The following is a 911,082-nucleotide window of genomic DNA, read 5'->3' as shown; positions in this document are numbered from 1 at the left end:
TGGCGGTCAACAGTCATATCGTCAAGACGCTGCTGGAGCGCGAGTGGATCCGTATCGTCGGTTACCGCGACGTGCCGGGCAAACCGGCGATGTTTGCCACCACCAAGGTGTTTCTCGATCACTTCAACCTGAAGAACCTCGACGACCTGCCGCCATTGGCCGAATTGCGGGAGATCGAGGCCGAACCGGTGCTCGATTTCGACGATGCGCCAGTGCCGGCTGGCTTGCAGGAGCTGGCTGATGCCAGCGCCGAGCCGGAAGAGCCCAAGGACGAGACCAGTTTCCATACGCTGCTGTTGGAGCTGGACGATATGGAGCAGGGGATCAAGACCGATTTTGATGACTTGCTGCGCGATGGGGCGGCCGAGCCCGAAACGCCGGTGAACGTTGAAACGACGCCAGCGGTCGAACCTGAACCTCTGGAAGACATCTTGGGTGTGGCGGCCGCTCGCGAAAAATTGCTGGCCGCCGTCGCCGCCCTTGAACAGCCCGAGTTGAGCGAAGAAGAAGCCGAAGCCCGGGCACTGGCCGAAGCCATCGAAAACGAACGCCGCGAATTCGACGACTGACAGCTCCCACAGATAAGCCCTGTGCAGTGAGGTAGTGATGAGCTCCACCAAAGACCCCTGCATCAGCGTCTGCAAATTCAGCGACGATATCTGCCTCGGCTGCGGGCGCAGCAAGCGTGAGATCCGGGCCTGGAAGAAACTCGACAAGGTCGACAAGCGCGCGGTGCTGGCCGAAGCCGAGCTACGGCTGCTCGCCCTGGGTGCCACCGGTCGGCGGAAAAGTAAATGAGCCGGCCCATATCGACTAGTCTCTGATGCGCAATGCGCGCCATGAGCGTATGATTCGCGACCCTTCGGCGATGCGTTCGCCCAAGAACCCAGTTTCAATACCTTCAGGCCACGCCTGAATCGACACACCGGGAGGTGCTTAAGATGAAAGACCAAGACCAGAACGACAGCCAGGAAATCGGCCCAGCAGGCGAGAAACTGCAAAAAGTCCTCGCCCGTATCGGCGTCGGCTCGCGCCGCGACGTGGAAGCCTGGATCACCCAGAAGCGCATCAAGGTCAACGGCGTCGAGGCCACCCTTGGCCAGCGCGTCGACCTGCATGACGCGATCACCATTGATGGCAAGGTCATCAAGCGTGAAGAGGCCGCCGAATCGGTGCGCCGCGTGATCATGTACAACAAGCCCGACGGCGAGATCTGCACCCGTGACGACCCGGAAGGCCGTCCCACCGTCTTCGACAAGATGCCCAAGCCCAAAGAAGGCCGTTGGATCAACATCGGTCGCCTGGACATCAACACCACCGGCTTGCTGATGTTCACCACCGACGGTGAACTGGCCAACCGCCTGATGCACCCGTCCTACGAGATGGACCGTGAATACGCAGTGCGTGTACGTGGTGAAGTCGATGACGAGATGATCGAGCGCCTCAAGGCTGGCGTCGTGCTGGAAGACGGCCCGGCCAAGTTCACCGACATCAAGCAGGCTCCAGGTGGCGAAGGTTTCAACCACTGGTACCACTGCGTGGTGATGGAAGGGCGTAACCGTGAAGTACGTCGCCTGTGGGAATCCCAGGGCCTGGTGGTCAGCCGCCTGAAGCGTGTGCGTTTTGGCCCGGTGTTCCTCAACTCTGACCTGCCGATGGGTCGCTGGCGCGAAATGAGCCAGTACGAAGTCGACATCCTCAGTGCGGAAGTGGGCCTGACGCCTGTGGCCATGCCGCAGATGAACGCCAAGAGCAAAGACAAGCTGGAGCGTATGCAGCGTAAATCGTCGCGCCCAGTGGCTCGCACCGAGCGCGTTGCCCGCACTCTGCGCCCGGCGCTGGATGCGCCGGCCACTGGCGGTCGTATTTCCCGTCAGCCGCAGATCGAGGGTGATCGTCGCCCATCGGCTCCGGCCCGTCAGGATGGCGAGCGTGCGCCGCGTACTCCACGTCCGGCCGGTCGTGGCGAAGCGCCAACAGGTGGCCGCAGCAACCGAGGCGATGCAGGCCGCGGTGCGCCGCAGACCGATCGTCCAGCCGAAGGCGCCAAGCGCCCAGCCAAGCCAGCGCCGAAAAAGCGCCCTGGGCTCAAACTGGTGGCTGACGAGCCATCGGGCAAGCGCCGTGGTGCACCGGCAGGTTCCGGGCAGCGTCCGGGCTTTGGTCGCAAGAAGCCTTAAGGGCTGCGGCAAGTTTTAAGCTGAGAGCGGTAAGAGAAAACGCCAACCCTGAGGGTTGGCGTTTTTTTTGCGTCGGACTTTGTGCAGGAGCGAGCTTGCTCGCGAAAAAACCAGAGCTGTCACGCTTATCCAGGATGAACGCGGTGCTTGGGCGTTTGCCGCGAGTAGGCTTGTTCCTACAGATGATGGCAAGCCCGGTCGTCATGAATGTCTTCCGCGCTGTAACAATTATTTTACGCAGGGCCTGAGCCTACGCCTGTCTTGGTCTCGTGGTTTTTTATCTGTAAAGAAAACTTGCCGATCGGTCAACAATCTCCCCGGCAAGGCTCCCTAACCAATCGAGCGGTGTACAATGCGCCGCGTTTTACTGTGACCCCCCTTGCATACCCATGCAAAAGGCCTTCAAGGCTGGCTGCCTTGTTAACTCCGCCTGGCCACAAGCCGGACGGGTTCGATTTCGTCACAGATAAAAACAAACAGGTGACGCATGACCGTAAGAAAGACGCTGAACTCCTGGTGCCTGCGCTGGGGTTTGATCGGCGCTGCTTGAGTCGGTTTCAAAGCAGCATCGTGTAATCAACATCATCAAACCTTGCGTGAGACCCTTTTCATGAGTGCAAACAACTCGCCTTCAGGTGAACTGAAGCGCGGCCTGAAAAATCGTCATATCCAATTGATCGCCCTCGGTGGCGCGATCGGTACCGGCCTGTTCCTGGGCTCGGCGGGGGTGCTGAAGTCAGCCGGCCCGTCGATGATCCTCGGCTATGCCATCTGCGGCTTTATCGCCTTCATGATCATGCGCCAACTGGGCGAAATGATCGTCGAAGAGCCAGTAGCCGGCTCCTTCAGCCATTTTGCCCACAAGTACTGGGGCGGTTTCGCGGGCTTTTTGTCGGGCTGGAACTGCTGGATCCTTTATATCCTGGTGGGCATGTCGGAGCTGACGGCCGTCGGCAAGTACGTGCACTACTGGTGGCCGGAGATTCCGACCTGGGTCTCGGCGGCGGCATTTTTCGTGCTGATCAATGTGATCAACCTGGCCAACGTCAAAGTGTTTGGCGAGGCCGAGTTCTGGTTTGCGATTATCAAGGTGGTGGCGATTGTCGGCATGATCGCCCTGGGCAGCTATCTGCTGGTCAGCGGCACCGGCGGGCCGCAGGCGTCGGTGAGCAACCTGTGGGAACACGGCGGGTTCTTCCCCCATGGCGTCGGTGGGTTGGTGATGGCCATGGCGATCATCATGTTCTCGTTTGGCGGCCTGGAAATGCTCGGCTTTACCGCCGCTGAAGCGGACCAGCCACGGACCGTGATCCCCAAGGCGATCAATCAAGTGATCTACCGCATCCTGATTTTCTACATTGGCGCCCTGGTGGTGCTGTTGTCGCTGACGCCATGGGACAGCCTGCTGGTGACCTTGAACGCGTCCGGCGACGCCTATAGCGGCAGCCCGTTCGTGCAGGTGTTCTCGATGCTGGGCAGCAACACTGCCGCGCATATCCTCAACTTTGTGGTGTTGACGGCGGCGCTGTCGGTGTACAACAGCGGCACCTACTGCAACAGCCGCATGCTGCTGGGCATGGCCGAACAAGGCGACGCCCCGGCGGCGTTGGCGAAGATCGACAAGCGCGGCGTGCCCGTGCGTTCGATCCTGGCCTCGGCGGCAGTCACCCTGGTGGCGGTGTTGATGAACTACTGGATCCCGCAGCACGCCCTGGAACTGCTGATGTCCCTGGTGGTGGCCACGCTGGTGATCAACTGGGCGATGATCAGCTTCTCGCACTTCAAGTTCCGCCAGCATATGAACCGCACCGGCCAGGTGCCGCTGTTCAAGGCGCTGTGGTACCCCTATGGCAACTTTGTGTGCCTGGCGTTCGTGGTGTTTATCCTGGCGATCATGCTGATGACGCCGGGCATTCAGAAGTCGGTGTATGCGATTCCGATCTGGCTGGCGTTCATGTGGGTCTGCTATTTCTTCAAGAGCAAGCGCGAGGCTCGGGAAAACCTGAGTGCGGTATCCTCGCTGAACAACTAGCCTACCCTGCAGGAGCCGGCAAACCGGCTCCTGCAGGTGTCAACGGACCCGCTTTCCATGTTGGTAATCTCCAGTAACGTGCACCTGCCCGATGCTGAAATCGAGTTGACGGCCATCCGCGCCCAGGGCGCCGGGGGGCAGAACGTCAATAAGGTTTCCAGCGCGGTGCACTTGCGCTTCGATATCGGCGCTTCATCGTTGCCGCCGTTCTACAAGGAGCGCCTGCTGGCACTGCGTGACAGCCGCATCACCAGCGAAGGCGTATTGATCCTCAAAGCCCAGCAATACCGGACCCAGGAACAGAACCGCGCCGATGCCCTGGAGCGCCTGGTGGAGTTGATCCTCAGCGCGACCAAGGTCGAGAAAAAACGCCGTCCGACCAAACCCACCCTGGGCTCGAAAAAGCGTCGCCTGGAATCCAAGACCAAGCGCGGCAGCATCAAGGCCGGGCGCGGCAAGGTGGATTTCTAGCCGGCGTTGCGTTCGTCGCGGTATTTGGGTGCCTGGCGATACAGGTATAGGCTCAGCAGCAGCCCGGCGAAGGCCGCCAGTGCGGCAAACAGAAAGATCGAAGCAAAGCCGAAACCCGCCGCAATAGCGCCGGCCAATGGCCCGGTGATGCCCAAAGACAAGTCGATAAACAGCGAATAGGCCCCCACCGCCGCGCCACGGCTGGAGGCAGGCACCAGGTTGACCGCCTCGACGCCCAGCGCTGGAAACACCAGGGAAAAGCCAAAGCCACTCAGGGCCGCGCCCGCCAACGCCAGTTCGGCATTCGGCGCCAGCCACAACAGCAGCAGGCCAAGGGTTTCCACCGACAGGCAGGCGATCGCCACGCGAAACCCGCCGATCCGGTTGATCAGGTTACCGAACAGCAACCGCGCGCCGATAAAGCTGGCCCCGAACAGGCTCAGGCACAGCACCGCGTTATCCCAGTTCTGGGTTGCGTAATACAGGGTGATAAACGTAGCGATGGTGCCAAAGCCGATGGAGCCCAGGGCCAGCCCGCAGCCGTGGGGCAGTACGCGGCCCAGCACATGCATGAAGGGCAGGCGTTCGCCGACTACGATGGGCGCCGCGACTTTCGGCCAGGCCAGCAGCAGGCCCAGCACCGCCAGCACCATGATGCTGGCGCCCATGCTCCACAGCCCGAACCGGCTGACCAGCAGCACCCCCAGCGGTGCGCCAATCGCCAGGGCGCCGTAGCTGGCAATACCGTTCCAGGAGATGACCTTGGCGGTATTCAGCGCACCGACCCGGCCAATCCCCCAGCCAATGGAGCCCGATCCCACCAGGCTTTCGGCACTGCCCAGGACCAGCCGGCCAATCAGCAGGCTGGTCAGGCTCAAGGCCGGCAGATGGGTCAATGCCGCGGACACCAGCATGAACACCCCACTCAAGCCACAACCGGCCAGGCCGTACATCACCGCGCGCTTGCTGCCGCGGTTATCGATGATGCGCCCGGCATAGGGCCGGCTCAGCAGGGTGGCCAGGTACTGCACGCTGATCACCAGGCCCGCGATCACCGCGCCAAAACCCAGGTCGCTGTGGACATAGCCCGGCAATACGGCCAGGGGAATGCCGATATTCAGATAACCGATAAAGGTGAACAGCACGATGGAAACGACTTGCAGCGTGACCGCCATGGGGCGCTGGGTATCTGGCATGGGAGGGGTCCACTGTCGCGGCAATAAAAGATAGGCTGCTTATGATACCGGTGCTTTGCGCTGCACAGGGCATAAAACCTTTGGCGGCTGAACGACCGCCATCGCTGGCGAGCCGGCGCCTACAGTGGCGCGGGGTTGAGCATGCGCGTGGTCACGAGCGCGGCCAGGGCGTTTTCCTGGGTGCCAAAGCGCTTGAGCAGCAGCGCTTGTTTTTCCGGGCTGAGGCGGCTCCACACATCGACCATTTGCAGGGCGGCGCCGAGTATCGCGTCATCGGGGGAATGCTTGGGAGTGTCAGGCATGTTGCGTGTCTCTTGATTCAGGCGGTGTGGAAAGCGCGCAATGTCACGCTTTCCACACGGTCTGGGTACTGCGGTCAGTCGTCGCTATCGCTGTCGACCGGTGCTGCTTGTGCTGGCGCTTGTTTATCGCTGCCGGCCTGTTGTGGGGTTGGCTGCTCGGTCTCGTGCAGGCTTGGGAAGGGGAGATTGGGAATCTCGTGCATCGTCGTCGCTCCTCGCAAGGTCTGTTGTGGGATTGCAGATGTGCCACGCTTTTCACAAAGCCTGGGCAGGATACAGCACTGCAAATGACAAAAAGACTTTTATCTCGCCAAATGCACGAACCTTTCGCCCCAAGACGCAAGTGACAAGAGGTCACACGCTGGCCTGGCGCTCCATGGCGGCCTTGTAGATGGAGTTTTTTGGCTGGGCGAAGACCCGTGCCAGCATGGGTTCGAAAAAGCTCAGGGGCAGGGTGGCATAGGCCGGATCGAAGGCGGCCGCGTCGTACAGCGCGCAGAATTCAATGGTTTGCTCATACTGCGGGTGTTCACCAAATTGCTCGCGCAGGTGGCGATCCATGCCCAGGTGATGAAAGAAATAGTAGCCCTGGAAAATCCCGTGCTTTTCCACCATCCACAGGTTTTGCGGGCTGACGAACGGTTTGAGGATGGCGGCGGCAATGTCCGGGTGGTTGTAGGAGCCCAGGGTGTCGCCGATGTCATGGAGCAGCGCACAGACCACATATTCTTCGTCGCGGCCATCGTGCCAGGCGCGGCTGGCGGTCTGCAGGGAGTGGGTCAGGCGGTCCACCGGGAAACCACCGAAGTCACCCTCCAGCAGCCGCAGGTGCGCGAGGATTCGCCCGGGCAACTGGCGGGCATAGGCACTGAAGTCGGCGGCGATGATGGACCAGTCTTCCTGGGTGCCGTCTTGCATATGGGTGAAGCGGGCCTGCTGGCTCATCGGCGTGTCTCTTATTGTTTTGGATGGTTTAGAACGGCACCTTGCCCAGGATCATGTCGCGGTACATCACGAAATCTCCCAGCAGGCTGTAGAACGGATGCTGGAATGTCGCCGGGCGGTTCTTTTCAAAGAAAAAGTGCCCGACCCAGGCAAAGCTGTAGCCGGCCACTGGCAGTACCCACAGTAGCCACCAGGCACCCTTGCCGATGGCGAACGCGAGAATAAAAATCACCAGGCTGGTACCGATAAAGTGCAGGCGCCGACAGGTGCTGTTGCCGTGTTCACTCAGGTAATACGGATAGAACTCGGCGAAGCTATTGAATTGTCTGACATTTTCCACGTTGGCCGGCCCTCTGGTTATTGTTGTGCCCGACGGATGTTCGGCGGGGAGCTTATTTGAGTCTAGAGTCATCACTGGCAAGGGCCAGTGACAATAGACGCCACTTTAGTATCCTTGGGTTCCTGGCTGCGATTTCAGCCGTCCCGTCATAGAACGCGTGCAAGATAACGCCATGAACGAACGAACGACTTCTGCAAGCTGGGCGATGGGGATAGTCAAGGCGCTGGAGCTCGAGGGCCTGGATTGCCGCGCGCTGTTCAAACAGCTGGGCCTGGATTACAGCGCCCTGGATGACCCCGACGCGCGCTTTCCCCAGGACTCCATGACCCGGCTCTGGCAGCGTGCGGTGGAGGTTTCGGGCAACCCGGCCATTGGCCTGAATATGGGCAAGGTAGTGCGCCCGGCGTCATTCCATGTGGCCGGCTATGCCTTGATGTCCAGCAGTACCCTGGCCGAGGGCTTTACCCGGCTGGTGCGCTACCAGCGGATCATCGCCGAAAGCGCTGACTTGAGCTTCCGCCTGTTGCCCGAAGGCTATGCGTTGATCCTCACGGTACACGGCGACCATCTGCCGCCCACCCGGCAAAGCGCCGAGGCATCGCTGGCCTGCGCGTTGGCGTTGTGTGGCTGGCTGACCGGGCGCACGTTGCAACCGCGCAAAGTGTTGGTGCAAGGCGCCCAGCCAGCCGACCTGGAACCCTATAGGCAGGCCTTTCATGCGCCGCTGGTGTTCAACGCGCCGTATGACGCGCTGATCTTCGAGCGGGCGGATATGGAAGCACCGTTGCCTACCGCCAATGAAGCGATGGCGCTGCTGCACGACCGGTTTGCCGGGGAATACCTGGCGCGGTTTTCCGAGAGCCGCGTGACCCACAAGGCTCGCCAGGTGCTCTGCCGGTTGCTGCCCCAGGGCGAGCCCAAGCGTGAGATGGTCGCGCAGACGTTGCACCTGTCCCAGCGTACGCTGCAGCGGCGCTTGCAGGAGGAGGGCACCAGCTTCCAGACCTTGCTCGACGACACCCGCCGCGAATTGGCCGAGCAGTACCTGGCGCAGCCGAGCATGACCCTGCTGGAAATCGCCTACCTGCTGGGGTTTGCCGACCCGAGCAACTTCTTCCGCGCGTTTCGCCGCTGGTTCGATGCCACGCCCGGCGAATACCGGGCGCGGTTATTGGAGACTTCGGCGAGTGTCAGTGTCGCCAGAACGCCGGCATACACAGTACAAACACCGTAATGATCTCCAGCCGGCCGAGCAGCATGCCCAGGGACAGGATCCACTTGGCGGCATCTGGCAGGGTGGCGAAGTTGCCGGCCGGGCCGATGGTTTCGCCCAGCCCCGGGCCCACGCCGGAAACGGTGCTGGCGGCGCCGGTCAGGGCGGTCATCCAGTCCACGCCCAGCAACGATAGGGCCAGGGCGATCATGCAGATGGTGATGGCGAAGAAGAACGAGAACGTCAGGATCGACCGGACGATTTCTTCGTCGAGGCGATGGCCGTTGTATTTCTGCTTGATCACCGCCCTGGGGTGAATCAGCTGGTTCAAGTTGGCCTTGAGCAGGATATAGGCGACCTGGAAGCGGAAAATCTTGATCCCGCCCGCGGTGGAGCCCGAGCAACCGCCAACAAAACCCAGGTAAAAGAACAGCATCAGCGAGAAATTGCCCCACAGGCTGTAGTCACCCAGGGCAAAACCGGTGGTGGTCACCACGGACGTGACGTTCAGCGCCACATGGCGCAGCGCATCCAGCCAGTGCAGGTTGGTGGTCCACCAGTACCAGGTGCCGAGCACGATCCAGGTCACCAACAGCATGCCCAGCAAGCCCTGTACCTGCTGGTCCTTGATCAGCGCCTTGCGGTTGCCGCGCAAGGTGGCGACATACAAGGCAAACGGCAGGCTGCCCATGATCATCACGACTATCGCGACCCAATGCACGGCGGGCTGTTTCCAGTGCGCCAATGATTCGTCGGAGGTGGAGAAACCGCCGGTGGAAATGGCCGACATCGCGTGGTTGATCGCGTCGAACAGGCCCATGCCGGCCCACCAGAAGCCCAGGCTGCCGAGGATGGTAATGCCGACATAGGCCGCTACGATCAGGCGCGCCACCATATGCGAGCGGGGCATGACCTTCTCGGAGCGGTCCGAGGATTCGGTCTGGAACAGGCGCATGCCACCGATGCGCAGCAGCGGCAGGATCGCCACCGCCATGCCGATAAAACCGATGCCGCCGAGCCAGTGCAGCATCGAGCGCCACATCAGGATGCCCGGTGACATGGTGTCCAGCCCACTGAGCACGGTGGCGCCGGTGGCGGTGATGCCGGACATGCTTTCAAAGAACGAGTCGGTATAGCTGATGTGCTGGGTCAGCAAGAACGGCAGCGCGGCAAAGATACACACCACCACCCAACTGCTCACGGTCAGCAGGTACATGTCCCTGGGGCGCAGCTGGACTTGTTCCGGGCGACCGGGAATCACCAGCGCCAGGCCTGCGATAAAGGTGATCATGCTTGCCCAGAGAAAGGACGGCAGGTCGCTGGTGCGGTCGAAAAACATCAGGGTGGCCATGGGCACTACCATGGCGACCGCGAGGGTAATCAGGAAGATGCCGATGATGAAACCAATGATTCGCAGGGTCGGCATTGCCATGAATTGCGCTCGGGTGACAGTTTGAGGCGCCATTCTACCTAGGGTGCAGGGCTTGTAAACCGGGGGGTACGGATCTGATGTGGGAGCTGGCTTGCCTGCGATGGCCATAGGTATCTACACAACTTTCAGAAACTGACGAACTCCCCCGTGGCGAGCGGGCTTGTCGGAACGCCGCATCGCCCGCGCTGGGCTGCGAAGCAGCCCCAAAAAGCCCTCCGCGTTTCTTCAGATAAACCGCGATGGCCGGGTTTAGGGCTGCTTCGCAGCCCAGCGCGGGCGATGCGGCGTTCCGACAAGCCCGCTCGCCACAACTGCGCTATCTGCCTGGATTTAGGTGTTGCGGCAAAGTTGTGTAGATACCGATGCTGCGATGGCGGTGAGTCAGGTTCGACTGCTTGACTGACCCGCCGCCATCGCAGGCAAGCCAGCTCCCACATGGGTTTTGTGGGGGTAATACAAAAAAGGCGACCCGAAGCAGACTGTGTGAAAACACAACCTGCCAATGTCAAAAACAAATGCCCCGACTTGTCGGGGCATTTGTTTTTCTAACAGGCAGAACGAAAAAAGGGCCTTTCAGCCCATCAATGCCATCAACTGATGGGCGCCCATCACCTTGATCGCTCTTTTCAGGTTATAGGCCTGCACTGCCAGTGCCATTTCGGCTCTGGCGCCTTTCAGCTGTCGCAGCAAGAACCGGCCATTGCCAAATAGCCATTGCTTGAGATTGCCGAAGGGGTGTTCGACGATGGATCGTCGGCTGACCATCATCTCGGGGTGGGCCTGCATTCGCAGCTTCATACGTTCAAAAGCGGCTTCATGAGCATGGCGTGTGAGATAACGGCGGCTCGCTTTGGTGCAGCGGCTTTTTAACGGGCAAACGCTGCAATCGGCGAGAGTCGCCTGATAAATCCGGTCGCCCTTGCTCATCTGCTTGAGCGTTAGCATCTTGCCGGCAGGGCATTGATAAGCGTCGCTTTGCTCTTCGTATTTGAAGTCCGTGCGATCGAAAAACTCAGTACCGCCACCTTGATTGTTGACTGACCGATTAGGGGGCACGAACGGCGTGATACTGGCGTCTTCACAGGCCTGAAACTGTTCGCCATTGGAGTAGCCGGCGTCGGCAGTGACGCTTAATTGCGATTGCTGTAATTGGGCTTTAGCGGCTTTTGCCATCGGCTCAAGCTGCTGCCGATCTGCGCCATCTTGAGTCACCTCATAGTGCAGAATCAGACAGTGTTCAGCGTCCACGGCGCTTTGGATGTTGTACGCCACGAACTTGCCAGAAGGCGTACGCATTTTTTGCGCATCGGACTCGCCCACAATGTGTTGAACCAGACCTTGAGCTTCCATTAGCACCTGGCAGGTCTGGTTATTGGCCTTTTTTACCTGCAACTCCCGAAGCGCCGCCTGCACCGCTGAGCGGTCAATGGACTCCCCTTCCTCGCCATGATCCGCCTCATCGAGCTGCGCCAAATAGCGTGCAATGCGCTTCTCGAGCGCCGCTTCCTGGTGTTTGAGCTTTTTCGGCGTCATGTGCTTTCGATTCGAAGCCACTGCCTGAAACTTGCTGCCATCGATGGCCACCAGCTCGCCAGCAATCAGGCCCGCGTGTCGGCAAAACTGAACAAAGGCGCGGCAGGTGGCGCTGAACGCCGCACTGTTGTCGCGGCGAAAATCAGCAATGGTTTTGAAGTCAGGGGCCAGTCGGCCCAGCAGCCACATGACTTCAACGTTGCGCTGACACTCGGCCTCGAGTCGTCGCGACGAGCGAATACGCTGGAAATAGCCGTACAAGTAGAGTTTGAGCAGATCGGCAGGATCGTATGAAGGGCGTCCCGTGGCCTTGGGTCTGGCTTTGTCGAAACCCAACTGCTCAAGGTCCAGCAGGGAAATGTAGGCCTCGATCACCCGAACCAGATGGTCATCGGGGATAAGTTCGTCCAGCGAAAGTGGAAACAGCGCGCTCTGGGAGCGGTCTTCACCTTGGATATAGCGCATAAGCAAAATGCCCGTATCTTGCGATACGGGCATTTTCTTTAACCTGCCAGCAGATTGCTAGGTTTTCACACAGTCTGCGAAGGCCGCCTCATTCAAACCGCGCGGATCAGAACTCGTGATCTGCGGTATCCGGGTTCAGGTCACCGATGCCCAGCTTGCCAGCCGCTTGCTCGATGGAGCCGGTCTGCTTGACCAGGGATGCGATGGCGTCGCGCACGATCTGGTTGCCTGCGGTGTTGCCGGCAGCGATCAGTTGGTCGTAGTGCTCACCCTTGTTGGCGTGGTCGACAATGACCTGGATCTTCGCTTCGGTGGCAGCGAGGTCAGCCTTGAGGGCTTCATCGGCAGCCGGATCAACCTTGGCCACCAGGGACGACAGGCTGGCGCCGGTCAGTTTGGTGCCGTCGGTGCGGGTGTACTCGCCCAGGTAGACGTTGCGGATGCCCTTGGCGTCGTAGAAGTGCGAGTAGTGTGTGTTGTCGCTGAAGCAGTCGTGCTCGTCTTCCGGCGAGTTGGCTTCCAGGGACACTTTCATCCGCTCGCCCGCCAGTTCACCCAGGGACAGGCTGCCCATGCCGAACAGCATCTTGCGCAGGCCGTCGGTGCCAGGTTCGGCTTCCAGGGTGGCGCGGTAGTTGTCTTCGACGTTGGGTTTCCAGTTGCCGACCATTTCTTCGAGGTCGCTGACCAGCAGTTGGGTCACGGCGCGCAGGTAAGTGCGGCGACGCTCGTTATGACCGCCGGTGGCGCCTTCGCCTTGCAGGTAGTCCGACGCTGGACGGTTGCCGGCGCCAGGGCCGGTGCCGTTCAGGTCCTGGCCCCACAGCAGGAATTCGATGGCGTGGTAGCCGGTGGCGACGTTGGCTTCGGAGCCGCCCAGCTCATTGAGGCTGGCGAGTTTCTCCGGGGTGATTTCCTTGACGTCGATCTTGTCTTCGCCGACCTGGATCTCGGTGTTGGCGATGATATTGGCGGTGGCGCCCGGGTTGCCGAGGGCGTGTTCGTAGGACTTGTCGACATAGTCGATCAGGCCTTCGTCCAGCGGCCAGGCGTTCACCTGACCTTCCCAGTCATCAATGATGGTGTTGCCAAAGCGGAACACTTCGCTCTGCAGATACGGTACGCGTGCAGCGATCCAGGCAGTACGTGCGGCCTTCAGGGTCTCGTCGTTGGGGTTGGCGAGGAAGGTATCGATGGCGGTCTGCAGGGTTTTTGCAGTGGCCTCGGAGTCGCTGTACACCGCGAACACGATGTCTGCGTAATGCGCGACGACCGCCTTGGCGGCAGCCTCGTCAACCTGGCCGGCGGTAGCGGCAGCCGCTGGAGCGGTAGTGCTGGCAGCTGGCGTTGGCGCCTGAGGAGCGGCGGCCTTGTCTTTACCCTCGCCGCAGCCGGCGAGAGAAATAGCGATGGCCAGCAGACTGGCGGTGGCCAGGGGCATACGAATCATGGCGAACATCCTGCTTCGGTAGTTGATCGGGGCGCAATGCAGCGCGCAAAACTGCGACATAATGCGAAAGATTTGCATTTTCTGTAAAGAGTTAACGCAGTAAAAATTTCACATTCGCGCCCTGGCCGCCCAAGGCTTTGCCCTGGGTGGCCAGCATGGCGCTATAAGATCGCCGCGTTGTTGCGCTCGGCCTGTTTGAGATAGGCCGCCAGCTCACGGGCCGGCAGGGGTTTGCTGTAGTGATAGCCCTGACCCTCATGGCAGCCTTCGCTGATGATGTAGGCCTCTTGCTCGGGCGTCTCCACGCCTTCTGCAATGACCTGCATGCCCAGGCTTTTGCCCAGTTGGATGATCGCCCGCACGATGGTGGCATCGTCATCGTCGTCCAGCAGGTCCTGGACAAAGCTCTTGTCGATCTTGATTTTGTCCAGGGGCAGGCTTTTGAGGTAGCTCAGCGACGAGTACCCGGTACCGAAGTCGTCGATGGCAATCAGCGCGCCGGAGCGGCGCAGGCTCAGCAAGTGCTGGGCGGCGGTGCTGATGTCTTCCATCAGGCCGGTCTCGGTCACTTCCAGTTCCAGGCTGCGCGGCGGCAGGCGATAGATCTGCAACAGGTTGTTGACCACCCGTGGCAGTTCGGCGTGGTGCAGTTGCACCGTGGACAGGTTGACCGCCATGCGCAGCTCGGTAAAACCCTGGTCGTGCCATTCGCGCAATTGCCGGCAGGCCTGGTCCAGTACCCACTCGCCAATGGGGATGATGGTGCCGTTCTGTTCCGCCAGCGGGATAAACAAGTCCGGTGGCACCAGGCCGTGTTCCGGGTGTTGCCAGCGAATCAGCGCCTCGACGCCGACCACGCGATGATCCACATAGCTGATCTGCGGTTGGTACACCAAATGAAACTGGTCGCGGCCCAGGGCTTCGCGCAGGTCTTTCTCCAGCTCGCGGCGCCGGCGCATTTCGCTGTCGACGCTGGCGATATAGAACTGGTAGCGATTGCGCGAGCGGGTCTTGGCCAGGGTCATGGTCTGCTCGGCCTTTTGCAGCAGCTTCTCGGTGCTATCGCCGTCTTCGGGAAACAAGGTGATACCGATGGTGGCGCGCAGGCGGATCTGTTCGTGGTCGAGGGCGAACTCGGCTTCCAGGTCATCGAGGATGCTTTGGGCCAGCTCGGCGGCTTCGTAGGGCTGCTCGATATCGGCCTGGACCAGGGCGAACTGGTCGCCACCCAGGCGGGCGAGGGCGCCGAGCCGGCCGCTGTGGGCGCGCAGGCGGTCGGCCAGGGCCAGCAGCAGTTGGTCGCCGGCCTGGTAGGTGTACTGCTCGTTGATGCTCTTGAAGTCATCCAGCCCCACGCACAACACCGCGACCCGGCGTTGACGGCGGCCGGCATCGATGAGGATCTTGTCCAGTTGCTCCTGCAGCTTCTGGCGGTTGGGCAGGCCGGTGAGGAAGTCGTACTGGGCCATGCGCAGCAGGCTGTTTTCGGCTTCATGGCGCAGGTGAGTGTTACGTTCGATAGAGGCCAGCAATTGATTGGCGGTGTTGATCCACAGCCCCAGTTCATTTTTCTCGTGGCCTTTGAGCTGGGGGATCTTGTGCTCGCTGGGCCGGTCGGGGTTGATCGAACTGAGGTGGCTGATGATCCGCGACAGGGGCTTGGTCAGCAGCCAGTGGTAGACCAGGTACAACACCAGGCCCATGGCCAGGGCGCGCAGCACCCCGGAGATAAAGATGATCACCGAATTGACGATAAAGCCCTGGCCATAGGTGGCCGTGTCGAGGGTGATGCTCAGGTCGCCGTAATACTCGCTGTAGGGCCCGCGCCCCACCAAGGGCGTCGTGAAGGTGCGTTCCTGGCCGAGAATCACGTCCGTCAGCCAGCGGCTTGGGGAGTGCTGCAGTTCCCGGCTCTTTTCGGCAAGCATGGGCTCGTTGGGGTGGCCAATGGAGGCCATACGCACTGCATCATCCTGGAACAGGCCCTCGATGACTTGCATGCCCATCTCACGGTCCAGGCTGTAGACGGCCTGGGTGGAAGGGTCGCGAAACATGTCGAGGATGCGCTGGGCATCGCCCGCCACGGCCTGGCGTGTCTTGTAGGCATCGAAAACGATCTGCGCCACGCTCAGTGCCACGCCCACAATCAGTGCCGACAACAGCACCACCCGGAGCAACTTCACCGACAAGCTGTTTTTGAGTTCCAGCTTCAAAGGGTCATTCCTTGTTCCATTCGGGTAGCCTCAATATGCCATGAGTATTGGCAATCCCGGGGTGGCAGTCAAAGGAACATTGCGGCTTGAGGAGTCTTTGGGAGGGGGGAGGGGCGTGAGAGGAGGGCGGATTATGTCCGCCCCCCTCTTGATCCACACGCATGAGAGCAGGCGAATGCCATGATGGCTCTCTGCACGCGGTCGTAAGCGTCTTTTAGATTAGAAGTTAATCTGTACTGGCGCCTGCTGCTGTTGATCCCCGCCTATCTTGCCGGGCGCCTGGTCTCCAGCGCCCGCCGTCAACTCTTTGAGTGCATCCATCCCCATTTCCAGACCTTTTGTTACCAGTGGAAGAAGTGTTGAGGCGGCACCCGAGATCATCGACATTGGATCCATATTTGACTCTCCTGTTTGGGCTGAGAGAGTTATTTCTCTCACTTGTTGATTGGTTAAGTTCTGTCAGGGAGTTCCACTATTTCTGGGGTGCTTGCAACTGATCGCCCACAAAAAAGCCCGGCAATTGCCGGGCTCTTTGTACTGCAAGGGTTACTTACGCAGTGAAGGTCTTGCCTTCGAACTGCTCGGCAACGAACTTCCAGTTGACCAGGTTCCAGAACGCTTCCACATATTTTGGACGCACGTTGCGGTAGTCGATGTAGTAGGCGTGTTCCCAGACGTCGCAGGTCAGCAGCGGGGTGTCGCCGCTGGTCAGCGGGTTGCCGGCGCCGATGGTGCTGGCCAGGGCCAGAGAACCGTCAGCCTTTTTCACCAGCCAGCCCCAACCGGAACCGAAGGTGCCGACGGAAGTCTTGGTGAACTCTTCCTTGAACTTGTCGAACGAACCGAACGCAGCGTTGATGGCTTCAGCCAATGCGCCAGTTGGTTGACCGCCAGCGTTTGGCGCCAGGCAGTTCCAGTAGAAAGTGTGGTTCCAGACCTGGGCGGCGTTGTTGAAGATGCCACCCGAAGAGGATTTGACGATCTCTTCCAGGGTCTTGCCTTCGAACTCGGTGCCTGGCACCAGGTTGTTCAGGTTCACGACGTAGGTGTTGTGGTGCTTGTCGTGGTGGTACTCCAGGGTTTCCTTGGAGATGTGCGGCTGCAGGGCATCGTGTGCGTACGGCAGCGGCGGCAATTCGAAAGCCATGATAATTCTCCTAATCAGGTCAGTTGCGGTGAGCGCAAGGCCGATCACGGGCGGCCAAACAAGCGCCGGGGAGTTTGTACTCTTTGCGGCGCAGGGGCTGGATCATAGCACCGGGGGTGCGGCAAAACCACGCAACAACTGTGTGGAATAGAGGTTCCAGAGCGTTTTGGAATATTCCTCAGTTGCTGATCAATTGATAGGCCACGCTGAACATCATCACCGCCACCAGCAGGTCCAGCAGGCGCCAGGTCGCCGGGCGTGCCAGCCACGGGGCCAGCCACGCCGCGCCGAGGGCCAGGGCGGAAAACCACAGCAAGGACGCGCTGGCGGCACCTGCGACATAAGCGCCGGGTTCGGTCTGTTGGGCGCCGAGGGAGCCGATCAGCAACACCGTGTCCAGATAGACGTGGGGGTTGAGCAGGGTCACGGCCAATGCACTGAGCATTACCGCGCGCAGCGAGCGCACTTTTTGCCCTTCACCTTGCTCCAGGCTTTGACGTGAACAGGCGCGGCGCAAGGCCAGGGCGCCATACCACAGCAGGAACGCCGCGCCGCCCCAGCGCGCAATCGCCAGCAACAGCGGGTTATGCGCCAGCACTGTCGCCAGGCCGAATACGCCGGCAGCCACCAGCAACGCATCGCACACCACGCACAAGGCCGCCACGGGCAAGTGATGTTCGCGACGCAGGCTCTGGGCCAGGACAAACGCGTTTTGCGTGCCGATGGCCATGATCAGCCCCAAGGCGACCAGCAGGCCGTTCACATAACTCTGCCACATAATATTTACTCTGCTTGCTAATCAATGCTGGCGATTGTCGGCGTTGAGGTTGTATAAGAAAAACAAATATTGCTGATCGCTCATTAGGAAAACTGATGTTCGACTATAAATTGCTCTCCGCCCTGGCGGCAGTGGTGGAACAGGCCGGTTTCGAGCGCGGGGCCCAGGTGCTTGGTGTGTCGCAATCGGCCATTTCCCAGCGCATCAAATTGCTCGAAGCCCGCATCGGCCAGCCGGTGCTGGTACGCGCGACCCCGCCGACTCCCACGGAAATCGGCCGCCGCCTGCTCAACCATGTGCAGCAGGTGCGCTTGCTGGAGCGCGACCTGCAAAGCCAGGTGCCGGCGTTGGATGAAGAAGGCATGCCCGAGCGGCTGCGCATCGCCATCAACGCCGACAGCCTGGCGACGTGGTGGGCGCAGGCCGTCGGGGATTTTTGCGCCGAGCAGCACTTGCTGCTCGACCTGGTAGTGGAAGACCAGACCGTCGGCCTCAAGCGCATGCGCGCCGGCGAGGTAGCGGCTTGCGTCTGCGCCAGCGAACGCCCGGTGGCCGGTGCCCGCAGCCTGTTGCTGGGGGCCATGCGTTATCGGGCATTGGCGAGCCCGGCGTTTATTGCCCGGCACTTCCCCGGCGGGGTACGGGCCGATCAACTGGCGCGCACGCCAGCGCTGGTATTTGGTCCGGATGACTTCCTGCAACATCGCTACCTGGCGTCGCTGGGCGTGGACGGTGGTTTTGAACACCATTTATGCCCGTCCTCCGAAGGTTTTATCCGCCTGACCGAGGCCGGCCTGGGCTGGGGCTTGGTGCCGGAGTTGCAGGTGCGTGATCAACTGCAACGGGGCGTGCTGGTGGAATTACTGCCAGATAAACCCATCGATGTGCCGCTGTACTGGCATCATTGGCGCAGTGGCGGGCAATTGCTCGGTTTGTTGACCGAGCATCTGGCACGGGCTACCGGCCAATTGCTGGTGCCGTTGGAGTGACCGTCGGCGTCAACGCAACTGCGATGAAAAATGAAAGAACACGGGGTAACACATGAAAATTCTGGTCACCGGCGCAAGCGGCTTCATTGGCGGGCGCTTTGCGCGTTTCGCCCTGGAGCAGGGCCTGGACGTGCGGGTCAACGGGCGGCGCGCCGAGGGTGTCGAGCACCTGGTACGGCGCGGCGCCGAGTTTATCCAGGGTGATCTGAATGATCCGGATTTGGCGCGCAACCTGTGCCGCGACGTTGAGGCCGTGGTTCATTGCGCCGGCGCCGTAGGGCTGTGGGGACGTTACCAGGACTTCTATCAGGGCAATGTGCAGGTCACCGAAAACGTGGTCGAAGCCTGCCTTAAACAACGGGTCGGCCGCCTGGTGCACCTGTCGTCGCCATCGATCTATTTCGATGGCCGCGATCACCTGGGACTGACCGAAGAGCAAGTGCCCAAGCGCTTCAAGCATCCCTATGCGGCGACCAAGTACCTGGCCGAGCAAAAAGTCTTTGGTGCCCAGGAATTCGGCCTGGAAGTGCTGGCCCTGCGCCCGCGTTTTGTCACCGGGGCTGGCGACATGAGCATCTTCCCGCGCCTGTTGAAAATGCAGCGCAAGAACCGTCTCGCCATCGTTGGCGATGGCCTGAACAAGGTCGACTTCACCAGTGTGCACAACCTCAACGAGGCCCTGCTCAGCAGCCTGCTGGCCACCGGCTCGGCGCTGGGCAAGGCCTATAACATCAGTAATGGCGCGCCGGTGCCGGTGTGGGACGTGGTCAACTATGTGATGCGCCAGATGGACATGCCCCAGGTCACTCGTTACCGCTCCTACGGCTTGTCTTATAGCATCGCGGCGCTCAACGAGGCCTTTTGCGCGATGTGGCCGGGGCGTCCGGAACCTTCCCTGTCACGCCTGGGGATGCAAGTGATGAACAAGGATTTCAGCCTCGATATCAGCCGTGCGCAGCACTATCTCGACTACCAGCCCAAGGTCAGCCTGTGGACGGCCCTCGATGAGTTCTGTCATTGGTGGAAAGTCCAGGAGCCGGGCTCCAACTAGCGTTGGCAACACCGGGAACCGATTTTTCGGTTGCCGGTCGACCAAGGCGACGGGCCAGGGGTTTATACTCCCGCCGCTCAGTTTTTTTATGCGGCTATTTCAAGGTTGATTCATGCGTAACGATATTAAAGACGACTTCGACCATGTGCCGAGCCTGCGGGCCGACATTGGCGATGACGATGATTTTGTGCCGACCGCCGCCACGTCCATGCGCTCGCGTCCGGCGCCGGTGGTCAAGGTCAAGAGCGCCAGCACCGGGCCGTTGTGGGCCTTGGTCGGGGCGCTGCTGTTCGCCTTTGTGGGCCTGGCGTGGTGGAGCTTCCAGCAGATTTCCCTGATGGGGCAGCAACTGGTGGCGACCCAGGAAAGTTTTGCGCGCATCAGCGAAGAAGCCGCCGGCCGTTTGCAGGACATTTCCGGCAAGGTGGTGGCCAGTGAGGCCAGCGTCAATACCGGCAGTGAAGCGCTCAAGCTGCAGATCAAACAGTTGGAAAGCCAATTGCTGGAGCAGGGCAAGCAGCAGTTGGGTGTGGCAGGCCAGGCCACCGAGCTGGACCAGCGCTTGGCGCAGATGAGTGCCAGCACCACGGAACTGACCACTGCCAATACCCAGATGCAGGCCCAGGTGCAAACCCTGGCGACAGAACTGACGGCCCTCAAGGCTGCGCAGGCCGAAGCCGCCAAGTTGAATGCCGAAGTCAAGGAACTGAGCACGGATGTGGCAGCGTTGAAGAAGCAGGGCAACCCGGCCACGGCCATTGCACGGCTGGAACAGGACCTGTTGGTAATCAAGAGCGAACTGGACAACCGCGCCGCCACGGAAGGGCCGTCGAATAAAGAGTTCGACGTGTTCCGCATCCAGACCACCCGCAACATCACGACCTTGCAGACCCAGATGCAGAACCTGCAACGGGAAGTCAGCGCACCGGCCAGGCTCACACCCCTGGGCCAATGAGCCCTATTTCTGTAGGAGCCGGCTTGCCGGCGATGGGCATAGGTATCTACACAACTTTCAGAAACTGACGAGCTCTCCTGTGGCGAGCGGGCTTGCCCCGCGCTGGGCTGCGAAGCAGCCCTAAACCCTGCCATCGCGGTTTACCTGAAGAAACGCGGCGGGCTTTTTGGGGCTGCTTCGCAGCCCAGCGCGGGGCAAGCCCGCTCGCCACGGGGGGCGTCAGTTTCTGAAAGTTGTGTATATACCTATGCGGCGATGGTGCCAGTAGCCTTGCGCTGATTCCAGGGCCGCCATCCCCGGCAAGTGTCACCGTTCAGTGACATTTGTCTTCCCTTTCGTTACATGTCCCTTCTCGGCCCTTGTTTAGACTGCGGTCATCCCACAAAAACAAAAAGGGCCACCCATGACCATCCAACCACTGCCCACCAGCAGTTGGCTGAACGCACCTGCCCATCACGCCTGGCTTGCCGCCGAGGGTCAGCGCCTGCTGGCGTTTGCCAAGGCTTCCAGGCTGCCTGAAGGCTTCGGCAACCTCGACGTCCAGGGCCGTCTGCCCGTCGATGCCTGCGCCGAAACCATGAACACCGCCCGCATGACCCACAGCTTTGCCATGGCCCACGCCCAAGGGCTGCCAGGCTATGCACAGTTGGTAGAGCACGGGGTGGCCAGTCTCAGTGGCCCGTTGCGCGATGCCGAACATGGCGGCTGGTTCGCCGTCGCCGGCGCGCGTGATGGCAATACAGGCAAGGCCGCCTACCTGCACGCTTTTGTCGCCCTGGCCGCCAGCTCCGCGGTAGTGGCGGGTGCCCCTGGGGCGCAAGCCTTGCTGGCGGACGCCGTCCAATGCATCGACGAGCATTTCTGGTGCGAGGAGGAGGGCGCGATGCTTGAATCCTTCGCCCAGGATTGGAGCGGCGAGGAAGCCTATCGCGGGGCCAACAGCAATATGCACGCCACCGAAGCGTTCCTTGCCCTGGCTGATGTCACCGGCGACAGCCGATGGCTGGGGCGGGCGTTGCGCATTGTCGAACGGGTGATCCATCAGCACGCCAGCGCCAATGAATTTATGGTGATCGAACATTTCGACCGCTATTGGCAGCCCCTGCATCGTTACAACGAAGACAACCCGGCCGACGGCTTTCGTCCCTACGGCATTACCCCCGGCCATGGGTTCGAATGGGCGCGCCTGGTGCTGCACCTCGAAGCCGCACGCCAGCAGGCAGGGCTCGTCACGCCGCAGTGGTTGCTGGAGGACGCCAAGGGTTTGTTCGCCAGTGCCTGCGAGTATGGCTGGTCGGTGGACGGTGCCCCGGGCCTGGTCTACACCTTGGACTGGCACTTTCGCCCGGTGGTGCGCGAGCGCCTGCATTGGACCCACGCCGAAGCCAGTGCAGCCGCCCAGGCCCTGCTCAAGCGCACGGGTGAGTGGCATTACGAAACCTGGTACCGGCGTTTCTGGGAGTTTTGCGAAACTCACCTGATCGACCGGGTCCAGGGCAGTTGGCATCATGAACTCGACCCGCTCAACCAGCCCGCCAGCAAGATCTGGGGCGGCAAGCCGGATCTGTACCATGCCTGGCAAGCGGTATTGCTGCCGGGTCTGCCTTTATCCCCAAGCATGGCCAGTGCGTTGGGGGCGGGTGTTTATGTCACCAAGTGGTGACATTTGGCCGTCCCTTTGTTACGTGCCTGGGAAAAATCCCTGTTTAGAATCCTATGCAGCGCAAGCTCCAGACTTGCATGCATAACAACAAGAAAAAGGTACTCAGATGAACGCGATTAATCGCCTCGCCGTTGCTATTTCCATTGCCTCGTTGTTTCCCCTCAGTGCATTTGCCGCCGACTCGAAAGGGACGGTTGAAGTTGTGCATTGGTGGACCTCGGGTGGTGAGAAGGCGGCGGTGGATGTCCTGAAGGCCCAAGTTGAGAAAGACGGCTTTACCTGGAAAGACGGGGCTGTTGCAGGTGGTGGCGGCGCCACTGCCATGACCGTGCTGAAAAGCCGCGCGGTCGCCGGCAACCCGCCAGGCGTTGCCCAGATCAAGGGCCCGGACATCCAGGAGTGGGCCTCCACCGGGCTGCTCGATACCGACGTCCTCAAGGACGTGGCCAAGGCCGAGAAGTGGGATGGCCTGCTCGACAAAAAAGTCTCCGATACCGTGAAGTACGAAGGCGATTACGTGGCCGTGCCGGTGAATATCCACCGCGTCAACTGGCTGTGGATCAACCCGCAAGTCTTCAAGAAAGCCGGCATCACCAAAAACCCTACGACCCTCGAAGAATTCTACGCCGCCGGCGACAAGCTCAAGGCCGCAGGCTTCATCCCGCTCGCCCACGGTGGTCAGCCTTGGCAGGACAGCACGGTGTTCGAAGCCGTGGTGTTGTCGGTCATGGGGGCTGATGGCTACAAAAAAGCCCTGGTCGACCTCGACAACGCAGCCCTGACCGGCCCGGATATGGTCAAGTCGCTGACGGAGCTGAAGAAAGTCGCGACCTATATGGACGCCGACGGCAAGGGCCAAGACTGGAACCTGGAAGCCGCCAAGGTCATCAACGGCAAGGCCGGCATGCAGATCATGGGTGACTGGGCCAAGAGCGAGTGGACTGCCGCCAAGAAAGTCGCCGGCAAGGACTACGAGTGCGTAGCCTTCCCGGGCACCGACAAGGCCTTCACCTACAACATCGACTCCCTGGCAGTGTTCAAGCAGAAAGATGCCGGCACCTCGGCCGGGCAGCAGGACATCGCCAAGGTGGTGCTGGGCGAGAACTTCCAGAAGGTCTTCAGCATCAACAAGGGCTCGATCCCGGTGCGCAACGACATGCTCGGCGATATGGCCAAGTACGGCTTTGACAGCTGCGCCCAGACTGCGGCCAAGGACTTCCTGGTCGATGCCAAGTCTGGCGGCCTGCAACCAAGCATGGCGCACAACATGGCGACCACCCTGGCGGTACAGGGCGCGTTCTTTGATGTGGTGACCAACTTCATCAACGACCCGAAAGCCGACCCGGCCGACACCGCCAAGAAGCTTGGAGCAGCGATCAAGTCTGCCAAGTAACCCTTGGAAGGCTGGGCTTGAGTGTGGGAGCGGGCTTGCCCGCGATGCAGGCGCCTCGGTGTATCAATGACACCCAGGTGATGCCATCGCAGGCCAGCCAGCTCCCACCTGAAGCCGGCCCCCACAAGGTTATCCACTAGTCCCTTACTCCCTGCCCTGGATTTCCCCATGAGTTCTGTTGCTGTGTTCAGCAAGGCCTCGCCGTTCGATGCATTGCAGCGCTGGCTACCAAAACTGGTGCTGGCCCCGAGCATGTTTATCGTCCTGGTGGGCTTCTATGGCTACATCCTGTGGACGTTCGTACTGTCGTTCACCAACTCCACCTTCCTGCCGACCTACAAGTGGGTAGGCCTGGCGCAATACGCGCGGTTGTTCGACAACGATCGCTGGTGGGTGGCGAGCAAAAACCTGGCGCTGTTTGGCGGCATGTTTATCGGCATCACCCTGGTGATCGGTGTGCTGCTGGCGGTATTCCTTGACCAGCGCATTCGCCGCGAAGGCTTCATTCGCACTATTTACCTGTACCCGATGGCGCTCTCGATGATCGTCACCGGTACCGCCTGGAAATGGCTGCTCAACCCCGGCATGGGCCTGGACAAACTGCTGCGCGACTGGGGCTGGGAAGGCTTTCGCCTGGACTGGCTGATCGACCCGGACCGCGTGGTGTATTGCCTGGTGATCGCGGCGGTATGGCAAGCCTCGGGCTTTATCATGGCGATGTTCCTCGCCGGCCTGCGTGGCGTTGACCAATCGATCATCCGTGCCGCACAGATCGACGGTGCGAGCCTGCCGCGCATCTACTGGAGCGTGGTGCTGCCCAGCCTGCGCCCGGTGTTTTTCAGTGCGGTGATGATCCTCGCGCACATCGCGATCAAGAGCTTCGACCTGGTGGCCGCGATGACGGCCGGTGGTCCAGGCTACTCATCCGACCTGCCGGCGATGTTCATGTACTCCTTCACCTTCAGCCGTGGCCAGATGGGCATGGGCTCGGCCAGTGCGATCCTGATGCTCGGGGCGATCCTTGCGATCATCGTGCCTTACCTGTACTCCGAGCTGAGGACCAAGCGCCATGACTAGTCTCGCCAAACCTTCCATCAGCTTCAGCCGTGTCGCGATCCATGCGGTGCTGATCCTGGCCGTGGTGCTGTACCTGGTGCCGCTGGTGGTCATGCTGCTCACCAGCTTCAAGACCCCGGAAGATATCAGCACCGGCAACCTGCTGAGCTGGCCGACGGTCATCACCGGGATCGGCTGGGTCAAGGCCTGGGCCACGGTGAATGGTTACTTCTGGAACTCGTTCCTGATCACCGTCCCGGCGGTGCTGATCTCCACCACCATCGGCGCATTGAACGGCTATGTGCTGGCGATGTGGCGCTTTCGCGGCTCGCAGTTGTTCTTCGGGTTGTTGCTGTTCGGCTGCTTCCTGCCGTTCCAGACGGTCTTGCTGCCAGCCTCGTTCACCCTCGGCAAGATGGGCCTGGCCAGTACCACCACCGGCCTGGTGTTTGTGCATGTGGTCTACGGCCTGGCGTTTACCACGCTGTTCTTCCGTAACTACTACGTGAGCATCCCGGATGCGCTGGTCAAGGCAGCACGCCTGGATGGTGCAGGGTTCTTCACCATCTTCCGTCGGATCATTCTGCCGATGTCCACACCGATCATCATGGTCTGCCTGATCTGGCAGTTCACCCAGATCTGGAACGACTTCCTGTTTGGCGTGGTGTTCTCCAGCGGTGATTCGCAGCCCATCACAGTGGCGCTGAACAACCTGGTCAACACCAGCACCGGGGCCAAGGAATATAACGTTGATATGGCGGCGGCGATGATCGCCGGGCTGCCGACCCTGCTGGTCTATGTGGTCGCAGGCAAGTATTTCGTGCGCGGTCTCACGGCCGGCGCGGTCAAGGGGTAATCATGGCTACGCTCGAACTTCGCAATGTAAACAAGACCTATGGTGCTGGCCTGCCGGACACCCTGAAAAATATCGAACTGTCGATCAAGGACGGCGAATTCCTGATCCTCGTCGGGCCCTCGGGCTGCGGCAAATCCACCTTGATGAACTGCATCGCCGGCCTGGAAAACATCAGCGGCGGCGCGATCATGATCGGTGACCAGGACGTCAGCGGCATGAGCCCCAAGGATCGGGACATCGCCATGGTGTTCCAGTCCTACGCGCTGTACCCGACCATGAGCGTGCGCGAGAACATCGAGTTCGGCCTGAAAATCCGCAAGATGAGCCAGCCGGCCATCGATGAGGAAGTGGCGCGGGTGGCCAAGCTGCTGCAGATCGAACACTTGCTCAATCGCAAGCCAGGCCAGCTCTCTGGCGGCCAGCAGCAGCGGGTGGCGATGGGCCGGGCGCTGGCGCGGCGGCCGAAGATCTACCTGTTCGACGAACCGCTGTCCAACCTCGACGCCAAGCTGCGCGTCGAGATGCGCACTGAAATGAAGCTGATGCACCAGCGCCTGAAAACCACCACGGTCTACGTGACCCACGACCAGATCGAAGCCATGACCCTGGGCGACAAAGTGGCGGTGATGAAGGACGGCATCATCCAACAGTTCGGCACGCCCAAAGAGATCTACAACGATCCGGCCAACCTGTTTGTTGCCAGCTTCATTGGCTCGCCGCCGATGAACTTCATCCCCCTGCGTTTACAGCGCAAGGAAGGCCGTCTGCTGGCCCTGCTCGACAGTGGCCAGGCGCGTTGCGAGCTGCCGCTGGGCATGAGCGACGCCGGTCTTGAAGAGCGTGATGTGATTCTTGGCCTGCGTCCGGAACAGATTGTGCTGGCTGGCGGTGATGGCAATGGTTTGCCGAGCATTCGGGCCGAGGTCCAGGTCACTGAGCCCACCGGCCCGGACACCCTGGTGTTTGTCCAGCTCAATGACACCAAGGTCTGCTGCCGCCTGGCGCCGGACGTGGCACCGCAAGTGGGCGAGAGCCTGACCTTGCAGTTCGATCCGGCCAAGGTGCTGCTGTTCGACGCCAAGACCGGTGAACGCCTGGGCACCGCTGCGTCAGTGCCGGTGCAACACGCTGATAACGTCACCCAATTCAAGGGCCGCTGAAGACCAATAACTGTAGGAGCGAGCTTGCTCGCGAAAAACGTGAGAGCGCCGCGTTCATCCAGGATGCCCGCGTCAGCGTTAACGATCTTCGCGAGCAAGCTCGCTCCTACTTCAGATAAAAATAGATGTAAACCGCGTTAGATAAAAACAGTTAATAACAATAAAGACGAGGATGTAGGGATGAAAAAGCAACACAACAACACCCGGCTGATCTGCCAACTGTCAGCGGCAGCAGCCCTGGTTTTGTCCGCCAATGCGATGGCAGACGAAGCCTTCAGCGCCGACTCCAAATGGATGACCGGCGATTGGGGCGGCGAGCGAACCAAGCTGATCGAGCAGGGTATCGACATCAAGGCCGACTACGTTGGGGAAGCGGGCTACAACGCGCGCGGCGGCTACAACGATGACAAGACCGGTCGTTACGCTGACCAGTTCGGCCTCGGCGTAGCGCTGGACCTGCAAAAGCTGTGGGGCTGGGACAACACCCAGGCCAAGATCCAGATGACCAGCCGTAATGGTCGTAACATTTCCAATGACCGTATTGGCGACCCGCGTGCAGGCACCTTGAGTTCATCTCAAGAAGTGTACGGCCGTGGCCATATGGTGCGCCTGACCCAGTTCTGGATTCAGCACCAGATGTTCGACAACAAGCTGGATGTAAAACTCGGTTACTTCGGTGAAGGCGAAGACTTCAACACCTTCCCATGCGACTTCCAGAACCTGTCGTTCTGCGGCTCCCAAGTGGGTAACTACGTCAATACCTGGTACAACTGGCCGGTCAGCCAGGCCGCGATCCGTGTGAAGTACCACATCACCCCTGAGCTGTATGCGCAGATCGGTGCGTACAACCAGAACCCATCGCAACTGGAGCACGGCAACGGCTTCAAACTCAGCGGCAGTGGCACCAAGGGCACCGTGATTCCGGTGGAGTTGGTCTGGTCGCCGAAGGTCAATAACCTGCCGGGCGAATACCGCGTGGGTTACTACAAGAGCGCCGCCGATGCTCCTGATGTGCGTGAGGACGTCAACGGTAACGATGCCGCCACCACTGGCGCTGACTACCGCACCCGCAGCAGCAAGAAAGGCTACTGGTTCGTTGCGCAACAGCAACTCACCACCCACAACGGCGACGCCTCTCGTGGTCTGAATATCGCGGCCAACGCCACGTTCCACGACAAAGAAACCAACACCGTCGATAACTACCAGTCGATCATGCTGGTGTACAAAGGCCCATTCGACGCGCGTCCAAAAGATGACGTAGGGATTGGCGCCGCTCGTCTGCACGTCAACGACGACGTGAAGAAAAACGCCGAGCTGCGCAACATTTCCAACGGTGTGAGTGACTACGACAATGCGCGGTTCTCGCCGCTGCGCGAAACCGAGTACAACTTCGAAATCAACTACGGCTTCCACGTCACCAACTGGCTGACCGTGCGTCCCAACCTGCAATACGTTGTCCAACCGGGCGGCGTGGATAAAGTCGACAACGCGCTGGTGGCCGGCCTGAAAATTCAGTCGGTGTTCTAACGCTGTTGCGATAAGCTCCTTCTCTCTGTGCGCATTTGCGGGTAGCCATGGCTATCCGCTTTTTTTTGCGAAGGGCGAACAGCCCTGCAGGAGCGAGCTTGCTCGCGAAAAACTTGAGAGCGCCGCGTTCATCCAAGATGCCCGCGTCAGCGTTAACGATCTTCGCGAGCAAGCTCGCTCCTACAGGTATGTACACATTTGCGCGACATGATTATCAGGACCGTGGCACATGCATGAGCAACCGCTGCAACGCTTTTTCAAATCCCTGCGCGAGCAACCGGTGTTTGCCTGGGAGCGCTTCCAGATGCGTGACGTGCTGGTGATCGATCACCCGCTCTGCCAGGCGGTGTTCAGCCGCCAGGGCGCGCAATTGCTGCACTTCCAGCCTACGGGCCAGAAGCCATGGCTGTGGTGCGCAGCAAAGTGGCCGCAAGTCGGGGCGATTCGTGGCGGCGTGCCCGTGTGCTGGCCGTGGTATGGCCGTCATCCCAGCGAAAACGCCTGGCCCTCCCATGGCTGGGCGCGCTTGATCGACTGGAAGCTGCTGGACAGCAGCACCGGCGAGGACGGCGTGCGCCTCCACTGGCAATTGCAGTTGTGCGATTGGCAGGTGGACCTGCATGCGCACTTGGGTGAAAGCCTGCAATTGCGCTTGAGCACCGAGCACCAGGACGAGCTGCCGTGCCAATTGAGCCACGCTTTGCACGCTTATTGGCGTATTGGTCACGTTGGTGAGATAGCGCTGTCTGGGCTAGAGGGTGCGCAAGGTTACGACCAGTTGAGCCGCCAGGCCTGCCAGCAGGAAGGTGAGCTGCGCGTCGATGGCGGCTGCCAGCGCGTGTTCCAGCATGAGGGCGAATTGCAGCTCAAGGACCATGCGTGGCAGCGCGAGTTGTGCATTGATACGGGTGACAGTGCAGACACGGTGGTCTGGCATCCGGGCAGCCGGCCATTGCTGGGGGTGAGCTTTAATGAAGCGTCGGGCTTTGTGTGTGTCGAGTCGGCCATGGCCGGGGCCTGCCTGGCGCCCGGGGAGAGGGCGCATTTGAGTCTGCAGGCCCGGGCTGGGGTTTAACGGTGTTGCTGATGGCGTCTTTGCGGGCAACCGCGCTCCCACATTCGAATGTGTTCACCCATCAAAAATGTGGGAGCGGGCTAGCCCGCGATAGGGCCGGCCCTGCTTGAGGAGGTTCCAGCTTTAGTTGAACTCATCGCCAACCGGATACCGGCTGTCGTTCAAACTCTCTTTGATCTTGCGCAAATGCGGCTGGAAATCCACCCCGCGACGCAAGGTCATGCCCGTAGCCAGTACATCCAACACCGTCAACTGAATGATCCGCGAGGTCATTGGCATATAGATGTCGGTGTCTTCCGGCAACGGGATGTTCAGGCTCACCGTACTGGCCTTGGCCAGTGGCGAGTTCTCGGCAGTTACGCCCAGCACCGAAGCACCGTTTTCCCGCGCAATACGCGCCACTTCCACCAACTCACGGGTACGGCCGGTGTAGGAAATAATCACAAATAGCTCGCCGGTATGCGCCACTGAGGCAATCATCCGCTGCATCAGCACGTCCGCATGGGCGGTCACCGACAGGTTGAAACGGAAGAACTTGTGCAGGGCATCCATGGCCACCGGCGCCGAAGCCCCCAGGCCAAAGAAGTGGATCTGCCGCGCCTGGATCAGCAGGTCCACGGCCTTGCTGATCAGGTTGGGGTCCAGGGCCTGGCAGGCGCTGTCCAGTGAGGCAATGGCGCTGCCAAAAATCTTCTGCGTGTAGGCCTCGGGGTTATCATCGGCCTCCACCGCGCGGCTGACATAGGCCGCGCCACTGGCCAGGCTTTGCGCCAGCTGCAATTTCAGTTCAGGGTAACCACTGACGCCGAACGAGCGGCAGAAACGGTTGACCGTCGGTTCACTGACCGAGGCGGCTTGGGCGAGGGCTGCGATAGAGAAGCGGGTCGCCTGCTGTGGGTTGAGCAGGATGACCTCGGCGACTTTTTTCTCGGCCTTGTTCAATTCTTCGAGGCGGTTCCGGATCTGTTCCAGAAGATTTCGCACGCGGTCCATTCAGTCTTTCCTTCGGGCGACGATGCAAGTAGGGGCCAGTAAAAGGTCGACGAGCGGCCCTTGGCGGTGGCCTATCCTACTGAGGGTAGTTGAACACCACCACTCGCAATGCGTTTTTTGGGAAAATGTTGTGGTTATTACTACATTTTTCCTTGAGTGATGCCTTGAAAAAAGGTATTTGTAGCTTAACTTGATAAAAGAACAAACATCATGCCTTCGATAACCGTGGAACCCTGCACCTTTGCCCTGTTTGGCGCCTTGGGTGATCTGGCGCTGCGCAAGTTATTTCCTGCCCTCTATCAACTCGATGGCGCCGGGCTCTTGCACGCCGACACTCGCATCCTGGCCCTGGCCCGCGAGGCCGGTTCCGAGCAGCAGCACCTGGACCACATCGAGCACGAACTGCGCAAGTACGTCGGCCAAGAGCTGGATGAAGCGGTGGCCGCGCGCTTCCTGGCGCGTCTGGCCTACGTGCACGTCGACTTCATGAACGCCGATGACTACGTGGCCCTGGCCGCCAAGGCCGGCACCGAACAACGCCTGATCGCCTACTTCGCCACCCCGGCCGCGGTGTATGGCGCGATTTGCGAGAACCTGTCCAAGGTCGGCCTGGCGGAAAATACCCGCGTTGTCCTGGAAAAGCCCATCGGTTCGGACCTGGAATCCTCGCGCAAGGTCAACGACGCCGTGGCGCAGTTTTTCCCGGAAAACCGTACCTACCGCATCGACCATTACCTGGGCAAAGAGACGGTCCAGAACCTGATCGCCCTGCGTTTTGCCAATAGCCTGTTTGAAACCCAGTGGAACCAGCACTACATCTCCCACGTGGAAATCACCGTGGCCGAGCAGGTGGGTATCGAAGGCCGCTGGGGCTACTTCGACAAGGCCGGGCAACTGCGGGACATGATCCAGAACCACCTGCTGCAATTGCTCTGCCTGATTGCCATGGACCCGCCGGCCGACCTGTCGGCCGATAGCATCCGCGATGAGAAGGTCAAGGTGCTCAAGGCCCTGGCGCCGATCAGCCCCGAAGGCCTGACCACCCAGGTAGTGCGCGGCCAGTACATCGCCGGCTACAGCGCCGGCAAACCGGTACCGGGCTACCTGGAAGAAGAGAATTCCAACACCCAGAGCGACACCGAAACCTTCGTTGCCCTGCGTGCCGATATCCGCAACTGGCGTTGGGCCGGGGTGCCGTTCTACCTGCGCACCGGTAAGCGCATGCCGCAAAAACTGTCGCAGATCGTCATCCATTTCAAGGAACCGTCCCACTATATCTTCGCCCCCGAGCAGCGCCTGCAGATCAGCAACAAGCTGATCATCCGCCTGCAGCCGGACGAAGGTATTTCCTTGCGTGTGATGACCAAGGAGCAGGGCCTGGATAAAGGCATGCAACTGCGCAGCGGGCCACTGCAACTGAATTTTTCCGACACCTACCGTAGTACGCGGATCCCCGATGCCTACGAGCGGTTGTTGCTGGAAGTGATGCGCGGCAATCAGAACCTGTTTGTCCGTAAAGATGAAATCGAAGCCGCGTGGAAGTGGTGTGACCAGTTGATCGCCGGGTGGAAGAAGTCCGGTGATGCACCCAAGCCGTACGCGGCGGGTTCCTGGGGGCCGATGAGCTCCATTGCACTGATCACGCGGGATGGGAGGTCGTGGTATGGCGATATCTGATTTGAAACTGCCGCAAGGCGTAACACCCCACGAGTACCGCACGCCGGTACTGCTGGCCGAAGGCTTGGCCAATGACGTGGCCGAACAACTGCGCGCGGCCATCAGTGCCCGGGGCGAGGCGACGCTGGTGGTGTCCGGTGGCCGCAGCCCGGTGGCGTTTTTCCAGAACCTGGCCAAGCAGGGCCTGGACTGGTCCAAGGTGACGATCACCCTGGCCGACGAGCGCTGGGTGCCGGTGGAACATGCCGACAGCAACGCCGGCCTGTTGAAAAAACACCTGCTGCAAGGCCCGGCGGCCAAGGCCCGGTTCTTGAGCCTCTACAGTGCTGCGGCGAACCTGGACGGTGCTGCCGAACAGGCCGATCGCCTGCTGGCTGAACTGCCGGCAATTGATGTGCTGGTGCTGGGCATGGGCGATGACGGGCATACCGCCTCCCTGTTCCCCAACAGCCCGAACCTGGCCGAAGCCTTGAAGCCGGATGGCACTCGTCGTTGCTGGCCGATGCTGGCGCCGAGCGTGCCCCATCAGCGCCTGACCATGAGCCGTGCGTTGCTGGCCAGTGCCCGTTACACCGTGTTGTCGATTGCCGGCGATTCGAAACTCCACACCCTGAGCGAAGCGCTGGCTGGCGACGATGTTGCCGGCATGCCGATTCGCGCGTTTTTGCAACCTACTCTAGAGATTTACTGGTGCCCATGAGCCAAGGATCAGCCGCTATGAAAAGCCCTCACCCGACCGTGTCCATGGCGGATAAAGTTGCCCTGATCGACAGCCTCTGCGCCAAGGCGCGGATCCTGCCGGTGATCACCATTGCCCGCGAGCAGGACATTCTGCCCCTGGCTGATGCCCTGGCGGCGGGTGGCTTGACCGCGCTGGAAGTGACCCTGCGTTCGCAGTTCGGCCTCAAGGCTATCCAGGTCCTGCGTGAGCAGCGTCCGGAGCTGGTCACCGGTGCGGGCACGGTGCTCGATCGCACCATGCTGGCGGCAGCCGAGGCGGCGGGTTCGCAGTTCATCGTCACCCCCGGCATTACCCGCGACCTGCTCGAAGCCAGTGTCGACAGCCCGATCCCATTGTTGCCTGGCATCAGCAATGCCTCCGGCATCATGGAAGGCTATGGCCTGGGCTATCGCCGCTTCAAGCTGTTCCCCGCGGAAGTCAGCGGCGGCGTGGCAGCAATCAAGGCCTTGGGTGGGCCGTTTGGCGAAGTGAAATTCTGCCCGACTGGCGGCGTTGGCCCGGCCAACATCAAAAACTATATGGCGTTGAAAAACGTGATGTGCGTGGGCGGTAGCTGGATGCTTGATCCACAGTGGATCAAGGACGGCGACTGGGGGCGTATCCAGGAAGTCACCGCCGAAGCGCTGGCGCTGCTCGATTGATCTGATTTACCGAATCGTTGTTGCTGTGCTTCACGGCATGTTTGCGGTGCACTTGGTCGGTGCGCCGCTTTTTTTTGCCTACAGAAAAGCGGCAGGCCACCGCAATCCAAATGTAGGAGCTGGCTTGCCTGCGATAGCGGTGGGTCTGCCAATACATTTGTCACTGATCCACCGCTATCGCAGGCAAGCCAGCTCCCACATTTTAATCGGTGTTCAATTCGGTAATCGCGTTGACCAGCACGCCGATGTCCGCCGCCGAGGTCACCAACCCCGGCGTCACCCGGATACAACTGCCAAATGCCGCCCCGCTGCGCAGGGTGGTAAACAGGTTGTACTCATCGAGCAATCGATCCGCCATTACCTGCTGGTCGCGCCCGATGAACTTGAACGCGGTAATCGCGCAATACAACCGTGGATCATCCGAGGTCAGCACCTCGATCCCCGGCAATGGCCGCACCTGGCTCACCCACAGGTCACGCAGGTACTTCACCCGCGCACCCTTGGCATGCGCGCCGCCCAAGGCTCGATGTTCTTCAAGCACGAGCGGTAAGGTCATCAGCGCCGGAAAATTCGGTGTGCTGTAGGGCGTACGGGCACGCACATCGGTGATCGGGTAATGGAACTCGGCCATGTCCGGATCAATCTGGGCCAGGCGCTCAGGGGCTATGTACAAAAAGCCCAGGGTCAGCGGCGCACCGATCCACTTGTGCAGGTTAAAACCCGCGAACGAGATGCCCAGTTGGGCCAGGTCGAAGTCGATCTGGCCCAACGCATGGGCGCCATCGAGGATGATTTCGACGCCAGATTCCCGTGCAGCCCGGGCGATGGCCTCTACCGGCATAACCAGGCCCGTACGGTGGGTGACATAGGTCAGCGCCATCAGCTTCAGGCGCGGGTAGCGGCTGAAGGTATCGCGATAGGTCTGCACCAGGCTGTCGAAACTGGCCGGGTGGGCGTGGGACACTTCTATCACCTCAACACCCCGGTAGCCGGCGAGCCAACGCATGGCGCCCTTGACCGTGTCGTATTCCAGGTCACTGATCAGCACCTGGTCGCCCGGTTGCAGGCGGTTGTAGTTGCGGATCAACGATTGCAGGGCTTCGGTGGCATTGCGGGTGAAGGCGATGGCTTCTGGATCGACATTGACTAATTCGGCCAGTTGCCGGCGAATCTCGACGTTGTCCCCTTGCTCGAAACGTTGGCGCACATGCACCGAGTTGCTGCGATTGATAAAGGCCACATGCTCCTGATATTGCGCCAGCACCGCCCGGCTCATACGGCCGAAGTAGCCGTTTTCCAGGTTGATGGGGCCGGGTTCCAGCTCATAGCGCTGGGCAATGGCCTGCCAGTAGGCCTCGTCGCGGGTGTAGGGCATGGTCGGGCTCGATTAGTGGCGAGGGGCAGGTTTACCGTGTTTGGCGCGCAGCGGTTCGAGCAGTTCGGACAGGCCGTTGTGATCGATTTCCTGCATCAACGCCAGCAGGCCGCCTAACTCGCCGTGGGGGAAACCCTCGCGGGCAAACCAGTTCAGGTAAGGACCGGGCAGGTCGGCAATGATCCGGCCCTTGTACTTGCCGAACGGCATTTGGCGGGTGATCAGCAGTTCGAGTTTTTCGGGGTTCATAGGTGCTTCAGGCAATCAGGAGGATGCCCTGGAAAATACAGGCATTCTGCATGAAGGCCAAATGACAGATCATGCAAATAAAGCGGATACAGATTTGGAGTTTATTTATAACTCGTTGAAAATTAAGGTTTAATTTTTAATTCAAGACCTGGCACGGGCGCTGCAACTACCCCAGTACGTTTCTAAACCTGTGAAGGAATTGAAAAATGACTGACATCAACAAAGAATCGATCTCCGTACTCAACGACCTGATCGAAACCAGTAAAGACGGCCAGGAAGGCTTCAAGACCTGCGCAGAAGACATCAAGCACCCAGAGCTCAAGGCGCTGTTCACCAAGCGTTCAGCTGACTGCGCCACGGCGGCTGCCGAACTGCAGACAGCCGTGCGTGCCTTGGGTGGTGACCCGGAAGATTCCGGCAGCGTTGCCGGCGCCCTGCATCGTGGCTGGGTTGACGTGAAGTCGCTGGTGACTGGCAAGGATGAAGAAGCAGTCCTCAACGAAGCCGAGCGTGGTGAAGACCATGCGTTGAAGGCTTACAAAGAAGCCATCGAGAAAATCACCAAGCACAACCTGGTCGGTATTCGTGACCTGGTTGAGCGTCAGTACCACGGCGCACAGCGCAACCATGACCAGGTCAAAGCCCTGCGTAACCAGGCCCGCGCCCAGTCCTGAGTAGCTTCGCAGTAACAACTGTGGGAGCTGGCTTGCCTGCGATGGCGGTGGATCAGTCAATTTAGATGTCGACTGCTACACCGCTATCGCGGGCAAGCCCGCTCCCACAAGGGGTTTGTGCCGGGCAGGATGTTTGAGCACACCCCAAAACAACTGTGGGAGCTGGCTTGCCTGCGATGGCGGTGGATCAGTCAATTTAGATATCGACTGCTTCACCGCCATCGCGGGCAAGCCCGCTCCCACATTATTTTGCTTTCACAGGACCAGGGATTTTCAGCCGATGCTGATCGCTGGCAATTGGGTCAAGGTCACGACCTGTTGCTTGCGCGGTGCGAGGATCTCCGCTTCGCCATCCACTACCAACTCATCACGCTGGTTGAACACCTGGGTGGCAATCCGCACGCGGAACTTGGGTAGCTTCTCGAGAATTTCCAGACGTACGGTCAGGGTGTCGCCGATTTTCACCGGTTTCTGGAAGCTCATCTGCTGGCCGATATAGATGGTGCCCGGCCCAGGCAACTCACAGGCGACTGCCGCGCTGATCAATGCGCCGCTGAACATGCCGTGGGCGATACGCTCCTTGAACATGGTCGCCTTGGCAAACTCCGCATCCAGGTGCACCGGGTTATGGTCGCCGGACATCGCCGCGAACAGCTGGATATCGCGCTCTTCCACGGTTTTGCTGTAGGTGGCTTTCTGGCCGACTTCGAGGGCTTCGTAAGGCGTGTTGGTAACCTGGGTCATCTAATCGTGCATCCTGTGGCTAATCGATAGTCTTAATTCGTTGATTTTAAACGAAAATATTTTTCTGTTCATTCACAGCGTGCCGGCCGGCGATGGTTCACGGCCTGGGCCATCCACGCCAGCACATCGGCGGTGACCGCATCGCGGTTGGTTTCATTGAACAGTTCGTGCCGGGCCTGCGGGTAAATATTCAATTGCAGGTTCTGGCAGCCCGCATCGCGCAGCGCGTTGGCCAGGCTGGTGAGACGCTTGCCTTCACTGACCGGATCACATTCGCCACCCATCACCAGGATCGGCAGGCCCGGATCAATCTGTTTGAGATTGGACGCTTTGCTGATTTGCTGCAAGCCACCGAGCAAGTCGATCCACAGCTGGTTGGTGCAGCGAAAGCCGCACAAGGGGTCGTTGATGTACTTGTCCACTTCGTCCGGATCGCGGCTCAACCAGTCGAATGCCGTGCGGTTGGGTTTGAAGGCCTTGTTGAATGAGCCGAACGACAGGAACTCGATCAGCGCGCTGCGCCCCCGCAGGCCCTGGCGCAAGCGTTCGGCGCGGGCGATCAGTTGGGCGGCGCGGTACAGGGCCACCGGCTGGAAATTCGAGCCACTGAGAATCGCCCCGTGCAGGCTGGCGCTGTGGTGCAGCAGATAGGCCTGGGCGATATAGCTGCCCATGCTGTGGCCCAACAGGATGATCGGCACACCGGGGGCCTGTTGGCCGATATGCTGGTTGAGGGCGGCCAGGTCACCCACCACCTTGTTCCAGCCATCCCGCTCGGCGTACAGGCCCAGGGTACCTTCATCGGCGGTGCGGCCGTGCCCGCGCAGGTCCGGGGCATACACACCGTAGCCGGCGCCACACAAGGCCTGGGCCAGGCGCGCATAGCGGCCGCTATGCTCGGCCATGCCATGGGCCAGCATCACCAGCGCCGTGGGCGTTTCGTCCGGGAGCCACTGGTTGACGTGCAGGCGGCTGCGGTCATTCGCGGTCAGCCAGAAAGTGGTGTGGTTCATGGCGCTTCCTTTGCTCAGGGTCGTTGCAGTGTATAGCTCATCTGTGGGCGGGCGTCTGATCACCCTTGGCCTCAGGGGCAAGATTCATACAATCAATGACACGTTTTTGTGTATTTGCCTGTTTAGCCATAACTGCTAACGTCCCCGAAGCTCCGCTTCCCGTAAACAGCCGGAAGCGGTCGGGCACACTCGGGTAAGAGGACAAGAATAATGCAACCTGATTTCTGGAATGACAAACGCGCGGCCGGTGTGCCCAATGAGTTAGACCTGTCGGCGTACAAGTCAGTAATCGAAGTCTTCGAGCGTTCCTGCAAGGCCTTTGCCGACCGTCCGGCATTCAGCAACATGGGGATAACCCTGACCTACGCCGACCTGGAGCGCCAGAGCGCGGCGTTCGCCGGCTACCTGCAACACCACACAGACCTGAAACCGGGCGACCGTATTGCGGTGCAGATGCCCAACGTCCTGCATTATCCGATTGCCGTCTTCGGCGCCTTGCGCGCCGGGCTGGTGGTGGTCAACACCAACCCGCTGTACACGCCGCGGGAAATGCGTCATCAGTTCAAGGACGCAGGCATTCGTGCCCTGGTCTACCTCAACCTGTTCGGTTCCAGGGTGCAGGAAGTGGCGGCCGACACCGAGATCGAATACCTGATCGAAGCCAAGATGGGCGACTTCATGCCCACTGCCAAGGGTTGGCTGATCAACACTGTGGTCGACAAGGTGAAGAAGATGGTGCCGGCCTACAGCCTGCCCCGGGCGATGTCGTTCAAGCGCGCCTTGCACATGGGCGCAAGCCTGGCCGTGACCCGCCATCCGGTCACCCTGGATGACATCGCGGTGCTGCAATACACCGGTGGCACCACCGGCCTGGCCAAGGGCGCGATGCTGACCCACGGCAACCTGGTGGCGAACATGCAACAGGTGCGGGCGTGCATGTCACAGGTGCGCGAAGACGGGCATCCGCTGGTCAAGGAAGGGCAGGAGGTGATGGTCGCGCCGTTGCCGCTCTACCATATCTATGCCTTCACCGCGAACTGCATGTGCATGATGGTCACCGGCAACCACAACGTGCTGATCACCAATCCCCGGGACATCGGCGGCTTTATCAAGGAGTTGAAGAAGTGGCGGTTTACCGGGCTGCTGGGGCTCAACACCCTGTTTGTCGCGCTGATGGAACACCCGGACTTCAAGACCCTGGACTTCTCCCACCTGAAGATCACCAACTCCGGCGGCACGGCCTTGGTCAAGGCCACGGCCGAACGCTGGAAGCAGATCACCGGCTGTTCCATCGGCGAAGGCTACGGCCTGACCGAGACGTCGCCGGTGGCCAGCACCAACCCCTATGGTGATCAATCGCGCCTGGGCACCGTGGGTATTCCAGTGCCAGGCACGGCGATGAAAGTCATCGATGACGCCGGCGTGGAGTTGCCGCTGGGCGAGCGTGGCGAGTTGTGCATCAAGGGCCCGCAGGTCATGAAGGGCTACTGGCAGCAACCGGCGGCCACCGCCGAGAGCCTGGATGCCGAGGGCTGGCTCAAGACGGGCGATATTGCGGTGATCGACCCGGACGGGTTTGTGCGCATTGTCGATCGCAAGAAGGACCTGATCATCGTCTCGGGCTTCAATGTGTACCCCAACGAGATCGAAGACGTAGTGATGGCCCACCCGAACGTCGCCAACTGCGCGGTGATCGGCGTGCCCGACGAACGCACCGGCGAGGCCGTGAAGCTGTTTGTGGTGGCGCGGGCCCAGGGCGTCAGCCTTGAGGAATTGAAGACCTACTGCAAGGCCAACTTCACCGGTTACAAAGTGCCCAAGCACATTGTGTTGCGGGACTCGTTGCCGATGACGCCGGTAGGCAAGATCCTGCGCCGGGAGCTGCGCGACATCGCCTGACCTGGACTGAAATGCGATTCAAATGTGGGAGCTGGCTTGCCTGCGATGGCGGTGTATCAGTCGAAGTATGTATCGACTGGCCCGCCGCCATCGCAGGCAAGCCAGCTCCTGCATTTACGGTGTAAGTCCGCAAAATAGAGCTGTTTCGGGGGTTATAGAATCTTTGCTCTAAAAATGACTACTGCATATTCTTGAGTCATGTTTATGACTGTAGGGCCCTCTTTTGGCTCTAGGCGGCCCTTTGCAAAGCTGCTACTCTCGGCGCGCTTTGTGACCTCTCGGCCTGCTTGAAACAGCCAGAATCACCTAAAAAAACACACACAAATAATAATCGCATCAAATGCGGTGAATGAATTCGCGTCGCTGAGGAGTGGGCTTCCATGATCGAAGACTTTTGGAAGGATAAGTACCCCGCCGGGATTGCTGCAGACATCAATCCAGACGAGTATCAAAATATTCAGGCGGTACTGAAACAGTCCTGCCAGCGCTTCGCCGACAAACCGGCTTTCAGCAACCTGGGCAAGACCATCACCTACGGTGAGTTGTACGAACTTTCCGGTGCCTTTGCCGCGTACCTGCAACAGCATACCGACTTGCAGCCCGGTGATCGAATCGCCGTGCAATTGCCCAACCTCCTGCAATACCCGGTGGCCGTGTTTGGCGCCATCCGTGCCGGCTTGGTCGTGGTCAACACCAACCCGCTGTATACCGCGCGGGAAATGGAACACCAGTTCAACGATTCCGGGGCCAAGGCCCTTATCTGCCTGGCCAATATGGCGCACCTGGCGGAAAAAGTCGTACCCAAGACTGGCGTCAAGCATGTGATCGTCACTGAAGTGGCTGACCTGCTGCCACCGCTCAAGCGGCTGCTGATCAACAGCGTCATCAAGTACGTGAAGAAAATGGTCCCGGCGTATCACTTGCCCCAGGCGATCAAGTTCAACGACGTCCTGGCCAAGGGCCATGGCCAGCCGGTCAACGAAGTCAGTCCCGCCAGCGAAGACGTGGCCGTGCTGCAATACACCGGTGGCACCACCGGCGTAGCCAAGGGCGCGATGCTCACCCATCGCAACCTGGTGGCCAACATGCTGCAGTGCAAGGCGCTGATGGGCTCCAACCTCAATGAAGGTTGCGAGATCCTGATCACACCGCTGCCGCTTTACCACATCTATGCCTTCACCTTTCATTGCATGGCGATGATGCTGATCGGCAACCACAACATCCTGATCAGCAACCCGCGCGACCTGCCGGCGATGGTCAAGGAGTTGTCGAAGTGGAAGTTCAGCGGCTTTGTCGGCCTGAACACCCTGTTCGTTGCCCTGTGCAACAACGAAGGCTTTCGCAAGCTGGATTTCTCGGCGCTCAAGGTCACCCTATCGGGCGGCATGGCCCTGCAACTGGCGGCGGCCGAGCGTTGGAAAGCCGTGACCGGCTGCAACATCTGTGAAGGCTACGGCATGACCGAAACCAGCCCGGTGGCCACCGTCAACCCGATCCAGAATATCCAGATCGGCACCATCGGCATTCCGGTGCCTTCGACGCTGTGCAAGGTCATCTCGGATGAGGGCGTCGAGTTGCCCCTGGGCGAAATCGGCGAACTGTGCGTCAAGGGTCCGCAGGTGATGAAAGGTTACTGGCAGCGTGAAGACGCCACCGCCGAAGTCCTCGACAGCCAAGGCTGGTTGAAGACCGGTGATATCGCGATCATCCAGCCAGACGGCTACATGCGTATCGTTGATCGCAAGAAGGACATGATTCTGGTCTCCGGTTTCAACGTCTACCCCAACGAGCTGGAAGACGTGCTGGCAAGCTTGCCAGGCGTGCTGCAGTGCGCAGCCATTGGTGTGCCGGACGAGAAGTCGGGCGAGCACATCAAGCTGTTCATCGTGGTCAAGCCGGGCGCGACGCTGACCAAGGAGCAGGTGATGGAGCATATGCGCGCCAACGTCACCGGCTACAAAGTGCCGAAGGCTGTTGAATTCCGCGAAGCGCTGCCGACCACCAACGTGGGCAAGATCCTGCGTCGTGAGTTGCGTGATGAAGAGCTGAAGAAATTGGGCCTGAAGAAGTAAACAAAAAGCCCCGTGAATACGGGGCTTTTTATTGGGCGCTGATTGGACTGCAATCCAAATGTGGGAGCAGGCAAGCCAGCTCCCACATTTTTGAGCGCCTGCTTACAGGGCGAACTGCGCGAAGCTCACGCCAGCGCCTGCCGGGCGTACATCCTTGAGGAACGAGTCCTTGTCCGCGCTCAGCTCCAGGGTAATCTCCGGCTTGCGCTTGCCCGCATTGCGCACCACCAACCCTTCAAGCTTTTCACGCAGGAACGCGGTCGGTACTTTCAGGTGCAGCAACTGGTCGGTCTCGGCGTTGTGCATCAACAAGTGAATCCACTCGTACTGCCCAATGGCAATGCGGGCCACCGGTAGGTCGAACCACCAGATGTTGCGCTTGCGGTCCAGGTCGGTGAAGTGGCAGTTGTTGACGCCGAGCACGGCACCGCCCAGTTCCAGGTTTCTGCGGGCGATGGCCTGTGATTTATTGAGTTTCATAACCTTCCTACGGGATCTGTTATTCAGCGATTGAGCCTGAATCTGCCGGGCATTCTCGGGGGTTGGCGGCAAAACATAAAGCCAAACCTGTATGGGGTGATGAAATGCCTCACGCAAATAATTGAAACTCTGCGCAGAGGCCCAGGGTCAACCCTTACGTAATGACCAAAACCCTTGATTGTTCTTACGGAGAAATACCATGGGCAGCACAGCGGATAAGGCAAAAGGTTTAGCGAACGAAGCCATCGGCAACATCAAGCAAGGTGTCGGCAAAGCCACTGACAACACCAAACTTGAGACCGAAGGCAAGATTCAAGAGAAGAAGGGCGAAGCCCAGCAAGCGGTCGGCAAGGTCAAGGATGCGGTAAAGAATACCGTCGACAAGGCTTGATTCCAGCATTTGCAACACGCAGTACAACGGCCATCCACGGATGGCCGTTTTTATGTCACGCCCGGTGTTTAAAGTTTCGAAATTGTTTCAAGGTCGCCAAATAGGCTACCTTGATGTAGAAAACGGCCCCTGAGTCGCCCACGAACTCAACCTTTTTGCGGCGAAAGGAGACGCTATGATTTTTCCGGTATTAAAAGATCTGCCGCTGCACCGCGTATTGATGCGCACCGTCACAGAATTCATCGATGACGAGATGCCCACCTACGCCTCGGCACTGGCCTACCAGATGCTGTTTTCGCTGTTCCCCTTCCTGCTGTTCCTGATTGCCCTGATCGGTTTCCTGCACCTGCCGGATTTCTTCAGTTGGCTGCGCCTGCAATCGGAACTGGTGCTGCCGCCCCAGGCCCTGGAGCAGGTCAACCCGGTGATCGACCAATTGCAGCAATCCAAGGGCGGGCTGCTGTCGGTGGGTATCGTCATCGCGCTGTGGACCGCCTCGGCCGGCGTGCGCCTGATGATGAGCGCGATGAATGCCGCCTACGACGTGGTGGAAGGCCGACCGATCTGGAAGCGCTTCCCGCTGTCGATTCTCTACACCGTGGGCATCGCCGGCATGTTGCTGGCCGCTGCTGCGCTGATGGTGCTGGGGCCGCAAGTGATGGAGTGGCTGGCCGGGCAGATCGGCATGCAGGAATTTGTCGTTACCCTGTGGACCATCCTGCGGTGGCCCTTGATCGTGATCCTGCTGATGTTCGCCGTGGCGTTGATGTACTACGTGATGCCGGATGTGAAGCAGAAATTTCGCTTTATCACGCCAGGCTCAGTGCTGGCGGTGGTGGTCTGGATCGTGGCTTCATTGGGCTTTGGCTATTACGTCAAGACCTTCGCCGACTACAACGCCATGTATGGCAGCATCGGTGCGATCATCGTGCTGTTGTTGTATTTCTACATTTCCGCCGCCGTATTGTTGCTCGGTGCGGAAATGAATGCGGTGATCGAACATATGTCCGCCGAAGGCAAGGATCCGGGGGAGAAGGATTTTGGCGAACACCACCCCGATGAAAAACAGCATGTCTCGGGCCTCGGCCGGGACCACTCGATTCCCAAGCCCACCACTGATGAAACCTGACCGATGATTCGTGAAATTCTGAAAATGGGCGACGAACGCCTGCTGCGTATCGCGCCACCGGTACCACCGGAAATGTTCGACAGCCCCGAGCTGTGGCAACTGATCGATGACATGTTCCAGACCATGGAGCATGTGGGCGGCGTCGGCCTGGCCGCGCCGCAGATTGGTGTCGATCTGCAACTGGTGATCTTCGGCTTCGAAAGCAGCGAGCGCTACCCGGAAGCTCCGGCGGTGCCCCAGACCATCCTGATCAACCCGCTGATTACACCGCTGAGCCCGGTGTTGGAGGAGGGCTATGAAGGCTGCCTGTCGGTGCCAGGCCTGCGTGGTGCAGTGGATCGCTACCAGCAGATTCGCTACGAAGGGTTTGACCCCAAGGGCGAGCCGATTGTGCGGATTGCCGATGGTTTCCATGCGCGGGTGGCGCAGCACGAATGCGACCACTTGATCGGTCGCCTGTACCCTTCGCGCATCACTGATTTCAGCAAGTTCGGGTTTATCGAGGTGATGTTCCCTGAACTGGATCCTGCCGCCGACGCCTAGGCCTGGCGACACACGCCCATGGCGATCATCGGCTTGTTGCGCTTATAGCGCACCAGGCGCTCGGCCAGGGACTGTGGCAACACCGTCTGCTGGCTGAAGCCCTGGGCTGCATAAAACCCTTCCAGGTCCGGGTGGCACAGCAGCCATACCGAGCCCTCGACAGGCGCGATCGCTTGCGCAATCAGCCGCGTCGCCAGCCCTTGCCCACGTAATGCCGGATCGACAAACAGCCCGGTCAGCCATTGGCCGCCGACCACCGGGCTCAGGCACAGACCGGCCACAATCTCGCTATTACGCGCCACCCACAATTGGCCGCCCTTGAGGGCTTTCATCGATGAGTTGTGGCTGCGATAAAACTTGTTAAGCAGCGGCCACAGGGGCTCTGCCAGTCGATCAATGTGCAACTCGGGCATGGTGGTATGACAGGTGTGATCCAGGGGCGGGGATTATAAGTCGGGCAAAGCGCCTTCTGGTGGACAATAGGTGTTATACCCCTTGTTACTTCCTCTGTTAGTGGAGCATGCAGCATGGCCAAAGGTATGGATTCAAAGAAAGCCGCGAAGAAAAAACCGGCAAAGACCGCTGATGAAAAACGTGCGGACAAAAAAGCCAAGAAGACCGAGACAGGTCTGTTCGGTCACTGAGTACTTCACTGTAGGAGCGAGCAAGCTCGCTCCTACAGCGGCATCGATACATCCTGCCCCTGCACATCCCCTTCAACACCTGTCTATAAATGCTGGCTGATTAATGGCCTTGCATAGCGCCAAGCCCTGTCTATGCTCACCCATAACCACTTATGTCGCTTGCCATATGAAGCGTTTCGGGTGGCTGTTTGCATAGTGGTTGATGAGCACTATACAAACTGTGAATAGATAAGTGCGTATGTCAAAGCGCCGGAAAAAGGAGCTGCAGGTTAAATGGATTTACGTGTGTCGGTTAAAGCGGGCCCCGGCTGGGGTCATCAAGAAAAGGATGCCTTGAAACGAGCGTTGTCCCATGGACTCTCCGATTAGCCATCATTTATCTATCGCCTGACACTTGTCCTGCCTTATGGACAGCTGCGTTTGCCTGTTTTGTGGAAAGTTGTACTGGGTCAAATCCAAGAACTAACCGTCATTCAAAGACAGCGCTGAAGGTGATCCGATCATGTTTAACCTCCACCATAAATCCGACCTGTTGGAAATCGAGCGCTTTTCCTGCGCGCTGACCCAGGCCCAAGCCAAGTTGGCGGCCATCAGCCGTTCCATGGCGATGATCGAGTTTGATCGCGACGGCGTGGTACTGGATGCCAACGAAAACTTCTGCAAGGTCATGGGTTACAGCGCCGAGGAAGTACGCGGTAAACACCATCGAATCTTCTGTGAAGAGTCCTATTACCGCAGCGATGACTACGCCAAATTGTGGCGCGACCTGGGCCAGGGCGAACCCATCAGCGGCACGTTCATGCGCTTGACCAAAACTGGCCAGGAAGTGTGGCTGGAGGCCAGTTACATGCCGGTCTACGGTCCGGATAAACAAGTGCAGAGCGTGATCAAGGTGGCTGCGGACATTTCCGAACGGGTTCACCGCGAGCACGAAAACCAAAGCCTGATCGATGCCATAGGCCGCTCCATGGCGGTCATCGAGTTCACGCCCCAGGGGCAGATCCTCAATGCCAACCAGAACTTCCTGAAGACGGTGCAGTATTCCCTCGGTGAAATCGTCGGCCAGCACCACAGCATGTTCTGTCATCGCGCCGAGGTGGAATCGCCGACCTACAAAGCATTCTGGGCGTCACTGAACCGGGGCGAATTCCACTCCCATCGTTTTGAGCGGCGCAACAAACAGGGTCAGACGCTATTTCTGGAAGCCTCCTACAACCCAATCTTCGATGCCAACGGGCGTCTGTACAAAGTGGTGAAGTTCGCCAGTGACATCACCGACCAGGTCACCACCTTGCGCACCGCTGCCGATTCGGCCCATGCCACCTCGGTGCAGAATGACGCCTGTGCCCGCAAGGGTTCGCAAGTGGTGCAGCAGACGGTGCAGATCATCGAAGAAATTTCCCGCGACCTCAATCAAGCGGCAGTCAGCATCGACGCGGTAAGCAAGCAGTCGGACATTATCGGCACCATCGTGCAGACCATTCGTGGGATTGCCGATCAAACCAACCTGTTGGCGCTTAACGCGGCCATTGAAGCGGCACGGGCCGGTGAGCACGGACGGGGTTTTGCGGTGGTGGCGGACGAGGTGCGCAGCCTGGCGGCGCGTACCAGCCAGGCGACAATCGAGATTGTCGATGTGGTGCGCAAGAACCACGACTTGTCCCTGAGCGCGGTGTCGAGCATGCAGTCGAGCCTGAGTCGTACCGGCCTGGGGGTGGAGTTGGCCAATGAAGCGGGGCAGGTGATCCTGGAGATCCAGGAAGGCTCGCGGCATGTGGTGGACGCCATCGGCCAGTTCAACTCCACCCTGCAACTGCAATAGTGCCTCTGTGTAGGAGCGAGCTTGCTCGCGAAAAACCTGAGACCGCCACGGGGAACCAGATACCCCGCGTTATCGTTGAAGTTTTTCGCGAGCAAGCTCGCTCCTACAAAGGGCGTTGTGCTAAGTCAGATCGCCGCCAGGGCGTCTTTCACGGCCTTGATCTGCGGATCAGCAGTCTTCTCGGCGAACTGCTCTGCTACCTGCATCTTTAGGCGATCAGCCACTTCCTGGGCAATAGCGTCTTGTTGTTCCACGGGCATCGCTTTTACATCGTCTTCGGTCAGGCCCTTTTCCAGCAGGATCTGATCGCGGATGCGTTCGGCCGGGGTCTTGGTCATATAGTCGGTGAATTCTGCGCGGGCCTGGGTGCTGGTCGCGGTGGTTGGCGTGGCACTGGTCGGCGGCGTCGCTTGCAGTTGCAGGCGGGTCTTGGCAAAAGCGGCATCCACGTTGCTTGCGGTGGCGTCAGTGGCCTTTTGCGTGGCCTGCACCTGGGTCGCGGCAGCAGCATTCTGCACGTTCTGCATCACGCCACTGTACAGGGCACTGGCGGCGGCGTTGGCGGGGTCCAGGTCGGGGCGTTTGGACTGTTGGATCACGGACGAGACTTGGGTATTGACCAACATGATCGGGCACCTGTGGGTTTGAACGATGCAGAGGATTTAGCAATTAGCGTGCCGGGAGCCAACACCCCCGGATTCATTGGCTTTGAGGGCGCTGCATAGTCATGAGGGGTGCCGCCAACGGCCAATGTTTGCCGCTGGCGGCCACAGGCTTCAGTAGGTGATGGGAATCTCGAATAGCTGGAATGCATCATCTACCGGTCGATAACCCAGGACCCGCGTGGTCTCGCTCAAATCCAGGCGCTTGAAGCGGTTGTTGGAAATGCCATGGGCGATCAGGTGCTTGACCCCCTCGGCCTCCACCGAACGCTGCAACAACTGGACGGCATCCCGAGGGCTGAGCCAGGCGCTGAGGTCGCGAGCGTTGTTCAGGTCGTGGGTTTCGGCAAATTCAAAGGCCCCAATGCGTAGAGCGATGGTGGAGAGTGGGGTTTTGGCCGCGTAATACCCGCACAGCGCTTCGCCGTAGCATTTGCTCACGCCATACAGGTTGGCTGGCAGCACCGGCATGCCGGGGGTGATTTGCCGGTCCACCGGATAGCCTTCGATGGTCTGGGCGCTGCTGGCGAAGACCAGGCGCTTGACGTGGGCGGCCACGGCCGCTTCGAACAGGTAGGTGGTAGCGAGGATATTGTTGGGTAGCAGTTCGTCAAAGGTCGCGCTGGCGTGGGGAATGCCCGACAGGTGCACGATCACATCGATGCCGTCGAGCAGCGCTGGCAGTGCGGTCTTGTCGCTCAAGTCGGCCTGCACGAAGCGATGGCCGTCGAGGGCGAAGCCTGGTGTGACGCGGTCGGTGAGGGTGAAGCGGTAACGATCTTTCGAGGCCTCGAAGAAGGTCTTGCCGATTCTGCCGCAGGCACCGGTGAGCAGTACGTTGAGTCCTTTCATCGTGTAGTCCTTAGTTGTGACCGTCGAGGGCAAAAGCCTGGAAACCTGGGCGCTGGCTGAGTAGGGCGTAGTACGCGTCCACAGCCGGGTAGGCAGGGCGCTCCATGGGCGTCATCCGCCAGCGGTGCACTGACAGGCCGATCAGGATATCGGCCAGGGTGAAGTTATCCCCGGCCACATAGGCGCCGGTTTTGATCAATTGTTGCTCCAGCAGTCCCATCTTGCCGTTCCAGCCGCGCACGCCGGCGGCAACGCGCTGCGGGTCCTGGAAGTCCGGGTTGTTGCGCACCAGGGCATGGAAGGCGTAGCCCCAGGAGGGGTTGAGCTCGGTGGCTTGCCAATCCATCCATTGCTCGACCCTGGCCCGTGGCGCAGGGGCGGCGGGCAGCAGGTCGTGGCGTTGGTGCAAGCCCACCAGGTAACGGCAAATGGTGTTGGATTCCCATAGCACGCCGTTGTCATCGACGATGACCGGTACCTGTGCGTTTGGGTTCAAGGCAAGGAAGTCGGGTGACTGGGTAGGGGTGAAGCCGATGCCCCAATCTTCACGCTGGTAGGGGATAGCCAGTTCCTGGCAGGTCCACAGGACTTTTCGTACGTTGATGGACGAAGTGCGACCCAAGATTTTCAGCGCGTGTCCCATGGTGCTTCCCTGGCAAAAGGTGAGTTGGGCAATTTAGCAGGGGCGCGCGAGGACAGCGATAGAGTTAAGTGGGCACGCTCAAAAATGTGGGAGCGGGCTTGCCCGCGATAGCGGTGTATCAGTGCCAGATGTATTGCCTGACACACCGTTATCGCGGGCAAGCCCGCTCCCACATTGGTTCAGGTACTCTCGCGCACCTTCAATTCAAACCCCATATCCACCACCGGCCGGGCGATCTTGTTGCCCGCCATCACCGTCAGCAAGTGCTCTGCCGCGCGTCGGCCAATGGCTTCGCGCGGGGTGCTGATGCTGCTCAGGCGCGGCACCATGAAGCTGGAGGCGGGCAGGTCGTTGAAGCCCAGCACCGCCACTTGCTGCGGTACCTTGATCCCGTGGCGCAGGGCTTCGAGCAAGGCGCCGTGGGCCAGGTCATCGTTGCCGAAAAAAATCGCGTCCACGTCCGGATGGCTGGCCAGCAGTTGCAGGAACAGTTCACCACCCAGGCCCACCGATGAGGGGCGCGGGGTCAGCAGTTCCAATGCCGGGTCATACAAACCGGCCTTCTGCAGGCCTTGGCGGAAGCCTTCGCCGCGCAGCAGCGTGCGCTGGTCCAGCTGTGCGCCAACATAGGCCAGGCGCTTGCGACCCCGAGAGATCAGGTGGGCGGCGGCGGTTTCGCCGGCACTGATCTGCGAGAAACCCACGCAGTTGAGGCCGGCCGTGGGGTCCAGGTCCATCATGTACACGCAAGGTACATTGCTCGACTCCACCATGCGCCGGGCGCTTTCGGTGCGATCAAAACCGGTCAGCAGCAAGCCCCGCGGCTGATAGGCCATGTAGTTGCGCAGCAGGTTTTCTTCTTCGTCCCGGGAATAGTGGGTATTGCCGATCAGCACTTCGAAGCCCTTGGGCCGCAACACCTGGTGAATGGCCTCCAGGGTTTCGATAAACAGCAGGTTGGACAGCGAAGGCACCAGCACCACCACCGACTGGCTCTGTGCAGAGGCCAGGGCGCGGGCGGCCGGGTTGACCACGTAGCTCAGCTCGGCGGCGGCTTTTTGCACCTTTTCCACCAGGTCGGGGGCCACGGTGCTGATGCCGCGCAAGGCCCGGGAGGCCGTGATCGGACTGACGCCCGCCAGGCGGGCAACTTCGTTGAGGGTAGGGCGACCCGTCGTGCGGGTATTTTTATCGTTCTTGGAGGTCATCAGGCGGCTTGCCAAACAAAAATCGAGGCACTAAGGTAGCGCTGTCTCCAAAGGCCTGCAAATACTTGCGCAAAGGGTTGCCTGATCCTTGCTCAAACGGTTGGAGCGGATGCACGCGTCACTCCATAAAAATGACAATTAGGCGCGGGAAAAGCCTGTTTTTGCACTAGCCTTAGGGCGTGCAAAGGTAGCGCTATCTGCGTCCTGAGGTGTTTCATGAGTCAACCTGTTACCGCCCTGGTCATCATGGGTGTTTCCGGCTGTGGCAAGTCCAGTGTCAGCGAGGCCCTGTGCCTGTTGAACGGCGCCACCGCCATTGAAGGCGACAGCTTTCACCCGGCTGCCAATATCGAAAAGATGAGCGCAGGCCATCCTCTCAACGACGACGACCGTGCCGGCTGGCTGGACATCCTCTGCGATGAGCTGCGCCGTGCGCTCAAGGCTGGCGAGCATCCAGTGCTGACCTGTTCGGCGCTGAAGAAAAAATACCGCGATCACCTGCGCGAAGCCGCGCCGGGCCTGGGCTTTGTCTTCCTGGAACTGACCCGCGAGGTGGCCGCCGACCGCGTGTCCCATCGCCCCGGCCATTTCATGCCGGCCAGCCTGATCGACAGCCAGTTCGCCACCCTCGAATCGCCTATCGGCGAGCCGCTGACCCTGGCCCTCAATGCCAGTGAAGACAGCATCGAGGACCTGGCCGCGCAGACCCACGCCTGGTGGCTGACCCACGGCTTTGAACCTTCCCGATGATTTTTTGGCCGAAAGATAGCGCTATCTGGCGGCACGAAACTCAACACCCGCTTTAATAACAACAACAAACAGGAGAGACCCCCATGTTTGGAATGTCCCACGAGTCGTACCTGCTGCTTGATGCAGTGGTCACTATCATCGGGCTGATCGTGTTGATCACCCGGTTCAAGGTTCACCCCTTTATTGCCCTGATCATCGCCGCAGGCTTCCTTGGCCTGACCTCGGGCATGCCCGTGGACAAGATCATCAAGGCCTTCCAGGACGGTTTTGGCGGTGTGCTCGGGTTTGTCGGGATTATCCTGGCGCTGGGTACGATGCTCGGCAAGATGATGGCCGAATCCGGCGGTGCCGATCAGATCGCGCAAACCCTGATCCGTGCTTTCGGCAAGGACAAGGTGCAATGGGCGATGATGTTCGCCGCCTTCCTGGTGGGCATCCCGCTGTTCTTCGAGATCGGCTTTGTGCTGCTGATCCCGCTGGTGTTCATCGTCGCGCGCCGTACCGGTGTATCGCTGATCAAGATCGGCATCCCGCTGCTCGCCGGCCTGTCGGCGGTCCATGGTCTGGTACCGCCGCATCCGGGGCCGCTGCTGGCCATCGGGGTGTTTGGCGCAGACATTGGCAAGACCATTCTCTACGGCCTGATCGTTGCCTTGCCGACCGCCATCATTGCCGGGCCGATCTTCGGTACGTTCATTGCCAAGCACATCCCGGGCAACCCGTCCCAGGAGCTGGTGGATCAACTGGCCCGTGAGACCGACTCGAAAAACCTGCCGAGCTTCAGCATCACCCTGATCACCGTGCTGCTGCCGGTGTTCCTGATGCTGCTCAAAACCTTTGCTGACATCGCCTTTGCCGAAGGCAATGTGGTGCGCAACTGGATGGACATGATCGGCCACCCGATCAGTGCCTTGCTCCTGGCGTTGCTGCTGTCGCTTTACACCTTTGGCCATCGCCAGGGCATCCACTCCAAGCAGATCCTCAAGCTGCTCGACGCCAGCCTTGCGCCGACCGCCGCGATCATCCTGATCATCGGTGCCGGCGGTGGTTTCAAGCAGATGCTGGTGACCAGCGGCGTGGGTGACGTGATCGGCCATATGGCGGTGACGGCGCAGATCAATCCGATCCTGCTGGCCTGGCTGGTAGCGGCGGTGATTCGCATTGCCACGGGTTCGGCGACCGTTGCCACCATTACTGGCGCGGGTATCGTGGTGCCGGTGGTGGGTATGGTGCCGGGGGTCAACCTGGAGTTGCTGGTGCTGGCGACGGGGGCGGGGTCGTTGATTCTGTCGCACGTCAACGATGCAGGGTTCTGGTTGGTGAAGCAGTACTTCAACATGACCGTGGCCGAGACGTTCAAGACCTGGACGGCGATGGAGACCATTCTGTCCATCGTGGCACTGGGCTTCATCATGTTGCTGTCGTTGGTGGTGTAACCCAAGCAAAATGTGGGAGCGGGCAAGCCCGCTCCCACATTCGTTATCGGGCAGCTATCAGGCTTTCGTGACCAGCCCATCAGCCCGGAACATGGCCCGGATCCCGCGCACCGCCTGGCGAATGCGGTCCTGGTTCTCGATCAGCGCAAAGCGCACATGGTCATCGCCATACTCGCCAAAGCCGATCCCCGGCGAGACACACACCTTGGCTTCCAGCAGCAACTTCTTGGCAAATTCCAGGGAGCCCATGGCGGCATACGCCTCGGGAATCTTCGCCCAGACGTACATCGACGCCTTCGGGTTCTCCACCATCCAGCCCAGCTCATGCAGACCCTTGACCAGCACGTTGCGGCGTTGGCGGTACTGCTCGGCAATGTCTTTCACACATTGCTGGTCACCTTCCAGCGCGGCAATGGCCGCCACTTGCAGCGGGGTGAAGGTGCCGTAGTCGTGGTAGCTCTTGATGCGCGCCAGGGCGTTGACCAGTTCAGCGTTGCCAACCATAAAACCAATGCGCCAGCCGGCCATGTTGTAGCTCTTGGAGAGGGTGAAAAACTCCACCGCAATGTCCTTGGCGCCCGGCACCTGCATGATCGACGGGGCTTTCCAGCCGTCGTAGACGATATCGGCGTAGGCCAGGTCGTGGATCACCAGCACGTCGTACTGTTTGGCCAGGGCGATCACCCGCTCGAAGAAATCCAGCTCCACGCACTGCGCCGTGGGGTTGGACGGGAAGCCGAGGATCATCATCTTGGGCTTGGGGATCGAACCGCGAATCGCCCGTTCCAGCTCGGCAAAAAAATCCACGCCGGGAATCAGCGGCACCGAGCGCACCTGGGCGCCGGCAATCACGGCACCGTAGATGTGGATCGGGTAGCTGGGGTTGGGCACCAGGACCGTGTCGCCCTGGTCCAGCGTGGCCAGCATCAAGTGCGCCAGGCCTTCCTTGGAACCGATGGTGACGATGGCTTCGGTTTCCGGGTCGATATCCACTTCATAGCGATCCTTGTACCAGCGCGAAATAGCGCGGCGCAGGCGCGGGATGCCTTTGGAGGTGGAGTAGCCGTGGGTGTCTTCACGCTGGGCGACGGTCACCAGTTTCTCCACGATATGCGGTGGAGTCGGGCCGTCGGGGTTACCCATGCTCAAGTCGATGATGTCTTCGCCGCGCCGACGCGCAGCCATCTTCAGCTCGGCAGTGATATTGAAAACATAAGGGGGGAGTCGATCTATGCGCGCAAAGCGGCGCGGCGAACCTTGGTCTGCCATTGTTGCCTCGGAGTACGTAAGCGCCCGGAACCGTCCGAGCGACGTCGGCCACTGCGGTGGCCTGCGGGGCAGACAATACGGGCGATGACAGCCGGTTGTCCAGATGGCGTAGGAAATTTTTCCATCTGGAGTGTGAAGTGAGTATGCCCCTATACTCGGTATGGTTTTGGTCACTCACCCATGGAGATTGTGCAGATGAACCAACAGGCAACGCTACCCCTCGAACCCCGCATGGAAGAGGGCAAGGCCATGGTGATCGCCGGGGTCGGCGGTCATTACGGCAAGGCCACGCTGGGGGACATCCCGAAGTTGTGGGAGTTGTTCGACACCTGCATCAAAGAGATCAAGAACCGCATTGGCGGCGTGACCTACGGCGTTTGCTACAACGCCACGCAAGAAGAATTCGATTACATCGCCGGGGTCGAAGTGCCGGCCAAGGGCGATGTGCCAAGCAACTTCGAATCCATCGAAGTGCCGGCCAATCATTATGCGGTCTTTGCGCATTACGGGCCGGTGTATGCGCTGTCGCAGACCTATGAGCGAGTCATGTACGAGTGGCTGCCGACCTCGGGTTACACAGTGGCGGGCGCGGATTTCGAGCGCTACAGCGCCGACTTCGATGTGGATAAGGGCACCGGCACCGTGGAAATCTGGCTGCCTGTCAAGAAACGTTGAGGCATACGGCCGAGCTGCCAGGGCAGCTCAGCCGGTAGTACTACTGGCTGAGCAGTCGCCCGATAAAGGATCCGCGGTAACTACTTAGAACACCACTGCTTTGCAGTTTTTCACCCGGTTGTACCAACTCCAGTGTGTCGACAAAGGAATGCTCGGGCCGTCCTTGCGGATCGCGCCATGCCTGTGCAATACCTTGCTGACCAAAATCGGGGTCCAACCGACCGGTCACGGTGTGCCTGATCAGATCAACCTGGGCGCCGTTAGAGCTACGCGCTAAAGCAACAACTTTCCCATCGGCCTGGGTCACGACATCGGTATAGGAGTAAAGATTGGAGCTGCTCTCCAGAGGTTTTCCGCCATTGAACTGCGGGTTGGCTTGACCGTCGGCAAGTACACTGGCCACGAAGTTCATCTCTGATGGCAAGTAATAACTCCCCCCCGCAACAGCTATTTGACCATTTGGCCCCTTCGCGAGCGCTGAGATTTGTTTGTTTTCATTATTTGAAAACTCCAGCTCAACGACCCCCTCCTTGCCGAACGTGGAGTCCGGTTGGCCATTTGCAAGAAACCCCCTCATATGTGCCCTGCGGGTGTCGGTGCCAGTTCTGGTGCCGGCGATGACAAAACCGCTGGAGGTGATCAGTAATGTGTTGAGAAGGGTATTTGGCGACTCAATGGGCCCGAGATATCCAAAGTTGATCAGCTCGCCGCTGACGCTGAGCTGAAAGATAAAACTTTGGGTGCCATCATGGAACACAGAAACGATCTTGTTATCGGCTTGCACCGCAAGACCCCCTCTGGGAAGTAGGCCGGTGTAGATACTTTTCCCGAGGTCTCTGGTTCCTGCGATGCCAAACGAGTGATCCACGTCGCCGGTTTGTGCATTGAAGCGGGTAATAAATGCGGCGCCCTCGTTTCCACGCGCAGCCAATAACAGGGGTTTTCCGTCGGGTTGAATGGTCAGGTGAACGAGGCGGATGACCTCGCTAGTTTCCGTTTCCCAAGTCCCGTAGTTTAAATCCAGTTCTCCAGCAGGTGTATGTTTGGTTACGACAATACGTCTTTCACCTGCGGCGGAAGTTAACCCTACCGTAATGGTTGACCCATCGTTGAGCACGCGGGAAATTCCCTCGGACTGTAGGGCGATAACAGTACCGTTTTTAGGGGATGAGTTACCAAACGAAAGGTCTGGGGCTCCAGCGCTATTCATCGGGGGGGTGTTGGATGGAATGCTCATGGTCACTCTCCATGGGGAAGTTTGGAATTCCCATTCCTGCTCGATGTAGACGTTGAGCGACAACCTTGGTAGTTCAGTAAAAACCCAGGGCGAAAGCCTGTATAGCTGTGAAAGCTGACAGTAGACAGCTCAGGTTTTGTATGGAGTTGCAGTCGTTCAATAGAGACTGTTCTTTACCCGCTCCGGCATCTCCCGGTCATAGGCCTCGGCATCGAACTGCCCATCATTCAAACGCTTGTGAATGGCGCCCGCTGATGGCAGCGCTGTGCGCTGCAGATGCTTGTCCGGGTTCCAGCAGTCCGAGCGCACAAAGGCTTTGGAGCAGTGGAAATACGCAGCGTCCACCTGCACCACAATCACCGACCGCGCTGGCTTGCCATTCACCGCAAAGCTTTCCAGCAACTGAGGCTCGATGGAGATCTGCGCCCGCCCATTGACCCGTAACGTCTCACCGATCCCCGGGATGATAAACAGCAAGGCGATGCGCGGGTCCACCAGCAGGTTGCGCAAGGTATCGAGCCGGTTATTGCCCGGCCGATCCGGAATCGCCAAGGTGCGCTCATCGATGATGCGCACAAAACCCAGCACATCGCCCCGAGGCGAGCCGTCGAGGCCATCAGGCCCGCAAGAACTGACAATCACCAGCGGCGAGGCTTTCACCATCGCCTGGTAATCCTCATTGAGAAATCCGATTTCCTTGTGCACGGCGCGCTCGTGGGGCTTGCCGTAAAGGGTTTCGAGCTGTTCGAGGCTGGTTAGCATGGGAGTCTCCTTGTGCGTCATCAGAACAGTAGCGACAACCGCCGCTCATAGCCAACCCGCCCCTTATACGCCTCGCCCCGGTCTACCCAGCCTTGTTGCAAGTACAAGCTCATCGCCGCCACATTGTCGCTGTCTACCGACAACTCCAGGGCGGTGATCTGCGGCCAGGCCTGGCGAGCGGCGGCGGGCAGGGCTTGTAGGCAGGCTTTGCCCAAGCCCCGGCCTTGTTGGTGGCGATCGACTTGCAGGGCATGCAGGGTGGCGCTGTGTTCGCTGGCCCAATGGGGCAGGCAGGGCGGGCGCTTGAGTAGCAGGAAGGCTACGGGAATGTCGTCGGCCAGCAGGGCGAAGCCCCTGATGCCGGGGCTGGGGTTGACCTGCAGGCTGTTCAGCGCGCAGTAGATGTCGCCGCTATAGGGCAGTTGCTCGGGGTGGACTTCCAGAGTGGCGAGTTGCTGTTGCTGGACAGCGGTCAGCGTCTCATAGGGCGCGAGGCGGGTTTCCATCGGGCAGGTATCCGAAGTCCTACAGGGAAGTCGCGAATTCTAGCGGCTTTACCCTCGGCGAAATTATTTTTCGCAGGCTTGTCGATTTGCCGGCGGGGCATTCGACCAAAGGTGTCTTCCGTGATTTGCACCCCGAGGAGCATCGCCATGAACAACGCAATCAACAGCCTGATCGAGCAATGGAAACAAGCAGTCATCGCCAAGGATATCCAGCAAATTGTCAGCTTTTACGCCGACGATATCGTCGCGTTCGATGCCGTCAATGCCCTGCAGTTCAAAGGCAAGGCAGCCTACCGCGCCCATTGGCAGGCCTGCATGGAGTCTTGCCCGGGCCCCGGAATCTTTGAGTTCCATGAGCTGCATATCGTCGCCGCCGAAAACAGCGCCTTTGCCCATTGGCTCGCGCACTGTGGTGGTTCGGGGCCAGACGGTGTGCTCAAGACCTGCTGGATGCGCGTCACCGCCGGTTATCAGCGGACCAACGGGCAATGGCAGGTGGTGCATGAGCACTGGTCTGCACCGTTCGATATGGAAACCGGCGCCGGTCTGTTCGACCTGAAACCTTGATCGCCGCCAACTATAGTCAGTAGTCCGCAAACGGAGAACGCCATGAAATACCTGTGTCTGGTCTACAGCGCCGAAGCCTTGCTGCACAGCCTGCCCGACAGCCCCAAGGACCCGGAATGCCACGCCTACGCCGAAGCGATCCACGCCAGTGGCCGCATGCTCGCGGCGCAGGCCCTGGAGCCGGTGAGCACGGCCACCACCGTACGCATGCGCAACGGCAAGCTGTCGATCACCGATGGGCCGTTCGCCGAAACCAAGGAGCAGCTTGCCGGCTTCTACCTGATTGAGGCCAAGGACTTGAATGAGGCGCTGCAGGTAGCCGGTGGTATTCCGGCGGCGCGGGTCGGCAGTGTGGAAGTGCGCCCCGTGCGTGAATTGAATCTCTGAACCCAACAATCATAAGACTCAGGAGGTTTACCCAATGAACACTCAACCTGCTGCATTCGAACTGTCCATCAGCCGCGTGATCGACGCGCCACCGAGCCGGGTGTTTCGCGCCTGGACCGAGCCGGCCTTGTTGCAGCAATGGTGGGGCCCCCACGGCATGACCACGCCGGAGTGCGAAATGAACCTGTGGGTCGGTGGTCTGTTTCGCACCCTGATGCGCTCGCCGGATGGCAGCGAGTATCCGACCCAGGGCGTATTCCTGGAGATCGACGCGCCGCGCCGGCTGGTGTTTACCGATGCATTCCTGCCGGGTTGGATTCCATCGGGCAAGCCGTTCATGAGCGCCGAAGTGACCTTCGAAGAGGTCGAGGGCAAGACCCGCTACACCGCCCGCGCCATGCACTGGAGCGAAGCCGACAAGCAGGCCCATGAAGCCATGGGCTTTCATCAGGGCTGGGGCGAGAGCCTGGATCGGTTGGTGAGCCTGGTGACCCAGAGCCTGCGCGATTGACCGTCAAAGACCAGGTCGAGGCGATCTACCGCAGCGAGTCCCGGCGCATCCTGGCGACCTTGATTCGCCTGCTGGGGGATTTCGACCTCGCCGAAGAAGCCCTGCATGAGGCGTTCTTCATCGCGGTCGAGCGCTGGCAGCAGGAGGGGGTGCCTGACAACCCGCGGGCGTGGCTGGTCTCGACTGGGCGCTTCAAGGCCATCGACCGTCTGCGTCGCCAGGCCCGCTTCACCCCGTTGCTGCAGGAGCAGGCCGATGCGCTGCAAGCGGCTGACTGGAGTACCGAAGACGTGGAAGACGACCGCCTGCGCCTGATCTTCACCTGCTGCCACCCGGCGCTGGCGGCGGATGCCCAGGTGCCGCTGACCCTGCGTGAGATTTGTGACCTCACCACCGAGGAAATTGCCCGGGCCTTCCTGGTCACGCCGGCCACCATCGCTCAACGCATCGTGCGCGCCAAGGGCAAGATCCGCGAAGCGAGGATTCCCTATCAAGTGCCTGCCCTGGCGGAGTTGCCCGAACGCCTGGACAGCGTACTGCGGGTGATTTACCTGGTGTTCAACGAGGGCTATTCGGCGTCCATGGGCGCCGACCTGACCCGTGATGACTTGACCCGCGAGGCCATACGCCTGGGCCATCTGCTGTTGGAGTTGCTGCCGGAACCGGAAGTCATGGGCCTGCTGGCCTTGATGCTGCTCCACGAGTCCCGGCGTCCGGCCCGGTTATCAGCTGCCGCTGAACTGGTGCTGCTGGATGAACAGGACCGCACGCTGTGGGATGCAGGGTTGATTGCCCAAGGTTGCGGGTTGGTGCAGCAGGCCCTCGCCACCCGGCGCTTTGGCCCTTACTGCCTGCAAGCGGCGATTGCGGCAGTGCACGCCGAGGCGCCGAGCGCGGCGCAGACGGATTGGCCACAGATTATTGGTTTGTATGACGTGTTGCTGAGGATGCTGCCGTCGCCGGTGATCGAACTCAACCGCGCTGCTGCCTTGGCCATGCGCGATGGGCCCTTGGCGGGGTTGCAGCAAGTGGAGGGAATCCTGGCGCGTGGCGAGTTGCTGGACTACCACCTGGCGCATTCGGCGCGTGGGGAGTTCTGTCGGCAATTGGGGCGTATGAAAGAGGCGCGCCAGGCCTACGAAAAAGCCCTGGCCCTGACCCATCAAGCCCCGGAAAAACGCTTCATCGAACGTCGCCTGGCCACCTGCACCGACACCTCCTTGTAGGAGCCGGTTATTCGAGCATTTTTTCCAGCAGCCAGCTCCCCGCAGGGCCTGGCGGGTGTTGCCGTGACCATAAGGCATCCACGGCCACCGAGCGTGGCCAGCCGCGAGCCTTGAGCTCCACCAGTTGGCCATTGGCAAAGCGCTCCACCAACCAGCGCGGCAAGGCTGCCCAGCCAAAACCGAGGATGGCCATTTCCATCAGCATCAAAAAGCTGGGGGCGGACCACACTCGGCCGGTCTGCCGGTTTTCATTGGGGTTGATGATGCTTGCCAGGCGCAGCTCGCGATGTTGTTGCAGGCTTTGCTGATTGATGGGATCGAGGCTGGCCAGTGCATGCCGCGGGGAAACAAACAGCGCCAGTTGCGCGCCCTCATCGACGGTGGCATGGGTCAGGTCTGGCGGGTAGACCTCCTGCGCCTCGATAAACGCGAGCTGCACCCGCCCGCTTTGCACCAGGGCGATGAGGTCTTCGCATTCGGCAATCAGCCACTCCAGCTCCAGGTCTGGATAGCGTTGTTCCAGGGCGCTGAGCAGGGTTTCGAAGCGTCCCGACTGATAAGTATCGGACATGGCAATACTGAGCTTGGGCTCCAGCCCCTGGGACAACTGGCTGGCGGCAAGCTCCAGGCGGCTACTGGCCTCCAGCACGTGTTCGGCCCGTTGCAGCAGCACATGCCCGGCCGGAGTCAGGGTGGGTTTGCGGCTGCTGCGGTCGAACAGCACCACGTCCAGATCAATCTCCAGGCTGGCCACTGCGGCGCTGACTGTTGATTGGCTCTTGCCCAGTTTGCGCGCCGCCGCCGAAAACGAGCCTTGGGTCGCCGCTTGCACAAACGCTTGCAACACTTCATGCGAAGCCATCATCTATCGCCTTGATCGATGGTTATTGATTATTAAGTATCGAGTGAGGGATCGATAATGGCAACCCAAGACATTCCCAGAGCCACACTTATGAACACCACCAAGTCCGTCACCGAACGTGTTTTCCAGGCCCTTGGCTTCGAAGGCCTGGCCTTGCTGATCTGTACCCCGTTGCTCGTCTGGATCACCGGTCGGCCGGCCCTGGAAATGGGCGCGGTGACCCTGGCCATCAGTTTGTTGGCGCTGACGTGGAATATGATTTTCAACAGCGTGTTCGACCGCCTCAAGGTGCGCCTGCAACTGGCCAACAGCGTCAAGACCCGGATCGTGCACGCCCTGCTGTTCGAGGGCGGGCTGATTCTGTTTGCCGTGCCGCTGATTGCCGCGTGGCTGAATATCAGCCTGATGCAGGCGTTTATCCTGGATATCGGCGTGCTGTTGTTCTTCCTGCCGTACACCTATGTGTACCACTGGGTCTACGACGTGCTGCGGGAAAAATTCCTGTGCAGAAGCGAGCTCGCTCGCGAAGGACGTTAACGATGACGCGGGCCGTCAGACGAACATCCCACCCGACGCCTCGATGCGTTGCCCATTGATCCACTTGCTGCCATCGGCCAGCAGCGTGGAAATCGCCCCGCCAATGTCGTCCGGCAGGCCGACCCGACCCAGGGCCGTGTTGCTGGCGACAAAGGCATTGATCCCGGCGTTATCGCGCACCGCGCCGCCGCCGAAGTCGGTCTCAATGGCGCCAGGGGCCAGGGTGTTGACGCTGATGCCCCGGGCACCCAACTCCTTGGCCTGGTAGCGGGTCAGTACTTCCACCGCGCCTTTCATTGAGGCATACGCGGCATAGCCCGGCAGGCTGAAACGCGCCAGGCCGCTGGAAATATTGATGATGCGCCCGCCATCGACGATCCGCGCGAGCAGCTTCTGGGTCAGGAAAAACGGGCCCTTGAGGTGGATCGCGACCATTTGGTCGAACTGTTCTTCGGTGGTCTCGACAAAGCTGGCATGGGTGCCGATACCGGCGTTGTTGATCAGGAAATCGAACTGTTGCTGTGCGAAAACTTCCTTCAGCGTGCGGCCAACTTCGCCGACGAAGTCGTCGAATGTGGCGCTTTTGCTCACATCCAATTGCAACATGGCGGCGCGGCCACCGAGTTGTTCAATCTGCGCCACGACTGCCTGGGCCTCTTCGGCCTTGCTGTAGTAGGTGCCGATAATGTCGATGCCTTGGGCGGCCAGGTGCAGGGCGGTGCTTTTGCCCAAGCCACGGCTGGCGCCAGTGATCAGTGCGATTTTACGGGTCATGGTGCAGTCCTCGGAGCGGGTGGGTAACGCTGGGACTGAGTGTATTTGTCCGGGCAATACGTGATAAACATGGCTAATCCGGAATCACTGGTCGGATCAGACGAACAATCACGGGTCACCACCATGAACAAGCTGGAGTTGTTGCGCACCTTTGTCCGCGTCACCGAGCTGTCGAGCTTCACCCAGGCCGGCGATAGCCTGGGGCTGCCGCGTTCGACCGTATCCGAACAGGTGCGCGCCCTGGAAGACCTGTTGGGCACGCGTCTGTTGCAGCGCACCACACGTAAGGTGCAGGCCACCCAGGACGGGCGGGTGCTGTATGAGCGCAGCAAGGACCTGCTGGCCGATATGGAGGAGCTGGAAGGGCTGTTTCGCCAGGATGAGGCGCAATTGACCGGGCGGATCCGTATCGACATGCCCAATGTGATGGCACGCAAGGTGATCGTGCCGCGCCTGCCGGAGTTTATGGATCGGCATCCCTTGATCGAGTTGGAAATCAGCAGCTCTGACCGTCAGGTCGACCTCCTGGCCGAAGGCTTTGATTGTGTGCTGCGCGTGGGCGTACAGCCGGACCAGTCGGTGGTCGCACGGCTTTTATGCAGCATGCCGATGATCAACTGCGTGAGCCCCGGCTACCTGCAACGCTATGGCGAACCCAAGACCCTGGCCGACCTGGCCGCACATCAGTTGGTGCACTACGTGCGGCCGCTGGGCGCGCGTTCAGCGGGTTTTGAGTATGCGCAGGGCAACAAGGTGCAGCGCATTGCCATGGCCGGGCGGGTCACGGTCAGCAGCACAGACGCGTACCAGTCGGCGTGCCTCGCCGGTTTCGGGATCATCCAGGTGCCGGGGCTGGGCATCCGCGAATTGCTCGAAAAGGGCGAGCTGGTGGCGGTGCTCCCCGACTACCCCGCGCCCGCGCTGGATGTGTCGATGTTGTATGCCGGCCAGCGGCACTTGCCGCTACGGGTGCGGGTACTGATGGACTGGTTGGCGGCCACCTTGAAGGGCCTGCTTTAACGGCGTGTGGATAATTGCTGGGGCGCGAGGAAGGCGTCGTGGAAGTAGTCGCGCAATGCTTGCATCGCCGGGGTGAACGCGCGTTCGCGGTGCCAGGCCAGGCCGACGCTCATGGGCGTGACCTTGTCGGTCACGCTCAGGGTCTCGATGCGCTTGCCTTCCAAAGACCAGGGGCGGTGCACCAGGTCGGACAGAATCGCCACGCCGCTGCCATTGGCCACCATACTGCGCACCGCTTCTACCGAACTGGTGCGCAGCCGCACCTTGGGCGCTTGCCCGGCCTGTTCCCAGTAGCGCATGGCACTTTGTTCTGCCTCATCCACGGTCAGCAGGATATAGGGCTCGCGCGCCACATCGGCCAGGCTCACCGCACGGCGTTCGCACAGCGGGTGGTGGCTGGGCAGCCACAGGCGGCGTTCGGAATTGAACAGGATCTGCGAGACGATATCCGGGTGGGTCAGGTTGGCGGTGAGTACCACGGCCATATCGAACTGGCCATCCAGCAGCCCTTGTTCGATCGCCTGGCGCTCCTGCTCGAAGACCTCGATGGTCACGTCCGGATGCCAGTGTTCCATGCGTTGCAGGTGGTGCGGCAGGAAGTAACCCAGCACCGTGTAACTGGCCGCGACCCGCAGCACGCCACTGGCACGGTAGTCTGGCAGCGGACTGTTCAGCGCGTCGTCGACACTGCGCACAATCACATAGGCGCGGTTGAGAAAATGCCGCCCGGCATCGGTCAGGTTCATGCCCTGGGCCGAGCGCACAAACAGCTGGGCACCGAGCATGGCTTCCAGCTCCTTGATCGCGGTGGTCACCGCCGACTGGGAGATGTTGAGGTGGATTGCCGCCTGGGAAATCTGGCCGATTTCGGCGGTGGCGACAAAGTAACGAACCTGGCGCAACGTCAAGGACATACAGATTGCTCGTCGTAGTATCTGATTTTCAGAAGATACCCTATCTGATAATAGATCTTCCCAAGGGATCAAGGGCCGGCCTATTTTCGATGGCACGAACTCTTGCGGAGCAGGCCCCGATGCAAACAGTGGATTTCAACTCGGACATGGGCGAAAGCTTTGGCCCCTGGACCATCGGCGACGGTGTGGATCACGAACTGATGGCGTTTATCAGCTCCGCCAACGTGGCCACCGGCTTCCATGCCGGCGACCCCGGCACCATGCGCCGCACCATCGAGCGCGCCAAGGCCTTGGGCGTAGCCATCGGCGCGCACCCGGGCTTTCGCGACCTGGTGGGGTTTGGCCGCCGCCATATCAACGCCCCGGCCCAGGAACTGGTAGACGACATGCTCTACCAACTGGGTGCCCTGCGCGAATTGGCGCGGGTGCAGGGCGTGACCTTGCAGCACATCAAGCCCCATGGCGCGCTGTACATGCACCTGGCCCGGGACGAAGAGGCCGCACGGCTGCTGGTAGAAAACCTGCAGCGCCTGGAGCCTGAACTGCTGCTGTATTGCATGCCCGGTTCGGTGATCTGGCGCATTGCCAAGGAACTGGGGCAGCCGGTGGTTCGCGAGTTTTATGCCGACCGTGAGTACGATCTGTCTGGTTCCATTGTGTTTACCCGCAACGTACGCGCCCTGGACCCCGCAACGGTGGCAGCGCGGGTGCTGCGTGCCTGCCAGACCGGCTTGGTGCGCACCGTCGAAGGCGAAGACCTGTTTATCGAATTCGATTCCATCTGCTTGCACAGCGATACACCGGGCGCCCTGGATCTGGTGGAAGCGACCCGCACAGCTCTGGACCAGGCGGGCATCACCGTGGCATCCGGGCTTTCTGTGGCGAGCGGGCTTGTTGTGGCGAGCGGGCTTGCCCCGCGCTGGGGTGCGAAGCAGCCCTAAAACCTGCCACCCGGATCTTTCTGATAGAAATCATTGGCCTTGTTGGGGCTGCTTCGCACCCCAGCGCGGGGCAAGCCCGCTCGCCACAAGAATCCCGCCATCTACATGGTTTTTTTGCCTGCCTTTCTACAATGATTCCAAGAGGAACAGACATGGCTCAAACATCCCCGATTCGCTACAGCTTTGGCGCCGATGAGCATTTGTTCGCCGAGGTCAGCGAAAGCATGTCCCTGGAGGCGTTCTTCAAAGGCATGGCTGTCACCCGTGCGGTGCAGCGCCTGGAACTGCCCGGTGTGCTGGATATCTGCCTGGCCAATGCCTCGTTCCAGATCCGTTTCGATCCGGACCTGATCGCCCCCCATGTGCTGCTCGACGCGGTGCAAACCGCCGAGGCCCAAGCGGTGGCTGAACGTACCTTGCATACGCGCATCATCGAGATCCCGGTGCTGTACAACGACCCCTGGACCCATGAAACCCTGATGCGTTTTCGCGACCGTCACCAAGACCCCACTGGCACGGACCTGGAGTACGCGGCGCGGGTCAATGGCCTGGCGGATGTCGAGGCGTTTGTTGCTGCCCACAGTGGCGCGCCGTGGTTTGTGTCGATGGTCGGCTTTGTGGCCGGCCTGCCGTTCATGTTCCAGATGGTCGAGCGCGAGCGCCAGTTGCAGGTGCCCAAATACCTGCGCCCACGCACCGACACGCCGAAGCTGACACTTGGCCATGGCGGCTGTTTTGGTTGTATCTACTCAGTGCGCGGTGCCGGCGGCTACCAGATGTTTGGCGTGACCCCGGCGCCGATCTACGACCCGGCCCAGCAGTTGGCCTACCTCAAGGAGCACATGGTGTTCTTCCGCCCAGGCGATATCGTGCAGTTCAAGCCCATCGACCGTGATGCCTACGACCTGGCTGTGGCCGAGGTAGAAGCCGGACGTTTTGACTTGCGCATTCGGCCGGTGGAGTTCTCCCTGGATGCTTTTTTTGCCGACCCGATCGGCTATCCGAAAACCCTGCAGGAGGCGCTCCTATGATCAAGGTGCTCAAGCCTGGCCTGGCGACTTCCGTGCAGGACCTGGGGCGCGAAGGCTTTTACCACTTGGGAATCCCGCCGTCCGGCGCCCTGGACCAGTACGCCTTGAGTGCGGCCAACCACCTGGTGGGCAACCCGGCGGGCGCGGCGGGGTTGGAATGCACGCTGATCGGCCCGCAGCTGGAGTTTCAACAGGATGGGTTGGTGGCGTTGAGCGGCGCGCTGATGTCGCCGCGCCTGGACGGTGAAGTGGTGCACCAGGACACGGCGTTCCAGGTGCGTGCCGGGCAGGTGCTGCGGTTTGAGTTTCCGGTGGCCGGTGCGCGGACCTATCTGGCGGTGGCCGGGGGGATCGACGTGCCGCTGGTGCTGGGCAGTCGCTCCACCTACACCTTGGGTGGGTTGGGCGGGTTTCATGGGCGGCGCTTGCAGGAGGGGGATGTGTTGCCTATCGGCGAGACCCGCGGGCAAGGCCGGGCCGGCAACAGTTTGCCGATGGCCCTGCGCCGCTCGGTGGGCGGCGATGTGACATTGCGTGTGGTGCCGGGCTTGTATTACGAGCGCCTGACGCCCGAGGCCAAAAGCAGCTTTTTCGCCGAACCCTGGACCGTGGGCTCCGAAGCCGACCGGATCGGCTACCGCTTCAAGGGCGGCAGTGCCTTGAGCTTCCAGCCACGGCAGCAACCGTTTGGCGCAGGCTCTGACCCATCGAACATCGTCGACAGCTGCTACCCCATCGGCTCGATTCAGGTCCCTGCCGGCCTGGAACCCATCGTGCTGCACCGCGATGCCGTATCCGGCGGCGGCTACGCGATGATCGGCACGGTGATCAGCGCCGACCTTGATTTGATCGGGCAGATGCAGCCCAACCAGCGCGCGGGGTTTGTCGCGGTGACGTTGGAAGAAGCGCTGCAAGCGCGGCGGGTGTACAAGAAGCGGCTCAAAGCGATGGCGGCCCTATTCTCCTGAAACTTGTAGGAGCCGGCGATGAGGCCATGACAATCAACACCGCTGTTGGCTGTTGCACCGCCATCGTCGGCAAGCCGGCTCCTACAGGTTTGCCTGTCAGAAGAGTTGGGTGAACAACCAGTACAAGCTACCCGACAGCACAATCGCCGCCGGCAACGTCAGTACCCAGGCCATCAACAAATTGCGGATGGTCTTCATCTGCAAGCCGCCGCCATTGGCGACCATGGTCCCGGCCACGCCCGAGGACAGCACATGGGTGGTGGAGACCGGCAAGCCGAACATGTCTGCGGCGCCAATGGTCAGCATGGCCACGGTTTCCGCCGAGGCGCCCTGGGCGTAGGTCAGGTGGGTCTTGCCGATTTTCTCGCCGACGGTCACCACGATGCGTTTCCAGCCGACCATGGTGCCCAGGCCCAGGGCGATGGCCACGGCGATCTTCACCCACAGCGGGATGAAGCGCGTGGCGTTGTCGATCTGTTGCTTGAACAGTTGCAGCTTGCCTTGGGTGTCAGCATCGAAATGGCCGACCTTGCCCTTGTCCATCAGGCGAATGGTTTCGCTGGTCAGGTACATGTCGTTACGCACGTTGCCCATGGCCTCGGCGGGCACTTTGGCCAGGGAGCCGTAGCCTTTCACTTGTTCACCGATGTGCCCGGTCAGGGCGGCGAGGGCGGGGATCAACTCGGGCGTGACGTCCTTGGTGCGCACATAGGTCGACAGCGTCGGTCGCGGGTCGGCCGGGGCCGCCTGCGGTGCGCTCTTGACCAGGGCTTGCTGGGTGACTTCTGCCACCGCGGCAAATTGCAGGGATTGATCGGCCGGCATGGTGCGGTTCAAGGCGTAGGCCATGGGCAGGGTGCCCACCAGGATCAACATGATCAGGCCCATGCCTTTCTGGCCATCGTTGGAGCCGTGGGCAAAGGATACGCCGGTGCAGGTCACGATCAGCATGCCGCGAATCCACCAGGGCGGCGGGGTGTTGCCCTTGGGGGCCTTGTACAGCGAGCGGTTTTTCACAAAGGCCCGCAGTGCCAGCAACAGCAGGGCTGCAAAACCGAAGCCGATCAGTGGCGACAGCAGCAGCGCGTAGCCGATCTTGATCGCTTGCGCCCAGTCCACGCCGCTGGTGCCGTCGCGGCCGTGCATCAGGGCATTGGCCACGCCAACACCGATGATCGAGCCGATCAGCGTATGGGAAGACGACGCCGGCAGGCCCAGCCACCAGGTGCCGAGGTTCCACAGGATCGCGGCGATCAGCAGGGCGAAGATCATCGCAAAACCAGCCGATGAGCCGACCTGCAGGATCAACTCCACCGGCAGCAAGGCGATGATGGCAAAGGCCACCGCGCCACTGGACAGCAGCACCCCGAGGAAGTTGAAGAACCCCGACCAGACCACGGCGAAATGCGGCGGCAGCGAGTTGGTGTAGATCACCGTGGCTACGGCGTTGGCGGTGTCATGGAAGCCGTTGACGAACTCGAACCCCAAGGCAATCAGCAACGCCACGCCCAGCAGCAGGAACGGGGTCCAGGTGGTGACCACCGTGCCCAACTCTTGCATGTCGTGCATCAGGCTGTAGGCGGTGAACAACAGGCCCATGGCGAGTACGGCGAAGAACACGATCACCGTGAGTAGGCCGGGTTTCTTGTCCAATTGCGGTTTTGCGTCAGTGGCGCCTGCCTGGGAGGAGGCAGTGAGGGAAGGGGTGGCCATGCCGGAGCATCCAGTGTGGGGAGGATGTTTCCCATGATCGTTGCAGAATGTTACAGAGATGCTGCGTCAAATCAGTGTTTGGTGGATAGAGATCACCGCCGGTCCACAAATCCCTGTAGGAGCCGGCTTAGTAATCCCGGCGCTTGCGAAACGCCCATCGGCCGGCAATCAAGGTGAACGTCGCCACCAACGCCACCAGGATCCAGAACCCTTCGGGGTCCTGGGAGAGCGGCACGCCACCGACGTTCATGCCAAAGAAGCCGGCGATGATGTTGATCGGCAATGCCAGTACCGTCACCACCGTCAGGGTAAACAGCGTGCGGTTGCTTTGTTCGTTGAGGTTGGCGGCGATTTCCTCCTGCAACAACTTGATCCGTTCGCCCAGGGCCGTGAGGTCGTTGATGATCAGGGCGAATTCTTCGGTGGATTTGCGCAGCTCCTTCACGTCTTCCTTTTGCAGCCACTGCGGCGGGCGATTGAGCAGGCGCAGCAGCGAGCCCGGCTCCAGCGCCAGCAGGCGTTGCAGGCGTACCAGCACCCGGCGCATGGCCCCCAGTTCGGCGCGGTTGGTGGACAGGCGCGAGGACAGCAACTGGTCTTCGATCTGGTCCACACTCTGGCTGGTCTTGCGCACGATCTGTGTCAGCACCTCGCCTTGATCGCGCAACAGATGCACCAACAGCTCCAGGGGCGAGCGGAAGTGCTCACCGGCCTTTACCGAGGAGCGCAGCTTGTCCACCGAGTGCAGGGGTTGCAGGCGCGCACTGATCAGCAGGCGGCTGCGGGCGCAGACCCACAAGGTGGAAATGTCCGAGGACATCATGCTGCTGAAGTTGAACACCACGTCGTTGACCACCGCCAGCAAGGCTGAGTCCACATGCTCGATGCGCGTCGAGCGCGAGCCTTCGTGCAGCGCCTCGAAGAACTCTTCGGGCAGTTCCAGGTGGGCCTGCATCCAGCGTTGGCAGGCCGCGTGGGCCAGGTTCAGGTGCAGCCACAGGAACTCATCGGGATCAGCCTGTTGTTGCAAGGCCTTGAGCACAGTCGCTGAGTCGATTTGCTCGGCTTTTTCGCCGGGCTTGAAGCGGAAACCATAAAGCAGGCCAAACAGGTCGGAGTCCTGGTGGCCGTGGTCGATGCTGTGGTTCATGGTGGCTCGCAGAGGAAAGCGACAGGTGCGCGTCGAGCAATCATTGCAAGGGGATTTGACAGTTTTGTGTCAGTCACCAGCGGCCTGTGGCAAGGCGGCTTGTTGTGGTGAATTAGCGTGCTGTGGCGAGGGGGCACCCCCGCTGGGCTGCGCAGCAGCCCTGAACCCAGGCGCTGCGGTCTGCCTGATAAAAAGCGGCGGTCTTATTGGGGCTGCTGCGCAGCCCAGCGGGGGACGAGCCCCCTCGCCACGGGGGGGCTTTCCTGGACCGGTTACCAGAAGTGCTGGGGTAACTCAGGTGTCTTGCTTGTTTTCCAGTACTTTGCCGGTCTTGGCGTCGAGCTTCACGTCCCATTTCTTGCCAGTGGTGTCGGTCAGGTCCACTTCGTAGACCAGGGTACCGGCTTCGTTGTCCAGCTCAGTGTCGTTGATGGTCGCGCCGGCGTGTTGGGCCAGGGCGGCGGCATTCAGTTTTTCAAATGGCATCACGGCACCCGATTGCAGCAGGCTTGGAATCTGGTCCGGGCGAACATCGGCCTGGGCCAAACCAGCAGTCAGGGTCAGGGCAGCAGCGGCGAACAGAGCGGTCAGGTTTTTCATGGTGGTGTCCTTTGGGGTGAGCTGTTTAAGTGGGATCAGATTAACCCGCGCAACTTAATTCACCCTTAATTGTGTAGGACGTTTGCGTTGTTTGTTCAATCGCCCCGCGCCGGGAAATTTCATGCTGGTGTCTCAACTTCAGGAGGCACACATGAAACAGATACTGGCTTGGCTGTATGCACCCGTGTTCTGGGTGGGGTTTATAGGTGGGGGGCTTTGGTTGGTCACGGTTGGCGCGTCGCAGTGGTTGCTGGCGGTGTTTGCGCTGGCCATCGGCGTGTCGTTCATTGCCGAGCTGTGCTTGCCCTACGAGCCTCAGTGGAACCGCCCGCTGGGCGACCGACGCCGGGATGTCCTCCATGCATTGGTCAATGAAAGCCTGAATGCCCTGGGGTTGCTGGCATTGCCGCTGCTCACGGCCTGGCTGGCGATCGAGGGCGCCTGGCCGCGCGCCTGGTCACTGTGGGCGCAATTGCTGCTGGCCATCGTGATTGCCGATGCGGGCATCACGCTGATGCATTACGCCAGTCACCGCATCGCCGCACTCTGGCGTTTGCACGCGGTGCACCACAGCGTGCAGCGGCTCTATGGGTTCAATGGCTTGATGAAGCACCCCTTGCACCAGATGCTCGAAGCCACGGCGGGTTTGCTGCCGCTGATCCTGCTGGGCATTCCAGTGGAGGTAGCGATGTTGCTGGCGCTGGCCATTGCGGTGCAGTTGCTGTTGCAGCACTCCAATGTCGATATGCGCCTGGGGCCGCTGCGCTGGGTGTTTGCCTGGGCGCCGGTGCATCGCTTTCACCACATGAAGTACGGGCGCGCGGGGGATGTGAATTTCGGTTTGTTTTTCAACCTGTGGGACTGGCTGTTGGGGACTGCGTTTTACACCGAGGACTATCGAATGGGCGAGGGCGACCTGGGGATTGGTAGCCGTCCGGATTTCCCGGTGGATTATCTTGGGCAACTGCGTGACCCCTTTACGGCGACCCAGTTGAGTAAAGAACCGCCTGTCCCAAGCGCTCTCCAAATGTAGGCGTGAGCTGTCTGGTTTGATGCGGTGCTCTCGAGTTCTTCGCGAGCGCTCCTACAGGGGGAGGAGGTGTACCCGCAGATGGCGTAACGAGGCCCCGGCGGTCACGCCAAACAGTTGCTTCATGGTCCGGGAAAAGTGCGCCGAGTCGGCAAACCCCGCGCCATGGGCAGCTTGTGTCAACGTGTGGCCGTTCAGGGCCAGGTCCAGGGCCAGGCGCAAGCGTCGCCACATCACCAGTCGGCGCACCGGCACGCCGAGTTGGCTGACGAACAGGCGTTCCAACTGGCTCAAGGACAGGTGCGCCGCCTCTGCCAAGGCTTGCGCCGAGACCTTGCCGTTCAACTGTTGATCAAGGGTGTGCAGTGCGCGCTGCACCCGCTCATCGTCAGCCTGGCGACGTGGCAGTTGGCGCAAAGACTGCTCAAGGCGTTCGGGGGAAAACTCGGCCGTCTCCAGGGTTTTTTGCAACGAATCGAGGTCGAATGCCCCGGGTTCCACATAAGCCATCAACACAGTGCCGGGGGCGTGGACGATGGCATGGGGCTGGCGAGAGGGGATGAACAGGCGATAGGCCGTTTGCAGGTGCCCATCAAGGCTGACGGTGACGGGACTTTCCGAGGACAGGATAAATTGATGGGCGTAATGAGCGTGGGGCGCAGTGCGCCCCGTCTCACCGAGGATCAGGCCGTAGTCACGGCCCAGCCACAGTTGCCCTGACCATTCGTTCACTCAGTAACCGTTGTCCTGCAGCAGGTCCTGCACGCTGGACGACGGCCAGCGCTTGTAGAACTTCAGCAGTTCGGCGGCGCGGTTGGTGAAGATGCCATCGACCCCGGCGCTCATGACCTTCTCGAAATCCACCGGTTCATCGACGGTATAGACGTGCACCAGCAGGCCTTTGTCGTGGGTCAGCTGGTTCATCTCGGGCTTGACCAGGTCCGAATAGCTCTGGTCGCCGAGGTTCGTCAGCTGTGCGGACGGGCCGGTGCCAATCGCCCCGAGGCTCTTGGCTTCATCGACCCACTTCTCGAATTCGGCAGCGTCCTTGGGTTCCTGTTTGGCATAGTAGGCCGCCTTGGTCGGCTCGCCGGATTCGGCGAAGGTCACCTTGGACTTGGGCTCGATGCTGCCTTCACCCACCCACAGCAGCAGGATTTTCGGGGTGTTGGGCATTTCTTTCTGCAGTTCCTTGAGGCTGGCGGTCTCGAAGGTCTGCAGCACCACGCGGCCCTTGCCCTGGCCGACGCCCGTGTTGCTCTTGCCCAGCTTGGAGCCCACGGAACTGAGCCAACCCTTGTCCAGCAGCTTGTCTTTCAGATCGGCTTCGATCCCCGGAAACTGCTTGGGCTCCTTGGTTTCGATGTACAGGCCGGGTTTGTGCTGGGGGTTGCCTTCGGCGATCTTGATGATTTCGTCCAGGCTGAGGATTTTCAAACCGACAAAGCCCGGGCGCGCACGATCCGGGTAGGCGGCGTTGAACCAACTGCCGGCATCCAGGGTTTGCAGTTCTTTCCAGGTGAACTCGTTGGCCGGGCTGTCTTTGCGCTCAGGGAACTTGGTGGCCACGTCGGTGGTGCGTTGCAGATTGTTGTCATGCAAGGCGAACAGGACGCCGTCCTTGCTGCGTTGCAGATCCAGTTCCAGGTAGTCGGCACCCAGGTCGCGGGCAAGCTTGTAGGCGGCGGCCGTGGACTCCGGGGCATCGAAGGACGCACCTCGGTGGGCGATCACGGCAGGGTGGGGAATGCCATCCTTGGTCGCCAGTTCAACCGGGCTGATGGGGCTTGCAGCCTGTGCGTGGCCAAGGCCCATCATCAGAGCGAGCAGCAGGGCACTCTTGGTAAACGTAGCAGGCATGTGCGAGGTCCTTTCGTGGAGGTAGCTTCAAGAAGGGTTCCTTTTTAACAATTGCATGCAAATCGCGCTATCACCAAACCGACATTAACGTGCGCATGCGCTATTTTTCTGCGCTTTTGTGCCGTGCTATGCAGTACTCTTGGTCCGAGCTTCCCCGCCAGAGGGAAACCTGTATTGCCTTATTTTTCTGCCTCGCGTGTAAACCATCGTTCACTTCCCCTGTGGGATTTTTCAGTGAGGTTTAGCATGCGCATCACTTCAGAACTCATCTGCCAGGCCGCCGACCAACTCAACGGCTTTGTCGGCCTGAACCGCAAGACCGGCCAGTACATCGTACGTTTCAGCGAAGACTCGTTCGGCATGGACGTCGCCGACGACGGCATCATCCCCACCAGCGAGTTCGTCTGGCAGCCCGCGGCCGACCAGGCCATGACCCTGTCCCGCGAGCACATCCAACTGCTGCTGGACCAGAACATCGACGACCGGATCAACATCACCGAACCGCTGCGGGTGTACATGCGCCGGGTTGAAATCCCGCAGATCAGCGCGGTGCGCAGCCTGGTCAGTTGATCACGCTCACCCCTTGTAGGCGCTGGCTTGCAGCGATGGCGCCAGCAAGAACGCCCCGGCAAGCCAGCTTCCACAGGGGGACACCGATCGCCAGTTCAACCCTGCAACTACAGGACGTTGAAGGCGTAAGCCCGCTCCACCTTGCATACCCGTGTGTGAAAGGCTGAGTACCAGGAGGCCCTACCTTGCTCGCGCACTTCGCGGTGCTCGGTGTGTTGTTTCCAGGCCAGGATGGCGGCCTCGCTGGCCCAGTAGGACACGGTAATTCCCAACCCATCTTCGCCCCTGGCCGACTCGACACCGAGAAACCCCGGTTGCTGGCGGGCCAGTTCGAGCATGCGTTCGGCGGCCTGTGCGTAGCCTGGGTCCGTATCGGTGCGCAGGGAGGTGAAGATCACGGCGTAATAGGGCGGGGCGGGTGTCTGGGCAATCATGCCGAGCGCTCCTGGCAGGCCCTGAGCCATGCCGTGACCAGCGGCACGTTGGCTCCCTTGAGTGCCGCGCGTTCTGGCTGGAACAACGTGGCGACAAAAAACGGATGGTCCAGCAGTTCTATCGCCCGCACCTCGCCCGTGGAGTCATGGGCGCTGCCAATCAGATTGTCCTCCAGCAATGCCTGTTCGAAGTCGTGATTGACGCCATAGCGGCAACGATAAGCCTCTTGAATTTCAAGAGTGCCGTAAGCTTCGGCAATCCGTGTGAATGCCATTAGGCGTAACGGGGCGATGGTCTCGACCAGGGCGCATGCCAAGGGGGCGATCACCGCACGGGGCGCATCGGGGGCCAGTTCGCCATGTTCGGCATCGGCCCAGCCCAGCACATTGCGCGCATATTCCAGCACGGCATGTTGAAAACCGCCGCATGTGCCGAGGAAAGGACGCCGCTGTTCGCGGGCAAAACGGATCGCCCGCAAGGCACCGTCGATATCGCGATAAGGGCTGGCAGGTACGCACCAGAATCCGTCGAAGGGTTGCAGGGATTGGGCGTCGAGGGGGGTGTCAGTGGCCAGCCACTGAGCATGGATCGTCAGGCCCAGCTGTGCGCTGGCCTGTTGCAATGCAAGCGGGATTGCTTGGTGTGCTGTCACTTGCAGGTCGTAGTCGCCAATCAGGGCGAGGTGCAGGGCAGTGGGGTTCATGGCTGGCGTCCAATGGCTTGTCGAGTCCTGGAGCGCACTATAGATTGGCGCTCACGCAATCAATATTGGCGTTACTCCACATGCTCAATGCAGCCACGCACTATCAACTCGACTATCCCGACCTGGCGCTGGTCCTTGCCCTGGTGCGTGGTGGCACCCTGGCCCGGGCGGCGGCCTTGCTGCGGGTGGATGTGTCCACGGTGTTTCGGGCTGTGCGGCGCCTGGAGTCGTCACTGGGCCAGGCGCTGTTCGAAAAGAGCCGTGCCGGTTACCTGCCGACCAGCTTGGCCACCACACTCGCCCAGCAGGCGGAACGTGCCGAGCAGGCGTTGGAAGCTGCGCGGGTTGGGGTGGAGCAGGGCGGCGAGGTGATCAGTGGCACAGTGCGCCTGACCTGCACCGACTCGGTGTTGCAGGGCCTGTTGCTGCCGGCCCTGGCCCGGTTCATGCCGGGCTATCCGGCGCTGACTCTGGAGCTGAGCACGTCCAACGACTTTGCCAACCTCAGTCGGCGCGATGCCGACATCGCCTTGCGCCTGACCCGCACTCCTGCGGAGCATTTGGTGGGGCGGTGCCTGGGGACGGTGTCTTATCGCGTCTGCGCCAGCCCCGGCTATGCGCAGCAGCACGACATTCAGGACTTGGCCAGCCTGGCCTGGATCGCGCCGGATGACTTCCTGCCCGACCACCCCACCGTGGCTTGGCGTCGCCAGCACTTGCCTGGCGTCAGGCCCAGTTACCGCTGCAACAGCATGTTGTCCGCGACCGAGTTGGTACGTGCCGGCCTGGGCGTGGCGGCGCTGCCGGATTTTCTGTTGGGGGAAGGCCATGGGCTGCAGCCACTGGGGCCGGCACTCGCGGGGCATGATACGGCCCTGTGGTTGCTCACACGCCCGGACTGCCGGGCGCTGCGATCAGTGGTGACGTTGTTCGATGAACTGGGCCAGCACTTGCGCCACCCCTCGTAGGTGCCGGCAAGCCAGTCTCTACAACCCCACCCGGTCATTGGCAAACATACTCACTGCCCGCACGGCATCACTGGTGCCTTCGCGAATCTGCAGGATCACCGTGCCGGCCTGGTTGGCCAGGTCCACGCCTTGGGCGGCCCGGTCGCGGGTGCTGTCCATGCTGTCGATGGCCTGGCGGGTTTCGCTCTGGATCATCTCGATCATGCTCGAGATCTCCGCCGTGGAGCCGCTGGTGCGGGCGGCCAGTTGCCGGACTTCATCGGCGACCACCGCAAACCCGCGGCCCTGGTCACCTGCGCGTGCGGCTTCAATGGCGGCATTCAAGGCCAGCAGGTTGGTCTGGTCGGCAATCGCGCGAATGGTGTTGACGATGGCGGTGATCTGCTGCGAGCGCTCGCCCAACTTGGCGATCAGTCTGGATGAGCTTTCTATGTCGGCGGCAATGTCATGGATGCCGCTGGCGGTCTGCTGAATCACCTCGGCGCCTTTTTCGGCGATCTCCCGGGTCTGCAGGGAGATGTGATAGGCCTGGGTGGCGCTCTGGGCATCTTCGGCGTGTTTTTCCACCATGGCGGTGACGTCCGACGCGAACTTCACAATCTTGCACAAGCGGCCGCTGGCGTCGTAGACCGGGTTGTAGTTGGCTTCCAGCCACAGCGTCTGGCCGGTGTGAGTGATGCGCTCGAACTGGCCGCTGAATAACTCACCCTGGTTCAGCCGGCGCCAGAAATCGCTGTATTCCTGGCTGTTGGCCAGCTCCGGTTTGCAGAACAGGCGATGATGTTTGCCCTGGATCTGCGACAGGCTGTAACCCAGGCGCTGGAGGAAGTTCTGGTTGGCGGTAATGATGGTGCCGTCGAGGTTGAACTCGATCACCGCCATGGCCCGGTCAATCGCCTCGAGCTTGGCATTGGCTTCGCTTTCAGCCTGCATCCTGGCGCTGACGTCCAGGGCATATTTGATGACTTTCACCACTCGGCCGGCCTGGTCGCGCACCGGGTTGTAGCTGGCTTCCAGCCACACCGAGTGGCCATCGGCGGCGACGCGCTCGAAGGTGCCCGACTGGAACTGGCCGTTGCGCAGTTGCGTCCATAATTGGCCGTAATCGGCGCTGCGGGCAAACGCCTGGGTGCAAAACAGGCGATGGGGTTGGCCGACGACTTGATCCGCGCGGTAGCCCATGGTCTTGAGGAAGTTGTCATTGGCGCGCAAAACGCTGCCTTGTAGATCGAACTCGATCACGGCCATGGAGCGCTCGAGGGCATCGAGCAGGCCGGCTTGTTGGCTGATCGTTTCTTGCAGGGTAGTGATGGTTTTTTTATGGGCAGTAAATAGCATGGTCGCGGGCTCAGTGATGCACAGTGCGAGAATGTATCCATGGTTGCGCTTGCTCACCGTGTAGCCCCAGGCCCACGGCAGACGTGCTCATTGCCGGCTTCCCTTCTACCGGCAGACAGTACAGATCAGAGCTCTGAGTCTTGGCCCCCGAGGGAAGTTCTATTCAGGCGGAACGGGCCACCAGGGATTCAGCCACCGTCACCCGATTGCGCCCGGTGCCCTTGGCGGCGTACAGCGCCTTGTCCGCTGCGTTGAGCCACATATGGGCCTGGGTAAATTGCACCTGGTAGGCCGCCAGGCCAATGCTCAGGCTGACCCGCAGCTCCGGGACCTGCGGGTCGCGGTAGCGGCTGAACATTTCCCGCAGACGCTCCATCACATAGCTGGCCTGTTCCAGCGCAACGTCCGGGAGGATCACGCAGAACTCGTCGCCACCGTAGCGGCCCGCCAGGTCATTTTCCCGCACGTTGCGCTGCAATTCCTTGCTCAGTTGTCGCAGCACTCGGTCACCAACGATATGGCCATAGGCGTCGTTGATCTGCTTGAAGTGGTCGATATCGATCAGCGCAATGGTGGCCTGGGATTGTTGCTGCTGGCACTTGTGGAACTTCAGTTGCAGCAGGTCTTTCCAGGAGCCGTGATTGAGCAGGCCGGTGAGGCTGTCGGTACGGCTCAAGGCGCTCAGGGCACGCTTGTGTTCCGACAGCTTGATGGCCAAACGATAACTGGCCATGCCGATGGCGACGGGATAGAGGATCAACATCGGCAGGCACGCATACACCTGGATCAGGCCGACGTTGGGGTTGAATGAAGGGCCGAATATCAGCCAGGCGAGTGCCACGCCCACCAGTTGCGCGAGCATGCCCTGGACCATCAACCGCTTGCCGCCCGCCGCGACGTTGTGCATGGTCATCATCGCGAGGATGGTCACTGCGGTCAGTGGTGTGAATTGCGTAGCTGCGGCCCAGAACCCACCGGACAGCGAGTCATACAGCAGGTTGCGGCGCTCGGCCTGGTAGGGAAATGCCGAATGGCTCGATAACTGGTACGCCAGGTGCGGCCAGATAAATGCGTTGAGCAGCCACAACGCCCAGATCCATCCGGGCATGGCCAGCGGGTACAGGGCGGCCAGCACGCACAGGCTGCCAATGCCCAGCCCGATAATGCGCGGCCGATAAATGCGCCGGGCAAACGACAGCCCTTTGCCTCGAAGGTTTTCCATAGATCCCTGCGTCAGGTTTTTCTTTTTTTAAGGGGCGACGGCGTACGTTTACCAAAGGCCATTTACGCCAGATGAGAGGCGAATATTGTCATTGATTTACGCAGGAATAATCAGTGTCCTTCCAAGCCATTTGCGTGGAGATCCACAGGGATTAGGGCAAAAACGACCTGCTGCGTCGTATTGCGACACGGGGGCTTATCGGGGGCAGGTAGCAATCTCGTAGCCGGCCAGGAACAGATCCATCGCCGATTCAATCACGTTGGCCTGGGTGGCGGCGTTCAGGGTAGGTTGGCCGAGGGTGATTTGCGGCCAGAAGGCGAACGCCTTGAGCAGGCTTTGCACCTGATGGGCGGCAAAACACGGGTCGACCGGCTTGAGCCGCCCGTCTTCCTGGGCGGCACGTACCCACAAAGTGAACCCCTCTTCGCGCTCGCTCAGGCGATTGACGATGTCCTGTGCGCGTTCCGGGGAATGGATGGTCGCGGCAATCGCCACCCGGGCCAGATCGAGAAAGTTGGCGTCCGACATCATTTTCATCTTTGCTTGCAGCAACACGCGCAATTGGTCGCGCAGGGGTTGTTGGCTGCAGTAATTGACATCCAGTTGCGCCACGCTGCTGGCCCACAGCTTATGCAGGATCTCGGTGAACAACTCCTCTTTGCTGGGGAAGTGGTTGTACACCGTACGCTTGGATACGCCAGCGGTGGCGGCGATTTTGTCCATGCTAGTGACCTCGAAGCCGTTGTCGCGAAACTCGGCGATGGCCGCTGCCACGATGGCTTCGCGTTTGCGGTCGGTGAGGCGTTGAGGTGCAGTCATGGGGCTTTTCGGCTCTGGGAAGAAAATTACACTCGGTAGTTTACTTGGTCCGGGTTTTGTTGCAATCTTGAAACTACACTGTGCAGTGTAGTTGTTGATCTGCATCAGCAGAACGTACCGGAGTCACTCTGTAATGGCCACGATTTCTAACCGCCTCGACACCCCCTCGGCAGCGCTCAAGCCATCCGAGCAGCAGCAAGGTCACTTCAACAATCATGCGCCGGTCAACCGAGCTGGCTTTGGCAAGACCCTGAAGATTTTCTGGAAAATGCTTTTTCACAAGCCTCGCAGTACGCGGCCAGTGGGGGAGATTCCGGTGCAGCGCCTGACGCGCGAGCAACTGCTCAGTGCCCCGGATCACAGTGTGTACCGCTTGGGGCACTCCACCGTACTGCTGAAAATGCGCGGCAAGTTCTGGCTGACCGATCCGGTGTTCGCCGAGCGTGCTTCGCCTTTCAGTTGGGCGGGGCCCAAGCGCTTTCACCAGCCGCCCATCAGCCTTGAGGATCTGCCGCCGATTGAGGCGGTGATCCTGTCGCACAACCATTACGACCATCTGGACCGCCACGCCGTCGTGCAGTTGGCCGCCAAGACCCGCTATTTTCTCGCGCCACTGGGCGTCGGCGACACCTTGATCAAATGGGGCGTTGCGCAAGACAAGGTGCGGCAGCTGGATTGGTGGCAGGCCACTGAAGTGGATGGCATCCGTTTTGTCGCCACCCCAGCCCAGCACTTTTCCGGACGTGGTCTGTTTGATGGCAACCAGACACTTTGGGCATCGTGGGTAATGATCGAGGGTACCCGGCGCATCTTTTTCAGTGGCGACACCGGTTATTTCGATGGCTTCAAGCGTATTGGCGAGCAGTACGGGCCTTTTGACCTGACGCTGATGGAGACGGGTGCCTACAACGTAGACTGGCCCCATGTGCATATGCAGCCTGAACAAACCTTGCAGGCCCATATCGATCTGAAGGGGCGTTGGTTGCTGCCGATCCACAACGGCACCTTTGATCTGGCATTCCATGCCTGGCATGAGCCGTTTGACCGCATCATGGCCTTGGCGTGGGAGCGTAATGTTGCGATTACCACGCCAGCCATGGGGCAGGCTTTCATGCTGGCTGCACCTGAGCGCGGCCATGCCTGGTGGCTGGATGTCGAGGCCCAGGCGGCGCAACCGCTGGTGAGTTGACGGGGTTTGCAATGCGCTGTCGGTGAAAGGGCTTTCAAGGTGTTTCCGCCTTGAGAACCGACTGGAAAAGGATGCGATGATCTCGGGAAAGTCATTTCCTGGGAGTGGGCTTGATGGAGGAAAAATGTAGGAAGATCTTGGTGCCAGGTACTTCCTGTTCTGGGGGAGTACCGTCGATGCTCAACATCCTGGACACAGCACCTTGTGCACTGAACCCCTCGGCTGGAGCGACGGACAATAAGGCCCCGCCTCGGGGAGGCATTGAGTTCCAGCCTGCGGCAACGCCTGTTGTCCAGGGCCCCAGGTTCGATATTCCGGGGCCGATGATGAAGACCGTGCGTGATCCGTCGTTATCACTCTTGGCCCTGAGTGGCGTCGATCCCGTGGGCCCGGTTATGGTGGAAGTCCCGCCCGTCATGGAAAACAATGCCGCGAAATCAGCTCCTGCCCTGGCCGATTGGCGTATCGGTTATGCCGACGAATACCTGCGCAACAATGCACGTGAAATGGTGGAGCACTCCAGCGTATTTCTCCAGGCCTTGGAGGTGTTACGGGCCGCCGGTGCTGAAGTGGTGCCAGTGCTGGCGCTGCTACCGGATTCCACTGCACATTTCACCTTGGCGTCCAGCAACGAGATCGATGAGCGGGTGAGCGAGCATCGCCTCGACGCGCTGGTATCCGATGGCCAAAGCCCGGCTTTCCATGGCTTCTGCAAAACCGGATACCCAGGCGTGTGCCAGATATTCCACGACGATCTGCATGGCACCAAGGTCGTGCTCTGGTTCTACGGTGCCCGCTGGGCACGGGAATCACTGTCGGCCTTGATACGGGTTTATCAACAGGCGATGCAGGCACGTGCCGACATACCCGGCAGGTGAACCTGCTGCGTGGCCAGTGAGCCTATGCGCCGTTGGGATGCGGCGTGTTCGACGATGTTGCGCCCAGCAGCCGCGCAATAAGGCTGCGGCGGCCCGGTTCGGCACCAGCCTGTGACGCTTGGGAGCGGCGTCCACTCATGCCCCACCCCGGCGCAAACCCCGGGAAAAACACCAGGCCTTCGTGCTCCAGGCGAAACGCCAGGGCGATGCGGATGGCGTCGTCCACCTCATGATGGCTTTCAAAGCGTTGTATGGCGTCCACCCCAACCCCGGCGTGCCGGGCCAGGTCTTCCCGGCTCCAGCCCAGCAAAGCGCGTGCTTGCACACTGTGCCGTGGGGTGAACTGATGAAGGACGATTTGCTGATCTACGGTGGTGCTCACTGCCAGAGAGGACATGGGGTTTCTCCAGGATGCCGACGGGGGAGGACAAACTATACTGTGTTTTTGTACAGTTGTTTTGACCGTTCATCAACTGGTTCACTTCCCCCGTGGCCGGCCCTTGATTGGCGGGCGCTTCAGGTCATTTCTCCTCCAGCCCCGGTGCCTCGCGGATAAGCAGGTGGTCCAGGTTCTGGATATCGGCACTGAACACCCCGAATGTCTGCTCGGGGTTTTTCTTGCTCGGCACCTGTTTCAACTCCGGCGTCACGCCATAAAAGAAGCAATACAAGGGGCGCTCACTGTCTACGGCGGCCTTGATCTGCTCCAGGAACGCCTTGCGCTTGCGGTAGTTCTCGATCAGCTTCTTGTTCAGGTACACGTTGACGGAGTAGGGCTTCTTGTCGAGCCACACCTTCTTTTCGAAGTCGATGCGAAAGCTGCTGGTGTAGTCCTTGATCGCCTTGATCCGGCCCCAGTAGATCAAGCCTTTGTTGTCCAGCAGGTATTCGATTTTCTTGAAAAACGCCCAATAGGTCGCGGTCTGCTCAGCGATCTTCAGCGGCATGCCCTTGAGCTTGTCCTTATTATCGATGTTGGACACGTAGCATTCGACCGGGTGTGCGAAGACGCTGGTCTTGTCCGGGGTGGTTTCGCTGGCACTGTGGGAAGTATTGGAGATTCTCGAGGGCTCTTTCGCCGGCGCCTGCGGGATAACGTCTGTGGCGCCTTGGATGGCTGCCTTGCGTTCGTACTGACGCCGAGTCAGCACAAACTCCGATGGGAAGTTTTCCTCGCGCCCATCCTCGGTTTCTCCTGCCGTGGCTTTGTGACTGGCATAGCGGCAACCCTCGATATGCCGGGTGCTGGGCAGGTTCTTGAAATGCGGGGTGCGCAGGTAGTTGACGTTCTTGCCATTGAACGTGCCCAGTACATTGCCCGCTGCAAACGCCGCACGGCAGTCATCGTTGGGGCACAGGAAGCTGTCCTTGTCGGAATCGAAGGCGGCGGTTTCGTCGAAATTCAGGTCGCGCACGTCATAGATCGACAGCTTTTCATCCAGGCTCAGGCAATAGGCTGTGTCGAACTTCATCGCAGGCGGATCCGTAGGAAGGTGCGCTATTAATAGCGGGATCGCGGCGGTACTTCAAACATCCATCGGCACTCCACTGTGTAGGGGCGTGCCTACCCCTACAAGAGAGCGCCTGCGATTACCGGGCTTTCAGCTTCGGCTTGCCACGGCGCTTGGCCGAATGAAAATGCCGCCAATGGGCATCCTGCGCCGCCGCCAGCAACTCGCGATCGCCGCGCGTGTCACCCCAGGCCCTGAGCCGATACTCAGCCAAGTCGCCATAAATCGCCTCGAGGCGCAGCACCTTGTTCTCACAGCGGCAGTTGTTGCCCGTAAGGCGCCCACTCAACACCCCATCGACCACCTCAAGCTCAGTGCCGATCAGCTTGATCCCCAGCCGATCAGCAAAAGGCTGCAACACGATTGCCGGCGACGCCGAGCACAGCGTCACCTCGGCGCCGGAGCCAATCTCGTCGGCCACCGACTGCAGGCCGGCAGGGCGCATCAGCTTGTTCCAGGAGGCCTTGCAGTACTCCTCGGCTTTCTGCTGGACCCAAGCCTTGTCCACACCGGTCATAAAGGTGCGAATCAACTGGGCCTTGAGCTCATCGCGGCTCATCTGGCGCAATAGGAAGCGCACGCCAGGCAGTGCGAGCTTGAGCATCCTGCGGTTGAATTCCTGCTTGCCGAAAGCAAACTTGAGGAACGGCACAAAACTGTCGTGGCGGGTCAGGGTGCCGTCGAAGTCGAAGACTGAAAGTACCTTGGCGCCCACTGGGCCGGCTTCTAGCATGTCTGGGTTCACGGGGTGGCCTCGGTCCTATCTACTATTTTTTTGGAATGCATACGCTGTGACCGCAGGAGTCTACTCGGATATCAATCTATCGATTTTCGAGTAAAACCCTGTGGTGAATTCATCCCGATCAGTCGACCGGTAACAACGCTGATGGCAATTGGGGCACAAGGCTACAGCATTGGAGATGGGATCCGAACCCTTCCGGGCCAGGTGCTTGAGGTGATGTACTTCAAGAAATGGCAAACCGCCCACTGTTGATGCGCCGTGACCGGCTCCCATAAAAAAAAGCCCTGGGTGCGACCCCAGGGCTTTTTCATGTCGCGACTATGCGCCGATCAATCCCAGCTCAACGCCCCGCCAGTCTGATACTCGATCACGCGGGTCTCGAAGAAGTTCTTCTCTTTCTTCAAGTCCATGATCTCGCTCATCCACGGGAACGGGTTGGTGGTGCCTGGGTATTCTTCCTTCAAGCCGATCTGCGACAGACGACGGTTGGCGATGAACTTGAGGTAGTCCTCCATCATCGCTGCGTTCATGCCCAGCACGCCGCGCGGCATGGTGTCGCGTGCGTATTCGATCTCCAGCTGGGTCCCTTGCAGGATCATCTGGGTCGCTTCTTCCTTCATCTCGGTATCCCACAGGTGTGGGTTTTCGATTTTGATCTGGTTGATCACATCGATACCGAAGTTCAGGTGCATCGACTCATCGCGCAGGATGTACTGGAACTGCTCGGCCACGCCGGTCATTTTATTGCGGCGGCCCATGGACAGGATCTGGGTGAAGCCGCAGTAGAAGAAGATGCCTTCCAGCACGCAGTAGTAGGCGACCAGGTTGCGCAGCAGTTCCTTGTCGGTGTCGACGGTGCCGGTTTCGAACTTCGGATCGGAGATCGAACGGGTGTACTTCAGGCCCCAGGCGGCTTTTTTAGCGACCGATGGGATCTCGTGGTACATGTTGAAGATCTCGCCTTCATCCATGGCCAGCGATTCGATGCAGTACTGGTAGGCGTGGGTGTGGATCGCCTCTTCGAAGGCCTGGCGCAGGATGTACTGGCGGCACTCCGGGTTGGTGATCAGGCGGTACACGGCCAGCACCAGGTTGTTGGCCACCAGCGAATCGGCGGTGGAGAAGAAGCCCAGGTTGCGCATCACGATGCGACGTTCGTCGTCGGTCAGGCCTTCGGGGTTTTTCCACAGGGCGATGTCGGCGGTCATGTTGACCTCTTGCGGCATCCAGTGGTTGGCGCAGCCGTCGAGGTACTTCTGCCAGGCCCAGTCGTACTTGAACGGCACGAGTTGGTTGAGGTCGGCGCGGCAGTTGATCATGCGCTTTTCGTCAACGGCGACCCGGGCGGAAGCGCCTTCGAGCTCGGCCAGGCCTTCGGCGACGTCGAGTTTGTCCAGGGCAGCCTTGGCCCGCACGATGGCGGCGGAGTCATTGGCGGTCACGGCGCGGGCTTCGATGGCAGCGGCGGCGCCGGCACCGTCGAGGCGGTCCATGTTGGCTTCGGTGGCGTGGCCGGCGTTGGCGCCTTTGGCGGCTACTTCGCCTTCTTCTTCTTTGTCGAATTCGTCCCAGCTCAGCATGACGTGTCGTCTCCTGCGTGAGGGCCAATGGTGCCCGTGTGAAACCGGATGGTTGGGTGTTCACACGGCCCAAGGGCCGCGGTGGATCTTTAAGGAATCGTTTGTTGCAACAGCTCGCGCAGGCATTAAACGGAATAGGGCTACGGGTACTCTGCATGAGGCCTGAGGGGCGGAGCGACGGTGCCGTACTCCTGCGGGGCCTCAGGTCTGGCTCGTTACCCCCGTGTAAAGGGATATTGCAGGCCCGATTTACCCGCGCATTATAGGGAAAAATTTGGCTTTGTGTTGCGGCGGATAGCCTCAGCCAAGGGCCAAAATGAGGGTATTTCCGGCCGGGGTGCGGGTTTACAAGGGTTTGCCGGGGTAGGATTTTTTTGACGGGCGGTGAGGTATTTTCGGAGCAGGGGGCAAGGCGAGGATTTTGCGGGTGTTTCTTTGCCGCAAGGACAATTCCTTGCGGCGAACATTGCCAGGATAGGTTTCAACTAACTAATTAATTATCCGTTAGAGCAACCGTTACCCATGACTTTGTAATTAAGGATATGCCGCTGGCCTTGGTGATCTTCATATTCCATGCGCGCTGGAACAACTTCGCAGACATTCGGAATGGAACTCATGGATACCACCTTGGCAATATCCAGGTCAGTGGCGTAGGTGTATTCCTCAACAACGGCGGTGCTCTGGCTGGCTACGTCAGTCGGGATCTCGTCGGCCAGGGCTGCAGTAGCGCACAGGCTGGCAAGGGCCATAACTAATAAAGCTTTCATTTCCAATTTACCTTTTTACAGTCGAAGGGGGTCACGGGGCCCTTGTGAGGCCACGTGTGTAACTTGAGTAGTGAGTTCGGATTAACGTGCCTTCGTGGGGGCTGCAACTTGGTTAATCACGGTGCCTTGTTGGCGAGGCCGATTTTAGGCGCCTGGGTTGCATTCATATACCCGTGCTTTTGATAAACACTATTGGTGGTTTTCGTAACAATCCACGACAGAGGTTTTTTGCAGTGTTGCAAAATGCGTTACAGGCGCCGAGCCAGAGCGCTGCAAGGGGATATCAGGGTAATTTGTAGGGGCTTGTTACTACCATCGTCGAATGGTTCTATAGGCCTACCCCGGCTAAAACAGGGGCATACAACAACAACTATTGTCACCGAGGTAAGAAAGATGAGTGCGGCTTCCCTGTACCCCGTTCGCCCCGAAGTAGCAGCCAACACGCTGACCGACGAGGCGACCTACAAGGCCATGTACCAGCAGTCGGTGGTCAACCCCGACGGCTTCTGGCGCGAGCAAGCCAAGCGTCTTGACTGGATCAAGCCTTTCACCACGGTCAAGCAGACCTCGTTCGACGACCACCATGTGGATATCAAGTGGTTCGCTGACGGCACCCTCAACGTTTCCTACAACTGCCTGGACCGTCACCTCGCCGAGCGTGGCGACCAGGCAGCGATTATCTGGGAGGGCGACGACCCTTCCGAGAGCCGCACCATCACCTACCGCGAACTGCATGAACAGGTCTGCAAATTCGCCAACGCCCTGCGTGGCCAGGATGTGCACCGCGGCGATGTGGTGACCATCTATATGCCGATGATCCCCGAAGCCGTGGTCGCCATGCTGGCCTGTACCCGCATCGGCGCGATCCACTCGGTGGTGTTTGGCGGCTTCTCCCCTGAAGCCCTGGCCGGTCGCATCATCGACTGCAAATCCAAAGTGGTGATCACTGCCGACGAAGGTATTCGTGCCGGCAAGAAGGTGCCGCTCAAGGCCAATGTCGACGATGCGCTGACCAACCCGGAAACCAGCAGCATCCAGAAAGTCATCGTGTGCAAGCGCACCAATGGCCAGATCAAGTGGAACCAGCATCGCGACATCTGGTACGAAGACCTGATGAAAGTGGCGGGCACCGTCTGCGCGCCAAAAGAGATGGGCGCCGAAGAAGCGCTGTTCATCCTTTATACCTCCGGTTCCACCGGCAAGCCCAAGGGCGTGCAGCACACCACCGGCGGCTACCTGTTGTATGCGGCCCTGACCCACGAGCGCGTGTTCGACTACCGTCCGGGCGAAGTCTACTGGTGCACCGCCGACGTCGGCTGGGTCACTGGCCACACCTATATTGTCTACGGCCCGCTGGCCAATGGCGCGACCACGCTGCTGTTCGAAGGCGTGCCGAACTACCCGGATATCACGCGGGTCGGGAAAATCGTCGACAAGCACAAGGTCAATATTCTCTACACCGCGCCGACCGCGATCCGCGCGATGATGGCCTCCGGCACCGCCGCCTGCGAAGGCACCGATGGCAGCAGCCTGCGCCTGTTGGGTTCGGTGGGTGAGCCGATCAACCCGGAAGCGTGGGACTGGTACTACAAGAACGTCGGCCAATCCCGTTGCCCGATTGTCGATACCTGGTGGCAGACCGAAACCGGCGCAACCCTGATGAGCCCATTGCCGGGCGCCCACGCGCTCAAGCCGGGTTCGGCGGCACGTCCGTTCTTTGGCGTGGTGCCAGCGTTGGTGGACAACCTGGGCAACATCATCGAGGGCGCTGCCGAAGGCAACTTGGTAATCCTCGATTCGTGGCCGGGCCAGGCGCGCACGCTGTATGGCGACCATGACCGTTTCGTCGACACTTACTTCAAGACCTTCCGTGGCATGTACTTCACCGGCGACGGTGCGCGTCGCGATGAAGATGGCTACTGGTGGATCACCGGCCGCGTGGATGACGTGCTCAACGTTTCCGGGCACCGCATGGGTACTGCCGAAATTGAAAGCGCCATGGTTGCCCACCCGAAAGTCACCGAGGCCGCCGTGGTCGGCGTACCGCACGACATCAAGGGCCAGGGCATCTATGTGTATGTCACCCTGAAAAACGGTGAGGAGCCGACCGAAGCGCTGCGCCTGGAGCTGAAGAACTGGGTGCGCAAGGAGATCGGCCCGATTGCATCGCCGGACGTGATCCAATGGGCACCTGGTTTGCCGAAGACCCGTTCGGGGAAAATCATGCGCCGTATCCTGCGCAAGATTGCCACGGCCGAGTATGACGGGTTGGGGGATATCTCCACCCTGGCCGATCCAAGCGTGGTGCAGCATTTGATTGATACCCACAAGACCATGAACGTCGCGTAAGCGGGTTTATGGGACCAAGCCCCATTCGGCGTAGGCCGGGTGGGGCTTTTTTGTGGGAATTTGAATCTGAAATAGGGTCGATGTGGGAGCTGGCTTGCCCGCGATAGCGGTGGGTCAGTTTCAAATGGGGTGGGGGAGCTGACAGACCGTTCTCAGCACCAAGCCAATAAATATCGGTTTATCTAGTAGGACGTTTCTGAATGTTACCCCGCGGTGCAAATGTGTAACCTTGCGCCCAAACATGAGGCAAAGTGCTACATCCATGCCCCGAAAGCGCCCGTTTTAGACGCCCGGTAAAATTAGATCAAACGCTACACTTGCCGGAATAGAAGGGTTTGCGAATAATAGGCCCGCAATTTGCAGCGTTAATAGGTTTAATATCTTTTGCCTCTGCATAAAAATCAGAGGCTGTCAATGTGTTGGGGTCGCTTTCTCGGTGCTTCTGTAAATTGTTGTCGCATTGAGGAAATATCGGCTTCCGGCCTGTCGTTAGAATGCCGATCACTCGCTCGTCGTCGCCATGTTCAACTGGTGTAGGACGCAGCACCGCTATTCGGTTTCACTCAGTCGCATCGTGGGCCATGGCTCATACTGCTGTTTTTGTCCTATACCGATGGAGTCCCAAGATGAAGAAACTCGTGCTGTTGGGCGCCCTGGCGCTGTCCGTGCTGTCCATGCAGGCCTTCGCTGAAGAGAAGCCGCTGAAAATTGGTATCGAAGCAGCCTACCCTCCGTTTGCCTCGAAGGCGCCGGATGGCAGCATCGTCGGTTTTGACTACGACATCGGCAACGCCCTGTGCGAAGAGATGAAGGTCAAGTGCACCTGGGTCGAGCAAGAATTCGACGGTCTGATCCCGGCCCTCAAAGTACGCAAGATCGACGCGATCCTGTCGTCCATGTCCATCACTGACGACCGCAAGAAGTCCGTGGACTTCACCAACCGCTACTACCTGACCCCAGCCCGCCTGGTGATGAAGGACAGCGTAACCGTCAGCGACAGCCTGGTTGAGCTCAAGGACAAGAAGATCGGCGTACAGCGCGGTTCGATCCACGACCGTTTCGCCAAGGAAGTCCTGGCGCCTAAAGGTGCGACCGTCGTTCCTTACAGCACCCAGAACGAAATCTACCTGGACGTGGCTGCCGGTCGCCTTGATGGCACCGTGGCCGATGCGACCCTGCTCGAAGACGGTTTCCTGAAGACCGACTCTGGCAAAGGCTATGCGTTCGTAGGTCCTGCGTTCACCGACGCCAAATACTTCGGTGATGGCATCGGTATCGCAGTACGTAAAGGCGACAAGGCCAACCTAGACCGCATCAATGCTGCCATCGCCGCGATCCGCGCCAATGGCAAGTACAAAGAAATCGAGAAAAAGTATTTCAACTTCGATATTTACGGCGCTGACGCCAAGTAAACCTTCGCAGTTGTCTGTCCAGAATGGCGCAAGCACCAGGGTCTCTGAAGTTTGCGCCATTTTTTCATCCGCCTTTTCGAGGACCTGAATCATGTTGAAAGGCTACGGGGCCGTTATCCTCGATGGCGCATGGTTGACGCTTCAGCTCGCCTTGTCGTCCATGGCCTTGGCCATTGTTCTGGGTCTGATCGGGGTTGCATTGCGCCTGTCGCCGGTACGCTGGCTGGCTTGGCTGGGTGACCTGTACTCCACGGTGATCCGCGGGATCCCCGACCTGGTGCTGATCCTGCTGATTTTCTACGGCGGCCAGGACCTGCTCAACCGCGTCGCGCCGCTACTGGGCTACGACGACTATATTGACTTGAACCCCTTGGCCGCCGGCATCGGCACCCTGGGTTTCATCTTTGGCGCCTACCTGTCGGAAACTTTCCGCGGTGCGTTCATGGCCATCCCCAAGGGGCAGGCCGAAGCGGGCATGGCCTATGGCATGAGCCCGTTCCAGGTGTTTTTCCGGGTGATGGTGCCGCAGATGATCCGGCTGGCAATCCCCGGCTTTACCAACAACTGGCTGGTATTGACCAAGGCCACTGCGTTGATTTCGGTGGTGGGCCTGCAAGACATGATGTTCAAGGCCAAGCAGGCGGCAGATGCCACCCGCGAACCTTTTACCTTCTTCCTCGCAGTGGCGGCGATGTACCTGGTGATCACCAGCGTCTCGTTGCTGGCCCTGCGTTATCTTGAGAAGCGCTACTCGGTAGGCGTAAAGGCGGCTGATCTATGATCTTCGACTACAACGTCATCTGGGAGGCCATGCCGCTGTACCTTGGCGGCCTGCTGACCACCCTCAAGCTGCTGTTGATTTCGCTGTTCTTCGGCTTGCTCGCTGCCGTCCCCCTGGGGCTGATGCGGGTGTCCAAGCAGCCGCTGGTCAATGGCGCGGCCTGGCTCTACACCTACGTGATCCGCGGTACACCGATGCTGGTGCAACTGTTTTTGATCTACTACGGCCTGGCCCAGTTCGAAGCCGTGCGCGAGAGTTTCCTCTGGCCGTGGCTGTCCAGCGCAACGTTCTGTGCGTGCCTGGCCTTTGCCATCAACACCAGCGCCTACACCGCCGAAATCATTGCCGGCAGCCTCAAGGCTACGCCCCACGGCGAGATCGAAGCAGCCAAGGCCATGGGCATGTCGCGCTACAAGCTGTACCGCCGCATCCTGCTGCCTTCGGCCCTGCGCCGGGCGTTGCCGCAGTACAGCAACGAAGTGATCATGATGCTGCAGACCACCAGCCTGGCCTCCATCGTCACCCTGATCGATATCACCGGTGCCGCACGTACGGTCAACGCCCAGTACTATCTGCCGTTCGAAGCCTATATCACCGCTGGCCTGTTCTACCTGTGCCTGACGTTCATCCTGGTGCGCCTGTTCAAATTGGCCGAGCGTCGCTGGTTGAGCTACCTGGCTCCACGGAAGCACTGATATGGAACGCATCGATCACGTACTGCCCTGGGGCCACTTGGGCTGCGAGCGCCAACTGACGGTGTTCCGTTTCGGCCACGGCGAGCGCAAGGCGTATATCCAGGCCAGCCTGCACGCCGATGAATTGCCGGGAATGCGCGCGGCCTGGGAGCTGAAAAAGCGCCTGGTCGAACTGGAGCAGCAGGGCGCCCTCAACGGGGTGATCGAGCTGGTGCCGGTGGCCAACCCGATGGGCCTCGGCCAACTGCTGCAAGGCAGCCACCAGGGGCGTTTCGAGATAGGCAGCGGCAAGAACTTCAACCGTGATTTCGTGGAGTTGAGCGAGCCGGTTGCGGCCTTGCTGGAGGGCAAGCTGGGGGATGATCCCCACGCCAACGTGCGCATGATCCGCCAGGCGATGAGCGACACGCTCAACGCGCTGCCTGAGCCGAGCAGCCAGCTGCAAGGCATGCAACGGGTATTGCTGAGCCACGCCTGCACCGCCGATGTGGTCCTCGACCTGCACTGCGACGCCGAAGCCGCGCTGCACATGTACGCGCTGCCCCAGCACTGGCCGCAATGGCGTTCGTTGTCGGCGCACTTGAATGTAAAAGTCGGCCTGTTGGCGGAAGACTCCGGTGGCAGTTCGTTTGATGAAGCCTGCTCGCTGCCCTGGCTGCGTTTGTCGCGGGCGTTTCCCGAGGCACAGATTCCCCTGGCGTGCCTGGCGACAACCCTGGAGCTGGGTGGCCAGGCCGATACCGGACGCGACGAGGCCATCTTCCATGCCGAAGGCATCCTCGCGTTCCTCGCCGAGCAGGGCCTGATCAACAGTGAATTTGCGGCGCCGCAATACGAGCCGTGTGAAGGCGTGCCCTTCGAGGGCACCGAATTGCTGTTTGCACCCCATGCCGGAGTGATCAGTTACCTGTGTAAGGCCGGTGACTGGGTGGAAACCGGCGAACCGATTTTTGAAGTGATTGACCCTGTGGCCGACCGCGTCAGCATTGTCTGTGCCGGCACCTCGGGGGTGTTGTTTGCCGTTGAACGGCTACGTTATGCCCAAGCGGGTTTCTGGCTGGCCAAGGTGGCGGGGCGCGAAGCGCTGCGTCACGGGCGCTTGCTCAACGACTGACCAACTGTTTTTGTGAGAACCGACCGCATGTACAAACTTGAAGTCCAAGACCTGCATAAACGCTATGGCAGTCATGAAGTGCTCAAAGGGGTGTCCCTGGCCGCCGCGGCCGGCGATGTGATCAGCATCATCGGCTCCAGCGGTTCGGGCAAAAGTACCTTTTTGCGCTGCATCAACCTGCTGGAGCAGCCTCACGCCGGCAAGATCCTGCTCAATAACGAAGAGCTGAAGCTGGTGGCCAACAAGGACGGCGCGATGAAAGCTGCCGACCCCAAGCAGTTGCAGCGCATGCGTTCGCGCCTGTCGATGGTGTTCCAGCATTTCAACCTGTGGTCGCACATGACCGCGCTGGAAAACGTCATGGAAGCACCGGTGCACGTATTGGGCATGTCGAAAAAAGACGCCCGTGAAAAGGCCGAGCACTACCTGGCAAAAGTGGGCGTGGCCCACCGCAAGGACGCTTTCCCCGGCCATATGTCCGGTGGCGAGCAGCAGCGCGTGGCGATTGCCCGGGCGCTGGCGATGGAGCCTGAGGTGATGCTGTTTGACGAGCCGACCTCGGCCCTCGACCCGGAGCTGGTCGGCGAAGTACTGAAAGTCATGCAGGACCTGGCCCTGGAAGGCCGCACCATGGTGGTGGTGACCCACGAAATGGGCTTTGCCCGCGAGGTGTCGAACCAGTTGGTGTTCCTGCATAAAGGCATTGTCGAAGAGCGCGGCAACCCGCGTGAAGTGCTGGTCAACCCGCAGTCCGAGCGGTTGCAGCAGTTCCTGTCCGGTAGTTTGAAATAATCAAGGCCGTTGCTCCCCCTGTAGCAGCGAGCTTGCTCGCGAAGATCGTCAACGCAAACGCGGGAAGCCTGATACCCCGTGGTGTTCTCAGGTTTTTCGCGAGCAAGCTCGCTCCTACGGGAAAGCAGGTCTTTATCGTTTTTAAGCTTTGTGTTGGTTTACGGGCTAGCATTGGCCTTTGTCTTCATTACCGTTACTCGCTTCGGATAGCACTCCATGACCGCCCATAAAATTGGTTTCCTGATTTGGCCCAGCACAAAAGCACTCACGCTTGCGCTGGCTGAGGAGGCCTTGCGCGTTGCTCAGCGTGTGCATCCGGATGTGGTGTATGAATTGTCGTTCCTGCAGGCCGAGCCGCAAACCGAAGGCGCCTGGCAACTGCCGGGTGAGCCTTGGGCCGGCAAGCTCGAAGGCTTCCAGAAACTGTTCCTGCTGGCCGACGAACCGCCGACCGTGATCGCCTCGCAACTAAGCTCGGCGCTCAAGCAGCTCGTTCGTTCCGGATGCGTGATCGGCGGCCTGTCGGCAGGCGTGTATCCGCTGGCGCAACTGGGCCTGCTCGACGGCTACCGCGCCGCCGTGCACTGGCGCTGGCAGGACGATTTCGCCGAGCGTTTTCCCAAGGTCATCGCCACCAGCCATTTGTTCGACTGGGACCGTGATCGCCTGACGGCCTGCGGTGGCATGTCGGTGCTCGACCTGCTGCTGGCGGTGCTGGCCCGTGACCACGGCGCCGAACTGGCTGGCGCGGTCTCCGAAGAACTGGTGGTGGAGCGCATCCGCGAAGGCGGCGAGCGCCAACGAATCCCCCTGCAAAACCGCCTGGGCTCCAGCCACCCGAAGCTGACCCAAGCCGTGTTGCTGATGGAAGCCAATATCGAAGAGCCGCTGACCACCGACGAAATTGCCCAGCACGTATGCGTGTCCCGACGACAACTGGAACGGATCTTCAAGCAATACCTCAATCGCGTTCCCAGCCAGTACTACCTGGAGCTGCGCCTGAACAAGGCGCGGCAGATGTTGATGCAGACCAGCAAGTCGATCATCCAGATCGGCCTGTCTTGCGGCTTCTCCTCGGGGCCGCACTTCTCCAGCGCCTACCGCAACTTCTTTGGCGCCACCCCCCGTGAAGATCGCAACCAGCGCCGTAGCAGCAGCCCGTTCGAATTATCGTCGGTACCCTCCGAGCGCGGCTGACAAGGCGCCGCTTGTTGTGGAGAGGGGACAAGCCCCCTCACCGCAGCAGGCTCACTCTTCCATAGGCTCTGGCGTGCTGGGCGGTGTCAGTGCGGCACGGTTTTCGTCGAACATCGCTTCTTCCACGCCCAACTCATAACCGGTCTGCCGATAGTAAGTGCGCAGTAGCGTCATGCTTGCGGCGGACAAGGGGTTGCCGCTCAGGTCTGAGTCGTCGTTGAGGGGCAAGGGCATTTCCAGCAGGTCTGTCGGCAGGTGCTGGATCAGGTTGTCGCTCAAATCCAGGGCCTGCAAGCGTGGCAGGCTGAACACTGCCAGCGGCAGCTCGCTCAACCCGCAATTGTGTAGGTAGACGATGACCAGGCGTGTGAGATTGCGCAGGTCCGGACTCAGCGTGAGCGGGTTGTCGCTCAAGTCCAAGTGGGTGAGGTTGGTCAGGCGCGACAGCTGCTCGATGCTGTCTGGTGTCAGGTGGATTGAGTTTTCGTTGAGTTTCAGGTGCTGCAGGTGATTGAGATCAAACACGCGCTCGGGAATGCGCTGCAGGGCATGGCGCTCCACCGTCAGGCTTATCAGGTTGGGGAAAGCGCGCAGGAACTCGCCTACACGTTTATGGTTACCGTCGCCCATCAGTTCCAATAGCGTGACATGCTCCAGGCGCACATTCAGCGGCGGCAGATCGCCGAGCAGTGAGTTGTTGAAGATCAGCTTGTAGCTGCGCCGAGTCGGCCATTGAGTTTCGTCCGGTTCCGTCTCTCGACGCCAGCAGCCCAGGAGTAACTCCTTGAGCGCCAAGCGGCGAACCTGTTCCTCGGCGCGCGCGTTTTCGTTCAGTAACGGGACTTGCAATTGATCCATGAGCGGCACGTTCAAGGCCCACTCCTGCAGCTGGGTGCCCAACTCTGCGTAGTCGGCGCTCAGGCGGTTGATATGGGTGTCGGCGTCCTCCAGTTCGCCCGGCAGTTCGAAGAAGATGCGCTTGCTGTCACGCTCCGAAAGCGTGGGGTAAAGGGTCTTGAGGCGCTGCAGATCGCTGGCGGGAATGTCAGCGTTCCAGTGTTCTCCCTTGGTTTGGCAATAGCTTTTCACACGTCGCAGGGTGGAGGGCGACAAGGGGTTGCTCGACAGGTCAAGCGCGGCGCTGACGGCGGGGGGCAAGAGGAAGGCCTGGTCTGGCAGCTCGCGCAGCAGGTTTTGGCTCAAGTCCACGCGAGCGCGCACCGTGGCGGGTTGAATCAGTGAGTCGGGCAGTTGCGTCAAGCTGGTGTTGCGCAGTGAGAGGCTGATCAGCTGTGGCATTCGGCTGAAGTCCGGCAGTGTCGTCAAAGGGTTGCTGTTCAGGTTCAGGTGCTTGAGTTCGACCATGCGCTGCAAGGCTTGCGCGCTGGTGGGCGATAAGCTCAGGGCGCAGCGTTCCAGCACCAGGTAGGAGAGTTGCGGCAAGTGGCTGATCTGCGGCAGTTCACCCAGTGCGTAGTCCTCGATATGCAGCCCGGTCAGCGCGGGAAAGCTCTGCAGGAACGCATCCAGATTCAAGGGTGTCCCGCGACCTTTGAGCGCGAGCATCGACACGTGATTGAAGGATGCACGCAGGGCGGGCAGTGTGCCGCTCACGGTGATGAATAGGCTGAATTCGTAGCTGGACGTGGGTTGCCCCTCGGGTGGCTCGCCCGACGTCACATCCCGGCGCCAGCCGGTCTCCAGGGCATCAATGAAGCTGTGGCGCAAGGCTTGTTCTGCCGCGTCGACGCGGCTGTCGTTGGCCCAGTCGAGGGTGTCCAGGCGGATGAGGGGAAACTCGCTTTCCAACCGGTTCATCTCGGTGCGGCCGGCAGCCAGGTCGCCCGGCAGGGCAAAAATGAAGCGGTTGATTTGATCGCCGTTGAATGAGGGGAACAACCGTTTGGCCTGCTCCACGTCGGGCTGGGGCGGGGTGGCTTCCAGATAGTGATGGGTACGCTGGAAGTAGATTTTGATGCGTTCCAGCGCCTCGTTTGAAAGCGGGTTGCCGGACAGGTCGAAGTGCCGCGTGATGTCGGTGGGCAGCTCGAACAACTGCGCAGGCAGGTCGCTGATCTGGTTGTTGGACAGCATCACGAATATCAGATGAGCGCGGCTCAACAGACCAGGAGGCAGTTGGCTGATGCCGGTGCTGGCCAAGTCCACGTATTGCAACTGCGGCATCTGTTCCAGGTTGGGCAGCAGGGTCAGGGGGTTGTTGTACAGGTCAAGGGTCAATAGGCGCGTCATGCCGTTGACGACAGCCAGGCTTTGCTCGGTCAGGCTGATGTTGCAACCGCTCAGGATCAGTTCGTTGAGCCCAGTGAACGAGGCCAGGCAAGGCGGCAGTTCGTTCAAGGCTACATTGCGGATGCTCAGGTAGCGCAGCCTTGGAAAAAGCTGCAGGAAACCGTCGACGTCGATGCGCTGGTGCGCACCTTGCAGTTCCAGGTGCGAGATATGGTCGAAGTTTGCAGTCAGTGCGGGCAGTTCGCCGAGCAGTGGGCCGGACAGTCGCAGCATGCGGCCGTTGGTGGCCGGTGCCTCGTAGAAATTGTCGATTGCGGTTTCCTGGCGCCACGCCCGGCGCAACTGGTGGGCGAACAGGCTGCGATCACGGCGCAGGTACTCCTTGTCAGTCGCACTGAGCGGCGCCTGAGTGAGAGGGTGCAGGTCGGGCGTTTGAGATTCCCAGACCGTCAGGGCGAGGTCCAGCCGGATGTATTCGTTTCTCAGGCGCGTCAGCACTGGCTGGGCACCGCCAAAGGTGTTTTGCAGGGTGGCGATCATTTCGCGGACTTTTGCCGGCGACAGTTGCGGGCGCAGCGTCTGCAGTTGTTGCTCCAGTGAAGGGCCGCGGCTTGGGCCTGGCTGTTCGGGAAGGGCCGGCGGGTAGCCGTCCATGCCGCCGCGCAGGCGCATGACCGTGGGATCGTAGGCGGGTTTGCGCGGCGGGTCGGTATCAAGCAGCGTACGCAGGCTCGGGCGGTCCAGTGGGTGTTCGCCTATTGCCTGCTTGAGGCGCGGGCCCTGGCCGATATGGATCTGCAGGGCATCCCGGGCACTGTCAGGCAGGGCTTGCAGGATGGCGGTGTAAAAATCCGTGCTGCCGAACAGCGCGCCTTGGCCGTTTTCCGGGATGTATTGGCCGTCGGGTGTCGCCACCAGGGTTCTTTTGGTCAACGCATAGGTAGGGCCGATTGCATCGAGCAGCGTGCCTTCGGCGCGGTACTCCCTGACTTCCAGGCGTATCCACGTCGGCCAGCCGCTGAGGTTTTCCAGGGAGTGCAGGGCCAACCGGCAAGTGTCCGGGTTCTCCACGGTGTCCAGGTACAGCCCTTCATAGGCGCGGGTGGTGCGCACTTCATGCAGCGACCACTCGGCCAGTTCCGCCAGGCGCGTGGGTACATTACCGGCGTCGATGGCCTTGAGTTCCTCGCCACTGGCGCTGGACAGCAGTTCCTCGGCCACCGGCGCGGGCAGGCCGGGACGCGAGGCACTGTCGATAATTTTCTGCACCCGGGCATTGGGCGCGCGGTCCAGGCCGCGGTAGCGTGACTCGAATAACGAGAAACGCTTGTCCTGGGCGATCCGCGCCAATTGCTTGCGCAAGGTGGTGGCGCGGGTGCGGCTGGAAGAGGGCGGCAGGCCGAACTCTTCTTCCAGCAGGTGTTTGCGCTCCGGCTCACTCAAGCCCTCGATCAGGGTCGGCAATAGATCGCCGTTGTGCAGTTGTGCTTCCAGCACCTGTACGGTGCTGGCCCCCTCGTCACCGGGGAATTGCCAGAGGGTTCTGCCGCTGGCATCGAGTACCCGCAGGGTCTTGCTGGAGGGCCATAGTCCATAGCTGATGAGTAACTGCAACAGGGCCTGCGGATCGGCCTTGGCGTAGACCGCCGGATCGTCACTGTTCAGTTGCGCCAGGAAGTCCTGCAACTGCTGGTCGATGCCAAAGCGCTTGAGGCTGTCAGCCAGCAGTGGCGGGGGTGTCTGCTGGGTGGCATGCACTTTTCGCAGGGTGTTGTCGTGGGTGGCGCTGCAGTCGCGGACCTGGGCCAGTTGCTCATCGCTGAAGCTATCGGTCTGGTAACCGAGGCGGCGCATCAGGGTGGCGCGGTCCCAGCCCAGTGGGTTCTCCAGCTCTGTGACCCAGGCGCCCTGGCCATTGGTCATGACCTGCAGGCGGTAGGCTCCAGGGCGCGTGGGGTGCTGGATGAAATAGCGCCCGGCGTCTTGTTCTACGTGGTAATGCTCACCGTTGAGGGCAAGGATGGGTTTACCGTTGTGCCGGTGCAGGCCTTGCGCGTCAGGGCGGGTATCGGCCGGCAGCGTCACCTCCTGGCGATAGGGGCTGAGGTCCGGTTGCCACAGGCGGTGTTGACCATCGGGGCGCTTGACGGGCAGCAGACTTTCGAAAAAATCCAGCATCTGCTGGGGTAAAGCCTTGCGCAGCAACTCGGTGGCGATGGGAATGCCGGTGGCAAACAGGCCCAGTTGCGCCAGTTGTGCCATCAAGCCCAAGGCATGGCCCAGGGCTTCGCGTTGCAGGCCCTGGGCCCAGTCGACAACCCCTTCGAAGGCTTCGTCGAGGACTTGATAAGCGGTGTAGGCGAGCATCAGCGCGCCCAGGGGCGGGATGAATGGCAGGGCCACAAAGGCGATAACTTGCAAAACACTTTCGGCGATCTGCTGAATGAACGCCCAGCGTCGCCAGCGGGCGTTCTGGTCGACGCGCGCGGTGGCGACAGCGCGGCTCTGGCTGTCGGCTTGCAGCTTGCTCAGTTGCATCTGGAACAGATGAGCGAACAGATCACCGCTGATTTTAAGCCCGCGAAACTGCAGGTTGGGGCGCTGTGTGGGGCTCTCGCGCCAACTGGGCAGCGGATCGCCTGCGGTGTGCGGGTGCCACGAGACCTGGCCGAGGCGTTGGTTGAGGTTGGCAAAAAATACCGCGGCGTCTTCGTGGCGTACAAAGCGGCTGAAAAACTGTTGATAGTCGGTGGCGCGCAGACTGGCGACCAGGCTTTGCATGAACGCCGCGCTGCTGGGGTAGTGTTTGACCGGGGTTTGCGGGTCGTCGGGAATGTAGGCGATCAAGGGCACCACCTCGCGGCTGGCCTCCAGGTCCGGAGCAAACAGCACAATGCCAGTCAGGCGGCAGTCCATTATCAGCAGTTCATGGGCCACCAGCGGCGGGCAGCCGTTGTGTGCTGCATGGCCATTGTGGAGCAGGTTGAGGACGGCATCATGGCTGGCGGCAGGCAGGTCGTCCTTCAGCAAGGCCATGTACAACGCCAGCTGTAGCGCCCCCAGGTGGCTTTGTTTGAGCCAGTATTCCAGGCTGGTGCGGGCCACGGGATTGTCCAGGTCCAGGTATTCATCCAGATAGCGCCGATAGGCCGCGCCGATATCCAGGCGGCGGCACAGTTGGGTGAATTGGGCGATGCTGATCTTCGCGTCCAGGGCCGGCAGTGGGCTGAACTGGCCCGCCGGCGTTGGCTGGGTGCTGAATCCGGAGTGCTGCTCGTAGGGTTCGTCGGTTTCGAAGTTATGCAGGGCCGCGTCCAGCAACGAGACCGACCATGTGCGCGCCGCCCCCGGCTTGACGGTGAACCCGGCGAGGGTCAGCGGCACATACAGTTGCAAGTAGGTCGTGCGCACGTCGGCGTCGACGCCGAACTCATCCTTGAGCGCCGCTTGCAGGCGTGCGGCGCCAAAGGTCTCGGGGCTCTGCAGGGCGGCGAGGGCTTTATCCACGCGGTTTTGTGCGGTCCAGGCGGCGGCATTCAGTTGCTTGAGATGCGCGTGCTGCTGCTCGGTGGCGCGCAGGTACCAGTCGGCAATGGCTGGCGTACCCTCGGCCAGCGCCGCACGCTTGGCGGCTGATGCAGTGCCCAGCCAGGAGGGGATGGCGTTGCTGGGGATGTCGAGGTGCGGGGATTGGGTTGCAAGCGGTTGCGCCATGGTGCCTGTCCTTGATGGCTCTTGAAGTTCCTTCAGCAAACCAGTGCGCAAGGCGGTGCAGGCGGTAGACAGTTAGTGCGAGCGTGTTTTGCGGATTTGCGAAGATCCCGTCATCCCCTGCCCACAAAGCCGTTGCACGGTTTAAACTGCGCCTTTGCGACGCTATTTGTCGCATTGGCGTAAACCCGCGCAAAACACGGGTTGGCGCTATAAGAAGTTGTCGCTTGGCGGCAAGGCCGCTCTGAAAACTGTCCTTACAATCCCTGCATCGCCCGCCAGTTCCAGGCAGGCGTTCCTCTTCAGGAGACTCCGATGTCCGTTGAGCAAGCCCCGGTGCAACGTGCCGATTTCGACCAGGTCATGGTGCCTAACTACGCACCTGCCGCTTTCATCCCTGTGCGTGGCGAAGGTTCGCGCGTGTGGGACCAGGCGGGTCGCGAGCTGATCGACTTTGCCGGCGGCATCGCAGTGAACGTGCTGGGCCACGCCCACCCGGCGCTGGTCGGTGCACTGACCGAACAGGCCAACAAGCTGTGGCACGTCTCCAACGTCTTCACCAATGAGCCGGCCTTGCGCCTGGCCCATAAGCTGATCGATGCGACCTTTGCCGAGCGGGTGTTCTTCTGCAACTCCGGCGCCGAAGCCAACGAGGCCGCCTTCAAGCTGGCCCGTCGCGTGGCGTTCGACCGTTTCGGCAGCGAGAAATACGAGATCATCGCCGCCCTGAACAGCTTCCACGGCCGCACCCTGTTTACCGTCAACGTCGGTGGTCAGTCGAAATACTCCGACGGTTTCGGTCCTAAAATTACCGGTATCACCCACGTTCCGTTCAACGACCTGGAAGCGCTCAAAGCCGCCGTGTCGGACAAGACCTGCGCGGTGGTCCTGGAGCCGATCCAGGGCGAAGGCGGTGTATTGCCGGCCGAACTTGCCTACCTGCAAGGCGCCCGTGACCTGTGCGATGCCAACAATGCGCTGCTGGTGTTCGACGAAGTGCAGACCGGCATGGGCCGCAGCGGCCACCTGTTTGCCTACCAGCACTACGGCGTGGTGCCCGACATCCTGACCAGCGCCAAGAGCCTGGGCGGTGGTTTCCCGATTGCCGCGATGCTGACCCGTGAAGACCTGGCCAAGCACCTGGTGGTCGGTACCCACGGCACCACCTACGGCGGCAACCCGCTGGCGTGTGCGGTAGCCGAAGCGGTGATCGACGTGATCAACACTCCTGAAGTGCTGGCAGGCGTCAACGCCAAGCACGACCTGTTCAAGGCCCGCCTGGAACAGATCGGCAAGCAGTACGGGATCTTCACCCAAGTCCGTGGCATGGGCCTGCTGCTCGGTTGCGTATTGAGCGACGCGTTCAAAGGCAAGGCCAAGGATGTGTTCAACGCGGCCGAGAAAGAAAACCTGATGATCCTGCAAGCCGGCCCGGACGTGGTGCGTTTTGCCCCGAGCCTGGTGGTGGAAGATGCGGATATCACCGAAGGCCTGGATCGTTTTGAACGTGCTGTAAAAACGCTGACGCAAGCCTGATAGAGACACATTTGTCTAACGAACCGGATCAAATGTGGGAGCGGGCTTGCCCGCGATAGCGATCTGTCAGTCGACGTTGTTGTGACTGGCCCACCGCAATCGCGGGCAAGCCCGCTCCCACATTGGGACCTGGGTGATTCCAGGTTCAGTGTCCGGCATTTTTTTATGAAGTTTTCGAGTTAAGGAGTGACACCATGCTGGTGATGCGCCCCGCGCAAATGGCTGATCTGGGCGAGGTACAGCGTCTGGCTGCGGACAGCCCGATTGGTGTCACTTCCCTGCCGGATGACGTTGAACGCCTGAGCGACAAGATCGCCGCCAGCGAAGCGTCCTTCGCCGCCGAAGTGAGTTTCAATGGTGAAGAAAGCTATTTCTTTGTCCTTGAAGACACCGTCGCCGGCAAGCTGGTGGGCTGTTCGGCCATCGTCGCTTCGGCCGGGTATTCCGAGCCGTTCTACAGCTTTCGCAACGAGACCTTCGTCCACGCGTCCCGCGAACTGAAGATCCACAACAAGATCCACGTCCTGTCCCAATGCCACGACCTGACCGGCAACAGCTTGCTGACCAGTTTCTACGTGGTGCCGGAACTGGTGGGGTCGGCGTGGTCGGAACTCAATTCCCGTGGCCGCCTGCTGTTTGTCGCCAGCCACCCCGAGCGCTTCGCGGACTCGGTGGTGACCGAGATTGTCGGCTATAGCGACGAGAACGGTGATTCGCCGTTCTGGGATGCCATCGGCCGCAACTTCTTCGACCTCAACTACGCCGCCGCCGAGCGCCTGTGCGGGTTGAAGAGCCGCACGTTCCTCGCCGAACTGATGCCCCATTACCCGATCTACGTGCCGTTGTTGCCCGACGAAGCCCAGGAAGCCATGGGCCAGGTGCACCCGCGTGCGCAGATCACCTTCGACATCCTGATGCGCGAAGGCTTTGAAACCGACCATTACATCGACATCTTCGACGGTGGCCCGACCCTGCATGCACGGGTTTCTGGCATCCGTTCGATTGCCCAGAGCCGTGTGGTGCCGGTGAAGGTCGGCGAGATGGTCAAGGGCGTCGGCCGCCAGTACCTGGTGAGCAACGCGCAGTTGCAGGATTACCGTGCGGTGATGCTGGAACTGGACTACGCGCCAGGCAAGCCAGTGACCCTGGACCTGGAAGCAGCCGAAGCCCTGGGCGTCGGCGAAGGCGCCAGTGTGCGTCTGGTAGCGGTTTAAAGCAGAGTTTAACGGGTGGCCTGTAACAGGCGGCCCGTCCGAGGAGATAGCATGATCGTTCGTCCCGTACGCAGCAGCGATTTACCGGCCCTGATTGATCTGGCGCGCAGCACCGGCACCGGCCTTACCACCTTGCCGGCCAACGAAGAGCGTCTGACCCACCGGGTTGGCTGGGCTGAAAAGACCTTTCGCGGCGAAGCCGGGCGTGGTGATGCCGACTACCTGTTTGTGCTGGAAAACGACGAAGGCCGCGTGGTGGGGATTTCGGCGATCGCCGGTGCGGTCGGCCTGCGTGAGCCTTGGTACAACTTCCGGGTCGGCCTGACGGTCAGCGCCTCCCAGGAGCTGAATATCTACCGCGAGATCCCCACGCTGTTCCTGGCCAACGATCTGACGGGCAACTCCGAGCTGTGCTCGCTGTTCCTGCATGCCGATTACCGCAACGGCCTCAACGGCCGCATGCTGGCCAAGGCGCGGATGCTGTTCATTGCCGAGTTCCCGCAACTGTTCGGCAACAAGATCATTGCCGAGATGCGCGGTGTGTCCAACGAGGCCGGGCGTTCGCCGTTCTGGGAAAGCCTGGGCCGGCACTTCTTCAAGATGGAGTTCAGCCAGGCCGACTACCTCACCGGCGTGGGCAACAAGGCGTTTATCGCCGAACTGATGCCCAAGTTCCCGCTGTACACCTGCTTCTTGTCCGAGGACGCGCGCAACGTGATCGGCAAGGTCCATCCCGACACCGAGCCGGCCTTGAGCATGCTCAAGAGCGAAGGCTTCAGCTACCAGGGCTACGTCGATATCTTCGACGCAGGTCCGGCGGTGGAGTGTGAGACCGGCAAGATCCGTGCGGTGCGTGACAGCCAGGCGCTGGTGCTGGCCATCGGCACGCCGGGGGACGACGCCACGCCGTTCCTGATGCATAACCGTAAACGTGAAGATTGCCGCATCACCGCCGCACCGGCGCGCCTGGCGGCTGGCACCCTGGTGGTCGATCCGCTGACCGCCAAGCGCCTGCAACTGGTGGCCGGTGATCAAGTGCGTGCCGTATCGTTGTCTGCTGCCCGGGAGTCGAAATAATGAATTCGCTGTATATCGCAGGGAGCTGGCTGGCTGGCCAGGGTGAACGCTTTGAGTCGCTGAACCCGGTGACCCAGCAAGTGGTGTGGGCCGGCAATGGCGCCACCGTCGAGCAGGTTGAGTCCGCCGTGCAGGCCGCCCGCCAGGCCTTCCCGGCCTGGGCCATGCGCCCGCTGGAAGAGCGTATCGGCGTGCTGGAAACCTTCGCCGCGACCTTGAAAAGCCGCGCCGATGAAATCGCCCGTTGCATCGGCGAAGAAACCGGCAAGCCGCTGTGGGAGTCGGCTACCGAAGTCACCAGCATGGCTAACAAAATCGCGATCTCGGTGCAGAGCTACCGCGAACGTACCGGCGAGAAGAGCGGCCCCCTGGGCGACGCCAGCGCCGTGTTGCGCCACAAGCCGCACGGTGTGGTCGCGGTGTTCGGCCCCTACAACTTCCCCGGCCACTTGCCCAACGGGCATATCGTGCCGGCCTTGCTTGCGGGCAACACCGTGTTGTTCAAGCCGAGCGAGCTGACCCCTAAAGTGGCCGAGCTGACCGTGCAGTGCTGGGTCGAAGCCGGCCTGCCGGCGGGCGTCTTGAACCTGCTGCAAGGCGCGCGGGAGACCGGGATTGCCCTGGCCGCCAACCCGGGTATCGACGGTTTGTTTTTCACCGGCTCCAGCCGCACCGGCAACCACCTGCACCAGCAGTTCGCCGGGCGCCCGGACAAGATCCTGGCGCTGGAAATGGGCGGCAACAACCCGCTGGTGGTCGATCAGGTGGCCGATGTCGATGCGGCGGTCTACACCATCATCCAGTCCGCTTTCATTTCGGCCGGCCAGCGCTGCACCTGCGCCCGGCGCCTGCTGGTACCGGAAGGCGCCTGGGGTGATGCACTGCTGGCGCGCCTGGTTGCCGTCAGCGCGACGATTGCCGTGGGCGCCTTCGACCAGCAACCGCCGCCCTTCATGGGCTCGGTGATTTCCCTGGGCGCGGCCAAGGCCTTGATGGATGCCCAGGAGCTGATGCTGGCCAACGGCGCCGTGGCGCTGCTGGAAATGACCCAGCCCCAGGCGCAGGCAGCCTTGTTGACGCCTGGCATCATCGACGTGACCGCCGTGACCGAGCGTGAGGACGAAGAGCTGTTCGGCCCGTTGCTGCAAGTGATTCGCTACGCGGATTTCGAAGCGGCGATCCGTGAAGCCAACAACACCCAATACGGTTTGGCCGCAGGGTTGCTGTCGGACTCCGAGGCGCGCTACCAGCAGTTCTGGCTGCAGAGCCGTGCGGGTATCGTCAACTGGAACAAACAGCTGACCGGCGCGGCGAGCACCGCGCCATTTGGTGGGGTAGGGGCGTCGGGCAATCATCGCGCCAGTGCCTATTACGCAGCGGATTATTGCGCGTACCCGGTGGCATCGTTGGAGACCCCGAGTTTGGTGCTGCCAGCAACCCTCACCCCTGGCATTACGCTGATCTAAAAATGTGGGAGCGGGCTTGCTCGCGAATGCGGTCTGTCAGTTGATAGATTAGGTAACTGGTCCGCCGCCTTCGCGAGCAAGCCCGCTCCCACATTCGATCTGTGGTGTGATGAAGATTGTTTATAAAAACAGATGTTCGTGGAGCCTCGCCGATGAAATCCTGTGAAGTCAATTTTGACGGTCTCGTGGGGCCGACCCATAACTACGGCGGTTTGTCCTACGGCAACGTCGCGTCCCAGAGCAACAGCCAGCAATCCTCCAACCCCAAGGAAGCGGCGCTGCAGGGCCTGGCGAAAATGAAAGCCCTGATGGACATGGGCTTTGTGCAAGGTGTACTGGCGCCTCAGGAACGTCCGGATGTGGCCGCGCTGCGCCGCCTTGGCTTTGCCGGCAGCGATGCCCAGGTGATCCAGCAGGCGGCCAAGCAAGCCATGCCGTTGCTGGTTGCCAGCTGTTCCGCATCGAGCATGTGGGTGGCCAACGCCGCCACTGTCAGCCCGAGCGCCGACACCTTTGACGGGCGTGTGCATTTCACTGCCGCGAACCTCAACTGCAAATACCACCGCAGCATCGAACACCCGACCACCAGCCGCGTGCTGGGGGCGATGTTTGCCGATCAGCAGCACTTCGCCCACCACGCCGCGTTGCCGGCGGTGGCGCAGTTCGGTGACGAAGGCGCGGCCAACCACACGCGTTTCTGCCGCGAATATGGCGAGGCGGGCGTGGAGTTTTTCGTGTTTGGCCGCAGTGCGTTCGACACCCGCTACCCGGCGCCGCAAAAGTACCCGGCGCGCCAGACCCTCGAAGCGTCCCAGGCAGTTGCGCGCCTGCACGGCCTGCAGGATGACGGGGTGGTCTACGGCCAGCAGAACCCGGCGGTGATTGATGCCGGGGTGTTCCACAACGACGTGATCGCTGTGGGCAACGGTGAAGTGCTGTTCTATCACGAGGATGCGTTCCTCAATACCGACCAGATGCTCGCTGAACTGCAGGCCAAGCTGGGCAAGGTCGGCGGCAACTTCCAGGCGATCTGCGTACCCCGCGCCCTGGTCAGTGTCGAAGACGCCGTGCGCTCCTACCTGTTCAACAGCCAGTTGTTGAGCCGCGCTGACGGGTCGATGCTGCTGATCGTGCCCGAAGAGTGCCGCAACAACGAACGCGTCTGGCACTACCTGCAAAGCCTGACCAGCTCCGGCGGGCCGATCGGCGAAGTCAAAGTCTTCGACCTCAAGCAAAGCATGCAGAACGGCGGTGGCCCGGCCTGCCTGCGTTTGCGCGTAGCGTTGAAGGAGAGTGAACTGGCGGCGGTCAATCCAGGGGTTATCATGACTGCACCGCTGTATGAAACGTTGACCCAATGGGTCGACAAGCACTACCGCGACAGCCTGCGCGAAGCCGACCTGGCTGACCCGCAGTTGCTGCTCGAATGTCGCACGGCATTGGATGAACTGACGCAAATCCTTAAACTGGGCGCGGTTTATCCTTTCCAGATCAATTAATACCCCACGGCTGAGACCTATTTATGACCACCGATACCCTGAAGCTGATCCTTGAAGACACCGACGGCACCCAGCTGGAAACCTCCTGCACTCGCCTGGCCGTGGTATGGCAGGGCAAGGAAATCTGGATCCAGCACGACGGCCGTGGCCAACTGCTGATCGGCGTGGATGTGGAAGAAGGTGATGCCGAATACGCCAACCTGCTGATGCGTCCCCTGGCCACCAACCTGATGAGCCTGCAGCTGGAAATGGAACCGGCCGATGTTGAAGGTGATGACGACGATCACGTCCACGGCCCAGGCTGCAACCACTAAGGAAGCTGCTCTATGCTCGCCCTCGGCAAACTGCTTGAACTGACCCTCGCCGGTCGTGAACCGGCGCAAAAAATTCAACTGACTGTCGACGGCGTGCAGATGCGCTGGCTCAGTGAGGGCGCACTCGAAGTGCGGCCTCCGCAAGCCCGGGACAATGGCGCCGACGTGCTGCTGTCGTCCGGCATCCATGGCAACGAAACCGCGCCGATCGAATTGGCCGACCGCTTGCTGCATGGCATCGCCCGTGGGGAGATCAAGCCCCGCACCCGTATTCTGTTCCTGTTCGGTAACCCCGAGGCCATGCGTCGCGGCGAGCGTTACCTCGAACAGGACGTCAACCGGCTGTTCAATGGCCGTCACGAACAAAGCATCGGCCCGGAAGCGATGCGCGCGGCCGAGCTCGAACAGTTGGCCCGTACCTTCTTCAGCGTGCCTGACCGTAGTCGTTTGCACTACGACCTGCATACGGCGATTCGTGGCTCGAAGATCGAGCAGTTCGCGCTTTATCCGTTCAAAGAAGGGCGCCAGCACTCCCGCGCCGAACTGGCCCGCCTGCGGGCGGCGGGGATGGAAGCGGTGCTGTTGCAGAACAAGACCTCCATTACCTTCACCGCGTTTACCTACGAGCAACTGGGCGCTGAGTCGTTCACCCTGGAGTTGGGCAAGGCCCGGCCATTCGGGCAGAACCAGGGGGTGGATGTATCGCGCCTGGAAACCCGCCTCATACAGATCATCGAAGGCAACGAGCCGGCCACCGACGGCCTGGACGGCCTGAAGTTGTTCAGCGTGGCCCGGGAAGTGATCAAGCACAGCGACGCCTTCACCCTGCATTTGCCGGCGGACGTGGAGAATTTTTCGCCGCTGGAGAAGGGCTATCTGCTGGCCGAGGACATTGCCAAGACCCGCTGGGTGATCGAGGAGGAGGGCGCGCGCATCATCTTCCCCAACCCCAAGGTCAAGAATGGCTTGCGGGCAGGCATCCTGATTGTGCCGACCACGGACGCCGGCCTGGTCTAGATCCAAATGTGGGAGCGGGCAAGCCCGCTCCCACAATTGGTTTTGCGGTGCGGCTTAGACTGCTAAGGCGCGTGGCTCATTGCGGCGGATCGCACGGATCTTGTGCAGAGTATCGGCACAGGTCTGCGCGGCTTCCTTGCCCTTGTGCACAAAGTGCTCAAAGAAGAAGTTGTGATGCTCGCTGCCCGCGTGGAAATGATGCGGGGTGAGGGACACCGAGAACACTGGCACTTCAGTTTCCAACTGCACCTGCATCAGGCCGCTGACCACTGATTGCGCGACGAATTCATGGCGGTAGATCCCACCGTCCACCACCAGCGCGGCGGCGACGATGCCGGCGTAGCGGCCGGACTTGGCCAGCAGCTTGGCGTGCAGGGGCATTTCAAAGGCGCCGCCGACTTCAAAGAAATCGATATCCGATTCCTGGTAGCCCTGGGCGATCATTTCGGCGAGGAAGCCTTTACGGCTCTGATCAACAATATCTTTGTGCCAGCAAGCCTGGATAAACGCGACGCGCTCACCGTGATGGTTTTTGCTCTTGCTGTCGATTGCGGTGGGTTGCATGTTCTGACTCCTGTTTATGAAAAAAACAGGGCGTTATGAATCGAATGGGATTTAAGGGTACGGCCGAATCGATCATGCCAGGCATGATTTCTCGCACACGGCCCTTAGGCGCCAATCCCGTTCTCTCTTCATCCGGACTATGACCGTCGGCCCCGGGATCACACCGGGTCTGCTGACCTTGCCGCCGTCCTGCATAAGCAGTTCGAGGCGCCAAGCGCTCGCGGGCTATGCGTATTGCACGCAATTACCGCCGGTGGGGAATTACACCCCGCCCTGAGAACGTTGCCACCAGAACCCTGGCAGCGGAGAGTTTTTACCATACATTTCGAAAAACTGCATAGGGTGCTTGTTGATATCGACTATCGACAGGTTTGCAGCCCTGTAGGAGCCGGCAAGCCGAATCCTACAAGGGCAGGGGTTGATATTTGCCCGTGATACCCGCAGTAATCGGTTACAACAGGGAACTCCCCACACGCAGAGGCCAGCTTGATGTCCGTGATTGATCTTCGTAGCGACACCGTGACCCAACCCACCCCAGGCATGCGCGATGCCATGGCCAGCGCGCCGAGCGGCGATGATGTCTACGGTGAAGACCCCAGCGTCAACCACCTTGAGGCCGAACTGGCCAAGCGCCTGGGCTTTGCCGCCGCGCTGTTCGTGCCTACCGGTACCATGAGCAACCTGCTGGCGCTGATGGCTCACTGCGAGCGGGGCGAGGAATACATCGTCGGCCAGCAAGCCCACACCTACAAATACGAGGGCGGCGGCGCGGCGGTATTGGGCTCGATCCAGCCGCAGCCCCTGGAAGTCCAGGCCGACGGTTCGCTGGACCTGGCCCAGGTCGCAGAAGCCATCAAGCCGGATGACTTCCACTTCGCCCGCACCCGGCTGTTGGCCCTGGAAAACACCATGCAGGGCAAAGTGCTGCCCATCAGCTACCTGGCTGCCGCACGCGCGTTTACCCGTAAGCATGGCCTGGCCCTGCACCTGGACGGCGCGCGCCTGTACAACGCAGCGGTCAAGCTGGGTGTGGATGCGCGGGAGATTACCCAGCATTTCGATTCGGTCTCGGTATGCCTGTCCAAGGGCCTTGGCGCGCCGGTGGGCTCGGTGCTGTGCGGCTCCAGTGCGTTGATCGCCAAGGCTCGCCGTTTGCGCAAGATGGTCGGCGGTGGCATGCGCCAGGCCGGTTCGCTGGCAGCGGCGGGGCTGTATGCCCTGGACCATCAGGTGGCACGCCTGGCCGAAGATCACGCCAATGCCTTGTGGTTGGGCGACGAGCTGCGCAAGGCCGGTTATAGCGTGGAGCCGGTACAGACCAACATGGTCTACGTGCAGATCGGCGAGCATGCCCAGGCGCTGAAAGCCTTTGCCGAGGATCGCGGGATCAAGTTGAGTGCGGCGCCGCGCCTGCGCATGGTCACGCACCTGGACGTCAGCCGGGCACAGATCGAACAAGTGTTGGCGACATTTGTCGAGTTTTCCCGGAAATGACAGTGCAGACCGTCTAATTGACTGTTTCTATCGTATAAACACGCTGTACCACGGGCAAAGGGCCGATATAATGCGGCCCTTTGCCGTCGCTCCGTCTGATTGATGTTGCGCACTGGCCTTTGGCCGCAGCCTCCGTGGAAGAACCTAATGAAAAGCGCAGAAATCCGTGAAGCCTTCCTTCGCTTCTTCGAAGAGCAAGGTCACACCCGTGTCTCCTCCAGCTCTTTGATCCCAGGCAATGACCCAACCCTGCTGTTCACCAACGCGGGGATGAACCAGTTCAAGGACTGCTTCCTGGGCCAGGAAAAACGCGCCTACACCCGTGCTGTCAGCAGCCAGAAGTGCGTGCGCGCCGGTGGTAAGCACAACGACCTGGAAAACGTCGGCTATACCGCCCGTCACCACACCTTTTTCGAAATGCTCGGCAACTTCAGCTTTGGCGACTATTTCAAGCAAGACGCGATCAACTTCGCCTGGACCTTCCTCACTGGCGTGCTGAAACTGCCGAAGGAAAAACTCTGGGTCACGGTCTACGCCAGCGATGACGAGGCCTACGACATCTGGACCAAGGAAGTCGGCGTGCCGGCCGAGCGCATGGTGCGTATCGGCGACAACAAAGGCGCCCCGTACGCCTCCGACAACTTCTGGACCATGGGCGATACCGGCCCGTGCGGCCCGTGCACCGAGATCTTCTACGATCACGGCGCCGACATCTGGGGCGGCCCACCGGGCTCGCCAGAAGAAGACGGCGACCGCTACATCGAGATCTGGAACAACGTGTTCATGCAGTTCAACCGCACCGCCGATGGCGTGTTGCATCCGTTGCCAGCACCGTCGGTCGACACCGGCATGGGCCTTGAGCGGATCAGTGCGGTGATGCAGCACGTGCACTCCAACTACGAAATCGACCTGTTCCAAAGCCTGCTGGCGGCGGCGGCCAAGGCCATCGGCTGCGCCAACGACGACCAGGCATCGCTCAAAGTGGTGGCTGACCACATTCGTTCCTGCGGCTTCCTGATTGCCGATGGCGTGCTGCCATCCAACGAAGGCCGTGGCTACGTGCTGCGTCGCATCATTCGTCGGGCCTGCCGTCACGGCAACAAGCTGGGCGCCAGCGGCAGCTTCTTCTACCAGATCGTCGCGGCCCTGGTGGCCGAGATGGGCCAGGCGTTCCCCGAACTCACCCAGAACCAGGCGCACATTGAGCGCGTGCTCAAGGCTGAAGAAGAGCAGTTCGCCAAGACCCTGGAGCAGGGCCTGAAAATCCTCGAGCAAGACCTCGCCGAGTTGAAAGGCGACGTGGTGCCGGGTGATGTGGTGTTCAAGCTCTACGACACCTACGGCTTCCCGATGGACCTGACCGGCGATATCGCCCGCGAGCGCAACCTGACCCTCGACGAGGCCGGTTTCGAGCGCGAGATGGAAGCCCAGCGCGTGCGCGCACGTTCGGCCAGCTCCTTTGGCATGGACTACAACAGCCTGGTGAAGGTTGACGTGGCCACCGAATTTACCGGTTACACCGCCACCAACGGTTCGGCCAAGGTGGTTGCCCTCTATAAAGAAGGCCAATCGGTTGATGTCTTGAATGAAGGCGATGAGGGCGTGGTGGTCCTTGATCAGACTCCGTTCTACGCCGAATCCGGTGGTCAGATTGGCGACTGTGGCGTGCTCAAGGCAGCCTCCGGTCGTTTTGATGTGCGTGACACCACCAAGACCGGCGGCGCGTTCCTGCACCACGGTGTGCTGGCGTCGGGCAGCCTGCTGGTGGGCGCGCCAGTGGAAACCCAGGTGGACGCCGACGTGCGCCACGCCACTGCGCTGAACCACTCGGCCACCCACTTGCTGCACGCCGCGCTGCGCCAGGTACTGGGCGAGCACGTCCAGCAGAAGGGTTCGTTGGTCGACAGCCAGCGCCTGCGCTTCGACTTCAGCCACTTCGAAGCGATCAAGCCTGAGCAGATCAAGGCCCTGGAAGATATCGTCAACGCCGAGGTGCGCAAGAACACCCCGGTGGAAACCGAAGAAACCGACATCGAGACCGCCAAGGCCAAAGGCGCCATGGCGCTGTTCGGCGAGAAATACGGCGACAACGTACGCGTACTGAGCATGGGCGGCAGCTTCTCCGTGGAGCTGTGCGGTGGTATCCATGCCAAGCGCACCGGCGACATCGGCCTGCTGAAAATCATCAGCGAAGGCGGTGTGGCTTCCGGTGTACGGCGTATCGAGGCAGTGACCGGTGCTGCGGCCCTGGCCTATCTCAATGCGGCCGAAGAACAACTCAAGGAAGCGGCGACCCTGGTCAAGGGCAGCCGTGACAATCTGATCGACAAGCTCTCTGCCGTACTGGAGCGCAACCGCCTGCTGGAAAAACAGCTGGAGCAGTTGCAAGCCAAGGCGGCCAGCGCAGCGGGCGACGACTTGTCGGCCTCGGCACTGGACATCAAGGGCGTGAAGGTTCTGGCCGCACGCCTGGACGGTCAGGACGGCAAGGCGTTGTTGGCCTTGGTCGATCAGTTGAAGAACAAGCTCGGCCGCGCAGTGATCCTGCTCGGCAGTGTCCATGAGGAAAAGGTCGTACTGGTTGCCGGTGTAACCAAGGACCTGACTGGCCAACTCAAGGCCGGTGATTTGATGAAGCAAGCTGCTGCGGCAGTGGGCGGCAAGGGCGGCGGTCGTCCGGACATGGCGCAAGGCGGTGGTGTAGACGCTGGAGCCCTGGACGCGGCGCTGGCCCTGACCGTGCCATTTGTCGAAGCCGGTATTTAAGGCGCTGTCGGCGGGCCCATGCTTAAGGCATGGGCTTGCCTAGGTACTGGAAGATTTGTTTATTGGGCGCCCCTTTACGGGCTGAGGCGGCTTAGAAATGGCTTTGATCGTACAGAAATTTGGAGGCACCTCGGTCGGCTCTGTCGAAAGAATCGAGCAGGTCGCCGACAAGGTTAAGAAATTCCGCGATGCGGGCGACGACCTGGTTGTGGTGCTGTCGGCCATGAGCGGCGAGACCAATCGCCTGATCGAGCTGGCCAAGCAAATCAGCGGTGATCAAGCTCCGCTGGCACGTGAGCTGGATGTGATCGTGTCCACGGGCGAGCAAGTGACCATTGCCCTGTTGGCCATGGCGCTGAACAAGCGTGGCGTTCCGGCGGTGTCCTACACTGGCACTCAGGTACGGATCCTGACAGACAGCGCGCATACCAAGGCGCGCATCCTGCAGATTGACGACCAGAAGATTCGTGGTGACCTGAAGGCCGGTCGCGTAGTGGTTGTCGCCGGTTTCCAGGGCGTTGACGAGCACGGCAATATCACGACCTTGGGCCGTGGTGGCTCCGACACCACTGGTGTGGCGCTGGCGGCAGCCTTGAAGGCTGACGAATGCCAGATCTACACGGATGTGGACGGCGTCTACACTACCGATCCGCGCGTGGTGTCCGTGGCCCAGCGCCTGGACAAGATCACCTTCGAAGAGATGCTGGAAATGGCCAGCCTCGGCTCCAAGGTGCTGCAGATCCGTGCGGTGGAGTTCGCCGGCAAGTACAACGTACCGCTGCGCGTATTGCACAGCTTTAAAGAGGGTCCGGGCACCCTCATTACTATTGATGAAGAGGAATCCATGGAACAGCCGATCATTTCCGGCATCGCCTTTAATCGCGATGAAGCCAAGCTGACCATCCGTGGCGTGCCAGACACCCCGGGCGTGGCATTCAAGATTCTCGGGCCGATCAGTGGCGCGAACATTGAAGTCGACATGATCGTGCAGAACGTTGCGCACGATAACACCACCGACTTCACCTTCACCGTGCACCGCAACGAGTACGACGCGGCCGAACGTATCCTGCAGAACACTGCCAAGGAGATCGGCGCTCGTGAAGTGGTGGGCGACACCAAGATCGCCAAGGTGTCGATCGTAGGTGTGGGCATGCGCTCCCATGCGGGTGTTGCCAGCCGCATGTTCGAGTCCCTGGCCAAGGAGACCATCAATATCCAGATGATCTCCACCTCGGAGATCAAGGTGTCGGTGGTGATCGAAGAGAAGTACCTGGAGCTGGCTGTGCGTGCACTGCATACCGCTTTCGAACTGGACGCGCCGGCTCGACAGGGCGAGTAACGCGTTGCCAGGAAGGCGCGGTTGATCCGCGCCTTTCTTTTTTGTCGGGTGAGGGTGCAGGCCTGTTCTTTTGTCCGTGCTCGACAATACTTAGGCATGTAGGGTCATGGCCGCTGGGTCATGGGGCCAAGGCCTTTTTTTGCAGACTGTTGTTCCCGAAATGAAATGCGTGAGGAGAAAGGTATGCTGATTCTGACTCGTCGATGCGCAGAAAGCCTGATTATTGGTGATGGCGAAATCACCGTGACCGTGCTTGGCGTCAAAGGCAATCAAGTGCGGATTGGGGTCAATGCCCCCAAAGAGGTGGCCGTCCACCGTGAGGAAATCTACCTGCGGATCAAGAAAGAGAAGGACGACGAACCAAGCCATTAATTTTTATCGTTTTTTATGTTTGCAAACGGGGATGAAGCTGGTTAATATACGCCCCGTGTTGCGGAGAGCTGGCCGAGTGGCCGAAGGCGCTCCCCTGCTAAGGGAGTACACCTCAAAAGGGTGTCGGGGGTTCGAATCCCCCGTTCTCCGCCATTATTTGCTTAGTACGTTGCAATCTGGTTTTTTCGCTAAGTTGTTGAAATTAAACGAAAAAATAGCTTTACATAGAGATTGAACGGCCTATAATGCGCGGCAACAAATGCACTCGTAGCTCAGCTGGATAGAGTACTCGGCTACGAACCGAGCGGTCACAGGTTCGAATCCTGTCGAGTGCACCATTTAAGAGTTAGTTGCAGCAATGCAGGTAACTTGGCTCCAACCAGTTGTGATCTGGTATAAAACCACAATCTGCACTCGTAGCTCAGCTGGATAGAGTACTCGGCTACGAACCGAGCGGTCACAGGTTCGAATCCTGTCGAGTGCACCATACAAACAAAAAGCCCGCCTAGTGCGGGCTTTTTGCCGTCTGGGGTTTTTATTTTCCTGTTGCGGGTCGAGTGTTTTTTGTTGGGCCTATCTCGGTCGCGCATGTTTTTCTCTCGCCTATGTGTTTTCTTTTCTGTCGGTGTCGTCGCAGTTTCATACGTGCGGCCAATACTCAGCTTTGCTGCGCAAGCGCTTGTTCTTTCCAGTTTTTTAACGTTTAAAGCGGGCGCAACGTGTATCATTGCGCCCGTCAGCCCCGCCGGGGCTTGTGGAATACCTCCATGGACTTACCCAGTAGTTACTCAGTACCCCGTTTTACCAATCATGAATTGACTGATTGATCCCTCCGGCGTGCCCCGCTGCTGGGAGTGGAGTTCGCCTATGACCGAAGTAGAAGTAAAGAAAACACAAGAAAGCCTGCAGGATCGCCTGGCGCAAGTCGTCGAGCTGCTGCATCGCCAGCGTGTGGTCGAAGATCTGACCCATCGCCAGGAAGGTCCTCATCATGACCGGGTCGAGAACCTGGTCCACCGGCAGAATCTCGTCGAATTGCAGCGCAAGCTCGATGACCTGCACTCTGCCGACGTTGCCTACATCCTTGAAGCCCTGCCGCTGGACGACCGTCTGACGCTTTGGCAGTTGGTCAAGGCTGACCGCGATGGCGACATCCTCCTTGAAGTATCCGACTCGGTGCGTGAGACCCTGATCGCCGACATGGACGATCACGAGCTCCTGGCTGCGGCCAAGGAGATGGACGCCGACGAGCTGGCCGACCTGGCCCCTGAACTGCCCCGTGATGTTGTCCATGAGCTGATGGAGACCCTCGACGGCCAGCAGCGTGAGCGAGTGCGCTCCGCGTTGTCCTATGACGAGGAGCAGGTCGGTGCGCTGATGGACTTCGAAATGGTGACCATCCGTGAGGATGTCAGCCTGGAAGTTGTCCTGCGTTACCTGCGGCGCCTCAAGGAACTGCCGGGGCACACAGACAAGCTGTTTGTGGTCGACTATGAAGGCATCCTCAAGGGCGTGCTGCCAATCAAGCGCCTGCTGGTCAATGATCCAGACAAGCAGGTAGCCGAGGTCATGGCCAGCGACCCGGTCAGTTTTCATCCTGATGAAGATGCCTATGATGCCGCCCAGGCATTTGAGCGTTATGACTTGATCTCGGCCCCGGTTGTCGACAAGAACGGCAAGCTTATCGGTCGTTTGACCATCGACGAGATGGTCGACCTGATCCGTGAAGAAAGCGAAAACGAAGTCCTCAACATGGCGGGTCTGCGTGAAGAGGAAGATATTTTTGCGTCAGTCTGGCGATCCCTGAGCAACCGTTGGGCGTGGCTGGCGGTCAATCTGGTCACTGCGTTCATTGCATCGCGGGTGATTGGCCTGTTTGAGGGCTCTATCGAGAAGCTGGTGGCGTTGGCAGCGCTGATGCCCATCGTGGCCGGTATTGGCGGCAACTCGGGTAACCAGACCATCACCATGATCGTGCGGGCGATGGCCCTGGATCAGGTGAGTACGGGCAATACTTCGCGCTTGATGCGCAAGGAATTGGCGGTGGGTCTGATCAATGGCCTGGTGTGGGGTGGTGTCATTGGTGTGGTGGCCTATCTGCTGTATGGCAGTTGGTCCCTGGGGGTGGTCATGACTGCGGCCATGACGCTCAACCTGTTGCTGGCAGCGTTGATGGGGGTATTGATCCCCATGACCCTGGCACGCCTTGGGCGCGACCCTGCGATGGGCGCCAGTGTGATGATCACCGCCATGACCGACAGTGGCGGCTTCTTCATCTTCCTGGGCTTGGCCACGATCTTCCTGCTCTGACCCGCAGCTCGCTCCCACTTCTGTAGGAGCGAGCTTGCTCGCTAAAATCGTTAACGATAACGTCGGGCACCAATAGAAAATCGGTCCCCTTGGTTTTTCGCGAGTCGCCCCTAAATTCCAGGCAAAAAAAAGCCAGCGCAAGGCTGGCTTCAGCTTTCAGTTGCCGATTATTCGGCTTCTGCGGCTGCCTCGACGTCATGGGCAATCAGCGACACAAGCGCATTTTGCTGACGGTGGGACAGTTGGCGAAACCGCTGCAGCAGCTCGCGTTCGTGCAGTGACAGCTCCGGGCTGTCCATGCGCATGCTCAGTTCGTCACCCAACGCGCCTTCCTGAATAAGGCTTTGCTCCATGCGCGCGATGATTTCAGAATTCATGCTGCGGTGATGATTGCGAGCCACCTCGGCAATGCGTTCCCGCATTCCGTCTGGCAGACGTACGACGAACTTGTCAGCCGTACGGCTGGAATAAATTGCCTGTTTCAATGGGCGCATATATTTAACCGGTTAGTTCAGGGGAGCGGTTTTTGGAATTGGCCGCAAGATGTGTGTTAGGACAAGGCTTGCGAACAAATGTTCAACCTGAATTGCAAAGAGGCCGCATCATGCCTCAAATTTGCCAGTTCCTTGGCGTCAATTCTGTGACAAATATTGAACTTACTAAAGGCGTTATGCCAGTACTCATTTTCAAATTTGCGGACTGGTTGGAAAACTTTTCCACGCCGTAAACGCGGCGCGGGCTCTCGACGCGAGAGGGTTTTCGGGCGCACATCCTATAGCAATGTGGCCTTTTGCCCTTAATTTTAAGACTAGTGGCAAATGGCCGATTTGCGAGCCGAGGCGACATAAGGTCGGGCGATAGGCGAGGGCTGGAGCGAGGAGGGTGAATCGGCTATTCAGCGCAGGACCGGGTCGAATTTGAAGCGGCGCCCGACAATCGCGGCAATCACCCATGCGCTGGCGAAGACGGCGCAGGCGCCCAGAGAAAGGATCTGCCAATAATTCGACGTTGCGTTGATCCCCAGGATACCGGTGGCGATTGTCAGGGAAAGAAGCAACCAGGTGGTCTTGGTCATGATCGGCTCGCTTAGAAAATCCAGTGTTCAGAAGTGCTGGCGGCCTGCGCACCTTGTGCCAGTTGGACAGAGGGTTGGCCATTGGCTGTCATCACCGCCAATTGTGCTCGTTGCTGTGTCTGGTGGCTGCCTGTGTGGCTGAGCTGTGCCGCATCGCTGTCGCTACTGTTCTGGAACTGGAACATCACCAGGACGGCCAGGGCCAGTGCGTTCAGAAGCAGGAGGGTGCTGTTCATGGGTGTTTCCCCGTGTTCATGTGCAGGACAGATTGATAAGGTAAAGAGTGCAGTCATCGTGCCAGCTTCTAGATCGATAAATATCCTTTAAAAACAATAGTTTATAATGACTTCGCAAGTGCTGCTCGTTGCAAGATGCAATGATGGCCTTTTGTGTTAGTGCATTTTGCACGATGAGACTTGGCAGCCCTGTGGACCTGGGCCGGCCGTGGGTATGGAGTGGTGGAGTCTTACGCCTAAAAAGCTGACGGACGACATGACAAAACTCACCTTGGCCGTTAACATGCACGCCGTCTGTCGCAGTGCAATTTGGCTCTGCGCCTGTCATTAGTCCCAGTAGCTCAATTGGATAGAGCATCCCCCTCCTAAGGGGAAGGTTGGCCGTTCGAACCGGCCCTGGGACACCATCTGCAGTTGCGCCGCCTACCCGGCCGTGACGTGAAAGAACCCCGACCAGATCGCTCTGGCGGGGTTTTTTTGTGGGGGGCAGTTTTCTTAGCCGTCTGGCCAGTGCCTTCGGGCGGGTTGGCGAGATATATTGTCAAAACCTTGTACCTCGCCCCCTGTCTAGGTGCGTCTGACACGTATCTGAACAGCGAAGGAACTGTTGGGTCTCGAGTTCATCGAAGGCTGCATGCTTCGACGATCGCGAGGTTTGCCGGATCAAAATACCCCTGGGTGCCGATGTAGTTGGGTACCTGGGTTTAACGACGCTTCGCCCTCAGGCTAGTCTGAATAGCCTGACACCCACTGCAAGGAGCCGCTCGGACCGCCGATGCGCCAGATCTGGAAATCTTTTCGAGCCCTTTATTTCGCTTCCTTGATGATGCTGATCGGCTCCGGCCTGCTCAGTACTTACCTGGCCCTGCGCCTGGCGGCGGATAACGTCGACAGCCTGTGGGTCGGTGCGCTGATGGCTGCCAACTATTTTGGCCTGGTGCTGGGTGGCAAGATCGGGCATCGCCTGATCGCCCGGGTCGGGCATATCCGTGCCTATGCCACTTGCGCCGGGATCGTCGGCGCGGCAGTGCTCGGTCATGGTCTGGTGGATTGGCTGCCGGCCTGGATCGTCCTGCGGATCATTGTCGGCCTGGGCATGATGTGCCAGTACATGGTCATCGAGAGCTGGCTCAACGAGCAGGCGGATGCCAAGCAGCGCGGCGTGGTGTTCAGCGGTTATATGATCGCGTCGTACCTGGGTCTGGTGCTGGGCCAGTTGATTCTGGTCATGCACCCTCAGTTGGGGCTTGAGCTGCTGATGCTGGTGGCATTGTGTTTTGCCCTGTGCCTGGTGCCGGTTGCCATGACCCGGCGTATTCACCCTGCGCCTTTGCATCCGGCGCCGATGGAGCCGCGCTTCTTTATCAAGCGCGTGCCGCAGTCCCTGAGTACGGTGTTGGGGGCAGGTCTGATCGTCGGTTCCTTCTACGGCCTGGCGCCACTGTATGCGGCTCAGCAGGGGCTGAGTACCGAGCAGGTCGGTCTGTTCATGGGTAGCTGCATTTTTGCCGGCCTGTTGGTGCAATGGCCGTTGGGCTGGCTGTCGGATCGGTATGACCGTGCGTTGCTGATTCGCTGTTTCGCCCTGGCCCTGGCGGTGGCTGCGTTGCCACTGGCGATCATGACCCAGGTGCCGCTGGAAGTACTGTTTATCGCCGGCTTCCTGTGTTCATTGGTGCAGTTCTGCCTCTATCCACTGGCCGTGGCGTTTTCCAACGACCATGTCGAAGGTGATCGCCGGGTGTCCCTCACGGCAATGTTGCTGGTGACCTACGGTGTGGGGGCGAGTATCGGGCCGTTGCTGGCGGGTGTGGTCATGAAGCTGTTTGGCAACCAGATGCTCTATGCGTTCTTCAGCTTGTGCGCATTGATCCTGGTCTGGCGCATTCGACCCAAGGCTGTGACCAACCTGCATCAGGTGGACGACGCGCCGCTGCATCACGTGGCGATGCCCGACAGCATGTCCAGCTCGCCATTGGTCGCCGCCCTCGACCCGCGTGTCGATGAACAGGTGGTCCAGGACCAGATGCAAACCGCCGTGCCTGAGCCTGAGCCCGAGGCTGAGCCTGAAGTTGCGCCGCAACCCGAGCCCGAGCCGCCGGAGCATCCCGACCCGGATGATCACCCGCATGACCTGAGCCGCGCCCGCCCTTGAAGCAAAAAAAACGGGCAGTTCCCAAAGGAGCTGCCCGTTTTTTATGCCGATGGTTCGACGTTTACATGTCGTCGTCTTTATCGAACCGTCGCGCCTCGCGCTGCAGTTGGTAGACAAAACGCTCGACCTGGCGCTGCACCAGGCCGCTCATGTTGTGAAAGCGCACGCCGGCAAAGGTGGTGTTGATCCTTTCTTCAAAGTGCAGGTAACGCAACTCCACCGCCGTGGTCATGCTGCCAAAGGGCAGGGCGGCGATGAAACGGTCGTAGACCTGGCCCAGTTGCAGGCGCTCGGAGATGTCGCCTTCAAAGCGCAGTTTGCAGCCGGTGGCGGAGATATCCAGCAACTTGCCGCTGATGGGCGCCTTGAGTTTCTCGCCGCCCAATTCGATATTCACCAGTTGTGCCAGCTTCAATGCCGCACGAAAGGCATTGCGCCGCTGATGGTAGACCACTTCTTCCGGCAGGCTGCCCTTGTAGATGCGGTGGCCGTCCTTTGCGCCAATGGTCAGGGTGCCATTGCTGTCCCAGGCCACGCGTACACCTTCATGGAAGCCTTCGATACGAAACGCTTCGCCATTCTCCAGGTAGCGTTCACCTTCGGGCGGGATCATTTCGTCCAGGCTCAGGGTCTTGCTGTCCTTGTCGACATCCACCAGGTAGCTCTGGAAGCGCTGGTTGCGTTCGTGGAAGGTAATGATCAGCGGGTCATGGCTCTCTTGCAGCAGCCGCAGGGTGCTGGCAATTTCCAGAGGGGTGGTGAGGACCTTGGGTGGCTGCGGAGCATCTTCCGCGCTAAGGGTGTTGAACACGGTTCTTCCATCTCCAGACAAAATACGACTACACGCAAGAACCGGCATTTTGCCAGCATGTGGCGTGCCTTGATAGGGCGCGCGATAAACCGGCGTCAGGCTTGGCTGAGGGTGCTGGGCTTGACCAGCCGTGAGGTGGAGCCTTGGGCGTTATACAGTGCTGGAGGTTCGCCACCATGCAGGATGCGCAACTGGTTGGCGGTGGTAGCTTGCTGCAGTTGGATCGACTGGCCATTGAGCACATTGGCCTCTTGGCAACTGATCAACAACTGATTGAGCGCTGCGCTCTGGGCCAGCAACTGGTCGCCGACCGACGAATGGCTGGCCAACTGTTCCAGGCCGCTGTGGTCAGCGGGCAGGCCCAGGCTGAGCAGGATCTGGCTGCGTTTCTGGCCGTGCTGTTCGAGCAGGATGATCAGCGATTGCTTGCGTGCCAGGATATCTTCCAGCAGGCGCATATCGCGGCCATAGAGGGCCACGAATTCTTCTTGAAGCAGCTCCAGCAGGTGTTGCGCCGGAGCCAGGTCTTCGTTGATCAGTTGCAGCAGATTTTCGTCGTGCATGGCTGGCCTTGGGGTTTAAGCGTCCAAAAGCCTGGCGCAGGCCTTGGCCTAGCGCTCGGCTTTGATGATTTTGCCGGCTAAACGGTCGTTGTCGATCTGATAGCTGCCATCAGCAATCGCCTGTTTCAATTCGGCCACGCGGGCTTTATTGACAACCGGCTGATCGCGCAGCGAGTCCGTGATCTTCTGCAACTGTTGAGCCTCGTTGCTCAAATGCACCGATTCGCCACTTTGGGTCGAAGCGGTTTGTTCTGCCTTGGCAGGCAGTGCCGGGGCCTTGGCTTCAACGCTGTCCTTGGCCGCGTTGGTACGCGTGCCGCCGGGCGTTGCCTGGGCGCCGTTCAATCGGCTGAAATCAATGACCATGTTAAAAAACCTCTGGGTATTTGGACGCTTGCCATGTTTTCGGCCATACCCGGACAAACTTTAGGCTCGATCGACAATAAACCTGTGCATAGCGAGATCATGCGCACAGTGTAGGAAAAGCCAGCGTCCCACGCCAGTGATCTATAAAGCCACCTCCACCTGGCCAGGGGCTGTCACCCGGGCCTTGATCACGCGCTTGGAGTTGAGGTTCTTCACGCGAATCTGTTCGCTCATCCCGCCGTTGGCCAGGGCTTCCCCCGGCATTTTCACGTTCAGGCCGCCGCTGCTGGCGGATATCACCACATGGTCACCCTTGCGCACCACTTCGGCCTGTTCCAGGTGAACCAGGGTAATGACCTGGTCGGTGACCATTGGTCGGGTCAGTCTCTGCCCAACGGCCTGGTCCACGGAGGTGAGGTAACCCTGGCTGATCTGGCTGATGTCCCGCTCACGCAGGGCTACGTCTTCAAAACCGATGATGCCGGTACGCTTGAGCGGGCGTGTGACGGTCACTACGTCGCGAAACAGGCGGACCTGGGCCGGCACAAACACCGTCCAGGGCGAGCTGCCGTCGCAGCGCACGCGCACGGTCACGCGGCCGATGGGCTGGGCGGGGCTTTCCAGGGAGCCTGTCAATTCCTTGTCGCACATGGGCATGCGCAAACGCGGGTCCAACTGGTTGACCTGGATTTCATAACGGCCCGGTGTCTGGGTGGTCGCCAGATAATCTTCTACAGTGAACTCAAGAAAGCCTTGAGTGACGCCGATAAGCAGATCAGGCAAGGTGACGTTGTCGGCACGGGCCTGGTGGCCTGCGCCCAAGGCAAGCAACGCCATCCAGGCACAGAGCAATCTGCGGTACTGTGGCGAGCGAAGGCGTCGGGAAACTGTCGTTTTGATGTCCATGGCCAATAAAAAGCAAAGCGCGTGCCGTTTCGTGTTGGGTGCGCGTCGTACCCGTAAGTTTTGTAGCGTAGGAGTCTGGGCATGGCGGGTGTAATGGATTCAGTGAACCAGCGCACACAGCTGGTAGGGCAGAATCGCCTGGAGTTGTTGCTGTTTCGACTCGATGGCAAGCAGCTATATGGCATCAACGTCTTCAAGGTGCGGGAGGTGCTGCAATGCCCCAAACTCACCATAATGCCCAAGTCCAACCCGGTGGTGTGTGGCGTGGCCAACATCCGTGGCTCGACGATTCCGATTCTTGACCTGGCGATGGCCACCGGTTCTGCCGGTTTGCAAGACCGCGAGAGTCCGTTTGTGATCATCACCGAGTACAACACCAAGACCCAGGGTTTCCTGGTGCGCTCGGTGGAACGTATCGTCAACATGAACTGGGAAGAGATCCATCCACCACCCAAGGGCACCGGGCGTGATCACTACCTCACGGCAGTGACGCGGGTCGATAACCAGTTGGTGGAAATCATCGACGTGGAGAAGATCCTCGCAGAGGTGGCGCCGACTTCGGAGCATATTTCGGTGGGTGTGGTGGATGAGCAGACCCAGCAGAAGGCCGTGTCCCTGCGGGTGTTGACGGTGGATGACTCCTCTGTGGCGCGCAAGCAGGTGTCCCGTTGCCTGCAGACCGTTGGTGTCGAAGTAGTGGCACTCAATGACGGCCGCCAGGCCCTGGACTATCTGCGCAAGCTGGTGGACGAAGGCAAGAAGCCGGAAGAAGAATTCCTGATGATGATTTCCGACATCGAGATGCCGGAAATGGACGGCTACACCCTCACGGCCGAGATACGTAACGACCCACGCATGCAAAAATTGCATATCATCCTGCATACTTCATTGTCCGGTGTATTCAACCAGGCAATGGTCAAGAAGGTCGGTGCCGATGACTTCCTGGCCAAATTCCGTCCAGATGACCTGGCTTCCCGGGTCGTCGAACGGATCAAATCTGCAGATCACGGCTAGGGGCTTTCTCCCTGGCGGTCACACGAGTTAAGAGGCGGTTTCATTGTCTACGGGTAATTTGGATTTCGAACAGTTCCGGGTATTCCTGGAAAAAGCCTGTGGCATATTGCTCGGTGAAAACAAGCAATACCTGGTATCAAGCCGTCTCAACAAATTGATGGAACAGCAGGGCATCAAGTCCCTGGGCGAGTTGGTGCAGCGCATCCAGGGTCAACCGCGCAGCGGGTTGAAGGAGATGGTGGTCGATGCCATGACCACCAACGAAACCCTGTGGTTTCGTGATACCTACCCCTTCGAGGTGCTCAAGAACAAGGTATTGCCCGAGGCCATCAAGGCCAGCCCCGGCCAGCGCTTGCGCATCTGGTCGGCGGCGTGTTCGTCGGGGCAGGAACCCTATTCGCTGTCGATGTCCATCGATGAGTTCGAGCGGACCAACATGGGCCAGTTGAAAGCGGGTGTGCAAATTGTTGCCACTGATTTGTCCGGCACCATGCTGACCAACTGCAAGACCGGCGAATACGACAGCCTCGCCCTGGGTCGCGGCCTGTCCCAGGAGCGCCTGCAGCGTTACTTCGACCCCAAGGGCGCCGGGCGCTGGGCGGTCAAGGCGCCGATCAAGAGCCGTGTGGAGTTCCGCTCGTTCAACCTGCTGGACAGCTACGCCAGCCTCGGCAAGTTCGACATCGTGTTTTGCCGCAACGTATTGATCTACTTCTCGGCTGAAGTGAAGAAGGACATCCTGCTGCGCATCCACGGCACGCTCAAGCGCGGTGGCTATCTGTTCCTCGGCGCGTCCGAAGCGTTGAACGGCTTGCCGGACCATTACCAGATGGTGCAGTGCAGCCCCGGTATTATCTACCAGGCTAAATAACACCCCGCCCAACATTTGGGGTGGGGCTTGTGTGGGAGCGGGCTTGCTCGCGAAGGCGGTAGTGAAGTTGGTTGATAGCTGACTGACACACTGAAGTGCGCCCTTCGCGAGCAAGTCGAACCGTCGCACCGCCGCTCCCACATTTTTTTGTGTCAGACCTTGGAAAGCGGCAACTCCCCATTGCCGCTTTCCTGACGTTTCGCGGAAAGCGCTTGCCGCTTTTCCGCCATTGCCGGCGGCAACCTCTACCTAACCCCTTGATTTATTGGGCTTGATAAACCTGGCATGGCGCTTGCTATATCCCTGTTACGAAAAGCAGGTCAGCCCCTAAAGGTTTCCGCCATGAGCATCAGCTTCGATAAAGCGCTCGGTATCCACGAACAGGCCCTGGGCTTCCGCGCCCAGCGTGCCGAAGTCCTGGCTAACAACATCGCCAACGCCGACACCCCGAACTACAAGGCTCGGGACCTGGACTTTGCCGCCGTGCTCGCCGCACAGAGCGACAAGACCAAGAACGGCTCCTTCGCCTTGAACATGACCAATAACCGTCATATCGAAGCGCAGGGCCTGAGCAGTGGCGATGAGTCGCTGATGTATCGCACGCCGATGCAGCCGTCGATCGACCAGAACACCGTCGATGCGCAGTTGGAGCAATCGAACTACGCCGAGAACTCGGTGAACTTCCAGGCCAGCTTCACCCTGCTCAACAGCAAATTCAAAGGGCTGATGTCAGCCCTGCGCGGAGAGTAAGCCATGTCTCTATCCAGTGTTTTCAATATTGCCGGTAGTGGCATGAGCGCCCAGACCACGCGTCTGAACACGGTCGCCAGTAACATTGCCAACGCCGAGACGGTCTCGTCGAGTATCGACCAGACCTACCGCGCCCGGCATCCGGTGTTCGCCACCATGTTCCAGGCCGGTCAGAACGGCGGCAGCGACTCGTTGTTCCAGAGCCAGGATGCTGCCGGCCAGGGCGTACAGGTGTTGGGTGTGGTCGAAGACCAGAGCAACCTCGATGCGCGCTACGAACCTAATCATCCTGCCGCGAACGAAAAGGGCTACGTGTACTACCCCAACGTCAACGTGGTCGAGGAAATGGCAGACATGATTTCCGCCAGTCGTTCGTTCCAGACCAACGCGGAAATGATGAACACCGCCAAAGCCATGATGCAGAAGGTCCTGACCCTCGGTCAGTGATAAGGGGCGCTAAAGAATGTCCGTCACTAACGATGTGTCGAGTCAATCGACGATCCAGAGTCTGTTCGACTCCAAGGTCAAGGATGCCAAGTCCAGCCAGGGCAACCTGGCCGATACCGCCAAGGCGGCCTCGGGCAACCAGTCCCTGGGCAAGGATGCATTCCTGCAACTGCTGGTCACCCAGCTGAAGAACCAGAACCCGCTGTCGCCCCAGGACAACGGCGCGTTCGTGGCGCAACTGGCGCAGTTCAGCAGCCTGGAAGGCATCAACACCTTGAACGACTCGGTGAACACCATCACCGGCAACTACAAGTCGTCGCAGGCGCTGCAAGCCTCGTCGCTGGTGGGGCGTTCGGTAATTATTGAAACCAACAAGGCCATGGTCGACACCAGCAAGAGCTTTACCGGCTCGGTTGCCGTGGGTGCGTCGGTGGGCAACGTCACCGTCAAGGTCACCGACAAGGACGGCAACCTGGTCAAGACCATCGATCTGGGCGCCCAGAGCGCCGGCAAGTCGGACTTTATCTGGGACGGCAAGAACGAAGCGGGCGAGCAGCTTGATTCTGGCACCTACACCTTCGCGGCCAGCACCAAGAATGACGCCGGTGATCCGGTGGCCTTGAAAACCTCGCTGCCGGCCACGGTCACCAGCGTGACCTTGAGCCAGACCGGCGGCGAAATGCTGCTCAATCTTTCTGGCGGCATGGGCAGCATCAAGCTGTCGCAAATTCAGACTATCGGTACATAGAGCCGGCTAAATACGGCAAGAGGAGAGAAACATGTCTTTTAATATCGGCCTTAGCGGCCTCTATGCGGCCAACAAACAACTGGACGTGACCGGCAACAACATCGCCAACGTCGCGACCACCGGCTTCAAGTCGTCCCGCGCAGAGTTCGGCGACATTTACGCGGCGTCCCGCCTGGGCACAGGCAATAAAACCATCGGTACCGGCGTGAACCTGGCGGCGGTTTCCCAGCAATTCACCCAGGGTGAAGTCAACGGCAGCGGTGGCGTGTTGGACATGGGCATCCAGGGCGGCGGCTTCTTCGTACAGAAGGGCAGCGACGGTTCGCTGGAGTACACCCGTAATGGCTCGTTCCAGGCCAACAAAGACGGTTACATCACCAACAACACCGGCACCTCGCGCCTGCAGGGTTATGCGGCCGATGAAGATGGCAAAATCTCCAAGAGCGGCCTGACCGACCTGCGGATCAACCTGTCCAACTTGCCGCCCAAAGCGTCGACCAAGGTTGACTCCAGCAGCAACCTGAACTCCTCCAAGCCGGTGATCGACCAGACGACCAGCCCGTTTGACCCGACGGTAGCGAGCTCGTTTACCGAGCAGTACGGCACCACTTTGTATGACACTCAAGGCAATGCCCATGAGATGGTGCAGTACATGGTGAAAACCGGCTCCAATACCTGGAAGTCCTACACCCTGATCGATGGGCGTAACCCTGACGGTACGCCGGTCAAGGGAACGGGCGCGGTTGCCCCGGTGGCCTCCACGGTGACATTCGATACATCAGGCACCCTGAAGGGGATCGTCACCCCGCCGAGCACTGTATCCAACACCACCCTGACCATCAGCAACTGGAAGCCGGGCGTCATGGACAACGGCGTGTGGAACCCTGACAACGGGGCGGCGGCCAACCCGGGCGGTATCGCGATCAACATGTCCGATATCACTCAGTACAACTCGGCCAGCTACCGCAACCCGCCGATCACAGATGGCTACGCCACCGGCGAAATCACCGGGCTGAAAATCGACGGCAGCGGTGTACTGTTCGCCACCTTCAGCAACCAGCAGAGCAAGGCCATTGGCCAGATCTCCCTGGCCAGCTTCAACAACGAGCAAGGCTTGCAGCCGGCAGGTGGCACCACCTGGAAAGAAACCTTCGCTTCGGGCCAGCCTGGCTACGATGCACCAGAAGCCGGGACCCTGGGTTCGATCGTGGCCAACTCCCTGGAGAACTCCAACGTCAACCTGACCAACGAGCTGGTGGACCTGATCAAGGCCCAGAGCAACTACCAGGCGAACGCCAAGACCATCTCCACCCAGAGCACCATCATGCAGACCATCATTCAGATGACCTGATGGGTTAGCGCTGCACAAGAAGCCCCTCGTGAGAGGGGCTTTTTTGTGGGCGTAGGAAAAGCACCGGTGCCGCATTGGGTTACGCACTGAAATGCTTGGGAAAGGAACGCTTCAATCGGCCCGCACCACTGATCGGGGCAAGAGCCCAGGGGGCTCATCGATCAATGGGAGCTGAAAATGTGGAACTCCGGGGTGTCCGCGCCAGGTAATGGGCGCATGGCTTTGGTGCCGACTGTTACGCGTCGGGAGCCTGCTCCCATCGAACCCGTCAGTGACGTGTCGGCGGTCAAGACGTTGTTCAACCAGTTGTTCGAGGCCGAGCAAACCTCCAAGACCCAGACGGCTCAGGACTTGCGCGACAAGTTGAATGAACTGCGTCAGAAGTTGGGTGATGAGAAATTCAAGGAAGCGCTTAACAAGCTGATCCAGGAAGCGGATGACAAGTTTCTACAGTTTCTCAAGCGGATGCTGGACGAGTGGTTTCCCAGCGACGATGTGGCCCCTCCGTCGCCCAAAGGTGGCGGTGGCGGTGGCGGTGGGGGTGGAGGTCGCGGCGGCAATGTGAATCCCGCTAATTTCGGCCCTACCGAGAGCATGAGCAACAAGCCGATCACCAACGGTGCGCAGCATTTCAACTACAAACCTGATAAGAGCAACCCCGGTAAGAAGCCGGACAATATCTGGAGTGGCTTCAGCCAGGGGCCTAGCAGCAATTGTGTAACGGTTTCTGCCATAAAGGCCGCAATGATGCATTTCGGCCAGAAGCCTACGGACATTTTCAGGGATGTGAAGGAGACGAGCACGGGCTATGACGTGACCATGCGCGACGGCTTCAAGCTGTCCTTGTCCAGGGACGAGTTGCGTCAGGCGGCTACCCACGCGCGTTTCCAGGGGGATGACCCGGCGATGATGACCGATGCCAACTTCCTGTTTGCCGCCAGTGCCAAGCGTGCACAGATGGAAAACAATGATGGCGTTGCCGGACGCAGTTTTATGGCGGCGATGAACAGCCTCAACGATGGTGAGGCTGCGCGTGAAGGCCTGGACCGCCTGGGCCTGAAAGGGCATTACAGGCCGGCCACGGACGCTGACTTGCGAAACAGCAAGGCGGGGACGGTGGAATACAAAGGTCATTCAATGGCGGTGATCAATGGCCGTATTGAGTTGTGGGGCGCGCGAGGCGGGCGGCCAGAGTCGGGTATCGCCACCGTATTGTTCTAGGTTGCGCTGCAGCTTTTGCCAGGCAAAAGAAAGCCCCCGATACACCATAGGCCTATCGGGGGCTTTTCATCCTTGGGGGGTTAAACCCAAGGTGCTGTCAGCTTACTGGCAGGCTTCGCAATCCGGCTCGTCGATCGCGCAGGCTTTAGGCACTGGCGCTGGGCCGGCCGGCGCTGCGAGAACCGAATCATCACCGTGGTTACCGCTGGATACAGCGTTCAGCTTGCCGGTGTTGATGGTCGACTTCTCGGTGCTGGTCGCGGCCAGGGCACGGAGGTAGTAAGTGGTTTTCAGGCCACGGTACCAAGCCATGCGGTAGGTCACGTCGAGCTTCTTGCCCGATGCACCGGCGATGTACAGGTTCAGGGACTGCGCCTGGTCGATCCACTTCTGACGACGGCTGGCGGCGTCAACGATCCACTTGGTGTCCACTTCGAACGCGGTCGCGTAGAGCTCTTTGAGTTCTTGCGGGATGCGCTCGATCTGCTGTACCGAACCGTCGTAGTACTTAAGGTCGTTGATCATCACCGAGTCCCACAGGCCGCGGGCTTTCAGGTCGCGGACCAGGTACGGGTTGATCACGGTGAACTCGCCCGACAGGTTCGATTTCACATACAGGTTCTGGTAGGTCGGTTCGATCGACTGCGACACGCCAGTGATGTTGGCGATGGTCGCGGTCGGTGCGATGGCCATGATGTTGGAGTTACGAATGCCTTTCTGCACACGGGCACGTACCGGCGCCCAGTCCAGGGATTCGTTGAGGTCAACATCGATGTACTTCTGGCCACGGGCTTCGATCAGGATCTGTTGCGAGTCCAGCGGCAGGATGCCCTTGGACCACAGCGAACCCTGGAACGTCTCGTAGGCGCCGCGCTCGTCGGCCAGGTCGCATGAAGCCTGGATCGCGTAGTAGCTGACCGCTTCCATGGACTTGTCGGCGAACTCGACCGCAGCATCCGAACCGTAGGGAATGTGCTGCAGGTACAAAGCGTCCTGGAAGCCCATGATGCCCAGGCCGACCGGACGGTGCTTGAAGTTGGAGTTCTGCGCCTGTGGCACCGAGTAGTAGTTGATGTCGATCACGTTATCGAGCATGCGAACGGCGGTGTTGACGGTACGTTCCAGCTTGGCGGTGTCCAGCTTGCCGTTGACGATGTGGTTCGGCAGATTGATCGAGCCCAGGTTGCAAACGGCGATCTCATCCTTGTTGGTGTTCAAGGTGATCTCGGTGCACAGGTTCGAGCTGTGGACCACGCCCACGTGCTGCTGCGGGCTGCGCAGGTTGCACGGGTCCTTGAAGGTCAGCCATGGGTGGCCGGTTTCAAACAGCATGGACAGCATTTTGCGCCACAGGTCTTTGGCCTGGATGGTCTTGAACAGCTTGATCTTGCCTGGGTACTGGGACAGGGCTTCGTAGTACTCGTAGCGCTCTTCGAAGGCCTTGCCGGTCAGGTCGTGCAGGTCTGGCACTTCCGATGGCGAGAACAGGGTCCACGGGCCGTCATCGAAGACGCGCTTCATGAACAGGTCAGGGATCCAGTTGGCGGTGTTCATGTCGTGGGTACGACGACGGTCATCACCGGTGTTCTTGCGCAGCTCGATGAACTCTTCAATGTCCATGTGCCAGGTTTCCAGGTACGCACACACAGCGCCTTTGCGCTTGCCGCCCTGGTTGACCGCGACAGCGGTGTCGTTCACCACCTTGAGGAACGGCACGACGCCCTGGGACTTGCCGTTGGTGCCCTTGATGTACGAACCCAGTGCACGGACCGGCGTCCAGTCGTTGCCCAGGCCGCCAGCGAATTTGGACAGCATGGCGTTGTCGTGGATCGCGTGGTAGATGCCCGACAGGTCATCCGGCACGGTGGTCAGGTAGCAGCTCGACAGCTGTGGACGCAGGGTGCCGGCGTTGAACAGGGTCGGAGTCGACGACATGTAGTCGAAGGACGACAGCAGGTTGTAGAACTCGATGGCACGGTCTTCTTTGTGCTTCTCTTCGATCGCCAGGCCCATGGCCACGCGCATGAAGAACACCTGCGGCAGTTCGAAACGGATCCCGTCCTTGTGGATGAAGTAACGGTCGTACAGGGTTTGCAGGCCCAGGTAGGTGAACTGCTGGTCACGCTCGTGGTTGATTGCCTTGCCGAGTTTTTCCAGGTCGAAGGTGGCCAGGATCGGGTTCAGCAATTCGAATTCGATACCCTTGGCGATGTAGGCAGGCAGGGCCTTGGCGTACAGGTCGGCCATTTCGTGATGGGTAGCGCTATCGGCCACGCCCAGGAACCCCAGGCCTTCGGCACGCAGGGTGTCCATCAGCAGGCGCGCGGTCACGAACGAGTAGTTCGGCTCACGCTCAACCAGGGTACGGGCGGTCATCACCAGGGCGGTGTTGACGTCGGTCAGGGCCACGCCGTCGTACAGGTTCTTCAGGGTTTCACGCTGGATCAGGTCGCCGTCGACTTCTTCCAGGCCTTCGCAGGCTTCGGTGATGATGGTGTTCAGGCGGCCCAGGTCCAGCGGCGCGAACGAACCATCAGCCAAGGTGATACGGATCGACGGGTGGGCTTGCACGGCTTCGGCGGACGGTGCGTGTACGGCACGTTCCTTGGCGCGCGAGTCGCGGTAGATCACGTAGTCGCGGGCCACTTTCTGCTCGCCGGCGCGCATCAGGGCCAGTTCGACCTGGTCCTGGATTTCTTCGATGTGGATGGTGCCGCCCGAAGGCATGCGACGCTTGAAGGTCGCGGTGACTTGTTCGGTCAGGCGGGCAACGGTGTCGTGGATACGCGACGAAGCGGCAGCGGTGCCGCCTTCAACTGCAAGAAACGCTTTGGTGATAGCGACGGTGATTTTGTCGTCGGTGTAAGGAACGACAGTGCCGTTACGCTTGATCACGCGCAATTGGCCGGGCGCGGTGGCGGACAGATCCATATTCGAATCAGCGCCCTGCGGCACGGAGCCTTGCGGGTTCTCGCGAGTTGTGTCGGTTTGCATGGGGGGTTGTCTCCACATTCTATATTTATTTGGGCACCATCACGGTGCCCACCGTTCCGTCCTGAAGCACTTACAACAGGCCTTGGCCTGGCATAACAACCTCGGGACAGGAGGAAGGGAGCTGTTCGCGCCGCTTCCATGCCGAAGTCTTCGGTTCCAAGCCCTGGGCTCTTTACCGTATTCCTGTGTGGGTGTCGTTTGTATTGCAACACCCGTACCGCTTTCTCCCGTTGGGGCTTGAAAACAGCAGCCATCCGCGTGCGCGGTTTGGGCTTTCGAAAAAGGTTTAAGTTCCACCAAACAGGAGCAAGAAAGCACTTGAGTTTCTTGTCTGATTTGTGTTTGGTCTTGTCGCTTGAAACCCTACATGTAGGGTTTTTTTTGCGACGAGGTACAAGATAATGCGTTTTGGGGGGCTTAGCAACGCACTACCTGTGGATAACGCTGTGGGTAAAATGTGTATGAAAGGTGGAACCGCCGTGTAGGCCGCAGTACTGCTGCATCGCACCGTTTGTCACCGAATATTCCAAGCTGAAAACACCCGGTTGGATTTTTGCGGGCGCGAACCCTATCACAAAAAATCGCGATCACCGAATGCATTTCCTGGCTTGTGTTTGGGGGTTGGGCCATGGCTACAATCGGCCTTCATTCGTGCGATATCTTGCCCACTCCACATGACAACTGTAGGAGCGAGCTTGCTCGCGAAGGGCGTCAACGATAACGCTGAGTTGCTGAATGAACGCGGCGCCCTTGGTTTCTTCGCGGGCAAGCCCGCTCCTACAATAATTAGAGTTGAGGTAGCGCATGGAGCAAGAAGCCTGGCAGGTACTGATTGTCGAGGACGACCAGCGGCTGGCTGAGTTGACCCGTGACTACCTGGAAAGCAACGGCCTGCGGGTCTCCATCGAGGGCGACGGAGCCCTGGCGGTGGCGCGGATCATTGCCGAGCAGCCGGACCTGGTAATCCTCGACCTGATGCTACCCGGCGAAGACGGCCTGAGCATCTGCCGCAAGGTGCGCGAGCGCTACGACGGGGTGATCCTGATGCTCACCGCGCGTACCGACGACATGGACCAGGTTCTGGGCCTGGACATGGGGGCCGATGACTATGTGTGCAAGCCGGTGCGCCCGCGCCTGCTGCTGGCGCGGATCCAGGCGCTGTTGCGGCGCAGCGAAAGCGCCGAGCCTGCCGCCCCGGAAAAACAGCGGCGCCTGCAATTCGGCCCCCTGGTGGTCGACAACGCCTTGCGCGAAGCCTGGCTGCACGATGGCGGCATCGAACTGACCAGCGCCGAATTCGATCTGTTGTGGCTCTTGGTGGCCAATGCCGGGCGCATTCTGTCCCGGGAAGAGATCTTCACCGCCTTGCGCGGTATCGGCTACGACGGCCAGGACCGCTCCATTGACGTACGCATCTCGCGGATCCGCCCGAAAATCGGCGACGACCCTATCCACCCGCGCCTGATCAAGACCATTCGCAGCAAAGGCTACCTGTTCGTCCCCGAAGCTGCCGCCGATATGCTGTCGTGAACTCGATCTTCCTGCGTATCTATGGCGGCATGTGCGCGGCGCTGATCCTCGTGGCCCTGCTTGGCGTATTGGCGCTGCACCTGCTCAATGAGGTGCGCAGCGGCCAGTACCGCGAGCGGCTGGCCCACGGCACCTTTGCCCTGATGGGCGACAACCTGCAGCCGATGAGCAGTATCGAGCGCCAGCGCGCCCTGGCGGTGTGGGAGCGATTGCTGGGGATTCCCTTGCAATTGCAGACGGTGGCGGATGCCCGCCTGGACCTGAGCCAGCGCAATCGCCTGCAGCGCGGCCAGGTGCTGGTGGAGCAGACCGGGCCCCATGCGGCCCGGGTATTGCGCCTGGTCAGTGAGAAGGAGCAACTGCTGCTCACCGGCGAAGTGCAGCAGATCAGCGAGCAGTTGGCCCGGGCCACCATTTATTTACTGGCCGACGAACTGGTGCGTTTTCCTGTGGCCGAGCAGCCGCAACGGTTGGCCGACCTGAAAGACGCCAAGGGCTTCGGCTTTGAAATGCACCTGCTCAAGCTTGACGAAGCGGACATGGACGAGGACCAGCGGCGTCGCGTGGCCGAAGGCGACACGGTGATGGCCCTGGGCAAGGGCGGCGACTCGATCCGTGTGTTTGCCGGCATGGTCGGCACGCCGTGGGTCCTGGAGATCGGTCCGCTGTACCAGATGAATCCTTACCCGGCGCAATGGCTGGTGCTGATTGCATTGATTGGTCTGACCCTGATCGGCTTGATCGTGTATTTGCTGGTACGCCAACTGGAGCGCCGCCTACGCGGGCTCGAAGCGGCCGCCACGCGCATCGCCAAGGGCAACCTGGAAGCGCGGGTGCCGGCGCGCGGTGCCGACTCGGTAGGGCGCCTGGCGGCGGCCTTCAACGGCATGGCCGAGCACTTGCAGCGCCTGTTGGCGATTCAGCGTGAACTGGTGCGCGCGGTGTCCCATGAGTTACGCACCCCGGTGGCCCGCCTGCGTTTTGGCCTGGAGATGATCGGCGACGCCGCGACGCCCGAAGCCCGGCGCAAATACATGGAAGGCATGGACAGTGATATCCAGGACCTCGACGGCCTGGTGGATGAAATGCTCACCTATGCGCGCCTGGAGCAGGGTTCGCCGGCCCTGAGTTTCCAGCGGGTCGACCTCAGTGCCTTGCTCGACCAGGTGATCGGCGAGCTGGCACCCTTGCGGCCAGAGATCGAGGTGGCGCGGGGCGTGTGTCTGTCATCGGCGCACCTGGATGCGGCCTGGGTCGACGCCGAGCCGCGCTACCTGCACCGCGCCCTGCAAAACCTGGTGAGCAATGCCATGCGTCATGCGCAGTCGCGGGTGCTGATCAGTTACCAGGTGGGGCAGGTGCGTTGCCGTATCGACGTCGAAGACGATGGCCCAGGCGTGCCGGAAAGCGCCTGGGAGCGGATCTTTACCCCATTCCTGCGCCTTGATGACAGCCGTACACGCGCCTCGGGTGGGCATGGCCTGGGTTTGTCGATTGTGCGGCGGATTATCTACTGGCACGGCGGCCGGGCATTGATCAGCAAGAGCAACAACCTGGGCGGTGCGTGTTTCAGCCTGAGCTGGCCGCGGGATCAGGACAAGACTTGAGAGCGTCATCGCAGGCAAGCCAGCTTGCATTCCAAAGGATGTACTCGGTCAACTGTGGGAGCTGGCTTGCCTGCGATAGCGCTATATCAGGCACCGATGGCCACGAGGCTCAACAACTGCCCGTCATCCACCGCAAACTGCCCCTCCAGCTCCTTGCCATAACACCACTCACTGGACAAATCCATCAGCAATCGCAAGCGCAAAAATCCCGAATCGGACCACTCCACCACCTCGGCATGCTCAAAGTAGAAACGCTTCTGCACAATCGGGTAGAGCGCCTTGAACAGACTCTCCTTGGCCGAAAACGTCAGGGTCACCAACTGCGCAACCTGCTCCCTTGGCCCTGTGGCCATGCGCTGCATCTCATCCGGAGTAAGGATTTCCCCGGCCAGGCGCTCGGCCCGCTCAAGGGGCAATAGGTTTTCCAGGTCCATGCCCAGCCCGCGCCACTGGGCCTTGTGGCCGACGATGGCGGCGGCATGCCCGGTGCTATGGGTGATCGAGCCGCTGATATGCGAGGGCCACACCGGGGCGCGGTCCTCACCGATGGCGGGGATAAAGTCCAGGCCTTCTAGCTGTTGCAAGGCGCTGCGGGCGCACAGCCGGCCCGCCAGAAACTCCGCCTGCCGCTTGGCCACCGAACGTTGGATACTGGCCGGCGGCGGCACGGCGCAGCGCTGGAAGTCGCCGGGTTCGAGCAATTTGGGCTCGAAACGGGTGCTCAGGAACACCGTGCCGGGCAAGGTGGCGGGCAGCGGCCAATGGTCATCAAGTGGGGTGCAGCAGGCGGGTATCGGGTTCATGCCGGCTATTCTGCACGGGGCGGGACCTGCCTGGGTAGCCCGCCGGTTCAGACTGTGTTCAGTTCAACCGCCGTAAACTGCGCAAGCATACCTTCAGGGCCGCTATGATGGTTCCCTGCGGGACGGTGGATTGGCCTTGGAGAGTGTTATGAAATTGCTGGTTGTCGAAGATGAGGCGTTGTTACGCCATCACCTGCTGACCCGTCTTGGCGACAGCGGCCACGTGGTCGAAGCCGTGGCTAACGCCGAAGAAGCGCTGTACCAGACCGGGCAATTCAATCATGACCTGGCGATCATCGACCTGGGCCTGCCGGGCATGGGCGGCCTGGACCTGATCCGCCAACTGCGGGCCCAGGCCAAGACCTTCCCGATCCTGATCCTCACCGCGCGCGGCAACTGGCAGGACAAGGTCGAAGGCCTGGCCGCCGGGGCCGATGACTATGTGGTCAAGCCGTTCCAGTTCGAAGAGCTGGAGGCGCGGATGAACGCCCTGTTGCGCCGCTCCAGCGGTTTTACCCAATCGACCATCGTCGCCGGCCCCTTGCTGCTGGACCTCAACCGCAAGCAGGCGTCCCTGGACGAGCAGCCCCTGGCGCTGACGGCCTATGAGTACCGGATCCTCGAATACCTGATGCGTCATCACCAGCAAGTGGTGGCCAAGGATCGGTTGATGGAACAACTCTATCCCGATGATGACGAGCGTGATCCGAACGTGATCGAAGTGCTGGTCGGCCGCCTGCGTCGCAAGCTCGAAGGCCCGGCCGGGTTCAAACCCATCGACACCGTGCGTGGCCTGGGCTACATGTTCAACGAGCGCTGCCGTTGATTCGTTCGCTGCGTGTGCGCCTGATGCTGGCGGCCACCACCTTGGCCGTATTGTTCATGCTCGGGCTGTTACCGGCGATGCAGGGCGCGTTCAGCCTGGCGTTGCAGGATTCCATCGAGCAGCGCCTGGCGTCCGATGTGACCACCCTGATCTCTGCCGCGCGGGTCGATAACAACCGCTTGCTGATGCCGGCGCAGTTGCCGGACGAGCGCTTCAACCTGACCGATAGCCGCCTGCTGGGCTATATCTACGACCGTGAAGGCCATCTGGTCTGGCGTTCGCGGGCGACCAGGGAAGAAAACATCAACTACCGGCCGCGCTACGACGGGCGCGGCAACGAGTTTGCGAAGATCCGCGAAGCCAACGGCCAGGAATTCTTCGTCTATGACGTCGAGGTCAAGCTGCTGGGGGGCAAGAGCGCGGCGTTCAGTATTGTCGCCCTGCAACCGGTGCGCGAATACCAAGTGACCCTTGAAGGCCTGCGGGAGAACCTCTACCTGGGGTTTGGCGCCGCCTTGCTGGTGCTGCTGAGCCTGCTGTGGATCGGCCTGACCTGGGGCTTGCAGGCCTTGCGCCGGCTGAGCCAGGAACTGGATGAAATCGAAGGCGGCACCCGGGAAAGCCTCAGCGAGCAACACCCGCGGGAGCTGCTGCGCCTGACGGGTTCCCTCAACCGCTTGCTCCATAGCGAGCGCGAGCAGCGCACCCGTTACCGCGACTCCCTGGACGACCTGGCCCACAGCCTGAAAACCCCGCTGGCGGTGTTGCAGGGGGTGAGTGAAGACATGGCCCAGCGCCCCCAGGACCTTGAGCAGGCGCGGGTCCTGCAGTCGCAGATCGAACGCATGAGCCAGCAGATCAGCTATCAATTGCAGCGCGCCAGCCTGCGTAAAAGCGGCCTGGTGCGCCACCAGGTGCGCCTGCGCCCGGTACTGCAAAGCCTGTGCGACACCCTCGACAAGGTCTACCGCGACAAGCGCGTGCGCGTGTCTTTCGCGCTACCAGAGCAGTGCGACGTGCCCATCGAGCAAGGCGCCTTGCTGGAGTTGCTCGGCAACCTGCTGGAAAACGCCTACCGCCTGTGCCTGAGTGAGGTGCGCGTGACCCTGGATGAAAGTGCCGATGGCGTGCGCTTGTGCATCGAAGACGACGGCCCTGGTGTGCCTCCCGACCAACGTGCGCGGATCCTGCAGCGCGGTGAGCGGTTGGACCGCCAGCATCCGGGGCAGGGGATCGGGTTGGCGGTGGTCAAGGACATTATTGAAAGCTACGGCGCACGGTTGACCCTGGGGGATTCGCCTCTAGGGGGCGCGGCGTTCAGGATTCATTTTCCGGCGGTGTGATCTTTATTGGATTGGCCGGCCGCATCGCAGCATCGGTATCTACACAACTTTGCCGCAACGCCTAAATCCAGGCAGATAGCGCAGTTGTGGCGAGCGGGCTTGTCCCGCGCTGGGCTGCGAAGCAGCCCTAAACCCGGCCATCGCGGTTTATCTGAAGAAACGCGGGGGGCTTTTTGGGGCTGCTTCGCAGCCCAGCGCGGGGCAAGCCCGCTCGCCACGGGGGAGTTCGTCAGTTTCTGAAAGTTGTGTAGATACCTATGCGCATCGCAGGCAAGCCAGTTCCCACATTTTGATTGGTGAATACAGTCAAATGTGGGAGCTGGCTTGCCTGCGATGGCGCCCGTCCAAACAATACATCCTCAACTCTCCTGCGCTCGATAAGCCCCCGGCGTCACCCCCGTCCACTTCTTGAACGCCCGGTGAAACGCCGACGGCTCGGAAAACCCCAACTGCTCGGCAATCTCCTGCAACGACAGATCCGCCCGCCCCAGATGAAAAATCGCAATATCCCGCCGCAGCTCATCCTTGAGTGCCTGGAAGCTGGTGCCTTCCTCACGCAAATGCCGGCGCAGGGTCTGTGGGCTGATGTGCAGGTGCTGCGCCACGGCTTCCAGGTCGGGCCAGGGTGTGCGGTCGCGGCTTAACAGACGCCGCAACTGGCTGCTCAGGCTGTCGCCTTCGTCCGGTCGCGACAGCAGGTCGGCGGGGGAGCGTTCGAGGAAATGCTTGAGGGTGCGCTCGTCCTGCAGCAGCGGCAGGCTCAGGTAGCGGCTATGGAACACCAGGCTGCTGCGGGCTGCGCTGAACACCAGGGGGCAAGGGAACAGCAGGTCGTACTCACTGGCATGGGCCGGCGCCGGGTAGCTGAACGTCGCTTGCTCCAGGCGGATACGCTGGCCAATCAACCAACTGCCGAGGCGATGCCAGATCACCAGCAGGGACTCGCTCAGAAAGTGATCCGGGTCCCACAGGTGCGAGTCATCCAGGCTCAGGCAGGCCATATCGCCTTCGCGGCTCAGGCGCCAGCGCGGCCCCTGGGGGAACAGGCTATAGAACAACAGGCCGCGCTCCAGCGCCTTCTCCAGGGTGCGGCAGTGAATCAGCGCGTGGCACATCATGGCGAAGGTCCCACGCTTGCTCGGCCCATCGGCGAAACCCAGGTACTCGTCATCCAGGGCCAGCCACAGCTTCTGCAACAGCTGCGTGAACTGCTCCGGCGCGATGCGTGCGCGGGGCTCTGCCAGCAATTGCGGGGTAATGCCCAGTTGCTGCAGCAGCGTCGAGCAGTCGTAGCCGGCCCGGTGCGCACCGCCCAAGGCCGCGCGGGCGTAATGACTGGCGATGGTGCGTTCGCGCATGCAGGGGCCTCGTCCATTGAGTGGCCGATGGTAGCCATCATGTCTGGGCTGGACAAGGCGGATATCCGCCAAATTGTAGGACGAGATTAGGCGGGTGGGCGGATATCCGCCACCTGCGGCCCCCCCTGAAACAGCCATGAATTTTCGTCAGCCCCCATGAGCCAAGGGTTACAGGGTTTTTCAGGAAAGTGGCACGCAGTTTGCGATAAGGAGTACAGACCTGCCAGCCAGCAGATCGCCAAAACAAATCCCTCCAGTGCAGGAGGGTTCGCAATTCAAGTGTCGTGGGCAATGGCGGATATTTGCCACACGGGACTCTTGAGGAAACTTTGCAATGACGACTCGTCAGCCGTTCTACAAAACCCTGTACTTCCAGGTAATCGTTGCCATCGTTATCGGTATCCTGCTCGGTCACTTCTACCCGCAGACCGGTGTGGCCCTCAAGCCACTGGGTGACGGCTTTATCAAGCTGATCAAAATGGTCATCGCCCCGATCATCTTCTGTACCGTTGTCAGCGGCATCGCCGGCATGCAGAGCATGAAGTCGGTGGGCAAGACCGGCGGCTACGCGCTGCTGTACTTCGAAATCGTCTCCACCATCGCCCTGTTGATCGGCTTGGTCGTGGTCAACGTGGTACAGCCAGGTGCTGGCATGCACATCGACGTCGCCACCCTGGACGCTTCGAAAGTGGCTGCTTATGTCACCGCCGGTAAAGACCAGAGCATCGTCGGCTTTATCCTCAACGTGATCCCGAACACCATCGTCGGCGCCTTCGCCAACGGCGATATCCTGCAAGTGCTGATGTTCTCGGTGATCTTCGGTTTTGCCCTGCATCGCCTGGGTGCCTATGGCAAGCCGGTGCTGGACTTCATCGATCGCTTCGCCCACGTGATGTTCAACATCATCAACATGATCATGAAGCTCGCGCCAATCGGTGCCCTGGGCGCCATGGCGTTCACCATCGGTGCCTACGGTGTTGGCTCGCTGGTGCAACTGGGCCAGTTGATGATCTGCTTCTACATCACCTGCATCCTGTTCGTGCTGGTAGTACTGGGTGGCATCTGCCGCGCCCACGGCTTCAGCGTCCTGAAACTGGTGCGCTACATCCGTGAAGAACTGCTGATCGTACTGGGTACTTCCTCCTCTGAATCCGCACTGCCGCGCATGCTGATCAAGATGGAACGCCTGGGCGCGAAGAAGTCGGTGGTTGGCCTGGTTATCCCGACTGGCTACTCCTTCAACCTCGACGGTACTTCGATCTACCTGACCATGGCTGCCGTGTTCATCGCCCAGGCGACTGACACCCACATGGACATCACCCACCAGATCACCCTGTTGCTGGTGCTGTTGCTGTCCTCCAAAGGCGCTGCAGGCGTGACTGGCAGTGGTTTCATCGTACTGGCCGCAACCTTGTCGGCTGTTGGCCACCTGCCGGTTGCCGGCCTGGCGCTGATCCTCGGCATCGACCGCTTCATGTCCGAAGCCCGCGCCCTGACCAACCTGGTGGGTAACGCCGTAGCGACCATCGTCGTTGCCAAGTGGGTCAAGGAACTGGACACCGACAAGCTGCAAAGCGAGCTGGCATCCGGCGGTACCGGTATCTCCGAAACCCGCGAACTGGATGACCTGGGCGTAGCCGAAGGCCCGGCGCCAGCGATCAAGTAAACGCTGACGCACACTAAAAAACCCATCTTCGGATGGGTTTTTTTATGGGCGCACGAGCACAACGGTCACTGTCGATGATGGTTACGGTAATTGCCGCTGGCGCCCAAGGCTGACTACTCTGTGCCCCATCGAACTGGAATCGGAGCTCCCATGTCAGGCCCCTTGGCGTCCCTCAAAGTGCTGGATTTCTCGACCTTGTTGCCGGGGCCTTTTGCCTCGTTGCTGTTGGCGGACATGGGCGCCGAGGTACTGCGCATCGAATCCCCGACGCGCATGGACCTGTTGCGCGTGTTGCCGCCCCACGACCGTGGCGTGTCGGCCAGCCATGCCTACCTCAACCGCAACAAGCGCAGCCTGGCCCTGGACCTCAAGCAGCCCGAGGCGCTGGAGATCGTGCGGCAACTGGTGGCCGACTACGACATCGTGCTGGAGCAGTTCCGCCCCGGGGTCATGGAGCGCCTGGGCTTGGGTTATGAAGCGCTGAAGGCGATCAACCCGAAGCTGATCTATGTGTCCATCACCGGCTACGGCCAGACCGGCCCCTACAAGGATCGCGCCGGGCATGACATCAATTACCTGGCGCTGTCTGGCGTCGCCAGCTACACCGGGCGTGAGGACAGCGGCCCGCTGCCCCTCGGTGTGCAATTGGCCGATGTGGGCGGTGGCTCGTTGCACGCCGTGGTCGGCCTGCTCGCGGCGGTGATTGCCCGGCAGCACAGCGGGGTGGGCCAGTACCTGGATGTGAGCATGACCGACTGCGCCTTCAGCCTCAACGCCATGGCCGGCGCGGCCTACCTGGCCTGTGGCGTGGAGCCCGGGCGCGAAGACCAGGTGCTCAATGGCGGCAGCTTCTACGATTACTACCGCTCGCGGGACGGGCGCTGGCTGTCGGTGGGCAGCCTGGAACCAGGGTTTATGCAGCAACTGTGTGGCGCGCTGGGGCGCCCGGAACTGGCGGCCCAGGGGTTGTCGCCCAAGCCCGAGCAGCAAAAGGCACTCAAGCAGGCATTGCAGGTCGAGTTTGAACGGCACAGTTTTGAGGAGCTGTGTGCGTTGTTCGCTGGGGTGGATGCCTGCGTGGAACCGGTCCTCAGTTTGGGCGAAGCCCTTGAACACCCGCAGTTACAGGCCCGGGAGCTGGTGAGCCAGGTGCCCCGCGGGGATGGTTCGTTCCAGGCGCAGATGGCGTGCCCGCTGAAATTTTCCGAGGGGTTGCCGGAGCCGAGGCATATTGGGGGGGCGGTGGGGGCGCACAGTGATGAAGTGTTGGGGGAGTTGGGTTTCAGTCTTCAGCGGATTGCCGAACTGCGGGGGGCCAAGGTGGTGGGGTAGTGGCTGTTCTGGCCCCTTCGCGGGCAAGCCCGCTCCCACATTTTGATTTGTGAATACATTCAGAATGTGGGAGCGGGCTTGCCCGCGAAGGGGCCGGAACAGGCACCCCAAAACCTCACTCCACCCGCGTCTCCCCAGTAAACACCAACGTCTCCCGACAGCGCCGGCACAAATACCGCCGCCCCTGGTTCACCAACCCATGGCGCTGGGCCGAGAACGCAAAGTCACTGTCGGCACACGGGCACCGGTAGATATAACGGGTCACGCGCCGTCGCTGGATCTCATAGGTGTGGCACCGATCAGGCGGCAGTTCGTAGACCCCGCGCATGATCAGTTGCCATTCCTCGCCATGGGGCTGGATGCGCTCGCCGAACAATTGGTGGGCGATCAGGTGCGCCACTTCGTGGGCCACCGTCTGTTTGAGGAAGTGTTGGCTGTTTTCTCGGTACAACTGGGGGTTGAAGCGCAGCAGGTTCTCGTGCAAATGCGCGACACCGGCTTTCTGCCCACGCAGCTTGAGGCTGACCTGGGGGCGTTTGAAACTTCGTTTGAAAAAGGATTCGGCTTGCAGGAAACAATCTTCGACGCGGGTATTGAGTTGCTCGGGCATGCTGTACATATCTCCAGAGACGTCCAGTATGCCGCATCCAAGGGTATTTCCGAATCTGTCAGGCGCCGAATGGTCATGCATAACGCACAAAGCCACCTTGCGGTGGCTTTTCCTGCGGTTGAAAGCGCGTCAGTTGGTGTAGATCGGCCCCACGCCCAGGCCCCACACAATCACGGTAAAGGCCATGATCGCCACCAGTACCACCAGGCCTACCGCCAGCACCGAGCTGGAAAACAGGAAACCTTCGTCCGGGTCGATGCTCATGAAGGTCGGCAACCCCACGTACAGCAGGTAGACGGTGTAGCAAATCGCCGCCGTGCCCACCACCATGCCCAGCCACATATGTGGATACAACGCCGCCAGCCCGCCGATAAATAGCGGCGTGGCGGTGTAGGTGGCGAACGCGACGCAGCGCGCCATGCTTGGATTGGCGTCATAGGTGCGCGCCATCCAGTGAATGAAGGCGCCCATCACCGCGACGCCGCCGAGCATCGCCAGGTACGACATGATGGTCATCCACAACGCACTGTCCTGGGTCAGCATGACCGGGGAGCGATTGCCGATGACCCAGCCAACCTGGGTGGTGCCGATAAAAGCCGATATGGCGGGGATCGCCGCGAGAATCAGCGTGTGAGTGAGGTACATGTGGCCGATGCTTTCTTCTTTATCGCCACGAATTTCCCGCCATTCCTGGTCGGGATGGGTGAAAAGCCCCACGACGTGATGGATCATGCCAGTCACTCCTGTCGTTATTACCATCGCCCCCCAAGCGGAGCGCCCGCCGGCCAAGTGGCCTGAAAGGTCTGGATATATGTGCGACCTCAAGTCGCAGTATAGGAAGTGATGACCGGAAAAAGTGTGTGGCTTTAGAGCAAATTGCACTGTAAACACTGGGCTTAATCGCGCCTGGGTCTGTGACGTGGAATGCAGTCCCCTGTGGGAGCGGGCTTGCCCGCGATAGCGGTAGGTCAGGCAGCGGATTTATTGATCGATCCACCGCCATCGGGAGCAAGCCCCCTCCCACATTGGAACTCGGTGCTCCATACCGCTAAAATACCCGGCTTTTCGTCACACACCTTTTCGCGGATCCAAGCGCCATGGGCACCCTTACCGTCAATCAGAACAAACTGCAAAAACGCCTGCGGCGCCTGGCCGGTGAGGCTGTCGCTGACTTCAACATGATCGAGGAGGGCGACAAGGTCATGGTCTGCCTGTCCGGCGGCAAAGACAGCTACACCATGCTGGACGTGCTGATGCACCTGCAGAAGGTCGCGCCGATCAAGTTCGACATCGTTGCCGTGAACATGGACCAGAAACAACCCGGGTTCCCCGAGGATGTGCTGCCGGCCTACCTCAAGACTCTCGGCATCGAATACCACATCGTCGAGAAAGACACCTATTCGGTGGTCAAGGAACTGATCCCGGAAGGCAAGACCACCTGCTCGCTGTGCTCGCGCCTGCGTCGTGGCACCCTGTACACCTTTGCCGATGAAATCGGCGCGACCAAGATGGCCTTGGGTCATCATCGTGATGACATCGTCGAAACCTTCTTCCTCAATATGTTCTTCAACGGCTCACTCAAGGCCATGCCGCCCAAGCTGCGCGCCGATGACGGGCGCAACGTGGTGATCCGCCCGCTGGCGTATTGCAACGAGAAGGACATCCAGGCCTACTCCGACTTCAAGCAATTCCCGATCATCCCCTGCAACCTCTGCGGCTCCCAGGAGAACCTGCAGCGCCAGGTGGTCAAGGACATGCTCCAGGAGTGGGAGCGCAAGACGCCGGGGCGCACCGAAAGCATCTTCCGCAGCCTGCAGAATGTGATCCCGTCGCAGTTGGCCGACCGCAACCTGTTCGACTTCACCAGCCTGCGCATCGATGAAACCGCCGCTTCGCGCTTCGTCAACATTGTGAACCTCTGAGCCTTTTCCAGGCTCTGACAGACGGCGCTCATGGGCGCCGTTTTCATTTCAACCCGTAGGAGAGGGCATGCGCGATTACAAATGGCTGCACGAATACTGTCTGAACCGCTTTGGTTCGGCGGCCGAGCTGGAAGCCCACCTGCCGGTGCCCAAGACGCCAGCGCAATTGCGCCAGATCAGCGATGACCGCTACCTGTCGACCCTGTCGCTGCGGGTATTCCGCGCCGGGCTCAAGCACAGTGTGGTGGACGCCAAGTGGCCGGCGTTCGAGCAGGTGTTCTTTGGTTTTGATCCAGAAAAAGTCGTTTTGATGGGCGCCGAGCACCTTGAGCGCCTGATGCAGGACACGCGGATCATCCGCCACTTGGGCAAACTCAAGAGCGTGCCACGCAATGCGCAGATGATTCTCGACGTCGCGCAGGAAAAGGGCAGCTTCGGCGCACTGATCGCCGATTGGCCGGTGACCGATATCGTTGGGCTGTGGAAATACCTGAGCAAACACGGCCACCAGTTGGGCGGGTTGTCCGCGCCGCGCTTCTTGCGCATGGTAGGCAAGGACACTTTTGTGCCGAGCTATGACGTGGTCGCGGCGCTCAATGCGCAGAAGATTGTCGACAAGGCCCCCACCAGCCTGCGGGACCTGGCGACGGTGCAGGCGGCGTTCAACCAGTGGCACGCCGAGAGCGGGCGGCCGATGTGCCAGTTGTCGATGATGCTGGCCTATACCGTCAACCATTGACCTGTAGGAGCGAGCTTGCTCGCGAAAAACCTGAGGGCGCCGCGTGCATTCTGAATGCCCGGGTCATCGTTAACGTTTTTCGCGAGCAAGCTCGCTCCTACATGGCCAACCGCCGATTGAGCTGGAACCGCCAACGCACATACAGCAGCGCCGTGCAGAACACCGCCACGCTCGCCAACATCTCCAGCACGCCAAACCACTGGCGGTTGGGGTCATAGGCCGCCAGGGCGCCCTTGATGAAATACAGGTTCACCACAAAACACATCCACGAATGCCCGCGCGCACTGCCCATGAGCATGCCTGGCGCGAGGATCAGCAGCGGCACCAGTTCGATCAGCAAGATCACCCAGGGCCGGGCGCCATGCAGGTCGGCGACCAGCAGGTAGTAAACGCAGAGCAGGCCTACCAGGCCAAAAAACGCCAGCAGGCTCAAGGCCCGAGCCACCTTGACCCGGGGTTCGAGCCAGGCCTGGGGCGGCAGGACTTTAGGCTTCTTGGCCACGGCCACTCTCCAGTTTCGCTGCCGTCTTCGCCAGGCGCAGGCCGAGGGCGCGGCACAGGGCGATTTCATGGGGGTCCAGGGCACGTTTGCCGTCAGCGCCGGAATGGTGGCTGGCGCCGTAGGGCGTACCGCCGCCCTGGGTGTCGAGCAACGCCTGTTCGCTGTAGGGCAGGCCGGTGATCAGCATGCCGTGGTGCAGCAGTGGCAGCAGCATCGACATCAAGGTGGTTTCCTGGCCGCCGTGCAGGCTGGCGGTCGAGGTGAACACCCCGGCTGGCTTGCCGACCAGTGCGCCGGTCAGCCACAGGTTGCTGGTGCCGTCGAGAAAGTACTTCAACGGCGCCGCCATGTTGCCAAAGCGCGTCGGGCTGCCCAGGGCCAGGCCCGCGCAGTTCTTCAGGTCGTCGAGGCTGGCGTACAACGCACCTTCGGCCGGGATGCTCGGCGCTACGGCCTCACACTCGCTGGAGATCGCCGGCACCGTGCGCAGGCGCGCTTCCAGGCCGCCTTGCTCGATGCCTCGGGCAATCTGCCGGGCCATTTCGCTGACCGAGCCGTTGCGGCTGTAATACAACACCAGGACGTAGGGCGCGCTCACGGCAGGATCTCCAGGATATTTTCCGGCGGACGGCCAATCACGGCCTTGTTGGCGGTGGCCAGGATCGGCCGTTCCATCAACTTGGGGTGGGCGGCGATGGCAGCAATCAATTGCGCCTCGCTGAGGCTGGCGTCGGCCAGGTTGAGGGTCTTGTATTCGTCTTCGCCGGTGCGCAGCAGTTGCCGGGCGCTGATCCCCAGTTTGCCGAGCAGGGCTTCAAGCTGCGCGGCGTCCAGCGGGGTTTCCAGGTAACGCACGACGGTGGGCGCCAGGCCACGGGCTTGCAGCAGTTCGAGCGCACCGCGGGATTTCGAGCAGCGCGGGTTGTGATAAAGCGTCAGATCGGTCATGTGCGGGTCGCATCTTGCGTAAGGTGGCGGGTATTCTACCTGCGCTGTGGCTTGTGCTTAAACCGTAAGAGGCGATCGGCCGCAGCCCACGTTCATTTTTGCTAAGGATTACCCCATGACACGGCGACTGATAGGCGCACTGGCAGTTATCACCACCCTCCTGCTCAGTGGCTGCGGCAATGATTATGGCGTCGACCAATACGGTCAGAAAGTCGCGTCCGAACGCGTCGACAAGCAATGGCTGGTGGTCAATTACTGGGCCGAGTGGTGTGGTCCGTGCCGCATCGAAATCCCTGAGCTCAACGCCCTGGCCGAGCAGCTCAAGGGCCAGCCGGTGAGTGTGTTCGGCGTCAACTTCGACAACGTGCAGGGTGAAGAACTCAAGAGCGCGAGCGAGAAGCTGGGCATCAAGTTCACCGTGTTGGCACAGAACCCCGAGGCGATTTTTGATATCCCGCGCAGCGAAGCGTTGCCGGTGACCTACATCATCGATGACAAGGGCAAGGTGCGGGCGCAGATGTTGGGTGAGCAGACGGCGGAAGGTGTACTGGCCAAGCTCAAAGAGTTGCGCGGCTGAAGCATCGCGATCTCTGCAGGAGCGAGCTCGCTCGCGAAGCACTCACAGGCACCGCGTTCATCCGGGATGCACGGGTTTTTGTTGACGTTCTTCGCGAGCAAGTTCGCTCCTACAGGAGTTGGGTCAGCCTTCTTCCAGCCACAGGCGCAGAGGCTTGCCCTCGGCAGGCCAGAAACGGGTCTGCTCGATGGGCGAGATATCCCAGCGCTGCACGGTTTCCAGGGCCTTGAAGAAACGGTGCTCCTGCTCCATCAGGGCTTCGGCACACAGCTTGCGGGTACTGCCGATCTTGCCGAAGCTGAGCTTGTCACCGTCCAGGCTGTAGGGCGCGAACCAGTGGTTGCAGCCGCCATTGCCATAGGCCCGGCCATCGGCGCCGAGGGTCACGGTCAGGTGGGCGTAATCCATCAGTGGCCGTTCGCCGATCCATTCGACGATATAGCTGTGATCCTGCTTGAGCTTGACCTCATCGCTGGCGCAGCCGGCGAGGCCGACGCCCAGCGCGGCGAGCACCAGCAGGCGCTTCATTGCGCGGCCTTCTGGCATTTCGGGCAACGGTGTTTATCACCGACAGTGGCCCAGCCCAGCTCGGCAATGCGCGCGGTGGCCGCCGGTTGCAGTGGCGCCTTGGTCAGCTTGGTCTCCACCGAGAACTCAAACTCCAGCACCGCGTCGCAGCTGTCGCAGTTGACCTTCCAGGTGTGAATTTCCAGCTCGCCGAACTTCGGCCCTTGCGCCATGGCGACCCATTGCCCGGCCGGGCGGATGGAGTAGCGCGCATCGCCTTCGACGGTCAGGCGCATCGACAGGGTCTTGCTGCCGCGCAAGGTGACGATCAGCACGTCGCCATGCTTGATCGAGCCACCATTGCCGGTGACTTGGTAACGACCCGGCACCAGGGCGCGGCATTCGATCAGGGTGTGTTGTGGGCTCAGCAAACTGAAGCGGAAATCGTGTTCGGCCATGGATCCTCCAAATAGGCGCGGCATCCTATCACGCTCGCCTGTTTACCATGCGCGCGGTATGTGACCGTTGATCATCCGTGCACCAGGTTTTGCGGTTGACCGCTGGCCCAGGCCTGGATATTGGCCAGGGTGGTCCCGGCAATCGCCGCCAGCGCTTCGCGTGTCAGGAATGCCTGGTGCGCGGTGATGATTACATTGGGGAAGGTCAGCAGGCGTGCCAGCACGTCGTCCTGCAACGGCAGGTCCGAGCGGTCCTCAAAAAACAGTTGGGCTTCTTCCTCGTACACATCCAGGCCCAGGTAGCCCAATTGCCCGTCCTTGAGCGCTTCGATCAGCGCCGGGGTATCCACCAGGCCGCCGCGGCCGGTATTGATCAGCATCGCCCCCGGCTGCATATGGGCCAGGGATTGGGCATTGATCAAGTGCTTGCTGTCGGCGGTCAGCGGGCAGTGCAGGCTGATGATCTGCGCCTGGGCCAATAACTGGGGCAGGTCGACATAGCGCGCGCCAAGGGCTTCGACCTGCGGGTTGGGATAGGGGTCGTAGGCCAGCAAGGTGCAGCCAAAACCGGCCATGATCTTGGCGAAGGTCGCGCCGATCTGCCCGGTGCCCACTACGCCAACGGTCTTGCCTACCAGGTCGAAACCGGTCAGGCCGTGCAGGCTGAAGTCGCCGTCGCGGGTGCGGTTGTAGGCGCGGTGCAGGCGACGATTGAGGGCCAGCACCAGGGCCACGGCATGTTCGGCCACCGCGTGGGGCGAGTAGGCAGGCACCCGCACGATGGTCAGGCCCAGGCGTTTGGCGGCGGCCAGGTCCACATGGTTGTAGCCGGCCGAGCGCAGGGCGATCAGGCGCGTGCCACCGGCGGCGAGGTGTTCGAGCACCGCTGTACTGAGGTCGTCGTTGATAAAGGCACAGACCACTTCGTGCTTGTCGGCCAGGGCCACGGTATCGAGGTTCAGGCGTGCCGGTTGGAATTGCAGCTCCATGCCTGCGGGCAGCGGTTCGGCGAGAAAGCTGTCGCGGTCATAGGTCTGGCTGCTGAATAGAATGATGCGCATCAAAGGGCTCCCTGCAAGATAGCGTGTGGTACCTGTAGGCGCCGGCAAGCCGGCTCCAACAGGTATGTTGCCCGTCATGGGGGTTTGGCGTGTTGTTCTGTGTCAGGCGTTGACCCGAGCTTCGCTGGCAAGGCGGGCAATCGCCATGTCCAACTCATCGAGGGCGGCGATGGCCTTGGCGTCATCTTGCTTGAGCAAGGTTTCGGCGCGCTGGCAGGCGGCGCGTAATTGCGGCACGCCGCAGTAGCGGGTGGCGCCATGCAGGCGGTGGACCCGTTCGATCAGCGCGTTATTGTCGTTGGCTTCGCGGGCGATGCACACCGCCTCGCGGTCGGCTTCCAGGGACGCTAGCAGCATGGCCAGCATGTCGGCGGCCAAGTCTGCCTTGCCGGCCGCCAGGCGCAGGCCTTCCTCATGGTCCAGCACTGGCAGTTGGGCGGCGGGGCCGTGGCCTTCGACGGCGCGCTCCGGGCCTTGATTGCGCAAGGCCAGGCCGGTCCATTTCAGCACCACTTGGGCCAGTTGCCGCTCGCTGATGGGTTTGGTCAGGTAGTCATCCATGCCGCTTTGCAGCAGGGCGCGTTTTTCATTGGCCATGGCATGGGCCGTCAGCGCGACGATAGGCAGCGGTGTGCCATGGCGCTCGCTTTCCCACTGGCGAATCGCCTCGGTGCTCTGGCGCCCGTCCATACCGGGCATCTGCACATCCATCAGCACCAGGTCGAAGGCTTCTTTTTTCACCGCTTCGATGGCGGTATAGCCGCTTTCCACGGCTTGGACCTTGGCGCCCATGTCTTCGAGCAGGGTCTGTACCAGCAGCAGGTTGGCCGGGTTGTCATCGACACACAGCACCCGTGGTGCGCGGCTGGACAACGGTTCGCCGGGCTCGCTGCGCAACGGCCGCGGGCTGATCAGGTCGGACAGTGCCCGGCGCAATTTGCGGGTGCAGGCCGGTTTGGCCTGCAGCTGGCTGTTGGGGTTGGGCACCGACAGGTTGAACAGCAATTGCTCGGTGGTCGGGCACAGCACCAGGACTTTGCAGCCCAGGTGTTCGAGGTCCCACAGGTGTTGGTTGAGGCGTTCCGGCGGAATGTCATTGGCGGTGATGCCCAACACCGCCAGATCGATGGCATGTTCGGTCTGGTGCGCGCTGGTGATGCCGTTGGTGAGGTTCTCCAGGCTGTTGAACGGCGTGACCTCCAGGCCACAGTCTTCCAACTGGTGTTGCAGGGCCTGGCGCGCCAGTTCGTGATTCTCCAGCACCGCCACGCGCCGGCCCAGCAGCGGCGGGGAGGGCAGGTCTTCGATATCGTCGCGGGTCTTGGGCAGGTTGAGGCTGATCCAGAACTCCGAACCCTGGCCCGGCGTGCTGTCGACGCCGATTTCACCGCCCATTTGCTCGATCAGGCGCTTGGAGATCACCAGGCCCAACCCCGTGCCGCCGGGCTGGCGGGACAGTGAGTTATCGGCCTGGCTGAAGGCCTGGAACAGGGCGCGTACATCCTGGTTGGACAGGCCGATGCCGGTGTCCTGCACGCTGATGCGCAGTTGTACGCTGTCTTCCTGCTCGTCTTCAAGCATGGCCCGGGCCACGATAGTGCCCTCGCGGGTGAACTTGATGGCATTGCTCACCAGGTTGGTGAGGATCTGCTTGAGACGCAACGGGTCGCCCACCAGGGACAGGGGCGTATCGCGGTAGACCAGGCTCACCAGCTCCAGCTGTTTGGCGTGGGCGGCCGGGGCGAGAATGGTCAGGGTGTCTTGCAGCAGGTCGCGCAGGTTGAACGGAATATTGTCGAGTACCAGCTTGCCGGCTTCGATTTTCGAGAAGTCGAGAATTTCGTTGATGATACCCAGCAGGTTGTCGGCGGATTTTTCGATGGTGCCCAGGTAATCCAACTGACGGGGCGACAGCTCGCTTTTCTGCAGCAGGTGGGTAAAACCGAGGATGCCGTTGAGCGGCGTGCGGATTTCATGGCTCATATTGGCCAGGAACTCCGACTTGATGCGGCTGGCTTCCAGGGCCTCCTTGCGGGCCAGGTCCAGCTCGATGTTCTGGATCTCGATGGTTTCCAGGTTCTGGCGCACATCTTCGGTGGCCTGGTCGATACTGTGTTGCAGTTCTTCCTGGGCGTTTTGCAGGGTTTCGGCCATGCGGTTGATACCGGACGCCAGTTGATCCAGCTCCTGGCTGCCCAAGGGCGGCAAACGGGTTTCCAGGTTGCCATCCTTGAGCTGCGCCACCGCTTGCTTGATCTGCCCGATGGGTGAGTTGATCGTGCGGCTGATGCGCAGTGCCAGGGCCGCGGTGCAGATCAGGCCGACGGCGATCAACAGGAGGCTGGCGAACAGGCTGCGATAGCCGCGTAGCAACATGCCGTTGTGGGATAGTTCCAGCTCGACCCAGCCCAGCAGGCGGTCGGCTTCGTCGGGAATCAGCTCGCCGGCGAGGTTGCGATGGCGGCCGAACACGGGCAGCAGGTAGCGGGTGGCGTCATTGTCGGTGCGTTGCAACAAGTGTGAGCTGTTGCCGATGGGCGGTGGGTTGAGCATGGTCGGGCCGGCATGGGCCAGGGACGAGCGGTCGGGCGCCAGGAAGGACACGGCCCGCACATCGACTTGTTCCAGGGACTGGGTAGCGATGCGCTCCAGCAGATCGATGTTCTTGCTGCCCAGTGCCGGTGCCACCAGCGGCGCCAACTGTTCGGCGATCATCTCGCCGCGATTGAGCAGCTGGGTTTGCAGGTCCGAAAGCTGCATCCAGGTGAAATAACCGCCCAGCAGCAATGCCATCAGGCTGGTAGGCAACAAGGTCAGCAACAGTACGCGGCCTTTTATCCCCATTCTTCTTAGCACGCCACTCTCCCGCTACCACACTGATGTCGACATTCTACGCAGGCATCCGGCCCGCGCTACCTGCGCAGTGTAGCCATATGAGGGGCTTGGAATCTTGCAAAAAATGCTTGAGAGGGCGATGGCGGGATTATTGAGCGGCAGTAACGGCGGGTATCGCTGCCTCCCTGATCGTCAAAGCGTGCGCGTACTTCGGTAGGCGCTGGCTTGTCCGCGATGGCCATAGGTATCTACACAACTTTGCCGCAACGCCTAAATCCAGGCAGATAGCGCCGTTGTGGCGAGCGGGCTTGCCCCGCGCTGGGCTGCGAAGCAGCCCCAATAAGCCGAATGCGTTGTACCAGATACACCGCAGCGGCTGGTTTTGGGGCTGCTTCGCAGCCCAGCGCGGGGCAAGCCCGCTCGCCACGGGGGAGTTCGTCAGTTTCTGAAAGTTGTGTAGATACCTATGCCGCGATGGCGCCAGCCGGGACCCCTCTGCTCCTGAACTGAGGGGCCGCCTTCTATCGATTACGCTGCTGGCGCTTTTTCCATTGATGACCCACCCACCACCGCCAATACACCATCGTCAGGCAGTACGCCAGCGCGCCCAAGACCAGCCCCATCACCACCGAGCCCAGCAGGAACGGCTGCCACATGGTCGACAGTTGCCCACTGATCCATTCCCAGGTCAGTTCGTCGGGCAGGGTGCGCGGTGGGATGTTCATCAGCCAGGTGCCGGTCATGTAGGTGCAGAAGAACACCACCGGCATGGTAATTGGGTTGGTCAGCCATACCAGGCTCACGGCAATGGGCATATTGCCGCGCACGCAGATGGCGAGGACGGCCGCCAGCAGCATCTGCAAGGGGATGGGAATGAAGGCGGCAAACAGGCCGACAGCCATGGCCCGGGCAACCGAGTGCCGGTTGAGGTGCCAAAGGTTGGGGTCATGGAGCAGCGTCCCGAGAAAGCGTAAGGACTTGTGTTCCCGAATGCTGGTCGGATCGGGCATGTACCGTTTGAATAAGCGCCGTGGCATAGGGGGTCCAGGTCAGTTCGAGGGGCAAGTATGCCCGTATTCTACGAACGGGAAATTCAGACTTTGTGACAAAAAATCATAGTCCTCCCGGAACCACTCGGCTAACACTCAATGGGTCACTTTCAAGGAATGATCCATGCGTACAGGGATGTTTGCGCTGGCGTTGGGGCTGCTGGCGTTGCGCCTGCTGCCTGCCTTGCCGCCGGTCGGTTGGTTGCTGGTGTTGCCGGTGGTGGCGTTGATGCTGCTGCCGTTTCGAACTTATCCGCTGGCATTTTTCCTGTTGGGCCTGGGGTGGGCCTGTTTCAGCGCGCAACGGGCCCTCGACGACCGACTCAGCCCCGCATTGGACGGCCAGACTCGCTGGCTGGAAGGGCGCGTCAGCGGGCTGCCGCAGCAGGCCAATGGGGTGGTGCGCTTCGAGTTGAGCGACAGCCGGTCACGTCAGGACCGGCTGCCCCAGCGTATTCGCGTGAGCTGGCAGGGTGGCCCCGCAGTGCGCAGCGGTGAGCGCTGGCGTTTGGCGGTGACCCTCAAGCGTCCCGCCGGCCTACTGAATTTCCATGGCTTCGACCAGGAGGCCTGGCTGTTGGCCCAGCGTGTGGGGGCGATCGGTTCGGTCAAGGATGGCCAGCGCCTGGCGCCGGCCCGGCATGCCTGGCGCGATGGGATCCGCCAGCAGTTGTTGGCAGTCGATGCCCAGGGCCGCGAAGCCGGGCTGGCTGCACTGGTGCTGGGCGACGGCTCCGGTCTGGCCGCCGAGGACTGGCGCATTTTGCAGGCCACTGGCACCGTGCATCTATTGGTCATCTCCGGTCAACATATCGGCCTGTTGTCGGGCTTGATCTACGCCCTGGTGGCCGGGCTGGCCCGCTACGGCGGCTGGCCCAGGCGCTTGCCCTGGCTGCCTTGGGCCTGCGGCCTGGCATTTACCGGCGTGCTGGCCTATGGCGTGCTGGCCGGTTTTGAAGTGCCGGTGCAGCGGGCCTGTGTAATGGTGGGGCTGGTGCTGCTGTGGCGCTTGCGGTTTCGCCATCTGGGGATCTGGTGGCCACTACTGCTGGCCCTGAATGCGGTGTTGATCATCGAGCCGCTGGCCAGCCTGCAACCGGGGTTTTGGCTGTCGTTTGCCGCCGTGGCCGTGTTGGTGCTGGCCTTCGGCGGCCGCCTGGGGCCATGGCGCGCCTGGCTTGCCTGGACCCGTGCCCAATGGCTGATCGCTATTGGTCTGTTCCCGCTGCTGCTGATCCTCGGCCTGCCCATCAGCTTGAGCGCGCCGCTGGCCAATCTGTTTGCCGTGCCGTGGATCAGCCTGCTGGTGCTGCCGTTGGCGCTGGCGGGCACGCTGTTGCTGGCGCTGCCGTGGCTGGGCGGCGGCCTGCTGTGGCTGGCGGGTGGCGCACTGGATTGGCTGTTCATGGCCCTGGCCATGCTGGCCGAGCGCGTACCGGCCTGGATGCCTGCCGAGGTGCCCGTTGGCTACTGGTTGCTGAGCCTGCTGGGGGCACTGCTGTTATTGATGCCCAAGGGCATTCCCTTTCGCCTGCTGGGTTGGCCCCTGTTGCTGCTGGCGGTGTTCCCGCCCCGCGAATCGATCCCGTTGGGGCAGGTAGCGGTGGAGCAACTGGATGTCGGCCAGGGCCTGTCGATAGTGCTGCGCACCCGCAACCACGTGCTGTTGTATGACGCCGGTCCGCGGCTTGGGGAGTTTGACCTCGGTGAGCGCGTGGTACTGCCGGCGCTGCGCAAGCTGGGGGTTGGCCAAGTGGACTTGATGCTGCTCAGTCACGCCGACGCCGACCATGCCGGGGGCGCTGCGGCGGTTGCGGCGGTTGCGCGCGGGTTGCCGGTCAAGCGGGTGGTGGGCGGGGAAACCCAGGGCCTGCCAGCGTTCCTCCAGACCCAGGCCTGTGTCAGCGGTGAGCAATGGGAATGGGACGGTGTGGCGTTCCAACTGTGGCAATGGGCGGATGCCAGCAACGGCAATGCGAAGTCCTGCGTGCTGCAAGTCCAGGCCAATGGTGAGCGCCTGCTGCTGACCGGCGATATAGACCGCGAGGCCGAGCGGGCCTTGCTCGCCACGCCCCTGGCGGTCGCCACTGATTGGCTGCAAGCGCCCCATCATGGCAGTCGCAGTTCCTCGTCATGGCCGTTCGTCCAGCGAGTCGCCCCCAAGGCCGTGTTGATCTCCCGCGGGCGTGGCAACTCCTTTGGCCATCCGCACCCGCAAGTACTGGCGCGTTACCGGTATTTGCGCAGCGCCATTTATGACAGCGCCGAGCAGGGCGCCATCCGCCTGCGCCTGGGGGCTTTCCAGGCGCCGGTCATGGCACGCAGCCAGCGTCGTTTCTGGCGCGCGCCTGTCATTGACAGTTACCAAAGGCCGGTGCCTGCGACATGATGGCTGTCGGCGGGCAGGCCCTTCCTCGTCAGCCTATATGCTAAAGTGGCGCACTTTTTCGAGGGGACATTCACTGTGTGGGAATTGGTCAAATCCGGCGGCTGGATGATGTTGCCGATCATTCTGAGCTCCATCGCCGCACTCGGCATCGTTGCCGAACGCCTGTGGACCCTGCGTGCCAGCCGCGTGACCCCTGATCATCTGCTGGGGCAGGTCTGGCGCTGGATCAAGGACAAGCAACTGGACAAGGAAAAACTCAAGGAATTGCGGGCCAATTCCCCCCTGGGCGAGATCCTCGCCGCCGGCCTTGCCAACTCCAAGCACGGTCGCGAGATCATGAAGGAATGCATTGAAGAAGCCGCCGCCCGGGTTATCCACGAGCTGGAGCGCTATATCAATGCCCTGGGCACCATCGCCGCGATGGCACCGTTGCTCGGCTTGCTTGGCACGGTACTGGGCATGATCGATATCTTCAGCGCCTTTACCGGTTCGGGCATGACCACCAACGCCTCGGTATTGGCCGGGGGGATTTCCAAGGCCTTGATCACCACGGCTGCGGGCTTGATGGTGGGTATCCCGGCGGTATTCTTCCACCGCTTCCTGCAGCGCCGCATCGATGAACTGGTGGTGGGTATGGAGCAGGAGGCGATCAAGCTGGTGGAAGTGGTCCAGGGCGACCGTGACGTCGACCTGGTCGAGGGCAAAGCGTGAAATTTCGCCGCAAGCCTCGGGAAACCGTCGATATCAACCTGGCGTCGTTGATCGATGTGGTGTTTATCCTGTTGTTGTTTTTTGTCGTCACCACCACCTTTACCCGGGAAACCCAACTGCGGGTCGAACTGCCGGAAGCCGTCAGCGGCTCGCCGGCCGAAGATCAGCAGCTCAAGCAGTTGGAGATCACCATCAGCGCCGAAGGGGTGTTTTCGGTGAACAACCAGTTGCTTGAGAAGAACGACGTGGCCAGCGTAATGGACGCGCTGCAGAAGGAGTCCGGCGGTGATACGCAAATGCCGCTGTCCATCAGCGCCGATGGCAAGACCCCGCACCAGGCCGTGATCACCGCAATGGATGCTGCCGGCAAGCTCGGTTTCAGCCATTTGCGCATGACCACCGTCGAGGCGGCGGGGCAGCCTTGATGGCCTTGTCCGATCGTTTGCTCAAGGCCTGGTACGAGGGCCATCCGGCGCTCAAGCTTCTGCAACCGTTGGAGGCGCTCTATCGCCGGGTGGTCAAGCGCAAGCGCGACCGGTTCCTGGCGGGCGAGGGGACGATCTACCAATCACCGGTGCCCATCGTCGTGGTCGGCAATATCACCGTGGGCGGCACGGGCAAGACGCCGTTGATCCTGTGGTTGATCGACCATTGCCAGCGCAGTGGCCTGCGGGTTGGCGTGGTCAGCCGTGGCTACGGGGCCAAGCCGCCGCAGTTGCCCTGGCGGGTGCAAGCCAGCGATAGCGCGCAAGTGGCCGGTGACGAGCCCTTGCTGATCGTGCAGCGCAGTGGCGTCCCCCTGGTGATCGACCCTGATCGCAGCCGTGCGGTGCAGGCCCTGCTCGCCAGCGACACCCTGGACCTGATCCTGTCCGACGATGGCCTGCAGCATTACCGCCTGGCCCGTGACCTTGAACTGGTGCTGATCGACAACGCCCGCGGCCTGGGCAATCGCCGCTGCCTGCCTGCCGGGCCGCTGCGCGAGCCGGTCGAGCGCCTGCGCAGCGTCGATGCGCTGCTCTACAACGGCGCCGGGGCTGATCGCGAGGATGGCTTTGCCTTCCGCCTGCTGCCCACCACCCTGGTCAACCTGCTGACCGGCGAGCGCCAGCCACTGGACCATTTTCCGCTGGGCCAGCGGGTGCATGCGGTCGCCGGTATCGGCAACCCGCAACGTTTCTTCAATACCCTTGAAACGCTACACTGGCTGCCGATACCCCATGCGTTTGCCGACCATGCGCCCTACAGCGCCGAGGTCCTGAATTTTTCGCCATCACTGCCGCTGGTCATGACCGAAAAGGACGCGGTGAAGTGCCGCGCCTTTGCCCAGGCACACTGGTGGTACCTTGCAGTCGATGCGGCACCGTCACCGGCGTTTATCGCCTGGTTCGACACGCAACTGATGCGCCTGCTGCCGGCTCGACTTTTGCCTTAAAACGCTTTTATCCAGGAAACCCCCATGGACACCAAACTGCTCGATATCCTCGCTTGCCCGATCTGCAAAGGCCCGCTCAAGCTCAGCGCCGACAAGACCGAGCTGATCAGCAAAGGCGCAGGCCTTGCGTACCCGATCCGCGACGGCATCCCGGTGATGCTGGAAAGCGAAGCCCGTACCCTGACGACCGACGAGCGCCTGGATAAATGACCACTGCCTTCACTGTTGTCATCCCGTCGCGCTATGCCTCCACCCGCCTGCCCGGCAAACCTTTGCAGATGATCGGCGGCAAGCCGATGATCCAACTGGTCTGGGAACAGGCCTGCAAAAGCAGCGCCCAGCGCGTTGTGGTGGCCACTGATGACCTGCGGATCATCGAGGCCTGCAAGGGTTTTGGCGCCGAAGCGGTGCTGACCCGTGAAGACCACAACTCCGGCACCGACCGCCTGGCGGAAGTTGCCACGCACCTGGGCTTGGCGCCGGACGCCATCGTGGTCAACGTGCAAGGCGACGAGCCGCTGATCCCGCCGTGTGTCATCGACCAGGTCGCCGCCAACCTGGCCGCCCATGCCGAAGCGCGCATGGCGACCCTGGCCGAACCGATCGAAGACATTGAGACCTTGTTCAACCCCAATGTGGTCAAGGTCGTCAGCGACATCAATGGCCTGGCCTTGACCTTCAGCCGTTCGACCCTGCCCTGGGCGCGCGATGAATTCGCCAGGCAACGTGACGTCTTGCCAGCCGGCGTGCCGTATCGTCGCCATATCGGTATCTACGCCTACCGCGCCGGTTTCCTGCATGACTTCGTCAGCTGGGGCCCATGCTGGCTGGAAAACACCGAGGCCCTGGAGCAACTGCGGGCCCTGTGGCACGGCGTGCGCATTCATGTCGACGATGCCATGGAAGCCCCGCCGGCCGGCGTCGATACGCCGGAAGACCTTGAGCGCGTGCGTCGGTTGCTGGGGGCTTGATGGAAGTCCTGTTTGTTTGCCTGGGCAATATCTGCCGCTCGCCCACCGCCGAAGGCGTCCTGCGCCATAAATTGCGGGCTGCCGGGCTGGCCGACCAGGTCGAGGTGGCCTCCGCCGGCACCGGCGAATGGCATATCGGCAAGGCGCCGGACAAGCGCAGCCAGCAAGCGGCGCTGCGCCGTGGCTACGACTTGTCGGCCCAGCGTGCCCAGCAGGTGTCGCGCGCCGACTTTGCGCGTTATGACCTGATCCTGGCCATGGACCAGAGCAACCTGCGTAACCTCAAGGCCATGCAACCGGCCCAGGGCAAGGCAGAGTTGGACCTGTTCCTGCGCCGCTACGACTCGGCGGTGGATGAAGTGCCGGATCCGTATTACGACGGCGAGCAAGGTTTTGAGCAGGTCCTGGACCTGATCGAGGCCGCCTGTGATTTGCTGGTGATCGAATTGAAGGGGCGTTTATGAGCCTGGATGTACAGCCCCAGGTTTCCCTGAAGGCCTTCAACAGTTTTGGCATTGATGTGCGTGCGCAGTTGTTCGCCGAAGCCCATAACGATGCCGATGTGCGCGAGGCCCTGGCCTATGCGGCGGCGCAACAGCTGCCGTTGCTGGTGATCGGGGGCGGCAGCAACCTGCTGCTGACCCAGGACATCCCGGCGTTGGTATTGCGCATGGCGACCCAGGGTATCCGGGTGCTGCACGACGACGGCCAGCAGGTTGTGGTGGAAGCCGAGGCGGGGGAGGCCTGGCATCCCTTTGTGCTGTGGACCCTTGCACAAGGGTTCTCTGGCCTGGAAAACCTCAGCCTGATTCCCGGTACGGTCGGTGCGGCACCGATGCAGAACATTGGCGCCTACGGGGTCGAGATCAAGGATGTGTTCGCCGGCCTGACCGCCCTCGACCGCCAGACCGGCGAGTTGCGGGATTTCAGCCTGGCAGAATGCAACTTCGCCTACCGCGACAGCCTGTTCAAGCACGAAGTGGGGCGCTGGCTGATCCTGCGCGTACGCTTTACCTTGAGCCGCGTGGCGCACTTGCAACTCGGCTATGGCCCGGTGCAACAACGCCTGGCTGAGCAGGGCATTACCCAGGCGACACCGAGCGATGTCAGCCGGGCCATTTGCAGCATTCGCAGTGAGAAACTGCCCGACCCTGCGGTCTTGGGCAACGCCGGTAGTTTCTTCAAGAACCCGCTGGTGTCCCAGGTGCTGGCGACGCAATTGAAGCTGCAGTATCCCGATCTGGTGGCTTACCCCCAGGCCGATGGCCAAGTGAAACTGGCGGCCGGCTGGTTGATTGAAAAGGCCGGCTGGAAAGGCTTTCGCGACGGAGATGCTGGTGTGCATCGCTTGCAGGCGCTGGTGCTGGTCAACTACGGCGCGGCCACGGGCCTGGAGATTTCCAGCCTGGCCCAACGCATCCAGCGCGATATCGCCGAGCGCTTCAAGGTCGATCTGGAAATGGAGCCCAATCGTTATTGAGCTACGCTTCTAGCGTGTTGAACAAAGCCCTGCATTGCAGGGCTTTTTTGTTAATGCTGGGTTAACTTAGCAGGCTAACGATGCCTGTTTATCGTTTTATAGATACTGTTTATCAAAGGCCCGGTGAAAGGTCGGTGTTGTTCGTGCAGGGAATGGTAGGAGCGAGCTTGCTCGCGAAGATCGTCAACGATGACGTGGGCGCTCTGAATCAACGTGGTGTCCTGGCGTTTTTCGTGAGCAGGCTCGCTCCTACAGTGATGCACATTCCCTGACGCAACACCTGTCTTCACAAGAGAGCCCGATTAGCCTGAGCCATCTGCGTGAACCAACTCCGCTCCCCTGAAAGCGGCAGATAGCTCGACCCCATAATCCAATCACTATGCGGGCGTGCCCATGATTACTCTCAAACTCAACGGTCAAGATCATCCGCTGGATGTCACCGAGGACATGCCCCTCTTGTGGGCGATCCGCGATGTGGCGGGTTACAACGGCACCAAGTTCGGTTGCGGCATGGGCCTGTGCGGCGCCTGCACTATCCATATCGATGGCTCGCCGGCCCGCAGTTGCATCACGCCTATTGGCTCGGTCAAAGGGCAGAACGTCAGCACCATCGATAACCTGCACAATGACCCGGTTGGCCAGGTTGTGCAGCAAGCGTGGCTGGACACGGCAGTGGCCCAGTGTGGTTACTGCCAGGGTGGGCAGATCATGTCGGCTACGGCACTGCTGAAAACCAACCCCAATCCCAGCGATGCGCAGATTGAAGAGGCCATGGTCGGCAACATCTGCCGCTGCGGCACGTACAACCGTATCAAAACAGCGATCCGCCAGGCCGCGACGCATCTGCAGGGGGACAAGGCATGAGCCAGTTGCCAAGCAATTTCGCCCTGAACAACCTGAGCCGCCGAGGGTTCCTTAAAGGCGTCGGTGCGACCGGTGCGCTGGTGGTGGCCGCCAGTTGGGGCCTGCCCCAGGCCTTTGCCGAGGAGGTGAAGCAATACGGCGGGGCAGCCATGCCCAACGGCGTGATCGATGACCCCAAGGTGTATGTCAGCATCGCCACCGATGGCACTGTCACCGTGATCTGCAACCGCTCCGAAATGGGCCAAGGCGTGCGCACCAGCCTGACCATGGTGGTGGCCGACGAGCTGGAGGCCGATTGGGCGCTGGTGAAGGTTGCGCAGGCCCCGGGCGATGAAGTGCGTTTTGGCAACCAGGATACCGACGGTTCGCGCAGCATGCGCCACTGGTATGAACCGATGCGCCGTTGCGGCGCAGCCGTGCGCAGCATGTTGGAACAGGCTGCCGCCGAGCAGTGGAAAGTGCCGCTGGGCGAGTGCCGTGCGCAGTTGCATAAAGTGATTCACCAGCCCAGCGGCCGTGAGCTGGGCTATGGTGCCCTGGCTGCAGCCGCCGGTGCGCTGGCGGTGCCGGCGCGGGACAGTCTGCGGCTCAAGCAGCCATCGGAGTTTCGCTATATCGGCAAGGAGGCCACCAAGGCCATCGACGGTGCTGATATCGTCAACGGCCGGGCGGTGTACGGCGCCGATGTGCATTTTGACGGCATGTTGTTTGCGACCATTGCGCGGCCCAAGGTGTATGGCGGCAAGGTCAAGTCGTTCGATGCCAGCGCGGCGTTGAAAGTCCCCGGGGTGATCAAGGTCCTGCAAATCGAAAGCCGGCCCGTGCCCTCGGAGTTCCAGCCCTTGGGCGGCGTAGCGGTGGTCGCCAGCAATACCTGGGCGGCGATCAAGGGGCGTGAAGCGCTGCAGATTGTCTGGGAGGACGGCGTCAATGCCGGCTACAACTCCATCGACTACCGTAAGACCCTGGAAGCCGCGGCCCTTGAGCCCGGCAAAGTGGTGCGCAATACCGGCAGCATCGACCAGGCCCTGAGCGATGCCGACAGCACCCTGGAAGCCGCGTATTACTTGCCACACCTGGCGCAGTCGCCCATGGAGCCGATGGTTGCCGTGGCCCGTTATCAAGACGGGCAATGCGAGGCCTGGGCGCCGAGCCAGGCGCCGCAGGTCACGCGGGAGCGGGTCGCCGAGCGCCTTGGCTTGCCATTCGATAACGTCACGATCCACGTCACCCTGTTGGGCGGCGGCTTTGGGCGCAAGTCCAAGCCGGACTTCATCATTGAAGCTGCGGTGCTGGCCAAGGAGTTTCCCGGCAAGGCCGTGCGCGTGCAGTGGACCCGTGAAGACGATATCCATAACTCCTACTTTCACACCGTGTCTGCCGAGTACCTCAAGGCCGGCCTGAACAACGACGGCATGCCCTCCGCCTGGCTGCACCGCACCGTGGCGCCGAGCATCACTGCGCTGTTTGCGCCGGGCATGAACCATGAGGCCGCGTTCGAGCTGGGCATGGGCTTTACCAACATGGCCTACGCCATTCCCAATGTGCGCCTGGAAAACCCCGAGGCCGCCGCCCACACCCGTGTGGGTTGGTACCGTTCGGTGTCGAACATCCCCCATGGTTTTGCCATCCAGAGCTTTGTCGATGAGCTGGCGCACAAGGCTGGCCAGGATCCGCTGAAATATCAGCTCAAGCTGCTGGGCCCGGATCGTCAGATCGATCCACGCACCTTGAGTGAAGAGTGGAACTACGGCGAGTCACCCGAGCGTTACCCGATTGATACGGCGCGCATGCGTGGCGTGCTCGAGACCGCGGCCAAGGCTGCCGGTTGGGGCCGCACGCTGCCCAAGGGGCGTGGCCTGGGGCTGGCGGTGCATTACAGCTTTGTGACGTATGTGGCGGCGGTGATCGAGGTGGAGGTCAAGGGCGATGGCACGCTGATCGTGCACAAGGCGGATATCGCCGTGGATTGCGGCCCGCAGATCAACCCGGAACGCATCCGCTCGCAGTTCGAGGGCGCTTGCGTCATGGGCTTGGGGAATGCGGTCCTGGGAGAAATCAGCTTCAAGGATGGCAAGGTCCAGCAGGACAACTTCCATATGTACGAAGTGGCGCGCATGTCCCTGGCTCCCCGGGAAATTGCCATACATTTGGTCACGCCGGCAGGCGAGGTCCCCCTCGGCGGTGTGGGTGAGCCGGGCGTGCCGCCGATTGCGCCGGCGCTGTGCAATGCGATATTTGCCGCCACCGGCAAGCGCATCCGTAACCTGCCGGTGCGTTATCAGTTGCAGGGTTGGCAGCAGGAGGCGCAGGCCTGATGGACAGCGTGGATCTGAATGTCCTGCGCAGCGTGCTGGAGTGGCGCCGCGCAGGGCAGCGGGTGGTGCTGTACAGCGTGGTCCAGACCTGGGGCAGCGCACCACGGCCGCCGGGGGCGATGCTGGCCCTGCGTGGCGACGGGGTGGTGATCGGCTCGGTATCCGGTGGCTGCATCGAAGATGACCTGATCGCCCGCCTGCACGATGGCCGCTTGTCAGACGATGGGCCGCCGGTGCAGTTGGTGACCTATGGCGTTACCCGCGACGAAGCGGCGCGTTTTGGTCTGCCATGCGGCGGTACCTTGCGCCTGACGGAGGAGCGTGTGGAGGAATATGCCTGGGTGGCGGAGTTGCTGGCGCGTTGTGAGGCCCATGAAATTGTGGCGCGGGAACTGGACTTGGCGACGGGCAGTGTGCGCTTGAGCGTGGCGAGCAAGTCCGACATCGTCAGTTTTGACGGTGAGCGTTTGCGGGCCATCTACGGTCCGCGCTGGCGCCTGTTGCTGATCGGTGCGGGCCAGTTGTCGCGTTATGTGGCAGAAATAGCGCGCCTGTTGGATTTTGAAGTACTGATCTGCGATCCCCGTGCGGAGTTTGTGCATGGCTGGGAAGAACAGCACGGGCGCTTTGTGCCGGGAATGCCCGATGAGGCGGTGCTCAATATCCAGACGGACGAGCGCACGGCCATTGTTGCCCTGACCCACGATCCGCGCCTGGACGATATGGCGCTACTGACCGCGTTGAACTCCCGGGCGTTCTACATCGGTGCCCTGGGTTCACAGCTCAATAGCCGCAAGCGTCGGGAAAACCTCGCGTTACTGGGCCTGGGGGCCGAGGCAATTGCGCGGCTGCACGGCCCGATCGGTCTTCATATTGGCAGTCATACGCCGGCAGAGATCGCCTTGTCCCTGATGGCGCACATCGTCGCGATCAAGAACGGTGTGGAAGTGTTGCAAGCCAAACCCGTACGGGAGGCGGTCAGTTGACGAGTGCGATCACCGCAATCGTCCTGGCGGCGGGGCAGGGCAGCCGGTTCCGTGCGCAAAGCGGGCAGGACAAACTGCTGGCTCATTGTGTGGGGCGTGATGGGGTGACACGGCCGGTCTTCGAGCATGTGTTGCTCAACCTGCCGGCCAGCATCACTCGGCGGTGGGTCGTTACATCGCCTGCGTGCAGCGAGGTCATCCGTCTGGCCACGGATCATGGCTGTGAAGTGTTGCTGCTGGAGTCGGCAGGCATGGGGGACAGCATCGCGGCAGGGGTGGCGGCCAGTGGTCCGGCAGCGGGTTGGCTGGTGGTGTTGGGGGATATGCCGTTTATTCAGGCGTCGAGCATTGAGCGGGTGATAGAGCGGGTGGATGGGATCAGTGTGCCGGTGCACGCCGGCCGGCAGGGCCATCCCGTTGCATTTGGCCAGGCATTGGGGCTCGCCTTGATGGAACTGACGGGGGATCGTGGTGCCAAGGCCCTGTTTGCCCAGGCTGATGTTCGGGAGGTGCCGGTGGATGATCCCGGGGTGTTGTGGGATGTGGATGTGCCGCAAGCACTGGAATTCAGGTAGGGGGTGGCTTGGCCGCGATGGCGGCCTCAAGCTCACCGCGCCTTCTCTCTACCGCCATCGCGGCATAGGTATCTACACAACTTTCAGAAACTGATCAACTCCCCCGTGGCGAGCGGGCTTGTCGGAACGCCGCATCGCCCGCGCTGGGCTGCGAAGCAGCCCCAAAACCAGCCGATACGGCGTATCTGGTACAACGCATTCGGCTTATTGGGGCTGCTTCGCAGCCCAGCGCGGGACAAGCCCGCTCGCCACAACTGCGCTATCTGCCTGGATTTAGGTGTTGCGGCAAAGTTGTGTAGATACCGATGGCCATCGCGGGCAAGCCCGCTCCCACATGATCTCTGTCGTTGAATGGAGCGCGTAAAAAAGCCCCGCCTGATTGCTCAGGCGGGGCTTTTTAGTTGCCGTTGGAATCAGGCGAGGGGTTTAGGCTCGTGCTCTTCTTCCAGGGCTTTGGGGTTGTGCTCTACCACTTCTTCAACGGAACGCAGGTTCTCGTCGATGACCGGGGCAGTGTGCTCAACTTCAGCTTCGATGGCCGGTGCTTGCGCAACGGCCTCGACTACGGCCGGGGCCGCTGCCGCTGCTTCTTCGGCTTCTTTCTGCAGGCGCTCGGCTTCACGCTTGCGACGACGCACTTCACGCGGGTCGTTAGGCGCACGGCCGTTTTCGGTGAGGGCGCTGGCAGGGGCTTCGACCACTGGGGCGGCCACTTCGGCTACCACTGGGGTTTCCACCACCACCGGAGCCGGCTCGGCAACCACGACTGGTTCTGCAACCACCGCAGGTTCGGCGACAGGTGCTGGAGCTTCCTCTACCGGAGCCGGGGCTGGTGCTTCGGCGACGACGGCTGGCTCGGCAGTCCACTGGAAGGCGGTCTGTTCTTCGCGAACTTCACGCACTTCTGGGGTTGGCTCGGCAACTGGCGCTTCGACAACCGCTTCAACCACAGGCTGTGGCTCAACCACGACCGCAGGTGCGGCCACGACTTCGGCTTCAGCTTCAGGCTGGGCTTCGTGAACCGGTGCAACTTCCACTTCTGGCGCGGCAGGTGCTTCGACCACGGTGGTCGCTTCGACAACCGGTGCTTCGACGACGGCAGTTTCCTGCACGGCAGCGGTGGCACGTTCGGCCTGCTGGTTGGCTTCGGCTTCGGCAGGGGCGCTGATGACCGAGCTGGCAACCGCTGCGGTCACGGCCAGGCCGGCAGCCAGTTCGGTGCTGGTCGGCTCGTTGTTGGCTGCTTCTTCAGTGGCTTCGCCGGTCTCTTCCGAGCCTTCGATCACGTTGCCGTTGGCATCACGTTGACGCTCACGACGGTTGCTGCGACGACGCTGGCCACGGGAGCGGCGGCGTGGACGATCGCCTTCGGCGTTGTCCTGGCCATCTTCCTGTGGCTGTTCGTCGTTGCTCAGCAGTTCTTCTTCACTGGCGGCGGCAGCTTGCTCGGCACGTGGTTGACGCTCTTCACGCGGTGGGCGTGGGGCGCGTTCTTCACGGGGCTGGCGGGCCGGACGTTCTTCGGTCGCGGTATCCACTGCAACAGCGCCAGCGGCGGCCACGGCTGGAGCGGCGTCCAGTGGCTCGCGCAGTTCACGTACACGTTCTTCACGCTCGCCACGCGGCTTGCGATCTTCACGTGGGGCGCGAGGCGCGCGCGGTGCGCGTTCTTCACGTGGCGCACGCTCTTCACGCGGAGCACGTTCTTCACGGGCTACGGCCGGAGTTTCTTCACGGGCTTCGCGCGGTTGACGCTCTTCACGTGGTGCGCGTTCTTCACGCGGTGCACGCTCTTCGCGAGGCTTGCGTTCTTCGTCACGGCGACCGTTGCGGTTACGGCTCTGCTGGCGACCGTTGCGACGCTCTTCGTTGCGTGCAGGGCGTTCAGCGGCAGGCTTCTCGACCACGGCTGGAGCAGCAGGCTCTTCCTTGGTGGCGAACAGGCTGACCAGCGACTTCACCAGGCCCTTGAACAGGCTTGGTTCCGGCAGGGAAGCAGGCGCGGCAACCGGGGCAGCGGCTTCAGCCGGCACGGGTGCATTGGCACGGGCCGGCGCGGTCTTGACGGCAGCTTCCTGGCGAACCAGGGTGCGGGTCGCGGCGGCTGGCTGGACTTCTTCGACTTCGGCAGCAGCCGCGGCGATTTCGTAGCTGGACTGGCCGCTGTGGGCTTCCGGGCTGTCGTCACGCAGGCGCTGGACTTCGAAGTGCGGCGTCTCGAGGTGATCGTTCGGCAGGATCACGATGCGGGCACGGGTGCGCAGTTCGATCTTGGTGATCGAGTTGCGTTTTTCGTTGAGCAGGAAGGCGGCGACCGGGATCGGCACTTGCGCGCGGACTTCGGCGGTGCGGTCTTTCAGGGCTTCTTCTTCGATCAGGCGCAGGATCGCCAGGGACAGCGATTCAACGTCACGGATGATGCCGGTGCCGTTGCAACGCGGGCAGACGATGCCGCTGCTCTCGCCCAGGGATGGACGCAGGCGCTGACGGGACATTTCCAGCAGGCCGAAGCGCGAGATGCGGCCAACTTGCACGCGGGCACGGTCGGCTTCCAGGCATTCGCGGACTTTTTCTTCCACGGCGCGCTGGTTCTTGGCTGGGGTCATGTCGATGAAGTCGATCACGATCAGGCCGCCGATATCACGCAGGCGCAGTTGGCGAGCGATCTCTTCGGCTGCTTCCAGGTTGGTCTGCAGGGCGGTTTCTTCGATGTCGCTGCCTTTGGTGGCGCGCGCCGAGTTGATGTCGATGGACACCAGGGCTTCGGTCGGATCGATGACGATGGAGCCACCGGAAGGCAGTTCGACTACACGCTGGAAGGCGGTTTCGATCTGGCTTTCGATCTGGAAACGGTTGAACAGCGGTACGCTGTCTTCGTACAGCTTGATCTTGCTGGCGTACTGCGGCATCACCTGGCGGATGAAAGTCAGGGCTTCGTCCTGGGCTTCAACGCTGTCGATCAGCACTTCGCCGATGTCCTGGCGCAGGTAGTCGCGGATGGCGCGGATGATCACGTTGCTTTCCTGATAGATCAGGAATGGAGCGGAGCGGTCCAGGGATGCTTCTTTAATAGCAGTCCACAGTTGCAGCAGGTAATCGAGGTCCCACTGCATTTCTTCGCTGCTGCGGCCAAGGCCGGCAGTGCGCACGATCAGGCCCATGTCGGCCGGGGCGATCAGGCCGTTCAGCGCTTCACGCAGTTCGTTGCGCTCTTCGCCTTCGATGCGACGGGAGATGCCGCCGGCACGCGGGTTGTTCGGCATCAGGACCAGGTAACGGCCAGCCAGGCTGATGAAGGTGGTCAGGGCTGCGCCCTTGTTGCCACGTTCTTCTTTTTCGACCTGGACGATGACTTCCTGGCCTTCGCTCAGGACGTCCTTGATGTTCACGCGGCCTTCAGGGGCTTTCTTGAAGTATTCGCGGGAGATTTCCTTGAGGGGCAGGAAGCCATGGCGCTCAGAGCCAAAATCGACAAAGGCAGCCTCAAGGCTTGGCTCGATGCGAGTAATCCGGCCTTTATAGATGTTGGCCTTCTTCTGCTCGCGTGCACCGGACTCGATGTCCAGGTCGTAGAGGCGTTGGCCATCTACCAGTGCAACACGCAACTCTTCGGGTTGAGTTGCGTTAATCAGCATTCTTTTCATGTTGTACCGTCGGTTTCCGGGCTGCCGGAAACGGCGTTCGGCACACACGACTTCTCACGGTCGGTGTCAGGTGCGTCAAGAGTGGTTGGCCACTCCAGTGTCCAGCAATACCGGCCAATTGGGCTGGTATCGCGACTTACGCGTCCTGCTTGCTGTGGTGACTTAATAAGCACTCAGTCAGGAGGAGGAATCAACCGGCGACTGTGGACGAGATGAAGCGTCTAAATATAAGCCTAGTGCTACACAGTCCGACGGTTGTGCATCTCCACCCTACACGTATCCCTGATAATTCGGGTGCTGCCGCGCGCAGAATCCGCAGCGGGTTGGCATTTACCGTGTTCTCCAATGGGGAGTTCACGCTCATGGCTAATAACAGGCGTTGTTTCCGAAGCATTCGCCGTGGTCTGGTACAAGACTGACTGCACTTTGTGAACTGGCCGTAAATATCGGCGCAATAGGCGAGTAATCACTCTGCTTATCGCACTCGCTTCAGGCCTCATGTCACCTGCGCTTGTTACAATCTTGAGCCTTCCAGTGTGGCAAGAGCCCCGTAGGACGGCCTCGCGTCCTGATGAATTGCGATGGTCAGGGGCGGCAGTTTGCCGCGAGTCCTCTGTCCAGGCCGCTTTTGGCGGCGTTCGCGACTATAGCAGCAATGATTAAGTGCTTCAATTCCATAAAAAATTGTTATCATTCCCGCCATGACGACTACCACCCCCCCGACCCCCAGCGTCCAGCTGCTTGAGGTCTCGCCGGAATATGCCGGCCAACGCATCGACAATTTTCTTCTGGCCAGGCTCAAAGGCGTGCCCAAGACCTTGATTTATCGCATTTTGCGTAAAGGCGAAGTGCGGGTGAACAAGGGTCGGATCAAGCCTGAGTACAAGCTGCAGGCGGGCGATATCGTCCGGGTGCCGCCTGTGCGGGTGCCTGAGCGTGACGAGCCCGTGCCGCTGGCCCAGGGCCTGTTGCAACGCCTCGAAGCCTCGATTGTCTTCGAAGACAACAAGCTGATCGTGATCAACAAGCCGTGTGGCATTGCGGTTCATGGCGGCAGCGGCCTGAATTTCGGGGTGATCGAAGCCTTTCGTCAGTTGCGTCCGGATGCCAAGGAGTTGGAGTTGGTCCATCGCCTGGATCGCGATACCTCCGGCCTGCTGATGATCGCCAAGAAGCGCAGCATGTTGCGCCACCTGCATACCGCCTTGCGCGGCGATGGCGTGGACAAGCGGTATATGGCCCTGGTGCGTGGCAATTGGGCATCGTCGATCAAGAGCGTGCGTGCGCCGTTGCAGAAGAGCAACCTGCGCTCCGGCGAGCGTATGGTCGAGGTGGACGAGGAGGGCAAGGAGGCGCTGACCCTGTTCAAGGTGCTACGGCGTTTCGGCGACTTTGCGACCATGGTCGAGGCCAAGCCGGTGACCGGGCGTACCCACCAGATTCGCGTACATACCTTGCACGCCGGCCACTGTATTGCTGGTGATACCAAGTATGGCGACGAGGGGTTCTCCAAGGAAATCCGTGATCTGGGCGGCAAGCGCCTGTTCCTGCACGCCTACATGCTGACGGTGCCGTTGCCAGATGGTGGTGAATTGAAGTTACAGGCGCCCGTCGATGAGATGTGGGCCAAGACCGTGGAGCGCCTGAGTGTCGCGCCCTGACTATAAACTGCTGATTTTTGACTGGGATGGCACCCTGTGCGATTCCATTGGCCGGATTGTCGAGTCCATGCATATGGCCTCGACCCGCTCCGGCTTTGAGCTGTGCAGTGACCTGGCGGTCAAGGGCATCATTGGCCTGGGTTTGCCCGAAGCCATTCGTACCTTGTACCCGCAGATATCCGACAGTGAACTGGTAGCGTTCCGCGAGCACTACGCCGATCACTACATTGCCCTTGAGTCCGAACCTTCGCCTTTGTTCGATGGGGTGGTGCAGTCCCTGGCGGCATTGCGTGAGCAGGGCTATCACCTGGCAGTGGCGACCGGCAAGGCCCGGCGCGGGCTGGATCGGGTGCTCAAGGCCAATGGCTGGGAAGATTACTTCGACGTCACACGGGCCGCCGATGAAACCGCGAGCAAGCCTCATCCGTTGATGCTGGAGCAGATCATGGCCCATTGCGGCGTTTCTGCTCGTGAGTCGTTGATGGTCGGCGATGCCTCGTTTGACCTGCTGATGGCGCGCAATGCCGGCATGGACAGTGTTGCCGTCAGTTATGGCGCCCAGTCCCCGGAAGCGCTGCTGGCTTACGAGCCGCGCCTGACGATCGACAGGTTTTCGCAATTGCACGCCTGGCTCAACCAGGCCCGTTAAGTTTTTGCTGGGGTAGATGGCATGACCGATGAGTGGAAGGCGCCGACCAAGGCCGCTGCCGACAATGGCGATGATAAAAGCTGGAAACTGCTGGAAAAAACCCTGCTGGCGGGTGTCCAGGAGCAGCGTCGGGCGCGGCGCTGGGGGATCTTCTTCAAGCTCCTGACCTTTACCTACCTGATCGGCATGCTGGTGCTGTTCAGTCCCTTGGTGGATATGGAAAAAAGCGCCGCCCGCAGCGGTAGCTACACCGCGCTGATCGAAGTGCGCGGGGTGATTGCCGACAAGGAGTCTGCCAGCGCCGACAATATCGTCAGCAGCCTGCGCACCGCCTTCGAGGATCCCAAGGTCAAGGGTGTGGTGCTGCGCATCAACAGCCCGGGTGGCAGTCCGGTGCAGTCGGGCTATGTCTATGACGAAATCCGCCGCCTGCGCGCGTTGCATCCTGAGATCAAGCTGTACGCGGTGATCTCTGATCTGGGGGCTTCGGGCGCCTATTACATTGCCAGTGCTGCCGACCAGATTTACGCCGACAAGGCGAGCCTGGTGGGTTCCATTGGCGTGACGGCGGCCGGCTACGGGTTTGTCGGGGCCATGGAGAAGCTGGGGGTTGAGCGGCGTACCTACACCTCGGGCGAGCATAAGTCGTTTCTCGACCCGTTCCAGCCACAAAAGGCTGACGAAACCCAGTTCTGGCAGAGCGTGCTCGACACCACCCATCGCCAGTTCATTGCGAGCGTCAAGCAGGGGCGCGGTGAGCGGCTCAAGGATAAAGAACATCCGGAGTTGTTCTCCGGGCTGATCTGGTCTGGCGAACAGGCCTTGCCGTTGGGCTTGATCGATGGCCTGGGCAGTGCCAGTTCGGTGGCGCGGGATGTGATTGGTGAGAAGGAGTTGGTGGACTTCACCGTCCAGGAATCGCCGTTCGATCGCTTCTCCAAGCGTCTGGGTGCCAGTGTGGCGGAGAAGCTGGCGTTGTATATGGGCTTCCAGGGCCCGACCCTGCGCTGATCTCAGGTTGGCATAGCTCAAAATGTGGTGCGGGCTTGCTCGCGAATGTGCAGTGTCAGTCACTGGCTGTGTATCTGACGCGCCGCATTCGCGAGCAAGCCCTCTCCCGCATGGGGTTTGTGGTGGTCTACGGTACCTGCACACCTTCGGCCAGCAGCATATCTACCAGGCGAATCAGCGGTAGGCCGATGAGGCTGGTGGCGTCCGGGCCTTCGGTGCTTTGAAACAGGCTCACCCCCAGCCCTTCAGCCTTGAAGCTGCCAGCGCAATCGTAGGGCTGTTCAGTCCGCAAGTAGCGCTCGATCTGTGCCGGCTCCAGTTGGCGCATTGTGACGGTGAAGGGGACGCAGTCCACCTGGCAACGCCCAGTGTCGCTATTGAGCAGTGCCAGGCCGGTCAGGAAGCTGACCCGTCGACCGCTCGCCGCCAGCAATTGTTCACGGGCTTTTTCAAAGGTGTGGGGCTTGCCGATGATCTGGCCATCCAGCGCCGCGACCTGGTCCGAGCCGATGATCAGGTGCCCTGGGTGGCTGTTGGCGAGGGCGCGGGCTTTCTCTTCAGCCAGGCGCTTGACCAGGTCGACCGCGGACTCATTTGCACGATGGTTTTCGTCGATATCCGGAGAGCTGCAGATGAACGGCAGCTGCAGGCGATTCAACAGTTCCCGGCGATAAACCGAGCTGGAAGCGAGTAATAAAGGCAACATGTGGCTCTCCTCAAGGCAGTCGCGGATTCTAGCGAGTGGGCAGTCTGGCGCACAGGGCTGAATTTCCTTTGACATGGGCGGGTGCATCCCTATAATGCTGCGCCTATGTTGAATGACCCGATTCCACCTCACGTTGACCCGCGCAAATTGGCTGATCGTGGCACCACCCTTCAAGGTGAAGTGTTGCTGGCCGATTTGGAGAGACTCTGCGACCCGCTTTCCGACAATGTCGGTACGGTGCAGGCTAAATTCGTTTTTGAACGAGATGAACGTAAATCTGTGGTAATTCACAGCTTTATCGACACCGAGGTCAAAATGGTTTGCCAGCGTTGTCTTGAGCTGGTCACCCTGCCGATCCACAGCGAATGCAGTTATGCTGTGGTGAAAGAGGGTGCGAATACCCAGTCGTTGCCGAAAGGTTATGACGTGCTGGAACTGGGCGAAGATCCTTTGGATCTGCATGCACTGATCGAGGAGGAGCTTCTGCTCGCCTTGCCCATTGTGCCTGCTCATCATCCGGAAGAATGCCAGCAGCCGGCGGGGCTCGATGACGAGTCCGAACCGAGCGAGGACGAGGTAACGCGGTCCAACCCGTTCAGTGTATTGGCGCAGTTAAAGCGTGACCCAAACGTTTAGGAGTTAATCAATTATGGCTGTTCAGCAGAACAAAAAATCCCGCTCTGCCCGTGACATGCGTCGTTCCCACGATGCCCTGACGGCAAGCACTCTGTCTGTAGAAAAAACCACCGGTGAAATTCACCTGCGTCACCACGTATCGCCAGAAGGCGTATACCGTGGTCGTAAAGTGATCGACAAGGGCGCTGACGAGTAATCACTTGTCTGCTCAAGTCATCGCGATTGACGCAATGGGCGGGGACTTCGGTCCCCGCAGCATTGTTCAGGCGTGCATTGCCAGCCTGTCCGCTACGCCCTCGCTGCACCTGACCCTTGTCGGTCAACCTTCCCTACTTGAAGAACTGATTGCCAGCCATCCGGCTGTGGATCGCGCGCGCCTGACGATAATGCCAGCCAGCGAAACCATCGGCATGGATGAAAAGCCAGCCCAGGCCCTGCGTGGCAAACCCGATTCCTCCATGCGCGTAGCCCTTGAGTTGCTGCGTGATGGCAAGGTCCAGGCCTGTGTCAGTGCCGGCAACACCGGGGCCTTGATGGCCTTGTCCCGTCATGTGCTGAAAACCCTGCCGGGCATTGATCGGCCGGCGATGGTCGCGGCGATCCCGACACAGCGTGGCTACTGTCAGCTGCTGGACCTGGGAGCGAATGTCGATTGCAGTGCCGAGCACCTGTTGCACTTTGCCCTGATGGGGTCAGTTGCGGCCGAAGCGCTGGGTGTGGTGCGTCCGCGCGTGGCGTTGCTGAACATCGGTACCGAGGACATCAAGGGCAACCAGCAGGTCAAGTTGGCCGCCAGCCTGTTGCAACAGGCGCGGGGCTTGAACTACATCGGGTTTGTCGAGGGCGATGGGTTGTATCGCGGCGAGGCCGATGTGGTGGTTTGTGACGGTTTTGTCGGAAATATTCTGCTCAAGTCCAGCGAAGGCCTGGCAACGATGATTGCCGCGCGGATCGAGGCGTTGTTCAAGCGCAACCTGGCTTCCCGGCTGGTGGGTGCCCTGGCGCTACCCTTGATGCGGCGCCTGCAGGCGGACCTGGCTCCGGCGCGGCATAATGGCGCAAGCTTCCTCGGTTTGCAGGGCATTGTGGTAAAAAGCCACGGGTCGGCAGGGGTCCAGGGCTTTCAGAGTGCCATTGCGCGCGCGCTGATCGAGATCCAGGAGAACCTGCCGCAGCGCTTGCATGGCCGTCTTGAGGATCTGTTGCCTTAGGCGAATCGGGCCGGGAATGCTTAAATGTGACCGGCCAGTTCAATTGACCATCCAATCTGTCAGTTTCTTGCGCTCCCAGCTGTGGGGCGTCAATTCACCGACGACCAGATCATTAGGGGCTTGTTACATGTCTACATCCCTCGCATTCGTCTTTCCAGGGCAGGGTTCGCAGTCCCTCGGCATGTTGGCCGAGCTGGGCGCGCAATACCCGCTGGTCCTGGAAACATTCAAGGAAGCTTCTGCTGCCTTGGGCTACGACCTTTGGGCATTGACCCAGGACGGGCCGGAAGAACTGCTCAACCAAACCGATAAAACCCAGCCGGCGATCCTGACGGCTTCCGTCGCGCTGTGGCGCGTCTGGCTGGCTGAAGGCGGCGCACGCCCGGCTTTTGTCGCCGGCCACAGCCTGGGCGAGTACAGCGCCTTGGTCGCCGCAGGCAGCCTGACCCTCGCTGAGGCGGTCAAGCTGGTAGAGCGCCGTGGTCAACTGATGCAAGAGGCTGTTCCGGCCGGGCAGGGCGGCATGGCCGCTATTTTGGGCCTGGACGACGCCGTGGTGATCGAAGCCTGTGCCGAAGCGGCCCAGGGCGACGTGGTCAGCGCGGTGAACTTCAACTCCCCTGGCCAGGTGGTGATCGCCGGTGCCAAGGCTGCGGTTGAGCGTGCCATCGAAGGTTGCAAGGCCCGCGGTGCCAAGCGTGCATTGCCACTGCCGGTCAGCGTGCCATCCCATTGCGAGTTGATGCGCCCGGCGGCCGAGCGTTTCGCCGAGTCCATCGCAGCCATCAACTGGCAGGCGCCGCAGATCCCGTTGGTACAAAACGTCAGCGCCGACGTGGCACCCGACCTCGAAACCCTCAAGCGTGACCTGCTGGAGCAACTGTACAAGCCGGTGCGCTGGGTTGAGTCGGTCCAGACCCTGGCTGCCAAGGGCGCTACTCAACTGGTTGAGTGTGGTCCAGGCAAAGTCCTGGCCGGTCTCAACAAGCGCTGCGCCGAAGGCGTGTCGACTTCCAATCTCAATACCCCGGATGGCTTCGCAGCCGCCCGCGCCGCACTGGCCTGAACTAAGGAGAAGCCTGCATGAGTCTGCAAGGTAAAGTTGCACTGGTTACCGGCGCAAGCCGTGGCATTGGCCAGGCGATTGCCCTGGAACTGGGCCGTCAGGGCGCGGTAGTGATCGGTACTGCGACCTCCGCCTCCGGCGCCGAGCGTATCGCGGCAACCCTCAAGGAAAACGGCGTGCAGGGCACTGGCCTGGAACTCAACGTGACTAGCGATGAGTCCGTGGCTGCCGTGCTGGCGCAGATCACTGCACAGTTCGGGACGCCAGCCATTCTGGTGAACAACGCCGGTATTACCCGCGACAACCTGATGATGCGCATGAAAGACGACGAGTGGTACGACGTGGTCGATACCAACTTGAACAGTCTGTTTCGCCTGTCCAAGGGTGTTTTGCGCGGCATGACCAAGGCGCGTTGGGGTCGAATTATCAATATTGGCTCCGTAGTGGGTGCCATGGGCAACGCAGGCCAAGTAAACTACGCCTCTGCCAAGGCCGGCCTGGAAGGTTTCAGCCGTGCCCTGGCGCGTGAAGTCGGCTCGCGGTCGATTACGGTCAACTCGGTGGCTCCAGGGTTTATCGATACCGATATGACCCGCGAATTGCCTGAAGCGCAGCGTGAAGCGTTGCTGACGCAAATTCCGCTGGGCCGTCTGGGCCAGGCCCAAGAGATCGCCAATGTGGTCTCTTTCCTGGCGTCTGACGGTGCGGCATACGTGACTGGGGCTACAATCCCGGTGAACGGCGGGATGTACATGAGTTAAATTGTGACGGATCGCTTCAAAAAAATGTCATACGAGCTGTCTAAAATCCGTTATAAAGCTGCAATCTATTTATAGACAGGTGGTCGGTAGGGTACGAGGGTGAAGCTTTCAGTTGAAAAGCTGAAAAGCCTTTCTATACACTTACCCACTGGCCAGCTGCCTGAATTTGTCCATTAGGAGTTAAACAAGGTATGAGCACCATCGAAGAGCGCGTCAAGAAAATCGTCGCCGAGCAACTGGGCGTTAAAGAAGAAGAAGTGACCAACACTGCTTCCTTCGTAGAAGACCTGGGTGCCGATTCCCTTGACACCGTTGAGCTGGTGATGGCTCTGGAAGAGGAATTCGAGACCGAAATCCCGGACGAAGAAGCTGAAAAAATCACTACTGTTCAAGCTGCTATCGACTACGTTACTAGCCACCAGGCGTAATAGTTTGTAATCGTCGCTTGCTGTTATGGAAAAACCGCACTGCTATAACGGCGTGCGGTTTTTTCATTAGCTCTGATGAAAAGTCAGCTCAAGTGTCGTCATCAAGAAAAAGGAGAGTGCTGTGTCGCGTAGACGCGTCGTAGTCACCGGTATGGGTATGTTGTCGCCACTGGGTACGGATGTGCCGAGCAGTTGGCAGGGCATTCTGGCTGGCCACAGTGGTATTGGTCTGATTGAACATACGGACCTTTCTGCCTATTCCACCCGTTTTGGCGGCTCGGTAAAGGGCTTCAATGTCGAGGAATATCTCTCGATCAAAGAATCCCGCAAACTCGACCTGTTCATTCAATACGGCCTGGCAGCCGGTTTTCAGGCGGTGCGTAACGCCGGCCTGGAAGTGACCGATGCCAACCGTGAGCGCATTGGCGTGGCCATGGGCTCGGGTATTGGCGGTTTGACCAATATCGAAGAAACCAGCCGTACCTTGCACGAATCCGGCCCTCGTCGAATTTCACCGTTCTTCGTCCCGGGCTCGATCATCAATATGATTTCCGGCTTCCTGTCCATCCATCTGGGTGCCCAGGGGCCTAACTACGCCATTTCCACGGCGTGCACCACGGGCACTCACTGCATCGGCATGGCGGCGCGCAATATCGCCTATGACGAGGCTGACGTGATGATCGCCGGTGGCGCCGAAATGGCTGCCTGTGGCCTCGGCATGGGTGGCTTCGGCGCGTCCCGTGCGCTGTCGACGCGCAATGACGAGCCGACCCGCGCCAGTCGTCCGTGGGACAAGGGCCGTGATGGCTTTGTACTGTCCGACGGTGCCGGTGCCCTGGTCCTCGAAGAACTGGAGCACGCCAAGGCCCGTGGCGCGACGATCTATGCCGAACTGATCGGTTTTGGCATGAGTGGCGATGCGTACCACATGACCTCGCCCCCTGCCGACGGTGCGGGCGCCGCGCGTTGCATCAGCAATGCCCTGCGCGACGCGAAGATCAACGTCGATCAAGTGCAGTACATCAACGCCCACGGCACCTCGACGCCGACGGGCGACCTGGCAGAAGCCCAGGCCATCAAGTCGGTATTCGGCGAGCACGCCTACAAGCTGGCGGTCAGCTCCACCAAGTCCATGACCGGTCACCTGTTGGGTGCGGCAGGTGCAGTCGAAGCGATTTTCAGCGTGCTGGCAATCAAGGATCAGGTCGCGCCGCCGACCATCAACCTTGATGAACCAGATGAGGGCTGCGACCTGAACTTCGTGCCTCACGAGCCGCAGAAAATGCCGATCGACGTGGTGTTGTCCAACTCGTTCGGCTTTGGCGGTACCAACGGTTCCCTGGTGTTCCGCCGGTTCGCCGAGTGATGCACAGCTGGGTCGACGGTCAGCCAGCGGACGCCGTGCTGCTGAAAGATCGCGGCCTGGCCTACGGCGATGGTCTGTTTGAAACCATCGCAGTCAAGGCCGGGCAGCCCGTGCTGCTTGATCGTCACCTGCAACGCCTCGACGAGGGTTGCAGGCGCCTTGCGCTTGCCGCAGACCAGGAACTGGTCCGCAGCGAAGTGCTGGCCTTTGCCGCAGCCCTGGGCGATGGCGTACTCAAGTTGATCCTCACCCGTGGCGATAGCCAGCGGGGTTATGGCATCAGCGCTGGCGCCTCGGTGCGCCGTATTCTGCAAGGCAGCCCGCCTGCCACCTATCCTCAGACTCATGGTTCTTCAGGCGTTCGCCTGTTCCCATGCGCTACTCGTTTGTCCGAGCAACCTTTGCTCGCAGGTCTCAAGCACCTAAACCGCCTCGAACAGGTCATGGCCCGCGCCGAGTGGCAAGATGCCGATCACGTGGAAGGATTGATGCTGGATATGTCCGGGCGCGTCATCGAAGGCGTGTTCAGCAACCTGTTCCTGGTGCATGACGGCCAGTTGCTGACGGCCGACCTGAGCCGTTGCGGCGTGGCCGGCGTCATGCGTGCCGAGCTGTTGGCCAGGGCCGAGGGGTTGGGCATTGTCACCACCGTTGCCGATATCAGCCTTGCGCAGTTGCAGCAGGCTGATGAAGTGTTCGTCTGCAACAGCGTATATGGCATTTGGCCGGTGCTTGGATGTGGGCCAATGAGCTGGTCGGCTGGGCCGCTCACCCGTAAACTGCAGGGCATTGTTCGCGCGCTATTGGGTGTTTGATTTGAGACGTAAAATTGTATTGCTGCTGGAGATCGGTCTGGTCCTGGCGGGTTTGCTGCTGGGCTTTTCGGCCTGGAAGCTGGACTCGGCCTTGAAGCAGCCGCTGAATCTGTCCCAGGAGCAATTGCTGGATGTAGCGGCTGGTGCGACCCCTACCGGTACTTTCAATCGTCTGGAAAACGACGGTGTACTTGAGGATGCCTTCTGGCTGCGCCTTTACTGGCGCTTCAATCTTGAGGGTCAGCCACTGCACAGTGGCGAGTACCGCATGACGCCAGGCCTGACGGCCCAGGGCCTGATCGGCCTGTGGCAACGCGGTGAAGTGGTGCAGTACAGCCTGACGCTGGTGGAGGGCTGGAACTTCCGCCAGGTGCGCAGTGCGCTGGCCAAGCACGAAAAGATCGAGCAGACCCTGACGGGCTTGAGTGACCGCGAGGTGATGGCAAAAATCGGCCATCCCGACGTCTTCCCGGAAGGGCGGTTCTTCCCTGATACCTACCGTTTCGTGCGCGGCATGACCGATGTCGAGTTCCTGAAGAAAGCCTACAACCGCCTGGACGATGTACTTGAGCAGGAATGGAGCCGACGTGCCCCGGATGCGCCCTATACCGACCCCTACCAAGCGCTGATCATGGCATCGCTGGTCGAGAAGGAAACCGGCGTGCCTGAAGAGCGTGGGCAGATTGCCGGGGTGTTTGTGCGGCGCCTGAAGATCGGCATGCTGCTGCAGACCGACCCCACCGTGATCTACGGCATGGGCGAGCGCTACAACGGCAAGTTGACGCGCGCGCACCTGAAAGAAGCCACGCCCTATAACACCTACATGATCAGCGGCTTGCCACCGACGCCGATTGCCATGGTCGGCCGCGAAGCGATCCATGCCGCGTTGAATCCGGTACCGGGCAGCAGCCTGTATTTCGTGGCGCGGGGCGATGGCAGCCATATTTTCTCCGATAGCCTGGATGCCCATAATGCGGCGGTGCGCGAGTACCAACTCAAGCGTCGCGCCGATTATCGCTCCAGCCCTGCGCCGGCCACACCTGCGACCGTTGAGCCTGTCGCGCCTGAAGCTGCGCCCGCGCAAAGCCCGCAATGACTCTGATTAAGGACTGCCTGTGACTGGCTTGTTTATTACCCTGGAAGGCCCGGAAGGCGCCGGCAAGAGTACCAACCGTGAATACCTGGCCGAGCGCTTGCGGGCCGCAGGGATCGAGGTGCTGCTGACCCGCGAGCCCGGCGGCACGCCCCTGGCGGAGAAGATCCGCGAGGTGTTGCTGGCGACTGGCGACGAAGTCATGAACCCGGACACCGAGTTGTTGCTGGTGTTTGCCGCGCGTGCCCAGCACCTGGCCGAAGTGATCCGGCCGGCGCTGGCCCGTGGTGCGGTGGTGATCTGCGACCGCTTTACCGATTCTACCTACGCCTACCAAGGCGCCGGCCGTGGCTTGTCCCTGGAGCGCATCGCGACCCTGGAGACCTTTGTCCAGGGCGATCTGCGCCCGCACCTGACCCTGGTCTTCGACCTGCCGGTGGACGTCGGCCTGGCGCGGGCCAGCGCCCGTGGTCGCCTGGACCGCTTCGAACTGGAAGGCCGGGCATTTTTTGAAGCGGTGCGCGCGGCGTACCTCCAGCGTGCCGAAGCTGCACCGTCGCGCTATTGCTTGCTGGATGCCGCGCAACCGCTGGAGCAAGTGCAACAGGCCATCGATGCGCTGCTCCCGAAACTGTTGGAGCTTTACCGTGGCTGAAGCCTATCCGTGGCAGGACAGCCTGTGGCAGCAATTGGCCGGACGTGCCCAGCATGCCCATGCCTATCTGCTCCATGGGCCGGCAGGCATCGGCAAGCGCGCCTTGGCCGAGCGCTTGATGGCTCGCCTGCTGTGTCAGCAGCCAGCAGGGCTTGAGGCGTGCGGGCAATGCAAATCGTGCCTGCTGCTCAAGGCCGGCAGCCATCCGGACAACTACGTGCTGGAGCCTGAAGAGGCCGACAAGGCGATCAAGGTCGACCAGGTACGTGACCTGGTGAGCTTCGTGGTGCAGACCGCGCAGATGGGCGGGCGCAAGGTGGTGCTGATCGAGCCGGTGGAGTCGATGAACATCAACGCCGCCAACGCCTTGCTCAAGAGCCTTGAGGAGCCCTCGGGCGACACCGTGCTGCTGCTGGTCAGTCATCAGTCCAGCCGTTTGCTGCCGACGATTCGCAGTCGTTGCGTGCAACAGGCCTGCCCGCTGCCGAGCGAGGCCATGAGTTTGCAATGGCTGGGCCAGGCCTTGCCGGAGTGCAGTGAGCAGGAACGGGTTGAATTGCTGACCCTGGCGGCCGGCTCACCCCTGGCGGCGGTCAGCCTGCAGGCCCAGGGCGTACGCGAGCAGCGTGCGCTGGTGGTCGATGGGGTGAAGAAGCTGCTCAAGCAAGAGCAGTCTGCCACGCAACTGGCCGAGGGCTGGAAAGACGTGCCGCTGTTGCTGCTGTTTGACTGGTTCTGTGATTGGTCCAGCTTGATCCTGCGCTATCAACTGACTCAGGATGAGAGCGGCCTGGGCTTGATGGACATGCGCAAGGTCGTGCAGTACCTGGCGCAGAAGAGCGCCCAGGACAAGGTTTTGAACATTCAGGACTGGATCCTCGCCCAGCGCCAGAAGGTCCTGGGCAAGGCCAACCTGAACCGGGTGCTGTTGCTTGAGGCACTGTTGGTGCAGTGGGTCGGGTTACTCGGCCGACGTTGATATTCTCGGGGCTGACGGATGTCTCGTTGGCCAGACACTTCCTGTGACGCAAGTTGTAACTTCTTATGCTCGTAGATTCCCATTGCCACCTTGATCGCCTCGACCTCGCCGCCCACGGCGGCTCCCTGGATGCCGCCCTCGACGCCGCACGCCAGCGTGGCGTCGGGCATTTCCTGTGCATCGGCGTCAGCGCCGAGAACGCCGCCGACGTCAAGGCCCTGGCTGAGCGCTATGCCGACGTGGATTGCTCGGTAGGCATCCATCCCCTGGACCTCAAGCCTGGCGAAGCCCCGGCCCTCGACTGGCTGCTGGGTGAACTCAATCACCCGCGAGTGGTGGCTATTGGCGAGACCGGCCTGGATTACCACTACGAGCCGCAAGCCGCCGATTTGCAGCAGGCCTCGTTCCGCCTGCACCTGCAAGCGGCGCAGCAGACCGGTAAACCAGTGATCGTCCATACCCGTGGCGCCCGTGCCGACACCCTGGCCTTGCTGCGCGAGGCGGCGCTGCCCCAGGCGGGCGTGTTGCATTGTTTTACCGAAGACTGGGAGATGGCCAAGGCGGCGCTCGACCTGGGGTTCTATATTTCCCTGTCGGGGATTGTCACCTTCCGCAATGCTGATGCCCTGCGGGATGTGGCGCGCCAGGTGCCGGCGGATCGTCTGCTGGTGGAAACCGATTCGCCTTACCTCGCGCCAATCCCCCATCGCGGTAAACCGAACCTCCCGGAATATGTGCGGGATGTGGCGGATTACCTGGCGATGTTGCGCGGCGAGTCTGTCGAGCGTTTTGCCGAGCAGACCACCGAGAACTTCAAGCGCCTGTTCCCGTTGGCGCACGTTCGCTGAATCCAAGGCAAAAAAAACCCGGGTTCTGGGGGGTGAATCCGGGTTAAGACCATTAGGAGTAAATAAAGGTACGCGGTCCATTGGTACCCCTATCGGTGTTTCACTTGGGGGAGATGTCACACCGACAGATGAAGTATTGATCAGTATCCCGTGCAGTCCAGCCGCATCTGATCGTTTTTTAAACAGATTTGGAATACGTGCGCTTCGCTTGAGTTCTCATTGAGCGGCAATACATTGCGCGAACCTGTGTTTTATTTCTGACCCATATCGCTTGATTCGTTGGCGGGCTGTAAGTTTAGTGTATGGGTTGTTCATATAGACGTTGCCCAACGACCGCCCAGTCGGGATAATCCCTCGCACCGGGTAAAACGTTCCGTCATCGGGGCATTCAACCCTCCCAATACTGACCTCTGCAGACCTCTTTCTATGCACAAAGAACCCCGTAAGGTCCGTGAGTTTCGCCGCCGTGAGCAGGAAATTCTCGACACCGCGCTCAAATTGTTCCTCGAACAGGGTGAAGACAGCGTCACCGTCGAGATGATTGCGGATGCCGTGGGTATCGGCAAAGGCACGATCTACAAGCACTTCAAGTCCAAGGCCGAGATCTACTTGCGCCTGATGCTCGATTACGAGCGCGATTTGAACGAGCTGCTGCACTCGGCCGATGTCGACAAAGACAAGGAAGCGCTGTCCCGGGCTTACTTTGAGTTCCGCATGCGTGACCCGCAGCGCTACCGCCTGTTCGACCGCCTCGAAGAAAAGGTGGTCAAGGGCCACCAAGTGCCGGAAATGGTCGAGGAGTTGCACAAGATCCGTGCTTCGAACTTCGAGCGCCTGACCCTGCTGATCAAGGGTCGGATCAGTGAAGGCAAGCTGGAAGATGTGCCGCCTTACTTCCACTACTGCGCCGCCTGGGCGTTGGTGCATGGTGCCGTGGCGCTGTACCACTCGCCATTCTGGAGCAATGTGCTGGAAGACCAGGAAGGCTTCTTCCAGTTCCTGATGGACATCGGCGTACGCATGGGCAACAAGCGCAAGCACAGCACCGACCTGCCGAACCCCGAGACGCCTGCCACATAAGGCATTCATCCGGACAATGGCCGGTTGATTTACTGCCGTATGTAGTAACCCAGGAATATACTCAGGCAAGGACCTTGCTAAAATCTGATTTATGAGTCAGGTTTTAGCGCGCCCGAATTATCCGCTGCCGGAGTGATCCATGATCGTTGATCGTCAAGGCAGGCGTTTTCGCAATTTGCGGATCAGCCTGACCTCAGCCTGCAATTACGCCTGTACCTACTGCGTGCCCAACGGCAAGCGGTTGGTGGCTGCGCAGGACGAGCTCTCGGCCGAGGCCATGGCCCGTGGGGTGGCCTACCTGATCGAGGCTGCAGGCATCGATCGTCTGCGCATCACCGGCGGCGAGCCGCTGGTCAGTCCCAAGCTCGAAACCTTTATGCAGGCCGTCGGGCAGATGGGCTTGAGCGATATCAGCTTGACCACCAATGGCCAGTTACTAGCGCGCAAGTTGCCATTACTGGTCGATGCCGGTATTCGCCGTATCAATGTTTCCCTCGACACCCTCGATGCCGCTGCCTTTCGCGGGATCGCCAGGGGGGGCGACCTGGCCACGGTCCTCGATGGCATGGAGCAGGCGCGTGCGGCGGGAATCAAGATCAAGGTCAATATGGTGCCGTTGCGCGGGCAGAACCTCGATCAGGTCATGCCCCTGCTGGAGTATTGCCTGGAGCGCGGCTATGAACTGCGTTTCATCGAGTTGATGCGCATGGGCCACCTTGCCAGTGACTCCAACGCGTTCCTGCAACAGTTCGTCAGCCTGCAGCAACTGTTGAGCCTGATTGGCGAACATCACGAATACCTGCAGGCTGACGCCCCGGTAGATGCCACGGCCGTGCGCTATGAAATTCCCGGTCAGGGCTTCTTCGGCGTGATCGCCAATGAAAGCGTGCCGTTTTGCCGTACCTGTTCGCGCCTGCGCCTCTCCTCGACCGGCTGGTTGCACGGCTGCCTGTCGTCGAGCAACCGCCACTATGTCGGCGACCTGTTGGACAAGCCGCGCCACCAGGCCCTGCCGGCGTTGCAGCGTCTGCTGGTCAAGGCCTTGGGCGACAAGCAGGAAGTGGCGTTTTCCGGCGGGGCGACCGTGATGAAGATCATTGGCGGGTAGCCAGGCAAGCTGGCGCAAAATCTGCATCTGGTGCCCATTCGCCGGTTTTCCGTCACCGGCTCCTGGAGGATAGGATGCGTAGTCTGGTTTTGTTGCTGGCGTCGTTCGCGCTGGGTGGCTGCATGACAGTCAGCGATATGGCCGAAGGCACTCGCTATCAGATGAGCGATGCCGGTTTGCTGGATCACAGCGACACCCGTCGTTCCAACTCGGTTCGCATACAGCCCGATTCGTTTGTATTTATCGCCCAGGGCGCGTTCACGCCGCCGGGCAGTGCCTATCCGCGTCCCAATGTGGTGGCCGAGGAAGCCTTCAATGGCTTTATCGAATACTTCCCCATGGTCCGCCGCGCCCGCGCCCCGCAAGGGCTGGAGCAGGCCATGGCCGAAGCCCGTGAGGCAGGCGCGCATTACCTGTTGTATACGCGGTTCGCTAAGGCCGATGATCGCATCGGCAATGCAGATGAGTGGGCCGATCAGGAAGCCCTGGACCGACTGGGCGTCGACAGCGGGGTCATCCAGATCATGTTGATCGAGACCAGCACCCAATATTTGATCGATACTGCACGGATTCGCAGTCGTGGCGGTTTACTGACGTTCCATGACAACAAACCCGAAGATCTGCTTGGCCCACCGCTGCGCCAGTACGCCCGCAGCCTGTTGGGCATGAGCGACCAGTAATTCAGAGGAGAACAGCATGACGGATTCGGCCAAGGCCAATGATTTGTTGGCGCAGTTGCCCAAGGGCAAGGGACCGGCTCCGGTTCATCTGTGGAACCCGAATTTCTGTGGCGATATCGACATGCGCATCGCCCGTGATGGCACCTGGTATTACCTGGGCACGCCTATCGGGCGCAAACCGATGGTCAAGCTGTTCTCCAACATCATCCGTCGCGATGGCGATGATTACTTCTTGATCACGCCGGTGGAAAAGGTCGGGATCAAGGTGGATGACGCGCCCTTTGTGGCTGTGTCGCTGGAGGTCGAGGGCGATGGCGAGAACCAGCTCCTGCGGTTTACCTCCAATGTCGAAGACCTGATCGAAGCCGGCCCGGCGCATCCGCTGCGGGTGGTGATTGATCCACACACCCAGGAGCCTTCGCCCTATGTGCTGGTGCGCAACAACCTTGAGGCGCTGGTCCACCGCAACGTGTTCTACCAGTTGGTGGAACTGGCAGTAACACGCCGGATCGACGGCGAGAGTTGGCTGGGCGTCTGGAGTGGGGGGGTGTTCTTCCCGATAGGCCTGGAGCCCAGGGACTGATACCGGCAAGCCGGCTCCTGCATAGGTTTGGAATGTTTGTAGGAACTGGCTTGCCAGCGATGACGGCCTGCCTAGCGCTCTATCATCACCAGGCACACCGCTATCGCCGGCAAGCCGTCTATTACGCGTCTTCGAGCTTGCGCGCCGCGTCCACGCCGGATGCTGTCAGTTTGATCGGCAGGTGCAATGCGTGTTCGCCGGCCTCGTTACAGGTCACATGGCCTTCCTTGATCAGCCCGCGGTCCTGAAGGATCGCCAGGGTACTGGCCACGACTTTTTCGCCCCGGTAGTTATCCAGCACCTCCTTGCCCAAGCCATTCGGGTGCGCGTGCAGCAAGCGGGTGAGGACTTCTTTCTCAAGGTTTTTATCGACGTTCATGCATACCTCTTCAGGGTCAGTGGTGGGGTAGTGTTCGTCTGTCGGCCAGTGGCTCAAGGCTGTTTTGGCGCGCCGGGCAGGTTGTCATCGTTGCCGCTTGGGGTGGCATTCTTGCCGGGGCCGATCTTGCCGTTCTCGACATCGGTGCCCAGGCCCTGGCGGTTGCCGTCATTGCCTCGGGTGCGTGGGTCGGCGCCGTCCTGGATGATGGCTCCGCCATTGGTATCGAGCCCGGTGCCCATGGAGTTCTCGGTTTCTTGGGTGGCGGGGTTGGGCGGGCTACCAATAGGGTCGGTCTTGCCGGTGGAAGGGTCGGTTGCCGCAACACTGGCCAGGGACACCGCAGACAGCAAGCCAGCGAAGGCGAGGGCAGTCACTTTGGAAGTATTCATGGTGGAGCCTCCATAGGAATAAAGTCCTTACCTTAGGTTGGTCAGCCCACTCTTATTGTTGGTGCCTGGATCACGACGAACGGTGCTAGGTCACCTGTAAGATTTTGTGTTTCGACACCCGGCGCCAAATCAGGCGCAGCACCGTGATCAGCCAGTTGAGCAAGGCGATGCCCAATACACTGGCGAGCAGGGTTGGCACGCCATGCTCGACAATCAGCTTGCCCGCCAGCAGCGGGAACCCGAACACCCCGATAAAGTACGACAGGCTGAACAGCAGCAAGGCTTGGGGCGTGCTGGCAGTTGGCGCTTCGTTGGCGGCCAGGCCGTTGATCACTGAATAGGTCAGGCCGTAACCCACTCCCAAGGTGATAGCCGCCAGCAAGTAGCTGAAGCTGTCATGCACGCCGAAGCTGAACATCAGGATCGACACCAGCATCAATCCGGATAACACACAGGCCGACCAGTACGCATCCCGCTTGACCACCACGCTGGCAATCAACAATCGACTGGTGATCGCCGCGCCCATGAAGCCCAGGAAAAACAGCGAGTAATCTAGCCCCTGACTTGCCGCGTAGCTGGTCTGGAAACTCGACAGCCCGCCAAACACACAGCCGCCCAGGCCAACCATGATGATCGCGAATGCCGCCTTCGACCCCAGTACACGCCGGGTGCTGGCCCAGGAGATTTTCGACACGGTGCCAGTCCCCAACAAGTTGGGTTGCTGCTTGAGATAGCTGCCCAGGCGCCAGAACATCAGCACGCCCACCAGGCTGGCGAGAGCTGCAATATAAAATGCGCTTTCCAGAGGCAGGCCCATGGCGCTGGCCGCCCGCCCCAACAGGGGGCCCGAACCGATGCCGGTCATCATGCTCCCCGACAGCCAGGCGAAATACTTGGCCCTGTGGCTGGGCGCCACCAGCATCGCCACGATGATCGGGCCCAGGGTGTAGAACACGCCCCAGCCCAGCCCGAGGGTCAGGCCGAACAGCATCAGGCCCTGGCCAAAACCCGGCGTCAGGGCAAAGCCCAGGCAGGCCACCACCAGCAGGATCCCCAGGCAGGCAATTGAGCGCGCGGCACCCAGGGCATCGGCCAGGTGCCCGGATGCAATCACCGCGATAAACGTACTGAGCATCGCCATGGAAATCACGCTGCCGGCGTCGTGTTCATTGCCGCCTCTGGAATCGATCAGCAGCGACAACAAAAACGTCGAGCCATACGACAGTGACAGCAGGTAGCTGGCAAGGCAGAACAGGGCGAAGAGCGTTCCGCCAACTGGAGCAGAGGGGCGCATGGGCAAGCCTTGGGGTTTGTTGGATTTATGGCGGACTTTTTACCACGGGCCACCCCGTGCTTTGTTCTGTGGTTACTGGCGTCAGCATTGCTGCGCAGCGGAGTAATCGCGTGCATAAATCCCTGCAAGCGGTCATCAAAGCGCCTTAGTATGTGTCCTTTCTTTTTTAGCCGCAGGCCTGTTCATGACCATCGAGATCCGTCCCGCCGTACCCAGCGATGCTGCGCAGATCCTGACCTTTATTACTGAACTGGCCGAGTACGAAAAAGCCCGCCACGAAGTGATCGCCAGCGTGGTGGATATCGAGCGCAGCCTGTTCAGCGAAGGTGCCACCGCCCATGGCCTGATCTGCCTGCGCGATGGCTTGCCGATTGGTTTTGCGGTGTTCTTCTTCAGCTACTCCACTTGGCTTGGCAGCAACTGCCTGTATCTGGAAGACCTGTACATCAACCCGGAGCAGCGCGGTGGTGGGGCGGGCAAGAAGTTGCTGCGCCACTTGGCGAAGATCGCCTACGACAATGGCTGTGGGCGCTTTGAGTGGAGCGTGCTGGACTGGAACGAACCGGCCATTGCGTTCTACAAATCCATCGGCGCCCAACCCCAGGAAGAGTGGGTGCGCTACCGCATGGAAGGCGATGCGTTGCGTGAGTTTGCCCAAGGCTGAGATCGGCCCTGTTATGAGGCCCGGCATTTGCCATAATGGCCGCCGCTTTCGCATTTCCAGATAGGCTCCGACATGCAGGAAAACCCACCGACGCCCGCCAAAGACTCCGCGCCCACGGGCACCCAGACCCTGTTGCGCGGCCTGGGCGTGGTGCAGGCGGTGGCATCCGGGGCGCGGGATCTCAAGGAGATTGCCCGGCGCATCGGCACCACTCGCAGCACCACGCATCGCCTGGCCAGTTGCCTGGTGGACGAACGCTACCTGCGGGTAGTGCCGCAAGTCGGCTACCTGCTGGGCCCCAAGCTGATCGAGTTGGGCTTCCAGGCCCGGGAAGAACTGCCGCTGGTGACGCTGGCGATGCCTTATCTGGATGAGCTGTCGGCGCTGACCGGCGACACCATCCACCTGGCGATCCGTGAATACGACGATGTGCTGTACCTGCACAAGAATCCTGGGCGCAACGGCCCGGAAATGCGCTCGCGGGTCGGCCACCGCATGCCCCTGGCACGTACCGGGATCGGCAAGGCCTTGTTGCTCGATGATTCGCAAGAGGAATGGCAGCGCCTGTATCAGGCCAGCTTGCCGGTAGGCGGGAAAAACCTGCACTGGCCGCAGCACCCGGAACAATCCTGGGAGCAATTCGAGCAACGCATGCGCGAATATGTCGCGGGCGGCTATGCGTTCGACCTGGAAGACAACGAGCCGTCGATCCGCTGTGTGGCCGCGCCCGTGCGCGATGCCAGCCGGCGGATTGTCGCCGGCATCAGCATCGCCAGTACGGTGCCCTACATGCCGCTGGAAAAAATGGCCGAGCTGATTCCTGTGGTCAAACAGGTTGCAGCACGGCTGTCAGCGGAGTTGGGGGCGAAGGCCTGATCAAGCCTTCAGGGTGGTCATGTCGATCACGAAGCGGTACTTCACGTCGCCAGCAATCATGCGCGCATAGGCTTCGTTGATCTGGCGGATATCGAGCATTTCGATGTCGCAGGTAATGCCATGCTCGGCGCAGAAATCCAGGACTTCCTGGGTTTCTGCAATGCCGCCGATCAGTGAGCCGGCCAGCACTTTACGGCCCAGCACCAGCTTGGCAGCGTTGACCGGAGGGTCTACCGGCTCGATCAAACCCACCAGGATATGCACGCCGTCAAAGCGCAGGGTATCGAGGTAGGGGTTGAGGTCGTGCTGCACCGGGATGGTGTCCAGCAGGAAATCAAAATGCCCGGCGGCGGCTTTCATCTGCTCGGCATCGGTGGACACGATCACGTGATCGGCGCCCTGGCGCCGGCCTTCTTCTGCCTTGCTCGCGGAGCGGGTGAACAGCGTCACTTCAGCGCCCATGGCCTTGGCGAACTTGATGCCCATATGGCCCAGGCCGCCCATGCCGAGAATCCCGACCTTGTCGCCGGCCTTGACGCCATAGTGCTTGAGCGGCGAGTAGGTAGTGATGCCTGCGCAGAGGATCGGTGCGGCGCTGGCCAGGTCGAGCTTGGCCGGAATCTTCACCACGAAGTGCTCGCTGACCACGATGCTATCGGAGTAGCCGCCCATGGTGTTGCTGCCGTCCACGCGATCCGGGGTGGCATAGGTCATGGTCGGGCCTTCGAGGCAGTACTGCTCCAGGTCCGACTTGCAGGCTTCGCAGTGGCGGCACGAGTCCACCATGCAGCCCACGCCGACCAGGTCGCCGACTTTATGCGCGCTGACGCTGGCGCCGACGGCCGTGACCTTGCCGACAATCTCATGGCCCGGCATCAGCGGGTAGACGGCGATGCCCCATTCGTTGCGAGCCTGGTGGATGTCGGAGTGGCAGACGCCGCAGTACAGAATCTCGATTGCCACGTCATCGGCCCGCGGGCTGCGGCGCTCGAAAGACATGGGGGCGAGGGGAGTGGTGGCCGACTGGGCGGCGTAACCGATGGCGGTGTACATGGTGAAAACCTCGCAAAAGCTTGGACGGGAAAGGTGGCGAATTCTGCGCGTGGACCCGGTGGGCGAACATGGCAAATGCTCCGAGTCTCATGCCTATTCGTCCGGGAGTGCCCCTGGATTGGATTCATTGGCCGCCAGACCTGCGATGATGTTCTCATCCCTTTTTCGCGAAGTTTTTGCCATGTTGTTGACTCGCCATCTTGATGCCAACGCCACGCTGGTTTCCTTGATTGAGGGGCTGACGCCCCGCGATGGTTTTTCCCCGACTCACCTGGCGGGTGTGAAGGTGTTGCGCGCCAGTTGCGACGTAGCACGCGGCCCGCAGATCTACGAACCGAGCCTGATGTTCGTGGCTCAGGGCAGCAAGGTCGCCTACCTGGGCCCCAGGACGCTGGAGTACGGCGCCGGGCACTACCTGATCCAGGCAATGCCGGTGCCGTTCGAGTGCGAGACGTTTGCCATGGCCGCCGATGCCCCGCTGTACGGGGTGACTGTGGGTATCGATCGGGTGGTGTTGGGCGAGTTGGTGATGGCCATGGGCATGCAGGCTGGCCCACCGCCGACGGCGCAGACGTTGGAGTCGATGAGCTCGGTGGTACTGGATGACGCGATGCGCGGTTGCGTCGAGCGGCTGTTGCAGTGCCTGCACGATCCATTGGAAGCCCGGATCATGGGGCCGGCGCGGGTCCGGGAATTATTGTTCACCGCACTGCGTGGGCCCCAGGCCGATGTGCTGCGCGCCCTGGTGGAACAGCAGGGGCAGTTCTCGCGGATTGCCACGTCCTTGAACCACCTGCATGCCCATTACGCCGAACCCCTGAACATCGAGACCTTGGCCGGTTATGCGCATATGAGTGCGTCGACGTTCCATGAGCACTTCAAACGTTGCACCTTGTTGTCGCCGGTGCAGTACCTCAAGCGTCTGCGCCTGCTCAAGGCCCAACAGCTGTTGCTGGTGGAAGGCATGGGCGTGGCGCAGGCGGCGCATAACGTGGGGTATCAGAGTACGTCGCAGTTCAGTCGGGAATATAAACGCTATTTCGAGCGTAACCCGGGTGAAGAGCGCGCCGCATAAATCCCGTAGATGCCTCTATCTAAATGTGGGAGCTTGCTCGCTCCCACATTAGATTTGTGTCGGCCATAAAAAAAGGCTCTCCAGTGGAGAGCCTCATGTTCAAGCAGATGGCTTACATATTCGGGTAAGTCGGCCCGCCCGCGCCTTCCGGTGTCACCCAGGTGATGTTCTGCGAAGGGTCCTTGATATCACAAGTCTTGCAGTGCACGCAGTTCTGGGCGTTGATCTGGAAGCGCTTCTCACCGTCTTCCTGGGTGATGACTTCGTACACGCCGGCCGGGCAGTAACGCTGCGCCGGTTCATCGTAAAGCGGCAGGTTGGTGCCGATCGGGATGCTCGGGTCCTTGAGTTTCAAGTGGCACGGCTGTTCTTCTTCATGGTTGGTGCTGGAGAGGAACACCGAGCTCAACTTGTCGAAGCTCAACTTGCCGTCGGGTTTTGGGTAGTCGATCTTCTGGCTGTCCTTGGCCAGCTTGAGGCAGGCGTAGTCCGGCTTGGTGTCATGCAGGGTGAACGGCATTTTGCCGCCGAGGATGTTCTGGTCGAACCAGTTGAAGCCAGCACCGATGATCGGGCCGAACTTGTGCATCGCCGGGCCGAAGTTGCGGGTGGCGAACAGTTCTTCGTAGAGCCAGCTGGCTTTGAAGCTGTCGACGTAGGCGGTCAGCTCATCGCCGCCTTCGGACTCGGCGAACAGGCGATCAGCCACGGCGTCGGCGGCGAGCATGCCGGACTTCATTGCGGTATGGCTGCCCTTGATCTTGGCTACGTTCATGGTGCCCAGGTCACAACCGATCAAGGCGCCGCCCTTGAATATCATCTTAGGCAGCGAGTTGATGCCGCCCTTGGCCAGGGCGCGCGCGCCGTAGCTGATGCGCTTGCCGCCTTCCAAGTACTGGGCCAGCACCGGGTGATGCTTGAGGCGCTGGAACTCATCGAACGGCGACAGGAAGGTGTTGCTGTAGGACAGGTCGACGATCAGGCCTACGACCACCTGGTTGTTTTCCAGGTGATAGAGGAAAGAGCCACCGGTGTTCTCGTTGCTCATGATGTCCAGCGGCCAGCCGGCGGTGTGGACCACCAAGCCAGGTTGGTGCTTGGCCGGGTCGATTTCCCAGATTTCCTTGAGGCCGATGCCGTAGTGCTGCACGTCGGCGTCGCTGTCCAGGTTGAAGCGCTGGATCAGTTGCTTGCCCAGGTGCCCACGGCAGCCTTCGGCGAACAGCGTGTACTTGCCGCGCAGTTCCATGCCGGGGGTGTACAGGCCGTCTTTTGGCTGGCCTTCACGGTCCACGCCAAGGTCGCCGGTGATGATCCCGCGCACTACGCCGTTTTCGTCGAACAACACTTCTTGGGCGGCGAAGCCTGGGTAGATTTCCACGCCCAGGTTCTCGGCCTGCTGGGCCAGCCAGCGGCACAGGTTGCCCAGGGAGATGATGTAGTTGCCTTCGTTGTGCATGGTCTTGGGCACAAAGAAGTCTGGAACCTTGGTGGAGCTGTCGCTGCTGCGCAGTACATAGATGTCGTCGCGCACGACTGGGGTATTGAGCGGGGCGCCCAGCTCTTTCCAGTCTGGGAACAATTCATTCAGGGCGCGTGGCTCAAACACGGCACCGGACAGGATGTGTGCGCCGACTTCGGAGCCTTTTTCGACCACGCAGACGCTGATTTCCTTACCGGCTTCGGCGGCCTTCTGCTTCAGTCGGCAGGCGGCAGACAGGCCCGACGGCCCTGCGCCGACGATGACCACGTCGAATTCCATGTATTCGCGTTCCACAGGCTATCTCCTACTCAAGGCTCAACAGTTTTTTTTCTAATGGGTGGAGGTTCGGTGTTTTGTCCGTCGTCTTCTGCGCCAATTTCTTACAAAAGGGCAGGGGACGACCCACCTTTCTCTCTAGGTGGCGCATTATATCTACACCACTCTCAGCGTCCAATACAAACGTTTGTTTGAATTGCCCGCGAGCTAGGTAAATCAAAGCAACGCGGCTTATATCTGACCATTTTGCTGTATTGACCGGAAAAGGTGTTCCGGTCAATATACGGTCGGTTTTGCGCTTCTCGTAGGCGGACTGCCGGTTTCAAGGCCACGTCCAAAGACAAGGCACTGCTTGGGCAGGTTGACGCGCACGTAATGCTGGCGCGCAGTTTACACGTTGCGACGATGAATGACTTGTCAGTCACCGCTGACGAACGGTCTTTATTATTGAGTACGTGCAACGTTACCTGTCACGACGGCCTGCGTTTTTAGAGGTGCCCTTGTGCGCCGTTGAGCATCTACCGCCAGGTTTATCCGGGCGGCTTCCTTTTCACCGGAGAGTAACGAGGAATCCATGAAGGTTCTTGTAGCTGTCAAACGCGTTGTCGATTACAACGTGAAAGTTCGCGTCAAGGCGGACAATTCCGGCGTCGATCTGGCTAACGTCAAAATGTCGATGAACCCTTTCTGCGAAATCGCCGTGGAAGAAGCCGTACGCCTGAAAGAAAAAGGCGTTGTGACTGAAATCGTCGTCGTTTCCGTAGGGCCATCCACTGCTCAAGAACAGTTGCGTACTGCTCTGGCGCTGGGTGCTGATCGCGCCGTACTCGTCGAATCCGCTGAAGAACTGACCTCGCTGGCCGTTGCCAAGCTGCTCAAGGCCGTTGTCGACAAGGAACAGCCGCAACTGGTGATCCTTGGCAAACAGGCCATCGACAGCGACAACAACCAGACTGGCCAGATGCTGGCTGCACTGACCGGTTACGGCCAGGGCACCTTCGCTTCCAAAGTCGAAGTCAGCGGCGACAGCGTTGCCGTGACCCGCGAAATCGACGGCGGCGCGCAGACGGTTTCCCTGAAACTGCCGGCCATCGTCACCACCGACCTGCGTTTGAACGAGCCGCGTTATGCGTCCCTGCCAAACATCATGAAAGCCAAGAAGAAGCCTCTCGAAGTGCTGACTCCGGATGCTTTGGGCGTTTCCACCGCCTCTACTAACAAGACCGTTAAAGTCGAAGCGCCAGCTGCACGCAGCGCGGGTATCAAGGTCAAGTCGGTGGCTGAACTGGTCGAGAAACTGAAAAACGAAGCGAAGGTAATCTAACAATGACTATCTTGGTAATCGCAGAACACGACAACAAGGTGCTGGCCCCGGCCACCCTGAACACCGTTGCTGCTGCCGCCAAAATCGGTGGCGACATCCACGTACTGGTCGCTGGTCAAGGCGCTGGCGCCGTGGCTGAAGCCGCAGCAAAAGTCGCGGGCGTGAGCAAAGTACTGCTGGCCGATAACGCTGCCTACGCGCACCAACTGCCGGAAAACGTTGCCCCTCTGATTGCAGAGCTAGGAACTGGCTACAGCCACATCCTGGCTGCCGCCACCTCCAACGGCAAAAACATCCTGCCACGCGTTGCTGCGCAGCTGGACGTTGACCAGATCTCCGAGATCGTTTCGGTCGAAAGCGCCGACACCTTCAAGCGCCCGATCTACGCCGGTAACGCCATTGCCACCGTGCAATCGACTGCTGCCGTCAAAGTCATCACCGTGCGTGCCACCGGTTTCGACCCAGTTGCCGCCGAAGGTGGTTCGGCTGCCGTTGAAGCAGTTGCTGCTGCCCACGATGCTGGCACTTCCAGCTTTGTTGGCGAAGAACTGGCCAAGTCGGACCGTCCTGAGCTGACCGCTGCCAAGATCGTGGTTTCCGGCGGGCGTGGCATGCAGAACGGTGACAACTTCAAGCACCTGTACGCCCTGGCCGACAAGCTGGGCGCGGCAGTCGGCGCTTCGCGCGCGGCGGTCGACGCAGGCTTCGTACCCAACGACATGCAGGTCGGCCAGACCGGCAAGATCGTGGCGCCACAGCTGTACATCGCCGTCGGCATCTCCGGCGCGATCCAGCACTTGGCCGGTATGAAAGATTCCAAAGTGATCGTTGCGATCAACAAGGACGAAGAAGCACCGATCTTCCAGGTGGCTGATTACGGCCTGGTGGCGGACTTGTTCGAAGCCGTACCTGAGTTGGAGAAGCTGGTCTAAACCAGCCGCTTCACTTATAAAGAGCCCGGTCTTATGACCGGGCTTTTTTTTGCATGCCACTTTTGATCGGGAACCACGCCATGGAACTGCGTCGCTGGACTGTACTGCTGGGCCTGTCACTGCTGCCGACCTTGTCTATCGCAGCCGGCAAATGCGAGCGCCTGGTGGTGACCGGCAGCCCGGATGCACCGCCCTATCTGTGGCGTGATCCGCAAGACCCCACCCACCTGATCGGCGCCAATGCCGATGTTTTGCAACAAGTGGCCAAGGAATTGGGGCTGAAAATCGACCTGCTGTATGGCGGCAAGCGCTCCCTGGCCCTTGAGGAAGTACGCAGCGGGCGCATGGACATGCTGGTCGATGCGCCGTTGAGTGTCAGCGAACTGGAGACCCTGGACTACATCCATCCGGCACTGATACAGGCCGATTATCGGGTGTGGACCCGCATCGACTCGCCCCTGGTCTATAGCAGTGCAGCAGACCTGCATGGCCACAAGGGCGCGGTCTCGGAGCGGGCGCGCCTGTCCCCGGAATTTGAAGCCTTTGCCAGTGAACACCTGACCCTGGAACGCCTGCCAACCGTGACCCCGGCCTTGCAGAAGCTGCTGCTTGGTGAAGTGGACTACGTGCTGGCCGGACGATACTCCGGCATGGCCATGGCCCAGACCTTGGGCATGAGCAAAGACCTGCTGGCCCGTGAACTGCCGATTGATCAGCCGGGGTTGTTCCTGGCGATTTCCCACAACTCGGCCTGCAATGATCCGTGGTTGCGCGGACAGCTCGCCAAAAAGATGACAGAATTGGCCGCGTCCGGTCTGACGGAAGCCGCGTTGCAGCGCAATATCGAACGCTGGAAGACGCAGTTGCAGCAACCCGTCGGTACCCCAACAAAGTAGGGATTTTTAGTGACTATTCGACCTCTTTTCGCCGCCCTCGCCGTAGTAACGCTGGCGGGCTGTGCCGCAGATCCTGCGCCGAATGAGCAAATGCGCCTGACCCAGCAAGCCCTGGAGCAAGCCGCCGCCGTGGGGGCCGTCGCTGACGACGTGCCTGAGTTGAAACTCGCCGAGACGAAGCTGGCCCAGGCCAAGGCCGACATGGCTGACGAATCCTACAAGGACGCCCGCATGCAGGCTGAACAGGCCGAACTCGACGCCCGCCTGGCCGAGGCGCGGGTCCTGACGCAAAAGAGTCAGGAACAGTTGAATGTCCTCAACACCCGTATCACCCGCCTGCGCAAGCAGCTGGGAGATGCCCAATGAACCGCCTGACATATGGGCTGCTATTGAGCAGCTTGGTGCTGGCAGGCTGTGCCAGCCATCCCAATAGCGACACCGTGTTGCAGCAGGCGGGCAGTGACTTCCAGAAGGTCAAGGAAGACTCCAATGTATTGCGCATTGCGCCCAAGGACGTGATCCGCGCCGGTGAGTCCCTGGCCCGCGCCGACCGTCTGTCCAGCTACTGGGGCAGCGGTGGCGACGTCGTGCATTACGCCTACCTGAGCCAGCGCTACAGCGCCATCGCCCGGGAGCATACCGAGCTGGTGCTCAACGAAGAACGTGCGGCCAAGCTTGAGCTGGAACGTCAACGCCTGCAACTGGCGCTGCGCGAGGCCAAGTTGTTGAGCGTGCAGCAACAGGGCAAGTGGCTGGAGGAGCAGATCGCCAGCCTGACCACCACCCAGACCGATCGTGGCCTGGTAATGACCTTGGGCGACGTACTGTTCGACACCGGCCAGGCGGAGCTGAAAAACTCCGCCAACCGTACAGTGCTGAAGATCGTGCAATTCCTGCAACTGAACCCCAAGCGGGTGGTGCGGATCGAGGGCTATACCGACAGTACCGGCGGCGAGCAGGAAAACCTCAAACTGTCCCGTGACCGTGCACAGGCCGTGGCGGACGTACTGGTCGACCTGGGGATTGATGAAAAACGCATCCAGGTGGAAGGCTATGGCGATCAGTACCCGGTGGAAGCGAATGCCTCCGAGCGAGGTCGTGCGCAGAACCGGCGTGTGGAAATCGTCTTCTCCGATGACAAGGGCCAACTCGGCGCTGCGCGCTAACCCAGGGCGCGTGCGGTGGATGTGGGAGCTGGCTTGCCTGCGATAGCATCGGCGCGGTACATCTGAACACTCGCATCGCCAGCATCGCAGGCAAGCCAGCGCCTACCGGGTATGTGGCGCATCCGCTATAGAACCCGATCCTTGATCGGGTTTTTCATGCCCGCAATTCAGTTCTCAACCCATACAGTTTTTTCTATCACTGCCGCTCGTCCTCGACTATTGTGGCAACTGTCCCCGTACACTTCTAAACTGTGCCGGTATGTTTCACACAAAAATAAAATACCCGTGAAATCGAGTGCTGCGTCATGACCAATCTCTTGCTTTACCAACGTATCGCCCAGCAGTTGGCTGAGGATATCCGGCGCGGTGTCTATCAACCGGGTGAGCGCGTGCCATCGGTGCGCAAGATGAGCTCCCAGCTCAATGTCAGTCATGCCACAGTGTTACAGGCCTACGCCAACCTTGAAGACCAGGGGTTGATCCGTGCGCGGCCGCAGTCCGGGTATTACGTGCACCAGACACCGGCCCTGACCGCCCCGACGCCGGATATCGCCCGGGTCGAGCGCCCCGGCCTGGTCACCCGCAGCAGTATCATCCAGCAGGTCCTGGTGGAATCCCGTCGCGAAGGGGTGTTCCCGCTGGGGGCCGCTGTGCCCAGTGTCGATTACCTGCCGGTGCGGGCGCTGCACCAGCAACTGGCCAAGGTCACGCGCTTCCAGAGCCCACGGGCGTTCAGCTATATGTTCAGCCCGGGTTTCGAGCCGCTGCGGCGCCAGGTCGCTATCCGTATGCGCGATGCCGGGGTGGTGGTCGATCCGTCCGAAGTGGTGATCACCCACGGGTGTGTCGATGCATTGCAGATGTCCTTGCGGGTGCTGACCCGCCCCGGTGACCTGATCGCCGCTGAATCACCGACCTACTACGGGCTGCTGCAACTGGCCGACCTGCTTGGCCTCAAAGTCATCGAGATTCCCAGCGACCCGGCCACCGGCATGAGCCTGGAAGCCCTGCAGTTGGCGGCCAACCAGTGGTCGATCAAGGCCCTGGTGTTGACCACCCGCCTAAGTAACCCCCTGGGCGGCACCATGCCCGAAGAACGGCAGAAACAACTGCTGCGCCTGGCCTCTGACTTCGATATCCAGATCGTCGAAGACGATATCTATGGCGAGTTGATGTTCGAACTGGGCCGCACCAAAGCCCTCAAGGCCTATGACCGCCTGGATCGGGTGATCTACTGCTCCAGTTTCTCCAAGACCCTGTCCCCGGGCGTGCGTATCGGCTGGATGATTGCCGGCAAATACCAGCAGGAGATCCAGCGCCTGCAGATGTTCAGCACGCATTCGGCGTGCAGCGTCACGCAGATGGGGGTGGCGGCGTACCTGGAGAACGGCGGTTACGACCGCCACCTGCGTTACATTCGCCAGGAGTACCGCAAGAATCTCAGTGCCTTCCAGTTGGCGGTGCAGCAGTATTTCCCGGAAGGCACGCAGATGAGCCGGCCGACGGGCGGCTTTATCCTGTGGGTCAGCCTGCCGGGCAGGGTCAATACCCAGGAGCTACACGTGCGCGCCTTGCAGCAGGGCATCAGCATTGCGCCGGGGCTGATCTTCAGCAATACCGAACAGTTCAACCACTGTATTCGGCTCAATTGCGGCACGCCGTGGAATCGCGAGGCGGAGCGCGCCCTGATGACCCTGGGCATGCTGGCCAACCAGTTATGCCAAGAGGCAGCGGGTGGTTTTTGAAGCGCCAAAACGGGGCATGAACGGTAGCTGGCTAATCACCGCGCTTGTCATGCCGCGCTCAACAAGCGAGCATATGGCCTTCTGCCGTTAATGCTGTTGGCGATATGACCTCTATTTTTCCTGCCGCGCTGTTGATCTGTCTGGCGAGCCTGTGCAGCACCACGTCTGTACTGGCAGCGCCTGCCAGTGCGCCAGTGGTGCTGGCAGCCGCCGAACAAAAGCCGACGCCGGCTAAAAAAACGGTCCAGGCAAAACAAACCGCCGCGGCCAAAAAAGCGGCGAAGGTGAAGAAGCGCGCACCCATCGCGAGCAAGTCCAAGTCGGCGCGTGAAGTAGCGCAGACCCAACTGCCACCAGCGCGTTTGGACCTCAGCCTACCCCAGGAAATGGTGCGGCATTTGCAACCCCTCGGCACCATGCCGCAACCCAAGAACGTCCCTTTGTTACCGCCCATGTTCGATGAGAAACCGGTGGATAACAGCGCATTCCAGATCAACGGGCGCTTGCTGAGCAACGAAATGCAACTGCAAATGCGCAATGAAGAGCGACGCGATGTGGAAGGCGCGGCCCTGGATTTTGAGTTCAAGAATTAATCTTGCCTGCCAAAGTGACCTGATCCCCTGACCTTCTGTCGCAGACTGGTCAGTCACTTTTGTTTTCTGCGAAAAACCCCTGTTAGACCATTTTAAAACGGATGTTTTAGGGCGTACTCTAGCCCGGCCATCAACACTTTGTCGTCGAGGACCTGCTGGTCATGAAATGCCGTGAAGGCTGTGGCGCCTGCTGTATAGCCCCTTCCATCAGTTCGCCGTTGCCCGGTATGCCCAATGGCAAACCCGCGGGCGAACGCTGCCTGCATCTGTCGGTCGAACAGCTGTGCCAATTGTTTGGCCTGCCTGAACGGCCCGCGGTGTGCGGTGCCTTCGCGGCGGATCTTGAGGTCTGTGGTACTAGCCAGGAAGAAGCGATCAGGTTGATCGGCTGGTGGGAGCAGATGACGGCGGCGTAGTGGGCTTTAATGTCAGAACTTCAACAATAAGGAATACAACAATGGGTTCGCTGAAACGAATGGCTGTGTTGTGCGGTTTTACAGTGTTGTTTGCGGCTGCCGCACAGGCAGAAGAATGGCAGGTTGCCAAGGACGAGGAAGGTATCAAGGTTGCCTTGAGTGAAGTGGCCGGGTCCAAATACAAGGCTTATCGCGGCGTGACTGTGATCAAGGCGCCATTGGCCAAGATCAAGGCCCTGCAGGACGATGTAGTCGGTGCCTGTAAGTGGATTCACGAATGCAAGTCGCAGAAGCTGCTCAAGAAGGAAGGCGACAAGAGCTGGACCTACACCCAATTCAAAGCCCCGTTCCCAGTCACCGATCGTGACTCGATCCTGGAAATCACCACGACCCAGGCCGCCGACGGCAGCGTGACCCGCAAGTTGCTGGAAGTGCCCACCTATCTGCCGGAAGAGAAAGGCTATGTGCGTGTGGCCCAGGTCGAGGGCTTCTGGAAACTGGTGCCTAAAGGCGCCGACCAGACTGAAGTGACCTACCAGGTCCACACCGAGCCTGGTGGCAGCGTGCCGTCCTGGTTGGCCAACAAGTTCGTGGTTGACGCGCCCTTCAATACCTTGAAAGCCCTCAAGGAACGCGCCGAGAAGCCTTAAGCGCAGCCGAGCAGTGCCTCCAGCCTTGAGTGGAACGATCATCGCGCCCTCAAGGTCCAAATAGATGTGAGCCCATCCATGGGCTTTATCGAGGAGGCACTGATGCAAAACTGGCAAGTTACCTTCGTTGATGATCACGGTGTGCAGTCCGTAGAGCTGTTCAGCTGCGCGCAGAAGCCCAGCCTCGAAGACGCCGCACAGATGATTCGCGCCAAATTGCTGCCCATCCCCGCTCAACTGGACCTCAACGATCTGGACGGCCGGATCGCCGAGCCGACGGTCAAAAGCCTGAAGGACCAGAACAGTATCCAGATCCTCGACATTTCTCCCGCCCCCTGAACATTCCCTGTACGTCGTTAAAGCGCTGCTGGTGGAGCTGATAGCTTCGCGCTACTCTGCAAGAGAGATCAGCGAATGAATCGCTAAGGTCTGGTCTTGTCAGCTACATGCTTGTTTTCCTGCGGTGATGTCATTGCCGTCCACCTGCGCCGTTCACGCGCAGGCCCTGGGAAGCACGGAAAGTCTATCCATCGGTTGAGGAGGACGTTTCATGAGCACAGCCTATCAAGAAGACATCAGCACCCACGTGTTACGCCGCATGAAAGAGGGCGGCTTTGACTTCTCGCGTTTCCACCCCATCGAGTTCTACGCCATTTTTCCGGATGAGGAACGTGCGCGCCGGGCTGCGGGTCGGTTTCGTGGGGAGTCCATCAATGCCCAGGTCAGCGCACGGGATGACGGTGCCTGGTTCCTGGAATTGAGCAAGGTCATGTTCGCCACCTATGACGGTATCGGTGATTTCGAGCAGGACTTTGAGGCGGTAGTCGAGCCCTTGGGCGGGATTATCGAAGGGTGGGGCGTCAAGCACGAGGTTCGTGGGTTACCCATGTAGACACATGATCAATAACGCAGCGTATCGGCTGACCCTTGGGTCGGCCGATTTTGTTTGTGGCGGTGCAAAGTGCCGGGAACTAAATATGAAAAAACCGGCACAAAAAAAGGCCACCGGAGCAGGGTGGCCAAAAGGGAAGATCGGTGAGAAGGGGAACCGATCAGTATTTGCACAGGCAAATTACCGACGGTGCTGTGGAGATGGTGTAGGACGAATCCTGTTCAGCGAATGTGGGTGATTATCCGCAGGCATTCCCCGGCAGTGAAATCAACTCTGACTATGCTGGTGATAGGCAATGCCTGCGTCTCTATGAAGCGTGCGGGGCGAGGCCCGGGCATTTGCTGCACCAGGATGGTGCGGCGCTGCCTTTGACTATATCCAACTGATTGATACTTAAGTGTTTATGCCGCTGGCACGGGCCTTGCGACAGTCCGTTGCGTCCGGGTGACAAGGAGTTCGGCATGATCCGCACTTATTACGATGAAATGTACGATGAGGCCGGCCAGGTCCGGCCTCACTATCGCGAGTTCGCCCGTTGGCTGGCTGAAACCCCGCCCGAACTGCTGGCCCAGCGCCGGCGTGAAGCCGATTTGCTGTTTCACCGCGCTGGTATCACCTTCACCCTGTACGGCGACGAGCAGGGCACCGAGCGCCTGATTCCCTTCGATACCATCCCGCGCAGCATTCCCGCCAGCGAATGGAGAGTGGTCGAACGCGGCTGCATTCAGCGGGTCAAGGCATTGAACCTGTTCCTTGCCGACCTGTATCACGACCAACGGATTATCAAGGCCGGGATCATTCCGGCCGAGCAAGTACTGGCCAACGAGCAATACCAACTGGCGATGCAGGGCCTGGATTTGCACCGTGATATCTATTCCCACGTCTCGGGTGTCGATCTCGTACGGGATGGCGACGGCAGCTACTACGTGCTGGAAGACAACCTGCGCACCCCCAGCGGCGTGAGCTACATGCTCGAAGACCGCAAGATGATGATGCGCCTGTTCCCCGAACTGTTCGCGGCCCAGCGCATCGCCCCGATCGATCATTACCCCAACCTGTTGCTCGACACCCTGAAAAGCGCCAGCCCGCTGGAGAACCCCAGCGTGGTCGTGCTGACGCCTGGGAGATTCAACAGCGCGTTTTTCGAACATGCCTTCCTTGCCCGGGAAATGGGCGTGGAGCTGGTGGAGGGTGCCGACCTGTTCGTACGTGACGACCGCGTGTTCATGCGTACCACTGACGGCCCCAAGGCGGTGGACGTGATCTACCGTCGCCTCGACGATGCCTACCTCGACCCGCTGGCCTTCAACCCGGAGTCGATGCTCGGCGTGCCGGGGCTGTTGGCCGCCTACCGTTCGGGCAACGTGGTGCTGGCCAATGCCATTGGCACCGGGGTAGCGGATGACAAGTCGGTGTATCCCTTCGTCACCGACATGATCCGTTTTTACCTGGATGAAGAGCCGATTCTCAAGAACGTTCCGACGTTCCAATGCCGCAAGCCTGACGAGCTTTCCCACGTCCTGGCGAATCTGCCGGAGTTGGTGGTCAAGGAGACCCAAGGTTCCGGTGGCTACGGCATGCTGGTCGGCCCGGCCGCCACGGCCGCCGAGATCGAAGCCTTCCGTGCGCGGATCAAAGCCAAGCCCCATGCCTACATCGCCCAGCCGACCCTGTGCCTGTCGACGTGCCCGACCTTTGTCGAAAACGGCATCGCGCCCCGGCATATCGACTTGCGGCCGTTCGTCCTGTCCGGCAAGGAAACCCGCGTAGTACCGGGGGGGCTGACCCGTGTGGCGCTGCGCGAAGGCTCGCTGGTGGTCAACTCGTCCCAGGGCGGCGGCACCAAAGACACCTGGGTGGTCGAGGAATAAAACCATGTTGAGCAGAACTGCCTCGGATTTGTATTGGATGTCACGCTATCTGGAGCGCGCGGAAAACCTCGCGCGCATGCTGGATGTCAGCTATTCACTGTCACTGATGCCCCAGGATGGGCGTGGCGATGGCTTGCACGAACTGGCCATGCCTCTGCTGATCACCGGCACCCTGGACGACTACCGCGAGCGTCACGGCGAGTTACACGCCGAGCGCCTGCTGCATTTCTTCGCCCTGGACGCCGCCAACCCGGCGAGTATCTACAGTTGCCTGGGGGCGGCCCGCGCCAGCGCCCATGCCGTGCGTGGGCGGATTACCGCGGACATGTGGGAAAACATCAACGCCACCTGGCTGGATATTCGCGTCATCGCCCAGGAAGGCCTGAGCCGTTATGGCATGAGCCGTTTCTGCGAGTGGGTCAAGGAACGTTCCCACCTGTTTCGCGGCGCGACCTACGGCACCATCATGCGCAATGACGCCTTTCGTTTTATTCGCCTAGGCACCTTTATCGAAAGGGCCGACAACACCCTGCGCCTGTTGGACGCCCGCTACGAGATGGCCGGGGACCAGGCCGAAGTGGTGATTGATGGCACCGCCCATGCCTATTACCAGTGGAGTGCGCTGCTGCGCGCCTTGTCGTCATTCGAGGCCTACACCGAGATCTACCGTGATGCGCCCGGTGCTCGCCAGGTGGCCGAACTGTTACTGCTGCGCGCCGATGTGCCGCGTTCTTTGCGCGCGTGCAGTGAAGAAATCGACCAGATTCTCGCCAGCCTGCCTGGCATCAATGGCCGCCCGGCACAGCGCCTGGCTGCCGAGATGGACGCACGCCTGCGCTTTACGGCCATTGACGAAATCCTCGAGGAAGGCCTGCACGCCTGGCTGACCGATTTCATCCCACTGGTACGCCAGTTGGGTAACGCCATTCATCATTCCTACCTGGAGGCGGCATGAGACTTTCCATCAGCCACGAAACCACCTACCGCTACGAAGACCAGGTGCGCGCCAGCATCCAATATTTGCGCCTGACGCCTCACGACAGCGAGCGCCAGCATGTACTCAGTTGGCAGCTCGATTTGCCGCGTCCGGTGCGGGCCCAGTTGGACCCGTTCGGCAATATCCTGCATGTGCTGACCATGGATGAGCCCCATGAATCGATCATCATCGGTGCTCGCGGCCAGGTGGATATTGACGAGTGGCGCGAGGCCGAACATGACAGCCAATCGCCATTTCCCTACCAGCGTGCCACGCGCCTGACCGAACCGGACGAGGCCCTGCGCGCCTTTGCCCAACAGCACTGCGGCAAGCGCCGGGATCGCAATGCACTGATCGACCTGATGCACGCCCTCAACCAGCACATCGTCTATGTGCCGGGAGCCACGCAAGTGGAGACCTGTGCGGCCGAGGCGTTCGCCGGGCGTGCCGGCGTTTGCCAGGATCACGCCCACGCCTTCCTGGCCTGCGCCCGCAGCCTGGGGATCGCTACGCGGTATGTGTCGGGGTATTTGTACAGCGAGGACAGCGAGCACCTGGCCAGCCATGCCTGGGCTGAAGCCTGGCTGGATGACGCCTGGTACAGCTTCGATGTGACCAACCAACTGGCCCGCCCGGAGCGCCATTTGAAACTGGCCGTGGGCCTGGATTACCTCGACGCCTGCCCGGTGCGCGGCATGCGGCGTGGCGGCGGGCATGAGCAGATGCACGCACGGGTATTCGTGGCGCCGACCCCGGTGATCCTGGTGCAGCAGCAATAATCCCGCCGCCTCCTACAGGACATCGGTATTTACACAACTTTCAGACACTGACGAACTCCCCTGTGGCGAGCGGGCTCGCCCCGCGCTGGGCTGCGAAGCAGCCCCAAAACCAGCCGCTACGGAGTATCTGATACACCGCATCTCCCGCCCGCCACAACAGCCCTCTCTGCCAGGATTTATGCGCTGCGGCAAAATTGTGTAGATGCCGATGCCTACAAGGCCGCGCCGGTTTTGCGAGCGGCCATATGCTTCAAATACTCCACCAGCAGGTCCAGTTCGGCATCAGGCAACACGCTGGCGGCAAACGCCGGCATCTTCGCCTGCGGCCAATGCCTCAGGCTCTGGGGATCGCGGATATAACGCTTGAGGAAGTCGCTGCCGAAGTACTCGGTCGGGCTGTAGGGCACATTCAGGTCCGGTCCTACCTGCGCGTCCCCCGCGCCATTTAGACGATGGCAGGCCAGGCAGTTTTTCTGAAACAGGGCGAACCCCTGGTTGATCGGATCATCCGCCGCCAGAGCCGGGTCGGGCAGCAGCGCCGGGAAGCGTTCGGCAACGGTTTTCAGTTGTTTGATCGTCGAGATCTGGAAGGGCCATTGTTCCGGGCTGATCCCGCTCGCCTGGGGCTGGGTCCACACCAGATAGAACGGCCCGGCGCTGGGCTTGCCATTGGCCAAGGGTGGCCAGGGCCGGGCCGGATCTTCAACCGCCAGCCACGCCTGCGCGCCGCTTTGCGCAAGCAGCGGCGCGGCGGCCAGTTCGGCGGCAAAACCATCGAGCGCCACCGCCTGCACATGGTTCTGCACGGTCAGGCCCGGTAAGAGTGCGGCCATCGGTACGGCGCGATAGGTCATATTGCGCTTGTAGGAAACGTCATCGACGATCTGCACGGTCTGGGCAGCCGGGTGCTTGAGCAGCTCGGCGGTGTGCCAGGTGGTGCGGCTGTGATCCAGCTCGATGGTTAACTCGGCGGCGCTGACGGGGCCGACCAGGACCATTAGTAGGACAATGATTTGTTTCAAGGCGCAGCCCAGGTGGCAATGGCGATACGGGCTACGATAGCGGAAAACCGCCGCTCAACTGTATGCAAAAAAAGACAGCCCCAGCCACGGGAACGCTTTACGCGGTTGCCCGGGCGGTGCTGCCAAAGGCTGCAATGTCGAGGTGTGACCTGCCTGCTCAGCCAATGATCTTGGTGAGATTGGGCAAAATCAGAATCAGAGTAGTGGCGAAGAGAATTAGCCCCGCCTGGCGAACTTTCGATTGTTTGAACATGGCTGACTGCCTTTTGTTGTTATTCCTGAGCGTCAAATGCGCCGATGCAAGCACCATCCATTCGTTACGTTAAGCCGACTAGATGGCATTTTTCTTACAGCTGCTCCAGCAAGACCCGGCAGCAGCTTCATACACTTCTTACTGATTCAACCTTAGAGCCCATGTGCGGCGTGGCTTAGATCGCTTTCATATCAAGTTATATTTAAATCCTTTTAAAAGGGTATGAGGCATATAGCCATCTTCGCGCCAGGCCCTTGGCTAGACAGCTAAAACGATTAACCCGGTGTTTCCGACAGTCCGCTACCGTTCGTCTGAGCGCGGTCGTCAAGGTCAATGAGCGCATTGGTCATTGAATCTGCCCTCGTGGCGCTTAAGGTAAGGGCACGGTCGGCTCTCGCCTTGAGAGCTCCATTGCACAGTGGTTCGAGGACGTCATGACCCAAGCTTTGATCTTTGATGCGATACGCACGCCCCGGGGCAAAGGCAAGGCCGATGGCGCGTTGCATAGCGTCAAACCGGTGAACCTGGTGGCCGGCTTGCTCACCGCTCTGCAGCAGCGCAGCGACCTGGATACCCGCCAAGTGGATGACATCGTGCTTGGCTGCGTTACGCCCGTTGGGGACCAGGGCGCGGATATCGCCAAGACCGCTGCGCTGGTGGCTGATTGGGATGTGAGCGTCGCCGGTGTGCAGGTCAACCGCTTCTGCGCGTCGGGCCTGGAGGCGGTCAACCTCGGCGCGATGAAGGTGCGCTCCGGCTTCGAGGACTTGGTGGTGGTGGGCGGTGTCGAGTCCATGTCGCGCGTGCCCATGGGCAGCGACGGCGGGGCCTGGGTGTTGGACCCGCAGACCAATATGCACAGCCACTTCACACCCCAGGGGATCGGCGCCGACCTGATCGCCACCCTGGAGGGTTTCACCCGCGAAGATGTCGATGCTTTCGCCTTGCACTCCCAGCAGAAAGCGGCACGGGCCAGATCAGACGGTTCCTTCAAGAAATCCCTGGTCCCAGTGCAGGACCAGAACGGTATCGTGCTGCTGGATCACGACGAATTCATCCGTGGCGATTCGACCCTCGAAGGGTTGGGCAAGCTCAAGCCCAGCTTCGAAATGATGGGCCAGATGGGTTTCGATGCCACTGCCCTGCGGGTCTACAGCCATGTCGAGCGCATCCACCATGTGCACACACCGGGTAACAGCTCCGGAATTGTCGATGGCGCGGCCTTGATGTTGATCGGCTCCGAAGCCCGGGGCCGCGAACTGGGCCTGCAACCGCGGGCGCGCATTGTCGCCACGGCGGTGACCAGCACCGACCCGACCATCATGCTCACCGGCCCAGCGCCCGCCACCCGCAAGGCCCTGGCCAAGGCCGGCCTGCGAATCGAGGACATTGACCTATTTGAAGTCAATGAGGCCTTTGCCTCGGTGGTGCTCAAGTTCATCAAGGACATGGGCATCGACGCCGCCCGCGTCAACGTCAATGGCGGTTCGATTGCCATGGGCCACCCGCTGGGGGCCACGGGCTGCGCGATCCTCGGCACCTTGCTCGATGAACTGGAGGCGCGCCAGCAGCGCTACGGCCTGGCCACGCTCTGTGTGGGCGGCGGCATGGGTATCGCCACCATTATCGAACGCCTCTGAGCCTAAGGAATCTGTCATGACCGATGCCATTCGTTACGAAAAAGGCCAGGACCAGATCGTGGTGCTGACCCTCGACATGCCTGGCCAGAGTGCCAACACCATGAACGCGGACTACCGCGAGGCCATGGCCGCCACTGTTGCGCGGCTGGAAGCTGATAAGGATGAGATCGCCGGGGTCATCATCACCTCGGCGAAAAAAACCTTCTTTGCCGGCGGCGACCTCAATGAACTGATCAAAGTCGACAAGCCGCACGCCAAGGCGTTCTACGACATGGTCCTGGGCCTGAAGGCGCAATTGCGCAGCCTGGAAACCCTCGGCAAACCGGTGGTGGCCGCGATCAACGGCGCAGCCCTCGGCGGTGGCTGGGAGCTGTGCCTGGCGTGCCAGCATCGGGTGGCGCTGGATCATCCTGGCGTACAGATCGGCTTGCCGGAAGTGACCCTCGGCCTGCTGCCGGGCGGCGGCGGAGTAGTGCGCATGGTGCGCATGCTGGGCCTGGAGAAGGCCTTGCCGTATTTGCTCGAAGGCAAGAAGGTCAGCGCGCAAAAGGCCTTGCAAGCGGGCTTGATCGACGAGTTGGCGGCAGACCGGGAAGAGCTGCTGGCCAAATCCCGGGCCTGGATCCTGGCCAATCCTGCGGCCAGGCAACCTTGGGATATCAAGGGCCACCAGATCCCCGGCGGCACGCCGTCCAACCCAAAAGTTGCGCAGATGCTTGCCATTGCACCGTCGATCCTGCGCAGCAAAACCAATGGTTGCTTCCCAGCGCCGGAGAAAATCCTCTGTGCTGCCGTGGAAGGCGCCCAAGTGGACTTCGACACCGCGCACCTGATCGAGACCCGCTACTTCACCGAACTCACCACCGGCCAGGTGGCGAAGAACATGATCGGCACCTTCTGGTTCCAGCTTAACCAGATCAACGCCGGAGGCTCACGGCCTGCGGGGTTTGCGCCGTATGTCACGCGCAAGGTCGGCATCCTCGGTGCCGGCATGATGGGCGCAGGGATTGCCTACACCAGCGCATCGGCGGGGGTGGACGTGGTGCTCAAGGACGTGACGCTGGCGGCGGCAGAGAAGGGCAAGGCCCATTCGGCGGCGCTACTGGACAAGAAAGTCAGCCGTGGGCAACTGACGGCTGAGCAGCGCGACAGCACCCTGGCGCGGATCCATCCGACAGACAGCGACGCCGACCTGGCCGGTTGCGACCTGATCATCGAAGCGGTATTCGAAGACCGCGACCTCAAGGCCAAGGTCTCGGCGGCGGCCCAGCGTGTGGTAGGGGGCGAGGCGGTGATTGCTTCCAATACCTCCACCTTGCCCATCAGCGGCCTGGCGAGCGCGGTGCCTGATCAAGGCAAGTTTATTGGCCTGCACTTCTTCAGCCCGGTGGAAAAAATGCCGCTGGTGGAAATCATCAAGGGCGCCAATACCAGCGATGAAACCCTGGCCCGCGGTTTTGATTTCGTACTGCAAATCAAGAAAACCCCGATTGTGGTGAATGACAGCCGTGGCTTCTTCACCTCGCGGGTGTTCGGTACCTTTACCAACGAAGGCATCACCTTGCTTGGCGAAGGCGTGGCTGCGCCGATGATCGAGACTGAAGCGCGCAAGGCCGGGATGCCGATTGGCCCGCTGGCAATCTCTGACGAAGTTTCCCTCAGCCTGATGAGCCATATCCGCCAACAGACAGCCAAGGATCTGCAGGCCGAAGGCAAGGCACTGCCCGAGCATCCCGCCTTTGCGGTGATCGATCTGCTACTCAATGAGTACAAGCGCCCGGGCAAGGCGGCGGGAGGTGGTTTCTACGAGTACCCCAGTGGTGGCCAGAAATACCTGTGGCCAGAGCTCAAGGTGCGCTTTGAAAAACCCGGCCAGCAGATTTCGGCGCAGGACGTGCGCGACCGCCTGCTGTTTATCCAGGCTATCGAAACGGTACGGTGTGTGGAGGAGGGCGTCTTGATGTCCACCGCCGATGCCAACATCGGTTCGATCTTCGGCATCGGCTTTGCCGCCTGGACCGGCGGGGCGTTGCAGTTTATCAACCAGTACGGGCTGAACGACTTCGTGGCGCGGGCGCGTTACCTGGCCGAGCAATACGGCGAGCGGTTCAACCCGCCGGCCTTGCTGCTGGAAAAGGCCGCCCAAGGCGCTACGTTCTAGCCACCCGGCCAGACACGGTTGGGGCTTGCCTTGAAAGGGTATTTCAGGGCAGGCTGGTGGGTGTGCGTTATTCCCATCACCGTGTCAGGTATTTTTTATGTCGCTACGCGTCTGCATTCTGGAAACCGATATCCTGCGTCCGGAACTGGTCGATCAATATCAAGGTTACGGGCAGATGTTCCAGCGCCTGTTTTCACAGCAGCCGATTGCCGCCGAGTTCATCGTCTACAACGTGATGCAAGGTGACTACCCGGCTGACAGCGAGGTGTTCGACGCCTACCTGGTGACGGGCAGCAAGGCGGACTCTTTCGCCACCGACCCGTGGATCGAAACCCTCAAGGCCTACCTGTTGAACCGCTACGAGCGGGGCGACAAGTTGCTCGGCATCTGCTTCGGCCATCAACTGCTGGCGCTGCTGCTGGGCGGCAAGAGCGAGCGCGCGAGCCAGGGTTGGGGCGTGGGCACCCACAACTATCAACTGGCCGCCAAGGCCCCGTGGATGAGCCCGGTGGTGGAAGAACTGACCCTGTTGATCAGCCATCAGGACCAGGTCACGGCGTTGCCGGAAAACGCCACGGTGATTGCCTCCAGCGATTTCTGCCCGTTTGCCGCTTATCACATTAATGACCAGGTGCTGTGCTTCCAGGGGCATCCGGAGTTTATCCACGACTACTCCCGGGCCTTGCTCGATATTCGCCAGCTCAACCTTGGCGAGCAGATCTATCAGCAAGGCGTCGCCAGCCTTGCCCGCGACCACCACGGCGTCACCGTGGCGGAATGGATGATGCGCTTTGTGGCCCACAAGCCGCAGGTTGCCTGACCCTGGCCGGCTGGGGTGGGCAGGCTACAGCCACCCCGAACGCTTGAAGCTGGCCCACAAGCCTGTGCACCCCGCCGCGATAAATCCCAATACCGCAAAATAGCCGTAGTGCCATTGCAGCTCCGGCATGTTCTGGAAGTTCATCCCATAGATCCCGGCCACTGCCGTGGGGAACGCGAGGATCGCCGCCCAGGCCGCAAACTTGCGCTGCACCACGCTCTGGCGCGAGGCTTCGAGCAGCACGCCGATCTCGATGGTCTGGCTGGCGATGTCACGCAGGGTCGAAAGGTCTTCCATCTGCCGTGTGACGTGGATCTCTACATCGCGGAAGTACGGGCGCATGTTCTTGTCGATAAACGGGAAGCTCAGCTTCTGCAGTTCCTCGCTGATCTCTACCATCGGCGCCACGTGCCGGCGCAGCCGCAGTACGTCCCGGCGCAGGCCGTGCAGGTTCTGGATATCGCGCTCATTGAGGGAGTTGCACAACACGTTGTGCTCCAGCGCATCGATCTCGGCGTGAATCGCCTCGCTCACGGGCTGGTAGTTTTCGGTGACAAAATCCAACAGCGCATAGAGTACGAAATCTTCCCCGTGCTCCAGCAAGAGCGGCCGTGCCTCACAGCGCTGGCGCACATAGCCGTAGGACGCCGAGTGGCCGTTGCGGGCGGTGATGATATAGCCGTTGCCGGCGAAGATATGGGTCTCGATAAACTCCAGCTTGCCCTCGTGGCGTACCGGCGAGTAGGTCACGATAAACAGCGCGTCGCCAAAGGTCTCCAGCTTCGGCCGGCTGTGTTTTTCCAGGGCGTCTTCGATGGCCAGTTCATGCAGGTTGAACTGGCGTTGCAGATTGGCCAGTTCCTGGGCGTCGGGCTCTTCCAGGCCGATCCACACAAAGTGACCGGGCTTGGCCGCCCAGGCGGCGCCTTCATCGAGGGTGATATCCCTGACTTTTTTCCCGGCGCTATAGACGGCCGCCGCAACAACTCTACCCATAATGCTGATCGCTTCTTTACAAGTGGCAGTAACCGGCCAGCTTAGCCTGAAACACCACATTGTAGGAGCCGGCTTGCCAGCTCCTACGATTCAGCGGTTTTGCAATTCTCGATCCATGGCTTCAATACACTCGACCATCTGCCCCCGGCACTTCTCCATCAACCCGGGCATGTCATCCATCGTCAAACCAGTCGTAGGAATTGGCGCCAATGACCGGATCAAAATATCGCCACTGTTCCAGCGATTGAGCTTCATCTGCTTCACATAGGTACTGACACACACCGGCACAATCGGCACCCCGGCGGCAATCGCCATCTGGAACGCGCCCTTCTTGAACGGCAACAAAGATTCACCCAGGTTGCGGGTGCCCTCCGGAAACACCCAAATCGACGTGTCCTCGTGTTGCAGGGTATGAGTGGTGGACAACATCGACCGTCGCGCCTTCTGGGCATTGCCACGGTCAATCAACACATTGCCCGCCAGCCAGAACAGTTGCCCGAACAGCGGCACCCACTTCAGGCTTTTTTTGCCGATACACACGGTGCGGTAGGGCACTACGTTGCCGAACACGAACAAATCGTAGTTGGACTGGTGGTTGGCAATAATCACGCAACTGCTGGGCTTGTTGCGCAGCGAGTCCACTTGCGCCTTGACCCGCAGCCGCAGGATCCACATGGCAGGCAGTGCATAGAGGCGCGCGCACAGGCGGCTGTTATCCGGGTTGAACGGCCGGCACACACCCAGCAACACCCCCAGAACACCGGCGATCAGAAAATGCAGGCCCATCAATAACATGCGTAAAAAATAGAGCATCGACACGGACCATCGGGACAAAAGGTGGCGCAGTGTACGGACGTGCACTGTATTCGGCAATTACCCCTGTAGAGGTAGGAGATGGGCGATGTTTAAGTACATGTTTCAACAGATTGAGACAGATGCCATCTAGAGCGGTTGCAAGGCAATTCTGAATGGCACGTAAGAAAAAGCCCGACACGTGGTCGGGCTTTATTTGATACAGGCGTGGGTGACTCAGCCCAGATGCTCCTGGTCCTGGATGATCGCGTTATCCAGCAGGTCCAACAGGCCTTTACGCACCTTCAGCTTGGTGTGCTTGTGAGCGTTCATATTGATCTTCTTCAACTGCCGCGCTGCTTCCAGGGCCGCCGCGTGCAACTCCTCTGGCGCTACCACCTTGTCGAGGAAGCCGGCATTCAATGCCTCCTGCGGGGTGAACATTTCGGCATTGATCACCGAACGATTAAACGCCGACTTACGCAGGCGATCACGTGCCAATTCAATGCCAGCGTGGTGCATGGTCATGCCGATCATGACTTCATTCAGGCCAATGCTAAATGGCCCCTCGACACCAATCCGGTAATCGGCCGACAACAACAAGAACGCCCCCTTGGCCACCGCATGCCCCGGGCACGCCACAATCACCGGGAAGGGGTGCGACAACAGACGGCGCGCCAGGGTCGAGCCCGACGTCACCAGGCTGACCGCTTCTTTAGGGCCGGCCGTCATCACCTTCAAATCATAACCACCGGACAGAATCCCCGGCGTACCGGTGATGATCACCACCGCGCGATCCTTCTCGGCCTGGTCCAGCGCTTCATTAAACGCACTGACCACGGCAGGGGAAATGGCATTGACCTTACCGTTGCTCAAGGTCAGGGTCGCGATACCGTCTTCGAGGTGGTAGGCAATCAACTCACTCATGACGCGATTCCTTGTAATACGTTTAATAGAAGGGCAGGCCGCAGACGTTACCCAGCATGACCGCCCCGGTAAAGCGCCGTGACTGACTGGCCAGTCAGCCTTTTCCCCACCCGCCGGCCTGGAGCAGGCCACGACAGCGCTCGCCAGCCACTCTGCACGCCTGTCGACAGGCCTTGAGAATGGCACAATCGTCACCCTTCACCCCCTTCCAGAGGCGCGTGGGCCGAGATAACCGTCTAAGCGCATGAAAATTCTGAAAAAAACCTTTGCCATCGGAAAAGCTTTCGACTACATTAGCGCGCCTCGACAGACTGAATCAGTTTGACGAGATACGGTGAAGTGTCCGAGTGGCTTAAGGAGCACGCCTGGAAAGTGTGTATACAGGAAACTGTATCGAGAGTTCGAATCTCTCCTTCACCGCCACATTTTACAAACACGAACCCCCGGTTTTCCTAGAGAAAGCCGGGGGTTTGTGGTTTCTGGCATCTGGAAAAAGGCGATACGGGACAGATGACTGGTTTTCCATGTCTGCTAACGGTTCCCCACCCCATTGGCCAGCCGGTTTTTTGAGCGAAGCAGCATTTCTGCGTGGCCGGGTGGCAAGTGGGCAACTGCGCGTCCTTATAGTATCGTCGCGGCCACCAACCCTCACAGGATATGAAGGTTACCCATGCGTTTACTCTTCCCGCTGGCTATCAGCTTGGCTCTTATTGGCTGCGCCACGACTAAAACCGATGTTCGCAACGAAGTACAGATCAGCCAATATGACCCGGCCAACACTGCTCGTATTCGCCTGATCACGGGTGATACCACCAACGCGGGCTTTATCAGTGGTCAGACCTGCGAGATGTTTTACAACGAGTCTCTGCTGACCAAAACACCTGAAGAAGCTGGGTGGCAACCTGCGCATGTCGACTCGCCGGGTCTGTACCCTTTTCGGGCGACCGACAGCCAGAACAGTGTGATTGGCATGCCTGCCAGCAAGGCGAGCAAAGCCATCAATCAGTCGCCCAAGGTGTTTGATGAGCATGTTATTGCGGCCGGTAAACCCTTTATTGCGGGGTTTGCCATGGGCGGATCGCAAATCTCCTGCTTTCCAGCGCCCGTCACGCTCATCCCCGAGCCTGGCAAAGACTATGAGATGGAACTTCAAGTTATTAAGCTCAGCACGTTCAAGGCCGGCTGCGTAATTGCCGTTCGCCAACTATCCACTCAGGCCAATACCACAGTGGAGACGCCGCTAAGACCGCGGGTGTGTGCCAAGACCCCGTCGGGTTGGTACACCGTCAATGCTGCGCCTTTGCCTTGAAGTGCAGGACGCAGGTGCAGTGTTGATCGCCGCTTAGGTAAACCTTGAAGCCCGGTGCGCAGCCTTTTTGAGGCTGCTCTTTTCTAAGCGTTATCAGCTTTTTGAAATCACCCGGCTCATGTATTGGTTTAAATCGCGTAAGTCCTGAATGCTCCAAGCGTGTGGCGACAACTTCACACCATTCTCTTTTAGGGTTCTTGGAATCAAGTCTCCATTTGGCCTAAGTATTATCGAGGAGACAATAACGCCCGGATAATCATGCAGCCGTTTCTTGAAGGCGGTTGTTGTGAGGTTCGGCGTAGGGGGATTGCTCTTATTTGCCAAGGGCCCTGTTCCCTTGATATCTGTTCCGTGGCACATGGCACATCGTTGCAAAAAGAGGTTTTTTCCATTGGCATTATCCGCAATGGATAGTGAAGTTTGAATGAGCGATAGCAATCCCAGCGAAGCGATGAGCAGTATTTTCATTTTTATAGGGTCTTGTTGTTTGAGCCGGATCTGAGTCGAGGGCACAGCGCATAGGTAATGCGCTCGCGCACGTTATTACCGTGGGATTTCTACAACACAACCCCATGATTCGGCTAGATAAAGTCGGTGGTTTTTGATTTTTCGGCGCCTGAAAGCGCGTGATATGGGCATACGCAGCGAATCTGTTCCGTTATATTCCAACGCTCTCGCAGTTGGCCCAATCAAGGAAGATCCATTGAAAGCATCCCTCGGCGCTCTGCTTCTGATCTGTGCAACCACCCCCGCACTTGCCAGCAATAACTCCATCGGCTTCCAGGCCTCCACGCTGGCAGACCCAAGCAACGACCGCCCATTGGAGATGGTCGTCTGGTACCCCAGCGCCACCACCACCACGCCCGAGTTGATCGCCGATAACGCCGTATTCATCGGCGCCCCAGCCGTGCGCGATGCGCCACCGTCGATCGGCAAGCATCCACTGGTGGTGCTTTCCCATGGCTTCGGTGGCAGTTGGGGCAACCAGGCGTGGTTGGCCAGTGCCCTGGCGCATCAGGGGTTTATCGTGGCGGCGGTCAACCATCCTGGTACGACCAGCAAGGACCGCAGTGCTCAAGCCGCTGCGCAGTTATGGCGGCGGCCGGTGGATATCCGCCGCGCTATCGACGCGGTACTGGCGCAGCCAAATCAATTCGGCAACGTGCAGCCGAGCCGCATAGCGGTAGTGGGTCATTCACTCGGCGGTTGGACGGCGCTGGAAGTCGCCGGCGCACGTTTCGACCCCGCGCGGTTTGCCCAGGACTGCAAGGTTCACTCGCAGTTGGCCCCTTGCGCGGTCTACCAGCAGATGAGCCCCGCCAGTACCCCGGCAGCCCAGGCGCAGTTGGCGGCGGATTTGAGCGACAAGCGGGTCAGCGCCATTGTGTCGCTGGACCTGGGCCTGTCCCGTGGGTTTACCGATCAAAGCCTGGCGGCGGTGTCGGTGCCGACGTTGGTGATTGCGGCGGGCGTGCCCTCGACCGAGCTTCCCGCTGAGCTGGAGTCCGCTGATTTGGCCAAGCGCCTGCCACCGGCAGCGACCCGTTATGTCGAAATCAGCGACGCCACTCACTTCAGCTTCATGGCGGTGTGCAAGCCGGGCGGGGAGGCGTTGATCGAAGAGAGTTCGCCGGGCGATGGCATGATCTGCCGGGATGGCGCGGGGGCCCGACCGCGTGAGGTGATCCAGCAGCAGACCACCTCATTGATCGTTGAATTTCTGGCGCGATGGTCAGGCGAAGAGTTGTGATCGGGCTACCCATGCCTGCAACGAATCGCTACCAGCGCCTGACCAGGCGCGTATACACCGCAATATTAATCACCAGCACCAGCGCGCCCAGGCCCAGTTGGATCTGTGGTGTCAGCCCGGCGGGATAGATCAGGGCAATAATGTAATGCTCGATAAAACCTGCGCCATACCCCTCCTGCCCGGCGAGGTGGCGCAGCAGGTTTTCCCAGCGGGTCAGGGGGCAGGGCAGGTGGAAGAACTCGACGGCCATGCCCCAGGCTGCGGCGGGCAAATGCAGCCAGATGACCCGGCGCCAGCGCAGGGCCAGCAGGCCTCCGAACAGCACAAACAGGATAAAACACAGGTGAAACAGCACCAGGCTGTCGGCAGCAATGCGCAAAAGCATATCGGGTTCGCTTGAACGGGTAGGCCGCCAGTCTAAGGGATAATGAGTTGCTTGCAGGCTGGCAGGGCCGTTATTGTGCTGAATCCTTTTAGTCCTTTGCCACGGATCTTTTGTGATGAGCGCATCGCGTACTGCTGTCGGCCCGATCAAGGCCGTGATTTTCGATATGGACGGGTTGTTGCTGGACACCGAAGGCATCTACACCGAAGTCACGCAGATCATCGCCGAGCGCTATGGCCGCACCTACGACTGGGGTATCAAGCAGCACATCATCGGCCGTGGCGCCCAGGATCTGGCCGAATATGTGGTCGAGGCCCTGGACTTGCCGATCACGCCTGCAGAATTCCTGCGCATCCGCGAGCCGTTGATGAGCGAGCGTTTTCCCAAGGCGTTGGGCATGCCGGGCGCCGAGGCGTTGGTGCGGCATTTGAAGGCGCATAACATCCCCATCGCCGTGGGCACCAGTTCGTCGCGCAATTCGTTTGGCCACAAGACCACGCTGCACCGGGAGTGGTTTGGCCTGTTCGGCACCATCGTCACCGCTGACGATCCGGAAGTTGGCGCTGCCAAGCCTGCGCCGGACATCTTCCTCACCGCCGCCCGCCGCCTGGGCGTTGCGCCCGAGGATTGCCTGGTGTTTGAAGATTCACCGTTTGGCGTGACCGCTGCCAAGGCCGCGAACATGACTGCCATCGCGGTGCCTGATGAAGCCATGGCCGACAGCAAGTACGCTCACGCCGACCAGATCATCCGCAAACTCGCGGACTTCGATCTGGCTGCCTACGGCCTGCCGCCGCTGCGCTGAAGTGCAGGAGCCGGCTTGCCGGCTCCTACAAGGGTCAGGCGCTGAAGCCACCATCGATGGTCAAGCTGGCACCGGTGATGTATCCGGCCTCTGGCCCCGCCAGGTAAGCCACAAAGCTGGCGATCTCTTCCACCTGGCCATAACGGCCAACCGCCATAAACCCGATCAAGCTCTCGGCAAACTCACTGTTGGCCGGGTTCATATCGGTGTCCACCGGGCCTGGCTGCACGTTGTTAATGGTAATCCCCCGTGGCCCCAGGTCGCGCGCCAGGCCTTTGGTCAGGCCCACCAGCGCGGCTTTGCTCATGGCATATGGCCCGCCACCGGCGAAGGGCATGCGCTCAGCGTTGGTACTGCCGATGTTGATGATGCGACCCCCTTCGCCCATGTGCCGGGCCGCTTCCTGGGTGGCGATAAACACGCTGCGCACGTTGATGGCCAGGGTCTGGTCAAAGTCTTCCAGTGTGAAATCCTCCAGTGGGCCGACCGCCAGCACACCGGCGTTGTTCACCAGGATATCCAGGCGCCCGAACGCTTCGACAGTGGCACTGACTGCATTGCGGATGGCGCTTGCATCGGCACTGTCGGCGTGAATCGCCAGGGCCTTGCCGCCAGCGCGGATGACGCTGTTTTGCAAGTCTTCGGCCTTGGCGGCAGAGCTGACATAGGTAAAGGCCACAGCTGCGCCCTGGGCCGCCAAGCGCTGGACGATGGCGGCACCGATGCCGCGGGAGCCGCCCTGGATCAAGGCAACTTTGCCGCTGAGGTTTTGTGTGGTCATGTCGATCTCCAGATCATTCGAGGCAGGGTTGCCGCGTTGTTGGAGGCGAGTATCGACCGCACTGGCCGGTCCCGGTAGGCCGTGATTGCTATAGTCTGTGTAAACCAAAAGTTTAGAGTGAGGTGGTATGGAGAGCTTCGGCAGTATCGAATGCTTCGTGCGCAGCGCCGAAGGCGGTAGCTTTGCCGAAGCGGCCCGGCACCTGAGCCTGACGCCGGCGGCTGTCGGCAAGAGCGTCGCCAAGCTGGAGGCACGCCTGGGCGTGCGGCTGTTCCAGCGCAGCACCCGGCGCCTGACATTGACTGAAGCCGGCAAGTTGTTCCTGCAAGAGGTCAGCGCCAGTCTCACCACTATCCAGAATGCCGTGGCCAACCTCGCCAGCGCCGAAGGCCGGCCCGTGGGCACGCTCAAAGTCAGTATGGGCACGGTATTCGGCAACCGCTATGTGGTACCGCTGCTGGCAGAGTTCCTGCGGCGGTTTCCCGATATCAGCCCTGACTGGCATTTTGATAATCGCCAGGTCGACCTGATCGGCCAGGGCTTTGACGCGGCCATCGGCGGCGGGTTCGAGCTGCCCCAGGGCGTGGTCGCGCGCAAGTTGACCCCCGCTCACCGGATTCTGGTGGCCTCGCCCGATTACCTGGCGCAACGCCTGCCCGTGCGTGCTCCCGAAGACCTGGCGCTGTGCAACGGCATCCTGATCCGTTCGCCGCAAACCGGCCGTGTGCGGACCTGGCAATTGAGCAACCGCGCCCGCGAACAGCGGCCGTTGATGCTCAAGCCACGCATGACCATGGGCGACTCCGAAGCCGCGTGCTGTGCCTGCACCCAAGGCCTGGGCATTGCCCTGGTCAGCATGCCGATGGCCGTGCCGTTTCTGGACAGTGGCGCCGTGGTACGGGTGTTGCCCGACTGGTACGTGGATGACGGCAACATCTCCCTGTATTACGCCGAGCACAAACTGCTGCCGGGCAAGACTCGAGTGTTTGTTGATTTCATCCTCGAGCAGTTTGCCCAGCAGCAGTTGGCGCAGCGCTTCAGTGCGGTTTAGCGCTCACCACTGAACGTGTTACCCACTACTGTTCTAAGCTGATACGAGCCAATGGGGCTTGCGACTGTCGAGACGGATCATGTCCATATCACGCGCTTTACTCGTATTTACCAGCTTGGCGATGATTGCAGGCTCCCCGGCGCTGTTGGCCGATCCCGGCAACGGCAACGGTAAGGACAAAGGCAGTGCCCATGGCAATAAGGGTGGCCAGGGTAATCAGGGCCAGGGTGGAGGCAAGAAGGGCGCGGTAGCCCATTACAATGGCCCGCAAATTGACATCGGGGGCGTGCGGGTAATTCTCGGTGACAACCGCGACTACTGGCGCGGTGGTTCGTCCCTGCCGCCGGGCATCCAGAAAAACCTTGCCCGGGGCAAACCCCTGCCACCGGGGATTGCCAAGAAGCTCGATGGACGCCTGTTGGGGCGGTTGCCCCATTACGACGGCTACGAATGGCAGCAGGCGGGCACCGACCTGATCCTGGTGACGATTGCCACCGGGATCATTTATGAAGTGCTCAATGACGTCTTGAACTGACCGAAATCGGCGATTCAGCGTGCGAACCTGCCCGGCCAACCGATGATGTTCTTTGGCCGGGGGGTCGCATAGGTGCGCACCTTCGAAGTCGACAACCCCAGCCTCACCAGTGCTTCGGCCAGGGTTACGGCGGCGGTCACGCCATCCACCACCGGTACCCCGGTGCGCTGGCGGATCTGTTCATCCAGCCCGGCCATGCCGCCGCAACCCAGGCAGATCACTTCGGCCTTGTCTTCGCTGATGGCCAGCTCGGCCTGGCGCACGATGGCTTCCATGGCTCGCAACGGGTGTTCCTCCAGTTCCAGCACCGCCATACCGCTGGCCCGCACCGAGGCGCAGCGCTCATACAGCCCGGAAAGCTTGAGCCGGTCTTCGATCAACGGCACCGTGCGGTCCAGCGTGGTAACCACTGAGTAAGCATGGCCGAGAAACATGGCGGTGCTGGCGGCGGCATCGGTGATATCCACTACCGGCACGTTCAACAATTCTTGCAGGCCTTCGCGGCCATGTTCGCCATAACCGGCCTGGATGACCGCATCGAATGGCTGATCGTAGGCCATCACCCGATCCATCACCGCGATGGCCGCCAGGTAGCTTTCGAAATTGCCTTCTACCGATTCGGCGCCGAAAAACGGGGTCAGCCCGACAATTTCGGTGCCCGCCGCCGCCACGCTGCGGGCCTGCTGGGCGATGGCTTCGGTGATGGATTCGGTGGTGTTGACGTTGACGACGAGAATGCGCATGGAATGCTCCTTGATCAATGGCTGACGTTGTCGACAGCGATGCTCTCGCCGCTGATATCGGCATAGAACGGCTGGCGCTTGGCGATCAGCCAATACAGCATCCCGGCAATGCCGGCGCCAAACAGCCACGAGAACGGTGAGACGCTGGCAAAACCCGGTAGCAGGGCCAGCACAATGGCAATCACCGCGGCCGGGACAAACGCAGCCACCGCCCGCAGGTTGACCCCGCGGCTGTAGTAATACGCGCCGTTGGGATCTTCGCTGTACAACTGCGGCACGTCGATCCGGCCCTTACGGACCAACCAGTAATCCACCATGATCACGCCATACAGCGGGCCTAGCAGGGCACCCAGGCCGGAGAGGAAGTACACAATCACCAGCGGGCTGTTGTAGAGGTTCCACGGCAGGATGAGCACCGCGAGAAACGCGCTGATCAGCCCGGCGCGGCGGAAGTTCAGGTATTTGGGCGCCAGGTTGCTCAATACAAAGGCCGGGGCAACGAAGTTGGCCATGATGTTCACCGCCACGGTGACGATCAGGAATGCCAGGCATCCCAGCACCAGGAAGAAGGTATTGGGAATGGCCGCGATGATCTGGGTCGGGCTTTCGATCACCTGGCCATTGAGTTGGAACTGCCCGCCGCACAACAGCACGGTGATGATCGCGAACACCAGGATGTTCACCGGCAGGCCCCAGAAGTTGCCGACCTGGATGGTCTTGCGGCAGGGCGATGAACGGGCGAAGTCGCAGAAGTTGAGGATCAGGGTGCCGTAGATCGCCAACCACAAGGCGCCACCGGCAAAGATATTGCGCCACATCTCGCCACCGCTCAGGGGCTCGCGGATGGACCAGGCGATATTGCCGCCAGCCTGGAAGTACATCCAACCGGCCAGCGCCGCAACAGTCAGCAGGATCACCGGGCCGGCAAAGCCTTCGTAGCGGCGGACCATTTCCATGCCGTAGGCCAGGATCACCAGTTGCACGAACCAGATAATCACAAAACACGCCCAGCCCAGGGTTGAGAGGCCGAGGATCGCGTTGTGGTCGTAGTCGGCGAATCCTGGATGAATCGCCACCAACAGTACCCGGAATACCACCGAGGCCAGGTAGGTCTGGATACCAAACCAGGCGATGGCAATGACTGCGCGGATCAGCGCGGGAATCTGTGCGCCATGAATGCCGAAACTGATACGGCTGATCACCGGAAACGGCACACCGGTTTTCTGGCCCATGTAACCCGACAAGTTCATGAAGAAATACACCAGCGCCGCGCCGATCCCCAGTGACAACAGAATCTGCCAGCCACCCAGGCCCAGGGCGTACAAGCCGATGGCGAAGGAATAGTTGGCGATGTTGTGCACATCGTTGGTCCACAAGGCAAAGATGCTATAGCGACCCCAGCGCCGGCCTTCGACCTTGGTGGGCGCCAGGTCCTTGTTGTGCAGGCGTGGGCTGAGCACCAGCGGGCCGGGGTTTGCGGCCGTGGGGCTGGCTGTGGAGGAGGGCAGATCCAGTGCGAGATTATTGGAGAGAGTGGTGCGCATTCCGGCAGGCTCCTGGCATCTGCAGCAGGCGCTGGGTTGCAGGGCGCCTGGCATGCGGACACAAAGTGTATGAAGGTTGTTGTTGAAGTTGTATACAAAGACTTCAACTCCCTTAGCCACTTGTGTGCCAGGTTTTTATCTATCAAAAGCTGGGCTAATTTCGTTTTTGCAAGTTCTATTAATAAATAGCTGAATTTAAACAACTATAAATTGACCATTTGAACAGGTATTTATTTTATTGCGGGAATGTAGGTGTGGAGGATGTAGGAAGTTGGCCGAAGTGGGGTGTAACTTTTCGGTGCGAAATAATTGAAGTGCACACAAAAATGGCACTGTTAGTGACAATATTGTGTACGGGATTTTTCGGCGGGGTGAATGAAATGTGCGGCTTGTTGTGGCGAGCGGGCTCGCCACACAGCGCTATATCGGAGGGAGCCGGTTTCAGGCCTTGCTGATGATATTCCCCGCATGCAGCCCGCATTCCTTCTGGGTTGCTTCTTCCCACCACCAACGGCCTTCGCGCTCATGCTGGTTCGGCAACACCGGGCGAGTGCACGGCTCGCAGCCGATGCTGATAAAGCCGCGCTCGTGCAGGCTGTTGTAGGGCAGCTCCAGCATGCGGATATAGCCCCAGATCTCTTCACTGGTCATTTGTGCCAGCGGGTTGAATTTGTAGAGGGGGCGTTCCGGCGTGGAGAACGCCGTGTCGACTTCCAGGGCCGCCACCTGGCTGCGGGTGCCGGGGCTCTGGTCGCGGCGCTGGCCGGTGGCCCAGGCGCTGACGCCGGAGAGTTTGCGGCGCAGCGGTTCGATCTTGCGCACGCCGCAGCATTCGCCATGGCCGTCCTTGTAGAAGCTGAACAGGCCCTTCTCCTTGACGAAGGGTTCCAGCTTGCTCTGGTCCGGCGAGATCAACTCGATATCGATTTTGTAGAAGTCGCGCACCTGCTCGATAAACCGGTAGGTCTCCGGATGCAGGCGGCCGGTGTCGAGGCTGAAGACCTTGACGTTTTTATTCAGCTTCCAGGCCATATCCACCAGCACCACGTCCTCGGCACCGCTGAAGGAAATCCACAGGTCATCGCCGAACTGGCTGAACGCCAGCTTGAGGATGTCCTGGGCGGACTTGTTGGCATAGGTCGCGGCGAGTTCAGCGACGTCGAAGGCTTGGTTCATCAGGACGGTTCCTACAGGTCAGTGGCGCTGAGCGCTCTATAGGAGTGGGATGTTAACAAAATCCGCTCTGCGTTGCGGCGGCCAGCGCGAATCGCTAGAGTTCGGCAGTCCTTTTACTCGCTCAACTGAAAAAAAATCAAAATGGGAGTGTCTTGTGGAAATTGCCTGTCTCGACCTGGAAGGGGTGCTGGTTCCGGAAATCTGGATCGCCTTCGCTGAAAAAACCGGTATTGAATCCTTGCGGGCTACCACCCGGGACATTCCTGACTACGACGTATTGATGAAGCAGCGCCTGCGGATTCTCGACGAGCACGGCTTGAAACTGTCGGATATCCAGGAAGTGATCGCCACCCTCAAGCCGCTGGAAGGTGCCATCGAGTTCGTCGATTGGCTGCGCGAGCGCTTCCAGGTGGTGATCCTGTCGGACACCTTCTATGAGTTCTCCCAGCCGTTGATGCGTCAACTGGGCTTCCCGACCCTGCTTTGCCATCGCTTGATTACCGATGAAAACGATCGGGTGGTGAGCTATCAACTGCGCCAGAAAGACCCCAAGCGCCAGTCGGTGCTGGCCTTCAAGACCCTGTACTACCGGGTCATTGCTGCGGGTGATTCGTACAACGACACCACCATGCTGGGTGAGGCCGATCGTGGGATTCTGTTCCATGCGCCGGAGAATGTGATTCGCGAGTTCCCGCAATTCCCGGCGGTGCATACCTTTGAGGACTTGAAGCGGGAGTTCATCAAGGCGTCGAATCGTTCGTTGAGCCTGTAAGTGATTTAGCGAGGCTCATTGCCTCATCGCGAGCAAGCTCGCTCCCACATTTTCGACTGTGTTTGCAGGGCAAAAATGTGGGAGCGGGCTTGCCCGCGATAAGCATAGGTATCTACACAACTTTGCCGCAACACCTAGATCCAGGCAGATAGCGCAGTTGTGGCGAGCGGGCTTGTCGGAACGCCGCATCGCCGCGCTGGGCTGCGAAGCAGCCCCAAAACCAGCCGCTGCGGTGTATCTGGTACAACGCATTCGGCTTATTGGGGCTGCTTCGCAGCCCAGCGCGGGCAAGCCCGCTCGCCACAGGGAAGATCGCCAGTTTCTGAAAGTTGTGTAGATACCTATGCCGCGATAAGGCCCTCAAGCCCCTTCAAACAACCGCTCATAAGGAATGCGCAAACCTTCATGCAGGCGCTTGATCATGGCCAGGCTCAGCTTGCGCTTGTGGTTCAGCACTTCGGAGACGCGACCGCTGGAGCCGATAAAGGGCTCCAGGTCGCGCGCCGTCAGGCCCATCTGGTCCATGCGAAACTTGATCGCCTCCACCGGATCGGAAGGCGGCATGGGGAAGTGTTCGTCTTCGTATTTTTCGATCAGCAGCGCGAGAATTTCCAGCTCATCACCTGCCGGCGAGCCGATCTCTGCCCCCCACAGCTGATCCACCCGCGCCAGCGCAGCGGCCAGGTCTTCTGGGGTACGAATAGGTTTGATGTTCATCACACAGTCTCCGCGTTGATCTGGTCGTACTGGGCATGGGTGCCGACAAACCGTATGAAACCCAGCTGCCGCAAATAGTCGATCGCCACAACCACCCGATACTTATTGCCACCAATATTGAACACGACCCTTCCTCCTTTGAGCGTGCTTGCGGTTCGAAGCACCCTCTTCAGGTCCTGTGGCGCGTGATAAGTGGATTTCTCTAGATGGCGATACCATTCAACCAGTGGTGTTTTTGAGTCGGTATAAGCCGGGCTGCTTTCCCAGAACTCCCTTAAGGCGGCTCTTGCGATTATTCGCATCTATCGAACCTCCCAATTTGGGAGATGTTAGGCGTCACTTCCGGGGTTTTCAAGTCCTGGTAGGGAGCGCGATGTGTAGGAAATGGGCTTTGTTTCAACGCGGCAAGCGATACAACGACAAAGGCAACAAGCAGTCGATCCATGTGATCCCTCACAGACGGCCAAGTAATATCGAAGCGAGACGCTATCCCTGCGCCCCGATGCTGTCCACGGCCGTTCTGATTCAGGCTTTTTCCCTGGGAGGTGCGCTTACAGTCCTTCCAGCGTCTCCAGCAACACCCGCACCTTGGTCATCGATTCCTGATATTCCGCCTGCCACTCGGAGTCCGCGACGATCCCGCCGCCGCCCCAGCAACAGACCTGGCCATCCTTGACCAGCAGGCTACGAATGGCGATGGAGCTGTCCATCTCGCCGCGCACATCCAGGTAGAGCAACGAGCCGCAGTACAGCCCGCGCCGGGTCGGTTCCAGTTCGTCGATGATCTGCATTGCGCGGATCTTCGGTGCGCCGGTGATCGAGCCGCCCGGGAAGCTGCCGGCGATCAGGTCCAGGGCGTCTTTGTCGTCGGCCAGTTCACCGGTGACGCTGCTGACCAAGTGATGCACATTCGGGTAGCTTTCCAGGCTGAACAGCTCCGGCACCTTGACCGATCCGGTGCGGCAGGTGCGGCCCAGGTCATTGCGCAGCAGATCGACGATCATCAGGTTCTCTGCGCGGTCCTTGGGGCTGGCCAGGAGTTCGGCCGCATTGGCGGCATCTTCTTGAGGCGTCAGCCCCCGGGGGCGGGTGCCCTTGATCGGGCGGGTTTCCACCTGGCGCTGGCTGACCCGCACGAAACGCTCCGGTGAAAGGCTCACCACCGCGCCGTCGTCCGGCAGGCTCTGGAAGCCGGAGAACGGCGTTGGGCACGCTGCGCGCAGGGCGCAATAGGCGACCCACGGATCACCGTTGCACGCTGCGCGAAAGCGTTGGGCGAAGTTGACCTGATAGCAGTCACCGGCCTGGATATAGGCCTGGATACGGGCCAGGGCCTGTTCATAGGCTACGGCGCTGAGGTCCGGAGCCATCCGGGTGTGCAGCTTGAAACTGGCAGGGGTGTGCACGGCAGGTTGGCTGAACAGGGTCAGCAGCCGCTGCCGTTCGCTTTCCAGCAGTTTGGGGTGGAACACCAGTTGACTGGTGCGCACCTGGTGGTCGCTGACCAACGCCCAGGCGTACAGGCCAAAACGGGCATCGGGCAAGCCGATGTCGTCGATAGCCTGATGCGGCAGTCGTTCCAGGTGGCGGCCAAAGTCGTAGCTCAGGTAGCCGATCAACCCGCCGGCAAACGGCAGTTCATAGGGGGCCGGCAGGCTGGCCTTGCCCAGCAGCGTCAGATTTTCCCGCAGCCGTTGTAAAAAATCGCTACCACTTTCGTCCGGCCACACCGCCAGTGTTACTTCTGGCCAGGCGCTGAGCAGGTCATAACGACCACGCTCGGCGGCCGGTCGGCCGCTGTCCAGCAGCACGGCGCCGGGTGCATGGCGGATCGCCGCAAAATACTCGGCGGGGTTGGCGTGGTAGGGCAGTGGGTGTACGGAGCAAGTCGACATGCGGGGGGTGGATCAGCCATGGGCGTGGGGATGGCATTGTAGTCCCCTGTAGGATTTGCTCCTAGAGGGGATGTCGGGGATTGTTGGGTGGAGGGCGGAGCCGGGTTTGGGTTCAGCCTTCCACGGGCGGAATATGCCCAAACATTTGCTGGGCGAATTTCACACGTTCTTCCGCCGTTTCTGTCACTCCGGCCGCTTTCAGCTCTTCGAGGCGCGCTTCCACGGCGTGGGTGCGCAAGGTCAGGCCGCAGTCGTTGGCGATCTGGATATTCAGCCCAGGCCGAGCATTGAGCTCGAGGATGAGCGGGCCTTTTTCCTGGTCCAGCACCATGTCCACGCCGATGTAACCCAGCCCGCACAGCTCGTAGCAGCCGGCGGCGAGTTTCATGAAACCGTCCCAGTTGGGCAGTTGCACACCGTCCACCGCGTTGGTGGTGTCGGGGTGCTTGGTGATGATGTTGTTCAGCCAGGTACCGCGCAGGGTCAGGCCGGTCGCCAGGTCCACACCGACGCCAATCGCGCCCTGGTGCAGGTTGGCCTTGCCGCCGGATTGGCGGGTCGGCAAGCGCAGCATGGCCATCACCGGGTAGCCCATCAGCACGATGATGCGGATATCCGGCACGCCTTCGTAGCTGATGCTCTTGAAGATCTGGTCAGGTACCACGCGGTATTCGATCAATGCCCGGTCACGGTGACCGCCCAGGGAATACAGGCCGGTAAGGATGCTGGAAATCTGGTGCTCGATTTCCTCATGGCTGATGATCTTGCCGGACACCGTGCGATAGCGACCTTCAAAGCGGTCGGCGATCACCAGGATGCCGTCGCCGCCGGCGCCCTGGGCCGGCTTGATCACGAAGTCGCTACGGCCACCGATGATTTCGTCGAGCTTGTCGATTTCTTTCTCGGTGGAAATGATCCCGTACATCTGCGGCACGTGGATGCCGGCCTGGATCGCCCGTTCCTTGGTGATGATCTTGTCATCGACAATCGGGTACAGGCTGCGCTTGTTGTACTTGAGCACGTAGTCGGCGTTACGCCGGTTGATGCCCATGATGCCCCGCGCTTCCAGGGCCTTCCAGGTCTTCCAGAACCCGAACATTACGAATCAGCCTTGAGGAAGGCCTTGAAACGCACCAGCTCGGTCAGGCGGTAGCCACGATAGCGACCCATGGCCAGCATGAAGCCCACGAGGATCAACAGGATCGCCGGGAAGGTGAACACGAAGTAGATCAGCTCCGGCACGCTCATGATGATGTGCGCCAGGGACGCGGCGAACAGGGTGCCGATCGCGACTTTCATCGCATGGCCACCGCCGCGTTCTTCCCAGGTAATGGACAGGCGTTCGATGGTCATGGTCAGGATCACCATCGGGAACAGCGCCACCGACAGGCCGCGCTCCAGGCCCAGCTTATGGCTGAACAGGCTGATGGCCGCGATCAGCACTACCACGAAGGTCAACACCACCGACAAGCGCGGCAACATCTGCAATTTCAAGTGCTCCAGGTATGAACGCAGCGACAGCCCAAGCGCAGTAATCACGGTAAACAGCACGATACCGAAGCCCAACTGCGTCTCGCGGAACGCCAGGGCGATCAGCACCGGTGTGAACGTACCCAGGGTCTGCAAGCCGATCAGGTTGCGCAGGATCAGGATCACCAGCACGCCAATCGGGATCATCACCATGATCATGAAGGTCTGCTGGGTTTGCAGCGGCAGGCCGTACAGCGAGTATTCGAGGAAGTTGGCGTCGGTGTTCTCGTCCGTCAGCTTGGCCAGGCGGATCGCGTTCATCTCGCTGTTGTTCAGGCTGAAGGTCACGGCGGCTTTCTTGCCACCATCGACGGTGATCAGGTTTTCATCGCCGGTCCACCACAGCAGGCGGTCGGAGGGCAGGCCCTGTTCGCCGGTTTCCGGGTTGAAGTACAGCCAGTCGTTGCCATTGAAGCTGCGCAGCCACAACTCCGGGGTCTGCGGCTGGTCGGCTACCAGGCGGAGGGTGTGGACCTTTTCCACCGGTACGTGGGCGATGGATAGCAGCAACTCGACGATCTTGGCCTTGTGCGGCGTCGATGGATCGCCCGCCAGCAGCAGCTTGACGTTGTCGTCGTTGAGGTTGTTGGTGCGCTTGATGGCTTCGCTGATAAACGTCTCGACGTCGGCCGAGTGTTGGCGGATCGGCGCCAGCAGGGCCTCGGCGGCGATTTTTTCTGGGCCTTCCACGGCGATGCTGTCGCGGAAGGTCGGGCCCTTGACCTTGACCTTTTCACCGCTGTAGCGCTTGGTCAGCACCAGGCGGTAGTAGAGGGTCTGGTTGCCCTTCGCGCGCCGTGCCGACCAGGTGACCTTGCGGTTGCCGTCGATGCGGTTGACGCTCACCCCGTAGTTATTGGAGATGAAGCTCTCATTGAGGCTGACGAAGTCGCGGCTCAGGGGCGGCACGAACATCTGGACCTTTACCGGGTCCTTGGCGTTGGCGACGAACTCGACCTTGGCGTCGATGTTCCACAGGTCATCGGTGGCGTCTTCGGTCACTGGGATGCCGAGGACGAAGATCTGATAGGCCGTGACCGAAATGCCCAGTACCACCAGGACGGCGATCAGAATCTTCAGGTGCATAGTAAGAGAGCGCATTGGAATTACTCGGCGGTATGAGCGTCGGTGGCGCAGGCAGGTTTGCCCGCTGCGTATTTAAGACTGGGGTCGACCAGCGCATCAAAGCGTTTCAAGGCTTCGGAGCCGATCAGCAGCGGATATTGGAAGGCGCTGCGGTCAGTCAAGTTCACTTCGATGCTGCGTAAAGCGGTGCCCATGCAGATGTCCAGGGCAATCACCGGACGGGCGGTGTAGTTCTTGTCCTCATCGGGGTCGTAGTCACCGGCGCGCCGCTTGATCTTGCTGACGCGGGCCAGTGGGCGTTCGATGGGGTGCGAGTGGGCGGTATCGATGGCCAGGTAGAAGCGTACCCAGGATTCACCGTTGCGCTTGAAGCGCTTGATATCCCGGGCACTCAAGGACGCAGTCTTGGCGCCGGTGTCGAGCTTGGCGGCGACTTCCAGGTCAATGCCCGCCAACTTGGCGTATTCATTGAGGCCATAAACGGTCTTCTCGGCGGCGAAGCCAAGGCCCGGGAACATCAGTAGGCAGAACAATAGGGGGAAGGGCTTGAGTCTCATAGATCCTGAGGCGGTGCAGTGCGATGTTTGATTCAAGGCGACTGGCATTGCTGCGCAAGCTCCCTCGTGCGCCTTTTCATCCGGAGATGTCAGGCAAATGCGGCGGGCATTCTAACATGAAGGTTTTCTGGCGCCAGCGCTGGCAGGCGGCCATGCCCCCATAGAGTGCAACAGGGGTTATTAGACGATTGTCGACAATGTGTATTTATTCTTTGACTATCAGGGGCTGATTGGCTAGTTTTTGCGGCATTGCTTTTAAAGGTGTCGACAATCATGCTGGATCAGCTGGAAATTCCGGTAGCAGGGCAGGACGATTCCCAGACGATGTCCGAGAACGTCTTCCGCCGTATCCAGGCCGCCATTGTCAAGGGCGAGATAGCCCCCGGCAGCAAGATCTCGGAACCGGAGCTGGCGCGCACCTACGGTATCAGCCGTGGCCCGCTGCGCGAGGCGATCCACCGCCTGGAGGGCCAGCGCCTGCTGGTGCGCGTGCCCCATGTCGGCGCGCGGGTGGTGTCCCTGAGCCAGGCCGAGTTGGTGGAACTCTATGAAATCCGCGAGTCCCTCGAAGGCATGGCCTGCCGCCTGGCCGCCGAGCGCATGACCGACGAAGAAATCGAGGAACTGCGCCAGGTCCTGCACACCCACGAGCGTGATGCCGCGTTCCAGGCCGGGGTCGGTTACTACCAGCAGGAAGGCGATTTCGACTTTCACTACCGCATCATCCAGGGCGCGCGTAACCGCACCTTGACCCAAATGCTGTGCGGTGAGTTGTATCAGTTGGTGCGCATGTACCGCATCCAGTTCTCCGCCACCCCCAATCGTCCACGCCAGGCATTTGCCGAGCATCACCGCATTCTTGACGCGATTGCCGATCGCGACGGTGAACTGGCCGAGTTGTTGATGCGCCGCCATATCGGCGCTTCCAAACGCAATATCGCCCGTCACTTCCCCGACGGCGCCCCCTCCAGAGGTGAGTCATGAGTTCCTATAAAAACAGCACCCCAGGCCAGCGTTTCCGTGACGCAGTCGCCAGCGAACACCCCCTGCAAGTCGTCGGCGCGATCAACGCCAACCACGCCCTGCTGGCCAAGCGCGCCGGTTTCAAGGCCATCTACCTGTCCGGTGGCGGTGTGGCCGCGGGCTCCCTGGGCGTGCCGGACCTGGGCATCACCGGCCTGGATGATGTACTGACCGATGTGCGCCGTATCACCGATGTATGCGACCTGCCGCTGCTGGTGGACGTGGACACCGGTTTCGGTTCCTCCGCGTTCAACGTGGCGCGCACCGTCAAGTCGATGATCAAGTTCGGCGCTGCTGCGATTCATATCGAGGACCAGGTGGGCGCCAAGCGCTGCGGTCATCGCCCTAACAAAGAAATCGTCTCGCAGCAGGAAATGGTCGACCGCATCAAGGCGGCCGTGGATGCCCGCACCGATGACAGCTTCGTGATCATGGCGCGCACCGACGCCCTGGCCGTGGAAGGCCTGGAGTCTGCCCTGGAGCGTGCCGCCGCGTGCATCGAGGCCGGCGCCGACATGGTCTTCCCCGAAGCCATCACAGAACTGGAGATGTACAAGCTGTTCGCCTCCCGTGTGAAGGCGCCGATCCTGGCCAACATCACGGAATTCGGCGCGACGCCGCTGTACACCACCGAACAGTTGAAATCTGCCGATGTTTCCATCGTGCTGTACCCGTTGTCGGCATTCCGCGCCATGAACAAGGCTGCCGAAAACGTCTACACCGCGATCCGTCGCGACGGTACCCAACAGAATGTGATCGACACCATGCAAACGCGCATGGAGCTTTACGATCGCATCGACTACCACACCTTCGAGCAAAAGCTTGACGCGCTGTTCGCCGCCAAGAAATAAGCGCAGCGCCTCCCAGATAACTACAAAATTGGAGAAGAACCATGGCTGAAGCAAAAGTACTGAGTGGCGCCGGCCTGCGTGGCCAGGTGGCCGGGCAGACCGCACTGTCCACCGTGGGCCAGGCCGGTGCCGGCCTGACCTATCGCGGCTACGATGTGCGCGAACTGGCCGCCGATGCGCAGTTCGAAGAAGTTGCCTATCTGCTGCTGTACGGCGAGTTGCCAAGCAAAGCCGAACTCGCGGCCTACACCGCCAAGCTGGCCAAGCTGCGCGACCTGCCCCAAGCGCTTAAAGAAGTGCTGGAGCGCATTCCCGCCGACGCCCACCCGATGGACGTGATGCGCACCGGTTGCTCGTTCCTGGGCAATATCGAGCCAGAAAAAGACTTCAGCGTGCAGCGCGATGTCACCGACCGCCTGCTGGCGGCCTTCCCGGCGATCATGTGCTACTGGTACCGCTTCAGCCATGACGGCAAGCGCATCGACTGTGTGACCGACGAGCCGTCGATTGGCGGCCACTTCCTGCACCTGCTGCACGGCAAAAAGCCGAGCGAGTTGCACGTCAAGGTCATGAACGTGTCGCTGATCCTCTACGCCGAGCACGAATTCAACGCTTCCACCTTTACCGCGCGTGTCTGCGCCTCGACCCTCTCGGACCTGTATTCCTGCGTCACCGCCGCCATCGGCTCGCTGCGCGGCCCGCTGCATGGCGGCGCCAACGAAGCGGCGATGGAAATGATCGAGCGGTTCTCCTCGGCTGAAGAGGCTGTGAAGGGCACTCTCGGCATGCTGGAGCGCAAGGACAAGATCATGGGCTTTGGCCACGCGATCTATAAAGACAACGACCCGCGTAATGAAGTGATCAAGGGCTGGTCGAAAAAACTCGCTGATGAAGTGGGCGACAAGGTGCTGTTCCCGGTCTCCGAAGCCATCGACAAGACCATGTGGGAACAGAAGAAACTGTTCCCCAACGCCGACTTCTACCATGCCTCGGCGTACCACTTCATGGGCATCCCGACCAAGCTGTTCACCCCGATCTTCGTGTGCTCGCGCCTTACCGGCTGGGCCGCGCATGTGTTCGAGCAGCGTGCCAACAACCGCATCATCCGTCCAAGCGCCGAATACACCGGCGTCGAGCAGCGCAAGTTCGTGCCAATCGAACGTCGCTGAGTGAGGAGGCCGCCAGTCCCGAATGGGTAACCGAGTCAAAAATGTGGGAGCGGGCTTGCTCGCGAATGCAGGGTAACAGTCACTGAATGTGTTGAATGACACACCGCGTTCGCGAGCAAGCCCGCTCCCACATTTTGACCGCATTCCAATTCTGGGGCGGCGCAGGTCTTCCTTTTGTAACTACCGTGACCGAGTCCTGACGATGAACACTGAATTTCGCAAATCGCTCCCCGGCAGCCGCCTGGATTACTTCGACGCCCGTGCGGCAGTCGAGGCAATCACGCCTGGTGCCTACGCCACCTTGCCCTACACCTCCCGCGTGCTCGCCGAGAATCTGGTGCGCCGTTGCGACCCGGCAACCCTCAACGCTTCCCTGAGCCAACTGATCGAGCGCAAGCGCGACCTTGACTTCCCTTGGTTTCCGGCGCGTGTGGTGTGCCATGACATCCTCGGCCAGACCGCCCTGGTGGACCTCGCCGGCCTGCGTGATGCCATTGCCCTGCAAGGTGGCGACCCGGCCCAGGTCAACCCAGTGGTGCCGACCCAACTGATCGTCGACCACTCCCTGGCCGTCGAGGCCGGTGGTTTCGACCCGGACGCCTTCGAGAAAAACCGCGCCATCGAAGACCGCCGCAACGAAGACCGTTTCCACTTTATCGAGTGGACCAAAAAAGCCTTCAAAAACGTCGACGTGATCCCGCCCGGCAACGGCATCATGCACCAGATCAACCTGGAGAAAATGTCCCCAGTGATCCAGGTGCGTGACGGCGTGGCCTTCCCGGATACCTGCGTCGGCACCGATAGCCATACCCCCCACGTGGACGCCCTGGGCGTGATCGCCATCGGCGTTGGCGGCCTGGAAGCCGAGAGCGTGATGCTCGGCCGCGCGTCGTGGATGCGCTTGCCGGAAAGCGTTGGCGTCGAACTGACGGGCAAGCTGCAACCGGGCATCACCGCCACCGATATGGTGCTGGCGCTGACCGAGTTCCTGCGCCAGCAGAAAGTCGTCGGTGCCTGGCTGGAGTTCTTCGGCGAAGGCGCCTCGGCCCTGACCCTGGGCGACCGCGCGACCATCTCCAACATGGCCCCGGAATATGGCGCCACGGCGGCGATGTTCTACATCGACGCGCAAACCATTGCCTACCTCAAGCTCACCGGGCGTGAAGACGAGCAAGTTGCCCTGGTCGAGCAGTACGCCCGGCACACAGGCCTGTGGGCCGATGACCTCAAGGGCGCGCAGTACGAGCGTGGCTTGAGCTTCGATTTGTCCAGCGTCGTGCGCAACATGGCCGGCCCAAGCAACCCGCACGCTCGCGTGGCCACCAGCGACCTGGCGGCCAAGGGCATTTCCGGGCAATGGGACGACGTACCGGGGCAAATGCCCGATGGCGCGGTGATCATCGCTGCCATCACCAGTTGCACCAACACCAGCAACCCGCGCAACGTGATCGCCGCCGGCCTGCTGGCGCGCAATGCCAACAAGCTGGGGCTGGCCCGTAAACCGTGGGTCAAGTCGTCCCTGGCGCCGGGTTCGAAAACCGTGGCCATGTACCTCGACGAAGCCGGGCTGACCAGCGAGCTGGAGCAGTTGGGTTTTGGCGTCGTAGCCTTCGCCTGCACGACCTGCAACGGCATGTCCGGTGCGCTCGACCCGGTGATCCAGCAAGAAATCATCGACCGCGACCTGTATGCCACGGCCGTGTTGTCGGGCAACCGCAACTTCGACGGGCGCATCCATCCGTACGCCAAGCAAGCGTTCCTGGCGTCGCCGCCGCTGGTGGTGGCCTACGCGATTGCGGGCACCATCCGTTTCGATATCGAAAAAGACGTGCTGGGCCTGGATGCGACCGGCAAGGAAATCCGCCTGAAGGACATCTGGCCGAGCGACGAAGAAATCGACGCGGTGGTCAAGGCTTCGGTCAAGCCGGAGCAGTTCCGCCAGGTTTATATCCCGATGTTTGCGATCCACGAGGACACCGGCCCGAAAGTCACGCCGCTGTACGACTGGCGTGCGCAGAGTACCTACATCCGCCGCCCTCCCTATTGGGAAGGTGCCCTGGCCGGCGCGCGTCCGCTCAAGGGCATGCGCCCGCTGGCGGTGCTGCCGGACAACATCACCACCGATCACCTGTCGCCCTCCAACGCGATCATGCTCGACAGCGCCGCCGGCGAATACCTGGCGAAAATGGGCCTGCCGGAAGTCGACTTCAACTCCTATGCAACGCACCGCGGCGACCACTTGACCGCCCAGCGCGCGACCTTTGCCAACCCCAAGCTGTTCAATGAAATGGTCGTGGAAAACGGCAAGGTCAAGCAGGGTTCCCTGGCGCGGATCGAGCCGGAAGGCAAGGTCACGCGCATGTGGGAAGCCATCGAAACCTACATGGAACGCAAGCAGCCGCTGATCATCATTGCCGGGGCTGACTACGGCCAGGGTTCTTCCCGCGACTGGGCGGCCAAGGGCGTACGCCTGGCAGGTGTGGAAGCGATTGCCGCCGAAGGCTTCGAGCGCATCCACCGCACCAACCTGGTGGGCATGGGCGTGCTGCCCCTGGAGTTCCTGGCGGGCACGGATCGCAAGACCCTGCAGATCGATGGCAGCGAAACCTATGACGTGATCGGTGAGCGCACCCCGCGCGCGCAGTTGACCCTGGTGATCAACCGCAAGAATGGCGAGCGTGTCGAAGTGCCGGTGACCTGCCGCCTGGACACCGCCGAAGAAGTGTCGATCTACGAGGCGGGCGGCGTATTGCAACGCTTTGCCCAGGACTTCCTGGAATCGGCGGCGACGGCCTGAAGAGGATGACCATGACACACGTAGCGCAAATCAAGATCGCCGCCACCTACATGCGGGGCGGCACCAGCAAGGGCGTGTTTTTCAATCTCAAGGACCTGCCCGAATCGGCTCAGGTCCCGGGCGCGGCCCGCGATGCCTTGCTGTTGCGGGTGATCGGCAGCCCCGACCCCTATGACAAGCAGATCGACGGCATGGGCGGTGCCACGTCGAGCACCAGCAAGACGGTGATCCTCGCCAAAAGCACCCGCGCCGATCATGACGTGGACTACTTGTTTGGCCAGGTGTCTATCGACAAGCCCTTTGTTGATTGGAGCGGCAACTGCGGCAACCTGTCGGCGGCGGTCGGTTCGTTCGCCATCAGCGCCGGGCTGGTTGACCCCAGCCGCGTGCCCCATAACGGCGTAGCCGTGGTGCGGGTCTGGCAGGCGAATATCGGCAAGACCATCATCGCCCATGTGCCCATCACCGACGGTGCGGTGCAGGAAACCGGCGACTTCGAGCTGGATGGCGTGACCTTCCCGGCTGCCGAAGTGCAACTGGAATTCCTCGACCCGGCAGCGGAAGAAGAGGGCGGCGGTGGTTCGATGTTCCCCACCGGCAACCTGATCGACGACCTGGAAGTGCCGGGCGTCGGCACGTTCAAGGCGACGCTGATCAACGCGGGGATCCCGACGATTTTTATCAACGCCGAAGATCTCGGCTACACCGGCACCGAGCTGCAAGGCGCGATCAATGGCGATCCCAAAGCCCTGGCCATGTTCGAGACCGTGCGTGCCCATGGCGCGTTGCGCATGGACCTGATCAAACACCTGGACGAAGCCGCCCAGCGCCAGCACACGCCGAAGGTGGCGTTCGTGGCCAAGCCTGCGGATTACCTGGCCTCCAGCGGCAAGGCGATCAAGGCAGGGGATGTGGACCTGCTGGTGCGGGCGTTATCCATGGGCAAGCTGCATCACGCGATGATGGGCACGGCGGCGGTGGCGATTGGCACGGCGGCGGCGATTTCCGGAACCCTGGTCAACCTGGCGGCCGGCGGCGTGGAGCGTAATGCGGTGCGGTTCGGGCATCCGTCCGGCACCCTGCGTGTGGGCGCCGAAGCCAGCCAGGTCAACGGCGAATGGGTGGTGAAGAAAGCCATCATGAGCCGCAGTGCGCGCGTATTGATGGAAGGCTTCGTGCGCGTTCCCGGCGACGCGTTCTAAACCTTGCACCGGCCCCAATGTGGGAGCGGGCTTGCCCGCGATTGCGGTATTTCAGTCAGCATCTGTACTGACTGATCCACCGCTTTCGCGGGCAAGCCCGCTCCCACACAAACCCGCTTCCACTGGGGATTATCGGTAGCTTCTGAATTTATGTACGAGAGCAGGCACTCAGACCTGCCACAAACAACCAACCCTGAGCCTGAGGAAGGAACACACCCAACCTATTTTGGAGTACTGCCATGAGCGCCAACGTCGACCAGAACAACCGCCCCGACTACGACCAGGTTTTGCAGGACATCGCCGATTACGTCCTCAACTACCGCGTTGATTCCCGGGACGCCCTGGACACCGCCCGCAACTGCCTGATGGACACCCTCGGCTGTGGCCTGCTGGCCCTGCGTTTCCCAGAGTGCGCCAAGCATCTGGGGCCGATTGTCGAAGGCACGGTGGTGCCCTTTGGTGCGCGGGTGCCGGGCACGTCCTATCGCCTGGATCCGGTCAAGGCGGCGTGGGACATCGGCTGTATCGTGCGTTGGCTCGATTACAACGACACCTGGCTCGCCGCTGAGTGGGGCCACCCTTCGGACAACCTCGGTGGCATCCTGGCCGTTGCCGATCACCTGTCGCAAAAGCGCGTGGCGCAGGGCGAGGCGCCGTTGACGGTGCGGGCTGTGCTGGAAGCGATGATCATGGCCCACGAAATCCAGGGGGTGATTGCCCTGGAAAACTCCTTCAACCGCGTCGGCCTTGACCATGTGCTGTTGGTCAAGATTGCGTCCACAGCGGTCTGTGCCAAGTTGATGGGCGCCAATCGCGAGCAACTGCTGGCGGCACTGTCCCAGGCATTTGTCGATGGGCAGGCCCTGCGCACTTACCGTCACGCGCCGAATGCCGGTTCGCGCAAGTCGTGGGCGGCGGGGGATGCGTCGAGCCGTGGCGTGCGTCTGGCGGATATCGCCATGCGTGGCGAAATGGGCATCCCGGGTGTGCTGAGCGCGCCGCAGTGGGGGTTCTACGACGTACTGTTCAGCCATACCAACAAGGATCTGGCCCTCAAGCCTGAGGACAAGCGCGCATTCAGCCTGCCCCAGCCCTATGGCACTTATGTGATGGAAAACGTGCTGTTCAAGATCAGCTTCCCTGCGGAGTTCCACGCCCAGACCGCGTGTGAAGCGGCCGTCACCTTGCACCCGCAGGTCAAGCAGCGCCTGCATGAAATCGAGCGGATCGTGATCACCACCCACGAGTCGGCCATTCGTATCATCTCCAAGGTCGGCCAACTGGCCAATGCGGCTGACCGCGACCATTGCCTGCAATACATGACGGCCGTGCCCCTGGCGTTTGGCAACCTGGTGGCCGAGCAGTACGAAGATGAGTTCCATGCCGCGCACCCGATCATCGATCAATTGCGCGAGAAGATGGTCATCGTCGAAGACCCGCGCTACAGCCGCGAATACCTGGAGGCCGACAAGCGTTCCATTGCCAACGCGGTGCAGGTGTTCTTCACGGATGGCTCAAGCACCGAGCAGGTTGCGGTGGAATACCCGATTGGCCATCGTCGGCGCCGGGCGGATGGCATTCCTTTGCTGGAAGACAAGTTCAAGGCCAACCTGGCGACACGCTTCACCGCGCAGCGTAGCGCCGAGATTTTTACACTGTGCAAGGATCAGGCACGGCTTGAAGCAACGCCGGTGAACCGGTTTGTAGATCTGTTCGTCATCTGACACGCGAGGCCCCCGACCCCTGTAGGAACTGGCTTGCCTGCGATAGCATCACCGCGATGCGATTGCGATACCGAGGTGCTCATATCGCAGGCAAGCCAGCGCCTACAGGTGGCCGGTTCAGGTTTCAAAGCGCAGGATCACCCGACGGTTGTGCTTGCTCTTCTTCTCGATTTTCTCGCAGAACACCCGGCCGATTTCCTCGGTGTTGACCACATGGGTGCCGCCACACGGCTGGATATCGATGCCGGCAATCTCGATGACCCGCACCGCTCCCTGGACCACCGGTGGCGCGACGGCCTGGGTGCGGGTGATCTGCAGCAGGGTGGAATACTCGGAGGCCGGCATCGACAGCGACTTGACCGCATGGGCCTGTTCGATCAGGGCATTCAGGTCGCGGGTGATGTGCTCCTTGTCCAGGGTCATTTCCGGCAGGTCGAAGTCCAGGCGGCCTTTGTCGGCGCTGATGCTGCAACCGGTCACCGGTGCGTCGACGATTGCGCACAGCAGATGCAGGCAGGTATGCATCTTCATGTGCTGGTAGCGCCGCTCCCAGTCCAGGCCGGCGTCTACCTGCACGCCTGCTCGCAATGATTCGGGGCAATGCTCCACTTGATGCCAGATGATCGAGCGCAGCACGGGGTCGCGCACCGTCCCGGTCACTTTGACCTGGCTTGCGTCGGGCAGGGTGAAGTAGCCGGTGTCGCCCGGCTGGCCGCCTCCGGTGGGATAGAACAGGGTGTGTTCCAGGGCGACGCCCTGTTCGCTGACGGCGATCACGCGGGCGCTGAAGGCATTCTGGTAAGGCGCGCTGTCGAACAGCGCCAGGGTTTCCATGGTGTGTACGGACATGTTCAACCTCCAACGATCAGTGGGCTGGTTTGCAGCAGGCGCCGCACCATTGCGCTTAGCCCGGGTGGGGAAAGCAGGGTGACCTCGAACTTCGGCCCACACACTTTCAGGTTCAGGGGCAGGCGCGGTGAGCAAGTGGGTGTCTGCAGCGTGCGCAGGCGAAATTGCAGGTGATGACGTTCCTTGACCGTTGGCTCCAGCACCAGGCTGGACAGCGGATGGAAGTCGGCATCCAGCACCGTGACCCGGTGGCTGGTGCTGACTTCGCCGACCACATGCAGGCGCTCGTCGAGGGCAAACGCCCCGAGGTAATTGCTGGCATCTGATTCGTCGTTCTTTTGCAGTTGGATCTGGTTGACCACCTTGACCTTGGTGCCTGCAGGCACGTCCTGGGTGATGACGCAGGAAGGGCTGATAAACACGTCGTCGCCGATCAGCACATACCCGAGCACCCTCGCGCCCGAGCCGACTTCGACGTTGTTGCCCAGGCGTGGGTGGCGCTTGCCGTCGGGGTTGTTGGCGATGCCCCGGGCGCCCAGGGTCACGCCGCACAGGATGTAGCAGTCATTGCCGATCTCGCAGGTTTCGCCGATCACCGTGCCAAAGCCATGATCCAGTACAAAGCGCCGGCCAATGCGGGCTGCCGGGTGGATTTCGGCCCCGGACAGGATCTTGCCCTGGTTGCTCAAAGTCAGCGCAATGGCGCAGAACTGGCCGTGGGGCTGGTCGGGAAGGTTCCACACCCGATGCGCCAAGCGGTAGTACAGCACGGCCTTGAACGAGGCGTAGGACTCCAGGATCAATTCGCCCCGGCCCCTGGACGCCGGGTCGCGCCAGGCATAGGCGATCAGGTCCTCGGCCACTTCCTGCGCCGCTGGCTGGATCAATGCCGCCAAGTGTGGCTGCAGTTGTGAGATCTGTGCCGGCGAGAGGGTCTTGATGAGGTGCGTCAGCAACTCATCGTGCAACTGTTGCATGTCGATAAAGCCTCCCATGGAAGGCACCCCCGCAATTGTCGTTATTCGAAACAGGGCAGATAGCTGTCGGCGCTGTCGTACACCATGGTCAGGACGACGGTGTCGGTGGGCAGTTCCGGGGCAAGCCTGGCGATGGCCACCATGTTGGCGGCGGACGACAGCCCCAGGCTGATGGCATCGGTACGCATGATGCGCTTCATCATTTCCAGGCAATCGAGGCGCGAAACCTTGAGCATGCCGTCCAGTACATTCAGGTTGAGAATGCTCGGGATCAGGCCGATGGACAGGCCCTGGATATGGTGCGGCGCATGACGGTCGCTGAGCAGGTCGCACTCCTCGGGCTCGACACCCATCACGCGGATCTGCGGCCAGGTGGCCTTGAGGGTTTCACCGATACCGGTGATATGGCCCCCGGTGCCGATGCCGCTGACGAAGTAGTCGACCTGGCGCTGGCCAAAGGCGCGGATGATTTCCGGGGCGGTGGTGTCGCGATGGGTCTGGGGGTTGGCGCCGTTGCGCTGCTGGTTGAGCATGACGAAGCTGGGGTTTTCCAACTGCAGTTCCATGCACTTTTCGCCATGGGAGTTGTTGCCCAGGCGGCTGTCCGAGAGCACCACCTTGGCCCCATACAGGCGCAGCAGTTTTTGCTTTTCGGGGCTGTAGTTATCGGGAATCACCAGCACCACCTTGTAGCCCAGCACATTGCCGGCCATGACCAGGCCGATGCCGGTGTTGCCGCCGCTGGGTTCGATGATGGTCTGCCCCGAGTCGCGAATCAGGACGCCCCGGCGCTCGGCGTCGAGGATCATCCCCAGGGCGATCCGCGCCTTGTGGCTGCCGCCCGGATTCAGGGATTCAAGTTTGGCGAAGACCTCGATGCCGAGGTCTTCGGAGAATTGTTCCAGGCGCACGATGGGCGTTTGGCCAATGGCGTCGAGTATGGAGTTATGCAGCATCAGATAAGTCCCCCAAGGCCTGTGATCAGTACAAAGGCATGTCGGGTTCGACGTCGCGCACCCAGTGTTTCATACCGCCTTGCAGCACCCGGGTGTTGGCAAAGCCCGCAGCCAGCAGGGTGCTGGCGGCTTGCTCGGCGCGGCTGCCGGCATAGCAGATCAGGTAATGGGTGTTTGCACGGCTCAGGCTGTCGAGTTGCGCGTCGAGCTGGGCCAGGGGGATGTGCAGCACGCCCGGTAGTTGGCATACCTCCAGCTCGCTGGCGTCGCGCACATCCAGCAGGATATCGGCGCTGCTGCGCTGCTCCAGCAACTGCTTGAGCACCTGGGGCTTGATGTAGTGCTCTGCGGCCAGGCTGGGCGCGCGGAGGGTATCGGCACACACGGCTGCTGCGGGTTGGTGTTCTTCACGCAGTTCGGAGCAGCACGGGCAGTCGGCGCGGCGCTTGAAACGGATTTCGCTGAACTTCATGGCCAGGGCATCAAAGCGCATCAACCGTCCGGACAAGGAGTCACCCAGGCCGATCAACAACTTGATTGCTTCGGTGGCCTGGATCATCCCGACCACGCCGGGCAGTACGCCGATGACCCCGCCGGCGCTGCAATTGGGCGCCAGTTCCGCAGGTGGCGCGTGGGGGTACAGGCAGCGGTAGCAGGGCCCGCCTTGATAATTGAACACGCTGATCTGGCCGTCGAAACGGTAGATCGCGCCATACACCAGCGGCTTGCCCAGCTGTACGCAGGCGTCGTTGACCAGGTAGCGGGTCTCGAAGTTGTCGGTGCCGTCGATCACCAGGTCGTAGGCACCGACCAGTTCCAGGGCATTGTCGGCGTTCAGTGCGGTGTCGTAGGTGTTGATTTTGATATGCGCGTTGAGGTCCTGCAGCCGGCGCTTGGCGGACTCGACCTTGGGCAGGCCCAGGGTGCTGTTGCCGTGCACGACCTGGCGTTGCAGGTTGCTGCTTTCCACCACGTCGAAGTCCACCAGCCCCAGGGTGCCAATGCCGGCGGCGGCCAGGTACAGGCTGATGGGCGAGCCCAGGCCACCAGTGCCGATGATCAGCACCTTGGCCTTCTTCAGGTTCAGTTGCCCTTCGCGGCCTACGCCGGGCAGGGTGATATGGCGCACATAGCGCTGCACTTCCTCGTTGCTCAACGACTCGATGTCCATGCCGCCGGAGGTGGCCAGCAGCACTTCGATTCTGGCCTCTGCGGGCAGTGGCTCGTCGGGGCCGATCAGTTCTTCCCCTGCGGTGAACAGGAAATGCTCCTTGAGCTGGCCGTTGTTTTCGTGGAACAGGTGCGCCCGCAGTTGGGGGTGGCGGGTGCAGGTGTCTTCAATGACTTCGCGCAATGTCGATCCGGCACCCTCGAGGGTCGATTCTGGCAACTTGGCCACCCGGACCAGGATGTCGGGGAAAGAGACAGCGTTCATGTACAACTCCGTTTGCAGGTCGTTGAAGGGGTTGAGGGCGAAGTGTGTGCCATCCCAGGCAAACAGCTTCGACCCAAGGGCCTTGCCCTGGCGGACATCCACCACCAGGTAGCTGACGGGGTAGATCGGTTCGCCCATGTACAGGGCCTTGTCCTGATCCTCGTCACTGAAGTACGCACCGACATCCGGGTGGGAGTGGTAGATCACCACCACCGGGTTATCCGTGCGAAAGGCCTTGTTCATCAGCAGCGTGTCGGTCACCGAGAAGGTGTAGCCGTTGGCCGCGCTGCGGGGGTAGGCCTCGGGGTTCTTGCGATGCAGCTCGTTCTGGATATTGCTGCCCAGGTAGACGCTGCCGTCTGCAAAGACAAAGCCGCAGCACTCTTCGGGGTAGGTGCTGCTGGCGTGGGCGTAGATCTGTTCCAGGGCGGTTTGGCGGAGGACGTCCATGTTTCTCTCGCGTGGTGGGGAAAGGGTCAATTGGCTTTTGCCAGCAACTTTTCGATCGGCAACTTGGTGATGGCAAAGCCGGCCAGCAGGATCGCCGAGTACAGCATCAGGTCCCGGGACAACTCCAGGCCTTCGTACCAGGCGCCGATGATTACGGCGAACACCGGGAAAATAATGAAGACGAACGACAGGATGATCGGGCTCAGACGCTTGAGTAGCATGAAATACACGATAAACCCGCCGACCGAGGCCACCAGGCCCAGGTAGAACAGGGCGCTCCAGGACCGCAGGGTGATGGCCTCGAAGGTCGGCGATTCAAACCACAGCCCGGCGACAAACAGCATCAGCCCGGCAATCCCGATGGGCAGAGTGTTGTAGGTGATCACGCTGATGGCGCTGCCTTTTTGCTTGGTAATGACATAGCACAAGGCATGCAGGATTGCGGCGGTCAGAATTGCCAGTACGCCGAAGAATTCGGCGTGGTCAAGGTGCAGTCCCTGGCTGCGGATGATCATGTACAGGCTGCCGAAGCCGATGCCGATACCGACGACCTGGGAAAAGTAGATGCGTTCGCGCAGGAACAGTGCCGAGAAGATCAGGATGAACACTGGCATGCAGCTGAACAGCAGCGCGGTGAGCCCGGATGAGACGTGCATCTCGCCGTAGTTGAGCAGGTAGTAAGGCACGCTGAAGTAGCAAAGGGTCACGAACACAAAGAACCAGCGGCTTTCCCGGGGGAACAGGATCGGCTCGCGACGCAGAAAGGCAAAGCACAGGAACAGTGGGAAGGCGATCAAAAAGCGCAACCCCGCCGACGTCAGCGGCGGCACGCTTTCCACCGCGATCTTGATCCCTAGCCAGGTGGTGCCCCAGCTCAGGCAGACAATCAGGAACATCACACTGGTGATCAGGCCAGCCAGCCATTGTTTGGGGGATTTGGTTTTTTCGGTATTTTCGAGAACGGCGGACATTGGCATCGTTTATTGCTTCCCTGAGCCGGAATTGAACTCTATATTGAACTTGTAATTAGAGGTTTCACCCGGTGATTGAACCCGTAAAAGCACACTATTAGGGCGAATGATGGCTGTCAAAACAAATATTGACATGGTGTCAATTATGCGAGAGGGGCTGTCCAGCGGGCAGGGCGTGAAGTACAAACGCCTGTCCGACGTCATGGAACGGGGCATCCTCGAAGGTCTGATTGAGCCTGGGCGCAAACTGCCGCCTCACCGGGTGCTTTCTGACAATCTTGGGGTGACCATCGGCACTATCAGCCGCGCCTACGGCGAACTGGAACGCCTGGGCCTAGTGGTGGCGCGAGTGGGTGACGGAACGTTCGTACGCAAGCGTGGGATGGAGCGCCAGCGTGACGAAGGCTTTCGCAATGTCAGCGAGGAGCCGCGCCAGTACTTCGATATGAGCCGCAATATGCATATCCCGGGGCAGGAGACCACGTTCCTGGCCCAGGGCTTTGAAACCCTGGCCAAGAATGCCAAGTTCCTGCAGGACATCAGCGCCTACACCCCGGACGCCGGCCTGCCACGCTACCGCGCGGCCGGGGCGCAATGGTTGGTGCAGCGTGACTTTCATCCGATTCCAGAGCAGGTCATCTGTGTCAACGGCGGCCAGCACGGGCTGCTGTGCGCGTTGATGGCGTTGGTGCGTGCGGGCGACACGGTAGTCACCGAGCAATTGACCTATCCGGGCCTGATTACCGCCGCGCGGATGCTCGGCATCCGCTTGATCGGTCTGGAAATGGATGAGGAAGGCGTGTTGCCGGGAGCTCTGGAGGAGGTCTGTCGCAATCACCGGGTATCGGCCTTGTACTGCACGCCGACCATCCAGAATCCGACGACCGCGGTGTTGTCGGTGGCCCGCCGTGAGGCGCTGGTGAAGGTCTGTCGTGAGCACAATCTGCTGATCTTGGAGGACGAGGCGCATGGGGTGTTGGTGGCAGATCGCCCGCCGCCCCTGAGCCATTTTGCCCCGGAGCGCACGATTCTGATCAGCAGCCTGAGCAAGGCCGTGTCGGCGGGCTTGCGGGTGGGGTATGTGCATGCACCGCCCGCGCTGGTCAGCCGTATTTCTGCGGCTCTGCGTTCAACCTGCTGGATGGCCACACCAGTGACCTTGGAACTGGCCACGCAGTGGATTGAAAACGGCACGGCAGAGTACCTGTTGCATCAGCAGATCAATGAAATCAGCCGGCGCAAAGCGTTGGTCGCAGGCCTGCTGGCCGGCCTGGAATACCGGACGCACCCCAACAGCCCGCATTTCTGGATTGAAGTCCCTGAGCCTTGGCGAGCGTCGGAAATCGAGGCGGAACTCAAGCAGAATAATTACCTGATCGCCACGGCCGAAGCCTTTGCCGTGGGGCAGACGGCGGTACCGCAGTTTATCCGGGCGAGCATTTGCAATACGTCGGGGGATGATCAATTGCTGAAGGCGGGATTTGACGCGCTGGCCACGGCGCTGGGGCAGGGTGGGGACCGGTTTCACCTGTGAACCCAGTTGTGGCGCACGGGCTAATGTGGCAAATGGGCTCGCCACATTAGCGGCTACGGGTTATTTGAAGCGCCGCTCAACACCCTTTTCTACAAGGATTTTCGCCGAAATCTCTTCCACCGAAAAATGCGTGGAGTTGATGTGCGCAATGTTTTCCCGGCGGAACAGGTTTTCCACTTCCCGCACTTCGAATTCGCACTGGGCATAGCTCGAATAGCGGCTGTTGGGCTTGCGTTCGTTACGGATGGCCGTGAGTCGGTCCGGGTCGATGGTCAGGCCGAAGAGCTTGTGCTGATGTTTGCGCAGCACCGCCGGCAGTTGCAGGCGTTCCATGTCGTCCTCGGTCAGCGGGTAGTTGGCCGCGCGGATGCCAAACTGCATGGCCATGTACAGGCAGGTCGGGGTCTTGCCGCAGCGCGACACGCCGACCAGGATCAGGTCGGCCTTGTCGTAGTAGTGGGTGCGGGCGCCGTCGTCGTTGTCCAGGGCGAAGTTCACCGCCTCGATCCGCTCCATATAGTTGGAATTGTGGCCAATGGAATGGGACTTGCCCACGGAGTATGAGGAATGCTCACTGAGCTCCTGTTCCAGGGGCGCAAGGAAGGTCGAGAAGATGTCGATCATGAAACCATTGGAAGTCGCGAGGATCTCACGGATGTCCTGGTTGACGATGGTGTCGAAAATGATCGGGCGTACACCGTCTTTTTCGGCGGCCAGATTGATTTGTTGTACCATGGCCCGCGCTTTATCCACGTTATCGATATAAGGCCGGGTGAATTTGGCGAAGGTAATGCTTTCGAACTGCGCCAGCAGGCTCTGACCCAGGGTTTCGGCGGTAATGCCGGTGCCATCGGAGATAAAGAAAGCAGATCGTTTCATTTGAGCCTTGGGCCTTAAGCTGATGACGAATCTTGGATATGATAGGCGCGATTTTGCCGTCCCACAGTGGGCCGCATTCTCACTTATTTTCCAGGTCCAGGCCACAAACGCCGGTAAATGCTCCTATTGAGCCCCCGGCGCCCTGAGCTTTTCCAACACAGTTAGTGGAGAGATCACCTTGGTAGAGTACGTAGTTTCCCTCGATAAGCTCGGCGTCCATGATGTAGAGCATGTGGGGGGCAAGAACGCATCCCTCGGCGAGATGATCAGTAATCTTGCGGGCGCCGGTGTCTCAGTGCCCGGTGGTTTCGCCACCACGGCCCAGGCATATCGCGACTTCCTCGAACTGAGTGGTCTCAACGACCAGATCCACGCTGCCCTGGACGCGTTGGACGTCGATGATGTCAACGCTCTGGCCAAGACCGGCGCGCAGATCCGCCAGTGGATCATGGAAGCCGAGTTCCCCGAGAAGCTCAACGCAGAAATCCGCACCGCCTTCGCCACCCTGTCGGCGGGCAACCCGGACATGGCTGTCGCCGTGCGTTCCTCGGCCACCGCCGAAGATTTGCCCGACGCCTCTTTCGCCGGCCAGCAGGAAACCTTCCTGAACATCCGTGGCGTAGAAAACGTCATCCGCGCAGCGAAGGAAGTGTTCGCCTCGCTGTTCAACGACCGCGCCATTTCCTACCGCGTGCATCAGGGGTTTGACCACAAGCTGGTTGCCCTGTCTGCCGGTGTGCAGCGCATGGTGCGTTCGGAAACCGGTACCGCCGGTGTGATGTTCACCCTGGATACCGAATCGGGCTTCCGTGACGTGGTGTTTATCACCGGCGCCTACGGCCTGGGCGAAACCGTCGTACAAGGCGCGGTCAACCCGGACGAGTTCTACGTGCACAAGCACACCCTTGAGGCCGGTCGCCCGGCGATCCTGCGCCGCAACCTGGGCAGCAAGGCTATCAAGATGATCTACGGCGACGAGGCCAAGGCCGGTCGCTCGGTGAAAACCGTTGATGTCGACAAGGCCGAGCGTGCGCGCTTCTGCCTCAGCGATGCCGAAGTCAGTGAATTGGCCAAGCAGGCGATGATCATCGAGAAGCACTACAAGTGCCCGATGGACATCGAGTGGGCCAAGGACGGCGATGACGGCAAGCTGTACATCGTCCAGGCACGTCCGGAAACCGTTAAAAGCCGCACCTCGGCCAATGTCATGGAACGCTACCTGTTGAAAGAAACCGGCACCGTGCTGGTGGAAGGCCGTGCCATCGGCCAGCGCATCGGCGCTGGCAAGGTGCGGATCATCAAGGACGTGTCCGAGATGGACAAGGTCCAGCCGGGTGACGTGCTGGTCTCCGACATGACCGACCCGGATTGGGAACCCGTGATGAAGCGCGCCAGCGCCATCGTCACCAACCGTGGCGGGCGTACCTGCCACGCGGCGATCATTGCCCGTGAACTGGGGATCCCGGCAGTAGTCGGTTGCGGCAACGCGACCCAACTGCTCAAGGATGGCCAGGGCGTCACCGTATCCTGCGCCGAAGGCGATACCGGCTTCATCTTTGAAGGTGAACTGGGCTTCGACATCAAGCAAAACTCCATCGATGCCATGCCCGACCTGCCGTTCAAGATCATGATGAACGTCGGCAACCCTGACCGCGCCTTCGACTTCGCGCAGTTGCCGAACGCCGGGGTGGGCCTGGCCCGCCTGGAGTTCATCATCAACCGCATGATCGGCGTGCACCCCAAGGCCCTGTTGAACTACGACGGCCTGCCGGTGGAAATCAAGGACAGCGTCGACAAGCGCATCGCCGGCTACAACGACCCTGTTGGTTTCTACGTCGAGAAGCTGGTGGAAGGCATCAGCACCCTGGCGGCGGCCTTCTGGCCGAAGAAAGTCATCGTGCGCCTGTCGGACTTCAAGTCCAACGAATACGCGAACCTGATCGGCGGCAAGCTTTACGAGCCGGAAGAAGAAAACCCGATGCTGGGTTTCCGTGGCGCCTCGCGCTACATCAGCGAAGCGTTCCGTGACTGCTTCGAGCTCGAATGCCGCGCCCTCAAGCGTGTGCGCAACGAGATGGGCCTGACCAACGTCGAGATCATGGTGCCCTTCGTGCGCACCTTGGGCGAAGCGAGCCAGGTGGTCGACCTGCTGGCTGAGAACGGTCTGACCCGTGGCGAAAACGGCCTGCGCGTGATCATGATGTGCGAGCTGCCGTCCAACGCCATCCTCGCCGAGGAGTTCCTGGAGTTCTTCGATGGCTTCTCCATCGGTTCCAATGACCTGACCCAACTGACCCTGGGCCTGGATCGCGACTCCGGGATCATCGCCCACCTGTTTGACGAGCGTAACCCTGCGGTCAAGAAACTGTTGGCCAACGCCATCCAGGCCTGCAACAAGGCTGGCAAGTACATCGGTATCTGTGGCCAAGGCCCTTCCGATCACCCGGACCTGGCCAAATGGCTGATGGAACAGGGCATCGAAAGTGTCTCGCTGAACCCCGATTCCGTGCTGGAAACCTGGTTCTTCCTGGCTGAAGGCCAAGCCTCGGCGTAATTGCCATCTGCCGGTCGGCCTATATGGCTGGCCGGCATTTCTCATTCTGTACAGGGCGGAACTCCTTCCGGACGCCGCCCTTTTTTGTGCAAGAACATTATGCAAAGCAGCAGCAACCTGTTTCCCGTCGCCTTGATCAGCGCTGAGCGTCGTGGCGATCTGAGTGAAGATGTCTACCGTCTCAAGCCTGGCAACAGCCCCGACAGCACCGTAGAACTGGCGGTGACACGCCTGGGGCTGGCCGATGTCGCGCAAAGTCGTGGCGTACCGGTGGTGTTGGTACATGGCAGCTTTTCCAATCGCCGTTTCTGGTATTCGCCCAAAGGGATTGGCCTGGGGGCGTATCTGGCGCGCCAGGGCTTTGATGTATGGATCCCGGAAATGCGTGGCCACGGGCTTTCCCGACGTAACCAGGACTACGCCAAGAATCGCGTCGCCGACTATGCTCGTTACGATTTACCGGCCATCGCCGCTTTTGTGCGTGAGCAAAGTGCGCAGATCCCGCACTGGATCGGTCACTCGTTGGGCGGCACGACCCTGGCGGCAGCGCTGGGTGGCCAGTATCTGGGGGCGCCGGCCGTGGCGTCGGTGGCGCTGTTTGGCTGCCAGGTCAGTCGCACTTACTGGCCGTTGAAAATTCCGCCGGTGGAGTGGGGTGGGCGCTTGATCTTGAAGCGCTTTGCCCAGCTTTCCGGTTCGCGACTCAAGCGTGGCCCGGAAGACGAGCCCATCGGCCTGGCCCTGGAAAGCATGCGCTGGCACGGCCTGTTCGGGCGTTTTGGCGATGCCGAGCGCGACTGGTGGAAAGGCCTGGCCGAGGTCGATATACCGCTGCTGGCAGTGAGTGCCGCTGGCGATCATCAAGACCCGGACTGGGCCTGCCGCAAGCTGTTTGACCAAGTGGGCAGCGAGCACCGCCAATACCTGTGCCTGGGGCGCAAGCAAGGGTTCAGCGGTGATTTCGGGCATGTCGAGATGCTGGTGAGTAAAGCGGCGCAGGCCGAAGTATGGCCGTTGGTGCAGCGTTGGCTGAAAGATCCCCTGACACCTTTGGCGGGTGCACAGGTGCAGGTGCCGGCGGCTGTCTGAAGAAAGGCTCTAAAGAGGGCGTTTCGCTTGAGATAGCTTGCGGCTAAGATATGACGCACCGGGCTATTCTGGTCATATTCAGTCGCGCAGTGGCTATTGCGTTACAGCCTGGCGGGTCTGATCATTGTCGCCCTTGCAGCGGCAAGTCTTAAAGAATGCCGGTTGCGATGCGTTTTCTTGATGTAGCTGTGGATGTTCGACACCTTCTTTCACCGACAGGAGTTTTTCGATGAACCATTACGTTACCCCCGACCTGTGTGACGCCTACCCGGACCTGGTACAGGTGCTGGAGCCGATGTTCGCCAACTTTGGGGGGCGGGACTCCTTCGGTGGCCAGATCGTGACCGTCAAGTGCTTTGAGGACAACTCCAGGGTCAAGGAGCAGGCCGAACTCGATGGCACCGGCAAAGTGCTGGTGGTCGACGGTGGTGGTTCATTGCGCTGCGCCTTGCTGGGCGACATGATCGCCGATCGAGCCGCAAAGAACGGCTGGGAAGGCTTGGTGATCTACGGCTGTGTGCGTGATGTGGACGTGCTCGCCCAGACCGACCTGGGCGTGCAGGCCTTGGCCAGCCACCCGAAAAAGAGCCATCGCCAAGGCGTGGGCGACCTGGGCGGGGCCGTGACATTTGCGGGCGTGACATTCCGTCCCGGTGAATATGTCTATGCCGATAACAATGGCGTGATTGTTTCGCCCAGCCCGTTGAAAATGCCTGAATAACTGCAATAGCCGACAGGGGTGAGGATGTTCGAGGAAGAAAACGCGCAGTGGGGGCTGGTACACGCCCTCGTACTGGACGGTAAAGGCGGTGCGCGTTCGATTGCCCGGACTGAGCTTGACGACCTGCAAATGCAGCCCCAGGAAAGCCTGTGGCTGCATTGGGATCGCAGTCATCCCCAGACCCAGACGTGGTTGCGCAAATCCAGTGGCCTGAGCGAGTTCGCCTGTGACCTGCTGCTGGAGGAGAACACCCGGCCACGTTTGCTGCCGCTACCGGACGACGAGTTGCTGCTGTTTCTGCGTGGAATCAACCTCAATCCGGGGGCGGAGCCGGAAGACATGGTGTCGGTGCGTATCTTTGCTGCGGCTGACCGGGTCATTTCCCTGCGTCTGCGGCCCTTGCGCGCTACCGATGAGTTGCTGGTGCAGTTGGCGGATGGAAAAGGCCCCAGGACTGCTTCCGAGCTGATCCTGTACATGGCGCAGTACCTGACCAATAAAGTGCAGGATTTGGTCAGCGACTTGTCTGAAATCGTCGATATCGAAGAAGAAAAACTGGATACCGACGAACGGTATACCCCGGAGCATGGCAGCGTCCTGCAGATCCGTCGGCGGGCCGCCGCGCTCAAGCGCTTCCTGGCACCCCAGCGCGATATTTTCGCGCAACTGACACGCATAAAACTGCCCTGGTTCGTCGATGACGATGCTGACTATTGGAATGAATTGAATAACAGCCTGACCCGTTACCTGGAAGAGCTGGAATTGAGCCGGGAGCGCGTGGGGCTGGTGCTGGAGGCCGAGGATCGGCGTTTGAGCGTGCGCATGAACCGCACGATGTACCGCTTCGGGATCATCACCGGGATCTTTTTGCCGATGAGTTTCCTGACCGGCTTGCTGGGGATCAACGTAGGGGGGATTCCGTTTTCCGAGAGCCCCTATGGCTTCGCGATTGCCTGCTTGTTGATGGTCTCGGTGGCCCTTGGGCAGTGGTGGCTGTTTCGACGTTTACGCTGGGTTTGACCTGAACGTGACCTGAACGGCAGGAGAGGTCATGTGACCAGACGAATTTTGCCCTCGTCTTTTAAATCACTTGCGAGAGGTCCCTATGCACGATCCGTTTGAACAGTCTTTGCGTGACATGCTTAACGCTTCGCCGTCCAACCGTGACGACGATGCTTGCCTGGGGCGCGTACTGAAAACCGCCAACCGCCAGGTGGGCGCGGGCGACCTGTTTGGTCTGCTCGGCCGCTGGGTGCCGGCACTGATGATGGCGCTGAACAATGGTTCGGCCCACGTATCGCCTGTTTCTCGTCGTAAACCTATTGCTCGCACTGCTGATAAGGCTGATTGAATATGGAACTTGATCTCTGGACGCAGAGTCTGGTCACTGCAATGACTGCGTTGTGGACCAAGGTGGCGAATTTCATTCCCAACCTGTTTGGTGCGCTGGTGCTGGTGCTGCTGGGTTTTGTCGTGGCCAAGCTGCTCGACACCCTGCTCTCCAAATTGCTCGCCAAGCTGGGCCTCGATCGTTTGATGGCCGGCACCGGATTGACCAAGTTGCTGGGGCGCGCCGGGCTGCAAGTGCCGATCTCGACACTGATCGGCAAGATCGTCTACTGGTTTGTTTTGCTGATTTTTCTGGTTTCTGCGGCGCAATCCCTTGGACTTGAGCGAGTTTCAGCTACGCTCGACATGCTGGCGCTGTATTTGCCGAAAGTATTCGGCGGCGCGCTGGTGTTGCTGGTCGGCGTTCTGCTGGCGCAACTGGCCAATGGCCTGGTGCGCGGCGCCGCTGAAGGCGTAGGCCTGGACTATGCAGGTGGCCTGGGGCGAATTGCCCAAGGGCTGGTGATCATCATCAGTATTTCGGTGGCGATCAGCCAGTTGGAGGTCAAGACTGACCTGCTCAACCATGTGATTGTGATCGTTTTGATTACCGTTGGTCTGGCCGTTGCGCTGGCCATGGGTTTGGGAAGCCGGGGAATTGCCGGGCAGATTCTTGCGGGAATCTATGTGCGTGAGTTGTATCAGGTGGGGCAAAGCGTGCGTGTTGGCGAGGTCGAAGGGCAGATTGAAGAGATCGGCACGGTGAAAACCACCCTGCTGACCGATGATGGCGAATTAGTGTCGCTGTCCAATCGGGTTCTGCTGGAACAGCAGGTCAGTAGCCGCTAACCCGGCAAACCCTGCTAATGTACGCCGCCGCGATCCTGGCTATCCAGGATGTGGCGGACATTGACCTGACTGTCGGCACGACTTGTTTTGAATAAAGCCCAAACGCTGTCCACGCGCTATGACCCCCGTGAGCTCTCTGATGAGGAGTTGGTCGCGCGCTCGCACACGGAGCTGTTTCACGTAACACGCGCGTACGAAGAATTGATGCGCAGGTATCAACGCACTCTGTTCAACGTTTGTTCAAGATATTTAGGGAACGATCGTGATGCGGATGATGTCTGTCAGGAAGTGATGCTCAAGGTGTTGTATGGCCTGAAGAACTTCGAGGGTAAATCGAAGTTCAAAACCTGGCTCTACAGCATCACGTACAACGAGTGCATCACGCAGTATCGTAAGGAACGGCGAAAGCGTCGCTTGATGGACGCATTGAGTCTGGACCCCCTTGAGGAAGCGTCTGAAGAAAAGGCGCCGGCACCCGAGGAGAAGGGCGGACTTGATCGCTGGCTGGTGCATGTGAACCCGATTGACCGGGAAATTCTGGTGCTACGATTTGTCGCAGAACTGGAATTTCAGGAAATCGCTGACATTATGCATATGGGTTTGAGTGCTACAAAAATGCGTTACAAACGTGCTCTTGATAAATTACGTGAGAAATTTGCGGACAGTACTGAAACTTAGTTCGGTGCAAATATCTCTTACGTGTAGGCAAGTTCTGTTAGACTTGTCGCCGAGTTGTCCCCCGGTATGTGGGACTGCTTTACAATCACCAGATGGGGATTTAACGGATGAAACTGAAAAACACCTTGGGCTTGGCCATTGGTTCTCTTATTGCCGCTACTTCTTTCGGCGTTCTGGCACAAGGCCAAGGCGCAGTTGAAGGCGAGCTGTTCTACAAGAAGCAGTACAACGATAGCGTCAAGCACATCGAAGACGGCTTCAATCCTGGCGCTCGCATCGGTTACTTCCTGACCGACGACCTGTCCTTGAACTTGTCCTACGACAAGACCAACCACACCCGTTCGACTGACGGTACTGGCAACCAGAAGATCAAAGGTGATACCGGCAGCCTCGTTGCCCAATACCACTTCGGTCAAGCTGGCGTCGACTCCCTGCGTCCATACGTAGAAGGTGGTTTCGGTCACCAGAGCCGTGGCAACGTACGTGCTGATGGCCACACCGGTCGCGACCAGACTACCTTCGCTACCGTTGGTACTGGCGTTAAGTACTACTTCACCAACAACCTGTACGCTCGTGCCGGTGTTGAAGCTGACTACGGTCTGGACAACGGCAAGTGGGATTACTCCGCACTGGTCGGCCTGGGCGTAAACTTCGGCGGTAACGCTGGCGCAGCCGCTCCAGCTCCTACCCCAGCACCAGCTCCAGAGCCAGTTCCAGAGCCAGAAGCTCCGGTTGCTCAGGTTGTTCGTGTTGAGCTGGACGTTAAGTTCGACTTCGACAAGGCCGTTGTTAAGCCTAACAGCTACGGCGACGTCAAAAACCTGGCCGACTTCATGGCTCAGTACCCAGCTACCAACGTAGAAGTTGCTGGTCACACTGACTCCGTCGGTCCAGACGCTTACAACCAGAAGCTGTCCCAGCGTCGTGCTGACGCTGTTAAGCAAGTCCTGGTTAAAGACGGCGTTGACGCTGGCCGTATCACCTCCGTAGGTTACGGCGAATCCCGCCCAGTTGCTGACAACGCAACTGAAGCTGGTCGTGCTGTTAACCGTCGCGTAGAAGCATCGGTTGAAGCTCAAGCTCAGTAATTACTGAGTGGTAGAAAAAAGCCCGGCTCTTGAGCCGGGCTTTTTTTCGCCTGCGATTTGCCTCAGGCGCTGGCGGCCAATGCTGCTTCAACCGCCGCTGCCGCCACCGCACCGATCACCAGGATAGCCGGGCTCCTCAAGGCGAATGCCTGGGCATCATCGTGCATGCGTGCCAGGGAGCTGCGGCACTCACGCTGTTGGGGCAGCGAGGCGTTCTCGATCATCGCCACTGGCATATCAGCGGCCATGCCACCTTCCAGCAGTTGCCGGGCAATCTCTGAAAGCTTCGCCACGCCCATGTAGATCACCAGTGTTGTGCCCCCTTCGGCCAGTGCCCGCCAATTCAGGCTGCTGTCGTCCTGGGTATGGGCAGTGACCAGCGTTACGCCGCGACTGATTCCGCGCAGTGTCAGCGGTATATCGCAATTGGTCGCACCTGCCAGCCCGGCGGTGATGCCATTGACCAGCTCCACACTCACGCCTCGCTCCCTGAGCCAGGTCGCTTCTTCGCCGCCACGGCCAAAAATGCACGGATCACCGCCTTTGAGGCGCACCACACATTTACCCTGACGCGCGTAACGCAGCATCAAACGGTGAATGAAATCCTGGGGCGTGGAACGGCAGCCGCCGCGTTTGCCGACGGTAATCACCCGCGCACCTGGGCAATGTTCAAGCACTGCCGGGTTGACCAAGTCATCAATCAACACCACATCGGCCTCGTGCAGGGCCCGCACCGCCTTGAGGGTCAACAACTCCGGATCACCCGGGCCTGCGCCCACCAGCCAGACTTTTGCACTCATATTCATTGCCCTCACACACTGATAGCGATTGGCTGCGAGGTGCTCGCCAAAAGCCGTTTGATTTCGGGGACGCAGGAGCCACATTGCGTGCCGCAGCCCAGTTCTTGCTTCAGCCCAGCGAGGTCCAGGCCGCGACTGATGCCTGCACATATCGCGTTTTCACTGACGTTCTTGCAGTTGCAGAGAATTTTGTTGCTGCTCGTACCCGCGCCGGGTGGCGCGCTTAGCGGGGCCAGCAACCAGCGGCGCAGTTGTTCATCGGTCCGGCCCTCCAGCCAAAGGCTTTGCAGCCAATGACGGGCCAGGGTTTCGCCGGCCAGACGGATCGCGGTAATCCGGCCTTTCTCGATTTTTACCCGCTTGCCGATGGAGCGCCGTGGGTCGTCATAGGCCATGACCGGGCCGTCATTGAGGCCCAGCAATTGGTCGATGTTCTTGAGCAACTGCAGGTCCGGCGCCTCGGTATGGGCAGCACGCAGCAGCAGCGCCGGCCGCTCACGCCCGGTCAAGCTGAGGCTGACGTAGGCAAAGCGCTCGCAAAGCGGACGCAACGCCTCGAAGTGTTGCTGCACGTCACCTTCGATCAACGCAAACAGCTGCCAAGGCAATTGCACGGCTTCCAGGCGCACACCGCTGTGCTTGAGCTCGGGTTGTTTCGACAAGGGATCGAATGCCGGCTGAGTCAGCATGTTGACGCCGCCCTTGAGGAAGCGATCGCCCCAATGCATGGGCAGGAACGCCTGGCCGGGCCGCACGCTGTCATCACTGGTCACCGCCACAATCACCTGGCCACGGCGGCTTTTCAGGCTCACCAGATCGCCCTCTTTGAAGCGGTGCCGGCGCAGTTCGTCCGGGTGCAGGCTGAGCAATGCTTCGCTGACGTGGCCGAACAGTTGCGCAGCCGTACCGGTGCGGCTCATGCCATGCCATTGGTCACGCAGGCGGCCGGTGATCAGGGTCAGGGGAAAGCGCGCATCACGTTGTTCCTTGGCCGCGCGATAAGGCTCGGCGATAAAGTGCGCACGACCACTGTCGGTCGGGAAGATGCCGTCGGTGTACAGCCGTGGCGTGCCGCTCTGAGCTTCGGCGGGAAACGGCCATTGTTGCGGGCCGATCCGGTCGAGCAGGGCATGGCTGATACCTGACAGGTCCAAGTCCCGACCGCGTGTCAGCAGTTTGAACTCATCAAAAATCTGCGCCGGTTGTGCAAACGCAAACAGGCTCGGTAGGCCCGGTCGCAAACGTTGCTCCAGGCGCTGTGCGAAATCCACGGTAATCGCCCAGTCCGACCGCGCCTCACCCGGTGGGGCAATGGCCTGGCGTACGTGGGAAATGCGCCGCTCGGAATTGGTCACGGTGCCTTCTTTCTCACCCCAACTGGCGGCTGGCAACAACAGGTCGGCAAAGGCTGCGGTTTCTGTGGTGCGGAAGGCTTCCTGCAACACCACGAATGGGCACGCGGCCAGGGCCTGGCGCACGCTGCTCTGGTCTGGCAACGATTGCGCGGGGTTGGTGCAGGCGATCCACAGCGCTTTGATCTTGCCGGCCTGTACCTGCTCGAACAATTCGATGGCGGTCAAGCCGGTGCTGGATGGCAGTTGCTCAACCCCCCAGTAGGCGGCCACTTGTGCGCGGTGCACGGGGTTGTTGGCATCACGATGGCCCGGCAGCAGGTTCGACAGGCTACCGGTTTCCCGGCCGCCCATGGCGTTGGGCTGACCGGTCAGGGAAAACGGCCCGCAACCTGGGCGGCCAATGGTGCCGGTGGCCAGGTGCAGGTTGATCAGGGCGCTGTTTTTCGCACTGCCGGCGGTGGACTGGTTGAGCCCCATGCACCACAGCGACAGAAAGCTCGTGGAGGTACCGACCCACTGCGCACACTGGCGCAGTTGCTCGACACTGATCCCGCACAATTGCGTGACCATCTGCGGCGTGTAGTCGTGGACCAGGCGTTTGAGTTCGACCAAACCATCGGTATGAGCCTGGATAAAGTCACGATCGATCCAGTCTTCCCACAGCAGCAGATGCAAAATCCCATGGAACAACGCGACATCGGTACCCGGCAGGATTGCCAGGTGCATATCCGCCAAGTCACAGGTATCGGTGCGCCGTGGATCAACGACCAGCACTTTCATATCCGGACGGCGCGCCTTGGCCTCTTCCAGCCGGCGAAACAGTACCGGGTGGGCGTAGGCCATATTACTGCCGACGATCATCACGCAATCGCTGGCCTCCAGGTCCTCATAGCTGCACGGTGGCGCGTCGGCCCCCAGGCTGCGCTTGTAGCCGACCACCGCCGAGGACATACACAGCCGGGAATTGCTGTCGATATTGTTGGTGCCCACCAGCGCCCGGGCGAGCTTGTTGAAACTGTAGTAATCCTCGGTCAGCAGTTGCCCGGAGATATAGAACGCCACACTGTCGGGGCCGTGCTCGGCGATGGTGTCGGCGAACACATGGGCCGCGTGGTCCAGGGCGCTGTCCCAATCGGTACGGCCACGGGCCAGGCCTTTGCCCAGGCGCAATTCGGGGTACAACGCCCGCGCTGCCAGGTCGCCAGTCAGGTGCAGGCTGGAACCCTTGCTGCACAACTTGCCGAAATTGGCCGGGTGCGACGGGTCGCCGCTGACCCCGAGGATCTGCGCGCCATCATGCTCGATCAGCACGCCGCAGCCGACCCCGCAGTAGCAGCAGGTCGATGCGGTGACCTGGCGGTTCATCAACCAGCGTCCCGCAGGGCCAGCATCACCCGGCCGTTTTCAACCCGGGCGTGGTGGTGGTGGGCGCAACCGATATCCGGGGCCTGGGCTTCGCCGGACGCCAGGTCGATCTGCCAGTTGTGCAATGGGCACGCTACGCGTTTGCCGTAAATCAACCCCTGGGACAATGGCCCACCCTTGTGCGGGCAGCGGTCGTCAAGGGCGAAGACTTCGTCGTCACTGGTCCGAAAAATCGCAATTTCACCTTTCGGACCGCTGACGATGCGCGAGCCCAGTGCGTTGATTTCGTCGAGGGCACAGATATCCAGCCAATTCATACCAATACCTCCAGCTGTTTGACGGCGATGGTGTCGAATTCCTTCTTCAGCAACGGCTGCTCCAGGCGTTCTTTCCATGGGTCTTGTTCAAACGACAGGGAGAACTGCAGGCGCTCGTTCAGGGCCTGGCGCCGCGCTGAGTCTTCCAACACGGCCTTCTTGATATGGTCCATGCCGACCCGCTGCATGTAATGCACGGTGCGCTCCAGGTAGAAGGCTTCTTCGCGGTACAGCTGCAGGAAGGCGCCGTTGTATTCGCGTACCTCCTCGGCGGTCTTGAGCTTGACGAAGAACTCTGCGACCTCGGTCTTGATCCCGCCGTTGCCGCCGATATACATCTCCCAGCCCGAGTCGACGCCGATAATTCCCACGTCCTTGATCCCGGCTTCCGAGCAGTTGCGCGGGCAACCGGAGACCGCCAGCTTGACCTTGTGGGGCGACCACATATTGAACAGGTCATGCTCCAACTCTATGCCCAGTTGTGTGGAGTTCTGCGTGCCGAAGCGGCAGAACTCGCTGCCTACGCAGGTCTTTACGGTACGAATGGATTTGCCGTAGGCGTGCCCGGACGGCATATCGAGGTCTTTCCAGACACCGGGCAGGTCCTGTTTCTTGATGCCCAGCAAGTCGATGCGCTGGCCGCCGGTGACCTTGACCATCGGCACGTTGTACTTGTCGGCCACATCGGCAATCCGCCGCAGTTCGGAAGGATTGGTCACACCGCCCCACATCCGCGGGACTACCGAGTAAGTGCCGTCTTTCTGAATATTGGCGTGGGCCCGTTCGTTGATCAGGCGCGATTGCGGATCGTCCTTGGCTTCTCCCGGCCAGGTGGAGATCAGGTAGTAGTTCAACGCCGGGCGGCAAGTGGCGCAGCCGTTGGGGGTGCGCCAGTTCAGGTAGCTCATGGTGTCGGCGATGGTCAGCAGGTGCTGGTCGCGGATCGCCTGGCGGATTTGTCCGTGGTTCAGGTCGCTGCAACCGCAGATGGCTTTTTCGCTCTTTGGCTTGACGTCAGCCGCACCGCCCACGGTGTTGATCAGGATCTGCTCCACCAACCCGGCGCAGGAGCCGCAGGAACTGGCGGCCTTGGTGTGTTTCTTCACCTCATCGACGCTGAACAGGCCCTGTTCCTGGATCGCCTTGACGATGGTGCCCTTGCACACGCCGTTGCAGCCGCAGACTTCGGCGCTGTCGGCCATGCTCATGGCTTTGTCCTGGCCTTGGTGGCCGACGTCGCCCAAGGCGTTTTCGCCGAACATCAGGTGGTCGCGGATTTCGCCAATGCCATGGTTCTCACGGATCTGCCGGAAATACCAACCGCCATCGGCGGTGTCGCCGTACAGGCAGGCGCCGACCAAGATGTCGTCCTTGATCACCAGCTTCTTGTAGACGCCGCCGATGGGGTCGGAAAGGGTGATGGTTTCGGTGCCTTCGCCGCCCATGAAGTCGCCAGCGGAAAACAGGTCGATACCGGTGACTTTCAGTTTGGTCGAGGTCACCGAGCCTTTATAGGTGGCGAACCCCAACTGGGCCAGGTGGTTGGCGCAGACCTTGGCCTGCTCGAACAGCGGCGCCACCAGGCCGTAGGCAATCCCGCGATGGCTGGCGCATTCGCCGATGGCATAGATGCGCGGGTCGTAGGTTTGCATCGTGTCGTTGACCAGGATCCCACGGTTGCACGGGATGCCGGACTTTTCCGCCAGTTCGGTGTTGGGGCGGATCCCGGCGGCCATCACCACCAGGTCGGCGGGAATCACGTCGCCGTTTTTAAATTGCACCGAACCCACGCGGCCATTGCCGGCGTCATGCAGGGCCTGGGTCTGTTCGCACAGGCGAAACACCAGGCCACGGCTTTCCAGTTCGGTTTGCAGCAACTGGCCGCTGGTCTTGTCCAGTTGCCGCTCCAGCAGCCATTCGCCGATATGCACCACGGTGACGTGCATGCCGCGCAGCATCAGGCCATTGGCCGCTTCCAGGCCGAGCAGGCCGCCACCGATGACCACGGCATGCTTGTGGGTCTTGGCGGTGTCGATCATGGCTTGGGTGTCGGCAATGTCGCGGTAGCCGATCACGCCCTGCAAGGTATTGCCGGGGATCGGCAGGATGAACGGAGTCGAACCGGTGGCGATCAGCAGGCGATCGTATTCGGCCTCGGTGCCGTCTTCGGCGATGACTTTGCGTTTGACCCGGTCGATCTGCACCACCTTGCGGTTGAGCAGCAACTTGATGTTGTTTTGCAGGTACCAGTCGAGGTCGTTGAGCACGATCTCTTCGAACGTCTGCTCACCGGCCAGCACCGGCGAGAGCAGGATGCGGTTGTAGTTGGTGTGGGGCTCGGCGCCAAAGACCGTGATGTCGTACAGCTCGGTGCTCAGCTTCAGCAGTTCTTCAAGGGTGCGAACCCCGGCCATGCCGTTGCCGATCATCACCAGTTTGAGTTTTTTCATGTCGTTCTCCGCAATGGCTCGACAAATCACGCGCAAACAAAAAAAGGCGTCCCGCTAGTTGCCTAGCGAGGACGCCTTTGTCCTGGTCCCGTTCTCTCGGGAAAGCCCCACCTTCGTCGTTGAAGGGTGGGCTGTATGTGGGGTGTTGCAGGAACTAATGCAGTGGTTGTGCCAAGTCGTGAAAAGCCGGATTTACTGAGGTTCTGGCGGCTGCCACAAGGCTTTTTCGCACCATTTAAAGGCGCGACGCCCACAACTGGCGCGCCTGCCTCCTACAGGGATAACAGATACAGCAACAGCAGATTGAGCAGCAGCGACACCAGCGCCAGGGTTTGCCAGACCTTGAGAGGCTCGCGCTCCAGCAGTGGCCGAGGGCGCAGGCTCAGCTCGCGGCGGTCGGCCTGTTCCAGTACCAGCAGCCATTCCTCGGCGGTTTCGTAGCGTTGGTCCGGTTGTGCCGCCACCGCGCGTTCCAGGCTTTGCTGCAACCAGTCGGGCAGATCCGGTCGATAGCGGCTGGCGCTGACCGGCGTGTTGAAGCGGGGGCGCTGGAAAGCTTCGATTTCACCGTAGGGATAGTGCCCGGTCAGCAGGTAATACAGGCTCACGCCGACGCTGTACAAATCCTGCCGAGGGGTCGGACGTTCACCACTGAAGGCTTCAGGCGCGATAAAGCTGGGGGTGCCCGGCAGCAGGTGAGCGCGGTCCTCGGATAACCCCGGGCAATAGGCCAGGCCAAAGTCCAGTACCCGCAATTCACCGTCGTCCCCCAGCAGCAGGTTTTCCGGCTTGATGTCGCGGTGCAGGATCTGCCGGCGATGCAACATGCCCACCGCGCGCAGCAAGCGCTCGGCGATGGATTGCCATTGTGCCAGCGGCAAGGGGCCTTGCTGCTGGAACAGGGCGGCCAGGGTCTGCCCGCTGTATTCACGCATCACATAGTACAAATGCTGACGCCCGCCGGCCGGATGGACTTCAGGAAATGCCCGTCCGGCCACCCGGCGCAGAAACCATTCTTCTGAGAGCAGGGCCTGGGCGGCGTCGTGGTCATCGTCATGGCCAGGGGGCAGAGTTTTCAGCAGCCAGGGTTGCTGCTGGGTATCGCGTACCCGGTACAGCAACGACTGCCGACTTTGTGCCAGCACGCTCTCCACCTGCCAGCCTTCAAAGGATTGCCCGGCCTTCAACGGCGGCGGCAATGGCCACTGCTGCAACTGCACCAGTGCATCGCCCAGGGTGGCGGCGCCGAGCTGGTCGACGCGCACCAGCAGGGCGCTGGCATTGTCCTGGCTACCCGCCAGGTGTGCGGCGTGGACCAGCGTATTCACGGCCAGGTCCAGGTCGGCCTGTTCGCGCAGGATCGCACGGATGCTGTGATCCGCCAGGGTCGACCACACACCATCGCTGAGCAGCAGGAAACATTCGCCCTGGCGCAGTTCACCGTCGAGAAAGTCCACCACCAGATGCTGATCCAGGCCCAGGGCGCGCTTGAGCACGTGCTGCATGCCCGGTTGCTCCCAGACATGTTCTTGGCTGATGCGCTGCAACTCGCCGTCGAACCAGCGATACACCCGGCAGTCGCCGACATGGGCCAGGGTAAAGCGCTGGCCGCGAAACACCACGGCGCTGAGGGTGGTCAACAACGGCTGGCCGCCGCCATTGGCCTGCAGCCAGCGATTCTGCGCCAGCAACAGCCGGTCCAGGGCCTGGGCCACGCCCCAGGTTTGTGGCGTGGCGTAGTAGTCCAGGGCCAGGGCCTGCAAGGTCGAACGCGCGGCCAGGCCGCCATCGGCACACTGGCTGACGCCGTCGGCGATGGCACACAGGTAGCCTTTGCTGGCGGCCAGGTCCGGGGCTGGGGTAACCAGGCGCATGGCGTCCTGGTTTTCCTCACGCGGCCCGATGGCGCTGGCCTGGGCAACACTCAGTTGCAGGCTCATCAGACCCGCGCTGCGGTGACGGCAGCCGAACCCCAGGTGGTCCTCCAGCGCCGTTTCACACCATACAGACCGAACCACGCCAGCACGCCCAGGCTGGCGAACAGCCACAGCGCCAACTGGTAGCTGCCGGTGCTTTGCTTGATCGCGCCCATGCCCGCTGCCAGGGCGAAGCCGCCGATGCCGCCGGCCATGCCGATCAACCCGGTCATCACGCCGATCTCCCGGCGAAAGCGCTGCGGTACCAGTTGGAAGACCGCACCGTTACCGGCGCCCAAGCCCAGCATGGTGCAGACGAACAGGGCCAGTGCCGCGTAGGAACTGGGCAGGTTGAAACCCACGGCGGCGATACAGACGGCTGCCACGGCGTACATGCCCAGTAGCGTGCGGATCCCGCCGAAACGGTCGGCCAGGGCGCCGCCCAGAGGGCGCATCAGGCTACCGCCGAACACGCAGGCGGCGGTGTAGTAGCCGGCGGTGACCGGGCTCAAGCCATATTGATCGTTGAAGTATCCGGGCAGGGCGCTGGCCAGGCCGATAAAGCCACCGAAGGTCACGCTGTAGAAGAACATGAACCACCAACTGTCGCGATCGCCCAAGGCCTTGAAATAGTCGGCCATGGATTTGGCTTTTGGCCGTTCGGGGGCGTTGCGCGCCAGCCAGGCAAAGACGATCAGGGTCAGGATCAACGGGATCAGGGCAAAGCCGAACACATTGCTCCAGCCAAATGCGGCGGCGATCAACGGCGCCAGCAGCGCGGCAAACACGGTGCCGGAGTTGCCGGCCCCGGCGATGCCCATGGCCTTGCCCTGGTGTTCGGCGGGGTACCACTGGGACGCCAGCGGCAGGGCAACGGCAAACGAGGCCCCGGCCATACCGAGGAAAAGCCCCAGGAGCAGTGCCTGCTCATAACTGTGGATCCCCAGTTTCCAGGCGAAGAACAGCGCCACAATCACGATCACCTGACCAATCAGCCCGGCGGTCTTGGGCGACAATTTGTCCGCCAGCATGCCCATCAAAAAGCGCAGGATCGCCCCCGCCAGGATCGGCGTGGCGACCATCAGCCCGCGTTGCTGAGTGGTCAGTTGCAGGTCGGCAGCGATCTGCACCGCCAGCGGGCCCAATAGGTACCAGACCATGAAACTCAGGTCGAAATACAAGAACGCGGCAAACAAGGTCGGGGTGTGCCCGGATTTCCAGAAGCTTGATTTCATCACGCACCTCACGATTGGGGATCTTGTAGAAGGCCTGGTGATGGAACGACCCGCGAAGGCCGCCCCACCAAAACGAAAAAACGCCGCCACCGGGTTCGCGTATGCAAACCGGATGTGCGACGTCTTTGTCGTGGAGGGGCAACCGCCGTTGGCTACCTGTGATGTTTACATAGCAAGTCTTGCGCCAATCGTGACACCGCCATCGCGGCTTCGGTCTCTACGCAATTTTGCCTCAGCGCATAAAACCAGGCAGACACCGCTGTCGTGGCGAGCGGGCTTGCCCGCGCTGGGCTGCGCAGCAGCCCCAAAATCAGTCACCTCGGACTATCTGATAAAACATTGTGATCTTGTTGGGGCTGCTGCGCAGCCCAGCGCGGGGCAAGCCCGCTCGCCACAGGGGGGCGTCAGTGTCTGAAAGGTGTGTCGGTGCCGCTATCTCAGCCCAACAACTCACTCATGGCAATAATCTGCTCCGCTACCTGGATCAGCTTTTGCTGGCGGCTCATGGCCTGGCGGCGCATCAGGGTGTAGGCCTGTTCCTCGTTGCAGTCTTTCATTTTCATCAGTAGGCCCTTGGCCAGCTCGATGCGCTTGCGTTCTGCCAGTTGCTGGTCGCGGGCTATGAGTTGCGCGCGCAAGGCCTGGTCGCTCTCGAAGCGCGCCATGGCGACATCGAGGATCGGTTGCAGGCGCTGGGCCTGGATGCCTTCGACGATATAGGCACTGACCCCGGACTTGATTGCCTGGCGCATCACGCCGGGGTCATGTTCGTCGGTAAACATCACGATGGGCCGGGGCTGGTCGCGGCTGACCAGCACCACCTGCTCCATCACATCGCGGCCGGGTGATTCGGTATCGATCAGAATCACATCCGGGCGCACCGTTTCGACGCGCGCTGGCAGGTCGATGGTCAGGCCCGACTCATCGATCACTTCAAAACCGGCCTCGGTCAGCGCGCTCTTGAGGCGCCCGACTTTGCGCGGGGTGTCATTGATCAGCAGGATTCGCAACATGGGTGGCCTCCCGTCAGCGCAAGGCGTGGCGGACGACATCGTCGGCCAGGGCGTGCAGGCGGAAACTGCGGGCGTAGCCGGCCGGGTCCGAGCCATCCCAGACCTTGCCGTCGATCAACTGGCTGCTGCGCATTTCTTCGGCCTTGGTCGCCACGCCCACGGCGCTTGCGGCTTGGCGATACAGATCCAGTTGCTGCACCTGACGGGCAACGGCGTGGTAATCGGGGTCTTCACGCAGCAGGCCCCAGCGGCGGAATTGGGTCATGAACCACATGCCATCGGACAGGTACGGCAGGTTGACCTCGCCCCCGCCATGAAAGCGCAGCGCGTGTACGTCTTGCCAGTGGTTACCCAGGCCGTCGTCATAGATGCCCAGCAGCCGCGGTTCGATGCAGTCGAGTGGCGCGTCCAGGTAATCCCTGGCGCTAAGCAGTTGCGCGGTGGAGCGCCGGTTTTCGAGGCTGTCGTCGATAAAACGGCTGGCTTCCAGAACCGCCATCACCAGCACGCGTGCGGTGTTGGGGTATTGCTCGACAAACGCCTGGGTGCAGCCCAGGACTTTTTCCGGGTGGTCCGGCCAGATCGCCTGGCTGGTGGCAAGGGTGAAGCCCTGGTTCTGCTGCACCGCGCTGGCACACCAGGGTTCGCCGACGCACAGGCCGTCGATCCGTCCGGCTTGCAGGTGCGCGACCATTTGCGGCGGCGGGACCACCACACTCTCGACATCCCGCAGCGGGTGAATGCCCTGGCTGGCCAGCCAGTAATACAACCACATGGCATGGGTACCGGTAGGAAAGGTCTGGGCGAAGGTGAGTTTTGTCCGACTTTGGTGCACCTTGCGCTCCAGTGCCTCAGGACTGGTCACACCTTGTTGTTGCAGGCCCTGGGACAGGTTGATGCCTTGGCCATTCTGGTTCAGGCCCATCAGCACCGCCATGTCGGTTGCAGCGACGCCGCCGATGCCCAGGTGTACCGCATAGATCAGGCCGTACAGGCTGTGGGCGGCGTCCAGTTCGCCGCTGACCAGCTTGTCCCGCAGCCCGGCCCACGACGCTTGGCGTTTGAGGTTCAAGGTCAGGCCATACGGTTGGGCAAACCCCTGCGTCGCCGCGACCACCAGCGAGGCGCAATCGCTCAAGGCCATGAAGCCCAGGTCGAGGCTGCTCTTTTCCGGGGCATCGCTGCCGTTGACCCAGGCCAGGGGATTGGTTGCCTGGCTGTAGCCGACCTGATCACTCATCAACACCTACCTTCTGTGTGAAAAAAGGCGTCGCTCCGTAGGGTGTCTTACAAGCCACCTGCGGTAACGACGCCTTTGTCCTTGAGCCCGTTCCGTCATTGGCGCGGGCTGCCCTGGGCAAGGTAAAGCAAGGCACATGCCACGGCGTGCGGCATGGGGTAGGCCGTCAGGCTTTCATCAAGATTGCGCCGTGGGGGCCTTTCACTATGGCGGCCCTTCAGGCAACACCGTCCAGGAAACCCAGCGTGCTCCTTGCCCGATTTACCACAGCGACCGTCCATGGCCTTTTGCAGCGCTGGCTGCTGGGCGCTCTGCTGATGCTCAATGCCTTGCCGGCGATGGGCGAGTCCTATCTGGCGTGGGACGAAAGCCTGCAAGGCTTCTTCGGTCGGCTTGCGGTGCCCCTCGGCCAGCCCATCGTGGTCAGCAAGTTGGCGGCGGGCAAACGTATCAGCGGGCAGTTTGATTTTGCCAACGCGCAAGCCGTCCTCGAGGCCGTGGCGTTGCAGCATGAATTGATCTGGTACAGCGACGGCCAGGTGCTGCATCTCTACGACGCTGGCGAGGCCAAGAGTTCCGGGGTGGCCCTGCGGCACATGACGGTCGACCGCCTGCGCGACGTCATGGGGCGCACGGGGCTCGACGAGGCGCGTTACCCCCTGCGCAAGGCCGGCCCCCGTCTGTTTTACGTGTCGGGGCCCGCCAACTATGTCGATCACGTCATGCGCCTGGCCCAGTTGATGGACCGCCCGCGCCCGGCGCGGCGTGAGGACATGCAAAGAGTCGGGGTCATCCAGGTGCTCAACGCCGATGTAGCAGACCGCCGGTACGACAGGGGCACGCAGACCATCACCGTACCCGGTCTCGCCACGCTCCTCGAGAAGCAGCTCGCCGAACTGGGTGGCAAGGCGCGCACCGGCATCACGGTGATTGCGTATCCGCAGGTCAACAGCATGTTGATCAGTGGCAGTGAGCAGCAACTAAGGATGATCAGGGAACGGGTGGCGGAACTGGATGTGCCCCCGCGTTCTTTTGCCCAGGGGCAGGGCGCTTCGACATCCCTGAGCGCCGATCAGTACGAACGTGTACGGCGCGCGTTTGCCCGGGTAGGCGAGCAGTAGCGCCAGGCTTCGAAAGTTCCTACGCAAAACTCCTGCAAAACTTCGACGCATCGGGCTTTTTCCTAACGTGAAATTGATGACGGGTTTCTATAGTCGCGCCTCTCCCAGACGGTGCGTGACGCAATCCTCAGGCGCCGTGAATGCCCGCAGACAGGTACAGAGGTTTGAATGGTTGTTGCAGTTGAGGGCTTGATGACGGCGTCCCTCGCCTTTGGTCAATGGACGTTGCAGGAGGATGGCAGGCTGACCACCGAAGGTCGCGACATTCAGCTTCCGCCCAAAGAGAGTCACGTGTTGCGCCTGTTGTTGGCCACGCCTGGGGTGCTGGTCACCAAGGATTGCCTGCTGGAGCATGTCTGGCCGGATATCGACGTTGCCGAAGAATCCCTGACCCGCTGCATCTACTCATTGCGCAAGCAACTGGAGGGCGATCGTGGGTTGATCGCAACGGTGTATGGCCGCGGTTATCGTTTCAATGGCCGGGTGCGGGTGGTCGCGCGCCCTGGGCTGGTGCAGGCGGTGGGGGCACACACCGCTGCGTGCCCGGCCTGTGGATGGTGTGGTGAGCGGGTATGAAGCGCGCCTGCCGGCTAGGTTTGTTGTTATTGAGCCTGGGTGGAGTCGGTCAGGCCCAGGCGTATTGCTGGGCCGAGGCCGCCCGCCAGTACGATATCGAGCCAGAACTGTTGCAGGCAATTGCCGCAGTAGAGTCCGGCTACCGCGCCGAAGCCATGAACCACAGCAACAACAATGGCACTCGCGATATTGGCCTGATGCAAATCAACAGCATTCATCTGCCGCGCCTGCTTAAACAGGGGATCACCGAGCAGCGGTTGTTGGATGAGCCTTGCCTGTCGGTGGAGGTGGGGGCATCGATCCTCGCCGCCTTTATCAAGCAGTTTGGCTACAACTGGACCGCCGTGGGCGCCTATAACGCCGGGCCTGGGGCCGGGCCCGAGCGTGATGAGTTACGCCTGCGCTATGCGCGCAAGATCTGGGCGCGCTACGAAGAGTTGATGGCCTCCCGCAGGGGATGATCGACCGGCGGTGTGCCATGCCTCGCGCGCACCCGCCACCCCAGCTATAATCGCCGCCACCTTTCGCCGCCATCCGAGTCAAGCCCGCCCATGTATACCCTGGCCCGCCAGCTGTTGTTCAAACTCTCCCCGGAAACTTCCCACGATCTGTCCCTGGACCTGATCGGCGCGGGCGGCCGCCTGGGGCTCAATGGCCTGGTGTGCAAGGCGCCGGCGCAAATGCCGGTCTCGGTGATGGGGCTCGACTTCCCCAACCCGGTTGGCCTGGCCGCCGGCCTGGACAAGAACGGCGCGGCCATCGACGGCTTTGCGCAACTGGGGTTCGGTTTTTTGGAGATTGGCACGGTCACGCCGCGCCCGCAGCCGGGTAATCCCAAGCCGCGCATTTTCCGCCTGCCGGAAGCCGAGGCGATCATCAATCGCATGGGCTTCAACAACCTGGGCGTTGACCATCTGCTGTCGCGGGTGCAGGCCGCCAAGTACAAGGGCATCCTGGGGATCAATATCGGCAAGAACTTCGATACCCCGGTTGAACGTGCGGTGGATGACTACCTGACCTGCCTGGACAAGGTTTACGCCCATGCCAGCTATGTGACGGTCAACGTCAGCTCGCCCAATACCCCGGGCCTGCGCAGCCTGCAGTTTGGCGACTCCCTCAAGCAACTGCTCGAGGCCTTGCGCCAGCGCCAGGAAGACCTGGCGGTGCGCCATGGCAAGCGTGTGCCGTTGGCGATCAAGATCGCCCCGGACATGAGCGACGAAGAGACCGTGCTGGTGGCCCAGGCCCTGGTGGATTCGGGGATGGACGCGGTGATTGCCACCAACACCACCCTCAGCCGTGCTGGCGTTGAAGGCCTGGCCTACGGTGACGAGGCCGGTGGGCTTTCCGGCGCGCCAGTGCGCGAACAGAGCACCCATATCGTCAAGGTGCTCGCGGCCGAGCTGGCCGGGCGTTTGCCGATCATCGCCGTGGGCGGGATCACCGAGGGCAAGCACGCCGCCGAGAAAATCGCCGCGGGCGCCAGCCTGGTGCAGTTGTACTCCGGGTTTATCTACAAGGGGCCGGCGTTGATTCGCCAGTCGGTGGACGCCATCGCGGCCTTGCCAAAACCCTGATGCGAACGTCCGGCCATAAAAAAGGGCTCCTCGAAGGAGCCCCTGGGCCGAAGCCCGCCGCCCGGATGGGGCGTGCGTGGTTAAGTCGTTACATTCTTCAAGGTGGTTGTCGGAATTAAGTGCCCTGATTAGCCGACGGCGTGAAGTTCGTTGAGTCTGTGGATCCCCGCAGTGCCGGTCATACCGTCCCAGTTGTCGCCGCGTCCTTCGCGCCACCCGTTAATCCAGGCCTGGCGTACCGACGGTAGAGTAAATGGGCAAAGCTCACGGGATTTGCCATGAACGCCATACTGATATCCGCGTAAAAATGCTCTTTCCAACGGATCACGCTTAAGTCTTCTCATAGGGTGTTTCCCTCACTTGTTGACTGTCTTGATATCCTTCGACCTCATGCGAGGCCGGGCAGAGTTTTTCTGCCGTTGGTGCGGCTCGCTGCCGGCGTGGCGAGCCAATGTGTCAGCGTCGTTGCGGCGCTAACCTGTGTTGAGTTCTAACCAATAGGTCACATGGATTCAATGATCGTTTTGTCATAAGCACGTAACGATAACGATGCTATAGCCATAAGCTGGGATGGCTTTTCGCCCCTTTTTTTGGCCAAAGCCAGCTATGATGTGCCCTGTATAGAGGATGGGTTTAATCCTTTAGTGAGAATACCCGCCGCCTGCAGTCGGTTATTATTCGACGAAGGGTCGGAATATTTCCTTTTGTTGCAAAAATTATCTCTCTGCCCCGGCAATCAAGGCCCACAAAGCCTGGACGCCGGGGTGGAACGGCACACATTCGTGCCACGCGAGCGCTCTTCAAGAAAAGCGCTTGATTGAAAATCGAACGCGCGATGCGTCGCCCGTTCACTTATTGCTGAAAAGCCTGGAATGCCCATGTCGGACCGTTACGAACTCTTCCTCACTTGCCCCAAGGGCCTCGAAGGCCTGCTGATCGAGGAAGCCGTCGGGCTTGGCCTTGAAGACGCCCGCGAGCACACCTCGGCCGTGCGCGGCATGGCCGACATGGAAACCGCCTACCGCCTGTGCCTCTGGTCGCGCCTGGCCAACCGTGTGTTGCTGGTGCTCAAGCGCTTCCCGATGAAGGACGCCGAAGACCTGTACCACGGCGTACTGGATATCGAATGGCAAGACCATATGGTCCCCGATGGCACCCTCGCGGTGGAATTCAGCGGCCATGGCTCGGGCATCGACAACACCCACTTCGGCGCGCTGAAGGTCAAGGATGCGATCGTCGACAAACTGCGCACCCCGACCGGCGAACGCCCGTCCATCGACAAGATCAACCCCGACCTGCGCATTCACCTGCGCCTGGACCGTGGCGAAGCGATCCTCTCCCTCGACCTGTCCGGCCATAGCCTGCACCAGCGCGGTTACCGCCTGCAGCAGGGCGCCGCACCGTTGAAGGAAAACCTCGCGGCGGCGATTCTGATTCGTGCCGGCTGGCCGCGCATTGCCGCAGAAAACGGCGCGCTGACGGACCCGATGTGCGGCGTCGGTACCTTCCTGGTGGAAGGTGCGATGATTGCTGCGGACATGGCGCCCAACCTCAATCGCGAGCAGTGGGGCTTCACCGCCTGGCTCGGCCACGTGCCAGCGCTGTGGAAAAAACTCCACACCGAGGCCAGCGAACGTGCGGCCATCGGCATGAACAAACCGCCACTGTGGATCCGTGGCTACGAAGCTGACCCGCGCTTGATCCAGCCTGCGCGCAACAACATCGAGCGTGCAGGCCTGAGCCATTGGATCAAGATCTACCAGGGCGAAGTCGGTACCTTCGAGCCGCGCCCGGACCAGAACCAGAAAGGCCTGGTCATCTGCAACCCGCCGTACGGCGAGCGCCTGGGTGACGAAGCCAGCCTGTTGTATCTCTACCAGAACCTCGGTGAGCGTCTGCGCCAGGCGTGCATGGGCTGGGAAGCGGCGGTATTCACTGGCGCACCTGACCTGGGCAAGCGCATGGGGATCCGCAGCCACAAGCAGTATTCGTTCTGGAACGGCGCGTTGCCGTGCAAGCTGCTGCTGATCAAGGTCAACCCGGACCAGTTCGTGACCGGCGAGCGCCGTACCCCGGAACAGCGCCAGGCCGAACGTGAGCAAGCCGCTTACGATCAGGCCCCGACCGAGCCGCAAGAGCGCCAGTACAACAAGAACGGTAACCCGATCAAACCCGCGCCGGCACCGGCTCCGGTGGTCGAGCAGGCGCGCTTGAGCGAAGGCGGGCAGATGTTTGCCAACCGCCTGCAAAAGAACCTCAAGTTGCTGGGCAAGTGGGCCAAGCGCGAGGGTGTCGATTGCTACCGCGTGTACGACGCCGATATGCCGGAATACTCCATGGCTATCGACCTGTACCACGACTGGGTGCACGTCCAGGAATACGTGGCGCCCAAGTCCATCGATCCGGAAAAGGCCTCGGCGCGCATGTTCGATGCCCTGGCTGCGATTCCCCAGGCGCTGAACATCGACAAGAGCCGCGTAGTGGTCAAGCGCCGCGAGCGCCAGAGCGGTACCAAGCAGTACGAGCGCCAGAGCGCCCAGGGCAAGTTCACTGAAGTCAGCGAAGGCGGGGTGAAGCTGCTGGTCAACCTGACCGACTACCTGGATACCGGGCTGTTCCTCGACCACCGCCCGATGCGCATGCGCATCCAGAAAGAAGCGGCCGGCAAACGCTTCCTCAACCTGTATTGCTACACCGCCACGGCCAGTGTGCATGCGGCCAAGGGCGGTGCGCGCAGCACCACCAGTGTCGACTTGTCGAAAACCTACCTGGACTGGGCGCGCCGCAACCTGTCCCTCAATGGCTTCTCCGACAAGAACCGCCTGGAGCAGGGTGATGTGATGGCCTGGCTGGAAGCCAGCCGTGATGAGTTCGACTTGATCTTCATCGACCCGCCGACCTTCTCCAACTCCAAGCGCATGGAAGGCGTGTTCGACGTCCAGCGCGACCACGTGCAGTTGCTCGACCTGGCCATGGCCCGTCTGGCACCGGGCGGGGTGCTGTATTTCTCCAACAACTTCCGCAAGTTCCAGTTGGAGGACAACCTGGGCGAGCGCTATGCGGTCGAGGAAATCAGCGATAAAACCATCGATCCGGATTTTGCCCGTAACCCGAAAATCCACCGGGCCTGGAAAATCACCGCACGCTGATCGACCTTGAAGCCGCGGGCCCGGATTTTTCCGGGTTCGCGGCTTTTTTACGCTGGTCAAAAGTGGGCTCGATGGCTATAACTAATCTCTTAGCCAAAGTGGCGCCCCTGCACGCTGGTGTTTCGAGTTTTGCCTATGCCGTTGCAAGACGTCCGCCCGAAAATACTGGGATTTATCAGCGAACAGGCGTCGGCTTGGCTGGTAGCGTCGGTAGTATTGCTGGTGGGTGTGGTGCTCACCGTCGTGCTGGCGCTGGCCACGGCCGATTTGCATCAGCAGGAAGTCCGCCAGCGTTTTCAGTTGTTGGTCAACGAACGCTATAGCCGCCTGGAAGAGCGTTTTGAAGACCAGGAACAGCGTCTGGGCAGCCTGCGGCGTTTTTTCGTCAATTCCAATACGGTTTCCCGTGAAGAGTTCGATGGGTTCGCCCAGCCGTTGCTCATGCGCGCGCGGGCCTATGCCTGGGCGCCACGGATATTTCGCGATCAGCGCCAGGCTTTCGAACAACAAGTGTCACTCCAGCGTGGCGCGCCTTTCTCCATTCGCGAACTGAACGACAACGGGACCCTGCTGCCGGCAGGCAAGCGCGACGAATATGTGCCGGTGTTGTATAGCCAGACCCAAAGCCTGATAGGCTCGCCCCTGGGGTTTGACTTGCTGGCCCAACCACTGCGCCGCTCAACCGTCGAGCGGGCGTACCGGTCCGGGAGCATCGCCGTGTCCCAACCCATGTTGCTGGTGGGTGTGGAGCCGGCGTATGCCATGGGGGTGTTGCTGGTAGCGCCCGTCACCCGGCCGCACACCGCGCAAATGACCTACAACGAACCCTATGGTTTCGTCATGGCGGTGATCAGCATGCGCCAGTTGGTGGCCGACGGCTTGCCCAAGCCCGCGCGGGACAACCTGGTCATGCAGATTGTCGATACTTCCGACACCCAGCAGCGAGTGTTGTACGAGTCGGATAACGCCGTGGCCGATAGCGGCCTGGAGGCGATCCGCCGGCTTACCCTGGGTGATCATGTCTATGCCCTGAGCCTGCGCCCCAGTCAGGTATTTGCCCAGGCCAATCACTCTGCGGTTACCAGTATCCTGGTCATGGGTGGCTTGCTCAGCCTGTTGCTCAGTGCCTTGCTCTACGTGCTGGTCAGCCAGCGCCAGCGGGCGGTGAGGCTGGTACAACAGCGCACCGGGCAATTGCACCAGCGTGAGTATGAGTTGCGCGGCGCCCACGGCCAGTTGCGCAGTGTGCTCAATGCCGCGACCCAGGTGGCAATCATTGCCACGGATCTGCGGGGGGTGATCAACACCTTCAATGCCGGTGCCGAGCAGATGCTGGGTTATCCGGCGCAGCAGGTGCTCGGTCACATGACCCTCGAAAGCCTGCACCTGGCGTCGGAACTGGAAACCCGTGCCATGCAACTGAGCCAAGCGCTGGGCAAACGGATCATGCCGGGCCAGGCGATGCTGGTGGAGGGGGCCGACAGCCTGCATGAGGCTCGGGAGTGGACACTGGTACGCCAGGACGGCAGCCAGTTGACCGTGAATATGCTGGCCACGGCATTGCTTGATGACCATGGCTTATGGATCGGACACCTGGCGATCTGCCTGGATGTCACCGAGCAGAAACGCGCCTACGAGGCCCTGGCAGCACGGGATCGCTTGCTGAAAAAACTCAGTGCCCATGTGCCGGGCGGGATTTTCCAGTTCACCCTGGAGCCCAACGACAACTGGCGGTTTATCTACGCCAGCGACGGTATGCGCGATATCTATGAAATCGATCCGGGGCTGTTGCAACAGGATGCCAAGCAAGTTTTCGAGCGTATTCACCCCCTCGATGCTGAACGCATCCGCGCTTCTATCCGCTTGTCAGCGCTGCAATTGAGCCATTGGCGCGAAGAATATCGGGTGCAACTGCCAGGCCGCGGCCTGCGATGGATCCGTGGCGAGGCGACACCGGAAGAGTTACCTGGCGGCGGTACGTTATGGCATGGCTACGTGTCGGATATCTCCGATCTAAAGCGGGTGGAGGAGGAGCTGCGGGCGCTGTCGATCACCGACTCATTGACGGGTATCCATAATCGCCGCTACTTCCAGGACCGGCTGAAGGCCGAGATGAGCCGGGTGCGGCGCACGGCGGGTACGCTGGCCGTGATCATGCTGGATATCGACCATTTCAAGCGCATCAATGACCAGCACGGGCACGCTGCCGGGGATGGGGTATTACAGGAGTTGTGTCGGCGGATCAGCCAGCGTTTGCGCCGCAGCGATGTGTTCTGTCGCCTGGGCGGCGAGGAGTTCATGGTGCTGTGTCCGAACACCGATGGCGTTCAGGCCTACAGCCTGGCAGTTGAATTATGGGAAGTGCTGCGCAGTACACCGATGGAAGGCGTTGGCACCGTGACCGCCAGTTTTGGCGTGGCCAGTTGGCGGGTCGATGACGGTGTGGATGGCTTGTTGTTGCGCGCGGATTCGGCGGTGTACGCCGCCAAGCAAGCGGGCCGGGATCGGGTTGAGGCACAGCCGCTACCCGCCTGATGGGCTTGTTGTGGCGAGCGGGCTTGCCCCGCGCTGGGCTGCGAAGCAGCCCCAAAACCTGCCTTCGCGGTCTATCTGACCTAGCTCAATGACGCAATGGGGGCTGCTTTGCAGCCCAGCGCGGGGCAAGCCCGCTCGCCACAACAAGCCTGCTTGCCACAGTAAGCCCGCTGGCAAAGCCACAATCACAACAGGCTGTTTATAGGCCCGGTGCAGCCGCCGCCAGCTTCGGCTGGCGATACAGGTCCAGCAATACCTGGTCCAGCACCGATGATGCACCCCACGGCTTCGGATCGTTGAGGATCGCCACCACTGCCCAAGTATTGCCATTGTTGTCGCGGCTGAAGCCGGCAATGGCGCGCACGGTGTTCAGGGTGCCGGTCTTGACGTGGGCTTCGCCGCGCAGGGCCGTGGTTTTCAGGCGCTTGCGCATGGTGCCGTCACTGCCGGCAATCGGCATCGAGCTGATGAATTCTGCCGCGTACGGGCTTCTCCAGGCGGCTTGCAGCATGGTCGCCATTTCCCGGGCGCTCACGCGTTCGGCACGGGACAGGCCGGAGCCGTTTTCCATCACCAGGTGCGGTGCCGTTATTCCTTTTTTCGCCAGCCACTGGCGGACCACGCGTTGCGCGGCCTTGGCATCGTCGCCGTCGGCATCGTTGCGGTATTGCGCGCCGAGGCTGAGGAACAGTTGCTGGGCCATGGTGTTGTTACTGTATTTATTGATGTCGCGAATGATCTCTGCCAGGTCCGGGGAGAACGCTCGGGCCAGGACCTTGGCGGTTTTCGGCACCGGGGCCAGTACGTCGCGGCCCTGGATAGTGCCGCCCAGCTCTTTCCAGATCGCCCGCACGGCACCGGCGGTGTAGGTGGCATGGTCGAGCAGCGACAGATACGTCTGCGAGCTGCAGCCGTCGCCCAACTGACCGCTGACCGTCACGGTAACGCTGCCATCGGCGGCGGTGACCGGGTTGTAGCGCACGTCACCGGTGCACTGCTTGGCGTTGGTGGCCTTGACCTGATTGTCGATCTGGATGCTGGCAATCGGCGGTTCGACCGAAACCAGCACCCGGCCCGAGTCATTGCGGGTGACGAAACGCAGGGCCTTGAGGTTGACCAGCAGGGCGTCCGGCTTGACCAGGAACGGTTTGTTGGCATCGTTGCCGTCGTCGTTGAATTCCGGCAATTGCGGCTGGATGAAGAAACCACGATCCAGTACCAGGTCGCCGGTCACTTGCTGTACGCCATTGGCGCGCAGGTCGCGCATCAGCAGCCAGAGTTTCTCCATGTTCAACTTGGGATCGCCACCGCCCTTGAGGTACAGGTTGCCCCGCAGGACGCCACCGCTCAGGGTGCCGTCGGTGTAGAACTCGGTTTTCCACTGATGGTTGGGGCCGAGCATTTCCAGGGCGGCGTAGGTGGTGACCAGCTTCATGGTGGATGCCGGGTTGACCGAGACGTCAGCGTTGAACACCGTGGCAGTGCCGGGGCCATTGAGCGGAATCATCACCAGGGACAGCGCATTGTTCTGCAGCTTGGCTTTCTGCAGGGCTTCCTGGACTTTAGGTGGCAAGGTGGTATTGATCGGTGCTGCGGTGACGGAGAGGGCCAGGGGCAAGAGGAAACTGGCGAGTAACAATGGACGCAAGGATTTGATCATAAGAAGTAAGACCCTACTGCATAGGAGGGTGAATGTAGCGGGGGCTATGTAAGAAAATCCCCCAGTGGTCATGAAAGTGTCGGCATTATGCCCCAAGGTGGGGCTACTTGTGCCTCAACGATAGCTGCAAAAGGCGGTTTTTTTTAGCCCTGACGTGCCACCCGTCTTGGATTGCCGGGCAATCAGCGCCTTAAACTGGTAGAGTGCCGGCCGTTAATACTTAAGAGGATTGTTCCAATGGCGACTAACCGTTCCCGGCGTCTGCGCAAAAAACTGTGCGTTGATGAATTTCAAGAGCTGGGTTTCGAACTGAACCTGGACTTCAAAGAAGGTTTGGACGATGAAGCGGTTGACGCTTTCCTCGAAGCATTCCTGACTGAAGCGATGGACGGCAATGGCCTGGACTACGTTGGCGGTGATGACTTCGGTCTGGTCTGCAAAGCCACCCGTGGTTCGGTCAACGAAGAACAGCGTGCCGCTGTTGAAGCGTGGTTGAAGGCTCGTCCAGAGCTGACCCGCGTTGAAGTCAGCGCACTGCTGGACGCCTGGCACCCAGAAAAGCCGATCAACCCGGCTGTCTGATGGCATGAAAAAGCGACCCGCCCGGGTCGCTTTTTCGTTTCAGGGTAATTATCAGGCCTTGCGCCAGTTCAGAATCACCAGCGTCAACACCCCCGCCACAATCCCCCAGAATGCCGAACCGATGGAGAACAGCGTCAGCCCCGACGCCGTGACCATAAAGGTAATCAGCGCTGCTTCCCGTTCCTTGGGCTCATTCATGGCAACGCTCAGGCCATTGATGATCGAGCCAAACAGCGCCAATGCCGCGATCGACAGCACCAGCTCCTTTGGCAGTGCGGCGAACAAGGCCGCCAATGTGGCCCCAAATACCCCGGCGACCCCGTAGAAAATCCCGCACCACACGGCGGCGGTGTAGCGCTTGTTGCGATCCTCATGGGCGTGGGGCCCGGTGCAGATGGCCGCACTGATGGCGGCCAGGTTGATACCGTGGGAGCCAAACGGGGCCAGCACCAGCGAGGCCAGGCCGGTGGTGGTGATCAGCGGTGAGGCCGGCACGTCGTAGCCATCGGCACGCAGGACCGCGACCCCCGGCATGTTCTGCGAGGTCATCGCCACCACGAACAGCGGAATACCAATGCTGATGGTCGCCGCCAGGGAGAAGTGCGGTGTGGTCCATACCGGCGTCGCCACTTCCAGGCTGAACCCGCTGAAGTCCAGCAGCCCCATCAGCCCGGACAAGGCAGTGCCGATCAGCAGCGCGGCCAGCACCGCATAACGGGGCGACAGGCGCTTGATGATCAGGTAGGTAAAGAACATGCCCAGCACCAGGGCGGTGCGGTGCTGCGCGGCGACGAAAATCTCGCTGCCGATCTTGAACAGAATCCCGGCCAGCAGCGCGGCGGCCAGTGAAGCGGGAATCTTCTTGACCAGCTTTTCAAAGCTGCCGGTGAGGCCGCAGATCGTCACCAGCACCGCACAGGTGATGTAGGCGCCGATAGCCTCGCCGTAGCTGACCCCGCCCAGGCTGGTAATCAACAGTGCCGCGCCGGGAGTCGACCAGGCGATGGTGATGGGCGTGCGGTAACGCAGGGACAAGCCGATGCTGCACACCGCCATGCCGATGGAAATTGCCCAGATCCATGAGGAGATTTGCCCGGTGGTCAGGCCGGCAGCCTGGCCGGCCTGGAACATCAGCACCAGCGAGCTGGTGTAGCCGGTCATCATGGCGATAAAGCCGGCAACGATGGCCGAGGGCGAAGTGTCGGCCAGTGGGCGCAGGGGCGCCTGGGTCGCGTCGGTCATGGAAAAGTCTTCCTTGTACCCGGCAACTTGTAGGCGCCGGCTTGCGGGCGAAGATCTTCAGCGATGGCGCGGGCATTCTGGTGGAAGGCGGCGCTCTCAGGTTCTTCGCGAGCAAGCTCGCTCCTACAGGGGCATCGGGGCAGCATTGATGGGTGGGGAAATCGTGGAATCAAGCCTAAACTCAAACGTAACTGACTGTTGCAATACAGCCGGCCGCGCAAACAGCCGTACAGTGTGTTGGCGCAACGGGTTGTGTACAATGTGCGCTGTTTTTACGCGATACTTGCCAGCGACCCGCTATACCCTTATTACAGTCAACGTCAATTCGCCGCCGTTCTCCCGACCCGAGTGCCCATGAACGAACAGTTGCAGCCCCTCAAGAAACAGCCGCGAGCCGGTAAGGCCGGTCGCAGTGGAACCCAGGACGATATCGTTTACGCGCATATCTTCGAGGCCATCCTCGAACAACGCCTGGCGCCCGGTACCAAATTGAGTGAAGAAGCACTGGGCGAGATCTTTGGCGTCAGCCGCACCATCATCCGTCGCGCCTTGTCGCGCCTGGCCCATGAAGGCGTGGTGTTGCTGCGCCCCAATCGTGGTGCGGTCGTGGCAAGCCCTAGTGTCGAGGAAGCCCGCCAGGTGTTCCTGGCCCGGCGTCTGGTGGAGCGGGCGATCACCGAACTGGCGGTGCAGCATGCATCGACCGAAGAGCTGGCCGAACTGCGCCAGATGGTCAACGACGAGCGCGACAGCTTCTCCCGCGGGGATCGCGGCGCGGGTATCCGGCTATCCGGCGAGTTCCACCTGAAACTGGCCGAGGCGGCGAAGAATGCCCCGCTGATCAGCTTCCAGCGCAGCCTGGTGTCCCAGACCTCGCTGATCATCGCCCAGTATGAAAGCGGCAACCGCTCGCACTGTTCCTATGATGAACACACCCAGTTGATCGACGCGATCGAGGCCCGGGATTCGGCGTTGGCGGTGAACCTGATGATGCATCACATGGATCACATCGACAGCAAGCTCAACCTCGATGAGGAAAGCGCGTCGGATGATTTGCATGCGGTGTTCTCGCATCTGCTGCAAACCAAGAAGCCGGGCCGCTCCTCGATCAAGCTGTAAACCCGATCAAACTGTGTAGGAGCTGGCTTGCCAGCGATAGCATCACCGCGGTGTAACAGATACACCGCGGTGCCTGCATCGCTGGCAAGCCAGCTTCTACAGGGTTTTGTGGTGTTCTTTGGGTCAGCGTTGGTGTACCAGATTGCCCGCTGCATACGTCTGCATCACTGCCCGATCATCCCCCAGCGTCATCAGTACAAACAATGTCTCGGCAATGTTATTGGCCTGCTTCAAGCGATAGCTGAGCAGGGGCGTGGCGTTGTAGTCCAGTACCAGGAAATCTGCATCGGTGCCCGGCTGCAAGGTGCCGATCTTGTCTTCCAGGCGCAGCGCTTTTGCACCGCCCAAGGTCGCCAGGTACAGCGATTTGAACGGGCTCAGCCGTGCGCCCTGCAATTGCATGACCTTGTAAGCTTCGTTCAGCGTTTGCAGCAGCGAGAAGCTGGTACCGCCCCCTACATCTGTGCCCAGGCCTACGTTGAGTTTGTGCTTCTCGGCCATCGGCAGGTTGAACAAGCCGCTGCCCAGGAAGAAGTTCGAAGTCGGGCAGAACGCGACGGCTGAACCGGCTTCGGCCAGCCGCGCGCACTCGTCGTCGCACAGGTGCACGCCGTGGGCGAATACCGAGCGTTCCCCCAGCAGCTTGTAGTGGTCGTACACATCCAGGTAGCCACTGCGCTCTGGGAACAACTCCTTGACCCATTGCACTTCCTGCAGGTTTTCACTGATGTGAGTCTGCATGTACAGGTCCGGGTATTCCCCCAGCAATTGGCCGGCGAGGGTCAGTTGTTCCGGTGTGCTGGTGGGGGCGAAGCGCGGTGTTACGGCGTAGTGCAAGCGGCCCTTGCCGTGCCAGCGCTCGATCAGCGTCTTGCTTTCCTGGTAGCCGGACTCGGCGGTGTCGGTCAGGTAGTCCGGCGCATTGCGGTCCATCATCACCTTGCCGGCGATCATGCGCAGGTCGAGCTTCTCGGCGGCTTCAAAGAATGAGTTCACCGATTGCGGATGCACGCTGCCGAACACCAGGGCAGTGGTGGTGCCGTTGCGTAGCAGTTCCTTGATAAAGATATCCGCGACTTCTTCGGCGTGGGCCTTGTCGGCGAACTGGCTTTCGCAAGGGAAGGTGTAGGTGTTCAGCCAATCCAGCAGTTGTTCGCCGTAGGCACCGACCATGCCGGTTTGCGGCAGGTGGATGTGGGTGTCGATCAGGCCGGGAGTGATCAGCGCATCCTGGTAATGGGTGATTTCGATGTCGGCGGGCAGCGTCGGCAGCAGGTCGCTGGCGTGCCCGAGGGCACTGATCTGGCCGTTGTCGATCACCAGCAGGCCGTCTTCGAAATACTCATAGGAGGCTTCGATCCCGACGATGGCCGGGTCGGCGAGGCTGTGCAGGATGGCGGCACGGTAGGCTTTGCGAGTCAAGGGCATGGTCGTCTCAATTGATAGCTTGGCTGCGGCGCGAAACCGGCAGCAGTTTGGCAATGGGTTCGGCACTCGCGGTGTGCTGGCCGAAGTTGGCGTTATAGGTGGCGATGATCTCGCCGGCGATGGAGATGGCGATTTCCACCGGCAGTTTGCCCTTCACCTCGGTGAGGCCCATGGGGCAGCGCATGCGTTGCAACTGCGCGGCCTCGAAGCCGCGCTCACGCAGGCGGTGTTCGAACTTGACGCGCTTGGTCTGCGAGCCGATCAGGCCAAAGTAGGCAAAGTCATTGCGCTTGAGCAGGGCGGCGGTCAGTTCCAGGTCTAGCTGATGATTGTGGGTCATGACGATGCAATAACTGCCGGCGGGCAGGTCGGAAATTTCATCCACCGGCTCTTCGCTGACGATTTTACGCACGCCCTGGGGGATATGCTCCGGGAATTCCTGCTCCCGCGAATCGATCCAGCGCACCCGGCACGGCAGGCTGGCCAGCAGCGGCACCAGCGCGCGGCCGACATGGCCGGCGCCGAATACGGCAATCTGTGCCTGCACCTGGCCCATGGGTTCGAACAGCAGCACGGTTACGCCGCCACAGCACTGGCCGAGGCTGGCGCCCAGGCTGAAGCGCTCCAGGTGGGTGTTGTGCTGGCCACGCACGAGCATGTCGCGGGCGATCTGCATGGCCTTGTATTCCAGGTGGCCGCCGCCGATGGTGTCGAAGGTGTGGGTGGCGCTGACGACCATCTTGGAGCCTGAGTTGCGTGGCGTGGAGCCCAGCTCTTCGATGATGGTCACCAACACGCAGGGCTCGCCCTGGGTTTGCAGGTTGGCGAGGGCACTGATCCAGTTGTTCATGTCTACCTCAACATTTCTGTTGTCAGTTCGGCCGTCATCGCGGGCAAGCCCGCTCCCACAGGGGAATGCATTCCAAATGTGGGAGCTGGCTTGCCTGCGATGGCAGCACCTCGGTCTAGAGCGAAGCCATCTCGGCCTGTGCCTCAACCGCCTTCGCCGCCTGCAACTGGCGCATCTGCTCACAGCCCCACAACACCCGCTCCGGCGTGGCCGGCGCATCGATCTTGGGTTGATGGCGATAGTCACCCAGGCTCGCAACGGCATCCTTGATCGCGCACCACGAGGCAATCCCGAGCATGAACGGCGGTTCACCCACGGCCTTGGAGTGGAACACCGTGTCTTCCGGGTTCTTGCGGTTTTCCACCAACTTCACCCGCAAATCCAGGGGCATGTCCGCCACCGCCGGGATCTTGTAGCTGGCCGGGCCATTGGTCATCAGCTTGCCCTTGTTGTTCCACACCAGCTCTTCCATGGTCAGCCAGCCCATGCCCTGGATAAAACCGCCCTCGACCTGGCCGATATCGATGGCCGGGTTCAGCGAGGCGCCCACATCGTGGAGGATGTCGGTGCGCAGCATCTTGTATTCGCCGGTCAGGGTATCGACGATCACTTCGCAGCAAGCCGCGCCGAAGGCGAAGTAGTAGAACGGTCGGCCCCGTGCCTGGCTGCGGTCGTAGAAGATTTTCGGGGTCTTGTAGAACCCGGTACTCGACAGCGAGACCTGGGCGAAATACGCCTGCTGGATCAGCTCCTCAAAGGTCAGGATCTGCTCGCGCACCCGCACATGGCCGTTGTGGAACTCAACGTCAGCTTCGCTGATGTCGTATTTGCGCGCGGCAAATTCCACCAGGCGTTGCTTGATGGTCTCGGCGGCGTTCTGCGCGGCCTTGCCGTTAAGGTCGGCACCGCTGGAGGCGGCGGTCGGCGAGGTGTTGGGCACCTTGTCGGTATTGGTCGCGGTGATCTGCACCCGGTCGATTTCCACCTGGAAAATCTCGGCCACCACCTGCGCGACCTTGATGTTCAAGCCCTGGCCCATTTCGGTGCCGCCGTGGTTCAGGTGGATGCTGCCGTCGGTGTAGATATGGATCAACGCGCCGGCCTGGTTGAGGAAGCTGGCGGTGAACGAAATGCCGAACTTGACCGGGGTCAGCGCCAGGCCTTTTTTCAGGATCGGGCTGTTGGCGTTATAGCGGCGAATGGCTTCGCGGCGCTCGGCGTATTGGCTGCTGGCTTCCAGTTCGGCGGTCATCTCTTCGAGCATGTTGTGCTCGACGGTCTGGTAGTAATGGGTGACGTTGCGCTCGGTCTTGCCATAGTAGTTGGCCTTGCGCACGGCCAGCGGGTCCAGCGCCAGATGGCGGGCGATGGCGTCCATCACTTCCTCGATCGCCACCATGCCTTGCGGGCCACCGAAGCCGCGGTACGCGGTGTTGGACGCGGTGTTGGTCTTGCAGCGATGGCCGTTGACCGTGGCGTCGCCCAGGTAATACGAGTTGTCGGAGTGGAACATCGCACGGTCGACAATCGAGTTGGACAGGTCCGGTGAGCAACCACAGTTACCGGCCAGGTCCAGGTTGATCCCGTGCAGGCGCCCGGTGTCGTCGAAGCCCACGTCGTATTCGATATAGAAGGGGTGGCGCTTGCCGGTCATCAGCATGTCTTCGACCCGCGGCAGGCGCATCTTGGTCGGCTGGCCGGTCAGGCGCGCAACCACCGCACACAGGCATGCCGGGCTGGCGGCCTGGGTTTCCTTGCCGCCGAAACCACCGCCCATGCGGCGCATATCGACGACGATCTTGTTCATCGACACGTCCAGCACTTCGGCCACCAGCTTCTGCACTTCGGTGGGGTTCTGGGTGGAGCAGTAGACGATCATGCCGCCGTCTTCGGTGGGCATCACCGAGGAGATCTGGGTTTCCAGGTAGAAGTGTTCCTGACCACCGATATGCAGGGTGCCCTGGATACGGTTTTTCGCGCTCGCCAGGGCGCCTGCCGAATCACCGCGCTGGTGGGTGTGGCTGTCCAGCACGAAGTGTTTTTTGCGAAAGGCCTCGACCACATCCAGCACCGGCTCCAGGTCTTCGTATTCGATCACCGCCGCCATGGCGGCCTTGCGCGCGGTCTCCAGGTCGCGGGCGGCGACGGCCAGCACCACCTGGCCGACAAACTGCACGGTATCGATGGCCAGCAACGGGTCGCCGGGCATCAGCGGGCCGATGTCTTTCAGGCCCGGCACGTCTTCGTGGGTGATGACGATCCGCACACCCTCGAAGGCGTAGCACGGCGCGGTGTCGATACTGAGGATACGGGCGTGGGCGCGGTCGGACATGCGCGCATACAGGTGCAACTGGTTGGGGAATTCCAGGCGGTCATCGATGTACTGCGCTTCGCCCGACACATGCTTGGCGGCGCTGTCATGCTTGACGCTGCGCCCGACCCCGGACGTCAGGTCCTGAGCAAACAGCGTGGCCATTTCGGCTTGGGTTTTTACCACGGCGTGATGATTAGACATAAGCGGTCACCCGAGTCTCGATGTGCGGTGTTTGCAGCTCGATGAAGTATTTACGCAGCAGGTTCTGCGCGCTGAGCAGGCGGTATTCCTTGCTCGCACGGAAGTCCGACAGCGGGGTGAAATCTTCGGCCAGGGCGGCGCAGGCTTTCTCCATCGTGGCGCTGTTCCAGGTGGCGCCGATCAGTACCGCTTCGCAGTGTTGCGCACGTTTGGGCGTGGCGGCCATACCGCCGAACGCCACGCGGGCATCGCTGATCACGCCGTTGTCGAGCTTCAGGTTGAAGGCCGCGCATACCGCAGAAATGTCATCGTCCAGGCGCTTGGAAACCTTGTAGGCGCGGAACAGCGCATGGCCCTTGGGCACGATGATTTTCTCGATGAACTCGCTGTCCTGGCGGGCGGTGACGCGGTAGTCGATGAAATAGTCTTCCAGGGCCAGGGTGCGGCGCACGTTGCCCTTGCACAGCACGATCTGCGCGCCAAGGGCGATCAGCAGCGGCGGCGAGTCACCGATGGGCGAGGCGTTGCCGATATTGCCACCGAGGGTGCCCTGGTTGCGGATTTGCAGAGACGCGAAGCGGTGCAGCAGGTCGCCGAAATCCGGGTATTCGTGGTGCAACGCGCTGTAGCAGTCGGAGAGGGCGGTGGCGGCGCCGATTTCCAGGCGGTCGTCAAAGGTCTCGATGCGTTTCATGGCTTCGATGTTGCCGACGTAAATCATCACCGGCAGCGTGCGGTGGAACTGGGTGACTTCCAGCGCCAGGTCGGTGCCGCCGGCCAGCAGCCGGGCTTGGGGATAGGCGTCGTAGAGGTCGGCCAGGTCGGCGACGGTCAAGGGCACCAGGCAGCGCTTGTCGCCGCTGTTCAGCTCGCCGGTTTGCGTCGGTGCGATGGACTTGAGGCGGGCAATGGTTTGCGCCTCACGGCTGTCGAACTGGTCCTGGGGCTTGTTGCAACAGGCTTGTTCGGCGGCGGCCAGGATCGGGCGGTAGCCGGTGCAGCGGCACAGGTTGCCGGCCAGGGCTTCGTGGGCCTTGGCGCTGTCCGGGGCGTCGCTGTTTTTTTGCAGGGCAAACAGCGACATCACAAAGCCTGGGGTGCAAAAGCCGCATTGCGAGCCATGGCATTCGACCATCGCCTGTTGCACGCTGTGCAGTTGGCCCTGGTGCTTGAGGTCTTCGACAGTGATCAGTTGCTTGCCGTGCAGGGACGAGACAAAGGTCAGGCACGAATTGAGGCTGCGATAGCGAATCTGTTCGGCGCCTTGCTCGTCGGTCTGCAGCTCACCCACCACCACAGTGCAGGCGCCACAGTCGCCGCTGGCGCAGCCTTCCTTGGTTCCGGATTTGCCCAGGTGCTCACGCAAGTAGTTGAGCACAGTCAGGTTCGGGTCCAGGGCATGCTCGCTACGGAGCTCCTGGTTTAGTAAAAACTGGATCACGGAAGGCCTCGCAGACTCATTATTGTTGTTAACCGCTTTGCGCCGAATCTAGTCATGTCTGACTTTTCGGTCAACGATTTTCTGACCGAAAGGTCAAGAAAGTGCGATTGCAACACCTTTGATTATGGTTCAGATCCTTGTAACCGCCGTTTCAAGCGGTGCCTGGGCTTTATCGTCTGCTTATTTCATGCCAAATTCGGCGTTGTCGGCCCAGCGATTGCGCTACACTGCCGCCCTTGTACCGATAGAAGATTTTGAAGGGAAAACATGACGTTCAAGGCGCCGGACAGTCTCGCCGAGCAAATCGCTCACCACCTTGCCGAGCGCATTATTCGCGGCGATCTCAAGCCTGGGGAGCGGATCCAGGAACAGAAAGTCACGCTGGCACTCAATGTCAGTCGTGGCTCAGTGCGCGAAGCGTTGCTGATCCTCGAGCGCCGGCACCTTATCGCCATCTTGCCGCGCCGTGGGGCACACGTCACCGAGCTCACCGCGCACAAGGTGCAGAGCCTGTGCACGCTGATGAGCGAGCTGTACATCCTGCTGGGCGACGCGGTCGCCGAAGGCTGGCAGACCCAGGCCGACATGGCGCCCTTCGTGCAGATCCAGCAACGGCTGGTGAGCAATTTCGAGCGCGAGGACATCCGCGCCTTCGTCGAAGAATGCTTCAACGTGATGCGCGCCGCGTACCCCTTCGCCAATAACCCGTACCTGCAGGAAACCGTCGAGAACCTGCAGCCGGCGATGAACCGCGCCTATTACCTGGCCCTGGATCAGCGCAAGGCCTCCATGAGCGAGTACCTGGCGCTGTTCGAGCAACTGCTCGCCGCCGTACTGGCCCGTGACCTGCCGCAGATTCGCCAGGTGCTGTCGGCCTACTGCCAGCGCAGCAGCTCGTTGGTTATCGCAGCCCTGGCGGACGCCTAAGCGTGCGGCTCAAGTGCATCAAACTGGCGGGGTTCAAATCCTTCGTCGACCCGACCACGGTGAACTTCCCCAGTAATATGGCGGCAGTGGTCGGGCCCAATGGTTGCGGCAAGTCGAACATCATCGACGCCGTCCGTTGGGTGATGGGCGAGAGCTCGGCAAAGAACCTGCGTGGCGAGTCGATGACCGATGTCATCTTCAACGGTTCCACCAGCCGCAAGCCGGTGAGCCAGGCCAGCATCGAACTGGTGTTCGACAACTCCGACGGCACGCTGATTGGCGAGTACGCGGCGTATGCGGAAATTTCCATCCGCCGCAAAGTCACGCGCGACAGCCAGAACAGTTACTTCCTCAACGGCACCAAGTGCCGGCGCCGGGACATTACCGATATTTTCCTCGGCACCGGCCTGGGCCCGCGCAGCTACTCGATCATCGAGCAGGGCATGATCTCCAAGCTGATCGAAGCCAAGCCCGAGGACCTGCGCAACTTTATCGAGGAAGCGGCCGGCATCTCCAAGTACAAGGAGCGCCGTCGCGAGACCGAAAACCGTATCCGCCGCACCCACGAAAACCTGGCACGCCTGACTGACCTGCGCGAAGAGCTGGAGCGCCAGTTGGAGCGCCTGCACCGCCAGGCCCAGGCCGCCGAGAAATACCAGGAATACAAAGGCGAAGAACGCCAGCTCAAGGCGCAACTCTCGGCGCTGCGCTGGCAGGCCTTGAATGACCAGGTGGGCCAGCGCGAAGCGATCATTGGCACCCAGGAAATCAGCTTCGAAGCCCTGGTGGCCGAACAACGCAACGCCGATGCGAGCATCGAACGCCTGCGCGACGGTCACCATGACCTGTCCGAGCGCTTCAACCTGGTGCAGGGTCGCTTCTATTCGGTGGGCGGCGACATTGCACGGGTCGAGCAGAGCATCCAGCACGGCCAGCAGCGCTTGCGCCAGTTGCAGGATGACCTCAAGGAAGCGGAGCGGGCGCGGCTGGAAACCGAATCCCACCTGGGCCATGACCGCACCTTGCTGCTGACCCTCGGGGAGGAGCTGGACATGCTTACCCCCGAGCAGGAAATCACCAGCGCCGCCGCCGAAGAAGCCGCCGCCGCCCTTGAAGAATCCGAAACTACCATGCACGGCTGGCAGGAGCAGTGGGACGCTTTCAACCTGCGCTCCGCCGAACCGCGTCGCCAGGCTGAGGTGCAGCAATCACGCATCCAGCAATTGGAAACCAGCATGGAACGCTTGGCCGAGCGCCAGCGCCGGGTCCTGGAGGAGCGCGCGTTGCTCGCCTCTGCTCCGGAAGACGCGGCGATCATGGCGCTGAGCGAGCAGTTGGCCGAAAGCGAAATGACCCTGGAAGAACTGGAGGCCAGCGAAGAACAGCAAGTTGAGCGCCTGGAACAATTGCGCCAGGAGCTGCAACAGGCGACCCAGGCGCAGCAGCAGGCCCAAGGTGATTTGCAGCGCCTTAATGGGCGCCTGGCCTCCCTCGAGGCCTTGCAGCAAGCCGCATTGGACCCAGGCACCGGCACCGCCGAATGGCTGCGCGACCAGCACTTGGCCGAGCGCCCGCGCCTGGCTGAAGGCTTGAAGGTTGAAGCCGGTTGGGAGCTGGCCGTGGAAACCGTGCTGGGTGCGGACTTGCAGGCCGTGTTGGTGGACGATTTCGGCAGTTTTGATCTAGCGGGCTTTGCTCAAGGCGATTTGCGCCTGCTCAGCCCCGCAGCCGATGGCACCCGCGTGCCGGGCAGCCTGTTGGATAAAGTCGAGGCGCAGATTGATCTGTCGCCATGGCTGGGCATGGTAAAACCGGTGGACTCCCTGGAGCAGGCCTTGGCGTTGCGAGGCCAATTGGCCTCTGGCGAAAGCCTGATCAGCCGCGACGGCTACTGGGTTGGCCGGCACTTTTTGCGGGTGCGTCGCGCCAGTGAAGCCGAAAGTGGCGTATTGGCCCGTGGCCAGGAAATCGTCAACCTGAGTGCCGAGCGCGAAGAGCGCGAGGCCACTCTTGAGGCCTTGGAAACCCAACTGCAAACCCTGCGCGCCACCCAGCGCCAACAAGAGACCGGCCGCGAACATTTGCGTCGCCTGTTGCAGGACGAAGCGCGCCAGCAGGGCGAATTGAAAGCCCAGCTTTCCGCCAGCAAGGCCAAGGCCGAACAATTGACCCTGCGTCGTACCCGGCTCGATGAAGAAGTGGCCGAGATGGGCGAGCAGCGCGCCCTTGAACACGAGCAAGTCGGTGAAGCGCGCCTGCAGTTGCAGGAGGCCCTCGACAGCATGGCCCTCGACACCGAGCAGCGCGAGCTGTTGCTGGCCCAGCGTGACAGCCTGCGCGAGCGCCTCGACCGGGTACGCCAGGAAGCGCGCCAGCACAAGGACCACGCCCATCAGTTGGCCGTGCGCCTTGGCTCGTTGCGTGCCCAGCACGACTCCACGCGCCAGGCTCTGGAACGCCTGGAGATGCAATCCGAACGGCTGACGGAAAAACGCGAGCAACTGAGCCTCAACCTGGAGGAGGGCGAAGCGCCGCTGGAAGAGCTGCGCTTGAAGCTCGAAGAGTTGCTCGACAAACGCATGAGCGTCGACGAAGAACTCAAGACTGCACAAATCGCCATGGAAGACGCCGACCGCGAACTGCGCGATGCAGAAAAGCGCCGGACCCAGGCCGAGCAGCAATCGCAATTGATCCGCGGCCAACTCGAACAGCAGCGCATGGAATGGCAAGCCCTCACGGTGCGCCGCAAAACCTTGCAGGACCAATTGCTGGAAGATGGCTATGACCTGCACGGCGTACTCAATACCTTGACCGCCCAGGCCAACGAGAAAGAAGCCGAAGAAGAACTTGAGCGCATTGCTGCACGTATCCAACGACTCGGCGCGATCAACCTCGCGGCCATCGATGAATACCAGCAGCAGTCCGAGCGTAAACGTTATCTGGATGCCCAGGACGCCGATCTGGTGGAAGCCCTGGACACTTTGGAAAACGTCATTCGCAAGATCGACAAGGAAACCCGTAACCGCTTCAAAGATACCTTTGATCAGATTAATAGCGGTTTACAGGCCTTATTCCCAAAAGTTTTCGGTGGTGGCAGCGCTTACTTGGAACTGACGGGCGAAGATCTACTCGATACAGGGGTAACGATCATGGCGCGGCCTCCGGGCAAGAAGAACAGCACCATCCATTTGTTGTCCGGCGGCGAGAAGGCCCTGACTGCATTGGCGTTGGTATTTGCCATCTTCAAGTTGAACCCGGCGCCGTTCTGCATGCTCGATGAAGTTGACGCGCCGCTGGATGACGCTAACGTTGGACGGTATGCCCGCCTGGTTAAAGAGATGTCCCAGACGGTGCAGTTCATCTATATCACCCACAACAAGATCGCCATGGAAATGGCCGATCAATTGATGGGGGTGACCATGCATGAGCCGGGCTGTTCGAGACTGGTGGCAGTGGATGTCGAAGAGGCGATGGCGATGGTGGAAAGTTAGCCGCAAGTTGCTAGCTTCAAGCGGCAATAGCGTCGGCTTGAAGCTTATGGTTTGTAGCTTAATTCCTGCGTCAGCCGACACATTTTGCGCCAACTGTGTAAAGTTATCTTTGGTCGTGCTAGTTTAATGTCAATTTTTCGTATGCGTGGGCAAAACGTCAGTCAGAACATAGAGTTGGCGCCACGTTTTAAAGCGGTTTGCACGGTGCTAAACCCCTTATTTTTCAGCATTTTTTATAGAGGCAAGGGATTACATGGAAATCGGTCTGCGCGAGTGGCTGATCGTCATCGGCATTATTGTAATAGCCGGTATTCTTTTTGATGGCTGGCGCCGTATGCGCGGCGGCAAGGGCAAGCTGAAATTTCGCCTGGACCGTAACCTGTCGAATTTGCCCGACGACGACGGCGCTGCCGAGCTGCTAGGGCCGCCCCGTGTCCTGGATACCCATAAAGAGCCACAGCTTGACGAGCATGACTTGCCGTCGATGAGCGCGCCGGTGCGTGAAGCCCGCGAGCCGTCGTCCAAGCGCGGCAAGCGTGGCAGCGCTGCCGTGGCCGAGCCCCATCAAGGTGACCTGAACCTCGACGTCGACGAAGGCCCGAGCTTCAGCAGCCGTGACGGCGACTTCCCGGATGAAAGCCCGGCCAAGAGCGCGCCGCGTGAGTCCACCAAGGATCAGCCGGCAGCTGAAGAAGTGCTGGTAATCAGCGTGATCTGCCGCGACTCGGCCGGCTTCAAGGGCCCGGCGCTGTTGCAGAACATCCTGGAAAGCGGCCTGCGTTTTGGCGAGATGGATATTTTCCACCGTCATGAAAGCATGGCGGGCAATGGCGAAGTGCTGTTCTCCATGGCCAATGCGGTCAAGCCGGGCACCTTCGACCTGGACGATATCGACCTGTTCAGCACCCCGGCGGTGAGCTTCTTCCTTGGCCTGCCAGGCCCGCGTCATCCGAAACAGGCGTTCGACGTCATGGTAGCCGCAGCCCGCAAGCTGTCCCAGGAGCTCAACGGCGAGCTCAAGGACGACCAGCGCAGCGTGCTGACCGCCCAGACCATCGAGCACTACCGTCAGCGCATCGTCGAGTTCGAGCGTCGTGCCCTGACACAGAAACGCTGAGGATTGGTCTTCAGCGTTGTCAGTAGAATTAAGCGCACTAACATATTGAGCAGCTTCGGCTGCTCTTTTGCTTTCTGAGAGAACACCCATGACCGCCGCCCATACCCGCATCCTCGAACTGCGCGCTGAACTGGATCAGCACAACTACCGTTACCACGTACTCGACGAACCGAGCATCCCGGACGCCGAGTACGATCGGTTGTTCCACGAACTCAAGGCGCTGGAAGCCGAGCATCCGGACCTGGTGACCCGCGACTCGCCCACGCAGCGGGTCGGTAGCGCGGCGTTGTCTGCGTTTACCCAGGTGCGCCACGAGATCCCGATGCTCAGCCTGGGCAACGCCTTTGATGAAACCACCATGCTGGAGTTTGATCGCCGGGTCACCGAGGGCCTCGACCTGCCGGTGGGCGATCTGTTTGGCGGTGGGGCGGCGGTGGAATACAGTTGTGAGCCCAAGCTTGATGGCCTGGCGGTCAGCCTGCTGTATCAGGACGGCGAACTGGTGCGCGGCGCGACCCGCGGCGATGGCACCACCGGCGAAGACATCAGCGTGAATGTGCGCACCGTGCGCAATATCCCTTTGAAGCTACACGGCACAGGTTGGCCGGCGACCCTGGAAGTGCGCGGTGAAGTATTCATGTCCAAGGCCGGTTTCGAGCGCTTGAATGCCACGCAACTGGAAGTCGGCGGCAAGACCTTCGCCAACCCGCGTAACGCGGCGGCGGGCAGCCTGCGCCAACTCGATTCGAAGATTACCGCCAGCCGGCCCTTGGAGTTCTGCTGCTACGGCGTGACCACGGATATCAGCGACACCCATATCGGCAACCTGCAGCAGTTGCAGAAGTGGGGCATGCCTATCAGCCATGAGCTGAAGCTGGCCAAGGGCATCGAGGATTGCCTGGAGTACTACCGCGATATCGGTGAGCGGCGTAACAGCCTGCCCTATGAAATCGACGGGGTGGTATTCAAGGTCAACAGCATTGCCTATCAGCGTGAGCTGGGCTTCCGCGCCCGCGAGCCGCGCTGGGCCATCGCCCATAAGTTTCCGGCAATGGAAGAACTGACCGAGTTGCTGGACGTTGAATTCCAGGTCGGCCGCACCGGCGCCGTGACGCCGGTAGCGCGCTTGAAACCGGTCAAGGTGGCTGGCGTCACCGTGTCCAATGCGACGTTGCACAACATGGACGAAGTGGCGCGCCTGGGCCTGATGATCGGTGACACCGTGATCATCCGCCGTGCGGGGGATGTGATCCCACAAGTCGTGTCGGTGGTTGCCGAGCGTCGCCCGGAAAACGCCCGCGCCGTGCAGATCCCACAGAATTGCCCGGTGTGTGGATCCCACGTGGAGCGCACGCAACTGGTCAAGCGCAGCAAGGGCAAGGAAACCGTCAGCGAAGGCGCGGTGTATCGCTGTGTCGGGCGCCTGGCCTGTGGTGCGCAGCTCAAGCAGGCGATTATCCATTTCGTTTCGCGACGGGCGATGGATATCGATGGCTTGGGCGACAAGACCATCGAGCAGTTGGTCGATGAAAAGCTTATTGGCTCGCCGGCTGACCTGTACAAGCTCAAGTACGAGCAGATCATCGACCTGGAAGGCTTTGCCGATGTCTCCAGCAAGAAGCTGATCGCCGCCATTGAAAACAGCAAGACCCCGACCCTGGCCCGGTTTATCTACGCCTTGGGCATCCCCGATGTGGGTGAGGAAACCGCCAAGGTACTGGCGCGCTCCCTGGCGTCCCTTGAGCGCGTGCAGCAAGCCTTGCCGGAAGTGTTGACGTACTTGCCGGATGTGGGCCTGGAAGTGGCTCACGAGATCCACAGCTTCTTTGAAGACAGTCACAACCAGCAGGTGATTGGCGCGCTGCTGTCGCCGGACGAATGCGCGCTGGTGTTGCAGGATCAGGGCGAACTGAGCGCCGAGTTTGCCGCCAGCACCACCTTGGGCGGCTTTCTTGACAAGTTGCATGTGCCTTCGGTGGGGCCGGGGGCTGCGCAGAAACTGGCGGACAAGTTCGGCTCCCTGGAGGGCGTTATCCAGGCCGACTGGCTGGACATGCGCCAGGCGCTGCCGGAGAAGCAGGCCAAGGCGGTGCGGGAGTTCTTTGATAATCCGGAGAATGCCCGCCGTGCGTTGGCCATCGAGCAGCAGCTCAAGGACTTCGGCATGCACTGGCAGAGCGAGAAGAGGGTGGTCGAGGGCTTGCCTGAGGCGGGTCATACCTGGGTGCTAACCGGCTCGCTGGAGTTGATGAGCCGCGACGTGGCCAAGGAAAAGCTCGAAAGCCTGGGCGCCAAAGTGGCGGGTTCGGTCTCGGCGAAAACCCATTGCGTGGTCGCAGGGCCGGGCGCCGGGTCGAAGCTGGCCAAGGCCAGTGAGCTGGGGTTGAAGGTCTTGGACGAGGAGGCCTTCGTCGCCTTCCTGGCCAAGCACCACATCACTGTCTGATACCGGCCCGATCTTGTAGGAGTGAGCTTGCTCGCGAAAAACCTCAACGATAACGCGGGGTATCTGGTTCCCCGTGGCGGTCTCAGGTTCTTCGCGAGCCAGCTCGCTCCTGCAAGGGGCTGATTGCATCCACTTTGAACGATCTTGCGTGGGGAATGATCTAGTCTTGGGCACGCCCCTGGAGAGATCGCCATGTTCCGCTACTTCGAGCAACTCAGTTCGCGCATTGCAGCGCCGTTCACGGCGGGCCCGTCGCGCAACAGCAAGGTGTGGCAGTGCCGTTGCGGGCAGTCGCTGTTCTTTCGCAACAGCCAGTGCCTGGCCTGCTCGGCGCTGCTGGGCTACTTGCCCCAGCAAAGCCGGCTGTCGTCCTTGCAGCCGGGGCCCGTCGTCGATACTTGGCTCCAGGACGACAACCTCGACGCCGGTGCCTTTCGCCGCTGCGCCAACCTCGACACCCCGGCCGCCTGTAACTGGCTGATCCCGGCGTACAGCACCGCGCCGCTGTGTGTGGCGTGCAGCCTCAATCGCACCATCCCCGACCTGTCGATCCCGGAAAACCACGAGCGCTGGCGCAAAGTCGAAACCGCCAAGCGCCGGCTGGTGGCGCAACTGATCAGCCTGGGGTTGCAAGTCATCCCCAAAACGGTTGATGAAGACAGCGGCCTGGCATTTGACTTCGTGGGCATCGACCTGGAAGGCAAGGCTCCCACAACAGGGCATGCCAATGGCCTGATCACCCTGGATATCAAGGAAGCCGACGACGAGCATCGTGAGAAAATCCGGGTGCAGATGCGGGAGCCGTACCGCACCTTGCTCGGCCATTTCCGGCATGAGGTAGGCCATTATTACTGGGATCGCCTGATCGCCGGCAGCCACTGGCTTGAGCCCTTTCGCAACCTGTTCGGCGATGAGCGCGCCAGCTATGCCGACGCCCTCGACCAGCACTACCAGAACGGCCCGCGCCCAGACTGGCAGCAAACCTGCGTCAGCGCCTATGCCACCATGCACCCATGGGAGGACTGGGCGGAAACCTGGGCCCACTACCTGCACATGATGGACGCGGTCGACACGGCCCTGGGGTTTGGCATGAGTGCGCGGGAAATGGACCTGGACTATCAGTCGTTTCCCCTCACGACCCTCTATGACCCTGAGCATCCTGGCGGGGCGGCGTTCCTGTCATTCGTCAACGCCTGGATCGAACTGGCTGGCATGCTCAACGAACTGTCGCGCAGCATGGGGCAGCCGGATTTCTACCCGTTCGTGCTGCCGCCGGCGGTGATCGCCAAGCTGCACTTCATTCACCTGGTGATCCAGGAAGAGGGCGGCCGGGCCGACGAAGCCGTTCATCTGTAGGCGCGAGCTTGCTCGCGAAGATCGTTAACGATAACGCGGGCATTCTGGATGAATGTGGAGCACCCGGATTCTTCGCGAGCAAGCTCGCTGCTACAGGGCTTCGGCGAAACCAGTGGGCAAGTACTTGAACCTCATAAGATTTTTAATCCTGAACTGACGGTTGTAACTTCCGATGAGATCGGTACAATGGCCCCGCTTGCCGAGAGGCCAGCGTCGTTATGGTGACCCCATCGGTCCCCCCGCAACGATTACCCGTGAACCTGGTCAGATCCGGAAGGAAGCAGCCACAGCGGGAACATTGTGTGCCGGGGTGTGGCTGGTGGGGTTGCCTCCATAACGCTCTCCTGTTTGCATCCATTTTCAATCCGATAGAATTTTTCGCCTGTCCCAGCCTGTTCTGCCAGGGGCAAGGTAGCCGTACGCCGCGATTTCTCGCGGCGTTTTCGTATCTGGCAATCAGCCCTTGTTGCGATTGAAGAACTTGCGCGCGCCAGCCAGCAACGCCACCACACCAATCACCAGAAATTTCTTCGCCGCCAGCAGGAAGATGCCGATCTTGGCAAACAGCCCGGCTTTGCCGGCTATGCCGCCTGCGACCAGCGCTGCCAGGCCGTAAGAGGCCAGTTTGTCAGTGCTGGGGTTGTAGTCGGTGTAAAGATTGCCGTCGGTGAAGTTGGTGAAAGCCAGGACTTTGGGCAGTTCCTGTTTGATGGTAGGCAGGTCGGCCATGGCGGCGACGGCGTTGAGTTCCAGCACGCCCTCGCGGCCCAGCACGCGGATGCTGTAGTTGAGGGTGTTCTGGTCGGCGTCGTCGGCTTTCAGTTCGCGGGCCCAGTACATTTTGTGGGACTGTTGGTCGTAGTGCGGCGGTTCGGCCCAGCCCAGCAGGTGCAGGCCGGCGTAGCCCTGTTTCTGGCGTTCCTGATTGTCTTGGGCATCGTCTTCCTGCATTTGCTTGAGCAGTTCGGCGTAGTCGATTTTTGCCGCGTCTTCGTCGGAAATATGCCCGTCGTCCTTGTAGCTGACGATGACGCCCCAGCCGCGTGCGGACAGCGGGCTGACGGCCTTGGGTATGATCATGCCCAAGGTGTTGAAACCTGGAGGGTTGCCCCAGCCATCGGTGAGCAGGCGTTCGGTGTCCTTGGGGTCGAGGTAGTAGAACTCGTCGTTGAGCTTGAGCGTGGCGATGCCGCCGGGCAGGGTGACGGTGCCGGTCTGCTGCTTGAGGGAGGCGAGGAAGTGTTCGGCGGTTTCGGCAGGTGCGCTGGCTTCGACCGGCGCTGGCGCTGTGGTGGCATAGATCGGCGCGCCAGGCAGGCTCAAGGCGGCAGCCACCACCAGTAGACGGAGGTAGTTCATGGTAGTCCCTTACATTTTGAAATAATTGCGCGGAAGGATACCGAATCCGCCTGTGCCGCGCGAGCAGGCTGGCAAAAGGCGTGGCCCAGCGCCTGCCAGGAGAGGGGCTGTCCGGTCGGATCATGTCAGTAGGCAAAGAGCAAAGAACAGGTTGCATCAGCGACCTGCTCTCTTTTATGTCGTACGAGCTCTAAGGCTTGGACAAGGCCTGGTCTACCGCCGCTATCAGCTTTCCCAGATCCTTCGGGGTGGCCTTATGAATGACACCGAACAGATAAGCGCGCTGTTCTTCCTCATCGCCCAGATCGGCAAAAAAGACTTTCAGCTTCACTCCCAGAGCCTCTGCAAACAAGAAGAGAGCGTCAACGCTGGGTGTATAGGTGCCGGTTTCGAAGCGGCTAATGGTTTTAGGGTCAAAACCGGTTTTCTCACCTAGTTCAGCCTGAGTAAGCCCCGCTACCTTTCGATAGCGTCTGATGGCTGGACCCAAACTTGAAATTTGCATCGCTCAATTCCCATTTAGAATCAAGAACTTAACGATAAATATTGGCATTAGACAACGGCACGCACCATCACCTTTTCTTGCAAAATGTGATGTAATTCGTAGAATCGGCGTTTAGGACAAGTATTTGGCGGTGTCGTTTCACAGGGCATCTTTATGAAACAGGAAATCATTGCTTTCTCCTCACTTTCATAAAGGTAGTTGCAAAACAGTGGCTTGGCCCCAGCGCCAAGCTCCCTTTTGCGCGCCCATGCAGCCCCCGCCTCTCACACCAGACGCTCGAATTAAAGCCTAGTTGATCTTCGTCAAGTCGAAGGTCAGGAGCTGGGCAAAACCTGGTTTGGCCGCCGAATGGGGCCAGCCAGCCGATTGACGGTTTACCCGTCTGGAAATACCCCTCTACCTGCCGGATCTAGCCGATCCCGGGCCGGTAGATCGAATGCTGTCCATGGAGCTTTAAAGTGCGCGTCAATTTGCCGGTCACCACAGTTGAACAGACTTTCGGGGAGCAGCAACGGCTCATTTCCGCTACTGATATCAATAGCCACATTACCTACTGCAACGCCGAGTTTGCTGCCATGAGCGGCTTCACCCAGGCTGAACTGATCGGCAGCACCCACAACCTGGTACGCCACCCAGACATGCCGCCTGCGGTCTTCGAACTGATGTGGCGCTACCTCAAGGCCGGCCAGAGCTGGATGGGCGTGGTCAAGAATCGCTGCAAGAATGGCAACTTCTATTGGGTCAGCGCCTATGTGACGCCGATCCTCGAAGATGGCCGGTTGGTGGGCTACGAGTCGGTACGGGTCAAGCCAACGCGTGAGCAGGTAAAGCGGGCCGAAGCGCTCTACGCCCGCTTGCGTGCCGGGCGTTCGGCGGTTTCGCTGCAGCAACGCCTGGGCCAGGTCGGCAATGCCCTGGCCATGCCCGCCCTGGCAGCGGTGCTCGCTGGCGGTGCGGTGCAATGGCTGCCCGCTGGTTGGGCGCAGGCATCCACCGCACTGCTGTTTCTCGGCCTGGGCGCTTGGGCTCACCTGCGTCTGGGGCGACAGCTCAGCCAGATCGTCGAGCATACCCCCAACACCTTTTCCGACCCCATCAGCGCCATGACCTACAGCGATGCGCTGGGTCCGGCCGCGCAATTGGAGATGATCCTGATCAGCGAAGAGGCGCGTTTGAAAACCGCCCTCACGCGCCTCAGTGACCTTGCCACCCAGATGGCCGAGGCGGCGACCGATTCCAGTGTGTTGTCGGGCAATACCGAGTCGGCGCTCCTGGAACAGCGCGCCGAAACCGATATGACTGCCGCCGCCATGACCGAAATGGCCGCGTCCATCGCCGAAGTGGCGACGCATGTACAGCAGACTGCCAGCGAAGCCCGCACCGCCAATGACCTGGCCGGGCAGGGCAGCCATGTCGTCGGTACCACACGCGAGGCGATCCAGCTGTTGGCGGCCACCGTCACCCAGATCAACCAGGCGGTGGGCCATCTGGCCGGCCAGACCCAGGAAATCCGCGTGGCGGCGAGCATGATCCAGGCCATTGCCGACCAGACCAACCTGCTGGCGCTGAATGCCGCCATCGAAGCGGCGCGGGCCGGTGAGCAGGGGCGTGGCTTTGCCGTGGTGGCCGATGAAGTGCGGGCACTGGCGGGCAAGACGCGGGAGTCGACCGAGCAGATTCAGGGCATCATCCAGAATCTGCGCGCTGGCGCCGAAGAAGCAGTGGAAATTGCCAGCACCGGCATTCACGAAGCCGAGCAGGGCGTGCAACAAGTGTTGCAAGCGCAACAGGCACTGCTGGGTATCCGCCAGGCGGTGGAGCGCATTAGCGGCATGAGTCAGCAAATGGCTGCAGCCTCACAGGAACAATCCCACGTCGCAGAGGATGTTTCACAACAGATCAATAACGTCGCGGCCACGGTACAAAAGACAGCGGGCAATGCCAACGCTGCAGTCACCCGTGGCCGCGAACTTGAAAGCATCTCTTCCGGGTTGCGTGCCCTGGTCGAGCGGTTCAACCGCTAGCCACCTAGAGCCTCATTCATGGATGAGAAATACCGCAGGGCCGTGGATGCCGCCGCCATTTTCTCCGAGACAGACCTCACCGGCCGCATCACCTACGTCAACGACCAATTCTGCGGCATGTCCGGCTACAGCCGCGACGAGTTGCTGGGGCGCAACCACCGGATCCTCAGTTCCGGGTTGCACCCTGCCGGGTTTTTCCAGGGTATGTGGCGCACCATCACCGAGGGCAAGGTCTGGCGCGGGGAGATCTGCAACCGCGCCAAGGATGGTTCGCTGTATTGGGTCGACAGCACCATGGTGCCGTTGGTCGACGAACGCACCGGCAAGGTGCAGAAGTTCGTGTCGATTCGTTTTGATGTCAGCGAAAAGCGCCAGCTGTTGCAGACTCTGCAATGGCGGGTCGGTCACGATGTGCTGACCGGCCTGCCCAACCGCGCCTATCTTTCCGAATTACTCGTGCAGTCTTTGGAGTTCTCCCGCAGCGAGCACATTCCCCTGGCGGTGTGCATGCTCGACCTGGACGGCTTCAAGGCGGTCAACGATGGCTATGGCCATGCCTCTGGCGACCTGTTGCTGGTGGAGGTCGCCAGCCGCCTGCGTGACATCATTCGTGGTGAAGATGTGGTCGCCAGGCTTGCCGGTGACGAATTCGTATTGATCCTGCGCTACGTGCGCGACGCCGAAGAGTTGAACCGCGCATTGCGGCGCATCCTCACGGCCATTTCCGAGCCGTACTCGATCCTGGGCGCGCAGATCAACGTGTTTGCCAGCATCGGCGTCACGCTGTTCCCGTTGGATGACGAGGATGCCGATACGCTACTGCGCCACGCCGACCAGGCCATGTATGTGGCCAAGCAAAGTGGCCGTAACCGCTACCAGTTGTTTGACGTGTCCCTAGAGCAGGAGGTCAAGGCCACCCACCAGACCGTGCAGCAGATTCGCCAGGCCCTGGCGGCGGGGGAGTTGTGCCTGCACTTCCATCCCAAGATCAATTTGCGCCACGGCCAGGTCGTGGGGTTCGAGGCATTGCTGCGCTGGCAGCACCCGATACGCGGGCTGGTATCGCCCAAGGATTTCCTGTCGTTGATCGAGCAGACCGACCTGATCGTCGATGTCGGCGAATGGGTCATGGACCAGGTGCTGGCTCAGATGCGCCAGTGGCAGGAAGCCGGACATCGCTGGCCGGTCAGCGTGAATATCTCGGCGCGGCATTTCCAGCGCGCGGATTTTGTCGAGCGCCTGCAACAACTGCTGGCCCACCACCCCGACGTGGCGCCACACATGCTGGACCTGGAGATTGCCGAATCGGTGGCCATCGATCACATCCAGCGGGTCACCGAGCACCTTGCGGCCTGCCAGGCGCTGGGGGTGCGGTTTTCCCTGGATGATTTCGGCACCGGCTATTCGTCCCTCAGCTACCTCAAGCGCCTGCCGACGCAAACCATCAAGATCGACAAGTCGTTTGTACGCGATATCCTCCATGACAAGGACGATTTGGCCCTGACCCAGGCTGTGATCGGCCTGGCCCGGGCATTTGGTCGTGAGGTGATTGCAGAAGGCCTGGAAACCCTGGAACACGGCCAACTGCTGCTGCGCATGGGCTGTGAAGTGGCCCAGGGTTACTACTTCGCCCAGCCGATGCCGGCTGCCGAGGTGCCGGCTTGGGCGGCGGGGTTTGATCTGCTCAACTATGGCGCCGGCGCAGGTGAAAGCTGACGTCCACCGTCGCCGGTATAGAGCTTGATGATTTCGTCAATCTCCCCTGACATCTTCATGCGCAGCAGCGTGCGCAAAATCCGTTGCACGGGCAGGGCCGGGTCGTTACGCACGTAGCAACCCAGACTTTGCTCCTCGACCACCGCCACCACGTGCAGCCCCCGGCCTGGCGGCAACTGCTGATTAAAGCGCTCCAGGGTCCATTCGTTGGTCACCGCGTACTTGAAGCGGCCCGCCACCAGCTTGTGCAGCACTTGCTCCTCGCTGCGGGCGTCGTCGCGCTTGAGTTGGCCCTTGGCGAACAGCGGTTCAAGGGTTGGGTAGGTGTAGTTGAGCACTGTGCCGATATTCTGTGTTGCCAGCTTCGTCACATTCACCGACAGCGGCGGGACATGGGCGCTGACCATCACATTGCGCTGGACCCATAACGGAATGCTCCAGACATAATCGCCAGACAGGTTGTTGAGCCACGCCTGTGCGACGTAGCAGCGCACATCGACCTCGCCGCGTTCCATGGCCGGGGCGATGCGGGCCCGGGCCAATACCTGGAATTGGGCCGGGTGGCCCACCTGGTTTGCCAGGCTCAACATCAGGTCATGCAAAATGCCTTGGGTCGGCTGGCCCCCGTCGATCTGCACCATGGGCATGGCCCAACTGTCGGAAATGGCAAAGCGCAACGGGGCGGGCGCCGCCAGGCTCAGTGAGGTGATCATCCATAAAGCGCCCAGGACTACGCGCATAAACTCTCCGGGATCAGCCCTTTGCAGGGCATGCCACTACCAGCTTAGTCAGATTAGGCGAGCGTGCCGGATGCAATTTCCCCCCTGCTCCGCTAGCATTACCGGCTCCCGCTTCCCAGTTGCGACGGTTTTCGATGAGTTATCAGGTTCTTGCACGTAAATGGCGTCCGCGCTCGTTCCGCGAAATGGTCGGCCAGACCCATGTGCTCAAGGCTCTGATCAATGCCTTGGACAGCCAACGGCTGCACCACGCCTACCTGTTCACCGGCACACGCGGGGTGGGCAAGACCACCATTGCGCGGATCATTGCCAAATGCCTGAACTGTGAAACGGGCATCACTTCGACCCCCTGCGGTACCTGCTCGGTATGCCGGGAGATTGACGAAGGGCGCTTTGTCGACCTGATCGAGATCGACGCCGCAAGCCGCACCAAGGTCGAGGACACCCGCGAACTGCTGGACAACGTGCAGTACGCCCCCAGTCGCGGGCGCTTCAAGGTCTACCTGATCGACGAAGTGCACATGCTCTCCAGCCATTCCTTCAACGCCCTGTTGAAGACTCTGGAGGAGCCGCCGCCCTACGTTAAGTTCATCCTGGCCACCACCGACCCGCAGAAACTTCCTGCAACGATCTTGTCGCGGTGCCTGCAGTTCTCTCTCAAGAACATGACCCCCGAGCGTGTGGTCGAGCATTTGACCCACGTGCTCGGTGTGGAGAACGTGCCGTTCGAAGACGACGCGCTGTGGCTGCTGGGCCGCGCCGCCGATGGCTCGATGCGTGACGCCATGAGCCTGACCGACCAGGCCATTGCCTTCGGTGAAGGCAAGGTAATGGCCGCCGACGTGCGCGCCATGCTCGGCACCCTCGACCACGGGCAAGTGTTTGACGTGCTCCATGCGTTGATCGAAGGCGATGCCAAGGCATTGCTTGAAGCCGTGCGCCATCTGTCGGAGCAGGGGCCGGACTGGAATGGGGTACTTTCGGAAATTCTCAACGTGCTGCACCGCGTCGCTATCGCCCAGGCGCTGCCTGAAGGGGTCGATAACGGCCACGGTGACCGCGACCGCGTGCTGGCCCTGGCTCAGGCATTGCCAGCCGAAGATGTGCAGTTCTACTACCAGATGGGCCTGATCGGGCGCCGTGACCTGCCGTTGGCACCCGATCCGCGCGGCGGGTTTGAAATGGTCATGCTGCGCATGTTGGCGTTTCGCCCCGCAGACACCGCCGACGCGCCGAGACAGCCGCTAAAGCCAGTGGGGATCAGCCAGGCCACAGTTGATTCCGCCAAATCAGTGGCTGGCGCGGCGGTCGTCGCGCCAGAACCTGTGGCAGTCGCCCCAGCCCCGGTCGCGGTCGAGCCTGTGGCGCCTGTAGTGGCGCCGGCGCCGGCTGCCGAGCCTGCGCCCGCGCCGGTGGTCGACCTGCCCTGGAATGAGCCGGTAGAGACCGTGGTCGAGCAGGCACCTGCCGAAGAGCCTGTCCTGGAAACCATCGCCGAGCAGCCCGAACTGACGCCGATGCCCACGCCAACCCCCGACAGCGTGGTGCCGGACGCGCCGGAGTGGGTCTCTGCACCCGTACCCGAGCCAACCATTGCCGACGTGGACGCCGCCACCCCGGGCATCGACCTGGATGACGAACCGCCGCTGGATGAAGACTACATCGAGCCGGACATGGATTCGGCCTACAGCTACCTGGACGACCTGGCCAGCGAGCACACCGCCGAGCCTGCGCCCGAGCCCGAGGCGGAACCTGCCGCCATGCCGGCCACCGGCCTGGCCCTGCAATGGTTGGAGCTGTTCCCGAAATTGCCGATTTCCGGGATGACCGGGAGCATCGCCGCCAACTGCACGCTGATTGCCGTCGATGGCGATCACTGGCTGTTGCACCTGGACCCCGCCCACAGTGCCCTGTTCAACGCGACCCAGCAGCGCCGGCTCAACGATGCCCTGAACCAGTTCCACGAACGCACCCTGACGGTGACCATCGAGCTGATCAAGCCCGAGCAGGAAACCCCGGCCCAGGCCGCCACCCGTCGCCGGCTCAACCGCCAGCGCGAGGCCGAGGAGTCGATCCAGGCCGATCCGCTCATCCAACAGATGATGGAGCAGTTTGGCGCGGTGGTGCGACACGATACTATTGAGCCCGTCGAAGCCCAGGCCGCAGCGGGCTGATAATTGAAGGCGTCGTGCCCCGAGGCACGGCGCCGTATTGATCCACGTACTTTTGAGGTGATTCCCATGATGAAAGGTGGCATGGCCGGCCTGATGAAGCAGGCGCAGCAGATGCAGGAAAAAATGGCCAAGATGCAGGAAGAACTGGCCAACGCCGAAGTCACCGGTAAAGCCGGTGGCGATATGGTCAGCGTGGTGATGACCGGTCGTCACGACATCAAGCGCGTGAGCATCGACCCAAGCGTATTGCCGGGCGTTGGCGAAGACGACCTGGAAATGCTCGAGGCCCTGTTCGCCGCGGCCGTCAACGACGCCGTGCGTAAGATCGAAGCCAACAGCCAGGACAAAATGTCCGGCGTGACCGCGGGCATGCAACTGCCGCCGGGCATGAAGCTGCCGTTCTGATCGGTGACATGCAACAAAAAATGCCAGGCCTCGTGCCTGGCATTTTTGTTTGTGTCGGTCAAAATCGAACGTCGGTATTGCAACAGCTGTCTGCACCCTATACCGCTGAATTCAATCACCGATAAAAGGAGCCTTGCTGATGACTCAAGCCATGACCCTTAACCAGCGCATCGTCCTGGTATCCCGCCCGCAGGGTGCACCCGTGCCAGAGAACTTCCGCCTGGAGCGCGTGGCGCTGCCTGACCTGGCAGACGGCCAGGTCCTGCTCAAGACCCTGTTCCTGTCCCTGGACCCCTACATGCGTGGGCGTATGAGCGACGCACCGTCCTACGCCGCACCGGTAGAAATCGGCGAGGTAATGACCGGCGGTGCTGTCAGTCGCATCGAACAGTCGCGCAACCCCAAGTTCGAGGTGGGCGACCTGGTGGTCGGCGCCACGGGTTGGCAAAGTCACAGCATCAGTGACGGCCGCAACCTGATACCGGTGCCCAAGGGCTTGCCAAGCCCGTCCATGGCCCTTGGCGTGCTGGGCATGCCTGGCATGACCGCCTACATGGGCCTGATGGATATCGGCCAACCGAAGGCCGGGGAAACCCTGGTGGTAGCGGCTGCCTCGGGCGCGGTGGGCTCGGTGGTCGGCCAGGTGGCCAAGCTCAAGGGGCTGCGCGTGGTGGGCATCGCGGGCGGCGCCGACAAGTGCCGCTATGTGGTGGAGGAGCTGGGTTTTGACGCTTGCATCGATCACAAGAGCGCAGATTTCGCCGATGAGCTGGCCCAGGCCTGTTTCAACGGGGTAGACATCTATTACGAGAACGTCGGCGGCAAGGTATTCGACGCCGTACTGCCTTTGCTCAACCCCAAGGCGAGGATCCCGCTGTGCGGCCTGATTGCCGGTTACAACGCCCACGAAGCCCCCACCGGGCCCGATCGGCTGCCGGCGTTGCAACGGACCTTGCTGACCAAGCGCGTGCGCATCCAGGGCTTTATCGTGTTCGACGACTATGGCGACCGCCATCCGGAATTTATCAGCGCCATGGCGCCCTGGGTGCGTGACGGCAAGGTCAAGTTCCGCGAAGACGTGGTCGACGGCCTGGAGCAGGCACCCGAGGCATTTATCGGGCTGTTGGAAGGACGTAACTTCGGCAAGTTGGTCGTGCGTATTTGACGCTTATCCGAGGCGCGGGTATAAACCGCGTCTCGTTGTTTTGTCGGACCTCTGCCCCCATGAGCTTCAGCCCCCTGATTCGCCAACTGATCGACGCCCTGCGCACCTTGCCGGGCGTGGGCCAGAAAACCGCCCAGCGCATGGCGCTGCAACTGCTGGAGCGTGACCGCAGCGGTGGCTCGCGGCTGGCCCAGGCCTTGAGCCAGGCCATGGAAGGCGTGGGCCATTGCCGCCAGTGCCGCACCCTGACCGAAGAAGAACTGTGCCCGCAATGCGCCGATCCTCGTCGTGATGACACGCTGCTGTGCGTGGTCGAAGGCCCGATGGACGTGTACGCCGTGGAACAGACCGGCTATCGCGGGCGCTACTTTGTGCTCAAGGGCCACCTTTCGCCCCTCGACGGCCTGGGGCCGGAGGCGATTGGCATCCCGCAACTGGTGGCGCGCATTGAAGAGCAGGGCACCTTCACCGAAGTGATCCTGGCTACCAACCCAACGGTGGAAGGCGAAGCCACTGCGCATTACATCGCGCAACTGCTGACCAACAAAGGCTTGATCACTTCGCGCATCGCCCACGGCGTTCCGCTGGGTGGCGAGCTGGAGTTGGTGGACGGCGGCACCCTGGCGCACTCGTTTGCCGGTCGCAAACCTATCGCCCTCTAACACCCACCACAAATCCCCTGTGGGAGCGGGCTTGCTCGCGAAAGCGGTCGATCAGTCAATACATTTAGCGACTGATGCCCCGCTATCGCGAGCAAGCCCGCTCCCACAGGGGATTTGTGCTGTGGTCGAAATTTCCGTTTGGCTTGATAACCAAGCAAGCGCTTGGTAAGTTCGCTCCACCTCTCCGTGGAGCTTGCCGATGCCTGCCTATCAGGAATACTTCGATCCCAGCCACCAATTGGTCCGCGACAGCGTGCGCCGTTTTGTCGAGCGCGAGATTCTGCCGAACATCGAGCAATGGGAGGAGGCCGAGCACTTCCCGCGCGAGTTGTACCTCAAGGCCGGTGCGGCGGGGATTCTGGGCATCGGTTACGCCGAAGCCCTGGGCGGTAGTCACGAGGGCGACCTGTTCGCCAAGGTCGCCGCCAGCGAAGAGTTGATGCGTTGTGGTTCCGCAGGCGTGGTGGCGGGGCTGGGCTCGCTGGATATCGGCCTGCCGCCCATCGTCAAATGGGCCCGCCCCGAGATCCGCGCGCGTGTGGCTCCCCAGGTCTTGTCTGGCGAGAAGATCATGGCCTTGGCCGTCACTGAGCCGGGGGGTGGTTCTGACGTGGCCAGCCTGCAAACCCGAGCCGTGCGTGAGGGCGACTGTTATCGGGTCAGTGGCAGCAAAACCTTTATCACCAGCGGCGTGCGCGCCGACTACTACACCGTGGCTGTACGTACCGGCGGGCCGGGCTTTGGCGGCATCAGCCTGTTGCTGATCGAGAAGGGCACGCCAGGCTTCACCGTCGGCCAACCGTTGAAGAAAATGGGCTGGTGGGCGTCGGATACTGCCGAATTGTTCTTCGACGATTGCCAGGTGCCGGTAGGCAACCTGATCGGCAGCGAGAACATGGGCTTTGCCTGCATCATGGGCAATTTCCAGAGCGAACGCCTGGCCCTGGCGTTGATGGCCAACATGACGGCGCAGATGGCGCTGGAAGAGAGCTTGAAGTGGGCTGGGCAGCGGGAGGCCTTTGGCAAACCGATCGGCAAGTTCCAGGTGCTCAAGCACCGCCTGGCGGAGATGGCCACGGCGGTCGAGGTTTCCCGGGAGTTCACTTACCGCCAGGCGGCGAAGATGGCCGCGGGCAAGAGTGTGATCAAGGAGATTTCCATGGCCAAGAATCTTGCCACCGACACGGCTGACCGGGTGACGTATGACGCGGTGCAGATTCTTGGCGGGCTGGGTTATATGCGCGGCAGCCTGGTGGAGCGGCTGTACCGGGACAATCGGATTTTGTCGATTGGTGGCGGCACTCGGGAGGTGATGAACGAGATCATCAGTAAGCAGATGGGGTTGTGATTGATAGGGTTCTCAGGGGCCTCATCGCGGGCATTCCAAAGTTGGAACTCGGTCCAATGTGGGAGCGGGCTTGCCCGCGATGAGCATAGGTATCTACACAACTTTGCCACAACGCCTAAATCCAGGCAGATAGCGCAGTTGTGGCGAGCGGGCTTGCCCCGCGCTGGGCTGCGAAGCAGCCCCAACAAGCCCACCGCGTTTCTTCAGATAAGCCGCGATAGGCGGGTTTAGGGCTGCTTCGCAGCCCAGCGCGGGGCAAGCCCGCTCGCCACGGGGGAGTTCATTAGTTTGTGAAAGTTGTGTAGATGCCGATGCCGCGATGAGGCCCGCCCAGACACAGCAAATCAGCGCTCAGTCAACCCGAACTGGGTCAAACAGAACGTCGGAACCCCCATATCCTCCAACCGCTGTGAGCCACCCAGTTCCGGCAAGTCAATGATCGCCGCTGCTTCAAAAATCCCTGCACCCATGCGCCGTGCCAGGTTGGCCGCAGCAATCAAAGTGCCACCTGTGGCGATCAGGTCATCGAACATCAGCACCGAATCCCCTTCACACAGGCTGTCGGCGTGCACTTCGAGGAAGGCTTCACCGTATTCGGTCTGATAGCCCTCGGACAGCACGTCCGCTGGCAGCTTGCCCTGCTTGCGGAACAGGATCAGTGGTTTGTTCAGTTGATAGGCAATCACCGAACCGATCAAAAAGCCCCGGGCATCCATCGCGCCGATGTGCGTGAACTCGGCTTCGACGTAGCGATGGATAAAGGTGTCAGCCACCAGGCGCATGGCCTTGGGCGACTGGAACAGCGGCGTGATATCGCGAAAGATCACCCCAGGCTTGGGGAAGTCGATGACGGGGCGGATCAGGGATTTGATGTCGAAGGAGTCGAAAGCCATCGTCGGGAGTCCTGGGGGCAAAGACTCGCCAGTATACCTGCGGCCTGGCCGGTTGGCTTGGCCGCAAGTGTCGCATCCCGCGTGCGGCGGTCAGCCGTCGAGGGAGCCGCCGGCCAGTGCGCAGAGCTGGATCGGGTCGAGGATATGAACTTCCTTGCCCTCGGCGGCAATCAGTTCGTTTTGCTGGAAGCGGGTGAACACTCGGGAGACGGTTTCCACCGCCAGGCCCAGGTAATTGCCGATTTCGTTGCGCGACATGCTCAGGCGGAACTGGTTGGCCGAGAAACCACGGGCGCGGAAACGTGCCGACAGGTTGACCAGGAAGGTGGCAATCCGTTCGTCGGCGGTTTTTTTCGACAACAGCAGCATCATTTGCTGGTCATCCCGGATTTCCCGGCTCATCACGCGCATCAACTGGCGGCGCAACTGTGGCAGTTGCAGGGCCAGTTCATCCAGGCGTTCGAACGGAATCTCGCACACCGACGTGGTTTCCAGGGCCTGGGCCGACACCGGGTGGATCTCGGTGTCCATGCCCGACAGGCCTACCAGTTCGCTGGGCAGGTGGAAGCCGGTGATCTGCTCTTCGCCGCTATCGCTCAAGCTGAACGTCTTCAAGGCGCCCGAGCGTACTGCATAGACGGAATCGAACTGATCACCCTGGCGAAACAGAAACTCGCCTTTCTTCAGTGGGCGACCACGTTTAACGATTTCGTCCAGCGCATCCATGTCTTCCAGATTCAGCGAAAGTGGCAAGCAGAGGGGCGCCAGGCTGCAATCCTTGCAGTGAGCCTGGCTGTGAGCGCGCAGTTTAACTGGCTCGGACATTTCTTAAATCCTTGTGGGAAAACACACATAAGACGTAAGGGTACCGCACTGAGGGACTATCAGGCCAGCCTGTACAAAAAACCGGCAGGGGTATAAAGAATTTTGCACAGCGGCCGATGGACTGCTAACGACCAAGAGCTTGGAGGCTCACGATATGCTTTCCATCGACGGCAATCTCCCGTCCCGCACCATGGTGCCGACTTTGCTTGAGCCGAAAAAAGCCAGCGCTGTTGGCGCTGAGGCCCAAACGCCAGCCCTCGGTGAAACCAAGCCTGCCGAAGGCGTAAGCGTGACCTTTTCCGGTGCGTCGCTCAAAGCCGCCAACGCCGAGAAAGCGGCCAACAACGATATCGAAGAAAGCGGGCTGGACGAGAACGTGCAGAAGCTGCTGAAGATGATTCGCCAGTTGAAGCAGCAGATCGCAGAAAAGATGGCAGAGATGTCGTCGATCATGGCCGACAAGCGCCTGAGCCCGGATCAGGCCCAGGCGAAACTGGGTGGCGTGCAATCGGCATTGGGCGGCCTGCAAGCCGCGCTGACCTCCGCCTATGCGTCCTTGAGCGAAGCGATGAAGAACCTGAGTGCCGAGGATGCGATGAAGGCCGCCTCGTTGATGGCCAAGTAACCCGGCTCAGATCACCCGGGAAAATCGTTGCCTATTCTGTTGCTCCAGATAGGCATCGAACACCATGCACACCGAGCGCACCAGCAGGCGTCCGGCCGGCAGTACGCGAATGCCCTCGGCGTCCAGTTCGATCAGGCCGTCATTGGCCATCGCTTCCAGTTGCGGCCAGAGTTCGGCGAAATAGCCGCGAAAATCCACGGTAAATGCCTGCTCGATGCTTTCGAAGTCCAGGCTGAAGTGACAGATCAACTGCTGGATCACCGCGCGCCGCAAACGATCGTCGGCCGTGCAGAGCAGGCCGCGACTGGTGGCCAATTGCGCCCCAGCCAGGGCGTTCTGGTAATGACTCAGGTCGCTGCTGTTCTGGCAGTACAAGTCACCAATCTGACTGATGGCCGATACCCCAAGCCCGATCAAATCACAGTGCCCATGGGTGGTGTAGCCCTGGAAATTGCGCTGTAGGGTGGCCTCTTCCTGGGCAATGGCCAGTTCGTCATCGGGCAGGGCGAAGTGGTCCATGCCGATGTAGTTGTAGCCGGCCGCCGTCAACTGTTCGATGGTTTCCTGCAGCATCTGCAACTTGACGGCGGGGGCCGGCAGGTCGTCGCTGTTGATCCGCCGCTGGGGCAGGAAACGTTCCGGCAGGTGGGCGTAGTTGAACACGGAGAGCCGGTCGGGTTGCAGGCTGATGACCTCGGCCACGGTGCTGGCGAAATGCTCCGGTGTCTGCTTGGGCAGGCCGTAGATCAAGTCGATATTGATCGAGCGAAACTGCAGGGTGCGCGCGGCATCGATCACCGCGCGGGTTTCTTCCAGGCTTTGCAGGCGATTGACCGCCCGTTGCACCTCGGGGTCCAGGTCCTGCACGCCGATGCTCACACGGTTGAAACCCAGTTCACGCAGCAGGCCCATGGTGGCCCAGTCGGCTTCCCGTGGGTCTATCTCGATGCCGTAGTCGCCGGAGTCGTCATCCAGCAAGTTGAAGTGCTGGCGCAGTTGCGCCATCAACTGGCGCAACTCGTCGTGGCTGAGAAAGGTCGGCGTGCCGCCGCCAAAATGCAGCTGCTGTACTCGCTGGTTGGGGTCCAGGTGGCAGGCGACCAGTTGAATCTCTTGCTCCAGGCGCTGCAGGTAGGCCTGGGCGCGACCGCGGTCCTTGGTGATGACTTTGTTGCAGGCGCAGTAGTAGCAAATGTTCGCGCAGAACGGCACGTGCACATACAACGACAGCGGGCGCACGGCCTTGCGGCTGTCGCGCAGGGCGTGCAGCAGGTCGAAGGTGCCGACCTGGCTGGTGAATTGTACGGCGGTGGGGTAGGAGGTGTAGCGCGGCCCCGCGAGGTCGTAGCGATGAATCAGATCTGTGTCCCAACGAATGGCGTCGAGCATGCGGGCATTCCCCGGATTGGCTAGTGGGCCGAGTCTAGGGGCATGGCTGGACGGTCATCTTGATTTGTATCAACGGGGAGCGGCGCTATGCCACATGGCCTTTTAGTGGCCCATAAGCCAGTGCTGATGGGGGCCGGGTAGGGTCCAGATACCGAACACAATCACCAACAGGCCACCGGCCATGCGCACACTGCGCTTGCGCAACAGCGCGGTGACGCGTTCTGCCGCCAGCCCGGTGGCGAGCAATACCGGCCAGGTGCCGAGCCCGAAGGCCAGCATCAACAGCCCGCTATCCAAGGCGTTGCCCTGGCTGGCAGCCCACAGCAATGTGCTGTAGACCAGGCCGCAGGGCAGCCAGCCCCACAGCGCGCCCAGCAGCAAGGCGCGGGGCAGGCTGGACACCGGCAGCAAACGGTTGGCAAACGGCTGGATATGGCGCCACAGGCCGCGCCCGAGGCTTTCGATACGGGTCAGGCCGCTCCACCAGCCGGCCAGGTACAGGCCCATGCTGATCAACAGCAGGCCGGCAAGGATGCGCATGAACATCGCCGCCGGGCTGTTGGCCACCGCCCAGCCGGCCAGGCCGATCAATACGCCGGCGCAGGCATAGCTAAGGATGCGTCCCAGGTTGTAGGCCAGCAGCAGGCGAAAACGCCGGCTGCGCTGCTCCGGGGGGATCGCCAGGGTCAGTGCGCCCATCAGGCCACCACACATGCCCAGGCAATGGCCGCCGCCCAACAGGCCGAGGATCAGCGCGGAAACCAGCAGCGGCGCGAGGTCAAGCATGGGGCGGTGCCTGCTCGTCAGGCTTGCTCGGTGGCTGCGCATGGCTGCTGGCCTCGTCGACAGCGGCCAGGTGCTTGGGGTCCTGGTCGTCGAACAGCACGCTGTGGGCCGGCCCGTCGAGGTCGTCATACTGGCCGCTGTCCACCGCCCAGAAGAAGATGTAGATGGCGATGGCGACGATCAGCAGCGCCGCTGGAATCATTACGTAAAGAGCTGGCATCGCTACTCCATGCCCGTGCGGCTCAAGCCGGCAGCGGACGGGACTGTGGGGTGGCGCTCGCAGCGCTGGTGCGCGGCAGGCGAGTCAGGCGCAGGGCATTGAGCACCACGGTCAACGAGCTGAGGGACATGCCGATCGCAGCCCAGATCGGCGTGATCCAACCGAGGGCGGCGAACGGCAACATCAGGCCATTGTATAGCCCGGCCCACAGCAGGTTTTCAATGATTACGCGGCGCGTGCGCCGTGCCAGGCTGAAGGCTTGTACCAGGGCGTCGAGGCGGTTGGACAACAGCACCGCATCGGCGCTGGTTTTCGCCAGGTCAGTGGCCGAACCCATGGCCACGCTGATATCAGCGGCGGCCAGTACCGGCACGTCATTCACGCCATCACCGAGCATCAACACCTTGCGGCCTTCCTTGTGCAACTGTTGCAGCACCAGCAGCTTGTCATCGGGGCGCAGGCCGCCATGGGCTTCGTCGATGCCCAGTTCGGCGGCGACGCTGGCGACCATCGGCGAGCTATCACCCGATAGCAGCAAGGTGCGCCAACCCCGCGCCTTGCACGCGGCCAGCAGCGCCGGTGCATCGCTGCGCAGGCGATCATCCAGGACAAACCAGGCCAGGGCGCCGCTGGTATCGCCCAGCAGCAACCATTGGCCAGCGTCTTGCGGCGATTGAGGAATCGCGCAGCCACTCAATTCACAGACAAAGCCGGGCTGGCCGATGCGCAGCAGGCGTTCGCCGACGCGGCCCTCGAGCCCCAGGCCCGGGGTGCTGAGCACTTCGTCAGCCGCCAGTGGGGCGCGGCCAAAGGCCCGGGCAATCGGGTGTTCGGAGCGGTTTTCGAGGGCGGCGGCCAGGGCCAGGGCCAGATCGCTGCTCATGCTGCCCAACGGCCGGATGGCGCGCAGGGCCAGGCGGCCTTCGGTGAGGGTACCGGTCTTGTCGAAAATCACCGTGTCGATCTGATTGAGGCCTTCGAGCACATGGCCGCGGGTCAGCAGCAGGCCGAGTTTGTGCAGGGTGCCGGTGGCGGCAGTCAAGGCGGTGGGGGTTGCCAGCGACAAGGCGCAGGGGCAGGTGGCAACCAGCATCGCCAGGACAATCCAGAACGCCCGAGAAGAATCCAGCTCCCACCACAGCAGGCCAATCAGCGCGGCGGCGATCAGCGAGCAGAGCAGGAACCATTGGGCGGCGCGGTCGGCGATTTGCGCCAGGCGCGGTTTTTCTGCCTGGGCCCGCTCCAGCAGGCGCACGATGGCCGACAAGCGGGTGTCATGGCCCAGGGCGCGTACTTCAACGGTCAACGCGCCTTCGACGTTGAGGGTGCCCGCGGTGACGGTGTCGCCGGCCTGTCGTGGTTGTGGCAGATATTCGCCGGTAAGCAGCGACTCATCGATACTCGATTGGCCATCGAGGATCACCCCGTCTGCGGGCAGAATCGCGCCCGGGTGCACCAGCACCCGGTCGCCCAGGGCCAGTTCGGTGAGCAGGATACGATCGCTCTGGCCATCGGCTTTGAGGCGCAGGCACGAGGCTGGCAGCAGGTTGACCAGTTGGGCGGTGGCGGCAGCCGTGCGTTCCCGGGCGCGACGCTCCAGGTAGCGCCCGGCCAGCAGGAACAGCGCGAACATGCCCACGGCATCGAAATACAGCTCGCCCACCCCGGTGATCGCGGTCCAGATCCCCGCCAGGTAGGCGCCGCCAATGGCCAGCGAGACCGACACATCCATGGTCAGATGGCGGGTGCGCAGGTCACGCATGGCGCCCTTGAAAAACGGTGCACAACTGTAGAACACGATGGGAGTGGTCAGAAACAGCGCAACCCAGCGCAGGATCTCGTGTAGCTCTGGGCTCAGGTCGATATTGAACTCCGGCCAGGTGGCCATCGTCGCCATCATCGCCTGGAACCATAGCAGGCCGGCCACGCCCAGTTGGCGCAAGGCCAGGCGGTTTTCACTGGCCAACTGTTCAGCGGCACGGTCGGCTTGATAAGGGTGGGCAGCGTAGCCGATATGGCGTAGCTCGCTGAGCACCTGGCTCAACGGCAATTGCCCATCGGCCCAGCGCACATGCAGGCGATGGTTGGACAGGTTCAGCCGCGCCTCGGCCACGGCCGGCAGGCTGCGCAGGTGTTTCTCGATCAACCAGCCACAGGCGGCGCAACTGATGCCTTCCATCAGCAACGTGGCTTCGGCCAGGTCGCCGTCGTGGCGCACGAAAGGCTTTTGCACATCGGCGCGGTCGTACAGCGCCAGCTCGTCGACCAACTGCACGGGCAACGCCTCTGGGTTGGCCGAGGCCTCGCTGCGGTGTTGGTAATAGCTTTGCAGCCCACCTGCGACAATTGCTTCGGCCACCGCCTGACAGCCCGGGCAGCAGAGCTCGCGGGGCTCGCCGAGGATCACCGCAGTGAAGCGGCTGCCGGGCGGGACGGGGAGGGCGCAGTGGTAGCAGGGGATTGGGGTGGTCATGGTTTTGGATCTGTGTGGGCGGGGAGGGCCTCATCGCGGGCAAGCCGGCTCCTACAAGGTTATCGCACGCTCCCTGTAGGAGCCGGCTTGCCGGCGATGCGCGAAGCGCAGGCTGTCAGTTCTTCAGGTCTTCAGCACCCTGCAACGGCTCGTCACCCAACTTCAGGTCGGTGCCATGGCTGACTTCTTCCTCTTCAAACATGCGCCAGGTCCTGTCGCCTTCCACCCCCAGCAGCTCGACGAAGCGCCGGCCTTCGACCTTGTCAGTGACCTGGCCGATATAGCGACCCGGCTCGCTCTCGCTGCGGGTGAGCATGACCTTGCGGTCTTTCTCCGGCTGGGTCGGCGAAATCAGGTTCAGTTCCAGGGTGGTCGGCCCGCTGTTGCCGGTGAGGTGCAACTCGACTTCGCCGGTCAACTCATCCAGGTGCATCGTGGCGCGCATTTGCAGGGTCTGGGCCAGCAGTTCGCGGTCCAGGGAGCGGTTGATGCCCTTGCCCGCCTCGTAGTAGTTGTCGTTGACCAGGTTGTCCGGGTTGTTCACCGCGATGGTCACCATGGACAAGGTCAGCGTCACCGAGCAGGCCAGGATGGCAATGATGATCCAGGGCCAGAGGTGCTTGTACCAGGGGCTTGCGGCAGTTGCTACGGGCATTGTTCTGCTCTCTTTTAACGAATTTGTGGGCCGATGAACCGGCTCTTGGCTTCAACGTGGACGCTGTCATCATCAGCATCCTTGAGGATGAATTTCACCTCGTTGGTGGTCGACGGCATTTGTTCCGGCGCGCTCGACAGTTCCACCGGCATGGTGAAGATTTCCCCGGCGGCGACCTTGATCTCGCGCTTGCCTTGCAGCTTGAGGTCCGGCAGACCCGTGGCGTCCAGCACGTAGGTGTGGTCGTGCTGGTCCTTGTTCATGATCTTCAGGCTGTAGACGTTCTCGATCCGCCCTTCGGCGTTTTCGCGGTACAGCACGCGGTCCTTGCTGACGTCGAAACCCACCAGCGAACGCATGAAGAACGCCGCGGCCAGCAGGCTGATCATCGCCAGCAGCACCAGCGCGTAGCCGATCAGGCGCGGGCGCAGCTTGTGGGTCTTTTGCCCCGACAGGTTATGTTCGGTGGTGTAGCTGATCAACCCGCGAGGGTAATCCATCTTGTCCATGATGGTGTCGCAGGCGTCGATGCAGGCGGCGCAGCCAATGCACTCGATTTGCAGGCCGTCGCGGATATCGATGCCGGTAGGGCAGACCTGCACGCACATCGTGCAGTCGATGCAATCCCCCAGGCCCTGGGCCTTGTAGTCGACACCTTTCTTGCGCGGGCCACGCACTTCGCCGCGGCGCGGGTCGTAGGACACGATCAGGGTGTCCTTGTCGAACATCACGCTCTGGAAGCGCGCATACGGACACATGTAGATGCACACCTGCTCACGCAGCCAGCCGGCGTTGCCATAGGTGGCGAGGGTGAAGAAGCCGACCCAGAAGTACGACCAGCCATCGGCCTGGCCGGTGAAGAACTCGAACACCAGTTCGCGGATCGGCGAGAAGTAGCCGACAAAGGTCATGCCGGTAACAAAGCCGATCAGCAGCCACAGCGTGTGCTTGCTGAATTTACGCAGGAACTTGTTGGCGCTCATCGGCGCCTTGTCCAGCTTGATCCGCTGGTTGCGGTCGCCTTCGGTGACCTTCTCGCACCACATGTAGATCCAGGTCCACACGCTTTGCGGGCAGGTGTAGCCGCACCAGATACGCCCGGCGTATACGGTGATAAAGAACAGGCCAAAGGCCGAAATGATCAGGATCCCCGACAGCAGGATGAAATCCTGGGGCCAGAATGTCGCACCGAAAATGAAGAATTTACGCTCTGGCAGGTTCCACCAGACGGCTTGGTGCCCGCCCCAGTTCAGCCACACCGTACCGAAGTACAGCAGGAACAGGCCGGCACCGCCGAGCATCCGCAGGTTGCGGAACATCCCGGTGAAGGCGCGGGTGTAGATTTTCTCCCGCGAGGCGTAGAGATCGACGGTGTCGCTGGTTTTTTTGGCAGGCGGGGTAACGTCATGTACCGGAATCTGGTTGCTCATCATTGCATCCCACGGCAGTGGAGATTTGCCTCGGCCAGTACGTGCCAGCCGGGGTCAAAATAGGGGTCTTGCAGTGGCGTAATGATACGCCTGTAGCACCGGTGAACGGGTGCGACCTTTGGTCGCGTTGGGGGAAATCAATTGATGGTGTACGTGACTTGAATCAATTGACAGCGTGAGTATGGACAGTTTTTCAGGGCCCGTAGGTCATTCGTCCCATGGGTTGATCAATGTCACACCGCTGCTTTGGAAGTCGGTGACATTGCGGGTGACCACGGTCAGGCCGTGAACCAGAGCGGTTGCGGCGATCAACGCGTCACCTTCGTTAGCACGATCCGGCACATGCAGGCTGGCGCAGCGTAATGCCACGGCAGCGTCAATTGGCAGGATTCTGGCATCGAAGGCCGGCATGACATGGCGTTTGAGCCAGGTGCGCAAGACCTTGCCCTGCGCGGGGTCACGGCGCTCCATTTGCAGCACCCCAGTCTCCAGTTCTTTCAAGGTAATCGCCGAAATATACATACGCGGTACGGCGACGGTTTTGGCCCAGGCCACCACATTTTTGTCGGCCTGGGGTTTGCGTAACTCGGAAATGACATTGGTATCGAGCAGATACATCAAGAGAGGTCCACGGGTCGATGGATAATTACGGCACGCTCGGTTTCAAACTCGATGTCCGCCGCTTCGGGCATCACCAACAGGTCAACGATATCGGCGTTGATGCCTGTCAATTTTTGGTAGTCCTCAATACTTAGCAGGACATGGGCAGGCTTGCCTCGGTCGGTGATAAAAACCGGTCCTTGGCGCGCGGCTTTTTTGGCACCGCTTGTGTCTTGGTTGAATTCGCGACTGGAGATGGTCGTAATTGTCATGGGGCGCCTCCCAGTAGGGTGGGTGAATGTAGTTACGTTACTACGCCGCACTGAAACGCTACAAGCTTCAAGCTACAAGCGGTCGATGTGTTTCACCGGCAATAAAAAAGCCCCTGTCACCGCTAGGGTGACAGGGGCTTTTTCTTGCGGCTTGCCGCTTACTTCTGCTCTTGCTGCTCTTTGTGCGACAGGCTGTAAACATACGCCGCCAGCAAGTGCACCTTGTCATTACCCTGCAATTGCTCCTGCGCAGGCATCTGGCCCTGGCGGCCGTAACGGATGGTCTGCTGCAGTTGGGCGAAGCTGGAGCCGTAGATGAACGCGCCCGGGTGGGTCAGGTCAGGTGCGCCCATCGCTGGCGTACCTTTGCCGGCCGGGCCGTGACAGGCCACGCAGTTGGCGGCGAACAGCTTCTCGCCGTTGGCTACGTCGGCCTTGGCGCCTTCCGGCAGCTTGCGGCCATCGAGGTTGGTCAGCACGAAACCGGCGACATCAGCTACGCCTTGTTCACCGATCACTTCAGCCCAGCCCGGCATCACCGCGTGACGGCCCGCCATGATGGTGGCCTTGATGGTTTCCGGCTCGCCGCCCCAGCGCCAGTCGGCGTCGGTCAGGTTGGGGAAGCCATAGGCACCCTTGGCGTCGGAACCGTGGCATACCGAACAGTTGGAGGCGAACAGGCGGCCACCCATCTTCAGGGCTTGCGGATCCTTGGCCACTTCCTCAATGGGCATGGCGGCAAACTTGGCGAAGATCGGTCCGAACTTGGCGTCGGAGCGGGCCATTTCCTTTTCCCACTCGTGCACACCGGTCCAGCCGCTCTGGCCATTGGCGAACGGGGTTTGCTTCTCGTTGTCGAGGTAGGCATAACCCGGCAGCAGGCCCTTCCAGTTACCCAGGCCCGGGTACAGCACCAGGTAGCCCAGGGCGAAGATGATGGTGCCGACGAACAGCATGAACCACCACTTAGGCAGTGGGTTGTCGTATTCCTCGATGCCATCGAACGAGTGGCCAACCGTCTCGTCCGTTTGCTCGGCGCGCTGGCCCTTGCGGGTCGACAGCAACAGCCAGGTCAGGGCAAAAATGGTACCCAGACTGAGGACTGTGACGTACAGACTCCAGAACGTAGTCATTCTTTGTTACTCCTAGAAGCTTGCTCGACGTGCTTGATGGCTTCGGGATCATCCGCAAAAGGCAGCAAGGTCGCGTCTTCAAACTCTGACTTGCGCTTGGGGCTGAACACCCACAACGCCAGGCCGATAAAGGCCACCATCACGACAACGGTGCCCAGGCCTCGAATCATCCCGATATCCATTCAGATCACCGTTTGCTTTTGATGATGGTGCCCAGGCCTTGCAGATAGGCCACCAGCGCGTCCATTTCGGTCTTGCCCTTGACGGCTGCCTGGGCACCGGCGATGTCTTCGTCGGTGTAAGGCACGCCTAAGGTGCGCAAGACTTCCATTTTCTTGGCAGTGTCTTTGCCGTCGAGCTTGTTTTCCACGAGGAACGGGTACGCCGGCATTTTCGACTCGGGCACCACGTTGCGCGGGTTGTACAAGTGCGCACGCTGCCAGTCATCGGAGTAACGACCACCTACGCGGGCCAGGTCCGGACCGGTACGCTTGGAACCCCACAGGAACGGGTGGTCCCACACGCTTTCACCGGCGACCGAGTAGTGGCCATAGCGTTCGGTTTCAGCACGGAACGGGCGGATCATCTGCGAGTGGCAGCCGACACAGCCGTTGGCGATGTACACGTCGCGGCCTTCCAGTTCAAGGGCGGTGCGCGGCTTCATGCCTTCGACCGGCTTGTTGGTCACGTCCTGGAAAAACAGCGGAACGATCTGGGTCAGGCCGCCGATACTCACGGCGATGACCATGAAGAAGGCCAGCAGGCCGATATTCTTCTCGACTACTTCATGCTTCATCAGTGAGCTCCCACGACGGCGATCTTGGTGGCGGCTTCAGCCTCTACAGGGTTGGAGGCACGCACTGTGCGCCACACGTTGTAGGCCATGAACAGCATGCCGCTGGCGAAGAACGCACCACCGAGGGCACGTACGATGAAGCCAGGATGGCTGGCCTGCAGCGCTTCAACGAAGGAGTAGGTGAGGGTGCCGTCATCGTTGATTGCACGCCACATCAGGCCCTGGGTAATGCCGTTGACCCACATCGAAGCGATGTAGAGCACGGTGCCGATAGTGGCCAGCCAGAAGTGGGTGTTGATCAGGCTGGTGCTGTGCATCTGTGCCCGGCCATAGAGCTTGGGAATCATGTGGTACAGCGCGCCGATGGAGATCATCGCGACCCAGCCCAGAGCGCCGGCGTGTACGTGGCCGATGGTCCAGTCGGTGTAGTGGGACAGCGAGTTGACGGTCTTGATCGCCATCATCGGCCCTTCAAAGGTCGACATGCCGTAGAACGCCAGCGATACCACCAAAAAGCGCAGGATCGGGTCGGTGCGCAGCTTATGCCAGGCGCCCGAGAGGGTCATCATGCCGTTGATCATGCCGCCCCAGCTCGGAGCCAGCAGGATGATCGACATGGCCATGCCCAGGGACTGTGCCCAATCCGGCAGTGCGGTGTAGTGCAAGTGGTGAGGACCGGCCCAGATATACAGGGTGATCAGCGCCCAGAAGTGCACGATGGACAGGCGATAGGAGTAGATCGGACGCTCGGCCTGTTTCGGCACGAAGTAGTACATCATCCCCAAAAAGCCGGTGGTCAGGAAGAACCCTACGGCGTTGTGGCCGTACCACCACTGGATCATCGCATCGGTCGCACCGGCGTAGGCCGAGTAGGACTTGAAGAAACTCACCGGCAGGGACGCGTGGTTGACGATGTGCAGCATCGCCGTCACGACGATGAAGGCACCGTAGAACCAGTTGCCGACGTAGATGTGCTTGGTCTTGCGCTTGACGATGGTGCCAAAGAACACGATGCCGTAGGTCACCCAGACGATCGCCAGAAGGATGGCAAGGGGCCATTCCAATTCCGCGTATTCCTTGGTGGTGGTGAAGCCCATTGGCAGGGTGATGATGGCGCCGACGATTACTGCTTGCCAGCCCCAGAAGGTGAAGGCGGCGAGGCCGTCGGAAATCAGTCGCGTCTGGCAGGTTCGCTGCACGACATAGTAGGAAGTGGCAAACAGTGCACATCCGCCGAAGGCGAAGATCACCAGGTTGGTGTGCAGTGGGCGTAGGCGTCCAAACGTCGTCCATGGCAGGTCGAAGTTCAACTCCGGCCAGACCAGTTGCGAGGCGATGAAGACACCGAGCCCCATGCCAAGGATCCCCCAGACCACCGTCATGATGGCGAACTGGCGGACTACCTTATAGTTATAAGCAGTCGGACTGATTGCTGTGCTCATTCTAAGGTTCCACGGTTTAGGTGTTTTATTAGGATAAAAATCGGCCGCAAGTATGGACAATGCGAAGTGCCATTGCAACGTAACGCTGACCTGCGTCAATGCGTTTCAAGCCAGATTCTGCGCCCTTTCCCTATTTGGCGTAAGGACAAAATCAAAAATGAAAAGCTGACGGGTTGGACAGGAATTTTGAGAGGGCGCAGGTACTTGTAACGCGATGCGTAGGGACACGTTGCCAAGGTGACGAATGGTCGGTGGCGCGACAGCCGGTAACTGTCAGCCCTTGCGCCTGTCACCCTGCTGGAATGTCTGACTCATCGAGTGCAAGTCGAGCTGCGGCCGATCAACGCCGGCCCACTGTCGAAACAAGCGTAGACCCGATTGGCGAGAGGGGAAAGGTGTGCTTTAGAAGGGTGTGACAATCTGGCGCAGGGCGCAGCGGTTAATAGCGAGCTGCAAGCGGCAAGTTTGAATCGGGGAGGGAGAGGGTTGAAAAGGCTGCAAGAGCCGAGTTGAGAACTCTTCTCTTGCAGCTTATTGCGTGAAGCTTACTTCTGATCTTTCTGCGACAGGCTGTAGACGTAGGCCGCCAGCAGGTGGACCTTGTCGTTGCCTTGCAGCGCTTCCTGCGCCGGCATCTGGCCTTGGCGGCCATGGCGGATAGTCTGTTGCAACTGCGCAAGGCTGGTGCCGTAGATGAAACCGGCAGGCTGCGTCAGGTTCGGCGCGCCCATGGCTTCAACACCGTGGCCTTCTGGGCCGTGGCACGCCACGCAGGTGGTGTCGAACGCTTGCTTGCCGGCAGCCAGGTCGACCTTGCTGTCAGCCGGCAGCGGCAACTTGGCCAGGTCGTGACGCACATAAGCGGCGACGTTTTTCACCCCGTCTTCACCCAGCACTTCACCCCAGGCCGGCATCGCGGCATGGCGACCGTTCATGATGGTCAGCTTGATTGCATCAGCCGAACCACCCCAGCGCCAGTTGTCGTCCGCCAGGTTCGGGAAGCCGTAGGCGCCCTTGGCGTCGGAGCCGTGGCACACCGCGCAGTTGGAGGCAAACAGGCGACCGCCCATTTTCAACGCTTGCGGGTCCTTGGCCACTTCTTCCACGGGCATGGCGGCGAATTTGGCGAAGATCGGCCCAAACTTGGCGTCGGCCTTGGCCATTTCCTTGTCCCATTCCTTGGTCTGGGTCCAGCCGTCTTCATAGCCCGGCAATACGCCTTTCCAGTTGCCCAGGCCCGGATAGAGGATCAGGTAGCCGACGGCAAACACCAGGGTGCCGGCGAACAACATGAACCACCATTGGGGCAGGGGGTTGTCGTACTCCTCAATCCCGTCGAACGCGTGGCCCATGGTCTGGTCGACGCTGCCCTTGGTCTCGCCCTTGCGGGTGCCGAACAACAGCCAGGTCAGGCCGATCAGGCTGCCCAGGGTCAGTACACAGATCCATGTACTCCAAAAGGTAGTCATGGCCGAATGCTCCTTGTTACAGGCTCTTCTTGAGCGTCGGATGGGGTGCCAATGGCGTCAGGCTTAGGCTCATCGGCAAATGGCAGCAGGCAGGCCTCGGCGAACTCCGGGTTGCGCTTGGAGTTGAACACCCACAGCGACAAGCCGATGAAGGCAATTGCCACCACCAGCGTGCCGAGGCCGCGGATCATTCCGGTATCCAGTTCAAAACCCATGGTTCACCTCTTGCTCTTGATTGCAGTGCCGAGCACTTGCAGATAGGAGACCAGGGCGTCCATTTCGGTCTTGCCCTTGAGGCTGTCCACGGCCGCGGTGATGTCCGCGTCGGTGTACGGCACGCCGAGGGTGCGCATGACCTTGAGCTTGGTTTCGGTGTGGCTGCTGTCGACCTGCGCGGTGACCAGCCATGGGTAGGCCGGCATCTTCGACTCAGGCACTACGTTGCGCGGGTTGTACAAGTGCGCGCGGTGCCAGTCGTCGGAATAGCGGGCGCCAACCCGGGCCAGGTCCGGGCCGGTACGCTTGGAACCCCACAGGAACGGGTGGTCCCAAACGCTTTCGCCGGCGACCGAGTAGTGGCCATAGCGTTCGGTCTCGGCGCGGAACGGCCGGATCATTTGCGAGTGGCACTGTACGCAGCCTTCGCGGATGTAGATGTCACGGCCTTCCAGTTGCAGCGCGGTATAGGGCTTCATGCCTTCCACCGGCTTGTTGGTCACGTCCTGGAAGAACAGCGGGACGATCTGTGTCAGGCCGCCGATACTCACGGCCAGCACCATCAGCAGCATCAGCAGGCCGACGTTCTTTTCAATCGTTTCGTGTTTCATCATCGACTCCTCAGGCCATCTGCGCCGCAGCGGCTACTTCGGCAGGTTGTGCCGAACGCACGGTGCGCCAAGTGTTGTAAGCCATCAGGAACATGCCGCTGAGGAAGATCGCACCGCCCACCAACCGCACGATGAAGCCTGGGTGGCTGGCCACCAGGGTTTCAACGAAGGAGTAGGTCAAGGTGCCGTCTTCGTTGACCGCACGCCACATCAGGCCCTGGGCAATGCCGTTGACCCACATCGAAGCGATGTAGAGCACGGTGCCGATGGTAGCCAGCCAGAAGTGCGCGTTGATCAGGCCGAGGCTGTACATCTGCTCGCGACCGAAGACTTTCGGGATCATGTGGTACAGCGCGCCGATGGAAATCATCGCCACCCAACCCAGAGCGCCGGCGTGTACGTGGCCGATGGTCCAGTCGGTGTAGTGGGACAGGGCGTTGACCGTCTTGATCGCCATCATCGGACCTTCAAAGGTCGACATGCCGTAGAACGCCAGCGATACCACCAGAAAGCGCAGGATCGGGTCGCTGCGCAGCTTATGCCAGGCACCCGAGAGGGTCATCATGCCGTTGATCATGCCGCCCCAGCTTGGCGCCAGCAGTACCAGCGACATCACCATGCCCAGGGACTGTGCCCAGTCCGGCAGCGCGGTGTAGTGCAAGTGGTGAGGACCGGCCCAGATGTACAGGGTGATCAATGCCCAGAAGTGCACGATGGACAAGCGATAGGAGTAGACCGGACGCTCGGCTTGTTTCGGCACGAAGTAGTACATCATCCCCAGGAAGCCCGCAGTGAGGAAGAAACCTACGGCGTTATGGCCGTACCACCACTGCACCATGGCATCCGTCGCACCACCGTAGAGGGAGTAGGACTTGGTCAGGCTGACCGGGATTTCCAGGTTGTTGACGATATGCAGGATCGCCACGGTGATGATGAACGCACCGAAGAACCAGTTACCGACGTAGATGTGCTTGGTGTTGCGCTTGGCCACGGTGCCGAAGAACACGATGGCGTAGGCGACCCAGACGATGGTGATCAGGATGTCGATCGGCCATTCCAGCTCGGCGTATTCCTTGGAACTGGTGTAGCCCAATGGCAAGCTGATTGCCGCCAGCAGGATCACCAATTGCCAGCCCCAGAAGCAGAACGCCGCGACTTTCGGCGCGAACAGCTGGGTCTGGCAGGTGCGTTGCACCGCGTAGAAGGAGCTGGCAAACAGCGCACAGCCACCAAACGCGAAAATCACCGCGTTGGTGTGCAGTGGGCGCAATCGACCGAAACTGGTCCAAGGCAGGTTGAAGTTGAGTTCGGGCCATACCAACTGGGCAGCGAGAAAAACCCCGAGCCCCATGCCGACGATGCCCCACACCACCGTCATAATGGCGAATTGGCGGACCACCTTGTAGTTATAGGCGGTACTTAAAGTAGTGTTCATGGTTCCCCATCCACGGTTCAACCCAAGCAGATGCGGCACTTGGGCTGGAGTTATAGGCAGACTAAAAAGCGAGGCAAGCATGGGCAAAGAGCACAAGGCCAGTATTGACGGGGATCAATGGGCGCAGTGTGTGCGTGAACAGGGTTGGTTATGGAATGCGGCCACGCGCGTTGGCGCAGGCCCCTCACCGACGCTGATCCTCGCCCACGGAGCCGGCGCGCCGATGGACTCGGGCTTTATGGGCGACATGGCTGCACGCCTTGCCGGGCATGGCGTGAACGTGTTGCGCTTCGAGTTCCCGTACATGGCCCAGCGCCGTGTGGACGGGGGCAGGCGCCCACCGAATCCGGCTCCAAAGCTGCTGGAATGCTGGCGCGAGGTATATGCCCAGGTGCGACTTCATGTCGCTGGGCCCCTGGCGGTGGGCGGCAAGTCCATGGGCGGGCGCATGGCCAGTTTATTGGCCGATGAATTGGCGGCTGATGCACTGGTGTGCCTGGGGTATCCGTTCTATGCGGTGGGCAAGCCGGAAAAAACCCGGGTCGAGCATCTGGCCGGGCTGAAGACCCCGACCTTGATTGTGCAGGGCGAGCGCGATGCGCTGGGCAATCGGGCGGCGGTGGAGGGTTATGTGCTGTCGCCGAGCATCGAGGTGATGTGGCTGGTGGCAGGGGATCATGATTTGAAGCCGTTGAAGGCTTCTGGGTTTACCCATGAGCAACATCTGGAGGCTGCGGCGGTGAAGGTGGCCGGGTTTCTCGGCGCCTGTTAGGGCCTCATCGCAGCATAGGTATCTACACAATTTTGCTGCATCGCATAAAGCCAAGCAGATAGGGCTGTTGTGGCGAGCGGGCTTGCCCCGCGCTGGGGTGCGAAGCAGCCCCAGTAAGCTGTATGCGGTGTATCAGATACTCCGTAGTGGCTGGTTTTGGGGCTGCTTCGCACCCCGGCGCGGGGCAAGCACGCTCGCCACAGGAGAGATCGTCAGTTTCTGAAAGTTGTGTAGATACCGATGCCCATCGCCGGCAAGCCAGCTCCCACCTTTTGATGTGTGAATACATTCAAAATGTGGGAGCTGGCTTGCCGGCGATAGCGATCTAACGGTTAAACCGCTCCACCAGCGAATACTGGGTATTGGCCGTATGGGTCAGCTCTTCACTCAACTGCGCCGAATTCAACGCCTGCTCCGACGTCTGGTCCGCCAACAGCGCAATAGTGCTGATATTGCGGCTGATCTCCTCGGCTACCGAGCTTTGCTCCTCGGTCGCGGCGGCGATCTGGGTGGTCATGTCAGTGATATGCGCCACCGCCTCGCTGATTCCCACCAGCGCAGCGTCCGCTTCCATTACCCGCGCCACACCTTCTTCAGCCTGGCGATGCCCGGCGTCCATGGTCTGCACGGCGGTGCTGGCGGTCTGTTGTAGCTTGGCGATCAGGGCATGGATCTGCCCGGTGGACTCGCTGGTACGTTGCGCCAGTTGCCGCACTTCATCGGCCACCACCGCAAACCCGCGACCCATTTCACCGGCACGGGCCGCTTCGATGGCTGCGTTCAGGGCCAGCAGGTTGGTCTGGTCGGCAATACCCTTGATCACATCCACCACGCCGCCGATCTCGTCGCTGTCCTTGGCCAGTTGGGTCACCGTCACGCCGGTTTCCCCGACCACCACCGACAGGCGCTGGATGGCTTCACGGGTTTCGCCGGCGATATCACGCCCGCGCCCGGTCAGGCGATTGGCTTCCTGGGTCGCATCGGCCGTGCGCTGGACATGGCTGGCGACTTCCTGGGTGGTGGCGGCCATCTGATTGACCGCAGTGGCGACCTGCTCGGTCTCCACGCGCTGGCGTTCCAGGCCGGTCGAACTGTTGTGGGCCAAGGTGTTGGATTGACGCGCCTGCTCGTTGAGGTGCTCGGCGGTGTCCTGCAGACGGGTCAGGCAGGTCTTCAGGCGGGCTTCCTGGCTGAGGATCGACATCTCCAGGCGTGCTTGTGCGCCACGGCTGTCGGTGTACATCTGTGCGATCAGCGGGTCGGAAGTGGTCTGTTCGGCCAGGCGCAGCAGGCGCTTGAGGCCCCGCTGTTGCCAGCTCAGGCCGAGCAGGCCCAGTGGCACTGACAAGGCAGCGGCCAAGGCAAAGCCCCAATGGGAATTGAGCCAGATGCCAATCAGGAAACTCAGTTGGCTGACCATGATAAACGGCAGCCAGTCCTGCAACACCGGCAGCCATTTATCACTGCGCGGGATGGCCGACTTGCCTTGGTTGATACGCTGGTACAGCGCTTCGGCACGGCGGATCTGCTCGGCGGTCGGCTTGACCCGTACCGATTCGTAGCCGATCACCTGCTCGCCGTCGAACACCGGGGTCACATAAGCGTTGACCCAGTAGTGATCGCCGGTCTTGCAGCGGTTCTTGACGATGCCCATCCATGGCAAGCCTTGTTTGAGCGTGGCCCACATATGCGCGAACACGGCCGCCGGCACATCCGGGTGACGAACCAGGTTGTGCGGGGCGCGCATCAGTTCATCCCGGGAAAACCCACTGATCTCGACAAACGCATCGTTGCAGTAAGTGATCACGCCTTTGGCATCGGTCGTGGAGATCAACCGTTGTTGAGCGGGGAAGGTACGTTCGCGCTGGGTAACGGGTTGGTTATTACGCATGATTGATCAATCCGCAAGGCTTTGACAGGTTGTCGGCCAGTGCGGGGGTTTATTTAACTTATTTTTGCAATAATCCGCGCCAGCGAAAGCTCCTGCCGGCGCAGCCTCAGCGCTGGCGATCAGGCCAGCATTGGGTAGGTAAACAACCCGAAATGCAGCAGATTCAAACCAAAGTGCGTAGCAATCGCCGCGCCCAGGCCGCCGAAGCGGTAGGCCAGGCCATAACCCGCGCCGGCAATACTGGCCAGCAGCACCCATTGCCAGCCCGCGCCCACATGCACCAGGCCAAACAGCAGCGAAGCCAATAGCAAGGCGAGGTTTTCGCCGTAGGGCATCTGCTTGAAGCGCCGGCTCAGGCCGCCCTGGATATAGCCGCGAAACAACGCTTCCTCAACCAGGGTCACCAGCAACAGGTTATTCAACACCCAGAGCCAGGCCTGGTCTGGCCATTTGGGGGCCCAACTGATGATGCCCAGCAGTACCGCGCCACCCAGGGCGGCGATGGTGGTCAGGGTCAAGGCCAGCGCGGTGGCATAGATCGACAGGCGCAACGGGCGGCGGGCGACGATCCACGGGCAGGCGAGTAGCAGCCAGAAGCCAATCAGTGGTTTGTCCTGGTTCAGGTACAACGAGAAGGGCACGGCGTCGGCGGTGAAACGCTGGGGGTCGATGGCGCGACCGTTTTGGAAGCCGGGTAGCCAGTGCATCGCCAGGCCCAGGGCCAATACGATGAACAGGCCATGGCCAAGGTAGCGCGCCCATGGGACGTGCTGTTGGCGTACGGCATAACCTGCGACCAGCAGTAGCCCGATGGAGGCCCCTGCCAGCAAACCCAGTTGCCCGTAGGTCAGGGCCAATCCATAGCCAATGGAAAGAAGGGCCAGGTACAGCCAGGGCAAAGCGGGCATAAAAAATCCTTGTGACGGTCAACGTGACGCAATTGCTTGATGTAGCTGCCGGTAAGCCGGCGCCTACAAATGAGGGCGCGGATTATAGCGACAGTTGCAGGCGGTAAAAATGAAAACACCGCCCGAAGGCGGTGTTGGGTCTGGCTTGTGGCGTTATGAAGCAATCAACTGGCGCAGTACGTAATGCAGAATCCCCCCCGCCTTGAAGTATTCAACTTCATTGAGGGTATCGATCCGGCACAGGACCTCGACTTTTTCGCTGCGGCCGTCTTCGCGGGTAATCACCAGCGTCAGGTTCATGCGTGGTTCGATATCGGCATCGGTCAGGCCGAGAATATCGATCTTCTCCTTGCCGGTCAGTTGCAGCGCCTTGCGGTTCTGGTCCAGTTTGAACTGCAATGGCAGCACGCCCATGCCCACCAGGTTGGAACGGTGGATACGCTCGAAGCTCTCGGCAATCACCGCCTTGACGCCCAGCAGGTTGGTGCCCTTGGCGGCCCAGTCGCGGCTGGAACCGGTGCCGTACTCCTGGCCGGCGATCACCACCAGCGGCGTGCCGGACGCCTGGTATTTCATAGCGGCGTCGTAGATCGGCATCTTCTCGCCGGTGGGAATGTAGAGGGTGTTGCCGCCTTCTTCGCCGCCGAGCATTTCGTTGCGGATCCGGATGTTGGCGAAGGTGCCGCGCATCATCACTTCATGGTTGCCGCGGCGCGAGCCATAGGAGTTGAAGTCCCGTGGTTCCACGCCCTGTTCGCGCAGGTAGCGGCCGGCCGGGCTGTCAGCCTTGATGTTGCCGGCCGGAGAGATGTGGTCGGTGGTCACCGAATCACCAAGCAGGGCCAGGATGTTGGCGCCTTGCACATCCTTGATCACCGGCAAGGGGCCGGCGATGTCGTCGAAGAAGGGCGGATGCTGGATATAGGTGGAGTCTTTTTGCCATACATAAGTCGCGGCCTGCGGCACTTCAATGGCTTGCCACTGTTCGTCACCGGCAAACACCTCGGCGTATTCCTTATGGAACATGCTGGTGCTGACCTGGGCCACCGCGTCGGCGATCTCCTGGCTGCTGGGCCAGATATCGCGCAGGTATACCGGCGCACCATCCTTGCCGGTGCCCAAGGGCTCGCTGCTGATATCAATGCGCACGGTCCCGGCGAGGGCATAGGCCACCACCAGGGGCGGCGAGGCCAGCCAGTTGGTTTTCACCAGGGGGTGCACGCGGCCTTCGAAGTTACGGTTGCCGGACAGCACCGACGCCACGGTCAGGTCGGCTTTCTGGATGGCTTTCTCGATAGGCTCCGGCAATGGCCCGGAGTTGCCGATACAGGTGGTGCAGCCATAACCCACCAGGTCGAAGCCCAGTTGGTCGAGGTACGGCGTCAGGCCGGCGGCGTTGTAGTAGTCGGTAACCACCTTGGAGCCAGGCGCCAGGGAGCTTTTTACCCACGGCTTGCGGGTCAGGCCCTTTTCCACGGCTTTTTTCGCGACCAGGCCGGCGGCCATCATCACGCTGGGGTTGGAGGTGTTGGTGCAGGAGGTAATCGCGGCGATCACCACCGCGCCGTTTTTCAGGCGATAGGTCTGGCCTTCGAAGTCGTAGTCGGCTTCGCCCACCAGGTCGGCATTGCCCACGGCGACACCGCCGCCGCCTTCGCTTTCCAGGCGGCCTTCTTCCTTGCTCGCGGGTTTGAACTGCAAGTCCAGGAAGTCACTGAACGCTTGACCCACATCTGGCAGCGAGACTCGGTCCTGCGGGCGTTTTGGCCCGGCCAGGCTGGCTTCGACGCTGGCCATGTCCAGCGCCAGGCTGTCAGTGAATACCGGTTCTTCACCGGCATTGCGCCACAGGCCTTGGGCCTTGGTATAGGCCTCGACGAGCTTGACCGTGGCGTCCGGCCGACCGGAGAGGCGCAAGTAGTCCAGGGTCACTTCGTCCACGGGGAAAAAGCCGCAGGTGGCGCCGTACTCCGGTGCCATGTTGGCAATGGTGGCGCGGTCGGCCAGGGGCAGGTCAGCCAGGCCGTCGCCATAGAACTCGACGAATTTGCCCACCACGCCTTTTTTACGCAGCATTTGCGTGACTGTCAGCACCAGGTCGGTGGCGGTAATGCCTTCTTTGAGTTTGCCGGTGAGCTTGAAGCCGATCACTTCGGGGATCAGCATCGAGACCGGCTGGCCAAGCATCGCCGCTTCCGCCTCGATACCGCCCACGCCCCAGCCCAAAACGCCGAGGCCGTTGATCATGGTGGTGTGGGAGTCGGTGCCCACCAGGGTATCGGGGAAGGCATAGGTACGGCCGTCTTCGTCCTTGGTCCACACCGTGCGACCCAGGTATTCCAGGTTGACCTGGTGGCAGATGCCGGTACCTGGCGGTACCACGCTGAAATTATCAAAGGCGCTCTGGCCCCAGCGCAGGAACGCATAACGTTCGCCGTTGCGCTGCATTTCGATATCGACGTTTTGCTCGAAGGCGTCGGCGTTGCCGAACTTGTCGACCATCACCGAGTGGTCAATTACCAGGTCCACCGGCGACAGCGGGTTGATGCGCTGCGGATCGCCACCGGCCTTGGCCACGGCGGCGCGCATGGCGGCCAGGTCGACCACGGCGGGCACGCCGGTAAAGTCCTGCATCAGCACCCGGGCCGGGCGGTACTGGATCTCGCGGTCGGAGCGCCGCTCCTTGAGCCAGGCGGCAAGCGCCTTGAGGTCGGCGCCGGTCACGGTTTTTTCGTCCTCCCAGCGCAGCAGGTTTTCCAGCAGCACCTTGAGGGACATCGGCAACTTGTCCAGGTTACCCAGGCTCTTGGCGGCTTCGGGCAAGCTGAAGTAGTGGTAAGTCTTGCTGTCGACTTGCAGGGTCTTAAGGGTTCTCAGGCTATCAACGGATGACATTACATGACTCCTTATGGTCCGCACGGCTACGGACCTGACGGGACGAACAGAGCTTACAAGCTAGCCCTGTTTTCAGTAGCAGGCTAATAACTGGACTCTATGGACAAGTCCAAGGTTCCGAACTCAGCTATCATGCGCGCGTTTTCATGACAGGCCTTGCGCTACAGCAAGCGTGTTACCAGGAGAGTTGATGAACACCCTTTTTATGCATTGCCGCCCGGGTTTTGAAGGCGAAGTCTGTTCCGAGATCGCGGAACACGCCGCGCGCCTGAACGTTTCCGGCTATGCCAAGGCTAAGACCGGCAGCGCCTGCGCCGAATTTGTCTGCACTGAAGAAGACGGCGCCCAGCGCCTGATGCGCGGCCAACGCTTTGCCGAACTGATCTTCCCGAGGCAGTGGGCGCGTGGGGTTTTCATCGATCTGCCGGAAACCGACCGTATCAGCGTGATCCTCGCGCACCTGCGGGATTTCCCGGTATGCGGCAGCCTGTGGCTGGAAATGGTCGATACCAACGATGGCAAGGAACTGTCGAACTTCTGCAAGAAATTCGAAGTGCATCTGCGCAAGGCCCTGCTGGCCGCCGGCAAACTGGTTGAAGACCCGAGCAAGCCGCGCCTGCTGCTGACCTTCAAGAGCGGGCGCGAAGTGTTTATGGGCCTGGCCGAGTCAAATAACTCGGCCATGTGGCCGATGGGCATCCCGCGCCTGAAATTCCCCCGCGACGCGCCAAGCCGCTCGACCTTGAAGCTGGAAGAGGCCTGGCACCACTTTATCCCCCGGGACCAGTGGGACGAGCGCCTGCACGGCGACATGACCGGCGTCGACCTCGGCGCAGCGCCGGGCGGCTGGACCTGGCAACTGGTCAACCGGGGCATGCTGGTGACGGCGATTGATAACGGGCCGATGGCCGAAAGCCTGATGGACACCGGCCTGGTGCAACACTTGATGGCGGATGGTTTTACCTTCACCCCCAAGCAGCCGGTGGACTGGATGGTCTGCGATATCGTCGAGAAACCGGCGCGCAACGCGGCTCTGCTGGAAACCTGGATCGGCGAAGGGCATTGCCGCGAAGCGGTGGTCAACCTCAAGTTGCCGATGAAACAGCGCTACGCCGAGGTGAAGCGCCTGCTGGAACGCATCGAAGAAGGCTTCAAGGCGCGGGGCATTCGCGTGGAAATCGGCTGCAAGCAGCTGTACCACGACCGCGAGGAAGTCACCTGCCACCTGCGCCGCCTGGACGTAAAGAAACTCAAGGCCCGGTAAATACACCTAGGAGCCGGCTGTTTAGGAGTGAACGATGAGTGACATTTTTGACCCTGCCGTTGACGGCACCCTCGACGCCACCGGCCTCAACTGCCCGGAACCGGTGATGATGCTGCACCAGCACATCCGCGACCTGGCGCCGGGTGGCCTGCTCAAGGTCATCGCGACCGATCCCTCGACCCGCCGCGACATCCCCAAGTTCTGCGTGTTCCTGGACCATGAACTGGTGGAACAGCGCGAAGAGGCCGGTACTTACTTGTACTGGATCCGCAAGAAGGCCACCTGAGACTGATACCTACAGTGGGCAGTCGCGCTTAAACCTGGCGAATGCGCTTGCGCGCACTGCGTGCCAGGCGCACCACCAGCATTGCCGCTGCGCAACTGAGGCCGACGATCAGCCCCTGCCACAAGCCGCTCGGGCCGTTGGCCTGGCCCAGCCAGTCGGTCAGCCCCAGCAAGTAACCTACCGGCAAGCCCACGCCCCAGTAGGCGAACAGGGTCAGGATCATGGTCACCCGGGTGTCCTGATAACCGCGCAGGGCGCCAGCCGCCGTGACCTGGATCGCATCGGAAAACTGGAACAGCGCCGCGAACACAATCAGCATCGCCGCCACCTGGACCACCAGCGGGTCGGCGGTGTAGATCGTGGCGATCTGCTCGCGGAACAACAGCATCAGGCTGCATGACAGGCAGGCATAGGCCAGGGCGGTGCCCATCCCCACGCCTGCGGCGAAGCGTGCTTCACGGGGTTCGCCACGGCCCAGGGCCTGGCCCACCCGCACGGTCACGGCCATGCTCAGGGAGTAGGGAATCATGAACACCAGGGAGCTGAAGTTCAGGGCGATCTGGTGCCCGGCCACGACGGTTGCGCCCAGGCTGCCGATCAGCAGGGCGATCACCGCAAAGATGCTCGACTCGGCAAATACCGCGATGCCAATCGGCAGGCCGATGCCCAGGATGCGCTTGATCACCGACCACTTTGGCCAGTCGAAGCGCTTGAACAACTCGCTGGCCTGATAGGCCGGTGCCCAGCGGGTCCAGGCGGCGAAGCCCAGCATCATCGCCCACATCACAATGCCCGTGGCCCAGCCGCAGCCTACGCCGCCCATGGCCGGCACACCGAAATGGCCGTAGATGAACACGTAGTTCAGCGGGATGTTCAATGCCAGCCCGCCCAGCCCGAGGAGCATGCTCGGGCGCGTGCGGCCCAGCCCGTCGCTGAAACAGCGCAGCACGTAGTACAGCGCCACCGCCGGCATGCCGAAGGCAATGCCGTGCAGGTAGCCCATGCAGGGGGCGATCAGTTCGGGGTCGACGTTCATCGCGTGCAAGATCGGCTCGGCACTGATCAACAGCAATGAGGCGGTGCACCCCACCACCAACGCCAGCCACAACGCCTGGCGTACCAGCGGGCCGATTTCGGTGTGGCTGCCGGCGCCGAAGCGCTGGGCGACTTTGGGGGTGGTGGCCAGCAAGGTTCCGGTCATCAATAGATACACGGGGATCCAGATGGAGTTGCCCAGGGCCACCGCCGCCAGGTCCCGCGAACTGACACGCCCGGCCATCACCGCATCGACAAAGCCCATGGCGGTGGTTGCCAGTTGCCCGATCATGATGGGCAAGGCCAGCGCCAGCAGGCTATAGACTTCCCGGCGAACGCGGGCAGGGCGGGAGAGGGGCAAAGTGGCAGTGTTCACGTGCAGATGTCCGATAAGGGGGAGCGCAGGACGGCGCATTCTACGCCTTGACGGATAGGTCAGGAAATTACCTGTGTAGCGGATTTGTAAACGTTCCAGGGGCCGGTGCCTGTACACTGCTGGTCCGCCAAAGGAGCCTGCCATGCTGATTGTTGCCGACGAAAATATCCCGCTGCTCGATGCGTTCTTTGAAGGTTTCGGCGAGATCCGCCGGGTGCCGGGCCGCGCCATCGACCGCGCCGCCATTGAACAGGCCGATGTGCTGCTGGTGCGTTCGGTGACCAACGTCAACCGTGCGTTGCTGGAAGGCACGGCGGTACGGTTTGTCGGCACCTGCACCATCGGCACCGATCACCTGGACCTCGATTACTTTCAAAGGGCCGGGATCCAATGGTCCAGCGCGCCGGGCTGCAACGCTCGTGGTGTGGTGGATTATGTGCTGGGCAGCCTGCTGACCCTGGCTGAAATCGAAGGTGCTGACCTGACCCAGCGTACCTATGGCATCGTCGGTGCCGGTGAGGTGGGCGGGCGCCTGGTCAAGGTGCTCAAGGGCCTGGGCTGGAAAGTGCTGGTCTGCGATCCGCCACGCCAGGTCGCCGAAGAGGGCGATTACGTGAGCCTGGAACAGATCATCGAGCAGTGCGATGTGATCAGCCTGCACACCCCGCTGAAAAAATCCGGCAATGGCTCGACCTGGCACCTGCTGGATCGCCAGCGTCTGGAGCAGCTCAAGCCGGGCACCTGGCTGATCAACGCCAGCCGTGGCCCGGTGGTGGATAACACGGCGCTGCGCGAGGTGTTGCTGGAGCGCGAAGATTTGCAGGCAGTGCTGGATGTGTGGGAAGGCGAGCCCGAAGTGGATGTCGAGCTGGCCGAGTTGTGCGTGCTGGCGACTCCGCACATCGCCGGCTACAGCCTCGACGGCAAGCAGCGCGGCACGGCGCAGATCTACCAGGCGTTGTGCGCGCACCTTGGGCAACCGGCGAGCATTCAGTTGAGTGACCTGCTGCCCGAGCCATGGCTGGCCGAGGTCACTCTCGATGCCAGCACCGACCCGGCCTGGGCCCTGGCGACGTTGTGCCGCAGCGTCTACGACCCGCGCCGTGACGATGCGGACTTTCGCCGTAGCCTGGTAGGAACAGTCGAAGAACAGCGCAAGGCATTCGACCTGCTGCGCAAGCACTACCCGGATCGCCGCGAGATTGACGGCTTGAAGGTGCGGATCAATGGTGAGTCGCCAGCTTTGTCGAGCATCGTCGCCGCACTGGGAGCATAAAAAACGCATAAAAAAACCGGCCACTGGGGCCGGTTCTGAAAGAGCTGGGGCGTATCAGCCTTGCTGGGCAGGCTTGACCAGTTTCTGCTCCAGTTCGGCGCAGGCGCCCTGGATCATCTCTTCGGTAATCTGCACTTCGCGGCCCTGGGCATCGATGTACGAGCAAGGCAACTGCTGTGGCTGGCGGATTACTTCAACTTTGTCAGTGCTGCTGTTTTGCAAGGACATGGCCTGTCTCCTCATCAGGTTGTGTACCTACTCTAATTCACCCGCGTGACCGAGCTGTTACAACTCCTTAGCCCGTCGGCGGATCGAATGCCCAGTCCAGCAGAAATCGCGGCGGATTTCCAGCCGGACTTTAGACCGATAGCCTCTAGGGCCTAGTCTTGCCGGGCATAATTAACCTGACTCATTGTGATTTACCCAAGTTCAATCCGATTGCGGTGTAGGCTTGGCATTGTCTTCCTCAGGTGATGCTCTCCATGCTTTCAGCCCGTCAACGCCGCGCCATCCGCCTGGCCCTGCGCTTTATCGCTCCGTATCGCTGGCAGGCCGTCGGTGCATTGCTCGCACTGATCGTCACGGCAGGCATCACCTTGTCCATGGGCCAGGGCATCCGCCTGTTGGTGGACCAGGGCTTCATGACCCAATCGCCACACTTGCTCAACCAGTCCATCGGCCTGTTCATGATCCTCGTGCTGGGCCTGGCGGTGGGCACGTTTGCGCGGTTTTATTTGGTGTCGTGGATCGGTGAGCGGGTGGTCGCGGACATTCGCCGGCTGGTGTTCAACCATCTGATCTACCTGCATCCGGGTTTTTATGAAAACAATCGCAGCTCGGAAATCCAGTCACGCTTGACCGCCGATACCACTTTGCTGCAATCGGTGATCGGCTCATCCCTGTCGCTATTCCTGCGCAACGCTTTGATGGTGATCGGCGGGATTGTGCTGCTGTTTATCACCAACCCAAAACTCACCAGCATCGTGGTGGTGGCGTTGCCGCTGGTGTTGGCCCCGATCCTGATCTTCGGCCGGCGCGTGCGCAGCCTGTCGCGCCAGAGCCAGGACCGGATTGCCGACGTCGGCAGCTACGTCTCCGAGACCCTGGGCCAGATCAAGACCGTGCAGGCCTATAACCATCAGGTGCAGGATGAGCAGCGCTTCGCCGTGACGGTCGAGGACGCATTCACCACGGCGCGCAAGCGTATCGTGCAGCGCGCCTGGCTGATCACTTTGGTGATTGTGCTGGTGCTGGGCGCCGTGGGCGTGATGCTGTGGGTGGGCGGCATGGATGTGATCGCCGGGCGCATCTCCGGTGGCGAACTGGCGGCCTTTGTGTTCTACAGCCTGATCGTGGGCAGCGCCTTTGGCACCTTGAGCGAAGTGATTGGCGAGTTACAGCGCGCTGCCGGGGCGGCGGAGCGGATTGCCGAGTTGTTGCAGTCGCCTAATGAAATCCAGGCCCCGTCCTATGGTGTGGTCAAGCTGCCAGAACGGGTCAGTGGTCGCCTGGAGCTACAAGACCTGCATTTTTCCTACCCATCGCGTCCCGATCGCTACGCCATCGATGGGCTGAGCCTGAGCATCAATGCCGGTGAAACCCTGGCCTTGGTAGGGCCGTCCGGTGCGGGTAAATCAACGATTTTTGATCTGTTGCTGCGCTTCTACGACCCGCAACAGGGGCAAGTGCTGCTGGAAGGCCAGCCTCTGAGCGCATTGGACCCGTTGGACCTGCGCCGCTGTTTTGCCCTGGTATCCCAGAGCCCGGCGCTGTTTTTTGGCAGCGTTGAAGAAAACATCCGCTACGGCAACCCCAAGGCCACACTAGCCCAGGTCGAAGAAGCGGCGCGCATTGCCCACGCCCATGATTTCATCCTGCAAATGCCCGACGGCTACCAGACCCACCTGGGGGATGGCGGCATGGGCCTTTCTGGTGGGCAGCGCCAGCGCCTGGCTATCGCCCGGGCCTTGTTGGTGGATGCACCGATCCTGCTGCTGGACGAAGCCACCAGCGCCCTCGATGCCCAGAGCGAGCATCTGATCCAACAGGCATTGCCGCAACTGATGCAGGGGCGTACCACCCTGGTGATCGCCCACCGCCTCGCCACGGTGAAAAACGCCGATAGGATTGCGGTGATGGATCAAGGCAAATTGGTCGCGGTGGGCACCCATCAGCAACTGATCGCCACCAACCCGCTGTATGCGCGGCTGGCGGCCCTGCAATTTAGCGATGGTCACGACGAACCCTAAAAAAAATGCCCGCGTCTCACAACGCGGGCACTTGCAGCTTCAATCGGGCAGCTTTTACCTGCTTTTACTGGTCATCAAAATAACGCTCGTGCCAATCCACCAACGGCTGTGGAGAGTTGAGCTTCTGCCCGTAGATCACCGAATAAGACAGCACGTTCTGCACATACTGACGGGTTTCGTCGAACGGAATGCTTTCCACCCACACATCGAAACTCAGGTGATCGGCGCCGCGCAGCCATTGGCGTACGCGCCCTGGGCCGGCGTTGTAGGCGGCGGAGGCAAGTACGCGATTGCCGTTGAACTGGCTGTGCACCTGGCTCAGGTAGGCGGCGCCGAGCTGGATGTTCTTGTCCGGGTCCAGCACCTGCTGCGGTGACGCCAGTGGGATGCTGAATTTGCGCGCGGTTTCCTTGGCGGTGGCGGGCATCAGTTGCATCAGGCCGCTGGCGCCGACGCCGGAACGGGCGTCATCCATAAAGGCGCTCTCCTGGCGGGTGATAGCAAACACCCAGCTCGAATGCAGGCCACGGACCTTGGCTTCACGCACCAGGGTGTCGCGGTGGGCCATCGGGAAGCGGATATCCAGGTCGTCCCAGTACTTGGCCTGGCTGATGGTGCGGATCGCCGGGAAGTACCATTTCATGTCGTAGGCGAGCTTGGCCTGGGCGACCATTTCGTCACGGTTGAAGTGGCGGCTGACGTGATACCACTCGCGGCGACCGTCGACGATCTGGCCACGGGCATAAAATTCCAGGGCGCGGCGCACACCCGGGGTGTTGCGCACCTTGTTGATCAGCGCCTGGCTCATGACCAGCGGCTGGTTGTTCAGTTGATACGGGGCCTGGGAGCGATCTGCGGCAAGGAAGCCATAAAAATCCCGCTCCTTGGCCAAGCCTTTGTACAGCACCAGTGCTTGTGGGTTCTTCGGCTCGGCCAGTTCCAGCGCGCGGGCTTGCCAGTAGCGCCAGCGGTTGGTGGTGGCCAGGTCCTGGGGCAACTTGCGGGTCAACTGGTAGGCATCTTCCCAACGGGCCAGGCGCAGCAGTAGGCGCAGGCGCCATTCGGAGACGGTGTTGTCACGCAGCTCCGGGTCGTATTTGGTCATCACGTCCAGGGCGCGCGGGTCGTAGCGTCGCGCCAGGGTCAGGCCGATTTCCCGAGCGATGGACACTTTTTCATCGCGGGAGAAGTGCATGCTGCTGGCATATCCATCCAACAGGGCCATGGCTTGTTCCGGGTCCTGGCGCGCCAGGCGGCGCAGGCCCAGGCCGACGGCGTCGGACATGGCTTCAGTGGCAGGCAGGAAGCGCGAGGGGTCACTGAGCATGGCGGGCTTTTGCGCCACGTCCACCATCAGGCGGCCCTGGGTACCCAGGGTGGGCAGGGTTTTCACCAGGCTGTTGGCCAGCGGGTAGTTGCGGGCTTCGGCGGCGAGCTTGGTGCGGTCCCAGATCTTCTGCTCGGTCAATTGCCCGGCGGCAGCCCACTGGCCAAAGGTCGCGTCACAGGCGGCCGGTTGGGATTTGCCGGTCATCCACAGGGCTTCGGCGGTCTTGTAGCCTTCGGCCTTGAGGTTGTTGCTCAACTGGTATTGGCCGTGCAGGCAGTCCAGTTCGGTGAAGTTGAGCTTGGCGTCGTAGTACTTTTCAAAGGTCTTCCAGTCGCCACGCTCGGCGAGCCAGCGCAACCAGCGCAGCTTCATCCAGTTGGCCTGGGGCAGGTCGCCATGCTTGGCCAGGAACTGTTCGATTTCCTGATTGCTGGCGGACTTGAGGCGTGCGGTCAGTTCGTCGTAGGCCAGGTATGGCGTGAGCGGGTAATCGGCCAGGGCCTGGCTGTATTGCATGTAGGGGCCTGTGTCGCCTTTGGCCAGGGCACGCTTGGCTTGGTCGTAATATTGGCGTTGGGTGGTCAGGTCCACTGCCTGGGCGGTTTGGACGGCTGTGGAGGAAAGAAGCAGGCAAGATAAAAAGCTGAAAAGGCGACTGCGCATGAGACGTCCGTGCAAAGAAATCAGGACTAGTGCCGACGCTGTCGACACTGATTGCCCCTAGCTTAGCCTTTTGCCCGCAGCCGGTGAAAGCTTTGCAGGCCGCTTCGCTGAAGTTCTCAAGAAATGTCCTACAGAACGTGTCGGGCATGAAAATGCCGGCCGCTTCACCCCCCAACTCAGGTAGAATGCGCGCCCAGTTTTTGGAGAAGCGTATGACCCTGCTCAAATTCAGCGATGTGTCCCTTGCTTTCGGCGCTATGCCGTTGTTGGACAAGGTGTCCTGGCAGATCGCCCGTGGTGAGCGGGTGTGCATCATCGGCCGCAACGGCACCGGCAAGTCCAGCATGATGAAGTTGGTCAAGGGCGACCAGAAGCCCGATGACGGCTCCGTATGGCGCGCGCCGGGCCTGAAGATTGGCGAATTGCCGCAAGAATTGCCGGTGGCCGACGAACGGACCGTGTTCGACGTGGTTGCCGAAGGCCTCGATGGCGTCGGCGAATTGCTTGCCCAGTACCATCACCTGGCGCAGAACTGCGTCACCGACGCTGACCTGGACAAGCTGATGCACGTCCAGCAAGACCTCGAAGCCCGTGATGGCTGGCGCTTGCAGCAACTGGTCGACAGCACCTTGAGCCGCCTGCAATTGCCGGCCGACAAGACCCTTGCCGAACTGTCCGGCGGCTGGCGTCGCCGCGTGCTGCTGGCCCAGGCCCTGGTTTCCGAGCCGGACCTGCTGCTGCTCGACGAACCGACCAACCACCTGGATATCGGCGCGATTGCCTGGCTGGAAGAAGCCCTCAAGGACTTCCAGGGCGCCGTGCTGTTTATCACGCACGACCGTTCTTTCCTGCAGAACCTCGCCACGCGCATCCTCGAACTGGATCGCGGCGGCCTGATCGACTGGAACGGCGACTACGCCAGCTTCCTGGTGCACAAGGAAGCCACTCTGGCCGCTGAAGAGACCGCCAACGCGCTGTTCGACAAAAAGCTGGCCCAGGAAGAAGTCTGGATCCGCCAGGGCATCAAGGCACGCCGCACCCGTAACGAAGGTCGTGTACGCGCCCTGAAAGCCTTGCGTGTCGAGCGTAGCGAACGTCGCGAGCGCACCGGCAAGGCCAATATCCAGCTGGATACCGCCGACAAGTCGGGCAAGCAGGTCATGGTTCTGGAGAACGTCAGCTTCCATCACCCGGATGGCCCGTTCCTGATCAAGGACTTCTCCATGGTCCTGCAGCGCGGCGACCGTATTGGTCTGCTGGGCGCCAACGGTACCGGCAAGACCACTTTGCTCAAGCTGATGCTCAACGGCCTGCAACCGACCAGCGGCACCGTGGAAGAGGGCACGCGCATCGACGTGGCCTACTTCGACCAGTTGCGCCACCAGTTGGACCTGGAAAAGACCGTGATCGACAACGTCGCCGAAGGCCGCGATTTTATCGATATCGATGGTCAGAGCCGCCACGTCCTGAGCTACCTGGGCGACTTCCTGTTCAGTCCACAACGTGCCCGCACGCCGGTCAAGGCCCTGTCTGGCGGTGAGCGTGCGCGCCTGCTGCTGGCCAAGCTGTTCAGCAAACCGGCCAACCTGCTGGTGCTCGACGAACCGACCAACGACCTCGACGTGGAAACCCTCGAGCTGCTGGAAGAGGTCCTGCTGACCTTCAACGGCACTGTACTGATGGTCAGCCACGACCGGGCATTCCTCGACAATGTGGTCACCAGTACCCTGGTCTTCGAAGGTGAAGGCAAGGTGCGCGAATACGTCGGTGGTTACCAGGACTGGCTGCGCCAGGGCGGTTCGCCGCGCCTGCTGGGCGTGACCGAGAGCAAGTCTGGTAAGGCCGACTTGAACTCTGCGGTGGTTGCACCTGCCGCTGCTGAACCTGTTCAGGACGCTGCGCCGGCGGCCAAGAAAAAGCTCAGCTACAAGCTGCAGCGTGAGTTGGAAGCCTTGCCGGGTGATATCGACGCCAAGGAGCAGCAGATCGCAGCCGTGGAAGCTGAAATGGCTGACGCGGGTTTCTACCTGCGTCCTGCGGCGGAAACTGCCAAGGTCATCGAGTCCCTGGAGAAGCTGAACCAGGAACTGGAAGTGCTGGTTGAGCGTTGGGCCGAGCTGGATGCCTGATTGATTCGGCGGCAATAAAAAACCGGCGCTCTTACGAGCACCGGTTTTTTTATATGAAATTCAATCCAAAGGTAGGCGCTGGCAAGCCAGCTCCTACATTTGATCTCTGGTGTTCTTACGAACTTTTTACCAGTTTTACCGCCAGTACGTCGCACGGCGCGCCGTGCAGGACGTCGTTGGCCGTGGAGCCCAGCAGCAACGCCAGGCCATGACGACCATGGCTGCCGACCACGATCAGGTCGCAGTTCTGCTCTTTGGCCAGGTGGTGGATTTCCTGGCGTGGCTGACCATAGGTCAGGTGGCTTTGGTCCTTTTTCAGCGCAGGATACTTGGCAATCAGGCGGTCCAGGCGCTCCTTGGCCTGGTCGAACTGCTGCTGTTGCAGTTGCGAAAGGTCCATCGGTACGTCGCCGCCAAAGGCCATGGCCATGGGTTCGACGATATGCACCAGGGACAGCTTCACGGTATCGCCGGCAATGGCCACGGCGCGCTTGATCACCGGATCGCACTCTTCGGTCAGGTCCACGGCGACCAGAATATGTTCGTAAGTCATGAGGCGTTCCTCCAGGGGACTGCAATAAGTTCAGTATGGCTGCTTTCAAGCGGATGGGGTTGGATCCGCTCATCTAGAAATTCGGGAGTACACATATGACGGTCTGGATAGTGGTGTCAATCCTTCTAGTGGTGTTGAGCCCCCTGGCATGGCTGCGACCTTCGCGCCACCAGAGCGGGCGCATGGCCCTGCGCATGGAGGCCCGCCGCATTGGCCTGGCGATGCAGTTGTCGCCCCAGGAGTGGCCGCACTGGCTCAAGCAAGAGCCGCCCAGCCCGTGTGCGCAGTACTGTCGGCCGCGGCGGGGCAGTAAGCCGGCCCTCTGGTGTTACTGGCAGTTGGAGCCGGGGGTATGGGTCAATCAATGGCGGGAAACCTGTGTCGACGAGAAGTTGTTGCCGCATTTTGCAACGCTGCCGGATAACGTCTACAAAATCGAAGCCGATGGGCAGATGATCGCTTTGTATTGGGGTGAGAAGGGCGAATTGAGCGTCTTGCAGAACATCAATGCCTTGCTCAAGGCCCTGGCCTGACATCGTCTGCGCCCGAGAGCGTCAACGATAACGTGGCAAACCTGGTTTAACGCGGTGCGCTCAGGTTTTTCGCGAGCAAGCTCGCTCCTACAGTGATGGAATCGCAGGCAATAAAAAGCCCGACATCATCATCGGGCTGGAGTTGGCCAGGCAGGCCGGTAATTCGTCGATTCAACACGCCGCGCATTCGCACAGGCGTTCACACCTGCGGCTAGCCTAGCCGGATATCCGTCGCTGTACAGGCCTTTGCTGGCCCTTTTTCATTATTGATCGGGTGAATACCTGCGCATTGATTCGCCTTGGCGGTTCTGAAATGACTGAAAAGTCGCGTTTTAGCGGCCCTTTCGAGCGATTGACAATTGTCGGAAATTGGCTGAAGGTGGCGTACCCAAATCAAACGGGCGTATGAATTGAGCGTTTGTCTTTCAGACCGTTCGTACAGAATCCCGACTATCGCGTTGGCGGGTGTGCCTGGCAAATAGGCGTTAGCATCGACGGTAACGTTTGTGTTTACGCTTCGGCCAGCGTCCGACGTGTACTGTTCAGCTTCCATATCGTGGAGATCAGTTGATGATTTACGAAGGTAAAGCCATCACGGTTAAGGCTCTTGAAAGTGGCATCGTCGAATTGAAATTCGACCTCAAGGGTGAGTCCGTCAACAAGTTCAACCGTCTAACCCTGAACGAACTGCGTCAGGCCGTAGACACCATCAAGGCTGATGCATCGATCAAAGGTGTGATCGTCTCCAGCGGCAAGGACGTGTTCATCGTCGGCGCTGACATCACCGAATTCGTCGACAACTTCAAGCTGCCCGATGCCGAGCTTGTGGCTGGCAACCTCGAAGCCAACAAGATTTTCAGCGATTTCGAAGACCTCAACGTGCCGACCGTTGCCGCGATCAATGGCATCGCTCTGGGTGGCGGTCTGGAAATGTGCCTGGCCGCGGACTTCCGCGTCATGGCCTCCAGCGCGAAAATCGGCCTGCCGGAAGTCAAGCTGGGCATCTACCCAGGCTTCGGCGGTACCGTGCGCCTGCCGCGCATCATCGGTGCCGACAACGCCATCGAGTGGATTGCCGCCGGCAAGGAAAACCGTGCTGAAGACGCGCTGAAAGTGGGCGCAGTCGATGCCGTGGTTGCGCCGGACAAACTCGCAGAAGCTGCCCTGAACCTGATCAAGGGCGCCATCAGCGGCGAATTTGACTACAAGGCCAAGCGTCAGCCGAAGCTGGAAAAACTCAAGCTCAACGCCATCGAACAAATGATGTCGTTCGAAACCGCCAAGGGTTTCGTCGCCGGTCAAGCGGGTCCTAACTACCCGGCTCCGGTCGAAGCGATCAAGACCATCCAGAAAGCCGCGAACTTCGGTCGCGACAAGGCCCTGGAAATCGAAGCCGCCGGCTTCGTCAAACTGGCCAAGACGTCTGCTGCCCAGAGCCTGATCGGCCTGTTCCTGAACGATCAGGAACTGAAGAAAAAGGCCAAGGCCTACGACGAAATCGCCAAAGACGTGAAACAGGCTGCCGTGCTCGGCGCCGGTATCATGGGTGGCGGTATCGCTTATCAGTCGGCGTCCAAAGGCACGCCGATCCTGATGAAAGACATCAACGAGCACGGTATCGAGCAAGGCCTGGCAGAAGCCGCCAAGCTGCTGGTGGGCCGCGTTGATAAAGGTCGCATGACGGCTGCGAAGATGGCTGAAGTGCTCAACGGCATTCGTCCTACGCTGTCCTACGGCGATTTCGGCCACGTCGACCTGGTGGTCGAAGCGGTTGTCGAGAACCCGAAGGTCAAGCAAGCGGTACTGGCTGAAGTTGAAGCCCAGGTCAAAGAAGACACGATCCTGGCGTCCAACACCTCGACCATTTCCATCACCTTGCTGGCCAAGGCCCTCAAGCGTCCGGAAAACTTCGTCGGCATGCACTTCTTCAACCCGGTGCACATGATGCCGCTGGTGGAAGTGATCCGTGGCGAGAAGTCCAGCGAGCTGGCCGTTGCCACCACCGTTGCCTACGCCAAGAAAATGGGCAAGAACCCGATCGTGGTCAACGACTGCCCGGGCTTTTTGGTCAACCGCGTGCTGTTCCCGTACTTTGGCGGTTTCGCCAAGCTGGTCAGCGCTGGCGTGGACTTTGTGCGTATCGACAAGGTCATGGAAAAATTCGGCTGGCCAATGGGCCCGGCGTACCTGATGGACGTGGTCGGTATCGACACCGGCCACCACGGTCGCGACGTTATGGCTGAAGGCTTCCCGGATCGCATGAAAGACGACCGTCGCTCGGCTGTCGATGCGCTTTACGAGGCCAAGCGCCTTGGCCAGAAGAATGGCAAGGGCTTCTACGCCTACGAGACCGACAAGAAAGGCAAGCAGAAGAAAGTTGCCGATCCATCGGTTCACGAAGTGCTGGCGCCTATCGTCTACGAGCAGCGTGAAGTGTCCGACGAGGACATCATCAACTGGATGATGATCGCCCTGTGCCTGGAAACCGTGCGTTGCCTGGAAGACGGCATCGTTGAAACCGCCGCCGAAGCCGATATGGGCCTAGTGTACGGTATTGGTTTCCCTCCATTCCGTGGTGGTGCGCTGCGTTACATCGACTCGATCGGTGTAGCCGAATTCGTTGCCCTGGCTGATCAATACGCTGATCTGGGCCCGCTGTACCACCCGACTGCGAAGCTGCGCGAGATGGCCAAGAACGGCCAGAGCTTCTTCGGTTAAGTGCCCAGACGACTAGAGCGAGAATATTTATGAGCTTGAATCCAAGAGACGTCGTGATTGTCGACTTCGGTCGTACTCCGATGGGCCGCTCCAAGGGCGGCATGCACCGCAACACCCGTGCCGAAGACATGTCGGCGCACCTGATCAGCAAACTGCTGGAGCGCAACGTCAAGGTCGACCCGAACGAAGTCGAGGACGTGATCTGGGGCTGCGTCAACCAGACCCTGGAGCAGGGCTGGAACATCGCCCGCATGGCGTCCCTGATGACGCAGATCCCGCATACTGCTGCCGGCCAGACCGTCAGCCGCCTGTGTGGTTCTTCCATGAGCGCACTGCACACTGCCGCCCAGGCGATCATGACCGGCAACGGTGATGTGTTCGTGGTCGGCGGCGTGGAGCACATGGGCCACGTCAGCATGATGCACGGCGTCGATCCAAACCCGCATATGTCGCTGTACGCGGCAAAAGCCTCGGGCATGATGGGCCTGACCGCAGAAATGCTCGGCAAGATGCACGGCATCACCCGTGAGGCCCAGGACGCTTTTGGCCTGCGCTCGCACCAGCTCGCCCACAAGGCAACCCTGGAAGGCAAGTTCAAGGATGAAATCATCCCGATGAACGGCTACGACGAGAACGGTTTCCTGAAGCTGTTCGACTACGACGAAACCATTCGTCCGGATACCACCCTGGAAAGCCTGGCGGCCTTGAAGCCGGCATTCAATCCCAAGGGCGGCACCGTGACTGCCGGTACTTCGTCGCAGATCACCGATGGTGCCTCGTGCATGATCGTGATGTCGGCCCAGCGCGCCCAGGACCTGGGGATCCAGCCTCTGGCAGTGATCCGTTCCATGGCCGTGGCGGGTGTGGACCCGGCGATCATGGGCTATGGTCCAGTACCGGCCACACAAAAAGCCTTGAAGCGCGCAGGTCTGAGCATCTCCGACATCGACTTCTTCGAGCTCAACGAAGCTTTCGCCGCACAGGCCCTGCCCGTGCTGAAAGATCTGAAAGTACTCGACAAGATGAACGAGAAGGTTAACCTGCACGGCGGTGCGATTGCCTTGGGCCACCCTTTCGGTTGCTCCGGTGCACGTATTTCCGGCACTTTGCTTAACGTGATGAAGCAAAATGGCGGCAACCTTGGGGTTGCAACCATGTGCATTGGTCTCGGCCAAGGCATTTCTACCGTCTTCGAACGCGTCTAAGCGTTGAGTTGACGGAAGCCGGGGCCCAGTGCCCCGGTTTTTGTTTTTTGGAATTTTTAATTTTTTTTTAATAAATTTTGTAAGAGGGCCAGAGCATGAAAGTCGAACCAGGGCTCTACCAGCATTATAAAGGTCCCAAGTACCGCGTTTTTAATGTGGCGCGGCACTCCGAGACCGAAGAAGAAGTGGTGTTCTACCAAGCACTGTATGGCGATTACGGCTTTTGGGTGCGCCCCTTGAGCATGTTCCTGGAGACTGTCGAAGTTGACGGCAAGCAGGTCCCGCGCTTTGCTTTGGTGCAGGTCGAACCCAGTCTTTTTTCAGGGCAATAACGGCTGGTAGCGCACAATGCTGCGCTTGACCTCACTGTGTTGCCACTATATATAGCGTTGCCGCGTCAGGCGCCAACCGCCTTTCTCTTCTCGAATTCAGGAATTTTCCGATCCATGGGCAAATCGCTGGTCATTGTGGAATCCCCGGCTAAGGCCAAGACCATCAACAAGTACTTGGGTAACGAGTACGTGGTGAAGTCGAGTATCGGCCATATCCGAGACCTGCCCACCAGCGGTTCGGCTAGCGCCAGCAAGGAGCCTGCTGCCAAGCGCGGCAAGGCGGCTGCGGGCGAAGGTCCGGTGCTCTCGCCCAAAGAAAAAGCGCGCAAGCAGCTGGTTTCGCGCATGGGGGTGGACCCTGATCATGGCTGGAAGGCCAAGTACGAAATCCTTCCGGGCAAGGAAAAGGTGATCGAGGAGCTGCGCCGGCTCGCCAAGGATGCTGACACCATCTATCTCGCGACGGACTTGGACCGCGAAGGGGAAGCCATTGCCTGGCACCTGCGCGAAGCCATCGGTGGGGATGACAGCCGCTATAAACGCGTGGTGTTCAACGAAATTACCAAGAAGGCGATCCAGGAAGCCTTCTCCAAGCCGGGCGAGCTGGACATTGACCGCGTCAATGCCCAGCAGGCTCGACGCTTCCTTGACCGCGTCGTCGGCTACATGGTCTCGCCATTGCTGTGGGCCAAGATTGCCCGTGGCCTGTCCGCTGGCCGTGTGCAATCGGTAGCGGTAAAGCTGGTGGTGGAGCGTGAGCGCGAGATCCGCGCGTTCATCCCTGAAGAATATTGGGAAGTCCACGCCGACCTCGGCACCGCCAAGGGCGCGACCGTACGCTTTGACGTGGCCCGTGAGAAAGGCGAGGCTTTCAAGCCGCTCAACGAAGCCCAGGCCATGGCCGCGCTGGAGAAGCTCAAGGCTTCCAGCTACAGCATCGTCAAGCGCGAAGACAAGCCCACCAGCAGCAAGCCGTCGGCGCCGTTCATCACCTCCACCCTGCAACAGGCCGCGAGCAACCGCCTGGGCTTTGGGGTGAAGAAGACGATGATGATGGCCCAGCGTTTGTACGAAGCGGGCTACATCACGTATATGCGTACCGACTCCACCAACCTGTCGCAAGACGCGGTGGCGATGGCGCGCACTTATATTGAAAGCGAATTCGGCAAGAAGTACCTGCCGGAGAACCCGAACGTCTACAGCAGCAAGGAAGGCGCACAAGAGGCTCACGAAGCGATTCGGCCGTCTGACGCCAATACCGAGCCAAGCAAGCTCACAGGCATGGAGCGCGACGCTGAGCGCCTCTACGAGCTGATCTGGCGCCAGTTCCTGGCCTGCCAGATGCTGCCGGCGCAATACTTGTCCACCACCGTCACCGTGGGTGCCGGGGACTTCGAGCTGCGTGCCAAGGGCCGTATCCTCAAGTTCGACGGTTACACCCGTGTGATGCCGCAAATCGCCAAGCCCGGCGATGACGACGTGCTGCCAGACATGGCCCAGGGCGATGTGATGAAGCTGGTCAAGCTTGATCCGTCCCAGCACTTCACCAAGCCGCCTGCGCGTTATTCGGAAGCGAGCCTGGTAAAAGAGATGGAAAAGCGTGGCATTGGTCGTCCTTCGACCTACGCGGCGATCATTTCCACCATCCAGGACCGCGGCTACGTGGCGCTGCATAACCGTCGTTTCTATTCGGAAAAGATGGGCGATATCGTCACCGAGCGTCTGTCCGAGAGTTTCTCCAACCTGATGGACTACGGCTTTACCGCCGGCATGGAAGAGAACCTCGATGACGTGGCCCAGGGCGAGCGGGACTGGAAAAACGTACTCGACGAGTTCTATGGCGACTTCAAGAAAAAACTCGAAGTAGCCGAAAGCCCGGAAAACGGTATGCGCGCCAACCAGCCGGTGATGACGGATATTCCGTGCACCACCTGCGGGCGGCCGATGCAGATCCGCACCGCGTCTACCGGTGTGTTCCTGGGTTGCTCGGGCTACAGCCTGCCGCCCAAAGAGCGCTGCAAGGCCACCGTCAACCTGGTACCGGGTGATGAAATTGCGGCCGACGACGAGGGTGAATCCGAGTCGCTGGTACTGCGTGGCAAGCACCGTTGCCCGATCTGCAGCACGGCGATGGATGCCTATCTGCTCGACGAAAAGCACAAGCTGCACATCTGCGGTAACAACCCGGATTGCAACGGCTACGAAATCGAAGAAGGCACCTACCGCATCAAGGGCTATGAAGGCCCGAGCCTGGAGTGCGACAAGTGCGGCAGCGAGATGCAACTCAAGACCGGCCGCTTCGGCAAGTTCTTCGGTTGCACCAACCCGACCTGCAAGAACACCCGCAAACTGCTGAAAAGCGGTGACGCGGCGCCGCCGAAGATGGACCCGGTGAAGATGCCTGAGCTCAAGTGCGAGAAGGTCAACGACACCTACATCCTGCGTGACGGCGCTTCGGGCCTGTTCCTGGCCGCCAGCCAGTTCCCGAAAAACCGCGAGACCCGTGCGCCACTGGTGATGGAGATCGTGCCGCACAAGGATGAGATCGATCCGAAGTACCACTTCCTGTGTGAAGCGCCGAAGAAGGATCCCGACGGTCGTCCGGCCGTGATCCGCTACAGCCGCAAGACCAAGGAGCAGTACGTGCAGACCGAAGTGGACGGCAAGCCTACGGGCTGGAAGGCGTTCTACGACGGCGGCAAGTGGAAGGTCGAGGACAAGCGCCAGGGCGCTTGATCTGTAGGAGCGAGCTTGCTCGCGAAGGTCGTTAACGATAACGCGATAAACCTGATGCACTGCGGTGCTCTCGGGTTTTTCGCGAGCAAGCTCGCTCCTACAGGCCGTATCATACTTATGTCGTTGTGGAGACTGCCGTCATGGCTAACGAACTCTATACCCGTACCAACCAGAAAATTTACTTCGCGGGTTTGTCCCTTGAAGCCCTTGGCCGTGCCGAGGAAGGGAAGGAGATGAACGCTATCGCGCTGGTGCAGGCGGGGCGGGAGTCGGCGTTGTTTCATCTGTACGGCGCCTTGCTGGGGCTGTGTCATGAAATTGCCGGCTTCTATCGCTTGCCCCAGGCGCATGCGCCACGGGCCGAGGATATCCTGACCCGCGAGGTGCTGGAGTCCTTGGCCATCCCTGAGTTGGCCGAGTTGGTGGAAATGGCCCGCAGCCCTGACAGCTGGCTGGCACGTTTGCTGGCTGCGCATTCGGCGATGTTCCAGCCGCCGCGTGTGCCGCACAAGCCCAAGGGCGATGTGACCCAGCCGTTGATTGTTGCGGTGAGTCTGGAAGACGAAGGTCCCGAGCCGCTGAGCCGGGCCGAGTTGGAGAGCTGGCGTCAGGAGCTGAAGAAGCTGGCTATCCGCTTTCGGGATGGCTTGAACGAGTGCTGAGTGGCAGGGCAATGTAGGAGCCGGCTTGCCGGCGATAACAATTGATCAAGCAATGCAAAGTTGGCCGGCAGACCGCTATCGCTGCATAGGTATCTACACAACTTTCAGAAACTGACGAACTCCCCCGTGGCGAGCGGGCTTGTCGGAACGCCGCATCGCCCGCGCTGGGCTGCGAAGCAGCCCCAAAAAGCCCGCCGCGTTTCTTCAGATAAACCGCGATGGCCGGGTTTAGGGCTGCTTCGCAGCCCAGCGCGGGCGATGCGGCGTTCCGACAAGCCCGCTCGCCACAACTGCGCTATTTGCCTGGATTTAGGCGGTGCGGCGAAGTTATGTAGATACCTATGGCTATCGCTGGCAAGCCCGCTCCTACAGACCATTCATCAAGCAGCAACGAAAGCTGTTCAGATCCTGAGCGAGGCCGCGTTGATGACTGATATAATGCCGGCCTTTCGTGGAGAACAGATTTTTATGCCAACGTCCTTTCTGGAAATTGTTGAATTGCCCGACGGCCGAATTGAGCTGCGTAGGGCCGAGGACGAGGGTTCTCTGGTGACTTTGGACTTTTCCGAGGATGCCAAGGCATTCCTGCAAGGCCAGCACGTGGAAGTGGCAAAAGCCATGTTGAGCGTGGGCGTGCAGATGGCGGGGCGCCTGGCTGAAGGCGAACCAGAGAAAGACGACGGTCCGCGAATTCTTCACTGAGTCCGTTTGTCGATTTCAAGATTCAAACTAACAATCGGCTTCTCAGTTCTGTAGAAGCCTTGCGTCCATCGCAGGCACTGACTTGACGTCAGGCTGCAATCGGACGACCTGTAGCATTCCCGATAACGCGTTGCGCGTCAGGCTCGGGCTTATCCCAAACGAATATTCAAGCTTTGTGCATCGCCTGTGCGCGCTGCGCTGATCAACTGCTGCTTGGCCGAAGCGCCCAGCGGATTCAGCCAACTGACGACCGTATGGCTACGCCCCAGGCGCAACGCTTCGCAGGTCAGTTGCTGGGCACTCTGGGTGCCGCGTGGTTGCAGCAGCAGGATACGCTCGCGGTTCAGGCCCGCATCCCGCAACCAGGCCTGGGTCAGGCTGGAGGGCGGGGCGATCAGGGTCAGCCAGCGGGCATCCTGTTCTTCGCTCAGGTTGCGAAGAATGGGGGCCAGCAGGCTCAGGCAGTTCCCGGCAGCGCCGCGCAACGACAATTCACTGAATACCTCTGGTTCGGCGGGGGCGGTCCATGGGGACTCCACCACCTCGTTGAGGATCGGTGCAAGTGGCTGGGCCAAGAAGGCCTCAAACAGCGGCAGTTGTGTATGTTGTTGCGCGTGTGGGAACTGCATGATGCCTCCGTTAGCGGCGAATAACGCCGACACTCAAGCCTTCGATCACCAGGTCCTGATCCTTCAGGTTGACTTCAATCGGTGAAAACTCAGGGTTTTCCGCCAGCAGCCAGACTTTGCTGCCCTCGCGTTTGAAGCGCTTGACCGTCACTTCGTCGCCAATACGCGCCACGACGATCTGACCGTTGCGTGCTTCACGGGTGGTATGGACGGCCAGCAGGTCGCCGTCGAAGATGCCCACGTCCTTCATGCTCATGCCATGGACCCGCAGCAGGTAGTCGGCGCGAGGATGGAAGAAAGTCGGGTTGATATTGCAGGACTCTTCGACGTGCTGCTGTGCAAGAATCGGCGCACCGGCAGCGACCCGGCCGATGATCGGCAGCGTCGATTCGTCAGCCTTGGCTTCGAAGCCAGGGATACGAATGCCACGGGATGCACCTGGAGTCATTTCGATCGCACCCTTGCGGGCAAGGGCCTTCAGGTGTTCTTCAGCAGCGTTGGGGGATTTGAACCCCAGCTCCAGGGCGATTTCCGCCCGGGTCGGCGGATAGCCGTTGTCGTCGAGGCAGCGCTTGATAAAAGCGAGAATCTCAGCTTGGCGTGGCGTCAGTTTTAGCATGTTGATCGCTCTGTCTTTTTATACAGTGACTGGGATTATATACAGTGAACTGCGCTTGGCAATCATCGTTTTTGCCGACTCCGCCGGACGGTCATCCGTCGGTCCTTGCCAAGCCTGGAGATAGCGCTGCCTACAGGCTGTTGAAGATGTGATTAAATAGGTGCGAATCGGGTGACTGCCCGGCCGGAAAACGGACCTGCAGGCTTGACATTGCACAAGGTGAAACGTATGTTTCAAACAAGTGTTTGTCAGGCGGAGTAGCCATGGCCCAGTCGGAAACCGTTGAACGCATTCTCGATGCTGCCGAGCAGTTGTTCGCGGAAAAAGGATTTGCTGAAACTTCATTGCGGCTGATCACCAGCAAGGCTGGGGTCAACCTGGCGGCAGTGAACTATCATTTCGGCTCGAAGAAAGCCCTGATCCAGGCAGTATTCTCACGTTTCCTGGGACCGTTCTGCGTCAGTCTCGACCGTGAGCTGGAGCGGCGCCAGACCAAGCCCGACAACAAGCCGAGCCTGGAAGAGCTGCTGGAAATCCTCGTCGAGCAGGCGCTGGTGGTACAGCCACGCAGTGGCAACGACCTGTCGATCTTCATGCGTCTGCTGGGCCTGGCTTTCAGTCAGAGCCAAGGCCACTTGCGGCGTTATCTCGAAGACATGTATGGCAAGGTATTCCGTCGCTACATGTTGTTGGTGAATGAGGCGGCCCCGCGCATTCCTCCTATCGAATTGTTCTGGCGCGTGCACTTCATGCTCGGCGCCGCAGCGTTCAGCATGTCCGGGATCAAGGCCTTGCGCGCCATCGCCGAGACGGATTTCGGGGTCAACACCTCCATCGAACAGGTCATGCGCTTGATGGTGCCATTCCTGGCCGCCGGCATGCGCGCCGAAAGCGGTGTCACCGACCCGGCCATGGCGGCCGCCCAGTTGCGCCCGCGCAGCAAGTCCGCCCCGGTGGCTGCCAAGGTTTAACCACTGGCGTCTGGGCGCCACCGCTTGCATCCGCTAAGCTAGCCGCCCATGCCGATTTCAAATATTTACCCGCACTCCACCGCCTTGCCAGGCTTGACCTGGCGAGGCGGTGGAGTGCGCGCGTCATTCAAGGAAAATTTATGACTGCTGCCCTGCAAGGCTCTTTGATGGTGGACGTCGCCGGCACCTGGCTGACGGCTGAGGATCGCCACTTGTTGCGCCAGCCTGAAGTGGGCGGCCTGATCATTTTTGCGCGCAACATCGAACATCCGCGCCAGGTGCGGGAATTGAGCGCTGCCATTCGCGCGGTGCGCCCGGACCTGTTGCTGGCTGTCGACCAGGAAGGCGGCCGTGTCCAGCGCCTGCGCCAGGGGTTTGTCCGCCTGCCGGCCATGCGTGCCCTGGCAGATAATCCCAATGCCGAATACCTGGCCGAGCAGTGTGGCTGGGTTATGGCCACGGAAGTGTTGGCCGTTGGCCTGGACCTGAGCTTCGCCCCGGTGCTGGACCTCGATTACCAGCGCAGCGCCGTCGTAGGTACACGTGCGTTCGAAGGTGATCCCGAGCGTGCCGCGTTGTTGGCCGGCGCCTTTATCCGAGGCATGAACAGCGCCGGTATGGCCGCCACCGGCAAGCACTTTCCGGGTCATGGTTGGGCCGAGGCTGATTCCCACGTCGCCATTCCCGTGGATGAACGCAGCCTGGAGCAGCTTCGCAGCCATGATCTGGTGCCGTTCGCGCGCTTGAGCAAGCAATTGGCCGCCGTCATGCCGGCCCATGTCATTTACCCTCAGGTGGATAACCAGCCGGCCGGCTTTTCGCGCCGTTGGTTGCAAGACATCCTGCGCGGTGAGTTGCAGTTCGATGGGGTGATTTTCAGTGATGACCTGTCCATGGCCGGTGCCCATGTGGTGGGGGATGCGGCGAGCCGTATCGAGGCGGCCTTGAGCGCGGGTTGCGATATGGGGCTGGTGTGCAATGACCGTGCGGCCGCCGAGTTGGCCCTGAGTGCCGCCCAGCGCATGAAGGTCACGCCGTCGGCGCGGATTGCCCGGATGCGTGGGCAGGCGATTGCCTCGACTGACTATAAGCAAGACCCGCGTTGGTTGGCGGCGCTCGGTGCGCTTCGGGATGCTCAGTTGATCGAATGAGATTGAGGTGCGCCTATCGCAGGCAAGCCAGCTCCCACACTTGAATGTATTCACAGATCAATATGTGTGGCTTGCCTGCGATAGCGACCTGGCAGTCAACGCTTCTCTTGCTTATTGGGCAACGGCGCAAATAGCGCCTCGATATCTTCGTTGCCCAACTTCCAGTCGCCAGTGGTGCGACCATCCAGCACGCCCGCCGCCAAGTCTGACTTCTCTTGCTGCAACGCCTGGATCTTCTCTTCCACAGTGCCGCGCGCAATCATCTTGTACACAAACACCGGCTTCTCCTGGCCGATGCGATACGCACGGTCGGTGGCCTGGTTTTCCGTGGCCGGGTTCCACCACGGGTCGTAGTGGATCACGGTGTCGGCTTCGGTCAGGTTAAGCCCGACGCCACCAGCCTTGAGGCTGATGAGGAAGATCTGCAACTTGCCGCTCTGGAAATCCTTCACCGGCGTGCGCCGATCGCGGGTCTGGCCGGTCAGCAAGGCATAGGCGACACCGCGTTTTTTCAGCTCGATCTCAATCAGGCTGAGCATTGAGGTGAACTGGGAAAACAGCAGGATCCTGCGCCCTTCGGCAAATAGCTCGTCGAGCATCTCCATCAGGCTGTCGAGCTTGCCGGAGCTGCTGCCGCGCGCTGGCAGGGTTGCATCGTTGACCAGGCGCAGGTCGCAACAGACCTGGCGCAGCTTGAGCAGCGCTTCAAGAATGATGATCTGGCTGCGGGCCACGCCCTTGCGGGTGATTTCGTCGCGCACCTTCTTGTCCATGGCCAGGCGCATGGTTTCGTACACGTCGCGCTGCGCTTCATTGAGATCGACCCAATGGATGATCTCGGTCTTGGGCGGCAACTCAGTGGCCACCTGTTCCTTGGTGCGGCGCAGCAAGAACGGTTTGATCCGACCGTTGAGGTGCTGCAATCGCACGTCGCTGCCGCGTTTTTCGATGGGCACGCGGTAATCACGGTTGAAGCTCTTAACATCCCCCAGCCAACCCGGCAGCAGGAAGTGGAACAGCGACCACAGCTCGCCCAGGTGATTTTCCAGCGGTGTGCCGCTCAGGCACAGGCGCTGTCGGGCATTCAGCTCGCGGGCGGCCTGGGCGGCCTTACTGGTGGGGTTCTTGATGTATTGGGCTTCATCGAGGATCAGCACATGCAGCGGCTGCGCGGCCAGTTGCTCAATGTCCTTGGGCAGCAGGGCATAGGTGGTCAGCAGCAGGTCATAATCCTGCAGGTGTGCGAAGTGCTTCTTGCGTGCGGCTCCATACAGCGCCAGCACCTTGAGTTGCGGGGTGAAGTGCGCCGCTTCGTCGAGCCAGTTGGGGATCAGGCTGGTGGGCATCACGACCATGCACGGCCGGTCCAGGCGCCCGGCGATTTTTTCGCTGAGAATATGCGCCAGGGTCTGCAGGGTTTTGCCCAGGCCCATGTCGTCCGCAAGAATCCCGCCCACTTCCAGTTGGCGCAGGGACTGCATCCAGCTCAGGCCTTCGAGCTGGTAGGGGCGCAAGGTCGCGTTCAGGCCCTCGGGTGCTGTGCAGGTGAAGTCCTTGATATCGCGCAGGCGCTGGGCAAAGTTGCGGATCTGTTCGCCGCCTTCCCATTGCAGGGGCAGGTCTTCCAGCGGGTTGAGGCGAATGGCGTCGGCCTTGGCCAGGCGTAAGGCGGTGCTGCCGGGCTCTTGCAGGTAGAACTCGCCGAGGGTGGCCAGCACCGGTTTGAGCCGGCCATAGGGCAGCGCCACTTGCAGCGGGCCGTGGCCGCCATTGGGCAGGCCGGGGATGTTCACCAGGATCAGTTCGTCGTCGCGGCGGCGCGCGAGTTTTTCCGGGTTGAGGATTTCGGTGTGGGAGCGCATCAGGTTCAACAGGATCGGCAGCAGGCTCAACCGCTCACCATTGACGATAATTCCCAGCTCCAGGTCGAACCAGTCGCGCTCCGGTACTTCATCGACGCTGGCGTACCAGTCGTCGACGGGGCTCAGGTCGAAGCCGAAATCTTCATCGATCTGCAGCTCCCAGCCCTCCGCACGCAGGCTCGGCGAGGCGTTGAGGGTGAAGTTCAGCCAGGCACTGTCGTTGACCATCTCAAACAGCTCGCCGGCGCTTTCCGGCAAGGCCTTGCTCTGGCGCGTGGCGATCTTGAAACCCAGCAAGCGCAGGTGTTCGCGAAAACCTTGCTCGACCTCGGGGTGGCGCTTGATCCGCAGGCTCTGGGTTTCCTGGCGCACAATGATATCGGCGTTTTTCTGGCCGCTGACGTAGTTGCCCTGGTAATTGAACGACAGCGCCGCGCGGTGCTGGATATAGCGCTGCATCTTGCCGTTGCGCGGCTCAAAGGCGCTGAACTCGATGCTGGCCAGCCACAGCCGGGGAATGGGCTGCACATCCTCGAGCACCACTTGAGGCAGCACCACGCGGTTGTCGAGCACGGCCTGGAGCTTTTCCAGCAGCTCGGCATCCTTGGCCGCTGCCGGATAGGCCAGGGTTTCCTGGACCTGCAGCAGCACTGCGGCAATGTGTTTGCAGTTGGTATGCACGGGGCAGGTGCAGCGGCTGTCCACCAGGATCAAGGTGCCCTTGGCCGACTCGCGCAGGGCGATGGTCTGGCGGTAGACATTACCGCCTGAGCCTTCGCAACTGGCGATGATGGTGCTGTCGCCCGACTCGACGATGCGCACGCGGTTTTCCAGGGCGTAGCGCCGGCCGCGCTCCAGGCTTTGCTCCTTGAAGCGGTTAGCCCAGGAAGGCGCCAGGGGTTTGGTCAGCGACGACGGCAGGGGCATGGCGCTGGATCAGTCCGCCAGGCCGGGCGGTGGTGCGCTCGGTGGCTTGGCCGTGAGGGAGGTGATCTTGATCAGCAGGGCCAGGTGGCCGCCGTCCAGGTAGTTGAGCTGGTTGTTCTTGGTGCGCACGTCCGGCTGGCTCAGGTGCTCACTGGCAATCACGCTGCCGTGGTTGTCGAATTGGTTGAGCCAGAAGCTCGCATCAATCCGGGTAAAGCGCCCCAACTGCAGGTCCAGGGTGCCCTGGATGGGGAACTGGCCGAACTGTTCCTGGCCGTCGGTGATTTTCACCTTCACGGGCTGTTCGCCCAGGTTCTGCTCCCAGGCTTTGTGCAGCAGCACGGTGTAATCGCCATTGGCCTGGAGTTTTTCGACGATGTTGGTCAGGCGCGGCGGGCTGATTTTCTCGATCCCCTGGCGTGGAGCGCCGGCATCCCAGTTTTCCGGGGCCGGCCGGCTGTTGATGACCGGTTCCGCATTCTGGCGGATCAGGATCATTTCCACCTGGTAGAGGCTGTCAGCAAACGCCGAAGGTGCGACTACCACCAACAACAGGCTCAGGATACGAAGCAGGCGCATGGGGCGTCCTTCAAGCAGATTTGGGGATGAGGCGCTCAAACAGCGCCTCCAATGTATTAAAGCGCTCTTCTGCACGTTCCATCGGTACCATGAACTTGAATAACGTGGCGCCTTCGAATTTGTAGCGGTTGGGCTGGCCCTGGATCAACTTGATCAACACCAACGGGTCCACCGGCGTCTGCGCTTCGAATTCGATACGCCCACCCTGAGGACCCGCATCGACCTTCTTGATCCCCAGTTGCTCGGCCTGCAATTTGAGCAGGGTCAGGCGTACCAGGTTCTTGGTCGGTTCCGGCAGCAGGCCGAAGCGGTCGATCATCTCCACTTGCAGGTCCTTGAGGCCTTCTTCGTCGGTGGCCGAGGCGATGCGCTTGTACAGGATCAGCCGCGCATGCACATCCGGCAGGTAGTCCTCGGGAATCAACGCCGGCAGGCGCAGGTTGATTTCCGGGCCGCCGCCCAGTGGCTGGTCGAGGTTCGGTTGTTCGCCTTTGCGGATGGCCTTCACCGCGCGCTCGAGCATCTCCATATAGAGGGTGAAGCCCACCGCCTGGATCTGCCCGCTCTGGCCGTCGCCCAGCAGTTCGCCGGCACCACGGATTTCCAGGTCGTTGGTGGCCAGCACAAAGCCCGCGCCCAGGTCCTGGGTGTTGGCGATGGCCTCCAGGCGTTTTTCGGCGTCGCCAGTGATTTGCTGGCGCGGTGGCGTCAGCAGGTAGGCATAGGCCTGGTGGTGACTGCGGCCGACCCGACCACGCAACTGGTGCAGTTGTGCCAGGCCGAACTTGTCCGCGCGCTCGATAATGATGGTGTTGGCGCTTGGCACGTCGATACCGGTCTCGATAATGGTCGAGGCGATCAGCACGTTGAAGCGCTTGTGGTAGAAGTCGCTCATCACCTGTTCGAGTTCGCGCTCGCGCATCTGCCCGTGGCCGATGCCGATCCGCGCTTCCGGCACCAGTTCGGCGAGGTCGGCGGCGCATTTCTCGATGGTTTTTACGTCGTTGTGCAGGTAATAGACCTGGCCGCCGCGCAGCAATTCGCGCAGCAGGGCTTCCTTGATCGTGCTGTTGTTCTGCTCCATGACGAACGTGCGCACCGACAAGCGCCGCGCTGGCGGCGTGGCGATGATCGACAGGTCGCGCATGCCCGACACCGCCATGTTCAGCGTGCGCGGGATCGGTGTGGCAGTCAGGGTGAGGATATCGACCTCGCTGCGCAGGGCCTTGAGTTGCTCCTTCTGGCGCACGCCAAAGCGGTGCTCCTCGTCGATGATCACCAGGCCCAGGTTCTTGATCTTCACGTCGTCCGACAGCAGTTTGTGGGTGCCGATGACGATATCGATCTTGCCTTCGGCCAGATCGGCGACAGCGGCATTCACTTCCTTGGCCGACTTGAAGCGGCTCATTACTTCCACAGTCACCGGCCAATCGGCGAAGCGGTCGCGGAAGCTGTTGTAGTGCTGCTGGGCGAGCAGGGTGGTGGGCACCAGGATCGCCACCTGGCGGCCACCATGCACTGCGATAAACGCGGCACGCATCGCCACTTCAGTCTTGCCGAAGCCCACATCGCCGCAGACCAGGCGGTCCATGGGCTTGGGCGCGAGCATGTCGGCGCGCACGGCGTCGATGGTGGTTTGCTGGTCCGGGGTTTCTTCGAAGGCGAAGCCGGCGCTGAAGGTGGCGTAGTCGGCCTTCGGGTCGGCGAACGCATAACCTTCGCGGGCCGCGCGGCGGGCATAGATGTCCAGCAGTTCGGCGGCCACGTCGCGCACCTGTTCGGCGGCCTTGCGCTTGGCTTTCTGCCAGGTCTCGGAGCCCAGGCGGTGCAACGGCGCGAGGGCGTCGTCACTACCGGTGTAGCGCGCGATCAGGTGCAGGTTGGCCACCGGGACGTAGAGCTTGGCGCCCTCGGCGTATTCCATGGTGAGGAATTCGGCGGCCTGGTTGTCGATCTCCAGGGTCTGCAGGCCCAGGTAGCGCCCCACACCGTGGTCGATATGCACCACCGGTGCGCCTTCGCGCAGCTCGGTGAGGTTCTTGATGACCGCATCGTTATTGGCGTCGGCGCGTTTTTCCCGGCGCCGGCGCTGCATCACGCGTTGGCCGAACAGCGGGCTCTCGGCAATCAGCGCCAGGGCCGGATCATCCAGTTGCAAGCCTTCGTTGAGCGGGGCAATGGTGATCGCCAGGCGGTCCTTGCCGGCCACGAAGTCCGGCCAGCTGTCGACGGTTTTTGGCCGCAGCTTCAGGCGTTCCAGCAACTCCAGCAGCACTTCGCGGCGCCCGGCGGATTCGGCGGTAAACAGCACGCGGCCCGGGAAATCGCCAAGGAAGTCGGACAATGCTTGCAGCGGCTGGGTGGCCTTGGCTTCGATGGCCAGGTTCGGCAGGGTTTGGGCCGGGAAGCGTTCGCGACCGACACCGGCTTCTACATCCTGCTGGCTGGCGACCACGCGCGGCCAGTTCTTCAGGCGGGCAAAGCAGTCTTCCACCGGCAGGAACAGCTCGGCAGGCGGCAATAAAGGCCGGGAGGGATCGACGCGGCGCTCTTCGTAACGGTTGCGTACGTCGTTCCAGAAGTTTTCCGCCGCCTGTTCGATGCCGGGCAGCGAGAACACCTGGGTGTCCTGGGGCAGGTAATCGAACAGGGTCGAGGTTTCATCGAAGAACAGCGGCAGGTAGTACTCGATACCGGCGGGAGTAATCCCGCTGCTCAGGTCCTGGAAGATCGGGCAGCGGCGGAAGTCCACGTCGAAGCGTTCGCGAAAGCGCGCCTTGAAGCGTGTGACCGCGTCTTTTTGCAGGGGGAATTCCCGGGCCGGCAGCAGCTTGATCGATTGCACCTTGTCGATGGACCGCTGGTTTTCCGGGTCGAAGGTGCGCAGGGTCTCGATTTCGTCGTCGAACAGGTCGATGCGGTAGGGCAGTTTGCTGCCCATCGGGAACAGGTCGATCAGCGCGCCGCGCACGGCGAACTCACCATGCTCGTACACCGTATCGACGCAGCGATAGCCGCTGGCTTCAAGACGGGTGCGCATCTGCTCTACATCGAGCTTCTGGCCGATATCCAACACCAGGCTGCTGCCCAGCAGAAACTTGGTCGGCGCCAGGCGGTGCAGGGCCGTGGTGATCGGCACCACCAGCACACCGTGGGCCAGTTCCGGCAAGCGGTACAGGCTGGCGATGCGCTGGGAAATGATGTCCTGGTGCGGCGAGAACAAGTCGTAGGGCAGGGTCTCCCAGTCCGGGAAATGCAGCACCGGCAAATCGGGGGCGAAGAAGCTCAGCTCCTGCTCCAGCCGTTCGGCACTTTGGCTGTCGGCGGTCAGCAGCAGGGTAAAGCGTTTGGCTGCACTGGCAGCCTCGGCAATGGCCAGGCTCAGGGCGGCACCGGGCAAATTGCCCCAATGCTGTTTACCTGCCTCGGCAGGGAGTAGCGGTAGACGCAGGACGGGCACGGAAGGTTGAGCTCCAGCGTTGCGACAAAGTCGGTAATTGTAACGGCCTGGAGTGCCGCCTGTCAGTTGCTGACTGTGCCTATTACGGTTTGTAGGAAATGTAGTGGCTAAGACAAACAATGTGCCGTTTTGACTCAATATGTAGTGCCAAAATGCACGTATGTTTCGGAGGGTTACGGACAAGACGCCCAGGTCTTTCTCCGAGGGGTACGCTGGAAGCCGCGTATTTACTGGCTTGTAGCGCGGTGAAAATTATTTGCAAGGGCTTTTGTTGCGTGGCGCGCATTGCTCCAGGGGCGGTCGGGCGGCATAATGTAGCCCCTTTTTTCAGCCCCTACATGTGGAAGGTTCCCGTGACTCAGAAGCCCGACCAGTGTCTTGGTGAATGGATCGACCGTGAAGCACTCGCAGAAGCGATGATCCCGCTTATCGGTCAGCTGTACCGCAATAACAATGTGGTGAGCTCGATCTATGGCCGCAGCCTGATCAACCAATCAGTCATCGCGATTCTCAAGGCTCATCGCTTTGCTCGCCATCGTTCTGCCGACGATAGCGAACTCTCCGTCCACGAAACATTCCCTCTGCTTAAAGCCATGAGCGAGCTCAAGCTCGGCGCGGCCTCCGTAGACCTGGGCAAGTTGGCGTTCAAATTCCGCGCCCAAGGCAATGGCCGCAGCGCCGAGCAGTTCGTGCGTGAAGAGCTGGCCGAAGTCGTTGGCCAGCAGAACGCCGCCGCCCGTAAAGGCACTGACGTTGTGCTCTACGGCTTCGGTCGTATCGGCCGCCTGTTGGCACGCATCCTCATCGAAAAAACCGGCGGTGGCGACGGCCTGCGCCTGCGGGCCATTGTTGTGCGCAAAGGCGCCGAGAATGACCTGACCAAGCGCGCCAGCCTCTTGCGCCGCGACTCGGTACACGGTTCGTTCAATGGCACCATCACCATCGACGAAGAAAACAACACCATCACCGCCAACGGTAACCTGATCCAGGTGATCTACGCGAAGAACCCGACCGAGGTAGATTACACCCAGTACGGCATCCAGAACGCATTGCTGGTGGACAACACCGGTGTATGGCGTGATGCCGACGGCCTGGGCCAGCACCTGGCCTGCCCGGGTGTCGATCGCGTTGTGTTGACCGCGCCTGGCAAGGGCAAGCTGAAGAACATCGTTCACGGTATCAACCACAACGAAATCACCGCTGACGACAAGATCGTGTCCGCCGCTTCCTGCACCACCAACGCCATCGTGCCGGTGCTCAAGGCTGTGAATGACAAGTTCGGCATCATCAACGGTCACGTCGAAACCGTTCACTCGTACACCAACGACCAGAACCTGATCGACAACTTCCACAAGGGCGATCGCCGTGGCCGTAGCGCCGCGCTGAACATGGTCATCACCGAGACCGGTGCGGCCACCGCTGCTGCCAAGGCCCTGCCTGAGCTGGCCGGCAAGCTGACCGGTAACGCGATCCGCGTACCCACGCCGAACGTGTCGATGGCCATTCTCAACCTCAACCTTGAGAAAGCCGCCACCCGTGAAGAGATGAACGAGTACCTGCGCTACATGGCGCTGCACTCCGATCTGCATAAGCAAATCGACTTCGTCAATTCCCAGGAAGTGGTGTCCACCGACTTCGTTGGCTCGCGCCACGCCGGTGTGGTGGATGCTGAAGCGACCATCACCCAGGATAACCGCGTTGTACTGTACGTTTGGTACGACAACGAGTTCGGTTACAGCTGCCAGGTGGTGCGTGTGATGGAAGACATGGCCGGGGTCAACCCGCCTGCGTTCCCGCGCTAAGCATCAGCGCTAAATGAAAAAGCCCCGACTGGTTCGGGGCTTTTTTATGCCTGGGGGTTTTGTGTTGGGGTTTAAGGCCTCATCGCGGCATAGGTATCTACACAACTTTCAGAAACTGACGAACTTCGCTGTGGCGAGCGGGCTTGTCGGAACGCCGCATCGCCCGTGCTGGGGTGCGAAGCAGCCCTAAAACCAGCCGCTGCGGTGTATCTGGTACAACGCATTCGGCTTATTGGGGCTGCTTCGCAGCCCAGCGCGGGGCAAGCCCGCTCGCCACAACTGCGCTATCTGCCTAGATTTAGGCGTTGCGGCAAAGTTGTGTAGATACCTCTGCTCATCGCGGGCTTGCCCGCGATAGCGATCTGTCAGGCCCCACCGACCACCGAAGCCTGCGCCGTACGCAGTTCATGCCGGTTACCCTTGAACAGCACCAAGGTCGCAATCAACCCCAGCACCGCTGCCCCGCTGAGCCAGATCCCCGGCGCGGCCTTGTTATCCAGCACATGGATCAGGTAGGTACAGGCCGCTGGAGTAAAGCCGCCAAAGGTCGCGGTCGCCAGGCTGTAGGCCAGGGAGAAACCGGTGGTGCGGACCTGCACCGGCATGATCTCGGTCAGCGCCACCACCATGGCGCCGTTGTATGAGCCATACAGGAACGACAGCCACAACAGCACGATCAGCAGGTGACTGAAACTCGGGTTGACCACCAGCCACGACAGCGCCGGGTAGGCCGTAAGAATCGCCAGGATCGTCGCACCGAGCAGCAACGGCTTACGGCCGATCTTGTCGGACACCGCGCCCATCACCGGCAGCCAGATAAAGTTGGAAATACCCACGCACACGGTGACCAGCAACGCATCCAGGTCTGACAGGTGCAACTCGGCCTTGCCGAAGGTCGGTGTATAGGCGGTGATCAGGTAGAACGACACGGTGGTCATCACCACCAGCGCCATGCCTGCCACAACGATGCCGAAGTTCTGGCCAATCGAGCGGATGATTTCCTGCAGGGTAGGGCGGTGTTTACGTGCCTGGAATTCCGGGGTTTCTTCCAGGGAGCGGCGAATCACGAAGATCACCGGCACGATCAGACAGCCGATCAGGAACGGTACGCGCCAGCCCCATTCCCCCATTTCCTCTGGGCTCAGCCAGTGATTCAGGCCCACGCCCAACAGGCCGGCGAATATCACCGCAGCTTGTTGGCTGGCGGACTGCCAACTGACGAAGAAGCCCTTGCGCCCCGGCGTGGCGATTTCCGCCAGGTACACCGAGACCCCGCCCAGTTCCACGCCGGCGGAGAAGCCCTGCAGCAACCGGCCAAACAGCACGATCAGCGGGGCAGCCACCCCGAGGGTGGCGTAGCCGGGCACGCAGGCGATCAGCACGGTACCGGCGGCCATCATGGCCAGGGTGATCACCAGGCCCTTTTTACGGCCGTGGCGGTCGATGTAGGCGCCAAGGAAGATCGCCCCCAGCGGGCGCATCAAGAACCCGGCACCGAAGGTCGCCAGGGATAACATCAGGGACGCAAAGGCGCTGTCGGCAGGGAAGAAGGTTTTGGCGATGGCCGTGGCGTAGAAGCCGTAGACCATGAAGTCGAACATTTCAAGGAAGTTACCGCTGACAACGCGAAAGATCGCCTTGCCTTTGCCCGTGGTGCTGGACATGTCATTTACTCAACTGGCTATCTTGTTGGAAATCCCTGGTCGTTGTTCGTCCGTGCTGCTGGATCCGGGCGCGCGGCGGCGCCAAAGAGTTTTGTAACCATATGTGTATCCGTGTTTGCGAGCAACAAAAACCGTTAGCAAGCTGGCTATTTGTTGCGCGCCAACCCTCGCCAGGCGACGACATGCCGCATAATGGCCCGCCCCGGAAATATGCTTGAGTGCGGCTTCATTCAGTTTCAGTAGCGATAAGGGTGTGTGGCCTATGGGCGGTTTGCGATACGTAGTGGTGGGGGCTTTGCTGGCGATCTTGGCGGGCTGTGGCAACGGTGAGGTGCTGGAGGCGTTTGGCGGCCCGACCATGGGCAGCACGTATTCGATCAAATACGTGCGCACCTCCGGTACGCCGGCGGCCGGGGTGGTCCAGCCGCAGGTCGAGAGCATCCTTGCCGAGGTTGACCGGCAGATGTCGACCTATCGCAGCGACTCCGACATCGAGCGCTTCAATGACCTGCCGGCCAACACGTGCCAACCGATGCCCGAGCCGATCCTGCACTTGGTGCGCACTGGCGAGCAGTTGTCCCAGGCCAGTGGCGGGGCGTTTGACCTGACGGTCGAGCCACTGCTGAACCTGTGGGGCTTCGGCCCCCAGGCGCGGCAAGTCAAGATCCCGGACCCCATGGCATTGGCCCAGGCACGCCAGCATGTCGGCCATCAGCACCTGCGTGTCGACGCTGGCCAGTTGTGCAAGGATGCGGCGGTGCAAGTGGACTTCAACAGCATCGCCGCCGGCTACACGGTGGACCGGATTGCCGAGCGGCTGGGGCAGTTGGGTATTGAGCGCTACCTGGTTGAAGTGACCGGCGAGCTCAAGGCTGCCGGGCGCAAGCCCGACGGTACGCCCTGGCGCGTGGCCCTGGAGGAGCCCCGTGATGACCAGCAGGTCGCGCAGCGGATTATCGCGGTGGACGGTTTCGGCGTGTCTACTTCAGGTGACTATCGCAATTATTTCCAGCAGGATGGTCGCCGCTATTCCCACACCCTCGATGCCCGGACCGGCGCACCTATCACCCACCACCTAGCGTCGGTCACGGTACTGGAGCCTTCGGCGCTGATGGCCGATGGTTTGTCGACCTTGCTGTTGGTGCTGGGGCCGGAAGAGGGTTGGGACTATGCAGAAAAACAGCAAATCGCGGCATTTTTTGTGATGCGTGAGGGGGATGCTTTCGTCACACGCAGCAACAAAGCGTTCGAACAACTGACGGCGGTCAAGCCGTAATCAATACTGTGTAGTAAAGGCAAAACTGGCCTACGACGCGACCAAGGGTTAATGTGCGCGGCGTTGAGCCTTATATAGACTGTGCCCCGGCTCACACACCTGAGCCTATTTGATCCTTCATGACCGCTGGCCGCGGCATGATTTAGCCAGGCGCCCAACCGTGCGCCCTGGCCTGTTCTGAGGAGTACGCATGGCTGTCTACAACTACGACGTGGTGGTACTGGGTTCCGGCCCAGCTGGAGAAGGTGCGGCGATGAATGCCGCCAAAGCAGGACGCAAGGTGGCGATGGTCGATAGCCGTCGTCAGGTCGGCGGTAACTGCACCCACCTGGGCACCATCCCGTCCAAGGCCTTGCGTCACTCGGTGCGCCAGATCATGCAGTTCAACACCAACCCGATGTTCCGGGCCATTGGTGAGCCGCGCTGGTTCTCGTTCCCGGACGTACTGAAAAGCGCCGAGAAAGTCATTTCCAAGCAAGTCGCCTCGCGTACCGGCTACTACGCCCGTAACCGTGTCGACCTGTTCTTCGGCACCGGTAGCTTCGCCGACGAGCAAACCGTCGAAGTGGTCTGCGCCAATGGCGTGGTCGAGAAGCTGGTGGCCAAGCACATCATCATCGCCACCGGTTCGCGCCCGTATCGCCCGGCGGATATCGATTTCCACCACCCGCGTATCTACGATAGCGACACCATCCTCAGCCTGGGCCACACCCCGCGCAAACTGATCATCTATGGCGCCGGCGTGATTGGCTGTGAATACGCCTCGATCTTCAGCGGCCTGGGTGTACTGGTGGAGCTGGTGGATAACCGTGACCAGTTGCTGAGCTTCCTCGACTCGGAAATCTCCCAGGCGTTGAGCTACCACTTCAGCAACAACAACATCACCGTGCGCCACAACGAGGAATACGACCGCGTTGAAGGCCTGGACAACGGGGTGATCCTGCACCTCAAGTCCGGCAAGAAGATCAAGGCCGACGCCTTGCTCTGGTGCAACGGCCGTACCGGCAACACCGACAAGCTGGGCATGGAAAACATCGGGGTCAAGGTCAACAGCCGTGGCCAGATCGAGGTGGATGAGAACTATCGCACCTGCGTCACCAACATCTACGGTGCGGGTGACGTGATCGGCTGGCCGAGCCTGGCCAGTGCCGCCCACGACCAGGGCCGTTCGGCCGCTGGCAGCATTGTCGACAATGGCAGCTGGCGCTACGTGAATGATGTGCCGACCGGGATCTACACGATTCCCGAGATCAGCTCCATCGGCAAGAATGAACACGAACTGACCAAGGCCAAGGTGCCTTACGAAGTGGGCAAGGCGTTCTTCAAGAGCATGGCGCGTGCGCAGATCGCCGGCGAGCCGCAAGGCATGCTGAAGATCCTGTTCCACCGCGAGACCCTGGAAGTGCTCGGCGTGCATTGCTTCGGCTACCAGGCCTCGGAGATCGTGCACATCGGCCAGGCCATCATGAACCAGCCGGGTGAGCAAAATACCTTGAAGTATTTTGTGAACACCACGTTCAACTACCCGACCATGGCCGAAGCCTATCGGGTCGCCGCGTACGACGGCCTCAACCGGCTTTTTTGAGCGGCTCCGGCCGGTGGCCTGAGCCGGCCGGGGAGACCGATTTCAGTAATTCCCGAGAGTGGCAGTGGCCAAACCGGGAAAGTCTGTAATCAGGCTATCTACGCCGAAGTCGGCGAGCCTGCGCATCAGCGCGGGTTCGTTGACTGTCCACACGGACACGTGCAAGCCCTGGCGCTGGGCTTTTTCCAGTCGCTCGGGGGTGCACAGCGTCCAGTTCAACGCCAGAATCTCACAGCCATAGTTCTGCGCGACCTTCAGCGGGTCGAGCCAGGCATATTCGGCCACCAGTCCACGGGACAGGTCCGGCGTCAGGTCCAATGCGGCCTTCAACACTTCCCGCGAGCTTGAGGTCACAGTGACCTTGTCCAGCAGGCCAAACCGCTGGGCCATTTCCCGAATCGCCAGCACGGTGGTCGCGGCGCGGGTGCGCGAAGCGCTTTTGACTTCCAGTTGCCAGTGGTCGAAATCGCACTTTTCGAACAGCTCTTCCAGGCGCGGGATCGGGCAGGGGGTGACCCAGCCCGGGCCGCCTTTGCGCGCGTCCATCTTCACCAGGTCGGCTGCGGAGTATTCCACCACCTTGCCGCGGCGGTCGGCAGTGCGCTTGAGGGTCGGGTCGTGGATCACCATCAACTCGCCGTCCATGGACAGGTGCAAGTCCAGTTCGCAACGGCGCACGCCGTGCTTGAGGCATTGCTGGAAGCTGGTCAGGGTGTTTTCCGGTGCTTCGCCTTTGGCGCCGCGATGGCCATAAATCAGGGTCACAGTTGCTCCTTTTCGCCAGGTGCTGGCTGGATAGATACGAGATCAGGTGTCTTGGCCGTCGCTTTGTTCCCGGGCCAGGCGCCGTTCCTGGGCCTGCTTTTGCAGTATGTAGCGGGCCAGCAACTGACGCTGGGCGTCGGTCATGGATTCGAACTCGGTGCCCACATCGAAGCCGCTGCCTTTTGGGTCGCAATGGGTGACTTTGGCTCTTAGCAGCAGGCCAAGGGCCTGGGGCATCAGCACCAGCTTGACCGCCAGGTGGCTGCCCGGCGCGAGTACCGTGGGGTGCTGGAAGTCGATGCCGCCTTCGGAGATGATCACCGGCTGCGGTGCGCCGATCTCACCCAGCAGGCTTTGCGCCATGACCTGGCTGAGCAAATCCATGCGTTTGTTCTGCACCTTGAGGAAGGCGGCGAGTGTGCGGTCGCGCTCGCCGAGCTGGCGCAGCAGGTGCTGGGACTCGAATTCGCTCAGGTGCAGTTCACTGAGCAGGTTGAACAGTGGGGAATCATCCAGCAACACTTCCTTGCTCGCCGCTTGGGGGGCAGACAGGCTTTTGATTTGGAGTGCGATCATGTCGTCGATACGGTAGTATTCGCGGCGATCTTCTTCATCTAATGTCGTCATGGCGAACCCCAGGTAACGGTAATGGTCTGAGTGTAAAGCTGCTTACCAGACCCCGCCACCGGGACGTCTTCTTTTCCTCCGAACAAGCCCCGACATGTTCAGACCTCTCTTCGTATTTATCGGCACGCGTTATACCCGTGCAAAGCGTCGCAATCATTTTGTGTCGTTCATTTCCCTGACTTCCATGATCGGACTCGCCCTGGGCGTGGTCGTGATGATCGTGGTGCTATCGGTGATGAATGGCTTCGATCATGAGATGCGCACCCGCGTGCTGGGCATGGTGCCCCACGCGACCATCGAGTCCGGTGAGCCCCTGGGCGACTGGCAAAGCCTGGCCGACAAGGTCAAGCAGAACCCCAAGGTGCTGGCCGTCGCGCCATTTACCCAGATGCAGGGGCTGCTGACCAACGATGGCAAGGTGCAGAAAGTCCTGCTCAATGCCATCGACCCGGCGCAGGAGCGCAAGGTCTCGATCATTGATCAGTTCATGCAGCAGGGCAAACTTGACGATCTGGCGCCTGGCAGCTTCGGCATCGTCATTGGCGACCGCGCAGCAGCCAAGCTGGGCGTGGCCATCGGTGACAAACTGACCTTCGTCGCCCCAGAAGTCACGGTGACTCCGGCGGGTATGTTCCCGCGCATGAAGCGCTTTACCGTGGTTGGCATCTTTCATGTGGGTGCTGGCGAGATCGACGGCTTCCTCGGCTTGACCAACCTCACTGACCTGGCCCGCCTGCATCGCTGGAAGCCGGACCAAGTGCAGGGCCTGCGCCTGAAATTCAACGACTTGTTCGAGGCCCCGCGCGGTGCCTGGGAAATCGCCCAGCACCTGGGTGAAAGCCAGTACTACGCCCGCGACTGGACCCGTACCCACGGCAACCTGTACCAGGCGATCCGCATGGAAAAGGCCATGATCGGCCTGCTGCTGCTGCTGATTGTCGCCGTGGCCGCCTTCAACATCATCTCCACCCTGGTGATGGTGGTGAACGACAAGAAGGGCGATATCGCCATCCTGCGTACCCTCGGCGCCACGCCGGGGCAGATCATGGCGATCTTCATGGTCCAGGGCACGGTGATTGGCGTGGTCGGCACCTTGATCGGCACGCTGGTGGGTATTTTCGCCGCGCTGAACGTCAGCGCCGCCATCGCCGGTGTCGAAACCCTGATCGGCCACAAGTTTCTCAACGCCGACGTCTATTTCATCGACTACTTGCCATCCCAGGTGCAGAGCCAGGATGTGTTGATGGTGGGCGGCGCCGCGTTGGTCCTGAGTTTCCTTGCCACCCTGTATCCAGCCTGGCGCGCGGCACGTACCCAGCCGGCGCAGGCTTTACGTTATGAGTGAATCGGGCATGAGTGAAAAAGCAATCCTGAGCTGCCGCGACCTGGGCAAATCCTACGAGGAAGGCCCGGAATCGGTGGTGGTCTTGTCCAACCTGCAACTGGAACTGCATCCCGGCGAGCGCGTGGCGATCGTCGGCAGTTCCGGCTCTGGCAAAAGTACCTTGCTCAACCTGTTGGGCGGCCTTGATACGCCGTCCCAAGGCAGTGTGTGGCTGGCCGGTGAAGAGCTCTCGGCGCTGAACGAGAAGGCCCGTGGCCAGTTGCGCAATCGCTCCCTGGGCTTTGTGTACCAGTTCCACCACTTGCTGCCAGAGTTCACCGCCCTGGAAAACGTGTGCATGCCGCTCTTGATCGGCAAGACCGCGATCCCGGAGGCTCGCCAGCGTGCCACGGCGTTGCTCGAGCGCGTCGGCCTTGGCCACCGCCTGGAGCACAAGCCGGCAGAATTGTCCGGTGGCGAGCGCCAGCGTGTGGCGATTGCCCGTGCCCTGGTGAACAACCCGGGCCTGGTGATGCTCGACGAGCCGACCGGCAACCTCGACTCCCACACCGCCCAGGGCATTAAGGACTTGATGCTTGAGCTGAGCACCCAGATGCGCACTGCGTTCCTGGTGGTGACCCATGACATGAGCATGGCCCGGCAGATGGACCGTGTGCTGCACCTGCAGGAAGGTCATCTGGTCGCCATCTGACCTGTTTCAAGCCCGGTGCCTGACGCCGGGTTTTCTATTTTTCCAGGCGGTGCAAGCGAATGTTCAGACCGTTATCGATTTTCATCGGCACGCGCTATACCCGCGCCAAGCGCCGCAACCGTTTTGTTTCGTTTATCTCGATGACCTCGATGATCGGCCTCGCCCTGGGCGTGCTGGCGATGATCGTGGTGTTGTCGGTGATGAACGGGTTCCAGCGGGAAATGAGTTCACGCATTCTCGGCATGGTGCCGCACGCGACCATTGTGGGCGTCAACCCGATCAGCGACTGGCAACCGGTGGCTGCTGCGGCCCTGAAGAACCCGGAAGTCACGGCGGCCGTGCCGTTTACCGAGATGGAGGGCATGCTGTCGTACAAGGGCTCGATGCAGCCGATCCAGATCAGCGGGATCGACCCGGCCCAGGAAGGCAAGGTGTCCATCGTCACCCAGCATATCGTCCAGGGCAATCTGGAGAACCTGCAACCGGGTGAGTTCGGCGTGGTGATCGGGGAAATCACCGCGCGCCGTTTCCGCCTGAACGTGGGCGACAAGCTGACGCTGATCGTCCCCGAAATCAGCACTGCACCCGGCGGCATCACCCCGCGCATGCAGCGTTTGAACGTGGTGGGCGTGTTCAAGGTCGGTGCCGAGTTGGATGGTTCGATGGCCCTGATCCACGTCGCCGATGCCGCACAAATGCTGCGTTGGCAGCCCAACCAGGTGCAAAGCGTGCGCCTGGCGGTCAAGGATTTGTATGCGGCGCCCAAGGTTTCGGCGGATATCGCCACTGGCCTCGGCGCAGCCTATAAGGCGGACGACTGGACCCATACCCAGGGCAGCCTGTTCAGCGCGATGAAGATGGAAAAGACCATGATCGGCCTGCTGTTGCTGATGATCGTCGCCGTCGCGGCCTTCAATATCATTGCCACGCTGATCATGGTGGTGAACGACAAAGGCGCGGACATCGCGATCCTGCGCACCATTGGCGCCACGCCGCGGCAGATCATGGCGATCTTCATGGTCCAGGGCACGGTAATCGGTATTGTCGGCACCTTGATCGGTGGTGTGCTGGGGGTGATTGCCGCGCTCAACGTCAGCGAACTGGTGGGCTGGATGGAGCGTGTGACCGGGCAGCATATCTTCAGTTCGGACGTATATTTTGTCAGCAACCTGCCTTCGGAACTGCAAGGCGGCGATGTGTTGTTGATTTGCAGCGCCGGGTTTGTGTTGAGCTTTTTGGCGACGATCTACCCGGCGTATCGCGCGGCGAAGATTGAGCCGGCGCATGCCCTGAGATACTCGTAGGTCTTGAGATCGCTATCGCAGGCAAGCCAGCTCCCACATTTGACTGTATTCACAAATCAAAATGTGTGGGCTTGCCCGCGATGAGCATGAGTATCGACACAACTCTCTGATACTTCTGGGCTCTGGGTTTTGGGCTGATGTGGGGGGCATATCCATTGCTGCGGTAACGGCGGCCATGGGTTCCGCCCTTACGGCCAGCCCTTTCAAGGTCTTTTGAGCTTAGCTGCCTTGAGTACCCGATCCGTCGACACGTGAGCATTCGCGGCTTTGCCTTCCAGCCACTCTTTGGGTTTAGGCACCTTTGGCCCCCGTTTGCTCTTGGCGACCGCTTTAGGTAGGACGTTTTTCGCCAGCGTCAGTAAGTACGGAGCCAATCCTGCTTCAGGAATTGGGATCGATAAGGGCTCTGGCGGCAAGGCAATCTGCATGCCTTCATATCCGCTGCGTACCTGTACCGTCAGGTGGAAAATCGATGCTTCCCAATCGTCGGGCAGGATCTGGCGATGAGCCTGCTCAACGCTGCGTTTGAGCACCGCCAAAACGTTGTAAGCCAACACGGCCGACGCAAACCCCAACAGGGCTGCTTTGGGGTTGCCCAAGGTTTCGATTTCACTGTCCAACACCGCTTCCAGGCGCTGGAACATCCCTTCGATACTCCAGCGACGGCGGTACAAATCGGCGATTTGCTCGGCACTGATAGAGTCAGGCAAGTTGCTCCAGAACAGCAGCGTGGTGTCGCCGGATTCGGTGGGTTTTTGCAGCTTCAGTTCGACTCGCCGCCACTGGCAACCACCTTTTACTTCGATGATTTGCTCGCGCACGCTGCCTGCCGCAACCGCGATAGGCTCCTGCCAATCGCCTTCCTTAAGCAGACGTGGATGTTTGCTCTGTTCGCGGATGATGAACGAGGCCCCGGTATCTTCACAGGCCCCCATGACCGGGAGTGTGCAGTAGAGTCGATCAGCCATCCACAGTTGTCCCGCACTGGCTTTTTCCAGCAATGGCAGCACGCTGACGCGTTCGCTGGCATAGGCATCTTCACAAGGCTGAAGATCGACGACCTGGTCCAGATCGGGGTCGTAAACCACAACGGAAAAACCAGGCCGGGCGGCGCCCCGTTCCCTGCGCAAAGCGCCCAGGCGCTTTTCGCTGGAAGGCAGGTGGTTACCGTCAACGACCCTTAATTGCCAGCCAGGCAAAATGGCTGAGTGCCCCAGCTCTTTTATCGTCGGGGCCAAGCGCTCTGCGCTCCCGGTGACCAGGGCGCGCAGCAGCGCAGGCTCTGTGCGGCTGACCTTGTCATACAGCGCCGCCAAGCTAACAGGAAGGTCTTCCATCTGCCGCGCGGCGGCATGCAGAGAAGGTCGCAAGCCCAATGAAACAAGGGACATCAGTTCAACAATGGTTGAAAACAAAAGCTCGCGTGGGTACTGCCGCTGACGATGTTCTTCGAACACCTGATCGACCCATTCAGCAGGAACAGCCTGTTCCAATATCACTTTGGTCATGACACTGGCCGGTGCTTTTTTCTCAAACCGCGCTAGAACTTCTGCCCACATCGATTTCGTTCCCCTGACTGGCGTTTTGGGGGATTTTATCAAAGACCTTGAAAGGGCTGGCTGTAAAAGCGGAACCCATGGCCGCCGTTACCGCGGCAATGGATATGCCCCCTACATCAGCCCAAAACCCAGAGCCCAGAAGTATCAGAGAGTTGTGTCGATACTCATGCCGCGATGAGGCCCGTCCAGCTTGCATCAATCCCCCTTGGGCAATTCAATCACAAACCGCGTCCACCCCGGCTGTGACTCACAGAAAATCCTCCCCCCGTGCGCCCGCACAATCGACTGGGTGATCGCCAACCCAAGCCCCGCATGCTCACTGCTACCCTCGTGCCGCGCCGGATCCACGCGGTAGAACCGGTCAAACAGCTTGGGCAGCAACCCTTGGGGAATCCCGGTCCCGGTGTTTTCCACACTCAGCGTTACGCCCTGGGTGTTTTCGCTGATCCGCACCCGTACTTCACCCCCCGGCGGCGTAAAGCGCACGGCATTGTCCAGTAGATTGGAAAACGCCCGGCGCAGCATGCTGCGGTCACCGGCGGTACTGGCGCTGCCGTCGCGCAGCAGGTTGACCTGGGCGTCTTCGGCCAATGGCGCGAAAAACTCCAACAGTGCGTCCACCTCGTTGGCCAGGGCCAGCGGTTCGCGTCTGGGGTTCAGCAACCCGTGGTCGGCCTTGGCCAGGTACAGCATGTCATTGACCAGTTGGGCCATCCATTGCAGCTCTTCCAGATTGCTGTGCAGCGCTTCGCGGTAGTCCTCCAGAGGGCGGGGATGGGTGAGGATCACCTGGGTCTGGGTCAGCAGGTTCGATAACGGCGTGCGCAGTTCGTGGGCGATATCGGCAGAGAACGCCGAAAGTCGCTGGAACGCGTCGTCCAGGCGGCTGAACATGGCGTTGAAGGCCTGGGCCAGTTCCGCCAGTTCGGCCGGCATCTGTTCCTGGGGCAGGCGCTGGGTCAGGGAGTGGGCACGCACGCGGCTGGCCACTTCGGTCATCCGTCGCAGGGGCCGCAGGCCGCTACGTGCGGCCCAGGCGCCAAGGAGTGCGGTCGCCACGGCGGACAGGCCGACCGTCAGCCAGATCAGGTGTTGCATGCGTTGCAGGAAGTGTTGGTGGTGGGTGATGTCCAGCATTAGCACAAGCTGCGCCGAACCTGGCTTGCCGGGATTCAAGGGGGCGTTGTACACCCGGTAATGGGTGCCGGCGTTTTGCAGGCTGTGCAGGCCAGGGGTGGCGGGCAATTGGGCGGGAATGGACGGGGAGCTGTCAAACCAGCGCTGGCCATCGGCGGCGTTGATGCGCACCGACAGGTCGGGTTGATGGCTCAGTTCGTCTGTCAGTGCGGCCACGCGTTGGGCGAACAGCGCCGGGGTATCGGCATCTTGCAGGGCACTGCGCAGGGCCATCAGTTTGCTGTCGAGCAGTTGTTGGTCCAGCTCGATGAAGTGCTTTTCGCTGGCCTGGCTGAACAGTACGCCCGCCAACAGCGAGACCACGGCAGTGCAGCCGGCAAACAACAACGCCAGACGGCTGGCCAGGGAGATACGCTTCATCAACTGAACCGCTCTTCCAGCACATAGCCCATGCCGCGCACGGTGTGGATCAGTTTATTGGGAAACCCGTCATCGATCTTCAAGCGCAGGCGGCGGATGGCGACTTCGATGATATTGGTGTCACTGTCGAAATTCATGTCCCAGACCTGGGAGGCAATCAGCGACTTGGGCAGCACTTCACCCTGGCGGCGCAGGAGCATTTCCAGCAGGGCGAACTCCTTGGCGGTGAGGTCGATGCGCTGGTTGCTGCGCTCCACGCGACGGCGGATCAGGTCCAGGCGCAGGTCGGCCAGGTGCAGGCTGGTCTCTTGGGGCGTGCTGCTGCCCCGGCGCAACAGGCTGCGCACCCGGGCCAGCAGTTCGGAAAAGGCGAAAGGCTTGACCAGGTAGTCGTCGGCCCCCAACTCCAGGCCATGGACCCGATCCTCAACCGCATCCCGCGCGGTGAGGAACAGCACCGGCATTTCCAGGCCGGCACTGCGCACGGCCTGGAGGATTTGCCAGCCGGTGCGCCCGGGAAGCATCACATCCAGAATCAGCAAGTCGTAGTCGCCCGTCAGCGCCAGATGCTGGCCGGTGGTGCCGTCGGCCACCAGTTCGGTATTGAACCCGGCTTCAGTCAGGCCCTGGCGCAGGTATTGGCCGGTTTTGGGTTGGTCTTCGACGATCAGCAGTTTCATAGGCAACTCATGGCAACGGGTAGCAGCGGGCTTTATACCGTGTGCGCCAGGGGGCTGGCGCAACCTGACAAAGTTGTAATCTAGCAGTCAGGTAGCTGGCAGCGGCGCATTATTAGAGTGTCCCACAGGCTGGCTTTATACCTTTGGAGGATAAACATGTTTTTGCGTAATTCTTGGTGGCTGGCAGGTTGCCTGATGGTGTTGAGTGTTCCGGCGCTGGCCGATGGCGCCCACACCTTTGCCTTTGGCCAGGCGGCGCCGGCGACCAAGGCCACTCGTACGGTGGAGGTGGTGCTGCAGGATATTTCCTTTGCCCCCACCTCACTTGACGTAAAAGCTGGTGAGACGGTGCGCTTTGTGCTGGTCAACAAGGGCCAGTTGCTGCACGAATTCAACCTGGGGGATGCGAGCATGCATGCCGATCACCAGAAAGAAATGCTCAAGATGCAGGCCAGCGGCATGCTGACCGCCACCGGTATGGGCCAGATGGACCACGCAGCGATGGGCCATGGCGACATGGGCGGGATGAAACATGATGATCCCAACAGCGTGCTGGTGGAGCCGGGCAAGACCGCCGAACTGACTTGGACCTTCAGCAAGGCCGGCGCGCTGGAGTTTGCCTGCAACCTCCCAGGGCACTATCAGGCGGGAATGGTTGGCAAGCTGCACGTCAGTCCATAAAGGCGATGCTCAAAGGCGGGCGCAAAGGCTGGTAGACTGGCGGGGTTTATTTAGCCAGGTTTCCGCCATGCATCCCGCAGCCGAACATTCGCCGCTGGGCAAGTCCAGTGAATACATTTCCACTTACACACCCTCATTGCTATTCCCTATCCCTCGTGCCGCCAAATGGGCCGAGTTGGGCCTCACAGCTGAAACGCTGCCCTACAACGGCGTGGATTTCTGGAACTGCTTTGAACTGTCCTGGCTGTTGCCGTCCGGCAAGCCGGTGGTGGCGATCGGTGAGTTCAGCATCCCGGCTGACTCGCCGAACATCATCGAGTCGAAGTCCTTCAAGCTCTACCTCAATTCGTTGAACCAGACGCCGTTTGCCCAGGTGTCCAACCTTGAGGCGACCCTGCGTGCCGACTTGAGCGCGGCGGCCGGCAAGCCGGTGGGCGTGCGCATCCGCAGCCTGGCCGAGGTGGAAGACGAAGGCCTGGTACGCCTGCCGGGGGTGTGCATTGATGACCTGGATATCAGTGTCAGCAACTACGAGCACCCGCGCCCGGAACTGCTGCGTTGCGACGATTCCCGTGTGGTCGAGGAGAGCGTGCACAGCCATCTGCTCAAGTCCAACTGCCCGGTGACCAGCCAACCGGATTGGGGCAGCGTGGCGGTGGAGTACCGCGGCGCGGCGCTGGATCACGCCAGCCTGTTGGAGTACCTGGTGAGTTTCCGCCAGCACTCGGACTTTCATGAGCAGTGCGTGGAGCGGATCTTTCTCGACCTGCAGCGCTTGCTCAAGCCTGAGAAGTTGACGGTGTATGCGCGGTATGTGCGTCGGGGCGGGTTGGATATCAATCCTTACCGCAGTACCGAGGACGTGCCGTTCCAGAACCTGCGCCTGGCCCGGCAGTAAGCTTTACACCAAACAAATGTGGGAGCTGGCTTGCCTGCTCCCACATTGGGTTTTGGGCTTGGCTTGGGGTTTGGATCAGATGCCCATATTGCCCAAGGCCACCACAATATTGCGCAATGTCCCGGCAATGCCTGGATGGTCCAATTCGAAACGTTCGACTGCCAGGTTTACATCATCGGCAATGCTGGGCGGTTGAGTGGCAGGTTCCAGTTCCAGTTGCACTTCAAACTTGGCAATCAAGGCTTCCAGCGCTTCGCGTTTTTCCAGTGGCAGAGGCGGGTCCTGATTCAATTGCTCGCGCAGGATGGAAACCTGTTCTTGCAGTTTTTCGCGGGCAGGCATGGCGTTCTTCCTTTTATCGATAGGCACTGGCATAGACCACGGCACGCCGAGAAAGGTCTACGGGATGACCTGTAGATTAATCCACTGGCGCCGACTGTGCATGATCTTGATCAGGGCTTTTCGCCTTTGAGCCGGCGCAGGCTGATGTCTGCCAGGCACGTGTCCAATTCACCCAGGTGGTCGATCACCGAGTGCACGCCAAGCCCGTACAGTGCGACGGTAGCCTTGGCACGCTTGTGTTCGCGTGCCTGTTCGTCCAACGCTTGCCATTGGGTCGGGGAGAGCCCGCATAGCGATCCGCAGGACGCCAGGCCAATTGTCCAGAGCCCGGCATTGAGCCCGGATTGCAGCAGTCGAGGCTCTCCACTGACCAGCACGCAGCCGTCCAGGCGCTCAATGTTCAGGTCCATCAAGGCTTGCCAGCAGGCATGGGGCGCAGGCCAAGGGGTGGCCGCGGGACGGGTGCCCTGGACCCAGCCGGGCAGGGCTGCGGCCAGTGCCGTGGTGACGGTGGAGGGCAACTCATCCAGCCAGGCGCAGGGGGTGCCTTGTCGACTGAGCGATTGCAGGATATTCAGGGCGCCAGGGGTGGCCAGGGTTTCGCCAGCGGGGATGGTGTCGGCGTGGGCCATGGAACCGAAGTCCACCAGGCAGCCACTGAGCCCAAACAATACGGCGGTGAGGGCGGGGGCGTTCTCTGCAACGATCTGGGGGTGGGGCATTGGGACGTCCCTGAAAATAGCTGTGACGCTATCGAAGGTCCGTGACAGGTAGATGACACCTGATTAGATTGTGGGAAAATTGTACATTTTCTGAATGACATTTCCGTCAAGCTGCCTAATCTTACACTTCCGTCATATACTGCCGCCTTATTCAGGGCATAGCGCCCATGACAGATTATTCAAGGAGTTCAAGCTATGCGCTGGAGCCAGTGTCTTGCTCAACTATCCGTGTGTGCCAGTGTCCTGCTGGTACCTTTCGCCGCCCAGGCTGCGGAAGACGACCCATGGGAAAGCATCAACCGCCCGATCTTCACCTTCAACGACACCGTTGATACCTACGCACTCAAGCCATTGGCCCAGGGCTATCAGTTCATTACTCCGCAATTTGTCGAAGACGGTATCCATAACTTCTTCCGCAATATCGGTGACGTGGGCAACTTGGCCAACAACGTGCTGCAGCTCAAGCCTCATCAGGCGGGTGTCGATACCGCGCGCTTGCTGGTCAACACCACGTTTGGCGTGTTGGGCTTGGTTGATGTCGGCACCAAAATGGGGCTGCAACGCAGTGATGAAGACTTCGGCCAGACCCTCGGCTACTGGGGCGTGGGCAGCGGTCCTTACGTGATGCTGCCATTGCTGGGCCCAAGCACCCTGCGTGATGCTCCGTCCAAGTATGTCGACAGCTACACCGAACCGTACCGCTACATGAACGACATTCCTACGCGTAACAGCGCCATGGGCCTGGATATCATCGATACCCGCGCCAGCCTGCTGTCGGCTGAAAAGCTGATCAACGGCGACAAATACACCTTTATCCGCAATGCCTACCTGCAAAACCGTGAGTTCAAGGTCAAGGACGGCAATGTAGTGGATGATTTTTAAGGTTAAACCTTGAATGAAAAAGGCGGCCATCGAGGCTAATGCCGATCAGTTAAGCCTTCTCGCTTGACCTTTGGCCGCAAGAAATCAAAATCCGATGCCTGTACTGGCATCGGATTTTTTTATGCGTCTCGCTCGGGCACTGGAACTGACCCACAACATCGCCTCTACCCCCAACGCCATCGAGGGATTGGGTGCTTTGCTCGATCCTTCTCTGGTCGAACAGGCGCTTGAACAAGCTGGTGTGGCGACGCTGCGCAAGCGTCGTTTGCCTCTGGAAATGATGCTCTGGTGCGTGATCTCCATGGCGTTCTTCCGGCGCATGTCGGCCTGGGATGTGGTCAGTCGCATGAATATCATGTTGCCGGGTCAGCGCCCGTTGGTAGCGCCCAGCGCCGTAGTCCAGGCCCGTCAGAGATTGGGCAGCGAAGCTGTACGACAAGTCTTCGATTTGACCCAGAAAAGTTGGCATGAGGCAGCCGGTCACCCGACTTGGGCCGGTCTGCGTTTGTTGGGTGTCGATGGCGTTGTCTGGCGCACGCCCGATACGCCGGAAAATCGGGCGCGCTATGACTCCGCCAGCAACCAGCATGGCGACACCGGTTTTCCTCAGGTGCGCGTGGTCTGCCAAATGGAGTTGACCAGCCATTTGCTGATTGGCAGTGCGTTTGAAGGCTACCGCAGCAACGAAATGAAACTGGCCGAGCAACTGATCGAAACCACCCCCGATCACTCGCTGACGCTGTTTGATCGTGGTTTTTACTCGTTAGGTTTACTGCATCGGTGGCAGCAGGCAGGTGTCGAACGCCACTGGCTGATGCCGCTGAAAAAAGGCTCGCAGTACGAGGTGATCCAGCGTTTGGGGCGCCAGGATGCGATTGTTTTGCTGAGCACTTCGCCGCAGGCCCGCAAGCAATGGCCTGGGTTGCCGGAGCAGCTGACCGCGCGACTGCTGAGCAAAACCGTCAAGGGCAAGGTGTGTCAGATTCTGACCTCGATGGCTGACCCACTGCGTTTTCCTTCCGACGAGATCGTTGATCTGTACAGCCAGCGCTGGGAAATCGAATTAGGCTTTCGGGAAATGAAGCAGACGCTGTTCAACAGCAGCTATACGCTGCGCAGCAAGACACCCGAGATGATCGAGCAAGAGTTGTGGGGCGTGTTGTTGGGCTACAACTTGTTGCGCTATCAGATGGTGGAAATGAGTCGCCACTGTCCTGGCATTTACCCGTGCGAAATGAGCTTTACCGCGTGTACCTGGGCGATTCTTGGGTTTATCAACAGCGTCTCGGCCGACCGTTCCGGGAACATCCCCAAGTATTTGGCCGAGCTTCATGCTTCAGCGCCGCACTACGTTCTACCGCATCGACGTGAGGAGCGCGTTTATCCTCGGGCGATTCGGCTGAAATCATCGAAGTATCCGATCAAAAATAAAAATGCCAGTCAGCTTAACTGACTGGCATTAGCCCTCGAGGCCGCCTTTTTTGTGTGCATTGATTTCAGTACATCTTGAGAATTTTCAGGCCCAGGTGTTGGTCGTCGCCTTCTTTCCTGGCCCATACCACCTCGGTGTCCGCTTTCAGGCCTTTGAGTGCGGCATGTTCTGAGTCGATACGCACCTTCAGTTGGTCGCCCACGTTGAATGAGTGCTGCGCCTGAACCTGCATTCCAGAGCTGGAGAGGTCCAGGCAGACCCCGGCAATCTCCTGGCCGGCGTGGATCAGCGACACGTCGGCCTCCACCCGCATGCGGATGAAATCGCGCTTTTCCGCGTAGTCACGTTCATTTGCGCTCATAGGTTTCATCCTTCCATTGCGTTGTGGTTTTGCCTGTTCTTATAACTCCCGGTGATTTGCGATGTAAAGACGCCCAGCGACCATCGGCATGAGCTTGAAACCCCTGGCGGATGGGAGTACCGTCTGCGCCTTAGAAGGGCACCTCTGCTTTACCTTTGTGCGTGAGCCAAAAGCTCATGTTTTGTAGGACAGAGAGGCTAGAAAGCGAATCCAGTAGTGCGAGCCCGGCCATTGCCAAGCTGCCTACGCCAACCTAATTCTGGCGCCGTTTGCCCACATGCAAAAAACCAGTGCCACGCTGCTGATAATCGATGACGACGAAGTAGTGCGCGCGAGTCTCGCGGCCTATTTGGAAGACAGTGGCTTCAGCGTCCTGCAGGCCGGCAATGGTCTTCAGGGTCTCCAGGTGTTTGAGCGCGACCAGCCCGACCTGGTGATCTGCGACCTGCGCATGCCCCAGATGGGCGGCCTTGAGCTGATCCGCCAGGTGACCGAGCTTGCCCCGCAGACGCCGGTGATTGTCGTGTCCGGTGCCGGGGTGATGAACGACGCCGTGGAAGCCTTGCGCCTGGGCGCCGCCGATTACCTGATCAAGCCCCTGGAAGACCTGGCCGTATTGGAGCACTCGGTGCGCCGAGCGCTGGATCGTGCCCGCCTGCTGCTGGAAAACCAGCGTTATCGCGAGAAGCTCGAAACCGCCAACCGTGAACTCGAAGCCAGCCTCAACCTGCTCCAGGAAGACCAGAACGCCGGTCGCCAGGTACAGATGAACATGCTGCCGGTCAGTCCCTGGACTATCGACGAGTTCCAGTTCGCCCACCAGATCATCCCGTCGTTGTACCTGTCGGGTGATTTTGTCGACTATTTCCGCGTGGATGAGCGCCGTGTCGCGTTCTATCTGGCCGATGTCTCCGGACACGGCGCATCCTCTGCATTCGTGACCGTGTTGTTGAAGTTCATGACCACACGGCTGTTGTTCGAATCCAAGCGCAACGGCACCTTGCCGGAGTTCACTCCCTCGCAAGTGCTGGGCCACATCAACCGAGGCCTGATCAGCTGCAAGCTGGGCAAGCACGTGACGATGGTCGGCGGCGTGATTGACGAAGAAACCGGTCTTTTGACCTATAGCATTGGCGGTCACCTGCCATTGCCGGTTTTATACACTCCGGACAGTGTGCGTTATCTGGAAGGGCGTGGTCTGCCGGTTGGCTTGTTCAATGAAGCCACCTATGAAGACCACATCCTGGAATTGCCACCGGCATTCAGCCTGACGCTGATGTCCGATGGCATCCTGGACCTTCTTCCAGAGCCTACACTCAAGGAGAAAGAAGCCGCCTTGCCCCAACGGGTCAGGTCGGCGGGCGGCAGCCTGGATGGCCTGCGGCAGGTTTTTGGATTGGCCACGCTAGGGGAGATGCCGGATGATATCGCCCTATTGGTGTTGAGCAGGAATCTTTGATGAGTACCGGAAGAATCCAATTCGCCGAGCAAGATGGGACCTTCGTCCTGAAGTTTGTCGGTGAAGTGCGCCTGACCTTGTGTTCGGCCCTGGATGCAACGATTGAGCGGATTTTCACTGCCTTGAATTTCTCGGCGATCGTGATCGATCTGACCGAAACCCGCAGCATCGATAGCACCACCCTTGGGCTGTTGGCCAAGTTGTCCATTCTGTCTCGGCAGAAGGTTGGGTTGCTGCCGACCGTCGTCACCACCCACGAAGACATCACCCGGCTGTTGCAGTCGATGGGTTTCGACCAGGTGTTCAACATCGTTGACCGCCCGATCCCGTGCCCGGAGTGCCTGACCGACTTACCGTCCCAGGATCAATCCGAGGAAGTGGTGCGGCTTAAGGTGCTGGAGGCGCATAAGATCCTCATGGGCCTGAACGAATCCAACCGCGAAGCCTTCCACGACCTGGTCAATGCCCTCGAGCGGCACTGACCTCACGGTTGGAGCACGGTCAAAATGTGGGAGCTGGCTTGCTTGCGATAGCTATAGGTATCTACACAACTTTGCCGCAACGCCTAAATCCAGGCAGATAGCGCAGTTGTGGCGAGCGGGCTTGCCCCGCGCTGGGCTGCGAAGCAGCCCTAAACCCTGCCATCGCGGTTTACCTGAAGAAACGCGGCGGGCTTTTCGGGGCTGCTTCGCAGCCCAGCGCGGGGGGTGTCAGTTTCTGAAAGTTGTGTAGATACCTATGCTGCGATAGCGCCAGCCCAACCAACACATACTTAACGTTACAAAAAAGGGCGGCACCCTAACGGATGCCGCCCTTTTTACCGCGCCCGCTTTTTACAGCTTGGCGCTCAGCAATGCCTCCAGCTTCTCCTGGTCACGAGCAAACTGGCGAATGCCCTCAGCCAGCTTCTCCGTGGCCATCGCATCCTCGTTGGACTCCCAGCGGAACTGCGCTTCTGTCATATGCACACGAGGTTCACCGGCATGGCCTGGCGCCAGTTTGCGTTCCAGCTTGCCATTGTCGGCCGCCAGTTTCTCCAGCAAGTCCGGGCTGATGGTCAGGCGGTCGCAGCCGGCCAACTCTTCGATCTGGCTCAGGTTGCGGAAGCTCGCGCCCATCACCACCGTCTTGTAGCCATTGGCCTTGTAGTAGTTGTAGATGCGCGTTACCGACTGCACGCCTGGATCATCGGTGCCGGTGTAGTCGTTGCCATTGGCCTTTTTGTACCAGTCGTAGATACGACCGACAAACGGCGAAATCAGGAACACCCCGGCTTCAGCGCAGGCCACGGCCTGGGCGAAGGAGAACAGCAGGGTCAGGTTGGTCTGGATGCCTTCCTTTTCCAATTGCTCGGCGGCGCGAATGCCTTCCCAGGTGGATGCAATCTTGATCAGCACGCGGTCGCGGCCAATACCTGCCTTTTCGTACAGGTCGATCAGGCGATGCGCACGCTTGAGTACCGCGTCAGTGTCGAACGACAGGCGCGCATCCACCTCGGTGGAAATACGCCCCGGCACCACTTTGAGGATCTCTTGACCGACAGCCACCGCAAAACGGTCACTGGCCAGGCCCACATCACCGTTGCAATCCTGCACGCAGGCATCCAGCAGCTTGGCGTAGGCTGGAATTGACGCAGCCTTGAGCAAGAGGGAAGGGTTAGTGGTGGCATCCTGCGGCTTGACGCGAGCGATAGCTTCAAAATCGCCAGTGTCGGCAACTACAGTAGTGAATTGCTTGAGTTGTTCCAGCTTGGAAGTCATGGGCGTGCTCTGTCCTATGGGTCTGATGACATTACCCGAGGGCTGCTAGCCGCTCAAGGGCGCAAATGCGTTCGATCGTTTGCGAGGGCAACAACCTGAAAACAGGCGTTTGAATGACCGACCTTGCAGGTAAATAGGAGGGCAAAATCGTAATCGGGTTCAACCCGATGCAATAAACGCCGAGATCAAAGGTGGAGCGGGCTTGCCCGCGATCGCGACGGACCGAGCACCGCATAAACTGACAGGCACCCTCCGTCAGCGACCCTCCAGCAGCGCCCCAGCCTGATCCAGCAAAGTCAGCGGGTCCGCAGCCTTATGAATATCCACCGACAACAACTGCCGAAACCTTCGCGCCCCAGGAAACCCGGTGCCCAACCCCAGCACGTGCCGCGTAATGTGATGCATCGCCCCACCCGTAGCCAGGTGCGCGGCGATATACGGCCGCAACTGCGCCAACGCCTCGGCCCGACTGATCACCGGCGCCGTGCTGCCAAACAATCGCTGATCCACTTCTGCCAGCAAATACGGGTTGTGATAGGCCTCGCGCCCCAGCATCACCCCATCAAACACCTGCAAATGCTCTGCACATTGCTCCAGCGTCTTGATCCCGCCATTGAGAACAATCTCCAGCTCGGGAAAATCGCGCTTCAACTGCGCCGCCACGTCATAACGCAGCGGCGGAATGTCCCGATTCTCCTTGGGCGAGAGCCCCTCCAGAACCGCAATCCGCGCATGCACGGTAAAACTGGTGCAACCGGCGTCCTTCACCTGCCCGACGAAATCACACAGCTGGGCATAACTGTCCCGCCCGTTAATCCCGATACGATGCTTGACCGTCACCGGAATCGACACCGCATCGCGCATTGCCTTCACACAGTCCGCCACAAGAGCGGGGTGCCCCATCAGGCATGCCCCGATCATATTGTTCTGCACCCGGTCGCTGGGGCAGCCGACGTTCAGATTCACCTCGTCATAACCCGCGTCCTGGGCCATGCGGGCACAAGCGGCCAAATCCGCCGGAACACTGCCGCCCAACTGCAACGCCAACGGGTGCTCGGCTTCGTTGTGACGCAGGAAACGTTCGTGATCGCCATGGAGGATGGCGCCAGTGGTGACCATCTCGGTGTAGAGCAGGGCGTGCTTGGAGAGCAGGCGCAGGAAGTAGCGGCAGTGGTGGTCGGTCCAGTCCATCATAGGCGCGACGCTGAAGCGGCGTGAGAAAGCTTGTGTTGGAGCAGTGTTTGGAGGCATGAGGATCTGAGTTGAGCTTTGCGAAGGGGAGGCAGTTTAACAGGAATGGGTTAGCGGAGATGGCGGGGGCCGTACGTTGAGGTTGTCGTAGTTAAATATGTTTGTCCCCTTTTCCTCACCTTTTCCCTCAGGCAGGATGAAAAATCCTGCGACTACGTTATTTTCGTTTATAGCTGCGGCCCGATTAATGCTCGCGTCGAAGTTCCAGCGCAGTGAATAACAGCATGCCAACCAGCATGGCTAGGATGAATACGACTGCTTGCCAGTGCCCCGTCAATAGGATGGTAACGGCGGGTCCAGGACAAATACCCGCTACTCCCCATCCAATGCCAAATACCAAGCTGCCGCCGATAAGACGCAGGTCCAACTCTCGCTTGGTCGGGAGTCGCATCGGGTTTCCCAGTACAGAACGGGTTTGATGGCGTGCCCAGTTCAGCGGACCGATTGCGACACCAATCGCCCCGGCCATTACCAACGCCAGGGATGGGTCCCAGGCGCCTGTCACGTCCAGGAACGCGAGTACTTTTTCAGGATTTGCCATGCCTGCCAGCAGCAGGCCCAAGCCGAATACTACGCCAGCGATGAATGCAGTCAGTTTGAGCATGTTCAACTCTTCAGGACGTGACGCAGGATAAATACTGTAGCGAAACCACTGAACATGAAGCATGCCGTGGCGATTATCGAACGCGGAGAAAGGCGGGACAGGCCGCAGACGCCGTGGCCACTCGTGCAGCCCGACCCGTAGCGGGTGCCGATGCCCACCAATAGGCCTGCGACGGTGAGTGTGAGCCAGCCGCCCTGGAATTTGATCTGCGGCAGAGTGGTGAACAATCCCCATATAAGCGGCGCGACCAGCAGGCCCAGCAGAAATAACACTTTCTCGCTCACACCCTCGTTTCGACGCTGCAGAAGGCTGCCGATCAGACCGCTGATGCCCGCGATACGTCCATTTGCGACGATCATCAGGCTAACAGCCAGACCAATCAATGCGCCGCCGGCAAGGGATGACCATGGTGTGAAATTGAGCCAGTCGATATTCATGAAAACCCCACGCTATAAAAATTGCCTTCATTCTTTCTATTGCGCGGCAATCGCTCACCCGCTGCATGGCATCTTGTACACCCGGTCAGTTTGTTCAGGCCACTGTAGCGCATGCGGCCCATGACGATGACAAGCGTAGCTGGCCAGCACTTTCGCCGGTTCTCCCATAATCATGCGGCTTTGTTCCTGAGCGATGCCACTGTGTTCGGCCACTGCGCTGAATGCTGCACCCTGGGATTCGTAGAGTTGCCGGGATAGGGGGGAGAAAAAGAGCAACGAGCCACTTTCGAAACCGTACTCAGCTGCGGTAAATGACGACAGTCGTAGGCGTAAATGACTTCCAGGATGGCTGCGCAGAGTGTTGCCAGTGTGTTGGTCATCGTTGATGATCAGGTCGGTAACGCTCTTCGCACTGAGGGGGGCTATGGCAACCAACATTTTTCGCGGACGTGCATACCTAGCCTGGTGACCCGAGACGAATAACCGCGGATGTTAAGGCGTTGAGACAGATTCAGCAGGAGCATCGCAGAACGCTCATCGGCACTTATATTGCCCAGGGGTAAGGGTATAGTTCAACTTTGCACTGCCTAACAGAAGATGAGCGTGGGCCCAGAAAACCCTAACAACGGTTGAACAATTTTATGCTGACCGGTTTTTTGCAGTATCCCGTTTCGTTTGGCGATCCTGCGGCAAATTTCAAGCAGATTTGCGATGTTTTAGACCATCCACAGTTTGATCTGTTGGTCATGCCCGAGCTTTGCAACATTGGTTACTTTCACGACTCGCGTGAAGCGTTGTTTCGTCGTGCTGAATCGGCGCTCGATGGGCCAACCGCGCAGTTCTTATTGAAACTATCAGCAGCTAAGAACGCCACGTTAATTGCAGGCATCGCTGAGCGTGATGGCGATCACGTATACAACACGGCGATTGTCGTATCACGGGGACGCTGGCTGGGGAAACAACGTAAATGTCACCTGTCACGCATAGAGAAAGTCCTCTTTACCCCGGGCGATTCATTGACGTGTTTTGATGACGGAATCTGCCGCTTTGGCGTTCTGACTTGTTTTGACCTCTGGATGCCAGAAGCCGCACGTTTGCTGGTGCGCCAGGGTGCACAACTATTGTGTTGCCCAGCCAACTATGGTGGTCCTTGGACAACCCAGCTTGCACGTATTCGAGCGATGGAAAATGCCACTCCGCTAATCTGTGCCAATCGTAGTGGTGTGGAGATGTATGAGGGCGTAGAGGCGAAATTCAGGGGGGAAAGCCAAATTGTCGGGCCTATGGGAGAGGTTTGGGCATCTGCCACAGAGCAGACGGCGCTCGGTTTGTCGAGGATCGATCCCGCAGCTCACGTTCTCAAGTCGAATCCTATGTGTGATGACTTGATGGAGGAGGCAAGTCGCTATGCTTTATCAGGCCCGCACCCAAAATGAACAGGCCGTGTCCGGTAGCAATACCGGCAACCGAAAGCAGGAAATTCAGGCCGCTATGGCAGATTGGAATGCCTTGGCGTTTTGTTTTTCCGAGTTCGGTGGCGCAACCGAAAAACGGCGAGAAGATGCTGGTGACGCAGTTAGTAGGGGCATTGAGGTATCGGATTGGCGCGCGCGCAGAGCTATCGGTTTATCAGGAGCCGGGGAGCCCTGTTGATGTCGGGTATTGGGAGAACGTGCACGTTAGTCAACACGCCCCGGCAACATCCCCGCCAGTACCTTGTCTTTGTCCATAAAGTGATGCTTCAGCGCTACCACTATATGCCCGCCCACAAGGGCTCCGCATAGCCATGCACAGTAGGTATGGATTGCCTTTGCCAGGTCGTAGAGGCTTTTATCGGCCTCCACCAGCGGCGGTAGCAAGAATAAGCCTGCAACCAGAATGGGTTTGTCGGCAACCGAACTCCAGTACCAGCCGGAGAGTGGCAGCGCCACTAGCGCTACGATGTACAGCAGCAGATGGCCGATGAATGCAGCACGCTTGACCCGTGGCGTCATCGTATTGGGCAGCGCGGGTGCTGCATGGGTCAGGCGCCAGGCGATGCGCAGGACGACTAGGAATAGCAGCGTGCTGGCCATTGCCTTGTGTAAGAAGGTGAGTTGATGCAGTGGGTTGAATTCATCGCGCCAGTGAACGGCCACGATCCCAATGACCCAGGCGGCAATCCAGATGAGCGCCATGCCCCAGTGCAGCCACTTTGCCGTGGCCGTATAACTTTTTGTCTCAGTCATCTGGATATGCGCTCCCTTTTGAGAAGACGCGATTATCGACAATAGGGCACGTTGTAAAACCGTAAAATGTCGATGATTCCCATCGACTTTTCTGATTTTTAGTTCACTTACGTTCTGTCAGGGCTGTAATTGGCCTTGTTACAGGATATTTGGTTACTCAGGTGAAGCTAAACCGGGTGCCAACACCATCGCCAGGTCCAGAACAGGCGCCCGATCCAGCCCGAGCATGATATTCTGCGCGCCATCTTGGTCTATTCTCTCTCTGGTACGCGCTCCCGAATGCGTGCCGGCAGGGTAGCTGTCGCCGAGGTAGCTGAAGCCAATAATGATAAGAAGTCAGCGCAGAAGGGACATAAAAGTGAGGTCGATACGTCGGCCTTGTGTGCCCACCCTGCAGTTCTTGCGAGTACGGGAACCAGCAAAACATTGCCTGATGTTTTGCGCACCGCGGTTGCCGGAAGGTCGAGGGCGGTAGGGCGGAAGGCGTTTTATCATAGGTGCTACGATGTTTAAAAAAGTGAACACCGCCCTGCTGGGGTTGGCTTTGTCGATGGGGATTACTTCCGTTCAGGCGGAAGAGGCAAAGAAAGTTGATGTGCTGCTGATCGGCGGCGGCATCATGAGCGCGACCCTGGGTGTCTGGCTCAATGAGCTGGAGCCGCAATGGTCGATGGAGATGGTCGAGCGCCTGGACGGCGTCGCCGAAGAAAGCTCCAACGGTTGGAACAACGCCGGTACCGGTCACTCCGCGTTGGCTGAGCTGAACTACACCCCGGAAAACAAGGACGGCATCGTTGAGATCCCGAAAGCGGTCGAGATCAACGAAGCGTTCCAGATCTCCCGCCAGTTCTGGTCGTGGCAGGTTCAGCAAGGCGTTCTGAAGAACCCTCGCTCGTTCATCAACTCCACGCCGCACATGAGCTTTGTGTGGGGCGATGACAACATCAAGTTCCTGAAGAAGCGTTACGAAGCGCTGCAGGCGAGTCCGCTGTTTGCCGGCATGGAATACTCCGAAGATCCGGTACAGATCAAGAAGTGGGTTCCGCTGATGATGGAAGGGCGTGACCCGAACCAGAAAATCGCCGCTACCTGGTCTCCGATCGGTACCGATGTGAACTTCGGCGAGATCACCCGCCAGTTCGTCGCTCACCTGCAGACCACGCCCAAGTTCGACCTGAAACTGTCGAGCGAAGTGCAGGACATCACCAAGAACGCCGACGGTTCGTGGCGCGTCAGCTACAAAAACCTGAAAGACGGCACCAAGACCGAGACCGACGCCAAGTTCGTGTTCATCGGCGCGGGCGGCGGTGCCCTGCACCTGCTGCAAAAGTCGGGCATTCCTGAAGGCAAGGAATACGCCGGCTTCCCGGTTGGCGGCTCGTTCCTGGTAACCGAGAATCCAACGATTGCCGAGCAGCATCTGGCCAAGGCCTACGGCAAGGCTTCGGTGGGTTCGCCGCCGATGTCGGTGCCGCACCTGGACACCCGTGTGCTGGATGGCAAGCGCGTGATCCTGTTTGGCCCATTCGCGACCTTCTCCACCAAGTTCCTGAAAGAAGGCTCGTACCTGGACCTGCTGACCAGCACCACGACCCACAACATCTGGCCAATGACCAAAGTCGGTATTCGTGAATACCCACTGGTCGAGTACCTTGCCGGCCAACTGATGCAGTCGGATGACGACCGCTTCAAGGCGCTGCAAGAGTACTTCCCGAACGCCAAGAAAGAAGACTGGCGCCTGTGGCAGGCCGGTCAGCGTGTGCAGATCATCAAGCGTGACGAAGAGCAGGGCGGCGTCCTGAAACTCGGTACCGAAGTGGTCAGCTCTGCCGACAACACCATCGCAGGCCTGTTGGGTGCATCGCCAGGTGCGTCCACCGCAGCGCCGATCATGCTGACCGTGATGGAAAAAGTGTTCAAGGACAAGGTCGCTACCCCGGCCTGGCAGGAAAAGCTGAAGCAGATCGTGCCAAGCTATGGCACCAAGCTGAACGGCAGCCCTGAGCGCGTTGCGCAAGAATGGGCCTACACCGCCAAGGTTCTGCAGCTGACGCCTCCGCCAGTCATTCCTGAAATGGCAGCGCCTCAAGCGACCGAGGCTGCCAAGCCTGCGGCCGAGCCGAGCAAGCCGGCGGCTGATATCGCGCTGTAAGCGGTTGAGGCAGTCCTGATCCAGGGCTGCATCGATACTTGAAAACCCGCTGAACCGGAAACGGTCAGCGGGTTTTTTGGTTGTGGCGTTTCGATGTATTTACACCGGTCAAATACGGAAACCTTTTTTGACCTGTTCATGCAGATGAAGCGCCAGGTGATTGCCGCTATCAGACAGTAGATAAACCTGATGCGGCGACAACCCCGGTAACTGAACGCCAGGAATGACTTGGGTCAGCCCAGCGACCATACGTTCCTCCTCGATCAGCCCCACCGCCAACCCACACATGATGGCGGCTTCTACGGCTGTTGAACTGGCGCTCTCAAGCAGGATTCGGTAATACACCCCGTGCTCTTTCAGCACACGCAGGGCCGACTCCCGGTATGGGCACCCGCTCAACTGGACGGCGATGGGAAGCGGTGCCTGTTCAGGTCTCTGGAAGTGCTCGGCCACGACCCACACCGGCTGTATTGCACCCAGCCGCTCGCCTTGTTCCAGCGGTTGCGCGCTGACGATCAATGCCAGGTCAACTTGCTCACGACTGAACATCATGGACAGTTCGCCGCTGGACCTTGCCTCCACTTCCAGTTCGAGCAGAGGGTTGTCTGCAATCAGTTGCGGAAGGAAGTCACGCATAAACGCCGGCGCGTAGGAGTCAGGTAAACCCAGGCGGATTTTGCCCTGCATGCGCTGTGGGGTTAGCGAGGCGAGTAAACGGTCATGGCTTTTCAGGAAATCAGTGGTCTCACTCAGCAATTTCTTGCCATACATCGTCAGCTCCACACCCTGGTTGTTGCGACTGAAGAGCCTCTGGCCTACCAGGTTCTCCAGCTTGTGAATTTGTGTCGTGACGGTCGAGGCACTGCGATGCACATGGTTGGCGGCTTCGTTGAAACGCCTGAAGCGGGCAACAGCATGAAAGGTACGCAAGAGGTCAATGTTCAGTTGCTTGTTCATGATCCCTCTTTTCGGGATTAGTTATGCGGATTATTCAAATATACAAAATCATGCCTTCATCCTAGTCTTTGGGTCAAACAGGAGCGCGCCTGCATATCGAATAAAAAGAGTCGGAGCGTACATATGGATATCAACACGCTGGTTGTCGCATCTTTGCAGAGTCATCATGAGTTTGGCGGGCACATTTGGACGATTGAAAACGCTGAGAAATATTCGACATTGCCTGGGTATACCTCGGCCCTGAATCAACAGGTCAGTGAAGAAATACTGGCACTGATGACAACGTTGAACACTGAGGGCATAAGCGGTGCAGGTTTGTGTGCCGCGCCTTGTGGGTCGGGCTCCTTGGGCGAAATCCTGTATTCGGTTGCCTCTGACTTGGTTGATCTTCTGGGACCGGGGAGCTTGCATTACGTTGAGCTGGGTCCGGAACCGGTGAAGACGTCTGCGCTGATGGGCTATTTGCTTGACTGCGGCAGCGAACCGCAACACTACACAGCAGTGGATATCAATAGCGCTTCGCAGGCGGTCATGCGTCGAGTGGTGGAACCGCTGCTGCCAACTCCCCAAGGGTTTTCCTACCTGGCCACTGACTTTCGTGACCTGCACAGGCATCAGCTCGAACGGGGGCAGGATGTAACGCTGATCACAATGCTGGGGTTTCAAGAGGGCAACGAGTTGCCCGACACCATTGGCGAGATCATCCGCCGGGTAGGCGGTACGCGAACGTACGTCTTATCAGAAATGCAGCTGTCCACCGCTGAGGGGGACGCGCATATCCATCGTTTTTATGGGCACGATTGCATGAGCCGGTTTTCTGACCTGATCGGTTTGAAACTGGGCTTGAAGAAAACGGATGACCATCGAGTCGTCATTTCCCAGATTGAGCACCACGACCACTGCTACCGCGTCGCCGCAACGTTGCTCCCGGTCAATGATGGTCACAATGACGGCTATCTGTTGACGAATGTCTGCCTGAAATACACCCGTGAACAATTCATCCGTGTGCGGCAGGAATACGGCAGTTGCCGGGTCATTGGCGAGTATTGCAGTGGCGATGGCAGTGTCATGTATCAGTTGGCTGAGTACTGCCTGGACCACGAGGGAGGTTTGTAACGATGAGGCGAGACAGTGACCTACCCGTCTTTGCACAGGGGGCCGGACGGCTGAAGTTGGCATTGCAGGCATCGCTTTCGCCATCATCGTTGCGCTGCAAGCATCCTGGTGCATTACTGGATACCTTGCAGCATTGGAATGATGGCTACTTGAACAAGACGGCGCCTGTGCTTGGGTACCACCGAAGCCTAGCCGAACTGGGCTATGCCAGTTCGTCGGTGGATATTGCCGCGGCTGAACAGTTGACAGCGGTGGCACAGGTATCGGGGTTGTTCAGTGAAGAAGGCGTCGTGCAATTACGCCGGGCCTGTTATCAATTGGAAGCAGGCTCTACCACCAGTGATTGGATTATTTCCAATCGTACCCGGGCGGCTACCGAATCTTCGACCCTGCTGCGGGAAATGATGGGCAGTCGCGCCTTCTTGTTAGCGGTGTCACGGATTGCAGGCGTTCCCTTGGTGCCACATCCGTTTTTGCGGGCGCGTTCGCAGGTTAACTATTTTTACCCGCCTCAGGCCCCCGAGGCCAAGGCCCAAGTCGGGATGTGGCATACCGATGGTACGAGTTTCGTCTTGAATATCCTGCTATCGGGCCCTGACGAGTATGAGGGTGGGGAGTTTGTCTTTTTTGAGGGGCCAAACGAGCTCTTTGATGTGAGTGACTTGGGTGAGCGTCTTTGCACCAGTGTGGCCAAGGCCTGCGGTGATGCTGTTTATATCTACGGCAGTCGTGTGTTTCATGGGGTTCGCCCACTCATCTCCGGTAGGCGCATGTCGCTGGTGCTTTCATTCCATTGTCCTTACAGCACAGCCGATGTGAACAAGTTCTGGCACCTTGCTTCCGATGACGGTGTGTTGAGGACGATCAGGCCATGGCTTCAACTTAAGCGCGACTTGGCCTTACCTGCCGATGAGCAATACCGGCGGCTCGATATTGAGCCTATTACCTTTGCCGACCTTGCGGTTCGCCTATGAGGTTTCTCAAACTCATGCGCCTGGATGCGCTGAAGCTACTGCTATTGCAGGTTGTATTTGTCCTGTCTTGGAGTTCCGGTTTCATTGGGGCCAAGATGGGCGCCCAGGATGCCGGCGCGTTCAACTTGCTGTTCTGGCGTTTCTTGCTGGTGTCAGTGTGCCTGGCGCTGTTTTTGAATGTCGCACTGCTGAAGATTTCCTGGGCGCAAATCCGCCATCATGCGGTGATTGGTTTCTTGTCGCAGTTTCTCTATTTGAGTTGCGTCTATGTGGCCATTCAAAATGGTTTGCCTCCAGGCATTGCGGCAATCATTGCTGCCCTACAGCCCCTGATGACAGCGGCCCTTTCGTCAGGCAGTACCGAGGAGCGCAGCGGGGGCTGGCAGTGGTTGGGGTTGATGATCGGTTTTTGTGGCGTGTCGATTGTGATCGCTGGGCAATACCGCAATAGCGGTGCCGAGGTCGGGCTGGTCATGTATTTACTGCCGCTTGTTTCGGCATTGGGGCTGACGATGGCAACGCTGTATGAGCGCCGCGCAGCACTGACGCAACCTCATCGCAGTACGCTGAGCCTGTCGCTGTTCATTCAGTCGCTGGTTACCTTGATCGGCTTTACCGCTGCAGTGCTCTACACCAATACGTTGAGTGTTCCGCAGGGGGCTGGCGTGTTGATCTCGATCGTTTGGTTGACGGTTTTTTCAACATTTATCGCGTATCTGAGCCTTTGGATGCTGCTAAGGGTAATGACGGCCACCCATGTGGCGGTCCTGGTTTACCTGGAGCCACCCGTGACGTTGGTCTGGGCAGCACTTATGTTTGGCGATGTGATTTATACGTCGACTTATGTGGGCATCGTGGTGGTGGTGGCGGGGCTGATTCTGGTGCGTTTGAAACGACAAACCATGGTGTGTACGCCATAAGCCGTGAGCGCTTTTTTGCCCCACTAGGTCGGCTTTTTCGTTCCCAGCAACCGCAGTTCCTTGAGCAACGCTGCCCCCAGTTGTTCGGTGCCCACCTCCTCGTACCCCACAGCCTTGATCTTGCCATTCTGTTCCGCCTGGATGACCACCACCGGGGTCTCCTTAAGCGTACCTGCCTCGATGTGCATGGCGTATTGGGGAATGTCCATTTTGATCGGTGTACCGGCTGCCTTGCCCTTCACATTGATCAGAAACGCCGCGCAACCACTGTCTACATCCTCGTTGGTGGCGGACCGCCCGCTGACAAAGCAGGTCTGCGGCAGGTCGGGCCAGGCGATGGTTTGCGCCAAGGCCAGGGCGGGTGTCAGGAGCAGGGCAGCGAGCAGAAGCGTACGCACGTTGGGCAGTCTCTCAAGGGGCAATGGAACACAGGTTTTACCAAAGCAGGCCCGTTGCAGCAACGCCAGGGTTCAGCCCAGGCGCCGCATACCAGCGGCCTTCGCGGCGTCTAGATCAAAGGTGGCGGTGTATTCACACCCGGCGGCGTGGGCACAGCGTTCGATCAGGCAGTCGGCGAAATCCGCCTTGGTTGTGGTAAATCGGCGCACGGCCTGCCAGATGACTTCGGCATGTTCGATGATCAGTTCGCGGGTACGCAACAGGGTTTCCAGAACGGCTACCACTTGCGTCTTGGTGCAGGGGTAGCAGCTCTGTAGTACCCAGACCAGTTCCACCACCGAAACCAGGCTGACGAAACCCGGCGCAGCAACGGTCAGGGATTCGATCAGGTGCGAGGCCTTGGCCGATTGCGCCGGATCATCCTGGGTGACGTAGCGCACCAGCACATTGGTATCCAGGCCAATCATCCAGCCTTCGCTCCCTGCGCGGCGATTGCCTGGTTCATGTGTTCAATGCTGACGGCCTTGGCGGGTTTGCGGATCAGCCCCTTGAGGTCCTGGATGCTGTGGTTGGCGGCGATGATGGCGAACTTGCCATCTTCCATTTCGACAAATTCCACCCGGTCTCCTGTGTCCAGGCCCAATGCGGTCCGGACTTGAACGGGGATGGTGATTTGCCCTTTTGAGGTGAGTGTGGCGGTGGCCATAATGAAGGTCTCCATCGGGATATTCCTTACCTTAGGGTAAGGAATAATGGAGGACAAGATCCGTTGGTCCATAGGTTGCTCTTCTGTGGGGGCAGTGATCGGAATAGTTAAAACCCTAGTCCGCTTTCGTTCCCTCGACACCCCACAGACAGTCCTAAAGCAATACAACCTATGACCTGGCAATTTGCCTTATTGCACGACTCGATAGCACGGCACATACGCCGCGCCGCCGGGCAGCTTCATCCGGTGCTGCTCCACGAACGCTTTCAACAATTCATCCAGCGGCTTCATGATGGTCGGGTCGCCGTGGATCTCATAGGGCCCGTTCTGTTCGATCAGGCGGATGCCCTTGTCCTTGACGTTACCCGCTACGATCCCTGAGAACGCCCGGCGCAGGTTGGCCGCCAGTTCATGGGCGGGCAGGGCGTGGCTCAGCTGCAGGCTGGCCATGTTGGCGTGGGTCGGGTCGAACGGGCGCTGGAAGCCTTCGTCGATCTTCAGCAGCCAGTTGAAGTGGAAGGCGTCGTTGCGCTCGCGACGGAACTGTTTGACCGACTTCAGGCCTGCGGTCATCTGCCGGGCGACTTCCGCGGGGTCATCAATGATGATCTGGTAGTGGGCCTGGGCCGCTTCACCGAGGGTCGCACCGACAAACGCATGTAGCTGTTGCAGGTACGGCGCCGCTTGTTTGGGCCCGGTGAGGATGACCGGGAACGGCACATCACGGTTGTCCGGGTGCATCAGGATGCCCAGCAGGTACAGGAACTCTTCGGCCGTGCCAGCGCCACCTGGGAAGATGATGATGCCGTGGCCGACGCGCACGAAGGCTTCCAGGCGTTTTTCGATATCCGGCAGGATCACCAGCTCGTTGACGATCGGGTTCGGTGCCTCGGCGGCGATGATGCCCGGCTCGGTGAGGCCCAGGTAGCGCCCGCCGGTGATGCGTTGCTTGGCGTGGGAAATGGTCGCGCCCTTCATCGGGCCTTTCATCACGCCCGGGCCGCAACCGGTGCACACGTCGAGGCTGCGCAGGCCCAGTTCGTGCCCGACTTTCTTGGTGTATTTGTATTCTTCGGTATTGATCGAGTGCCCACCCCAGCACACCACGATCTTTGGCTCGACCCCGGGCCGCAACGTGCGCGCGTTGCGCAGCAGGTGGAACACGTAGTCGGTGATGCCCTGGGAGGTGCTCAGGTCGATGCGTTGGCTATCGAGTTCGTTTTCGGTGTAGACGATATCGCGCAGGGCGCTGAACAGCATTTCGCGGGTGCTGGCGATCATTTCACCATCGACGAATGCGTCGGCGGGCGCGTTCAACAGTTCCAGGCGTACGCCGCGATCCTGTTGATGGATACGGACTTCAAAATCCTTGTAGGCGTCGAGGATGGTCTTGGCATTGTCGATATGGGCGCCGGTGTTGAGGATTGCCAGGGCGCATTGGCGGAAAAGCGTATAGATGCTGCCGGAACCGGCTTCGCTCAGTTGCTGGACTTCACGTTGCGACAGCGTTTCGAGACTGCCCTTGGGGCTGACGGAGGCATTGATGACTTGGCGTTGAGGCATTCTTATTCCCTGAAAGCGCAGCCACCGGGCGATGAACAGCCAGTGGCATGAGGATGACGAGCGCCGAATACGGTCGCACAGGACGGGCATTTTCCCTGCCCTACAGGCAGGACGCAAACTCCGTACAGCTTCATCATGCCGCACAATTTGCGCAATTCGCGTCCTTGTTGGAAAAATATAGTGCCTTTCCCCGCTGTGGATTGGATTTTGAGAACAGAAGAATTGCGACTATCGTGACGCTTCGGTTTTTCGGACGTCATAGACCAGTACGATTGACGCCGTAATGGCCACCATTGGCCATCGGCACCTTGGAAGAGGCAGAAATTTTATGATCATCAAACCGCGGGTTCGTGGCTTTATCTGTGTGACCGCCCACCCTGTTGGCTGCGAAGCGAACGTCAAAGAGCAGATCGACTACGTGACCGAGCACGGTGCCATCGAAGGCGGCCCGAAGAAAGTCCTGGTGCTCGGTGCGTCCACCGGCTACGGCCTGGCAGCACGTATCAGTGCCGCTTTTGGTTGTGGCGCCGACACCCTTGGCGTGTTTTTTGAAAAAGAAGGCGAAGAAGGCAAGCTCAGTTCTGCCGGCTGGTACAACAGCGCCGCTTTCCACAAGTTTGCCGCCGAAAAAGGCCTGTACGCCAAGAGCATCAATGGCGATGCGTTCTCTGACGAGATCAAGCGCCTGACCATCGAAACCATCAAGAAAGACCTGGGCAAGATCGACCTGGTGGTCTACAGCCTGGCCGCGCCACGCCGCACCGACCCGCAAGGCGTCGTGCATAACTCTACCCTCAAGCCGATTGGCAAGGCTGTGACCCTGCGCGGGATCAACACCGACAAGGGCGTTGTGGTCGACACCACGCTGGAGCCGGCGACCCAGGAAGAAATCGACGGCACCGTCAAAGTGATGGGCGGCGAAGACTGGCAGCTGTGGATCGACGCCCTGCGTGACGCCGACGTGTTGGCAGAAGGCGCCAAGACTACCGCGTTCACTTACCTGGGCGAAAAGCTGACCCAGGATATCTACTGGAACGGCTCCATCGGCGAGGCCAAGAAAGACCTCGACAAGAAAGTCCTGACCCTGCGCGACAACCTCGCTGCACTCAAGGGCGATGCCCGTGTATCGGTGCTCAAGGCCGTGGTCACCCAGGCCAGCTCGGCGATCCCGATCATGCCGCTGTACCTGTCGCTGCTGTTCAAAGTGATGAAAGAGCAGGGCACCCACGAAGGCTGCATCGAGCAGGTCTACGGCCTGTTCAAGGACAGCCTGTACGGCAGCGAGCCGAAGCTTGACGCCGATGGCCGCCTGCGTGCCGACCTGGCTGAGCTGGAGCCAAAGGTCCAGGACGCCGTCGCGGCGCTGTGGAACCAGGTCACCGACGACAACGTCAACGAGATCAGCGATTTCGCCGGCTACAAGGCCGAGTTCCTGCGTCTGTTCGGTTTTGAGATTGATGGCGTGGATTACGACGCTGACGTCAATCCGACCGTGAAGATCGAAGGCCTGGTCCAGGCTTAAGCCCTTGTAGGAGCCGGCTTGCCGGCGAAAAGCGTCAACGATTACGCGGGGTGCCTGGCGCCCCGTGGCGTTCTCGGGTTTTTCGCCGACAAGCCGGTTCCTACAAAAGCTCACATTTGGGAACCGTCCTACCTTTCCTTGCTTGCCCCTTCTTGACCTCGGTGTGCCAGACTGCGTCCGTTATCACACTAGGCTAACGGAGGATCTTCATGACGATTCGTGCAGTAGTTTTTGATTTCGGCGGTGTCCTGTTTGACTGGAGCCCGCAGCATCTGTACCGCAAGCTGATTACCGGTGACGAGGAGCGCCAATGGTTCCTCGAGAACATCTGTACCCAGGCCTGGAACACTGAACAGGACGCTGGGCGCACCCTGGCTGAGGCTACCCGCAGCCTGATCGCCGAACACCCGCAACATGAGGCTTTGATCCGGGCCTACTACGACCGCTGGCATGAAATGCTGCGCGGCCCGCTCGCCGACGGCGTGGCGATTCTTGAAGACTTGCATGAAGCCAAAGTACCGTTGTTCGGCTTGACCAACTGGTCCGCAGAAACCTTCCCCTATGCCCGCGCCAACTACCCATTCCTCAAATACTTTCGCAACATCGTAGTGTCCGGCGAGGTGAAGCTGATCAAGCCTGACCCGGCGATCTACCGCGCGAGCCTCGATCAGGTGCGTGCCCATCTGCCGGATATCCGGGCCGAAGAACTGGTGTTTATCGACGATGTGGCCGAAAACGCCAATGCCGCCAGTGCCCTGGGCTGGCAGGGTATTCACCACGTATCACCCGAGCAGACCCGGCGCCAGTTGCAGGCCTTGGGGGTGAGCGTCTAGCGCGCCCATTGTTCGATCACGAAGTCGACAAACGCCCGCAGCTTGGGCAGGCGATAGCGGTCCTGCGCATATAAAAGGTGCATCGAGCGCGAGGGTGACTGGTAGCTTGGCAGTAGCGCCACCAGCCGCCCCGCCAGTAGATCGGCGCCGACCAGGGCGTCGGGCAGCATCACGATGCCCATGCCTTCGATAGCGGCACGGTGCAGCGCCTGGGAGCTGTTGATGGTCATGGGCCCGGACACGGCGACTTCCACTTCACCGTCGGCTGCGCGCAGGCGCCAGAGTTTGTCGGCGTTGCGCCAGTCATCGGTCGACGGGTAGGCGAACGCCAAGCAGTCATGGGCCTGCAAATCCATGGGCTGCTGGGGCGTACCCCGGCGCGCCAGGTAGTCGGGCGACGCGCACAGGGTCATGGTGTAGTCCTGCAACGGCCGGGCGATCAGGCTGGAAGGTTGTAGCTCACCCAAGCGGATCGCCACGTCGAAGCCGCTATCGATCAGGTCCATGGCTTGATTGCTCAGGACCACGTACAGCTGGATCTTTGGGTAGCGTCGGGAAAACACACTGAGCGCCGGTGCCAGGCGCTCGGCACCGAACGCGGGCGGCGCGGTGATGCGCAGTAACCCCTGTGGCGCCTCGCTGTGGATTTGCTCCGCCAATTGCTCGGAGTTGGCCACCAACCCCAGTACCTCCAGGCAGCGCTGGTAATAGAGGCCGCCGAACTCGGTCAGGCTTTGCTTACGGGTGGTGCGTTTAAGCAGGCTGACGCCCAGACGTTGCTCCAGGGCGCGCAGGTGGTTGCCGACCATGGTGGTCGACAGGCCGCAAGCCTGAGCCGCCGCGGTCATGCTGCCGGCCTCTACCACTTTGACGTAGACGGTCATTGCCTGGAACAAATCCATTATCAACCCTTGATTCAAAGTCATTGCAGATGTGCGCAGTTTATCCAGCTTGAGTGGCTAACGATACTAAGGCCCTGACCCCTATGGAGCCCGATGCCATGACCGCCGCTTGCCTGATGACCACCTATCAACCCCTGGCCCTGAGTTTTACCCGTGGCTTGGGCACGCGCCTGTGGGACCAGCAGGGCCGTGAGTACCTGGACGCCGTGGCCGGAGTCGCTGTGACCAATGTCGGTCACTCCCACCCGCGGCTGGTGACGGCAATCAGCGAGCAAGCCGGGTTGCTGTTGCATACCTCCAATTTGTACGGCATCGACTGGCAGCAGCGCCTGGCCCAACGGTTAGCCCAGTTGTCTGGCCTGGATCAGGCGTTCTTCAACAATTCCGGCGCCGAAGCCAATGAAACCGCGTTGAAACTGGCGCGCCTGCATGGCTGGAAAAAAGGCATCGAGCAGCCGCTGGTGGTGGTCATGGAGAACGCCTTCCACGGCCGCACCCTGGGCACCATGGCCGCCAGCGATGGGCCGTCGGTGCGCCTGGGGTTCCAGCGTTTGCCGGGGGATTTCATCAAGGTGGGCTTTGGTGATTTGCTGGCATTGGAGGCGGTGACCCGTGAGTTCGGCCCCAGGATAGTTGCCGTATTGCTGGAGCCGATCCAGGGTGAAAGTGGTGTGCAACTGGCTGCGCCGGGTTATTTGAAAGCCTTGCGCGCGCACTGCAGCCAGCATGGTTGGCTATTGATGCTCGATGAGATCCAGACCGGCATCGGGCGTACCGGCACCTGGTTTGCTTTCCAGCAGGAGGGAATCGTCCCGGACGTCATGACCCTGGCCAAGGGCCTGGGCAACGGTATCCCGATTGGCGCCTGCCTGGCGCGGGCCGCGGTGGCCAAGCTCTTCACCCCCGGCAGCCATGGCAGCACCTTTGGCGGTAACCCGCTGGCGTGTCGCGTGGGCTGTACGGTGCTGGATATCATCGAGGAACAAGGCCTGCTGGAGAACGCCGCGCGTCAAGGCGAGCGGCTGCTGGCGCGGCTACGGGTGGAATTGAGCGAGCACCCGCAAGTGCTGGCGATCCGTGGGCGCGGGTTGATGATCGGCATTGAACTGGCCACGCCGCAGCGCGACCTGACCGAGCGGGCCGCACGGGAGCAGGGGTTGTTGCTCAATGTCACGCGGGGCAAGGTCATTCGCCTGCTGCCGCCCCTGACCCTGGATAGCAAGGAGGTGGAGATGATTGTGCGGGCCATCGCTCGATTACTGTAAATCTGGCCCGTTCAGCCACTCCTGGTTCATCGTCTGGCTGTCCCCCAGGTACTCCAGCAGCCAGGTCATGGCCGGGGACAATTTGTTCTGCGCCCAGGCCACGCAGGACGGGCTGGCCGGGAAGGGCCGTGACAGTTGCAGCGCCGCCAACTCGCCACTGTCGATCAACGGTTGCACCAGATGCGCCGGAACCATGCCGACGCAGAGCCCATCCTGTAGGCAATCCATGGCCGATGCCCAGTTGGGGACCACCAGGCGCCGTTGGTTGTCCAGGGTCCAGGTGTCGCGCTTGGGCAGGTTGCGTGAGGTGTCGGTCATGCACAGCGACGCAAAGGGCCGCAGTTGATCGTCACTGAGCAAACCCTCGACCTGCGCCAGCGGATGCCGGGCGCTGACCACGCATAACCAGTTCAATAGCCCCATGTCACGAAAGGTGAAGTGGCTGGCCACCGGCACCGCGCTGGTGGCGCCGATCACGATATCGGTGCGTTCGTCTGCCAGGGCGTCCCATACGCCGTTGTACACCTCGTACTCCAGCAGCAGTTCCACGTCGGGGAACTGGCGATAGAAGTCCAGGACCAACTGCCGGCAGCGCTGTTGTTTGACGATGGAGTCCACCGCCACTTTCAACTGGCCGCTCCAGCCATTGGCCACCTGCTGGCACAGGCGGCGGGTGCCGAGCATGGTTTTCATCACGCCACGGGCTTCGTCGATGAACAGGCGTCCGGCAGGTGTCAGCTCCACATCACGGTGGCGGCGGACAAACAACGGCACCGCCAGCCATTCCTCGATTTGCCGTACGGTGTAGCTGATGGCCGAGGGTACGCGGTGCAGTTCCTGGGCGGCGGCGCTGAAGCTGCCATGGCGAGCTACCGCATCCACCACATCCAGGGAGTATTCGGACCACATGGGCGTTGCCTTCAAAAATATTGATAAGAGTGTTCAATTATTATCGCTTCACAGCGCAACTGTCAGCTTCATAATAGGCGCCAGTCAGCAAATTGTTTGATGGCAGTACCTACAAGGCTTCAATGAAAAATTCTTTTGGTTTTACCTGGTACCTGGCGGGGCTGAGCATGCTCGGCTACCTGGCCATGGATATGTACTTGCCCGCGTTCGGCGCCATGGGCGAGCACCTGCAGATTTCACCCGGTGCAGTGGGCGCCAGTCTGAGCATTTTCCTCGCCGGTTTTGCCTTGGGGCAACTGCTCTGGGGGCCACTGTCTGATCGCCTGGGGCGCAAGCCAATCCTGCTGGCCGGCCTGAGCCTGTTTGTGCTCGGCTGCCTGGGGATGTTCTGGGTCGAGACCGCGCCGCAACTGCTGGCCTTGCGCTTTGTGCAGTCGATTGGGGTGTGCAGCGCTGCCGTCAGTTGGCAGGCGCTGGTGATTGACCGTTACCCGGCCGACAAGGCGCATCGGGTCTTCGCCAGCATCATGCCGCTGATGTCCCTGTCTCCGGCGCTGGCGCCGCTGTTGGGCGCGGTGGTGTTGAATCACTGGGGCTGGCAGGCGATCTTCGCCGTGTTGCTGGGTGTCTCGCTGTTATTGCTGGTACCCACGCTGTTACTCAAACCTATGCCCAAGCGCCTGGCCGCCGATGGCGAAAAAGCCCGGCTGGGCTACGGGCAACTGTTCAAGTCGCGGGTGTTCACCGGCAATGTGATGATCTTTGCCGCGTGCTCCGCCAGTTTCTTCGCCTGGCTGACCGCATCGCCATTTATTCTCGGTGGCATGGGCTACAGCCCCAATGACATCGGCCTGAGTTATGTCCTGCCGACCCTGGCGTTTCTGGTGGGTGGCTACAGTTGCCGCAGTGCCTTGCAACGATTCCAGGGCAAAGTCCTGTTGCCCTGGTTGCTGGTGGCGTACTGCATCAGCATGGTGGTTCTGTATCTGGTGGCGACCCTGACGGTGCCGACACTGACCACCTTGCTGATTCCGTTCTGCCTGATGGCCCTGGTCAACGGCGCCAGCTACCCAATTGTAGTGGCGAATGCGCTGATGCCTTTTTCGGAAAACTCCGGCAAGGCTGCCGCGCTGCAAAACACTCTGCAATTGGGTTTGTGCTTCGTCGCCAGCCTGCTGGTGTCGTCGCTGATCGAAGAGCCCTTGCAGATCACCGTGATCGTGATGCTGGCGACCGCGCCGCTGGCGGTATTGGGTTACTGGCTGGCGCGGCCCAAGTCGGATGAGTCGCAGTTGGCGGCCGCTTAAAACGTCACTTCCATGTTCACGGTTGGTGTCGAGGTGCGGCTGCCTCGGCCGCCATCTACACCGAACTTGTTATGCCAGTATTCGTAGCCCACCCCCAGGTACAGGTTGGGCTTGACGCTTTTACCCGGTCGTACCGCAACCATCAGCGCGGTGCGCACCAGGGTCTCGGCGGCGGTGTCGCGACTGTTGTAGTCGTGGCCCTTGTCACCGACATGGTTGATGAACCCCTGGAACTTCGCGCCATGGTTGCCGATTTCGAACGGGCGCATCCACGTCAGGTTGAGCATGTAGGTGTCGTCGAAGGTGTGGTTCGGATCCTTCGCGCCAGGGATACCGGAATGGTTGTTTTCCTTGTAGTACATCAGGCTCAGGTCCAGCACCCCGACGGTATTGAATTTCAGGGTCGGCCCGAGCACCAGGGCGCGTTTTTTGGCCGACGCCAGGTTGTTGTTGCGGTTGGCATCGAAGCCCAGGGTCAGCGCGTAATCCTTGATCAGCCCGGTGCCCAGTGGCCTGTCGAATACCCGTGATGCATACAGTTGGTGCCGATAGACCGCATACACTTCGCTGCCACCGTGGTCGGTGCCTTTGCGCGGGTCGCGGCTGTCGGACAGGAATACGTCGAGATGGAGAAAGTTGCTGCCGTACTGATAGCCACTGGCGTGGGTGAAGCTGTAGATGCGTTTGCTGAATTCGTTGGGGTTGTTCGGATTGGTGAACTGTTGCCCGTAGCGAAATCCTACGCTGTTGTTCATCCATTCCACCGCGACAGCCTCCCCGCCGCCGAGGAGTGTGAGTAAAACGGTTGCGCCGTGCAGTGCCTTTTTCATTGTTTTAGTTCCTTTGGCGTTTGGCTCATGGCAGCCGTGCCGGGCCGCCGGGCGCAGTATCGGCACAATCGCCGTGATGCTCAAAGAACAGAATATCGACTGGCCTGCTGCCGAATCGGCAGCGCGCAAGTTGGCCCGAAGGTCAGGAAATACGGGGGGTACAGGCGGATTCTTCGCGTTCGCGCAAAGCGATTTCCTCGCTGATCAGGTGGGCCATCGACTCGACCGCCGTAGGCAAATCCCGGCCCTTGCGCGCATACAGGCCCAGGTCGCTGAACATCCCGCCTTGATCGCTCAAGGGGATATGCAGCAGTTCACCCCTGGCCAAGTCGGCCTCGATCCCGATCCGTGTCTGGAATGCCACCCCTAGCTGCTGGCGCGCCAACTGCCGTGCCAGTTCCATGGAATTGCTTTGCAGCAACGGTTTGTACGCGGCCGGCGAACGCTTGTGCAGTGGGGCGATCAAGTGATGGATCGACAGTTCACTGTTGGCCTGGATCACCCCGTGTTCAGCGCACAGGGTGTAGCTGACGCTGGCATGGGCGGCCAGTGGATGTCCCGGTGCCACCAACGCACCAAGGCGGAAATGGCCGACACACAGTTGCGTGGTTTCCGCACTGCGCGGCAGGGCGAAGGCCAACCCCAGGTCTGCCTGGCCGTTGATCACCGCTGCCGGAATCGATTGTGAACCCTGCACGGTCACACCGATGGTCACCGCCGGATAGCGCTGGCGCATGCGCCTGAGCACGGCGGGCAGCAACTCTACCGTCGCGCCTTCCACGGTGGCGATTTCCACATGCCCGGTCTGTACCTGGTTCAGGCCTTCCAGTTCGCCGCGTACCCGCTCCACATCCTGTAGCACCAGGGTCACATGGCGAGTCAGGATTTCCCCGGCAGCGGTCAGGCGCAGCCCGCCGGGCAGGCGCTCGAACAAGGTCGCGCCCACTTCGTCTTCGAGTTTGAGAATCTGCCGGTTCACCGCCGACGAGGCGACGTTCAATCGGCGCGCGGCTTCACGGATCGAATGGCAGCGGCGGACCATATCGAAGTAGCCAATGGCCGCAGAGTGGATGCGCAGCGTGCGGTTGAGCATTTTTTTCTGATCCTTGTGGGCACGGCTTCAAGCCTTGGGGCAGGGCGGCTGAATGGATTTTTGTAACGTCGATGCCAGGCATCTTGTGGAAATGATTGTATACAACTCTATGGACATCCAATCTTTCTATTGCATACAGTGAGCGCACAACAAAAACAGAGATCCCCTCACCATGACTATCCCGAAGGCGTCACCGCAACGGCCAGAAGATGAGAATCTTGGCGTCGCTGCCAACATGGCTTACGGCCTGCAGCATGTACTGACCATGTACGGCGGTATCGTGGCCGTGCCGTTGATCGTCGGTCAGGCGGCCGGGTTGTCCCCGGCCGATATTGGCCTGTTGATCGCCGCGTCACTGTTTGCCGGTGGCCTGGCCACGTTGCTGCAAACCCTGGGCCTACCGTTTTTTGGCTGCCAGTTGCCCTTGGTGCAAGGGGTGTCGTTTGCCGGTGTGGCAACCATGGTGGCGATTGTCGGCAGCGACGGTGCGGGCGGTGTGCCGGCGATCCTTGGCGCGGTGATGGCCGCGTCGCTGATCGGGTTGCTGATCACCCCGATCTTTTCGCGAATTACCAAGTTCTTCCCGCCCCTGGTCACGGGGATCGTGATTACCACCATCGGCCTTACGCTGATGCCGGTCGCCGCCCGTTGGGCCATGGGCGGTAACAGCCGCGCCGCCGATTTTGGCAGCATGCCGAACATTGGCCTGGCGGCCATCACTCTGGTGCTGGTGCTGTTGTTGAGCAAGGTGGGCAGCGCCACTATCTCGCGCCTGTCGATCCTGCTGGCGATGGTTTTTGGTACGTTGATCGCGGTATTTCTGGGCATGGCAGACTTCTCCACCGTGACCCAAGGCCCGATGATCGGCTTCCCCACGCCGTTCCACTTCGGCATGCCGACTTTCCATGTGGCCGCGATCCTTTCCATGTGCATCGTGGTCATGGTGACATTGGTGGAAACCTCGGCGGATATCCTCGCGGTGGGCGAGATCATCGACACCAAGGTTGACTCCAAGCGCCTGGGCAACGGCCTGCGTGCAGACATGTTGTCGAGCATGTTCGCGCCGATCTTCGGCTCGTTCACCCAAAGCGCCTTCGCCCAGAACGTCGGCCTGGTGGCGGTGACCGGGGTCAAGAGCCGCTACGTGGTGGCCACGGGCGGCCTGTTCTTGGTGATCCTTGGCCTGCTGCCCTTTATGGGCCGGGTGATTGCAGCAGTACCAACCTCGGTACTGGGCGGCGCCGGCATCGTGTTGTTCGGCACCGTAGCGGCCAGCGGGATCCGCACACTGTCCAAGGTCGATTACCGCAACAACATGAACCTGATCATTGTCGCCACCTCCATCGGTTTCGGCATGATCCCCATTGCCGCACCGAGCTTCTACGATCAGTTCCCCAGCTGGTTCGCCACCATCTTCCACTCGGGGATCAGTTCCTCGGCGATCATGGCGATCCTGCTGAACCTGGCGTTCAACCACTTCACCGCCGGTAACTCAGACCAGCAGTCGGTGTTCGTCGCCGGCACCGAGCGCAGCCTGTGCTTCCAGGATGTGGCGGCACTGCGGGATGGGGATTACTTCAGCAAAGGCAAATTGTTTGATGCCGAGGGCAAGGAGATACCGGTGGTAGCGGACTCGCAGCACAAAGCGACGGCGCCGGGCAGGGCTGAAACCAGCGAGGTTTAGCCCGAACACCACGCACTAAATGTGGGAGCGGGCTTGCTCGCGAAAGCGGTGGATCAGTCGGTACATCCGGCGACTGAAAAACCGCTTTCGCGAGCAAGTCGAATCGTCGCACCGCCGCTCCCACATTTGATGTGTGTGGTTTCAAAATCGGGGGCGACAGGCTTCATCCAAAAACTTCACCACGGTGCCCATGCAGGCCTGGCGTTCTTCGACATGGGGCATATGGTTGGAGTCTTCGAACAGCGCCCGGCGCGCACCCTTGATCTCCAGCGGTGTGGCCTGGTCGTGCCGCCCGCAAATCATCAGGGTCGGTACTTGGATCTGCGTTAACCGGCCAATGCTGATCGGCCCGTGCAAGGCGTTGTACACCGTAGGATCGGCCGCCATCTGGGCGAAGGTGCGTGCCACTTCTGCGGGCCACGGGTTGATTCGGCACAGGGGCTGATCATCGAAGCCGGCAGCCAGGTTGGCGGCGATAAACGCGCGCAGGCCCTTGGGTTGGCGAGTCGCGTGTTCACTGCCGAGCCTGGCGCCCCAGGCATGCCCGAGGATCGCGTAATGCCCGCTGATGTGCAGGTGGTCGAGCAGGTTGTCCAGTTCGTCGAGAAACAGTTCAACCGTCCAGAACTCGCCGGGCTGGTGGGGCAGGTGGGTGGAGTGGCCATTGCCCAGTTGATCGTAGTGAATCACCGCATGGCCACTGGCAGCCACGTCCTTGAAGGCGTCCAGATAGTCATGGGTACCGCCGGGGCCACCGTGGAGGATGACCAATGGCGTCTTGCCGCTGTCGAGGTTCCCGGTCACGCGATACCAGGTCTGATAGCCGCGAAAGGCTGCGTAGCCCTGGCGGGTCTGTTCGATGAATTCCATTTCCGGCCCTGCCATCAACAATTGGTCAGGTACACGATAGTTTGAACAAAGCGTTTAAGTAACTGGCAAAACGGCTAGGTTTTTCAGCGGAACCTGCACTAGCGCCCTTTGTAGGAGCCGGCTTGCCGGCTCCTACAGGGGGTTATTGCTTTTGCGGATCAAACTGCTTGTCACGGATGAACAGCGCCGGGATCACCCCGCAGATAAAGTACGCCGCGCCCATCACCAAAAAGCCCACGCCAATCGAGCCATGGGACGCCAGGAAGCCAATGGCCGCCGGCGCTACTGCCGCGCCAATGCGGCCGATGTTGTAGGCACCGCCCACCGCCGAGCCGCGGAATTTTGCTTCGAAGCTCTCGGTCATGTAGGTCGCATTCACGCCGTAGGGAATGCCATACAAAAAGCCGAAGGTAATCAGCAGCCAGAGGATGTTGTCCGGGCTCTGATACAGCACGATCACCGGCAGGAACACCGCCGTGCCCAAGGCGCCGAAGGCAAACACCACGCGCCGACCCAGGCGGTCAGCCGCGAGGCCGGCGAGGATCTTGCCGAAAATCATCGCCGCGTAGGTACCGACCATGTAGCTGGTCATCGACTTGAAGTTCATCCCCAGTTCGCCTTCCAGGTAGGACGGCATCCAGTTGTTGACCCCGTAGTAGCCGAACTGCAGGAAGCCTGCGGTCAGTGCCCAGAGCAGGAACATGCGGCTGGCCTTGGGGTCGCTGAAGATCAGCTTGAACATGCCATCGGGCTTTTTCGCCGAGACGTGCTGGATGCCTTCGGCTTTTTCCCGCGCGCGGGCGGCCTGGGCGTTGAGCCAGGCCTGGGGTTCCGGGACCAGGCGCTGCATCAGCACGGCGAGGATCACCGGGATGATCGCCATGTAGAACAGCCAGCGCCAGCCGTGGTCCGGCAGGATCCAGCCGGCCAACAAGGTGGCGACGATATAGCCCACCGACCAGCCGGCCTGCAGGGTGCCGAGCACGGTGGTGCGGTAGCGGGTCGGTACGTATTCGGCCATCAGGGTGTTGCAGGCGACATACAGCGCGCCCAGCCCGAGGGAGGCGAAGAAGCGGGTGGCTGCAAACTGCCAGTAGCTGTGGGTCAGACCGAGAATCGCAGTGCCTACCGAGAACAGCATGATGCTCCACACCACGGTCTTGACCCGACCAAAGCGGTCGCAGGCCCAGCCTCCATAAATCCCGCCGACCGCCATCCCGGCCAGGGTGAAACTGCCCAGGCTGCCGGCCTCGACACTGGTCAGGCCGAACTCGGCCTTCAGGCTGCTGAGGCTGTAGGACAGGAGCATCAAGTCTGCGCCATCGATCAGAAGGCCGAGGAAGCAGAAGATGAAGACAATGATCCACAGGTTGTTTTTTGCGGGCGACAACGCACCCGCCGATGTGGCGACTTCCATAGCGATACCTTGTTGTAGTTGTAGGGCACAGGTTATGGGTGTTGCAGGTTGGAACGCTGTTGCACGAACAAAGAAGATCTACTGTGGGAGCGGGCTTGCCCGCGATAGCGGCGTGTCAGTCAACTTTAATATCGAATGATGCACCGTCATCGCGGGCAAGCCCGCTCCCACACAAGCACGGTTCCCACATAGGGTTGTGTGGGGTTTAGCGCTGGGCCTCGCGGATCATGTTGCGAGCGATCACCAACTGCTGGATCTGCGTGGTGCCTTCATACAACCGGAACAGGCGCACATCACGGTAGAACCGCTCGATCGCGTATTCGCTCACATAGCCCGCGCCGCCGTGGATCTGCACACACCGGTCAGCCACCCGGCCGCACATTTCCGTGGCAAACATCTTCGCGCAGGAGGCTTCGGTGCCGATATTCAGGCCGTCATCACGCTTGCGCGCGGCATCGAGCACCATGCAGCGCGCCGCATAGATTTCCGCCTTGCTGTCGGCGAGCATGGCCTGGATCAACTGGAATTCGGCAATCGGCTGGCCGAATTGCTTGCGGTCGATGGCGTAGCGCAGGGCATCGTCGAGCATGCGTTCGGCGGCGCCGACGCTGACGGCGGCTATGTGCAGGCGGCCCTTGTCGAGTACTTTCATCGCCGTCTTGAAACCCACGCCTTCGACACCGCCGATCAGTTGCTCGGCGGGCACCCGCACATTGTCGAATATCACGTCGCTGGTATGGGCGCCTTGCTGGCCCATCTTATGGTCGCGCTTGCCCAGGGACACGCCCGGTGTATTGCGCTCGATGATAAAGGCGCTGATGCCACCGGAGCCCTTGATGTGCGGGTTGGTACGGGCCATCACTGTGAAAATCCCGGCGTGGGGCGCATTGGTGATAAAGCGCTTGGTGCCATTGATCACGTAATGCTCGCCATCGCGCACGGCGGTGGTTTTCAGCGAGGCGGCATCGGAGCCGGAATCCGGTTCGGTCAGGCAGAACGAACTGAGCAACTCGCCGCTGGCAAGCTTGGGCAAGTAGTGTTGTTTCTGCGCCTCGGTACCGTCCAGCAGGATACCGATGGAGCCGATGCCGTTATTGGTGCCGAAGTAGGAGCGGAATGCTGGCGAGGTGCGGCCCAACTCGAAGGCGATATGCACTTCTTCTTCCATGGTCACGCCCAGGCCACCGTAGGCTTCGGGCAGGGTCAGGCCGAACAGGCCCATGTCCTGGAATTGCTGGATGATGTCCGCCGGGATTTCATCCGTCTCGGCGACTTCGTTTTCCCGTGGGATCAGCGCTTCGTTGACGAACTGGCGAATGGAGTCCAGCAGGATATGAAGCGTTTGCGAATCTCGGATCATGTACATTCCTCGGCGCCCGTTCGGCGGGCCGTTTGTATTGGATCTGCCGGGCCGCGCACCGATCTGTCTAGCGGGCGGCGGCCTCGATGTTATTGACCATGTGCTTGAGACGCGGCCCGATGTCGTCTTCGAGTTTTTCCCGGGAAAGGTGAAAACTCGGCCCGCCACAGTTGAACGTCAACAGCCCATGTTGTGTGTGCAGCATGGGCACGGCGATGGCGTTGACATCGCGGTGCCACTCACCGATCGACATGCAATAGCCGAAGTCGGTGTAATCCCTGAATGCGCGTTCCAGCCCTTTGCGAATCGTTGGCCAATCCTCCAGATGGCGCTGGCGGATATGTTCGAGCATGAACTCCCGCTCACTCTCCGGCATCGCCGCCAGGCAGGCGCGGCCCGCCGAACTCAAGTGCAGCGGCAGGCGCGTGCCGATCTGGCGGCGCATGGTCATGTTCGCTTCGCCCTGGACCACGTCCAGGTACACCATGTCCAGGCGATCCCGGGAGGCCATCGCGACGGCAGCCTGGGCGTACTTGGCCATGGTCTCCATCAGCGGGTGGGCGGCGGCCCGCACCGACAGGTTGGATAGCATCGCGTAACCAAATGCCATCACCCCCACATTCAACTGGTACCGGCCCGACTGCGGCAGGTGCTTGAGGTAGCCCAGGCGGGTCAGGGTGTGGGTCATGCGCGTCACCGTCGGTTTCGGCAGGCCGGTCTTGCGCGCCAGTTCCTGGTTGCCCAATACGCTTTCGCTGGGGGTAAAACAGCGCAGCAGTTCCAGGCCTCGGGCCAGCGCGGTGATGAACTGCCGGTCCTTGTCTTCCTCCTCTTCGTTGCTCATCGGATCCAGCCTCACGTGTTCAAAACCATGGGGGCCTGCAGGTGTCTGGGATGGACTTGGGTCCGGGTTGCGACGGTGCATGGTAATCATCCTTTTTTTGTAAAATCAACAAAACAAAACATGATTTCGCTGTGCGGAATTGTTGGTTGTGTTGGTTTTTTATCGCTGTTCTTTAATTAATCTTCTTAAAACAATGACTTATGTCTTTATCTGATGGGTGATCGTGCTTTTGCATTTACATCTGCCATATCGGCACATACTATTTTGTGTAATTACGAAATACTATTTCGCACAGCAAAACAATAGCTGGCTGCGCAAGAAAATTCGGCAGTCGGCGACACAGACCTTCAGGAATAACAACAATGGGTGCATTAACAGGTTTGCGCGTACTGGATTTGAGCCGGGTCTTGGCCGGCCCATGGTGTGGTCAGGTGCTGGCGGACCTGGGCGCGGAAGTGATCAAGATCGAGCGCCCGCACAGTGGCGATGACACACGCGGCTGGGGACCGCCGTGGATGCAGACCGCCGCTGGCGAGTCATCCGGGCAGGCTTCGTATTACCAGTCCACCAACCGCGGCAAGTTGTCGGTGGCCATCGATCTGGCCAGCGTCGAAGGCCAGGAACTGGTGCGGGCGCTGGCGGCCAGTTCCGATGTGCTGATCGAGAACTACAAGGCCGGCTCCTTGGCCCGATATGGCCTGGACTACGCGACCCTGGCCGCGCTCAACCCGCGCCTGGTGTACTGCTCCATCACGGGCTTCGGCCAGACCGGCCCGCGTGCCGAAGAGCCGGGCTACGACTTCATCATCCAGGGCATTGGCGGCCTGATGAGCATCACCGGCGAGCGCGATGACTTGCCGGGGGGCGGCCCGCAGAAAGTCGGTGTGGCCTTTTCCGACCTGATGACCGGGCTGTATTCCACCGTGGCGATCCAGGCCGCGCTGTTCAGCCGTGAACGCACGGGCGTCGGCCAGCATATCGATATGGCCCTGCTGGACGTGCAAGTCGCGACCCTGGCCAACCAGAGCATGAACTACCTGGCCTCCGGCAAAGTGCCTCAGCGCTTTGGCAACGCCCACGCCAATATCGTGCCGTACCAGGTGTTCCGTGCGGCAGACCGCGACTTCATCATCGCCTGCGGCAACGACAGCCAATTTATCGCCTTGTGCCAGAGCATCGGCTTGCCACATCTGCCGGATGATCCGCGCTTTCGGCGCAATGCCGATCGTGTTGCCCATCGGGGCGAAATCGTCGAGTTGCTGTCGGCGCATTTCCTCGGCCGCACGGCAGACGAGTGGGTCAGCTGCATCCACGCCTCGAAAGTGCCGGTGGGCGCGATCAACAACATCGCGCAATCGCTGGAAGAACCGCAGGTAATCGCCCGCGAACTGATGGTGAAGATTCCCCACCCGCAAAACCCGGATTTCGCCATGGTCGGCAGCCCGATCAAGATGTCCGGCACCCCGGTGGAGTACGTACGGCCAGCGCCGATGTTGGGCCAGCATACGGATGAGGTGTTGGCTGGGCGGTTGGGGTTGTCCAGTGAGCAGTTGGGGCAGTTGAAGCGTAGTGGGGTGATTGAGCAGTTGCCGTAACGAGGGGCCTCTGGGTCAGCGCTGCAATATTTTGCCCAACGCACCCATGTCCATGGCCTCATTCATGCTCAACGGGCCGGAAAAGGTGAAGGGTTCCTTGTAGAGCGATTCATAGTGCATCTCTACAAATACGTCATTCCTTTGCAGGAAAAAGCTCATTTGCAGCAGGCACAAGGGGCCGAACTGTGTGCTTTTAGTCGGCTCCAGAATCGCGATGTCATTACCAGGCCTGACCGCTGCGCCTTCGGTGGGCCAACCTTTGGCGAAGCACTCGGGATTCAATCGCGCCTTCTCCAGCACGGCGGGCCAGCGACTGTCCCCCAGCCCGTTGAACTGCTCGTCTCCGACGCGAACAGTGAACGAGGTGATGATGCCCGGCCCGATCCCTTCGTTGGACAAATACAGCCCGCTTTTTTCCGCCGTCAAATGCGGTGTAATCCCCAGGTAGGGCCTTACGGAGAGGCGGTTGTGCTCGCGCATCAAGTCCAGTTGCCAGAAGGAAATCGACGCGGCGGCAATGGAAATCACCACCGCTGCCAGTGACAGGAGCGTACCGGAGGAAAACCTGGGCTTTTTCGGTGTCGGTGTGGCGGCGGCGCGGCGGGGCTTGAAAAAGGGGTGGTGATGCATTTTTTTCACGGAGCGACTTCCTGTCGGTTTGGTTTGCCACTTTTCTTGGGTTCATGCTGTAGAGCGTTGCGGCTTGCTGTAGACAGCCGGGCGATGATAGCGCACCCAAACAGCGCCTTGTACACACGTAAAAGCGCATTAAATGGTTGACTTATCCTTTTCAATCAGTAAGATACGCCGCATTCCGCGATAGCTCAGTTGGTAGAGCAAATGACTGTTAATCATTGGGTCCCTGGTTCGAGTCCAGGTCGTGGAGCCAGACAAGGTTCCAGAGAAGGCTTTCAAAATCTCTGAAACCCCCGAAAAACCCGCCTTATGGCGGGTTTTTTCGTTTTGGCGTTCTGTCGGATTCCGGTAAGTACCAGCCATTTTAAGGGTAGAGTTTGGGATAAATATCAGTTCGATAAAAGGGAGTACCCTTATGTCGCGCACCACTGCTCCACTCTCCGACGCCGCTTGCCGTTCGGCCAAGCCCACAGACCGCGCCTACAAGCTTTTCGACGGCGACGGCCTTTACCTTCTAGTCCAACCCAATGGCCGCAAAGGCTGGCGTCTCAGATACGTCAAACCTGATGGCCGGGAAGGACTGACCTCATTTGGCAACTACCCCATCGTTGGCCTCGCGAATGCGCGCCGCAAGCGCTTGGAGGTCAAGCGAATGCTGGCGGATGGCATTGACCCTATAGGAGCCAAGAACCAAGCCAAGACGGACGCTCTGATCAAAGGCCGCACCTTTGAAAGCGTTGCCCTCGGCTGGCACACGGAAATGTCAGCCAAGTGGGCACCGGACTATTCCAAGACAGTGATGAGTCGCCTCAAAACTCACCTCTTCCCGCTGATCGGCACCCGCGCCATTGTCGACCTTGATACCCACGACCTTATGCGGCCCCTGGACGCGATTAAGAAGCGCGGAACGATAGACATTGCTTTAAGGGTACAAAACTACCTGCTGAGCATCATGCGCGAGGCAAAGCGCCTCCGGCTTATCACCGTAAACCCTGCTTACGACCTCGTAGGCTCGATCAAAGCCTCGCGGGTCATCCACCGCCCCGCCTTATCCTTATCGCGCTTACCTGAGTTGCAGGAACGGATCGACACCTATAAAGGCCGCGCACTTACCCGACTGACGGTCTTGCTGTCACTGCACGTGTTTGTCCGCTCCAGCGAGCTGCGCTTCGCCCGCTGGAGCGAGTTCGACCTCAAACGTGGCGTTTGGGAAATACCCGACACGCGACCAGCGTTGGAAGGCGTACCCTTTTCCACAAGAGGTACGAAGATGGCCGGGGACATCCATCTTGTACCCTTATCGCCGCAAGCGATCGCCCTGCTCGAGCAGATCCACGCAATCACAGGCAAATTTGACTTGGTGTTCGCAGGCGATACCAAGTCTTGGAAACCAATGTCCGAAAACACGGTGAACAGCGCGCTTCGGAAGATGGGGTACGACACCAAATCCGAGATCTGTGGGCATGGGTTTCGTTCGATGGCCTGCAGCGCACTGATCGAGTCAGGTTTGTGGACGGACACAGCCATCGAGCGGCAGATGAGCCACAAGGAACGCAACAACGTCCGCGCCGCTTACATCCACAAGGCCGAGTTCATCGAGGAGCGCAGGCTGATCATGAACTGGTGGAGTCGCTACCTTGAGACTAATCAGCAGAAGCATGTTAGCCCACGCGAATTCGCCAATCAGACGGGTGCGAATGTCACTCGCCTAAAAGCAAAACGTGGCGCAACTGAGTAAGCGCTCGGTCCTCATATCTCAGTGATCCGCTTGTCCACGCGGGTCCATCCAAACAGGGCTGCAAAGCCGCCCTGTTTGGATGGACCTCACTTAAAAAATCTAAAGCCCACGCAATCGTCTGTGGAAAACCACTGATTTCCATTAGTGGATAATTTCATCCACAGCCGCAGAACTCCCGAAAATTCGAGCCTTGACCCGAATTCTCCACAGGCGTAGAAAAGGTCGGGCAAAGCGCTGTCGTTGACAGCAACCCAGGTAGCCAGAACCTTTAAGGCTACGCCACGCCGTGGCGGTTCTCCCAAAGTGCGATTAGCGTCCGGCGGCTCGCACGGTCACTCACCGAGTGATGGATGCCCACTTCAGATCATTGCCATTGCGGCAAATACATCCCCCTACCCAACTGCCCTGCAGCAACCTATCCGCTTGGCCATTTTATTGCGCCAACCTGCGCCCGTCTCTTTCTCCCGGAAAGAGACGGGCGCTCCTACCACTGCTGCAGCCCACCTCGTACAAGGCTTTGCGGCATTCCCCCTCGTGACAATCGGCGTGACAAACACCGAAGTCACCGGCAACAGCGATGCAAATGATGGTGCCGCAGCCCACGGAATGGACTGCACCTGACTGACAGTCAGGCATGCCCCGGTCATTGCCTCGCTGCCTTCACCCGACTCAGGATCTCGCGGCGTTGGTCTCGTCAGCCAGCGCAGCCTCCACCCGCCCACATCTTCGGAAGTGTTCAGGAGGCCAGATCATGAGATGCCCAAGCTCCCGGTCGTAAAGAGCCGCCAGTCCCGCGTTAGTGGACACCCCTCACAGGTCGCAGGGGCCTTGATCCCTGATAACACTCAACATCCTTGGCGGGATGACGTGGGGAAAGTTTCAAAGGTTTGGCTTCGAGAGGAGTTCGATCATGGCACCAGCGGGCAGGCGAGATAGACGCAATTTTGGCTATGGCCGGCAACTGAGTTATGCCGGGCCCCAGGCGTTGCGCGATCTATTTGGCGGCGGGCATTACGGCACGGTGCAGGCGCACAGTGATCGCTGGTAGGCGTTTGTTCGGTGGTGTCGCTCGGAGAATGGACCAGGGTTTAACGATGCGCGACAAGTTGATCGGCAGACCTTGCTGGACTACGCCGGACATCTGCGTCAGCAAGTTGAATAAGTGCGATATCGGCATCGCCACCGCGCAAAACCGGTTGTCCAGTGTGAATCGAACCATGACGGCGCTCCGCGACGATCAGTATGTGAGCGTCTCGACGATGCCTGACAGCAAGCGGTGCTGACAATCAACAGTCCAGTAATCGTCATCCCCATGAAGCGATTTTCTATTGTTCTGGACCAAACTATCAATACCTTCGATTGCGTTGATAGTGGAAATTATCACGAACACATTGTATACCTACCAACTGGATGGTAGCTTTTTAGCAAGTTTTTAGATAACTGTAATTAACACCATCCCTGTGAGAATCCCATGCAAGATTGGAAGCAAACCCGCAAAGACATCAATACTCGTTTGGTAGAACTAAACGGCCTGTCTCCGGAAACAATGAAAGGCATGGCGGCGCTCGGCGCTGCCGGCGGCAAGACCAATCACCTGGACGCGAAGACCCGCGAACTGATTTCCCTCGCCGTGGCCGTGACCACCCGCTGCGACGGTTGCATCGCCTTCCACGCCGCCGAAGCCAAGAAACTTGGCGTCACCAGTGAAGAAGTCGCCGAAGCACTGGGCGTGGCAATCAACATGAACGCCGGTGCCGCGTTGGTGTACAGCACACATGTGCTGGACGCATTCGATAAGTCGTAAATCAAACGCTGACTTTCAACCTGTTAACGACTTCGAGACTAATCATGAATAAGCTGTTCACCCCTTACGATCTGTCCGGTACTGCGCTAAAAAACCGGGTCGTTATGGCCCCCATGACTCGCACCCGGACCCTAGACAACATCCCTAACGAGTTCACCACGCTGTATTACGCACAGCGTGCTACTGCTGGTCTGCTGATCACCGAAGGCCTGCCGATTTCCGACGAAGCCCGTGGCTACCTGTACACCCCAGGTATTTATGCCGACGAACACTTGCCAGGCTGGCGTCAGGTCACCGACGCGGTGCATGTCAAGGGCGGGAAGATCTTCGCGCAGTTATGGCACGTTGGCCGTATGTCCCATATTTCGGTGCATGGCATGATTCCGGTTTCTTCGGGTACTCAGCCGGCGGTCGATACCACGGTATATGCCTGGATCGAGCCTGGCGAATCAGGTCCTGTGCAACCCAGCGTGCCTCGTGCGCTGGAAACGGATGAAGTGAAACGTGTCATCGCTGACTTTGTGAAGTCTGCGCGTATGGCGATGGAGGCCGGTTTTGACGGTATCGAAATCATGGCTGCCAACGGGTTCCTGTTCGATCAGTTCCTCAGCAGCGCCTTGAACACCCGTACCGACCAGTACGGTGGCTCTATCGCCAATCGCCAGCGCTTTCTGCTGGAAACCATTGACGCGATTGCTGCCGAAATCGGTGGCTCGAAGATTGGCGTACGGTTCTCGCCGTTTGGCCGCCTGTATGACTTTGGTGTGTACGAAGGTGAAGCAGAAACCTGGATGAGCATGGCGGCAGCGCTTAATGAACGCGAACTGGCCTACGTCCACCTGAACTACCAACCGACCATCGTCGCCGCGCAAACGCCGCCTGGTTTCAGCGCTGCGTTCCGTGAAGCCTACAAAGGCACCTTGATGGCTGCCGGTGGGTTCACCCAAGCCCTCGCTGAGTCGGAACTGGCCAAAGGTGAACTCGACTTGATCGCCTTCGGTACGGCCTACATCGCCAACCCTGACCTGGTAGAGCGCATGCAGAACGGCTGGCCATTGGCAGAGGGTGATCGCGCGACTTACTACGGTGTCAGCGATCGCATTGCCAAGGGTTACACCGACTACCCGGAATACGTTGCAGCCAAAGCCTGATTACTCGCTGTTTCATCACTGTCCACTTCAGACGTCAAGGAGCACACCATGCCACTCGTTACCATCAAGGGCATTGAAGGCGTTTTTACCGACCAGCAGAAAGCCGAAGTCATCCAGAAAGTGACGGACGCCATGGTGTCTGTGGAAGGTGAAAAGATGCGCGCCCTCACCTGGGTCATCTTCGAAGAGGTCAAAAGCGGAGATTGGGGAATCGCTGGCAAACCCGTGACTGCTCAGGACGTATTGAAACTTCAAGCAGGTAAATAAAAGGGGTTCACCCCCCCCCAAAAAAAAAGACTCTCTGGTCGGTGGGCATTCTCATGTCCAACGACCAGGGAGTTTTTGCGTTGTGATTGAACACGCGATTTATCGTGGAATGTTCCCAATGATTCTGATCATTTATGCTCACCCTTACCCCGACAAATCCAGGGTTAACCAGGTGATGCTCAGGCAAGCCTCCAATAACCCGGATGTGGTCATACGCTCCCTTTATGACCTGTACCCGGATTTCAACGTCGATGTCCAAGCCGAGCAGCAAGCCCTCGAACAGGCAGAGCTGCTGGTCCTGCAACATCCGCTGTACTGGTACAGCTGCCCGCCGCTGCTGAAATTGTGGATCGATAAAGTCTTCACCCAAGGGGGGCCTATGGCAAAGGCGCCACCGCGCTCAAAGGTAAGAGCTTATTGTGGGCCGTGACCACCGGTGGCGAGCACGACCAGTTCGACATGGGTGCCCCCCCGGGTTTTCGGTGCTTGCCCAACCCCTGCATGCGACCGCGACCTACTGCCAGATGCGCTGGCTGACGCCAGTGGCTGTCCACGGTGCTTTCAACGCTGCCCCTCGACCCTGCTTTCGCATTGTCTTTGGGCCGCAGGGCATTGGAGCAACTGGGCATTGGTCGTTACGAAGCCCGCGAACGAGCGGACCGATTCCGTCGCCTGAACCTGGAGATGCTGGAAGAAATGGCCGCACAGTCGGTGGACGATACTGAGTTCAAGTATGACGCCTACAAACGGGCCAACGCGCTGTTAACGGAAATCTTCAACGAAGACCGCGCTCATCCCATCGATAACTGGTCCGGGGTAAATCCACACCCGAAGGAAAAAGAACGCCAGGCTGATCAGCCTGACCGCTGATGGAGGATGTTCGGTTAAATCGCCTCTTCCAACTCCGCAAGAATGGCTTTTTTCATGGCTCCAACTGAACGGGATCCGGGCATGACCCGCAGCAGCCGCCCCTCATGGAACACCGCCAAGGATGGCACCGCCCGGATACCGTACATTTGCGCGATCGTCGGAGACACCGCCACATCAATCTTTGCAAAAGCCGCCAGGGAGTGAAGCTTTTCTTCCAAGGCATGAAACACCGGTTTCATCTCCTGACAAGGCTTGCACCAAGACGCTGAAAACAGCACAACGCTGCTGCCTTTGGCCACAAAGCGGGCGAACTGCGGAGCACTCAACTCAACGATACGGCTCATTTGGATCTCGCTCTCAATACGTATGAAGGGCGGCACAACCCGGTGCCGCACCGCTTCTGCTAATCAAATTTTGCAGCCATCTATGCCGCAGACTTGACCGCTGAATGCGTCATCTTCGACTTTCGACTTCTCCTGCATCTTGTTCAGCGCTTCAAGAAAAGCAGCCTCAGGCTGAGCTCCGGACAATGAGAAGGCATTATCGAATACAAACAAAGGCACGCCCGAACCTAGTTGCGCGGCGATATATTCGTCCTCCTCCATCTCTACGCGCAATTCAACGGATGACCACGCCCGTTGGATTAACGCGTTCGAAACGCCTGCGGCCTTGGCTATGGCCTCCAGGCTGCCGCGATCAAACAGCGACTGACCATGGGAGGTGCTTTGCTCATACAACGCCTCGACCAAGCGTTTTTTAACGGCTTCGTTCGCAACCGCCTTGACCAGTACATGGGCATCTGCAGTATCGCCAAACAGCATGCTGTCAAAGCGGTAATCAAGCCCATCGGCCCGACCATATTTACTGACGGTGTTCATCATCGCGACAGCGGAATCCGGATTGCCGAGCTTGCGTTTAAGGGCAGCGATCATAGGCTCTGGCGCGTGATTCGCCGCCAGGCGATAGGCCCTGACGTTGACTTGTACATTATCTTTTTCAGCAAATTTATCGAGCGCCTGCTCGAATCGACGCTTGGCTACCCAGCACCAAGGGCAAACAAAATCAGACCAGATATCCACTGCATATTTTTTCGAAGAAGTTTGCATGACTCGTCCTGTACTCAAAGAAATTAAGACCGCGTTACCAGCGTTTCAAGCAAATGATCGAAGCCTGCCAACGGGTCGGTTGATCGGCCCAATGTCCAATCGATAAGGCTCGCGCCCTCCAGGCTGCTCAGCAGCATGAACGCGTAGGTCTCAACGGGTTTGTCCAGCGACCAGTTGCGCTGCCGGACCCAGTCATTGAGGGTGGCCTGAAGCCAATCGAGCTGGCTCTCAAAGAACATCCGAGTGAGCCCTTGCAGCGACAGCGGCAGTGCCGCCATTTCTGCCGCCAGGGCGCCACACAAGGGCAGCAGCCCCTCGTTGGCGCTGATGATGAAAAGCCGGGCAAAACCACGAAGCCGCAGCAACGGATCGGTATTCATTTCTTCGATCGAACTGAGGGTCGCATCGAAGCGTTTGATGTAGTCCTTGATCAGCTCCGCGCCCAGGCTTTCCTTGGTCGGGAAGTGATGGTGAATACTGGCTTTTCTAATACCGATCTGCGCCGCAAGATCGGCATAACTGAACGCGGAATAGCCCTTGGAGCGCATTTGGGTTTCCGCGACTTTCAACAGCGCTGCTTTTGTCGTGATCGACATTGAAGACTCCTGCAGCCAGCATTCAGCCTTCTTTCACTTGTACTGAGTGAAGGCGTGAAAGCTCCCGCGGAGGGAGCTTTCATCAGGCCGCGCTCGCCACTGTGGTCAGGCCCGAACAGCCATAATTCCAGCATCCACGTCCCAGATTGCGCCGGTCACCCAGGACGTCTTGTCCGACAGCAGGAACAGGATGGTGTTGGCGACGTCTTCGGGAACGCCGACTCGTCCCAACGGGTGGAAATCGTTCAGCGACTTCATCGCTTCCGGGATCGCCTCTTTGTCCATGAACCCTTCATAGATCGAGGTGTGAACGATCCCTGGCGAGACAGCGTTGACCCGAATACCCGAGTGAGCCAACTCAATTGCCAGGTTGCGTGTCAGCGCATGCAAACCTGCCTTTGCCATGGAGTAGGCAGAGGCCGGCGAACCTGCCAATGCGGCCTGTGCACCGATGGAGCCGACGTTGACAATTGCCCCTTCAAGCTTGGCGGCCAGCATGTTCTTGACCACAGCCTGAGTGATGAAGAAGGTCGCGCGGTTGAGCGACAGGTACATGTCGTACTCGGCCTCATCGTGCTCGGTGAACGGCTTGGGAATAAAGATCCCGGCGGAGTTCACCATCAGGCTGATATCGCTATGGTTGGCATTGATTTCCTTACGAACGAAATTCATGCCCTCTTCAGTCATCAGGTTGGCGACGATCACCGACACAGGGCCCAGCGGGCTCAGCTCGTTACGCACCGCATCAGCCTTGTCTTGCTTGCTGCCGGTGAGCACTACGCTGCCGCCTGCCTTGAGCACCATACGTGCCGTTTCCAGGCCCATGCCACTGGTACCGCCGACGACCAACAGTTTTTTGCCTTTAAAAAAATCGTTCATTGCAGACTCCGGTTATCCAGATTTCGTAAGGGTCGGCACCAGGGCAGCTAGCCGCCTACCGGTGCACGCTAGGTTTGAAACAGGCGAATCAGCCCTCACGCACTTCGAGGGTCGGCACCATACGGATAGCTTTCGAAAAGTTGGCGTAGTTGACAGAGGTTTTGAGCACCACGTTGTGCAACTCTTCAACACGCTCACGGGAGGCGTCGGTATGCAGGCGAATCACTACACTCACTTCGTCGTAGCCCGGGTTGACGCTTTCGTCGATTCCCAGGAAGCCACGCAGGTCGAGGGTGCCGTCAGTCTCGATTTCCAGGCTGTGAATCTTGATCCCCATCATCGCGGCATTGGCGGCATAACCGACCGACATGCAGGCGTTGAGAGCGGCCATCAGCAGCTCTTGAGGGTTAGGCGCAGTGTTTTGGCCCAGCAATTCATTAGGCTCATCGGCGACGATTTCGAAATCCCGCGAGTAGGTTTCACCGGCCAGACTGTAGCGGTTGACTTTGGCCACAGAGCGAGTCTGGCCTTTCCACTGAGTCTTGACGTTGAAGCTCGCGTGGCGCTTGGTCGCATCCTCAGCAACGCCTTGGGCAAACTGCTGGAGTGCGGCGACATCGATACCATTCAGGTTGTTGCTCATGTGTTCGTTCCTCTTCGGATGGACCGGGCGTTTGGCCCGGAAGAGAAACAAGCCTACCAACTAGTAGGTTGTCGATCAATAAATTATTCTTCTTAAAACCAACCACCGAAAAAAACAGCTTAAACAGTGTTTTTTTCCTGAATAGGGATAACTGCGATAACAATGCAGTGATTGCTACTTAATCTTGTACTTTTGGTCACACACCGAAAGTGTAGGCATGGGTAGGTATCCGCAACCCAAACGCGAGACTAGACGTACGCTCGTCAGATTGAGTGCGCGCAAAAAGAATTCAGAGAGTGTGAGCTAAGCGGCTGAAACCACTTACGAGGCGGGAAAACGGACCGAGCCAGCAGTGGCAGAATCGGTCGTTTTATGACGCAGAAAAAAGCTGATCGAACCTCAGTGATGCGTTTCGGTAACCCGAAGTCCATCTAAAATGAAATCAAATCCAGAAGACTGTTCGTAATTGTCGTTCAGCGCCCAAGATACAAAGCTGCCACCTTCCAACGTATTCAAGATGAACCTGGCAACCTTCACGCCGTCCAGCTCAGCTTTGAGTTCCCCTGCCGCTTGGCCCAGTGCGATATTGGCCTGAAGCCAATTGAGATGGATTTCGAAAAAGTCCCGCGTCATTTCCTTTAGGCTTTCAGGCAAAGCCAGCAACTCCGCCGCCAAGGCACCGCAGAGCGGAAGCATCGCGTTTTTACTGCTTTGCGCGAACATCAAGGCGAAGGCATTGAGCCGATCGATAATGCCGGTATTTTCATCATTGATGCATTCCAGCTGATTCTTGAACCGGAACAGATAACTCTCAACGATGGCAATCGCCAGACTTTCTTTGGTGGGAAAGTGGTGGTGAATACTCGCCTTCTTAATACCGATGTCTTCCGCCAGATCGGCATAGCTGAAGGCTGCGTAGCCCTTGGTACGCAACAGAATCTCAGCGCTGGTCAGGAGGTCGGAACGTGTACTCATGATGCCGTTTCCAAATTTATCAATGCGGCATCATAAATTAGTACTTCTTCATAAGACAGCGCTCAGGTTGCGCACCTATGAACTACCCACTGGAATCGGCCACAAGCAGCCAGCCGTTTCACAGCGCTGCATTCTCCTCAGTGAAATAGGCCTAACGTTAGGTTGCCAACTTTCTACTGTTGCCGCTGCCGCCCTCATGAGGTACTGAAAGAACTCGCATAAAATGCTGTCTTGATTAGGATAATCGTAGGGATAGAGACTTTAGAAATCAGCATGAATTTATTGTAAAACAGGTACTTAAGTTTTCATTCGAGTCCAGGTCGTGGAGCCAGATAGAGAAAAGCCTGCAGCGATGCAGGCTTTTTTTTGCTTGGGATTTTATGCCTGATACTACCCGTCAATGTCGGGCAATGCTGCCAGATAGAGCTGCCCATACGCCTCAACCAACTGTTCCAGGGTAAACGCCAAGTTCCGTCCACTGGGGTTGGGCAGCACCCAGACCGCAGCATCCCCCAACGTCCGGGATTGCAGGCCCCACGCGACCTCTCGCTGACCCGACAGTGCGCAGTAACCCGCCTTGCCCAAGAACGCCACATAGCGCGGTGCATAATGGCGGATCTTGTTTTCAAAACCCTCAGCCGCCGCCTTGAATTCCTCTCGCGACAATTGATCCGCCCGCGCCGTCGGCCGCTCTACGACCGTTGTCAGCCCGCAGTGGTGCTGCAAGAGCGTCCGGTCATCCTCGGGCCGCACTTGATGCGGGGTAAACCCGGCCAGGTGCAAGGTGCGCCAGAAGCGGTTGCCGCGCCCAGCAAAGTGATGGCCCTGGGCTGCGGCGAGCAGGCCCGGATTGATCCCGCAAAAAATCACTGCCAGCCGCTCGGCCAGGATGTCTTCCAGTCCTTCATTCATACGGGGCACCCTGCGCCAGGTTGTTCAGCAACCACTGGCTGAAGCTGCGCGCCAGTGGGTCGTTTTCGCTGTCGCGGTGGGTCAGCAGGGCCCAGTTGGGGCCGCGGATGGTCGCGTCGACCAACGGTTGCAGCAGGCCGTTGTCCCGTGCGTGCTGGCTTAGCAATTGGCTGACCAGCGCGATGCCCAGGCCGCCACAGGCTGCGTCCAGCAATAGGCCAGGGTCGGAGAAGTTCAGGCCCTGGTCCTGCTGGCCTACGTCGATCCCGGCCTCTACCGCCCAATGGCTCCAGTCCATTTCCCGCTCGCCATGCAGGGTAGTGCGCTGCTCGCGGGGCAGTGCCAGTACGCGGGGATGGGCGGCCGGATACAGGCGGTCGGCATGCAGCACTTTGAAGCTGCATTCGGCCTGGGCGCTGATGTCATCGCGTACGGCGAGGTCGATGGTCTGGGTGCCCATGTCCGGTACTTCATCGGTGCTGAACAACCATAAATCCACGTCCGGGTGGCGCTGGCGGAAGTCGGCCAGGCGCGGCAGCAGCCAGTGGCGGGCAAAGGCGGGGGTGGTGTTGAGCACCAGTTGATTGGCTTTGCGGTACTGCCCTAGCCGGCGCACGCCCACCGACAGTTGTTGCAACAGGGCCTGGGTGGTGCTGAGGAAATCGTGGCCGGCATCGGTCAGGGCGACGCTGCGTCCATTGCGAAAGAACAACGGCTGTTCCAGGTACGCTTCCAGGCTGCGGATCTGCTGGCTGATGGCCGATTGGGTCAGGTGCAGCTCGTTGGCAGCCTTGTGAAAACTGCCCAGCCGCGCTGCCGCTTCAAAGCCACGCAGTGCCCCCAGGGGCGGCCAGTGCTTAAGCATGCTGATAAGTTTCTCTAATCATTTGTCTGCAAAATCCATCGTTTGTCCGGCGATTTTGCCAAACGTAGCATGCATCCTCATAACGTGTACGCCGTTTTTGGTGAACACAAGGGCTTAACTCAGAAGGGGTTTGTCATGCTGCATAACGACATGCAACACAGCGATTGGTGGATGCCGGCGGAGTGGGCCAGGCATGCGGCGACCTGGATGGTCTGGCCCCACAATCAGGCGCTCTGGGAGTCGGGATGGCGTGTGACCTTGTCCCAGGTGCAGGCGGATTTTGCCCGGGTCGCCAATGCCATTGCGCGTTTCGAACCGGTGAAACTGGTGGTTGACCCGTCTGCACTCGACAGTGCCAAAGCCCTGTGCGGCCCCAACATTGAACTGATCGCACTGGCGGTCAACGACAGTTGGTGCCGCGATTCCGGCCCCAGCTTTATTGGTCACCCGCAACTGGGGCTGGCCGGTGTCAGTTGGCGCTTTAACGCATGGGGTGGCAAGTCGGCCCATGACCTGGATGAAAGCCTGGCCAGGCGTACCCTCAACCACTTGGGCCTGCCTTGTTTCGGCACGCCGTTGAGCAATGAAGGCGGGGCGATCCATGTGGATGGTCAGGGTACGTTGATCACCACCGAGTCGGTGTTACTCAACCCCAACCGCAACCCGGGCATGAGCAAAACCGAGATGGAGGCGATCTTTGCGCGCTGGTTGGGGGTGACAAAAACCATCTGGCTGCCGGGCGATCCGCAGTATGTCACCGGGGACATGACCGATGGCCATGTCGATGGCGTGTGTGCCTTTGCCCGGCCTGGCGTGTTGCTGGTCGACGCCACCCATGATCAGGCTTCGGTTTACGCCGAAGTAGCCAGGGAAAACCGTCGCGCCCTGGAATTGGCTACCGATGCCCAGGGTCGCCGGTTCGAGTTGATCGAACTCTATGAGGCCAGCGAGGCGGTGGAAACCGACGCCGAGGTGTTTTGTGCGTCCTACACCAACTTCTACATCGCCAATGGCGCGATCATCATGCCGGCCTATGGCATTGCGGCCGACCAGGTCGCCGCCGATGTGCTGGCCCAGGCATTCCCTGGTCGTGAGGTGGTGCCGGTGCGTATCAACCACCTGGCCCATGGCGGCGGCGGTGTGCATTGCATCACCCAGCAGCAGCCGGCCTGGCCGGTAAAGGGGTGATGCCATGACCCTGCTGACCATCGCCACCACCCAGATGCCCTGCACTTGGAATTTGCAGCACAACCTTGATCAAGCCGAGCGCCTGGTGCGTGAGGCGGCCAGCCAGGGCGCCCAGGTCATCCTGCTGCAAGAGCTGTTCGCCACGCCGTATTTCTGCATCGAACAACAACACAAGCACCTGGCTTTGGCCGAGGAGTATCGACATAGCACGCTGCTCAAGCGCTTCGCCGCGCTGGCCAAAGAACTGGGAGTGGTGCTGCCGTTGAGCTGGTTCGAAAAGGCCGGCAATGCCTACTTCAACTCATTGAGCATGGCCGATGCTGACGGGCAGTTGCTGGGGGTGTATCGCAAGACTCATATCCCCAATGCCATCGGCTATCAGGAGAAGGAGTACTTCAGCCCCGGCGACACCGGCTTCAAGGTCTGGGACACCGCGTTTGGCCGTCTCGGCGTGGGCATCTGCTGGGACCAGTGGTTCCCCGAGACCGCACGCTGCCTGGCGTTGCTGGGTGCTGAGGTGTTGCTGTTTCCCACCGCTATCGGCTCTGAGCCGGGTTGTGCCAGCCTGGACTCCCGTGACCACTGGCAAATGACCATGCGCGGGCATGCCGCTGCCAATCTGCTGCCGGTAGTGGCGGCCAACCGTGTCGGCCGGGAAGTGGCGACCAGCGACCCGGCCTTGCAGATGGACTTCTACGGCTCGTCGTTTATCTGCAATCACAAAGGCGCGCTGCTGGCCGAGGCTGACCGCACCAGCAGCGGTGTGCTGCTCCAGCGCCTGGACCTGGCGAGCATGGCCGAAGAGCGCCTGACCTGGGGCATCTACCGCGACCGCCGTCCGGAAATGTATGGCGGCTTGCTGACCCAGGACGGTCGCCACCTGCATCCACGCTGGCAGACCCAAGGGGTATGACATGAAGCTGATCCACTGCACCCTGGCCCTGAGCATCGTCATCCCGACGGTCCAGGCCGATGAAAAGATCCTGCGCCTGTACAACTGGGCCGACTATTTTGCCGAGGACACCCTGGCCCGCTTCACCGCCGAAACCGGGATCCAGGTGATCTACGACGTGATGGACAGCAGCGAGACCCTGGAGGCCAAGCTGATGGCCGGTGGCAGTGGCTACGATCTGATTTTCCCTGGCGATACCGTGGGCGAACGCTTGATGCGCGCTGGCAGCCTGCAACCGCTGGATCCGGCAAAACTTGAGGCTTTGGCGGATATCGAGCCGGGGCTGCAACAGCTGCGCAACCATTACCGAGCCTCCAATCAGGCTACCGTGCCCTACACCTGGGGCACGATTGGCCTGACCTATAACGCTGAGCAAATCCTACAGCGTATGCCGAATGCACCGGTCAATAGCCTGGACCTGTTGTTCAAGCCAGAGCTGGCCCGCCAATTTGCCGATTGCGGCATCTCGCTGATCGACTCGCCCGATGAAGTACTGGCCGTTGCGCTGATCTACCTGGGGCGCGAACCGCGCAGTGCCAAGCCCGAGGACCTGGCTGCGGCCAGTGAACTGTTGCTCAAGCTGCGGCCATTTATCCGCAAGTTCCAGTCGCAGCCGGTGACCGACCTGGTCAATGGCAACCTGTGCCTGTCCCTGGGCTACAGCGGCGACATGACCCAGGCGCAACGGGCGGCCGATGCGGCGGGTAAAAAGGTACGGTTCCAGTACCACATTCCCCGCGAAGGCACGACGGTGTGGATGGACACCATGGCCATTCCCGTGGATGCCCGGCATCCGGAATACGCCTACGCGTTCATCAACTTTGTCATGCGCCCAGAGAACATGGCGGCCATCAGTAACACCACCGGTTACCCCACGGCCAATGCCAAGGCTCGTGCCGGCGTTGATCCCACCATGGGCAATAACCCGCAGATTTATCCGGACGCCACCACGTTCCAGCGGCTGGTGGCCGGCCAGGATATTCCCCAGGCCGATATGCGTGCACGCATGCGGGTATGGACTAAATTCAAGACGGCCATCGGTCAATGATGGCCCACACAGAGGTACACATGAGTACACGTCGCCAATTCATCAAACAGGCCGCAGTGGTAGCCAGCCTGGGCGCCGCCACGTCCATGGGGCTGCCCGTTTTAGCGGCGGTCCAGGGCCGCTGGTTCATGCCCGATGAGGGTGAGAAACACCAGCGCGCCTTTATCGCCTTTGGCGCTCAGGAGTCGATTCACGAAGACTTTACCCCCGCCGTGCAAGACGCCTTGGGCCGTATCGCCAGGGCGATTGCCGAGTACGAGCCAGTCACGGTGTTCTGTCGCGAGGATGAGCGTGAGCTGGCCGAAGAAAAATGCGGCACCCGCAATATCACCTTCGTACACGCCGAGTTGGATGACATCTGGATGCGTGACACCAGCGCCAACTTTGTCGTGGATGACCAGGGCCAGTTGGGCGCGGTGGACTTCAACTTCAATGGCTGGGGCAACAAGCAGCAGCACGCCGACGACGCCGAGTTGGCGGCGCACGTTGCCGAGCTGGCAGGCGCAACCTCTATCCGCACCGACCTGGTAGGTGAGGGCGGTGCCATCGAAGTGGATGGACACGGTACCGGGATCATGACCCAAAGCAGTTGGATCAATGCCAACCGCAACCCGGGCTGGAGCAAGGCCGATGTGGAGGCCGAACTGAAAGCCCGGCTGGGCTTGCGCAAGATCATCTGGTTGCCGGGCATCAAGGGCAAAGACATTACCGACGCCCATGTCGACTTTTACGCACGTTTTGTCGCGCCGGGCGTGGTCATCGCCAACCTGGACACTGACCCTGAGTCTTACGACCACAAAGTCACTTTGGCCCACTTGGACATTCTCAAGCAGGCCACCGATGCCGATGGCCGGCCGCTGCAAGTGCACACTGTGTCGCCGCCACTCAACCCCCGCAGCAACCGCTTTAGCCGTGACAACCCGGATTATGCCGCCGGCTACATCAACTACTTTGTGATCAATGGCGCGGTGATTGCGCCAGAGTTTGGCGACAAGGCCGCCGACCGCAAGGCCTTCGACCTGTTGTCCAAACTCTATCCGGGGCGCAAGGTGGTGCAGCTCAATATCGACGCCATCGCCGCAGGCGGCGGTGGTATTCACTGCGTGACCAGCCACCAGCCTTGGGTTTAGCCCGTTGCGCCGGCAAGGCGCCCGAGCCGCAGCCAGCCAATCAATACGGCGGCGATCAGCAGGAAACCCAGGTAGCCAAACAGCGGGTATACCTGGCCGACCAGGCTGATAAAGCCGATCAGGCTGCCGGCAAAAGCCAGCGCAGCAAAGCCCGCCGACCCCACACGGAATTTACGGGTGCCGGGTGGCAGCAGGCGCGCCGAGAAGGAGTACAAGGTGCCGACGGCGGTGTTGAGGATCATCAGGAAGATAATCACTGCCATCAGCAGCCCGAGGGCGGGCGAGACTTCGCTGGCGATGGACAGCATGGGCATCGGCAGGTCTGCCACGCTGTCCAGGCGCGACAACAGTCCCAGGCTCATGACCAGCATCAGCAGGCCCAAGATGGCGCCGCCGAGAATCCCGCCCCAGACCGCCTGTTTTTCGCTTTTCGCCGCGCCGCCCATGATCGCCAGGATCGGCACGCCGGCCACGATGTTGTAGGACACGTACAGCAATGCACCGAGCAGCCAATGGCTGGCGCCGGCGCTCTGGCGGCTGGCCAGTTGATCCAGTTCAGCGAAGCTCAGGCCCCGGGTGGCAGCGCCGTAGAGCGCGACGCCGACGGCAGTGAGGATCAAAAACGGCGTGACCGAGCCGATCAGGCCGATGACTTTGTGCACGTCCAGGCACACGATAACGATTACCACCAGGGTGATCACCACGCTGCCCAGTGTGGCCGGGATGCCGAACTGCTGTTCCAGCAACGCACCGCCGCCCGCCAGCATGACCACGGTGACCGCAAACATGAAAAAGGTGATCATCAGGTCGACCAGAACCCCCAGGTGCCGCCCGCACAATGCGTACACCACGTCTTTATGGGAGGTGGCGCGCAGGCGGTTGCCCATGCCCGCCAGCGCCATGCCGAGGAAGGTGAACAGTGCGGCGCTGAGCACCGCACCGAGCAATCCCCATACGCCGAAATCGACGAACATCAGCAACAGTTCCCGGCCCGAGGCGAACCCCGCACCGACGATCACACCGACAAATGCACCGGCAATCTTCAGACTTTCTTTCATGACGACTTCCCTTGAATTGTTTTTGTTAAGGGGCGTGCGAGCTTGCTTGTGAAACACCTCAACGAAACGCGTTGCCTTGAGGCTTTTTGCCAGGTATCAGCGGGTTGGCGGGCCGACCCAGGCCTGGACTTCGATTTCTACATCGACCCCCAGCGCCAGTTGCGCCCCGACGGTGGAGCGCACCGGGAAACCTTGTTTGAAGTAGCGCGCATACACCTCGTTGAAACCGGCGAAGTGCTGCATATCCGACAGCCACACCGTGGCCTTGACCACTTGATCAAACCCCACACCGCATTCGGCCAGGGTTTCGCCGATGCGGCTCATGACGGCTTCGGTTTGCTGCTGGATATCACCGCGTACCACTTCGCCTTTCGGGTCCATGGGCACCTGCCCGGAGAGGTACAGCAAATCGCCCACCCGAATGGCTTTGGAAAACGGGTAGGGCAGGTGGCTGGGATAACGCTGGAGACTTTCTGACATGACAGGGAACCTCTGCAGAGTGAATGATCAGCGCAAGCGGACGGGAGCCATGCGCTGTGGTTCGACGCCCTGGCGCCGCAGCGCTTCGGGCAAGGGTTGGTCGAGCAATAGGGAACAGGCCAGTTGCGAGACTCCGGCCGCCGACTGGATGCCATAACCGCCCTGGGCGGCGAGCCAGAAGAAGCCTTCACAGCGCTCGTCCCAGCCGACTACCAGGTCGCCATCGGGGACGAAAGAACGCAGGCCGGCCCAGCTGTGACGTGGCCGCCGAATGCTCAGGGAGGTGGCGGCTTCGATGTGATAAATCCCCGTGGCGATGTCCAGCTCTTCGGGCATCACGTCCTGTGGCGGAACCGGATCGGCGTTGGCCGGTGAGCCCAGCAGTTGGCCGGCGTCGGGTTTGAAGTAAAAGCTTTCGTCGATGCCGATAACGGCGGGCCAGTTTGCAAAGTCCAGGCCCTCGGGGCCGTCGAAGGTAAAGGCGGTACGCCGACAGGGTTGCAGGCCGATCGGTGCTACGCCGCATTGCTGTGCCACCTCATCGGCCCAGGCGCCAGCGGCGTTGACCAGGTTGCGCGCGCGCAGTTGTCGGCCGTCGGCCAGTGTCAGCAGCCAATGCCGGCCCTGGCGGGTGGCGCTGCTCAACTGCGCGTCACACTGCAAGACCCCTCCGGCACGACGCATGGCCCGCAGGAAACCCTGGTGCAGCGCATGCACATCGAGGTCGCGGGCCTCGGTTTCTAGCATGGCGCCGGCGATGACTTCCGGGCGCAGGCAAGGCACCAATGCCAACGCCTGTTCGCGATCAATCAGCGCGACATTGGCCGCGCTGGCCTGATGGCTGTCGAAGGTTTTGTGTAGCAACGCTTGCTGCTCGTGACTGGCCACATACAGGCAGCCGCGTGGCTCCAGCAGCGCGTGCTCGGTAAAACCTGCCGGTGGTTGCTCGTAGAAGGCCCGACTGGCGCGGGTCAGCGCTTGAATCTGCGCAGTGCCGTAGGCTTCCATGAACATGGCGGCAGAGCGTCCGGTAGCGTGGTAGCCCGGCTGGCTCTCACGTTCGAGCACCACCACACTGGCTTCGCCGGCCAGGCGATAGGCCAGGGACGCCCCCGCAATGCCGCCGCCAATGATGGCGAAATCGAAACAGTCACTGTCCTGCATGCCGAAGTCCCTTCTGTGTGCGAATGAGGTTTTTCTCGTTTTTGATAATTCTCACATAAGAGAAATGTAGGATATGAGAATTTTCCAGTCAAGCCTTCGTCGTGGGTTAATATTCCGGCCCTAGTCCTTACCCCGTTTTTTGTGCGACAGAGAGTCCGTATGAGTTCCGATCAGACAGCGCCCGCATCGTGTTCCACGGCCCATCCGCTGATAGATCGCAGCCAGGTAGGTGCCCGTTTGCGGGGGATTCGCAAAGACCAGAAGCTGACGCTCAAGCAGTTGTCCGAGCGTTCAGGCGTGGCGCTGTCGACCCTGTCGAAGATGGAGTTGGCGCAGGTCTCGGTCAGCTACGAAAAGCTGGCGGCGGCGGCGCGGGCGCTGGGCGTGGACATTGCGCAGTTATTCAGCCCGGTGAAGACTGCGCTGAACCTGGTCCAGCCCACGGTGGTCAGCACCGCCATTGATAGCGCGGCGGGCTACAGCACGGGCAATTACGATTACCATCCGATGGCAGGGGATTTCCCCGGGCGGCGCATGACGCCGATGTACGCGCGCATTTTCGCCCGGGAGCTGACCCAGTTTGACGACTACATCCGCCACCCCGGCCAGGAGTTTGCGGTGGTGCTGTCCGGGCGGGTGCGGATTCAATTCGAAACGGGCGAGTCCATCAGCATTGGCTGCCGCGAAACCGCCTATTTCAACAGCGGCATCGGCCATATTTACCTGGCGGAAAGCGAGGCAGACGCTGAAGTGATGGTGGTGATGACGGATTACTGAGGCGCGCTGGCGCCACTGCTCATCCAGTACTCCGCCTGGCCGCTGTGTTCATCGACCTGTTCATGGGTCACCACAAACCCTTGCGACAGATAGAACTGGCAACTGGCGGTGTTGTTTTTATACACCGCCAGGGTCAGCACGGGCCGCTGCGTCCTGGCGTGAGCCATCAAGCGTTTACCGATGCCCTGGCCCTGGCAGTCGGGGGCGACAAACAGCGCGGCCATCTGGTTATCGAGCAGCGAGTAGAAACCCACGACCCTTGAGTCGCGTTCCATGACGTAGGTTTCCGAGGCCGGGATATACAGGTTGCGCATGTTCTCGACCTGCGACTGCCAGAAGGCGGCGTCGATAAAGTCGTGGGCGATGAGCGAGGCATCCAGCCAGATTTGCAGGACGCTATCGAGGTCTTTGGGTTGCAGGAGTCTGATCATTTTTCCAGTCTTGCGATGGGTTATTCGACACTCAGGCCGGCCGCTTTCCACTCGTCAAACCCGGCGCGCAGCCGGCGAGCGGGCAAGCCATGGGCATGCAATGTGTTGATGGCGTCGGTGGACAGCACGCAATAAGGTCCACGGCAGTAGGCGATCACTTGCTTGCCTTTGGGCAGCTCGGCCAAGCGTTGCTGCAGGGCATCGGCCGGGATGTTGAGCGCGCCGGGCAAGTGCCCTGAAGCGAACTCATCTTCGGGACGCACATCCAGCAGCACCACACTCTGGCTTTGCATCTGCAGCAACAGTTCCTCGATGGATATGCCTTCCAACCGCTCACGTCGCGAGAGGCTATCGAGGGCGACCTCGCGTATCTCGGCGTGCTGGTACGCCAGATAACCGCGCAATGCCTCCAGCAAGGGCGCCAGCGGGCCCGCTCCCAGGCTGTACAGCACGCGTTTGCCATCGCGGCGCGTTTGCACGATGCCCGCCCGCTTGAGTTGCTGCAAATGCTGCGAAGCATTGGCGACAGACACCCCGGACAGTTGCGCCAGTTGTTCGACAGAGCGTTCTTCCTGGGCAATGTGTTCAAGCAGGGCCAGGCGATGGGCATGGCCCAGGGTCCGGGCAATGTCGGCCAGGGCGGTGAAATGATCGGCGGGGAATACGGGGCTTGACGTTTTCATGGCAAAGATCCTAGCATCGGCCAAACATTCAATCAATTAATTGAATGTTTGCTTGGGGGCGCCTAAGCCTCTGTGTTGCTCTCACCGCCAACGATCAAAAGGAGTAGGGACGTGCTTGAGTTTCTTGGGTATTCGGTGGTTATCGGGGCCGGTGCGACCTTGGTCATGGACCTTTGGGCGTTGTTGCTCAAGCGCTGCCTGGGCGTGCCCTCCCTGGATTTTTCCATGGTCGGTCGCTGGGTCGGCCATCTGCCACGTGGGCGCTGGATGCATGCCGGTATCGCCAAATCGCCTCCCGTGCCGGGGGAGCGTCTGTTGGGGTGGGCCACCCATTACCTGATCGGGGTGTTCTTCGCGGCTTTGCTACTGCTGATGGTGGGAATTGAGTGGGCGCGGCAGCCGACGTTGCTGCCGGCCTTGAGCTTTGGCGTGCTGTCTGTGGTCGCCCCGTTCTTTGTCTTGCAACCGGCGATGGGGGCAGGCATCGCTGCGTCCAGAACGCCCCAGCCCAACACTGCGCGGTTGCGCAGCATTGTGGCCCATGGGGTGTTTGGGATGGGGCTGTACCTGGCCGCTTGGGCGTTGCTTCTGATTACAGGGTCTGCACGATGATCTGGCTCTTCAGGTCGCTGACCATGCTTTCGATCACCGGCTTCATCGCCTTGAAGTCCTCGGGGCTGCACACCGTGTTGGCATGGGCAAACTTGAAGTAGCGGGTGATCAGGACCGTATTGCCTTCCTTGGCGTAGGTGGCCTGGTAGTCAAAGCCGGCCTGTTGCAGGGACTGCGGCTTGGGCACGGCGAGGACCGTGACTTCCTTGGGAAACTCGAAGCGGGCCTGCTCCTGGGTTTCTCCCGAGAGGCAACCGAAGCCTTGGGTGCGGTCTTTTTCCGAGGCGAAGGCAAACACGTTCTGCGCAATACCGCCCACCAGGCTGCTGAGTGCTGGTACACCGGTCGGGCCTGGCAGGTTGACCAGGTTGTCGGTGCGCCCTTCAAGGGTGTTCTTGAACGGGTTGACTTCATCTTGCAGCGAGTCGCTTTTGAACGTGCCCTGGCCCGTTTGCCCGTACCAGCCGAGGACATTGCGGATCATCGAGTCGCGGTCTGCTGGTTTCATGGCATTGAGCAGGTAGCGATTGAACTCCGAGCCCCAGCCTTCCACGGTGGTGGCGTGCACAAAGTCCGCCGCACCGTTGCTGTCGACCTTGAACAGCAGGTCGTTGCTGACCTTGCCGGTTTGCGCGGCCGGGGTCTTGGCCAGTTCGCCGGACTGCGTCAACAGCACCGGTTTGCCCAGCACCGGAATCGGCAGGTAGCCCGCCGCGATGGCCGCGGCAGTCGAGTCCAGGTACAAATCCAGGGCCGGCACGTAGGTGATCGCATGGTTGAGCACACCCAGGGTAGGCACTTTGGCCAGGGTGTAGCTGTTTCCCTGGTTGACCAGCACCGGTGAGCTTTCGATCGCCACCGCGCGCAGCATGGCTTCAAGCAGGGCCACGTGGTCCTTGCAGTCGCCATAGCGGTTATCCAGCACGGCCTGGGCCGGATGCGGCACTACGCCGCCCGCGCCAACATATACCGCCACATAACGAATGTTCTTGCGCACCCAGTCGCTCAGGGCCAGGGCTTTGCTGCGCGGGGTGGTCAGGTTGGCCGTGAGTTGCTTGGCCAGGGCAGCAATGGCCGGTGTCACTTCTATTTGGGCCCTGGCCTCATAGGCCTGGGCAAAGTCCTTGTAGCTGGCGAAGGTCGAGACCGCGAGGAATTGCCCGTAATCGACATAGGACACGGCGCCGTTTTCAATGCGCGCCTTGGCCTGCGGTACGTAGTCCCAACGGTACACCTTGCGCCCAGCGGCGGCGGCCGGGGTACTGGCCTTGAAGCCCCGGGCGTCGACAAACAGCGGCTTGTCGGCCGGCAAGTCGTAGCTCAGGCTCAACTGCTCGGCGTCATAAAAGTCCGGCACGAAGAAGTCTTCGAACTGCTGGGGGAACAGTGCCGTAGTGCGCTGGCGCTGGTAACGCAGGACCAGCCGGTCACCGACCGCCACCTGCGGGAAAATCACCACCTTGACCCGCGAGTCCTGGAACATCGGCGCCTGCGAAGAGGCCGTCTCCTGTTGTTCCTTGATCTGCTCGGCGCTCACCTTTACCTGGCGGCCGTCGGGTTTACGGGTGAAGGCTTCAAGCACTTCGAGGGTTTCCAGAGAACGGTTGTAGCTCAACGAACGTTGCGCGTTGCTCTTGATCGCGCGCTCTTCGTTGATCCGCGTAACCAGTTCAATGGTCTGGACGAAACTGCCATCGGCATTGATCACGTAGGACTGTTGATTTTTTTCGAAGGTGGCCGAGTGGTCGGTTTCATCGGTGGCGGCCTGGGCCGTCAGTGAACAAGCCGCCAAAAACAGTACGCCCAGCAGGCGCAGGGAGGGCAGGTAAAAGCCTTGCATAGAGATCCTTCTGACTAATGCGACGCTCACCCGGCGAGGGCGAGCGCATTGCGATAAACAAAGTGTTTAATGCGACGCATTATTATATAGATGCTCGGACAATGCAGGCTTTTTAATGGCAACCACGTGGCTGCGGGTCAGCGGTTGTGCACATCCCCCAACGAATCACGCTGCATCGACTGCAGGTTTTTTTCGATGGTTTCGCAGATGGCTTCAGTCTGGATCTGGTGTTCACTGGAGCGAAACGGGCTTTGCAGGTCGGTGCCGATCCGTTCGATCGCCAGCAGCATAAACCCCACCACCGTCGATGCCAGCGGGGTGAACCAGCCCAGGGACTCCACCAACCCCACCGGCACAATCAGGCAGAACAGCGAAATAAACAGCCGTGGAAAATACACATACGGGTAGGGCAACGGCGTATTGGCGATGCGCTCCATACCGCCCTGGCTGTTGGACAGGTCGACCATGGTGGATTCGATCCGCGCCAGGCGAATGCTGTCCAGGCGCCCGGCCTTGTACTCGCGGGCCAGCAGGGCGGCGGAACCAGTGAGGATGTCGTTGGCAAAGTTGTTGGTGGCGCCGTTGCGCGCGAACTCGTCCGTGGGAATAAACGCCCGCACTTCCTCGGGGCACGGCTCGCCCCGCAGGTGCGCCGCCAGGCAATTCACATACGCCACATGGCGGCGCAGCAGGGTCGACTTGATCGGGTTGACCTCGTTGTCGGGGTCGTCCAGCAACGTCAGCACCTGGCGCGCAAAGCTACGCGAATTATTCACCATCGCGCCCCACAGCGTGCGTGCTTCCCACCAGCGGTTATAGGCGCTGGTGTTGCGAAAACTGATCAGCACCACCAGCGCCGAACCGAGCAGCGTCAGGGGCATCAGCGGCAGGTTGATCTTGGCGTTGAGGAACAGCATGAAGTCCACGGTGACCGCAATATCCCAAAGCAGCAGCCAGAACAATGCCCAGCCTACATAACCCATGGTCTTGATAATCAGGCGGTACTTTTTGACGATGGCAGCTTTCAAACACAAACCTCCGAGCGGGCGAAAAGCATCAATGCCCTAGCTCGGACGGTATATGTGCAAGAAAGGTTCGCTGGTGGCCTGCCTTGGTGAGCAGACTGGTAGTGGTGAACAGGGTTGCCGTGGCGAGGGGGCTTGTCCCCCGTTGGGCTGCGCAGCAGCCCCCGTGCAATAAGACCACTGAGTTTCTTCAGGTGGGCTGAAGGGGGCGGTTTTGGGGCTGCTGCGCAGCCCATCGGGGGACAAGCCCCCTCGCCACTAACAGCTTCTTTATCCGCTGCTCTCTACAGCCAAACTCAGGCGTCGTGCAGGGAAATACGCGAGGTTTCCGGCAGGGCCAGGCCACCGGCCAGGGCCAGCAAGGCCACGGCAATCAGGTAAAACGCTGGCGACAGGTTGCTGCCGGTTGTGCTGATCAACCACGTGGCCACCAGTGGCGCAGTGCCGCCAAAGATCGTGTAGGCCATGTTGTAGGTAATCGCCGAAGCGGTGTAGCGCGTGCGGGTCGGGAAGGTTTCCGAGAGCAGGGCGGCCGTGACCACACCGCACAACACCGCGCCCACCGCCAGCAGCATCACGCCGACGATCGACGCAACGAACGAGCCGGAGCTGGCCATCAAAAACGACGGATACACCACCACCATCAACAGCCCGCAGGCGGTCATCACCGTGACGCGTCGCCCGACGCGGTCGGAGTACCAGCCCGCCGCCGGGCACATCGCCGCGGCGAAGATCAGCGCAATCAGCGACACCAGCAGCGCCGTCGCCCGGCTCAGGCCACCGGCCACTTGCAGGTACGTCGCAAAGTAGGTGGTGAACATATAAAACGACAGCGCCGTCAGCGACACAAACGCGCCCAGGCAGCAGATCGCCGCGCCATGGTTGCGCAGGGTTTCCTTGAGCGGCGAGTGGGCCACGGCATGCTCTTGTTTCACCGCCTGGAACGCCGGTGTTTCATCCAGCCGCCAGCGCAGGTACAGCCCCACCAGGCCCAGCGGCGCGGCGATCAGGAACGGCAGGCGCCAGCCCCAACTGCCCATGGCCTCGGCTGACAGCGAGGCTTCCAGCGCATAGGCCACCACCGCCGCCGAGGCGAAGGCGGCAAAGGTCGACACCGGGATAAAGCTGCCATACCACGCCCGTTTGTCGCTGGGCGCGTGCTCCATCAGATAGGCACAGGCCCCGGCGTATTCACCCCCGGCGGAAAAGCCCTGGGCGCAGCGGATCAGCGACAACAGGATCGGCGCCGTAACGCCAATCGCAGCATAGGTGGGCAACAAGCCGATCAACGTAGTCGCACCCGCCATCAGCAAAATCGTCATTGCCAGGGTGCGCTTGCGGCCGATGCGATCACCCAGCATGCCGAAAAAGATCCCGCCCAGGGGCCTGAACGCAAAGGCCACGGCAAATACCGCGAACGTCTTGAGCAACGCCGCGCTGGCATCGCCACTGGGGAAAAACTGCTGGGCGATGGTGGTGGCGAGAAAGCCATACACGGCAAAGTCGAACCACTCGACAAAATTGCCGATACCGGCGGCGACGATGACTTTTCTCAGGGTTTGCGGCGGGACCTGTTCAGTAGATGCGCGCGTCATGGCGGGGCCTCGGCATTTCGTCAGTGATCGCTCGATTATCAGGAAAGAGCCCGCAGCGACTTACTTCAAAAGTGTCATCGGCGTAGTCAGCACCGACCTGCCAAGGCAATGAAGATCAAATGTGGGAGCTGGCTGGCCGGCGATAGCGACAGGTCAGCCAACATCAATCCCAGCAATGCCGCCGCCATCGCAGCCTCGCAGGGCGAGACAGCTCCCACCTTGATCTTCAGGGATTGGAAGATTGCATTTCAGATCCGCTGGCTGGCGCGTTCGAGGATCCTTGGGCCCGGGCCTTCCTGGGCCAAGGTGTCGCCGGGGTTGCGCAAGGGGCAGTCGTTGAGCGACAGGCAGCCGCAACCGATGCAGTTGTCCAGGCTGTCGCGCAGCGCTTCCAGGGTGCGGATGCGTTCGTTGAGGTTGTCGCGCCAGGCCGAGGACATTTCTCCCCATTGCGCGGCCGTCAGTTTGCTGTTCGGTGGGTAGCGGCCCATGGCGCGCTTGATCTCTTCCAGGGGGATGCCGGTGCGTTGCGCCACCTTGATGATCGCGATGCTGCGCAGCACCAGCGACGGGAAGCGTCGTTGGTTGCCAGCGTTGCGCGTGCTGGCGATCAAGCCCTTGGATTCGTAGAAGTGCAGGGTGGAGATCGGTACGCCGCTGCGCCTGGCAACCTCGCCGATGGTGAGGGAGCGCACACCGTCGGGGTTCTTTTCTGCTGCCATGGGTGTTGCCCTCAAGTTAAGTTGAGGTTTTATAGTCCTGCCCGATCTTTGCTGCAACCGCTTTCCATCGCCAGTGCGGGGTGGGGCGGCAGCGAACACACCACAAATGAGCGGAGCAGGGCATGGGCAGAAGGATGCTAGTGGGCGGGGGCGTGGCAGCGGTAGCGGTGCTGGCCCTGGTTATCACGTTATGGGGTAATCAACCCTCAACCCAGGCCGCGGCGGCGTGGCCGGTGGCCAAGGTGGCGCTGGCCAAGGTGCGCCAGGGTGAGGCGCCGAGGCAGGCCTTTGCCGCCGGGGAACTGGAGGCGGCCAACCAGGTAGAGGTGGCGGCGGAAACCGCCGGGCGTATCACGCGGATCGCCTTCGAATCCGGGCAAGCGGTCAAGGCCGGGCAGTTGTTGGTCCAGCTCAATGACGCCCCCGAACAGGCCGACCGTGTGCGCCTGCACGCCCAACTGCGCAATGCCCAGACGCTGTTCCTGCGCCTTAAAAAGCTTGCGGCCGTGAATGTTGCGACCCAGGAACAACTGGACAACGCCACCGCCGCCCTCGACATGGCCAAGGGTGAGCTGCAACAGGTCGATGCGCTGATTGCGCAAAAAGCTATCCGTGCGCCATTCGCAGGGCAGGTGGGGATCCGCCGCGTGCATCAAGGCCAGTACCTGCAGACCGGGGAAGCCATCGCCAGCCTGGTGGATGCCCAGCGCCTGCATGTGAACTTTGCCCTGGCTGAACAGGCGGCCCCTGGCTTGCGCGTCGGCCAGAGCGCCCAGCTCACGGTGGATGCCTTGCCGGGCGAGCATTTCCTGGCGCAGATCAATGCCATCGACCCGCTGATCGGCCAGTCGCGCTCGGTGCGGGTGCAAGCCACCCTGGCCAATCCGGGCGGGCAGTTGCAGGCTGGGATGTACGCCAGCGTGCGTCTATCGGCGGTGCAATCACCCACGGTGCTGGTGGTGCCGGAAACCGCCATCACCTACACCGCCTACGGGCAGACCGTGTTCATCGCCAGCGCCGATTCGGCCGGCGCCTTGAGTGTGCGCCGCGTGCAGGTGACCACCGGGGAGCGCTGGCAGGGCCTGGTGGAAATCACCTCGGGCCTGGCACTGGGCGACCAGGTGGTGGTTTCCGGGCAGCTCAAGCTCAGCGACGGCATGCCCGTCGAAGCGGTCGAGCAAAACACGTTGGACGTTGAAGGGAATCGCGCCTCATGAGCTTCACCGACAGTTTTGTAAGGCGCCCGGTATTGGCCCTGGTCGTCAGCAGCCTGATCGTCCTCGCCGGCCTGTTTGCCCTCGGCAAATTACCGGTGCGCCAGTACCCGTTGCTGGAAAGCTCGACCATCACCGTCAGCACCGAATACCCCGGTGCCTCGGCCGAATTGATGCAAGGCTTTGTCACCCAACCGCTCACCCAGGCCGTGTCGTCGGTGGAGGGTATCGATTACCTGGCCTCGTCGTCGGTCCAGGGCCGTAGCGTGATCACCCTGCGCATGACCCTCAACCGCGACTCGACCCTGGCGTTGGCTGAGACCATGGCCAAGGTCAATCAAGTGCGTTACCGCTTGCCCGATGATGCCTACGACCCGGTGGTCGAACTCTCGGCCGGCGACTCCACCGCCGTGGCCTACGTGGGGTTTGCCAGTGACACGCTGTCGATTCCCGAGCTCAGCGACTACCTGTCGCGGGTGGTCGAACCGCAGTTGTCCGGGATCGACGGGGTCGCCAAGGTACAAACCTTCGGTGGCCAGAACCTGGCGATGCGCCTGTGGCTGGACAGCGATCGCATGGCCGGGCGCGGGGTAACCGCCGCCGATGTGGCACACGCGGTGCGCAGCAATAACTACCAGGCCACGCCGGGGCAGATCCGTGGCCAATTCGTGCTGGCCGATATCCATATCGACACGGACCTGACCAGTGTCGAGGCCTTCCGTGACCTGGTGATCCGCAATGACGGCACGGCCCTGGTGCGCCTGCGCGATGTGGGCACCGTGGATTTGGGCGCAGCGGCGACCCAGACCAGCGCCACCATGAATGGCCGTCCGGCGGTGCATCTGGGGCTGTTTCCCACACCGTCGGGCAACCCCCTGGTGATCGTCGAGGGGATTCGTCAACTACTGCCGCAAATCCAGCAGACGCTGCCACCTGGGGTCAACGTCGCCCTGGCCTACGAGACCGCACGCTTTATCGAGGCGTCCATCGAGGAGGTGCTGCACACCTTGCTGGAGGCCATGCTGATCGTGGTGCTGGTGATCTGGCTGTGCCTGGGTTCCCTGCGCAGCGTGGCGATCCCGGTGCTGGCGATTCCGTTGTCGATGCTCGGGGCGGCGGCCTTGATGCTGTTCTTCGGCTTCAGCCTCAACCTGCTGACCCTGCTGGCGATGGTATTGGCCATCGGCCTGGTGGTGGACGACGCCATTGTGGTGGTGGAAAACGTCCACCGGCATATCGAAGAAGGCCTGACCCCGGTGGCCGCGGCGTTGGTTGGCGCCCGCGAAATCGCCGGGCCGGTGGTTGCCATGACCCTGACGCTGGCGGCGGTGTACGCGCCCATCGGCCTGATCGGCGGCCTGACCGGCACGTTGTTCCGCGAATTTGCCCTGACCCTGGCGGGCGCGGTGATGGTCTCGGGCGTGGTCGCCTTGACCTTGTCGCCGGTGATGAGCTCGCTGCTGCTCAAGCCTGGGCAGCAAGAAGGGCGCATGGCCAAGTGGGCCGAACGGGTGTTTGGCGGGCTGGCCGCGACCTATGGCCGGGTGCTGGGTTACTCCCTGGCGCGGCGCTGGATCAGCGGCGGCGTTGCCTTGCTGGTGTGCCTGAGCCTGCCGTGGTTGTACACCTTGCCCCAGCGCGAGCTGGCGCCTCCCGAGGACCAGGCGGCGATATTGACCGCCATCAAGGCCCCGCAATACGCCAGCCTCGACTACGCGGAACGCTTTGCGAGCAAGCTCAACCGGATCATGGAGAGCCTGCCGGAAACCACCGACACCTGGATCATCAATGGCACCGACGGGCCGGCGGCCAGTTTCGGCGGGATCAACCTCAGCGCCTGGCAGGCCCGCGAGCGTTCGGCCGAGCAGGTCCAGGCCCAGTTGCAGCAGGCCGTGGGCGAGGTCGAAGGCAGCAGCATCTTTGCCTTCCAGGTCGCCTCGCTGCCCGGCTCCAGCGGTGGCCTGCCGGTGCAGATGGTGCTGCGCAGCGCCCTGGATTACCCGGTGCTGTACCAGACCATGGAAACCCTCAAGCAGCGGGCCCGTGACAGCGGCCTGTTTGCCGTGGTCGACAGCGACCTGGACTACAACAATCCGGTAGTCAAAGTCAGCGTCGATCGGGCCAAGGCGGCGAGCCTGGGCATTGGCATGCGCGATATCGGCGACTCGCTGGCAGTGCTGGTGGGCGAGCAGTACATCAACCGCTTCGCCTTGTATGGGCGCTCGTATGATGTGATTACGCAAAGCACCGAAGAACAGCGCCTCACCCCCCAGGCCCTGGCCCGCCAGTATGTGCGGACCGAAGGCGGCCAGTTGATCCCGCTGTCGGCCCTGGTGCATCTGGATATCACGGTGGCGCCGAACCGCCTGTTGCAGTTCGATCAGCAGAACGCCAGCACCTTGCAGGCGATCCCGGCGCCCGGCGTTTCCCAGGGGCAGGCGGTGGCTCTGCTGGAGCAACTGGCCGGCGAACTGCCGCCGGGGTTCAGTCATGACTGGCAGTCCGAGTCACGCCAATACGTGCAGGAGGGCAGTGCGCTGGTATGGGCGTTTCTCGCCGCGATGGTGGTGATCTATCTGGTGCTCGCGGCGCAGTACGAAAGCCTGGTCGATCCGTTGATCATTCTGGTCACCGTGCCGTTATCCATTTGCGGCGCGCTGATCCCGCTGGCACTGGGCTGGGCCACGCTGAATATCTACACGCAGATCGGGCTCGTGACCTTGATTGGCCTGATCAGCAAACACGGGATCCTGATGGTGGAGTTCGCCAACGAGATCCAGGTGCGCGAGCACCTCGGCCGCGCCGAAGCAATCATCCGCGCCGCGCAGATCCGCCTACGGCCGGTGCTGATGACCACGGCGGCGATGACCTTCGGCGTATTGCCGCTGCTGTTCGCCGACGGTGCTGGGGCCAATAGTCGCTTTGGCCTGGGCGTGGTGATCGTCTGCGGGATGCTGGTTGGCACGCTGTTTACGCTGTTTGTTCTTCCCACTATCTATGCCTGGTTGGCGCGCGATCATCGGGTGCAGGGCCTGCGCCAGCGGCAACTGGCGGATGCCGAACGCCACCTGGCGCCCGGGCATGTCGAGGTGCGCCCATGAACACATTTATCCATTACCCGTTGTTGCTGGGGGCGCTGGCCTTCCTGGGTGCCTGCTCGGTGGGGCCGCAATACCGCGCCCCCGAGATCGCGCCGATTCACCTGGCCAGCCCGCAGGCCGAGGACTTCGCCCAGGGCGCTGCGCAGCCGCTGGCCGCCTGGTGGACCTTCTTCGACGACGCCCAACTGGCGCGCTTGATCGAGAGCGCCGTGGCCCACAACCATGATGTGCGCCAGGCGCGGGCAAACCTGCTGTTGGCCCGTGCGTACGTCGACGAGCAAGCGTTGCAGCGCCTGCCGACCGTCACCAGCACGGCGGCGTACCAGCGCAGCGTGGAGCAGCAGCCGGTGACGGGCGCGCGGCCGAGCCGCAGCTTGTCCGAGTCGTGGCGTGCCGGCCTGGACCTGCAATGGGAGCTGGACCTGTTCGGTCGCCTTGACCACTTGAACCGCGCCGCGCAATCACGGGCCGAGGCCTCGCAGGCCGACCTTGAACAGGTGCAACTGAGCATCGCCGCACAAGTGGCCCATGCCTATTACGCGGCGCAGGGCCAGCGCCAGCAACTGCAGCTGGCACACGATGCCGTGCGCAGTTGGCAAGTGACCGTCGGCCTGACCGAGGCGCAAAGCCAGGCCGGGAGTGGCCTGCCAGAAGAGTTGGAGAGTGCCCGGGGCAATGCGCTGCGCGCCCAGGCGACGATTGCGCCCTTGCAGAGCCAGCTGCAACGTAGCCTTTACCGGCTGCAAGTGTTGTCGGGGCAGCGCCCGGGCAGTTTCAGCGTCGACCTCGACCCCTTGGCGCCGGGGCCACTGGCGCGGCAATTGCCGCTGGGGGATGTCGACCGGTTGATCCGCAATCGACCGGATGTGCTGCAGGCCGAACGGCTGCTGGCGGCGCGCGTCGAGGACGTGGGCGCCGCCACCGCCGACCTGTATCCGCGCTTGAACCTGGGTGGGTTTATCGGCTTCTTCGCCTTGCGCGATGGGGATCTGGGCAGCGCGTCCCGGGCATTCGAATTGACCCCGGGCTTGACCTGGCCGGCACTCAACCTGGGCACCGTGCGTGCACGCCTGCGCGGCGCCCAGGCCCTATCGCAACGGGAGACCGCACACTTCGAACAGGTGCTGTTGGTGGCCGTGGAAGAAGTAGAGGGCGCCATTACCCAACTGGCCGAACACCAGCGGCATCTGCTCAACCTGGTGCAATCGGCCCGGCATGTGGAGACGGCGCTGGATATCGCGCAGCGGCGTTACAGCGCAGGTTCCGGCAGTTACTTGTCGGTGCAGCAGAGCCAGCGCGACCTGCTCACCCTGCGCCAGGCCATTGCCCAGGCGCAGGCCGCGTCCTATGGCAATGCGGTGGACTTGTACAAGGCGCTGGCCTGGCGAGCGCCGAGGCTTTACCCTGCGGCCCTCAGCGAGGCCAACGGTGCCTTGAAAAGGAACAGCAGTTGAACCAAAACACATTGTCCATGCGCCTGGAACGCGTGGCGGCGCAGGTACCCGCCGGTGCGCGCCTGGCTGATATCGGCTCGGATCACGGCTACCTGCCGGTGGCGTTGATGAACCGGGGCGCCATCGTCGCGGCAGTGGCCGGCGAGGTGGCGCTGACCCCGTTCCGCGCGGCCCAGCGGACCGTGTGCGACAACGGCCAGGAATCGCACATCCACGTGCGCCTGGCAGATGGCCTGGCGGCCATCGAGCCGGCAGACCGGATCGACACGGTCAGCATCTGCGGCATGGGCGGCGAGACCATCCGCGACATTCTTGAGCGCGGCAAGCTGTACCTCAGCGGCCAGGAGCGTCTGATCCTGCAACCCAACGGCGGCGAACAACCGCTGCGCCTGTGGCTGATGGACAACGGTTACCGCATCCTCTGCGAGGAGCTGCTGCGGGAAAATCGCTTCGACTATGAAATCATCGTCGCCGAGCGCAGTGGGCCGGTGAGCTACAGCGCCGAGCAACTGTACTTCGGCCCGCTGCAGATGCAGGCCCGCAGCGAGGCGTTCCTGGGCAAGTGGCAGCGCTTGTTGCGCTACAAGCAACGGACCCTGGACCAATTGGCCGAGGCGCGACAGGCGCTGCCTGAGCAGAAGGTTGCGGAGCTGATGCAGGAGGTGCGCTGGATCACCGAGTTGCTGGTGTAGATCGCCACCATCAGAAATGCTCCAATACGCCATCCTCAGACCCAGGTGACCCGCATGCCAGACGCTACAGACCAAGCCTTCTACGACCGTGCCGATGCGCATATCGAGCTGTCGAACGAGCAACTGAAAACCCTCGAGAACCTTGGCCAGGTCAGCGCCTCGATGATGTTCGGCACGACCCGTTTCAATGCCTGGGCGAGCGCGCGCAACTTCAAGTCCGGCGCCCAAATGGCCGAGTCGCGGGAAGCGATGCTGAAGTATTTCTGCGACCAGTACCGGATGATGCTGGAAGACAATCTGGATGATCACATCAACAATTTCAGCCAGTACATGACGGCCCCAGGCAACTGACCGCCATTTAAGGGGAGGAGCCGACTAGCCGGCTCCTACAGGGGCTAGCGTTTACTCAAGCTTGGCAAACGCATAGTCCCCACCCTGTTCCAGCGCCTTGCGATAGGCCGGCCGGGCCTGGAACCGCTGGACCCACGCCGCGAGGTTCGGGTAGGCCTGCAACTTGCCCTGGGCCTTGGCGATTTCGCCAATAAAACTCATCTGGATATCCGCGCCACTCAGCTCCTCACCCAGCAGGTACGGCGACTGCGCCAGGGCGTTGTTCAGGTAACCCAGGTAATTGGCCAGTTCCGACTCGATCCGCGGATGCAATGGCGCGCCGGCTTCACCCAGGCGGCCGACATACAGGTTGAGCATCAGTGGCAGCATCGCCGAGCCTTCGGCGAAGTGCAGCCATTGCACGTAGGTGTCGTAGGCGTCTGTGGTGGGGTCCGGTTGCAGGCGGCCCTGGCCATGGCGGCGGATCAGGTAGTCGACAATGGCGCCGGACTCGATCACCACACGCGAGCCATCTTCAAGCACCGGCGATTTGCCCAGCGCATTGATCGCCTTGAGCTCTGGTGGCGCGAGGTTGGTTTTTGGGTCGCGCTGATAGCACTTGAGCGCGTAGGGCAGGCCGAGTTCTTCGAGCAGCCAGAGAATGCGCTGCGAGCGTGAGTTGTTGAGGTGGTGAACAATCATCATGGGAGGCTCCGCCGGGCGAGAGTGGGATGTCTGGGAACAGACTGCTGCGCGGGCCTAGAGTGCCCTGAATCAGTTGGGCGTGTCAGAGGCAATTGGCGTGTCCTGAGCAGCTTCGGCCTCCAGTTTCAAGCGGTCGGCCTTGCTGATGTACTTGTCTTTGCTCTTGGGGGCCAATTTGGCATTGGCCTTCTTGGCGTTGGCTTTCAAAATCTGGTTGAGTTTCTTACGACGGTTCATGCTTTCTACTCAGCGCGTTAATGCCTGGATGATATCAGTATGGCGAGCGGGCTCGCGCTGCCATTTATCAGGCGCGAACAACCCCTGTGGCGAGCGGGCTTGCCCCGCGTTGGGCTGCGTAGCAGCCCCAAAATCAGCTACCTAGGATTATCTGGTAAAACTCGGTGTGTTTATTGGGGCTGCTGCGCAGCCCAACGCGGGGCAAGCCCGCTCGCCACAGGTCATCACCCTAGCCACAGGTCGGTTGGGCTTTGGGTTAACGCACTACATCCAGCGCGGTGTATTCATACACGTAATGGATTTTGTCCGACGTTGACTCCAGGGTCATGGCGAGCCCCAAGTCCTCGATAAACGCGCGCGTGGTTTTATACTCGCCCTGGTCGCATTCCAGTTTGATCGCGTCGCCCGTCAAGCTGGCAAACACCTGCCGCGCTGGAAAGCGTTGGCCCACCACGCAGTTCAAGGGCGTGATGCGGGATGTGTCGGTCGGCTTGGCCGGCACATCAGCCATGGTCATGCGCGCGCTCAGCGTTTGGCCTGGGGTCCAGGTTAGCGGAGTATCCAGCGTGATTTCGTGGGTCAGCAGTACGCGCCCATCGCCTATGCCATTCATCTTCGACTTCAACTGGATCAGGTCGGCCTGGGTGAGGCGGTCGACGTTGAAGCGCTCGCTGTAGATCTCCTTCTTCTTCAGCAAGCCACCCTGGGCAGTGAACGTCTCGGAAACCGGGCTATCCTTGCTGCCGTCATCCTTGGTGGACTGGGACGTGTAGGTCAGCGTCTTGAACTTCGGTTGCAGCAGCGGCGAATCAAGGCGCTGGAGCACGCTGGTCGGCACCTGGACATCGTCGATATGAGTTTCGGCCACGGTTCGAGGATAGTCAGCCGGCGCAATGTCCGGACGCAAGCGGGCGAGCAACGCACCGTCCACGCCACCCTGCAGCGAACAACTGACCCGCGATTGCGTGCCCTGTTTGCCCTCCGGCTCGACCAGCAGCACCCGCTCTACCCGCCGCGTGCCGGGCGCGGAGCCGGGTTGGGGCGGCATGGCTTGCCACTGGCCGCCGACCTTGAGCTCGCTGCGAACATACACTGGGCTGTTTTTTTGCAACGCCCCAGGTTGTTCCAGCAGCGGCGCGATGTGCTTGGCCACCTCCTCGACACCGCCTTCAACCACAAAGCCCCAGTAATAGTAGAGCCCCAACTTGCCGAGGTCGGTGCTCTCGTCGAAGTAGGACAACAGCTTCAAGCCGGCAATCGGCGGGGCGCTGACCAGCACTGAATTTTCCTCGCCGTTGGCGCGATTTTTAACCGCGATCCACGTGGTGTTCTTCTCCCGCACCAACGGCGCATAGGCCTGCCAGGCGTCGCCGTGGGCGTGCAGGCTGGTGAAGAAACGGGCGTCACACTGGGTGAACGCCTTGAGCGTGTCGGTCAAGGCGGCGTCGCTGGCATGGGCCAGGGACGGCAGCAGCAGGGCAGAGGCGAGCAGCAGCGTAGGCGTGGGCAACTTCATTGGCAGGGATGTCCTTATCGGCGTGGGAGCTGGGCATTATCCAGACATTTATTGGCCTGGGGCAACGCAGCTCAGTGTTTGCGCTGCGTTTCAACCTTGCAGGCGCGGGCCCCAGTCCTCGGTCATGCCTTTTTCCAGGCGCCGTTCCAGGGTACGCCGCCATGACGGCACCAGCGGCAGCGCCAGGCATTCGCGCAACAACTCGGTCTCTACTTGCTTGTCGAACAGCACGGCGGACAAGCGAGCCAGTGACCACTCGGCAAAGGGCCGTTCGACCCGTTGCAGGCTATCGCCCGCGCTCACCACGCCTTGCTCCAGCACCCGGTAGTACCAGCCGGTGCGGCCCGACTGCTGCACGCGCAGGGCCAGGTTGGCGACGGCGAAGCGGTCGCTGAGCTTCCAGCACGGCATGCGTCCCTGGGACACCTCGAGCAATGCCGTCCCGACCCGAATCCGATCGCCCAGGCAGACGTCATGCTCGCTCCAGCCGGTGGTACTGAAGTTCTCGCCAAAGGCCCCCGGCTGCGTCAGCAAGGGATGAGCGCCCAATTCGTCGGCCCAACGGGCGTAGTGCTCGAGCGGGTAGTGGTGAATGGCTTTTTCCACCCCGCCATGTACGCGCAGGTCGCCCTGTTCGTCGCCGTGAAGGCCCAGGGTGCAGACCTTCAGTTGGCCCTGTTGCGGATGTTTATCGATGGCGCTCTGGGTGCCTGGGCGGGTGAATGGCTGCACGCGGCCGGTGAGCAAGGTGTCGAGGCGGATAGTGGGCAGACTCATGCAGGGACCTCCGGTATTTGATGTTCACGACAGATCAACGCGGGTGGCGAGCGCCGGCTGCTTGAAAGCGGCCCGGAAGGCGTTCGCGTGCTGCACAGCGAACCGATCTTCAAGAATGCGGTGTTGCCCTAGGTGGCAGGGCAACGGACAAATCGATCAGGACGGCATGGAGCAAGCGCAGAGGATACCTTGCCGTCGATGATCTCTTCACTGGCAAGACGTCCCACCACCGCCGCCAACATCACCCCAGGGTGCATGGCGCACACGTACACACCGCCGACCTGTGGCAGGTAACCGATGATGGGAATGCCGTCGGCCGGCATTGGCCTGAGCCCGACGCAGGCCAGTTCAGGCTCAATGCTGACCACGCCTTGGAGTTCATTCTGGATCGCTTGCGCCGTGCGTCGTGCAATCGCTATTGGCTGGTTGTCCAGGGTGTCGTCCAGGTAATCCTCTGCCGCCAGCAACGTACCGTCCGCAGCGTGCCGAACTTCCATTTCAGGGCTGGAGATCAAGGTTTTTACCAGGCTGATGTGGGTCTTGTAGCGGATGAAAATCGCCGGGGAGGCGTTGATTGGGAGCTCGGCGCCGAGCATCTCAGCCAGCTTCGCAGTGCCTGTGCCCGCGGCCAGCACGACCACATCGGCCGCAATAAACCCCCTTGGCGTCTCGACCCCCGTTACCTGATCACCTTGAGTGGCAAAGCCCAGCACCCGAGTCTGGGTGAGCACCTTGGCCCCATGGGCCTGGGCACCTTTGACCAACACGTGGGTGGCGGCCACGGCATCCAGGGCACCCTCTTCAGCGGCATAGGTTGCTTGTTCGGGTGGATGCTTGAGGTTGGGCTCAAGGTCGAGAATCTGCGAACGGCATACGCGACGGGCTGAAGGCACAGGTGCTGCACCGTAAGTCAGGGCGCCAGTCCAACGGATCTCCAGCCCTGGGAGCTGGGCCTGGAGGCGGTGATATTCCTGGATGGCTGCATCGCGTAATTGCCCGATCGGGTCGGGGGCTGGATGGGTGGTGTTGATCCAGGCGAATGAGGTCTTGGTTACGCCGCAGGCGATATCCTGGGCCTCGATCAGGGTGACCTTTGCGCCCTTGGTGGCCAGGTGATAGGCCAGGGAAGCGCCGACGATACCGGCACCGATGACGATGATTGTGTGGGCTGGGCTGTTTTCCATGGCAACCTCTGGTTTGTCGACATGGGAAGGGTACGACAGTGGGCAGTTGGGGAGTACGCTTACTGACTGACAATGGGCACAGGGCGCCTGCAATGCCGAGCGCGACCGGCTGAAAACGACCCGGAGCGCAAGGTGAGGTATCTGCGGTTGCTTCGACGCTTTTGTATGAGCATCATCAGGCTTCGACAAGGAGACGCCCCTATGCCAAAACCAGTGCTTCATCTGATGTCAGGCAAGATTGCATCCGGTAAATCAACGCTGGCCAAAAACTTGGCAGCCGAACAGTCGGCGATCCTGCTGAGTGAGGATAATTGGCTGTCGCGGCTTTACCCAGATCAGATCAAGTCAGTCACCGATTACGTGCGTCTGTCACGTCAGATTAGAGAGGTGCTGGGCCCGCTCGTCATCGATATGCTCAATACGGGCGTGACGGTGGTCTTGGATTTTCCCGCCAACACACCTGAAGATCGACGATGGTTGCGCAGCCTCGCTGACTCAGCCGAGGTTCCCCATTGTGTCCACTACCTTGAGGTGGACGAGGACATATGTCGAGGCCGGTTGCATAGGCGCAACCGCCGCGCCGAACATGAGTTTTCTGCGACAGATGCGCAGTTCGATCTGATCACTAGCTACTTTCGGGCGCCGGACGAGGATGAAGGACTCCAGATTAAAACCCACCGCCTTTGACGGGCAGCAGCGCCTGGAGAGGACATCCGAAGTGTCCGCTTCTGCCCCAGCGTGAATCGACCGGGCTTTCGTGGACATCTGAGGGCTGCAATGTTCGAGAGCGACAACATTGCTCTAGCCCGCGCTCAACCCCCACAACACATCCAGCACATGTTGCGTCGGCCGCTCGACGTCCCCACCACGGTGGGCAATACCGAGTTCACGCCACAACAAGGGCTGTAATGGCCGCATGACGATCCTGGTATCGGGCAATGGCGTTGAGGCTTCATGGGGCAACAGCGTCGCGCCATAACCGGCCGCTACCAGGCTTTTGATCGCATCGTTGTAGTTCAGTTGAATGCGCGGCGTGGGCTGTCGTCCATCACTGGCGAACCACTCCGAGGTCAAGCGCGAAAGCCGAGTGGTGTTGTCATTCAGAATCAATGGCTGAGCGGCCAGCCAACCAGGGTTCACCACATCCGGGCAATCCCAGCGTGCCGGCAAGAAAGCCATGACCGGGTCCCGCCGCCAGGGCTCGATCCGCAATCCCTTCACCGGGGTCTGTGGCAGCGCGACCAGACCGATCTCCAAAGAGCCCTCGGCAAGCTTCTTCAATGTTTCCTGCGACGTGAGCACCGCGACCTGCACATCGATCGCGGGATGGCGTTGGCTCAATGTCTCCAACGCTTGCGGCATCAGCTGTGCGATCGCCCCGGTGGAGGCACCCAGTCGCACACGTCCGGCCAAGCCCTGCACCTGACGCTGCACGTCCTCAAGCGCTTGCTCTGCATCCGCCAACAGGCGCCGCGCGCGTTCCACCAGCGTTTCTCCAATCGCCGACGGCTGAATGCGCCCACGCGTGCGCGACAACAGCTTGCCGCCAACCCGCGACTCCAGGTCGGCGATATGCAAACTGACCGTGGGTGGCGCGAGGTGTAGTACACGGGCCGCCTCGGCAAACGAACCCAGGTCGGCAATGGCCACCAACGTGCGCAGACGGTCCAGGCTGATTTCGCGCATGAATCATTCCTTGTTCAGAAAAACTGAATTTCATCGTTTGGAAATTCAACTTTTCCTATCTTAGCCCCGGATTGAAGATTGCAGCTCCTGATTTCCTATGTGCGAGAGCATTCCATGGCAAGCCCCCTTGTATTCATCGACGGCGACCAAGGCACCACCGGGTTGCAAATCCACCAACGTTTAAGCGGCAGGACCGATCTGCGGCTCATCAGCCTCAGCCCCGAACACCGCAAGGATCCGCAACGTCGTGCCGAAATCATCAACGCCTGCGACATCGCGATTCTCTGCTTGCCCGACGAAGCCGCCCGCGACGCTGTAGCGAGCATCGAAAACCCCGCCGTTCGGGTGATCGATGCGAGTTCGGCGCACCGCACTCATCCAGACTGGACCTATGGTTTTGCCGAGATGGACGCGCAGCAGGCCCAACGCATCGCCACGGCGCGGCGGGTCAGCAATCCCGGTTGCTATCCCACGGGGGCGATAGGGCTGCTGCGCCCATTGCTGCAGGCCGGGCTACTGCCCAGGGACTTCCCGACGAACATTCATGCGGTGTCGGGCTATTCCGGAAAAGGGCGCGCCGGAGTGCAAGAGCATGAGGGAGAGGGCGCATCGCAGGCGCCGGCGTTTCAGGTTTATGGCCTGGGGCTGGCACACAAACATATTCCGGAGATTGAGCAGCAAAGCGGTCTGATGGAACGGCCGATGTTTGTGCCGGCCTATGGGGCTTTTCGGCAGGGGATCGTGCTGACCATACCGTTGCAACTTCGGTTATTGGCGCCGGGCGTGGATGCGGTGCGGCTGCATGCGTGCCTTACGCAGCACTACATCGATGCAGACCATGTACAGGTGATGTCGATGCAGGAGGCCAAAGGGTTGACCCACCTTGATCCTCAGGCGCTCAACGGGACTGATAGTTTGCGATTGGTGGTGTGTGCAAATGATGAAACGGGGCAGGTTGTGTTGGCTGCGGTGTTTGACAATCTGGGGAAGGGAGCCGCTGGAGCGGCGGTGCAGAATCTGGATCTGATGCTTGCCGCAACATGACTGCGACTACCCACGGGCTCTCGAGTCTACGGCTGGAATGTTCGAGCGGGTGTTCCTCCAGGGATAGATCGCTCTAAAACCTCAATGCATCATGTCTCGCTGCCAGGTCTATTTATGCCGCTGGGTTTTCATAAAATGCACGCCAATGGCGATGATTTCGTTGTCGTAGACTCGCGAACTTCCCCCAATCCAATCGCAAGCAATTTGGCTGGGCTATTGGGCGATCGCAATCGAGGAATCGGCTTCAATCAAATCGCGGTGATGCTCGATTGCGATGATGCAGATGCGCGCTTGATGTTCTGGAATGCGGATGGCTCATCGCTGGACGCTTGCGGCAGCGCAACGCGGGGGGCGGCGGATATATTGATGCGCGAATCCGATATTACGTCGGTAGCCCTGCGAACCAACCGTGGCCTGCTGACTTGTGAACGCACTTCAACCGGCGCCATTTCCGTCAATATGGGAAAGCCGCTTTTCAACTGGTCGGATATTCCTCTGGCTCTTGAAATGGATACTTCGGTGTTGCCACTTGCCGGTGACCCAGCAGCTTGTAGCATGGGAAATCCGCACTGCACCTATTTTGTGGATGACCTGCCAGCCGTTGAGATAGCGACGATTGGACCAGTAATTGAAACCAACCCTTTGTTTCCCCTCAGGACGAACGTGCATTTCGTCCAGATCATTGACCGAAAGCACATCCGGTTGCGTATTTGGGAGCGCGGAGGGGGCATTGCGCTGGGGTCAGGCTCCTGCTGTTGTGGCGCCGCGGTCAATGGAATTCGTCGTGGCTTTTTAGACAATTGCGTTGAGGTCGAATGTGACGGGGGAGCTGTAACGGTTCAATGGGATGGCGTGGGACCAGTCTTTCTCACCGGGCCGGTGGAGACGACCTTTTCAGGAATAATCACGGATACGCTGTTGAAAATCTGAGTTTAGGTGGGCCGCTATCTGAGGGAACGGGACCGAGGGAAAGCCAAGGCACAGACGGGACGGGACAGATTTATTGCGCCCTGCTTTAAATGTCCGTTATTGGTTGGTTTCGGTCTTTCTCGACCGGCTACAGTCGGCCAGAAGCGGACGCTGCCAGTGAAATTCAGCGTTAGCGTTAACGAGCCGGCAGGGATGATGTGTTAATCACTTAGCCCACCCTTCTGGGTCTCATTATCCGCCACACTAATGCCGCGGTGATAAATGCACCAATTACGGCTCCTGGCATGACAACGAAGAGCACCAGTAAGCCAAGACCAAAGTCATCTGCTAACTCAGCTCTTGATTTGGCTCCCGTGCTAGCCATTTCAAACATCACAACTGCTTCACCAAGCAACCAGTAGGCTGAAGGGAGTGCTATGAGAAAGGCCAGTATAGTGATTGCGGCACGCTTATACATTCTGAAAGCCTAACGATGAGGGTTTACTGAATTCAGTATAAATCACGCAGCTCCTGGCCGAGTAGCAGCCACACGCGAATGGGGCGCTATGCGTCGCGGGGGCTGCTTTGGGTCGTTATCTGCCTGATGCCTAAGGCGGCTAGTCAGGGCGGAGGTATGGATCGAAAGGAGTCCGATGGTTCATAAGTGGTACGAGCTAAAGCTGGGTTAGCTGTAGGCCTTTGTTTTAAAGGCTCTTTGGTTTAGTCGTTCCAATCCATCGCCGATAAAACCGTTGGTATTGCGCCTGCCTGGCAGTAACCGACCCAAAGCGGATAGTGAAATTCAGCCCTGTGTCCCGAGAATCAGAACCAGTGGGTCTTGCTCTCGTTGTTCACGGCAAAACCCGGCGCGCTCGTAAAACGGATAGCTTCGGTCACTTGGCCAGACGACTAACAATTCCATCTGTTGAGATTCTGCCCAGTGACGAGCATGAGCCAATAAGGCGGTTCCGATTCTTTTGTTACGGAATTCGGGCAGTGTGTAGACATTGGTCAAGTATCCCCAGCACCCTTTTAGATCATCAGGGCTTGGGATCTTTGGGACTTTAACAACCGACAGAGCGGAGACAATTGATTTTTCGATTTCAGCGACAAATTGAACGATGTGGCCGGGTTCCGAAATTTTAGGCAAGGCATCTTTGAATGCTTCAATGAATTTCAGCTTTTCGAATGGATCCGCATCGGGGGCGTCGTCTGTGCAGAGGTTCCATCGCAGGTGTGCCAATGACTCGACATCCTCAATTAATGCCATGCGAAGTAGAAACTCAGTGCCGTCTATTGAGCAATCGCGCTTGTGTCCAGCTCGCATATAATTTCCTTTCCTGAACAATCGGGGCGAGCATTTTAGCTCGATCCTGTGCCCTTGCCAGCGATCATCTGTGGGCAACTCTTCTCGAAAAACTCAAGCATAGCGGTGGCAATGCTTGAGTTTTTTCAGTCAGGGTTAAGGGGGAATGGCTTCAGGGTATGGGATTGGTGTTGGTACGGAAGTGGTACGGGAAGTTTTGGAGTTGTCTGTATGCCTTGTGTTTTGTGGTCTACAGAATTAGTAGTTCCAATCCATCACCGATAAAGCCGTTGACCTTGCGCTTGACCGGCAGCAATCGACCCTAAGCTGCCTTTCATGATGGCCTGCTAACGGCCATAAGCGCACGTTCGATCACGGACTACGTTACAAGCTTCGAATGCACCAGCGCTATGCCGTTTAACGCTCCGCGACAGCACTGCCTTATTGCTCGCGGGTTGAGTGACCAAAGGGCGTTGAGCCGAGTTTCTTTCTTCGCAGAAGAGTGTGCGTGTCCCGACAGAGATACCGTTCAGACAAAGTCTCAAAGCGTAATGTCATCTGTAATCAGCCATTAATTGCAGTGAGAAATTTCCTACAGTCGGAACGGCTATTTCCTTCGAGTAGGGTTAGCTTAGCCCGCCACTATAGCCATCTTCGAGTCTGCAAAGCGGTTGATGAAGATGGTCTCACCACGTGTTCTGGTAATGGAAAACCACAGTCCCCGGCGCAGCGCTCTGGTCAATATGTTACGTCGGCTCGGAGTAAGGCAGGTGTTGCAAGCCAGCACCAGCGAACAGGCGATGATCCTTATGCAGCGCACCGGCGGCGTGGATATTGTGCTGTGCAACCTGGGGAGCAAGAGCTCTGAGCAAGTGGGGTTCCTGCGTTATGCCAGCCAAATCGGTCTGGTGCAGGCCGTTGGATTGTCCAATGAGATGCGTCCGGAGCTATGTCGGGCCTTGAGCCACATGGATTTTTTTTCGGGTGTACAACTACTTGGCATCCTGAGTACCCCGTTGCAGCCACAAGCGCTGGATCGCTTGCTTAAGCGCTATCGGTCGGTACCGCCGGCACCACTCAAGCCTCCGGCGGGGGTACCGCTGCCCAGCGAAGAAGAGATACGCCTGGGCCTGGCCCTGGGCGAGTTCCGCGGTTGGTTCCAGCCCAAGCGGATGATGAACGATGGCAGTCTCGCTGGCGTGGAGGCTTTGGCGCGCTGGGAACACCCTGCCCGTGGTTTATTGTTGCCCAAGGATTTCCTCGCGGCGGTGCTGGCTTATGACCTGATCGATGAAATGTTCAAGCAACTGCTCGAACAAGGCCTGAAATTGCTCGCCGTGCTGCATCGGCAGGGCTCCGAGCTGGAAATGTCGTTTAACCTGCATGCTTCGCAACTGGCCCGCCATGGTCTGATCGAGCATATCCAGGGCGCACTGCAACGCTACGGCCTGTGCGCTTCAGTGTTGGTGTTCGAGCTGGCTGAAAACGGCTTGCTGGACTTGCAATCTCCCACCCAGGAAAACCTGCTGCGCCTGCGCTTGATGGGCTGCGGCTTGTCGATCGATGATTTCGGCGTGGGTTTCTCGTCACTCAAGTTGCTGTGCCAATTGCCATTCAACCAGATCAAGCTCGATGGCGACCTTATCCGCACCTTGAATGAGCCGCGTAGCCAAGCCATGGTCGGCAGCACTCTGGCCCTGGCCCGTTCGCTGGACATGAGCCTGGTGATTGAAGGCGTCAGCAGCCGGCATATTCGTGATGCTCTGATCAGCCTCGGTTGTGAAGTGGGCCAGGGGTTTTTCCTGGCCCGGCCAATGACCGGCCACGACCTCCTGCATTGGCTGGCGCGTGAGGACGTACAGCCGGTAACTTCGCCGGCGAGTTAGGCGGCAAAACCTCAGAATTTTCCTACAATTCAGTCGTGTTCGTGTAACTTGAGCGACGCGTCGGCTGGTCGTTTATCCATCGTTTTGCGTCGACCGAAGCCTTCCGGCGCGCCTTACAGGAGGTTACATGTATACCGCTTTGGTTGTGGATGACCATCCCTTCATTCGCTCGTCCGTCAAGATGCTGCTCAGCCAGGTTCAGTTCGAAGTCGTGGCCGAAGCGGATAACGGCGCAGATGCCGTGCAATTGGCACGCGAGCATGTGCCCGACCTGATCATTCTCGACATCGGCATGCCCAAGCTCGACGGCCTTGAGGTGCTTAACCGAATCGCGTCCCTGCGCCTGCCGAGTAAAATCCTGGTGTTCACCTCGCAGTCGGCGCTGTTCTATTCAATGCGCTGCATGAAAGCCGGTGCGGCAGGGTTTATTTCCAAGACCAATGACATGGAGGAAGTGACCAAGGCGATCAAGGCGGTGATGGACGGCTACACTTTCTTTCCCAACCTGGCACACAGCTCGGTACGGCGCAGTGATCTCGAGGCCACGGACCACGAGTTGATCCAGAATCTCTCTGACCGTGAACTGACGATTTTGCAACAACTGTCCCAAGGGCTGACCAACAAGGAAATCGGCGACGCCATGCTGATCAGCAACAAGACAGTAAGCACATACAAGACTCGCCTGATCGAAAAGCTCAACGTCAAATCGGTGGTGTACCTGGCCGATTTTGCCAAGCGTAATAACCTCATCTGAATGAACATTTTTCTTCGACACGGCTTGCTGGGCCTCCTGTTGCTCGGTTCCCTGGGCCATGCCCTGGCGGCGCCGCAAATGCTCAAGCTGCACGGTCGCTCCGACGTCAGCGACTACAGCGTGGGCCTGGACGAGGCCGACTGGGGCTGGCTACGGAGCAAGGGCACGCTGGTGTTGGGGTCTTCGGCGCCGGACTACTCGCCGTTCAGCATCACCAGTAACCGCCACGATTACGAAGGTTTCACAGCCGACTACGCGCAGTTAATGGCGCAGCTGCTGCACGTCAACGTGCGCGTGCAGCGGTATGCCTCGCGCAATGAGGTGCTGGCGGCGCTCAAGTCTGGCGACGTCGATATGCTGGGCAGTTCCAACGGTTTTGAGGCGGCGGACCCGGAGCTTCAGCTGTCTGACGCCTATGCAGAGGACCAGCCGACCCTGGTCAGCCGGGTCGGCGACAGCCAGAGCCTCGACCCCGAACTGGCCGGCAAGCGCGTGGCAATGCTTTACCACTACCTGCCACCCAAAACCGTGGAAGACTTTTATCCCAAGGCCACCTTGCAGCTGTACCCGTCCACCCTCAGCGCCATAGGCGCCGTGGCGTTCGGCCAAGCCGATGTGTACCTGGGGGACGCGATCAGCGCCAATTATCTGATCAACCGCAACTACCTGAACAACGTGCAACTGGCGGACTTCTCTCGCCTGGAAGTCAGCAACTTTTCGTTTTCGGTAAAGCGTGATAACAAGCGCCTGCTGCGGATAATCAATGCGGCACTGGCGGCGGTCCCGGTTACCGAGCGCCAGACCATCCTGCGCCGCTGGAGCGCAGGCGGAGCAAGCATGCCTGGTCAGCATCCGTTGCATTTCAGCGTCAGTGAGCAGCGGTGGTTGGACAAGAACCCACGGTTGCGGGTGGCGATTGATGAAGGCTTCCTGCCAATGTCGTTCTACGGCGCCGACGGCGAATTTCGTGGTATCAGCGCCGACGTCCTGGCCAAGGTGGCCCTGCGCACCGGCTTGAAGTTTGATATCCAGCGGGTGAGTTCGGTGCGCGAGATGATCGACTCCCTCACCAGCAACGAGGCTGACCTGCTGATCACCATTACCCCAAGCGAACAGCGCGAAGCGGTCCTGCGCTTTACCCGCCCGTACCTGGCCACGCCGTTTGTACTGGTCAGTCGTACCACGGCCGGCAGCCCCAGTACCCTGGACGATATGCATGGCAAGCGACTGGCGGTCATCAGCGGCGACTCCAGCCGCGACATGCTAACCGAGCAATACCCGGGTATCCGCCTGGTGGATGCCGACAGCGCCCATGACGCGATGGAGAAAGTCGCCAATGGCGAGGCTGATGCAGCGGTCAACTCGCTGATCACCGCACGCTATATGATTTCACGGCAATACCGCGATCGCTTGCGTATCACCAGCACCGTGGGCGTTACCAACTCGCGCATGGCCTTTGCTACGGCCCGCGGCTCGCTGGAACTGTTCTCTATCCTGGACAAAGCGCTGCTCAGCATCGCCCCCGAGGAAATGGACGAACTGACTAACCGCTGGCGCAGCGAGGTGGTGGTGGGCGACAGCTATTGGCTGCGCAACCGCAGCGCAATCATTCAGGGTTTCGTGATTGCCGCCGTGTTGCTGTTGATTGCCCTGGGCTGGATCGCCTACCTGCGGATGCTGATGCGCAAGCGCAAGCAGGCCGAGCAGGCGTTGAGCGACCAGGTTGAGTTCATGCGGGTATTGATCAACGGCACACCGCACCCGATCTATGTGCGCGACCGCCAGGGCAAGCTGCTGATCTGTAACAGCGGTTACCTGGAAGTGTTCAACGTCGAGCGCGAGCAGGTGATCGGCAAGACCGTATTGGACGGTGTACTGGGCGATCCGGATGAGGCCGCGACGTATCACCGTGACTACCTGCAGGTGATGGAAAGCGGCGAGGCGCAGTTGCAGGATCGCAGCTTGATCATGCCCGATGGCCGAGTACTGACCATCTACCACTGGATGCTGCCGTACCGCAGCAGCACGGGCGAAGTCAGCGGCATGATCGCTGGCTGGATCGACATCAGCGAGCGCCAGCGTCTGCTGGAGGACGTCCACGCCGCCAACCGCGCCAAGACGACCTTCCTTGCGACAATGAGCCATGAAATCCGTACGCCGATGAACGCGGTGATCGGCATGCTCGAACTGGCGACAAAAAAGGCCGACCAGGGCGTGATGGATCGTTTTGCGATTGATGTCGCTTCAGGCGCGGCGCGTGGTTTGCTAGACCTGATCGGCGACATTCTTGACATCGCCCGAATCGAGTCCGGGCGTTTGTCCCTGAACCCGGAGCGCGCCAACCTGCGGGAGTTGCTGGAATCGGTGGTGCGCATTTTTGAAGGCCTGGCGCGGCAGAAACAGCTGCAACTTCAGCTGGACCTGGAGGCCGGCGTCAATTGCGATGTGCTGATCGATCCGCTGCGCTTCAAGCAGATCGTGTCCAACCTGCTGAGCAACGCCATCAAGTTCACCGCCCAGGGCCACGTGCGCTTGAGTGTTCGAGCCCAGGCAGGCAAGGAACAGTTGGCGTTGAGGTTACGGGTGGAGGACTCCGGTATCGGCATAGGCGAAGAGGACCAGAAGCGCCTGTTCAGCCCCTTTACGCAAGCCAGCAACAATGACCAGTCGGCGCGCAGCGGCTCGGGCCTGGGCTTAGTCATCAGCCGCACCCTCTGCGAAATGATGGGAGGGCACCTGACCCTCGACAGCGCATTGGGGGAAGGCACTCGCATCGACGTCAGGCTTGACCTGACCATGCTTGAGCCGTTGGCCGACGTTACCCCGGTCGAGGATGAGCCGGCAGTAACGAGCCCCGCTTTGAGCATTCTGGTTATTGATGACTACCCGGCCAACCGCCAGTTGCTCACCCAGCAACTCAATTACCTGGGGCACCGGGTCGAGGATGCCGAAGATGGCGCCCATGGATTGCGGGCCTGGCGTAACGGGCAGTTCGATGTGGTGATCACCGACTGCAATATGCCGCTGATGAACGGCTACGAATTGGCGAGGGCTATCCGGGCCGAAGAAACTGCCCGCGGCGTACCGCCGAGTCTGATTCTGGGGTTTACCGCCAATGCACAGCCGGAAGAGAAGGGCCGGTGCCTGGCCGCCGGCATGGATGACTGCCTGTTCAAGCCCATCAGCCTCAAGGACTTGAGCGCACGCTTGGCCGGCCTGGCGACGGAGCAGGGGAGTGCTCCCCCCGGATGTTCCACAGATGACGATATCGACCTGACCAGCGTTGAGCATCTGGCCGGCGGCAACATTGCTTCGATCAAAAGCCTGTTGGGCGACCTGGCCGCCAGCAATGAACAGGACATGGCGCGCCTGATGCAGTTGTTTACTCGACACGACTTGCAAGGCCTTGCCGACCTGGCTCACCGGGTCAAGGGCGGCGCACGAATCATCAAGGCCCAGGGGCTGATTCGCTGCTGTGAAGACCTAGAGACCGCCTGCAACGGGCTGGACTCTGCGCAATTGACCGAGGCGGTGGATGCGCTGCATCAACAGATGGAACACCTCGGCGAGCGATTGGAGCGCTATCTGGCCTGAGCTATCGGTAGGAAATTTCCTACAAGAACGCGGCACCGTTCGTACGTAGTCCACTCCCCCCAACACCGATACTGAGCCTCGTTGAACGGCCCCACCGACCAAGCGGACCGGGCCCTGCAACCTGATTGAAGCCCAACCGGGCTTCAGACTTTCCTCAATATCTGGATTACGTTATGAACAAGTTTGCGCTCAAAGGTCTGTTTGCCGCTGTCGTCCTCGCTGCTGCTTCCCAAGCTGCCATGGCCGCTGACGGTGAAATCAACTTCGTCGGCAGCGTGACCGACAACACCTGCCCAGTGGTCGTGACTGACCTGAACGGTTCGGCCGGTGCCGGCGATGTGGGCCTGGGCGATGTGCCTGCCACCTCCCTGGCGACCGTCGGTGCTATTGCCGGTGGCGGCGCGTTCACCCTGACCATCGACACCACTGCTCCTGGTTGCAGCGTTACCGGCAAGAGCGCCGTGGTCAAGTTCCTGTCCCTGAGCGGCACTGCCGGTGCCAGCGGCCAGTGGATCGGCATCAGCCCGGACGCCGGTCACGCCACCAACGTTGCGGTACAGATCAAGGACGCCACCGACAAGGACGTGCAACTGGGCCTGGAATCGGCTCCGTACCTGGACCTGACCCAACCGTTGCGCTTCACCGCCAACTACATCGCCACCGGCACTGCGACTTCCGGCCCGGCCAACGCCAAGGCTGCGTTCACCGTCGAGTACCAGTAAGCCCTGTTGATGCGCCGCTGCAGCGTTGATGCGCGCAGCGGCCATCCCCTCGCTCACGGCAAGAGGATGATCGAAATGAACGTTTCCCCCTTCAAGAAAGCATCGGCTCTGGCACTGTTGCTCAGTGCGGCACTGCTCAGCACGGCCAGCCAGGCCGGCGTGATGCTCGGCGGCACGCGGATCGTGTTTGACGGCAACAAGCGTGACGCAGCGATCACCGTCAGCAACACCACGGCGCAGCCTTACATGGTGCAGACCTGGGTCAACACCGAAGCCGATGACATGACCACCGCCACGCCCTTCGTGTCCACGCCACCGCTGTTCCGCCTGGACCCGCGCAAAGAGCAAATGGTGCGTATCCAGAAAGTCGCCGGCAACCTGCCGACCGACCGTGAATCGGTGTTCTATTTCAACGCCCAGGAAATTCCGGTCGCCAGCGAAGGCAATGCCAATACGCTGAAGATCGCCATGCGCACCCGCGTCAAATTGTTCTATCGCCCAGCCGGACTCAAGGGCAATGCGATGCAAGCACCGTCGAAACTGACCTGGAGCCTTACGCAGGAACAGGGTAAGGCAGTGCTGGTGGTCAGCAATCCGTCGCCGTTCCACATCTCGTTTATTGGTGTGACCGCAAAGTCCGCAGGGCAGAGCGTCGAGGTCAACGAGCCGACGATGGTCGCGCCGATGAGCAGCCAGCGTTATCCGCTGCCGGGTTTCAAAGGCACCACGGGTGAGGTGGTGTTCTCGGCCATCAACGACTACGGCGGCTACAGCGAGCCGCAGACCGTGCCACTGAACCGCTGATTCCTTTTCTTTCTGTAGATGTTTGCGCGTGCCACGGCTGTGGCGCGGCGGCCGGGTATTGCCATGCGAATCGATAACTCCTTCAGCTTTAGTCGTTTGCCCTTGTGGGTCGCCTTGGCGGCCGCCTGTGCCGGTGAGCTGGCCCTGGCCGGTGAGCCCGCCAAGTTCGATGCCAGTTTCATGCATTCGTTTGGCGGCACCGGTGCCGGTCCCAACCTCGACCTGGATGCGGTGGCGAACAGCGGCAGCATCGGCCCCGGAACTTACCCGGTACTGATTCGCTTGAACCAGAGCTTTTTCGACCGCCGTGACATGACGTTCATCAAGGATGAGCAGGGCAGCGATGTGCGTGTATGCCTGTCCGAAGCCTTTCTCAGGGAGCTGGGTGTGAAGCTGGATGCATTTAAAGTGCCCGGCGAAACGCTGCCCGCGTGCATCGACCTGGCGGCGCTGATTGAAGGCGCCTCGGTGACCTTCAACGCCAACTATCTGGCCCTGGATATCAGCGTGCCGCAGATCGCCCTGACCCGGGATGCGGCCGGCTACGTGGCGCCCTCGGAATGGGACCGTGGCATCAATGCCGCGATGCTCAACTACCAGTTTTCCGCCGCGCAAACCAACAGCGACGCCCGCGGCACCGGCAACCAATACAACCTGTATGCAACGGGTGGTTTTAACCTCGGCGACTGGCGTTTTCGCTCCAGCTCATCGTTTCGCCAGGACGATGAAGGTGGCCGCCAGTGGCAGCGCAGCAATACCTATGCGCAGAGGGACATCACGCCACTGAAGGCCACGCTGACGATGGGCGAGAGCTTCACACCCGGTGACGTGTTCGACAGCGTGCCGTTTCGCGGCGTGCAACTGGCGTCGGACATGGGCATGTTGCCAGACTCGATGCAGGGCTACGCCCCAGTGATCCGCGGCATCGCCGAAACCCAGGCCAAGGTGGAAGTACGCCAGAACGGCTACTCGCTGTACACCACCTACGTGGCGCCGGGCGCCTTTGAGATCAACGACCTCAACGCCGCCTCGGGCAGCGGCGACCTGGAAGTGATCATCACCGAAGCCGATGGCCGCGAACGCCGCTTCACCCAGCCATACGCGACCCTGGCCAACATGCTGCGGGAAAATACCTGGCGCTACAGTGCGACGGTGGGCGAGTACAACTCGGCCAACGGTGGCGAGCGGCCGATGTTTACCCAGGCGTCGCTGGCCTATGGCTTGCCGTTCGACCTGACGCTGTACGGTGGCTTTTTGGGGGCAGATTTTTACCGTGCCGGTGTGGTGGGCGTGGGCAAGAGCCTGGGCAGCATCGGCGCCGTGTCGATCGACGTCACACAGGCCCAGACTGACGTGCCCAAGGCCGTCACAACCAAAGGCGAAAGCAAAAAAGGCCAGAGCATCGGCCTGCGCTACGGCAAGGCATTTGAAAGCGGTACCTCGGTGCGCTTCGCCGGTTACCGCTATTCCACCGAAGGCTATCGCGACTTCAGCGAAGCCGTGGATTTGCAGCAACCCAACGACTACAGCCAGTTCTCCAAGCGCAGCAAGGTCGAGGCCAGCGTCAACCAGGCCCTGGACAACTACGGCTCGCTGTACTTGAACCTGAGCAAGCAGAACTACTGGGGCTCCTCCCGGGAAGACAAGCAGATGCAGCTGGGTTTCAACACCCAGTACAAGGGCGTGACTTATGGTGTGTACGCCAGCAAGACCCTCACTGACAACTTCGGCGAGAACAACCAGGTGGTGTTTACCGTGTCCATGCCCCTGGGACAAACCCGCAGTACCGGCACGTTCAGCGTTACCCGCAACAACGACGGCAGCCTGGATCAACGGGCCGGCCTCAGCGGCCGCGATGGCAACCTGAACTACAACGTCAACGCCAACCGCGTGGAAAACACCGGCAACAACGGTTCGGCGCTGCTCGGCTACCGCGCACCGTTTGCCCAGTTGGGCGCTGGTGTGAGCGTCGGCTCGGGCTACCGGCAGACGTCGGTCAGCGCGGCGGGCTCGGTGCTGGCCCATGCCGACGGCGTCGAGTTCGGCCAGACCCTGGGCGAGACCGTGGCGCTGGTGGAGGTCAAGGACACGCCGAAGGTCGGCCTGCTGAATGCCCCGGGCACCCTGACCAACGACAAGGGTTACGCCCTGGTGCCGTACGTCACGCCGTATCGCAAGAACCGCGTGGCCGTGGACACCAGCGAGCTGGAAACCAACGTCGATATCGCCGAAGGCGTGACCAACGTGGTGCCGCGTCGCGGTGCGGTGGTCAAGGCGGTATTCGCCGCCAGCCGTTCGGAAAAAATACTGCTCAACGTACGGCTGCAGGACGGCTCGCTTTTACCTTTCGGCACCACCGTGCAGGACGACCAGGGCGCCAGCGTCGGCGTGGTCGGCCAGGCCGGGCAAGTGCTGCTGTCGGCCAGCAAGGGCACGACCTACACGATGAAGTGGGGCGGCAAGGCTGCCCAGCAATGTGAAATCAATTTGGATATCAACAGCACGCCAGCCACCGACGGTTACCGGCTGATGGATGCTATTTGCAGAGAACCTCGTCCATGAAAACTTTTAGTGTTGCGTCCTCGGCCCCAGCCTTGGTTTTGCCCACTCGTCATGTCTGGAAGAAACGCTTGATGCTGAGTGCGCTGGCAGTGCTGCCAGTGGCTATTTCGCAAATGGCTGCAGCTGACTGTACTTCCACCGATGCGACCCAGAGCATTCATGCGGTGGGCGACCTGTTCATCCCTCAGGACGCCCCGGTGGGATCGACCATTGGCTTGGTCAAGTACACCCGGTTCCCTATCATCAACTGTACAACGACTACCCCGTTTTCAATCCAGTCCACCATGCTGACTGCCAAGGCACCTACGGTCACCGCAGCCATTGGCTCGGCTCAAGGCAGCCAGCTCTACGCGACTAACGTTCCTGGCATCGGGGTAGGGGTCGTCAACGAGACACGCCCCAGCTACCTGTGTTTGACCTCCGGTAGCTGGTACTTTCCGCTCGCATTCAACGGCTGCAATACCGGTGGGTTTAGCGCGAACACCAACAATAGCCTGATCCTGATCAAAACCGGACCTATCCCGGCGGGAATCAACGATTTCGGCAACTTGCAGGTGTACACCGTCGATATCAACAACAACGGCACCCCGTTCAACTGGATTGATGGTCGCCTGACCGGAACAGTGACCGTTGCCGGCTGCAGCATGCCCGCAGCCGTGGGCAATATCATCGACGTGCCCATGAAAAACTGGGAGAAGCGCGTCTTCAACGGCCCGGGCACCGTCACGCCCACCGAACGGTTCAACATCGCGCTCAACAACTGCGTGGCCGGGACCTATGCCGGGAATCCTACCTGGAACTATTTCCGCGGCAACAACGCGAACATCCGTCTGGACGGCGCCAAGGGCTCGACGATTGTCGACGCCAGCCAAGGTGTGCTGGGCCTGAACAGCGAAGCCACCGCTACAGGCGTCGCCGTGCAAGTGCTGAAGCAGGATGGAACCCCGCTGCCACTGGGCGTCGACGTACCGATCATGCCGGTCCAGGACGGCAATACCACTTTGCAGTTTGGTGCGCGCTACATCCAGACCGCAGGCGACTCCACCGGGCCGCAGCCTGGCATCGCCAACGCCACTGCCAATTTCACCATTACCTACAAATAGGAACGACCCCATGCAACGTTTTACCCGTCGCTTCATGGCTGCATGCGTACTGTCCACCGTGGTTGCCAGCGGTGCAGCAATCGCCAACGATCACCCGACCATCCGCGCCATGTCCGGTGCCGAGCAAATCACACAATTGCCGGCCGCCAAGACCGCGCTGATCGTGATCGACTTCCAGAACGAATACTTCACTGGGCGCATGCCGATCCCGGACGGCGCCAGCGCACTGGCGAAAGCCCGTGAGCTGATCAAGTATGCCGATAACCACAAGATTCCGGTCTACCACGTGCAACACGTGTCGCCGGCTGGCGCTGCGGTATTTGCCATTGATGGCGAGACCGTGAAATTCCACAAGGATATGCAGCCGCGTCCTCAGGATCACGTCGTGCAAAAGAACACCGTCAGCGTGTTCGCCAGCACTGACCTGGCCGCACAGCTGAGCAAGGCCGGGATCAATACGCTGATCATCAGCGGTCTGATGACCCACGCCTGTGTCGCCGGTGCAGCCCGTGATGCAGCGCCACTGGGCTTCAACGTAATCGTGGCGTCCGATGCGTCCGCCACCCGTGCGATCACCCGTCTCAATGGCCAGAGCGTCGACAAGGACGCCTTGCATCAATCGGCACTGGCCGAAGTCGAAGACACCTTCGGCGACGTGATGACCACCGAGCAGATCATCAAGCTGCCCGTGCGCTAAGTCGCTGCAACCCGCCCGGCGTCACACCCGGGCGACCTTATTCCTTTCAGATGAGCCGACTTCAATGACGAGTTTTCCCATACGCGTGCTGGTTCTCGAGGATCATCCTTTTCAACGTGCGGTCGCCGTGAGCATGTTGCGCCAGTTGGGTTGCCGCGAGGTCTTCGAGGCAGTGGACGGCTTACACGCCCTGGCTGTGTTGGATCAAGTGGGCGCAGTGGACATTGCCCTGTGCGACTTGTGCATGGAAGGCATGGATGGCCTGGAGTTTCTTCAGCAGGTGGGAAGTTCCGGACTGGTCGGCTCAGTGATTATCAGCAGCTCCCTGTCGGCCGATGTACGCCGCACGGTGCAGCAGATTGTTTCGTTGCTGGGCCTGGAAATGCTCGGGGATGTCGGAAAGCCGTTGCAGGCGCACACCCTGGAGAACTTGCTAAAAAAGCGCTCCAGTGGCCCTGGTGTCGCGCCGCCCGACGCTGCGCCGGTACGCCTGGCCAGCGATGAAGAAGTGCGTTGGGCCCTCAACGAACAGCAATTGCAAGCCTGGTACCAGCCCAAGGTCGACATGAATACCGATGACGTCTGCGGCGTGGAGGTGCTGACCCGCTGGGTGCACCCGTTGCGCGGCATCCTGTCACCGGCGGTGTTCATGCCCGTGCTGGAACGCTGCGGCTTGCTCGATACGCTGCTGTTCATGCAGATGAACCAAGCCCTGAGCCTGCAGCGACTGGCAAAAAACACCGGCCTGAAGCTCGACCTGTCGTTCAACCTGCACACCAGCCAACTGACCAACAGCAACCTGACCGCGGTGATCAAAGGCATTCTGTCCCTGCACGAAGCAGTGCCCGCCAGCCTGACCTTCGAACTCACCGAAAGCGGCTTGCTGGAAGCCCCGGCCACCAGCCTGGAAACCCTGGTACGCCTGCGCATGATGGGCTGCAAATTGTCCATCGACGACTTCGGCGCCGGCTTCTCGTCGTTGCAGCGCTTGTGCCAGCTGCCGTTCAACGAGATCAAACTCGACGGTGAGTTTATACGCACCTTGCTACACGAACCGCGCTGTCGGGCAATCGTCAGCAGCACCCTGGCATTGGGGGAGACCCTGGGGATGTCCGTGGTAGTGGAGGGCATCGAGACTGAGGAACAGCGCGAGACGTTGCTCGCGATGGGATGCACTCAAGGACAGGGCTACCTGTTCGCCCGGCCCATGAATGATGTGGATCTGCTGCGATGGCTACCGGCCGCATCGAGAGTTGATGGACAATTATGATCTTCCCTCCGGCCACTATGTACGAACTAAAATCCGCGCACTGAACCATCCTGTTTTCGTTGAAGCGTCATGCCGTTTTCTCAGCCCAGGAGCGGACCACATGCGAATGTCTGCTTTTGGCTGGTTGCGGCCTGTCATGAAGGGCAGCCACCGACCCATTGCCACCGTTCAGCATTTGGCTAAAATCGACCAAGAATAGACTGCCACCCATAAGTGAAAACTGATGTTTACCTGCCCATGCTGCGGATATGCAGTCTTCGAGCAACACCCAGGGTCATACGACATTTGCCCAATTTGCTTCTGGGAGGATGACGTGTTCCAACTCTATTACCCTCACCAGGTGGATGGACCGAATAGATGTAGCTTGATCGAGGCGCAGGTCAATTTCGTCCAGTTCGGTGCCTGCGAGCGAACCATGTTGAAGAATGTGCGAATGGTTAGCGATAGCGATATGCGGGATGGTGAGTGGTTCCCACTCTGGACTCGCCGAGTCGCCATTCCAGATCCCGACTCCGACAACCAGCATCCTCAACACATGAAGTCGAAGTACGACCTCTACTATTGGCTGCGGACCTAGCAGCGCAAATTGGCGTACTAAGTCCAAATTGATCGGAAGCAGTCTATTCCAAACGGCTGCTCCTGGCCGATTTCTGCCGGTGACAACCGACTGAAAACGGCCAATAGCTGCCCCCTCATCCCCATACCGGTCTACCATGCCACCCCGGCAGCGGCCAAACGCGCTATCGGCCCCAAGCCCTCAAGGTATCGCCAATGACCTCGTTTACCCGTAACAGCCCATCCTCAACCTCATCGAAGGCGGTGCAATGAGCATCGACCAGATCAGCCTGCCCAAGGGCGTAGGCCCGCACGCTAGCAAGTTGTTGGACGCGATTACCGGCGCCAGCACCCTCGACGACCTTAACCGCGCTGGCGGCAAGGCCGAAGGCTTTGTGTTGGGGCTGGAGGCCAGCAAAGCCATCAAGAGCCAGATCGCCGAGTCGTTGTATGTGGCATATGACGACGCCGCGAGTCATCGGGCCAGCGAACTGAAGGGCTAGCCACTACAGGGCATGCGTAGCCCCCGCACTCGCCTGTGTGGGCAGACGCTTTTTGTAGGAGCTGGCTTGCCAGCGAAAAACCGGAGAGCGACGCAGAACACCTGATGTCCTGCGTTATCGCTGGCAAGTCAGCTCCTACGAGCGGGAACCGGGAGCGCACGGTGGACGAGTTTCTACAGTTCATTGAATTTTTGGTGGCGGGTTTGAGTCATTGGTAAAGGCTCGGCATCACTTGCGAGCGCCATCTACATAGGGACCGCCAATGACCTTCTTTATCTTCCTGCTCGCCTGCGCCACCGCCGCCAGCACCGGCATCATGTTCAAGCCTGGTGCCTGGTATGAATCCCTGGTCAAGCCGCGTTTTACCCCGCCCAACTGGCTGTTCCCGGTGGCCTGGACACTGATCTACCTGCTGCTGGCCTGGGCCGGTTATCGCTTGAGCCTGATCCCCGGCAGTCAAACGGTACTGGCCTTGTGGGCGGTGCAGATTGCATTGAACACGCTGTGGACCCCGGTGTTTTTCGGCGCGCATCGGATCTTCGCCGCGATGGTGGTTATCACCTTGCTTTGGCTCACCGTGGCAACCATGGTGGTGTTGGCGGTGCGCCTGGACCTGATCACTGGATTGATCCTGTTCCCGTACCTGGCGTGGCTGTGTGTGGCCGCGGCGTTGAATTTCTCGATCCTGCGCAGTAACCGTTGATGGCCTACGAGCCTTGGCCTGCCAGTGCGCCTGAACTGGCACAAATGCGCCGCTTCAATAAAAAGCTTGCCTGGCTGCCGCGCTTTAAAATCCGCAATCGGGTCACCCCTCGATTAATCCAGGCGTTATTGCGCGTCAGTCAACACATCAAGAAGGGGCCCGCGGCTGAGGCTCGGTTGGTGGGTGTGGATGGCGTTCAAGTGCCCGTGCGCATTCTGCGGCCCAGCGGCAGAATCAAAGGCGTGGTCCTGGATATCCACGGTGGCGGCTGGGTAATTGGCAATGCGCAGATGGATGATGAGTTGAACCTGGGCATGGTGCGGGCGTGCGAGGTGGCGGTGGTTTCGGTGGATTATCGGCTCGCCGTGGACACGCCGATTGAAGGGCTGATGGACGACTGCTTGAGCGCCGCGCGCTGGTTGCTCACTGAGCACGAGTTTGCCGGCCTGCCGGTGATTGTTGTGGGCGAATCGGCCGGTGCCCATCTGGCCGCGGCGACGTTGCTGGCGTTGAAGCAGTGGCCGCAACTGCTCGCGCGGGTCAGCGGGACGCTGTTGTATTACGGTGTCTACGATTTGGCCGGCACGCCGAGCGTACACGCAGCCGGGCCGCAGACGCTGTTACTCGATGGTCCGGGGATGGTCGACGCACTGCGCCTGCTGACCCCGGGCTTGAGCGATGAGGCGCGTCGGCAGCCGCCGTTGTCGCCGCTGTATGGCGACTTTACCGGCTTGCCGGCTGCGTTGATGTTTGTCGGCGAGTTGGACCCGCTCAAGGATGACACCCTGGACATCGCCGAGCGCTGGGGGGCGGCCGCGCAGGTGCAGGCGTATCTCTTGCCGGAGTCGGCACATGGCTTTATTCATTTTCCGGTGGCGTTGGCCGAGCGCGTGCTTGCGCATGGTCGCGCGTGGATAACCGCCAGGATCCAGGCGTCGGATCGTTAAGCATGTACGCCGGTCCTGAGACCTGGCAGGGCGGGGCGGCTTGGCTTCAGCCTGCTGCGCGGTGGAGTTTTTTCACCCGGTACATATCGCCATCGGCATAGCTGAGCAGGGTGTCGGCATCTTCCCCATCAGCCGGGTAGCGCGCCACGCCGATACTGCATGATGGCATCTTCACCGGGCCAAATTCAGGGCCAAGGGGGGCGGCCATGATGGCGAGAATCTGCTGCACCTTCTCGGCCACGGCGTCTTCTGAATGAAGGTCGGTCAACAGTACGGTGAACTCATCGCCACCCATTCGCGCCACCGTGTCGGTCTCACGCACGCAGCTTTCCAGGCGCCGCGCAATGGTGCACAGCACGCGGTCGCCCGCGGCGTGCCCGTGTACATCGTTGATGCCCTTGAAGTCATTGATATCCAGGAACAGCAAGGCCAGGGTGCTGTTCTGTCGGCGTGCATTGCGCAAGGCCGAGTCCAGCCGATCATTGAACAGCGAGCGGTTGGTCAGGGCGGTCAGCGGGTCGTGATGGGCGAGGAAGCGCAGTTCCTCCTCGGCCTGGGTGAGGGCCGTTATATCCCGTGCCACGCCGATCCGCGCGCCGACGTCCTCGGACCAGAATGCCGCCCATAGAATATGAACGACACTGCCATCCTTACGGATATAGCGGTTGCGGAAGTCGACATGGGGCTGGCCGTTCATCACCCGGATAATCGAGGCTCGGGTGGCCGCCAGGTCCTCAGGGTGCATATAGTCGGTGATCACAGTCCCGGTCAGCTCGTCGGCACGGTAGCCGAGCAGCGCCTCGCAGGCGTCACTGACAAATGCAATCTGGCTGTCCCTGTCGACCACGAAAACCGTATCCAGCATCAGATGGATCAGTTTGGGATAGAGCGCTTGCAGGTCCACGGGCATAGGTCAGTGCAATCCGGTTCAAATACCGGCCTGATCATATCCTGAACCCGCAAGCTGACAATGAGGAATCTTGACGATCGGCCTACCGCCGATCTACCCAAACCGTCTGCGCATTGCAGAATTCCCGCACGCCAAAATGTGACAGTTCGCGGCCAAACCCACTCTTTTTCACCCCGCCAAACGCCACTCGAGGATCGGACACGCTGTACGCGTTGATAAAGATGCCGCCGGTTTCCAGCTGGTTGGCGATTTTCTGCGCTTTGGCCGGATCCTTGCTGAAGATGCTCGCGGTCAGGCCGAACTCGCTGTCGTTGGCCAGGGCGACCGCGTGGTCGGCGTCGCGGGCAGTGATGATCGAGGCGACGGGGCCAAACAGTTCCTGTTTGAACGAGGTCATTTGGTCGGTGACATTGGCCAGTACGGTGGGGGCGTAGTAGTTACCCGTTCCTTCGACGGGATGGCCGCCGAGCAACAGGGTGGCGCCTTCTTCCAGGGTGGCCTGGACCTGGTCGTGCAGTTCGTCACGCAGGTCGAAACGGGCCATGGGGCCGATGTAGGTGTCGCTCGATGTCGGGTCGCCCATCACCAGTTGGCGGCTGGCTTCGAGGAACTTGGCGGTGAAGGCTTCGACCACGCCTTGCTCGATGATCAGGCGCTTGGCGGCGGCGCAGACCTGTCCGGAGTTCTGGAAGCGGCCGATCACCGCGGCTTGCACGGCGGCGTCGAGGTCGGCGTCGTCGAGCACGATGAACGGGTCGGAGCCGCCCAGTTCCAACACGCACTTTTTCAACGCGGCGCCGGCCTGGGAGCCAATGGCGATACCGGCGCGCACGCTGCCGGTAAGGGTTACGGCGGCGATGCGTGGGTCGGCGATGGCCTTGGATACGCCGTCCGGGGTGACGTTGATCACTTCGAACAACCCCTCGGCAAAACCGGCTTTATGGAAGGCTTGTTTCATCAGGTAGGCGCTGCCCATCACGTTGGGCGCATGCTTGAGCACGTAGGTATTGCCGCTGAGCATGGTCGGCACCGCGCCGCGCAGTACCTGCCAGACCGGGAAGTTCCACGGCATCACGGCGAGGATCGGGCCCAGTGGGCGGTACTCAATCTGGGCGCTGCCGTTGTCCACCAGTGTCGGCTCCGGCGCAAGCATGGCGGGGCCATGGGCGGCGTACCACTCGGCCAGCAAGGAGCATTTCTCGATTTCGCCACGGGCCTGGGCGATGGGCTTGCCCATTTCCAGGGTGATCATTTGCGCCATCTGCTCGGCTTGCTCGCGCAGGGCGCCGGCCAGGGCCAGCAGCAATTGGGCGCGTTGCGCCACGGGCGTGTTGCGACCATTGGCAAAGGCGGTGCTGGCGCGGGTGAGGGCGGCGTCCAGTTGCGCGGCGGACTCGTACGGGTAACTGCCCACGGTTTGGCCATTGGCGGGGTTGATCGACAAGGCATGGGTCTGGTGAGAAATAGCGTTCATGGCACCGTCCTGCGCAACATTGGGGAAGGTGCCCAGCGTACGGGGCTGTATCTTTTCCGGGAACTGAATAATATTAAGCAATACGTTCACGATTGGAGAATGAATTGGATCTGGTGCAACTGGAGATTTTCAAGGCTGTAGCCGAGCAAGGCAGCATCAGTGCCGCCGCGCAGTTGATTCACCGTGTGCCGTCGAACCTGACCACGCGCATCAAGCAACTGGAGCAGGACTTGGGAGTCGAGCTGTTTATCCGTGAGAAAAGTCGACTGCGCCTGTCGCCTGCCGGCTGGAATTTTTTGGGCTACGCGCGGCGCATTCTCGATCTGGTGCAAGAGGCCCGCGCCACTGTGGCGGGGGAGGAACCCCAGGGGCCATTTGCCCTGGGTTCGCTGGAGAGCACCGCCGCCGTGCGTATCCCGGCGTTGCTCGCCGCCTATAACCAGAAACACGCCAAGGTCGAACTGGACCTGAGCACCGGGCCCTCGGGGACGATGATCGAAGGCGTGCTATCGGGCCGACTGGCGGCCGCGTTTGTCGATGGCCCGGTGCTGCATCCGACCTTGGAGGGGGTGGCGGTGTTTGAAGAGGAGATGGTGGTGATTGCGCCGTTGCATCATGGGCCGATCACCCGTGGGCAGGATGTGAACGGGGAGAGCATCTACACCTTCCGTTCCAACTGCTCGTACCGGCACCACTTTGAGCGCTGGTTTTCCCAGGATGGCGCGGTGCCGGGGAAGATTTTCGAGATGGAGTCGTACCACGGCATGCTCGCCTGCGTCAGCGCCGGCGCGGGTTTGGCGCTGATGCCACGCAGCATGCTCGAGAGCATGCCGGGGTTTACCACGGTGAGCGTGTGGCCGTTGGCGGACGAGTTCCGCCTGCTGAACACTTGGTTGATCTGGCGTCGGGGCACGGTGTCGCAGAGCCTGGACAGTTTTGTGCAACTGCTCCAAGAGCGGACCCATTGTGGCGAGCGGGCTAGCCCCGCGCTGGGCTGCGAAGCGGCCCTAAACCCCTAGCACGGTGTTTTTGCCTGAATAAGTAGCGGGGCTGCTGCGCAGCCCTGCGCGGGGCAAGCCCGCTCGCCACGGTGGGTTTTTGTCAGCTAGCGAATCGTCAATTTCGCCATCAGTGGCGTGGCGCCCAACTGCGCCAGACAAAGGCGTGTGGCCGTTGGAGGATGAATACTCGGTGCCTCATGTGGCGAGCGGGCTTGTCCCGCGCTGGGCTGCGAAGCGGCCCTAAACCCCTAGCACTGTGTTTTTGCCTGAATAAGTAGTGGGGCTGCTGCGCAGCCCAGCGCGGCAAGCCCGCTCGCCACGGTGGGTTTTTGTCAGCTAGCGAATCGTCAATTTCGCCATCAGTGGCGTGGCGCCCAACTGCGCCAGACAAAGGCGTGTGGTCGTTGGAGGATGAATACTCTGTGCCTCATGTGGCGAGCGGGCTTGTCCCGCGCTGGGCTGCGAAGCGGCCCTAAACCCCTAGCACTGTGTTTTTGCCTGAATAAGTAGTGGGGCTGCTGCGCAGCCCAACGCGGGGCAAGCCCGCTCGCCACGGTGGGCTTTTATCAGCTAGCGAATCGTCAGTTTCGCCATCAGTGGCGTGGCGCCCAACTGCGCCAGACAAAGGCGTGTGGCCGTTGGAGGATGAATACTCGGTGCCTCATGTGGCGAGCGGGCTTGTCCCGCGCTGGGCTGCGAAGCGGCCCTAAACCCCTAGCGCGGTGTTTTTGCCTGAGTAAGTAGTGGGGCTGCTGCGCAGCCCAACGCGGGGCAAGCCCGCTCGCCACGGTGGGTTTTTGTCAGCTAGCGAATCGTCAATTTCGCCATCAGTGGCGTGGCGCCCAACTGCGCCAGACAAAGGCGTGTGGTCGTTGGAGGATGAATACTCGGTGCCTCATGTGGCGAGCGGGCTTGCCCCGCGTTGGGCTGCGAAGCGGCCCTAAACCCCTAGCACTGTGTTTTTGCCTGAATAAGTAGTGGGGCTGCTGCGCAGCCCAACGCGGGGCAAGCCCGCTCGCCACAGGGGGGGGTGTCAGCCACCGAACTGCAGGGTGCCCATCGCCAATTTGGCCATCAGCGCTGTGGCGCCCAATTGCACGAGCCACAAGGCCAGGCCGCCGAGGAAGACGCCCAGGGCTACTTGCAGGACCAGGCTTTTTTGCCGCTTGGCTTGAGGCGTGCGCGGGGTGAAGTGGTCCAGTTCGTCGCGGTCGGCACGCAGGTCCAGGTCGTCGTTTCTCATAGAAAGTCTCATCGCAAAGGGCAGTCGTGCTTCAGTCTAAGTGGCTTGCCTTGCCAGCGCTGAGCTTTTTGTAGGAGCGAGCTTGCTAGCGAAGGATCCGAGGGCGTCGGCTCCTTCAACGGGCTCGCGTTATCGTTGAGGTTTTTCGTCGGAACGCCGCCCGGAGACAAGCTCGCTCCTACAGGGGCAAGGCACAAAAAAGGGGAAGCCATTGGCTTCCCCTTTGTACCTCGCGATCAGGCTTACAGCACCTGCACAATCGCCTTGGTCACGGCATCGATGTTCGCCTGGTTCAACGCGGCCACGCAGATGCGGCCGGTGTCGAGGGCGTAGATGCCGAATTCGCTGCGCAGGCGGGTGACTTGCTCTACGGTCAGGCCCGAGTAGGAGAACATCCCGCGCTGGCGACCGACGAAGCTGAAGTCGTGGCCCGGAGCAGCCTTGGCCAGTTCGCTGACCATCTGCTCGCGCATGCCACGGATGCGCAGGCGCATTTCGGCCAGTTCGGCTTCCCACTGGGCGCGCAGTTGCGGGTTGTTGAGCACCGCCGCTACGATCGCCGCGCCGTGGGTCGGCGGGTTGGAGTAGTTGGTGCGGATCACGCGCTTGACCTGGGACAGGATGCGCGCGCTTTCTTCTTTTGATTCGCTGACGATAGACAGTGCACCCACGCGCTCGCCGTACAGCGAGAACGATTTGGAGAACGAGCTGGACACAAAGAAGGTCAGGCCGGACTCGGCGAACAAGCGCACCGCCGCGGCGTCTTCGTCGATACCGTCGCCAAAGCCCTGGTAGGCCATGTCGAGGAATGGCACCAGGTTCTTGGCCTTGACCACTTCCAGTACGTCTTTCCAGTCGGCCGGGCTCAGGTCGACGCCGGTCGGGTTGTGGCAGCAGGCGTGCAGCACGACGATGGACTGGGCGGGCAGGGCGTTGAGGTCTTCCAGCAGGCCGGCACGGTTTACGTCGTGGGTGGCGGCGTCGTAGTAGCGGTAGGTTTGCACCGGGAAGCCGGCTTTTTCAAACAGCGCCTGGTGGTTTTCCCAGCTTGGGTCGCTGATGGCGACGACGGCGTTGGGCAGCAGTTGCTTGAGGAAGTCGGCGCCGATTTTCAGTGCGCCGGTGCCGCCAACGGCTTGGGCGGTGATCACACGGCCAGCGCTCAACAGCGGTGATTGCTCGCCGAACAGCAGCTTTTGCACGGCCAGGTCGTAGGCGGCAATGCCATCGATCGGCAAGTAGCCACGGGCGGCGTGTTGCGCCACGCGAATGGCTTCCGCTTCGGCAACGGCACGCAGGAGTGGAATCTTCCCCTCCTCGTTGCAGTAAACGCCTACGCCAAGGTTGACCTTGGTAGTACGGGTATCGGCGTTGAATGCTTCGTTGAGGCCCAGGATAGGATCGCGTGGTGCCATTTCGACAGCGGAGAACAGGCTCATTTTTGCGGCAGCTCTATGGGGGAATGGAGGGACGTGTCGCGCTCCAGCCGAATGCACTAGAGCGGTGCACAAACGGGGAGCTAGTATAGAGGCCAACACCGCTCGCGGCGACAGCCGAAACGGCTTTTCGGCCAAGTTTTTCGGTTTATTTATCGACCGTTAGTCTTATTGCAACATTGATGGCCTCAGGCATGTAGGGCGGTTGCCTTGAAACCCGTCACATTCGCCTCCACTTCTACAGCTATCATGGTTTTTTCCTACTGCCTGCTCTGAAGTTTTGCGGGCTGTGGTCTTTTTCGTCCCCGACGGGTTTACAGTCTGGGGTGACTTCAAGAGGTACGTTATGTCGGATTTCCAACTAGTCACCCGCTTTGAACCTGCTGGCGACCAGCCCGAAGCTATTCGCCTGATGGTCGAAGGCATCGAGGCCGGCCTGGCGCACCAGACGCTGCTCGGGGTGACCGGTTCGGGCAAGACCTTCAGCATCGCCAACGTGATTGCACAGATCAACCGCCCGACCCTGGTGCTGGCGCCGAACAAGACCCTGGCCGCGCAGCTGTACGGTGAGTTCAAGGCGTTCTTCCCGAACAACGCGGTGGAGTACTTCGTTTCCTATTACGACTACTACCAGCCCGAAGCCTATGTGCCGTCTTCCGATACCTTTATCGAGAAGGATGCGTCGATCAACGACCATATCGAGCAGATGCGACTGTCGGCGACCAAGGCCCTGCTGGAGCGCAAGGATGCGATCATCGTCACCACGGTGTCGTGCATCTACGGCCTGGGCAGCCCGGAAACCTATCTGAAGATGGTGCTGCACGTCGATCGCGGCGACAAACTCGACCAGCGCGCCTTGCTGCGGCGCCTGGCGGATTTGCAGTACACCCGCAACGACATGGACTTCGCCCGCGCGACCTTCCGGGTGCGGGGTGATGTGATCGATATTTACCCGGCCGAATCGGACCTCGAAGCGATCCGTATCGAGTTGTTCGATGATGAAGTCGAGAGCCTGTCGGCCTTCGACCCGTTGACCGGCGAAGTGATCCGCAAACTGCCGCGCTTCACCTTCTATCCAAAAAGCCACTACGTGACCCCGCGTGAAACCCTTTTGGATGCCATGGAAGGGATCAAGGCCGAGCTTGCCGAGCGCCTCGAATACCTGCGCGCCAACAATAAACTGGTGGAAGCCCAGCGGTTGGAGCAGCGCACGCGTTTTGACCTGGAGATGATCCTGGAGCTGGGTTACTGCAACGGCATCGAAAACTACTCGCGCTACCTGTCGGGTCGTGAGTCCGGCGCGCCGCCGCCGACCCTCTACGACTACCTGCCGGCAGATGCGTTGCTGGTGATCGACGAATCCCACGTCAGCGTGCCGCAAGTCGGCGCCATGTATAAAGGCGACCGCTCGCGCAAGGAAACCCTGGTGGAGTACGGCTTCCGCCTGCCTTCGGCACTGGATAACCGGCCGATGCGCTTTGACGAATGGGAAAGCATCAGCCCGCAGACCATCTTTGTTTCTGCCACGCCGGGCAACTACGAGGCCGAGCATGCTGGGCGGGTGATCGAGCAACTGGTGCGCCCCACCGGCCTGGTCGACCCGCAAATCGAAATCCGTCCGGCCCTGACCCAGGTCGACGACCTGCTGTCGGAAATCACCAAGCGCGTGGCCCTGGAAGAGCGGGTGCTGGTCACCACGCTGACCAAGCGCATGTCCGAAGACCTTACCGATTACCTGGCCGACCACGGTGTGCGTGTGCGTTACCTGCACTCGGACATCGATACCGTGGAACGTGTAGAGATCATCCGCGACCTGCGTCTGGGTACCTTCGATGTGCTGGTGGGGATCAACCTGCTGCGTGAAGGCCTGGACATGCCCGAGGTGTCGCTGGTGGCGATTCTCGATGCCGACAAGGAAGGTTTCCTGCGCTCCGAGCGCTCGCTGATCCAGACCATCGGCCGTGCCGCGCGTAACCTCAATGGCCGCGCCATCCTGTATGCCGACCGCATCACCGGCTCCATGGAGCGCGCCATTGGTGAGACCGAGCGCCGTCGCGAAAAGCAGATTGCCTTCAACCTGGCCAATGGCATCACCCCTAAAGGTGTGTTCAAGGACGTCGCCGACATCATGGAAGGCGCCACCGTGCCCGGTTCGCGCAGCAAGAAGCGCAAAGGCATGGCCAAGGCCGCCGAAGAAAGCGCCAAGTACGAAAACGAACTGCGTTCGCCGAGTGAAATCACCAAGCGGATCCGCCAGTTGGAAGAGAAAATGTACCAGCTGGCGCGGGACCTGGAGTTTGAAGCGGCAGCGCAGATGCGTGACGAGATTGGCAAGTTGCGTGAGCGGTTGCTGGCGGTCTGATTTGCGCTGACTGTTGGGCCTCATCGCAGCATAGGTATCTACACAACTTTCAGAAACTGACGAACTCCCCCGTGGCGAGCGGGCTTGCCCCGCGCTGGGCTGCGAAGCAGCCCTAAAACCAGCCACTACGGAGTATCTGATACACCGCATACGGCTTGTTGGGGCTGCTTCGCAGCCCAGCGCGGGGCAAGCCCGCTCGCCACAACTGCGCTATCTGCCTGGATTTAGGCGTTGCGGCAAAGTTGTGTAGATACTTATGCTCATCGCAGGCAAGCCAGCTCCCACATTGGGATGTGTGAATACATTCAAATGTGGGAGCTGGCTTGCCTGCGATGGCGGCGCCTCGGTCTAATGGGCTTCCCCCGCCTTGAGCCCCGCCGGCAACGCCTTGGTCAAAAAGATCGCCAGCATACTCACCGCCAACGCCAACCCGACAAAGTGAAACGCATCGTTATAGGCCATGATCTGTGCCTGTTGATGGGTAATTTCACTGAGCTTGGCCAGCGCCGCCGTTTCAGTGCCAAACGTCTGCGTCAGCGTCGCCATGCGCTCGGCCACTTGCGGGTTAGTCGGGACAATCGCCTCGCGCAAGTAATCAAAGTAGGTCTTGGTCCGTGCATCCAGTAGCGTTGCCAGCAGCGCAATGCCGATGGCCCCGCCCAGGTTGCGCAGGATGTTGAACAGGCTCGACGCCGAGCCCGCGTCCTGAGGCAGGATGTACGCCGTGGCGATCAACGAAATGGTGACCATGATCAGCGGCTGGCCAAGGGCACGGATGATCTGGATCTGGTTGAACTGGCTGCCGGCAAAGTCTGGATTGAGCACGCCCGAGGAAAAACTCGCGAAACCAAACAGGCCGAATCCCACCGCGCAAAGCCATTTCGGTGACACGTATTTCATCAGTTTCGGCACCAGCGGGATCAGGAACAGCTGCGGCACGCCCATCCACATGATCACTTCGCCGATTTGCAGGGCGTTGTAGTTCTGGATCTGCGCCAGGTACAACGGCAGCAGGTAGATCGAGCCGTACAGCCCCACGCCCATGCCCAGGCTGGAAATACTCGACAGGCCGAAGTTGCGGTTGGCCAGGATACCCAGGTTGATCAGCGGGTTGGGCTTGGACAGTTGCACGATGACGAAAGTGATCAAGCTCAACAGCGCGATGCTGCCCAGGCTGACGATCAGGCTCGACTCCAGCCAGTCCTTGCGATGCCCCTCTTCAAGAAACACCTGCAAACAACCGAGACCCACGGCCAGGGTCAGGATGCCCATGTAGTCGGTGCTTTTGAGTAGCTCCCAGTGCGCGGCCTTTTTCTCCAGGCCGTAGAGCAGGCCGGCGATCATCAACAGGCCTGGCGGTACGTTGATATAGAAGATGTATTCCCAGCCCCAGTTTTCCGTGAGCCAGCCGCCGATGGTCGGGCCGATGGACGGCGCAAAGGTGGCGGTCATAGCGAACATCGCCATGCCCTTGGCGCGATGGTGTTCGGGCAGTTTGATCAGGGTCAGGGTGAAGGCCAGGGGGATCAGCGCGCCGCCGGTAAAGCCTTGCAGGGCACGGAATACAATCATGCTTTCCAGGCTCCAGGCCATGGAGCACATCAGCGAGGCGATCAGGAAACCCACCGAGACCCACACCGCCAGGCGCCGTGCCGACAGCAACTGCACCAGCCAGGCGGTGAGGGGGATCATGATGATTTCGGCGACAAGGTAGGAGGTGGAAATCCACGAGCCTTCTTCCAGGGTGGCCGACAGCGCGCCCTGGATATCCTTGAGCGAGGAGTTGGTGATCTGGATGTCGAGTACCGCCATAAAGGCGCCGAGCATCACGCTCATCACCGCGATCCAGTCGCGCCGGGTCGGTTCGCCGACCGGGCGCAGCAGTTGATCACCGGCCATGGTCAGGGTCTTGGATCTGCACTTTGACGGTTACCGACATGCCGGGGCGGATCTTGCCCTGCAACGGGTTGTCGGCGGCAAACGTAAGTTTTACCGGGATCCGTTGTACGACTTTGGTGAAGTTGCCGGTGGCATTGTCTGGCGGCAATAGGCTGAACTGCGCGCCGGAAGCCGCGAACAAACTGTCGACGCGGGCTTCGATAGGGGTGTCGCCATAGGCATCGAAGATCAGTTCGGCTTTTTGCCCTGGGGCCATATGGCCGATCTGGGTTTCCTTGAAGTTGGCCTGGATCCAGATGTCTTGGTCTGGAACGATGGACAGCAGATACGCGCCGGTCTGCACATATTGGCCGTTGCGCGCGGCGCGCTGGCCGACCAGGCCACTGATGGGGGCGTGGATTTCGCTGCGGGTCAGGTTCAGCTCGGCTTGGGCCAGGTCGGCGCGGGCATTGGCGATCTGCGCGTCGAGGCGCTTGAGATCGGCGTTCAGGGCGCTGACCTGTTGGCGCTGGCCTTGTAGGTCGGCCTGGGCCTTGGCGACCTGGGAGCGGGCGATGTGGTTGTCGGCAGACAGGGTAGTGACGCGTTCTTCCGAGACATAGCCGGGTTTGCGCAGGGTTTGCGCGCGGGACAAGTCGATCTGCGCGCGGCCCAGGGTCGCCTGGCTGGACGATACCTGGGCATCGGCGGCGGCGATCAGGCTGGCCTGCTGGGTCAGTTTGCTCGTGGCCTGCAGGCGTTCGGCCTCGCGGGTGGCGAGGGTCGCGTTGGCGCGGTCGATGGCCAGCAGGAAGTCGTCCTGTTCCAGAATGACCAGCAACTGGCCTTTTTCCACGTGCTCGTTATCGCCCACCTTGACCTCGGCGATGCGCGCGCCGAGCTGGCTGGAGACCCGGGTGATTTCGCCCTGCACGTAGGCGTTGTCGGTGTTTTCATAAAAGCGCCCCTTGAAGAACCAATGGGCAAAGAAGCCCGCGGCGATCAGGGCGACGATAAACAGGAAGATAAACAGGCGGCGTTTGAGTTGGGCAGGCATGGCGGCGCAGTGTCAGTTACAAAAGGTAATGGAATATAGCCAGCTAACGATCTGGCAAATAGCTATGTCGTAGTTGCAGACCCAACCTTGGCTTATATGCCCTTTGTTGATCGGCCCACGCTGGAGCAGGGGGGCTTGGGGCTGTTACCATTCGCCCCTTGTTTTATTTTCAGCTTTATTGCCCATTCGAGACCCGCCATGACCACCGTCCGCACGCGCATCGCGCCATCGCCTACTGGGGATCCCCACGTCGGCACTGCCTACATCGCCTTGTTCAACTACTGCTTTGCCAAGCAGCATGGCGGTGAATTCATCCTGCGGATCGAAGACACGGACCAAGTGCGTTCGACCCGTGAGTCGGAACAGCAGATTTTCGATGCCCTGCGCTGGTTGGGCATTACCTGGGCAGAAGGCCCGGATGTGGGCGGCCCACACGGCCCTTATCGCCAGAGCGAACGCAGCGACATCTACAAGAAGTACACCCAGCAACTGGTCGACATGGGCCACGCCTTCCCGTGCTTCTGCACCGCTGAAGAGCTGGACCAGATGCGCGCCGAGCAACAGGCCCGTGGCGAAACCCCGCGCTACGACGGCCGCGCGCTGCTGCTGTCGAAGGAAGAAGTGGCCGCGCGCCTGGCCGCTGGCGAGCCTCATGTGATCCGCATGAAGGTGCCGAGCGAAGGCGTTTGCGTGGTACCGGACATGCTGCGTGGCGACGTGGAGATCCCGTGGGATCGCATGGACATGCAAGTGCTGATGAAGACCGACGGCCTGCCGACGTACTTCCTGGCCAACGTGGTCGATGACCACCTGATGGGCATCACCCACGTGCTGCGTGGCGAAGAGTGGCTGCCGTCGGCACCGAAACTGATCCTGCTCTACGAATACTTCGGCTGGGAACAACCGCAGTTGTGCTACATGCCGCTGCTGCGTAACCCGGACAAGAGCAAGCTGTCCAAGCGCAAGAACCCGACTTCGGTGACGTTCTACGAGCGCATGGGCTTTATGCCTGAAGCGATGCTCAACTACTTGGGCCGCATGGGCTGGTCGATGCCGGACGAGCGCGAGAAGTTCTCGTTGCAGGAAATGGTCGATAACTTCGACCTGTCCCGCGTGTCGCTGGGCGGGCCGATCTTCGATATCGAGAAGCTGTCGTGGCTCAACGGCCAATGGCTGCGTGACCTGCCGGTGCAAGAGTTCGCCAGCCGTGTGCAGCAGTGGGCGTTGAACCCCGAGTACATGATGAAGATCGCGCCGCTGGTGCAGGGCAGGGTGGAGACGTTCAGCCAGGTCGCCCCTCTGGCCAGCTTCTTCTTTGCCGGTGGCGTGAGCCCGGATGCCAAGCTGTTCGAGTCCAAGAAACTCTCGGGGGACCAGGTCCGCCAGTTGATGCAGTTGATCCTGTGGAAGCTCGAAAGCCTGCGCCAGTGGGAGAAGGATGCGATCACCGCGACTATCCAGGCCGTGGTCGAATCCCTGGAATTGAAGCTGCGCGATGCGATGCCACTGATGTTTGCCGCGATTACCGGGCAAGCCAGTTCGGTGTCGGTGCTTGATGCGATGGAAATCCTTGGTCCGGACCTGACCCGTTTCCGTCTGCGCCAAGCCCTTGATTTGCTTGGTGGTGTGTCGAAGAAAGAAAACAAGGAATGGGAAAAGCTGCTGGGCGCGATCGCCTAGTCAGGTGTTGGTGAGGTCAAAACCCCGGCTTTGCGGGGTTTTGATGGTAAGTGATTGTTATCCCGGCAAAAAACTTTGGAAATTGTTGAAAATAAATTTGACAGCCTTTCAAAGCGCCATTAAGATTCGCCCCGTCCTCACCGATGAGGGGCTATAGCTCAGCTGGGAGAGCGCTTGCATGGCATGCAAGAGGTCAACGGTTCGATCCCGTTTAGCTCCACCAATTTACAGGTTCAAGGTCTGGCCACACCGTCCTTGAATCGATCAGAACTCAGCTCTGATCAGTTGTACAGAAGGTTTTGTCCCCTTCGTCTAGTGGCCTAGGACACCGCCCTTTCACGGCGGTAACAGGGGTTCGAGTCCCCTAGGGGACGCCAGTTTCAACAAGCAGCTCGCAAGGTCTGCTGCGTCGCGAGACGAAAAATCCGGGGCTATAGCTCAGCTGGGAGAGCGCTTGCATGGCATGCAAGAGGTCAACGGTTCGATCCCGTTTAGCTCCACCAATTTACAGGTTCAAGGTCTGGCCACACCGTCCTTGAATCGATCAGTTCTCAGCGCTGATCAGTTGTATAGAAGGTTTGTGTCCCCTTCGTCTAGTGGCCTAGGACACCGCCCTTTCACGGCGGTAACAGGGGTTCGAGTCCCCTAGGGGACGCCACGATTACCCGCTCTGCGGGATTTTTAAGGGTCATTCAATTATTGAATGGCCCTTTTGTTTGTCTGGCGTTTGGGTTTTCTCCCTCCCTCTTCAAAAAACCTCTTCTGACCAGCGGTCGAATTCACCGCTTGCTAAAAAGTATTATGCAGATAATATTTTAACCGTAATATTCGGAGGCCGTCATGAGCGATAAAAAAGCGCAAACCCGTGAACGTATTCTGCAAGCCGCCAGTTCCGCGCTGATCCAGCGTGGCCCGGCCGAACCGAGTGTGGGTGAAGTCATGGGCGCCGCGGGGCTGACCGTGGGTGGCTTCTACGCCCACTTTGAAAGCAAGGACGCTCTGATGCTGGAGGCGTTCGAGCAACTTTTGGCGCGGCGTCGGGCATCTATCGACGATATGGACCCCAGCCTGACAGGCGAAGAGCGCCGAGCCCTGGTAGCCGCGTTCTACCTTTCGCGCAAACACCGCGATTCTACCGCCCAGGCCTGCCCGATCCCGGCCACGGTCGGCGAGATGAGCCGGCTGCCGGATGAGTTTCGCGATGTATTGAACCAGCATGTCGAGTTGATGGCCGCACAACTGGCCGCCAGCCCGGAAGACACCGACAAGGCCCTGGCCGACATGGCCTTGATGATTGGTGGCCTGGCATTGGCCAGGGCTTTGGGGCCGGGCGAATTATCGGATCGTGTATTGCGCGCCTCCAAGTCGGCTGTGCGCTGAACAAGGCTTGTGAGCCTGGGGAGTGAATGGATGAGCACCTTGAGCTGGATTCGTCGAGTCAACGGCACCGTGGGCAGGCTGGCGCCGCAAACCATCGCCAACCAGATGCGGCGTGCCTTCATGACGCCACGAGACTTGCCGCCGCGTGATTGGGAGTTGCCGTTGCTGGCCCAGGCCGAGCGCGTCACCTTGCGCTTTGGCCTGTCGGCCCTGCGCTGGGGCCAGGGCCCAGCGGTGCTGATGATGCATGGCTGGGAAGGGCGCCCGACCCAATTCGCCAGCCTGATCGACGCACTGGTGGGCGCGGGTTACTCGGTGATTGCCCTCGATGGCCCGGCCCATGGTCGTTCGCCGGGCCGCGAAGCCCATGTGGTGCTGTTTGCCCGAGCGATGCTGGAGGCCGCCGCTGAATTGCCGCCCTTGCACGCGGTGGTTGGCCATTCCATGGGTGGCGCCAGTGCGATGCTGGCCATCCAGTTGGGCCTGCGCACCAATGCGCTGGTGAGCATTGCTGCCCCTTCACGCTTGCTCGATGTATTGCGCGGCTTTGCTGGCGTAGTCGGCATGCCGGCGCGGGCGCGTGCGGCGTTTATCCAGGAGGTCGAGTACTCCCTGGGCATTCCGCTCAAGCACCTGGATGTGGCCCACTATCAAATGAATATCCCCGGGCTGATCGTGCATGCCGAAGACGATACCTTCGTCCCGGTCAAAGCTTCGCAGATGATCCACGAGGCCTGGTTCGACAGCCGCCTTTTACGCCTGGAGCAGGGCGGCCATCAAAAAGTCCTGGCCGACCCAAGGGTGGTCGAAGGTGTGCTGGCGCTGCTCGCCGGCTGCCGTGAGCCGGCCCGGCAAACCGCTTGAGCCAGGCGATAGGTTACACTGCTCCCCGCCGACATTAATCGACCGGGAGCAGGGCATGGGCTGGGACTTGGCAAAGCCGTTTATCATTGATCTGCAGGTGGCCCCTGAGGACATCGACGGCCTGGGGCATGCCAACAATGCCGTCTACGTGTCTTGGCTGGAGCGTTGCGCCTGGCGCCATTCCCAGCGCCTGGGCCTGGACCTCACCGAGTACCGGCGCCTGGACCGGGCCATGGCGGTGGTGCGCCACGAAATCGATTACCTGGCGGCCGGCTACGAAGGCGATGAGCTGCAGCTGGCAACCTGGATCGTCGATTGGGACCAGCGCCTGAAAATGACCCGGCGTTTCCAACTGATGCGCCCCTGCGATGGCACCACCTTGTTGCGTGCGCAAACCACCTTTGTCTGCATCGAGCTCTCCAGCGGCAAGCCCAAGCGCATGCCGGCGGAGTTTATCGAGGGCTATGGCGTCGCGCTTACGGCATTGTCCCTGTAGGAGCGAGCTTGCTCGCGAAGAACGTCAACGATAACGCGCCGATCAGTTTTACCGTGTCGTCTGGGCGCGTTTCGCGAGCAAGCTCGCTCCTACAGGGGGCGGTAGGGTTAACGGTTGCTGTGGGAAACCCAGTAAACTGCGCCACGTTTTTCGTTGAGTGTTTTCCATGCAAATTGCTTTGGCGCCCATGGAGGGGTTGGTCGACAACATCCTGCGGGACGTGTTGACCCAGGTGGGTGGTATCGATTGGTGCGTGACCGAATTTATTCGGGTCAACGACCGCCTGCTGACCCCGGCCTATTTCCACAAGCTTGCCCCTGAACTGCTGCACGGTGCCAAGACCGCTGCGGGCGTGCCGTTGCGCGTGCAGTTGCTCGGTTCCGACCCGGTGTGCCTGGCGGAAAACGCCGCACTGGCCTGTGAGTTGGGCTCTGAGGTTATCGACCTGAACTTCGGCTGCCCGGCCAAGACTGTCAACAAGTCCCGGGGTGGCGCGGTGCTGCTCAAGGAGCCGGAGCTGCTCAACCAGATCGTCGAACACGTGCGCCGTGCCGTGCCTGCGCATATCCCAGTGACCGCCAAGATGCGCCTGGGCTTTGACAGCCCGGACGGCGCGCTGGTGTGCGCCACGGCCCTGGCTGAAGGCGGCGCCGCGCATATTGTGGTGCACGCGCGGACCAAGGCCGATGGCTACAAGCCGCCTGCACACTGGGAGTGGATCCCGCGGGTGCAGGACGTGGTCAAGGTGCCGGTATTTGCCAATGGTGATATCTGGTGTGTCGAGGATTGGCGGCGCTGCCGTGAGATCAGCGGGGTCGAAGACATCATGCTCGGTCGCGGCCTGGTAGCGCGTCCCGACCTGGCCCGGCAAATCGCCGCCGCGCGCGCCGGTCAGGACGTGGTGGAAATGACCTGGGAGGACATGCAGCCCATGCTCCAGGAATTCTGGAGGCAGTCCGTGGCGCAATTGACCGAACGCCAGGCGCCGGGCCGACTGAAGCAGTGGCTGGCCATGCTGACGCGAAATTACCCGCAAGCCGTGGAGCTGTTTACCGCGTTGCGCAGGGAAACCGATCTTCAGCAGGTTAGCCGTCTACTCGGAATGCCCCATCCGCAAGGGGCCTGAAATTTTTCCTGCAGCCTCTCTTGAAATGTAATTGGCGGTCCTTATCTAGGGATTACACGATGCCGAATTCGGGTCGTGGAGATAAAGAACCTTGCTGATATTTCAGGAGATTTGACCATGAGTACTGCATTTTCCCTGGCGCCGCTGTTCCGCTCTTCCGTCGGTTTTGATCGTTTCAACGATCTGTTCGAGACCGCACTGCGCAATGAGCCGGGCAGCAGCTACCCACCCTACAACGTCGAGAAGCATGGTGAAGACGAGTACCGCATTGTCATCGCGGCTGCCGGCTTCCAGGAAGACGATCTGGAGCTGCAGGTGGAGAAAGGCGTATTGACCGTCAGTGGCGGCAGGCGCGACACCAAGGCTGAGAGCGTTACCTATCTGCACCAAGGTATTGCCCAGCGCGCCTTCAAACTGTCGTTCCGCTTGGCGGACCACATTGAAATCAAGGCGGCGGACCTGAGCAACGGCTTGTTGAGTATCGATCTGTTGCGGGTGGTGCCGGAAGAAGCCAAGGCCAAGCGCATTCCCATCAACGGCGCGCAGAAGCCAGCTTTGCAACATTGAGTCCATGTATTTAAGTTTTTCACCTCCTCTGAAAAGGGCGCCTCTGGCGCCCTTTTTTTGTTTAAGGCTCTGTTGGGCGGGCAAGTAATTCAGATGCCGTCAGTTAAATTCATGTTTGGTTTTATTATATATTTTGAGCATTTTGAGAGTAGGTGTGTGTAACTTTGTTGTAGTTCTAGTCAACTGTGAGTGTTGCAGCGGTTTTTTGTTTTTTGATTTTGCTTGGCGTGGCAGCAGTATTAAACGCGCGGGAAATATCATGGGCGATGCAAAGACAGTTCAAGCAATCGTGACGTTCTTTTTCCATGGCGCAGTTTATTAGCGAGTATGACCTGTTTTTTTCAAAGGACGGCCTTGTAAGGCAGGCCTTTGCAGAAGTCTATAGGTAAAAGTCCGAAATTGTCTTTTGATGTCCTTATGTTTTCCGCGATTTCTGGAACTCGAATGTTTTTTACTCCACGAAACTAGGGACTTCGAATCGGTGGCTGCCGTTTCAAGTCATAAGTAAACACTGTTCGTTATGGGGGCCTGAGCGCCCTGTGCTGTCTTGAGAAGAGGAATGACGCATGTCTTATCTATCTATAAACAATCCTCCAAGCGCGAATGTCGCTAATCGCCAGTTTGATTTGCCGACACCGGTACCCACGCCACCTGGAGGGAGCGATGCGAGCAAGTTGCTGGGTAATAAGTTGAATGTGTTGCCGGAATATAACCGGGCTACAGGCGTCGGACGCGACAACATTGTTGTGAGTGTTGATTCTCTTGCAAAACTGTTCGACATGTTTGAGCTTGTTTTTAAGGCGATGCGAGATCTGTTGTCTGGCAAAAAGCCCTTACCCGAACCTACACCGGGGGATAAAACGGTAACTACAGGCCTGGACGGCAAAGTGCAGGTTGACGCTGGCAAACAACCGGAGAAGAAGGCACAGATCGACAGCAAGCCCCAGATACTCGGCAATGACGCCAAGGTGCAGGTCGAGGCTGAAAAATCACAGGAGAAGAAGACGCAGGCCGATGGCAAGCCCGTGATGCCAGGTGCAGATACGAAAGTGAATTCGGATGTGGGCAGGCACCCCGTGGTGCTACCCAATATCACAATTACACCGAGGGTTCCTGGTACCGACTCCAAGGCATCGTCTGACACGGTTGTGCGGGTAAACGTCGATCTCAATGTGAACAATTGCCACTGCCCGGAGGACTCTCATCCTGCGGTGCCAAAGGTCGACACTCGTGTGCGGCCGCATCCGAGGCCGCTCCCGACGATCGACCCGCAAGCCCGGCCCGACTGGGTTCACAGGCCAACAGTGTCCTTGACCGACCGCCAGGTAAAACCTGATCGGGTGCCTGATTTGGCAGTACCGGAAACCGACGCGCAGGTGCCGCCTGCTGTTCGTCCCCGGCCAACCCCGGTGATGCCGTCGCACGACCCCAAGCCTGAGCCAGACCTGACGTCGCCTGGCCCTGATTGCCGCCCGGGTGAAAGAAGCTGGGCGCGGGGTTTGTCTCGCCGGTTCTAGTGCGCCCGCTACATCAGTAAACACCCACTAAAGTTCTTGATTTCAATCAGTGACCTCTTCGGTAAAGTTTAGGCCGGAGGGGCACTTTGTGGCAGGAAAACTAATGTCTAACTTAACTATTAACAGAGCTACAAACGTGCCATGTGATTGTTTGGGTAGGGTAGAGGGGGACTTTAACTCGTTGCAGCCACAGCGTCTTAGGCAGACCGCGGGTTTCGTTGACCTATCTAACAGTTTCACGGATTTCAGGGGTGACGTTGAAACTAAGGAGGCGGAATTAAAAAGTCTTGTTTCAGCGTTCATGAGTCTGCTGAGTCAGCTATCAGCGTTGTTGTCAGGACGGGATAAGGAGAAACGCGTCCAAACCGATGTGATTCCTGACAAGCCTACACCGGCAGTGCCTACGCCCGATTCACACCCTGTCAGGATTGAGGGGCTTTCGGAAAAGCGCAACGGGGCCAAGGCCGATGATATCTGGAGCGGCTTTCGTCAGGGCCCGGATGGTAACTGCGTAACGGTATCGGCAATCAAGGCGGCGATGCATAAATTCGGACAGAGCCCTACTGATATTTATAAAGAAGTCAGTAAAACCGAGCGCGGTTATCACGTTGTGATGCGAGATGGCTTTCGCTTGACGCTGACTCATGAGGAGTTGAAGCAAGCGGCGCAGGGCGCGCGTTTTGTTGGAAAAGACAAGGGAATGCTCAAGGATGCTCAGTTCCTGTTTGCCGTCAGCGCCAAGCGCGCCCAAATGGAAAACAACGATGGCCGAGCGGCTAGAAGTTTTAGCGCGGCAATCCGCAGCCTGAATGATGGTGAGGATGAGAGAGGGGCGGGAGAGGGTTTCCTGCGGTTGGGCTTGAAGAAGCACATGAAGCGTGTGGCGGTAAGTGTGCTGGCCAGGGGGCAAGTCGGCATGGTCAACCGCACCGGGCATTCGGTTGCGGTGATTGGTGGCAAGGAAGAGTTGTGGGGCCGGAAAGGAAGGACGCCCAGCCAGGGGCACGCAGTCGCGTTAGTCGACTGATGGGGGGATGGTAGGTAAATAGCGGTTTTTACAGTGGGTGTTGATTCAAGAATAAAGGTGGTTGTTTTTATCCTGCGCAGGTTTTTATTCGTCATTGTGTTTTTAAGTTTGAATTCGTCACTTATCGGCTCTGTGTTGTTTGTCGTGTCTTTAATAATGTTTTTAGGTAGGAGACTCCTATGAGTATCGGTATGTTCGGTCGGGTGTTGTTTGATGGTTTGAATGCGGCTCATGAATCTGTCCGGCGTTTATCGACAGTCACATTGTCGGCGGCCGGGGGGAACAAACCCCGCGATATTTTGAATGCGTTTGCCGCCACGCGACGTAACTTTGGTGAGTCTTTTGATAATAGTACCCATGCCGCAGTCATTAAATTGATGATGATGACCTTTGGTCAAAGTCCACATGATATGTTTGAAAAGGTCAAGGCGGTGGGCGACGGTTATGAAATCACGATGAAAGATGAGTTCAGGGTTCATGTGTCTGCCGAGGAACTAAGGATGACCGCGCAGGCATCACGGTTTGCCGGGAACGATGGCATGGCGGTTTCGGACGCCAACGTAGTGCTCGCGGCATTTATCAAGCGCAAGCAACTGACCGGCAATCATGAGCGTTTCGAAGACGTCCTGCTCAAGAGCCTTGAAGGTGAAACTACCCAAAACTTCTTGCGTGGTATGGGCCTGATGGGTTTTGCCCAGTTTGTGCCTGCAACCTATATGGCGGCGCGTGGCGCATTGGGTGTCGTGGAGACCCATAACTTCGGCTCGGCTTTTGTGATGGACAACACCCAACATCTTTATTCGGAGCAGCGCAAGGTAGATAAAAGTTATGGGTTCATGTTGTTCAATGATAAAAAAACGCCTGATGTGTCGCCCGAAATAGTTGATGAAAAGGCCCCACCCCTTTCCAGAGTGCCAGTGGGTATCCGCCCCGCTAATATCTGGAGTGGTTTTTACCAGGGCGTAGAAGGTAACTGTGTCACCGTGTCAGCGATCAAGGCCGCCATGATGAAGTTTGGGCAGAATCCGCAAGGCATCTATAAAAAAATCTCTGCCACCGCTGACGGACACGAAGTGGTCATGCGCGATGGCTACAAACTGACGTTGACCCACGACGAATTGAACAAGGCCAAGGTGCACTCCGGTTTGCAGGGCAGCAATCAATCCCTTTTGGACGATGCCAATTTTTTGTACGCCGTAAGTGCCAAGCGGGCGCAATTGGAGAACAACGACGGCCGGGGAAACCAGAGTTATGAGGTCGCCATGGATACCTTGAACGACGGTGAGTATCCCGGATCGGCGCTGCGCAGGCTGGGGCTGTATGCCTACATCCGGGAAAGCACTGTGCAAGAACTGGCTGACGGGGCCATTGGAACGCTGGCGGACACCCACCATTCAGTGACGGTTGTTGATGGGATGTTCGACATGTATGGAGAAAAGCGCAGCCTGGCGCCCTCCAACTGGAAGGGCTACTTCGTGCGAGCGTTGAAATTGGTCTGATGCCCCGTGCTGGGCCTGGCGGTTCATCTGGCGGATTGTTTTCAGCCTCCGGCAGCGCCCCTCAAAAGTTGCGTGAACGCGTCCACCGGCAGTGGCCGGCTATGCAAATAGCCCTGATACAGATGGCACCCCAAGCCTTGCAGGAACGCCAGTTGCTCGCAGGTTTCCACGCCTTCGGCAATCACTTCCAGGTTGAGGCTGCGCGCCATGGCTACGATCGCGCGGATGATCTCTGCATCGTTGGGGTCGTGGGTGGCATCGCGCACAAATGACTGATCGATTTTCAAGGCATCGACCGGCAGGCGCTTGAGATAGGTCAATGACGAATACCCGGTACCGAAGTCGTCCATGGCAAAGCTGACCCCGAGTTTTTTCAGGCGGCGCATTTTGCCGATGGTGTCGTCCAGGTTCTGGATCACGATGCCTTCGGTGATTTCCAGCTTCAGCAGGCTAAATGGCAGTTGGTGCTGCTTGAGGCTGCGTTCCACCCGTTCGACAAAGTCGTTCTGGCGAAACTGCCGGGGGCTGATGTTCACGCACAGGCTGAAACCTTTGGGCTCAATCAGGCCTTCGGCAATTAGCCTGGCAAAGGTGGCGCACGCTTCATCGAGGATCCAGGTGCCCACCTCGAGGATCAGGCCGCTGTCCTCCAGGACTTTGATGAACTCTGTCGGTGATTGTGCGCCCAGTTGCGGATGCTGCCAGCGCACCAGGGCTTCGGCGCCGACAATGCGATTGCCCCGGGCATCGACCTGGGGTTGGTAATGCACGCTGAACTCGCCCCGCGACAACGCCAGGCGCAGGTCGGTCTCCATGCGCAAGCGCTCGCTGGCGGTGCGTTGCATGCTGTTATGGAACATCTGCGTGGTGTTGCGCCCGGAGTCCTTGGCCCGGTACAGGGCAATATCCGCGCGCTTGAGCAGGTCCGCCGGGGTCGAGCCGTGATCGGGAATCAGCGCAACACCAATACTGGGGGTGACCTGCAAGCGCTGGCCGTCGAGGAACATCGGTTCCGACAGCAGCTCGCGCAGGGTGTCGGACAGCAGCTGCACCTGCTTGCTGACCTCCATTCGCGAACCTTCCAGGCCGCTGAGCAGCACGACAAACTCATCGCCACCCAGGCGCGCCACGGTGTCCTCCATGCGCACGCTGGCTTCCAGGCGCGCGGTGACGATTTTCAGCACGGTATCGCCCACCGGGTGCCCGAGGGAATCGTTGATGTGCTTGAAATGATCCAGGTCCAGAAACAGCAGCGCGCCTCGCAGGTTATGCCGCTTGAGCAGGGCAATCTGCTGGCTCAGGCGGTCCATCAGCAAGGCGCGGTTGGGCAGGTTGGTCAGCGGGTCGTGATAGGCCAGGTGGCGGATCTGCGCCTGCGCGCTTTTCAGCAGGCTCACATCCCGTGCGGTCAGCAGCAGGCATGGCGTTTCATTGAGGGTAATGGGCTCGACCGACACTTCCACTGCCAGCAACTCGCCGCGCTTGTTGTGCCAGAGCATGTCCAGGTGGTGGATGCGGCCCTTGATCTGCAGTTCGGCGAGCAATGCCGTGCGTTGGTTCTCGTCGGCCCAGATGCCGATCTGGTACAGGGTCAGGCCAATGGCTTCCTCGGCGCGGTAGCCGGTCAGGCGGCAGAAGCCGTCGTTGACCTCCACGTAGCGCCCAGTGTCACGCTCGGTAATGGACACCGCGTCGGGGCTTGAGTGAAAGGCCTTGGCGAATTTTTCCTCGCTGGCCTTGAGCGCCGCTTCCGAGCGCTGTTGCTGGGTGATATCGCGCAGGGTGGTGACCACGCAGGGCTGGTTGCCGACCGTGATCAGCCGGCTGGAAATCATGCAGGTCAGACGCTGGCCATTCTTGTGGTGGACGATGATCGCCACGTTGTTCAGCGCTTGCTCGCGGATCACCTGCTCGATGCGCTGCAGGCGTTGGGTCGGCTCATCCCACAAGCCGATCTGCTCGGCGGTATGATTGATGACTTCGGCGGCGGTCCAGCCGAAGGTCTGGCAGAAGCTGGGATTGATTTCGATGAATTCGCCGCTCGACAGGCGGGTGACGCAGATCGGGTCGGGGCTGGCGAGGAACAGGCTGGCGAACTTCTCTTCAGAGGCGCTCAGACGCTGTTCGCGTTCCACCTGGTCGGTGATATCCAGCAGCGTGCCGGCCATGCGCAGGGGCGCGCCCTGGGCGTCCCGGTAAAGGCGGGCGCGGCTTTCCAGGTAGCGCGAACTGCCGTCCTCCAGTTGCACGCGGTAGGTCAGCTGGTAATTGCCTGCCGGGCCTTCACGCAGGGTGCGATAGGCGTCGCGCATGCTGGCGCGCTCCTCATCGGGCATACCTTCAAAAAAAGCATCGAAGGATTCATGGAACGGATGCGGCTCCAGGCCGTGCAACTGCGCCGCCCGGGCTGAGCCGTAGAGCATGCCGCTGGGGATATGCCAGTCCCAGGTGCCCAGTTGGGCCGAATCCAGGGCCAGGTCCAAGCGTTCCTGACTGTCCTTGAGGGCCTGTTCGGCGTTCTTGCGCTCGGTGGTGTCGAGGAACGTGCTGATCAGGTAGGCCTGGCCGTCGAGTTCGACCTTTTGTGCACTGAGGGTGCCGTCATGGATTTGCCCATTGCTGGCGCGAAACTGCACTTCCATGGTGATGGGTTCGCCCTTGCGCTGGGTCGCCTTGACCAGCAAGGCGCGTTGCTCAGGATGCACCCACAGCCCCAGGTCCAGAGTGGTGCGGCCAATGGCATCGGCCACCGGCCAGCCGAACAGGCTTTCAAAATACTGGTTGGCCTCACTGATCAGGCCGTCTTCCTGGCGAGTCAGCAGGACCATGTTCGGGCACAGATGAAACAAGGTGGCGAAGCGTTTTTCCGAGTGGCCCAGGGCATGTTCGCGCTCGCGTTGCTGGGTGGTTTCGCGAATCACCCCGATCATGCGCCGCCGCCCGGACGCGTCCGGCAGCAGGCTGCCGTTGATCTCCAGCCAGTGCAGGCTGCCGTCCGGCCACTGGATGCGGTGGTGCATGGCTTGCTCGAAGGGCGCGCCCGCCAGGACGGCGTGAAAGGCCCGGATCACGCGGCCGCGGTCCTCGGCGGCCAGCAAGTCGAGGTAATCCAGGTCCTTGGGCAATGGCTGGCGGGGGTCAAAACCAAACAGCGCCTGGGTGCCGCGCGACCAGCTGATCCGCCCGCTGTCGATATCCCAGCTCCAGGCGCCGAGCCGTGCGGCATTGAGCGCCGCCAGCAGCTGCGGGGCGTTCTCCCAGCTTTGTTCCGCCTGCTGGGGGTCCAGGGCGTGAATGCGAGGCAGCGGCGGCACGGGATCGACAGGGTTGGGCATTATCAAGGGGCCTTGGCTCGATGGGCATTCGGCGCGGGAGCAGGGTCTACAGGCCGCACGGCCTCATGCCGGCATCCCCGCCGGATCAACCTGTGCATCCAATAGGCTCATGAAAGCCCGCGCAGCGTTCGACAACGTCCTTTCGGTGTGCACGATATAGCCTAGCTGGCGACTGAGCTGTATGCCCGGTAAAGCGATGCTGGCCACTTGATCATCAAGCATAGTGCGCGGCAACACGCTCCAGGCCAGGCCGATCGAAACCATCATCTTGATGGTTTCCAGGTAGTTGGTGCTCATGGCGATGTTCGGCGTCAGGCCCTGGGCCTCGAACAGCCGGTGCACGATATGGTGGGTAAAGGTATTGCCGCCAGGGAAAACCGCCGGATGGCGGGCAATGTCGGCAAGGCTGATAGTGCCGTTATTGGCCAGGCTGTGTTCGGGCGCCACCACGAAATCCAGGGGGTCATCCCATACCGGGGTGGCCCGCACCAGGCTGTGGGGCTCCGGCGCCAGGGTGATGACGGCGACTTCGGCGCGGCCATGGAGGATTTCCTCGTAGGCGACTTCCGAATCCAGGAACTGAATATCCAGGGCCACGTTCGGGTATTCCCGGGTAAACGTGCGCAATACCGGCGGCAGGCGGTGCAGACCGATGTGATGGCTGGTGGCCAGGGTCAGGCGCCCGCTGACTTCGCCGGTCAGGTTGGTCAGGGCGCGACGAGTGTCATCCAGCACATTAAGGATCTGATAGGCGCGGGGCAGCAGGGCGCGCCCGGCTTCTGTCAGGCCAACTTCACGGCCCAGTCGATCAAACAGGCGCACCTTCAGTTGCTGCTCAAGGCCGGCGATACGCTTGCTGATTGCCGGTTGCGTCAGGTGCAGGCGCTCCCCGGCCCCGGAGAAGCTGCCGGTTTCGGCGATAGCAATAAAAGCATTGAGGTTGGCCAGATCCATGGTGGTATTCCAGTTAGTTATCCAAAGCATGAAAAATATGAATTTGAGTTATTTAATGTAACGCCATAGCATCAGCCTCACAAGCCAAAGGGTTATTGAATCGTTCAACGCCCAGGGCATAGAAAGACGCTGATGAGGACCGACTGATGGCCGGCAAAACGCTTTACGACAAACTCTGGGATTCCCATGAAGTGAAACGGCGCGATGATGGGTCATCGCTGATCTACATCGACCGTCACATCATCCATGAAGTGACCTCGCCCCAAGCGTTCGAAGGCCTGCGACTGGCCGGGCGCAAGCCTTGGCGCGTCGACTCGATCATCGCGACCCCGGACCACAACGTGCCGACCACCCCGGAGCGCAAGGGCGGCATCGAAGCCATTGCCGACCAGGTCTCGCGCTTGCAGGTCCAGACCCTCGACGACTATTGCGACGAGTACGGCATCACCGAATTCAAGATGAATGACGTGCGCCAGGGCATCGTCCACGTTATCGGCCCGGAGCAGGGCGCAACCTTGCCGGGCATGACCGTGGTCTGCGGCGACTCCCATACCTCCACCCATGGTGCGTTTGGCGCCCTGGCCCACGGTATCGGCACCTCCGAGGTGGAGCATGTGTTCGCCACCCAGTGCCTGGTCGCCAAGAAAATGAAGAACATGCTGGTGCTGGTCGAAGGCACCTTGCCCTTTGGCGTCACCGCCAAGGACATCGTGCTGGCCGTGATCGGCAAAATTGGCACCGCTGGCGGTAACGGCCATGCCATCGAGTTCGCCGGTAGCGCGATTCGTGATTTGTCCATCGAAGGCCGCATGACCATCTGCAACATGTCCATCGAAGCCGGTGCCCGTGTGGGCATGGTGGCGGCGGATGAAAAAACCGTGGAGTACGTCAAGGGCCGTCCATTCGCTCCGCAAGGCGCCGATTGGGATGCCGCCGTGGAGGCCTGGAAAGACCTGGTTTCTGACAAGGATGCGGTGTTCGACACCGTGGTCGAACTCGACGCTGCCCAGATCAAGCCACAAGTCAGCTGGGGCACTTCGCCGGAAATGGTCCTGGCCGTCGACCAGAACGTGCCGGACCCGGCCAAGGAAGCCGACCTGGTCAAGCGCGGTTCCATCGAGCGGGCCTTGAAGTACATGGGCTTGAAAGCCAACCAGGCGATCACCGACATCCAGTTGGACCGCGTGTTTATCGGTTCCTGCACCAACTCGCGGATCGAAGACCTGCGCGCCGCGGCGGTGATCGCCAAGGGCCGCAAAGTGGCCGCGACCATCAAGCAAGCCATTGTGGTGCCAGGTTCGGGCCTGGTGAAGGCCCAGGCCGAAGCCGAAGGCCTGGACAAGATCTTCCTCGAAGCCGGTTTTGAATGGCGCGAGCCGGGTTGCTCCATGTGCCTGGCGATGAACCCGGACCGTTTGGAGTCCGGCGAGCATTGCGCGTCCACCTCCAACCGTAACTTCGAAGGGCGTCAGGGCGCCGGTGGCCGCACCCACCTGGTGAGCCCGGCCATGGCCGCTGCGGCTGCCGTCAACGGTCGTTTCATCGACGTTCGCGAATTGATCTGAGGAATACCCGATGAGAGCTTTTACCCAACACACAGGTCTTGTCGCACCGTTGGACCGTGCCAACGTGGACACCGACCAGATCATCCCCAAGCAGTTCTTGAAGTCGATCAAGCGCACCGGTTTCGGCCCGAACCTGTTCGACGAGTGGCGCTACCTGGACGTGGGCTACGCCTACCAGGACAACTCCAAGCGCCCGCTGAACAAAGACTTCGTGCTCAATGCCGAGCGTTACCAGGGCGCCAGTGTGTTGCTGGCCCGGGAGAACTTCGGTTGCGGTTCCAGCCGTGAACACGCGCCATGGGCCCTGGAAGAATATGGCTTTCGCAGCATCATCGCGCCGAGCTACGCCGATATCTTCTTCAACAACAGCTTCAAGAACGGTTTGTTGCCGATCATCTTGAGCGATGCCGAAGTGGACGAGTTGTTCCAGCAAGTGGAAGCCAATGTGGGCTACCAATTGACCGTCGACCTCGCGGCGCAAACCGTGACCCGTCCGGACGGCAAGGTGTACCACTTTGAAGTGGATGCGTTCCGTAAGCACTGCCTGATCAACGGCCTGGACGATATCGGCCTGACCTTGCAGGACGGCGATGCCATTGCGGCGTTTGAAGCCAAGCACCGGGCCAGCCAGCCTTGGTTGTTTCGTGATGCCTGATTCTATGTAGGCTGGACTGGCCCCTTCGCGAGCAAGCCCGCTCCCACATTCGATCGCATTTCAACTGAAGGAACTCGGTCGAATGTGGGAGCGGGCTTGCTCGCGAAAGGGCCTGTATGAACAACACAAAAGCCAGGAGCATCACCATGACCAGCACCGCCCACACCCAAGTCGTGCAAAAACAATTCGGTGAACAGGCCTCGGCCTACCTGAGCAGTGCCGTGCACGCCCAAGGCACCGAGTTCGCACTGCTGCAGGCCGAACTGGCCGGGCAGGGCGCGGCACGCCTGCTGGACCTGGGTTGTGGCGCCGGTCACGTGAGTTTCCACGTAGCACCGCTGGTCAAGGAAGTGGTGGCCTACGACCTGTCGCAGCAAATGCTCGACGTGGTCGCCGCCGCTGCCGCCGACCGTGGGCTGGACAATATCCGCACCCTGCACGGGGCCGCCGAGCGCCTGCCGTTCGCCGATGGCGAGTTCGACTTCGTGTTCAGCCGCTACTCGGCCCATCACTGGAGCGACCTGGGCCTGGCGCTGCGCGAAGTGCGCCGGGTGCTCAAGCCGGGCGGCGTGGCGGCATTTGTCGACGTCTTGTCACCGGGCAGCCCGCTGTTGGACACTTACCTGCAAACCGTCGAAGTGCTGCGCGACACCAGCCATGTGCGCGATTACTCCGCTGGCGAGTGGATGCGCCAGCTCAGCGAAGCCGGCTTGCATGTACGCAATAGCAGTCGCCAGCGCCTGCGCCTGGAATACACCTCGTGGGTCGAGCGCATGCGCACGCCAGAGGTATTGCGCGCAGCGATCCTGGCACTGCAAAAGGCGATGGGCCAGGAAGTGCGCGATTATTTTGAGATTCAAGCCGATGGCACCTTCAGCACCGACGTGCTGGTGGTCTGGGCCGAACGCTAATAATTTTCCCGACCTGCCCGAGGGTGGGTCGCTTGATGAAATGAGGAACGCATGAGCAAGCAGATTCTGATTCTCCCTGGCGACGGCATTGGTCCGGAAATCATGGCCGAAGCGGTCAAGGTCCTGGAATTGGCCAACAGCAAGTACAGCCTGGGCTTTGAATTGAGCCACGACGTGATCGGCGGCGCGGCCATCGACAAGCATGGCGTGCCCCTGGCCGACGAAACCCTGGACCGTGCCCGTGCTGCCGACGCCGTGCTGCTCGGCGCCGTGGGTGGGCCGAAATGGGACAAGATCGAACGTGACATCCGCCCGGAACGCGGTCTGCTGAAAATCCGCGCGCAACTGGGCCTGTTCGGCAACCTGCGCCCGGCGATCCTCTATCCGCAACTGGCCGACGCGTCGAGCCTCAAGCCGGAAGTGGTGGCGGGCCTGGATATCCTGATCGTGCGCGAGCTGACCGGCGGTATCTATTTCGGCTCGCCACGGGGTGTGCGCGAGCTGGAAAATGGCGAGCGCCAGGCCTATGACACCCTGCCGTACAGCGAGAGCGAAATCCGCCGTATCGCCCGAGTCGGTTTCGACATGGCCCGCGTGCGTGGCAAGAAGGTCTGCTCGGTGGACAAGGCCAACGTCCTGGCCTCCAGCCAGCTGTGGCGCGAGATCGTCGAAGAAGTGGCCAAGGACTACCCGGACGTCGAGTTGAGCCACATGTACGTCGATAACGCCGCGATGCAACTGGTGCGTGCACCCAAGCAGTTCGACGTCATCGTCACCGACAACCTGTTCGGCGACATCCTGTCCGACCAGGCCTCGATGCTCACCGGTTCCATCGGCATGCTGCCGTCGGCGTCCCTGGACACCCACAACAAGGGCATGTACGAGCCGTGCCACGGTTCGGCGCCGGATATCGCGGGCCAGGGCATTGCCAACCCGCTGGCGACCATCCTGTCGGTCTCGATGATGCTGCGTTACAGCTTCAACCTGAGCGAAGCGGCGGACGCGATCGAGAAGGCGGTGAGCCTGGTGCTGGACCAGGGCCTGCGTACCGGCGACATCTGGTCGCAGGGTTGCACCAAGGTCGGGACGCAGGAAATGGGCGACGCAGTAGTCGCCGCGCTGCGGAATCTGTAATCTCTCGGGCCCGCTTGCAGTTGTTGCTGCAAGGCGGCCCACTTTTTAACAAGGTGTAGTTGCGATGAAACGTGTAGGTCTGATCGGTTGGCGCGGTATGGTCGGTTCCGTGCTCATGCAGCGGATGCTGGAAGAGCAGGATTTCGATCTTATTGAGCCGGTGTTTTTCACCACTTCGAATGTCGGTGGCCAAGGGCCGTCCGTGGGCAAGGATATCGCCCCGCTCAAGGACGCCTACAACATTGAAGAGCTCAAGACCCTCGACGTCATTCTGACCTGCCAGGGCGGCGACTACACCAGCGAAGTCTTCCCCAAGCTGCGTGAAGCCGGCTGGCAGGGTTACTGGATCGACGCCGCCTCGAGCCTGCGCATGCAGGACGACGCCGTGATCATCCTCGACCCGGTCAACCGCAAGGTCATCGACCAGCAGCTCGACGCCGGCACCAAGAACTATGTCGGCGGCAACTGCACCGTCAGCCTGATGCTGATGGGCCTGGGTGGCCTGTTCGAAGCCGGGCTGGTGGAGTGGATGAGCGCCATGACCTATCAGGCGGCCTCCGGTGCCGGTGCGCAGAACATGCGTGAGCTGATCAAGCAGATGGGCGCGACCCACGCGGCCGTCGCCGATCAACTGGCCGACCCGGCCAGCGCGATCCTCGACATCGACCGCCGTGTGGCCGAAGCCATGCGCAGCGACGCCTATCCGACCGAGAACTTCGGCGTGCCATTGGCCGGTAGCCTGATCCCGTGGATCGACAAAGAACTGCCGAACGGCCAGAGCCGCGAAGAGTGGAAGGCCCAGGCCGAGACCAACAAGATCCTGGGGCGCTTCAAGAACCCGATCCCGGTGGACGGTATCTGCGTGCGCATCGGCGCCATGCGCTGCCACAGCCAGGCGCTGACCATCAAGCTGAACAAAGACGTACCGATCGCCGATATCGAAGGGCTGATCAGCCAGCACAACCCATGGGTCAAGCTGGTGCCGAACAACCGCGATATCAGCATGCAGGAGCTGAGCCCGACCAAGGTCACTGGCACCCTGAATGTTCCGGTGGGGCGTCTGCGCAAGCTGAACATGGGCACCCAGTACCTGGGCGCCTTCACCGTGGGTGACCAACTGCTGTGGGGCGCGGCCGAGCCGTTGCGCCGGATGTTGCGGATCCTGCTGGAGCGTTGATCGCTTTTTGGTGTTGAACAAACCCGTGCCCTGGTGACAGGCGCGGGTTTTTTATTGCTCTTTAGGGCCCTTTCGCGAGCAAGCCCGCATTTTGATGTGTGAATGCAATCAAGTGTGGGGCTTGCTCGCGAAAGGGTCATCAGCCACACCACAAAGCCTGGGTTAATTGCCTCACCCCCCACCACCCGGTAAAGTGCCGCTCCCCCCGCAATGCCCGAGGCAGCCTCCATGACCCAGACCTTTGATATCGCCGTGATCGGCGCCACCGGCACCGTTGGCGAAACCCTGGTACAGATCCTCGAAGAGCTGGATTTCCCGGTCGGCACCCTGCACCTGCTGGCCAGCAGCGAGTCGGCCGGCGCTTCGGTGCCATTTCGCGGCAAGAACGTGCGGGTGCGGGAAGTCGACGAGTTTGATTTCAGCAAGGTGCAACTGGCTTTTTTCGCGGCTGGCCCGGCGGTCACCTTGAGTTTTGCCCCGCGCGCCACTGCGGCGGGGTGCTCGCTGATCGACTTGTCTGGGGCCTTGCCGGCCGAGCAGGCACCCCAGGTGGTGCCGGAAGCCAACGCCCACGTCCTGGACGGCCTGACAAAGCCCTTCCAGGTCGGCAGCCCGAGCCCGTGCGCCACTCATCTGGCGGTGGTCCTGGCGCCGTTGCGGGGCTTGCTGGGCATTCAGCGCGTGAGTGTCACCGCCAGCCTGGCCGTGTCTGCCCAGGGCCGTGAAGCCGTGAGTGAGCTGGCCCGGCAAACCGCCGAATTGTTGAATGTGCGCCCCCTGGAGCCAAAGTTCTTCGATCGGCAAATGGCCTTCAACCTGCTGGCCCAGGTCGGTACGCCGGACGCCCAGGGCCACACGGCCCTGGAAAAACGCCTGGTCCACGAACTGCGCGTCTTGCTTGATTTACCGTTGCTGAAGATTTCCGCAACCTGCGTTCAAGCTCCGGTGTTTTTTGGCGATAGCCTGAGCGTGTCCCTGCAACTGGCGGGCCCTGTGGACCTTGGCGCAGTCAATCGCGTGCTGGAGTCGGCGCCGGGCATCGAACTGGTGGAAGAGGGCGATTACCCTACCGCTGTTGGGGATGCGGTCGGTCAGGATGTGGTCTACGTGGGCCGGGTGCGAGCGGGCATTGACGACCCAGCGGAACTAAACTTGTGGCTGACGTCAGATAACGTACGCAAAGGTGCTGCGCTTAACGCGGTGCAACTGGCGCAGTTGTTGATAAAAGACCTTGCGTAAAAGATACTTGGCGGCAATTTGTAGATTGATTCTAGCTAAGCGCTATGCTTGGCCCCATGCACGAAAAGTTGCGCGTCGGTGACCTATCGGCTCGCCATGCCGAATGGCAGCGGTACCCAACCTTCTCGCGGGCCGAGGAGTGTTCAAACAAAGGATGAGGCTATGGTTCAAGTTCGCAAACTGGTGTTAGCAATAGCGGCCGCCTCGGCGCTGTCCTCCGGTATGGCGCAAGCGCTGCAACTTGGGGAGATGACACTCAAGTCGAAGTTGAACCAGCCGTTGTCGGTGGAGATCGAGCTGCTCGATGTAGGCGGGCTGAGCGCTTCCGACATCGTTCCCAGTCTCGCGTCTTCCCAGGCCTTTGTGGATGCGGGCGTGGATCGCCAAGCGTTCCTTGATGAACTGAGCTTTACCCCGGTGCTCAACCCCAGCGGTCGCAGCGTGGTGCGTGTTACCTCCAGCAAGCCCTTGCCCGACTCCTATGTGCGCTTCCTGTTGCAGGTGCAATGGCCCAATGGCCGATTGATGCGCGACTACAGCGTCTTGCTGGACCCGGCCAAATTCGAGCAAAAGGCCCCGGAGGCCATTGCCCCGGCACCGCGCCTTGCCCCGCCTGCGGCCAGCAGCGTCAGCAAGGCGGCTGAACACACTACGACTTCCCGCGACACCCTGTGGGAAATCGCCGCTAAAAATCGCAATGGCGGCTCGATCCAGCAGACGATGCTGGCGATCCAGGCGCTGAACCCCGGGGCTTTTGTCGACGGCAATATCAACCGCATGAAAACCGGCCAGGTACTGCGCCTACCGGACCCGGTACAAAGCACCAGCCTGCCGCAACCTCAGGCGATTGCCGAAGTGACTGCGCAGAACGCGGCCTGGCGTCAGGGGCGTCGCGGTGCCACCAATCAGGCAGCGGGGCGGCAGCAACTAGACGCCACCAAGCGCACCCAGGCCGGTGCCGCGCCGTCGCAAACGGCTGCCAAGGACAACCTCAGCCTGGTCTCGGCCGAGGCCGCCAAGGCTGGAGTCACAGGCGCCGCAGGGGATAGCAAGGCTTTGAACAACAAGCTGGCGGTGACCCAGGAAAGCCTGGATTCGACCCGTCGCGAAAATGAAGAACTGAAGAGCCGCATGACTGACCTGCAGAGTCAGTTGGACAAGTTGCAGCGGCTGATTGAACTGAAGAACAACCAATTGGCCAAGTTGCAGGCCGAGGGTGGCGCACCGGCGCAGCCGGCGGCCATGCCTGCGGAGTTGGCGGCGGCGCCCGTTGCACCAGCACCTGCTACCCCGGCGCCCGCCGCCGAAGCGCCCGTGGTTGCGCCTGCGGAAAGCCCGGCTGAGCCCGCGCCGGTGGCCAGCACCGAAGGCAAGTTCAATGACCTGCTGACCAATCCCATCGTTCTCGGGGTGATTGGCGGTGCCGCTGGCCTGCTGGTATTGCTGCTCCTGCTGCTATGGGCGCGTCATCGCAATGCGCGCCTGGAAGAGGAAAAACACCTGCGCATGGCGCGGGCGCTGGCCGAGGAACCGGAGTTCTCCTCAAGCCTTGACCAGGACATGCCATCGGACAGTTTCGAAGGCCTTGAAGTCCCTGCGGCAAACGTCAAGCTGGCTCCAGCTCCAGCTCCAGCTCCAGCTCCAGCTCCAGCGCCGGTTGCCGTGGCGCCTGTGCCTGCACCGGTCACCAGCATGGCGCCGCCGAGCAAGCCGATCATCGAACCCGGCTCCTCCGACGCCCTGGCGCTGGCCCAGTCCCACCTGGATCGTGGTCACCTGAACCAGGCGGCCGCCGTGCTGGAAGAAGCGATCAAGCTGGAGCCCAAGCGCAGCGATCTGCGTCTCAAGCTCCTGGAAGTCTATGGTCAGCAGGGCGACAAAGATGGCTTCGTAACCCAGGAGCGCCAACTGGTCGCCAATGGCGAAAATCACGCCCAGGTCGAACTGTTGAAAAACCGCTACCCGGCCATGGCCGTGCTGGCAGCGGGTGTCAGTGCTGCCGTCGCCGCCGCTGCGCTGGATGCGCAGTACGTCAAGGATCTGCTCCAGGAAGAACCGGCGCCCGCCGCCACGCCTGAGGCCGATGGGTTCGACACCGACTTCGACCTGAGCCTGGATGACCTGGAAGCCGCTTCGCCGGCCGTGGTTGCACCAGAGCCCGAGATCGATGATCTGAGCTTCGAGTCGGTATTGCAGCAGCAGAATGAAGCCAAGGCCAGCGAGGACGATCTATCGGATTTTGACCTCGACTTGCAATTGGATGCGCCAGCCTCTGCGTCCGATGACGACTTCCTCTCGGGCCTGGAAGAACAGATGAAGGACCTGCCGCCGGTAGAGCCGCCCACCCTGACACCGGCCGCGCTGGAAGATTTTGACCTGCCGGAAGACTTTGATCTGTCCCTGGCGGACGAACCCGCGGCGTCAGCCAAGCCGGACGCATTCGCTTCGGAGCTTGACGATGTCAACGCCGAACTGGAGCGTCTGTCCCAGAGCCTGGAAAGCCCGTCGATCGAGCCGAGCTTCACTGCCGAAGACGCCGCCAAGGGCGACGATGAGCCGGAGTTCGACTTCCTGTCGGGCACCGACGAAGTCGCCACCAAGCTGGACCTGGCCCAGGCTTATATCGATATGGGGGATGAGGGCGGTGCGCGCGACATCCTGGCCGAAGTCCTTACCGAAGGCGATGAAAAGCAACGGGATGAAGCCAAGGAAATGCTCAGCAACCTGGCCTAAAGCCATTACGCAATTCCTGTAGGAGCGAGCTTGCTCGCGAAAAACTCAAGGGCACCGCGTTCTTCCAGGATGGGCGCGTTATCGTTGACGATCTTCGCGAGCAAGCTCGCTCCTACAAAAATCCTCAAGCCATATATAATGGCTGCCTTTGCGCAACTCATCAGGCCCTCAGCTCTTGGCAAATATAGATAACGCGGCCGCCGAAATGGCGGCCGCTGGCTTTTTCAGAATCGCCCTGGGCGTTGAATACAAAGGCTCGCGCTATCGCGGCTGGCAGCGCCAGGCCTCGGGCGTGCCGACCGTACAGGAAACCCTGGAGAAGGCCCTGTCGAAGGTCGCCGACTCGCCGGTTTCATTGATGTGCGCCGGGCGTACCGACGCCGGCGTGCATGCCTGCGGGCAAGTGGTCCATTTTGACACCCAGGCCGAGCGTTCGATGAAAGCCTGGGTGATGGGCGCCAATATCAATCTGCCCCACGATGTTAGCGTCAGTTGGGCCAAGGTCATGCCGGCGCACTTTCATGCGCGGTTCAAGGCAATTGCCCGGCGCTACCGCTACGTGATCTATAACGATCAGATCCGTCCGGCACACTTGAACGAAGAAATTACCTGGAACCACCGCCCGCTGGACGCCGAGCGTATGGCTGAGGCGGCCCAGCACCTGGTGGGAATCCATGATTTCAGCGCGTTCCGGGCTGGCCAGTGCCAGGCCAAGTCGCCGATCAAGGAAGTCCATCACCTGCGCGTCACGCGCCACGGCAAGATGATTGTCCTGGATATCCGTGCCGGTGCGTTCCTGCACCATATGGTGCGCAATATCGCCGGCGTACTGATGACCATTGGCACCGGCGAGCGCCCGGTGGAATGGGCCAAGGAAGTGCTGGAGAGTCGAGTGCGTCGTACCGGCGGAGTGACGGCGCACCCGTTCGGCCTGTATCTGGTGGATGTGGAATACCGCGATGAGTTCGAGTTGCCGCAGCGTTTCATCGGGCCACACTTCCTCACAGGTTTCACTGAACTTGACGGCTGACGCCTGGAAAAGCATTTGTTACCATCCGGGACTTTCCTGGACAGCCCCCTGAGGTTCCGACGATATGTCAGGCGTTCGCAGCAAGATTTGCGGGATTACCCGCATGGAAGACGCGCTGGCGGCAGTCGAGGCGGGGGCTGACGCCATTGGTTTTGTGTTTTATGCCAAGAGCCCGCGTGCGGTGACGGTGCAGCAGGCACGGGCGATCATTGCCGGCTTGCCGCCGTTCGTGACCACCGTGGGGCTGTTCGTCAACGCCAGCGCCTGTGAGCTCAACGAAACCCTGGATGCCGTCCCCCTGGACCTGCTGCAGTTCCATGGCGACGAAACCCCGGATGAGTGCGCCGGCTACCATCGCCCTTATATCAAGGCCTTGCGGGTCAAGGCCGGGGACGATATCGCCGCCAGTTGCGCCGCCTACGCCGGGGCCAGCGGGATTTTGCTCGATGCCTATGTCGAGGGCATTCCTGGTGGCACGGGCGAGGCCTTTGACTGGTCGCTGATTCCCCAGGGCTTGAGCAAGCCGATCATCCTGGCCGGCGGCCTGTGTGCCGAAAACGTGGCGCAGGCCATCGCCCAGGTCCGCCCGTATGCGGTGGACGTCAGCGGCGGGGTGGAGCAGGGCAAGGGCATCAAGGATTCTGCCAAGATTCGCGCATTCATGCAGGCAGTGCGCAGCAGCAGTGGCGCGATGTGACGGCTGGCAGTCTGCCGCCGTCAGTAACTACCACTGTGTGAAACAGGCCGGCGTTGCCCTCGGGCGGCGCCAATGAAGTGGCAGCCACGCGTTGGCGGGTTGTCTGGAAGGCTGAGGGCAGGTGCAGGAAATGGCTGGTCGAACGTCTGACCCCGTCCTGCAGCTGTTATCGCCACATCAATGAATTTAGCTCAAGGGCATACGCGGGGCTGTGTTCAAGCCACCGGTACTGGAGAAAGAAAGCATGAGCAACTGGTTAGTAGACAAACTGATCCCCTCGATCATGCGTTCCGAGGTGAAGAAAAGCTCGGTCCCTGAAGGTCTGTGGCACAAGTGCCCATCCTGCGATGCGGTGTTGTACCGCCCAGAGCTGGAAAAGACCCTGGACGTTTGCCCCAAGTGCAACCACCACATGCGTATCGGCGCCCGCGCCCGTATCGACATCTTCCTCGACGCCGATGGCCGTGCCGAGCTGGGCGCTGACCTGGAGCCGGTGGACCGTCTCAAGTTCCGCGACGGCAAGAAGTACAAGGACCGCCTGACCGCTGCGCAGAAGCAGACCGGTGAAAAAGACGCGCTGATCTCGATCAGCGGCAAGCTGCTGGGCATGCCGGTGGTGGTGTCGGCGTTTGAATTCTCCTTCATGGGTGGTTCGATGGGCGCCATTGTCGGTGAGCGCTTTGTACGTGCCGCCAACTACGCCCTGGAAAACCGTTGCCCAATGATCTGCTTCGCCGCCTCGGGTGGAGCGCGGATGCAGGAAGCGTTGATCTCGCTGATGCAAATGGCCAAGACCTCTGCGGTACTGGCGCGTCTGCGCGAGGAAGGCATCCCGTTCATCTCCGTGCTGACCGACCCGGTCTACGGCGGCGTTTCCGCCAGCCTGGCGATGCTCGGCGACGTAATCGTTGGCGAGCCCAAGGCACTGATCGGCTTTGCCGGCCCACGTGTGATCGAGCAGACCGTGCGCGAAAAGCTGCCGGAAGGCTTCCAGCGCAGCGAGTTCCTGCTGGAGCACGGGGCGATTGACATGATCATCGCCCGCTCCGAACTGCGTCCACGCCTGGGTAGCCTGCTGGCACAGATGATGGGCTTGCCGACACCAGAATACGTCGCGCCTAAAGTCGAACCTATCGTCGTTCCGCCGGTGCCTGCAAACCTATGACCCAACGAACCCTGGGCGAGTGGCTCGCCTACCTTGAGCAGTTGCATCCGTCAGCCATCGACATGGGCCTGGAGCGCTCGCAACAGGTAGCGGCCCGCCTCGGGTTGGGTCGGCCTGCGCCGCGAGTGATCACGGTCACGGGCACCAACGGCAAGGGTTCTACCTGCGCCTTTGTCGCTGCGTTGCTGCAGGCCCAGGGCTTGAAGGTGGGTGTCTATAGCTCGCCGCACTTGCTGCGTTACAACGAGCGCGTGCAACTCAACGGTGTTGAAGCCACCGACGAGCAATTGTGCGAAGCCTTTGCGGCGCTGGATGCCGGGCGCGGCGATACCTCCCTGACCTATTTCGAGATGGGCACCCTGGCTGCGTTCTGGTTGTTCGAGCGCGAACAGCTGGATGCCGTGGTGCTGGAAGTGGGCCTGGGTGGTCGCCTGGATACTGTCAATGTGGTGGACGCCGACCTGGCGTTGATCACAAGCATTGGCGTGGACCACACCGATTACCTGGGTGATACCCGCGAATCGGTGGCCTATGAAAAGGCCGGGATCCTGCGCCCAGGCAAGCCGGCACTGTGTGGTGACCTGGATCCGCCGCATACCTTGCTGGACAAGGTGCGCGAACTGGATTGCCCCTTCTTCCTGCGGGGCCGGGATTTTTCCTTGGGCGTGGCAGACGATCATTGGTCGTGGCGTGGTGTCGATGCGCGGGGTCTGGGCGTCGAGTTGCACGGCTTGCCGCTGCTGAACCTACCCATGGAAAACGCCGCACTCGCCCTGCAAGCCTATCTGTTGCTGGATCTGCCATGGAATGCCGGGCAGATTGCCGATACCTTGCAACGTACACGGGTGGTCGGGCGTCTGGATCGCCGCGCGTTCGAGTGGCAAGGCAAGCGCCTTGACCTGTTGCTGGACGTTGGTCATAACCCGCATGCTGCGCAGTACTTGGCGCGCCGTTTGGCCAGCCATGTGCCGACGGGTCGACGCCTGGCGGTGTTCGGCTTGCTATCGGACAAAGACCTGGAAGGTGTGGTCGCACCCTTGCTGAGCAGTGTGCAGGCATGGGCGGTTGCGCCGCTGGACACACCTCGCAGCCGTTCGGCCGATGATGTACAGGCGCTGCTGCAGAACCTTGGTGCGACGGTGACGTCCCATGCAAGCGTGACCGCTGCATTGGAGGCTCAATGTGCGGTAGCAACGGCCGAGGACGAGATTCTGTTGTTCGGATCATTTTATTGTGTTGCCGAGGCGCTTGAGTGGTTGGCCCGGCGCTCCACGGAGGAAGCTGCACATGGCATTACTGGATAGCGCATACAAGCAGCGAATGGTCGGAGCCCTGGTGCTGGTGGCATTGGCGGTGATATTCCTGCCGATGCTGTTTTCCCGTCAGGACGAGCAGCGCCAGGTCACGGTTGAAGCGCCGGCTGCGCCCCAGGCCCCGGTAATGCCGCAGGTTCAGGTCGAGCCGGTGGTGGTGCCTGAGCCGCAGGCGCTGCCCGAGGAAGAGCCAGTGCCGACGGATGCAGAAATTGCCCAGCAGCAGGCACCCACGGCGCCAATTCAACCCAGCGTTCCCGTAGTCAAGCCTGCGCCAGTCGTGGCAGCCAAGCCTGCGGCGCCTGCTCCAGCGCCAAAACCTGTCGCGCCTCAGCCTGCTGCGCCAGGCAAGCCGGATGTCGGTCAAAGCCGTATCGATCCCAATGGCCTGCCGATCAGCTGGTCGGTGCAGCTCGCCAGCCTGTCCAATCGCGAAAGTGCCGAAGCGTTGCAGAAGACCCTGCGCAGCCAGGGCTATAACGCTTATATCCGTACTGCCGATGGCAAGAACCGGGTATTTGTCGGGCCGCTGATTGAGCGTGCCGAGGCTGACCGCCTGCGTGACTTGCTGGGGCGTCAGCAGAATCTGAAGGGTTTTGTGGTGCGCTTCCAGCCAGAACGCGGCTGATTCTGGCTCCAAATGTGTGTGCAGGCTTGTGTGGGAGCGGGCTTGCCCGCGATGACGGTGCATCAGTCGATATTAAAGTTGACTGACACGCCGCTATCGCGGGCAAGCCCGCTCCCACATTGGTTTATGCCCGTCTGAGATGGCCGCAGCTTGCCACAACCCATTGATTTGCAATGGACCGCCAATCACCGCTTACCGATAGCCCAGCGCTCTGCTAAAATGCGCCGCCTTATCCGTCTGTAGGCTGCACTGTGCCATTTACCTGGGTTGATTGGGCGATCGTAGCCATCATCGCCATCTCCGCATTGATCAGTCTAAGCCGCGGCTTCGTCAAAGAAGCATTATCGCTGCTGACCTGGATCGTTGCAGGAGTCGTCGCCTGGATGTTCGGCGGATCCCTGGCCGTTTACTTGGCCGGCTACATCGAAACACCTTCGGCTCGTGTCATCGCGGGCTGCGCCATCATGTTCATCGCCACGCTGCTGGTGGGAGCAATGGTCAATTATCTTATCGGCGAATTGATACGTGTCACCGGCCTCTCCGGGACCGATCGATTTCTCGGCATGGCCTTCGGTGCCGCGCGTGGCGCGTTGCTGGTGGTCGTTGCGGTCGGGCTGTTGAGCCTGGGCCCGGTACAGCAGGATGCTTGGTGGCAGGAGTCGAGTCTCGTGCCAAAATTTCTATTGGTTGCAGACTGGTCCAAGAACCTCATATTGGGGTGGAGTAGTCAGTGGCTGGCCAGCGGTATCAGCGTACCCGCTGATATTCCGTTCAAGGAGCACCTCTTGCCGGGCAACACGCCGCAGTAAGTAGTGTTCAGTCAAGATTCATTAAGTAGGGGTTGCGTCGCATGTGTGGCATCGTCGGTATCGTCGGTAAGTCGAACGTCAATCAGGCGCTGTATGACGCGCTAACCGTCCTCCAGCACCGCGGCCAGGACGCTGCCGGTATTGTGACCAGCCACGACGGCCGGTTATTCCTGCGCAAGGACAATGGCCTGGTACGTGACGTGTTTCATCAGCGTCACATGCAGCGCCTGGTCGGGCATATGGGTATTGGCCATGTGCGTTATCCGACTGCCGGTAGCTCGACTTCGGCCGAAGCTCAACCGTTTTACGTCAACTCGCCCTACGGCATTACCTTGGCGCACAACGGTAACCTGACCAATGTTGAACAGTTGGCCAAGGAGATTTACGAATCTGACCTGCGCCACGTCAACACCAGTTCCGATTCGGAAGTGCTGCTCAACGTGTTTGCCCACGAACTGGCCCAGCGCGGCAAGTTGCAGCCAACCGAAGAAGACGTGTTCGCCGCTGTGACCGACGTGCATAACCGTTGCGTGGGTGGCTACGCGGTCGTGGCAATGATCACCGGTTACGGGATCGTTGGTTTCCGCGACCCGCATGGCATCCGTCCTATCGTGTTCGGCCAGCGTCACACCGACGAAGGCGTCGAGTACATGATCGCCTCCGAAAGCGTATCCCTGGATGTACTGGGCTTCACCCTGGTGCGCGACCTGGCCCCGGGCGAAGCGGTGTACATCACCGAAGATGGCAAGCTGCACACCCGCCAGTGCGCGATCAACCCCAAGCTCACACCGTGCATCTTCGAGCACGTGTACCTGGCGCGCCCGGATTCGATCATCGACGGTGTCTCGGTGTACAAGGCGCGCCTGCGCATGGGTGAGAAGCTCGCCGAGAAGATCCTGCGCGAGCGTCCAGAGCACGACATTGACGTGGTGATCCCGATCCCGGACACCAGCCGCACCGCTGCGCTGGAATTGGCCACCCGCCTGGGCGTCAAGTTCCGCGAAGGTTTCGTCAAGAACCGCTACATCGGCCGCACCTTCATCATGCCGGGCCAGGCGGCTCGCAAGAAGTCGGTACGCCAGAAGCTCAACGCCATCGAGCTGGAGTTCCGCGGCAAGAACGTGATGTTGGTGGATGACTCCATCGTGCGTGGCACCACCTGCAAGCAGATCATCCAGATGGCCCGTGAAGCCGGGGCGAAGAACGTGTACTTCTGTTCCGCTGCGCCTGCCGTGCGTTACCCGAACGTGTACGGTATCGACATGCCGAGCGCCCACGAACTGATTGCGCACAATCGTTCGACCCAGGATGTGGCTGATCTGATTGGCGCTGATTGGCTGATCTATCAGGATCTTCCTGACTTGATCGAGGCGGTTGGCGGCGGCAAGATCAAGATCGAGCAGTTTGATTGTGCGGTTTTCGATGGCAAGTACGTGACCGGTGATGTCGATGAGGCTTACCTGAACAAGATCGAGCAGGCGCGCAACGACTCCTCGAAGATCAAGACCCAGGCGGTCAGCGCGATCATCGATCTGTACAACAACTGATTGACTACCGGCCCTGAGGGGCCGGTTTTGTATCTAAATAAAGAATTGAGTGAAGGAGTGGCAGCATGAGTCAGGAATGGGATGCCGGTCGGTTGGACAGCGACCTCGATGGCGTGGCTTTCGATACCCTGGCTGTGCGCGCCGGCCAGCACCGCACGCCGGAAGGTGAACACGGTGACCCGATGTTCTTCACCTCCAGCTACGTGTTCCGCACCGCGGCGGACGCGGCGGCTCGCTTTGCTGGCGAAGTGCCGGGTAACGTCTATTCCCGTTATACCAACCCGACCGTACGTGCCTTCGAAGAGCGTATCGCGGCCCTGGAAGGTGCACAGCAGGCCGTCGCTACGGCAACGGGCATGGCGGCCATCCTCGCGGTGGTCATGAGTCTGTGCAGCGCCGGTGACCATGTATTGGTCTCGCGTAGCGTGTTTGGTTCGACCATCAGCCTGTTCGAGAAGTACTTCAAGCGCTTTGGCATTGAAGTCGACTACGTGCCGCTGGCAGACCTTTCTGGCTGGGATGGGGCCATCAAGGCCAATACCAAATTGCTGTTCGTCGAGTCACCGTCCAATCCGCTGGCAGAGCTCGTAGACATCACCGCCCTCGCCGAAGTAGCGCACGCCAAAGGTGCGATGCTGGTAGTGGATAACTGCTTCTGCACGCCCGCCCTGCAGCAACCGCTGAAGCTGGGCGCAGATATCGTGGTGCATTCGGCTACCAAGTTCATCGATGGCCAGGGCCGTTGCATGGGCGGTGTAGTGGCCGGTCGTGGCGAGCAGATGAAAGAAGTAGTGGGTTTCTTGCGCACCGCAGGCCCGACCCTGAGCCCGTTCAACGCCTGGATTTTCCTCAAGGGCCTGGAAACCCTCAGCCTGCGGATGAAAGCCCATTGCGCCAACGCCCAGGCCCTGGCCGAGTGGCTGGAACAGCAGGACGGCATCGAAAAAGTCCACTACGCCGGCTTGAAGAGCCACCCGCAACATGAACTGGCCCAGCGTCAGCAGCGCGGGTTTGGGGCGGTGGTCAGTTTTGAGGTCAAGGGCGGTAAAGAGGGCGCATGGCGCTTTATCGACGCCACGCGTCTGATTTCCATCACCGCCAACCTGGGTGACAGCAAAACCACCATTACCCATCCAAGCACCACCTCCCATGGGCGCCTGGCCCCGCAGGAGCGTGAAGCGGCCGGTATCCGCGACAGCCTGATCCGGGTTGCCGTGGGGCTGGAAGACGTGGCTGACTTGCAGGCCGACCTGGCCCGCGGGCTGGCTGCCTTGTGATCGAGTGGTCCCAGGAGGCGGCTGGCGCCAGTAATGGCCGGGTCGCGTTGGTAACGGGAGCTGCACGGGGTATCGGCCTGGGGATCGCTGCCTGGCTGATCAGTGAAGGCTGGCAAGTGGTGTTGGCCGATCTTGATCGCGAGCGGGGCGCCAAAGTGTCCAAGGTGCTGGGCGATAACGCCTGGTTTATCACCATGGACGTGGCCGATGAGCAGCAGGTGGCCCTTGGGGTTGCTGAAGTGCTGGGCCAGTTCGGGCGCCTGGATGCCCTGGTGTGCAATGCCGCGGTGGCCGACCCGCGCAATATCACGTTGGATAGCCTGGACCTGGCTTACTGGAATCGGGTGCTGGCGGTGAACCTCAGTGGGCCGATGCTGCTGGCCAAGCACTGTGCACCGTATCTGCGTGCCCACGGCGGTTCTATCGTCAATCTGGCTTCTACCCGGGCCAGGCAGTCGGAGCCGGACACCGAGGCCTATGCGGCGAGCAAGGGTGGCCTGCTGGCCCTGACCCATGCGCTGGCCATCAGCCTGGGGCCGGAGGTTCGGGTCAATGCTGTCAGCCCTGGCTGGATCGATGCCCGTGATCCCGCCGCTCGCCGCGCAGAGCCGTTGAGTGACGCCGATCATGCGCAGCATCCTGCGGGCCGGGTTGGGACGGTTGAGGATGTGGCCGCCATGGTGGCGTGGCTGCTGTCGCGCAGCGCTGGGTTTGTGACGGGGCAAGAGTTCGTGGTGGATGGCGGCATGAGCAAGAAGATGATTTACAGCGAGTAGGGCGGGTAGCTGTCTTGACGTGATTTTGTCTTTTTCAGAAAAACTTCAAGCAGGCTATTGACTTAGGTCCGCTATCTGCGTAAATTTCGCGGCCTCAACGAAGCAAAGGGTGATTAGCTCAGCTGGGAGAGCATCTGCCTTACAAGCAGAGGGTCGGCGGTTCGATCCCGTCATCACCCACCACTTCTTGAGAGTTTTGCCTTCGGGCAAGACGCAACGTTAAAAGTTGCACCGACGCGCAGCGGTAGTTCAGTCGGTTAGAATACCGGCCTGTCACGCCGGGGGTCGCGGGTTCGAGTCCCGTCCGCTGCGCCATATTTTCCAGGTCCGACATGTCGGGTTTGAGATTGAACAGCCAAGGCTGCTCAGTCAGATGTTTGAAGGCGGTTGAAGGTGACACTTCAGCAGTCTGAGCGATACGCAGCGGTAGTTCAGTCGGTTAGAATACCGGCCTGTCACGCCGGGGGTCGCGGGTTCGAGTCCCGTCCGCTGCGCCATATCTGTTCCGGGGTCCACTGAACACCCCGAGAGCGCCAAAGCAAGCTTCATGCTTGATTGGATCGATAGCAAAGACCCTGGTCGAAAGACCGGGGTTTTTTGTGTCTGCGATTTGATGATGCTACCTGTAGGGGAGGGCTTGCCAGCGATAGCGTCGTCAAGATCGCCATCGCCGGCAAGCCGGTTCCTGCAGGGTGTCGATCAGAAGCCCAGCTTGTCCCGCAGCCCGTAATACCACGCGCCCATTGCCGCAAATGGAGTGCGCAGCAGTTGGCCGCCCGGGAACGGGTAGTGCGGCAGGTCGGCAAACGCGTCAAAACGCTCCGCTTGGCCTCTGAGGGCTTCGGCCAGTACTTTGCCCGCCAGGTGCGTATACGTCACGCCATGCCCGCTACAGCCCTGGGAGTAGTAGATGTTATCGCCGATGCGGCCAACCTGGGGCAGGCGAGACAAGGTCAGCAGGAAGTTGCCGGTCCAGGCGTAGTCGATTTTTACATCCTTCAATTGCGGGAAGGCCTTGAGCATCTTCGGTCGGATGATTGCTTCGATATTTGCCGGATCCCGCGCGCCATACACCACGCCACCGCCGAAGATCAGGCGCTTGTCGCTGGTCAGTCGATAGTAGTCGAGCAAGTAGTTGCAGTCTTCGACGCAGAAGTCCTGGGGCAGCAGGGTTTTAGCCAGTTCATCCCCCAGAGGTGCGGTGGTGATCACTTGTGTGCCGCATGGCATCGACTTGGCTGCCAGTTCGGGCACGAGGTTGCCCAGGTACGCGTTGCCGGCGACGATGATGAATTTAGCCTTTACCTTGCCTTGCGCCGTGTGGACGACAGGGTTGGCGCCACGCTCGATACGCACGGCGGCGGACTGTTCGTAGATAGTGCCGCCCAGGGACTCCACTGCCGCCGCTTCACCCAATGCCAGGTTCAGCGGATGGATATGCCCGCCACTCATGTCCAGCAGGCCGCCCACGTAGTTGTCACAGGCCACTACCTCGCGGATGCGCCGCTCGTCGAGCAACTCCAACTGCGTATGGCCGTAGCGCTCCCACAAACGCTTCTGCGATTCCAGGTGGCCCATGTGCTTGCTATTGAGTGCAGCGAAGACCCCGCCGTCCTTCAAGTCGCACTGAATCTGGTATTTGGCTACCCGCTCACGAATGATCCTGCCGCCCTCAAATGCCATTTGTCCCAATAGCTGTGCCTGTTGGGGGCCGACGCTGCGTTCGATCACATCGATATCACGGCTGTAGCTGTTGACGATCTGGCCACCGTTGCGCCCAGATGCACCGAAACCTACCTTGGCGGCTTCCAGTACCGTCACGCGAAAGCCGTTCTCCAGCAGGAACAGCGCGCTCGACAACCCGGTATAGCCGGCGCCGATCACGCACACATCGGTTTCGACTTCACCTTGCAGCGCTGGCCGGGGAGGAACCGCATTGGCGGACGCTGCGTAATACGACTGGGGGTAGGGGGTGTTCGCCATACTGGAACCTCTGTTTTATATTTTTTACGAGTGCGCCGATCCTACCTCAGTTGAAAATACCCTGCCAGCCACCCGGAAAAAGCCGCGCGGCTAATGAAAAATAAAAAATTCGCATATTCATAGGCTTAGCTTCAAAAAAGGTGTTGACACCCCTCGGGAATTCCGTAGAATGCCGCCTCACAGCAGGCACGTAGCTCAGTTGGTTAGAGCACCACCTTGACATGGTGGGGGTCGTTGGTTCGAGTCCAATCGCGCCTACCAAACAAAATCCGCTCTGCTGGGCGGTCTAGAAGGGCTCACCGAAAGGTGGGCCCTTTTTTGTTGCTCTCTTGCCGGCCTCTGCGTTGGCGACCGCGAAGTTCATACCAAACACTGCGAAAGCGCTCATGGCTTACCTCCCAGCGTGCGCCTGCCTCGCCGGCTGGCGTGATTCGTTTAAGTGGGTGATATGCTTTGCTGCTTATCAAACAAGGAGGTGGCAATGGCCGGTAAAAAGCTTGAAGCGTTCCGCGAGTGGTTCACCCCGCGTAAGCGGTTATGGGCTGGGGTCACTTTTCTTGCCACTGCGGCATTCGGGCCGCTTCTCTATCCAGGCCTAAATGGTTATTGGGGGTGCTTGATTGGTCCCGGCGCCATATTTCTCGGCAGTACATGGAATCCCCACGCTCACGATAAGCAACAGTGAAGTGTTCGGCAGCGGGGTCACGCTTCGCACGCCGCTGGGGAATCAAGGCAATACAGAACTGTTGTGGGGCGCTACTTCAACCCCGACCTGACAACGCGCAGCCTCGGTGGCTTTGCGCAGTTGCAACATAAGCTCAATGAGCGCTGGGGCGCCGGCGGCAGCTTTACCTGGATGAAGGGCCGGGAGCAGCCTGACGGTCGTGACTGGCTACCGCATCCCACCGCTCAAACTGACCGCCTACCTTGAGCTCGAGCCGAGTGAAGCCTGGAGCAACCGCGTGCAGGCCACCTATTTCGATGGCGCTGATTATCGCCTGGTTGGCGTTGCCAGCTTTGGACGACGCAAGGTCGACAGCTACACCACCGTCGATATGATCAGCCAATACCAACTCGGTGAAAATGATCAGGTCAGCATGGGCATTCAGAACCTGTTCAATCGCAGTACTGCCTGCTCTACAGTCAACAATACCAGCCACATGCCGGCGCCAGGCACGGTGTTGACCGCAAGTTACACACCGCTGGTAAATGCGGGAGTTGCGCCTGATTGATCCACGATCGCGACACTCATATTGAGCCGACCTGCAGGGTGTTATAGAACAACACCCTTGCAGTGCCTTCTGAGGCTGTCTGGACCTTAATTATGGGTTTGAAAATGAAAGTAGAGAAAAACAACAAGATCTTCGCCGCTCCCATTCTCTTCTCGTTATTGATGCTTCAGTGTGCGCCGGTATGGTCAGGGCAAGTCACAAGTGTTGTTTCCAATGATCTGACTTCAGCCGTCGCCTGGAGGCAGACGGCTGCCGAGTTCGAGGCGCTTTACTATCAAGGTTTCAATATTGCCAAGATGCGCCTGGACAGTGCCCTGCAAGCGCACAAAGCCGGCGATCGGCCGTTGGCGATTATCAGCGACATCGACGACACCGTCTTGAGCAGCAACAGCTACTGGGGCTACATGATCAATTCGGGCAAAGAGTTCTTCGATGATGCCGCCTGGGATAAATGGGTGGCTGAAAACGGCCCGGTGGCCACGCCTGGCGCAGTGGAGTTTTTGAATTATGCGCAATCAAAAGGGGTAGAGGTTTTCTACGTCACGAGCCGTGACCAGGGCGACAAAACCTATGAATACGCCTTGGCAAACCTGCGCAATAGCAAGCTTCCCTTTGCGGATGAAAAGCACCTGACGGTTTACCGCGACACATCCAATAAAGAGCCCAGGCAACTGGAAATTGCCAAGGACTATGAAGTGGTCGTGATGTTGGGCGACAACCTCAATGACTTCAAGCGCAAGTACTACGTGTCCGATGTGCAGCAGCGCATGGCGCTGATGACCGAAGACAAGCAAGAGTTCGGTCGCAAGTTTGTTCTCTTCCCCAACCCGACCGATGGGCACTGGCTTAAGGCTATTTTTGGTGATTCCGAGCCACCAGCCACACCGCAAAACAGCGCCAAATTCAAGGCCGCAGCTGCGTCCAGAGCTTGGCAGCCCTGATCAAGCAGGTTCACCCGGCAGGGCATACCACGATTTGAACCACGCAAATCGTGGCATGCCTGTAATTGCCTGCCATCCCCTCACAAACTTTATTGGTTTGCAGCAACAATTTTTCTTGTTGGACACCCTCCGCTCCAAGCAGCAAAGATGCCCGCCAATGACCCTCGACCTACCCGGTCAATAATAAAAATCCGCGTCGGGCTCCCCGCCATTGCTTATCAGCGAGGCAGGCGTCGCAGCACGCAATCAAGGACTCAACGCCATGCAAACTGTTGTGAACCTTTGGCCGCTGATTGGCGTGCTCGTCATCGTGGTCGGCTTCGTGTTGCGCTTCAATCCGTTGCTGGTGGTGACGGCGGCAGCGATTGCCACCGGATTTGCCGCGCACTTCCCCTTGGAAAAAATCCTCGCCACCATGGGCGATGGCTTCCTGCAGACCCGCGCCTTGCAACTGATCCTGTTGCTGCCCCTGGCCGTCATCGGCCTGCTGGAGCGCCATGGCCTGCGCCTGCACGCGCAGAACTGGATTGCGCGCTTCGAGCGCGCCACCGTCGGGCGTCTGTTGATCATTTATCTGTTTGTTCGCGAATCCACAGCGGCCATGGGCCTGACCAGTCTTGGCGGGCATCCGCAAATGGTGCGCCCTTTGCTGGCGCCCATGGCGGAAGGCGCGGCCGAGAAACGCTTTGGCAAGCTGCCGGACAAGGTGCGCCACAAGGTCCTGGCGATGTGCGCCGCCACGGACAACGTGGGGCTGTTTTTTGGTGAAGACATCTTCGTGGCCTTTGGTGCGATTGCCTTGATGCACACCTTCCTGCTGGGCTCTGGCATTGATGTCGAACCGCTGCATATTGCGGTCTGGGGCATCCCCACGGCGATTTGTGCGTTCATTGTGCACGCGATACGTTTGCACCGCTTTGACCGGAGGTTGACCCGCGAACTGACAGCCTCGGCGCCCGCCAGCGTTCAGCCGGAGGCCGCGCAATGATCATTTCTATCCAATATCTGTATTGGCTCGCCGGGGTTTTGTTGCTGATTACCGCGGGCATGATCCTGGCTGACCGCACCCACCCCAAACGCTGGTCAAGTGCTTTGTTCTGGCTGCTGTTCGCCATTCCGTTCCTGGTGGGCGAGCACTTGCCGTCGGTGGTCGTGGGCGTTGGCGTGGTGCTGATGGCGTTGATCGCCGGGCTCGGCGGGGTGGGGCGTGGTGCCCATGTCGAGCTGCATGACAAAGCCTCCCGTGCCAGCGCCGGCCGGCTGGGTCATAAACTGTTTATTCCGGCCCTGGCCATTCCGTTGACCACCGTAATCGGCTCTGTGCTGCTCAAGAACGTCGAGATTGGCGGCGTGCCACTGCTGGACCCGAAAAACACCACGTTCGTATCCCTCGGCCTCGGCTGCCTGATCGCCCTGGGCCTGGCCTGCTGGCTGACCCGCGACACGCCGGTGCAGGCCTTGCGGGAGTCGCGACGCCTGACCGAAGCCCTGGGCTGGGCCATGGTCTTGCCGCAGATGCTGGCGATGCTTGGCTTGCTGTTTAACGAGGCTGGCGTAGGGACGGCCGTGGCTCACGTCACCACCACCTATATCAACCTGGATTACAAGCTGGTGGCGGTGATGGTCTATGTGTTGGGCATGGCGCTGTTCACGGTGATCATGGGCAACGGTTTTGCCGCCTTCCCGGTGATGACCGGCGGTGTTGGTGTGCCGGTACTGGTGGGGATTTATGGCGGCAACCCGGCGGTAATGGCGGCCATCGGCATGTTTTCCGGGTACTGCGGTACGTTGATGACGCCGATGGCGGCGAACTTCAATATTGTGCCCGCGGCGCTACTGGAATTGCCTGACAAAAACGCGGTGATCAAGGCGCAGATGCCCACGGCGTTGATGATGTTGCTGGTCAACATCGTCCTTCTTTATGTGTTGATGTGAGGTGGTGATGGGGACTGTGCTACTGACGGGGTTTGAGCCGTTCGATCAAGACCTGATCAACCCGTCCTGGGAAGCTGTTCGTCAACTGGACGGGGTGCAATTGCAGGAAGGCGTCACCATCATCGCCCGCCAATTGCCCTGTGCCTTTGCCACTGCGGTTATCTGTTTGAACCAGTTACTGGCCGAGCATCAACCGCAACTGGTAATTGCCACCGGCCTGGGGCCAGGGCGCAGTGATATTTCTATCGAGCGAGTGGCGATCAACCTCAACGATGCGCGGATCCCGGACAACCTGGGGGCTCAGCCTGTCGATACGGCGGTGATCCCTGAAGGGCCAGCGGCCTATTTCAGTACCTTGCCGGTCAAGGCCATGGTCAAGGCGGTGCGCGACGCTGGCATCGCCGCTTCGGTCTCGCACACGGCGGGCACCTTTGTGTGTAACCAAGTGTTCTACAGCTTGCAGCATGCCTTGGCGGGGTCTGGCGTGCGCAGTGGGTTTATCCATGTTCCTTTTCTGCCAGGGCAGGGGGCCGGGCCTCAGCCCTCAATGGCATTGGGGGCTACAGTCGAAGGGCTTAGGGTCGCGGTTCTGGCCGCATGGAATACGCCGCAAGATATCCCGGAGAGCGGCGGTCAGGTTTGCTGACAGCCTGGCGTCATCCTTCGTTTACAAGGCCTGGGCCGATCCGTAGATTGCATCAGGGCCCGATAATGGGCAGCGAGCATAAGAGGGAGCCCAGCAGTGTCCGTCAAAGAATCGGCTGTATTTGATCGTCCGTACCGTGCATTTCTGTTTGATATGGACGGCACCCTACTCAACTCCATGGCTGCCGCAGAGCGGGTCTGGGCTGCCTGGGCGCGACGCCACGGGCTGGATGTCGAGGCGTTTCTGGGGACCATCCATGGTGTTCGGGCCATCGATACGATCAACCGCCAGGCGTTGCCGGGGGTGGATGCGCAGGCTGAGGCGCGAGGGATTACCGAGGCAGAGATCGAGGATGTGGAGGGCGTGCTGGCAATCCCAGGCGCTGTGGCATTTTTGCAGAGTTTGCCTGCCCACTGCTGGGCCGTGGTCACGTCTGCGCCCAAGGCCCTTGCCCTGCGCCGTATGCACGCGGCAGGCCTGGTGCCGCCGGCTGTCATGATTACGGCTGAGGATGTGGACAGCGGCAAGCCGGATCCGGCCTGTTACCTGTTGGGCGCCCAGCGTCTGGGGGTGCCGATAGGTGAGTGCCTGGTGTTCGAGGATGCCCCGGTGGGGATCCGCGCCGGTGAGGCGGCGGGTGCGGACGTCCTAGTGGTGACCTCGGCGCATGGGGAGCCAATGGTGACGGATCATCCAACGATTGCGAGTTATGACCGCGTACATGTCCAGTGCGACGCCGCTGGTTCACTGCGCTTGCGGCCTTCTACACCGGCTTGAATGCCTCGCCACGCTTGGTCAGCAGGATGTTTTCAGCGCTAGCCCACTGGTAGCCCAATGGATCTTTGATGCTCCCGTGGGTAATGGTGCCCGTGATCAGGTGCAGCAGATGAAGTTGACGCAGGCCCGCGAGGACTTCATCGGGCTTGCCGTGCAATTGCGCGGAAGACTTTGGATGATCTGCTGAGAGTTGTGCGATCAAGAACAATAGGTTCTTGGCGTTATGTTCTATGTCCATATCGATAACGTTTTTTATGGGATGTATGGGTATGGGTGCTACCGAAGTGGATAGTTCCTCCTGATTTAAGCATGGGATCCAATCGCTGTTTCAAGAGGGGGTTTTCTGGCGGGCCTGGCGAAACGCTCGACGACTGAGTTTTCGCTGGATCGCAGCCTGGATGGGCTTGAGGCAGAAGCAGAACAGATAGCCACCGAGAAACAACGCCAGGTCTGGCCATGAATTGGCATCCTGGACGGTGGTAGTGCCTTCCATATAAAACCTGAGGCCATACCCGATCGCTACGAAAGCCAGGGCAATCACCAGGGCGATTATCCAGGATTTGCGGGTATAGGGCTCTTTGCGGGATCGCCTCATTAACGCGCTCCGAGGGCACTGTAAGGTTTTGTAACGTTCCTGGAGGGGTTTGTCTGTTAAACGGCCCGCAAGTTCCGCGGGTGAGCCGGGGGAGGGGATGGCACGTGGCTGGGCCTGGCGCGAATGCTGCGCTGATCACGGAATACCGTAGACAGGCCAAGAGGCTTTCGCCAGCCGTTACAGGGGACGAGCGGGCTGGCTACTGGGAGGGCTTCAAGGTGTTTCGCGTTTGTCCGGTGCAGTCAGGCCTGCCTGGATGCGCTGGTAAATCTCTTCGCGATGCACGGCAACATCTTTGGGAGCATTGATGCCGATTCTTACTTGCTGGCCGCTAACGCCCAGAATGGTGATCGTAATGTCATCACCGATATTTATGCTTTCACCGACTTTGCGGGTGAGTATCAGCATGGACTTCTCCTTGATTGCTTTGAAGGACGCATGTTCTAACAGGGCGGATGTCGGTTGCGTGTAGCTTACTGTGAAGCGCTTCCCTGTGGCTGCCTCTTTTAGGACGCATGGAGGCGGCATTAATTCCCATGGCGCCATCATACAGGTCTGGGAAACATCCTTCGCAATGTTTAAGCCAACGTTTATGACGGCCAGAATAGGCAGCGAATGATAAAGTTGCCTCTTTGATCATTAAAGGGGCAGGGCAGTGCGTAAAGTAGCGATGGCAATTGTGGTATTGGCGTTGGCCGGATGCGGTGAAGGGCCCAATCTCGACACCCCCCGAGACAAAGCTGAAGCCGCCAAGGCCCAGGCGCCTGCGGTTGCCGCTGTGCAGTGGGATATCCTGGTGCGCTCGCCCGACAACAAACTGCAGGCGCTGACCGACCTGACCGCCTGGTTGCTGGAAAACGGCTTTACTTTCTATCTGGCCAAGGAAGACGGCAAGGACTTGGTGCTGTTGGGACCATTCGCCAGCAAGGCCGAGGCCGAGGCTCGCCAGGTCCAGTTGCAGGAAAGGCTGGTGAAAAAGAAGAAGACCGACGCCGAGTCGCTGGTGATCGAGCACAAGGCCCGCCAGTAACAAGGTGGTTGGCGGGATCGGCGGATCCCGCTCGCGTTTATCCGCAGGCCTTGAGGTCCACCGGGCCGACGAACTCGTTGCCGCGCCCCATCACGCATGCCACGGTTTGATTGCGCTGGCGCTCCCAAGGCTGCACGGGATAGGTCCGGTTCCAGGCTTCATACAACTGGCGGTCCTGTTTCGACAGGCGCAGACCGTATTGTTTACTCATGTAAAAGTAAGTCCGGGCAATCATGCCGCGGATAGATGGCCTGGGCATGACCTTCTTGGCCTTGAAGTCCACTTGAGTCAGGCATGAACCGTATTGCCCGCTCTGCACTGGCAACCAGCCAAAGCTGAAGTTGTTTCGATCGCCATTGACCTCGCCGATGCTCGGTACCAGGTTGTGCAGGTCGGCTTCCGCGCGCTTGAAGACAGTATCGGTACGCGTGCAGTTTTTGCGTCCGCCGTCTTGCCAGCACTGGCGTTGATGCCCGATCTGCCATGCGGGGACAATATGCTCCCACTCGATGCGCGCGGCCCGGTTCGCGTTTTTACGTGGGATGTAGCCGCAGGCTTTCAGGTCTACCCGGTTACCCGTGTATTTGCAGCCGCAATAAAACTCCGTGGATTGCGGAGCGTAGAGTTTCCAGGCGATTTTCTTGGCTTCACTGAAGGTGCGTGGGGCTTGGGCGTGGGCGGCGGTGGCAAAAAAAACACAGAACAGGGCGATAAAACGGACACTCATTGACTCAATCTTCCTTCGGCACGACCCAGAAAATCTGCACCCCACCATCATCGCGATAGGCGAGGGTGACGTTGTCGTTTTCTGCGATTTCCTCTAGTAGTCGTGCCCATTCGTCCTCTGGTTCCTCGGGCAGGCGAAAAATCAACGCGGCTTTGTTTTTTTGGGCGTTGGTGGAATTGATGATTTTTTGCACGCGGATCGCCAGGCGTTGGTAGGCGTCGGGAGGTGTTGGTGTTGCAGCGGAGGGCTTGGCCACGGAGGAGTCCTTAGTTAGCTGTACGAACATACAGTATTTAACTGTGAGAAAATTCGCAACTGCTTAAAATCCAAGAAGACTGTGTGGCGGCAAATTTATGAAAGGCAGGAATGTTTTTTGTAGGGGCCGGCTTACCGGCGATAGGGGTATGTCAGTCAATGATGCAACATCAGGTAGACCAGCTATCGCTGGTAAGCCTGCGCCTACAGCGATAGCGGCGTATCGGTTACCGAGTGGACTCAGTATTCCCAGAAGATGCGCTGCAGTTCCTTGCTGTCCTGGGTCTTGGTCAAGGCGACCATGGCCAGGATGCGGGCTTTCTGCGGGTTCAGGTCGTGGGCCACGACCCAGTCGTACTTGTCGTCAGGCTGTTCGGCGTTGCGCAGAACGAAACCGCCGGCATTGACGTGGGAAGAACGAATGATCTGTACGCCTTCCTTACGCAGTTCCTGCAGGGCAGGCACTACCTTGGCCGGTACCGAGCCATTGCCGGTGCCGGCATGGATGATGGCTTTGGCGCCAGCCTGGGCCAGGGCTTTGTAGGCGGTGTCGCTGACGTTGCCATAGCCGTAGGCAATTTCAACATCCGGCAGGCTCTTGATGTTCTTGATATCGAACTCCGAGCCCATGGTGTGACGCTTGGCTGGCTGGCGGAACCAGTAGGACTTGCCCTCTACAACCATGCCAAGTGGGCCCCAGGCGCTTTTGAAGGCCTCAGTCTTGATGTTGATCATCTTGCTCACGTCGCGACCCGACTGGATCTCGTCGTTCATGGTCACCAGTACGCCTTTGCCGCGTGCGTCCTTGCTGCCGGCTACGGCCACGGCGTTGTACAGGTTCAGCATGCCGTCGGCGGACATGGCAGTGCCCGGGCGCATGGAGCCCACGACGACGATTGGCTTGTCGGTCTTTTCCACCAGGTTGAGGAAGTAGGCGGTTTCTTCGAGGGTGTCGGTGCCGTGGGTGATCACGATTCCGTCCACGTCCTTGCTGTCGGCAAGTTCGGCGACACGACGACCCAGTTGCAGCAGGTTTTCGTTGGTGATGCTCTCGGAAGCAATCTGCATCACTTGCTCGCCACGCACGTTGGCGATCTGGCTGAGCTCGGGAATGCCGGCGATCAATTGTTCGATACCGACCTTGGCCGCCTGGTAGGTGGCGCTGTTGGCCGCGCTGGCGCCAGCGCCGGCGATGGTGCCGCCAGTGGCCAGTACCACCACGTTGGACAGCTTGGTCTTGGATTCAACTTCCTTGGCCTGGGCGGCAACCGGGAAGAGCAGCAGCAGGGCTAAGGCGCCCGGAACAAAGTTCTTGAGTGCAGATTTCATTATTTTTCTCTCTAGTTTTGATGAGTGCATGTGCAGGTTCATCCAGAACACCCCGGGCTGCGCTGAGCACCACAAGGTGCTGATTAAGAGCAGGATTTGTACCAGCGAGATTTTGTTTGAGGATTGTTTTTAACCTGCTGATTTAAAACAAATTTTTAACGTTGTGTGATTTTTTGGCTTCAGCTCGTGTCCGAATTTCCGAACGCTGGCGGCTTCGGCGTTCGGTTGTCCGAAAATCATTCCGGAAAAATCAGCAAGACGCTTCTGAAATGCGGCCGCAGGTCTGTCGTTTTAGAGAACGATCGCCTAGCCCGGATGTTTAGGCACGCGGGGGTTGGGCTGTAGGGCAGGAAGTAGAGCGTGCACGGAAAAAGCCCGTTTCTTTCGTTGACAAAATTCAGCCTTATTCGCATAGTTTGTTTAGCGCAAACGTTTGCGAGATGTTTCACGAGCACTCCGTGAGTGAGGTGAAGCTGCAGGCGTTGCTCAAAATAATCATAAGATCGGAGTGAACCCATGAAGCTGCCATTCGCTGGACGTTTGCTTGCTGCCGCTGTCCTGGCTGCTGCATCCGCTGCCCTGCCTCTTTCCTCTGCATTCGCTGATGACAGCGCCGCCAAACCCAAGGTCGGCCTGGTGATGAAGTCCCTGGCCAATGAGTTTTTCGTCACCATGCAAGACGGTGCCAAGGACTATCAGAAAGCCCATGCCGCCGATTTCGACATGATCACCAACGGGATCAAGAACGAAACCGACACCTCGGCCCAGATTGATATCGTCAACCAGATGATCCTCGCGAAAGTCAACGCAATCGTCATCGCGCCCGCCGACTCCAAGGCCCTGGTCAACGTCCTGAAGAAAGCCTCCGATGCCGGGATCAAGGTGGTCAACATCGATAACCGCCTCGACCCTGAAGTGCTGAAAAGCAAAAACCTCGAGGTTCCCTTCGTAGGCCCGGATAACCGCAAGGGTTCGCGCCTGGTCGGCGAGTACCTGGCCAAGCAGCTGGCGAGCGGCGACAAGGTCGGGATTATCGAAGGTGTGCCGACCACCACCAACGCCCAGCAACGCACCGCCGGCTTCAAGGATGCGATGGATGGGGCGGGTATGAAGATTGTCTCCGTGCAGTCCGGTAACTGGGAGATCGACCAGGGCAACAAGGTCGCGGCTGCCATGTTGAGCGAACACCCAGACCTCAAGGCGCTGCTGGCCGGTAATGACAATATGGCCCTGGGTGCCGTTTCTGCGGTACGTGCGGCAGGCAAGGCCGGCAAGGTCCAGGTGGTTGGCTACGACAATATCGCCGCGATCAAACCGATGCTCAAGGACGGCCGCATCCTGGCCACCGCCGATCAGGCAGCTGCGCAGCAAGCAGTGTTTGGTATCCAGAACGCGCTGAAGCTGGTCAAGGGTGAAAAGGTCGAGTCCGTGGATGGCGTGATCGAAACGCCGGTAGAACTCGTCCTCAAGCAATAATCCCTGGCTGCGCACTACAGCGCCCGTTCACGTCGAGCGGGCGCCTGGAGATTTTCCTATGTCATCTTCCGCACCGACCACTGTCCTCTCGGTCAGCGGTATCGGTAAGACCTATGCCCAGCCTGTCTTGTCTGACATCACCCTGACGCTCAATCGCGGCGAGGTGTTGGCACTGACCGGTGAGAATGGCGCGGGCAAAAGCACCCTGTCGAAGATCATCGGTGGCCTGGTTACACCCACCACCGGGCAGATGCAGTTCAACGGCCAGGACTATGCCCCGGCCAGCCGCACCCAGGCGGAAAAGCAGGGGATCCGCATGGTGATGCAGGAGCTCAACCTGCTGCCGACCCTGACCGTAGCCGAAAACCTGTTCCTCGATAACCTGCCCAGTCGTGGTGGCTGGATCAGCCGCAAGCAACTGCGCAAGGCTGCGATCGAGGCCATGGCACACGTGGGGCTGGATGCCATCGACCCGGACACCCTGGTCGGCAGCCTGGGCATCGGTCATCAGCAGATGGTCGAGATCGCCCGCAACCTGATCGGCGACTGCCATGTGCTGATCCTCGACGAACCGACGGCAATGCTTACCGCCCGTGAAGTCGAGATGCTGTTTGAGCAAATCACCCGCCTGCAGGCTCGGGGCGTGGCAATTATCTACATTTCCCATCGCCTGGAAGAGCTGGCCCGCGTGGCCCAGCGCATTGCGGTGCTGCGTGACGGCCAACTGGTGTGTGTCGAGCCAATGGCCAACTACAACAGCGAGCAACTGGTCACGCTGATGGTCGGTCGCGAGTTGGGCGAGCACATCGACCTCGGCCCGCGCACCATTGGCGCGCCTGCCTTGACGGTCACGGGCCTGACCCGTTCGGACAAGGTCCGGGATGTGTCCTTTGAGGTGCGCGCCGGTGAGATCTACGGCATCTCAGGACTGATCGGTGCCGGTCGCACGGAGTTGCTGCGCCTGATCTTTGGTGCCGACCTGGCCGACAGTGGCACGGTGGCCCTCGGCTCGCCGGCCCGGGTGGTGAGCATTCGCTCGCCGGTGGATGCGGTAGGGCACGGCATTGCGCTGATCACCGAGGATCGCAAGGGCGAGGGCCTGTTGCTCAGCCAGTCCATCAGCGCCAACACGGCCCTGGGCAATATGGCCAAGGTGTCCAGCGCCGGCCTGGTCAATGGGCGTGATGAAGCGGCGCTGGCCAAGCGGCAGATCGACGCCATGCGCATCCGCAGCTCCAGCCCCGCGCAATTGGTATCCGAGCTGTCGGGCGGCAATCAGCAAAAGGTGGTGATCGGCCGCTGGCTTGAGCGCGATTGCGCGGTGATGCTGTTCGACGAACCGACCCGTGGCATCGACGTCGGCGCCAAATTTGATATCTATGCGCTGCTTGGCGACTTGACCCGCCAGGGCAAGGCGCTGGTGGTGGTGTCCAGCGACTTGCGCGAGCTGATGCTGATCTGCGACCGCATCGGCGTGCTGTCTGCCGGACGCTTGATCGAAACCTTCGCGCGTGACAGCTGGACCCAGGACGAATTGCTTGCCGCCGCGTTTGCCGGCTATCAGAAACGTGATGCGTTGCTCAACGAAGCAGCGCCCAGGACAACCCCATGAAAACAGCAACTCCAACCGCAAAAGCCGGCGGCAATTTCTACGGCCTGGGCACCTACCTGGGCCTGGCAGGTGCCTTGATGGCGATGATTGCGCTGTTCTCGGCCCTGAGCAGCCACTTTTGGTCCTATGACACCTTCAGCACCATCGCCAACCAGATTCCCGACCTGATGGTGCTGGCGGTCGGCATGACGTTCATCCTGATCATCGGCGGCATCGACCTGTCGGTGGGTTCAGTGCTGGCCCTGGCAGCATCTGCGGTCAGCGTGGCGATCCTCGGCTGGGGCTGGAGCGTAGTCCCGGCGGCGTTGCTCGGCATGGGCTGTGCGGCCCTGGCCGGGACCATCACCGGTTCCATCACCGTGGCCTGGCGTATTCCGTCGTTCATCGTGTCCCTCGGCGTGCTGGAAATGGCCCGTGGCGCGGCCTACCAGATGACAGGCTCGCGCACCGCCTATATCGGCGACTCCTTCGCCTGGCTGTCCAACCCGGTGGCATTTGGTATCTCGCCATCATTCATCATTGCCTTGCTGGTGATTATCGTTGCCCAGGCGGTGCTGACGCGCACTGTGTTCGGTCGCTACCTGATTGGTATCGGCACCAATGAAGAAGCGGTGCGTCTGGCGGGGATCAATCCAAAACCCTACAAGATCCTGGTGTTCAGCCTGATGGGGCTGTTGGCCGGTGTGGCGGCACTGTTCCAGATTTCCCGCCTGGAAGCGGCCGACCCGAATGCCGGCTCCGGCCTGGAGCTGCAAGTGATTGCCGCAGTGGTGATCGGTGGCACCAGCCTGATGGGCGGGCGTGGTTCGGTGATCAGCACGTTCTTCGGGGTGCTGATCATTTCTGTATTGGCAGCCGGCCTGGCGCAGATCGGCGCGACCGAGCCGACCAAGCGCATCATTACCGGCGCCGTTATCGTGATTGCAGTGGTGCTGGACACCTACCGCAGTCAACGCGCAAGCCGGCGGGGTTGAGACATGGCAACCATCAAGGATGTGGCGGCGCTTGCGGGCATTTCCTACACCACGGTTTCCCATGTGGTGAACAGGACGCGCCCGGTCAGCGAGCCCGTGCGGCTCAAGGTCGAAGCAGCGATCAAGCAGCTGGACTATGTACCCAGCGCAGTCGCCCGTTCGCTGAAGGCCAAGACCACCGCGACCATCGGCCTGTTGGTGCCCAACAGCCTGAACCCGTATTTCGCGGAGCTGGCCAGGGGCATCGAGGATTACTGCGAGCGCAATGGCTACTGCGTGATCCTGTGCAATTCCGATGATAACGCCGATAAACAGCGCAACTATTTGCGGGTGTTACTGGAGAAGCGCGTCGATGGCCTGATCGTTACCTCGGTTGGTGGCGATGACAGTGGCCTGGCGACTGGCCTCAAGGCGGTGCGCACGCCCATGGTCATTGTCGACCGGGGCCTGGAGGGCGTTGATGTGGACCTGGTGCGCATCGACCATGAGCAGGGCGCTTATCTGGCGACCCGGCATTTGCTGGAGCTGGGGCACCGGGATATCGCCTGTATCGGCGGACCGGCGCACACGCGTGTCGCGCAGATGCGACTGGCCGGCTACGAGCGGGCGTTGCAGGAGGCCGGTGTGGCGGTTCCTGCCAGCCGCGTATTGGAAAGTGATTTCACCAGTACCGGTGGCTATGCGGCGGCGGTGCAGTTGCTGGCGGATAATCCGCCCAGCGCGATATTCGCCGGCAACGATATGATCGGCTTCGGTGTGCTGCGTGCGGCCGCCGAACGCAACCTGCGGGTGCCCGCCGAGCTGTCGGTGATTGGTTTTGATGACATTCAAATGAGCCGCTATGTCTACCCCGCGTTGACTACCGTGGGCCAGTCGATCCTGCAATTGGGGGAGATGGCGGCGGAGTTGTTATTGCGACGGATTGCGACACCGCAATTGCCGGCTGACCAACGCATTGTCACGCCGAGCATTGTCTTGCGTGAGTCAACGGCGCCGTTGGCTGGCGTGTTTGCCTCAAACCGCTGAACGAATTGATGAGTATTGATGTATGCCAGCAAAAGTAGTGGTAGTAGGTAGCCTGAACATGGACCTGGTGACCCGCGCCAGCCGGCTGCCTCGCGGCGGTGAAACCCTGGTCGGCCAGTCGTTTGCCACCGTGCCGGGCGGTAAGGGCGCCAATCAGGCGGTCGCTGCGGCGCGTCTGGGGGCTGACGTTGCGATGATCGGCTGCGTAGGCAGCGATGCCTATGGCGCCCAGTTGCGTGACGCGTTGTTGGTGGAGGGAATCGACTGCCAGGCCGTCAACGAGGTAGAGGGCTCCAGCGGTGTTGCGCTGATTGTGGTGGATGACAGCAGTCAGAATGCGATCGTGATTGTGGCTGGCAGCAACGGCCAACTGACACCTGCGTCGCTGCTGGCGTTCGACGCTGTGCTGCAGGCGGCCGAGGTGATTGTCTGTCAGCTCGAAGTGCCCATGGACACTGTGGGGTATGCCCTCAAGCGCGCTCGCGCACTGGGCAAGACGGTGATCCTCAACCCCGCGCCCGCCAGCGGGCCGTTGCCGGCAGACTGGTACGCGGCGATCGACTACCTGATCCCCAACGAAAGCGAAGCATCGGCCTTGAGCGGTGTGCCGGTGGATTCGCTGGACGCGGCCAAGGTCGCGGCTACGCATCTGCTAAATGCCGGTGCGGGCAAGGTGATTGTGACCCTGGGCTCGCAAGGCGCGCTGTTCGCCGATGGCCAGGGTTTCGAGCATCTGCCGGCGCCCAAGGTCCAGGCGGTGGATACCACGGCGGCGGGCGATACCTTTGTCGGCGGCTTTGCCGCAGCACTGGCCAACGGGCAGGGCGAGGCCGAGGCCATACGTTTTGGCCAGGTCGCGGCGGCGCTGTCGGTCACCCGTGCCGGGGCGCAACCCTCTATTCCCACATTGCATGACGTTCAAGGCTTTGCTCGCCCATGAAGAAGACTCCATTGCTCAACATTGCCCTGTCGCGGTTGATCGCCTCCCTCGGCCATGGCGACATCCTGGTGATCGGCGATGCCGGCCTGCCGGTGCCTCCGGGGGTGGAGTTGATCGATCTGGCGCTGACCCAGGGCATTCCTGATTTCATCAGCACCCTGCGCATTGTGCTCACGGAGATGCAGGTTGAAAGCCACGTGTTGGCTGAGGAAATCCTGCACAAGCAGCCGCCGGCGCTGGCTGATCTCAACGCGCTGGACCCGCACGACCTGGGTGAGCGCCGCCTGCTCAGCCATGAGGCGTTCAAGCAGCTCAGCCACAAGGCGCGCGCGGTGGTGCGTACTGGCGAGTGCCAGCCCTACTGTAATATCGCGCTGGTGTCTGGCGTGACTTTCTAGCATTTCCCACAATGACAAGGAGTGCGTCATGCAACATAGAATCCCAACCCTGCGACACCTGTTTCGGAGTGTGCTGCTTTTGTCCGTGCTAACTGCTGCAAGCGCCCAGGCGGCGGAAAAAATCGACCTGATCATTGATACCGATCCGGGCGCCGACGATGTAGTGGCATTGCTGTTTGCGATGGCCTCGCCACAGGAGCTGAACATTCGTGCGTTGACCACGGTGGCCGGTAATGTGCGCCTGGACAAGACCTCGCGCAATGCGCGACTTGCCCGTGAGTGGGCAGGGCGCGAGGAGATCCCTGTGTATGCCGGCGCGCCGCAGCCGCTGCTGCGCACGCCGATCTATGCCGAGAATATTCACGGCAAGGAAGGCATTTCTGGTGTGACCGTGCACGAGCCGAAAAAAGGCCTGGCCGACGGCAATGCGGTCGACTACTTGATCAGCACCCTGAGCACCGCCAAGCCCCATAGCATCACCATCGCCATGCTCGGCCCGCAGACCAACCTGGCTCTGGCGCTGACCCAGGCGCCGGAAATCACCCAGGGCATCAAGGAAGTGGTGGTCATGGGCGGCGCGCACTTCAATGGCGGCAACATTACCCCGGTGGCCGAATTCAATCTGTTTGCCGATCCGCTGGCGGCTGAAATTGTCCTTAAAAGTGGCGTCAAACTGACCTATCTGCCGCTGGACGTGACCCACAAGATACTGACCAGCGAGGCGCGCCTGAAGAAGATCGCCGACCTGAACAACAACGCCAGCAAGGTGGTAGGCGATATTCTCAATGAATACGTCAAGGGCGATATGGAGCACTACGGTATGACGGGCGGCCCGGTGCACGACGCGACCGTGATCGGCTACCTGCTCAAGCCCGACCTGTTCACCGGACGCCAGGCCAATATGGTGATCGATAGCCGCGAAGGCCCGACGTTCGGCCAGACCATCGTCGACTGGTACGACGGCCTCAAGCACGACAAGAATGTGTTCTGGGTTGAAAACGGTGATGCCCAGGGCTTTTTCGACCTGCTCACCGAACGCCTGGCGCGCCTTAAGTAAGGCACCTGCCGGTTGGTTGCTATTCGCGTAGCGGGTCTTCGACCCCCATATGGTCGGCCGGGTATTTCTCGAATATCTGGCCGATGAAGGCCTGTGCGGCCTGGGTGCCCAGTTCCTTGACCAGCAGGTCGATGCCGATGATTGCCAATTCTTCCGGGCTGCCTGGGCTGTAGGAGCTTTGCCCTTGAGGCCACTTGGCTTTGATATCGGCATTGATGGTAACGATGGTCATCGGGTTCTCGCGGTTCGCAAAGGCTGGACTGGCGCGCAGAGTTAACCATTTTGCGCCGCGTTTGGCACTGCTACTTAGGCATGAGGTGAGCGCTGTGCGACACTGGTGCCCTGTTTAATTGTCAGGACAAGCCACGTGCACATCGATTTGACCAACCCCAAGAGCCTTACATTGGAAGCCGTTCGCCAAATGATTGCCAGTGCCAGCGACGACCAGCACACCCAATTGCGTGTGACCAAGGCCGGTATTGCCTATATCTCCTCCTGCGTGGTGGGAGGGATGGAGGTCAACGGGCTGTTGTTCCGCCTGGAAACATGGGCGGCAGGGTCTGGCTACGTGGGCAGGGTGGCGGCCAGTGATGAGGTGTGGGTGACGCAGATTTATAACGCGCTGAAACAGAACTGGCCAAACCCGCCCTTTGACTACATCGACATCTACTGACACTTGTTCATATCTGGTGACGATTGATTCATCAGGCCGTGGCGCTGAGTCAGGCAGACTCGCTTACGGCCAATTGTGACAATTCTGAAACCAATTGGCCAAATCACGGTCGCACGATCTCTGTCCATTTTTTATCAAAGGAGGCTTCATGCCTTGGAAGCTCGCATCATTCGGTACCTTGTTGGCGGCAGCCGTCCTGGCGGGCTGCAGCACTGCGGGTACCTCTGAGCCGGCCAAAGACACGGCTGCGGCTGAGCCTGTTCATACACGCTGCGAATCGAAGGCTGCAGAGTTTGCGGTAGGCCAGAAAGCTTCGCCGCAATTGCTGGAGCAGGCCCGTACCCGTGCGGGTGCGCAGAATGCACGCATTCTCAAGCCCAACGATATGATCACCCTCGAATACCGCTCCGATCGCCTGAACCTCAATACCGATGACAACCTGGTGATCACCCGCGTCAATTGCGGCTAAAAACGCTTTTGCATCACCCATAAAAAACCCCGTCACATGGACGGGGTTTTTTTGATTGGCGTAGAGATTACTCTGCGCGAACCTGTGCAGCTTGCATACCCTTTTGGCCTTTCTCAGCCACGAAGGAAACGGTTTGGCCTTCTTTCAGGCTTTTGAAACCGTCGCTTTCGATAGCTTTGAAGTGTACGAACAGGTCGTCACCGCCACCTTGAGGAGTGATGAAGCCGAAGCCTTTTTCATCGTTGAACCATTTAACGGTGCCGGTTTGGCGATTAGACATGGTGTATCTCCAAGAAACATATATTTTCAGTAGTGCTGTGCTGCTCAGGCCAACTGGGCACACTGGGCTATCATAGTCGAAATGTTCGGCTTGGGAGCCCCCCCAAGGCACTGTTTGCTAATCAATCGCGTCTTCTTCAGTGCCATGGCTGGCTGTAAGCCCCGGTTTACGGGGCTTTAGCACGAAATATCAGCTAGTAAAAAAAGCCGTAAAAGCTGTGTAAATTGTGCGAAATAGCAGTTTTCAGAGGGTTTTCAGGCCATTTTGGTGGGCTGATTTCTCGCCACGCTTACTTTTTCTTCACGACCTTGCAGGATGAAATAGCCGCGACTGCTTTGTTTTTTAGCTCCGCGCTGGCGTTCTGGTTAGTCATCAGTTCCTTGATTTCCGCCGTGCTCAATTCCGCGTTGATTTTGTCCGCGCCGCATTCACAATGGGCTTTGGCGGTTTTGGCATCAACGTTCCGGCTGGCGGCGTCGCTGCAGTCCTGTACGAAGCTATCGCGGGCACCAGCGGGCCAGTTGGAGGGGGCGGCGGCTTGAGCGCCAATGGAGAACAGGGCCAGGGAAGCGGCAAGGGCGAAGATCGAGGTGCTGCGCATGGTGAGATGCTCCTTGAGTCGATAGGGCGGACGGCGATTTTCAGTGTGTTTGAGGCCTGTCGTACAGCCCAAGTTCACTTTTGGCTGCAAAAGTCTGGGGTTTGTCGCTACCAGGCTGCAGGGGCGCGCCATGACCGTTCATCTGTGCTAGCATCCACAGCCTGGCTTTTTTCTTGCCAGGCTCCTTTTTGTTTAACTCCAGTCACTCTGGTTCGATTATCGGTTGGCCGAAAGGCTCCTGCCGCTGTAAGGCAGGCGTTCAGCAATGAGCGGCCTGGTGTTGGATCTTGTACTGGCTCATCCCAACCCACGTGACCTTTGGTAGGGGTCACCACTAGGAGAGGAGGCGCCATGCCAACTATTACTCTTCCCGACGGCAGTCAACGTTCATTCGATCATTCGGTTTCCGTAGCCGAGGTCGCCGCATCCATCGGTGCAGGCCTGGCCAAGGCCACCGTAGCCGGCAAGGTCGACGGCAAGCTGGTTGACGCCAGCGACCTGATCACCACCGATGCCAGCCTGCAAATCATCACGCCCAAGGATCAAGAGGGGCTGGAGATCATTCGCCACTCTTGCGCGCACTTGATTGGCCATGCGGTCAAGCAGCTGTATCCAACCGCGAAGATGGTGATCGGTCCGGTCATCGACGAAGGCTTCTATTACGACATCGCCTACGAGCGTCCTTTCACTCCGGACGACCTGGCGGCCATCGAACAGCGCATGCATGCACTGATCGAGAAAGATTACGACGTCATCAAGAAAGTCACGCCGCGCGCCGAAGTGATCGACGTGTTCACCGCCCGTGGCGAGGACTACAAACTGCGTCTGGTGGAAGATATGCCGGACGAGCAGGCCATGGGCCTGTATTACCACGAAGAATATGTCGACATGTGCCGCGGCCCGCACGTGCCGAACACGCGCTTCCTCAAGTCGTTCAAGTTGACCAAGCTGTCCGGTGCCTACTGGCGCGGTGACGCGAAGAACGAGCAATTGCAGCGCATCTACGGCACCGCCTGGGCTGACAAGAAGCAGTTGGCCGCCTACATCCAGCGCATCGAAGAAGCCGAAAAACGCGACCACCGCAAAATCGGTAAGCGCCTGAACCTGTTTCACCTCCAGGAAGAAGCGCCGGGCATGGTGTTCTGGCACCCGAACGGCTGGACCCTGTACCAAGTGCTTGAGCAGTACATGCGCAAGGTTCAGCGCGAAAACGGCTACCTGGAGATCAAGACTCCACAGGTCGTCGATCGCAGCCTGTGGGAGAAATCCGGGCACTGGGCCAACTATGCCGACAACATGTTCACCACCCAGTCGGAAAACCGCGACTACGCCATCAAGCCGATGAACTGCCCGTGCCACGTACAGGTGTTCAACCAGGGCCTGAAGAGCTACCGTGAGTTGCCGATGCGCCTGGCCGAGTTCGGTGCCTGCCACCGTAACGAGCCATCGGGTGCGCTGCACGGCATCATGCGCGTGCGCGGCTTCACCCAGGATGACGCCCACATCTTCTGCACCGAAGAGCAGATGCAGGCCGAATCCGCCGCTTTCATCAAGCTGACCATGGACGTTTATCGCGATTTCGGCTTTACCGAAGTGGAAATGAAGCTGTCCACTCGTCCGGAAAAACGCGTTGGCTCCGACGAATTGTGGGATCGCGCCGAAGCTGCACTGGCCGCAGCGCTAGACAGTGCGGGCCTTGCGTACGATCTGCAGCCGGGCGAAGGCGCCTTCTACGGGCCTAAGATCGAGTTCTCGCTGAAAGATTGCCTTGGCCGTGTCTGGCAATGTGGTACCTTGCAGCTCGATTTTAACCTGCCGATCCGTCTGGGAGCCGAATACGTCTCCGAAGACAACAGCCGTAAACACCCGGTTATGCTGCACCGGGCGATCCTCGGCTCGTTCGAGCGGTTCGTCGGGATCCTGATCGAGCACTACGAGGGCGCGTTCCCTGCGTGGCTGGCTCCGACCCAGGCAGTGATCATGAATATCACTGATAAACAGGCCGATTTTGCCGCTGAAGTGGAAAAAACACTCAACGAAAGCGGATTTCGTGCCAAGTCCGACTTGAGAAATGAAAAGATCGGCTTTAAAATCCGCGAGCATACTTTGCTCAAGGTTCCCTATCTTTTGGTTATCGGAGATCGGGAAGTCGAGATGCAGACTGTCGCTGTGCGTACTCGTGAAGGTGCTGACCTGGGCTCGATGCCCGTCGCCCAGTTCGCTGAGTTCCTCGCGCAAGCGGTTTCCCGGCGTGGTCGCCCAGATTCGGAGTAATTATTATTAAGCGTGAAATGAGACAAGATAAACGAGCTGCACCGAAAGCCCCGATCAACGAGAATATCTCGGCACGCGAGGTTCGGTTAATTGGGGCTGAGGGTGAGCAGCTTGGGATTGTGTCAATTGAAGACGCGCTTCTTAAGGCTGAAGAAGCCAAGCTCGATTTGGTGGAAATTTCCGCCGATGCTGTACCGCCTGTCTGCAAGCTGATGGACTACGGCAAATCGATCTTCGAAAAGAAGAAGCAGATTGCCGCAGCCAAGAAAAACCAGAAGCAGATCCAGGTTAAAGAAATCAAGTTTCGTCCAGGGACGGAGGAAGGGGATTACCAGGTAAAACTGCGCAACCTGGTACGTTTCCTGAGTGATGGGGACAGGGCCAAGGTATCCTTGCGATTCCGCGGCCGTGAGATGGCCCACCAGGAGCTGGGTATGGAACTCCTCAAGCGGGTTGAAGCTGACCTGCTGGAGTACGGTTCCGTCGAACAGCATCCTAAGATGGAAGGACGCCAGCTGATCATGGTCATCGCCCCGAAAAAGAAGAAGTAATCAATAGGGCACGGCAGGCCTTCTGATTATGTTTATCAACTGAATGCGGAGTATCCGAACATGCCAAAGATGAAGACTAAAAGTGGTGCTGCTAAGCGGTTTCTGAAAACTGCTAACGGTATCAAGCACAAGCACGCTTTCAAGAGCCACATCCTGACCAAAATGTCGACCAAGCGTAAGCGTCAACTGCGCGGTAGCAGCTTGCTGCATCCGTCTGACGTGGCAAAAGTCGAGCGCATGCTGCGCCTTCGTTAATTTTGGATCAAGAATAGAGGAAGTAACTCATGGCTCGTGTAAAGCGTGGCGTCATTGCCCGTAAGCGTCACAAAAAAATTCTGAAACTCGCTAAAGGCTACTACGGCGCGCGTTCACGCGTATTCCGTGTTGCCAAGCAAGCGGTAATCAAGGCAGGCCAATACGCCTACCGTGACCGTCGTCAGAAAAAACGTCAGTTCCGCGCTCTGTGGATCGCTCGTATCAACGCTGGTGCTCGTGTTAACGGTCTGTCCTACAGCCGTTTCATCGCTGGCCTGAAAAAAGCGTCCATCGAAATCGACCGTAAGGTTCTGGCTGAACTGGCCGTGAACGAAAAAGCGGTGTTTGCTGCGATTGTCGAGAAAGCTAAAGCCACCTTGGCTTAAGTACCCCCGACAGTCACCCTGGGCTACTCCGTAGTCCAAGGTGGTAAACGTCATAAATAGGGGAAGAGCCTTCAAGCTCTTCCCCTATTTTGTATCTGGAGTCTGTACATGGAAAACCTGGACGCGCTGGTTGCTCAAGCTCTTGAAGCTGTGCAAAGCGCTGAAGATATCAATGCCCTGGAGCAAATCCGGGTTCACTACCTTGGCAAAAAGGGTGAATTGACTCAGGTGATGAAGACCCTGGGCAATCTGCCGGCAGAAGAGCGCCCGCAAGTCGGCGCGCTGATCAACGTTGCCAAGGAGCGTGTCACAGAGGTTCTCAATGCGCGCAAGGCGTTGTTCGAGGAGGCCGATCTTGCGGCCAAGCTCGCCGCCGAGTCCATTGACGTGACCCTGCCTGGCCGCGGCCAGACCTCTGGCGGTCTGCATCCGGTTACCCGGACTCTGGAACGTATCGAGCAGTTTTTTACCCACATCGGCTACGGCATTGCCGAAGGCCCTGAGGTCGAAGACGACTATCACAACTTCGAGGCGCTCAACATCCCAGGCCATCACCCGGCCCGGTCGATGCACGACACCTTCTATTTCAATGCGAACATGTTGTTGCGCACCCATACCTCGCCGGTACAGGTCCGCACCATGGAATCGCAGCAGCCGCCGATCCGCATCGTCTGCCCAGGCCGTGTGTACCGTAGCGACTCCGATATCACCCACTCGCCGATGTTCCACCAGGTCGAAGGCCTGCTGGTTGATCGCGATATCAATTTCGCCGACCTCAAAGGCACCATCGAAGAATTCCTGCGGGTGTTCTTCGAAAAAGAGCTGGCGGTACGTTTCCGCCCGTCGTACTTCCCGTTCACCGAGCCTTCCGCTGAAGTCGACATGGAGTGCGTGATGTGCAGCGGTAAAGGCTGCCGCGTCTGCAAGCAGACCGGCTGGCTGGAAGTCATGGGCTGCGGCATGGTTCACCCCAACGTGCTGCGCATGTCCGGGATCGACCCGGAAGAATTCTCGGGCTTTGCCTTCGGTATGGGCGTCGAGCGTCTGGCCATGCTGCGTTACGGCGTGAACGACTTGCGCCTGTTCTTCGACAACGACTTGCGGTTCCTCGCGCAATTTCGCTAGTCGTAACGAACCTTTAGGAGAGCAGGATGAAATTCAGTGAACAATGGCTGCGTGGCTGGGTAAGCCCGCAGGTAAATCGCGATGAGCTGGTTGCTCGTCTGTCGATGGCCGGTCTTGAGGTCGATAGCGTTACGCCGGCCGCCGGTCTTTTCAGTGGTGTGGTAGTGGGCGAGGTGCTGAGCACCGAGCAGCACCCGGACGCCGACAAGCTGCGTGTGTGCCAGGTCAGCAGTGGCGCGCAAACCTTCCAGGTCGTATGCGGAGCGCCAAATGTGCGCCCGGGCCTGAAGATTCCGTTCGCGATGATCGGTGCCGAACTGCCCGGTGATTTCAAGATCAAGAAAGCCAAGCTGCGTGGTGTCGAGTCCAACGGCATGCTGTGCTCCCAGGCGGAGTTGCAGGTTGGCGAAGGCAATGATGGCTTGATGGAACTGCCGACCGATGCGCCAGTAGGCCAGGACATTCGTGTCTACCTGGACCTGGAAGACGCCAGCATCGAAGTCGACCTGACCCCGAACCGTGGCGACTGCCTGTCCCTGGCAGGCCTGGCCCGTGAAGTGGGCGCGTTGTACAACGCGCCGGTCACCCGTCCAGTGGTTGCTGCTGTGCCTGCGGTGCACGATGAAGTGCGCTCGATCGAAGTGCTGGCGCCAACCGCGTGCCCGCGCTACCTGGGGCGTGTGATCCGCAATGTCGACCTGTCCAAGCCGACCCCCCTGTGGATGGTCGAGCGCCTGCGTCGCGCCGATGTACGCAGCATCGATGCCGCCGTCGACATCACCAACTACGTGATGCTAGAGCTGGGTCAGCCGCTGCACGCCTTCGACCTTGCCGAAATCAACGGTGGGATTCGTGTGCGTATGGCCGAGGAAGGCGAAAAGCTGGTCTTGCTCGATGGTCAGGAAGTCACCCTGCGCAGCGATACCCTGGTGATCGCTGATCACTCACGCGCCCTGGCCATTGCCGGTGTGATGGGTGGTGAGCACAGTGGCGTATCCGCGACGACCCGTGATGTGTTCCTGGAAAGCGCTTTCTTTGACCAGATCGCCGTGGCAGGCAAGGCTCGTTCCTACGGCCTGCACACCGATGCCTCGCACCGCTACGAGCGTGGCGTGGACTGGCAACTGGCCCGTGAAGCCATGGAGCGCGCCACTGGCCTGCTGCTGGAAATCACTGGTGGTGAAGCCGGACCGATCACTGAGACCGTCAGCGAGCAGCACCTGCCGTCGATTGCACCGGTGACGCTGCGCGCCCAGCGCGTTGAGCAAATGCTCGGCCTGGTGATTGAAGACGCGGAAATCGTCCGCCTGCTGACCGGCCTTGGCCTGGGCATCAGCGCTGATGGGGCAGGGCAGTGGCGTGTAGCAGTGCCAAGCCATCGCTTCGATATCAGCCTTGAAGTCGACCTGATCGAAGAGCTGGCCCGTCTATACGGCTACAACCGCCTGCCGGTTCGTTATCCGCAAGCGCGGCTGGCCCCGCAACCCAAGGCTGAAGCTCGTGCGCATCTGCCAGAGCTACGCCGTCTGCTGGTCGCCCGTGGGTATCAGGAAGCCGTGACCTACAGCTTCATCGATCCCAAGCAATTCGAACTGTTCAACCCGGGCGTCGAGCCATTGTTGCTGGCCAACCCGATCTCCAACGACATGGCGGCCATGCGCTCGTCCCTGTGGCCGGGCCTGGTGAAAGCACTTTCCCACAACCTGAACCGCCAGCAGGACCGCGTACGTATGTTTGAAAGCGGCCTGCGCTTTGTCGGCCAATTGGACGGCCTGAAGCAAGAGCCAATGCTGGCCGGTGTAGTCTGCGGCAGCCGTCTGCCGGAAGGTTGGGCGCAGGGTCGCGACCCAGTGGACTTCTTTGACGTCAAGGCCGACGTGGAAGCGGTGCTGGGCTTCGCTGGCGCGCTGGATGCCTTCGCGTTTGTTCCCGGCAGCCACCCAGCGTTGCATCCGGGCCAGACTGCGCGTATCGAACGCGAAGGTCGCCTGGTTGGTTTCGTTGGTGCTATCCACCCTGAGCTGTCGAAAACCCTCGGTCTCGACCGTCCGGTCTTCGTCTTCGAGTTGGTATTGGCTGAAGTCGCTGCAGGCAAGATGCCTAAATTCAGCGAGCTGTCGCGTTTCCCGGAAGTGCGTCGTGACCTGGCCCTGGTGGCAGATCGTGATGTAGCGGCCAGCGCGGTACTGGAAGTAATCCGAGAAAATGCAGGCGAATGGCTGACGGACCTCAGGCTATTTGACGTCTATCAGGGTAAAGGCATTGATCCGCATAGAAAAAGCCTTGCAGTTGGCTTGACCTGGCAGCATCCATCGCGCACTCTTAATGACGATGAGGTGAATACCACGACGCAAAATATCCTCACCTCGCTCGAACAAAGGTTGAACGCCACGTTAAGGAAGTGACGTATGGGGGCTTTGACGAAAGCTGAGATGGCGGAACGTCTGTACGAAGAGTTGGGTCTGAACAAGCGCGAGGCCAAGGAATTGGTCGAGCTGTTTTTTGAAGAAATCAGGCACGCTCTGGAAGACAACGAACAGGTCAAATTGTCCGGTTTCGGCAATTTTGACCTGCGGGACAAACGCCAGCGGCCTGGCCGCAATCCAAAAACGGGAGAAGAAATCCCGATCACGGCTCGCCGTGTGGTCACCTTTCGTCCAGGGCAGAAGTTGAAGGCCCGAGTTGAGGCTTATGCTGGAACCAAGTCATAACGACGAGCTACCCGTCATCCCAGGCAAACGCTACTTCACCATCGGTGAAGTCAGCGAGCTATGTGCGGTAAAACCGCACGTACTGCGCTATTGGGAGCAGGAGTTTCCTCAACTCAACCCCGTCAAACGCACAGGGAACCGTCGGTATTATCAGCGCCAGGATGTGCTGATGATCCGACAGATCCGTGCGTTGCTGTACGACCAGGGGTTCACCATCAGCGGCGCACGCCAGCGTATGTCCGGTGATGAAGCCAAAGACGACACCACCCAATACAAGCAACTGATCCGCCAGATGATCTCCGAACTGGAAGATGTACTGGTTGTTTTGAAGAAGTGAAACAAGCCTTTAAAATACTTCCACATTTCAAATGCTTGCGGTATATTCCTGATCGCTTCGTTACGAAGCGAACCCAGTTTCACGCCTAGTCGGGGCGTAGCGCAGTCCGGTAGCGCACTAGCATGGGGTGCTAGGGGTCGAGTGTTCGAATCACTCCGTCCCGACCATATTTTTCAATGACTTAGCCCAATCTGAAAAGGTTGGGCTTTTTCATGCGTAGGGACTTTTGCGGGGAGTGGTGGGCGCTACGCCGAGATTAATGCGCGGCGATCCAGGCAGCCTGCCGATGTGCGGGCTTTTCGTTGAGGGTCTGCCGTTTTCCTGTATGCTCATACATTGAGCTTCGCTCGCGCTTACCGACGGATGACAATTCGCTCCTCCTCGACGCGGTATACAAGCCTGTAGCCGGCGCCGGGCAATTTGATCTTGTAGTAGTCCTTCATACCATGATGCACATCACCTGCCACCAGCGGTCCCGACTGCCGCTCCTGAAGCTTTCTCAGAAACTGTAGGCGGATTGTACCGTCGAGCTTTGCGCCTTCGGATCCCACTCAACCTCGTAGTCAGCGGCCATTGGCGATATTTACCTCGGCCTCGCTAATCAGGTCTTCGAGAGATGCTCGAACAGGTGTTTCGCTGGCATCGAGCCGAGCTTTAACGATCTGTACCAGTTCCAGTTCGTCCAGGCGCTCAACCATTGCCTCGTAGACGTTTGCTGGGACCATGTAGCCCATAACTCGGTTGTGGTTAAGCACAGCCCTCACAGCCCTAGGCATACCGTTGGCGCCACTCAAGACGGAGGAGGGGTTGCTCTTGAGTTCGGAAACGCTGACAACCACATCAGCCAGAAGATTTTGTATAGATAAGATTCCTATATAGGTCTTTAATCTGGTCTTTTTGTGTGTGACAGGTGTCTAGCAAATCTGCGCGAGCTTCTTGGTCCGCTACTTTCAGTGATTGCACGTCCTGTGTGAGACCATACTTTCGTATCACCAGCCAGTTGGCAGAGCTGTCATTTGGCCTTGAAGTACATCATCGCATCGATGAAACGCTGTGCCTTTTGCTGGGTGTCGACCCGGGATTGGTTCAGTGTGCCCCCAGCTTGGTTTCGGGTGATCACGACCCAGCGGTTGCGCTTGGTGTATAGAGTCGCTGAGCCGATCGAGTTGAAGTAGATCCTGGTCTGAACGGCTTTGGATGAGGTTACCGAGTTGCCGGCGGCAATCGCACCATTTCCGATAGGTACAGCGCTCGCAAAGCCGCTACTGGAGGAAACGACACCGCCCCCATAGGCGATGTACTCATTGGTGAAGAAAACTTGCTCGGGCCTGGTCTTCTCAGGTTGTTCCATCAACACCTGCTCAATCACCGATCTGGCTTGTTCTGCAGTGATCGTAGCCGGTTGGTACTCGACGGCCTTGGACGCGCATCCTGTGAGTAACAGCAGCGCTGCGATGGCGATAGCTTTCATCCCTGACTCCCTTAAATTAATGCCGAGCATTCTGCCATGGCATCGCTAGCCAATGCTCACAACACGCTTGGGCATTTGTAGAGGTTGATCGGTGAACTGTCCCGTACTACCGACCCCGTAAACGGCGTTGATTTTGGCCTTATGACCATATTTACCAATTAAAATCAGAGGCTTAAGCCGATCAGCCAGATCGGCTTTTTTGTGCCTGCGCAAAACCCGCGCCATAACCGCAGGCATGGACACATGACCCAATGGCGAACACAAGGATTCTATATCCTGCTGGGGCTTCTCTTAGTATTTACCTGCTACACCGGTGCGATCTTGTCAGGGGATGGCCCATCCAAGCGCAAGCGGGTCTGCGGTCCTGGCTTCGTCATGCTCTGTGTTTTCGTAGCGGTACTCGAGCTGATAGTGCTAAACCATTTTTATAACAGGCGCGTATAAGGAGTGGGGTAGCACGACCACCCAGCTCTGTTATCGTGGCACCCATCTGAACACAAGGAAGCAATCACTAATGGATTTGTGCAAACTCCTGGCAATCGCCTTACTGGCGTCGATTGGCAATCTGGCTTCGGCCGCCGAGAACAATAACCCGTTCCAGGGGGCGCTCATGCTCACCTCGGTAGCGCCTTTCGTAATCACCTCGGGAGCCACCGCAGGAACGTCCTACATTCCAGAGCTTTTCAAATCATCCAAAAGTGATGCGTTGGCGTTCATTGGTTCCGATGGCGAGATCCGTGGTGCGCAGTTCGAGCAGGCGTGCAGGTATTACCGCTCGACCTACAAGCCTGCGCTGATGTCTGACGCGCAACTGGCCCTGGCAATCGCAGCCGCAGGCTGACGGTGTTATTTAATCCTCCATTCACATGCAGCACTTCCCCGGTCATGCAGCTCGCGCCGTTGCTTCGCAGGAGTGCTATCACCGAGGTGATTGCCATGGGCAAAGCGGCGAGTTACTGGGCGCGCATAGGGTTGGTGAGTCAGTCACTGAGATGATCCAGGGCTACACCATCGCTCGGGGGTCTGGAGACTACAGATGCCGAACTGATTGACAGCATCCCGCCGCCCCCGACCCTGTCTGAAACCATGCATGAGGCATTGCTGGCGACCTACGAGCTGTTGGTTGTCCAGCGCGGTTGACGGCACGTATGATCAGGCTCGCGCCCTTTTGGGCCGCGCCGACTCACACCCGTTTAAGGACATGAGCATGGAAAAGCACTTCGGTAATTCAGGCCTGTTCAAGGCTGCTTCGTATCACTGCAACAACTCCCTGGTGAGCGGCATCGCGCGCTGGGAGCTGAAAAACATTGCGCTGAATACGAAGGAGTTTTTGATATGTCCAAAGAACTACTCGGAGTTTTTGCTCTAGGGTTGATGGTGATCGGTGAATTTTGTGCAATCTACAGCGAGGTAGTCACCGCTCGGCTGGCCCATGTTGGCGATGGTTCATGGCAGGCATTCGTTATGCCGGTGCTGCTGATGTGCTTTGCCGGGTTTTGTCTGCTGGGCGCCTATTGGCTGGGGTATGTGGCGGTCGGTGATATCTGGGTCGTCACCGTGGTCTCCGTCACCTCCTTGCTACTGCTGGAGCCTGTGGTGGTCTGGGCCCTGTTCCATGAGGCCCCTGGGCGCGGCGCATTGATCGGCTTTTGCCTGGGCGCACTGGGGATGCTGGCCACGGTATTGCTGTAAGGCGTGAGCCGATCCCCCTGTAGGAGCTATCGAGCCCCAGTGAGGCTGCGATGGTGGCGGTACTGCCAGCATTGAGGTTGGCTGACCCACCGCTATCGCAGCCTCACTGGGGCTCGAAAGCTCCTACCGTTGATTTTCGTTACCGCTTACGCCTCGACCCTTGCGCTGGGTAGTGTTCATCAACGGTTAGGTGCCCCAGCCGTACCTGGTGACGGGGGCCGCGATGCCCGGGGTTATTCGTGGTTTTATAGCTGATCTATTACGATAAATTTAAATGGGAGGCCTACTTTTTTTGCTATCAGTATGTCGCCATCCACAAATACATTTATTGTTTCATTGCTGGTGGAGATGTCGACAATTTTTCGTGTTGTTTTGTCTGGGAATTGAACGGTACTTCCGATCGTGAATGCGGCAAAGTTTTCTGGAGTGTTGTGCAGGTAAAATCCTGCCCACTTTCTTGCGATGCCTTTTATCCAATTAGAGTCGGTGACATAAAATGAGACGTCTTCCGGTGCGCATTCAATCTTATTGGCTGCTGCGGATACCTTATCTTTCGGTACTGTCGCGAGTTGGCCAGCCGGGTATAAAGAAACAGAGATGTTGCCCTCGGTATCTGCTGGCTGTAGTGCCGCCGAGCAGAGCTGGTCTTGAAAAGTTAAATTTCCGCCAAATTGAACTCTTGTTGTTTCACCTTCTATTAACCAGGCGACATTGCCGATATAGAGCGCCGTGAAAGAGATCAGCGTTGTCGCGCCTATAATACGCACTGCTCTGCTGGCACGCAGAGCCGAACCAGCAAGTACCAAGAGCGAAAAAACAACGATAATGTTCAGCCCCATAAAATAGCGGTCGGGGAACGTGCTGGCATATCCACCTAAAATCTCTGTTAAGCTTTTGCGCATATACACTGTAAAAAATAAGTATATAATATAGGCTGTTGCACACATTGATATGAGTGTTCTGACTTCTCTGGACTTTTCCTTTGCCAGTAGTACTCCTAGCAAGGTTAGGAGTGCAAGAGAGAGGATTACGACGATTGTGTCGGAGAGCTGGTTGTAAAAAGGAAAGACAAATGGATAAATGAAAGCTCTTGCGAGGCTTACTTCGATTAGGCTTTCAAGTCTAAAGCTGCCAATCACACCTTTGGCTGGAGAAGCAGTGATTTTGAAAAAAATTATCGCGCCAATGGCTAGGCAGCCAATTGTGATGGCTCCATATCGTTTAATCCATTTTTTAAAGTTGTGATCAGGTAAGGTGAAAATGGAGAGTGCGAGAGTTAATACTAAGCAGACTGGATTTGTTGCGGCGGATAATAGCAATATTGTGTCGATGAGTGGGGTTGCAGTAGTATTTCTGCTTTTTACGAAAATTAGGAGGGTGGTAATTAATACAAAGTAGTAGCCGATATTGGTTATCTTTCCGAATATTTCGCCCGAAGAGTCACCCAAAGGAATCATTAGTGTGGATAGAAAAACAATCCATCGAATGGTTTCTGGAAGTAAATCCTTAGTAGCGTAATAGCAGAGAACGCTAACTGACGAGTAAAAAAAATACGACCAAAAGGAAATTGCTTGTGGGTAACAAATAAGCTTGTCATCACAGAAAATATCAGATACTAGGGTCGCCAAATAAACGAACAGTAGATTTCCCCATACTAAGTAATCTGGTTTGGCGTTAATTATGGTGTGCCACCAGCCTTTGCTCATGGCGTAACCCAGCCAAATCCCATCTTCGGAATAGGTAAAGTAGTTGGTCAGGGGCTCAAGGTTTCTGAACGCTAGCACCGTTCCCGCGAAAATGAGCATGGCAATCACGCTAAGCACTGATCTCGCCCGGGTGCTGGAAAAGAAACCTCTGTTGAGGACGTGCATTCGTGGCTCCATTTTGTAAAAAATTCCCGTGTTAATTTGAACAGAGTGACAAAGTGACATGGCGCGAGATTCTACTAGCGAACGCCGGGGTGTGTCAGGGTAGATGCGGTGATTTGGGTAGGTATTTGTTCAGCAGGACGCTGAGCACACGAACTTTGTTGGAAAAAGTCTGTCGGGGCTGCTCAGGTTTGGGAAGTGTGGGCGTCACGCCAAACCCCAGACAAAGAAAAGCCCGCGATGGGGAGTGCGGGCTTAAAGGTTTTCACTAGGAGCTGGGACCACCCTATGCGCCCAACTGTGAAAGGGATGTGAAAGCGCTAAGCAATTTGCATGGGCGCTGATCAGTGACGTGTCGACAAGCGATAAACCCCCACCGGCCACTGCACCAGGGATTGGCCCTTGTTGAACAGCGCGACCCGGTCCATCTGTGGTGTGGGTAGCCACAGTGTTCCATCCTGGTCCAGGAAGGGGGCGTCAACCCAATGCAGGCGCTTGTCTTCGATCAGGGTCTCGATTTGTCCGTCAGTGCGGCGCACACGAATGGCGTCGTGGGCCAGGTCGGAAAAGTACAGGTTGCCCTGTGCATCCATGACCGACCCGCCGGTTGCCGGGATATCGGCAAAAAATTCCACCCGCGCGGCCAGTTGCTGCGGGGTCAGGGCCAGGTTTGCCAGGTCTTGGATCCGCACCTTGGACCACGGGCCTTGCAGCGGGCCGTAATACAGCCAGACGCCGTCAACGCTGACTTCCAGCGGGTCGGCGTTGACGCGCAAGGGGTCGCCATCAGGGGCTTTGACCACCTGGTTGTCGAGGATCAAGTCCCGGTCAGGCCGGGCGACGACGGAGGCGTGCTGGTTCAGCACGCGGCGGGCAGCGCCGGTTTGCAGATCCACGACAATAATTCCCGCATTTCCCGCATCGGTGAGGAAGGCCATGCCGGCGCTGAAGCGCACGTCATCCACGTAGCTGCCGGCGGTGGCGATATCCGCTGCGAAGAAGTAGGTCCGAACCACCTGATTGGTAAGCAGATCGATACACACCAGCTTCGCGCCCTGATGGACGGGGTTGCCGCCGAACTCGGGTGAGCCGGTATCCACCACCCACAGTTTGTTGCCTTCCAGGCGCAAGGCATTGATGTTCACAAAGGCGTTGGCAGCATCCAACCCAGGCGCCCAGTTGTTCCAGGCATTGTTTGGATAGGCGCGGTGCTGGCCAGTCTGGTCAACTGCCGTCAGTTGCGGCCCCTGGGTGCCGCTCCAACGGGGGCCGGAGAGAAATGTGCGGCCGCTGTAGTGCGCCACGGCATTCCAGATCTGCCCGGAGCTTTGGACGGCGACGTCCAGTTCGGGCTGTTTGGCGGCGCTGCACCCAACCAGCAGTGCCAGCATGGCAGCGCCCAGCAGCAAGCGCGTCATGACCGTGTGCCCCCTGCGCGGGCGCAGGTATCCCATAACTCTGTGAGACGTTGATGGAGGGTTTGCATGAACTGGCTGACGGTGGTTTTCGACATGATGATTCTCCTGTATCCGGTGAGGTGACCTAACGAGGAGATAGCTTGATTGCTGGTGTTTAACTGAAAAAGCCCAGGTTCGATGCATTCAGTTTCTTCAAAATATTGATAATCGGCGCTCGAACAGCACAACACGCACCATTCGTTGCGCAATGTTTCTCCGGGTGAGAAACTGGCCTAATTGTGAACAGTTATCATCCACTGCCTATGACATCTTCTTCCGCGCGCATCCTGGTCATCGAGGATGACGTCGAGCTGTGCACCCATCTTTGTACCCACCTGAGCCGCCGTGGATTTGCCACGAGCAGTGCGCATTGCGGTGATCAGGGCTTGAGCATGGCCCTGGACCCGGCAGTCGAACTGATCCTGCTGGATATCATGCTGCCCAACGAAAACGGTCTGAAGGTGCTGGCGCGCTTGCGCAGCGAGCGGGGCACGCCGGTGATTCTGATGTCGGCCCTGGGCGCCGAGCAGGATCGCATCACCGGATTCAGCCAAGGCGCGGACGACTATCTGCCCAAGCCTTTCAGCCTCGCCGAACTGGATGTGCGGATCGACGCACTATTGCGGCGGGTGGCCCTTGATCGCGGCACTCGGGTCTTCAGGCCAGCACTGCTGGATCTGGATGTAAGCGCTCGGGATGTGATGTTCAACGGATGCCCGGCAGGCCTGACGAATTCGGAGTTCCGCTTGCTGTCCACGCTGCATGAGCATGCCGGCGAACCCCTGTCCAAAGCGTTCCTGTACCAGCATGTATTGCACCGCGCCTATACGCGGCTCGATCGTGGCCTGGATGTGCATGTGTGCAATGTGCGGCGCAAGCTGGCGGCGATCAACCTGCAGGGCGTGCGCATCGAGGCGGTGCGTCACCAGGGCTATGTGCTGCTGTGCGAAGGCTTGGGCTGATGCAGCGCCGGCATCCACTGCTATGGAAAATGGCACTGTTGCAAGTGTGTTTCTGCTTGCTGCTGGTCTGGTTGGTGTGGGGCTGGGGCTTGCAGGTCGAGCGCAGCACTTACTTTCTTGAGCAGCCCGACCGCGACGTCCTGACTGCCTACGCCGCCCAGGCCGAAGAGATAGCCGCCACGGGCGACGCCCAGGCCGTGGAGCAATGGCGCCAGGCTCTGCAACAGCGTGAGCAGACTTGGGTGGGTGTACTCGACCCATTCCTGCAAAGCCTCGGCACACAGCCGCTGACGGCGGCCGAGGTCAGCCACCTGACCTTTATGCGCAAGCCCAGTTGGCCCATGAGCAAGCGCCTGGAGGATGAACTGCCCTATGTCAGCATCGCCTTTGCGCAACACCCGGAGCGCGGCCGCCTGGTCATGCAACTGCCCGAGCGCCTGCTGCCACCGGGGCTCACGCCATGGACGCACCTGTTTACCCACGGTGTGGTACCGGTCGTGTTGGCCTTGGGCCTGGGCCTGTTGCTGTATCGCCACTTGGTGGTGCCGTTGAACGAGTTGCGCGAGCGCGCGAACGCCCTGAGTGCCGGTGACCTGGCGCCACTGGCCAGCAGTTCCGTGACCCGGCGCGGTGATGAACTGGGTGAGTTGGCGCGCGCCTACGAGCACATGGCCGAGCGCCTGCGCCAGAGCCTGCAGCAGCAGCGCCAACTGTTGCGCACCTTGTCCCATGAAATCCGCACGCCCTTGGCCCGCTTGAAAATCGCCAGCGAAAGCGGCCTGGCGCGCCAACAGTTGGAGCAACGGCTGACGCGGGAAGTCGAGGAGATGCGGCGCCTGGTGGATGACTCCCTCAACCTGGCCTGGCTGGACACCGAAAAGCCGCGCCTGGGGGCCGAGGATGTGCGGGTGGCCTCGGTGTGGGAAGCGCTGGTGCAGGACGCGCATTTCGAGACCGACTGGCCATTGCAGGCGCTGGTGTGCGAGGTGGACGGTGCGTGCGAAGTCAGGGTCCACCTCAACAGCTTCGCCCAGGCCCTGGAAAACATCCTGCGCAATGCAATCCGCCATTCACCCCCAGGCGGAGTGATCCGCTTGAGCGGCGTGCGTGAAGGCGATACGTGGCTGCTGACCGTCGAAGACCACGGCCCCGGTGTTGCCGAAGCCGACCTGGAGCGGATTTTTGAACCCTACCTGCGCCTGGACGGTGCGCCCGGTACCGGCTTTGGCCTGGGCTTGAGCATTGCCCGGCGGGCTATCGAACTGCAGGGCGGCCAGTTGTGGGCCAGCCATGGCACGCAAGGTTTGCGCATGCACCTGCGGGTGGCGGCGGCAAATGTTTAGAAAGTTAATGTTCTTTACTCGCAATTGCATCTGATTATCATCTGCGATCTTTGCTGGCCTACCGCTATCGGTGGGCTTGACGTTCCGGAGATCTTCCCATGCACCGCTTGCCGCCCCTGTCCCTGCTAGCCCTGAGTATGTGGAGCCTGCTGCCTGTCAGCAGCTTTGCCGCCGAGCCCGAGACGCCCGCGCGTCTTGAACTGCAAACCCAGACCGTACTGGGCACGGCGCAGGAAGAGATCAAGCAGGCGCCCGGTGTGTCGATCATCACCGCCGAAGACATCAAGAAGCGCCCACCGGCCAATGACCTGTCGGACATCATCCGCACCATGCCCGGCGTCAACCTCACAGGCAATTCCAGCAGTGGCCAACGCGGCAACAACCGGCAGATCGATATCCGTGGCATGGGCCCGGAAAACACCCTGATCCTGGTCGATGGCAAGCCGGTGGGCAGCCGCAACTCCGTGCGCTATGGCTGGCGCGGCGAGCGGGACAGCCGTGGCGACAGCAACTGGGTGCCGGCCGACCAGGTCGAGCGCATCGAGGTCATCCGTGGCCCGGCTGCCGCCCGTTACGGCAACGGTGCCGCCGGTGGCGTGGTAAACATCATCACCAAACAACCCGGTACCGAGACCCACGGCTCGGCAACCATTTACCACAACTTCGCCCAGCACAGCGCCGAAGGCGAGACCCAGCGTATGAACTTCGGCCTGAACGGCCCGCTGACCGACACCCTCAGCTACCGGGTATATGGCAACGTGGCGAAAACCAATGCCGACGACGCCGACATCAACAGCGGCCATGAATCCAAACGTACCGGTAACCAGGTCGGTACCTTGCCGGCGGGGCGCGAAGGGGTGCGCAACAAGGACGTCAACGGCCTGTTGAGCTGGCAGATGACGCCTGAGCAAACCCTGGACCTGGAAGCCGGCTTCAGCCGCCAGGGCAACATCTACACCGGTGACACCCAGAACACCAACAGCAACGCCAATGTGAAAAAACTGCTCGGCCACGAGACCAACGTGATGTACCGCGAGACCTACGCCGTGACCCATCGCGGCGACTGGGACCTGGGTACCAGCCTGGCCTACCTGCAATACGAAAAGACCCGCAACAGCCGGATCAGCGAGGGCTTGGCGGGCGGCACCGAAGGGATCTTCTCCAGCAGCAACTTCAATACCAGCGTCTTGCGCGACCTGACCGCCCACGGCGAACTCAGCCTGCCCTTGCATGCCGGGGTGGACCAGGTACTGACCGTGGGCACCGAGTGGGTCGAGCAGCAACTGGATGACCCCAGCTCCAACGTGCAAACCACCACCGCCGGCGGCAGCGTGCCGGGGCTGGCCGGGAGCAACCGCAGCAGTTCGTCCTCGGCGCGGATTTTCTCGGTGTTCGTTGAAGACAACATTGAACTGCGCCCCGGCACGCGCCTGACCCCCGGCCTGCGCATGGACCACCACGACATCGTGGGCGACAACTGGAGCCCATCGCTGAACCTGTCCCAGGTGCTCACCGACACCCTGACCCTGAAAGCCGGGATCGCCCGCTCCTACAAGGCGCCCAACCTCTACCAGCTCAACCCCAACTACTTGCTGTACAGCAATGGCCAGGGTTGTTACGGGCAGACCACCAGTTGCTACCTGCAAGGCAATGCCGAACTGGACGCCGAAACCAGCGTCAACAAGGAACTGGGGATCGAGTACCGCAACGAGGGGGTGGTCGCCGGCCTGACGTACTTCCGTAACGACTACAAAAACAAAATCGAGTCGGGCCTGACCCCGGTCGGCAACGCCAGCGGTGGTACCGGCACCACGGCCAACGCAAGCATTTTCCAGTGGGAAAACGTGCCCAAGGCCTTGGTCGAAGGGCTGGAAGGCACCCTGGCCCTGCCGTTGACCGAGCAGTTGAACTGGACCAACAACTTCACCTACATGCTGCAATCGAAAAACAAGCAGACCGGCGATGTGCTGTCTGTCGCGCCCAAGTACACCTTGAACTCGATGCTCGACTGGCAGGCCAGCGATGCCCTGTCCCTGCAAATGAGCGTGGCCTGGTACGGCAAGCAAACCCCGAAAAAATACGATTACCACGGCGATCGCGTGACGGGTTCGGGCAACAACCAATTATCGCCCTATGCCATTGCCGGCGTCAGCGGCACGTACGCTTTGAGCAAGAACCTGAGCCTGACAGCCGGCGTCGACAACCTGTTCGACAAACGCCTGTGGCGCGAAGGCAATGCCCAGGGCGTGGCCAATATCGAAGGGGCGGGTGCCGCGACCTATAACCAGTCCGGCCGCACCTTGTACACCAGCCTGACGGCGTCCTTTTGATGGGGCGCTGGATCAGCCTGGCGCTGCTGCTGATTGCCCCGCTCGCGGTTGCCCGGCCCGCGCCGGATCAGTTGATGGATGCGCCGGTGTTGCGCCAAGCCAGTGCCTATAGCTTCAGCAGCCTGGAGCTGGATTCGGCCGATGGCGCCCGTCATTACCGGATCTGGCTGGGGCAGCCGTCGACGGTGAGTGACGCCACCCCAGTGGCGTACTTGCTCGATGGCAACGCCGCGATGGCTGCGCTGGATAGCCAGAGCCTGGACCGACTGGCACACAGTGTGGCGCCTCCGGTGCTGGTCGCCGTGGGCTATGCCACGCCGCTGCGCATCGAGCGTACTGCACGTACTTTTGACTACACGCCGAAAGTCGGCAGCGCCATGCAACAGCGGGACCCTTTGACTGCCGTGCCCAGTGGCGGTGCGGATGTGTTTCTTGACCTGCTGACCGGGACCGTTCGCCCGCTGATCAATCAGCGCCTGAGCATCACCCCACAGCGGCAATTGCTATGGGGGCACTCCTACGGTGGTCTGCTGGTGCTGCATGCCTTGCTGACACGCCCACAAGCCTTCGATGACTACGCGGCCGCGAGTCCTTCGTTATGGTGGAACCAGGGGCTGATGACGGCAGAGGCCAACGGCCTGGCGCAACGCCTGCGGGGCAGCCAGCCCCGCTTGCTGCTGATGCGTGGCGACCAGGAACCGGCCAGCCCGGGAGCCGTGTCGCCGGCCAAAGAGGCCAGTGACACGGCGTTCAAGGCGTTGCTGGGCACACTCCATCAGGTGGATGGGCTACACGTGCGTCACCTGACCTTTACCGGGCTGGGGCATGGCCCGATGTTGCCGGCGTCCTTGCGCTACACCCTGCAGATGCTCAGCCAGGGGCGTTAGCCCGCCAGGCTGGCACGCCCTCGGCGTCAATCGTCCAGTGTGGCTGGCCGGGTACGATCTGCACGCCACCGACCCAACGCGGGTGGCTTGCGTGATCGGGCCAGTACGCGCGGCCATTCAGCACCCTGACGCCCAGCGGTGTCAGCGCCAATGTACGTTCAGGCCATGGCCGGTCGGCGTCGGACTCCGTCAGCAAAGGAGCGGCGCCGTCGATCAGCGGCCGCATCAGGGCGTGGAACATCATGTCGCCAAGAAAGGGCAGGGGGTCTCGCTTGGCCATCAGCTCGGCGAACACCCGGGCAAACGCCGTGGGGCCGACTTCGGCCAGATACTCCAGGGCCAGGCGCTCGGTCAGCGACAAACCGTCATGCGCGCCGGGCAGCTCCTGCAACTGCCGACGCAGTGCCGGGGCCAGCAAGGGCATGGCGGGGTGGGGCGCGCGGGCCAGTTGCGCGAGGGCCACGGGCGAGTTGTCGCAATAGGCCGTCCACGCCTGCCGCGCCAACTGGCGCATCGGCTCGTCGACCGGCCGACGTTGGGGCCACAGCCACGCCAATACCTGCGGCGCCAATTGGCCGATACCGATAAAGCGTTGTACGCCGGGTATGTGGTCGACTTCGATCAGCTCCAGCCTGGTGGGCGTATGGTCAAGACCTGCCAGGGCACGGATCAAAAACAACTGGTCATAGCCATCGGCTTCGCACCACAACACGCAGTGATCGGCGCTGCCCAGTTCCTCGAGATGGGTGTACTCATCGTCCAGGCGGCGCGCGGCATCTGCCACGTCCAGGGTAAACGCCTGGCTGATGAAACGCGCCCGCGTCGCCCGGTAGGCCTCGGCGGGCAAGGCTTGGACCGGGCCCATGCACAGCGGATCACTGAGCATCCGAAAGCGCCCCTTGAACCCGGCCACGCCAAGGCTGTGGGCAATATCATTGCCGCAACGCCAATGGGTGGTGCGCGCTTCATCACTGGCCTCGAAGCCCGGGTGGCTGGCGGCGAAGTCCACCGCATCCACATGGGCCTTGAGTTTTGGCCAACTGCTGAAACCCAACTGTCGGGCAATCAGCCATTGAGCATCGGACAGGGTCGGCGGCGGGTGGGCAACCTGCGCCAGTTCATCGGGCGCCGTGCCTTGTTTCATACGCTGTAAAAGCTCCTTGGCGCGCTTGCGCTGCTGCTCAAGGTTGATACGGCCGTCAGTGGACGGTGAGACGGGGCGTTGCGACATACGATCTCCTTGCACAAACCTTGTCCGCTTTAAGGTTGGGAGTCGTAGTGATGGGATAGGCAGTCATGTCTTGGGCGCAGCCCTTTCCGCGGAGGGTGGCGTAGATGGCGCCTTGCGCGAATATAGGCAGGAGAGAGGCTGTTTGCAAGGCGTTCTGTTTCCAGATGTTGAAATATGCAACTTCTCCAAGAGCCAGAAAAACCGTTGAGGTAGCCTTGTTTCCTACAGACAACAAGGAGTCGTCATGCAACGAAGAACCATCAATCCCCCGACAGTCTTCAACTCCCTGCAATACGGTTTCAGCCAGGCCATGGAAGTGCGCGATGGCCGACGCATTCTACTGTCCGGCCAGGTAGGTGTGGACGCTGACGAACGCACCGTCGGCCCGGGCATCGCCGAGCAGACCGCCACCGCTCTGGACAATATCGAAAAGGTCCTGGCCGCGGCCGCGGGGGATCTGACCCATGTGATCATGCTGCGCCTGTACATCGTGGAGTCCGCCCGCGATCAGCAGGAGCCTATCGCCGCCGCCTTGCGCGAGCGTTTCCCGAACAACCCGCCGCCGTCGTCGTGGATCATCGTCAGCGGCCTGTCGCTGCCCGAATGGTTGATCGAGATCGAGGCGGAGGCGCTGATCCCAGGGTGATCAATAACGCATCATCACCGACTTGAGTTCGGTGTAGTCCTCGATAAACGCACTGCCAAACTCCCGGCCAATCCCCGAGGATTTGTTGCCACCGAATGGCACGGCCGGGTCGAGCAGGGTGTGCATGTTGACCCACACCGTGCCGGCGTTGATGGCCGGGACCATACGCAGGGCCTTGCCCAGGTCGTTGGTCCACAGGCTGGCGCTGAGGCCGCTGGCAGTGTGGTTCATCAGTGCCAGCAACTCCTCCTCGTCGTCGTAGGGCAGGAAGGTGGCGATGGGGCCGAAGGTTTCTTCGGTGAGTAGCGTGTCGTTGATGCTGTTGGCGAGGATCACCGTGGGCTCGACGTAGCAACCGGGGCGATCCATCGGTTGGCCGCCGTAGATAATCGTGTTGTTTTCGGCGCGGGCGGTGGCAAAAAAACCTTCCAGCTTCGCTTGGTGTTGGCGATGGGTGACCGGGCCGAATTCGGTGCGCTCATCCAGCGGCGAGCCGATGTTCAATGCGCTCAAACGCTGGGCCAGGGCCTCCATGACGGGGTTGACCTGTGAACGATGGACGAAGAAGCGCTCGGCCGCTGCACAGATCTGCCCCGAGTGCAGGAACCCGGCCTCGATAATGCCGTTGACGGCGGTTTCCAGCGGCACATCGCGCAGGAACGCCGCCGCGTTTTTGCCACCCAACTCCAGGGTCGCCCGCGTCAGGCCGGCGCCCATGGCCGCGCGGCCGACCGCAATGCCGGTGGGCACCGAGCCGGTGAACGACACCTTGTCAGTGCCAGGGTGTTCGATCAGCCCCTTGCCCACCTGGCCACCGCCAGTCAGCACGTTCAGCACGCCCGCGGGCAGGCCGGCTTCCACGGCCAGTTCGGCAATGCGCAGCAGAGTCAGCGGGGTGAACTCGCTGGGCTTGATGATGATGCTGCAACCGGTCACCAGGGCCGAGGCGAGTTTCCAGATGGCGATCATGGTGGAGAAGTTCCACGGCACGATGCCGACCACCACACCCACCGGTTCGCGCAGGGTGAAGGCGGTGTAGCGCTCGCCGGCAAACGAGGGCAGCGATGGGGTGAGGGTCTGGCCGCTGATCTTGGTTGCCCAGCCCGCGTAATAACGCAGGAAATGCGCGGCCTGGTCCACTTCAAAGGCGCGGGAAATCTGGATGATCTTGCCCGACTGGCAGGTCTCGATCTGCGCCAGTTCCTCGCGGTTGCGTTCCAGCAGGTCGGCGAGTTTGAGCAGTACGTTGCCACGGACCGCGGGCGCGACCTGGGACCATTGTTTGAAACCATGCCGGGCAGACGTCACCGCCCGTTCAATATCACTGGCTTGCGCATCGGCGACCGTGGCAATGACCTGGCCGGTGGCGGGGTTGATCACCTCCAGGGTCTGGCTGGATTGGCTGGGGACGTAGCCACCGTCGATAAACAGGCCGTGGTCTCGACGCAAGAAGGCTTCGACCTGGGGCAGCAGCGCGATATCGCTCATGGGGTGTTCCTGATCAAAAAGGAAAACCCGAGGCTAACCAACGCCGGCGGCTACAGCTTGACTGTGCCTGCCGGGGCGCATGCCTGTGGCTGCCATCTGCCGGGGGGAGGGTTGTTGTGTTGAGCAGGCTTTCTTTTAGGGGAGCAGGCTTTTTTAGGGGAGCAGATTTCCTTGTGGCGAGCGGGCTTGTCGGAACGCCGCATCGCCCGCGCTGGGCTGCGCAGCAGCCCCCCATAAACCCGCTGCGGTTCTTCAGACAAACTGCGGCGGCAGGTTTTGGGGCTGCTTGGCAGCCCAGCGCGGGCGATGCGGCGTTCCGACAAGCCCGCTCGCCACAGGAAGCGCCATCACAGGCCAGTCACACCACAACCAAACCTCAGAACGGCACAGCCACCACCAACTGGCTGTACACGTTGGTGCCGTTACCGCCGACCTGGTTGCCGCCGTTGTCCTGGTCTTTGTCCGGTTGGTACAGGCCAATCAACGGCGTGATGATCAGGTGGTCATTCACCGCCCATTCGGCATACAGGTCCAGTTCGCGGCCATCGAGGTCGAGCATGTTGCGTTTGCTCACGGTCTGGTAGTCGAAGAACAGCGCGCCGAGGGTCAGGTTGTCCAGCGGCTTGACCTTGAGTGCTACATGCTGCACCGCAGTGTTGGTGTTGTAGGGCCCGGAGTAGTTGCCCGCCACTTCGCCCTGGACCCAGGTGCCATAACCGCGGTTGAAACCGGCGAACAGTGCATCCCAATTCTTCGAATAGCGCGCATAACGGTAGGTCAGGTCCGGCGACCAGGGCAGGTCGGCAAAGGTATAGCCGGCTTCGGCGTACCAGGCTTTTTCTGGGCCTGGGTCCTTGTCCTGCCAGGCGTATTCAAACGAGAAGTGTGCGTTGTCGATCCCGGCATTCCCGCTGCCACGCAGGCTGTAGAGGTTCATGCCCTTGCGCTGCTTTTGCACGTCACTGGCATAGCGCTCGTCCACATCGATGCCATGCAGGTACGTCAGGCCCAGGGTGCCCGGTGCGGCGCTGTATTCCAGGGTGCCGATGGCCATCTCGGTCAGGGCCTGGGCGCGGTTGTCGGACTCGATCCACATCAGGCTGCCGTGCAAGCCGTCCTTGCCGCCCAGGCGCACCACCGCAGCCTTGTCGAAAGCATGCCGGGCCGCGATGTAATAGGCGCCGCCACGGTCGAACTCGCCATCGGCCACGCCATTGCCCAGGTTCGGGCCGTCGTCATTGATGATAAAACCATCGCCCACGGTGATGATCTGGCGCCCGTACGACAGGTCCAGGCCATCCTTGCCCAACGCCGGCAACAGGTCCCCCGAGCGCCAGCCAGCAAAGGCTTCGTCGAACTTGGTGGTGCGCTCGCTGCCGTCGGTCACACGGGAGGCATCGCCATCGCCCCAGGTGCCAGAACTCACCAGGTTGGCGGTGCCATACACACTGCCCAGGCCGCCCAGGGTCTGGTCGACGCTCAAGCCATACTTGATAAAGCCTTCCCGCCACGTCGAGCCACCCGGGCTGCCCTCGTAGTTCTTGCGGCTGTTGAACATGCCGTACACGGCCAGGAAGTTGCCGGTGACGGTGGTGTCGTCGTCGGCATACAGTTCGATTGCCTGGGCCGCAGGTTGGCCGATCAACAGCGCCAGCCCCAGGCCGACAGCCGGGTGCAGGTGGCGGGTTTTGAGTGTGTGCTCCATTGTTATAGTCCCCAGCAAGATGAAGTTGAGGGCGCATTAGGACGAGCGTCGGCGGCACAAGTCTTTCACCTGCGTGCCAGGCAATTGATCCTGGCCGCCACGCCGCAAGCCCTGGCAGGGAGCAACAAAACCGGCGGCAGCCAGGGGCAAGACGATCAGGTTGGGCGGGGCGCACAGTGCAAACACTTCTAAAAAATCCCTTTCGAGGATCTGCACCATGTCGATCAATGACAGACTTACCGCGCACCTGAACCGGGGCACGGTGGGCTTTCCCACCGCGTTGGCCAGCACCATTGGCCTGATCATGGCCAGCCCGGTGATTCTCACCGCGACCATGGGTTTTGGCATCGGCGGCAGCGCGTTTGCGTTGGCCATGCTGATCGCCGTGGTGATGATGCTGGCCCAGGCGACGACCTTCGCCGAGGCCGCCTCGATCCTGCCCACTACCGGCTCGGTGTACGACTACATCAACTGCGGCATGGGCCGTTTTTTTGCGATCACCGGTACCTTGTCGGCCTATTTGATCGTGCATGTGTTTGCCGGCACCGCCGAGACCATCCTCGCCGGGGTCATGGCCCTGGTGAACTTCGAACACCTCAATACCCTGGCCGAATCCGCCGGGGGCTCCTGGCTGCTTGGCGTCGGTTTTGTGCTGGTGTTCGGCGTGCTCAATGTGTTTGGCGTCAGCGCCTTTGGCCGCGCCGAAATCATCCTGACCTTCGGTATGTGGACCACCTTGATGGTGTTTGGCGTGCTGGGCTTGATCGCCGCGCCGGCAGTGCAACTGGACGGCTGGTTTGGCGAGTCCCTGGTGGGCAGCGACCTGGTGACGGTGTTGTCCCTGGTGGGCATGGCGATGTTCATGTTTGTCGGCTGCGAATTCGTCACCCCGCTGGCGCCGGACTTGCGCCAGTCGGCCAAGGTCATGCCACGGGCGATGATGCTCGGCCTGATGGGCGTGGCGACGTGCATGTTCATCTATGGCGCGGCCATGAAGCGCCAGGTCGAAAACGTGGTGCTGGACGCGGCCAGTGGCGTGCATCTGCTGGACACGCCCATGGCGATCCCACGCTTTGCCGAACAGGTCATGGGGCAGATCGGGCCGCTGTGGCTGGGCGTCGGTTTTCTGTTTGCCGGCGCCGCCACCATCAATACCTTGATGGCCGGTGTGCCACGGATTCTCTACGGCATGGCGGTGGATGGCGCGCTGCCGAAGGTGTTCACCTACCTGCACCCACGCTTCAAGACCCCGGTGCTGTGCATCCTGGTGGCGATGCTGATTCCCTGCCTGCACGCGCTGTACCTGGGCGGCAACACCGACAACATCATGCACCTGGTGCTGGCGGCGGTGTGTGCGTGGAGTTTTGCCTACCTGCTGGTGACGGTGTCGGTGGTGATCCTGCGCATTCGTCGTCCCGACTTGCCACGGGCCTATCGCTCGCCGTGGTTCCCACTGCCGCAGTTGCTGTCCAGCGCCGGCATTCTTTTGGGCATGTGGTTTATCACGCCACCGGGGATGAACCCGGTGGATATCTACGTCCCGTTCGGCGTGATGCTGGGCGGTACGGCGGTGTATGCGCTGTTCTGGACCCTGGTGGTGCAGAAGGTCAATCCATTCAAGCCGGCGTCGGTGGAAGACGTGCTGGCCAAGGAGTTTGCCAATGAACCGGGTCACGCTCACAGCGGCTATGTCAGTGCTGCGGCAAAAGCTGTCTGAACTGTTCAGCGCACAACGGGCGCCAGCGGGCTATCAGCCGGGGCGCACCCTTGGGCAACTGCGGCGCAACCTTGGGCTGGCGCGTTTCGAGCAAGTCTCGCCGACCTTGGCGCGGGTTGCCCTGGACGACGACAGCCTGCACCTGGAAATCCGCGAGCGCACCGAATCGCAGTTGTTGATGCACCTGGTCATGACGGAGTTCAGCGTGCGCCTGCCTGCCTCGACAGAGGGCGCGGCGAGTTTTGCCTTGCACCATGGCGGGGCTGTTCGACGGACCGGGATCCACTGTCGGCAACGCATGGGCGAACGTGCTTTGTTGGGGCAACTGCAGGCGCGTCTGCAACACGACAGCGCCTTGCACCAGGCATTGATGCCCCTGGATTTCAAACGCTTGCACATCGAGCTGCGCGACCATCAATGGCATGTGTGCCTGGAGCATATGGGCGGCAGCGAGGTGGTCAACCGCATGCCGGCCTTTCGGCGCTACATCGCCTTGAGCCGCGTGCAGCGCGATGCCTTGCTGGCTGCGCTGGTGGGCTTGCAGCGCGTATTGCGCACGCTCTGATTGGCATCATTAGTGCAAACACAATGGCGGACAGGTACTTGTTGCGCGCATATAGATAACATGTTAACTATTGCCCGACAAAAACAATAAGCCATTGTGGAGACACCCATGGGTATCCAACAGAGTGCACAACAGGGGCTCGACACCTGGAACCGCGACTTGCGTGCGATGTGCGGCCACTTCGACACCGAACTGGCTTTCAACCGTTCGCTGTTTATCGGCGAGTTTTCCATGCTTTCAAACGGCGGGTTGCCCTTGGCCAGCCTGCGTACCAATGCCGGCCTGATCAAGCGCCAGGTTTCCAATCCCGACCATGATAACGACCAGGATTGTTTTTTGGTCAGCCAGCGCAGCGGCTATTCGCAGATCGTGCAGAACGGCCAGCGGGTGCAACTGGCCCCTGGCGAACTGCTGCTGATGGACTCGGTGGGCTCCATTGAAATCACCCCGTTCGGCTTGATCGAACATACCTCGCTGTCGTTGCCGCGCGCTCAGGTGTGCAAGCAGATGGGCAGCCAATCGAAGACCTTTGGCAAGATTTCCTCCAGCAAAGCCTGTGGGCGCATGTTGCATGTATTGATGGACCAACTGTGCAAGGGCAGCGAAGGCGCCGAGGATGAGGTCGAGGCGTTGCAGTGTGCGTTTGTGTCGCTGCTGGGCTCAGCCCTGGAGCAGGACGACGACGCGCGCGACGATACCAGCGCGTTGCAAGGCAACAACCTGCGCAGCTACGTGCAGAAGATCATTGATGAGTCCCTGAGCCAACCCGGCTTGAGCCCCGTTGGCCTGGCCAGCCGGCTGAACATCTCGGTGCGTCATTTATACCGGCTGTTCGAGGAGCAGGACGATAGCGTCTGCCGCTACATCCAACGTGCGCGGCTCAAGCGCAGCGCTGATGACTTGACCAACCCGTTCCTGCGTAGCGAATCGATCACTTCGATTGCCTACAAGTGGGGCTTTACCGATTCGGCGCATTTCAGCCGTTCGTTCAAGAAGCAGTTTGACCTGTCGCCCAAGGCGTTCCGTTCCAGCCGGATGGCCTGAACCCCATTCATCAACCACCGAATGTGGGAGCGGCGGTGCGACGATTCGACTTGCCCGCGATGGCGGTGGATCAGTCAATGTATGTTCTGACTGAGCCACAGCTATCGCGGGCAAGCCCGCTCCTACATAAAGCAAAGCGATTGCTCTGGGGGTTATACGACCGCGAAGTAGTGTTTGACGAAACTCTCGCTCAGCACTTCCCACAGCACGGGCGTGCCCTGGGTCACGAACCAGCTGTCGCCCGCTTTGTAGGTGGTGGTTTGGCCGCTGGCCTCGTCGGTCAGGCGCACTTCGCCGGTGACTACCGTGGCCTGTTCGTTGAACGGGTAGACCATGCGGAACTTGCCTTGGGTGGTGCCGAAGTAGGCGCTGCTGACCGGGTCGGTCGGCGCACCGAAGGTCATTTTGCCGAAGGCCTTGAGTTCGCCGGCGAGGATTTCGGAGCCGAGGTCGGCAACGGTGCCCCAGGCGTCGAGTTCAGACAGCTGGATATCTTTCTTGAGGGTAACGAGGGTCATGGCAGGTGCTCCAGAGGGATAAAAAAGGGGTTAGCGGCGACCATTCCAGTAACCGGACAGTTGGTGCCAGGATTTGCCCGCCGTCAGCAGCAGCGGGCGGATTGCGTCCTTGCCGATAATCGTCGGGCGGTGGATCGAACTGACCAGGTCATAGCGCGCCGAGCCTTCGCTCATGCCTTCGGCCAGGACCTTGCAGATGATGTGGCTGGGGGTGACGCCGAAACCGGAATAACCCTGGACGAAGAACGCATTGCTGCGCCCCGGCAGGGTGCCGATCTGCGGGAACAGATTGGGACTGCAGGCCATCGGGCCGCCCCAGGCCAGGTCGATTTTCACGTCATTGAGGTAGGGGAAAATCTTCAGCATCAGCTTGCGGTTCCAGGCCTTCAAATCGCCGGGAATGTGCTCCACCAACGGCGTGGCGGCGCCGAACAACAGGCGGTTTTCATTGGTCACCCGGTAGTAGTCGATCACCGGGCGGATATCGCTGTAGGCCCCGCGAATCGGGCTTATGCGCTGGATCAGCTCTTCGCTCAACGGCTCGGTCATCATCTGGAACGCGTAGGTATTGATGGTCGAGCGATGCAGTTCCGGCTCCAGTTTGTTGAGGAAGCTGTCACACGCCCATAGAAGTTTGCTGGCCTTGACCGAGCCGCGCCCGGTACGCACGGTGATGCGCTCGCCGTAGCTGACTTCCAGCGCCGGGCTGTTCTCGAAGATCCGCACGCCATGCCCGGCCAGGGCAGTGGCCTCGCCCAGCAGCAGGTTCAACGAATGCACATGCCCGCCGCCCATGTGCAGCAGGGCGCTGCTGTAGGCGTTGGAGCCGATGATCTGCTGGACGTCGGAGCCGCCGAGGAAGCGGATCTCATGCTTGCTGTTGATCGACTTGAAGTCTTTTTCCCAGGCCCGCAGGGTCTTTTCCTGGCGGGCGTTGAAGCCCATATAGCCGTAGCCGTGGCAGAAGTCGGCGTCGATGTTGTACTTGGCGATACGGTCCTTGATGATATCGGCGCCCAGGTCGCTGATCTCGAAGACCTGGCGCAGGCCGTCCTCGCCGACGTCGTTCTTGATCTTCTCCAGGTCATGGCCAATGCCGGCCATGATCTGCCCGCCATTGCGCCCGGTGCCGCCAAAGCCCAGGTAGCGCGCTTCCAGCACGACGATATTGGTGATGCCCTTTTCCGCCAGCTCCAGGGCGGTATTGATCCCGGAAAACCCGCCGCCAATCACCACGACGTCGGCCTCGATGTCCTGTTCCAGGGTGGGAAAGCTCAGGTTGTACTTCTTGGTAGCGGTGTAATACGTGGGGGTTTCAATATTGATCATGGCGCAGCCTGAAAAGTGAAGGAAGGCTCTAAAGCAGATGTCTTCATTAGGGGCCTTGGCGGGATCAATGTCTTGATCCTGCGTGCCGGGGCTTTTGATTCAGCGCGCCATGGACGTGCGCGACCACTAAGTTATAGCGCGAGCGCGGGGCGGGGATGTTAGAGTTTCGTTAAAACATTAACTAAATATCACGTGATCCTGACTCTATGCTCAAACCCCGGCAGTCCCTGACCCTCACCCTGTTGCAGGCCCGCGAAGCGGCCATGAGTTTTTTCCGCCCCTCGCTGAACGAACATGGCCTGACCGAGCAGCAATGGCGGGTGATCCGCATCCTCAATCAACACGACGAACTGGAGATTTACCAACTGGCGGAACTGGCCTGCATCCTCAAGCCGAGCATGACGGGCGTGCTGGTGCGCATGGAAGCGGCGGGGATGATCCACCGGCGCAAGGCCGAGCAGGATCAGCGACGGGTACTGGTGACCCTGGCGGACAAGGGCCGGGCGAGTTTTGCGTCCATGAGCCAGTGCATGGAGGCCAACTACCAGCGCTTGCAGGAGCAGTTGGGGGCGCAGAAATTGCAGACCTTGCTGGGGCTGCTCGATGAACTGAAAAACATCAAGCGCTGAAACACCACACATCCAAAAGGTGGGAGCGGGCTTGCTCGCGAATGCGTAGTGTCAGTCGATATATTCGCCGGCTGAACCACCGCTTTCGCGGGCAAGCCCGCTCCCACATTTTGCACCTGGGGTGTTTGGAAGGGATCAGTACACGCCACCAGTACCGACTGGTGACGCTGTACCTTTGAATTTCTCCACCAACCCCTGCAACCCGCGCATCAGCACCGTGGTATCCACGCCCACCGCGACAAACCCTGCGCCCAGCTCGATATAACGCCGGGCCAGTTTTTCATCGGCACTGAGAATGCCCGCCGCCTTGCCCGCCTGGCGAATCCGCGCAATGGCGTCCTCGATGGCCGCTTGCACGTCAGGGTGCCCCGGATTGCCCCGGTGCCCCATGGACGCACTCAAGTCCGCCGGGCCGATAAACACTCCATCGACGCCCTCGACGGCGGCAATCGCATCGAGGTTGGCCAGGCCTTGCAGGCTTTCGATCTGCACCAGCAGGCACATTTGCGCGTCGGCCTGGTCCAGGTAGCCGTCGATGCTGTTCCAGCGCGAAGCCCGCGCCAGGGCGCTGCCCACCCCGCGTATGCCCTGGGGCGGATAGCGCATGGCGCGCACCAACTCCCGGGCCTGGGCGGCGCTTTCGACCATCGGCACCAATAAGGTCTGTGCGCCGATATCCAGCACCTGCTTGATCAGCGCGGTGTCGCCGATCACCGGGCGAATCACCGCCTCGCTGGCGTAGGGCGCCACCGCCTGCAATTGGCCGAGCATGCCGCGCAGGTCATTGGGGGCGTGCTCGCCGTCGATCAACAGCCAATCGAAACCGGCATTGGCCGCCAGTTCCGCGCAGTACGCGTCAGCCAGCCCGAGCCACAGGCCGATTTGCGCTTCACCGCAATTGAGCCGCTGTTTGAAGCGGTTGATAGGCATGTCCATGAAACAGTCCTCCTGGGGTCAGACGAAACGGCAGGAAATCGAGCCGAGCATGTCGTAGTCGACATGGAAGGTATCGCCTGGGCTGGCCGCCACCGGCCGGGTAAACGAGCCGCCGAGGATGATCTGCCCCGGCAGCAACGTGACGTCGTAGGGCGCCAGTTTGTTGGCCAGCCAGGCCACGCCCTTGGCCGGGTGGTTGAGCACGGCGGCCGAGACCCCGGACTCTTCGATCACGCCGTTGCGGTACAGCACCGCCGGTACTTTGCGCAGGTCAATCTCGGTCGGCCGCACCGCACGGCCACCCATGACCACGCCAGCGTTCGCCGCGTTGTCGGAGATGGTGTCGAACACCTTGCGCGTGGCCTTGGTGTGCGGGTCGATCTGCTGGATGCGCGCGTCGATGATCTCCAGGGCCGGGATCACCCACTCGGCGGCGTCGAGCACATCGAAAATCGTGCAGTTGGGGCCCTTGAGCGGCTTGCCGAGGATGAAGGCCAGCTCCACTTCGACCCGCGGCACGATAAAGCGCTCGAACGGAATGTCGGTACCTTCCTCAAACAGCATGTCGTCGAGCAGCGCACCGTAGTCCGGTTCGGTGATGTTGGACGACACCTGCATGGCCCGCGAGGTCAGGCCGATCTTGTGCCCGACCAGCTTGCGCCCGCCCTTGATCTTCTGGGCGACCCAGGCGCGCTGGATGGCGTAGGCGTCCTCGATCGTGATGTCCGGATGATCGAGGGAAAACTGGCGTACCTGTTCGCGGCTGCGTTCGGCATGGTCCAGCTGGGCGGCGGCTTGCAGGATGAGCTGTGGATCGAGCATGACGAGGGTCTCTTACTGAGGGTTGACGATGGCGGCGTTGGTGCGCAACACCAGCAGGCCGCCAAGGGCGATAAACAGTGCCAGCACGTACAGGGCGAGGCTGGCGCTTTGGGTGGTGTCGCGCATCCAGCCGATCAGGTACGGCGCGAGGAACGAGGCGATGCTGCCAAACGAGCTGATCATGGCGATGCCGGCGGCCTGGGTGCAGTTGGACAGGAAGGCCGGTGGCAGTTGCCAGAACATTGGCAGCGCGGCGCTGGCGCCCATACCGGCGACGATCAGGCCACCCATCACCACCAGCGAATTGCCCGGTGCCAGGCCGGCCACGGCAATCCCGACGGCGGCCATCAGCAGCGGCACACACAAGTGCCAGCGGCGTTCGCGGTTGCGGTCCGAGGAGCGTCCGCAGCCGATCATGAAGAAGCAGCCGGCCAGGTACGGCACGGCGCTCAGCAGGCCGACCTGGCTGTCGCGGCCGATGCCGGCGCCGTGGATCAGGGTGGGCATCCAGAACGCCAGGGTGTTGACCGCCAGCATCACGGCAAAATAGATCGCCACCAGCAGCCACACTTGCGGGTCGCGCAGGATGCCGCCGAAGGAGGTGATGGACTTGCGCTTTTCTTCGGTGCTCAGCTGTTCGCGCAATTGTTGCTTTTGCGCGGGCTCCAGCCATTTCACCGTTTCAAAGCTGTCCGGCAGGTACTTGAGCACCACCAGGCCCAGCAGCACCACGGGCGCGCCTTCGATCAGGAACATCCACTGCCAGCCGCGCATCCCGCCAAAGTCGTGGAAGTTTTCCAGGATCGCCCCCGAGAGCGGTCCGCCAATCACCCCGGCCATGGGCACGGCGATGGCGAACAGGGCGGTGATCTGCGCCCGACGGCGCGCCGGGTACCAGCGGTTGAGAAACACCAGGATCCCTGGGAAGAAACCCGCTTCGGCCACCCCCAGCAAAAAACGCAGGACGTAGAAGCCGGTGGAGCTTTCGATCCACAGCATGCTGGTGGACAGGATGCCCCACACCACCATCAGGCAGGCGATCCAGCGCCGAGGCCCGACGCGGTCCAGGGCGATGTTGCTGGGCACGCCGAACAGGGCGTAGGCGATAAAGAACAAGCCGGCACCGAAGCCATACACCGTGTCGCTGAAGTGCAGGTCGCTGCTCATCTGCATCTTGGCGAACCCGATGTTGATCCGGTCCAGGTGGGCAAACAGGTAACAGATCAGCAACAACGGCATCAGTCGCCAGGTGACGGTGCTGTGGGTGCGATCATGCTCGGCAAGGGTGACGCTGTGGGCGGTATTGGCTGTGCTCATGATGTTGTACTTTTTGTCTGAGAGGCCGTTGTGGAGGCGAGACTGCCCCGTCAAGCGAATGAACCCACTGTAGGCGCGAGCTTGCTTGCCAAGGCCTCAAGGCCATTGCGGTTGTCCAGCAGGCACGCGTTATCGTTGACGATCTTCGCGAGCAAGCTCGCTCCTACAGGTGATCTCGTTCAGTCGATGGATGTCAGCCCGCCTGGTTGCTTAAAAATGCGTGGATGTTGTTCTGTTTGAAGTTCAATTGCGGGTGCAGCTCGATCATCTCGAACGACAGGGCCAGCAGCCGCTGAGCCTGCAGGGCGGCGAAGTGTTCGGTGATCACCGCGAACAGCGCCTCGGCCACGGTCTGGCGGGTGGCCAGGTCACGTCCGTGGCCGACCTTGAGGGTCATGTGGACGAAGGCGTAGTCGTGCTTGCCATCGGCCATGCGCCAGGTGTCCAGGCGTACGGCGCGGCTACGGATGCCGCCCAGGGGGAACACGCCACTGTCTCCCAGCACCTGGTGGACTTTTGCAAACAGCCCCGGCAGGTCGGCCTGGGATTCGAGGTTGTCGGTGTATTCGGCGATGAAATGCGGCATGCAAAGCCTCCTTCTGTGCGCGATTCAATGTGGGAGCGGTCTCGCCGGGCGAGACAGCTCCCACATGTATTCAGAGCGGGAAAATGGCGTTGATCTGGCCGGTGCCGGAGCTGCCGAACGGTTCGGTGATGATCTCTGCAGGGCGGTTGTACTCAGGCCCGCCAAGCAAACCCAGGAGCATCGCGGTGTCGTGCATCTTGCCTTCGCCAAAGCAGTGTTCGGCGTAGTCCGGGAGCATCGCGCAGAACTCCTTGAAGCGGCCTTCGCGCCACATCTGCACCACGTGCATGTCCACTTGCTTGTCGAACTCGCGAGTCCAGTTGTGGATGTTGGCTTCGGCCTCGCGGTCGTCGGAGAAACGGTGCGACAGAGAGCCGGACGCCAGCACCAGTACCTTGCGATCACTCTTCTCGATGGCCCGGCGCACGGCGGCACCAAAGGCAAAGCTGTCTTCCAGGCGATGCCAGGCGCACCAGGCGGCGATGGAGACCACATTGAATTTCTGTTCTTCGGGCACATCCATGTGCATGTAGCGCATGGGCACCAGGGTGCCGTATTCCAGCTCCAGGCTCGGGATGTTGTGGTTCATGCTGCGCACCCCGGCCAGGTTGGCCTCGGCGGCGATCAGCTCGCCCAACTCCGGGCAGCCGGGGTAGGCGTACTCCATGTTCTTGATGAAATGCGGCAGCTCATTGCTGGTGTAGGTGCCCTGGAAACGCTCGCCACCGTTGATGTGATAGCCGCTGTTGACCAGCCAGTGCACATCGAAAACCACGGCGGTGTCAGCCCCCAGTTCACGGGCGCGGCGCCCGATTTCCTTGTGCCCGGCAATCGCCGCGGCGCGGCAGCCGTGATGCTTGCCCGGCAGTTCCGACAGGTACATGGAAGGCACGTGGCAGATTTTCGCCGCCAGGACTACTTCACCCATGATCGTTCTCCTGATTTCATTATTCTTGTTGGGTTGTAGGAGCCGGCTTGCCGGCGACGAATGCACACGTCGCTTACATCGCGGGCAAGCTGGCTCCTACAGACAGCGTTCATGCAGTTACACACCCCAGCGCGGGATGTGATGGCTGCCCATGGAGATGCACACGTTCTTGATCTCTGCGAAAACTTCGAAGCTGTACTGGCCGCCTTCACGGCCGGTACCCGAACCCTTGACCCCGCCGAACGGCTGACGCAGGTCGCGCACGTTCTGGCTGTTGATAAACACCATGCCGGCCTCGATGCCACGGGCCAGGCGATGGGCCTTGCCGATGTCCTGGGTCCAGATATACGACGCCAGGCCATATTCGGTGTCGTTGGCCAGTTGCAGGGCCTGGGCTTCGTCCTTGAAGGGAATCAGGCACACCACCGGGCCGAAGATTTCTTCCTGGGCGATGCGCATGTTGTTGCTTACATCGGCGAATACGGTGGGTTGGATAAACTGCCCGCGTGCCAGGTGTGCCGGCAGGTTGGCCGGCCGTTCCAGGCCGCCTGCCACCAGGTTTGCGCCTTCTTCGATGCCAATCTTGATGTAGCCGGTGACTTTGTCATAGTGGGCTTGCGTGATCATCGAGCCCACCTGGGTGTTCGGGTCTTGCGGGTCACCGACAATCAGGCGCTTGGCGCGGGCGGCGAACTCGGCGACGAACTGCGGGTACACGCTCTCCTGGATAAACACCCGGCTGCCGGCGGTGCAGCGCTCGCCATTGAGCGAGAAGATGGTGAACAGCGCCGCATCCAGGGCGCGTTCGAGGTCGGCGTCTTCAAAAATCAGCACCGGCGACTTGCCGCCCAACTCCATGGAGTATTTTTTCAGGCCGGCGGTCTGCATGATTTTCTTGCCGGTGGCGGTGCCGCCGGTAAAGGAAATCGCCCGCACATCCGGGTGACGCACCAGGGCATCGCCGGCGGTGGCGCCGTAGCCCTGGATCACGTTGAGCACGCCCTTGGGGATTCCCGCTTCGAGGGCCAGGCGTCCCAGTTCGTTGGCCGTCAGCGGCGACAGTTCGGACATCTTCAGGACCGCCGTGTTGCCCAGGGCCAGGCACGGTGCGGTCTTCCAGGTGGCGGTCATGAACGGCACGTTCCACGGCGACACCAGCGCACACACACCCACCGGTTGGTAGAGGGTGTAGTTGAGCATCTGGTCGTCCACCGGGTAGCTGTGGCCGTCCATGCGCGTGCAGACTTCGGCGAAGAAATCAAAGTTGTGCGAAGCCCGTGGGATCAGCACGTTCTTGGTCTGGTGGATCGGCAGGCCGGTGTCCAGGGTTTCCAGTTCGGCCAGATGGGGCACGTTCTGTTCGATCAATTCACCAAGCTTGCGCATCAGGCGCGCACGCTCCTTGGCGGGGGTATTGGCCCACTTGGGGAAGGCTTCCTTGGCGGCGGCCACGGCCTGGGCGACTTCTTCGGCGCCGCCGCTGGCCACTTCACCAATCGCCTCGCCGGTGGCCGGGTTGTAGTTGATGAAGGTGTCTTTGCTTTCGACCTCACGGCCGTTGATCCAATGTTTGATCATGGTGCTCAAGCCTCTTTGGCGGCGGCAAAAAAGTCCGCCTCGCTGACAATTCGGTTGACCAGGCGGCCGACGCCTTCGACTTCCACCACCACTTCATCGCCGGGCACCACATCAGCCAGGCCTTCTGGGGTGCCGGTGGCGATCATGTCGCCGGGTTGCAGGGTCATGAAGCTGGACAGGTATTCGATCAGGTAGGGGATATCGAAAATCATGTCGCGGGTGCTGCCTTCCTGGCGCAGTTCACCGTTGATCCAGGTGCGCAGGGTCAGGTTGCTCGGATCTGGCACATCGGCCACATCGACGATCCACGGGCCGACCGGGGTGGTGGCGTCGCGGTTTTTCACCCGCAGGTTGGGGCGGTAGTAGTTTTCCAGGTAGTCGCGGATCGCGTAGTCGTTGCACACGGTGTAGCCGGCCAGGTACTCCAGGGCGTCTTCGCGCTTGACGTTGCGCGCCGGCTTGCCGATCACCGCCACCAACTCGCACTCGTAGTGCATGTAGACGATGTTGTCGGGGCGCCAGGTGACCTGGTTATGCCCGGTGTAGGTGCCCGGCGACTTGACGAACGCCAGCGGCTCGGTCGGTGGGGCGAAGGCCAGTTCGGCGGCATGGTCGGCGTAGTTCAGGCCCAGGGCGAACATATTGCCGGTGGCCGGTGGCAGCCACTCGACCTGGTCTTCGGCCAGCAACCGGCCGTCAGCCAGGCGCACAGCATTGAAATCTTCGACGTGGACCTGATGGACCTGGCCTTCAAAACGGATGCGCGCGTGTTTCATGGCTGTTCCTCGGCCTGGATGTGGTTGACCAGGCGGCCCAGGCCACTGATCTCGACTTCGACGGTGTCGCCGGGTTGCACATCCACCCGACCTTCAGGCGTACCGGTGATCAGCACATCGCCTGCGTGCAGGGTCATGAATTCGCTGATCTCGGCGATCAACCGGGGAATATCACGCACAAAGTTGGCGGTGGTGTTCTGCTGGCGCAGCTCGCCGTTGACGAACAGCTTGAGGCTCAACTGATGGGGGTTGGCGATCTGCTCGCGGGCTACCAGTTCCGGGCCAAGGGCGCAGAACCCGTCGCGGCACTTGGCTTTGACGGCGGGGCGGTAGTAGCTGTCTTCCGGCAGGCTGAATTCATTGACGATGGTGTAGCCCGCCACATAATCCAGGGCGTTTTCCACGCTGACGCGGCTGGCATTTTTGCCGATCACCACGCCCAGCGCCGGGCCAGGTTGCAGGCGCTGGCCAGCCGGATGAAGCACTACGCCGTCATGACCGTTGCGCGTATTGGGCGTCTTGATAAACAGCACCGGCTTGACCGGCGGCTTCTGGTACGGCGGCTGTTCGAATTCAGCGAGACGCTGGTTCAGCAAGCCCTGGTAGTTCAGCGCGACGCCGAACAGGGTGCCGCTGGCAACATCATGCAGGGTACGGCTCATGGATTTCTCCTGGCGATGGCGACTGCTCTGGAGGCAGTTCGTTAATGTGTTAACGTTATAATTAATATGTTAACTACCGTCAAGCATGGCAAAATCATCGGGTGCAAAAAACAATAAAGAGATGCCTGTGAAACCGATCCCCAACATCAACATCGGCCAGGTCTACGACCAGCGCTACAGTGATGCCGACGTGCATTACGACCGGCTCGGCAACCTGGCGGGTTTTTTCGGGCGCAATATGCCCGTGCATCGCCATGACCGGTTTTTCCAGGTGCATTACGTCAAGAGCGGCGCGGTGCGGGTCTACCTCGACGACCAGCAATACCTGGAATCCGGGCCGATGTTCTTCCTTACGCCACCGACGGTGGCCCATGCGTTTGTCACCGAAGCCGATGCCGACGGCCACGTATTGACCGTACGCCAGCAACTGGTGCGGGCGCTGATCGATGCCGACCCAAGCCTTGCCCCCGGCCCGCACGTGCCACCGGCCTGCGTCGCGCTGGCCCGCCTGGCGCCGCAGTTCCAGCCCGAAATCAAGCGGCTGGAGTGGCTGTTTGACGAGCTGTGCAACGAAATCAACAGCGCTGGCGCCGGTCGCGCAGTGGCCCTGGAAAGCCTGACCCGATTGATCATGATCAGCTTGCTCAGGCTCAGCGCCAATTCCCTGGAAGCACGCCCGGCGCGCCATGAAGACCTGCGCATCTTCCATCGCTTCAATGAGCTGATCGAAGACCACTATCTGCTGCACTGGCCGCTGTCGGCCTATGCCGAAGCCATCGGCGTCACCGAAGCGCGGCTCAACGACGTGTGCCGGCGCATAGCCGACCTGCCGTCCAAGCGCCTGGTGCTTGAACGGCTGATGCAGGAAGCCAAGCGCCTGCTGCTGTTTACCGGCAGTTCCGCGAATGAAATCTGCTACCAACTGGGCTTCAAGGACCCGGCCTATTTCAGCCGGTTTTTCCAGCGCTATGCACAGATGACGCCGGGGGAGTACCGCCTGCGCCAAGCGGGCCTGCGCTGATCACCACAACGCCAGGCTGTAGCCGATGATGATGCGGCTTTCGTCGATATCGCTGGTCAGGCCGTTGCTCGAACGCAGGGTCGCGTTACGCAGCCTGACATTGACGTTTTTCAACGGCCCGCTCTGCACGGTGTAGGTCAGGTCGGTATCGCGCTCCCATTCGCGGCCATTGCGCACGCTGGCGGTCCGCACATGGCTGCCATCCACATAGCGGGTCATGAAGGTCAGGCCCGGCAGGCCGAGGGCCGCGAAGTTGTAGTCGTAGCGTGCCTGCCAGGCATCGGTCTGGGCCTTGGTGAACACGTTGATGGTCACCAGGTTGACGGAGTAGGGGTCCAGGCCCGGGTAGGCGAAATCGCCGTCGCCTGAGAGGTTCTGGTAGCCCAGGCCGAATTTATGGGCCCCTGTCGACAGGCTCAGCATGCCGTTGAAGAAACGGTTGTCGATCCGCCCACCGTCCACCCGTGAGGCGCTACGCAGTGCTTGGTTGCCTTGCTCGCGGGTGTCGAAGTAACGCAGGTCGCTGCGCAGGCTCATGCCGTTGGCCAGCGGCAGGTCGTGCACCAGGCCGATAAAGTGCTGGCGGTAGATATCCTGCATCTGCGCGTAGTAGTAGGTGGTCGCCAACTGCGGGGTGATGGCGTAGGTGCCACCGGCCAGGTCCAGGTGGCTGCTGTCGACGCCGGCGTAGCTCATCTGGTCGTTGCTGGAGGAGTCGCGCAGGTTCTGTTTTTCCAGGCGGCCGAGGTTCAGGGTCAGGCCGGCAATGTCCTGGGACGTGACCAGTTCACCGGTGTAGGTCGAGGGCAGGAGCCGCGTGTCGTTGTAGGCGGCCACGGGCAACTGCGGCTGCAGAGTGCCGGCCTTGAGCACGGTTTTCGCTACCCGCACCTTGGCCGTCAAGCCCAGTTCGCTGTAGTTGTCGACAGGCTGCTGGCTGGCGCCATACGCCAGCAGGCCGGTGCCACGCCGGTCGCGGCTGGAGTCGAGCTTGACGCCCAATTCGCCCAAGGCATCCACGCCAAAGCCCACCAAGCCTTCGGTGTAGCCCGACTCCAGGCGCAGCACAAAGCCCTGGGCCCATTCATCGGCCTTGTTCTGTGGGGCGTTGGTCTGGCGAAAGTCGCGGTTCATATAGAAGTTGCGCAGGTCGAGGCTGGCCTTGCTGTCTTGGATAAACTCGGCGTAGGCGCTCAAGGGGCTGAACGTAGCGCACAGGCCGGCGCTGGCCGCCAGGGGAAGGAGGCGCAAATGCATGACAGATTCCTTTTGTTGTTTTTGTAGGTATCGCCCTTCGGATCACTCAAGGGAGTGGCATATTGTTAACATGTTATATTTATTATGGGTAGGTAATTTACGCGCCTGAAAAATAATTCGTGTTGAGGTTAACGAGTTTGTGCGGCGGCCGGCTTGCATGCCCGGGGAGGCGACCCTAAGCTTCGACGCTTCGATCTCTTTTGCGCGTGAACCATGTCCACTCCCAGACCTTCCCTGACGCTGACGCTGCTGCAGGCCCGCGAAGCCGCCATGGCGTTTTTCCGCCCGTTGCTCAACGAACACCAACTGACCGAACAGCAGTGGCGGGTGATTCGTATCCTGCGCCAGCAAGGTGAACTGGAAAGCCATCAACTGGCGCACCTGGCCTGCATCCTCAAGCCGAGCATGACCGGGGTGTTGGCGCGCCTGGAGCGCGATGGCATCGTGCGCCGGCGCAAGTCCAGCGAAGACCAGCGCCGCGTGTTCGTGAACCTCACCGAGCAGGGGCAACAGTGCTTCGTCGAGATGAGCGCGGGGATGGAAAGCAACTACCAGAAGATCCAGGAGCAGTTCGGCGAAGAGCAATTGCAGCAACTGCTCGAGCTGCTCAACCAACTGAAAAACATCAAGCCCTAAGCCCTTGTAGCAGCCGGCTTGCCGGCGCCCGCAGACAGGTCGAACAATAATGGAAAGACGGCAATTCAGCGGCGGCATGAAAGGCAAGAACCTGCGCTACCTGAATGAAACCCCGGGCCAGGCACCGCGCCTGGTCCTCGCAGGGTTTGTGTTGTTGGAGCATTTTTCCCTGCCCGCATTCACTCAGGCGCTGGACACCCTCATCACCGCCAACCTGCTGCGCCCGGGGTTGTTCACCTCGCGCACCTTCGGCCTGGACGAGCAGGAGGTGATCAGCGACCTGGGCTTGGTGATTCGCCCGGACGCACGCCTGGACCACAGCGCGCTGGCCGACCTCGACCTGCTGGTGATTTGCGGCGGCTACCGCACCCAGCTCAAAGCCAGCGAAAGCTTTATCGACCTGCTCAAGGCCGCGACGCAACAGGGCGTGATCCTTGCCGGCTTATGGAACGGGGCGTGGTTCCTGGGCAAGGCCGGGGTGCTCGATGGCTATCGCTGTGCCATCCACCCGGAACACCGCCCGGCCCTGACGGAAATCGCCAAGGCCACCCAAGTCAGTAGCGAGCCGTACGTGATCGATCGTGACCGCCTCAGTGCATCGAGCCCATCAGGTGCGTTCCATATGGCCCTGGACTGGATCAAGAGCCTGCACGACAAGGCGTTGGTGGAAGGGATCGAAGATATCCTGGCCTTTGAGGAGTCGCGTTACCGGCGGATCAAGCCCGCAGAAAACATCTGCGTGAGTGCGCCGCTACGCGAAGTGGTGCGCCTGATGGATGCCAACCTCGAAGAGCCCCTGGCCCTGGAGCAACTGGCGGTGTATGCCGGGCGCTCGCGGCGCCAGTTGGAGCGCCTGTTCCGCGAACAATTGGGGACCACGCCGCAGCGTTATTACATGGAGCTGCGTATCACCGAGGCCCGGCGCCTGCTGCAGCACACCGAGCTGTCCCAGGTCGATGTGCTGGTGGCCTGCGGGTTTGTGTCCCCCAGCCACTTCAGCAAATGCTACAGCGCCTATTTCGGCTACCGCCCGTCGAAGGAAACCCGGCTGGTCAAGTAGCGGGCTGCTACACAGCGTGCGTCGCCGGTTTGCTTGCCGGCGCGCGCTTGACGCAATGCGCCAGTGCCTGCTCGATATCGGCCAGCAGGTCCGCGATGTCCTCCAGCCCCACCGACAAGCGCACCAGCCCTTCGGCAATCCCGTGCTGGGCCCGTTCCTCTGGGGTGTAGGTGGAGTGGGTCATGCTCGCCGGATGCTGGGCCAGGGACTCCGCGTCGCCCAGGCTGACCGCGCGGCTGAACAGTTTGAGCGCGTTCATGAAGCGCCTGCCCGTGGCGATGCCGCCCTTGAGTTCAAAGGCAATCATGCCCCCTGACAGCTTCATCTGACGTGCCGCCAACTCGTATTGTGGGAAGGAGCGCAGGCCGGGGTAGGTCACCGACTCTACCGCCGGATGGGCCTGCAACGCCTCGGCCACGGCCTGGGCATTGCTGCAATGGCGATCCATGCGCAGGGCCAGGGTCTTGAGGCCACGCATCAATAAAAAGGCGTCCTGGGGCGACAGCACGGCCCCGGTCAGGTCCTTCAAGCCTTGCAGGCGAATGCGCTGCGCCAGGTCCTGGCGACTGACGGCGATGCCGGCGGTGATATCGCCGTGGCCGCTGAGGTATTTGGTGGCCGAGTGCACCACCACATCGGCGCCCAGTTCCAGCGGGCGTTGCAGGTAGGGGGTGCAGTAGGTGTTATCAATGACCACGGTAATGTTGGGCTGCTGATGGGCGATCTTGGCCACCGCGCCAATGTCGATCAATTGCAGGTTGGGGTTGGCCGGGGTTTCGCAGTAGATCATGCGGGTCGCGGGGGAGAGGGCGGCGCGCAGGGCGTCGAGGTCCGACAGGTCGACATGACGCACCTTGATGCCGAACTCGCCGATACCGTGGTGCAGCAGGGCGAAGGTGCAGCCGTACAAGGTCTGGCTGACGATCACCTCATCGCCGGGCCTCAACAGGGTCCAGAACGTCGCTGCAATTGCGCCCATTCCGGAGCTGAACGCCACCGCCGCTTCGCCGCCTTCCAGGGTGGCCATGCGTGATTCGAGCAAGGCCAGGGTCGGGTTGGAGATACGCGTATAAAAGTGCCCGCTTTCTTCGCCGGCAAAACAGCCCGCGCCGTATTCGGCCGTAGGAAAGGCAAACGTTGCCGACAGATAAATCGGCGGCACCAGGGCACCATGATGGTCTTGCGCATCGTAGCCGTAGTGGATCGCACGGGTAGAAAAGCCGAATCCGCTGTGTTTGTTGTTCATGTAGGACTCTCCTTATTTCCTACAATGCTATGCTCATAACCGAGGCTGAACGTTGCCTACTTTGCTGGGAAAAACCGGCGGCAAAGGATGAAAATCCATAAAAATAACTATTCGAGGCAAGACATGCCTGTAGGACTCGACCGTACCGACAAAGCCCTGCTCAACGCCCTGCAAGGCAACGCCCGCCTGACCGTTGCCGAACTGGCCGACCGTGTCTCCCTGACCACCTCGCCGTGCTGGCGTCGGGTCAAGAACCTGGAAGACAGCGGCGTGATCAGCGGCTACCAGGCGATCCTCTCGCCCAAGGCCCTGGGCTACGGGGTCACGGCGTTTGTCAGCATCATGATGGACACCCACTCCAAGGAAATCGCCCGGGCGTTTGAGCAGCGGCTGCTGGACATCCCGGAAATCGTCGCCTGCCATAACGTGTCGGGGCGCTATGACTTTTTGCTGGAAGTGGTGGCCAAGGACCTGGAGTCGTTTGGCGAATTTGCCCGCGAGGTGTTGCAGACGTTGCCATGCGTGAAGGAAATCTATTCGAGCTTTTCCTACAAGTCCGTCAGGCCGTTGCGGGTGATCCCATTGCCGGGGTGAGCGCGCTACCCCTAAAGATGCCCAAAGGCTGATGCCCAGTCCTGGCTGTTGAGTACCCCGAGCACCTTGAGCTTGCCGTGGTTGCCGACTTGGACAAACAGCGAACTGCCGTATTCGGCGCCATCGGCGTGGGGGTAACCCAGCACCCGCTCCAGGTCGGCGATGCATTCGCTGTGGGTGACCAGCAGCAGGTTACGCCCAGCGGCCTTGCGCGCCGGCAGATCGTGGGCGAGGGCGGGGCCACACAAGGTCAAGCGGTCAGGTAACACGCGGGCGTGGTCAAACATGAACTGCGACGTTTGCAGGGTGCGCGTGGCAGGGCTGCTCAACACATCACTGTGGGACATGCCCAGGGTCTGGAATGCGGCACCCACTGCGGTCGCGACCATACCACCGGATCGGGTCAAGCCATCTGGAGGGCCCAGGCAGGGATTGCTGGAGCGATCGCAGCGTTCTGCATGACGCACCAGCACGATCAGGTTGCCATTGCGCCAAGCTTCCAGGGCCCCCGAAGTGACCAGGCGATTGTCGATGCCAAGGTTCTGCGGTGACGCAGGCCAGAGCATCGCGCCCATCACCGCCAGGCACAGGGCGATGAGTGCGATAAAACGCAGCCACAGTTGTTTGAGGGGTTTTGCCAGGCGCCGATCGGCGAGGAGTTTGGCCTGGATCATGTCAACCACACTGTTCACCCTGGGGAGTTCTTACATTGCTGATACGTCGGCAGGCAATCTAGCGTTCGGCGCGTGGCCGGCCAGTGAAATCAATGTGAAAAAAACGCGGTTGTCGCAAGGCGATGTTCGCGGTCGTTTCTGTAGGTCTGCGGTGCTTGAAAAGTAGGCAACTTCCCAAACTTCATCCCCTAGCCGTTTTTCATCCCCGGGCTTGTGCCAGGCCCGTTCTGCTTACATATATTCCTACGCCCTATTCATTGCATCAGGGATGCGGGCGATGGCGCAGGCGTATATCAATGACCGGACCATAGATTTTCACAGCTTGAAATCCAGTTTGCTCAAGGGCTCTCAACACCCGTTGTCGGCGCAGTTCGATGCGTTGAACCTGCACTTGCGCCATGGCCTGGTCACGCCAGGGCAGATGGTGATTATTCCCGACGACTACGGCATGGCCTGCACCGCCAACGATGCCTGGTTGATGCGCCACGCCGAGCAAATCCGCCGCGGCCTGGAACAGGACGCGGCGCTCGGGACAGCAGTGGTCGGCCAATATGATTTGCTGCAAAGCCTGCTTGGCTACAGCTCATTGGGCGTAGGCAGCGCCACCTCGGCATGGGGCCGGCACCTGGATGAGGTCAGGCACACGCTGGAGGAGGTCGAGCGGTTGCATCGCCAGCTTAAGGACGGCGTGCTGGACCGTAACAACTTCGTGCGCCACCGCCAGGTGTTGTTCAACAAGCTGGAGGTGCAACTGCAAGGCGCGGCGCGGTTTGGTACCAGTTTGCAGAGCCATCAATCGTTGAAAAAGGTGCTGGGGATTTCGACCAAGAGCTATCTGCATAAAAGTGAAATTGTGGGTTACACCCAGCGCATCAAGAGCATTGCCCAGACGTCGAAGTTTTTGGGCAATGGCACGTATGTGGGACTGGCGCTGGATGTGGGGGTGGCGGGGTTGGAGATCAAGGAGGCGTGTACGAAGGATCGGGGGGAGTTGTGTAGCAGGGCGAGGTATGTGGAAGGGGGGAGGTTGGTTGGCGGGGTTCTGGGGGCCGCAGCAGGTGGGTCAATAGGGGCTAGCCTCGCGCGGTCCACCTGCAACATTGTGTTAGGTGTAGTTACGAAGGGGCAAGGGAGGTTGGCGTGTGGGGTTGTCGGTGGTGCCGCTGGCGGGTTCGGCGGGGGGACTGCGGGAGGGATTTTTGGAGAAGAGGTGGGTGATCTTTTGTACAAGCCAGCAGGAATCTGAACATGTCGTTGTACACATTGATCCTTACAGCGCTGGCAGTTGGAATGGTTGTTTCGGTGGGTCTGCTCCTATACGCCGAATATAAGAAACTCGAAGAGATAGAAAGCTATTTCAGCGAGAACAAGGCGGTCCAACGCAACAAGCGTTTTTGGGGGAGGAATAAACGTATCGATAGAACCATGCGTATGAGCATATTCATCGGTTTTTTCATGCAGCCCAAAACCCATATCAAGAGCAATGAGGTGACCAGGGAAGAGCTGGACTCCGTCCCCTTGGCACTCAAGCGCTGGGCAACGTGGCCGTTTTACTTCTCGGTCATCTATTTCATGGCGTTGACGACCTGGGTCGTTTGGCGCAAGTGGTAGCCGAGCAAGCCAAAGCCCAGCAGCGCCTGGGCTTTGTCGTTTCTTCCCACAGCGCTGATCGGATCCTTCCCGCATTTATCTGAAAAAATACTGTACATACATACAGTCATATCCTACAGTCCATCCCAGGTGAACGGATTTCACCGCGCACCCAAGCCACAAATTTTTTAACTATGGATGGATAAAAAATGAAATCGAAAAAAGCCTTTATGCTGGGCGCGGCCATGGCGGCCTCCTGCTTCGTTTCGGCCTTTGCCCTGGCCGAGCAGTACCCTTCGCAAGCCCCGGCCAAACTGTCCGCCCAGGCGGTCAAGCATGCGGTCGACCAGGCGCTGAAAGTGGGGGGCAAGGTTGAGTCGTCCAAGCTTGCGGCCGAACTCAAGCAAAAACTCCAGGCGGCCAAGGCCGGCAAGGCCAAGGCGGTGGCAAGCAAGGCCGCAGTCAGCAGCGCGCCGGTGGATACGGTGGTTGATGCGCTGCAAAAACCGGGCGAGAAACACCTGCAAGGCGCAGCCATTGCAGCCTTTGCCCCCCTGTTCCCGACCCTGGATATCAACACCCTGTACAACGTGACCGGCGTGGAGACCGGGGCGGAGGTGGCCTATCACTTCAACCTGGCGCAAAGCGCGCGCATCCAGGTCCAGTTGCTGAACCAGAGCGCCGGCACCGATATGTCGTTGAGCCTGTTCCATGACGACGGCCAAGGCAACCTGACGCTGCTGGGCACCTCTGATAACGCAGGCAGCGCCGACGAATACCTCAACGGCGTGATGCCCGCCGGCGATTATTACTGGTACATGGTGGCCAACACCGCGAGCAACTCGCAGTTCAGTTTTGGCGTGGCGGTGGACAGCAATATCGACGCCTTCGAGCCCAATGACACCGCGCAAACCGCGTTCGCGTTGCCGGATGCGCTGAACCAGGTGGCCGGTAACCTCGACAGCGTCAACGATGTCGATTACTTCGACTTCACTTCGCTGCGTGGCCAGGGCGTGGGCATGTTCCTCGGCGATGATGGCGCTGGCACACGCGAGCAGTGGATTTTCGAGCGCTTCGATGGCAACAACTGGGTCGTGATCCAGCCGAACAACACCTCCACCTACCCAAGCCTTACCCCGGGCTATGTCGTCAAGGTGCGGGTGCGGGCCAACCCGGCAGTGGCGCTCAACCCACAGGCGCGATACATCTTGTCCTTTGGCTCGGCGCCGCGCCTGAACCAGAGCAATGTGAATGGCGACAACGTGGTGCGTATCCCCAGTTCGATCATGCAACTGGCCACCCAGGCTGCTCGCAGCCTGAGCTGGAGCACCCAGTGGTCGGACAGCACCGGTGAGCCGCTGCGTGGCGTGACCCCGGTGCTGCGGGTCGACAAACGCTTCGACAACACCATCAACTACCACTGGGTCGACTACGAGGCCAAGACCGGTGTCACCGGCGCGGCGTCCGGCAACGTCGACCTGGGCACCTGCTCCGGCGATCTCAATGTGGTCTACCCGGACAGCTCGTCCGGCCAGACTTACAACTGGCGCACCTGGTTCAACATGGGCGGCTGGCGCATTGAGCTCAAGGAGTTCCCGGGTGTTGGCGTAGGCGGTAATATTTCGCAGTACGTCAGCCTGGGGCATATCTGCAGCCAGACCATCGTACGTTGATCCTGTAGGCGCCGGCTTGCCGGCGACGAAGCCCTCAAGTCTTGCAGTGACCTTGAGGGCTTCGTCGTTTCCTACAAAGCCAATGCCAGTTTCAGCGGCAAGCGCGCCATGCTGGTGTTCTTCAGCGAACCCAGGTACAGCCACTCACCCTCTTCGCGGGCGCTGGTGATGGGTGAATAGTTGCCCGCGCTGCCATCCTGCAGGTTGGCCACCACCTGACCATTCACATCCAGCCCCAGCACAAAGGCTTTGCGCTCGATGGGCTTGGGCACCACCATCAGCGCCCGCACCATCATCTTGCGTATCGCGGGGTAGCCGGCCAAGCCATCGAGCAGTGGGTTACGCGGCGAATACAGCGCCACCCAGAACCGATCCCGGCCATTGAAGGTGAGGTTGTCCGGCAGCCCCGGCAGGTTGTCGATAAACAGGTCATGGGTACCCGCCTTGTCGCCCTTGAGCCAATAGCGACTGATGCGATAGGCCCCGGTTTCATTGACCAACACATAGCTTTCATCTGGCCCCAGGGCCACGCCGTTGGCGAATTGCAGGTGATCGAGCAAGACGTCGGTCTGGCCGTTGCTGAAGTCATAACGCAACAACCGACCGTCGCCACCATGCTCGATCACCGCTTCACCATCCTGGCCATAGCCCCAGCGGCTGGAGGCATCGCTGAAATAGCCATAGCGTCCGGCGGCGTCCACCGTCACATCATCGGTAAACCCGAAGGGTACGCCGTTGGCGCTGGTGCTCAGGGTGCTCAACGTGCGCTGGGCGTCCAAGGCCAGCAAGCCCTTGATCCCATCGGCAATGATCAGGCGCCCGTCGGGGTGCAGTGCCAGGCCCAGTGGGCGGCCACCGGTGTTGGCCAGCACTTCCAGGGTCTTGCTGTCTGGCGCGGTGCGGATGATCCGCCCGTCATGCAGGCCGGTGACCAGCAAACCCTGGGCATCCACCAGCAAGGCCTCGGGCCCGGCGATGTCCTGGGCGCCAATGCGCTGGACATCCTTCAGGCGCTGGTTCTCGCTATAGGGCCCCGTTTGCAGGGACGGAGCCTTGGGCGGGGCCCAGTTGACCGGCTGGACCTCGGTGGGCATCAGCAGCAAAAAGGCGACGATGGCGATCAATACCAGCAACAGCAGATGACGGATTTTTTGGCTCATGGTGCTTCCCGAGAGTCTTTGGAGGGGGTTGAGACGGGCTCCCAGTACAGCGTGCCGAACAGATAGTCCATCAATGGCAGCACGATGTTGAAGTTGCGTCCTTGCATCAATTCGCGGCGGTGGTGCAACGCATGGAGTTGGTGCATATGGCGGATCCATGGCAAGCGGGCCAAGGGGTGCCCGGCAGGCAGGTGTTCGCAGGCATGGAAGGTTTCGTAGAGCAGGTAACCGAGGATCATGCACCCGGCGAACAGCCCGGCGACGTTCGGGTTGAGTTGCTTGAGCAGCCACCAGGCGGGGAGGGTGATGGCCAGGCTGTGGAGCACGATCAGCCAGGCCGGAAACAGAATCACCCGCCAGTCCCTGGGGCTGTCATAGGTCATGTGGCCGGGGGTGAAGAAGCTGTGGTGATCACCGGTGTGGCGTGCATAAAACAGCTTGGCAAGCCCGTGTTTGTGATGGCCCAGGTGCCGATGGACGAGGTAAATGCACAGGTTGAAGAACACCAGTGTCAGGGGCACGGCCAGCCATTCCCAGGCTTGAATCTGTTGGGTGCTGCCCCAGGCCAGCATGATGCAGAGCAAACCGTAGCTGAGCACAAAGCCGGCATGCAGCCACGGGTTATAGCGCGGGTGGACAGCGGCGCGGTAGCGTTCGCGAAAAGCCTCGGTGGGATGGGTCATGGCGGCGCTCGTTATATTTTTTGTTGGGGACCAAGCTTAGTCCGGCCTGCCAATTTTGCGAACTGAGCTCGCCCCGACAGGTGCAAGGGGCTTGCACCTGCCTCATTTACTTGCTAGCTTCTGCCAAAATGTTAACGATAACATTTGCTCTAAAAATAAAAACAAAACAGAGACCCACGCCATGAAAATGCTTCGCAAAACCCTGTGTTTGTTGGCTCTAAGCATCTCCACCGTCGCCCTGGCCGACACCCAGCCTGCGCCTCTGCGTATTGGCGCTTCCTTCCAGGAAATCAACAACCCGTACTTCGTCACCATGAAAGATGCCCTGCAAGACGCAGCGGCGACCATCGGCGCGCAATTGATCATCACCGATGCCCGCCACGACGTGTCCAAGCAGGTCAGTGACGTCGAAGACATGCTGCAAAAGGGCATCGATATCCTGCTGATCAACCCCACGGATTCGGTGGGCGTACAGTCCGCCGTCAAATCGGCCCATGCCGCCGGTGTCGTGGTGGTCGCGGTAGACGCCCAGGCCGATGGCCCGCTGGACTCCTTCGTCGGCTCAAAGAACTTCGACGCCGGCTTCCAGGCCTGTGAATACCTGGCGAAAAACATCGGTGACGCCGGCAATATCGCAATCCTCGACGGCATCGCCGTGGTGCCGATCCTCGAGCGCGTGCGCGGTTGCAAGGAGGCTGTGGCCAAGCATCCACAGATCAAGATCGTCAGCATCCAGAACGGCAAGCAAGAGCGTGACCAGGCACTGACCGTGACCGAAAACATGCTCCAGGCCCAACCCACCCTCAAGGGCATTTTCAGCGTCAATGACAACGGCTCCCTTGGCGCACTGTCGGCCATCGAGGCCAGCGGCATGGACGTCAAACTGGTCAGCGTCGACGGTGCGCCGGAAGCGATCAAGGCCATCCTCAAGCCTGGCAGCAAGTTCATCGCCACCTCTGCGCAATACCCGCGCGACCAGATCCGCCTGGCCCTGGGCATCGCCCTGGCCAAGAAGTGGGGCTCGCAAGTGCCCGCCACCCTCCCGGTGGATATCACTCTGATCGATCAGGCCAAGGCCAAGGACTTCAGCTGGTAAACCGTCCGCGCCCCACGTCAAGCGTGGGGCCCTGGGCACCCTTCTGAACGAGAGGTCGGCGGCATGAGCAGTCTTTTGCAACTGGAAAACATCTGTAAACGCTACCCGGGGGTGCAAGCCCTCAAGTCCATCAACCTGCAGGTGGAGCGCGGCGAAATCCATGCCTTGCTCGGGGAAAATGGCGCGGGTAAATCGACCCTGATGAAAATCCTCGGCGGGGTCGAGCACCAGGATGAAGGGCGCATTTTGATCGACGGCCAGGCGCAGCAGTTCGCGACCTATCGTGACGCGATTGCCGCTGGCATCGGCATTGTGTTCCAGGAGTTCAGCCTGATTCCCTACCTCACGGCAGTGGAAAACATTTTCCTCGGCCATGAGCTGAACAACCGCTTCGGCCTGCTGCGCAAGCGCGATATGCATCAAGCGTCCCAGGCGTTGTTCCAACGCCTGGGCGTGAGCATCGACCTGCAATGCCCGGTCAAGCACCTGAGCGTGGCCGAGCAACAGTTTGTCGAGATCGCCAAGGCTCTGGCCCTGGATGCGCGGCTGTTGGTGCTCGACGAACCCACCGCGACCCTTACGCCAAGCGAGGCCGAGCTGCTGTTCGAGATCATGCGTGAGCTCAAGCGCCAGGGCGTGGCCGTGATTTTCATCTCCCATCACCTCGAAGAAATTTTCCAGGTGTGCGACCGCATCAGCGTATTGCGCGACGGCGGCAACGCCGGCGTGACGGATGTGGCGGACAGCGATATCGACCGCCTGGTCGAGATGATGGTGGGCCGGAAACTGGAATGCAGCTTCCCCCCCAAACCCACCGCCGCGCGCGGGCCGTTGCTGCTGGAGGTCAAGGACATCCAGCTCAAGCGCAACGGCCCGCACAACCAGTTCCAGCTGCACCAGGGCGAAATACTCGGGTTTGCCGGGCTGGTCGGCTCGGGCCGCACCGAACTGGCCCTGGGCATGATGGGCGCGCTGGCGTCGGTGACCAAGGATGTGTGGCTGCGCGGGGTAAAAGTCAGCCTCGACGACCCGGCCCAGGCCTTGGCCCAGGGTATCGGCCTGCTGCCGGAAAGCCGCAAGAGCGAAGGCCTGATCACCGATTTCAGCATTCGCGAAAACATCTCCATCAACAACCTGCGCAAATACCAGGGTGCCTGCGGCCTGATCGACAAGACCAAGGAGTGCGCCAGTGTCGATGAGCTGATGCGCCAGCTGTCGATCAAGGCGCCGAGCGGCGAAAGCCGGGTGTTCAACCTCAGTGGCGGCAACCAGCAGAAAGTAGTGATTGCACGCTGGATCAACCATCACTGCGACGTGCTGGTGTTCGACGAACCCACCCGTGGCATCGACGTCGGCGCCAAGGCACAGATCTACGCGCTGATGCGCAAGCTCACCGAGCAAGGCTACGCAATCATCATGATTTCTTCGGAGCTGCCGGAAATCATCGGCATGTGCGACCGCGTCGCCGTGTTCCACAAAGGCGCGATCGTCAAGGTACTGGAAGCGTCCGCCGTCAACCCACAAGAGGTTATGCGCCATGCAACAGGGGGCTCAAGTGAATACGTCCATTAACCGCGCCGAGACCGGCAGGCTGCGCCTGAACCTGGCGCGGCTGGTGCGCTCGCCGGCGTTTTATCCGTTTATCGGGCTATTGGTGGTCACGGCCGTGATGATCGTCGCCAGTGATACTTTCCTCACCGCCAGCAACCTGTCCAATATCGCCCGCCAAGTGTCGATCAACGCGATCATCGCGGTGGGCATGACCTGCGTGATCCTGACCGGTGGCATCGATTTGTCAGTGGGGCCGGTGATGGCCTTGTCCGGCACCCTGACCGCCGGCCTGATGGTCGCGGGCCTGCCGCCGGGCCTGGCGATTGGCGCCGGATTGCTGATCGGCGTGGCGTTTGGTATCGGCAACGGTCTGTTCGTGGCCTACCTGCATATGCCACCGATCATCGTCACCCTGGCGACCATGGGCATCGCCCGTGGCTTTGGCCTGATGTACACCGACGGCTATCCGATTTCCGGGCTGCCGGAGTGGTTCGCGTTCTTTGGCCGTGAAAGCCTGCTGGGCATCCAGGTACCGATCCTGATCATGCTGGTCACCTACCTGGTGGCCTATGTGCTGCTGCAACACACGCGCATCGGTCGCTATATCTACGCCATTGGCGGCAATGAAGAAGCGGTGCGTTTGTCTGGGGTGCGGGCGGCGCGTTTCAAGTTGCTGGTATACGGCCTCAGTGGCCTGACCGCGGCGATTGCGGGGCTGGTGCTGACCTCGCGCCTGATGAGTGGCCAGCCCAATGCGGGCATCGGTTTTGAACTGGATGCGATTGCTGCTGTGGTCCTGGGTGGCGCCTCGATTGCCGGTGGGCGCGGGGTGATTGTCGGCACCTTGCTTGGCGCCATGCTGCTCGGGGTGTTGAACAACGGCCTGAACATGCTCGGGGTCTCGCCCTATGTGCAGAGCGTGATCAAGGGCGCAATTATTTTGCTGGCGATCTTTATCAGCCGTCAGCGCCACAAGTAAAAAAACCATCACCGCAACGCGGCCGCCGTGGCCGCGACGGGCTCTCTCATCTTCAATAAAGGTCAGTACACCATGGATAAGCACACCCAAATGCAAGCCGTCGTCTGCCACGGCCCGAAAGACTACCGCCTGGAGCGCATCAGCAAACCCCAGGCGCGGCCCAATGAACTGGTGATCCGCATTGCCGCCTGCGGCATCTGCGCCAGTGACTGCAAATGCCACTCGGGCGCGGCGATGTTCTGGGGCGGCGACAACCCCTGGGTCAAGGCGCCGGTGGTGCCGGGGCATGAGTTTTTTGGCTATGTGGAGCAAGTGGGCGAGGGCGCCGAGGAGCACTTCGAGGTCAAGGTGGGCGACAAGGTGATCGCCGAGCAGATCGTGCCTTGTGGCAAGTGCCGTTTCTGCAAGTCCGGCAAGTACTGGATGTGCGAGGTGCACAACATCTTCGGCTTCCAGCGCGAAGTGGCCGAAGGCGGCATGGCCCAGTACATGCGTATCCCCAAGACGGCCATCGTGCACAAGATTCCCGAGTCGGTGTCCCTTGAAGATTCGGCCTTGATCGAGCCGATGGCCTGCGCGATTCATACGGTCAACCGTGGCGACCTGCAGCTCGACGACGTGGTGGTGATTGCCGGCGCGGGCACCCTGGGTCTGTGCATGGTGCAGGTGGCCGCCTTGAAAACCCCGAAAAAACTGGTGGTCATCGACATGGTCGACGAGCGCCTGGCGCTGGCGAAAAAATACGGCGCCGATGTCGTGATCAACCCCGCCCGGGACAACGCCCGCGAGATCATCAATAGCCTGACCGACAACTACGGCTGCGACGTGTACATCGAGACCACCGGCGTGCCGGCCGGCGTGACCCAGGGCCTGGAGCTGATCCGCAAGCTGGGGCGCTTTGTCGAGTTCAGCGTATTCGGTGCCGAGACCAGCGCCGACTGGTCGATCATCGGTGACCGCAAGGAGCTGGACGTACGCGGCGCGCACCTGGGGCCGTATTGCTACCCGGTGGCCATCGACCTGTTCGAGCGTGGCCTGGTGACGTCCAAGGGCATCGTCACCCATGACTTCCCGCTGGATAACTGGGCTGAAGCGTTCGACCTGGCCAACTCGGTGAAGTCGATCAAGGTGCTGCTCAAGCCAGGACAATGACTATGCATTATGTGATTGGCGTAGACATAGGCACCCAAAGCACCAAGGCGCTGTTGGTGGATGGCGAGGGTCGGATCATCGCCCAGCACAGCCAGGGCTATCGCGTGGATACCCCGAAAGTACGCTGGGCCGAGCAGTGGCCGCAGGTCTGGCTGGATGCGGTCGAAAGTTGCGTCAACCATTGCATGGCCAAGTCCGGTGTACACAAGGAGGCGGTCAAGGCGCTGTGTATCAGCAGCCTTTACGGCGGCTCGGGAATTGCCGTGGATGCCGCTATCAAGCCGCTGCATCCGTGCCTGATCTGGATGGACCGCCGCGCCGGCGAGCAGGTGGCCTGGGTGCGCGAACATGTCGACCTGGAGCGTCTGTTCGCGATTACCGGCAACTCGGTGGACAGCTACTACGGTTTCACCAAGATGCTCTGGCTCAAGCAGCACCAACCCCAGGTCTGGGCCAACACCCGCTACCTGCTGCCGCCCAACAGCTATATCAACTACTGCCTGACCGGTGAGGTGGCGGTGGATCACAGCAGCGCCGGCAATATCGGCGGTATCTACGATGTGGCCGCGCGCGGCTGGTCTGCCGAGATGCTGGCGGCGCTGGATATCCCGTTGGCGATGATGCCCGAGCGCTTGCTGTATTCGGGCGAAGCGGTGGGCGGCCTGCTGCCGGAATGGGCGCAACGCCTGGGCCTGGCGGCGGGCATGCCGGTGCTGGCCGGTGGCGTCGACGCGGCCATGGCAACCCTGGCGGCCGGCGTCACCCGGCCGGGCAACCACGTGGCGATGATCGGCACCAGCATGTGCTGGGGCTACCTCAACCAACAGGTGGATGCCCGGCATGGCCTGGTGAGCATGCCCCACGTCTACAACGGTCAGCAGGACCTGTACATCTTCGGCGGCGCGATTACCGCCGGCGCCTCGGTGAGCTGGTTTCGCGAGCAGTTCTGCCAGGCCGAGGAACAACAGGCCAAAGACACCGGCCAGGACAGCCTGTGGCTGCTGGAACAGAGCGCGCGCAAGATCCCGGCGGGCAGTGAGGGGCTGTTGTTTTTGCCATACCTGATGGGTGAGCGCAGCCCGGTATGGGATGACCAGGCCAGCGGCAGTTTTGTCGGCCTGAACCTGTATCACAGCCGCATCCACCTGTACCGCGCGGTGCTCGAAGGCGTGAGTTTTGCCCTGCGGCACAACATCGAGGCAGGCATGCGTGGTGCCCATTCACTGGACCCACGGTTGATCGTGGTGGGCGGGGCGAGCCATTCGGATTTGTGGATGCAGATCATTGCCGATGTGACCCGCTACCCGGTGTACACCATCGTCCAGGAAGTGGAGGCGGCATTGGGTGCGGCGTTGTTGGCGGCGCATACGGTGGGGCTGGTGGACACCGCGCAGATGGAAAAAGGCTGGGTGCAGTTGGAGCTGCGGGCTGAGCCTGGGGCTGAGAATGTGCAGGCATATGACCGCGCTTTTGCCGACTACCTGAAGCTGTATCCGGCACTTAAGCCGGTGATGCACAGCCTGCAAACGAGTTAAGTGAACACGGACCAAAATGTGGGAGCTGGCTTGCCTGCGATAGCGGTGTATCAGTCGATAAATCTGCTGGCTGACCTGCCGCCATCGCCGGCAAGCCAGCTCCCACATGGGCTCTCTATTGCTTTGGGATATTCATTGATGACCACCACCTTCGACTTCACCCACCAACGCATCCTCGTCACCGGCGCCAGTAGCGGCATCGGCCGGGAAATCGCCCTGCAACTGCTCGCCAGCGGCGCCCAGGTTTTTGCCATCGGCCGTGACGCCAACGCGCTCGCGCAATTGGGTTGCGAAACCCTGTGCCTGGACATTGCCAACAGCGCGGCCCTGGATGCGGCCCTCAAGGACCTGCCGCCGATGCACGGCCTGGTCAATTGCGCCGGTATCTCGCGCCTGGAGCCGGCAGCGGCGATCAGCAGCGCAGCCTTTGACCTGGTGATGAACGTCAATGCCCGCGCCGCCGCGCAAGTCGCCAGCCGAGTGGCGGCGGCGATGATCGCCGCAGGTATTGCTGGCAGCATCGTCAACGTCTCCAGCCAGGCTTCACTGGTGGCACTGGACGACCACCTCGGCTATTGCGCGTCCAAGGCCGCCCTGGATGCGATCACCCGCGTGCAATGTGCTGAATGGGGGCGTTTCGGGATCCGGGTCAACAGCGTCAACCCCACCGTGACCCTGACGCCGATGGCGCAACAGGCCTGGTCCGATCCGGCCAAGCGCGACCCGGCGTTGGCGGCGATACCCTTGGGACGCTTCGCCCAACCGCACGAAGTGGCGTTACCGGTGCTGTTCCTGTTGAGCGAGGCGGCGAGCATGATCAGCGGGGTCAGCCTGCCGATCGATGGCGGCTACACCAGCCGCTAGCCGTTTTCCAGGGTACCGGCAATCACCACCTTGTCCCGTGGCTTGTACGGGTCTTGCAGGCGGTCGAGCAACAGGCGCACCGCACTGCTGCCGGCCAGCGACGCATCGTGGGCCACGCAGGCAATCGGCACGCCGAAGATATCGGCAAAGGGCAAGCGGTCGATGCCACAGATGGTCAGGCTGTCGTGGGGGATGTTGTGCATGCGCAGGGCGCGCAAGGCGCCTAGGGTGATCAACTGGTTGAACCCCATGATCGCGTCCGGCGCAGCGTGCGCGGCCAGGTAGTCGAGGGTGTGCAGGTAGGAGGGCATCAAGGTGTAGTCGCCGGCGCACACTTGGACCTGCACCTGGGGATGCTCGGCCAGTACTTCGCGCAGGCCCTTGAGGCGCTCTACGGTGATGCGTGAATGCTCAGGCCCGGTCAGCACCAGCAGGCGCTTGAGCGCCGGGTTGTGGCGCAACAGGTATTGCGCGGCTTCGATCCCGCTGTGGTAGTTGTCCAGCACCACGCGGCTGAACGGGCTGTCGTGGATCGTGCGGTCGAGCAGCACCACCGGCGTCTTGCCGTTGCCCAGGCGCTCCAGGTAATCGGGTTGGTAGTCGGGCTCGTCGGAGACCGGCGACAGGATGATCCCCGCCACGCGATAGCCCAGCAGGGTGTCCACGGCCTTGCTTTCCAGTTCTTCCAGCTCGTCGGTGTCCACCAGCATGATGGTGTAGCCGTGCTTTTTCGCCTCGCGGGAAATCGCCTTGATCATCTCGCTGTAGAACGGGTTGTCGACCGATGCGGTGATCACCCCGATGATCAGGCTTTCGCTGCGCTTGAGCCCACGGGCGAAGGCGTTGGGCACGTAGTCCAGCTCGCGTGCCACCTCAAGGATGCGTGCCAGGGTGGCGGGCTTGACCAGGTCGGGTTTACTCAACGCCCGCGACACCGTGATGGTGGTCATATTGACCCGCTTGGCGATGTCGCTGATGGTGACGGATTTTTTCTTGTTCATCGACAGGGCAGACCAGGAGAAAACATCAGGAGGCTAACATGGGCAGGGGTTCAAAGCACCGGATCCCAGCGTTGCGACCAATCGCTTTCGGCCTTGACCACCCCGCGCAGCAGCACCAGGGCCTGTTGCAGGATCGCCGAATCGCGCTCGCGCGAGTACACAAGGTAAGTCGGGAAACTGAACTCCGGAGCCTTGGGCACACGCTCCATTACCCCGCTTTCGAGGTAACTCTGCACCACCCGCGTGCGGAAATAGCCGCTGCCGCCGTTCTCCAGAATGTATTGCAGGGCCAGTGGCCCCAAGTTGAAACTCACCGCGGCGCGGGCCTTGTCGGGCAGGGCGGCGTCGTGTTGCTGGCGAAAGCCCGGGCCCCAATCGATATACACATAGGGATCGGGACGGGCGGCCAGGCGCACCAGGATCAGTTTTTCCTCCAGCACCTGCTCCACCTGCAACCCCGGCCAGTACTGCGGCTGGAACACCAGCGCGGCATCCAGCACGCCCAGTTCCAGCTGGCGCAACAGGTATTCACCGTCACGCACTTCGGTGCGCAGTGCATGGCTGGGGATGTGCTCGCGCAGGGCCTTGGCCCAGCCGAGCATCAACGGGTTGCACAGGCTGACTTCGCCGCCGATATGCAACACATTGCGATAGCCCTCGGGCAACGGCAGGTCACGGCGTGCGGCTTCCCAGGTCTGCACCAGTTGATTGGCATACACCACGAACGCCTCGCCATCGGCAGTCAAGCGCGCCCCGGCGCGGTTGCGCACAAACAGCGTACTGTCGAGCTGGCTTTCGAGCTTTTGCACACGTGCGGTAATGGCGGTCTGGGTGACGTGCAACTTCTCGGCGGCTGCGGCCAGGCTGCCGCAGCGGGTGATTTCCAGGAAAGTGCGTGCCAGTTCGATATCCATGTCGGCTCCGGAGAGGGGGGAGGGACATTGTAGTGTGACAATCGAAAATCGGTGTGTGAAATGCGATGAGTGTGGGAGCTGGCTTGCCTGCGATGGTTCTTGGGGTTGTGTACATATCCGTTGCTGCGGTCACGGCCACTTAAGGTTCCGCCCTTACGGCGGGTCACTTTCGAAGAGCGCGAAAGTAACCAAAGCGCTCTTGCCCCACCACTCGGCACCTCGCCTAGGCTCGGTGTGCCCGTAATCCGACATTGATTTGGGGGGCCGCCGCGATGGGCCATCCATGGCCCAGCGCGGCTAAACCGGCGTCCTGCCGGTTTACCCCCCAAATCAATATCGGATTACGGCCAGCGTGGTTTAACGGGGCGCCTAAGATCAAAATCACAAGCAGAGCGAGGCGGCCTGACAGCCGACCTGATCGGTGAGGCTTACGCGTATACCTGTGGGAGCTGGCTTGCCTGCGATAGCGGTCGATCAGTCGATATATTTATCGGCTGATACACCGCTATCGCAGGCAAGCCAGCTCCCACAGGGGAATGCAGCTCCGCGCTCTGGCGTTGCTATTGCTCTGCTTTTGATCTGGCTTTTGATCTTAGGCGCCCCGTTAAACCACGATGGCCGCAGGCAGGTATTGCGCAGTGGGCACCCCGGCAGGATGCCGGGGTAGCCGCGACACGGCCATGGATGGCCGATCGCGGCGGGCCCACGGAGCAATGCCTGACTGCGGGCATGCCGAGCCTAGGCGAGGCACCGAGTGGTGGGGCAAGAGCGCTTTGGTTACTTTGGACTGGGCCGGCACTCCGGCTCTTCGAAAGTGACCCGCCGTCAGGGCGGAACCCTAAGCCGCCGTGACCGCAGCAACGGATATGTACACCACCATGCCCATCGCAGGCAATCCAGCCCCCCCACATCAGACCGGGTCTCACCCCAAGTCTTTCGGCACCTGCAAGTGCTGGGTCGGAAATGCCCGAGCGTATACCTGGCACACCCGCAACACCTGCTCATCGGCAAACCGCGCGCCCACCACATGCAAGCCCACCGGCAAGCCATTGGCCGCCAACCCGCACGGTACCGAGGCCGCCGGTTGCTGGGTGAGGTTGAAGGGGTAGCTGAACGGCGTCCACTCCATCCATTCGCCCAGCCCCGAGCCCGGTGGTACGTTGTGCCCCGCGTCAAAGGCAGTGATCGGTAGCATCGGCGAGACCAGTATGTCGTAGTGCTCATGGAACGCCGCCATGCGCGCCACCAATGCCGCCCGTGCTTCCAGGGCGGCGGTGTAGTCGTCCAGGCTGAGGCGTTCGCCCTGTTGCGCAATGCGCAGCAGGCCGGGGTCGAGCAGGTCGCACTGGGCGCCGGTCAGTTGCCCCGTCAGGCGCGCCGCGCCGGCGAACCACAGGGTGTTGAACACCTCCAGCGGGTCGCTGAACCCCGGGTCGATCTGTTCCACATGCGCCCCGAGTTGCACCAGGCCCGCGACTGCCTGCGCGACCACCTTGGCTACCTGCGGATCGACGTTCACGTAGCCAAAATCAGGGCTGTAGGCGATGCGCAGTCCCTTCAGGTCCGTCCCGGGTGTGAGCCACGGCGTGCTGCGCGGGGCGCCAATCAGGCCGTCCCGGGCGTCCGGTTGCGCCACGGTTTGCAGCATCAGCACGGCATCTTCCACGGTGCGGGTCATCGGCCCCAGGTGCGAGAGGATCGTCATCGAACTAGCCGGCCATTGCGGCACGTAGCCAAAGGTCGGCTTGATGCCGAAGGTGCCGGTAAAGGCACAGGGAATGCGGATCGAGCCCCCGGCATCGCTGCCCTGGTGCAGCACGCCGAGGTTCAGTGCTGCCGCCGCACCCGCTCCGCCGGACGAACCGCCCGCTGTGGTGCGGGTGTCCCAGGGGTTGCGGGTGATGCCGTACAGCGGGTTGTCGGTGACGCCTTTCCAGCCGAATTCCGGGGTGGTGGTCTTGCCCAGCAGCACCGCGCCGGCCTTGCGCATAAACCCCGAGAATGGTGCGTCGACGTCCCACGGCCCGCTGGCGGATGAGGTGCGTGAGCCCTTGCGCGTGGGCATGCCCGCCGTCAGGGTCAAGTCCTTGATCGACGCCGGCACGCCGTCCAATGCGCCGCAAGGTTGGCCCTTGAACCAGCGTTGTTCCGAGGCCCGCGCGGCGTTCAAGGCGCCTTCGGGGTCGACATGGCAGTAGGCGTTGACCACCGGGTTGTAGCGTTCGATGCGCAGCAAGGTGTCTTCGGTCACGTCCACCGGCGACAGGCTTTTATCTCGGTAGCGCGCCAGCAGTTCTACGGCCGTCAGGTTGGCGATATCAGTCATGCCGCATCACCTCCCTGGGCTGCATTGACCATGGCCCGCAGCAACACCGCGCAGCCGGCGGCCAGGTCATCCGGCGCGGCGTTTTCGATTTCGTTGTGGCTGATGCCGCCTTCGCACGGTACAAAAATCATCCCGGCCGGGCCCAGTTCGGCGACAAAAATCGCGTCGTGCCCGGCGCCGCTGACGATGTCCATATGGCTCAAGCCCAGCACACTGGCCGCATCGCGCACGGCGTTGACGCAAGAGGGATGAAAGTCCAGCGGCGGGAAGTCCGCGGTGGGCGTCAGTTCATAGCTCAGGCCATGCTGCTTGGCCGTGGCCTCGATCACCTCACGCACTTCATCCACCATCGCTTGCAGCTTGTCGGCATGCAGATGGCGCAGGTCGATGGTCATCTGCACCTGGCCGGGAATCACGTTGCGCGAGCCCGGATGCAGGCTCAGGCAGCCGACGGTACCGCAGGCGTGGGGTTGTTGTTCATGGGCAATCCGGTTGACCGCGCTGACCACCTGCGCGGCGCCCACCAGGGCGTCCTTGCGCAGGCGCATCGGCGTCGGGCCGGCGTGGGCCTCGACGCCGGTGAACGTCAGGTCGAACCACTTCTGGCCCAGGCAGCCCATGACCACGCCAAGGGTGATGGCCTGATCTTCAAGCACCGGACCCTGTTCGATATGCGCCTCGAAATAGGCGCCCACCGGGTGCCCAAGTACCGCACGCGGGCCGGCGTAGCCAATGCGCTGCAACTCGGCGCCCACCGACAGGCCTTGCTCGTCCTGTTTGTCGAGGGTCTCCTGCAAGTCGAATTTGCCGGCAAACACCCCGGAACCCATCATGCACGGCGGGAAGCGCGAGCCTTCCTCGTTGGTCCACACCACCACTTCAATCGGCGCTTGGGTTTGCACGCCCAAGTCATTCAAGGTGCGGATCACTTCCAGGCCGGCCATCACCCCGTAGCAGCCATCGAACTTGCCGCCCGTGGGCTGGGTGTCGATATGGCTGCCCGTCATCACGGGTGGCAGGTCAGGGTTACGTCCGGCGCGACGGGCAAAGATATTGCCGATAGCATCCACGCTGACACTGCAGCCGGCGGCCTCGCACCACTGCACAAACAGGTCGCGGGCCTGGCGATCCAGGTCGGTCAGGGCCAGGCGGCACACGCCGCCCTTGGCCGTGGCGCCGAGCTGGGCCAGGTCCATCAAGGATTGCCACAGGCGGTCGCGGTTGATCAGCGGGGCGTTGCTCTTGAGCGGTTGCGCAAAACTATTCATCAGCAGTCTCCGGTCAGGCACTCAGGGCCAGGTAGCGGTTCTTGATCGTCGGGTCGGCGCGAAAGGCCTCGGCGCTGCCTTCGTAGACCACGCGGCCCTGTTCGAGCACGTAGTGGCGGTCGGCAAGCTTGTCGCAGACCAACAGGTTCTGCTCCACCAGCAGCACCGGCAGGCCGTCGTCCTTGATCTTGCGCAGGATTTTTACCAGTTCATCGACGATCACCGGGGCCAGGCCTTCGGTGGGTTCGTCGAGGATCAGCAGCTTGGGGTCGTTGAGCAGGGCGCGGGCGATGGCGAGCATCTGCTGCTCACCACCGGACAATGCATGGCCGGCGTTTTTGCGCCGCTCCTTGAGGCGCGGGAACATCGCGTACACGTCTTCCATCTGCCAGCGGCTGGTCTTGCGTACGGCGATGCGCAGGTTTTCTTCCACGGTGAGCAAACGGAAAATCCCGCGGTTTTCGGGGACCAGCGCCAACCCCTGGCGGGCGATTTCAAAGATCTTCTGCCCCACCAGCGGTTGGCCGTTGAAATGAATCTGCCCCTGGCGCGGGCAGATAATCCCCAGGATGCTGCGCAGGGTGGTGGTCTTGCCCGCACCGTTACGGCCGAGCAGGGTCACCAGTTCGCCGGGGTTGACGGTCAGGGACACGCCCTCGAGGACGTGGCTTTTGTCGTAGTAGGAATGAATATTGTCGACGGTCAGCATCAGGCGGCCTCTCCCAGGTAAGCAGTGCGCACGCGCTCGTCGGCGCGTACGAATTGCGGCGTGCCTTCCACCAGGATCTGCCCGTGGCTCATCACGGTGATGCGCTGGCTGATGGACATGACGATGCTCATGTTGTGCTCGATCAACAGCACGGTGTGGTCGCGGCCCAGGTCGCTGATCAGTTGGGTCATGATCGGAATATCGTCGATGCCCATGCCCGAGGTGGGTTCGTCGAGCATCAACAGCTTGGGTCGCGAGCAGATCGACATTCCCACTTCCAGCACCCGTTGCTGGCCGTGGGACAACTCACCGGCCAGGGTTTCGGCGCGGGCGGTCAGTTGCAGGCGTTCCAGGACCTGGTCGGCCATTTCCAGGTGCTCGCGCTGGCTGTCGACGCGGCGCCAGAAGTTCAGGGCGCGCACGCCGTCGCGGCCCTGGGCGGCCAGGCGCAGGTTCTCGCGCACGCTGAGGTTCTGGAACAGGCTGGTGAGCTGGAACGAACGGGCCATGCCCAGGCCCACGCGGCCGTGGGCCGGTTTGCGCATCAGGTTCTGGCCGTCGAAATGAATCGCGCCGGCCGTAGCCTGACGCTCGCCGGTCAGGCAGTGAAACAGGCTGGTCTTGCCGGCGCCGTTGGGGCCGATAATGGTGTGGATGGTGCCGGCTTCGACCTTGAGGTTGACGCCGTTGACGGCATGGAAGGCGCCGTAGGCCAGTTCCAGGTCTTTGGTTTCCAACAGGATGCTCATAGCAGCTCCTCCTTGGTCACGACGGCGGCCTTGCGGCTACCCCGCACACGGTCGAACAGCGACGACAGGCCGCCCCACAAACCACCGCGCATAAAGATCACCACCAGGATCAGGATCACCCCCAGCAGCATCAGCCAGCGCGGCCACAGGTCGGACAGGAAATCCCCCAGCAGTACGATGGAGCCGGCCCCCAGCAACGAGCCGAACAGCGAGCCGGTACCGCCGACGATGGTCATGATCAGGATGTTCTCCGACATCACCAGGTCGATATTGGACAGCGGCACAAAGTGCAGGAGCATGGCGTACAGCGCCCCGGCAATCCCGGTGACCGCGCCTGACAGTACAAACACCAGGATTTTGAAGTGGCGCGTGTCGTAGCCGATGGCCGAGGCGCGGGTTTCGTTTTCGCGGATCGCCATCAGCGTGCTGCCGAACGGCGAAGCGATCACCCGGCGTGCGCCGATAAAGATCAGCAGGAACAGCACCGCGACAAAACCGTAGAACACCCGGGCGTCGGCCAGGGACAGCAGTACCGTGTCACCGATACGGATTTCCGGGCGCGGCACGCTGAGCAGGCCGTTGTCGCCACCGGTCCAGTCGCTCAGAGTGTAGGCGAGGAAGTAGGCCATCTGGCTGAAGGCCAGGGTCAGCATCACGAAGTAGATACCGGTGCGGCGGATCGCCAGGGCGCCCACCAGGAACGCCAGGAACCCACCGGCCAGCGCCGCGCCGAGCAGCGCGCTGAACAGGCCCAGTTGCAGGTGGATCATCAACAGCGCCGCGCAATAGGCACCGGCGCCGAAGAAGATGCCCTGACCGAACGACAGCAGTCCGGTGTAGCCCAGCAACAGGTTGCAGGCCAGGGCGGCGAGGGCAAAGATCAGGATCTCGGTGGCCAGGGTCGCCGAGGGCAGGATCAATGGCAGGCCGATCAGCACCGCCAACACCCACAGCAACATGGCCTTGGATTGGGTCTTGGCAAACGGCAGGGGATTTTTCTCGCTCATGTCAGACTCTCCCGAACAGGCCGTAAGGGCGCACCAGAATCACCACGGCCATGGCGCCGTAGATCATCAGGCTCGCGCCTTGGGGCCAGAGTGTGGTCATCAGGCTCTGCACCACGCCCACCAGCAGGCCGCCCACCAGGGCTCCGCCGAACGAGCCCATGCCGCCGATCACCACGACGACGAAGGCGATGCCGAGGATTTCCGGACCGACAAAAGGCTGGGCACCGCGCAAGGGCGCAAACAACACGCCGGCGATGCCGGCCAGGGCCACGCCGAGGGCGAAGGTCATGGAGAACAGGCGGAAAATATTGGTGCCCAGCAGCGATACGGTCTCGGTGCTCTCACTGCCGGCCCGCACGAGGGCGCCAAAGCGTGTGCGCTCCAGCAGCAGCCACAGGCCAAGGCCCACCAGCCCCGAGAACACAATCAAAAACAGGCGGTAGTAGGGGTACACAAAATCGCCGACCACCAACACCCCGCGCAGCAATTCCGGGACGGCGACGCTTTTGCCCACCGGGCCCCAGATCATCACGCTGGCTTCCTGGATGATCAGCGCGATACCCAGGGTCACGAGGATCTGGAACATATGCGGCAGGTGGTAGATCCGCTGGATCAATAATCGCTCGATCAGCCACGCCAGTGCGGCCACCACCAAGGGCGCGATCAGCAGGGCCAGCCAGAAGCTGCCGGTGAGGCTGACGGCGGTGTAGCAGATGTACGCCCCCAGCAAAAAAAACGCGCCGTGGGCGAAGTTGACGAAGTTCAGCAGGCCGAAAATGATGGTCAACCCGACTGCGATCAGGAAGTAAATCATCCCCAGGCCCAGGCCGTTGAGAATCTGGAACAGATAAAGATTGAGCATGCAGGAACCCTCCAACAGGCGGCCGTGGTCAACGGCCCTGTCGTGTATTACCGGTGAAAGTGGGCGGATCAGCCGAGCGTGCAGCCCGTGGCTTCTACCGGTGGGAACGACTGGCCGGCGCTGAGCACCTTGGCCAGGTCGTCCTTGTCGGCCATGTCGCCTGCGGCCTTGCCCACCAGCAGGTAGTAATCCTTGATCACCTGGTGGTCGCCGGCGCGGATCGTTTCCTTGCCGGTCGGGCCGTCGTAGCTCAGGCCCTGCATGGCCTTGGCCACCGTGGGGCCGTCGAAGCTGCCGGTGGCCTTGATGGTGTCGAGCATGACCTTGGTGCTGATGTAATCGGCGGCCAGCGGGTAGGTGGGGTTGATCCCGTACTTGGCCTGGGTCAGCTTGACCAGCTCGCGGTTGAGCGGGGTGTCGACCTGGTGCCAATACTGCGCGCCGAGGTACACACCTTCGAGCACATCGCTGCCCAGTTCCTGGAACTGGTCGAGGCCGGCGGACCACACCAGCAGCACTTTCATGCGCTCCTTGATACCGAAGTTCACCGCCTGGCGCAGGGTGTTGGACGACTGGCTGCCGAAGTTGAGCAATACCAGCACGTCAGGCTTGGCGGCGATGGCGTTGGTCAGGTAGCCGGAGAACTCTTGCTCCTGCAACGAGTGATAACTGTTGCCCACATGTTCCAGGCCGCTCTCGGCCAGCACCGCCTTGGCGCCTTCAAGCAGGGCTTCACCGAACACGTATTGCGGGGTGATGGTGTACCAGCGCTTGGCGTCCGGCAGCAGCTTGATCAGCGGCACCACGGTTTCGCGGATCGCGCCATAAGTGGGCACCGACCAGCGGAAAGTCGCGCTGTTGCAGTCCTTGCCGGTGACTTCATCGGCGCCCACCGGGGTCATGAATACACCGCCGACCTTGGACACTTCCTTGGCCACCGCCAGCGCCGAGGACGACAGGGTGCAGCCCTGGAAGAACCGCGCGCCATCCTGGCCAATCGCCTCCTGGACTTTGCGCACCGCCTTGCCGGCGTTGCCTTCGGTGTCGATCACCTTGTAGTTCAGCGGGCGCCCCAACAAGTCTGGGTACTGCGCCACGGCCAGGCGTGAACCCATGTCGGCAAATTTGCCATAACTGGCAAACGCACCAGACATGGACTTGAGGCCGTAAAAGGTAAACGGTTCGGCGGCGAATGCACTGCGCACGCCCAGCGGAAGGCTGAGCGCGGCGGCGGCGGTGAGGCTGGCTTTCAACAACGTACGACGCTGCATGGGGTGACTCCCTGGTTTAGTTATTGGCAGGAGTGGCAATGGCGATACGGTGGAGCACGGCCTGTGGGCAGGCCTTTTTTATTGAAGTGAAACGCGGTCCAAATGTGGGAGCTGTGGTGTATTTAAGAGTGATCGAACTCCAGTAGAAAGTGTGGGCTGACCTGGCCTTCCAGCGCGGTCATGTGGTGTTCGGCGTCGCACATGTGCTCATGCATCAGGCTGCGCACGGCCGCTTCGTCGCCGGCGCGAAAGGCGCTCAGCAGTTGCTTGTGATAGTCCAGGTTGGCCGCGTCGAACTGCTTGCGCTTGGGCTTGTAGGCTTTTTTCAGCACCACCAGGTCGCGCAGCAGGTCGTTGAGGAACTGCGCCATGAAACTCAGCAGCGGGTTGGGGCAGGCCCTGGCCAGCAGGTTGTGGAATTCCAGCTCCGCCAGGCGCTGCTCACGCTGGCCGGCCTCGCTGTCTTCCGGGGCGCTGCAAAAATCCACGTTGTCTTGCAGGGCGCGATAGTCGTCTTCGCTCAAGCGCCCCAGCACCGACACCGCCAGTTCCACCTCGATCACCTTGCGCAGTTGATACACCTGCTCGCCATCCAGGTGCTGGAAGTGCAGGTAGTTGCGCAAGGCGCGGCTGGCCGGTTCGGTGCCGGCCTGGTTCAGGTAGGCCCCGCCAGTGGGGCCGGTGCGGGTGCTGACCAGGCCTTCGACTTCCAGGGCCTTGAGCGCTTCGCGGGCCGAGCCCTTGGAGCACTGGAAGCTCTCCATCAGCTCGCGCTCGGTGGGCAAGCGGTCGCCGGGCTTCAGCGCATCGGTGACGATCGAGCGCTTGACCGACTCGACAATCACATCGGAAAGCTTCTGGCGTTTGCGTCGCAGGGGTCGGCTGAGCATGATTTTCTATTTATCGTATTAATGCGGATAAATAGCACTTAATAGGGGTTGAGCAGGGGCGTCAACGGCAGGGGTCGTTTTCAGGTAAAACAGGTCGTAAACCACCTTTGGACTAGCAGGCCAACTCAAATCAACTGTGGGAGCTGGCTTGCCTGCGATAGCGGTTTATCAACTGAGAAAATATTGCCTGACCCACCGTTATCGCAGGCAAGCCAGCTCCCACAGTTGAGTTGTGGAGTTAGGCAGATCGAGCCTGGCGCAGTAATTGCGTGCCTTAGCGCTCCAGTCTTTGTGCAGGAGCCACCGACCATGCAATTACGAGCCTTGCGGTATTTTCACGAGGTGGCGCGTTGCGCCTCGTTGCGTAAGGCGGCCGAGCGTTTGTACGTCACGCCCACTGCCGTCAGCCGGCAGATCGAGCACCTGGAACACTTCTTTGGCGCCGCCTTGATTGAGCGCGGCCCGCGTGGCATCCGCCTGACGGTAGAGGGCGAATGCCTGGCCGAGCAGGTCACCAGCACCCTGCGCGGCCTCGATCAGGTGCGCGATGTGATCGCCAGCCGGCAAAGCCAGGTGGCGGGTAACATCAGTATCCATGTGTCAGAAAGTATCGTTTCCACGGTGTTGGCGCCGGTGCTCGCGGCGTTCTACCGTGCCCATCCCAAGGTCACGTTCAATATTGTGATCGCCAGCGCTTCGGCCACCCTCGATGCACTGTGCAGCGGCGAGGCCGACCTGGGCCTGGCGTTCTATCTGCAGGAGCGGGCCGATGTTGAAGTCACCGCGCAATGCGAGCTGTGGCACCGGGTGCTGGTCAGTGCCGAACACCCTTTTGCCCAGCGCGACAGCATTGAACTGCGCGAGCTTGAAGGCCAGCCCCTGGCCATCCCCGACTCGGCGTACGGCGTGCGCCAGGCCCTGGAAGCTGCGGCGAAAAAGCGAGGGGTGACGATCCAGCCGGTGTTCACCACCAGCTCTCTGGAGGTACAAAAAAGCCTGGCCCGACAACGGGCGGCGGTGTTGATCCTGCCCCAGGTGGATGCCGATGCCCGCGACCTGGGCGATGGCCTGGTAGCGGTGCCGATTGCCGATGAACACCTGGGGCGGATTCGCATCGACCTGTGCGGCTACCGCAATCGACCGCGCTCAGTGGCGGTGCTCAAGTGCCAGGAGATGCTGGCCAGCGCGATGCAGCGTTGCGCGCTGGTGGACTGAGGTTTCAGTCGACCAGGCAACTGCTGGATGCGGGTGGCTGCCTGCCGTGGGCCAGGTAGGTGCCGACCCAGCGGCTTACGCACTGGCTGGCATCGGTGGTTGGGCTCTGTAGATACGGCCCCTTGAGCCGCAGGGTGGCGGGCCGTGCCGCGAAGGCCTGGGCGGCGCTCCCGGCGGGCTCGATCAGCACCATGCGCTCGACTCGATCGGCAAACAATTGGGCGTATCCCGCACCGAGCAGGTTGCCCTGGGCGATGCCCACGAAGTTGATGCGTTGCTCACCCAATTGCTGGCGCACGAACTCCATGTCCCAGGCGGCTTGCTCGCTGGCCAGCGCATTACGGCTGTTGCGCGGGCTCAGCTCGATGACATCGTAGAACCGGGTCAGCGTGCGGTATGCCTCGGTGTTGTCGTACTTCCAGACTGTCGCCAGATGCACGGCGAACACCCCGCGCAAATTCGCCTGGGCAGCGGCCGGGCGGGCGAAGATCACCCCCCGGCGCTCCAGTGGCTGCAGCGCCCCGACGCGGGTGATGGTCAGGCGCAATGTACGTGCGTCCGCTGCCTGATGGTCCTGTGGCACGGTGACGATGCCGCATTGGGTGCGGGCCACCACCTCATGATCAAGGGCCTGCCCGGGCAGGCGTGGGCAATCGACCAGCCATTCGATACCCGGCGGTGCTGCATGGCCGGGTGAACTCAAGAGCATCATCCATCCACTGATGACGCAAAGCGCTGCTGCTTTCAAAGGTTTCATCCGCGTTCCTGGGTAACCGTCCGTAGGGACAGGCTTTTTACCAAGGGCGGCGGCGAGCCAATGCCGGAGCAGTCGCATACAAGGTGTAAGAATTCTGAATATTGCCCGTCGGCATTGCCTTGTGCCGACGGGTGGGATCAGAACAGGTTGATGGGGAAGTTACCGACGATCCTGAATTCGTCGTAGCTGCCATCGATCTGCCCGCCGCTGGCGCGGTGGTTGTAGACGATGGTGCGCAGGACCGAGTTTTTCAGCTTCCCGGATTGCACCACATAGGCCAGCATCAAGCCGTTTTCATTATGCTTGGCGTTGTCCAGGCCGCGCACGTTGTAGCCGGTGTTGTGGCCGTTGCGATCCCCCTCGTAGTGCGTGCCGTCGATGCCCCAGCCCTTGGCGTGCCACAGGCTCGCAGTCAGGCCGGGCACGCCGTAGGCCGCGAGGTCGAGGTCGTAGCGCAGTTGCCAGGATTTTTCGTTGGGGCCGTTGTAGTCCGAGTACAGCGAGTTGGCCATGTAGTTGCCGGTGGACTCCCACACATAGTCGAAGTACTCGTTGCCGAACACCTGTTGCCAGGCCAGGGTCAGGCTGTGGGCCTGGTGGTTGGCGGTCACGGCCAGGCTGGCGGCGTCGTTGTCGATATAGCCCAGGCGTTGCTGGCCGGAATCCTGGGTGCGGTAGTAGTGCAGGGCGGTCTTGAGGGCGACTGCATTTTTGTCGCCGACGCGATGGGTCAACCCCAGGTAGTACTGGTCCCACATGTCCTCGAAACGTGAGCCGTAGAGGCTGGCTTCCAGGCCATAGCCCGGCTTGAGCGTGGCCCCCAGGTAACTGATGCGTGCGCCGCTGTAGGCGCGGTTGCCGAAGGTGGTGGTCAGGCGCTCGGCGCCGGTACCGGTGCGCGGGATGGCCCGGTCGAAGCTACCGCCCTGGACCGACAGCCAGTCCAGTTCGTTGCTGTACAGGCCCACGCCCTGGAAGCTGGAGGGCAGGGCGCGGTTGTCCTTGTAGCGCAGGATCGGGTTTTCGGTCATCAGGCGTCCGGCCTTTAGCTCGGTGTTGGACAGGCGAAACCGCACATCACCCACCCCCAGGCGGCTCCAGGTCGGGATCGCATCGCCGTCGCTGTCCACCAGCACGCGGTCGCCGCCATTGGCCACCTTGCCATGCCCGCGCTGCAGATTGACCGCACTGAACACCCCTACATCCACCCCCACGCCAATCACACCCTGGGTGTAGCCAGAGCTGTACTTGAGCATGGCGGTCTGCACCCAGGTTTCGCGCACGCGGGTGGGTTGGATGCCGCCGGGTTTCTTGATGCTCAGGTAGGTGCTGCGTTGGGTGTGCTGGTTGGAATAGTAGTGACGCAGGTTCAGGTCCAGGCTGCTGCCTTCGATAAAGCCTGGAGCGCTGGCCTGGGCGTTTTCTTGCGCATAAGCCTGAGTGCCGGCCGCCAGGGTGGCGGCCAGGAAAAGACGTGGATACATGGTTAATCCCCACACAGAGAAGAGTAAGGCGCCCGTTTCGACCGGACACTGCCCAGTGGCGAGGGGGCTTGTCCCCCTTTGGGCGGCGCAGCAGCCCCTTAGCCAAGGCACCGTGGTTTACCTGATAACCGCAGCGCGATTATTGGGGCCGCTGCGCAGCCCAGCGGGGGACAAGCCCCCTCGCCACGGTCGGGAAAAGTCAATCAGCGAACCGAGGCTTCTCTGAGCCGGGTTTCGCGGGCCGGCGTGCCGGGGAGCACGGGCCGGGTTTCCTTGGCGAACCAGGCGGCGGTGAGGCACACCAGGTTGGCGATCAGCAGGTACCACACCGGTGACATCGGGTCGCCTGTGGTACCGATCAGCCAGGTGATGATGATCTGCGCGGTGCCGCCAAACGCCGCCACGCCAAAGGCGTAGACGATGGAGAACCCGGTGGAGCGCACCGATTTGGGGAAGCTCTCCACCAGCAACACGATCAACGCCGCGCCGCTCATGCCATGCAGGCCGGACAGCACCGCCAGGGTCAGGAGGAACGTCGAGGGGCTGGGGTGTTCGGTCATCAACTGCAGCGCCGGGAACAGGATCAGCAACAGCACTACCCGTGGCGTCATCAGGATCACCCGGCGCCCGAAGCGGTCGCACAACATGCCGCCGGCCACCGCGCACACCGCCATGGCCGCACCGGCCACCAGGGTCGAGAGCATGGAGATACTGGTGGGCAGTTTCAGCTCGGTCAGGGCAAAGGTGGTCATGTAGTTGAGGAAGTACTGGGTGATGGTGCTGCCCGAGAGAATCAGCAAACCCAGGACCAGGGCACGCCGATGCTTGCCGCAGACTTCGCGCACCAGATCGCCGGTGCTGGTGGTTTCGCCCTGGCCGTGGAAGGTCTCGGCCAGGTTGCGGCGGATATAGATGCCAATCGGCAATACCAGCAGGCCGAACACGAACGGCACGCGCCAGCCCCAGCTGTTGAGGTCTTCGGGGGACATCACTTTGGTCAGGGTATAACCCACCAGCCCCGCGGCCATGGCGGCGACGCCCTGGGCCACCACTTGCCAGCAAGCATAGGTGCCGCGTTTGTGCGGCGGCGCGGCTTCGAGGATGTAAGTGGTGGCGGGGCCGGCTTCACCGCCCCAGGCCAGGCCCTGGATCATGCGCGTCACCACCAGCAGGATCGGCGCGGCGATCCCGATGGTTTCGTAGCCGGGCAATATCGCAATACTGCCGGTGCCCACCGCCATCATCACCAGGGTCAGCAACATCGCCGGCTTGCGCCCGACGCGGTCGGCGTAGGCGCCAATCAGCACCGCGCCCAGGGGCCGCACGATAAAGCCGATGCCGAAGGCTGTGACCGACAGCATCAAGCTGACGAAGGCGCTGTCGGACGGGAAAAACGTATGGCCGATCATCACCGCAAAGGTCGCATAGACCCCAAAGTCGAAAAACTCCACGGCATTGCCCAGCACCACGGCGAAGATGCTCTTCCTGCCGGCGTCCGGCGATGGCGTTTCAGGTGTGTGCTCGGGACCCTCGCGAGTCAATTGTTCAGTGTGCATACCAGCCCCTCGGTTTTAGTTATAGGTCGTCCAGGCCCCGGCCTTGGGGCCGGGGAGCGGGCGTGTGGGTGGGCAGTTCAGTTACAGCGTCAAGGTCAGTTCGGGTTCGGCCATTGGTGGATTGCGCCACGCCAGCTCTCATAGGTTTTTGCGATTTGCAGCAGCCAGATATCGGCAAAACGTGGCGCGATCATCTGCAGGCCGATGGGCATGCCATCGGCGGCGAAACCACAGTTGATCGACAGCGCCGGTTGCTCGCCCATGTTCCACGGCACGGTGAACACGATGTGTTCGAACGGCAGCTGCGGATCATTGCTCGGTGACGGCCATTGGGCGGGGAACGCGTTGACCTGGTTGGTGGGCGACAGAATCAGGTCGAGGTCGCTGAAGGCCTGGGCGGCGCGGCGGCGCATCTCGAAGGTCTGGTTGAACCCCTGCACCGCCTGCACGCCGCTGATATCGGCACCGGGCGCGGCCCAGTCGCGGATGTACGGCAAGACTTTATCGAACTGCTCGCTGCTCAAGGCCGACAAGTCGCCCCATTGCCGGGCGCGCCAGAACTGGTCGAGGCCGTCGAGTTGGGCGCGGTCCATGATCGGCGGGATCAGCGTGACTTTGGCGCCATGGGCTTCGAACAGGCGTGCAGCCTGTTCCACTGCTTCACACACGAAACCTTCCGGTTGCAGGCCGGCGCCGGGCTCGAGCATCAGGCCGATGCGCAGGCCCTTGACCGACAGCGGCTGGTTGCTCCACTCGCGGGTGAGCGGCGGCAGGCTGGTGGCGTCGCGGGCGTCGGGGCGGGCTAGGTGTTGCATCATCAGCACGCAGTCGTCGACCGTGCGAGTCATGGGCCCGGCGGTGCGACCGGTGTAGTACGGGTCGATCGGGATGCGTCCCAGGGTCGGTTTGAAACCCACCAGGCCGCACCAGGCGGCGGGCAAGCGCACCGAGCCGCCAATATCGGTGCCGATATGCAGCGGCCCGTAACCGGCAGCCGCCGCCGCAGCAGCCCCCGAACTGGAGCCGCCGGTGTTATTGGCGGTGTTCCACGGGTTGCGGGTGATGCCATGGAAACTCGACAGGCCAGAGGAGAGCATGCCGAAATCCGGGACAGTGGTCTTGGCCAGCACAATCGCCCCGGCTTCACGCATCCGCGCGGCGGGCGGGGCGTCCTTGAGGGCAGGGGTCAGGCGGGTGGCGGCGCTGCCGAGGGGAATCGGCGTCCCTTCGGTGGCCACCAGTTCCTTGATGGTCACGGGCACGCCATCGAGCACGCCATTGGGCTGGCCTTTGTTCCAGCGCTCGGTGGAGGCCTGGGCTTGCTGGCGCACCTGCTCAGGATCGAAGGCGTACAGGGCGCGGATCTTCGGCTCCCAGCGGTCGATGTGGGCCAGCAGGTGGTCGTAGTAGTCGAGGGGGGAGAGCTGGCGGCTGGAGAATTGCTCCAGCAACTGGGCGGCCGTGAGGTCATGAAGATCGGTCATTGAGCGCTTCCTGGTGATGGGCCTTGGGGCTCATGGCGGGTGGCTGTTGCTCTGGACTATATAAACCCTGGGCAGCAGCGACCATCACATTCGAAGCGCTACAGTGTTGCGTTTTTGTGTGCACTCAATGGTCGTGACTGTGGGGCTTGCTCGCGATGACGGTCTATCAGTTAATGGATAAGTGGCTGACACACTGCTATCGCGGCATCGGTATCTACACAACTTTGCCGCAACGCCTAAATCCAGGCAGATAGCGCAGTTGTGGCGAGCGGGCTTGCCCCGCGCTGGGCTGCGAAGCAGCCCCAATAAGCCGAATGCGTTGTACCAGATACCCCGCAGCGGCTGGTTTTGGGGCTGCTTCGCAGCCCAGCGCGGGGCAAGCCCGCTCGCCACAGGAGAGTTCATCAGTTTCTGAAAGTTGTGTAGATACCTATGGCTATCGCGGGCAAGCCCGCTCCCACAATTGCTCGATCGCGGCCCACACCCGTGGGTCATCACAATGGGCCACATTGAAGCGCATAAATTCGCCCATCCCCGGCTCATACCCAAACAGCGCCCCCGGCGCCAACACCATGCCGCGCTTGAGCCCGGCTTCGGCCAGCTGTTCGCCGTTGACCCCAGCCGGCAGGCGCGCCCAGATAAACATCCCGGCCTCATACCCCATGGGCAGCTCACAGCCGCAGCGGTGCAGCCACTGTTCCACCCGGGCGCCGGCTTCCAGCAAGCGCTGGACCATGCGCTTGCGGTGCCGCGCATAGCTGCCTTCGCTGAGCAGGCGGTAGACCAGTTGCTCGAACAATTCCGACGTCACGCCGCCGCTCATCAGCTTCATATTGGTCAGGTTGGCCGCCAGTTGCGGCGCGGCCACCACATAACTGACCCGGGTATTGGCGCTGAGGGTTTTCGAGAAGCCCGACAGGTAGGTCACTTGCTCCAGGCCGGCGAGTGCCGCCAGGCGCGGCGCTGGGTTGGGGTGCAGGTCGCCGTAGAGGTCGTCCTCGATGATATGGCAGTGGTATTGGCGCATCAGTTGCAGCAGCCCGAAGGCCTGGGCTGCGCTGAAGGAATGGCCGGTGGGGTTGTGCAGGATGCTGGTCGTCACATACAGGCTGGGCCGTTCCTCGGCGAGCAAGCGCTCCAGAGCCGCGAAGTCGAGACCGTCCGGGCCCCGTGGCAGTGTCAGCACCCTGACCCCGTGCAACGCCAGGTTGGCGTGGAAGTTGAAATAGCACGGTGCATCCAGCAGCACCGTGTCACCGGGGCGGGCCAGCAGGCGCATCAACATGTCCAGGCCTTGCAGGGTGCTGGGCGTGGTGATGATCTGTTCCACCGAGACCACCAGGCCATCGCCCTGCAGTTTTTGTTGCAGAGCCTGGCGCAGCGGCAGGAAACCCGCCGGCGTGCCCATGCCGGCAACGCGCAGGGAAGGGGCCCGCACCACACTGCGCATGGCCTGGCGCAAGGCTTCGGAGTCCAGCCAGTCTTCGGGCAGATGGCCGCCACCGGGGCGCAACTCGCCCTGGCCGGTGAGCATCGGCCGGCGCAGCACACTGAGCAAATCCTGGGGCAGCAGGTCGACCCAGTTGCTCGACGACGGCTGCGTCTGGCGTTGGGCGACAAAGTGCCCACGGCCCTGGCGCGAGGTCAGCAGATGCTGGCCGCGCAGGCGGTCCAGGGCTTCATTGACGGTGAACTTTCCGACGCCCAACTGCGCCCCCAGCTCACGCACCGAGGGCAGTTTGCTGCCTGCGGCCAATTGGCCTTGCTCGATGGCGCGGGCGAAGGCCTCGACGATCTGTTGGACCTTGGGGGTGTGGTCATCAAAGTGGATCTGCGGAATGGCCATCGCGACGTCCTGAAGTTTGCCGGTCACTTTACCGGTAAAGCCTGCGTGAATATCCGCCGAGTTTACCTGCCCGACACGCAATCCGCGTCCTAGACTGCGCAACATTCCTCGCTGCCGTGAAATTACCCACCATGGTCACTGCCCTTACGCTGTCGTCCTTCCTGTATTTCCTGGTGCTGTGCAGCACCCTGGCTTTCAGCCCCGGCCCCATGACCCTGCTGCTGCTGAGCCTGGGCTTGAAGGACGGTTTGCGCCACTCCTTGCCGGCGCAGTTTGGCGCCAGCGTGTCGTACCTGATTTCGATCCTGATCTTTGCCGTGGGCTTTTCCGAGCTGATCAAGGGCTACCCGCTGATTACCCAAGGCATCCAACTGGTGGGCGTGGCTTATATCCTGTACCTGGCCTACAAACAGTGGACCAGCAGTGGCGTGCAGATCAACACCACCGGGCAAGGGCCGGAGACGCCCCGTGGCTTGTTCGGCAAGGGGTTGCTGACCGGCCTGTCCAACCCCAAGGCGATCATCCTGTTCAGTGCGGTGTTCCCGCAGTTCGCCGCTGTTGGGCAGGACAGCGCCGCCGGTGACATCGCGATTCTTGGCCTGACTTTCCTGGTTTTGCAGTTCGCCAGCGGCTGCCTTTATTGCTACTTCGGCCAGCGGATCAAGCATGTGCTCGAGTCGCCGCGCAAGCGCGTGCTGTTGCAGAAGGTCACGGCCGTCTTGCTACTGGCGGTGGCGATGTTACTGGCCCGTGGATTTTCCAGCTAAGCCCCTGGTGGCAAGGGGATTGGCGCGGGGGATAAGCCTCTGAGCGGTAGTGGCTATTTGCCGTTGCCCTGATAGACTTCCAGCATTCATCCAGGATCAGCCAGATCATGCCAGCCGCAGGAGGAAACGGACTTCCGCTCGCCAAACGCCTGTACAAATCGCGGACCCTGGGGCTGACGCTCGGCTTCGTCTGTGTATTGGCCGGCATGTACCCACTGGACCCACCAGGCTGGGTCTGGGCCTGGATGCTGATCAACGCCTTCGCCTGGCCGCACCTGGCTTACCAACTCTCGCGCCGCGCCGAAAACTCCCTGCGTGCCGAACGTCGCCATCTCCTGGTGGACTCGTTCTGCGGTGGCTTCTGGGTCGGTGCCATGCACTTCAACCCGCTGCCCAGCGTCACCACGTTGTCGATGATGACCATGAACAACGTCGCCATCGGCGGGTTCCGCTTCATGCTGATGGGCTGGGTGGCCCAAGCGCTGGGGATCGGCGCGGCAGTGCTGCTATTCGCCCCGGCCTATATCGCCGTGACCACGCCTGCCCAACTCTACGCCTGCTTGCCGATCCTGATGCTCTATCCGCTGGCGCTGGGCTGGATCTGTTATCGCCAGGCCATCACCCTGGCCCGACATAAGCGCGAGCTGCTTGCTTTAAGCCGAACCGACAGCCTGTCCGGGCTGCTCAACCACGGCGCCTGGAAAGACCACCTGGAAATCGAATTCGCCCGCTGCCGAGGCGGCCAGCAAGGCGCTGCGATTGCACTGATCGATATCGACCATTTCAAGATCATCAACGACACCTACGGCCACGTCACCGGCGACATCGTGCTGCGCCAACTGAGCAAGATCCTGCGTCAGAACCTGCGCGCCACCGACCTGGCCGGGCGTTACGGCGGCGACGAATTCTGCGTGATCCTGCCGGACATGCCCCTGGGCCACGCCACCGAAGTGATGGACGCCCTGCGCGACCGCTTCAGCGCCCTGGGCTACGCCCAAGACCCGACACTGCGCGCCAGCCTGAGCATCGGCCTGGCGCCATACCAAGCCTCCCACGGCGACGCAACCAGCTGGCTGAACGACGCCGACCAGGCGTTGTACGAGGCCAAGAGCGGCGGGCGCAATCGGGTGCGGTCGGTGGAGGCGGGGTGGGTGCGGTCGCTCTGAAAGACCCTCACAGACGACTCGCGACCTGTAGGAGCCGGCTTGCCGGCGATGGCGATTTGATAATCACCATTGGGGTTGGGATTGTTGATTTTTTATAGTCCCAGGCACTTATTGAAATTAGTCGCTCCTTCCGTATCAAAGCCTGCAGGTGATGATGGTTTTTCTAGTGTCTTGTACAAGGGTTTATTTATTTTAACGATTCTCCCCAACGCACGCGAAACTTAATTTGCTCCTCGATATCGTTAGTCAGGTCATGTTCATCGTAATCGAATATGCGCACCATCTCTGGGTCAGGCTCACCTAGTTTCATTTCATAGGCCACGAGTCCACCAGACATGGAAGATGACATCGCAGATGGGAAAACATTGATTTTCGAACCTTTGCACAGGAATTTTATTTCGCTGAATTCCTTTCGTAATAAACCAAATGCGCGAAAAATATCCAGCCCGGAGTATGTTTTTTTTGTTTGGTCAGAAAAGGTTATAAAAAGCGCGCATGTATTTCGGTTATATTCAATTTTTGCTTTTTCAATGTTGCCTTTATTGAGTATGTTTATTTCTATATTTTTCATGCTCTACTTCCGGTAAGGGTTTATTAGGCTGTAATTCTCGGAGGTGCCATCTTCGTTTATTGGGGTTGCACCTAATATGTCCTTTCGATGGATGCGGCCGGGTATGGCTATTTCTTTTTCTCTTTTGTATTCGGATAGTATTCCTAGTTCTTTGTTTACGTCTCGACCGGGTATATTTTTCAAGGTGTACAAAAAACCATCTTCTAATCCGTAGCTTGTTGCAAATGCTATACCTACTTCCCTTGAGGTCGAGGTGGGTACAAAGTTGCTTGGTGGATTCGTATTGTCTAGCGAGTGTAGGAGCAGGTCAGTGCTTTTTCCTCTGCTCTTAAATCCATGTTTGAAAATTTCAAGTGGGTGCCTGGTGTCTCCCCGGTAAAGATATTGCTTTTTTGTTGTGGGGGCTGGAAGGGAGGGAGCGCGCTCGTCGGCCTTTGTATTGACGGACGGGTTTTGGCCTTCAGATCCGGGCTTACATTTGTCTTCGCCCGGACACGCATTCAACCCCAACGGATCCACCCACCCCGTAGGGTTGGGCACATACAAATATCCGTTCACCCCACCCGCCAACTTCACCGGGTCGGGGGTCAGGTAGCGTCCGTTGTCCGGATTGTAGTAGCGATGCCGGTTGTAATGCAGCCCGCTTTCCCGGTCGTAATACTGCCCCTGAAAGCGCAGTGGGTTGTCGACCGTGCCTACATCCAACCGGGTGATTTTCCCGTAGGCCTGGTAATGGGCAGACCAAACGATTTTGCCGTCCGCGCTGGTCAGTTCCTGCGGCGTGCCCAGGTGGTCGAGTTGGTAGTGGAAGACCTGTGTATTGGCCGGCCCGAAACCGTCGAGCAAGGCCAGTGGCCTGAAGCTGTCAGGCTCGTAGAGGTAGCTGCGGTGCTGGCCATGGGTGTGTTCGGCGATGACCTTGTCGCCTTGCCAGAAAAACTCGGTGGTCTTGCCCGCCACGGTTTTGCTGATGCGCCGGCCAAACGGGTCGTAGCGATAGCTGGCCTGGCTGCCGTCTGGTTGGGTGAGGCCGATCAGGCGGTGCTGGCAGTCGTAGCGGTATTCGGTGACCAGTTGCTGCGCGCGGCCGCGGCGTTCGCGTATGAGGTTTCCGAAGGCGTCGTAGTCGTAATGTCGGTCGCCTTGTAGTAACAGGCGGTTGCCGACGACGATGCCGGGGCCTGGGCGGTCTTGCATCAGTAGGTTGCCCGCCGGGTCGTGGGCGAAGCGTTCGGTGGGGGCCTGGGAGTGGTCGGCGCGGGTCAGGCGGTCGAGGGGGTCGTAGTGGTAGTCGTGCTGGCCCTTGCGGGTGTCGAGCAGGCGGGTGAGGTTGCCGCTTTTGTCGTAGGTGTAGTGGCGGTGTTGGTGTTGGGTCAGGCGGCCCTGGTCGTTGTAGTGGTAGTGGCTCAGCAGGTGGCCCTGCTGGCGCTGCTGCTCGCGCCCGGCCTTGAACAGGTGCGAGGTGAGTGTGCGGCCATTGAGGTCAACCGTGGCGAGGTGGCCGCCCTTGTCGTGGTTGAAGGTCAGGTGGTTGTTGTCGGGCAGGCGCAGGTGGTCGAGTTGGCCGCAGTTGTCGTAGCCGTAACGCAAGGTGCCCCAGCCCTGGTGTTCGGCGGTCAGGCGGTTTTGGCTGTCGTATTCGTAGTGCAGCGGCCAGTGGCCGTCGTCGACGCTCAGCAGATTGCCGAGGCGGTCGTAGGTGTAATCCACCTTGCTGCCATCGGGCAGGGTTTTTCGGATGAGGCGGCCGGCGTTGTCGCGCTGGTAGGCGGTAATCAGCTGACGGTCATCGTCGCCGAACTCGGTTTTTTCCTGCAGGTGGCCGTTGAGGTCGTAGAGGTAAGCGGTGCGTTTGCCGTCGAAGCCGGTTTCCTGCTGGATCAGGCCGTTGGGGTGGTACGCCAGTTGATAGCGCTCGCCTGACTCGTTTTCGATTTCGGTCAGCAGCAGGCGAGTGTTGTCGTAGCGATAGCGCAGCGCCGTGCCATCGGGGTTGATCCGGCGACTGATCAGGTGCAGTCCGTCGGCATATTCATACCGGGTCACACGCCCCAGTTCATCGCGCTCGGCGGTGACTTTTCCGTAGGGGTTGTAGCTCAATTCGCGGGTGGCGCCGCCCGGCAATACCACTTTGATCAGGCGGCCTACAGCGTCCCACTGATAGTGGGTCAGGGCGCCATGTTCATCTTCACGGGCAATCTGCAGGCCCAGGTCGTCATAGCGATAACGCCGCACGCCGCCGTTGGGCAGTTGCTCCCCAACCAACTGCCCAAGGTCATTCCAGGTCAGGCGCTGACAGCTATGGTCCGGATACCAAACCGCTAAAAGCTGCCCGCGCTTGTCATAGCTGTACTCGGTGACATTGCCGTCCGGATCAGTCTGGCGGGTGATATCGCCCTGATCATTACGCTGGTACTTCCAGACCGCCGCACCCCGGCGCATGACCCGTACGAAACCATCCTCATACTCGTAGGCGGTAGGCTCGTCATCCCCCGGAAACAGCGCCACCAAGCGCCCAGCCTCGTCGTACTGATAGGCCGTAATCGCGCCGAGGGGATCCTGTTCAACCGTCAGCCGACCCTGGGCGTCGTAAGACTTGAAATGCTCGCCGCCGTCCGGATCAACCCGCTGCACCAGCCGTGCGCGCGGGTCATGCACATACACTTCCTGGCTGCCATCGGCGTTGAGCAGGGTGACGCGGCCGTCGTCATCCCAGACATAGCGCGTATCCATCTGCGCAAAACTGGCCCAATGCCGCACACAGCGCGCCGCCTTACCAGACCGTTCCCACGCCCAGAAGAAACTCGCCCCACCGGCCAACTGCCGCTCAGTGATCACCGCAAGGCTGTCGTACTGATAGCGCTCGCTTTCGCCTACAGCGTTGGTCGCTTCAACCAGTCGCCACTGTTCGTCGTAGCGGTAGGAAACGACGTTCTGCTCAGTCACCCAGGCGTCATCCGCTTCGCTTTCCACGCGAAACACCTGGTAGTCCACCGCCACGATGTGCCCGCGCTCATAGCGCAACAGCAGCGCCCGCCCGGCATCGTTATCCAGGCGCAGAATCCGCCCCAACCCATCGCGGGAAAGGCGCAGGCGGTTGTCATACCGATCGCTGATCGCCGTCAGCACACCGCCCTGGAAGTGGTAGAACGTTGCCCCTTGAGCCAGCACCAACTCATCCGACGCTGCCCCCAGATAAATCGCTGCTTCAGCCAGGCTATTGCTGATGGCCGGTCGGGCAGCCGTGGGCAGGGGAAAGGTGGTGCTGCGGTTCTCGTGATCGGTCCACACCACCGACTCGCCGGTTACCTCCAGCCGCTGCGCCAGGGAATGGCTCCAGCCAAAGCCCAAGCCGCTATCCACCTCCACGGCACTGGTGCGATACAGCCGCGTCCAGGCAAAGGGCAGTACGCCCTGCAACTCGCCATCGGTCAGGGTCAGCAGTTCTTCGCCAGTGACCATGGACACCGGGCAGCCATGGGTCGCGGTTTTATCGGCGCTGGCGCTGGCTGCGCCGTTGGGGTTTTTCGCGGAGGAGGGCGCGTCGTCCACCGCCTCATGTTTGATCAAGGCCGTCTTGGGCGCGGATTTTTCCCGCACCAGTGGCACCGGATTGGCGACTTCAATCGCGCCGGCCTTGAGTGGCACGCTGGGCACCGTTTTGATCTGTGTTGCGGGGCTGCCTAGCAATAACGGCTTGAGCGCCTCGGCATGGGGCCCCAACCCGGTTTGTGCAAACGGTCGGGCCAGTTGCTCCAGCCACTGGCGGACGCGCCCCGACTTGACCTTGCCCAGCACCTGCGCGCCCAGGCGCACTGTCACGCCCATGCCGGCAGTGACCCACACCAGCAACAGGTTGATCAGCACTTCGGCGCTGATTTGCCCCAGCAGTTCGTTCAAGTACGGCGGCGGCAGCATGCGCAGCCAACTGACCATCGCCGACAAGTAGATGAACAGCAGCGGCTCGTCGCTGAGCACCAGCAGGCCATTGGCGATGGCTTCCTGGCTCAGTTGCAGCAGGGCATCCAGTTCGGCCTGGGTGAGGTATTGCAGGAGTTTCTCGCTGTTGGGCCCAAGGTCCGCCAGCCATTCATACAATTGCTCGATGTTGTCCCAGAGCTCATGCAGTGCGTCGCCAAATCCACGGGCATAGGCGTGGTCCAGCAGGCGGTAGCGCTGCACAAAGTTGGCTTCGGAGTAGTCCTGCCACAGGGGCTCAAATGTGCTGGTCCAGTCGTTGCGCAACTGGCTTTCCAGCGGTGCAATGAGCGACTGATAAGACGCATACAACGCCTTGACGTGGTCCGCGCAAACATTGGGGTAGAAGGTGATCCGATACGACTGGTCGCGGGTACAGTCGGTGACTTCAAGAATGCCGCTGGGGCCGATGGTTTTGTAAATGGGTTCGCCCAGCGGGCCACCGTCCTTGGGGACGGCTTGCAGCATCACCGGGGTGTTGCCGATAGGCACAAAGCGTGTGCTTTGGAACAGGTGCACCAGGGTCAACGAGCCACTGGCCTTGCACATCGCGACCGTGCTGCTGGGGGCTTTGGACGAAATGGGCGCCACCAGCGCCACCTCATCGCCCACCTTGAAGACCTGCTCGACCTCCAGCGCCGAGAAGCTCCAGAAACTCTCGGCCCACTGTTCATAGGTATTGAGGCATTGCCGGAAGTCGCTGAGGACCGCTTCGACGTCCCGTGTTTTGAAGTCCATGGCCGCCAGGACCATAAAGCCAATGGCGGCATTCAAGAGGTGGCCCCCAGGACGGGGGCATCAATTGGAAAGTACATCGGCGGTCCCTTGCGCTGTGTGATCAGGCGAGGGACTTTGCAGAGGTTTTCAGGGGGTATAAGTAGAGTTTATCTGGCCGCAGGGTGGGATATTTCGGTGGATGGCGTTGGCCAAGCGTTGACCTAGTTGTAGGAGTGGGCTTGTGTGGGCGGGCTTGCTCGCGAAAGCGGTGGAACAGTCAATAAATTCGGCGACTGACACTACGCTTTCGCGAGCAAGCCCGCTCCCACATAAGCTCACACACACATTGGATTTATGGGGTTTGGGGGATTGCTGCCCGCTGCTTGTCCCGGCCCAACACCAAGCTGCACAACGCCGGCAAGAACAGCAGCGTCAACACCGTCCCCACCAAAACCCCACCAATCAGCACATAGGCCAGCGACGACCAGAACACTGACAAGGTCAGCGGAATAAACGCCAACGCCGCGGCCAGTGCGGTCAATATCACCGGCCGTGCGCGGCGTACGGTGGCTTCGACAATCGCGTCGCTGGTCGCCATGCCGTGTTCCTGGTTCTGGCGGATCTGATCGGTGAAGATCAGCGTGTTACGCATCAGGATCCCGCCAATCCCGATCAGCCCCAGGATCGCATTGAAGCCGAACGGCTGGTTGAACAGCAGCAGGGTCGGCACCGCGCCGATCAAGCCCAGCGGCGCGGTGGCGAAGACCATGAACATCACGCCGAACGAGCGCACCTGGAACATGATCACCGTCAGGGTCAGCAGGATCATGATGGGGAATAGCGCCGCGAGGGCCACGTTGGCCTTGGCGCTTTCTTCCACGGGGCCGCCGATGTCCAGGTGATAGCCGGTCGGCAATCGTGCGATCAGCGGTTGCAGGTCTTTGTAGACGGCCATTTCCACATCGGGCGGCTGCACGCCGTCGACGATATCGGCGCGTACTTCGACGGTGCTCGCGCGGTTGCGGCGCTTGAGGATCGGTTCTTCCATCACCGCCTGAAAATGCCCTACCTGAGCCAGGGGCACCGATACCCCGGCGCTGTTGGTCAGGGTCATATTGGCGAGGTTGCCGAGGTCCTCACGCTGGCTGCCCTGGGCACGGGCTACCACCGATACCGTACGGTTGCCTTCGCGCACTTCGGTGATGGGGTTGCCGCTGAGCAGGGCGTTGAGTTGGGATTTCACCTCGTCGGGGGTAAAGCCCAGCAGGCGTAGGCGATCCTGGTCCAGCACCAGGCGATAACCGCTGCTGCGCTCGCCCCAATCGAGGAACGCATCCTTGGTCAGGCGGTTGGCGGCGACCACCTGGCGCACTTCCTCAGACAGGCCGCGCAGCACATTCACGTCCGGGCCAGACACGCGAAACACCACCGGGAAGGGTACCGGCGGGCCGAACAGCAATTGCGTCACCCGTACCCGCGCGGCGGGGAATTCGCCGTCGGCGATACGTTCGCGCATGCGCAGTTTCAAGGCGTCCCGGGCATGGGCATCGGCGGTTTGCACGATCAGTTTGGCGAACGCCGGGTCGGGCAATTCGGGGTTGAGCGACAGGAAAAAGCGTGGCGCGCCGCCGCCCACGTAGGTGTCGACCATGCGGGTCTGCGGTTCCTGCAGCAGGGCCTTTTCCAGTTGCGCCGCCACCGCCTCGGTGCTTTTGAAGGCACTGCCCGGCGGCATATACACCTCCAGGATCAGTTCGGAGCGGTCGGAGTTAGGGAAGAACTGCTTCTTCACCACGGCCATGCCCAAGCCGCACAGCACAAACGCCGACACGACCAGGCCGGTCACCAGCCAGCGGCGGCGCACGCAGGTTTGCACCAGGTCGCGCAGTTTCTGGTACCAGCGGCCGGCATAGATTGCGTCGTGGCCGCCGGGCACCGGCTTGATGTTCGGCAGCAGCTTGACCCCCAGGTACGGGGTAAATACCACCGCCACCAACCAGGAGGCGATCAGGGCAAAGCCAACGATCCAGAAAATATTGCCGGCATACTCGCCCGCCCCCGAACGGGCAAAACCCACCGGCAGAAAGCCGATGATCGTCACCAGGGTGCCGGTCAGCATGGGGGCGGCGGTGGAACTCCAGGCAAAGGTGGCGGCATGGATGCGGTCGAAACCTTCTTCGAGCTTCACCACCATCATTTCAATGGCGATGATCGCGTCGTCCACCAAAAGCCCCAGGGAAATAATCAGCGCGCCGAGGGTGATGCGGTCAAATTCGCGGCCGGTCAGCAGCATGATCACAAACACGATGGACAGGGTCAGCGGCACCGCGGCCGCCACCACCAAACCGACGCGAAAGCCCAGGGCCAACAGGCTGATGAGCATCACCACCGCCAGGGCGACGAAGAATTTGAGCATGAATTCATTGACTGCCAGGCTGATGTTTTTCGCCTGGTCGGAGACTTTCGCGAAGTTGACGCCCAGGGGCAGGTCTGCCTGGATCCTGGCTTCCTCGGCCTTGAGGCTCTTGTCCAGGTCCAGGCCGTTCCAGTGTTTTTCCATGATGATGCCGAGCATCAACGCGGGGTCGCCCTGGTGGCGGATGCGGTAGCTGGGCGGGTCTTCATAGCCACGGCTGACGGTGGCGACGTCAGCGATGCGCAGCACTTTGCCGTCCACCGGCAGCGGCACGTTTTCGATCAGCGCCAGGCTGTCGAAGGCGCCGTCGATACGGATATAGGCACGGGCGCCGGCGGTTTCGACAAACCCCGACGGGGCCACAGCGTTTTGCGCAGCGAGAGCGGCGAAGATCTGTTCGGGTTTGATCCCCAGGGTGGCCAGGCGCTCGTAGGAGAACTCGACAAACACCCGCTGCGCTTGTTCGCCGAGGATATTGACCTTCTTCACCCCCGGTAGCCTGAGGAAGTCCTGGCGCATGGCTTCGGCCATCTGCACCTGTTGGCGATGGGGCAGGTGTTCGGCTTCCAGGGCGTACAGGGCGAAGTACACATCGGAATATTCATCGTTGAAGAAGGGCCCGATCACGCCCTTGGGCAGCCTGGCCGCTTCGTCGCTGAGTTTTTTGCGGGTCTGGTAGAACAGGTCCTGGATTTCATTGGGGCGCGTGGACTCGAGAAAGGTCATGCGCATCGACACAAACCCCGGTTGGGCGATGGTTTCCACACGATCGTAGTAGTCCAGTTCCTGCAGGCGCTTTTCCAGGCGGTCGGCCACTTGCTCCTGCATCTCCTGGGCCGTGGCGCCGGGCCAGGCGGCGGTGATAGTCATGACCTTGACCGTGAACAACGGGTCTTCGGCGCGCCCCAGTTTGCCAAAGGAAAAAATCCCGGCGGCGAGTATCGCGAGAATCAGGAACAGCGTGACGGCGCGGTGTTTGACCGCCAGTGCGGAGAGGTTCAGGCCATGCATGCTCAAGGTTCCTGGCGGCGATTGAGGGTCAGTGCCTGGGCGGGCAACAGGCGCACGCTGTCACCCTGGTGCAGCAGATGTGCGCCGAGGGCGACGATCAGTTGGCCGGGGCTGACGCCGCCAGAAAGCAAGGCTTCTTCCTGGCCCAGGCTGGCCACGGTGACCGGGGCGAAGCTGACCTTGTCATCTGCTCCAATCAGCCACACCCCGGTGCCGCTGCCGGCATCCTGCAGGGCGCCGATCGGCACGCGGGTCTGTGGCGGCTGGCCGTTGCCTTGCAGGCGCAAGGTGATGGTGGAGCCGAGGGCGAAACGCTCACCCGCACCGTGCAACACATAGCGCGCGCGATAGGTGCGGGTGACGGGATCGGCGCTGGCGGACAGTTCACGCAAGGTCGCGTTGACGGCTTGGTCGGGTGCGCCGAAGGGCAAGGCCAGGGCTTTTTGCGAGGCGCGGTCGCGCTGGTTTTCCGGCAGGTTGATGACCGCTTCCCGCGCTCCGTCGTGGGCCAGGCGCGCGACGATCTGCCCTTCGGCCACCACCTGCCCGCGCTCTACCCGCACGTCGGTGATCACTCCGTCGCCATCGGCCCTGAGCACCGAGTAGGTACGACGGTTTTCGATCTGGCTGGCATCCGACTGGGCGGCGGCAAGCTCCGCTTCGGCGACCCGCAGGTTAGTCGCGGACTGGTCGAAAATCTGCCGTGACACCGCGCCGGTACTGGCCAGGCGCTGGTAGCGGTTTGCGTCATCGCGGCGCTGGCGTAACTGAGCCTGGGCGGCGTTGACGCGGTTTTTTGCCGAACGCAGCGCCAGTTCGAAGTCGCCGATATCCAGCACCAACAAGGTATCGCCCCGGGACACATGCTGGCCGGGATCGACCTTGCGTTCGATCACTTTGCCGCTGACCCGGAAGCCCAGGTCACTTTCAGTACGGGCCGCCACCACGCCGGTATAGGCGTTCTGCTGGCTGGCGGCGGCTTCGACCTTGGCCGCCAGCACCGGGCGCGGCGGGGCAGCGTTGGCGCTGGGGTCGGCCTGGCTGTTACAGCCGCTGAGCAGGAGCAACAGCACCAGGGGCGGGAAAAGGCTGTGAAGGGGAGGGCGTGGGCTCATTTCAGGCTCCTGGCGGCGCTGGGTCGGTGAAATTACAATCGTAATATTTTGCCGAATATTACGACTGAAATATAATTTAAGCCAGCCCTTGTTCAGGTTTTGTAGGCGTCGGCTCGCCGGTGATGGTCGTTCAGGATGAGGTCAGATACCTGGCGCTCCGGGGTGTTCTTGCTGGCGTCATCGCTGCATCGGTATCTACACAACTTTGCCGCAACGCCTAAATCCAGGCAGATAGCGCAGTTGTGGCGAGCGGGCTTGTCGGGACGCCGCATCGCCCGCGCTGGGCTGCGAAGCAGCCCTAAACCCGGCCATCGCGGTTTATCTGAAGAAACGTGGAGGGTTTTTTGGGCTGCTTCGCAGCCCAGCGCGGGCAAGCCCGCTCGCCACAGGGGAGTTCGTCAGTTTCTGAAAGTTGTGTAGATACTTATGGTCATCGCTGGCAAGCCAGCTCCTACAAAAGCAAGCGGCCAGGGACGTGGGTGGAGTTGTCACACTTTGTCCAAGTTATTGGGGTGTAGATGATTACGATTCTCTTTTGAGAATAATCCTGAAGGTCTACGCCCATGCTTCCTGCTTTTCGTCTTGCGCCGCTGGCCCTGCTGGTGGCCGGCAGTCTCAACGCTCACGCCAACGAGCCTGCGTCACTGGAACTCAATGAAGTGGTGGTCACCGCTTCCGGCTTTGAACAGAACGTCGAAGACGCACCCGCTTCGGTCACCGTGATCGACGGCGAGGCCTTGCGCCGCAAGTCGTACCGCGACCTGGGCGATGCCGTGCGGGATGTGGAGGGCGTTACGGTCAATGGCGGGGCCAATGAAACCGACATCTCGATCCGTGGCATGCCCGCCGACTACACGCTGATCATGGTGGATGGCAAACGCCAGAGCGCCCGTGAATCGCGGGTCAATGGCAACAGTGGTTATGAGCAGAGTTTTGTACCGCCAGCCGCCGCCATCGAGCGCATTGAAGTGGTGCGCGGGCCAATGTCGTCGCTGTACGGTTCCGACGCCATCGGCGGCGTGATCAACGTGATTACGCGCAAGGTCTCGCCACAATGGGGCGGTTCGATTGGCTATGACTACTCGGCCCGCCAGCACAGCGACCAGGGCAATGCGCGCCAGACCCAGTTCTACCTCAGCGGCCCGCTCAAGGAAGACCTGCTCGGCCTGCAGGTGTGGGGCCGTTACCTCGATCGCCAGGCCGATGACGATATCGAGCAGACCAATGGCTTCAGCAAGGCGGATCACCGCGATCTCACCGCACGACTGGCCTTCACCCCAAGCATCGACCACGACATCCTCCTCGAAGCCGGGGCCACGCGCCTGAAAAACGGTGATGGGATCAGCGCCAACTGGGCCACCCGCGAGCAGGAGAACAACCGCGATCACTGGTCGCTGTCGCACCAGGGCCGCTGGGGCTGGGCCACCTCGGACATCGCCTTTTCCCAGGAAACCTCCACCCGTGAAGGCCGTGCCACGCCAGCCCAAACCGATATTTTCGGACGCAAGCCCGAGGTCAAGAACAGCGTGTTCGACGCCAAGTTGGTAGTGCCCACCACCCATAACGTCAGCACCGTGGGCATGCAGTGGAACGAAAGCCAACTGACCGACTGGAACCAGGGCCTGGGCGATCGCGTGGACTACGAGTTCTCGGTGGTGCAAAAAGCCCTGTTTGCCGAGAACGAATGGTCGGTCACCGACAGCTTCGCCCTGACCACCGGCCTGCGCCTGGATCATCACGAAGAGTACGGTGCCCACGTCAGCCCACGGCTCTATGGGGTGTGGCGCGCCACCGAGCAGTGGACGTTCAAGGGGGGGATCGCCCGTGGCTTCAAGGCCCCGGAGATCCGTGCAGTCGTGGCGGACTACGCCTACCTGCGGCGCAACCGTTTTGTGATGTTCGGCAACCCCGACCTCAAGCCAGAGACCAGCGCCAACTATGAAGTCTCGGCGCTGTGGAGCAACCGTGATGATCTGTCGGCGGGCGTGACCCTGTTCTACAACGACTTCCAGGACAAGCTGTCCACCGTGACCACCGACCAGCGCTGGAATGGCTACACCATCATGGAGCGGGTCAACGTCGACAAGGCAATCATCCAGGGCGTGGAGCTCAACGGCCAATGGGATATCAACCCCAGCGTGCTGCTCAAGGCCAACTACACCTACACCGATTCCGAACAGAAAACCGGCGCCAACGCTGGCGCGCCCCTGGCCCTGACCCCCAAGCAAAAGGCCAATGTGCGCACCGAATGGAGCATCAACGACCGCGCCCAGGCCTGGGCGTCGCTGAGCTACTACGGCGAGGAAACCGGCAACACCCTCACCAGCGAAAAACCGGTGCCGGGCTACACCACGGCCGACCTGGGCGGCTCGTTCGACGTGACCGACTCGCTGGTACTGAATGCCTCACTCAACAACCTGGCCAACAAGCGCCTGGATGACGAGACCTACGGCACGGTGAACTACGGCCGCACCTTGTGGATGGGCGCAACGCTCAACTTCTAGGTCAGTTGCAGACGGCCTTTGTGATGGCTAGAGGTCTTGTTGTGGCTATGGGACTTGTTGTGGCGAGGGGGCTTGTCCCCCGCTGGGCTGCGTAGCAGCCCCAATAAGCCTCACCCCCGGTTTATCTGATAGACCGAGATAGCAGGTTTTGGGGCTGCTACGCAGCCCAGCGGGGGACAAGCCCCCTCGCCACAGCAAGCCCTACGGCCACATCAATCTAAGCCGCCTGGGGCAGGCGCACCACCGCGCACAGCCCGGCCGGTGGGCGGTTTTCCAGGAGCAGTTCGCCGCCATGGGCCTGGATGCACGAGCGTGCAATCGCCAGGCCCAACCCCAGGCCACCGTCGCTGGCACCCAACTGCACAAACGGCTCGAAGACCTTGTTCAGCCAGTCCTGGGGCAGGCCGCTGCCATGATCGAGAATCTCCACGCACAGCACACCGCTGTCCTCGCGCTTGAGGCTGATACAGGCATCGCCGCCATGTTTGACGGCGTTGTCGATCAGGTTGGTCAGGGCGCGCTTGAGGGCCAGCGGGCGGCAATCGAGCAGCAGCGGTGGGGCGCCTTGCCAGGTGACCGGTTGCTGCATGCGCCGGTAGCGTTTGGCCAAGTCATCCAGCAAAGCGCTCAGCGAGATGCGGCGGGTGGCTTCCTGCACCGCATCGTCGCGCACGAAATTCAGGGTTTCGCGCACCATGGCGCTCAGTTCGCCGAGGCTGTCGAGCATGTCGTCGCGTTCAGGGCCAGGTTCCAGCAACTCCACCTGCAAGCGCAGTTCGGTGATCGGGGTGTTGAGGTCGTGACTGACCGCCGCCAACATCCGCGTGCGCCCTTCGACATGCCGCGCCAGGTTGGCCTGCATAGTGTTGAAGGCGGTGGTCAAGTCGCGGGCTTCCTGGGGGCCGCTCAAGGGCAGCGGCGCGATCCATTCGCCCCGGCTGACCCGCTCGGTGGCCTGGGCCAGGGTCTTGACCGGGCGCACCACCCGCGCGATGAAAAACATCACGATCAGCAGCACTGGCACCGTGGTCACCGGCAGGCTGTAGGCCAGGACGCGGCCCCATTCATAAGCCCCCGCGGGATGCTGCAGCGCGTTCAGGTACTGGCCGTCCGGCAGGGCGATGCTGCTGCGCAAACGCAACGGCGCCCAACCGGCGGGGCTGAACACATGGGTGCGGGCATTGGCGCCGCTGACCCGCTCCAACTGCATGCCGATGCTCACGTCTGGCGGCAGTTGCAGTTGCTGGCGCAATTCGTTGGCCAGGCGGCGCTCTTCGGGGCGCAGTTCAAACGGCTCGACTTCGGCGGTGGGGGCGATCCAGAAACGGGCGCCTTCGTTGCTCATGGCGGCCATCAAGTGCGCGGGTTCTTCGCCGTGCAGGTCGACGGCCGCGTGGTGCGCGATCACCAGGCGTTCCAGGCTGAAACTGCGCGATAGCGGGTGGATCAGGCTGCCGGTGCGTTGCAGGAACAGCATGGCGATGGCGTTGGAGGCCAGCAGTGCCAACAGCAGCAACAGGCTCAATTGCTGCACCAGCGTGCGCGGCCATAGGCGGCGCAAACGGTTCAAGGGACGCACGGGGTCACATCAGCCGCCAGCAGGTAGCCGCCACCCCAGATGGTGCGCAACAGGTCCACGGCTTCGGTGTCGTGGGCCAGCTTGCGGCGCAGGCGGCTGACCTGGCGGTCGATGGCGCGGTCGCTGACATCGCTGTCGGCGGCGGCGGTCAGGTCGATCAGGCGCTCGCGGGGCAACAGGGTATTGGGGTGGTTGAGGAACACTTGCAGCAACCGACTTTCGGCGGTGCTCAGTTGGACGGGGGGGCAGCCTTCGCGGGTCAGCACTGCGCTGATGGTGCTGAAGTGCCAGCCGGCGAAGCCATAGGTGCGGCTGGTCGGTGCCAGGGGGGCATGGGTGCGGCCCTGGCGACGCAGCACGCTGTTGAGGCGTGCCACCAGTTCCCGGGGTTCGAAGGGCTTGGTGATGTAGTCATCGGCACCCAGGTCCAGGCCCCGGATGCGGTCGGCGGCGGCATCGCGGGCGGTCAACAGGATCACCGGGGTGTTGCTGCGCCGATGCAATTGGTTGCACAACTCGAAACCGTCGCCATCGGGCAGCAGCACATCCAGCACGATCACGTCGAAGGCCTGGGTCTTGAGCAATTGCCACATGCCCGCTGCATCTTCAGCGGTGCGCACTTCGAAGCTGTGGCGACGCAAATAGATGGCCAGCGGCTCGCGGATCTTGCGGTGGTCGTCCACCACCAGGACGCGCGGCGCTGCCGGCGCAGGAGCAAATGGCATGGTGGCCCTCGGGGAGTTGAACGGGAGAGCGGGGATATTACTACGAGTCATTATCATTCACTCGCTTTATGCGCCACCGTTCCAGGGTCGTCCCATGTATGGAACGATGCGAGCCAAATCCGCCGTCTACCGCCTTATTGGTATTGGATTTAAGGTGTATGCACATTGGAGGACCATCATGAAAAACATCATCGGTATCTACACCAGCCCACGTGGCCATTGGGTTGGCGACGGTTTCCCGGTTCGCACGCTGTTTTCCTACGACACCATGGGCAAGCACATCAGCCCGTTCCTGCTGCTGGACCACGCCGGCCCGGCGGATTTCACCCCCACCACCCAGCGACGTGGCGTGGGCCAGCATCCCCATCGCGGCTTTGAAACCGTGACGATCGTTTACGAAGGTGAAGTCGAGCACCGCGATTCAACCGGTGCAGGCGGCACCATCGGCCCCGGCGACGTGCAGTGGATGACGGCAGCCAAGGGCATCCTGCATGAGGAGTTCCATTCCCAAGCCTTCGCCAAACGAGGTGGGGCCCTGGAAATGGTGCAGCTGTGGGTCAACCTGCCGGCCAAGGACAAAATGAGCGACGCCGGCTACCAGACCATCCTCGACGGCGATATCCCCGCGTTGCCCCTGGCCAACGGCGCCGGCAGCCTGCGCCTGATCGCCGGCGAGTTCGACGGCCACACAGGCCCGGCGCGCACCTTTACGCCCATTGATGTGTGGGATCTGCGCCTCAATGGCGGCAAGGCCGTGACCTTTGACCTGCACGCCGGGCGCAATACCGCGCTGGTGGTGCTCAAAGGCACCGTGCAAGTCAACGGCGGTGAACTGGCACGCGAAGGGCAACTGGTGCTGTTCGAGCGTGATGGCGAGCAGATCAGCCTGGAGTCCAATGCTGACGCCATGGTGCTGTTGCTCAGTGGTGAACCCATCGACGAGCCCATCGTCGGTCACGGCCCGTTCGTGATGAACACCGAGCAAGAGATCCACCAGGCCATTGCCGACTTCCAGTCCGGCCAATTCGGCCAACTGCACGGCGCCGCCAGCTGATTGGCGGCGCCCTATACCCGCCAACTGCATTTCGTGCGATCTTCAGGGCATTCGCCCTGGAGTCGCCTGGATGCTGTCTTTTATCTCCGATCACCCGATGCTGTGCGCCCTGGCGTTGATCATTATCGATATCTTCGTCTGGCGTCTGTTTTCGGCCAGCCCCGGCAACTGGAAACTGATCGCGCGCCTGGGGATTTTCGCCGTGTTCAGCGCCGTGCTGTTCAACGACGGCATGAACCCCATGCAACTGGCACCCTATGCCGACAACACCCCGCTGCACCTGGCCGCCACGGCATTGCAGATCGGCTGGTGGTTGTTCGCCGCGCGCACCCTGACGGTCTTGCTCGGGGCCTTGATGATGCAACGGGTCGGCCATACCGGGCGGTTGCTGCAAGACCTGATGGGCGCAGTGATCTTCCTGATCGCGATCATCGCGGCCATGGCCTACGTGCTCGACCTGCCAGTCAAGGGCGTGCTGGCGACGTCCGGCGCGGTGGCGATCATCGTCGGCCTGGCTTTGCAAAGCACCTTGAGCGACGTGTTCTCCGGGATCGTGCTCAACACCACCAAGCCCTACCAACTCGATGACTGGATCTCCATCGACGGTACCGAAGGCCGGGTGACGGATATCGACTGGCGCGCCACGCGCCTGCAAACCTCCCAGGGCAGCATGGCAGTGATCCCCAATTCGTTGGCGGCCAAGGCCAAAATCATCAACTTCTCGCGCCCGGCCGATATGTTCGGCCTGGCGGTGAGCCTGCAAGTCAGCCCCCATGCGCGCCCACAAACAGTGCTCGAAGCCTTGGAGCGTGCCATGCAGGGCTGCCGGCAATTGCTGGCCAAGCCGGCGCCAAGCGTGGCGTTCAAGACCTCCACGGGCGGCGGTGTGGAATATGAAATCAGCGGCTTTGTGCCCGCCATGGGCCTCAAGCGCGAAGTGCGCAATCAGCTTTATGACCTGGCCTACCGGCATTTGCAGGCGGCTGGCGTCAGCCTGCTGTCGAGCGCCGAAAGCCCCACCTCGCCGACCACCTCGCCGGCGCGAGCGCTGCTGGAAAGCTCCAACATCTTCTCGACCCTGCGCCAGGAAGAGAAGGAAACGTTCAGCCAGAACATGACCCTGCACACCTTCCGCGCCGGCGAGATGATCCTGCCGGCGGGGGAGGTCAGCGATCATCTGTTTATCATCGAGTCCGGGGTGGTTTCGGTGATGCTGGCCAAGGCCGGGCACACATTCGAAGGCGGGCGCATGGGCCCCGGTGAAGTGATCGGCGAAGCCGGGATCCTCGGTGAGCAAGGCGTGCCGGCGGACTTTGTGGCGAAGACCTACTGCACCCTCTACCGCATCGAAAAGGAATACCTCAAACCGTGCCTGGACGCGCGCCACGATATCAGCGAAGCCATGCAAAACCTCCTGGATTTCCGCCTGCACGCCGCCCAGCACCTGACCCAGGATGCGCCAATCGTGCCGGTGAAAAAGGGTTTCCTGCATTGGCTGCGCAGCCGGGCCTGACTCGCCTGGCATTGGCTACCTGTTCTTCCCCCGGATTGGCTATTTGTGCAGGGCAGTGGGGTGATTAAGCTGGGCACCAATCCCCTCTGCCCTGGAGTTACAACATGTCTGCCCGTATCGATTTCTACACCGCTTCCCCTGACGCAATGAAAGCCATGCTTGCCCTGGAAGCGGCCGTCGGCAAATTGTCCATCGAACTGCCCCTGCTGGAACTGGTGCGCCTGCGCGTGTCCCAGATCAACGGCTGCGCCTTCTGCCTGGACATGCACACCGCCGATGCACGCAAGGGCGGCGAGACCGAACGCCGCCTGTGCACCCTTTCGGCCTGGCGTGAAACACCGTTCTTCACCCCACGGGAACGTGCCGCCCTGGCCTGGGCCGAAAGCCTGACACTGATCAGCCAGACCCACGCCGCGGACGAAGACTATGCATTGCTCAATGAACAATTCAGCCCCGCCGAACAGGTTGACCTGAGCGTGGCCATCGCCACCATCAACAGCTGGAACCGGCTGGCGGTGGGCTTTCGCAAGATGCCCAAGTAACGCCATTCAAAGATGGGCGCTGGCTATTACGGACCAGTTGACCAAACCCCTGTGGCGAGCGGGCTTGTCGGAACGCCGCATCGCCCGCGCTGGGCTGCGTAGCAGCCCCAATAAGCCGAATGCGGTGTGCCAGATACTCCCTAGCGGCTGGTTTGGGGGCTGCTTCGCAGCCCAGCGCGGGCAAGCCCGCTCGCCACGACAGCCCGTTACTTGGGGCGGGGTCAGAAGTTGACGGAGGCGCTCAAGCGCGCCGTCAATGGCGCGCCCTGGAACAGATAGTCATCGCCCATGTATTCGCCCGCGTCACGCCAGTAGCGCTTGTCGAACAGGTTGTCGACGCTCAGGCGAAACACCGTTTCATAGCCGTCGACCTTGGTGGTGTAGCGGCTGCCAATGTTGACCAACGCATAATCCCCCACCTCTACATTGCCGGTACGGCTGGCGTTTTTGCTGGCGCTGTATTGCACGCCGCCGAGTACCGCCAGGCCGTTGACCCAAGGCAGGGCGTAGTCGGCATACACGCTGGCGCGCAGCTTGGGCACGTTGATCGTCTGGTGACCTTCATACTGCGGCGTGCCGCTACCGTTCACCCGTGCTCGAATCGCCGCCACGCTGGTGGCGATCTGCAGACGCTCGGTGGCCCAGCCATTGGCCGACAGCTCCAGGCCGGTGTTTTTCTGCTGGCCCTGCTGCACGTAGGTGAAATCACCGGCGCTATCGGGCTTGGCGTACTGGTAGGCCTGGCGTGTCTGGAACACGGCGGCGGCGAAGCTGATGCGGCGCCAGTCGTATTTCACCCCGGCTTCGATCTGCCGGGAGACGGTCGGCGCGAGGATTTCCCCATCATTGCTCGCGTACCACGGTGCCTCGCCGCCCAGCGACAAGCCTTTGCTGTAGCTGGTGTACAGCGACAGATTGGCCATCGGCTTGTAGATCAGCGCAGCGTTGGGCAGGAACTCGTACTGCTGTGTGTGACGCTCTTGCACGCCATTTTGATCGAAAGACTTTTCATCCAGGCGCACTTCACGGCCACCGAGCACGGTTTGCCATTGCTCGTTGAAACTGATGCGGTCGGTGACGAACAGCCCGTATTGGCGGCTGTCGAGGCGCCGGTGACTGTCGTTCAGGGGCTTGTCGGTGGGCAGGAAGGTTTCCGGGTCCTGATCGATATTGCCGCTGCCGATGTACTCGTTGACTGACTTGCGCTTGTCGATCACCCGGCGGAACGCGCTGGTGCCGAAGGTCAGTTCATGGCCTATCCCAGCAGTGTCGAACAGCCCGGTCATTGCCGCCTGGATTTCATCATTGCGTCGGGTGTCGTCGGGGCTGCGATAGTCAGCAATATCGTAGTTGCCTTCCGGGCTGAAGTAGTTCGGCACTTTGACGCCAGCGCAACTCGGGGAGCCGTAGCAACCCCACGCAAACGAACTGTAGTCATCAATCACCACCTTGCTGCGGGCCGCGCTGACGCTACCTTTCCACTGGTCGCTGAAGCGGTACTCGAACTTGCCGTTGAGGTTCAACGAGTCGATGCCCACCTGTTTGGAGCCGCTCTGGTGGCCGAGCAGTTTTTTCGGCGAGGCGTCATGGGGCACTTCGGTGCCGCCAAGCAGTTGGTAGCCGGGCACCGAGCGCTGCTGCTTGTCCTGGTATTCGGCATCCAGTTGCAGCACGGCGTCGGGGCTGATGTTCCAGTCGAAGGCCAGGGACACAAAATCCCGCTGGCCATTGGCGTGTTCGACATAAGAGTTGAGGTCTTCATGGGCGACGTTGGCGCGCAAGCCAAACTGCTGCTCGCTGCCAAACCAGCCGCCGACATCGGTAGCGATGTAGCCGCTGCCGCGATCATCGGTGGACACCGTGACCGAACGCACATCTTCCGGGCGCTTGGTCACGTAGTTGATCACGCCGCTGGGTTCGGCAATCCCGCTTTGCAGGCCCGCCAGGCCTTTGAGCAATTCCACCCGCTGCTTGTTTTCCAGGGCGACGTTCTGCTCGCCGGTGACGGTGCGGCCGTTGATCTTGTAGCTGCTGGCGGCATTCAGGGAAAAACCCCGGACCACGAAGTTTTCGTAGTAGCCGATCGGTGCGTAGCTTTCGCCCACCGAGGCGTCGTTGCGCAGCACTTCACTGAGCAGACGTGCCTGCTGGTCCTTGATCAACGCGGCATTGATCACGGTGATCGAGGCCGGGGTGTCGAGCAGCGGCGCTTCATCGAAGCCGCCGACCGACGCGCTTTGTGCGCGATAACCGGACTCATCCTGGCCCTGAATGTTCAGCGCTGGCAGTTCAAGCTCAGCCGCCAGGCTGTTGCCGATACCGCCGCTGAGCAGCAGGCCGAGGGCCAAATGTGAAGTGACTTCGGGGCGAAAACGCAAAACCATGGGGGCAAGGCCTTAAAGCGCGGGGCGGGGGCGCATAAGCTAGGCATAACTGCGCGCCTTTACAAGTACTGGCCGTGGCGCGTCGGCTTGAGACGTTGCGTCTCAAGCCCCACGCCAGTTCATCCGGGCCTCGACAGCGCGACCCCGCACCTGCGATAGACAAGGCTTCGCTTATCGTTGCAGGAGATCGTCATGGGTATCGCTGGAAAAGTTGCACTGGTGACCGGCGCCGGGCAGGGCATTGGCCGGGCCATCGCCCTGCGCCTGTCGCGGGACGGGGCGGATATCGCCCTGGTCGACATCAATAGCGCCAAGCTCGAAGCCGTGGCAGCCGAGGTCGTGGCACTTGGACGCAAAGCCTCGGTGTTTACCGCCGACGTGTCCAAGCGTGAACAGGTCGTCGCGGCGGTCGACCATGCGCACCAGACCCTCGGTGGCTTCGACATCATCGTCAACAACGCTGGAGTGGCGCAGATCGATTCGCTGCTGGATGTGACCCCGGAACAGGTCGAACGCACCCTGGGCATCAACGTGCAGGGCGTGTTGTGGGGCATCCAGGCCGCCGGCAATAAGTTCAAGGCGCTCAAACAGAAGGGCAAGATCATCAATGCCTGCTCGATCGCCGGGCATGAAGGCTTTGCACTGCTGGGCGTGTACTCGGCGACCAAGTTTGCCGTGCGCGCCCTGACCCAGGCGGCGGCCAAGGAACTGGCCAGCGCCGGGGTGACGGTCAATGCCTATTGCCCGGGTGTGGTGGGCACCGATATGTGGGTCGAGATCGACAAGCGCATGGCCGAGATTACCGGTGCGCCAGTGGGAGAAACGTACAAGAAGTACGTGGATGGCATCGCGCTGGGCCGTGCAGAAACGCCGGAGGACGTGGCAGGCCTGGTGTCATACCTGGCCGGCCCGGATTCGGACTACATGACCGGCCAGGCACCGTTGATCGACGGCGGCCTTGTGTACCGCTAAACCCCGTTCTCTGGTTCAACTCGGTCAAATGTGGGAGCTGGCTTGCCTGCGATAGCGTTGTACCAGTAGCAAATTTGCTAGCTGATCCGCCGCTATCGCAGGCAAGCCAGCTCCCACAGGGTTAGTGTTTACCTGGCATATCGATGCCCAGTTGCTTGACCCGGCGGTACAGGGTCGCGCGGGAAATCCCCAGCGCCTGCGCCGCCGGCAACGGCTTCCAGCGATGGCGCACCAGCGCATCGAGCAGCACCTGCCGCTCTGGGCTCGCACTGTGCTCGACCTCGGCCTCCACCCGCTCGCCGCGCACTTCGACCGGCAAATCCGCCAGTTGGATCGTCCCGCCTTCGCACACCGCACAGGCATACGCCAGCACATGGTGCAGTTGGCGCACATTGCCAGGCCATGCAAAGCCCAGCAGCGCTTCAAGCGCCGCTTGGCCGATTCCCACCGTGATCCCGCTGTTGCGTGCTTCCTGCTCCAACAGCCGGTTGATCAAGCCCAGTTTGTCGGTGCGCTCGCGCAGCGGCGGCAGGGTGACGCGGGCGCAGCCCAGGCGAAAGTACAGGTCTTCACGAAAACGCCCGTCATTGACCAGGGTCGCGAGGTCGCGGTGGCTGGCGCAGATCACCTGGATATCCACCGCGCGGGTTTTCGCCGCGCCCAGCGGGGCTACTTCACCTTCGGCCATCACCCGCAGCAAGCGCGTCTGCAGGGCCAGGGGCATATCGCCGATTTCATCGAGGAACAACGTGCCGCCGTGGGCCTGTTGCAACAGCCCGGTCATGCCCTTGCTGGAGGCCCCGGTAAAGGCTCCGGCGACGTAGCCGAACAGCTCGCTTTCAATCAGGTTTTCCGGGATCGCCGCACAGTTCACCGCCACGAATGGCCCGTCGCGGCGCGCACTGCGGGCGTGCAGTTGGCGGGCGAAGACTTCCTTGCCGGCCCCGGTTTCGCCTTGCACCAGCACCGGCAGGTTGCGGTCCTTGACCCGCACGGCCAGGCGCAGGTGTTCTTCCACCCGTGGGTCGACCTGGGCATGGGGCAGCGCCCGCGCAGGTTGGCGCCGCGGGGTGTTGACGCGCACATGCAGCACGCCGGTTTCTCCCAGCCACTGCAGTTGCTGGACCGATTGATCGGTCACCGCGCGCAACGCATCGAGGTCGAACACCTCGCCGATATGCACCGGCACCTGACCAAAACGCCGGCGCAACGCCTGGCGTGCCTTGCTGTTCAAGGCTTGCAGGCGACCGTCCTGGTCCCAGGCCAGCAGCAGATCGGGTTGGCTGTCCACATAACCCGGTGTGCTGTGGGCCTGGAGCACCCAGTGGCGGGCGGCGCTGTGCATGAAGAAGGCGTTTTCGATGGCCTGGGCGCTCTGCGCCACCATCTGGCGCACCAGGTGCTGGCTGCGTCGGTCATCCGGCGATTGCAGCGCCGAAGCGTCCATTACCCCCAGCAGGTTGCCCTGGGGGTCGAAGATCGGCGCGGCGGAGCAGGTCAGGTTGATAAAGGCGGCGCGGAAGTGATCGCGCTTGTGCACCGTCACCGCCGCTTGGCTGGTCAGCACCGTGGCCACGCCGCAGGTGCCTTCTTCGGCTTCCGACCAGCAGGTGCCCAGGTACAGGCCGGCCTTGCGGCAGTCGCTGCGGATCGCGGCATCTACCCGGTGGTCGATGGTCTGGCCCTGGGCGTCGGTGAGCATCACGCAGTAGTCGGCATGACGCACGCGGTGGTGCAGTTGGCTGACTTGCTCGCTGGCAATGCGCATGAACAGCTCGGCGCGCTCGCGGCATTCCTTGAGCAACGGTTCGGTGAGGATCCGTGGGCCCTGCAGCGAGCCGGGGTCCAGGTGGTGTTGCTCCATGGAACGGCGCCATGAATCGAAAATCAGCGACGGCACTGGCGCCTGGGGCAGGCGCTCGGCATTGCGGACCACGCGACTGACACAGTCGACATGCTCCCTGGAGTTCGCGGCGAGCATAAGGCCTCCGGTTCTCGATCTTTGTTGTTATGCCCGCCATTAAGCGCCCGGCGGCGCAAGGGGACAAGGGCGGCCTGACCAACTGCCCGCCGTGAGACGCAACGTCTCATCCTGCCTGAGACGCAGCCTGCACGCTGCAATGCGTCGTCTCATTGTGCGGTGGCATGCCGCAGCGGCACAACCGCACGGCACTGCTCTGGATCAAGGCTTTGCCAGGTTTTGCCGCGCCTTGGCACAGGCTGTGCTGAACAGGTTGCAGCTGGCCGCAGCCAGCCTTTTGTGTGTCGAGACAACCTGGAGAACAACAAGATGTCCACTCACCTGTCCACTGATCAACTGCTGCATGCCTATACCGTGATGCGCACCATCCGTGATTTTGAAGAACGCCTGCACGTGGAATTCGCCACCGGCGAGATCCCCGGCTTCGTGCACCTGTATGCCGGCCAGGAGGCTTGCGCCGCCGGGGTCATGGCCCATCTCAACGATGAAGATTGCATCGCCTCCAACCACCGTGGCCACGGCCACTGCATCGCCAAGGGCGTGGATGTGTTCGGCATGATGGCCGAGATTTACGGCAAGAAAACCGGGGTCTGTGGCGGCAAGGGCGGCTCCATGCACATCGCCGACCAGGAGAAGGGCATGCTCGGCGCCAACGGCATTGTCGGTGCCGGTGCACCGCTGGCGGCCGGCGCGGCATTGGCGTCCAAGCTCAAGGGCAGCCAGGGCGTGGCCGTGGCGTTTTTTGGCGACGGCGGTTCCAACGAAGGCGCGGTATTCGAGGCGATGAACCTGGCCGCGATCATGAAGTTGCCGTGCCTGTTTGTCGCCGAGAACAACGGCTACGCGGAAGCGACCGGTTCCGGCTGGTCGGTGGCGTGCAAGGACATTGCCGAGCGCGCCGTGGGTTTTGGCATGCCGGGGGTGATCGTCGATGGCAATGACTTCTTTGCCGTCCACGCAGCGCTGGGTGTAGCGGTGCAGCGGGCGCGCCAGGGCGAGGGGCCGACACTGGTCGAGGTCAAGCTGCACCGCTTCTACGGCCACTTTGAAGGCGACGCGCAAACCTATCGCGGCCGCGATGAAGTGAAAAACCTGCGCGAAACCCAGGACTGCCTGGCGCTGTTTCGCCAGCGCTGCAGCGCGGAAGGCTGGCTGGACGCGGCGCAGTTCGAGCGTATCGACGGGGAAGTCGCGCAGTTGATCGACGACGCCGTGCGCCTGGCCAAGTCCGATCCCAAGCCCCAGGCCGCCGACCTGCTCAGCGATGTCTACGTCGCCTACCGCTAATAACAACAAGACCCGGAGAGAATTTTATGGCTCGCAAAATCAGTTATCAGCAGGCAATCAACGAAGCCCTGGCCCAGGAAATGCGCCGCGACCAGAGCGTTTTTATCATCGGCCAGGACGTGTCCGGCGGCACCGGCGCCCCGGGTGAGCAGGACGCCTGGGGCGGTGTGCTGGGGGTGACTAAGGGCCTGTACCCGGAGTTCCCCGAGCGCGTGCTGGATGCGCCGCTGTCTGAAGTCGGTTACGTGGGCATGGCCGTTGGCGCCGCCACCCGGGGCATGCGCCCGGTGTGCGAGTTGATGTTCGTCGACTTTATCGGCTGCTGCCTCGACCAGTTGCTCAACCAGGCCGCCAAGTTCCGCTACATGTTCGGCGGCAAGACCACCACGCCCCTGGTGGTGCGCGCCATGTACGGCGCCGGCCTGCGTGCCGCGGCCCAGCATTCGCAGATGCTCACCTCGATGTGGACGCACATCCCTGGCCTGAAGGTGGTGTGCCCGGCCACGCCCTATGACGCCAAGGGCATGCTGATCCAGGCGATCCGCGACAACGACCCGGTGATCTTCCTCGAACACAAGATGCTCTACAGCCTGCAAGGCGAAGTGCCGGAGGAGTTGTACACCGTGCCATTTGGCGAGGCCAACTTTGTACGCGAAGGCAACGACGTGACCCTGGTGACCTACGGGCGCATGCTGCATATCGCCCTGGAAGCCGCGGCCAACCTGGCCCGCCAGGGTATCGACTGCGAGGTGCTGGACCTGCGCACCACCAGCCCACTGGATGAAGACAGCATCCTTGAAAGCGTGGAGAAAACCGGGCGCCTGGTGGTGATCGACGAGTCCAACCCGCGCTGCTCCATCGCCACGGACATCAGCGCCCTGGTGGCCCAGCGTGGTTTTTCGTTTCTGCGCGCGCCGATCGAGATGGTCACCGCGCCGCATACCCCGGTGCCGTTTTCCGATGCCCTGGAAGACCTGTACATCCCCAATGCGGCGAAGATCGAGGCCGCTGTGCGCAAGATCGCTGACAAGAGGACTGCGGCATGATCCATACCTTGACCATGCCCAAGTGGGGCTTGTCGATGACCGAAGGCCGGGTCGATGTCTGGCTCAAGCAGCCGGGCGACCGGGTGGAGAAGGGCGAGGAAGTGCTCGACGTGGAGACCGACAAAATCTCCAGCAGCGTCGAGGCGCCGTTCAGTGGCGTGCTGCGCCGGGTGCTGGCGCAGAGCGATGAGACATTGGCGGTCGGCGCATTGCTGGGCATTGTGGTGGAAGGCGAAGCCACGGAGGCAGAGATCGATGCGGTGATCGACAGCTTCAATGCCGGCTTTGTCTCCAGCAGCGCCGAGGCGCAGGCGTCGGGGCCGAGTGCGCAGAAGGTCGAGCTGGATGGGCGCCTGCTGCGTTATCTCGACCTCGGCGAGGGCGGCACGCCGCTGGTGCTGATCCATGGTTTTGGTGGCGACTTGAACAACTGGCTGTTCAACCATCCGGCCCTGGCCGCCGAGCGCCGGGTGATCGCCCTGGACCTGCCGGGGCATGGCGAATCGGGCAAGCACTTGCACAATGGCGATGCCGAGGAATTGAGTCAGGCGGTGCTGGCGTTGCTCGATCACCTCAACCTCGAACGCGTGCACCTGGCTGGGCACTCCATGGGCGGGCTGGTTTCGCTGACGGTGGCGAGCCAGGCGCCGGAGCGCGTAGCGTCGTTGGTGCTGATCGCCAGCGCCGGCCTGGGCGCGGATATCAACGGCGATTACCTGCAGGGATTCACCGAGGCCAATAACCGCAACGCGCTCAAGCCGCAGTTGGTGCAACTGTTCAGTGATCCGGCACTGGTCACGCGGCAGATGCTTGAAGACATGCTCAAGTTCAAACGGTTGGAAGGGGTGGAGCAGGCGCTGCGCCAACTCAATGCCAAGCTGTTCGATGGTGGGCGGCAGATGCTGGATTTACGCGCGGTGGTAGGGCAACAGCCGAGCCTGGTGATCTGGGGCAGTGACGATGCCATCATCCCGGTGCGGCATGCACAGGGGTTGCAGGCCCAGGTGGAGGTCTTGCCGGGGCAGGGGCATATGGTGCAGTTGGAGGCGGCGGAGCAAGTGAATCAGTTGCTGAGTCTCTTCCTCAAATCTCAAGCCTGATAGCAATCAAATGTGGGAGCGGGCTTGCTCGCGAATACGGTGGGTCAGTCAGACATTCATTGCCTGACACACCGCTTTCGCGAGCAAGCCCGCTCCCACAGGGTTGACCGTGTATCAACCATGACGCTTGAGGGTCTCGCTGGGCAGTTCCTTGAACAGCGCCCGATAGCTATTGGAAAACCGCCCCAGGTGCCAGAACGACCAATTCATCGCCACCTCGGCCACCGTGGTGGTGGCTGAACTCAACAACTCGCGCCGCGCGCCGTTCAATCGGCGCAGGCGCAGCCATTGTGCCGGGCTCATCCCGGTGTAGGTCTTGAAGCCCTGCTGCAACTGCCGCAGCGGCACACCGGCAATCTGCGCCAGTTGCAGCAGGTTGACCGTTTCATCCGGCGCATCTGCCGCCCACTCGCCAATGCGTGCCATCAACTGGCGTTCTGCGCCGCGTCGCTGCAATGAGTGGCGGTCCAGGCAGACACAGGCGTTGTCGAGAATAAACAGGCAATCGTCCAGCAGTTGCCGGGTGAGGGCGTCGCGGCTGATCGGGTCGACCGCACAGGCCAGGCGCGTCAGGGTGCCACTGAGCCAGCGGCTGAACAGCGCGTTTTGCTGGCAGGTCAACGGGGCCATGAACAAACTTTCGAGGCTGGCCACATCCAGGCCATGGCGCTGCACAAATTGCGGGCCGAACACCACCGCTACTTCACGGTAGTTTTCCGGGGTGATCCAGGTATTGCGGCTTTCGCCATTGAGCAGATACAGCGCATTGTCGCTGCCGTCGAAACAGAAGGCGAGTGAGCCCGGCGGCGCGTTGAAGTGCTGCTCGACACGGGTATTCATGCACTCTTCGTACACCTGCACACCCTGCAGGTCGAGGTAGCGCACCTGCCCGGCAAAATGCCCTGGGGACATCTGCTGGTACTGCTGCACCCAACCGGGTGTTGCACTGCATTGAGCGGCCACATCACCGGTGGTGAAGGCCTGTACGCGCAAAGCTGTTGCCTGTGTCATGGGTGATCCGTGCGCACTCTATTGGTGCGTTGTGGTTCGTGCAAAGTGGATAGATGCCCTTCGAAGGCTGGCCCAAGATAGACCTCAATGCGCCGGGAGTACAACTCGGCGCAGCATCCAACCCATGCCGAGGTCTTTATGAATGCCCCTTTCGATCAGCTGTCCACCTGGCTGAAAGAACACAAGATTACCGAAGTCGAATGCGTGATCAGCGACCTGACGGGCATTGCCCGCGGCAAGATCGCGCCCACCAACAAGTTCCTGCATGAGCGCGGCATGCGCCTGCCGGAAAGTGTGTTGCTGCAAACGGTAACCGGGGACTTTGTCGACGACGATATCTATTACGACCTGCTGGACCCGGCCGATATCGACATGATCTGCCGCCCGGTGGCCAACGCCACTTATGTGGTGCCGTGGGCCATCGAACCCACCGCCATCGTGATCCACGACACCTTCGATAAACAGGGCAACCCCATCGAACTGTCGCCGCGCAACGTACTGAAAAAGGTCCTGCAGCTGTATACGGATCAGGGCTGGCAGCCCATTGTCGCGCCGGAAATGGAGTTTTACCTGACCCAGCGCTGCGAAGACCCGGACCTGCCGCTGAAAACCCCGGTGGGCCGTTCCGGGCGTGCCGAGACCGGGCGCCAGTCGTTCTCCATCGACGCGGCCAACGAGTTCGACCCGCTGTTTGAAGATGTCTATGACTGGTGCGAAGCCCAGGGCCTGGACCTCGATACGCTGATCCACGAAGACGGCCCGGCGCAGATGGAAATCAACTTCCGCCACGGCGACGCCCTCGACCTGGCCGACCAGATCACCGTGTTCAAGCGCACCCTGCGCGAAGCCGCGCTCAAGCACAATGTGGCCGCGACCTTTATGGCCAAGCCTGTGGCCGACGAGCCGGGCAGCGCCATGCACCTGCACCAGAGCGTGGTGGATATCGCTACCGGCCAACCGGTGTTTGTCGACGCTTGCGGGCAGATGAGCCAGCTGTTCTTGCAGCACATTGGCGGGCTACAGAAATACATCCCGATGCTGCTGCCGATGTTCGCGCCCAACGTCAACTCGTTCCGCCGCTTCCTGCCCGACACCTCGGCGCCGGTCAACGTGGAGTGGGGCGAAGAAAACCGCACCGTCGGCCTGCGCGTGCCGACCTCCAGCCCCGACGCGATGCGCGTCGAAAACCGCCTGCCGGGGGCCGATGCCAACCCCTACCTGGCCATCGCCGCCAGCCTGCTGTGCGGCTACCTGGGAATGATCGAAAAGATTCAGCCAAGCGCGCCGGTGGAAGGCCGCGCTTATGAACGCCGCAACCTGCGCCTGCCAATCACCATCGAAGATGCCCTGGCGCGCATGGAAGCCTGCGACACGGTCAAGCAGTACCTGGGGGACAAGTTTGTGCGGGGATACGTCGCGGTGAAACGTGCCGAGCATGAGAATTTCAAACGGGTGATCAGCTCCTGGGAGCGTGAGTTCCTGCTGCTGAGTGTCTGACTCCACCACCAACCATAAAAAAGGTGTCGATATGCGTCTCGTCAAACAGCTTCTCCCGTTGGCCCTGGCCGCAGTGTTCAGCAGCGCCAGCCACGCCGCACCGACGGTCAGTGTCTACAACTGGACCGATTACATCGGCGAGACCACCCTGGCCGACTTCCAGGCCAAGACCGGGATCAAGGTGGTCTACGACGTGTTCGACTCCAATGAAACCCTGGAGGGCAAGCTGCTAGCGGGGCGAACCGGGTATGACGTGGTGGTGCCGTCCAATCACTTTTTGGGGCGCCAGGTAAAGGCCGGGGCGTTCCTCAAGCTGGACCGCGCGCAATTGCCCGACTACCCGAACCTGGACCCCAAGCTACTCAAGCTGCTGGAGCAGAACGACCCCGGCAATGTGCATGCGGTACCGTACCTGTGGGGCACCAATGGCATCGGCTATAACGTCGACAAGGTCAAGCAGGTGCTGGGCATCGACCACATCGACTCTTGGGCAGTGATGTTCGAACCCGAGAACCTGAAGAAGCTGCAGCAATGCGGCGTGGCGTTCCTGGATTCGGCGGATGAAGCGTTCCCGGCGATCCTCAACTACCTGGGCATGGACCCGCGCAGCGAGAAGGTCGGCGACTATGAAAAAGCCGAAGCCAAGTTGCTGACCCTGCGCCCGTACATCACCTATTTCCATTCATCCAAGTACATCTCGGACCTGGCCAACGGTGATATCTGCGTGGCCTTCGGCTACTCCGGTGATGTGTTCCAGGCGGCCAACCGCGCCAAGGAAGCCAAGAACGGGGTGAACATCGCCTATTCGATCCCCAAGGAGGGCAGCAACCTGTGGTTCGACCTGCTGGCGATTCCTGCAGACGCCACCAACCCAAAAGAGGCCCACGCGTTTATCAACTACCTGCTGGACCCTGAGGTTATTGCCAAGGTCAGCACCTATGTCGGCTACGCCAATCCCAACCTGGCGGCGAAGGCCTTCATGGCCCCGGAGCTGGTGAATAATCCCGAGGTGTACCCGCCCCAGGAGGTGCTCGACAAACTGTACATTTCCACCACCCCCAGCCCGGCCATCATGCGTGTGATGACCCGCGCCTGGAGCAAAGTGAAGTCCAACCGATGAACCAGTCCCACGACCACGCCCGCTCCTATTACCTGGCTTCGGCCAATGCCATGCCCGAACGCCCAGCGCTGGCCGAGGACTTGAGTGCCGATGTGTGTGTGATCGGCGGCGGCTTTACCGGCGTCAACACCGCCATCGAACTGGCCCAGCGCGGCCTTTCGGTGATCCTCCTGGAAGCCCGGCGTATTGGCTGGGGCGCCAGTGGGCGCAATGGTGGGCAGTTGATCCGGGGGATCGGCCATGATGTCTCGGGTTTTGCCCGGCATGTGGGCGAGGAAGGCGTGCGATACCTGCAACGGGCCGGGATCGATTCGGTGGCGTTGGTGGGGGAGCGTATCCGTGAGCATTCGATCGACTGCGACCTGCGCTGGGGCTTTTGTGAGTTGGCCAATACGCCGGCGCAATTTGCCGCGTTCAAGGGCGAGCAGCAAAGCCTGGGCGCTCTGGGTTATAAGCCTGAAACCCGGCTGGTGGCGGCGCAGGATATGGCGCAGGTGGTCGGCTCTGAGCGGTACGCCGGTGGTTTGGTGGACATGGGCTCGGGCCACTTGCATCCGCTCAACCTGGTGTTGGGCGAGGCCCGGGTGGCCGAGGCGCTGGGCGTGCGGATTTTCGAGCAGAGCCCGGCGCTGCAACTGAGCCATGGCGACACCGTGCAGGTGCGCTGCGCCAGCGGCACTGTGCGGGCTGCCAGCCTGGTATTGGCGTGCAATGCACACCTCGAGGAACTGGAGCCACGCCTGAGCGGCAAGGTGCTGCCGGCCGGCAGCTATATCATCGCTACCGAGCCATTGCCGGCCGCGCTTGCCGATGAACTGATCCCGCAGAACCTGGCGCTGTGCGACCAGAAAGTCGGCCTGGACTATTACCGGCTCTCGGCGGACCGTCGGTTGCTGTTTGGAGGTGCCTGTCATTACTCAGGGCGCGACCCGGTGGATATCGCCGCTTATATGCGCCCGAAAATGCTCAAGGTGTTTCCACAGTTGGCCACTACCGCCATCGAGTTCCAATGGGGCGGCAAGATTGGTATTACCGCCAATCGCTTTCCCCAGGTCGGTCGGTTGCAGCAGTACCCCAACGTGTTTTACGCCCAGGGCTATTCGGGGCATGGGCTTAATGTCACCCACTGGTGCGCGCGGCTGCTGGCCGAAGCGATCCATGCCGGCCACAGCCAGGGCCTGGAGACCTTCAGCCGGGTGCCACATATGACGTTCCCGGGCGGCAAGGCCTTGCGCTCGCCTTTACTGGCGCTGGGCATGTTGTGGTACCGGCTGCGGGAAATGCTGGGCTAGGGGTTGTGAGCGGGGGGGCGGTTTAAAACACAGCATGATCGGATCCAATACGCTATAAACCCTCGGTCGCTGTGTAAATCCGAGGCCCCGCTTTTCATGCAGAACCCTTTGCAACGCCCGCTGTGGCAGGTCTACCTGTTCTTTCTTGCGCCGATGGTGCTGTCCAACTTCCTGCAGAGTTTTTCCGGCACCCTCAACGGTATCTATGTTGGGCAGATGCTCGGCACCCAGGCGCTGGCGGCGGTGTCGGGGATGTTTCCCATCGTGTTCTTTTTTATCGCCCTGGTGATCGGCCTCGGGGCGGGCGCTTCGGTGCTGATCGGCCAGGCCTGGGGCGCGGGGGAAACAGCGTTGGTCAAGGTCATCACCGGCGCGACCCTGACCCTGGGCGCGTTGATCGGGCTGATCGCTGCTGTGCTCGGCAGCCTGTTCGCGCGTCCGGCGATGCAAGCTTTGGGCACGCCGTTGGATGTACTGGACGACGCGGTCGGCTATGCCCAGGTGATGATGCTGATCATGCCGTTGTTGCTGGTGTTCATCCTCTACACCCAACTGCTGCGGGGCGTGAGCGATACGGTGTCACCGCTGCTGGCGCTGATCGTTTCGACGGTGGTTGGCCTGTTGCTGACCCCGGCCCTGATCCGCGGCTGGCTCGGGCTGCCGCCCATGGGGATCCAGAGCGCGGCCTATGCCGGCCTGGCGGCGAATGCCGTAGCCATGTTGTTTCTGGTGCTGCGCCTGCGCCACAAAAACCATGTGATGGCGCCGGACCGCCTATTGCTGGCGGCCTTGCGCCTGGACCGGGCGATCCTCGGCAAGGTCCTGCGCATCGGCCTGCCCACCGGCTTGCAGATGGTGGTGCTGTCGTTGTCGGAGCTGGTGATCCTGGCACTGGTCAATGGCCACGGCTCCCAGGCCACAGCGGCGTATGGCGCGGTGACGCAGATCGTCAACTACGTGCAATTTCCGGCGCTGTCGATTGCCATCACCGCCTCGATCCTCGGCGCCCAGGCCATCGGCGCCGGGCGCCTGGAACGCATCGGGCCGATCCTGCGCACCGGGCTTGCGATCAACCTGTGCCTGACCGGTGGCCTGATCCTGCTCGGCTACGCCTTGTCCCACTGGCTCCTGGGCCTGTTCATCACCGATGACCAGGCGCGGGTCCAGGCCGAACACCTGCTGCACATCATGCTCTGGAGCATTCTGGTGTTTGGCTTCCAGGCGGTGATAGGCGGGATCATGCGCGCCAGTGGCGTGGTCCTGATGCCGGTGGCGATCTCGATCTTCTGTGTGTTGGGCGTGGAGCTGCCGGTGGCGTATCTGCTCAATGCACGCTTCGGCCTGGAAGGGGTGTGGATGGCGTTCCCGGTGACCTATCTGGTGATGCTTGGTTTGCAGACCGCGTATTACCGGTTGGTGTGGCGGCATAAGCAGATTAAGCGGTTGGTCTAGAAGCTGGATTGGCGACGGCAAGCAATTGCTCTGCTTAATAGGAAGCATTACTATTCACGCCCCGCCTATCTAGTGCACCCCCGATGACTCCCCAGCCGCCCCGCAGACCAGGCTTTTTCGCGTACTACGAAGAGTTGGTCGGGACCTGGACGCGTCGCCTGCGCAATCGCCAACAGGCCGAGGATCTGGCCCATGACACGTTTGTGCGGGTCTTGGAGTCCAAGTCGGCGCTGGTCGAGCAGCCGCGTGCCTATTTGCACCAGACGGCGCGCAATATTGCGGTGGATGCCTATCGCCGTGCAGATCGGCACGACGCGGTGGCGTTGCAGGCCTTTGAACCGAGTGCGTCGCACAGTGGCGACCCGGAGCATTTCATGCACGCCGTGCAGTTGGCGGACTCCATCGAGCGGGCCCTGGCTGAATTGCCCCTCAATTGCCGCAAGATTTTCATCTGGCAAAAGATCGAGGGCCTGACCCAGCAGGAAATCGCCGAGCGCCTGGGGCTTTCTAAAAACATGGTGGAAAAGTATATGATCCGCACCCTGCGGCATCTGCGTGACCGCCTGGACGCGCTGTCCCCATGACCAATGCCCGCTTTGAAACAGGATCTTCCATGATGGATACCCGTGAGTGTGCCTGTGGCAGCGCAACGGTGCGTGACGAGGCGGCGCAGTGGTTCGTGCGTCTGCAGGACCAGCCCTTGAGCGTTGAGGACCAGCATCTTTTTGACGCCTGGCGTGGGGAGCATCCTGCGCACCAGTATGAATTCGAGGTGCTGCAAGGGCTGTGGAGCGTCGCCGACCTGCTGCCCAGGCACCGTTTGCAGGCTCTGGTCGAGACACCTGTACCGCGCAAGCGCCGTGCGCTGGTGCGCTATGCCATGGCAGCGAGCGTGCTGGCGGTGGCGGTGGGCCTGGGGCTGTTCAGCGGCCTGGACCATCCGGCGGTGTACGACGCGCAGTTCAGCACGGTGTTGGGTGAGCGTCGCCAGGTGGCGTTGCCCGACGGCTCGCTGATGGATCTCAATAGCCGCAGCGTGGTGGCGGTGCACTACGAAAAGGGCCAGCGTGGGATTGAGCTCAAGCAAGGCGAAGCGCTGTTCAGCGTCGAGCACGACAGCAGCCGACCGTTCGTGGTGCAGGCTGGGGCAGGGCAGGTGACGGTCACCGGTACCCGGTTTGATGTGCGCCGCGACGATGACCAGACCCGCGTGGTGGTCGAGGCCGGAACGGTCAAGGTGCAAGGGCATGCCGCGCAGCCGGTGGTCACACTGACGGCGGGCCTGGGTACATCGATCGACAACCAGGGCGCGGTCGCGGCGGCCCACCCGGTCAACGCCCAGGCCCTGCTGGCTTGGCAGACCGGCAAGCTGGTGTTCAACGACGCCAGCCTGGCCGAGGTGGCGCGGGAAGTCTCGCGCTACCGCGAAAAACCCTTGCGGGTCAGCACTGCGGCCAGCGAGTTGCGCCTGACCAGCGTGTTCAAGTCCAACGACACCGATGCCTTGCTCAAGGCGTTGCCGCACATCCTGCCGGTGGCCCTGCGCACCTTGCCTGACGGTAGCCAGGAAATAATTTCACGCTAGGTTCAGGTTTTTTTCGAGTTCTTCGTCTTCTTGTCCAACTGCAACTGGTTTGCATTAACCGACGCGCTCTCTTGGCATTACTGGACTAGGTACGACGTGAAAACACTCGCTGCGAACAACAATAAAACCTCCCGTTGGGCCCCCCTTGCCCTGGCCTTGGCGGTCAGTGCCGCCATGCCTGCGGCCTACGCCGACGAGGCCATTCATATCAAGGCCCAGCCCCTGGGCGCGGCGCTGAGCCAATTGGGCCAGCAAACGTCGCTGCAAGTGTTCTTCAGCCCGCAGATGGTGGCCGGCAAACACGCCCAGGCCGTCGACGGCAACCTGTCGCCGGAACAGGCCCTGCGCCAGCTGCTGCAAGGCAGTGGCCTGGACTATCAGATCGACTCGGGCTCGGTGACGTTGCATCCAGCCTCCACGGGCACCGGTGAAGCCGGTTCACCCCTGGAACTGGGCGCCACTGCGATCAATGTCGTGGGCGATTGGCTGGGCGACGCCAATGCCGAAGTGGTGCAGAACCATCCCGGCGCACGTACCGTGATCCGCCGCGAAGCTATGGTGGAGCAGGGCGCGATGAACGTCGGCGACGTGCTGCGCCGGGTTCCCGGGGTGCAGGTGCAGGAAGCCAACGGCACCGGCGGCAGCGATATTTCCCTCAACGTCGGCGTACGCGGCCTGACGTCCCGCCTGTCGCCGCGTTCCACCGTGCTGATTGACGGGATTCCCGCGGCGTTCGCCCCCTACGGCCAGCCGCAGTTGTCGATGGCGCCGATTTCCGCCGGCAACCTGGAGAGCATCGATGTAGTACGCGGCGCCGGTTCCGTGCGTTATGGACCGCAGAACGTCGGCGGTGTGATCAACTTCGTGACCCGCGCGATCCCCGAGACCTTTTCCGGCGAAGTCGGCACCACCCTGCAAACGTCTTCCCATGGCGGCTGGAAACATGTCGACAATGCCTTTATCGGGGGGACCGCAGACAACGGCATCGGCATGGCGCTCTTGTATTCCGGGGTCAATGGCAACGGTTATCGCGACAGCAACAACGGTAACGACATCGACGATGTGATCCTCAAGACCCACTGGGCACCGACCGACCAGGATGACTTCGCACTCAACTTCCATTACTACGACGCCCGTGCCGATATGCCGGGAGGCCTGACCCAGAAGCAGTTCGACGCCAACCCTTATCAGTCGGTGCGCGACTGGGACAACTTCAGTGGCCGGCGCAAGGATGTGTCGTTCAAGTACATCCGCCAGGTTGACGACCGTACCCAGGCGCAAGTGCTGACGTACTACTCCGACAGCTTTCGTGGCAGCAACATCGCCAGCCGTGACCAGCAGACCCTCGGTTCGTTTCCTCGCACCTACTACACCTTTGGCATCGAGCCACGGGTGTCCCATGTGTTTGACCTGGGCCCGACCAGCCAGGAAGTCAGCGTCGGCTACCGCTACCTGAAAGAAGGCATGCACGAGCAGGCCAGCACTCTGAGACTGGTCAACAACGTCCCCACCCCGGTCGGTCAAAATGACGGCCACGTTTATCAGGACCGTACCGGTGGCACCGAGGCCAACGCGTTCTATATTGATGACAAAATCGACGTCGGCAAATGGACGATCACCCCAGGTATCCGCTTTGAGAGCATCCGCACCGAATGGCACGACCGCCCGGTAGTGGGCTTGAACGGCACGCGTACCCAGGAGAAGCACCGCGAGATCAAGAACAACGAACCGCTGCCGGCCCTGAGCGTGATGTACCACGTCTCCGATGCCTGGAAACTGTTTGCCAACTACGAAACGTCCTTCGGCAGCCTGCAGTATTTCCAATTGGGCCAGGGCGGTAACGGCGACCAGACAGCCAATGGCCTGCAACCGGAAAAGGCCAAGACCTACGAGGTCGGCACCCGCTACAACGATGAGGTCTGGGGTGGCGAAGTCACGCTGTTCTATATCGACTTCTCCGATGAGCTGCAGTACGTCAGCAATGACGTGGGTTGGACCAACCTCGGCGCCACCAAACACACGGGTATCGAAACCTCGGCCCACTATGATCTGTCCAACCTCGACCCACGCCTGGAGGGCTTGAGCGCCAACGCCGGCTTTACCTATACCAGGGCGACTGCCGAGGGCGATGTGGCGTTCAAGGGCCGTGACCTGCCGTTGTATTCGCGCCAGGTGGCGACCCTGGGGCTGCGATACGCGGTCAATCACTGGACCCACAACCTGGACGCCTACGCTCAGTCCGGCCAGCGCGCACCCGGCACCACCAGCACCTATATCACCCAGCCGACCGCTGACGGCCAGTACGGTGATATTCCGGGATATGTGTCGGTCAACGTGCGCAGTGGCTATGACTTTGGCGCCCAACTGTCGAACCTGAAACTGGGCGTGGGGGTAAAAAACCTGTTCGACCAGCAGCACTACACCCGTTCCAGCGATAACAACGCCGGGATTTACCTGGGCGAGCCGCGTACGTTCTTTGTGCAGGCGAGCGTGGGCTTCTGATCAGGTGAAGGCTGCGTCGCCGCGCCTCGAACGAGCCGCGGCGATGTGCCTGCTGATCCAAGACGGCTGCTGACGCACTTCAGCGTTTTTCCTTGCGCCGCCGTGCATAAACCTGACGATTCTTCTGTGCAGCTTGAAGAGGGTGAGGGTTGCATTTCCTACCTTTTTTATGCGGCTTTCATCGCTTTCAGGAACCGAACTCCGTAGGCCTGCCACACACCATCAACCCACCGTGCACGGGTGCCTCGTGATAACTGCGTTGTCGAGGTGCTTGGGTGCGTGAGGTGGACCGTGTCAACAAGTCGTACTGGAGAACATTTATGTCGGTACCTGCGTTCAATCAGCCGGTTGTCAATCTACCCACTGACGACACACGTCAAGGGGCCCCTCAAGGGGCCAGCGCCAAAGAGGCAAAGGCTCCGGTTATCGGGTCGCCTTCCAGTGGCCCGAGTTTCAGCGCGCCTGCGGCTAAGTCGGGCCCGGTGTTCGCCGGGGCACCACCGTTGGCGCCTGCCGCTGCGGGGGCCCGCGACCAGGGGGCCAGCCAGGCTTCCACATGGCAGAACGACTCCTCTCGGGGAGTGTTCGGCCGCTTGAAAGGGTTTTTCTTCCCCGCCAGGCCGCCCCATTACGGGCACATGCCGCACAGGCCTCAGCCGGGCCATGGGCATCCACCGCACATGGCCCATCCGGGTCACGGGCATCCGCCGCACAGGCCCCATCCGGGCCACGGGCATCCGCCGCAAAGGCCTCATCCGATCCATGGAGGCCCGCCGCCAAGGCCGTTTCCCCAGCAGCCCGATCCGCACTATTCAAAGCGCAGCCATGAGCAGTTGGCCCAACAGCTGCTGGATAAATTCCAGGCATTCACGGACCCGAGAAACCCGGGCTACGTGACGCGGCAAAGTCTGAGCAACATGGCGGAAAGACCGTTGACGGGCAATCCGGGCATGGATCAGAACATCAGGCTGGCCAGGGAAATCCTGAAGCGGCCGGAGCTCATGGGCGCCCTGGACCGCGACGGGCGCACGGGCGTGCAGGACAACCGGTTCAGCTGGCAGAACATCAACGATGTTGTACGTTCCAGCAATCCGTTGAAGTTCCAGGATGACAAGCAACTGGCCAGTGCGATGCTGGAGAACTTCAACAAGTTGAAAGGCGGGTTCTGGAGCCAGACCATCAAGGTCGCTGATCTGCGTGCCCTGGCCCAGCGTCCTCTGACAGGTAACCCGCAAAGGGATCAACTCGTCCTCCTGGCGAAAGAAGTCGTCAGCCGGTCGAGCCTCTTGCAACAAATGGACAACATCGCAGGCCATCACTACGACGGCCGGATTAGCCGACAAACGCTACGTCAACTGATGTCCTAGTCAACCATCGGTACTGCGCAGGTGTTCCAACAGCGGGAAAGGTCGCAGGCTCTGCGCGGCTTTTACCGGTGCGCCTGTGCCGTATCAATCGGCAGGAACTGTTTTGTGCTGTTTGCCACATAACGTGTATTCGACGGCCTTTATGACGCCGACGGTTTCACTCAAAGAGAGGGTGTTGACATGACTTCAACGTCACTTGGAACTCAAACTCCCGGTCTGCCGCAATCCCTTCTTGCACCCACCCGTGACAATGGCGAGCAGGGTCGACGCTTCGGTGCCCAGGCTCAGCACAAGCCTGTCGAAGAGGGGGCCGAAGCCCTGCGAGAAACGTTCTTTCCAGGGCAGTACACATTCAAGGCACCGGCGGCGGATGATTTCGCCAAAGGCCTGCTTCCTCATCGTGCCCCCCACACCTCTGGTGCCCCGATGCCGGAAACGGCGGGCACGACAACCGGATTGATCAGTGCATTGAAGGTCTTGCTGGGTGTTTCCAGATAGGTCGCGTTGGGGTGTCGAAAGACGGACTGAGGCTGCCCCAGGTCCTGCCCGTTGTTTACATGCAGTCATCGAAATTGATCGGCCGCCCCGGAACCATTGTGGATGCCAGGCCACATACTTTGCGTTTGTTGGTGCGCCACTATTGCAGTGACAAGGGTGGTAGCCGGTCTGAGTAGGTGTCTATAAAAGGTGGATATGAAACATGGCAATTGACGGTGGGGTACCTCTCCTGCGGCCCGGTAGTACGAGCCGCCATGATGCGATACCGGATGACGCACAACAAAAAGCTCATGCTGCTTCAAGCGAAACCACACCCCGTGGCTGGCAGGATGATAATCAGCCGTTGCCCAGTACGATTCGTTCTTCGGGTTTCCGGCGTCCCCTGCGCTGGGCCACGCCGGACGAGATCACGCTGCATCATCAGGAGCTGAGAAACACGCCGTTGGTGCGCGCAACCGATGTAAACCCCTTTACCCAACTGCCCGATAGCCAGCTAGTGACGGCGCTGGGTGAGCATTTTTCCGTGCTGGAAAGATTTCATGAAAAATGAAGGATTGAAACTGTCGGCGCTGCGGCAAATCGCCAGTGAAAAAATGACCGACACACCCGCACGCAACAACGCCATCCTGCTGGCGAGGGCACTTGTCCAGCGCCCGCGGTTGATCGACGCAATTGTCGATGAGCGAGGGGTCATCACGCGGCAAAGCCTGTCAAAGGCCGTGCAGGCAGTGTTCGGCAACAGCGACCCCAATGCCTTCAGCTCGGACCCTTTTCACGCCAAGACCAATGTCGAGCTGGTGCAGGCATTCCGGGATGCATTTGATGAACTTCGGGACAGGTCCCGGGACCGCATGAACTTTTTTGAGCAGGTCGGCTTCGTCCAGATCGAGAGGCTCGTCTCAATCAGCAAGGACCCGGACGAAACGGACACCCAAGGCACGGTTATCCGGGACCCCGCCACGGGTCTGCCGAAAAAGATGTACAGCGAACAGCTGGTATACATGTCAAAAAACCTGGTGGACCGTCCCAGGCTATTGAACTCACTGGCGCGCATTCATTCTGGCTGGCGACGCATTTATGGCAGTCGCTACCAGAAGGAGTGGTTGAGCAGCAAAGACCTCGACGGCTGGCTGGAAAACAACAAGAGCCAGTAGCCCCCCGGACTCATGACACCCGCAGGATTTTCCCGCTGATCGCCACGCCCAGCAGGAGCACGGCGATCAACACAAAGGCGACGCTCAAGCTGCTGCCATGGGCGATAAAGCCGATCAGCGCCGGGCCCGCGAGAATGCCCGCATAACCCAGGGTGGTGATGGCAGGCACCGCAATGTGCTCCGGCATGACCGTTTGCTTACCGACAGCGGTGTACAGCACCGGCACGATATTCGAACAGCCGGCGCCTACCAGCGCATAGCCCAGCAGTGCGGTTTCCCACGCCGGGAGCAGCGGGGCCAGGAGCATGCCGGCGGTGGCCAGCAAGCCACCGATCACGATCACCCGTTTGGCCCCCAGGCGACGAACAATTGCATCGCCGGTCAGGCGGCCGATGGTCATGGTCAAGGCAAACGCCGCATAGCCCAGGCCCGCATAGGCCTCGTCGAGGCCGCGTTCGTCACTGAGGAACACGGCGCTCCAGTCGAGCACGGCACCTTCTGCCAGGAACACGATAAAACACAGGCAACCGATAAACAGCACCACGCCGTGGGGGATGGCGAAGGCGGGGCCGGAACTTTCACTGCCGTAGGGCAGCAAATGGGGGGCCGCCTTGAGCAGTGCGGCCAGCGTAATCACGATCACCACCAGGGTCGCCGACAGCGGTGACAGGCCCAGGCCGAGCAAGGCGCTGACGCCCGCCGCCCCCACGATGCCTCCCAGGCTGAACAGCCCATGGAAGCCCGACATCATCGTCTTGCCACTGGCCCGTTCTACGATCACGGCTTGCAGGTTGACGGTGGAGTCCACCGTGCCAAGGCCGGCACCAAACAGAAACAACCCAGCCATCAGCAACGGTATCGAGCTGACGGTAGCCAGCATCGGCAAAGCCACGCAGAGGAGAATGGTGCCGGCGCTGAGCACGCGTCGGCAGCCAAAGCGTGACGCGAGCGCGCCCGCTACCGGCATGGCGATGATGGACCCCACCCCCAGGCACAGCAGCAACAGGCCCAGCGTACCTTCGTTGAGTTGGGCACGGGCCTTGGCGTAGGGCACCAGCGGTGCCCAGGCCGCGATGCCAAAGCCGGCAATGAAAAACGCGATGCGGGTCGACATTTGTTCCAGGCGTCCTGGAATCACAGGCGCTGGAGTGGGGATGGCAGTCATGAAAGTCCTTGATTTTGCGTTCAGCGAACGATGTCCGGCGCGACATCCTTGCACATCAGGCCGTATCGAGCGAGCCAGGTTCCCGTGGCCCCTGCGAACTTTTTTTTTACAACATGGAACACTTTGCCGGTGAGCGCCACATAGAGGCTACCGGGCTCGCTTGAGGTGGCCTGGATGGTGCGTAATCCCTGGGAGTGGCGGTGAACCCCAGGCTGCTTGCAGAGGATTACCACCTTCCAGGCCACTTTGGCGTGTGGTATCCGGGGCCGATATTCCCCACAATCACCCGGCGCTTTTCCCATGCCGAGGTGGATGACCCCATGACCCTGTTCTACGACGCTCGCGGCAATATCTACGGTGTGGCCAGCCCGGCCCTGTTACGCAGCCGGGGCATTGCCGTGCCCGATAGCGCCGCCCTGGCCGCCAGCACTCGCCAGGCGTGGGCGGCGTCGGCGATAGCGTCCGAATGCGGCTGGGGCACGTCGCCGCGTCCAGCCCAGGCCAAGGCCTATCGCTGCGATGGTTTGCTGGTCGGGCCGTTTCAGGCATTGCCACCGTATGACCTGCTGATCATCAACACCGATGGCTCCCTGGCCGAGCGCAGCGGCAATGGCTTGACGATTTTTGCCCAGGCCCTGACGGACGCGGGGCTGATGACTGGGGCCTGTGAGCTGCGGGTGCACCATGACAAACCGGATGCCCCCTCAACGGTGGCGACGTGGGTTGAGCCGGCGGTCCACCAGCAGGTTGCGGGGTTCTGGTTGACGTTGGGCCAGCCAGCATTCGGGCCCCAGGCAGTGGGGGCCGTGGGGTTGGCGAGCAACGAGCCTGCCCATGTGAGTGCGCTGGCTGCGATCAACCCGCAATGGGCACGCAGTGAGTTTGTGCGTATCGGCAACCCCCATTGTGTGACCTTGGTCGAGCACGCATCGGCCTTGCCGGACAATCGGCAAATGCATCAGCCGGGGTTGTTCGCGCCCTTGAAAGCGATTGCCTTTGCCCCGCCGGCAGGTGATGGCCGGCCTTGTGCTGCCGGGATCAACCTGCAGTGGGCCGCGCGCGATTCTGCCAATCGGGTGATCGCCCGGGTATTTGAGCGCGGCGAAGGCCCCACGGCATCCTCCGGGACCAGTGCCAGCGCGGTGGCCTGTGCAGCATGGCGCGCGGGGTGGGTCGAGGCGGGGGAGGTTGCGGTGGTGATGCCGGGTGGCACGGCGCCGGTACGTTTGCATGCTCAGGCCGGGACGTTGCTCAGTGTCAGTCTGTTCGGGGCCGCAACGCTTCAAGGCTGAGGACGCAAGTATTCGGTAGCTTAAATAAGTGTCAGTTGTTTCCTTATTGTTTAGTTATCGCCTGGTGTATTACGTAAGTGATTTCTTGTTATTAATGCATGATCTGTTTTGCGGATTTCTCATTTTGTAAAAGAGACTTCCACCTTGTTCGTACGAAACTTCTTTTTTATTTTCAAAGTGCCGAATGTTCGCGGATCTCGCTAATCTTTAGAGCGTTCAGGCACTTTCTTTGGCCGCGCGATTGAGCTTGGCGGGGGAGAGTATTTCAATCAGATAGCGGACGGCGGGTAACAACGGATGGTTAATGCGCTTGTTTCGTCACGTTTCAAATTTATCCTGCAAAGTGTGGAAAATGACTTTCAAGTCCTGGCATTCAAAGGCCGCGAAGCCCTTGATCAGCCCTACTTCATCGAGGTGCAGTTGGTCAGCGAAAACCCTGGCCTTGATCTGGAAGCATTGCTGCACCAGCCGGCCTACCTGGGCTTCGGCGAGGAGGGCGAAGGTCTGCATGGGCAGGTGTATGCAGTCGGCCGTGATGACCCCGGGGCCCGGCTCACCCGTTATCGTCTGACCCTGGCACCGCGCCTGGCGTGGCTGGAACACCGCCGTGACCTGTGCATCTTTCAACAACGCAGCGTGCCGCAGATCATTGCGGCCGTGCTCGAACGCCACGGTATCCTGGCCGACGCGTATGCCTTCGAATTGGGCCCGGTGGTCTATCCGCCACGTACATTCTGTGTGCAATACGCAGAAACCGACCTGCACTTTATCCAGCGACTGTGTGAAGAAGAGGGGATTCACTACCACTTTCGCCACAGCCCGCACGCCCATGTGCTGGTGTTCGGTGATGACCAGACAGTGTTTCGCCGCTTGCCTGTACAGCGTTATCGCCCGGCCAGCACCGAGGCGCCGGGCATCCAGCGCTTCGATGTGCGCCTGGCCACACGCAGCCGCCAGGTCGTGCGTCGTGATCATGACTTCGAGCACCCTGCGCGGTGCCTGCAAGTGCAAGCCGGGGCGCCATCGGTGCTGCCGCTTGAGGACTATCACTACCCCGCAGGTTTTACGGGGCAGGCGCGCGGCGTGCAACTGGCGCGTCGCAGCCTGGAGCGCCATCAGCGTGACCACCACCGGGCCTTGGGCAAGAGTGATCAACCGGCATTGTGCAGTGGCCATTTCCTGCCGTTGAGCGATCACCCGCAGCCCTCCTGCAATGACTTGTGGCTACTGACTTCAGTGCGTCACGAGGGGTATCAACCACAGGTGCTGGAAGAGGCGATGCCGGGCAGTGAAGTGTTCCAGGGATATCGCAACCGCTTCAACGCCACACCTTGGCGCGCGGTCCACCGCCCGGCGCTCAAGCACCCCAAACCGACAATCACTGGTAGCCAGACGGCCACCGTGACGGGGCCGGTGGGCGAGGAGGTGCACTGTGATGCCTATGGTCGGGTGAAGGTGCGGTTTCACTGGGATCGGTTGGACAAGACGAGTGATAAAAGCAGTTGCTGGGTGCGAGTGGCCTCCGGGTGGGCTGGTGACGGCTTTGGCGCGATCATGACGCCCCGGGTCGGCATGGAAGTGCTGGTGACGTTCCTGGACGGCGATCCTGATCGGCCTTTGATCAATGGCTGCCTGCCCAATGCGCGGCATCTGCCCCCTTATCCGTTACCGCAACACAAGACCCGCAGTGTATTGCGCAGCCGCAGTTCCCCCGGTGGCGCGGGCGCCAACGAACTGCACCTGGAGGACCACCTGGGCAAGGAGCTCATTTACCTGCGGGCCCAACGGGACCTGCAGCAACAGGTGGGGCATGACTGCCACCTGGACGTCGGGGGCGAGCGACGTGAAACCATTCGCGGCCTGAGCACGGCTTACCTGGAAAGCGAGGAACACCGCGACGTTCGCGGCAATCGCAAAGTCCTGATCGGGGCCGGCGATCACCTGCAGGTAAAGGGCGACAGCCAGGCCTACATCGGCCAGGCCCTGGTGATCGAGGCGGGGCAACAGATCCATCTCAAGGCGGGCGCCAGCCTGGTGATCGACGCGGGTGCGCAGTTGAGTTTCAAGGCGGGAGGCGAACACCTGCTGATCCAGGCCGGCGGAATTTTCAGCAGTCGCCCCATCACCCTGGGTGGCTTGCCAGGGGTCGCACGCTCGGCCAACCCCGTGGGCCCGGGCGATAACCCATCATCGCCTCCGCGCGCCGCGGGTGTTCCCTCCATTTCAGTTATCCAGGGCGCAATCATGCACAGGGCGAGGCAACTGGATGCGGATTTTTGCCCGGTGTGCGAACGCTGCCGCGAAGGTGTGTGTGACATTCGCGGGAGGGTCGCGTGATGGCGCCCGGCCAATGGATGGCCCAACAGCAGCAGGCAGGGCGCCGCTTGTGTCTGGTCCTCGAGGGAAGCAGCGATGCGCGCTTGCCGTTGATAGCGTCCCGCAACCTGGCGCAATGTCTTAGCGTGTACGGTGGCAGCGCAGTGGCGGCGCTGGCGGCTGCAGGGCCGGTGATCCTGCTGGTGGAGCAACTCGGTGAACCCGCGCTGGTGAGCTTGCTGGAGCAGCCGCAGGCGAACTGGGGCTGGCTGGGCAGCTTGCCCGACACAGACCTGGGTGGCGTTATCGAGCATTGGCACGCGCGGATGCTGGTGGGGCCGCCGGGCAAGCAGGCCCTGTACCGGTTCCACGACAACCGCACCTTGGCGCGAGCGCTTGCCTGCTTGCCGGTAGCGCAACGGCCAGCCTATCTCGGGCCGCTGATCAGTGTGTGCTACTGGTATGAAGACCAATGGTGCAGCGCCAGCAACCCTGCGCCCGGCCATTACCCGGTACCTGATCCCGCCCCATGGCTCAGCATTCCCAACCCCCAGGCCTCGGCCATTCTGCACGCCAATATCCTGCGCTACCTGCTGGCTGAACACAGTGAAGACCTCGCGGCATTGGCTGAATTCCAGGACCCGCAGGTATGGCTGGCCCAGGTACTGGAACAGGCCCGCACCTGGCAATGGCGCGGGGCGCAACAACTGGAGTTCTTGGTGGTGCGCCGGTTGGAGGAAGCGACGGGGGCCAGTGTGATCCGGTGGCAGCCGTTGGCGGGTGAGGCGCCGGGAGATCACTTTGCACGGGTGTTTGCGCAGTGGCACACCTTGAGGGAAAAACATGAGTAGGCGGGCATGCGGTGCGTTACTGGTCGTGGGCATGGCGTGGTTGGCGGGATGTGCAAGCGTGCCCGCAGAGCGTTTTACCTTGCAGGTAGACCTGCCGGCCAATTTTCGATTCAAAAGCGCGGCCAACTACAGCCCCGCCGCAGGCGAAAGCTGCACCTTGCCAGTACGCCGAGGCAAGAGGCCAGAGCGCAAGGTCTTCAGCGTTGCGTATAACACCGCAGCCAGCCGCGTGACCCAGGACCTACCGCTGACTGAAACGGTAGAAGGTTGCCCGTTGGTGTTGCGCAGTGTGGAGTTTGATTTTTACGCACGGTGGGGAACGCGGGACACGGATATCGGGGGGGATATTGCGGCGATCTACATTCAGGACCGGGCAGGAGGGGAGACGCCTGGGTTGGAGACGTTGGAGTTGAAAGGGCGATGTCAGTGGTTGTTTCGTACCCTCGGAACACAGCATGCCATCAGGAAAATTCTTAAATGCAATTCACTGGACAACGAAGGGCAACTACAGAAGACACGGGCAGGTGGCGTAGTACTACACGATCAACTCCCCGGAAATACACTTAACTTGGTGATGGAAGTTTCGGACGAAGAGAGGCCTTATATGGGGAATACCTGGATCCGCTTCCCTCACGGGTGGAAGCGTTGTCTGGGGAAAAACATGGACGATCAATATGGTTTTTGCGCGAAAGATGCTCCCCCTTTCAGGTCTTTCAAGATGCCTGACGGGCGTGAATGCAATGTTTACCCAACCTGCACTGAATAAGGATATTCAGCTATGGCTATCGAAGAATGGAAGGCACCGTTTTTCAGCGAAAAAATGCCGGCTTGCCCGTTACGTGGATGTTGGCTGAGTTTTTCCCTGGTTGATGAAACCGGCAATGGGAAAGCCTATGGAGGGCTTACCTATTCGGTCCTGGATAGTAACGGACAGCGGCACATTGGGCGCTTGGACGGTGATGGCTATGTGAAGCTGGCCAACCAATACAGAGGCCCATTGGTTCTGACTTTCGAGGCGGCTCATGAGTCATCTGGAGCTGATTATCACGGAGTATTGCAAGCGCGAGATCACTACCCCTTACCTATCACCGAGCTTCAATTTCGAGCTGAACATACTCGATTTGTGCGCAATGACGGCCTGCGGGTCGAGCAAAATCCGGCCCAGGAGCAAGCGAATCGTTTCTACCAAGTCGAAGTCCGCGACCTCGTCCGCCATGCCGCCCATTTACCGCCTGCGGCGCCCCGGCCTTTCGCCCCCCGACGCCATGCCCTGAAAATGATGGCCGACCTTGGATTCGGCCCACCGCAGCCTGCATTGTCGGGTGTGGTGCTATTCCCCAACCAGCACAGCGTACTGGAGGTCCGGCCGTTGCGGGCGTTGCGCCCGATGCTGTCCACTGAGGATGGGTTCTGCGCTTTGAACCTGTACCAACTGGCATTGATGGCGACCTTGAGCTACTGCCCATTTGGCCAGGAGCCGGCCGCCCAACCACAAGATGAGGTCCGTTTTCCCGTGGACCCAAGCATTGGCCATCTGTTTGCTGAAAAACTCTCGGGGTATGAGCAAGCCTGGAGGGTCGACGCAGGGCAAGTACAACGGTTTTACCCGCTGTATGAAGAGGTCGCCTATTCCCGGCGTTTCGAGATCCTGCCCTTCGATCCCCAGTTGTATCCGCAAAACAGCCCGAAGCTCGCGGGCGAGCAGGAGCATCCGGCGAACCTGCATTTTTTCGATGATGAAGAGCTGGGTACTGATACCCAGGCCTTTATCAGTCATCACGATGAGATCGTGCTGATTTCTGTACGGGGTACGGCCAGTGCCGCTGATGGCCTGCGTGATGCAAACGCCCACCAGGTGCCGTTCGCGGAGGGCATCGGCAAGGCCCATGAAGGTTTTTATCAGGCCTATCGAGCCATGCGCGACTTCGTGCTGCGCTACCTCGATCAGTTCTACAGCGGCCAACGTATCGTGATCTGCGGCCATAGCCTGGGAGGGGCAATCGCCCTGCTGCTGGCAGAGGGACTGCGCCGGGTCAAAGATGCCGACTACAACGTGCTCCTCTACACCTACGGTGCGCCGCGTGCCGCTGACGCGGAATTTATCAGAGGCGCGGCAGACCTGGTCCATCACCGTATCGTCAACCACAATGACCCGGTTCCCAGCGTGCCGGCACCCTGGATGAACACCACGGCCAAACTCTGGGTTTCCGGCGCGGTGACGTTGTTCAGCGCCCCCGCGCCCGGAGGCCTGCTGTTTGCGGCGGGCCTGGTACGCGTCGGTGGCAATCCTTACTGGCACCACGGCGAGCAACAACACTTCATGCCGATCCTGCTCCCGGACGGAACGCATTCATCGGTGCTGTGGAAGCCCGGGTGTGAGTCGCTGGAGGAGGCGGGATGCAATCGCGCCTTGTACCTGAGCGGCGATATGCCCGAGCGCGATAACCTGCTCAAGCAGCTGTTCCAGGCCAGCCAGCATTTTATGGTCAGCAGCTACGTGCCGGCAGCCTGGGCCACCTTGCGTCGCTGGCAACAGACCCTGGATAACCGCGGCGCCCTCGTGACGTCGCGGGAGTACGCACTGATCGACGACGCCTTGGGCACCATGGGCCGCCAATTGCAGGATAAACAGTTGGAACTGCACCGTCGCCGACCAGCGAACGGGCGTAGCCATGAGCACTACGACGGCTTGGCCGCTGAAATCGACCGCTTGCAAATCAGTCGCCAGCGCCTGGAAAGCTTGCGCTGGCGCCGCCTGCAAGCCCGTGATGTCTATGGCAGCCATGCTCAGGGTGCAAACTTGCCAGCCAGCCTCAAACGCTGGTTCAGCCACCGGGAAAACCGTGAGCGATCGCAAGTGGCAAGCATCCCGCCGGCCTTGCATGACGAGCATGGCAAAGGCCAGCCGTTGGACCTCGACTCGATCGTTTAGCCCAGGGTTTTACAAAAAAGCCACCTGTGCCAGCTGGCGCTTCATCAACACCTTGCCGTTGCGGATCGAATACAGCGCCAGGCCCTGGCTGCGAATGACCTCGTAGTCGCTGTCGGCCGAGAGAATCAGCAGGTTGGCCGGCCGCCCCGGTTCCAGGCCGTAGCGATCGCCCAGGGCCATGGCTTTGGCGCTGTTGTCGGTGACAAGGTCCAGGGCCCTTTGCAGGTTGCTGTAGCCGAGCATATGGCAGATATGCAGCCCGGCTTCGAGCACCCGCAGAATATTGCCGTTGCCCAGTGGGTACCAGGGATCGACGATGGAGTCCTGGCCGAAGCACACGTTCATGCCGGCCTCCAACAGTTCGTTGACCCGGGTTACGCCCCGGCGTTTCGGGAAGTTGTCGAAGCGGCCCTGCAAGTGAATGCTTTCGGTGGGGCAGGAAACAAAGCTGATGCCAGAGTGCCCCAACAGCCGGAACAGTTTTGCGCAGTAGGCATTGTCGTAGGAGCCCATGGCCGTGGTGTGGCTGGCGGTGACCCGGCTGCCCATGTCGCGACTGCGGGCCTCCTCGGCCAGCACTTCGAGAAAGCGCGAGTGCGGGTCGTCGGTTTCATCGCAATGCACGTCGACCAGGCAGCCTGTGCGTTCGGCCAGGTCCATGAGGAACTTGACCGAGCTGACCCCTTGGTCGCGGGTGTATTCGAAATGGGGAATGCCGCCCACCACATCGGCGCCGAGGCGAATGGCTTCTTCCATCAACTCACGGCCATTGCGGTAGGACTCGATGCCTTCCTGGGGAAATGCCACGATCTGCAGGTCGATCAGGTGTGCGCTCTCCTGGCGCACTTCGAGCATGGCCTTGAGCGCCGTCAACTGCGGGTCGGTGACGTCCACGTGGGTGCGTACATGCTGGATACCATGGGCCGCCAGGGCCTGGATGGTCTGTTTGGCGCGGGTCTTGGTGTCTTCATGGGTGATGGTGGCCTTGCGTTCGCCCCAGCACTCGATCCCTTCAAACAGCGTCCCGCTCATATTCCAGCGCGGCTGGCCGGCAGTGAGGGTGGCATCAAGGTGGATATGCGGCTCGACAAAAGGTGGCACCACCAGGTTACCCGCGGCATCCAGGTCGTCCGGGCCCATGGGCGGCGTGGCAGTTTGAGGCGTAATACTGGCGATCCGGCCATGTTCCAGGTGCAGATCATGCAGGCCTACACGGTTGCGCAGGCGGGCGTTGATGATATGCATGGGCAAGTTCCTCTTGGGCAAAAAGCAATCAGGCAGACAGCCGCCAGATCATCAGCGCGACGCCGATGTCCAGACGGTCATTGGGATTGTCCAGCGACAGCCCGCACAGGGCCTCGATACGTTGGACGCGGTGGGTCAGGGTGTTGCGGTGGACCGCCAACCGCTGGGACGCAGCCACAAGGTTACCATTGTCCAGGAACCAGGCTTGCAGGGTCGGCATCAGGCTGGGGCCGTGGCGCTGGTCATGGCGCAGCAGCGGCCCCAGGCGTTCATGGAGGAACTGCTCGAGCAGCCCGCGATCGCGTACCGCGCTCAGTAGCTTCAGCAGCCCTAGCTCATCGTAGACACAGACGCCGGCATGCTCGCCAAAGCGCCGGGCAACCACCAGCGCCTGGCGAGCTTCGTCCAGGCCCTGGGCGAGGCCGGCGGGCGGATGTTTTGCCGCGCTCAAGCCGATGCATAGCTTCAGCGGGGCCAGGCGCAGGTTCAACGGCCTCAGCCAATTTGCCAGGCGTTGCCGGTGATCTTCGGTGGCCGGCAGCAGCAAGGTCCATTGCCCAGCCCTGCCGAGTACGGGCAGGGGTGAGGGCTGCTCGGCGGCGAACTGGCGCAATCGGCGGGTAATGCCTTCGTGTTGGCGAGCGAGCTGAGCTTCGGCCTCCCCAGCCACGGTTTGCGCAAATAACGCGTCGCCACCCTCCAGTTGTAACTGCGCCACTTGCCAGTGTCCGGCCAATGGCATGCCCAGTTTGCTGGCGCGATGCAACAGCAGGTCGAGGGATTGGTAGTCCCCCGCCAACAGGCGTTCCAGCACCTCATGCCGCGAACGCCCCAACTGTTCGGACTCGATCAGCGCCGAGCCGATGGCCTGGGTCACCAGGACCATTTTCAGCGAGTACGGTTGTTCGATCAGCGGCATCCCGGCGGCGTCGGCGGCTTGCAGCAACCCAGGGGCAATCCCCTGGATGTAATCCGCACCGGTCAGGATCACCAGGCCGGCGACACGCCGCGAGCAGGCTTCATCCAGCAGGCGCAAGAGATTGGCCTCATCACGCGGGTGGTTGATACCGGTGATGAACACCAGTTCGCCGCCCAGCACCCAGTCTGCAATGCCGCTGTTCTCGGCCACATAAGGCCAGCGCACGCCATTGTCCAGGCCTGCGCTACCGGCTCGCAGGGTCATGGACTCCAGCCCGGGCAGGGCCAGCACATCCGCCACGGTCAGGCTCATGCTTGGGCGTCAGCCAAGGGCACCCGCACCCGCAGGACCGCGGTGAGCAAGATGTAGGTGGCGGCCGCGGCGATAATTCCCACCAGCGGCGCGACCCATGGCGAACTGAACGCCAGCACCGTACCCACCCCATAGGCAATCAGCCCCGGCCAATTGAACGCGGGCAAACGCACCTCCGCCAGCCGAGGGTACTGGCCGCGATAGCGATAGAAGAAGTCGGCCATGATCACCCCGCCAATCGGTGGAATCACGGTGCCCAGCAAAATCAGATAGGGCACCAGCATGTCGTACATGCCCAGCAAGGCGAGCAGGGTGCCGATCACGGCGCCGACCAGGGTCACAGTCTTGCGGCGTTTGGTACGCAGCAGGTTGCAGCCGGCGACGGCGAAGTTGTAGATGGTGTTGTCCTGGGTGCTCCAGATATTGAGCAGCAACATGGCCATTGCAGCCATGGCGAAACCTTGCAGCAGCAACACCTCCACCACATCCGGCTGTTGATAGACGATAGCGCCGTAGGCCCCAATCAGCACCATCAGGCCGTTGCCGATAAAAAAGCCGATCAGGCTGGCCATGACTGCCACCTTGGCCGACCGGGAGAAGCGCGTCCAGTTGGTAGCCTGGGTTGCGCCACTGACAAAGGTGCCGAATACCAGGGTAATGGCCGTGGACAAATCCAACTCACCGCTGGGTACCACGGCAAGCAAGCCTTCCAGCCCCCCGATGTGCACCGTGGCCACCCACATCGACAGCAACAGCAGCAGGCCCATGGCCGGGACTGCGATGTAAGAGAGGATTTCCAGGCCGCGATAGCCCACGTAGGCCGTGGCGCAGAACACCAGGCCGAACAGCACCATCAGTGCCAGCACGCTGCCCTGGCCCAGCTCGAAATATTTGCCCAGTACCACGGCCGCCGTGGCGGTGCCCCAGGCGTACCAGCCAATCTGGGTGAAACCCAGGATCAGGTCACTCAACTTGCTACCCACTTCGCCAAAGCAGAAGCGACCCATCAGCACCGAGTTCAAGCCGCTCTTGAAGGCGATGTAACCCAGGCCTGCGGCGTAGATACCCAACAGCAGGTTACCCAGGGCCACGACACCGAGCATCTGGGTAAAACTGAAGGCCACCCCCAGTTTGCCGCCGGCGAACATGGTCGCGGTAAAAAAGGTGAAGCCCAGCAACACCATGGCCGTGGAGCCAAGGCCCTTGCGTGCATGCATGGGTACTTCGCTGAGAGGGTAATCGTTGCCCGGTTCGTGCTGCGTCATGTGCCGTTCCCCTGTGAGTGACCCAGGGCCCGTTGCAGCCGGCGTGCCAACTGCCGGGCAGTGACGGCTGCACGGTGGACACTGTGCAGGTTGCACACTATTCAGGGGGCGGGCGGGGCAGATAGAGGGGATTGCTTGTTGGTTATGCCCAGTCGGGCGCGAAAGCGGTGCAGCGGTGATACAAATTGGATCACCGTGCCGGGGTGTCAGTCGAACAGGGTCTGGGTGATTTCGCCGCGGTGAAAGGCGAAGGCTGCTTCAAGATCACTCTCGATGGTGCGGCCGCGTGACAGGGGCGGCAGTTCGTCGAGGCGGAAGAAGCCGACGTCGGTGGTTTCAAAGCCCGCCGTAGGGGCGGTCTGGTCGGTGCGCTCGCAGAGAAAGTACAACTTATAGAAGTCACGCACGTCGGGCCGGTACAGACCCTTGGCTTTGTGGGTCACGCTGTACAACGTGCGTGCGGTGACGCTTAAGCCAGCTTCTTCGCGAAGTTCCTTGACGATGTTTTCTGCAGCCGACAATCCGATATCGGCATAACCCCCCGGCAATGCCCAACAGCCATCCGTTGCTTCGCGTACCAGCAGGATCCGCTCGTCTTCAATCAGCGCGCCACGCACATCGATCATCGGTGTTGAATAGCGCTGCGCGAAGTCCGAGACCAGGCCGGTAATGCGCTCCAGAGGCACTTGTCCCAACTGCGCAAGCATACTGTGGGCAATATGGGCGATCTCTTCCAGGCGTTCGCGCTCGAAGTCATCAGTGCAAAAGTGCAGCCCGGTGGATGCCAATGCCTGCAGGCGCTTGGCCTGAGCCAGCCAGGTGGATTCCATGGTGTGGTTCCTTGAGTTGCGGCGAAGTCTGGTTTTAATCGCTGTGATCCTCGAACGCAAACCCTTACGCCGAGGGTGCCTCAAAAATCGCCTCGATCGGCCGTTCAAACAGCCTGGCTATTTTGAAGGCCAACGGCAGGCTGGGGTCGTAGCGGCCCGTTTCGATGGCGTTGACGGTCTGGCGCGACACTTCAAGTTGTGCCGCCAGGTCCGCCTGGGACCAGCCTCGGTCGGTACGCAATTGGCGCATCAGGTTGTTCATCGATAACGCCTTGCGCCGATCACCGTGGCTATTGCCCAGATACCGCCCATGACGGGCCATACAAAAAACATCGACAGGCGGGGCAGGCCGGCGGTTTCCAGGAAGCCATAGCTGAAGGTGATCAGCGCCGTGCAGATAAATGCAATGCCCAGGGCCTCCAATTGAATCTTGCGGCCCATCTCATCCATTCGCCCCAATTGGCGGATCGCCACCAAGGCCATGGCGACGAGGGGAATGACCGGGACCAGGGCGAGGGAGATTTTCCCGGCGCCCTCGGGGGCGTCGGCCAGAAAGTGGGTACTGACAAGCACGGCAACCAAATAGGCGGCCAGGGCGATGAAGAATTCCACAAAATAGCGTTTGATTGGCATGCGCGCGTTCCGTAAGTAAAGGGAGCTTTACATTAGGAGGGCAAATGTCGGGTGTCAAGCTCGCTTTACATTTTGCAGGCTCGATCCTGCAATCAATTCCAGGATTTACTCACCGCGATAAATACAGCCACTGGTGCAGGTCTCGTGGATACGAATGGCGCTGAGTTCCGGCAGCAAGGGCTTCAACTCGTTCCAGATCCACTTGGCCAGCACTTCGCTGGTCGGGTTCTCCAGGCCGGGGATGTCGTTGAGGTAGTTGTGGTCGAGGCGCTCATAGAGCGGCTTGAAAATCGCCTTGATCTCCGAAAAGTCACGGATCCAGCCGGTATGCGGGTCAAGGTCGCCGCTCAGGTGGATGGCCACCTTGAAGGAGTGACCATGCAGGCGCCCGCACTTATGGCCTTCGGGGACGTGAGGCAAGCGGTGGGCGGACTCGAATGTGAACTCTTTGAAAATTTCCACGGTATGACCTGTAAGGCTTGATTTTGGCGGGGTGTATGAGGGTTTCGTTTGCTGGTGTACTGATCAATGTACTGATTGGTCTTCGCTGGGGGTTGTTGCAGCCATCCATTCAGCAATGACTGACTGGCGCCAGGCGACCGAGTTTGGGCCTATTCTAACCTGTTTTGGGAAGGTGCCCTCCCTGATCCGTCGATAAACAGTATTGCGGCCCAGGCCGGTTGTGTGAAGCACCTCGTCGATGCGTAGGAAGCGGTCGATATCTTGCAGATGGTTTGTGCTCATGGCTTCACCTTCAGGCCAGCGGCCTCTAGTTGCGCACGGTCATAGACGGGGGTCTTCTTGCACATGCGGTCCGTTATCTTTTCCGCATACTCGACATCCCAAACCGACCGGCCCCCACCACAAGCGGCGTAGTCGCCTATCACGGCGTATGGCTCAGGAAGCTCCACCTCAATGGCTGCGCGGGAGTTAATCCAAACCTCAAGCCGATCGGTGAAAATCCAGAATTGAGGATGCCCCACGTATTGACTGCTTTGCTCGCACCAATACAGTCCGGCTGGCAATGCATATTTCGCCTCAAACTCTTCCCGCATTTTCTCAGTGCTCATCACTCATCCTCCCCAGCTTTGGCGCGGGACTGGGCCAATTCCAGGCAGATAGACCAAGCAAAATTCAGAGGTTGCTCGAAATAAAAGCCATTTACCTTTTCAGTCGAAAAACCTCTTTCTGATACGAGGCGTTCAAACAAGACTCGATCCCAAGTTTCGTCGTAGATGGGCTGCGGCGGGGTAGGTGCAGCGGCGAGCATGTCGCGGTACGCATCATCCATGTCTGGGTCGTCATAGGCCTGACGCTTGGAATACCACGTCTCGGAAAATGCGATGACCATATCGTCGGTTGGCTTAACCGGCACCAGCTTGAAGCCCTTCGGAATATTCATACCACCTCCACAGCCTTGAATTGACCAGGCCGCCAAAGCCTGCTTGGCTCGCCACGGTAGAAGCTGACGTAGCTCCCTCGGGTTGATGTCGACTTGCTGACCCGGTGCCAGCGGCCGGTGTTGTCTTGGATTCGGTGGGTGGTCATGGTGTATCTCCAGGGCTCATGGCGGCGTCGATCGCTTCGCCCCGGCTCGGATACCAGGCTGTTGGGTTCTTGTCTCCGTACTCGCCAATATGCGCCCGCCACTTGCCGTGGAACCGGGCAACCCAATTACCTTCTACGCATGTCCACCGATACCGCTCCGCATCCTTGCGCAGCGCCTCGTTCTCGGCCTTCAGCATTTCAACCTCTTGCCAGAGGCGGTCAGCAAGCGGATCAAACCAGCCAACCATTTTTTTCAAGCTGCGCATGTGTGCGGCGAGCTCGGCGGACGTTTGTTCGCGGACGTAGGTCATAGGTCGCCCTCATCATCAAAGTCCGATGGGGTTCCTGCCGTAGCCAGCGAAAGAACCTTCTCGGCCTTTCCCATCAGCTCTGGATAGTGATCATTCCAATTTTGCTTGTAGGCCTTCGCCATCAGTTCTTCCAGCATTGCGAGAAGCTGTGGAGCTGTCCGTATCAGGTATGCATTTGCCCACGATTCATCGCCAATCACGAACTTGATACCGTTGTGATCCATGGCCCCGATCATGGCCACCTCAAGCGGGTCACCGTCACGAATCACGCTAATGCAGTAGTCTTGGCGGTCTACAAGCCATTCTTCTTTGGTGTGATTACTCATGCCTTCCTCCCAGCTTCACGCTGTGCTTTGTTCCAGCCGGCTGCCCAGCGATGGTTAGAGACGGGTGATTTATCCCCGTCGAATGGGTTGTCTTTGGGGCCTAAGCCTTTGATGAAGGCCAGGAAGCCCTGCTCAAACGGGGTAATGCTCCGGCCGTGCAGCTCAGCAGTGGCCATGGCGTTCCACCTCGATGCGCTTCTGGATCCCTACCCGGTAGCTCTCCGGCCGTTCCGCCGCAGTGCGCTCGATGTTCTCAAGCACCCGGCCAACACCGCCAAGGATCGGGTCAATCTGCCGCCCGGCTTTGATCAGCTCATCAGCCAGGTTCCAGCCTTCGATTTCTTCAATGCGAGACATGGGGTGTCCTTGCCGCGCTGGGCGGCAGAAGGTGGGGGAGAGTTATGCGATCGGCACGTAAGCTTCGCCGCGGCGTTCAGCCGAAGCCTTTCGGTAAGTCTCGTTGGTGTATGGAGCATCAGGCTCGCGACGGACAAAGGTCATCTGGTAGTGGGAGCCTTTGGCGCGATGCGTTCCGGCGCAGTACTTCTCGATCAGGTACTGGGCGTCGTGCTTATCGCCTTTCTCCGCGCGGCTGCCGGTACCGATGGTCCCGCCTTTCCACGACCCCTTTTCTGGGCCTGTCTCGCCGTCAAAAGCGATATCCAGCTCAACGAAAGTTCGCGTAGGGCGCAGCGCACCGAAGTACTTTTTCACCCAGCCGGTACCGATTCGGTAAACGCGCTTCTCCATATGGCAATAGGCTCGTATTTCCTGGCCGTCATAGTCCTTAAGCAAAAACACATAGCGGGGCATTGTGTCTTTGATGGCCTGAGCTTCCTTGTAGCCAAGGCGAACACCTTTGCTCTTCTCGATATGCTCAACGCCGCTTGCGTCACACAGCGCATTCAGGACCAGATCGAATTCGCGCCAAGGGAATGAGAAGTACCGAGACTTTTCGGATTGCGAGTCCATTGTGCTAGGCCCGAAATTCGTGTGGATTCCTCGGGTTTGCAGGCGGAACCCGTACTTGCGAGCGTGATACTCGAAGTAGTCGAGATGCCCGAACTGTTCAAGCCGTCGTGCTGTAGCTTCTGGGCTCAATGTAGTGAATGTGTGCTTCTGTGCCCAAGGCTTGATGATGTTGGGAATTTTGATCCAGGCCGAATGCTTCCAGACATGGATGATCAGCTTGTTTCCCGGGTAGTCGCCGTTGTCGCCGGAGTCGATGGCGATGCCGAATATGCTGTCACGCTGGCCCTTGTAGTAGAGGTCGATGAAGTTGAGGATCACGAACTTGTCTTGCCATGGATTGGCCCTGAAAACGTTGCGGGAAAACCAGGCTTTGATTATTTCGAACATGCAGGAATACCTCGCCCGCCGCTCACCGGCAGGCATGTAGGGGGATTGGGGTTATTGCGCCGGCGGCAACATCTTCTGCGCAGCTTCAACCATTCGGCGCCCGTCGGGCAGCAGCATGTGAGGCATGAAAACCTCTTCGAACGTCATGAGCTGGCACTCGACCGCAGTGACCTGGGCCTTGACCCAGTCGCGAAGCATTGAGCAGACGGCGATCTGTGCAATGTCTGCTGCCTTCTGCCGGTGTTCGTCCGGCGTCGAGCGCATGCGGCTGCTGTGCGGATGCTCGCGAAGCCAGGCGCTGGCATAGCCGCCCCAGTGCCCGGGCAACTGCACCGTGCGGCCGCGGTGTTCGAACTGCACCAGGGTGATCTGCTCCTTGGCCTTGTGCATGATCCCGTAGTTGTCGCAGCCGAAGCGGCCCAGGATTTTCTGGATTTCGGCGAAGGCTTTGTCGCCGCTGGTGGCGTTTTCGTACGGCAGGCTCATGGCCTCGGCCCCTTGTAGATTAAGGCGTAGGCGAACCAGAGGGTGGCGATCATGGCGTCACCGCCAGCTTCTGCCATTCCTTGTAGCCGTCGGCGTACTCCCAGCAGTAAGTGGCCGGCCAGGCGCCGCGTGTGCCTTCCTTCACGAAGTTGTAGTTCCAGCCTCCCTTGGTCGGGGTGGTCTTAATCCAGACGTGCTGTGGGCCGCCCAGGAACCAACCGTGATACTGGGTAACGGCCTCAGTCATAAACTCGGTGAAGTCGTGGTGGCCTTTGCTCATAACGATGTAGGTGTCACTGCCTACGCTCTCCACGTCGAGCGGATACTTTTGTTCAGGCATACCGGTTCCTTGCCGCTATAGCGGCTGACTTTGAAGGGGGAGGAGTTACTTGGTGTTGAGGCGGGTTACTTCGTCGAGGCAGGTGTTCCAGCCACTCGCATAATGCGATTCAGTGCAGACACCATCGTCGCCCAGCAGGCGCTCAGGCAGCACCACAGCTACCGGCGCGGGCTGCTCGGCGCCAAACTCCAGGTATGCAACCCAAAGGCCCTGTACATACTCGTCGGCGTAACCGGTGCGGTCATCACCGCGGGCCAAAGATCGCCCATCAAGGAATCCATAGACCGGGTGCTTCGTTGCCATCACCCACTTCTGGAATCGCTCGCGCTTACCTTCAACTTGCGATTTTGCGCAAGGTGCCGATTCTGCATCCAGCAAGGCGCGCAACTGACCCGCAGCATTACCACCGACGCCCCACTGCTGCACGGTATCGGTGTAAAGGCTTTGCAGAAGTGCACGCGGCACGCCGTCAATCGTTTGCTTGGTGGTCATGGCTTACTCCAGCTTTCAATGATCTTGAGGCAGCGCTTACAAGTCACATCATTTCGATATGTACTCATAACAGGGTCATCGCTTTCGGTGCCGCACATCAGCGTATCGGGATGATCCGTATCGGATTCGGTTCCGCCATCGAAGTCGTCGTAATGAACGGCCTTCTTGCTCATAAATCACCTCAAATCAGTTGTGCCAGTGCCAGCAGGCACCAGCAGTAGGCGGGGAGTTGGGTTAGGGCTTATATCCAGGTCGAAATCCTGTGCCATTAACGTCTTCGCAAAGCTGGGCGTCGCACTCTGGGCAGTCTGTAAAGCCGCAGCTTTCGGCTTCTTCGCACTGCTTGCACCCCGGTGTCGGTCCGTACTCGACAGCAGGCGCTGTACTGGCAAACGATCGATTGGCACCGATACGCTTCGCGATTGCATCAATCTCGCGCTGCATGAGCACTACCTCTTCCTCATCGTTGATTTCTTCGAACTGCCAAATGAGCTCAAGGTTTTCGATAACGCCCTGCGCGTACCGGCGAGCCATGTCTTTTAGGATTGCTCGGCGCTCACGCTTCATCGCCACCACCCTCTGCTGGCTTGAGTGCGGCCTCAGCGATGCTCAGTACCGCCTCGACTGACTCGACAGCCATGGCCCAATCGCTCTCTACGAACGACTGGCACCGGAACTGAATACGGGATAATGCAGTTGTCATCACATCCACTCGCTCATCCGCTGCGGTCAGCAGGGCTTGCAGGGCGTCACGCTCGGCTTTGAGTCGCGAGATTACTTCGTGCAAGGTCTGCGCACTGGCTTCGGCCGACTCTACATTTTCCAGCGCCGCGTCACGCTCGGCGGTTACCCGGTCGAAGTGTGTAGCCTCAACCATATAAGCCGTCCTCAATGGCCCATGAAGCAATACTTCTACTCGCTTCACTTCACTCATGACCCACCTCCAAATAATCAGAAATCACAACCTCCGCCCTCTGTAGGCAACCGGCATAAACACAAAATTGCCTCGGTCATCTTGAATGACCGTCCACTCAGCATTGGTCAGTCGAACCATTAGCTCGCTGAATCGGTATTGGCGGATCATGGGGTTCTCCGAAATTCAGTCGCCGCAGAAGCAGTCAATGTCTTCGGCGAGATAGTCGAAATCAAAATCGGTTTGCCTGGCGCGCTGCTCAGCTGACCAGCCCATCGTTTTGTAATCTGCTCGGTCTTGGCGGAATACCTGGCCGAAGCGCTCTTCGGTGCCGGACCACCACAGCACGCGTGACGGGTCTTCGATGATGGTCTTGATCAGCTTTCCTTCGTTTTTCTTCCAGCACAGGTCGCAGTTGCCGAAATCTGAATCCATACCCAGGTCGAACGGCTGAGCCTTCCAGAACTCCGCGACATCCTCCTTCGTGATGCCTGCGGTATAAGAGGGGCAAAGGTTGTCCCAGCGGGTACCGCCGCGGTCGTTGGAAGCCATCATGCGGTGGTAGCGCTTCGGCTCGTCGTATCGAATTCCGACAACACAGTCCCATTCGGTGTAGCCCAGGGCCCGCATGTGCTTCTCGCCGATCTTGACCTTTAGGTATGCGGTGCACATGTTGTTGGAGAAGTTTGGCAGCACCGGAGGAAGGTTCTTCACGTCTTTTCGGTATGCCGCGTAATACTCGAGCATCATCGTGAAGGGCTCGCCTTTGCGGCTGGCCGTCTGGAAGTCCACCAGCTTGTACCACGGTGCGTCGTCAGGCTGGCCGTACACTCGGCACCACTCCATCCATACGACCGGGACATCCCACCGTTTTGAAATCTGGTCTATGAATATAAGGGTTTCTTCGCGTTCTTTGCCGGTGTTCTGGAAGAAGAAGTGAACATCTGGCGGCAGCTGGAAGTTGTGCGCCTCCAGTATCATCCGGCCCATATGGGCGCTGGTTCTGCCGCCGCTAAGCCCGATCTGGGCGGGACCGGTGATCAAGTAGGGATTCATGTTTCCTCCAGATAGGCGCCGCCCTCCGCGTTACCGGATGCAGCGAGTAGGGTGGGTTATTCGTCGTGGCAGATGCGAAGGGCTTCGCGGTTGTAGGCTTTATTCGTCTTCTGGCGGCGCCACAAACTCTGAAAGCAATTCCGCGACACGCTTGCTTATGGTTATTTCGTGTCGCGGAGTGCGCATCGCCTCAGAAGACCCTTCCGGGCCCAGTGCGTGAGCGTTGAGTATGAGGTTCTGAATGGCCTCGTTCTGTTCCTCTACCTGGTTCCAAGCCATAAGGTCAGCAAGCTTCTGCTCGATGCCTGGGCGAACCCGGTGCCTCAGTTCTTTTTCCGCGTAGATTGCTCGTTTAGCTGCGGCCAGGGCCGATCGCTCTCGCGCTGTCATCGCCATACTTGTCAGTCCAATGCGAATGGGTCGTAGAGTGGGCTGGACCTCCATGTCTGCCTGTACAGTTCCGGAGGAAGCCACTCTTCGTTGAGGTAGAAAATCCACTCATCCGGGCGAGTTAGGATTGCCCGGTTGAGTTTTTCGTTGTTCATCCAGCTAGGTATGAGTTGCCAGTTCAGTGCCGTGTGCAGCCCGGATACTCTGCGGCCCTGGAGAGGAAAGACGTGATCAATGGCCCATTTGATTCCAGTGGCCTTTTCGCGATCTACTCGCAGAGATCTGAGCTCACGCCATACGAAACGATCAAGCTCAATATTCCATTTCGGAGTTTGACGAACCTCGGCGGCATAACGCTTCAGCGCCGACGCTTTCATCCTTTCCGCTCGGCCGGGTATTCCATGTCGATTTCTCCAGTCCTCATACTCGGCGCTAAGCGCTGGGCGAGAGGAAAGTAGATGTCTGCTCAGGCTGTCCGGATTGCGCCTGTACTGAGCCTTGCAGTGCTCGTCATACGCAGCGCTCTCTATAGCGGCCTGCTGTTCCTTTGTAAGGGCATTCCACTTTTCCTTGGCTTCTGCCCGCGCCTTCTTTCTCTCCTTTGGCGTCATAGGATTCCTGACGCCATCCCATTTTGGGAGAGTTATTGCTCCGGTCTTGGCCATGGCCTACCTCTTCTATTCCGCTGGCCGGCAGTGCGAGCCAGGTTTGACGTTTGCGTTGCTGGGTGCGGGCTATGCGGCGCATGAAGTCTTGCCCTGGCGTGCTTTGGGGTAGTCGATACCGTACTCATCCAGAATGCGTGTCAGCGTGCCATGCGAGATAGCGAGCTTTCCGCAGACCACTCGCCTGGATATCCCCAGCTCCTTGAATGCCTGTATGCGCTCGGCGTACTTGGCATCGCGAACTTTGGTTTCAGCTTTCCACTTTTCTCCATAGTGGCCGCCGTGACTGGAGCGCTTGAATGAAAATCCAAAATCCTTTGCTAACCCCCTGAGCGTTCTTGGCGTCATCCCGGTGGCGGCCGATACTTCCGTCTGGGTGTGCGTCGACGCCATGGCCTTTACCATTTCGGCCTTCTCTAAACGCCTATCGATTCTTGCGTCGAGCGGCGCGATGGGCAGGGGAGCCGCTTCAGCCCGGCGACGAACAAACGGCTTGGGCGCCGGCGGCATCTGGTTGCTGTAGGTGATCGGCTTGGGGATGTAGCCGCTGGCCGGGCCTTCCTCAATCCGCCCGCCGGCCGCCACAAACTCAGCGACCTGGGCGGCAAGTTCTTCCTGGGCAGGGCGCAGGCGCTCTACTTCGTTATGGAGGATGCTGATCATGCTGCTATCCCCAAGACCCGATTCATCCGGTCGTCCAAGATTTCGTAGAAGGTGCTGACCCGCTCCGACAGCTTGCGGATCATCGCCTCGTCCCGGTAGGCGCGCTTGATGAACAGCGGCATGCCGGGCCAGTAACAAACAAAGTCGATCCACTCGCGTTCCGACACCCACAGGCCGCCCTGGCACTGGGCGACGTGTTCCTTTGGAATTTCGCCGGACAGAATCACTTCGACCTGAAACTTCGGCAGCTTGGTTTTGATCTCCGTCAAGCCGGACTTGCCCACCAGAGAGTCAGGCGAATAGCCCGCGCCGTGGTTAAGGATGATCGCAACCTGCTTGGTCTCGACCTCTTCACGCTGTTCGTACAGCTTTCGGGCAAAGCCTTCCAGCTCATGGCCGCGCTCTGTGTGCCGATTCCCCATGAACGGATCAGCAGCTTCGCCGGTGATGCGCTCGCCGATGAGCGTGTTCATGTAGGTGAAGGCGCCTGCGCCGAAACCTGCGTCGCCTTTGCCGTTGACCAGCAGACATTCCAGTTCCGAGCATGTGACGATACCCAAGCGCAGGGCCAGCCACTCAGGCGAACCCTGTTCAACCTCAGTGATTATTTGCATGGCTGTTTACCCCGCTTGCTGAGCCGCTTTGGCCGCTTTTGAGATTGAGTTATTCAACCCAGCTACTACGCCGTCAAAAGCTGACTTCGCGATCTGCCCAGGGTCGCCGTACATCTTTTCAAAGTTGGCGTGCACGGCAGTGCTGCACTTGTCGAGCAGGGTTTGCACCTGCTTGGCCTGCGCCGGGGTGATCAATTGCTCGCCCTGATCTTTGTAGCCGTCGTTGTCGTAGTCGTCGCCGCTTGTGATGTTCAGCAGCGCGCACATCACGTAACGCTTGCCGTAGGTAGTCGTTGATCCAACTTCCTGTACAGCGCTTCGCTGGGCGCCCTTGTCCAGCGGCAAAATCATCTCGGTCTCTTCTCGGTGACCAGCTTTGTGCATCAGGATCCCGATGATTTTTACGGCGCCGTCGTTGTTCTTTACCTTGAAGGAAACGCCAAAGCCGAACTTGGCCATGACCGGCCTCACTGCAAAGTTGATGTCGTCCAGGTCGGCGTACATCTTCTTTGTATGCGTGTTCTGGGTACGCTTCTCTACCGAAGGCATCTCGCACTGCATCTCAGCGAATGCAGCGTTGAATGCCTCCAGGGCGCTCTTGGCTTCCATGCGCTCCTGAAGAGCCATCAAGCGTTCGAGTTTTTCCATGTCGCAGCGCGGGTCAAGTGCAAGCCGGCTGATGGTAGCCAGCATGCTTACCTCTTGGTCTTGGTGAACGGCGATAGATTGCTGCCGCTCTGGAGGCATAACGATATCTTGGGGCATTTTCATAACCTCAGAATTGAATGGAGACGTTCGGCACTTCGCCGCGGGCGATCTTCAGCACGATGGCCTTGGCCAGCTCTTCGCTGATGTTCATATCGATCAAAGCCTGTTTGGCTTCGCCCAGGATTTTCGACTTGTGCGCTACGTCAGCCTGGCGCGCCTGCTGCTGGCGCAGGATTTCATCCGCTGCCGCATTGGCACGCGCAATCTCGTCTTGGCGGGCCTGTTCAACTGCTGCTGCTTGGCGCTCGGCAGCGGCGACACGCTCTTGTTCGGCGCGCTGCTCGGCGGCGATGCGGTTGGTTTCAGCCTGTGCCGCAGCTGCGCGGGACTGTTCGGCCTGCAGTTCCAGCTGTAGGCGTTGGCGCTCGGCAGCGGCCTCGGCATCCAGTACGGCCTGTGCGGCGGCGCGTTGAGTGGCGGCGGCCTGGTCCAGCAGTTCCTGCTCGCGGCGCGCTGCGGCATCACGTTCGGCCTGGGCTTCTTGCTCAGCCTGGATTCGGGCCTGTTCGGCGGCCACTCTGGCAATCTCTGCATCGCGGTTGCGCTGGGCCTGAGCTTCTGCCTCTGCACGCAGACGTGTCAGTTCGGCCTGTTCGGCCTCTTGCTGGGCGCGCTCGGAATGCAGGGTGCGCAGCTTCGCCAGAGTCTGGTCCTTCACCTGCGCGGCTTCGGCCAGGAACTCTTCCCATGCATCGTTGATTTCGATGGCTTCGAGATCGGCAATGACCCGGGCAACCACGGATGCCGGTGGGGTTTCGCCGAACAGGACCATGTCCTTCATGCTGTCGATCCCATCGACGTGCTTATCTTTGCGTGCCTGGTCGGCGTTTTCCCAATCCGTCAGGGGTTGACGGGTGGAATCGCGCAGGTTGTCCATCTTGGTCACGAAGTCTCGCAGCTCGGCTTCCACCACCTTCGGCATTTCCTTGAGGCGCTTCAGGTAGTCGCGACCAGGCGTCTCGACTGCCTTTTTGGACTTGCTTACCGTTGCGGCCAGGGATGCAATGCGAGCGCGACCTTTCACAGTGCTCAGATCGGGCACCTCGCCGGTGACTTCTGCCTTTACCGCCTCGAAGAACTGGCCCAGGCCACCGGCTACGTAAATGGCAGGAGCATTGTCGGCGCTGATGTCGTCGATGGTGATTACTTGCTGTTGTGCGGACACGGTGACTCCCTGCCGCGATGCTCGCAGCGATTGAAGGTGTGGGTTATTGAGTGATTCGATCAGCGAGCGCGCCGAGCAACATCACGAAAGTAAAGAATGCGAGTGCTATGGCAGACCCGCGCCAGAAGCAGTAGCGCTTGGCTCTTTGGTAGGAGGTCATGGGCTAAGCCTTTCAGGCTCTGCGCCGTCAGCAAACATGAACACAACGCCAAGCTCTTTGGCGATGGATACCTCAAGGCGTGCGCCACGTGATGCGGTCCAGCCCGGCAGCAGCATGATTGCCTCGCAGCTTGCAAGGCAGCCAATGTCGTAGCGGAGGTAGTCCGCCCACTGGGCGCCAGGCACAAGGCCATGATCTGCTGGATTCTCTACGTGCCAACCAGCAGCGCGCATCTTATCGGCCATCGCGTTGAAGGCCGGGAAGTTGTAGTCAGCAATGCCGGTCATTGGGCCAGCTATGTACACGCGCATTTCCCGGTCAGCGTCGAGAAGAACGCGTGGCACGCCGCCAATCTTTTGGTTGGTCATAAGCTCACCTTGCAAGTCCAGCGGCCCGCACACTTGCAAGGCTGCTCGATCCATTTCACTTCGGCCAAAAGCAAGAAGCCTCGATTTCTCAAGGCTTCCACGATTCCTGTAAATGATCCGGCGATGATAGTCATGACGCCTCTCCTTGCCGGCGCTCGTAGATACGGTGCAGGCGCTCGGTGTAGTGGACATCCTCAGCCGCGTCGATCACGCCAAGGGTGCGGAAGATCAGGATTGCGGTGTTGGCCGAGGCCTTGACCGCGATAGGGCTGCACTCCGGGTCGATCACCCTGGCGATGTAGCTTTCAAGCATGCCGACGGCCAGGTCGTGCTGGGATGGCTGTGAGTGAGTCATGCTGCCAGGCTCCCATAGCGGCGCTTGCGGGCGTCAATCTCATGCCACAGCGCCTTCTCGATCATCGGGACGTAGTCCTTGCTCTCGGCAATCACCGCCAACTCCATCTGGCACACGTCCATAGGAACGCCGTCCTCGTCGTACATCGTTCCCGACACGACCTGAAACTCCAGTTCCCGGCTACCGAAGTAGTCCCAGTCACTGTTCCATGTGTTCCAGCTCGGCTTGATGTCCTCGCAATACGTCACCTCCACCTGGAGGACGTACCCTTCAACAATTACTTCGTAAGTCATGGTCGCCTCCAGGGTGTCGGGGTTATTTTTGCGTGCAGAGATAGCCGCGAGTGGTGCCTTCCTTCTTGATCTGCAATGCAGCCTGCTCGCATCGCTCAAGCGATGAATACTCAGCAGTAGTCACGGTCGTATTGGGATAGCTGTATATCCAGATCCACAAGATATAGGCGCTCATGGCGACCTCCAGTGTTTGGGGTTAGGCGGAATCAGCGGCGATAGGCGTCTTGGAGTTGGCGCTTGAGCGACTCGACTTCGTTTTCAAGCTGCTTGACGCGGGCGCCGACAATCTCAGGGCCCATCAGGTCGCACAGTGGCTTAACCAGTGCCTCGTATGGGCTGAAGCTGATGTAGTGATCGACCCAATAGCCATCACTGACCTTTACCATTGAGTCGCTGACCTTCTCGATCTTTCCGGCGATCATGTTCTTGATGACCTCGGTTACCCGAGCGCCAATGTTCGAATCGGTATCGGTCACGACGTGCGGCAAGTACGCGCAGTAGAGGTCACCCATGACCCCGTCGATCACTTCCTTTGCCTGCGCCTTGAGTTTATTCATCGCCTCAACCAGCAGTTCTTCACGCACTTCTTCGTTCGATTTGACGTCCATGGCTTGCTCCGTTGTTTGTTTGGTTCACCTGTATTCGTCAACACTCATGCCTCCCGCTGGTTGCCGATGGGCGCGGGGGAGGAGTGCTGACGGATAAATTGAATTCGTTTAGGCGGCGGGTGCCGATGCCGTTTTGCGGCCTGTCTGCAGGTCAATAGCGTGGGCGTTGTACTGTCTGGCGATGCGCTCGTAATGCTCTTGCAGGGAGCGAAGAGCGCGAGCGAGAGTTGCATCGCTTGCGGTATGCAACCACCGAGCCCGCGTGCCGTAGCCCGCGCTTTTAACTTGATAGCTGATACCGCGATCATCCTCGCGCCGCTCTACGCGCAGAGTCGAAAGTCGGTTAGAGCCGCTGGTTTGAATGCCGGTCGCGATGAACACAACATCCGAATCCTTGCCTTTGTGAACGGTCCAGCTATAGCCGGGCATGATTTTCACCAGCTCGGCTCTGAATTCTGATCGCTTCATGAATGTTTCCCTGATTCGGGGGAGGAGTGCTGACGTAATAGAGGCGCGTAAAAAAGCCCGAGCATTGCCCGGGCTTTCGGTGCTCCACATAGACCTCCCTACGTGGCGCGGGGTATCTACTTCACTGAGCTATTTCATGGCTGTATCCCCCGTTGCTTGCTGGAAAGAAAATCCGCATGTGCGGGCTGCTGCTACCTTTCGGCTCCCTCCCGGCGGGATGTGCAGTGGGCCCCGGGTGATGCAGATAACGCTGGATTCCCGGGCGTCTCTTTCGATATCGCCACCAGCGCGAGAGCGGCTATCTGTACCTGCATCGGGGTGTGATCTGACCCAATCCGCCTACACACCATCGATGGATGTGCATTCGTCGCAACCAGATCACACTCCGATACAGCCTCTCCCTATACGAGTCTCCCCAAGGAAAGGATCGGGCCAATTTTCGTCTGGCTGACGTGCAAGGAGAGGATTAGGCCGCTACCGATTGATTCATCAGTTCGGCGTAAGCGCTGAGCGCTTCTTCGCGGGTATCGCCGAATGCGTAATTAGCCGACGACTGCAGGTCTTCAAACCCTTCGCCTACCACGCACCACGCACTGCCATCCTTCATCACGCGGATGGCCCACCAAGGCTTCTGGAACCCGTCAGTGCGGCAGGTGTTGCAGGCCCAGGTGCCGCCGTAGATGAAGCCTGTTTGCTTGCACTGGCCGTGCGGGAATGGATGAATGAAGTAGATCTTGCCGTCGCGGATCATTTCGTCGGCCTTGTACCATCCCTGCATGCGCTCGGCCTTGTATGCGCCGTCGATGGCATCAGCAAGCTCAACTCCTTGAACGCGAGAGTTGAAGCCGCCACCAAAATGGGCATCGAGGCTTGAAGGCTTGAATATCTGGTAGGCGTATTGGATCTTGCTTGGCCGCTTGCTCATGGCTTGCTCCAGTTGATAGGGTTTCCAAATACCTCCAGGGGGGCTAGAGGCATTTGTGAAACCAGATGGCAGGCCTGAAACAGCAGGGCGCCATCTGTGAGCCCGGTCCAGCTACTGGCTACGGATCGGGGTAGTTCGTCAGAGGTTTGATGCAGGGGGCGGCCTTGCGCCGTGTGGACTCATCCGCATCCCGCTGCGCACTCTGTGAATGCGCAGGAGGATGGTTCATGCTGCAAACAGCTCTTGCTGGTGTGGCTGAGGCGAACAGCGCTGGATTCCGGCCCGTATGGCTGACTCCAGCAGTTCGGCGTCTTGTTCAAGCTCAGGGAAGGCCTCGGCAAACTCGCTGACCGCGCTGCGCAGACCGGCGGCCTCACGCTGCAGAGCTGGAATCACGATGCTGATCATGTTGCCGATCGTGCGCAGATCAAGGCTGCATTCCCGGCAAAGCCGGATGTAGTCGAGGATGTACTTGGGCATTTCGTCTCTCCTGGTTGTCATCCCAAGCAGCCCTCGCGAGAAGGCTGCTCAGTGATGCTGTCCAGTTGAACCCCCGAGAAATCCTCGGTAGTTCGTTTCTCCACCACGCGCATCGCCCGATTCATATCTCTGGCCAGGTCACACATTTCGTGTCCGGTGTTCTTCCTGGCTGGCTTGCGTGGTTTCGCGTACTCACATGTGGGAGTACGGCAGCTATCCAGAGGCTGCATGGGCGGCGGTTTAGCTTCTTCCGACCCAGGTAATGGCCTGGGTACGTCGCGGGGGTCACGTCTGGTTGTTAAAGAGCGGCAGGCCCTGAGGCCCTGGCGAGTCCCTGTTGGGTGACTCGATGGAGTGACTATACGAATCCTCATAATATTGGTCAATACGTTTATGCATAATATTTTCTGTAGGCGTAAAAAAACCCGCGGCGGCGGGTTGTGGTTTTCTTTCTGCCTGGTTAGCTGCATCCGTTCATACCAAACTGCAATACGGCTGATTGGGCCTCTCCGATGCTGGCAGGCCTAACGTAGACCTTGCCGTCAGACGATTCCACAATGTATCGGATAGACATAGCGCTATTGTTCTTTCCGGAAATGTACAGCGAAGCCGAACCGATTTTTGACAGTGGAAACATGCTTTCTATTTTCACCGAGTCGATCATGGCGTACCCCTTACAGGTCTGGCTTGTGCTGCCAAGGCTATTCAGAATGTTAGCGCCTAGTTTGCGCACAAGGCTTTCGCTAGCCTTATCAAAGGCGACATGAGCATCCCACGCATAAGCAGCGCCCGCGCTGGCAGAAAGAAGCGCTCCCAAGGCTAAAACCTTTTTAGCTAAAGACAATTAACACTCCTTCTGGCTTTGATTTCTCTAAAGAACCGATCTAGGCCATTTAGCATCAATCACACGACCTACAACTGTCCAGGTGTTATCCACCTCAACCGTTGGGAATGCTGGATTAAGAGGCTTGAGATAGGCCCTTCCAGAGTCCCAGATGAACTGCTTGAATGTCGCTTCATTGGTGTCGATCAGCTTAGCAACGACGTACTGGCCGTTCTCCACGTCGCCGCCAGGTGCCACCAAGATCAACATCCCCTCGCTAAAACTCATCCCATTACTCGAGGTCATTGATGGACCTCTCACCTTCAACCAGAAGCCGTTAGGGCCAGCCCAAGCATCAGACGGGTGCATCGCCTCAAAGTCGCCTACGTTGAACAAGTCCATTGCCTCCGCCGCAACTCCTGCCTGCACCCAGCTTATCTCTGGGTATTCGTAATATCTGTTCGGCCCCGTAGCCGCCTCCACGTTAGCGTCAAAGGCTTCGTCGCCAGTGCCGTACATTAGCCATTCCGGCGAAACCTTCAACGCCTTGGCCAGCTTGGCAATTGTAGGCATGCGCGGGCTTGCGCTTTCCCCTGACAAAATCCGGTTGATCGTTGGCTGCGGGACGCCAGACCTCTTACCGAGCTGCGTTTCGTTTAGTTCGGCGTCGGCCATTTTTGCGCGGATGCGCCCAGCGATATCCATTACTCACCAAATATACGAATGCGGATTATGAGAATTCTATTGCATGGTGCAATGCATATTCGTATGATTTGTCATGCAAAACCTCATAGGATTCCAGTCATGACAGTTCAAGAGATGTTGAATCGCCTTTTCCAGCTCGGGCTGTCGCAGACAGAAGTAGCTGAACACTGCGGCACCACGCAGGCCACGATCTCCCGCGCAGCCAGCGGCACGATGGTCGGCTACAGCACAGGAAAAGCCATTGAGCTCTTGCTTGCTGAGCGTGAAGAGACCGCCAAGAACACCGAATTTCAAGCCGCTTAAACCCTTCCAATCACACAAGGAAACACAGATGTCGTACTTCGCACCTGACCACCTCCACGACAAGCCAACCAAGGTTCGCCTGGATGAGGTAGCCGATGACCTGCTGACGGCTATGGCGCGCTTTCAGCGGACCCAGAAAGCCGTGCTCGCTCGCGAAATCCTGGAGCGCGGCCTGAACCAAATGATGGAAGAGCTTAACGCGAAAACAGACGTGGCCTGAAGTAGCCGAGGAGGCCCTGTGCCTGAAAGAAAACCGCTGGAAATCCAGCTCGACTGGCAGGGACTCGCTGATCTGGAGCTATTGGCCAGACGCAACGGGGTAACACCAGAAGAGATGGCCGCAACAATCATGAACCGGGCGCTGGATCGAATGACCCGGCCACCAAAGAGCCGGAGCAACGTCGCTTCCATAGGACGCAAGGGCTGATAAGTCCCCCAGGGACTATTGAGGATCTGCCAGTGAAACAACCAAGCAGTAAATCGGACGCACAAAAAAGCCACCGGGCAATGGTGGCTTTTCGTGCAGCACATACAACTAATGTCTGGAGCGAATAATGCGCACTCAGCAGATTAATGTCAACACCACCTCTATCCATTCCGCGCCACGATTCGTTATCTCTGAAAACGTGGCGCGCATTAATGAGGTAAATATCGGGGCCGTGATGATCCGTCGTGACGAGGAAGGTCGTTACTCCTTGAACGATCTTCACCGGTCGGCAATGGAAAGCGGTAAGGCTACAGAAAGCCAGCGCCCTGGTAACTTCCTAAAATCTGAGTCGGTATCCGCTTTTATTGGGGCTCTCGAAACTGCTACGAAAATAGCAGTTTGCGTGAAGCGGCCAGGGCGCGCCGGCGGAACCTTCGCCGATGAGCTGATCGCTATCCGCTATGCGGCCTGGATCGAGCCAGCTTTTGAGGTTGACGTATATCGCACTTTTCAGTCGGTTAAGCGATCTGCGGCCAACAACATCCGTGAAGGGGTTGATCGGGCCATGTCCCGCGAGCGAGCCCGCCTTGAGGCGCCAGCCCTGACCGACGCCATCAAGCACGGGCGCCTCGCCGCCGGCAAAGAAATCAAGCACTACCACTTCAGCAATGAGTTCGACCTGATCAACCGTATCGCCCTGGGCATGCCCTCCAAGGCTTACCGGGCTGCGCATTGCATCAGCCCCACCGATTCCATCCGCGACCACCTGACTCCCTGCGAGATTCGGTGCATCGAACACTTGCAGCGCGTCAACGCTTCTCTGATCGATGTAGGCATGGACTTCGAATCCCGCAAGCAGAAGCTCAGCCAGATCTACATCCAGCGCCATAGCCGGGATCTTCTCTCCGAAATCAAGCGCCTGGAGTTCTGACCATGAAAGACGAACCAAAAATCCAGGCGACGATGATTGACGACGCCTACATGGAACAGTTCACCAATGACCAGCTCGCCTATATGGCTTGGGACAAAAGCGAGTTCTCTCTGAGCGTCTACCTGGATGAAGAGGAATCGAAGTGTGAAGACTGCACGAACGACGCCCGTTTCGAGCTTATGACGGCCGTTCTTGCTTCTAAGGTGTTGATCCGCCGCCTGACCGGTGTCGACCCTCGCTCCATTCGTGAAAGGGCTTTTAACAAGCTCCTGAGAAGCGATTGCTTGCCTCAGTGGGAGACCCTGCAATGAGCATGGAGCTGATGGTCAAGGCCATGAAGACCAAGGTCGGAAACCCGCTGCGCAAGCTGGTACTGATCAAGCTGGCTGACAACGCCAACGACGTGGGCGAGTGCTGGCCGTCGTATCAGCATATCGCTGATCAGTGTGAGATCGGTCGCTCCACTGTGAAGGTTCACATTCGAGAGCTGGAGAAGTGCGGCCTGCTGCGTCGTGAGTTCCGTCGCAAGGGTGAGCTTAATCAGTCGAATCTCTTCCACCTTTCGCTTAATAGTGGGTCAGGAGCTGCCCTACCTGGGGCAGGAGATAACCCAGGGGGTGGGGCAGGAGCTGCCCCCAGAACCAGTCACTCTTTTGAACCAGTCAAGGAACCAGTAAAAGAGCCGGTCGCTAAAGCTCCCTCTCGCACAAAATCGAAGGCTGAGAAATTCGACCCGCTGACTGCCAAGCCGACCAATGTCAGCGCCACTGCTTGGGCTGACTGGTGCCAACACCGCAAGGAGATCCGCAAGTCGCTGACCGCCACTACCTGTGCCCGTCAAGCCAAGACCCTGGCAGGCCACCACGACCCTGATGCCGTGATCAACCAGTCCATCAGCAATGGCTGGACCGGCTTGTTCCCGGACAAGGTTGTGGCGGGCGGCAGGACTGTTGGCAACGGCCCGGACTTCTACGACAAGTCGTGGCGCGCCGATACGAGTGATGACCTATGAAGAACATCACTCAGATGATCCCCGGCGCCGCTCGGGCGCTGGGAACCGCCGCCCCTTATCAGTCCCCGGCGCAGATCGGCAGCCAGCTTGGAGTGGTGGACGACGCCACCGGTGAAGTGGTCGAGCGCCTGTTTCGACAGCTGCAGGCCATCTTCCCAGCCCACAAACAGGCATGGCCTGACGACAAGGCCAAGGCTGCCGCGATGCGCAACTGGACTATGGGCTTCATGGCCGCTGGCATCCGTTCTCTGGAGCAGATCCGCTATGGGATCGAGCAGTGCCGCAAAAGCGGCTCACCGTTCGCTCCAAGCGTCGGCCAGTTCATAGGCTGGTGCACGCCTGGACCTGAAGCGTTCGGCTTGCCAGCGAGCGCTGACGCATGGGTGGAGGCATTGATGGGCGTCTACAGCCACGAAGGTGTGCGCGTCGCGGCCAACGAGACTGGAATATTCGACCTGCGTTCCGCCAAGCAGGAAGACAAAGGCCTGCGCCAGCGCTTCGATCACAACTACGCCGTGGTGATCCGCCGCGCCCAGGAAGGCCAGCCGCTGGACGGCAAGATCCTGATCGGGATCGGACATGACAGCCAGAAGACCGACTTCGAACTCGCAAATGAGCTGGCCGACCAACAGACCCAGGCGCGAATCCTCCAGCAAGGCATCCCGGCCGACGGTAAGTCAGCCCGCGAGCTGCTGCTGGCCAAGTTCGGCAAGAAGACCACGGAGCAACGGCCATGACCGACAAGATGCGTGAAGAGTACGAAGCATGGGTTCTCAGCGAATACCCGAACCAGCGCATGAGCAAGTTTGCTGACGGCGAGTACCACAGCACCACGATTCAGTACTGCTGGCTTGCATGGCAGGCCGCGCGACTTCCTGCCGGCGTCGTTTCAGCAACCGCATGGCGGGTAGTCGACGCCAAAGGCAAGCGTTTCACCGTTTACAACAAGGATCTGGCGATGGCTATCGCTGATGCCGGGCTGCACGTCGCCCCAATGTGTGACGTTCCGCCAGAGGGATGGGAGTGCAGTCGTGTGTCCGGCCACGAAGGCCCGTGCGCAGCCTCAGAGGTGACGCCATGAACGACAAGGTGCGTGAAGAATTCATTGAGGCGTTCGTGAAGCAGTTTGGCTTCGGTCGGATGGCTGCCTCCAGTAATCCAGACGCCGCCGGGATGCTTGCTTGCGCTGAGTGGGCTTGGTTTGCGAGCCGCGAGGCGCTGGTGATTGAGCTGCCAGAGGACTTCACAAGTGTCGGAAGCCCGAACATGCGGATGCTAGTCGCACACCACCGCGAGATTGTAGGCCTATTGGTGCAATCCATCGAAGCAGCAGGCGTGAAGGTGAAGTCATGAGCAAGGACGGAATTAATGTGAATCAAGCACCCGATGATTTCTACCGGCCGCAAATTCCACCTGTTGCTCCGCCGCCAGCGAATTCCTCAACCGTCAAGCCTTTGCCTTGCCGCTGTGGCCGTGAAGCGGAGTGGCTATTGGATGGATCACTCTTTGGCTGCAACTCATGCTTTGTCTCTGGCACAAGCATGGCGGATTGGAATGCCCTTGTGGGTGTGGATCCCGCACAGCCGGAAGCGCAATCAGGCTACGAAAGCTGGAAGTCAGGCTACTCCGAGGGCTGGCGTGTCGGATCGAAAGTGGCGGTGGACGAGCGACTTCAGCTCAAGACCGAAAACGATGCCTTGAAGGCGAAAAGGCTAGCAAGGGCGGCGCGCGCCAAAAAGCTCGTCGGCATTGCCAGCACTCATCGGCGTGACGCGTTGGTGCTGCGCAAGGATCTCGAATCGCACAAACGCATGCTTCTGGCTGCTGCCTGCGACCTTGGCGCGATTGGCGAAGCACTCAAGTCCGACATGGACGATGACGGCGACGCATTGCTTGGCATGGTCATCGACCTGAAAGCCCAGAACACCCGAATGCTGGAATGGCTCAAGGACATCAGCCGCACATCCGGAGACAAAGGCGCTGTCATGGGCGCGCGCCAACTGCTCAAGGAGTTCGCCGAATGAATGACTTCGACCAATCGGTGCTCGCGTATTACCAAGAGCAGGGTGGTGGTACTGCCTGGATCTGCTCAGGATCCCTGAATGCTACTCGGGAAGACGTGAGCAAAGCTCTTCAGCGCCTCAAGCGCAAAGGCGTCATGAAAAACAAAGGCCCATTCTGGGAGTGGAAAGCGCCATCGCGTCAGGAGGTTGGCTATGACTGACAAGATCAGCGTCAACTGCCGCTCCATGCTCACTGAGGCCATCACCCGCATGTCCAAGATGTTCGAGGACAAGCACTTCGTGGTGGTGAGCCTTCGCCCGGGCAAGGACCGAACGCTTGACCAGAACCGCCTTTGGTTCGCGATGTACAAGCGCATTGCCGAGATGACCCAGATCGGCGAGCCAGAAGATGCGCGCCGGTACTGCAAATTGCACTTCGGCGTGCAGATCCTGTTGAACGAAGACGCAGGATTCCAAGCGGACTGGTACCAGGTCATGCGCCCCCTAACGTACGAGCGAAAGCTTTCACTGATGGGTGGCTGCAATCTGTTCGGCCCTGATGGGATGCCCGTGACAAGCCTCTTCAATCGATCTCAGGGCATTCAGTACACCGATCGCATCGTCAGCTACTTCACCGGGCAAGGCGTGTACTTCTCTGACCTGCTTAGCCAGGAGGCCGCATGAGCCATAACTTCAAATCCGGCGACCTTGCCCTCACGCTTCGGAGCGGTTTCGGCTTCCCTGCGATGACCGTGGTAAAGCTCGACGTATTCCTACGTAACGGCGAGACGGCGCAAGAGCCAGACGGCTGCCTCTGGACTCCGAAGTTTGGTGGCTGGGTAGTTTATCGCGAGGGCATGGATGGCGCGGGCTTCTTCCGGCCTGAACATCTGATGCCTCTTCGCGGCGACTTCACCCATGAGCAGCAGAAAGCCAAGGAGGGTGAGCCATGCGCGTAGCCATCGAGAAGAAGGCGCCCAAGCCCAAGACCTGCAATAACCCAGCATGCAGGGCCTCATTCGTCCCGCAGCGCCTCGGTCAGGCGGTGTGCAGCCCTAAGTGTGCGCTGGCCACCGTAGAGGTGCAGAAGGCCAAGGAGAAAAAGTCGCTGGCCCAGGCCGAGCGCCGGGATATCAAGGTGCGCAAGGAGGCGCTCAAGACTCGCGGCGACCACATTCGCGAAGCCCAGCAGGCGTTCAACGAGTACATCCGCACCCGGGACCAGGCCGCCGGCCACCTCTGCATATCCAGCGGCAAGCCATTGGACTGGAGCGGCAATGCAGTAGATGCCGGCCATTACCGCAGCGTCGGTTCTGCGCCACACCTGCGCTTCGATGAGCGTAACTGCCACGCCCAGAGCAAGCAGGACAACCGGTTCATGTCTGGCAACGCCGTGGACTACCGGATCGGCCTGATCGCGCGCATTGGCCAGGAGGCGGTCGACGCCCTGGAATCCGACCAGAGCGTTCGCAAGTACACCGTGGATGAGATCAAGGCCATCAAGGCCAAATACCGGGCAATGTCCAGAGAGCTGAAAAAGGGGGAGGCAGCATGAAGATCAACTCAGCGCGCCAAGCGTGGCATGACTGCAAATACAACCCTGCCCCCGGCCAGACCTCTGACGTTGTGCAGTTGGGCGTGGTGGTGCAGAACACCGAGCGAGGGCCCACGGCTAACCACGCGGTGCACGGGGCGTTGGCTGGGCATATTCAGTCGGCAATCGCCCGACTGCACCCGCAGATCCGTGTCTTCGGCGACTTCATGTACGCCGCCGAGCAGAGCGACGATATCCGAGAAGCGGCGGAAGAGGTCGTTTTCCTGGTGGTGCAGAGCCGATCGCCACGCATGACGGCAGCTAAGCGCGAGAAATTGGAGTTCGTGGTGAAGGGGGTAATGCGCCGGTACCGGCATATGCATCAGGGCGGCCAATCGGCCAACGAAGACCCGCTGGCCAACGCCGAGAAGTTCCGGGCGTGGCTGTGGCAGGTGTTCGAGGTACGGCTGGAGTCGTGCAATTGGGAGCGAGATTGGGGTGGTGTGCTGCAACTGATCTTCGAGTGCTGCGAGGATCTGGACCGTCGCGCACTGAGCCCCGTTGCAGCGGTAATTTACGAAATGCGCGAGGCCGCATGAGGGCCTATTGCGTTCCCGTGCGGCTGGTGGCATATTAGCGCCATCCTGATAATTTTGCCTTCGGCAACTCAATCGAAAACCATTAAAGCCTCGCCATCGTGCGGGGCTTTTTCGTTTTCGGCTCCACCACACCCATTGCTCCGAGCTGGGAGTGCTGTGTGAGCCGATTCAATTCCGCAGGTCATGGCCTGTCGTATCCCTAACTCCCTGACGGGGAGGAACCGAGATGTCCAACATGCCAGACAAACCAGACACCTGGGCGATAGCGCTTGCGTGGTTGAGCCAGCATTCGCCAATCCTCTATGCGGCTGCGTTGTCCTGTGCGATGGCTGTTCTGCGAATCACATACGGTGGCGGCACCCGCCGCCAGATGATCGTGGAGGGCGCTATCTGTGGTGGCCTGGCCCTGACAATCATCAGCGGGCTGGAGTTCTTCAATCTTCCCCAGAGCATGGCCACCTTCGTCGGCGGCTGGGTTGGCTTCCTGGGTGTGGAGAAGATCCGTTCAATTGCTGACCGGGTGACTGACTTCAAGCTTCCTGGCCGCAAGGTCGAATAATCCGCGCCACGTTTTCACAACCGCCGTTTCGTGGCGCGAGATAGATCAATTTATGACCACATCAAAACCGCGAATTCAGATTCAGGCCGGTAAGGTCGTGTCAACTGATAGTTTGTCGAACATGGTGGCCAACATCGGCACCAACCGAGACAAACGCACCCACAACGTATTCGGCTTTGAGTTCGTCAACCAGATTGAGCTTGAGGCGGCGTACCAGTCGAACTGGATTGCCCGTCGTATCGTGGACAAGCCGAACGAAGATGCGCTGCGTGAGTGGCGCACGTTCAACGGCAAGCAAGCCAAGGACATCGCGAACGAAGAGCGCCGCCTGGGTGTGCAGCAAGCCTACCTTGATACTTGCTGCTGGGCTGACCTGTACGGTGGTGCCGCGCTGCTGATGGTGACCGGTCAAGACCTGAGCGAGCCTCTCGACTTGAAGAAGGTCAAGAAGGGTGACCTGAAGAACCTTGTCGTCCTCGACCGCTGGGACATCCAGCCAACAGAATTCAACCTGACCGACCCGCTCAAGCCAAACTGGATGCTCCCTGAGTATTACATGATGGTGAACGGCGAGCAGCGTATTCACTACAGCCACATCATCCGCCGCACTGGGGCTCGCCTGCCGCGCCGCATGCGGATGTTTGAGCAAGGTTGGGGTGACAGTCGCCTACGTCGCTGCATGTCTGACCTGCGCGATGTGGTGGCTACCAAGGGCGGTATTGCCTCACTGGTACTGGAAGCCAACGTTGACACCATCAGTGTTAAAGGCCTGAAAGGTGCCTTGGCCAGCGCTCAGTGTGACAGCGTCACCGAGCGTTACCGATTGTTCGGGATGATGAAGTCCATCGTTAACTTGGGTCTTCTGGACGCCGAGAGCGAAGAGTTCGACCGCAAGAGCATCTCGTTCTCAGGGCTAAGCCAGATCATGGAGCAGTTCATGGTGTGGACTGCCGGCGCGGCAGAGATGCCCGTCACTGAGTTGTGGGGGCAGTCAGCAGCCGGCCTTAGTTCAACCGGTGAGGGCGACCTGAAGACCTACCACGGCACCATCAAGGGCAAGCAGGACGGACAGATGCGCCTGGACCTGGAGGCACTAGATAAGGTGCTGATCCGCTCAGCCCTGGGCGACTACCCGGATGACATAGAGTTCGAGTGGAATCCACTGGCCCAGACCTCAGGCATCGAGCAGGCCCAGGAAGACCTGGCTATGGCCCAGGCTGACGGCATCTACTTGGAGGCAGGTGTGATTCGCCAAAGCCATGCCATGAGGCGCATCCAGGCCAGTAGCACGTACGCCATCACCGACGAACAGATCGCCGCCCAAGAACAGATCGAGAAGGATCAGGACAATGGAATCGGCGACGACGGCGAAGGTATCCCCGGTTTCTCCCTTGGAGAAGCTGACGGCGACAAACCTGGCGATGCTGGAGCGGCGGAAAAAGAAACCCCGCGCCCCTAAGCCTGTTCTGCCAAGCCAAGAGGCTGAGCGCTACTACAGCGGACAGCTTCGAGGCATGGTTAGGCTGATGGCTGCCGAACTGGTCAAGGCGCTTGAGCCTGAGCTGAAACGGCTGAAGCGCGACTATATTGCCGATGCCAAGCCCACCATGGACGGCTGGACTGATGACATCCTCGCAGCAATACGCGGGGTTTCGCGCCGGTTCAGCTCATCCCTTTTCGAGGCGCAGATCCAGCGCGTGGCGGCCAGTACTGTCAGCCGGGCCGAGGCAGATAACGCCGAGGACTTCCGCAAGTCAGTCAATCAAGCGGTCGGCGTCGACTTCCAGCTGATCACTCGTACCAAGGGTATGCAGGACTATCTGGAAGCCTCCACCGCTGAAAACGTCAACCTGATCAAGTCCATCCCCGACGAGTACTTCAAAAACGTCGAGACGATCGTACTGGGCGGCATGAAGAATGGTCTCGCGCCTACCGCCATCGCCAAGCAGATACAGGCCGAGACGGGTGTCACCGCTCGACGGGCAAAGCTCATCGCGCGCGACCAGACGTCAAAGCTCAACTCCGACCTGACCCGGCAGCGCCAGGCAGCAGCAGGGATTGAGTTCTACAAGTCGGTCGATGCGGGTGATGTGCGTGTCACCGGCAACCCGGCGGGCAAGTACCCCAACGCCAAGATCAGCTGCTGGGGTATCGCTCGGCAGGACATCGGTTATGGGGTTGGCGTGTACAAGGTGGCTGATGGCGCCCCGTGGAAAGGCGAAACAGGCCTGCAACCGGGGCGGCACCACGTGCTTTGCCGCTGCGTCGGAATTAGCCTGATCCCCGGCGTGAACTACTTCCCCGACAAGGAGTGATGGGTCATGGCATACCCCTTCCTATCTCGGAGGCGGCGTATGTAATGGCTTGCCGAGTGGCTCGCTCGTAGTCATCGGGTCCGCTGACAAAAGCCTTGTGCCAGTGACCTTTATCTTCTTTTCCACGGCACGCCATGACTAAAGCGGGGTGCGGGAAGGTGATGGCGATCTCAAGCTTCACCGCCAGTCGCAGCGCGTCTCCGTCGTCGGTGAGCGGCATCCAATAGCCGTCCTCAGTAACGATTGCGTTTGCGCGGGGCGAGTAATCCCCATCAACGCCAGCTGCTTTCGCCGCCAGTTCCAGCAATTCACGATCATTCATCATTGTTCTCCTTGGATAAGCACTCGATAGCGAACTGAACAAGGTACGGCGCCTTACGGTGCTGCTTGCTGCCCTCGTCGGCCAAGTAGTACCGCATCATGCGGTCGCTTACGCCTAGCAGGTTCGCAGCTTGCCGCTGACTGACATCGGCCTGCTCCAGTAGGTCTCGCAGATAGGTGGGTGACGGGTTGTGATTGGATGAGTCCGGCTTCATTTTCTGGGTCCGGTGATGGAAGAGAGAAAACCCCGGTCAAGGGGTTTGTGGTGGTTATTTAGAGCAGTGCCTCCACGCGCCGTATCGAAAATCTACTTCGCCGACCAGAACTTGGTGGCGAATTTCAGGTAGCACTTCCTCCCCGGGGCACTCGGTAGGAAGCTCCCCCTCTGCACATTTGCAGACCCTGCATTGATTGAGCGCAACCTCACCGTTTCCATCTTCGATTTGTCGATAGCTATCACTGTCGCCCGTCTTGATGAAGTCGTGTTTCATCTCGTCTTGCTCCGATATTCGCCTCGCCTAAGTGGCCGGCATAGGTCTTACTGTATAGGAAATAGTTTCCTAGTCAATAGGCGAAACCAAATATATGAAAAGAATGACCATCGATGAGGCCTTCAAGCCTACGTCGCGAACACTCACGCCCGAGGGATTCCTCTGCGTGAAAGGGGTTGCAGCGCGCACCGGGGTTTATCAGTACCTGTCGAGCGAGCTGGAGCTTGAAGGTCCTGAGCGGATCGTCAACGTCTACCGCCCGCCAGCCCAGGTGTTCGCCCCTGAGTCGATGGCGACCTTCCCCGACAAGGACGTGACCAACGACCACCCGGACGACCTGGTTGACTCCAAGACGTTCAAGAAGGTGTCAGTCGGCCATGTGCGCGGAGTTGCGCAGGACGGCGAGAACCTGGTGGTCGACCTGATCATCAAGGACCAGACGGCCATCGACGATATCGAGTCGGGCAAGGCCGAGCTGTCCCCCGGCTACCTGGCCGAGTACGTCGAAGCCCCCGGTACCGCCCCAGACGGCACCGCATACGAATACGAGCAGCGTGACATCCAGATCAACCACGTCGCCGTTGTAGAAGCAGCGCGAGGCGGCAAGGTCGCTCGCATTTTTGACCACAAACCGAAAGGTGTACCAATGGCACAACGGAAAGTCTTTTTAGACTCCAAGAAAAGCCGCTCCATCATCCTTGACGAAGAGGCTGCTTCGGTAGTCGAAGACGCCGTTGCAGCGCTTCAGAAGTTCGCGGATGAAGAGTCGGATCGCGCAGACAAGGCTGAAGCCACCAAGGACGAAGCCGAAGAGAAGCTGGAAGAGGCCAAGAAGGAAACTTCTGACGCCGCTATCGGCGCTCGCGTGAAGTCCACCCTCGACACCATCGCCCTGGCCTCCAAGGTTGTGAAGTCGTTCGACGCGAAGGGCCTGGTGTCCCCGCTCGAAATCAAGCGCGCCGCAATGGCGCAGCTCAAGCCGACCCGCGACTGGGCTGGCAAGTCCGAAGCCTACGTCATGGCTGCCTTCGACGCCGCTGCTGATGAAGCAGACGAGAAGGACGACGGCGACGACGACAAGACCAAAACCGACGACAGCCTGAAGCAGTTTGCCAAGGACGCCGCTAACGCTGGCACCAAGACGACTCTCGACGGTTCCGCCGCTTACGCCAAATACCTGCGAGGTGAGAAGTAATGGGTACTGCAATTGACACCTTCGGCCAGTACGCCGGTAAGGCCTACGAAGGCCAGATCAATGACCTGAGCATGGCGGACGTCACTACCGCTGTCGCCTCGGTCGCCATTCCATTCGCGCGCGCAGTGATGTCCGCTGCTGTCGACAAGCAAGGTGCACTGCCTGCTGCTGGCGCCGGCTTCTTCCTGGGCATCTCCGTTCGCAAGCCTGTTGGCGTGAGCGGCAGCTACATGACCGGCCAAGTCTCCGACAGCGGCAACGCAGTTGGCGGCTACCGCCTGAACGAAGAAGTCAGCCTGCTCAGCACTGGCCGTGTCTGGGTCAAGACCCTGGCCGGTGCCACCAAGGGTGCCCAGGTCTACGCCGTGCCGTTGACTGGCGAGCTGACCAACGCTTCCACCGCAGGCAATCACCTGCTGCCTGGCTGCGTATTCAAGACCACCGCGGCGGCGGGTGAGTTGGCGCTGGTACAGGTCAAGTCCGACGTCACCACCACCATCGCCGCTTAAGGATCAGATCGAATGAAGACTTTCGACGCTTCCCCCCAGGCGCAACTGGGCTTTCTGTTGGGTCAACTGACCTACGTTGAACAGGAAGTCCTGCGCCAGCCTTACCCAGAAATCAAATACCCTTCGATCCTGACCGTCGACACCTCGGCGCCTGACTACACCGAGTCGATCGCCTTCAAGGTACTCGACTACAAGGGTGAGCCGGCACCAATCGGTGACGTTTCCCACGATTTCCCACTGGCTGAAATCGCTGCCAAGGTAGGCGGTGTTGACGTAGTTCAGGCTGGCCTGGGCTACACCTACACCCAGATCGAAGTCGGCAAGGCCATGCAAATCGCCAACTCCGTCGGTTTCGGCGGCGCGATCAACCTGTTGGCCGAGAAGCCAATCGCAACCCGCACCCTGACCGAGCAGTGGCTGGACCGTGTAGCGTTCGTCGGTGATGCTCGCTGGCCTTCGCTGACCACTGGCGGCCTGCTGAAGTATCCAGGCGTACCAGTCGTTGCTACCGGCACCCTGCTGGGTGGCGCGAACAAGACCATCGCCCAGATCCTGGCTGGTGGTGGCGAGACCGCCGCGAACGAGATCCTGACCCTGCTGAACAACGCCATCCTGCGTGTTTACGCTACTCAGACCAACTCGATCTTCCGCCCGACTCACATCCTGCTGCCGCTGGTTGAATACGGCCTATTGACCACTTTCCGGATCCCGAACACCTCGGAAACGCTGGTCAGCTACCTCGAGCGCGTGCTGAACATCAAGATTGAGCCAGTCCTGCAGGCGTCAACCGCCGGCGCTGGTGGTGGCAATCGCATGATGGTTTACACCAAGAACGCCCAGTTCGCTAAGTTCCACCTGCCAATGCCTTACACGCTGAACGCGCCGATCCCGTCTCACGGCGGCCTGCGCTTCGAGGCTGCTGGCGTGGTGCGCACTGCTGGTACTGAGCTGCGTGTTCCGATGTCCCACCTGTACGTTGACGGCATCTAAGGGGGTCACATGGCTGCGAAGAAAAAGCAAACCAGTGAATCCACTCCGTCGGAATCGACAGTCTGGACCAACGTCAGCAAGAACCCGGTGATCCTGGGCGACGGCAGCACTGTAGGGGCTGGCGAGCAAACCACCCCAGAGCAGGCTGAGTTCGCTGATGGATCCTTGTGGGAAGACCACGGCATTCTGGTCTCCGGCGCGCCGGTTCTCATGGATGATGGTGCCGACCAGATCGCGGCGCTGACTGCCGAAGTCGAAACCCTACGGGGCCAGCTGGCTACCGCTGGCAGCGAGAAAGAAGCGCTGGTGGCTGAAGTCGAAGAGCTGAAAAAGCAGATCCCTGTCAAAGAGTGATCTGAGCAAAGCCTAATAGCCCCGCCCAGTGCGGGGCTGTTTCATTCTGGAGTCTGACCCGTGGCTGAACTGACCATTGAAGTGACGCCGGCGATAATTGCGGACTTCCGAGCGTTCTACCCTGAATTTTCTGATGTCACCGCCTGGCCTGATGCTTCCATCACCCGGGCGCTGTACATCGCACGCGGCGAGTTTGGCGGCTGTGCGAATTGGGGCGACTACAAGCCCTACTCATTCTTCCAGCGAGGCTGGTTCGCCCTGGCGGCGCACTACCTGACCTGGAACAACGCTACAACTGAAGCCACCTCGGCCGACGGCAGCGCATCGACCCCCTACGCACAGTCCAGCAAGTCTGTACGTGACGAGTCGGTGTCCTATGCCATCCCGGCGGCGAACGCCAATCTGACGGTGTGGGAAGCATCCCTGGCCCTTACTCCCTACGGCCTTGAGTACCTGCACCTGCGCTCTCGGGCTGGCATGGGAGCGATCTGCGTATGATCGAGCCAACCATAAGCATGGTCGGGACGCAGCAGGTTGAACAAGCACTGAAGCAGCTCGCCAAGCGACTTGAAGGTCAGACCCGCGTATTGGTCGGGGTGCCAGAAGGCGCCGGATCATACGAAGACGGGTTGACCATTGCCACCATCGCCGCAGTGAACAACTTCGGGTCGGCAGATGGACGAATTCCTGCTCGGGAGTTCCTTCAGCCAGCTATCAACGAAGGCGCCCCGCAATATCAGCGCCTGGCCGAAATTATGATTCCAAAGGTGCTGTCGGGCTCTATGACAATGACCACGTTGCTGGAACAGATGGGCAACCTTGCCGAAGGTCATGTGAAGCAAAAGATCACAGACGGCCCATTCGTGGAAAACGCCGAGTCGACCAAGAGAGCCAAGGGTTCGGACAAGCCCCTTCAAGGCAAGACCGGAAACTTGCGCCAATCCATCCGCTACGTCATCGACGAGAGCACGGAACCACTCGAAGAGGGTTTGTGATGGGCCTCAACATGCGCGGCCACGTCAGCGGGCCATTCATCACCCACAAGGGTGTGGTGCTCAACCGCTACTCCAGCGAGATAGTCGACTTTGAACCGGTCCTGGCCATCACCTACACCGACGCCTTCGACGCAAACGTGCAGCCAGTCAGCGACAAGGAGATCGAATTCCTCCAGATCGGCGCCGAGCGCATCAATGACGTTCGGGTGATCCACCGCAACGACGGTAAGGGTATCGAGGTTTCGACCCCCGGCAAGTTGGCCGACATCCTGATATTCGCCGAGACGCCCGACAAGCCTGCAACCTGGTGGAAGTCCATTGCGACCGACTACCGGCCTTGGCACAACTTCTGCCGGGCCGTGGTGGCCAAGCTTGACCCTAGCGAGATAGCCAGCCTAGAGGCGCATACAGATGCTTGACTCCAAAGCGCTATCCAAGGCGGTTTGCAGGATTGTCGTGGCTGTTACCGGGCTGCCGGCCGACAAGGTGATCCTTGCCGACATCAATACAGCCGCCCCTTCTGGCAGCTACTGCGCCGTGCGCCTGCAAAACCCGGAGCAGTTCGGCCAGGCGCTCAACTCGCAAGCCAACGTCCGCGCCGTTGATGACCCTCAATACGAGGACATCATCGCCAAGCTGGCAACCCAGTTCACGCTTGGCTTCAGCATCAACTTCTACCGAGCCGGCGCCGTGATGTATGCCGCCGCCCTGTGCGAGGCGAACAAGCGAGAACCGGTGAAGACCATCCTGCGCGCTGCAAAGCTTGGCTGGTCCCGCGTGTCACCAATCAACAACCTGACCGGCCTATATCAGGCCGCCATGGAAGAGCGATCCCAGCTCACCCTCTACCTGTATGGCGAATCCATCGCCGAAGACCGCGTACAGCGGATCTATCGCGCGGGCTTCTCCGTGCAAACCGAACAATCTGGCGCTGTCGCGCAAGGGGAAGTAAATGGCTTATCCGGCTGAAGAAATCATCAACATCAACGTCCTGATCAACTCGGCCGGGCTTGGGACTTCCAACTTCGGCGCGGGCATGGTGTTTGCGGACTTCGATTCATCGAGCGATGCGACATTCGTGACCGGCACCTACCGTGACTACGGCACAGCGGCCCAGGTAGCAGAGGATTTCAACATTGCCTCCGACCCATACGCCGCCGCACTTGCTTGGTTCTCGGCTATTCCCAAGCCGAAAACTCTGCGCATCTACCTGCGCATCGAGGAAGACACCCCTGTCGAATCTCTGAATGACGCAATCAGCAAGGGCATTTGGTTCTACTGGTACGAGTTCGAAACCTCTATCCGTGCCGTGGATGCAGATGTTTTGGCCCTGGCGGCTGCTGGCGATGCCGCGAGCAAGTTCTTTGCCTTCACGACCAACCAGGCAACCGTTCGCGACCCGTCTGTAACTACCGACATTGTCAGCAAGGCATTTGTGCAGGGCTCTCGCCGCATGTTCATTGTGAGCCATGCTACCGAGCCCTACGCAGGGTTTGAGCTGGCGGCTGTGTTCAGTCGTGTAAATTTCAATGCGGCCAACTCGACCATCACCGGCGAATTCAAAAAGCTCCCGGGCATCGACGCCGAAAGCCTAACGCCTACCGCCTACAGCACCATGAAGTCGAAGGGCGCGATCTTCTACACGGTTGTCGAGACCGGTGGCGAGAAGGACATGGGGCGCATCATCAACTCCAAGACCACTTCCACCTTCGGCGAGTACATCGACGACGTGTTCAACCTTGATGCCTTCGTCAACTTCGAGCGTGTGGCGCTGTACAACGCCCTCACCAAGGTTCCTACGAAACTCCGGCAGACCCCGCCAGGCCAGCAGGTGCTTATCAACGCAGGCTCTCAGGTCGGCGAGGTATTCATCGACAACGGCTATCTGGGCGAACGGATCTTCACCGATGACGAAACCGGTGAAGAAAAAATCAGCCGGGGATACGAGATGCTGACCAAGGCGGAGGAAATTCTTCGTATTTCTGACGCTGAACGCGCAAATCGTGACTCCGCACCAATCCGCATGCGCATCTTCCGCGCTGGCGCTATCCATGCTGTCGACCTGACCGCCAACGTTGAATAAGGAGCGCTGACCCATGTCTGTAGCTGATCTTTCCGCAGAAAACACAATCATGGTCATCACTGGCGTCGGCGTGCTGGATGACTGGGGCCGCACTGATCCGCCATTCACAGTTGAGGTGATCGACGATCAGGCGAACTTGAGTCGAGGCCTGGGCGGCAACGCTGTGCGGTTCCATCGTAAAAACCCTGGACTTCGCGTGACCGCCAACCTTATGCCAGGTAGTCCTCAGGCCCTGGCCATGCAGGCGCTTATCTTGGCTCGAACCGAGATGTCAGGCTCCTATGCCTCAATTGCAGGCTTGGAGGGAGCGGTTTTCTCCGAGGGCGTGATTACCCGCGGCAAGTCGATGGCCCGCGGCGGCCCAGGTATGAATGACGCCACCTTCGTCATGGAATTCAACAAGGGCGTGATTGTATGAGTCAGGCTGAATCCTATATCCGGACCATTGAGCATGACGGGGTGACCTACCGTTTCGGCATGCCCAGCGCAGAGAAGCAGCGTGCGGTTCTGTTCCGCCTGGGCAAGTACGGCGTAGAGCCAATGATCAAGGGCCTGGCCCTGGCTGAACTGGGTAGCGCCTCTTCGTTCATCGTCGCCGGTGGAATCGTTGGTGCAATGCTCTCGCGTATGCCCGAGGACGACTTCAACTTCGTCTGCGACTCCATGCTGGGCAAGCTGTTCAAGGAAGGCAGCCAAACGCCACTGACCATGGAAGACTTTTCCGGCCGTCTGAAGACCTACTTCACGATCGTTGTGCTGGCCCTGGGAAATGCCTTCGAGGATTTTTCCGGACTCCTGACCCCCTTCCAGAAATCTACCGCTTCAGCCGAGGCGCCGGATTCGAGTCAGGAGAGCGCCTAAACCCGGCTGTCGATTGGGAGCTGTGGCGGCCATGCGTTGGAATACCCGGGCTTTGCCCGCCGCTGTGCAACTATAGCCAGCTCACGGACGGCACTCATTCACTGGGATGGGTAAAACGGGCCAATCTGGTCATGGACGAAATGATCTACGCCCGCCACCTGGGTGAAGCCAATCGACCGAAATAGCCCTGCACTCGCGGGGCTTTTGTTTTTCAAGGGGCTGAAATTTGAAAGTTCTAGAAAGCTTCTTGATCGCTCTCGGCATGAAGGTCGATGAAAAGTCATTCCAGAAGGCTGATGCGGCGTTTGGTGGATTGACCAAATCGGCCCTACAGCTTGGCGCCGTATTCGCTGGGAAACTGGCGATCGACAAGGTAGTGGGAGATTTCAAGCAGGCCGGCACAGAGCTGAACAACTTCAACAAGCTGACCGGGCTGAGCACTCAAAACGTGCAATCCCTCGGCCAGGCATTGAAGGCCCAGGGCGGCAGCGCCTCTGATGCCTTTTCTGCAATGAAGAAGATTCAAGACCTGATGGCATCGCCGATCACCGGTGATACAGGATGGTTTGGCGACGTGGCCAAGCTCGGGCTTAACCCTGACGTGATCATCGGCGCACAGAACACAGCGGACGCCCTGGCGGGTATTGCAGGCGAGTTCGAGCACATGAGCTCGCTCAACCAGCGACTGGCAGGCCAGGCCCTGGGGCTGGACGACTCTACCGTTCGCCTGCTGATGCGCGGCCGGGATGAGGTGGAGAAGCAGCTGGACTCGCGCGGCAAGCTTGCCCTTATGACGCAGAAGCAGATCGAGGACGCAGCCAGGCTCACACACGCCACCAGCGAGCTTGACCAGGTATTCACCGACATGGGCAACACCATCGCCGGCGAGCTTACCCCGGCTTTGGCGGAAATGGCCGAGGACTTCGTGGCCTTCTACCGCGACAACAAGGATTTGATCGATTCTGGCCTGAAGGAGTTCTTCGGTGGTCTGGCCGACAATATCGAGCTGGTTTCTGCGGCGCTGATCCTCATGGGTGGCGCGGGAGCGCTGAAAGGTCTGGCCGCGCTGCGTGCCGTGGTCGGCCTGGGCGCAGCAGGTGCAGGTGCTGGTGGTGCTGCGGCCGCCGGCGCGGGAGCCTCCATGCTCGGCGTGGCCGCCGGCGGCGCTGCCGCTCTTCTGTACTCCAGTAGCTTGAACAGCGGCGAAGACACTGAACTGCTGAACAACCGCCTGAAGAAGGGCGGCGGCGAGGCAGTTGGAGCGGTCGTCGACTACTTCATGGCGAAAGGATGGACCCAAGACCAGGCCGAGGGGATTGCCGCCAACATCGAGGCAGAAAGCGCCTTCAAGGCGAATGCCTCTGGCGATGGCGGTCAAGCTTACGGCCTGGCTCAGTGGCACCCAGACCGACAGGCTGAGTTCGCCAAGCAGTACGGCAAGGACATTCGCAATTCTACTGGCGCCGAGCAGCTTGAGTTCATCAATCACGAACTCACCCGCGGCAACGAGAAGTCGGCCGGAAACAAGCTGCGCGCCGCAACCAGCGCCTACGATGCCGCCTCGATCGTTTCTCGAGAGTACGAGCGGCCTGCAGATGCTGCGGGCGAGGCGTCCAGGCGTGGAGCAAGCGCTGCGGGATACACCGACAATCGCGTGTACCACATCAACGGCGCCGACACAGAGAAGGTCAAGCAGGTACTCAACGAACAAATGGGTCAGATGACCGAGCAGACCATGCAGGACTTCAAGAGCCCAGAACTATGAGCCTCATGAGCATCTTCACCAAGACACTGCCGAAGATCGGACCTCTTGAGTTCGACGCAAAGCTGGAAGGGATCGCCAGCAAGGCGATCACCTTGACCCAGTACCCAGTCGAGTTCGGCGCCAACACCAACGATCACGCGATCCTGATGCCGAACCGCTACCTACTGACTGGCGCTGTATCGAATAGCCCCCTCGGCCTCGGTCTGGATGACATTGGGATGATGGGCGCCGGAGCGCTGGCATCGGTTGTGGGTGGGGTTGGTGGAGCAGCTATCAGCGCTGTATCTGCCTACCTTTTGTCGGGCAGCGACGACACCAGGGCCTCCACGGCCTGGGCGTCCCTCACTGCGATCATGGAGGCCCGAGCCAAGTTCGACTTGGACACCGGGAAGGAGATCATGCGCGACATGATGATTATCCGCCTGGACGAGCGCACCCGACCCGAGAACGAGGACGGCCTTGTTTTCATCGCCGAGCTTCAGCAGGTCAGGATCGTGAAGTCTCTGCTCGGTCGCGGGGTCAATTCTGCTGATCAGCTCATGCAGAACGACACTGTTTCCACTCAAGGCGCGCCAATGGTAACCACGGGCGATGCCGCCGTAGAGGTCATCCAATGAGCCGGTATAGCGTTTCCGTGCAACCCCTGCCGGCTCAGACGTTGGTAGCCAGGCTCGGTAAGAACTCACTCACTATCGAACTGCAGTGGATGGTGAGGCTCGGGGTATTTCGGGTGAATATCCTCACAGCTCTTGGCGTGACCCTGACAAGTGGTAGGTTCCTCTTGCCGAACGTCGATCTTCTATCTGGACTTTACCCGCCGCCGGCGATCCATTACGGCTCCCTGTCTCTAGTGGGCAGCCTGGCTACGCCGGAGAACTTGGGCGTGGACAATACTTTGGTGTGGTCAGATGAATGATGAAATATTTCTGCGCAACTACCGGCTGAAGATTGGGCGAAGTACCGGGTCTAAGGTCTACGAAATGAGGCCCGGCGAGGAAAACCCCAGCGAAGATGGGCTCCGTATTACCTTCCAGGTCACACACTTCGCCGGCGGCGCCTTCAGCGTGGCCGAGATCACCATCTACAACGTTTCCCGGTACTCATCTCGGCAGATGCTTGGAGATGGATCCGCAGGGAAATATGAGTTCATTACCCTTGAGGCGGGCTATGACGGCCTATTTGGGTCGATCTTTGCCGGTCAGATAACGAACGTCCAGCTTCACCTTGAGGATGGCGGCGCTACCCGTGGGATTCGCTTCTTCTGCAAGTCCTCAGCCAAGGAGCGCGATCAAAACCTGATCAACCTCACTTTGGCGCCGGAAACTGATCCGGTCCAGATTATCGAGGAATGCGCCTCGGTATTCGGTGCCGAGATCCAGTTCTACGGGGATTTCTCGGAACTCAAGCGCCGGTCGCGTGGAACTGTCCTCCAGGGCAGCCCCACAGCCTGCATGAATGAGCTGGCCGAGACCTTCGCCTTCGACTGGATGGTCGAGAACGGCGCCATCAAGATCATCAAGCGCGACTTTGCGCTGGACAACCAGGTCTACGTCATCAGCTCCGGTACCGGAATGATCGGCTCGCCAGTGGTTAGCGACACCGAAGTAGGCATCCGCTACACGCTAAACCCCAAGATCAAGCTCGGCGACACCATCAAGCTTGAATCCATGGCCCCTCGCTTCGAGTTCTCCGGAGCTTTCTTCTACGACGTGCCGCGCACCATTGGCGAGGGCTACTACAAGGTCAACTCTTTGGTGTTCGCGGGCGACTCCCACGGTGACCAGTGGGAAAGCCAGATCAGCTGCCTACGCCTCAGCGCAGCGGCCCAGGCAGGAATTTCAGAAAGGGCAACCCGATGAGCGACCCGCTTTCTTCAAGAACGCAAGCTGAGTACTCCAAGATGCTGCGCGGGGTATTCGGTGAGTATCTCAAAGACAACATGCGCACCAGCGTGCCCGGGCACGTCCTGAGCTTCGATCCTGAAACTCAGATGGCAGAAGTACAGATCGGCCTGATGCTGGAAGACCGTCTGGGAACGCAACAGCCCCGCCGGCCAATCATCCACGTCCCCGTTCAGTTCTGGGGTGCTTCCGGCGGTACGCTGGAATGCCGGGTGGACAACGGCACTGAGGGCGTTCTGTTCTTCTCGCAAGAGTGCATCGACTCATGGGTCGACCAGGGTGGTGTAGCGGTCAAGTCAGAGCCTCGGCGCTTCTCGATCAACGATGCCTACTTCATCCCGGGAGTTCGATCAATCCCCGGAGCGATCAGTGACTTCTCAAATGATGGCATACGCCTGCGCAGCAACGATGGATCAGCTTATTTCTGGATCCACGACAACAAGGCTCTGGAGATTGGCGGCGTTTCGCTCAACGTGAAGTGTCCAGCCAACTTTGAACAGGCCGTCACCACTGCGACCACGATCCATAACCAGGGTGTGAACATCGGCAGAACGCACACCCATAACGGTGTTCAGTCAGGAAGCGGGAACTCTGGAGTAGTGAACCCATGACGGTACGAAAACTGGACGCCGCCGGCGACCTTGCGCTGGGCCCGCAGGAATTCCTTACAGGCTACACCGCCGAGGAAGTCGCGCAGAACGTGGTTACCCGACTCAAGTTCTTCCTGGGTGAATGGTTTCTTGATACCACTGACGGCACTGACTGGTTCGGCAGCGTGCTGGGCAAGGGGTCCGTTCTGGCGTCTCGCGAGTCAGTGATTCGTCGTCGCATCCTATTAACACCTGGTTGTGCGGGAATGACGGCCTTCAGCCTCACCACGGACATTGCCACGCGCGAGCTCAACGTCACCGCGTCAATCGTCAGCACTTCAGGCGATAACGCAGAAATCAATTTTGTTCAGGCGATCGTCTAATGGCTCAAATAACAGATCAAGGAATCACCGGACGCTCGCTGAATGAGTACCTGGGCGATCTTAAGGAAAAGACGCTTGCGATCGATCCAGAATGGAATATCGATGCGGATAGTCCGGACGGGCAGCGCATCGGGATCGAAGCCGAGATACTGGCAAACCTGGATGAGGCCGTAGTCGCCGCTTATCGCAGCAAAGATCCTGACAGCGCTACAGGGGAGGCATTGCGTGATATCGGCAAGATATCAGGGGTTCCCATTCGGGATGCAACGTACTCGATTGCGCCCGTCACTCTTTCAGGTCAATCAGGGTCGGCAATCCCTGCTGGCTCTCAGATCAGGAGCCGTATCGATAACACGCTATGGCTTACCACGGCATCTATCGTCATTGGCATTAGTCAGACAGGAACCGGTTTTGCTACCTGCTCTACCCCTGGCCGGATTTTGGCCTCGCCTGGCGAGCTGACCATCATTGGTACGCCTATCGGTGGTTGGTCATCCGTCACCAATGGAGAGGCGGCGCCTGGAGAGAACGCAGAGAGCGATGAAGACTTTCGAATCCGTCGAACCAACGCAGTTTCCAGGGCCGGCAGCAACATGCGGGACAACATGGAGGCCAACATCGCTAGCGTCACTGGCGTCACTGACGTAAAGGTCCTGGAGAACAGCAGCGACTCTCCTTTCGACGTTGACGGAGTTCCCTATACCGGGATTGCCGTGATTGTTAACGGCGGCTCAGACGCCGACATCGGTCTGGCCATGTATCAGAAGCACAACCCAGGCACGCCAATGCTCCCGCGCTACAGTGCCAAGACCGACACCTGGATTGATGCCCCTGGAGCGAATGGAGTCAAGGTGGACGTTGTATCGCCCGTTACCGGCAATAAAGCTGTAATGACCTTTCAGCGAGTTACAGGGTTGCCGATCTTCGTGGCTATTTCCATTCAGAAAGAAGGCGACCTTCCTAGCGATATCGAAACCCAGATCAAGAACGCTATTGTCGCTGACTCAACGCGAAGCCTGTTCAACGGTGAAACCACCACAGGCTTCAACAAAGGCGGTTATGACATTGGTGAAAAGGTAGTCCCAGGCCGTCTGTACACCCCGGTGAACAAGATTCTCGGGAAGTACGGCGATAGCTACGTGACGCCGCCACTTACTATTGGCCTGAGCGCCGGCGCCCAGGGCCTTACGCCGATTCAGCCGACAATCGCGCAGATCGCCACTTTTGATGCCGACAATATCGCGGTTACGGTGATTCCATGAGAATGAATCATGTTGAAAGAGCCGAGTCGAGAATCATCAACGAGTATCGCGATAAGAGCCGAATGGTTCGGTGGCTGACAATCACTCCAGAGATCGCAAATCAACATCTCGAAGCGCCATTGGATGTGATCTACGGCAGCTATGACGTGGATACGGTCTCGGGCGAAATGCTTGACGTGATAGGGAGAATTGTTGGGGTTGACCGTCCGATTCTACGGGGAGCCGAGTTTGATGTTTTCGGGTATGCCGGCAATGACAGTTATACCAATTACAACATCGCTCCCTATATCGGCGATGGGGAAGCCTTTGATGCCCCGCTGAATAACGATCTCTACCGAAAGCTGATAAAGGCAAAGATTGCCAGAAACATAAGCGACGGAACCGCTGACAGCATTATCCAGCTGCTGGAAATCATCATCGATACAAAGGTAACTGCCCTGGTAGATAACGGCGATAAGTCGTTCGATATTGGCGTAGCAACCCAGCTGGATAACACCACGCTCTACCTCATCCAAAATTTCGATCTGGTCCCGAGGCCGCAGGGCACAAGAATCGGCCAGGTGTTCGTTCTTCCAGTAAACATCACCGAAATTGAGCATGCGTCAGGGCGCATCTACGAGTACGGAAACTTTACTCTTCCCGGAGATTTAGCCTAATGCCAAGACAGCCTTTCAATACGCGCTGGGCGCAAGGTGTTGAGTCAGAAGACAACCTGAACACCTTCAAAGACCCTGGGTCAGTACGCATCAGCACTGGCTGGGAGGGCGGACAAGACAAGGATGCCCCACCTGCAGGGCACGAAAACTATTGGCACAACCGCGTTGACTCTGCTTTGCAGGGCTTGGAGCGGATGGGCGTCATGCCGTTCCACCATCAGGCGGTTTATTCCGCTGGTGCACCAACTTATGCATCAGATGGCAACTATTACGAAAGCATTGCCTCGGGGAATACCGGGAATGACCCTGTAAGCACTTCCGGGTTCTGGAGGTTTGTCGGCTCATCGTTCTTTTCAGGGGCGGACCCAGGCGACCTGAAAACGGTGGCTCACAACAATCCACCGTCAGCTGGGTGGCTGAAGTGCAACGGAGCCGTAGTACTTCGTGCTTCTTACCCGCGTCTTTTTGATCAAATCGGGACAACCTGGAACACCGGCGGTGAGAGCTCCCTACAGTTTCGACTTCCTGATTTTCGCGGGGAGTTTCTTCGCGTCTTTGACGATGGAAAAGGAGTTGACCCATCCAGGGTTTTTGGATCATTCCAGAGTTTCGAGGTTCAGGCTCACTCACATGGCAACGTGCCATTGAGAGTGAATGACATCGACAGGGGGATGGGCAATGCAAGCCTTTTCTCCATAGATGACATTGGCTTGACCGGAACCACTGGTGGATCTGAAACGCGCCCAAGAAACAAAACCGTGAACTGCTGGATTAGATACTGATGGCTACTCAACCAAGAGATTCACAAAAGATCGTCTACCAGACCGACTCCGACCAATTCTATGTCGGCGAAACAGTGGCAGACCCAGACCCTCAAAACCCGGGCCACTGGCTTCTGCCGGCCGGCTGCGTAGAAATGAAACCACCACCTTTTACCGGTAGCAATCGCCCTCAATGGGCCGGCTACAAGTGGAAGATAACCAGTATGTAGGTGAAGCATGGAACGTAAGCGCAAGCGCCACTTCAGCGACAAGATGGAAAAGTTCTGTCTTGCCTATGTCGAGACGGCCAACGCCGCTGAGTCCTACCGCCGCTCCTACAACACCGCCAGCATGGCCGAGAAGACCATCCAAAGGGAGGGGTGGAACGTCTTGCAGAAGGCGCAAGTTCAGGCCCGGCTTGCCGAGCTAAGGGAAGATGTAATGGACAGGCACCAGATCACAGTCGACACCTTGTTGGCCGAGCTTGAAGAGGCTCGAGCCGCTGCACTTGGAGCTGAAACCCCGCAAACATCTGCCGCCGTAAGCGCCACCATGGGCAAGGCAAAGCTGTTGGGCCTGGACAAGAAGATCGTTGAAATCACCGGAAAGAATGGCGGCGACATCAAGACCACTTCCACGGTCACGGTGTCTGAAAAGGTCATGAACTCAATTATTGACCGCCTATGAGTGACCTGCTCGATTGGGATTCAATGAGCAGCGAAGAAAAGCAAGCAGCAAAGTTAGTAAGCGAACACTCGCCGCTTGCCTTCATGCGCGTCTGGTTTCAACTCAACCAAGGAATGAAGTTCCTCTGTAACTGGCACCACCGCTACATGGACCACACGGCCCGCCAGGTCTTGTCTGGTCAACTCAAGAACGTCGTTTTCAACATGCCCCCTGGCGGCACCAAGACTGAATACTGGTCTATCCACCTGCCGGCCTACGTGATGACCAGGTTCGAGCGTACGCGAAACCTCAGTGTTTCCTACTCGAAGTCACTGGTCGAAGAGAACTCAAACCGCATCAAGTCGATAATAACCAGCTCTGAATATCAGGATTTGTGGCCCTGCGACCTCGGCAAGGCCGATGTGGCCAACTGGATCATCACCGACCAGGACGGCCGCAACAAACACCAGATATTCAGCCGCTCCACTGGGGGCCAGATCACCGGTGTTCGTGGCGGTTACATATCCAAGGGCTTTACAGGGTTCGTCAACTTGGACGACCCAGAGAAGGCCGACAGTGCGTTCAGCGCGACTATGCGCGCCAAGGCCCAGCGCATTGTCACCAATACCCTGCGCAGTCGAAGGGCCTCACCAGATACCCCTGTCATCTGCACCCAGCAACGCCTGCACACGGACGATGTGTCTGGATTCCTGCTCAAGGGCGGCATGGGTCTGGACTTCGCGCACATCAAGGTTCCGGCACTGGTAACGCGGGATTACATCGCTAGCTTGCCTGCGGAGATCCGTGAACACGCCGAGCGTGACGTTTTCGGAGGTCCGTCCATCGTCCGTGGCGGCGTTGAGTACTGGTCCTACTGGCCAGCCAAGGAGTCCGTTACTGACCTCATGGCGTTGTGGGATCGAGACCCATACACAATGGTCAGCCAGTACCAGCAAGAGCCCGTGGCACTGACTGGCGGCATGATCGATGCCGACTGGTTTAAGACATACGAGCAGTTGCCGTTTCTGGTTTGGCGCGGCGTGTACGCAGACACCGCACAGAAAACCGGCGAGCAGCACGACTTTTCCGTCTTCAATCACTGCGGCCTGGGCGTCGACGGAAACCTCTACTTAATCGATGTGCATCGCGGCAAATGGGACGCTGGAGATCTTGAAGCGGAAGCGCTGCGAGTGTGGCAAAAGTGGAAGGACTGGGACCCGTTCCGCCCGGCGGCCCTTCGCTACATGCGCGTCGAGGACAAATCTTCTGGCACCGGACTGATCCAGACCATCAGTAAGAAGGGCGCGATACCGATCGAGCCTCAGCCTCGTGGGCCGGCGGCGAACAAGGTAACTCGGTGCATGGACACGGTGCCATGGCTAAAGTCCGGTCGAGTGTTCGTGCCAGCGATCTATGACGATCAAGGCCGAAAGATAGAGCACGTCAAGGACCACCGCGGTGAGATTGTTGCTTCCACGGACTGGGTAACACCATTCCTCACCGAAGCATCGGCCTTCACTGCTGACGACACCCACGACTTCGACGACCAAGTGGACACCCTGTTCGACGCGGTCGCCGACATGCTCATCAGTAACAACGGCGACTTCTTCTCCGGCAACTGGCTTTAACCCCAACCCCTGACACGCCCCAACTTTCGTTGGCCGAACCCGGCTGCGCTCATTAAACACGCCCCAAGGAAACGACATGACTGACCAGGCTCAGCGTCTTGAGATCGCCACAGTTCGCGCGGAGATCGGCAGCAACATCACCTACCGATTCAATAATGACGCAATTGATGCAGGCGGAATCCCAACCGAATCGGGTGATATCAAAAACCTGAAGCTGATTATCAAGGAGATTGAAGATAAGGCCAGCGTATCCACCTCGATCTATACGACAGTCGCGGCAGGCCTGGCTGCTACATCTGAGGGCGGCATGTTTCTTGTGCAGTCCGATGAAGACGATGAGGTCTACGTCGTATGGAGAAAGGTCGGTGGTGTCGCGGTGGACACCGGTAAGCGCGCTCTCTCGTCTCAGGCGGCAGAAGATGCTGTTAACGCGGCCCAGGACAGCGCAGACGCAGCAGAAGCATCTGCCCTGGCTGCCCATGAATCTGCGATCAATAGTGCGCGCGCAGTCGACAGCATTGCTGCTCTTAAGGCGCTGGACTCCTCAAACATCCAGCGAGCTACTGTGATTGGCTATTACGCCAAGGGCGATGGAGGCGGCGGTGTCTATTACGCAGACCTGACTGATACCACTACGGCCGACAACGGCGGCACAGTGATCGTGGCCGCCGATGGAGCCCGCTGGAAGTTGGCGACTACCGATGTGGTCGATATCCGGCAGTTTGGCGCCAGAAATGGATCGGCCACTTCTTCCAGCCCTCAAGCCCAAAAGGCATTCGACGACGGCGGGACCAAGAGCGCCGCCGATGGCGTGTACCTGCTGGGCTCTACCGTCTCGTATGACCATTCAGCGGTGGACTTTCCGCACACTGGTGAGCCATCTAAGCGCCTGACATTCCTCGGAAACTCCCTTGGCAACACGATATTTGAGGTTGCGCCCGGAGTCCCTATTGGGTTTCAACTCAAAGGCGGTATTTCTGCGGGAAGCCAGGGCGGATGGGGGTACAGCCGATTCGGGAACCTTTCGATTATCGGTAAGGCGCGGAGCATGGTGCCGGCTGAGCGCATCGGTGCAGGGATTGATCATAAGTCGCTTGGCTACGATCACCTGTCGAACATCTCCGTTCAGCACATGGATACTGGTTTCAGCATTCGCGACTGCCTTAGTGACGAGTACACCAATCTATACGCACGCGAGAACAACATAGGTCTTGCTGTAGCCAGGTCAGTAGTGGGTGGCACGCTACCTAATGCGATGATCTTTTCGAAGATAGTGGCTACTGGAAATAGTACCACTGGCGTTTACTTTGATCTTATGGGCGCCGGTAACTCTTGGACTGGTGGCAGCATCGAGGGGAACGGAACACCAGGTAGCTCTAGCTCGTTTGGCTTCAAGGCGAACCTTCTCGGGGATAACGGCCTAGCCTGTCTCGATATGAGCTCTGGATACTTTGAAAGTAACGCTGGCGTATCCGATCTCGACCTGGACAACGTTGGTACTGCTCCAGTTCTGGTAATCGTACGTAATACTCAATTCCACCGACTTTCTAACGCTCATTTTACTACTTGCAACATTCGCCTTCGGTCTTCGGGCGGTGGTTCGCTTACCCTTATCCTTCAGGGCTGCGGATTTGTAAGTGGTGGAGACTATGTTCCAAGCCCAACTCGACCTTTTATTGATTCAGGTGCTAACTGCAAGGTCGTTGGGTGGGACACTTGCACGACGAATGAAGTGGTATCTGTAGGGAATGGTTTCAACTCGGCAGCAAGCGCAATAGTAAGCGGCTCTGCTACTGGAGCCGGAACGATTATAAATGCACCATTCAATACATTCCTCACCAGAATCAACCCTGGGGAATATAAAATGTCTACGCCAAATGGCTACGCCAGCACAACGGATGGCTATATTCCTACCGTGGTGCCAATAGGTCTTGTAGCCGACGTTCGTCTTGCCTATATCACAAGGAACAGCGCCAATGAGTTCCAGTTTGCATTCAGGGGGCCGACGACGACCCCATATCAAGATAGTGATTTTATGTTCACGGTCACCAAGGCTAGGTAACTCATAGGGGAGTTTTCGGATACATTATAGAGGCGCACCAGATTGTGCTGCGCTTCTCAACCCTATTTACTATGTTCCGAAAACCGAAAACCCGATCAGGGCGCAAATTAAAATCGCGAAGGTTGAAAGCATAATCGCCTTTGTAAGACGAATAAGTTTTCGGTCGGTTGATGGAGTTACAGGGGTTACCATGTGGAACGATGACGGGCGTTTTCTAGCGGTCATGATTCTTTCTCTGTGATAGAGGGGCGGTCAGCAATCCTGCGGCGCTTTCCATTTTTTGCCCTTCGCAGTCTCTTTTTAATTGAGTGCAGCAATGGAGGGGAGGCGAAGAAAAGAATGTAAGCCGATAGAAAAATAACCAGTCCATCGGGCCATGCATCAGACCTCATCCCAAAATATTTTAGGAGCAGATCCGCAAGAATTAATATAACAGCAACGAATGCAGCTATCGCTGAAATGATGAAAATGCTTAGAAGTCGTTCATTCACCTATAGGGCCGCCTCTCGAAATAAATCTCATGTCGTTCCTCCTATCATGATCCTAGATAGCCCAATTCCCCCTAGTGGGAACTGGGCCAAAACCGGCTGCTGGGCTCTAAAATCGATCGCAGCTCGTGTCATCTAATGACACAAAGCGTTGCTTGGGTCCACCACTGAAAGGGACGTTTGTTGGAACTGCATAACCTATCCGGTGATAGGGTGGTTCTAAGCCTGTCCGTCTCGTTTGTTTACAAGATCTCGGCCTCGTCCTATGCGCAGTAATTTTGAAATTGAGTTTCGTAGTCTGTTGTCGAAGAATCCGAGTAACCGGCGTCCTTTTTCCTCGGGGCGACCACTAAAAGAAGTTACATGAAAGTAGCTAGTGTCGTCCGGGGACTGCTCAGAAAAATAATAATTTGATACGCAGCACCGTACGGAGTCTGCTGTCACGCTGCTTACTGAGTGCCAAGAGTCCTTATTAGTTTCCATTACAACAAAACGATTGAATTTAGAAACTATGGTTTTTTGTTTTTTGACTTCGTGGTCCCAAAGCTCAAAATTACCGCCGTTTTCTAGTTTCCAGTCGGGCGCAACGTAATAAAGTAGGTTTAGGCGGCGATATAGATCGCGGCTTGCGCCATGACTGTTATCAATATGGGGGTTTAAGAAGTCTCCCTTGAACATCATTGATAAGCCTCCGGCGTAGAGGCTAGGGTCAGGAACTATTTGCTGAAGCCCAACCAATTCAGCAACTTTTTCCACGACCCTTGGATCTTGCATCGCATAGGTGACGGCAGTCAGAATTGAAGGGTGTTGCGACAAGTCGGTCAATGTTTTTTTCTGCTCGCGGAAGGACGCGCGGTCGAAAAAACCTTCTGCATTGCGAGGAAAGGCGTCATAGATAGCTTGTGCCGTTTCCGGCGGAAGAAGGTCGTCGATTACAAAATATCGAGTATGGGTGTCTACGGGATTGGCCCATTCCTCTTTAATTTTTGGAGCGAGTGTGTCAAGGCGCGCCACAATGAGGGTGGCAATTTCAGATGGAGACATGCCGTATATATCCGTTGATTATAGGGGTTTCGTGAAGTTCACAGGAGGTGTAGCGCGACCGCCGTGTCACTGCTGATGCGCGGTTGTCATTCATTCTCGACGCGGTGATTCTACAAGCGAACGCCTGGCGTGTCAGGATCGAACGTCAGATAAGTGATAACCGCCACGTTTGAGATTTTGTGCCCGCCTTGAGCGGGTTTCTTTTTGCCTGGAGAAAAGCATGCCGATCACCGAGCAGCAGTTGTTGCGCATCCTCCCGAACGCCGGCCGCCAAGCTGGCGTTTTTGCATCTGCGCTGAGCCTGGCCATGGAGCGGTACCAGATCAACACAAAGCTGCGAATGGCGGCTTTCATTGCCCAGGTCGGGCATGAGTCGGGACAGTTCCGATACGTGCGCGAGTTGGGCGGCGACCAGTACCTGAGCAAGTACGACACCGGCACCCTGGCCAAGCGCCTTGGCAATACGCCAGAGGCAGACGGTGACGGGCAGAAGTACCGCGGGCGCGGGCTGATCCAGATCACTGGGCGCGACAACTACCTGGCGTGCAGCAAGGCGATCTTCGGTGATGACCGTCTTCTGCGCACACCTGAGCTTCTTGAGCAGGCAGAGTGGGCGGCCAAGTCTGCGGCCTGGTTCTGGAACTCCCGCGACCTGAACAAACTGGCTGACTCGGGTTCATTCGAGATGATCACGCGGCGAATTAATGGGGGAGTCAACGGCCTGGCCGAGCGCGTTTCCTTCTATAACACTGCGCTGAAGGTTCTGGCATGAACGCTCTCTGGCTGCGGATCCTTCCTTATATAGCAGCGGTGGCCGTCGTCCTGGCTGGACTGTTCCTTGCCTACAGTCACGGCCAGTCGGTCACCAATGAAGAGTGGCAGGCCAAGTGGAACGCCCGGGACGCCCGGGACGCAGACGCGAAGGCCCTCAACGAATCCACCGAGCGCGCCAAAGAGCAGGCCCGGCAACAGACAATCAACAAGGTGATCCAGGATGGCCAGAAAGTCATTGACCAAGCATATGCTGATGCTAACTCTTCTCGCGATGATCGCAGCTTGCGGGACGCAGCCGACGCAACTGCCGGTAGAGTCGCAGCCAGTCAAGCCGGCGGCCATTCCTGCACTGCCGCCGCAAGCCAGGCAGCTACCCGCGCCGTCATGGTGTTTGCCGACGTGCTCAAGCGCGCTGATCAAAGAGCGGGAGACTTGGCGGCAGATGCTGATCAAAGCCGAGGCCGCGGAGTGACGTGCGAGCGGGCCTATGATGGGTTGGGTGGTTGAAGTAGTTCTGCGCTCACCAGATCAGCCCACTCCTGCATCATTTCACGTCGCTGCTCAATATAGGCCGCGTGGTTGTATACGTCCCTTATGAAGCTGCTATCGGCGTGAGCAAGCTGCCTCTCAATCCAGTCCCTGTTGTATCCGCGCCCGTTCATCTCGGTGGAGAATAGGTGGCGGAAGCCGTGCGGGGACTGCTTCCCCGTAAGCCCGCACGTCACCATGACGTTGCTTGCATAGTTGATGCCGATCGGGGCTGTAGAGTCGCTTCTGTTGGTGAAGACGTATCGAAGATTGCCAGATATTGGAAGCATTCCCCTCAGGAGTTCAACGGCCTGGGTCGATAGCGGTACCGCATGTTCGCGGCGAGCCTTCATTTTTTGCGCCGGGGTTATCCAGGTCGCAGCATCAAGGTCGATTTCAGACCACTCAATCTGCCTGACCTCGCCCGGGCGAGACGCGGTGTAGATCATGAGCATTACCGCAGATCGGAGCTGATAGCTCGTAATGTTCTGTTGAATGGCCGCAATGGTCTTAGGTAGCTCGCTCATCGGCAGGAATGGGTGGTGGCTGCTCTGCGCGCCCTTTTCGGTTACAGCATGCATTTCAGCGGTTGGGTTCGACTCTATGATCCCCGTTGCAATGGCGTAGCTGAAAACCTGGCCCATGCGCTGCCGGGCCTTCACCGCGGTAACGACTGAGCCGCGCTTTTCAATCTTTCGTATCAGGCTGATCACATCTGATCGCTTGATAGAGTCGATCTGTCGGCTACCGAAGACCGGAAGCACATCCAACTCCATCAGGTTGCTGATAATTCGATAGGTGCCTGGGGAGATACTTCCCTTTCTGAAGGCCAACCATTCATCGTAGATCCTGCGGAACGTTCGACTGCCGGCCTCAATCAACCCCGCCTTCTTTTCCTTCCTCGATTCACGCGGATCAATTCCGCGTGCAATATCTTCCCGCGCCTCATCTCTTCGTGAGCGCGCGTCCTTTAGGCCCGTGTCCGGGTATGTCCCAAAAGAAATCCTCGCCTGCTTGCCAAGCCATGTGAACCGAAAGTGCCAGCTCTTTATTCCGCTGGCGGCCACGTATAGGGATAGCCCGAGTGTGTCGGGGAGGGTGTACGCCTTGTCCTTTGGCTTTGCCTGCCTGGCTGCGGTATCCGTGAGAGCCACTAGTACATCCTCTGAAAAATATTCCCGATGTACTGGATGATGTACTAAGAAAATGCCAATGGGAAGGTATTGCGCGGTACGGAGTGGTACACGCATGTTTCATGCTTTGGGGGGATGGAGGGTGTTCGTGATACTGAGGGGTTTTAGGCGGTAGGCTACCGTGGAATCTTTGAAAATTTCCACGGTATGACCTGTAAGGCAGGAGTTTCTAGGGCGGTGTGCGGTTGTCAGTGTCGGGTGGGCGCTTGATGGGCCCAGGCGACCGACTTGGCGCGCATTCTAACCTGTTTTAAGGGCCGACCTGGTGGCGTGTATCAAGCGTGGTTATTCCTGGGACCACAACGTTGTACTCACCTTGACCCCGTCCCCACACGGCAGTGAGTACTGCGACCCTCGCCGCTGCAACTCTGCGAGTGCACGGGCACACTGCACCTGGCCTTGGGCCGCCGCGTTATCAATGCTGATGTTGCCGGTGGTTTCAGATACAAGGTCGCCGTTTTTCTCGACCCGGATCAATGGCCGCTCGGGCTTGATTTCAAACCGGCTTTTCGCCGGCTCGATGTTCAGTGCCAGGTCGGCAGGGGCGGCGGGCAATTGATCTTCGGTAACACCATACCGCTTGAGCAGCGAGAGATTGGGCAAGTCTTGTGCGCTTGCTGGGCCCACTGCCAGGAGCAGGAACAAACCAAGGCCATACATTATTCGGCGCTCAGAACCCATGATTGTATCTTTCCATGGTTGATTCTTGATGGGCTGGATTGAAGAACAACTTGTTGTTATCGCAACCGCGTTTAGGGCATGGAGTGTCCAACCAGAATGAAGAGCCGTAGCGGTTGCCGAACTGCGTGCCTGGTTCATAAACCTTGAACGAGGACGGGTTGAAACTACCGGTGCTGCAGCCGCTGGTAATCAGGGCAACAGCAAAGAGGCCCAGGAGCTTTATGGGGTTCATAGGGGGTAATCCGTTTTAAGTTGATCAGTGTTCTACAGCGCTGCCCAGGAGCCGGGCAGCATGGTCCAAGGCCTAGGCCTCTTCACTCTCGAATTCCAGCAAGTCGCCGGGCTGGCAATCCAGAGCGATACATAGCTTGTTCAGGGTTTCGAGTTTAAAGCCTTTGATTTTTCCGTTTTTCAATAGCGACAGATTGGCTTCCGTAATCCCAATGGCTTCTGCAAGCTGATTGGAGCGGATCTTTTTCTTCGCCATCATGACGTCCAAACGAATAATGATCGTCATAGTTTATATGATGCTTTTGTTTTCATCGTTAATAGCCTTGGACTCAGCCACTATTAATGAGAACGCACACAGAAATATGCCTTGGATGATTTCATAGATCGCGGTGGGTGAAATACCAATGTCGATGCTGATGGCGCGCTCTCCGGAAGGCATGTCTATCGCCAGGGCCAAACCCTGGAGGGTGTAAATCACAGGTGCCAACAGTGGGCTGATAATAAAAAGAAGTCCCATCCACCACAGCATCTTTATATTTGATTCGATCCAGATCTGTCCTTTGGAAAGACGCATGAAAAAAATGCCGGTCAGTAACAGCGCAACCACCATCAGGTCGGCAGGCAGCATATCCAATACCAGAAGCAGGCCGGTTGCCAGGGACGATGGCTGATAGTCCGGGGCCAACAGCAAAGGCATCTGGCTGCCATAGGTGCTCAGGTGACTGGCCAGGATATTCGAATAGTCGAAGATCCAGAGCAATGGGGTACAGCCGAACTCGACAAGTGCCACGGCCCACGCCAGCAACGCGGCAAAGGCTCCGATGGAGCGCAGGCGGCTGTTGGTGGAGACGGAATCCAGATTGTTGTCCATGTGTCGTTCCAAACGCAGTTGATGGGGCGAATAATCCATGAATAATTATCGAATTACAATAATTTTTTCCAAAAAATTAATGGCGCCCTCTGCATCCTTAAACGTTCGGGGTAGGAATCAAATCGAGTCACAGGGCAATCAGGCGCTCACCCAATCGGCCGTTATCGGCCAGTTCGAGGAACTCATCACCCAGCCGCTGGCTTTCACTCATAGCGGTTTGCCAGTACTGATTGCGTCGGGCGTCATCCCCCACAAAGCGCTTGAAGTCGCTGCGATCTGGCAATTTGCCGTAGGGCAGGCGAGCCAGGTACTCCCGTGAGGGCGCCAATAGCAACACATCCTGCAAACCCTGGGGATTGCTGCGCCGCCACGGCAGGCCCTTATCGAACCAGCCGGGGATGACCCGGTCGGTGAAGTGCGGGTACAGCACGATGTCATCGCCGTGGTAGGGCAGGTCGAGGTGGTAGTCCAGCAGGCCGCCATCGCGATAGGTGCCGGCACCGGCGCCCGGCAGGTCGCGCACGCCTTGCATGACCATGGGGATCGAGCCGGACGCCAGCAGTGCCTGGCGCAGGTTGCCCAGTTCCAGGTCGAGGAAGCGCGAAGGGAAATCCTTGAGCGGGTGCAATGGCGGCGGCTGGCGCGGGTCGTGGATGATCAGTCGTTCAAAATGCCGGGACAGCCGCGCACGGCCACGCAGGTTGTCGGCGATTACCGAGGACAGGCCCAGGCCCAGGCGGCCACGGTGATCGTCGGCCAGCAGGCCATGGCTTTTGACGACCACGATATTCAGGCGATAGTGCGGGTTATCCAGCAGCGTCGCATCGCGCCCGGCCAACAGGTCATCGAGCATGCGCTGGCAGCTCTGGCTGACTTCGGCCATGGTCACACCCTTGGCAAAGCGTTGCTCGTTGTATAAGCGACCAAGGTCGAGCAGGCCTTGTACAGGGTCTGGCAGGCAGGCGCTGGCAAAGCGCCAGGAACCGATGGAGGCACCGATCAGCGAGCGCTCGCGGGGAGCGCGCGCCAGCCAGTCACCGAACAGCGCCAGGTCCAGGCCCTGTATGCCCAAGGCCTTGGGGCCCCCGGCTGCGCCGGGCAAAATTCCTACGTCGGCAGGCTGCAGGCCTTGTTCGCGAATGCGTGCAAAGGCGCGCTGGCCAGCCTTGAGCGTCAGGGCTGGAAACTTGATGTGGATGGCGGTCATACCGATCTCTGTGCAGGCGAGCAGGGCAGTATAGGAAATCTTCCCGGGGGCCTGGCAAGGTGTTGTGGGACAATTGCCATGGTGGCAATTCAGTTTCAGTTAAGTTGCGATCCGTACTGTAGGGAGCGTAGGCAAAACATCCTGAAATGGAGAATCATCATGAAATACCTCACAGCCGTTATCGCCGCCAGTATCATCGCCCTCACCACCGGCCTGGCCCAGGCCCGGGACCTGGGACCGGATGAAGCGCTGAAACTGCGTGACGCTGGTACCATCCTGTCGTTCGAGAAGCTCAACGCTGCCGCCCTGGCCAAACATCCCGGTGGCACTGTGCATGAGACCGAGTTGGAGCAGGAGTACGGCAAATACATTTACCAGGTTGACCTGCGCGATGCCCAGGGCGTCGAGTGGGACGTGGAATTGGACGCTGTCACCGGGCAAGTTCTCAAGGATCATCAGGATACGTAATGAAGGTAAATCTACGCACCGGCAGTCGACTGGCGCTGGTGCTCCTGGCCTTTTGCTCGGTGGTGGCTGCCCGGGACCTCAATCAGGACGAAGCCCTGGCGCTGCGCCAGCAAGGGGTGATCCTGTCCCTTGAGCAGTTGCTGCAGCAGGCCATGGCGCGGCATCCCGGGTCCCGGTTGCTGGAGGCCGAGCTTGAGAGCAAACACGACCGCTACGTCTATGAAGTAGAGCTGGTGACCACCGATGGCGTGGTTCGGGAAATTAAACTGGACGCGACCACGGGCGCGCTGCTTAAAGACGAGGAAGATGACTGATGCGCCTGCTTCTGGTGGAAGACCACGTGCCCCTGGCCGATGAATTGCTGGCCGGGCTCAAAGCCCAGGGGTATGCCGTGGATTGGCTGGCAGACGGTCGTGACGCGGTGTATCAGGGGCGCAGCGAGCCGTATGACCTGATCATCCTCGATCTGGGCTTGCCCGGGCTGCCGGGGCTTGAGGTGTTGAGCCAATGGCGCGCCGCCGCCCTGGCGACCCCGGTGTTGATCCTCACCGCCCGTGACTCCTGGGCCGAACGCATCGAAGGGCTCAAGGCCGGAGCCGACGATTACCTGAGCAAACCGTTTCACCCCGAAGAGTTGTACCTGCGCATCCAGGCGTTGTTGCGCCGCTCCCATGGCCAGGCCAACCAGCCGACGCTGCAGGCCGCCGGCCTGCATCTGGATGAAGGCCGCCAGTGTGTGATGCGCGACGGTGCCGAGGTGCAACTGACCGCTGCCGAGTTCCGTCTGCTGCGCTACTTCATGCTGCATCCCGAGCAGATCCTGTCCAAAAGCCACCTGGCCGAGCACTTGTACGATGGTGAAACCGAGCGCGACTCTAACGTCCTCGAAGTGCACGTCAATCATCTGCGCCGCAAGCTGGGGCGTAGCGTGATTGAAACCCGGCGCGGCCAGGGTTATCGCTTTGGCGCCAGCCCCTCGTGAGGTCGATCCAGCGACGTTTGAGCCTGGGGCTGATCAGCGTGATGGTGATCGTCGGCCTGGTGCTGGCGCAAACCAGCCTGTGGCTGTTTGAAATGGGTTTGCAGCGCTACCTGGAGTCGGGCCTGCGCAACGACAGTGAAAACCTGCTGGTGGCCCTGGTGCGTGGCCCCGGTGGCGTGCAACTGGATGAACAGCGCTTGTCGCCGGCCTATCAGCGGCCGTTCTCCGGGCATTATTTTCGTATCGACTTCAGCGACAACCACTGGCGCTCCCGCTCCCTGTGGGACCAGGAACTGCCGCAGCTGCCCCAGGCCGGCCTGCAGGGCAATCTGCAGTTGGGCCCGGAAGGCCAGCAATTGCTGATACTGCGCTCGGACTACAAACGGTTTGGCCAGGCGATTTCCATCAGCGTGGCCCAGGACTACACACCGGTGCGCGAGAGTTTTCGCCTGATGCGCCAGGTCGGCCTGGTCCTGGGGATGGCGGCGTTGCTGCTGATCCTGCTGCTGCAACGGGTCACTGTGCGTAGGGCCCTGCGCCCGCTAGAGACCGCCCGCGAGCAGATCGCGCAGTTGCAGCAAGGCCAGCGCTCGCAACTGGACACCCAGGTGCCGGTGGAACTGGAGCCGCTGGTGGCACAGATCAATCACCTGCTGGCCCATACCGAAGACAGCCTCAAACGCTCGCGCAACGCCCTGGGCAACCTCGGCCACGCCTTGAAGACGCCCCTGGCAGTGCTGTTGAGTGTGGCCTCCAGCGAGCAGCTCAAGGACCAGCCGCAATTGGCCAAGTTGTTGCGCGAGCAGTTGCAGCAGGTGCAGCAACGGCTCAACCGCGAACTCAACCGCGCGCGTCTGGCCGGTGAAACCCTGCCCGGCGCACTGTTCGACTGCGACAGCGAGCTGCCAGGCCTGCTGGCGACCCTGAACATGATCCACGGCGAGCACCTGGACCTGAGCTACCACGTACGCCCCGGCCTGCAACTGCCATGGGACCGTGAAGACCTGCTGGAGCTGCTGGGCAACCTGCTGGACAACGCCTGCAAATGGGCGGATGCCGAGGTGCGCGTGAGCATTGACGAGGCGCCCCATAGTTTTCAGCTGCGGGTCGAGGATGACGGGCCGGGGATTCCCGAGGCTCAGCGTAGCCAGGTGTTCAGCCGAGGCACTCGCCTGGATGAGCAGACCGATGGCCATGGCCTGGGGTTAGGGATCGTGCGGGATATCGTCGAGGTGTGGGGTGGCACTTTGCAGTTGCATGAGAGTGAGTTCGGCGGCCTCAAGGTGCTGATCGAGTTACCCCGACGCCAGGGCTGATGGCACTTTGTTTTCGATTTGTAGGGATTTGCAACAAGGCTTGTCCTTGTAACCCCTGGCCACAACCATTTCGCTTATAACAGCCACCTGGCTGACCATGCCGAGCGTTTTTTTCGCTCAAGGCATGGTGTCTGTCAGAGCACTTGCCAGCCGGGCACTCGCTTGCTCGGTACCTAATAAGAAAGATAAAAGGTGACTCCCATGCGAATGACCAAGCGTTTCAGTGTGTTTGCTGCTGCCGCAGCCTTTGCCACAAGTACTGCAGCACTCGCCGCCCCCACATTTATCAACGTGCTGACGGGGGGTACCAGCGGCGTGTATTACCCGATCGGCGTGGGCCTGTCGCAGCTCTACAGCAATGGCATCGAAGGGTCGAAGACCTCGGTGCAGGCCACCAAGGCGTCGGTAGAAAACCTCAACCTGCTACAAGCCGGTCGCGGCGAGCTGGCCTTTGCCCTGGGTGACTCGGTAGCCGATGCGTGGAATGGAGTCGAAGAGGCCGGCTTCAGGGCCCCGTTGCAAAAACTGCGGGCGATTGCCGGCACCTATCCGAACTACATCCAGATCGTTGCCAGCCAGGAGTCCGGCATCACCACCCTGGCCGACCTGAAAAACAAGCGCATCTCCGTCGGCGCGCCGAAGTCCGGCACCGAGCTCAACGCCCGCGCGATCTTCAAGGCGGCTGGCCTGAGCTATGAAGACCTGGGCAAGGTCGAGTTCCTGCCTTACGCCGAGTCGGTCGAATTGATCAAGAACCGCCAGTTGGACGCCACCTTGCAGTCTTCGGGCCTGGGCATGGCGGCGATCCGTGACCTGGCCGCAACGATGCCGGTCACCTTCGTTGCCATTCCCCCAGAGGTCATCGCCAAGATCGACAACGCGGCCTACCAGGCCGGCACGATCCCGGCAGGCACCTACGACGGTCAGGCCAGCGATGTACCCACAGTGGCCATCACCAACCTTCTGGTCAGCCATGACGGCGTGCCCGATGACGTGGCCTACCAGATGACCAAACTCATGTTCGACAACCTCGATCGCCTGGGCAATGCCCACTCGGCCGCCAAGGATATCCAGTTGGAAGGCGCGGCCAAGGGCCTGCCGATCCCGCTGCATCCGGGCGCCGAGCGCTTCTATACGGAGGCAGGCGTCCTGTAGGCGGCAGGTGGGTGCTGTGTGCCGCACCCACCGCTGCGCGCACTTGCCTGGGCTGCGAATAAAACCTTCGTACATCGCGCATCGGGTTTTGTTGGTCTATCGACGTTGTAACGTGGGAGTACCCGCATGAGTGAGCAAGACCAAAGCCTCGCCGCCAATCCCAGGGATTGGCCCCGAGCACTGTTTTATGTCGCGCTGTTGTTTTCCGTGTTCCAAATCATCACCGCAGCCTTCCATCCGGTCTCCAGCCAGATTCTGCGGGCCGTGCACGTGGGCTTTCTGCTGCTGGTGGTATTTCTGTGCTTTCCGGCGCGGGGCAAGGCCCAGCCCTGGCAACCGCTGGCCTGGCTATTGGGGCTGGCCGGGATGGCCACGGCGTTCTACCAGTGGTATTTCGAAGCCGCGCTGATTCAACGCTCCGGCGACCTGACCGGCAGCGACATGGTCGTCGGCCTGGTGCTGATCGTGCTGGTGTTCGAAGCAGCACGGCGGGTGATGGGGATTGCCTTGCCGCTGATCTGTGCGCTGTTCCTGGCCTACGGCCTGTTTGGCCAGTACCTGCCGGGCGACCTGATGCACCGCGGCTATGCCATCGACCAGATCGTCAACCAACTGGCCTTTGGCACCGAGGGGCTGTACGGCACGCCGACCTATGTCTCGGCCACGTACATCTTCCTGTTTATCCTGTTCGGCGCGTTCCTCGAACAAGCCGGGATGATCAAACTGTTCACCGACTTCGCCATGGGCCTGTTCGGCCATAAGCTCGGTGGCCCGGCGAAGGTGTCGGTGGTGTCGTCGGCGCTGATGGGCACCATCACCGGTTCGGGGGTGGCGAATGTGGTGACCACCGGCCAATTCACCATCCCGTTGATGAAGCGCTTTGGCTACAAGTCGGCGTTTGCCGGCGGTGTGGAAGCGACCTCGTCGATGGGCAGCCAGATCATGCCGCCGATCATGGGCGCGGTGGCTTTTATCATGGCCGAGACGATCAACGTGCCGTTCTTCGAAGTGGCCAAGGCCGCGTTGATTCCGGCCATGTTGTACTTTGGCTCGGTGTTCTGGATGGTTCACCTGGAAGCCAAGCGTTCCAACCTGTGCGGCTTGCCCAAGAGCGAATGCCCGAACCCCTGGGCCGCGGTGAAGCAGCGCTGGTATCTGCTGATCCCGTTATTCGTGCTGATCTACCTGCTGTTCTCCGGACGCACTCCGTTGTTCTCCGGCATGGTCGGCCTGGCACTGACCTCCATCGTCATCCTGGGCTCGGCGATCATCCTGCGGGTATCGTCCACGGCCCTGCGTTTTGTTTTCTGGATCGTCCTGGGCGTGCTGTGTGCGGGCTTTTTCCGGCTCGGTATCGGCATGGTGTTTGGAGTCGTGGCGCTGTTGGTGGCGGTGTGCTGGTTCATCAAGGGCGGCCGCGACACCCTGACAATCTGCTTGCATGCCCTAGTTGAAGGCGCACGCCATGCCGTGCCGGTGGGCATCGCTTGCGCGCTGGTGGGGGTGATCATCGGGGTGGTGTCGCTGACCGGGGTGGCCTCGACCTTTGCCGGCTACATCCTCGCTATCGGCCAGGACAATCTGTTCCTTTCGCTGGTACTCACCATGCTTACCTGCCTGGTGCTGGGCATGGGCATACCGACCATTCCCAACTACATCATCACCAGCTCGATTGCCGCACCGGCCCTGTTGGACCTGGGCGTGCCGCTGATTGTGTCGCATATGTTCGTGTTCTATTTCGGCATCATGGCCGACCTCACGCCGCCGGTAGCGCTGGCCTGTTTCGCGGCGGCGCCGATTGCCCGGGCAAGCGGCCTGAAAATCAGCCTGTGGGCGATCCGCATCGCCGTGGCCGGGTTTGTCGTGCCGTTCATGGCGGTGTACGAGCCGGCATTGATGCTGCAGGGCGACAGCCTGCTGGCGACCCTGTATGTGGTGGCCAAGGCGCTGCTGGCCATCGGTATCTGGGGCGCGGTGTTCACTGGCTACCTGCTGACCAGGCTCAGTGGGTGGGAGCGGGTGGTGGGCTTTGCCGCCGGCGCCAGCTTGATTCTAGCGACGCCGCTAAGCGATGAAATCGGCTTCGTCCTGGCGGCGCTGTTGATTGCGCAACACTGCTGGCGTGCCCATCGCGCCCAGGTGGCTGCGGTGTGATCGGTTTGTGCCTGGGCTTGGCGGGTACGGTGTGGGCGCAGGTCCCCACGCCGGCCTTCACCCTGGCCTGGACGCATACGATCGAGAAAGTGCGCTGGGAAGAGGATTACCGCGTGACCCCGGAGGGGCTGGTGCTGGGTGAGGCACGGGTCAAGGGTTCCGGGGCCGGTATGGAGATTCCGGACGGCGCCCAACTGCGTGAGGGCAGTTGGCATTACCAGCGTCACTTGCCCCCGTTGCAACCCCTGCGCTTAGGGCGAACCCCCGAGGCCGTGGATTATCAACTGTGTTTCAACCAACACTGCCAGTGGATGAGTACCTGGCTTGGCCCGCCACAGGCGAGCCAGCCGGCGTTGGAGCTCTGGAGTTGTGAGCTGGCGACGTACGGCGCCCAACCCAGTGCATTTCAAATTGCCATCAAACCCGGAACTGATCCATCAAGCCTTGTTGCTGATTGGCCAGGCTATTGAGTGTCTGGCTGACCCGGGCCGACTCATTGGCCTGACCCGACAGCGACTCGGTCACGTCGCGAATCGTCGCCACATTGCTGTTGATCTCCTCGGCCACCGCGCTTTGTTGTTCGGCAGCGCTGGCGATTTGCAGGTTCATGTCGCTGATCACCGTCACCGCATCGCCGATCTGGCGCAATGCCGTCACTGCCTGGCCGACCTGTTCCACACTGCCTTGGGCCTGGCGATGGCTGTTACTCATGGAGCTCACCACTTCCTGGGTGCCGTTTTGCAACTGTTCGATCACCTGGCGGGTTTCTTCCACCGACTCCTGGGTGCGCCGCGCGAGGTTGCGCACTTCATCGGCGACCACCGCAAAACCACGCCCGGCCTCACCGGCGCGGGCAGCTTCGATGGCGGCGTTGAGGGCCAGCAGGTTGGTCTGTTCGGCAATCGCGCGGATCACTTCCAGCACAGAGCCGATCTGCTCGCTATTGGCCGCCAGGCCTTCGACCTGGGCCATCGCCGTACTCATATCGGCGGCAAGGTGGCCGATGCTGGTGGTGGTGCGGTCGATCACGGTCAGGCCTTCGCGGGTGGCCTGATCGGCATCGCGGGCGGCGTGTGCGGCCTGGGCAGCGCTGCGTGCGACGTCCTGGGCGGTGGCGCTCATTTCGTGGGAGGCGGTGGCCACCTGGTCGACCTGGCGGTATTGCTGGTCCATGCCGGCACTGGTCTGGCTGGCAATCGCCGCCGATTGGTCGGCGGTGCTGCGCGCGTCCTGCACCGAGCGTTTGACCTCGGCAATGATCGGTTGCAGCTTGTCGAGGAAACGGTTGAACCAACTGGCCAGTTCACCGAGTTCGTCGCGCTTGTCGTAGGCCAGGCGCCTGGTCAGGTCGCCTTCGCCGCTGGCGATATCCTCCAGCATACGGGCCACGCCGAGGATTGGCCGGGTGACGCTACGGGCCATCAGCCACACCAACAGCAAACCGACAATCGCGGCGAGCAAGCCCAGGCCCAGTTCCAGCAAGGTGCCTTTGGTGTTGTCGGCATCCAGTTCGGCCTTGAGGGCTTGGGCGGGGCCGATCAGGACTTGTTCCGGCACGTCCAGTAACACGCCCCAGGACTTGCCATCGGGAATTGGCTGGAACGGCGCCAGCACCTTGAGTTGCTGGCCGGTGCGCAGGCTGTAGGTTTGGGTACTGTTGGCCATGGCACTGATCAGTTGTGCGCCGCTGGTGGTGTCGACGCTGTCCAGGCGCTGGCTGAGCTTGCTTGCATCCGGGCTGTAGCCGGCGAGCAAACCTACCGGGCTGATGATGCTGACCTTGGTCTGGCCGTCATACAGCTTGCGGCTGGCATTCTGGCTGACCGCCTGCAGGCTGTTGAGGTTGATGTCCACCGACAGCGAGGCGATGACTTTGCCATTGACCGTGAGGGGGAACACGATGCTGGTGAGCAACACGTTTTGCCCGTCGATCACATAAAAGTACGGTTCGATCACGCACGGTTTGAGGGTAGTGCGCGGGCAGGTGAACCAGGTGTTGGCCTTTTCGCCGCTGGGGCCGACGCTGGTGTCGGACATGTCGCTTTCCGGCAGTGCCATCGAGGTCAGCTTGCCGGGTGTCGGCTGCGACCAGTACAGGGCGAAGCGGCCCTTCTCGTTACTGCCCAGCTCGTCCTGGCCGGTAAACAACTCATCCTTGCCATCCAGGGCATTGGCTTCGAACACCAGGGAAAGGCCCAGCAGGTCCGGATTGGCCTGCAGCGCGGCCTTGACTTGGCGCGTCAGGTCTTCACGCAAGTCAAAGGCATCAAGGAAGCGCTTCTCGGCCTGTTCCCGCAAAAACAGCACCTGGCGCGAAAAACCATGGCCGTACTGGTAAGCGTCCATAAACTGTTGGCGGATGCCCAGCGCCTGGACTTCCCCCTGGGCTTCGATGCGCGATTGGGCCGCGACATTGAGCATCTGCGTGCTGGAGGTCTGGACCCTATGTGAGCTCTGATCCATGCGATACAGCGAAAGACCCACTAGCAGGGTCACGATCCCCAACAGACAAAGGCCGGCGAGGAGGGTGATTTTCCATTGAATGGACAGCTGCCTGAGCGACATGGAGATCTTTTAACCTTCGTTACGACAGAGATGATCCGTTGTATCGGCCGCCCGGTTTTTTTCTTTATTCATACGATCAATTGAATTCTGTTTACGACGTCGCGCTTTGACATGGCGTGTCGGCTGCTGCAAAGTGCGCGCCCTCTAATAAAACTCCTTTTCTGCGTGTGCCGTGGTCGCCATTTGGCCAGGGTGCCGGCGCGTGTTGTTTTTATGTTTCTGTCCTGAGGTAACCATGATTAACGCAGTAATCGCCGCGGTCGGCACCATGCTCGTGCTGAGCCTGTCCCGCGTGCATGTGGTCATCGCGATCATCGTCGGCGCCCTGGTCGGCGGCTTGACCGGAGGTCTTGGCATCGACGCGACGCTCAGCGCATTCAACAGCGGCCTGGGCGGCGGCGCCACGGTGGCGCTGTCTTACGCATTGCTCGGTGCTTTCGCCGTGGCGATCGCCAAGTCCGGCCTGGCCCACGCCCTGGCGGACAAGGCGCTGCTGCTGGTGGATCGCCAGGAAGCGACGGGCGGCAGTCATGTCAAATGGCTGCTGATCTGCCTGCTGGGTGCGGTGGCGATTGCCTCGCAGAACATCCTGCCGATCCATATCGCCTTTATCCCGCTGCTGGTGCCGCCTCTTCTGTATGTGCTGACCAAGTTGCAGATTGACCGGCGCCTGATCGCCTGTGTCATGACCTTTGGCCTGATCACCCCGTACATGTTCCTGCCGGTGGGCTTCGGCAACATCTTCCTCAACCAGATCCTGCTGGCCAACGTCGCCAAGAGTGGGGTGGATATCAGCCAGGTCAATGTGACCCACGCCATGGGCATCCCGGCGCTGGGCATGGTGTTCGGCCTGTTGGTGGCGGTGTTTATCAGCTACCGCAAGAAGCGCGTCTACGACCTGGAGAAAATCGAGCGGGTCGAGCAAGTGGCGGTGCAATACAACCCGCTGACCCTGCTGGTAGCCGGGCTGGCCATTGCCTCGGCGTTTATCATCCAACTGTGGCTGGACTCAATGATCATTGGTGCCCTGGCGGGTTTCCTGATCTTCTCGGTGTCGGGCATCGTGCGCTGGCGCGACACCGATGACCTGTTCACCGAAGGCATGAAGATGATGGCGATGATCGGCTTCATCATGATCGCGTCCTCCGGGTTTGCCGAAGTGCTCAAGGCCACCGGCCAGGTGCAGACGCTGGTGCAGGCCTCTGCGGCGTTTATCGGCCATAGCCGTGGCGTGGGCGCGCTGTTGATGTTGCTGGTGGGGTTGCTGGTGACCATGGGGATCGGCTCGTCGTTTTCCACGGTACCGATCCTGGCGGCGATTTTCGTGCCGCTGTGTGTGCAACTGGGCTTCAGCCCCCTGGCCATTGTCTGCATCGTCGGCACCGCTGGCGCCCTGGGCGATGCCGGTTCGCCAGCGTCGGACTCCACCCTGGGACCGACCTCGGGTTTGAACATCGACGGCCAGCACCACCATATCTGGGACACCGTGGTCCCGACCTTCCTGCACTACAACCTGCCGCTGCTGGTGTTCGGCTGGTTTGCCGCGATGACCCTCTGACCTCTCCTGTAGGAGCGAGCTTGCTCGCGAAGGATTCAAGGGCACCGCGTCCATCCAGGATGCCGGTGTTATTGCCGACGATTTTCGCGAGCAAGCTCGCTCCTACAGTTTTTTCTCTCAGGGCCGTTAACCTGTTAACGCTGCCCTATAAGAGAGAAGATCCATGCGTCTGAGTCTGAAGGCCAAAGTCCTGTCCCTCGCCGTACTGCCGGTGTTGTTGTTTGCCGTGGTCATCAGCCTGACCACGGTATGGATCCTCAAGGAACAGGCGCGCAGCGAGGTGGCTGAAACCCGCGAGCGGCTGCTCAACAATGCCAAGGCCACCCTGCAGAGTTACGTGGAAGTGGCGATGACCACCATCAAGCCGCTGTACGACGCCGCCGCTCCTGGCGATACGCAGGCGCGGGCGCAGGTGGTCAAGCTGTTGTCCAACACCACCTACGGCAAGGACGGATATTTCTTTGGCTACGACTCCGAGACCATCCGCCTGTTCAAGGGCAATAGCCCCGATGGCGTGGGCAAAAGCTTCAAGGACAACCGTGACCCCAACGGCGTCTACGTCAACCGCGACCTGGTGAAGGTCGGCAAGGACGGCACCCACTACCTGCAATACAGCTCGACCCAGCCGGGGCAAACCGAACTGGTGCCCAAGCTTGGCTACACCGAATACTTGCCCAAGTGGGACATGGTGATCGGTACGTCGGTCAACCTCGACGGTATCGATGCGCTGGTCAGCGAAGTGGAAGCCAAGGTCAACGAACGTATGGAAGGGGTGTTGTTGAGCATCGTCGGTATCGCTGTGGTCCTTCTGTTGCTGATTGCGGCAGTGGGCATGGTGCTGGCCAATACCATCCTGCGCCCCTTGCACCTGATGAAGGCCAACCTCGACGACATCGCCGCCGGCGAGGGTGATTTGACCTGCCGCCTGGCAATCACCAGCCAGGACGAGTTGGGTGAACTGGCCGGTTCGTTCAACCGGTTTGTAGACAAGATCCATGGCTTGGTGCGCCAGATCACCGACATGACTTCGCAACTGACCGGCCTGGTCAGCCAGGTGTCCGAGCAGGCCCACCGTTCGGAGCAGGCCATGGAGCGCCAGCGCCAGGAGACTGACCAGGTGGCCACGGCGATCAACGAAATGTCGTCTGCCGCCCATGAAGTGGCCCGCAGTGCCCAGGGCGCCGCGGTGGCGGCGCAGCAGACCGACGCCGAAGGCCAGGCCGCCAAACGCGTGGTGGATGGCAGCATCGCGCAGATTCATGCGTTGGTGAATGACATCCGCAGCAGCGGCGTGTCCCTGGACAGCCTGCAACAGGACGTATCGTCGATTGTCAGCGTGCTCGGGGTGATCCGCTCGATTGCCGAGCAGACCAACCTGCTGGCCCTCAACGCCGCCATCGAAGCGGCCCGCGCCGGTGAAGCCGGACGTGGCTTTGCGGTGGTGGCCGATGAAGTGCGCGCACTGGCCAGCCGCACCCAACAAAGCACCCAGGAAATCCAGGGCATGATCGACCGCCTGCAAAAGGGCACCGAGGCGGCGGTGGAATCCATGCGCCGCTCCAGCGATGCCGGCGACGGCACCTCGGCCCAGGCCAATGAGGCCGGGGCGTCCCTCGATACCATGGCGCAGTTGATCGGCACCATCAACACGATGAACGCGCAGATCGCCAGCGCCTCGGAAGAGCAAACCGCCGTGGCGGAAGAGATCAACCGCAGCGTGCATCAGATTGCGGTGGCGGTGGACAGTGTGGCGGACGAAACCCAGCAGGGCGCGCAGACTTCACGCAGCCTGGCGGATCTGGGGCAGCGATTGGGGCAGTTGGTGGGGCAGTTCAGGATCTGACCTGGCAATTGCGGTGCTTGTTCTGGCCTCATCGCGGCATCGGTAGACACTGACGAACTCCCTTGTGGCGAGCGGGCTTGCCCCGCGCTGGGCTGCGAAGCAGCCCCAGTGAGCCGAATGCGGCGTATCAAATACTCCCTAGCAGCCGGTTTTGGGGCTGCTTCGCAGCCCAGCGCGGGCGATGCGGCGTTCCGACAAGCCCGCTCGCCACAGAGCGCTATCTTTAAAGCCTGCTACACATCCCGCATCAACAACCCAAACCCGATATCCATCTCCAACGGCACCGGCACATACACCGTATGCCCATCCCCCGGCGCCACCTCGATCGCCTCGCCCTTGGCGTTATGCATCCTCCCCAAGTCAAAATGGAAATTCCCCGCCGGGGTCATCAACTCCAGGTGGTTGCCCAGCGCAAAGCGGTTCTTCACCTTGACCTCGGCCAGTTCCCCGCGCCGCTCGCCGGTCAACTCGCCGACAAACTGCTGGCGCTCGGAAACCGAGCTACCGTTCTGGTAGTTCTGGTACTCGTCATGCACATGGCGGCGCAGGAAGCCTTCGGTGTAGCCGCGCTGGGCCAGGGATTCGAGGTTGGTCATCAAGCCACGGTCGAACGCGCGCCCGGCCACGGCGTCATCAATGGCCTGGCGGTACACCTGGGTGGTGCGTGCCACATAGAAGTGGGATTTGGTGCGGCCCTCGATCTTCAGCGAGTGCACGCCCATCTGCGTCAGGCGCTCGACGTGCTGCACCGCCCGCAGGTCCTTGGCGTTCATGATGTAGGTGCCGTGCTCGTCCTCGAAGGCCGGCATCTGCTCATCGGGGCGGTTGGCCTCCTGGAGCAGGAACACCTGGTCGGTGGGCGCGCCAAGGCCCAGGGTCGGTTCGGGCTGATACTGCTGGACGATATCGCCCACGCTGTTTTCGACGGCGGGGCTGGCCTGGTACTTCCAGCGGCAGGCGTTGGTGCAGGTGCCCTGGTTGGCATCGCGCTTGTTCATATACCCCGACAACAGGCAGCGCCCGGAATAGGCCATGCACAGTGCGCCATGCACAAACACTTCCAACTCCATGGCCGGCACTTGCTGGCGGATTTCGGCGATTTCTTCCAGGGACAGTTCCCGCGACAGGATGATCCGGCAGATGCCTTGCTGTTGCCAGAACTCGACGCTGGCCCAGTTCACCGTGTTGGCCTGTACTGACAGGTGGATCGGCATCTGCGGGAAGTGCCGGCGCACCAGCATGATCAAGCCGGGGTCAGACATGATCAGCGCGTCCGGGCCCATGGCGATCACCGGTTCCAGGTCCTTGAGAAAGGTCTTCAGCTTGGCGTTGTGTGGCGCGATGTTGACCACGACATAAAAGCGCTTGCCCTGGGCCTGGGCCTCGGCGATACCCAGGGCCAGGTTGGCGTGGTCGAACTCGTTGTTGCGCACCCGCAAGCTGTAGCGCGGCTGGCCGGCGTAGACCGCATCGGCGCCGTAGGCAAAGGCGTAGCGCATGTTTTTCAGGGTGCCAGCGGGGGCGAGCAATTCGGGAGCGAGGACAGGGGGCATGGGGATTCAGGTCGCAAAAGGGCGGCAGGGTAGCCGAGCCGGGCCGGGCGCTTATTGATCTGGGTCTACGCTGTAGAAATAAAGATGGCACTCGCCGGATGCGCGGTGGACTAAGCAACAGGGCGCGCTGGGCGCCCGGCGTTTTTCTGGTACGGATCGGACATGAACCAAACGAATCTGCAATTCAAAACCCTGCTGTTGCTGCTGGTCGTGGTGACTGTCGGCTTCTTCTGGATCCTGTTGCCGTTCTATGGCGCGGTGTTCTGGGCGATCATCCTCGGGATCATTTTTGCGCCCATGCAGCGGCGCCTGCAGCTCAAGTTTGGCTGGAACCGCAACCTGACGTCGCTGTGCACCTTGATGGTGTGCCTGGTGATCGCGATTTTACCGGTGATCATCACCAGCGCCTTGCTGGTGCAGGAGGGGGCGACGCTGTACAAGAACGTCGAGAGTGGCAAGTTGGATGTGGCGGGCTACATCGAACAATTCAAGAACTTCCTGCCGCCGTACTTCCAGCACCTGCTGGACCGCTTCGGCATGGGCAACCTGGAGGGCCTGCGCGAGAAAATCGTCAAGGGCGCGATGCAGGGCAGCCAGTTCTTCGCCAGCCAGGCGTTCAGCTTCGGCCAGGGCACCTTTGATTTCCTGGTGAGCTTTTTCATCATGCTGTACTTGCTGTTCTTCTTGCTGCGCGACGGTCCCGAGCTGGTGCGCAAAGTGCGCACGGCAGTGCCGCTGGCCGAGCCGCAGAAGCGTCGCCTGCAACTGAAGTTCAACCGCGTGGTGCGCGCGACCGTCAAAGGCAATGTGCTGGTGGCGGTGACTCAGGGCGCATTGGGTGGCCTGATCTTCTGGTTCCTGGACATTCCCAGCGCGTTGCTCTGGGCGGTATTGATGGCGTTCCTGTCGTTGCTGCCTGCGGTGGGGGCGGGGATTGTGTGGGGGCCGGTGGCTGCGTACTTCCTGCTCAGCGGTTCAATCTGGCAAGGAGTGGTGCTGGCCTTGTTCGGGGTATTTGTGATTGGCCTGGTGGACAATGTGCTGCGCCCGATCCTGGTGGGCAAGGACACCAAGATGCCGGATTACCTGATCCTGATCTCGACCCTGGGCGGGCTGTCGGTGTTCGGCCTCAATGGCTTTGTCATCGGCCCATTGATCGCCGCACTGTTTATCTCCAGCTGGGCGCTGTTTGTCGAGACCAAACCCCGGGTGCGGCTGCCATTGCCCTAGGCTGAGAAGCAGTGGGCCATCTTGCGGGACAGGGCCTGGGCGTCGGGCAACGAGGCCAGGGGCCCGCTGATGGCTTCACCGTCGCGTACCAGGTACCAACAGGCGAGCAAACCCAGTTTGCGCAGGGGGCCGGGGACGGCACTGCCAACGACGGACATGATCTGGATAGTGGGCATATGTACCTCCATTGCTGATGGAGTTCACCTTACGGCGGCTGGGCGGCGAGGGAAAATCACCCTGCTCGATAGTCAACATCACTGCCATCGAGGCTGCGCCGACAGGGCTCAGTCCACCACCTGGTCCAGCATGTGCAGCACTTCTTGTTCATTGAGCAGGCCCTTGTGGACCAGGTTTTCTGCCAGCAACGAGAGAAACTTGGCGCTACGGTGGCCTTCAAGGTGCTTGAGTTCAGTCAAGGCGCTGTAGACCTTGCTGGAAGTGCAGAGGCCGGCGGTGCGGTGCGGGTTTTGTGTGGGCATGCTGGGGCGTCCTTGTTGTTATGACCTGTTATGGGGGACCGTTTCGATAGTGAGAGTGCCGCGTGACACAAACATGACAGCGCGCCCCCCGGTTGGGCAAGTACACTTTGGCCTTAATAATGTCGGATTTAACGGTCGGCGATGTCTCCATAACGACCCCGGCGAGATTTATTCAGACCCTGCACCCACAAAAAAGCCCCGCCTGGAATGCGGGGCTTTGTATACCGGGCTTACCAGCCGCGCCCGTAATAGCCTCGGGGCGGGCCGTAGTAGCCGCGTGGTGGCCCGTAATACACCGGCGCCGGGCGGTAATAAACCGGCTGCTGCACGTACACCGGTGGTGGCTGGTAATAGACCGGTGGCGGGGCGGCATACACCGGCTGCGGCTGGTAGTACACAGGTTGTTGCTGTACATACACCGGCCGATCATGGCTGGCGATCACTGAGCCCACCACGGCTGCGCCGACAACCGCACCCAAAACGGCCGGGCCACCCCAACCACCACCATGGGCGGAGGCTTGGCCGGCTACAGCGAGTGCACCGATCAGCAAGGCGATCCTGGGGATTTTACGCATCATGGTCTTTCCTCGGTTGGCCCCTGCGCTTGTGGTCTGAGACTCAAGGATTGTCGCGGGGATACTTTTAAGACAACGTATTTCAGCAAAACAGCACTGCAGCTAGGTAAAGGTTGTGTAAGGTCTGTACCGATTTGCTTACTTGAAGAGGAGTTACCGATGCTGATGAACCCCAACAAGGACACCCAGTTGTGCATGTCGTTGTCGGCCCGCCCGGGTAATTTCGGCCTGCGCTTTCATAACCATTTGTATGAGCAGTTGGGGCTGAATTTTTACTACAAGGCTTTCAGCAGCCAGGACTTGAACGGCGCTGTAGCCGGGATCCGCGCCTTGGGCATTCGTGGCTGTGGGGTGTCGATGCCGTTCAAGGAAGCCTGTATCGAACTGGTGGATGAACTCGACGACTCGGCCCGCGCCATCGCCTCAATCAACACCATCGTCAATACGGCCGGCCACCTCAAGGCCTACAACACTGATTACATCGCCATCGAGCAACTGCTGCAAAAGCACGCGGTGCCCAAGGACTCGACCTTTGCCCTGCACGGCAGTGGCGGCATGGCCAAGGCCGTGGCCAGTGCCTTGCGTGACGGTGGCTACGCCAATGGCCTGATCGTTGCCCGTAACGAAGGAGCAGGCCGGGCCCTGGCGCACAATCTGGGGTATGAGTGGCAGGCGACATTAGGTAACGCGCGGCCGCAGATGCTGGTCAACGTAACGCCCATCGGCATGACCGGCGGCGCCCAGGCCGAGGACCTGGCATTCGAGGCCGACGCCATTGATGCGGCAGAGACTGTATTCGATGTGGTGGCGATCCCCGCCGAAACGCCGCTGATCGTGCGTGGCCGGGCCCAGGGCAAGCGGGTGATTACCGGCCTGGAAGTGATCGCGATCCAGGCACTGGAGCAGTTCGTGCTGTACACCGGCATCCGCCCGACGGATGAGCAGTTCCAGAAAGCCGTAGCGTTTGCCCGACAGGGCTAAGGCAGGCCTTGTAGGAGCCGGCTTGCCGGCGATGGCGGCAAGGGCCTCATCGCCGGCAAGCCGGCTCCTACAAAGGGGCGGTTATTCGAGGCGTGAGAGGCGTTCTTCCAGCGCCGCAATCCGCGCCTCCAGCTCCTCGATGCGCTCCAGAGAAACCCCGCTGCCAGCGCTGCTGCGCTCCACCGGGCTGCCACGGGCGGCCAGGATCGCCTCGATATCCGCCGGGTCACCCAGGGAGTGGGTGTAGCGGTCCTCACGCTGGCCGGCTTGCTTGGGGACCAGCACGGCAAGGTCGCGGGCGATCAGGCGTTCGAGTTGGTGTACCACCTGCTCGGCATCTTCAAAGTCATGCATGCGCCCGCTGCGGGTCAGCAATTCATTGACCGTCTGCGGGCCACGCAGGAACAACAGGCCAGTAAGAATCACCTGCGCCGGCACCAGTTCCAGGGCCTTGTCCACCCGGTGTTCCCAGCGGTCGGCACGGCTGCCCATCACCAGTTTGGTAAACCCCTGGCCTTCCAGGGCCCGCAGGCTCTGGCCAACCTGGCCCTGGCTGAGGTTCATCACAGGTTCCCGGCTGGTTTTCTGGTTGCAGGCCAGGACCAGGGCATTGAGGGTCAGCGGGTAGGTTTCCGGGTTGGTGGCCTGCTTTTCGATCAGGCAGCCCAGAACACGGATTTCCGTGCTGTTGAGGCGCGGCTCGGAGGAGTTGGTGTCGTGCTCGGCGGTCATCGCGCTTTCCCTATGCAGTGAACCCACTAGCCTAATCCCGAAAAAATAAAAGACAAGCAGCGCTCATGTCTATAATCGCGGCTGTTCAAACCCTGCCACCACTGTCGAGACTGTCATGACTATTTCCCTGTACGCCGCTTCCCTTCCGGTCTTCAAGCAAATGCTCAACGCTTTGAGCGATGTGCTGAACAAGGCCGAGGCCCACGCCACCGCCAAGAACATCGACCCAAACGCCTTGCTGCAAGCGCGCCTGTTCCCGGACATGTTCCCGCTGGTGCGCCAGGTGCAGATCGCCGTGGATTTTGCCAAGGGCGTTTCCGCGCGTCTGGCCGAGATTGAAGTGCCGAAATACGAAGACAACGAAGTCACCTTCGCTGACCTGCAAGCGCTGATCGCCAAGGTGCTGGCGTTCATCGACACCATCACCCCGGCGCAGATCGATGGCAAAGAAGGCATCGAGATCGTCACCCGTCCGGGCACCCCTAAAGAGAAGCGCTTCAGCGGCCAGTCCTACCTGCTGACCTACGGCCTGCCGCAGTTCTTCTTCCACGTCACCACCGCCTACGCCTTACTGCGTCACAACGGTGTGGAAGTGGGCAAGCGCGACTATATGGGCGCGTTCTAATTACTGAGTAACACCGCAAAACAAATGTGGGAGCTGGCTTGTGTGGGAGCTGGCTTGCCTGCGATGGCCATCAGTATCTACACAACTCGCTCTTCCGGGTATGTGTACATATCCGTTGCCGCGGTCGCGGCGGGTATGGGTTCCGCCCTTACGGCGGCTCACTTTTGAACAGCGCAAAAGTAAGCAAAACGCTCTTGCCCCACCACTCGGTGCCTCGCCTAGGCTCGGCATGCCCGCAGTCAGGCATTGCTCCGTGGGCCCGCCGCGATCGGCCATCCATGGCCGTGTCGCGGCTACCCCGGCATCCTGCCGGGGTGCCCACTGCGCAATACCTGCCTGCGGCCATCGTGGTTTAACGGGGCGCCTAAGATCAAAAACCAGATCAAAAACCAGATCAAAAACAGAGCAACAGCAACGCCAGAGCGCGAAGCTGCATTCCCCTGTGGGAGCTGGCTTGCCTGCGATAGCGGTGTATCAGCCGATAAATATATTGACTGATCGACCGCTATCGCAGGCAAGCCAGCTCCCACAGGTATACGCGTAAACCTCACCGATCAGGCCGGCTGTCAGGCCGCCTCGCTCTGCTTGTGATTTTGATCTTAGGCGCCCCGTTAAACCACGCTGGCCGTAATCCGATATTGATTTGGGGGGTAAACCGGCAGGACGCCGGTTTAGCCGCGCTGGGCCATGGATGGCCCATCGCGGCGACCCCCAAAATCAATGTCGGATGACGGGCACACCGAGCCTAGGCGAGGTGCCGAGTGGTGGGGCAAGAGCGTTTTGCTTACTTTTGCGCTGTTCAAAAGTGAGCCGCCGTAAGGGCGGAACCCATGGCCGCCGTTACCGCAGCAATGGATATGCCCCCTACATCAGCCCAAAACTCAGAGCCCAGAAGTATCAGAGAGTTGTGTAGATACTCATGGCCATCGCAGGCAAGCCAGCTCCCACACAAGCCAGCCCCCACTGTTGTATCAGGCCGGGTTCTTGTCTTCTTGGCCCAGGCACGCCGCGGCAGTGAACAACACGTCGGTAGACGAGTTGAGCGCGGTTTCTGCCGAATCCTGCAGCACCCCGATAATGAAGCCCACGGCCACCACTTGCATGGCGATTTCACTCGGAATCCCGAACAGGCTGCACGCCAGCGGAATCAGCAACAACGACCCCCCAGCCACACCCGACGCGCCACAAGCGCAGATCGCGGCAACCACACTCAACAACACCGCGGTCGGCAGGTCGACGGCGATGCCCAGGGTATGCACGGCGGCCAGGGTCAGCACGGTGATGGTGATGGCGGCGCCGGCCATGTTGATGGTCGCCCCCAGTGGGATCGAAACCGAATAGGTGTCTTCGTGCAGGCCCAGACGCTCGCTCAATGCCAGGTTGACCGGGATGTTGGCCGCCGAACTGCGGGTAAAAAAGGCGGTGATCCCGCTCTCACGCAGGCACAGCAGCACCAGCGGGTAGGGGTTGCGGCGCAGTTTCCAGAACACGATTGCCGGGTTGATCACCAGCGCCACGAACAACATGCAGCCGATCAGCACCAGCAACAGGTGCGCATAGCCCAACAGCGCATCGAAACCAGAGGCCGCCAGGGTCGAGGCGACCAGGCCGAAGATACCCAGCGGCGCGAAACGAATCACCACACGCACGATCAGCGTGACGCCGTTGGACAGGTCGTCCAGGACGGTGCGCGTGGTTTCACCGGCATGGCGGATTGCAATGCCCATACCGATGGCCCAGGCCAGGATGCCGATGAAGTTCGCATTCATCAGGGCGCTGACGGGGTTGTCCACCACACTGAGCAGCAGGCTCTGCATCACTTCGCCGATCCCGCCCGGGGCGCTGATGGCGACATCATGGGTCGCGAGGACCAGGTTCGAGGGGAACAGGGTGCTGGCAATCACTGCCACAACCGCCGCAGAAAAGGTGCCCAGCAGATACAGGAACAGGATCGGCCGTATATGGGTTTCCTGGCCATGCTTGTGGTTGGCGATCGAGGCCATCACCAGCACAAACACCAGGATCGGCGCGACGGCCTTGAGCGCCGAGACAAATACCTTGCCGATAAACGCGGTGGACAGGGCTGCACTGGGCGACAGCAGGGCCAGCAGGATGCCTGCGACCAGGCCAATGACAATTTGGGTCACCAGGCTGACGCGCAGCAGGCGTTGAAACAGCGAAGGGGCAGCAGTCATAAAGAGTTGTCTCTAGTTTTTTTAATGTGTGCAGCACTGTGCAAGGCGCGAAGTCTAACATGCCGTAGGACACATCCCATTTGCTGCGGCATTCAGTCGCCAAAGCCGTGCGTGGTCCGGTTACATTCTGTTAACCTTGGCCATCCTCTTCTTACCTCTCTGTCAGCGGGCCCTTGGGCCGACGCTGGCGTCGCCGTTTCTGGAGTTATGCATGTTGTTGCCCATCCTGCTGCTGTCCGCAGCCGGTTTTACGGTGTTGACCACCGAATTTGTCATCGTGGGCCTGTTGCCCTCCATCGCCCGTGACCTGGATGTGAGCGTGTCCCAGGCTGGCTTGCTGGTGACGCTGTTTGCCTTCACCGTGGCGGCGTTCGGGCCGTTCCTTACCGCGTATTTCGCACGCTTCGAGCGCAAGCGCCTGTTTATCAGCATCCTGTTGATGTTCGGCGCGGCCAATACCCTGGCGGCCCTGGCGCCGAATATCTGGGTGATGGCCGTGGCAAGGCTGATTCCGGCCCTCGGGTTGCCGGTGTTCTGGGCCCTGGCCAGTGAAACCGCCGTGGATATTGTCGGGCCGGACTACGCCGGCCGGGCGATTGCCAAGATCGGCTTTGGCATCGTCTGCGCGACGGTCTTCGGGATTCCGGTGGGCACCTTGATCTCTGACATGTTCGGCTGGCGCACCGCCTTTGGCATCCTGGCCGGGGTGGCGCTACTCAAGGTACTGCTGCTGTTGATTTACCTGCCGGCGACCACGGTGAAGAAGGAAACCGTGACGTTGCGCTCGCAGTTCAAGATCCTGCGCAACCCCTTGATGCAGGGCCACGTGTTGCTGTCGATTCTGGTATTTAGCGGCATGTTCACCGCCTATACCTACCTGGCAGACATTCTTGAGCGCCTGGCCGGCTTCGATGGCACGCTGGTGGGCTGGTGCCTGATGGGCTTTGGTGTCGTGGGCCTGATAGGCAATTCGTTGGGCGGGCGCATGGTCGACAAGCACCCGCTGATCGCCTCGATGGTGTTCTGTGGCTTTATGATCGCGGGCATGGTGGCGCTGGTGCCGGCGATCCACTCCACCCTCGGCCTGGCCGCGGCCATGGGCATCTGGGGCGTGACCCAGGCGGCGCTGTTTTTGGTCAGCCATGTGCGGCTGATGAAGGCCGCGCCCCATGCGCCGGCGTTCGCGGCGTCGCTGAACATTGCCGGGGCCAACCTGGGCATTGGCCTGGGGGCGATGGTCGGCGGGCATGTGATCGACACCCTCGGTCTGGGCAGCCTGGGGTTCGCGGCGTCGGGCTTTATCCTGCTGTCGATTCTCCTGGCCCTGTGGCTGATGACCGCCAAGACCCGGGTCGCTTGCGCCTAGGTCGGCAACGCAGTAAACAGTTCGCGGCGGGCGCCTTCGGTTATCGCAACGATACCGGGGTGCTTGACCTTGCGCTCCACCGAAATCGCATAGAACGACTCGGTGACTGCATCTGTCTGGCCCACCAGTGCCACGCCGTACTGGCGTAGCACTTCCTCGGCAATCACGCTGGGGGCGATGAAAATCCCGCTGCCGGATTGGCCAAACGCCTGCATCAAGGCACTGTCGTCGAACTCGCCGATGATCTTCGGCTGGATCTTTTGCTCGGCAAACCAGCGCTGCAAACGGCTGCGTACTACGGTTTCCGCGCCGGGAATCAACAGCGGCGCGCCGTGCAGGCACTGTGGGAAATCACCGGGGTGCTGGTCAGCCAATGCCTGGGTGGCGAAAAAACTGATGCCGCATTCCCCCAGTTTCTGGCTGTAGCCCTTGATGTCGAGGTGGCTGGGCATGGGGCTGTCGGAAATTACCAGGTCCAGGCGCTGGATCGCCAGGTCGGCCAACAGCCGCTCCAGTTTGTCTTCACGGCAGGTAATACGCAGCGGCTCGTTCAACTCCATGGTCGGCGCGATCAGCCGATAGACAATGGACTTGGGCACCACATCCGCCACGCCGACGCGAAACACGATCTGCTGTTCATTGGGCGGGGCGCGCAACATCGCTTCCAGTTCATTGCCGGTCTGGAACATCTGCTCGGCATAGGGCAGGGCCTGGCGCCCGGCCTCGGTCAGTTCCAACTGGCGCCCCACCCGTTGAAACAGGGCAATGCCGAATGTCTGTTCGAGCAGGCTGATTTGCCCACTGATGGTTTGCGGGGTGAGGTTCAGTTGCTCACAGGCGCGCACGATGCTGCCTGTCTTGGCCACCACCCAGAAGTAATGCAGTTGTCGGTAATTGAGCATGGTGGCCGTCAGTTCGTAAAAACCGAAGTATACGCGAGAAAAATACGAATTTTACTGAAGTGTTCACCTGCATAGAATGCGTCGCTATCGCGGGGCCACTACTTGGACCCAATGGTTCTAACGAGGAATACATCATGAAACTCAATTCTCTCGGCGCAGCTTCGTTGCTTGCGCTTTCATTGGTGATGATCAGCGGCTGCGATCAGGTCGAGAAAAGCGCGCAGCAGGTCCTGGGCAAAGCCACCGAATCGGCCAAGCAAGCGATCGATGACACCCACAAGGCCGCCGAGCAGGCATTGAGTGAAGCGACGCAAGGCCTGATCAGTCCAGAAAAAAAGGACGATCAGCCCGAGCAAGAGTCTGAATCGAACACCAAAGAAACCTAATTTCCCAGCACAACGTCAGGACTGACCTATGGAATACCTTTTACAACTGGCCGCCAGCCCCACCGCCTGGGTAGCCCTGGCGACCCTGATCGTCATGGAAATCGTGCTGGGCATCGACAACCTGATCTTCATCTCGATCCTCACCAACAAACTGCCCGAACAACACCGGGCCAAGGCACGACGCATCGGCATCAGCATGGCGCTGATCCTGCGCCTGGGCCTGTTGAGCACCATCGCGTTTATCGTGCAACTGACGGCGCCGGTATTTGAAGTGTTCGGCCAGGCGTTTTCGTGGAAGGACATGATCCTGATCGCCGGTGGCCTGTTCCTGGTGTGGAAGGCGACGACCGAGATCCACCACAGCATGGACCCGGAGCCCGAAGAGAAGGCAAGCGTGGGCAATACTGTGGCTATCGGCTTTGCTGCGGCCATCGGGCAGATCCTGCTGCTCGACCTGGTGTTCTCCATCGACAGCATCATCACCGCCGTCGGCATGACCGAGCACTTGCCGATCATGATCATTGCCGTGGTGACCTCGGTGATCGTGATGCTGGTTGCGGCTGAACCCCTGGCCAAGTTCATCAACGACAACCCGACCGTGGTGATGCTGGCCCTGGGCTTCTTGATCATGATCGGCATGACCTTGATCGCCGAAGGTTTCGGTGCCCATGTGCCTAAAGGCTACGTGTACGCGGCCATGGCGTTCTCGGCTGCCATCGAGTGCTTGAACATCGCACGGCGCAATCGCCACAAGCGTTTGCTCGCTGCCCGCCAGTAACCGCTCAAACCCAGAAGCCGGCTGTGCTCCCAAGAGCCCAGCCGGCTTTTTGCTGTCTGTTAGACTTCGCGCACTTGATAGTTTGAGGTCCACCATGAACGAGCCGATTCGCCTGACCCAGTACAGCCACGGTGCCGGTTGCGGCTGCAAGATTTCGCCGCAGGTGCTGGAAGTGATCCTCGCCGGCAGCGGCGCGCAGAACCTCGACCCCAACCTTTGGGTGGGCAATGCCTCGCGTGACGACGCCGCGGTGTACGCGATCGACGACGAGCGCGGCGTGGTTTCCACCACTGACTTTTTCATGCCTATCGTCGACGATCCCTTCGATTTCGGGCGCATTGCTGCCACCAACGCCATCAGCGATATCTACGCCATGGGTGGCGACCCGTTGATGGCCATTGCCATTCTTGGTTGGCCGGTCAATGTACTGGCCCCGGAAATCGCCCGGGAAGTGATCCGCGGTGGCCGCTCGGTGTGCGACGCGGCCGGCATTCCCCTGGCCGGTGGCCACTCCATCGACGCCCCGGAGCCGATCTTCGGCCTGGCCGTCACCGGGCTGGTGCACAAGCGCCATATGAAGCGCAACGACACCGCCACCGCTGGCTGCCGCTTGTACCTGACCAAACCCCTGGGTATCGGCATCCTCACCACCGCCGAGAAGAAGGGCAAATTGCGCGAAGCCGATATCGGGCTGGCGCGGGACTGGATGTGCACCCTCAACAAACCCGGCAGCCGCTTTGGCAAACTGGCCGGGGTCAGCGCCATGACTGACGTGACCGGTTTCGGCCTGCTCGGGCACCTGGTGGAAATGGCCGACGGCAGCGGTTTGACTGCCCTGATCGACTACGAAAAAGTCCCACGCCTGCCGGGGGTCGAGTACTACCTGGACCAGGGCTGTGTGCCGGGCGGTACGTTGCGCAACTTCGACAGCTATTCGGGCCAGTTGGGCCGTATCAATGAGTTGCACAAGCGTGTGTTGTGCGACCCGCAGACCAGTGGCGGGCTGCTGGTGGCTGTCACGCCAGAGGGCGAAGCCGAGTTTCTTGCGGTAGCGGTCGAACTGGGCTTGAACCTGGCGCCCATTGGCCAGTTGGTCGAGCGACAGAGCAACGCGGTAGAGGTGTCTTGATGCCCAGCGACATCACCGATTACCGCGACATCTTTCTCAACGACCGCCCGATGATGGATACCCGCGCACCGGTCGAATTCGTCAAGGGTGCGTTCCCCGGGGTGGTCAATCTACCGTTGATGAACGATGACGAACGCCAGCGGGTGGGCACTTGCTATAAGCAGCAGGGGCAACAGGCGGCGATTGTAATGGGCCATCAGATGGTGTCCGGGGCGACAAAGGCTGAACGTGTCGAGCAGTGGGCACAGTTCGCGCGTGCCCATCCTGAGGGCTACCTGTATTGCTTTCGCGGCGGCTTGCGCTCGCAGATTGTCCAGCAATGGCTACGCGAGGCGGGTATCGACTATCCGCGGGTCGGTGGTGGCTACAAGGCTATGCGCAGCTTTTTGCTCGATACGGTCGAGCGCGCTACCCGCGAGTGCGACTTCGTCCTGCTGGGCGGCATGACCGGCACTGGGAAAACCGAAGTCCTCGGCCAGTTGCGCAATGCGCTGGATCTGGAAGGGCACGCCAATCACCGGGGTTCCAGCTTCGGCAAGCGCGCTACCGCACAGCCCTCCAACATCGATTTCGAGAACCGCCTGGGGGTTGATCTGCTGAAAAAACGCGACCAGGGTATCGAGCAATTCGTGGTCGAGGATGAAAGCCGCATGATTGGCAGTTGTGCGCTGCCCCTGGCCTTGCACAAAGGCATGCAGGCATTCCCGATGGTGTGGTTGGAAGATAGCCTGGCGGGGCGGGTCGAGCGAATCCTGGGCGATTATGTGGTGGACCTGTGCGCCGAGTTTGTCAGCGTGTTTGGTGAGTCGGGCCAGCAGGTGTTTGCGCAGCGCCTGACCGAGAGCCTGGGCAATATCCACAAGCGCCTGGGGGGCGAACGGTTCCAGCGGTTGCAGGGCATCCTGCAGCAGGCCCTGGAAGAACAGGCGCGCAGCGGCGCGGTGGATCTGCATCGTGCGTGGATCGAAGGGTTGCTGCGCGAATACTACGACCCGATGTATGCCTTCCAGCGTGAGAAGAAGGGCGCCCGCATCGAATTCGCCGGGGAGCAGGGGGCAGTGCTGGAGTATTTGCGCGAGCGTGGTGCCCGGCGCGGGTGCTGACGACTGTCCCCGTGGCGATGCGGCGTTCCGACAAGCCCGCTCGCCACAGGAGCCCTTTCAGCAGCATACCTATGCGGCGATGCCCAACCCTACAGCACGACCACCGCCACCAACCCACACACCACACCCATCAACATGGTCAGCCCGGCCACTGTCACCAGCACCCGTGTATCGAAATCCTTGCGCAGCATCAACAGCGACGGCAGGCTCACGCTCGGCAGGGTCATCAACAGGGCCACCGCTGGCCCGGTCCCCAGGCCCAGGGCCATCATGGTCTGCACAATCGGGATTTCCGCCGCGGTGGGAATCACAAACAGGGTGCCGACAATCGCCAGGGGCACCAGCCAAACCAGGCTGTCGGCCATCGCCCCGTCCACATGGGGGAACAGCCATACCCGTGCCGCGCCCAGCAGCAACACCGCCAGGATGTACACCGGGATGGTGCTCCAGAACAACTGCCATAAGGTGCGCAGCCAGCGGGTGAGGAAGGGCTGGCTGTCGGCGCCGCTGACGTTGGCCACGGCCTCCAGCGCCACTTCCGGCACCTGCTCCGGGCGTGCGATGCGTTGGGCGATCAGCGCCACACCGATCACCAACACGATCCCGGCCACCAGCCGCAGTGCGGCAAAGTCCCAGCCCAGGACAAAGCCCATGAACACCAGGGTCGCCGGGTTGAGTACCGGGTTGCCCATCCAGAACGCCAGGGCAGCGCCCACCGACACTTGCTGACGACGCATCCCCGCCGCCACGGGGGCGGCGCAGCAACTGCACATCATGCCCGGCAGGGCGAACAACCCGCCGCGTACCGTGGAACCAAGCCCGGCGCGCCCGAACAGGCGTAACAGCCAGTCCCGTGGAATCAACACTTGCAGCAACGATCCGAGAATCACCGCCAGCACGGCGGCTTTCCAGATTGCCAGGAAATACACCTGGGCATAGGCCAGGGCCGCCGCCAATGGCGAGCCTTGTTGATCGTTGAGGATCGAGTTGCCGATGCTGTGGCTGTCTGCCGCAACGAACGCCTTGAAGTAGTAGGGCGACCACTTCACGTAATACAGGCCGACGCAGGCGACCAACAGGAACAGCGCCGGCTTCCACCAGAAGGACCAGCCGCGTACAGGGCTGGCAGAGGTGAGGTTAGACATGGTCAGGATCCGCAGATAAGTCGATAGCGACGCATCATACGCGGTCCCGCCCCCAGTAGGAGCCGGCTTGCCGGCGATAGCGGTGTGTCACGCGGGACGCAGTCGCCGGTAAGGTCAGCTGTCAGCGTTTACGTGCGTCGCATCCGGGCAGGTCTGCAAGCCGTTATCCAGCCCTTGCTTGTAGTTGCGGCTGAGCAGGCTGGCCTTGCCGTTCTGCCAGGTCAGGGTCAACACGTACAGGGTGTCGAAGTCGCCGCCGGACCAGTCTTCGGTGATGGTGTACTTCTCGCCGACCGCTTCGCTCGCCACCTTGTTGATCAGTTCCGGCAGGTAACCGTGGGACCAGGCGGTGTAGATGGTGGAGTTGTGGTACTTGTCCTCCATCAGCTCGTCCGCCAGGTCGCTGGTATCGTTGGCCGAAAACTCGATGTTCACCGGCAACCCAAGTTTGATCGCGCTGGGGCTGATGGTCATCAAAGGCCGGATGTAGCTGTAGGAGTTGTCGAATTCGCCTTCCTCGACATTACGCGTCGGGTTGGCCGCGAATACAAAATCGGCGGCGCCGAATTTTTCCGGCAGTACGGTGGCCAGGTTCATCGCGCGGTTGAGGCCCTGGCAATTGAGTTGGCCCAGGCCGCCAGCGGGTTTTTCGCCATGGCGCAGGAACACCAGGGTCTGTACGCCGTTCTTCGGTTCGGCACTGCTTTCGCGGGCTTCGAAGGCCAGCATCAAGGCGCCGCCTACAAAGAACATCGGTAACACGTAATAAGCATATTGTTTGAAACGTTTGCCAAGGCACAAAGGCTTGATTTTCATTGGTTTTCGAGTCTTCAGTGCTTCGGATCAAGACCGCAAGGCCCAGCCACAGCGACGCTCCAAGCATCGTGCGGTTTCCATGAGTGTGGCGGTATGCCTCCATTCAACCGTTCAAGCGTTTCTAAGAGTGCGCTATAGCGTTTTGGTTCGCTGGGACCCGAGATTAGCGACCCGATGTTGCGGATTGAAGACCAATGCAGCCTGGCCGCTAGATCGCTATCATGGGTTTTTCTCAGCTTGGGGTATATCGATGATTTCACTCGCGGCGTTTCCGATTATTACCAAATGGCCAGCCCGGCATCCCGAGCGCCTGCAGTTGTACTCGTTGCCCACCCCCAATGGCGTCAAGGTCTCGATCATACTCGAAGAGCTGGGCCTGGCGTATGAGGCGCATAAAGTCAGCTTCGACACCCAGGACCAGTTCTCGCCCGAGTTCCTGTCGTTGAACCCCAACAACAAGATCCCGGCGATCATCGACCCCAACGGCCCGGGCGGTGAACCGCTGGCGTTGTTCGAGTCGGGGGCGATCCTGATCTACCTGGCGGAAAAAACCGCGCAACTGCTGCCCCAGGCGCCCGCCGCGCGCTACGAAACCCTGCAATGGCTGATGTTCCAGATGGCCGGGATCGGGCCGATGTTCGGCCAGGTGGGGTTCTTTAATAAATTTGCCGGCAAGGCCTACGAAGACAAACGCCCCCGCGACCGCTATGCGGCTGAAGCCCGGCGCCTGTTGGAGGTTTTGGAAAAACGCCTGCTGGGCCGTAGTTGGATCATGGGCGATGAGTACACCATCGCCGATATCGCGACCTTCCCCTGGATCCGCAACCTGATCGGTTTCTATGAGTCAGGCGATCTGGTGGGCATCAGCGATTTCCCCAATGTACTGCGCGCGCTGGACGGCTTTGTTGCCCGACCGGCGGTGATTCGTGGCCTGAATATTCCGAGCTGACCCATGCCGACTTTCGATTTCAAGCAACTTGATGTTTTCAGCAGCGTGGCCCTCAAGGGCAACCCATTGGCCGTGGTGCTGGGCGCCGATTGCCTCAGCGACCAGCAGATGGCGGACTTCGCCCAGTGGACCAACCTGAGCGAGACCACGTTCCTGCTGCAACCGCGCGACCCGCGCGCTGACTACCGGGTGCGTATTTTTACGACCACGCAGGAATTGCCCTTCGCCGGCCATCCGACCCTGGGCAGTTGCCATGCGTGGCTGCAAGCCGGTGGCGTGCCCCGGGGCAGCGAGATCATCCAGGAGTGCGAGATCGGCCTGGTGCGCATCCGCCGCCAGGGCCAGGAACTGGCGTTCATCGCACCACCCTTGCTGCGCTCAGGGCCGCTGGATGCCGAGCTGTTGGAGCGTGTGCGCGTGGCCCTCAACCTTGAACCCGAGGCGATTGTACGCAGCCAATGGGTCGATAACGGTGCCGGCTGGCTGGCGCTGATGTTGGCGGACCGGCAGGCGGTGCTGGACTTGCAGCCGGACTATTCGAAGCTGCTCGGGTTGGCAGTGGGCGTGGTTGCCCCGTGCGATCCGAGCCGCGACGATGTGGATGCGCAGTTTGAAGTGCGCGGGTTTATTGCCGGCGACGGGGCGCCTGAGGACCCGGCCACCGGCAGCCTGAATGCCGGCGTGGCCCAATGGCTGTTGGGTGAAGGCCTGGCCCCCAGCCAGTACGTGGTCAGCCAGGGTACGGCCATGGGCCGCGCCGGGCGTATTCGGGTGCAGCAGCAAGGGGATGAGATCTGGATTGGCGGCGCCGTCTCGGTGTGTATCGAAGGCAGCCTGAGCCTTTAACGGTTATGGGCCGCCAGCTTGATCCCAAAGCCGAAGGCATATTGTTACGGGAATAGCAAAACACCGTTATGGCCACGGTATTTGTGCTCTCGGTCAATCCAGGCATAAGCTTTCGCCCTTAAGCTAGCGGCCTTGCCACGTGCCATGGCCCTTTTTGTAGGAAATTGTAGGAAAACCCATGTCCAGCCAGTTCCCCGAAGCCCGCTCCCGCCGCCTGCGCCGTTCCCCCGAGTTGCGCAGCCTGTTCCAGGAAACCGAATTCACCCTCAACGACCTGGTATTGCCGATCTTCGTCGAAGAAGAAATCGACGATTTCGTGCCCATTACCAGCATGCCCGGTGTGATGCGTATCCCCGAATCGAAACTGGCCAGTGAAATCGAGCGCTTCGCCCGCGCCGGGATCAAGTCGGTGATGACGTTTGGCGTGTCCCATCACCTGGACGCCAGCGGCAGCGACACCTGGAACGAGCGCGGTCTGGTCTCGCGCATGTCGGCGATCTGCAAGGATGCGGTGCCGGAGATGATCGTGATGTCCGACACCTGCTTCTGCGAATACACCGACCATGGCCATTGCGGCGTGATGCACGGCAATGAAGTGGACAACGACCGCACCCTCGCCAACCTGGGCAAGCAAGCCGTAGCGGCAGCCCGCGCCGGCGCCGATGTGATCGCGCCTTCGGCAGCGATGGACGGCCAGGTCCAGGCCATTCGCCGGGCACTCGATGCGGCGGGCTTCACCCATATCCCGATCATGGCGTACTCCACCAAATTCGCTTCGGCCCTGTATGGCCCGTTCCGCGAGGCGGGCGGCAGCGCGCTGAAGGGCGACCGCAAAAGCTACCAGATGAACCCGATGAACCGCCGCGAAGCCGTGCGCGAATCCCTGCTCGATGAGCAGGAAGGTGCCGACTCGCTGATGGTCAAGCCGGCCGGTGCGTACCTGGACATCATCCGCGACATCCGCGAAGCCTCGCGCTTGCCCGTGGCGGCGTACCAGGTCAGTGGCGAGTACGCGATGATCAAGTTCGGCGCCCAAGCCGGTGCCATCGACGAAGCCCGTGTGGTGCGCGAGACCCTGGGTTCGATCAAGCGCGCCGGTGCGGACCTGATCTTCACCTACTTTGCGATGGACCTGGCGCTCGCCGGCATCTGATCCCGGCTCCTACATGGGGTGGGGGGTTGTGAGATAGTGGTCAGATCCACCGACTCACAGGACACCCCCCGCATGCTTTCATCCCGGCTGACTCTCTGCCTGACCACCTTGCTGGTGCTGGCCGGCTGCTCAACCCAACGCAGCCAGCCACTTCCAGAACGCAGTGAAACCGAGGTCAAGGCGCAGATCGTGCGGCTGATGCCGGCCAAGGTGGCGGATCGCGCCGGCTGGGCCCAGGATATCTACACGGCGTTCGACAGCCAGAAGATCTACCCCAGCACCGAGAATATCTGTGCGGTACTGGCGGTGACTGAGCAAGAGTCCACCTATCAGGTCGACCCGCCGGTGCCGAACATGGGCAAGATCGCCCAAGATGAAATCCTCAAGCGTGCGGCCAAGGTGCATGTGCCGGCCGTGCTGGTGCGCACCGCGCTGCAACTGCGTTCGCCCACGGGCAAGTCCTACGCCGACCGGCTAAGCGCTGCGCGTACCGAGAAGGACCTGAGTGGGATCTTTGACGACTTTATCGGCACCGTGCCGTTGGGCCGCACCTTGTTTGGCAGTTTCAACCCGGTGCATACCGCAGGCCCGATGCAGGTGAGCATTGCCTTCGCCGAGAAACAGGCCCGGGATTATCCCTACACCGTAGATGGAAGTATTCGTCGGGAAGTGTTCACCCGGCGTGGTGGGATGTACTTCGGTATCGCCCATCTGCTCGGTTATCCGGTGAGCTACGAGCAGCCGCTGTACCGCTTTGCCGACTTCAATGCTGGTTGGTACGCCAGCCGCAATGCGGCGTTCCAGGCCGCTGTCAGCCGTGCTTCCGGGACCCGCCTGGCGCTGGATGGCGATTTGATCCGCTACGGTTCGATCATGCCCGGCACCACCGAACTGGCGGTGCGCTCATTGGGCAAGAAGCTGGACATGCGCAACCCGAGCATTCGCAGCCAGTTGGAGCAGGGCGATCGCCTGGACTTTGAAGAGACCACCCTGTATCAGCGGGTCTATGCCCTGGCCGAGAAAGCCGAAGGCAAGCCCTTGCCACGGGCGATCCTGCCAGGGATTGTGCTCAAGAGCCCGAAGATCACCCGCAACCTCACCACAGCCTGGTTCGCCCAGCGCGTGGATGAGCGGTACCAACGCTGCATGAAACGCTAAGGTCAAGGGCGGCGCTTGACCAGCTTGCGCCACAGCCAGACCCACAGCCACAACACCGGGAACGCGAGGATCACGAACGGCAGCACGTAGCTTGAGCGCTCCAGGGCGTCGGCAGTGCCGTCGACCAGGTTGTCGCCCAAGTTGCCGAACATGCGCGCGAAACGTGATTGCTGATGCTCGCCGTCGGATGGGCGGAAGTTCAGGGTCACGCGGTTGGTGTCCAGGCGTCGCTGCTGGCCGGCGGCGATCTGCGCCAGTTCCTGCAGCTCGTTTTCGATGGCGGCTTGTTCCTTGGTGAGGGTGATCAAGTCGCCCACGGTGATGTCCTTGCGCGCGGCCAGCTCATCCAGGCGTTTCTGCTGGGCCTGCAAACGCTCCTGGCGGCGGCGTACATCGGCCACTGCGTCGGCCAAGTCCTCGGCGCTGGTGATGCGCTGGCCCAGTTGCCCGCCCTCGGCCGCCATGCTCACCAACGGCTCGACCCCGCTGGGGGCGATGCGCAACACAATCATGCCGCCGTCGCTGTTTTCTTCGATACGCAGGATGTTGCAGGCGCCGAACTGCGCCGACTCACAGGCTTGGCGCGTGGCCTGCATGCGCGGTGCCAGCAGGGCAACCGGCATCGCCAGGCTCAGCTCGTGTTCATAGGCCAATTGCGCGCCGGCCCGGCCCTGTTCGCCATTGATCTGTGTGGCTTCGGAATACTCCTTGGGCGAACAGCCGCCAAGCAGCAGGGCGGCCAAAAACATCAACGCAGTAGATCTGCCTTCCAGATGGCGCATTACGTCTCCTTCAGTGTGCGGGATAAAGTGCGCGGCGATTAAAGCCGGTTTGCCCGGCGAACGCAAAGTGGGCGTGGGCTTATCGGCACAGATTTACCCGGTTGATCATGCTGGCTGCATCGACCGGCGCGGGTTAAACCTCATGCCTTATCACAAGGAAGATCCACCATGACGGATACCCCTGAAGGTTTTGCCCCCTTATCTCGCAGCAGCCCGCTCCTTGACTTGCTGGGCCCGGTGTATTGCCGCGGCGAGGGCCTGCAGTTGCAACTGGGCCTGCGTGCCGACCACCGCCATGCCAACGGGCGCGGCACGGTGCACGGTGGCGTATTGGCAACCCTGGCGGATGTCGGCATGGGCTATGCCATGGCGTTCTCCAGCGATCCGCCGTTGCCGCTGATCACCGCGAGCATGACCCTCGATTATCTGGGGGCGGTGCAGGTTGGCGATTGGATCGAAGTACGGTTGGAACATCACAAACGCGGACGGCAGATGGCGTTTGCCACGGTCAGCCTGCAGGTGGGGGAAAAGGTCGTAGTGCGAGCCAATGCGGTATTCGCCGTGCCCCAGGCCGCTGTGTAGCTAGCCGCAAAGCTGTTACAGCGCTGCTTTATGTACATTGTCGAGTCGTGCGCGTCCCCCTTGTGGCGAGCGGGGCAAGCCCGCTCGCCACAAGGGGGCCAGTTTGCTGCGCGACAGCGCAAATCAGATAGGCAAAAAAAGGCCCGGCTTTTCGTGGAGCCGGGCCTTTTCCATGTTGCTCGTTGAATCAGTCGCGCTCAAGGGCCAATGCCACGCCCTGGCCGCCGCCGATGCACAAGGTGGCCAGGCCTTTCTTGGCATCGCGCTTGATCATTTCATGCAGCAAGGTCACCAGTACGCGGCAGCCTGATGCGCCAATCGGGTGGCCGATGGCAATGGCGCCACCGTTGACGTTGACCTTGGCCGCGTCCCACTCCAGCTCCTTGCCAACTGCCAGCGCCTGTGCGGCGAAGGCTTCGTTGGCCTCGATCAGGTCCAGCTCGGCCAACTGCCAGCCGGCCTTGTCCAGGCAGCGCCGGGTCGCGGACACCGGGCCGATGCCCATGATCGCCGGATCGACACCCGCGTTGGCGTAGCTGGCGATCCGTGCCAGCACTGGCAGGCCCAGTTCCTTGGCTTTATCGGCGCTCATCAGCAGTACCGCAGCGGCGCCGTCATTGAGGCTCGACGCGTTGCCGGCGGTGACGCTACCGTCCTTCTTGAAGGCTGGCTTGAGCTTGCCCAGGGATTGGGCGGTGGTGCCGGCGCGAGGCTGTTCGTCCACGGCAAAGGCAATCGGGTCGCCTTTACGCTGGGGGATCAGGATCGGCGTGATTTCGTCGGCAAAGCGCCCGGCTTCAATGGCGGCCGCCGCTTTCTGCTGGGAAGCGGCGGCAAAGGCGTCCTGGGCTTCACGGCTGATGTCGTACTTGTCCACCAGGTTCTCGGCGGTGATGCCCATGTGGTAGTCGTTGAACGCGTCCCACAGGCCGTCGCTGATCATGCTGTCGACCATCTTCGCATGGCCCATGCGCAGGCCGGTGCGGGCGGCGGGCAACACATAGGGCGCCAGGCTCATGTTTTCCATACCACCGGCGATGATCACTTCGGCGTCACCGCAGCGGATGGCCTGTGCGCCCAGGTGCAAGGCCTTGAGGCCCGAGCCACAGACTTTGTTCAAGGTCAGGCTCGGCACCGCGTGCGGCAGGCCGGCGAGGATCGATGCCTGGCGCGCCGGGTTCTGGCCTGAGCCTGCGGTCAGCACTTGGCCAAGGATCACTTCGTCTACAAGCGCTGGGTCCAGGCCCGTCTGCTCCAGCAGGCGGCGGATTACCGCGGCTCCCAGTTCCGGTGCCGGGATGGCGGCCAGGGCCCCTTGAAAACTGCCCACGGCGGTGCGGGTGGCAGCAACAATCACGACGTCTTGCATGGAATCTGTCCTCACTGGAAGTGCATTTCTGGAACGTGGTCCGGGACGATCAGTTTACCGGCGGTCTTGCTCACAATCTCTTCAACGCTGACGCCAGGTGCGCGTTCCTTGAGGACAAAAGCGCCATTTTCGATTTCCAGGTAGGCCAGGTCCGTGAGCACGCGCTTGATGCAGTTGGCACCGGTCAGTGGCAGGCTGCACTGGCTGAGCAACTTGGACTCACCGTCCTTGGAGGCGTGGGTCATGATCACGATGATGTTTTCTGCGCCGGCCACCAGGTCCATGGCACCGCCCATGCCCTTGACCAGCTTGCCGGGGATCATCCATGAGGCGATATTGCCGTGCACGTCCACTTCAAAGGCGCCGAGCACGGTGAGGTCTACGTGGCCGCCACGAATCATCGCGAAGGATTCGGCCGAAGAGAAGATCGACGCACCGATGCGTGCGGTGACGGTCTGCTTGCCGGCGTTGATCATGTCGGCATCAATGGTGTCTTCGGTAGGAAACGGTCCCATGCCCAGCAGGCCGTTTTCCGACTGCAGCATCACTTCCATGCCTTCGGGAATGTAGTTGGCCACAAGGGTCGGGATGCCGATGCCGAGGTTGACGTAGAAGCCGTCCTGCATTTCGCGGGCGACGCGTTGAGCCATTTGTTCGCGGGTAAGAGCCATTTTATGAGTCCTTATTGTTCGGGCTGGAGGCAGATTATTTGCGGACAGTGCGCTGTTCGATGCGCTTCTCGAAGGTGCCGCAGATAATCCGGTCGACGTAGATGCCAGGGGTGTGGATCTGCGCCGGGTCCAGCTCGCCCGGTTCGACGATTTCCTCGACTTCGACCACCGTGATCTTGCCCGCGGTGGCGGCCAGCGGGTTGAAGTTCTGGGCGGTGTGGCGGTAGATCACGTTGCCGAAATGGTCGGCTTTCCAGCCTTTGACGATGGCGAAGTCGCCGGTGATGGACTCTTCCATCAGGTAGGGGCGACCGTTGAATTCACGGGTTTCCTTGCCTTCTGCAACGGGCGTGCCCACACCGGTGGCGGTAAAGAACGCGGGAATGCCGGCGCCGCCTGCGCGCATTTTTTCTGCGAGGGTGCCTTGGGGGGTCAGCACCACTTCGATTTCGCCGCTGAGCAGTTGCTTCTCGAACAGGGCGTTTTCACCGACGTAGGAGGCGATGACCTTGCTGATCTGTTTTTCTTCGAGCAGCACACCCAGGCCAAAGCCATCCACGCCGCAGTTGTTGGAGACGACCGTCAGGTCGCGGGTGCCTTTGCGCTTGATTTCGGCGATGAGGTTTTCCGGGATGCCGCACAGGCCAAAGCCGCCGGAGAGTACGGTCATGCCGTCTTCCAGGCCTGCCAGCGCTTCTTCATAGGACGCCACGCGTTTATCGAAACCTGCCATATGCACCTCTTTTATTGTTTGTGGTCCAGCCAGTGAACCGAGTGTTGCGCCGGCGGATTGATTTGTTAAGTTGTTTTTTAAGGTTGATTGATTTAAAAAACGGGACAATAGAGTGGGTAGTGGAGCACAGCCATGACAGTTAAACAGATGCGGGCCTTCCTGGCCGTGGCCCAGACCCTGAGTTTTGCCGCCGCCTGTGAGCGCCTGCATTTGTCCCAGTCGGCCCTGAGCCTGACGATCAAAGGCCTGGAGGAGGGCCTGGGCGGGCGGCTTTTCAGCCGCAATACGCGCAACGTCGCACTGACTCCGGAAGGCGAATCCCTGTTGCCCCTGGCTCGTCGGTTGATTGCCGACTGGGACAATGCCGAGGACGAATTGCGCCAGCGTTTTACGTTGCAGCGTGGGCGCGTGACGGTGGCGGCTATGCCGTCGTTTGCTGGCAACCTGCTGCCGCCGATCCTGAAGATCTTTCGCGCGCGGTTTCCCCAGGTCAATGTCACGGTGCACGACCTGATCAACGAGCAGGTACTGGAGATGGTCCGCGATCGCCACGTCGAACTGGGTGTGGCGTTCGAGCCCTCGCCGGGTTCGTCGCTGGCTTTTACCCCGTTGTATCTGGACCGCTTTGTCGCGGTAGTGCCCGGTGATTGTGCGTTGGCACACATGAGCGAAATCGACTGGAAAACCCTGTTGGCGCAACCGTTCATCACCTTGCAGCGGCCCTCTACGGTACGGGTGATGCTGGAAGAGCACCTGGGTGCATTGCAGATGAAGCTGCCGGTGGCGTTGGAAAGCCATCAATTGGCAACTGTGGGCAAGATGGTTGCCAGTGGCCTGGGCGTGAGCGCCGTGCCCGCGTTGTGCGCGCCGCAGATGGAAGAGGCGGGCGCCCATTGCATCACCTTGCGTGACCCGGTGATCGAGCGACCGATTGGCGTGCTGACCAAGCCTGGGCATGAACTCTCGGCGGCGGCGCAGGCCCTGTTCGATATCTTCCGGGACGAAGCGGCGAAGGGACGATTCCCGGGCATTTAAGTCGACACAAACAAATGTGGGAGCTGACTTGCCGGCGATAGCTATTTAACAATCAACCGTGTTGATCGTTAAACCGTCATCGCTGGCAAGCCAGCTCCTACAGAGGGTGAGTAGTTCTTAGTAGTAGCGGTCGATTACTTTAACTTGCGAGTTGTCCTTGAAGGACTCCCAGGCATTGTTAAGTGTGTCGAACACTTGCTCGATAAAGTTGCGATCGGCAGCAGCTTTTTTTCCGACATAACCCTGGCCACGGCGGTACATCTTCAGGCGCGCCGCCAGTTCACGGTTATTGCGGTCGAACTCGGCTTCTTCGGTATGGGGCGCCAGGCAGTCAATTTGCACTTCGCCCGATTTGCCAATCCACAGGATATGGTCGTCGAGTGTGTCTTTCTGCGCTGCGAACATCTCAGCCAATTCATCGATAGTTGGTTGGTTGTTCAGATTCATTGTAAGCCCCTTGACCAGTTGGCGATCTTCAGTTGATTCGTTAATCCACGTTAGTTGTCTCCGGTTGCGAAAACCGGGCGTCAGAAACGGTCTGCCAAATACGGGCAGGGTCTTGAACCTGATGCATGTAGTGTTTCTGATGAACTGCTACGCAATGGTTTCATAACGAAGACAAGTAGCATTTGAGCTTCTTGTACCGTGCCTTTCGGTTCGGTCAGCTTCATCAATCTGCCTTGTGGGCAGTGCACATCCGGAAAAACAGCTCGGCGGTCAGACGAGCTTGTTCAAAACGCTTGTTACCAACGCTCCCGATCCGGGAGACGTCTGAATCATGCAAGGTCAAAATGGTTACGTCAACGGTTATGTAGTGATTATTTTTGCTCACTACATAAATATTCCGGTGCGGGGGGTGGGGCGGGGAAAAGTGACTTGGGCGTCATTTTTTGTGCTGGCAGGTCGGATATTTGCCCTTCTGTAGGCGCTGGCTGGCCAGCGATGGCATGACCACGGTGTGTGATTGAAACCGAGGTGATGCCATCGCCGGCAAGCCGGCTCCTACATTGGATTTGTGGGGCTTGGGAGTGTCATTCGCCGCGAATGTACTGCTCCAACTGCTGGATAAGGGCCGCCTGTTCAGCAATGGCTTCCTTGACCAGGTCGCCGATGGACAGCAGGCCTAGCAGTTGTCCGTCTTCCACCACCGGTAGGTGGCGCAGGTGGCCGTCGGTCATGATGCCCATGCAGTCTTCGACGCTTTTGTGGGTGTCCACGGTGATCGCCGGTGAGCTCATCACTTGGTGTACCTGTGTGCTCGTCGAGGACAGTCCATGGAGAATCAGTTTGCGCGCGTAGTCGCGCTCACTGATGATGCCGACGACTTTGTCCTCCTTGACCACCGGCAAAGCGCCGACGTTCTTCGCTGCCATTACCACCAGCGCTTCAAACACGGTGTGATTCCACTGGATGGTATGCACTTCCTGATTCTTCTGGTCCTTGGACTTGAGCAACTGTGCGACGGTCTTCATGGTGGCCACCCCGGTTTTGTTATTAGGCAGTTCCTACAGAATCCTAGACCGTTGGCGCCAGAGCAAGAGCCAAAGCGGCGTATATCCGCTCGAAAAACGTCATTAGCGCCTTTTTTCGGTATTTCAACCCTTGTTTGCCGGTGTTGCCGCCCGTTTCGGGCCGGCGCCGGTCTTGCGCTTGGCCGGCTTGCGTTTGTTTTTCCAAGGGGTGGCACCACGGCCTGCCGGGCTGGCAGGGCCGCTGATGGTCATTTGCATCCCATTGCAGCGGGCCACTTGCTTGCTCATCCAGGCCGCCTGTTTGGCGACAAACTCCTCCAGGCTCATCTCACCACTTTGCACCATGTCCAGGGCCTGCTCCCAAATCGCGGTGGTGCCCGGGTCGGCAATCGCCCTGGGCACCGCGTCGATCAGGCTGAAGGCTGCCGGTGTGGCGGACAACGCCTTGCCATTTTTTACCAGGTAACCACGGTCCAGCAGGCCCTGGATAATCCCGGCCCGTGTCGCCTCGGTGCCGATGCCGGTGGTGTCCTTGAGCTTTTGCTTGAGCAGCGGGTCTTGCACCAGTTTGGCGACGTTTTTCATCGCCTTGATCAGGTCGCCTTCGGTAAAGGGCTTGGGCGGCTGGGTCCACAGGTCCTTGAGGTTGACCTGCGCCACCCCGTAATCCTCACCCTGTACCAGGGTTGGCAAAGGCTGTGGCGCAGGTGCTTCGCGGCCTTTGCTCGGAGCCAGGGCTTCGGGCAAGGCGCGTTTCCAACCGGCCTCTACCACCACTTTGCCTACCGCGCGCAGGGCTTCGCCGGCACAGTCGAAATCCGCCTGGGTGCGATCGTATTCGTGGTTGGGCAGGAACTGCGCCAGGTACCGGGCGCGGATCAAGGTGAAGACGGCGCGGTGCTTGCCGGTCAACTGCGCCAGATCCTTGCCGGCGCCGGTGGGGATGATACCGTGGTGGGCGCTGACCTTGGCGTCGTTCCAGGCCCGGGAGCGGCGTTGCGCATCGAGGTGCGGCAGCAGCGCGCTCACTGCTGGATCGGCGCGCCCCAACGCCGCAAGAATCGTTGCCGCGTCGCCATGCTGGCTTACGGGCAGGTAGCCGCAGTCACTGCGTGGGTAGGTGATGACCTTGTGGGTTTCGTAGAGGGACTGGGCAATGTCCAGGGTTTCCTGGGCGCCGAGGCCGAGTTTCTTCGAGCAGATTTCCTGCAGGGTGCCCAGGTCAAAGGGCAGGGGCGCCACTTCGTGCATGCGTTCGGTGCGCAGCTTCACCAGGCGTGCGCTGGCCGCGTTACCCATGGCGGTCGCCGCCTGCCGTGCCCGTTTATGGTTGAGGCAGCGGCCCTGGTCGTCACAGATATCGTCGGCGGCGCGCCATTGCGCGATAAAGCTCATCTGCGAATGCAGCAATTGCACATCGATTGCCCAGTACGCCACCGGGACGAAGTCGGCAATGCTGCGGTCACGGTCCACCACCAGGCGCAGGGTCGGGGTTTGTACGCGGCCCACCGGCAACACGCCTTGATAGCCGGACTGGCGGCCGAGCAACGTAAACAGGCGGCTCATGTTCATGCCGATCAGCCAATCGGCACGGGAACGGCCCAGGGCCGAATGATAGAGGCTGAAGGTGTCCGCACCCGGCTTCAACGAAGCCAGGGCCTTGCGGATCGAGGCGTCATCCAGTGCAGACAGCCACAAACGCTGGATCGGCCCGCGATAGCGGCAATGCTCCACCAGCTCCCGGGCGATCATCTCGCCCTCGCGGTCGGCGTCGGTGGCAATCACCAGTTCCCGGGCTTCGCCCAGCAGGCGCTTGACCGCCTTGTACTGGCTGGCCGTCTTGGGTTTTACCGTCATCTTCCATTTTTCCGGGACGATGGGCAGGTCGGCCAGCACCCAGCGCTTGTACTTGGCGTCGTAGGCATCGGGCGGGGCGGTTTCCAGCAGGTGGCCGATGCACCAGGTGACTGTGACGTCGGTTCCCAGCCAGCACCCATCGCCCCGGCGCCTGGCACCGAGCACGGCCGCAATATCCTTGGCCTGGGAGGGTTTTTCACAGAGGAACAGCCGCATGGTCAGCCCATTCGTTACGCAGTTGAATGGGAGAAGGATGGGCAAAAGAAGGGAATTGAGCAACCTTTATCTGGATGGATATACAGCAATTTGTGTGGGCGCCGCAAACCAATGTGGGAGCGGGCTTGCCCGCGATAACGGTGGATCAGTCAATACATCTAGTGACTGACACAGCGTCATCGCGGGCAAGCCCGCTCCCACAAGGGGATATCAGTTGTTATCCAGGTCCACGTTCTTGGTTTCCTTCAGGCATACCAGCCCGACAATCAGGCTCACCCCGGTAATCACCACCGGGTACCACAGCCCGTAGAAGATATCGCCGGTATACACCACCAACGCAAACGACACGGTCGGCAGGAACCCGCCAAACCAGCCATTGCCGATGTGGTAGGGCAGGGACATGGAGGTGTAGCGGATGCGCGTCGGGAACAGTTCGACCATCAGCGCGGCCAGGGGGCCGTAGCACATCGCGGCGATCAGGATCAGGGTGACGATCAACACCACCACCATGGTTTTGTTGACCTGGGCCACGTCCGCCGATTTCGGGTAGCCGGCCAGGGTCACGGCGCCGCGCAGGGCGTCTTCGTCGTAGCCATCGATGCGCACATCGCCGATGCTCACTTGTACCGCGCTGCCGGCCGGTGCTGCTTCGCTGCTATAGGGCAGGCCCTGTTTGACCAGGAAGGTCTTGACCTTGTCGCAGGGGCTGTCAAACCGCGCCTTGCCCACCGGGTCGAACTGGAAGGTGCAGGTGGCCGGGTCCGCCAGTACGGTGATCGGAGCCTGGCGGCTGGCCTGGTCCATTGCCGGGTTGGTGTAATGAGCCAGGCCCTTGAAGATCGGGAAGTACAGCGCGGTGGCCAGCAACAGGCCGACCATCAGTACCGGTTTGCGCCCCCATTTGTCCGAGAGCCAGCCGAAGAAGATAAAGAACGGCGCGCCAATCACCACGCTGATGATCAGCAGCATATTGGCCAGGGCCGGGTCCATCTTCAGGAACTGGGTCAGGAAGAACAGCACGTAGAACTGCGCTGCATAAAAGGTCACGGCCTGGCCGGCGTTGATGCTGAACAGCGCGATCAACACCACCTTGAGGTTTTCCCAGTTGCCGAACGACTCGCGGATCGGCGCCTTGCTGGCCTTGCCTTCCTCTTTCATTTTCAGGAACGCGGGGGATTCGTGCAGGCTCAAGCGGATCCAGGTGGAAATCCCCAGCAGCACGATGGACAGCAGGAACGGCAGGCGCCAGCCCCAGACTTCAAACTGATCGCCGGTGAAGTAACGGCAGGCCAGCACCACCAGCAACGACAGCAGCAGGCCGAGGGTGGCGGTGGATTGAATCCAGCTGGTATGGAAGCCGCGCTTGCCGGCCGGGGCGTGCTCGGCGACATAGGTTGCGGCCCCCCCGTATTCACCACCCAGGGCCAGGCCCTGGAGCATGCGCAGCACTACCAGGATGATTGGCGCGGCGATGCCGATGCTGGCGTAGGTGGGCAACAGGCCCACGCAGAAGGTCGCCACACCCATCAGGACGATGGTGGCGAGGAAGGTGTATTTGCGCCCGATCATGTCGCCCAGGCGCCCGAATACCAGCGCGCCGAACGGCCGCACCACAAAGCCGGCGGCAAAGGCCATCAAGGCGAAGATAAAGGCCGTGGTGTCGTTGACCCCGGCAAAGAATTGCTTGCTGATCACCGCCGCGAGGGCGCCATAGAGGAAAAAGTCATACCACTCGAACACCGTCCCCAGGGACGAGGCGAAGATGACCTTTTGCGACTCCTTGCTGGTAACAGTGGCGCCAGGTGTGGCGTCCAGGGGTTGAGCACGTTCTGACATGGGGTAGCCCTCACAGTGATTATTTATTGTTGTTCCACTGTCGGCGCCAACTTCAGCGCCGCTCTTACCCTGTTGGAGCGAGCTTGCTCGCGAAAAGCCTGAGAGCAACGCGTTTATCCAGAATGCCCGCGTTATCGTTGGCGATTCTCGCGAGCAAGCTCGCTCCTACAGGTCATGCCGGTGTTGTCTGTTCTCGTTGGGGGGTGAGGTTCCTCGTTGAAGGGGACAGGATCAGTTGCGCGGCTTTTTCCGCGATCATCAGCGTGGGTGAGCAGGTGTTGCCGGAGGTGATGCGCGGCATGATCGAGGCGTCGGCGATACGCAGGCCGGGAACCCCGTGCACACGCAACTGGGCATCGACCACGGCGTCTTTGTCTTGGCCCATGCGGCAGGTGCCCACCGGATGAAAGATCGTGGTGCCGATCCGCGCCGCGGCTTCCTGCAACTGTTCGTCGCTCTGCAACGCTTCGCCAGGCAGGTACTCCACCGGGTTGAACGGGCGCAGGGCCTGGGCGCCGACAATCCGCCGGGTCAGGCGGATGGCGTCGGCGGCCACGCGTAAATCTTCTGGATGACTCAGGTAGTTGGGCTGGATCAGCGGCGGCGCAGACGGATCGGCCGAGCGGATATCGATGCGCCCGCGACTCTGCGGGCGCAAGTCACAGACCGATGCGGTAAACGCCGGGAACGCGTGCAGCGGCTCGCCAAAGCGCTCCAGCGATAGCGGCTGCACGTGGTATTCGAGGTTGGCCGAGGTCTGTTCCGGCCCCGAGCGGGCGAAGGCGCCGAGTTGGCTGGGCGCCATGGACAGCGGGCCGCTGCGGTCATACAGGTACTGCAGGCCCATGCCCATCTTGCCCCATACGGAGCCGGCGATCTGGTTCAGGGTGCGGGCGTTTTCCAGCTTGTAGATCAGCCGCAGTTGCAGGTGATCCTGCAGGTTGCCACCGACCCCGGGCAGCTCGTGCAGCACCTCGATGCCCAGTGGCCCAAGGACGCTGGAAGGGCCGATACCGGAGCGTTGCAGAATGCCCGGCGAACCCACGGCGCCGGCACACAGGATGATTTCCTTGTGCGCTTTCCACGTCACCGCTTGCCCCAGTTGGCGGCCCACTACTGCACTGGCACGGCCGTTTTCAAGGAGGACGCGGTCGACTTCGACCCCGGTCAGCACGGTGAGGTTGGCACGCTGGCGGATGGGCTTGAGAAACGCCTTGGCCGCATTCCAGCGCACGCCACCTTTCTGGTTGACCTGGAAGTAGCCACACCCTTCGTTATCACCCTGGTTGAAGTCATCGATGCTGGCAATCCCGCTCTGCTTGGCGGCTTCGCGGAAGGCGTCGAGGATCGGCCAGTGCAGGCGCTGTTGCTCCACGCGCCACTCGCCGCTGTCGCCATGCAGGGGCGAGGCGCCGGCAAAATGGTTTTCGCTTTGCTTGAACAGTGGCAGCACATCGTCCCAGGCCCAGCCCGGGTTGCCTTCGGCGGCCCAGCCGTCGTAGTCGTTGGCCTGGCCACGCATGTAGATCATGCCGTTGATCGACGAGCAGCCGCCCAGCACCTTGCCCCGTGGATAGCTCAAGGCGCGGCCTTGCAGGCCTTCCTGGGCTTCGGTCTTGAAGCACCAGTCGGTGCGCGGGTTGCCGATGCAGAACAGGTAGCCGACGGGAATGTGGATCCAGGGGTAATTGTCGCGGCCGCCGGCTTCCAGCAGCAGCACGCGATGGGCGGGGTTGGCGGACAGTCGATTGGCCAGCAGGCAGCCCGCAGGGCCGGCGCCTACTACCACGTAATCGTATTGCGCAGGTGCAATAGTCATCTGGGGTCTCGCTTGTTTTTCTTATTGGCTCCATCCTAGTTGTTAGTTTTCGTCTTAAAAATGTTAGTTTTTACCCAGCTGCTGTGCGTTTTTAAACAGCGCTGTTCTCATGGCCGGGAGGGGAGGCGACATGTTCGACTGGAATGACCTGCGGTATTTTCTGGAGTTGCAGCGCAGCGGGCGCTTGCTCACCGCTGCCCAGCGCCTGAAGACCACCCATGCGACCGTGGCCCGGCATATCGAGGCCATCGAGAAAAGCCTCGGCACCGCGTTGTTTGTACAGCACGCCCAGGGTTATGAACTGACACCGTCGGGCGAGGCACTGCTCAAACATGCCGAAGCCATGGAGAACGTTGCGCTGCTGGCCGAAGAAGAACTGACCCACTCCGCCGCGCCCCTGGGCAAGATCCGCCTGGGGGTGGCCGAAGGGCTGGGGGTGATGTTCCTGGCCAGCCGCATGGGCGGCCTGTTCGAGCGTTATCCGGGGCTGGAAGTGGAGTTGGTGGCTGTGCCGCGCTTTGTCAGCATCCTCAACCGCGAGGCCGAGATCAGCATCCACCTGGAGCGGCCCAGCGTCGATCAATTGGTCACGCGCAAACTCACCGACTACCGCCTGGCCCTGTATGCCAGCCGCAGCTACCTGGCGCGCACGCCCGCCATCGAGAAGCGCGAAGACCTGGCTGCCCATGCGTGGATCGACTACGTCGACGACCTGCTGTTCAGTCAGGAGTTGAAGCTGCTCAGCAGTTTTTGTCGCAACCCCAGGGTGGTGTTCCACAGCACCAGTGTGATTGCCCAGCAACAGGCAGCGCGTTCGGGCTTGGGAATTGCGGTGTTGCCGTGCTTCATGGCCGCAGGCGACCCGGACCTGGTGCCGTTATTGCCGGAGGAAAGCATCCAGCGCAGCTACTGGATCAGCTCCCGGCGCGAGTTGCACAAGTCGGTGCGGTTGCGGGTGTTGTGGGATTACGTGGTGGAGTTGTGCGCCAAGGAGCAGGGGCTGCTGTTGGGCGAGTAGCGAAGGGCGCGATGATCAAAATGAGGAGGATGTACAACGCTCAAGCCGGGGGGAGCCAATCAGGTGTGAGGGTGTACAGAGATCAAATGTGGGAGCTGTCTCGCCCTGCGAGGCTGCGATGGCGGCAGGTCAGTCAACTCAATGCTGGCAATACCTTCGTCATCGCTGCCTCGCAGGGCGAGACAGCTCCCACATGGGACTGTGCGTGGGTTTAGAGTTTTACTGTCTGGTGTACCTGTTCACCACATGCACGAGCATCGTTGATCATCTTTTCAAACGGTGCACTGACGATTTCGTCATGGCCCAACCAGCGCACTTTCTGGGTCAACCGGTAGTGGTAGCGCAAGCCATCCTTGAGCTGTTCGCCGTCGAGTTCCAGGTCATACCAGGGCGAGTGGATCTTGCAGCCCTGGACCGGCTTGTCCATCTTCCCGTCGGTCAAGGTGAAGGTGTAGTCGACGGTGTCCGGGTTGCCCAGGTACAGGTCGCCCCGTTGCCCATTGCGGCGGTAGTTGAGCAGGCCGTCCCATTTCTCCTTGAGCGACTGGTCGGTGTAGACGTAGCCTTCATCGAGTTTTTCCAGGGCGCGCAGGTCGGTCATGCTGGCCTTGACCGTGTAGCTATCGGGCTGCACGAACCCAGTGGGTTGGCGGGTCACCTGGCAATCGCTGATCTCGCGGCCGAAGTTGTCGCAGATGTTCTGGTCAGTGGCAGTGGCCCCCTGTTCACGGTCAGCCATGCTCAACTGCATCAGCGTCAGGCGGCTGAAGGTGACGCTGGCGCGGGTCGTGCCGTTGCCCTGTTTGTCGTAATGCACCTGCTTGTCCAGGCGGATGCTGGTTTCAGGGCGCGCCAGGGGGATATGCTCCTCGCGCACCTGGCCCTGCGCATCGTTGACGAGTACCCAGCGATCCTGGATATCGGGCATGGTCTGGCCCGGGGCGAACACCGGGTTGGTCGGGTCCAGCCACCACACCTGGCCGGCCACCTCGGCACGCACGATGGCATGGTTGGGCGCGCCAGTGCCCGGAACCAGCAATGAGTCCACCACATCCCCCCGGCTGACCCAGGCGGTCTCGGCCTTGATCCCGCTGGCCTTGAGCATGGCAGTCAGGAGGATCGCCAGGTCCTTGCAGTCGCCATAACCATGCTGCTCGATCTCCGCCAGGTTAAACGGTACATAGCCACGATCCGTGGCACGCCAGTCACCCAGGTAACGGTAGTGATCGTTGATGTGCTGCATCAGCCCCGCCACTTGTTGCGCGGGGGCCAGGCCCTTCACGGCGGCAACGGCAGCGGCACTGCCCGCCGGCAGTTTGGCCGCGAGGATCTGGTTGTAGCGCTGGGCAAAGCCACCGAAGTGCTTTTGCACATCAAGGCTGCTGCCCACTTCGATACGCGGGATCAGCCGCATATAGGCATGACCCGATTCGTTGATGTAGTTGAGGTAGCTCGGCGCTTTTTGCTCGATATCCAGGGTCTTGCGATTGACCGAGGGGGTGATGGTGAAGCCGTCCATCAACTCCGCGCGCCACTCGATTGGCCGTTCAGCGGTAAAGCGTGCCTTGAGCCGGTCGCGACGGGCGTTGCTGGGACCAAACTGCAGGGCGTAGTGGAACTCGGTCATCAGCGGCTTGGCCGGGTGATGTTCGCGCACGGTGTAGCGGATCTGTGTGCCGACCCGCAGGTTGGGGAAGGCCAGGGAGGTCTGTTTCACGCGGGAAAAGCCCTGGTCGGGGTTGGGCGCGGTGCGCGTATCGATCTGCGACTCGGCCAGGGCCTGCGGCTTGCCGCCGGGCTGGGTGGACTCGGCGTGCAGCACTTCAAACCCATCGCCTTCGGCGTAGTTGAAGTCGATGCGCGACAGTATTTCCCGGCCGCTGGGCTGGAGGATGGTGTAGCGGTAGGTGGTCGTGCAATCGGTGCTGGCGTCACGGTTGAAGTGGCAGTGCAGCTCGGATTCGTTGGCAAGTGCAGCTTCGGCCATGGGTTGCAACGCGGCATGAGCAGTGTGCGAAACAAGCCCCAGACTGGCGCAAATCAAAGGGCGGTAAAACGAGAAACGGTGCATGGGCGCCTCAGGTGGAACATTGACACAGATACCCGTACGGGTACCAAGAGGCGCAAGATGATAATGGATCGCAACACCAAAAACCAGCATTGTAGGACAATAAATATCGCTGAAAGGCCCGAGATAGAGCCTTTTGTTCGGTAGGAGGGGTCAGCCTATCAGCTCAAATCCGCTGCTCGCCAGACGCTCGCCGTTCACCAGTACGTGCACCGTATGCTGGCCGGGGTAATGCTTGCGCGTGGTCATGTCGCGGATGTGTTGGCCACGCAGCACGGTGTGCCGTTCACCCGCGCCGAGGGTGAACGCCTTGAGCTTGAACACCTTGGCGGCGCTATGGCCGGCGCTTTTTACGTACTCGATGGCGTAGTCCACCACCAGTTTTTGTGGGGCGCTGGTCGTGGATTCGAGGGTAAACGACAGATTGATCCGCTCGCCCAGGCGAATCGCCGCTGGCTCGACCTTGAACTGATGGATCTTCACCTCGGCCCGGGCGCCTGCGCCCATGATCGTCAGCGCGCGGGTATTGCCTTGCTTGATCAGGCTGCGCAGGGCGTGGCGGGCGATCCAGGCGGTGTGGGGGTTGTCCAGGGACCAACGCTCGATCACATCCAGCACCCACTCAGGATGGTCCTTGGTGATGTCGTTGAGGTGGTTGGCCACGGACTTGCGCACATACAGGCTGCTGTCGGCCTTGAGGTTGTCCAGGATTGATGCGCACAGACGCGGGTCGGCCTGCACCTGCGCCAGGCGAAACGACCACGGCAACCTGGGCCGCGAGCCTTCGCTGGCGAGTCGGCGCACGTGTTCGTTATCGTCCAGCGACCACTTTTGCATCACCGCCAGCGTGCGCTGCAAATCCTGGAGCAGAAAAGCCCGCACGGCAAACTCGGCAGAGCCAAAGGTGGTGAAGTACTTGAGCGCCGCCATCGAGCGCTTGAAATCATCCAGGCCGTAGCTGGCCACATAGTGCCCGAGGAACAGGCTGACAAAACCACTGTTCAGGCGCGGGGCCAGGGCATACAGAAGCTTGAGGGTCTGTGCATAGTCCAGGGGGATCACCGCGTGCAGGCTTTCACTGACGCGGGCCATGCGCTGCATCACCGACAACCCGGCAAGGTCCTGGCTGGCGTGCTGGAGAAACCCCTTGGCATCGAACGGCGGGTACACCGCGCTCATCTCATTAGCGATGTGCTGCAGGCGCTGGAGGTTGAAGATTTCCTTGAGGGCAGGGGGGCTTTGGTCGGTCATGGGGAGTCCGCAGGAGAGGGTGGTCATAAGACCTTTGCAAGGTAACAGCTTTGCAGGAGCCGGCTTGAAGCGATAGAACTCCCCTGTGGCGAGCGGGCTTGCCCCGCGCTGGGCTGCGAAGCAGCCCCAGTAAGTCGAATGCGGTGTATCAGATACACCGTAGCGGCTGGCTTTAGGGCTGCTTCGCAGCCCAGCGCGGGGCAAGCCCGCTCGCCACAGGGGAGTTCGTGAGTTTCTGAGCGTTGTGTCGATACCTATGGCCATCGCTGGCAAGCCAGCGCCTACAAAGGGACGGTCGCTAGAGATACCAGCGATATTCCCGCGCATTGATTTCCTGCTGGAAAGCCAGGTGATCCTGGCGTTTGTTTTCGCAATAGACGTCGACAAACTCCGCGCCCAAGCCTTCGCGCAGGGCCGGTTGTTGCTGCATGGCGCGTACGGCTTCGAGCATTTCCAGGGGGAAGTCGTGGCCGCTGTCGCGGTCCTCGTTCAGTGGTGCAATAGGTTCACGCGCTGCATCCAGGCCATGTTCAAGCCCGACCAGGATCGCCGCCAGCACCAGGTACGGATTGGCGTCGGCACTGGCCAGACGGTGTTCGATCCGCAGGTTGCGTGGGTCGGACTCGGGAATGCGTACGCAGGCATCCCGGTCTTCATAGCCCCAGCAGGCCTTGGTAGCCGCATTGACGGTACCGCCCAGGCGGCGGAAGGCGTTGTGGTTGGGCGAGAAAATCGGCATGCAATGGGGCAGCAGTTCCAGGCAACCCGCCACTGCGTGACGCAGTGGTTGCTGCTGGTGCGCTGCCAGTAGGTTGTTGCCGGCGGCATCGTACAGGCTGACATGCACATGCATGCCACTGCCGGGATGTTGCAGGTAGGGCTTGGCCATGAAACTGGCGCGATAGCCATGCTTGAGCGCCACGCCACGGGTGCTGCGGCAGAACAGCGCGGCCCAGTCCGCGGCGCGCAGTCCGTCGTCGAGGTGGCCGAAATTGATTTCGAACTGGCCAGGGCCCAACTCGGCAGTGATCACCGTAATGTCGATCCCCTGCGCCTGGGCGGTCTGCACCATGTCATCGAGTACCGGGGCGAAACGCGACAGCCGCTCGATATGCAGGGTCGGTTGGTCGTCGGGGTCGTCGCTCAATGGGTCGCGGGCAAATTGCGGCAGGCCGTCGGCGAGTTTTCTGTCGAACAGGTAGAACTCCAGCTCAAACGCCACCACCGGGTGAATGCCCTTGCGGTGCAGGCGTTCCAGGACTTTGGCCAGTACTTCCCGGGGCTCGAATTCGATGGGCGCCTCGGTGCCGTCGGAGGTGATCAGCATCTGCCCCAGGGGCTGCGCCTCCCAGCTCACAGGCTTGAGCGTGCCGGGTACCAGGCGGCGGTTGGCGTCGGGGTCGCCGTCATGGAAGCAATAGTCGCCAATCTTGAACAAACCGCCCTGGGCGCCCAGCAGCACCGCGTTCTGCGGCAGCTTCAGGGGGCTGCCGGCGGCGACTTTTTCCAACATTTCAACCGGGTAGCGCTTGCCGTAGAAACGCCCTGGGATGTCCAGGCAAATCAGGTCGACGTAACGTACATCCGGATGGTTCTGGCGAAAGGTCCGCACTTCGGCCAGTAACGTGGAGGAATGGCTTTTCACGGGTGACGCTCCTTGGTGTGCCTCAGTTATAGACCCACAGCACGCGGGCCGGCAGGTCGGTCAGGTTGCCGTAGCGGCAGTGGGCAAAACTGGCTAGGTGAAAGCTGTCGCCGGGGCCGAGGGTGACCGCATCGGCTTCGCCCTCGACCCATAGGGTCAGGTGGCCTTCAAGCACGAAACCGGCCTGCTCGGCGCGGTCGCTCATGGTCTGTTCGCCACTGTTGGCGCCGGGTTCGAGCAGACTGTCGAGGATCGAAAACGCCCCTTGCATGCTGGGGGAGACAAGGATGTCGGTGATGCCATTGGCGTAATACACCGTGCGCCGCTCGTTGGGCCGCGTGACCCAGGCCACTGCCTTGGGTTTGGACAGGCTGTAGAAATAGGTGGTGGGCACGTCGAGTGCATGGCTGATGGCGGTCAGGTCCGCCACGGTGGGGCGCGACAACCCACGCTCGACCTGGGACAGGAACCCCACGGAACGCTCGATCTTCTGTGCCAGTTGGGCCAGGGTGAGCTTTTTGTATTTGCGCAGGTCGTGAATCAGGATCGCCAGGGCGTCCAGTTCTTCTTGTTTGTCCATGGGAGGTTCGTGAAATTCTTGTCTAAAAATTTCATGAAAAATTACAGGATTAATTTCACGGATGCAATAGCGGTCCTGTTGTAAGAGCCGGCAAACCGGCTCCTACAACGATGCCATCATTCACTCGCGCTCGAAGCTATCGGTCTGGTTGCCATCGGCGTCGAACACATTCACGCGGTTTGGCACCTGCGCATCCCAGATGCTATAGGTCGCGTCGTTGCTGTTGTACGGGTAGCTGTAGCTGGTATATGACCCAAGTTTTTTCACCACGCGGTTGTTTTTGTCGATCAGTACCAACCCTTCAAAATTATCCATTTCTGCCGAGGCCAGGTTTTTCTGGAATGGGTTGAGTTTGCTGTAGGTCATGGGCACGCGCAGTTTGCCGTGTACGTCGATGGCGCCATAGCGGCTACCCTTTTGCACCACCGCCATGCCGTTGGAAAACGGGTTGACGTCATCGAAGGGCAGGCTAAAAGGCAGCGCCTTGCCCTGTTCGTTGATAAAGCTGTATTTGCGGCTGCCACGGTCCTGGATCAGCAGAGGCTGGCCCTGGACAAACTGGCCGAAGACGGTCGCGCCGGGTGGGTTGAGTTTCTTCATCTGCAGGTTGTAGACGTCGGTCTGTTTCTGGTCGGCGGAGGTGGCGTAGATAAACTCGCCGCTGCTGTTGATTGCGGAGTAGCGCGGTGCCAACAGCTCCTTGCCGCTCAGGCTCCAGGCGCCGTACAACGAGTTTGAGCCATAGGTGGTCTCGCCAGGGCGGGCGATGAACACGTTGCCGATCACACTGGGGTTGACGTACTTCATCGGCACCACGACCTGTAGCTTCTTCACGTCGTAGACCCCATAGGGGCCGTTGGTTTCACGCTCGACAATCATCAGGTTGTTGTTGACCGCGCTGTCGATGATTTCGAAGGGCAGTTCTTTCAACGTCTGCGTACCGGGTACAAAGGCAAAGTACTTGAACTGCAATTCGCTCCAGCCCTCGCCGGAAGATTTTTCGCCGACCAAGATGTGGTACACGCCGGGCATCTCGGTGGTATCAATGCGCTTGAAGCGCGGCTTGACCACCCACTGCCCCTTGCTGTCGATAAAGCCGCTGCTTTCGCTGGCGCTGTCGTAGGCGATGTAGCGCTCGCGAGGGGCGGTGCTGTTGTGCATGTCCCAATCAAGGGTTTGGGGTTGGAGCGGGTCCAGCACGTAAATCACGATGCTGGCGGGGGTGTCTTCGAATTGGTAGGTGGCCTGCACGTTACTCAGCTCGCTGTCGGAGCTGGGCAGGTTGCTGGCGAACTGTTCCAGGTGATCCTGCACCGCAGCGGCCGTCTTGAAGTCGGCGAAGTTGTCTGCCATGCGCAGCAGTTCGTTGTAGTAGGCCCGCAGGTTGGCTTTTTGTTCGGCGGTGGGCGAAGTGTTGGAGCTGTTGCCAGCGCTGTACAGCGTCTTGCCATCGGCGGTCAGGCCCTGGATTACATAGGATTTGTTCTTCGGCGTTGCCAGTTGCAAGGAGGCGCTGGCGTCGCCCAGGTGGGTCAGTTGGTACACCTCGCCACCCTCGGCGGTGGCTTTCGGGTGGGCCCGGTCGAGGACGATTTTATTGAAGCCGGGGTAGGCCTGATAAGTCAGGGCCAGGCTGATGCGTTCCAGGGGCTTGTTGAGCTTGAGTTCGGCCTGGGTGGTGTCCTGGTCTTGCTCCTCACTGTCTTCATCCTTGATCGCCACCTCGGCGAACGGCTGCTGCGAGCCGTCGCGAAAGTACAGGGTCTGGATGCGATAGCTGGTTTCGGTCTGCTGATCGGGCAGGGCCCCGCGCTTGAGCACCTCGCGAATCGCCTCGACTTCCAGCTTTAGCCCGGACGCATTGTCGAAGAACAACTGCTGGAACTGCCCTGGTGTGCGCTTGAGGTCGGTCAATGCCGCCTTCAGTTCGGCGGCGGGGAAGGGTACGAACGGCTCCTCATAGTTCAGCTCTTTCTGTTCGCCTGGCGTGGGGGTGGCCGGGCCGATTTCCAGGCGCATGCTTTCGAGCATGGCGATGCGGTTGATGCCGTCGCGCATATCGAGGATCAGGTAATTCAGGCGTTTTTTTGCTTCTGGCAACGGCAGGTCCCGGATGCCATCCACACCGCCCTCATTGAGTTGCGCTTCGCTGTATTGGGGACCGTCAAGCAGGCCGTGGGTGGCACGGCGGTCCAGCAAGTAATAAGTGGCACCGCCAATCACGGCGATCACGATCAGGGCGCTGGCCAGCAGTTTGGTTCGGGTCAGGGCTGTTTTCATTGTTCTCGGACTCGATGGAGGGCTGGCGCAAGATTAGCAGGCACCGATACCCGTGGCTGTATTGCCGCTGAATGATTGCAGGGCCCTGCTGTCGGAACCTGGGTACACATCATTTATTGAAGGAATGCCCATGAAAGCAACGTCCCTGATTGCCAGCCTGCTGGTTGCCGCCAGCCTGTCCGCCACCAGCCTTACCGTGCAGGCCGAGGACAATCCGCAGAAAACCGTGGAGCCTTCAAACATCAATACCCGAGACTTGAAAGTGGGAGACCGTGCGCCGGATATCCTGGTGCGCAAGGAATCGGCCCTTGCGGACTGGAAAAAGCGCGGGCTCAAAGCGCCCCATGACGACAGCCAGTGGGCGCGGGTCAACGACCGTTATGTGCTGGTGAAAATCACCAATGGCACCATCCTCGATATCACGCCTGCCAAATAAGCGATTGTGGGGGGGCGGGCCAATGCCTTCCTCCCCTGGGGTCGAGGTATTTAAAAAATCATGCACGACTGCATAAAAACGGCATTTTTTGCCGCTCGTCCTGAGTTAAGGTAGCTGCGCTTTGCGCCTGTCGTAGCCTGTGCAACGACGACTTTCAGGGAACGAGAGCAGGATGCTGAAAACAATAAAAAACTACCCCCGCAGCGTAAACCTGCTGCTATCGGCCACGCTGGTACTGACCCTGGCCAAGGCGATCACTTTTCCGTACATGGTGATCTACCTGTCCAGCCACTTCGCCCTGGGTATCAGCGAGGTGGGCCTGGTGATCGGCAGTTCGCTGATCGTCGGATCCCTGCTGAGTGTGTATGGCGGGTTCCTTGTGGACCGGGTCAATAGCTACCGGCTGTTGCTGGGGCTGAGCCTGCTGTTTGTCCTGGGGTTTGTCGGCACGCTGCTGGCCCGCGAGCTGTGGCTTTTCTACAGTTGCCTGATCCTGATCAACCTGGCGTATGCGGTGATCGATGTCGCGGTCAAGGCCGGCTTTGCCAGCCTGTTACCCGTCGACGCGCGCAGCGAAGTGTTTTCCATCAAGTACACCCTGACCAATATCGGCTATGCGGTAGGGCCGTTCTTGGGCGCGATGGTGGCCAAGGTCGACATGAGCCTGCCGTTTGTCTTGTCGGTGCTGCTGGGGATGGGGTTCTTCCTGCTCTACTGGCGCTGGGGCGACCGCCGCCTGGCGACGATCGACACCGCGCAAAAACCGGTGCCTTTCCTCGCGGTGGGCCGGGTATTGCTGCGCGATCATCGCCTGGTGTGCTTTACCCTCGGCGGCTTGCTCAGCGCGGTGGTGTTCGGGCAGTTTACCGCCTACCTGTCGCAATACCTGGTGACCACCTCGGACGCCGAATACACCTACACCGTAATCAGCGCCATTCTGACCACCAACGCACTGCTGGTGATCGCCCTGCAATACGTGATCGGCCGGCAGATCAGCCACCGTCACCTGAGCCGCTGGCTGCTCCTGGGGCTGGCGATGTTCATGGTGGGGGTGATCGGCTTTGCGCTGTCCACCAGCGTGTGGTGGTGGGTGGTGTCGATGGCGATCTTTACCGTGGGGGAAATCATCGTGTTCCCCGCCGAGTACATGTTTATCGACCGCATCGCCCCGGACCACCTGCGGGGCATGTACTACGGCGCGCAAAACCTCTCCAACCTCGGCGCCGCGCTGGGGCCGGTGTTGTGCGGGCTGGTGCTGGCCAGCCTGCCGGCGCACTACATGTTCTACATGCTGGCCGGGTTTATCGTGGCCGGGGGGCTGTTCTACTTTATCGGGGCGTCGTTGAAGCCGCGCCCTGACATCCCACCCCCTGTGTAAACGACTGCGTCCCTGTGGGAGCGGGCTTGCCCGCGATTGCGGCCTGTCAGTAAATGCATCTTTGACTGATCCGCCGCCATCGCGGGCAAGCCCGCTCCCACAGGGGATAGTGCCTACAAAGGGGCGGGGTCAGATGGAGATGGCACCGCCCACGGTGTTGCTGTGCAATTCGTAGCGCAATTCTTCGACCATCGTCGCGACGTCCTGCGGGGTCTTGAGCTTGTTCACGCTGATCCCGGTCACCACCAGGTCCACGCGGCCAGTCTCGGCATCAAACACCTTCAACGTCAGTGACGAATCGCGGCACAGGGTGAACTCGCAAGTCAGCGGCAACAAGGCTTCTTCGATGCAGTTACGCAGTTGGGACAAGGTAAACATGCCGGCCCCCATTAACGACGACGCAGCAACAGGCCCAGGACCAGACCCACGCCCGCGACGATTGCCACGGTGGCCAGCGGCTTGCGTTGGGCAAAGTCACCGACATTGTCCAGCACATCGCCATAGGTCTGTTGCAGTTGGCCGGCCGCCTGGCGCGCTACGCCCTGGGCCTGGAGTTGTTCGTCATCGGTCATGTCGCCAAGAAAGTCCTGGGCCTTGCCGACGGCCTTTTCCACGCGGCCTTTGATTTGTTCACTTTTCATGATGTCTCCTTCAAGGGTAACAATCGCCATGGCACAGAGCGTCAAACCCTGTGGCTACCCTTCAAGGTTAAGCAGCCCATCCCCTCGCAATAAGGCGAATTTGCACTGGTAGGGCTAGTGCATTTGCACTTGGTTCATGGTTTTTTTACCCGTCGCTCGCCAGCAAACAGCCCTCGTTCCCGCGCCCATACAATCGCGGCGCTGCGGCTGTGTACGTTGAGCTTGGAGTACACCGTTGCCACATGATTGCGCACGGTATTGGGCGCCAGCTTCAGGCGCGAGGCGATTTCCTTGTCGGCCAGGCCTTCACAGATCAACCCCAGTACATCCCGCTCACGGGCGGTCAGGTCGGTGAAGGCGATGTTCGGTTGGTTGGGGCTGTTGACGCTCTTGGCGTTGGCCAGTTTTTCGATCAGCGTCTGGCTGAACCAGGACGCGTCCTTCATCACTTCCTCGATGGCCGACACCAACTCCAACTCCGAGCGTTTGCGCTCGGTGATGTTCATCATCACCAGCAGGTAACAGGCGGTGTCCTGGATGGTCACGGTGTCGGCCGACACCACGCAGTCAATCACCTCATGGCCTTTCTTGCGGATCTTCAGGTCCTGGCCTTCGAGGCTGCCGGCCTTTTCCAGGGTGGCGAACAACTGCGTGCAGGCCTCGCTGCTGTCGATAAAGTTGATATCGCTGATGGATTTGCCGATCAACTCTTCGCTGGTGTAGCCGGTGATGGTCATGAACGCGTCGTTGACGTCCACCACCTGCTGATTGCCCGCATCGCACACCAGGGTTGGCACCGGCGTCAGGCGGAACGACTTGGCAAACCGCTCCTCGCTCTGGCGCAGGGCGGTTTCGGCCTTGCGCCGGGGCTCCAGGTCGGTGAAGGAAAACAGCATGCATTCCTCATCGTTCATATCCAGCGGCTGGCCGGCGACAATAACCAGCTTGCTGCCGCCTTCGGGCAGCTTCAGCTCGGCTTGCATCTGCGGGATGGTCGCACCTTCGCCCAGGCGCTGGATCGCCAACTCCTTGCGCTCGGCCTGTTCCAGCACGTCCAGTTCGTACACCGAACGGCCGATGACCTGGTCGCGGTTGTAGCCGGTCATTTCGAGGAAGCCCTGGTTGACCTTGATATAGCGCAAATCACTCAAGCGGCAGATCACCGCCGGCGCCGGGTTGGCGTTGAAGGTCTTTTCAAAACGCTGCTCGGCGCTGGCCCATTCGGTGGCATCGCTGAGGATCAGCACCAGCAGTTCCGGCTTGCCGGCGCTGTCGGTGAGCGCCAGGCTGCGCAGGCGATGGACCCAGGTGCGGTCGGGGTCGGCAGTGGGCGTGACTTCTACTACCACATCGCTGAACGCTTCGCCGTTGGCCACTCGGCTCAGTGGATAGGCTTCCAAGGGCAGCGGGTGATTGTTGCGGTAGCGCAGGGCAAAACGCTCGGCGTATTCGGCGGTATTGGCGCCAAGCCCGGCAATATCGCCCAGGCCATGCATGGTCAGTGCAGCATCGTTGGCCCACAGAATGCTCTGGTCGAGTTCGGCGAGAATCACCCCGTCGGACAGGCCGGAAATGATCTGCTGCAATTGGCGGCGATTGGTTTCTTGGGCGAGGACGGCCTGGCTCATGCTTTCTCCAAAAAGGGTAGATAAGGACAACCTTGTCTCTTGTAGGAGCGAGCTTGCTCGCGAAGGTCTCCAACGGTAACGCGCGCGCCCTGGAAGAACGCGGCGCCCTCAGGTTCTTCGCGAGCAAGCTCGCTCTTACAAAACAGGGCGTGTCTGGCACATGTGGGGTACGACAACAGAGCCTGAGCATAGTGCAGAGCCAATCACCCTGGCGGGGTGCGAATGCACCAGCCGTCCTAGTGCATTTGTGCCGAGACCGTAGCCACCGGTCTGGACACACTGAAGGCCTACTCATTTGTCCAAGGAACGATCATGACCACTCTTTATGAAACCAACCGTTCGCCGTTTCGCGTGTCCTGGGGCTCAGTCCTGGCCGGTAGTGCAATTGCCCTGGTGACCTACCTGGTGCTGAGCGTTCTGGGCACTGCCATCGGCGCCAGTGCGGTCGACCCAATGGCGGCCGGCAACCCGCTGAGCGGTTTTGGCACCGGCGCCGGGATCTGGCTGTTTGTCTCTACCTTGCTGGCGATTGGCGTAGGCGCCTTTGTCGCCGGCCGTACCGCTCCGGATCGTGGAGGCCTGCATGGTGTCCTGAGCTGGACCATCACCACCTTGCTCACCACCTGGCTGCTGGCGGCATTGGCCACCAGCGTGGTGGGCGCCGCAGGCAATGTGGTGGGCAAAGGCCTGTCGGCGGCCGGCAGCGGGATTGCTGCGGTAGCCCCCGGCATCAGCGACAGCGTCAAGCAGCAGTTGAACGAGAAGGGCATCAGTCTGGATTGGGACAGCCTGCAGGGCGAGCTCGACACCTTGCTCAAGCAAAGCGGCAAGGCAGAACTGGATCCCGCCAATGTCGAGCAAAAAGCCGACCAGGCAGCGGCAGACGGCCAGCAAGCAGCCACTGATGCAGCCACCCATCCAGCCCAGGCGGCGGCTGAACTCAAGCAGTGGTTCGAACGCGTCAAAGCCTCCGGTGAACCTGCGTTGAACGCGGCAGACAAAGAGGCGCTGGTCAACATCGTCGCCGCCCGCACCGGCAAGAGCCAGGCCGAGGCCAGCCAGATTGTCGAGAACTATGCCCAGGCCTACCAACAGGCTGTGCAGAAAGTCCAAGAGCTGAAGGCCCAAGCTGAACAACAGGCCCGTGAAGCGGGTGAAGTAGCGGCCAAGCAACTGTCCCGCGCGGCGTGGAGCACCTTGTTGATGCTGGTACTGGGCGCGGCATTGAGCTTTGGCATTGGTCGCCTGGCCATTTCGACCCGCAAAGTGCCATTGGCTTGATCAAGGCCAATTGATGTCATGACCACAACACCTTGCGTGAGCGCGTAAACTGTCGGCTTTTTTCGCGCTCACGCAAAGGTATGCTTTTGACCCCGGTAAAAACCACAGCCCTCCTGCTCTTCACCACCTTATTGGCGGCGTGCGGTACCTCACCGCCGCGCTCCCCCGATGACCTCTGCGCCATCTTCCGCGAGAAGGACGACTGGTACGACGCGGCCAAAGTCACCCAGAAACGCTGGGGTGTGCCGATCCAGATACCGTTCGCCATCATGTACCAGGAATCGGGCTTCCGGCAGAACGCCAAGACCCCGCGCAAATACCTGTTGTGGATCATCCCCTGGGGCCGTGTGAGCACCGCCGCCGGCTATGCCCAGGCCAAGGATGAAGTGTGGGGCGACTACCAGAAAAGCACCGGCCGCAACTGGGCCAGCCGCCAGGACTTCGACGATGCCATCGACTTTGTCGGCTGGTACATGGACAAGACCGCCACCATCAACGGCGTGTACAAATACGACGCCTACGGCCAGTACCTGAACTACCACGAAGGCTGGGGCGGCTACCGCAACCGCACCTATGCCAGCAAGGCCTGGTTGTTGCCGGTTGCCGGCAAGGTCAAGGCCCGTTCCGATCTGTATGCGCGCCAGTATGCGGGGTGCAAGGCGGATCTGGAGCGGGGGTTCTGGGGGCGGTTTTGGCGGTGGTTGTGAGCGAGCGGCTTCGGGGTTCGCTATAGAAAGACAGGGATTGTTACAGCGGTTGTGGAGGGGGAGGGAAGTCTCACGGCTGCGATTATTCCTGCACTTGCCAAACCCCGCCGATTCTGGGAAAAACCGAGCCTGTTGAACCCAACGAGATTCCCCATGAGCGACGAAACACTGCAAATCACCGACATCCGCCAAGGCGACGGTAAAACCGTGGTCAAGGGTGCACTCATTACCACCCAATACACCGGCACCCTGGAAGACGGTACGGTGTTTGACTCGTCCTGGGAGCGGGGCAAGCCGTTTCAGTGTGTGATTGGAACAGGGCGTGTGATCAAGGGATGGGACCAGGGCCTGATCGGGATGAAGGTCGGCGGGCTGCGCAAGCTGTTTGTGCCGGCGCATCTGGCCTATGGCGAGCGAACGATGGGCAAGCATATCCAACCCCATAGCAACCTGCATTTCGAGATTGAGTTGCTGGAAGTGCTGACACGCGACGATTGAAGACCTGACACCGAGCCCCTGCAGGAGCCGGCTTGCCGGTGATGGCGTTCCAAGGTACGCCGCACGTCTGCGGGCCTTGTCGCCGACAAGCTGGCTCCTACAGTGATTTGTTCTACCGTTCGCCTGTCTGTCCTTGAATAGCACGCGTCGCTGCTGATACTGTACAAAAATACAGTATCCGGTAGCCCGCCATGCAGTTGATCGAAAAACTCAGCATCCTCGCCGATGCGGCCAAGTACGACGCGTCCTGCGCCAGCAGCGGGGCGCCCAAGCGCAGTTCCGAGGGCAAGGCCGGGCTGGGATCGAGCGATGGCATGGGCATTTGCCACAGCTACACGCCCGATGGGCGCTGTGTGTCGTTGCTCAAGGTGTTGCTGACCAATTTCTGCCTTTACGACTGCCAATACTGTGTCAACCGCCGCTCCAGCGATGTGCCCCGTGCACGGTTCAACCCGGAGGAGGTGGTGAGCCTGACCCTGGACTTCTACCGGCGCAATTGCGTCAGTGGCTTGTTTCTCAGTTCGGGGATCATCCGTTCGGCGGACTACACCATGGAGCAGTTGGTACGGGTCGCCAAGCTGTTGCGCGAGGAGCATGACTTTCGCGGTTACATCCACCTCAAGACCATTCCCGAAGCCGATCCTGCATTGATCGCCGAGGCCGGGCGTTATGCCGATCGCTTGAGTGTGAACATTGAGTTGCCCACCGATAAGAGCCTGCAGATCCTCGCGCCAGAGAAGCAGATCGGCTCGATCAAGCAGGCGATGCAGACGATTTTCACCGGCGAGCAAACCGTGCTCAACGAGCCCCGTTCACCGCGTTTTGCGCCGGCGGGGCAGAGCACGCAGATGATTGTCGGTGCCGATGACACGGATGACAGCACTATCCTCCACGGTGCCGAAGCGTTGTATGGCAACTTCAAGTTGCGCCGGGTCTATTACTCGGCGTTCAGCCCGATCCCCAATAGCCCGAAAAGCGTGCCCCTGGCGGCGCCGCCGTTGATGCGCGAGCACCGGTTGTATCAAGCGGATTTCCTGCTGCGCAGTTATGGCTTTCGCGCCAATGAACTGTTCGCCGGGCCGGGGGATCTGGCGCTGGATATCGACCCCAAACTGGCCTGGGCCCTGGAGCATCGTGAGGTGTTCCCGCTGGACCTGAACCGTGCCGAGGCGACGTTGATCGCACGGATCCCGGGGATTGGCCTGCGCACCACCGAGCGTCTGGTGGAACTGCGCCGGCAGCGCAAGATCCGCTTTGAAGACCTGGCGCGCATGCGCTGCGTGTTGACCAAGGCCAAGCCGTTTTTCATCACCAGCGACTACCACCCTCAACAAGCGGAAAGCACCAGCGTGCTGCTGCGCGAGCAACTGCGCGACCGCCCGCAACCGCAACAGATGGGGTTGTGGGGATGATCAGCCTGGAATGCGACAACCTGTTCAGTACCTGGCGCGAGCAGGCGCGCTGGCTGCTCAGCCATCAGATCGACCCCAGCCATGTCAGTTGGGGCGAAGTGGAAGTGGCGGATCTGTTCGCCACCGATGAGCATTACCCCGCGCACAATGGCCCGTTCCAGGCGCGTATACCGAAGGCGCTGCTGGAGTTGCTGGAAAGCGCAGCCTGTTACCACGGCGAGCAACGCTGGAGCCTGCTGTATGAAGTGCTGTGGCGTGTCAGCCATGGTGACCGCACGGCAATGATGGCCGGGGATCAACTGGGCAGCGAGCTGCAGCGGCGGATCAAGCAGGTGCGGCGCGAAGCGCATCATCTGCACGCGTTTGTACGTTTTATCGCCCTGCCGGCAGCGGCGGGCCCGCAGTTGCCGGAGTACGTGGCGTGGCACGAGCCGGCCCACGACATTTTGCACAGTGCCAGCCAGCACTTTGTCGGGCGCATGGGCCGCCATCGCTGGATGATCGCCACGCCCCTGGATGGGGTGTATTACGACGGTGAGCAGTTGATCCATCAACGCCAGTGCCCGGAGCAATGGCAGCAGTTGGCGCAGAATGTCGAGGACCCACACAGTGCCATGTGGCTGACCTACTACAGCCATATCTTCAACCCGGCACGGTTGAATCCCAAAGTCATGGAAGGGCACCTGCCGAGCCGGTTCTGGAAGAATCTGCCGGAGGGCAAGTTGATACCGGGGTTGATCAGCGAGGCGCGAACGGGGAAGCAGCGGGATGGGCAGGCGAGCCTCGTGGCGGCTCGGCGAGGTAAGAGAATATCAAGCGGGCACGGTTAAATGTGGGAGCGGGCTTGCTCGCGAATGCGGCGTATCAGTCAACCTATCCATCACTGACCCACCGCATTCGCGAGCAAGCCCGCTCCCACATTTGATCTTCTGTGTATCTGGCAGTGCGTCTCAGGCCAACTCAGTCGCAGTGTTTTTCACCACCGCCAACTCCGGATGGGCCACCAATTTATCAATGTGCAGCTCATCATTGTTTAACCAGGTTTCCGTCAGCACGCGGTAGTGCTCCATGTCCCGGCAGCGCATGCGCAGGCTGTAGTCGAAGGGGCCGCTGATCAGTTGGCATTCGAACACTTGCGGGCAGGCCTTGACGCAGGCTTCGAAGGCCTTTTGCGCCGAGCGCCCGCTCTGGTTGGACAGGGCCACCAGCACCAGCAACGACAACCCCGGCGAGACCATCTGCACATCGATGATCGCGCCATAGCCGCGTATCACCCCGCGCCGCTCCAGCTTGCGCACCCGTTCCAGGCAGGGCCTGGGGGTCAGGTGCACCAGCGAAGACAGCTTCTCGTAGGTGATGCGCCCCTGATGGCGCAATACATCGATGATGGCTTCATCAATGCGATCCAGCGCAGGGGAGGAATGGGGTCCGTTGGCCTTGGTATCCATGGTCGATTCTGTATTCACTTCAAGCGGTTGGAGAGAAATTGCTGCAAACGTTCGCTCTTGGGATGGTCGAGAATCTCGGCGTTGCCTTGTTCTTCGACACGGCCCTGGTGCAGGAACAGCACCTGGCTGGACACCTGCCGGGCAAAGCCCATTTCGTGGGTGACCATGAGCATGGTACGACCTTCCTCGGCCAACGTCTGTATGACTTTGAGGACTTCCCCTACAAGCTCTGGATCCAGCGCCGAGGTCGGTTCGTCGAACAGGATAATCTCCGGCTCCATGGCCAGCGCCCTGGCGATGGCCACCCGCTGTTGCTGGCCGCCGGAGAGAAACGCCGGGTATTGATCCGCGACCCGGCTTGGCAGGCCAACTTTATCCAGGTACATCCGCGCGCGTTTTTCCGCTTCGGCGGCGCTCACGCCCAACACCCGGCGCGGTGCCATGCAGATGTTCTCCAGCACGGTCATGTGGCTCCACAGGTTGAAATGCTGGAACACCATGGCCAGGCGCGTGCGCAGGTTCTGCAGTTGCGCCTGGTGCGGCGCTTGCACGCCGGCGCGGCCCTGGCGCATTTCAATGCTGATGCCATCCAGGGTAATCACCCCAGCGTCGGGTTGTTCGAGGAAGTTGATGCAGCGCAGCATGGTGCTCTTGCCGGAGCCGCTGGCGCCGATCAGGCTGATCACGTCGCCCTTGCTGGCGTTAAGGGAAACGCCCTTGAGCACTTCATGCTCGCCGTAGCTTTTGTGCAGGTCTTCGACCTTGAGCTTGACGCTGGCACTGGCAGCAACAGCAGTCGGGCGGGAGGTGGCAAGATCAGCAGGATGGGCGGCCAGGGCCTGTGCGGACTGGTTCATGGGTTAGCCTCGGGTCGGGACAAGAAAGCGCATCCAGCGTCGTTCGGCCAGTCGGAACAGGCCCACCAATGCAAAGGACAGCAGCATGTACAGCAGCGCGGCAATGCCGAAGGCCTGGAACGTAAGGAACGTTTCGGCGTTGGCGTCGCGGGCCACCTTGAGGATGTCGGCGATGGTTGCGGTAAACGCCAGGGACGTGGCGTGCAGCATCAGGATCATTTCGTTGCTGTAGGCCGGCAACGCGCGGCGCAGCGCGGCGGGGATCACCACGAACAGGTTCATCCGCCAGCCGTGCAAACCATAGGCCCGCGCTGCTTCAATTTCACCGTGGGGAATATTGCGAATGGCCCCGGCGAAGATTTCCACGGTGTAGGCACAGGTGTTGAGCACAAAGGCCAGGAGGGTGCAGTTCAACGCATCGCGGAAAAACTGATTGAGCAGGGCGGTGTCTTGCACCACTTGCAGGCTGTACAGGCCGGTGTAGCAAATCAGCAACTGGATATACAGCGGCGTGCCACGAAACAGGTAGGTGTACACCTCCACCGGCCAGCGTAGCCAGAAGTGCTCGCTGACGCGGGCAATTGCCAGCGGGATCGACAGGACAAACCCGAGGATCACCGACACGATAAACAGCCACAAGGTCATGGCCACTCCGGAAAAGCCCGAGCCATCGGTCCACAGGTACGCCAGGCCATATTGCTGGATCAGTTCAATCATCGCGCGACCCCCTTGATGCCGACGTTGTAGCGCCGTTCCAGGCGTTTGAAGATGCGGTTGGAGAGGGTGGTGATCAACAGGTACACCAGGCCCGCGAGGATCAGGAAGTACAGCGGGTCATTGGTGGTCTTGCCGGCGTTCTGCGCGGCCTTGACCAGGTCTGCCAGGCCGATGATCGACACCAGCGCCGTGGACTTGAGCAGCACCAGCCAGTTATTGCCCAACCCCGGCAGCGCAAAGCGCATCAATTGCGGGAACATCACCAGCCGAAAGCGCTGCCAGCGACTCAAGCCGTAGGCGGTCGCTGCTTCCAGTTGGCCCACGGGCACACTGAGCATCGCGCCGCGAAAGTTTTCGGTGAAATACGCGCCGTAGATAAAGCCCAGGGTGATGACGCCTGCGGTGAATGGATCGATTTCGAAGTAATTCCAGCCGAGCATTTCGGTCAGGTCATTGAGCCACAGTTGCAGGCTGTAGAAGATCAGCAGGATCAGCACCAGGTCCGGCACACTGCGGATCAAAGTGGTGTAGAGCGTGGCCGGGATGCGCAACAGCTTATGGCTGGACAGCTTGGCACCGGCGGCGACCAGGCCCAGGGTCAGGCTCAGGACCAGCGCGAGGAACGCCAGCTTGATGGTCATCCAGGCACCCTGGGCCAACAGCGGGCCGAAGCCTTGCAGGTTGAGGAGTTCATTCATGGGGGGAGATCTCGATGGGCACGGTGTCCCTTTTGTAGGAGCGAGCTTGCTCGCGAAGAACTCAAGGGCACCGCGTTTAATCTGGCTTTACGCGTTATCGTTGACGTTTTTCGCGAGCAAGCTGCTCCTACAGGGGGAGAGGCTATCTGCTGACGTTATTCGTGATAGATGTCTTCGTCACCGAAGTACTTCTTCTGGATCAGCGCGTAGGTGCCATCAGCCTGGATGGCCGCGATACCCTTGTTGATCAGCGCCCGCAACTCCTGGTCGTTCTTGCGCAGGCCCATGGCAATGTCCAGGGGCAAGGTCGGGTCCTTGAAGGCTGGGCCGGACTGGTAGTCGGCACCTTCAGGCTTGGACAGGAAGTTGAGCTGGGCTTCGAGCTTGTCGGTCAACGTCGCGTCGAGGCGGCCGTTTTGCAGGTCGGCGTAGTTCTGGTCCTGGGACTGATACGCCTTGACCTGCGCGCCGAGCTTGGCCAGGTGCGCACGGGCGTAGGCTTCCTGCAACGAGCCCTGGAGCACGCCGACCTGCTTGCCTTTGAGCGATTCCGGGGTGTCGCCGAAGGCAGCGCCCTTGCGGGTAATCACCGAGGTGGGGCTGAGGAACAAGCGGTCGCTGAAGTCGATCTGTTTTTGCCGGGCCGGGGTCACGGCCATGGAGGACATGATGGCGTCGAACTTGCGCGCACGCAGCGCCGGGATCATGCCGTCGAACTCGTTGTTGACCCAGGTGCATTTGACTTCGAGCTTGGCACAGATGGCGTTGCCCAATTCAATGTCGAAACCTTGCAGGCTGCCATCGGCGGCCACGGATTCAAAGGGGGGGTACTCGGGGAACACGCCGAAACGGATTTCTTTCCATTCCTGGGCCTGGACGGCGTTGGCGCACAAAGGCAGGAGCAGCGCGGCGATGAGTGATCGGAGCGGAGTCATGGTGTTTTCCCTATATTTTGTAATTGATGTCAGGGCAGTAGAAAGGGTGCGGCATGCATTCATTTGCTGACTCTTTGGTCGCGCTCAGAATGCTTCATGGTGGTGCGTTTTTTGTGTCGTTTACCTAGGGGTTGGCACGCGGAATACGCTGTTAAAACTCCGGTTGCAGCAGAATCGGCTGCAACACCCTGCATATCGGCTTTTCAAACCCGGCTCCGGGGCCCGCCGCTCGCGCAAAGCAGCAGGCCAGAGCGGTTTCAGGCGCGCTTTTTGTGCTGTGCGGCCGGTTGTTGGGCCAGGCGGGCGAACAGGTCCTTGGGGTCGGCCAGGTCCGGTACCAACTCCAACTCGCTGCCCACGTCCAGGGCCTTGGCCACATCCAGTACATAGCGCAGGGCCGAATAGTCTTCGAGGGCAAAACCCACGGAGTCGAACAGGGTTACCTGGCGCGGGTTTTCCCGGCCCGGCTTCTGACCGTTGATCACCTGCCACAGCTCGGTGACTGGCGAGTCCTCGGGCATATGCTGGATTTCGCCCTCGATACGGCTTTGTGGTTCGTACTCCACGATCACCCGGGCGCGCTCGACGATACGGCGGTCCAGTTCGGTCTTGCCAGGGCAGTCGCCGCCCACGGCATTGAGGTGCATGCCGGGCTCGATCATCTCGTCGGTAAGGATCGTGGCGTAGGCCTTGTCGGCGGTTACGGTGGTGACGATATCGGCGCCTTTGACCGCTTCGGCAACGCTACCGGCCAGGGTCACCTTGATGGCCGGGAAGGCCTTGAGATTGTTCGCCAGCTTGTGCATGGCCTGGGTATCGATATCGAACAGGCGAATTTCGTTGATGCCCAGCAGCGCATGGAAGGCCAGGGCCTGGAATTCACTTTGCGAACCGTTGCCGATCAGCGCCATGCTGCGGCTGTTGTCGCGGGCCAGGTAGCGGGCGACCAGGGCCGAAGTCGCGGCAGTGCGGATCGCGGTGGTCAGGGTCATCTCGCTGAGCAGCACCGGCTTGCCGGTGTCCACATCCCCCAGGGCACCGAACGCCATGACGGTGAGCATGCCGCTCTGGGTGTTTTTCGGGTGGCCGTTGACGTATTTGAAGGCATACAGCGAAGCATCCGAGACCGGCATCAGCTCGATCACGCCCTCGGGCGAGTGGTTGGCCAGGCGTGCGCATTTCTCAAAGTCGTTCCAGCGCAGGTAGTCGGCGCGGATGTACTCGGCCATCTCGGTGATGCAGGTTTGCAGGCCTTTTTGCGATACCAGGTAGCTGAGGTCGTTGACGTCGATATAACGGGTCATGGAAAAACTCCTTATTGGAATGAGGCGCGGGCCGGCAGATGCACTTCGGCCAACATGCAGCGGGCACTGCCGCCGCCGATGCGTTCGATATTGTCGATATTCACCACCACCGGGTGGGTGTGGCGCTCCACATGCTGGCGCTGCGCCGGCTTGAGCGAGCGCCAGGCGCTGGCGGACATCACCAACAGCGGCTGGCCGTCGCGGTCGTGGACCTCCAGCATGTTGCCGGCGAAGGCTTCCAACTGGTCGAAGTCCAGGGCCAGGATGTCTTTGCCGGTGTCGCGCAGGGAACGTTCCAGGCCCAGGCGTTCGTGGGCTTGGGGTAGCGCGTCCAGGCACACCACCGACAGGTCGCGGCCGACGCTCATCATCACGTTGCTGTGGTAGATCGGTGCGTGATGGCGGTCGACGGCGTGGAAGGCGCAGACCTGATAGTCCAGGCGCTCGGCAAACTGGCGCAGGGCATCGTGGTGGGTGCGTCCGGAGTGACAGGCGTAGCTGATGCGGTGCTGGCGGTCGAGGACCATGCTGCCGGTGCCTTCGAGGAACATGTTCTGTTGTTCCAGGTGGCTGAAGTCGATGGTGTGTTTGATCGCGAAGCGTTGCTCCAGCACTTGCAACACGCCTTTGTTGCGCTCCAGGCGGCGGTTCTGGCCTTCCATCGGGTACAGCACCAGGCTGCCATCGGCATGGCTGCTCCACCAGTTATTGGGGAAGATCGAATCCGGGGTATGGGGCGCGGGCGTGTCCTGCACCACCAACACTTCCACGCCATGCTGGCGCAGGGTCTGGACGTATCCGTCGAACTCTTCCAGCGCTTTGTGCTGTGCGGCCACCGGATCTGCGGGCGCGCGCTGGAAACGGTTGTTGATCGCGGTGTCCGGGTTAAAGGCAAAGTGCGCCGGGCGGATCATCAGGACGGTATTGGTGGTTTGCATGGGGGCACGGGTCCATGGGGTTGGGCATGGAGGCTATTTTGTGCGCTCTGGCGGCAGAATCCCGGCTGAAACAGGGGAGTGGCCCAGCCGGGAAAGCTGAAAAGAGGGGTATGGCAGCCGAATCGGCTGTAGCGTCGAGCGCCGCTCAAAATGTGGGAGCGGGCTTGCTCGCGAATACGGTGGGTCAGTGGTGGATATGTTGACTGATACACCGCATTCGCGAGCAAGCCCGCTCCCACATTGTTATCGTGGGTGCCGTCATAACGCTGTCCGTCAGGAGGAGTCATGCCTACCGCCGTTCGCCTCGCACAAGCCTCGGATGCCGAAGGCATCAGCCAGGTCATCCTTGCCGCCCTGCACAGCAGCAACGCCGGCGACTACCCGGCGGACGTGATTGCCCGGGTGGCGAGCAACTTCACACCGCAGGCGGTGCTGCACTTGCTTGCCCGCCGCACCGTGCTGGTGGCAATCCGGGATCAACTGATCGTCGCCACGGCCGCCCTGGACGCCAATGTCGTGCGTTCGGTGTTCGTCAACCCGGCGCTGCAAGGGCAGGGCATCGGGCGCCAACTGATGGTCGATATCGAACAGCGGGCCCGTGAGGCTGGGGTCACGGTATTGAGCGTACCGTCGTCGCTGACCGCCGAGCCGTTCTATACCAAGCTGGGGTTCCACACCGTGCGCAACGTGTACCACGGCAACGAGCGCACCCTGGTGATGGAGAAGGCATTGTCGTCCCGCCACCCCATCGGGCCTTACCGCGACCGCTTGCATCGTGCCCAGGTCGTGACGTTATGGCAGGCGGCGTTCGGCTACGACACGGCCCATAACCGGCCGGAGTTGGCGATTGATAAAAAGCTGGCGGTCGACGATGGGCTGTTCTTTGTCGCCACCCACGGCAAGGCTGTGATTGGCACCTTGATGGCAGGTTACGACGGGCATCGTGGCTGGTTGTATTCGGTGGCCGTGCATCCCGACTATCGCCGGCAAGGCCTGGGCGCGTCGTTGGTGCGGCATGGGGAACAGGCATTGATTGCCTTGGGTTGCCTGAAGATCAACCTGCAGATCACCTCGGGCAATGAGGCGGTCGTGGGGTTCTATGAAGCGCTGGGGTATGGCGTGGAACCGAGGATCAGCATGGGCAAGAAGATTGCGCAGAACCTGCCCAAATCCTGAAACCACCCCAAAACAAATGTGGGAGCTGGCTTGTGTGGGAGCTGGCTTGCCTGCGATAGCGGTGTATCAGTCGCCAATGCGTTGACTGACAGCCCGCTATCGCAGGCAAGCCAGCTCCCACACAAGCCAGCTCCTGCATTCAGGGTTGGCTTAGACCTTGACGATCCAGCCAGCCGGCGCTTCAACGTCGCCGGACTGCACACCCGTCAGCTCTTTGTAGAGCTTCTGGGTGACCGGGCCTACTTCTTTTTCGCTGTAGAACACGTGCAGTTTGTCTTTGTACTCGATCCCGCCGATAGGCGTGATCACGGCCGCCGTACCGCAGGCACCGGCTTCCTTGAAGTCTGCCAGTTTGTCGATCAGCACGTCGCCTTCGACCACTTCCAGGCCCAGGCGGGTCTTGGCCAGTTCGATCAGCGACAGGCGGGTGATGCCTGGCAGTACCGACGGCGAGTTCGGGGTGACGAACTTGTTGTCGTGGGTGATCCCGAAGAAGTTGGCCGAGCCGACTTCTTCGATTTTCGAGTGGGTGGCCGGGTCCAGGTAGATGCAGTCGGCAAAGTTGGCTTTTTTCGCCAGGGAGCCGGGCATCAGGCTGGCCGCGTAGTTGCCACCGACCTTGGCGGCGCCGGTGCCGTTTGGCGCGGCGCGGTCGTAGCCGGAGATCAGGAAGTTGTGCGGGGTCAGGCCGCCCTTGAAGTAGGCGCCAACCGGGATGCAGAAGATCGAGAAGATGAACTCGGGCGCGGTGCGCACGCCAATGTTGTCACCGGTGCCGATCACGAACGGGCGCAGGTACAGCGCGCCGCCAGTGCCGTACGGCGGGATGAAACGCTCGTTGGCGCGGACCACTTCCTTACAGGCTTCGATAAAGGCTTCGGTCGGCACTTGCGGCATCAGCAGGCGCGCGCAGCTGCGTTGCATGCGGGCGGCGTTCTGGTCCGGGCGGAACAGGTTGATCGAGCCGTCCTTGCAGCGATAGGCCTTGAGGCCTTCAAAGCATTGCTGGCCGTAGTGCAGGGCAGTGGAGCCCTCGCTGATGTGCAGCACGTTGTCGTCGGTCAGGGTGCCTTCTTGCCAGGCGCCGTCTTTCCAGGTCTGGAGGAAGCGCTTGTCGGTCTTGATGTAGTCAAAACCCAATTTGTCCCAATTGATGCTTTCGTTACTCATGACACCCTCTATCTCTTCGCAACCGCCTGGTCGAAGGCAGGCTTTCGGTTTATTTCTGGATGGGCGCAACAATACTTCATTCCGCTGCTGGTCTTCCAGTTACATGCGGTTCCTGTAGGAGCGAGCTTGCTCGCGAGAATCGTCAACGATGGCGCGTATGACCAGAATAAACGCGGCGCCCTTGAGCTTTTCGCGAGCAAGCTCGCTCCTACAGGGTGGTGTGTCGCTTTTTATAGATGCAACGCATGCCCCAACGCCCGCAGGGCTGCTTCCTGCACCGCTTCACCCAGGGTCGGGTGGGCATGGATGGTGCCCGCCACATCTTCCAGGCGCGCGCCCATTTCCAGGCTCAGGCCAAAGGCCGTGGACAGTTCGGACACGCCAGCCCCCACTGCCTGCCAGCCGACAATCAGGTGATTGTCACGCCGCGCCACCACCCGCACGAAGCCGGTCTTGGACTCCAGGGTCATGGCCCGGCCATTGGCCGCGAACGGGAAGCTCGAGACGATGCAGTCCAGGCCCGCGGCCTTGGCTTCGTCCGGGGTCTTGCCGACCACCACCAGTTCCGGGTCGGTAAAACACACCGCCGGGATCGCCGCCGGGTTGAATTCCCGGGACTTGCCGCTGATCAGCTCGGCCACCATCTCGCCCTGGGCCATGGCCCGGTGCGCCAGCATTGGCTCGCCGCTCAGGTCGCCGATGGCCCACACGTTGCGCATGCTGGTCTGGCAGCGGTTGTCGATCTTGATCGCCGCACCGTTCATCGCCAGGTCCAGGGCTTCCAGGTTCCAGCCCTGGGTGTTGGGTTTGCGACCAACGGCGACCAGCACCTGGTCGGTGTCCAGGGCCAGGGTGCCGCCCTCCGGATCGCGTACTTGCAGGCTGCCACCTTCAAACCCGGTGACGCTGTGCTTGAGGTACAGCTTGACCCCCAGTTGCTTGAGGGATTCGGCCACCGGTTGCGTCAGTTCGGCGTCGTAGGCTGGCAGGATGCGGTCCTGGGCCTCGACCACGCTGACCTCGGCCCCGAGCTTGCGGTAGGCAATCCCCAGTTCCAGGCCGATATAACCGCCACCGACCACGATCAAGCGCTTTGGCACCCGGGTCGGCGCCAGGGCTTCGGTGGACGAGATGATCGGCCCGCCAATCGGCAGCATCGGCAGGTTGACGCTTTTCGAGCCAGTGGCCAGCAGCAGGTGCTCGCACTGGATGCGTTGGTCGCCCACGTCCACGGTCTTGCCGTCGACGATCTTGGCCCAGCCATGGATGACCTGGACTTTGTGTTTTTTCAGCAGCGCGGCAACCCCGGTGGTCAGCCGATCGACGATGCCGTCCTTCCACTCCACGCTCTTGCGGATATCCAGGGTCGGCACGTCCACGTCGATGCCCAGGGCCGAACCCTGGCTCAGGTGCACGGTTTGCTGGAACTGTTCGGCCACGTGAATCAGCGCCTTGGACGGAATGCAGCCGATGTTCAGGCAGGTGCCGCCCAGCGCCTGGCCTTCCACCAGGATGGTCGGGATGCCCAGTTGGCCGGCGCGGATTGCCGCCACGTAACCGCCAGGGCCGCCGCCGATAATCAGCAGCGTGGTATGCAGTGTCTGAGTCATGCCCTTACTCCAGGAACAGGCTGGCGGGTTGTTCGAGCAGGCCACGGATGGCCTGGATGAATTGCGCCGCGTCCATGCCGTCGACCACCCGGTGATCGAAGGAACTGGAGAGGTTCATCATCTTGCGGATCACGATCTGCCCCTTGATCACCATCGGCCGCTCAACAATGCGGTTGACCCCGACAATCGCCACTTCCGGCAGGTTCAGCACCGGGGTGCTGACAATCCCGCCCAACGCGCCGAGGCTGGTCAGGGTGATGGTCGAGCCCGACAGCTCGTCGCGGCTGGCCTTGCCAGTGCGGGCGGCGGTGGCCAGGCGGGTGATTTCCTCGGCGGTGCCCCACAGGCTGCGCGCTTCGGCATGACGCACCACCGGCACCATCAGCCCGACATCGCTCTGGGTGGCGACGCCCACATGCACCGCGCCGAGGCGGGTGATGACCTGGGCTTCGTCGTCATAACGCGCGTTGATCTGCGGGAAATCGCGCAGCGCCACGACCATCGCCCGCACCAGGAATGGCAACAACGTCAGCTTGCCGCGGCTGGCGCCGTGTTTTTCATTGAGGTGTACGCGCAAGTCGTCGAGGGCCGTCACGTCGATCTCTTCGACGTAGCTGAAATGCGCAGCGCGACGGGTCGCGTCCTGCATGCGCTGGGCGATCTTGCGGCGCATGCCGATCACCGGGATCTGCTCTTCGTCGTTGCGTTCGGCATACGGGTTGGCGCCCGCCGCGGCCCGCGTGGTGCCCTGTTGCAGATAGGCCTCGAGGTCGTCATGCAGAATGCGCCCGGCCGGGCCCGAGCCCTGGACCAGGCGTAACTGGATCCCGGCATCCAGCGCATGCTTGCGCACGGCGGGGGACGCCAGCGGACGCTCATCGGCGTCGCGGGCCACCGGGGCTTGCGCCGCAGCCACCAGCGGCTTGGCGGCCGGCTTGCTTTCAACCACCGGTGCCTTGATGTCGGCCTTGGGCGCCGGCGCGGCTTGCTCAACCACTGCCGACAGCGCCGACTCCTTGGTATTGCCGGCGCCTTCGACTTCAATGCTGATCAGGATGCTGCCCACCGCCATGACTTCACCCGGCTCACCGCCGAGCGATATCACCTTGCCGTGGACTGGCGAGGGAATATCCACCATCGCCTTGTCGGTCATGACGTCCGCCAGCACCTGGTCTTCCACGACCATATCGCCGACCTTGACGTGCCATACCGACAGCTCAACTTCTGCGATGCCTTCGCCAATGTCCGGCATCTTGATAACGTGCGTGCCCATTCAGACCTCCATGACCCGTTGCAAAGCCGCGCCCACACGGGTCGGGCCAGGGAAATACGCCCACTCTTGCGCGTGCGGGTAGGGGGTGTCCCAACCGGTCACGCGTTCGATCGGCGCTTCCAGGTAGTGGAAGCAATGCTCTTGCACCAACGACACCAGCTCGGCGCCAAAACCGCAGGTACGCGTGGCTTCATGCACCACCACGCAACGGCCGGTCTTTTTCACCGACTTGACGATGGTTTCCAGGTCCAGCGGCCACAGGCTGCGCAGGTCGATGACTTCAGCGTCGATCCCGGTTTCTTCGGCGGCCACTTGCGACACATACACGGTGGTGCCATAGGTCAGCACGGTGACGGCCGAACCAGGGCGCACGATGGCGGCCACATCCAGCGGAACGGTGTAGTAACCGTCCGGCACCTGCGCTTGCGGGTGCTTGGACCATGGCGTTACCGGGCGGTCGTGGTGGCCGTCGAACGGGCCGTTGTACAGGCGCTTGGGCTCAAGGAAGATCACCGGGTCATCGTTTTCGATGGAGGCGATCAGCAGGCCCTTGGCGTCATAGGGGTTGGACGGCATCACCGTGCGCAGGCCGCAGACCTGGGTGAACACCGCTTCGATACTCTGGCTGTGGGTCTGGCCGCCGTAGATGCCGCCGCCGCAGGGCATGCGCATGGTCAAAGGCGCGGTGAACTGGCCGGCCGAGCGGTAACGCAGGCGCGCCGCTTCGGAGATGATCTGGTCGGTGGCCGGGTACACGTAGTCGGCGAACTGGATTTCGGCCACCGGGCGCAGGCCATAGGCGCCCATGCCCACGGCCACGCCGACGATGCCGCTTTCGGAGATCGGTGCGTCAAACACCCGCGAGGTGCCGTACTTGGTCTGCAAGCCTTCGGTGCAACGGAACACGCCGCCGAAGTAACCGACGTCCTGGCCGAATACCACCACGTTATCGTCACGCTCAAGCATCACATCCATGGCCGAGCGCAGGGCCTGGATCATGGTCATGGTGGTAGTGGTCATGGCGGTTTCCAACTCGATTTTATTGTTGTGATCGTTCATGTCAGATCCCCAACTCTTGACGCTGGCGCTTCAAGTGCTCCGGCATCTCTTTGTAGACGTCTTCGAACATGCTCGCGGCGCTCGGGATCTGGCCACCGGCCAGGGTGCCGTACTGTTCGGCTTCTTTCTGCGCGCTGAGTATTTCGGCTTCGAGCTCGGCAGTGACCGTGGCGTGTTCCTCTTCGGACCACTGGCCAATCTTGATCAGGTGCTGCTTGAGGCGGGCGATCGGGTCGCCCAGCGGGAAGTGGCTCCAATCGTCGGCAGGCCGGTATTTGGACGGGTCGTCGGAGGTGGAGTGCGGGCCGGCGCGGTAAGTGACCCATTCGATCAGGGTCGGGCCGAGGTTGCGCCGCGCCCGTTCGGCGGCCCAGGCGGAGGCGGCGTACACGGCAATGAAGTCGTTGCCGTCCACCCGCAGGGAGGCGATCCCGCAACCCACGCCGCGTCCGGCAAAGGTCGTGGCTTCACCGCCGGCAATTGCCTGGAAGGTGGAAATTGCCCACTGGTTGTTGACCACGTTGAGAATCACCGGCGCGCGGTACACGTGGGCGAAGGTCAGGGCGGTGTGAAAGTCCGATTCGGCGGTGGCGCCATCGCCGATCCACGCCGAGGCGATCTTGGTATCGCCCTTGATCGCCGAGGCCATGCCCCAGCCCACGCCCTGTACGAACTGGGTGGCGAGGTTGCCGGAAATGGTGAAGAAGCCAAAGTCCTTGACCGAGTACATGATCGGCAACTGACGGCCCTTGAGCGGGTCGCGCTCGTTGGACAGCAGTTGGCAGATCAGGTCCACCAGCGGCACTTCGCGGGCCATCAGGATGCTTTGCTGGCGGTAGGTGGGGAAGCACATGTCATCAACATTCAAGGCCAGGGCCTGGGCGCTGCCGATGGCTTCTTCGCCAAGGCTTTGCATGTAGAACGACATTTTTTTCTGGCGCTGGGCGACGACCATGCGGTTGTCGAAGATCCGTGTCTTGAGCATGGCACGCATGCCACGGCGCAGGATCTCTACCGGCACGCCTTCAGCCCACGGGCCCAGGGCCTGGCCCTGGTCGTCGAGCACGCGGATCAGGCCCTTGGCCAGGTCGGCGGTGTCGGCGGGTTCTACGTCTACGGCGGGTTTGCGCACGGTACCGGCGTCGGTCAGACGCAGGTAGGTAAAGTCGGTCTTGCAACCTGGACGGCCAGAAGGCTCGGGAACGTGCAGGCGCAGCGGTTCGTATTGCTGGGTCATGGCTTTCTACGCTCGATCTTGTGGATTTCTTATAGTGGGCGCGCTTAGCTGACAGTCAGTCCCCGGGTAGGGGAAATCTTGTCCTACAACAATCATAGGCCGGGCCGGGGAGAATATTTATCTCTGTTTGGTTGCGCATAAGATCATTTGAGGATAAAAAATCTGCATAAACATAATAAACAGGTGGTTTTGTCTCATGCGCAAGCTGGACCGTATCGATATCGGGATTCTCAACAGCCTCCAGGAGAACGCCCGCATCACCAACGCCGACCTCGCACGCTCGGTCAACCTGTCGCCCACGCCGTGTTTCAACCGGGTCAAGGCGATGGAGGAGCTGGGCCTGATCCGTGACCAGGTCACGCTGCTGGATGCCGATTTGCTGGGGCTGCACGTCAACGTGTTTATCCACGTCAGCCTGGAAAAACAGAACGAACTGGCGTTGCAACAATTCGAGGGGGCGATTTCCGACCGGCCGGAGGTGATGGAGTGCTACCTGATGGCCGGCGACCCGGACTACCTGATCCGGGTGCTGGTGCCGACCATCCAGTCACTGGAGCGCTTTATGATGGATTTCCTGACCAAGGTGCCGGGGGTGGCGAACATCCGCTCCAGCTTTGCGCTCAAGCAGGTGCGCTACAAGACGGCGCTGCCGCTGCCGGCCAATGGCATCAACCTGGGCTGAAGAGCACAGCAAACCTGAAATGTGGAAGCGGACCTTGTGTGGGAGCGGGCTTGCCCGCGATGACTGATATACCGCTATCGCAGCGTAGGTATCTACACAACTTTCAGAAACTGACGCCCCCCGTGGCGAGCGGGCTTGCCCCGCGCTGGGCTGCGAAGCAGCCCCAAAAAGCCCGCCGCGTTTCTTCAGATAAACCTCGATGGCCGGGTTTAGGGCTGCGTCGCAGCCCAGCGCGGGGCAAGCCCGCTCGCCACAACTGCGCTATCTGCCTGGATTTAGGCGGTGCGGCAAAGTTGTGTAGATACCGATGGCTATCGCAGGCAAGCCAGCTCCGACACAAGCCAGCTCCCATACAAGTCCCGCACCCACATTGGACTGGGTATTTCAAAGCTGGTTGAGGGGGATCTTCAGGTAGGTCACACCGTTGTCCTCCGGCGGCGGCATATTCCCCGCCCGTACGTTGACCTGGATCGCCGGCAGCAACAGGGTCGGCATCCCAAGCCCGGCGTCGCGCTGGGTGCGCATCTGCACAAACGCCGCCTCGTCCACCCCGTCATGCACATGAATATTGCCCGCGCGCTGTTCGGCCACGGTGGTCAGGCATTTGGCCGCGCGGCCTTCAGGCGGATAGTCGTGGCACACATACAGGCGCGTCTCGCCGGGAAAGGCCAGCAATGTGCGCATCGAGGCATATAACTGGCGTGCATCGCCGCCGGGGAAGTCGCAGCGGGCGGTGCCGACGTCAGGCATGAACAGGGTGTCGCCCACCAGGATCATCTGGTCGTCGATCAGGTAGGCCATGTCCGCCGGGGTGTGCCCAGGCACGTGCAGGGCCTGGGCCTCGAGGTTGCCGATGTGGAAGATCTCGTCGGGAGCAAACAGATGGTCGAACTGCGACCCGTCGGCCCGGAACTCCGGCTCCAGGTTGAACAGGTTCTTGAACACATCCTGGACTTTGCTGATGGACTGGCCAATTGCAATCTTGCCGCCCAATTGCCGGCGCAGGTAGGGCGCGGCGGACAGGTGATCGGCGTGGGCGTGGGTTTCCAGCAGCCATTGCACCTTTAGGCCTCGTTCACGGACGAAGGCAATCACTTTGTCGGCCTGGGCCGTGTCGGTACGCCCCGAGGCCGGGTCGTAGTTGAGCACTGAATCGACGATGGCGCAGGGGCTGGCGTGCGTTTCATAGACGACGTAGGTGTAGGTCGACGACGCCTCGTCCAGAAAGGATTGAATCAACGCGGGCATGACGGTTGTCCTGGGTAGCTGATAGCAGCTTACATTCAAGGTGATTTCCACATAGGCTTGCGAGCTTAAGTGAAACAAACGATCCGAGGCAAAGGATCGATTGTGAGTGGGACGTGACGCCATGCGGCAGCGACCCTTGTGTGCATTGTCGAAGAACAAAGGCCAAGACTATGAACGACCAACACTGGGGACCGACCATCAGTGGCGATATCGTGGTCATCGGCGGCGGCTCGGCGGGCATCGGCCTGCTGGCCAGCCTGCTCAAGCGCGACCCGCAGTTGAACCTCATCCTGATCGAACCCAGCGCCGACCATTACTACCAACCGGCCTGGACCCTGGTGGGCGGCGGCGCCCATGACATTCGCAAAACCATGCGCCCCATGGCCCGGGTGTTGCCCGATGGTGTGACCTGGGTGCAGGCGGCGGTCAGCCAGTTGCTGCCCGACGAACAGGCCCTGGTGCTCGACAGTGGCCAGCGTGTGACCTGGAACAACCTGATCGTCTGCCCCGGCCTGCGCCTGGCCTGGGAGAAAATCGAGGGCCTGGAACAGACCCTGGGCCACAACGGCGTCACCTCCAACTACAGCTACCAGCACGCGCCCTACACCTGGCAACGGGTGCAGCAGCTCAAGGGCGGCAAGGCGATCTTTACCCAACCGGCCATGCCGATCAAATGCGCCGGTGCGCCGCAAAAAGCCATGTACCTGTCTTGCGACCACTGGCTCAAGCAGGGGGCCCTGAACACTATTGATGTTGAATTCAACCTGGCCGGTGCCGCGTTGTTCGGCGTGGCGACCTTTGTCCCGCCGTTGATGAACTACGTCGAGAAATATGGCGCACGGTTGGCCTTCAATTCCAACTTGATCAAGGTTGATGGCCAGGCGCGCAAGGCCTGGTTCGAGGTCAAGGACACCGAGGGCAATGTCAGCATCGAAGAAAAGTCCTTCGACATGCTGCACGTCGTGCCGCCACAGGTGGCGCCGGACTTTATCCGCCACAGCCCACTGGCCGACGCCGCCGGCTGGTGCGAAGTCGACCCCCACAGCCTGCAACAGGTGCGTTACCCCCATATCTTCGCCCTGGGCGATGTGTGCTCCACCAGCAATGCCAAGACGGCCGCCGCCGTACGCAAGCAAATCGTGGTGGTGGCCGAGAACCTGCTGGCCTTGCGCAAACAGGCGCCGTTGCCGCTCAAGTACGACGGTTACGGCTCCTGCCCGCTGACGGTGGAGAAGGGCAAGGTGGTGCTGGCCGAGTTTGGTTATGGCGGCCGCCTGTTGCCGACCTTTGCCCTCGACCCTACCGTGGCGCGGCGTTCGGCGTGGTTCTTGAAGGCCACAGTGCTGCCGTGGTTCTACTGGAACGGCATGCTCAAGGGTCGCGAATGGCTGACCCGCCTGGCCAAGGTGGAGTGAGAGAACCCTATGCTGCTGGCAAGTTTTTTTGGCGTGATGATGGGTTTGGTGATGGGGCTGACCGGCGCCGGGGGCGGGATTCTCGGGGTGCCGGCGTTGGTGCTGGGGCTGGGCTTGACCATGACCGAAGCGGCGCCGGTGTCGTTGTTTGCGGTCGGTGCGGCCGCGGCAGTCGGTGCGCTTGATGGCCTGCGCCATGGCCTGGTGCGTTACCGCGCGGCGCTGTTGATCGCATTGCTGGGCGCGCTGTTCTCGCCGCTGGGGGTGTTCTTCGCCCATCAGTTGCCGGACAAGATCCTGATGGGCCTGTTCAGCGCGCTGATGGTGCTGGTGGCCTGGCGCATGCTGCGGCGCGAGAAGGTCGAGGCCGGCCCCAGCGACCATGGCGCAGCCTCCTGGGGGCAAAAGAACTGCATGCTTGATCAACAGACCGGGCGCTTTTCCTGGACCGCCAAATGCACCGCGACCCTGGCGGCATTGGGTGCGGTGACGGGGGCGGTATCGGGCCTGCTCGGCGTGGGTGGCGGCTTTCTGATTGTGCCGGCGTTCAAGCAACTGACCGATGTGCAGATGCGCGGGATCGTTGCTACGTCGTTGATGGTGATCAGCCTGATCTCGCTGATCGGCGTGGTCGGCGCGTTCCATGCCGGGGTAGTGATCGACACCATGGGCTGGGTGTTTATTGCTGCCAGCATCGTCGGCATGCTCGCTGGCCGGCGCCTGGGGTCGCGGGTCCCGGCGCGGGCCTTGCAGATCGGCTTTGCCAGCCTGTGTGTGGTGGTAGCCGGCGGGATGCTGTTCAACGCCCTCTAACCTGCACACCACCCAACCTGTAGGAGCGAGCTTGCTCGCGAAGGTCGTTAACGATCACGCGGGGCATAGGTATCTACACAACTATCTTCTTGGTGTGTGTACATATCCGTTGCTGCGGTCACGGCCACTTAGGGTTCCGCCCTGACGGCGGGTCACTTTCGAAGAGCGCGAAAGTAACCAAAGCGCTCTTGCCCCACCACTCGGTGCCTCGCCTAGGCTCGGCATGCCCGCAGTCAGGCATTGCTCCGTGGGCCCGCCGCGATCGGCCATCCATGGCCGTGTCGCGGCTACCCCGGCATCCTGCCGGGGTGCCCACTGCGCAATACCTGCCTGCGGCCATCGTGGTTTGACGGGGCGCCTAAGATCAAAAACCAGATCAAAAACAGAGCAACAGCAACAGCAACAGCACCGCCAGAGCGCGCAGCTGCATTCCCCTGTGGGAGCTGGCTTGCCTGCGATTACGCCAGCAAGAACACCTCGGGGTCTCAGATACCCAACGTCATCGTTAACGACCTTCGCCAGCAAGCTCGCTCCTACCGGCGTAAGCCTTAAGTGGCGGGCCCTCGCTGCCGTCCAAAGCACCGCGCATCCCCCTCCAAGGCAGCGTTTAACCGCGCAGCCGGCCTTTCGATAATCGCCTCCGACACCCAGACCCCCCGTCGCGGAGCGCGCCATGCATAACAATAAGAACTTCCCCCGTCGTCTGTTGCCAGCCTTTATCGCCAGCCTCGGCTTGAGCTCGCTGGCCCAGGCCGAGATCGTGCTGTACGACAAGGACCAGACCACATTCTCCACCGATGGCTATATCAACGCCTTCTACGTCAACAGCGATGTGGATCGGGCCGGTGAGCAGTACGACCGGCGCCAGTCGCGGGTGAAGATGGGCTTTTTGCCCAACTACCTGGGCTTCAACATGGGCAAGCAGGTCGATGACCTCAAGCTCGGTGCCCGCGCTTCGTTCTGGGTGACCATCAACGACAGCGAAACCAACGGCACCGACACCGCCATCGACGTACGCCAGTTCTACGGCACCGTGGCCAACCCCGAGTGGGGCGAAGTGCTGATCGGCAAGGACTTCGGTCTGTTCGCCCGCTCCAACATCCTGCTCGATGAACTCCTCGCCGGTTACGGCCAGGTCAGCGACAGCCTGGGCCTGGTGGACGGCGGCGGGGTGTCGTTCGGCAATATCGGCAGCGGCTACCCGTACCCGTTCCCCACCTCGCAAATCACCTACCGCACCCCGGTGATGGACGGCCTGCGGGTGGCCGTGGGCATCATGGACCCGGTCGACACCAACGACAGCAGTGCCCTGGGCAAGGCCTACCAGAAGAACCCGCGCACCGAGAGCGAGATCACCTACCAGTTCGACGTGGGCGGGGCGAAGATCTACAGCTGGCTCAATGGCAGCTACCAGACGTCGGACAACACCGACTCCACCGTCGAATCGGTGACCTCCAAAGGCCTGGGCTACGGCGTGCAGGCGAAGATGGGCGGCTTGTCGCTCACCGGTTCCGGCTTCCAGGCCAAGGGCATCAACCCGTTCTTCACCAACAACGCGGGCGAGGCGACGCTGCGTAATGTCGACAGCAACGGCTACCTGTTGCAGGGCTCCTACAAACTGGGCAAGAACCGTCTGGCGCTGTCCTACGGCAAGACCAAGGACGACGGCAACGGCGTGGTCGGCAGCGGCGCGGATTATGAAACCCGTGGCATTGCCCTGTTCCATGACATCAACGACAACCTGAAGCTGGTGGCCGAGTACAACCAGTTCGAGATCAGCGGCCACGACACCAGTGCGCAGAACGAAGACACCGATACCTTTGCCGTAGGTGCGGTGCTCACCTGGTAATGACCTGGAACGGGATCAAAATGTGGGAGCGGGCTTGCTCGCGAATGCGGTGGATCAGTCAAATAAATACTGAATGACACACCGCTTTCGCGAGCAAGCCCGCTCCCACATTTTTTGATCTCATTTCACATGGATTGCTCGCCAACCTGGCGTTCTCATCCCATCGAAGCCCCGACCCAGTACCCAAGTAGCATAGGTCGCCATCCCGCGCGTTCGTACACTTGAGCTTAAACGGCGGAGGTGACCATGCAACAGGTGCACAGCGAAGGCGTAGTCACAGCCATGTCCCAGGCCAGCGAGGCGTGGCAGGTGGCCGATGAGCTGGCCAGCCAGTTGTTGCACCCGTACCTGGGGTTTGTGCTGTTCTTCTGCTCGGCTACCTACAATCTGCAGGCCCTCGGCCAGGCCCTGCAACAGCGCTTTGGTGGCGTACGCGTGGTGGGTTGCACCAGCGCCGGCGAGATCACGCCCCAGGGCTATGGGCGCAATTGCGTGACGGCGGTGGGGTTTGATCATGCGCACTTTTCCATCGCCACCGAATTGATCGACCAGGTTGAACACTTCAGCCTGATCGACGCCCAGCAAATGGTCGAGCGCCTGGTGGGCGGCTGTCGCAGCAACACCCTGGCGCCGATCAAGGGCAACAGCTTTGCCTTGACCCTGCTCGATGGCCTTTCCAGCCGTGAAGAAATGGTCCTCGCTGCCTTGAGCGCGGCGCTCGGCGATATCCCGCATTTTGGTGGCTCGGCCGGTGACGACAACCACCTGACCCACACCCACGTGTATTTCGACGGCGCCTTCCACAGTGGCGCTGCCGTCGTGGTGCTGGTCAATACCTGGCTGGATTTCGAGGTGTTTACCACCCACCACATCCTGCCCCGCGCGCAGAAACTGGTGGTGACGGGGGCCGACAGTACCTCGCGGCGGGTGTTTGAGCTCAATGCCGAACCTGCCGCCGAAGAATACGCGCGGCATATCGGCGTGGCGGTGGCGCAACTTGACCACCGGATCTTCGCCGCCCACCCGTTGGCGGTGCGCATCAACGATCAGTACTACGTGCGCGCAATCCAGCAGGTCCACGATGACTTGAGCCTGAGCTTCTACTGCGCAGTGGAAAACGGCATCGTCCTTACCGCCATGACCCCAGGCCCGATCCTGCCCAACCTGCAGACCCTGTTCGACGGCCTGCAGGCGCGTCTTGGCGACCTGTTGCTGACCATCGGCTGCGACTGTTTCCTGCGGCGCCTGGAACTGGAAGACCACGGCACCCTGGAGCCGATCGGCACCTTTTTGCGCGAGCAGCGGGTGATCGGGTTCAACACCTACGGAGAGCAGTTCAATGGCATGCACATCAACCAGACCTTTACCGGGGTCGCCATTGCCCGTGGTCGAACCCCTGGACAGCGCTGAACTGCGCGCGCAGATCAGCGCGCTGCAGCAGGACAATCGCAAGCTGGCGCGGATCAACGCCGCGCTGATCGAGCGTGTCGAATCGGGCGCGACCCGTGGCAACGACCCCTATGCGGCGTTCCAGCATTCAGTGGTGCTGGCCGAGCAGGTGCGCGAACGTACCGATGCGTTGAACCAGGCCATGGCCGAACTCAAGGCCAGCAACCATCTACTGAGTGATGCACGACTGCGGGCAGAAACCGCGCACCAGCATTTGATCGATGCCATCGAGAGCATTTCCGATGCCTTCGTGCTGTTCGACCAGCACCAACATATCGTGTTGTTCAACAGCCGTTTCCAGGGATTCTGGAGCAACAGCCCGGTGCAGATTGTCGCGGGCATGGGCCTGCGCGAGGTCAAGCGGCTGATGACGGTCAACGGCCTGTTCACCGAAGAAGCCCACGGGCACGCCGATGAGACGCTGTTTTATCGCCTGGATAACGGGCGCTGGCTGCAAGTCAGCGAACGGCCGACCCAGGACGGCGGGCGGGTGATTCTGTTTACCGATATCACCGACGTCAAACTGGCCGAGACCCTGCGCCGAGAACAAGCCGTCGCGCAGAAGTCCCAGGAGAGTGAACGCTGGATCCGGTTGATCACCGACCATGTGCCAGCGTTGATTGCCTACCTCAATGCCGATCTGGTCTACGAGTTCACCAATAAGGTGTACGAGCAATGGTATTGCTGGGCCCAGGGCGCGATGCTCGGCAAAAGCCTGCGCCAGGCCCACAGCGAGCAGCATTACCAACGCCTGGAGGCCTACGTGGCGCAGGCGCTGGCGGGGGAGAGCGTGACGTTTGAGTTCGCCGAAACCAACATCAATCACCAGGAGCGCTACATGCTGCGCTCCTATGTGCCCAACCGCCTGGCCAATGGCGAGGTGGTGGGGATCTTTGTGCTGATCCGCGACATCACCGAGCGCCGGCGCACCGCCGAGGCCCTGCATCAGGCCTATCAGAACCTGGAATTGCGGGTGCGCGAGCGCACGGCGGAACTGACTTCGCTCAACGACCAACTGCTGCAGGAAATCGACGAGCGCCGCCGCGTGGAATCGCGCCTGCGTGAAGCCAAGCTGGAAGCCGAGCAGGCCAACCTGTCGAAAACCAAGTTTCTCGCGGCGGTCAGCCATGACCTGTTGCAACCGCTCAACGCCGCGCGCTTGTTTACCGGCGCCTTGCTGGAACGGCGCGACCCGGTGGCCAACGAGACCCTGGTGCGCAACGTCAGCAACTCCCTGGAGGATGTGGAAAACCTGCTGGGCACCCTGGTGGATATTTCCAAACTCGATGCGGGGGTGATCAAGGCCGATATCGCGCCGTTTGCCTTGAGCGAACTGCTGGACAACCTCGCCGCCGAATACACCCAAGTGGCGCGCAGCGAAGGCTTGCAGCTGCATTTCATTGGCTGTTCGGCCCTGGTGCGCAGCGATATCCAGTTGCTGGCGCGGATCCTGCGCAATCTGTTGAGCAATGCCATCCGTTACACCTACAGCGGGCGTGTGGTGCTGGGGTGTCGGCGTGAGCATCAGCGCTTGTCGATCCAGGTCTGGGACACCGGCATGGGCATCGCCGAGGAGCGGTTGGAGGAGATTTTCCAGGAGTTCAAGCGCGGCGATGTGCAACGCCCCGACCAGGATCGCGGGTTGGGCCTGGGCCTGGCGATTGTGGAGAAAATCGCCAGCATCCTCGGGCACCGGATCACCGTGCGCTCGTGGCCGGGCCGCGGTTCGATGTTCAGTGTGCAGGTGCCGCTGAGCAGTACCGCACCCAAGGCCTTGCCCAAGCCTGTGATGAGCGAGCCGATGCTGGAACGTTTACAGGGCGCACGGGTGTGGGTGCTGGATAACGACGCGGCGATCTGCGCCGGCATGCGCACCTTGCTTGAAGGCTGGGGCTGCCAGGTGGTGACGGCGTTGTCCGAGCAGGACCTGGCGCGCCAGGTGGACAACTACCATGCCCAGGCGGATCTGCTGATTGCCGACTATCACCTGGACGACGAGCGCAATGGCGTGGACGCGGTGGCCAGGATCAATGCGCGGCGGGCCAGCGCGATCCCGGCGATGATGATCACCGCCAACTACAGCAACGAGCTGAAACAGCAGATCCGCGAACTGGGGCACACCTTGATGCACAAGCCGGTACGGCCGATGAAACTCAAGACGGCCATGAGCCACCTCTTGGGCCGCCCCTGAAGCATCCTGTGACAAGCAGGCTTGTTGTGGCGAGCGGGCTTGTCGGAGCGCCGCATCGCCCGCGCTGGGCTGCGCAGCAGCCCCAAAAAACTCACCGAGCTCTGTCAGGCACACCGAGGGCACAGGTTTTGGGGCTGCTGCGCAGCCCAGCGCGGGCGATGCGGCGCTCCGACAAGCCCGCTCGCCACAACTCGTCCTGGGTCATCGAGGGTTAGCGCCGCAGGTAGGAACCGAAGTCGATATCCCCGGCACTGAGGATCGCCTGCACCCGATTATGCACATTCAACTTGCGCAGGATCGCCGACACGTGGGCCTTCACTGTCGTCTCGGCAATTTCCAGGGTGTAGGCAATCTGTTTGTTCGACTCGCCCTTGGTCATGCGCTCGAGTACCAGCAACTGCTTGCGGGTCAGGGCCTGGAGCAGTTCCGGGGCGAAGGCCGGGTTGTCGTGCATGCGCCGCTGGCCGGGGTTTTTCTGGGTGCGGATGATATCCGGCGGCAGGTACACGTTGCCATTGAGGATCTGTTGGATCGCCTCGGTCATCTGCGCCCGTGGCGAGGACTTGGTGATAAAGCCGACCGCTCCGTAGGTAATGGCCTGTAGCACGATCTGCTTGTCTTGCTCGGCCGAGACAATCACCACCGGAATCGTCGGCGCTTCGTTGCGCAGGTTGATCAGGCCATTGAGGCCGTGCATGCCGGGCATGTTCAGGTCCAGCAGGATCAGGTCGAGGTCGTCGTGCTCCTGGGTCAGGGCCAGGGCGCTGTCCAGGTCGGCGGTTTCCATCACTTCGCTACCGGCAAAACCGTCGCTGATGACGTTATGGATCGCTTCGCGAAACAGCGGGTGATCGTCGGCAATCAGAATTTTGTACATGGCCGTTCACCTTTTTATTGTGGTTGTTCAGGGGCAAGCTCAAAGGGCTCAGGGTGCGCCGCAGCGACGGGCAGCTTCGCTGCCTCCCACGCGTCCAGGCCATCGCGATACCAATACACAGCGCTATAACCCAAGGCTTTGGCCCGTTTTACCGCGTTCCAACTCAGCCAGCAATCGGAGCGGCAGTAGAACACTAACGGTTGCGCCAGGTTACCGTCGCTGTAGGTGTACAGGTGGCGGGCGAAGTAGCTTTGCCATTCGGGCGTCAGCTCGCCATCGCCGGTATTGGCCAGCCAATGGCTGCCGGGCAGGTTGGCGTGGGGCTGGTCTTCGATGAACTGGCCGTGCAGCCATTGCCGGCGGTAAACGTCAATCAGCACCGGGCGCGGCTGTTGTGTCAGCAGCGCCTGCAACGCCTGGGTATCGACAATGGTCGCGCCCGGCAAGTGGTCTGGGGTAGGGCTGCGGTAGAGGTTGATGCGGTAGCCGTCGCGGGAAAACAACGCGCTTGGCGCCTCGGCAGCCGCCAACAGCGGGGTCAGCGACAGTACGGCAACCAGGGTCAGTCGGGCGGGCAGCATGGCAGGTACGATCCTTATAGTTATGCGCCCATTACATGCCAGTCGCGCTGCCTTGGGAATGCGACGATAGACAGCAAAACCAGTACCAAAGTAGTAAATCACCCGCCGCTTGGGGGCTCTAGCATGAACGCAACGCTCATCCCCAGGAGTTGTACGATCATGCGAATTCTCAAGGCGCTGCTCTTGCCGTTTTTGCTGATCCTCAGCCTGATCGGGGTCGACAAGCTCCACGGCCCGCGACCGTCGCCCATTCCTATGATGCAAGTGCATGCCTCATGAATATCCTGCTGGTGGACAAGCACGCGGTGGTGCGCCTGGGGTACGCCAGCCTATTGCGCCCGCTGTTGCCGGGCGTCGAAGTCCGCGAGGCGGGCAGCGGTGAAGAGGCGCTGCTGCGGGTGCAGGAAGCCGTGCCCAACCTGGTGATCAGCGGTGTCGGCCTGCCAGGCATCAGCGGCCTGGAAACCACCCGCCGCCTGCGCCAGCGCCTGCCGCAATTGCGCGTGTTGTTTTTCAGCCAGCACGATGAGCTGCCCCTGGTACGCCAGGCCCTGGAGACCGGGGCGTCGGGCTATATCACCAAGGGCGCGACGCCTGGGGTGATGACTGAAGCGGTGCAACGCATCCTCGACGGCCACACCTACATCGAACAGGCCCTGGCCACCGAGCTGGCTTACCATCCAGTCGATCACCGCCTGCAGGGCATGACGGCGCGTGAGCTGGAGATTTTCCTGATGCTGGCCAAGGGCACACCCACACGTTCGATCGCTGATCAGCTGAGTATCAGCAGCAAGACCGTGTCCAATCACTTGACGTTGCTCAAGAGCAAATTACAGGTGACTTCCCATGCCGAACTGGTGCACGTGGGGATTGATATGGGGCTGGTCAGGGCCGCGGGATGATCAATATTTGATCGCGGTTGATAGCGTTAGATTATGGCCTTAATGCTTTTGATGTTGGCGCTCAATTGAACGGGCCAAAATGGATCCAAAATATGAAAAAAACCTCGATTAAATGAGTTTTATCATCCCAAGGCGCTTACAAATTCAGCGTATCCATGCAGAATTGTCCTACAAGTAATGGCACCGTGCCATTTAGTGCTCAGGGACGACCTCAGTCATGAACCGCATTTTCAGTGTGATCTGGAATCACAGCCTTAACGCGTGGGTGGTTGCCAGCGAAAACGCCAGCCGACAGGGCAAGCGCGGTAGCGTTGGTGCGGTTCATAACGTGGAAGATAGCGAGCTGTGCGCCCCGTTGCGCACCTTGCAGTTTGCGATTGCGCTGATACTCGGCGGTGCCATCCTGGTGCCGGCCTCCGCGCTGGCATCTGGCTTGCCTACCGGTGGTCAGGTGGTGCTGGGCAGCGGGCAAATCCTTACGCCCGACCAGCAGCAGATGGTCATCAACCAAACCACGCAAAAACTCGCCATCGACTGGCAGAGCTTCAACATCGGTGCCGACAAGAAAGTCACCTTCGTCCAGCCCGGCAAGGACTCCGTGGCCCTGAACCGCGTGGTCGGCAGTGATGGCTCGAAGATCATGGGCCAACTGAACGCCAATGGGCAGGTGTTCCTGGTCAACCCCAATGGCGTGCTGTTCGGCAAAGGCTCGTCGGTGGATGTCGGTGGCCTGGTGGCCTCGACCCTGGATATAACCAACAGCGACTTTGCCGCAGGCAACTATAAGTTCCAGGGCAAAGGCAGTGCCGACAATGCCAGTGTGGTCAACCAGGGCACGCTCAAAGCCGGCGACGGCGGCGCGGTGGCGCTGCTGGGCGGGACCGTGAGCAACCAGGGGGTGATCGCCGCCAAGCTGGGCAGCGTGGCTCTGGCCGCCGGCAATAAGGTGACATTGGACTTTGCCGGCGACGGCCTGCTCAACGTACAGGTGGATGAAGCCACCAAGAATGCCCTGGTGGAAAACCGCCAATTGATCCAGGCCGACGGCGGCCAGGTGATCATGACCGCCAAGGCCAGCGACGCCTTGCTGCAAACCGTGGTCAACAACACCGGGGTGATCGAAGCCCATACCCTGGGCGAGAAGGGCGGCAAGATCGTCCTGCTCGGCGGTTTTGACGGTGGCACGGTGCAAGTGGCCGGTACCCTGGATGCCTCGGCACCGAGCGGCGGCAACGGTGGGTTTATCGAGACCTCCGGTGCCCACGTCAAGGTGGCCGACAGCGCAAAAATCACCACGGCAGCGGCCAAGGGCAAGACCGGCAACTGGCTGATCGACCCGACTGATTACACCATCGCCGCGACCGGTGGCGACATCACCGGGGCCGCTGTCAGCGACCGGTTGAAAACCACCAACATGACCGTTGCGACCGTCGTCACCGGTTCCGGCGCGGGCAATATCAACGTCAACGACACTGTGGTCTGGAACGCCAACACCCTGACCCTGACCGCCCACAACAACGTCAATATCAACAAGGAAATATTCGGCTCCGGCAGCGCCAAACTGGCCGTGGAATATGGCCAGGGTGCGATGGCAGCGGGCAGCACCAGCAGCATCAATATCAAGGCCCCGGTCAACCTGGCGGCAGGGCAGAATTTCAGCACCAGGCAAGGCAGCGACGGCACGCGTGTGGACTACACCGTGATCACCAGCCTCGGTGCGATGGGCAGCGTCACTGGCCTGGACCTGCAAGGGATCAATGGTGCGTTGAGCGGCAACTTTGTGCTGGGTAGCAATATCAACGCCGCAGCCACGGCTACCTGGAACGGCGGTAAGGGCTTCGATTCCCTGGGCACGGTCGCAGGCGGCGAGTTTACCGGCACGTTTGATGGGCTGGGCCACAGCATCAGTAACCTGAGCATGAATCGCACCACCACCGATGCCGGCTTGTTCGGCGCTGTGAGTGCCACCGGCGCGGTGCGTAACGTGGGGTTGACCAATGTGTCGATCGCGTTGACGGGCACGCTGGTCGACGTCTTCCCGTCGATCTACGCCGTCGGCGCCTTGGTGGGTTACAACCGTGGGTGGGTCGACAACAGCTATGCCAGCGGTGCGGTCACCGGCACCGACTATGTACAACTGGGCGGCCTGGTGGGCACCAACACCGGTATCGTCAGCAACAGCCATACCGCAGGCACCGTGACGTCCACCAACTACGCCGGCGCGGCGGGGCTGGTCTCGTTGAACACCGACATAGGTATTGTGCGCAACAGCTATTCCACGGCGAATGTGATCGGTTTGCGTGGGGCGGGGCTTGGCGGCCTGGTGGTGCGCAACGAGGGGCGGATCGAAAACAGCAGTGCGACGGGGAATGTCACCAGTACGACTAACGCGCAGTACAACGGTGGTCTGGTTTCGGCCAACCGGGCGACGGGGGTCATCACCAACAGTTACGCCACGGGTAACGTTACCGGTGGCGGCACGGCGGGTGGACTGGTGGGTAACAACTTCTTGGGCGGGCAGATCACCAACAGCTACGCCACCGGCAATGTGGGTATCAACGGGGTCGGCAGCGGCGCGTACAACGGTGGCTTGGTTGGCGCCAATCGGGGCAGTTTGAGCAACGTCTACAGTACCGGCTCGGTAACCGGCGCCCTCACCAATACGGCCAACAATGGTGGGCTGGTGGGTCTGAATGCCGGAGGCACGATCGTCAATGCCTATTCGGTGGGCAAGGTCACCGGTTCCGCTTCGGGTGGCCTGATTGGCCGGCACAGCGGTGGTTCGGTCACCAGCGGCTACTACAACATGACTGTCAACCCAGGGCTTTCAGGCTGGGGTAACGACGTCAGTACCGGTGATGTAGGTACCGGTGCCGCAGTGGGCTTGAGTTCCGCGCAAATGAAGCAGACCTCCAGCTTCCAGGGCTTCAACTTCAGCGCTTCACCTGGCGCAACAGGCAATGCCTGGGTGATGGTCAATGCTGATAGCAGCGGCATCAACAACGGCAGCAGTGGCACGCTGCCAATGCTGGCCAGCGAATACTCCACGACCATCACCAACGCCCACCAACTGCAGTTGGTGGCCATGGACCGCAACGCCACATACACCCTGGGTCGCGATATCGTCGCCGGGGCCACGGCGGGAACGACTGATGTGTGGAATGGCACTTTTGTGCAACTGGGCGAGGCCAATCGAGGGATAAATTTCACGGGCAGCCTTGACGGCCAAGGGCACGTGATCAAAAACCTGAAGATTGACCGCGGCAATCAGCAATATAACGGGCTGTTTGGTGCGATCTCCGAGACGGGACGCGTCAGTAACCTGGGGCTTGACGGTGGCAGTATCAGCGGCGCGGCTTACACCGGTTCCATTGTCGGTTACAGCCTCGGGACGCTGACGGGCACTTTCTCCAGTGCGACGGTGACAGCTGAGGTCTATGCCGGTGGCTTGGTTGGGCAGCAAGGAGGGGGCAGTATTTCCAACTCCTATTTCAGCGGCTCTGTGACGGCAACGGCTGACTTGGCTGGCGGTTTGGTTGGGCAACTGGACGGCGGCAGCTTATCGAACAACTTCGTCAGTGGCCGGGTGACGGCTAGCTCGGGAAATGGGTTCGCTGGTGGGATCATGGGTTCCAATTTCGGTAATACCGTGTCTTCCGGCAATTTCTGGGACACCAACGCGACGGGGCAGCTTTATGCCGAGGGCGAGTGGATGGTGTTGCCGACGCAATCCGGTGGACTGACCACAACACAAATCCAGACCCTATCCACCTTTTCCAACGCCGGCTGGGACCTGGACAAGACCTGGGTGGTTTACAACGGTGGTTCTGGCCCGCTGCTGCGCAGCTTCATGACCCCGTTGAACGTGGTGGCTGGCGACGTCACGAAAACCTACGACGGCACTGCCTTCGGCGGCGCCTATACGCCAAACCTTGACGCCGACAGTCGACTGACCGGCTCACTGGTGTTGGGCGGCACTGGCGTCGGTGCGATCAATGCTGGCGACTACAGCCTGAAATTGAGCGGACTTGCCTCGACAGGTGGGCAGTTCGGCTATTCGATCAACTACATCGACGGCACCTTGTCGGTGAACAAGGCCACCCTGAGCACGGCCGGCACCACGGTCAACAACAAAGTGTATGACGGCACCACTGTCGCCACCCTGGGCGGTCATACGCTGTTCGGGCTGGTTGCCGCAGACATCGACAAGGTGACGTTGAGCGCTGCCTTTACCAGCAAAGACGCCGGCACTGGCATCCAGGTTGACCTGGGCCTGGGCGGCATCGCGGCAGGCAACTACAGACTCGATACCAGCAGCCCGCTGAGCGCCAATATTACCCCCAGAGCCTTGAGCATCACTGGCGTGACGGCAGACAGCAAGGTCTATGACGGCACGACCTCCGTCAGTCTCCAGCCGTTTGCTCATCTCAGTGGCCTGGTGGTTGGCGAATCAGTGAGCATGACCTTGAGCGGTCAATTCGCCGACGCCAATGCCGCCAACGGGAAAAACGTGCAGATCAACGTGGCCCTGGGCGACGCCGGCGGCCTTGCCCGCAACTACAACATAAACCCTCTGGACATCAGCCCGGTGCTTGCCAACATCACCCAGAAGGTCCTGACCATCAGTGGCCTGACGGCGAACAAGATCTACGATGGCAGCGCTTCGGTGGCCTTGAGCGGTGGCACCCTCAATGGCCTGGTGGGCACGCAGACCCTGGGGTTTGACGCTATCGGCAATTATGCGGACAAACATGCCGGTGTCGGCAAGGCCGTGACGGTTGCCGGTGTGACCTTGAGTAATGGCTCGGGGCTTGCGCAAAACTACACGGTCAGCCAGCCGGCCGGCCTGAGCGGTGACATTTCCAAGGCCGTCATCAGCGGCATCAGCGGCCTGACTGCCGTCAGCAAGGTCTACAACGGTAATACCGACGCAGCCCTCAGCTCCCTAGGTGCGACGATCAACGGAAAAGTCAGCGGGGATGACGTGGTATTGGCCAGCGCCGCCGGCCAGTTCACCAACAAGAATGCCGGCAATGACAAGACGGTCCTGATCAGCAATATCACCCTGTCAGGCAGCGACCTGGGCAACTACACCTTCGTCAACAACACGGCCACGGCCACGGCCAGTATTACGCCCAAGGCCCTGGCCATCATCGGCATGAGCGTTGTCGACAAAGTCTATGACGGTCGCCTCTCGGCCACGCTGAGCGGCGGTTCGCTGAGTGGTTTGGTTGGGAATGAAACCCTCGGGGTGACAGGTCTTACCGCCACCTTTGCGGACAAAAACGTCGGCACCGACAAGGTCGTGACGGCCAGCGGTACAACCCTGGTCAATGGTGGCAACGGCGGCCTGGCCAGTAACTACAGCCTTGCCAATCCAACGGGATGGACTGCCGATATCACCGCCAAGACCCTGACCGTTTCCGGGATCACCGCCAATAGCAAGATTTACGACGGCACCACGGCGGCCACTTTATCCGGTGGCGTGCTCAGCGGTTTGGTCAGCGGTGAAACCTTGAGCCTCAACACATTGGCCGGGGTGTTCCTGGACGCCAACGTAGGTAATGCCAAAACGGTCACCGTCAGCGGTGGCGGCTTGGCCGATGGTACCGGCTTGGCCAGTAACTACATCCTGCGCAGCCCCACGGGCTTGAGCGCTAATATCAGCGCCAAGGCCCTGACCATCACCGGCCTGACTGCCAACGGCAAGGTATATGACGGCAACAACCTCGCCAGCCTCAGCGGTGGTGCGTTGGATGGTTTGGTGGGCAGCGAAACCCTCGGCGTCACCGGCCTTAGCGCGACATTCAGTGATAAAAACGCCGGCACCGGCAAGGCCGTAACCGCCAGTGGCGCCACTCTGGTCAATGGCAGCAACGGTGGCCTGGCGAGCAACTACAGCATCAGCAATCCCATGGGCCTGAGCGCCGATATCAGTGCCAAGGCCCTGACCATCAGCGGCATGCAGGCCAACGGTAAGGTGTATGACGGCAACAACCTCGCCAGCCTCAGCGGTGGTGCGTTGGATGGTTTGGTGGGCAGCGAAACCCTCGGCGTCACCGGCCTCAGCGCGACATTCAGTGATAAAAACGCCGGCACCGGCAAGACCGTGACCGCCAGTGGCGCCACTCTGGTCAATGGCAGCAATGGCGGACTGGCGAGCAACTACAGCCTTAGCAACCCTACTGGCCTGAGCGCCGATATCAGTGCCAAGGCCCTGACCATCAGCGGCATGCAGGCCAACGGCAAAGTATATGACGGCAACAACCTCGCCAGCCTCAGCGGTGGTGCGTTGGATGGTTTGGTGGGCAGCGAAACCCTCGGCGTCACCGGCCTCAGCGCTACGTTCAGCGATAAAAACGCCGGCACTGGCAAGACCGTGACCGCCAGTGGCGCCACCCTGGTCAATGGCAGCAACGGCGGCCTGGCGAGCAACTACAGCATCAGCAATCCTGTGGGCTTGAGCGCCGATATCAGCGCCAAGGCCCTGACGCTCACTGGCGTGACAGCGGGCGGCAAGGTCTATGACGGCACTAACGCGGCGACCCTCAGCGGTGGTGTCCTGAATGGCCTGGTGGGCTCCGAGAGCCTTGGCGTGACAGGTCTTGGTGCAACGTTCGACGATAAAAACGCAGGTATCGGCAAGACCGTAACCGCCAGCGGCGCCACCCTGGTCAATGGCAGCAACGGCGGCCTGGCGAGCAACTACAGCATCAGCAATCCCATGGGCCTGAGCGCCGATATCAGCGCCAAGGCCCTGACCATCACCGGTCTGACTGCCAACGGCAAGGTATATGACGGCAACAACCTCGCCAGCCTCAGCGGTGGTGCGTTGGATGGTTTGGTGGGCAATGAAACCCTCGGCGTCACCGGCCTTAGCGCGACATTCAATGATAAAAACGCCGGCACCGGCAAGACCGTAACCGCCAGCGGCGCCACCCTGGTCAATGGCAGCAACGGCGGCCTGGCGAGCAACTACAGCATCAGCGACCCCATGGGCCTGAGCGCCGATATCAGCGCCAAAACCCTGAACGTCACCGGCATCACCGCGGGCAACAAGGTCTACGACGCCGCCACTGGCGCGGTGCTGAACCTGGCGGGTGCCGGTTTCAACGGCTTGGTGAGCGGTGACGATGTGTCTGTGCTCTCGGCCATCGGTAATTTCAACGACAAAAACGCGGCCACCGGCAAAACCGTGAATATCAGCGATATCACCCTGGCCGGTGTGGACCTGAGCAACTATCAGGTCAGCCGCACGGCAGCCACTACGGCCGATATCACCAAGGCGGTGCTGAACGTCACCGTGGGCGATACGAGGGTCGCGCAAGGCCAAACCCCCGTGTTCGATGTGGCCTATGACGGGCTGCTCGGCACTGACAGCGTGGCTTCAGACCTGAGCGGCAGCCTGCTGTTCAGCGCACCCTCGAGTGCCAGCGCCGGTGAGTATCAGGTCAGTGCTTCGGGCCTGTCTGCCACCAACTACCAGATCGCTTACATCGATGGCCTGCTGACGGTGGATGCACCGCCGTTGGCGCCGCTGCAAACCGTGGTCGAAGTCGTCGAGCCATTGCGCAATCTGCCCAAGCCGACACAGGCCCCGGTACCCAGCGGGCTGCACCTGCCCAATGATCTCTATACCCTCGTTGACCAAGGCTTACGCCTTCCAGAAGGACTCTGATTCATGCGTCTGCGTTTAAACCCGATTGCGCTTGCCTTGCTCACCGCGACAGGTGGGATGGCCCACGCTGAAATCGCCCCGGATGCCGGGCAGTCGATGCGTGAAATCCAGAGCCAGCCACTGAGCCTGCCGCCCAAACAGACCCTGGAATTGAACCTGCCTGCGGCGCCGGACACCACGGCGAAAGTCACCGGGCCGACGTTGCAGGTCAATGGCTTTACGATTACCGGCAACACGGTGATTGCCGACGATCAATTGCTGGCGCTGCTGGTCGACCTGCAAAACCGTGTGGTCAGCCTCGGTGAATTGCAGGCCGGTGCAGCGCGTATCACTGCGTTGTACCGCCAGCAGGGCTACCCGCTGGCCCGTGCTTACTTACCGGCGCAAGAAATCGACAAGGGCGTGGTGAGCATCAGCGTGCTGGAAGGGCAGTACGGCCAGGTCAGGATCAACAACCAATCCCGTGTGCGCGATGGCGTGCTGCAGGCGCCGCTGTCGGCACTGGACCCGGGGGACGCCGTACGTGCTGCGCCGCTGGAGCGCGGTTTGCTGTTGCTGCAGCAGACCCCTGGCGTGGCCGTCCAATCCACCCTGCAACCCGGCGCGGTGGTGGGCGCCACGGACCTGGTGGTGGATGTCAAGGATGCGCCGCTGGTCTCTGGCCAGGTGGACCTGGACAACTACGGCAACCGGTTCACCGGCGAGTATCGCCTGGGCGGGACATTGAACCTGGCCAGCCCCTTGGGCCTGGGCGATCAGGCCAGCGTGCGGGTGATGGGCAGCGACGAGGATCAGCACTACTACCGCGCGGCTTATCAACTGCCGGTCGGCCCGTGGTCGACCCAGGTGGGCGTGGCCTATTCGGACATGGACTACCAACTGGCCAAGGACTTCGACGAACTGGATGCCAAGGGCAATGCGCGGATTGCCAGCGTGTTCGTCCAGCAGCCGCTGATTCGCAGCCGCGCCTTCAGCCTGAATGCGCAGCTGCAATACGACCACAAACACCTGCGCGACGACATCGACCTCTACGATTCAAGCAGCAAGAAACAGGCGCGGGTAGTGACTGCCAGCGTGGACGGGAATCTGCGCGACAACCTGCTGGGCGGTGGCGTCAGTGCGTTCTCCCTGGCCTGGAGCGAAGGCAGCCTGAACCTGGACGGGGCCTTCGACAAACTGTTCGATGGCTTGACCGCCAAGACCGCCGGGCGCTTCCAGAAGATCAACCCCAGCGTGGTGCGCCTGCAACGCTTGAGTGAGCGTTTTAGCCTGTATGGGCAGGTGCAGGGCCAGTGGGCGGACGGCAACCTCGACTCATCGGAGAAGATCAGCCTGGGCGGCGCCTATGGCGTGCGGGCCTATCCCCAGGGCGAGGCATCGGGTGACCAGGGGTATGTGGCCAATCTGGAACTGCGCTATGCGTTGACTGAACAGTGGAACCTGCTGACCTTTGTCGATCACGGTTCGGTGCGCTTGAACAAAGACACATGGTCGGACGGGGAAAACCACCGCAGCCTCTCGGCGACCGGCGTGGGCGCCAACTGGAGTGCTTCGGGCTGGCGCCTGAGTACTGTTGCGGCCTGGCGGGTCGGCAATGCGGACCCGCAAAGTGACGTATCGCGCACGCCACGGGTGTGGGCACAGGTGAGTAAAGCCTTCTAGGCCAAAGCCTCGGCGAACACAGGATAAATCGCCCCCTGCAGGAGCCGGCTTGCCGGCGATGGCGGCCGAATTGGCTGCGCAGGACCCAAGGCCCTCATCGCCGGCAGGAGTTAGCGGTCCCAGGTGGTGGGGCAGTCCTTGCAGCCTTCCATATTGGCATCCTGGAAATTGGCATAGTGCTGACGGGTGCCGGTGAGGGTGGCCTGTTCCAGGTTGCTTTCACCGAACTTGGCTTCTTGCAGGTTGGCATCGCTGAGGTCGGCACCTTGCAGGTCAGCCTTGCTCAGCCAGGTCATTTCCAGGTCCGCCGCACGCAGGTTGGCTTTGTGCAATTTGGCCCCGGACAATCGTGCAAATTGCAGGTAGGCGGCGCTGAGGTTGGCGTTTTCAAATTGCGCGCCCTGGGCAAACATGCCCCAGCCTTGTACGGCCATCAGCGTCGCGCCGGTGAAGTCGGCCAGGCGCAGGTTGGCTTGTTGCAGGCTGGCGCGGGTCAGGTTGGCGCCTTGCAGTTGGGCTTTTTCCAGGTTGGCCAGGTCGAGGTTGGCGTGGCGCAGGTCGGCCTCGCGCAGGTCGGCGCCGGCCAGGTTCATTTTGCTCAAGTCCTGGTTACGCAGGTTGGCGCCCTTGAGGCTGGCGCCGGGGCATTGGCTGTGGGGGGCGATGGTGCAGCCGTTGATGACCAGGGGTTGGTCGTCGCCGTCGTCGGCGTGGGCGATGGGTAAAGCCAGGAGTAGCACGAGGGGTAGGTAGTTCATGGCAAGACCTTGAGGGAGGGGGCTTTGGGTGGAGGGGCCGCTGCGCGGCCCAACGGAGGACCAGCCCCCTCGCCACGGACAGCGCCCCTCGCCCTGGAGTGGATTATTTTTGGGCGGTCTTGTTATCCCAGCTTGGGATCTTGAACACCCAGAACGATCCGCCTTGCGCCACCGGCTTGGTCAGCTCGGCCATGTCGCCGCCCCACAACGGCACCGCGCCGCCGTAGCCTACGGTCACGCCGATGTACTGCTCGCCATCCTGTTCCCAGGTGATCGGCGGGGAGACGATGCCGCTGCCGGTCTGGAACTTCCACAGCTCCTTGCCGGTTTTCGCGTCGAAGGCCTTGAAGAACCCGTCACCCGTGCCGGTAAACACCAGGTTGCCCTTGGTCGCCAGCACGCCAGCCCACAGCGGCAGGGCTTCCTTGTGCTCCCACACCACCTTGCCGGTGGTGGGGTTCATCGCCCGCAGGGTGCCGACGTGGTCGTCATACATGCGCTTGATACGGAAGCCCATGCCCAGGTACGCCGAGCCTTTTTTGTAGTTGACCTCCTCGGTCCAGTATTCCTCTTTCCACTGGTTGCCCGGGATGTAGAACAGGCCTGTGTCCTGGCTGTAGGCCATGGGGTTCCAGTTCTTGCCACCGAGGAACGGCGGCGAGACTTCCACCGACTTGCCCTTGGTTTCACCCGGCAATGGCTTGGCCGGACGCTGGCCTTCGTTTTCTACCGGGCGCCCGGTCTTCAGGTCGATATGGCTGGCCCAGGTGATGTTGTCGACAAACGGGAAGGCGTTCTGCAGCTTGCCGTTGTTGCGGTCCACCACGTAGAAGAACCCGTTGCGGTCGGCGTGGCCGGTGGCCTTGACCACTTTGCCGTCCTTGTCCTTGTAGTCGAACAGCACCAACTCGTTGTTGCCGGAGAAGTCCCAGGCATCGTTTGGCGTGTGCTGGTAGAACCATTTCACTTCGCCGGTGCTTGGGTCGACGCCGACCTGGCCTGAGGTGTAGAGGCTATCGAAGTCGTGGGGATTGCCGTCCTTGGAGGTCCGCGCCCAGGTATTCCAAGGGCCGGGGTTGCCGGCGCCGACGATGATGGTGTTGGTCTCGGCATCGAAACTGGCGCTCTGCCAAGGGGCACCGCCACCGTGGCTCCAGGCCTCGACCTTGCCGGTTTCGGTGGTCGGATCATCCGGCCACGAAGGCGCTTTCACGTCGCCGGTGGTGGTGCTGTCCTTGCCATTGAGACGGCCCATGTGGCCCTCGACAAACGGACGCATCCACACTTCTTCGCCGGTGTCCGGGTCGCGGGCAAACAGTTGGCCGACCACGCCGAATTCATCACCGGAGCTGCCGTGGATCAGCAGGACCTTGCCGGTGACCTTGTCTTTGATCAGCACCGGGGCGCCGGTCATGGTGTAGCCGGCGGCGTGGTCACCGAATTTTTTGTTCCACACCACTTTGCCGGTGTTTTTGTCGAGGGCGATCAGGCGCGCATCGAGGGTGCCGAAGTAGATCTTGTCGCCGAAGATCGCCGCACCACGGTTAACCACGTCACAGCACGGGCGAATGTTGTCGGGCAGGCGGTGGTTGTAGGTCCACAGGCGCTTGCCGGTCTTGGCGTCGAGGGCGAAGACCCGGGAGTAGGAACCGGTGACGTAGACCACACCGTCGCTGACGATAGCCTGGGATTCCTGGCCGCGCTGCTTCTCATCGCCGAACGAGTAGGACCAGGCCGGCGTCAGCTTGAATACGTTTTTGTCGTTGACCTGGGCCAGCGGGCTCCAGCGCTGGGCATTGGTGCCCATGCCGTATTGCAGCACGTCCTTGGTGGTCAGGTGGTCGTTGGCAATGTCTTCCCAGGTGATGTTGCGAGTCTGCTTCGAAGGTTCGGTCGCAGCGAAGCTCGCCGCACTCAAGGACAGGCTGCCGACCAGCAGGAAAGCCTGCACGGCAAGGCTCAGCGGCGAGAGGGCGGGTAGCGATCTTATTGTCATGGTTGCAGTTCCCAGTGGAGGTTTTGGCCTGCACAGGTTGCTGCGTGGACGGGGCGCCCGGATACGGAAAATGTCCCGGTGTGGCCGGGACAATTTCCCGAACCGCATCTGATTTAGCAGTGCCTCGCAAGCCTTACTACCAAGGGAGTAGACCCCGGCCACCAAAGCAGCATACGGCCCTCGGCGAGGCGTTCCTAAGATGGTTGCCATAGCCTCTGCAAAGGGGTTTTGCGTGCAATCCTGAGGGAAAAACAATGACAACAAAACGCAACGCCTTGCTGCTGGCTGGCCTCTTGGCCGGCGTGATCGGTACAGGCTCCGTCTGGGCCCATGGCAACGTGACACCCACTGCCGTGGAAACCAAGGGACTGACGCCGGTCAAGGATGCCGGCGTGACACTGGATGCCGATGGTTGGGCGGCGGTGAACCCGTATCGCCAGTCGCCGCAGCGCGACAAGGCCGTGGAAGTCGGCGCTTCGGCCTACAACCAGAACTGCGCCGCGTGCCACGGCCTGGAAGCCAAGTCCGGTGGGATCGCGCCTGACCTGCGCATGCTTGATGAGGGCGATGCCGGGGACGAATGGTTTGTGGAGCGGGTGCGCCATGGCGCAGTGCGCGATGGCCGGGTGTATATGCCGAAGATGGCCGACTACCTGAGCCAGGAAGCCTTGTGGGCGGTGCGCACTTATCTTGATAGCGTGCACGTCGAGGAGTAAGCCATGGGCTGGCGCGCACATTGGCTGTTGGCCTGCTGGTTGCCACTGGCCGCCTACGGGATGGACCCCGGCAAAGACCCGGTGCCGTCGGTGATGTGGAGCTACTACCACAAGCAGTATCTGGACAATGCCCCGTTCGTCTTTGATGAGCGGGTCAAGTTGCTGGCGCCGCCATTTGCCGAGGACGCACGCCAGGTACCGCTGGAAATCGACGCTCGCGCCTTCAAGGACGAGGTGGTGAAAATCATCGCCTGGGCCGAACTCAATCCATTGCCGAAAATCGTCGATTTCCAGCCGGGCGAGGGTGTGTTGCCGTGGCTGGCGATCCGCATTCGTATCGAACAGGCCACGCCGTTGCGCGCCGCCGTATTGACCAAAGATGGCCTGTGGCACGTCGGTTCGACCCTGATCGACGCCGCCGGCGGTGGCTGCACGGCACCCAGCGTGGTGCGCAGCCAGCCGGGTTGGGAAGAGCATTTGGGCGAAGTGTTGGGTGGTCGTTACCCACGCAGCGATTTCAGCCGGTTGCGCTTGCAAGTGGTGCACCCCATGGACAATGGCATGGTCAGCGGCATCCCTGAGTTCTATATCAACCATGCCGAATTGCGCGACGCCCAGGACCGGGTGCTGGCACGCCTGGAGTTGTTTGCGGCGGTCAGCGAGAACCCCGACCTGGCGTTTGACCTGCAAAGCCCAGGGCCAGTGCGCCTGGTGCTGCGCGACACCAGCGGCAGCCAATTCGAAGGGGCGCTCCCATGAAACTGCTGCTGTGGCTATTGCTCGGCCTGAGCCTGCCGGCGCTGGCTGATCTGGACTACGCCCTCAAGCCCCGGCAGATCGCCAGTGACACCTGGCTGCTGGAAGGCAGTACCGATAATTTCGCCAGGGACAACGGCGGCAATATCGTCAATGCCGGGTTTATCGTCACCGAAACCGGGGTAGTGGTGATCGACACCGGCCCGTCCCGGCGCTACGGCGAGGCATTGCGCCAGGCGATTGCCACGGTCACTGACAAACCGGTGGTCCAGGTCCTGTTGACCCATCACCATCCCGACCATGTGTTGGGCAATCAGGCGTTCAAGGACGTGCCCATCGGCGCCCTGCAAGGCACTACCACGCTGCTGCGCGAGCAGGGCGACGCCATGGCGCAAAACATGTACCGCATGGTTGGCGACTGGATGCGTGGCACCGAAGTGCTGCTGCCGAGCCAAACCGTCACGCCCGGCGTGCAGACCTTCGGCAGTCATCGTTTGCGCCTGTTGGCCTTGAGTGGGCACACGGGTGCCGATCTGGCGATTCTCGATGAAACAACCGGCGTGCTGTTTGCCGGCGACCTGGTGTTTTACCAGCGCGCCCTGACCACCCCCAATACCCCGGGCCTGTCGGTATGGCTGGCGGATATCGCCACCCTGCAAGGCCTGCCCTGGAAGGTGATCGTACCCGGTCATGGCCCAGTGGCAACCGACACCCAACCCTTCGCGCAAATGCGTGACTACCTGGGCTGGCTCGACCAGCTCATGGCCACCGGTGCCGCCAACGGCAGCGCCATGGGCGAGATGATCCGCAGCCCCATCCCCGAACGTTTTGCGGCCATCAGCTTGAGCCGCTACGAACTGATCCGCAGTGTCAGCCACCTGTATCCCCGCTACGAACGCGGGCAGATGCAACGGATAGATCAATAACAACATCCCCCCCGAAAGAGGCCTCATCATGATCTACGCACAACCTGGCACCCCCGGCGCCATCGTCAGCTTCAAGCCGCGCTACGGTAACTTTATCGGTGGCGAGTTTGTGGCCCCGGTCAACGGTGAGTACTTCACCAACACCTCGCCCGTCACTGGGGAAGTGATCGCTGAATTCCCGCGCTCCAGCGCCGCCGATATCGACAAAGCCCTGGACGCTGCACATGCCGCTGCCGACGCCTGGGGCAAGACCTCGCCCCAGGATCGCTCCCTGGTGCTGTTGAAAATTGCCGACCGCATCGAGCAGCACCTGGAAGTGCTGGCCGTGACCGAGACCTGGGACAACGGCAAGGCCGTACGCGAGACCTTGAATGCCGACGTACCCTTGGCCGCCGACCATTTCCGCTACTTCGCCGGCTGCATTCGCGCCCAGGAAGGCGGCGCCGCCGAGATCAACGAGCTGACCACCGCCTATCACTTCCACGAGCCCCTGGGTGTGGTCGGGCAGATCATCCCGTGGAACTTCCCGCTGCTGATGGCCGCCTGGAAACTCGCCCCGGCCCTGGCCGCCGGCAACTGCATCGTGCTCAAGCCGGCCGAGCAGACGCCGCTGTCGATCATGGTGTTTGCCGAGCTGATCGCCGACCTGCTGCCGGCCGGGGTGCTGAACATTGTCCAGGGCTTTGGCCGCGAAGCCGGTGAGGCCCTGGCCACCAGCAAGCGCATCGCCAAGATCGCCTTTACCGGCTCCACCCCGGTGGGCGCGCACATCATGCACGCGGCGGCCGAGAACATTATTCCGTCCACCGTCGAACTGGGCGGCAAGTCACCGAATATCTTCTTTGAAGACATCATGCAGGCGGAGCCGGCCTTTATCGAGAAAGCCGCCGAGGGCCTGGTGCTGGCGTTCTTCAACCAGGGTGAAGTGTGCACCTGCCCATCGCGGGCGCTGGTGCAAGAGTCGATCTACGAGCCGTTCATGGCCGAAGTGATGAAGAAGATCGTCAAGATCAAGCGTGGCAACCCGCTGGACACCGAGACCATGGTCGGCGCCCAGGCGTCCGAGCAGCAGTACGACAAGATCCTCTCGTACCTGACCATCGCCCAGGAGGAGGGCGCCGAACTGCTGGCCGGTGGTGCTGCCGAACATCTGGAGGGCGACCTGTCCAGCGGCTATTACATCCAGCCGACCCTGCTCAAGGGCCACAATAAAATGCGCGTGTTCCAGGAAGAAATCTTCGGCCCGGTGGTGGGCGTGACCACCTTCAAGGACGAAGCCGAAGCCCTGGCGATTGCCAACGACAGCGAATTCGGCCTGGGTGCTGGCCTGTGGACTCGCGATATCAACCGTGCCTACCGTATGGGCCGGGCGATCAAGGCCGGGCGTGTGTGGACCAACTGTTATCACCTGTATCCGGCGCATGCCGCGTTTGGCGGTTACAAGAAGTCCGGCGTGGGGCGTGAGAACCACAAGATGATGCTTGACCATTACCAGCAGACCAAGAACCTGCTGGTGAGCTACGACATTAATCCGTTGGGCTTCTTCTGATCTTCTGATTGAAATGCCAGCTTCCACCGTTTGATGGGTAGACAGCCTGACTGGTTGAAATGCAGTCAGGTGTGGGAGCTGGCTTGCCTGCGATGGCGGTGTATCAGTCGATAAATCTGTTGGCTGACCTGCCGTCATCGCAGGCAAGCCAGCTCCCACAGGGGAATGCAGCTTCGCGCTCTGGCGTTGCTGTTGCTGTTGCTCTGCTTTTGATCTGGCTTTTGATCTTGGGCGCCCCGTCAAACCACGCCTGCCTGCGGGCATGCCGACCCAAAAGCGCGAGTTGCCTAAAGACTCCTGCCCATCGCAAGCAAGCTCCACCGTTTGCTCCACATACATCCAAGACTAACGTCTGCCGCCCAGTCGTTCGAAAGTAGCATTCGCCCGCCAGCCCCCCCCATGCATTAATGAACCCACCGGACTCTCCCGGCATAACAAGAGGATCGCCCCCATGTGGACCAAACCCGCCTACACCGACCTGCGTATCGGCTTTGAAGTGACCATGTATTTCGCCAACCGCTGAAAGCGTTGCAGGAGCCGGCTTGCCGGCGATGGCGGCCGGATTGGCTCGGCGCTATCGCCGGCAAACCAGCGCCCACAAGGGATAAGGGTTAGCCCATTGGTCTGATTGCATTCGCCAGCGGATGCGTTAGTGTGGCCCGTATCTTCCAAAAACAATAAAAACAGGCTTACCAATGAGCCAGAGTCTCAGCCAACTGCGTAAATTCGTTTCCCCAGAAATCATCTTCGGCGCCGGCTCCCGGCACAATGTCGGCAATTACGCCAAGACCTTTGGTGCACGCAAGGTCCTGGTGGTCAGCGACCCTGGCGTGGTCGCTGCCGGTTGGGTCGCGGATGTCGAGGCCAGCCTGCAGGCCCTGGGTATCGAGTACTGCCTGTACACCGCCGTCTCACCCAACCCGCGTGTCGAAGAAGTGATGCAGGGCGCCGAGGTGTACCGCGAGAACCATTGCGATGTGATCGTCGCCGTCGGCGGCGGTAGCCCCATGGACTGCGGCAAGGCCATCGGCATCGTGGTTGCCCATGGTCGCAGCATCCTTGAGTTCGAAGGGGTGGACACCATCCGCGTGCCCAGCCCGCCGTTGATCCTGATCCCGACCACCGCCGGCACCTCGGCCGATGTGTCGCAGTTCGTGATCATTTCCAATCAGCAGGAACGCATGAAGTTTTCCATCGTCAGCAAGGCGGTGGTGCCGGATGTGTCGTTGATCGACCCGGAAACCACTGCCAGCATGGACCCGTTCCTCTCGGCCTGTACCGGTATCGACGCGCTGGTGCATGCCATCGAGGCCTTTGTGTCCACCGGGCATGGCCCGCTGACCGACCCCCATGCGCTGGAGGCCATGCGCCTGATCAATGGCAACCTGGTGCAGATGATTGCCAACCCGAGTGATATCGCCCTGCGCGAGAAAATCATGCTGGGCAGCATGCAGGCCGGCCTGGCGTTCTCCAATGCGATCCTCGGTGCGGTGCATGCCATGTCCCATAGCCTGGGTGGCTTTCTCGATCTGCCCCATGGCCTGTGCAACGCGGTGCTGGTGGAGCATGTGGTGGCGTTCAACTACAACTCGGCGCCGGAGCGCTTCAAGGTGATTGCCGAGACCTTCGGCATCGACTGCCGGGGCCTCAATCACCGGCAGATCTGCGGGCGGCTGGTGGAACACCTGATTGCGCTCAAGCATGCCATTGGCTTCCATGAAACCCTCGGCCTGCACGGGGTGCGCGTGGCGGATATTCCGTTCCTGTCGCAACACGCCATGCATGACCCGTGCATCCTGACCAACCCCCGGGAGTCGAGCCAGCGTGACGTCGAGGTCGTCTATGGCGAAGCTCTCTGACGATCAACAACGGGCCCTGGCCGGGCTGCTGGGATTGGGCGATCACTCGGCGCGCAAGAGTCACTACCCCGAGCTGACGGCGCGGCTGGATGAGTTGGAGGCGGAGCGCAAGCGCTACATCCGCCTCAACGACGAACTGGAGCAAAGGGTCGCCGCGCGCACCGATGAACTGCTTGAAGCCAACCACAACCTGCAACAGCAGATCGCCCGGCGCGAGCGTATCGAACAGGACCTGCGCGACGCCCGCGACGCGGCCCAGGCCGCCAACCGCAGCAAGGATAAATACCTCGCCGCCGCCAGCCACGACCTGCTGCAACCGCTGAACGCCGCACGCCTGCTGATCTCTACCCTGCGCGAGCGGGAGCTGCCCAGTGTGGAGAAGGTTCTGGTGGAGCGCACCCACCAGGCTCTGGAAGGGGCAGAAGATCTGCTGGCGGACTTGCTGGATATTTCCCGGCTCGACCAGGCGGCGGTCAAGCCCGATATTGCCCTGTATCGCCTCGACGAATTGCTGGCGCCGCTGGTCTCGGAGTTCCAGTCGGTGGCGGCGGCGGCCGGGTTGAACCTGCGGGTGCATATGGGCCGCTATGCGCTGCGCACCGACCTGCGCCTGCTGACGCGTATTCTGCGTAACTTCCTCAGCAATGCCTGCCGCTACACCGACCAGGGTTGCATCCTCCTGGGCGCGCGGCGTCGCGGGGATCGCTTGCGCCTGGAGGTCTGGGACACCGGGCGGGGGATTGCCGCCGACAGCCTGCAATCGATCTTTCTGGAGTTCAACCAACTGGACGTCGGCCGTGCGGCAGACCGCAAGGGCGTGGGGCTGGGGCTGGCGATTGTCGAACGTATCGCGAAGATTCTCGGCTGCCAGGTAGTCGTGCGCTCGTGGCCGGGGCGCGGCTCGATGTTCAGCATCGAGGTGCCGCTGTCGGAGGAAGTACCGCTGCCCATCAGCCTCGCACCCCCCCAGGCCGGGGCCGGCAACCCTTTGCCGGGGCGGCGCCTGTTGGTACTGGATAACGAAACCAGCATCCTGGAGAGCATGCGCGCCCTGCTCGGGCAATGGGGCTGCGAAGTGGTCACCGCCACCGATCAGGCCGCTGCATTGGTGGCGTTGCAGGGCAGGGCGCCGGAGCTGATCCTGGCGGATTACCACCTTGATCATGGCGTGGTCGGCTGCGAGGTGGTCAGGCAATTGCGCGAGCATTTCGGCAGGAAAATCCCTGCAGTGATCATCACGGCCGACCGCACCGACCAGTGCCGACGCTCGTTGCAGCGCCTGGAAGCGCCGTTGCTCAACAAACCGGTCAAGCCGGGCAAGCTGCGGGCGGTGTTGAGCCAACTACTAGGCGCCGCGCCCGACACGACAGCCTAAATCTGGGAGCTGGCTTGCCTGCGATGAGCATAGGTATCTACACAACTTTCCCTGTGGCGAGCGGGCTTGTCGGAACGCCGCATCGCCCGCGCTGGGCTGCGAAGCGGCCCAAAAAGCCCTCCACGTTTCTTCAGATAAACCGCGACGGTCGGGTTTAGGGCTGCTTCGCAGCCCAGCGCGGGCGATGCGGCGTTCCGACAAGCCCGCTCGCCACAACTGCGCTATCTGCCTGGATTTATGCGATGCAGCAAAGTTGTGTAGATACCGATGTTGCGATGAGGGTGGCTCAAAACTGCCTGTGCCTTGATACCTGTCAAGACCCGCCGCGACGCTTTGCCTCATGCTGCAGGCCTTGATTGTCATGGCCGACGGAGATTTCCATGAGTGCCCCCGCAACACCTGCTGTTTCTTTCAAGCTGCCCATGGGCCTGGTGATCGCCGTGCTGGTGATGATCGGCGTGCTGCTCTTGCCGCTGCCCGCCGACTTGCCGGTTGCCGGGCATCGGATGCTGGCGATCCTGGCCTTTGCCGTGGTGGTGTGGATTACCGAAGCGGTGTCCTACGAAGCCAGTGCGATCATGATTACTTCGTTGATGGCGTTCCTGCTGGGCACCGCGCCGTCCTTGCAGGACCCCACGCACCTGATCGGTTCCAGCCCGGCGATCAGCATGGCGCTCACCGGGTTTGCCAACCCGGCCCTGGCCCTGGTGGCCGGTGCGTTGTTTATTGCTGCGGCCATGACCCACACCGGCCTGGACCGGCGTATCGCCCTGGTCACCCTGACCCGGGTCGGCACCAGCACCCGCGGGATCCTGGTGGGCGCGATTGCCGTGACCATCCTGCTCAGCCTGGTGGTGCCCAGCGCCACGGCCCGCAGCGCTTGCGTGGTGCCGATCATGATGGGGGTGATTGCCGCGTTCGGCGTGGACAAACGCTCGAATATCGCCGCCGGGATCATGATTGTCGTGGCCCAGGGCACCAGCATCTGGAACGTTGGGATCCAGACCGCCGCGGCGCAGAACCTGTTGACCGTGGGCTTTATGGACAAGATGCTCGGCCAGCGCGTGTCGTGGATCGACTGGCTGATCGCCGGGGCGCCGTGGGCGCTGATCATGTCGGCAGTGCTGCTGTTCCTGGTGCTCAAATTGCTGCCACCGGAAAGCAACAGCATTCCTGGCGGCAAAGAGGCCGTGGCCCAGTCCCTGGTGGATATCGGCCCCATGACCGGGCCGCAGAAACGCTTGCTGACGGTCTCGGTCCTGCTGCTGCTGGCCTGGGCCACCGAAGGGCGTCTGCACAGCTTCGATACCACCTCCACTACCTACGCTGGCCTGGTGTTCCTGCTGCTGCCGGGCATCGGCGTGATGACCTGGAAGGACGTGCAATCGCGCATCCCCTGGGGCACGGTGATTGTATTCGGCGTGGGCATCAGCCTCGGCACGGCACTGCTGACCACCCAGGCCGGGCAGTGGCTGGGCGCGCAGGTGGTGGGGCACACCGGCCTGGATCAACTGGGGCCGCTGGGGGTGTTTGCAATCCTCGGCGCGTTCCTGATTGTGATCCACCTGGGCTTTGCCAGCGCCACCGCGCTGACCTCGGCGTTGCTGCCGATCCTGATTGCCGTACTGCAAACCCTGCCCGGTGATTTCAGCCGGTTGGGCATGACCATGTTGCTGGGGTTTGTGGTCAGTTATGGCTTTATCCTGCCGATCAACGCCCCGCAGAACATGGTGTGCCTGGGCACCGGCACCTTCACCGCGCGGCAGTTTGCCAAGGTGGGCTTGCTGGTGACCTTGATTGGCTACCTGTTGATGTTGGTCTTCGCCGCGACCTACTGGAGCTGGCTGGGCTGGATCTGAAAATCTGAATCCGACTCGCTGTGGGAGATGGCTTGTTGGATCGCTGCACCGCCGCGATAGCGGTGTGTCAGTCGATAAATTTATTGGCTGACCTGCCGCCATCGCAGGCAAGCCAGCTCCCACAGGGGAATGCAGCTGCGCGCTCTGGCGATGCTGTTGCTGTTGCTGTTGCTCTGTTTTTGATCTGGCTTTTGATCTTAGGCGCCCCGTTAAACCATGATGGCCGCAGGCAGGTATTGCGCAGTGGGCACCCCGGCAGGATGCCGGGGTAGCCGCGACACGGCCATGGATGGCCGATCGCGGCGGGCCCACGGAGCAATGCCTGACTGCGGGCATGCCGAGCCTAGGCGAGGCACCGAGTGGTGGGGCAAGAGCGCTTTGGTTACTTTCGCGCTCTTCGAAAGTGACCCGCCGTCAGGGCGGAACCATTAGCCGCCGTGACCGCAGCAACGGATATGTACACCTCCCCCCAATCCGCGGCGCCTGCATCGCAGGCAAGCCAGCTCCCACAAAAGCCAGCTCCCACAAAAGCCAGCCCCTACAAAGATGACAAGATCAACCCCGCTCAGGTCTACTACGCTCTGAGTCAGGGTTTTACCGGCCTCGTGCGTCGGTCATCAAGGTCACGAATGGATAAATACACCCCTCACACCTGGCAACCCCACGAGCGTCCAAGCTTGCCGGGGTCGCCATCGACGCCCCATCACCCCACGCTCAAGCGCTGGGCCTTTGCCCTGGTTGGCGTGCTGGTAGCAATCACCGGCGGCCTCGGCAACGCCCTGGTGATCGCCAACCTGCCGTACCTGCAAGGCGCATTGGGCGCGACCACCGCCGAAATGGCCTGGTTGCCTGCGGCCTATGTCATGACCAACGTGTCGATGAACCTGCTGCTGGTGAAGTTCCGCCAGCAGTTCGGCCTGCGGGCGTTTACCGAAGTGTTCCTGGTGCTGTACGCGCTGGTGACCTTCGGCCACTTGTTCGTCAACGACCTCAGTTCGGCGATTGCCGTGCGTGCGGCCCACGGCATGGTTGGCGCGGCCCTCAGTTCCCTGGGCCTGTATTACATGGTGCAGGCGTTCCCCGCAAAGTGGCGGCTCAAGGCCCTGGTGCTGGGCCTGGGTACCGCACAACTGGCCCTGCCAATGGCGCGGCTGTTTTCCGAAGACTTGCTGCAGATTGCCGAGTGGCGCGGCCTGTACCTGTTTGAGCTGGGCATGGCGCTGACGTGCCTGGGCTGTGTGTTCCTGCTCAAGCTGCCGCCGGGTGATCGCTTCAAGACCTTTGAAAAACTCGACTTCCTGACCTTCGCCTTGCTCGCCTCGGGCGTGGCATTGCTGTGTGCGGTGCTGTCCCTGGGGCGCATCGACTGGTGGCTGGAAGCACCGTGGATCGGCGTCGCCTCCGCCTGTTCGCTGGTGCTGATCATTGCCGGATTGGCCATCGAGCATAACCGCGCCAACCCGCTGCTGATGACCCGTTGGCTGGGCGGCGGGGTGATGATTCGCCTGGCCCTGGCAGTGATCCTGATCCGCATGGTGCTGTCCGAGCAGTCCACCGGCGCCGTGGGCTTTTTGCAGGCGCTGAATATGAGCAGCGAGCAGATGCGCACCTTGTATCTGGTGATGCTGCTGGGAGCGATCAGTGGCCTGGTGATCAGCGCATTGACCATCAACCCGGCGCACTTGCTGATGCCCTTGGTGATTTCCCTGGCCCTGATGGCCACAGGCTCGGTGATGGACAGTTTCTCCAGCAACCTGACCCGACCAGAGAACATGTACGTTAGCCAGTTTCTGCTGGGGTTTGGCGGTACGTTCTTTCTCGGCCCGACCATGGTGCTGGGCATGCGCAATGTGCTGAGCAACCCGCGCAACCTGGTGAGTTTTTCGGTGCTGTTTGGTATCTGCCAGAACCTTGGCGGGCTGCTGGGCGCGGCGTTGCTTGGCACGTTCCAGATCGTGCGCGAGAAGTTTCACTCCAGCATGATTGTCGAACACCTGACGTTGCTGGACCCGCGCGTGGCCGCCCGCGTGCAGAGCGGCGGCTCGGCTTATGGCTCGGTGATCGCCGACCCGGAGCTGCGCAACCTGCTGGGCATCCGCAGCCTGGCTACGGCGGCCACCCGTGAAGCCAATGTGATGGCGTATAACGACGTGTTCATGCTGATCGCGATCATCGCGATACTGACCATGTTGTGGATCTTTACCCGCAGCCTGTGGCTGATGAGCACCACCAAAAAAGCTGCCGCCAGTGCAGCGCCTTCCGTTCAACCTAGCGGCGCACTTTCTTCATGAGCGAACCCACGGCTACCACCACGACCACCAATGCCATTGCTTCCACCCCGGAGGGCAGCACGCCGCCCGGAGCCACGGTCACCGAACAGCGCTCGCTGCGCGTGCGCATCATCTCGTCTTTGGGCTTTGCCGCGATTGCTATCGTCGGCGTATTGATTGTGTTGTACGCCTGGCAATTGCCGCCCTTCAGCAGCGCCGTGGAAACCACCGAAAACGCCCTGGTGCGCGGCCAGGTCACGATCATCGGCCCGCAACTGAGCGGTTATGTGTTCGAGGTGCCTGTGCAGGACTTCCAGCACGTCAAGGCCGGGGATCTGTTGGTGCGGCTCGACGACCGCATCTACAAGCAGCGCCTGGACCAGGCCCAAGCGCAATTGGCGGTGCAGCAGGCGTCCCTGGCCAATGTGGTGCAACAGCGCAACAGCGCCGAGGCGACCATCAAGCTGCGCCAGGCCGCCTTGGCCGACAGCCAGGCCCAGGCCCGCAAGAGCACGGCCGACCTGCGGCGCAACGAAGAACTGATCAGCGATGGCTCGGTATCGCGCCGTGAACTGGACGTGACCCGCGCCGCCAACGCGCAGACCATCGCCGCCGTGGCCCAGGCCCAGGCCAGCCTGGAAATCGCCCGTCAGGACTTGCAGACGGTGATCGTCAATCGCGGTTCACTGGAAGCCGCCGTCGCCAGTACCGAGGCCGCGGTGGAGCTGGCGCGCATCGACCTGTCCAACACCCGCGTACTGGCGCCCCGGGACGGCCAGTTGGGGCAGATCGGCGTGCGTTTGGGGGCCTACGTCAACTCCGGCGCGCAGTTGATGGCGCTGGTGCCTAACCAGCTGTGGGTGATCGCCAATATGAAGGAAACCCAGATGGACCACGTGCAGGTGGGCCAGCCGGTGACGTTCACCGTGGATGCCCTGAACCACCGTAGATTCCATGGCACGGTACAGCGTATCTCGCCGGCCACGGGCGCCGAGTTCAGCCTGTTGCAGGCCGATAACGCCACCGGCAACTTCGTCAAGATCGCCCAGCGGGTACCGGTGCGGATCACCGTGGACCCGGATCAGGAGCAGAGCGAACGCCTGCGACCGGGGTTGTCGGTGGTGGTCAGCATCGACACGGCAGGCCGCCTGAAAAACAGCCCGCCCTGACATTCCACACACCCCGTGTAGGCGCGAGCTTGCTCGCGAAAGTCGTCAACGATAACGCGGGTTGCCTGGGTAAACGCGTTGTCGGTAAGTTTTTCGCGAGCAAGCTCGCTCCTACAGCATCGGTGGCAGGGTGCCCAGCAGGGACACCGCCGCCACAGCGGCCACGCCTAACAACCATTCGAGCTTCACACTGGCCTGCAGTTGCCCCACGCGCTGCTGGCAATTGTTGATCCGCAGCCGATTGAGCAATGCCAGGCCCAGCATGCCCGCCACCAGCAGCACCTTGATCAACAGGATCAAGGCAAACCCGCTGAACAGTGGAGTCGGCCAGAACTGCCCAGTGAGCACACGGATATTGATCAGCCCGGTGACCAGCAAACCGGCTACCAACAGATAACCGACACCGCTGAAGCGCTGCAGGATTTTCTCCAGCGGGTACAGGGCTGCTTGGCGCAGGATCAACACCAGCAGCAGCAACCCGCCAAGCCAGGCACCGACGCATAGCAGGTGCACCATCTGGTTGAGAATCAGCAATTGCCCGCTGAGGCCACTGAGCATCGCGCCGTGCCCCACGGGGGCCAGGGTAGCCAGCAGCAGCGCACTGAGGAGCAGACGCACGTGATGCCAGGGTGTCAGCAGGCTCAGCACCAGCAAGCCACTGAGCAACAGATGCAGGCTCCAGACCTTGCCGAAGAACGTCTTGCCCAGCACCAACTGCACCGTCGCCAGATCCAGCGCCGCCAGTTCACTGCCGGCCATGCTGGCACTGATCAACAGCAACCAGCTCACACCCGACCCCAGGGCCAGCCAGGCCAGCAGCGTGGTGATGCGTGACAACTGCCGATCCAGGGCCGGCCGCGGGCTTGTGCCTAATAACCAGGGCCTGAATACACAGGCCCCGAACATCAGCAAAACCACCATGAAGTGCAGGAAACGGCACAGCACCAGCAGGGTTGCCATGGGTTATTGGCCGACCTTGAAGCTGTAATTGCCTGCGCTTTTGTGGGTGTCGACCGAGACGGCTTGCCACTCGACCTTATAGGTGCCAGCGGCCAACGGTGCGGCAGGGGTCACAACCAGGGTTTTTTTGTCGGCGTCTGGAGTGTCCAGGCCCTTGATCGCCACTTCGGTGCCGTCCTTGCTCAGGGAGACCTTGGTGAACGTGGCCTCGACACCTTCGGAGAACACCAGGCGCAGGTCGGCGGGCGCGGCGACGGTGCTGTCGGCGGCCGGCGCAGTGGTTTTCAGGTGGGCATGGGCAAAGGCGGCCGAAGCCCCCAGCAGCGAGGCCAGCAAGGTCACCGTAGTCAGGGTTTTCTTGATCAACATCGTGCACTACCTATCAATGGGAGAGGGGGGCAGTGTACGAAGTTTCCACTCAGGCTGTCGCCCCGATCTAGAGCGGATGGTAGTCTTCCAGGCATGTCGTTGTCAGGGAGCCCCTATGGGCAATCACAAGATCGGTATCCGTCGGGTCAACGTCGAAAAGATTCTGCTGGCGGCTGAAAAGGTCTTCGCCGAGAAGGGCTATGGCAGCACCGCCATGGCCGACATTGCCGAACAGGCGCAACTGCCGCGCTCCAACCTGCATTACTACTTCAGCACCAAAAGCGAGTTGTACAGCGCGGTGTTGTTCGACCTGCTGGAGGTATGGAAGCAGGACGCCCTGTGCTTCGAGATGTTCGATGACCCGCGTGTGGTCCTCAGCAGCTACATCCGGGCGAAGATGCAGCATTCGCGCAGCCGCCCGTATGGCTCGAAAGTCTGGGCCAACGAAATCATCCACGGCGCGCCGACCCTCGGCGAAGCGCTGGATGCGAGCCTGTACGACTGGGCCAAAATGAAGGAAGCGAAAATCCGCCAGTGGGTGGAAGACAAACGCATCCTCGCGGTGGAACCGTCGAGCCTGCTGTATATGATCTGGGCCTCGACCCAGCACTATGCCGACTTTGATCACCAGGTGATGATCCTCAACGATCATCAGGCGTTGTCGGACATGCAGTTCGAACGGGCGGTGCAGACGGTGACCAGTGTGATTTTGCGGGGGATTGGGTTGGAACCATGAGTTTGGGGTGTGGTTGAGGGCCTCATCGCGATTTAAAAGGCTAAACCGGTTGCGTGGGCTGTGGCCGTGAAAGGGCTCGCTGTGGTCAGGGGCTTGTTGTGGCGAGGGGGCTTGTCCCCCGTTGGGCTGCGCAGCAGCCCCAGTCAGTCTCACCTCGGCCTTTCAGACACACCGAGGTGACCGGTTTTGGGGCTGCTGCGCAGCCCAACGGGGGACAAGCCCCCTCGCCACAACGAGCCCCCTGGCAACAGATGGTTTACACCGCCTCTCGGTAGGGGTTGCGTGGATCCTGCGTCCAATTCAGGAACGGTTTGCCCGTGTCCATCGGCACCATCTCGATGCAGTCCGCCACCGGGCAGGTGATCTGGCACAGGTTGCAGCCCACGCATTCGTCGTCGATCACTTGGTACACATGGGTACCGTCCGCCTGCTTGAGGCTGGCAATCGCCTGGTGCGACGTGTCCTCGCAGGCAATATGGCAGCGTCCGCAGCCAATGCAGGCGGCCTGGTCGATCTTGGCGATCACTTGGTAGTTGATGTCCAGGTATTTCCAGTCCGTGGTATTGCCCACGGCGCGCCCCGAGAACTCCTGCAAGCTGCTGTAGCCCTGGCTGTCCATCCATCGCGACAGGCCATCCTTCATCTCGTCGACAATCCGAAAACCATGCAGCATCGCCGCCGTGCACACCTGCACCGCGCCACAGCCCAGGGCCACGAATTCTGCGGCATCGCGCCAGTTGCCGATGCCGCCAATCCCGCAGATCGGCAGGCCCTGGGTCTGGGGATCGCGGGCGATCTCAGCGACCATGTTCAACGCAATCGGCTTGACCGCCGAACCGCAGTAGCCGCCGTGGGTGCTTTGGGTGCCGACGATCGGCAGGGCGACCATGCGCTCCAGGTCCACGCTGGTGATGGAGTTGATGGTGTTGATCAGTGATACCGCATCGGCGCCGCCGCGATAGGCGGCCCGGGCGGCCACGCGGATATCGGTGATATTGGGCGTGAGCTTGACGATCACCGGCAGCGAACAATAGGTCTTGCACCAGCGCGTGACCTGTTCCACATATTCCGGTACCTGGCCCACTGCTGCGCCCATGCCGCGTTCGGGCATGCCGTGGGGGCAGCCGAAGTTCAGCTCGATGCCGTCGCAACCGGTGGCTTCGACTAACGGCAGGATGTTTTTCCAGGATTCTTCGACGCACGGCACCATCAACGACACGATCAGGGCGCGGTCCGGCCAGTCCTTCTTCACCTGGGTGATTTCCCGCAGGTTGATCTCCAGGGAACGGTCGGTGATCAGCTCGATATTGTTGATACCCAGGACTTCACGGTTGGCGCCAAAGTGTGCCGAATAACGGGACGAGACGTTGACGGCTGCCGGGTCCTCGCCAAGGGTTTTCCAGACCACTCCACCCCAGCCGGCCTCGAAGGCGCGCACCACGTTGTAGGCCTTGTCGGTGGGGGGCGCGGAGGCCAGCCAGAACGGGTTGGGGGCTTTGATGCCGGCGAACACAATCGATAGATCGGCCATTTACGCAGCCTCCACATTGAGCATGAGTTGAGCGTGCATGGCCTCGGCGGCCAGCTTGCCGTGTTGCACGGCCTGGACGGTGAGGTCCTGCCCGAGGCTGACGCAGTCGCCACCGGCATACACCCCGGGGACACTGGTTTGCAGCTGCGCATCGACAAAGATCCGCTCGCCCTGGCGTTGTAGTTGCTGGGCCAGTGGGTCATGCAAGGCCTGCTCGTCGAAGCCTTGGCCGATGGCCTTGAAGATTGCATCTGCCGCCAGCTCGAAGGTTTCGCCGGTGGTGTGCAGGCGGCCGTTTTCCAGGCGCGTGCGGGCAAAGCGCATACCGCGTACTTGGCCTTGGTCGTCCAACAGCACGGCTTCGGGTTGCGCCCAGGTCAGCAGGCGTACCTGGTTGGCCTTGGCGATATCCTGCTCGTGATCGGTGGCGCCCATATCGGCGAGGCCACGGCGGTAGACCAGGTTGACGTCGCGCGCGCCCAGGCGGGCCATTTGCACGGCCATGTCGATGGCGGTGTTGCCGGCACCCAGCACGATGCAACGGTCGGCCAGGGGCAGTTGGCTGAGGTCATCGGCCTGGCGCAGTTCGCGGATGTAGTCAGTGGCAGCGAGCAGGCCGGGGGCATCCTCGTGGGGCAGGCCCAGGTGTTTGCTGGCGGCCAGGCCCAGGCCGAGGAATACCGCATCAAATTGCTGGTGCAGGTCGCTCAGGCTCAGGTTGTCGCCCAGGCGCTGGCCGTGGCGGATTTCGATGCCGCCGATCTGCAGGAGGAAATCCAGCTCCTTCTGGGCGAAGTCGTCCACCAGTTTGTATTTGGCGATCCCGTATTCATTGAGGCCACCGGCCTTGTCCCGGGCCTCGAAAATCACCACGTCATGCCCGTGCAAGGCACTGCGATGGGCACAGGACAAACCCGCTGGCCCGGCGCCCACCACCGCGATGCGTTTGCCAGTAGGGGCGGCGCGCTGGAAGGGGTGTTGGTCAAAGTGCGCGTTGTCTACGGCGTAGCGCTGCAGCAGGCCGATCAGCACCGGCGCGCATTCTTCGCTGTTGTTGCGCACACAGGCTTGCTGGCAGAGGATTTCGGTCGGGCAGACCCGGGCACAACTGCCGCCCAGGATGTTGGCCGAGAGAATCTTCTGCGCCGCGCCCTGCACGTTGTCGGTGTGGATATTGCGGATGAACGATGGGATATCGATCTCGCTGGGGCATGCATTGACGCAGGGTGCGTCGTAGCAATACAGGCAGCGCGAGGCCTCCAGGTGCGCCTGGCGGGCGTTGAGCGGCGGTGCCAGGTCGGTGAAATGGCGGGCGAGGGTTGCGCCGTCTTCATGGGGGTGGGGAAGATGGGTCAGGGTCTGGATCACGGTAGTGGCCTCACGGTTTTTTTTGCCTCTGGCGGGCATTGGTTTTTTTGTGGTTTGCACTGGCCTCATCGCGGGCAAGCCCGCTCCCACATTTGACTGTGTGAACCCGATCAAGGGTGGGAGCTGGCTTGCCTGCGATCGGCGATGTCAGCGTTTCACCGCGGCTGGCTTGGAATGCTCCGCACGCTTGCGCAACTGCTCGAACACCGCCGGATACGCAGGCCGCTCGACATAGCGCCCGGCACCACGCTCGGCGCGCAGATCGCCGTCGACCCACACCAGCTTGCCCTGGCTGATGGTGTGGCTGGGCACGCCGCGTACGGTCTTGCCTTCGAAGATGTTGAAGTCCACCTGCTGATGGTGGGTCTTGGCCGAGATGGTCCGCGTGCCCTGGGGATCCCACAGCACCAGGTCGGCATCGGCACCGACGCGGATCGCGCCCTTGCGCGGGTAGAGATTGAAGATTTTTGCGGTGTTGGTGGAGGTCAGCGCGACAAACTCCTGCATCGACAGGCGTCCGGTGTTGACCCCTTCGTCCCATAGCAGCGCCATGCGGTCTTCGATGCCGGCGGTGCCATTGGGGATCTTGCTGAAGTCGTCACGCCCGGCGGCCTTTTGTTCGGCGCAGAAGCAGCAGTGATCGGTGGCGGTGGTGTGCAGGTTGCCTGATTGCAGGCCACGCCAGAGTGCCTCTTGATGCCCGCGCGGGCGGAAGGGCGGGCTCATCACGTAGCCTGCGGCGGTTTGCCAGTCGGGGTGTTGGTACACGCTGTCGTCCAGCAGCAGGTGCCCGGCCAGGACTTCGCCATAGACCGCCTGGCCCTTGGCGCGGGCGTAGGTGATTTCGTCGAGGGCTTCCTGGGTGGACACGTGCACCAGGTACAGCGGCGTGCCGATGGTTTCGGCAATGCGGATCGCGCGGCTGGCGGCTTCGCCTTCCACTTGCGAAGGGCGCGACAGCGGGTGGGCCTCGGGGCCGGTGATGCCCTGGGCCAGCAGCTTGCGTTGCAGGTGATAGACCAGTTCGCCGTTCTCTGCGTGCACGGTGGGCACCGCGCCCAGTTCCAGACAGCGCTCGAAGCTGGCGACCAGGGTGTCGTCGGCGGCCATGATCGCGTTCTTGTAGGCCATGAAGTGCTTGAAGCTGTTGATGCCGTGATGGGTCACCAACTCGGCCATTTCCTCGCGGACCTGTTCGCTCCACCAGGTAATCGCCACATGAAACCCGTAGTCGGCCGCCGACTTCTCGGCCCAGCCGCGCCACTGGTGAAAGGCCTCCATCAACGACTGCTGCGGGTTGGGAATCACGAAGTCGATGATCGATGTGGTCCCGCCCGCCAGGCCCGCTGCCGTGCCGCTGAAGAAGTCCTCGCTGGCCACCGTACCCATGAAGGGCAATTGCATGTGGGTATGGGGATCGATCCCGCCGGGCATCAAGTATTGGCCGCTGCCATCAAGTATCTCGGTGCCGGCGGGAACATCCAGGTTAGTGCCAATGGCGCGGATTAGAGCGTCTGCGCACAAGACATCGGCTTTATAACTTTCATCATGGGTAACAACGGTAGCGCCACGGATCAACAGAGACATGCCGAGTTCCTCAGAGGCTTGACCGGCTTATGCCAGTTCTAAGTGTTGTAGTGCAGCTCACGGTGCAAGATCTATTCTTGTCACGGGTGACAGGAATAGAAACTAGCCCGAGTTTTTGGATTGATCAAGATTATTTTTTATAAGCTTATATATTTTATATCTTGTTGATTTATAACGATAAAAAAAGGAAATCACCAAAATGTAGCACCCTCTCACCGTTTTGACGCACTTGACAGGTTCCCAATATGAGCAACATTTCCTATTGCAAATCAGACGCTTGAGAGTTGCCTCTTGACGGCGGGCAGTAATAAAAATAATTGTGTTGCACCAGATTGAGTCCTGATTGTTCGGGCAACTTCTGCGTTATTTGGCCTGAGTAGCATTGAAAGTACCGTGGGACTTTTCGGTAGAAAAAATAAAGCTGATAAACATCAGCTAGTTATATAAGCGGTACGGACGGGGTGACGGCGTGCGGCACGGTAATTGAGTGCGCTGCCGGTTGGCCGGGTCCGTGATGTCATGTTCATGCGGGACTACGGCCATCCAGCGTCAAGCGCTGGATGAGCAACAATAATTTTAAAAAAACCGTGGAGCGGCCATGCAACAGAACAGATCGCAAGTCATAGAGCGCGACGGCCTGTATGAACTCGACGCCGGCAGCGACGTCCTCGACAGCCCCCGTTACAACCACGATATGGCACCGACCAAGGTGCACGAGCGAACCTGGAACAAGTGGCACATCACCGCACTGTGGGTCGGCATGTCGATCTGCGTGCCGACCTACACCCTGGGCGGGGTGCTCACCGCGTATTTCGGGTTGTCGGTGGGCGAGGCGCTGATGGCGATCTTGCTGGCCAATATCGTGGTGCTCATCCCCCTGACGCTTAACGCCTTTCCCGGCACCAAGTACGGCATTCCGTTCCCGGTGCTGTTGCGCTCGTCCTTCGGCATTCTGGGCTCCAATGTGCCGTGCCTGATCCGTGCCCTGGTGGCCTGCGGCTGGTTCGGTATCCAGACCATGTTCGGCGGGCTGGCGATCCATTTGTTCCTCGGCTCGATTTTCGAGGGCTGGAAGAGCCTGGGCGGCACCGGCGAGGTGATCGGCTTCATGATCTTCTGGGTGCTGAACCTCTGGGTGGTGCTGCGTGGTGCCGAGTCGATCAAATGGCTGGAAACCCTGTCGGCGCCGCTGCTGGTGGCCGTGGGCATCGGCTTGCTGGTGTGGGCGTTGCCCAATGTGTCGCTCAGCGAATTGATGGCGATCCCGCCCAAGCGTCCCGAAGGCGCGAACCTGACGGGTTACTTTATGGCCGGGCTGACGGCGATGGTCGGTTTCTGGGCCACCTTGTCGTTGAATATTCCCGACTTCAGCCGCTATGCCAAAAGCCAGAAGGACCAGATCCTGGGGCAGATTTTCGGCCTGCCGCTGACCATGTTCCTGTTCGCAGCCCTGGGCGTGATCATGACCGCCGCGTCGGTGAAACTGGTAGGCGTCAGCGTCTCCGACCCGGTGACCCTGATCGGGCATATCCAGAGCCCGGTGTGGGTGGCCGTGGCGATGGCGCTGATCATCATTGCCACGCTGTCGACCAACACCGCGGCGAATATTGTCTCGCCCACCAACGACTTCCAGAACATCGCGCCCAAGCTGATCAACCGCACCACGGCGGTGATTCTGACTGGCTTGGTGGGGCTGGCGCTGATGGCCCATGAACTGCTGAAAAAGCTGGGCCTGATTGTTTCCGATGTCAGCCTGGAAACGGTCTATTCCAACTGGTTGCTCGGCTATTCGAGCCTGTTGGGGCCGATTGCCGGGATCATGGTGGTGGATTATTTCCTGATCCGCCGCCAGCAACTGGACCTGGCGGGGTTGTACCGCGATGACGTGTATCCGGCGTGGAATGTGGCGGGATTTATCGCGTTTGGCGTGCCGGTGGTGCTGACCCTGTTGTCGCTGGGTAGCGATGCGTTCAGTTGGTTCTACAGCTATGGCTGGTTCACCGGATCGGCGCTGGGCGGGGTGTTGTATTACGGCCTGTGCAGCAAGCGCAAAACCAGCCCGGTCGCTGCCAAGACATCCCTGTAAGCGATGTGGAATGCAATCAACTGTGGGATCGGGCTTGCTCGCGAAGGCGGTGGGTCAGTGATGGATATATTGACTGATACACCGCCTTCGCGAGCAAGCCCGCTCCCACAGTTGGACCGCGTCAATCATAAGAAATATTGCCTGAGGAGATCACCATGAACGCTGCCATCGACGTTCTGCAATCCACCCATCAGCACATCAACCGCGACCGCCTGTGGCAGTCGCTGATGGACCTCGCAAAGCTTGGCGCCACGCCCAAGGGCGGTGTCTGCCGCCTGGCCCTGACGGATCTCGATCGCCAGGCTCGCGATCTTTTCGTGCAGTGGTGCGAGGCGGCGGGTTGCACCGTGACGGTGGATGGGGTGGGCAATATCTTTGCCCGTCGCCCGGGGCGCAATCCGGCATTGCCGCCGGTGATGACGGGCAGTCATATCGACACCCAGCCGACGGGTGGCAAGTTCGATGGCTGCTTCGGCGTATTGGCGGGCGTCGAGGTGTTGCGCACGCTCAACGACCTCAAGATCGAAACCGAGGCGCCGCTGGAGGTGGTGGTGTGGACCAACGAAGAAGGCTCGCGCTTCCCGCCATGCATGATGGGCTCCGGGGTGTTTGCCGAGAAATTCAGCCTGGCAGATACCCTGGCCAAGACCGACGCCGAGGGCGTCAGCGTGGGCGAGGCGTTGAATGCGATTGGCTATGCGGGCACTCGGCCGGTCAGCGGGCATAAGGTGGGGGCTTACTTCGAAGCCCATATCGAACAAGGCCCGATCCTTGAAGACGAACGCAAGACCATCGGCGTGGTGCTGGGGGCCCTCGGCCAGAAATGGTTCGACCTGACCCTGCGCGGCGTCGAGGCCCATGCCGGGCCGACACCGATGCACCTGCGCAAGGACGCCTTGGTCGGTGCCTCGGCGGTGGTTGCCGCAGTCAACGCTGCCGCCCTCGGCCATCAGCCCCATGCCTGTGGCACGGTGGGTTGCCTGCAGGCCTACCCTGGCTCGCGCAATGTGATCCCTGGCGAAGTGCGCATGACCCTGGACTTCCGGCACCTGGAGCCGGCGCGCCTGGACTCGATGATTGCCCAGGTGCGCAAGGTGATTGACGACACCTGCGCCAAGCACGGCCTGACCTTCGAGATGGTGCCTACTGCAGACTTTCCGCCGCTGTACTTCGACAAGGGCTGTGTCGATGCCGTGCGTGAGGCGGCCACGGGTCTGGGCCTGTCGAACATGGATATCGTCAGCGGCGCCGGGCACGACGCAATCTTCGTCGCTGAGTTGGGGCCAGCGGGGATGATATTTGTGCCGTGTGAGGGCGGGATCAGCCATAACGAAATCGAAAATGCGGCACCCGATGACCTGGCGGCAGGATGCGCGGTGTTGCTGCGGGCGATGCTGGCGGCCTCGGCTGCGGTGGCCCGCAAGCAGGTGGCGTAAAACGGTGGGAGCCGGCTCGCCGGCTCCTGCAATTGCTCAGGCGTGATGCGCGACAGGGTTGTGGGCTTTGGCCCGTGTAGCAGTCTTTGGCTGCGGGTGATGATGCCTGCGCGTCACGCGCAACACCCCCCACAACATGGCGCCGGCTACGGCCAGCCAGCCAAGTACCAGCAGGAAAATCGTCGTTGTCAGGCTCATGAGTGCCTCCTTTTGCCCTGTGCAGGGCACACACTGTCTTTGCAATGGACAGTCTAGCTGCCTCCCGGTTGCGTGCTATTGACCAATGGTCGTGTGCGTCCAACTTGTTTGCTCTATCCCGGGCTTTTTACTGCTGTACAAGGCTATACCGGCGTCCAAGAGCACCCTATGATCAACGCCCCAGCCCGCAGATGATCAAGAGAGTGAAGAAGTTGCGTTTACGGTCGAATCTCAAAAAAACCTTGCTGGTGGCTGCCTGCGTCCTCGGGTTGGCCGCATGTGCGGGGCATCCCACACCCTCGAAAATCCAGGGCCTGCCCGAGCGTGTAGAGCTCAACGGCGTTCCGGCGTTTCGTGGTGACACCTATCAGGGTGGCCCGGCGGCCTTGGCCAGCATGCTGTCGCAACAAGGCATTGTGATTACACCGGGCTTGCTGGATAAACCCTTGCACCTGCCGGGTGGGGAAGCCGACCTTGAGCGCAACATGCAGGTACTGGCACGTGAGTACGGGATGCTGGTGTACCCGCTGGATGCCAAGCTGACGGCGCTGTTGGCGCAGGTGGCGGCGGGGTACCCGGTGATGGTGCGGATTACCGAGGGCTCGACGCTATGGGCCGAGCCGCGTTATGCGGTGTTGGTGGGCTTTAACCAGCAGAACAGTACGGTGTTGCTGCGAGTCGCAAGGGACCGGCGACGCCCAGTGGCGTTCAGCGACTTCGAGTCCGCCTGGAAGAGCGCCGGGCAGTGGGCCGTGTTGGTCCAGCGCCCGAGCCAGTTGCCGGCCAATCTGGATGCGGCGCGCTGGCAGCAGGCCGCCAACGCAACCGCCCAGGCCGGCCAGGAGCAGGCGGCAGCCCGGGCCCTGAAGGTCATGGCCCAAAGGCAGAAGCAGCCATAAAGCAAACGGCGCCCGAGGGCGCCGTTTTTTATGCCTGCCAGTCGTATCAATGGGACTGGGCAACCCCGGTCTGGCGGGCCTTGAGGTTCTTGTCGGCCTTGTATTGCAGGGCTACATCCGGCACCGAGCCACTCTTGCCGGTTTCGACCCACTTGCGAATACGGCTGGCATCGGCAAAGTGCGTGAGTTTGCCGAAGGCATCGAGGATCACCAGCGACACGGGGCGGTTGCCCATGCTCGTCACCAGCACCAGGCAGTGACCGGCCTGGTTGGTGAAGCCGGTCTTGGTCAGCTTGATATCCCAGTTGGCGCGGTTGACCAGGTGATCGGTGTTGGAAAAGCCCAGGGTGTAGCTGGGCTTGCGGAACGACACGGTTTTTTCCTTGGTGGTGCTCAATTGCGTGAGCAGCGGGTATTTATGCGCGGCCTGCACCAGCTTGCTCAAGTCGCGGGCGGTGGACACGTTATGGATCGACAGGCCGGTGGGCTCGACGTAACGGGTGCTGTTCATGCCCAGGGCCTTGGCCTTGGCGTTCATCGCGGCAATAAACGCCGCATAGCCACCCGGATAGTGGTGGGCCAGGCTGGCGGCAGCACGGTTTTCCGAGGACATCAGGGTGATCAGCAACATCTCCTTGCGCGGCATCTCGCTGTTGAGCTTGACCCGTGAGAACACGCCTTTCATTTCCGGGGTGTCGCTGATGTTGATGGAGATGTACTCGTCCATATTCTGCTTGGCGTCCAGCACCACCATGCCCGTCATCAATTTGGTGACGGACGCGATCGGCACTACTACGTCGGGGTTGCTGGCGTAGATCACCTTGTTGGTCTGCAAGTCCACCAGCATCGCGCTGCCCGAGGCGATGTGCAGCTGGGAGGTGTCTCGAGGGGCCAGGGTGGTTTCACTGGCGTTGGCGACAGTGCCTGCGAGTGCGAAGAACAGGCTGACAAGAGAAAGACGAATATTCACGCGGATGAACTCGCTAAAAGGTAGAAAAATACCGGGTGTGGCCGGCTATATGAAAAAAGACGTTACATATTATTAGTATGGGCCAGAAACTGTCGAATGTTCTTCTGAAACCAGACGAAAGCTCTTAAAAACAAAGAAAAAACCGATTTTTTTGCGGGCAATAAAAAGCCCCGCCATAAGGCAGGGCTTTTTTAGTGCGGCGGGTTATTAGCTGTGCAGGGTTTCGGCTGCGTACAGGGTGTTTTCCAGCAGGCAGGCACGAGTCATCGGGCCAACACCACCTGGCACCGGGGTAATCCAGCCGGCACGGGGCAGGGCCGTTTCATACACCACGTCGCCCACCAGTTTGCCGTCGTCCTGGCGGTTGATGCCGACGTCAATCACGATGGCGCCTTCCTTGATCCACTCGCCCTTGACCAGGCCCGGCTTGCCCGCGGCGACCACGACCAGGTCGGCACGCCCGACGTGACCTGCCAGGTCCTTGGTGAAACGGTGGGTGACGGTCACGGTGCAGCCGGCCAGCAGCAACTCCATGGCCATCGGGCGACCGACAATGTTCGACGCACCCACGACCACTGCATCGAGGCCATAAAGGTCGACGCCGGTGCTTTCCAGCAGGGTCATGATGCCCTTTGGCGTGCAGGGGCGCAGCAGGGGGATGCGCTGGGCCAGGCGGCCAACGTTATAAGGGTGGAAGCCATCGACGTCCTTGTCGGGGCGGATGCGCTCCAGCAACAGCGAGGCGTCCAGATGCTCCGGCAGCGGCAATTGCAAGAGGATGCCGTCGATGTTCGGATCGTCGTTGAGGCCATCGATCAGGTCGGTGAGGGCCTGTTGGGTGGTATCGGAAGGCAAGTCGTAGGCCTTGGAAATAAAGCCGACCTCTTCACAGTCTTTACGCTTGTGCGAGACATAAACCTGGGAGGCAGGATCGCTGCCGACCAGGATCACCGCGAGCCCCGGCGTGCGCAGGCCAAGCTTGCGACGCTCGGCGACACGTTTGGCGATCTGCTGGCGCAGGCTGGCGGCGATTGATTTGCCGTCGATAAGTTGTGCAGTCATTACGCGTGATTAACCATCGAGAGGGGGAGGAAAAGTGCGCGCATTCTCGCACGCCAGGACGTGAGGGCAAAGGCGCTTGGTCTGCAAATTCCCCTAACCCCTTAAATAAAATGAATTTTTTTCAAAAAAGATTTGACGGCCCCTGGGGGCGTCTATACTATTCGTCGCACTTGTCGGGCACAGCCTAGCACTGGTTAAGAAGGTCGAGCGCAATAGTCGTTTTATTGTGTAAGGCTGGAAGCATTTAGTTTGTAGTCCTCCAAGAGTACAGATTAATCAGGCGCCCGTAGCTCAGCTGGATAGAGCATCCGCCTTCTAAGCGGATGGTCGCAGGTTCGAGTCCTGCCGGGTGCGCCATTAGGCAGCTTTGGCACAAGTAGCGCAAGATGGTGGGCGTAGCTCAGTTGGTAGAGCACGGGATTGTGACTCCCGTTGTCGAGGGTTCGATCCCCTTCGTCCACCCCATATTTGAAAAGGCGCCAGATTTAACGGTCTGGCGCCTTTGTTTTAAAAAGCTTCAAGCCGCGGATGTGGTGGAATTGGTAGACACACTGGATTTAGGTTCCAGCGCCGCGAGGCGTAAGAGTTCGAGTCTCTTCATCCGCACCAAATACAGCGTCACCCTTGCCATGGGCAGGGTTGGTGCTTAACAGAGAAGACAATTGGCTTCTTTGTCACGCAATATGGTGGGCGTAGCTCAGTTGGTAGAGCACGGGATTGTGACTCCCGTTGTCGAGGGTTCGATCCCCTTCGTCCACCCCATATTCCGAAAGGCGCCAGATTTAACAGTCTGGCGCCTTTTTTGTTTTAGCGGTTTGCGTATTCGGCGACTGCAGGTTTTGGGTCGCAGGGGTGGGGCGTTTCGTCGTATTTTTGTTTCTCGATGATGCCGTGCTACCCGTCGGCCTTGTGTGCAAGGTCGGCAGCCAGGGAGATGGTTGGTGACTTCTTCTATATATAGAAGGGTTGGCACAGAGCCCTGGCGTGATTGGCTGTATTTGTCACTGGGGCGAGGAGCATTCGTGCATTCGTACCTGTAAAATGCCTGCTGTTTTTTTACCCGTTTTCAGTAGGGTGACTTCTTGAGTTTGACCCACTAGAATGCATGCCCTTGATTCTTGGGTCGGAAACGGCCGGCTAACGTCTGTGCAACGAGGAATATCCATGCAAGTTTCTGTTGAAAATACTACTGCTATCGAGCGCCGCATGAGCATCACCGTGCCGGCAGAGCGCATCGAGACTGCGGTCAACAAGCGTCTGCAGCAGACTGCCCAGAAGGCCAAGATCGCTGGTTTCCGTCCAGGCAAAGTGCCAATGAGCGAAATCAAGCGCCGTTTTGGTGCTGATGCGCGTCAAGATGCCGTAGGCGACGTGATCCAGGCTTCCTTCTACGAAGCTGTTGTCGAGCAAAAGCTGAACCCGGCTGGTTCGCCTTCCATCGAGCCTAAGTCCCTGGAAGCTGGCAAGGACCTGGAATACGTTGCCGTATTCGAAGTGTTCCCAGAGTTCACCGTCGCTGGTTTCGAAGGTATCGAAATCGAGCGCCTGAGCGCCGAAGTGGCTGATGCCGACCTGGACAACATGCTGGAAATCCTGCGCAAGCAGAACACTCGTTTTGAAGTGGCCGATCGCGCTGCCCAGAACGAAGACCAGTTGAACATCGATTTCGTGGGCAAGGTTGACGGCGAAGTCTTCGCTGGCGGCTCGGCCAAGGGTACCCAGCTGGTTCTGGGTTCCAACCGCATGATCCCGGGCTTCGAAGACGGTCTGGTTGGCGCTAAAGCTGGCGAAGAGCGCGTTCTGAACCTGACTTTCCCTGCTGACTACCAGAACCTGGACCTGGCTGGCAAAGCCGCCGAGTTCACCGTGACGGTCAACAGCGTTTCCGAGCCTAAGCTGCCAGAGCTGAACGAAGAGTTCTTCGCCCAGTTCGGTATCAAGGAAACCGGTATCGAAGGTTTCCGCGCCGAAGTTCGCAAGAACATGGAACGTGAGCTGCGCCAGGCCATCAAGTCCAAGGTCAAGAACCAGGTCATGGACGGTCTGCTGGCTGCCAACCCGATCGAAGTGCCTAAGGCTCTGCTGTCCAACGAAGTGGATCGCCTGCGCGTACAAGCTGTTCAGCAGTTTGGTGGCAACATCAAGCCTGACCAACTGCCGGCCGAGCTGTTCGAAGAGCAAGCCAAGCGCCGCGTCGTGCTGGGCCTGATCGTGGCTGAAGTGGTCAAGCAATTCGACCTCAAGCCTGACGAAGACCGCGTTCGCGAAATGATCCAGGAAATGGCTTCGGCCTACCAGGAGCCTGAGCAGGTTGTGGCTTGGTACTACAAGAATGACCAGCAACTGAACGAAGTCCGTTCGGTTGTGCTGGAAGAACAAGTTGTGGATACTGTTCTGCAGAAGGCTAAGGTGACCGACAAAGCGGTCTCTTACGAAGAAGCAGTCAAGCCGGCTGAAGCAGCACAAGCCGACTGATTGTCCAACTCGTTTGAAAATACACCCATAAGCCAGCCTCGCGCTGGCTTATGCGTATTCAAGACATGACTATTTGGGAGTAACTGCAGAGCATGTTCCGTAATTCGTATATTCAGCAGAACTCTGATATCCAGGCCGCAGGCGGCCTGGTCCCGATGGTTGTCGAGCAATCTGCTCGTGGCGAACGCGCCTATGACATCTACTCGCGCCTGCTCAAGGAGCGAGTGATCTTTCTGGTTGGTCCGGTAGAGGACTACATGGCCAACCTGATCTGTGCGCAACTGCTGTTCCTTGAAGCGGAAAACCCGGACAAGGACATCCATCTCTACATCAACTCCCCAGGCGGTTCGGTGACAGCGGGCATGTCGATCTACGACACCATGCAGTTCATCAAGCCGAACGTATCCACCACTTGCATCGGCCAGGCCTGCAGCATGGGTGCATTCCTGCTGACAGCGGGTGCCGAAGGCAAGCGTTTCTGCCTGCCTAACTCGCGTGTGATGATTCACCAGCCATTGGGCGGTTTCCAGGGCCAGGCGTCGGACATCGAAATCCACGCCAAGGAAATCCTGTTTATCCGTGAGCGTCTCAACACGCTGATGGCCAAGCACAGCGGGCACACCCTGGAAGAAATCGAGCGTGATACCAACCGCGACAACTTCATGAGTGCCGAGGCCGCGCGTGAATACGGGCTGATCGACGCCGTGATCGACAAGCGCCCCGCTTAATATAAGCCGCTCAAAATAGGGCTGGTCGGCATGTCCGACCACTGGCGGGCTTGAAAAAGCCCGCATAAGCCTTCATCTTGTGTTGCAAGCCTATCGGATTTGGATCGAACGAATGACTGACACCCGCAACGGCGAGGACAACGGCAAGCTGCTCTATTGCTCCTTCTGTGGCAAAAGCCAGCATGAAGTGCGCAAATTGATTGCCGGCCCCTCGGTCTTTATCTGCGACGAGTGCGTCGACCTGTGCAATGACATCATCCGTGAGGAGGTGCAGGAAGCACAGGCCGAAAGCAGCGCGCATAAATTGCCTTCGCCTAAAGAAATCAGCGGCATCCTTGACCAGTACGTGATTGGTCAAGAGCGTGCAAAGAAGGTTCTGGCCGTAGCGGTGTACAACCACTACAAGCGCTTGAACCAGCGTGACAAGAAAGGTGACGAGGTCGAACTCGGCAAGAGCAACATCTTGCTGATCGGTCCTACAGGCTCGGGTAAAACCCTGCTTGCAGAAACCCTCGCTCGCCTGCTGAACGTTCCGTTCACCATCGCCGACGCCACCACCCTCACCGAGGCTGGCTACGTGGGTGAAGATGTCGAGAACATCATTCAGAAACTGCTGCAGAAGTGCGACTACGACGTAGAGAAGGCCCAGATGGGTATTGTCTATATCGATGAAATCGACAAGATTTCGCGCAAGTCCGACAACCCGTCGATCACCCGGGACGTTTCCGGTGAAGGCGTGCAGCAAGCCCTGCTGAAGCTGATTGAAGGCACGGTCGCCTCCGTACCGCCCCAAGGTGGTCGCAAGCATCCGCAGCAGGAATTCCTGCAGGTTGATACGCGTAACATCCTGTTTATCTGTGGCGGTGCGTTCTCCGGCCTGGAAAAGGTTATTCAAAACCGTTCCACCCGTGGCGGCATCGGTTTCAGTGCAGAAGTGCGCAGCAAGGAAGAAGGCAAGAAGGTGGGCGAGTCCCTGCGTGAAGTCGAGCCTGACGATCTGGTCAAGTTCGGTCTGATCCCGGAATTCGTTGGTCGTCTGCCGGTCCTGGCCACGTTGGACGAGTTGGATGAGGCTGCTCTGATTCAGATCCTCACCGAGCCGAAGAACGCCCTGACCAAGCAATACGCCAAGCTCTTCGAAATGGAAGGTGTAGACCTCGAGTTCCGTGCTGACGCGCTTAAATCGGTGGCCAAGCGGGCACTGGAGCGCAAGACTGGCGCACGCGGTCTGCGTTCGATCCTTGAAGGCGTGTTGCTCGACACCATGTACGAAATCCCCTCGCAGTCCGAGGTGAGTAAAGTGGTGATCGACGAAAGCGTTATAGAAGGTAAGTCCAAGCCACTGTATATCTACGAAAACAGTGAGCCGGCTGCCAAGGCTGCGCCAGACGCGTAAGCGTTTCGCAGTTTCGGTACAAACAAGGGGCCTCTAGGGGCCCCTTTGTTTTTCATAAGAATTTTTACTGTGTGTAACTGCCAGCATTGAGCTTGTTTTTTTTACACGCAGCCCCCATCTTGGTTTCAAGCTTACTTTCATCTGTCATAGAGGCGAAATCATGAAGACAACCATTGAATTGCCTCTCCTGCCATTGCGTGATGTGGTTGTGTATCCGCACATGGTTATCCCGCTGTTCGTGGGGCGCGAGAAGTCTATCGAAGCCCTCGAGGCCGCGATGACGGGCGACAAGCAGATCCTGCTGTTGGCCCAGAGAAATCCGGCTGATGACGATCCAGGCGAAGACGCCCTGTATCGTGTCGGCACCATTGCCACTGTTCTGCAATTGCTCAAGCTGCCGGATGGCACCGTCAAGGTGCTGGTCGAAGGTGAGCAGCGCGGTGCGGTCGAGCGCTTCATGGAGGTGGATGGCCACCTGCGTGCAGAAGTGGCGTTGATCGACGAAGTCGAAGCGCCTGAGCGCGAATCCGAAGTCTTTGTGCGTAGCCTGCTGTCCCAGTTCGAGCAATACGTGCAACTGGGCAAGAAAGTCCCGGCTGAAGTCCTGTCCTCCCTCAACAGCATTGATGAGCCAAGCCGCCTGGTCGACACCATGGCCGCGCACATGGCGCTGAAGATCGAGCAGAAGCAGGACATCCTCGAAATTATTGACCTGTCTACCCGGGTCGAGCACGTCCTGGCGTTGCTGGATGCCGAGATCGATCTGTTGCAGGTTGAGAAGCGCATTCGCGGTCGCGTCAAAAAGCAGATGGAGCGCAGTCAGCGCGAGTACTACCTGAATGAGCAGATGAAGGCCATTCAGAAAGAACTCGGCGACAGCGAAGAAGGCCATAACGAAATCGAAGAGCTGAAAAAGCGCATCGATGCCGCCGGCCTGCCAAAAGACGCGTTGACCAAAGCCACCGCCGAGCTGAACAAGCTCAAGCAAATGTCGCCAATGTCGGCCGAAGCCACCGTGGTTCGTTCCTACATCGACTGGCTGGTGCAGGTGCCGTGGAAAGCCCAGACCAAGGTGCGCCTGGACCTGGCGCGTGCCGAAGATATCCTCGACGCCGATCACTACGGCCTGGAGGAGGTCAAGGAACGCATCCTCGAATACCTCGCCGTGCAGAAGCGCGTGAAGAAAATTCGTGGCCCGGTGTTGTGCCTGGTAGGTCCTCCTGGCGTGGGTAAAACCTCGCTGGCTGAGTCGATCGCCAATGCCACAAACCGTAAATTCGTGCGCATGGCCCTTGGTGGTGTGCGTGATGAAGCGGAAATCCGCGGTCATCGCCGGACTTACATCGGTTCGATGCCGGGAAGATTGATTCAAAAAATGACAAAGGTTGGGGTGCGCAACCCGCTGTTCCTGCTCGATGAAATCGACAAAATGGGCAGCGATATGCGTGGCGATCCGGCGTCGGCTTTGCTGGAAGTGCTCGACCCCGAGCAAAACCACAATTTCAACGACCATTACCTGGAAGTCGACTACGACCTGTCCGACGTAATGTTCCTGTGCACCTCCAACTCCATGAATATCCCTCCAGCCCTGCTGGACCGGATGGAGGTGATTCGTCTGCCGGGTTACACCGAAGACGAGAAGATCAATATTGCCGTCAAGTACCTCGCGCCCAAGCAGATTTCGGCCAACGGCCTGAAAAAGGGCGAGATCGAATTCGACGTTGAGTCGATCCGCGACATCATTCGTTACTACACCCGCGAGGCTGGTGTACGGGGCCTGGAGCGCCAGTTGGCGAAGATCTGCCGCAAGGCGGTCAAGGAACATGCCCTGGAAAAACGCTTCTCCGTGAAAGTCACGGCCGATGCCTTGGAGCACTTCCTGGGCGTGCGTAAATTCCGCTACGGCCTGGCCGAGCAGCAGGACCAGGTAGGGCAGGTGACTGGCCTGGCGTGGACTCAGGTCGGCGGCGAGTTGCTGACTATCGAAGCTGCGGTGATCCCGGGCAAGGGGCAACTGATCAAGACCGGTTCTTTGGGTGACGTGATGGTCGAATCCATCACCGCCGCGCAGACCGTGGTGCGCAGCCGCGCGCGGAGCCTGGGGATCCCCCTGGACTTCCACGAGAAGCACGACACCCACATCCACATGCCGGAAGGGGCCACCCCCAAAGACGGCCCCAGCGCTGGCGTAGGCATGTGCACGGCCCTGGTATCAGCCCTGACCGGCATCCCGGTGCGTGCCGATGTGGCCATGACCGGGGAAATTACCCTGCGCGGCCAAGTATTGGCCATTGGCGGCCTGAAGGAAAAACTGCTGGCTGCACACCGTGGCGGTATCAAGACGGTGATCATTCCGGAAGAGAATGTTCGCGACTTGAAGGAAATTCCTGACAATATTAAGCAGGATCTGCAGATTAAACCGGTTAAATGGATTGACGAGGTCCTGCAAATTGCGCTGCAATACGCGCCGGAGCCCTTGCCGGATGTGGCTCCCGAGATAGTCGCGAAGGACGAAAAACGCGAGACTGACTCTAAGGAAAGAATTAGCACGCATTAATACGTTTAAGCCTGGTGGCTTCCTTGACAGCTTTTTAGAGCCCTTGTTATAAAGCGGCTCTTATAAGTGCCTGTAGGCCATTCAGCACTGGTTTTTGCTTTCACCAAAAAACTTAGAATCATACTCAATAGATATAAGGGGACTTAGAGTGAACAAGTCGGAACTGATTGATGCTATCGCTGCATCTGCTGATATCCCGAAAGCTGCTGCTGGCCGTGCGCTGGACGCAGTAATCGAATCCGTCACTGGCGCTCTCAAGGCCGGCGACTCCGTGGTACTGGTAGGTTTCGGTACTTTCTCTGTGACCGATCGTCCAGCTCGCACTGGCCGTAACCCACAGACTGGCAAAGCACTGCAAATCGCTGCTGCCAAGAAACCCGGTTTCAAAGCCGGTAAAGCCCTGAAAGAAGCCGTCAACTAAGCTTCGCTCAAGCCTTTGCCTATCCGGGCTGGACGCAGGTCTGGCCTGGCAGCGGAGCGGCAACAGACCTGAATATCCATTGGGTCGCTAAGCCGGGGGGCGGGTTCAATACCCGTCCGTTCCGCCAGTTACGAGAAGGCGCATCCTCGGATGCGCCTTTCTTCTATCCGGATTCTACCCACGCTCCACGGTTGCCTAATTTTGAAGTTCAACCGTTTCTGGGGGACGCATGCTGCAGAATATCAGGGACAATTCACAAGGCTGGATTGCCAAGACCATTATCGGGCTCATCGTTGTATTGATGGCCTTCACCGGTATCGAGGCCATTTTCCAGGCTACGACCAACAGCCAGGACGCGGCCAAGGTCAATGGTGAAGAAATCAGTCAAAACGAGCTGAGCCAGGCCGTCGACATGCAACGTCGGCAGCTGATGCAACAACTGGGCAAGGACTTCGACGCGTCCTTGCTGGATGAAAAAATGCTGCGCGAAGCGGCCCTCAAGGGCCTGATCGACCGCAAGCTGCTGCTGCAAGGCGCGGCCGATTCGAAGTTCTCCTTCTCGGAAGCTGCACTGGACCAAGTGATCCTGCAGACCCCGGAGTTCCAGGAAGACGGCAAGTTCAGCGCTGAACGCTTCGACCAGGTGATCCGTCAGCTGGGCTACAGCCGTATGCAATTCCGTCAGATGCTGACCCAGGAAATGCTGATCGGCCAACTGCGCGCAGGCATTGCCGGCAGCGGTTTTGTTACCGACCAGGAAGTGCTGAACTTCGCGCGTCTGGAAAAACAGACCCGTGATTTCGCCACCGTTAGTATCAAGGCCGACCCGGCTGCCGTGAAGCTCACTGACGACGAGGTCAAAGCTTACTACGACCAGCACGCCAAGGAGTTCATGACCCCGGACCAGGTCGTCATCGACTACCTGGAGCTGAAGAAGGCTTCGTTCTTTGACCAGGTAACGGTCAAGGACGATGAGCTGCAGGCCCTGTACGAGAAAGAAACCGCCAACCTCGCTGAACAGCGTCGTGCCGCGCACATCCTGATCGAAGTCAACGACAAGGTCACCGAGGCGCAAGCCAAGGCCAAGATCGAAGAAGTCCAGGCGCGTCTGGCCAAGGGCGAGAGCTTCGAGGCCCTGGCCAAGGAGTTCTCCCAGGATCCTGGTTCGGCCAACAATGGCGGCGATCTGGGTTTCGCGGGCCCTGGCGTCTACGATCCTGAGTTTGAAAGCGCCCTGTATGCCTTGAACAAGGACCAGGTCTCGGCACCGGTGCGTTCCAGCTTCGGCTGGCACCTGATCAAGCTGCTGGGTGTTGAAGCGCCAGAAGTGCCTTCGTTCGCCAGCTTGAAAGACAAGCTGACCCGTGAGCTGAAGACCCAGCAAGTGGAGCAGCGTTTTGTCGAGGCGACCAAGCAATTGGAAGATGCGGCTTTCGAAGCCTCCGACCTGGCCCAGCCGGCGTCGGACCTGAAGCTGACCGTACACACCTCCGCGCCGTTTGGCCGTGAAGGTGGCGAAGGCATCGCGGCCAATCGTGCTGTGATCCAGGCCGCTTTCAGCCCTGAAGTGCTGGATGAGGGTGCCAACAGCACCGCCATCGAGCTGGATCCGGAAACCATCGTCGTCCTGCGCGCCAAGGAGCACCGCAAGCCGGAGCAACTGCCGCTGGAAAGCGTGGCGACTGCCATCCGTGCCCAACTGACCAAGGAGCGCGCAAGCGCTGCGGCCAAGACCCATGCCGATGAGCTGATCGCCAACCTGCGCGATGGCAAGCTGGCGTTGGACCAGGCGGTTGATGGCCAGGCCTGGAAAGTCACCGAAGCCGCTACCCGCGGTCAGGACGGCGTCGAGCCGGCTGTGTTGCAGGCACTGTTCCGCATGCCCAAGCCCGCGGCGAAAGACAAGCCAACCTTTGCCGACGTGACCCTGCCAGATGGCAGCTTGATGATCGTGCGCTTGAACAGCGTCAACGAAGGGGCTGCGCCGACCGATGAAGAGAAGGAGCAATACCGTCGCTTCCTCGCTTCGCGGGTTGGCCAGCAGGACTTCGCTGCGTTCCGCAAGGAACTGGAAGCCAAGGCTGACATCAAGCGTTTCTGATGGTGTGATACCGCTTCAAAAAAAGACCCCGGCCTGAAAGCCGGGGTCTTTTTTTGCCTGCTCATCAGCCCCGCCAAGCTGATGTAGGAGCGAGCTTGCTCGCGAAGAACCTGAGAGCGCCGCATATACCCAGCAAGCCCCCTTTATCGTTAACGTCTTTCGCGAGCAAGCTCGCTCCTACCTTACTGGGCGCTTCGGGTCTGTAAGGTTGCGATCAATGCCAACATGGCCAAGCCCGCGATCACCCAGGGAAACGACATCACGCCCCATCCCTGAAGCAGTACGCCGCCTAGCAGCCCTCCGCCGGCAATCCCCAGGTTCCACACCGTTACCAGCATCGACTGTGCAGCGTCCGCCGAGTCACCTGCCGACTTGGCCAGGGCGGTTTGCAGCAAGGCAGGCAAGCCGCCAAATGCCAGGCCCCAGATGGCCACTGACAGGTAGACGACTTCGGTAGACGCGGTCCAGAGGCCCAAGGCCAACGCGGCAGCCGCAAACAGCGCGCAACTGATCACCAGCAAGGCCGGCAGCAGGCGGTCTATCAACAGGCCGACGATCCAGATACCCATCAGCGCAGCCAGGCCAAATACCAGCAACACCTGGTCAATGTCAGCGGCAAGCCCGGCAGGCAGCAGAAACGGTGCGATATAGGTGTACAGAATGTTATGTGCCAGCACATAGGTAAACGTCACCCACAACGTCGGACGCACCCCACGCAAGTGCAGGACCTGACGCAAGCCCAGGCGCTGTTGCGCCCTTTGTCCGGCAAAGTCCGGCACCTGCCAGCGCACCCACACCAGTAGCAGCACGGTCAGTGCGGTCATGATTGCAAAGCTCAACCGCCAGCCTACCGCCGTGCCCAGAAATGTCCCGGCAGGTACTCCAAGGGACAGCGCCAGCGGCGCGCCCAGCATTGCCACGGCAATCGCCCGGCCTTGCAGGTGCGGCGCGACCATGCGACTGGCATATCCGGCCAGCAGTGCCCAGAGCAAGCCGGCGAAGATGCCAGCCAGCAGCCGCGCGACCAGGGTCAGCCAATACAGGTCTGATAGCGCCGTGACACTGTTGACCAGCGCAAAACCGCCGATCGCTATCAGCAGCAAGGGGCGGCGGCGCCAGCCACGGGTGGCGATGGTCAGGGGAATGGCCGCCAGCAACGAGCCAAGGGCGTATACCGTGACCAACTGACCGACCAGCGCCTCGCTGACGCCCAGGTCGGCGCTCATCTGTGGCAGCAGGCCGGCAGGCATCGCCTCGGTGAGGATGGTGATGAAACCGGCGGTCGCCAGCGCGAGCAGGCCCGCCAGGGGTAATCGTTCGCGTCGGCTGGGCAGGCATTGCGGTGTACTGCAGTCATTCATGTGGCTCGGCTCCGTATTCAAGGCATCAGGACATCGGGGGCAGAGTAGGGGGCTGAACCCCTCGGAAAAATAGGCTAAGGTTCCGAACTTATCGGACGTTCATGTCCGTAATCAGCGGGAAGGGATAATGGACAGCCTGGGCAGTATTTCGGTGTTTGTGCAGGTCGCGGAAACCCGCAGCTTTACTCAGGCTGGTCGCGTACTGGGGGTGTCTTCCTCGGCCGTGGGCAAAAGCATTGCGCGCATGGAGCAGCGCCTGGGTGTAAGGCTGTTTCACCGCAGCACCCGCAGTATCACGCTGACGGCCGAGGGCGCGCTGTTTCTCGAGCGCTCGCGGCGCATCCTGGCCGAGGTTGAAGCGGCGGAGCAGGAGTTGACGGAGGCGGCGGCCACACCGCGTGGAAAATTGCGCGTCAGCTTGCCGCAAGTCCGAGGCCTGTTGATGCCGGTGCTGAGCGAGTTCATGCGGGCCTATCCAGAGATTGAGCTGGATGTGGACTTCTCCGACCGCATGGTGGACGTGATCGAGGAAGGCTTCGATGCCGTGGTGCGCACCGGCAAGCCCGAGGATTCGCGGCTCACGGCCCGGTTGCTGGGGCATTATCGGTTGGTGCTGGTGGGATCGCCGCAGTACTTCGCACTGCATGGCACGCCGGTTTGTCCTGCGGATCTGAACCACCACGCCTGCCTGCGCCATAAGTTCTGCGCCACCGGTAAGCTGGAAGCCTGGCCACTGCGTTATCTACCGGGTGAACCCGAACCGGTGTTGCGCACTCCCTTGGTCAGTACCACTATCGAGTCCCTTAACCATGTGGTCCATGAAGGCCTGGGGATCGCCTGCCTGCCGGACTTCATGGTTCGCGAATCCGTCGCGCAGGGCCGCTTGCAGCGGGTGCTGGACGAGCATCTGGAACACAGCGGCAGTTTCTGGATGCTCTGGCCGTCGAGCCGGCATGCTTCGGCGAAACTGCGGGTGTTTATCGACCATATGAGCGCCAGGCTTTTTCCCGTATCGCACGTCGAGCCGGTCGCTGGCGTTTTACCGACAGGAATCCGCGCGCGCACCCCGTGATCTGTTGCACAATACCGCCCTGACCGTTTTCCTCAGGATCATCAATGTCGACTTCATTTCACTTGCGTGGCCTTGCGCTCGCGCTGGTGCTGGCAGGCGCCACGGGCTGCTCGTCGCCCAAGACCGCTATCTACGAACATGAGAACTTCGACGACTCCGGTACGTTTTCGCGCAACTACCCGGTCAGCGATGTCGCGGCCTGCGAAGCGGCACGCCGGGCGTTGCTCAGCCAGGGCTACATCATCACCAGCAGCGACCCGAAGCTGGTGAGCGGTAACAAAAGTTTCCAGCAGACCGGTGAGACCCATCTGCAGATCAGTTTCAACGTGGTATGTGCCGAAGACGGCAGCGGCGAGCATCATGCGACCATGTTTGCCAACGCCCTGCAGGATCGCTATGCGCTGAAGAAGGTCAACAACTCCGCCAGCCTGGGGGTGGGTGTACTCGGTTCGGTATCGATGCCGATCGGCTCCACCGACGACTCGATGGTCAAGGTGGCCAGCGAGACGGTCACTTCGCCCAAGTTCTATGACCGCTACTTTGCCTTGGTGGACGTGTTCCTGCCCCAGGAAGTGAAGGCTGCCGAACACATTCCAGAGGCGCCCAAGGCTGACCTCGGTGTGCCGGAGCCCAAGCCCGCGCCTGCAGTGGACAAGGTTGACGCGCCGCAAGATGTGCCGACTACGCCTGTTGCGCCAGCGGTCTCGGAACCGCTTGCGCCACCAGTGGAGGCGGCGCCGATTACGCCACAGCCCGCTCCGCAAGAAGCTCAAGCGCCGACCACGCCTGTGCTGCCCGCGCCAACAGAGGTGATTCCAGCGTTGCCGACCACCGGCCAATAACCCAGGTCGTTTAGCTCGAGGCGTTAAATCCATTGATGGCTGCTACGTTTAATCTTCAAGCTCAGGAACGTCATGACCCTGTCTTTTTTTCGTCACGACGGCACTTTAGGCTGGTGATGCGGGTCACTTAAGCCACCTGCTTTGATTACACAAGGAGTCGACGATGGACGATTATCAAGAAGAGCTGTTGGAGTATCAGGCATTCGAACTTGATCCGCTGGATCCGTCCGACGACGCCACCGAGCTGTAGGCAGGCGTCAGGCGGAATGCCGCTGACTGCGGCGAAATTCCCCTGGGGTCTGGCTGTTCCAGCGCTTGAAAGCCCGTTGAAAGGCTTCCGCTGAGGCAAAACCCAGTAGATAGGCGATTTCCCCAAACGCCAGTTCCGTGTCGCGAATGTAGGTCATGGCCAGGTCGCGGCGGGTGTCGTTGAGAATGGCGCGAAACTGCGTGCCTTCCTCGGCCAGTTTGCGGCGCAAGGTCCAGGTCGGCAGTTTCAGGCGCGCCGCCACTTCTTCCAGGTCGGGTTCCCGGCCGCCATTGAGCATCGGCCCCAGCAAGCGGGTGATGCGCTCGCGCAGGCTGCGGGTGCGGGTCAGTTGCTCCAATTCCCTTTCACACAGCTGCAACAGCAGGTTCCAGGTACTGGGGCAATGCTGCGGGTTGCGCTGGGCCAGGCTGTGTTGGCTCAAGCGCAGTTGATTGAGCTCAGCGCCGAACTGGATTGGGCAATCGCCCAGCACGCTGTAGCTTGCACTGTAGTCGGGGGTGGCGAATTCGATCTCGATCCGTTCGGCCACGACCGGCTGCTGGCACAAGGTTGCCATCTGCTGTAGCCAACCGGCGAGAATCGAGTCCACGACAAAGCGGTTATAGGCGTTATAGGGGCTGATGGAATAGAACCGCAGCCAGGCGCCCCCGGCGTCTTCATGAAAGCTGGACTGGCCACGGTAATTGGCACCGTACAGCGCCTCGAAGCGGGTCAAGGTACGCGCGGCTTCGCGCACGTTGGGCGCCTGGGCCGCAGTGACGCCGGCCAGGCCAAGTTGATTCATGCGGCTCAGTTGGCCCATGCGCAGGCCCAGGCCGGGATCGCCGGTCAACTGGATGGCTGCGTGGCCCAGGCGCATATAGCGCGGGATTGACAGGCGTGCACCGGGTTCACTCAAGCGTGCTGGGTCCAGGCCGTATTGCAACAGCAGTGGCTGCGGGTCCAGGCCATGGCTGAGGATCGCGTCGGCCAGGGTGTGCACGATGCCCACCGATAAATCACCGAGGCGCATCGGTGCCGGTTTCATGGGTTTACAGCCACACGTTCAGCAAACGCGCACCACGCGCGTTGCCGTCGGCGAAGACTTGTCCCTGGGTACTGAGAAAACTCTGGCCGCTGGTGCCCTGGTCCCAGAACTGTCCGCGCATGAACACGCTCATACCCGCACCGGCCAGGCTGATGGGGGCCTGGCTGATCAGGCTCAGGCGATGCCAGGCTTCACCTTCGCTGAGTTCTTCGGGCTTGAGGCTGACTTCCGGTGGCGTGGAGACACTCTTGAAGCCGCGCCACGGCTTGTCCCAGGTATCCCGGCCAATCACCAGGGCCGGTACCGCCACCAGTTGCGCGCCTAATTCGTTGAGTTTGCGGTAATTGTCCGGATACCAGCTGTCACTGCCGATCAGGATGCCCAGGCGCCCGGCCGGGGTGTCGATCACGCTGATCGCGTTTTCGTCGCCCGGGGCGATAAAACCGCGCTCATCGAAGATCGGGTAGAGCTGGCGCTGGGGTTGGCCCAGCGGCAGGCCGTCGCGGTCGAACACCAGGCTGGTGTTGTACAGCGCACCATGGCCGACCTGCAGTTGACCCTGGCTGATGCTGGGGTTGGGCAGGGCGATGGAACCGGCCACCAGCGTCACCCCGAACTCCTTGGCCAGTCCGCCAAACAGCACCTGGTAATCGCGGGCCATGGCCGGTGCCTTCATGCGCAGGTAGGCATCGTCGATACGGTTATCGCCCTGGGCACTGATCAGTGCGCGCATAAATAGCAATGGATTGCTGGCCGACAACCAGTTCATTGCCTCCTTGAGGCTGGTGGCCTGGTACAGCTCGTTTTTTTCGCCGCTGACCATCAACCAGGTACCGACATGTTCCGGCAACACCACAATGGTTTTGTCATTGATCAGCCCCATGTCCCGGGCATTGCGCAGATAGGCCGAGAGCTTGAGGTGCAAGCGCTCCAGGCTCTGGTAATCGGCGGGGAACAACTCGGGCTGGATGCCCAGCAGATTGCCGTGATCGGCGGGAACGCCCTCGTTCACGGCCAGGTTGATTCTCAGGTCCGACAGGTAATGCCCCACGGGGCGCTCCTGGGTCCAGACCAGATAGGCGGAAACGGCGGCGACCAGGGCCATGGTGAAGGTCAAAGCAAATAATTTACGCATGGGGGAACAGACAACAGGCCGTAAGCAGGGTTCGCCTCTAGGGTAGGGCGCGTCGCCACGCTTGCCAAGGGGCGTTGCGCATTTGGATCAATAACTTGTCAGTTTCAGTCATTGAGCGGTGGGGGCATGGCTCTTAGTCTGTGGGACATAAACCGATGGCCGGCCATTCGAGCCTGCCACGTCCCGTGATGATCCGTTGTGGAGCTGTACCATGACCGCTGCTGCCTACCCGCACCTGCTGGCCCCGTTGGACCTGGGTTTTACCACCTTGCGCAATCGCACCCTGATGGGGTCGATGCACACCGGTCTTGAAGAAAAGCCAGGTGGCTTCGAGCGCATGGCCGCGTATTTCGCCGAGCGTGCCCGTGGCGGCGTAGGCCTCATGGTTACCGGCGGCATTGGTCCGAACGATGAAGGCGGGGTGTATTCCGGGGCCGCCAAACTGACCACCGAAGCCGAAGCGCTCAAGCACAAGATCGTGACCCAGGCGGTGCACGAGGCGGGCGGCAAAATCTGCATGCAGATCCTCCATGCCGGCCGTTATGCCTACAGCCCCAAGCAGGTCGCGCCGAGCGCGATCCAGGCGCCGATCAACCCGTTCAAGCCCAAGGAGCTGGACGAGGAAGGCATCGAAAAGCAGATCAGTGACTTTGTGACGTGCTCGGTACTGGCCCAGGTCGCCGAGTACGACGGTGTGGAAATCATGGGCTCGGAAGGTTATTTCATTAACCAGTTCCTCGCCGCCCACACCAACCATCGCACCGACCGCTGGGGCGGCGCCTACGAAAACCGCATGCGCCTGCCGGTGGAAATCGTGCGTCGGGTGCGCGAAGCCGTGGGGCCCAACTTCATCATTATCTTCCGCCTGTCGATGCTCGACCTGGTGGAAGGCGGCAGCACCTGGGAAGAAATTGTCCAGTTGGCCAAAGCCATCGAGCAGGCGGGCGCGACGATTATCAATACCGGCATCGGCTGGCACGAAGCGCGCATCCCGACCATCGCCACCAAAGTGCCGCGGGGCGCATTCAGTAAGGTCACGGCCAAGCTGCGCGGCGCGGTGCAGATTCCGTTGATCACCACCAACCGTATCAACACCCCGGAAGTGGCCGAACAGATTCTTGCCGAGGGCGATGCCGATATGGTGTCCATGGCCCGGCCGTTCCTGGCCGACCCAGAGTTCGTCAACAAGGCCGCCGCTGGCCGTGCCGACGAAATCAACACCTGCATCGGCTGCAACCAGGCGTGCCTGGACCATACCTTCGGTGGCAAGTTGACCACCTGCCTGGTCAACCCGCGCGCCTGCTACGAGACCGAACTCAATTATTTGCCGGTCAAGCAGATCAAGAAGATCGCGGTAGTCGGTGCCGGCCCTGCAGGCCTGGCGGCTGCCACCGTGGCCGCCGAACGCGGGCATCAGGTGACCTTGTTCGATTCTGCCAGCGAGATCGGCGGCCAGTTCAATATCGCCAAGCGTGTGCCGGGCAAGGAAGAGTTCTTCGAAACCCTGCGTTATTTCAAACGCAAGTTGCAGACCACCCATGTCGAGCTGTGCCTCAACACCCGCGTGGACGTCGAGCAACTGGTGGCGGGCGGTTATGACGAGATCATCCTCGCCACCGGCATCGCGCCACGTACCCCGGCGATCCCGGGCGTCGAGAACCCCAAGGTGTTGAGTTACCTGGACGTGATCCTCGAACGCAAGCCGGTGGGCAAGCGTGTAGCGGTGATTGGCGCCGGCGGCATCGGTTTCGACGTGTCGGAATTCCTGGTGCACCAAGGCGTGTCCACCAGCCTGGATCGCGAGGCGTTCTGGAAAGAATGGGGCATCGACACCCAACTGCAAGCCCGTGGCGGCGTGGCCGGGATCAAGCCCGAGCGCCATGCGCCGGCCCGTGAAGTGTTCCTGCTGCAGCGCAAGACGTCCAAGGTCGGCGACGGCCTGGGCAAGACCACCGGCTGGATCCACCGTACCGGCCTGAAGAACAAGCAGGTGCAGATGCTCAATAGCGTCGAGTACCTGAAGATCGACGACGCAGGCCTGCACATTCGTATTGGCGCCGAGGGCGAGCCCCAAGTGCTGGCGGTGGACAACATCGTCATCTGCGCCGGCCAGGACCCGCTGCGCGAACTGCAGGACGGCCTGGTCGCCGCTGGCCAGAACGTGCACCTGATCGGCGGTGCCGATGTGGCCGCCGAGCTGGATGCCAAGCGTGCGATCAACCAGGGCTCGCGCCTCGCCGCCGAGCTGTAAGACCGGGGAAGGGGCGGTGTTAGACTACCGCTCCTTTTTTCATGCAGACGTGCCCTGATGGGTCCTTTCGATTGGCTTCCCCTGGCTCCCCTCGAACCCTTGCAGCTGGATTGGCTGAACGGCGTCGAGGTGGCCGTGTTGCGCTTGGACCGCATCGACCCGCTGATCAGCGGCAACAAGTGGTTCAAGCTCACCGGGCACCTGGCCCAGGCGCAACAGGCGGGTGCCAGCGGCATCATCAGCCTGGGCGGCGCCTACTCCAATCACCTGCATGCCCTGGCGGCGGCCGGCAAACGCTTCGGGTTTGCCACCGTCGGCCTGTTGCGTGGGCACCCGCAAGACACCCCGACTGTTTTCGACCTGCAAGCGTTCGGCATGCACCTGCACTGGTTGGGCTATGGCGGCTACCGCGCGCGCCATGAGCCGGGCTTCTGGTTGCCTTGGCGCGAGCGCTACCCGCACCTGCATCCTGTGCCCGAAGGCGGCGGCGCAATGACCGGGGCGTTGGGTTGTGGCGTGTTGCTGGAGCAGGTACGGACGCAGTTGCACACCCTGGGTTGGGCCGATTACGACGCCTGGTGGCTGGCGGCCGGCACTGGTACCACCCTGGCGGGGTTGGTCCTGGCGGAGGCGGGCGGCCATCCTGTGTTTGGGGCAATGGCGGTCCCGGATGATCATGGCGTCGCGCAGAACGTGCAGGCCATTGTGCAGGGCGGGTATGAACTGTTGGATGCCAGCCGTGGCGGTTTTGCCAAGGTCGATCAGCCATTGCTTGAATTTATCGCCACTACCGAACAGGCCTGCGGCCTTCCGTTGGAGCCGCTGTACACCGGCAAGGCGCTGCTGGCGCTCAAGCAGCAGATCGAGGCCGGGCGCTTCGCTCCCGGCACTCGCTTGATCTTTGTGCACACCGGCGGCCTGCAAGGCCGCCGGGGTTTTGCGGATTAACGCTTGGGTAACATGCGCAACACGGTGTTATCGCGCATGAAATAGTGGTGGTACAGACCCGCCGCCGCATGCAGGCCGATCAGCCAGTAGCCGATAGTGCCACCCAGCACGTGCCAGCCTTCGATCTGCTTGGCCAAGTCTTTGTTTTCGCCGATCAGGGGCGGCAACTCAAGGCCGTAGAACGACACTGAATGCCCTGCGGCACTGACGATCAGCCAGCCGAAGATCGGCATGCCGATCATGAACACATATAGCGCCACGTGCATCAGCGTCGCCAGCAAGGCTTGCCATTGCGGTGGGGCCGGCAGGATTTTCGGCGCCACGCCCAGGCTGCGCGCAAACAGGCGCAGCCAGACCAGTACAAAGATGGTCAGGCCGAACATGAAGTGCAGTTCTTTGATTAACGTGCGCCCGCCACTGCCTTTGGGGAAAATCCCGCGAAATTCAATGGTGGCGTAGACCACCACCAGCAGCACCAACATCAGCCAGTGCAGGGCGATGGACATCGTACTGTAACGGGACTCGCTGTTTTTCCACGGCATTGCGTCGTTCCTCACTCATCAGGGGCAAACCTCCGTTCTTTGGCGACGGAGTCCCTTCAGCCTAACCCTGTTGTGCAAGGTTTGCCCGAGTGAGGGGCGATGTATTGATCTCGATCAGGCAGCTTGCGGCATTTCACCGCGGGCCAGGCGCTGATTGATGTCGGCGATCACGCCGGGCAGGTCGGTGATGGTGTCGATCAGGTAGTGCGGGCGCGAGCCGGCGAACAGAGTTTCGATGCGCTTGCGCTCGCTGGCCAGTGTCGCCGGGTCCAGCGCACGGAACTGCTCGTAGGTCAGGCCCAGGGCGTTGCCCGAGCAGGTCAGCGCCACCGTCCACATCCCGGCGCGACGGCCTTCGAGGATGCCCGGCACGGTGTCGTCGATCTTCACGCAGGCCGCCACATCATCGATGCCCAGGGCAATCACGTTGGCCAGGGCCTGGGCGGGCCATGGGCGGCCATTGGGTACTTCGTCGGTGGCGACGACGTGGTCGGCGATGTAGCCGTTGGTGGCAGCCAACTCGACCACCTTGTCCATCACTTGCTTGGGGTAGCCCGAGCAGGAACCGATCTTGATCCCTTGCGCACGCAGTGCGGCGATGGTCTCCAGGGCGCCGGGAATCAGCGCCGAGTGCTCGGCGATCTTCTCGATCTGCAGCGGCATGAAGCGCTCGTAGATGGCGGTCACGTCAGCGTCGGTCGGCGTACGGCCGAAGGCTTTGCGATAGCGCTCGGCCACTTGCGGCTGATCACACAGGGTGCGGATGTGGTCCCACTTGCCCATGCCCATCGGGCCACGGGCTTCTTCGATGGACACCTGGACGTCGAACTCGGCAAACGCCTCGACAAAAATCTGCGTGGGGGCGAATGAGCCGAAGTCGACCACGGTGCCGGCCCAGTCAAGGATGGCGGCCTGCAGGGTGTTGGGGTTCTGATAGTTCATGGTAAAAATCCTATGGCTAATGGGGCGTTTTTTGTAGGAGCGAGCTTGCTCGCGAAAAACCTGAGGGCGCCGCTGTGAAGCAGGCCGCCCGCGTTATCGTTAACCCACTTCGCGAGCAAGCTCGCTCCTACACATCTCTTGCAGCGCCTGGGCGATCGCCGCCACTGCCGCTTGCATCTCTGCCTGGTTGACATGGCCGATGCAGCCGACGCGGAAGGTTTCGACCTGGGTCAATTTGCCCGGATACAGAATGAAACCCTTGGCCTTGACCCGCTCGTAGAAGTCCTTGAACTGGTAGCGCGGATCGCTCGGCGCGTGGAAGGTGACGATGATCGGCGCCTGGATCGCGGCGGGCAGGAAGCTGCGCAGGCCCAGTTCGGCCATGCCGTCCAGTAGCGTCTGGCAGTTGGCGGCATAGCGCTGGTGACGGGCCGGCAAGCCACCTTCCTCGTTGTATTGCAGCAGCGCTTCATGCAAGGCGGCCACTACGTGGGTCGGCGGGGTAAAGCGCCATTGGCCGGTCTTGGCCATGTAGGCGTGCTGGTCGAACAGGTCCATGGCCAGGGAATGGCTGTTGCCTTGGGCGGCGGCCAGCGCTTGTTTTTTGGCAAAGACAAAACCCATGCCCGGCACGCCTTCCAGGCATTTACCGGAAGCGGCAATCAGGGCGTCAAACGGCACCTGGGCCGCGTCGATGGGCAGCGCGCCAAAGGAGCTCATGGCGTCGATGATCAGGCGTTTGCCATGGCGCTGGATGACCTGGGCGATCTCCGGCAGCGGGTTGAGGATGCCGGTGCTGGTTTCGCAGTGGATCAGGGCGACATGGGTGATGGTGCTGTCAGCCTGCAACAGCCGATCTACATCAGCGGCGGTGGTGGGCTGGTCTTCGGCGGTCTCGAAGGTGCTGAACGGGCGGCCGAGCACTTCGCAGATCTTCGCCAGCCGCTTGCCGTAGGCTCCGTTGATCAGCACCAGCACCTTGCCATCCCGTGGCACCAGGGTGCCGATGGCGGCTTCGACGGCGAAGGTGCCGCTGCCCTGCAAGGGCACACAGTGATGGCTGTCGCCACCGTTGATGATCGCCAGCAGTTGCTCGCAGAGGCTGGCGGTCAATTGGTTGAAGCGGTCATCCCACGAACCCCAGTCAACCATCATGGCCTGACGGGTGCGGGCGGAGGTGGTCAGGGGCCCCGGTGTGAGCAGGATCGGCGCGGCAGTACTCATTCTCATGTCCTCGCAAAGCAGTGGGATGAAGCTACGGGACATAAATTGCAGTTTGGCTTGTCATCAATCAAATTGTTTGTTGTTATGCCAGCCATCAGTGAGGCCGATAGCTATGAATCTTTTTCAACTCCGCGCATTTGACGCCGTGGCCCGGGACGGCAGCTTTACCCGTGCCGCCGCGCGCCTGTTTATCAGCCAGCCGGCCGTGACCGGGCATATCAAGGCGCTGGAAGAGCACTACCAGATCACCCTGCTGCGACGTACCGCACGGCGGGTCGAGTTAACCGAAGAAGGGATCAAGCTGGCGGCCATCACCCGCAGCATCTTCGGCCAGGTGGATGAAGCGCAGGCCCTGCTGGAAGCCAACCGCCAATTGCTCACCGGGCGCCTGGAAGTGGCGGCGGATGGGCCGCATATGGTCATGCCCATGCTCGCAAAGCTGCGTGCGCGGTACCCGGGGATTACCGTCAACCTGCGCCTGGGCAATGCCCAGGAAACCCTGGCGGCGCTGTTGTCCGAGCACGCGGATGTGGCGGTGTTGACGCAAGTGGAGCCACGCAAGGGCGTGCACCTGCAGCCCTTGAACGAGTCACGTATCTGCGCCTTGGTACCGGCTGGCCACCCGTGGCTGGCGGATCCGGCGGGTATCCGCCTGGAGCAGTTGGACCAGGTGATCATGGTGCTGCGCGAGCCCAGCTCCATCACCCGCCGCACCTTCGACGAGGCCTGTGCCAAGGCCGGCGTACAGCCCAAGGTGTTGCTGGAGCTGGACAGCCGCGAAGCGGTGACAGAAGCGGTGGCCGCCGAACTGGGAGTGGGGGTGGTGTCCTCGGTGGAAGTCAGTCGGGACCCGCGTGTGCATGCGATTCCCATCCATGGCGAGGGACTGCTGAACCACCATATGCTCGGGTGCATGGAGCGGCGTCGGGAGTTACGTTTGATTCAGGCGTTTTTTGAGCTGGCTTCCCATTGACCTGACGATGGGTCAGGTACGCGTGTTGTGGCAATGGGGCTTTTTGTGGCGAGGGGGCTCGTCCCCCGCTGGGCTGCGCAGCAGCCCCAAACCCTGGCGCTGCGGTCTATCTGATAAAACGCGGCGGTCTTATTGGGGCTGCTGCGCACCCCAGCGGGGGACGAGCCCCCTCGCCACACAGGTCGGTGATCAGGTATCCAGGCTCTCGCGGACAATCTCCAGAAAGGTCGCCACCACCCGTCGCGAGCTTTGTTCTTTCAGGCACACCAGTGTTTCCTTCATGCGCTGGGTGCAGTCGCGGATTGGCATGGCATACACCCGGGAGTCTGCACCGAATTCCGAGGCCGAGACTACGCCCACGCCAATCCCTACTACCACCGCTTCACGGGCGGCCTCGCGGCCTTCCACCTGGATCGCCGGGCGAATGCGCAACCCGGCCTGGTGCATCTCCCGTTCCAGGGTCTGACGGGTCACCGAGCCGGTTTCCCGCAGTACCAGGGGCGTGTCGTCCAGGTCCGCCAGGTCGATGAATTCCCGCCCGGCCCACGGGTGGTTGCGTGCAACAAAGGCCAGCATCGGGTCATCGCGCAGCGGGATTGAGAGCAGGCGTTCATCGTCGACGTCGCGCCCCACCAGCGCCAGGTCAGCCTGATAGTTGTGCAGGCGATACAGCGCATCATCGGTGTTACCTGTCTCGATCTTTACCGTGATCCCCGGATAACGTTCGCAAAACTGCGCGATCTGCGGCAGTACATGCACCGGCGCATCCACGGCCAGGGTCAGGCTGCCGGTCTGCAAGGCCTTGGAGTCTTGCAGCAGCTCCTCGGCCTCGGCGGCGACCACAAACAGGCGCTGGGTGATACTCAGCAGGCGTTCGCCCAGGTCGGTCAGGCGCACGGAGCGCTTGTTGCGATGAAACAACAGCACGCCGAAGCGCTCTTCGAGCTTGCGCACCTGGTCGGAAATGGCCGGCTGGGTCAGGAACAGCCGCTCGCCTGCCAGGGTAAAGCTGCCGTGGACCGCTACCGCATGGAAGGCTTTGAGTTGCGCGTGGGAAACCGACATGGCACGACCTCTTACAAGCTGGGCTTATATTTGAAATACGATAAATCGATTTTACCTATTAGTCAGCCATTGCTTTGATAGCCCTCAGTCGCCGTAGGTTGAGTCCTACAACTTCGGCGATCATGGGTCGTTGCGTGCAACCTTGCAGGACTCATCTGACCAGTACCGGCGCCCAGCGACCCGGTACTGCAGTGCAAAACAATAAAAACACAGGCAATTGCTTTTCGATTCTGCCGGCACACTCACACCTGAGGTCAGAACCACCATGAATATCCCTATGGGTAGTATCAAGCGTTGGCGCGTGCAGATTTTCGCCATCACCTGGCTGGCCTATGCCGCCTTCTATTTCACCCGCAAAGCGTTTTCCGTGGCCAAGTTGGGGATCGTCGACGACCCGAGTTTCCCGCTGGACAAGATGATGATGGCCAACCTGGATGGCCTGTACCTGGCGGCGTATGCCGTTGGCCAGTTCACCTGGGGCATGCTCGCCGACCGCTTCGGCCCCAGGGTGGTGTTGGGAGGGTTGGTGATTTCTGCGGCTGCCGCCTTGGTCATGGGCACGTTCGCCACGTTGCCGATCTTCGTCACGTGCATGTTGATCCAGGGCCTGGCGCAGTCCACTGGCTGGTCGGGGCTGTGCAAGAACCTTGGCAGTTTTTTCCCGGCGCAACAGCGCGGGCGGGTGTTGGGCTTGTGGAGCTCGTGCTATGCGTTTGGCGGGTTGGTGGCATCGCCGTTTGCCGGCTGGTGGGCCTATACCCTGATCGGCAGCTGGCACGCGGCATTTATCTCCAGTGCCGCGGTGGTGGCGTTGGTGGCGGTGCTGTTCTTCATTTTCCAGCGCAATACGCCCCAGGACGTCGGCCTGCCGGAAGTGGAGCCTGAGCCGGCAATGAGCGCCGAAGAGCAGGCGGCGGCCAAGAAAATCAGCATCCTTGAGCCGCTGCGCGAGATCTTGCGCAACCGCACGGTGCTGACCTTGGGCCTGGCCTATTTTCTGTTGAAACCGGCGCGCTACGCGATCCTGTTGTGGGGCCCGGTCATCGTCTACGAGCAGATGCCCTCGGTGGGCAAGGTCGGTGCCGCTATTGTGCCCACGGCGTTCGAACTGGCGGGCCTGTTGGGGCCGATCATGATTGGCCTGGCGTCCGACAAACTGTTCGGCGCCCGGCGCATGCCGGCCTGTGTCCTCAGCCTGTTGGCGCTGACGGTGTCGCTGGCGCTGTTCATGGGGGCATTGCATACCGGTAGCGTGCTGTTGGTGATGGCCCTGCTGTTTGTCATGGGCCTGACCCTGTACGGGCCGGACTCGATGATCAGCAGTACGGCGGCGATCGACTTCGGCACGGCCAAGGCAGGTGCGACGGCGGCGGGCTTCGTCAACGGTTGCGGTTCGGTGGGGGCGATTCTCGGTGGCCTGTTGCCGGGCTACTTCGATACGGTGACGGTGTTTATCGTGTTCGCCGGCGCCGCGTTGTTTTCGGCGTTGGTGCTGATGCCCTATTGGAACGCCCGGCCTGCGGTTTTGGCGCAAGTGGGCGACTTTGTGCCGGATCGCTCAGTGGCGATCAAACCCCTGCGCACCTGAGGCACCTGCAACGCTGGCCGGTTTTTTGGTGGAACGAAGGGGTCTTGCCCTATAAACTCTGCGGCCAAAGCGCCGGCCAGTAGACGTCTCGGCGCCACGGATATCAAGAGAGTGAGTCATGGGCGCACAGTGGAAGGTTAAACATAAAGAAGCGGCATCCAATGCCAAGGGCAAGATCTTCGGCAAGCTGGTGAAAGAGATCACCATTGCCGCCCGTAATGGTGCGGACACCGCGACCAACGCCCACCTGCGTCTGGTGGTCGAACAGGCCAAAAAGGCCTCGATGCCCAAGGAAACCCTGGAACGCGCGATCAAGAAAGGCGCGGGCCTGCTGGGCGAGACCGTGCAGTACCATCGCGTGACCTACGAAGGGTTCGCCCCGCACCAGGTACCGTTGATCGTCGAATGCGTGACCGACAACATCAACCGCACCGTGGCGGAAATCCGCGTGGCATTTCGCAAGGGGCAACTGGGGGCTTCGGGCTCCGTGGCCTGGGACTTCAACCATGTGGGGTTGATCGAGGCCTCGCCGGATACCCCGGATGCCGACCCGGAAATGGCCGCCATCGAAGCCGGCGCCCAGGACTTTGAAGAAGGTGAAGAAGAGGGTACGACCCTGTTCATTACCGAGACCACGGACCTGGATGCGGTACAGAAAGCTTTGCCGGAGCAGGGGTTTACCGTGTTGTCGGCCAAGTTGGGCTACCTGTCGAAAAACCCGGTCAGCGGCTTGAGCGACGAGCAGATGGCAGAAGTCGAAGCGTTCCTCGAAGGCCTCGACAACCATGACGACGTGCAAGATATGTTCGTCGGCCTGGCGGGCTGACACCGGCCTTTAATCATGGACGCGGGCTAGTGTGGGAGCGGGCTTGCCCGCGATAGCGGTCGGTCAGTTACACCGCTATCGCGGCATAGGTATCTACACAACTTTCAGAAACTGACGAACTCCCCTGTGGCGAGCGGGCTTGTCGGAACGCCGCATCGCCCGCGCTGGGCTGCGAAGCAGCCCCAATAAGCCGAATGCGTTGTACCAGATACACCGCAGCGGCTGGTTTTGGGGCTGCTTCGCAGCCCAGCGCGGGGCAAGCCCGCTCGCCACAACTGCGCTATCTGCCTGGATCTAGGCGTTGCGGCAAAGTTGTGTAGATACCTATGGCTATCGCGGTCAAGCTAACTCCCACATGTGCATGGCGTTTCAGAGGGAGGACAGCAGTGTCTCGATCTCTTGGAACGCCGGACGCGTGAGCACCTGCGGCTGGCAGCAACTGTCACGCAGCGCCTCCAGCACTTGGCGCTGTTCATCGCTCAAGCCTTCGTCAATGCGCTCCAGCAACTCCCCCAGCAATACCCCGAACGCGCGCACTTCAATGCGCTGCAACGCCCTGGTTTCCAAGGTGTCTGCCGTGGCGTGGAACGATGCCGCGCCAAAGTCCCCGAGCAAGCAATCACCCTCTGCATTGCACAGGATATTGTGGCCATACAGGTCGCCATGGGTAATGCCGTGCCGGTGCAGATGCGCCGCTACGCAGGCGATGCCGCGCGCCATGCGCAATGCCACTTCCAGGCTGAAACGGGTGGCAGGGTCGTAGACGTCCCGGGTGCAGGACGCCAGGCTGGGCAGATCGGCGAGGTTGCGGTAGCTCGGGTCGATCAGGTCCATCACCAGGGCGGCCTGTTCAGTGGGGTGGCCGATCACGCGGCCTTGCACCTTGATCAGGTTGGAATGCAGCCCGGCGGCAATGCAGGCCTGCATTTCGTGCAGCGGCGAACCGTCGCTGGTGATGGTGCCCTTATAGAGCTTGACGGCCACAGGTGCACCCGATGTTCCCCTGAGCGCCTTGCGAATCACCCCTGACGCGCCTTCGCCCAATATTTCGCCCAGTTGCAGTTCAGCCCAGGGAATATTCGGCGTCGCCTCATCATTTACCAGGTCCACCGCGCTTTCCACCGGGTTGCCGGCATAGGCCAGCCAGGTCAGGCGCGGCAGCGTCAGCAGCCATTGTGGCAATTGCGTCAAGCGGTTGGAGGCGATGCGCAGTAGCTCGAGGTTGTGGCACTGGGCCAAGCTCGCCGGCAGTTGCTCCAGGCGGTTGCCCGCCAGCATGAGCTTCTGTAGCAGGGGCCGCTCACCGAGTGCGTCCGGCAAGTGGCTGATGCGGTTATCGGTGAGGATCAACCAGCGCAACTGCGACGGCAGCGCGGCGGCGGGCACATGCTCGATCTGGTTGGCCTTGAAGCCGACCATGCTCAGTTGCTGGCATTGGCCCAGGCACGCTGGCAGTTCGGTGAAGGCGTTGTCCGAGCAAAACAGCACACGCAGGTGGGGCAGGCGGTGCAAGTCGTCCGGCAGGCTGCTCAGGGCGTTGCCGCTCAGGTTGAGGATTTCCAGGGAGTCGGCCAGGTCGAAGATTTCCCGGGGGAACTGCGTCAGGCCGCAGGACAGGTCCAGGCGCTTGATGCCGGCCAGTTGGCCAGCCTTGAGTTGGGCAAGGGTATCCATGAACAGCTTCGGTCACTCGACAAGGGCAAAGGCGCTCATGATAGCGACTTGAGCGCCGGCGAGCTGACTTGTTGCAGCTGGCCCAGGCGGCTGCGGGTGCGGGCCAGGTCAATCGCCTGACCTTGCAGGGCCGTATCCAGTGGCTGTTGGCCCAGCAGTGTGAGGTGCTTGTCCTGGTCGTACAGCACGTCGATCAGGTTGATAAACCGCTGTTGCACGGCAATCGGGCAGTCGTCCAACCGGGGCAGGCCGTCGATGATCCAGTGGTCGAAGTCCTCGCACAGCAGCAGGTAATCCATCACGGCGGTGGGCTGTTCACACAGGTCCTCGAAAGCCAAGGCCAGGCTGCGTGCCTGTTGCCAGCGCACCCGCAGTTGCCGCGAGCCGACCGTCAGCGCCAGGGGCGGGCCATCGGTCGCGGGCAGCCCCAGTTCACGGCGCTGGGCCGGGGTGCCGGGCCACACGTATTGGCCGTGGGTGAAACGCTGCTGCCGGTGGTTTTGCGCCAAGCCGCGGTAGTCCTGGGGCGCGCTGACTTCCATGACGTCCATGCGCGCGCTGATCAGGTCGATCGCCGGCTTGAAGCGCTGGTGGTACAGCGGGTTGGGCAGCAAGCCTTGTGGCGGGTAGTTGGAGGTGACCAGCACCAGGATGCCGCGTTGGAACAGGGCCTTGAACAGCCGGGTGATCAACATCGCATCGCCGATGTCATGCACATGGAACTCGTCGAAACACAGCACCCGGCAGCCGTCTAGTAGCTGGTCCAAGGTCGCGCCCAGGGCATCGGCCTGCTGGCGGTGGGCAAACATGCCCCGGTGCAGGCGGGCGAAAAAGTCATGGAAATGCACGCGCTGTTTGCCGGGCAGCGCCAAGGCCTGGAAAAAACCGTCGAGTAACCAACTTTTGCCGCGGCCGACGGCGCCATGCAGGTACAGGCTGCGGGCCGGGCGGTTGGCTAACAATTGTGCGGTTTGCCGGGCCATGGCATCGATCACCCGCAACTGGCTGGGGCTGAGGGTGTAGCCCTGCTGCCGGGCCTTGTCCGCGAAGAACCGGTGAATGGCTGGCGCGCTATCGGTGGCGGTCTTTTTGCCCAGCAACCGTTTGAGCAAGGTCAGGCGACGGGGGCGGTTATCGTGAAAGGGCATGGCGTTGGCGTCCTAGAACCGTGTGGTTTGCTTGAGCAAGCGCGTGGTCGGTTCGTCCTCTGGGCTGACCATCGCGTAGTTGTAGCCGGGGCTGGACCAGTATTGGGCCTGGAGCCCGTCGGCACTGCGGCTGCCCCGTGGCAGCAAGGTGTTCTGCGGGCCTGGTGGGCGAATATAGAAACTGATGCGCCGGCCTTGTGGGTTCTCGTAGAGCACCATCGCCGCTGCGCCTTGGTCCGTGGTGAGCAGGCGCCCGCTGACGGGGTTGAAGCCGGCCCGGCTCAGGTCTGGCAGGCGATGGGCCTGGGCGAAGTAGCGGTCGAGCCAGGCTTGCATATCGCCGTTGTCGTGGACCTGATAGTCGGCGGGCATGATCTGGTCCTGGGCGAACAGGCGATAGGCCTGCAGGGCATCGGTCATCGGCAGTGCCGTGGTGACAAGCGTGGCCTGCCGCGCTTGCCAGCCCCCCAGGCCACCGAGCCCGACCGCGAGCAACAGCACGGCCGCACTGGCGAATCGACGGCGCGCGTGGCGCTTGAGGCGCTGGCGAATCAGCGCCGGGTCCAGATCGGCGTTGGCCGCAGGCTGGGCGCCAAGGGCCGCGCGCAGGTGCTGGGCATCCTGCTGCCAGGCGTGGACCTGGGCCGCGACCTCGGGGTGCGCGGCGAGCCAGATGTCCAGTTGGCGTCGATCAGGCTCCGTAAGCTGGTGATCGACGTAAGCGTGCAGGTCGCGCTCGCTGGGGGGCAGGCTGATCATTTGAGTCTCCGCAGGGAAGGGCTGGTGATGTCACCGTCGCTGAGTTGGCGCAAGGCCTGGCGCGCGCGGGACAGGCGAGACATCACGGTGCCGACTGGCACCTCAAGAATGTGGGCGACTTCCTTGTAGCTCAAGCCTTCCACCGAAACCCACAGCAGCAGGGCGCGTTGCTCGCTCGTCAATTGGTCAAAGGCTTGCAGGGTCGTCTGGGCGATTACTGTGCGTTCGGCGGACGGCTGCGCGTCATCGCGGCCGGTAAAGAACTCCAGCATTCGCGCGTAGCGCCGGGAGCGGCGGTGTGCATCGAGGAATTGCCGGTAGAGGATCGAGAACAGCCAGGCGCGCAAGTCACCGTCTACGCGTTTGTCGCGCCAATGGACGATGGCCCGCTCAAGGCTGGCCTGCACCAGGTCGTCAGCGCTGCTGGCGTTGCGTGTCAGGGAGACGGCGAAGCGCCGCAGCCTGGGGAGTAGCTCACGCAACTGTTCGTCGAGTTCATGCATGGATGGCCTGCGGCGCGTGTGTGGCAATGGGCTGTGCTCAGGGAGACGCTAGCCAGCAATGGATATTCCATTTGTAGGAAAGATAAATCCAGTGAATGGCCTCGTTCCCTATCGTTTGTAGCCTCTCGCAAGTCTGTAATGTCGTGTCAGTTCCTCAATCAAGCGCCCTGACTGCCCGGTCACTGTGGGGCAGGAGCCAGATGAGGAGTAAGCCTATGATGTCGGCAGCAGCAACGAGTAGTGGGTTTGTCAGTACCAGGGCGCTAGGCCATTTGCCGGCCCAGCAACGCGATACTCTCCAGGCCTGGGGATGCGGTGCGGTCAGCCCATTGCCGTACACCTCTATACACCAGGCCTTTGAGGCACACGCGGCGGCAGCGCCCGAGGCGATAGCCGCCCGCTGGCTGGACCAGAGCATCAGCTATCGGCAGTTGAATCGCCAAGCCAATCGGCTGGCGGCGTACCTGATCGAACAGGGGGTTGTGCCGGGCGACAGTGTGGCACTGTTTGTCGAACGCTCGATCCCCATGCTGGTGGGGATGCTCGCGGTGCTGAAGGTCGGCGCTGCGTATGTGCCCCAGGACGCCCGAATTACCCCACCGGCCCAGTTGGCGATGATCCTTGAGTCGTTGTCGAGCCAGGTGGTGCTGACATTGTCGGGGTTCAAGGAGCGCCTGCCGCTGGCAGCGGATCAGCCGTGCGTGTGCCTGGATGAATTTCTCGCGCAGGCGCCGTGGCCGGCAGAGGACGCAGACCAGAACGTCGTTGTGCCCCGCCCCGGCGACTTGTGTTTTGTATTGTTTACCTCTGGTACCACGGGTCGGCCCAACGGGGTGCAGGTGACCCATCGCAATGTGTGCAACGTGCTGCTGACGGCGCCGGGAAACCTGGGCATGAAGCCGGGCATGATCGTCGGGCAGATTCTCAACATTGCATTCGACATGGCCGCCTGGGAAATTCTCGGCTGCCTGGCCCACGGCGCAACATTGCATATCCGCACCCAGGATATCGGGCAGACGGCGCACCTTTGCCAGGTGCTGATCGCAACGCCTTCAATCCTTGGCACCCTGGACCCCCAACAGTGCCCCGACCTTGAGACGGTAGCCGTGGCGGGTGAGCCGTGCCCACAGGCACTGGCGGACCGATGGGCGGCCCATTGTGTGTTCTACAACGGCTGCGGGCCTACCGAAACCACCATCGTCAACACCCTGCACCGGCACACGCCGGGGGCACCCTTGACCATCGGCACGCCTACGCCCAACAACACCGTGTATGTGCTGGATGAACACGGGCGGGCCTGCGCGCCAGGGGCGGTCGGTGAGATGTGGGCCGGGGGCGACGGGGTGACGGCGGGTTATCTGAACAACCCGCTATTGACCGCGCAAAGTTATTGCCCAGATCCGTTCCTGGGGGCGGGCCGCATGATGTTTCGCACACGGGACCTGGGACGCTGGACCGACAGCGGGGCCCTGGAACATCTGGGGCGAGTGGACGATCAGGTCAAGGTGCGCGGTTTTCGCGTGGAGCTGGATGCGGTTTCAACCACCCTGGAGGCAGGTGGGTCGTGTAGCCGGGCGGTGACGCTGAAGTTCGACAGTCAGCACCTTGTGGCGTTTGTGACGCCGGCCAGTGCGAATGTTCCGGCTGCCAGGCAGTACTGCGCGCAGCGGTTGGCCTACTACTGCGTTCCCGCGTTGATCTTTGCTGTGGAGAATCTGCCGCTGACGGCGCGCGGCAAGATCGACAAGACCTTGCTGCTGCAATGGGCGCGCGACAGCGTCGAGGGGCAGCAACTCGCCCTGCAAGCAGGTGGCCGCCCATGATTGACAGGTTGATGGAAACACCCTTGCCTGCACGGCCTGGTGGGTGGCGACGTTGGTCTGGTGCGCCGCTGTTTTCTCATTACAACCGGCTGGTAGCGCTGGTGCTGGTGGCCAACGGTTGGTTTGCGCTGGCCTGCCTGCAACTGCCTGTTGTGGATGTGCAGGTGGTGTCGCAACTGGTGATGTTCAACCTGGCCCTGGCGATTCTGGTGCGCCAGCAGTACGTGATCAACGGGTTGTTCTGGCTGGCGACGCGGATCCCCGTGACGTGGCCGCTGTGCATCCGTCGCCATGCGGCCAAGGTCTATCACCTGGGGGGGCTGCACAGCGGTGGCGCGGTGGCGGCGACGTTGTGGTTCGCGTTGCTGGTCGGCAGCCAGGGATGGCGTTACCTGCAACAGCCCCACAGCGTTTCGGCGGCGTGGTTGCTGGTCAGTGGGGCATTGTTGGGGATGTTGGTGCTGATGGTGGTGATGGCGCAGCCGTGGATTCGCGGTCGCTTCCATAACGGCTTCGAGCGCGTGCATCGGTTTGCAGGGTGGGCAGCCTTGTTGCTGTTCTGGGCGCAGACGCTGATGGCAGTACCCCAGGGCAGGCTGCTGCATGCCATGGAGTTCTGGGTGTTGCTCCTGCTGAGCCTGAGTATTGCCCTGCCTTGGTTGCGCCTGCGCAGGGTTGCGGTCAGTCATCACCGACCGTCCGACCATGCAATAGTGACCCGCCTGTGCCACACCACGCCGTTTGCCGGCTCGTCCACTGCAATCAGTCTCCAGCCGCTGCTGGAGTGGCATTCGTTTGCCAATATCCCAGCTCCGGGCCAGCCGGGCTTTCGCCTGATTATTTCCCGGGCCGGGGATTGGACGGGGCGCTATATCGACCGCTTGCCATCGCATGTGTGGGTCAAGGGGATTACTACCGCGGGCGTGGCCAACGTCGAGACCTTGTTCAAGTCGGTGGTGTACATCGCCACAGGGAGTGGCATCGGCCCGGTGATGCCGCATTTGCTGGCGGCGCAGGTACCGATCCAACTGGTGTGGTCCACCCGCAGCCCCGCCAAGACCTATGGCGCGCAATTAGTCGCGGAAATTGTGCGGGCACAACCCGATGCGGTGATCTGGGACACCGATGTGCGGGGCAAGCCGGATCTGGTGCAGTTGGCCTACGCTGCCGTGCAAGCCGCAGGGGCCGAAGCGGTGATCTGCATTGCCAACCAGGCCTTGACCCGTCGGGTGGTTGAAGAGATGGAAGCCCGGGGCATACCGGCCTACGGCGCGATCTGGGATTCCTGAGCAACGGTTTGGCACGCCGCCCCGCCAACAGGGGTGGGATGAGTCCGAGAAATAGGACTACTTGCCACTTGTTCTGAAAATACCTACAGCTTCAGGGGAATAAGCCTGCGTCAGCAGCGTCTTATTGCACCTTCCCCTGTGGCCGTGGGCCTCGGAGCATTTCATGGTAGATCACTCATCACCGTCACGCCGGCCGTTGGGGCGTGCAAGCCTGCTGCTGCGCCTGGCCGCTATCGGTGTGGTTGTCGGCGCAGTGGCGGGAGCCTTTGCCTACGTCAATGGCACACTCGACCCACAACGTTTGCGGCCCAAGACTCTGGTCAATGCGCTGGAAACCAACAACGGCGTTCACCCCGGCTACCGACGCAACCATTCCAAGGGCGTGTGTGTCGCGGGCTATTTTGAGAGCGGTCCTACGGCGCGTGCGTATTCCAGTGCGCAAGTGTTCCACGAGGCACGCACTCCGGTGATCGGGCGTTTCGCCTTGCCCAGCGGCAACCCGTATGCCCCCGACAGCAGCGTGCCGATCCGTAGCCTGGCCTTGCAGTTCAGTCAGGCCAACGGCCAGCAGTGGCGCACCGGGATGAACAGCATGCCGGTGTTCCCGGTGGGCACGCCCGAGGCGTTCTACCAGATGCTCAAGGCGGGCGCTCCGGACCCGGCGACCGGCAAGCCGAACCCGGCCAGCATGCCGGCATTTTTTGCCAGCCATCCCGAGGCTGCGCCGTTTCTGGCATGGGTCAAGACCGCCAAGCCTTCGGCCAGTTATGCCACCGAGTCCTACAACGGCATCAATGGGTTTTACCTGATCAACGCCAATGGCCAGCGCCAGGCCGTGCGCTGGGGCGTGGTGCCAATCAGCCAGGACACAAAGGAGGCGGCGGCGCCTGCGGGGGCGGATTTCTTGCAACAGGACCTGGAACAACGCTTGCTCGCCGGCCCCGTGCGCTGGCAATTGCAGATCACCCTGGCCAACCCCGCCGACCCCGTGGATGACGCCAGCAAAGTGTGGGCTGGCGAGCATACGGTGCTCAATGCCGGCACGCTGGTGCTCGACAGCAGCCAGCCGCAACTGAGCGGCGATTGTCGTGATATCAATTTTGATCCGCTGATCCTGCCGAGTGGCATTGAAGCGTCCAACGATCCGCTGCTGGCGGCGCGTTCTGCCGCCTATGCCAGTTCGTATCTGCGGCGTACCGGTGAAGTCAGCCAACTGCACAACGCGGTTCAGGAGTCGAAGCCATGAATGCCCCATCCCGGTTTTTTACCCCGCTGGCGCGCTTGCTGCACTGGCTGATGGCATTGATGGTCATCGCCATGCTGTTTATCGGTGCCGGCATGGTGGCGTCGGTTTCTCAACGGCATGAGTGGCTGCTGCACCTGCACAAGCCTTTGGGTATTGCGATTCTGGCGTTGGTGATCGTGCGCCTGGTGGTGCGTTTTTCGACCCGCCAGCCGCCGCTGCCTTCTGATTTGCCACTGTGGCAGGTGCTGGCGGCCAAGGCGTCTCATCTGCTGCTGTATGGCTTGATGCTGGTGTTGCCGCTGCTGGGTTGGGCGATGATTTCGGCGGCGGGCGACCCGGTGATGCTCTCCAGCACCGTGCAGTTGCCGGCGTGGGTGCCGGCCAATGCCCAGTTGTTTGCGGTGTTGCGCAAGGCCCACGGGTACCTCGCCTATTTACTGTTTCTGACGGTGCTGCTGCATTTGGCGGCGGCGTTGTTTCATGGCTGGGTGCGTCGTGATGGCGTGTTGCAAAGCATGCTGGGCAAGGGCTGAGCACCGAGGGTAAGCCGCCAGTAAACCAGGGCCAGCAGGTTGAAGGCAGCGCCCAGGGCGCACACGCCGAGCCAACCGGCCCAGGCGTACATCATCGTGGCCAGGACCGAGCCCAGGGCGCTGCCTGCCGAGTAGAACAGCATGTAGGCGGCCACCAGCCTGCTCTGTGCATCGGGGCGCACGCTGTAGATCAGGCTTTGGCTGGTGACATGCACGGCTTGCAGGCCGAGGTCGAAGGTAATCACACCGAGCAATAACGCCCATAACGAGGACTGGGTGAAGGCGATGGCCAGCCACGACAGCAGCATCAGCATCAAGGCTGCACCGCTGGTCCACTGGGCGCGGCCTCGGTCGGCCAGGCGCCCGGCATGGGCCGCACCCAGCGCGCCGGCGGCACCGGCAAGGCCGAATAGGCCGATCTGGGTGTGGGACAACGACAATGGCGGGGTGCTCAGCGGCAACACCAAAGGCGTCCAGAGCACGGTGCCAGCGGCAAACGTCAGCAACGCCAGCACTGCACGATCCCGCAGGACTTTTTCCTCGCGCAACAGGCTGAACACCGAGCGCAGTAATTGTCCATAGGAACCCTGCGTACGAGGCTGTTCGGCGGCGGGCAACACACGCCACAGCAACAGTGCCATCAGCAGCGTCAGGCCGGCCGACAACAGGTACACCGAACGCCAGCCGGCCAGGTCCGCCATGATCCCGGATACCGTGCGCGCCAGCAGCAGGCCGACCACGATGCCACTGGTCACCAGGCCGACCACGTGCCCCCGTTGCTCGGGCTGTGCCAGGTGGGCGGCATAGGCCACTAACACCTGGGCCACCACGGCGAGCAGGCCCGTCAGCAGCAGGCCCGCCAGGAACCACGGGCCGCTGCTGGACAGCGCGACCAGCAGAACCGCACAGGTTGAGAGCAGCATCTGGCTGACAATCAAGTGGCGGCGATTGAGCAGGTCTCCCAGCGGCACCAGCAATAACAGGCCGATGCCATAGCCGACCTGGGTCAGGCTGATGACGATGCCGACGGTGGCCGGGTCCATGGCGAACGTGCTGGCCATGGTATCGAGCAGGGGTTGGGCGTAATAGACATTCGCCACCGATAACCCACAGGCAATGGCGAACAGCAGCACGACCGCGCCGCTCAAGGGGGATTTTGGCATGTTGGATGCTCGTTATGGTTTTGAAATGAAACCAGTTGTACGGCAGGTATTCCGGTTTTATATTGCAACTACATTTTTTGTCAGGCAGGCATCATCCATGGTCAAACTCACCCGCTTTGAAACAGCCGAATGCCCGGTCGCGCGCTCATTGGAGGCCATTGGCGATGGGTGGGCGCTGTTGATCATTCGTGATGCCTTTGATGGCATCCGCCGTTTTGGCGAGTTCCAGCGCAGCCTGGGGATGGCCAAGAACATTCTCTCGGCGCGCCTGCGCAACCTGGTGGCCCATGGGATTTTCGAGATCGTCCCAGCCTCCGATGGCAGTGCTTATCAGGAGTATGTGTTGACCGAAAAGGGCAGGGGGTTGTTTGCCGTGATCATTGGGTTACGGCAGTGGGGCGAGGGCTTTTTTTACGCTGAGGGCGAGGCGCACTCGTTGATGCTGGACCGAGAGCACGGGCAGGCCCTGCAGCCCTTGCAAGTACGTGCGGCGGATGGCCGGGTGCTCGGGCCGCAGGAATGTCTGCGGGTGGCGGCGCAATCCGGGGGCTGAATGCCCCCCGGGTTGGCCAGGGTCAGCGCAGTACGTCGACGATATCCGCCACGCTGCTTAGCACGTCCTTGCCCAGTTGCAGCGAGCGTTTGCCGGACCAACCGGTATGCGGCTCGGGTGCATCGTCGTTGTCCTTGAACGGCATTTCCAGGGTCAGGGACAGGCAATCGAACCGCTCGCCCACACTGTTGCACGCCAGGGTCATGTTGGCCTGGCCTGGCAAGTCGCGGGTGTAGCCATGGGTGGTCTGGAAGTCGCGGGTCAGTTCGCTCAAGTGGCTGCGAAAGTGTTTTTCCAGGGCCTCGATACGTGGCGTATAGCCGGGGTTGCCTTCACAACCTGCGGTGAACACGTAGGGGATTTCCTCGTCGCCGTGGATATCCAGGAACAGGTCGACGCCGTATTTCTCCATTTGCTGTTGGACGAACAGCACTTCCGGGCTCTGCTCCTGGCTTGCGCTTTGCCAGGCCCGATTGAGGTCCTGGCCCACGGCGTTGGTGCGCAGATGGCCGTGGAACGCGCCATCCGGGTTCATGTTCGGCACCAGGTAGAGGTCGGCGGCGGCCAGCAGTTTTTTCAGCTCATCATCACCGTCCTGTTGCAGGCGTTCGATGATGCCTTCCATAAACCATTCAGCCATGTGCTCGCCGGGGTGCTGCTGGGCGATGATCCACACTTTGCGCTGCCCCGCACCGCCCTTGCCACGACGCAGCAGGGGGATATCGCGGCCCTCGATGCTTTTGCCAGTTGCCAGCAATTGGGTGCCTGCGCGGTTCAGCGCTCGGTCGATCAACCAGGCGTGACGCTCGCGGCTGTAGGGTTCGAAGTAGGCGAGCCAGGCGTGTTTTTGCTCGGTCTTGAATTCGATGTGCAAGGTTTCGCCATCAAAGCGTGTTGGCACGCGGAACCAGTTGATATGGTCGTAGGATGCCACTGCGTTGTAGCCGCTCCAGGCATGTTTGTAGGAGGACTGGCCGGCGTTGCTCAGGCGAAAGGTATGGGTATGACCGATGTGCATACCTTCGGCCTTGAAGTGGAACCATTGGAAGTGCTGGCTGCGGGTATCGGGTTTGATCGCCAGCAGCGGTTGATGGGCATCGCGGGTGTCGAGCACCTGGATATTGCCGCTGTCGAAATCGCTGCTGATTTTAAGGGAGGTCAAGGCCACGGTCATAGTCTGGTTGCCTGAATATGAGAGATGTGACAGGCAGTTTACACAGGGGCGGGGTAAAGTTTGGGACGCAAATTGTTGCGAAAAAGGAGGGGGCGTCGTCCGTGACGCAGCAGCAGCTTAGAGTCTATGAGATTGATTCTCAAGTGCTAATTTGGAAAGAACCGGACCAGAGCGCTTTCTCGGCTTTCTTTCGGCGATGGTCTTTTGCTACCATGCGCGCCATCAAGCAACACACAGTCTTCATTAGCCTGAAGCCACGCCAGAATAACTGGCAAAAAAAAGACCCGGCCAAAGAGCCGGGTCAAAAACCGTGATTAGCCTGATGAGGAGATATTCCAAGAGTCCGACCTAAGGTCTCTTGGTCTATCGACTGATCTCGCGACCAGCTGCTTGCAATAATAATCATTATCATTTGCAAGTCAAATGTTTTTATCTGCCAGATAGAAATATTTTTCCTTCTGTTCCTGCACGCCTATCTGGTTACGAGGTTTTCCCGCCTGCCAGTTGCAGTGGACGCTCCAGCATGGCCTTGGCCATATCAATTAAATACACCACCGAAAACGCCAGGTCCCGGGTGCCTCCCAGCTTGTTGTTCGCCAGCTCATACGCGATGGCGGCGGCGCTGCGCAGCAAGTCCGACGCGTGGATCAGGGCTTCTTCACTGCTGACGGTGGGGTTGGCCTCGAACCAGGCCATATCGTCCGATGCAGGGTCTGTATCTTCTTTCAAGTAGTAATCCAGTGCGCGTCGAGCTGCGTCGCTGCCCTGCAAGAACTTTATTTCGTCGGTATCAGGTGTACCGTCCAAGTGATCCGGGGTTGTGGTCATGGGGTGGGTGCTCTGGGTGGGAAGGTGAACAGGTACGACTGATAATAATACGATCTGTATTTATGTCATTTGATTGATTACTACAAACTGTTTATTGTCGCCGCGAATACACCCGGTATTGTCTGCCCCATGGAAAAATGGATAGCGTTGGTCAAAGCCAACATGAAGGCCCGCAAGGTCACGCAGAATCAACTGGCTGCACGCATGGGCATGTCCCAGGGCGGCATTGGCCACTGGCTGGGCAAGCGCCGTGTACCGAGCCTCGCCGACATGAACCGGGTGCTCGAAGAACTGGGCCTGGGGTATCTCGAAGCGGCGCTGGTGATTCGCGAGAAGGGCCACGCCCCGGCAGACGATAAAGTCGCGCCGGTCGTTCAATACAACCCGTACTTTCGCTACCCGGTAAAAGACTGGAAACAGCCCTGCCAGGTCCACGAACAGCGTCTGGCCTACGGGCCCGCGCGATTTCAGGCAAGCGACTACGACGCCGACGGCGAGGCGTTCTGGCTCCAGGTGAGCGGCGATGCAATGACCGCGCCCAGCGGGCCGAGCATCGCCGATGGGATGATGATCCTGGTGGATCCGGCCCTCGACGCCGAGCCTGGCAAACTGGTGGTGGCCCAATGGGCAGGCAGCAGTCAGGCGACGTTTCGCAAGCTGCTGGAAGAAAGCGGCCAGCGTTACCTGGTGCCACTCAACCCGACCTACCCAAAGGCGTTGCTCACCGATGACTGCCGGATCATCGGCGTGGTGGTACAAGCCACGGTGAAGTTCTAGGGCTGGGCCTCCAGCTCCACCAAGGCGCTGCCTTCGCCGACCATTTCGCCTTCCTGGCAATACAGCGCCTTGACCACACCTGCATGGGGCGCGCGGATGCTGTGCTCCATCTTCATCGCCTCGAGCACCACCAATTGCGTACCGGTCTCAACCGTCTGGCCGACCTCCACCAGCACCCGCACGATACTGCCGTTCATTGGCGCAGTCAGGCCGCCCTGATGCGCCTGCCCGGCATCGACCGCGGCGATCGGATCAAACAGCGTCACACTGCGCATCTCACCTTGCCAGCGCAGGAACAGCGTCTGCCCCTGGCGCACCGCCAGGTGCGAGCGGCGAAGCCCTGCGTCTTCGATCAGCAGGTGTTCGTCCCGCAGTCGCGGCGCAGTGGTGGTTTGCAGCGTCACCAGGCGGTCCTGACCGTCGCAGCTCAGGTGCAGTGATGTCTCGGCAGGCAGGCCTGCACGAAACCCCTGTGTCGCAGCCCACGGTGAGGCGGGATCGTCGTCCCGCAGTCGAGGCAGTTGGCTTTGTATGAAGGCGTGGCCAGCCGCCTGCCAGAACTCATCGCTCAACGCGCTTGCAACAGGCAGCAGTTGTTCCTGATAACGCGGGATAAACCCGGTATCCAACTGCGCTGCGGCGAACGCCGGGTGGCCGATGATGCGCCGTAGAAAACCCAGGTTGGTCTTCAAACCGCCGACCGCAAACTCGTCCAGCATGCTCAAAAGGCGCAGGCGCGCCTGTTCGCGGTCCTCGCCCCAAGCGATCAGCTTGCCGAGCATCGGGTCGTAGAAGGGCGACACGTCGTCACCTTGCTCCACGCCGCTGTCTACCCGGCGCCCCGGGCCTGGCGCCGATTCGCGGTACAGCGCCAGATGCCCGGTGGCCGGTAAAAAGTCATGGGTCGGGTCTTCGGCATACAGTCGCACTTCGATGGCGTGGCCGCGCAACGGCACCTGCTCCTGGGTCATTGGCAGCGGCTCGCCTTGAGCCACGCGAATCTGCCAGGCCACCAGGTCCAGGCCGGTGATGGCCTCGGTCACCGGGTGTTCCACTTGCAAGCGGGTGTTCATCTCCATGAAGAAGAACTCACCGCGCGCATCCAGCAGGAACTCCACGGTGCCGGCGCCCACATAGCCAATCGCCTGGGCCGCACGTACCGCCGCCTCACCCATGGCCTGGCGCAGGGCAGGGCTGAGGCCGGGGGCGGGTGCTTCCTCGACGACCTTTTGGTGGCGACGCTGGATCGAGCAGTCGCGCTCATTGAGGTACAGGCAATTGCCATGCTGGTCGGCAAACACCTGGATCTCCACGTGGCGTGGCTTGAGCAGGTACTTCTCCACCAGCATCTGCCCATTGCCAAACGAAGACAGCGCTTCACGCTGGGCCGAGGCCAGGGCTTCGCCCAGTTGGCTTTCGTCCTCGACCACTTTCATGCCCTTGCCGCCGCCGCCAGCGGTGGCCTTGAGCAGCACCGGGTAGCCAATGCGCTCGGCGGCCTGGCGGAAGGTTTCCAGGTCCTGCCCGGCACCGTGGTAACCCGGCACCAGTGGCACGCCGGCGGTTTCCATCAGCGCCTTGGCGGCGGACTTGCTGCCCATGGCATCAATGGCCGAAGCCGGCGGGCCGAGAAAAATCAGCCCCGCCTCTTCAATTGCCCGCGCAAAGCCTGGGTTTTCGGAAAGAAAGCCATAGCCAGGATGAATCGCCTGGGCGCCGCTGGCCTTGGCGGCGGCAATCAATTTGTCGATCTGCAGGTAGCTGTCGGCGGCCTTGCTGCCGCCCAGGTCCACGCGGATATCAGCTTCGCGGCTGTGGCGCGCATTGCGGTCCGTGGCGCTATGCACGGCAACGGTGGTCATGCCCATCGCCTTGGCCGTGCGCATGACGCGGCAGGCGATTTCGCCACGGTTGGCCACCAGCACGCAGGTAATCAACGGTGAACTCATGAACGAGGCTCCTGGGACTGCCAGCTGGGTGCACGCTTTTGCAAAAACGCGCGCAAGCCTTCCTGGCCCTCGGCGCTGACGCGGATGCGTGAGATGGCGTTTTCGCAGTAACGGCGCAACGCCGGGGTGAGCGCGCCGTTGCCGACTTCACGCAGCAAGTCCTTGCTGGCGCGCATGGCGGCCGGGCTGTTGAGCAGCAGGTTGGCGGTCCACTGCTCGACCTGCTGATTCAGCTCATCGAAGGGATAGCTTTGCGCCAATAGCCCGATCGCCTGTGCCTGCTGGCCGTCGAAGCGTTCTGCGGTGAGGGCATAACGCCGGGCCGCGCGCTCGCCAATCGCCTGCACCACAAACGGGCTGATGACCGCCGGTGCGAGGCCGATGCGTACTTCCGACAGGCAGAACTGCGCATCATCGGCACCAATGGCCATGTCGCAGCAACTGATCAGGCCCAGGGCGCCGCCATACGCCGCGCCCTGGACCACGGCCAGGGTCGGGATTTTCAGCTTGGCCAGGTTGTACATCAACTCTGCCAGCTCGCGGGCGTCGTCAAGGTTGGTGTGGTAATCCAGTTCGGCCGACTGTTGCATCCAGGCCAGGTCCGCGCCGGCGCTGAAGTGCTTGCCGCGCCCGCGTATCAGCAAAAAGCGCAGGGTTGCGTCGGCTTGCACCTGATCCAGGGCAATGATCAGCTCGCGGATCATTTCGGCGTTGAACGCGTTGTTCTTCTCTTGCCGGCTCAACCACAGCGTGGCAAAGCCACGGGGGTCGTTCACCAGTTCAACGGTGTTGAAATCGCTCATGGGTGCAGCTCCAATTACATGCGGAACACGCCGAAGCGGCTCGGCTCGATGGGGGCATTCAGCGCAGCGGACAAGGCCAGGGCCAGCACGTCACGGGTTTGCAAAGGGTCGATGACACCGTCATCCCACAGGCGGGCGCTGGAGTAATAGGGGTGGCCCTGGGTCTCGTACTGGTCGAGGATCGGCTGTTTGATCTGCGCTTCGTCCTCGGCGCTGAACCCCTGGCCACTGCGTTCGGCCTGCTCGCGCTTGACCTGCACCAGCACGCCGGCTGCCTGTTCGGCGCCCATTACGCCAATACGGGCGTTAGGCCACATCCACAAAAAGCGCGGGTCATAGGCGCGCCCGCACATCCCGTAGTTACCGGCACCAAAGCTGCCACCGATGATCACCGTGAATTTCGGCACCTTGGCGCAGGCCACCGCCGTCACCAGCTTGGCGCCGTGCTTGGCGATGCCACCGGCTTCGTACTTCTGGCCGACCATAAAGCCGGTGATGTTCTGCAAGAACAGCAGGGGAATCCCGCGCTGGCAGGCCAGTTCGATAAAGTGCGCGCCTTTTTGCGCAGCTTCGGCGAAGAGGATGCCGTTGTTGGCGAGGATCGCGATGGGATAGCCATGCAAATGGGCAAAACCGCAGACCAGCGTGGTGCCGAACAGCGCCTTGAACTCATCGAAAACCGAACCGTCCACCAGCCGCGCAATCACTTCGCGCACATCGAACGGTTGCTTGGCATCGGCCGGAATCACCCCATACAACTCGTCGCTGGCATACAGAGGCGCGACTGGCGTGCGCTGCTGCAACTGCCCCTGTTTGCGCCAGTTGAGGTTGGCGATGCTACGGCGGGCCAGGGCCAGGGCGTGTTCATCGCTGTCGGCGTAATGGTCGGCCACCCCGGAGACCTTGCAGTGCACATCGGCACCACCAAGGTCTTCGGCGCTGACCACTTCGCCAGTGGCAGCCTTCACCAGCGGCGGGCCGGCGAGGAAGATGGTCGCCTGCTGGCGCACCATGATCGCTTCGTCGGCCATCGCTGGCACATAGGCACCACCGGCGGTGCAGGAGCCCATGACCACGGCAATCTGCGGGATGCCTTGGGCGCTCATGTTGGCCTGGTTGAAGAAGATCCGCCCAAAGTGCTCGCGGTCGGGAAACACTTCATCCTGGCGCGGCAGGTTGGCGCCGCCGGAATCCACCAGGTAGATGCAGGGCAGGCGGTTCTGCTCGGCAATGGTTTGCGCGCGCAGGTGTTTTTTCACGGTCAGCGGGTAGTAGGAGCCACCTTTTACCGTGGCGTCGTTGGCGACGATCATGCATTCCACGCCTTCGACCCGGCCGATCCCGGCGATCACGCCAGCGGCCGGCACCTTTTCACCGTAGACCTGATACGCCGCCAGTTGGCTGAGCTCAAGGAATGCCGAGCCCGGGTCGAGCAGGCGGTTGATGCGTTCGCGCGGCAACAGCTTGCCCCGGGAAGTGTGGCGCTCCTGGGCCTTGCTGCCGCCGCCTTGCTGGACCTGGGCGAGCAGGGTGTGCAGGGCGTCGACCTGTTTGAGCATTGCCGCGCTGTTGGTGGCGAATTCTGCCGAGCGTGGGTTGAGTTGGGTGTGCAGGGTGGCCATGGTGCACTCCCTCAGCGGGTTTCGTTGAACAGTTCGCGGCCAATCAACATGCGCCGGATCTCACTGGTGCCCGCGCCGATTTCATACAGCTTGGCATCGCGCAGCAGGCGGCCGGCCGGGAATTCATTGATATAGCCGTTGCCGCCGAGAATCTGGATTGCATCGAGGGCCATCTGCGTGGCGCGTTCGGCGCTGTACAGAATCACCCCGGCCGCGTCCTTGCGTGTGGTTTCGCCGCGTTCGCAGGCTTGGGCGACGGCATACAGGTAGGCGCGGCTGGCGTTGAGCTGGGTGTACATGTCGGCGACCTTGCCCTGGATCAGTTGGAACTCGCCGATGCTCTGGCCGAACTGTTTGCGGTCGTGGATGTACGGCACGATCAGGTCCATGCAGGCCTGCATGATCCCGGTAGGGCCGCCGGAGAGCACCACGCGTTCGTAGTCCAGGCCGCTCATCAGCACTTTGACGCCGCCATTGAGCGCGCCGAGGATGTTTTCTTCGGGCACTTCAACGTCGTCGAAAAACAGCTCGCAGGTGTTGGAGCCGCGCATGCCCAGCTTGTCGAACTTGTTGCTGCGGCTGAAGCCTTTCGAGTCGCGCTCAACGATAAACGCGGTGATGCCATGGGCGCCTTTTTCCAGGTCGGTCTTGGCATAGATCACGTAGGTGTGGGCATCAGGACCGTTGGTGATCCAGGTCTTGCTGCCGTTGAGCACATACACGCTGCCGCGCTTATCGGCGCGCAGCTTCATCGAGACCACATCAGAACCGGCATTGGGCTCGCTCATGGCCAGGGCGCCAATGTGCTCGCCGCTGATCAGCTTGGGCAGGTACTTGAGCTTTTGCTCGTGGCTGCCGTTGCGGTTGATCTGGTTGACGCACAGGTTGGAGTGCGCGCCGTAGGACAACGCCACCGAGGCCGAGCCACGGCTGATTTCTTCCATGGCCACCACGTGGGCCAGGTAACCCAGGCCGGCACCGCCGTATTCTTCCGGCACGGTGATGCCCAACAGGCCCATGTCACCGAACTTGCGCCACATATCCACGGGGAACAGGTTGTCGATATCGATCTGTGCTGCCCGGGGCGCCAGCTCCTTGACCACGAAGGCCTGCACCTGGTCGCGCAGCATGTCGATGGTTTCACCGAGGGCGAAGTTCAGGGTCGGGTAACTCATGGGAGGGCACCTATAAACATTATTGTTGTGGGGCTGGCGACGCCATTGGGCGATCACCTTTACGTTAACGTAAACTTGCGTTGCATGACTGTCAATCGTAGCTTACGTTAACGTCAAGCTCGCGCCTGACCGGCGCACCGTCCACCTACAAAAAAGACAATAGGGGTCGTCATGGATCAACCGAATCAGAGCTACAGCCGTGGCCCACAGGACAAGGCCCTGCTGGCCATGACCATTGGCCAGGCATTCGACCGCACGGTGGCGCAGTACCCGCAGGGCGAGGCCCTGGTGGTGCGCCATCAGCAGTTGCGCTACACCTGGCAGCAATTGGCCGAAGCCGTGGACCTGCACGCCCGCGCTCTGCTGGCCCTGGGGTTGCAAGCCGGGGATCGTCTTGGCATCTGGGCGCCGAACTGCGCGCAGTGGTGCATCAGCCAGGTGGCCAGTGCCAAGCTCGGGGTGATCCTGGTCAACATCAACCCCGCCTACCGCAGTAGCGAGTTGGAATACGTGCTCAAGCAATCGGGCTGCCAGTGGTTGATCTGTGCCGGTTCGTTCAAATCCTCCGACTACCACGGGATGCTGCAGGCGCTGGTACCGGAACTGGCGGAGCAGGGCATCGGCCAATTGCGCTGCGAGCTGTTACCCGAACTGCGCGGGGTGATCAGCCTGGATGCGCGACCGCCCTCGGGGTTCCTGCCCTGGTCGCAATTGTCGGCCCTGGGTACGGGCATCCCCCCGCAACAGCTGCATCACCGCGAGGCCAGCCTGCACTTCGATCAACCCGTCAACATCCAGTACACCTCCGGCACCACGGGCTTCCCCAAGGGCGCCACCCTCAGCCACCACAACATCCTCAACAACGGCTACATGGTCGGCGAAAGCCTGGGCCTGAGCGCCCAGGACCGCCTGGTGATCCCGGTGCCGCTCTACCATTGCTTCGGGATGGTCATGGGCAACCTGGGCTGCATCACCCATGGCACGACCATGATCTATCCCAATGACGGCTTCGACCCGCTGCTGACCCTGGCCGCCGTGGCCGAAGAACGCGCCACCGGCCTCTACGGCGTACCCACGATGTTTATCGCGATGCTCGATCATCCGCAACGCGGCACGTTCGACCTGTCGACCCTGCGCACCGGGATCATGGCCGGCTCCACCTGCCCGATCGAGGTGATGCGCCGGGTGATCAGCGACCTGCATATGAGTGAGGTACAAATCGCCTACGGCATGACCGAGACCAGCCCGGTGTCGCTGCAGACCGGGGCCGATGACGATCTGGAGCGGCGCGTGACCACGGTCGGGCGCACGCAACCCCAGTTGGAAAGCAAGATCATCGACGAAGCCGGCAACACCGTGCCGCGCGGGCAGATCGGCGAGCTGTGCACCCGTGGCTACAGCGTGATGCTCGGCTACTGGAACAACCCCGAGGGCACCCGCGAAGCCATCGACGAGGCGGGCTGGATGCATACGGGCGACCTGGCGAGCATGGATGAGCAGGGTTACGTGTGCATCGCCGGGCGCAACAAGGACATGATCATCCGCGGTGGCGAGAACGTGTACCCGCGGGAGCTGGAGGAGTTCTTCTTCACCCACCCGGCGGTGGCCGATGTGCAGATCATCGGCATTCCCGATGAGCGCTACGGCGAAGAGATCGTGGCCTGGATCAAGTTTCACCCGGGGCAGGTTGCCAACGAACTGGAGCTGCAAACCTGGTGCAAGGGGCGCATTGCACACTTCAAGACGCCGAAGCACTTTCGGTTTGTCGAAGAGTTCCCGATGACGGTGACCGGCAAGATCCAGAAGTTTCGTATGCGCGAGATTACGATCGAGCAACTGCATAGCGAAACCTGAGGCCTGGCCCAAACCTGATGTGGGGCTGGGCTTGTGTGGGAGCGGGCTTGCTCGCGATAGCGGAGTATCAGTCAAGTATTTATCAATTGACCCACCGCTTTCGCGAGCAAGCCCGCTCCCACAGGGGTATAGAGGGTGATTCACAAAATTCATTTCACCCAGACAGCACAAAGGGGAGCCGAAGCTCCCCTTTAATTTGTTGTCACGTGCTCTTTTTTTATTATTGAGGGGCGGTCTATTGTTGTTTTTGGCAACCGTGGCCCTTTACCGCTGTTTTTGGCGACCCCCATCCGGGGTCAAGAGCAAACGTATTTTTTTGAGCGCTGATCTGCTTCTTCGCACGCGATCCAACCAGTGGGTAGCTACCTTGAGGTAGTTTTATTGTTCTCTGCCCGGTTGCGAGTGGCGGCTTGCGCCGTACCCTGCGAAGCACATCTTCTCCAAAAAAATCTGTTAGCTGCGTCTCTGCCGTGTTGTTTTTGTTATGTCAGAGTCGTTACGTCTTATTTTTATTAGGTTTGGTGCTTTTTATTCTTGTTATGCCATAGAGATAGCAGAAGCCGTGCCAACTTTTAAAAATCCTTTAAAATCAATGATTTAATTTTTTAGTAGGAAATTTACTTCAGAGAATGCGACAAAATATGTTCCCGTGTTACCCGATGTGTAGCCGCGAGGTAACACATCGCCACGGGCACGCTACTCAACTGGCGCTACGGACCCTGGCCACGCGTGAGCCGGTGGGGCGGCCGAGTACCGAACAGATCTGCTGGCCCGCCACCAGGAGCTTGTCCATGTCGATACCGGTCTCGATGCCCAGGCCGTTGAGCAGGTACAGCACGTCCTCGGTGGCCACGTTACCGCTGGCGCCCTTGGCGTAGGGGCAGCCGCCGAGGCCGGCGATAGAGCTGTCGAACACGTTGATACCTTCCAGCAGGCTGGCATACAGGTTGGCGATGGCCTGCCCGTAGGTGTCATGGAAATGCCCGGCAAGCTTTGCCCGTGGCACGTCCTTGCCCACCACCTCAAACATACGGCGCGTGGCGCCGGCGGTGCCGGTGCCGATCGTGTCGCCCAGAGACACCTCGTAACAGCCCATGGCATACAACTCTCGCGCCACGGCGGCGACTTGTTCCGGCGCCACCTGGCCCTCGTAAGGGCAACCCAGCACGCAGGACACATAGCCGCGCACGCTCACCCCCTGTTGCTGCGCCGCCGCCATGATCGGCGCAAAGCGCTCCAGGCTCTCGCTGATGGAGCAATTGATATTGCGCTGGGAAAACGCCTCCGACGCCGCGGCAAACACCGCGACCTCCTTGACCCCAGCCGCCAGCGCGTCCTCGAACCCGCGCAGGTTCGGCGCCAGCGCGCCGTAGATCACGCCCGGCTTGCGCTGGATCTGCGCAAACACCTCGGCTGAGCCGGCCATTTGCGGTACCCACTTGGGCGAGACAAAACTGCCGACTTCGATGTAACCCAGGCCCGCCGCACTGAGAGCGTCGACCAGTTGCACCTTGTCGGCCACGCTGATGGGCTGTGCTTCGTTTTGCAGGCCGTCGCGCGGGCCGACTTCGACCAGGCGCACATGGGAGGGGAGAGACATGGGATCTACCTTTTTATTGGGGTTGGCCGACCTGGCTCTGGATCGTCTGTTCCAGGGCCTGGGTGCAACGTTCTTCGGCGGTGTCCAGTTCCAGCTTCATCTGTTCGATGTCCAGTAACTGTTGCTCCAACTGCTCACGGCGTTCGCTGATCTTCGCCAGCATGCTGTGCAATTGCTTTTGATTGCCGCTGGTGGGGTCGTAGAGCTCGATCAGTTCGCGACACTCGGCCAGGGAAAAACCGATGCGCTTGCCACGCAGGATCAGCTTCAGGCTGACTTTGTCCCGAGGCGAATAGATACGCTCCTGGCCACGGCGTTCGGGGCTCAAAAGGCCCTGTTCTTCATAGAAGCGAATGGCCCGGGTAGTGATGTCCAACTCGCGGGCCAGGTCGGAGATGCTGTAGGTCGTGCTCATGGTGGCGCTCAAGGAGGGTCTCGGCGCTACGCTAATGGCTGCTTGACGTAAACGTCAAGCGAATCAAGCCCATTGCAGGAGCCGGCAAGGTCAGGTCGATTGCTGGTCCAGCTTCTTCTCACGCGCCGTGACCTGCTGGCACAGTTCGATCATCTGCTCACGCATCCAGCGGTTGGCTGGATCCTGGTCGGTGCTTTCATGCCAGTACAGGTGGGTTTCCACCGGTGGCACATCATTGACCGGCAGGTTGAACGAGTGCAGCTCGTTACGCCTTGCAAAGCGCTCGGGCACGGTCATCACCATATCGGTCTGCTGCAATACCTGGGAGGCCATCAGGTAATGCTGCGAACGCAGGGCGATCTTGCGCTGGATCCCCATCTTGCCCAGGGCCAGGTCGACGTGGCCCAGGCCATTGCGTCGGCTGGAAATATGAATATGGGTCAGCGAGAGGTAGTCATCCAGGCTGAATTTTTCCTTGCCCGCCATCGGGTGGCCCTTGCGCATGGCACACACGTAGCGGTCTTCCATGAGCTTGACGTGGCGCACTTGCGGGTCGGTGTTCAGGGGCGCGTCCACCGCAAAATCCAGGCGGCCGGCGGCCAGTTCCTTGGTGGTTTCACGGCGCTTGGACAGGAAACTTTCGATGATCACCGTGGGCGCCAGGCGGCGCAGGCGCTGGAACAGCGACGGCAGGATCACCGCTTCAGTGAGGTCGGTCATGCTGATGCGGTAGGTCTTGGCCGCCTGCAAGGGGTTGAAGATCCGGCTCTCTTGCACCGACACCCGCAACAGCGACAGCGCATTGCGCACCGGGCCAATGATGTTCTGGGCCATGGGGGTCGGCACCATGCCCTGGGCGGTCCGCACGAACAGCGGGTCGTTGAAGGTCTCGCGCAGGCGCGCCAGGGCGTTTGATACCGCCGGCTGGGTAATGCCGACGATCTGCCCGGCGCGGGTCAGGTTGGCTTCGGTGTAGATCGCGTCAAACACGATGAAAAGATTGAGGTCGACCTTGCTCAGATTCATTTCGTTGCGCTCTTCTTGTTAGGTTTTCATACGCCGATCATATATCGGTGATGAATGTTAATACACGCCGAGAATAGGCTAGGTAAATTATCAGCGCTGTTCTAGCATCGATTGCATGACCTAAACAACCTCTCAAAGAAGGGAGCTGCTCATGGATTTTGCCTATTCACCCAAGGTTCAGGAACTGCGTGAACGCGTCACCGCGTTTATGGATGCTTACGTTTACCCAGCCGAACCGGTGTTTGAGCGCCAGGTCAGCGAAGGTGATCGCTGGCAGCCCACCGCCATCATGGAAGAGCTCAAAGCCAAGGCTAAGGCCGAAGGCTTGTGGAACCTGTTCCTGCCGGAGTCCGAGCTGGGCGCGGGCCTGACCAACCTGGAATACGCGCCGCTCGCAGAAATCATGGGCCGCTCCTTGCTCGGCCCGGAGCCGTTCAATTGCTCGGCACCCGACACCGGCAATATGGAAGTGCTGGTGCGCTACGCCAACGAAGAGCAGAAACAGCACTGGCTGGAGCCGCTGCTACGCGGCGAGATCCGCTCGGCGTTCGCCATGACCGAACCGGATGTGGCGTCCTCCGACGCCACCAATATGGCCGCCCGCGCCGAACGCCAGGGTGACGAATGGGTCATCAACGGCAAGAAGTGGTGGACCTCCGGCGCGTGCGACCCGCGTTGCAAAATCCTCATCTTCATGGGCCTGAGCAACCCGGATGCGCCGCGTCACCAGCAACACTCGATGATCCTGGTACCGGTGGATGCGCCCGGGGTGAAAATCGTTCGGCCGCTGCCGGTGTTCGGCTACGACGACGCGCCCCATGGGCATGCCGAAGTACTGTTCGACAACGTGCGCGTGCCGTACGAAAACGTGCTGCTGGGTGAAGGCCGCGGCTTTGAAATTGCCCAGGGGCGCCTTGGCCCAGGACGTATTCACCACTGCATGCGCTCCATTGGCATGGCTGAACGCGCCCTGGAATTGATGTGCAAGCGTTCTGTCAGCCGCACCGCCTTTGGCAAGCCGCTGGCGCGCCTGGGTGGCAATATCGACAAAATCGCCGACTCGCGGATGGAAATCGACATGGCACGCCTGTTGACCTTGAAAGCGGCGTACATGATGGACACGGTCGGCAACAAAGTGGCGAAAAGTGAAATCGCCCAGATCAAGGTGGTGGCACCGAATGTGGCACTCAAGGTAATTGACCGGGCGATCCAGATCCATGGTGGTGCCGGGGTGTCCAACGACTTCCCGCTGGCCTACATGTACGCCATGCAGCGCACCCTGCGCCTGGCCGACGGCCCGGACGAAGTACATCGGGCGGCGATCGGCAAGTTCGAAATTGGCAAATATGTGCCTAAAGAGCTGATGCGCAGCGGTCAGTAACACTACGCCGGCCTTATCGCGGGCAAGCCCGCTCCCACATTCAGTGTAGGAGCGGGCTTGCCCGCGATAGCGGTGGGCCAGTCAACCCCAGTCTTCAGGCGTCAGTAAACCCAGACCTCCACCCGGCGATTCTTGATCCGCCCCTCATCCACAGTATTCGCTGCCACCGGCATCTCGGCGCCAAAGCCGCGGATGTCGCGCAACACCACGCCACTCTTGACCAACTCGCGACGCACCGCCATTGCCCGCAACTTGGACAACAGGTCGGCGCGCTGCGGGTCATCCTTGGCGTCACCAAACCCCACCAGCGTGACCCGCTTGTCCCGTTTGTCGTGGCTGCTTATATAAGCCACCACCCGTGCCAGGTCCTGGCGTGCCTTGTTGTCCAGGCTCGCACTGCCTTCTTCGAAGCGAAAATTCACGCTCAGGCGTTGTGCCTCGCGAGCGATGGCCTGGTAGGCGTCCGGCATCGGTGGCCGTGGCTGCACGCTGATAGCCTGGACCTGTTGGGCGATAAACCCGTTGGCGGCAACGATGGCCTGGCCCTGGGCGCTCTGGGCAAAGTCCACCAGCGCCTGCGCCCAGGCATTGCTGTTGCTGGGCGGCAGGTAGAAAAACAAGCGGCGCGACAGGGGGTAGTCCTCGGTGGCGATCAGGCTGTTCGCCGGCAACATGGCTTGGGAGTCACCATCACTGATGGCTGCGGCCTTCGCCTTGCGCACGTAGGGCAGGCCGATGAAGCCGATGCCCTGCGGGTCGTGGCTCACCGCATCGGACAGTTGCTCGCTGGACTCAAAACGTTTGGCCGCGCTGTCGAGGGTTTTACCGCGAGGGTTGAGCACCAACTCCTTGAAGGTGTCGTAGGTTCCGGATTGATCATCGCGGGCATACAGCCGGATCCTCCCGCCGGTGCCGCCCAAGGCTTCCCAAGTGCTGGTTTCGCCACTGAAAATCTTCGCCAGTTGTTCGGTCGTCAACGTCTGCAAGGGGTTGCGTGGATGCAGGATGATCGCCAGGCCATCGATGGCAATTACCTGTTCGGCGCCGGGGCTTTTCAGGTCGCCCAGGGGTTCAAGCTCCACCAGTTCGCGGTCCTTGATCGGGCGCGACGCGGCGGCCAGGTCGGCTGCGGCATTTTTCAGCGCGGCAAAGCCGGTGCTGGAACCATGGGCGGCGATTTCTACCAGGACCCGTTTGCCTTGGGGGCTCGTGCCGACGAGGCGCTGCTCATTGGGGCGGTTCGTCGGTTCACTGTGCACGGCCTTCAGGCCCTGTTGCACCATCAAACCCTTGACCAGCGCCGGGCCCAGCGCCGCGCCAATGGTGTTGGAGCCCTGCAGGCGCAGGGCCGGACCCTGTTCGGGAAAGGGCAGGGGCGCTGCAACGACCGAAAGAGGGAAGGTGCTACACAGAACCAGCAGGTACAGAACGCGCAGCATCATGCCGCCACCTTCTCAAGCCAAAGGACGTGCGGGCAGATTAAGTCAGTAAGGTTGCCAGAATATGACTGACGCCCAACTGAACCCAGTGTGGGAGCTGGCTTGCTCGCGAAATCGGTGGGTCAGTCGCTGGATGTGTTGAATGACATACCGTATTCGCGAGCAAGCCCGCTCCCACATTTCTTGATGGTGTTGCCGCAAAAATCAGCTCAGTTCCAGCCAGATCGGCGCATGGTCCGACGGTTTTTCCAGGCCGCGCAGTTCGTAGTCCACGCCCGCATCCTTGATCCGTGGCAGCAGGCCATTGGAGGCCATGATCAGGTCGATGCGCAGGCCACGCTTGGGTTCATCTTCAAAGCCACGGCTGCGGTAATCGAACCAACTGAAGCGATCCGCCACATCCGGGTTCAGGTGCCGGAAGCTGTCGGTCAGGCCCCAGTTTTTCAGGCGCGCCATCCATTCGCGTTCTTCAGGCAGGAAGCTGCATTTGCCGGTCTTCAGCCAGCGCTTGGCGTTGTCGGCACCGATGCCGATATCGCAATCCTCAGGGGAGATGTTCACATCACCCATCACCACCAACGCCTGGTCATTGCTGAACTGGGTTTCCAGCAACTGTTGCAGGTCTTCGTAGAAGCGCTGCTTGGCCGGGAACTTGGTGGGGTGATCGCGGCTTTCGCCCTGTGGGAAATAGCCGTTCATGATGGTGATCGGGTTGCCGTGTTCATCGGCAAAGGTGCCCCAGATAAAACGGCGCTGGGCATCCTCATCGTCGCTGGCAAAACCCTTGTGCAGGGCCAGCGGCTCCTGGCGCGAGAGCAGGGCGACACCGTAGTGGCCTTTCTGCCCGTGGTAGTACACGTGGTACCCCAGGGCTTGGACTTCAGCCAGCGGGAACTGGTCGTCGTGGACCTTGGTTTCCTGCAGGCCGATCACGTCCGGTTGATGTTTGTCGATCAGGGCCGCCAGCTGATGAGGCCGGGCACGCAGCCCGTTGATATTGAAGGAGACGATTTTCATGGTCGGCAGTCCAGTCTGGCAAAAGGGCGATGCTAGCCGACAAGTCGGACGGGGGCCAGCGTGGCGGTAGGACAGATGCACTGCTAATGTCTCTCAAGGAGCCAATGGCACGGAACGACTCAGTTGCCCCGGGCTCGTAACAATAAGAGCGCGGCCTTTTGAGTTGCGCCCAGGGGAGATACAACTGATGCCTGACACTAGCACCGCCATTGCCCAGGTCCACATGCTCGATAGCGGCTATTCCCGCGAAGCGCGCTCGTTGCTGTACCACGCCTATCGCCATGAGCCGACCTTCGCCTACCTGTTTGAAGCCGAACGCTCCGGGTATGAGCAGCGGGTCAGGGCTACGGTGCGCGAACTGGTCAAGCAGCATTTTCTCCAGGAACTGCCGGCGATCGGCCTGCTGGTCAATGACCGCCTGATCGGCATCGCCCTGATTGCCCCTCCGCAACGGCGCCTGGGTATCACTGAAAGTTGGGCCTGGCAATTACGCATGTGGTTGAGCACTGGCTTGAGGTGTACCCGGCGTTACCTCGAATACCATCAGGCGGTGTTGGCATGCCTGCCGTCCGAGTCGGTACACGTGTTGCCGCTGTTGGGGATTCACCCGCAATTCCAGGGCAAGCATTACGGCGAGCAACTGCTCGAAGCCGTGCATAACTGGTGCGCCGAAGACCCGCATTCTCAAGGTGTGGTGCTGGACACCGGCAATCCGCTCTACCTGGAGTTCTATAAACGCCAGGGCTATGACGAAGTGGGCGAGGTGGCTGTAGGACCTATCCTGGAGCATGTGTTTTTTCACCCAAACCCCCAAGTGTTACAACCTGCAACGCCTTAACACAGAATTATTCAGACAATTCCCGGTTCTAAGGTGCTCCCCAGCTCGTGTAGCATCCGCGCCTATGAAGTTTTCCAATAGATTTACCAGCGGCTTGATTCTGCTGTTCACAAGCTGCGGCGCCTTGGCGCAAAGCGAGTTGGACGTGCGGGTCAAACCTTCAAACGATGCGCTGAAGGCCAATATCGAAGGCTATATCGGCGGGGTTGGCGAGCGTGATGAGGAGGCCTTGCTGCGCTTCAGTCGCGGTGCCGAGGAGCAGGCGCGCAAGGCCGCCCAGGCACTGGGCTTTTATCAGCCGCAGATTGCCAGTGAGGTAAAGGCCGGCAAGAACCCGCGCCTGATCCTCAGCATCGACCCTGGCGAGCCCGTGCATTTGCGTAATGTCACGATTCGGGTGGACGGCCCTGCGGCCGAGTTAAAGTCCTTTCGCGTACCCGATAGCCAAGACCTCAAGTCCGGCGCCGTACTCAATCATGGTCATTACGAAGACGCCAAGCGCCTGATCCAGAACCAGGCCTCGCGCTTCGGCTATTTCAGTGGCCGTTTTACCCAGCAGAAACTGTCTGTCGATCCCCAGGCGGGCGTGGCTGATATCGAGCTGGTCTACGACAGCGGCCCGCGCTACACCCTCGGTAAGGTCAACTTTGCCGGCGATACCCCCTTTGATGAAGAACTGTTGCAACGCATGGTGCCGTTCCAGAGTGGCACCCCTTACGATTCCGAGCTGATTGCCGAGCTGAACCAGGCCCTGCAGTCGAGCGGTTATTTCGAGGGCGTGCGGGTGGACGCGGCCCCGGCCGCAGCGGCCAATGATGTGATCCCGGTGGCGGTCCAGCTGGAAACCCGCAAACCCCGGACCATGGGGCTGGGCCTGGGGTTTTCCACTGACGTCGGCCCGCGCGGCAAGGCCAACTGGACGCGGCACTGGGTCAACCCCCAGGGGCATAGCTATGGCTGGGAGGCGGAGCTGTCGGCGCCCCGGCAGAACGTCGGCCTGTGGTACGACATCCCCCTCGACCCGCCATTGACCGACAAGCTGCGCTTTGCCGGTGGCTACCAGAACGAAGAACTGGCCAACACTGACACCCTCAGCAAACTGCTCACCCTCGGCCCGGAATGGCACAGCAAGCTGCCCAGCGGCTGGACACGGGTGATCTCGCTCAAATGGCAGCGCGAAGAATATCGCCTGGGGGATGACTCCGGCTTGAGCAATTTGCTGATGCCGGGAATCAGCTATTCCTACCTGCGCAGCGACAACCGCATCGACCCCCATAACGGCTATCGCCTGCAGTTCGATACCAAGGTGGCCAAAGAGGGGCTCGGCTCGGACACCAACCTGCTGTACGGCACCGCGATGATCAAGGGCTTGACCACGGTGTGGGACAAGCACCGCTTCCTCGGCCGTGCACAGTTTGGCGGCAGCGCCACCAACGGCTACAAGTCGGTGCCGCCGTCCCTGCGCTTTTTTGCCGGTGGCGACCAGAGCGTGCGTGGCTACGAGTACCAGACCCTGTCCCCGGAAAACAACAAAGGCGACCGTATCGGTGGCCGCTATATGGTGGCCTTGAGCGCCGAGTATCAATATTCCATCGCCGAAAAATGGCGGATCGCGACCTTTGTCGACCAGGGCAATTCCTTTAACAGCCTTGAGTTGCCGAGCCTGAAAACCGGGGTCGGCATCGGCGTGCGCTGGGTGTCGCCAGTCGGCCCGATTCGCCTTGACCTGGCCCATGCCCTGGAAGACCCGGGCGGCGTTCGTTTGCACTTTTCCATGGGGCCTGAGCTGTGAAGCGTGGTTTGAAAATAGCGGGTCTGAGTGTGGTGGCGCTTGTCGCCTTGGTGCCCCTGGCCGTATGGAGCGTACTGGGTACGCAAGTCGGCAGTCGCTGGGCACTCGGCCAGGTTCCGGGGTTGAGCGTGGACAACTTCCAGGGCCACCTGGGCGGGCAATGGAGCGCCGACCATCTGCTGTGGCAGCAGGACAGCAGCCGCGTGGAACTCAATGCGCCGAAATTCGACTGGTCGCCGGCGTGCCTGCTGCGCATGACCTTGTGCATCCGGCAACTGGACGTGGAGCAGGTGAGCCTGCAGTTCCCACCCAGCACCGAAGAAAGCAGCGGCCCGATTACCCTGCCAGACCTGAACCTGCCCTTGGCCATCGAACTGGGCGACGTGCGTGTAGGCAGCCTGCTGTTCAACGGCAGCGAAGAACTCCAGGGCCTGCAACTGGCGGCCCATTGGACCGCTGAAGGAATGCAGATCGACGCGGTGCACCTGCAGCGCGACGGCCTGGTGCTGGACCTCAGCGGTATGCTGCAACCCACCGGTGACTGGCCGCTGACGGCGACCGGTAACCTGAGCCTGCCCTACGCTCCGGGTGGCGCGCCATGGGCCGTGGCGCTGAACGTCACGGGTGATTTGCTCAAGACCCTCAAGCTCGACGCCGACAGCACGGGCTACCTGCCCGCCAAGCTCAAGGGCGAACTGCAACCCCTGGTCGAGAACCTGCCGGCGCAACTGCAGATCACCGCCGATGGCTTCAAGCCCGCCGCCGACTTGCCGGACACCCTGCAGCTCAACCAACTGGACCTGACGGCCAAGGGCGACCTGGGCAAGGGCTATCAACTGTTGGGCAAGGCCGTATTACCCGCAGAAAAGGGCCCGGTTGACCTGTTGCTGCAAGGCCGGGTCGACGCCAAGGGCGCGCAGATCGCCGGCCTGGACCTGAATGCCGGGGATAAGCAGAGCCTCAAGCTCAGTGCCCAACTGGATTGGCAGCAGGGCTTCAGCGCAGATGCAAAAATCGACTGGCTGGATTTCCCCTGGCACCGCCTGTACCCGCTGATTGACGAGCCGCAAGTGGTGTTGCGTACCTTCAACGGCGAAGTCTCCTACAAGGACGGCAACTACCTGGGCAATCTCAAGGCCGACCTCGATGGGCCGGCCGGCAAGTTCAGTCTGGTTACGCCATTCAGTGGCGACCTGACCCAAGTGTTCCTGCCAGAACTGAAACTGGTTGCCGGCCAAGGCAAGGCCGAAGGCCACCTGAACCTGCAATTTGCCGATGGCATCGCCTGGGATACGGCGCTTGACCTGTCGGCGATCAACCCGGCGTACTGGGTCGCGGAACTGCCGGGCACGCTCGCCGGGCCGCTGCGCAGCCAGGGTGAAATGAAAAACGAACAACTCAAGCTCACCGCTGACCTTGATCTGAAGGGGCGTTTGCGCGGCCAGCCCGCCGTGCTGGCGGCCAAGGCCGAAGGCGCGGGTGAGCAATGGACCCTGGCCAACCTGGATATCCGCCTGGGTGACAACCGCATTAACGGCAGTGGCAGCCTGCAACAGCGCCTGGCCGGGCAGATCGACATCAAGCTCGCACGCCTGGCCCAGCTCTGGCCGCAGTTGCGTGGGCAGGTCAATGGGCGGCTCGATGTGGCCGGCACTTTAAAGGCCCCCCAGGGCAAGCTCGACCTCAAGGGCCAGCAACTGGTGTTTGAAGACAATCGCCTGCAAGCCCTCAGCCTGGACGCGACACTTGATAGCGCGCAACGGGCGAAGATCGACCTCAAGGGCAGCGGGATCCAGGCCGGTGACACCCAACTCGGCACCCTGACCGCCAGCGCCCAGGGCGATATCAAAAGCCAGAAAGTCCAACTGGACCTGATGGGCCCCCTGGTCAAGCTGGCCCTGGCCCTGGACGGCACGCTCGACAAAGGCAACTGGCGCGGGCGCCTGGCCAGTGGTGATGTACAGGCCGGTGGCCAGGACTGGAAACTGCAGGCCCCGGCAAAAATCGAGCGTATGGCCGACGGCAAGCTGACCTTCGCTGCCCATTGCTGGGTCTCCGGGCCCGCCAGCCTGTGTGGCGAAGACCAGCGGCTGATGCCCGATCCCAAGCTGCGCTACCACCTCAAGCAATTCCCCATCGACAGCCTGGCGCAATGGCTGCCCAAGGATTTTGCCTGGCAGGGCAAGCTCAACGCCGATATCCAGCTCGACCTGCCGGCCAGTGGCCCCAAAGGCTTGATCGCGGTGGATGCCAGTGGCGGCACGCTGCGAGTCAAGGACAAGGACCAGTGGCTGGATTTCCCCTACGACACCCTCAAGCTGGAAACCACGCTCAACCCTACGCGCATCGATACCCAGCTGAATTTCCGCGGTGGCAAACTCGGTGAGTTGCTGTTGCAGGCACAGCTCAACCCCTTGGCGAAAAACAAGCCGATTTCCGGCAACTTCAGCCTCACCGGCCTGGACCTGGCGGTAGCGCGCCCGTTTGTGCCGATGGTGGAAAAACTCAGCGGCAAGCTCAACGGTAGCGGGCGTATTTCCGGCGGGCTGCTGGCGCCGCAGGTCAACGGCAATATCAACCTGATCGCGGGCGAGATTTCCGGGCCCGAACTGCCGATCAGCCTTGAGGGCCTGAACGTGCAGGCGCTGATTGCCGGTGAAAGCGTACAGCTCAACGGCGGCTGGCGCAGCGGCAAGGCCGGGCAGGGCAGCCTCAAGGGCCAGATCGACTGGGGCCGGGCCCTGATCGTTGACCTCAGCCTGCAGGGTTCGCAATTACCGGTTACGGTCGAACCCTACGCCAAGCTGGAAGTGGCGCCCGACTTGAAGATCAGCCTCAAGGACGACAAGTTGGCGATCGCCGGTAATGTCCACATCCCGCGCGGTGATATCACCGTGCGCGAATTGCCGCCTTCGACGGTCAAGGTCTCGGATGACACGGTGATCGTTGGCAGCCAGACCGAAGAAGGCAAGCCGCCGATGGCCATGGCCATGGATATCAACGTGGTGGTGGGCGAGGATCAGCTCAACTTCGCGGGCTTCGGCCTCACGGCCAAGGTCCAGGGCCGGGTGCATATCGGCGATAACATGGACACCCGTGGCGAACTCTGGCTCAACGACGGCCGTTACCGTGCCTACGGCCAGAGACTCGATGTGCGCCGTGCGCGCCTGCTGTTCGCCGGGCCGCTCGACCAGCCGTATCTGGATATTGAAGCCATCCGCAAGACCGACGACGTGATCGCGGGTATCCGCCTGAGCGGCAGTGCCGAGCAACCCACCACGCAAATCTTCTCGGAACCGGCCATGAGCCAGGAGCAGGCGCTGTCCTACCTGGTGCTGGGCCGTCCGTTGAGCACCACCGGTGAAGACAACAACATGCTGGCGCAAGCGGCGCTCGGCCTGGGGTTGATGGGCAGTGCCGGGGTGACGTCGGACATTGCCAAGAACCTGGGAATCCAGGACTTCGAACTGGACACCCAGGGCAGCGGCAACAGTACGGCCGTGGTGGCCAGCGGCAAGATCACCGAAAAGCTCAGCTTGCGTTACGGCGTGGGGGTGTTCGAACCGGCCAGCACCATCGCCTTGCGCTACCTGCTGAGCAAGCGGGTGTATCTGGAAGT

847 protein-coding genes, 19 tRNA genes, 1 other RNA gene, 15 pseudogenes and 1 riboswitch (2 of these 883 only partly in view) are annotated in these 911,082 nt (G+C 60.6%); of the genes and pseudogenes, 493 read left to right on the top strand and 389 right to left on the bottom strand.

All coding sequences use genetic code 11. The annotated features are described in order from the left end of the window. The 5 genes from scpB to arfB form a co-directional block, all read left to right on the top strand. A protein-coding gene (gene scpB / locus C5F71_RS05575; protein WP_104910779.1) for an SMC-Scp complex subunit ScpB crosses the window boundary here: on the top strand, positions 1–569 show its 3' portion. 358 nt of this gene lie to the left of the window's left edge; only the last 569 of its 927 coding nucleotides appear in the window; its start codon lies off the left edge, out of view; its stop codon occupies positions 567–569. A gap of 37 nt (positions 570–606) precedes the next feature. After that, positions 607–798: a DUF1289 domain-containing protein gene (locus C5F71_RS05570; protein WP_104910778.1), complete on the top strand. Its 192-nt coding sequence runs from the start codon at positions 607–609 to the stop codon at positions 796–798. A gap of 143 nt (positions 799–941) precedes the next feature. Further along, a complete protein-coding gene (gene rluB / locus C5F71_RS05565) occupies positions 942–2,180 on the top strand; it encodes a 23S rRNA pseudouridine(2605) synthase RluB (protein WP_029296351.1) in 1,239 nt (412 codons plus the stop codon). A 610-nt stretch (positions 2,181–2,790) separates the two neighbouring features. Next, positions 2,791–4,212 carry an amino acid permease gene (locus C5F71_RS05560; RefSeq protein WP_029296353.1) on the top strand — a complete coding sequence of 474 codons (1,422 nt, stop codon included), beginning with the start codon at positions 2,791–2,793 and terminating at the stop codon, positions 4,210–4,212. A 57-nt stretch (positions 4,213–4,269) separates the two neighbouring features. Further along, positions 4,270–4,683, top strand: a complete 414-nt coding sequence (gene arfB / locus C5F71_RS05555) for an alternative ribosome rescue aminoacyl-tRNA hydrolase ArfB (protein ID WP_029296355.1) — start codon at positions 4,270–4,272, stop codon at positions 4,681–4,683. Here arfB and C5F71_RS05550 read toward each other — a convergent pair. From C5F71_RS05550 to C5F71_RS05535, 5 genes are all read right to left on the bottom strand, one after another. Further along, positions 4,680–5,879: an MFS transporter gene (locus C5F71_RS05550; protein ID WP_029296357.1), complete on the bottom strand. Its 1,200-nt coding sequence runs from the start codon at positions 5,877–5,879 to the stop codon at positions 4,680–4,682. The genes arfB and C5F71_RS05550 overlap by 4 nt on opposite strands. A gap of 119 nt (positions 5,880–5,998) precedes the next feature. Then, complete coding sequence (locus tag C5F71_RS05545) at positions 5,999–6,181, bottom strand: hypothetical protein (RefSeq protein WP_029296359.1); 183 nt, start codon at positions 6,179–6,181, stop codon at positions 5,999–6,001. A 74-nt stretch (positions 6,182–6,255) separates the two neighbouring features. Next, positions 6,256–6,384 carry a hypothetical protein gene (locus tag C5F71_RS29230; RefSeq protein WP_256324357.1) on the bottom strand — a complete coding sequence of 43 codons (129 nt, stop codon included), beginning with the start codon at positions 6,382–6,384 and terminating at the stop codon, positions 6,256–6,258. Between the two features lie 151 nt (positions 6,385–6,535). Beyond that, positions 6,536–7,126 (bottom strand): HD domain-containing protein, encoded by a 591-nt coding sequence (locus C5F71_RS05540; RefSeq protein ID WP_029296361.1) that lies wholly within the window; start codon positions 7,124–7,126, stop codon positions 6,536–6,538. Between the two features lie 28 nt (positions 7,127–7,154). Beyond that, positions 7,155–7,466 carry a DUF962 domain-containing protein gene (locus tag C5F71_RS05535; protein WP_029296363.1) on the bottom strand — a complete coding sequence of 104 codons (312 nt, stop codon included), beginning with the start codon at positions 7,464–7,466 and terminating at the stop codon, positions 7,155–7,157. Between the two features lie 172 nt (positions 7,467–7,638). Between C5F71_RS05535 and C5F71_RS05530 the strand changes: the two genes are divergently transcribed. Then, positions 7,639–8,700, top strand: a complete 1,062-nt coding sequence (locus C5F71_RS05530; protein ID WP_029296365.1) for an AraC family transcriptional regulator — start codon at positions 7,639–7,641, stop codon at positions 8,698–8,700. Here C5F71_RS05530 and C5F71_RS05525 read toward each other — a convergent pair. The 7 genes from C5F71_RS05525 to C5F71_RS05500 all read right to left on the bottom strand — a co-directional run bounded on the left by C5F71_RS05525 (position 8,657) and on the right by C5F71_RS05500 (position 17,697). Continuing rightward, positions 8,657–10,111 carry a TrkH family potassium uptake protein gene (locus tag C5F71_RS05525; protein ID WP_029296368.1) on the bottom strand — a complete coding sequence of 485 codons (1,455 nt, stop codon included), beginning with the start codon at positions 10,109–10,111 and terminating at the stop codon, positions 8,657–8,659. The genes C5F71_RS05530 and C5F71_RS05525 overlap by 44 nt on opposite strands. 573 nt (positions 10,112–10,684) lie before the next feature. Then, positions 10,685–12,109 carry an IS1182 family transposase gene (locus C5F71_RS05520; RefSeq protein WP_177410425.1) on the bottom strand — a complete coding sequence of 475 codons (1,425 nt, stop codon included), beginning with the start codon at positions 12,107–12,109 and terminating at the stop codon, positions 10,685–10,687. Between the two features lie 106 nt (positions 12,110–12,215). Further along, positions 12,216–13,559 (bottom strand): imelysin family protein, encoded by a 1,344-nt coding sequence (locus C5F71_RS05515; protein WP_029296370.1) that lies wholly within the window; start codon positions 13,557–13,559, stop codon positions 12,216–12,218. A 161-nt stretch (positions 13,560–13,720) separates the two neighbouring features. After that, a complete protein-coding gene (locus C5F71_RS05510; RefSeq protein WP_029296372.1) occupies positions 13,721–15,772 on the bottom strand; it encodes a bifunctional diguanylate cyclase/phosphodiesterase in 2,052 nt (683 codons plus the stop codon). A gap of 219 nt (positions 15,773–15,991) precedes the next feature. Beyond that, complete coding sequence (locus C5F71_RS29065; RefSeq protein WP_166647888.1) at positions 15,992–16,168, bottom strand: hypothetical protein; 177 nt, start codon at positions 16,166–16,168, stop codon at positions 15,992–15,994. A gap of 154 nt (positions 16,169–16,322) precedes the next feature. Then, on the bottom strand, positions 16,323–16,919 hold the full coding sequence (locus tag C5F71_RS05505; RefSeq protein WP_003212997.1) for a superoxide dismutase: 597 nt from the start codon (positions 16,917–16,919) through the stop codon (positions 16,323–16,325). A gap of 178 nt (positions 16,920–17,097) precedes the next feature. Further along, entirely contained in the window at positions 17,098–17,697 is a 600-nt protein-coding gene (locus C5F71_RS05500; protein ID WP_029296379.1) for a LysE/ArgO family amino acid transporter, read from the bottom strand. A gap of 95 nt (positions 17,698–17,792) precedes the next feature. On the opposite strand from C5F71_RS05500, the gene C5F71_RS05495 reads away from it, so the two are divergent. The 10 genes from C5F71_RS05495 (at position 17,793) to C5F71_RS05445 (ending at position 29,422) form a co-directional block, all read left to right on the top strand. Continuing rightward, on the top strand, positions 17,793–18,686 hold the full coding sequence (locus C5F71_RS05495) for a LysR family transcriptional regulator ArgP (protein WP_029296381.1): 894 nt from the start codon (positions 17,793–17,795) through the stop codon (positions 18,684–18,686). Positions 18,687–18,738: 52 nt separating this feature from the next. After that, on the top strand, positions 18,739–19,737 hold the full coding sequence (locus C5F71_RS05490) for an NAD(P)-dependent oxidoreductase (RefSeq protein WP_029296383.1): 999 nt from the start codon (positions 18,739–18,741) through the stop codon (positions 19,735–19,737). Positions 19,738–19,849: 112 nt separating this feature from the next. Next, positions 19,850–20,692 (top strand): ATPase, encoded by an 843-nt coding sequence (locus tag C5F71_RS05485; protein WP_104910776.1) that lies wholly within the window; start codon positions 19,850–19,852, stop codon positions 20,690–20,692. 403 nt (positions 20,693–21,095) lie between these two features. Continuing rightward, positions 21,096–22,355: an AGE family epimerase/isomerase gene (locus C5F71_RS05480; RefSeq protein WP_104910775.1), complete on the top strand. Its 1,260-nt coding sequence runs from the start codon at positions 21,096–21,098 to the stop codon at positions 22,353–22,355. A gap of 106 nt (positions 22,356–22,461) precedes the next feature. Continuing rightward, the gene (locus tag C5F71_RS05475; protein WP_029296389.1) at positions 22,462–23,748 is read left to right on the top strand and encodes an ABC transporter substrate-binding protein; all 1,287 of its coding nucleotides are present in this window, start codon (positions 22,462–22,464) and stop codon (positions 23,746–23,748) included. A gap of 168 nt (positions 23,749–23,916) precedes the next feature. Beyond that, a complete protein-coding gene (locus C5F71_RS05470; RefSeq protein WP_029296391.1) occupies positions 23,917–24,825 on the top strand; it encodes a carbohydrate ABC transporter permease in 909 nt (302 codons plus the stop codon). Further along, entirely contained in the window at positions 24,818–25,660 is an 843-nt protein-coding gene (locus C5F71_RS05465; protein WP_029296393.1) for a carbohydrate ABC transporter permease, read from the top strand. Before C5F71_RS05470 ends, C5F71_RS05465 begins: the two co-directional genes overlap by 8 nt. A 2-nt stretch (positions 25,661–25,662) precedes the next feature. After that, positions 25,663–26,820 (top strand): ABC transporter ATP-binding protein, encoded by a 1,158-nt coding sequence (locus C5F71_RS05460; protein ID WP_104910774.1) that lies wholly within the window; start codon positions 25,663–25,665, stop codon positions 26,818–26,820. A 180-nt stretch (positions 26,821–27,000) separates the two neighbouring features. After that, positions 27,001–28,347 (top strand): carbohydrate porin, encoded by a 1,347-nt coding sequence (locus C5F71_RS05455; RefSeq protein WP_029296397.1) that lies wholly within the window; start codon positions 27,001–27,003, stop codon positions 28,345–28,347. A gap of 229 nt (positions 28,348–28,576) precedes the next feature. After that, a complete protein-coding gene (locus C5F71_RS05445) occupies positions 28,577–29,422 on the top strand; it encodes a D-hexose-6-phosphate mutarotase (protein ID WP_029296399.1) in 846 nt (281 codons plus the stop codon). 123 nt (positions 29,423–29,545) lie between these two features. Here C5F71_RS05445 and C5F71_RS05440 read toward each other — a convergent pair whose 3' ends face one another. Then, complete coding sequence (locus C5F71_RS05440) at positions 29,546–30,406, bottom strand: MurR/RpiR family transcriptional regulator (protein WP_169851198.1); 861 nt, start codon at positions 30,404–30,406, stop codon at positions 29,546–29,548. Positions 30,407–30,625: 219 nt separating this feature from the next. Here C5F71_RS05440 and zwf point away from each other — a divergent pair, with 219 nt between their 5' ends. Genes zwf through C5F71_RS05425 form a run of 3 tightly spaced genes read left to right on the top strand, consistent with a single transcriptional unit; the run spans position 30,626 to position 33,475 of the window. Beyond that, positions 30,626–32,092, top strand: coding sequence for a glucose-6-phosphate dehydrogenase (gene zwf, locus C5F71_RS05435; RefSeq protein WP_029296404.1), 1,467 nt, complete (start codon positions 30,626–30,628; stop codon positions 32,090–32,092). Further along, positions 32,079–32,792 carry a 6-phosphogluconolactonase gene (pgl, locus tag C5F71_RS05430; RefSeq protein ID WP_029296406.1) on the top strand — a complete coding sequence of 238 codons (714 nt, stop codon included), beginning with the start codon at positions 32,079–32,081 and terminating at the stop codon, positions 32,790–32,792. The genes zwf and pgl overlap by 14 nt, the downstream gene beginning before the upstream one ends. A gap of 17 nt (positions 32,793–32,809) precedes the next feature. Continuing rightward, the gene (locus tag C5F71_RS05425) at positions 32,810–33,475 is read left to right on the top strand and encodes a bifunctional 4-hydroxy-2-oxoglutarate aldolase/2-dehydro-3-deoxy-phosphogluconate aldolase (RefSeq protein ID WP_029296409.1); all 666 of its coding nucleotides are present in this window, start codon (positions 32,810–32,812) and stop codon (positions 33,473–33,475) included. 202 nt (positions 33,476–33,677) lie between these two features. Here C5F71_RS05425 and C5F71_RS05415 read toward each other — a convergent pair whose 3' ends face one another. Next, positions 33,678–34,850: an aminotransferase class V-fold PLP-dependent enzyme gene (locus C5F71_RS05415; RefSeq protein ID WP_029296411.1), complete on the bottom strand. Its 1,173-nt coding sequence runs from the start codon at positions 34,848–34,850 to the stop codon at positions 33,678–33,680. A 12-nt stretch (positions 34,851–34,862) separates the two neighbouring features. Then, the gene (locus C5F71_RS05410; RefSeq protein ID WP_008056784.1) at positions 34,863–35,099 is read right to left on the bottom strand and encodes a DUF3820 family protein; all 237 of its coding nucleotides are present in this window, start codon (positions 35,097–35,099) and stop codon (positions 34,863–34,865) included. Positions 35,100–35,305: 206 nt separating this feature from the next. Between C5F71_RS05410 and C5F71_RS05405 the strand changes: the two genes are divergently transcribed. Further along, positions 35,306–35,773 (top strand): PA2169 family four-helix-bundle protein, encoded by a 468-nt coding sequence (locus tag C5F71_RS05405; protein ID WP_104910771.1) that lies wholly within the window; start codon positions 35,306–35,308, stop codon positions 35,771–35,773. A 273-nt stretch (positions 35,774–36,046) separates the two neighbouring features. Here C5F71_RS05405 and C5F71_RS05395 read toward each other — a convergent pair whose 3' ends face one another. Together C5F71_RS05395 and C5F71_RS05390 are read right to left on the bottom strand one after the other, a co-directional pair. Beyond that, complete coding sequence (locus C5F71_RS05395) at positions 36,047–36,517, bottom strand: MaoC family dehydratase (protein WP_029296435.1); 471 nt, start codon at positions 36,515–36,517, stop codon at positions 36,047–36,049. 68 nt (positions 36,518–36,585) lie between these two features. Continuing rightward, positions 36,586–37,530 (bottom strand): alpha/beta hydrolase, encoded by a 945-nt coding sequence (locus C5F71_RS05390; RefSeq protein WP_070995331.1) that lies wholly within the window; start codon positions 37,528–37,530, stop codon positions 36,586–36,588. A gap of 210 nt (positions 37,531–37,740) precedes the next feature. Here C5F71_RS05390 and fadD2 point away from each other — a divergent pair, with 210 nt between their 5' ends. Then, positions 37,741–39,429, top strand: a complete 1,689-nt coding sequence (fadD2, locus tag C5F71_RS05385) for a long-chain-fatty-acid--CoA ligase FadD2 (protein ID WP_104910770.1) — start codon at positions 37,741–37,743, stop codon at positions 39,427–39,429. Between the two features lie 380 nt (positions 39,430–39,809). Next, positions 39,810–41,501: a long-chain-fatty-acid--CoA ligase FadD1 gene (gene fadD1, locus C5F71_RS05380; protein ID WP_029296439.1), complete on the top strand. Its 1,692-nt coding sequence runs from the start codon at positions 39,810–39,812 to the stop codon at positions 41,499–41,501. A 102-nt stretch (positions 41,502–41,603) separates the two neighbouring features. Here the strand turns inward: fadD1 and C5F71_RS05375 are convergent, their stop codons facing one another. After that, on the bottom strand, positions 41,604–41,981 hold the full coding sequence (locus C5F71_RS05375) for a hypothetical protein (protein ID WP_029296441.1): 378 nt from the start codon (positions 41,979–41,981) through the stop codon (positions 41,604–41,606). Between the two features lie 199 nt (positions 41,982–42,180). Here C5F71_RS05375 and C5F71_RS05370 point away from each other — a divergent pair, with 199 nt between their 5' ends. The 3 genes from C5F71_RS05370 (at position 42,181) to def (ending at position 44,044) form a co-directional block, all read left to right on the top strand. Then, positions 42,181–42,372 (top strand): CsbD family protein, encoded by a 192-nt coding sequence (locus C5F71_RS05370; RefSeq protein WP_029296443.1) that lies wholly within the window; start codon positions 42,181–42,183, stop codon positions 42,370–42,372. A gap of 175 nt (positions 42,373–42,547) precedes the next feature. Continuing rightward, positions 42,548–43,501 carry a YihY/virulence factor BrkB family protein gene (locus C5F71_RS05365; RefSeq protein ID WP_029296445.1) on the top strand — a complete coding sequence of 318 codons (954 nt, stop codon included), beginning with the start codon at positions 42,548–42,550 and terminating at the stop codon, positions 43,499–43,501. 3 nt (positions 43,502–43,504) lie between these two features. Continuing rightward, positions 43,505–44,044 carry a peptide deformylase gene (gene def, locus C5F71_RS05360; RefSeq protein WP_104910769.1) on the top strand — a complete coding sequence of 180 codons (540 nt, stop codon included), beginning with the start codon at positions 43,505–43,507 and terminating at the stop codon, positions 44,042–44,044. Here def and C5F71_RS05355 read toward each other — a convergent pair. Next, on the bottom strand, positions 44,041–44,457 hold the full coding sequence (locus C5F71_RS05355; protein ID WP_070995333.1) for a GNAT family N-acetyltransferase: 417 nt from the start codon (positions 44,455–44,457) through the stop codon (positions 44,041–44,043). The genes def and C5F71_RS05355 overlap by 4 nt on opposite strands. A gap of 733 nt (positions 44,458–45,190) precedes the next feature. Between C5F71_RS05355 and C5F71_RS29645 the strand changes: the two are divergent. Continuing rightward, positions 45,191–45,919, top strand: a pseudogene (locus C5F71_RS29645) (PAS domain-containing protein); the annotation flags it as partial. A gap of 18 nt (positions 45,920–45,937) precedes the next feature. Beyond that, positions 45,938–46,510 carry a methyl-accepting chemotaxis protein gene (locus tag C5F71_RS29640; RefSeq protein ID WP_371923389.1) on the top strand — a complete coding sequence of 191 codons (573 nt, stop codon included), beginning with the start codon at positions 45,938–45,940 and terminating at the stop codon, positions 46,508–46,510. 125 nt (positions 46,511–46,635) lie between these two features. Here C5F71_RS29640 and C5F71_RS05345 read toward each other — a convergent pair whose 3' ends face one another. The 4 genes from C5F71_RS05345 to C5F71_RS05330 all read right to left on the bottom strand — a co-directional run bounded on the left by C5F71_RS05345 (position 46,636) and on the right by C5F71_RS05330 (position 49,878). Further along, entirely contained in the window at positions 46,636–47,136 is a 501-nt protein-coding gene (locus C5F71_RS05345; RefSeq protein ID WP_029296453.1) for a hypothetical protein, read from the bottom strand. Between the two features lie 150 nt (positions 47,137–47,286). Then, complete coding sequence (locus C5F71_RS05340) at positions 47,287–48,024, bottom strand: NAD(P)-dependent oxidoreductase (RefSeq protein ID WP_029296455.1); 738 nt, start codon at positions 48,022–48,024, stop codon at positions 47,287–47,289. 10 nt (positions 48,025–48,034) lie between these two features. Beyond that, on the bottom strand, positions 48,035–48,667 hold the full coding sequence (locus C5F71_RS05335) for a glutathione S-transferase family protein (protein ID WP_104910768.1): 633 nt from the start codon (positions 48,665–48,667) through the stop codon (positions 48,035–48,037). A 179-nt stretch (positions 48,668–48,846) separates the two neighbouring features. Beyond that, a complete protein-coding gene (locus C5F71_RS05330; protein ID WP_029296458.1) occupies positions 48,847–49,878 on the bottom strand; it encodes a LacI family DNA-binding transcriptional regulator in 1,032 nt (343 codons plus the stop codon). A gap of 213 nt (positions 49,879–50,091) precedes the next feature. Between C5F71_RS05330 and C5F71_RS05325 the strand changes: the two genes are divergently transcribed. Both C5F71_RS05325 and C5F71_RS05320 read left to right on the top strand, forming a co-directional pair. Beyond that, positions 50,092–50,625 (top strand): gluconokinase, encoded by a 534-nt coding sequence (locus C5F71_RS05325; RefSeq protein WP_029296460.1) that lies wholly within the window; start codon positions 50,092–50,094, stop codon positions 50,623–50,625. An 83-nt stretch (positions 50,626–50,708) separates the two neighbouring features. Beyond that, the gene (locus C5F71_RS05320; protein ID WP_029296462.1) at positions 50,709–52,061 is read left to right on the top strand and encodes a GntP family permease; all 1,353 of its coding nucleotides are present in this window, start codon (positions 50,709–50,711) and stop codon (positions 52,059–52,061) included. A gap of 57 nt (positions 52,062–52,118) precedes the next feature. Here C5F71_RS05320 and alaC read toward each other — a convergent pair whose 3' ends face one another. After that, positions 52,119–53,330 (bottom strand): alanine transaminase, encoded by a 1,212-nt coding sequence (alaC, locus tag C5F71_RS05315; RefSeq protein ID WP_029296464.1) that lies wholly within the window; start codon positions 53,328–53,330, stop codon positions 52,119–52,121. Between the two features lie 195 nt (positions 53,331–53,525). Here alaC and C5F71_RS05310 point away from each other — a divergent pair, with 195 nt between their 5' ends. Then, positions 53,526–54,005, top strand: coding sequence for a GyrI-like domain-containing protein (locus tag C5F71_RS05310; RefSeq protein ID WP_092237723.1), 480 nt, complete (start codon positions 53,526–53,528; stop codon positions 54,003–54,005). Positions 54,006–54,045: 40 nt separating this feature from the next. Here the strand turns inward: C5F71_RS05310 and C5F71_RS05305 are convergent, their stop codons facing one another. The 3 genes from C5F71_RS05305 to C5F71_RS05295 form a co-directional block, all read right to left on the bottom strand. Then, on the bottom strand, positions 54,046–55,242 hold the full coding sequence (locus C5F71_RS05305; RefSeq protein ID WP_104910767.1) for a hypothetical protein: 1,197 nt from the start codon (positions 55,240–55,242) through the stop codon (positions 54,046–54,048). A gap of 156 nt (positions 55,243–55,398) precedes the next feature. Further along, positions 55,399–56,004, bottom strand: coding sequence for a pyridoxamine 5'-phosphate oxidase family protein (locus C5F71_RS05300; RefSeq protein WP_104910766.1), 606 nt, complete (start codon positions 56,002–56,004; stop codon positions 55,399–55,401). Between the two features lie 20 nt (positions 56,005–56,024). Then, on the bottom strand, positions 56,025–56,510 hold the full coding sequence (locus tag C5F71_RS05295; protein ID WP_070995338.1) for an N-acetyltransferase: 486 nt from the start codon (positions 56,508–56,510) through the stop codon (positions 56,025–56,027). Positions 56,511–56,657: 147 nt separating this feature from the next. On the opposite strand from C5F71_RS05295, the gene C5F71_RS05290 reads away from it, so the two are divergent. The 4 genes from C5F71_RS05290 to C5F71_RS05275 are packed head-to-tail and all read left to right on the top strand — an operon-like array spanning position 56,658 to position 59,201. Next, positions 56,658–57,077 (top strand): nuclear transport factor 2 family protein, encoded by a 420-nt coding sequence (locus tag C5F71_RS05290; protein ID WP_029296473.1) that lies wholly within the window; start codon positions 56,658–56,660, stop codon positions 57,075–57,077. Positions 57,078–57,119: 42 nt separating this feature from the next. Then, entirely contained in the window at positions 57,120–57,464 is a 345-nt protein-coding gene (locus C5F71_RS05285; RefSeq protein WP_029296475.1) for a YciI family protein, read from the top strand. 34 nt (positions 57,465–57,498) lie between these two features. Further along, positions 57,499–57,975 (top strand): SRPBCC family protein, encoded by a 477-nt coding sequence (locus C5F71_RS05280; RefSeq protein WP_104910765.1) that lies wholly within the window; start codon positions 57,499–57,501, stop codon positions 57,973–57,975. Continuing rightward, positions 57,972–59,201 (top strand): RNA polymerase sigma factor, encoded by a 1,230-nt coding sequence (locus C5F71_RS05275; RefSeq protein ID WP_104910764.1) that lies wholly within the window; start codon positions 57,972–57,974, stop codon positions 59,199–59,201. Before C5F71_RS05280 ends, C5F71_RS05275 begins: the two co-directional genes overlap by 4 nt. Before the next feature lie 7 nt (positions 59,202–59,208). On the opposite strand, the gene C5F71_RS05270 is transcribed toward C5F71_RS05275, so the two are convergent. Then, positions 59,209–60,063: a LysR family transcriptional regulator gene (locus C5F71_RS05270; protein WP_104910763.1), complete on the bottom strand. Its 855-nt coding sequence runs from the start codon at positions 60,061–60,063 to the stop codon at positions 59,209–59,211. Positions 60,064–60,153: 90 nt separating this feature from the next. Here C5F71_RS05270 and C5F71_RS05265 point away from each other — a divergent pair, with 90 nt between their 5' ends. Beyond that, positions 60,154–60,600 carry a multidrug/biocide efflux PACE transporter gene (locus C5F71_RS05265; RefSeq protein ID WP_029296483.1) on the top strand — a complete coding sequence of 149 codons (447 nt, stop codon included), beginning with the start codon at positions 60,154–60,156 and terminating at the stop codon, positions 60,598–60,600. Between the two features lie 15 nt (positions 60,601–60,615). On the opposite strand, the gene C5F71_RS05260 is transcribed toward C5F71_RS05265, so the two are convergent. After that, on the bottom strand, positions 60,616–61,374 hold the full coding sequence (locus C5F71_RS05260) for an SDR family NAD(P)-dependent oxidoreductase (protein WP_104910762.1): 759 nt from the start codon (positions 61,372–61,374) through the stop codon (positions 60,616–60,618). A 123-nt stretch (positions 61,375–61,497) separates the two neighbouring features. Here C5F71_RS05260 and C5F71_RS05255 point away from each other — a divergent pair, with 123 nt between their 5' ends. Then, positions 61,498–62,394, top strand: a complete 897-nt coding sequence (locus C5F71_RS05255; protein ID WP_092237696.1) for a LysR family transcriptional regulator — start codon at positions 61,498–61,500, stop codon at positions 62,392–62,394. On the opposite strand, the gene C5F71_RS05250 is transcribed toward C5F71_RS05255, so the two are convergent. Beyond that, positions 62,391–63,308: a LysR family transcriptional regulator gene (locus C5F71_RS05250; RefSeq protein WP_029296489.1), complete on the bottom strand. Its 918-nt coding sequence runs from the start codon at positions 63,306–63,308 to the stop codon at positions 62,391–62,393. The two genes, C5F71_RS05255 and C5F71_RS05250, sit on opposite strands and share 4 nt — an antisense overlap. A 119-nt stretch (positions 63,309–63,427) precedes the next feature. Between C5F71_RS05250 and C5F71_RS05245 the strand changes: the two genes are divergently transcribed. From C5F71_RS05245 to C5F71_RS05235, 3 genes are all read left to right on the top strand, one after another. Continuing rightward, a complete protein-coding gene (locus C5F71_RS05245; protein WP_092237693.1) occupies positions 63,428–64,249 on the top strand; it encodes a 5-oxoprolinase subunit PxpA in 822 nt (273 codons plus the stop codon). 152 nt (positions 64,250–64,401) lie between these two features. Then, a complete protein-coding gene (locus C5F71_RS05240) occupies positions 64,402–65,280 on the top strand; it encodes an allophanate hydrolase subunit 1 (protein WP_092237690.1) in 879 nt (292 codons plus the stop codon). Next, complete coding sequence (locus tag C5F71_RS05235) at positions 65,277–66,248, top strand: biotin-dependent carboxyltransferase family protein (protein WP_104910761.1); 972 nt, start codon at positions 65,277–65,279, stop codon at positions 66,246–66,248. Before C5F71_RS05240 ends, C5F71_RS05235 begins: the two co-directional genes overlap by 4 nt. A gap of 96 nt (positions 66,249–66,344) precedes the next feature. On the opposite strand, the gene C5F71_RS05230 is transcribed toward C5F71_RS05235, so the two are convergent. From C5F71_RS05230 to C5F71_RS05220, 3 genes are all read right to left on the bottom strand, one after another. Further along, complete coding sequence (locus C5F71_RS05230; RefSeq protein WP_029294389.1) at positions 66,345–67,961, bottom strand: inorganic phosphate transporter; 1,617 nt, start codon at positions 67,959–67,961, stop codon at positions 66,345–66,347. Positions 67,962–68,088: 127 nt separating this feature from the next. Further along, the gene (locus C5F71_RS05225) at positions 68,089–69,111 is read right to left on the bottom strand and encodes a transporter (RefSeq protein ID WP_104910760.1); all 1,023 of its coding nucleotides are present in this window, start codon (positions 69,109–69,111) and stop codon (positions 68,089–68,091) included. Positions 69,112–69,405: 294 nt separating this feature from the next. Beyond that, positions 69,406–69,711 (bottom strand): PepSY domain-containing protein, encoded by a 306-nt coding sequence (locus C5F71_RS05220; protein ID WP_029294393.1) that lies wholly within the window; start codon positions 69,709–69,711, stop codon positions 69,406–69,408. 151 nt (positions 69,712–69,862) lie between these two features. Here C5F71_RS05220 and C5F71_RS05215 point away from each other — a divergent pair, with 151 nt between their 5' ends. After that, entirely contained in the window at positions 69,863–70,744 is an 882-nt protein-coding gene (locus C5F71_RS05215) for a sterol desaturase family protein (protein WP_029294395.1), read from the top strand. 51 nt (positions 70,745–70,795) lie between these two features. Here the strand turns inward: C5F71_RS05215 and C5F71_RS05210 are convergent, their stop codons facing one another. Both C5F71_RS05210 and C5F71_RS05205 read right to left on the bottom strand, forming a co-directional pair. Next, complete coding sequence (locus C5F71_RS05210) at positions 70,796–71,473, bottom strand: helix-turn-helix domain-containing protein (RefSeq protein ID WP_092237678.1); 678 nt, start codon at positions 71,471–71,473, stop codon at positions 70,796–70,798. Continuing rightward, positions 71,474–72,601, bottom strand: coding sequence for a glycerophosphodiester phosphodiesterase (locus tag C5F71_RS05205; RefSeq protein WP_029294398.1), 1,128 nt, complete (start codon positions 72,599–72,601; stop codon positions 71,474–71,476). 246 nt (positions 72,602–72,847) lie between these two features. Here C5F71_RS05205 and C5F71_RS05200 point away from each other — a divergent pair, with 246 nt between their 5' ends. Next, positions 72,848–73,171, top strand: coding sequence for a DUF2025 family protein (locus C5F71_RS05200; protein WP_029294400.1), 324 nt, complete (start codon positions 72,848–72,850; stop codon positions 73,169–73,171). A gap of 107 nt (positions 73,172–73,278) precedes the next feature. Here the strand turns inward: C5F71_RS05200 and C5F71_RS05195 are convergent, their stop codons facing one another. After that, a complete protein-coding gene (locus C5F71_RS05195) occupies positions 73,279–73,605 on the bottom strand; it encodes an antibiotic biosynthesis monooxygenase (RefSeq protein WP_092237675.1) in 327 nt (108 codons plus the stop codon). Then, the gene (locus C5F71_RS05190; RefSeq protein ID WP_104910759.1) at positions 73,602–74,309 is read right to left on the bottom strand and encodes a CTP synthase; all 708 of its coding nucleotides are present in this window, start codon (positions 74,307–74,309) and stop codon (positions 73,602–73,604) included. Before C5F71_RS05190 ends, C5F71_RS05195 begins: the two co-directional genes overlap by 4 nt. Before the next feature lie 80 nt (positions 74,310–74,389). On the opposite strand from C5F71_RS05190, the gene C5F71_RS05185 reads away from it, so the two are divergent. Beyond that, positions 74,390–75,277, top strand: a complete 888-nt coding sequence (locus C5F71_RS05185) for a LysR family transcriptional regulator (RefSeq protein ID WP_104910758.1) — start codon at positions 74,390–74,392, stop codon at positions 75,275–75,277. A gap of 18 nt (positions 75,278–75,295) precedes the next feature. On the opposite strand, the pseudogene C5F71_RS29635 reads toward C5F71_RS05185, so the two are convergent. The 4 genes and pseudogenes from C5F71_RS29635 to C5F71_RS05170 all read right to left on the bottom strand — a co-directional run. Further along, positions 75,296–75,733 (bottom strand): annotated as a pseudogene (locus C5F71_RS29635) (methyl-accepting chemotaxis protein); the annotation flags it as partial. A gap of 162 nt (positions 75,734–75,895) precedes the next feature. Then, a pseudogene (locus C5F71_RS29630) lies at positions 75,896–76,525 on the bottom strand (PAS domain-containing protein); the annotation flags it as partial. 253 nt (positions 76,526–76,778) lie between these two features. After that, positions 76,779–77,837, bottom strand: a complete 1,059-nt coding sequence (locus C5F71_RS05175; protein WP_029294409.1) for a diguanylate cyclase — start codon at positions 77,835–77,837, stop codon at positions 76,779–76,781. A 195-nt stretch (positions 77,838–78,032) separates the two neighbouring features. Next, positions 78,033–78,656, bottom strand: a complete 624-nt coding sequence (locus C5F71_RS05170; RefSeq protein WP_104910757.1) for a TetR/AcrR family transcriptional regulator — start codon at positions 78,654–78,656, stop codon at positions 78,033–78,035. Positions 78,657–78,789: 133 nt separating this feature from the next. On the opposite strand from C5F71_RS05170, the gene C5F71_RS05165 reads away from it, so the two are divergent. Together C5F71_RS05165 and C5F71_RS05160 are read left to right on the top strand one after the other, a co-directional pair. Next, the gene (locus C5F71_RS05165; protein WP_092237669.1) at positions 78,790–79,845 is read left to right on the top strand and encodes an MBL fold metallo-hydrolase; all 1,056 of its coding nucleotides are present in this window, start codon (positions 78,790–78,792) and stop codon (positions 79,843–79,845) included. 326 nt (positions 79,846–80,171) lie between these two features. Further along, a complete protein-coding gene (locus tag C5F71_RS05160; RefSeq protein WP_083335482.1) occupies positions 80,172–80,723 on the top strand; it encodes a hypothetical protein in 552 nt (183 codons plus the stop codon). A gap of 22 nt (positions 80,724–80,745) precedes the next feature. On the opposite strand, the gene C5F71_RS05155 is transcribed toward C5F71_RS05160, so the two are convergent. The 6 genes and pseudogenes from C5F71_RS05155 to C5F71_RS05130 form a co-directional block, all read right to left on the bottom strand. Next, on the bottom strand, positions 80,746–81,120 hold the full coding sequence (locus C5F71_RS05155; RefSeq protein ID WP_029294417.1) for a helix-turn-helix transcriptional regulator: 375 nt from the start codon (positions 81,118–81,120) through the stop codon (positions 80,746–80,748). A 124-nt stretch (positions 81,121–81,244) separates the two neighbouring features. Then, complete coding sequence (locus C5F71_RS05150) at positions 81,245–82,195, bottom strand: hypothetical protein (protein ID WP_104910756.1); 951 nt, start codon at positions 82,193–82,195, stop codon at positions 81,245–81,247. Positions 82,196–82,313: 118 nt separating this feature from the next. Then, positions 82,314–82,967 (bottom strand): HAD-IB family hydrolase, encoded by a 654-nt coding sequence (locus tag C5F71_RS05145; protein ID WP_029294421.1) that lies wholly within the window; start codon positions 82,965–82,967, stop codon positions 82,314–82,316. Between the two features lie 72 nt (positions 82,968–83,039). Then, positions 83,040–83,216: pseudogene (locus tag C5F71_RS05140) on the bottom strand (HNH endonuclease); the annotation flags it as partial. Positions 83,217–83,305: 89 nt separating this feature from the next. Continuing rightward, on the bottom strand, positions 83,306–84,556 hold the full coding sequence (locus C5F71_RS05135) for a ribonucleotide-diphosphate reductase subunit beta (RefSeq protein ID WP_092237666.1): 1,251 nt from the start codon (positions 84,554–84,556) through the stop codon (positions 83,306–83,308). Between the two features lie 497 nt (positions 84,557–85,053). Then, positions 85,054–85,323, bottom strand: coding sequence for a DUF2790 domain-containing protein (locus C5F71_RS05130; protein WP_029294428.1), 270 nt, complete (start codon positions 85,321–85,323; stop codon positions 85,054–85,056). 393 nt (positions 85,324–85,716) lie between these two features. On the opposite strand from C5F71_RS05130, the gene acs reads away from it, so the two are divergent. The 7 genes from acs (at position 85,717) to C5F71_RS05090 (ending at position 93,663) form a co-directional block, all read left to right on the top strand. Then, positions 85,717–87,672, top strand: coding sequence for an acetate--CoA ligase (gene acs, locus C5F71_RS05125; RefSeq protein ID WP_029294430.1), 1,956 nt, complete (start codon positions 85,717–85,719; stop codon positions 87,670–87,672). 626 nt (positions 87,673–88,298) lie between these two features. Beyond that, the gene (locus tag C5F71_RS05120; protein WP_104910755.1) at positions 88,299–89,084 is read left to right on the top strand and encodes an ABC transporter substrate-binding protein; all 786 of its coding nucleotides are present in this window, start codon (positions 88,299–88,301) and stop codon (positions 89,082–89,084) included. Positions 89,085–89,175: 91 nt separating this feature from the next. After that, a complete protein-coding gene (locus tag C5F71_RS05115; RefSeq protein WP_029294434.1) occupies positions 89,176–89,865 on the top strand; it encodes an ABC transporter permease in 690 nt (229 codons plus the stop codon). Further along, on the top strand, positions 89,862–90,560 hold the full coding sequence (locus tag C5F71_RS05110; protein WP_029294436.1) for an ABC transporter permease: 699 nt from the start codon (positions 89,862–89,864) through the stop codon (positions 90,558–90,560). Before C5F71_RS05115 ends, C5F71_RS05110 begins: the two co-directional genes overlap by 4 nt. A gap of 1 nt (position 90,561) precedes the next feature. After that, positions 90,562–91,674 carry a succinylglutamate desuccinylase/aspartoacylase family protein gene (locus C5F71_RS05105; protein ID WP_104910754.1) on the top strand — a complete coding sequence of 371 codons (1,113 nt, stop codon included), beginning with the start codon at positions 90,562–90,564 and terminating at the stop codon, positions 91,672–91,674. 27 nt (positions 91,675–91,701) lie between these two features. Then, a complete protein-coding gene (locus C5F71_RS05100; RefSeq protein ID WP_029294441.1) occupies positions 91,702–92,466 on the top strand; it encodes an ABC transporter ATP-binding protein in 765 nt (254 codons plus the stop codon). A gap of 216 nt (positions 92,467–92,682) precedes the next feature. Next, positions 92,683–93,663, top strand: coding sequence for a GlxA family transcriptional regulator (locus tag C5F71_RS05090; RefSeq protein WP_070994681.1), 981 nt, complete (start codon positions 92,683–92,685; stop codon positions 93,661–93,663). Positions 93,664–93,714: 51 nt separating this feature from the next. On the opposite strand, the gene C5F71_RS05085 is transcribed toward C5F71_RS05090, so the two are convergent. Then, positions 93,715–99,627, bottom strand: coding sequence for a dermonecrotic toxin domain-containing protein (locus tag C5F71_RS05085; RefSeq protein WP_104910752.1), 5,913 nt, complete (start codon positions 99,625–99,627; stop codon positions 93,715–93,717). Between the two features lie 312 nt (positions 99,628–99,939). On the opposite strand from C5F71_RS05085, the gene C5F71_RS05080 reads away from it, so the two are divergent. The 7 genes from C5F71_RS05080 to astE all read left to right on the top strand — a co-directional run bounded on the left by C5F71_RS05080 (position 99,940) and on the right by astE (position 107,747). Beyond that, complete coding sequence (locus C5F71_RS05080; RefSeq protein ID WP_029294446.1) at positions 99,940–101,160, top strand: aspartate aminotransferase family protein; 1,221 nt, start codon at positions 99,940–99,942, stop codon at positions 101,158–101,160. A 194-nt stretch (positions 101,161–101,354) separates the two neighbouring features. Then, on the top strand, positions 101,355–102,374 hold the full coding sequence (aruF, locus tag C5F71_RS05075; protein WP_029294448.1) for an arginine/ornithine succinyltransferase subunit alpha: 1,020 nt from the start codon (positions 101,355–101,357) through the stop codon (positions 102,372–102,374). Between the two features lie 51 nt (positions 102,375–102,425). Continuing rightward, positions 102,426–103,451 (top strand): arginine N-succinyltransferase, encoded by a 1,026-nt coding sequence (astA, locus tag C5F71_RS05070; protein ID WP_070994679.1) that lies wholly within the window; start codon positions 102,426–102,428, stop codon positions 103,449–103,451. Then, positions 103,448–104,917, top strand: a complete 1,470-nt coding sequence (gene astD / locus C5F71_RS05065) for a succinylglutamate-semialdehyde dehydrogenase (RefSeq protein WP_177410424.1) — start codon at positions 103,448–103,450, stop codon at positions 104,915–104,917. Before astA ends, astD begins: the two co-directional genes overlap by 4 nt. A 152-nt stretch (positions 104,918–105,069) precedes the next feature. After that, positions 105,070–106,416, top strand: coding sequence for an N-succinylarginine dihydrolase (gene astB, locus C5F71_RS05060; protein WP_104910750.1), 1,347 nt, complete (start codon positions 105,070–105,072; stop codon positions 106,414–106,416). A 23-nt stretch (positions 106,417–106,439) separates the two neighbouring features. Beyond that, positions 106,440–106,730 (top strand): hypothetical protein, encoded by a 291-nt coding sequence (locus C5F71_RS05055; protein ID WP_029294458.1) that lies wholly within the window; start codon positions 106,440–106,442, stop codon positions 106,728–106,730. A 12-nt stretch (positions 106,731–106,742) separates the two neighbouring features. Beyond that, positions 106,743–107,747: a succinylglutamate desuccinylase gene (gene astE / locus C5F71_RS05050; RefSeq protein ID WP_092237648.1), complete on the top strand. Its 1,005-nt coding sequence runs from the start codon at positions 106,743–106,745 to the stop codon at positions 107,745–107,747. Between the two features lie 54 nt (positions 107,748–107,801). Here astE and C5F71_RS05045 read toward each other — a convergent pair whose 3' ends face one another. Next, on the bottom strand, positions 107,802–108,311 hold the full coding sequence (locus tag C5F71_RS05045; RefSeq protein ID WP_029294462.1) for a 6,7-dimethyl-8-ribityllumazine synthase: 510 nt from the start codon (positions 108,309–108,311) through the stop codon (positions 107,802–107,804). 115 nt (positions 108,312–108,426) lie between these two features. After that, a riboswitch (FMN riboswitch) is annotated at positions 108,427–108,596 on the bottom strand. 204 nt (positions 108,597–108,800) lie between these two features. On the opposite strand from C5F71_RS05045, the gene ltaE reads away from it, so the two are divergent. From ltaE to mgtE, 8 genes are all read left to right on the top strand, one after another. Beyond that, entirely contained in the window at positions 108,801–109,805 is a 1,005-nt protein-coding gene (gene ltaE, locus C5F71_RS05040; protein WP_104910749.1) for a low-specificity L-threonine aldolase, read from the top strand. 147 nt (positions 109,806–109,952) lie between these two features. Further along, positions 109,953–112,571 (top strand): alanine--tRNA ligase, encoded by a 2,619-nt coding sequence (gene alaS, locus C5F71_RS05035; protein WP_104910748.1) that lies wholly within the window; start codon positions 109,953–109,955, stop codon positions 112,569–112,571. Positions 112,572–112,668: 97 nt separating this feature from the next. Then, a complete protein-coding gene (locus C5F71_RS05030) occupies positions 112,669–113,910 on the top strand; it encodes an aspartate kinase (RefSeq protein WP_029294469.1) in 1,242 nt (413 codons plus the stop codon). A 183-nt stretch (positions 113,911–114,093) separates the two neighbouring features. Continuing rightward, a complete protein-coding gene (gene csrA, locus C5F71_RS05025; protein WP_003178872.1) occupies positions 114,094–114,282 on the top strand; it encodes a carbon storage regulator CsrA in 189 nt (62 codons plus the stop codon). Between the two features lie 62 nt (positions 114,283–114,344). Then, positions 114,345–114,435, top strand: a tRNA-Ser gene (locus C5F71_RS05020). A gap of 108 nt (positions 114,436–114,543) precedes the next feature. Then, positions 114,544–114,620: transfer RNA gene (locus tag C5F71_RS05015), tRNA-Arg, on the top strand. 72 nt (positions 114,621–114,692) lie between these two features. Beyond that, positions 114,693–114,769, top strand: a tRNA-Arg gene (locus tag C5F71_RS05010). Between the two features lie 380 nt (positions 114,770–115,149). Then, a complete protein-coding gene (mgtE, locus tag C5F71_RS05005; protein WP_029294474.1) occupies positions 115,150–116,592 on the top strand; it encodes a magnesium transporter in 1,443 nt (480 codons plus the stop codon). Between the two features lie 167 nt (positions 116,593–116,759). Here mgtE and C5F71_RS05000 read toward each other — a convergent pair whose 3' ends face one another. The 3 genes from C5F71_RS05000 to C5F71_RS04990 all read right to left on the bottom strand — a co-directional run bounded on the left by C5F71_RS05000 (position 116,760) and on the right by C5F71_RS04990 (position 117,903). Beyond that, on the bottom strand, positions 116,760–117,086 hold the full coding sequence (locus tag C5F71_RS05000; RefSeq protein ID WP_029294475.1) for an Arc family DNA-binding protein: 327 nt from the start codon (positions 117,084–117,086) through the stop codon (positions 116,760–116,762). Between the two features lie 401 nt (positions 117,087–117,487). Next, positions 117,488–117,667 (bottom strand): PA3371 family protein, encoded by a 180-nt coding sequence (locus C5F71_RS04995; protein ID WP_029294476.1) that lies wholly within the window; start codon positions 117,665–117,667, stop codon positions 117,488–117,490. A gap of 11 nt (positions 117,668–117,678) precedes the next feature. Beyond that, entirely contained in the window at positions 117,679–117,903 is a 225-nt protein-coding gene (locus tag C5F71_RS04990; RefSeq protein WP_029294477.1) for a hypothetical protein, read from the bottom strand. Between the two features lie 330 nt (positions 117,904–118,233). Between C5F71_RS04990 and C5F71_RS04980 the strand changes: the two genes are divergently transcribed. Next, positions 118,234–118,310, top strand: a tRNA-Arg gene (locus tag C5F71_RS04980). 368 nt (positions 118,311–118,678) lie between these two features. Further along, positions 118,679–120,058: an MFS transporter gene (locus C5F71_RS04975; RefSeq protein ID WP_029294478.1), complete on the top strand. Its 1,380-nt coding sequence runs from the start codon at positions 118,679–118,681 to the stop codon at positions 120,056–120,058. A gap of 61 nt (positions 120,059–120,119) precedes the next feature. Here the strand turns inward: C5F71_RS04975 and C5F71_RS04970 are convergent, their stop codons facing one another. From C5F71_RS04970 to flgA, 4 genes are all read right to left on the bottom strand, one after another. After that, a complete protein-coding gene (locus tag C5F71_RS04970) occupies positions 120,120–120,869 on the bottom strand; it encodes a flagellar brake protein (protein ID WP_029294479.1) in 750 nt (249 codons plus the stop codon). Between the two features lie 95 nt (positions 120,870–120,964). Further along, positions 120,965–121,432: a flagella synthesis protein FlgN gene (locus tag C5F71_RS04965; protein WP_029294480.1), complete on the bottom strand. Its 468-nt coding sequence runs from the start codon at positions 121,430–121,432 to the stop codon at positions 120,965–120,967. Between the two features lie 48 nt (positions 121,433–121,480). Then, the gene (gene flgM, locus C5F71_RS04960; protein WP_029294481.1) at positions 121,481–121,798 is read right to left on the bottom strand and encodes a flagellar biosynthesis anti-sigma factor FlgM; all 318 of its coding nucleotides are present in this window, start codon (positions 121,796–121,798) and stop codon (positions 121,481–121,483) included. Between the two features lie 141 nt (positions 121,799–121,939). Further along, a complete protein-coding gene (flgA, locus tag C5F71_RS04955) occupies positions 121,940–122,704 on the bottom strand; it encodes a flagellar basal body P-ring formation chaperone FlgA (RefSeq protein WP_029294482.1) in 765 nt (254 codons plus the stop codon). Between the two features lie 81 nt (positions 122,705–122,785). Here flgA and C5F71_RS04950 point away from each other — a divergent pair, with 81 nt between their 5' ends. The 7 genes from C5F71_RS04950 to C5F71_RS04920 all read left to right on the top strand — a co-directional run bounded on the left by C5F71_RS04950 (position 122,786) and on the right by C5F71_RS04920 (position 129,106). Continuing rightward, positions 122,786–123,718, top strand: coding sequence for a chemotaxis protein CheV (locus C5F71_RS04950; RefSeq protein WP_029294483.1), 933 nt, complete (start codon positions 122,786–122,788; stop codon positions 123,716–123,718). A 43-nt stretch (positions 123,719–123,761) separates the two neighbouring features. Beyond that, positions 123,762–124,589 (top strand): protein-glutamate O-methyltransferase CheR, encoded by an 828-nt coding sequence (gene cheR / locus C5F71_RS04945; protein ID WP_029294484.1) that lies wholly within the window; start codon positions 123,762–123,764, stop codon positions 124,587–124,589. A 342-nt stretch (positions 124,590–124,931) separates the two neighbouring features. Next, entirely contained in the window at positions 124,932–125,339 is a 408-nt protein-coding gene (gene flgB / locus C5F71_RS04940) for a flagellar basal body rod protein FlgB (protein ID WP_057439685.1), read from the top strand. A gap of 3 nt (positions 125,340–125,342) precedes the next feature. Then, positions 125,343–125,786, top strand: coding sequence for a flagellar basal body rod protein FlgC (flgC, locus tag C5F71_RS04935; protein ID WP_029294486.1), 444 nt, complete (start codon positions 125,343–125,345; stop codon positions 125,784–125,786). A 16-nt stretch (positions 125,787–125,802) separates the two neighbouring features. Further along, positions 125,803–126,534 carry a flagellar hook assembly protein FlgD gene (gene flgD / locus C5F71_RS04930; protein ID WP_029294490.1) on the top strand — a complete coding sequence of 244 codons (732 nt, stop codon included), beginning with the start codon at positions 125,803–125,805 and terminating at the stop codon, positions 126,532–126,534. A 31-nt stretch (positions 126,535–126,565) separates the two neighbouring features. Then, positions 126,566–127,885, top strand: coding sequence for a flagellar hook protein FlgE (flgE, locus tag C5F71_RS04925; RefSeq protein WP_092237630.1), 1,320 nt, complete (start codon positions 126,566–126,568; stop codon positions 127,883–127,885). Between the two features lie 216 nt (positions 127,886–128,101). Next, a complete protein-coding gene (locus tag C5F71_RS04920; RefSeq protein ID WP_235861096.1) occupies positions 128,102–129,106 on the top strand; it encodes a hypothetical protein in 1,005 nt (334 codons plus the stop codon). A 102-nt stretch (positions 129,107–129,208) separates the two neighbouring features. Here the strand turns inward: C5F71_RS04920 and C5F71_RS04915 are convergent, their stop codons facing one another. Further along, positions 129,209–132,100 carry a ribonucleoside-diphosphate reductase subunit alpha gene (locus C5F71_RS04915; protein WP_029300728.1) on the bottom strand — a complete coding sequence of 964 codons (2,892 nt, stop codon included), beginning with the start codon at positions 132,098–132,100 and terminating at the stop codon, positions 129,209–129,211. 804 nt (positions 132,101–132,904) lie between these two features. Between C5F71_RS04915 and C5F71_RS04905 the strand changes: the two genes are divergently transcribed. Both C5F71_RS04905 and C5F71_RS04900 read left to right on the top strand, forming a co-directional pair. Then, positions 132,905–133,630, top strand: coding sequence for a response regulator (locus C5F71_RS04905; protein ID WP_029300726.1), 726 nt, complete (start codon positions 132,905–132,907; stop codon positions 133,628–133,630). After that, complete coding sequence (locus C5F71_RS04900; protein WP_070994659.1) at positions 133,627–135,237, top strand: ATP-binding protein; 1,611 nt, start codon at positions 133,627–133,629, stop codon at positions 135,235–135,237. The genes C5F71_RS04905 and C5F71_RS04900 overlap by 4 nt, the downstream gene beginning before the upstream one ends. A gap of 86 nt (positions 135,238–135,323) precedes the next feature. Here C5F71_RS04900 and C5F71_RS04895 read toward each other — a convergent pair whose 3' ends face one another. Then, on the bottom strand, positions 135,324–136,040 hold the full coding sequence (locus C5F71_RS04895; RefSeq protein ID WP_104910746.1) for a 4'-phosphopantetheinyl transferase: 717 nt from the start codon (positions 136,038–136,040) through the stop codon (positions 135,324–135,326). Between the two features lie 148 nt (positions 136,041–136,188). Between C5F71_RS04895 and C5F71_RS04890 the strand changes: the two genes are divergently transcribed. Beyond that, positions 136,189–136,866, top strand: coding sequence for a response regulator transcription factor (locus C5F71_RS04890; protein WP_029300720.1), 678 nt, complete (start codon positions 136,189–136,191; stop codon positions 136,864–136,866). After that, positions 136,863–138,209, top strand: a complete 1,347-nt coding sequence (locus tag C5F71_RS04885; RefSeq protein WP_070994657.1) for an ATP-binding protein — start codon at positions 136,863–136,865, stop codon at positions 138,207–138,209. Before C5F71_RS04890 ends, C5F71_RS04885 begins: the two co-directional genes overlap by 4 nt. A 359-nt stretch (positions 138,210–138,568) precedes the next feature. Here the strand turns inward: C5F71_RS04885 and C5F71_RS04880 are convergent, their stop codons facing one another. Next, positions 138,569–139,567, bottom strand: a complete 999-nt coding sequence (locus C5F71_RS04880) for an AraC family transcriptional regulator (RefSeq protein WP_104910745.1) — start codon at positions 139,565–139,567, stop codon at positions 138,569–138,571. Positions 139,568–139,901: 334 nt separating this feature from the next. Between C5F71_RS04880 and C5F71_RS04875 the strand changes: the two genes are divergently transcribed. Both C5F71_RS04875 and C5F71_RS04870 read left to right on the top strand, forming a co-directional pair. Next, positions 139,902–141,233, top strand: coding sequence for a dicarboxylate/amino acid:cation symporter (locus C5F71_RS04875; RefSeq protein WP_029300714.1), 1,332 nt, complete (start codon positions 139,902–139,904; stop codon positions 141,231–141,233). Positions 141,234–141,383: 150 nt separating this feature from the next. Next, positions 141,384–142,565, top strand: a complete 1,182-nt coding sequence (locus C5F71_RS04870; RefSeq protein ID WP_104910744.1) for a CaiB/BaiF CoA-transferase family protein — start codon at positions 141,384–141,386, stop codon at positions 142,563–142,565. Positions 142,566–142,680: 115 nt separating this feature from the next. On the opposite strand, the gene C5F71_RS04865 is transcribed toward C5F71_RS04870, so the two are convergent. Further along, the gene (locus C5F71_RS04865) at positions 142,681–143,175 is read right to left on the bottom strand and encodes a SprT family zinc-dependent metalloprotease (protein WP_029299752.1); all 495 of its coding nucleotides are present in this window, start codon (positions 143,173–143,175) and stop codon (positions 142,681–142,683) included. A gap of 129 nt (positions 143,176–143,304) precedes the next feature. Continuing rightward, a complete protein-coding gene (locus C5F71_RS04860; RefSeq protein ID WP_029299750.1) occupies positions 143,305–143,907 on the bottom strand; it encodes a Yip1 family protein in 603 nt (200 codons plus the stop codon). 365 nt (positions 143,908–144,272) lie between these two features. Between C5F71_RS04860 and ttcA the strand changes: the two genes are divergently transcribed. Beyond that, the gene (ttcA, locus tag C5F71_RS04855) at positions 144,273–145,097 is read left to right on the top strand and encodes a tRNA 2-thiocytidine(32) synthetase TtcA (RefSeq protein ID WP_029299748.1); all 825 of its coding nucleotides are present in this window, start codon (positions 144,273–144,275) and stop codon (positions 145,095–145,097) included. Between the two features lie 67 nt (positions 145,098–145,164). Continuing rightward, on the top strand, positions 145,165–145,836 hold the full coding sequence (locus C5F71_RS04850; RefSeq protein WP_032861540.1) for a DNA-3-methyladenine glycosylase I: 672 nt from the start codon (positions 145,165–145,167) through the stop codon (positions 145,834–145,836). A gap of 97 nt (positions 145,837–145,933) precedes the next feature. Here the strand turns inward: C5F71_RS04850 and C5F71_RS04845 are convergent, their stop codons facing one another. Genes C5F71_RS04845 through arsC form a run of 3 tightly spaced genes read right to left on the bottom strand, consistent with a single transcriptional unit; the run spans position 145,934 to position 147,286 of the window. Beyond that, positions 145,934–146,338: a DUF2069 domain-containing protein gene (locus C5F71_RS04845; protein WP_029299744.1), complete on the bottom strand. Its 405-nt coding sequence runs from the start codon at positions 146,336–146,338 to the stop codon at positions 145,934–145,936. Beyond that, positions 146,322–146,936, bottom strand: a complete 615-nt coding sequence (gene wrbA / locus C5F71_RS04840) for an NAD(P)H:quinone oxidoreductase (protein ID WP_029299742.1) — start codon at positions 146,934–146,936, stop codon at positions 146,322–146,324. The genes C5F71_RS04845 and wrbA overlap by 17 nt, the downstream gene beginning before the upstream one ends. Continuing rightward, complete coding sequence (gene arsC / locus C5F71_RS04835; RefSeq protein ID WP_104910743.1) at positions 146,933–147,286, bottom strand: arsenate reductase (glutaredoxin); 354 nt, start codon at positions 147,284–147,286, stop codon at positions 146,933–146,935. The genes wrbA and arsC overlap by 4 nt, the downstream gene beginning before the upstream one ends. A 115-nt stretch (positions 147,287–147,401) precedes the next feature. Here arsC and C5F71_RS04830 point away from each other — a divergent pair, with 115 nt between their 5' ends. Beyond that, entirely contained in the window at positions 147,402–147,863 is a 462-nt protein-coding gene (locus C5F71_RS04830) for a TlpA disulfide reductase family protein (protein ID WP_029299738.1), read from the top strand. A gap of 123 nt (positions 147,864–147,986) precedes the next feature. Here the strand turns inward: C5F71_RS04830 and C5F71_RS04820 are convergent, their stop codons facing one another. The 5 genes from C5F71_RS04820 to C5F71_RS04800 form a co-directional block, all read right to left on the bottom strand. Further along, entirely contained in the window at positions 147,987–148,391 is a 405-nt protein-coding gene (locus C5F71_RS04820; protein ID WP_104910742.1) for an META domain-containing protein, read from the bottom strand. Continuing rightward, the gene (locus C5F71_RS04815) at positions 148,388–148,828 is read right to left on the bottom strand and encodes a hypothetical protein (protein WP_104910741.1); all 441 of its coding nucleotides are present in this window, start codon (positions 148,826–148,828) and stop codon (positions 148,388–148,390) included. The genes C5F71_RS04820 and C5F71_RS04815 overlap by 4 nt, the downstream gene beginning before the upstream one ends. Before the next feature lie 71 nt (positions 148,829–148,899). Further along, complete coding sequence (locus C5F71_RS04810) at positions 148,900–149,889, bottom strand: 2-hydroxyacid dehydrogenase (protein ID WP_104910740.1); 990 nt, start codon at positions 149,887–149,889, stop codon at positions 148,900–148,902. Between the two features lie 102 nt (positions 149,890–149,991). Continuing rightward, the gene (locus C5F71_RS04805) at positions 149,992–152,745 is read right to left on the bottom strand and encodes a response regulator (RefSeq protein WP_029299730.1); all 2,754 of its coding nucleotides are present in this window, start codon (positions 152,743–152,745) and stop codon (positions 149,992–149,994) included. A gap of 500 nt (positions 152,746–153,245) precedes the next feature. Beyond that, a complete protein-coding gene (locus C5F71_RS04800; protein ID WP_029299728.1) occupies positions 153,246–153,761 on the bottom strand; it encodes a DUF2062 domain-containing protein in 516 nt (171 codons plus the stop codon). A gap of 136 nt (positions 153,762–153,897) precedes the next feature. Between C5F71_RS04800 and C5F71_RS04795 the strand changes: the two genes are divergently transcribed. From C5F71_RS04795 to C5F71_RS04735, 12 genes are all read left to right on the top strand, one after another. Beyond that, a complete protein-coding gene (locus tag C5F71_RS04795) occupies positions 153,898–156,162 on the top strand; it encodes a DNA internalization-related competence protein ComEC/Rec2 (protein WP_256588116.1) in 2,265 nt (754 codons plus the stop codon). A gap of 75 nt (positions 156,163–156,237) precedes the next feature. Then, positions 156,238–156,873 (top strand): MotA/TolQ/ExbB proton channel family protein, encoded by a 636-nt coding sequence (locus tag C5F71_RS04790; protein ID WP_029299724.1) that lies wholly within the window; start codon positions 156,238–156,240, stop codon positions 156,871–156,873. Further along, positions 156,870–157,298, top strand: a complete 429-nt coding sequence (locus C5F71_RS04785; protein ID WP_029299722.1) for a biopolymer transporter ExbD — start codon at positions 156,870–156,872, stop codon at positions 157,296–157,298. The genes C5F71_RS04790 and C5F71_RS04785 overlap by 4 nt, the downstream gene beginning before the upstream one ends. After that, positions 157,298–158,308 (top strand): tetraacyldisaccharide 4'-kinase, encoded by a 1,011-nt coding sequence (lpxK, locus tag C5F71_RS04780; protein WP_104910739.1) that lies wholly within the window; start codon positions 157,298–157,300, stop codon positions 158,306–158,308. Before C5F71_RS04785 ends, lpxK begins: the two co-directional genes overlap by 1 nt. A gap of 24 nt (positions 158,309–158,332) precedes the next feature. Next, a complete protein-coding gene (locus C5F71_RS04775; protein WP_003174668.1) occupies positions 158,333–158,518 on the top strand; it encodes a Trm112 family protein in 186 nt (61 codons plus the stop codon). Continuing rightward, complete coding sequence (gene kdsB / locus C5F71_RS04770) at positions 158,515–159,279, top strand: 3-deoxy-manno-octulosonate cytidylyltransferase (protein WP_070994651.1); 765 nt, start codon at positions 158,515–158,517, stop codon at positions 159,277–159,279. Before C5F71_RS04775 ends, kdsB begins: the two co-directional genes overlap by 4 nt. Continuing rightward, complete coding sequence (locus C5F71_RS04765; RefSeq protein ID WP_029299713.1) at positions 159,279–159,743, top strand: low molecular weight protein-tyrosine-phosphatase; 465 nt, start codon at positions 159,279–159,281, stop codon at positions 159,741–159,743. The genes kdsB and C5F71_RS04765 overlap by 1 nt, the downstream gene beginning before the upstream one ends. Next, entirely contained in the window at positions 159,740–160,759 is a 1,020-nt protein-coding gene (gene murB, locus C5F71_RS04760; RefSeq protein ID WP_104910738.1) for a UDP-N-acetylmuramate dehydrogenase, read from the top strand. The genes C5F71_RS04765 and murB overlap by 4 nt, the downstream gene beginning before the upstream one ends. Before the next feature lie 393 nt (positions 160,760–161,152). Further along, a complete protein-coding gene (locus C5F71_RS04750; RefSeq protein WP_029299710.1) occupies positions 161,153–161,623 on the top strand; it encodes a (2Fe-2S)-binding protein in 471 nt (156 codons plus the stop codon). After that, complete coding sequence (locus tag C5F71_RS04745; protein WP_104910737.1) at positions 161,620–163,941, top strand: xanthine dehydrogenase family protein molybdopterin-binding subunit; 2,322 nt, start codon at positions 161,620–161,622, stop codon at positions 163,939–163,941. Before C5F71_RS04750 ends, C5F71_RS04745 begins: the two co-directional genes overlap by 4 nt. After that, on the top strand, positions 163,941–164,927 hold the full coding sequence (locus C5F71_RS04740; protein WP_104910736.1) for an XdhC family protein: 987 nt from the start codon (positions 163,941–163,943) through the stop codon (positions 164,925–164,927). The genes C5F71_RS04745 and C5F71_RS04740 overlap by 1 nt, the downstream gene beginning before the upstream one ends. After that, positions 164,924–165,502: an NTP transferase domain-containing protein gene (locus tag C5F71_RS04735; RefSeq protein WP_169887934.1), complete on the top strand. Its 579-nt coding sequence runs from the start codon at positions 164,924–164,926 to the stop codon at positions 165,500–165,502. Before C5F71_RS04740 ends, C5F71_RS04735 begins: the two co-directional genes overlap by 4 nt. Before the next feature lie 413 nt (positions 165,503–165,915). Here the strand turns inward: C5F71_RS04735 and rne are convergent, their stop codons facing one another. After that, positions 165,916–169,146: a ribonuclease E gene (gene rne, locus C5F71_RS04730; RefSeq protein ID WP_177410397.1), complete on the bottom strand. Its 3,231-nt coding sequence runs from the start codon at positions 169,144–169,146 to the stop codon at positions 165,916–165,918. A gap of 701 nt (positions 169,147–169,847) precedes the next feature. Between rne and rluC the strand changes: the two genes are divergently transcribed. Genes rluC through C5F71_RS04710 form a run of 3 tightly spaced genes read left to right on the top strand, consistent with a single transcriptional unit; the run spans position 169,848 to position 172,467 of the window. Next, on the top strand, positions 169,848–170,807 hold the full coding sequence (gene rluC / locus C5F71_RS04720; protein ID WP_005790558.1) for a 23S rRNA pseudouridine(955/2504/2580) synthase RluC: 960 nt from the start codon (positions 169,848–169,850) through the stop codon (positions 170,805–170,807). Further along, on the top strand, positions 170,794–171,456 hold the full coding sequence (locus C5F71_RS04715) for an HAD-IIIA family hydrolase (protein WP_104910734.1): 663 nt from the start codon (positions 170,794–170,796) through the stop codon (positions 171,454–171,456). The genes rluC and C5F71_RS04715 overlap by 14 nt, the downstream gene beginning before the upstream one ends. Before the next feature lie 21 nt (positions 171,457–171,477). Then, on the top strand, positions 171,478–172,467 hold the full coding sequence (locus C5F71_RS04710; protein ID WP_092237589.1) for a S49 family peptidase: 990 nt from the start codon (positions 171,478–171,480) through the stop codon (positions 172,465–172,467). 127 nt (positions 172,468–172,594) lie between these two features. Here C5F71_RS04710 and C5F71_RS04705 read toward each other — a convergent pair whose 3' ends face one another. Continuing rightward, positions 172,595–173,173, bottom strand: coding sequence for a nucleoside triphosphate pyrophosphatase (locus tag C5F71_RS04705; RefSeq protein WP_104910733.1), 579 nt, complete (start codon positions 173,171–173,173; stop codon positions 172,595–172,597). A 105-nt stretch (positions 173,174–173,278) separates the two neighbouring features. On the opposite strand from C5F71_RS04705, the gene C5F71_RS04700 reads away from it, so the two are divergent. From C5F71_RS04700 to C5F71_RS04625, 16 genes are all read left to right on the top strand, one after another. Then, entirely contained in the window at positions 173,279–173,809 is a 531-nt protein-coding gene (locus C5F71_RS04700; protein WP_029299696.1) for a YceD family protein, read from the top strand. Positions 173,810–173,822: 13 nt separating this feature from the next. Further along, positions 173,823–174,005: a 50S ribosomal protein L32 gene (gene rpmF, locus C5F71_RS04695; protein WP_008152339.1), complete on the top strand. Its 183-nt coding sequence runs from the start codon at positions 173,823–173,825 to the stop codon at positions 174,003–174,005. A 4-nt stretch (positions 174,006–174,009) separates the two neighbouring features. Continuing rightward, positions 174,010–175,020 (top strand): phosphate acyltransferase PlsX, encoded by a 1,011-nt coding sequence (gene plsX, locus C5F71_RS04690; RefSeq protein WP_104910732.1) that lies wholly within the window; start codon positions 174,010–174,012, stop codon positions 175,018–175,020. 127 nt (positions 175,021–175,147) lie between these two features. Next, a complete protein-coding gene (gene fabD / locus C5F71_RS04685; protein ID WP_070994640.1) occupies positions 175,148–176,086 on the top strand; it encodes an ACP S-malonyltransferase in 939 nt (312 codons plus the stop codon). Between the two features lie 17 nt (positions 176,087–176,103). After that, positions 176,104–176,847 (top strand): 3-oxoacyl-ACP reductase FabG, encoded by a 744-nt coding sequence (gene fabG, locus C5F71_RS04680; RefSeq protein ID WP_029299688.1) that lies wholly within the window; start codon positions 176,104–176,106, stop codon positions 176,845–176,847. A 191-nt stretch (positions 176,848–177,038) separates the two neighbouring features. Then, positions 177,039–177,275, top strand: coding sequence for an acyl carrier protein (gene acpP, locus C5F71_RS04675; protein ID WP_010165887.1), 237 nt, complete (start codon positions 177,039–177,041; stop codon positions 177,273–177,275). Between the two features lie 121 nt (positions 177,276–177,396). After that, complete coding sequence (fabF, locus tag C5F71_RS04670) at positions 177,397–178,641, top strand: beta-ketoacyl-ACP synthase II (protein ID WP_029299686.1); 1,245 nt, start codon at positions 177,397–177,399, stop codon at positions 178,639–178,641. Further along, positions 178,641–179,456 (top strand): aminodeoxychorismate lyase, encoded by an 816-nt coding sequence (pabC, locus tag C5F71_RS04665; protein ID WP_104910731.1) that lies wholly within the window; start codon positions 178,641–178,643, stop codon positions 179,454–179,456. Before fabF ends, pabC begins: the two co-directional genes overlap by 1 nt. A 1-nt stretch (position 179,457) precedes the next feature. Continuing rightward, a complete protein-coding gene (gene mltG, locus C5F71_RS04660) occupies positions 179,458–180,552 on the top strand; it encodes an endolytic transglycosylase MltG (protein WP_029299684.1) in 1,095 nt (364 codons plus the stop codon). A 19-nt stretch (positions 180,553–180,571) separates the two neighbouring features. Further along, complete coding sequence (gene tmk, locus C5F71_RS04655) at positions 180,572–181,204, top strand: dTMP kinase (protein ID WP_029299683.1); 633 nt, start codon at positions 180,572–180,574, stop codon at positions 181,202–181,204. Further along, positions 181,197–182,183 (top strand): DNA polymerase III subunit delta', encoded by a 987-nt coding sequence (locus C5F71_RS04650; protein WP_029299682.1) that lies wholly within the window; start codon positions 181,197–181,199, stop codon positions 182,181–182,183. The genes tmk and C5F71_RS04650 overlap by 8 nt, the downstream gene beginning before the upstream one ends. Positions 182,184–182,248: 65 nt before the next feature. Further along, positions 182,249–183,031 carry a TatD family hydrolase gene (locus C5F71_RS04645; protein ID WP_029299680.1) on the top strand — a complete coding sequence of 261 codons (783 nt, stop codon included), beginning with the start codon at positions 182,249–182,251 and terminating at the stop codon, positions 183,029–183,031. Positions 183,032–183,457: 426 nt separating this feature from the next. Further along, positions 183,458–184,111 (top strand): TetR/AcrR family transcriptional regulator, encoded by a 654-nt coding sequence (locus C5F71_RS04640; RefSeq protein WP_029299679.1) that lies wholly within the window; start codon positions 183,458–183,460, stop codon positions 184,109–184,111. Positions 184,112–184,250: 139 nt separating this feature from the next. Next, positions 184,251–185,219 carry a GTP 3',8-cyclase MoaA gene (locus C5F71_RS04635; RefSeq protein ID WP_104910730.1) on the top strand — a complete coding sequence of 323 codons (969 nt, stop codon included), beginning with the start codon at positions 184,251–184,253 and terminating at the stop codon, positions 185,217–185,219. Between the two features lie 74 nt (positions 185,220–185,293). Beyond that, the gene (locus tag C5F71_RS04630; protein ID WP_092237567.1) at positions 185,294–185,899 is read left to right on the top strand and encodes a DUF4823 domain-containing protein; all 606 of its coding nucleotides are present in this window, start codon (positions 185,294–185,296) and stop codon (positions 185,897–185,899) included. Between the two features lie 16 nt (positions 185,900–185,915). Next, positions 185,916–186,482, top strand: a complete 567-nt coding sequence (locus tag C5F71_RS04625; RefSeq protein ID WP_092237564.1) for a DUF1285 domain-containing protein — start codon at positions 185,916–185,918, stop codon at positions 186,480–186,482. A 121-nt stretch (positions 186,483–186,603) separates the two neighbouring features. Here C5F71_RS04625 and C5F71_RS04620 read toward each other — a convergent pair whose 3' ends face one another. The 3 genes from C5F71_RS04620 to C5F71_RS04610 all read right to left on the bottom strand — a co-directional run bounded on the left by C5F71_RS04620 (position 186,604) and on the right by C5F71_RS04610 (position 188,547). Beyond that, positions 186,604–186,861 carry a hypothetical protein gene (locus C5F71_RS04620; protein ID WP_029299672.1) on the bottom strand — a complete coding sequence of 86 codons (258 nt, stop codon included), beginning with the start codon at positions 186,859–186,861 and terminating at the stop codon, positions 186,604–186,606. Between the two features lie 53 nt (positions 186,862–186,914). Continuing rightward, a complete protein-coding gene (locus C5F71_RS04615) occupies positions 186,915–187,253 on the bottom strand; it encodes a hypothetical protein (protein ID WP_070994635.1) in 339 nt (112 codons plus the stop codon). An 85-nt stretch (positions 187,254–187,338) separates the two neighbouring features. Further along, entirely contained in the window at positions 187,339–188,547 is a 1,209-nt protein-coding gene (locus tag C5F71_RS04610; RefSeq protein WP_029299668.1) for an MFS transporter, read from the bottom strand. Positions 188,548–188,731: 184 nt separating this feature from the next. Here C5F71_RS04610 and C5F71_RS04605 point away from each other — a divergent pair, with 184 nt between their 5' ends. Together C5F71_RS04605 and C5F71_RS04600 are read left to right on the top strand one after the other, a co-directional pair. After that, positions 188,732–189,211: a GNAT family N-acetyltransferase gene (locus C5F71_RS04605; protein WP_029299666.1), complete on the top strand. Its 480-nt coding sequence runs from the start codon at positions 188,732–188,734 to the stop codon at positions 189,209–189,211. A 72-nt stretch (positions 189,212–189,283) separates the two neighbouring features. After that, positions 189,284–190,087 carry an IclR family transcriptional regulator gene (locus C5F71_RS04600; RefSeq protein ID WP_029299664.1) on the top strand — a complete coding sequence of 268 codons (804 nt, stop codon included), beginning with the start codon at positions 189,284–189,286 and terminating at the stop codon, positions 190,085–190,087. Here C5F71_RS04600 and C5F71_RS04595 read toward each other — a convergent pair whose 3' ends face one another. Next, complete coding sequence (locus C5F71_RS04595) at positions 190,088–191,140, bottom strand: NAD(P)-dependent alcohol dehydrogenase (protein WP_070994633.1); 1,053 nt, start codon at positions 191,138–191,140, stop codon at positions 190,088–190,090. It lies immediately after the preceding gene. 181 nt (positions 191,141–191,321) lie between these two features. On the opposite strand from C5F71_RS04595, the gene C5F71_RS04590 reads away from it, so the two are divergent. Then, positions 191,322–192,215 (top strand): AraC family transcriptional regulator, encoded by an 894-nt coding sequence (locus C5F71_RS04590; protein WP_029299660.1) that lies wholly within the window; start codon positions 191,322–191,324, stop codon positions 192,213–192,215. A 112-nt stretch (positions 192,216–192,327) separates the two neighbouring features. Here C5F71_RS04590 and C5F71_RS04585 read toward each other — a convergent pair whose 3' ends face one another. After that, on the bottom strand, positions 192,328–193,992 hold the full coding sequence (locus C5F71_RS04585) for an electron transfer flavoprotein-ubiquinone oxidoreductase (RefSeq protein WP_029299659.1): 1,665 nt from the start codon (positions 193,990–193,992) through the stop codon (positions 192,328–192,330). A 556-nt stretch (positions 193,993–194,548) separates the two neighbouring features. Here C5F71_RS04585 and C5F71_RS04580 point away from each other — a divergent pair. From C5F71_RS04580 to C5F71_RS04515, 14 genes are all read left to right on the top strand, one after another. Beyond that, on the top strand, positions 194,549–195,298 hold the full coding sequence (locus C5F71_RS04580; RefSeq protein WP_029299657.1) for an electron transfer flavoprotein subunit beta/FixA family protein: 750 nt from the start codon (positions 194,549–194,551) through the stop codon (positions 195,296–195,298). A 2-nt stretch (positions 195,299–195,300) separates the two neighbouring features. Next, positions 195,301–196,230, top strand: coding sequence for an electron transfer flavoprotein subunit alpha/FixB family protein (locus C5F71_RS04575; protein ID WP_104910729.1), 930 nt, complete (start codon positions 195,301–195,303; stop codon positions 196,228–196,230). Between the two features lie 80 nt (positions 196,231–196,310). Continuing rightward, positions 196,311–197,126 carry an ABC transporter substrate-binding protein gene (locus C5F71_RS04570; protein WP_092237555.1) on the top strand — a complete coding sequence of 272 codons (816 nt, stop codon included), beginning with the start codon at positions 196,311–196,313 and terminating at the stop codon, positions 197,124–197,126. 9 nt (positions 197,127–197,135) lie between these two features. Further along, on the top strand, positions 197,136–197,492 hold the full coding sequence (locus C5F71_RS04565) for a DUF4398 domain-containing protein (protein ID WP_029299652.1): 357 nt from the start codon (positions 197,136–197,138) through the stop codon (positions 197,490–197,492). Further along, positions 197,489–198,292, top strand: a complete 804-nt coding sequence (locus tag C5F71_RS04560; RefSeq protein WP_029299651.1) for an OmpA family protein — start codon at positions 197,489–197,491, stop codon at positions 198,290–198,292. Before C5F71_RS04565 ends, C5F71_RS04560 begins: the two co-directional genes overlap by 4 nt. 305 nt (positions 198,293–198,597) lie before the next feature. Further along, positions 198,598–200,037 (top strand): PLP-dependent aminotransferase family protein, encoded by a 1,440-nt coding sequence (locus C5F71_RS04555; protein WP_029299649.1) that lies wholly within the window; start codon positions 198,598–198,600, stop codon positions 200,035–200,037. A 104-nt stretch (positions 200,038–200,141) separates the two neighbouring features. Then, complete coding sequence (locus C5F71_RS04550) at positions 200,142–200,630, top strand: translation initiation factor 2 (protein WP_104910728.1); 489 nt, start codon at positions 200,142–200,144, stop codon at positions 200,628–200,630. A 161-nt stretch (positions 200,631–200,791) separates the two neighbouring features. After that, complete coding sequence (locus tag C5F71_RS04545) at positions 200,792–201,046, top strand: YkgJ family cysteine cluster protein (protein ID WP_029299645.1); 255 nt, start codon at positions 200,792–200,794, stop codon at positions 201,044–201,046. Between the two features lie 41 nt (positions 201,047–201,087). Continuing rightward, positions 201,088–201,696, top strand: coding sequence for an START domain-containing protein (locus C5F71_RS04540; protein ID WP_092237549.1), 609 nt, complete (start codon positions 201,088–201,090; stop codon positions 201,694–201,696). A 102-nt stretch (positions 201,697–201,798) separates the two neighbouring features. Next, positions 201,799–202,035 carry a hypothetical protein gene (locus C5F71_RS04535; protein WP_256588115.1) on the top strand — a complete coding sequence of 79 codons (237 nt, stop codon included), beginning with the start codon at positions 201,799–201,801 and terminating at the stop codon, positions 202,033–202,035. Between the two features lie 211 nt (positions 202,036–202,246). Further along, complete coding sequence (locus C5F71_RS04530; protein ID WP_029299641.1) at positions 202,247–202,588, top strand: ribonuclease E inhibitor RraB; 342 nt, start codon at positions 202,247–202,249, stop codon at positions 202,586–202,588. 461 nt (positions 202,589–203,049) lie between these two features. Next, entirely contained in the window at positions 203,050–204,459 is a 1,410-nt protein-coding gene (locus C5F71_RS04525) for a circularly permuted type 2 ATP-grasp protein (RefSeq protein ID WP_104910726.1), read from the top strand. 4 nt (positions 204,460–204,463) lie between these two features. Further along, positions 204,464–205,414, top strand: coding sequence for an alpha-E domain-containing protein (locus tag C5F71_RS04520; RefSeq protein ID WP_029299637.1), 951 nt, complete (start codon positions 204,464–204,466; stop codon positions 205,412–205,414). Continuing rightward, complete coding sequence (locus C5F71_RS04515) at positions 205,411–206,214, top strand: transglutaminase family protein (RefSeq protein ID WP_029299635.1); 804 nt, start codon at positions 205,411–205,413, stop codon at positions 206,212–206,214. Before C5F71_RS04520 ends, C5F71_RS04515 begins: the two co-directional genes overlap by 4 nt. Before the next feature lie 212 nt (positions 206,215–206,426). On the opposite strand, the gene C5F71_RS04510 is transcribed toward C5F71_RS04515, so the two are convergent. After that, positions 206,427–207,236 (bottom strand): cytochrome c, encoded by an 810-nt coding sequence (locus C5F71_RS04510; RefSeq protein ID WP_104910725.1) that lies wholly within the window; start codon positions 207,234–207,236, stop codon positions 206,427–206,429. A 687-nt stretch (positions 207,237–207,923) separates the two neighbouring features. On the opposite strand from C5F71_RS04510, the gene C5F71_RS04505 reads away from it, so the two are divergent. From C5F71_RS04505 to C5F71_RS04495, 3 genes are all read left to right on the top strand, one after another. After that, complete coding sequence (locus C5F71_RS04505; protein ID WP_104910724.1) at positions 207,924–209,129, top strand: acetyl-CoA C-acetyltransferase; 1,206 nt, start codon at positions 207,924–207,926, stop codon at positions 209,127–209,129. Between the two features lie 16 nt (positions 209,130–209,145). Continuing rightward, positions 209,146–211,290, top strand: a complete 2,145-nt coding sequence (locus C5F71_RS04500) for a 3-hydroxyacyl-CoA dehydrogenase NAD-binding domain-containing protein (protein WP_104910723.1) — start codon at positions 209,146–209,148, stop codon at positions 211,288–211,290. A 97-nt stretch (positions 211,291–211,387) separates the two neighbouring features. Next, entirely contained in the window at positions 211,388–212,110 is a 723-nt protein-coding gene (locus C5F71_RS04495; protein ID WP_029299627.1) for an amidotransferase, read from the top strand. Between the two features lie 24 nt (positions 212,111–212,134). Here the strand turns inward: C5F71_RS04495 and C5F71_RS04490 are convergent, their stop codons facing one another. From C5F71_RS04490 to C5F71_RS04480, 3 genes are all read right to left on the bottom strand, one after another. Beyond that, the gene (locus C5F71_RS04490) at positions 212,135–213,106 is read right to left on the bottom strand and encodes a magnesium and cobalt transport protein CorA (RefSeq protein WP_104910722.1); all 972 of its coding nucleotides are present in this window, start codon (positions 213,104–213,106) and stop codon (positions 212,135–212,137) included. Between the two features lie 90 nt (positions 213,107–213,196). Then, entirely contained in the window at positions 213,197–213,919 is a 723-nt protein-coding gene (locus tag C5F71_RS04485; protein ID WP_029299623.1) for a 1-acylglycerol-3-phosphate O-acyltransferase, read from the bottom strand. Positions 213,920–214,135: 216 nt separating this feature from the next. Further along, on the bottom strand, positions 214,136–214,825 hold the full coding sequence (locus C5F71_RS04480) for a crotonase/enoyl-CoA hydratase family protein (RefSeq protein ID WP_029299621.1): 690 nt from the start codon (positions 214,823–214,825) through the stop codon (positions 214,136–214,138). 333 nt (positions 214,826–215,158) lie between these two features. Here C5F71_RS04480 and C5F71_RS04475 point away from each other — a divergent pair. Continuing rightward, positions 215,159–215,248: transfer RNA gene (locus C5F71_RS04475), tRNA-Ser, on the top strand. A 247-nt stretch (positions 215,249–215,495) separates the two neighbouring features. Then, positions 215,496–216,134: a hypothetical protein gene (locus tag C5F71_RS04470; RefSeq protein ID WP_092231888.1), complete on the top strand. Its 639-nt coding sequence runs from the start codon at positions 215,496–215,498 to the stop codon at positions 216,132–216,134. A 93-nt stretch (positions 216,135–216,227) separates the two neighbouring features. On the opposite strand, the gene C5F71_RS04465 is transcribed toward C5F71_RS04470, so the two are convergent. Further along, on the bottom strand, positions 216,228–216,602 hold the full coding sequence (locus tag C5F71_RS04465) for a cytochrome c (RefSeq protein WP_071610032.1): 375 nt from the start codon (positions 216,600–216,602) through the stop codon (positions 216,228–216,230). A gap of 235 nt (positions 216,603–216,837) precedes the next feature. On the opposite strand from C5F71_RS04465, the gene C5F71_RS04460 reads away from it, so the two are divergent. Beyond that, a complete protein-coding gene (locus tag C5F71_RS04460) occupies positions 216,838–217,884 on the top strand; it encodes an alpha/beta fold hydrolase (RefSeq protein ID WP_104910721.1) in 1,047 nt (348 codons plus the stop codon). A 28-nt stretch (positions 217,885–217,912) separates the two neighbouring features. On the opposite strand, the gene C5F71_RS04455 is transcribed toward C5F71_RS04460, so the two are convergent. After that, positions 217,913–218,269 (bottom strand): DUF2784 domain-containing protein, encoded by a 357-nt coding sequence (locus C5F71_RS04455; protein ID WP_029298317.1) that lies wholly within the window; start codon positions 218,267–218,269, stop codon positions 217,913–217,915. A 115-nt stretch (positions 218,270–218,384) separates the two neighbouring features. Between C5F71_RS04455 and C5F71_RS04450 the strand changes: the two genes are divergently transcribed. After that, a complete protein-coding gene (locus C5F71_RS04450) occupies positions 218,385–219,074 on the top strand; it encodes an HAD-IA family hydrolase (RefSeq protein WP_029298315.1) in 690 nt (229 codons plus the stop codon). A gap of 34 nt (positions 219,075–219,108) precedes the next feature. Here C5F71_RS04450 and C5F71_RS04445 read toward each other — a convergent pair whose 3' ends face one another. Next, the gene (locus C5F71_RS04445; RefSeq protein ID WP_092231883.1) at positions 219,109–219,855 is read right to left on the bottom strand and encodes a 3-oxoacyl-ACP reductase family protein; all 747 of its coding nucleotides are present in this window, start codon (positions 219,853–219,855) and stop codon (positions 219,109–219,111) included. A 127-nt stretch (positions 219,856–219,982) separates the two neighbouring features. Here C5F71_RS04445 and C5F71_RS04440 point away from each other — a divergent pair, with 127 nt between their 5' ends. Both C5F71_RS04440 and C5F71_RS04435 read left to right on the top strand, forming a co-directional pair. Continuing rightward, complete coding sequence (locus C5F71_RS04440) at positions 219,983–220,906, top strand: LysR family transcriptional regulator (protein ID WP_029298312.1); 924 nt, start codon at positions 219,983–219,985, stop codon at positions 220,904–220,906. Positions 220,907–220,985: 79 nt separating this feature from the next. Further along, positions 220,986–221,441 carry an anti-virulence regulator CigR family protein gene (locus C5F71_RS04435; RefSeq protein ID WP_104910720.1) on the top strand — a complete coding sequence of 152 codons (456 nt, stop codon included), beginning with the start codon at positions 220,986–220,988 and terminating at the stop codon, positions 221,439–221,441. 14 nt (positions 221,442–221,455) lie between these two features. Here C5F71_RS04435 and C5F71_RS04430 read toward each other — a convergent pair whose 3' ends face one another. The 3 genes from C5F71_RS04430 to C5F71_RS04420 form a co-directional block, all read right to left on the bottom strand. Then, on the bottom strand, positions 221,456–222,184 hold the full coding sequence (locus C5F71_RS04430) for an aspartate/glutamate racemase family protein (RefSeq protein ID WP_104910719.1): 729 nt from the start codon (positions 222,182–222,184) through the stop codon (positions 221,456–221,458). A 14-nt stretch (positions 222,185–222,198) separates the two neighbouring features. After that, positions 222,199–223,728 carry an NCS1 family nucleobase:cation symporter-1 gene (locus C5F71_RS04425; protein ID WP_104910718.1) on the bottom strand — a complete coding sequence of 510 codons (1,530 nt, stop codon included), beginning with the start codon at positions 223,726–223,728 and terminating at the stop codon, positions 222,199–222,201. A gap of 441 nt (positions 223,729–224,169) precedes the next feature. After that, positions 224,170–224,904: a phosphoadenylyl-sulfate reductase gene (locus tag C5F71_RS04420; protein ID WP_092231871.1), complete on the bottom strand. Its 735-nt coding sequence runs from the start codon at positions 224,902–224,904 to the stop codon at positions 224,170–224,172. A gap of 154 nt (positions 224,905–225,058) precedes the next feature. Between C5F71_RS04420 and thrH the strand changes: the two genes are divergently transcribed. After that, positions 225,059–225,676, top strand: a complete 618-nt coding sequence (gene thrH, locus C5F71_RS04415) for a bifunctional phosphoserine phosphatase/homoserine phosphotransferase ThrH (RefSeq protein WP_029298307.1) — start codon at positions 225,059–225,061, stop codon at positions 225,674–225,676. 360 nt (positions 225,677–226,036) lie between these two features. Here the strand turns inward: thrH and C5F71_RS04410 are convergent, their stop codons facing one another. The 6 genes from C5F71_RS04410 to C5F71_RS04385 all read right to left on the bottom strand — a co-directional run bounded on the left by C5F71_RS04410 (position 226,037) and on the right by C5F71_RS04385 (position 231,461). After that, the gene (locus C5F71_RS04410; RefSeq protein WP_029298306.1) at positions 226,037–226,393 is read right to left on the bottom strand and encodes a type II toxin-antitoxin system HigA family antitoxin; all 357 of its coding nucleotides are present in this window, start codon (positions 226,391–226,393) and stop codon (positions 226,037–226,039) included. Next, positions 226,393–226,695 (bottom strand): type II toxin-antitoxin system HigB family toxin, encoded by a 303-nt coding sequence (locus tag C5F71_RS04405; RefSeq protein ID WP_104910717.1) that lies wholly within the window; start codon positions 226,693–226,695, stop codon positions 226,393–226,395. The genes C5F71_RS04410 and C5F71_RS04405 overlap by 1 nt, the downstream gene beginning before the upstream one ends. A gap of 249 nt (positions 226,696–226,944) precedes the next feature. Continuing rightward, on the bottom strand, positions 226,945–228,288 hold the full coding sequence (gene pabB / locus C5F71_RS04400; protein WP_104910716.1) for an aminodeoxychorismate synthase component I: 1,344 nt from the start codon (positions 228,286–228,288) through the stop codon (positions 226,945–226,947). 112 nt (positions 228,289–228,400) lie between these two features. Continuing rightward, entirely contained in the window at positions 228,401–229,387 is a 987-nt protein-coding gene (locus tag C5F71_RS04395) for an alpha-L-glutamate ligase-like protein (RefSeq protein WP_029298303.1), read from the bottom strand. Beyond that, entirely contained in the window at positions 229,387–230,919 is a 1,533-nt protein-coding gene (locus tag C5F71_RS04390; protein ID WP_029298302.1) for an inactive transglutaminase family protein, read from the bottom strand. Before C5F71_RS04390 ends, C5F71_RS04395 begins: the two co-directional genes overlap by 1 nt. Before the next feature lie 5 nt (positions 230,920–230,924). After that, positions 230,925–231,461, bottom strand: coding sequence for an ATP-dependent zinc protease (locus tag C5F71_RS04385; protein WP_029298301.1), 537 nt, complete (start codon positions 231,459–231,461; stop codon positions 230,925–230,927). Positions 231,462–231,734: 273 nt separating this feature from the next. Between C5F71_RS04385 and C5F71_RS04380 the strand changes: the two genes are divergently transcribed. The 6 genes from C5F71_RS04380 to prpD all read left to right on the top strand — a co-directional run bounded on the left by C5F71_RS04380 (position 231,735) and on the right by prpD (position 240,227). After that, complete coding sequence (locus C5F71_RS04380) at positions 231,735–232,445, top strand: GntR family transcriptional regulator (RefSeq protein WP_029298300.1); 711 nt, start codon at positions 231,735–231,737, stop codon at positions 232,443–232,445. Further along, positions 232,442–233,335, top strand: a complete 894-nt coding sequence (gene prpB, locus C5F71_RS04375) for a methylisocitrate lyase (RefSeq protein WP_029298299.1) — start codon at positions 232,442–232,444, stop codon at positions 233,333–233,335. Before C5F71_RS04380 ends, prpB begins: the two co-directional genes overlap by 4 nt. Before the next feature lie 41 nt (positions 233,336–233,376). Next, complete coding sequence (prpC, locus tag C5F71_RS04370) at positions 233,377–234,504, top strand: 2-methylcitrate synthase (protein ID WP_029298298.1); 1,128 nt, start codon at positions 233,377–233,379, stop codon at positions 234,502–234,504. A gap of 202 nt (positions 234,505–234,706) precedes the next feature. Next, on the top strand, positions 234,707–237,301 hold the full coding sequence (gene acnD, locus C5F71_RS04365; RefSeq protein WP_070995164.1) for a Fe/S-dependent 2-methylisocitrate dehydratase AcnD: 2,595 nt from the start codon (positions 234,707–234,709) through the stop codon (positions 237,299–237,301). A gap of 11 nt (positions 237,302–237,312) precedes the next feature. Further along, positions 237,313–238,503 carry a 2-methylaconitate cis-trans isomerase PrpF gene (gene prpF / locus C5F71_RS04360; RefSeq protein WP_104912594.1) on the top strand — a complete coding sequence of 397 codons (1,191 nt, stop codon included), beginning with the start codon at positions 237,313–237,315 and terminating at the stop codon, positions 238,501–238,503. A gap of 239 nt (positions 238,504–238,742) precedes the next feature. Continuing rightward, positions 238,743–240,227, top strand: a complete 1,485-nt coding sequence (prpD, locus tag C5F71_RS04350) for a 2-methylcitrate dehydratase (protein ID WP_104910715.1) — start codon at positions 238,743–238,745, stop codon at positions 240,225–240,227. A gap of 117 nt (positions 240,228–240,344) precedes the next feature. On the opposite strand, the gene C5F71_RS04345 is transcribed toward prpD, so the two are convergent. From C5F71_RS04345 to C5F71_RS04325, 5 genes are read right to left on the bottom strand one after another with little or no spacing between them, the layout of a single operon-like run. Continuing rightward, entirely contained in the window at positions 240,345–241,076 is a 732-nt protein-coding gene (locus C5F71_RS04345; RefSeq protein WP_104910714.1) for an alanyl-tRNA editing protein, read from the bottom strand. Between the two features lie 2 nt (positions 241,077–241,078). Further along, a complete protein-coding gene (locus tag C5F71_RS04340) occupies positions 241,079–242,071 on the bottom strand; it encodes a serine O-acetyltransferase (RefSeq protein WP_104910713.1) in 993 nt (330 codons plus the stop codon). A gap of 23 nt (positions 242,072–242,094) precedes the next feature. Next, complete coding sequence (locus C5F71_RS04335; protein WP_029298292.1) at positions 242,095–243,009, bottom strand: PLP-dependent cysteine synthase family protein; 915 nt, start codon at positions 243,007–243,009, stop codon at positions 242,095–242,097. A gap of 25 nt (positions 243,010–243,034) precedes the next feature. Beyond that, on the bottom strand, positions 243,035–244,894 hold the full coding sequence (moeB, locus tag C5F71_RS04330) for a molybdopterin-synthase adenylyltransferase MoeB (RefSeq protein ID WP_104910712.1): 1,860 nt from the start codon (positions 244,892–244,894) through the stop codon (positions 243,035–243,037). Positions 244,895–244,920: 26 nt separating this feature from the next. Beyond that, complete coding sequence (locus C5F71_RS04325) at positions 244,921–245,814, bottom strand: DMT family transporter (protein ID WP_166647876.1); 894 nt, start codon at positions 245,812–245,814, stop codon at positions 244,921–244,923. A gap of 160 nt (positions 245,815–245,974) precedes the next feature. Here C5F71_RS04325 and C5F71_RS04320 point away from each other — a divergent pair, with 160 nt between their 5' ends. Continuing rightward, the gene (locus C5F71_RS04320) at positions 245,975–247,399 is read left to right on the top strand and encodes a PLP-dependent aminotransferase family protein (RefSeq protein ID WP_070995177.1); all 1,425 of its coding nucleotides are present in this window, start codon (positions 245,975–245,977) and stop codon (positions 247,397–247,399) included. A 60-nt stretch (positions 247,400–247,459) separates the two neighbouring features. Here C5F71_RS04320 and C5F71_RS04315 read toward each other — a convergent pair whose 3' ends face one another. Beyond that, a complete protein-coding gene (locus C5F71_RS04315; RefSeq protein ID WP_029298286.1) occupies positions 247,460–248,278 on the bottom strand; it encodes a pyruvate, water dikinase regulatory protein in 819 nt (272 codons plus the stop codon). Between the two features lie 178 nt (positions 248,279–248,456). Between C5F71_RS04315 and ppsA the strand changes: the two genes are divergently transcribed. The 8 genes from ppsA (at position 248,457) to C5F71_RS04275 (ending at position 256,586) form a co-directional block, all read left to right on the top strand. Next, positions 248,457–250,832: a phosphoenolpyruvate synthase gene (gene ppsA / locus C5F71_RS04310; protein ID WP_029298284.1), complete on the top strand. Its 2,376-nt coding sequence runs from the start codon at positions 248,457–248,459 to the stop codon at positions 250,830–250,832. 99 nt (positions 250,833–250,931) lie between these two features. Beyond that, positions 250,932–251,921 carry an alpha/beta fold hydrolase gene (locus tag C5F71_RS04305; RefSeq protein ID WP_029298282.1) on the top strand — a complete coding sequence of 330 codons (990 nt, stop codon included), beginning with the start codon at positions 250,932–250,934 and terminating at the stop codon, positions 251,919–251,921. 229 nt (positions 251,922–252,150) lie between these two features. After that, positions 252,151–252,642, top strand: coding sequence for a ribonuclease E activity regulator RraA (rraA, locus tag C5F71_RS04300; RefSeq protein WP_029298280.1), 492 nt, complete (start codon positions 252,151–252,153; stop codon positions 252,640–252,642). A 24-nt stretch (positions 252,643–252,666) separates the two neighbouring features. Continuing rightward, entirely contained in the window at positions 252,667–253,662 is a 996-nt protein-coding gene (locus tag C5F71_RS04295; protein WP_029298277.1) for a zinc transporter ZntB, read from the top strand. Positions 253,663–253,747: 85 nt separating this feature from the next. Next, entirely contained in the window at positions 253,748–253,993 is a 246-nt protein-coding gene (locus C5F71_RS04290; RefSeq protein ID WP_038442312.1) for a hypothetical protein, read from the top strand. Between the two features lie 2 nt (positions 253,994–253,995). Next, a complete protein-coding gene (locus tag C5F71_RS04285; RefSeq protein WP_029298273.1) occupies positions 253,996–254,820 on the top strand; it encodes a mechanosensitive ion channel domain-containing protein in 825 nt (274 codons plus the stop codon). Positions 254,821–254,907: 87 nt separating this feature from the next. Beyond that, complete coding sequence (gene sigX, locus C5F71_RS04280; RefSeq protein WP_029298270.1) at positions 254,908–255,498, top strand: RNA polymerase sigma factor SigX; 591 nt, start codon at positions 254,908–254,910, stop codon at positions 255,496–255,498. A gap of 107 nt (positions 255,499–255,605) precedes the next feature. After that, positions 255,606–256,586, top strand: coding sequence for an OmpA family protein (locus tag C5F71_RS04275; RefSeq protein WP_029298268.1), 981 nt, complete (start codon positions 255,606–255,608; stop codon positions 256,584–256,586). A 62-nt stretch (positions 256,587–256,648) separates the two neighbouring features. Here the strand turns inward: C5F71_RS04275 and cobA are convergent, their stop codons facing one another. The 8 genes from cobA to C5F71_RS04235 all read right to left on the bottom strand — a co-directional run bounded on the left by cobA (position 256,649) and on the right by C5F71_RS04235 (position 268,277). Then, entirely contained in the window at positions 256,649–257,386 is a 738-nt protein-coding gene (cobA, locus tag C5F71_RS04270; protein ID WP_104910711.1) for a uroporphyrinogen-III C-methyltransferase, read from the bottom strand. A gap of 11 nt (positions 257,387–257,397) precedes the next feature. Beyond that, positions 257,398–260,106 carry a nitrate reductase gene (locus C5F71_RS04265; RefSeq protein WP_104910710.1) on the bottom strand — a complete coding sequence of 903 codons (2,709 nt, stop codon included), beginning with the start codon at positions 260,104–260,106 and terminating at the stop codon, positions 257,398–257,400. Then, positions 260,106–260,423 carry a nitrite reductase small subunit NirD gene (nirD, locus tag C5F71_RS04260; RefSeq protein ID WP_029298262.1) on the bottom strand — a complete coding sequence of 106 codons (318 nt, stop codon included), beginning with the start codon at positions 260,421–260,423 and terminating at the stop codon, positions 260,106–260,108. Before nirD ends, C5F71_RS04265 begins: the two co-directional genes overlap by 1 nt. After that, entirely contained in the window at positions 260,420–262,873 is a 2,454-nt protein-coding gene (gene nirB, locus C5F71_RS04255; protein ID WP_104910709.1) for a nitrite reductase large subunit NirB, read from the bottom strand. The genes nirD and nirB overlap by 4 nt, the downstream gene beginning before the upstream one ends. Before the next feature lie 272 nt (positions 262,874–263,145). Next, a complete protein-coding gene (locus tag C5F71_RS04250) occupies positions 263,146–264,813 on the bottom strand; it encodes a bifunctional protein-serine/threonine kinase/phosphatase (protein ID WP_104910708.1) in 1,668 nt (555 codons plus the stop codon). Further along, positions 264,813–266,024: a NarK/NasA family nitrate transporter gene (locus C5F71_RS04245; RefSeq protein ID WP_070995172.1), complete on the bottom strand. Its 1,212-nt coding sequence runs from the start codon at positions 266,022–266,024 to the stop codon at positions 264,813–264,815. The genes C5F71_RS04250 and C5F71_RS04245 overlap by 1 nt, the downstream gene beginning before the upstream one ends. A gap of 437 nt (positions 266,025–266,461) precedes the next feature. Beyond that, a complete protein-coding gene (locus tag C5F71_RS04240; RefSeq protein WP_029298254.1) occupies positions 266,462–267,037 on the bottom strand; it encodes an ANTAR domain-containing response regulator in 576 nt (191 codons plus the stop codon). A gap of 13 nt (positions 267,038–267,050) precedes the next feature. Further along, positions 267,051–268,277, bottom strand: a complete 1,227-nt coding sequence (locus C5F71_RS04235; RefSeq protein WP_104910707.1) for a CmpA/NrtA family ABC transporter substrate-binding protein — start codon at positions 268,275–268,277, stop codon at positions 267,051–267,053. Positions 268,278–268,522: 245 nt separating this feature from the next. On the opposite strand from C5F71_RS04235, the gene C5F71_RS04230 reads away from it, so the two are divergent. From C5F71_RS04230 to C5F71_RS04215, 4 genes are all read left to right on the top strand, one after another. After that, the gene (locus C5F71_RS04230) at positions 268,523–269,398 is read left to right on the top strand and encodes a secretin N-terminal domain-containing protein (protein ID WP_256588114.1); all 876 of its coding nucleotides are present in this window, start codon (positions 268,523–268,525) and stop codon (positions 269,396–269,398) included. Between the two features lie 192 nt (positions 269,399–269,590). Next, on the top strand, positions 269,591–269,974 hold the full coding sequence (locus C5F71_RS04225) for a winged helix-turn-helix domain-containing protein (RefSeq protein WP_256588113.1): 384 nt from the start codon (positions 269,591–269,593) through the stop codon (positions 269,972–269,974). Continuing rightward, on the top strand, positions 269,971–270,435 hold the full coding sequence (locus tag C5F71_RS04220) for a transglycosylase SLT domain-containing protein (protein ID WP_104910705.1): 465 nt from the start codon (positions 269,971–269,973) through the stop codon (positions 270,433–270,435). The genes C5F71_RS04225 and C5F71_RS04220 overlap by 4 nt, the downstream gene beginning before the upstream one ends. A gap of 90 nt (positions 270,436–270,525) precedes the next feature. Continuing rightward, positions 270,526–271,551, top strand: a complete 1,026-nt coding sequence (locus C5F71_RS04215) for a quinone-dependent dihydroorotate dehydrogenase (RefSeq protein WP_104910704.1) — start codon at positions 270,526–270,528, stop codon at positions 271,549–271,551. Between the two features lie 128 nt (positions 271,552–271,679). Here the strand turns inward: C5F71_RS04215 and rmf are convergent, their stop codons facing one another. Then, the gene (rmf, locus tag C5F71_RS04210; protein WP_002553055.1) at positions 271,680–271,895 is read right to left on the bottom strand and encodes a ribosome modulation factor; all 216 of its coding nucleotides are present in this window, start codon (positions 271,893–271,895) and stop codon (positions 271,680–271,682) included. Positions 271,896–272,429: 534 nt separating this feature from the next. Here rmf and rlmKL point away from each other — a divergent pair. Together rlmKL and C5F71_RS04195 are read left to right on the top strand one after the other, a co-directional pair. Further along, positions 272,430–274,700: a bifunctional 23S rRNA (guanine(2069)-N(7))-methyltransferase RlmK/23S rRNA (guanine(2445)-N(2))-methyltransferase RlmL gene (gene rlmKL, locus C5F71_RS04200; protein ID WP_057439518.1), complete on the top strand. Its 2,271-nt coding sequence runs from the start codon at positions 272,430–272,432 to the stop codon at positions 274,698–274,700. A 135-nt stretch (positions 274,701–274,835) separates the two neighbouring features. Then, positions 274,836–277,235 (top strand): GGDEF domain-containing protein, encoded by a 2,400-nt coding sequence (locus C5F71_RS04195; protein ID WP_104910703.1) that lies wholly within the window; start codon positions 274,836–274,838, stop codon positions 277,233–277,235. 199 nt (positions 277,236–277,434) lie between these two features. Here C5F71_RS04195 and dacB read toward each other — a convergent pair whose 3' ends face one another. Further along, positions 277,435–278,895 carry a D-alanyl-D-alanine carboxypeptidase/D-alanyl-D-alanine-endopeptidase gene (gene dacB, locus C5F71_RS04190; protein ID WP_029298225.1) on the bottom strand — a complete coding sequence of 487 codons (1,461 nt, stop codon included), beginning with the start codon at positions 278,893–278,895 and terminating at the stop codon, positions 277,435–277,437. A 237-nt stretch (positions 278,896–279,132) separates the two neighbouring features. On the opposite strand from dacB, the gene C5F71_RS04185 reads away from it, so the two are divergent. Then, positions 279,133–279,477, top strand: coding sequence for a YggL family protein (locus tag C5F71_RS04185; protein WP_003219101.1), 345 nt, complete (start codon positions 279,133–279,135; stop codon positions 279,475–279,477). 51 nt (positions 279,478–279,528) lie between these two features. On the opposite strand, the gene C5F71_RS04180 is transcribed toward C5F71_RS04185, so the two are convergent. Then, a complete protein-coding gene (locus tag C5F71_RS04180; protein ID WP_029298221.1) occupies positions 279,529–280,719 on the bottom strand; it encodes a benzoate/H(+) symporter BenE family transporter in 1,191 nt (396 codons plus the stop codon). A 354-nt stretch (positions 280,720–281,073) separates the two neighbouring features. Here C5F71_RS04180 and C5F71_RS04175 point away from each other — a divergent pair, with 354 nt between their 5' ends. After that, complete coding sequence (locus tag C5F71_RS04175) at positions 281,074–281,838, top strand: GntR family transcriptional regulator (RefSeq protein ID WP_029298219.1); 765 nt, start codon at positions 281,074–281,076, stop codon at positions 281,836–281,838. Between the two features lie 123 nt (positions 281,839–281,961). Here the strand turns inward: C5F71_RS04175 and guaD are convergent, their stop codons facing one another. The 4 genes from guaD to xdhA form a co-directional block, all read right to left on the bottom strand. Next, positions 281,962–283,266 carry a guanine deaminase gene (gene guaD, locus C5F71_RS04170; RefSeq protein ID WP_104910702.1) on the bottom strand — a complete coding sequence of 435 codons (1,305 nt, stop codon included), beginning with the start codon at positions 283,264–283,266 and terminating at the stop codon, positions 281,962–281,964. A gap of 7 nt (positions 283,267–283,273) precedes the next feature. Continuing rightward, positions 283,274–284,116, bottom strand: coding sequence for a xanthine dehydrogenase accessory protein XdhC (gene xdhC, locus C5F71_RS04165; RefSeq protein WP_104910701.1), 843 nt, complete (start codon positions 284,114–284,116; stop codon positions 283,274–283,276). A 115-nt stretch (positions 284,117–284,231) separates the two neighbouring features. Then, positions 284,232–286,631: a xanthine dehydrogenase molybdopterin binding subunit gene (xdhB, locus tag C5F71_RS04160; RefSeq protein ID WP_104910700.1), complete on the bottom strand. Its 2,400-nt coding sequence runs from the start codon at positions 286,629–286,631 to the stop codon at positions 284,232–284,234. After that, positions 286,624–288,072: a xanthine dehydrogenase small subunit gene (gene xdhA / locus C5F71_RS04155; protein ID WP_104910699.1), complete on the bottom strand. Its 1,449-nt coding sequence runs from the start codon at positions 288,070–288,072 to the stop codon at positions 286,624–286,626. Before xdhA ends, xdhB begins: the two co-directional genes overlap by 8 nt. A gap of 267 nt (positions 288,073–288,339) precedes the next feature. Here xdhA and C5F71_RS04150 point away from each other — a divergent pair, with 267 nt between their 5' ends. From C5F71_RS04150 to ffs, 6 genes are all read left to right on the top strand, one after another. After that, entirely contained in the window at positions 288,340–288,999 is a 660-nt protein-coding gene (locus C5F71_RS04150) for a GntR family transcriptional regulator (protein WP_104910698.1), read from the top strand. A 2-nt stretch (positions 289,000–289,001) separates the two neighbouring features. After that, on the top strand, positions 289,002–292,490 hold the full coding sequence (gene smc / locus C5F71_RS04145; protein ID WP_104910697.1) for a chromosome segregation protein SMC: 3,489 nt from the start codon (positions 289,002–289,004) through the stop codon (positions 292,488–292,490). Between the two features lie 253 nt (positions 292,491–292,743). Beyond that, positions 292,744–293,607: a cell division protein ZipA gene (zipA, locus tag C5F71_RS04140; protein WP_029298204.1), complete on the top strand. Its 864-nt coding sequence runs from the start codon at positions 292,744–292,746 to the stop codon at positions 293,605–293,607. A gap of 88 nt (positions 293,608–293,695) precedes the next feature. Continuing rightward, positions 293,696–296,053, top strand: coding sequence for an NAD-dependent DNA ligase LigA (ligA, locus tag C5F71_RS04135; protein ID WP_104910696.1), 2,358 nt, complete (start codon positions 293,696–293,698; stop codon positions 296,051–296,053). 192 nt (positions 296,054–296,245) lie between these two features. Continuing rightward, positions 296,246–297,409 (top strand): putative zinc-binding metallopeptidase, encoded by a 1,164-nt coding sequence (locus C5F71_RS04130; RefSeq protein WP_104910695.1) that lies wholly within the window; start codon positions 296,246–296,248, stop codon positions 297,407–297,409. Positions 297,410–297,637: 228 nt separating this feature from the next. Further along, an RNA gene (ffs, locus tag C5F71_RS04125) (signal recognition particle sRNA small type) lies at positions 297,638–297,734 on the top strand. 131 nt (positions 297,735–297,865) lie between these two features. Here the strand turns inward: ffs and C5F71_RS04120 are convergent. Next, on the bottom strand, positions 297,866–298,768 hold the full coding sequence (locus tag C5F71_RS04120; protein ID WP_092231798.1) for a DUF2167 domain-containing protein: 903 nt from the start codon (positions 298,766–298,768) through the stop codon (positions 297,866–297,868). Between the two features lie 190 nt (positions 298,769–298,958). Then, on the bottom strand, positions 298,959–299,273 hold the full coding sequence (locus C5F71_RS04115) for a helix-turn-helix domain-containing protein (protein ID WP_029298195.1): 315 nt from the start codon (positions 299,271–299,273) through the stop codon (positions 298,959–298,961). A 458-nt stretch (positions 299,274–299,731) separates the two neighbouring features. Here C5F71_RS04115 and C5F71_RS29625 point away from each other — a divergent pair. From C5F71_RS29625 to C5F71_RS04105, 3 genes and pseudogenes are all read left to right on the top strand, one after another. Then, positions 299,732–300,013 (top strand): annotated as a pseudogene (locus tag C5F71_RS29625) (PAS domain-containing protein); the annotation flags it as partial. Between the two features lie 792 nt (positions 300,014–300,805). Next, positions 300,806–301,297: pseudogene (locus tag C5F71_RS29620) on the top strand (methyl-accepting chemotaxis protein); the annotation flags it as partial. 18 nt (positions 301,298–301,315) lie between these two features. Next, positions 301,316–303,013 carry a bifunctional diguanylate cyclase/phosphodiesterase gene (locus C5F71_RS04105; RefSeq protein ID WP_104910694.1) on the top strand — a complete coding sequence of 566 codons (1,698 nt, stop codon included), beginning with the start codon at positions 301,316–301,318 and terminating at the stop codon, positions 303,011–303,013. On the opposite strand, the gene C5F71_RS04100 is transcribed toward C5F71_RS04105, so the two are convergent. Next, entirely contained in the window at positions 302,986–303,753 is a 768-nt protein-coding gene (locus tag C5F71_RS04100) for an ABC transporter substrate-binding protein (protein ID WP_092231789.1), read from the bottom strand. The genes C5F71_RS04105 and C5F71_RS04100 overlap by 28 nt on opposite strands. Before the next feature lie 134 nt (positions 303,754–303,887). On the opposite strand from C5F71_RS04100, the gene dnaX reads away from it, so the two are divergent. The 5 genes from dnaX to C5F71_RS04075 all read left to right on the top strand — a co-directional run bounded on the left by dnaX (position 303,888) and on the right by C5F71_RS04075 (position 309,507). Then, positions 303,888–305,927: a DNA polymerase III subunit gamma/tau gene (gene dnaX / locus C5F71_RS04095; RefSeq protein ID WP_104910693.1), complete on the top strand. Its 2,040-nt coding sequence runs from the start codon at positions 303,888–303,890 to the stop codon at positions 305,925–305,927. 66 nt (positions 305,928–305,993) lie between these two features. After that, positions 305,994–306,332, top strand: coding sequence for a YbaB/EbfC family nucleoid-associated protein (locus C5F71_RS04090; protein ID WP_003193199.1), 339 nt, complete (start codon positions 305,994–305,996; stop codon positions 306,330–306,332). Between the two features lie 139 nt (positions 306,333–306,471). After that, complete coding sequence (locus C5F71_RS04085; RefSeq protein WP_070994719.1) at positions 306,472–307,497, top strand: NADP-dependent oxidoreductase; 1,026 nt, start codon at positions 306,472–306,474, stop codon at positions 307,495–307,497. Between the two features lie 59 nt (positions 307,498–307,556). Next, complete coding sequence (gene recR, locus C5F71_RS04080; RefSeq protein WP_070994718.1) at positions 307,557–308,159, top strand: recombination mediator RecR; 603 nt, start codon at positions 307,557–307,559, stop codon at positions 308,157–308,159. A 199-nt stretch (positions 308,160–308,358) separates the two neighbouring features. After that, the gene (locus C5F71_RS04075) at positions 308,359–309,507 is read left to right on the top strand and encodes an acyl-CoA dehydrogenase family protein (protein WP_104910692.1); all 1,149 of its coding nucleotides are present in this window, start codon (positions 308,359–308,361) and stop codon (positions 309,505–309,507) included. A 344-nt stretch (positions 309,508–309,851) separates the two neighbouring features. Here the strand turns inward: C5F71_RS04075 and C5F71_RS04070 are convergent, their stop codons facing one another. Both C5F71_RS04070 and fnr read right to left on the bottom strand, forming a co-directional pair. Further along, on the bottom strand, positions 309,852–310,400 hold the full coding sequence (locus tag C5F71_RS04070; protein WP_104910691.1) for an adenine phosphoribosyltransferase: 549 nt from the start codon (positions 310,398–310,400) through the stop codon (positions 309,852–309,854). Between the two features lie 90 nt (positions 310,401–310,490). Next, entirely contained in the window at positions 310,491–311,225 is a 735-nt protein-coding gene (gene fnr, locus C5F71_RS04065; protein WP_029298173.1) for a fumarate/nitrate reduction transcriptional regulator Fnr, read from the bottom strand. A 154-nt stretch (positions 311,226–311,379) separates the two neighbouring features. On the opposite strand from fnr, the gene C5F71_RS04060 reads away from it, so the two are divergent. Next, complete coding sequence (locus C5F71_RS04060) at positions 311,380–311,850, top strand: hypothetical protein (protein WP_104910690.1); 471 nt, start codon at positions 311,380–311,382, stop codon at positions 311,848–311,850. A 6-nt stretch (positions 311,851–311,856) separates the two neighbouring features. On the opposite strand, the gene hemN is transcribed toward C5F71_RS04060, so the two are convergent. The 16 genes from hemN to ccoN (C5F71_RS03980) all read right to left on the bottom strand — a co-directional run bounded on the left by hemN (position 311,857) and on the right by ccoN (C5F71_RS03980) (position 326,777). Next, positions 311,857–313,239 (bottom strand): oxygen-independent coproporphyrinogen III oxidase, encoded by a 1,383-nt coding sequence (gene hemN / locus C5F71_RS04055; RefSeq protein ID WP_029298169.1) that lies wholly within the window; start codon positions 313,237–313,239, stop codon positions 311,857–311,859. A 102-nt stretch (positions 313,240–313,341) separates the two neighbouring features. Continuing rightward, positions 313,342–314,025: a sulfite exporter TauE/SafE family protein gene (locus C5F71_RS04050; protein ID WP_092231773.1), complete on the bottom strand. Its 684-nt coding sequence runs from the start codon at positions 314,023–314,025 to the stop codon at positions 313,342–313,344. Beyond that, complete coding sequence (gene ccoS, locus C5F71_RS04045) at positions 314,018–314,245, bottom strand: cbb3-type cytochrome oxidase assembly protein CcoS (RefSeq protein ID WP_104910689.1); 228 nt, start codon at positions 314,243–314,245, stop codon at positions 314,018–314,020. The genes C5F71_RS04050 and ccoS overlap by 8 nt, the downstream gene beginning before the upstream one ends. Before the next feature lie 22 nt (positions 314,246–314,267). After that, a complete protein-coding gene (locus C5F71_RS04040; protein WP_104910688.1) occupies positions 314,268–316,718 on the bottom strand; it encodes a heavy metal translocating P-type ATPase in 2,451 nt (816 codons plus the stop codon). A gap of 115 nt (positions 316,719–316,833) precedes the next feature. Further along, the gene (locus C5F71_RS04035; protein ID WP_029300032.1) at positions 316,834–317,373 is read right to left on the bottom strand and encodes a FixH family protein; all 540 of its coding nucleotides are present in this window, start codon (positions 317,371–317,373) and stop codon (positions 316,834–316,836) included. Positions 317,374–317,387: 14 nt separating this feature from the next. Continuing rightward, entirely contained in the window at positions 317,388–318,803 is a 1,416-nt protein-coding gene (gene ccoG / locus C5F71_RS04030; protein WP_104910687.1) for a cytochrome c oxidase accessory protein CcoG, read from the bottom strand. 207 nt (positions 318,804–319,010) lie between these two features. After that, positions 319,011–319,421 carry a type II toxin-antitoxin system VapC family toxin gene (locus tag C5F71_RS04025; RefSeq protein ID WP_104910686.1) on the bottom strand — a complete coding sequence of 137 codons (411 nt, stop codon included), beginning with the start codon at positions 319,419–319,421 and terminating at the stop codon, positions 319,011–319,013. Further along, positions 319,421–319,675, bottom strand: a complete 255-nt coding sequence (locus C5F71_RS04020; protein WP_029300038.1) for a type II toxin-antitoxin system Phd/YefM family antitoxin — start codon at positions 319,673–319,675, stop codon at positions 319,421–319,423. Before C5F71_RS04020 ends, C5F71_RS04025 begins: the two co-directional genes overlap by 1 nt. A gap of 158 nt (positions 319,676–319,833) precedes the next feature. Next, positions 319,834–320,808 carry a cytochrome-c oxidase, cbb3-type subunit III gene (gene ccoP / locus C5F71_RS04015; protein ID WP_029300040.1) on the bottom strand — a complete coding sequence of 325 codons (975 nt, stop codon included), beginning with the start codon at positions 320,806–320,808 and terminating at the stop codon, positions 319,834–319,836. Then, positions 320,805–320,990 carry a CcoQ/FixQ family Cbb3-type cytochrome c oxidase assembly chaperone gene (locus C5F71_RS04010; protein WP_003175465.1) on the bottom strand — a complete coding sequence of 62 codons (186 nt, stop codon included), beginning with the start codon at positions 320,988–320,990 and terminating at the stop codon, positions 320,805–320,807. The genes ccoP (C5F71_RS04015) and C5F71_RS04010 overlap by 4 nt, the downstream gene beginning before the upstream one ends. 5 nt (positions 320,991–320,995) lie before the next feature. After that, complete coding sequence (gene ccoO, locus C5F71_RS04005) at positions 320,996–321,604, bottom strand: cytochrome-c oxidase, cbb3-type subunit II (RefSeq protein WP_029300047.1); 609 nt, start codon at positions 321,602–321,604, stop codon at positions 320,996–320,998. Then, positions 321,604–323,046, bottom strand: a complete 1,443-nt coding sequence (ccoN, locus tag C5F71_RS04000; RefSeq protein ID WP_057439486.1) for a cytochrome-c oxidase, cbb3-type subunit I — start codon at positions 323,044–323,046, stop codon at positions 321,604–321,606. Before ccoN (C5F71_RS04000) ends, ccoO (C5F71_RS04005) begins: the two co-directional genes overlap by 1 nt. A gap of 545 nt (positions 323,047–323,591) precedes the next feature. Continuing rightward, entirely contained in the window at positions 323,592–324,515 is a 924-nt protein-coding gene (gene ccoP, locus C5F71_RS03995; protein ID WP_029300050.1) for a cytochrome-c oxidase, cbb3-type subunit III, read from the bottom strand. Beyond that, positions 324,512–324,730: a cbb3-type cytochrome c oxidase subunit 3 gene (locus C5F71_RS03990; protein WP_029300053.1), complete on the bottom strand. Its 219-nt coding sequence runs from the start codon at positions 324,728–324,730 to the stop codon at positions 324,512–324,514. The genes ccoP (C5F71_RS03995) and C5F71_RS03990 overlap by 4 nt, the downstream gene beginning before the upstream one ends. Before the next feature lie 3 nt (positions 324,731–324,733). Next, positions 324,734–325,342 carry a cytochrome-c oxidase, cbb3-type subunit II gene (ccoO, locus tag C5F71_RS03985; RefSeq protein ID WP_029300055.1) on the bottom strand — a complete coding sequence of 203 codons (609 nt, stop codon included), beginning with the start codon at positions 325,340–325,342 and terminating at the stop codon, positions 324,734–324,736. Positions 325,343–325,352: 10 nt separating this feature from the next. Continuing rightward, positions 325,353–326,777: a cytochrome-c oxidase, cbb3-type subunit I gene (ccoN, locus tag C5F71_RS03980; protein ID WP_029300057.1), complete on the bottom strand. Its 1,425-nt coding sequence runs from the start codon at positions 326,775–326,777 to the stop codon at positions 325,353–325,355. A 79-nt stretch (positions 326,778–326,856) separates the two neighbouring features. On the opposite strand from ccoN (C5F71_RS03980), the gene C5F71_RS03975 reads away from it, so the two are divergent. Next, positions 326,857–327,549, top strand: a complete 693-nt coding sequence (locus C5F71_RS03975; RefSeq protein ID WP_104910685.1) for an alpha/beta family hydrolase — start codon at positions 326,857–326,859, stop codon at positions 327,547–327,549. A gap of 325 nt (positions 327,550–327,874) precedes the next feature. Here C5F71_RS03975 and C5F71_RS03970 read toward each other — a convergent pair whose 3' ends face one another. The 3 genes from C5F71_RS03970 to acnA all read right to left on the bottom strand — a co-directional run bounded on the left by C5F71_RS03970 (position 327,875) and on the right by acnA (position 333,243). Further along, on the bottom strand, positions 327,875–329,440 hold the full coding sequence (locus C5F71_RS03970) for a PAS domain-containing methyl-accepting chemotaxis protein (RefSeq protein ID WP_070994707.1): 1,566 nt from the start codon (positions 329,438–329,440) through the stop codon (positions 327,875–327,877). A 119-nt stretch (positions 329,441–329,559) separates the two neighbouring features. After that, positions 329,560–330,348, bottom strand: a complete 789-nt coding sequence (locus tag C5F71_RS03965) for a CPBP family intramembrane glutamic endopeptidase (RefSeq protein WP_029300061.1) — start codon at positions 330,346–330,348, stop codon at positions 329,560–329,562. A 153-nt stretch (positions 330,349–330,501) separates the two neighbouring features. Beyond that, positions 330,502–333,243 (bottom strand): aconitate hydratase AcnA, encoded by a 2,742-nt coding sequence (gene acnA, locus C5F71_RS03960; protein ID WP_104910684.1) that lies wholly within the window; start codon positions 333,241–333,243, stop codon positions 330,502–330,504. Positions 333,244–333,433: 190 nt separating this feature from the next. On the opposite strand from acnA, the gene rlmM reads away from it, so the two are divergent. Continuing rightward, the gene (gene rlmM, locus C5F71_RS03955) at positions 333,434–334,507 is read left to right on the top strand and encodes a 23S rRNA (cytidine(2498)-2'-O)-methyltransferase RlmM (RefSeq protein ID WP_104910683.1); all 1,074 of its coding nucleotides are present in this window, start codon (positions 333,434–333,436) and stop codon (positions 334,505–334,507) included. Positions 334,508–334,541: 34 nt separating this feature from the next. Then, complete coding sequence (gene tusA / locus C5F71_RS03950; RefSeq protein WP_070994698.1) at positions 334,542–334,793, top strand: sulfurtransferase TusA; 252 nt, start codon at positions 334,542–334,544, stop codon at positions 334,791–334,793. 28 nt (positions 334,794–334,821) lie between these two features. On the opposite strand, the gene C5F71_RS03945 is transcribed toward tusA, so the two are convergent. Continuing rightward, positions 334,822–336,204, bottom strand: a complete 1,383-nt coding sequence (locus tag C5F71_RS03945) for an MATE family efflux transporter (RefSeq protein ID WP_092231752.1) — start codon at positions 336,202–336,204, stop codon at positions 334,822–334,824. A 142-nt stretch (positions 336,205–336,346) separates the two neighbouring features. Here C5F71_RS03945 and pdxB point away from each other — a divergent pair, with 142 nt between their 5' ends. Further along, positions 336,347–337,480, top strand: coding sequence for a 4-phosphoerythronate dehydrogenase PdxB (gene pdxB, locus C5F71_RS03940; protein ID WP_104910682.1), 1,134 nt, complete (start codon positions 336,347–336,349; stop codon positions 337,478–337,480). A 54-nt stretch (positions 337,481–337,534) separates the two neighbouring features. Here pdxB and C5F71_RS29060 read toward each other — a convergent pair whose 3' ends face one another. Continuing rightward, a complete protein-coding gene (locus tag C5F71_RS29060) occupies positions 337,535–337,708 on the bottom strand; it encodes a PA1571 family protein (RefSeq protein WP_029300072.1) in 174 nt (57 codons plus the stop codon). A gap of 245 nt (positions 337,709–337,953) precedes the next feature. On the opposite strand from C5F71_RS29060, the gene C5F71_RS03935 reads away from it, so the two are divergent. Continuing rightward, complete coding sequence (locus tag C5F71_RS03935; protein ID WP_169887993.1) at positions 337,954–339,729, top strand: ABC transporter transmembrane domain-containing protein; 1,776 nt, start codon at positions 337,954–337,956, stop codon at positions 339,727–339,729. 64 nt (positions 339,730–339,793) lie between these two features. Here the strand turns inward: C5F71_RS03935 and C5F71_RS03930 are convergent, their stop codons facing one another. Next, entirely contained in the window at positions 339,794–341,722 is a 1,929-nt protein-coding gene (locus tag C5F71_RS03930) for a transglycosylase SLT domain-containing protein (protein WP_104910680.1), read from the bottom strand. Between the two features lie 212 nt (positions 341,723–341,934). Between C5F71_RS03930 and C5F71_RS03925 the strand changes: the two genes are divergently transcribed. Continuing rightward, positions 341,935–343,851, top strand: a complete 1,917-nt coding sequence (locus tag C5F71_RS03925; protein WP_029300078.1) for an ATP-binding cassette domain-containing protein — start codon at positions 341,935–341,937, stop codon at positions 343,849–343,851. A 115-nt stretch (positions 343,852–343,966) separates the two neighbouring features. On the opposite strand, the gene C5F71_RS03920 is transcribed toward C5F71_RS03925, so the two are convergent. Further along, entirely contained in the window at positions 343,967–344,404 is a 438-nt protein-coding gene (locus C5F71_RS03920; RefSeq protein ID WP_029300080.1) for a universal stress protein, read from the bottom strand. Between the two features lie 95 nt (positions 344,405–344,499). Here C5F71_RS03920 and C5F71_RS03915 point away from each other — a divergent pair, with 95 nt between their 5' ends. The 7 genes from C5F71_RS03915 to C5F71_RS03880 all read left to right on the top strand — a co-directional run bounded on the left by C5F71_RS03915 (position 344,500) and on the right by C5F71_RS03880 (position 353,292). Beyond that, on the top strand, positions 344,500–344,937 hold the full coding sequence (locus C5F71_RS03915) for a hypothetical protein (RefSeq protein WP_070994694.1): 438 nt from the start codon (positions 344,500–344,502) through the stop codon (positions 344,935–344,937). 570 nt (positions 344,938–345,507) lie between these two features. Then, complete coding sequence (gene fadB / locus C5F71_RS03910) at positions 345,508–347,655, top strand: fatty acid oxidation complex subunit alpha FadB (protein ID WP_029300084.1); 2,148 nt, start codon at positions 345,508–345,510, stop codon at positions 347,653–347,655. 29 nt (positions 347,656–347,684) lie between these two features. After that, positions 347,685–348,860 carry an acetyl-CoA C-acyltransferase FadA gene (gene fadA / locus C5F71_RS03905; RefSeq protein WP_029300086.1) on the top strand — a complete coding sequence of 392 codons (1,176 nt, stop codon included), beginning with the start codon at positions 347,685–347,687 and terminating at the stop codon, positions 348,858–348,860. 95 nt (positions 348,861–348,955) lie between these two features. Continuing rightward, on the top strand, positions 348,956–349,192 hold the full coding sequence (locus C5F71_RS03900) for a DUF1653 domain-containing protein (RefSeq protein WP_029300088.1): 237 nt from the start codon (positions 348,956–348,958) through the stop codon (positions 349,190–349,192). A gap of 114 nt (positions 349,193–349,306) precedes the next feature. Further along, positions 349,307–351,928 (top strand): type I DNA topoisomerase, encoded by a 2,622-nt coding sequence (gene topA / locus C5F71_RS03895; protein ID WP_092231741.1) that lies wholly within the window; start codon positions 349,307–349,309, stop codon positions 351,926–351,928. Between the two features lie 140 nt (positions 351,929–352,068). Further along, entirely contained in the window at positions 352,069–352,590 is a 522-nt protein-coding gene (locus tag C5F71_RS03885) for a DUF6586 family protein (protein ID WP_029300090.1), read from the top strand. A 468-nt stretch (positions 352,591–353,058) separates the two neighbouring features. Then, on the top strand, positions 353,059–353,292 hold the full coding sequence (locus C5F71_RS03880; protein ID WP_029300092.1) for a hypothetical protein: 234 nt from the start codon (positions 353,059–353,061) through the stop codon (positions 353,290–353,292). A gap of 149 nt (positions 353,293–353,441) precedes the next feature. Here the strand turns inward: C5F71_RS03880 and sulA are convergent, their stop codons facing one another. Together sulA and lexA are read right to left on the bottom strand one after the other, a co-directional pair. Then, positions 353,442–353,921, bottom strand: coding sequence for an SOS-induced cell division inhibitor SulA (sulA, locus tag C5F71_RS03875; RefSeq protein WP_029300094.1), 480 nt, complete (start codon positions 353,919–353,921; stop codon positions 353,442–353,444). A 10-nt stretch (positions 353,922–353,931) separates the two neighbouring features. Then, on the bottom strand, positions 353,932–354,540 hold the full coding sequence (gene lexA / locus C5F71_RS03870; protein WP_029300096.1) for a transcriptional repressor LexA: 609 nt from the start codon (positions 354,538–354,540) through the stop codon (positions 353,932–353,934). Positions 354,541–354,803: 263 nt separating this feature from the next. Here lexA and C5F71_RS03865 point away from each other — a divergent pair, with 263 nt between their 5' ends. Then, on the top strand, positions 354,804–355,511 hold the full coding sequence (locus tag C5F71_RS03865) for a TetR/AcrR family transcriptional regulator (RefSeq protein ID WP_029300097.1): 708 nt from the start codon (positions 354,804–354,806) through the stop codon (positions 355,509–355,511). Between the two features lie 152 nt (positions 355,512–355,663). Continuing rightward, the gene (gene nagZ, locus C5F71_RS03860) at positions 355,664–356,662 is read left to right on the top strand and encodes a beta-N-acetylhexosaminidase (protein WP_169851773.1); all 999 of its coding nucleotides are present in this window, start codon (positions 355,664–355,666) and stop codon (positions 356,660–356,662) included. A 95-nt stretch (positions 356,663–356,757) separates the two neighbouring features. Here the strand turns inward: nagZ and C5F71_RS03855 are convergent, their stop codons facing one another. Genes C5F71_RS03855 through mfd form a run of 3 tightly spaced genes read right to left on the bottom strand, consistent with a single transcriptional unit; the run spans position 356,758 to position 363,490 of the window. Beyond that, positions 356,758–359,451, bottom strand: coding sequence for a DEAD/DEAH box helicase (locus tag C5F71_RS03855; RefSeq protein ID WP_104910678.1), 2,694 nt, complete (start codon positions 359,449–359,451; stop codon positions 356,758–356,760). 9 nt (positions 359,452–359,460) lie between these two features. After that, positions 359,461–360,030 carry a CsiV family protein gene (locus C5F71_RS03850; RefSeq protein WP_029300100.1) on the bottom strand — a complete coding sequence of 190 codons (570 nt, stop codon included), beginning with the start codon at positions 360,028–360,030 and terminating at the stop codon, positions 359,461–359,463. 10 nt (positions 360,031–360,040) lie between these two features. After that, positions 360,041–363,490, bottom strand: a complete 3,450-nt coding sequence (mfd, locus tag C5F71_RS03845; protein ID WP_029300101.1) for a transcription-repair coupling factor — start codon at positions 363,488–363,490, stop codon at positions 360,041–360,043. A gap of 338 nt (positions 363,491–363,828) precedes the next feature. Between mfd and C5F71_RS03840 the strand changes: the two genes are divergently transcribed. Then, positions 363,829–365,292 (top strand): glyceraldehyde-3-phosphate dehydrogenase, encoded by a 1,464-nt coding sequence (locus C5F71_RS03840; RefSeq protein ID WP_029300102.1) that lies wholly within the window; start codon positions 363,829–363,831, stop codon positions 365,290–365,292. Positions 365,293–365,657: 365 nt separating this feature from the next. Here the strand turns inward: C5F71_RS03840 and C5F71_RS03835 are convergent, their stop codons facing one another. Beyond that, positions 365,658–366,956, bottom strand: a complete 1,299-nt coding sequence (locus C5F71_RS03835; protein WP_104910677.1) for an MFS transporter — start codon at positions 366,954–366,956, stop codon at positions 365,658–365,660. 262 nt (positions 366,957–367,218) lie between these two features. Here C5F71_RS03835 and C5F71_RS03830 point away from each other — a divergent pair, with 262 nt between their 5' ends. Beyond that, the gene (locus C5F71_RS03830; protein WP_177410396.1) at positions 367,219–368,232 is read left to right on the top strand and encodes an FAD:protein FMN transferase; all 1,014 of its coding nucleotides are present in this window, start codon (positions 367,219–367,221) and stop codon (positions 368,230–368,232) included. 190 nt (positions 368,233–368,422) lie between these two features. Continuing rightward, positions 368,423–369,817, top strand: a complete 1,395-nt coding sequence (gene sthA, locus C5F71_RS03825) for a Si-specific NAD(P)(+) transhydrogenase (RefSeq protein WP_024074093.1) — start codon at positions 368,423–368,425, stop codon at positions 369,815–369,817. 42 nt (positions 369,818–369,859) lie between these two features. On the opposite strand, the gene C5F71_RS03820 is transcribed toward sthA, so the two are convergent. Together C5F71_RS03820 and C5F71_RS03815 are read right to left on the bottom strand one after the other, a co-directional pair. After that, positions 369,860–370,582: a glycerophosphodiester phosphodiesterase gene (locus tag C5F71_RS03820; protein ID WP_029300106.1), complete on the bottom strand. Its 723-nt coding sequence runs from the start codon at positions 370,580–370,582 to the stop codon at positions 369,860–369,862. A gap of 42 nt (positions 370,583–370,624) precedes the next feature. After that, positions 370,625–371,209 (bottom strand): PilZ domain-containing protein, encoded by a 585-nt coding sequence (locus tag C5F71_RS03815; RefSeq protein WP_029300107.1) that lies wholly within the window; start codon positions 371,207–371,209, stop codon positions 370,625–370,627. Between the two features lie 94 nt (positions 371,210–371,303). Here C5F71_RS03815 and C5F71_RS03810 point away from each other — a divergent pair, with 94 nt between their 5' ends. From C5F71_RS03810 to C5F71_RS03800, 3 genes are read left to right on the top strand one after another with little or no spacing between them, the layout of a single operon-like run. Then, entirely contained in the window at positions 371,304–372,554 is a 1,251-nt protein-coding gene (locus tag C5F71_RS03810) for a lipoprotein-releasing ABC transporter permease subunit (protein ID WP_104910676.1), read from the top strand. A gap of 7 nt (positions 372,555–372,561) precedes the next feature. After that, entirely contained in the window at positions 372,562–373,245 is a 684-nt protein-coding gene (gene lolD, locus C5F71_RS03805; RefSeq protein ID WP_166647875.1) for a lipoprotein-releasing ABC transporter ATP-binding protein LolD, read from the top strand. Between the two features lie 59 nt (positions 373,246–373,304). Further along, positions 373,305–374,549 (top strand): lipoprotein-releasing ABC transporter permease subunit, encoded by a 1,245-nt coding sequence (locus C5F71_RS03800; RefSeq protein WP_029300111.1) that lies wholly within the window; start codon positions 373,305–373,307, stop codon positions 374,547–374,549. A 203-nt stretch (positions 374,550–374,752) separates the two neighbouring features. Here the strand turns inward: C5F71_RS03800 and C5F71_RS03795 are convergent, their stop codons facing one another. From C5F71_RS03795 to C5F71_RS03785, 3 genes are all read right to left on the bottom strand, one after another. After that, entirely contained in the window at positions 374,753–376,057 is a 1,305-nt protein-coding gene (locus C5F71_RS03795) for an IS4 family transposase (protein ID WP_104910675.1), read from the bottom strand. Between the two features lie 246 nt (positions 376,058–376,303). Continuing rightward, on the bottom strand, positions 376,304–377,665 hold the full coding sequence (locus C5F71_RS03790; RefSeq protein WP_104910674.1) for a heavy metal sensor histidine kinase: 1,362 nt from the start codon (positions 377,663–377,665) through the stop codon (positions 376,304–376,306). Then, the gene (locus tag C5F71_RS03785) at positions 377,665–378,345 is read right to left on the bottom strand and encodes a heavy metal response regulator transcription factor (protein ID WP_104910673.1); all 681 of its coding nucleotides are present in this window, start codon (positions 378,343–378,345) and stop codon (positions 377,665–377,667) included. The genes C5F71_RS03790 and C5F71_RS03785 overlap by 1 nt, the downstream gene beginning before the upstream one ends. 156 nt (positions 378,346–378,501) lie before the next feature. On the opposite strand from C5F71_RS03785, the gene C5F71_RS03780 reads away from it, so the two are divergent. Next, positions 378,502–379,026 carry a plastocyanin/azurin family copper-binding protein gene (locus tag C5F71_RS03780; RefSeq protein ID WP_104910672.1) on the top strand — a complete coding sequence of 175 codons (525 nt, stop codon included), beginning with the start codon at positions 378,502–378,504 and terminating at the stop codon, positions 379,024–379,026. A gap of 67 nt (positions 379,027–379,093) precedes the next feature. Beyond that, a complete protein-coding gene (gene queF, locus C5F71_RS03775) occupies positions 379,094–379,924 on the top strand; it encodes an NADPH-dependent 7-cyano-7-deazaguanine reductase QueF (protein ID WP_029300772.1) in 831 nt (276 codons plus the stop codon). Positions 379,925–379,999: 75 nt separating this feature from the next. Here queF and C5F71_RS03770 read toward each other — a convergent pair whose 3' ends face one another. Together C5F71_RS03770 and C5F71_RS03765 are read right to left on the bottom strand one after the other, a co-directional pair. Beyond that, on the bottom strand, positions 380,000–380,266 hold the full coding sequence (locus tag C5F71_RS03770; RefSeq protein ID WP_029300769.1) for a DUF4404 family protein: 267 nt from the start codon (positions 380,264–380,266) through the stop codon (positions 380,000–380,002). Between the two features lie 110 nt (positions 380,267–380,376). Continuing rightward, a complete protein-coding gene (locus C5F71_RS03765; protein ID WP_104910671.1) occupies positions 380,377–380,988 on the bottom strand; it encodes a phosphatase in 612 nt (203 codons plus the stop codon). 195 nt (positions 380,989–381,183) lie between these two features. Here C5F71_RS03765 and C5F71_RS03760 point away from each other — a divergent pair, with 195 nt between their 5' ends. Together C5F71_RS03760 and C5F71_RS03755 are read left to right on the top strand one after the other, a co-directional pair. After that, positions 381,184–381,870 (top strand): VacJ family lipoprotein, encoded by a 687-nt coding sequence (locus C5F71_RS03760; protein ID WP_029293840.1) that lies wholly within the window; start codon positions 381,184–381,186, stop codon positions 381,868–381,870. 121 nt (positions 381,871–381,991) lie between these two features. After that, positions 381,992–383,323, top strand: coding sequence for an IS4 family transposase (locus C5F71_RS03755; RefSeq protein ID WP_104912592.1), 1,332 nt, complete (start codon positions 381,992–381,994; stop codon positions 383,321–383,323). A gap of 43 nt (positions 383,324–383,366) precedes the next feature. Here C5F71_RS03755 and C5F71_RS03750 read toward each other — a convergent pair whose 3' ends face one another. Next, positions 383,367–383,663 carry a PilZ domain-containing protein gene (locus C5F71_RS03750; RefSeq protein ID WP_104910670.1) on the bottom strand — a complete coding sequence of 99 codons (297 nt, stop codon included), beginning with the start codon at positions 383,661–383,663 and terminating at the stop codon, positions 383,367–383,369. Positions 383,664–383,940: 277 nt separating this feature from the next. Between C5F71_RS03750 and rssB the strand changes: the two genes are divergently transcribed. Next, positions 383,941–385,122 carry a two-component system response regulator RssB gene (gene rssB / locus C5F71_RS03745; RefSeq protein ID WP_029293844.1) on the top strand — a complete coding sequence of 394 codons (1,182 nt, stop codon included), beginning with the start codon at positions 383,941–383,943 and terminating at the stop codon, positions 385,120–385,122. Further along, a complete protein-coding gene (gene rssC, locus C5F71_RS03740) occupies positions 385,122–385,604 on the top strand; it encodes an anti-sigma factor antagonist RssC (RefSeq protein ID WP_029293846.1) in 483 nt (160 codons plus the stop codon). Before rssB ends, rssC begins: the two co-directional genes overlap by 1 nt. 351 nt (positions 385,605–385,955) lie before the next feature. Here rssC and tal read toward each other — a convergent pair whose 3' ends face one another. From tal to C5F71_RS29190, 5 genes and pseudogenes are all read right to left on the bottom strand, one after another. Continuing rightward, positions 385,956–386,882: a transaldolase gene (gene tal, locus C5F71_RS03735; RefSeq protein ID WP_092231713.1), complete on the bottom strand. Its 927-nt coding sequence runs from the start codon at positions 386,880–386,882 to the stop codon at positions 385,956–385,958. 255 nt (positions 386,883–387,137) lie between these two features. After that, complete coding sequence (gene dusA / locus C5F71_RS03730) at positions 387,138–388,133, bottom strand: tRNA dihydrouridine(20/20a) synthase DusA (RefSeq protein ID WP_104910669.1); 996 nt, start codon at positions 388,131–388,133, stop codon at positions 387,138–387,140. Positions 388,134–388,317: 184 nt separating this feature from the next. Beyond that, positions 388,318–388,737, bottom strand: coding sequence for a DUF6691 family protein (locus tag C5F71_RS03725; RefSeq protein WP_104910668.1), 420 nt, complete (start codon positions 388,735–388,737; stop codon positions 388,318–388,320). Positions 388,738–388,739: 2 nt separating this feature from the next. Beyond that, positions 388,740–389,174 carry a YeeE/YedE family protein gene (locus C5F71_RS03720; protein ID WP_104910667.1) on the bottom strand — a complete coding sequence of 145 codons (435 nt, stop codon included), beginning with the start codon at positions 389,172–389,174 and terminating at the stop codon, positions 388,740–388,742. A 470-nt stretch (positions 389,175–389,644) separates the two neighbouring features. After that, a pseudogene (locus tag C5F71_RS29190) lies at positions 389,645–389,737 on the bottom strand (Crp/Fnr family transcriptional regulator); the annotation flags it as partial. Positions 389,738–389,815: 78 nt separating this feature from the next. Here C5F71_RS29190 and C5F71_RS03710 point away from each other — a divergent pair. Beyond that, positions 389,816–390,610: a nitrilase-related carbon-nitrogen hydrolase gene (locus tag C5F71_RS03710; RefSeq protein WP_104910666.1), complete on the top strand. Its 795-nt coding sequence runs from the start codon at positions 389,816–389,818 to the stop codon at positions 390,608–390,610. A 243-nt stretch (positions 390,611–390,853) separates the two neighbouring features. On the opposite strand, the gene C5F71_RS03705 is transcribed toward C5F71_RS03710, so the two are convergent. Then, positions 390,854–391,402, bottom strand: a complete 549-nt coding sequence (locus C5F71_RS03705) for a cytochrome b (protein ID WP_104910665.1) — start codon at positions 391,400–391,402, stop codon at positions 390,854–390,856. A 505-nt stretch (positions 391,403–391,907) separates the two neighbouring features. On the opposite strand from C5F71_RS03705, the gene mqo reads away from it, so the two are divergent. Continuing rightward, the gene (mqo, locus tag C5F71_RS03700) at positions 391,908–393,554 is read left to right on the top strand and encodes a malate dehydrogenase (quinone) (RefSeq protein ID WP_104910664.1); all 1,647 of its coding nucleotides are present in this window, start codon (positions 391,908–391,910) and stop codon (positions 393,552–393,554) included. A gap of 108 nt (positions 393,555–393,662) precedes the next feature. Here the strand turns inward: mqo and C5F71_RS03695 are convergent, their stop codons facing one another. Further along, a complete protein-coding gene (locus C5F71_RS03695) occupies positions 393,663–394,511 on the bottom strand; it encodes a LysR family transcriptional regulator (RefSeq protein ID WP_029293949.1) in 849 nt (282 codons plus the stop codon). A 123-nt stretch (positions 394,512–394,634) separates the two neighbouring features. Here C5F71_RS03695 and C5F71_RS03690 point away from each other — a divergent pair, with 123 nt between their 5' ends. From C5F71_RS03690 to C5F71_RS03680, 3 genes are read left to right on the top strand one after another with little or no spacing between them, the layout of a single operon-like run. Next, positions 394,635–395,627 carry a hypothetical protein gene (locus C5F71_RS03690; protein ID WP_029293951.1) on the top strand — a complete coding sequence of 331 codons (993 nt, stop codon included), beginning with the start codon at positions 394,635–394,637 and terminating at the stop codon, positions 395,625–395,627. Positions 395,628–395,629: 2 nt separating this feature from the next. Then, entirely contained in the window at positions 395,630–396,601 is a 972-nt protein-coding gene (locus C5F71_RS03685; RefSeq protein ID WP_104910663.1) for a hypothetical protein, read from the top strand. A 14-nt stretch (positions 396,602–396,615) separates the two neighbouring features. Continuing rightward, positions 396,616–397,521: a DMT family transporter gene (locus C5F71_RS03680; RefSeq protein ID WP_104910662.1), complete on the top strand. Its 906-nt coding sequence runs from the start codon at positions 396,616–396,618 to the stop codon at positions 397,519–397,521. A gap of 23 nt (positions 397,522–397,544) precedes the next feature. On the opposite strand, the gene C5F71_RS03675 is transcribed toward C5F71_RS03680, so the two are convergent. The 4 genes from C5F71_RS03675 to ppnN all read right to left on the bottom strand — a co-directional run bounded on the left by C5F71_RS03675 (position 397,545) and on the right by ppnN (position 400,189). Beyond that, on the bottom strand, positions 397,545–397,919 hold the full coding sequence (locus C5F71_RS03675) for a hypothetical protein (RefSeq protein WP_104910661.1): 375 nt from the start codon (positions 397,917–397,919) through the stop codon (positions 397,545–397,547). Between the two features lie 72 nt (positions 397,920–397,991). Further along, positions 397,992–398,387 (bottom strand): PIN domain-containing protein, encoded by a 396-nt coding sequence (locus C5F71_RS03670; protein ID WP_070994575.1) that lies wholly within the window; start codon positions 398,385–398,387, stop codon positions 397,992–397,994. Further along, positions 398,384–398,641, bottom strand: a complete 258-nt coding sequence (locus C5F71_RS03665; RefSeq protein ID WP_029293960.1) for an AbrB/MazE/SpoVT family DNA-binding domain-containing protein — start codon at positions 398,639–398,641, stop codon at positions 398,384–398,386. Before C5F71_RS03665 ends, C5F71_RS03670 begins: the two co-directional genes overlap by 4 nt. Before the next feature lie 174 nt (positions 398,642–398,815). Further along, positions 398,816–400,189 carry a nucleotide 5'-monophosphate nucleosidase PpnN gene (gene ppnN, locus C5F71_RS03660; protein WP_092231573.1) on the bottom strand — a complete coding sequence of 458 codons (1,374 nt, stop codon included), beginning with the start codon at positions 400,187–400,189 and terminating at the stop codon, positions 398,816–398,818. A gap of 328 nt (positions 400,190–400,517) precedes the next feature. Between ppnN and fabV the strand changes: the two genes are divergently transcribed. Together fabV and C5F71_RS03650 are read left to right on the top strand one after the other, a co-directional pair. Continuing rightward, a complete protein-coding gene (gene fabV, locus C5F71_RS03655) occupies positions 400,518–401,711 on the top strand; it encodes an enoyl-ACP reductase FabV (protein WP_029293964.1) in 1,194 nt (397 codons plus the stop codon). Between the two features lie 209 nt (positions 401,712–401,920). Then, positions 401,921–402,544, top strand: a complete 624-nt coding sequence (locus C5F71_RS03650; RefSeq protein WP_104910660.1) for an HAD family phosphatase — start codon at positions 401,921–401,923, stop codon at positions 402,542–402,544. On the opposite strand, the gene C5F71_RS03645 is transcribed toward C5F71_RS03650, so the two are convergent. Next, positions 402,541–403,446, bottom strand: a complete 906-nt coding sequence (locus tag C5F71_RS03645; RefSeq protein WP_104910659.1) for a LysR family transcriptional regulator — start codon at positions 403,444–403,446, stop codon at positions 402,541–402,543. The two genes, C5F71_RS03650 and C5F71_RS03645, sit on opposite strands and share 4 nt — an antisense overlap. Before the next feature lie 98 nt (positions 403,447–403,544). Between C5F71_RS03645 and C5F71_RS03640 the strand changes: the two genes are divergently transcribed. After that, on the top strand, positions 403,545–404,711 hold the full coding sequence (locus C5F71_RS03640) for an aspartate aminotransferase family protein (protein ID WP_104910658.1): 1,167 nt from the start codon (positions 403,545–403,547) through the stop codon (positions 404,709–404,711). On the opposite strand, the gene punR is transcribed toward C5F71_RS03640, so the two are convergent. Continuing rightward, complete coding sequence (gene punR, locus C5F71_RS03635) at positions 404,703–405,620, bottom strand: DNA-binding transcriptional activator PunR (protein WP_029293973.1); 918 nt, start codon at positions 405,618–405,620, stop codon at positions 404,703–404,705. The genes C5F71_RS03640 and punR overlap by 9 nt on opposite strands. A gap of 122 nt (positions 405,621–405,742) precedes the next feature. Here punR and punC point away from each other — a divergent pair, with 122 nt between their 5' ends. Then, positions 405,743–406,927 (top strand): purine nucleoside transporter PunC, encoded by a 1,185-nt coding sequence (gene punC / locus C5F71_RS03630; protein ID WP_104910657.1) that lies wholly within the window; start codon positions 405,743–405,745, stop codon positions 406,925–406,927. Here the strand turns inward: punC and C5F71_RS03625 are convergent. Both C5F71_RS03625 and C5F71_RS03620 read right to left on the bottom strand, forming a co-directional pair. Further along, on the bottom strand, positions 406,924–407,757 hold the full coding sequence (locus C5F71_RS03625; protein ID WP_104910656.1) for a nucleoside-binding protein: 834 nt from the start codon (positions 407,755–407,757) through the stop codon (positions 406,924–406,926). The two genes, punC and C5F71_RS03625, sit on opposite strands and share 4 nt — an antisense overlap. A 142-nt stretch (positions 407,758–407,899) precedes the next feature. Then, complete coding sequence (locus C5F71_RS03620) at positions 407,900–408,850, bottom strand: LysR family transcriptional regulator (RefSeq protein ID WP_070994572.1); 951 nt, start codon at positions 408,848–408,850, stop codon at positions 407,900–407,902. A gap of 172 nt (positions 408,851–409,022) precedes the next feature. Between C5F71_RS03620 and C5F71_RS03615 the strand changes: the two genes are divergently transcribed. Then, positions 409,023–410,534 carry a nucleobase:cation symporter-2 family protein gene (locus C5F71_RS03615; RefSeq protein WP_029293981.1) on the top strand — a complete coding sequence of 504 codons (1,512 nt, stop codon included), beginning with the start codon at positions 409,023–409,025 and terminating at the stop codon, positions 410,532–410,534. 141 nt (positions 410,535–410,675) lie between these two features. Here C5F71_RS03615 and C5F71_RS03610 read toward each other — a convergent pair whose 3' ends face one another. From C5F71_RS03610 to C5F71_RS03590, 4 genes are all read right to left on the bottom strand, one after another. Further along, positions 410,676–411,404 carry an alpha/beta fold hydrolase gene (locus C5F71_RS03610; protein ID WP_029293983.1) on the bottom strand — a complete coding sequence of 243 codons (729 nt, stop codon included), beginning with the start codon at positions 411,402–411,404 and terminating at the stop codon, positions 410,676–410,678. Positions 411,405–411,546: 142 nt separating this feature from the next. Then, positions 411,547–412,821 (bottom strand): MFS transporter, encoded by a 1,275-nt coding sequence (locus C5F71_RS03605; RefSeq protein WP_104910655.1) that lies wholly within the window; start codon positions 412,819–412,821, stop codon positions 411,547–411,549. 205 nt (positions 412,822–413,026) lie between these two features. Then, positions 413,027–414,181 carry an acyl-CoA dehydrogenase family protein gene (locus C5F71_RS03595; protein WP_104910654.1) on the bottom strand — a complete coding sequence of 385 codons (1,155 nt, stop codon included), beginning with the start codon at positions 414,179–414,181 and terminating at the stop codon, positions 413,027–413,029. 67 nt (positions 414,182–414,248) lie between these two features. Then, positions 414,249–415,106: an IclR family transcriptional regulator gene (locus C5F71_RS03590; protein ID WP_092231542.1), complete on the bottom strand. Its 858-nt coding sequence runs from the start codon at positions 415,104–415,106 to the stop codon at positions 414,249–414,251. A 281-nt stretch (positions 415,107–415,387) separates the two neighbouring features. Between C5F71_RS03590 and C5F71_RS03585 the strand changes: the two genes are divergently transcribed. Next, entirely contained in the window at positions 415,388–416,620 is a 1,233-nt protein-coding gene (locus C5F71_RS03585) for a CaiB/BaiF CoA-transferase family protein (RefSeq protein WP_104910653.1), read from the top strand. Positions 416,621–416,635: 15 nt separating this feature from the next. Here the strand turns inward: C5F71_RS03585 and C5F71_RS03580 are convergent, their stop codons facing one another. Next, positions 416,636–417,259, bottom strand: a complete 624-nt coding sequence (locus C5F71_RS03580) for a hypothetical protein (RefSeq protein WP_050492817.1) — start codon at positions 417,257–417,259, stop codon at positions 416,636–416,638. A gap of 174 nt (positions 417,260–417,433) precedes the next feature. Here C5F71_RS03580 and C5F71_RS03575 point away from each other — a divergent pair. The 8 genes and pseudogenes from C5F71_RS03575 to C5F71_RS03530 form a co-directional block, all read left to right on the top strand. Continuing rightward, a tRNA-Asn gene (locus tag C5F71_RS03575) sits at positions 417,434–417,509 on the top strand. A gap of 162 nt (positions 417,510–417,671) precedes the next feature. Then, on the top strand, positions 417,672–418,994 hold the full coding sequence (locus C5F71_RS03570) for an integrase arm-type DNA-binding domain-containing protein (protein ID WP_104910652.1): 1,323 nt from the start codon (positions 417,672–417,674) through the stop codon (positions 418,992–418,994). A gap of 910 nt (positions 418,995–419,904) precedes the next feature. Next, positions 419,905–420,247, top strand: a pseudogene (locus C5F71_RS29185) (integrase); the annotation flags it as partial. A gap of 218 nt (positions 420,248–420,465) precedes the next feature. Then, positions 420,466–420,798 (top strand): carboxymuconolactone decarboxylase family protein, encoded by a 333-nt coding sequence (locus C5F71_RS03550; protein ID WP_014860758.1) that lies wholly within the window; start codon positions 420,466–420,468, stop codon positions 420,796–420,798. Positions 420,799–420,842: 44 nt separating this feature from the next. After that, the gene (locus C5F71_RS03545; RefSeq protein ID WP_104910649.1) at positions 420,843–421,949 is read left to right on the top strand and encodes an alkene reductase; all 1,107 of its coding nucleotides are present in this window, start codon (positions 420,843–420,845) and stop codon (positions 421,947–421,949) included. Between the two features lie 48 nt (positions 421,950–421,997). Continuing rightward, positions 421,998–422,216: a 4-oxalocrotonate tautomerase family protein gene (locus tag C5F71_RS03540; protein WP_104910648.1), complete on the top strand. Its 219-nt coding sequence runs from the start codon at positions 421,998–422,000 to the stop codon at positions 422,214–422,216. Positions 422,217–422,334: 118 nt separating this feature from the next. After that, a pseudogene (gene kefF / locus C5F71_RS03535) lies at positions 422,335–422,791 on the top strand (glutathione-regulated potassium-efflux system oxidoreductase KefF); the annotation flags it as partial. Between the two features lie 13 nt (positions 422,792–422,804). Beyond that, positions 422,805–423,086 (top strand): annotated as a pseudogene (locus C5F71_RS03530) (glutathione-regulated potassium-efflux system protein KefC); the annotation flags it as partial. A 14-nt stretch (positions 423,087–423,100) separates the two neighbouring features. Here the strand turns inward: C5F71_RS03530 and C5F71_RS03525 are convergent. From C5F71_RS03525 to C5F71_RS03490, 8 genes are all read right to left on the bottom strand, one after another. Then, entirely contained in the window at positions 423,101–423,430 is a 330-nt protein-coding gene (locus tag C5F71_RS03525) for a co-chaperone YbbN (RefSeq protein WP_104910647.1), read from the bottom strand. Positions 423,431–423,493: 63 nt separating this feature from the next. Beyond that, complete coding sequence (locus tag C5F71_RS03520) at positions 423,494–424,192, bottom strand: DsbA family oxidoreductase (RefSeq protein WP_104910646.1); 699 nt, start codon at positions 424,190–424,192, stop codon at positions 423,494–423,496. Between the two features lie 23 nt (positions 424,193–424,215). After that, positions 424,216–424,788, bottom strand: coding sequence for a TetR/AcrR family transcriptional regulator (locus C5F71_RS03515; protein WP_104910645.1), 573 nt, complete (start codon positions 424,786–424,788; stop codon positions 424,216–424,218). A 105-nt stretch (positions 424,789–424,893) separates the two neighbouring features. Then, the gene (locus tag C5F71_RS03510) at positions 424,894–425,667 is read right to left on the bottom strand and encodes an SDR family NAD(P)-dependent oxidoreductase (RefSeq protein ID WP_104910644.1); all 774 of its coding nucleotides are present in this window, start codon (positions 425,665–425,667) and stop codon (positions 424,894–424,896) included. 88 nt (positions 425,668–425,755) lie between these two features. Further along, entirely contained in the window at positions 425,756–426,310 is a 555-nt protein-coding gene (locus C5F71_RS03505) for an OsmC family protein (protein ID WP_104910643.1), read from the bottom strand. 399 nt (positions 426,311–426,709) lie between these two features. Then, positions 426,710–427,285: a TetR/AcrR family transcriptional regulator gene (locus C5F71_RS03500; RefSeq protein ID WP_104910642.1), complete on the bottom strand. Its 576-nt coding sequence runs from the start codon at positions 427,283–427,285 to the stop codon at positions 426,710–426,712. A gap of 390 nt (positions 427,286–427,675) precedes the next feature. Further along, positions 427,676–428,197 carry a G/U mismatch-specific DNA glycosylase gene (gene mug / locus C5F71_RS03495; RefSeq protein ID WP_104910641.1) on the bottom strand — a complete coding sequence of 174 codons (522 nt, stop codon included), beginning with the start codon at positions 428,195–428,197 and terminating at the stop codon, positions 427,676–427,678. Then, positions 428,190–429,062 carry a LysR substrate-binding domain-containing protein gene (locus tag C5F71_RS03490; RefSeq protein WP_104910640.1) on the bottom strand — a complete coding sequence of 291 codons (873 nt, stop codon included), beginning with the start codon at positions 429,060–429,062 and terminating at the stop codon, positions 428,190–428,192. The genes mug and C5F71_RS03490 overlap by 8 nt, the downstream gene beginning before the upstream one ends. 135 nt (positions 429,063–429,197) lie before the next feature. Here C5F71_RS03490 and C5F71_RS03485 point away from each other — a divergent pair, with 135 nt between their 5' ends. Genes C5F71_RS03485 through C5F71_RS03470 form a run of 4 tightly spaced genes read left to right on the top strand, consistent with a single transcriptional unit; the run spans position 429,198 to position 433,380 of the window. Beyond that, positions 429,198–430,250, top strand: coding sequence for an agmatine/peptidylarginine deiminase (locus C5F71_RS03485; protein WP_092231524.1), 1,053 nt, complete (start codon positions 429,198–429,200; stop codon positions 430,248–430,250). 4 nt (positions 430,251–430,254) lie between these two features. Further along, on the top strand, positions 430,255–431,163 hold the full coding sequence (aguB, locus tag C5F71_RS03480; RefSeq protein ID WP_104910639.1) for an N-carbamoylputrescine amidase: 909 nt from the start codon (positions 430,255–430,257) through the stop codon (positions 431,161–431,163). A 1-nt stretch (position 431,164) separates the two neighbouring features. Beyond that, entirely contained in the window at positions 431,165–432,250 is a 1,086-nt protein-coding gene (locus C5F71_RS03475; protein WP_092231518.1) for an extracellular solute-binding protein, read from the top strand. Positions 432,251–432,270: 20 nt separating this feature from the next. Further along, a complete protein-coding gene (locus C5F71_RS03470; protein ID WP_104910638.1) occupies positions 432,271–433,380 on the top strand; it encodes an agmatine/peptidylarginine deiminase in 1,110 nt (369 codons plus the stop codon). On the opposite strand, the gene C5F71_RS03465 is transcribed toward C5F71_RS03470, so the two are convergent. The 3 genes from C5F71_RS03465 to C5F71_RS03455 all read right to left on the bottom strand — a co-directional run bounded on the left by C5F71_RS03465 (position 433,377) and on the right by C5F71_RS03455 (position 436,082). After that, the gene (locus C5F71_RS03465) at positions 433,377–434,438 is read right to left on the bottom strand and encodes a hypothetical protein (protein WP_104910637.1); all 1,062 of its coding nucleotides are present in this window, start codon (positions 434,436–434,438) and stop codon (positions 433,377–433,379) included. The genes C5F71_RS03470 and C5F71_RS03465 overlap by 4 nt on opposite strands. Before the next feature lie 96 nt (positions 434,439–434,534). After that, positions 434,535–434,918, bottom strand: a complete 384-nt coding sequence (locus tag C5F71_RS03460) for a RidA family protein (RefSeq protein ID WP_104910636.1) — start codon at positions 434,916–434,918, stop codon at positions 434,535–434,537. Between the two features lie 27 nt (positions 434,919–434,945). Further along, on the bottom strand, positions 434,946–436,082 hold the full coding sequence (locus C5F71_RS03455) for an FAD-binding oxidoreductase (RefSeq protein WP_104910635.1): 1,137 nt from the start codon (positions 436,080–436,082) through the stop codon (positions 434,946–434,948). Positions 436,083–436,241: 159 nt separating this feature from the next. Here C5F71_RS03455 and C5F71_RS03450 point away from each other — a divergent pair, with 159 nt between their 5' ends. Continuing rightward, complete coding sequence (locus C5F71_RS03450) at positions 436,242–436,859, top strand: helix-turn-helix domain-containing protein (protein ID WP_029294022.1); 618 nt, start codon at positions 436,242–436,244, stop codon at positions 436,857–436,859. Here C5F71_RS03450 and C5F71_RS03445 read toward each other — a convergent pair. Further along, complete coding sequence (locus tag C5F71_RS03445) at positions 436,853–437,290, bottom strand: N-acetyltransferase (protein ID WP_029294024.1); 438 nt, start codon at positions 437,288–437,290, stop codon at positions 436,853–436,855. The genes C5F71_RS03450 and C5F71_RS03445 overlap by 7 nt on opposite strands. 20 nt (positions 437,291–437,310) lie before the next feature. Then, positions 437,311–437,973 (bottom strand): metalloregulator ArsR/SmtB family transcription factor, encoded by a 663-nt coding sequence (locus C5F71_RS03440; protein ID WP_104910634.1) that lies wholly within the window; start codon positions 437,971–437,973, stop codon positions 437,311–437,313. A 111-nt stretch (positions 437,974–438,084) separates the two neighbouring features. Here C5F71_RS03440 and C5F71_RS03435 point away from each other — a divergent pair, with 111 nt between their 5' ends. Beyond that, a complete protein-coding gene (locus C5F71_RS03435) occupies positions 438,085–438,585 on the top strand; it encodes a DUF2938 domain-containing protein (protein WP_371923367.1) in 501 nt (166 codons plus the stop codon). Here the strand turns inward: C5F71_RS03435 and C5F71_RS03430 are convergent. The 4 genes from C5F71_RS03430 to soxR all read right to left on the bottom strand — a co-directional run bounded on the left by C5F71_RS03430 (position 438,566) and on the right by soxR (position 443,767). Beyond that, positions 438,566–440,425, bottom strand: a complete 1,860-nt coding sequence (locus C5F71_RS03430) for a DUF3857 and transglutaminase domain-containing protein (RefSeq protein ID WP_104910633.1) — start codon at positions 440,423–440,425, stop codon at positions 438,566–438,568. The genes C5F71_RS03435 and C5F71_RS03430 overlap by 20 nt on opposite strands. 137 nt (positions 440,426–440,562) lie before the next feature. Continuing rightward, the gene (locus C5F71_RS03425) at positions 440,563–441,453 is read right to left on the bottom strand and encodes a bestrophin family protein (RefSeq protein ID WP_070994552.1); all 891 of its coding nucleotides are present in this window, start codon (positions 441,451–441,453) and stop codon (positions 440,563–440,565) included. Between the two features lie 293 nt (positions 441,454–441,746). After that, on the bottom strand, positions 441,747–443,045 hold the full coding sequence (locus tag C5F71_RS03420; protein ID WP_070994551.1) for an MFS transporter: 1,299 nt from the start codon (positions 443,043–443,045) through the stop codon (positions 441,747–441,749). Positions 443,046–443,293: 248 nt separating this feature from the next. After that, positions 443,294–443,767: a redox-sensitive transcriptional activator SoxR gene (soxR, locus tag C5F71_RS03415; protein WP_029294036.1), complete on the bottom strand. Its 474-nt coding sequence runs from the start codon at positions 443,765–443,767 to the stop codon at positions 443,294–443,296. A gap of 122 nt (positions 443,768–443,889) precedes the next feature. Here soxR and C5F71_RS03410 point away from each other — a divergent pair, with 122 nt between their 5' ends. Genes C5F71_RS03410 through C5F71_RS03390 form a run of 5 tightly spaced genes read left to right on the top strand, consistent with a single transcriptional unit; the run spans position 443,890 to position 450,579 of the window. Next, complete coding sequence (locus tag C5F71_RS03410) at positions 443,890–444,984, top strand: efflux RND transporter periplasmic adaptor subunit (RefSeq protein ID WP_104910632.1); 1,095 nt, start codon at positions 443,890–443,892, stop codon at positions 444,982–444,984. Further along, complete coding sequence (locus C5F71_RS03405) at positions 444,981–448,082, top strand: MexW/MexI family multidrug efflux RND transporter permease subunit (protein ID WP_104910631.1); 3,102 nt, start codon at positions 444,981–444,983, stop codon at positions 448,080–448,082. Before C5F71_RS03410 ends, C5F71_RS03405 begins: the two co-directional genes overlap by 4 nt. After that, entirely contained in the window at positions 448,079–449,536 is a 1,458-nt protein-coding gene (locus tag C5F71_RS03400) for an efflux transporter outer membrane subunit (RefSeq protein WP_104910630.1), read from the top strand. The genes C5F71_RS03405 and C5F71_RS03400 overlap by 4 nt, the downstream gene beginning before the upstream one ends. Beyond that, a complete protein-coding gene (locus C5F71_RS03395) occupies positions 449,533–450,228 on the top strand; it encodes a tRNA (adenine(22)-N(1))-methyltransferase TrmK (RefSeq protein WP_256588095.1) in 696 nt (231 codons plus the stop codon). Before C5F71_RS03400 ends, C5F71_RS03395 begins: the two co-directional genes overlap by 4 nt. 54 nt (positions 450,229–450,282) lie before the next feature. Continuing rightward, complete coding sequence (locus C5F71_RS03390) at positions 450,283–450,579, top strand: DUF3144 domain-containing protein (RefSeq protein ID WP_029294046.1); 297 nt, start codon at positions 450,283–450,285, stop codon at positions 450,577–450,579. Positions 450,580–450,630: 51 nt separating this feature from the next. Here C5F71_RS03390 and C5F71_RS03385 read toward each other — a convergent pair whose 3' ends face one another. The 5 genes from C5F71_RS03385 to C5F71_RS03365 all read right to left on the bottom strand — a co-directional run bounded on the left by C5F71_RS03385 (position 450,631) and on the right by C5F71_RS03365 (position 454,977). Beyond that, positions 450,631–451,263 carry a glutathione S-transferase family protein gene (locus C5F71_RS03385; protein WP_029294048.1) on the bottom strand — a complete coding sequence of 211 codons (633 nt, stop codon included), beginning with the start codon at positions 451,261–451,263 and terminating at the stop codon, positions 450,631–450,633. 69 nt (positions 451,264–451,332) lie between these two features. Continuing rightward, positions 451,333–451,500 carry a DUF2986 domain-containing protein gene (locus tag C5F71_RS03380; RefSeq protein ID WP_070994545.1) on the bottom strand — a complete coding sequence of 56 codons (168 nt, stop codon included), beginning with the start codon at positions 451,498–451,500 and terminating at the stop codon, positions 451,333–451,335. 256 nt (positions 451,501–451,756) lie between these two features. Further along, positions 451,757–453,016 (bottom strand): hypothetical protein, encoded by a 1,260-nt coding sequence (locus C5F71_RS03375; RefSeq protein ID WP_104910629.1) that lies wholly within the window; start codon positions 453,014–453,016, stop codon positions 451,757–451,759. A gap of 90 nt (positions 453,017–453,106) precedes the next feature. Further along, on the bottom strand, positions 453,107–453,793 hold the full coding sequence (locus tag C5F71_RS03370) for an MOSC domain-containing protein (protein WP_104910628.1): 687 nt from the start codon (positions 453,791–453,793) through the stop codon (positions 453,107–453,109). 128 nt (positions 453,794–453,921) lie between these two features. Next, positions 453,922–454,977, bottom strand: a complete 1,056-nt coding sequence (locus C5F71_RS03365; protein WP_104910627.1) for an FAD-binding oxidoreductase — start codon at positions 454,975–454,977, stop codon at positions 453,922–453,924. A 201-nt stretch (positions 454,978–455,178) separates the two neighbouring features. Here C5F71_RS03365 and C5F71_RS03360 point away from each other — a divergent pair, with 201 nt between their 5' ends. Beyond that, positions 455,179–455,664, top strand: coding sequence for an ATP-binding protein (locus C5F71_RS03360; RefSeq protein WP_029294056.1), 486 nt, complete (start codon positions 455,179–455,181; stop codon positions 455,662–455,664). Positions 455,665–455,778: 114 nt separating this feature from the next. On the opposite strand, the gene C5F71_RS03355 is transcribed toward C5F71_RS03360, so the two are convergent. Continuing rightward, a complete protein-coding gene (locus C5F71_RS03355) occupies positions 455,779–456,663 on the bottom strand; it encodes a LysR family transcriptional regulator (RefSeq protein ID WP_104910626.1) in 885 nt (294 codons plus the stop codon). 114 nt (positions 456,664–456,777) lie between these two features. Here C5F71_RS03355 and argC point away from each other — a divergent pair, with 114 nt between their 5' ends. After that, a complete protein-coding gene (gene argC, locus C5F71_RS03350; protein ID WP_104910625.1) occupies positions 456,778–457,707 on the top strand; it encodes an N-acetyl-gamma-glutamyl-phosphate reductase in 930 nt (309 codons plus the stop codon). 114 nt (positions 457,708–457,821) lie between these two features. After that, complete coding sequence (dapF, locus tag C5F71_RS03345; protein ID WP_104910624.1) at positions 457,822–458,637, top strand: diaminopimelate epimerase; 816 nt, start codon at positions 457,822–457,824, stop codon at positions 458,635–458,637. A gap of 781 nt (positions 458,638–459,418) precedes the next feature. Here dapF and C5F71_RS03335 read toward each other — a convergent pair. Further along, positions 459,419–459,943, bottom strand: a complete 525-nt coding sequence (locus C5F71_RS03335; RefSeq protein ID WP_104910623.1) for a GNAT family N-acetyltransferase — start codon at positions 459,941–459,943, stop codon at positions 459,419–459,421. Between the two features lie 749 nt (positions 459,944–460,692). On the opposite strand from C5F71_RS03335, the gene C5F71_RS03330 reads away from it, so the two are divergent. The 13 genes from C5F71_RS03330 (at position 460,693) to C5F71_RS03270 (ending at position 476,022) form a co-directional block, all read left to right on the top strand. Beyond that, entirely contained in the window at positions 460,693–461,808 is a 1,116-nt protein-coding gene (locus C5F71_RS03330; RefSeq protein WP_256588094.1) for an EAL domain-containing protein, read from the top strand. Positions 461,809–461,935: 127 nt separating this feature from the next. Continuing rightward, entirely contained in the window at positions 461,936–462,562 is a 627-nt protein-coding gene (locus tag C5F71_RS03325) for a response regulator transcription factor (protein WP_029294068.1), read from the top strand. Then, positions 462,563–466,156: a transporter substrate-binding domain-containing protein gene (locus tag C5F71_RS03320; protein WP_104910621.1), complete on the top strand. Its 3,594-nt coding sequence runs from the start codon at positions 462,563–462,565 to the stop codon at positions 466,154–466,156. A 173-nt stretch (positions 466,157–466,329) separates the two neighbouring features. Continuing rightward, positions 466,330–466,878 (top strand): fimbrial protein, encoded by a 549-nt coding sequence (locus C5F71_RS03315; protein WP_029294072.1) that lies wholly within the window; start codon positions 466,330–466,332, stop codon positions 466,876–466,878. 75 nt (positions 466,879–466,953) lie between these two features. Then, positions 466,954–467,682: a molecular chaperone gene (locus tag C5F71_RS03310; protein WP_029294073.1), complete on the top strand. Its 729-nt coding sequence runs from the start codon at positions 466,954–466,956 to the stop codon at positions 467,680–467,682. 63 nt (positions 467,683–467,745) lie between these two features. Further along, the gene (locus C5F71_RS03305; RefSeq protein ID WP_104912589.1) at positions 467,746–470,244 is read left to right on the top strand and encodes a fimbria/pilus outer membrane usher protein; all 2,499 of its coding nucleotides are present in this window, start codon (positions 467,746–467,748) and stop codon (positions 470,242–470,244) included. Beyond that, on the top strand, positions 470,241–471,347 hold the full coding sequence (locus tag C5F71_RS03300) for a fimbrial protein (RefSeq protein WP_104910620.1): 1,107 nt from the start codon (positions 470,241–470,243) through the stop codon (positions 471,345–471,347). Before C5F71_RS03305 ends, C5F71_RS03300 begins: the two co-directional genes overlap by 4 nt. A 10-nt stretch (positions 471,348–471,357) precedes the next feature. Continuing rightward, complete coding sequence (locus C5F71_RS03295) at positions 471,358–472,044, top strand: cysteine hydrolase family protein (RefSeq protein ID WP_029294079.1); 687 nt, start codon at positions 471,358–471,360, stop codon at positions 472,042–472,044. A gap of 64 nt (positions 472,045–472,108) precedes the next feature. Then, a complete protein-coding gene (locus C5F71_RS03290; protein ID WP_032866732.1) occupies positions 472,109–473,314 on the top strand; it encodes an EAL domain-containing protein in 1,206 nt (401 codons plus the stop codon). Positions 473,315–473,537: 223 nt separating this feature from the next. After that, positions 473,538–473,891, top strand: coding sequence for a CPCC family cysteine-rich protein (locus C5F71_RS03285; protein WP_081041752.1), 354 nt, complete (start codon positions 473,538–473,540; stop codon positions 473,889–473,891). A 247-nt stretch (positions 473,892–474,138) separates the two neighbouring features. Beyond that, on the top strand, positions 474,139–474,372 hold the full coding sequence (locus C5F71_RS03280) for a hypothetical protein (RefSeq protein WP_029294085.1): 234 nt from the start codon (positions 474,139–474,141) through the stop codon (positions 474,370–474,372). Between the two features lie 262 nt (positions 474,373–474,634). Beyond that, positions 474,635–475,075 (top strand): TspO/MBR family protein, encoded by a 441-nt coding sequence (locus tag C5F71_RS03275; protein WP_104910619.1) that lies wholly within the window; start codon positions 474,635–474,637, stop codon positions 475,073–475,075. Then, entirely contained in the window at positions 475,075–476,022 is a 948-nt protein-coding gene (locus tag C5F71_RS03270) for an alpha/beta hydrolase fold domain-containing protein (protein ID WP_070994535.1), read from the top strand. The genes C5F71_RS03275 and C5F71_RS03270 overlap by 1 nt, the downstream gene beginning before the upstream one ends. A gap of 46 nt (positions 476,023–476,068) precedes the next feature. Here C5F71_RS03270 and C5F71_RS03265 read toward each other — a convergent pair whose 3' ends face one another. Both C5F71_RS03265 and C5F71_RS03260 read right to left on the bottom strand, forming a co-directional pair. After that, on the bottom strand, positions 476,069–476,932 hold the full coding sequence (locus C5F71_RS03265) for a sensor domain-containing diguanylate cyclase (protein ID WP_104910618.1): 864 nt from the start codon (positions 476,930–476,932) through the stop codon (positions 476,069–476,071). 82 nt (positions 476,933–477,014) lie between these two features. Next, positions 477,015–478,406, bottom strand: a complete 1,392-nt coding sequence (locus C5F71_RS03260; protein ID WP_104910617.1) for an aldehyde dehydrogenase family protein — start codon at positions 478,404–478,406, stop codon at positions 477,015–477,017. A gap of 104 nt (positions 478,407–478,510) precedes the next feature. Between C5F71_RS03260 and C5F71_RS03255 the strand changes: the two genes are divergently transcribed. Further along, positions 478,511–479,425 (top strand): LysR family transcriptional regulator, encoded by a 915-nt coding sequence (locus C5F71_RS03255; protein ID WP_092231440.1) that lies wholly within the window; start codon positions 478,511–478,513, stop codon positions 479,423–479,425. A 1,015-nt stretch (positions 479,426–480,440) separates the two neighbouring features. Here C5F71_RS03255 and C5F71_RS03250 read toward each other — a convergent pair. Beyond that, positions 480,441–480,650 (bottom strand): hypothetical protein, encoded by a 210-nt coding sequence (locus C5F71_RS03250; RefSeq protein WP_029294097.1) that lies wholly within the window; start codon positions 480,648–480,650, stop codon positions 480,441–480,443. Positions 480,651–480,892: 242 nt separating this feature from the next. Beyond that, positions 480,893–482,089 (bottom strand): amino acid aminotransferase, encoded by a 1,197-nt coding sequence (locus tag C5F71_RS03245; RefSeq protein WP_029294100.1) that lies wholly within the window; start codon positions 482,087–482,089, stop codon positions 480,893–480,895. Positions 482,090–482,432: 343 nt separating this feature from the next. Here C5F71_RS03245 and uvrB point away from each other — a divergent pair, with 343 nt between their 5' ends. Beyond that, positions 482,433–484,448, top strand: coding sequence for an excinuclease ABC subunit UvrB (gene uvrB, locus C5F71_RS03240; RefSeq protein WP_029294101.1), 2,016 nt, complete (start codon positions 482,433–482,435; stop codon positions 484,446–484,448). Positions 484,449–484,796: 348 nt separating this feature from the next. Here uvrB and C5F71_RS03235 read toward each other — a convergent pair whose 3' ends face one another. Beyond that, positions 484,797–486,287 (bottom strand): MDR family MFS transporter, encoded by a 1,491-nt coding sequence (locus C5F71_RS03235; protein WP_177410423.1) that lies wholly within the window; start codon positions 486,285–486,287, stop codon positions 484,797–484,799. Between the two features lie 49 nt (positions 486,288–486,336). Then, positions 486,337–487,383, bottom strand: coding sequence for an HlyD family secretion protein (locus tag C5F71_RS03230; protein WP_104910615.1), 1,047 nt, complete (start codon positions 487,381–487,383; stop codon positions 486,337–486,339). Between the two features lie 198 nt (positions 487,384–487,581). Here C5F71_RS03230 and gltX point away from each other — a divergent pair, with 198 nt between their 5' ends. From gltX to C5F71_RS03165, 13 genes are all read left to right on the top strand, one after another. After that, entirely contained in the window at positions 487,582–489,063 is a 1,482-nt protein-coding gene (gene gltX / locus C5F71_RS03225; protein WP_104910614.1) for a glutamate--tRNA ligase, read from the top strand. A gap of 147 nt (positions 489,064–489,210) precedes the next feature. Next, positions 489,211–489,286: transfer RNA gene (locus tag C5F71_RS03220), tRNA-Ala, on the top strand. Positions 489,287–489,364: 78 nt separating this feature from the next. Further along, positions 489,365–489,440: transfer RNA gene (locus C5F71_RS03215), tRNA-Glu, on the top strand. 50 nt (positions 489,441–489,490) lie between these two features. Continuing rightward, positions 489,491–489,566, top strand: a tRNA-Ala gene (locus tag C5F71_RS03210). Between the two features lie 79 nt (positions 489,567–489,645). Then, positions 489,646–489,721: transfer RNA gene (locus C5F71_RS03205), tRNA-Glu, on the top strand. 182 nt (positions 489,722–489,903) lie between these two features. Beyond that, complete coding sequence (locus C5F71_RS03200; RefSeq protein ID WP_092231432.1) at positions 489,904–490,443, top strand: TetR/AcrR family transcriptional regulator; 540 nt, start codon at positions 489,904–489,906, stop codon at positions 490,441–490,443. A gap of 30 nt (positions 490,444–490,473) precedes the next feature. Continuing rightward, positions 490,474–491,307: an alpha/beta hydrolase gene (locus C5F71_RS03195; RefSeq protein ID WP_029294112.1), complete on the top strand. Its 834-nt coding sequence runs from the start codon at positions 490,474–490,476 to the stop codon at positions 491,305–491,307. Positions 491,308–491,362: 55 nt separating this feature from the next. Beyond that, entirely contained in the window at positions 491,363–491,803 is a 441-nt protein-coding gene (locus C5F71_RS03190) for a thioesterase family protein (protein ID WP_104910613.1), read from the top strand. A 166-nt stretch (positions 491,804–491,969) separates the two neighbouring features. Continuing rightward, a complete protein-coding gene (locus C5F71_RS03185) occupies positions 491,970–492,929 on the top strand; it encodes a tRNA-dihydrouridine synthase (protein ID WP_092231428.1) in 960 nt (319 codons plus the stop codon). 117 nt (positions 492,930–493,046) lie between these two features. Continuing rightward, on the top strand, positions 493,047–493,496 hold the full coding sequence (locus C5F71_RS03180; protein ID WP_104910612.1) for an Hsp20 family protein: 450 nt from the start codon (positions 493,047–493,049) through the stop codon (positions 493,494–493,496). A gap of 566 nt (positions 493,497–494,062) precedes the next feature. Continuing rightward, complete coding sequence (locus tag C5F71_RS03175; protein WP_158682853.1) at positions 494,063–495,013, top strand: hypothetical protein; 951 nt, start codon at positions 494,063–494,065, stop codon at positions 495,011–495,013. A 301-nt stretch (positions 495,014–495,314) separates the two neighbouring features. Continuing rightward, entirely contained in the window at positions 495,315–496,040 is a 726-nt protein-coding gene (locus tag C5F71_RS03170; RefSeq protein WP_256588091.1) for a hypothetical protein, read from the top strand. Positions 496,041–496,219: 179 nt separating this feature from the next. Further along, on the top strand, positions 496,220–497,539 hold the full coding sequence (locus C5F71_RS03165; RefSeq protein ID WP_104910610.1) for a hypothetical protein: 1,320 nt from the start codon (positions 496,220–496,222) through the stop codon (positions 497,537–497,539). Between the two features lie 41 nt (positions 497,540–497,580). Here C5F71_RS03165 and C5F71_RS03160 read toward each other — a convergent pair whose 3' ends face one another. Together C5F71_RS03160 and C5F71_RS03155 are read right to left on the bottom strand one after the other, a co-directional pair. Then, positions 497,581–500,874 (bottom strand): bifunctional diguanylate cyclase/phosphodiesterase, encoded by a 3,294-nt coding sequence (locus tag C5F71_RS03160; RefSeq protein ID WP_104910609.1) that lies wholly within the window; start codon positions 500,872–500,874, stop codon positions 497,581–497,583. A gap of 63 nt (positions 500,875–500,937) precedes the next feature. Further along, positions 500,938–501,828, bottom strand: a complete 891-nt coding sequence (locus C5F71_RS03155; RefSeq protein WP_029294128.1) for a LysR family transcriptional regulator — start codon at positions 501,826–501,828, stop codon at positions 500,938–500,940. 146 nt (positions 501,829–501,974) lie between these two features. Between C5F71_RS03155 and leuC the strand changes: the two genes are divergently transcribed. From leuC to C5F71_RS03055, 19 genes are all read left to right on the top strand, one after another. Continuing rightward, a complete protein-coding gene (gene leuC / locus C5F71_RS03150; protein WP_029294130.1) occupies positions 501,975–503,393 on the top strand; it encodes a 3-isopropylmalate dehydratase large subunit in 1,419 nt (472 codons plus the stop codon). Positions 503,394–503,403: 10 nt separating this feature from the next. Continuing rightward, on the top strand, positions 503,404–504,048 hold the full coding sequence (leuD, locus tag C5F71_RS03145) for a 3-isopropylmalate dehydratase small subunit (protein ID WP_003192559.1): 645 nt from the start codon (positions 503,404–503,406) through the stop codon (positions 504,046–504,048). A 146-nt stretch (positions 504,049–504,194) separates the two neighbouring features. Then, on the top strand, positions 504,195–504,959 hold the full coding sequence (locus C5F71_RS03140; RefSeq protein ID WP_092231417.1) for a class I SAM-dependent methyltransferase: 765 nt from the start codon (positions 504,195–504,197) through the stop codon (positions 504,957–504,959). Between the two features lie 51 nt (positions 504,960–505,010). Continuing rightward, positions 505,011–506,093 (top strand): 3-isopropylmalate dehydrogenase, encoded by a 1,083-nt coding sequence (gene leuB, locus C5F71_RS03135; RefSeq protein ID WP_029294134.1) that lies wholly within the window; start codon positions 505,011–505,013, stop codon positions 506,091–506,093. 64 nt (positions 506,094–506,157) lie between these two features. Continuing rightward, entirely contained in the window at positions 506,158–507,270 is a 1,113-nt protein-coding gene (gene asd / locus C5F71_RS03130) for an aspartate-semialdehyde dehydrogenase (RefSeq protein WP_029294136.1), read from the top strand. 228 nt (positions 507,271–507,498) lie between these two features. Then, positions 507,499–508,509, top strand: coding sequence for an aspartate-semialdehyde dehydrogenase (locus C5F71_RS03125; protein WP_104910608.1), 1,011 nt, complete (start codon positions 507,499–507,501; stop codon positions 508,507–508,509). A 162-nt stretch (positions 508,510–508,671) separates the two neighbouring features. Continuing rightward, on the top strand, positions 508,672–511,242 hold the full coding sequence (locus C5F71_RS03120) for a FimV/HubP family polar landmark protein (RefSeq protein ID WP_104910607.1): 2,571 nt from the start codon (positions 508,672–508,674) through the stop codon (positions 511,240–511,242). Between the two features lie 205 nt (positions 511,243–511,447). Further along, positions 511,448–512,272 (top strand): tRNA pseudouridine(38-40) synthase TruA, encoded by an 825-nt coding sequence (truA, locus tag C5F71_RS03115; RefSeq protein WP_029294142.1) that lies wholly within the window; start codon positions 511,448–511,450, stop codon positions 512,270–512,272. Positions 512,273–512,336: 64 nt separating this feature from the next. After that, entirely contained in the window at positions 512,337–512,969 is a 633-nt protein-coding gene (locus C5F71_RS03110; RefSeq protein WP_029294144.1) for a phosphoribosylanthranilate isomerase, read from the top strand. A 244-nt stretch (positions 512,970–513,213) separates the two neighbouring features. Next, on the top strand, positions 513,214–514,134 hold the full coding sequence (gene accD, locus C5F71_RS03105; protein ID WP_029294146.1) for an acetyl-CoA carboxylase, carboxyltransferase subunit beta: 921 nt from the start codon (positions 513,214–513,216) through the stop codon (positions 514,132–514,134). Continuing rightward, positions 514,131–515,438, top strand: a complete 1,308-nt coding sequence (gene folC / locus C5F71_RS03100; RefSeq protein WP_104910606.1) for a bifunctional tetrahydrofolate synthase/dihydrofolate synthase — start codon at positions 514,131–514,133, stop codon at positions 515,436–515,438. The genes accD and folC overlap by 4 nt, the downstream gene beginning before the upstream one ends. After that, the gene (locus tag C5F71_RS03095) at positions 515,422–516,075 is read left to right on the top strand and encodes an SPOR domain-containing protein (RefSeq protein ID WP_092231407.1); all 654 of its coding nucleotides are present in this window, start codon (positions 515,422–515,424) and stop codon (positions 516,073–516,075) included. Before folC ends, C5F71_RS03095 begins: the two co-directional genes overlap by 17 nt. Positions 516,076–516,326: 251 nt before the next feature. Next, entirely contained in the window at positions 516,327–516,884 is a 558-nt protein-coding gene (locus C5F71_RS03085; RefSeq protein WP_029294153.1) for a CvpA family protein, read from the top strand. 41 nt (positions 516,885–516,925) lie between these two features. Further along, positions 516,926–518,431: an amidophosphoribosyltransferase gene (gene purF / locus C5F71_RS03080; protein ID WP_029294156.1), complete on the top strand. Its 1,506-nt coding sequence runs from the start codon at positions 516,926–516,928 to the stop codon at positions 518,429–518,431. A gap of 65 nt (positions 518,432–518,496) precedes the next feature. Beyond that, positions 518,497–519,708, top strand: coding sequence for an O-succinylhomoserine sulfhydrylase (locus tag C5F71_RS03075; protein WP_104910605.1), 1,212 nt, complete (start codon positions 518,497–518,499; stop codon positions 519,706–519,708). Next, the gene (locus C5F71_RS03070; protein ID WP_070995078.1) at positions 519,705–520,484 is read left to right on the top strand and encodes an SDR family oxidoreductase; all 780 of its coding nucleotides are present in this window, start codon (positions 519,705–519,707) and stop codon (positions 520,482–520,484) included. The genes C5F71_RS03075 and C5F71_RS03070 overlap by 4 nt, the downstream gene beginning before the upstream one ends. Before the next feature lie 107 nt (positions 520,485–520,591). Next, positions 520,592–520,667: transfer RNA gene (locus C5F71_RS03065), tRNA-Val, on the top strand. 55 nt (positions 520,668–520,722) lie between these two features. Further along, positions 520,723–520,799 (top strand) — tRNA-Asp (locus C5F71_RS03060). A 105-nt stretch (positions 520,800–520,904) separates the two neighbouring features. Continuing rightward, positions 520,905–520,981: transfer RNA gene (locus tag C5F71_RS03055), tRNA-Asp, on the top strand. Positions 520,982–521,183: 202 nt separating this feature from the next. Here C5F71_RS03055 and C5F71_RS03050 read toward each other — a convergent pair. After that, the gene (locus C5F71_RS03050) at positions 521,184–522,467 is read right to left on the bottom strand and encodes an FAD-binding oxidoreductase (RefSeq protein WP_104910604.1); all 1,284 of its coding nucleotides are present in this window, start codon (positions 522,465–522,467) and stop codon (positions 521,184–521,186) included. 184 nt (positions 522,468–522,651) lie between these two features. Here C5F71_RS03050 and C5F71_RS03045 point away from each other — a divergent pair. The 7 genes and pseudogenes from C5F71_RS03045 (at position 522,652) to C5F71_RS03010 (ending at position 527,998) form a co-directional block, all read left to right on the top strand. Further along, positions 522,652–522,728 (top strand) — tRNA-Val (locus C5F71_RS03045). Positions 522,729–523,287: 559 nt separating this feature from the next. Beyond that, a pseudogene (locus tag C5F71_RS03035) lies at positions 523,288–523,699 on the top strand (TonB-dependent receptor domain-containing protein); the annotation flags it as partial. A gap of 104 nt (positions 523,700–523,803) precedes the next feature. Then, positions 523,804–524,640: a 5'-nucleotidase, lipoprotein e(P4) family gene (locus C5F71_RS03030; protein WP_070995092.1), complete on the top strand. Its 837-nt coding sequence runs from the start codon at positions 523,804–523,806 to the stop codon at positions 524,638–524,640. 262 nt (positions 524,641–524,902) lie between these two features. Further along, on the top strand, positions 524,903–525,628 hold the full coding sequence (locus tag C5F71_RS03025) for a DUF969 domain-containing protein (RefSeq protein ID WP_104910603.1): 726 nt from the start codon (positions 524,903–524,905) through the stop codon (positions 525,626–525,628). Next, a complete protein-coding gene (locus C5F71_RS03020; protein WP_092231387.1) occupies positions 525,625–526,575 on the top strand; it encodes a DUF979 domain-containing protein in 951 nt (316 codons plus the stop codon). The genes C5F71_RS03025 and C5F71_RS03020 overlap by 4 nt, the downstream gene beginning before the upstream one ends. 7 nt (positions 526,576–526,582) lie before the next feature. Further along, positions 526,583–527,221: a pyroglutamyl-peptidase I gene (pcp, locus tag C5F71_RS03015; RefSeq protein WP_029294197.1), complete on the top strand. Its 639-nt coding sequence runs from the start codon at positions 526,583–526,585 to the stop codon at positions 527,219–527,221. A gap of 96 nt (positions 527,222–527,317) precedes the next feature. After that, entirely contained in the window at positions 527,318–527,998 is a 681-nt protein-coding gene (locus C5F71_RS03010) for an HAD family hydrolase (RefSeq protein ID WP_104910602.1), read from the top strand. Here the strand turns inward: C5F71_RS03010 and C5F71_RS03005 are convergent. The 3 genes from C5F71_RS03005 to csrA (C5F71_RS02995) all read right to left on the bottom strand — a co-directional run bounded on the left by C5F71_RS03005 (position 527,985) and on the right by csrA (C5F71_RS02995) (position 529,001). Further along, complete coding sequence (locus tag C5F71_RS03005) at positions 527,985–528,236, bottom strand: hypothetical protein (protein ID WP_104910601.1); 252 nt, start codon at positions 528,234–528,236, stop codon at positions 527,985–527,987. The genes C5F71_RS03010 and C5F71_RS03005 overlap by 14 nt on opposite strands. Before the next feature lie 90 nt (positions 528,237–528,326). After that, positions 528,327–528,593, bottom strand: coding sequence for a hypothetical protein (locus C5F71_RS03000; RefSeq protein ID WP_029294203.1), 267 nt, complete (start codon positions 528,591–528,593; stop codon positions 528,327–528,329). 213 nt (positions 528,594–528,806) lie between these two features. Continuing rightward, positions 528,807–529,001, bottom strand: a complete 195-nt coding sequence (gene csrA, locus C5F71_RS02995) for a carbon storage regulator CsrA (RefSeq protein WP_007920550.1) — start codon at positions 528,999–529,001, stop codon at positions 528,807–528,809. A 247-nt stretch (positions 529,002–529,248) separates the two neighbouring features. Here csrA (C5F71_RS02995) and C5F71_RS02990 point away from each other — a divergent pair, with 247 nt between their 5' ends. Further along, on the top strand, positions 529,249–529,623 hold the full coding sequence (locus C5F71_RS02990; RefSeq protein WP_104910600.1) for a penicillin-binding protein activator LpoB: 375 nt from the start codon (positions 529,249–529,251) through the stop codon (positions 529,621–529,623). 37 nt (positions 529,624–529,660) lie between these two features. On the opposite strand, the gene C5F71_RS02985 is transcribed toward C5F71_RS02990, so the two are convergent. The 3 genes from C5F71_RS02985 to C5F71_RS02975 form a co-directional block, all read right to left on the bottom strand. Further along, entirely contained in the window at positions 529,661–530,350 is a 690-nt protein-coding gene (locus tag C5F71_RS02985; RefSeq protein WP_104910599.1) for an endonuclease, read from the bottom strand. A gap of 4 nt (positions 530,351–530,354) precedes the next feature. Continuing rightward, positions 530,355–530,606: a DUF1654 domain-containing protein gene (locus tag C5F71_RS02980; protein ID WP_029294216.1), complete on the bottom strand. Its 252-nt coding sequence runs from the start codon at positions 530,604–530,606 to the stop codon at positions 530,355–530,357. A 239-nt stretch (positions 530,607–530,845) separates the two neighbouring features. Continuing rightward, complete coding sequence (locus C5F71_RS02975; RefSeq protein WP_029294218.1) at positions 530,846–531,934, bottom strand: asparaginase; 1,089 nt, start codon at positions 531,932–531,934, stop codon at positions 530,846–530,848. 516 nt (positions 531,935–532,450) lie between these two features. Here C5F71_RS02975 and C5F71_RS02970 point away from each other — a divergent pair. The 7 genes from C5F71_RS02970 to C5F71_RS02940 are packed head-to-tail and all read left to right on the top strand — an operon-like array spanning position 532,451 to position 539,417. Next, positions 532,451–533,410 carry a sugar ABC transporter substrate-binding protein gene (locus C5F71_RS02970; protein ID WP_104910598.1) on the top strand — a complete coding sequence of 320 codons (960 nt, stop codon included), beginning with the start codon at positions 532,451–532,453 and terminating at the stop codon, positions 533,408–533,410. A gap of 58 nt (positions 533,411–533,468) precedes the next feature. Continuing rightward, on the top strand, positions 533,469–535,022 hold the full coding sequence (locus tag C5F71_RS02965; RefSeq protein ID WP_104910597.1) for a sugar ABC transporter ATP-binding protein: 1,554 nt from the start codon (positions 533,469–533,471) through the stop codon (positions 535,020–535,022). After that, positions 535,019–535,996, top strand: coding sequence for an ABC transporter permease (locus C5F71_RS02960; RefSeq protein WP_070995071.1), 978 nt, complete (start codon positions 535,019–535,021; stop codon positions 535,994–535,996). The genes C5F71_RS02965 and C5F71_RS02960 overlap by 4 nt, the downstream gene beginning before the upstream one ends. Before the next feature lie 3 nt (positions 535,997–535,999). After that, positions 536,000–537,022: a LacI family DNA-binding transcriptional regulator gene (locus C5F71_RS02955; RefSeq protein WP_104910596.1), complete on the top strand. Its 1,023-nt coding sequence runs from the start codon at positions 536,000–536,002 to the stop codon at positions 537,020–537,022. Positions 537,023–537,044: 22 nt separating this feature from the next. Continuing rightward, positions 537,045–537,962 carry a ribokinase gene (gene rbsK, locus C5F71_RS02950; RefSeq protein ID WP_104910595.1) on the top strand — a complete coding sequence of 306 codons (918 nt, stop codon included), beginning with the start codon at positions 537,045–537,047 and terminating at the stop codon, positions 537,960–537,962. Next, the gene (gene rbsD / locus C5F71_RS02945; RefSeq protein WP_029294231.1) at positions 537,959–538,360 is read left to right on the top strand and encodes a D-ribose pyranase; all 402 of its coding nucleotides are present in this window, start codon (positions 537,959–537,961) and stop codon (positions 538,358–538,360) included. The genes rbsK and rbsD overlap by 4 nt, the downstream gene beginning before the upstream one ends. 28 nt (positions 538,361–538,388) lie before the next feature. After that, positions 538,389–539,417, top strand: a complete 1,029-nt coding sequence (locus tag C5F71_RS02940; RefSeq protein ID WP_104910594.1) for a nucleoside hydrolase — start codon at positions 538,389–538,391, stop codon at positions 539,415–539,417. Positions 539,418–539,436: 19 nt separating this feature from the next. Here the strand turns inward: C5F71_RS02940 and C5F71_RS02935 are convergent, their stop codons facing one another. Continuing rightward, a complete protein-coding gene (locus tag C5F71_RS02935; protein WP_029294233.1) occupies positions 539,437–539,649 on the bottom strand; it encodes a hypothetical protein in 213 nt (70 codons plus the stop codon). A gap of 135 nt (positions 539,650–539,784) precedes the next feature. On the opposite strand from C5F71_RS02935, the gene C5F71_RS02930 reads away from it, so the two are divergent. Both C5F71_RS02930 and C5F71_RS02925 read left to right on the top strand, forming a co-directional pair. Continuing rightward, positions 539,785–540,090 (top strand): hypothetical protein, encoded by a 306-nt coding sequence (locus C5F71_RS02930; RefSeq protein ID WP_029294235.1) that lies wholly within the window; start codon positions 539,785–539,787, stop codon positions 540,088–540,090. 148 nt (positions 540,091–540,238) lie between these two features. Continuing rightward, positions 540,239–540,559, top strand: coding sequence for an I78 family peptidase inhibitor (locus tag C5F71_RS02925; protein WP_029294237.1), 321 nt, complete (start codon positions 540,239–540,241; stop codon positions 540,557–540,559). A 67-nt stretch (positions 540,560–540,626) separates the two neighbouring features. On the opposite strand, the gene C5F71_RS02920 is transcribed toward C5F71_RS02925, so the two are convergent. Then, the gene (locus tag C5F71_RS02920) at positions 540,627–540,839 is read right to left on the bottom strand and encodes a cold-shock protein (protein ID WP_007905882.1); all 213 of its coding nucleotides are present in this window, start codon (positions 540,837–540,839) and stop codon (positions 540,627–540,629) included. Positions 540,840–541,128: 289 nt separating this feature from the next. Next, positions 541,129–541,440 carry a hypothetical protein gene (locus C5F71_RS02915; protein WP_104910593.1) on the bottom strand — a complete coding sequence of 104 codons (312 nt, stop codon included), beginning with the start codon at positions 541,438–541,440 and terminating at the stop codon, positions 541,129–541,131. A gap of 351 nt (positions 541,441–541,791) precedes the next feature. Between C5F71_RS02915 and thrS the strand changes: the two genes are divergently transcribed. The 9 genes from thrS (at position 541,792) to C5F71_RS02870 (ending at position 549,246) form a co-directional block, all read left to right on the top strand. Beyond that, positions 541,792–543,714, top strand: coding sequence for a threonine--tRNA ligase (thrS, locus tag C5F71_RS02910; protein ID WP_029294245.1), 1,923 nt, complete (start codon positions 541,792–541,794; stop codon positions 543,712–543,714). Next, positions 543,714–544,265: a translation initiation factor IF-3 gene (infC, locus tag C5F71_RS02905; protein WP_169851780.1), complete on the top strand. Its 552-nt coding sequence runs from the start codon at positions 543,714–543,716 to the stop codon at positions 544,263–544,265. Before thrS ends, infC begins: the two co-directional genes overlap by 1 nt. Before the next feature lie 60 nt (positions 544,266–544,325). Further along, positions 544,326–544,520 carry a 50S ribosomal protein L35 gene (gene rpmI, locus C5F71_RS02900; RefSeq protein ID WP_002553160.1) on the top strand — a complete coding sequence of 65 codons (195 nt, stop codon included), beginning with the start codon at positions 544,326–544,328 and terminating at the stop codon, positions 544,518–544,520. A gap of 29 nt (positions 544,521–544,549) precedes the next feature. Next, positions 544,550–544,906, top strand: coding sequence for a 50S ribosomal protein L20 (gene rplT, locus C5F71_RS02895; RefSeq protein ID WP_003174975.1), 357 nt, complete (start codon positions 544,550–544,552; stop codon positions 544,904–544,906). A gap of 108 nt (positions 544,907–545,014) precedes the next feature. Next, positions 545,015–546,031 carry a phenylalanine--tRNA ligase subunit alpha gene (gene pheS, locus C5F71_RS02890; RefSeq protein ID WP_003203624.1) on the top strand — a complete coding sequence of 339 codons (1,017 nt, stop codon included), beginning with the start codon at positions 545,015–545,017 and terminating at the stop codon, positions 546,029–546,031. Between the two features lie 26 nt (positions 546,032–546,057). Further along, positions 546,058–548,436, top strand: a complete 2,379-nt coding sequence (gene pheT / locus C5F71_RS02885; protein ID WP_104910592.1) for a phenylalanine--tRNA ligase subunit beta — start codon at positions 546,058–546,060, stop codon at positions 548,434–548,436. 3 nt (positions 548,437–548,439) lie between these two features. Continuing rightward, positions 548,440–548,742, top strand: coding sequence for an integration host factor subunit alpha (gene ihfA / locus C5F71_RS02880; RefSeq protein ID WP_002553164.1), 303 nt, complete (start codon positions 548,440–548,442; stop codon positions 548,740–548,742). Beyond that, positions 548,723–549,079 (top strand): MerR family transcriptional regulator, encoded by a 357-nt coding sequence (locus C5F71_RS02875; protein ID WP_003174972.1) that lies wholly within the window; start codon positions 548,723–548,725, stop codon positions 549,077–549,079. The genes ihfA and C5F71_RS02875 overlap by 20 nt, the downstream gene beginning before the upstream one ends. Positions 549,080–549,169: 90 nt before the next feature. Then, positions 549,170–549,246: transfer RNA gene (locus C5F71_RS02870), tRNA-Pro, on the top strand. 186 nt (positions 549,247–549,432) lie between these two features. Here the strand turns inward: C5F71_RS02870 and C5F71_RS29615 are convergent. The 3 genes from C5F71_RS29615 to C5F71_RS02855 all read right to left on the bottom strand — a co-directional run bounded on the left by C5F71_RS29615 (position 549,433) and on the right by C5F71_RS02855 (position 550,550). Continuing rightward, the gene (locus C5F71_RS29615; RefSeq protein ID WP_371923366.1) at positions 549,433–549,630 is read right to left on the bottom strand and encodes a type II toxin-antitoxin system RelE/ParE family toxin; all 198 of its coding nucleotides are present in this window, start codon (positions 549,628–549,630) and stop codon (positions 549,433–549,435) included. 12 nt (positions 549,631–549,642) lie between these two features. Then, positions 549,643–549,939, bottom strand: a complete 297-nt coding sequence (locus C5F71_RS02860) for an antitoxin (RefSeq protein WP_092238540.1) — start codon at positions 549,937–549,939, stop codon at positions 549,643–549,645. Between the two features lie 152 nt (positions 549,940–550,091). Beyond that, positions 550,092–550,550, bottom strand: coding sequence for a hypothetical protein (locus C5F71_RS02855; RefSeq protein ID WP_092238543.1), 459 nt, complete (start codon positions 550,548–550,550; stop codon positions 550,092–550,094). Positions 550,551–551,064: 514 nt separating this feature from the next. Here C5F71_RS02855 and C5F71_RS02840 point away from each other — a divergent pair. From C5F71_RS02840 to C5F71_RS02830, 3 genes are all read left to right on the top strand, one after another. Next, the gene (locus C5F71_RS02840; protein WP_092238552.1) at positions 551,065–551,391 is read left to right on the top strand and encodes a DUF2388 domain-containing protein; all 327 of its coding nucleotides are present in this window, start codon (positions 551,065–551,067) and stop codon (positions 551,389–551,391) included. A 366-nt stretch (positions 551,392–551,757) separates the two neighbouring features. After that, on the top strand, positions 551,758–551,919 hold the full coding sequence (locus C5F71_RS29055) for a hypothetical protein (protein WP_167362655.1): 162 nt from the start codon (positions 551,758–551,760) through the stop codon (positions 551,917–551,919). A gap of 5 nt (positions 551,920–551,924) precedes the next feature. Then, the gene (locus C5F71_RS02830) at positions 551,925–552,242 is read left to right on the top strand and encodes a hypothetical protein (protein WP_167362660.1); all 318 of its coding nucleotides are present in this window, start codon (positions 551,925–551,927) and stop codon (positions 552,240–552,242) included. A 245-nt stretch (positions 552,243–552,487) separates the two neighbouring features. On the opposite strand, the gene C5F71_RS02825 is transcribed toward C5F71_RS02830, so the two are convergent. Next, a complete protein-coding gene (locus tag C5F71_RS02825; RefSeq protein WP_104910590.1) occupies positions 552,488–554,113 on the bottom strand; it encodes a hypothetical protein in 1,626 nt (541 codons plus the stop codon). Positions 554,114–554,454: 341 nt separating this feature from the next. Then, positions 554,455–555,528, bottom strand: a complete 1,074-nt coding sequence (locus C5F71_RS02820; RefSeq protein WP_256588089.1) for a major royal jelly family protein — start codon at positions 555,526–555,528, stop codon at positions 554,455–554,457. A gap of 302 nt (positions 555,529–555,830) precedes the next feature. Between C5F71_RS02820 and C5F71_RS02815 the strand changes: the two genes are divergently transcribed. The 4 genes from C5F71_RS02815 (at position 555,831) to C5F71_RS02800 (ending at position 561,089) form a co-directional block, all read left to right on the top strand. Then, positions 555,831–556,529 (top strand): response regulator transcription factor, encoded by a 699-nt coding sequence (locus C5F71_RS02815; RefSeq protein ID WP_104910588.1) that lies wholly within the window; start codon positions 555,831–555,833, stop codon positions 556,527–556,529. Continuing rightward, entirely contained in the window at positions 556,529–557,872 is a 1,344-nt protein-coding gene (locus C5F71_RS02810) for a sensor histidine kinase (RefSeq protein ID WP_104910587.1), read from the top strand. Before C5F71_RS02815 ends, C5F71_RS02810 begins: the two co-directional genes overlap by 1 nt. A 98-nt stretch (positions 557,873–557,970) precedes the next feature. Continuing rightward, entirely contained in the window at positions 557,971–560,202 is a 2,232-nt protein-coding gene (locus tag C5F71_RS02805) for a TonB-dependent siderophore receptor (RefSeq protein WP_104910586.1), read from the top strand. Next, the gene (locus tag C5F71_RS02800) at positions 560,202–561,089 is read left to right on the top strand and encodes an alpha/beta hydrolase (RefSeq protein WP_104910585.1); all 888 of its coding nucleotides are present in this window, start codon (positions 560,202–560,204) and stop codon (positions 561,087–561,089) included. Before C5F71_RS02805 ends, C5F71_RS02800 begins: the two co-directional genes overlap by 1 nt. On the opposite strand, the gene C5F71_RS02795 is transcribed toward C5F71_RS02800, so the two are convergent. Then, entirely contained in the window at positions 561,073–562,320 is a 1,248-nt protein-coding gene (locus C5F71_RS02795; RefSeq protein WP_104910584.1) for a DUF1835 domain-containing protein, read from the bottom strand. The two genes, C5F71_RS02800 and C5F71_RS02795, sit on opposite strands and share 17 nt — an antisense overlap. A 244-nt stretch (positions 562,321–562,564) precedes the next feature. Here C5F71_RS02795 and C5F71_RS02790 point away from each other — a divergent pair, with 244 nt between their 5' ends. Then, on the top strand, positions 562,565–562,966 hold the full coding sequence (locus C5F71_RS02790; RefSeq protein WP_104910583.1) for a RidA family protein: 402 nt from the start codon (positions 562,565–562,567) through the stop codon (positions 562,964–562,966). On the opposite strand, the gene C5F71_RS02785 is transcribed toward C5F71_RS02790, so the two are convergent. Both C5F71_RS02785 and C5F71_RS02780 read right to left on the bottom strand, forming a co-directional pair. Next, positions 562,967–564,454 carry an aldehyde dehydrogenase family protein gene (locus tag C5F71_RS02785; RefSeq protein ID WP_104910582.1) on the bottom strand — a complete coding sequence of 496 codons (1,488 nt, stop codon included), beginning with the start codon at positions 564,452–564,454 and terminating at the stop codon, positions 562,967–562,969. Positions 564,455–564,830: 376 nt separating this feature from the next. After that, positions 564,831–566,159, bottom strand: a complete 1,329-nt coding sequence (locus C5F71_RS02780; RefSeq protein WP_070995059.1) for a hypothetical protein — start codon at positions 566,157–566,159, stop codon at positions 564,831–564,833. A 217-nt stretch (positions 566,160–566,376) separates the two neighbouring features. Here C5F71_RS02780 and C5F71_RS02770 point away from each other — a divergent pair, with 217 nt between their 5' ends. The 3 genes from C5F71_RS02770 (at position 566,377) to feaR (ending at position 569,485) form a co-directional block, all read left to right on the top strand. Next, a complete protein-coding gene (locus C5F71_RS02770; protein WP_104910581.1) occupies positions 566,377–567,876 on the top strand; it encodes an APC family permease in 1,500 nt (499 codons plus the stop codon). Beyond that, positions 567,821–568,441 carry a DUF3156 family protein gene (locus C5F71_RS02765; RefSeq protein WP_177410395.1) on the top strand — a complete coding sequence of 207 codons (621 nt, stop codon included), beginning with the start codon at positions 567,821–567,823 and terminating at the stop codon, positions 568,439–568,441. The genes C5F71_RS02770 and C5F71_RS02765 overlap by 56 nt, the downstream gene beginning before the upstream one ends. Positions 568,442–568,549: 108 nt before the next feature. After that, a complete protein-coding gene (feaR, locus tag C5F71_RS02760; protein ID WP_070995056.1) occupies positions 568,550–569,485 on the top strand; it encodes a transcriptional regulator FeaR in 936 nt (311 codons plus the stop codon). Positions 569,486–569,637: 152 nt separating this feature from the next. Here feaR and C5F71_RS02755 read toward each other — a convergent pair whose 3' ends face one another. After that, positions 569,638–570,003, bottom strand: coding sequence for a cupin domain-containing protein (locus C5F71_RS02755; protein WP_029294333.1), 366 nt, complete (start codon positions 570,001–570,003; stop codon positions 569,638–569,640). A gap of 30 nt (positions 570,004–570,033) precedes the next feature. Next, positions 570,034–571,332, bottom strand: coding sequence for an FAD-binding oxidoreductase (locus C5F71_RS02750; protein WP_104910580.1), 1,299 nt, complete (start codon positions 571,330–571,332; stop codon positions 570,034–570,036). Positions 571,333–571,538: 206 nt separating this feature from the next. Here C5F71_RS02750 and hpaR (C5F71_RS02745) point away from each other — a divergent pair, with 206 nt between their 5' ends. Further along, the gene (gene hpaR, locus C5F71_RS02745; protein WP_029294338.1) at positions 571,539–571,961 is read left to right on the top strand and encodes a homoprotocatechuate degradation operon regulator HpaR; all 423 of its coding nucleotides are present in this window, start codon (positions 571,539–571,541) and stop codon (positions 571,959–571,961) included. A gap of 135 nt (positions 571,962–572,096) precedes the next feature. Here the strand turns inward: hpaR (C5F71_RS02745) and hpaI are convergent, their stop codons facing one another. The 8 genes from hpaI to C5F71_RS02705 all read right to left on the bottom strand — a co-directional run bounded on the left by hpaI (position 572,097) and on the right by C5F71_RS02705 (position 579,566). Beyond that, the gene (gene hpaI / locus C5F71_RS02740) at positions 572,097–572,897 is read right to left on the bottom strand and encodes a 4-hydroxy-2-oxoheptanedioate aldolase (RefSeq protein WP_104910579.1); all 801 of its coding nucleotides are present in this window, start codon (positions 572,895–572,897) and stop codon (positions 572,097–572,099) included. An 18-nt stretch (positions 572,898–572,915) separates the two neighbouring features. Further along, positions 572,916–573,719 (bottom strand): 2-oxo-hept-4-ene-1,7-dioate hydratase, encoded by an 804-nt coding sequence (gene hpaH / locus C5F71_RS02735; protein ID WP_104910578.1) that lies wholly within the window; start codon positions 573,717–573,719, stop codon positions 572,916–572,918. Positions 573,720–573,731: 12 nt separating this feature from the next. Beyond that, a complete protein-coding gene (locus C5F71_RS02730; protein ID WP_029294344.1) occupies positions 573,732–575,036 on the bottom strand; it encodes an MFS transporter in 1,305 nt (434 codons plus the stop codon). A gap of 193 nt (positions 575,037–575,229) precedes the next feature. Further along, complete coding sequence (locus tag C5F71_RS02725; RefSeq protein WP_070995053.1) at positions 575,230–575,622, bottom strand: 5-carboxymethyl-2-hydroxymuconate Delta-isomerase; 393 nt, start codon at positions 575,620–575,622, stop codon at positions 575,230–575,232. 70 nt (positions 575,623–575,692) lie between these two features. Continuing rightward, positions 575,693–576,550, bottom strand: coding sequence for a 3,4-dihydroxyphenylacetate 2,3-dioxygenase (gene hpaD / locus C5F71_RS02720; RefSeq protein WP_029294348.1), 858 nt, complete (start codon positions 576,548–576,550; stop codon positions 575,693–575,695). 117 nt (positions 576,551–576,667) lie between these two features. Next, positions 576,668–578,128, bottom strand: a complete 1,461-nt coding sequence (gene hpaE, locus C5F71_RS02715; RefSeq protein ID WP_029294350.1) for a 5-carboxymethyl-2-hydroxymuconate semialdehyde dehydrogenase — start codon at positions 578,126–578,128, stop codon at positions 576,668–576,670. A gap of 5 nt (positions 578,129–578,133) precedes the next feature. Continuing rightward, positions 578,134–578,904 carry a fumarylacetoacetate hydrolase family protein gene (locus tag C5F71_RS02710; RefSeq protein WP_104910577.1) on the bottom strand — a complete coding sequence of 257 codons (771 nt, stop codon included), beginning with the start codon at positions 578,902–578,904 and terminating at the stop codon, positions 578,134–578,136. Further along, complete coding sequence (locus tag C5F71_RS02705; protein ID WP_029294354.1) at positions 578,901–579,566, bottom strand: fumarylacetoacetate hydrolase family protein; 666 nt, start codon at positions 579,564–579,566, stop codon at positions 578,901–578,903. Before C5F71_RS02705 ends, C5F71_RS02710 begins: the two co-directional genes overlap by 4 nt. Before the next feature lie 121 nt (positions 579,567–579,687). On the opposite strand from C5F71_RS02705, the gene hpaA reads away from it, so the two are divergent. Beyond that, positions 579,688–580,587, top strand: a complete 900-nt coding sequence (gene hpaA / locus C5F71_RS02700) for a 4-hydroxyphenylacetate catabolism regulatory protein HpaA (protein ID WP_029294355.1) — start codon at positions 579,688–579,690, stop codon at positions 580,585–580,587. Here the strand turns inward: hpaA and C5F71_RS02695 are convergent, their stop codons facing one another. Then, the gene (locus C5F71_RS02695) at positions 580,588–581,844 is read right to left on the bottom strand and encodes an OprD family porin (RefSeq protein WP_029294357.1); all 1,257 of its coding nucleotides are present in this window, start codon (positions 581,842–581,844) and stop codon (positions 580,588–580,590) included. A gap of 213 nt (positions 581,845–582,057) precedes the next feature. Between C5F71_RS02695 and hpaR (C5F71_RS02690) the strand changes: the two genes are divergently transcribed. Together hpaR (C5F71_RS02690) and C5F71_RS02685 are read left to right on the top strand one after the other, a co-directional pair. Continuing rightward, positions 582,058–582,480, top strand: coding sequence for a homoprotocatechuate degradation operon regulator HpaR (hpaR, locus tag C5F71_RS02690; RefSeq protein WP_029294359.1), 423 nt, complete (start codon positions 582,058–582,060; stop codon positions 582,478–582,480). A 49-nt stretch (positions 582,481–582,529) separates the two neighbouring features. Next, positions 582,530–583,540: a GlxA family transcriptional regulator gene (locus tag C5F71_RS02685; protein ID WP_104910576.1), complete on the top strand. Its 1,011-nt coding sequence runs from the start codon at positions 582,530–582,532 to the stop codon at positions 583,538–583,540. Between the two features lie 7 nt (positions 583,541–583,547). On the opposite strand, the gene C5F71_RS02680 is transcribed toward C5F71_RS02685, so the two are convergent. Then, positions 583,548–584,786 (bottom strand): methionine gamma-lyase, encoded by a 1,239-nt coding sequence (locus C5F71_RS02680; protein ID WP_070995050.1) that lies wholly within the window; start codon positions 584,784–584,786, stop codon positions 583,548–583,550. 123 nt (positions 584,787–584,909) lie between these two features. On the opposite strand from C5F71_RS02680, the gene C5F71_RS02675 reads away from it, so the two are divergent. Continuing rightward, entirely contained in the window at positions 584,910–585,380 is a 471-nt protein-coding gene (locus C5F71_RS02675) for an Lrp/AsnC family transcriptional regulator (protein WP_029294365.1), read from the top strand. A gap of 11 nt (positions 585,381–585,391) precedes the next feature. On the opposite strand, the gene C5F71_RS02670 is transcribed toward C5F71_RS02675, so the two are convergent. Beyond that, positions 585,392–586,072, bottom strand: coding sequence for a histidine phosphatase family protein (locus C5F71_RS02670; protein WP_256588088.1), 681 nt, complete (start codon positions 586,070–586,072; stop codon positions 585,392–585,394). Between the two features lie 259 nt (positions 586,073–586,331). Between C5F71_RS02670 and C5F71_RS02665 the strand changes: the two genes are divergently transcribed. From C5F71_RS02665 to C5F71_RS02655, 3 genes are all read left to right on the top strand, one after another. Beyond that, entirely contained in the window at positions 586,332–587,300 is a 969-nt protein-coding gene (locus C5F71_RS02665) for a hypothetical protein (protein WP_104912586.1), read from the top strand. Positions 587,301–587,302: 2 nt separating this feature from the next. Beyond that, entirely contained in the window at positions 587,303–587,665 is a 363-nt protein-coding gene (locus C5F71_RS02660) for a hypothetical protein (RefSeq protein WP_104910575.1), read from the top strand. A gap of 188 nt (positions 587,666–587,853) precedes the next feature. Beyond that, a complete protein-coding gene (locus C5F71_RS02655; protein ID WP_104910574.1) occupies positions 587,854–589,317 on the top strand; it encodes a hypothetical protein in 1,464 nt (487 codons plus the stop codon). Between the two features lie 71 nt (positions 589,318–589,388). Here the strand turns inward: C5F71_RS02655 and C5F71_RS02650 are convergent, their stop codons facing one another. Both C5F71_RS02650 and C5F71_RS02645 read right to left on the bottom strand, forming a co-directional pair. Next, the gene (locus C5F71_RS02650) at positions 589,389–590,477 is read right to left on the bottom strand and encodes an SMP-30/gluconolactonase/LRE family protein (RefSeq protein ID WP_029293264.1); all 1,089 of its coding nucleotides are present in this window, start codon (positions 590,475–590,477) and stop codon (positions 589,389–589,391) included. Then, complete coding sequence (locus tag C5F71_RS02645) at positions 590,474–591,160, bottom strand: sterol desaturase family protein (RefSeq protein WP_104910573.1); 687 nt, start codon at positions 591,158–591,160, stop codon at positions 590,474–590,476. The genes C5F71_RS02650 and C5F71_RS02645 overlap by 4 nt, the downstream gene beginning before the upstream one ends. A 181-nt stretch (positions 591,161–591,341) precedes the next feature. On the opposite strand from C5F71_RS02645, the gene C5F71_RS02640 reads away from it, so the two are divergent. The 6 genes from C5F71_RS02640 (at position 591,342) to C5F71_RS02615 (ending at position 598,337) form a co-directional block, all read left to right on the top strand. Further along, entirely contained in the window at positions 591,342–592,256 is a 915-nt protein-coding gene (locus C5F71_RS02640) for a substrate-binding domain-containing protein (RefSeq protein WP_104910572.1), read from the top strand. A gap of 63 nt (positions 592,257–592,319) precedes the next feature. Further along, positions 592,320–593,828, top strand: coding sequence for a sugar ABC transporter ATP-binding protein (locus C5F71_RS02635; RefSeq protein ID WP_070996394.1), 1,509 nt, complete (start codon positions 592,320–592,322; stop codon positions 593,826–593,828). Continuing rightward, positions 593,794–594,786 (top strand): ABC transporter permease, encoded by a 993-nt coding sequence (locus C5F71_RS02630; RefSeq protein WP_092239368.1) that lies wholly within the window; start codon positions 593,794–593,796, stop codon positions 594,784–594,786. The genes C5F71_RS02635 and C5F71_RS02630 overlap by 35 nt, the downstream gene beginning before the upstream one ends. A 72-nt stretch (positions 594,787–594,858) precedes the next feature. Beyond that, complete coding sequence (locus C5F71_RS02625; RefSeq protein ID WP_070996393.1) at positions 594,859–595,938, top strand: alcohol dehydrogenase catalytic domain-containing protein; 1,080 nt, start codon at positions 594,859–594,861, stop codon at positions 595,936–595,938. A gap of 2 nt (positions 595,939–595,940) precedes the next feature. Next, the gene (locus C5F71_RS02620) at positions 595,941–597,473 is read left to right on the top strand and encodes an FGGY-family carbohydrate kinase (RefSeq protein ID WP_092238623.1); all 1,533 of its coding nucleotides are present in this window, start codon (positions 595,941–595,943) and stop codon (positions 597,471–597,473) included. Positions 597,474–597,611: 138 nt separating this feature from the next. After that, entirely contained in the window at positions 597,612–598,337 is a 726-nt protein-coding gene (locus C5F71_RS02615; RefSeq protein ID WP_092238626.1) for an SDR family oxidoreductase, read from the top strand. Here the strand turns inward: C5F71_RS02615 and C5F71_RS02610 are convergent. The 10 genes from C5F71_RS02610 to C5F71_RS02560 form a co-directional block, all read right to left on the bottom strand. Next, the gene (locus C5F71_RS02610) at positions 598,334–599,338 is read right to left on the bottom strand and encodes a LacI family DNA-binding transcriptional regulator (RefSeq protein ID WP_029293275.1); all 1,005 of its coding nucleotides are present in this window, start codon (positions 599,336–599,338) and stop codon (positions 598,334–598,336) included. The genes C5F71_RS02615 and C5F71_RS02610 overlap by 4 nt on opposite strands. A gap of 50 nt (positions 599,339–599,388) precedes the next feature. Then, complete coding sequence (locus C5F71_RS02605) at positions 599,389–600,252, bottom strand: LysR family transcriptional regulator (protein WP_029293277.1); 864 nt, start codon at positions 600,250–600,252, stop codon at positions 599,389–599,391. A gap of 922 nt (positions 600,253–601,174) precedes the next feature. Continuing rightward, on the bottom strand, positions 601,175–602,578 hold the full coding sequence (locus C5F71_RS02595; RefSeq protein WP_104910570.1) for an amidase: 1,404 nt from the start codon (positions 602,576–602,578) through the stop codon (positions 601,175–601,177). Then, positions 602,575–603,846 carry a Zn-dependent hydrolase gene (locus C5F71_RS02590; protein ID WP_104910569.1) on the bottom strand — a complete coding sequence of 424 codons (1,272 nt, stop codon included), beginning with the start codon at positions 603,844–603,846 and terminating at the stop codon, positions 602,575–602,577. The genes C5F71_RS02595 and C5F71_RS02590 overlap by 4 nt, the downstream gene beginning before the upstream one ends. Before the next feature lie 13 nt (positions 603,847–603,859). Next, positions 603,860–604,555, bottom strand: a complete 696-nt coding sequence (locus C5F71_RS02585; protein ID WP_032863689.1) for an ABC transporter ATP-binding protein — start codon at positions 604,553–604,555, stop codon at positions 603,860–603,862. Further along, the gene (locus tag C5F71_RS02580; protein ID WP_029293285.1) at positions 604,555–605,304 is read right to left on the bottom strand and encodes an ABC transporter ATP-binding protein; all 750 of its coding nucleotides are present in this window, start codon (positions 605,302–605,304) and stop codon (positions 604,555–604,557) included. The genes C5F71_RS02585 and C5F71_RS02580 overlap by 1 nt, the downstream gene beginning before the upstream one ends. Next, positions 605,301–606,311 carry a branched-chain amino acid ABC transporter permease gene (locus C5F71_RS02575; protein WP_070996181.1) on the bottom strand — a complete coding sequence of 337 codons (1,011 nt, stop codon included), beginning with the start codon at positions 606,309–606,311 and terminating at the stop codon, positions 605,301–605,303. The genes C5F71_RS02580 and C5F71_RS02575 overlap by 4 nt, the downstream gene beginning before the upstream one ends. A 1-nt stretch (position 606,312) precedes the next feature. After that, entirely contained in the window at positions 606,313–607,173 is an 861-nt protein-coding gene (locus C5F71_RS02570; protein ID WP_029293289.1) for a branched-chain amino acid ABC transporter permease, read from the bottom strand. Positions 607,174–607,241: 68 nt separating this feature from the next. Continuing rightward, positions 607,242–608,444: an ABC transporter substrate-binding protein gene (locus C5F71_RS02565; protein ID WP_029293291.1), complete on the bottom strand. Its 1,203-nt coding sequence runs from the start codon at positions 608,442–608,444 to the stop codon at positions 607,242–607,244. A 122-nt stretch (positions 608,445–608,566) separates the two neighbouring features. Beyond that, positions 608,567–609,334: a FadR/GntR family transcriptional regulator gene (locus tag C5F71_RS02560; protein ID WP_029293293.1), complete on the bottom strand. Its 768-nt coding sequence runs from the start codon at positions 609,332–609,334 to the stop codon at positions 608,567–608,569. 309 nt (positions 609,335–609,643) lie between these two features. On the opposite strand from C5F71_RS02560, the gene C5F71_RS02555 reads away from it, so the two are divergent. Next, positions 609,644–610,549, top strand: coding sequence for a LysR family transcriptional regulator (locus C5F71_RS02555; RefSeq protein WP_032863678.1), 906 nt, complete (start codon positions 609,644–609,646; stop codon positions 610,547–610,549). A 4-nt stretch (positions 610,550–610,553) separates the two neighbouring features. Here the strand turns inward: C5F71_RS02555 and C5F71_RS02550 are convergent, their stop codons facing one another. The 5 genes from C5F71_RS02550 to C5F71_RS02530 all read right to left on the bottom strand — a co-directional run bounded on the left by C5F71_RS02550 (position 610,554) and on the right by C5F71_RS02530 (position 617,676). Then, the gene (locus C5F71_RS02550; protein ID WP_104910568.1) at positions 610,554–611,306 is read right to left on the bottom strand and encodes an alpha/beta fold hydrolase; all 753 of its coding nucleotides are present in this window, start codon (positions 611,304–611,306) and stop codon (positions 610,554–610,556) included. Between the two features lie 137 nt (positions 611,307–611,443). Further along, positions 611,444–612,790: an OprD family outer membrane porin gene (locus tag C5F71_RS02545; RefSeq protein ID WP_092238642.1), complete on the bottom strand. Its 1,347-nt coding sequence runs from the start codon at positions 612,788–612,790 to the stop codon at positions 611,444–611,446. A gap of 203 nt (positions 612,791–612,993) precedes the next feature. Next, positions 612,994–614,346: a citrate-proton symporter gene (locus tag C5F71_RS02540; protein WP_029293300.1), complete on the bottom strand. Its 1,353-nt coding sequence runs from the start codon at positions 614,344–614,346 to the stop codon at positions 612,994–612,996. Between the two features lie 95 nt (positions 614,347–614,441). Next, entirely contained in the window at positions 614,442–615,830 is a 1,389-nt protein-coding gene (locus C5F71_RS02535; protein WP_029293302.1) for an amidase, read from the bottom strand. Positions 615,831–616,266: 436 nt separating this feature from the next. Beyond that, complete coding sequence (locus tag C5F71_RS02530) at positions 616,267–617,676, bottom strand: PLP-dependent aminotransferase family protein (RefSeq protein WP_104910567.1); 1,410 nt, start codon at positions 617,674–617,676, stop codon at positions 616,267–616,269. Positions 617,677–617,807: 131 nt separating this feature from the next. Between C5F71_RS02530 and C5F71_RS02525 the strand changes: the two genes are divergently transcribed. Next, the gene (locus C5F71_RS02525; RefSeq protein ID WP_070996187.1) at positions 617,808–618,443 is read left to right on the top strand and encodes a LysE family translocator; all 636 of its coding nucleotides are present in this window, start codon (positions 617,808–617,810) and stop codon (positions 618,441–618,443) included. 107 nt (positions 618,444–618,550) lie between these two features. After that, positions 618,551–619,609 (top strand): diguanylate cyclase, encoded by a 1,059-nt coding sequence (locus tag C5F71_RS02520; RefSeq protein WP_029293308.1) that lies wholly within the window; start codon positions 618,551–618,553, stop codon positions 619,607–619,609. Positions 619,610–619,796: 187 nt separating this feature from the next. Here C5F71_RS02520 and C5F71_RS02515 read toward each other — a convergent pair whose 3' ends face one another. The 4 genes from C5F71_RS02515 to C5F71_RS02500 all read right to left on the bottom strand — a co-directional run bounded on the left by C5F71_RS02515 (position 619,797) and on the right by C5F71_RS02500 (position 629,417). Beyond that, the gene (locus tag C5F71_RS02515; RefSeq protein ID WP_104910566.1) at positions 619,797–620,180 is read right to left on the bottom strand and encodes a hypothetical protein; all 384 of its coding nucleotides are present in this window, start codon (positions 620,178–620,180) and stop codon (positions 619,797–619,799) included. A gap of 3 nt (positions 620,181–620,183) precedes the next feature. After that, positions 620,184–624,896 (bottom strand): RHS repeat-associated core domain-containing protein, encoded by a 4,713-nt coding sequence (locus C5F71_RS02510; protein ID WP_104912585.1) that lies wholly within the window; start codon positions 624,894–624,896, stop codon positions 620,184–620,186. A gap of 331 nt (positions 624,897–625,227) precedes the next feature. Further along, positions 625,228–628,302, bottom strand: a complete 3,075-nt coding sequence (locus C5F71_RS02505) for an efflux RND transporter permease subunit (protein ID WP_104910565.1) — start codon at positions 628,300–628,302, stop codon at positions 625,228–625,230. A gap of 2 nt (positions 628,303–628,304) precedes the next feature. Continuing rightward, complete coding sequence (locus tag C5F71_RS02500) at positions 628,305–629,417, bottom strand: efflux RND transporter periplasmic adaptor subunit (RefSeq protein ID WP_104910564.1); 1,113 nt, start codon at positions 629,415–629,417, stop codon at positions 628,305–628,307. A 563-nt stretch (positions 629,418–629,980) separates the two neighbouring features. Between C5F71_RS02500 and C5F71_RS02495 the strand changes: the two genes are divergently transcribed. Further along, positions 629,981–631,921: a TonB-dependent receptor domain-containing protein gene (locus tag C5F71_RS02495; RefSeq protein WP_104910563.1), complete on the top strand. Its 1,941-nt coding sequence runs from the start codon at positions 629,981–629,983 to the stop codon at positions 631,919–631,921. Between the two features lie 217 nt (positions 631,922–632,138). Here C5F71_RS02495 and C5F71_RS02490 read toward each other — a convergent pair whose 3' ends face one another. Continuing rightward, the gene (locus C5F71_RS02490) at positions 632,139–633,458 is read right to left on the bottom strand and encodes an ATP-binding protein (protein WP_104912584.1); all 1,320 of its coding nucleotides are present in this window, start codon (positions 633,456–633,458) and stop codon (positions 632,139–632,141) included. A gap of 29 nt (positions 633,459–633,487) precedes the next feature. Further along, the gene (locus tag C5F71_RS02485; RefSeq protein ID WP_104910562.1) at positions 633,488–634,225 is read right to left on the bottom strand and encodes a response regulator transcription factor; all 738 of its coding nucleotides are present in this window, start codon (positions 634,223–634,225) and stop codon (positions 633,488–633,490) included. A gap of 178 nt (positions 634,226–634,403) precedes the next feature. On the opposite strand from C5F71_RS02485, the gene C5F71_RS02480 reads away from it, so the two are divergent. The 3 genes from C5F71_RS02480 to C5F71_RS02470 all read left to right on the top strand — a co-directional run bounded on the left by C5F71_RS02480 (position 634,404) and on the right by C5F71_RS02470 (position 637,334). Then, positions 634,404–635,279: a pirin family protein gene (locus C5F71_RS02480; RefSeq protein WP_104910561.1), complete on the top strand. Its 876-nt coding sequence runs from the start codon at positions 634,404–634,406 to the stop codon at positions 635,277–635,279. A 70-nt stretch (positions 635,280–635,349) separates the two neighbouring features. Continuing rightward, positions 635,350–636,792: a mechanosensitive ion channel family protein gene (locus C5F71_RS02475; protein ID WP_104910560.1), complete on the top strand. Its 1,443-nt coding sequence runs from the start codon at positions 635,350–635,352 to the stop codon at positions 636,790–636,792. A gap of 104 nt (positions 636,793–636,896) precedes the next feature. Next, a complete protein-coding gene (locus tag C5F71_RS02470) occupies positions 636,897–637,334 on the top strand; it encodes a carboxymuconolactone decarboxylase family protein (protein ID WP_104910559.1) in 438 nt (145 codons plus the stop codon). A 221-nt stretch (positions 637,335–637,555) separates the two neighbouring features. Here C5F71_RS02470 and C5F71_RS02465 read toward each other — a convergent pair whose 3' ends face one another. Then, positions 637,556–639,718, bottom strand: coding sequence for a TonB-dependent siderophore receptor (locus C5F71_RS02465; protein ID WP_104910558.1), 2,163 nt, complete (start codon positions 639,716–639,718; stop codon positions 637,556–637,558). 192 nt (positions 639,719–639,910) lie between these two features. On the opposite strand from C5F71_RS02465, the gene C5F71_RS02460 reads away from it, so the two are divergent. After that, positions 639,911–640,690 carry an acetoin reductase gene (locus C5F71_RS02460; protein WP_104910557.1) on the top strand — a complete coding sequence of 260 codons (780 nt, stop codon included), beginning with the start codon at positions 639,911–639,913 and terminating at the stop codon, positions 640,688–640,690. 121 nt (positions 640,691–640,811) lie between these two features. Here the strand turns inward: C5F71_RS02460 and C5F71_RS02455 are convergent, their stop codons facing one another. Then, the gene (locus tag C5F71_RS02455; protein WP_104910556.1) at positions 640,812–642,671 is read right to left on the bottom strand and encodes a sigma-54-dependent Fis family transcriptional regulator; all 1,860 of its coding nucleotides are present in this window, start codon (positions 642,669–642,671) and stop codon (positions 640,812–640,814) included. Between the two features lie 309 nt (positions 642,672–642,980). Between C5F71_RS02455 and C5F71_RS02450 the strand changes: the two genes are divergently transcribed. The 3 genes from C5F71_RS02450 to C5F71_RS02440 are packed head-to-tail and all read left to right on the top strand — an operon-like array spanning position 642,981 to position 646,104. After that, positions 642,981–643,958, top strand: coding sequence for a thiamine pyrophosphate-dependent dehydrogenase E1 component subunit alpha (locus C5F71_RS02450; RefSeq protein WP_070995537.1), 978 nt, complete (start codon positions 642,981–642,983; stop codon positions 643,956–643,958). Positions 643,959–643,984: 26 nt separating this feature from the next. Continuing rightward, entirely contained in the window at positions 643,985–645,004 is a 1,020-nt protein-coding gene (locus C5F71_RS02445; RefSeq protein ID WP_029296703.1) for an alpha-ketoacid dehydrogenase subunit beta, read from the top strand. Further along, entirely contained in the window at positions 645,001–646,104 is a 1,104-nt protein-coding gene (locus C5F71_RS02440) for an acetoin dehydrogenase dihydrolipoyllysine-residue acetyltransferase subunit (protein WP_104910555.1), read from the top strand. Before C5F71_RS02445 ends, C5F71_RS02440 begins: the two co-directional genes overlap by 4 nt. 114 nt (positions 646,105–646,218) lie before the next feature. Here the strand turns inward: C5F71_RS02440 and C5F71_RS02435 are convergent, their stop codons facing one another. Then, the gene (locus C5F71_RS02435; RefSeq protein ID WP_029296700.1) at positions 646,219–647,115 is read right to left on the bottom strand and encodes a helix-turn-helix domain-containing protein; all 897 of its coding nucleotides are present in this window, start codon (positions 647,113–647,115) and stop codon (positions 646,219–646,221) included. A gap of 138 nt (positions 647,116–647,253) precedes the next feature. Between C5F71_RS02435 and C5F71_RS02430 the strand changes: the two genes are divergently transcribed. The 11 genes from C5F71_RS02430 to C5F71_RS02385 all read left to right on the top strand — a co-directional run bounded on the left by C5F71_RS02430 (position 647,254) and on the right by C5F71_RS02385 (position 659,582). Then, a complete protein-coding gene (locus tag C5F71_RS02430) occupies positions 647,254–648,612 on the top strand; it encodes a glutamine synthetase family protein (protein WP_029296698.1) in 1,359 nt (452 codons plus the stop codon). A gap of 31 nt (positions 648,613–648,643) precedes the next feature. Continuing rightward, positions 648,644–649,732 (top strand): polyamine ABC transporter substrate-binding protein, encoded by a 1,089-nt coding sequence (locus C5F71_RS02425; protein ID WP_104910554.1) that lies wholly within the window; start codon positions 648,644–648,646, stop codon positions 649,730–649,732. Then, positions 649,729–651,024 (top strand): FAD-binding oxidoreductase, encoded by a 1,296-nt coding sequence (locus tag C5F71_RS02420; protein WP_104910553.1) that lies wholly within the window; start codon positions 649,729–649,731, stop codon positions 651,022–651,024. The genes C5F71_RS02425 and C5F71_RS02420 overlap by 4 nt, the downstream gene beginning before the upstream one ends. A gap of 96 nt (positions 651,025–651,120) precedes the next feature. Continuing rightward, positions 651,121–652,476 carry an MATE family efflux transporter gene (locus C5F71_RS02415; protein ID WP_029296693.1) on the top strand — a complete coding sequence of 452 codons (1,356 nt, stop codon included), beginning with the start codon at positions 651,121–651,123 and terminating at the stop codon, positions 652,474–652,476. Positions 652,477–652,559: 83 nt separating this feature from the next. Continuing rightward, a complete protein-coding gene (locus C5F71_RS02410; protein ID WP_104910552.1) occupies positions 652,560–653,060 on the top strand; it encodes a sigma-70 family RNA polymerase sigma factor in 501 nt (166 codons plus the stop codon). Between the two features lie 32 nt (positions 653,061–653,092). Next, a complete protein-coding gene (locus tag C5F71_RS02405) occupies positions 653,093–654,061 on the top strand; it encodes a FecR family protein (RefSeq protein WP_104912583.1) in 969 nt (322 codons plus the stop codon). 96 nt (positions 654,062–654,157) lie between these two features. Then, entirely contained in the window at positions 654,158–656,563 is a 2,406-nt protein-coding gene (locus C5F71_RS02400) for a TonB-dependent receptor (RefSeq protein ID WP_104910551.1), read from the top strand. A gap of 680 nt (positions 656,564–657,243) precedes the next feature. Beyond that, on the top strand, positions 657,244–657,930 hold the full coding sequence (locus C5F71_RS02395) for a hypothetical protein (protein ID WP_243733227.1): 687 nt from the start codon (positions 657,244–657,246) through the stop codon (positions 657,928–657,930). Between the two features lie 180 nt (positions 657,931–658,110). Continuing rightward, a complete protein-coding gene (locus C5F71_RS28885) occupies positions 658,111–658,428 on the top strand; it encodes a hypothetical protein (RefSeq protein WP_133715053.1) in 318 nt (105 codons plus the stop codon). 202 nt (positions 658,429–658,630) lie between these two features. Further along, a complete protein-coding gene (locus C5F71_RS28880) occupies positions 658,631–658,978 on the top strand; it encodes a hypothetical protein (protein ID WP_133715052.1) in 348 nt (115 codons plus the stop codon). Beyond that, positions 658,968–659,582, top strand: coding sequence for a type III secretion effector protein (locus tag C5F71_RS02385; protein WP_070995545.1), 615 nt, complete (start codon positions 658,968–658,970; stop codon positions 659,580–659,582). Before C5F71_RS28880 ends, C5F71_RS02385 begins: the two co-directional genes overlap by 11 nt. 10 nt (positions 659,583–659,592) lie before the next feature. Here C5F71_RS02385 and C5F71_RS02380 read toward each other — a convergent pair whose 3' ends face one another. After that, positions 659,593–660,747 carry an MFS transporter gene (locus C5F71_RS02380; RefSeq protein WP_104910550.1) on the bottom strand — a complete coding sequence of 385 codons (1,155 nt, stop codon included), beginning with the start codon at positions 660,745–660,747 and terminating at the stop codon, positions 659,593–659,595. Positions 660,748–661,067: 320 nt separating this feature from the next. Between C5F71_RS02380 and C5F71_RS02370 the strand changes: the two genes are divergently transcribed. From C5F71_RS02370 to C5F71_RS02350, 5 genes are all read left to right on the top strand, one after another. Further along, positions 661,068–662,039, top strand: coding sequence for a diaminopimelate epimerase (locus C5F71_RS02370; protein WP_104910548.1), 972 nt, complete (start codon positions 661,068–661,070; stop codon positions 662,037–662,039). Positions 662,040–662,336: 297 nt separating this feature from the next. Continuing rightward, positions 662,337–664,376: a type VI secretion system tip protein VgrG gene (locus tag C5F71_RS02365; protein WP_104910547.1), complete on the top strand. Its 2,040-nt coding sequence runs from the start codon at positions 662,337–662,339 to the stop codon at positions 664,374–664,376. Further along, entirely contained in the window at positions 664,376–665,206 is an 831-nt protein-coding gene (locus C5F71_RS02360; protein ID WP_104910546.1) for a DUF4123 domain-containing protein, read from the top strand. Before C5F71_RS02365 ends, C5F71_RS02360 begins: the two co-directional genes overlap by 1 nt. Positions 665,207–665,237: 31 nt before the next feature. Next, complete coding sequence (locus C5F71_RS02355; protein ID WP_224791149.1) at positions 665,238–665,972, top strand: hypothetical protein; 735 nt, start codon at positions 665,238–665,240, stop codon at positions 665,970–665,972. A 12-nt stretch (positions 665,973–665,984) separates the two neighbouring features. Next, positions 665,985–668,138 carry a lipase family protein gene (locus C5F71_RS02350; RefSeq protein ID WP_104910545.1) on the top strand — a complete coding sequence of 718 codons (2,154 nt, stop codon included), beginning with the start codon at positions 665,985–665,987 and terminating at the stop codon, positions 668,136–668,138. 9 nt (positions 668,139–668,147) lie between these two features. Here C5F71_RS02350 and codA read toward each other — a convergent pair whose 3' ends face one another. From codA to C5F71_RS02170, 39 genes are all read right to left on the bottom strand, one after another. Continuing rightward, entirely contained in the window at positions 668,148–669,383 is a 1,236-nt protein-coding gene (gene codA / locus C5F71_RS02345) for a cytosine deaminase (protein WP_104910544.1), read from the bottom strand. 28 nt (positions 669,384–669,411) lie between these two features. After that, positions 669,412–670,614, bottom strand: coding sequence for a PucR family transcriptional regulator (locus C5F71_RS02340; protein WP_104910543.1), 1,203 nt, complete (start codon positions 670,612–670,614; stop codon positions 669,412–669,414). Beyond that, positions 670,611–671,879 (bottom strand): cytosine permease, encoded by a 1,269-nt coding sequence (gene codB, locus C5F71_RS02335; RefSeq protein WP_104910542.1) that lies wholly within the window; start codon positions 671,877–671,879, stop codon positions 670,611–670,613. The genes C5F71_RS02340 and codB overlap by 4 nt, the downstream gene beginning before the upstream one ends. A gap of 206 nt (positions 671,880–672,085) precedes the next feature. Beyond that, entirely contained in the window at positions 672,086–672,709 is a 624-nt protein-coding gene (locus C5F71_RS02330) for an NUDIX hydrolase (protein WP_104910541.1), read from the bottom strand. Positions 672,710–672,773: 64 nt separating this feature from the next. After that, entirely contained in the window at positions 672,774–672,971 is a 198-nt protein-coding gene (locus C5F71_RS02325) for a helix-turn-helix transcriptional regulator (protein WP_029296669.1), read from the bottom strand. Next, positions 672,968–673,342 carry a hypothetical protein gene (locus tag C5F71_RS02320; protein ID WP_104910540.1) on the bottom strand — a complete coding sequence of 125 codons (375 nt, stop codon included), beginning with the start codon at positions 673,340–673,342 and terminating at the stop codon, positions 672,968–672,970. The genes C5F71_RS02325 and C5F71_RS02320 overlap by 4 nt, the downstream gene beginning before the upstream one ends. Before the next feature lie 105 nt (positions 673,343–673,447). Further along, on the bottom strand, positions 673,448–673,804 hold the full coding sequence (gene queD, locus C5F71_RS02315) for a 6-carboxytetrahydropterin synthase QueD (RefSeq protein ID WP_003190259.1): 357 nt from the start codon (positions 673,802–673,804) through the stop codon (positions 673,448–673,450). 63 nt (positions 673,805–673,867) lie between these two features. Next, a complete protein-coding gene (locus C5F71_RS02310; protein ID WP_104910539.1) occupies positions 673,868–674,086 on the bottom strand; it encodes an AlpA family transcriptional regulator in 219 nt (72 codons plus the stop codon). Beyond that, entirely contained in the window at positions 674,083–674,412 is a 330-nt protein-coding gene (locus tag C5F71_RS02305; protein ID WP_104910538.1) for a hypothetical protein, read from the bottom strand. The genes C5F71_RS02310 and C5F71_RS02305 overlap by 4 nt, the downstream gene beginning before the upstream one ends. Beyond that, positions 674,412–674,744: a hypothetical protein gene (locus tag C5F71_RS02300; protein ID WP_104910537.1), complete on the bottom strand. Its 333-nt coding sequence runs from the start codon at positions 674,742–674,744 to the stop codon at positions 674,412–674,414. Before C5F71_RS02300 ends, C5F71_RS02305 begins: the two co-directional genes overlap by 1 nt. A gap of 142 nt (positions 674,745–674,886) precedes the next feature. Beyond that, positions 674,887–675,201, bottom strand: a complete 315-nt coding sequence (locus C5F71_RS02295; protein ID WP_104910536.1) for a hypothetical protein — start codon at positions 675,199–675,201, stop codon at positions 674,887–674,889. Continuing rightward, positions 675,198–675,527 (bottom strand): hypothetical protein, encoded by a 330-nt coding sequence (locus C5F71_RS02290; RefSeq protein WP_104910535.1) that lies wholly within the window; start codon positions 675,525–675,527, stop codon positions 675,198–675,200. Before C5F71_RS02290 ends, C5F71_RS02295 begins: the two co-directional genes overlap by 4 nt. Beyond that, the gene (locus C5F71_RS02285; RefSeq protein ID WP_104910534.1) at positions 675,524–675,703 is read right to left on the bottom strand and encodes a hypothetical protein; all 180 of its coding nucleotides are present in this window, start codon (positions 675,701–675,703) and stop codon (positions 675,524–675,526) included. The genes C5F71_RS02290 and C5F71_RS02285 overlap by 4 nt, the downstream gene beginning before the upstream one ends. Next, on the bottom strand, positions 675,690–675,884 hold the full coding sequence (locus tag C5F71_RS02280; RefSeq protein WP_104910533.1) for a hypothetical protein: 195 nt from the start codon (positions 675,882–675,884) through the stop codon (positions 675,690–675,692). The genes C5F71_RS02285 and C5F71_RS02280 overlap by 14 nt, the downstream gene beginning before the upstream one ends. 42 nt (positions 675,885–675,926) lie before the next feature. After that, positions 675,927–676,886, bottom strand: a complete 960-nt coding sequence (locus tag C5F71_RS02275; RefSeq protein ID WP_104910532.1) for a hypothetical protein — start codon at positions 676,884–676,886, stop codon at positions 675,927–675,929. Positions 676,887–676,937: 51 nt separating this feature from the next. Further along, a complete protein-coding gene (locus C5F71_RS02270; protein WP_055135596.1) occupies positions 676,938–677,372 on the bottom strand; it encodes a hypothetical protein in 435 nt (144 codons plus the stop codon). A 49-nt stretch (positions 677,373–677,421) separates the two neighbouring features. After that, positions 677,422–677,712 (bottom strand): hypothetical protein, encoded by a 291-nt coding sequence (locus tag C5F71_RS02265; RefSeq protein WP_104910531.1) that lies wholly within the window; start codon positions 677,710–677,712, stop codon positions 677,422–677,424. A 45-nt stretch (positions 677,713–677,757) separates the two neighbouring features. Then, positions 677,758–678,204, bottom strand: a complete 447-nt coding sequence (locus C5F71_RS02260; RefSeq protein ID WP_104910530.1) for a hypothetical protein — start codon at positions 678,202–678,204, stop codon at positions 677,758–677,760. Then, a complete protein-coding gene (locus tag C5F71_RS29050; RefSeq protein WP_177410394.1) occupies positions 678,201–678,377 on the bottom strand; it encodes a hypothetical protein in 177 nt (58 codons plus the stop codon). Before C5F71_RS29050 ends, C5F71_RS02260 begins: the two co-directional genes overlap by 4 nt. A gap of 61 nt (positions 678,378–678,438) precedes the next feature. Beyond that, on the bottom strand, positions 678,439–678,771 hold the full coding sequence (locus C5F71_RS02255) for a hypothetical protein (RefSeq protein WP_104910529.1): 333 nt from the start codon (positions 678,769–678,771) through the stop codon (positions 678,439–678,441). Further along, a complete protein-coding gene (locus tag C5F71_RS02250; protein WP_158682852.1) occupies positions 678,761–679,081 on the bottom strand; it encodes a hypothetical protein in 321 nt (106 codons plus the stop codon). The genes C5F71_RS02255 and C5F71_RS02250 overlap by 11 nt, the downstream gene beginning before the upstream one ends. A gap of 222 nt (positions 679,082–679,303) precedes the next feature. Then, complete coding sequence (locus C5F71_RS02245; protein WP_104910527.1) at positions 679,304–680,173, bottom strand: hypothetical protein; 870 nt, start codon at positions 680,171–680,173, stop codon at positions 679,304–679,306. Positions 680,174–680,272: 99 nt separating this feature from the next. After that, positions 680,273–680,569 carry a hypothetical protein gene (locus C5F71_RS02240; RefSeq protein WP_104910526.1) on the bottom strand — a complete coding sequence of 99 codons (297 nt, stop codon included), beginning with the start codon at positions 680,567–680,569 and terminating at the stop codon, positions 680,273–680,275. Positions 680,570–680,574: 5 nt separating this feature from the next. Continuing rightward, positions 680,575–681,228 carry a hypothetical protein gene (locus tag C5F71_RS02235; RefSeq protein ID WP_158682851.1) on the bottom strand — a complete coding sequence of 218 codons (654 nt, stop codon included), beginning with the start codon at positions 681,226–681,228 and terminating at the stop codon, positions 680,575–680,577. A gap of 69 nt (positions 681,229–681,297) precedes the next feature. After that, a complete protein-coding gene (locus C5F71_RS02230; protein WP_104910524.1) occupies positions 681,298–681,891 on the bottom strand; it encodes a helix-turn-helix domain-containing protein in 594 nt (197 codons plus the stop codon). Next, positions 681,888–682,505 (bottom strand): lambda exonuclease family protein, encoded by a 618-nt coding sequence (locus C5F71_RS02225; protein ID WP_104910523.1) that lies wholly within the window; start codon positions 682,503–682,505, stop codon positions 681,888–681,890. The genes C5F71_RS02230 and C5F71_RS02225 overlap by 4 nt, the downstream gene beginning before the upstream one ends. Before the next feature lie 6 nt (positions 682,506–682,511). Next, on the bottom strand, positions 682,512–683,198 hold the full coding sequence (locus C5F71_RS02220; RefSeq protein WP_218274773.1) for an ERF family protein: 687 nt from the start codon (positions 683,196–683,198) through the stop codon (positions 682,512–682,514). Positions 683,199–683,280: 82 nt separating this feature from the next. After that, positions 683,281–684,438 carry a hypothetical protein gene (locus C5F71_RS02215; protein ID WP_104910521.1) on the bottom strand — a complete coding sequence of 386 codons (1,158 nt, stop codon included), beginning with the start codon at positions 684,436–684,438 and terminating at the stop codon, positions 683,281–683,283. A gap of 156 nt (positions 684,439–684,594) precedes the next feature. After that, positions 684,595–684,966, bottom strand: a complete 372-nt coding sequence (locus C5F71_RS02210; RefSeq protein ID WP_256588086.1) for a DUF4406 domain-containing protein — start codon at positions 684,964–684,966, stop codon at positions 684,595–684,597. Continuing rightward, on the bottom strand, positions 684,963–685,100 hold the full coding sequence (locus C5F71_RS29045; RefSeq protein ID WP_177410393.1) for a hypothetical protein: 138 nt from the start codon (positions 685,098–685,100) through the stop codon (positions 684,963–684,965). Before C5F71_RS29045 ends, C5F71_RS02210 begins: the two co-directional genes overlap by 4 nt. Then, a complete protein-coding gene (locus tag C5F71_RS02205) occupies positions 685,097–685,321 on the bottom strand; it encodes a hypothetical protein (RefSeq protein ID WP_104910519.1) in 225 nt (74 codons plus the stop codon). Before C5F71_RS02205 ends, C5F71_RS29045 begins: the two co-directional genes overlap by 4 nt. Beyond that, the gene (locus tag C5F71_RS02200; protein WP_104910518.1) at positions 685,318–685,614 is read right to left on the bottom strand and encodes a hypothetical protein; all 297 of its coding nucleotides are present in this window, start codon (positions 685,612–685,614) and stop codon (positions 685,318–685,320) included. The genes C5F71_RS02205 and C5F71_RS02200 overlap by 4 nt, the downstream gene beginning before the upstream one ends. A gap of 22 nt (positions 685,615–685,636) precedes the next feature. Beyond that, positions 685,637–685,789 (bottom strand): hypothetical protein, encoded by a 153-nt coding sequence (locus tag C5F71_RS28875; RefSeq protein WP_158682850.1) that lies wholly within the window; start codon positions 685,787–685,789, stop codon positions 685,637–685,639. Positions 685,790–685,820: 31 nt separating this feature from the next. Further along, positions 685,821–686,222 carry a hypothetical protein gene (locus C5F71_RS02195; RefSeq protein WP_104910517.1) on the bottom strand — a complete coding sequence of 134 codons (402 nt, stop codon included), beginning with the start codon at positions 686,220–686,222 and terminating at the stop codon, positions 685,821–685,823. A gap of 108 nt (positions 686,223–686,330) precedes the next feature. After that, entirely contained in the window at positions 686,331–686,690 is a 360-nt protein-coding gene (locus C5F71_RS02190) for a hypothetical protein (RefSeq protein WP_104910516.1), read from the bottom strand. Positions 686,691–687,156: 466 nt separating this feature from the next. Continuing rightward, complete coding sequence (locus C5F71_RS02185) at positions 687,157–687,615, bottom strand: hypothetical protein (RefSeq protein WP_104910515.1); 459 nt, start codon at positions 687,613–687,615, stop codon at positions 687,157–687,159. Positions 687,616–687,840: 225 nt separating this feature from the next. After that, positions 687,841–688,095, bottom strand: a complete 255-nt coding sequence (locus C5F71_RS02180; RefSeq protein ID WP_104910514.1) for a hypothetical protein — start codon at positions 688,093–688,095, stop codon at positions 687,841–687,843. A gap of 460 nt (positions 688,096–688,555) precedes the next feature. Beyond that, positions 688,556–688,939, bottom strand: a complete 384-nt coding sequence (locus C5F71_RS02175) for a hypothetical protein (RefSeq protein WP_104910513.1) — start codon at positions 688,937–688,939, stop codon at positions 688,556–688,558. Between the two features lie 27 nt (positions 688,940–688,966). Next, positions 688,967–689,623, bottom strand: coding sequence for a LexA family transcriptional regulator (locus tag C5F71_RS02170; protein ID WP_104910512.1), 657 nt, complete (start codon positions 689,621–689,623; stop codon positions 688,967–688,969). A gap of 99 nt (positions 689,624–689,722) precedes the next feature. On the opposite strand from C5F71_RS02170, the gene C5F71_RS02165 reads away from it, so the two are divergent. The 18 genes from C5F71_RS02165 to C5F71_RS02080 all read left to right on the top strand — a co-directional run bounded on the left by C5F71_RS02165 (position 689,723) and on the right by C5F71_RS02080 (position 699,306). After that, positions 689,723–689,926, top strand: a complete 204-nt coding sequence (locus tag C5F71_RS02165; RefSeq protein ID WP_104910511.1) for a helix-turn-helix domain-containing protein — start codon at positions 689,723–689,725, stop codon at positions 689,924–689,926. Positions 689,927–689,954: 28 nt separating this feature from the next. Beyond that, positions 689,955–690,146 carry a hypothetical protein gene (locus C5F71_RS02160; RefSeq protein ID WP_058410615.1) on the top strand — a complete coding sequence of 64 codons (192 nt, stop codon included), beginning with the start codon at positions 689,955–689,957 and terminating at the stop codon, positions 690,144–690,146. Positions 690,147–690,164: 18 nt separating this feature from the next. Next, positions 690,165–690,353 (top strand): hypothetical protein, encoded by a 189-nt coding sequence (locus C5F71_RS02155; protein WP_042559998.1) that lies wholly within the window; start codon positions 690,165–690,167, stop codon positions 690,351–690,353. A 127-nt stretch (positions 690,354–690,480) separates the two neighbouring features. Continuing rightward, the gene (locus tag C5F71_RS02150; RefSeq protein WP_104910510.1) at positions 690,481–691,284 is read left to right on the top strand and encodes a KilA-N domain-containing protein; all 804 of its coding nucleotides are present in this window, start codon (positions 690,481–690,483) and stop codon (positions 691,282–691,284) included. A 2-nt stretch (positions 691,285–691,286) separates the two neighbouring features. Next, on the top strand, positions 691,287–691,595 hold the full coding sequence (locus C5F71_RS02145; RefSeq protein ID WP_058410617.1) for a hypothetical protein: 309 nt from the start codon (positions 691,287–691,289) through the stop codon (positions 691,593–691,595). Continuing rightward, the gene (locus tag C5F71_RS02140) at positions 691,592–692,296 is read left to right on the top strand and encodes a helix-turn-helix domain-containing protein (protein WP_104910509.1); all 705 of its coding nucleotides are present in this window, start codon (positions 691,592–691,594) and stop codon (positions 692,294–692,296) included. Before C5F71_RS02145 ends, C5F71_RS02140 begins: the two co-directional genes overlap by 4 nt. Beyond that, complete coding sequence (locus C5F71_RS02135) at positions 692,293–693,033, top strand: replication protein P (RefSeq protein ID WP_104910508.1); 741 nt, start codon at positions 692,293–692,295, stop codon at positions 693,031–693,033. Before C5F71_RS02140 ends, C5F71_RS02135 begins: the two co-directional genes overlap by 4 nt. Beyond that, positions 693,030–693,377, top strand: coding sequence for a hypothetical protein (locus tag C5F71_RS02130; protein ID WP_104910507.1), 348 nt, complete (start codon positions 693,030–693,032; stop codon positions 693,375–693,377). The genes C5F71_RS02135 and C5F71_RS02130 overlap by 4 nt, the downstream gene beginning before the upstream one ends. Then, positions 693,374–693,649, top strand: coding sequence for a hypothetical protein (locus C5F71_RS02125; protein ID WP_104910506.1), 276 nt, complete (start codon positions 693,374–693,376; stop codon positions 693,647–693,649). The genes C5F71_RS02130 and C5F71_RS02125 overlap by 4 nt, the downstream gene beginning before the upstream one ends. Continuing rightward, positions 693,646–694,320 carry a hypothetical protein gene (locus tag C5F71_RS02120; protein ID WP_158682849.1) on the top strand — a complete coding sequence of 225 codons (675 nt, stop codon included), beginning with the start codon at positions 693,646–693,648 and terminating at the stop codon, positions 694,318–694,320. The genes C5F71_RS02125 and C5F71_RS02120 overlap by 4 nt, the downstream gene beginning before the upstream one ends. Continuing rightward, on the top strand, positions 694,317–694,520 hold the full coding sequence (locus C5F71_RS02115; RefSeq protein WP_104910504.1) for a hypothetical protein: 204 nt from the start codon (positions 694,317–694,319) through the stop codon (positions 694,518–694,520). The genes C5F71_RS02120 and C5F71_RS02115 overlap by 4 nt, the downstream gene beginning before the upstream one ends. Next, positions 694,513–694,983, top strand: a complete 471-nt coding sequence (locus tag C5F71_RS02110; RefSeq protein WP_104910503.1) for a hypothetical protein — start codon at positions 694,513–694,515, stop codon at positions 694,981–694,983. Before C5F71_RS02115 ends, C5F71_RS02110 begins: the two co-directional genes overlap by 8 nt. Continuing rightward, positions 694,980–695,258: a hypothetical protein gene (locus tag C5F71_RS02105; RefSeq protein ID WP_104910502.1), complete on the top strand. Its 279-nt coding sequence runs from the start codon at positions 694,980–694,982 to the stop codon at positions 695,256–695,258. The genes C5F71_RS02110 and C5F71_RS02105 overlap by 4 nt, the downstream gene beginning before the upstream one ends. Next, a complete protein-coding gene (locus C5F71_RS02100) occupies positions 695,249–695,854 on the top strand; it encodes a recombination protein NinG (RefSeq protein ID WP_104910501.1) in 606 nt (201 codons plus the stop codon). The genes C5F71_RS02105 and C5F71_RS02100 overlap by 10 nt, the downstream gene beginning before the upstream one ends. Beyond that, positions 695,851–696,432 carry a hypothetical protein gene (locus C5F71_RS02095; RefSeq protein ID WP_104910500.1) on the top strand — a complete coding sequence of 194 codons (582 nt, stop codon included), beginning with the start codon at positions 695,851–695,853 and terminating at the stop codon, positions 696,430–696,432. Before C5F71_RS02100 ends, C5F71_RS02095 begins: the two co-directional genes overlap by 4 nt. A gap of 226 nt (positions 696,433–696,658) precedes the next feature. Continuing rightward, positions 696,659–696,991 (top strand): phage holin, lambda family, encoded by a 333-nt coding sequence (locus C5F71_RS02090; protein ID WP_104910499.1) that lies wholly within the window; start codon positions 696,659–696,661, stop codon positions 696,989–696,991. Between the two features lie 97 nt (positions 696,992–697,088). Then, positions 697,089–698,450, top strand: a complete 1,362-nt coding sequence (locus C5F71_RS02085) for a DUF1073 domain-containing protein (RefSeq protein WP_158682848.1) — start codon at positions 697,089–697,091, stop codon at positions 698,448–698,450. A 67-nt stretch (positions 698,451–698,517) separates the two neighbouring features. Further along, positions 698,518–699,306 carry a phage head morphogenesis protein gene (locus tag C5F71_RS02080; RefSeq protein WP_104910497.1) on the top strand — a complete coding sequence of 263 codons (789 nt, stop codon included), beginning with the start codon at positions 698,518–698,520 and terminating at the stop codon, positions 699,304–699,306. Between the two features lie 4 nt (positions 699,307–699,310). Here C5F71_RS02080 and C5F71_RS02075 read toward each other — a convergent pair whose 3' ends face one another. Then, positions 699,311–699,628, bottom strand: coding sequence for a hypothetical protein (locus tag C5F71_RS02075; protein ID WP_104910496.1), 318 nt, complete (start codon positions 699,626–699,628; stop codon positions 699,311–699,313). A 656-nt stretch (positions 699,629–700,284) separates the two neighbouring features. Here C5F71_RS02075 and C5F71_RS02060 point away from each other — a divergent pair. From C5F71_RS02060 to C5F71_RS01940, 23 genes are all read left to right on the top strand, one after another. Next, a complete protein-coding gene (locus C5F71_RS02060) occupies positions 700,285–701,313 on the top strand; it encodes a DUF2213 domain-containing protein (protein WP_158682847.1) in 1,029 nt (342 codons plus the stop codon). Further along, positions 701,313–701,822: a hypothetical protein gene (locus C5F71_RS02055; RefSeq protein WP_104910492.1), complete on the top strand. Its 510-nt coding sequence runs from the start codon at positions 701,313–701,315 to the stop codon at positions 701,820–701,822. The genes C5F71_RS02060 and C5F71_RS02055 overlap by 1 nt, the downstream gene beginning before the upstream one ends. Positions 701,823–701,834: 12 nt before the next feature. Continuing rightward, positions 701,835–702,812 carry a major capsid family protein gene (locus C5F71_RS02050; RefSeq protein WP_104910491.1) on the top strand — a complete coding sequence of 326 codons (978 nt, stop codon included), beginning with the start codon at positions 701,835–701,837 and terminating at the stop codon, positions 702,810–702,812. A 9-nt stretch (positions 702,813–702,821) separates the two neighbouring features. Further along, a complete protein-coding gene (locus tag C5F71_RS02045; RefSeq protein ID WP_104910490.1) occupies positions 702,822–703,166 on the top strand; it encodes a hypothetical protein in 345 nt (114 codons plus the stop codon). A gap of 60 nt (positions 703,167–703,226) precedes the next feature. Then, positions 703,227–703,664, top strand: coding sequence for a DUF4054 domain-containing protein (locus tag C5F71_RS02040; RefSeq protein ID WP_256588084.1), 438 nt, complete (start codon positions 703,227–703,229; stop codon positions 703,662–703,664). After that, a complete protein-coding gene (locus C5F71_RS02035; protein WP_104910489.1) occupies positions 703,661–704,161 on the top strand; it encodes a hypothetical protein in 501 nt (166 codons plus the stop codon). The genes C5F71_RS02040 and C5F71_RS02035 overlap by 4 nt, the downstream gene beginning before the upstream one ends. After that, entirely contained in the window at positions 704,161–704,580 is a 420-nt protein-coding gene (locus tag C5F71_RS02030) for a hypothetical protein (protein ID WP_104910488.1), read from the top strand. Before C5F71_RS02035 ends, C5F71_RS02030 begins: the two co-directional genes overlap by 1 nt. After that, a complete protein-coding gene (locus tag C5F71_RS02025; RefSeq protein WP_158682846.1) occupies positions 704,573–705,130 on the top strand; it encodes a hypothetical protein in 558 nt (185 codons plus the stop codon). The genes C5F71_RS02030 and C5F71_RS02025 overlap by 8 nt, the downstream gene beginning before the upstream one ends. Then, on the top strand, positions 705,114–706,244 hold the full coding sequence (locus tag C5F71_RS02020; protein ID WP_104910486.1) for a DUF3383 family protein: 1,131 nt from the start codon (positions 705,114–705,116) through the stop codon (positions 706,242–706,244). The genes C5F71_RS02025 and C5F71_RS02020 overlap by 17 nt, the downstream gene beginning before the upstream one ends. A gap of 13 nt (positions 706,245–706,257) precedes the next feature. Further along, a complete protein-coding gene (locus C5F71_RS02015; RefSeq protein WP_104910485.1) occupies positions 706,258–706,662 on the top strand; it encodes a hypothetical protein in 405 nt (134 codons plus the stop codon). Further along, on the top strand, positions 706,659–707,105 hold the full coding sequence (locus C5F71_RS02010) for a phage tail assembly chaperone (RefSeq protein WP_099168852.1): 447 nt from the start codon (positions 706,659–706,661) through the stop codon (positions 707,103–707,105). Before C5F71_RS02015 ends, C5F71_RS02010 begins: the two co-directional genes overlap by 4 nt. Positions 707,106–707,331: 226 nt before the next feature. After that, a complete protein-coding gene (locus tag C5F71_RS29040; protein WP_256588083.1) occupies positions 707,332–708,870 on the top strand; it encodes a phage tail tip lysozyme in 1,539 nt (512 codons plus the stop codon). Further along, positions 708,867–709,487, top strand: coding sequence for a phage baseplate protein (locus tag C5F71_RS01990; protein ID WP_104910482.1), 621 nt, complete (start codon positions 708,867–708,869; stop codon positions 709,485–709,487). The genes C5F71_RS29040 and C5F71_RS01990 overlap by 4 nt, the downstream gene beginning before the upstream one ends. Beyond that, positions 709,484–709,786 (top strand): hypothetical protein, encoded by a 303-nt coding sequence (locus tag C5F71_RS29610; protein ID WP_104910481.1) that lies wholly within the window; start codon positions 709,484–709,486, stop codon positions 709,784–709,786. Before C5F71_RS01990 ends, C5F71_RS29610 begins: the two co-directional genes overlap by 4 nt. Further along, on the top strand, positions 709,779–710,729 hold the full coding sequence (locus C5F71_RS01980; RefSeq protein ID WP_104910480.1) for a hypothetical protein: 951 nt from the start codon (positions 709,779–709,781) through the stop codon (positions 710,727–710,729). Before C5F71_RS29610 ends, C5F71_RS01980 begins: the two co-directional genes overlap by 8 nt. Then, a complete protein-coding gene (locus tag C5F71_RS01975) occupies positions 710,726–711,382 on the top strand; it encodes a Gp138 family membrane-puncturing spike protein (protein ID WP_104910479.1) in 657 nt (218 codons plus the stop codon). The genes C5F71_RS01980 and C5F71_RS01975 overlap by 4 nt, the downstream gene beginning before the upstream one ends. After that, the gene (locus tag C5F71_RS01970) at positions 711,379–711,744 is read left to right on the top strand and encodes a hypothetical protein (protein ID WP_092238887.1); all 366 of its coding nucleotides are present in this window, start codon (positions 711,379–711,381) and stop codon (positions 711,742–711,744) included. The genes C5F71_RS01975 and C5F71_RS01970 overlap by 4 nt, the downstream gene beginning before the upstream one ends. Then, positions 711,744–713,006, top strand: coding sequence for a baseplate J/gp47 family protein (locus C5F71_RS01965; RefSeq protein WP_104910478.1), 1,263 nt, complete (start codon positions 711,744–711,746; stop codon positions 713,004–713,006). The genes C5F71_RS01970 and C5F71_RS01965 overlap by 1 nt, the downstream gene beginning before the upstream one ends. Before the next feature lie 2 nt (positions 713,007–713,008). Beyond that, on the top strand, positions 713,009–713,662 hold the full coding sequence (locus C5F71_RS01960; protein WP_158682845.1) for a DUF2612 domain-containing protein: 654 nt from the start codon (positions 713,009–713,011) through the stop codon (positions 713,660–713,662). Further along, complete coding sequence (locus C5F71_RS01955; RefSeq protein ID WP_104910476.1) at positions 713,662–714,444, top strand: phage tail protein; 783 nt, start codon at positions 713,662–713,664, stop codon at positions 714,442–714,444. The genes C5F71_RS01960 and C5F71_RS01955 overlap by 1 nt, the downstream gene beginning before the upstream one ends. 216 nt (positions 714,445–714,660) lie before the next feature. Continuing rightward, positions 714,661–715,110, top strand: a complete 450-nt coding sequence (locus tag C5F71_RS01950) for a terminase small subunit (protein ID WP_104910475.1) — start codon at positions 714,661–714,663, stop codon at positions 715,108–715,110. Next, positions 715,107–716,717, top strand: a complete 1,611-nt coding sequence (gene terL / locus C5F71_RS01945; RefSeq protein WP_104910474.1) for a phage terminase large subunit — start codon at positions 715,107–715,109, stop codon at positions 716,715–716,717. The genes C5F71_RS01950 and terL overlap by 4 nt, the downstream gene beginning before the upstream one ends. A gap of 76 nt (positions 716,718–716,793) precedes the next feature. Further along, positions 716,794–718,779, top strand: a complete 1,986-nt coding sequence (locus tag C5F71_RS01940; protein ID WP_104910473.1) for a hypothetical protein — start codon at positions 716,794–716,796, stop codon at positions 718,777–718,779. Between the two features lie 707 nt (positions 718,780–719,486). On the opposite strand, the gene C5F71_RS01935 is transcribed toward C5F71_RS01940, so the two are convergent. Then, complete coding sequence (locus tag C5F71_RS01935) at positions 719,487–720,311, bottom strand: 2OG-Fe(II) oxygenase (RefSeq protein ID WP_104910472.1); 825 nt, start codon at positions 720,309–720,311, stop codon at positions 719,487–719,489. Between the two features lie 220 nt (positions 720,312–720,531). On the opposite strand from C5F71_RS01935, the gene C5F71_RS01930 reads away from it, so the two are divergent. After that, on the top strand, positions 720,532–721,083 hold the full coding sequence (locus tag C5F71_RS01930) for a glycoside hydrolase family 19 protein (RefSeq protein WP_104910471.1): 552 nt from the start codon (positions 720,532–720,534) through the stop codon (positions 721,081–721,083). Then, the gene (locus C5F71_RS01925) at positions 721,080–721,592 is read left to right on the top strand and encodes a DUF2514 family protein (protein WP_104910470.1); all 513 of its coding nucleotides are present in this window, start codon (positions 721,080–721,082) and stop codon (positions 721,590–721,592) included. Before C5F71_RS01930 ends, C5F71_RS01925 begins: the two co-directional genes overlap by 4 nt. Here C5F71_RS01925 and C5F71_RS01920 read toward each other — a convergent pair. The 6 genes from C5F71_RS01920 to C5F71_RS01895 form a co-directional block, all read right to left on the bottom strand. Next, entirely contained in the window at positions 721,571–722,767 is a 1,197-nt protein-coding gene (locus tag C5F71_RS01920; RefSeq protein ID WP_104910469.1) for an integrase arm-type DNA-binding domain-containing protein, read from the bottom strand. The genes C5F71_RS01925 and C5F71_RS01920 overlap by 22 nt on opposite strands. A gap of 324 nt (positions 722,768–723,091) precedes the next feature. Beyond that, positions 723,092–723,409 carry a hypothetical protein gene (locus C5F71_RS01915; protein WP_177410392.1) on the bottom strand — a complete coding sequence of 106 codons (318 nt, stop codon included), beginning with the start codon at positions 723,407–723,409 and terminating at the stop codon, positions 723,092–723,094. A 67-nt stretch (positions 723,410–723,476) separates the two neighbouring features. Then, entirely contained in the window at positions 723,477–723,719 is a 243-nt protein-coding gene (locus C5F71_RS01910) for a hypothetical protein (RefSeq protein WP_104910468.1), read from the bottom strand. A 72-nt stretch (positions 723,720–723,791) separates the two neighbouring features. Next, on the bottom strand, positions 723,792–724,004 hold the full coding sequence (locus C5F71_RS01905) for a helix-turn-helix transcriptional regulator (RefSeq protein ID WP_029296656.1): 213 nt from the start codon (positions 724,002–724,004) through the stop codon (positions 723,792–723,794). Positions 724,005–724,007: 3 nt separating this feature from the next. Further along, positions 724,008–724,589 (bottom strand): hypothetical protein, encoded by a 582-nt coding sequence (locus tag C5F71_RS01900; RefSeq protein ID WP_104910467.1) that lies wholly within the window; start codon positions 724,587–724,589, stop codon positions 724,008–724,010. Positions 724,590–724,716: 127 nt separating this feature from the next. Further along, a complete protein-coding gene (locus C5F71_RS01895) occupies positions 724,717–725,796 on the bottom strand; it encodes a hypothetical protein (RefSeq protein WP_029296652.1) in 1,080 nt (359 codons plus the stop codon). 159 nt (positions 725,797–725,955) lie between these two features. On the opposite strand from C5F71_RS01895, the gene C5F71_RS01890 reads away from it, so the two are divergent. The 7 genes and pseudogenes from C5F71_RS01890 to C5F71_RS01860 all read left to right on the top strand — a co-directional run. Then, positions 725,956–726,264, top strand: a complete 309-nt coding sequence (locus C5F71_RS01890; protein ID WP_029296650.1) for a PepSY domain-containing protein — start codon at positions 725,956–725,958, stop codon at positions 726,262–726,264. After that, on the top strand, positions 726,264–726,578 hold the full coding sequence (locus C5F71_RS01885; protein WP_029296649.1) for a PepSY domain-containing protein: 315 nt from the start codon (positions 726,264–726,266) through the stop codon (positions 726,576–726,578). Before C5F71_RS01890 ends, C5F71_RS01885 begins: the two co-directional genes overlap by 1 nt. Next, positions 726,578–727,246, top strand: a complete 669-nt coding sequence (locus C5F71_RS01880) for a response regulator transcription factor (protein ID WP_104910466.1) — start codon at positions 726,578–726,580, stop codon at positions 727,244–727,246. Before C5F71_RS01885 ends, C5F71_RS01880 begins: the two co-directional genes overlap by 1 nt. Then, positions 727,243–728,562, top strand: coding sequence for a sensor histidine kinase (locus C5F71_RS01875; RefSeq protein ID WP_070995558.1), 1,320 nt, complete (start codon positions 727,243–727,245; stop codon positions 728,560–728,562). Before C5F71_RS01880 ends, C5F71_RS01875 begins: the two co-directional genes overlap by 4 nt. A 201-nt stretch (positions 728,563–728,763) precedes the next feature. Continuing rightward, positions 728,764–729,717 carry a TAXI family TRAP transporter solute-binding subunit gene (locus C5F71_RS01870; RefSeq protein ID WP_029296643.1) on the top strand — a complete coding sequence of 318 codons (954 nt, stop codon included), beginning with the start codon at positions 728,764–728,766 and terminating at the stop codon, positions 729,715–729,717. Between the two features lie 126 nt (positions 729,718–729,843). After that, entirely contained in the window at positions 729,844–731,871 is a 2,028-nt protein-coding gene (locus tag C5F71_RS01865) for a TRAP transporter permease (RefSeq protein WP_104910465.1), read from the top strand. After that, a pseudogene (locus tag C5F71_RS01860) lies at positions 731,868–732,254 on the top strand (DUF1850 domain-containing protein); the annotation flags it as partial. The gene C5F71_RS01865 and the pseudogene C5F71_RS01860, both read left to right, overlap by 4 nt. Positions 732,255–732,288: 34 nt before the next feature. Here C5F71_RS01860 and C5F71_RS29605 read toward each other — a convergent pair. Together C5F71_RS29605 and C5F71_RS29600 are read right to left on the bottom strand one after the other, a co-directional pair. Next, positions 732,289–732,993 carry a methyl-accepting chemotaxis protein gene (locus C5F71_RS29605; protein ID WP_371923408.1) on the bottom strand — a complete coding sequence of 235 codons (705 nt, stop codon included), beginning with the start codon at positions 732,991–732,993 and terminating at the stop codon, positions 732,289–732,291. A gap of 201 nt (positions 732,994–733,194) precedes the next feature. Then, a pseudogene (locus C5F71_RS29600) lies at positions 733,195–733,251 on the bottom strand (hypothetical protein); the annotation flags it as partial. Between the two features lie 1,423 nt (positions 733,252–734,674). On the opposite strand from C5F71_RS29600, the gene C5F71_RS01850 reads away from it, so the two are divergent. From C5F71_RS01850 to C5F71_RS29590, 3 genes and pseudogenes are all read left to right on the top strand, one after another. Beyond that, the gene (locus C5F71_RS01850) at positions 734,675–735,994 is read left to right on the top strand and encodes a Na+/H+ antiporter family protein (RefSeq protein ID WP_166647879.1); all 1,320 of its coding nucleotides are present in this window, start codon (positions 734,675–734,677) and stop codon (positions 735,992–735,994) included. Positions 735,995–736,157: 163 nt separating this feature from the next. Continuing rightward, positions 736,158–736,931 (top strand): annotated as a pseudogene (locus C5F71_RS29595) (cache domain-containing protein); the annotation flags it as partial. Positions 736,932–737,015: 84 nt separating this feature from the next. After that, positions 737,016–737,837 (top strand): methyl-accepting chemotaxis protein, encoded by an 822-nt coding sequence (locus C5F71_RS29590; protein ID WP_371923407.1) that lies wholly within the window; start codon positions 737,016–737,018, stop codon positions 737,835–737,837. 233 nt (positions 737,838–738,070) lie between these two features. Here the strand turns inward: C5F71_RS29590 and yegQ are convergent, their stop codons facing one another. Continuing rightward, on the bottom strand, positions 738,071–739,390 hold the full coding sequence (yegQ, locus tag C5F71_RS01840; RefSeq protein ID WP_029296634.1) for a tRNA 5-hydroxyuridine modification protein YegQ: 1,320 nt from the start codon (positions 739,388–739,390) through the stop codon (positions 738,071–738,073). Between the two features lie 162 nt (positions 739,391–739,552). Here yegQ and C5F71_RS01835 point away from each other — a divergent pair, with 162 nt between their 5' ends. After that, on the top strand, positions 739,553–740,620 hold the full coding sequence (locus C5F71_RS01835) for an AI-2E family transporter (RefSeq protein WP_029296631.1): 1,068 nt from the start codon (positions 739,553–739,555) through the stop codon (positions 740,618–740,620). On the opposite strand, the gene C5F71_RS01830 is transcribed toward C5F71_RS01835, so the two are convergent. The 3 genes from C5F71_RS01830 to C5F71_RS01820 form a co-directional block, all read right to left on the bottom strand. After that, a complete protein-coding gene (locus tag C5F71_RS01830; RefSeq protein ID WP_029296629.1) occupies positions 740,617–740,796 on the bottom strand; it encodes a hypothetical protein in 180 nt (59 codons plus the stop codon). The two genes, C5F71_RS01835 and C5F71_RS01830, sit on opposite strands and share 4 nt — an antisense overlap. 108 nt (positions 740,797–740,904) lie before the next feature. After that, entirely contained in the window at positions 740,905–741,099 is a 195-nt protein-coding gene (locus C5F71_RS01825; RefSeq protein ID WP_029296627.1) for a hypothetical protein, read from the bottom strand. Between the two features lie 230 nt (positions 741,100–741,329). Further along, positions 741,330–741,677, bottom strand: a complete 348-nt coding sequence (locus tag C5F71_RS01820) for a hypothetical protein (RefSeq protein ID WP_029296625.1) — start codon at positions 741,675–741,677, stop codon at positions 741,330–741,332. A 156-nt stretch (positions 741,678–741,833) separates the two neighbouring features. Here C5F71_RS01820 and C5F71_RS01815 point away from each other — a divergent pair, with 156 nt between their 5' ends. Next, positions 741,834–742,655, top strand: coding sequence for a shikimate 5-dehydrogenase (locus C5F71_RS01815; protein ID WP_029296623.1), 822 nt, complete (start codon positions 741,834–741,836; stop codon positions 742,653–742,655). An 81-nt stretch (positions 742,656–742,736) separates the two neighbouring features. Here C5F71_RS01815 and C5F71_RS01810 read toward each other — a convergent pair whose 3' ends face one another. Next, complete coding sequence (locus tag C5F71_RS01810; protein ID WP_104910462.1) at positions 742,737–743,387, bottom strand: YceH family protein; 651 nt, start codon at positions 743,385–743,387, stop codon at positions 742,737–742,739. 115 nt (positions 743,388–743,502) lie between these two features. Here C5F71_RS01810 and C5F71_RS01805 point away from each other — a divergent pair, with 115 nt between their 5' ends. Next, a complete protein-coding gene (locus C5F71_RS01805) occupies positions 743,503–744,012 on the top strand; it encodes a DUF1993 family protein (RefSeq protein WP_029296619.1) in 510 nt (169 codons plus the stop codon). A gap of 971 nt (positions 744,013–744,983) precedes the next feature. Here C5F71_RS01805 and sstT read toward each other — a convergent pair. After that, the gene (sstT, locus tag C5F71_RS01795; protein ID WP_104910460.1) at positions 744,984–746,207 is read right to left on the bottom strand and encodes a serine/threonine transporter SstT; all 1,224 of its coding nucleotides are present in this window, start codon (positions 746,205–746,207) and stop codon (positions 744,984–744,986) included. A 211-nt stretch (positions 746,208–746,418) separates the two neighbouring features. On the opposite strand from sstT, the gene C5F71_RS01790 reads away from it, so the two are divergent. Then, on the top strand, positions 746,419–747,573 hold the full coding sequence (locus C5F71_RS01790) for an MFS transporter (protein ID WP_104910459.1): 1,155 nt from the start codon (positions 746,419–746,421) through the stop codon (positions 747,571–747,573). Here the strand turns inward: C5F71_RS01790 and nhaR are convergent. Further along, entirely contained in the window at positions 747,570–748,475 is a 906-nt protein-coding gene (gene nhaR, locus C5F71_RS01785) for a transcriptional activator NhaR (protein WP_104910458.1), read from the bottom strand. The genes C5F71_RS01790 and nhaR overlap by 4 nt on opposite strands. A 134-nt stretch (positions 748,476–748,609) precedes the next feature. Here nhaR and C5F71_RS01780 point away from each other — a divergent pair, with 134 nt between their 5' ends. The 4 genes from C5F71_RS01780 (at position 748,610) to mnmH (ending at position 751,871) form a co-directional block, all read left to right on the top strand. Beyond that, entirely contained in the window at positions 748,610–748,861 is a 252-nt protein-coding gene (locus C5F71_RS01780) for a hypothetical protein (protein ID WP_029296611.1), read from the top strand. A gap of 28 nt (positions 748,862–748,889) precedes the next feature. Beyond that, complete coding sequence (locus tag C5F71_RS01775; protein ID WP_029296609.1) at positions 748,890–749,639, top strand: TerC family protein; 750 nt, start codon at positions 748,890–748,892, stop codon at positions 749,637–749,639. 94 nt (positions 749,640–749,733) lie between these two features. Further along, complete coding sequence (gene selD, locus C5F71_RS01770) at positions 749,734–750,768, top strand: selenide, water dikinase SelD (RefSeq protein WP_104910457.1); 1,035 nt, start codon at positions 749,734–749,736, stop codon at positions 750,766–750,768. Beyond that, positions 750,768–751,871, top strand: coding sequence for a tRNA 2-selenouridine(34) synthase MnmH (gene mnmH / locus C5F71_RS01765; RefSeq protein ID WP_104910456.1), 1,104 nt, complete (start codon positions 750,768–750,770; stop codon positions 751,869–751,871). Before selD ends, mnmH begins: the two co-directional genes overlap by 1 nt. Positions 751,872–751,960: 89 nt before the next feature. Here mnmH and C5F71_RS01760 read toward each other — a convergent pair whose 3' ends face one another. After that, on the bottom strand, positions 751,961–753,016 hold the full coding sequence (locus C5F71_RS01760; RefSeq protein ID WP_029296602.1) for a permease: 1,056 nt from the start codon (positions 753,014–753,016) through the stop codon (positions 751,961–751,963). A 114-nt stretch (positions 753,017–753,130) separates the two neighbouring features. Beyond that, complete coding sequence (locus C5F71_RS01755) at positions 753,131–753,832, bottom strand: hypothetical protein (protein WP_029296600.1); 702 nt, start codon at positions 753,830–753,832, stop codon at positions 753,131–753,133. Between the two features lie 250 nt (positions 753,833–754,082). Here C5F71_RS01755 and C5F71_RS01750 point away from each other — a divergent pair, with 250 nt between their 5' ends. From C5F71_RS01750 to C5F71_RS01735, 4 genes are all read left to right on the top strand, one after another. Beyond that, the gene (locus tag C5F71_RS01750; protein WP_104910455.1) at positions 754,083–754,781 is read left to right on the top strand and encodes a glutathione S-transferase N-terminal domain-containing protein; all 699 of its coding nucleotides are present in this window, start codon (positions 754,083–754,085) and stop codon (positions 754,779–754,781) included. A gap of 3 nt (positions 754,782–754,784) precedes the next feature. Next, positions 754,785–755,627: a PhzF family phenazine biosynthesis protein gene (locus C5F71_RS01745; RefSeq protein ID WP_029296596.1), complete on the top strand. Its 843-nt coding sequence runs from the start codon at positions 754,785–754,787 to the stop codon at positions 755,625–755,627. 178 nt (positions 755,628–755,805) lie between these two features. Further along, a complete protein-coding gene (gene hemB, locus C5F71_RS01740) occupies positions 755,806–756,780 on the top strand; it encodes a porphobilinogen synthase (protein ID WP_029296595.1) in 975 nt (324 codons plus the stop codon). A gap of 72 nt (positions 756,781–756,852) precedes the next feature. After that, on the top strand, positions 756,853–757,938 hold the full coding sequence (locus C5F71_RS01735) for a DUF1615 domain-containing protein (RefSeq protein WP_104910454.1): 1,086 nt from the start codon (positions 756,853–756,855) through the stop codon (positions 757,936–757,938). Between the two features lie 2 nt (positions 757,939–757,940). On the opposite strand, the gene C5F71_RS01730 is transcribed toward C5F71_RS01735, so the two are convergent. Continuing rightward, a complete protein-coding gene (locus C5F71_RS01730; RefSeq protein WP_029296591.1) occupies positions 757,941–758,720 on the bottom strand; it encodes a DUF4349 domain-containing protein in 780 nt (259 codons plus the stop codon). Positions 758,721–758,888: 168 nt separating this feature from the next. Here C5F71_RS01730 and C5F71_RS01725 point away from each other — a divergent pair, with 168 nt between their 5' ends. Next, positions 758,889–759,302 (top strand): PaaI family thioesterase, encoded by a 414-nt coding sequence (locus C5F71_RS01725; RefSeq protein ID WP_070995677.1) that lies wholly within the window; start codon positions 758,889–758,891, stop codon positions 759,300–759,302. A 187-nt stretch (positions 759,303–759,489) separates the two neighbouring features. On the opposite strand, the gene C5F71_RS01720 is transcribed toward C5F71_RS01725, so the two are convergent. The 3 genes from C5F71_RS01720 to C5F71_RS01710 are packed head-to-tail and all read right to left on the bottom strand — an operon-like array spanning position 759,490 to position 762,075. Beyond that, positions 759,490–760,671: an acetyl-CoA C-acetyltransferase gene (locus tag C5F71_RS01720; protein ID WP_104910453.1), complete on the bottom strand. Its 1,182-nt coding sequence runs from the start codon at positions 760,669–760,671 to the stop codon at positions 759,490–759,492. Positions 760,672–760,682: 11 nt separating this feature from the next. After that, complete coding sequence (locus C5F71_RS01715) at positions 760,683–761,342, bottom strand: CoA transferase subunit B (RefSeq protein ID WP_027603173.1); 660 nt, start codon at positions 761,340–761,342, stop codon at positions 760,683–760,685. A gap of 34 nt (positions 761,343–761,376) precedes the next feature. Beyond that, positions 761,377–762,075, bottom strand: coding sequence for a CoA transferase subunit A (locus C5F71_RS01710; RefSeq protein WP_010211319.1), 699 nt, complete (start codon positions 762,073–762,075; stop codon positions 761,377–761,379). 132 nt (positions 762,076–762,207) lie between these two features. Here C5F71_RS01710 and C5F71_RS01705 point away from each other — a divergent pair, with 132 nt between their 5' ends. Further along, positions 762,208–763,110, top strand: a complete 903-nt coding sequence (locus tag C5F71_RS01705) for a LysR family transcriptional regulator (protein ID WP_104910452.1) — start codon at positions 762,208–762,210, stop codon at positions 763,108–763,110. Between the two features lie 117 nt (positions 763,111–763,227). Here the strand turns inward: C5F71_RS01705 and C5F71_RS01700 are convergent, their stop codons facing one another. The 5 genes from C5F71_RS01700 to C5F71_RS01680 all read right to left on the bottom strand — a co-directional run bounded on the left by C5F71_RS01700 (position 763,228) and on the right by C5F71_RS01680 (position 770,310). Beyond that, entirely contained in the window at positions 763,228–763,557 is a 330-nt protein-coding gene (locus C5F71_RS01700; RefSeq protein WP_029296579.1) for a hypothetical protein, read from the bottom strand. A gap of 584 nt (positions 763,558–764,141) precedes the next feature. Further along, positions 764,142–764,582, bottom strand: a complete 441-nt coding sequence (locus C5F71_RS01695) for a CBS domain-containing protein (protein WP_029296577.1) — start codon at positions 764,580–764,582, stop codon at positions 764,142–764,144. Between the two features lie 123 nt (positions 764,583–764,705). Further along, positions 764,706–766,655 (bottom strand): DNA topoisomerase III, encoded by a 1,950-nt coding sequence (locus C5F71_RS01690; RefSeq protein WP_104910451.1) that lies wholly within the window; start codon positions 766,653–766,655, stop codon positions 764,706–764,708. A 210-nt stretch (positions 766,656–766,865) separates the two neighbouring features. After that, on the bottom strand, positions 766,866–768,491 hold the full coding sequence (locus C5F71_RS01685; RefSeq protein ID WP_104910450.1) for an MFS transporter: 1,626 nt from the start codon (positions 768,489–768,491) through the stop codon (positions 766,866–766,868). Between the two features lie 172 nt (positions 768,492–768,663). Continuing rightward, positions 768,664–770,310: a GMC family oxidoreductase gene (locus tag C5F71_RS01680; RefSeq protein ID WP_070995674.1), complete on the bottom strand. Its 1,647-nt coding sequence runs from the start codon at positions 770,308–770,310 to the stop codon at positions 768,664–768,666. 130 nt (positions 770,311–770,440) lie between these two features. On the opposite strand from C5F71_RS01680, the gene C5F71_RS01675 reads away from it, so the two are divergent. Then, positions 770,441–771,328 carry a LysR family transcriptional regulator gene (locus C5F71_RS01675; protein ID WP_070995673.1) on the top strand — a complete coding sequence of 296 codons (888 nt, stop codon included), beginning with the start codon at positions 770,441–770,443 and terminating at the stop codon, positions 771,326–771,328. Between the two features lie 211 nt (positions 771,329–771,539). Here the strand turns inward: C5F71_RS01675 and C5F71_RS01670 are convergent, their stop codons facing one another. The 5 genes from C5F71_RS01670 to C5F71_RS01645 all read right to left on the bottom strand — a co-directional run bounded on the left by C5F71_RS01670 (position 771,540) and on the right by C5F71_RS01645 (position 779,152). Then, positions 771,540–773,399 carry a DUF3857 domain-containing transglutaminase family protein gene (locus C5F71_RS01670; protein ID WP_104910449.1) on the bottom strand — a complete coding sequence of 620 codons (1,860 nt, stop codon included), beginning with the start codon at positions 773,397–773,399 and terminating at the stop codon, positions 771,540–771,542. A 150-nt stretch (positions 773,400–773,549) separates the two neighbouring features. After that, positions 773,550–774,647: a DNA alkylation repair protein gene (locus C5F71_RS01665; protein ID WP_104910448.1), complete on the bottom strand. Its 1,098-nt coding sequence runs from the start codon at positions 774,645–774,647 to the stop codon at positions 773,550–773,552. A 298-nt stretch (positions 774,648–774,945) separates the two neighbouring features. Continuing rightward, complete coding sequence (locus C5F71_RS01655; protein ID WP_070995671.1) at positions 774,946–776,292, bottom strand: glutamine synthetase family protein; 1,347 nt, start codon at positions 776,290–776,292, stop codon at positions 774,946–774,948. A 22-nt stretch (positions 776,293–776,314) separates the two neighbouring features. Then, a complete protein-coding gene (locus C5F71_RS01650) occupies positions 776,315–776,872 on the bottom strand; it encodes a helix-turn-helix domain-containing protein (RefSeq protein WP_029296561.1) in 558 nt (185 codons plus the stop codon). A gap of 120 nt (positions 776,873–776,992) precedes the next feature. Next, entirely contained in the window at positions 776,993–779,152 is a 2,160-nt protein-coding gene (locus tag C5F71_RS01645; RefSeq protein ID WP_104910447.1) for a WG repeat-containing protein, read from the bottom strand. A 130-nt stretch (positions 779,153–779,282) separates the two neighbouring features. On the opposite strand from C5F71_RS01645, the gene C5F71_RS01640 reads away from it, so the two are divergent. Further along, complete coding sequence (locus C5F71_RS01640; protein ID WP_070995670.1) at positions 779,283–779,588, top strand: RcnB family protein; 306 nt, start codon at positions 779,283–779,285, stop codon at positions 779,586–779,588. 172 nt (positions 779,589–779,760) lie between these two features. Next, a complete protein-coding gene (locus tag C5F71_RS01635) occupies positions 779,761–780,966 on the top strand; it encodes an MFS transporter (protein WP_104910446.1) in 1,206 nt (401 codons plus the stop codon). A gap of 129 nt (positions 780,967–781,095) precedes the next feature. Here C5F71_RS01635 and C5F71_RS01630 read toward each other — a convergent pair whose 3' ends face one another. From C5F71_RS01630 to C5F71_RS01620, 3 genes are all read right to left on the bottom strand, one after another. Continuing rightward, a complete protein-coding gene (locus C5F71_RS01630; protein ID WP_104910445.1) occupies positions 781,096–781,344 on the bottom strand; it encodes a DUF1652 domain-containing protein in 249 nt (82 codons plus the stop codon). Between the two features lie 11 nt (positions 781,345–781,355). Then, positions 781,356–781,607 carry a CsbD family protein gene (locus C5F71_RS01625; RefSeq protein ID WP_029296551.1) on the bottom strand — a complete coding sequence of 84 codons (252 nt, stop codon included), beginning with the start codon at positions 781,605–781,607 and terminating at the stop codon, positions 781,356–781,358. Between the two features lie 134 nt (positions 781,608–781,741). After that, on the bottom strand, positions 781,742–783,235 hold the full coding sequence (locus C5F71_RS01620) for a PAS domain S-box protein (protein WP_104910444.1): 1,494 nt from the start codon (positions 783,233–783,235) through the stop codon (positions 781,742–781,744). 312 nt (positions 783,236–783,547) lie between these two features. On the opposite strand from C5F71_RS01620, the gene C5F71_RS01610 reads away from it, so the two are divergent. From C5F71_RS01610 to C5F71_RS01590, 5 genes are all read left to right on the top strand, one after another. After that, complete coding sequence (locus tag C5F71_RS01610; protein WP_104910442.1) at positions 783,548–784,516, top strand: hypothetical protein; 969 nt, start codon at positions 783,548–783,550, stop codon at positions 784,514–784,516. Between the two features lie 80 nt (positions 784,517–784,596). Next, complete coding sequence (locus C5F71_RS01605) at positions 784,597–785,223, top strand: hypothetical protein (RefSeq protein ID WP_070995667.1); 627 nt, start codon at positions 784,597–784,599, stop codon at positions 785,221–785,223. 153 nt (positions 785,224–785,376) lie between these two features. Beyond that, positions 785,377–785,721: an FKBP-type peptidyl-prolyl cis-trans isomerase gene (locus tag C5F71_RS01600; protein WP_029296546.1), complete on the top strand. Its 345-nt coding sequence runs from the start codon at positions 785,377–785,379 to the stop codon at positions 785,719–785,721. Between the two features lie 191 nt (positions 785,722–785,912). After that, on the top strand, positions 785,913–787,133 hold the full coding sequence (locus tag C5F71_RS01595) for a putative DNA modification/repair radical SAM protein (RefSeq protein ID WP_029296545.1): 1,221 nt from the start codon (positions 785,913–785,915) through the stop codon (positions 787,131–787,133). Continuing rightward, positions 787,130–787,963, top strand: coding sequence for a TIGR03915 family putative DNA repair protein (locus C5F71_RS01590; RefSeq protein WP_029296544.1), 834 nt, complete (start codon positions 787,130–787,132; stop codon positions 787,961–787,963). Before C5F71_RS01595 ends, C5F71_RS01590 begins: the two co-directional genes overlap by 4 nt. A 120-nt stretch (positions 787,964–788,083) precedes the next feature. Here C5F71_RS01590 and C5F71_RS01580 read toward each other — a convergent pair whose 3' ends face one another. The 7 genes from C5F71_RS01580 to ctlX form a co-directional block, all read right to left on the bottom strand. Continuing rightward, complete coding sequence (locus tag C5F71_RS01580; RefSeq protein WP_029296543.1) at positions 788,084–788,581, bottom strand: Lrp/AsnC family transcriptional regulator; 498 nt, start codon at positions 788,579–788,581, stop codon at positions 788,084–788,086. Between the two features lie 14 nt (positions 788,582–788,595). After that, a complete protein-coding gene (locus tag C5F71_RS01575) occupies positions 788,596–789,438 on the bottom strand; it encodes an ABC transporter ATP-binding protein (RefSeq protein ID WP_254813628.1) in 843 nt (280 codons plus the stop codon). 3 nt (positions 789,439–789,441) lie between these two features. Beyond that, positions 789,442–790,155, bottom strand: coding sequence for an ABC transporter permease (locus tag C5F71_RS01570; protein WP_029296541.1), 714 nt, complete (start codon positions 790,153–790,155; stop codon positions 789,442–789,444). Further along, positions 790,152–790,853, bottom strand: coding sequence for an ABC transporter permease (locus C5F71_RS01565; RefSeq protein ID WP_104910440.1), 702 nt, complete (start codon positions 790,851–790,853; stop codon positions 790,152–790,154). Before C5F71_RS01565 ends, C5F71_RS01570 begins: the two co-directional genes overlap by 4 nt. A gap of 155 nt (positions 790,854–791,008) precedes the next feature. Next, positions 791,009–791,788, bottom strand: a complete 780-nt coding sequence (locus tag C5F71_RS01560) for an ABC transporter substrate-binding protein (protein WP_104910439.1) — start codon at positions 791,786–791,788, stop codon at positions 791,009–791,011. 257 nt (positions 791,789–792,045) lie between these two features. Beyond that, entirely contained in the window at positions 792,046–793,092 is a 1,047-nt protein-coding gene (locus tag C5F71_RS01555) for an ornithine cyclodeaminase (RefSeq protein ID WP_029296538.1), read from the bottom strand. Between the two features lie 11 nt (positions 793,093–793,103). Further along, the gene (gene ctlX / locus C5F71_RS01550; protein ID WP_070995661.1) at positions 793,104–794,030 is read right to left on the bottom strand and encodes a citrulline utilization hydrolase CtlX; all 927 of its coding nucleotides are present in this window, start codon (positions 794,028–794,030) and stop codon (positions 793,104–793,106) included. 285 nt (positions 794,031–794,315) lie between these two features. Here ctlX and C5F71_RS01540 point away from each other — a divergent pair, with 285 nt between their 5' ends. Further along, positions 794,316–795,206 carry a GNAT family acetyltransferase gene (locus tag C5F71_RS01540; protein WP_104910437.1) on the top strand — a complete coding sequence of 297 codons (891 nt, stop codon included), beginning with the start codon at positions 794,316–794,318 and terminating at the stop codon, positions 795,204–795,206. Between the two features lie 150 nt (positions 795,207–795,356). On the opposite strand, the gene C5F71_RS01535 is transcribed toward C5F71_RS01540, so the two are convergent. The 5 genes from C5F71_RS01535 to C5F71_RS01515 all read right to left on the bottom strand — a co-directional run bounded on the left by C5F71_RS01535 (position 795,357) and on the right by C5F71_RS01515 (position 801,555). Continuing rightward, positions 795,357–796,376 carry a branched-chain amino acid aminotransferase gene (locus C5F71_RS01535; RefSeq protein ID WP_029296535.1) on the bottom strand — a complete coding sequence of 340 codons (1,020 nt, stop codon included), beginning with the start codon at positions 796,374–796,376 and terminating at the stop codon, positions 795,357–795,359. 230 nt (positions 796,377–796,606) lie between these two features. Continuing rightward, positions 796,607–797,986: a dihydrolipoyl dehydrogenase gene (gene lpdA / locus C5F71_RS01530; RefSeq protein ID WP_029296533.1), complete on the bottom strand. Its 1,380-nt coding sequence runs from the start codon at positions 797,984–797,986 to the stop codon at positions 796,607–796,609. Positions 797,987–797,990: 4 nt separating this feature from the next. Beyond that, complete coding sequence (locus C5F71_RS01525; RefSeq protein WP_104910436.1) at positions 797,991–799,259, bottom strand: dihydrolipoamide acetyltransferase family protein; 1,269 nt, start codon at positions 799,257–799,259, stop codon at positions 797,991–797,993. Then, positions 799,260–800,318 carry an alpha-ketoacid dehydrogenase subunit beta gene (locus C5F71_RS01520; protein WP_029296529.1) on the bottom strand — a complete coding sequence of 353 codons (1,059 nt, stop codon included), beginning with the start codon at positions 800,316–800,318 and terminating at the stop codon, positions 799,260–799,262. Between the two features lies 1 nt (position 800,319). Next, a complete protein-coding gene (locus C5F71_RS01515; protein WP_029296528.1) occupies positions 800,320–801,555 on the bottom strand; it encodes a 3-methyl-2-oxobutanoate dehydrogenase (2-methylpropanoyl-transferring) subunit alpha in 1,236 nt (411 codons plus the stop codon). A 196-nt stretch (positions 801,556–801,751) separates the two neighbouring features. Here C5F71_RS01515 and bkdR point away from each other — a divergent pair, with 196 nt between their 5' ends. Then, complete coding sequence (gene bkdR, locus C5F71_RS01510; RefSeq protein ID WP_032860173.1) at positions 801,752–802,237, top strand: Bkd operon transcriptional regulator BkdR; 486 nt, start codon at positions 801,752–801,754, stop codon at positions 802,235–802,237. A gap of 384 nt (positions 802,238–802,621) precedes the next feature. On the opposite strand, the gene C5F71_RS01505 is transcribed toward bkdR, so the two are convergent. Continuing rightward, complete coding sequence (locus tag C5F71_RS01505) at positions 802,622–803,485, bottom strand: MBL fold metallo-hydrolase (protein WP_104910435.1); 864 nt, start codon at positions 803,483–803,485, stop codon at positions 802,622–802,624. Between the two features lie 170 nt (positions 803,486–803,655). Here C5F71_RS01505 and C5F71_RS01500 point away from each other — a divergent pair, with 170 nt between their 5' ends. The 5 genes from C5F71_RS01500 to C5F71_RS01475 all read left to right on the top strand — a co-directional run bounded on the left by C5F71_RS01500 (position 803,656) and on the right by C5F71_RS01475 (position 811,202). Next, entirely contained in the window at positions 803,656–804,900 is a 1,245-nt protein-coding gene (locus C5F71_RS01500) for an FAD/NAD(P)-binding oxidoreductase (RefSeq protein WP_104910434.1), read from the top strand. Between the two features lie 9 nt (positions 804,901–804,909). Continuing rightward, a complete protein-coding gene (locus C5F71_RS01495; protein ID WP_029296519.1) occupies positions 804,910–805,713 on the top strand; it encodes a sulfite exporter TauE/SafE family protein in 804 nt (267 codons plus the stop codon). A gap of 673 nt (positions 805,714–806,386) precedes the next feature. After that, positions 806,387–807,562 carry a porin gene (locus C5F71_RS01485; RefSeq protein ID WP_104910433.1) on the top strand — a complete coding sequence of 392 codons (1,176 nt, stop codon included), beginning with the start codon at positions 806,387–806,389 and terminating at the stop codon, positions 807,560–807,562. Between the two features lie 246 nt (positions 807,563–807,808). Further along, positions 807,809–808,972: a nitric oxide-sensing protein NosP gene (gene nosP / locus C5F71_RS01480; protein ID WP_104910432.1), complete on the top strand. Its 1,164-nt coding sequence runs from the start codon at positions 807,809–807,811 to the stop codon at positions 808,970–808,972. Beyond that, positions 808,941–811,202 carry a PAS domain-containing hybrid sensor histidine kinase/response regulator gene (locus C5F71_RS01475; RefSeq protein WP_256588168.1) on the top strand — a complete coding sequence of 754 codons (2,262 nt, stop codon included), beginning with the start codon at positions 808,941–808,943 and terminating at the stop codon, positions 811,200–811,202. The genes nosP and C5F71_RS01475 overlap by 32 nt, the downstream gene beginning before the upstream one ends. Before the next feature lie 211 nt (positions 811,203–811,413). Here the strand turns inward: C5F71_RS01475 and C5F71_RS01470 are convergent, their stop codons facing one another. Next, positions 811,414–812,079 (bottom strand): response regulator transcription factor, encoded by a 666-nt coding sequence (locus tag C5F71_RS01470; RefSeq protein WP_029296512.1) that lies wholly within the window; start codon positions 812,077–812,079, stop codon positions 811,414–811,416. A gap of 14 nt (positions 812,080–812,093) precedes the next feature. Continuing rightward, complete coding sequence (locus C5F71_RS01465; RefSeq protein WP_092238988.1) at positions 812,094–812,660, bottom strand: PQQ-dependent catabolism-associated CXXCW motif protein; 567 nt, start codon at positions 812,658–812,660, stop codon at positions 812,094–812,096. A gap of 275 nt (positions 812,661–812,935) precedes the next feature. On the opposite strand from C5F71_RS01465, the gene C5F71_RS01460 reads away from it, so the two are divergent. The 3 genes from C5F71_RS01460 to C5F71_RS01450 all read left to right on the top strand — a co-directional run bounded on the left by C5F71_RS01460 (position 812,936) and on the right by C5F71_RS01450 (position 822,902). Next, on the top strand, positions 812,936–813,562 hold the full coding sequence (locus tag C5F71_RS01460) for a response regulator transcription factor (RefSeq protein ID WP_104910430.1): 627 nt from the start codon (positions 812,936–812,938) through the stop codon (positions 813,560–813,562). Positions 813,563–813,779: 217 nt separating this feature from the next. Further along, a complete protein-coding gene (locus C5F71_RS01455; protein ID WP_104910429.1) occupies positions 813,780–821,240 on the top strand; it encodes a YDG domain-containing protein in 7,461 nt (2,486 codons plus the stop codon). A gap of 3 nt (positions 821,241–821,243) precedes the next feature. After that, positions 821,244–822,902 carry a ShlB/FhaC/HecB family hemolysin secretion/activation protein gene (locus tag C5F71_RS01450; protein ID WP_029298469.1) on the top strand — a complete coding sequence of 553 codons (1,659 nt, stop codon included), beginning with the start codon at positions 821,244–821,246 and terminating at the stop codon, positions 822,900–822,902. 110 nt (positions 822,903–823,012) lie between these two features. Here the strand turns inward: C5F71_RS01450 and C5F71_RS01445 are convergent, their stop codons facing one another. Next, positions 823,013–823,660, bottom strand: a complete 648-nt coding sequence (locus C5F71_RS01445) for a pentapeptide repeat-containing protein (protein WP_092238995.1) — start codon at positions 823,658–823,660, stop codon at positions 823,013–823,015. A 103-nt stretch (positions 823,661–823,763) separates the two neighbouring features. After that, a complete protein-coding gene (gene exaA / locus C5F71_RS01440) occupies positions 823,764–825,656 on the bottom strand; it encodes a quinoprotein ethanol dehydrogenase (RefSeq protein ID WP_029298465.1) in 1,893 nt (630 codons plus the stop codon). Between the two features lie 254 nt (positions 825,657–825,910). Here exaA and pedF point away from each other — a divergent pair, with 254 nt between their 5' ends. The 10 genes from pedF to C5F71_RS01380 all read left to right on the top strand — a co-directional run bounded on the left by pedF (position 825,911) and on the right by C5F71_RS01380 (position 838,135). Beyond that, a complete protein-coding gene (gene pedF / locus C5F71_RS01435) occupies positions 825,911–826,372 on the top strand; it encodes a cytochrome c-550 PedF (protein WP_029298463.1) in 462 nt (153 codons plus the stop codon). A 3-nt stretch (positions 826,373–826,375) separates the two neighbouring features. Continuing rightward, positions 826,376–827,131 (top strand): quinoprotein dehydrogenase-associated SoxYZ-like carrier, encoded by a 756-nt coding sequence (locus C5F71_RS01430; RefSeq protein ID WP_104910428.1) that lies wholly within the window; start codon positions 826,376–826,378, stop codon positions 827,129–827,131. Further along, on the top strand, positions 827,128–828,054 hold the full coding sequence (locus C5F71_RS01425; RefSeq protein WP_104910427.1) for a quinoprotein relay system zinc metallohydrolase 1: 927 nt from the start codon (positions 827,128–827,130) through the stop codon (positions 828,052–828,054). The genes C5F71_RS01430 and C5F71_RS01425 overlap by 4 nt, the downstream gene beginning before the upstream one ends. Before the next feature lie 28 nt (positions 828,055–828,082). Beyond that, positions 828,083–829,603 (top strand): aldehyde dehydrogenase family protein, encoded by a 1,521-nt coding sequence (locus tag C5F71_RS01420; RefSeq protein WP_029298457.1) that lies wholly within the window; start codon positions 828,083–828,085, stop codon positions 829,601–829,603. Positions 829,604–830,054: 451 nt separating this feature from the next. Then, positions 830,055–830,126, top strand: coding sequence for a pyrroloquinoline quinone precursor peptide PqqA (pqqA, locus tag C5F71_RS01410; RefSeq protein ID WP_003243383.1), 72 nt, complete (start codon positions 830,055–830,057; stop codon positions 830,124–830,126). A gap of 172 nt (positions 830,127–830,298) precedes the next feature. After that, complete coding sequence (gene ercA, locus C5F71_RS01405) at positions 830,299–831,462, top strand: alcohol dehydrogenase-like regulatory protein ErcA (protein WP_029298454.1); 1,164 nt, start codon at positions 830,299–830,301, stop codon at positions 831,460–831,462. Next, complete coding sequence (locus C5F71_RS01400) at positions 831,446–832,837, top strand: hybrid sensor histidine kinase/response regulator (protein WP_070996384.1); 1,392 nt, start codon at positions 831,446–831,448, stop codon at positions 832,835–832,837. The genes ercA and C5F71_RS01400 overlap by 17 nt, the downstream gene beginning before the upstream one ends. Positions 832,838–833,217: 380 nt before the next feature. Next, positions 833,218–834,696, top strand: a complete 1,479-nt coding sequence (locus C5F71_RS01395) for a DASS family sodium-coupled anion symporter (RefSeq protein ID WP_092239001.1) — start codon at positions 833,218–833,220, stop codon at positions 834,694–834,696. Positions 834,697–835,325: 629 nt separating this feature from the next. Beyond that, a complete protein-coding gene (locus C5F71_RS01385) occupies positions 835,326–836,987 on the top strand; it encodes an MFS transporter (RefSeq protein WP_104910425.1) in 1,662 nt (553 codons plus the stop codon). Next, positions 836,984–838,135 (top strand): HlyD family secretion protein, encoded by a 1,152-nt coding sequence (locus tag C5F71_RS01380; protein WP_104910424.1) that lies wholly within the window; start codon positions 836,984–836,986, stop codon positions 838,133–838,135. The genes C5F71_RS01385 and C5F71_RS01380 overlap by 4 nt, the downstream gene beginning before the upstream one ends. Before the next feature lie 111 nt (positions 838,136–838,246). On the opposite strand, the gene copD is transcribed toward C5F71_RS01380, so the two are convergent. Together copD and copC are read right to left on the bottom strand one after the other, a co-directional pair. Further along, a complete protein-coding gene (copD, locus tag C5F71_RS01375; protein ID WP_104910423.1) occupies positions 838,247–839,095 on the bottom strand; it encodes a copper homeostasis membrane protein CopD in 849 nt (282 codons plus the stop codon). Positions 839,096–839,098: 3 nt separating this feature from the next. Further along, on the bottom strand, positions 839,099–839,464 hold the full coding sequence (copC, locus tag C5F71_RS01370; protein WP_029298442.1) for a copper homeostasis periplasmic binding protein CopC: 366 nt from the start codon (positions 839,462–839,464) through the stop codon (positions 839,099–839,101). Positions 839,465–839,579: 115 nt separating this feature from the next. Between copC and C5F71_RS01365 the strand changes: the two genes are divergently transcribed. Continuing rightward, a complete protein-coding gene (locus C5F71_RS01365) occupies positions 839,580–840,200 on the top strand; it encodes a TetR/AcrR family transcriptional regulator (protein WP_029298440.1) in 621 nt (206 codons plus the stop codon). A gap of 256 nt (positions 840,201–840,456) precedes the next feature. On the opposite strand, the gene preA is transcribed toward C5F71_RS01365, so the two are convergent. The 3 genes from preA to hydA form a co-directional block, all read right to left on the bottom strand. Next, complete coding sequence (preA, locus tag C5F71_RS01360; RefSeq protein ID WP_029298438.1) at positions 840,457–841,731, bottom strand: NAD-dependent dihydropyrimidine dehydrogenase subunit PreA; 1,275 nt, start codon at positions 841,729–841,731, stop codon at positions 840,457–840,459. Further along, positions 841,732–843,099, bottom strand: coding sequence for an NAD(P)-dependent oxidoreductase (locus C5F71_RS01355; RefSeq protein WP_104912580.1), 1,368 nt, complete (start codon positions 843,097–843,099; stop codon positions 841,732–841,734). It lies immediately after the preceding gene. Between the two features lie 147 nt (positions 843,100–843,246). Next, entirely contained in the window at positions 843,247–844,686 is a 1,440-nt protein-coding gene (gene hydA, locus C5F71_RS01350; protein WP_029298434.1) for a dihydropyrimidinase, read from the bottom strand. 598 nt (positions 844,687–845,284) lie between these two features. Between hydA and C5F71_RS01345 the strand changes: the two genes are divergently transcribed. Both C5F71_RS01345 and C5F71_RS01335 read left to right on the top strand, forming a co-directional pair. Then, on the top strand, positions 845,285–846,772 hold the full coding sequence (locus C5F71_RS01345) for an NCS1 family nucleobase:cation symporter-1 (protein WP_029298432.1): 1,488 nt from the start codon (positions 845,285–845,287) through the stop codon (positions 846,770–846,772). 155 nt (positions 846,773–846,927) lie between these two features. Further along, positions 846,928–848,208, top strand: coding sequence for a Zn-dependent hydrolase (locus C5F71_RS01335; RefSeq protein WP_104910421.1), 1,281 nt, complete (start codon positions 846,928–846,930; stop codon positions 848,206–848,208). A gap of 36 nt (positions 848,209–848,244) precedes the next feature. On the opposite strand, the gene C5F71_RS29035 is transcribed toward C5F71_RS01335, so the two are convergent. After that, a complete protein-coding gene (locus C5F71_RS29035; RefSeq protein WP_177410391.1) occupies positions 848,245–848,406 on the bottom strand; it encodes a hypothetical protein in 162 nt (53 codons plus the stop codon). Positions 848,407–848,618: 212 nt separating this feature from the next. Here C5F71_RS29035 and C5F71_RS01330 point away from each other — a divergent pair, with 212 nt between their 5' ends. After that, on the top strand, positions 848,619–849,305 hold the full coding sequence (locus C5F71_RS01330; protein WP_104912579.1) for a peptidase C39 family protein: 687 nt from the start codon (positions 848,619–848,621) through the stop codon (positions 849,303–849,305). 46 nt (positions 849,306–849,351) lie between these two features. Here C5F71_RS01330 and pbpG read toward each other — a convergent pair whose 3' ends face one another. Both pbpG and folD read right to left on the bottom strand, forming a co-directional pair. Further along, complete coding sequence (gene pbpG, locus C5F71_RS01325) at positions 849,352–850,275, bottom strand: D-alanyl-D-alanine endopeptidase (RefSeq protein WP_029298427.1); 924 nt, start codon at positions 850,273–850,275, stop codon at positions 849,352–849,354. Between the two features lie 207 nt (positions 850,276–850,482). Continuing rightward, positions 850,483–851,337, bottom strand: coding sequence for a bifunctional methylenetetrahydrofolate dehydrogenase/methenyltetrahydrofolate cyclohydrolase FolD (gene folD / locus C5F71_RS01320; RefSeq protein ID WP_029298425.1), 855 nt, complete (start codon positions 851,335–851,337; stop codon positions 850,483–850,485). A gap of 280 nt (positions 851,338–851,617) precedes the next feature. Here folD and C5F71_RS01315 point away from each other — a divergent pair. The 10 genes from C5F71_RS01315 to C5F71_RS01270 all read left to right on the top strand — a co-directional run bounded on the left by C5F71_RS01315 (position 851,618) and on the right by C5F71_RS01270 (position 861,015). Next, positions 851,618–851,694 (top strand) — tRNA-Arg (locus C5F71_RS01315). A 32-nt stretch (positions 851,695–851,726) separates the two neighbouring features. Further along, positions 851,727–851,802: transfer RNA gene (locus C5F71_RS01310), tRNA-His, on the top strand. 59 nt (positions 851,803–851,861) lie between these two features. Next, positions 851,862–851,946, top strand: a tRNA-Leu gene (locus C5F71_RS01305). Between the two features lie 77 nt (positions 851,947–852,023). Continuing rightward, a tRNA-His gene (locus C5F71_RS01300) sits at positions 852,024–852,099 on the top strand. Positions 852,100–852,501: 402 nt separating this feature from the next. Beyond that, on the top strand, positions 852,502–853,812 hold the full coding sequence (gene tig, locus C5F71_RS01295; protein WP_029298423.1) for a trigger factor: 1,311 nt from the start codon (positions 852,502–852,504) through the stop codon (positions 853,810–853,812). A gap of 92 nt (positions 853,813–853,904) precedes the next feature. Further along, entirely contained in the window at positions 853,905–854,540 is a 636-nt protein-coding gene (gene clpP, locus C5F71_RS01290) for an ATP-dependent Clp endopeptidase proteolytic subunit ClpP (protein ID WP_029298421.1), read from the top strand. A 112-nt stretch (positions 854,541–854,652) separates the two neighbouring features. Continuing rightward, entirely contained in the window at positions 854,653–855,936 is a 1,284-nt protein-coding gene (clpX, locus tag C5F71_RS01285; protein ID WP_029298419.1) for an ATP-dependent Clp protease ATP-binding subunit ClpX, read from the top strand. Between the two features lie 160 nt (positions 855,937–856,096). Further along, on the top strand, positions 856,097–858,493 hold the full coding sequence (gene lon / locus C5F71_RS01280) for an endopeptidase La (protein WP_029298416.1): 2,397 nt from the start codon (positions 856,097–856,099) through the stop codon (positions 858,491–858,493). Positions 858,494–858,641: 148 nt separating this feature from the next. Then, positions 858,642–858,914: an HU family DNA-binding protein gene (locus tag C5F71_RS01275; RefSeq protein WP_003174819.1), complete on the top strand. Its 273-nt coding sequence runs from the start codon at positions 858,642–858,644 to the stop codon at positions 858,912–858,914. Between the two features lie 229 nt (positions 858,915–859,143). Continuing rightward, positions 859,144–861,015 (top strand): SurA N-terminal domain-containing protein, encoded by a 1,872-nt coding sequence (locus C5F71_RS01270; protein WP_104910420.1) that lies wholly within the window; start codon positions 859,144–859,146, stop codon positions 861,013–861,015. A gap of 182 nt (positions 861,016–861,197) precedes the next feature. Here C5F71_RS01270 and C5F71_RS01265 read toward each other — a convergent pair whose 3' ends face one another. Continuing rightward, positions 861,198–862,376, bottom strand: a complete 1,179-nt coding sequence (locus C5F71_RS01265; RefSeq protein ID WP_104910419.1) for an MFS transporter — start codon at positions 862,374–862,376, stop codon at positions 861,198–861,200. 127 nt (positions 862,377–862,503) lie between these two features. Here C5F71_RS01265 and C5F71_RS01260 point away from each other — a divergent pair, with 127 nt between their 5' ends. Further along, positions 862,504–863,448 carry a LysR family transcriptional regulator gene (locus C5F71_RS01260; RefSeq protein ID WP_104910418.1) on the top strand — a complete coding sequence of 315 codons (945 nt, stop codon included), beginning with the start codon at positions 862,504–862,506 and terminating at the stop codon, positions 863,446–863,448. Positions 863,449–863,492: 44 nt separating this feature from the next. Further along, the gene (locus tag C5F71_RS01255; RefSeq protein ID WP_104910417.1) at positions 863,493–864,290 is read left to right on the top strand and encodes a DUF2242 domain-containing protein; all 798 of its coding nucleotides are present in this window, start codon (positions 863,493–863,495) and stop codon (positions 864,288–864,290) included. A 257-nt stretch (positions 864,291–864,547) separates the two neighbouring features. On the opposite strand, the gene C5F71_RS01250 is transcribed toward C5F71_RS01255, so the two are convergent. Together C5F71_RS01250 and C5F71_RS01245 are read right to left on the bottom strand one after the other, a co-directional pair. Beyond that, a complete protein-coding gene (locus C5F71_RS01250) occupies positions 864,548–865,588 on the bottom strand; it encodes an AraC family transcriptional regulator (protein ID WP_092239026.1) in 1,041 nt (346 codons plus the stop codon). 4 nt (positions 865,589–865,592) lie between these two features. After that, positions 865,593–866,723 (bottom strand): carbon-nitrogen hydrolase family protein, encoded by a 1,131-nt coding sequence (locus C5F71_RS01245; protein ID WP_092239028.1) that lies wholly within the window; start codon positions 866,721–866,723, stop codon positions 865,593–865,595. 211 nt (positions 866,724–866,934) lie between these two features. Here C5F71_RS01245 and C5F71_RS01240 point away from each other — a divergent pair, with 211 nt between their 5' ends. Together C5F71_RS01240 and C5F71_RS01235 are read left to right on the top strand one after the other, a co-directional pair. Next, positions 866,935–868,974 (top strand): NADPH-dependent 2,4-dienoyl-CoA reductase, encoded by a 2,040-nt coding sequence (locus C5F71_RS01240; protein ID WP_104910416.1) that lies wholly within the window; start codon positions 866,935–866,937, stop codon positions 868,972–868,974. A 57-nt stretch (positions 868,975–869,031) separates the two neighbouring features. Then, positions 869,032–869,922, top strand: coding sequence for a 1-aminocyclopropane-1-carboxylate deaminase/D-cysteine desulfhydrase (locus C5F71_RS01235; RefSeq protein WP_104910415.1), 891 nt, complete (start codon positions 869,032–869,034; stop codon positions 869,920–869,922). On the opposite strand, the gene C5F71_RS01230 is transcribed toward C5F71_RS01235, so the two are convergent. The 4 genes and pseudogenes from C5F71_RS01230 to C5F71_RS01220 all read right to left on the bottom strand — a co-directional run bounded on the left by C5F71_RS01230 (position 869,919) and on the right by C5F71_RS01220 (position 872,630). Then, positions 869,919–870,464: a cytochrome b gene (locus C5F71_RS01230; protein WP_029298399.1), complete on the bottom strand. Its 546-nt coding sequence runs from the start codon at positions 870,462–870,464 to the stop codon at positions 869,919–869,921. The genes C5F71_RS01235 and C5F71_RS01230 overlap by 4 nt on opposite strands. Before the next feature lie 114 nt (positions 870,465–870,578). Beyond that, the gene (phnX, locus tag C5F71_RS01225; protein ID WP_029298397.1) at positions 870,579–871,406 is read right to left on the bottom strand and encodes a phosphonoacetaldehyde hydrolase; all 828 of its coding nucleotides are present in this window, start codon (positions 871,404–871,406) and stop codon (positions 870,579–870,581) included. A 32-nt stretch (positions 871,407–871,438) separates the two neighbouring features. Beyond that, positions 871,439–871,525: pseudogene (locus tag C5F71_RS29165) on the bottom strand (outer membrane lipoprotein carrier protein LolA); the annotation flags it as partial. After that, the gene (locus tag C5F71_RS01220) at positions 871,506–872,630 is read right to left on the bottom strand and encodes a 2-aminoethylphosphonate--pyruvate transaminase (RefSeq protein ID WP_029298395.1); all 1,125 of its coding nucleotides are present in this window, start codon (positions 872,628–872,630) and stop codon (positions 871,506–871,508) included. The pseudogene C5F71_RS29165 and the gene C5F71_RS01220, both read right to left, overlap by 20 nt. 112 nt (positions 872,631–872,742) lie before the next feature. Between C5F71_RS01220 and C5F71_RS01215 the strand changes: the two genes are divergently transcribed. Further along, positions 872,743–873,603, top strand: a complete 861-nt coding sequence (locus C5F71_RS01215; protein WP_104910414.1) for a LysR substrate-binding domain-containing protein — start codon at positions 872,743–872,745, stop codon at positions 873,601–873,603. A gap of 189 nt (positions 873,604–873,792) precedes the next feature. Here C5F71_RS01215 and C5F71_RS01210 read toward each other — a convergent pair whose 3' ends face one another. Then, on the bottom strand, positions 873,793–874,668 hold the full coding sequence (locus C5F71_RS01210) for a LysR substrate-binding domain-containing protein (protein ID WP_070995494.1): 876 nt from the start codon (positions 874,666–874,668) through the stop codon (positions 873,793–873,795). A gap of 265 nt (positions 874,669–874,933) precedes the next feature. Between C5F71_RS01210 and C5F71_RS01205 the strand changes: the two genes are divergently transcribed. Beyond that, complete coding sequence (locus C5F71_RS01205) at positions 874,934–876,256, top strand: MFS transporter (protein WP_104910413.1); 1,323 nt, start codon at positions 874,934–874,936, stop codon at positions 876,254–876,256. A 118-nt stretch (positions 876,257–876,374) separates the two neighbouring features. Beyond that, the gene (locus C5F71_RS01200; RefSeq protein WP_092239038.1) at positions 876,375–877,082 is read left to right on the top strand and encodes a YebC/PmpR family DNA-binding transcriptional regulator; all 708 of its coding nucleotides are present in this window, start codon (positions 876,375–876,377) and stop codon (positions 877,080–877,082) included. Between the two features lie 369 nt (positions 877,083–877,451). Here C5F71_RS01200 and C5F71_RS01195 read toward each other — a convergent pair whose 3' ends face one another. Genes C5F71_RS01195 through C5F71_RS01180 form a run of 4 tightly spaced genes read right to left on the bottom strand, consistent with a single transcriptional unit; the run spans position 877,452 to position 881,166 of the window. After that, a complete protein-coding gene (locus tag C5F71_RS01195) occupies positions 877,452–878,756 on the bottom strand; it encodes a leucine-rich repeat-containing protein kinase family protein (protein ID WP_104910412.1) in 1,305 nt (434 codons plus the stop codon). A gap of 35 nt (positions 878,757–878,791) precedes the next feature. Then, entirely contained in the window at positions 878,792–879,904 is a 1,113-nt protein-coding gene (gene zapE / locus C5F71_RS01190) for a cell division protein ZapE (RefSeq protein ID WP_104910411.1), read from the bottom strand. Between the two features lie 12 nt (positions 879,905–879,916). Next, a complete protein-coding gene (locus C5F71_RS01185) occupies positions 879,917–880,663 on the bottom strand; it encodes an anti-sigma factor (RefSeq protein WP_104910410.1) in 747 nt (248 codons plus the stop codon). After that, a complete protein-coding gene (locus tag C5F71_RS01180) occupies positions 880,660–881,166 on the bottom strand; it encodes a sigma-70 family RNA polymerase sigma factor (RefSeq protein WP_104910409.1) in 507 nt (168 codons plus the stop codon). Before C5F71_RS01180 ends, C5F71_RS01185 begins: the two co-directional genes overlap by 4 nt. A gap of 218 nt (positions 881,167–881,384) precedes the next feature. Here C5F71_RS01180 and C5F71_RS01175 point away from each other — a divergent pair, with 218 nt between their 5' ends. The 4 genes from C5F71_RS01175 to C5F71_RS01160 all read left to right on the top strand — a co-directional run bounded on the left by C5F71_RS01175 (position 881,385) and on the right by C5F71_RS01160 (position 886,057). Next, the gene (locus C5F71_RS01175; protein WP_104912578.1) at positions 881,385–882,989 is read left to right on the top strand and encodes an amino acid adenylation domain-containing protein; all 1,605 of its coding nucleotides are present in this window, start codon (positions 881,385–881,387) and stop codon (positions 882,987–882,989) included. Further along, positions 882,986–884,278, top strand: a complete 1,293-nt coding sequence (locus tag C5F71_RS01170; protein ID WP_169874531.1) for a hypothetical protein — start codon at positions 882,986–882,988, stop codon at positions 884,276–884,278. The genes C5F71_RS01175 and C5F71_RS01170 overlap by 4 nt, the downstream gene beginning before the upstream one ends. 163 nt (positions 884,279–884,441) lie before the next feature. Continuing rightward, positions 884,442–885,524 (top strand): catalase family peroxidase, encoded by a 1,083-nt coding sequence (locus tag C5F71_RS01165; RefSeq protein WP_104910407.1) that lies wholly within the window; start codon positions 884,442–884,444, stop codon positions 885,522–885,524. Next, entirely contained in the window at positions 885,521–886,057 is a 537-nt protein-coding gene (locus tag C5F71_RS01160; RefSeq protein WP_104910406.1) for a cytochrome b, read from the top strand. The genes C5F71_RS01165 and C5F71_RS01160 overlap by 4 nt, the downstream gene beginning before the upstream one ends. Here C5F71_RS01160 and C5F71_RS01155 read toward each other — a convergent pair. After that, positions 886,003–887,220 (bottom strand): MFS transporter, encoded by a 1,218-nt coding sequence (locus C5F71_RS01155; protein WP_104910405.1) that lies wholly within the window; start codon positions 887,218–887,220, stop codon positions 886,003–886,005. The two genes, C5F71_RS01160 and C5F71_RS01155, sit on opposite strands and share 55 nt — an antisense overlap. Positions 887,221–887,317: 97 nt before the next feature. On the opposite strand from C5F71_RS01155, the gene C5F71_RS01150 reads away from it, so the two are divergent. Further along, positions 887,318–887,773, top strand: a complete 456-nt coding sequence (locus C5F71_RS01150) for a helix-turn-helix domain-containing protein (protein WP_029298367.1) — start codon at positions 887,318–887,320, stop codon at positions 887,771–887,773. Between the two features lie 22 nt (positions 887,774–887,795). Here the strand turns inward: C5F71_RS01150 and C5F71_RS01145 are convergent, their stop codons facing one another. Next, positions 887,796–888,947, bottom strand: a complete 1,152-nt coding sequence (locus C5F71_RS01145) for a M14-type cytosolic carboxypeptidase (protein ID WP_104910404.1) — start codon at positions 888,945–888,947, stop codon at positions 887,796–887,798. A gap of 101 nt (positions 888,948–889,048) precedes the next feature. Between C5F71_RS01145 and C5F71_RS01140 the strand changes: the two genes are divergently transcribed. Further along, the gene (locus C5F71_RS01140; protein ID WP_133714916.1) at positions 889,049–889,261 is read left to right on the top strand and encodes a hypothetical protein; all 213 of its coding nucleotides are present in this window, start codon (positions 889,049–889,051) and stop codon (positions 889,259–889,261) included. A 166-nt stretch (positions 889,262–889,427) separates the two neighbouring features. Here the strand turns inward: C5F71_RS01140 and C5F71_RS01135 are convergent, their stop codons facing one another. Continuing rightward, positions 889,428–889,775, bottom strand: a complete 348-nt coding sequence (locus C5F71_RS01135) for a DUF6124 family protein (protein WP_029298363.1) — start codon at positions 889,773–889,775, stop codon at positions 889,428–889,430. Positions 889,776–889,904: 129 nt separating this feature from the next. Here C5F71_RS01135 and C5F71_RS01130 point away from each other — a divergent pair, with 129 nt between their 5' ends. Beyond that, complete coding sequence (locus C5F71_RS01130; protein ID WP_104912577.1) at positions 889,905–890,552, top strand: LexA family transcriptional regulator; 648 nt, start codon at positions 889,905–889,907, stop codon at positions 890,550–890,552. Here the strand turns inward: C5F71_RS01130 and C5F71_RS01125 are convergent. From C5F71_RS01125 to C5F71_RS01110, 4 genes are read right to left on the bottom strand one after another with little or no spacing between them, the layout of a single operon-like run. After that, a complete protein-coding gene (locus C5F71_RS01125) occupies positions 890,549–892,501 on the bottom strand; it encodes an acetyl/propionyl/methylcrotonyl-CoA carboxylase subunit alpha (RefSeq protein WP_104910403.1) in 1,953 nt (650 codons plus the stop codon). The two genes, C5F71_RS01130 and C5F71_RS01125, sit on opposite strands and share 4 nt — an antisense overlap. Beyond that, positions 892,498–893,304, bottom strand: coding sequence for a gamma-carboxygeranoyl-CoA hydratase (locus C5F71_RS01120; RefSeq protein ID WP_029298356.1), 807 nt, complete (start codon positions 893,302–893,304; stop codon positions 892,498–892,500). Before C5F71_RS01120 ends, C5F71_RS01125 begins: the two co-directional genes overlap by 4 nt. A 14-nt stretch (positions 893,305–893,318) precedes the next feature. Further along, positions 893,319–894,926 carry a carboxyl transferase domain-containing protein gene (locus C5F71_RS01115; RefSeq protein ID WP_104910402.1) on the bottom strand — a complete coding sequence of 536 codons (1,608 nt, stop codon included), beginning with the start codon at positions 894,924–894,926 and terminating at the stop codon, positions 893,319–893,321. 11 nt (positions 894,927–894,937) lie between these two features. Then, entirely contained in the window at positions 894,938–896,101 is a 1,164-nt protein-coding gene (locus tag C5F71_RS01110; protein ID WP_104910401.1) for an isovaleryl-CoA dehydrogenase, read from the bottom strand. 171 nt (positions 896,102–896,272) lie between these two features. On the opposite strand from C5F71_RS01110, the gene C5F71_RS01105 reads away from it, so the two are divergent. Beyond that, entirely contained in the window at positions 896,273–897,955 is a 1,683-nt protein-coding gene (locus tag C5F71_RS01105) for an AMP-binding protein (protein WP_104910400.1), read from the top strand. A gap of 700 nt (positions 897,956–898,655) precedes the next feature. On the opposite strand, the gene C5F71_RS01100 is transcribed toward C5F71_RS01105, so the two are convergent. The 3 genes from C5F71_RS01100 to C5F71_RS01090 form a co-directional block, all read right to left on the bottom strand. Continuing rightward, positions 898,656–899,555 (bottom strand): hydroxymethylglutaryl-CoA lyase, encoded by a 900-nt coding sequence (locus C5F71_RS01100; protein ID WP_104910399.1) that lies wholly within the window; start codon positions 899,553–899,555, stop codon positions 898,656–898,658. Between the two features lie 13 nt (positions 899,556–899,568). Beyond that, positions 899,569–899,970: a MerR family DNA-binding transcriptional regulator gene (locus C5F71_RS01095; protein ID WP_029298346.1), complete on the bottom strand. Its 402-nt coding sequence runs from the start codon at positions 899,968–899,970 to the stop codon at positions 899,569–899,571. A 90-nt stretch (positions 899,971–900,060) separates the two neighbouring features. Next, positions 900,061–900,996, bottom strand: a complete 936-nt coding sequence (locus tag C5F71_RS01090) for a LysR family transcriptional regulator (RefSeq protein ID WP_029298344.1) — start codon at positions 900,994–900,996, stop codon at positions 900,061–900,063. Between the two features lie 151 nt (positions 900,997–901,147). Between C5F71_RS01090 and C5F71_RS01085 the strand changes: the two genes are divergently transcribed. Then, positions 901,148–902,377: an acyl-CoA dehydrogenase gene (locus C5F71_RS01085; RefSeq protein WP_104910398.1), complete on the top strand. Its 1,230-nt coding sequence runs from the start codon at positions 901,148–901,150 to the stop codon at positions 902,375–902,377. A gap of 101 nt (positions 902,378–902,478) precedes the next feature. Here C5F71_RS01085 and C5F71_RS01080 read toward each other — a convergent pair whose 3' ends face one another. Beyond that, the gene (locus C5F71_RS01080) at positions 902,479–903,819 is read right to left on the bottom strand and encodes a substrate-binding domain-containing protein (protein ID WP_104910397.1); all 1,341 of its coding nucleotides are present in this window, start codon (positions 903,817–903,819) and stop codon (positions 902,479–902,481) included. Positions 903,820–904,020: 201 nt separating this feature from the next. Then, entirely contained in the window at positions 904,021–904,833 is an 813-nt protein-coding gene (gene xthA, locus C5F71_RS01075) for an exodeoxyribonuclease III (RefSeq protein ID WP_104910396.1), read from the bottom strand. Between the two features lie 187 nt (positions 904,834–905,020). Between xthA and C5F71_RS01070 the strand changes: the two genes are divergently transcribed. The 3 genes from C5F71_RS01070 to C5F71_RS01060 all read left to right on the top strand — a co-directional run. Further along, positions 905,021–905,671, top strand: coding sequence for a GNAT family N-acetyltransferase (locus C5F71_RS01070; RefSeq protein WP_029298336.1), 651 nt, complete (start codon positions 905,021–905,023; stop codon positions 905,669–905,671). A 64-nt stretch (positions 905,672–905,735) separates the two neighbouring features. Next, on the top strand, positions 905,736–907,463 hold the full coding sequence (locus C5F71_RS01065) for an autotransporter assembly complex family protein (RefSeq protein ID WP_070995480.1): 1,728 nt from the start codon (positions 905,736–905,738) through the stop codon (positions 907,461–907,463). Next, a protein-coding gene (locus tag C5F71_RS01060) for a translocation/assembly module TamB domain-containing protein (protein ID WP_104910395.1) crosses the window boundary here: on the top strand, positions 907,460–911,082 show its 5' portion. Its footprint extends 52 nt past the window's final position; the window shows 3,623 of its 3,675 coding nt (coding positions 1–3,623); it begins with the start codon at positions 907,460–907,462; the stop codon falls past the right edge of the window. The genes C5F71_RS01065 and C5F71_RS01060 overlap by 4 nt, the downstream gene beginning before the upstream one ends.

The sequence above is a fragment of the Pseudomonas sp. LG1D9 genome (genome assembly GCF_002949995.1).
In the GTDB taxonomy this organism is placed as follows: Bacteria; Pseudomonadota; Gammaproteobacteria; order Pseudomonadales; family Pseudomonadaceae; genus Aquipseudomonas; species Aquipseudomonas proteolytica.
The sequence above is the reverse complement of the archived record's forward strand: the minus strand, read 5'-3'. Positions and strand labels throughout refer to the sequence as shown.

Bases quoted from the DNA above. Each gene is read 5' to 3' on its own strand.
- C5F71_RS01120 (WP_029298356.1), bottom strand. From the start codon at position 893,304: ATGAGCGATTTCAACACCGTTGAACTGGTGAACGACCCCCGTGGCTTT.
- C5F71_RS01725 (WP_070995677.1), top strand. From the start codon at position 758,889: ATGACGGATACCCCTGAAGGTTTTGCCCCCTTATCTCGCAGCAGCCCG.
- pcp (WP_029294197.1), top strand. From the start codon at position 526,583: ATGGGGACTGTGCTACTGACGGGGTTTGAGCCGTTCGATCAAGACCTG.
- C5F71_RS05370 (WP_029296443.1), top strand. From the start codon at position 42,181: ATGGGCAGCACAGCGGATAAGGCAAAAGGTTTAGCGAACGAAGCCATC.
- C5F71_RS01130 (WP_104912577.1), top strand. From the start codon at position 889,905: ATGGAAAAATGGATAGCGTTGGTCAAAGCCAACATGAAGGCCCGCAAG.
- C5F71_RS03640 (WP_104910658.1), top strand. From the start codon at position 403,545: ATGACCGCCGCTTGCCTGATGACCACCTATCAACCCCTGGCCCTGAGT.
- C5F71_RS02975 (WP_029294218.1), bottom strand. From the start codon at position 531,934: ATGAAATCTGCACTCAAGAACTTTGTTCCGGGCGCCTTAGCCCTGCTG.
- C5F71_RS04950 (WP_029294483.1), top strand. From the start codon at position 122,786: ATGGCGGGTGTAATGGATTCAGTGAACCAGCGCACACAGCTGGTAGGG.
- C5F71_RS04185 (WP_003219101.1), top strand. From the start codon at position 279,133: ATGGCGACTAACCGTTCCCGGCGTCTGCGCAAAAAACTGTGCGTTGAT.
- C5F71_RS04965 (WP_029294480.1), bottom strand. From the start codon at position 121,432: ATGCACGACGAAAATCTGCTGCAACTGATCAACGAAGACCTGGCTCCG.
- C5F71_RS02550 (WP_104910568.1), bottom strand. From the start codon at position 611,306: ATGAAACCTTTGAAAGCAGCAGCGCTTTGCGTCATCAGTGGATGGATG.
- C5F71_RS02570 (WP_029293289.1), bottom strand. From the start codon at position 607,173: ATGCTCAATCTTTATCTGTTCCAGATTCTCAACGGCCTGGGCCTGGGG.
- C5F71_RS29060 (WP_029300072.1), bottom strand. From the start codon at position 337,708: ATGTCCTTGCAAAACAGCAGCACTGACAAAGTTGAAGTAATCCGCCAG.
- C5F71_RS02455 (WP_104910556.1), bottom strand. From the start codon at position 642,671: ATGCTCGCCGCGAACTCCAGGGAGCATGTCGACTGTGTCAGTCGCGTG.
- C5F71_RS04410 (WP_029298306.1), bottom strand. From the start codon at position 226,393: ATGAACATCAAACCTATTCGTACCCCAGAAGACCTGGCCGCTGCGCTG.
- C5F71_RS01900 (WP_104910467.1), bottom strand. From the start codon at position 724,589: ATGGACAACAATCTGGATTCCGTCTCCACCAACAGCCGCCTGCGCTCC.
- C5F71_RS04070 (WP_104910691.1), bottom strand. From the start codon at position 310,400: ATGGCTTTCGACTCCTTCGACATCAAATCCCTGATCCGCCCCGTCATC.
- ccoN (WP_057439486.1), bottom strand. From the start codon at position 323,046: ATGAGCACAGCAATCAGTCCGACTGCTTATAACTATAAGGTAGTCCGC.
- C5F71_RS02435 (WP_029296700.1), bottom strand. From the start codon at position 647,115: ATGACACAGGCAACAGCTTTGCGCGTACAGGCCTTCACCACCGGTGAT.
- C5F71_RS04240 (WP_029298254.1), bottom strand. From the start codon at position 267,037: ATGTTGCGAATCCTGCTGATCAATGACACCCCGCGCAAAGTCGGGCGC.
- dacB (WP_029298225.1), bottom strand. From the start codon at position 278,895: ATGATCAAATCCTTGCGTCCATTGTTACTCGCCAGTTTCCTCTTGCCC.
- C5F71_RS05425 (WP_029296409.1), top strand. From the start codon at position 32,810: ATGAAAAGCCCTCACCCGACCGTGTCCATGGCGGATAAAGTTGCCCTG.
- C5F71_RS03975 (WP_104910685.1), top strand. From the start codon at position 326,857: ATGGGCAAAGAGCACAAGGCCAGTATTGACGGGGATCAATGGGCGCAG.
- C5F71_RS04575 (WP_104910729.1), top strand. From the start codon at position 195,301: ATGACTATCTTGGTAATCGCAGAACACGACAACAAGGTGCTGGCCCCG.
- C5F71_RS03030 (WP_070995092.1), top strand. From the start codon at position 523,804: ATGAAAGTAGAGAAAAACAACAAGATCTTCGCCGCTCCCATTCTCTTC.
- C5F71_RS04975 (WP_029294478.1), top strand. From the start codon at position 118,679: ATGCGCCAGATCTGGAAATCTTTTCGAGCCCTTTATTTCGCTTCCTTG.
- lon (WP_029298416.1), top strand. From the start codon at position 856,097: ATGAAGACAACCATTGAATTGCCTCTCCTGCCATTGCGTGATGTGGTT.
- C5F71_RS01200 (WP_092239038.1), top strand. From the start codon at position 876,375: ATGGGCGCACAGTGGAAGGTTAAACATAAAGAAGCGGCATCCAATGCC.
- C5F71_RS01975 (WP_104910479.1), top strand. From the start codon at position 710,726: ATGAGCGACCCGCTTTCTTCAAGAACGCAAGCTGAGTACTCCAAGATG.
- C5F71_RS03990 (WP_029300053.1), bottom strand. From the start codon at position 324,730: ATGGGTTTTGAACTGGATACCGGAATGATCCGCGGCCTCGGCACGCTG.
- C5F71_RS01910 (WP_104910468.1), bottom strand. From the start codon at position 723,719: ATGAACCCCATAAAGCTCCTGGGCCTCTTTGCTGTTGCCCTGATTACC.
- C5F71_RS05475 (WP_029296389.1), top strand. From the start codon at position 22,462: ATGAACGCGATTAATCGCCTCGCCGTTGCTATTTCCATTGCCTCGTTG.
- C5F71_RS01745 (WP_029296596.1), top strand. From the start codon at position 754,785: ATGCCGACTTTCGATTTCAAGCAACTTGATGTTTTCAGCAGCGTGGCC.
- C5F71_RS02290 (WP_104910535.1), bottom strand. From the start codon at position 675,527: ATGAGTAATCACACCAAAGAAGAATGGCTTGTAGACCGCCAAGACTAC.
- C5F71_RS02225 (WP_104910523.1), bottom strand. From the start codon at position 682,505: ATGCAAATAATCACTGAGGTTGAACAGGGTTCGCCTGAGTGGCTGGCC.
- C5F71_RS03790 (WP_104910674.1), bottom strand. From the start codon at position 377,665: ATGAAGCGTATCTCCCTGGCCAGCCGTCTGGCGTTGTTGTTTGCCGGC.
- C5F71_RS04175 (WP_029298219.1), top strand. From the start codon at position 281,074: ATGAACGAACAGTTGCAGCCCCTCAAGAAACAGCCGCGAGCCGGTAAG.
- C5F71_RS04085 (WP_070994719.1), top strand. From the start codon at position 306,472: ATGACTCAAGCCATGACCCTTAACCAGCGCATCGTCCTGGTATCCCGC.
- C5F71_RS29605 (WP_371923408.1), bottom strand. From the start codon at position 732,993: ATGAGCGCCACCGCCCAGGACGTCGCACGCAGCGCTGCCCAGGCCGCA.
- C5F71_RS04820 (WP_104910742.1), bottom strand. From the start codon at position 148,391: ATGAAGCGCCTGCTGGTGCTCGCCGCGCTGGGCGTCGGCCTCGCCGGC.
- C5F71_RS02095 (WP_104910500.1), top strand. From the start codon at position 695,851: ATGAAGATCAACTCAGCGCGCCAAGCGTGGCATGACTGCAAATACAAC.
- C5F71_RS29230 (WP_256324357.1), bottom strand. From the start codon at position 6,384: ATGCACGAGATTCCCAATCTCCCCTTCCCAAGCCTGCACGAGACCGAG.
- C5F71_RS04480 (WP_029299621.1), bottom strand. From the start codon at position 214,825: ATGAGTGAGTTGATTGCCTACCACCTCGAAGACGGTATCGCGACCCTG.
- fnr (WP_029298173.1), bottom strand. From the start codon at position 311,225: ATGTCCGAGCCAGTTAAACTGCGCGCTCACAGCCAGGCTCACTGCAAG.
- C5F71_RS01610 (WP_104910442.1), top strand. From the start codon at position 783,548: ATGACCACTCTTTATGAAACCAACCGTTCGCCGTTTCGCGTGTCCTGG.
- C5F71_RS01965 (WP_104910478.1), top strand. From the start codon at position 711,744: ATGGCTCAAATAACAGATCAAGGAATCACCGGACGCTCGCTGAATGAG.
- rraA (WP_029298280.1), top strand. From the start codon at position 252,151: ATGAACCATTACGTTACCCCCGACCTGTGTGACGCCTACCCGGACCTG.
- C5F71_RS02535 (WP_029293302.1), bottom strand. From the start codon at position 615,830: ATGACCGATCTTCATGACCTCACGGCCGCCCAGTTGCTGGAGCAATTC.
- C5F71_RS05045 (WP_029294462.1), bottom strand. From the start codon at position 108,311: ATGCAACCCACCGCAATCGACAGCAAGAGCAAAAACCATCACGGTGAG.
- phnX (WP_029298397.1), bottom strand. From the start codon at position 871,406: ATGAACTATCAGAACCCCAACACCCTGCAGGCCGCCATCCTTGACTGG.
- C5F71_RS01940 (WP_104910473.1), top strand. From the start codon at position 716,794: ATGACTGACCAGGCTCAGCGTCTTGAGATCGCCACAGTTCGCGCGGAG.
- C5F71_RS03195 (WP_029294112.1), top strand. From the start codon at position 490,474: ATGAGCACCTTGAGCTGGATTCGTCGAGTCAACGGCACCGTGGGCAGG.
- C5F71_RS01445 (WP_092238995.1), bottom strand. From the start codon at position 823,660: ATGAACTACCTACCCCTCGTGCTACTCCTGGCTTTACCCATCGCCCAC.
- C5F71_RS04595 (WP_070994633.1), bottom strand. From the start codon at position 191,140: ATGTACACCGCCATCGGTTACGCCGCCCAGTCGGCCACCACTCCCCTC.
- C5F71_RS03335 (WP_104910623.1), bottom strand. From the start codon at position 459,943: ATGCGAGCTGGACACAAGCGCGATTGCTCAATAGACGGCACTGAGTTT.
- C5F71_RS05105 (WP_104910754.1), top strand. From the start codon at position 90,562: ATGGAACGCATCGATCACGTACTGCCCTGGGGCCACTTGGGCTGCGAG.
- C5F71_RS02565 (WP_029293291.1), bottom strand. From the start codon at position 608,444: ATGCAGCGTCGTACGTTGTTGAAAGCCAGCCTCACCGCCGCCGCCGCG.
- C5F71_RS03455 (WP_104910635.1), bottom strand. From the start codon at position 436,082: ATGCAGGACAGTGACTGTTTCGATTTCGCCATCATTGGCGGCGGCATT.
- C5F71_RS01195 (WP_104910412.1), bottom strand. From the start codon at position 878,756: ATGGATACCCTTGCCCAACTCAAGGCTGGCCAACTGGCCGGCATCAAG.
- C5F71_RS02805 (WP_104910586.1), top strand. From the start codon at position 557,971: ATGCACCGCTTGCCGCCCCTGTCCCTGCTAGCCCTGAGTATGTGGAGC.
- C5F71_RS02545 (WP_092238642.1), bottom strand. From the start codon at position 612,790: ATGTATCCACGTCTTTTCCTGGCCGCCACCCTGGCGGCCGGCACTCAG.
- C5F71_RS04765 (WP_029299713.1), top strand. From the start codon at position 159,279: ATGGAAGTCCTGTTTGTTTGCCTGGGCAATATCTGCCGCTCGCCCACC.
- C5F71_RS03485 (WP_092231524.1), top strand. From the start codon at position 429,198: ATGCTGCATAACGACATGCAACACAGCGATTGGTGGATGCCGGCGGAG.
- zipA (WP_029298204.1), top strand. From the start codon at position 292,744: ATGGAAATCGGTCTGCGCGAGTGGCTGATCGTCATCGGCATTATTGTA.
- C5F71_RS01820 (WP_029296625.1), bottom strand. From the start codon at position 741,677: ATGATGCGTAAAATCCCCAGGATCGCCTTGCTGATCGGTGCACTCGCT.
- C5F71_RS04445 (WP_092231883.1), bottom strand. From the start codon at position 219,855: ATGACCACACAAAACCTCAGCGGCAAAGTTGCCTTGATCCAGGGCGGC.
- C5F71_RS04180 (WP_029298221.1), bottom strand. From the start codon at position 280,719: ATGACCGACGCGACCCAGGCGCCCCTGCGCCCACTGGCCGACACTTCG.
- C5F71_RS01400 (WP_070996384.1), top strand. From the start codon at position 831,446: ATGGCGAAGCTCTCTGACGATCAACAACGGGCCCTGGCCGGGCTGCTG.
- C5F71_RS02970 (WP_104910598.1), top strand. From the start codon at position 532,451: ATGAAGCTGCCATTCGCTGGACGTTTGCTTGCTGCCGCTGTCCTGGCT.
- C5F71_RS02610 (WP_029293275.1), bottom strand. From the start codon at position 599,338: ATGAACAAGAAAAAATCCGTCACCATCAGCGACATCGCCAAGCGGGTC.
- C5F71_RS02425 (WP_104910554.1), top strand. From the start codon at position 648,644: ATGCGTCTCGTCAAACAGCTTCTCCCGTTGGCCCTGGCCGCAGTGTTC.
- C5F71_RS01685 (WP_104910450.1), bottom strand. From the start codon at position 768,491: ATGTCAGAACGTGCTCAACCCCTGGACGCCACACCTGGCGCCACTGTT.
- C5F71_RS03680 (WP_104910662.1), top strand. From the start codon at position 396,616: ATGCGCCTGGATGCGCTGAAGCTACTGCTATTGCAGGTTGTATTTGTC.
- C5F71_RS03780 (WP_104910672.1), top strand. From the start codon at position 378,502: ATGTTTTTGCGTAATTCTTGGTGGCTGGCAGGTTGCCTGATGGTGTTG.
- C5F71_RS02025 (WP_158682846.1), top strand. From the start codon at position 704,573: ATGCTTGACTCCAAAGCGCTATCCAAGGCGGTTTGCAGGATTGTCGTG.
- C5F71_RS01345 (WP_029298432.1), top strand. From the start codon at position 845,285: ATGCAACAGAACAGATCGCAAGTCATAGAGCGCGACGGCCTGTATGAA.
- C5F71_RS03005 (WP_104910601.1), bottom strand. From the start codon at position 528,236: ATGGACATAGAACATAACGCCAAGAACCTATTGTTCTTGATCGCACAA.
- flgC (WP_029294486.1), top strand. From the start codon at position 125,343: ATGTCTCTATCCAGTGTTTTCAATATTGCCGGTAGTGGCATGAGCGCC.
- astB (WP_104910750.1), top strand. From the start codon at position 105,070: ATGAAATCCTGTGAAGTCAATTTTGACGGTCTCGTGGGGCCGACCCAT.
- C5F71_RS01825 (WP_029296627.1), bottom strand. From the start codon at position 741,099: ATGCCCACACAAAACCCGCACCGCACCGCCGGCCTCTGCACTTCCAGC.
- C5F71_RS01575 (WP_254813628.1), bottom strand. From the start codon at position 789,438: ATGAACCAGTCCGCACAGGCCCTGGCCGCCCATCCTGCTGATCTTGCC.
- C5F71_RS01755 (WP_029296600.1), bottom strand. From the start codon at position 753,832: ATGAAAATCAAGCCTTTGTGCCTTGGCAAACGTTTCAAACAATATGCT.
- C5F71_RS02200 (WP_104910518.1), bottom strand. From the start codon at position 685,614: ATGACTTACGAAGTAATTGTTGAAGGGTACGTCCTCCAGGTGGAGGTG.
- C5F71_RS05000 (WP_029294475.1), bottom strand. From the start codon at position 117,086: ATGCGCCCATTGAAACAGGCAATTTATTCCAGCCGTACGGCTGACAAG.
- C5F71_RS29065 (WP_166647888.1), bottom strand. From the start codon at position 16,168: ATGGATCCAATGTCGATGATCTCGGGTGCCGCCTCAACACTTCTTCCA.
- hydA (WP_029298434.1), bottom strand. From the start codon at position 844,686: ATGTCTCTGTTGATCCGTGGCGCTACCGTTGTTACCCATGATGAAAGT.
- C5F71_RS05415 (WP_029296411.1), bottom strand. From the start codon at position 34,850: ATGCCCTACACCCGCGACGAGGCCTACTGGCAGGCCATTGCCCAGCGC.
- uvrB (WP_029294101.1), top strand. From the start codon at position 482,433: ATGTCGGATTTCCAACTAGTCACCCGCTTTGAACCTGCTGGCGACCAG.
- astE (WP_092237648.1), top strand. From the start codon at position 106,743: ATGCTCGCCCTCGGCAAACTGCTTGAACTGACCCTCGCCGGTCGTGAA.
- C5F71_RS04425 (WP_104910718.1), bottom strand. From the start codon at position 223,728: ATGCGCACCACTCTCTCCAATAATCTCGCACTGGATCTGCCCTCCTCC.
- C5F71_RS01065 (WP_070995480.1), top strand. From the start codon at position 905,736: ATGAAGTTTTCCAATAGATTTACCAGCGGCTTGATTCTGCTGTTCACA.
- acnA (WP_104910684.1), bottom strand. From the start codon at position 333,243: ATGTCATCCGTTGATAGCCTGAGAACCCTTAAGACCCTGCAAGTCGAC.
- C5F71_RS03970 (WP_070994707.1), bottom strand. From the start codon at position 329,440: ATGCGTAATAACCAACCCGTTACCCAGCGCGAACGTACCTTCCCCGCT.
- ltaE (WP_104910749.1), top strand. From the start codon at position 108,801: ATGTCCGTGATTGATCTTCGTAGCGACACCGTGACCCAACCCACCCCA.
- hpaA (WP_029294355.1), top strand. From the start codon at position 579,688: ATGCCTGTGAAACCGATCCCCAACATCAACATCGGCCAGGTCTACGAC.
- C5F71_RS04890 (WP_029300720.1), top strand. From the start codon at position 136,189: ATGAAATTGCTGGTTGTCGAAGATGAGGCGTTGTTACGCCATCACCTG.
- punC (WP_104910657.1), top strand. From the start codon at position 405,743: ATGAAAAATTCTTTTGGTTTTACCTGGTACCTGGCGGGGCTGAGCATG.
- C5F71_RS02800 (WP_104910585.1), top strand. From the start codon at position 560,202: ATGGGGCGCTGGATCAGCCTGGCGCTGCTGCTGATTGCCCCGCTCGCG.
- leuC (WP_029294130.1), top strand. From the start codon at position 501,975: ATGGCCGGCAAAACGCTTTACGACAAACTCTGGGATTCCCATGAAGTG.
- C5F71_RS03405 (WP_104910631.1), top strand. From the start codon at position 444,981: ATGAGCTTCACCGACAGTTTTGTAAGGCGCCCGGTATTGGCCCTGGTC.
- C5F71_RS04745 (WP_104910737.1), top strand. From the start codon at position 161,620: ATGAGCCAGTTGCCAAGCAATTTCGCCCTGAACAACCTGAGCCGCCGA.
- C5F71_RS01595 (WP_029296545.1), top strand. From the start codon at position 785,913: ATGCAGTTGATCGAAAAACTCAGCATCCTCGCCGATGCGGCCAAGTAC.
- C5F71_RS02020 (WP_104910486.1), top strand. From the start codon at position 705,114: ATGGCTTATCCGGCTGAAGAAATCATCAACATCAACGTCCTGATCAAC.
- C5F71_RS03295 (WP_029294079.1), top strand. From the start codon at position 471,358: ATGCAACGTTTTACCCGTCGCTTCATGGCTGCATGCGTACTGTCCACC.
- C5F71_RS04470 (WP_092231888.1), top strand. From the start codon at position 215,496: ATGCGTTTACTCTTCCCGCTGGCTATCAGCTTGGCTCTTATTGGCTGC.
- C5F71_RS05030 (WP_029294469.1), top strand. From the start codon at position 112,669: ATGGCTTTGATCGTACAGAAATTTGGAGGCACCTCGGTCGGCTCTGTC.
- C5F71_RS03160 (WP_104910609.1), bottom strand. From the start codon at position 500,874: ATGCCCAACCCTGTCGATCCCGTGCCGCCGCTGCCTCGCATTCACGCC.
- codA (WP_104910544.1), bottom strand. From the start codon at position 669,383: ATGCATATCATCAACGCCCGCCTGCGCAACCGTGTAGGCCTGCATGAT.
- C5F71_RS04050 (WP_092231773.1), bottom strand. From the start codon at position 314,025: ATGCTTGACCTCGCGCCGCTGCTGGTTTCCGCGCTGATCCTCGGCCTG.
- C5F71_RS03850 (WP_029300100.1), bottom strand. From the start codon at position 360,030: ATGCGCCTGCTTCGTATCCTGAGCCTGTTGTTGGTGGTAGTCGCACCT.
- C5F71_RS01125 (WP_104910403.1), bottom strand. From the start codon at position 892,501: ATGAGTTCACCGTTGATTACCTGCGTGCTGGTGGCCAACCGTGGCGAA.
- C5F71_RS03925 (WP_029300078.1), top strand. From the start codon at position 341,935: ATGACCCTGCTCAAATTCAGCGATGTGTCCCTTGCTTTCGGCGCTATG.
- C5F71_RS02185 (WP_104910515.1), bottom strand. From the start codon at position 687,615: ATGAGCAAGCGGCCAAGCAAGATCCAATACGCCTACCAGATATTCAAG.
- C5F71_RS02405 (WP_104912583.1), top strand. From the start codon at position 653,093: ATGGATACCCGTGAGTGTGCCTGTGGCAGCGCAACGGTGCGTGACGAG.
- C5F71_RS04605 (WP_029299666.1), top strand. From the start codon at position 188,732: ATGACCATCGAGATCCGTCCCGCCGTACCCAGCGATGCTGCGCAGATC.
- C5F71_RS03475 (WP_092231518.1), top strand. From the start codon at position 431,165: ATGAAGCTGATCCACTGCACCCTGGCCCTGAGCATCGTCATCCCGACG.
- C5F71_RS03020 (WP_092231387.1), top strand. From the start codon at position 525,625: ATGATCATTTCTATCCAATATCTGTATTGGCTCGCCGGGGTTTTGTTG.
- C5F71_RS01605 (WP_070995667.1), top strand. From the start codon at position 784,597: ATGCTTTTGACCCCGGTAAAAACCACAGCCCTCCTGCTCTTCACCACC.
- flgE (WP_092237630.1), top strand. From the start codon at position 126,566: ATGTCTTTTAATATCGGCCTTAGCGGCCTCTATGCGGCCAACAAACAA.
- C5F71_RS03670 (WP_070994575.1), bottom strand. From the start codon at position 398,387: ATGATTGGCCTGGATACCAATGTGCTGGTGCGCTACGTCACCCAGGAT.
- C5F71_RS02440 (WP_104910555.1), top strand. From the start codon at position 645,001: ATGATCCATACCTTGACCATGCCCAAGTGGGGCTTGTCGATGACCGAA.
- C5F71_RS03170 (WP_256588091.1), top strand. From the start codon at position 495,315: ATGAGTCTGCTGAGTCAGCTATCAGCGTTGTTGTCAGGACGGGATAAG.
- C5F71_RS02825 (WP_104910590.1), bottom strand. From the start codon at position 554,113: ATGCACGTCCTCAACAGAGGTTTCTTTTCCAGCACCCGGGCGAGATCA.
- C5F71_RS02505 (WP_104910565.1), bottom strand. From the start codon at position 628,302: ATGCATGGCCTGAACCTCTCCGCACTGGCGGTCAAACACCGCGCCGTC.
- tal (WP_092231713.1), bottom strand. From the start codon at position 386,882: ATGACTTCCAAGCTGGAACAACTCAAGCAATTCACTACTGTAGTTGCC.
- C5F71_RS02920 (WP_007905882.1), bottom strand. From the start codon at position 540,839: ATGTCTAATCGCCAAACCGGCACCGTTAAATGGTTCAACGATGAAAAA.
- C5F71_RS01145 (WP_104910404.1), bottom strand. From the start codon at position 888,947: ATGACCGTGGCCTTGACCTCCCTTAAAATCAGCAGCGATTTCGACAGC.
- C5F71_RS04090 (WP_003193199.1), top strand. From the start codon at position 305,994: ATGATGAAAGGTGGCATGGCCGGCCTGATGAAGCAGGCGCAGCAGATG.
- C5F71_RS02030 (WP_104910488.1), top strand. From the start codon at position 704,161: ATGGGCCTCAACATGCGCGGCCACGTCAGCGGGCCATTCATCACCCAC.
- C5F71_RS01905 (WP_029296656.1), bottom strand. From the start codon at position 724,004: ATGACGATCATTATTCGTTTGGACGTCATGATGGCGAAGAAAAAGATC.
- C5F71_RS02270 (WP_055135596.1), bottom strand. From the start codon at position 677,372: ATGAGCCTGCCGTACGAAAACGCCACCAGCGGCGACAAAGCCTTCGCC.
- C5F71_RS03685 (WP_104910663.1), top strand. From the start codon at position 395,630: ATGAGGCGAGACAGTGACCTACCCGTCTTTGCACAGGGGGCCGGACGG.
- C5F71_RS01960 (WP_158682845.1), top strand. From the start codon at position 713,009: ATGAATCATGTTGAAAGAGCCGAGTCGAGAATCATCAACGAGTATCGC.
- C5F71_RS05495 (WP_029296381.1), top strand. From the start codon at position 17,793: ATGTTCGACTATAAATTGCTCTCCGCCCTGGCGGCAGTGGTGGAACAG.
- C5F71_RS04320 (WP_070995177.1), top strand. From the start codon at position 245,975: ATGGCTGTCAAAACAAATATTGACATGGTGTCAATTATGCGAGAGGGG.
- C5F71_RS05150 (WP_104910756.1), bottom strand. From the start codon at position 82,195: ATGAAGTTCGACACAGCCTATTGCCTGAGCCTGGATGAAAAGCTGTCG.
- C5F71_RS02010 (WP_099168852.1), top strand. From the start codon at position 706,659: ATGAGTCAGGCTGAATCCTATATCCGGACCATTGAGCATGACGGGGTG.
- C5F71_RS28875 (WP_158682850.1), bottom strand. From the start codon at position 685,789: ATGAGCGCCTATATCTTGTGGATCTGGATATACAGCTATCCCAATACG.
- C5F71_RS03650 (WP_104910660.1), top strand. From the start codon at position 401,921: ATGACGATTCGTGCAGTAGTTTTTGATTTCGGCGGTGTCCTGTTTGAC.
- C5F71_RS02210 (WP_256588086.1), bottom strand. From the start codon at position 684,966: ATGACCAACCAAAAGATTGGCGGCGTGCCACGCGTTCTTCTCGACGCT.
- C5F71_RS03585 (WP_104910653.1), top strand. From the start codon at position 415,388: ATGGGTGCATTAACAGGTTTGCGCGTACTGGATTTGAGCCGGGTCTTG.
- C5F71_RS04775 (WP_003174668.1), top strand. From the start codon at position 158,333: ATGGACACCAAACTGCTCGATATCCTCGCTTGCCCGATCTGCAAAGGC.
- ccoO (WP_029300055.1), bottom strand. From the start codon at position 325,342: ATGAAACACGAAACGATTGAAAAGAACGTCGGCCTGCTGATGCTGCTG.
- C5F71_RS01735 (WP_104910454.1), top strand. From the start codon at position 756,853: ATGCTTTCATCCCGGCTGACTCTCTGCCTGACCACCTTGCTGGTGCTG.
- rne (WP_177410397.1), bottom strand. From the start codon at position 169,146: ATGAAAAGAATGCTGATTAACGCAACTCAACCCGAAGAGTTGCGTGTT.
- C5F71_RS01775 (WP_029296609.1), top strand. From the start codon at position 748,890: ATGGAATACCTTTTACAACTGGCCGCCAGCCCCACCGCCTGGGTAGCC.
- recR (WP_070994718.1), top strand. From the start codon at position 307,557: ATGAGCTTCAGCCCCCTGATTCGCCAACTGATCGACGCCCTGCGCACC.
- C5F71_RS04580 (WP_029299657.1), top strand. From the start codon at position 194,549: ATGAAGGTTCTTGTAGCTGTCAAACGCGTTGTCGATTACAACGTGAAA.
- ercA (WP_029298454.1), top strand. From the start codon at position 830,299: ATGAGCCAGAGTCTCAGCCAACTGCGTAAATTCGTTTCCCCAGAAATC.
- C5F71_RS05305 (WP_104910767.1), bottom strand. From the start codon at position 55,242: ATGAGCATTCCATCCAACACCCCCCCGATGAATAGCGCTGGAGCCCCA.
- C5F71_RS02285 (WP_104910534.1), bottom strand. From the start codon at position 675,703: ATGGCCACTGCTGAGCTGCACGGCCGGAGCATTACCCCGTTTGAGCAG.
- C5F71_RS01680 (WP_070995674.1), bottom strand. From the start codon at position 770,310: ATGACTATTGCACCTGCGCAATACGATTACGTGGTAGTAGGCGCCGGC.
- zwf (WP_029296404.1), top strand. From the start codon at position 30,626: ATGCCTTCGATAACCGTGGAACCCTGCACCTTTGCCCTGTTTGGCGCC.
- C5F71_RS02925 (WP_029294237.1), top strand. From the start codon at position 540,239: ATGCCTTGGAAGCTCGCATCATTCGGTACCTTGTTGGCGGCAGCCGTC.
- C5F71_RS02960 (WP_070995071.1), top strand. From the start codon at position 535,019: ATGAAAACAGCAACTCCAACCGCAAAAGCCGGCGGCAATTTCTACGGC.
- C5F71_RS28880 (WP_133715052.1), top strand. From the start codon at position 658,631: ATGGCAATTGACGGTGGGGTACCTCTCCTGCGGCCCGGTAGTACGAGC.
- C5F71_RS05185 (WP_104910758.1), top strand. From the start codon at position 74,390: ATGCTCAATGCAGCCACGCACTATCAACTCGACTATCCCGACCTGGCG.
- C5F71_RS01650 (WP_029296561.1), bottom strand. From the start codon at position 776,872: ATGGACAAACAAGAAGAACTGGACGCCCTGGCGATCCTGATTCACGAC.
- C5F71_RS05345 (WP_029296453.1), bottom strand. From the start codon at position 47,136: ATGTTGGTCAATACCCAAGTCTCGTCCGTGATCCAACAGTCCAAACGC.
- C5F71_RS01580 (WP_029296543.1), bottom strand. From the start codon at position 788,581: ATGGATACCAAGGCCAACGGACCCCATTCCTCCCCTGCGCTGGATCGC.
- C5F71_RS04830 (WP_029299738.1), top strand. From the start codon at position 147,402: ATGACACGGCGACTGATAGGCGCACTGGCAGTTATCACCACCCTCCTG.
- C5F71_RS03390 (WP_029294046.1), top strand. From the start codon at position 450,283: ATGCCAGACGCTACAGACCAAGCCTTCTACGACCGTGCCGATGCGCAT.
- leuB (WP_029294134.1), top strand. From the start codon at position 505,011: ATGAGCAAGCAGATTCTGATTCTCCCTGGCGACGGCATTGGTCCGGAA.
- C5F71_RS01970 (WP_092238887.1), top strand. From the start codon at position 711,379: ATGACGGTACGAAAACTGGACGCCGCCGGCGACCTTGCGCTGGGCCCG.
- C5F71_RS01690 (WP_104910451.1), bottom strand. From the start codon at position 766,655: ATGCGGCTGTTCCTCTGTGAAAAACCCTCCCAGGCCAAGGATATTGCG.
- C5F71_RS03290 (WP_032866732.1), top strand. From the start codon at position 472,109: ATGACGAGTTTTCCCATACGCGTGCTGGTTCTCGAGGATCATCCTTTT.
- C5F71_RS03095 (WP_092231407.1), top strand. From the start codon at position 515,422: ATGGCATTACTGGATAGCGCATACAAGCAGCGAATGGTCGGAGCCCTG.
- C5F71_RS01540 (WP_104910437.1), top strand. From the start codon at position 794,316: ATGCCTACCGCCGTTCGCCTCGCACAAGCCTCGGATGCCGAAGGCATC.
- C5F71_RS01565 (WP_104910440.1), bottom strand. From the start codon at position 790,853: ATGAATGAACTCCTCAACCTGCAAGGCTTCGGCCCGCTGTTGGCCCAG.
- C5F71_RS01210 (WP_070995494.1), bottom strand. From the start codon at position 874,668: ATGTCGGTTTCCCACGCGCAACTCAAAGCCTTCCATGCGGTAGCGGTC.
- C5F71_RS01560 (WP_104910439.1), bottom strand. From the start codon at position 791,788: ATGACTCCGCTCCGATCACTCATCGCCGCGCTGCTCCTGCCTTTGTGC.
- C5F71_RS01980 (WP_104910480.1), top strand. From the start codon at position 709,779: ATGAATGATGAAATATTTCTGCGCAACTACCGGCTGAAGATTGGGCGA.
- prpD (WP_104910715.1), top strand. From the start codon at position 238,743: ATGAGCGCCAACGTCGACCAGAACAACCGCCCCGACTACGACCAGGTT.
- purF (WP_029294156.1), top strand. From the start codon at position 516,926: ATGTGTGGCATCGTCGGTATCGTCGGTAAGTCGAACGTCAATCAGGCG.
- C5F71_RS02590 (WP_104910569.1), bottom strand. From the start codon at position 603,846: ATGAATAGTTTTGCGCAACCGCTCAAGAGCAACGCCCCGCTGATCAAC.
- C5F71_RS02635 (WP_070996394.1), top strand. From the start codon at position 592,320: ATGAGCAGTCTTTTGCAACTGGAAAACATCTGTAAACGCTACCCGGGG.
- C5F71_RS03125 (WP_104910608.1), top strand. From the start codon at position 507,499: ATGACCCAGACCTTTGATATCGCCGTGATCGGCGCCACCGGCACCGTT.
- C5F71_RS28885 (WP_133715053.1), top strand. From the start codon at position 658,111: ATGACTTCAACGTCACTTGGAACTCAAACTCCCGGTCTGCCGCAATCC.
- C5F71_RS02625 (WP_070996393.1), top strand. From the start codon at position 594,859: ATGGATAAGCACACCCAAATGCAAGCCGTCGTCTGCCACGGCCCGAAA.
- C5F71_RS02250 (WP_158682852.1), bottom strand. From the start codon at position 679,081: ATGGTTGAGGCTACACACTTCGACCGGGTAACCGCCGAGCGTGACGCG.
- C5F71_RS02445 (WP_029296703.1), top strand. From the start codon at position 643,985: ATGGCTCGCAAAATCAGTTATCAGCAGGCAATCAACGAAGCCCTGGCC.
- nirD (WP_029298262.1), bottom strand. From the start codon at position 260,423: ATGAATTGGCTGGATATCTGTGCCCTCGACGAAATCAACGCACTGGGC.
- C5F71_RS01880 (WP_104910466.1), top strand. From the start codon at position 726,578: ATGCGCCTGCTTCTGGTGGAAGACCACGTGCCCCTGGCCGATGAATTG.
- prpC (WP_029298298.1), top strand. From the start codon at position 233,377: ATGGCTGAAGCAAAAGTACTGAGTGGCGCCGGCCTGCGTGGCCAGGTG.
- C5F71_RS02730 (WP_029294344.1), bottom strand. From the start codon at position 575,036: ATGAGCACAGCCAATACCGCCCACAGCGTCACCCTTGCCGAGCATGAT.
- pabC (WP_104910731.1), top strand. From the start codon at position 178,641: ATGCACAGCTGGGTCGACGGTCAGCCAGCGGACGCCGTGCTGCTGAAA.
- C5F71_RS03830 (WP_177410396.1), top strand. From the start codon at position 367,219: ATGGGCGGTTTGCGATACGTAGTGGTGGGGGCTTTGCTGGCGATCTTG.
- C5F71_RS02480 (WP_104910561.1), top strand. From the start codon at position 634,404: ATGAAAAACATCATCGGTATCTACACCAGCCCACGTGGCCATTGGGTT.
- C5F71_RS04455 (WP_029298317.1), bottom strand. From the start codon at position 218,269: ATGCTTTTGCGCATTGCTGCCGACAGCCTGGTGCTGTTTCACCTGTGT.
- C5F71_RS03315 (WP_029294072.1), top strand. From the start codon at position 466,330: ATGAACAAGTTTGCGCTCAAAGGTCTGTTTGCCGCTGTCGTCCTCGCT.
- C5F71_RS05410 (WP_008056784.1), bottom strand. From the start codon at position 35,099: ATGAACCCCGAAAAACTCGAACTGCTGATCACCCGCCAAATGCCGTTC.
- C5F71_RS05170 (WP_104910757.1), bottom strand. From the start codon at position 78,656: ATGACTGCACCTCAACGCCTCACCGACCGCAAACGCGAAGCCATCGTG.
- arfB (WP_029296355.1), top strand. From the start codon at position 4,270: ATGTTGGTAATCTCCAGTAACGTGCACCTGCCCGATGCTGAAATCGAG.
- C5F71_RS01505 (WP_104910435.1), bottom strand. From the start codon at position 803,485: ATGCCCGCGTTGATTCAATCCTTTCTGGACGAGGCGTCGTCGACCTAC.
- C5F71_RS02520 (WP_029293308.1), top strand. From the start codon at position 618,551: ATGCCAGCCGCAGGAGGAAACGGACTTCCGCTCGCCAAACGCCTGTAC.
- C5F71_RS04810 (WP_104910740.1), bottom strand. From the start codon at position 149,889: ATGCGCATCATTCTATTCAGCAGCCAGACCTATGACCGCGACAGCTTT.
- acs (WP_029294430.1), top strand. From the start codon at position 85,717: ATGAGTGCGGCTTCCCTGTACCCCGTTCGCCCCGAAGTAGCAGCCAAC.
- C5F71_RS03355 (WP_104910626.1), bottom strand. From the start codon at position 456,663: ATGCGCGAAATCAGCCTGGACCGTCTGCGCACGTTGGTGGCCATTGCC.
- C5F71_RS01730 (WP_029296591.1), bottom strand. From the start codon at position 758,720: ATGCGCCATCTGGAAGGCAGATCTACTGCGTTGATGTTTTTGGCCGCC.
- kdsB (WP_070994651.1), top strand. From the start codon at position 158,515: ATGACCACTGCCTTCACTGTTGTCATCCCGTCGCGCTATGCCTCCACC.
- C5F71_RS02110 (WP_104910503.1), top strand. From the start codon at position 694,513: ATGACTGACAAGATCAGCGTCAACTGCCGCTCCATGCTCACTGAGGCC.
- C5F71_RS04740 (WP_104910736.1), top strand. From the start codon at position 163,941: ATGGACAGCGTGGATCTGAATGTCCTGCGCAGCGTGCTGGAGTGGCGC.
- def (WP_104910769.1), top strand. From the start codon at position 43,505: ATGATTCGTGAAATTCTGAAAATGGGCGACGAACGCCTGCTGCGTATC.
- rssC (WP_029293846.1), top strand. From the start codon at position 385,122: ATGAGTACCGGAAGAATCCAATTCGCCGAGCAAGATGGGACCTTCGTC.
- C5F71_RS03420 (WP_070994551.1), bottom strand. From the start codon at position 443,045: ATGACGCGCGCATCTACTGAACAGGTCCCGCCGCAAACCCTGAGAAAA.
- C5F71_RS04600 (WP_029299664.1), top strand. From the start codon at position 189,284: ATGCAGGAAAACCCACCGACGCCCGCCAAAGACTCCGCGCCCACGGGC.
- C5F71_RS01870 (WP_029296643.1), top strand. From the start codon at position 728,764: ATGCGAATGACCAAGCGTTTCAGTGTGTTTGCTGCTGCCGCAGCCTTT.
- C5F71_RS04215 (WP_104910704.1), top strand. From the start codon at position 270,526: ATGTATACCCTGGCCCGCCAGCTGTTGTTCAAACTCTCCCCGGAAACT.
- C5F71_RS29050 (WP_177410394.1), bottom strand. From the start codon at position 678,377: ATGAGCAAGAAGGCCGTTCATTACGACGACTTCGATGGCGGAACCGAA.
- C5F71_RS02500 (WP_104910564.1), bottom strand. From the start codon at position 629,417: ATGAGCCCACGCCCTCCCCTTCACAGCCTTTTCCCGCCCCTGGTGCTG.
- C5F71_RS02015 (WP_104910485.1), top strand. From the start codon at position 706,258: ATGTCTGTAGCTGATCTTTCCGCAGAAAACACAATCATGGTCATCACT.
- ctlX (WP_070995661.1), bottom strand. From the start codon at position 794,030: ATGCAAACCACCAATACCGTCCTGATGATCCGCCCGGCGCACTTTGCC.
- C5F71_RS04335 (WP_029298292.1), bottom strand. From the start codon at position 243,009: ATGCTGCATAACTCCATACTCGACGCCATTGGCCAAACGCCCATCGTG.
- ccoG (WP_104910687.1), bottom strand. From the start codon at position 318,803: ATGAGCAACCAGATTCCGGTACATGACGTTACCCCGCCTGCCAAAAAA.
- C5F71_RS05490 (WP_029296383.1), top strand. From the start codon at position 18,739: ATGAAAATTCTGGTCACCGGCGCAAGCGGCTTCATTGGCGGGCGCTTT.
- C5F71_RS02755 (WP_029294333.1), bottom strand. From the start codon at position 570,003: ATGACCCTCGTTACCCTCAAGAAAGATATCCAGCTGTCTGAACTCGAC.
- ligA (WP_104910696.1), top strand. From the start codon at position 293,696: ATGACCGCCGCCCATACCCGCATCCTCGAACTGCGCGCTGAACTGGAT.
- C5F71_RS02785 (WP_104910582.1), bottom strand. From the start codon at position 564,454: ATGAGCGATATCGCGCTGCTGCCCCAGGTCGAAGCCTTCTTGCGTCGA.
- C5F71_RS04850 (WP_032861540.1), top strand. From the start codon at position 145,165: ATGCGCGATTACAAATGGCTGCACGAATACTGTCTGAACCGCTTTGGT.
- C5F71_RS04295 (WP_029298277.1), top strand. From the start codon at position 252,667: ATGTTCGAGGAAGAAAACGCGCAGTGGGGGCTGGTACACGCCCTCGTA.
- C5F71_RS02770 (WP_104910581.1), top strand. From the start codon at position 566,377: ATGTCGATCAATGACAGACTTACCGCGCACCTGAACCGGGGCACGGTG.
- C5F71_RS02055 (WP_104910492.1), top strand. From the start codon at position 701,313: ATGGGTACTGCAATTGACACCTTCGGCCAGTACGCCGGTAAGGCCTAC.
- rluC (WP_005790558.1), top strand. From the start codon at position 169,848: ATGACGACTACCACCCCCCCGACCCCCAGCGTCCAGCTGCTTGAGGTC.
- gltX (WP_104910614.1), top strand. From the start codon at position 487,582: ATGACCACCGTCCGCACGCGCATCGCGCCATCGCCTACTGGGGATCCC.
- flgA (WP_029294482.1), bottom strand. From the start codon at position 122,704: ATGGACATCAAAACGACAGTTTCCCGACGCCTTCGCTCGCCACAGTAC.
- C5F71_RS01790 (WP_104910459.1), top strand. From the start codon at position 746,419: ATGTTGTTGCCCATCCTGCTGCTGTCCGCAGCCGGTTTTACGGTGTTG.
- C5F71_RS03140 (WP_092231417.1), top strand. From the start codon at position 504,195: ATGACCAGCACCGCCCACACCCAAGTCGTGCAAAAACAATTCGGTGAA.
- C5F71_RS02575 (WP_070996181.1), bottom strand. From the start codon at position 606,311: ATGAGCGAGAAAAATCCCCTGCCGTTTGCCAAGACCCAATCCAAGGCC.
- C5F71_RS04150 (WP_104910698.1), top strand. From the start codon at position 288,340: ATGACGTTCAAGGCGCCGGACAGTCTCGCCGAGCAAATCGCTCACCAC.
- C5F71_RS05080 (WP_029294446.1), top strand. From the start codon at position 99,940: ATGTCCGTTGAGCAAGCCCCGGTGCAACGTGCCGATTTCGACCAGGTC.
- selD (WP_104910457.1), top strand. From the start codon at position 749,734: ATGAACGAGCCGATTCGCCTGACCCAGTACAGCCACGGTGCCGGTTGC.
- C5F71_RS02940 (WP_104910594.1), top strand. From the start codon at position 538,389: ATGCAACATAGAATCCCAACCCTGCGACACCTGTTTCGGAGTGTGCTG.
- C5F71_RS03525 (WP_104910647.1), bottom strand. From the start codon at position 423,430: ATGAGCCGTATCGTTGAGTTGAGTGCTCCGCAGTTCGCCCGCTTTGTG.
- xdhB (WP_104910700.1), bottom strand. From the start codon at position 286,631: ATGTCTAATCATCACGCCGTGGTAAAAACCCAAGCCGAAATGGCCACG.
- C5F71_RS02370 (WP_104910548.1), top strand. From the start codon at position 661,068: ATGACCCTGTTCTACGACGCTCGCGGCAATATCTACGGTGTGGCCAGC.
- C5F71_RS02100 (WP_104910501.1), top strand. From the start codon at position 695,249: ATGCGCGTAGCCATCGAGAAGAAGGCGCCCAAGCCCAAGACCTGCAAT.
- C5F71_RS05175 (WP_029294409.1), bottom strand. From the start codon at position 77,837: ATGGAAAACCTTCGAGGCAAAGGGCTGTCGTTTGCCCGGCGCATTTAT.
- C5F71_RS04705 (WP_104910733.1), bottom strand. From the start codon at position 173,173: ATGTTGCCTTTATTACTCGCTTCCAGCTCGGTTTATCGCCGGGAACTG.
- C5F71_RS01500 (WP_104910434.1), top strand. From the start codon at position 803,656: ATGAACGACCAACACTGGGGACCGACCATCAGTGGCGATATCGTGGTC.
- C5F71_RS02555 (WP_032863678.1), top strand. From the start codon at position 609,644: ATGCAATTACGAGCCTTGCGGTATTTTCACGAGGTGGCGCGTTGCGCC.
- C5F71_RS01395 (WP_092239001.1), top strand. From the start codon at position 833,218: ATGAGTGCCCCCGCAACACCTGCTGTTTCTTTCAAGCTGCCCATGGGC.
- C5F71_RS01760 (WP_029296602.1), bottom strand. From the start codon at position 753,016: ATGTCTAACCTCACCTCTGCCAGCCCTGTACGCGGCTGGTCCTTCTGG.
- C5F71_RS03400 (WP_104910630.1), top strand. From the start codon at position 448,079: ATGAACACATTTATCCATTACCCGTTGTTGCTGGGGGCGCTGGCCTTC.
- C5F71_RS04645 (WP_029299680.1), top strand. From the start codon at position 182,249: ATGCTCGTAGATTCCCATTGCCACCTTGATCGCCTCGACCTCGCCGCC.
- ccoS (WP_104910689.1), bottom strand. From the start codon at position 314,245: ATGCCAGCTCTTTACGTAATGATTCCAGCGGCGCTGCTGATCGTCGCC.
- C5F71_RS05235 (WP_104910761.1), top strand. From the start codon at position 65,277: ATGATCAAGGTGCTCAAGCCTGGCCTGGCGACTTCCGTGCAGGACCTG.
- C5F71_RS02305 (WP_104910538.1), bottom strand. From the start codon at position 674,412: ATGAGCACTGAGAAAATGCGGGAAGAGTTTGAGGCGAAATATGCATTG.
- C5F71_RS02935 (WP_029294233.1), bottom strand. From the start codon at position 539,649: ATGACCATCGTTACCATCAATGCCGATATCAAAGCCAAGTGGCCTCAA.
- C5F71_RS02355 (WP_224791149.1), top strand. From the start codon at position 665,238: ATGGCGTGGTTGGCGGGATGTGCAAGCGTGCCCGCAGAGCGTTTTACC.
- C5F71_RS03470 (WP_104910638.1), top strand. From the start codon at position 432,271: ATGAGTACACGTCGCCAATTCATCAAACAGGCCGCAGTGGTAGCCAGC.
- C5F71_RS05365 (WP_029296445.1), top strand. From the start codon at position 42,548: ATGATTTTTCCGGTATTAAAAGATCTGCCGCTGCACCGCGTATTGATG.
- fadD2 (WP_104910770.1), top strand. From the start codon at position 37,741: ATGCAACCTGATTTCTGGAATGACAAACGCGCGGCCGGTGTGCCCAAT.
- C5F71_RS02645 (WP_104910573.1), bottom strand. From the start codon at position 591,160: ATGACCCATCCCACCGAGGCTTTTCGCGAACGCTACCGCGCCGCTGTC.
- C5F71_RS04380 (WP_029298300.1), top strand. From the start codon at position 231,735: ATGCTGGATCAGCTGGAAATTCCGGTAGCAGGGCAGGACGATTCCCAG.
- C5F71_RS01515 (WP_029296528.1), bottom strand. From the start codon at position 801,555: ATGACCCAGCAATACGAACCGCTGCGCCTGCACGTTCCCGAGCCTTCT.
- nirB (WP_104910709.1), bottom strand. From the start codon at position 262,873: ATGAAAAAACTCAAACTGGTGATGATCGGCAACGGCATGGCCGGGGTT.
- C5F71_RS02120 (WP_158682849.1), top strand. From the start codon at position 693,646: ATGAGCAAGGACGGAATTAATGTGAATCAAGCACCCGATGATTTCTAC.
- C5F71_RS05465 (WP_029296393.1), top strand. From the start codon at position 24,818: ATGACTAGTCTCGCCAAACCTTCCATCAGCTTCAGCCGTGTCGCGATC.
- C5F71_RS02655 (WP_104910574.1), top strand. From the start codon at position 587,854: ATGAAATCGAAAAAAGCCTTTATGCTGGGCGCGGCCATGGCGGCCTCC.
- C5F71_RS02525 (WP_070996187.1), top strand. From the start codon at position 617,808: ATGGTCACTGCCCTTACGCTGTCGTCCTTCCTGTATTTCCTGGTGCTG.
- C5F71_RS01495 (WP_029296519.1), top strand. From the start codon at position 804,910: ATGCTGCTGGCAAGTTTTTTTGGCGTGATGATGGGTTTGGTGATGGGG.
- C5F71_RS05255 (WP_092237696.1), top strand. From the start codon at position 61,498: ATGAACAAGCTGGAGTTGTTGCGCACCTTTGTCCGCGTCACCGAGCTG.
- C5F71_RS01100 (WP_104910399.1), bottom strand. From the start codon at position 899,555: ATGTCTCTCCCCTCCCATGTGCGCCTGGTCGAAGTCGGCCCGCGCGAC.
- C5F71_RS02485 (WP_104910562.1), bottom strand. From the start codon at position 634,225: ATGCCATTTGCTCCTGCGCCGGCAGCGCCGCGCGTCCTGGTGGTGGAC.
- C5F71_RS29045 (WP_177410393.1), bottom strand. From the start codon at position 685,100: ATGACTATCATCGCCGGATCATTTACAGGAATCGTGGAAGCCTTGAGA.
- ccoP (WP_029300050.1), bottom strand. From the start codon at position 324,515: ATGACTACCTTTTGGAGTACATGGATCTGTGTACTGACCCTGGGCAGC.
- C5F71_RS04450 (WP_029298315.1), top strand. From the start codon at position 218,385: ATGAGCGCATCGCGTACTGCTGTCGGCCCGATCAAGGCCGTGATTTTC.
- C5F71_RS03360 (WP_029294056.1), top strand. From the start codon at position 455,179: ATGCCAAAACCAGTGCTTCATCTGATGTCAGGCAAGATTGCATCCGGT.
- C5F71_RS05455 (WP_029296397.1), top strand. From the start codon at position 27,001: ATGAAAAAGCAACACAACAACACCCGGCTGATCTGCCAACTGTCAGCG.
- C5F71_RS02280 (WP_104910533.1), bottom strand. From the start codon at position 675,884: ATGTCTCGCATTGAAGAAATCGAAGGCTGGAACCTGGCTGATGAGCTG.
- C5F71_RS05320 (WP_029296462.1), top strand. From the start codon at position 50,709: ATGTTTGGAATGTCCCACGAGTCGTACCTGCTGCTTGATGCAGTGGTC.
- C5F71_RS02660 (WP_104910575.1), top strand. From the start codon at position 587,303: ATGTCGTTGTACACATTGATCCTTACAGCGCTGGCAGTTGGAATGGTT.
- C5F71_RS04620 (WP_029299672.1), bottom strand. From the start codon at position 186,861: ATGAACGTCGATAAAAACCTTGAGAAAGAAGTCCTCACCCGCTTGCTG.
- hpaD (WP_029294348.1), bottom strand. From the start codon at position 576,550: ATGGGTGAAGTAGTCCTGGCGGCGAAAATCTGCCACGTGCCTTCCATG.
- C5F71_RS04905 (WP_029300726.1), top strand. From the start codon at position 132,905: ATGGAGCAAGAAGCCTGGCAGGTACTGATTGTCGAGGACGACCAGCGG.
- C5F71_RS04195 (WP_104910703.1), top strand. From the start codon at position 274,836: ATGCCGTTGCAAGACGTCCGCCCGAAAATACTGGGATTTATCAGCGAA.
- C5F71_RS03755 (WP_104912592.1), top strand. From the start codon at position 381,992: ATGCGTCTCGCTCGGGCACTGGAACTGACCCACAACATCGCCTCTACC.
- alaC (WP_029296464.1), bottom strand. From the start codon at position 53,330: ATGGCAGACCAAGGTTCGCCGCGCCGCTTTGCGCGCATAGATCGACTC.
- C5F71_RS02205 (WP_104910519.1), bottom strand. From the start codon at position 685,321: ATGACTCACTCACAGCCATCCCAGCACGACCTGGCCGTCGGCATGCTT.
- C5F71_RS02220 (WP_218274773.1), bottom strand. From the start codon at position 683,198: ATGCTGGCTACCATCAGCCGGCTTGCACTTGACCCGCGCTGCGACATG.
- C5F71_RS03705 (WP_104910665.1), bottom strand. From the start codon at position 391,402: ATGACTGAGACAAAAAGTTATACGGCCACGGCAAAGTGGCTGCACTGG.
- C5F71_RS02150 (WP_104910510.1), top strand. From the start codon at position 690,481: ATGCGCACTCAGCAGATTAATGTCAACACCACCTCTATCCATTCCGCG.
- C5F71_RS01380 (WP_104910424.1), top strand. From the start codon at position 836,984: ATGAGCGAACCCACGGCTACCACCACGACCACCAATGCCATTGCTTCC.
- C5F71_RS05500 (WP_029296379.1), bottom strand. From the start codon at position 17,697: ATGTGGCAGAGTTATGTGAACGGCCTGCTGGTCGCCTTGGGGCTGATC.
- ttcA (WP_029299748.1), top strand. From the start codon at position 144,273: ATGGGCACCCTTACCGTCAATCAGAACAAACTGCAAAAACGCCTGCGG.
- copD (WP_104910423.1), bottom strand. From the start codon at position 839,095: ATGGCAACCCTGCTGGTGCTGTGCCGTTTCCTGCACTTCATGGTGGTT.
- yegQ (WP_029296634.1), bottom strand. From the start codon at position 739,390: ATGCCCCCTGTCCTCGCTCCCGAATTGCTCGCCCCCGCTGGCACCCTG.
- C5F71_RS02650 (WP_029293264.1), bottom strand. From the start codon at position 590,477: ATGAGCCAAAAAATCCGTCATCTGCTGTTGCTGGTATTGATCGCCATC.
- folC (WP_104910606.1), top strand. From the start codon at position 514,131: ATGACCCAACGAACCCTGGGCGAGTGGCTCGCCTACCTTGAGCAGTTG.
- C5F71_RS04305 (WP_029298282.1), top strand. From the start codon at position 250,932: ATGCAAAGCAGCAGCAACCTGTTTCCCGTCGCCTTGATCAGCGCTGAG.
- C5F71_RS02340 (WP_104910543.1), bottom strand. From the start codon at position 670,614: ATGAGCCTGACCGTGGCGGATGTGCTGGCCCTGCCCGGGCTGGAGTCC.
- rluB (WP_029296351.1), top strand. From the start codon at position 942: ATGAAAGACCAAGACCAGAACGACAGCCAGGAAATCGGCCCAGCAGGC.
- C5F71_RS03695 (WP_029293949.1), bottom strand. From the start codon at position 394,511: ATGAACAAGCAACTGAACATTGACCTCTTGCGTACCTTTCATGCTGTT.
- C5F71_RS01115 (WP_104910402.1), bottom strand. From the start codon at position 894,926: ATGGCCACCCTGCACACCCAACTCAACCCACGCTCGGCAGAATTCGCC.
- C5F71_RS03410 (WP_104910632.1), top strand. From the start codon at position 443,890: ATGGGCAGAAGGATGCTAGTGGGCGGGGGCGTGGCAGCGGTAGCGGTG.
- C5F71_RS02530 (WP_104910567.1), bottom strand. From the start codon at position 617,676: ATGGCCATTCCGCAGATCCACTTTGATGACCACACCCCCAAGGTCCAA.
- C5F71_RS03510 (WP_104910644.1), bottom strand. From the start codon at position 425,667: ATGAACGATTTTTTTAAAGGCAAAAAACTGTTGGTCGTCGGCGGTACC.
- fabV (WP_029293964.1), top strand. From the start codon at position 400,518: ATGATCATCAAACCGCGGGTTCGTGGCTTTATCTGTGTGACCGCCCAC.
- C5F71_RS02170 (WP_104910512.1), bottom strand. From the start codon at position 689,623: ATGGATATCGCTGGGCGCATCCGCGCAAAAATGGCCGACGCCGAACTA.
- sulA (WP_029300094.1), bottom strand. From the start codon at position 353,921: ATGCAGTTCCCACACGCGCAACAACATACACAACTGCCGCTGTTTGAG.
- C5F71_RS02395 (WP_243733227.1), top strand. From the start codon at position 657,244: ATGGCCCATCCGGGTCACGGGCATCCGCCGCACAGGCCCCATCCGGGC.
- C5F71_RS03610 (WP_029293983.1), bottom strand. From the start codon at position 411,404: ATGGAATTCATCGAACAGACCCGCCAGGGCTACGCAGCCTTTCGCGGC.
- C5F71_RS02915 (WP_104910593.1), bottom strand. From the start codon at position 541,440: ATGCGCAGCACCTCGATCTTCGCCCTTGCCGCTTCCCTGGCCCTGTTC.
- C5F71_RS05110 (WP_029294436.1), top strand. From the start codon at position 89,862: ATGATCTTCGACTACAACGTCATCTGGGAGGCCATGCCGCTGTACCTT.
- C5F71_RS04395 (WP_029298303.1), bottom strand. From the start codon at position 229,387: ATGTTCGGGTTCTGGAAGACCTGGAAGGCCCTGGAAGCGCGGGGCATC.
- C5F71_RS03265 (WP_104910618.1), bottom strand. From the start codon at position 476,932: ATGCCCGTGGACCTGCAAGCGCTCTATCCCAAACTGATCCATCTGATG.
- C5F71_RS04865 (WP_029299752.1), bottom strand. From the start codon at position 143,175: ATGCCCGAGCAACTCAATACCCGCGTCGAAGATTGTTTCCTGCAAGCC.
- C5F71_RS04920 (WP_235861096.1), top strand. From the start codon at position 128,102: ATGGCTTTGGTGCCGACTGTTACGCGTCGGGAGCCTGCTCCCATCGAA.
- C5F71_RS04440 (WP_029298312.1), top strand. From the start codon at position 219,983: ATGGAGAGCTTCGGCAGTATCGAATGCTTCGTGCGCAGCGCCGAAGGC.
- moeB (WP_104910712.1), bottom strand. From the start codon at position 244,894: ATGGACGTCCTCCGCCAAACCGCCCTGGAACAGATCTACGCCCACGCC.
- C5F71_RS01110 (WP_104910401.1), bottom strand. From the start codon at position 896,101: ATGAGTTACCCGACCCTGAACTTCGCCCTCGGTGAAACCATCGACATG.
- C5F71_RS04060 (WP_104910690.1), top strand. From the start codon at position 311,380: ATGCTTTCCATCGACGGCAATCTCCCGTCCCGCACCATGGTGCCGACT.
- C5F71_RS02180 (WP_104910514.1), bottom strand. From the start codon at position 688,095: ATGCCCAAGTACATCCTCGACTACATCCGGCTTTGCCGGGAATGCAGC.
- C5F71_RS01555 (WP_029296538.1), bottom strand. From the start codon at position 793,092: ATGACCCGTTATATCGACGTCAACGACCTCAGCTACCTGGTATCGCAA.
- C5F71_RS04275 (WP_029298268.1), top strand. From the start codon at position 255,606: ATGAAACTGAAAAACACCTTGGGCTTGGCCATTGGTTCTCTTATTGCC.
- mgtE (WP_029294474.1), top strand. From the start codon at position 115,150: ATGACCGAAGTAGAAGTAAAGAAAACACAAGAAAGCCTGCAGGATCGC.
- prpF (WP_104912594.1), top strand. From the start codon at position 237,313: ATGACACACGTAGCGCAAATCAAGATCGCCGCCACCTACATGCGGGGC.
- C5F71_RS01600 (WP_029296546.1), top strand. From the start codon at position 785,377: ATGAGCGACGAAACACTGCAAATCACCGACATCCGCCAAGGCGACGGT.
- C5F71_RS02750 (WP_104910580.1), bottom strand. From the start codon at position 571,332: ATGATCAATATTGAAACCCCCACGTATTACACCGCTACCAAGAAGTAC.
- C5F71_RS02460 (WP_104910557.1), top strand. From the start codon at position 639,911: ATGGGTATCGCTGGAAAAGTTGCACTGGTGACCGGCGCCGGGCAGGGC.
- C5F71_RS03050 (WP_104910604.1), bottom strand. From the start codon at position 522,467: ATGGCGAACACCCCCTACCCCCAGTCGTATTACGCAGCGTCCGCCAAT.
- C5F71_RS03720 (WP_104910667.1), bottom strand. From the start codon at position 389,174: ATGAATATCGACTGGCTCAATTTCACACCATGGTCATCCCTTGCCGGC.
- C5F71_RS02560 (WP_029293293.1), bottom strand. From the start codon at position 609,334: ATGCTCAGCCGACCCCTGCGACGCAAACGCCAGAAGCTTTCCGATGTG.
- C5F71_RS03245 (WP_029294100.1), bottom strand. From the start codon at position 482,089: ATGAGCCTGTTCTCCGCTGTCGAAATGGCACCACGCGATCCTATCCTG.
- C5F71_RS01185 (WP_104910410.1), bottom strand. From the start codon at position 880,663: ATGATCAGCCTGCCCCCCAGCGAGCGCGACCTGCACGCTTACGTCGAT.
- hpaE (WP_029294350.1), bottom strand. From the start codon at position 578,128: ATGATCAAACATTGGATCAACGGCCGTGAGGTCGAAAGCAAAGACACC.
- C5F71_RS01950 (WP_104910475.1), top strand. From the start codon at position 714,661: ATGGAACGTAAGCGCAAGCGCCACTTCAGCGACAAGATGGAAAAGTTC.
- C5F71_RS05240 (WP_092237690.1), top strand. From the start codon at position 64,402: ATGGCTCAAACATCCCCGATTCGCTACAGCTTTGGCGCCGATGAGCAT.
- C5F71_RS03785 (WP_104910673.1), bottom strand. From the start codon at position 378,345: ATGAAACTGCTGATCGTCGAAGACCAACCCAAAACCGGCCAATACCTG.
- C5F71_RS05100 (WP_029294441.1), top strand. From the start codon at position 91,702: ATGTACAAACTTGAAGTCCAAGACCTGCATAAACGCTATGGCAGTCAT.
- guaD (WP_104910702.1), bottom strand. From the start codon at position 283,266: ATGCCCTTGACTCGCAAAGCCTACCGTGCCGCCATCCTGCACAGCCTC.
- C5F71_RS03120 (WP_104910607.1), top strand. From the start codon at position 508,672: ATGGTTCAAGTTCGCAAACTGGTGTTAGCAATAGCGGCCGCCTCGGCG.
- C5F71_RS02255 (WP_104910529.1), bottom strand. From the start codon at position 678,771: ATGAAGCGTGAGCGCCGAGCAATCCTAAAAGACATGGCTCGCCGGTAC.
- C5F71_RS01095 (WP_029298346.1), bottom strand. From the start codon at position 899,970: ATGAGCACGACCTACAGCATCTCCGACCTGGCCCGCGAGTTGGACATC.
- C5F71_RS05195 (WP_092237675.1), bottom strand. From the start codon at position 73,605: ATGATTGCCCAGACACCCGCCCCGCCCTATTACGCCGTGATCTTCACC.
- C5F71_RS04405 (WP_104910717.1), bottom strand. From the start codon at position 226,695: ATGCGAATAATCGCAAGAGCCGCCTTAAGGGAGTTCTGGGAAAGCAGC.
- nosP (WP_104910432.1), top strand. From the start codon at position 807,809: ATGCAACAGGTGCACAGCGAAGGCGTAGTCACAGCCATGTCCCAGGCC.
- C5F71_RS02360 (WP_104910546.1), top strand. From the start codon at position 664,376: ATGGCGCCCGGCCAATGGATGGCCCAACAGCAGCAGGCAGGGCGCCGC.
- C5F71_RS05335 (WP_104910768.1), bottom strand. From the start codon at position 48,667: ATGGGACACGCGCTGAAAATCTTGGGTCGCACTTCGTCCATCAACGTA.
- C5F71_RS01165 (WP_104910407.1), top strand. From the start codon at position 884,442: ATGGTAGATCACTCATCACCGTCACGCCGGCCGTTGGGGCGTGCAAGC.
- C5F71_RS03230 (WP_104910615.1), bottom strand. From the start codon at position 487,383: ATGCCTGCCCAACTCAAACGCCGCCTGTTTATCTTCCTGTTTATCGTC.
- C5F71_RS03280 (WP_029294085.1), top strand. From the start codon at position 474,139: ATGAGCATCGACCAGATCAGCCTGCCCAAGGGCGTAGGCCCGCACGCT.
- C5F71_RS05220 (WP_029294393.1), bottom strand. From the start codon at position 69,711: ATGAAAAACCTGACCGCTCTGTTCGCCGCTGCTGCCCTGACCCTGACT.
- C5F71_RS04635 (WP_104910730.1), top strand. From the start codon at position 184,251: ATGATCGTTGATCGTCAAGGCAGGCGTTTTCGCAATTTGCGGATCAGC.
- C5F71_RS04750 (WP_029299710.1), top strand. From the start codon at position 161,153: ATGATTACTCTCAAACTCAACGGTCAAGATCATCCGCTGGATGTCACC.
- C5F71_RS01930 (WP_104910471.1), top strand. From the start codon at position 720,532: ATGCCGATCACCGAGCAGCAGTTGTTGCGCATCCTCCCGAACGCCGGC.
- acnD (WP_070995164.1), top strand. From the start codon at position 234,707: ATGAACACTGAATTTCGCAAATCGCTCCCCGGCAGCCGCCTGGATTAC.
- C5F71_RS02705 (WP_029294354.1), bottom strand. From the start codon at position 579,566: ATGAGCCGTACCCTGCATGATGTTGCCAGCGGCACCCTGTTCGGCGTC.
- C5F71_RS02620 (WP_092238623.1), top strand. From the start codon at position 595,941: ATGCATTATGTGATTGGCGTAGACATAGGCACCCAAAGCACCAAGGCG.
- C5F71_RS02475 (WP_104910560.1), top strand. From the start codon at position 635,350: ATGCTGTCTTTTATCTCCGATCACCCGATGCTGTGCGCCCTGGCGTTG.
- C5F71_RS01250 (WP_092239026.1), bottom strand. From the start codon at position 865,588: ATGAAACCGGCACCGATGCGCCTCGGTGATTTATCGGTGGGCATCGTG.
- tusA (WP_070994698.1), top strand. From the start codon at position 334,542: ATGAGTGACATTTTTGACCCTGCCGTTGACGGCACCCTCGACGCCACC.
- C5F71_RS01385 (WP_104910425.1), top strand. From the start codon at position 835,326: ATGGATAAATACACCCCTCACACCTGGCAACCCCACGAGCGTCCAAGC.
- pheT (WP_104910592.1), top strand. From the start codon at position 546,058: ATGAAATTCAGTGAACAATGGCTGCGTGGCTGGGTAAGCCCGCAGGTA.
- C5F71_RS05270 (WP_104910763.1), bottom strand. From the start codon at position 60,063: ATGGCTTCGCATGAAGTGTTGCAAGCGTTTGTGCAAGCGGCGACCCAA.
- C5F71_RS01090 (WP_029298344.1), bottom strand. From the start codon at position 900,996: ATGAATCTGAGCAAGGTCGACCTCAATCTTTTCATCGTGTTTGACGCG.
- pedF (WP_029298463.1), top strand. From the start codon at position 825,911: ATGACAACAAAACGCAACGCCTTGCTGCTGGCTGGCCTCTTGGCCGGC.
- hemN (WP_029298169.1), bottom strand. From the start codon at position 313,239: ATGCTCGACGCCATTCGTTGGGACACAGATCTGATTCATCGCTACGAC.
- C5F71_RS02630 (WP_092239368.1), top strand. From the start codon at position 593,794: ATGCAACAGGGGGCTCAAGTGAATACGTCCATTAACCGCGCCGAGACC.
- C5F71_RS03270 (WP_070994535.1), top strand. From the start codon at position 475,075: ATGGCCTACGAGCCTTGGCCTGCCAGTGCGCCTGAACTGGCACAAATG.
- C5F71_RS01245 (WP_092239028.1), bottom strand. From the start codon at position 866,723: ATGCGTAAATTATTTGCTTTGACCTTCACCATGGCCCTGGTCGCCGCC.
- C5F71_RS01255 (WP_104910417.1), top strand. From the start codon at position 863,493: ATGTCGACTTCATTTCACTTGCGTGGCCTTGCGCTCGCGCTGGTGCTG.
- C5F71_RS04315 (WP_029298286.1), bottom strand. From the start codon at position 248,278: ATGAAACGATCTGCTTTCTTTATCTCCGATGGCACCGGCATTACCGCC.
- C5F71_RS03810 (WP_104910676.1), top strand. From the start codon at position 371,304: ATGTTCAGACCTCTCTTCGTATTTATCGGCACGCGTTATACCCGTGCA.
- C5F71_RS03000 (WP_029294203.1), bottom strand. From the start codon at position 528,593: ATGAGGCGATCCCGCAAAGAGCCCTATACCCGCAAATCCTGGATAATC.
- C5F71_RS02515 (WP_104910566.1), bottom strand. From the start codon at position 620,180: ATGAAAAATATAGAAATAAACATACTCAATAAAGGCAACATTGAAAAA.
- C5F71_RS03325 (WP_029294068.1), top strand. From the start codon at position 461,936: ATGTATACCGCTTTGGTTGTGGATGACCATCCCTTCATTCGCTCGTCC.
- C5F71_RS05245 (WP_092237693.1), top strand. From the start codon at position 63,428: ATGCAAACAGTGGATTTCAACTCGGACATGGGCGAAAGCTTTGGCCCC.
- C5F71_RS01570 (WP_029296541.1), bottom strand. From the start codon at position 790,155: ATGATTGAACTGATCCAGCAATATGGCCTGGCGTACCTGTGGACCGAT.
- leuD (WP_003192559.1), top strand. From the start codon at position 503,404: ATGAGAGCTTTTACCCAACACACAGGTCTTGTCGCACCGTTGGACCGT.
- C5F71_RS02725 (WP_070995053.1), bottom strand. From the start codon at position 575,622: ATGCCGCATTTCATCGCCGAATACACCGACAACCTCGAATCCCAGGCC.
- C5F71_RS02680 (WP_070995050.1), bottom strand. From the start codon at position 584,786: ATGAACAACAAACACAGCGGATTCGGCTTTTCTACCCGTGCGATCCAC.
- C5F71_RS05250 (WP_029296489.1), bottom strand. From the start codon at position 63,308: ATGTCCTTGACGTTGCGCCAGGTTCGTTACTTTGTCGCCACCGCCGAA.
- fabD (WP_070994640.1), top strand. From the start codon at position 175,148: ATGTCTACATCCCTCGCATTCGTCTTTCCAGGGCAGGGTTCGCAGTCC.
- murB (WP_104910738.1), top strand. From the start codon at position 159,740: ATGAGCCTGGATGTACAGCCCCAGGTTTCCCTGAAGGCCTTCAACAGT.
- C5F71_RS03570 (WP_104910652.1), top strand. From the start codon at position 417,672: ATGTCGCGCACCACTGCTCCACTCTCCGACGCCGCTTGCCGTTCGGCC.
- C5F71_RS02165 (WP_104910511.1), top strand. From the start codon at position 689,723: ATGACAGTTCAAGAGATGTTGAATCGCCTTTTCCAGCTCGGGCTGTCG.
- exaA (WP_029298465.1), bottom strand. From the start codon at position 825,656: ATGACAATAAGATCGCTACCCGCCCTCTCGCCGCTGAGCCTTGCCGTG.
- C5F71_RS02540 (WP_029293300.1), bottom strand. From the start codon at position 614,346: ATGCACACTGAACAATTGACTCGCGAGGGTCCCGAGCACACACCTGAA.
- argC (WP_104910625.1), top strand. From the start codon at position 456,778: ATGGCAAGCCCCCTTGTATTCATCGACGGCGACCAAGGCACCACCGGG.
- C5F71_RS01155 (WP_104910405.1), bottom strand. From the start codon at position 887,220: ATGCCAAAATCCCCCTTGAGCGGCGCGGTCGTGCTGCTGTTCGCCATT.
- C5F71_RS29035 (WP_177410391.1), bottom strand. From the start codon at position 848,406: ATGAGCCTGACAACGACGATTTTCCTGCTGGTACTTGGCTGGCTGGCC.
- C5F71_RS03465 (WP_104910637.1), bottom strand. From the start codon at position 434,438: ATGAAAGAAAGTCTGAAGATTGCCGGTGCATTTGTCGGTGTGATCGTC.
- C5F71_RS03165 (WP_104910610.1), top strand. From the start codon at position 496,220: ATGAGTATCGGTATGTTCGGTCGGGTGTTGTTTGATGGTTTGAATGCG.
- C5F71_RS04505 (WP_104910724.1), top strand. From the start codon at position 207,924: ATGACCCAAGCTTTGATCTTTGATGCGATACGCACGCCCCGGGGCAAA.
- C5F71_RS03450 (WP_029294022.1), top strand. From the start codon at position 436,242: ATGAGTTCCGATCAGACAGCGCCCGCATCGTGTTCCACGGCCCATCCG.
- C5F71_RS02195 (WP_104910517.1), bottom strand. From the start codon at position 686,222: ATGGACGTCAAATCGAACGAAGAAGTGCGTGAAGAACTGCTGGTTGAG.
- C5F71_RS03915 (WP_070994694.1), top strand. From the start codon at position 344,500: ATGACGGTCTGGATAGTGGTGTCAATCCTTCTAGTGGTGTTGAGCCCC.
- C5F71_RS01830 (WP_029296629.1), bottom strand. From the start codon at position 740,796: ATGCCCACTATCCAGATCATGTCCGTCGTTGGCAGTGCCGTCCCCGGC.
- C5F71_RS04590 (WP_029299660.1), top strand. From the start codon at position 191,322: ATGTTGTTGACTCGCCATCTTGATGCCAACGCCACGCTGGTTTCCTTG.
- C5F71_RS02160 (WP_058410615.1), top strand. From the start codon at position 689,955: ATGTCGTACTTCGCACCTGACCACCTCCACGACAAGCCAACCAAGGTT.
- C5F71_RS02130 (WP_104910507.1), top strand. From the start codon at position 693,030: ATGACCGACAAGATGCGTGAAGAGTACGAAGCATGGGTTCTCAGCGAA.
- C5F71_RS03935 (WP_169887993.1), top strand. From the start codon at position 337,954: ATGCTCTCCATGCTTTCAGCCCGTCAACGCCGCGCCATCCGCCTGGCC.
- thrS (WP_029294245.1), top strand. From the start codon at position 541,792: ATGCCAACTATTACTCTTCCCGACGGCAGTCAACGTTCATTCGATCAT.
- rmf (WP_002553055.1), bottom strand. From the start codon at position 271,895: ATGAGAAGACTTAAGCGTGATCCGTTGGAAAGAGCATTTTTACGCGGA.
- C5F71_RS01220 (WP_029298395.1), bottom strand. From the start codon at position 872,630: ATGAGTACTGCCGCGCCGATCCTGCTCACACCGGGGCCCCTGACCACC.
- C5F71_RS01235 (WP_104910415.1), top strand. From the start codon at position 869,032: ATGGGTCCTTTCGATTGGCTTCCCCTGGCTCCCCTCGAACCCTTGCAG.
- C5F71_RS02145 (WP_058410617.1), top strand. From the start codon at position 691,287: ATGAAAGACGAACCAAAAATCCAGGCGACGATGATTGACGACGCCTAC.
- C5F71_RS04075 (WP_104910692.1), top strand. From the start codon at position 308,359: ATGCCTGCCTATCAGGAATACTTCGATCCCAGCCACCAATTGGTCCGC.
- C5F71_RS03190 (WP_104910613.1), top strand. From the start codon at position 491,363: ATGGGCTGGGACTTGGCAAAGCCGTTTATCATTGATCTGCAGGTGGCC.
- asd (WP_029294136.1), top strand. From the start codon at position 506,158: ATGAAACGTGTAGGTCTGATCGGTTGGCGCGGTATGGTCGGTTCCGTG.
- C5F71_RS02605 (WP_029293277.1), bottom strand. From the start codon at position 600,252: ATGGATATCGAACTGGCACGCACTTTCCTGGAAATCACCCGCTGCGGC.
- C5F71_RS03370 (WP_104910628.1), bottom strand. From the start codon at position 453,793: ATGAGTCTGCCCACTATCCGCCTCGACACCTTGCTCACCGGCCGCGTG.
- C5F71_RS02810 (WP_104910587.1), top strand. From the start codon at position 556,529: ATGCAGCGCCGGCATCCACTGCTATGGAAAATGGCACTGTTGCAAGTG.
- C5F71_RS03765 (WP_104910671.1), bottom strand. From the start codon at position 380,988: ATGCCCCACCCCCAGATCGTTGCAGAGAACGCCCCCGCCCTCACCGCC.
- C5F71_RS04990 (WP_029294477.1), bottom strand. From the start codon at position 117,903: ATGAACAGCACCCTCCTGCTTCTGAACGCACTGGCCCTGGCCGTCCTG.
- C5F71_RS02135 (WP_104910508.1), top strand. From the start codon at position 692,293: ATGAAGAACATCACTCAGATGATCCCCGGCGCCGCTCGGGCGCTGGGA.
- C5F71_RS05530 (WP_029296365.1), top strand. From the start codon at position 7,639: ATGAACGAACGAACGACTTCTGCAAGCTGGGCGATGGGGATAGTCAAG.
- C5F71_RS03505 (WP_104910643.1), bottom strand. From the start codon at position 426,310: ATGAGCAACAACCTGAATGGTATCGATGTCGCCGCACTCCAGCAGTTT.
- C5F71_RS02495 (WP_104910563.1), top strand. From the start codon at position 629,981: ATGCTTCCTGCTTTTCGTCTTGCGCCGCTGGCCCTGCTGGTGGCCGGC.
- C5F71_RS05280 (WP_104910765.1), top strand. From the start codon at position 57,499: ATGAACACTCAACCTGCTGCATTCGAACTGTCCATCAGCCGCGTGATC.
- accD (WP_029294146.1), top strand. From the start codon at position 513,214: ATGAGCAACTGGTTAGTAGACAAACTGATCCCCTCGATCATGCGTTCC.
- C5F71_RS03185 (WP_092231428.1), top strand. From the start codon at position 491,970: ATGCAAATTGCTTTGGCGCCCATGGAGGGGTTGGTCGACAACATCCTG.
- C5F71_RS04225 (WP_256588113.1), top strand. From the start codon at position 269,591: ATGACGGCGTCCCTCGCCTTTGGTCAATGGACGTTGCAGGAGGATGGC.
- C5F71_RS03920 (WP_029300080.1), bottom strand. From the start codon at position 344,404: ATGACTTACGAACATATTCTGGTCGCCGTGGACCTGACCGAAGAGTGC.
- C5F71_RS03300 (WP_104910620.1), top strand. From the start codon at position 470,241: ATGAAAACTTTTAGTGTTGCGTCCTCGGCCCCAGCCTTGGTTTTGCCC.
- C5F71_RS05525 (WP_029296368.1), bottom strand. From the start codon at position 10,111: ATGGCAATGCCGACCCTGCGAATCATTGGTTTCATCATCGGCATCTTC.
- C5F71_RS02385 (WP_070995545.1), top strand. From the start codon at position 658,968: ATGAAAAATGAAGGATTGAAACTGTCGGCGCTGCGGCAAATCGCCAGT.
- C5F71_RS04640 (WP_029299679.1), top strand. From the start codon at position 183,458: ATGCACAAAGAACCCCGTAAGGTCCGTGAGTTTCGCCGCCGTGAGCAG.
- C5F71_RS05375 (WP_029296441.1), bottom strand. From the start codon at position 41,981: ATGAAACTCAATAAATCACAGGCCATCGCCCGCAGAAACCTGGAACTG.
- csrA (WP_007920550.1), bottom strand. From the start codon at position 529,001: ATGCTGATACTCACCCGCAAAGTCGGTGAAAGCATAAATATCGGTGAT.
- C5F71_RS01720 (WP_104910453.1), bottom strand. From the start codon at position 760,671: ATGCAAGACGTCGTGATTGTTGCTGCCACCCGCACCGCCGTGGGCAGT.
- C5F71_RS01780 (WP_029296611.1), top strand. From the start codon at position 748,610: ATGAAACTCAATTCTCTCGGCGCAGCTTCGTTGCTTGCGCTTTCATTG.
- C5F71_RS04520 (WP_029299637.1), top strand. From the start codon at position 204,464: ATGTTGAGCAGAACTGCCTCGGATTTGTATTGGATGTCACGCTATCTG.
- C5F71_RS04345 (WP_104910714.1), bottom strand. From the start codon at position 241,076: ATGTCCGTACACACCATGGAAACCCTGGCGCTGTTCGACAGCGCGCCT.
- C5F71_RS01990 (WP_104910482.1), top strand. From the start codon at position 708,867: ATGAGCCTCATGAGCATCTTCACCAAGACACTGCCGAAGATCGGACCT.
- C5F71_RS05085 (WP_104910752.1), bottom strand. From the start codon at position 99,627: ATGGCGCAACCGCTTGCAACCCAATCCCCGCACCTCGACATCCCCAGC.
- C5F71_RS05325 (WP_029296460.1), top strand. From the start codon at position 50,092: ATGAGTCAACCTGTTACCGCCCTGGTCATCATGGGTGTTTCCGGCTGT.
- C5F71_RS01175 (WP_104912578.1), top strand. From the start codon at position 881,385: ATGTCGGCAGCAGCAACGAGTAGTGGGTTTGTCAGTACCAGGGCGCTA.
- tig (WP_029298423.1), top strand. From the start codon at position 852,502: ATGCAAGTTTCTGTTGAAAATACTACTGCTATCGAGCGCCGCATGAGC.
- C5F71_RS01590 (WP_029296544.1), top strand. From the start codon at position 787,130: ATGATCAGCCTGGAATGCGACAACCTGTTCAGTACCTGGCGCGAGCAG.
- C5F71_RS02815 (WP_104910588.1), top strand. From the start codon at position 555,831: ATGACATCTTCTTCCGCGCGCATCCTGGTCATCGAGGATGACGTCGAG.
- C5F71_RS01865 (WP_104910465.1), top strand. From the start codon at position 729,844: ATGAGTGAGCAAGACCAAAGCCTCGCCGCCAATCCCAGGGATTGGCCC.
- C5F71_RS05135 (WP_092237666.1), bottom strand. From the start codon at position 84,556: ATGCTGAGCTGGGACGAATTCGACAAAGAAGAAGAAGGCGAAGTAGCC.
- C5F71_RS05355 (WP_070995333.1), bottom strand. From the start codon at position 44,457: ATGCCCGAGTTGCACATTGATCGACTGGCAGAGCCCCTGTGGCCGCTG.
- ccoO (WP_029300047.1), bottom strand. From the start codon at position 321,604: ATGAAGCATGAAGTAGTCGAGAAGAATATCGGCCTGCTGGCCTTCTTC.
- C5F71_RS03965 (WP_029300061.1), bottom strand. From the start codon at position 330,348: ATGCCCGCTTTGCCCTGGCTGTACCTGGCCCTTCTTTCCATTGGCTAT.
- C5F71_RS05145 (WP_029294421.1), bottom strand. From the start codon at position 82,967: ATGCTAGAAGCCGGCCCAGTGGGCGCCAAGGTACTTTCAGTCTTCGAC.
- C5F71_RS05515 (WP_029296370.1), bottom strand. From the start codon at position 13,559: ATGATTCGTATGCCCCTGGCCACCGCCAGTCTGCTGGCCATCGCTATT.
- C5F71_RS05300 (WP_104910766.1), bottom strand. From the start codon at position 56,004: ATGCTAACCAGCCTCGAACAGCTCGAAACCCTTTACGGCAAGCCCCAC.
- C5F71_RS01925 (WP_104910470.1), top strand. From the start codon at position 721,080: ATGAACGCTCTCTGGCTGCGGATCCTTCCTTATATAGCAGCGGTGGCC.
- C5F71_RS03445 (WP_029294024.1), bottom strand. From the start codon at position 437,290: ATGATCAGACTCCTGCAACCCAAAGACCTCGATAGCGTCCTGCAAATC.
- flgM (WP_029294481.1), bottom strand. From the start codon at position 121,798: ATGGTCATTGATTTCAGCCGATTGAACGGCGCCCAGGCAACGCCCGGC.
- lolD (WP_166647875.1), top strand. From the start codon at position 372,562: ATGAGTGAAAAAGCAATCCTGAGCTGCCGCGACCTGGGCAAATCCTAC.
- C5F71_RS02275 (WP_104910532.1), bottom strand. From the start codon at position 676,886: ATGTTCGAAATAATCAAAGCCTGGTTTTCCCGCAACGTTTTCAGGGCC.
- fadD1 (WP_029296439.1), top strand. From the start codon at position 39,810: ATGATCGAAGACTTTTGGAAGGATAAGTACCCCGCCGGGATTGCTGCA.
- rssB (WP_029293844.1), top strand. From the start codon at position 383,941: ATGCAAAAAACCAGTGCCACGCTGCTGATAATCGATGACGACGAAGTA.
- C5F71_RS03180 (WP_104910612.1), top strand. From the start codon at position 493,047: ATGAGTACTGCATTTTCCCTGGCGCCGCTGTTCCGCTCTTCCGTCGGT.
- C5F71_RS04515 (WP_029299635.1), top strand. From the start codon at position 205,411: ATGAGACTTTCCATCAGCCACGAAACCACCTACCGCTACGAAGACCAG.
- C5F71_RS01265 (WP_104910419.1), bottom strand. From the start codon at position 862,376: ATGAATGACTGCAGTACACCGCAATGCCTGCCCAGCCGACGCGAACGA.
- C5F71_RS03155 (WP_029294128.1), bottom strand. From the start codon at position 501,828: ATGGATCTGGCCAACCTCAATGCTTTTATTGCTATCGCCGAAACCGGC.
- bkdR (WP_032860173.1), top strand. From the start codon at position 801,752: ATGCGCAAGCTGGACCGTATCGATATCGGGATTCTCAACAGCCTCCAG.
- C5F71_RS05265 (WP_029296483.1), top strand. From the start codon at position 60,154: ATGAACACCACCAAGTCCGTCACCGAACGTGTTTTCCAGGCCCTTGGC.
- C5F71_RS04025 (WP_104910686.1), bottom strand. From the start codon at position 319,421: ATGTATCTGCTCGATACCAATGTCATTTCCGAGTTACGCAAACCCCAG.
- C5F71_RS05295 (WP_070995338.1), bottom strand. From the start codon at position 56,510: ATGGAAACCCGCCTCGCGCCCTATGAGACGCTGACCGCTGTCCAGCAA.
- C5F71_RS01525 (WP_104910436.1), bottom strand. From the start codon at position 799,259: ATGGGCACGCACGTTATCAAGATGCCGGACATTGGCGAAGGCATCGCA.
- C5F71_RS02350 (WP_104910545.1), top strand. From the start codon at position 665,985: ATGGCTATCGAAGAATGGAAGGCACCGTTTTTCAGCGAAAAAATGCCG.
- C5F71_RS01750 (WP_104910455.1), top strand. From the start codon at position 754,083: ATGATTTCACTCGCGGCGTTTCCGATTATTACCAAATGGCCAGCCCGG.
- xthA (WP_104910396.1), bottom strand. From the start codon at position 904,833: ATGAAAATCGTCTCCTTCAATATCAACGGGCTGCGTGCCCGGCCTCAT.
- C5F71_RS03320 (WP_104910621.1), top strand. From the start codon at position 462,563: ATGAACATTTTTCTTCGACACGGCTTGCTGGGCCTCCTGTTGCTCGGT.
- clpP (WP_029298421.1), top strand. From the start codon at position 853,905: ATGTTCCGTAATTCGTATATTCAGCAGAACTCTGATATCCAGGCCGCA.
- C5F71_RS29590 (WP_371923407.1), top strand. From the start codon at position 737,016: ATGACTTCGCAACTGACCGGCCTGGTCAGCCAGGTGTCCGAGCAGGCC.
- C5F71_RS04530 (WP_029299641.1), top strand. From the start codon at position 202,247: ATGAGCACAGCCTATCAAGAAGACATCAGCACCCACGTGTTACGCCGC.
- C5F71_RS03440 (WP_104910634.1), bottom strand. From the start codon at position 437,973: ATGAAAACGTCAAGCCCCGTATTCCCCGCCGATCATTTCACCGCCCTG.
- C5F71_RS05230 (WP_029294389.1), bottom strand. From the start codon at position 67,961: ATGGCCACCCCTTCCCTCACTGCCTCCTCCCAGGCAGGCGCCACTGAC.
- xdhC (WP_104910701.1), bottom strand. From the start codon at position 284,116: ATGAACAACTGGATCAGTGCCCTCGCCAACCTGCAAACCCAGGGCGAG.
- C5F71_RS01835 (WP_029296631.1), top strand. From the start codon at position 739,553: ATGAACCAAACGAATCTGCAATTCAAAACCCTGCTGTTGCTGCTGGTC.
- dusA (WP_104910669.1), bottom strand. From the start codon at position 388,133: ATGCCTCCAAACACTGCTCCAACACAAGCTTTCTCACGCCGCTTCAGC.
- C5F71_RS02965 (WP_104910597.1), top strand. From the start codon at position 533,469: ATGTCATCTTCCGCACCGACCACTGTCCTCTCGGTCAGCGGTATCGGT.
- C5F71_RS02260 (WP_104910530.1), bottom strand. From the start codon at position 678,204: ATGACCACCAAGCAAACGATTGACGGCGTGCCGCGTGCACTTCTGCAA.
- C5F71_RS02430 (WP_029296698.1), top strand. From the start codon at position 647,254: ATGAATGCCCCTTTCGATCAGCTGTCCACCTGGCTGAAAGAACACAAG.
- C5F71_RS01805 (WP_029296619.1), top strand. From the start codon at position 743,503: ATGACTATTTCCCTGTACGCCGCTTCCCTTCCGGTCTTCAAGCAAATG.
- C5F71_RS04880 (WP_104910745.1), bottom strand. From the start codon at position 139,567: ATGCGCGAACGCACCATCGCCAGTCATTACGCCCGCGCGGCCTTGGGC.
- sthA (WP_024074093.1), top strand. From the start codon at position 368,423: ATGGCTGTCTACAACTACGACGTGGTGGTACTGGGTTCCGGCCCAGCT.
- C5F71_RS01710 (WP_010211319.1), bottom strand. From the start codon at position 762,075: ATGGCAGGTTTCGATAAACGCGTGGCGTCCTATGAAGAAGCGCTGGCA.
- C5F71_RS05310 (WP_092237723.1), top strand. From the start codon at position 53,526: ATGAACCAACAGGCAACGCTACCCCTCGAACCCCGCATGGAAGAGGGC.
- aguB (WP_104910639.1), top strand. From the start codon at position 430,255: ATGACCCTGCTGACCATCGCCACCACCCAGATGCCCTGCACTTGGAAT.
- C5F71_RS01635 (WP_104910446.1), top strand. From the start codon at position 779,761: ATGCTGAAAACAATAAAAAACTACCCCCGCAGCGTAAACCTGCTGCTA.
- C5F71_RS02765 (WP_177410395.1), top strand. From the start codon at position 567,821: ATGAACCGGGTCACGCTCACAGCGGCTATGTCAGTGCTGCGGCAAAAG.
- C5F71_RS03620 (WP_070994572.1), bottom strand. From the start codon at position 408,850: ATGCTCAACCGCACGCTGCGCATCCACTCTGCGGCCATTGGCTACTTC.
- prpB (WP_029298299.1), top strand. From the start codon at position 232,442: ATGAGTTCCTATAAAAACAGCACCCCAGGCCAGCGTTTCCGTGACGCA.
- topA (WP_092231741.1), top strand. From the start codon at position 349,307: ATGGGCAAATCGCTGGTCATTGTGGAATCCCCGGCTAAGGCCAAGACC.
- C5F71_RS02325 (WP_029296669.1), bottom strand. From the start codon at position 672,971: ATGAACAACCTGATGCGCCAATTGCGTACCGACCGAGGCTGGTCCCAG.
- C5F71_RS02675 (WP_029294365.1), top strand. From the start codon at position 584,910: ATGCCTGTAGGACTCGACCGTACCGACAAAGCCCTGCTCAACGCCCTG.
- C5F71_RS29610 (WP_104910481.1), top strand. From the start codon at position 709,484: ATGAGCCGGTATAGCGTTTCCGTGCAACCCCTGCCGGCTCAGACGTTG.
- dnaX (WP_104910693.1), top strand. From the start codon at position 303,888: ATGAGTTATCAGGTTCTTGCACGTAAATGGCGTCCGCGCTCGTTCCGC.
- C5F71_RS04615 (WP_070994635.1), bottom strand. From the start codon at position 187,253: ATGAATACTTCCAAAGTGACTGCCCTCGCCTTCGCTGGCTTGCTGTCT.
- lexA (WP_029300096.1), bottom strand. From the start codon at position 354,540: ATGCTAAAACTGACGCCACGCCAAGCTGAGATTCTCGCTTTTATCAAG.
- rplT (WP_003174975.1), top strand. From the start codon at position 544,550: ATGGCTCGTGTAAAGCGTGGCGTCATTGCCCGTAAGCGTCACAAAAAA.
- C5F71_RS04860 (WP_029299750.1), bottom strand. From the start codon at position 143,907: ATGATCCATCACGTCGTGGGGCTTTTCACCCATCCCGACCAGGAATGG.
- C5F71_RS05155 (WP_029294417.1), bottom strand. From the start codon at position 81,120: ATGTCCTCTCTGGCAGTGAGCACCACCGTAGATCAGCAAATCGTCCTT.
- C5F71_RS03500 (WP_104910642.1), bottom strand. From the start codon at position 427,285: ATGAGTACACGTTCCGACCTCCTGACCAGCGCTGAGATTCTGTTGCGT.
- C5F71_RS03625 (WP_104910656.1), bottom strand. From the start codon at position 407,757: ATGAAAAAGGCACTGCACGGCGCAACCGTTTTACTCACACTCCTCGGC.
- C5F71_RS03595 (WP_104910654.1), bottom strand. From the start codon at position 414,181: ATGATCCGAGATTCGCAAACGCTTCATATCCTGCTGGACTCCATTCGC.
- C5F71_RS03900 (WP_029300088.1), top strand. From the start codon at position 348,956: ATGAAAGTCGAACCAGGGCTCTACCAGCATTATAAAGGTCCCAAGTAC.
- C5F71_RS05505 (WP_003212997.1), bottom strand. From the start codon at position 16,919: ATGGCTTTCGAATTGCCGCCGCTGCCGTACGCACACGATGCCCTGCAG.
- ccoN (WP_029300057.1), bottom strand. From the start codon at position 326,777: ATGAACACTACTTTAAGTACCGCCTATAACTACAAGGTGGTCCGCCAA.
- C5F71_RS05520 (WP_177410425.1), bottom strand. From the start codon at position 12,109: ATGCGCTATATCCAAGGTGAAGACCGCTCCCAGAGCGCGCTGTTTCCA.
- C5F71_RS01335 (WP_104910421.1), top strand. From the start codon at position 846,928: ATGAACGCTGCCATCGACGTTCTGCAATCCACCCATCAGCACATCAAC.
- C5F71_RS03690 (WP_029293951.1), top strand. From the start codon at position 394,635: ATGGATATCAACACGCTGGTTGTCGCATCTTTGCAGAGTCATCATGAG.
- rlmKL (WP_057439518.1), top strand. From the start codon at position 272,430: ATGTCGGACCGTTACGAACTCTTCCTCACTTGCCCCAAGGGCCTCGAA.
- hpaR (WP_029294338.1), top strand. From the start codon at position 571,539: ATGCTCAAACCCCGGCAGTCCCTGACCCTCACCCTGTTGCAGGCCCGC.
- C5F71_RS01695 (WP_029296577.1), bottom strand. From the start codon at position 764,582: ATGAAGACCGTCGCACAGTTGCTCAAGTCCAAGGACCAGAAGAATCAG.
- C5F71_RS04385 (WP_029298301.1), bottom strand. From the start codon at position 231,461: ATGAGACTCAAGCCCTTCCCCCTATTGTTCTGCCTACTGATGTTCCCG.
- preA (WP_029298438.1), bottom strand. From the start codon at position 841,731: ATGGCCGATCTATCGATTGTGTTCGCCGGCATCAAAGCCCCCAACCCG.
- C5F71_RS03545 (WP_104910649.1), top strand. From the start codon at position 420,843: ATGAATAAGCTGTTCACCCCTTACGATCTGTCCGGTACTGCGCTAAAA.
- flgD (WP_029294490.1), top strand. From the start codon at position 125,803: ATGTCCGTCACTAACGATGTGTCGAGTCAATCGACGATCCAGAGTCTG.
- C5F71_RS03520 (WP_104910646.1), bottom strand. From the start codon at position 424,192: ATGCAAACTTCTTCGAAAAAATATGCAGTGGATATCTGGTCTGATTTT.
- C5F71_RS04290 (WP_038442312.1), top strand. From the start codon at position 253,748: ATGCACGATCCGTTTGAACAGTCTTTGCGTGACATGCTTAACGCTTCG.
- C5F71_RS02710 (WP_104910577.1), bottom strand. From the start codon at position 578,904: ATGAAACACGCGCGCATCCGTTTTGAAGGCCAGGTCCATCAGGTCCAC.
- codB (WP_104910542.1), bottom strand. From the start codon at position 671,879: ATGACGCAGCACGAACCGGGCAACGATTACCCTCTCAGCGAAGTACCC.
- C5F71_RS04815 (WP_104910741.1), bottom strand. From the start codon at position 148,828: ATGGCCGAACACGATTTCCGCTTCAGTTTGCTGAGCCCACAACACACC.
- C5F71_RS02780 (WP_070995059.1), bottom strand. From the start codon at position 566,159: ATGGAGCACACACTCAAAACCCGCCACCTGCACCCGGCTGTCGGCCTG.
- hpaR (WP_029294359.1), top strand. From the start codon at position 582,058: ATGTCCACTCCCAGACCTTCCCTGACGCTGACGCTGCTGCAGGCCCGC.
- C5F71_RS03645 (WP_104910659.1), bottom strand. From the start codon at position 403,446: ATGGATTTGTTCCAGGCAATGACCGTCTACGTCAAAGTGGTAGAGGCC.
- C5F71_RS01625 (WP_029296551.1), bottom strand. From the start codon at position 781,607: ATGAAAAGTGAACAAATCAAAGGCCGCGTGGAAAAGGCCGTCGGCAAG.
- sstT (WP_104910460.1), bottom strand. From the start codon at position 746,207: ATGACTGCTGCCCCTTCGCTGTTTCAACGCCTGCTGCGCGTCAGCCTG.
- dapF (WP_104910624.1), top strand. From the start codon at position 457,822: ATGCCGCTGGGTTTTCATAAAATGCACGCCAATGGCGATGATTTCGTT.
- C5F71_RS02310 (WP_104910539.1), bottom strand. From the start codon at position 674,086: ATGAGCACAAACCATCTGCAAGATATCGACCGCTTCCTACGCATCGAC.
- C5F71_RS04895 (WP_104910746.1), bottom strand. From the start codon at position 136,040: ATGAACCCGATACCCGCCTGCTGCACCCCACTTGATGACCATTGGCCG.
- C5F71_RS02265 (WP_104910531.1), bottom strand. From the start codon at position 677,712: ATGCCTGAACAAAAGTATCCGCTCGACGTGGAGAGCGTAGGCAGTGAC.
- C5F71_RS02230 (WP_104910524.1), bottom strand. From the start codon at position 681,891: ATGATCAGCATCCTCCATAACGAAGTAGAGCGCCTGCGCCCTGCCCAG.
- C5F71_RS02415 (WP_029296693.1), top strand. From the start codon at position 651,121: ATGCAGAACCCTTTGCAACGCCCGCTGTGGCAGGTCTACCTGTTCTTT.
- C5F71_RS02320 (WP_104910540.1), bottom strand. From the start codon at position 673,342: ATGCCAATCAAACGCTATTTTGTGGAATTCTTCATCGCCCTGGCCGCC.
- C5F71_RS03430 (WP_104910633.1), bottom strand. From the start codon at position 440,425: ATGCAAGGCTTTTACCTGCCCTCCCTGCGCCTGCTGGGCGTACTGTTT.
- C5F71_RS04995 (WP_029294476.1), bottom strand. From the start codon at position 117,667: ATGACCAAGACCACCTGGTTGCTTCTTTCCCTGACAATCGCCACCGGT.
- C5F71_RS02330 (WP_104910541.1), bottom strand. From the start codon at position 672,709: ATGGAATCCACCTGGCTGGCTCAGGCCAAGCGCCTGCAGGCATTGGCA.
- mnmH (WP_104910456.1), top strand. From the start codon at position 750,768: ATGCCCAGCGACATCACCGATTACCGCGACATCTTTCTCAACGACCGC.
- C5F71_RS05545 (WP_029296359.1), bottom strand. From the start codon at position 6,181: ATGCCTGACACTCCCAAGCATTCCCCCGATGACGCGATACTCGGCGCC.
- C5F71_RS02795 (WP_104910584.1), bottom strand. From the start codon at position 562,320: ATGTCGCAACGCCCCGTCTCACCGTCCACTGACGGCCGTATCAACCTT.
- aruF (WP_029294448.1), top strand. From the start codon at position 101,355: ATGCTGGTGATGCGCCCCGCGCAAATGGCTGATCTGGGCGAGGTACAG.
- C5F71_RS05390 (WP_070995331.1), bottom strand. From the start codon at position 37,530: ATGAACCACACCACTTTCTGGCTGACCGCGAATGACCGCAGCCGCCTG.
- C5F71_RS03515 (WP_104910645.1), bottom strand. From the start codon at position 424,788: ATGTCGATCACGACAAAAGCAGCGCTGTTGAAAGTCGCGGAAACCCAA.
- copC (WP_029298442.1), bottom strand. From the start codon at position 839,464: ATGTTGATCAAGAAAACCCTGACTACGGTGACCTTGCTGGCCTCGCTG.
- C5F71_RS02245 (WP_104910527.1), bottom strand. From the start codon at position 680,173: ATGAATCCCTACTTGATCACCGGTCCCGCCCAGATCGGGCTTAGCGGC.
- C5F71_RS04100 (WP_092231789.1), bottom strand. From the start codon at position 303,753: ATGCGCGTAGTCCTGGGCGCTTTATGGATGATCACCTCACTGAGCCTG.
- C5F71_RS03275 (WP_104910619.1), top strand. From the start codon at position 474,635: ATGACCTTCTTTATCTTCCTGCTCGCCTGCGCCACCGCCGCCAGCACC.
- C5F71_RS01230 (WP_029298399.1), bottom strand. From the start codon at position 870,464: ATGCCGTGGAAAAACAGCGAGTCCCGTTACAGTACGATGTCCATCGCC.
- C5F71_RS02510 (WP_104912585.1), bottom strand. From the start codon at position 624,896: ATGGACTTCAAAACACGGGACGTCGAAGCGGTCCTCAGCGACTTCCGG.
- C5F71_RS01885 (WP_029296649.1), top strand. From the start codon at position 726,264: ATGAAGGTAAATCTACGCACCGGCAGTCGACTGGCGCTGGTGCTCCTG.
- terL (WP_104910474.1), top strand. From the start codon at position 715,107: ATGAGTGACCTGCTCGATTGGGATTCAATGAGCAGCGAAGAAAAGCAA.
- C5F71_RS04035 (WP_029300032.1), bottom strand. From the start codon at position 317,373: ATGCCCGTAGCAACTGCCGCAAGCCCCTGGTACAAGCACCTCTGGCCC.
- C5F71_RS04420 (WP_092231871.1), bottom strand. From the start codon at position 224,904: ATGAACCAAGCCTTCGACGTCGCTGAACTCGCCGCGACCTATGCCAAC.
- C5F71_RS04570 (WP_092237555.1), top strand. From the start codon at position 196,311: ATGGAACTGCGTCGCTGGACTGTACTGCTGGGCCTGTCACTGCTGCCG.
- C5F71_RS04560 (WP_029299651.1), top strand. From the start codon at position 197,489: ATGAACCGCCTGACATATGGGCTGCTATTGAGCAGCTTGGTGCTGGCA.
- C5F71_RS02450 (WP_070995537.1), top strand. From the start codon at position 642,981: ATGTCCACTCACCTGTCCACTGATCAACTGCTGCATGCCTATACCGTG.
- C5F71_RS02240 (WP_104910526.1), bottom strand. From the start codon at position 680,569: ATGGCGATGACAGCGCGAGAGCGATCGGCCCTGGCCGCAGCTAAACGA.
- C5F71_RS02115 (WP_104910504.1), top strand. From the start codon at position 694,317: ATGAATGACTTCGACCAATCGGTGCTCGCGTATTACCAAGAGCAGGGT.
- C5F71_RS01520 (WP_029296529.1), bottom strand. From the start codon at position 800,318: ATGAACGATCACAACAATAAAATCGAGTTGGAAACCGCCATGACCACT.
- C5F71_RS04525 (WP_104910726.1), top strand. From the start codon at position 203,050: ATGATCCGCACTTATTACGATGAAATGTACGATGAGGCCGGCCAGGTC.
- acpP (WP_010165887.1), top strand. From the start codon at position 177,039: ATGAGCACCATCGAAGAGCGCGTCAAGAAAATCGTCGCCGAGCAACTG.
- C5F71_RS04250 (WP_104910708.1), bottom strand. From the start codon at position 264,813: ATGAGCCTGCAACTGAGTGTTGCCCAGGCCAGCGCCATCGGGCCGCGT.
- C5F71_RS01365 (WP_029298440.1), top strand. From the start codon at position 839,580: ATGGGCAATCACAAGATCGGTATCCGTCGGGTCAACGTCGAAAAGATT.
- C5F71_RS01485 (WP_104910433.1), top strand. From the start codon at position 806,387: ATGCATAACAATAAGAACTTCCCCCGTCGTCTGTTGCCAGCCTTTATC.
- C5F71_RS01430 (WP_104910428.1), top strand. From the start codon at position 826,376: ATGGGCTGGCGCGCACATTGGCTGTTGGCCTGCTGGTTGCCACTGGCC.
- C5F71_RS03460 (WP_104910636.1), bottom strand. From the start codon at position 434,918: ATGTCAGAAAGTCTCCAGCGTTATCCCAGCCACCTGCCCTACCCGTTT.
- C5F71_RS04875 (WP_029300714.1), top strand. From the start codon at position 139,902: ATGACGACTCGTCAGCCGTTCTACAAAACCCTGTACTTCCAGGTAATC.
- C5F71_RS04710 (WP_092237589.1), top strand. From the start codon at position 171,478: ATGACCGATGAGTGGAAGGCGCCGACCAAGGCCGCTGCCGACAATGGC.
- C5F71_RS03885 (WP_029300090.1), top strand. From the start codon at position 352,069: ATGGCTAACGAACTCTATACCCGTACCAACCAGAAAATTTACTTCGCG.
- C5F71_RS04040 (WP_104910688.1), bottom strand. From the start codon at position 316,718: ATGACCACCCCAATCCCCTGCTACCACTGCGCCCTCCCCGTCCCGCCC.
- C5F71_RS05200 (WP_029294400.1), top strand. From the start codon at position 72,848: ATGCGCATCACTTCAGAACTCATCTGCCAGGCCGCCGACCAACTCAAC.
- C5F71_RS01205 (WP_104910413.1), top strand. From the start codon at position 874,934: ATGAATATCCCTATGGGTAGTATCAAGCGTTGGCGCGTGCAGATTTTC.
- C5F71_RS03025 (WP_104910603.1), top strand. From the start codon at position 524,903: ATGCAAACTGTTGTGAACCTTTGGCCGCTGATTGGCGTGCTCGTCATC.
- C5F71_RS05130 (WP_029294428.1), bottom strand. From the start codon at position 85,323: ATGAAAGCTTTATTAGTTATGGCCCTTGCCAGCCTGTGCGCTACTGCA.
- astA (WP_070994679.1), top strand. From the start codon at position 102,426: ATGATCGTTCGTCCCGTACGCAGCAGCGATTTACCGGCCCTGATTGAT.
- fadB (WP_029300084.1), top strand. From the start codon at position 345,508: ATGATTTACGAAGGTAAAGCCATCACGGTTAAGGCTCTTGAAAGTGGC.
- C5F71_RS05405 (WP_104910771.1), top strand. From the start codon at position 35,306: ATGACTGACATCAACAAAGAATCGATCTCCGTACTCAACGACCTGATC.
- C5F71_RS01705 (WP_104910452.1), top strand. From the start codon at position 762,208: ATGACAGTTAAACAGATGCGGGCCTTCCTGGCCGTGGCCCAGACCCTG.
- ihfA (WP_002553164.1), top strand. From the start codon at position 548,440: ATGGGGGCTTTGACGAAAGCTGAGATGGCGGAACGTCTGTACGAAGAG.
- C5F71_RS04870 (WP_104910744.1), top strand. From the start codon at position 141,384: ATGTCAGGCCCCTTGGCGTCCCTCAAAGTGCTGGATTTCTCGACCTTG.
- C5F71_RS04700 (WP_029299696.1), top strand. From the start codon at position 173,279: ATGTTGAATGACCCGATTCCACCTCACGTTGACCCGCGCAAATTGGCT.
- lpxK (WP_104910739.1), top strand. From the start codon at position 157,298: ATGGCCTTGTCCGATCGTTTGCTCAAGGCCTGGTACGAGGGCCATCCG.
- C5F71_RS05290 (WP_029296473.1), top strand. From the start codon at position 56,658: ATGAACAACGCAATCAACAGCCTGATCGAGCAATGGAAACAAGCAGTC.
- C5F71_RS05090 (WP_070994681.1), top strand. From the start codon at position 92,683: ATGACCGCCCATAAAATTGGTTTCCTGATTTGGCCCAGCACAAAAGCA.
- C5F71_RS01260 (WP_104910418.1), top strand. From the start codon at position 862,504: ATGGACAGCCTGGGCAGTATTTCGGTGTTTGTGCAGGTCGCGGAAACC.
- C5F71_RS02410 (WP_104910552.1), top strand. From the start codon at position 652,560: ATGACTCCCCAGCCGCCCCGCAGACCAGGCTTTTTCGCGTACTACGAA.
- C5F71_RS01455 (WP_104910429.1), top strand. From the start codon at position 813,780: ATGAACCGCATTTTCAGTGTGATCTGGAATCACAGCCTTAACGCGTGG.
- pdxB (WP_104910682.1), top strand. From the start codon at position 336,347: ATGCTGATTGTTGCCGACGAAAATATCCCGCTGCTCGATGCGTTCTTT.
- folD (WP_029298425.1), bottom strand. From the start codon at position 851,337: ATGACTGCACAACTTATCGACGGCAAATCAATCGCCGCCAGCCTGCGC.
- C5F71_RS05470 (WP_029296391.1), top strand. From the start codon at position 23,917: ATGAGTTCTGTTGCTGTGTTCAGCAAGGCCTCGCCGTTCGATGCATTG.
- C5F71_RS04545 (WP_029299645.1), top strand. From the start codon at position 200,792: ATGAAATGCCGTGAAGGCTGTGGCGCCTGCTGTATAGCCCCTTCCATC.
- C5F71_RS04625 (WP_092237564.1), top strand. From the start codon at position 185,916: ATGACGGATTCGGCCAAGGCCAATGATTTGTTGGCGCAGTTGCCCAAG.
- C5F71_RS04915 (WP_029300728.1), bottom strand. From the start codon at position 132,100: ATGCAAACCGACACAACTCGCGAGAACCCGCAAGGCTCCGTGCCGCAG.
- C5F71_RS01810 (WP_104910462.1), bottom strand. From the start codon at position 743,387: ATGACCGCCGAGCACGACACCAACTCCTCCGAGCCGCGCCTCAACAGC.
- C5F71_RS05120 (WP_104910755.1), top strand. From the start codon at position 88,299: ATGAAGAAACTCGTGCTGTTGGGCGCCCTGGCGCTGTCCGTGCTGTCC.
- C5F71_RS03365 (WP_104910627.1), bottom strand. From the start codon at position 454,977: ATGGAAAACAGCCCAGCCCACACAATCATCGTCATCGGTGCCGGTATC.
- C5F71_RS04540 (WP_092237549.1), top strand. From the start codon at position 201,088: ATGGGTTCGCTGAAACGAATGGCTGTGTTGTGCGGTTTTACAGTGTTG.
- C5F71_RS01150 (WP_029298367.1), top strand. From the start codon at position 887,318: ATGGTCAAACTCACCCGCTTTGAAACAGCCGAATGCCCGGTCGCGCGC.
- C5F71_RS02105 (WP_104910502.1), top strand. From the start codon at position 694,980: ATGAGCCATAACTTCAAATCCGGCGACCTTGCCCTCACGCTTCGGAGC.
- C5F71_RS03710 (WP_104910666.1), top strand. From the start codon at position 389,816: ATGCTGACCGGTTTTTTGCAGTATCCCGTTTCGTTTGGCGATCCTGCG.
- C5F71_RS04105 (WP_104910694.1), top strand. From the start codon at position 301,316: ATGGATGAGAAATACCGCAGGGCCGTGGATGCCGCCGCCATTTTCTCC.
- zapE (WP_104910411.1), bottom strand. From the start codon at position 879,904: ATGCCCTTTCACGATAACCGCCCCCGTCGCCTGACCTTGCTCAAACGG.
- C5F71_RS02585 (WP_032863689.1), bottom strand. From the start codon at position 604,555: ATGCTGACCGTCGACAATATTCATTCCTACTACGACAAAAGCCACGTC.
- C5F71_RS03200 (WP_092231432.1), top strand. From the start codon at position 489,904: ATGAGCGATAAAAAAGCGCAAACCCGTGAACGTATTCTGCAAGCCGCC.
- C5F71_RS01630 (WP_104910445.1), bottom strand. From the start codon at position 781,344: ATGTTTACCTTGTCCCAACTGCGTAACTGCATCGAAGAAGCCTTGTTG.
- C5F71_RS04485 (WP_029299623.1), bottom strand. From the start codon at position 213,919: ATGCTCTATTTTTTACGCATGTTATTGATGGGCCTGCATTTTCTGATC.
- C5F71_RS05160 (WP_083335482.1), top strand. From the start codon at position 80,172: ATGAAGACCGTGCGTGATCCGTCGTTATCACTCTTGGCCCTGAGTGGC.
- C5F71_RS01215 (WP_104910414.1), top strand. From the start codon at position 872,743: ATGAATCTTTTTCAACTCCGCGCATTTGACGCCGTGGCCCGGGACGGC.
- punR (WP_029293973.1), bottom strand. From the start codon at position 405,620: ATGTGGTCCGAATACTCCCTGGATGTGGTGGATGCGGTAGCTCGCCAT.
- C5F71_RS02380 (WP_104910550.1), bottom strand. From the start codon at position 660,747: ATGACTGCCATCCCCACTCCAGCGCCTGTGATTCCAGGACGCCTGGAA.
- C5F71_RS02300 (WP_104910537.1), bottom strand. From the start codon at position 674,744: ATGAATATTCCGAAGGGCTTCAAGCTGGTGCCGGTTAAGCCAACCGAC.
- C5F71_RS01460 (WP_104910430.1), top strand. From the start codon at position 812,936: ATGAATATCCTGCTGGTGGACAAGCACGCGGTGGTGCGCCTGGGGTAC.
- C5F71_RS04020 (WP_029300038.1), bottom strand. From the start codon at position 319,675: ATGACAATTACGACCATCTCCAGTCGCGAATTCAACCAAGACACAAGC.
- C5F71_RS02075 (WP_104910496.1), bottom strand. From the start codon at position 699,628: ATGAATGATCGTGAATTGCTGGAACTGGCGGCGAAAGCAGCTGGCGTT.
- C5F71_RS01715 (WP_027603173.1), bottom strand. From the start codon at position 761,342: ATGGCTCTTACCCGCGAACAAATGGCTCAACGCGTCGCCCGCGAAATG.
- lpdA (WP_029296533.1), bottom strand. From the start codon at position 797,986: ATGACTCAGACACTGCATACCACGCTGCTGATTATCGGCGGCGGCCCT.
- C5F71_RS05205 (WP_029294398.1), bottom strand. From the start codon at position 72,601: ATGCCTGCTACGTTTACCAAGAGTGCCCTGCTGCTCGCTCTGATGATG.
- C5F71_RS03075 (WP_104910605.1), top strand. From the start codon at position 518,497: ATGAGTCAGGAATGGGATGCCGGTCGGTTGGACAGCGACCTCGATGGC.
- C5F71_RS03760 (WP_029293840.1), top strand. From the start codon at position 381,184: ATGCGCTGGAGCCAGTGTCTTGCTCAACTATCCGTGTGTGCCAGTGTC.
- C5F71_RS01180 (WP_104910409.1), bottom strand. From the start codon at position 881,166: ATGCATGAACTCGACGAACAGTTGCGTGAGCTACTCCCCAGGCTGCGG.
- truA (WP_029294142.1), top strand. From the start codon at position 511,448: ATGGCGGCCGCTGGCTTTTTCAGAATCGCCCTGGGCGTTGAATACAAA.
- C5F71_RS03795 (WP_104910675.1), bottom strand. From the start codon at position 376,057: ATGACCAAAGTGATATTGGAACAGGCTGTTCCTGCTGAATGGGTCGAT.
- C5F71_RS01085 (WP_104910398.1), top strand. From the start codon at position 901,148: ATGGATTTTGCCTATTCACCCAAGGTTCAGGAACTGCGTGAACGCGTC.
- C5F71_RS05395 (WP_029296435.1), bottom strand. From the start codon at position 36,517: ATGACCCAGGTTACCAACACGCCTTACGAAGCCCTCGAAGTCGGCCAG.
- C5F71_RS03815 (WP_029300107.1), bottom strand. From the start codon at position 371,209: ATGACGACATTAGATGAAGAAGATCGCCGCGAATACTACCGTATCGAC.
- C5F71_RS01450 (WP_029298469.1), top strand. From the start codon at position 821,244: ATGCGTCTGCGTTTAAACCCGATTGCGCTTGCCTTGCTCACCGCGACA.
- C5F71_RS01080 (WP_104910397.1), bottom strand. From the start codon at position 903,819: ATGATGCTGCGCGTTCTGTACCTGCTGGTTCTGTGTAGCACCTTCCCT.
- C5F71_RS04555 (WP_029299649.1), top strand. From the start codon at position 198,598: ATGACCAATCTCTTGCTTTACCAACGTATCGCCCAGCAGTTGGCTGAG.
- C5F71_RS05480 (WP_104910775.1), top strand. From the start codon at position 21,096: ATGACCATCCAACCACTGCCCACCAGCAGTTGGCTGAACGCACCTGCC.
- C5F71_RS01955 (WP_104910476.1), top strand. From the start codon at position 713,662: ATGCCAAGACAGCCTTTCAATACGCGCTGGGCGCAAGGTGTTGAGTCA.
- C5F71_RS03260 (WP_104910617.1), bottom strand. From the start codon at position 478,406: ATGAACGCTATTTCTCACCAGACCCATGCCTTGTCGATCAACCCCGCC.
- C5F71_RS01240 (WP_104910416.1), top strand. From the start codon at position 866,935: ATGACCGCTGCTGCCTACCCGCACCTGCTGGCCCCGTTGGACCTGGGT.
- C5F71_RS02045 (WP_104910490.1), top strand. From the start codon at position 702,822: ATGGCTGCGAAGAAAAAGCAAACCAGTGAATCCACTCCGTCGGAATCG.
- C5F71_RS05485 (WP_104910776.1), top strand. From the start codon at position 19,850: ATGCGTAACGATATTAAAGACGACTTCGACCATGTGCCGAGCCTGCGG.
- C5F71_RS01535 (WP_029296535.1), bottom strand. From the start codon at position 796,376: ATGAGTAACGAAAGCATCAATTGGGACAAATTGGGTTTTGACTACATC.
- nhaR (WP_104910458.1), bottom strand. From the start codon at position 748,475: ATGCTCAATTACCGACAACTGCATTACTTCTGGGTGGTGGCCAAGACA.
- C5F71_RS01890 (WP_029296650.1), top strand. From the start codon at position 725,956: ATGAAATACCTCACAGCCGTTATCGCCGCCAGTATCATCGCCCTCACC.
- C5F71_RS02615 (WP_092238626.1), top strand. From the start codon at position 597,612: ATGACCACCACCTTCGACTTCACCCACCAACGCATCCTCGTCACCGGC.
- mug (WP_104910641.1), bottom strand. From the start codon at position 428,197: ATGAATGAAGGACTGGAAGACATCCTGGCCGAGCGGCTGGCAGTGATT.
- C5F71_RS02125 (WP_104910506.1), top strand. From the start codon at position 693,374: ATGAACGACAAGGTGCGTGAAGAATTCATTGAGGCGTTCGTGAAGCAG.
- C5F71_RS02295 (WP_104910536.1), bottom strand. From the start codon at position 675,201: ATGACCTACGTCCGCGAACAAACGTCCGCCGAGCTCGCCGCACACATG.
- alaS (WP_104910748.1), top strand. From the start codon at position 109,953: ATGAAAAGCGCAGAAATCCGTGAAGCCTTCCTTCGCTTCTTCGAAGAG.
- C5F71_RS05285 (WP_029296475.1), top strand. From the start codon at position 57,120: ATGAAATACCTGTGTCTGGTCTACAGCGCCGAAGCCTTGCTGCACAGC.
- ccoP (WP_029300040.1), bottom strand. From the start codon at position 320,808: ATGACTACGTTCTGGAGTCTGTACGTCACAGTCCTCAGTCTGGGTACC.
- C5F71_RS04465 (WP_071610032.1), bottom strand. From the start codon at position 216,602: ATGAAAATACTGCTCATCGCTTCGCTGGGATTGCTATCGCTCATTCAA.
- C5F71_RS02685 (WP_104910576.1), top strand. From the start codon at position 582,530: ATGGAAAGACGGCAATTCAGCGGCGGCATGAAAGGCAAGAACCTGCGC.
- C5F71_RS02640 (WP_104910572.1), top strand. From the start codon at position 591,342: ATGAAAATGCTTCGCAAAACCCTGTGTTTGTTGGCTCTAAGCATCTCC.
- C5F71_RS03615 (WP_029293981.1), top strand. From the start codon at position 409,023: ATGACTATCCCGAAGGCGTCACCGCAACGGCCAGAAGATGAGAATCTT.
- rpmF (WP_008152339.1), top strand. From the start codon at position 173,823: ATGGCTGTTCAGCAGAACAAAAAATCCCGCTCTGCCCGTGACATGCGT.
- C5F71_RS02820 (WP_256588089.1), bottom strand. From the start codon at position 555,528: ATGACGCGCTTGCTGCTGGGCGCTGCCATGCTGGCACTGCTGGTTGGG.
- C5F71_RS03840 (WP_029300102.1), top strand. From the start codon at position 363,829: ATGTGGAAGGTTCCCGTGACTCAGAAGCCCGACCAGTGTCTTGGTGAA.
- C5F71_RS03590 (WP_092231542.1), bottom strand. From the start codon at position 415,106: ATGCACCGTCGCAACCCGGACCCAAGTCCATCCCAGACACCTGCAGGC.
- C5F71_RS04795 (WP_256588116.1), top strand. From the start codon at position 153,898: ATGCGTACAGGGATGTTTGCGCTGGCGTTGGGGCTGCTGGCGTTGCGC.
- C5F71_RS03725 (WP_104910668.1), bottom strand. From the start codon at position 388,737: ATGCTCAAACTGACTGCATTCATCGCTGGCGTAGTATTCGGCTTGGGC.
- C5F71_RS02985 (WP_104910599.1), bottom strand. From the start codon at position 530,350: ATGAGTGTCCGTTTTATCGCCCTGTTCTGTGTTTTTTTTGCCACCGCC.
- C5F71_RS03310 (WP_029294073.1), top strand. From the start codon at position 466,954: ATGAACGTTTCCCCCTTCAAGAAAGCATCGGCTCTGGCACTGTTGCTC.
- C5F71_RS03385 (WP_029294048.1), bottom strand. From the start codon at position 451,263: ATGATGATTGTTCACCACCTCAACAACTCACGCTCGCAGCGCATTCTC.
- queF (WP_029300772.1), top strand. From the start codon at position 379,094: ATGCATCCCGCAGCCGAACATTCGCCGCTGGGCAAGTCCAGTGAATAC.
- C5F71_RS02190 (WP_104910516.1), bottom strand. From the start codon at position 686,690: ATGAAGCGATCAGAATTCAGAGCCGAGCTGGTGAAAATCATGCCCGGC.
- C5F71_RS01665 (WP_104910448.1), bottom strand. From the start codon at position 774,647: ATGACCGACCAAAGCCCCCCTGCCCTCAAGGAAATCTTCAACCTCCAG.
- C5F71_RS04115 (WP_029298195.1), bottom strand. From the start codon at position 299,273: ATGCAAATTTCAAGTTTGGGTCCAGCCATCAGACGCTATCGAAAGGTA.
- C5F71_RS04340 (WP_104910713.1), bottom strand. From the start codon at position 242,071: ATGGGAGGCTTTATCGACATGCAACAGTTGCACGATGAGTTGCTGACG.
- C5F71_RS05550 (WP_029296357.1), bottom strand. From the start codon at position 5,879: ATGCCAGATACCCAGCGCCCCATGGCGGTCACGCTGCAAGTCGTTTCC.
- C5F71_RS03750 (WP_104910670.1), bottom strand. From the start codon at position 383,663: ATGAGCGCAAATGAACGTGACTACGCGGAAAAGCGCGATTTCATCCGC.
- arsC (WP_104910743.1), bottom strand. From the start codon at position 147,286: ATGACCGATCTGACGCTTTATCACAACCCGCGCTGCTCGAAATCCCGC.
- C5F71_RS03930 (WP_104910680.1), bottom strand. From the start codon at position 341,722: ATGCGCAGTCGCCTTTTCAGCTTTTTATCTTGCCTGCTTCTTTCCTCC.
- C5F71_RS04220 (WP_104910705.1), top strand. From the start codon at position 269,971: ATGAAGCGCGCCTGCCGGCTAGGTTTGTTGTTATTGAGCCTGGGTGGA.
- C5F71_RS03250 (WP_029294097.1), bottom strand. From the start codon at position 480,650: ATGAGAAACGACGACCTGGACCTGCGTGCCGACCGCGACGAACTGGAC.
- csrA (WP_003178872.1), top strand. From the start codon at position 114,094: ATGCTGATTCTGACTCGTCGATGCGCAGAAAGCCTGATTATTGGTGAT.
- C5F71_RS01470 (WP_029296512.1), bottom strand. From the start codon at position 812,079: ATGTACAAAATTCTGATTGCCGACGATCACCCGCTGTTTCGCGAAGCG.
- C5F71_RS02840 (WP_092238552.1), top strand. From the start codon at position 551,065: ATGGATTTGTGCAAACTCCTGGCAATCGCCTTACTGGCGTCGATTGGC.
- C5F71_RS02140 (WP_104910509.1), top strand. From the start codon at position 691,592: ATGAGCATGGAGCTGATGGTCAAGGCCATGAAGACCAAGGTCGGAAAC.
- C5F71_RS02365 (WP_104910547.1), top strand. From the start codon at position 662,337: ATGGTTAATGCGCTTGTTTCGTCACGTTTCAAATTTATCCTGCAAAGT.
- C5F71_RS03490 (WP_104910640.1), bottom strand. From the start codon at position 429,062: ATGCTTAAGCACTGGCCGCCCCTGGGGGCACTGCGTGGCTTTGAAGCG.
- hpaI (WP_104910579.1), bottom strand. From the start codon at position 572,897: ATGGACATGCCTATCAACCGCTTCAAACAGCGGCTCAATTGCGGTGAA.
- C5F71_RS05445 (WP_029296399.1), top strand. From the start codon at position 28,577: ATGCATGAGCAACCGCTGCAACGCTTTTTCAAATCCCTGCGCGAGCAA.
- cobA (WP_104910711.1), bottom strand. From the start codon at position 257,386: ATGAGTGCAAAAGTCTGGCTGGTGGGCGCAGGCCCGGGTGATCCGGAG.
- rlmM (WP_104910683.1), top strand. From the start codon at position 333,434: ATGAACACCCTTTTTATGCATTGCCGCCCGGGTTTTGAAGGCGAAGTC.
- C5F71_RS04800 (WP_029299728.1), bottom strand. From the start codon at position 153,761: ATGCCACGGCGCTTATTCAAACGGTACATGCCCGATCCGACCAGCATT.
- C5F71_RS03605 (WP_104910655.1), bottom strand. From the start codon at position 412,821: ATGGAAGTCGCCACATCGGCGGGTGCGTTGTCGCCCGCAAAAAACAAC.
- feaR (WP_070995056.1), top strand. From the start codon at position 568,550: ATGGGTATCCAACAGAGTGCACAACAGGGGCTCGACACCTGGAACCGC.
- C5F71_RS03375 (WP_104910629.1), bottom strand. From the start codon at position 453,016: ATGAAGTTGCCCACGCCTACGCTGCTGCTCGCCTCTGCCCTGCTGCTG.
- C5F71_RS02080 (WP_104910497.1), top strand. From the start codon at position 698,518: ATGGCTGCCGAACTGGTCAAGGCGCTTGAGCCTGAGCTGAAACGGCTG.
- C5F71_RS04495 (WP_029299627.1), top strand. From the start codon at position 211,388: ATGTCGCTACGCGTCTGCATTCTGGAAACCGATATCCTGCGTCCGGAA.
- C5F71_RS04390 (WP_029298302.1), bottom strand. From the start codon at position 230,919: ATGCGCTCTCTTACTATGCACCTGAAGATTCTGATCGCCGTCCTGGTG.
- C5F71_RS03305 (WP_104912589.1), top strand. From the start codon at position 467,746: ATGCGAATCGATAACTCCTTCAGCTTTAGTCGTTTGCCCTTGTGGGTC.
- C5F71_RS02790 (WP_104910583.1), top strand. From the start codon at position 562,565: ATGCAACGAAGAACCATCAATCCCCCGACAGTCTTCAACTCCCTGCAA.
- C5F71_RS03540 (WP_104910648.1), top strand. From the start codon at position 421,998: ATGCCACTCGTTACCATCAAGGGCATTGAAGGCGTTTTTACCGACCAG.
- C5F71_RS04235 (WP_104910707.1), bottom strand. From the start codon at position 268,277: ATGAGTGATCAGGTCGGCTACAGCCAGGCAACCAATCCCCTGGCCTGG.
- C5F71_RS04435 (WP_104910720.1), top strand. From the start codon at position 220,986: ATGTCCATATCACGCGCTTTACTCGTATTTACCAGCTTGGCGATGATT.
- C5F71_RS02035 (WP_104910489.1), top strand. From the start codon at position 703,661: ATGATCGAGCCAACCATAAGCATGGTCGGGACGCAGCAGGTTGAACAA.
- fadA (WP_029300086.1), top strand. From the start codon at position 347,685: ATGAGCTTGAATCCAAGAGACGTCGTGATTGTCGACTTCGGTCGTACT.
- C5F71_RS03665 (WP_029293960.1), bottom strand. From the start codon at position 398,641: ATGGAGACCTTCATTATGGCCACCGCCACACTCACCTCAAAAGGGCAA.
- rbsD (WP_029294231.1), top strand. From the start codon at position 537,959: ATGAAGAAGACTCCATTGCTCAACATTGCCCTGTCGCGGTTGATCGCC.
- C5F71_RS04500 (WP_104910723.1), top strand. From the start codon at position 209,146: ATGACCGATGCCATTCGTTACGAAAAAGGCCAGGACCAGATCGTGGTG.
- C5F71_RS03855 (WP_104910678.1), bottom strand. From the start codon at position 359,451: ATGCCCCTGCCGTCGTCGCTGACCAAACCCCTGGCGCCTTCCTGGGCT.
- C5F71_RS03800 (WP_029300111.1), top strand. From the start codon at position 373,305: ATGTTCAGACCGTTATCGATTTTCATCGGCACGCGCTATACCCGCGCC.
- C5F71_RS01670 (WP_104910449.1), bottom strand. From the start codon at position 773,399: ATGCACCGTTTCTCGTTTTACCGCCCTTTGATTTGCGCCAGTCTGGGG.
- C5F71_RS05570 (WP_104910778.1), top strand. From the start codon at position 607: ATGAGCTCCACCAAAGACCCCTGCATCAGCGTCTGCAAATTCAGCGAC.
- C5F71_RS01935 (WP_104910472.1), bottom strand. From the start codon at position 720,311: ATGTCTCCATCTGAAATTGCCACCCTCATTGTGGCGCGCCTTGACACA.
- C5F71_RS02580 (WP_029293285.1), bottom strand. From the start codon at position 605,304: ATGAGCATCCTGTTGGAAACCAAAGACCTGGAACTGGCCTACGGCGCC.
- rpmI (WP_002553160.1), top strand. From the start codon at position 544,326: ATGCCAAAGATGAAGACTAAAAGTGGTGCTGCTAAGCGGTTTCTGAAA.
- C5F71_RS02830 (WP_167362660.1), top strand. From the start codon at position 551,925: ATGGTGATCGGTGAATTTTGTGCAATCTACAGCGAGGTAGTCACCGCT.
- pabB (WP_104910716.1), bottom strand. From the start codon at position 228,288: ATGTCGACTTGCTCCGTACACCCACTGCCCTACCACGCCAACCCCGCC.
- C5F71_RS04535 (WP_256588115.1), top strand. From the start codon at position 201,799: ATGCAAAACTGGCAAGTTACCTTCGTTGATGATCACGGTGTGCAGTCC.
- C5F71_RS02235 (WP_158682851.1), bottom strand. From the start codon at position 681,228: ATGGCCAAGACCGGAGCAATAACTCTCCCAAAATGGGATGGCGTCAGG.
- C5F71_RS05215 (WP_029294395.1), top strand. From the start codon at position 69,863: ATGAAACAGATACTGGCTTGGCTGTATGCACCCGTGTTCTGGGTGGGG.
- pheS (WP_003203624.1), top strand. From the start codon at position 545,015: ATGGAAAACCTGGACGCGCTGGTTGCTCAAGCTCTTGAAGCTGTGCAA.
- C5F71_RS05190 (WP_104910759.1), bottom strand. From the start codon at position 74,309: ATGAACCCCACTGCCCTGCACCTCGCCCTGATTGGCGACTACGACCTG.
- C5F71_RS04285 (WP_029298273.1), top strand. From the start codon at position 253,996: ATGGAACTTGATCTCTGGACGCAGAGTCTGGTCACTGCAATGACTGCG.
- C5F71_RS01465 (WP_092238988.1), bottom strand. From the start codon at position 812,660: ATGCTGCCCGCCCGACTGACCCTGGTTGCCGTACTGTCGCTGACCCCG.
- C5F71_RS01070 (WP_029298336.1), top strand. From the start codon at position 905,021: ATGCCTGACACTAGCACCGCCATTGCCCAGGTCCACATGCTCGATAGC.
- C5F71_RS04630 (WP_092237567.1), top strand. From the start codon at position 185,294: ATGCGTAGTCTGGTTTTGTTGCTGGCGTCGTTCGCGCTGGGTGGCTGC.
- C5F71_RS01645 (WP_104910447.1), bottom strand. From the start codon at position 779,152: ATGAAAACAGCCCTGACCCGAACCAAACTGCTGGCCAGCGCCCTGATC.
- C5F71_RS05260 (WP_104910762.1), bottom strand. From the start codon at position 61,374: ATGACCCGTAAAATCGCACTGATCACTGGCGCCAGCCGTGGCTTGGGC.
- C5F71_RS04130 (WP_104910695.1), top strand. From the start codon at position 296,246: ATGTTCCGCTACTTCGAGCAACTCAGTTCGCGCATTGCAGCGCCGTTC.
- C5F71_RS29055 (WP_167362655.1), top strand. From the start codon at position 551,758: ATGGAAAAGCACTTCGGTAATTCAGGCCTGTTCAAGGCTGCTTCGTAT.
- C5F71_RS02665 (WP_104912586.1), top strand. From the start codon at position 586,332: ATGGCGCAGGCGTATATCAATGACCGGACCATAGATTTTCACAGCTTG.
- C5F71_RS05115 (WP_029294434.1), top strand. From the start codon at position 89,176: ATGTTGAAAGGCTACGGGGCCGTTATCCTCGATGGCGCATGGTTGACG.
- C5F71_RS02595 (WP_104910570.1), bottom strand. From the start codon at position 602,578: ATGACTGATATCGCCAACCTGACGGCCGTAGAACTGCTGGCGCGCTAC.
- C5F71_RS05055 (WP_029294458.1), top strand. From the start codon at position 106,440: ATGACCACCGATACCCTGAAGCTGATCCTTGAAGACACCGACGGCACC.
- C5F71_RS02050 (WP_104910491.1), top strand. From the start codon at position 701,835: ATGAAGACTTTCGACGCTTCCCCCCAGGCGCAACTGGGCTTTCTGTTG.
- ppnN (WP_092231573.1), bottom strand. From the start codon at position 400,189: ATGCCTCAACGCCAAGTCATCAATGCCTCCGTCAGCCCCAAGGGCAGT.
- rbsK (WP_104910595.1), top strand. From the start codon at position 537,045: ATGCCAGCAAAAGTAGTGGTAGTAGGTAGCCTGAACATGGACCTGGTG.
- C5F71_RS05225 (WP_104910760.1), bottom strand. From the start codon at position 69,111: ATGAACCACAGCATCGACCACGGCCACCAGGACTCCGACCTGTTTGGC.
- clpX (WP_029298419.1), top strand. From the start codon at position 854,653: ATGACTGACACCCGCAACGGCGAGGACAACGGCAAGCTGCTCTATTGC.
- C5F71_RS01270 (WP_104910420.1), top strand. From the start codon at position 859,144: ATGCTGCAGAATATCAGGGACAATTCACAAGGCTGGATTGCCAAGACC.
- C5F71_RS05165 (WP_092237669.1), top strand. From the start codon at position 78,790: ATGGCCACGATTTCTAACCGCCTCGACACCCCCTCGGCAGCGCTCAAG.
- C5F71_RS03380 (WP_070994545.1), bottom strand. From the start codon at position 451,500: ATGAACCGTCGTAAGAAACTCAACCAGATTTTGAAAGCCAACGCCAAG.
- C5F71_RS04430 (WP_104910719.1), bottom strand. From the start codon at position 222,184: ATGCGCATTCTCGTCGTCAACGTCAACACCACCGAATCCATCACCGAA.
- C5F71_RS02695 (WP_029294357.1), bottom strand. From the start codon at position 581,844: ATGCATTTGCGCCTCCTTCCCCTGGCGGCCAGCGCCGGCCTGTGCGCT.
- C5F71_RS01675 (WP_070995673.1), top strand. From the start codon at position 770,441: ATGTTCGACTGGAATGACCTGCGGTATTTTCTGGAGTTGCAGCGCAGC.
- C5F71_RS05340 (WP_029296455.1), bottom strand. From the start codon at position 48,024: ATGAAAGGACTCAACGTACTGCTCACCGGTGCCTGCGGCAGAATCGGC.
- mqo (WP_104910664.1), top strand. From the start codon at position 391,908: ATGTTTAAAAAAGTGAACACCGCCCTGCTGGGGTTGGCTTTGTCGATG.
- pgl (WP_029296406.1), top strand. From the start codon at position 32,079: ATGGCGATATCTGATTTGAAACTGCCGCAAGGCGTAACACCCCACGAG.
- C5F71_RS01170 (WP_169874531.1), top strand. From the start codon at position 882,986: ATGATTGACAGGTTGATGGAAACACCCTTGCCTGCACGGCCTGGTGGG.
- C5F71_RS03770 (WP_029300769.1), bottom strand. From the start codon at position 380,266: ATGCCTGCCCGCGAAAAACTGCAAGAACAGGTTTCCATCCTGCGCGAG.
- C5F71_RS01640 (WP_070995670.1), top strand. From the start codon at position 779,283: ATGAAAGCAACGTCCCTGATTGCCAGCCTGCTGGTTGCCGCCAGCCTG.
- C5F71_RS04120 (WP_092231798.1), bottom strand. From the start codon at position 298,768: ATGAACTACCTCCGTCTACTGGTGGTGGCTGCCGCCTTGAGCCTGCCT.
- hemB (WP_029296595.1), top strand. From the start codon at position 755,806: ATGTCCAGCCAGTTCCCCGAAGCCCGCTCCCGCCGCCTGCGCCGTTCC.
- hpaH (WP_104910578.1), bottom strand. From the start codon at position 573,719: ATGCTCGATCCACAGCTCATCCTGCAAGCCGCCGCCCAGCTGGACCAT.
- C5F71_RS03110 (WP_029294144.1), top strand. From the start codon at position 512,337: ATGTCAGGCGTTCGCAGCAAGATTTGCGGGATTACCCGCATGGAAGAC.
- flgB (WP_057439685.1), top strand. From the start codon at position 124,932: ATGAGCATCAGCTTCGATAAAGCGCTCGGTATCCACGAACAGGCCCTG.
- C5F71_RS04010 (WP_003175465.1), bottom strand. From the start codon at position 320,990: ATGGATATCGGGATGATTCGAGGCCTGGGCACCGTTGTCGTGATGGTG.
- C5F71_RS05460 (WP_104910774.1), top strand. From the start codon at position 25,663: ATGGCTACGCTCGAACTTCGCAATGTAAACAAGACCTATGGTGCTGGC.
- C5F71_RS01620 (WP_104910444.1), bottom strand. From the start codon at position 783,235: ATGAGCCAGGCCGTCCTCGCCCAAGAAACCAATCGCCGCCAATTGCAG.
- C5F71_RS02420 (WP_104910553.1), top strand. From the start codon at position 649,729: ATGAACCAGTCCCACGACCACGCCCGCTCCTATTACCTGGCTTCGGCC.
- C5F71_RS01135 (WP_029298363.1), bottom strand. From the start codon at position 889,775: ATGACCACAACCCCGGATCACTTGGACGGTACACCTGATACCGACGAA.
- C5F71_RS02470 (WP_104910559.1), top strand. From the start codon at position 636,897: ATGTCTGCCCGTATCGATTTCTACACCGCTTCCCCTGACGCAATGAAA.
- soxR (WP_029294036.1), bottom strand. From the start codon at position 443,767: ATGGCAGCAGAAAAGAACCCCGACGGTGTGCGCTCCCTCACCATCGGC.
- C5F71_RS03550 (WP_014860758.1), top strand. From the start codon at position 420,466: ATGCAAGATTGGAAGCAAACCCGCAAAGACATCAATACTCGTTTGGTA.
- C5F71_RS02855 (WP_092238543.1), bottom strand. From the start codon at position 550,550: ATGAAAGCTATCGCCATCGCAGCGCTGCTGTTACTCACAGGATGCGCG.
- C5F71_RS03175 (WP_158682853.1), top strand. From the start codon at position 494,063: ATGTCTTATCTATCTATAAACAATCCTCCAAGCGCGAATGTCGCTAAT.
- C5F71_RS01425 (WP_104910427.1), top strand. From the start codon at position 827,128: ATGAAACTGCTGCTGTGGCTATTGCTCGGCCTGAGCCTGCCGGCGCTG.
- C5F71_RS01700 (WP_029296579.1), bottom strand. From the start codon at position 763,557: ATGAATCTGAACAACCAACCAACTATCGATGAATTGGCTGAGATGTTC.
- C5F71_RS05540 (WP_029296361.1), bottom strand. From the start codon at position 7,126: ATGAGCCAGCAGGCCCGCTTCACCCATATGCAAGACGGCACCCAGGAA.
- C5F71_RS01895 (WP_029296652.1), bottom strand. From the start codon at position 725,796: ATGACCGCCATCCACATCAAGTTTCCAGCCCTGACGCTCAAGGCTGGC.
- C5F71_RS01815 (WP_029296623.1), top strand. From the start codon at position 741,834: ATGCTGATGAACCCCAACAAGGACACCCAGTTGTGCATGTCGTTGTCG.
- C5F71_RS05560 (WP_029296353.1), top strand. From the start codon at position 2,791: ATGAGTGCAAACAACTCGCCTTCAGGTGAACTGAAGCGCGGCCTGAAA.
- C5F71_RS03880 (WP_029300092.1), top strand. From the start codon at position 353,059: ATGCCAACGTCCTTTCTGGAAATTGTTGAATTGCCCGACGGCCGAATT.
- C5F71_RS02955 (WP_104910596.1), top strand. From the start codon at position 536,000: ATGGCAACCATCAAGGATGTGGCGGCGCTTGCGGGCATTTCCTACACC.
- C5F71_RS01105 (WP_104910400.1), top strand. From the start codon at position 896,273: ATGGATCAACCGAATCAGAGCTACAGCCGTGGCCCACAGGACAAGGCC.
- C5F71_RS04550 (WP_104910728.1), top strand. From the start codon at position 200,142: ATGACCTCTATTTTTCCTGCCGCGCTGTTGATCTGTCTGGCGAGCCTG.
- C5F71_RS03285 (WP_081041752.1), top strand. From the start codon at position 473,538: ATGTTTACCTGCCCATGCTGCGGATATGCAGTCTTCGAGCAACACCCA.
- C5F71_RS02465 (WP_104910558.1), bottom strand. From the start codon at position 639,718: ATGGTTTTGCGTTTTCGCCCCGAAGTCACTTCACATTTGGCCCTCGGC.
- C5F71_RS04265 (WP_104910710.1), bottom strand. From the start codon at position 260,106: ATGAACCGCCAGGTCACCGCATCGACCTGCTGCTACTGCGGGGTCGGC.
- C5F71_RS03865 (WP_029300097.1), top strand. From the start codon at position 354,804: ATGGCCCAGTCGGAAACCGTTGAACGCATTCTCGATGCTGCCGAGCAG.
- C5F71_RS04245 (WP_070995172.1), bottom strand. From the start codon at position 266,024: ATGAAATCAAGCTTCTGGAAATCCGGGCACACCCCGACCTTGTTTGCC.
- C5F71_RS01160 (WP_104910406.1), top strand. From the start codon at position 885,521: ATGAATGCCCCATCCCGGTTTTTTACCCCGCTGGCGCGCTTGCTGCAC.
- C5F71_RS04610 (WP_029299668.1), bottom strand. From the start codon at position 188,547: ATGCGCCCCTCTGCTCCAGTTGGCGGAACGCTCTTCGCCCTGTTCTGC.
- fabG (WP_029299688.1), top strand. From the start codon at position 176,104: ATGAGTCTGCAAGGTAAAGTTGCACTGGTTACCGGCGCAAGCCGTGGC.
- C5F71_RS02875 (WP_003174972.1), top strand. From the start codon at position 548,723: ATGCTGGAACCAAGTCATAACGACGAGCTACCCGTCATCCCAGGCAAA.
- C5F71_RS02090 (WP_104910499.1), top strand. From the start codon at position 696,659: ATGTCCAACATGCCAGACAAACCAGACACCTGGGCGATAGCGCTTGCG.
- C5F71_RS04490 (WP_104910722.1), bottom strand. From the start codon at position 213,106: ATGGGTAGAGTTGTTGCGGCGGCCGTCTATAGCGCCGGGAAAAAAGTC.
- C5F71_RS01420 (WP_029298457.1), top strand. From the start codon at position 828,083: ATGATCTACGCACAACCTGGCACCCCCGGCGCCATCGTCAGCTTCAAG.
- C5F71_RS03835 (WP_104910677.1), bottom strand. From the start codon at position 366,956: ATGTCCAGCACCACGGGCAAAGGCAAGGCGATCTTTCGCGTTGTCAGC.